The sequence below is a fragment of the Kushneria konosiri genome, assembly GCF_002155145.1.
GTDB lineage: Bacteria > Pseudomonadota > Gammaproteobacteria > Pseudomonadales > Halomonadaceae > Kushneria > Kushneria konosiri.
The window spans coordinates 1,210,022-2,128,901 of the sequence record NZ_CP021323.1; the positions used below are offsets into that span (position 1 = coordinate 1,210,022).

Consider the following 918,880-nt stretch of genomic DNA (forward strand, 5'->3'; position numbering starts at 1 on the left):
ATGCTAGGGCGTCTGTCAGCTTCTGACAGACGCCTTTTTTGTGTCCGCTCATCGCCTCCACCGATCTTTTTTGCTCTTTCTGCCCTGTGGACAAAACAGGACGTCTCTTGTGTCCTTCTGCTCCACAGCCCGCCACACGTGTACCTTTCATCACTTTTCCCGATAACATCGTCATTCTTGATGAGTATGGGGAGAAGCCTCATTGAGCCCGGTTAACGGACAGGGGATAAATCGAGCTGTGGGTAACCCGGACACTTATGCACACCCCGTACAGTACCTGCCCCAGGGAACCACGCAGCTTGCTTGGGTTTCCAGTCACACCCCAGCCCTCTGTTTTTAAAGTCTAAAAGATGCTTTTCCACAGAAATCCGCTTCCCCAGTAGTCACAACCACAACAGAACTTCTTATTTAAAAAACTATTTTATTTATTAATGACTTTCTCCTTTTGAAAAATCCCTGTGTGGAAAACCCTGACGCTTACTCACAGCCACGTTATAATGCGCGCCATCCAATACGGCTTATCCCCAATGCCCCGAACGGGCATGTGGGTATCGACACGCGCTGATCAGTCGGGTGTCACGTTCATCTTCAACCCCTCGAGGTTTTTCACGTGGATTATCCGGACCGCTTTGACGTTATTGTCATCGGTGGTGGTCATGCGGGTACCGAAGCCGCACTGGCCGCCGCTCGCATGGGCTGTCAGACACTGCTGCTCAGTCACAACATCGAAACGCTGGGACAGATGTCCTGTAATCCGGCCATCGGTGGCATCGGCAAGAGCCACCTGGTCAAGGAAATCGATGCGCTTGGTGGTGCCATGGCGCTCGCCGCCGATCAGGGCGGCATTCAGTTTCGAACGCTCAACTCCCGCAAGGGACCGGCTGTTCGAGCCACTCGCGTTCAGGCTGATCGCGTGCGCTACAAGGCGGCCATTCGCCATATCCTCGAAAACCAGCCCAACCTGTCGATCTTTGCTCAGGCCGCCGACGATCTGATCGTTGAAGGTGACACCGTGCGCGGTGTGCTGACCCAGGGCGGTATCCGTTTCATGGCCGAGACCGTGGTGCTGTGTACCGGGACCTTTCTGGGGGGCGTCATCCATATCGGCATGGAACATCACAGTGGCGGGCGATCCGGCGATCCGGCCTCCAATGCGCTGGCGGCACGTCTTCGCGAGCAGCCCCTGCGGGTGGCACGGCTAAAGACCGGCACGCCACCGCGACTCGATGCCAGAACGGTCGATTTTTCGAAGCTGGCCGAGCAGCCCGGTGATACGCCGCGTCCGGTAATGTCCTACATGGGGCGGCGTGATATGCACCCCGATCAGGTGAGCTGTTTCATCGCGCATACCAATGAGCGCACTCACGACATCATTCGGGCCAATCTGGACCGCTCGCCGATGTATTCCGGCGTCATCGAAAGTACCGGGCCGCGCTACTGCCCCTCCATCGAGGACAAGATTCATCGCTTTGCCGACAAGCAGAGCCATCAGGTCTTTATCGAACCGGAAGGACTCGAGACTCACGAGCTCTATCCCAACGGCATTTCGACGTCGCTGCCCTTCGATGTGCAGCTTGACGTCGTACGCTCGATCGAGGGGCTGGAACGCACCCACATCATCCGACCGGGCTACGCCATCGAATACGACTTCTTCGATCCGCGGGATCTGAAGCACTCACTGGAAACGAAGGTGATTCATAACCTGTGGTTTGCCGGTCAGATCAACGGTACTACCGGCTATGAGGAAGCGGCCGCTCAGGGACTGCTGGCAGGACTCAACGCCGCCCGCCGCGTCAAGGGACAGGAAGCCTGGTGGCCGCGTCGTGATGAGGCCTACATCGGTGTGATGGTGGATGACCTGATTCGCATGGGCACTCAGGAGCCCTACCGGATGTTCACTTCACGGGCGGAATATCGTCTGCTGCTGCGCGAGGACAACGCCGATCTGCGCCTGACCGAAACAGGACGTCAGCTGGGGCTGGTGGATGATGCACGATTCGAGTCCTTTGAGCGCAAGCGCACGGCCATCGAGGCCGAGCGCGAACGTCTTGACCGCATCTGGATCCAGCCTGGCAGCGACGCTGCCAAAGGGCTTGTCGACCGGGTAGGTAGCCTGTCGCGTGAGCATCGTCTGAGCAATCTGCTGCGTCGGCCCGAGCTGACCTATGACGATATCGCACCGCTGGCCGAAGGCGCACCGGAAGATCCGCTGGTACGCGAGCAGGTCCAGATTCAGGCCAAGTATCAGGGCTACATCGATCGCCAGAGCGAGGAGATCGACAAGCTCAAGCGCCATGAGGCCACTCGCCTGCCCGAGTCGATCGAATATGACCACATCGACGGGCTTTCCAGCGAGATTCGTCAGAAGCTTAACGCTGCTCGACCCGAGACGCTGGCCGAGGCCGGTCGGATTCCAGGCGTGACGCCGGCGGCGATCTCGATGCTTCTGATTCACCTTAAAAAGCGCGACAACGCGCACAAGGCTCGGGTCGGTACGTCATGAGGGGGGGGGGCGAACGTCGTCTCGATGACGGCATGACCGCTCTGGAACTGAGCGTTTCAGGCGACATTCGCGACCGTCTGCTGGCGTTTGTCGAGCTGTTGCACAAGTGGAATCGGGCCTATAACCTCACCGCCGTGCGCGATATCGAAACGATGGTGACGCGCCATCTACTCGACAGCCTGGCCATCCTGCCCTGGATTGAAGGCCCGAACCTGCTGGATGTCGGCAGCGGCGCGGGTCTGCCGGGCATGGTGGTTGCCATCGTGCGCCCCGACATTGCCCTGACCTCGATTGACAGCAATGGCAAGAAGATTCGTTTTCAACGCCAGGCCGCCTTCGAACTCGGGCTTGATAACGTCACCCCCGTGCATGACCGGGTCGAGGCGCTGAAAGGCGTCACGTTCGATCAGATCACCAGCCGGGCCTTTGCAGCACCGGCGGACTTTATCCACCTGACCCGCACGTTGCTGGCCGATGGTGGCCATTGGCTTGCCATGACGGGGAGAGTCGATGATCTGGCACTGCCCGACGACATTCGGCTGGTGAACACCTGGGCCCTGCACATTCCCGGCGAACAGGGCCAGCGTCATCTGTTGAAAATGGACATCGCCTGACAAGGCCGAGCGATCAATACACAAGGAATTCTCTCTTGACCCGGATCATTGCGCTGACCAACCAGAAAGGCGGCGTCGGCAAGACCACCACCGCCGTCAACCTGGCCGCCGCGCTGGCATCGCTGAAAAAACGGGTGCTGCTGGTGGATATGGATCCGCAGGGCCACGCTACCATGGGCAGCGGTATCGACAAGCATGCGCTGGCCAACGGCGGCTTGCTGGATGTCCTGCTCGGGGAGCTGTCGGCAGCCGATGCGCTGGTGGATTGCCCCAATGCCGGATATCAGTTGCTGCCTGCCAACGGCGATCTCACCGCCGCCGAGGTGGACCTGCTTGAGCGCGAGGGCCGCGAGCGCTGTCTGGACCGCGCCATCGAAACGGTCTCCGACCGCTTCGACGTGGTCATGATCGACTGTCCGCCATCGCTTAACATGCTGACGGTCAATGCCCTGACCGCAGCACACGGGGTCCTCATTCCGCTGCAATGCGAGTTCTATGCCCTTGAGGGGCTGTCGGCGCTTTTGGATACCGTTGAGCAGATTCGCGACAGCGTCAATCCGGCGCTGGCGCTCGACGGCATCGTCAGAACCATGTTTGATAACCGCAACAGTCTAACCCGGGATGTCAGCAAGCAGCTGTCGGACTATTTCGGTGACGATCTGCTCAGAACGGCCATTCCCCGCAACATTCGTCTGGCCGAGGCCCCGAGTCACGGGCTGCCGGTCAATCGCTATGCGCGCATGTCACGAGGGGCCCACGCCTATCGGGTACTGGCCAAGGAACTGATCCGCAAGTTGTCGCTTTAATCCGGTCCGGACACACCAACGATCGATTTGATCCCCGAGCGCCGATGCAAATGACACTGGCGCGGGGTGTTACTTCTGCATGGCCTGAACGAGGAACTGTTCATGACGCGTAAACGCGCACTCGGAAGAGGACTGGACGCATTGATTGGCGCCGGCGCCCGGCAGCGTTCACAGACCCAGGACCCCAGCGGTGGGTCTGCCGAGGCGGCAGTGACCGCATCTCCCCTGATCGACAGTCGCGAACGTCTGGAGCGTCTGCCGCTGGCGGAGCTGACACGCGGGCGCTATCAGCCGCGCCGCGAGATGCAGCCGGAGCGGCTTGAAGAGCTGGCGGCCTCGATCAGAACCCGCGGCGTCATGCAGCCCATCGTGGTGCGCCCCCTGCCCGAAGGCAGCGAGGCCCGTTACGAGATCATTGCCGGTGAGCGGCGCTGGCGGGCCGCGCAGCTGGCCGAGCTGGACGTGATTCCGGCCGTCGTGCGCGAACTCGACGATGAAACGGCGCTGGCGCTGGCGCTGATCGAGAACATCCAGCGCGAAGACCTTAATCCCATCGAGGAAACCATCGCGCTCAAGCGCCTGATGGACGAATTCTCCCTGACCCAGCAGCAAACGGCCGATGCCGTTGGTCGCTCCAGGGGACAGATTGCCAACATGCTCAGACTGCTGGCGCTGGAAGAGGACGTACAGACGCTGCTTGAGCGCGGCGATCTGGATGTTGGTCACGCGCGCGCCCTGCTGGGACTCAAGGGCAACAAGCAGCGCCAGGCCGCACGTGACGTCGTCGAGCGCGGTCTGACCGTGCGCCAGACCGAGGCGCTGGTCAAAAAACTTGCCCAGACAACGTCGGACAGCAAAAAGAAGGCGGAAAAACCTTCAGGGGATGTGGGCAGTCTGGAAAATCAGCTGGCCGAACTGCTTGGGGCACGTGTACAGATCAGTCATGGCAAGACCGGAAAGGGAAGCCTGACGATTCGTTACACGAGCCTTGATGAGCTGGATGGTATTCTCTCGCACATTCGCTGAGATCATGGCGCTTAAACACGGCTTAACTTCGCATTGTAAACTGCGACGCTTTGACACAGGATCGTGCCGGTTTTGGTGCAGATAAGCTTAAAGACTGCGATTTTCGATGCCGGTGACATTGAAGCAGGCGGGGGGGTTCCCTATAATCCGCCTGCCTGACGCCATGAGTCGAATATTTCGGGAATGCATAAAACCAATGCAACAAGGCAAGCCCGCGACTCCGGCAGCGTCAAGGCGCCCGAGAATTTACAGATTGCTGATGGTTCAGCTGTGCGTCACTGTAGTGACTGCTGCACTGCTGGCAATTGAAGCGAATAATAACCTCGCGCTGTCGGCCCTCAAGGGTGGTATTGCGGGACTGGTGCCCAACGTATATTTTGCCTGGCGTGCGTTTTTATACCGTGGGGCCCGTTTTCAACGTCAGATGGTTCGCAGTTTCTATCGAGCTCAGGTAGGCAAGCATTTTCTGGCGATCCTGTTGTTCGCAGGCATTTTTGTCATATCGCCACCGCAGTCTCCGGAGTGGTTTTTCATGACATTTGCGCTGGTCCAGTGTGTGTACTGGCTGACGCCCTGGCTGCTCGGCAGACCCGGTTCCCATTAAAATCGATTCAAGGCAACGCTATGGCAGGCAACGCACCGACCTCAACCGAGTATATTACTCACCACCTGCAGAATCTGACCTTCGGCCTCCATCCCGATCACGGTTGGGCCATCGCCCATAATGCCGAGGAAGCTAGGGCCATGGGGTTCTGGGCCATCAATCTGGATACCATGGGTTGGTCGATTGCGACCGGTCTGCTGTTTCTCTGGCTATTCCGCTTTCTCGCCCGTACGGTCACCAGTGGTGTCCCCACCGGACTGCAGAATGCACTCGAGATGGTTTTCGAGTTTGCCAACGGCATCATCCGCACCAGTTTCAGCGGCCACAGCAAGATGGTCGGCCCGATGGCACTGACGCTGTTTTGCTGGATCTTTTTCATGAACAGCCTCAAATGGCTGCCCATCGATCTGGTTCCGCAGATCGCGCACAAGCTGGGCATCGAGTACATGCGCATCGTACCGACCAGTGATCCCAACGCCACGCTGGGCATGGGCTTTGCCATCTTCCTGCTGATCATCTATTACAGCATTCGCAACAAGGGGTTCAGTGGTTTTGCGAAGGAGCTTTCCTTCCGTCCCTTCAATCACTGGGCGCTGATTCCCTTCAATCTGATACTTGAACTGGTCGTACTGATCGTCAAGCCCATCAGCCTTGGGCTGCGTCTCTTCGGCAACATGTTTGCCGGTGAGGTCATCTTCATCATGATTTCCCTTCTGCCCTTCTGGGCCATGTGGGTACTTGATGTCCCGTGGGCGATCTTTCACATTCTGGTCATCACGCTGCAGGCCTTCATCTTTGCCGTGCTGAGTGTGGTGTATCTGAGCGCCTGCTTTGAAGAGCACTGAATCCAATAACAATATTCGCCTCAAAACCCTTTTACCCCTTGTCTGAAAAAACCTGAAACAGGAGCCATTCCATGGAACTCGTCTACATTGCTGCCGCCATCATGATCAGCGGTGCCGCCCTCGCTACCGGTATCGGCTTTGGTCTGCTCGGTGGCAAGCTGCTCGATTCTACCGCGCGTCAGCCGGAACTGGGCGACCAGCTGCAGACCAAAACCTTCATCATGGCCGGTCTGCTTGATGCCGTTCCCATGATCGGTGTGGGTATCGCGATGTACCTGATCTTCGTTGTTGCCGGTTAAGTAAACGCTGTACGCCGGGCCCCTTGTGCTCGGTGTCGCCGTTTCCGGCCACCACGAACCCGCAGGAGGTAGATCCGCGTGAATATCAATATGACGCTTATCGGACAGATGATCGCCTTTGCGATCTTCGTCTGGTTCTGCATGAAATATGTGTGGCCTCCGATCACGCAGGCACTCACCGAGCGTCAGCAGCGCATCCAGGAAGGTCTTGAAGAGGCTGACCGGGCCCGCGCCGAGCTGCACAAGGCCAACGAACAGGCCGAGGAAACGCTGCGTGAAAGCCGTGAGGAAGCCGCGCGCATTCTCGACAAGACACGTGTCCGTGCCAATCAGATGATCGAGGAAGCACGTAACGATGCCCGCGCTGAAGGCGAACGCATGATTGCCAATGCCCGCAGCGAGATTGACAGTGAGATTCAGCAGGCCAAGAGCGAACTGCGTGCTCAGGTAGCAGCACTGGCGATTCAGGGCGCCGAACGCATTCTCGAGTCTTCCATCGACGAAAAGAAACATCGTGAGATGGTTGATCGACTCGCTGAAGAGCTCTGAGGAAACGCCACATGTCAGACCACATCACGCAGGCACGTCCCTATGCAAGGGCCGCTTTTGAGCTGGCCAGAGAAGACAAGGCGCTGGACGCCTGGTCAGCGATGCTGGCCGAGGCGGCGCGTCTGACCGGTGACGAGCGTATCGAACGACTGCTCGTGGATCCGCAGCGTACACCGAGTGACAAGGGGCAGGTTTTCGTCGAGCTGCTTGATGAACTGCTCCCTGATCGTGGCGCCAATTTCCTGATGGTGCTGGCACGACAGCAGCGTTTGCCTGCTCTGGCATCGCTGAGTGATCTGTTCGAGGCTGAGCGCGCCGAGTTTGAAAGGCGTGTCAGTGTCGAGATCACTTCAGCCTTCGAGCTGGACGAGGCACAAAAAGACAAGCTCGCACAGGCGCTCAAGCGGCGTCTGAATCGCGAAATCACGATCACTACTTCTGTGGACAGGACGCTGCTGGGCGGCGTTGTCATTCGTGCCGGCGATACCGTTATTGATGGATCGGCGCGTGGGCGACTGGCACGGCTTTCCAGCATCCTGAACCACTGAAGTCGAGGGACATGGCATGCAGCAACTGAATCCTTCCGAAATCAGCGACATCATCAAGGGCCGGATCGAGAATCTCGACCTTGATGCACAGGCGCGCAATGAAGGCACCATCGTCGGCGTTGCTGACGGTATCGTGCGCATCCACGGACTGGCCGATGCCATGTTCGGTGAGATGATCGAATTCCCCGAAGGCATCTTCGGCATGGTACTCAACCTCGAGCGTGACAGCGTCGGCGTTGTGGTACTGGGCGACTATCAAAAGCTTCAGGAAGGCATGACCGGCAAATGCACCGGCCGCATCCTGGAAGTACCGGTCGGTCGTGAGCTGATCGGTCGCGTCGTCGATGCACTCGGTAACGCCATCGATGGCAAGGGTGATATCAACACCACCGAAACCGATGCCGTTGAAAAGGTGGCCCCGGGCGTTATTTCCCGTCAGGGCGTTGACCAGCCGGTACAGACCGGTCTGAAGTCGATCGATGCCATGGTGCCGATCGGTCGCGGCCAGCGTGAGCTGATCATCGGTGACCGTCAGATTGGTAAATCCGCCATTGCCATCGATGCGATCATCAACCAGAAAGGCAAGGGCATCACCTGCGTTTACGTGGCCGTCGGTCAGAAGCAGTCGACCATTGCCAACGTGGTGAGAAAGCTTGAAGAGCATGGTGCGATGGAGCACACCATCATCGTGGCCGCCGGCGCTGCCGACCCCGCTGCCATGCAGTTTCTGGCGCCCTACTCCGGCTGCACCATGGGTGAATATTTCCGCGATCGCGGTGAAGACGCCCTGATCGTGTATGACGATCTGTCCAAGCAGGCCGTCGCCTACCGCCAGATTTCCCTGCTGCTGCGCCGTCCGCCGGGCCGTGAAGCCTACCCGGGTGACGTGTTCTATCTCCACTCTCGTCTGCTTGAACGCGCCTCGCGCGTTAACGCCGAGTACGTGGAAAAGATCACCAACGGTGAAGTCACCGGCAAGACCGGCTCGTTGACGGCCCTGCCTATCATCGAGACCCAGGGCGGCGACGTTTCGGCCTTCGTTCCGACCAACGTCATCTCCATCACCGATGGTCAGATCTTTCTGGAAACCGGCCTTTTCAACTCGGGCGTTCGTCCGGCGATCAACGCAGGCCTGTCGGTCTCGCGTGTCGGTGGTGCGGCCCAGACCAAGATCATCAAGAAGCTGGGCGGCGGTGTACGTCTGGCGCTGGCACAGTATCGTGAGCTGGCGGCCTTCTCGCAGTTTGCCTCCGATCTGGATGAAGCCACGCGCAAGCAGCTTGAGCATGGTCAGCGCGTGACCGAGCTCATGAAGCAAAAGCAGTATTCGCCGATGTCGATCGCCGACATGGCCGTCTCGCTTTACGCTGCCAACGAGGGATATCTCTCCGACGTACCGGTCGACAAGGTGCTGAATTTCGAACGTGATCTGCTCGATTACATGCGCGCCGAGAAGGGCGAGCTGATGGAGAAGATCAACAGCACCGGCGGCTATGACAACGATATTCAGCAGGGGCTGAAAAGCGGCGTTGAATCGTTCAAGTCAACGCAGAGCTATTGATGAACCGGACCCTTCGGGGTCCGGGCGCCCTGCGCTGATTGTTTAGGAGAATATCGCTATGGCAGCCGGAAAAGAGATCAAGTCCCAGATCGGGAGCATCAAGAATACCCAGAAGATCACCAGCGCCATGGAGATGGTGGCAGCATCCAAGATGCGCCGCGCTCAGGAGCGCATGGCGGCCAGTCAACCCTATGCCAGCCAGATCCGTCGGGTAGTCAGCCATATCAGTCAGGCCAATCCGGAATATCGCCACGACTATCAGATCGAGCGTGAGGTCAAGCGTATCGGCTACATCGTGGTGACGTCGGATCGCGGACTGTGTGGTGGCCTGAACAGCAATCTGTTCAGGCGTGTACTGCAGGACGTGCGGCAATGGCGTGACAAGGGTGTCAGCGTGGCCTTTTGCGCACTGGGGACCAAGGGCAGTGTCTTCTTTCGCAAATATGGTGGCGATCTGCTGGCAGCGACTCGTAACCTGGGGGATGCCCCCGAGGCAAATGAGCTGATCGGCAGCATCAATGTCATGCTGGAAGCCTTCGATAATGGCGAGATCGATCGACTGGATCTGGTGTACAACGAATTCGTCAACACCATGAGTCAGAAGCCGACCGTGCGTCAGCTGCTGCCGCTGCCCGAAGAGATAGAGCAGGAATCTGTCTCGTCGAAGGAAGAAGCGGCCACCTCGAAAGGCAGCTGGGGCTATACATACGAGCCGGACGCTCAAAGCCTGCTCGACAGGCTGCTGGTGCGCTATGTCGAGTCGCAGGTCTACCAGGCCGTGGTGGAAAACATTGCCAGCGAGCAGGCCGCTCGCATGATCGCGATGAAAAACGCCACTGATAATGCCGGTAACATCATTGATGACCTGCAGCTTCAGTACAACAAGGCGCGTCAGGCAGCCATCACCCAGGAAATTTCCGAGATTGTGGGTGGTGCCGCTGCGGTCTAGGTCGGCCCGTCGGACAGTTATTTACAGGTTCAAGAGGAATCAGGATGAGCGGACGTATCGTACAAATCATCGGTGCGGTGATTGACGTCGAGTTTGACCGCAGCGAGGTCCCCCACGTTTATGACGCCATGAACGTGGAAGAAACCGGCACCGTACTCGAAGTTCAGCAGCAGCTGGGTGATGGCATCGTACGTGCCATCGCCATGGGCTCCACTGAAGGTCTCAAGCGCGGCATGGCCGTTGCTGGTACCGGCGCACCCATTTCGGTCCCGGTGGGTGAAAAGACCTTGGGCCGTATCATGAACGTGCTGGGCGAGCCGATCGACGAGGCCGGCGAGATTGGTGAAGACAAGCGCAGCCCGATCCATCGCGCCGCGCCCAGCTTTGCCGATCAGTCAGCTTCCAGCGAACTGCTGGAAACCGGCATCAAGGTCATCGATCTGATCTGCCCGTTTGCCAAGGGCGGCAAGGTTGGTCTGTTCGGCGGTGCCGGTGTCGGCAAGACCGTCAACATGATGGAGCTGATCCGTAACATCGCGACCGAGCACTCCGGTTACTCGGTATTCACCGGTGTTGGCGAGCGTACTCGTGAAGGTAACGACTTCTACTATGAAATGAAGGAGTCCAACGTTCTCGACAAGGTATCGCTGGTCTATGGTCAGATGAACGAGCCGCCGGGTAACCGTCTGCGCGTGGCCCTGACCGGCCTGACGATTGCCGAGCAGTTCCGTGATGAAGGTCGCGACGTTCTGCTGTTTGTCGACAACATCTACCGCTATACGCTGGCAGGGACCGAAGTATCGGCACTGCTGGGTCGTATGCCGTCTGCCGTGGGCTACCAGCCGACGCTGGCCGAAGAGATGGGCATGCTGCAGGAGCGCATCACCTCGACCAAGACCGGCTCGATCACGTCCGTTCAGGCCGTCTACGTTCCCGCGGATGACCTGACCGACCCGTCTCCGGCCACGACCTTCGCACACCTGGATGCCACGGTGGTACTGGCGCGTTCGATTGCAGAGCTTGGTATCTACCCGGCCATCGATCCGCTGGACTCCACGTCGCGTCAGCTTGATCCGCTGGTCGTGGGTGACGAGCACTACAGCGTGGCGCGCGGTGTTCAGAACGTGCTGCAGCGTTACAAGGAACTCAAGGACATCATTGCCATTCTGGGCATGGATGAGCTTTCCGATGAAGACAAGCGAACCGTGGCACGAGCGCGCAAGATCCAGCGCTTTCTGTCACAGCCTTTCTTCGTGGCGGAAATCTTCACCGGCGCACCCGGCAAGTACGTGTCGCTCAAGGAAACCATCCGCGCCTTCCAGGGCATCCTCAACGGTGACTACGACCATATGCCTGAACAGGCGTTTTACATGGTCGGTACGATCGACGAAGCGATCGAGAAAGCCGAAAGCATGTAAGGAGGGGCGCTCATGGCGACCATGCAATGCAGTATCGTCAGCGCGGAGCGCAATATCTTCGCCGGCGAAGTAGAACGCGTTGTAGCGATCAGCGTGCTTGGCGAGATGGGGATTCTGCGCGGGCATGAGCCAACGCTGACGGCCCTGAAGCCCGGGCCGGTCCGGATTGTCCACGAAGGGGGAGAAGAAGAGGTCTTCTACGTCTCCAGTGGTTTTCTGGAAGTACAGCCGAACATGGTCATCGTGCTGGCCGACAGTGCCGACCGTGCTCGTGATCTGGACGCTGCCGAAGCCGAAAAGGCGCGCGACGAGGCCCGTCGTGCCCTGCAGGGAAAAACAGGCGAGATGGATTACCATCAGGCGCTGGCCGAGATCGAAGCGGCAACTGCTCGGCTGCGAACCCTGTCGCAGCTGCGCAACCGTCGCGGACAATAGGAGTCCTGAGCAGAATTGTCGCATCATGGTCACAAGCCATGGATGCGTTTTGCTGGCGGCCTTCGGGCCGCCTTTTTTGTAACTGCCATGCGCATCTCAACCAATCCGATTAATTCATGCCCTGATACACTGTCAGTCACAGGAATGATCAGGCATGACAGAGCATGTCATCTGTTGGGTGCATGATCGATGATCGTTTTTCATTCAGCGCGGGGGAGAGTCTTCTTTCATGTCCATTGATGTCGTGATTCTGGCTGCCGGCCAGGGCAGTCGCATGCGTTCGCAAAAGCCCAAGGTATTGCACGAACTGGCCGGCAAACCCATGGTGCGTCATGTCATCGAGTCAGCCATGAAGGCTTTCTCGTCACCTCGACTTCATGTCGTGGTCGGACACGGCGCTGACCAGGTGCAGGCAGCCCTGTCCGATCTGCCCATCAACTTTGCCCATCAGCATGAGCAGCGCGGTACCGGTCATGCCGTATCACAGACCCTTGAGGCGCTGGGTAATGGTCCGGTGGTGGTGCTTTACGGTGATGTGCCGATGATCCAGGCGCCAACCCTGAGTGCTCTGGTGGAGCGGGTGGATGAGCAGCACATGGCGTTGCTGACGGTCACCATGGCCAACCCGCATGGTTACGGGCGCATCGTGCGCAATGATCAGGGGCAGGCCGTGGCCATCGTCGAGCAGAAGGATGCCACTTCTGAACAGCTCAAAATCGATGAATGCAACACCGGTATTCTGGCTGCTACCGGCGATCAGCTGCGTCGCTGGCTGCCGGCATTGTCCAGCGACAATGCCCAGGGCGAGTACTACCTGACCGACATCATTGCCATGGCAGCAAGTGAAGGGATTGAAGTGGCCACGGCCGAGCCGGCGCTGGTCAGTGAAGTCCAGGGGGTCAACGACCGGGTCCAGCTCTCGGCACTGGAGCGTATTCATCAGTCTCATGAGGCAGAGCGGCTCATGCGTGAGGGCGCAAGCCTGGCCGATCCGAAGCGGCTGGATGTGCGCGGTGAGCTGAGCGTGGGTCAGGACGTCTTCATCGATGTCGGCTGTATTTTCGAGGGACGTGTGCATCTGGGCAATGGTGTTCATGTGGGTCCCTACAGCATCATCCGTGATGCCAGCATCGGCGATGCCACCCGCATCGAAGCGCACAGCATGGTCGAGGGCAGTGAAACGGCCGGTGATAACGCCATTGGTCCCTTCGCGCGTCTGCGTCCGGGCACGCGGCTTGAGAAGAAGGCGCGCATTGGCAACTTCGTAGAGACCAAAAAGGCACACGTGGGTGAAGGCAGCAAGATCAACCATCTGAGCTACATCGGTGACGCAACGCTGGGCGAGGGCGTCAACATTGGCGCCGGCACCATCACCTGCAATTATGATGGGGTCAACAAGCACCGTACCGAGGTGGGTCATAACGTTTTCATCGGCTCCAACTCGGCGCTGGTGGCACCGGTCACGATTGGTGATGGCGCAACGGTTGCCGCCGGCTCCACCGTGACCGACACGGTCGAGGATCAGGCGCTGGCCATCGCGCGTGCACGTCAGATCAACAAGCAGGGCTGGATACCGCCGCATCGCAAGTAATCCGCAGAGGCCTGAAGCTTCTATCGGGCGCCGCACATCCGTGCGGCGCCTTTTTTGATGCCGGGGTGTGCCCGTGTGGGCGTCTTCGACTTTAGGCGTATATTTTTTGTGCCAAAAGCGCCGTCAGGGCTTGACGTCATCACGGCGGTGAGTTTTCATCCGAAACACAAAATCTTTCGGTTCGAAAGATAACCTTTTCAACTGTTCGGATAGCCGCCCCTCTCATGAGTCGACGCCAGACCCCGCAGCGCCGGGAGGCCATTCTTGATCTGCTGGCAGCACGCGGCGAGGTCGCCGTCGAGACGCTGGCCCAGCATTTCGACACCTCGAGTGTGACCATTCGCAAGGATCTGGCCATGCTGGAAAACGCCGGTCATCTGATCCGGCGCCACGGCGGTGCCACGCTCGTACCGCGCGAAGGAGATCAGGGACGTCATCGCATCTCGCCCGTCAAGCAGGCACTGGCGCAGGCGGCCAGCGAACGCATTGCCGATCATGCTCGGCTGATCATCGATAGCGGCAGTACCACCAGCGCGCTGATTCCGACGCTGGCACACCGTACCGGGATGGTCGTCATGACCAACTCACTGGGCGTGGCCGGGGCGCTGCAGGCGCTGGACAATCCCCCTGCCCTGTTGATGACCGGCGGGACCTGGGACCCGCACTCGGCTTCCTTTCAGGGCCGGGTGGCCGAGACCGTGCTGCGTGCCTATGACTTCGACCAGCTCTTTATCGGCGCCGACGGCATTGATCTGGCACGCGGGACCACTACCTTCAACGAATTGACGGGGCTTTCACAGGTCATGGCCGAGGTGGCGCGCGAGGTCGTGGTGATGGCGGAATCCGACAAGGTCGGCCGACGCATCCCCAATCTCGAGCTTGGCTGGGCGCAGATTGATGTATTGATTACCGATGACGGTCTGGCAGAGACCAGCCGTCAAAGAATCCGTGACCAGGGTGTCGTGCTGGTCTGTGTCAGCACGCAGACGCCTTGACATCCCCATGCGCCGGGTAGTGTTCGGCACTCAGGGGAATATCGCAATTTTTGGCATTTCAGGAGAGACAAACCATGTGTGGCATTGTAGGCGCGGTCGCTGACCGTCAGGTACAAAATATCCTGCTTGAGGGTCTCAAGCGTCTTGAGTATCGCGGCTATGACAGCGCCGGCATGGCTGTTCTGTCAGCCGATGCGCGGCTGTCGCGTCAGCGCGCGGTCGGCAAGGTGGCAGCGCTTGAAGAAAAGCTGCTGGCCTCCGGTCTGCGTGGTCATGTCGGCATCGCTCACACCCGCTGGGCCACGCACGGTCGTCCGAGCGAAAACAATGCCCACCCGCATCAGTCCGGCGACAGCCTGGCGGTGGTCCATAACGGCATCATCGAAAATTACGAACTGCTCAAGGCCGAGCTCGAGGGCCAGGGCTACGTCTTTCTCTCCGAGACCGATACCGAAGTGATCGCGCATCTGATGTCGCGTGAAGTCTCGCGTCATGACGATCTGCTGTCCGCCTTCCAGCACGTGGTCGAAATGCTTGACGGCGCCTATGCGCTGGCCGTGACGCACGCCGACTATCCTGACCAGATCGTGGGCGCGCGCAAGGGCAGCCCGCTGGTCGTGGGTGTGGGCATCGACGAGGCCTTCCTGGCGTCCGACCCGCTGGCACTGTTGCAGGTGACCGATCGCTTTATCTATCTGCAGGAGGGCGATGTGGCGCGCCTGACGATTGGCGGCGGCATCGAAATCTTCAACGCCGGCCAGAGCGTCGAGCGACCCAGCTCGGTCTTCGAGCACGGTGACGGTGCCATCTCGCGCGGTGAATATCGCCACTTCATGCTCAAGGAAATCCACGAGCAGTCCCAGGTCATCGCCAATACCCTGGAAGGTCGTCTGGGCGATCGTCACGTGTTCACCCGCATTCTGGGTGCTGAAGCCAACGACCTGCTCGACCGGGTCAAAAACATTCAGATCATTGCCTGTGGTACCAGCTATCATGCCGGCATGGTAGCGCGTTACTGGCTGGAAAAGCTGGCGGGCGTGCCCACGCAGGTTGAAGTGGCCTCCGAGTATCGCTACCGCGAAGTGGTGGTGCCCGACGGTACGCTGTTTGTCACGCTGTCCCAGTCGGGCGAGACGGCCGATACGCTGGCGGCGCTGCGTCATGCCTCGCAAAAGGGCGGCTATCTGGCCAGCCTTGCCATCTGCAACGTACCGGGCAGCTCGCTGGTCCGCGAATCCGACCTGACGCTGATGACTCAGGCCGGCCCCGAGATCGGTGTGGCCTCCACCAAGGCCTTTACCACCCAGCTGGTGGCCCTGCTGCTGCTCACCCTGGCCCTGCGCCATGTTCGTCAGGGCGATGATGACGTGCAGGCCCGTCTGGTCAATGCGCTACGTGAACTGCCGCGTCTGATCACGCGCGGCCTGGCGCTCGACAGCGCCATCGAGACGATGTCAGCGGCCTTTGCCGAAAAGCATCATGCGCTGTTTCTGGGTCGTGGCACCATGTTCCCGATCGCGCTGGAAGGGGCGCTCAAGCTCAAGGAAATTTCCTATATCCACGCCGAGGCCTATCCGGCCGGCGAGCTCAAGCACGGCCCGCTGGCACTGGTCGACAGCGACATGCCGGTCATCGCGGTGGCGCCCAACGACGAACTGCTGGAGAAGCTCAAGTCCAACCTGCAGGAAGTCCGCGCCCGTGGGGGTGAACTGTTCGTCTTTGCCGATGAGCACGTGGCAATCAATGAAAGCGAAGGCGTTCATGTGCTGCGCATGCCGGCGGTCGATGACGTGATTGCCCCGATTCTTTATACCCTGCCGCTGCAGCTGCTCTCCTATCACGTGGCCGTGCTCAAGGGCACCGACGTGGATCAGCCACGTAATCTGGCCAAGAGTGTCACCGTCGAATAAGACGCACTCATCAGGATCAGCGCCGACATTGACGAGCGTCAATGTCGGCGTTTTTGAGGCATTTCGCTTGATGGTGCGCCAGGTGCACAGCCCCATTGTTCTGTAATTCTGTTATAATCCTTAATTCAGACTTGCCATCCACGTCTGATCAATCAAAGCCGATAACAGAAATAAGGAAACACCGTTTCATAGCGGCCCCTGTTTCCTGTACCCACCTTTCCTCAGGGAAGAGAGACTACTCATGTCGTCATCGTCATCTTCAAGGGCGGGCGTCATGGTGATGCTTGCCGCCTCACTGGCGGGGCTTGCCGTGGCGTTTTATGCCTATATCACACCGCTGACCGGTGTCACCGGCACGCTGGGCGCAATGGCCGTCATCGTTACCTGCCTCGTACTGGCCGGGCTGTCGTTGGTCCTGCCTGCCATGCACGGCAAGGTTGGCCGCATTGTGCTGCGCCTGATCATTCTTGCCGTCATTGTCGGCACCGCCTTTGCCGCTTCATTGCTTCATCTCTGGTGGCTTGTCGCAGCCATGGCGATCGCCCTTGTGGGATTGATGATTGCCATGATTCGTTCGGCACCCGCCGCGCAACCCACCCGTTCATGAGGAGTCAGGGAATGGACAGCCATAGAACCATTGCAGGATGCGCGGGCATTGCGGGTCTGTTTGCCGGTGTGCTGATGTCCGCACCGCTGATGGCCGCGCCGCAGGATATGTCCGGGCAGCAGAATGCTTCCGAACAGCAGGATACCGCCGGGCAGCCGACCACGTCGAAAAGCGATCAGAGCAGCTCGCATGCCAACGTGCCACTGGTGCCGGATTCACCGACCTGGAACAGCTTTCACGGTCAGCTCAACGCCCAGAAATACAGTCCGCTGGATCAGATCAACGTCGATAACGTTGGTCAGCTCGAGAAGGTCTGGGAAGTCCATACCGGTGACGTTTCCGACGGCTCCGGCGATATTCCGGGGACCGTCTGGTCGGCCACACCCGTCTTTGCCAACGACACACTCTACATCGGCACGCCCTTCTATCGCCTGATTGCCTATGATCCCGGCACCGGCGAGGAAAAGTGGAGTTTCGACACCGGTGCGCCCAAAAAGGCGCTGACACAGCCGGTGCTCAAGAATCGTGGCGTGGCCTACTGGGAAGCCGACAATCCGGTCGAAGGCGAGTCGTGCCAGAAGATCGTCTACATGGGCACGGTTGATGCCAAACTTTACGCGCTCGATGCTGACACCGGAGAGCGCTGTGCCGACTTCGCCGATAACGGCATGCTCGACGTCAATCGATGGAACGATACCAACGATCTTTGGCCGCTGTCGCTGCTGCAGCCGCCGACGGTGGTTGGCGACCATCTGATCGTGGGCTGGGCCGGCAAGGACTGGGCGACCGAAACCGCGCCACCCGGCACCGTCTTCTCGATCAATGCCCGTACCGGCGAGAAGGAATGGACCTTCGACGTGCTCTCTGAAGAGATGCGTCAGAAGAGCGGCACGGCCAACGTCTGGACCCAGATGTCGGCCGATGAGCAAAACGGCCTGGTGTATCTGCCCGTGTCCTCACCCTCGCCCAACTACTGGGGAGGCAATCGTACGGAAGACGTGCCCCTGGCCACCTCGACCACGGCGCTGGATATCGACACCGGTGAAGTGGTCTGGTCGCGTCAGTGGGTCCACCACGACATCTGGGACTATGACATCAACTCTGCCCCGACGCTGATGGACATTACCGTCGACGGCAAGGAGATCCCGGCGCTGGTTCAGGCAACCAAGCAGGGCTTTCTGTTTGTGGTCAATCGTCTGACCGGTGAAGATGTCTGGCCGATCGAGGAGCGTCCGGTGCCCCAGGGCGACGGCAGCGTCGAAGGCGAAGTCTACTCACCGACCCAGCCCTTCCCGACCAAACCGGCGCCGCTGCTGGATCAGTCCAAAAAGCCCGAAATCTGGGGGCTGGCGGATGCGGTCGGCTTTGGCCAGTGTTCGCGTTTGTGGGACAAGCTGACCTATGAAGGCATGTACACGCCGCCCACGACCCGTGGTGAAGGGGCGCTGGCCTATCCCGACAGTGCCGGTGGGGTCCAGTGGGGTGGTGTGGCGTTTGATCCCGTCAGTCAGACGGCCATCGTCAACACTTCGCATATCGTTCAGACCATCAAGCTCTATGATCGTGAGGCCTATAAAAAGGCCGATAGCGGTTCCGGCAATGAGAGCGGGTTTTCACCGCAGGAAGGCGCGCCCTATGGCATGCGTCTGAGCGTGGCGCGCAACTGGCTGGGGATGCCCTGCTGGGAGCCGCCTTTCGGTGAAATCGTGGCGATCGACATGCACACTGGTGACGTCAAATGGCGCAAGCCGGTCGGCGCCTCGCAGCAGTTCGGCTTCTTTATGCCGGAACGCTGGGGTTCGCCCACCATCGGTGGCCCGGCCGTCACGGCAGGCGGTGTGGTCTTCATCGGGGCCTCGATGGATGCCAAGGCCCGTGCCTATTCGCTTGAAACCGGTGAAGAGCTCTGGGAAGACCAGACCGAGGCTCCGGTGGTCGCCAATCCGGCCGTGTATGAATACAAGGGTCGTCAGTACGTCGCCTTTGTGGCCGGCGGCAACACCATCCTCAAGGATCAGGTGGGTGATCAGATTGCGGTTTACGCGCTGCCGGAAGACAAGCAGTAAGTCCTGATGCCAGACCGTTGATGACGGGGCGTCCCTTTTGGGGGCGCCCCGTTTTTTATGCCTGAAGGGGGGATCCCGTGACCCCGGGAAAACGGATGTCCGCGTGACGGACATCGATTCGATCCATGTCAAAAGAAATGGCAAACGCCGGCACTTGTGCCGGCATTTTTCAATGCGTCGTCTTTTTGATCAATCAGTCGGTTTTCATGCGCTCGATCAGCGCACCGCACTGGCTTTTTTCACCGGCGCTTGGTGAGATCAGCGCCCCCAGGGCGGCCACTGGTGCTGCCAGCGTGCCGAGCGCTACGGCGGCAGCACCACGGGCAATCAGGGGGGCGGCTTCAACGCCTGGCGATGGGTTCTTGAAGGTGCCACTGACATAAAGCGGCGTGCGAAGCGTGAAGATGCGAAAGCCCTTGCTCTCCGGTTTGATGGTCAGATCCATCTTTTCGTTCGCCAGATTGACCGCGCCTTCCACATTGATGATGGCGTTATCGGTGTCGATGGTGAACACGCGCGGGCGAACCATACCGTCGTTGAACTGGAGATCCGCGGCGGCGCAGTGAATGGCGACCTCCTCGTCGCCGAACAGCTCACCGACCAGATAATTACCCACGTTGAGCCCGGCCAGCTCCATCAGATTGCGGCTGATGCGTCCCTGTTCGATCAGAAGCTGAAGCTCGCCGTTGCTCGATCCAAGGAGGGCGGCCACCGAATGGCCATGTCCCGTCAGGGTGGCATCGCCGTTGATCTCGCCCAGCCCCTGGGTCAGATCACTGTCGTTGGGTAGAATCTCGCTCAGATGAAGGCCGCGGGCATGCATGTCAATGCGCGCGCGCAGGGGAGATGCCTGACCACTCAGGCGCAGCGTGGTATTGAGATGGCCACCGGCGACGCCAAAGCTCAGCGGGTCCAGCAGAATCTCGCCGTTGTCCAGCACCAGATGAGTGGACAGATCGCTCAGAGGCAGCGATTCACCGTGGACAATGCTCTGCGCTTGAAAGCGCACGTCAGCGTCCATGGTACCCCAGCGGTCGGTATTGAACTTCGATACCGGTAGCACCCTGTCTGCGGGCTGGTCGGGGTTGACCGAGTTGCCGGTGTCCTTGTTGTCGGCACCTACCAGTGGGGCAAGGTCGGCAAAGCGAAGCTGTTTCGATACCAGCTCACCGGTCAGCTTCGGCCGTGGAGCCCCATTGACGTAGCGCAGGCTGCCGTGGATATCGCTGTCACCGATCGTGCCGTCAAAGTTCCGGTATTCATAGGTGCCGCCCTCGGGATGATTCAGATCGGCCGTCAAATGGCCTTTGGTGGCATAGGGCGGCGTCTGGGGCAGCACGACACCGGTCAGGGCGTAAAGATCGCCCAGGTTGTTACCGGCGATGCCGACCTGAAGGTCAAGACCGGCAGGTTTCATCGGATCATTGAGCGTGCCGATCACCTCCAGACGGGATTTACCCGAGGCTAAATGTACTTCCAGCGGAAAGCGCCCGCCTTCACGCAGTGCCGTGGGGCCGCCCAGCCGACCCTTGCCGCTCAGCGCACTGCCGCGATAGCTACCCTTGAGCTGCCAGGCAAAGCGGAAGTCGCGTTCGGCCGTTGTCGCACTGTTTTCTGATATGGCGCCGCTGTCGGATGGCTTTTGATCGCTGTTGTCTGTTTTCTGGTCACTGCCGACCACCTCTTCCCAGCGCACCGGCGCACCCAGTGTTTCAATGGTGGCAGTGGCATCCACGTCCAGCACCTGATCAGCAAGGGCAACCTGTATCCGGTCGACATCGATCTGATCGATGGCAAACTGCCAGTTGCTGCCGTCACTCTGATCGCTTCCCTCCTGGTTATTGTCGGAAGTTTTGGTGAGCTGCCAGTTGTTGTGGGTCTCGTCGGTTCGGCGCAGGGTAGCGCTGGCATCGCGCACCACCAGGTCGTGCAGCGAGATACGCTTTTGCAGCAGGGGCAGTGGGCGCAGACTCACCGCCACATGGCCAATGTGGGCCGTACGGGCTTCATCGGTGCCGGCTTCTACACCGCGCGCATGGTTCAGTTCCTCTGGATCGCCCAGCACGATATCGTTGGCACTGATGCGCGGTGAGAGATGCCAGCTGTCCCACTGCCAGGCAAGCCCCAGATCGCCCTGAATGGCAAAGGGGCGTCCCAGCGCCTCGGAGACGCGGTCATTGATGGTGGGCCTGAGCCAGTTCCAGCTCATCAGGGTCATGACAAGGGCGAGCAGTATCAGCAGGGCCACAAGGCCCCCGAGCATCCGACTGATGATACGCATGGCACGCGACATGAGCGGTCTACCTCAACGGGATGTTATCTTTTAAAGCATAGACAGCCCGCGTCATCGTGGGTATTCCATGCGTTGATCGAGTGCTTTTCATGACCCATATCATTTCCATTCAGAGTCATGTGGCCTATGGCTACGTGGGCAATCGTGCCGCCGTTCTCCCGCTGCAGCGTCTGGGCTGTGAAGTGACCGCCATTAATACGGTGCAGTTTTCCAACCACACCGGCTACGGCGCCTTTACCGGTGAGGTCTTTACGCCGTCGCATCTGAAGGACGTGCTCGATGGCGTCGAGGCGCTGACCGGGCTCAAGGATGTCCAGGCGGTGCTGTCGGGCTACATGGGCGATCAGGGGATTGGCCGGGCGGTGCTGGAAAGTGTCAGCCGTGTGCGCGCGGCCAATCCGGGCGCGGTGTATTGCTGTGATCCGGTGATGGGGGACGTCGGCCGGGGTTTCTTCGTGCGTGAGGATATCCCGGCCTGGATGCGCGACTGCGCTGTCCCGGCAGCCGATATCGTCACCCCCAATCAGTTTGAACTGGCCTTTCTGGCTGATCACGCGATCCAGTCGCTGGACGATGTGCTGACGGCGGCAGCGCGTCTGCGTGAAAAGGGGCCGAGCGTAGTGCTGGTCACCTCGCTGGACATCGATGACAGTCGTTCAGAGACCATCGAAATGCTGGTAGACACCGAAGCCGGCAGCTGGCGGATCGCCACGCCCCGCTTTGACTTTCCGGTCGCCCCCAACGGCGCCGGCGATTTTACTGCCGCCGTGTTTCTGGCCTGCTGCCTGCGCGATAAGGACGGGATTACCAATGAGGGGCCGGCGCGCGCGCTGGAGCGCACGGCGGAGGCGGTGCATGCGCTCTTTACCCATACCTGGCAGGCCGGTACCCGGGAGCTTGCCATGATTCAGGCCCAGAATGAGATCGTGTCGCCCCGCCAGCGTTTTGATGCCGAACGGGTGCGCTGACGATGTCGGGCAGACTGCATCTGGGTCTTGCCATGTGGGCCAACGCCGATTGGCGCGGCACGCTCTATGGACGCTACGCCGAGCCGAGCGACTCGCTGCCGGACTATGCCAGCGTCTTTTCCTGCGTCGAGGGCAATACCACCTTCTATAGCGGGGCGCCGCGGGAGGATGTGGTGGCGACCTGGGCGCGCCAGGCGCCGGAGCACTTTCGATTCTGCTTCAAGCTGCCCTCAAGACTCACCCATGACAAGCGGCTGGTGGGCATCGAGGCCGAGCTGGATCATTTTCTCGAGCGGCTGGCGCCGCTGCATGATCGACTGGGACCAACCATGATTCAGCTGCCGCGGGATTTCGGCAGTGACGAGCTGCCCATGCTTGAAGCCGTCCTGAAACGCTGGCCGACGACGCTGCCGTGTGCCGTGGAAGTGCGCCACAGTGAATTTTTCCACAAGGGAACAGCCGAACAGTCGCTCAACCGGCTGTTGATAACTCACCATGCCGATCGGGTCATGCTGGATGCCCGCGCGCTCTTTGCTACTCCGGCGGGTGACGATATCCGGCTGCAGCAGGCGCAGCGTGAAAAACCGCGTCGACCGCTGCATGTGCTGAGCACGGCGATGCAGCCGGTGGTGCGCTTTATCGGCCACTTCGATGACGCCATCAATCACGCACGCTTTACGCCCTGGGTCGAACAGCTGGCCCTGTGGATGGAACAGGGGAAAAGTCCTGTACTCTTTGTGCATACCCCGGACAATCAGGCAGCCCCCCTGCTGGCGCGCGCCTTTCATGCCCGTCTGGCCGAGCGTATTGTCCTGCCGGGGCTTTCAGAGTTTGCCGGCGAGCGCCAGGCCTCGCTCTTTTAATGTTACAGGGCGTGATGTTGGTTCCGTCGCCTGTACAATGGGCGCCAACGATCGCTTCAGATGGGCCTGGTTGGACAGCAACCTCGATAAAACATCAACAATGAAGCACGGGCGTCGGTGATACGCGGTTTGTATTGTCAAACCGAGCGAATCTGCCGACTTACAGGGATACACAGGGTAACCTCATGACCAACAAGCCCCATTCTCATGCGCAGTGGTCCTCGCGCATCGCTTTTTTGCTCGCCGCGGTCGGCTCTTCCGTCGGGCTGGGCAACATCTGGAAATTCCCCTACATGACCGGGGAGAGCGGCGGCGGTGCCTTCGTTCTCGTCTATCTGGTCTGCATTTTGCTGATCGGCCTGCCCATCTTGATGAGTGAATGGCTGCTGGGTCGGCTGGGTCAGAAAAACCCCATTTCGACCATGAACCGCATCGCCGGGCGCCTCAAGCGCTCGAAGGCCTGGGTGCTGATCGGCGTGGGCGGCATTCTGGCGGCCTGGCTGATCCTGTCGTTTTACAGCGTCATCGGCGGCTGGGCACTGGCCTATATCCGCTACAGCGCTACCGCGACCTTTACCAGTCTTGATGGCGACAGCGTCGGCGCGCTGTTTTCCAATCTGCTGGGCAGCCCGGGGCTGCTGCTGCTCTGGCACAGCCTGTTCATGGTGTTGACCATTGCCATCGTGGCTGGCGGCGTCGCCGGCGGACTTGAGCGGGCCGCCAAGATTCTCATGCCGGCGCTGGCTGTACTGCTGCTGGTCATGGTGGGCTATGCCGCGACCACGGGCAGCTTTGAAGCCGGGCTGGATTATCTGTTTAACCCCGATTTTTCAAGGCTCGATAGTGATGTAATTCTGGCCGCCATGGGACACGCCTTTTTCACCCTGAGCCTGGGCATGGGCATCATGATGGCCTACGGCTCCTATCTCAGCGATGACGTCAATATCGGCCGCACGGCGCTGACGGTGGTCGTTCTTGACACCATCATTGCGCTGGCCGCCGGCATGGCCATCTTCCCGATCGTTTTCGCCAATGGCCTTGATCCGGCTGCCGGCCCCGGGCTGATCTTCCAGACCCTGCCGCTGGCCTTTGGCAGCATGTCCGGCGGTGTCATTTTCGGGACGCTGTTTTTCGTGCTGCTGGTCTTTGCCGCCTGGACCTCGGCGATCTCGCTGCTGGAGCCGATCGTGGAATGGCTCGAGGAGAAAACACCCCTGAGTCGTCTGCAGTCGGCGCTGGTGGCCGGGGCCGCGACCTGGCTTCTGGGCATCGCCACGGTGCTGTCGTTCAACGACTGGTCGGCCTTGACGTTCTTTGGCATGACGGTGTTCGATCTGCTCGACTATGTGACCAGCAAGATCATGCTGCCGCTGACCGGTCTGGCTACCATCGTGTTCGTGGGCTGGTTCATGGGACGCGATGAAGTGCGCGCCCAGCTCAACATGAGCGGTATGGCCTTTGCCTGGTGGCGCTTCTCGGCGCGCTTTATCGCCCCGATCGGGGTGGCCATTGTGTTCGTTTATAACCTGATCCATTAACGCAGGATCCGGACACTCGGCGGGCGCCTCTGGCGCCCGCTTTTTTATGCCTGAAAAAAGGCAGTAGAGAAGTATGGTGCCCTCGATTGACCACAGCGTTATCCACTGTCAACAAAAATTGTGGATAACTCTGTGGGAAAGGTGCACAACTCCTGTTCAAGCGAATGAATGCGTGCCAAAAATGGCGCTATTCGTCGCGTTTGAGCAGAAAGTGCTCTGTCAGAATGGACCGGTCAATATCGGCAGCCGTGACGCTGGCTGAAGGCAATCCATCGGTCGCCGTCGTCACACGCTGCACGCACATGGATGTTTTTTCATGACCAGCAGTCAATCCGGCAGCACTGACCGTTCCTCCCAGCCGCCCTCCGGCCGCACGGCCGGCGTTCCCGGCAATCCCTCGACGGTGATCGGCATCGTGGTCAGCATGCTGCTGCTCATTGTTGTGGTGCTGTTTACCGCCCAGTCGCCCCTGAGCTTTTTCAATCTGGCCGGTCTTTTGATCGTGCTGACCGGGACGCTGGCCGCCACCATGATCAGCTATCCGATGCGCGAGATCCGCCGCGTGGTCGCGCTGGTGAGCAGCATCTTTCGCCGTGAACCCGATTTTATTCGCGAGGATATTGATGAGCTGGTGGCGCTGGCCCGGGAGTGGATGCATGGCGATGCCCGTGCGGTCGAGCGGGCGCTTGAAAATACCCGCAACCCGTTTCTGCGTACCGGCATCAGCCTAGTCATCGATAACGTGCGTGAAGAGGAAATCCTCGATCTTCTGCGCTGGCGCATCACGCGTTTGCGCGCCAGAGAGCTGGCCGAGGCGCAGATCTTTCGCACCATGGCCACCTACGCGCCGGCCTTTGGCATGCTGGGTACCCTGGTCGGTCTGATCAACATGCTGGAGGTGATTCAAAACGGCGACCTGGCCGTGATCGGCCCGCGCATGGGCGTGGCGCTGCTGTCGACCTTCTATGGCATTTTGCTGGCCAATCTGCTGTTCAAGCCGATTGCGGTCAAGCTGGAGCGTCGTACCGAGGATCGCCTCATTGCGATGAACATGGTGCTGGAAGGTGTTTCGATGATTTCGCGTCGCCGCCTGCCCTCCTTTATCGAGGCCACGCTCAACTCCTTTATCAGCGAGGCTCATGACGAGCTGGGCGAGCGCCCCCTGTCACGTGAATCGGAAGACAGTGGAGGCCGCACACCGTGATGGATCACCGTTCGTCGAGCGCCTCCGGTCAGGCCCGTAAGGCCGCCCGCGAGCTGGTCCTGACGGCCGATAGAGGCGATGAAAATGATGGCTGGATGCTCAGCTATCTGGATCTTCTGACCCTGCTGCTGGTGCTGTTCGTACTGCTTCTGGCCATGCGTGGCGTGATACCAGAGAAGGATCCAACGATCACACCCTCGCCGACGGCGGCTTCCGGAACTGCCGTGGTCATGGTGTCGCCGCTGACGCTTGCAGCGATACCGCGACGGTCACCAGTGCAGACCGTGCCGGTCAACGCCACCGGCGTGTTGCCCTGGCTTGCGGCCTCCCCTGCAGCGCCCACGCCCTGGCAGATGCTGCCGGCAGCGACCCCGGTAGAGAAGACGCTCCTGCCCCGGCGACCGGCACGCGTGGACGTACAGGCCGCCCTGGCGGTCATGATCCCGTTGATGGATCGGATCGCGCCGACGGATGAGGCGCCGGCGTCTTCGAGCGAGGTCATGGCCATGGATCATCGGCTGACCGGCATCGAGGGGGTTCAGGTCACCCGCGAACGCGAGCGCACCATTTTGCGCATTGAGGACCGGCTGCTCTTTCCCAGTGCCGATGTCGATATCAGCGGCCAGGGCAGCGTACTGCTGGATCGTCTCCTGCCGGCACTCAGGGATTTCAACGGTGAAATTTCGGTGGAAGGTCACACGGACAGTCGGACCATCTCGACGGACCGATTCCCGTCAAACTGGGAGCTCTCCGCAGGCCGCGCCACGGCCGTGCTGCGCTATCTGAGCCGCAATGGCATCAAGGCTTCGCAGCTGCGGGCGATCGGCTATGGACCAACACGGCCGCTGGCCGCTAACAATACCGAGACCGGGCGGGCCCAGAACCGTCGTGTCGAGCTGGTATTGAGCCCGGCTGCGACGCGTTCGACTACTCCATAGGTGCTTTCCTGGAGCTTGCCACCGTGGCCGGCATTGCCGGCCACGGCCGCTTCAGGCCCTGGCGCGGCGGTGTCGGCTAGCCGAAGTGGTGCAGTCGTTCATCATCCTCGCTGAGTTGAGAGGCCAGCTTTCGCGACTCGAAGTGATCCTCGATACCGCGACGCGCCTTCAGGGCCCGCTCGGCGGCGCGCTGGCGACGTTTCTCGCTTTCCTTCGCATCGATATGCAGAGCGATATCGAGAATTTCGTTGCGAACGGCATTGAGTCTTGATTGATCAGCAGTCTGTTTTTGCATGAACGATGCACCCTTCGACATTGAAATGGACCCGGGACATGACACTGTGTCGACGTGGCCATTAACGTGATAGTCAGCGTCGATCAGTGCTCGCACTCAGCGTATGATAGTGCTGTTGACAATTTTATGACGTAACGCAACAAAGGGCGTGCGTCAACCAGCACAGAGGATGCACCTTGAGTGTCACGCTTTTTGATGACCTTCGCGCCCGGCTGCCGGCCTTTCGCCGCTCCGAACAGAAAGTGGCCCGTTTTGTACTGCGCAATGCCGATGAAGTCATTCATCTGCCGCTGGCCGCGCTGGCCGGCCGGGTAGGTGTCAGCGAGCCGACGGTCATCCGATTCTGCCGCGCCATTGACTGCACGGGCTATCAGGACTTCAAGCTCAAGCTGGCGCAGACACTGGCGACCGGCGAGCAGTTCTCGGAATTTTCGATGAACGAAACCGACAGCGTCGCCGAGTTCTCTCGCGGCATCTTTGACTCCACCGTGGGGACGCTTCTGGGCGTACGTGATCGGATCGACGCCACCAGCATGACCCGCGCGATCAATGCGTTGTCGGATGCCAGCCGCGTCGAATTCTATGGCTATGGGGCCTCCGGGGCGGTGGCCATCGATGCACAGCACAAGTTCTTTCGTCTGCGCATCTCGACGGCGGCCTACTCCGATCCGCACATGCAGCACATGTCGGCCGTCACCCTTGGTGAGCATGATGTGGTGGTCGCAATCTCCCAGACCGGGCGCTCCAGCTCGCTGCTTTCAAGCGTCGATATTGCCCTGTCTCATGGCGCCACGGTGATCGGGCTTTGTCCGGCGGACTCACCGCTGGCCGAAAAGTGTACGCTCGGGCTTTACATCGATGTGTTCGAGGACAGCGAAGTCTATCGACCCATGAGCTCGCGCATTGCGCATCTGGTGGTGATCGATATTCTCGCCGTGGGCGTGGCCAAGACACGTGGCCCGCAGCTGGCCGAGCACCTGGTGGCGGTCAAGCGCAGTCTGGATCCGTTGCGTACGGCCCGGCCCGACCCCTTTGATCGTGCCCGCCAGGAAAGCGCCCGCCATCGCGGAAAATCCGACGATCAATAGACCTTGCGCAAGGCAGGAAGAGGGACCGGCTGCGCCGGATATGCTAGGGTAGAGACTCCTTTTTGCTCTCTTCTCTCAGGCCCTTTCCGGCCGATTTCCAGGGTATCTGATTTCATGGACGCCTCTGCGCTACTCGATTCGCTCAATTCCGATCAGCGCGACGCGGTCGGCGCCCCCCAGGGCAACATGCTGGTGCTGGCCGGCGCCGGCTCCGGCAAGACCCGGGTACTGGTGCACCGCATTGCCTGGCTGATGGAGGTCGATGGCCTGTCGCCCTGGTCGATTCTGGCCGTGACCTTTACCAACAAGGCCGCCCGCGAGATGCGCTCGCGGCTGGAGACGCTCTTGAAGGTCTCGCCGCGCGGCATGTGGGTCGGCACCTTTCACTCGATTGCCCATCGACTCTTGCGTACCCACTGGCAGGACGCCGGGCTGCCCGAGCATTTTCAGATCATCGACACCGATGACCAGCTGCGGCTGGTCAAGCGGCTGCTGCGCGATCACAACATCGACGACGAGCGCTATCCGCCCAAACAGGTGCAGTACTTCATCGGTGGCTGCAAGGAAGAGGGCCTGCGCCCGGGTGATATGGATGCCCATGGCGACGCCTACATGCAGCAGATGATCGACCTCTATGAGCTCTATCATCTCGCCTGTGAACGCGGCGGACTGGTCGATTTTGGTGAACTGCTGCTGCGCTCGCTGGAGCTTTTGCGCGACAACGCACGCCTTTTGCAGCACTACCGCGAGCGCTTCCAGCATCTATTGGTTGATGAGTTTCAGGACACCAACACGCTGCAGTACGCCTGGCTGAAGCTTTTGGCCGGTGATCGCGCCTGTCTAACGGCGGTCGGCGACGATGACCAGTCGATCTATGGCTGGCGCGGTGCCAAGGTCGAGAATCTGGCGCGCTTTCGCGATGAATTTCACGATACCCGGCTGGTGCGTCTTGAGCGCAACTATCGCTCGACCAGCGCCATCCTGGAGGCGGCCAACGCGCTGATTCGCAACAATGCCGGGCGCATGGGCAAGGAACTCTGGACCGATGTCGCCGAGGGCGAGCGTATCTCCCTGTATGGCGGCTTCAACGATCTGGATGAGGCGCGCTTCATTGTCGATACCATCATCGCTCAGGTGCGCGAAAAGGATCGCGCCCGTCGTGATATCGCCATCTTGTATCGCTCCAACGCCCAGTCGCGGGTGCTGGAGGAGGCGCTGATTCGCCAGGGAGTGCCCTATCGCATCTATGGCGGACAACGCTTTTACGAGCGTCTCGAGATCAAGAACGCGCTGGCCTATCTGCGGCTGCTGGTGTCACGCGATGACGACGCCTCGCTTGAGCGGGTCATCAACGTGCCGGCGCGTGGTATCGGCACCCGCAGCGTCGAGCTGCTGCGCGCCTATGCCCGTGACGAGGGCGTGTCGCTGTGGCAGGCGCTCAACGATGCGCCGTCGAAGGGACTCCTGAAAGGCCGTGCCGCCTCGAGCGTGACCACCTTCAGCAACCTGATCGATCAGCTCGACAACGACACCGCAGGGCTGGCGCTGCATGAAATGATCGATCACGTGATCGGTCAGACCGGACTGATCGAGCACCACCGCGCCGAAAAGGGGGAAAAGGGTCAGGCGCGGGTCGAAAACCTTGAAGAACTGGTCAGCGCGGCGAAGGCCTATACCCAGGGCAATCCCTTTGACCCGATGAGCGATCGGGAAGGTGACACCCTCGGCACCTTCCTGGCAGAAGCCGCGCTCAACTCCGGCGAGCACGAGGCCGATGAGTTCGAGGATGCCGTGCAGATGATGACCCTGCACTCGGCCAAGGGGCTCGAGTTTCCGGTGGTGTTCGTCGCCGGCATGGAAGAGGGTCTCTTCCCGCACAAGATGTCGCTGGAAGAGCCCGGCCGTCTCGAGGAAGAGCGCAGACTCTGCTACGTCGGGGTCACTCGCGCGATGGAAAAGCTCTATCTGACCCACGCCGAATCGCGGCGCCTGCACGGCAAGGAGACCTTCCAGCGTCCCTCGCGCTTTCTGCGTGAGCTGCCGGAAAACCTGGTTGAGGAGGTTCGTCTGCGTGGACAGATCTCGCGCCCGGTCACCTCGAAGGCCTCCAGCGTACGCCAGGAGCAGGTCGACGGCGGTGAGGAGCTGCCGAGTCTTTCACTGGGGCAGCGGGTCAGCCATCCGGTCTTCGGAGAAGGCGTGGTGATCAATGCCGAAGGTCAGGGCCAGCGCGCGCGGGTTCAGGTCAGCTTCGAGGAAGACGGTGACAAATGGCTGGTGCTGGGCTTTGCCAAACTGGTGCCGCTGGGCTGAAGTATCCAATACATCAGGCAGGTCGGTCTGTCATTAAATTGTCATGACTCTGCGCGATGCTTGCGACAACATGGCACTGCCAGGCAGTGCCCCTGATCCGTGAACGGAGTCAACATGGACATTACCAACGACCCTCACAGCCAGCATATTTCGCGTCAGTTCAACCAGGAGCTGGAGTCACTGAAGACCCAGCTGCTGGCGATGGGGGGGCTGGTAGAGCGCCAGATCAATGAGGTCATCACAGCGCTTCTGGAAGGCGATTTCGAGGCGGCCGAGCGGGTCCGTGACAATGATCGCGAGGTCAACAACTTCCAGCTTGATATCGATGACGAGTGTGCGCATATCCTGGCCCGCCGTCAGCCCACGGCCTCCGATCTGCGGCTGGTGCTGGCCGTGACGCGTGCGACCTCCGATCTGGAGCGCATGGGGGATGAAGCCAACAAGATCGCCCGTCACGCCCTGAGTCTGATCGAGGAAGGACTGACCAGCCGCGGCTTTACCGAAATTCGCCACATCAGTACCCGCGTGCGCGACATGGTGCGCCACGCTCTGACCGCCTTTGCCCGCATGGACGTGCCCATGGCCCGTGAAGTGCTGGGTGAGGACGAGATCGTCGATCAGGACTATCAGACGGCCATGCGCTCGCTGGTCACCTTCATGATGGAAGACCCGCGCTCGATCAGCTCGGTGCTCAACGTCATGTGGATTCTGCGCTCGCTGGAGCGTATCGGCGATCATGCCGACAACCTGGCCGAATCGGTGGTCTATCTGGTCGAGGGCGATGACATTCGCCATTCGAGCAGCGCTCAGCCACTGTCTGACAGGGCTTCCGGCGCCTGAACGCCCTCCCCTTTTGTATTAACCACCGGCCCTCTCTGCGAGGGCCGGTGGGTATGATAATCTGCCTGCCCAACCCCTTGATCGGATAATCCTTCAATGGTGTATGCCGTCTCCGCGCTGGGGCGCGGGCTTTCCATGGTGCTCTCGCCCGGGCTTCGACGCTATGTCGTGATCCCGCTGCTGGCCAATCTGGCCATTTACGCGCTGATGTTCACGCTGGTCATCCAGCGCTTCTCCGGCTGGGTCAACTACTGGATGGCCAGTGTGCCGGGCTGGCTCGAGTGGCTGGAATGGTTGATCTGGCCGCTGGTGGTGCTGTGTTTGATCATCGTGCTGGCCTTTACCTTTACGGTCGTGGCCAATCTCATCGCCTCGCCCTTTTACGGATTTCTGGCCGAAAACGTAGAACGGCGTCTGTCCGGTCAGCAGGAAAGCATTGATGATCGCTCGCTCTGGCGTCAGGGCATCGACAGTCTCAAGCGCGAGCTTCAAAAGCTGGCCTGGATGGCGCCCCGTGTCCTGCTGCTGTTACTGATCGGATTCGTGCCCGTGCTGCATCTGGCCGCGCCGCTGTGCTGGGCGCTGTTTTCCATCTGGAGCATGTCGATTCAGTATCTGGACTATCCGATGGACAACAACGGCGTAAGCTTTCCGGACATGAAAAAGCGTCTGAGCGCGCGCTGGTGGCCGACGCTGACCTTTGGGGGCGTGATCTCGGCCCTGATCTGGATTCCCATCGTCAATCTACTGGTCATGCCGGCGGCCGTGGCGGCCGGCGTCATGATGTGGCGCCGCCACTACATGGCCCTGCCGCGTCCGCAGTAGCCGTGCCGCCAATCATGAGGCACACGGAAGTCACTCTGCCAGGATGTGCGCGGTTGCCGTAACATGATGTGACAATCTGTCCGGTGCAAGGGTTCGCACCGGTGTCGCGACTCGTATGGTAGGGCGCATCCCTTTCCGGTTCACCGTTTTTGCGGAATACAACATGTCAAAACCCCTGCTTGTGGGGCTGGCGCTGGCCGTAGTGCTGGCCGGCTGTGCCAGCGCGCCGACATCGGCCCCAACGCCTGTGGTCGATACCGACGCCATTGATCGCATCTTCAGCAATGTGCCGGTCATTGACGATACAACCCCACCCCGGCGCTACAGTCCGGCGCAGGGGGCGACGCTCGAGCGTCGCAGCGGTTATCGGGTTGATCGTTCGGTATCGTCACGCGGGCAGAATCAGCGCATTCGCTTTCTGGTACTCCACTACACCGGCGGCGATGACAAGGCCGCCTTCCGGGCGTTGACCGGAGGCAACGTCAGTGCCCATTACCTGGTCACGGCCACTCCGGGGGAGTATCAGAATCAGCCAGTGGTCATGCAGCTGGTCGATGAGAGTAAAAGAGCCTGGCATGCCGGTGTCAGCAGCTGGGCGGATCGCGTCAATCTCAACGACACCTCGATCGGCATCGAGATCGTCAATCGCGGCCATTACACCTCGCCTGACGGCATGGTCTGGGATCCCTACAGTCGGGCCCAGATCGAGCTGGTGACTGCCCTGGCCCGGGATATCGTTGATCGCTACCACATCGCGCCGGAAAACGTGCTGGGCCACAGCGACATCGCGCCCGGCCGCAAGGTTGATCCGGGCCCGTTCTTTCCCTGGCAGCGCCTTCACGAGGCCGGGGTCGGTGCCTGGCCCGAACGTCACGTCGTGACCCGCTATCAGCGTGAGCTGAGCGCCTCACCACTGTCCATGGCGCAGCTGCAGCGGGCGCTGGGGCTCTGGGGTTATCCGGTAAGTGTGACCGGCACCTTTGATGAGCCGACCCGCAAGGCGCTGGGCGCCTTTCAGATGCATTTCCGACCGGCCGACACCCACGGCAATGTGGATGTGGAGAGCCAGGCCATCTTGCTGGCGCTGCTGGAGCGCTATCACGGTCTGGCCGACGTCCGCGCCGTGCGTCAGTAGACGGCTGGCAGGCCGCGGTGAGTCATGAGACAGCGCCCGGACATCAGTTGGGCGCCTTCTCCATGCGGGTGGCGGGGAAAATGCAGCGAAAGCAGGCGCCTTCGCCGGGCTGGCTTTTGATATCGAGCCGGGCATCGTGGCGCAGCAGGACGTGCTTGACGATGGCCAGTCCCAGACCGGTGCCGCCGCTGGCCACCGAGCGACTCTTGTCGACCCGGTAGAACCGCTCGGTCAGCCGCGGGAGATGCTCGGGGGAGATGCCTTCACCGTTATCGATCACCTCGACGGCGGCGCCATCCTTGCCCCACCGGCGATAGACGATGGTGATGTGACAGCCAGGTGAGGTGTAGCGCACTGCGTTGTAGATCAGGTTGGACAGGGCGCTTCGCAGCTCTTCGATATCCCCGAACAGCCGCCGGGTCTCCTCGAGCCGACAGGTGATCTCATGGCTGCCGGCGGAGAGCTCCTGTCCGTCCTCGGCGATCTGTTCGCACAGCGCTGCCATGTCGATGGAGCGCTCATTATGATGGCGTTCGCTGGTCTCGAGCCGTGACAGGGTCAGAAGATCCTCGACCAGATGCTGCATGCGCACGGTCTGCTCCTGCATACGGCTCAGGCCGCGCTTGAACGAGCCGGGCAGCGCCTCATGGTTGTCCTGCCAGGTTTCAACGTAGCCGGTCAGCACCGTCAAAGGCGTGCGCAGCTCATGGGAGACGTTGGCCACGAAGTCGCGTCGAGTCTGCTCCAGACGCTGCAGGCGCGTCACATCGCGAATGATCAACAGACGTTCGTCGTCGCCAAAGCGGGTGATCTGACACGCCAGCGTGCGTGCCTCGTTGGTGGGAGCATTGATCGTGATCGGCTCGCTGTAATCCATCCGACGGAAATAGCGAATGAAGTCGGGATCACGCAGATAGTTGGTCAGGTGATGGCCGCGGTCCTGACGGTTGTCCAGCCCGATAAGCCGCTCGGCGGCACTGTTCCACCAGTCCAGACAGCCGCGTGAGTCGAGCATCACGACCCCTTCGCTCATCGACTCGGCGGACTCCTGAACACGCTTCAATACCGAGCGCAGGCGGTTTTGAAGCTGCTGCTGGCCCTTCTGGTAGCGGTAGAGCCGGTCGAACAGATCGCCCCACACCCCTTCGCCATCGGGCGGGCGTTGATCTACCGGGGCTTCCAGCCAGCGGTAGAGTCGCCTCAGGTGTCTGAGGGTAAAGGCGAGATGGATGCCCAGCCCCAGGGCCAGACCCCAGCCCGGATAGCCCAGCAACATGCCCAGAATGGTAAAGCATGCGGACAGATAGGCCAGACGCCAGAGTTCGTTGAGCCAGTAATGCATGGCCGGCTACCGTGACGAAAAGCGATAGCCGGTACCGCGTACGGTCTGCACCAGATGCTGATGGGCATCACCCAGCACCTTGCGCAGCCGTCGAATGTGTACATCCACCGTGCGCTCCTCGACATAGACATTGCCACCCCAGACCTGATCAAGCAGTTGGGTGCGGGTGTAGGCGCGCTCCTGATGGGTCATGAAAAACTGCAGCAGGCGATACTCGGTCGGGCCGATCTCGAGCGCCCGACCATCGACACTGACGCGATGGCTGACGGGGTCAAGCATCAGCCCGCCTACCTCAACGGTCTCCTCGATACCGGCCGGTGTCGTGCGCCGCAGCACGGCCTTGAGACGGGCGATCAGCTCACGGGGAGAAAAGGGCTTGGTGATGTAGTCATCGGCACCGCTTTCCAGCCCCTGAACCTTGTTGTCTTCCTCACTGCGGGCCGTCAACAGCACGATCGGGATGTCGCGGGTCGTGGGTTCGCGCTTGAGACGGCGGGCAAGATCAATGCCGCTGACGCCCGGCAGCATCCAGTCCAGTAAGATCAGATCGGGACGCTCGTCGACCACCAGTTCATGGGCGCTCCTGGCATCCTCGGCCTCGAGAATGCGAAAGTCCGCCATCTCGAGCGCCATGGCAATCATTTCACGAATCGGCGCTTCGTCGTCGACGATTAAAACGGTTCTGGACATGAGTGGCTTCCCCTGCCGGATAGCGATGGCGACTGACGAGATGACCTATGCGGTGGCGCGCAGGTCATGGGCGTCGTCATGTGATCGTCATTCAAACGTCTTCATATGACAACTTTATGACACTGCGACCGGGGATGACGCCATCGCTTCCTGAGGATTAAGCCTGCCAGGTCGCCAGCGCAATGCCGGCAAAAAGCAGAATGCCTACCCAGTGGTTGTTCAAAAAGGCCTGAAAGCAGCCCTCACGGGTGCGCGTTCGACAAAGCCGCTGCTGATGCACGAACACAACGGCGATGGCGATAAGCGATGCCCAGTAGAAGCCATCAAGCTCGGCCATGCGACCTACAACCGCCAGCAGCATCAGCATCAGCACCTGAAGTGCGCCCTGGATGACCAGATCCATCCGGCCGAATAGCACAGCGGTCGACTTGATGCCGATTTTCAGATCATCGTCGCGATCGACCATGGCATACCAGGTGTCATACACCAGCGTCCAGACAATATTGGCAAAAAAGAGCCACCAGGCCACCGCCGGCACATGGCCCTGCTCGGCGCCGAAGGCCATGGGAATGCTCCAGCCGAACGCCGCCCCCAGTACCACCTGCGGCAGATGGGTATAGCGCTTCATGAACGGGTAGCTGGCGGCCAGTGCTGCAGCGCCGAATGACAGCATGATGGTGTAGGCGTTGGTGAAACACACCAGCACAAAGGCGATGGCCAGCAGCACGCCAAACAGCGTCAGCGCCTCGCGCTCGCTGATGCGCCCGGTCGCCAGCGGTCGATCATGGGTACGCTTGACGTGGGCATCGAAGTGGCGGTCGGCGTAGTCATTGATCACGCACCCCGCTGCGCGCATGACATAGACCCCCAGAATGAAAATGATCAGATTATGCCGGGTGGGCAGGCCATCGCCGGCCAGCCACAGAGCCGCCAGCGTTGGCCACATCAAAAGCCAGGTGCCGATGGGCCGGTCAAGCCGGGTCAGACGCATGAAGTCAGGGAGACGAGCGAGGGGCGACGGCATCGTCGGGGCTCCAGTCAGGGTAAAACGAGGATGTCAGCGTAAAAACATGAGTCTACCCGAAATGACCCGGTGTCGAGTCATTCATGCGTCATGGGCGCTGGCACCGGGTGAAGCGCTCATGCACAAAATACTCCTGCACCAGCAGCGGCGGGCGATCAGGCCCCAGGGTGAACAGTGAGCGCCGTCCCCACGCAACCGGCAGATCCAGAAATCCCGGGGCATCCCGGGTCATTTCGATGGCCGAGCGCCGTACCATGGACTTTTTGGGTGCCCGTGCGGCTCTGGCAAAGAGCTGATGGCCAAGCGCCCGGGTGCCCAGGCGGGCCATCCAGGGCGGGCAGCCCCTGAGCGCCATGACCGACCGCGCCGCCACCAGCACCTCGCCCCCGGCTTCCAGAGTAACCTCCCGCCGCCAGACCCGCTGGCCGGTAGTCAGACCCAGCGCGGAAAGTTCGTCATGACGTCCGCGTCCGGGACCCTGAGCGTACAGTCGAACCGTAATGGGCGCATCGACCAGACGTGCCAATCGGGCCGTGAGCGAGTCCCGTGACCTCATCAGGCCTGCGAGCGGGTTTTCAAGGTGTACACCGGACAGGGCAATCGGTTGCCAGCGGGTCAGCGACGTAAAAGGCCTGGAAGATTCGGGCATGAAGGCAACATCCGAAAAGAGGGTCATCGGGTATCTTTTTGTACCCGTGAGGTAAAAATATCATCCATTAGGCCGGATATACGCGACAAAGTGCCATTTTGTGCAGTTTTGGCTGGCGTGAAGCAGGGCGGCGTTGCTAGTCTAGGCTCGTCGAACAGTGTTCGCCCTGCAAGGCCGGCTTCATGGCGCTGGTGCAGGGCAGTGAGCGACCCTTCGCGCACCCCCTTGCAGTGTGCGAATTCGATATAACAATGGGCGGCACCAAAAATCGCCATGTTATTGCCCAACCAGGAGGCGTTATGCGCAAACCAGAACTCGCCGCGGCCATTGCCGAGCAGGCGGATCTTTCAAAGGACAAGGCAGGTCAGGTACTCAACGTCGTACTCGACGAGATTACCCGCAGTGTTGCCAGGGGCGAAGATGTCACCCTGATCGGGTTTGGTACCTTCACCGTGCGCGAGCGCGCCGCACGTACCGGCAAGAACCCGCAGACCGGCAAGGAAATCCAGATTCCTGCCAGCAAGAACGTTGCGTTCAAGGCCGGCAAGGGTCTCAAGGACGCCGTTTCCAAGTAATTCCTGTCACGGGATTACGGCGTTGATATCACCGGCTGCCCCAGGGCAGCCGGTGTTGTTTTATCAGGCCGTCGCCAGGCGTGCCTGTCGAACCCCACGCGCGAGGTCACGCACCAGGGCGTGCACGTCCCGGGTGCCGGCCTCGACGCTGTCGGCATGTTCGATGCAGCTGATCAGCGCAGACCCGACCACCACGGCATCGGCGAAACGACCGATGCTGGCCGCCTGCTCGGCGCTGCGGATGCCAAAGCCCACGGCAATCGGCAGATCGGTATGGGCGCGAATGCGGGTGATCGAGCGCTCGACGCTTTCCGGCGTGGGCGCGGCAGCCCCGGTGACACCGGCTACCGAGACGTAATAGATAAAGCCCGAGGTGTTTTCCAGCACCCGCGGCAGGCGCTTGTCATCGGTTGTGGGCGTGGCCAGACGAATGAAATCAATGCCGGCACGCGTGGCCGGCAGACACAGTTCGCTGTCATGTTCCGGCGGCAGGTCGACCACAATCAGTCCATCCACGCCGGCCTCGGACGCATCCTTCAGAAACTGTTCAACGCCATAGCGATAGATGGGGTTGTAGTAACCCATCAAGACGATCGGCGTTTCCTGATTGTCACGGCGGAACTCGCGCACCATCTCGAGCGTTTTGTGCTGGGTGTGCTGACCCTTCAACGCGCGCAGGGCGGCCTTCTGGATTGATGGACCATCGGCCATCGGGTCGGTGAACGGCATGCCCAGCTCGATGATGTCGGCGCCGGCCTCCGGCAGGCCCTTGAGCGTGTCGAGCGAGGCCTGATAGTTCGGATCGCCGGCCATGGTAAAGGTGACCAGCGCCGCACGATCTTCAGCCTTGAGCGCCTCGAGGCGGCGAGTAATACGTGTGGCCATTATTCGGTCTCCCCGGTCTTTTTCGCCACGTCATGCGGCGGCTGCATGTCATCGATTCGGCCGGGCTCGGCGGCCTCTACCGTGGTGTTCGGCAACTTTTCGGTATCGCCGTGCTGCTCGAGCCAGTTGGCAACGCTGGCCATGTCCTTGTCACCGCGCCCGCTCATGTTGAGCACGATCAGGTGATCCTCGGGCAGGTCCGGGGCGATCTTTCTGAGATGCGCCAGCGAATGCGCCGATTCCAGCGCCGGAATGATGCCTTCGAGTTCACAGCAGAGCTTGAAGGCCTCGATCGCCTCGTGATCGGTGATCGAGACGTACTCGACCCGCTTCTGGGTATGCAGCCAGGCGTGCTCGGGGCCGATGCCCGGATAGTCCAGACCTGCCGAGACCGAGTGGGCGTCGGTGATCTGGCCATCCCTGCTTTGCAGCAGGAAGGTGCGATTGCCGTGCAGCACACCCGGCTCGCCACCGTTGAGGCTTGCCGCATGTTCACCGGTTTCGATGCCGTGCCCGGCCGCTTCCACGCCAATCATGTGGACGCTTTCATCATCAAGCATGGGATGGAAAAGGCCCATGGCATTGGAACCACCGCCGATGCAGGCCATCAGCGTGTCCGGCAGGCGCCCTTCCTTCTCGAGAATCTGCGCACGGGTTTCCCGCCCGATGACGGACTGGAAATCACGCACCATGGCCGGATAGGGGTGCGGGCCTGCGACCGTGCCGATCAGGTAGAAGGTGGAATCCACGTTGGTGACCCAGTCGCGCAGCGCTTCGTTCATGGCGTCCTTGAGCGTACCGGTGCCGGATTCGACCGGGATGACCTCGGCGCCCAGAAGCTTCATGCGAAAGACGTTGGGCTGCTGGCGCTCGATGTCGGTGGCGCCCATGTAGATCACACACTCCATGCCAAAGCGTGCCGCCACGGTGGCGGTGGCCACGCCGTGCATGCCGGCACCGGTTTCGGCGATGATGCGCTTTTTGCCCATCTTGCGGGCCAGCAGGATCTGGCCGATGCAGTTGTTGATCTTGTGCGCGCCGGTGTGGTTCAGATCCTCGCGCTTGAAATAGATCTTCGCCCCGCCCAGATGCTCGGTCAGGCGCTCGGCGTAGTACAGCGGTGTGGCGCGACCGATATAGTCGCGCTGATAGCCCTCGAGCTCGCGGCGGAAGGCCTCATCGGTACGTGACCATTCCCAGGCTTCCTCGAGTTCAAGAATCAGTGGCATCAGGGTTTCGGCCACGAAACGGCCGCCGAAATCGCCGTAGAAGCCGTTGATGTCGGGCCCTTTCGAGAAGCGGGTGTTTGATGCAGTAGCAGATGACATGGTGATCTCCCTGTCCGTCATGATGATGGGTCATGAAAGACGCGCTCATGAAACGGGTATCGATGGCATTATCGATGATGCCCCTATCGTGACAGTTCCGGGCGCGGTATAACATCGATAAATTTGCCACAATGGTTGAGAAAAACTCACATCACCATGTCGGATTCACTGCCTCCCCTTAACGCTCTGAAAGCCTTTGAAGCCGCTGCACGCCTGGGCAGTGTTACGGCGGCGGCGCAGGAACTGAGCGTCACACACGGCGCGGTCAGCCGTCAGATTCGTGCGCTGGAAGCACATCTGAATACGGCCCTTTTCGAGCGTGCCGGTCGCGGTCTGGTGTTGACCCGCCATGGCCGCCAGCTGCAGTCCGGGGTCAGCGAGGCCTTCACCGGGCTGCGAGCGAGCTGTCGGGCCCTGAGCCGTGACATCGAGGATGCCCCCTTCACGCTGGCCTGTCCGGGCAGCCTTTTGGCGCGCTGGCTGATCCCGCGCCTGGACCGGCTCCATCGGGAGCTGCCGGCGCTGAGACTCAACGTACTGGCCAGCGAGGGCGACCCTGATCCACGCCGCAGTGACATCAGCGCGGCGCTGGCCTTTATCGCCCCGCCCTGGCCGTCCGACATGCAGGTCATCGAGATCACCGCCGAAACGATCGGTGTTGTCGCCGCACCCGACATTGCCGCACGGCTGACCGGGCGACCGTTCGAGGCGCTGTTCGAGGAGACGATGCTGGAGACCACCTCACGTCTTCAGGCCTGGCCGCAGTGGGCGAGAGCCTGCGGGCTTGATGAGCAGGCGCTGGCAGCGGCCCGCGAGAGCAGCCAGCGCTTTGAGCACCTCTACTATCTGCTGGAAGCGGCGCTGGTGGGTCTGGGCGTAGCGATTGCGCCGCGACTGGTCATCGAGGGCGATCTGCAAAGCGGTCGGCTGGTGGCCCCCTGGGGATTTGTCGATACTGATGCCAGGCTCTGCCTATTGCTGGCACGTGGCACGCCGCGCCAGGGTGGCGATCAGTTGGCAACATGGCTGCGTGATGAGCTGACAACACCGGCCTGAGCCTCCGGCGTTATTGAGCAATAATGTTCAAGCCTGCCAATGGCAAGTCCCTTTAAGCTTCAAAACTGATGCTTTGGAACCGACGTTCCGGGAGAGCCACCATGAGTCGCGCGTTCAGGTTTCAGTTTTCCAGCAGTCGGCATGTGCCGACGCTCAAGGTGCTCAGCGCCTCGATCAGTGACTTTCGCTACGACCGGCATGCCCACACCGAATATGCCTTTGGCGTGACGCTGGCCGGCCGGCAGGATTTTTTCAGTGCTGGTGCCTATCATCGCAACCCACCGGGCAGCGTGATCTTTTTCAACCCCGAACAGCCCCACGATGGCGAGTCCGGCGGCGACCACCGCCTGGATTACGTCATGACCTATGTTTCCCCCGATACGCTGGCGCCGCTGTTTGCCGCGGCCGCCGGCGACGAACAGGCCGGCAGGCTTTCAAGCCCGCAAACGCTGATCACGGACCCGGTGCTGCGTGATGCCATCCTGGCGCTGACGCGTCTGGTGCGGGGCGACATCGGCAGCCGGATCGACCAGGAGCATCTACTCGGCCAAATCGCCACCCGGATGACGCAGCGCGCCGGACGCTATCAGAGCGTCTCGGCGGCCACCACCCGCCCCGATCGGCTATTGATGCGCGCCTGTGACTATATCCGTGCCCATCTCGATCAGGAGCTCTCGCTTGAGCGTATCAGTGACGCCGCGAACCTCTCCCGCTATCACTTTCTGCGTCTTTTCCGGGCCCAGTTTGGCATGACACCACATCAGTATGTGATCAGCTGTCGCATCGATGCCGCGCGCACTGCGCTGGAGTCGGGCGTCACGCCCGGCGAGGTGGCCCTGCGCTACGGCTTTGCCGATCACAGCCACTTCAACCGTCGCTTCAAGCGCATCCACGGCGTGACGCCCTTTCAATACCAGCAAAGCCTTGCCCACTGATCCGGAATTTTCTCTCATGCTTGCGATCATCGTTTATGCCCTGGGCATCATGTATTCACCCGGGCCCGTGAACCTGCTCGGCCTCAACATGGGCCTGCATGGTCAGGCCCGACGCGCCACCGGCTATTACCTGGGCGTGGGACTGGCCATGCTGCTGCTGTTTTTGCTGTTCGGCCTCGCCGGCGCGGCCTGGATCGAACCCGGTGTGCTGGCCCTTTTTGGGGCGCTGGGCTGCGGCTATATCCTTTATCTTGCCGTTAAAATTGCGCACTCCAGCATCGACCCCAACGCACTTGGCGGTGCACCGCGCACAATGACCTTTCGCGACGGGCTGCTCATGCAGCTGGGCAATCCCAAGGGCGTGGTGGCCACGCTGCCGATCGCGACCCTGCAGTTTCCGGCCGCCGGCATTCACGGTGTGGGACTGGTGGTCTGGTCGTTTGGGCTTGCTGCACTGGCCGTGGGGGCCCCGAGCAGCTATGCCCTGCTCGGCGCGGTTCTTGGTCGGCGGCTGGAGAATGCCCGGGTACTCAAGGGCATCAATCTGGTCATGGCGGCGCTGCTGGTCGGGGTGGCACTTTCCATGGGCTGGGAGCATGTCTGGAGGCCGTTGGCATCAGCGCTTGAGCAGGCGTGAGTTGATCTCCACGGGGTAAACTTATCCCTGCTTACCCTGAAACCGCTCCAGTGCACGGCGGTAGGCACCGCTTCGCACCGCCTTGCTGATCATTGGCATTGCGCTTTTGATGCCGGTACGCACGGCATGACGCTCGATGCGTGACAGCCTTAGATCCAGCATGTCATTGGCCCAGTCGGGCAATAGATCAATTCCCGCCCGCATGAACAGCGCCCCGGCCGGACGCAAAACAAGATTGCGCGGCGGCGCCGCCAGAAGTACTTGAACCACCTCGCGGGTGCGCGCGTCGCAGACCAGCTCACCGCGCTTGCGTTCGAGATAGGCCGCCACTGCTACGCGACTGTCCGGCACGTGGCGCGCGCCGAGTGCCTCGGCAATACAGGCGGTCTCGAAGAAATAGCGGTCCTGGTCGGCATGACTCAGGTGCGGGTTGCGATAACGCAAATGCCCGGCCATGAAGCGACTCATCTCCGCGACGTGCACCCAGACCAGCAGATCGGGATCATCGGCGGCGTAGGGGCGGCCGTCGGCGGCGTGGCCCTTCACGTATCCATGAACATGCCGCACACGCGCAATCGCGGTCTCGGCCTGTTCGAACGTGCCAAAGCTGGTGGTGGCAATAAAGTCGCTGGTACGCCTGAGTCGCCCGATCATGTCCTCGCGAAAGCGCGAATGATCCCAGATGCCCGCCAGCGCCAGCGGATGCAGCATCTGCAGCAAAAGCGCGCTGATGCCGCCACACATCATCGGCGTGAAGTCACCGTGCAGGTTTCTGACCAGACCATCACGGGGAAAGGGGCCGGGATTTTGATCGGTGCGCGTCTGTCCCAGACGCTCGATCATGGCATCACGCAGGAAGGTCGTGGTCATGGGCGCAGGGCTCGCATACCGGGCGTTGAAGGGAGCATCGGGGTTGCCCCGATGCTCTTTTAGTGTAGGACAGTTGATTGCGATCAAAAGACGCCGGCAGTGTCTCTACACCTGACCATACTGGCCGGCGGCCTCGCCGAGCCAGCGGCGAATCAGCGGCTCGATCGACTCGGGGGCCTGATCGAGCATGGCGCGGGTCAGCTGGCGCACCGGGTCGAGCAGGTCACGGTCCCGGGTGAGATCGGCAATCTTCATGCCGACCAGCCCGGTCTGACGGGTGCCGAGCACCTCGCCGGGGCCGCGCAGTTCCAGATCGCGCTCGGCAATGCGAAAGCCGTCATTGGATTCACGCAGCACGGCCAGCCGTTCGCGGGAGGTGTCCGACAGCGGCGGGTGATAAAGCAGCACACAGAAGCTTTCAACCTTGCCGCGCCCGACCCGGCCCCGAAGCTGGTGCAGCTGGGCAAGCCCGAGACGCTCGGGATTTTCGATGATCATCAGGCTGGCATTGGGGACATCTACGCCGACCTCGATGACCGTGGTGGCGACCAGCAGGTCCAGCTCGCCGTCGCGAAAGGCATTCATTACCTCGGCTTTCTCGGCGGCTTTCATGCGACCGTGCACCAGCCCGACCTGAAATTCCGGCAGCGCCTCGGTCAGGGTGTCGCGGGTGACCTCGGCGGCCTGACAGGTCAGGGCTTCTGACTCCTCGATCAGCGTACAGACCCAGTAGGCCTGGCGACCTTCGAGACAGGCATTGCGAATGCGCTCGGTTACCTCGCCGCGGCGCTCATCGGACACCGCCACGGTCCTGACCGGCGTGCGACCGGGGGGCAGCTCGTCGATCACCGAGACATCCAGATCGGCGTAGGCACTCATGGCCAGCGTTCGAGGGATGGGCGTGGCGGTCATGATCAGCTGATGCGGAGTAATACCGTTCACTTCCCCCTTCTGGCGCAGGGCGAGGCGCTGATGCACACCGAAGCGATGCTGCTCATCGATGACGGCCAGACCCAGCCGGTGAAAGTGAACGTCTTCCTGAAAAAGTGCATGGGTACCGGCCACCACCTGCGCGCGCCCTTCGCTGATCAGCGCCTTGGCGTCCAGCCGGGCACGGCCCTTGAGTTTGCCGGAGAGCCAGGCCACCTCGATGCCCAGCGGCTCGAACCAGCGCTTGAGGCTTTTGTAATGCTGCTCGGCCAGCAGTTCGGTCGGCGCCATGAGTGCGGCCTGGTGGCCGCCGCTGACGGCCTGGAGCATGGCCATGGCGGCCACCACCGTCTTGCCGGAGCCAACGTCGCCCTGCACCAGCCGTAGCATGGGGGTGGTCTGGCTGATATCGGCGCTGATCTCGCTCAGGACCCGGCGCTGGGCGCCGGTCAGCGAAAACGGCAACTGTGTCAGAAATCGGGTCGCCAGTCCGCTGCTGGCGGGCAGTGCAGGTGCGGCGTCATCCTGAATGCGCAGGCGAATGCGATACAGGCTCAGCTGATGCGCCAGCAGCTCCTCCAGCGCCAGTCGCCGCTGGGTAGGGTGTTGACCTTCTGCCAGCTGCTCCAGTGGCGCATCCGGCGGCGGAAAATGCAGATAATCCAGCGATTCACGTAACGCAGGCAGACGAAAGCGCGTCCGAATGGCCTCGGGAATCAGCTCCTCGAGCGTCAGGCTACCCTGATCAAGATGCTCAAAGGCCTGACGAATCAGGGCGCGCAGGCGCGGCTGGGCGAGGCCTTCCGTGGTCGGATAGATCGGCGTGAGGGTCTCTTCAACCTCCTCCCCGGTCTCATCCTTCAAAAGCCGGTATTCGGGATGATACATCTCAAGGCCGGTACTGCCCGAGCGCGCCTCGCCAAACAGGCGAATTCTGGCGCCGCGGGCAAACTGACCGACCTGGGCCTTGGAGAAATGAAAAAAGCGCAGCGACAGGATGCCGGAACCGTCGCGCAGGCGAACCAGCAGACTGCGCTTGCGGCCCTGAATCACATCGCTGGCGGTCACCTCGCCTTCCACCACGGCCTCGCTGCCAGCCTTGAGAGCTGCAATCGGGGTGACCCGGGTGCGGTCCTGATAGCGCAGCGGCAGATGAAAGAGCAGGTCCTCGGCCACCTGAAGATTGAGCCGCTCGAGGCGCTCGCGCATGGCCGGCCCCACGCCCTTGAGCGTGTTGAGATCCGTCGCGCCGCTGGCCGGGGCGTGCGATGGTGCGGCACTCATTCCGGATGTATGGCCCTGTGGCAGGCCTTGATCGCACGCGTGATGGCATCGATCGCCTTGGGACGTGGGAAGCTGGCACGCCAGGCCAATGCCACGGTCCGATACGGTGCCGGGTCCTTGAAGGGACGCGTTTCCAGCAGACCACTGGCATAATGCACGCTGCCGGTGGCGGATTGAGGCACCACGGTGATGCCAAGCCCGGAGGCCACCATATGACGAATGGTTTCCAGCGACCCGCCCTCGGCAATCAGGGTATTGCCGGGCTGGTGCACGTGATCCTTGATGGTCGGGCACGCTTCCAGCACCTGATCGCGAAAGCAGTGGCCCTCGCCCAGCATCAGCATTTTCTCGTCGTACAGGACGTCCCGGTCGATCTCCTTGCGGGAGAGCCAGGCGTGACCGGCCGGCAGCAGCACCTCAAAGGGCTCGTCATAGAGCGATTTGGTCAGCACGTCGGGCTCGGCAAAGGGCAGCGCCACGATGATCACGTCCAGCTCTCCGGAGCGCAGCTTGCGCCGCAGTTCGCCGGTCAGATTCTCTTCGATGTAAAGCGGCATCTGCGGCGCTTCCTCGGAGAGTGTGGGGATCAGATGCGGAAAGAGATAGGGCCCGATGGTATGGATGGCGCCGACCCGCAGCGGGCTTGAAAGCTGGTCCTTGCCTTCGTTGGCCAGCTCCTTGATGGCGCTGGCCTGCTCGAGCACGCGACTGGCCTGCTCGACGATTTTTTCGCCCAATGGGGTGACCTGGACGGTGGACTTGCTGCGTTCAAACAGCGCCACACCCAGTTCTTCCTCCAGTTTCTTGACCGCCACCGACAGGGTCGGCTGTGAGACGAAGCAACGCTCGGCGGCGCGTCCGAAATGACGCTCCTGGGCCAAGGTTACGATGTAACGAAGTTCTGTTAGAGTCATGTAGCAGACCGAGCCAGCACGTGGAACAGGAAGTTGTCGCATGAAGCGACCGTTCAACTCAGGGCCTTATAGTCAAACCTTATCGGCCCTATCAAGCAAGGAGCTTAGCGGGTGAATAAAACAATTCTCATCCTTGGATGCGGTGATGTGGGTACCGCACTGGGAGAGCGCAAGCTCGCGCAGGGATACAGCGTGGTTGGCGTACGTCGTCATGCGGCAGGTCTCCAGTCCTATGGCATTGACCCATTGTCGATGGATATCAACGATGAATCCGCGCTTGAGGCGCTGCCTGATGCCGACATTGTAGTCTATGCGCTCAGCGCTGACCGCTTTGAAGAGAGTGCCTATCAGGCCGCCTACGTTGATGGCCTGAATCGGACGTTGAACCATTATGAAGGGCGCGAGCACGCACCGCAGCATGTGTTTTTCGTCTCCTCCACCTCGGTGTATGGCCAGCAGGATGGCGAGACGGTCGATGAAGACAGCGAACTCGACCCCAAAAGCTTCTCCGGACGCCTTCTGATCGAGGCCGAGCAGCGTCTGGCCTCAAGCCCGCTGCCGGGTACGGCCGTACGCTTTTCGGGCATCTATGGGCCCGGTCGCGAGCGGCTGATCGGTCAGGTACAGGAAGGACGTATCGCCCCCAAGAGCCCGCCGATGTACTCCAACCGCATTCATCGCGATGACTGCGCCGGCGTGCTGGACTTTCTGATCGAGCGCGCCGTTAACGGTGAACCGCTCGAATCGGTCTACCTGGGCAGCGACACCGAGTCCACGCCCTTACATGACGTGATGATGTGGCTGGCGGGGCGTCTTAACGTCGAGCCCAGCAGCACCATTCAGTCACCGCTGCGCCGGCGCGCCAGCAAGCGCTGTGACAGTCGGCGTCTGGTCGAGGCGGGCTACAAGTTCAAGTATCCGACCTTCCGTGAAGGCTATGCTCAGGTGCTGAAGGCGGCCGGCATCAAGGTCAGCGAGCAGGCCTGACGCCTTTGGTGACGTACGTGTTTGACCGGCGGATCATGTAAAAGGGGGCGATGGCATCAGCCATCGCCCCCTTTCACGAGCGCCCTGAACGGTTCGCTCGGTGCGTTGATGGACGTCAGTCGCCCAGCACCATGACCCCTTCGGCCTCAAACTGGCTGCCCTTGGGCAGTTCCTTGACGCCCACGGCGGCGCGGGCCGGATAGGGCGGCTGGAAATACTGCTCCATGACGCCATTGACCAGCGCAAAGTGCGACAGGTCGGTCAGATAGAGATTGAGTTTGACGACGTCGGCCAGCGTTCCGGCCGCTTCTTCACATACGGCCTTCATGTTCCTGAACACCTGATGCGCCTGCTGTTCGATGTCGTCGCTGACAATCTCCATGCTGACCGGGTCGAGCGGAATCTGGCCGGACAGATAAACGGTATTGCCCGCCTTGATGGCCTGTGAATAAGGGCCGATGGCTTTTGGCGCCTGGTCGGTATGGATGGCGGCACGATTGCTCATGAACACTCCCTGCGTTGTTGTGACAGCTCTTTTGAAAAACGATGATGCGTAAAATCGTCAGCTGCCGGTACGCGAGACACGACCTACATAGGCCAGATTGCGAATGCGTTTGATGATTCGCGCCAGATGTACGCGGTTACGCACGGCCAGCGTCAGGTTGACGATCGACAGACGCTCATCACGCTCTTCGATATTGATGCGTTCGATATTGGCTTCGGCGTCGTTGATCAGGCTGGCAAGCTCTGCCACCAGGCCGCGGCGCGTTTCAATCTCAAGGCGCAGGCCCACCGGGAAGTCGTCCTCTACGGTGTCGGACCACTGCAGCGGGAAACACTTCTCCGGGTCTTCGTGACAGTCTTCCAGATTTCCGCATTCGCTGCGGTGTACCACAATGCCTCGTCCGGCACTGAGATTGCCCACGATGGTATCGCCCGGCAGCGGATAGCAGCAGCGGGCAAAGCTGATCACCATGTTGCGGGCGCCGCTGATGGCCATGGCGCCCTGATCATCACTGTGGGCCTGAATTTCCTGCGGCTCGCTGTCGGCCAGACGCCGCGCCACACTCCAGGCCACACGACTGCCCAGCCCGATCTCCTCGAGCAGATCATCGAGCGAATTCAGCGTCAATGCCTTGAGCAGTGCATCGATGTGAGTCTGTGACAGCGTTTCAAGCGTCAGATCAAACGAGGTGAGTGCCTGATTGAGCAGGCGTCGGCCCAGGGCCACCGAGTCATTGCGCTGCTGATGCTTGAGGGCGTGGCGCACCGCCGAACGGGCCTTGGCCGTGATCGTGAACGACAGCCACGCCAGGTTGGGCTGAGCGCCCGGCGCGGTAATGATCTCGACGGTCTGACCGCTTTCAAGCCTTGAGGAGAGCGGCGCCAGATGCCGGTCGATGCGACAGGCGATGCAGCTGTTGCCGATGTCGGTATGCACGGCGTAGGCAAAATCGATCGCGGTGGCCCCGCGCGGCAGCTCCATGATGTCGCCCTTGGGGGTGAACACGTAGGCATCGTCGGGGAACAGGTCATTCTTGACGTGTTCGATGAACTCCAGCGAGTTACCGGCGTGACGCTGCATTTCCAGCAGGCCGCGCACCCATTCGCGGGCGCGGGCGTGACTGCCCATGGCAATCGGTCGGTCGGTCTGGCCGGCCTTGTAGAGCCAGTGGGCGGCAATGCCGTTGTTGGCCATCGCCTCCATCTCGCGGGTGCGAATCTGCACCTCGATGGGAATGCCGTTGGGGCCAAAGAGCGTGGTGTGCAGGCTCTGATAGCCGTTGGCCTTGGGGATGGCGATATAGTCCTTGAAGCGCCCCGGCACCGGCTTGTAGAGATTGTGCACCGCGCCCAGGATGCGATAGCAGGTATCGACCCGGTCGGTGACGATGCGAAAGCCGAACACGTCCATCAGCTCGTTGAAGGGCTTTCGCTGATCGCGCATCTTGCGATAGATCGACAGCAGATGCTTCTGGCGGCCCATCACCGTGCCGGGCAGGTCGTCGCCATCCAGTGTGCTCTGCAGGGTGCTCTGAACGTGGCGAACCATCGAGCGGCGGTTGCCGCGCGCCTTGACCACCGCGCGCTGAATGCGCTCGGCGCGCATCGGGTGAATCGCCTGAAAGGAGAGATCCTCCAGCTCCACCCGAATGGTATTGATGCCCAGGCGTCCGGCAATGCGCGAATAGATTTCAAGCGTTTCGCGGGCGATGCGGCGCTTCTTGTCCGGGCGCAGGGCGCCCAGCGTGCGCATGTTGTGCAGCCGATCGGCCAGCTTGACGATGATGACGCGGATATCGCGCGACATCGCCAGTACCATCTTCTGGAAGTTTTCCGCCTGGGCGACGGCCTTGTCCTCGAAGGTGATCTGGGTCAGCTTCGACACCCCGTCGACCAGCTCGGCCACTTCCTCGCCGAACTGGCGCGACAGCGCCTCCTTGGTAATCCCGGTATCCTCGATCACGTCATGGAGCATCGCCGCCATCAGGCTTTGATAGTCCATGTGCATGTTGGCCAGGATATTGGCCACGGCCAGCGGGTGGGTGACATAGGGTTCGCCGGAGCGGCGATGCTGGCCGTCGTGGGCCTGTTCGGCGTAGTAGAAGGCGCGTCTGACCTGCGCGATCTCATCGACGGTCAGATAGCCGTCAAGGCGGTCGGAGAGATCATCGATCGTGAACATGGCAGATCAGCGTATGGGCAATGGGCTTATTCGCTCTCGGGCTCGTAGCGCGGACGCTGGGGCACCATGGCTTCCAGCGGCTCGTTGAGTACCGTACGGTCGACCTTTTGCGCGGCGATTTCGCGCAGGGCCATGACGGTGGCCTTGTCATTTTCCCAGGGGAGTTCGGCATTGCGCGAGCCGCGAGCCAGCTGACGGGCGCGGTGCGTTGCGACCATGACCAGCTGAAAGCGGTTATCCATGTATTGGAGACAATCTTCAACCGTTACTCGTGCCATGATGCTGGCTCCTGAATGCGTGTGATCTGAATGAAGGCGCCCGGCGTGTCATCTGCCCGGCGTAAATCGTGTTCGGAAGGGGGAACCGAGTCTACCGGAGCCCTTCCACTTCTGACAAGAGCTCGCCGATCAGGCTCTGGTTTGCGGCCTGTACCCGAGCCATTCGAAGACGTTCGGCACTGATCAGTCCTCTGAGTTCGTTCACGGCGGTGGCGAAATCATCATTGATGATCAGATAGTCATACTCATCAAAATGCGACATCTCGCTGACGGCGTCACGCATGCGGCGATCGATGGTGGCCGCATCATCCTGCCCGCGGTTGGACAGCCGCTCGCGCAGCGCCTCGCGCGAGGGTGGCAGAATGAAGATCGAGACCGCCTGCGGCATCTGGGCGCGTACCTGACGTGCGCCCTGCCAGTCGATTTCGAGAATCACGTCCTCACCAAGGGTCAGGCGTTTTTCCACTTCAAGGCGCGAGGTGCCGTAGTGGCGATCAAAGACCCAGGCATGTTCAAAGAATTCATTGCGCTGGATCATCGCCTCGAAGGTGGGCTCGTCCACGAAGTGATAGTTGATGCCATCGGTTTCGCCGGCGCGCCTCTGGCGGGTCGTGTGGGAGACCGAGACACCCAGCTGGCTGGTCGCGGCGATGAGCTCGCGCACCAGACTGGTCTTGCCGGCGCCCGAGGGGGCAGAAACGATGTAGAGCGTGCCCTGAGACATGAAAACGGTCCGAATGAATGGCTGCAAGGCGCACCATTATGGCACAGCCCTGCAGATTTCGGTGAGGGGTTTGCTCAGGCGGCGATGGCCAGCTCATCGTGCAGCGGCACGTCGGCAAGCTGTGACATCGATTGGCGATAGGCTTCAACGTTTTCAGGGTACTTTACCCCTTCGACCAGCGAGAGCTGACGCAGCACCGGGAAGAGTTCGATGTCATCCAGCGACAGCACGCCGTTGACCGCCTCCGGCGACTGAATCAAAGCGTCCAGCTCGTTGAGCCAGCGCTGGGTGTCCACCAGAAGTTCGGGCGTCTGATCCAGCAGTGTTTCGAAATCGTCAAACATGGCTTGCTTGTCGTGTGTGAAATGCTCGGCGGCCTCGGGCGTTGCAAATTCTCCCAGTGGCGCTCTGGGCACACGGGGAATGAAAAGTTTTGCTACGGTCTCGGAGGCGGCACTGATCCAGCGAGTGATCTCTGGATTGCGCGGGCCGTCCATCACCTTCACGCCTTCGTCTTCGCTATCAATGCACTTCACGATCGCCATGCTCTCGGCCAGGGTATAGCCATCCTCGAACTCGAGAATCGGCACCTTCTTCTCACCGACCAGACGCACAGGGGTCTCGGCGTCGTCGTTGAGCAGCGTCTGCAGCCTGACCGGGACATCGCGCAGGCCGAAAATCATGCGGGCCTTCACGCAAAACGGGCAGTGATCGTAGATATAAAGGTCCATCTTCGTCCTCTCCAACGTTCCCTGTTGTTTACCCAGTCTGGGTGAGGAATAAGTCTTGCGCCAATAAAGTATTAATTCTTTGGGCGGTCGAGCTGCGGGTAGCAACGGAAAAGCCCCTGCTCGGAAAACGGCAGGCGTCGCTCGGAGGCAAGGTACTCGCTGATCAGGGGCAGCTCCAGCACGTGATCGTGCAGGGCGATGACCTTCGGGATATCGGTTTCCAGTGCGGCCATGGCGTTGGGAAAGGCGTAACGCAGGCCCTGCACCATGTGAAAGAGCGACAGATCCACGTAGGAAAGGCGCTTGCCGACCAGATACACCGGGCTGTCGGGGTTTTTATCGATGATGCGCTCGAAGTAGTGAAAAAACTTCGGCAAACGGTTGGCGATAAAGTTGTCCGCCCGGCGGATGGCCTCTGCCTCCTGATCCTCGAAGTAAAGCTCCGGTCCCATGGGGTGGTGGACATCGTGCGCCTCGGCGACAAAATCGGTGATGGTCAGCTGCAGGCTATGGGCCCAGAACTGATAGACCTTGTCATCGCTGACCAGCTTGAGACGCGGGCCCAGGTATAAAAGGATATTGGCGACGTGGGAGATCACCTCCTTGCCGGCCTTTAAAAAGGGCGGGGCCAGCGGGGGGTAGTCGGTCATGCTGCCATCCAGCCATGCCGTGACGGCCTCGACCCCGTAACCGGGTTCGGTGCTGTTGCCCACATCGATATAGTCGGCCCCACCGGCTTCCAGTGCCAGACGAATGAATTCGCCCCGACCGGGGATGTCCGGCCAGTAATAGAGCTCGTAACGCATGCTGTTCTCTCCGTACCGACGTGGTGGTTCGTCTTATATTGGCAGTTGAAGGTGACCGGAATGAAGACCTCTTTGTCCCCGGGCTGCAAACGGCATAGTGGCGGCCCGAGGCTTTTCTGATTCGGATCAGACCGTCTGCCAGCGCGGCGGGGCGTTCTGGGACAGGGCGTCCACGATGACGCTCAGTGCCTGCGCCAGAGCGCCACGGTCCGGCGCGGCACTCAGACAGATCCGAATGGCCTGCGGTGCAGCAGTGCTGCCGACACAAAAGGCCTCTGCCGGTGCGACCCGGACGCCTTCCTTCTCCAGCGTCTCGACCAGCCGGGCGGCGCGATGTTCACCGGGCAGGACCAGCCAGGCATAGAAACCACCGCGGCGCATGGTGATATCAAAATCGCCCAATGCCTCACGCACCATGGCCTGGCGTGCCTCAAGCTCCTCGAACTGCCACGACAGCAGCCGGTCGGCATCATTGCTGGTCAGCCAGCGCCCGGCAATCTCGGCCATCAGCACCGGTGGTGCCCAGCACTGATTGCGCAGGCTGATGCGCAGTGGCTCCAGCACGCCCTTCGGTGCGCGCATGATGCCTGAGCGCAGGCCGCCACCCAGAATCTTGGCCACTGAAAACAAAAGGATCGTGCGCTCCGGGGCCAGCTGATACAGCGGCGTGCCGCGCGCATCATTGGGCAGATGCATCACGCCATCCTCGATCAGCCAGAAATCACGCTCGCGGGCCAGTGCCACCAGCGCCTCGCGACGCTTTTCAGACAGCTGCACCGTGGTGGGGTTGTGATGCTCGGGCATGAGATAGAGCGCTCTGAAAGGCGTACGCTCACGGCGCGCGGCCAGTGCGGCCACATCGATGCCCTCGTCATCGAAGGGGATGGCCACCATCTTCAGCGACTGCTGACGCGCAGCGCTGATCACCCCTGGATAACTCAGCGCCTCGGCCGCCAGACGGTCATTGGGAGAGAGCAGCGCCGACAGCGCCAGCGCGATGCCGTTCATGCCGCCCTGGGTGATCAGCAGTTCTTCCGGGTCAACTGCCAGGCCCTGATGGCCCAGCCAGTCGGCGTAGCGCTGGCGATGGGTCGCCATGGTGTCATCCAGCGGGTAATGGATGGCCTGCTCGAGTGCGGCGGGATCTGTACTGATCTCGCTCATGAGGCGTCCCAGCGTGGCCTGACGCTCGGGGTGGGGCGGTGGCAGCGACATGCCCAGATCCACCAGCCCGTCGTGTGAGGTGCCCATCACATCGGCAAAGGCCGACCCCGGCTCCTGGCGGTGGACATAGGTACCGCTGCCCACCTGGGCGCTGACCCGCCCGCTCTGCTCTACCAGCGCATAGGCACGGGTCACGGTACCCACCGTGACCCCGAGCGCATCGGCCAGCCGGCGCTGGGGCGGCAGCTTGTCGCCGGGGGCGAGCTCGCCATTGTCGATCGCACGCTCGATGGCCTGTGCCAGAGCGCGATAGCGCGGGCCGTTCTCTGAAAGCTCGGGTATCCATATTGTCATGGTGACAATAAATCCATTGACGGTGACATTGGAAAACGTATGCTCAAATTGTCACCCATAAGCGGGTAACACTTCCATAATTGTATTCATACAATGACAGCGAGGCCGTCATGATGTCCATCAGCTGGTGGGTCTCCGTGACCCTGTTTGCCATCACCATGACCGGTACGCCCGGCCCCAACAACGTCATGCTGACGGCCTCCGGCGCCATGTACGGCTTTCGCCGCACCCTGCCTCATATTGTCGGCATTCTGCTCGGCGGCCTGACGCTGTTCACGCTGATCGCACTGGGGCTGGGCACGCTGTTTCAGCGTTATCCGATCATCCAGCAGGGGCTGCAGATCGTGGGCGCGATCTATCTGCTCTATCTGGCCTGGCGTATCGCCTCGGCGCCGCCGCCGCAGTTTGATGTTACAAGTGATGCCCGCCCCCTGACACTGTGGCAGGCGGCCACGTTCCAGTTCGTCAATCCCAAGGTCTGGGTGATGGGGCTGACGCTGATGGCCAGCTTTCTGCCCGCCGAGGGCCCGGTCTGGCTCAACGCCTTTGGACTTGCCCTGTTCATGGAAGCCGTCGCCCTGCCCTGCATTTCGCTGTGGGCGGGCTTCGGGATGGTCATTGCGCGTTTTCTGACCACCCCGCGGGCGTGGCGCCTCTTTAACGTCACCATGGGGCTGATGACTGCCGCCTGCGTGATGTTCATTGTAAAGTAGGGCTCATCTTCAACCATCAGCAGGGGCAGTAGCGGCATGAGTGACAGGCCCGGAAACACCGGTGTGAGCGTACGTGAGGTGATGGATCAGGATCTTGCGGCCATCCATGCCATTTACAGCCACCACGTCCGCCACGGGCTGGGCTCCTTCGAGGAAGTACCTCCCACGCTTGAAGAGATGACAAGACGCTGCGCAGGCACGCGCGAGGCAGGTCTGCCGTATCTGGTCGCCGTGATTGATGAGACCGTGGTGGGTTACGCCTACGCCGGCTTTTTCCATCCGCGCAGCGCCTACCGCTTCTGTCTGGAGGACTCGGTATATGTGAGCCACGATGCCCACGGCCGCGGTGTGGGCAGTGCGTTGCTCTCGGAACTGCTCGCCCGCTGTGAACAGGGGCCGTGGCGACAGATGATCGCCTTGGTCGGTGACAGCGATAATGCCGGCTCGATCGCGCTTCACAAGCGCTTTGGCTTTACCCATCAGGGCGTCATCAAGGCCTGCGGCTTCAAGTTCGGCCGCTGGGTCGATGCGGTCATCATGCAGCGCGCGCTCAACGAAGGCGACACAACGCTGCCGGAATAGGGAAAGGATAAGCGCAGGGTTTACCCTGCGCTTTTTTGTGACCCCGGGCGTACGGCCTCTTCCTGCGTCTCTTCCAGCCGGTCGGTGCGCCGCAGCACCGGGAAGGCCCACATCCAGAGGCCAACAATGGCCAGCGTGCCCATCGAGCCGATCACGGCCGCGGGCACCGTGCCGAACCAGGACGCGGTCACGCCGGACTCGAACTCTCCGAGTTCGTTGGAAGCGCCAATAAAGAGCATGTTGACGGCATTGACCCGACCACGCATCTCATCCGGCGTGGCCAGCTGCAAAAGCGTCAGGCGCACATAAACACTGATCATGTCGGCCGCCCCGGCCACCAGCAGAGCGCCGAAAGAGAGCCAGAACCAGTGTGAAAGCGCAAACACCAGATTGGCGAGACCAAAGACGGCCACCGCAGCAAACATCACCAGGCCGGCATGTCGCTTGATGGCCCGCACCCCCAGATAAAGGCCCATCAAAAAGGCCCCCACTGCTACCGCACTTCTAAGCGCCCCCAGGCCTTCGGGGCCGACATGCAGGATCTCGTGGGCATAGACCGGCAACAGCGCCACGATACCGCCGAACAGTACGGCAAACAGATCCAGTGAAATCACGCCCAGAATCACCGGTCGGCTTCGAATGTAGTCAATGCCGGCGGTAAAGCGCTGCCAGGCGGTATCGTCGGTGGCCTGGCGCTCGAAGGCATAAAGTACCGGCACGCCGGCCAGGGTGAGCTGGGCCAGTACGAAACATGAAAGCACCACGCTATAGGTCAGGGTGGGACCCAGGGCATACAGGAGACCGCCCAGCATGGGGCCTGCAATCACGCCGATCTTCATGATCGAGGAGTTGAGCGCGATTGCCTTGCCCAGCTGTTCACGGGGCACGATCTGCGGCAGAAGGCTTTGAAGCGTGGGGCCGGTAAAGGCGCGTGCCGCGCCAAAAAGCATCAGCACGGCGTAAAAGGGCGTGGCACTGCCAGGAGATTTTAGAGACAGCGCAATCAACAGCGCGCTGCAAAGCCCCTGCACTGCCCAACTCAGCTGCAGGATGCGCTTGCGATCAAAACGGTCGACCACGTCCCCTGCCGGCAACAGCAGCACCACCATGGGCAGAAACTGCGCCAGCCCCACATAGCCCAGCGTCAGCGGATCACGCGTGATGTCATAGACCTGCCAGGCCACCACGATGGCCTGAATCTGCATGGCAAACACGGCCCCCAGGCGGGCCACAAGAAAGGGAATGAAACCGGGCTGGCGGTAAACGGGCGTATCGAAAGCGGCGGGCATGGCGTCCTGCAATGGCATCAATGAGCGGGATGGCCTTAAAGCATACCTCGTGCACTCGCAAAATGCCGATGCCGCCCACCGGCTGATGCCTGCCCTCACCCGCGCAGTGCAGGTGCTGGTAGTCGAAATCAAACGGCTCTTGGTAGTCATCGATTTCCGGCAGATCCGGGTTGGCAAAGAGCCTGGCCAGCACGCGAAAACGCCTGCCGATACGGGGCTCGATCGCGACATCCTGATGGCGCAGCCAGCCGCCCTTCCACTTGTTCTGGTTCTCCCACTTTTTTGGGTACCCGATGGTGGGCCTGGTCTCGACGCTATTGAACCAGGCGTACTCCATGCCCTCACGACTGGTCCAGACGTTCTTGCAGGTCATGGAACAGGTATGACACCCAATACATTGATCGAGGTTGAGCATAACGCCCACTGGTGAGCGAATGCTCATCATCACGGCCTCCACGACGATCGCGTATGGACTGCCCGCCACCGGCAGGATGCGCAGTTATGGGGCCAAGCGTGCGCGTGGCGGGGAGTGTTGATTTTGATGCAGGTCAAGGTGGGTGGGAGCGAGGAAGGAGGCTACCTCTTTGGGGGTAGCGACTATCTATTGAATAAAAATATTATAATTCAATAGTTTGCGATGTAATGTAGTATCTAGGGCGTAATTGTTTTGAACAGTAGGTTCTTTAGATATAGCAAATACGCAGATATATAAAAGACTGTTTTTAATCTTAGGAGTACCTAAAGGAATTAAATTTTTGCATCCATTTGCCGATCTATATTAATCTGAATTAATATAATAGCCATTAATGTTTGAGGTCGGTGGCATGAAAATAGAAATAGATGATCTTTGCGTAAGCAAAAACGCACAGTTTTATAAACTGAAAAAAACTCTGAGTGTAAAAGCGTTAAAAACTTTGTTTAAAGAAGTATCCCAAAATCGTTCTGGGAGCTATCTGTGTAATAAAGTTCGGTCAAATTATACATCTAATAATGATGTAGCCGTTAAGTATTCACTTCTTTCTTACAAAACAGTAGCAGAACCATCATTCCTTAAGGGTACACAGATTAAAGAGTATAAAGTTGCTTATTTGTTGTTAGTGGAACTAGATGATGCTGTAGCCGTAATAAAAAAACACGTAGAACCCTTTGCAAACTTTTTTGATGATTTTTTAGAAGAGTTTGACTACGATAATTTTTGTCATTTTTATGGCGACAAGAGTCCTGAGTATGAAAAAATCGCCATGAAAAACATGAGTATTTCTAATGCGGTTATTAGATCGCGATCTTTAGAAGCAAAAAATTTGGACGGGATCATGTCATCAAATTCTTCTAGTAGATCTGTACCTACCAGCTTCAGGATGAAGATTGCCCAAGATGTATATACGCTGACTCCAAATACATCTAGAGTTAGCCATCGGGATAAAAAAGCTGGCTTCGATGAATTAGTTGATTGGCTGTCTTTGACCAAGGAAGAAATAAAAATTGTTAATGGTAAGAGTGAGTTTTTAAATAATTTTGCAGTCCCTGTTTGTTTAGAAGATATACTAAAGATTCCTCATTCGATCACTGCTATTTTTTTAGATTTGGGAGAGGTCGAAAGAAAGATAGAATGCGGAGAAGCAAAATTAAAAAAACAAAACGGTGATTACCTGAATCAAAGTGAAGTCTATAGATTTTTTGATATTTTGAAATCCCCACTAAGAATTAATAGTGAATCAATTTTTGTGAAAGGGAAAAAAGTAAAAGGAAAAATCCAGTGTTCAAAAAGTTCGATTGCTATTAAAAATACGATTTTGAACGATTTGGTGATAGAGGAGGATGGGGTATTTGAATATAAGCTGTCTAAATTAGTTAATGAGGAAAAGCCATTTTCTGCTGTTTTTGATAGTCCAAATTACTCATATTATTCTCGCTCTTGCTTTGAAGATAAATCTCTTCTTAATAACATTGACTCTATGCTTACTATTTTTGATGACACCTTTGATTTTTCCAAAGTTAGAAGTGAGAAAGAAAAGAAACATGAAGCTTCGCTCGCAAGATTCCCAGAAAAATCGCTTTTTAGAGCGATCGAGGATGAATATTGTGCTGAGTCTAATGTCGTTTTCTGCGATGACATGAATGATGAATGGGCTGATCATATATCTTTTAATATCAATAGATCAGTACCAGAAGTTTCCTTTGTGCATTCGAAATTTGTTGTTAAAGACACCTATGGTGCTAGCGCTTTCCATGAAGTTGTTGCCCAAGCATTAAAAAACATTGGACGCACTCAGTCAGATAAAAAATCTTTTAAAGAAAAATACGATAAGAAGTGGTCCAAAATGTATGAGTCTACTCAGATACCTAGGACTATAGGAGCAAACAACTGGAAAGATATTGAAGATGTGATAGATGTTGTGCAAAAAAATCCAAATTCTATAAAAAAGGTGGTTTTAGCGACGCCATTTTTAAGCAAGTCAAAATTGAGTGATGAAATCGACCAGTTAAATACAGGGGGAAGATGTAAGCCACATTATGTTCAGTTGATATGGCTGATAAATACTTTTATAAGTTCCTGTAAGGAATATGGCGCTCAAGCTTATATTCTTTGTAAAAAGTAGTTATTCCTAATAAAATGGCGCCTAGCGTTTTTTTAACGCCCTTTCATGGTTTTCTATTGAAAGTACTACTTGCCAAAAAGCAGCAAGTAAAGCTTGAACCTCTTCACTCAACCCACGTCAGTTCCAGGACATGCCAAATCCGCTCGCCGTCCCACTCGTAGCCAAGATGCCTTCCCTGCCGGGTCGCGCTCATGACCGGCGGGCGCAGTACCGCCGCATATTCGCCCTCTGGGTCTCTCACGCTGGGGTAGACGATGCCATCGGCCCATTCTTTCTAGAGGCTCAAGCCAAAGATCTGCCCTGCTTACCAGTTTTCGGGGTCGACAGGGGCATGGCTTCCAAGTTATCGCGCAGCTCAAAAAGCTCGTTATGAAACCCGGATAGGTAGACGCGCTGTTGAAGTAAAATCGGCAGACATTACCCAATCCCGCCTCCGGCAACCTTTCTCCTACCCATTATTACGCTGTAGATACACCCGCGTCTTGCAACGGTCATCCAGCGCGCTCAATGTCCATCTGGCAGGTCCTTCTCTCCTGATCAGTTGAGGATTCGTGCCATGCCCTTGCCCAACCGTTCGTTTCTCACCGTTTCTCCACGCGACGCCTTTGATATCGATACCGCCCGCCTTGCCGACTTCAGTGCCGAGAATTTCGAGCTGGTCGCTCACCGCGGTGCCAGCGGCTATCGCCCCGAACACACGCTTGAGGCGTATCAACTGGCGATCGAACAGGGGGCCGATACCATCGAGCCTGACCTGGTGCCCACCCGGGATGGCGTGCTGGTGGCGCGCCACGAGGGTGCATCCGGCAAGCGCGACGATGATGGCGAACATACAAAAACCGGCTTTCATAAGGCGCGCTCTTTTTCTCGTTAAAATCCGACTTCCAGCCCGGCATAGAAGGTCCGCCCCGGAGCGGGCTCGAAGTAGCGGTTGTTATTGGCATTGATGCGGGTGTTGGCAAAATGCTCGCGGTCGAACAGATTGCGAATACCGGCGTAGACATTGAGGCGGGTATCCCCGCCAAGCCGCCAGCCCTCGCCTGCGCGCAGGTTGATCAGCCAGTAGCTGTCGACGTCCACGTCGTTGGCATTGTCGGCCACCATGTCGCCGATGTACTGGGTCTCGAGCGTGGCAAAGCGCTCATCCTGTCCTTCCCAGGTCAGCCAGTTGACCCAGGTCTGCTCCGGCAGGCCGGGAATGCGGTTGCCATCAAACCGCTCGCCGTTGGCCTCAAAGTCGTCAAAGCGGTAGTGGGCCAGCGTCAGCGCGCTGTCCAGCCGCCAGGTCTCATCGAGCTGCCAGCCCAGTGCGACTTCCAGCCCGTCACGCTCGGTGTTGCCGGCGTTTTGATAGAAGGTGCGGCCGTCCTCGCCTTCGAGACTGTAGGGCACCAGCTCGTCGCGCACGCGCACCGAAAACAGTGCCACGTCGTAGTTCAGGCCGTTGTTGAAATGACCGCGCAGACCGAGCTCGCGGTTCCACGCCTTTTGCGGTTCGACGCTCGAATTGAAGCCGCCGCCCCCGGTGGGGTTGGCAAACTCCGAGAAGGTCGGTGTCTCGAACGAGGTACCGGTCGTCACATAGGCCTGATGGTCGGGCAGATAGCGATAGCTCAGGCCTGCCGAGCCGCTCCACTCGTTGAACTCCCGGTCGCCGCTGTCATCGCCGTTGCTGGTGAAATCGTCATCGACCTTGAGCCGAACGCGGTCATGGCGCGCCCCCAGTGAGGCGGTCCACTGATCGGTGAGGTCGAGATCACCCTGCCAGAAGATGCCGGTCGAGGTGGCGGTCTGGGTCTCGTCGGCGGCGGTGTCGGTGACGTCGCCGCTGAAGGCGACATTGCGCCGCCAGCGATCATCGCGCTGGTGGGCGGCATCAATGCCGGCCACGTAGCGCAGCGGCATGTCGCCAAGACTTAGCGTCTGATGATACTCGACGCTGCCGCCGAAGACGTCGCGGTCATAGCCCAGCAGGCTATCGCCCGGATAGGGCAGCTGCTGCTCGAAATTGCGCCAGGTGTAGAAGCCCTTCACGTAGAGCTCGCCGGGGCCGGCGGAAAGGTCCTCGTACTGAAGCCCCACCACCTGCTGGTCAACGCTCTGGCCGGTGTCATATTCACGGGTAAAGCGCCCGGCCTGATGGCGGTTCTCGGAGACCTGCTCGCGGGTCAGCCCGCCCGGGTCTTCCGAGCGCGGATTATCCAGCAGATTGACGATGGCGGTGAGCGCACGGTCGTCGTCCAGCTCGCGGCGCAGTTTGGCGTTGAGCAGGTATTTTTCCACCGAGCTGTGGTCACGATAGCCGTTCTGATTTAGCGCCGAGAGGCTGACGTGATGCGACCAGTCGCCGTTGGCACTGCCGGTCTGCAGGGAGGCCTTTTTGTAGTCGTCGCTGCCGCCTTCCACACGCAGGCGGGTACCCGGGTCGTCACGGCCGTTGGCGGTAGTCACCGAGATCACCCCGCCGGCGGCGTTGCCGTAGAGCACCGAGGAGGGCCCGCGGATCACCTCGATGCTTTCGGCGCTGTCGAGATCGATCGCATCGATCTGGGCCTGGCCGTCCGGCAGCGTATAGGGAATGCCATCCATCAAAATGGTGATGCCGCGCACGCCGAAGGGCGCGCGGGCGCCGAAGCCGCGAATGGCAATGCGCTGGCCCTGGGCGAAGTTGTCCCGGTTCTGGATAAACACCCCCGGCACCTGCCCGAGCGATTCATCCAGCCGCACCCGCTGCTGGCCGCGCTGGATGCTTTCGCGCTCGACAGTCGAGACAGCCGCCGGGGTATTGTAGAGCTCGCGGGCCAGCCGCGGGGCGCTGATCACCATGGTCTCGATGGCGTCATCGCCCGTGATCTCTTCACCGTGGGCGGTCCCCGCCGTCATGGCGCCCGCCAGCGCCAGCAGCAGCGTTCTGCGTGATGTCATGTTGTTCCCTTGAAAGCGATGAAGGTGTTGTTGTCGTTGTGTTGTCTGTTGGATACCGAGTCTAGCATCCGGCGAGGTCGTTGCCGGGGGCTTTCATCCTGTCATGAGGGGACGAGTTCAATAGGAGCGATCTTTCGAGAGCCGTTTCAGAAAGGCCTGTGACATGACGTTCTGTCACACCCGACAGGATGGGCAACCCCTTCAATAAACTTGAGAAAAGCCCGATACAGTTTCTTTATTGTTATGATATAACTTCACACGTTAATCCTCAGTGAGACGGTCAGGGCGCTACCCATGGCGACGAATACGGTGCTAAAGGTCGATAAGCTGTGCCTGCATGTGGAGGGCCAGCCGGTCGTGAAGGATCTTTGCTTTCATGTGGCCGCCGGAGAGCGGGTCTGCCTGCTGGGGCCATCAGGCTCCGGCAAGTCGCTGACGGCAGGGGCCATTCTGGGCCTGTCGCCGCAGTCGGTACAGATCGATGGCAGCGTCTGCATCAATGGGGTGGAGGTGGCCGACATTCGGGCCACACGGCGCTCGGCGCAGTCACGTTCGGGGATGGTCTTTCAGGACACGCACTCGGCGCTCAATCCACTGGTCAGCGTCGGGGCGCAGCTGCGTGAGCCGTTCATGCGCTTTCATGGGCTTTCCCGCAACGCTGCCATGGAGGCGGCGGTGGCCATGCTCGCCGCCATGAACATTGAGCGACCCCATGAGATATTGCAGCGCTCGCCGGCCGAGCTCTCCGGTGGACAGCGCCAGCGTATCTGCATGGCGCTGGCACTGGCCTGCAAACCGGCGCTGATCGTGGCCGATGAGCCCACCACGGCGCTGGATGTGCTCACCCAGCAAGAAGTGTTGAAGCTTCTGCGCGAATGCACCGGCACTGCGGATACCCCGGCGCTGTTGTTCATTTCCCACGACATCGGCGCCGCCTGCCGACTGTGTGAGCGCGCGGTCATTATCGATGAGGGCCGGCTGGTCGAGAGCAACACACTGACCCACATCATCGCCAGCCCCCAGCACCGCTTTACCCGTCAGCTGGTGCATGCGCTGCGGGAAAGTGCTCCCGGCATGCCTCCTTATGCGCCCGGTTTCGATGCACGCGAGGGGCTTTTGTGCACGGCGTAGCGTCCAGCGATGCCCCATCGCCACTGCTGTGCGCCAAAGGGCTTTATAAACATCTTTATCAGCCGAGCCTGGCGTTCTGGCGCGTTCGAAAGCCACGCACGATCCTGCGCGATATCAGTCTTTCGATTCACCCCGGCGAGCGTATTGGTCTTGCCGGCGTATCCGGTGCGGGCAAAACGACGCTTTTGAACCTGCTGCTGGCGCTCAAGGGCGCCGATGCCGGCACCATCACCTGTCAGGGTCGAGCGGTGCGCCCTGCCTCCGTGCGCGCGCTGCGCTGGTATCGCCGGCAGGTGCAGTACATTCCCCAGGCCCCGGCCTCTTCTCTGGACCCGCGCATGAGCGTGCGCGACCTGATCCGTGAGCCGCTGGTCCGCCTGAACGTTGAAGGCCACCACGACCAGCGCATCGATGAGGCGCTGGACCGGGTGGGGCTGGATCAGACGTTGCTGCACGCCCGCCCCGGGGCGCTCTCCGGCGGGCAGGCACAGCGCGTGGCCATTGCCCGCGCCGTGGCCCTGCGCCCGCGGCTGCTGCTCGCCGATGAGCCGCTCAGCGGGCTGGACCTTCCGGTGCGCGCTCGGGTCATGCAGCTTTTCGATGACATGAGCCGGCTCGATGGCACCGCCCTTTTAATCATCTCGCATGATCTCTCGGTCATGCCGCGGCTGTGTGAGCGCACGCTCATCCTGCATGACGGCGCCATCATCGAGGATCGGCCGACCCAGGCCCTGTTCGAGACGCCCTGTCATGACCATACCCGGGCGCTGGTGCGCGCCGCACGGCTGGATCACGCCCTGATCACGCCAGTGTCCACCCCTTCCCTTCACCCTGTTTCTTGAGACCTGATTAGCCAGGAGATTTGCCTTGATCCTTCGTCGCGCGGTTTATCTGTCCCTTGGGGCCCTGTCGCTGGCCCTGCTCACCGGTTGTCAAAAGGAGGACGCCACCGAGGAAGCCAGCGGTGCAAGGGCGGCGGATGATCGCGTGCGGGTGGCGATGCTGCAGCCGCCGCGCTCCGGCTTGAATCCGCTGACCGATGACGCCTTCAAACTGTCGCGCTGGCGTACCGCCGAAACCCTGATTCGTCTCAATGATGACGGCGATCCGCAACCGTTTCTGGCCACCGAGTGGGAACAGCTTGACGAGCGCAGCTGGCGTTTCGAAATTCGCGATAACGTCACCTTCCACGACGGCACACCCCTGACCGCCTCGCAGGTGGTGCGCGCGCTGACGGCCGCCACCAGGGCGGTGCCGCGTCCGCGCATTCTCGATGGCGTCAACATGACCATCGAGGCCGACGGTGACAACGCCGTGCGGGTCACGACCGAAACGCCTGATCCGCTGGTGCCCAATCGGCTCTCCAGTCCGCAGCTGGCGATCATGGCGGCGAAGGCCTACGGCGAGGACGGCCGGGTCAATCCGATCGAGGCCGGCACCGGGCCGTTCGTGTTGAAGGAGATCAACGGCACCCAGAGCGCGACGCTTGATCGCTATGACGACTACTGGGGCGAGCGCGCAGCACTGGCCGGCATTGATGCCGACTACGTGCCCGATGGCACGGCGCGTGCTGCGGCACTGCGTACCGGGACCGCCGATGTGGTCGAGGCCGTACCGGTCTCCCAGGTGGCGCTGATCGATCCGGAGCGGGTGCATGAGGTGCCGATGCCGCGTACCAATACGCTCTATCTCAATACCGAACACGGCGTATTCAGCGATCCGGCCATGCGCGCCGCCGCCCGTGAGGCGCTCGATCGGGCCGCCCTCGTCAGAACGGTCTATGAAGGCCGTGCCGATGAGGCGAAGGGGCTGCTGGGGCCGGCACTGGCCTGGGCCGATGGGCTGCGCTCATCGATCGAAGGGCGCAGTGAGGCCGCTGCCCCCAACGGTGCTCGCATCACGCTTGGGACCTTCACCGACCGGGCCGAGCTGCCGGAAGTGGCGGTGCTGCTGGAGCAGCAGCTTGAGGCCGCCGGCTTTGATGTCCAGCAGGAGGTGCGCCAGTACGCTCATATCGAGTCCGACATGCTCGCCGGTCAGTTCGATGCCTTTATCCTGTCGCGGGCGACCATGCTCGACTCCGGTGATCCGGTCGCCTACATGTACAGCGACTTTGCCTGCGAGGGCTCCTTCAATATCGCTCAGCTCTGCGACCCGAAGGTTGATGCGGCGATTTCTCGCGCCGGTGACCTGCCCACCGGCCCCGAGCGTCGTCAGGCCATCATCGATGCCGAGGCTGCGATTCTGAGTACCGATGCCGCCGTGCCGATGCTGCATGAGCGGGTCATTCAGGGCGAATCGCTTCGTGTTCAGGACGCCGTGCGTGATCCGCGCGAACGTGAGCTGATCACCGAGCACACGCGCCTTGATGGCGCCTCTCGTTAAGGTTTCGAGCATGAGCACTTCCAGCGTCGGCGTGACGCCCTCCTTCGCCCTGATGCCCATGCTGCGCGCGCTGGTGCCCACCCTTTCAAGGCTGATAACGCTGGCCGGGGTGGTCGTGCTGGTGGGGCTTCTGCCCTGGCTTTCCGGGCGTGATCCGGCGCTGAGCATCCTGCGCGCCCGCGCCGGGGATCAAAATCCAACGCCCGAGGCGCTGGACTCGATTCGTGCCCAGCTCGGGCTCGATATGGGCCCGTGGGAGAAACTCGGCCACTGGCTATCCAATCTTTTACACGGCGATGCCGGCGTGTCATGGATTTCGGGCGGGCCGGTACTGCCGGGTATGCTCGAGGCCACCGGGGTCTCGCTGACGTTGATGCTGGCCGCTCTGCTGGTGGCACTGGTGACCACCGCGGCGCTGTGCGTGACGGCCGTGCGTCGTGGTCTGAGCGGCGAGCCTGCGCCCACGTCCGGTGCGCTGGGAGCAACCCTCACGGCGCTGCCGGAATTCCTGCTCGCCGCGATCCTGCTGGTGATCTTCGCGGCCGGACTCAACTGGCTGCCGCCCTACGGCTGGGGCGAGATACGCCATCTGGTGCTGCCGGCACTGGCGCTCGGTCTGCCGGCCGGCGGGCTTCTGGGGCGGTTGTTCAGCGACGGGCTGACCGCCGGTTTTTCCGAGCGCTGGGTGGCGACCTGGCACGTGGCGGGCTTTGGCCGGCGGCGCATCGCACTCGCGGTACTCAAGCGCATCCTGCCCAGCCTGCTGCCGCAGGTGGGGCTGGTGATCGTCGGGCTGACCGGCGGGGCGATTGCCGTCGAGCAGGTGTTCTCGATTCCGGGGCTCGGGCGGGCGACGCTGGGGGCGGCCTCGGCGCAGGATCTGCCGGCGCTTCAGACCGGTATCCTGCTATTGCTGATCATGGCCGTAGTGCTGGGCGGGGCAGCCGAGCTTGGACGAACGCTGCTGCTGGGACGTACCCTGCGTGCCGGGGCCGTGCCGGTCTCGCGTCATGAGTCTTGTCGCGGGCGCTGGCCGTGGCTGGTGCCCTCGGTGGTGGTCCTGTTGCTGGTGCTTGTTATCGCTGCCGGCATCACGCGCGACCCGCTGGCGTCCCAGTATCTGCGCCTGCAGACGCCGAGCCTTGACCTGCCGCTGGGGGCCGATGGCACCGGGCGCGACATTCTCGCCCGCGTCAGCCATGGGGCGCTGTCCACCATGGGTATGGCGCTGCTGGTGGTGTCGATCACTTTCGTGCTGGGTGTGGTGATCGGTCTGATGCCGCGGCTGGCGGCCGGGCCGATCGAGGTCACCAACGCTACCCCGCCGGTCATTGCCGGACTGGTGGTGGCGGGGCTCATGGGGCCAAGCGCCAGTGGCGCCATCATTGCGGTCACGCTGGTGAGCTGGGCACCGCTGGCAGCCCACACGGCGGCGCTGGTGACCGAGGTGCAGGGTCAGGCGCATGTGCGCATTACCCCGATGCTGGGGGTGGGGCGAGTGCGCCTTTTGAGCCGCTATCTTCTGCCTGCAGTGATCGGCCCGGTCTTTCGTCACGCCATGCTGCGCCTGCCCGGTATCGCGCTGGCGCTTGCCGCGCTGGGCTTTCTGGGGCTCGGGCCGCGGCCGCCTGCGCCCGAGTGGGGGCTGCTGCTGGCTGAGGGCATTCCCTATCTGGAACGCGCCCCCTGGGCGGTGCTGGTGCCTTCGCTGGCGCTGGTGTTGATGTCGGTGCTGGCTGTGTCGCTGTCGAGTCTCTGGCGGCGTTAATAAATTTTTTCATTTTACAGACAGGGTGCCGATTAACGATTGCCGACTGTATTAACTACAGTTGCGCCGCTACATTTTTTGTCAATTAAATATTCTTCCAATGCTGATGCGAAATATCGAGGTAAAGGGCCGTTTACCGGAATGGCCAAAATGGCTTCAAGTAAAAATTTATGATTACCCAGTTTATAAATACCTTCTTTCCTGTAAGGAATTAGATGGTTCCATATACGGTAACCAATATTTTGGCTAGAAGCCTTGCCTATATAAATTCCTGGTTGGCCTGGAGGTTCCGGGCTTCTACCACACAATACATATACTCCTGGAGAGTCCTTGCTGGGCCAATGCTGATCGGCCCATTTGCAATTCCATATGATCGAGAAGTTGGCCGGGTTTTCGATATCTATCGGGCTTAATTCAAAGGGTTCCTTTAGATGCTGGTTAAAGTTGGCAAGGTGCAGGTTAATTTCTTTAATTATATTTTCGTAGCGATTTTTAATCTCGTCATTCATGGCTTTTCTGCAAAGTACCTGGGTGCTGGATGTAAACTTTTTTAGTTTGATTTTCTTTAAAGAAACGTTTGATAATCTGGCGAGTTATGTTGTTTTACCATGATAATAAAACTGTCCGTACTCGCAATTCGTTCAGAAGATATTATATAAATTTTAACGCTATGGAATTCCAGGGCAGTGGTCCGGGCGGCCCGGGGTGGGAAAATGAGTGCGGGACTGGTCAGCTTTATCCTGTCCGGCTAGTCTGACGGGCCCTACCCTGTGACTGGAGCGCTATTCATGCTGAAACCGTTACTGCGCGGCTGCCTGCTGGCGCTGCCGCTGTTCTCCTCCCTGGCGCTGGCCGATGCCGAGCATCCGCACGTCGAAATCCGCACCAGCCAGGGCAATATCGAGCTGGAGCTCGATGCCACGGCAGCACCCAACACGGTGGAGAACTTCCTGCGCTACGCCAATGAGGACTTCTATCAGGGCACCGTGTTTCACCGCGTCATTGATGGCTTCATGATTCAGGGCGGTGGCATGACCGCCGACATGGCGTCCAAAGAGACCCATGATCCCATCGCGCTGGAAGAAAGCGGGCTCAAGAACACCCGCGGCACCATTGCCATGGCGCGCACCAGCCAGCCGGATTCGGCCACCAGCCAGTTCTTCATCAACCTGGTTGACAATCAGGCGCTCGATTACCGCAATCTCTATGAACCCGGCTACACCGTGTTTGGTCATGTGGTGTCGGGCATGGATGTGGTCGATGCCATTGCCGGGGCACCGACCGGCCGTCGCGGGCCCTACGCCGATGTGCCCAGCAACCCGATCACCATTTTGTCGGTCGAACGACTGGATTGATGCACCCCTGACATGACGGCCCGGAATGCCTGCCCAGGGCTTCCGGGCCGTTTTTTGTGGCTCATCACAAGGGCGTGTACGCGGTGTGTCTCGAAGCTGCGATGATGGTCACTCGAATCATCACGAGGGCGGTACATGAGACTTCAGGGACAGCGGGCCGTGGTGACCGGGGCTGCCAGCGGCATCGGGCTTGCCACGGTCGAGCGTTTTCTCATTGAAGGGGCAAGCGTGGCACTGCTGGATCAGGACGCGCCTGCCCTGATCCGAGAGGGCACCCGGCTGGGGCGGACGTATCCCGGCAGGGTTCATGTCGAGACGGTGGACGTGGCCGATCATGATGCCGTCAGAGGCGTCATGGCCTCTTCGCTCGACGCTCTGGGCGGGATCGATATCCTGGTCAACGCCGCCGGCGTCAACGTTTTCGCCGACCCGCTGGCGGTGGATGCCGAGCTCTGGCAGCGCTGTCTTTCGATCAATCTGGAAGGCGCCTGGCACTGCATTCAGGCGCTGTTGCCGTCGATGCTTTCGCAGTCGCGCGGCCATGTGGTCAACATCGCCTCGGTCCATGGGCATCGGATCATTCCCGGGGCCTTTCCCTATCCGGTGGCCAAGCACGGCCTGATCGGGCTGACCCGTTCGCTGGGCATTGAATACGCGGCCCGGGGCATTCGGGTCAATTCGATTTCGCCTGGGCTGATTGCAACGCCCTCCGCGCAGGCCTGGCTTGACGGATTGAGCGAGGCAGAGCGGTTGCAACAGATCGAGCTTTTGCCCTGCAAGCGCTTTGGCGACGCCAAAGAGGTGGCCGCCACGGCGCTGTTTCTGGCCGGTGACGAGGCGCGTTTTATCAATGCCACCGACATTCTCATCGACGGCGGGCGCAGCCAGGTCTATCACCTCTAAATCTCACCCCGCCGTCGATCGGTCTTCCCTTTGGGCCGTCAGTGCAGCTGACCGGAGGGGCCGAAATACTCGAAATGACGATATGGCGTGTCGATGCCCAGTGCCGCCAGAGCGCTGTCCACATCACGCATGAAACCGGTCGGGCCGGTAAAATAGCAGCTCGGTGTCACGTCGCGCGGCATATAGTCGGCCAGCAGGGCGCGGTTAATGATGCCGCGATGGCGCCGTTCATCGGTCGTTGTCGGATCGCTGTAGACGTAGCGGTAGATGAGCTGGCTACCGTACTGCTCGGCCATCGCCTTGAGAGACTCATGAAAGGCATGCACCCGGGCGTTGCGCGTGCCATGCAGATAGATGACCTGACGCCCGGCATCGAGTGCCTGGGCCATCAGCGAGAGCATCGGGGTCTGACCGACACCGGCGCTGATCAGCATGACCGGTGCTTCGCGATCATCGAGCACCATGTCACCCACCGGCGCCAGCAGGCGGACATGATCGCCGACCTTCATATGATCATGCAGGTGGCGGCTCGCGCGGCCCTGGCCTTCACGCTTGACCGAAATTCGGTAGACATCGTCGCCCGGCCGCGAGGTCAGGCTGTACTGGCGCAGGGCCTGTTCGCCGTCGATGTCGAGTGCCACGCCCAGATACTGCCCCGGCTGGAAGGTGCGCACCGGGTGCTCATCCAGCGGCTTGAAGTAAAACGACACAATCTCCTCGCTTTCCGCCACGCGATCGGCGAGATAGAAGTCCCGCTCGCCGCGCCAGCCACCCGGCGCCTCTTCAAGCACACGGTAGGTGGCCTCCTCGGCGTCGATCAGCCGCTCGGCGAATTCCCAGTAGAGCCCGCTCCAGGCGTCAAGGATCTCGGCGGTGACGGCATCGCCCAGCACCTTGCCGATCGCTGCCATCAGGCATTCGGCGACAATGGTGTATTGATCGGGCTGCAGATTGATCGCCACATGCTTGTTGACGATCGGGCGCATGAGTCGCTCCAGCGCTTCCGGGTCGTTGCGGTTGAGTGCGTAGGCGACCACCGAGCGGGCCAGCGCGCGGGGCTGCTCGCCGGTCTGCTGATGACGCATGTTGAACATCGAGCGCACGTGCGGGTAGCGCTCGAACATCAGCGGATAAAAGGTGCTGGCGATGGTTTCGGCGTTTTCGGCCACGACCGGGGCCGTGGCGTTGATGAGATCAAGCTGCTTCTGGTTAAGCATGGCGTGCTCCTGGCGAAGGGTTGACCCTTCTGACAGCGCAAGCGCCGTGCCAAGGGAGACCGAATGCGACCGGTTGCCACACGCTACCGGCCTTAAAGCCCGTGTCAGGCGGCTTTCTTCCAGGTGAGGCAGCAATGCCCGGTGGCATCATGCGTCGCGTCATGGTCATAATGACGATGATGCATGGTGTCAAAATGACCATACGACAGGCCGGAGTGTCGATATGACCATCTTTTCAAGAGCGCTGCGGGATCTGCTGGCCGCCCTGAGTGACGGCAAGGGTTTTGATGCGCTGCATCCGCAGTGGTCGCGGCTGCTGGCGGCGCTGGTCGGCCACTATCCGGCCGATGCCAGCACGCTGATGGTCAGCGTCGAAGGCGGGCTTCAGCCGGTGGCGGTGCTGGGTATGGGCCACGAAGTCTGTGGTCGGCGCTTTCAGCTCAATGCTCACCCAAGGCTGGCCGCTATTGCTGCCCATCCAGGCGTCTGTCGTTTCCCGTGTGATTGTACTCTGCCGGACCCCTTCGATGGCCTGCTTGATGCCGACCTGACCCATGTTCATGACTGCATGGGCGTGGCGCTGCGCGACGGTGACCGGCTGCTGGGCATGCTGACGCTGGATGCCCTGATCCCTCAGCAGATGCTCGGCATCGATGACGAGGAGTTGATGGCCGCCGCCGAGCTTTTGGCCACCTGTCTGCGTCTGACCGGCCAGCTCGAGGACACCCGCTCCAGGCTCAACCAGGTGCTGTCATCAGATCAGAGTGCGTCACTGCACACCCCTGGCTGGCGCAGCCCGGCCATGACCCGGCTTCATGAAAGCATGGCACTGGTGGCTCCCACCGATCTGAGCGTACTGCTGCACGGCGAAACCGGCGTGGGCAAGGAGCATCTGACTCGCCACCTGCATGAGCGTTCACGCCGTGCCAGCGGCCCACTGGTTCGGGTCAACTGCGCCACGCTGCCCGAATCACTGATTGAAAGCGCGCTGTTTGGCCATCGACGCGGCGCCTTCTCGGGCGCCAATCGTGACCATCGCGGCCACTTTGCCATGGCCGATGGTGGCACCCTGATGCTCGATGAAATCGGTGAACTGCCGCTGTCACAGCAGCCGCGATTGCTGCGCGTGCTGCAGGAGGGCGAGATTCAGCCGCTGGGCAGCGATCAGCCAATAAAGGTGGATGTGCGACTGGTGGCCGTCACCAACCGTGATCTGGCCGAGGAAGTTGCCGCAGGGCGCTTTCGTGAGGATCTTTATCACCGATTGAGCGTCTTTCCGCTGCGCATTCCGTCGCTGCGTGAACGTCGCGAAGACATCCTGCTGCTGGCCGGGCATTTTCTGGAGGACAATCGGGTGCGTCTCGGGCTTGCCAATCTGCGGCTGGACATCGGCGCCGAGCAGGCACTGCTGGCCTGGCACTGGCCCGGCAACGTGCGCGAGCTTGAACACACCCTGAGCCGAGCGGCCCTGCGTGCCATGGGCGAGGCACGTTCGGAATCGCGCCGGTCGGCCGTGGTCTGCATCGGCGTCAGACATCTGGACCTGCCCCTCGAGGCGGCGACAGGAAGCGCCAGGCCGCTGGTCGCCAGTTTATCCACATCCTCACACTTTCAACCGGCTGTGGATAACGCGCTCTCCCTGCGAGAAGCCACTGATACCTTCCAACGCCATCACATCGAACAGGTACTGATGGCACACGATTACAACTGGGCTGCCAGCGCCCGGGCGCTCGATCTGGACAGCGCCAACCTGCACCGGCTTGGCCGGCGACTGGGGCTTAAATAGGTCGTCGCCGGCGCCCGGAAAGAATCATGTTTCACGTGAAACATGGCCGCCTCTGGTTCCGATCGACGGGTTCATTGATGGAATCGGGCTGCCTGAAGGAAGGTCTCCGTCGCCGGTGTTGTTTTACGTGTGGCCAGCATCAGCGCAAAGGTACTCTCCAGACCCTGAATCGGAAAGTAGCGGATACGATCGCTTCTGAAACCCTGCATGCTCTCGGGCACAATGGAGACGCCCGCTCCCGCTGCGACCAGTGACAGCACGGCATGCATGCCATGGGCCTCCTGAACCACTGTCGGCACGAATCCGGCATGGGCACACAGCCGAAAGACCTGTAGATGAAAGCCGCGTCCTTCCAGCATCGGCCAGAGAATGAAGGGCTCGTCGGCCAGCACCTCAAGGGTCGGTTCGGTCCCCATGACCAGCGGATGATGAACCGGTAGCGCCATGCAAAGGCGGTCCTGATCAAAGTCGGCAAGTTCAAGGTCGCTGGCATCGGCCAGAGGCGGAATGAGGATGCCTATATCCAGCCTGTCTTCCCGAAGGGCTGCCAGTTGAGCGGTCGTAGTGGCTTCACGAAGCTCCAGTCGAATGTCTGGGAAGCCCCTGCGAAAGTTGCTCAGAATCTCCGGCAGCCGACCGTAAAGCGCACTGCCAACGTAGCCCAGCCTTACTGTACCGGTGCGCCCGTCAGCGATGTCACGGGTGACGGAAACGGCGTGCGTCGCCTGCTCAAGCTTGCGTTTGGCTTCTTCCAGAAAGACCTGCCCGGCGGTCGTCAGGCCCAGCACTCGCTGGCCGCGTTCGATCAGAACCACACCGAGCGTTTCTTCAAGTCTTCGAATGGCATGCGTCAGCGGCGGCTGTGACATGTTCAGGCGTTGCGCCGCACGATGGAAATGACGCTCCTCGGCCACGGCAATGTATTGCTCCAGCGCACGAAGGTTGAGACGAATGGGGCTATTGGTCACTGATCGCTCCCTGACTTAAACCGATGTCCGGCCATTTGATATCGCTTCTGTATCAAAACGCCACTCCAACAGTATTGGAGCTATCGAAATGCGCGCCCTATTGTCGTCTCATCTTGCATCTGAAAGGAGGCAGTGAGGATGACATTCGAGAGGCAGGTCATACTGTTGACCGGTGCTGGCCGAGGGCTGGGACTGGCTTATGCACGCTATCTGGCCGCTCTGGGGGCCACAATTGTCCTGCAGGATACGGGGGCTGACCGCTATGGTTTCGGAGAGGATGACGCCGTAGCGGAGATGGCCGCAGAGCGACTCCGTTTCATGGGCGGTCGGGTACATGCCATGGGCGGCTCACTGGACTCGCGCAAGCAGTGTCATCGTCTGGTTGAAACGGTGCTTGAAAGGCACGGACGGCTGGATGGCCTGATTCACAATGCCGGCTGGGTCGCGCATCAGGAAGTTGAAGAGATCGATGAGGTTGCCTTTGACAGCATGATGACCATCGCAGCCAGGGCTCCGCTATGGCTGGCCCAGGCCGCCTGGCCGGCCATGAAAGCGGCTGGTGGTGGTCGAATCGTCGTGACGACGTCCTGTCGTGCAATCTATCCGCAGTATGTTCAAAAGGGACTGGCGTCCTATGCCGCCGCCAAGATGGCGGCACTGGGCATCGTGAACGTACTCGCCCGGGAAGGTGCTTCCCATAAGATTGTGGTCAATGCGCTGTCGCCGGTAGCCAAAACCCGCATGTGGGGCGTGGACGGTGAGCCCGAAGAGCTGCGGCCGGATGAGGTGGCGCCCGGAGCGGCCTTTCTGGTGTCCGAGGCCTGTGTCGATGGTGGCTGGGTGCTGCGAGCGGCGAATGGGCAGTTTCATGCCACTCGGGCCACAGAAGCCGAGGGCGTGGATTATCCGCAGGATCTGCAGGGCGTTTGCGCCACTTCGGCAGCCGAGATCGCTGCCCGCTGGTCGCGGATTGCCCTGCCTGCCGTGGAGCCCCGCAGTCGCTGAACACAACAACGCCCGCCTGTGTGGCAGGCGGGCGCTGTTGATCAGGCCTTTTCCATTGCAGCCGTTTAGACCTCGACGTTGAGTGTCACGTCGATATTGCCGCGCGTGGCATTGGAATAGGGGCAGACCACGTGGGCCTTTTCGACCAGTTCATTGGCCCGGGCCTGATCCATCTCGGGGAGGCGAATGTTCAGGGCCACTTCGATGCCAAAGCCGGTTTCGATCGCCCCGATCCCGACTTCGGCACCCACCCAGGCACTGGCCGGCAACTTGACCTTTTCCTGAGCGGCGACGTGCTTGAGCGCGCCCATGAAACAGGCCGAATAGCCGGCGGCAAAAAGCTGTTCCGGATTGGTGCCGTCGCCGCCGTTACCGCCAAGCTCCTTTGGGGTGCTCAAAAGGACATCGAGTTTCTCGTCAGAGGAGACGGCGCGGCCTTCACGGCCACCAGTGGCCTGAGCGCTGGCGCGGTAGAGTACCTTTTCAATCGACATGGTCCTGTTTCCTGTGTCTGGCGCGCGCGATCCAATCGCGCGCTATTTAAATAAACAAAAAATGATCAAATGCTGTCCAGCTGCTTTTTCAAGGCGTTGAGCTGATCGCGCAGCGCCTTCATTTCTTCACTCGAGCATCCCGAGGCGCGTTCGACTTCTGCCGGCAGTGGGCGCGCCCTTTCACGCAGTGCGCTGCCCCTGTCGGTCAACGACACCTCGACCTGGCGTTCGTCTTCGCGACTGCGCTGACGTCTGACCAGGTCGGCGCCTTCCAGTCGCTTGAGCAATGGGGTCAGCGTGGCGGAGTCCAGTGCCAGCCGCTCGCCGATACCTGACACGGTCAGATGGTCTTCCTGCCACAGTACCTGCATGACCAGATACTGGGGATAGGTCAGATCCAGCTGCTTGAGCAGACGTCGATAGAGCTTGCTCATGGACAGCTGAGTGGCATAGAGCGCAAAACACAGCTGTGACTCCAGTGCCAGCATGTCGTTGTCCTGCCCGGTAGTGTCGTTGTTATCGGTCATGTACGTAACTTATATAGTGCGCTATTGAATGGCCAGCGATTTAAATCTATCAGTGTCATAGTGCCAGCCGCGAGTACCGTGATGATTCGAAGAGAGCATCGTCCAAGAAACCATCGTGAGGGTCGGCGGCTCTCATCAACAATAACCCGGATCATGTATCAGAAGCCGGCGCATCACCGAAGGGTGCGCGCCGGGTTGAAAGCAGGAGGTCAGTCGATCAGGAAATCGAACTTGTCGCGCAGGGCTTCCCAGCTGTCCTTTGAGTTGGCCGCCATCATGCGACCCTGATGGATCGTCGGGTTATAGGGTGTGCCGTCAAGCAGCGCGGCATAACCGCCGGCTTCCTGAACGATCATGACACCGGCAGCATGATCCCAGGGCATCAGCTTGGCGGTCAGCATGAAGTCGACAAAGCCAAACGCCATGGTGCGATATTCGTGACAGGCACAGCCAAAGGACATCATGCGGTCAAAGTCGGGGAAAAGCCCGGCCAGATCGTACTGGGTCTCCTTCGGGAAGCGGCGAATGGAGGTGGAGCCGACCATGCTGGAGAGCCTTGTGGTGTTGGACATCTGCAGGCGCCGCTCGGTGCCGTCCGGGCGGCCATACCAGGCGCCCTCCCCCTTGCGGGCCATGACCCAGTCATCGACCAGCGGGTCATACAGCAGACCAAACACGGTCTCGCCGTGGCTGACCACGGCCACCATGACGCCGAACTGATTGAGATTGCGCGCGAAATTCCAGGTGCCATCGATCGGGTCGATGATGACGGCCATCTCGGCGTCGCGAATGGTGTCCAGAAGCGTCTTGTCTTCGGCCACGGCCTCCTCACCCACGATGGTGGCTTTTGGAAAGGCGCGGGCCACGCCCTGGGTAATCACCTTCTCGGCGCCCTTGTCGGCAATGGTGACCAGGTCATCCGGGCCGCTCTTGGTGTCGATGCTGTCGGGATCGAGCCTGCGAAAACGCGGCAGAATCTCGGTTTTGGCCGCGTGGCGAACAATGTCGATAATCGTTTTGGTGGCAGCCTGATCCAGGGTCATGACGGGGCTCCTTGGCAAGGGATAACAATCGGGCGGCTTTGCCGCGGCAGACGAGAGGCGCTGCCGCGGCGCCGGCTGGCTATAGCATGGCGGTCATCGCAGGTGATCACCAGCACCATTGGCGTGCAGGGATGATTACCGGCCCCGCGACACTGTGCCGCCCGTCACAAAACGAGGAAAGATTGCCACGCTACCGTTTCGATGATTAATATATTGGTATATCTCTATATTTATGAGCAGGCAACATGAAGACATCAGCACAGGCCCTGGCAGCACCACTGTTTGAACCGCTTTCACTCGGCCCGGTCACGATCCCCAACCGTATCGTCATGGCCCCCATGACGCGCAACCAGTCACCGGGCGGGGTGCCGGGCGATGACGTGGCCGCCTATTACAAAAGCCGCGCCGAAGGCGGTGTGGGGCTGATCATCACGGAAGGCACCTACATCGATCACCCCGGTGCCAACGGCTACCCTGCCGTGCCGGCCTTCTACGGCGAGGCGGCACTGGCCGGCTGGAAGAAGGTGGTCGACGGCGTCCATGCCGCGGGTGGCAGGATCGTTCCGCAGCTGTGGCATGTCGGTCGCGAACGTCGCCCCGGTGTCGAGCCGGACATGAGCGTGCCGGGATTCGGGCCGATGTCGATCGTCGAGGACGGTGTCGAGGTCGTAAAGGCGATGACCGAGCAGGACATCCAGGACGTGGCAGCCTCCTTTGCCCGCGCCGCGCGCGAGGCGAAAGCGATCGGGTTTGACGGCATCGAGCTGCACGGCGCGCACGGCTATCTGATCGATCAGTTCCTGTGGGCGCAGAGCAATCAGCGCCGCGATGAATACGGCGGCAGCGTGGAAAATCGGCTGCGCTTTCCGCGTTTGATCGTGCGTGCGGTGCGTGAGGCGGTCGGTCCGGACTTCCCGATCATCTTCCGCTTTTCACAGTGGAAGCTCTCCGACTACGAAGCGCGCATTGCCGAGACGCCCGAGGCGCTGGGCGAGCTGCTTAATCCGCTGGCCGCCGATGGCGTGGACATCTTCCACGCCAGCACACGCCGTGTGTGGGAGCCGGCCTTTGAGGGCAGCAGCAAGACGCTGGCCACCTGGGCGCGTGAACTGACCGGCTGTCCGGTGATTGCCGTGGGTAGCGTGGGGCTCGACAAGACCTTTCGCACCGGGCATTTCACCCGCACCGAAGATCCGACCTCCAAAAGCCGGGTCAACGTCGAGGAGCTGGCCATGTGGCGCGCCCGCGGTGATTTCGACATGATCGCCATCGGTCGCGCCCTGCTCTCCGACCCGCAATGGGCCCGCAAGGTACGTGACGGCCGACTCGATGAGCTGAGTGACTTCGATACCCGCGCGCTGGATGAGCTGGTGCGCTGATGCGCCCTTGCCGGGCTGTCTCGGCAGCCCGGCCGTGAGGGCGTATAATGCTCCGGCCTCCAACGCCTGGCCATGATCATGGATATCAATACGATTTTAAGCGCACTGGCCAACCCGGTGCGTCTGGACATTGTGTGCTGGCTCAAGGAGCCGGAGCGCCACTTCCCGCCTCAAAAGGAGATTGCCCCGCCCGGGGGCATCTGCGTCAGCCACATTCGCGAAAAGACCGGCCTTTCCCAGCCGACCATCTCGCTGTACCTGTCGACGCTCTCCCGCGCGGGGCTTGTCTCGTCACAGCGGGTGGGCCAGTGGACCTATTACCGTTACGAACATGTGGTCGCCGAGGCCTTTCTCGACGCGCTCGGTGAGCGGCTTTTGAATCGCTGACCGGTGCTAAAGCCCCTGATCGAGGCGCGGGACTCACGATGGCGAGTCTTGTCGCCGGGCTTTCAGTCGCCCGGTCATTCTGAAGCCGTCTCGCATATTGCGGCCCATAAGCACCAGATTGACCGCACCCGCCATCAATTCGAGCACCTGCACGCCATAAAATGCGGTATCGAACTCCCCTGCTTTTACCTTTGAGGCGAGAAACAGCGCGCATGGGATCAGGACCAGCACTCCATTGGCGGCGATAACAGGCATTCGTTTCAGCTTGGCCGCGACCAGCCCCACCCTGCGCCCCCTTGCCAGAGAAAAGCCCGTGCCGCCCGTGGCCGCAAGCGCGGGGAGCAGCAGCACAAAGCCCCACGGGATGGCCGACTTCACGGCAATGACGGTCTCCTTCGAACCGACCAGTTCGCTGAGCGCCGTCGAAAACCAGAACGTGGCGATCGTCAAAAGTGCGATCGTACCTGCCATGGGATGAATCAGCTTTTTCATGGGCATGCGCCCCCTGGTTGCGATATGGTTACTAAAAACCATATTTGACATCATGATGTCAATATAAATACAGGGTGTCATATGACAGATTCGATGGAACCGTCGAAAGCCGAAACGTTGACCGATTTGATCCTCACCATGTTTCGGACCAACAACACGACGCTCGCATGGGGGGATCGCATCGTGTCGCCACTCGGGCTCACCAGCGCGCGCTGGCAGATTCTGGGTGCCATCGTTCAGGCCGAGCGGCCTCAGCCGGTCGCATGGCTGGCGCGTGATCTGGGCGCGAACCGCCAGAATGTGCAGCGCATCGTCAACGATCTGCACAAGGATGGATTGGTGTCGTTCGAGCCGAACCCGCATCACAGACGGGCACAGCTTGTGGTCCTGACGTCCAGGGGGCAGCAGACCTATGGTGCCGCGATCAGCCTTTATAATCCGCTTGTAGAGGCATTGGCGGAGGAGCTGCCTCCTGAGGATGTCCAGGCCGCACAGCGTGTTTTGTCGGCACTACGCGCACGGCTTGAAACCTCCTCTGGTGAATAGCGCCATTCGATAGGCCGCAGCGGGGTTGAGGCGACGCGATACTGTCAGCCATGACGGTGCCCTGGCTGCTTTGAAGCATGACGAGAACCTGCCGGCGGCGATGACAGCCCGGGCGTTGCGATGCACGACCGGGTCTCAAATGGCGGCCATGGCATTGCGCCGTCCTCTGACGGGGCGACAGGCGCCCAGATAGCGCAGGCTGACGTAACCCACGATGACGGTCGCCACCCCGAGTTCCAGCGTCGCCAGCCCGCGCACAAGCTCGATCTCGTGAACGCTGAACCCGTGCCCGGTCATCCAGTCGGCGGTTTTGGTCATGGCCGTGGCGCCGATGACCATGGGGAAGGTAAAGGCGGCGTAGCCCGGGCTATAGGGAAGGCGCAGCAGTTTGATGAAGGCCAGATAGATGACCAGCGTCATCAACACCGCAATGCCTGCCAGCAGTGCGACAATCAGCGGTGAGGGAGCGGCTGACACGGTGAGATAGCCGGCCAGCGACAGGCTGGCGGGGGCGGCCATGATGGCGATGGTCGGTTTGGCCGGATCGGGGATCTCCTCGATAAACAGCAGTCGGTACATCATGACCGGCAGCAGCACGGCATACAGCAGCATGCCCGAATAGAGCAGCCCCATGGCCAGCGGCTGAAGTTCGGCAATGTCCGGGAAGGCCACGTCGGCCACGATGATACCGACCGGTGGCACAAACCATGCCGGCACCATGTGATGCAGTTCAAAGGCGCGCAGGCGATGTGTGATAAAGGCCACAAGAAAGATCAGGTGCAGCATCACCGCCATCAGCCAGAGCGTCGCCCCCGCCGCCGGCAGCAGCCACGTGCCCACGCTTTTCGAGATCACCATCAGTGCCATGGCAAAGGTGGGCACGACACTGCCCACCACCGGGTGGGCCAGATCCGCCCACAGCGACTGCGGATAAACCATGAATCGACCCGCGAGTGCCAGCAGCAGCGCGGCGGCGATGACGGCGCCCGTCAGCTGTGCCCAGCCGCCCAGCGGGGCGAAGCTCTCCCAGCTCCAGCCCAGGCTGGCAATACCCAGCGCCAGACCGGCAAGGGGCGTCGGAATGGCCTGCAAATCTCGAACGGATAACGACATGACAAGGCTCCTCAACAGCAGTGAGGGCATTTTATGCCGGTCGAAACTATCGTTATATTTTAACTTTTATCACCTATCGTTGAGTAAAATTTAACAACCAGAGGAGCCTTCATGGCCGTCACACTGCGACAACTGCAGGTGTTTATCGCTGTGGTGCGGGAGCGAACGTTGACGGCGGCGGCAGCATCGCTTCATCTGACCAAGCCGGCGGTCAGCGTGGCACTCTCGGAGCTGGAGAAACAGTGTGGAAAGACCCTGTTTGACCGTCATCGCAACCGCCTTCATCTCAACGATCAGGGGCGTCGACTGCTGCCGCTGGCGGACGAGCTCCTGATGCGAAGCGACGCCATCGATCGGCTGTTTGAAGACGATGTTCCCGGCGGGCAGCTGCGCGTCGGTGCCAGCTACACGATCGGCCATCAGCTTCTGCCGGCGCTGCTGCAGGCGTTTCGCACCGACACCGGCCACCGGGATCAGCGCGTCACGATCGCCAACAGTACGGCCATCTGTCAGGCACTGGAAGCCTTCGAGCTGGATGTCGGCATGATCGAGGGGCGCATCGTTGATGATCGTTTCGATGTTCTGCCGTGGTGTCACGACCACATGCGGGTGGTGGCCGCCCCCGGACATCCGCTGGCCCGGCGTCAGAGGGTCGAGCTTGCCGAACTGGCCGATCACGACTGGCTGCTGCGTGAGCCGGGGTCCGGCACGCGCGAGCAGTTCATGCGCTTTATCGCCCCCGGGTTGCCTCAGTGGCGCCTGGGCATGGAGATCAACTCCGCCGAGGCGATCATCAATGCCGCCGCGGTCGGACTGGGGCTGACCTGCGTCTCGGCGCTGGAAGTGCAGCACGCCCTGAGCGATGGTCGGCTGGTCGAGATTCCGGTCAATCTCGAGATGACCCGCGAGTTCAGTCTGGTGTTGCACCGCGACAAATATCGCAGCCCGCTGATCGAGTGCTTTGTCGCGTTCTGTCTGGCGCATCCGCATGAGGCGCCATTCTGACCAACCAGGTCCGGCCTTCGCACTACAGATGAGCCGAAGCCTGCCGTCAATACATTAGATGTAACGTATAAGGCGAGCAGGGATGGCATTGATGACGCCGCTGGGGCGGCTGGACACGCTGGATATTGATTGCCCGAACACGCAGATGACGCTGCTGTCGATGGACAAGCACCGACTGCTGGAAGGGCTGGTGGTGGAGGCCCTCATCGAGGGCATCCTTTCGCGACTCGAGGCTCACGGAGCGGTCATTTTGCCGCTTTCGCTGGTGCGCGCCGGTCGGCGCGGCAGACAGACCGCCTGGTGGCTCTGGGCGCATCGCCCGATGGATGATACCGATGCGCTGTTCGATGCCCTGTCGGTTCGTCATCCGCGCGCCGTGGTGCGCTGCCACTATGATCGTGGCCGTCGGGATTTCCTGATCGAGCGCTACCCGGGGCATGACGGCTCTCCATTACAGGCGTTTCTGATGCGGCTATGTCAGAAAGGCTCGCTCGACTTTCGCCATCCCGACCCGGACGTGTGCGAAGCCCTTCGCACCACCCGCGCCTTCTGGCGCATGACCGAGTGCCGGGTCGGCATCGACATGTTTCATGACATCGTGCTTCACCGGCTCTACAAGAACTGTGTGCTGGCGCCCTTTTTTGACTGGCTGTGGGACATCGACACGATCCTGCAACTGCCCAACGGGCAGCAGATACAGCTCGAGATCAAGCACAAGTACCCGTATCAGGGCCGGGGCGGGCTGTGCTTTGGCATCAACAAGGGGCAGGTGATGACCATGCAGGCCCTGGCCGAGAGCGACATCGATACCTTCCATGTCATTCTGGTCAAGCCCTGGTGGGACAGGGCGACGGGGCCGGGCTATCTCACCCAGGACCACGCCCATCAGGATCAGGTACTGGTGATCGGTCACTATCTGGATCTGGACGCACTCAAGGCCCTGAGTCGGGCCGTGGATGGGGAAAGCGGTATCACCGAGTCCCTCTACGGTCGAAGGGCCCAGGCGCACAAGGGCATTGCCGCGGCGCAGTTCGTTTTGATCGGCACGCTGGCTGACTCGGCTGAAACCCTGGCCCGCAACCTGTTGGCCGGCGCTCTGCGACAACCCCTGCCGCGCCTTACCGATGAATGCCTGAGAAAACACCGCCGAGGCCCTGGAGGCTAGCCATCGCTTCCCCCTACAATGGCCTGCCGCCCTGCCTGATCAGACTGACCCGCGAGCGCCCATGACCCTGTCTTCATCAGAACCGTATTCACCGGACCTGCTGCCCCCGGAGCTCGAGACCGAACGTGCCCCCGTGGGGGCCTGCCCTTATGACGTGCTGGATGATGCGGCGCTGCTGGCTCGGGTACTGGAAATCTTTGATCGTGGCGCGGTGGCCGAAAAGCTCTCCGAGGTGAGCGCTCACTGGTCGCGCGAGGCGCTGGTGCGGCATCTCAAGGCGCTCGAGCCATCCCCTCTCAGTGACGCCGAGCGTCGGGTGCTGATCACCCTGCTGCCCGCACCGCCGTCGCATCAGCATCAGGCGGATTTCACCTTTATCGATCTGTTTGCCGGCATTGGCGGCATTCGTCAGGGTTTTGAGGCCGTGGGCGGTGAGTGTGTGTTCACTTCCGAATGGAACAAATACGCCGTGCGCACCTACAAGGCGAACCACTACTGCGACCCGCAGACCCACCGCTTCAACGAAGACATCCGCGATGTGACCCTCTCCGCGCGCGACGACGTCGATGAAGAGACCGCCTACGCCCACATCCGTAAGCAGATTCCCGAACACGACGTGCTGCTGGCAGGTTTTCCGTGCCAGCCCTTCTCGCTGGCCGGGGTTTCCAAGAAAAACGCTCTGGGGCGCAAGCACGGCTTCGAGTGCGACGCCCAGGGCACGCTCTTTTTTGACGTCGCGCGCATCATCGCCGCCCGCCGCCCGCCCGCGTTCGTGCTGGAAAACGTCAAGAATCTCAAAAGCCACGACCAGGGCAAGACCTTTCGCATCATCTGCGAAGCGCTCGATGAGCTGGGCTATGACGTCGCCGACGCAGACGCCCCGAAGGGCCGCGACCCCAAGGTGATCGACGCCCGCCACTTCGTGCCCCAGCACCGCGAGCGCATCGTGCTGGTCGGCTTTCGCCGTGACCTCAACGTGCATGAGGGCTTCACCCTGCGCGATATAGACGCGCACTTCCCCGCCCAAAAGCCCACCTTCGGTGAGCTGCTGGATAGCGAGGTCGATGCGAAGTACGTGCTCACACCCAAGCTCTGGAACTACCTCTACCAGTACGCCCGCAAGCACAAGGAAAAAGGCAACGGCTTCGGCTTTGGCCTGACCCGGGCCGAGGACACCGCCCGCACGCTCTCGGCGCGCTATCACAAGGACGGCTCGGAGATTCTCGTCGATCGCGGCTTTAATGACGCGCTGGCCTTTGACGCCCCGGAGAACCTGACCAATCGCCCCCGTCGCCTCACGCCGCATGAGTGCGCGCGCCTGATGGGCTTTGATGCCCCGGGTGAGCGGCGCTTCGTGATACCGGTGTCGGACACCCAGGCCTATCGCCAGTTCGGCAACTCGGTGGTGGTACCGGTGTTTAAGGCCGTCGCGGAGATGATGAAGCCGAGGGTGATGAAGGCGAAGGGGAAAAGCGTCACCCGTTGATGTCAGAAAAAAGGTTTTAGAGGCACAAAAGGCATATAAAAAGGCGAACCGAAGTCTTCGGTTCGCCTTTGGTATTGCCTTGAAAGACGCTTTATCTCTTTGGTTGCTTGCTCTGGCCTCACTTACTCCGGCAGCGCATAGGTCAGCACGTAATCCCCCGACGGCGTTTCCATGAAGTGGTGGCCGGTGGCGACGATCATCAGGTACTCGCGCCCGTTGGCTTCATACACCAGCGGATTGGCCTGACCGCCGGCCGGTAGTGGCGCGCTCCACAGCGTTTCACCGCTTTCGATGTCGATGGCCCGAATCAGGTCGTCGGTGGCGGCGGCAATGAAGATCAAACCGCCTGCGGTGACGGCCGAGCCGCCATTGTTGGGCGTGCCGATGTTGATTGGCAGGCCTGAGCGAATGCCCCAGGGGCCGTTGGCACGGGCGGTGCCCAGCGGGCGGTTCCACAGCGTGTTGCCGGAGGCGACATCAACGGCGCGAATATGGCCGTAGGGCGGCTCCTTGCAGAGCAGGCCGGTGTAGGGCACGCGCCAGCCGGCGTTGACGTTGACGGCATAGGGCGTGTTGGCCTGCGGATCTCCTGCCCCTTCGGCGCCGCCGTCGTCACTGGCCATCTCTTCGCGCGGTTTCCAGCCGTACTCGTTGGCCTTCTCGCGCGGCACGAGAATGTTGTGGTTGGGCATGTCGTTGTAGTTGGCAATCAGCACACCGCGTTCCGGGTCGATCGCGATGCTGCCCCAGTCCGAACCGCCGTTGTAGCCGGTGTACTCGACCCAGTGCTGATCGGCGGTCGGCGGCGTGTACATGCCTTCATAGCTGGCGTTCTGGAACTGGATGCGACAGAACATCTGATCAAAGGGTGACATGCCCCACATGTCGCGCTCGGTCAGCTCGGGCTGCTCGAGGGTGTGGTAGAGCGACCAGGGCTGGGTTTTCGAGCGCTGCTCGGGTTCCACCCCACCCTGCGGGACCGGGCGCTCCTCGGCGCCGCCGCCGAGCAGTTCGCCGCTGCGACGATCAAAGACATAGATGCCGCCCTGCTTGGTTGGCATGACCACTGCCGGCACGCGGCCGTTATCGGTGGGAAAGTCGATCAGCGTCGGCTGGGAGCCGGGGTCGTAGTCCCAGACGTCCTTGTGTGCGGTCTGAAACTTCCATTTGGGCAGCCCGGTGGTGACATCCAGCGCCACCAGCGAGCTGGCCCATTCGTTTTCGGCCGGCGTGCGCGAGCTGCTCCAATAGTCCGCGGCGGAGTTGGCCATCGGCAGATAGACCAGCCCCAGATTGTTGTCGCCCACGGCGGTGGTCCACATGTTGGGCGAGCCGCGCACGTAGGTCTCGTCACCGCTGAGCGGCTCGCTGCGGTCCGGCCGGCCGGCATCCCAGGCCCATTCGAGTTCGCCGGTCACGGCGTTATAGCCCTTGATCACGCCGGAGGGCGGATAGCGACGCTGACCGTCGAGCACCTGATGGCCGGTGACCAGCACGTTATCGACAATCACCGGGGCCGAGTTGATCGAGACATAGCCCGGCGGCGTCTCGCCCATGTTCTGCTTGATATCGACCTGGCCGTTATCGCCAAAGTCGGTACAGGGCTTGCCGGTCTCGGCATCCACGGCAATGATGCGACCATCCAGCGTGCCCGAGAAAATGCGCGTCCGGCACTGCTGTGCGCTGTCACTTGACGAGGCGGCCACGACGCTTTCGGCACCGTCATCAGAGGGTGCGGCGCTGTCATCGCTCAGTGTCGTCGTGCGGTTTGTGTCTGTGCTGTCATCCTGTGTCGGGGCGTTTTCCGGCACCTGATAGTACGTGACCCCGCGACAGGCCGCGGTATAGGGGATGGCGTCTTCCGAGACCTGCGGATCATGGCGCCAGCGCTCCTCGCCGGTTGCGGCGTCCAGCGAAATCAGGATGTTGCGCGAGGTGCACAGGTAAACGCTGTTGCCGACCTTCAGCGGTGTGGTCTCGGCGCCCCAGCGATGGTCGAGCAGGTCTCCGGTGCGATAGGTCCAGGCCTTTTCCAGCTTGCCCACGTTATCGGGGGTGATCTGATTGAGCGCGGTGTAACGGGTGGCGGCGTTGTCGCCGCCGTAGGCCGCCCAGTCGCCGCGTGCGGGCTGATCGGCTGGCTGAGCGCTGCCGGTATTCGTGGCAAGCGACGCCGATTGCGGCCCGGGCACCTCATTGGGGTGCGAGACATTGTGCGGCAAAAAGGCCAGCGCTCCGGCACCGGCCAGCACCAGCGTCAGCCCGCCTGCGGAAAACAGGGAGGTGCGCCGGGACGGGCCATCCACGGTGCGCCAGGCCACCAGCGCCACCAGAATGGCAAGGATCAGTACCACATCCATGCGCGGAATCCAGCGCCAGTAATCAAGCCCCGACTCCCAGGCCGCCCACAGCAGTGAGCCGATAAAGACCAGAGCGTAGAGCACAACGCCGGTACGGTGTCGTCTGATCAAAAGCCCGCCGGCGAGCAGCATGCCGATGCCGGCCAGCAGGTAATACCAGGAGCCGCCAACGATCGCCAGCCAGGCGCCGCCGACGATCAGTGCCAGTCCGACCAGCGCCACCAGTGCGCCGACCCCCATGAGCGCGAGGTTCCATCGCCGCGCCTTGCCTGATGATGTGCCCATGTCGCTCTCCCTTGCCCTGGTGGCCGCTTCAATGCGTGTGGTGTGATTGTCCTTCTGCCATGACAGCCTGCGCGCCTCGCTAATAAAAATAAATTGGATAAAAGGTGTGGGGCGGGCAGGAAAGCACGACTCAGCCTTGAAACAGCGCTCCCATCAGGCCGATGCTCGAGACCAGCGCATGCAGCAGCATCGGCAGCAAAAGCCCTCGGGTGCGCCAGCGGTAGTAGCCCAGCACCAGCCCCCAGCCCAGCAGCGCTGCAAAGGTCAGCAGGTGGTGATACTGGAACATGTGCAGCCCGGCAAAACACAGTGCGCTGAACAGGATCAAAAGTGTGGCGCGCCAGCCCTTCGGCTGGTCATCGATTCTTGCGATCAGAAAGTGTCGAAAGGCCAGCTCCTCGATGACCGGTGCCCAGATCAGTACACAAAGCGCCATGACCAGACTCTGCAGCAGGCTCTTGCCGTCATACAGGGCGCTCATGAACGCCTCGGGCGCCATGTCCAGCCAGAGACTGATTGCAGCCGCCAGCCCCTGAATCAGCAGTATCAGGCCGACGCCCCGGGCAACGTCCCCCGGGGTGAAGCGTCCGATGAGGGTGGGTATCGGGGAACACCAGCGCCGCCACACCCAGAAGCCTGCCAGCATCAGCGCCAGTGATGGTGCCAGAAGCACCGCAAAGCCATAGCTGCGCATCAGCGCTGCAAACGAGGCGTCTCTCAGGACATGCTGCAGTACCCACACGCTCAGAAACTGGCTGCCCAGATAGACGGCAAACATCAAGAGACCGAATAGAACCTGAAACAGCGGGCGTTGATACACAGGGCGGGTGATGGTCATGACTCTGGCTCCGGCGATGGAAGGGATTCAAAAAAGCGGTCAGGGAATATTCAGCCATGTCTGACAATCTCATGCATTGAGACACCCGACCTGTCACCCTTTGAGGATCAGGCGTTCACCTGCCCGCTGGCGTTCTCGACGGCCGCGGCGTTCGAGGCGGCGTTTCAAGCGCCGCCGACAAAGTCATGTGTTGATAGCGAGTCACTCAAGCATGCAACAGCAAAAGAATCGAGCAGAGACCGTCAAGGCGGTGTCCATTGCGGCGGGCGGTGCCCTGTGTACCGCCATCGCCTTCGGGCCGGCCCGAATGGGGTATGGGCTGTTTCTGCCCCAGTTTCGTGATGTGTTCTCGTTGAGCACGGCTCATGCCGGCCTGATCGCCAGCAGTGCCTTCGTGGCCTTTTTACTGGCGCTGCTGGTGTCTGCGTATCTGGTCATGCGTTATGGCGGGCGTGTGCCGGTGGTGGCCGGTCTGCTGGCCGCCACGGTCGGTCTGGCAATGGTGGCCGGTACGCAAGGTACGCTGATCTTTGCCATCGGTATCATCCTTTCGGCCACCAGCGCCGGTCTGTGCTGGTCCCCCTTCAACGACGCCGTGGGGCGCGCCATCATCAGTGAGTGGCATGGTCGCGTGCTGTCCGTGGTCAGTACGGGCACGACCTTTGGCATGGCCGGGGCGGGGGTCATGGCACTGGCCGTCGCTCTGCTGGGCTGGGACTGGCGCACCATCTGGTTCGGGTTTGCCGGGCTGGCCCTTGTGTGTGCGCTGTATCATCTGGTGGTGCTGCGTCAGCTGCCGGAAACAACGGCGTCGTCATTTGATCGAAAAAAATTCAGGCGACTGATGCACAGGGGCATCCGACCCATTTACTGGATCGCCGTGTCGTTTGGTATCACCAATGGCATCTATCTGTCGTTTGCCGTCAATCAAATCGACGCCATGGGTGGGCTTGCAGGTCTGCAGATCGATGGCGCAGGCGCAGTACTGTTCATGGCCTTCGGAGCTGGCGGGGTAGCCGGTTTATGGACGGCAGATGTTGAGCGGCGTATCGGCCTGCGTCGTCTGGTGCAGGGCATCTTTGTGTGTTCTGCAGCCTCCCTGTTGTTGATCGGTCTCGGGGCAGACATCTGGGCCGGCGTGGTGGTCTCGGCCGCCCTTCAGGGTCTTTGCCTTATGAGCCTGAGCGCGCTCTTTTCATTTATCAGTCAGCGGCTTTATCCCGACATCTCGAGCGTCAGCTTTACCGCGGTGCTGTGCGTCTATGCCCTGGGCAATGTCGCAGGCCCTGCCCTGGCGGGTTATCTGGCCGGTCTTTCCAGTCTGATGATGGTGTTTACAGCAACCGCGGCGCTATCGCTGATGACCGGTCTGCTGTTCCGGGCCAGGTACACCTGAACGATAGCGCCTTGTGATGCCTGTTGGGATCAGCCGTTGACGTCCACCACCAGCCGGCCACGTATGTTGCCTGCCAGAAGCTGCTCGGAGGCGTCCAGCGTGTCGCCCAGGCGGATGTCCCGCGAAATCTCGCCGAGCAGGACGGGATCGATGTCTTCGGCCAGTCGCGCCCAGGCGTGCTGGCGTTCCTCGGCGGGGCGCGTCACGCTGTTGATGCCGAGCAGGCTGATGCCGCGCAGAATGAAGGGGGCCACGGTCGCCGGAAACTCCATGCCCTGGGCCAGGCCGCAGGCGGCGACCAGACCATCGGGGCGGGTCATGGCGCAGGCGTTGGCCAGGGTATGGCTGCCCACCGAGTCGATGGCAGCTGCCCATCTGGCTCTGGCAAGCGGTTTCCCCGGCTGTGAGAGCTCACTGCGATCAAGGATGTCGGCCGCGCCCAGCCGCTCGAGAAAGGCCGACTCCCGAGGGCGGCCGGTCGAGGCGATCACCCGGTAGCCGCGTGCCGCCAGCAGGGCAATGGCGTAGCTGCCGACGCCCCCGTTGCCGCCGGTCACCAGAACCTCACCACGATCCGGTGTCAGGCCGTGACGCTCCAGCGCCAGCACGCTCAGCATGGCGGTATAGCCGGCAGTGCCGATGGCCATCGCCTGGTGGCTGTTCAGCGAGAGCGGTAGCCGGGTAAGCCAGTCGCCGTTGACGCGCGCGTACTGCGCAAGGCCGCCCCAGTGCTCCTCGCCGATGCCCCAGCCGTTGAGCAGCACGTGATCGCCCGCTGTCCATTCGGGATGCTCGCTGTGCTCGACGACACCGGCAAGATCGATGCCCGGCACCATGGGGAAGCGGCGCACAACCGCGCCCTTGCCGGTGATCGCCAGCGCGTCCTTGTAATTGAGCGTGCTCCATTCGACGCGAACCAGGACGTTGCCCGGCGGGAGCGATGCCGTCTCCAGCTGTGTGACGATCGCGCGACCTTGCTGGTCGGTCTGCTCCACTAAAATGGCGTTGAACATGTGAGCCTCCCTGAAGGATGGACGGTAAGTCGAAGCGGGCATTGCGCGCTTGTCGGATCGAGATCAGCGTGGCAATCGTGCGAAGAATTCCTGACGAAAAAGCACCAGAGGCGCCGGTCCGCGGACCAGCCGTGCACGCTGTACGGCCCCCTCCCAGCCGATCCAGAAAAAGGCGGCCAGTGCGTCACAGTCGGCGTCATCGGCCAGTTCGCCCTGCGTTTGAGCCAGTCGCAGGCAGTTGGCAACCCGGCGTTGCCAGTCCTGCAGGATGGCTTCCAGCCGCTGGTCAAAGCCTTCGGGGAGAAGCGTGACTTCCTGCCCCAGATTGCCCACCAGACAGCCTCTGCGGTAGTCGTGACGTGCCATGCCTTCCTGAGCGTTTTGCGTGAAATGTCGAAGCCTCTCCAGCGGCGATAGACCGGCATCGAGCAGGCAGCGGTCGAGCCTGCAGGCAAAATAGTCGGCATAGCAGGCCAGCACGGCGTGCCCGAAGGCCTCCTTGCTGTCGAAGTAGTGATAAAACGAGCCCTTGGGCACGCCGACCCGTTTCAACACGCCGTCAATGCCGGTCGAGACGAACCCCTGCTCGGTGAGCACTTCAACGCCACAGTGAATCAGGGCCTCCCGGGTGTCGGGATGATGGCGGGGCACTTTGGGTGGGCGGCCGCGGCGCTTGCCCGAAGGTGTGGGTGTCTGCATGGAATTAATTTAGACCGACCGTCTCCAATCATCAACACCTCATGGTCACGGCACCCATCGATCCTGGCTGAAATCACGCTAGACTGAAGACGCCTCTTTGACTGGAGCCGCCATGAAGACCTTTGCCCTCTCCCCGGGAGATCAGGACCGTGCCCGGCCCGATGTTGCCGGCTTTTTCGATCCGCGCACCTTCAGCATTCAGTACGTGGTATCAGACCCCGCCACACGCCGCTGCGTGATCATTGATCCGGTGCTTGATTTTGATGAGAAGGCCGGGGCGACCGCCACACTGCAGGCCGATGCGCTGCTTGAATATATCGAGCGGGAAAGGCTCGAGGTCGACTGGATTCTGGACACGCATCCGCATGCCGATCATTTCTCCGCGGCGCGCTATCTGCATGAAAAAACCGGCGCGCCGACTGCCATTGGCCGGCCGGTGACGCAGGTTCAGGCGCTGTGGAAGGAGATCTACCACTGGCCGGAACTAAAGGATGACGGCAGCCAGTGGGATCGTCTGTTCGACGACGGGGAGACGTTCAGGGTGGGCAGGCTCGAAGCCCGCGTGATGCACTCGCCAGGGCATACGCTGGCCTCGATCACCTATGTGATCGGTGATGCCGCCTTCGTCCACGACACGCTCTTTCAGCCGGACTTCGGCACCGCCAGGGCCGACTTTCCCGGCGGCAGTGCCCATCAGTTGTGGCACTCGATTCAGGCCATTCTGGCCCTGCCGGAGGACACGCGGCTCTTCACCGGCCATGACTACATGCCGGACGATCGCGAACCGCAGTGGGAAAGCACGGTGCGCGAGCAGCGCGACACCAACAAGCATCGATTGACCGAGAGCAGCGAAGCCGAATTCGTCGCGCTGCGCCAGAAGCGTGACCGCGAACTGCCGATGCCAAAGCTGATCCTGCACGCGCTGCAGGTCAACATTCTTGGCGGGCGCCTGCCGGAACCCGAAAGCAACGGCCGGCGCTATCTGAAGATACCGCTGGATGCCCTTGATGGAGCCGCGTGGGCGTAGCCGGTCCTACTCGATATTCTGAATCTTAATGTTGATTTGATTTAAAAATCTTTTATTATCAATGGCTTGATGTATTTTTAGAATGGCTTTTATTTTTTACTACCCAAATTGCTACCCATTCGGTAATGAGCTGAGATAGCTAATGTATCTTTTCCTGCCCATCAGTATCTGTGAACTGTAGCCTTTAACAAAGTGTATAGGCAGCCTTTGATTGATACGGGCAAAGTTGCATAACAGCACGGCAAAGCTGACCAGAAAATAAAATGCTGCGCTTGATGCGCATGCCCAGCTAGGCATTGATGATCAGTGTAACCATGGTAAGCGTGCCGCCATATTGACCTGTCTGATTCAGGACCGAGCCGATACCGGAAGGCATAACGTAAAGCGTACCCCCGAATGTTCATTGCTGACCGTCGCCAGACCGCCATGAAGTTGAGCGATGGAGCGTACGATCGCCAGTCCCAGTCCGCCGGAATCGCCGGGCGTATGGCGCGACGCATCCACACGGTAGAAACGCTCGAATAGCAGCGACAGATGCGCCTCGGGAATCGGCTCTCCCTGATTGAGGACACTGATATGGTGCAGGTGATCAATCTGCTGCTGATCAATGACGATGGGCGTTTGCGTCTGACCGTAACGCAGAGCATTGGCGATCAGGTTGGCCAGCGCACGTCGTAGCAGATCCGGGTCGGCATCAAGACGGCCATGAGTTCGATTGATCAGTGTCATACCCCGCTCTTCGGCCATGCCTTCGAAATACTCGCAGAGCTGATCGACCATGTCGTGAAGCTCGATCGGCTGTCGATCGAGGCTTGCATCGGGCTGCTCGTTACGCGCCAGAAAGAGCATGCTGTCGATCATGCGCGCGAGTCTTTCAAACTCCTCCTGATTAGAAATCAGTATCTCTTTGTATTCATCGCCGGTCCGGTCATGACGCAGCCTCTGCTGTGTCTGTCCCATCAAATTGGTCAAGGGCGTTCGCATCTCATGGGCGAGATCTTCGGAAAAGCGTGAAAGCTGCAGAAAACCGGCTTCAAGGCGAGTCAGCATACCGTTCAGGGCAAGGCTCAAGTCACGCAGCTCGCTGACTTCCGAGTGCTCGGGCAAACGATAATAGAGATGCTGCGTATCGATAGTGGCTGCTCGAGCCGTTAACCGCCTGACCGGAGCCAGTCCGCGTCTTGTGACGATCCAGCCGAGCAAAAAGGCCGCCAGAGAACCACCCGCCAGCGAAAGCCAGAGCTTGCTGCGATAACTCGCCAGCATGCGGTTACGCTCGGTCAGACGCTTGCCGGCAATCAGCGTGACCTGTTGGCCATCAAGACGGGCATCAATCCAGGCAAGTCTTGCCGGTGCGCCATTCAAAACGGTACGCAGCTGCACCTCATCACTGCCTTTCAGTTCAGGCACCGGCTGATGCATGGGATTGACTTCTATGATAGGACGGTCGTCATCCGTCAGCACCCAGAGCACGCTTTCGCGATTATCAAGCATGTTGGCATACAGTCGAGGGCGGTGACGCAGTGCCTCGACGCTGGCGCTATTGTCCAGCAGCACGATCATGCGCTCCAGGCGGCCCCGCAGCATCTGATCGTCACGCCAGGTAATTTCGCTATACAGGGAATGATAAAGATAAAGACCGATGGTGCTCAGTAGCAGCCCAACGACTAATGCAAATAAAAATGCCAGTCGGAGCGTCAATGAGCCCGTGATTCGACTCATGGTACAAGTCCCAGCATGTAACCCATGCCACGCACCGTATGAATCAGGCGATGAGACCAGGGATCGTCCACCTTGGCACGCAGCCGGCGAATGGCCACATCGACCACATTGGTGTCGCTTTCAAAGTTCATGTTCCAGATCTGTGACGCGATAAAGGTGCGTGAAAGCACCTCATTTTCGCGGCTGATCAACAGATGCAGCAGCGCGAATTCCTTGTTGGTGAGATGAATACGCTGACCTTGGCGCATCGCTCGGTGCTGAACGAGATCCAGGGACAGATCGCCAACGCTGAACAGCTGCGTCTCACGCGGCGGGCCGCGTCGCAACAGGGTTCGAACCCGAGCCAGAAGCTCCACGTAGGAAAAGGGTTTTACCAGGTAGTCATCAGCGCCGAGCTCGAGCCCCTTAACGCGATATTCCACAGCGTCACGAGCGGTCAGAAAAAGCACCGGTGTCTGCCAGCGGCTGCGGATGAACTGAAGCAGCTGCCATCCGTTCATGTCGGGCAGCATGACGTCAAGAATGATCAGATCGAAATGTTCATCGCTGATTCGCTGCTGCCCTGCAAGCCCGTCATGCGCGACATCCACGCTGTAACCGGACTCGCTCAGGCCCTTGTGTAAATAATCGGCGGTCTTGACTTCATCTTCCACGACTAGAATACGCACCGTCTTCCCCTGTGGTTATCGCGATTCATCTTCAGTGTTTTTCCTGATGGACACCATTACAAATCTGTAATCCTGCTGTAATGGTAATGGCCGCTCGCGTGGACGATATTGCTCGTGTCAACGACAACAACGCTGCAGGAGAATAGAGAATTGATTCACAAGACTCGATGGTCACTGCTGCTGGGTGCACTTTGTACAAGTGCGGCGCTGGCACAGTCGCCCGACGTAAAAATACATTCTGATGTATCTCTGGCGCTGGCCAATCAGGTTCTGGACGCCACACTTCAAGCCTGTCATGCCGATCAGCATACGGCGGTGGCCGCCGTGGTAGATCGCGGCGGTAATCTTGTGGCCCTGCAGCGCGATGACAATATCGGTCCGCATAATACGCAGGCCGCCCAGCGCAAGGCCTTTACCGCGTTGTCCACGAAGACACCGACACGCCAGCTGGCAGAGTCGGCACGCAACAATCCCGAGTCGCAGAATTTGGCCACCGTCAGCGACCTGCTGCTGTTGGGGGAGGCGTTCCTCTCAGGAGCAATGGTGAAGTCATCGGTGCCGTAGGCGTTGCCGGGGCCGGGGGTTCAGCGACCGACGAGGGCTGTGCCCTCAAGGGTATCCACAAGGTATTACCGCAGGATCAATAACAGGAGAACGACATGAAGACACTGACGACTTTAAGCGTTGCCGTGCTGTTAAGCGGTGCCTCGACGCTGGCCATGGCGGCCACCAACCCGATCAGCGTGCACGTGCTCAATACTCAGACGGGCAAGCCCTCTTCGGGTGTCGAGGTCAAGCTGGAACATCAGACTGACAATGGCTGGGAAACCGTCGCCACCGATACCACCAGTGAAGACGGACGCATTTCGGCACTGTTCCCCGAGGGCGAAACTCTTGAGTCAGGCGTGTATCGGGCGGTTTTTGGAACCGGCGACTGGTACAAAAAGCAGGATATCTCCACATTCTTTCCTGAAATTACTGTCCCGTTTCAGGTCGATAATGTCGATCAGCACTATCACATTCCGCTGCTGTTGAGCCCGTACGCTTACTCGACCTATCGTGGCAGCTGATACCCTGCTATCAATTGTTTCGACGGCAAGAACAGACCCTGGCAGCCAGAACGCTGCCAGGGTCTGTTCCTGTCAATGAGATATCAATAACAATTCAAAGCTGATAGCTGATAGCTGATAGCTGATAGCTGATGGGGCGTTGAGTGCTCGGGCATGGCCATGGCCTGTGGTTACCAGCAGTATACCATCAATCCTCGTGCGCACTTTTTCTGGAGAAATCATGACACTGTACGGCGTCCCATTATCCCCCTTTGTCCGCAAGGTGTTGCTGGTAGCCCACGAACTCGATATCACCCTCGATACGATCGAGGTGCCGCCCCATAGTGATGATCCGGATTTTCGCCGCATTAGTGTCACAGGGCGCATCCCGGCCTTTAGTGACGGATCGATCGAACTCGTAGACTCCTCGGGCATTAGCCGCTATCTGATCATGCAGGCCGATAGTGATCTCATGGGTGGGCAGGATCCTCGGCGTCAGGCTCAAATTGTTGGCTGGGAACGTTTTGCCGATGACGATCTGGCCCCGGCGCTGACTGATGTGTTCATCGAGCGCGTGGTCAAGCCCGTGCGTCTCGGTCAACCGACGGACGAGTCGGTCGTTGAGGTGGCACTTCAACGCAAACTTCCCCCGGTCTGGGGTCGTCTCGAGCGTCTGCTGACAGTGGGCGGCGCATGGTTAGTGGACGGCGAATTCAGCTATGCCGATCTCGTGCTGGGGACGCATCTGGCCAGTGCCGAGCTTGCCCGGGCGCTGCCCAACGAATCCGATTATCCGAGCATTGTGTCTTGGCATCGTCGAATTCAGTCGCGAGCGGCCTACAGCTCGATGATGGAAAGCGTATAGCGCTGTGTTTATATGGAATGGAAAATCAAGTCGGATTGACCTGGATCTTCTGATGGTTAAACAAGCGTTGATGGTATGACCATGGTAGTGCCAAACATTCCAGACCACGACAACGAGCGGCACGCTTCGCAAGCATGACGGGTAGAACCGGCCATCAGAAGTCATTACAGGTCTGACGGTGTCCGTGCTATTCAATATCTTTCAATGCATCTTCTGATCTGTTCCTGTTGTGGCGCTCATCTTCCAAAGGTGACGTAAACCAGCGAGGCCAGAAGCTTTGATGTCGGGAATCGGCATCTACGCATGGGATCAATCGGTCGGTAAGTACGTGTGTCTGTCCCGTGCTTCTGGCTGTTCTGTACTTGACGCTGTGTATGTATTCACGATCGTTGAACTCACAACGGTTGAGCCGGGTGCCGCCGCAGGGGCCGTTCGCAAGTCCCTTGGGGCAGGTTTCCGGGCAAATATACAGGGTCTCTTCAAGACGGCAGGTGCCGCAGGTATCACATCCCACTACCGGTCTTTTCAGGCCGCGTTCCAATTGATGAAGCCAGCGCTTGCCATACGATGTGTGCCACAGGCGACGCTTGAGTATCCAGCCAAATCCCCGACTCACGGGGTTGTTACGACTAAAAAGCAGGGAATGGAGAGCCGACAGCAAGTAATAGTGCCGCTGTTCCTTTTGAGTTGCGCGGACCTTTGATTGGCCCAGGTGCCAATCGGCATGTTGCGGGTGCAAGGTCACGATCGGCAGGCCGTTCATCTGCCAACTGGCCTCCCATGCGGCGGCCCATTGATCCAGCGTCTGTATCTCTGTTCGTTGAGCAGCAATGACCTGTTCCAGGGCGTGCAGCTTTGCCACGGTATGGACGCCCGACAGATGAATGACGGCATATCCCATCAGACGCAGACCAACGATCTGCAATCCAAGGCGAACAATGCTGCGCTCCCGAGCATATGTACGGGAGATGGCTTCTTCTGCGGCCAGCAGGTCGCGCATTGAAGGCGAAATAGTCACGCCGGGAACCTGCGCCAAAAAAGCGGCGTTTTTATGCGTTAGTGCCATGACGCATGCCAGCAGCGGAACCGGCGTCGCTTGCTGCTGCATCCACCGGTAGGCCTCCAAATGCTTTTGTACGTCAAAACCCAGTTGCAGGGTAAGAAAGTCTGCCCCGGCCGCGAGCTTCTTCTCGGCCTTGAAGTATTGCGCGCCGCCTTCCTCTTCGTGGTACTTGAACGGGTTAAGAGCAGCGCCAAGCCGTTAGGTCGGCCTGGCCTGACGGACGATCTGCAGGGCAGCTACCGATTCCAGATAGCGGACGGTGTTCTGGCCGGGCTTGTGACCGGGAACGCGATCGCTACTGAGAATCAGCAGCTGGTCCAGACCCATGGCGTCCATTCTTTCCAGCTGCGCCAGCAGATGATGACGTTCCCGGTCCTTGCCGGAAAAGTGAAGCAGCGTCGGGAAGGGACGCCTCAGTTGTGAGAATGCCGTTATCGGTGAGAGATCGGCATTGCTGCCGACCCGATCGGCCACTGCTGCCATCATTGGCCAATCGCATAGCCTGGAGCACTGCATGAGCTGCTCGAAGGCGATAAAGCCTTCGCCGGAACATTTCGGGACAAACTCAACCACGCAGACAAAATGTTGTTCCTGCAGTGCTTTTCTCAACATGCTCATTACTCTTCAGAGCCGGGCCGGGTCACATTACCGGGACCTGGTCAGTGATGACCGAATGCCATAAGGTCCAGTGCCAGTACGATCCTGGTTCAGGACTGGCTCGGAGCAGGCACTGAGACATTCGATCATGAGAGAAACTTGTGTTCATCATGCAAAAAATCAGTTTGTCTCATGATGCTGTGAGATCGACAATCCTTTCATCAAATCGCTGAGCGTATGGGCATTCCTGCATTGGCCTAGCAGACAGCGACGCACCTGCGACAAGCCAGAAAAGAAAAGTGGAATACTTTGAAAAAGCGAAAAATTTTGGATTGATATCCCGGGAATCAGGATGGCAGGTCGCGATGAATGAAAAGTTTGCGTTCAATATTAAAAGCATTGGTTTCGATGAGCATTATCGACCCTCGGACAGTACGCGCACTACCACCAACTTTGCCAACCTGGCCAGAGGAGAGAAGCGACAAGAAAACCTGCGCAATACCCTGAAGATGATTAACAATCGCTTCAATGCATTGGCACATTGGGACAATTCTGAAGGCGATCGCTACACCGTTGAGCTTGATATCATTTCCGTTGAAATGGCGGTGTGTTCTGCATGCGCCAGTGATGCTCTGCCTTTGATCGAGATATTGAAGACCAGCATTGTTGATGGAAAATTCAATAAGCGTATGGAAGGTATTGCGGGTAACAATTTCTCTTCTTATGTGCGGGATTACGACTTCAGCATTCGTTTGCTGGAACACAACAAGGATCGACCGACGTTTAGCGTTCCAGACAATTTTGGAGCGTTGCACGGCAAGCTGTTCGAGTGTTTTGTGAACTCCAGTGCTTATCAAGAGCGCTTTAATAAACCGCCCGTGATATGCATCAGTGTCTCAGGCAGCAAAACCTATCATCGCACAGAGAATTACCATCCCGTGCTGGGGGTTGAATACCGGCAGGATGAGAGTTCCCTGACCGATGAGTATTTTAAAAAGATGGGGTTGAAGGTTCGCTATTTCATGCCAAAAGGCAGCGTCGCACCTCTGGCGTTTTATTTTTTTGGCGACCTGCTCAATGATTACACCAACCTTGAACTTATCGGCACCATCAGCACGATGGATACCTTTCAAAAGATCTATCGCCCTGAAATTTATAATGCCAACTCTGCGGCAGAAAAATCCTACCAGCCAAGCCTGGCGCATCAGGATTATTCACTGACGCGAATTGTTTATGATCGAGAAGAACGCAGCCGATTGGGTATTGAGCAGGGAAGGTTTGTTGAAGAGCACTTTATCAAACCCTATCAGGCACTTCTTGAGCAGTGGTTCGCCACCGACGCTCGTTGATCAATCCGACAACAAGGTTATCCATCATGAAAAGGTTGTTACCCACATCAACGGCTGGCAGCTTGCCCAAACCTTCCTGGCTTGCTCAGCCGGAAACGCTCTGGTCGCCGTGGAAACTGCAGGGGCAGGAATTGATTGATGGCAAGCAGGATGCGCTACGTTTGTCACTGCATGAACAGCAACGTGCCGGTATCGATATTGTCAGTGATGGTGAGCAATCACGTCAGCACTTTGTCACGACATTTATCGAGCATCTCGACGGCGTCGATTTCGAAAAGCGTGAGACGGTCAGGATTCGTGACCGCTATGAAGCAAGCGTGCCCATGGTCGTTGGCGCTGTAGCGCGTCAAAAGTCCGTGTTTGTTGATGATGCCAGGTTTTTGCGGCAACAAACGGAAAAGCCCATCAAGTGGGCCTTGCCAGGACCCATGACCATGATCGATACGCTTTATGACAACCATTATAAAAGCCGTGAAAAGCTGGCCTGGGAGTTTGCTGCGATTCTCAATCAGGAGGCTCGAGAGCTGGAGGCTGCCGGCGTCGATATTATCCAGTTCGATGAGCCCGCATTTAATGTTTTTTTTGATGAAGTGAACGATTGGGGGATTGCCACTCTGGAAAGGGCAATCGAAGGACTCAAGTGCGAGACCGCCGTACATATTTGTTATGGGTATGGCATCAAGGCCAATACGGACTGGAAAAAGACGCTGGGCTCCGAGTGGCGTCAATATGAGGAGATTTTCCCCAGGCTGCAAAAGTCCGGCATCGATCTTGTTTCGCTGGAATGTCATAACTCTCATGTCCCGATGGATCTCATTGAGCTCATTCGAGGTAAAAAGGTGATGGTGGGTGCGATCGATGTGGCAACCCATACTGTCGAGACACCGGAAGACGTTGCCAACACCCTGCGAAAGGCACTGCAGTTTGTGGATGCTGACAAGCTTTATCCCTGCACCAATTGCGGCATGACGCCCTTGTCGCGTGATGTGGCAAGAGGAAAGCTGAGTGCCTTGAGTGCCGGCGCAGAAATTGTTCGAAGAGAGCTCTCTATTTGATGTTGAGTCATGAAGGCAAAATGGGCATGAATGATTGAAAGTGAGCGATCGCCCATGACGCAAAAAACGGTTGTCGTGGGCGAATTACGGCGGCCAATGATAGAAAATTGAACAAGCGATTCAATACTTGTTTATTCATTAGAGAATTGGTCATGGATATCCTCTGGATACCAACGAAATCAGATTGGCTCAAAAGCATTCCACTTAACTTAATTGAGCGCATGATAGGAAACCTGCCAGCTCAGAGCCCAACGGCATAACCCCGAAGCGTCCGGAAAAATGGGTCAGTATTGTCTGTATTCAAAAGGCCGACCAGTGTGTCGACTCTTTTGTGACTCATACATCAACGTTTGCACTCAATTAGTCTTTCACTGGCACGCCATTGGATAAATGATTGAGTATAAACGCTTCCATGGCTTCTGCAGCCGGTGACATGGTGCGATTGGCCGGCTTTAGCAATCCAATCACACGTTCCACGACAGGATAATGCAGCGGGATGAAGCGCAGGGCCGAGTGACTTTCCGAAAAGGCCAGTTGAGGCAGAGTGGTAATACCGATGCCGGACTCCAGCATCGCAGTTAGTGAAATCATGTTGGGAATGAAATAGCTGCTGTCCTTCAACAAAGAAGCCGCCTCGGTATCCTTCAAAAGTAGCGATGTGCCATTGCGTATCAGCGTCTGCCCCTTCAGTTCATGCCAATGTAGATCATCACGGGCGGCCAGCGCATGATCGTGCCGACAGACCACCCCCACCCGATCCCGAATCAACGGTTCAAAGACAAGGCGCTCATCGTGCTGCCAGAGACTGGTCAGCGCTAGATCAGCACCTCCTGTCAGGACCATTTCACGCACAAAATCAGCGTTACCATCGTAGAGGCTGACCCCCAGCCCCGGCCACGCAGTAGTGAAACCGGCCAGGATATTGGGCATCAGTCGGCTGGCTACCGAAGGCACGGTGGCAATTTCTACCTGCCCGGCTTGGCGGCTGACCTGCATGGCCAGATCCTGGCTCAGCCGGTCGTGCTGCACCAGCAGTTCTCGAAAGCGTGGCAAACAGTAGTGCCCAAAGGACGTTAGCGTCGCATGACTGTTTTTTTCAAAAAGTGCCTGCCCCAAGCGGTGCTCCAGATCGCGTATCGCCATTGATAGTGCCGGCTGGGTTCGATGGAGTTGACGAGCCGCCGCATGAAAACCGCCGGTTTCAATGATCGCGAGCACATAACGAATTTGTTGAATTTTTAACTCGGCGCTCATAAACGTGTTCTCTGCTTTGAATGGTAAATAATATTTATAAAATAATTTTTATTATTGATTATGCTTATAAAAAGAATCCCCATCACACTGTTGGCCAAGCCAATAGGGAGATTCGCAATGACCAAGCTACGTGAACTTTACATCAATGGTGATTGGGTTGAAGGAGGTCAATCTGTCACCAATGTCAATCCTTCCGATACCGCCGATGTCATTGGCGAATATGCTCAGGCCAGCGTCGATCAGGTCCATCAGGCCATCAAGGCTGCTCACAACGGTCTGGCCGAGTGGCGTCAGAGCGGGCTGGAAGAGCGCTATCGTATTTTGATGGCGATCGGCGACGAGTTGATCGCGCGTAAGGATGAACTGGGTCGGCTGTTGTCTCGAGAAGAGGGAAAGCCTCTCGCGGAAGGTGCTGGTGAGATCTATCGCTCCGGTCAGTTCTTTCATTACTACGCCGCTGAGGTGTTGCGTCAGATCGATGAGCGAGTGGACTCTACTCGACCCGGTATCGAGGTAGAAACCTATCGCGAGCCTGTCGGCGTGGTAGGCGTAATCAGCCCCTGGAATTTCCCGATGGCCACTGCGGTTTGGAAGATTGCACCGGCGCTGGCGTTCGGTAACGCGGTCATCTTCAAGCCGGCCAACCTGGTACCGGCCAGCGCCTGGGCACTGACCGAGATCATCAGTCGTCAGCCGCTGCCGGCGGGTACCTTCAACCTGATCATGGGTTCGGGTAGCAGCATCGGCGATGCACTGATCTCAAGCGAGCAGATCAACGCCGTAAGCTTCACCGGTTCTCTGGAGGTAGGCCGTCGGGTAGCCGCGGCCACAGCAGGCAATCTGGTCAAGTGCCAGCTCGAGATGGGTTCCAAAAATGCACTCATCGTGGCTGATGATGCCGATCTGGATCTGGCTGTTGAAGCCGCCTTTGCCGGCGCCTACTCAGGCACCGGTCAGAAGTGTACAGCTTCCTCACGACTGATCGTGACGGATGCCGTGCATGACGCCTTCGTGGACAAACTGCTGAAAAGGCTTGCGTCCGCTGTCGTAGGCGGCGCGCTCGACGAAGGTGTTCAGATTGGGCCGGTGGTGGATCAGCGCCAGCTCGAATCCAATCTTGAATGGATCGAGCGCGGAAAACAGGAGGGTGCGCGTCTGATCTTTGGCGGCAAGCGTATTCAGGACAGGTCCGAAGGCTATTTTATGTCGCCGGCGCTGTTTGTCGACACTCGCAACGACATGTCGATCAATCGGGAAGAGATGTTCGGACCGATCGCCTGCGTTATTCGAGTGCGCGATTACGAAGAAGCCATTACCACGCTCAACGACACTCACTTTGGGCTGACGGCCGGCATCATTACCAATTCCTTGAAGATTGCCAGCGACTTCAAAAAACGGGCCGAGACCGGTTGTGTGATGGTCAACCTGGCTACCGCCGGCACCGATTATCATGTGCCCTTCGGCGGCCGCAAGCATTCAAGCTTTGGCCCGCGAGAACAAGGCCGCTATGCGCGCGAATTCTACACCGTTGTCAAAACCTGCTATGTCAAGCCCTGAGGTGCAACATGACCGATAACATGCTGATCATCGACGGGCTTCAGTACTCGAACTGGTCGCGTCAAATTTTCGAGCAGATGCATGAAGGTGGTGTCAGTGCGGTTCACGCCACACTGGCTTATCACGAAACTACTCGCGACACGTTGACTCGATTTGGCGAATGGAATCGCCGATTTGAGGATAACGCCGATCTGATTACGCCGGTGAAAGCACCGGCAGACATTCTCAGAGCAAAACAGGAAGGCAGAATTGGCATTCTGCTGGGTGCCCAGAACTGTTCACCCATCGAGGATGATATCGATATGGTGGCAGTGATGCGTGATCTGGGCCTGATGATCATGCAGCTCACCTACAACAATCAGAGCCTTTTGGCCTGCGGCTGCTATGAAAGCGAAGACAGTGGCATCACACGCTTTGGTCGTCAGGTGATCCAGGAAATGAATCGCGTCGGTATGGTCATCGACATGTCGCACAGTGCCGAGCGCTCGACGCTGGAGGCCATCGAGATTTCACAGCGACCGGTGATCATTTCACATGCTAACCCGGCAAGCTTTTATTCAGCCAAACGCAACAAGTCCGATCGAGTGCTCAAGGCGATCGCCGAGTGCGATGGACTGCTGGGCTTTTCGACCTATCCCTTTCATCTCAACCATGGTTCGGACTGCACGCTGGATGAGTACTGCGACATGATTGCACGGACCGCCGATCTGATGGGCATTGAGCATATTGGTATCGGTACCGATCTTTGTCAGGAGCAGCCGGTTTCAGTACTGGAGTGGATGCGCAACGGGCGCTGGTCGAAGGCCATGGATTACGGAGAAGGCAATCAGAACAACGCGGGATGGCCAGCGCCCCTAACGTGGCTGCGCGACAACCGTGACTTCCCCAATCTGATCCAGGGGCTGCGTCAGCGCGGCTTCGATGATGAATCGGTGACACGTATCATGGGCCGCAACTGGCTCGGGCTGCTTGAGCGTGCGGCAACGCCGAGCGCATAAGGCAGCTTGACCAGACCGTATACTCGATTGATTACTCTGGAGAAGCAGTCCCATGTCCAACAACAATGAAATTAATAGCCGAAAGAATGCCGGAGGCCTTTACCGATTGGGTGACCCGGTAGTGCTGGGACTGACGGTTGGTTTTATCGTCGTATTTGTGGCCCTGTCGCTTGTCGATCTTGATGGCATGTCTGACGCGATTGCGGCCGGGTTTGGCTGGACCGCGCGCACCCTGGGCGCCTTTTTTCAGCTGCTGCTGCTGCTGACATTTTTTGTCAGCATCGGTGTCGCTGTGGCGCCGGCCGGGCGTGCGCGTATCGGCAATCGCCGCACGCCGGAAATGAGTACCTTCAAATGGCTTTCCATCATCATGTGTACGCTATTGGCCGGCGGTGGCGTGTTCTTCGCTGCAGGAGAGCCAGTGCATCATTATCTCATGACGCCGCCCAATTTTTCTGCCACGCCGAACGGCAGTGCTGCGGCCATTCCCGAGGCACTGGCACAGTCCTTTATGCACTGGGGCTTTCTGGCCTGGACCATACTGGGGGCGCTGACGTCGCTGGTGCTGGCGCACGCCCACTACGTCAAGGGCCTACCGCTGCAGCCCCGAACGCTACTTTATCCGGTCCTTGGTGAGATCGTAATGAAGCGCTGGCTGGGCGGAGTGATCGACTCGCTGTGCGTCATTGCGGTAGTTGCCGGTACAGTTGGGCCGATTGGATTTTTGGCCACTCAGGTCAGCTTTGGGCTGCATGAGCTAATCGGTGTCTCGCCGGGGTTTAGTACCCAGTTAATCATTCTGATCGCGCTGGGCGCCATTTATGTCACTTCCGCAATGACCGGCATTGATCGGGGCATTCAGTGGCTCAGTAGTTTCAATGTCTTTCTGGCACTGACGGTCGCAGGTGTCATTTTCATTTTTGGACCAACACTTTTTTTGACCAATAGCTGGTTTCAGAGCTTCGGACAGTATCTAAGTTCGTTTTTTGAAATGGCGACCGTGACGACGATAACCGCGCCTGAGTCGTGGTTGAAGTGGTGGACGGTCTTCTTCTTTGCCTGGTTCATCGGCTATGGACCATTGATGGCCATTTTCGTGGCCCGTATCTCCAACGGTCGCACCATTCGTCAGACCATTCTGAGTATTGCGGTCATGGCGCCGATAGCCACTACGATCTGGTTCACGCTACTGGGTGGCTCAGGCATTTTCTATCAAATGCATGGCGTCATTGATCTGACCGAGGCGCTGAAGAACTTTCAGTTCGACGTGGCCACCCTGTCAATTGCCCGTGCGCTGCCCGGCGGTGACCTGATGGCGCTGGCGGTACTGTTGCTGACGACCATCTTCGTGGCGACTACAGGCGATTCGATGAGCTACGCCATCGCCGTGGTCAGTACTGGCCATGACGATCCACATGCGCTGGTGCGAGCCTTCTGGGGCATCGCCATGGCGGTGATGGCAGGCATTCTTCTCTATATGGGCAGCGGACAGATCGCAGTGCTGCAGCAGTTCATTGTGCTTACCGCCATCCCTATTTCACTGGTGCTTTTGCCATCGCTCTGGACAGGGCCTCAGGCGGCCTGTGCCATGGCGCGCGAGCAAGGCATCATTCCATCGCTATCGGAGGCCGAGCATGATTGAGTCTGCATCCATTCCCGTTGAACGGCTCTCGCTCAGACCGGCTTGTGAGGTCATGGAACTGGAGCGTTTAGGTAGTCTGCACGCTGGCCGGCTCAGCTTCGTACGCTCCCTGATGCGTCAGATGGCACAGCAGCGATGGAAGATCAGTTGTCAGCGCTTCGAGCTGGATGATGAGGGTCACGGTACGGTCATCTATCGGCTACAGACGCCATACGGGCGCTATCATGGACTGATCTTCTCGCGTGCCATTGCGGATGAGGCGCGCTCTGATCGCGTTATCGCCGAAGCCTGGGATGTTACCTTCGGCGTCATCGAGGGTGACGTTGACGAGTTATTGCTCGACCAGATGGCGGCCAATGTGCCACTGCAGGAAGCGGGAAGACAAAATCCTCGGCTGCTGGTGTTATCGCGTGCCAATAAAAGCATGCGAAACTTTAAAAGCTTCGTAGAGGCGCTGGCCTCGGGCAAGCAACCGCGCCCGGAATGGCTCACAAAAGTGGGCTATCTCTATCGCACTACGGCGGTCTACGGCAATGGCAAGTTCGGCATTGCCGACTATGAGCTACTTCAGAGTAATCCAGACTTTCGTCGCCCATTCTCGGCACAGATGTTCGCCGTCTATCTACTGCGCCACTTCTCCGTTGAACAACTGGAACATCTGGCGCGCGTGCGCGCACCGCAAACGGCGGTAACGCTGACGCCAGAGCTGCGTCGTTATATTGGTATTGGCAACTCTACCGGCCTTGGCATGGCGCCGTTTCTGATCAATCACCCGCAACTGATTCAGCAGTGGGTAAGCTGTCGCGAGCGTGCTCTGGCGATGGTGTTGGCTCAGAACCCGACAGAAGCATTACGCCATCGTCTAATCAGTCTCTGTCGACGCGCCATGACCCATCTCGCTCAAACGCTGGCTGACGATGTTGAACAGATGCAGCGTAATGGTGAAATTGTGGCCGCACTTCCGGCGGTCATTAATTGGCTGGAGGAAGTGCCGCTGGAAAGCGATCTGTGGCAACAGCTGGTGAACTGGAGCAAGCGCACTCTATCGCTTGAAGCTCAGGAGCTGATCGTGACGGTGCTGATTGAGCTGTATCCAGAGTTGATCGATCCGCTTGAGGATGCCATGGGCACCCATGAGGCGCTGGAGCTTACGCCGGACATGCCGCTGTTGCAGCTAAGGCAGCTCATTGAGACCCACTACGACTGGGCGCTCGATCAGGACTACGACGCACCCGAGGCGTGCTATTGGTTCTGGTATCGCTCGGTAGAAAAGGAAGAGCCTCGGCTCGGCATTCGCTATCACGAGCCGGGAGCTGATCGAGAGTTACCGCTGGCCATTGCACCGCATGTTCAAAAGGTGCATCAGGCAGTGTGTGACTATCTGGATACTACGCCGCGGGCGCTGGTGATCAATTTTCTGATTGCTTATCCGCGCTACAAGGCGATGGTACGCCGTATTCAAAGTCTCAGTGAGACAACCTATGGCGAGATTCGCGCCAACCTTTGGCATCGCGACATGAAACCAATGCATCTGCTGCGTACCAAGCTGTCGTTCTTCGGCGCCAGTCGCTTCGATCCCCGCTCTGATCGCTGGGTGCGTGTCACGCTGTTTCAGGGCGCGCCACTGGCAGCCGAGCTCAACGCCGAGCCCGACGATCTGGCGGCGTTTGATGACTGGAGTTTTCCGCTTGAGCCAGTGCTCGAGCAGCCACCGGACGGGAGTGAACCGTGAAAGTCTCCTACAACGAACTGCAGGGGCATTGTCGCAAGGCCTTTATCGGCATGGGCTTTGAAGAGGGTGATGCCGCTGATGCCGCTGACATGATTGCATGGATGCAGTGCTATGAACTCAAGGGGCTCGATGCATTAAAGCGAGGGTTGGATTTTCTGCTGACAGAGGATCCGGAGCAGTCCCCGAGCATCCTGTATGAAGATGCCGATCTCGCCGTGCTCGACGGGCACGCCCAGAGCGTTCTGCGAAGCTCCAGTCTGGCGCTGGAGCTGGGTTTTGCCAAGGCGCGTGCGCGGGGCCTGTCGGTCATCAAGATCCGCCACTGCCATAATCGCCAGCTTATCATGGGCTATCTGGCACGGCTGGCAACGCGCGGCATGAACATCACTGCTTTCTGGCGTAATGCGCATGAACCTTTATTGGAGCAGGTTGTAGGTTTTCGTGCCAACAGTGCCATTCCTGAAATTCGCGCCTACGCCGTCAAGGATGTGCCCGAGGAGAATGAACCCAACGATGGGGTAACTCTGGTCATGGCCAACCACGTGGACCTGCTGCCGTCGCTGAACTCTGATTATGATGTCGAGCTGATTGCACGCCACGACGAGTCCGAACTGCTTGCATGCCGACGCCGCGTGCTGCTCGATGGTATCGAGGTCGACGAAGCGCTGTGGTCGCGGCTCAAGCATCTGGCTGATCGTCTGCTGGTTGAGACCAGCGATACTTCCAGAAGCAGTGCCGGTGCCAACACCAGCGACAACGATTGAATCCAGCGTAACAAGGAAAAACCTCATGATCGAAAGTGTTAAAACCGAACTGTTTGCCGCCCGCGCCCCGCTGGAGTGGGCGGTGATTGGTAACGGCATCCTTTTCACGACTCAGATACCCATCGACCGGGACGGCAATGTTGTTGAAGGAGGTATCGAGGCGCAAGCTCGGCAGACGCTGGAAAATCTAAAACATACTTTATCCTGTGCCGACGAAGCAGCAGAGTTGACGCAGGTATTGATCTACGTGACTGATCGAGATCATTTGGCAACCGTCAATCGTGTCTATGCCGATTACGTTGACCCTCCCTATCCGAATCGGGCAGCAATGATTGTTTGTGGTTTTGCTCGCCCCGAGATGCTCATTGAAATCATCGCTTACGCTGCTACCACTTCAAAAAATACTAAAAAGTGAAAATACAAGCGCTGTCAGAAAAGCAGCTGACCGTACGACTTTATCGAATAACTTATAGCACCAGCCAAATGCGAGGGTATTTGACTCGTTTGGACAGGTGATAAAAAACAGATTTTTTCGGGAATACAGGCAGTAAATACTTCAGGCCATTGCCGCTGGAAAAAGGAGTACACTGCCTCTTCTGGCAGAGTATGGCTTTTCACGAAAGCCAGCTCGAAACACAGCGATGCTGATATTTTCTGTTCTGTTTGGAGATAACCCCGTGGCGCGCCCTCCCATTATCATTAACCGACTGGATGCTGAGCGCTTGCAGCGCCTGATCGACGATGCCGATAAACAGGATATACCTGTTGCCGAGGCGCTGGAGATAGAGCTTGAGCGCTGTGAGCAGGTCGAGCCTGAAAATGTTCCGGATGACGTTGTCAGCATGAACAGTAGTGTCATGTTTACCGACATAAATCGTGATAAGCAGATGACGCGCACCCTGGTTTATCCTCATGCGCTTTCAAGTAATGAAAATGGGTTATCCGTCATGGCGCCCATCGGGGCGGCACTGCTGGGGTTGAAGGTAGGGAGTACCATCGACTGGACTCTCCCTAATGGAGAACAGGTTTGTTTGCGCGTCGATGCCCTGCTTTTTCAGCCTGAAGCTGCCGGGCAATATCATCGATAATGATTGATATCCGGTGGCAAACAGCCATTTCTATGGTCCGAACTACTGAAAGCAGGCGTGAGCGAGGAGCGCCGCAAAACCGCAGCGGTTGAGGTCGGCTGAAAAATTCAGCCATGGCGTGCCCTGTATTTGACCCTGTGTCATTGCCTGGACGTGCTTCCCAGCGCCCGGGCTGCTCGTCAAGCGGCATGCAAACCATTGCTTTCACGCTGAATATCCATATAGGCACGGAGATAGCGCAGGCTGACATAGCCCACGATGATGGTGGCCACCACGATTTCCAGTATGGCCAGACCATGGATGATGGCGATGTCATGGGTGCTGAATCCGTGCCGTGTCATCCAATCGGCGGTTTTTGCCATGGCAGTGGCGCCAATGACCATGGGAAAGGTGAAAGCGGCGTAGCCTGGGCTATAGGGAAGGCGCAGTAACTTGATGAAAGCCAGATAGATGACCAGTGTCATCAGGACTGCAATGCCGCCCAATAGGGCGATCAATAAGCGTGAAGGATCTGACGTCACAGTGAGATAACCTGCAAGCGACAGGCTGGCAGGGGCCGCCATGATGGCGATGGTCGGTTTGGCTGGATCGGGAATTTCACTGGCAAAAACCAGCCGATAAATCATCACCGGCAGTAAAACCGCATACAGCATCATACCCAGATACAGCAGCCCCACTGCCAGGGGCTGTAATGCCGAAACGCCGGGAAACGCCACATCGGCCACGATAATGCCGACCGGCGGCACGAACCAGGCAGGCACCATATGGTGCAGTTCAAACGCCTTGATGCGATGCACAATGAAGGCCACAAGAAAGCCAAGGTGAAGCGCTACGGCCATCAGCCAGAGCATGACGCCAGCGGCTGGCATTAACCATTCGCCCACGCTTTTCGATATCACCATCAGTGCCATGGCAAAGGTGGGCACAACACTGCCGACGACAGGGTGTGCCAGATCCGCCAGCAGCGATTTTGGGCTGAATAAAAACCGGCTACCAAGAATCAGAAGCAAAAAAGCCGCAATGATGGCACCGGTCAGCTGGGCCAATCCTCCAAGAAGCGCAAAGCTTTCCCAGCTCCAGCCAAGGCTTGCGATCCCCAGTGCCAGACCGGCCATGGGCGTCGGGGCATTCTTCAATTGTTGAGACAGGGCAGGCATGGAGACTCTCCTCAAAAACAATGAAGACAATTTATGCCAAAAAACGCTATCGTTATATTTTAACTTTTATCATCCAGTGTTTATTAAAATTTAACATTCTTGAGGGTGATCATGGCCGTGACCCTGCGCCAGCTACAGGTTTTTACCACCGTGGCCCGTGAGCGAACCCTGACAGCCGCTGCAGCATCCCTTTTTCTGACCAAACCGGCCGTCAGCGTGGCGCTTTCGGAGCTGGAAAAGCAGTGCGATCGGACATTGTTCGATCGTCATCGCAATCGTCTTTATCTCAACGATCAAGGGCGTCGTCTGTTGCCCATGGCCGACGAGCTACTGGCTCGCAGCGATGCGATCGATCAGCTTTTTGATAATGAAGCTCTGGGTGGGCAGCTGCATGTCGGCGCCAGCTACACGATCGGCCATCAGCTGCTACCGGCACTATTAAGCGATTTTCGTATCGACACTGGACATCGCGATCAGCGTGTGAACATTGCCAACAGCGCTGCTATCTGTCGCGCATTGGAATTGTTCGAGCTGGATATCGGCCTGATCGAGGGGCGTGTCGTCGATGAGTGCTTTGACGTGGTGCCGTGGTGTCAGGATCACATGCTGATTGTGTGCTCTCCTGAGCATCCGTTGGCTCGTCGGGACAATATCGAAATTACCGATCTGGTCGGCTACGACTGGCTGTTGCGCGAGCCTGGGTCAGGAACACGCGAGCAGTTCATGCGCTTTATTGCCCCCAGACTGCCGCAGTGGCAGCTGGGTATGGAGATCAACTCGGCGGAGGCCATCATTAATGCTGCGGCGGTAGGTCTGGGCCTCACCTGCGTGTCGACACTTGAAGCTCGTCATGCGCTGTATGACGGCAGGCTGATCAGGGTGGCACTGGACTTGGACATGACGCGCGAGTTCAGTCTGGTGCTGCATCGCGACAAGTACCGCAGCCCGTTGATCAAACGGTTTACTGAATTTTGCTTGGCGCGCAGTGACACAATGACGTTATAGGATGTCAAAGTGGGCAATGGATATTGATGATCAAGTCCTTACTGAGGAAGCCACTTGAAGAGAGCCCATGTTGCCTTCCTTTGTTGGACTTAACGCATTGGGTTATAGGAACACAACGCAGTGGTTCAGGCGGCGTTACGCCGATGGGCTGCCTACGTCCATACCTCCCCATTCTCAAGCAAGCAAAGGAGCAGGCGCATTAGAATTTGATCGAAAGTACCGTCGTCACACCACTGTTCAAGCACTGGTAAACGGTCTTTCATGACTTGTAGCGCCCCGTAGATTGCGCTATCTCGCTCCTCAACACAGCATCCAGAAAATGAGATTAAGCATTTGTCAATTATCTCTACGCTGGCGGACCATGGTTTGCCAGCGTAGAGGTGATCTAATCAATATTTTTATGCTATTTATGAACTGTCATGAAGTTAAATATTTATCGTCAATTCAGTGCCGCGACAAGAATCGTTATTAGTGTACTCTTGCCCAAATGAAATATTTGAGGCTGGTAAGTTAGATAGATTATTTGGGCCGCGATGCTTTTTCTTATAAGCTCATTTAAAATACAAATTTCAGTGATGACAAACTTTGCAGCATAATAATATTACAAATTCTAAGGGCGTTTTAATGGCTATTATACAGGCTGTTTTTCAGTCATCTCAAGGAAATAGTAACTTGCAAGAGTTAAGAAAAGATGCAGAAGCATCTTTTCATGTTCTGGAGGTCTACGAATTTTCTTTTCTGGGATTGAGCGTGATTGGTTTAAAGTTTGAAATGAATGAGCTGTCTATAGATTATTTTATAAAAGAGCTGTCAATGCTCAAGGAAAAATATTGCGTTTTTCAGTTGTCTTTAAATAGAGTTTTCAATGAGAAGCATGAGCCTCGAGTCGAGTGTTAATTTCATAAAAAGCAACCAAAAGGTGTGCTATTTACTGACATTGTTATGAGCAATATTTGGAGAGCTCTATCGGTAAGTCATCTACTCTTAAGCTTCGCAAACCTGCTCTCAGATAATCCAGTGTAAGTTTGCCTGCAGATGTGAGCTCTGATTCTCTATAATAAAAACCAACTCCTACCTTATCCATATTTGGAAGGTCTTCTGATAAAAAGGTATTGCTTGTGAGTTGCCTAGGAATAACAGACCGGGCCATTGCAGTTATACCCAGTCCTTTTTCAACTGCTGAAACTATGCCCAGCAGGCTAGGACTGGTGTAAACGATTCGAAAAGGGATATTAGCATCAGTCAGTGCTTTTTCAGTGATTTTTCGATATAAACATCCGTTAGGATAGGTTACCAGCGGCAGTTCTTTTCCTTGTAATGATAAATTTTGCGTATATCCCCACTTTAGCTCTTCGATTAAATAGTTTTCAGGCAAAAAATCTGAAAACTCTTCTAGGGGCTGCATTGCCAAGCAAATATCAAATTGATGCTTTTGGAACTTTTGATATATGTTTTTGCTTATATCACAGTCAACTTCGATTAGAATATTAGGATATCTATTTGTAAGCCCTTTGATTATTTCAGGTAAAAAAGCAAGCTCATAATCGTTGGGAATCCCTAGTTTAATTTTTCCGTAGACATTATCGCTATGAAATTTTTCGACTAATGAGTCATTCAGTTGAAGAATCTGGGTTGCAAGTTTGTATAGCTCCTCGCCATCCGCTGTTAGCTCTAGATGAGAACCTCTTACAAAAATCTGCGTATTAAGCAGTATTTCAAGTTTTTTAATTTGTAAACTAATGGCCGGTTGAGATCGTCCTAATGCGTCCCCCGCCGATGTAAAACCGTTTAGATCCTTGATCGTTGTAAAAGTGCGAAGCAAGTCTGTGGGTATGTTTTTCATCGAACAGCCCTGACATGTCGGATATTTAATTCATTACTGTAACTTACCGATAAGGCACGCCGATACTAACAATTTGTCGAGGATGAAAAAGTTTTTCTTGGCACAGTGTTTTTCGAGTGCGCCGCTCAACTGTGACGGATTGACAGTTTTTGCAGATTGGATTTTCGACCAATGAGTAGCTTGCCACCAATTTAGGCGTATAACTAATTGATATAGCTCGTTATTTTTTCGACAAATGCCTGCATTTGTATTGCTGACTGTTCTTGTTGGCGGGGTCGTGAAATCTTTCTGCTGTGGGCAGGTTCTTGAGTTAGTGAACTTGTCGAGAAAGAGAGCGACAGGCTAACAATTTTTGGAGAGCGTGTTATGTCATTGGAACTGTCATCCCTGATTGAAATACCTAATGGTAATAAAGTTCAGCCTACTTTTTCCGACTCTGAAATGAAAAATAGGTTAAAAGCTCTTAGAGATTACATGGCATCTAACTCGATTGATGCAGCCGTTTTCACCTCTTATCACAATATCAATTATTTTAGCGATTTTGTTTATTGCCGCTTTGGTCGTGACTATGGCTTGGTCGTGACCCAGGATAATTTCACTACGATCACCGCTAACATCGACGGTGGCCAGCCCTATCGTCGCAACCGACTGGGCGACAATATTGTTTATACTGACTGGCAGAAGGACAATTTTTTCAAGGCTGTCAGGAATCTTTGCGAAGGCAAAAAGCGAATCGGGGTCGAGTACGACCACCTGACGCTTATAAATCAGGAAAAGCTAAAGGATTCTTTAGATAACGTCGAGTTTACTGACATCGGCGTGCCTACCATGAAAATGCGGATGATCAAGTCAGACGAAGAGATTGATCTGATTCGCAATGGCGCGCGCGTGGCTGACGTAGGCGGAGAAGCCGTGCGCGACGCCATCAAGGCAGGCGTACCCGAATATGAAGTGTCGTTGGCTGGTCAACGTGCCATGGTGCGTGAAATCGCCAGGCTCTATCCACACGGCGAGCTAATGGATACTTGGGTGTGGTTCCAGTCCGGTATTAATACCGACGGTGCCCACAATCCAGTGACCAGCCGCAAGGTGCAGCCTGGCGATATTCTAAGTCTGAACACCTTTCCCATGATTGCCGGCTACTACACGGCGCTTGAGCGTACGATGTTCTGCGAGCACGCCTCGGATGAGCATCTTCGCCTGTGGAAGATCAACTGCGAGGTGCATGAGCGCGGTCAGGAGCTTATCAAGCCCGGCGTGCGCTGCTGCGATATCGCTCATGAGCTCAACGAGATTTTCGCTAAACATGACCTGCTGAAGTATCGCACCTTCGGTTATGGCCATTCCTTTGGCACGTTGAGCCACTACTATGGTCGTGAGGCCGGACTAGAGCTCCGCGAAGATGTCGAAACAGTGCTGGAGCCCAACATGGTGGTATCCATGGAGCCGATGATCATGATTCCAGAAGGTCAGCCGGGAGCTGGTGGTTATCGTGAGCACGACATTCTGGTGCTTAATGAAAACGGGGCCGATAACATCACCGGCTTCCCTTATGGACCTGAGCATAACATTATCAAGTAAGTCCGAGGAGAGATAACACAAGGGGAGCTCGGCTCCCCTTTTTGCCCCTCTATCAGCGACAGAAGCAACGAGTTTTTATGATATTGCACTCTTAGCTTCTTGAAAAATGAAGTATCGATTGATTGTTTTTTTGGGATAACAAGTCAGCTGGACTGGGGGTAAATAGTCGATTATCTGCAATGCATGACAGAATAGCCGCAGCGTTATTGCGATCCATGCGGACATCACGGTGGAGAGAAAGCAATGTCTAATAACAAGATAAATAAGCCAAAGCCAAAGAATACGAGTACTTCAGAGTTTATTGAGGTTCCTCGAGTTATCGGACAGGATCTGCCGCCCATAGGGCGTTTAATCATACAGTTTGTACCGCCACTGGCCATTCTCACACTGATCGTACTAGTCATTGCTAATCCCGAGAGCGTAGCTTCGGTGATTTCCGAGATGCGTACCTTTGTCACCGGTCAATTTACATGGATGTTTATTCTGTACTCGCTGTTTGCGGTAGGAGTATGTGTCTGGCTTGTCTTCAGCAAGGTTGGCAGGCGAGTGCGCTTGGGTGGCCCTGACGCAAAACCGGAGCATAGCAACTTTGCATGGTACTCGATGTTGTTTGCCTGCGGACAGGGCATCGGGTTGATCTTCTGGTCGGTCGCCGAGCCGATCATGCTGCGAGACGACAGTCCGGTAGTAAATACCGCCGGCGGGAGCATCTCCGACGGTGGCATTGTCTGGGCTTATTTCCACTGGGGATTCACAGCTTGGGCCATGTATTGCGTAGTAGCCGTATGCCTGGCCTATTCTCACCACAACCTAGGCAAAACACTGACGTTTCGTGAAGCCACGGTCGATATTCTGCCTCAATGGATGCAGGGGGGAGCCGGTGTCGTTGTTGAGCTGCTGGCCATCATGGCTACGATTCTGGGCCTTTCCACCTCGTTCGGCTTTGCGGCTATGCAATTCAGCTCCGGTCTCACGTCTTTCACCGGTCTGCCATCCACGCCGCTGACCTGGCTAATCGTTATCGTCGGACTGGGCAGTATTACGGCGGTCTCAGCGTTTTTCGGCATTAGCAAGGGCATGAGAATTATCAGCGAGATCAATACGATTCTCAGCGTCGTGCTGGTGGTAGCCGTTTTTATCTTCGGGCCTACGCTGTTTCTAATTTCCAACGTCACTCAGACCTTCGGAACCTTCTTTACGAACTTCGTGGGCATGAGTTTCTGGACGGAGGCCTCCAGCACGACCCAGCCGCTAGCCTCTTGGCAGGATAGCTGGAACGGCTGGTGGACAGTGTTCATCTGGTGCTGGGTAATCGCTTTTTCACCTTTCGTGGCTGGCTTCATTGCACGTATCTCGCGCGGTCGAACTATCCGTGAGTTTGTGATCGGCGTGACCGTGATTCCTTCCCTGATAGTGATGATATGGATCGGTATTCTCGGCTCGACAGCTATTCTGTATGACGATCAGTCAGCGCGGAGTATTTCGGCGGCCGTCAGTGACAACGTGGCTAGCGGACTATTCGTGATGCTGGAGTCGATACCATTTATCGGCACGCTACTGCTGATTGTGGCGACAGTACTGGTGGCCACCTACTACGTTACCTCGCTGGATGCGGGCACCTATGCACTGGCGGATTTTGTCTCTGCGCCGAAACGAGCCGGTGCGATGTTTCGGGTCGTTCTGGTAGCCAGTATTGCCGCAGTAGCCACGGTATTGCTGACCGTTGGGGGGACCGCCGTCGTTGATACGGTACAGACTGGTACGATTATCGGCGCCTTCCCTTTCTCCATTGTCATTATGCTCATGATTGCCAACATGATTCGACGCCTCGTGAAGCGGGATCGATCAATCCGACAACTGGAGAAGATCATCAACGATCCTGATCCCAACGTGGTGATGAGCTTGGATGGCAACGATAGTTGCAAACAAAGTCCGAATCCTCGCCGCCGAATGGGCTGACGTTGCGATGAGCGCTGTGCTGGAGGCAGGGCCCTGCACTGCTGCTTCAGTATTGTTGATGCGTCGAGCCATATTTGCAGCATCTGTGCCTGACAGTGACATGCTACCGGCTTTCGTCTGGTGATTCGAGATCGGAAGTCGGTCCACGATGCCAGGTGCGCGGTCAAGAAAAAATAAAGGATAACGTTATGAAAAACGTCAGGATCGAAAACATGGACTGGGTCTCTTATCGGGAGGCTACGCAGAACGGGGGCTGTAAAATAGTACTGCCAATCGGAGCTATCGAGCAGCACGGCCCCCATATGTCGCTCAACCCGGATGTGCTTATTCCCGATCATATTGCTGAACAGGTCGCACATCAGTGTGATCACATGCTAGTGGCACCTTCCATCAGCTATGGCTATAAGTCACAGGTTAAATCGGGGGCGGGCAATTTCTTCCCCGGCACGACCTGCGTTTCAGGAGATGCGCTTGAGCATTATGTCTACGATGTGCTGATAGCCTATGTGGAACACGGCAACCGTGAATTCATCCTGATCAACGGCCATTTCGAAAATTCGATGTTTCTGTGCGAGGCGGCCGACAAGCTGGTTAAACAGTGCAGGTTGCGCAATATCGAGGTCAGGGTCTATCTGCTCTCCTACTGGGATTTTATCAGCGAGGCGACCATTACAAAGGTGTTTCCCGAGGGCTTTACCGGTTGGGCCGTCGAACACGGCGGCGTACTGGAAACGTCGATCATGCTGAACATTTATCCCCAGCTGGTCGACATGTCAAAGGCGGTACACATCGAGCCGGCACAGTTCCCGCCTTACGATGTATTCCCTTCCGACGCTTCGTGGGTACCGCAGTCCGGTACGCTGTCCTCGCCAGTGCCGGCTACCTCAGAAAAGGGCAGCCTCATTTTGAAGGAGTGTATTGCCGGAATTATCGAGCATCTGGGCTAAGCACATGGGCGCTCAGCGTCAGTGACAAAGGGTTTTAGCCAATATTTATGAGCCGGGTATGCTGCAATTTACCATGCGCCTATCTCTTTGCATGGTGCAGCTTTAAATAGATACGACCGAGCAGTGGCAGAAGAGTAGGCGCTCTGGCACTGCTTTGCATGTTGGTCGATACGGTTGAATACACCATTATCTTGATATTGGAAGCCGCTTCTACTGCTATCAGCAATCTCAACGCTGATGCCGATGATCTTATAGTTTTGATTTGAAGCTTACTCGAGTCTTTCGAAAAGATAAACGTAGTTGCTCTTATCCTGATGTAGGTGTTGCTGGTTGCCGCAGTCAACTGGGGCAGGGTATAGAGATTACATGTATACCTCTCAAAAAAAGAAAAATAGTAAAGATTTATTAATAAGACAGCTTGATCTTTCATGATCCATTTGCGCTTTCAATGTTCATAACGAGATTATTTTCGATTTTGAATAAAGAAATTATTGTCTGCTAGAAGCGCCAATACCGAAGAGTTGGTTCGAATTATCGATATTCTATACTCCACGTGCGCATTACTGATGGAAGGATTTGTTTTATAAATTGGTCCTCTTTGTCTTCACAAAATATTGTCTGAATCAGGTGCCAAGAAGCCCCAGTAGTATTCGATCCAATAACAAGGAGATGTTTCATGAATTCTTGGGTACTGACTACTTTTCTGATTCTGATGCTCTATATGCTGACTCACTCAGGCGCTACTTATTTGCGTCGTGAAATAAAACATAAAAAAAAGCACTCAGAGGGCTAAGCCATTATGGACGCTTATAAGCTGTTTAACTGGGGACTATTGATTCTGACCTTTGGTTTTCTAATCTATTTAGGCTATCTGTCGTCAAAAATGATGGCAAAAAGTGAAGGAGGGTTTCTGGTCGCCGGACGCTCGCTGGGGGCTTTCGTGGGCGCCGGTACCATTGTGGCCACGGGGTTCAGCGGCTGGGGCTTCATGGGCTCACCAGGTGTCGTGTACCAATTCGGTGCGGTCGAGGTGCTGGGGAACTTCTTCTTTGCACCAGCGATGATGATTGCAGTGCTCTACTTTGCACGTTTTCTTCAGTCTCGAGCGGCTGACATGGGCAGCAATACGATTCCAGAATACATTGCCCAGATACACGGCGGCGGCGGCATGGGCCGGCTGGTGCAGGGTGTGGCGGCGCTGCTGACCATTGTGCTGCTGCTAGTCTTTCTGGTCAGTCAGATCAAGGCCGTTGGACTGCTTGGAGCCAGCTGGCTGGGCATCGATCTTGGTCCGAGCGCGCTGCTGATGGTCGGAGTCATCATCATCTATACCATGCTCGGCGGGCTGGCAGCCGTAGCCTGGACCGATACGGTTATGGTCTGCGGTATGGCGCTAGCGGCGGTCATCATTCTTATCCAGATGCTGACCAGCGTCGATCTCGGTGAGTGGGAGAGTTCGCTCAATGCCATCGATCCCGAGCTGCTCAATCCAACGCAGGGGGCGCCCTACGGCGATTCACCGTGGTCAGCGTTTCTTGTTCTGCCCTATGCGTTTTTGTTCGCGGCAGTACTTCCTTATATGGCAATACGCTTCATGGCCATGCGTCCCGATGTCAAGCTGCACAAGGTGGGCGTTTACGTGGCCATTCTGGGGGCGCTGCTGAGCCTGATTCCCATTGTCGGTCTTTATGTGCGTATGCAGATGCCCGATCTGGCTGATCCCGACAACGCTATGCCGGTCTATCTCGAGCACTACATGCATCCGGCACTGCAGGGCATCATCACGCTGTTCATCATCTTTGCGATGAAATCCACTGCCAATTCGCTGCTGCATACCGTGGCCTCGGCGACCTCGCATGATCTACGCATGGCACTTTCCAGTGAGGCGCGCGTCGATTCAAAAGGCGCCTTGTTCATCAATCGTACCGCCGTGGTGGTGCTGGGTGTGATAGCACTGTTGATCATGCTTTATGCACCGCCTTTCATGCTGTCCTGGCTAGGCATTCTTGGCTCGGGTACGCTGCTGGCCAGCATGATCGGACCGGTCTTCATTTCCACTTTCTGGCAGGGCTCGGCCTGGGGAGCGCTGATCGCGATGTTGATCGGCTTTGTCGTCAGCGGATATATGATGCTGTTTGCCAACGTAGGCTGGCTGATGGGGCCGTTGACCGGTTGTCTCGTCTCGTCGATCTGCTATGTCAGCGTCTCTTTGATGACGCCGCGCCGAACTTGGCAGAAAACTTCGACTTGCTTAACTGAATGACAAAAGGAGAGCAATGGTGCCTTTGGTTGGAGGACTGATCGGACTTTTCATCTGCCTAGGGGCCGGCGATGGTCTGGTGGCACTTACTGGGCTGCCGGTGCCCGGCTCCGTGCTGGGCATGCTATTGCTGCTGATATTTCTAATGATCAAAGGCGAGGTGCCAAGCGGACTTCGGCAGGTCAGTGAAGGCCTTTTGAAGTATCTGAGTCTGCTGTATGTGCCGGCCGGCGTCGGGATGATGATGTACTTCAATCTGATCAGGGCTGATTTCTGGCCGTTGATGGCGGCCTCGCTGATCTCGACCGTGGTCATGCTGGTGGTGTCGGCTGGAGTGATGAGCCGGCTCGACACCCACTCTGAGCACGATCACTCCTGATGCATGGGCTCGATCTGAACGATACATGGCGCAGTTTCACGCCGCTGCCCTCGCTTCTGGCCACGCTGGTGATCTTTCAGTTTTCCGTCTGGCTCAATCGTCGTCTGGGCGGTACGCCCCTACTGCATCCGGTTATCTCGAGCATCGTGCTGATGATCGTGCTGCTGCGGTTTTTTCATATCGAATATTCGGTGTACTTCGAAGGCGCGCGCTTTATCAATTTTCTGCTGGGGCCGGCCATCGTGGCATTGGCGGTGCCGCTGCATGATCATCTCGGGCATGTCAGAAGGCTGCTCTGGCCGATTGCGGTGACCAGTGTGATCAGCATTGTGGTATCGGCGGCTACCGTGCTGCTGGTCGGCATGGCTATGGGTGCTCGCCGCGATAGTCTGCTCAGTCTGGCGCCGAAGTCGGTAACCTCGCCGATTGCCATGGGCATTGCTGACGCGCTGGGCGGTATCCCAGCGCTAGCCGCGGGACTGGTCTTTATCAGCGGAGCACTGGGCTGCCTGGTCGGCCCTTGGATTCTGAAATTCTTGAGAATCAAGGATCATCGCATTCAAGGATTTGCCATGGGGCTGGCAGTACAGGGTTTTGGCACTGCTCAGTGCTTTTCGACGCTGGGGCCGGTGGCTGGCGCCTTTGCGGGTCTTGGCATGGGGCTGGGAGGGCTGCTTTCCACCTTCATCATTCCCATAATGACCTCCTTGCTCGGTGTCTGAATTTCGCTGATTCAGACAGCGATCCGCCAGTACGATCGAGCTGCGATGCGACGTTCCGCGCTTTCTCTTTTATTCGTTTCTGCGGAGTCCGATCTTGAGCTTTTTAACCGGATCACAACACTGCCTGTCCATTGGTTTTGTACTACTCCCGCGATTCACGCTACTGCCCTTTGCGGCCTTTGTGGACTGTCTGCGTTTGGCGGGGGATGAAGGCGACATGAGCCGACAGTTGCGTTGCCGCTGGACGTTCATGACCAGCGAGGGTCATGACGCCCAGTCGAGCTGTGGCGCTGGCATTACGCCTTGCAGTGCCTACCGCGACCCATCGGAGTTCGACTATTTGGTCGTCATCGCCGGCGTACTTGACAATCAGGAAATGGTCGACAAGCGTACTCTGGCTTATCTCAAGTGGGCCGAGCAAAGCAAGGTACCGTTGATAGGTCTTTGCACCGGTGTATTTGCTCTGCTCCAGACCGGTTTGATGCATCACCGTCGCTGTTGTGTCAGCTGGTACCACCATGATGATCTGGTACGACGTTTTCCTCATGCCGTTCCCGTCTCGGATCAGCTCTATATTGATGACGGCGATCGCCTGACTTGCGCCGGAGGTATTGCCTCTGCTGATCTGGCAGCCTATCTGGTCGAGCGTCATCTCGGTCGGATATGGGCTAGAAAAAGTCTTTACATCATGCTCATCAATGAGGCGCGACGGGGCAATACGCCTCAGCCGCATCCGATGGTTTGGGAAAAGGTCGACAATCGCATCGTGCGGCGTGCGATCTCCATTCTTGAACAGCACCTTGGTGAGTTGATATCTATCGATGAGTTGGCTGAGCGTACGGGCTGTTCACGCAGAGCGCTTGAGCGTAATTTTCGTGAGTCGCTGAGCGTGAGTCCGCAGAAGTTTTCACGTGATCTACGTCTACGTTATGGGCTCTGGCTGCTCAAATTTACCGCTAGAAGCATCACTGAGGTCGGCGAGCACTGTGGCTTTGCTGATACAGCTCATTTTTCTCGACATTTCAAAAAAGCTTTTGGTCATAGCCCGTCAGATATTCGCAAGAATGACGTGATACTTGAAGAAGAGCTGATAGATCCTTTTTTCCTGCATATCGGTAAATCCAGCCGTTAGAAATGCGTTCATTTGTGTTTTAAATGCCTTGGAAACATCTATAAAACAGATGTTTAGTCTTTTATTAGTGCTGGGCAAATATTTTGTCGCATTTATTCAATTTCTTTCCAGAACAAAGGCGTAACAATGGATGCCACAAGCACCCTCCCATAAACGCAGCATCCATTTTTACAACTGTTGATCATAAGCATGAGAAGTTATTCATTGAGATAGCTGCTGGCTAATCGATCAACAAGGAGCCAATAATGAGTATGGATTATCTGAACCGCTTTGATCCCCAGATTGCGTCTGCAGTGGCCGAAGAGATGGAGCGACAGGAAGCGCATATCGAACTGATCGCTTCCGAAAACTACACCAGCCGCTACGTCATGCAGGCGCAGGGAACCCAGCTCACCAACAAGTACGCCGAAGGCTATCCGGGCCGGCGCTACTACGGTGGCTGCGAGTTCGTCGACAAGGTCGAGGCCATGGCGATCCAGCGCGCCTGTGAGCTGTTCGGCTGCCACTATGCCAACGTTCAGCCGCACTCCGGCGCCCAGGCCAACGCGGCCGTGTTCATGGCGCTGGTCAAGCCCGGCGATACCATTCTGGGCATGAGCCTGGCCCACGGCGGCCACCTGACCCACGGTGCCGCCCCGAACTTCTCCGGCAAGTACTACAACGCCGTGCAGTATGGTCTGAACCCCGAGACCGGCCAGATCGATTACGACGACGTGGCCGCTCTGGCGCGTGAGCATCAGCCGAAGATGATCATCGCCGGCTTTTCCGCCTATTCACGCGTGATCGACTGGCAGCGCTTTCGCGAGATCGCCGATGAGGTCGGTGCCTGGCTGATGGTCGATATGGCCCACATCGCCGGTCTGGTCGCCGCGGGGCTCTATCCGAGTCCGCTGCCCCATGCCCATGTCGTGACCACGACCACCCACAAGACCCTGCGCGGCCCGCGTGGCGGCCTGATCCTGTCCGCCGACGCGGATGAGACGCTGTACAAGAAGCTCAACGGCGCGGTGTTCCCGGGGCAGCAGGGCGGCCCGCTCATGCACGTGATCGCCGCCAAGGCCGTGGCCTTCAAGGAAGCCATGACGTCGGAGTTTGCCGACTACCAGCGTCAGGTGATTGCCAATGCGCGTGCCATGGCCGGTGTCTTCATCAGCCGCGGCTTTGACGTGGTCTCCGGCGGCACCGATGACCATCTGTTTCTGGTGTCGCTGATCAAGCAGGGCGTGACCGGCAAGGATGCCGATGCCGCGCTCGAGCGTGCCTGCATCACCGTCAACAAGAATGCCGTCCCCAACGATCCGCAAAGCCCGTTTGTGACCTCGGGGCTGCGTATTGGCACGCCGGCCGTGACCACACGCGGATTCATGGAAGAGGACTGCCGCGAGCTGGCGTCCTGGATCTGCGACATTCTGGATGTGCTCGCAGAGCAGAAAAATACCGAAGCGGTCGAGACCGAGGTACGTGGCAAAGTGGAATCACTGTGTGCACGTCATCCGGTCTATGGCCAGAGCAACGACCGGGCGAATCAGCGACTCGAGAGTGAAGCCTCCGTAGTCTGAACACGGCCGACAGCAGGCTCCATCGGGGCCGACAAGGAGAAAGCTCATGCAACGTTATTCCGGCTTCGGTCTGGTTAAACACGCGTTCGGTCATCACGAAAACTGGGAGCGTCAGTGGCGCAACCCGGAACCCAAGAAGCGCTACGACGTCATCATCGTGGGTGGCGGCGGCCACGGGCTGGCCACGGCCTATTATCTGGCCAGGGAATTCGGCGTCAGAAACGTCGCCGTGATTGAAAAGGGCTGGCTGGGCGGTGGCAACACGGCGCGTAACACCACCATCGTGCGGTCAAACTATCTGTGGGACGAAGCGGGGCGGCTGTACAACCACTCGCTGGATCTGTGGAAGGGGCTGTCACAGGATCTCAACTACAACGTCATGTTCTCCCAGCGCGGCGTGCTCAACCTGGGCCACACCCTGCAGGACATGCGTGACATTCAGCGCCGCGTCAATGCCAACCGCCTCAACGGTATCGACAGTGAAGTGGTCACGCCGCAGCAGATCAAGGAGATCGAGCCCGAGCTCGACATCTCCAATCGGGCACGCTATCCGATCATGGGCGCTTCCTGGCAGAAAAGTGCCGGCGTGGCGCGTCACGATGCGGTCGCCTGGGGCTTTGCCCGCGGCGCCGACTCGCATGGCGTGGATCTGTTGCAGAACACCGAAGTGACCGGCTTCAAGATTCGTGATGGCAAGGTGCTGGGGGTCCACACCAACCGTGGCGACATCGAAGCCCATACGGTCGGCTGTGTGGCGGCCGGCAACTCGGGTGTGTTGGCGAAGATGGCCGGCATCAAGCTGCCGCTGGAGTCGCATCCGCTGCAGGCACTGGTCTCCGAGCCGCTCAAGCCGATTCTCAACACGGTCACCATGTCCAACCACGTTCACGGCTACGTGAGCCAGTCCGACAAGGGCGATCTGGTCATCGGTGCCGGCATCGACGGCTATCTCGGTTACGGTCAGCGCGGCAGCTACCCCACCATCGAGCACACCCTGCAGGCGATCGTCGAGATGTTCCCGATGTTCTCGCGGGTGCGCATGAACCGTCAGTGGGGCGGCATCGTGGATACCTGCCCGGATGCCTGTCCGATTCTGTCCAAGACGAAGGTCAAGGGACTGTATTTCAACTGCGGCTGGGGCACCGGCGGCTTCAAGGCCACCCCCGGTTCGGGACACGTGTTTGCGGCCAGTCTGGCGAAAGGCGAAATGCACCCGATCGCTGCGCCCTTTTCCATCGACCGTTTCCATACCGGTGCATTGATCGATGAACACGGCGCTGCCGGCGTGGCGCACTGAGGAGAGCCCGACATGTTTTATATCTTTTGCCCCTACTGCAAGGAGCACCGCGAGGAAGAGGAGTTTCATCCCCGCGGTCAGGCCCACCTCTTGCGCCCGGAAGATCCGGAAAATACCAGCGATGAAGAGTGGGGCGACTACCTGTTTTTCCGCGATAACCCGCGCGGCATTCACCACGAAATGTGGGTGCACTCGGTGGGCTGTCGCAAGTTTTTCAATATCACCCGTAACACGGTGACCTACGAGATCCTCGAGACCTATCCGATGGGCGAGCAGCCGACCATTACGGCGGATAGCCCCGAGATTCGTCACGAGCAGGGGGCTCAGGTGGCCGATGGCGGCTGGCAGACCGTCGGTGCCCGGCCCGAGAACAAGGCGCTCAACGAGGAGACCTCGTCATGACCCAGAGCAATCGACTTTCGGCAGGCGGGCGTATCGATCGCTCGCACGGTCTCGAGTTCACCTTCAATGGTCAGCGCTATCAGGGCTATGCCGGGGATACCCTGGCTTCTGCCCTGCTGGCCAACGGCGTGGATATCGTCAATCGCAGCTTCAAGTATTCCCGTGCCCGCGGCATCGTGGCTGCTGGCGCCGAAGAACCCAATGCCCTGGTGCAGCTGGGTGCGCGCAAGGATACCCAGGTGCCCAATGTGCGCGCCACGCAGCAGGCGCTCTATGACGGTCTGGTCGCGCGCAGCACCAACGGCTGGCCCAATGTCCAGCGTGACGTGATGAGCTGGGTCGGCAAGCTGGGCGGCAACTTCATGCCGCCGGGCTTCTACTACAAGACCTTCATGTCACCGGCCTCGATGTGGATGACCTACGAGAAGTACATCCGCATGGGGGCCGGTCTGGGCCGTGCCCCGACCGAATCCGATCCGGACATCTACGACCACATGCATCATCACTGTGATGTGCTGGTCATCGGCGCCGGCCCTGCCGGTCTGGCCGCCGCGCTGAGCGCCGCACGCGGCGGTGCCCGTGTCATGCTGTGCGATGAGCAGGAAGAGATGGGCGGCTCGTTGCTGGACAGCCGCGACACGCTGAATGGCGTCTCTCCCGTCTCCTGGATCGAGCAGACACTCAGTGAGCTCGCGTCCATGGAGACCGTCACGCTGCTGCCGCGCACGACCGCCAACGGTTATCACGATCACAACTTCGTCACGCTGCACGAGCGTCGTACCGAACATCTGGCCGACACTGCTGCTGATGCCGGCTTTCCGGGGCAGTCGCGTGCCCGTCTGCACCGCGTGCGTGCCACGCGGGTGGTGCTGGCCAGCGGCACTCATGAGCGCCCGGTGGTCTATGCCAACAACGACCTGCCCGGCAACATGGTCGCCGGCGCCGTGTCGACCTACATCCGTCGCTACGGCGTCATCCCCGGCAACAGCCTGGTACTCACCACCAGCAACGATCACGCCTATCGTGCGGCACTGGACTGGCAGGAAGCGGGTCGCAAGGTCGTGGCCATCGTGGATGCACGTTCCAATCCCGACGGTGATCTGGTGCGCCAGGCCCGTGACAGCGGCATTCGCGTCATCACCGGCAGCGCCGTGATCGAGGCGAAGGGCACCCAGCGCGTCAGCGGTGCTCGTGTTTCGGCCGTCGATTTGAACCACTTCGTGATCACCGGACGTATCGAGGAGCTTGAGTGCGACACCATCGCAAGCTCCGGCGGCTACAGCCCGGTAGTACATCTGGCCTCGCACACCGGCACGCGTCCGCAGTGGGATGACACGCTGCTGGGCTTTGTGCCCGGCGAGGTCAAGGGGCTGATTTCGGCCGGTGGTGTCGCCGGTCATTATGCGCTGAGCGAAACGCTGGCAGACGGCGTCCGTGCCGGCCGCCAGGCCGCCATCGACAGCGGCTTTGACGACGCCGAAGAGCTCAAGCTGCCGGAAGCCAGGGCGCGCCGCGAAGCACCGGCCTGTGCGCTCTATCAGGTACCGCACGAGAAGAAGGGCGCCCGCGCACCCAAGCAGTTCGTGGACATGCAAAACGATGTCACGGCGTCAGCCATCGAACTGGCCACGCGTGAAGGCTTTGAGTCCATCGAGCACGTCAAGCGCTACACCGCGCTGGGCTTTGGTACCGATCAGGGTAAGCTGGGCAACATCAACGGCATGGCCATTGCCGCGCGCTGCCTGGGCCGCTCGATTCCTGAAGTCGGCACCACGGTCTTTCGTCCCAACTACACGCCGATCACCTTCGGGGCGATCGTGGGACGCCATTGCGGCGAGCTTTTCGACCCCAAACGCTACACCGCACTGCATCAGTGGCATGTCGAGCATGGCGCCGAGTTCGAGGACGTCGGCCTGTGGAAGCGCCCCTGGTATTTCCCGCGCAATGCCAACGGCAAGAAGGAGAGCATGCACGAGGCCGTGGCCCGTGAATGTCTCGCCGTTCGTCAGGGTGTGGGTATCCTGGATGCCTCGACGCTGGGCAAGATCGACATTCAGGGTCCGGATGCCCGTGAATTCCTGGGGCGCGTCTACACCAACAAGTGGGCCAAACTGGCGCCGGGCCGCGTTCGTTACGGCCTGATGTGCAAGGACGACGGCATGCTGATGGACGACGGTACCACCAGCTGCCTGGGCGATAACCACTTCCTGATGACTACCACTACCGGTGGGGCCGCGGGCGTACTGGAGTGGCTGGAGCTGTGGCACCAGACCGAATGGCCGGAGCTGCAGGTCTACTTCAACTCGGTCACCGACCACTGGGCCACCATGACCGTGACCGGGCCGGACGCGCGCAAGCTGATGTCGGAAGTCACCGACATTGACCTTGACCGCGAAAAGTTCAAGTTCATGGACTGGAAGGAAGGCAACGTGGCCGGTGTCCCGGCACGCGTGTTCCGTATCTCGTTCACCGGGGAGCTGGCCTATGAGATCAACGTCCAGGCCAACTATGCCATGCAGGTCTGGAAGACCCTGTTCGAGCACGGCGAGAAGTACAACCTGACGCCCTACGGTACGGAAACGATGCACGTCCTGCGCGCCGAGAAGGGCCTGATCATCGTGGGTCAGGACACTGACGGCTCGGTGACTCCGGAAGATCTGGGCATGCAGTGGGCGATCGGTTACGACAAGCCGTTCCACTGGATCGGCAAGCGTGCCCTGAGCCGTCCGGATACCATGCGAGGTGACCGCAAGCAGCTGGTCGGCCTCAAGCCGAAGGACCCGAGCGTCGTGCTGGAAGAGGGCGCCCAGATCGTGCTCGATCCCAACGAGTCGATCCCCATGACCATGATGGGACACGTCACCTCGAGCTATTACAGCCCGTCGCTTGAAGGCAGCTTTGCGCTGGCCGTGCTGAAAAACGGGCGCGAGCGCATGGGAGAAACGGTCTATCTGCCCATGTCCGACGGCAAGGTGCACGAGGCTGAAGTCGTCAGCACCGTCTTTATCGACCCCAAGGGAGAGCGCCAGAATGTCTGACGTCAAGGAATTCGAGACCCGTCCGGCCGACGATTCGAAGGCGGAGTCACCGCTGGCCTGGTCGCTGCACGAGCAGAAGTCGCTGCCGCACGCCTCCAATCCGGGCGTGATCCTCAGCGAAAAGCCCTTCATGGGGCAGCTGATCCTGCGCGGCGGTGCCATCGTCATGGACGAGGCGGTGCGCGAGGTGATGAACATGGCTCTGCCGGCGCGGCCGCTGGCGCTGGTCACCGATGACAGCGGCGAGCGCTCGATCCAGTGGCTGTCGCCTGATGAGTGGCTGGTGATCGTGCCCGGCGGTGAAGAGTTCGAGCTGGAGCAGAAGCTGCGCCAGTCGCTGGGCCAGGCCCACTTCAGCATCGTCAACGTCAGCGGCGGTCAGACCGTCCTGTCACTGAAGGGGAAAAACTCGCGTGATGTATTGATGAAATCCATTTCCTACGACGTGCACTCAGAGGCGTTCCCGGTCGGCAAGGGGGTTTCCACGGTCTTTGCCAAGGCAACGGTCATCCTGCGCCGGCCCGAAGAGGATGGCTGGGAGCTGGTGATTCGCCGAAGCTTTGCCGACTACTGCTATCGCTGGCTGCTGGACGCTTCAAGAGAGTACGGCGTCAGCGTCACACGCTAGGCTCTGCTCAAGGGCCGGGGGCAGACGCTCCCGGCCCTTTTTTCATCTTTTCTGTCGCCCCCGGGCTCTATTGAAAACGACAAGAGAAATGCCATGACCCGAACCGTCGATACCTGGATTCTTGCGGCACAGTGTCCCAGCCTGCTGGGCACCGTCGATGTCGTCACGCGCTTTCTCAGGGAGCAGCGCTGCTACATCACCGAACTCAGTTCCTTTGACGATCGCTTGAACGAAGGGTTTTTCATTCGGGCCGAGTTTCGCCCGCTGGAGGACGGCTTCAGCAGCGAGACCTTCGAGAAGGACTTTGGCGAGCGCGCGCGGGAATTCGACATGTCGTTTGAACTGACACCGCCGAACAAGCGCACAAGGGTCGTGATCATGGTCTCAAAGGCCGACCATTGCCTGAACGATCTGCTGTATCGCTACCGCACCCATCAGCTGCCGATGGAGATCTGTGCCGTCGTCTCCAACCATCCCGACCTGGAGCCGCTGGCCCAGTGGCACGGCCTGCCCTGGTATCATCTGCCGGTCACCCCGGAGACCCGCGAACAGCAGGAGCAGCAGATTCTCGACATCATCGAGCGCACCGATGCCGAACTTGTAATACTGGCGCGCTACATGCAGGTGCTGTCGGCGCACATGTGTGATGTGCTGGCCGGACGCGCGATCAATATTCACCATTCCCTGCTGCCCGGTTTCAAGGGTGCCAGACCCTACCATCAGGCCTACGAGAAGGGCGTCAAACTGGTGGGTGCCACGGCGCACTACATCAACAACGACCTTGATGAAGGCCCCATCATCGCCCAGGGGGTCGAGACGGTGGATCACGCCCACTATCCCGAGGATCTGGTGGCAAAGGGGCGCGACATCGAGTGTCTGACGCTGGCCCGGGCGATCGGTTATCACCTCGAGCGCCGCGTGTTTCTCTATTCAGGCCGCACGGTCGTGCTTGATCGCTAGGTGCTTGATCTTGGGAAGTAATGGTTCGGATCATGATAGAACTTGTCCGAGTCATTCTGCCATCTTTCCAGAATAAATCCGATGGGCATTTTGCCTTTCAGAGAGCGTAGCGACCTGGCAATATTATAGGCTCACAGATAATCCCTCAGATGCGCAACAAGCTCTTCCGGCGTGGCTAATGAAAACTGCGGGTCGTGGCATTTTTGAGGGTCTGGTTCATCCGTTCGACCTGACCATTGGTCTAGGGGTGGAAGAGGCGGGTCAGGCGATGCTCGGTACCATGCTTACGGCAGATCACATCGAATCGATGGGGTTTATAAGCCTCGGTGCCGCGGCTTTTGGCGAACTGCACGCCATTGTCGGTCAACACCGTATGCACCCGGTAAGGCAGTTGTTGCACGACATCTTCAAGAAAGGCGGCGGCCTGATCGCGATTGGCCTTCCGATAAAGCCGGGCATGGAAAAATTTCGGGGTACGATCAACGCCCACGAATAGGTATGCCCAGCCTTAGCCGGGGCGAACGTCACAGACATCGAGATGCAGACAGCTGATCGGATATTGTCTGAATGCCTACCCCTTAGCCGATGACGAAGTTTTCCACGGCAGCTGGCTGATGCCGTGCCGCTGATAAAGGCGGTGCAGGCTGGAGAGGACCAGGTGTGGGATAAAGCGCTGCAGCGTGAACAGGCAGTCATCCAGTGGTAAGATGAGTGGTTCGCAGAAAGGTGACGGCAGCGGCTTCCTTTATTGGTGTCAGGGACGATGAGCGCGAAGCCTTTGACCCCATCCTGTCGTCCTCGATCGACGCCCGCTGGCGCCACTTGCGCACGGTTTTTGGGTTGAGGTTGTAGCGCCAACTCAACTCCGCGACCGAAGCTGTCGATCGCTGTATCTCTGCTCTGATAGCGTGAGTGGTCGTGGCGCGTTGGTGAAGTATCTGAGCCATGGATCCTCATCTGACAGTGGCTTGTAGAATAGCCCCTTACACTCTGGTACCAAACAACTAGGTTCTGTCTAAAAAGTCGGCTCTCATGCAGCGCTCGATCCAAGCCAGTGTCACCATGGCTCTGAAGCTGCTGGTTAGCTTGTAATAACGGATATTCAATCGGCGCTTCTCCTTGAGCCAGCCGAACAGCCGCTCTACCACATTACGCTGACTGTATCTGGATCGGTTGAACTGATGCGCAAAGCCCGGTCATGAACGGCGACACATACGGTGTCGAGGAATGACTGGAGGCATGCCATGACGCATGCAGTAGCGCCTCAGGTCACTGCTATCGTATTTCTTGTCCGCCACAATTTAGCGGTCACGCTTTCGAGGCAGGCCATCTCTACAAGGGCGCTCCATGGCCTATAGTGGAGAAACGATAACCTTAATCATTTGCCAGCACAGTCGGAAAGCTCGCAATGGCCTGCCATAGCGGTCTCGTATTCAATAAACAGGGAAGTATAACAATCATACCTTTTAGGCAGAGCCTAAGTTTATAAACGCAAATCCGTTTTATTCCTTATCATAATCTTTTGCAATAATGATCATATACCGATGTTGATTTAAGTATGTTCTCCGAGAAGGGCAGTAGTAGTGTTGATGGCTATATAAAGGAAGTGAGTTAAGGAAATATGCTTCTCCATTTTTAACATTAGGAGATTGATGACCTAATAACGTTTCGCTGAATCGGTAACGGTTTCCATTCTGCACCAAGTGACCCATCCTAGTAAGAAGAGCCATGGCTGCGTCGCGATTAGCATTATTGCGTAATGGGTTGGGGCCATGTTGCTTAATAAAAGCATAAGCGCGCTGCACTTTTTGCATGGCTAAGGTTAAAGATGGCAAGTTTTCAAGATATTGCTGTGATGAGTAATTTTGAATTTATACCAGCAGTTCCCGAAGGTTTTGGATACTTCGATTTTATTGCTGGCGCCAATGGCCTTGGTCCTTTGAGAAAGGCAAATCAAGAAGTGCGAGATTTTTTTGATAATTGGGTTGCTAATTCTTGGGTGAAAAGAAATTTACTGGGTTGGCTCGAAAATGCGTGGTCTGAAACGTATCTAAGAAATTTAACGCTTAAGTGACTTAATGAGAAAGATGAAGAGCAATGTCATTGGGCTTGGGGATATTTGGGTAAAAAAGGTTATCCCTGTGGCTTTTTTAAGCCAAATAATAGTCGTGACCTGTGCTTTTTTTCGCAGGCGATAATAGATGGATTTCCCTCGTGGGATGGAGCCCTGCTTTTCTCGACAAAATTCAAAAAAGCTTGGGATCAGCAGATTTACAGAAGGAAACAGGAAGGACGGTCTTCACTGAACACTTATATAAGTCATGAGGCGAAAGCAATGCTCGATTCTATTTCAGAGCAAAGGGGAGAGAGGATAAGCGTTGTTATCGAAAGCATGATAACAAAAACCTATCGGAGTCAAATTTCTGATATCTGACAAGCGAGTGATCGTTTACTTTATTTGTTATCAAAGTAGATTTTTTAAAAAGATGTATTTACTTTATTTTAGAGAGACTAAGTCAGACACTTTTTGATGAGCGATCTTTCGCTCCTGAAAATAATCGTATCGGTCATAGATGCCTTCAACGCCCTTGATCTTGTGGTTCAGGCAGCGCTCTGCCACATGTGCCGGGGTGCCTGTGGCAGCCAGCAGGCTTCGGCAGGTACGACGTAGATCATGCACGGTGAAAGGTTCCAGATCGCCCATTCGATTGTCTGGCTGTTGCTTCTTGCCGGGCTCGCTGCCAAACAGCTTGGCGATAGCACGATTCAGCGTGTCCTTGCCCATATGAGGAGATCTGTTACCCCGTCGGCTGGGGAATACAAACTCCGAGCCGCAGGCCCGTATCCTGAGCTCCTCCAGCCAATCGATGGCCTGAGGGGGAAGCGGGATCCTGATGCCGATGCCGGACTTGCTGCGCTCCCCAGGCAGTGTCCATTGGCTGTTGGCCAGATCGAATTCTTTCCATCGTGCTTCGGTCAGCTCGGTCTTTCTTGTTCCCAGTACCACCAAGAGCGCGCAGGCGAGATAATTCTCTCTACTAAAGCTTGCGTTGTTTTCTCGAAACACGGTGAAAGCCGTGTTGATCTCGTCCAGGGTCAGGGCTCGGCTACGGCTTTTTTCCACACCGCCGGCGTCATTAACGTTGAAGGCTGTTGCCGGGTTATAGGTGATAAGCCCCAGCTTGATGGCATGGTTAAACAACTGCTTCAGATACATCAATGTATCATTGGCGATCGTTGGTCGGCCGCTGTGCGCCACTTTCCTGACGATCCCTCTTACTTCCATGGGCGTCACGGTATCCAGCTCTCGTTTGCCCAAGCTGGGGGCCACTTCCTTGTGATAAATACGGTATGGGATTCTGGGATGCTTGAGACGCTTCTCGAGATCCGGATACCAGTCTGCAAACAGGTCGTCGACGGTTCTTATCGACACCTGCTGTTCCTGCTTGCGTGCCTCAATGGGGTCAATGCCATCCTGAACCAGCTTCTGATGGTCCTGAGCTCTGACTCGGGCTTCTGCAAGAGAGAGATGAGCATGTTTGCCCAGCGTCATCTCCCGGCGTTTACCCGATAGCGTGTACCTCAACATCCAGTATGGAGTGCCCTTTTGCGGCACCATGAGGTACAGGCCATCACCGTCGCTGTAACGCCCGGCTTCTCCTCCCTTGATAAGGGCCTGCACCTTTCTGGCATTGAGGCTTCCCATGGCTCTTTTCTCTTCTGAGTGAAAACGGATGGAGAACGGTTTCTCCGGATACTCCGAACAATCCAGCCCTGCCACAACAGAGCGTCTGCCTATGCCTGCTCCACTCGAGGAGTGGGCAGCTAACTCACTGTGAACGTTACAGAATCGGCAGGCGGTGGGGAGTACTTTCGATGATAAACGGCAAAAAGTGGGGAGGCAACGAGTTTACTCCCCACTTTACTACCCAAAAGGATGTGGATTTTGACAGATTTTGATGGACGTCAGTGGACCGTATTTCGATAAAAATTCTTTAAAAACAATGGATATATGTATTGATGTAGCTTTTTATAGACTTTACTCGATATTTTGAATCTGCTCGCGCATCTGCTCGATCAGTACCTTCAGCTCCACCGCGCAGCGAGTGGTATCGGTCACTGCGGCCTTGGACGAGAGCGTGTTGGCTTCGCGGTTGAGTTCCTGCATCAGAAAGTCGAGCCGGCGGCCGACAGGGCCTTTTTGCGTGAGCTGGCGCTCGACTTCATCCACGTGAGTTTCCAGCCGGTCGAGTTCCTCGGCGACATCGGCCTTTTGCGCCATCAATGCCATCTCCGCTTCCAGACGGGCCGGGTCGAGTTCGGCCTTCACGGTCTCCAGGCGCTCCAGAATCTGGCGGCGCTGACGTTCCAGCACGGCCGGCAGGTGCGCCCGGACCTCTTCCACCTGAGCACGAATGCCGGTGAGGCGTTCGCGGATCAGCGCACAGAGCTGTTCGCCTTCGCGCTCACGACCGGCGTTCAGGTCATCAAGTGCCTGCGACATCAGCTTGAGCGCGGCAGCGCGCACGGCGTCCATGTCGATCTCGCCGCCACGTGAGACACCGGGATGATCGAGCAGCTCCAGCAGCGTTGGCATCGAGGCTTCCGGGGCATGACGGCGCAGGCGCGTCAGGGTGTCCATCAGCACTTCGAGATGCTCGACGTTGATATCGAGCCCGGCGCTGGCGCTCTGGGCGCGCTCAAAGCGCAGCGAGCACTCGATCTTGCCGCGCGAAAGCGCGCTGCGCAGGCTGTCACGAAAGGGCGCTTCAAGATCGCGCAGGGCGTCTGGCAGGCGAAAGTGGAGGTCGAGATAGCGCTGGTTGACCGAGCGAAGTTCGAGCGCAAGGCTGCCCCAGTCGGCATCCAGCGTCTGGCGGGTGAAGGCGGTCATGCTGCGTGCCATGGGTGATCCTTGCGTAAGAGGTGAAAGCGATCAGTCTAAACGATTCGTTCATTGCGCAGGCAGGCGTGTAAGATGCCCGGCCCGCCTTTTGGTTTGTGTCTTCATTTTTACCAGTAGAGAGAGTGTCATGCGACCCAGTGGACGTGCCCCCGAGGCAACCCGTGAAATTACCCTGACCCGCGGCTACACGAAGCACGCCGAAGGCTCGGTGCTGGTCGCCTTTGGCGATACGCAGGTGCTGTGCACGGCCAGTGTGGAAGCCGGTGTGCCGCGCTGGCTGCGCGGCAAGGGTCAGGGCTGGATTACCGCCGAGTACGGCATGCTGCCGCGTGCGACCCATACCCGCAGCGGCCGGGAAGCGGCCCGCGGCAAGCAGGGCGGGCGCACGGTCGAGATTCAGCGTCTGATCGGGCGCAGCCTGCGCGCGGCGGTGGATCTGAAAAAGCTCGGCGAGTTCACCATCACCATCGACTGCGATGTCCTGCAGGCCGATGGCGGCACGCGCACGGCGGCGATTACCGGCGGCTGCGTGGCGCTGGTCGATGCAATCCAGTCGCTGCAGCGCAGCAAGCAGATCAAGACGGATCCGCTCAAGCAGCTGGTCAGCGCGGTCTCGGTCGGCATCTACAAGGGCCAGGCGGTGACCGATCTGGACTACGCCGAGGACTCGCGCGCCGAAACCGACATGAACGTGGTCATGACCGCTGATGGTGGCATCATCGAGGTGCAGGGCACGGCCGAGAAGCAGTCGTTCTCGCGCGCCGAGCTCAATGCCATGATGGACATGGCCGAAGCCGGCTGCGAGCAGCTCTTTGCCCATCAGCGCGAAGCGCTGGGCATGGTCAGCTAAACACCCGGGCATGGTCTGACAGCACAGGCGTCTGACGACACGGCCCCGGCAGCCAGAAGCTGCCGGGGCCGTTGCGCGAAGGGACCGAAACAGGCGCAGTCGATGACGGCCGGAGCGTCATCGACTGCGGGGATCAGAGTTCCAGATCGTACTCGATGATCAGCGGCGCGAACTCGCTGAAATCGGCGTCTCGATCGATCCAGGCGCTCTTGACGGTGCGGGCAATGTCGGGACCTGTGATCTGATAGTCGGTGCGCCAGCCATCCTGACGCTTGCGCGGTACTTCGCTGTCGTGTTTCTGCCACCAGGTGTGATGGCCGGCGTTGCGCTCGACTTCACGGAAGGTGTCGACGAAGTCCATCGGCCCGAAGACCTGGTCCATGAAGGCGCGCTCTTCGGGGCGAAACCCGGGCGTGCTCTGATGTTCGGACCAGTGATCGAGATCGACGGTCTTGTGGGCGATGTACCAGCTGCCGGCGATGATGTACTGACGACGCTTGCGGCGCAGCTTGCTGAGATAGTCGCTGTACTGCGCGATGAAGCGCTGCTTGGCGTGCGGGTCTTCCGGCATCAGAAAGGACGCGACGCTGAAGCGCTCGTAGTCGGCCTGCAGAAAGCGCCCTTCGTTGTCGCACTGCTCAAAGCCCAGACCATACATGATCGCCTTGGGAATCTTGCGGCAATAGATACCCACGCCTGCAAAGTCGTCCTGCTCGGCATCCAGAAAATAGCCTTCATAGCCTTCCGGATAGAGGATCGAGTCGTCCAGCTCGAAGCTTTTGGTTTTCAGGTTCTGCACGCAGACGATGTCGGCGTCCTGCGCCTTCAGCCAGTCGAGAAAGCCCCGTTCGACGGCCCTGCGCATGCCATTGACGTTGATACTGGCGATTTTCATACATGGTCCCTTGTTTTTCGCGCGTGTATGATACCCGAGCCTGACAGGTTTGGGTAAAGAGCCGGGACAAGAAATAAGGGTACGACATGTTTGACGAGCAGCGAGAATTCATCGAATTCGCCATTGCCGAGCAGGCGCTCCGCTTTGGCGAGTTCACTCTCAAGTCGGGGCGCGTCAGTCCCTATTTCTTCAATGCCGGTCATTTTCAAAGTGGTGCGGCACTGGCCATGCTGGGGCGCTGCTATGCCGGTGCCATCCAGCGTGCCGGCGTGGAATTCGATGTCCTGTTCGGCCCTGCCTACAAGGGCATCCCGCTGGCCTCGAGTACCGCCATTGCCATGGCGACTCATCATGACCGTAATCTGCCCTGGTCGTTCAATCGAAAGGAAGCCAAGGACCACGGTGAAGGCGGCTCGATTGTCGGTGCACCGCTGTCCGGCCGCGTGCTGATCATTGATGATGTCATTACCGCCGGTACGGCCATCGGGGAGTCCATGGCCCTGATCGAGGCGGCCGGTGCCACCGCCGCCGGCGTGGTGGTGGCGCTGGATCGACAGGAGCGCGGGCAGGGTGACATCAGCGCCATCGAGGATGTTCGCAGGCGCTACAATATTCCGGTCATCCCGATCGTGACGCTGGCGGGCATTCTCGAATATCTCGAGACCCACGGCGATGCCGCGCTTGCCCCTCATGCCCGGGCCATTGAAGATTATCGCGCGCGCTACGGCGTTTAGGCCAACGGCGTCAAACCCTGGTAAGGTAGCCTTGATACAAAGGAGGCCATCATGACGGCTCGTTCACTCATGATGGCACAATGCAGCGGTACACACCGGTCTGTATGACCGCAGGCGAACGGATTCCTCTCTGACAGCCCGCGTCCCGTTCAAGGGGACGGCAAGCCAAGGACTTCAAAATGAAAAAGATCATCATCCCGGTACTGGGCGCAGGCCTTGCCCTTTCAAGTCTTAATGCTTCGGCTCTGAGCGTCTCTGCCAGTGGTGGCGAGGATGCCCATAGCGTTCAGGTCAATCAGGGGCTGCTGCCGGGCTTTAGTGCCGGACTGGGTTATTTCAGCACCAACGATAGCGGCAACAATACCAAGGCCTACTCCGGCCAGCTGATGTTCTCGCCCTATCTGCCGGGTGTCGATGTGTCCGTCGGCGGGCGCTATCAGTATCTGGACTCCGACTATGGTGATGGGGGCGGCCTGGGACTGGGCGGCTCGGCCTATGTCGACACCCCGATTCCGCGCGTCAGCGTGGGCGGCTACGGCTTCTACACGCCGGAAGGTCTGACCCATGGCGATGTCAACGAAAGCTACGAATACGGCGCCCGCGCCCGTGCCACGCTGATTGCCAACACCTACGGCTATGTGGGCTATCGCTATTATCATACCGATTTCGACAACCATGACGGCAAGACGCTGTTCAGCGGTCCGGAACTGGGCGTTTCCGTCGGTTTCTAGATCGGCAGACGTCTGACGCGAGCGGGCCCGGCCTTCGTGCCGGGCCCGCTGTCGTTGGTATCCGCGATATCAATCTTCGAAATAGAGACGCCCTGCCCATGCTGGATATCGCCCTGTTCGAGCCGGAAATCGCGCCCAATACCGGCAACATCATCAGACTCTGCGCCAATACCGGCTTTCGCCTGCACCTGATCGAGCCGCTCGGTTTTGAACTCGATGACAAGCGCCTGCGTCGGGCCGGGCTCGATTATCACGAGTGGGCCCGTGTTCAGGTGCACGCCTCGCTTGAGGCCTTCATGACGGCAGTCGAACCCCAGCGGCTGCTGGCCATTACCACACGGGGGCGCACCCGCCACGATCACGTCGCCTATCAAACCGGCGATGCGCTGCTGTTTGGCCCGGAAAGCCGAGGTCTGCCGCAGGCGCTGATTGACAGCCTGCCCGAGGATCAGCGCCTGCGCATTCCCATGCGTGCTGATAGTCGCAGCCTTAATCTCTCCAACGCCTGCGCGGTGCTGGTCTATGAAGCCTGGCGACAGCTGGATTTCGATGGGGCGTTGTCATCCGGGCCCTCGAGCGATTTCGTCATGAACACGCTGTAGGGGGCTTCCCGGTAGTCACCAAACGGTGGGCAGGTCTCAAAGCCGAAGCGGGCATAGAGGCTGCGTGCTGGAGCGAAGACTGCTGGCGTGCCGGTCTCAAGGCTCAGCCGCTTGAAGCCACGGGCTCGCGCTTCTCGAATGATGTGATCGAGCAGCTTGGCGGCCACGCCGCGGCGCAGGTGCGTATCGGCGGTGCGCATCGATTTGATCTCGCCGTGGGTCTCGTTAAGTGCCTTGAGCGCGCCGCAGCCGGCAATCGTGTTGTCCTCCCACACGCTCCAGAACATCATGCCGGGGGCGCGCAGCGCGTCGATGTCCAGCGCATGACAGCTCTCTGCCGGAGAGTGTCCGGCAAGGTCTGTCACATGGGCGCGAATCAGCGCGATGGTGGTCTCGCTGCTCAAATCGTCCTGAATGATCCTCATCCCTGTCGCCTCTTGTTGTTGTCTGATGTCTTGCTGTCCGGTGTCATGGCCCTGAGGTTGAATCATACAGGGGGTTTGCGCGTCATTATGGCGTTGGCCTGGCGCGGACCTTAAAGGTTGCCAGGGGCCAGTCGCCCCTCCAGCCAGGCAAACAGGCGCTCATAGCTGGCCTTCTCGGCGGCGCTCAAAAACCCCTGCTCGGTGATCAGCTGATCGCTTTGCGCTTCGATGGCATCAAGCTGGGTGTTGAGTGCCCGGGCATCGTTCTGGCTAAGCTGATCGCCGTCCAGTGCGCTTTCGATGCGATAGCGAAACGTCTTGACCAGATCATTGATGCGCTCGCGGTCGCTCTGATTTATCCGGTAATGGTCGTTGTCCAGATGGACTTCAAGGCCCGAGCCGCGCACCAGCTGGATCAGGGCGGCCTCCGGCGTGAAGCGTCCGGCCAGGGCCCGGGCCTGATGCTCTTCGGCGAGGGCGTCATCTACCTCGACCGGGCAGCCGCTGGTGTGGGCAAACTGCTGCAGGGCCTGATCCAGACGCTGTGCGGGATAGTCATACCGCATGGCCTGAATCTGGCAGGCGGCACTGGCCGGCATGGCCACCCCCAGGGCGATGCCGCCCAGCAGCACCCCTGCGCCAGCATGAAAAAGACGTTGTCCGAGACGTTGTGCAACTCTCTGATAACGCATGAATTCCCCTCCTGAGCCGTGGCGGCGAGCCGGTTCGCGCCCTGTCATTACAGCACAGGTGAGGGCTCAGGATGTATCATGACGTGCTTGCGTCGTCTGCCTTCCATCAGGTTGTTTCCATGTCCGATATTCGCCAACGCATCAGCGGCCTCAATCCGCGTCAGCGGGAAGCCGTGAAATACATCGATGGCCCCTGCCTGGTGCTCGCCGGTGCCGGCTCCGGCAAGACCAGCGTGATCACCACCAAGATCGCCTATCTGGTCCATGAGTGCGGCATGAGCGCCCGGCGCATTGCTGCGGTCACCTTTACCAACAAGGCGGCCCGCGAGATGAAGGAGCGCGTTCAGGCGCTGCTGCCAGGGCGCAGCGGCCACGGCCTGACCGTGTCGACCTTCCACACCCTGGGATTGACCATCATCCGCTCGGAGCTGAAAACGCTGGGCCTGCGCCCGGGCTTTTCGCTGTTTGACCCGGAAGATGCGAAAGCGCTGCTGCGCGATCTGATGCAAAAGGACGCCCAGATCGATGCCGACCAGATCAACCAGGTGCAGAGCCGAATCTCGAACTGGAAAAACGACCTGATCCTGCCGGGGCATGCGCTCTCACATGCCGAGACCGAGGACGATGCCTACTGCGCACGCATCTACGAACACTACGTGCGCCACCTGAAAGCCTATAACGCGGTCGATTTTGATGACCTGATCATGCTGCCGGCGACGATGTTCGAGCGTCACCCGGAGGTGCTGCAGCGCTGGCGCAACCGCATTCACTACATGCTGGTGGATGAGTATCAGGACACCAACTCGAGCCAGTATCAGCTGGTGCGCATGCTGATGGCCGAGCGCCAGACCTTTACCGTGGTGGGCGATGACGACCAGTCGATCTACGCCTGGCGCGGCGCGCGCCCGGAGAACCTGGTGCAGCTCGGAGAGGATTTTCCCTCGCTCAACGTCATCAAGCTGGAGCAGAACTACCGCTCGACCTCGATTATCCTCAAGGCCGCCAACACCCTGATTGCCAATAACCCCCACGTCTATGAAAAGACGCTGTGGTCGGACAAGGGGCGCGGCGAACCGATTCGGGTAATCGTCAATCGCAACGAGGAGGCCGAGACCGAGCGGGTCGCCACCGAGATTCTCACCCGGCGTATCAAGGAGAGCGCCCAGTGGCGCGATTTTGCCGTGCTCTATCGCGGCAACTTTCAGGCAAGACTTCTGGAGCTGAAGCTTCAGCACCACCAGATTCCCTACAAGCTCTCCGGCGGCACCTCCTTTTTCTCGCGCAATGAGATCAAGGACGCCATGGCCTATCTGCGCCTTCTGATCAACCCGGCCGATGACAACGCCTTTTTGCGTATCGTCAACGTGCCGCGCCGCGAGATCGGCCCCAACACGCTCGAAAAACTGGCCAACTATGCCCAGGAGCGCAAGGTGAGCCTCTTTGCCGCCTGCAGCGAAATGGGGCTTGCACACGTGCTCTCCGAGCGCGCCGTGGATCGGCTGGGGCGCTTCAATCACTTTCTGGAAGGCATCCGCAAGCGCATGGATCAGGGCGACGCGATCGCCGCGATCCGGGCGATGTTTGCCGAGATGGATTACGAGGCCTGGCTTTATCAGAACGCCAGCGCGCCGATTATCGCCGAAAAGCGCATGGGCAACGTCTATATCCTGATCGATCAGCTCGAGAAGTCGATGCATCGTGACGCAGATGAGGGCGATGACGCCGCCGAGGAGACCGACGACGTTGAAGCGGCCATCTCGCGGCTGGTGCTGCGCGATATTCTCGACCAGCAGGCCCAGGAGGATGACACCGACAAGGTGCAGCTTCTGACTTTGCATGCCTCCAAGGGGCTCGAGTTTCCGCACGTCTACGTGATGGGCATGGAAGAGGAACTACTGCCGCACCGCAACTCGATCGAGATGGACACCATCGAGGAAGAGCGTCGACTGGCCTATGTGGGCATTACCCGCGCCCGTCAGACGCTGACGCTGTCGCTGGCCCAGCAGCGCAAGCAGTTCGGCGAGATGATGAACTGTGCCCCGAGCCGTTTTCTTGAGGAGCTGCCGCCGGAAGATCTGGAGTGGTACGGTCGCGCCGACAAGGAAGACCCGGAGAAAAAGCGCGAGCGCGGCCAGAGCGCGATCGCCGGGCTGCGCTCGCTTTTGGGCTAGTCTTCCGAGTCGGGCGCGTCGGTCAGGGCCTTTAGATCCCGGTAAAGCGCCGCCGGGATCGATACGCCTGACGCCAGACTGCGTTCGCGCGCCTCGAAACGCCGCTGTGACGGCAGCCGCGCCCCCTGCCCCAGAATCTGCTCGAACAGCCGTTCGGCGTGTAAAAGCCCCGCCTCACATTGATCGCCCAGAAACACCTTCGGTGACAGCGCGATCACCAGCTCGCCGTGACAGGGCCGACCGGTGCCTTCCTCGTTGGCCGCGTGGGTTTCATGGCTCAGGGCATCGTTGATCAAGGGCCCCGCCAGCAGTTCGATCATGGTAGACAGCGCCGAGCCCTTGTGACCGCCAAAGGGCAGCATGGCGCCCTCAAGTGCGGCGGCCGGATCGGTGGTCGGCTGGCCCTGAGCATCCAGAGCCCAGTCGTCGGGAATCGACTGACCTGCGCGGCGGTGTAGTTCGATCTCACCGCGGGCCACCACGCTGGTGGCAAAGTCAAAGGTGTAGGGCGTCCCGCCCGGACGTGGCCAGGAAAACGCAAACGGATTGGTGCCCAGCAGGGCCCGCACGCCGCCACCCGGGGCCACAAAGGCCTGGGTCGGGTTCATCGCAAGCCCGGCCAGTCCTCTTTCTGAAAGCGCCTCCACCTCGGACCACAGCGCCGAGAAATGAAAGCAGCGATTGATCATCAGCACCGCGATGCCATTGCGCTCGGCCTTCTCCTGAAGCGGCGCCAGGCCCTGCTCGAAGGCCAGCAGCGAGCTACCATGGTGGGCATCGACCTTCACGATACCGGGCGCATGATCGATCACTTCCGGTTGTGCCTGCGAGTCGAGCCCGCCCATTCCGGCCGCCTCCACAATGCCCAACAGGCGATACAACCCGTGGGAGTGACACTCATCGCGCTGGGCGGCGACCACGCTGCGGGTAATCGCCTTGACATGTCCATGGCCGAACCCTGCGTGGTGAAGAATGCGCCGGCTCAGCGCCTGCGCCTGATCAAGCGACAGCGTGATGTCGTGTTCCATGAAAGGCTCCGGGTCAATGCAGAACAAGCGGTCCGGCAGGTGCTTTTGAACCGCCAGTGGCCTGCCAGCATAACCGTCTCGTTCAGCGGTGCCTGCTGGACAAAAGTGCCACGACGGTTACCGGTGTAGAGGCCAAAAAGTAACCATTGTCGTCAGTCATCATGGTGGAATGTGGCCACGCTGATGAACTATCTCTTCTTTTTCGCCAGTTGTAGTGCGTGCCGGTGCGAATCGGATAGGTCTGCTTCGGCCAGAATTCAAGAAAGGCGCGGGTAATGAAGCGGGTCAGGGGCGCGAGCGTCCGGGCCGCCTGCTGCATCGTTTCACAAGGAGAGGACTCAAGCTCGGCGGCGAGTTTCAAAAGCCATGCCCAGCCGTAGGGGCGCTCGAAGCCGCCACGACCGGGAGCCTGAAAATAGGCCAGCTCTCCTGCCACCTTCTCGGCGGTGATGTTGCGTTGCAGCAGTGCAGTGATACGCGCTGTGACCTCGCTGGTGGGATAAAGGCGTGACACGCGCACCAGCAGCCAGTAGCTGTGCACGCAGGAGTGCCAGTCCAGGCTGCCGTAGAAGATCGGATGCAGGGTCGATGGGGCCGCAATATCCTGCGCGCCGCGCATCAGATGAGTCACCAGATTGGGGTATTCACGCTCGACATGGCCCAGTGCCATATTGGCCAGGCCTTCCAGCGTGGCCCGATCGGGAGGGTAGGAGGTCAGGGCAGGCATTGAAATGAACCGATATCACGGGCAGAAGCGCACGACCCCCATGCTGGGCGCGGAGCACTTGGCTGCGGTGGATGACCGGGACCCGAAAGGGCCCCGGGCCGTGATCAGGTTAAATCAAAATCCCTGGAGCGTTCACGCCAGCGAGCGGCTTCATCGCGCAGGGCATTGGCCATGATGGCGATGTCGTTGGGGCCGGCCACGAAACGATAGCCGGCCTCTGACAGCGTCTCGACGCCGCGGGTGGGGGCCGTAATGGTGCCCATCCAGCAGCCGCTGGCCGTGATGCGCGCTTCCATGTCCTGAATGGTCTGGCGCACGTCAACATCCTCAAGCTGCTCCAGCCGTCCCATGGAGCCTGCCAGGTCATTGGGGCCGATAAACAGCATATCGATGCCCTCGACGGCGGCGATGGCCTCGATCTCGTCACGGGCATCGACGTGTTCGATCTGAACGATCAGCAGCAGGTTGTCATTGGCGATGCGGGCATAGTCGCTGACCGCTCCGAAGCGCGAGGCCCGAACGATAGGGGCGGCATAGCCGCGATTGCCCTGCGGGGGATACCGGCAGGCATCCACGATGGCGCGGGCTTGGGCAGCAGAGTTGACCATGGGCACCATGATCGAGCGCACGCCCATGTCCAGTATCTTCTTCAGATAGGCCGGGTCGTCGGCAGGAATGCGCAGCACCACATCCCCGCCGGCGGCCTCGACCGCACGCAGCAGGTGCGCGGTGTGTTCAAGGCTGGAAATGCCGTGTTCGTTGTCGACCAGAATGGTTTTCCAGCCGGCATGGACGGCCAGCTCGGCAATTTCGGGGCTGGCGCTTTCAAGCCACAGGGCGCTGACGGTACGGCCCTGCTCCAGGGCCTGACGGGTTGGGTTCAAGGCAGTCATCGGGGCTCTCGCTTGGGTGCATTGAGGGAGAGGGCACGCTGGCGCTTGTAGCCCTCGTAAAGTGCTCGGCAGAGCAGAAACGTCCAGACCAGCAGGGTGAGCGCGCCCAGCGCGGCGGCCCACGGGCGCTCGAAAAAGGCGAGCAGGCTGCCCTGTGACTTGATCATCGAGGTCATGAAGTTCTCTTCGACAATACCGCCCAGCACGATGCCAAGAATGGCCGGTGCCAGCGGAAATCCGCTCGCTTCCATGGCATAGCCCAGAATGCCCAGTGCCAGCACGATCCAGACCGCGACGACCGAATTGGTAATGGCGTAGGCCCCGACCAGCGAAAACAGCAGCACGATCGGCATCAGGACGCGGCGAGGAATGCGCACGATCCTGCTCGACAGCGCGATCACCGCGATGCCGACCGGAATCATCAGCACATTGGCCATGGCAAAGGCGCCGTAGAGGGTATGCACGATCTCGGGGTTATCGGTAAAGATGCGCGGGCCCGGCGACATGCCGTTGAGCAGCAGGATGCCGATGGCAATGGCAGTCACGCTGTCGCCTGGAATGCCAAACACCAGGGCCGGTGTCCAGGCGCCCCCGATCGCGGCGTTATTGGCCGAGCCGCCATCAACGATCCCCTCAATGTGGCCCTTGCCATAGCGTTCGGGATGGCGCGAAAAACGCTTTGAAACGGCATAGCAGATCCAAGCCGCGATATCGGCACCGGCGCCCGGCAGTGCTCCGATCAGGGTGCCGGCAATGCTTGAGCGCGCCACGTTGCGCCGATAGCGCGACAGGGTGGTCATGGCCTGACGGCAGGCCTGTGGCAGGGTCTCGCGGATCTCGATGGGCGGCGGCTGATGCTTGCCGGTACTGGCAGCGCGCATGATTTCGCTGAGGGCAAAAAGGCCGATGATGGCGGGGATGAAGCTCACGCCATCAAAGAGTTCATACCAGCCGAAAGTAAAGCGTGGATGGCCCACGGCCACATCAATGCCGATGCAGGCGATGAACAGACCGATAAACAGGCTGGCAAAGCTCTTGATGACCGAGGCGTTGCTGGTCATGACGGCGCAGCTCAGGCCCAGTGTTGCCAGCCAGAACACCTCATAACTTGAAAATCCGATGGCCACCCGGGCCAGCTGCGGGGCGATCAGGGCCAGCAGCACGACGCCCACGATCCCGCCGATGGAGGCGGCCAGCAGTGAGACCAGCAGGGTCGAGCGGGATTTGCCGGCGCTCGACAGCTGGAAGGCATCCTCGACGTAGGCCGCCGAGGCCGGTGTCCCCGGGATACGCAGCAGTGCGCCGGGAATATCGCCGGCAAAGATGGCCGTGGTGGTGGTGGCCACGATGGCGCTGATGGCCACCAGGGGGTCCATGAAGTAGGTAAAGGGCACCAGCAGCGCCACGGCCATGGTGGCGGTCAGCCCCGGCATAGCCCCGATCAGGGTGCCATACAGTGTGCACAGCGCCAGCACGGTCAGCGACTGGGGCGAGAAAAGACGAAGCAGCGTGTCGATATCCATGAGGGATCACCAGGCCAGTGGGGTCATGACGCCCCAGGGCAGCGGGACATGCATCACCGAATAAAACAGCAGATGCACCCCGAACGTCAGCGGCACGGACAGGCACAGCGCCCGCAGCAGGTTCAGGCCAAAGAGCCGGGCCGTGGCCGTGATGGCAAGTATCGATGTGACATGAAAGCCCAGCGGCTCCAGCGCCAGCCCGAATCCGGCCACGATCAGCACCAGCGCCGCCAGTCGGGCGCCGGCCCGGCGACGGTCCATCGATGGCCTGTGATCGGCCTCGGCCCGGTCGGACGCGCCGGCTGCCATGGTGCGCCCTTGAACCACCAGTGCCGAGACCAGCAGCAGGGCACCACAGACCATGAGCCCGACAGCGGCAATCGAGGGAAAAAGCCCGGGACCATAGACAAGACCCGCCATGCTCGGAAAGGTCGAGGCGCGCCAGAAGATCAGCGCCCCGAACAGCGTCAGCAAAAGGCCGGACCATAGGTCAGTGCGTGCCATCTCTCTCTCCTTGCCTGCCGCGCTCAGTCATCCCTGTCTTCCTGCCTATCGGGCCAGACCGATGGCATTGATGACCTCACCCAGCTGCTGATCGGTCTCACTGAACAGCTCGGCGGTCTGCTCGGGACCCTCAAACACCACCTCACTGCCGCGGCTGGCCTTGAACTGGGCCCACTCATCGCTCTGGGTGATCTTCTCGATGGCGTTGGCGTAGGCGCAGGTCATCTCCTCGGGCAGTTTGCCGGGGCCGCTGATGGTCATGAAGGCACTCTGCGTCCAGCCGCTGTCGAGCAGGTCTGCGGTCAGCGGCACGTCGGGCAGGTTCGAGTTGGGGGTGTCACTCATATAAGCCAGCGCCTTCAACTCACCCTGTTCGACCAGGTGTTGTGCTTCCGACAGCGACGGAGTGGCGACATTGACGCCGCCGGCCATCAGCTCCTGCAGCGCCGGCGCCGCCCCCTGGCTTGGGACCCAGCGAATGGCGTCGGGCGGCAGGCCCTCGGCCTGAAGCATGCCGGCCAGCGCCAGATGCCAGATACCGCCCTGAGCGGTGCCGGACGCGGTCAGCTCGCCGGGGTGTTCTTTTGCCTCTTTCAGCAGTGCCTCCAGCGAGTCCCACCGGGCGTCTGCCTTCACCACGACGCTGGCGGGGTTTTGATCCACCAGCGCGATCGGCGTGGCGTCCTGCCAGGTCAGGGGCGTCAGTCCCAGGTGGTGCATGGTGGCAAGCTCAATGGTGGCCGCACCGATGGTGTAACCATCCGGCCGCGCCCGGGCCAGCGCCGTATGGCCGACCACCCCATTACCGCCGGTGCGGTTGACCACGTTGAAGGGCACGCCCATTTCCTGCTCCAGCAGGCTGGCCAGCCGGCGGGCATTGGCATCGGTGCCGCCGCCGGTGCCCCAGGGCACGATGACCGTCACGGCGCGATCGGGGGTCCAGTCGCAGGCAGTGTCTTCGGCCTGTGCCACGCTGGCCGTCACCAGCGCCCCCAGGGTGGCGGCAGTCATCAGAACGGTTCTGGAGAGTACGTGAGCCATGGTGATGCTCCTGTGGTTGAACAGGAAGAAAAAGGCGGCCAATCAAGCCGTCGTGTCGAAATCTGATAGGATTAAACGCAATTCAATCGATTGAACCAATGCGACCATGGTCTTTCATGACAAGGTCGAAGAGGCAGGCAAACTGCGACGTACCGGGGCGGGTCGGACAGGTGTCCTTCGCTTGCCCATGAACCTTTCGATGGTCAAAGGAGACCGGGCATGACACGACGCCCTACCCTCAAACACATTGCCGAGCGCGTTGGGGTCACGGTCTCGACGGTGTCTCTGGCGCTGCGTGATGACGAGCGCATCTCGACGGCAATGCGCCAGCGCGTTCGAGCGGCGGCAGCGGAAGTGGGCTACATCTACAACCGCCATGCGGCAGGACTGCGCCGCGGCGACAGCGGCACGGTGGCGCTGTGTCTCAACGATCTGGGCAATCCGTTTTTCACCGAGTTCATCGCCGCCATGGAGCAGCGTTTTCGCGCCGAGGAACGCATGATGCTGTTTTGCCATGCGCAGGAGTCGCTGAGCGTTCAGGCCGATTTCATGCGTCGCATGGCCGAGCATGGGGCCTCGGGATTGATTCTGATTCCTGCGGCCGGCACGACCCAGGAAGACCTCCACGGCGCAGAGGCCGCGCATCTGCGTCATCTGCCGCTGGTGCTGCTGTCGCGGGATGTGCCGGGTGCCGAAGTGGATCGGGTGATCAATGATGATGCCCGCGGCATGGCGCTGGTGATCGAGCATCTGCGTGCACTGGGGCATCAGCGCATTGGCTGGCTGGGCGGCGGCAGCAGCACCTCAACGGCGCAGGCGCGGGAACGGGCCTTCAGGGCTGCGCTTGGGCAGGCCGGTCATCCGCCGGATGAGGCGCACATGCACCACGGCCCCACGACTCTGGCCTTTGGTCATCAGGGGTTTGAGACGCTCATGGCGCAGCCCAACCCCCCGACCGCGGTGGTCTGCTTTTCGGATGTCATCGCCTTCGGCGCGCTGTCCGCCTGTCATGGGCTGGGGCTGCGTCCGGGCGTGGATGTCTCCATTACCGGCTTTGATGACATGAGCGCCGCGGCCTATACCACACCGCCCCTGACCAGCGTTCGGGTCAGGACTGATCTCATGGGCGCGCGCGCCAGCGAGCTGCTGCTTGGCCGCATTCGTGGGGAAAAGGGTGCACCGCGAAGGGAGATGATGGCGCCCGAGCTGTCGATTCGCGAGACCACCGGGCCTGTGCGAAAGAAAGCTCGGGCGTCAGATCAGGCTTAAACGCCCAGCAGGGTCAGCGCGGCAAAAAAGCCGGCCATCAGCAGCGCCACGGCGATGGCGACCGGGTTACGCACGCGCTCGAACAGATAGTGAAACAGAATCGAGACCGGCAGCGACACGAGAAACCAGCCGATGTAGTTGCTCAGGGGCACAATGGTTTCACCCCAGGTCCACATCTCGTGACGAATGGCCACCGGCTCGATCAGGATATCGAGTGCGACCATCAGGGCCGCCCCGACCCCGCCTTTCAGCGGGCGCGAGAGCCCGGGCAGCACGCGCTGGACCACCACGTTGAGACAGTACAGCAGCAGTGCCCAGTTCACCCCGATGATCAGCGGCGTATGCCAGAGCGTCGGCCCCAGCACATGGCCATAGGTGTAGTCGCCGAACAGCAGCCCGGTGGAGGTGCCGATCGCCTCGGCCACAAACCCCACCACGTAGCACAGCCCCACGTAGCCCCAGAGCGGTTTGCGCGGCCCCGGGTGAAAGGCCATGGCCAGCCCCAGCGAGGCCAGCAGTGTCAGCGGGGTCAGGCGAATGAAGTGATCATGCACCGGCAGCGCGATGCCGATGACGCCTGCCAGATAGATCAGGGTCAGCAGGACGATTACCGGGGTCGGTCGCAGGCGGCGTCCGAGAGTGGAAGCAGACGGGGTCATCAGGCAGTGTCCTTCGGGTCAGGGGCGCGCCGTGACAGGGGCGCTTGCCGGGCCATGACCTCGGTCATGATTTTGGCCGACAGCAGGCACAGCGGCAGGCCGCCGCCGGGATGCACGCTGCCGCCGCAGAAATAGAGCCCGTCGACATGGCGGCTGTCGTTCGGGTGGCGCATGAACGCCGCCATGCGATCGTTGGAGCTGGTGCCATAGAGCGCGCCCAGGTGTGACAGGGTGCGCGCCTCGATCGTGGTCGGGTCGAACACGCACTCCTCGACGATCGCCTTTCGCAGCGGACGGTCAAGCATCCGCTCGAGTTTCCGGATCACCCGCTCGCGGATGCGCTCGATCAGCGTCGGCCAGTCCTGCTCCGGCGTGGCAAACGGCGCGTTGATCATCACGAACCAGTTCTCGCCGCCTGCCGGGGCGGCGCATTTGTCGTAGCGTGAGGAGATGCTGACATAGACGGTCGGATCATCACAGAGCGTGCCGGCCTCCAGCGCCTTGAACTCTTCCGGGTAATCCTCGCTGAAAAAGATGTTATGCACATCCAGTTCCGGAAAAGAGTCATCCACACCCCAGTAAAAGATCAGCGCCGAGGTGGATTTCTCCCGCGCCAGCACCCGTTTGGGCGCCGGAGCCCCGGGCAGCAGCCGCTGATGGGTAAAAAACACATCCATGTTGCTGACCACGCGATCAAACATCACGGTTTGATCATCCGCCAGGCGCAGGCCCACCGCACGCGGCCGGCGGCCTTCCTTGCGAGTGAGGATCTCGGCCACCGGCGCTTTGAAGTGAAAGATCACGCCCAGCCGCTCGGCCAGACCATGAAGCGCGCGCGCGATCGCCGGCATGCCGCCTTCGGGCACGAAGGCACCCGCCTCGGTACCATGTTCGAAATGGGCGATCATCGAGAGCAGTCCCGGGGCGCGATACGGGTTGGAGCCGTTATAGGTCGCAAAGCGGTCAAAGAGCTGCACCAGATGGGGCTCTTTCAGATCACGCTCGTGCACCTCGTGCAGGGTGCGGGTGAGATCGAGCCGGTGTAGACGGGTCAGGGCATGGCCGACTTCCGGGGTAAGCCAGGTTTTCGGAGTGTGCAGTGACTTTTCCAGAAAGGTCCGCCCGGTCAGGTCGTACTTCTCCCGACCGTGGGAAAGCGTTGCGAGCACGCGCTGCGCCGGCACGCCCAGCACCCGTTCGACTTCCTCGGCAAATGCCTGCGGGTCGGCGTGGGCATCGAGTCGGGTGCCGTCTTCCCAGGCATAGCGGCACACGGTCTCCAGCCGCCGATAGCGAAAGTGCTCCGAGGGCACCTCACCGGCCAGTTCGAACAGCTCGTCGATATAGTGGGGCATGGTCAAAAGCGAGGGGCCGATGCCGAAGCGATACTCCCCCAGCACCAGTTCGCCGAGCTTGCCACCGGCCGTGTCACCGGCCTCGAACACCTCGACATGGGCGCCTTCAAGGCGTAGACGGATGGCGGCGGCCAGCCCCGCAATGCCGGCGCCGATAATGCCGATCCGCAAGGGCGATACTTGCGCTGACACCGGCTCAGGCATCCAGCCAGCGCACGGCGACCAGCCCACGCTGGCGCAGCAGTGCGTCATCGACCTGATCGAGCGCATCCAGCCAGGCCATGGCAAAACTGCCTGGCCCCTGGGCGTGCTGCTCGGCAAGCTCGGCGGCCACGGCCACGTGAACATGCGCGGCCACCGCGGCGCACAGCGGGTCACGCACCACGGTGCAGTAGGCCGCCACGATCGCGCCCAGCGCGCAGCCGGTGCCGGAAACGCGTGGTTGCCATTCGCTGCCACCGCCGACTTCGACCACCGCCTGGCCATTGCGATGGCGGTTGAGCAGTGGGCCGATCAGAACATCCACCGGCCCCGAGGCCGAGACCGTGCAGGCCTGGCCCATCAGCTCGCGCGCGGCGTTGATGGCGCTTTGCGGACTCATGGCGCTGTCCACGCCGCGGCCGGCGCCATCGTGGCCGGCCAGCCCCATGATTTCCGAGGCGTTGCCGCGCACCACCGTGGGCCGGTGTTCCAGAAGCTCGAGCGCCAGACCGTGGCGCCACTTCATGCTGCCCGCGCCAATGGGGTCGAGCACCCAGGGGGTTCCCGCCTGATGCGCGCCGCTGGCGGCCTTGTGCATTGCCTTGACCTGATCACCCTGCGGCGTGCCCAGATTGATCAGCACCGCATCGGCCTGAGCGGCAAAGCGCCCGGCCTCTTCAGGATTATCAACCATCGCCGGCGTGGCGCCCGCGGCCAGCAGCGCATTGGCGACCAGATTGACCGTCACATTGTTGGTCAGGCACTGCACCAGCGGTTTTTGCGCCTTCAGCGACTGGTGCGCCTGAACGACCATCTCGATGGTGGGCTCGCCGCCCGGTTGCTCGCTCATGCCCATCGTGGATTCCCCTGATAATCAGAAAAAAGGTGTCTGACGCCTCAGGATAGACGTTACCCATCTTCAAGCGGAGCGGCCAGAGGAAAGACCACTGCCTTTAAGCCCTCCTTCAAGCATCGCCGTTCCGGCGCTGGCCTGAGGAATAAAGCGTGGCCGAGGGCGGCCGGTGCGAGAGTGGACAGCCGCAGGCGCGGGCGTTAGGATAGCGCGCTGTCTTCCCCGCGAAGGCACCTGCGCGCTTGTAGCTCAGCTGGATAGAGTACCGCCCTCCGAAGGCGGGGGTCTTGGGTTCGAATCCCAACAAGCGCGCCACTTCCTCTCCCTGCAAGACCTTTCCCGTTTTGATGCCGCTACTGAGTCCGCTCAGGAGTTTTGTGCGTCTGTGGCTTGAGGCTCATCCTGCGCTGCCTTGCGGCCAGATCAGTATCTCCATTCCTGAATAGGGATTTTGTTTGCAGGCATTCAGTCTGCTGTTCAGATCACCCACATGAACTTCGAGCTTATGACCCTCCGGGTCGAGAAAGTAGAACGAATCTCCCTCGCTCTGGTTTTGCCGCCACTCTTCAACGCCGTGAGCTCTAAGATGCTCGGTGATGGCTGTAAAACCTTCTTTCGTGGCGGTAAAGGCATAATGCGTATATTCGGGGTGCGGTGTGCTGGTTCGGTGCTCATCCAGAGTGAGGCAAAGCCATAAATCAGCAAGTGAGAGATAAGCCCCTGTGTCCCAGCGAGCATTCAATGTCAGCCCCAGTATGTTCTGATAAAACTGGATGCTTCTCTCCAGTCCGGTAACAGAAAGCGTTAAATGATTCAGGCCTATCAACATATTCAGCTCCTGACGATAGTGGCTTTTCCGGCTCGGTCGCTGGTTTGAAACACATCAGAGTAATGCACGATGGCGTCAAGGAAGAGATGCCACAAGTGCCAGAACCGGCTAGCCCGGGTTACCCGGTCACCGCTCAATGTAGCTGGATTGCCCACCTCCTGAAGCACCTGACAGCCAGCCCCACTCAAACGTCAGCGTGGTACGTCCCGCTGGATCAACATCCACCTCACCTTGAGACCAGCCCGCAAGCATTTCATCCTCTGTCGTCAGGCAGTGATACAGCAGCTTGATTGTATTCTGCCCCGTAACGCGACCGACAAGATGACCCGTGTGAATCTGGCCGCCTTGATACGTTCCCGTAATGCTGTCTCCCGCCATCTGATAATGAAACACGGTATCTGCATCAGAACGACCGTGAGCGTTTTCAGAAGCTATAAAGCATCGATCATTTAAACGCTCGCTGATCCATGAAGAAGTGCCTTCCAAAAGTGTTTTACTCCAGGCTGTTCGAAACGTACTGGCTACAGGTCAATCTGGCTAAGACCGGGACGGATGATTCTACTGGCGATGCATTAAAGGCTGGATGGTATAAAAAATGGTATAGCGATGAGGGTGCTTTTTTGCCGGGGCGCGCACCAGTGCATATCGGATATGACATGAAGCATGGCGTTAAAGCGGATGGGATTTGATGGTTGGCATGTGTCTCATGGCACACGCCATACCATTGCGACAGCGCTCAAGGAGATGGGCTACCCGGGAGAATGGATCGAGATGCAACTCTCGCACAAGCTGCCGTGCATTCAGGGCGTCTATACCCATGCCGAGCATATGGCGCCGGAGCAAAGGCCGGCCACGATGCAGGCATGGGCAGATTCTTTATTCTTAAATCAAGTCACATAAACGCCAAATTTTTTCTCGCCAATTATTTTGTTTTTTTCTTCTTTGTCCCATACAGATACAATCATGTAATGTAATCCAACATAGCTGGTATGCTCCCAATGACTGCAAAAATAGGTTCCATCATTTCTTATTTTTGCATCTTCAAAAACTTCATGGTTTCCAAAGTTATCAGGGTCATCTAAAGCAGCATCCTCGCCGTGATTTTCTACTCTAAATTTGACACGGTAGGGCCCCGACATAGCAGGCAATCTAAAGGTTGCTTTAAATTCGGCTCCTAATCTGCTCAATCCATTAGGGTCTTTTTTGAATGCCCTCGCACAAGAATAAAAATGTTGAGCTTCAACTGCTGTATTCTCTTTCTTGGGAGTAGCTTGAATTTTTAAATTACCTTCCTCTTCTGAAGGGCTGGGAAGTAGCTCATAGTATTTGTCAGAATTTAGGACGAATTTCTTATAGTTCATCTTGCTGTCGTCTGGACGTTTGTAATTTGGAGTCACATATTTGTCAGGAATTTTGTCTGAGCCTTCAGTTTTTATATATATAAGGTCGTCGTGTAAATCTAAATGCTCTTTAAAGCTTTGGCCAATCATAATTTTATTTTTTGGTGCCGAGTGCTGTAGTTTTGCAGCTATATCAACATAATAAGAAGTTGCGGTTATTTCCGAGACGTTTCTATAGCCGTACATCCCCCACAAAACCTGTTCACTGGGGCCGTAGTCCATTCCAACTCTTATACCAACATCCTCATTAACGCCCTTTCTTTGGAGTTCAGGGATTACCAGTTCTTCCACAAATTTTATTAAGTATGTGCCGCAATTTAATGAGTTTATACAAGAGTCGGCAATTTCAGTGTTTTCGTTTCTGAAAAAAGCTAATACGGCATCACCCATTATTCTATGTACATGCCCGCCGAAAGCTTGTATAGTTTCTATTGCACATCGTATGATGTTGTTTTTTATGTTGAAAACGATGTCCGGCGGATAAGTTATACCCAGTTTAGTAGAGCCCGCTACATCCATGAACAGGCTAACAACATATCCATATTCGTGAGATCTCGATTCAGCGAGATGATCAAAGTCGGGATGGCCGCCAATCTCAAGATCTTCACGCGCTCCATGATTAAATATTCTTCTTATTTCTTCGTTAATACGATATTGCCTGTCGGGCAACGAGGCTCCAATACTTTCATCCATGGTAACGGATTTTAAGCCTCTACTTTTCTCTAGGCTATTGCTTTCAAAATCGAACTGGCCGTATATTTTTTCAAGATTTGCCACGTTTTTTCCTTAGAAGTAATTTGCAGAAATAATGAAGATCAACGTTATAAGAACGCTGGCAAACGTCCATGAGCCAGCCATGTTGAGAAGCCTGAATTTATTTGATGCAACCGTGGCTACATCGTGCACTTGACTAATCAAGTCTTCTTCTAAACTTTCTTCATTTAGTTCTTGATATTTTTCCTTGAAAAGCTCAAGAGACATTTTTGATACGGAACCAAAGAAAATAAGCGAGCATTGGTTTTCGGTGCTTTTTTTCTTGGCCTCGTTGCCGCTTAGGCCCAAGTTGGGCCATATAGTTTTAATTACATACCAGTAACTGATAGTTAAGCTAAGTGATAATATCGATACGATGAAATCGAGAAAACAGGACTTTGCTGTCAAGAAATCCCCTGAAATATATTTTATTATGATTCCTGCGAACAGAGCGGCGTTTAAGGTGGCAAGCAAAGCAGATTTAAAGTTAGTGCCATTTATATAGCCATCATATCTCTTCAATGTTTCCCAAAGAGTTTCTATATTTAGCTCTTTACCATCTTTCATTATTTTGCTCCTGTGTTTTGAGCTGCAATAAGCCCAATTTTTTGGCTTCTGGCTATCTTAAACTTTCGAGGTATAAAAGCTAAATTACTCTTGAAAGTCGTTATTTATAAAATATATCTAATCAAGGTATGTTTGTATTATAGCCGTTGTAAACCCTCGCTTTACAACGCCAGCCGCACGAAGTCCCCACCATCCCTTAGCAAGCTGATCCTGTCCCCGGCGGCACCTACGCCGCCTGAACCAACCACGACAGGAAACGCCCATGACGGCATCAACATCATCCACCACCAGCGCCTGCCGGCACGTCGAGCGCATCCAGTTGGGCAACCGCCTGCTGCGTCGCCGTGAGGTGGAACTCAAGACCGGCAATAGCCGTTCATCGATCTACAAGGACGTCGGTGACGTTACGTTCCCGGTGTCCGTGCCGATTGGCGATAGCAGAGTTGCCTGGCTGGAAGAAGAAATTGACGGCTGGATCGGCGCGCAGAGCATCGACTTTACCGGCAAAGCGCTAGCTTTTGATTTTTCATCATGAGTCGTTAATATAGCTTTTCACTTCTACTTCATGGGTATTCGTCCAATGCGTCATTGATACCGCCGTCGTCCTGACGGCCAGTCTCCGCCCACCCCATTCGCTGGGGGAGTCTCTGGTATCAATGGAGTTGTCCATGACGAATCCCTGTCTGACGCTGGAAGGCGTCTCTTGTCTTCTGCCGGATGGCAGACCCCTCTTTTGCGACCTCAATGAACACTTTGATGCCCGACCTACGGGTCTGGTGGGCCGTAACGGCATCGGCAAGACCGTGCTGGCGCGCATTCTGGCCGGCGATGTCGCACCGTCGAGCGGCACCTGCCTGCGTTCGGGCCTCGTGTATTACCTGGCCCAGCAGGTGTCCGTGCCTGTTGATGCCACGGTGGCGGATCTGGCGGGTGTGGGGGCAGCGTTGCATGCCCTTGAGCGTATCGAGGCCGGCAGTACGGCAGTCAGCGACTTTGATGCCGTGGGGGAGCGCTGGGATATCCGCCAGCAATTGCAGCAGGCGCTGGAGCGTGATGGCCTGAATGAGCTGGAGGCGGCCACGCCCGCGAGTCATCTCAGCGGGGGTGAAGCCATGCGCGTGGCGTTGATCGGCGCAGGGCTTGCCCACGCTGATTTCCTGATTTTGGACGAGCCCACCAACCACCTTGATCAGCCAAGTCGACAGGCCCTGATCGAGAGGCTGCAGCAGTGGTCCGGCGGGCTGATCGTGGTCAGCCATGATCGACAGCTTCTGGAGCGCATGGAGGCCATCGTGGCGCTGACGTCACAGGGCCTGCGTCGTTACGGCGGTAACTACAGCTTTTATGTTCAGAGTCGGGCACAGGAACGTGACGCGGCGCACCAGCAGCTTGAACAGCGCCGGCTGGAACGCAAGCGCGAGGAACGCGCTCTGCAGCAGCAGCGTGAGCGTCAGGAACGGCGTCAGAGGCGGGGCAATCGGGAAGGCAAAAGTGCCAATCAGGCAAAGGTGTTGCTGGATCGCCAGAAAGCGCGCAGCGAAGGTTCGACCGGCCGATTACGTCAGCAGCACAGGGAGGCCCTCGAGCAGCTGGCCCAGCGTGAGCGGGAAGCGGCGCAGAGGGTGGAAACGCAGACGGCCATCCATCTGCACGCTCTGCCGGTCAGTCAGGTACGACACCGGGCGGTGGCCGTGCTGGATCAGCTTGTGCTTCCTTTTGTGTCCGGGGCGGCCCGTTACATGACGCTGTCGATCAACGGCCGTCAGCGCATCGGTGTGACCGGGCCCAACGGCTGCGGCAAATCTACGCTGCTCAGGGTGCTGGCAGGTTTTCTCCAGCCCGTGAGCGGTCATTGTGAGGTTACAACGGCCTGCGCATGGCTGGATCAGCGCCTGAGCAGCCTTGCCCCGGAGCGTTCGGTGCTGGCGCATATGCAGGCGGTCAGCAGCATGGCAGAAGGCGACATCCGCATGCGATTGGCGCAGCTTGGTCTTGAGGCGTCAAAAATGGCGCTGCCCAGCGGTCTGCTCAGTGGAGGCGAGCGGGTGAAGGCTGCGCTGGCCTGCGTGCTCTATGGCGATCCGCCGCCGCAGCTTCTATTGCTGGATGAGCCCGGCAATCATCTGGATATAGAATCGCTGGAGGCGCTGGAAGTCATGCTGCGCCACTATCAGGGCGCACTGATGGTGGTCTCTCATGATGAGGCCTTCCTTGCCAGACTCGAACTGACGCATCGTTTGAGGGCAACCGAACAGGGCTGGCAATGGAGGCCCTGGTGAAGGGCGAATCGTCAGCGCCTTCTATCTCACATGACACGGGAACTCGCATGGACATCGAACGACTCGGCAACGGGCTGGCGTTTTTAAAGGAAGCCGAGCGGCTCAAGAGCGTGCTGCGCACGGCGTACACCACCACCGGACGACAGGAGGACACGGCGTCGCATACGTGGCGGCTATGTCTGATGGCGATGACGTTCGAGCGCGAGTTGGCGCCCTTGGACATGACGCGCGTGTTGAAGCTCTGCGTGTTGCATGATCTGGGTGAGGCGATTCATGGGGACCAGCCGGCGGTTGCCCAGAATGGCGACAAGAACGCGCAGGAGCGTACGGATCTGCTGACCGTCATGGCGCCGCTGGATGAGGCGTTAAGGCTGGAATTTCTCTCCCTGTGGGAGGACTACGAGCAGGGCATCACGCGAGAGGCGCGACTGGTGAAGGGGCTCGACAAGCTCGAGACCATTTTGCAGCACAGCCAGGGCGATAACCCGCCCGACTTCGATTACGCGTTCAATCTGACCTACGGGCTCGAGCAGACCGATGCCGAGCCGGTGCTGACCATGCTGCGCACGCTTGTTGATGGCGAAACCCAGCGGCGGATCGATGGTGGCCAGTAGTGGCTTTCCAGCTTTTCAGCACTGCCTGAGCTTCAGATGACAAAACCCCGACAGCGTTGGCTGATCGGGGTTTTGCGTATGCCGCCGGCGCTGCACGTCTGGCTCAGGCCGGGCTGGCTGGCTTCACCGTGCTCTTGTCCTCGTAGTCAAAGTCGTCATCGAGGTTGTGCTCGGGGTCGTTGAGCTCGCCACGCATGAAGGCCAGCAGGCGCTCGTCGGCTTCGCTGTCCTCGGCGGTGGCGTCAAAGCGGTGGCGAATGACGATGCGCGCACGCTGGTGGTTGAAGAGCCCGCCAATCATGAAAAAGGCACTGCCTACCAGAAAGAGCGAGGCCAGCAGGTTATGCAGCTGGTCGTGGTCGGCGACGCTGTCAAACCCCCAGAGATAGGGAATGGAGGCGACCACGAACAGTACCGAGCCCACCACGAAGGTGACGGCGGTCAGGTTCATCAGCTGCAGGGTGAGCAGCGCCGAGGCGCGTATCACCATCATGACGTTGAGGCAGGCGCCGATCAAAAACAGCACCGAGCCGATGATGAACATCCACGCGCCGATCTCGATCCAGTGCCACCAGGAGAGGAAGAACAGGCTGCCCACGGCATACAGCACGGTGCCGATGATATAGACCGCCAGCGAGATGAGTTCCAGAAGCTGCGAGGGTGAGACCTTTTTGCTGTCGTTCCAGAAGCGGCGCACTTCAATGACGTCATGGGCCTGAACGATCAGATAGACCAGCGAGCCGACGAAAAACAGCCAGGCGCCGATATCACGATAGTGTTCAAGGCGCGGGTAGAACATCACGCTGCCGACGATGAACATCACACCGCCCAGCTCGTAGAGCACCGCGTTGATGCCTTCCCAGCGGTAATCCTTTTCGAGGTTGCTCTTGCCCCGGCCCGGCCGGGCAGAGCGGGGACGGTCGGTAAACAGATGCGGCATGACAATGGTCCTGCAGGGAAAAGGAAAAGTGTGGGTCGTCGATGCCGGATTGTATAGCGCGCCGGACGAGGGCGGTCATGGATTCATGGTGAGCCCACCCCGCCCGGCGGAGGCCGGCGCGATCAGCGTTTCTTGCCGGGCCGGCTGCCCTGAGGGCGTGAGGCGGGCTTGCCACTGGCCGGTTTGCCCTTGCCTGCGGGCTTGCCGGGGGCACCGGGTCGGCTGCCCGGTTTCCCCTGGGTCGCGGGTCGGCCGCCGCTGGTGGCCTTTTTACCCGTCCCGGTGCCGGGCTTGCAGGAGGTGGCCTGTGTCTTGCCGGCGGGGGCAGGCTTGCCCTTGCCCTTTGAGTACATTTTATCCAGCGCCGGCTTGCCGATGCCCAGCGGATCGGCCTTTGGCTTGTCTTTCGGGGTGGCCTGGGCCTTTTTGCTGCGGGAGGGCGCCTTTGGTTTGGCAGGCGCTGATTCGTTGCTGGAGCCTTCCGTCATCTCAAGGATCTTGTCGATTTCCCTGGTGGTCAGGTCGCGCCAGTCACCCATGGCGAGCCCCTTGAGCGAGACGTTCATGATCCGGGTGCGAATCAGCTGGGTGACTTCAAAGCCAAAGACCTCGCACATGCGGCGAATCTGGCGGTTGAGCCCCTGGACCAGCGTGATGTTGAACACGAACGTTGAGACCTTCTCGACCTGACACCGGCGGGTGACCTGGCCCAGAATCGGCACGCCGCGCTGCATGCCTTCAATGAAGTCGTCGGTGATCGGCTTGTCGACCGTCACCTGGTATTCCTTTTCATGCTGGTTGTCGGCCCGCAGGATGCGGTTGACCAGATCGCCGTTGTTGGTCAGAAAGATCAGCCCCTGGGAGTCCTTGTCCAGCCGCCCGATCGGGAAGATGCGCGCGCCGTGCTTGACGAATTCGACGATATTGTCCTTTTCGCTCGACTCGGTGGTGCTGACGATCCCCACCGGCTTGTTGAGCGCGATCAGAATCAGGTCCTCTTCTTCCTGAGGCTCTATCTCCTGACCGTTGACCGTGACACGATCACCGGCGACCACCTGATCCCCCGTGCCGGCGCGTCGGCCATTGATCCAGACCTTGCCCTGTTCAACAAAGCGGTCCGCTTCGCGCCGCGAGCACAGGCCGCTTTCGCTGATGTATTTGTTGATTCGGGTCGATGTTCGTAATGGCATGGCGTTTCACAGGGTCGGGAGTGATTAAATAAATGGGCGTGCAAAGAGGGCGACCGGCAGGATCAGCCCTGTGCCGGGCGAAAATGGCGACCATGACACGGTATATCGCATGAATTTGTCGTACGACGATGAAACACACCTCAACAAGGATAAGTCATCTACCAATGAATACGTCATGGATGCGTGAGAAGCTCCAGCAGTTTCGTGACAGCATCGCCTATCTGACCAGCATCATCATCACGATTTATGTCGTGCTGGGCATTGCGGCGGTATCACTTGAGGTGAACAGCCTGCCGGATTTTCTGAGTTTTATTAAGTTTGATCAGCCCGGCACGTCACGCTCGCTTCTAACCACGCTGATGGCGGGCATGATCTCGCTTTTAGTGTTCAGTTTTTCCACGGTCATGTCCGTGCTGACCCAGGCCGGCAGCAACTTCTCCAACAAGCTGGTGTTCGCCATCATGACCGAGAAGCGTCACCAGCAGGTGCTGGGACACTATCTGGGTACCATCCTGTATCTTTTGATTCTGCTTCTGGTGCCGGCCATCGGCAATACGCCGGATATCTGGCGTTCACTGGCGGTCTATCTGGGCGCCGGCATGGTGATCAACAGCCTGGCCATGTTCGTTTTTTTCATTCATGGCGCCTCCCAGTCCGTGCAGATTAATGCAATTACCCAGGGACTGCTTGTCTCTACCCAGCAGTCGCTGGACAAGCTGAGAAAGCGTCAGCAAAGCGATGCGTACACGTATCGCGTCGCGCAGCCCATCGATCCCGATACCGGTCATGTCATCTATTCCCGTGACAGTGGGTATGTGCAGGGGGCCAATTTCGATGCCCTGGCCGAGCTGGCGCGTCGCCACAACATCGCCATCCACCTTGAATTCAGCTTCGGCGATTTTTTGGTCAAGCGCCTTCCCATCATGACAGTCGAGTCAGAGACGCCGCCCGGCGATGAGCTGGTTGACCGAATTCTTGCCTGTCTTGACTATGTCGAGGGTGAATCTACTGAAGATCACTACGTCAACGGGCTGACCCAGCTGATGGAGGTGGCCATCAAGGGGTTGTCCCCCGGCATCAACGACCCGGGAACGGCACGGCTCTGCATTCATCAGGTGACCGAACTGCTGTCACAGCGACTGGCCCTGACCCCCTGCAACATGCGGGTGGATGAGCAGGGGCACTGCCTGTTGTCCTGGCATGAAGAGGGGTTTGAAAGTCTGATGTTCAGGGTGTTCAACCCCATCTTGCACTACGGCGAAAAGGATCTGAGCATCTGCCTGTCGCTACTGAAGGCCTTCAAGGCGCTGTCCAATTTCGCAACGGCGGAGGACAACCGGATCATTCAGGCCCATACCGATCGCATCATCGCGCTCATGGCAGATCACTTTACCGCGCCGCTGGAAGTTGCCTTTATCGAGGATCGCCTTACCCGGGGCCTGCACCGTCTGCACATCAATCCGCATCTGCCTGCAGGGTCGTCATCAGATTGAGCACGTAAGCGCAGGCTGTCCCGATGCCGGCTCAGGCCGGTGCCTCAGAAGGGGCAAGGTGTTTCTCCATCAGAATACAGGGGCGCTCGGGGTACTCGACCAGCCCTGTCTTCTGCCAGCCGTGGCGCTCATAAAGCGCCTGCTGGTTGGCGGTGATCAGATAAAGCCGCGTTTCGCCCCGCTCGCGGGCGGCCTGCTCGACCGTTTCGATCAAACGCCCGGCAAGCCCCTGGCCACGATAGTCAGGATGCACGAATACGGCGGCCAGCCACGGGCGCAGGTCCGGACGTTTTGAACAGTCGTTGTCGGCAAGGCTTGCCATGCCCACCGGGTAGTCACCGTGACGCGCCACCCAGGTCAGCGGCAGGCCGCTGCCGTGGGCGGCGCTGGCAAACAGCAGGCGGGCCTCCTCGAGTGTGCGCGAGGAATGCACGCCCCACTGGCCATAGCCCCAGGCGCTACAGGCATCGGCAAACTCGGGCTGCTCGTGCAGGGGAATAATTTCGATGGACATGGTGGCCTGTCGGTCAGTATCAGGGACTGTTGATATAAACCGTTTCAGAGTGATGTGTACAGTGCCGCCTTTCGCTGATCGGGACCCGCGTCTCGCTCCATGACCTTTTAATCACCTTGTAGTATCAAGGCCTTGCTTTTAATTCTCTGAAGCTATCGTCAAGAAAGCCATGGGCGCGTCGATATAGCCTGCAATTCTGTTTTGCATGAGGACGTGCCCATGTTGACCCGCTTGAAAATCGGCCCGCGGCTGGCCATGGCGTTTGGTGTCTTGACACTGCTTTTGATTGCCAGCGCTGTCGTCGGGCTGCTGGGGCTGGACAGCATGAAAACGACCGCTGACCGAGCCATTCATACGGATGCCATGCTGGCGCAGAACGCGCTTGAGGTACAGCGTCTGGCACTGCAGGAACGGCGCTTTGAAAAGGACAGCTTCATCAATATCGCCTCACCCGACAAGGTCGCTTCCTACTACGACAAGTGGGAGGGCGCCCGGGCGGCCCTGCAACAGACGCTGACGCAGGGGCAGCAGCTTGCGCCGAGCGATGAGCTGCGTCAGCTCTACGCTCAGGCAGGCCCGGCGCTTGAGGCCTACGCCTCGGGGTTTCAGGCCATTCATCAACGTATTCTTGAGGGGGAGCTGACCGAGCCGGCACAGGCCAATGCGGCCTTCGGAAAATACAAGGAGCAGGTTTACGCACTGGAATCGCTGGCCGATCAGATCAATACGATCGCTGCCGAACGCCTGGGAGGCGCTGAAGAGACGATTTCAGTAGCTCATGGCCGCACCATGACCAGCCTGTTGATCTTTGCCGGTATCGCGCTGCTGGCCGCCATCGCGCTGGCCGTGGTGATTACCCGCAGCATCACCCGCCCGTTGAACCGGGCGCTGCAGGTGGCCGAGCAGGTCGCTCAGGGCGATCTGACTCAGGAGATCACCGTTACCGGTCGAGATGAAACGGCGCAGCTTCTGGCCGCGATGAAGGCCATGAACGCATCGCTTCTGGCACTTGTGACGTCCATTCGCGAAACCTGTCAAAGCGTTCACGCCGGCGCCACCGAGCTGTCACATGCCAGTCACGATCTGGCAGCGCGTACCGAGCAGCAGGCCGCCTCGCTTGAAGAAACGGCGGCCAGCATGGAGGAGATTTCCTCGACGGTAAGGCACAACACCGAGGCCACCCAGCAGGTCAATACGTTGACCATCGAGGCCACCGGCAACGTGCGCAGCAGCAGTCATGACGTGGAACAGAGCCTGTCCCTGATGAGAGAAATGGCCACACAGTCGCTGCGCGTCAACGAGATTCTGACCACCATCGACGCGATCTCCTTTCAGACCAATATCCTCGCACTCAATGCTTCGGTCGAAGCGGCACGTGCAGGTGAGCAAGGACGAGGGTTTGCGGTTGTGGCCTCAGAGGTCAGAACGCTGGCCAATCGCAGTGCGACCTCGGCGGGCGAGATTCGTCAGCTGCTTGAGGAAATGAATCAGCGGATTACCTCCGGTGTCACCCAGGCAGAGCGCAGCGGTGGCAGTATCGAGCAGACCAGAGGCGCCATCGAACAGCTGGCCACGCTGATCAATGATATTGCGACAGCCTCTCGTGAGCAGGACGGCGGCGTGGATCAGGTCAACTCCGCCATCGCCCAGATGGATCTGGTCACCCAGCAAAACGCGGCCATGGTGGAGCAGTCCACGGCGGCGGCCAGCATGCTGGCAGAGCACGCCGGCCATCTGCAGGAGCTGGTGGCGACCTTCCGGGTTCGTGACACGGCCAATGCCTAAGCGCCGTCAGGCACCTTTCAGGCATACAAAAACAACAAGGCCCGCTTTCGCGGGCCTTATTGTTCAGAGCCTTGCGGCCTGAAGGAAGATTAACCCGAAGGTTAGTCTGCCTGGACGTTAGCAGCCTGAAGGCCTTTCTTGCCCTGAGTCACTTCGAAGGAGACCTGCTGGCCTTCCTGCAGTGACTTGAAACCTTCAGCCTTGATTTCGGAGAAGTGAACGAACAGATCGTCGCCGCCGTCGGACGGAGAGATGAAGCCGAAGCCTTTAGCGTCGTTGAACCACTTGACTGTGCCAGTTGACATATCGAATTTCCTTGCGCGTGACGCGCTATAAAAAGTGACCGGGTGTTGCCCCAGATAAAGCAGGTAAAACAAGGGGGATAAAACCAGGCTACCGAAGGACTTCGAGTGCTACTGACAATATGCGACTTGCTCACCAACCGAAGGCATCGTGTCATGCCTTTGGGGGCAGGGTCAATGAAATGTCCGTAAATCGCCCGGCCACTGACGATGAACGGACACAATGATCGATTCGGAACATTTTACCGCGCTCGCTGCTTTGCCCTGCAGCGTGCCTTGATAAGGTTTCAAGTGCGGTTTTCGGCCGTGTTGCCCCGTGACATCCTGTCGGGAGAGGGCACTATTCAATGAATGACCCGGCTCAGGGCCTGATCCGGCCGCCCGGGCTGGCGCCTGAAGACCATGAAGGGTCAGGAATCACCAGAAAAGGACGCACCGTGATGAAGATTGCCATTCCTGCCGAGATCAAGAACCACGAATACCGCGTCTCCATGACGCCGGCCGGGGTTCGCGAGCTGACCGACCAGGGCCATGAGGTGTGGGTGGAACAAAACGCCGGGGCCGGTACAGGCTACCAGGATGATGAGTACGAGCAGGCCGGCGCGCGGATCGAATCGGATGTCGAGGCGCTGTGGGCGGCCGCCGAGCTGATCATCAAGGTCAAGGAACCGCAGCCGGTGGAGGTCAAGCGTCTTCGTGCAGATCAGACGCTGTTCACCTATCTGCATCTGGCCGCCGATGAAACGCTGACCCGAGGGTTGATGGACAGCGGCGCGACCTGCATCGCCTATGAGACCGTGACCGATGCGCAGGGTGGCCTGCCATTGCTGGCCCCCATGAGCAGTGTGGCCGGGCGCATGGCTGTACAGGCCGGCGCACACGGGCTTGAAAAGGCGCAGGGCGGGTCCGGTATCCTGCTGCCGGGCGTGCCCGGCGTGGCGCCTGCCAGGGTGACCGTCATCGGCGGTGGTGTGGTCGGCGAAAATGCGGCTCGAATGGCGCTGGGACTGGGCGCCGACGTGACCGTGCTGGATCGCTCACTGCCCAGACTGGAGACCCTCGATCATCGTTATCAGGGGCGTCTGCGCACGGTCTACTCCACCCGCGATGCCCTGGAAGCCGCTGCCCGTTCGTCAGACCTGATCATCGGCGCGGTACTGATCCCCGGTGCCAGCGCGCCCAAACTGATCACCCGGGAGATGCTTGCGATGATGACACCGGGCAGCGTGCTGGTGGATGTCGCCATCGATCAGGGCGGGTGTTTCGAAACCAGTCATCCCACCACGCATGACGAGCCGAGCTATATCGTCGATGGCATCGTCCACTACTGTGTGGCCAACATGCCCGGCGCCGTGGCGCGTACCTCCACCCAAGCGCTGAGCAATGCCACGCTGCCGTGGATTCTCCGACTGGCTCGCCTGGGATGGCAACAGGCGCTCAGGGAAGATGTTCATTTCCGCCAGGGCCTGAATCTGACCGGTGGCCGGCTGGTGTATCCCGCTGTTGCCGAGGCGTTCGGTCTACCCTGCGCCAGCGTCGAGGAGGTGCTGACCGACTGAGGGCCTGCCCCTGCGGCGACGCGACACGTCGGGCAGAAGCGCCGGCCCGGTTATCCGGCCGGCATGTCATGACATGGCAGACGGATGCGGACGACGGTGCCGCCATCCTCACCCGCGTCAAGATCGATGGTGCCCTGATGGGCCTCCACAATGGCATGAGCGATGGTCAGCCCAAGGCCGCTGCCGCTATCGGAGCCCTGAATGCCCTGATGGAAGGGGTCGAAGACACGCTCGCGCTCCTCGGCAGGGATGCCGCTGCCCTGATCGCTTAGCGTGATCAGGGCCTGACGGTCGCCCCGCTCAAGCGTGATCACGACGCTTGCGTCCCGGGGGGAGGCGCGCAGGGCATTGTCGACCAGATTGGTCAGCATGGCATTGAGCAGCGCCGGGTCGCCTTCAAGGCTCAGGGGCGCTGATGGAAGGCGGGCTTCAAGATGAACACCGGCCTCCGTGGCGGCCTGCTCATGCTGTTCGACCACCTCGTGGATCAGGGCCCCCGGGTCGATGGTTTGCGTTTCGATACCGCCGCCGGAACGGTCCAGCCGTGCCAGCAGCAGCATGCGCCGGATCAGCTGGGTCATGTGTTTGATGCTTTCCCGCATGCGCTCCAGCGCGCGCGTGCGCCGGGGTTCATCATGTGCAAGCTGCGCCAGTCTGAGCTGGGCCAGACATCCGGCCAGCGGCGTGCGCAGCTCATGGGCGGCACTGGCCGTAAAGGCGCGCTGACGCGCGTAGGTATCGCGTATTCGGGTCAGCAGATCATTTAGCGTGTGAACCAGGGGCTGAAGCTCGCGGGGCACGTCGCGCTCAACGGGCGCCAGCGGTTTCGGGTCCTCGGGATCGACACGGCGAAGGCGTCCGGTCAGCCGGCGCAGGGGCGCCAGACCCTGCCAGACGGACAGCAGGGCCGCCAGTGCCAGCCCGGGCAGCAACCACAGCAGCGGCGAGCCAAAATCCTTTCTCAGCGACCGGGAGGTCGCCTCCTGAGTGCGCTGCGCGAAGGCGACCCGAAGCATCAGATTGCCCTGTGCATGAAGGCTGGTATAAAGACGCCAGGTCTCGCCGTTGATGTCACGGCTTTCAAAGCCGGTGGTGTTGGTCACGGGCGTATCGGGAAAGTTGTCGGAGCGCGCGATCAACTGTCGGGAGCGGTCGAGCAGCTCGAAGGCGGGCGTGAAAAGGCGCACACGATCTTCTTCACTGCCCGAAGGGCCGCTTGCAGGCAGGGTTGCTGATAGAGGCGCTGTCGCGTCGTCAGGATTCTGGGCATGATGCAGTTCAATGATCAGCATGGCGGCGCTGCGCAGCCGATCATCAATATCCCGGCGGGCACTTCGTTCCGCCTGACCGTAATGGTTGGCCCACAGCACCATCCAGAGCGCGCCGAGCAGAATCAGAAGCCACAGCAGCAGGCGCTGATGAAGCCCCGGCGAGAAGTTCTTTCGTGTGAACACGGATGCCCCCTTTCTCACGCCTGCAGGCGATAACCCATGCCGCGAACCGTTTTGATGCGTTCGGCCCCCAGCTTGCTGCGCAGCTTGTGGATCAGTACCTGCAGGCTGTTGCTTTCCGGACCGCCTTCCCAGCCATAAAGGCGTGTCTCCAGCTGTTCGCCGGTCAGTGAGCGTCCCGGACGCTCCATCAGGGCTTCAAGCACCATGAACTCGTAGGCCGACAGGGTCAGTTCACGATCGCCCAGCCATGCCATGCGATCGCCGCGATCCAGACAGATGTCACCACAGCGCAGCCGATTGTCGGGATGTCCGTTGGCCCGACGTTGCAGAACCCGCAGGCGCGCCTCCAGCACCTCGGTCTCCACAGGCTTGACCACATGGTCATCGGCGCCCAGATCAAGCGCACGAATGCACTCGGCATTGCCTTCGCGCGCGGTCAGAATCAGCACGGGCACATGGTGGCCGCTGCGCCGCCAGTGCATCAGCACATCGAGTCCCGAACAGCCGGGCAGGGTCAGATCCAGAATCACGGCATCAAAGTCATCGGCCTCCAGCGCGTGCAGGGCCTGCTCGCCATGGGTCAGCCAGTCCACGGTGTACCCGGACAGCCTGAGCCCTTCGCACAGCCCCTCCCCCAGAATCCTGTCGTCTTCCACGATCAAAAGGCGCACCGGTATCTCCTGTCAGCAATATGATCTGCTGCCATGAAGATAGCCTGCCGGCGAGGCCATGACCTGGTGGTGCCACGCCCTTTTTGTCACTAAGGCCGGGTTAATGCCATGTGCTCAGGGTGGTGCATACCGGAACTGCCGGACGGCTTGAGGCAGACCGGTCGATAGCGATTCATGTGAAAAGGAGAGCACGACATGCGCAAGGAAATTGTACTGGGTATCGCTCTGGCATTGAGCTCCACGGCTGTCTTTGCCGCCACCCCGTCCTTCAGCACGCTCGACAGTGATGGCAATAACAGCATCAGCAAGGATGAGTTCTATGGTTCGGTCAGCAACTGGGGCACCTACTCTGACTGGGACACCAACGACGACGGGCTGGTCGACGACAACGAGTTCAACACGCTGACCAGTGACTGGGGCGTTGACTGGGACTATGACACCTGGGATGCCAGCGGCGATGGCTATCTCGACTCGGGCGAGTTCTATGACGGTATCTACACCACCTATGACGCCAACGATGATGGTTACTGGGACACGTCTGACTGGGACGACGCCGGTGAGGCCGGTCTCTGGGATGTCTGATCGTTGATCGATCAAACGCCTGGCCCTGTGTACGGGGTCAAGCGTTGTCTCCCATGCTGATGGGCCAGCCGGCCCCGATCAGCGATCTGACCGGATTGAAAAAGGAGAGCACGACATGCGCAAGCACATTGTACTGGGGATTGCCCTCGCTCTGAGTTCGACCGCCGCGTTGGCTGCCAGCCCGACCTTCAACACGCTGGACAGCGACGGCAATGGGGATATCAGCAAGGATGAGTTCTATGGCTCGGTCAGCGACTGGGGCACCTATTCCGACTGGGACACCACTGGCGACGGCCTGATCGACGCCGATGAATTCGGGGTGCTGACCTCCAGCTGGGACGTCGACTGGGATTATGATCCCTGGGATGCCGATGGCGATGGCTATCTCGATTCCGGCGAATTCTACGACGGTATCTACACCACCTATGACCTGAATGAAGACGGTCATTGGCAAAACGGTGAGTGGGATGATGCCGGCGAAGCCGGTCTCTGGGACATTTAAGTCCCGGTCTGTGACCCTGACGCGTGCTCGTCGGGCTGCAGATGATGCCCCGGGCCGGGATCTCCCGGCCCCTCCCGATGATGATTGACCGTCCGGTCATCCTTCGAGGCTATCGATGTCGATGGCGTTCATCACAAGGGTCGACGCCGTCTCAGGGCAGGCGCACCACAAAGTGCTCGCGGTCGCGGCGTACCTTTTCCCGCTCGGCGCCCGGATCACGTTCGGTATCGCGATAGCCCAGCGCTACCATGACCACGCTCTTGAGCCCCTTTTCTCCAAGGCCGAGTGCCTCATCAAGCTTTTCCGGATAAAAGCCCTCCATCGGTGAGGCATCCACTCGTTCAAGCGCCGCGGCGCTCAAAATCATTCCAAGCCCGATATAGGCCTGACGCGCTGCCCATTCCAGGCAGGCCTCATGACTGCCCTTTTGATCCATCACGCCCTTGACCATGTCGCGAAAGCCGTCGAGTTCACGTTCATCCTGACCACGGGTGCGGGCCATGTGAGCGATATGCTCATCGACCTGGGTCTTGAAGTCGCGATCATGCACGGCAAGGATCAGTAGATCGGAGCCCTCGATCACCTGCGGCTGAGGAGCGGCCTTCTCATGCAGGCGCGCACGCAGTTCATGACTTCTGACATGCACCAGCGACCAGGGGTGCAGGCCAAAGGAGGAGGGCGCCAGCCGGGCAGCATCCATGATCCGCTCAAGCGTGTCCTCGGGCACCTGATCGCCGTTCAGTCGCTTGGCAGCGTAGCGCCAGTGAAGGGCATCGTTTAGTGACATGTCGGGTCTCCCAGCAATGATCAAACCGGCCCGAATCGAGTGCCATGAATAACAGCGGGACTGTCACAAAAACGCCCCGCCGGCACGCTGTGCCAACGGGGCCTTCGACACAAGGGGCGCGATCTAGTGTAGCTGGCCGAACCTTTCGATACGATCACGCAGCGCCTGCTCGGGGCCGATCAGCTCGACAAGCTCCGCCTCGGTGAGTTCGATGTCGCGATGGCGGTTGACGATGCTTGAATAGTCCTCGCCATCGGCCAGCGCCTGTTCCACCAGCAGCGACAGTTCCTTGCGATCATTGATGGCCGCCGGATCAAAACTCTGGCGATTGCGCTCTTGCTGGACACGCTGCTCGCGGCGGCAGCGCATCAGCAGATTATCGGTAATGAAGGGGGCACTCATGGGCTCTATCCTTTGGCAGACGTACCGATGCCATGCTGTGTTGAAGATCAGGCCTTGTCCATGCGGCCTTGGACGTATCTCCAAAGGTCTCAGGAGCGGCTCATCGTTATGGGAATGTCCCTGGCGGTCAAAAGCGCTCCGGGCGAATCGAGTGGCGCGACATGACGGCAGCGGTCAGGTTGATCGGCTGCGCGCCGAACAACGCCGGGTGCGAAAGGGCAGGGGCGTGATCATGAGATGGCCTCAAGGTGGCGCTCGGCGTCGACGTGATACTCATCGGTTTTGATGCGTGCCTGATCAAAGCTGCAGAGCAGACGCTCCTTGCCCTTGCCGATGTTCTTGCGTCGCACCTGCAGGGGGCCAACGGCTTCGGGCGTTTCCAGGTGCGTGCCACCGCAGGGAATGTAGATATCGCCGTACTGCCAGAAACGCGCGTCGTAATGCTCGCTTAGATGATCCGTGATGATCGGCAGATTGTCCGCCATCAAACGGTTGGCCTCGCTTTGAATGGCGTTGACGTCGTCGGGCTGGAAGGGCGTCTCGATGAGAAAATCAAAGCGGGCGGCCTCTTCCTTGATATGACAGCCGATGGTCAGGCGCTTGAGGTCGGGCTGATGCGAAAGCGCTGCGGCATAGAGAAAATGGCTGGCCGTATGGGAAAGCGTCAGCCGCGCACGCCGCTCGACATCGATGGTGATGCTGACCGGCATGTCGACTTCCAGCGCGCCAAGGCGGTCGATGTCATCGGGATGGACCAGGTGCAGGATAATCCCGCCGGATTTGACGCCGGTAAACCCTTCAATGCTCAGCGGCGTGCCGTAAAGCCTTTTGGTCCAGATAAAGCGAAAGGTGCCCACCGGCGTTTCGATGGTGCCGATATCGCCCTCCTGACCGCCGCCTTCGGGAAAGGCCACGGTACGGTCGAGTTCGATGGCCTCGGCATGCAGCCTCGCAATGCGCGCCTCGGCTCGGTACAGATACTGATCAAGGTAATAAAGCTTGTCGGTGGTACGCATCTGACTTTTCTTCCTGTCGATAAACGCCTGATAAAGGGCCATGAACAAGGCCGACGGTCGAATCGTTATCCCTGATGCTCACACGTTTTGAAGACCACCGAGCAAACAGTCGATGAGATTTTCAGCACACTGTTAGGTTGTTTTAACAAACAGTGATAAATTGATGAAAAGCCGGTAAAAGACATCGTTTTGCTGCCATCTGTCGACGTTTTGCAGGCTCGGCGTGGCAGTAGCAGGACGAGCAGGAAAGGCTTGAAAGGAGATGGCAGGAAAGGGTGAGCGGAAACAAAACAGGGTGAATCAGGGCGGCCACATGAACAGCACCGCGTTTTATCAGCAGATGCGCGAACGGCTGCTGGCGGGCGAGTGGGCCGCCGGGCAGCGTCTTCCTTCCATCCGTCATCAAGGTGCCGACAGCGGCGCCAGCCATCACGCCATTGTCAGCGCCTATGATCGCCTGGTCGCTGAAGGACTGATCGAGGCGCAGCAGGGGCGCGGCTATTTCGTAACGTCTTCTATGGACACTGGACGCAGCGCCGGACATCGGGCCGACACGCTGGCTGATCTGGCCGCTCGGGAGATGTCTGACCCGGTCTTGCCCATGCAGCCCTCGGACCCACTGTTTGCCCTGCTGCAAAGCGGCCCCGAATCCATCAAGCTCAGCGGCGGCTGGTTGCCCACCGAGTGGCGCAACACCGAGCTGCTGGCCCGCGCGATTCGCCGCACGGCGCGTCTGGAGCAGCGGGCGCTGGTCGAATATGGCGACATTCAGGGCTACCGACCGCTGCGTCAGCAACTGGCTCGCCACCTGCAGAGCAAGACCCGCGTCAGTGTGCCGCCGACCCGGATCATCACCACGCTGGGCGCCACGCAGGCGCTGGATCTGGTCATTCGATTGTTGATTCGCCCCGGCGACGTGGTGCTGGTTGATGAGCCCGGCAACGGCAATCTCAATAAACTGATTGCGCTCGGCGGCGGAGAGGTCATCGGCGTGCCGCGCACCGCGACCGGGCCGGATACGGCCTTTATCACCGAACTCCTGAGCCGCCGCCGGGTGCGGGCGCTGGTCTGCAACAGCACCTTTCACAATCCGACCGGCGGGAGCCTTTCAGCGCGCAACGCCTTTGATATTCTGCGTCTGGCGATCGCCCATGACTTCTTGATCATCGAGGACGATGTCTACGGCGACTTTTCCAGCGGCCATCACCAGAGCTTTGCCGACCTCGACGATCTCGATCACGTCATCTACATCGGCAGCTTTTCGAAATCGCTCTCCTCGTCGCTGCGTATCGGCTATATCGCCTGCTGCGCGGAAATGATCGAACCGCTGTTGCAGTTAAAACTGCTGACATCGGTCTCGGTGCCGGGCTTTTGTGAGCGCTTCGTCAATACGATCCTCTCCGATGGCTCGTATCTGCGCCACATGCGCAAGGTGCAGCGTGATCTCATGGTGCAGCAGGCGTTAACGCAGCGGCTTCTGCGGGCCTGCGGCTGGACATTTGATATCGCACCGGAAGGCGGCATGTTTCTCTGGGCCCGCCACCCGGGCATCGATGACATGGACGCCTTCATTCGTCGGCTGGCCGGTCATGATGTGCTGCTGCTGCCGGGCTCGGTGTTCACCGTGGGCAACCGCCGTGAAGACGCGCTGCGCATCAACGTGGCGCACTTTACTCCCGAGATGGCCCCACTGTTTGAGCCGGGGGCGCCTGGCTGAGCCCACCGTCACTCGACTGGCGGCTCGCCAATCTCCTCCAGCAGCGCCTCCCGAAAGGCTAAAAGCCGTGCATGGCGCTGCGCCGCCAGCTGCCGGCCGGTGGCGGTCTGAAAGCCCTCCGAGAGCGTCAAAAGCTTGGTTTCAAAATGATCCAGCGTGAAACGTTGATCATCCAATGCCCGAGCATGGGCCTGTGGGTCGGTGACGTCATATAGCGCGCTGCCCATTGTCCCTGCGGTATAAAAACAGCGTGCCACGCCCAGCGCCCCCAGTGCATCAAGTCGGTCGGCGTCCTGTAGCACCCGGGCTTCCAGCGTTTGCGGTGTGATATTGGCAGAAAAGCTGTGTGACTCGATGGCATGCGCCACGGCGTCGATGTGTGAGGCTGCCCACCCCAGCGTGTCGAGAATATTGCGGGCCTGTTCGGCGGCCAGCCATGAGGCGCGGTCGCGGCGCGGGTCGTTTTTGGCCACGTGGACGCCATCGTGCAACAGCGTAGCGGCAAGCAGCAGCTCGCGGTCGCCGCCTTCCTCGGCGGCAATGCGTTGCACGTTGCGCCACACGCGTACCAGATGCGCGAGATCATGGGCGCCATCGCCGTCATCAGGCAGATGGGCCAGCAGCGCATCGGCCAGAGGTTGATACGGGGAAAAGGGCGTTGTCATGGCAGCAGGGTGAGGTACGCCAGGGCACCGGTCAACGACGCCCTGACAGCCTGGCAGGCTACATCAGGCGAGTGCCCAGCGGCACGTCCTGATCCGGCACGCATAGCGCCACCGCACCGTCCTCATTATGAAAGCCGGTGACCAGACACTCCGACATGATCGGTCCGATCTGCTTGGGCGGGAAGTTGGTCACTGCCACCACCAGCCGCCCTACGAGGGTATCGGGCTCATACAGCTCGGTGATCTGCGCACTGGACTTGCGCACGCCAATCTCGGGGCCGAAATCCACCTGCAGTACATAGGCCGGCCGCCTCGCCTTCTCGAATACCTCGGCATGCGTGATGCGCCCGATGCGCAGTTCCACTTTTGAAAACTCTTCCCAGCTCAGTGTCGACACCGATGGCTCCTTTTATCCGTTAATTAAACACATGCTAATGGCAAAGATGCTGGTTTAATACAGTGGAATCAGCCGGCCGCCGCTGGTGCAGTCACTTCCCTGGCGCCCAGCGCCTGGATCGCCTCCTTGCCGCGTACGGTCAGGTCGCTGATGAAATGCCCCTGGTCGCGCATTTCAAACGGATAGGCGCGCAGCTCGATGTGCGTGCCGACCTCGGCCTGTTCGACAAAGACGATAATCGGTTTTTCATAGCACAGCCACGCGCTGGTCAGGGCGACATCGCGCAGGGCCGCACGCATGCGCTGAGCGTCGAAGGGCGGCGCGATATAGAAGTCGGCCACACACATCAGCGTGCGCTCACCGTCATTGGAATTGGCAATGTTGTTGTCCCAGAGCTTCAGATTCGGCACCGTGATGGTGTCATCGTGCAGGGTGCGAAGCGTGATGGCGCGCATGCCGACCGAGCGGACTTCACCGTAGTCGCTGCCGATCTTGACCCAGTCTCCAGCCCGCCAGGGCGTTTCAAACTGGGCGACGATTCCGGCGATCAGGCTGCTGATGTAGTCCTTGAAGGCAAAACCGACGGCTACACCAACCGCGCCGGCAATCACCAGAAAATTCTCCATGGTGACCTTGATCACCATCGGTACGATCCAGATCACGGCCAGTGCGGTGGCGGCCAGTCGGAAGATCGGTACCGCGCCCAGAAGCCATAGCCGCATCCGATTGGGGCCGCGCTCGGCGACCCAGGGCAGGGCGCGCTTGACCAGTGCGATGGCAAGCCAGGTGCCCAGAACGATCAGGGCAATGGTGAGAAAGTTGATATCGCCAATGTCGCGAATCATCTGGGAGGCTTCTGGAGAGGACGATGCCTGCTGTGACATGAAAGCTCCTTGGAAGGTGGGGTGGCGGCCGGATCAGTAGCTGTCGAGCGGAAAGCCCGCCGTGGCGAGCCCATCGCGAATGGCCGGGTAGGCGCTTGCCCGGCAGTAGTAGCGCCCGTCCCGCTCACCGATGAAGCCGGCACGATGTAGCGCGTGATGCATGCCCTGAAAGCCGGGGTCGGGCAGCACGCTCTCAAGCTCTCGGGCGCTGAGGCTGCCGTGAATCAAAAGCGCCTGCAGAATCAGCAGGGCCTGGGTGCCGTCGCTGCCGGGCAGTGAAAATTCTTCGAGCGCGACGACCCAGAGCGTTTGCTGATCGTCTTCGCTCAAGTCGTTGTCGGCGTCATCGTTGGCCTTTTTGAGGCTGCGCTGCCAGAGATGCCAGGCCACCCAGGCAATCCCGCGGCTGCGAGCGGCCAGGGTTTCGAAATACTTTTCACGCGGCCGGCCCTTGCGGTTGAGAGCAAAGACGTTTTTGCCATTGCGGCTCAGACGAAAACGAATGCCTTCATCGGCCTGCTGTCTGGCGATGTCGGCCAGCCAGCGGCGCAGCCGCGGCTCATCAAAGGGCTCGAAGGTCAGCGGCTCGGGCAGAATCAGATGGGCATCAACGGCCTTGCATAAAAACGCCCAGGCCCAGCTGTTGCAGCCGATCACGCAGTGGCGCTTGAGCCCGGCCAGTGTGGTCAATAGCGTGCGGACCATCCCCAGTCCGCAGCGATGACGCAAAAACCAGGCTTCCAGTTGTGGAATGACCAAAACGCCATCGCCGGAGAGATCCAGCGTCTGTTCGGGCGTGTCGATCAGCAGGTCATCGCGGGTCGGCGGGGTCAGTACCTCATGATGATGACGCTGCGCCCAGCGCGACAGCAGATCGTGCTCATCGCATGGCGGCAGCACCAGAGGTCTGATCCACTGCTTCGGGGTCGGGTTGGTGGCCCACGAGGCCAGCGTTTCATCAAGCTCGGCCAGTAGCGGTTCACAAAATGCCGGCGTTGCCATGTCGCTGAACAGCTCAACGCTGTCATTGAGGCGGTCTTCGGCAATAAAGGGTCGCTGGTTGCTGCCCGTGAACAGCGTGCGCAGCCGCAACGCAGCCATCTTGAGCGCGGCACGCTCGGGCCAGGCCGGGACATCAACGTCCTCCAGTGGCACCAGCGGATGGGTCTCGGGTGGGGGGGTGGTACTGATCATGACGACAAGGGCGCTCCTGCAGCCGGGGTAATCACGGCCGATACCGTAACGTTACGTTACTTTATAGCGCAGGATACGCGTTCAGGCGATGCTACAGCAGCGCCTGAAGGGGCATTGGAGTGTAGAGATGCTCGTATAAAATGGCGCCGCCCAGCACCATGAGCAGCACGCCGCCAACGATTTCGGCGCGCTGGCCGATCACGCTGCCCAGCACGCGACCCAGCATCATGCCCGTGGTCACCATGACCATGGTGGTCACACCGATCGCCAGTGCCGCCAGGGCAATATTGACATCGACAAAGGCCAGACTGATGCCGATCACCATCGCATCGATACTGGTGGCCAGCGCGGTCAGCATCAGCATGCCCAGCGGCTGACGTGTCGAGGTCTCCGGGGCCTCACTGTCCTGGGTCAGGCCGTCGTAGACCATGCGCGCACCAAGCCCCAGCAGCAGGATGAAGGCGATCCAGTGGTCCCACCGGGAGATCATCTGGGCGGCAGCCAGCCCCAGCGCCCAGCCAATGACCGGGGTAATGCCCTCGATGGTGCCAAACAGCAGGCCGGTACGCAGAGCCTCCTGAAACTTCGGGCGAGTGCTGCCGGCCCCCTTGCCGAGTGCGGCGGCAAAAGCGTCGGTGGACATGGCAAGGGCAAGAAAGGCAAGGGCAGCTGGGCGCATGAAATACCGGGGCGGTCGCAACCGCGTGTTGTCAGGAAGTGATCCGACCGGGACGAGCCGGTCTCAGCGAGCCGCGATGGTGCCCGGGTTTTTCAAAAAGTTCAATAAAAACAGTTATGTATAAACCATGGGTGCACTTGTTGCCCGAAGGGGAATTCATTAACCTCGTTTACACATCAATGCACGCCGTCCACAACTTCGCCGTCACGCAGTGCTGAAAGCGGGTACCATGGCGCCCTCACGGCCTGTCTGTTCGGGCCACGCTCTTCTCTCAACGACAGGATAATACTCATGTCTGCTATGCCCGGCTGTCCCGCCTGCGAGGCCGATTACACCTACGAGGACGGTGCCATGTTCGTCTGCCCCATGTGCGGTCACGAATGGGCGCAGGCCGGTGAGACGTCTTCCGTCGAGGAGGGCAGCAGCGTTCGCGATGCCAATGGCAATACGCTGGTCGATGGGGATACGGTCACGGTCATCAAGGACCTCAAGGTCAAGGGCTCCTCATTGGTGGTCAAGGTCGGCACACGGGTCAAAAATATTCGTCTGGTCGACGGCGATCATGACATCGACTGCAAGATTGATGGCATCGGCGCGATGAAACTCAAGTCCGAGTTTGTCAAAAAGGCCTGACGCCGGTCTTTCCAGCCTTGCAGGACATGCGAAAGGGTCGCCCGACGGGCGACCCTTTTGCGTGCGTCAGGGGGTGCTGCAAGCGTTGTTCATGTCATGGGCATGGCGGCCGGACATGACGGTGTTTCACGTGAAACATCACGAGCATGGATATTCGATGCAATGGGTGACGCCGCGCCCATGGGCCGTATAATGCCGCCTTCTTATGCCTTTTATTTATTGAAAGGCGTTTTTTTATGGCAACCGGCAGCAGAAGAGCGTCATGAGCAGATCGTCATCCGATGGCCCGGACATTCCGGAGCCCCGCGGCACGTCCCGCGATTTCAAGCGCAGCATGCAGTCGCGCCACCTGGTGATGCTGTCACTGGGCGGTGTGATCGGGACCGGGCTTTTTCTGAGCTCGGGCTATACCGTCAATCAGGCCGGCCCCATGGGGGCAATTCTTGCCTACCTGATCGGTGGCGTGGTGGTCTATCTGGTGATGATGTGTCTGGGCGAGCTGTCCGTGCACATGCCGGAAACCGGTGCCTTCAGCGCGCACGCCACCCGCTATATTGGCCCCGGTACCGGTTATACGGTGGCCTGGCTCTACTGGCTGACCTGGACGGTCGCGCTGGGTTCGGAGTTCACGGCCTCGGGCCTTTTGATGGCGAAATGGTTTCCCGACGTGCCGATCTGGATCTGGAGTGCGATCTTTGCGCTGATTGTTTTCCTGACCAACGCCTTTACGCCGAAGATCTTTGCCGAGACCGAGTTCTGGCTGTCGCTGATCAAGGTCGCTACCGTGGTGATCTTCATTATCGTCGGCGGCGCGGCGATTTTCGGTCTCGCCGGGCCGGAAGGGCAGCCGGCACCGATGTTTCACAACCTCACCCGCGAAGGCTTCTTTCCGACCGGCGTCATGCCGATTCTGGTCACCATGCTGGCGGTCAGCTTTGCCTTCTCCGGTACCGAGCTGATCGGCATTGCCGCCGGTGAAACCGAGGACCCGGAAAAGAACGTGCCGCGCGCCATTCGCGCCACCCTCTGGCGGCTGGTGGTCTTTTTTGTCGGCACCATCGTGGTGATTGCCGCGATGCTGCCGCGTGAGCAGGCAGGTCTGGTCGAAAGCCCGTTCGTCACGGTCTTTGCCATGACCGGCATCCCTCATGCCGGCGACATCATGAACTTCGTGATCATCACGGCGCTATTGTCAGCGGCCAACTCGGGGCTGTATGCGGCCTCGCGCATGCTGTGGTCGCTGGGCGAGCAGCGCACCCTGCCCTCGATGTTTGCCCGTGTCACCCGCGGCGGCATCCCGCTCAATGCGCTGCTGTTCAGCATGCTGGGCGGGCTTCTGGCCCTGCTCTCCAGTGTCTTTGCGGCCGATACGCTCTATCTGGTGCTGGTGTCGATTTCCGGCTTTGCGGTGGTGGCCGTCTGGATGAGCATTGCCGTCAGCCAGCTTTGCTTTCGCCGCCAGTTCGTGCGCGGCGGTGGCGACCCGGCCACGCTGGGTTATCGCGCGCCCTTTTATCCCTGGGTGCCGCTGGGCGCCTTTATCGCCTGTCTGCTCTGTTTTGTCGGGATCGCCTTTGATCCCACCCAGCGCATCGCACTCTACTGCGGCATTCCCTTCATTGCGGTGTGCTATCTGGCCTTTTATCTCACTGACCCGCGCCGCAAGGACGGGACCGATTCCTCTGCCGTGACGGAGACCTCATGACCACCACGACCGATCCCATCGCCCGGGCCCTGCTCGATCACCCGCTGCTGATCGTTGACGGGGCGCTGGCCACTGAACTTGAAGCGCGCGGCTGTGACCTTAACGACAGCCTCTGGTCGGCACGCGTGCTGGCAGAAACCCCCGACCTGATCCGCCAGGTGCATCTTGATTACTTCCGCGCCGGTGCCGATATCGCCATCACGTCAAGCTATCAGGCCACCATTGAGGGTTATATGGCTCGCGGCATGAGCGAGGCCGAGGCGCTTGAGCTGATCACGCGTTCGGTCAGCCTGGCGGCCGAGGCACGTGATGATTTCTGGAATGAGGGCGGTCACGAAGGGCGGCCAAGGCCGCTGGTGGCGGCCTCGGTCGGCCCCTATGGGGCGTACCTGGCCGACGGCTCGGAGTACCGTGGCCACTATGATATCGATGAGGCCGGGCTGGTGGCCTTTCATCGTGCCCGCCTGGCCGCCCTGGCGGCGGCTGGTGCTGACGTACTGGCCTGTGAAACCCTGCCCTCGCTCGTCGAAGCGAAAGCCCTGGTCACGGTGCTGCGGGAATTTCCCGACATGAGCGCCTGGATCACCTTTACCGCCCGTGACGGCGAGCACATCAGTGAAGGCACGCCGATCGCCGAATGTGCCCGCTGGCTCAATGACCAGCCGCAGGTGGCCGCGCTGGGCGTCAACTGCACCGCACTCGAACACATCCCGTCGCTGCTTGAGCAGATGTCGGCCGTGACCGACAAGCCGCTGATCGTTTATCCCAACTCGGGCGAAACCTATGACGCGACCAGCAAGACCTGGCAGGGCGGCTGTGATGTCGCCCACGGCGCCGGTTTTGGTGAGCAGGCTGCGCAGTGGTACGCGCGCGGCGCACGTCTGATCGGCGGCTGCTGTCGCACCACGCCCGAGGATATTCGGTCAATTGCGGCCTTTCGTGCCGGACTTTGATTTTTCGAGCCCGTGAGTGATGATAATGCCCGCCCTTCGGCGGGCATTTTTTCGTCCTGCCATTTGCCGCTCTGACCGCAGGACAGCGATAAAGGGGCTACGCTTTCGGGCAGGCCTACCGAATTCAAGTTTGATCAGGAGTCATGGTGATGACGTCATATCGCGTGCTGGCACTCTTGCCGCTGGCAGCCCTTTTGAGTGCCTGTGGTGATCATCAGGAAGCCAGCGAAGGTAACTTCCGTTCGGCACTGCAGGACGATATCGGCAACATGGGGCCGGCGGTCTGTCTGGAGGCGCCCGCACCGCGGTTGCCGTTTGTGGTCGACAAGCGCGCTGTCAGCGAACATCCGGAGCTTGCTGACCGCGTCAAGCGCGCCGATGCGCTCGCGAAAGCCGGGCTGCTCGAGCGTGAAGCCATGAGCGATGGACGCCAGCGCTACAAGCTCACCGATGAAGGCCGTAAGCTCTATGCCCGCGAGCAGGGGCTCGAGCAGGGCGGCTTCTGCTTTGGCAAGGTGCGCGTCGAAGGCATCGACAGCTTCACGCCGGCCCAGGCCATCGACGGCGGCTACACCGTCTCCCACGTTCGCTACAGCTACCGGATCGATGACCTGCCCGACTGGGCCGAGGATGACAGCCTGCAAAAGGCCTACAAGGGCGGTCTGGAAGGTCTTGAAGACACCCATCACAAGCGCGCCATGATGGTCCTGACCAACAAGGGATGGCAGACCGAGCGTCGCTTTGCCGAATAATTGCGTCACGAGCCATCAAAAAAAGGCGACCCCGGAGGTCGCCTTTTTAATGACAGAACATGAGTGGACTAGTCGATGACCGAGCCGGACTGCGGTACCAGAACATCACTTGTGATGTCACTGATGGTGCTGGCCCCCGTCAGCGTCATGGCCACACGCATCTCCTTTTCGATCAGTTCCAGCAGGTTCACCACGCCGGCCCGGCCGTGGGTGGCCAGCGCATGGATAAAGGCGCGGCCCAGCAGCACCGTATCTGCGCCCAGCGCAATCATGCGGACCACATCAAGACCATTGCGAATCCCCGAGTCGGCAAGGATCTTGAGCTCTCCCTTGACCGCACTGGCGATCTCCGGCAACGCACGAGCGCTTGAAAGCACGCCGTCAAGCTGTCGCCCGCCGTGGTTGGAGACGACAATGCCATCGGCGCCAAAGCGCACGGCATCCCGGGCATCTTCCGGATCGAGAATGCCCTTGATGATCATGGGGCCTTGCCAGAAATCGCGAATCCACTCCAGATCCTGCCAGGAAATGGAGGGATCGAAGTTTTTGGCCAGCCAGCCAATATAATCTTCAAGCCCCGTCGGATGGCCACGGTAGGCAGAAATGTTGCCCAGATCGTGAGGACGGCCGTGCAGGCCGACATCCCAGGCCCAGAGCGGATGGGTCAACGCTTGCCACATGCGGCGAAGGGCGGCGTGTTTGCCGCTCATGCCGGAATGCGCGTCACGATAGCGGGCCCCGGGCGTTGGCATGTCCACGGTAAAGACCAGCGTGCGAACGCCTGACGCCCAGGCGCGCTCGAGGGCATTTTTCATGAACCCCCGGTCCTTGAGTACATAGAGCTGAAACCACATGGGGCGGGACAGCTCGGCGGCGACTTCCTCGATCGAGCACACCGAGACGGTCGACAGGGTGAAGGGAATGCCCTTTTCTGCTGCGGCCGTGGCGGCCTGTACCTCGCCACGACGGGCATACATGCCACACAGGCCGACAGGGGCGAGTGCCACCGGCATGGCCAGACGCTCACCAAACAGCTCGGTTTCAAGGCTCAGGCTGGACATGTTTCTCAATACGCGCTGACGTAGAGCGACACTGCCAAGATCGTCCACGTTACGTCGCATGGTGTACTCGGCGTAGGCACCTCCGTCGAGATAGTGAAACAGAAAGGGTGGCAGCCGGCGTCGTGCTGCCGCGCGATAGTCTGTTGAAGCTGAGATGATCATGTTGGACCCCGAAAAAAGGAAGCGATGTGTCAGGTCTTCATGCAGCGGCCGATTAGCTGCCCATGAGTGGGTCCTTGATCCCCAGCGCATAGCAGGCCACCAGACCGATGATGCCGGTAAAAATCACGTAGTAGAGGGTGGGCCAGATCGTCTTGCGAAGCGTGATGCCTTCACGACCGATCAATCCGACCGTGGCCGAGGCCGCCACGATGTTGTGAATCGCGATCATGTTGCCCGCCGCAGCGCCCACGGCCTGAATGGAGACGATAAACGCGCCTGAAATACCCAGGGTTTCGGCGACACCGAACTGGAACTGGCTGAACATCATGTTGCTGACGGTATTGGAGCCGGCCAGAAAGGCACCCATGGCCCCGATGGTGGGAGCCAGCAATGGATAGATGCTGCCGACGCTATCGGCCATGTAGCGCGCCATTGCAATCGGCATGCTGGGAAGGTCGGCGGCATTGATGCCCGAGTTGATCAGAATACGAACCATGGGCACGGTAAACAGCAGCACAAAGCCGGCCTTGAGCAGCACCTGACCCGACTCGCTGATCGCCGCGCCGAGCGCGCGCAGACGCATGCGATGAAGCACCACGGTCAGAAGTGCCACGAACACCAGGATGCCACCGGGCAGAAACAGCGGCTCGACGCTGGCACTGATGCCCTCCTCGTTCAGGATATTGCTCATGCCAAAACTCAGCGACTTCAGCGCCGTGGTCACCTCGGGGAAGACGCGGCTGATGACCAGCAAGGCGCCGACCAATACATAGGGCAGCCAGGCCAGCCACTGGCTCATGGGGCGGGCGGTGAGATCATCGATCTTGACCTGTAGCGTACCGATCCACTCGGTTGGCCAATCCCTGCGATCGGCAAAGTCCCAGGTGGTTCTGGGCGTCAGAAAGCGCAGTCGGGCGGCGGTCACGACGATGACCAGGCCCACCAGACCGCCCAGCAGGGAGGGGAATTCCGGCCCGAGGAAAATACCGGTCACAAGGTAGGGGATGGTCAGCGCAAGCCCTGCAAACAGCGCAAAGGGCAGAATCTCGAAACCGGCCTTCCAGCTTTTCTTTTCGCCGAAAAAGCGCGTCAGCATCAATACCATGATCAGCGGCATGACGGTGCCGACAATGGCGTGGGTGATCGCGGTACCGTTGGTGATCTGCTGTAAAAAGAGCTCCCAGCTTGAGCCGCGCGCGATGAGTTGATCGGTCAGGGTCACGCTGTCCAGCCCGGTCGTAACGCCAATGACAATGGGGGTGCCCACGGCGCCAAAGGAGACCGGGGTGCTCTGTACCAGCATGCCCATCAGCACGGCCGCCATGGCAGGAAAGCCCATGGCGACCAGCAGCGGTGCGGCAATGGCGGCCGTGGTCCCAAAGCCGGAGGCGCCTTCGATGAAGCTGCCAAACAGCCAGGCAATGATGATGGCCTGTACGCGACGATCTGGGCTGATGGTGGTAAAGCCGGCATGAATCGCCCTGATCGCGCCCGAGTGCTGCAGCGTGTTAAGCAGCAGGATGGCGCCGAAAATGATCCAGAGCACGCCAATGGTGATGATCAGCCCCTGCAGCGTGGACGCGAGCACGCGCTCGAAGCTCATGCTCCAGCCAGACAGGGCAATCAGCACGCTGAGCAGATAGACCACCGGCATGGCGCGGCTGGCGGGCCAGCGCAGGCCGATCAGCAGTATGCCGGCAACGATAATGGGCGCAATGGCGAGCAGGGCAAGCAGACCGGGTGTCATGTTCATCCCTCCATGTGGTCAAGAGCAGGATGGGGCAGAAATATCACGGCAGGCTGGCGAGTCATGAGCATTGCTCCATTTCTTGTTGGGCTTGTCAGATAATTGGTATTACCAATTTAACCTGTGCTAATGCGCAGGCAGTGGAGAGTAAGGGGCTTTCAATTAGAGGGTCAATGAAACCCGGTTGCTACTTTGGTTCATGATGCTTGTCGTTTCATTGTGAAATAGTGCTTAATATAAAATTGGTAAGACCAATTGGAGAAAGGGTATGGAAGTCGGTCAGGTTCGCCATCGCAGGCTGGCGGATGGCATTGTCGAGCAGCTACAGTCGATGATTCTCGAGGGCACCCTCAAGCCGGGCGAACGATTGCCGGCAGAACGGGCGCTGGCCGAACAGTTCGGCGTTTCCAGGCCCTCATTGCGTGAGGCCATTCAGCGCCTGACGGCCAACGGGCTGCTCAGCAGCCGACAGGGTGGTGGCACTTACGTGACGCCTTCGCTGGGGGCAACCTTTAGTGACCCGTTGCTGCTGTTACTGGAAAATAGCCCCGACGCCCAGCGGGATCTCCTTGAGTTCCGGCATACGCTGGAAGGGGCCTGTGCGTTTTATGCCGCACAGCGCGCCACGGAACCGGATCGTGAGCGACTGCAGGCCGCCTTTGATCGGCTACAGCACTGCTATCAGAACGTGGGGCCGACCACGCAGGCTGAAGAGGGGGCAGCGGATGCGGGGTTTCATCTGGCGATTGCCGAGGCCAGCCATAACGGCGTGCTGTTGCATACGATTCGTGGGCTTTTTGATCTGCTCAAGCGTAACGTGGTGACCAATATCGGCGGGATGTATGCCCAGCGTGTCGAAACCCGCGAGATTCTCTCGAGCCAGCATCTTGAGCTGTTTGAGGCGGTCATGAGTCGACAGCCCGAGGCGGCACGCGAGGTCGCTCAGCGTCATATCCACTACGTGCAAGAGGTATTGGCAGAAGTTCATGCCGAGGCACAGCGCATGGCCCGCGCCCGTCGCCGAAGTTGACTCGGCGCCAGTTCCGTTTCTGACATGCCGCCCTGCGCTACATCATTAAAAAGGCGACCCCGGAGGTCGCCTTTTTTGATGCCACAGGAGCCTGACGGCTCAGGGCTTGAGCCGAGTCGGCATCAGCCGTGCCAGCCGCTGGCCTGGGCGACAATCAAAAGCACAATCGCAACCAGTACCCAGAGACCGAACAGCGGCAGGAAAAAGCGCACCCATTTTTGCCAGGGCACGCCCGCCAGCGCGAGCGTGGCCATGAAGTAGCCCGAGGTGGGATAGAGAATATTGCCGATGCCATCGCCGAGCTGATAGGCCAGCACGGCGGTCTGACGGGTCACACCCACCACATCGGCCAGCGGTGCCATGATCGGCATGGTCACCAGCGCCTGGCCGCTGCCCGAGGGCACCACGAAGTTGAAGCCGAGCTGGGCCAGATACATGCCCAGTGCCGACAGTGCCGTGGGCAGTCCGCCAACCAGATGCCCCAGCCCATGGACCATGGTGTCGAGTACCTGGCCATCTTCGAGTACCACGGCGACGGCGCGGGCGATGCCGGCAATCATGGCGCCCATCAGCACGTCCCGAAAGCCCTCGTTGAAGCCCTCGCAGATCTCGTCGATCTTCAGCCCGGCGACCAGACCGGCGGCAACGCCCATGACAATAAAGAGCCCGGCCATTTCCGACATGAACCAGCCGCGTCCGAGCACGCCGTATACCAGCACGCCGAACAGGGCGAGCGTGACCACAATGCAGAGCTTTTGACGCCCGGTAGCGGGGGCCGTGACCTCGTTGAGGGCGTGCTGGTAGCGCGCGCGTTTTTGCTGCTCATCGGCTTCGTCGTGGACCAGGCTGGCCTCGGGGTTGTCCCGCACCCCCCGGGCGTAGCGAATCACCCAGAAGATGGCCACGGCCAGCATGGCCACCAGCGCGATCAGGCGCAGACCAAACCCCGAGTAGAGCGGCAGGCTTGAAAGCTGCTGGGCCAGGCCGGTGTTGATCGGGTTGATCACGCCGGCAGCAAAGCCTGCCGTGGTGGCGCAAAGGGCAATGGCGGCGGCGGTGATGGAGTCAAAGCGCAGGGCGATCAGAAGCGGTAGAATCACCGGCACATAGACCAGCGACAGCTCCTGGGTACCGATGATGGTGGCCAGTACGCCAAACAGCACCATCAAAACCGGAATCACCCACAGGCTGCGACCGGCGAAATGACGGGTCAGGTGATCGACCCCCAGTTCGATGATGCCGGTGCGGCGCAGCACCGCAAACATGCCGCCGATCAAGAGCGTGAAAAACACCACTTCACCGGCACCAAGCAGCCCGCGTGGAATGGCCAGCAGCAGTTCGGTCGGTCCGGCAGGGCTGGGCGTGACCCAGTGAAAGGATGCGGCATCAATGGTGGTGCGGCCGTTGGGGCCGGGCACGGTATTGTAGGCGCCGGCCGGAATCAGCCAGGTGGCCAGGCCCGCCAGCAGAATAAAGATGAAAAGAATGGCGTAAATATGCGGAATCTGAAACGAACGTTTCTTTGGTGGGCGCGCCGATGGGTTCCGGGAAAGATCCTGTGACATGGTCATGACTCGTTGTTCTTGGTTGGGTGTCAGGGCGCCCCGAAGGGGACGCCCGCCCCCTGATAGTTTCACAACTTGTCATCCGACGAAAGTCGGCATCGGACGATGGACGATGATCCCGGCTATATCAGGAAATTAAGGCCGATCACCAGCAGCAGCGCGGCAAAGAGGCGCTTCAGGAGTGTGGGGGATAGCCGATGGGCCAACCGCACGCCGATCCGTGCTGACACCATGCTGGTCAGGGCAATGCCCACCATGCCCGGTAGATAGACATAGCCGATGCTCCAGGCGGGCAGATCATCATGGCCGTGACCAAACCACATGAAGGACAGCGCGCCGGCAACGGCGATCGGTAGACCGCAGGCCGCCGAGGTGCCGACCGCCTGCTGGGCCGGCAGGTTGCGCCACAAAAGAAACGGCACCGTCAGTGAGCCGCCACCAATGCCAAAGATGGCCGAGGCCCAGCCGATGATCGTGCCGCCACCAATCAGCCAGGGTTTGCCCGGCGGTCGATAGTCGGTGCCGCCGCCCTTGGGACGCAGGTTGAAGGCAATCTGGATCGCCATGGCGATGGCAAACACGCCGATCACCGTCTGCAGGTCATTGCCCGGAATCCAGGAGGCGGTCAGCGCGCCCAGCGCACAGCCGACCACGATCCCGATGCTCATCCAGCCCACCAGCGGCCAGCGCGTGGCGCCCATACGGTGATGACCATGAATCGAGTTGAGCGAGGTGAAGACGATGGTGGCCAGTGAGGTTCCCACGGCCAGATGGGTCATGACCGCGGGATCAACGCCCTGCAGGGTAAAGCTGTAGATCAGCACCGGCACGATGATCAGGCCGCCGCCTACGCCAAAAAGCCCCGCCAGAATGCCGGCCACGACGCCGAGTGCGAGATAAAGAAGAAAGATCATGCGAAGTCCACTGTCATCAGAAGAAGGGCGCCGGCGTGAGACCGGTCAGGCATACCGACAAGCATAGTGTCTCAGGTCGCGGCACTGTAGGGATCGTTGCCTGCCGCGACGACATGTTCGGGCTCGGGATCAGGCAACGACATTGGCGCGATGACGCCGGCACGTCCACAGTAAGGGTTAATCCACGTTTATTTTTTCCATTCGTGCGCCTGACGGATGGCCCCTGCACGGCCGCAGGTCTGCGCGGGTCATGCAGGGCATGTGGCGTTTCATATCAAGGAAGTGTTGATCCATGACCAAAAGACAGGTTGCCAATCCTGCTCGAGAAGCGGGATTTGCGCCACTGGGGGACTACGCCGCCATCGGCGAGGGGCGCTCGGTGGCATTGATTGCGCTGGATGGTGCCATCGACTGGTGGTGCGCGCCGAGCATGGATTCCCCGCCGCTGTTTGATCGTCTGCTCGAACCCGAACTGGGGGGATACTTTTCGCTCACCCCGCGCGGGGATTATCGCGTCGAGCGCCACTATCGCCACAACAGCAATGTGCTGGAGACGACCTTCATCACCCGGGATGGACAGGCACGGGTGACCGAGTCGATCAACAGCAATACCGCCGGGCGTCTGCCCTGGTGCGAGCTGGCCCGTCGTGTGGAGGGGCTTGAGGGCGAGGTCACGTTTGATATCTGCTTTCATGCCGGCACTCATACCGAAACGGTCAGCCCGTGGCTGCAGGAGACGACCATCGGTCGGGTGTACAACATTGGCCATTTGATGGCGATGCTGCGCTGCTCGGACGATGTCGAGATTGATGAATGCTGTGACCGGTATGCTCGCGCCACCCTTGTGAGCCGTGAAGGTCAGCGCTCGCTGGTGGCCCTGCTGGCCACCTCAGGACAGCCGCTGGCGGTGCCGTCCATCGAGAGTATCGATGAGCGGATTGATGTCAGCGACTTTGCCTGGCGTGACTGGATCGACAAGCTGAGCTTTCATGGCGACTACCCCGAATGGGTCCATCGCTCGGCGCTGGCGCTCAAGTTTTTGCTCTATTCGCCCAGCGGGGCGATTGCGGCGGCGGCGACCACCTCCCTGCCCGAGCGGCTGGGGGGCGACAAGAATTATGACTATCGCTACGCCTGGGTGCGCGATGCCTGCCTGGTGATCAAGGCGTTCGTGCATGCCGGCGCGATCGAGGAGTCCCAGGCCGCCTTTTCCTGGCTGACCCGAACCATCCGCCAACATGGCCCCGACATGCGCGTGTGCTACACGCTCACGGGGGAGCTGATTCCGGCCGAGAGCTATCCGGCGCTGACCGGCTACAAGGGGTCAAAACCGGTGCGGGTCGGCAACAATGCCCGCGATCAGATTCAGCTGGGCATGTATGGCGACCTGCTGACCACGGCGACGCTGTTCATCGATGCCGGCCACATCATCGACCTTGATACCGCCCGGTTGCTGGGGGATCTGGCCAATCAGTGCGCCGATCGCTGGCGCGTGCGGGATGCCGGCATCTGGGAGCTGCCCGGTGACTATCAGCACTACACGCACTCCAAGATGAGCTGCTGGCTGGCGCTGACACATGCCGTACAGCTGGCGGAGCAGGGCCATATCGAACCGACCTGGAAAAAGCGCTGGGAGCGGGAAAGACAGCGCATTGCCGAATGGGTGGAGACGCACTGCTGGTCCGAGGCACGTGGGGCCTACGTCCTCCATGAGGGTGTAGAGGGGCTGGACGCCGCCCTGTGTCTGACCCATCGCTTTGGTGCCGAGGTCAATCGAGCGCGAATGCTCTCGACCTATCGCGCCATTCGACAGGAGCTGGGACGTGGCGCGCTGATCTATCGCTACTCCGGCGTTCACGAAGAAGAGGGCGCCTTTGTCGCCTGCTCCTTCTGGATGGTCGAGGCGCTGGCGGCACTGGGCGAGCAGGAAGAGGCTCGTGCACTGATGGATGAGGCGCTTGAGGCCACCAATGGCAATCTGGGGCTTCTGACCGAAATGGTCGATCCCTCGACCGGCGAGCATCTGGGCAACGTGCCCCAGGGCCTCAGTCATCTGGCCCAGATCTGTGCCGCCAATGCCCTGTCAGGCCGTGTGATCGATAATGCGCCCTCAACAACATGATTCGAGGTAATGTTGGTCGTGACCAAACCATGATGTGATGGCGTTTCATGCCATGCGATGACGGATTCAGGGAGGGCAAGGCATGCTCGAAAAGGGCTTTTTATGTGCGACCTGTGGTGTGCAGTATGACGCCCTGGAACATCCCCCAAGGCGATGTCCGATCTGTGAGGACGAGCGTCAGTATGTGCCGGCGGGTGGGCAGCGCTGGGTGACGCCCGAGACGCTTCTGGCGCAGCATGCCAATACGTTCGAGCAGCTCGCGCCCGGGCTCTTGAGCCTTCGCAGCACCCCGAAGTTCGGCATTGGTCAGCGGGCGCTTTTATTGCAGACACCTCATGGCAATGTGCTGTGGGACTGTCTCAGCCTGCTGGATGACGCCACGGCTCAGTTGATTCAGGGGCTTGGAGGGCTGGCGGCCATCGCGATTTCCCATCCGCACTACTACAGCACCATGGCCCGCTGGGCCGAGGTATTTGACTGCCCGCTGTATCTGCATGGTGATGACCGTGAATGGGTCATGCGGCCTTCCGATCGGCTGTCGTTCTGGTCCGGTGACCGGCTCGACGTGCTGCCGGGGGTGCATGTTTACCGCCTGGGGGGGCATTTTCCGGGCGCCAGCGTGCTGCACTACCCGGCGCAGCAACTGCTGCTGGGCGGTGACACGCTGCTGGTGACACCGGATGGGAAAGCCTCGTTCATGTGGTCCTATCCCAACAACATCCCGCTGCCGGCAGCCACCGTCAAGGCGATGGGCGAGACGCTGGCCACGCTCGAGTTTGACGCGCTTTTCTGTGCCTTCCAGGGCAGCGAGATTCGCAGCAACGCCGGGCAGGTGGTGCAGTCTTCGGTCAAGCGCTACTGCCTGGCGCTCGAGCAGATTCCCGGGTAGCCACAGGCCCTGCAGACGGCCGCACTCCGCCATTCAACGAATGGCGGAGCGCTTTTTTTACCCTGAACGTGATTATTTCTGCGGTTGCACGCGAATCAGTGCGCCATCGCGTTTATCGGTCAGCACCCACAGGGCGCCATCCGGGCCCTGATCGACATCGCGCACCCGCCCGAGCCCTTCCAGATAGCGGGCCTCGCCGGTCACGCGGTTGTCGTCCAGCGTGAGCCGAACAATCCCGCCGGGCTTGAGCGAGGCGATCACCAGACTGTTTTGCCAGCCGTCAAACTGATCGCCGGTATAAAAGGTCATGTCGCCCGGGGCAATGACCGGGTCCCAGTAATAGATCGGCTGTTCCATGCCCGCCTTTTGGGTGATGCCTTCCCCGATGGCCGCACCGGAATAGTCTTCCCCGTAGGTGATTACCGGCCAGCCGTAGTTGAGGCCGGGCTCGGGGCGGTTAAGCTCGTCGCCGCCTTTCGGCCCGTGTTCGATGGTCCAGAGCGTGCCGGTCTCCGGATGTCGGGCCGCGCCCTGAATATTGCGATGCCCCAGTGACCAGATCTCGCCCTGCGCTCCATCGCGACCCACAAAGGGGTTGTCATCGGGTATCGAGCCATCGGCGTTGACCCTGACCACCTTGCCGATCGTGTTATCCAGCGTCTGGGCCCGCTGGCGCGGCTCGACCAGTGAGCGCTCGCCGAGCGTGATCCAGAGCGTGCCATCGGTATCCCAGACAAGCCTTGAGCCAAAGTGTTTGGTGGAGTCCCAGGCCGGCTGCTGCTGGAAAACGGTCTCCACGTCGGTCAGGCGTGTGCTGTCCTCGGAAAGCCTGCCGCGCGCCACGGCGGTGGCATTGTCGCCGTTGCCGCGAGGCTCTGCGTAACTGAGATAGACAAGGCGGCTGTCGGCAAAGTCCGGCGCCAGACTGACATCGAGCAGGCCGCCCTGGCCTCTTGCATCCACCTCAGGCAGGCCCTCGATCGGTGCCGATACCTCGCCGTCCGGCGTGATACGTCGTAGCCGACCCGGGCGCTCGGTCACCAGCAGATCGCCGCCGGGCAGAAAGGCGAGTCCCCAGGGGAGTTCAAGCCCGTCGGCCACGGTGGTTGTCTCGAGCCTGGTCGTGTCTTCGATCTGCGGGGCGCGGGTCTGCTGCTCGAAGGCCGGTGTCTGTGAGGGGGCGTTGGGTGGGCCGGTGGGGACCGGTTCGGCCACGACCGGCGAGGCGAGCATCAGGGCAGCAGCAGAGGACAGAAACGACGCGACACGCATGGGCACTCTCCCAAAGGGCTGATATCGATATTGTTGGGTCGATTTCAGCCTCGCATGCTCGTCGTATGGATGCCCGGCGCCTTCAGTTCCGGCTCAAGCCGAAGGGCCGGACATCGCACCGGCAGGGCTACAGCAGGCCGTCGGCAATCGCTCGCGCCATGGTCGGTGCCAGCGGCAGACGGGGCAACAGCGTGGCCTGGTAGGCATGGTAGAGATCCGACTTGCCGGACCAGACAGTGCTCGAGGGATGATTGTTGCGATCCACTTCCTGATGCCAGCTGCCCTGCTCGCGATCAATCATGAAACGATCGATATAGTCCCAGAAGCAGCGATACCAGCGCTCGTAGCCGACGTCTCCGGTGCGCTTGAGCAGCATGGCCGCGGTGGCGGCTGCCTCGGCCACGACCCAATGCATGCGCTCGTGGACCACCGGCTGGTTATCCCAGTCGTGGGTGTAGACCAGCCCCGGTGCGCCATCGACATGCCAGGCAAGCGCGGTGGCGCTTTGAAACAGGCCGCGGGCGTCTTCGATCAGCCAGCCCGGTGTGGTCTCGCCGTGGCGCAAAAGGCTGCCCTCAAGGTGCAGCAAAAGCCGTGCCCATTCAAAGGCGTGCCCGGGTGTGGCACCGTAAGGGCGAAACGGGTCGCCGGGCTTGTCCTGGTTGTAGTCGCGCCACTCCTGCCAGTGGCTGTCGAAATGCTCGATCACGCGATAGTCGTTGGGCCGGGCATGGGCGTGAATGATCTTCTCGACAATCGACAGGGCGCGCTGGCGCCACTTGCCCTCGTCGAGCACGTCGGCGAGCTGCAAAAAGGCTTCGGTGGCGTGCATGTTGCTGTTGCCGCCGCGGTAGGCTTCATCCTCGGACCAGTCACGTGAGAACCCTTCACGCAGCCGGCCCTCGCCTTCATCCCAGAAGCGCGTCTCAAGCACTTCGAGGATGTCATCCAGCAGCGGGCCGGCGTCTTCGTGTCCGGACTGCCAGGCGCTGGCTGCGGCCAGCGCCACAAAGGCGTGGATATAGGCCTGCTTGGTCTGCGTCTCGCCGTCACGCGGGCGCTCGCCATACCAGCCGCCATGCTCGTGATCGTGCAGGTCACCGCGCAGGGCAGCCACGCCGTGGGCCACCAGTGGCGCGGCACCGGGCTCGCCGCGCATGGCTGCCAGCGCGAAGCAGTGCGTCATGCGGGCGGTGATCATGGTGTCGGGGTGGGCATCGTCCGGCAGGCGACCGCGCTCGTCCAGTGCCGCAAAACCGCACTCTGGGTGGCGCGAGGCGCGATAGAAGGCCAGAAGGCGCTGACCTTCCATCTCAAGCCAGTGATGGTGCGCCGAGCGCTCGAGCCAGCTGTCACGAGACGATAAGGGGTTCGGTGTCATGCCGGGCATATGAGTCAGGGCCTCCTTCGCCCAGGGGAGTGAGATATCCGTCATCATTGATGATGGCAGAGCACGTCAATGTTCATGCCGCCCTGGCCGACCCGCGTGAACCGGTGAACATCTCCCGGTCTGCCGGCCAGGCGCCAGGCCTCAGCCGTTGACCACAACGCCACCGTTGGGGTGCAGCGTCTGACCGCTCATGAAGGCCGCGTCCAGCGACGCCAGAAAAACATAGCACGGTCCCAGCTCCCATGGCTGCGCGGCACGTCCCATTGGCGTCTCGGCGCCAAAGTCTTCGAGCATTTCCGGGTCGTGGGCACCCAGCGTCGCTGGCTGCAGCGGCGTCCAGACCGGCCCTGGAGCCACCGCATTGACCCGGATGCCGCGTCCCACCACCTGATTGGAGAGCGAGCGGGTAAAGCTGATGATCGCGCCCTTGGTGGCACTATAGTCCACCAGAAAGTCGGGGCCGATATAGGCATTCACTGAGGCGGTATTGATAATCGCATCGTCTTCGCCCAGATACGGCAATGCGGCTTTGGTCAGGTAGAACATGCCGTGCATGTTGGTCGCGAAGGTCTGCTCCCACTGCTTGTCGCTCAGCTCGGTCAGATCGGTGCTGACCTGCTGAGTTCCGGCGTTGTTGACCAGAATGTTGAGCCCTCCGAAATGGTCGATCACCTTTTGCACTGATGCTCGACAAAAGGCGGCATTGCGGATATCGCCCGCGATCAGTAGGCAGCGCTGACCTTCGGCTTCCACCAGGCGCTGCGTTTCCAGGGCATCGTCCTCTTCACTGAGGTACATCACTGCGACGTCGGCGCCTTCACGCGCGAAATGGATCGCCGTCGAGCGGCCAATGCCACTGTCGGCGCCGGTAATCAGAGCGATTTTGCCCTCAAGCTTTGCACTGCCGCGATACCCCGGGCGGATGAATTCTGCAGGCGGCTGCATCAGACCTTCCTTGCCGGGCAGTTCCTGCTGCTGAGCATGGATCTCGGTTTTACTGACCATGGGGACATTCCTTGCGTGCGGGTTGGATAAAAAAGCGTAGAGCCGGGGCTTCAACGGTGTTCACGACACAATGATTCAGGCCTGTTTGCCGATCGGAATCAGATGGGTGTCGTGTTCAAGAGAGGTCTTCCCACCAGGGAAGACCTGCCTGCAGATCTGCAGGGCCGAAATGACAGGCATGCCATCCGGTCGATCGGGCCTGCGTTCGATGGTGCCAGGCCATCGGCCCGTTGATCCTGTCGGTCAAACGGGCCGAAGGCGCATCACGGCTGGCGGCTGACGCGCTCGGGCAGTGCCCAGGCGATGGTGTAGTCGCCATATTGCGTGCCCATGGGCTGATGGCCGCCAGCGGTCACCACCACGTACTCGCGACCGTCCTTCCCTCGATAGACGCTGGGTGTGGACTGGGCCCCGGCCGGAAGCTCGACCGACCAGAGCTCTTCGCCACTTTGCTGATCGAAGGCGCGCAGCACCTGATCGGCCGTCCCGGTAATGAAGACCACCCCGCCCTTCGTGTTGACGCCGCTGCCCAGCGAGAAGATACCGGTTGGCAGGGGCAGGTCATGCTTGAAGCCGAAGGGGGCCGTCTTGCGAGTATCGCCCAACGGGACGGTCCATTCGATCCGGTGTTTGGCCAGATTGACGCGTGACAGCGTCGCCCAGGGCGGTGCGTTGCAGGGCGCCTTGATCGGGCTCAGGAAGGGATGAAGATCAATGGCGTAGGGCAGCCCGTATTGAGGCTTGAGCGATCCTTCCCCCTGAAACAGCGGTGGCGTGCCCTTGCCATCCCACGCCTTGCCAAGGCGCTTGTCGGCGTCAGCGCGGGGGATCAGCGTCCCGACAAAAGGCAGATAGTTGGAGACCAGACTCATGTGGCCATCCGGTGTGAGCGCCGCGCCATACCAGTCGGTAACCCCGTCAAAGGTGGGGTACATCAGTGAGCCCTGCTCGGTCGGGGGCGTGGCATCGCCGCCATAATAGAGCTCGTTGAACCGAATGCGGCACCACATCTGATCAAAGGGCGTTGCCCCCCACATGTCGGTTTCCTTCAGCTTCGGCGGCGTGGTGGCAGGCATGCTGGTCGCGTAGGGCTGGGTCGGCGACTGCCAGTCCTTGAGGGAGCTGCTTTCAGGGCCGGTATCGACCGGCTTTTCCTCAACAGTGATCAGCGGCTCGCCGGTTTGACGGTCAAGCACAAAGAGCTGACCGCGCTTGTTGGTCATCACCAGCGCCGGTCGTGTGCCGGTCTCGCCACCGGCATTTTTGTCGGGCCACTCGATCAGTGAGGGTGCGATCGGCAGATCGTAGTCCCACACATCGGTATGGGCCTGCTGGAAATGCCAGTGCTCGTGCCCATCACCGATGTCCAGGGCGACCACGGCGCCGGAATACTTCTCATCAAACGGACGGCGGTTCTTACCCCAGTAGTCGGGCGTGGCATTGCCGGTAGGGGCATAAACGATGCCCAGCTTCGGATCCCCGGTCATGATCCCCCAGCTGTTGGGGGTATGAGAGGTAAAGAACTCACCCTCGGCCAGCGGGGCGGTCGGGTTATCGCGACCCAGGTCCCAGTGCCAGCGTTCCTAGCCGGTCACGGCGTCCCAGCCGCGAATAACGCCGGAGGCTTCGCCCACGAACCAGTTGTCCAGCACGTTGCCGCCGGTGACCACAACGCCATCCATTACCAGCGGGGGCGAGGTCTGTACCAGCCCGCCCGGCGGCACAATGCCCATGTTCTGGCGCAGATCGATGAAGCCGTCATCGCCGAAGTCTTCGCAGCGCTGACCGGTTCTGGCGTCTACAGCCGTGATGAAGGGGCCCATGGTGGGGGCAATGATGCGGGTCCGGCAGGCCTGGCTGCCGTCGGGAGCGCGATAGTCCTCGGGCGCTTCAAAATAGGACACGCCGCGGCAGTTGACGAAGTTGTTGTACTTCGCACCCACGTCACCGGGTTTGGTGACCCACTTTTCCTCGCCGCTGTCGGCATCCAGCGCCACGATCCAGGCATTGGGCGTACAGGTATAAACGGTGTCATCGATCTTGAGCGGTGTGGACTCGGCGGCAAAATGAGGCGCGCCGCTGCTGGCATACTTCAGATCACCACTTTGATAACGCCAGGCTTCCTTGAGCTGGCCGACATTGTCCGGGGTGATCTGATCCAGCGGTGAATAGCGGCTACCCCCCAGCGTACGACCATAATGTCGCCAGTCACCGGGTGCGACGCCCTCGGCGCCGGGCAGGGCGAAATCGGCGTTTTCAAAGGTGGGTTCATCGCCTGTCTGGCCCTGTGCATCGATGCCATGGGCCGTGACCGGCATGCTACCGCCAACGGTCGGGATGGTCAGCACCACGCCAACGCCGATGATCACCAGGACGAGACTGGCGATGCCCGGAACAAGGGCAAGCAGGGTGCTGATTCGATCACGCCCCAGCCGCCGCCACACCCAGGGCAGCATGACAGGGACTGCGATCAGTATGGCCATGTCCAGCCGCGGGATCAGGGTAAATACCGTATAGATGTTCTAGGCCACTTCGGTTGCCGCCCAGATCAGCGTGGCAGCGAAAATGGCGGCCAGAAGCCATAGACCCGACCGGCGACCGGTCATGACCAAAAGGCCGGCCGGTAAATAGGCAAGACCTGCCAGCAGATAAAACCAGCTGCCCCCCACAGCGGCCAGCCAGCCGCCCTGCAGTGCCAGCAGTAAACCAATCAGCGTGATCAGTCCACCGACCACCATTGATGGCCATTTCCCGTTGCTCTTTCCCGCCATGCTCCCCTCCCTGAAGCCTGTTGTTACTATTGGATGCCAAAGCCAACTTAAAATTGACTGAACGAAACTATGGTCGCTGAGTCAGATTTTTCCAGTCGGATAGCGTCACCGCGAAAATGTTGATCGCATTTCAGCGATCAAGCAGATATCGCTCATAAAGAGGGGGTTGCGTATGTTGTGATCCATGCAGCGGGCGTATCATGGCAACGGATTTACTCTCAACCCAACGGGCAGCGTCGACACCATGTCTCCTGAACTCTTCTGGGCCTTTCTGGCCGCCTCGATACTGATCAGCATCACGCCCGGGGCGGGCGCCATCAACACCATGTCCAACGGCATGCGCTATGGGCTCAGGCGAACCCTGCCGGCGATTCTGGGGCTGCAGGTGGGGCTGGGTATCCAGATTCTGGTCGTGGGGGCCGGGCTGGGGGCGCTGCTGGCCTCCTCGGAGCTGGCCTTCATGCTGATCAAGTGGGTCGGGGTGGCGTATCTGATCTATCTGGGCATCAGCAAATGGCGGGAGAAGGCGATCGATATCGAAGCCTCATCCAGCGACGCCCCGCGCGAGGCAGCCCTCACGCGCTTCTGGAAGAGCGTGCTGGTCAATGTCACCAATCCCAAGGCCACGATCTTCATGATCGCGCTGCTGCCCCAGTTTCTGGATCCGGCGCTGTCGCGCGTCACGCAGTTTACCGTCATGGGGGTGACCATGATCGGCATCGATATCCTGGTGATGTGCGGCTTTGCCGGTCTGGCTACCCTGGTGGCCCGCTGGCTGCGCTCACCGCGCCAGCAGCGGCTGCTCAATCGCCTGTTTGGCGGACTTTTCGTATTCGTGGCCGGGCTTTTGGCGACCTGGCGGGCCTGACTCATGACTCCGCCATGAATCAAAACGCCCTGCCGGATGGCAGGGCGTTTTATGTTTTATTTAGACAGCCGGTTGAAGCATGTGGGTGCGATACGCTATGCGTCGCAGCGTATGAGGCATGGTAAACAGCGCCCTCCCACGTATATCGACCAGTATCCGATATAGCATCAGGCAGGCGGCGGCCACCAGCATTGTGGCCAAGATCGGTTCTAGCACCATGAGCGGTGTATTGATGATAGGTGGCATGAATGGTGCGGCGGCCTTGATCAGAATCTGATGCATGACATAGATCGGCAGCGTCTGCTGACCGACAGAACAGAGCCATTGAAGCCTGAAGTAATTACATGTCAGGGCAAATAGATCGATCACTGTCGATACCATGACAAGTGCCAGCAGCATTTGAACGCCTGGCGCATAAAGCAGATCAAAATGGCTTGCAGCGCCGAGGCCTGCCATGGAGATGGAGGCAGTAAGTACAAATCGCTTAACGGAAAATGTCATGTAATGCGTATTAATAAACTCTCGAGCATGCACGCCAATAACAAAAAACAGAAAGTAGGCCATCAGACTTTGCAGTCCCCACTGATCTGTCGGAACAATAAAGGGCATGGCAATATTGGAAGCTACACCAGCCACAATACCCAGTACTGGTGAGCGTAGCGCCTTGACCAGTACAAAATAGATCACCAGTGCATATAGATACCAGAGAGACGTATCTGCCGTCAGCAGCTGATAAACACGTGTCATCAACGTCGCATTGGCTTCAGCAGTGCTGTCATACCAGGGGTTTGCAGGAAGTAGCTGATCGACTACCAGCCAGTAAAGACTGGCCCACAGAACATATACCCACAAAAGCGATGCGATCTTTTTGGTTCTGATTCGTGCCCAGCTGCGTTTATTGATGCTGGTAGCTGCCAGATAACCTGAAATCAGGAAAAAAAGAGGCATGCGCAGCGGCTTGAGCGCCGAGATAACAACATTCCACATAAGGGCAATGGTGTGCCCCTCATACATGCCCTGATAAACAAACTGGTTGAAGTGATACAGCACTACCGCAAGGATACAGGCTCCCTTGGCAGCATCTATCCAGTTGATGCGCAAATTCGAGGATGTCATGAACGCCTCATGCTGCAGCTTTTTTTAAACTGCCATGGCTGTTTTAAAGAGGCGATTCTACCATGTCATTTTATATTTTTTTGTTTTTTATCGTTTTATTTTTTATTCGTGAAATTAAATAAACTAATAAAATTTCTAGGATAAAAGTTCAATTATTAAATTTTAATAGTGAGCGCGTGACCAGTTTTTTAATGACTCCCGATTTGTAATGTTTAATACCATGGAAAGTTACTTTAAAAAATGAAAGGTGATTTTTCAAAGCCATTAATACTACTGGCTGCGTTTATCAGGCCAGGGCATGTCGGCGGCCACGCGCTGAGTGTGCGTGATGACAGGAGGCTTTAGAGGCTGCATCAGCTGGCCCCACCATCGATCATGCTCGGGCGTTTTGAAGTTCTTGAGCCCACCGGTGGGCGTGAAGGTGATTTCCCCGAAATAAATGCGCCCACCGGTGAGGTATAGATCCACCCGGGCAAAGTCGAACCCCTCGGACAGCTTCGTGGCCACCTCGATGGCCTCATTGAGCTGCCCCGGTTTCGGGATTCGCCGCCCGGTGGTAAACCTGTCCTTGACCACCTCGACCAGATTCCAGTCCACGTCGTAGTAATCGACGGCAAAATCGGTAAACCGATCCTGTACCACCTCGATGTAGATGTCGGGCGTAGACCGATCCGGTCGCCTGAAACAGTAAAACTTGAAGTCCATGGGAGGACGTCCCAGGTCATCAAGCAACAGCTTCTCGAACAGCAGCCGGGGGGGAATCTCACGATAGTGGGACTCGCGGCTGGCGGCTTAGTAGTCGGCGTCGAGCCAGCGCCTGCCGATATTGTCCAGCAGCTTGAACGGATACTGTTGCTTGTCCTCCACCAGTAGATTGAAGCCGGAGCCGTGGTTGCCCTTCATGACGAAGCGTTGGGGCAACTGTGCATACATCTCCGGCGTCAGCCGCCGGGTGTGGCCGTAACACTCAATCAGATAGTGCTGACCGACAGTGGCGGCCACATAGTCACGAACGGCGTATTTATCGCTTAGCAGGGTATAGATCGGTTCAGGGTCGAAGCGCCGGCAGCAGATCTTTTCATTGAAGGTTTGCGGATGGCTCAGATTCGGAAATCTGCCGAATTCGCGCCGATAGACGAATGACACATACAGTCTGTCATCAAGACGGGAGGTCAGCGTTCTACGGGCCTTGCGTACCAGCGTTCTGGAAAACTCTCCCAGTGTCGATCGCCCTGAAGGGGGCGATGATGTGTCCCTCATGCCACATGATCTCCTGATGTCAGGAGGAGAGATGGCTCATCCTCGTGGTTATTGTTGGCGTCGTGAAGTGGCCTTTCACGACATCCGTTACTGTGAGGGAAAAACCATTTTTTCAGCTTAACAAGACTTGTCTTATGTAACGCCTGCACGCTCTGATGGGGGCTTGAATCGAAAGGCGAAAAAGATGCCCGACGGGTCACGCCGGGCAGCAACAGGACAATGGGATCATCCGTCGGCAGGCAGGCGTCAGGATCGTGCTGGTTCCTCGATGCCGGCATGAGCGGCCTTTCTTTTTCGACGCCATCGGCCCAGCAGCGGCGCACACAGGGTCAGAATCGTCAGGGCAAAAAACGCCAGTGCAATGGGACGGGTAAACATCAAAAGCCAGTTGCCGTCATACATGGCCACGCTCTGATCCAGACGCTGCTCCACCATGGCTCCCAGCACCAGACCAATGGCCAGCGAGACCACCGAGAAGCCGTAGCGCTGCATCAAAAAGCCGATCAGGCCGAAGGCCAGGGTGATATAGATATCAAACACCGACTGTCGAATGGCATAGGCGCCGAGTACCGAGAACATGAACACCAGCGGCCAGAGAATCGGTACCGGCATCTGCGTAATGCGAGCATAGATTCTGGCACCGCCGAGCCCGACGCCGATAAACAAAAGATTGCCCAGCAGCAGCGCGGCAAACAGTGCACTCAGGAGATTGGTCTGTTCGGTAAAAAGCGTTGGCCCCGGCTGGACCCCCTGGGCCAGAAGCCCTGCCAGAATGATGGCAGCCGTGGGGCTACCGGGAATGCCGAGTGCCAGGGTCGGTACCAGAGAGCCGCCGACCGCCGAGTTGTTGGCCGCCTCGGACGCCGCGACCCCTTCGATGGCCCCGTGGCCGAACTCTTCTTTGTTTTTGGAGGTGCGCCGCGCCTCGTTGTAGCTGATCATCGAGGCAATGGTGGCCCCTTCAGCCGGCAGCACGCCGATGAAGGTACCAATGCCGGTCGAGCGCAAAACGGTATTTCTGATGCGTCGGATATCGGCCCAGGAGGGCAGGCGGGTAGCACTCATGCCGATCACGTCGCGCTTGAGTCCCAGCTCGGTGGACTGACGCAGAAATTCCGCAATGCCGAACAGACCGATCATCACCGGCACGAAGCCAATGCCGTCGTAGAGCGCGTCGCTGTCAAACGTGTAGCGCTCGATGCCGGTGGCCAGATGCACCCCAACGGTGGCGATCAGTACGCCCATCGCGCCGGCGATCAGGTTTTTGGCCGCTGAGCCACCCCCGATGGTGGCCAGCATCGACAGGCCAAAGATGGTCAGGGCGAAATACTCCGGCGGGCCGAATTCATAGGCGATCCCTGCCAGCAGGGGAGCGGCAAAAAGTAAAAAGAGCACGCTGACCACGCCGCCAAAGCTTGAGGAGAGCGTGGCGATGCCGATCGCCCGACCCGCCTCGCCCCTGCGGGCCAGCGGATAGCCATCCAGGCAGGTGGTGGCCGAAGCCGAGGTGCCGGGAGTGTTGATCAAGATGGCCGTGATGCAGCCGGCAAAGGTCGATGAGCCATAGATGGTGGCCAGTACCACCACAGCCGAGATGGGGTCCATGGTCAGGGTAAAGGGCAGCACCAGCGCAGCACCGGTCGTGCCGCTGAGCCCCGGCAGTACACCGATCACGGTGCCCACCAGGGTGGTGACCACGATCAGGAGCAGCAGGTCAGGGTCGGCCAGGGCGCCGAAACCGGAAAGAATCAGATCCATGGCTCAGCTCCATTGATAGTAAAGGTTCATGAGCGGACTGCGCGGAAAGCGAACCTCGAACACCATGTCAAACAGCACGATCGCCGCCAGCGGCGCCAGTGCCATCATGATCAGTACCGGTACTCGACGTTCCCCCCACATCAGCGACGCACCCAGGGTCACCACGACCAGTGCGATCAGAAACAGATTGAGCACCAGCAGGGCCGCAAACAGGGCCATCAGCATGACGGTGAGGTAGTAGATACGGGGCAGTGGTGTCTGCGGCGATGGCGGGCTGCGCAGATCCTGCAAAAAGGCGATCCCGGCAAGTACCACGATCAGCCCGGCGACCAGCTGCGGGAAGGTGGCCGGCTGCATGCCGCGTGCCAGAATGGCCGGCACTTCATCAAAGCTGAAGGCACGTACCACGGCCATCAGGGCCACCAGCGCCACGATGCCCAGCGGCACGGCCGCGCGTAGGGTAAAGGTGCTTCGCATGAAGACCTCGACAAAAATGGGGTATCAGTGATGGGCAGGAGCCTTCATGGCTCCTGCCGGCCTGTCCTCCAGCGCCTGTTTCAGGGTTTGATATAGCCCAGCTCGATCAGGGCCTCATGCATCCGGGCCACCGAACTGTTCATCTGCTCCCCCCAGGCGTCGGCGCCGGCCACTGAGGTGTCCGGATCAAGCCCCATGGTGTTGGTCAGGAACTTGCCGAATTCCTCGCCCTGCATCCCTTTCAGCAGTGTCTGTCGCAGTGTTTCGACCACGTCGTCGGGGGTACCCTCGCGCACTGCGAAACCGCGTACGGTCGAGTAGTCGGCATCGATGCCCAGCTGCTCGGTGGTGGCCACGTCCGGCGCCTCGGCCAGCGGCTCATCGGACATGACCACCATTGGACAGATGGTGCCGGCCGCGATCTGTGAGGAGGCTTCGCCGTAGTTCATGACGGCCACATCGATGTTGCCGCCGACCAGATTGGTCTGCAGCTCGCCGCCGCCCTTGAAGGAGACGATATTGGGCTGGGCGATACCGGCAGCCTTGCCGAACATGAAGGCCGAAACGTCGTCGATGTTGGCCACATGCGTCACCCCGTAACGCAGCGCCTTGTCCTTCTGGGCGTCGATGAAGCTCTGGGCATTCTCATAGGCACCGCAGCTGGTCATCAGCACCTGAGGGTCGTTGGTGGCGCGCGCAATCGGAATCAATCCGGTGGCTTCGGTCTCGCCGTTCTTGGCCTGGCGTACGGCGTGGCCGGTGGTCCAGGTGAGCACTGTATAGCCATCTGCCGGGCGCTGTTCGAGATAGCGCAGCGAGGCGTCGCCGGCGCCGCCGGGCTTGTTGACGATGACCATGTCGGTATCGATCAGTGGCTCGACCGCGCGCATCATGGCCCGTGCTGTCAGGTCGGTGCCGCCGCCGGCACCGGAGTGAGTGACCACTTCAATGGTATCGCTGGGGAAGTCGGCCGCCTGGGCGGTACCAAACATTCCAAGGGCAACAAGGCCGGCAGTAAACGCAGAAGTTTTCATGATTGCCTCCGGTGGCAGGTATCGAACGGAGCAGGCATCGGCGCTCAGGCCGCGGCTCGCTCTCGGGCGGCCACGCTCATGCGCGCGGCAAGCAACAGGGCCTGACGTGATGCGCCGATATCGGCGATACCGCGTCCGGCAATGTCATAGGCGGTGCCGTGAGCCGGCGTGCAGACCGGGAACGGGAAGCCGCCCAGCATGGTCACGCCGCTGTCAAAGCCCATCAGTTTCATCGCGATCTGACCCTGGTCGTGGTACATGGTCAGCACCGCGTGGTAGCCCTCGCGCGGTGCGCGCAAAAAGACCGTATCGGCGGGAAAGGGGCCGACGGCCTGGATGCCTCGCTCGGCGGCCTGCTCGACGGCGGGTGCGATGATCTCTTCCTCCTCGCTGCCGAAGTTGCCGCCGTCACCGGCGTGTGGGTTAAGCCCCGCCACCGCGATGCGCGGTGATTCGATGCCGGACTGGCGCAGGCACTGATCGGTCAGGGCCAGCTCCTCGAGGATGGCGGCCGGGTTCAGTGACTCGGCCACCTTCGCCAGCGGGATATGCGAGGTGACCCGGGCATTCCAGATGTTGTCCAGAATGTTGAACTCCCGCGCCTTTCCCTTGAAGCCGATGGCGCGGGCCACAAAGCTGATCTCGTCATCGTAGCCGGGGTTGGCGTAGCGCATTGCCTGCTTGTTGAAGGGCGTAAAGCACACGGCCTCGACGCGCCCCTCGTGGGCCAGCTGCAGCGCCTCGTTGAAGTTGCGCGAGCAGAACTCGCCACCGGCCAGCACCGGTTTGCCCTGCTCGATCTCCTGCGGGTCGAGGTGACCCAGATCGATGAAGGCGACGCCCTCGCAGGTATCGCCGTCGAGTGCTTCAAGGGTGGTGGCGGTCAGCTCGGGGGTCAGGCCGGCGGTGCGGGCCCCCTGATCGAAGACCCGGCGATCGCCGATGATGACGAGTCTGACGGCGGCGTTAACCTGCGGGTCGCTGGCCAGACGCGCGGTCAGTTCCGGGCTGATGCCGGCGGGGTCGCCCATCGCCAGCGCAATCAGGGGGCGCTCATGGGAGGCAGTGACTGTCATGAAAAACCTCACTGTTGATTGAAAGGAGGGCTTGCTTGAAGATAAGCCTGCGCCCAAATGAATAATGTATACATTATACGTTGGTCGCTTTGTGGTGGTTTTGGCCCTGGCCATAAGCCCTGGATCGTTTTATACCCCGCCTTGAAGGGGGCTTCGCTTCCCAGGGCAACACGGATGCGTCTGGCCGTCATGGTCTGCCAGACTACAGGAAGGACGTCCGGGCCATATTGTCGGTCCCGGCCAATGAGGATACGAGATGACGACGCCACAGGGTTCGCGTGACACCGCCGGTGCCATTTCCCGGCATTCGTTGCACGATGCGATCACCAACCGCCTGCGCGACATGATCATCGAAGGTGAGCTTGCGCAGGGCGAAAGAATTTATGAAGGTCCGCTGTGCGAGACGCTGGGCGTGTCGCGCACGCCTCTGCGAGAAGCGCTGCGCTTTCTGGCCAGTGAAGGGCTGGTCGAGCTGGTGCCGCAGCGGGGCGCACGGGTACGTCAGTTTTCAGCGCGCGATATTGAAGACATGCTGATTCTGATTCGCTCGCTGGAAGAGCTGGCGGCCAGGCTTGCCTGCGAGCGAGCCACTGATGACGAGGTGGCCGGGGTGCGTCGATTGCACGATCAGATGATTGCCTTCTATCAGGCGGGCAATCGACTCGACTATTACAAGACCAATCAGCAGATTCACACGGCTATCGTTGCGCTTTCCCACAACGAGCCGCTGATGCAGGTGCATGCCTCCCTGCAGTCAAAGCTCAAGCGCATTCGCTTTATCGGCCACTCGGGCCCCGACAAGTGGGCCGCAGCGGTGGATGAGCATGAGCACATCATGACCGCGCTCGAGCAGCGCAACACCGAGGCTCTGGTGGCGGCGCTGGGTGAGCATCTGGGGTACGCCTGGCAACGGGTCAGGCACATGGTCTGACTTACACCGATGCGCTTTCAGACCGGCGGGGGAGATAGTGCACGTGCAGGCAGCCGTGATGCGGTGAGCGCTCGATCACGGTTTCCACGCCGTAGACGTCAAGAATACGCTCTGAAGTGAGGACTGACTCCGGCGTACCGGCCGATACCACGCGGCCTTCCTTCAGCAGCACCAGATGGTCACAGAACATGGCGGCGAGGTTGAGATCATGCAGCGCCATCACGCAGGTGGTGGGCAGGCGCTGGACCAGTGCGAGAATGTCCAGCTGATGCTGGATATCCAAGTGGTTGGTGGGCTCGTCCAGTAACAGCTCGCGCGGGCGCTGCGCCAGGGCGCGGGCGATATGGATGCGCTGTCGCTCGCCCCCCGAGAGCGTATGCCAGCTCTGATGACGCCTTGTGGTCATGCCCACCTGGGTGAGTGCCTGCTCCACGGCAGTGCTGTCCTCTTCGCGCCAGCCGCTGAGCATTGAACGCCAGGGCGTGCGTCCGAGTCGAACCACGTCCAGTACGGTGACATCGGCATCGGTGGTGGCATTTTGTTCGACCAGCGCCAGCCGTCTGGCCACGTCCCGCCGGCTCAGATGCTCGATCGGCGCGTCATCGAAGGTGATGACACCTTCGGTGGCACGTCGAAGGCCGCAAAGAAGACGCAGCAGGGAGGACTTGCCGGAGCCGTTGGGGCCGAGCAGGCCCACGGTGTCCCCCGGCGTGATTGAAAGGCTCACGTCATCGACGATCAAACGGCCGGCCGTGGACCAGCTCACCCCATTGGCCTTTATCGACATCTCATGGCTCTCCGGGCAGGTGGGTGGTATCGGGTAAGCAAGTCATCACTTCGCTCACAGCGGCGGTCTGGCGCGATAAAGGATCATGGCAAAGACCGGGGCGCCGACCAGGGCGGTGACCACCCCAATCGGCAGACTCTGATGGGGCAGGATCACCCGAGACACGATGTCGGCCAGCACCATGAAGATCGCCCCGATCAAAAGTGACGCCGGCAGCAGACGCACGTGGGCCGTGCCAACGATAAAGCGGGCCGCGTGGGGAATCACCAGACCGACAAAGCCGATGGCGCCCACCATGCTGACCATGGTGGCGGTCATCAGTGCCGTCACGGCAAACAGGATCAGCCGCACGGCGCCGATCGGAATGCCCAGGGTAGCGGCGGCGTCCTGACCAAAGGTAAAGGCGTCCAGCGCCCGTGCAAACAGCAGACAGATCACAAAGCCCGGCAGCACCACCGCCAGTGCCAGAGTGACCTCCGGCCAGCGCACGCCTCCCAGATTGCCCAGCAGCCAGAACATGATACCGCGGACCTGCTCGGCGCTCGCCGAGGTGCTGATGACCCAGGCCGTGAGCGCATTGAACAGCTGTGACCCGGCAACGCCGGCCAGAATAATGCGATTGGGACTTGTGGAGGCGCCGCGGGAGAGTGCCAGCACGACCGCAAAGGCGCCCAGTGCGCCCAGAAAGGCGCCCAGTGACAGCCCCACTGCGCCGCCGCCTGCGCCAAGCACCATGATGGCCACTGCGCCGGTCGAGGCGCCGGCCGAGATACCCAGCACATAGGGCTCGGCCAGCGGATTGCGCAGCAGCGCCTGCAGGATCGCACCACACAGTGCCAGCCCTGCGCCGCAGCAGGCCGCTACCAGCGCCCGACTCAGGCGGTACTCGCGAATGATGCTTTCATGGATACGGTCCAGTGGGTACTCACTCACCCCCAGCGCGTTACTCAGCGCCCTGAAAGTGGTGGCCAGCGGAATGTGGATCTCACCGATCGAGATCGCCAGTGCCATGGACAGCGTCAGTATCCCCAGCCCCATCACGATCAATCCAAGATGCAGACCCTGCCGGTGTCGGGTGCGGGCGGGCAGCAGGCTCATGGCGCCTCTTCTGGCGCAGATGCCCCGGTCAGCCCCAGCGTGCCAAGCCCCTCGGCCACAACCTCAAGCCCCGTCACGGTGCGCAGGGATGGGTTCATGGCCTGAGCGTCCAGCACGATAAAGCGGCGATGCCTGACGGCACTCATTTCGCGGGTGACCGGGTCGTTTTCGAGAAACGCGATCTTTTGAGCAATGTCATCGGCCGGAAAATTGCGCCGCGCCATCTCGCCCAGCACGATCACATCCGGGTCAAGCGCGGCGATGCGCTCCCAGCTTACCGCCGGCCACTCGTCACGGCTGTCGACGATATTGTGTGCCCCCAGTGTCTTCATGATATAGCCCGGCGCGCCCAGCGTTCCCGCCACCCAGGCGTCGCCCTTGAGTTCGGCGCTGGAAAACCACCACACCATGGAAAGATCCCGGGGTATGCCGGCGGCTTCAGACACGGCGTGTGCCTCTCTCTTGCGCAGCGTCTCGGTCAATGCACGGCCCCGCTCGGGGACGTCGAAAATATCGGCAAGCTCGTTTATTTCGCGATACACCAGAGCCATGTCAAACGCCTGCTTGCGGGCACCATCGGCGTTGCTGTTGCCGCCGTAGACCCGTCCGACGCAGTCGGTGGGGGAGAGATAGGTCGGCACGCCGAGCGAGGCGAATTGCTCGCGGCTGGCAATGCGTCCCTGGGGGCCGACATCGATTTCAAACTGCGCCGCGACCAGGTCGGGCTTCTGGCCCAGCACGCTTTCGAACCCGGGGATCGTGCTGGAAAGCCGCGGGACGCGCTCGTTGGCCGCTTTCAGCGACTCGGGCACGTCACTGATCCAGACGGCACTGGCGGCCATGTGATCGGCAAGCCCCAGCGAGAGCAGGGTCTCGGTGGTGTTCTGGCCGATGCTGACCGCTCGCTGTGGTGGGGCATCGATGGTGACCGGCGTGCCACAGTTGTCCAGCGTGATCGGGTAGTGTGTCCGGGTATCGGCCGCATGTGCCTGAAAAAGGGGCGTCATGGCCAGCAGAGCAAAAAGCGCAGGGCGCAGCAGGGCAGAAGGCATCAAGGGGTCCGGTCAGCAGGCAGTGGATCAAGCCGTGAACATACCCGACGAACCTCATCGACAAAAGCGAGCAGGATTCAGCCGGGCATGCAGTGTCATTCATGACGCGGGATCAGGCGCTGGCGCGCTCCTGACGCAGCGAGAGCATCAGCATCCACAGACATACCGCCGAGCAGGCCGCCATCGCCAGCACCACTGCCGTGACCGAAGCCGGCAGGCGCGAGGAGAGCGCACTGACCACGCCGGCTATCCCGAATTGAGAAGCCCCCAGCAGGGCCGCCGCGGTGCCGCTGTTGACGCCGAAGTATTCGATGAACGAGGCCTGAATGTTGGGGGCAATCGCGCCGACCATGCCGATACTCACCATCATGGCCGGCAGGAACAGATAAAGCCCGACATCGAACAGGCTCGACAGCAGCAGCACGACAATCGCGGTGGCCTGAAGACAGGTGGCGACGCGCAGGATACGCCTTGAGCCCAGACGCTCCAGCAGCGAGCGATTGGTCAGATTCGCCAGCAGCATGACAATCACGTTGGCCCCGAACAGCAGCCCGAAAGTGTGTTCATTGGCGCCAAAGTGGGTCTGATAGACAAAGGAGGCGTGGGTCACAAAGATCATCAGCACCGAAAATGACGCGGCCTGCCAGAACAGAAACGGCAGTGCCTGACGAGTGGCCAGCACCTGGGCGTAGCGCCTGACGATATTGACCTTCGGTCCCGGCGTCCCCTTTGGTGCCTTGCCGGCCTCCTTGAAGGCCACCATTTTCAACAGCGGAATGACCAACAGGGCGTAAAGCGCCAGAAACAGGAAGATGAATGACCAGCCCCCGAGCGCCAGCAGGGCCCCGCCCACGGTCGGTGCGATGCCCGGTGCGACCACCATGATCAGGCCGATCAGACTGAAAAGCCGCGCCGCCTCGACGCCTTGCACGCGGTCGCGCACCAGCGCCGGTACCGAAACCAGCGTCCAGCCGGCACCAAAGGCCTGCAGGGCGCGAAAGGCCAGCACGCTTTCAAGCTGTTCACTCTGCCAGATCAGAAGGCTGGCCACGCTATAGAGGATCAGCCCTGAAAACATGATCTTCTGGCGGCCGAGCTGATCGGACAGCGGCCCGCCTACGAGCTGGCCGATCGACATGGTGAAGATGTAAATCGACACGCTCAGGGAAACATCGCTGATGGACACGGCCAGCGACTCGGCCATGGCAGGAAAGGCGGGCAGATACGCATCAAGCGAGAAGGGGCCGATGGCGGCCGTCATCGCCAGCACGACAGCCAGCGAAAGATGAGAGGGGAGTCTGGAGGCCATGAAGCGTTGTCGCCTGGGTAATCGGTTGGGAAAGAACCCCGCCATTATGGCGAAGTGAGAATCACTATCAACCGTGCACCGGCCATAACGGCCGGTGCACGATGACAGTGCGGGGCGTTGGGCAGGGTCAGTCGGTCAGCGTGCTGCAGGCCTGGGCGATGCGCTCACATGCCTCGCCGAGGCGCTCGGTGGCGGCGGCAAAGGAAATGCGAAACCAGGGCGCCATGCCAAAGGCCGTGCCCGGCACCACGGCCACATGCGCCGTGTCGAGCAGAAAGCGGGCGACATCGACATCGCGCTCAAGCCTCTCGCCTGCCGGCGTTTTCCGATGGATCAGCCCCTGACAGCTGACAAACAGGTAGAACGCGCCTTCAGGCGCGCGACACGATAGCCCATCGATGCCATTGAGGGCCGTCATGCACAGGTCGCGACGCTGGCGAAAGATCTCGAGATGCTCCTCCAGAAAATCGCGGGGTCCGTTGAGCGCTTCTACCGCGGCGGCCTGGGAGATGGCGCTGGGATTGGTGGTCATCTGTCCCTGCAGCTTCGCCATGGCACGAATCAGATCCTTCGGGCCGCCGCCGAAGCCGATGCGCCAGCCGGTCATGGCATAGCCCTTGGAGACGCCGTTGACGGTCAGGGTGCGCTCAAAAAGCTCGGGCACCACTGCGGCAAGCGTGGTGAAGGCCCAGCCGTCGTAGGCCAGGTATTCATAGATGTCATCGCTGATCACGAACACCTGAGGATGACGCTTCAGAACGTCGCCCAGGGCGATGAGCTCCTCGCGATGATAGCCGGCGCCGGTCGGGTTGGCGGGCGAGTTGAGCATCAGGCACTTCGTTTTTGGGGTGATGGCGGCCTCGAGCTGCTCGGCGGTGAGCCTGAATCCCTGCGACACGTCACACTCGACGCAGACCGGCGTGCCACCGGCAAGGCGTACCATATCCGGATAGGAGACCCAGTAGGGGGCGGGGATGATCACTTCGTCTTCCGGGTCGATCAGGGCGAACAGGGCGTTGAAGATGACCTGCTTGCCGCCGGTGCCGACCGAGATCTGATCGGTTGAGTAGTGCAGACCGTTGTCGCGCTCGAACTTGGCCACGATCGCCTGCTTGAGCTCCAGGGTGCCATCGACATCGGTATAGCGGGTCTGGCCTTCATCGATGGCGCGCTTGCCGGCATGGGCGATGTGGGCCGGTGTATCAAAATCGGGCTCGCCCTGGGACAGCGAGATGATATCGAGCCCTTCCCGGCGCATCTCGGCGGCGCGGCGCGAGATTTCGACGGTGGCCGAGGGGGTTATCGTATCCATACGGCGGGCAAGCGTGGTCATGGTCAATCTTCCGGTCAGCAGGGGAGAGCCCTTCAGAGTAACGACTTTGACCATCAGCGGCCACGCGCACGCCGCGGGATGGTATCAGATCGGCGAAGGCTGGCGAATCAACTGGCGCAGCAGACGCATCATGGCGGCCACCCCCGGGGGCAGCTGCTGTCGGCGCAGGCTGACCAGCCCATAGGGCTGCACGCTCAGACGCGTGGACGACGAGATGATGCGAAAGCGCTGCGGGTCGCATAGAAGCTCTGCCACGCCCCGGGTGGCCACTGTCAGAAACGAGGAGGCATTGACCAGGGCCAGCGAGGTGGTCAGATCCGAGGTGTCGACGATCCAGTGGGGTGGCTCGAGCCCGCGATGACGCAGCAGGTCATCCACGCGCTGGCGCATCAGGGTGCCGGGCGGCTGTAGTGCCCAGGGATAGTCGACCATGGCCGACAGCGCCGGTACCGGCTGCTCGGCCAGCGGGTGGGATCGGCTGCAGATGAAACAGATCTCTTCCTCGCCGATCTCCTCGAACACGAAGTGCTCGCCGGAAAAGCCGGCCGGAATGCGAGAGATCACAAAATTGTAATGACCATCCATCAAACCCGAGATCAACGCGCGACTGACATCGACATTGACATTGATGCGAAGGTTGGGCCGTTCGCTGTGCATCTGCTCGATGGCGCGGGTCAGGAGCGCCACGGCCGGCTCCATGACCGTGCCAACCCGGACCAGCCCGGCATGGCCGGCATGGATGGCGTTGAACTCCTCACCGGCGCGTTCGAGCTCGTCGATGATGGTTCGGGCACGACGAATCATCAGCTCGCCGTAGAGGTTGGGGGTGAGCCCGCGGCCGTGACGTTCGAACAGCGTCGTGCCCAGTCGCTCCTCCAGCTCGATCAGAAGCCTCGAGGCCGCCGGCTGGCTGATACCCAGCATTTCGGCGCTGCGATGCAGGTTGCCCTGCTCGCCAAGGGCCACAAACAGCTGCAGATGACGCAACTTTAGTCGTGACCTGAAAAACCAGTCTTCCGGTAGCGTCCCCATGAGGCGTGGCTCGTTATCGAATTGATATCAAAATGGTCATCAATATACGGCATGACCGGCATTGGTCGGGTATTGCCAGAGCAAGATATCGTCTGCGGTATTGGACTTACAGTGATGTAAGGCATTTTGCGACCAATGGCGTATCAAGGCGCTTGAGCGTCATGGCCTGATCCGGAGCCGGTTATGCCCAGTGCCACCGAAGCCGCGTTATCCACACCCCTTCTGCTCATGATCTCGGCAGTGGCCATCGCCATCTTGCTGCTGCTGATCATTCGCGTTCGTCTACACCCCTTCTTTGCGCTGGTGATTGTCAGCATCGGCACGGCGCTGGCCACCGGTATCGGTGTCAGCGATCTGATCTCGACGTTGACCGGCGGCTTTGGCAAGACGCTGGGCAACGTGGCCCTGCTGATCGGCTTTGGCGCCGTGCTCGGGCGAATCGTGGCCGTCTCCGGTGGCGCGCGGGTGCTGTCTGACACCCTGATCCGCCTCTGCGGGCGCGAGCGGGCACCACTGGGGCTTTCGATCGCGGCACTGCTGTTCTGCTTCCCGATCTTTCTTGATGCCGCCTATGTGGTGATGCTGCCGATCATCTTTGCCGTCGCTCGTGAGCTCAAGGGCTCGCTTCTGCTCTACGGTCTGCCGGTGGCCGGCTCTGCGCTGGTCATGCACGCCCTGATGCCGCCGCATCCGGGGCCGGTGGCCGCAGCGGTCTTTCTGCATGCCGACATTGGTCTGGTGCTGTTCGTCGGCCTGCTGGTCGGGCTGCCCACCTGGTATGTCATGGGGTATCGGGTCGCCCTGTGGCTGTCCAATCGAACGCCGTTTCAGTCAGTGCCCGACGTCATGGGCGGTGAGGAAGACGACGGGGCGCCACCGCCCGCCTTTGGCACCGTGCTGCTGGTGCTGCTGCTGCCGCTGGTCCTGATCTTCATGAACACCGGCATCTCGACGCTGATCTCGGCCGGCACCCTGCCAGAGGGCAATGCGCTGCTGGATATCTTCATCGTTATTGGCGAAACCCCGATTGCACTGCTGATCAGTACCTGTGTGGCGATGTGGCTTTTGATCTTTCGTCGCGGGCTCACGTCACCGATGGAGGCCATCAACGACATCATCGAGCGGGCGCTGGCCCCGGTGTGCACCATCATTCTGATCACCGGCGCCGGGGGCATGTTTGGTGGGGTGCTGACGGCCAGCGGGATCGGTAATGCGCTCGCCGGCAGTCTGGATGCGATCGGCATGCCGCTGATTCTGGCCGGTTATCTCATTGCCTCGGTCATTCGCATCGCTCAGGGCTCGGCTACCGTTGCGGGCACCACCGCTGCCGGGATCATGGCGCCTGCCGTACTGGCACAGCCGGAGCTGGCCGGGATGCCGGCGGCCTGTATCACCACGGCGATCGTGGCCGGTGCCATCGGCTACTCCCACGTCAACGACTCGGGGTTCTGGCTGGTCGGGCGCTTTTTGCAGGTCGAGACCCGCACCATGCTGCGGACCTGGACGGTGATGTCGACCGGAATTTCTCTGATGGCCTTTGCGCTGGTCTGGGTCCTGTTCGCCCTGATCACCTAGGACGTCATGTTTTATCCACGGGCCCGCGCCGGAAAGACCGCCGGGTCCTGAAGCAAGCCCTTACAAGCCTCTTGAAAGGAGATTTTCATGCCTTATACCGCTGACAACTGGCCGATCACGGCCGCCCTTTTGCAGTTCTCCGGCGTGGATGCCCAGGGGCGCGCCGTCAATGATGCCGATGCCTCACACTGGCGCAGCGTCTTTGATGAGGTGCGCGAGGCAGGCTTTGCCAACGCCGATCTCTTTGACGGCTGGGTCAAGCCCGGTGATCTGTCGACCCAGCGTCTGGAAGAGCTTTTGCGTACGGCCAATGAGGCCAGCATCGGTCTGCCCTCGATCTCGGCCATTCGCCGCAGCGTCATCGACGCCGAGCATGGCGAGGACAATCTGGCCTACAGCCACCGCACGCTGGAAGCGGCCGCGGCGCTGGGCTGTCGAGTGGTCTCCTTCGGGCTGCACCAGGCGTTGACGCCCGAACAGCAAAAACAGCTGTGGTTCTGGACCGTGGAAGGGCACAAGGACCCGATGGCCAATCGCGAGACCTGGAATCTGGCCGTCAAGCGTCTGCAGGAACTGGGCCGACATGCCGATGAGCTGGGGCTTCTCATGTCACTCGAGATGTATGAGGACACCTATCTTGGCACGGCCGATTCTGCCGTGGCGCTGGTCAAGGACATCGGGCTGGACAACGTCGGCATCAATCCGGATGTGGGTAACCTGATTCGTCTGCACCGCCCGATCGAGCCCTGGCTCGAGGTCATGGAAAAGACGATGCCCTACGCCAACTACTGGCATGTGAAGAACTATATCCGTGACGAGGACGTGGCACGCGACTACTACGTGGCCATGCCGGCGCCACTGGAGTCGGGACTGATCAGCTATCGCAAGGCGTTTGAAATCGCACTCGCCAACGGCTTCCAGGGCATCATCTGCACCGAGCATTACGGCGGTGACGGTCTGAGCGTGTCCAGCACCAACCAGCGCTATCTGCGCGAGAAGATTCTGCCGCGTACGTCGGACTATACCCTTGGCACAAGCCGGGTTCGCCAGGGCTGAGGCCCATGACCGCGATATGACGACACCATGTCTATAGGGAGTAAGGATTCATGACACGCAGGATTGCCATTGTCGGCTCGGGCTACATGGGCGGCGGTATCGCTCAGGTCATGGCGCTGGCCGGTGCCGAGGTTCTGATCAGCGATGTCTCGCTCGAGGTGACCCAGGCCAACCGCGAGCGTCTGATCGAGGAGACCCGCAAATTCGTTGCCGACGGCCTGTTTCCGAGTGACGCCGTCGAGCGCATCGAACGTCAGGTGAAGGTCGCCGAGTCGATCGAGGAGGCGGTGCGTGATGCCGACTTCATCGAAGAGGCGGTGCCCGAGAAGATCGATATCAAGCACGATATCTTCAAGCGCGTCAGCGCGGCGGCGCGTCCGGATGCGATCATCGCCACCAATACTTCGACCATCTCGATTGCCAAACTGTCTGAAGCGGTTACCCACCCGGAGCGTTTTCTGGGCGTGCACTTCTCCAATCCGTCACCGTTCGTGCCGGGTGTGGAGATCATCCCGCACGAGGGGACTGCGCCGGAGGTCGTCGAGCGCGCCTGTGAAATCGTTCACGAGACCGGCAAGGAGACCGCGACCGTCAAGGACGTGACCGGCTTTGTGCTCAACCGCCTGCAGTATGCCCTGTTTCACGAGGCGACCCAGCTACTGGAAGAAGGCGTCGCGTCACCCGAGGACATCGATACGCTGGTACGCACCACGTTCGGCTTCCGGCTGCCGTTTTTCGGACCGTTCGCGATTGCCGACATGGCAGGTCTGGACGTCTATAACTTCTGCTATCAGTCGCTGCAGACCGACTTCCCCGAGCGCTTTGCCACCCCCGAGGTGCTGAGTTCGCTGATCGAGCAGGGCAAGCTGGGCACCAAGAGTGGTGGCGGTTTCACCGACGTGCCGGCCGAGCGCATTCCGGATCTGATCGCCTGGCGTAACCGCGCCTACGTGAAGCTCTCGGAGCTGATGAAGGAGCTTGGGCCGCCGCCGATGAAGTGATCCGGCTGACGATCCTTGCCAAAAAAGCCCGCTCGATATTTCGAGCGGGCTTTTTTATGGGCACTCTGTCATGTCAGGGAAGACGACGGGTCATTGTCTTTACTGCAGGCGGGATGTTTCACGTGAAACATCCCGTCAGGCATGGTGAGCTGGCCTAGCCCAGCGCCTGATTGATCAGGCCAAATCGGGTCAGCGGACCGTCATTGATCTCCGGGCCGCGACGCATGCGCTCGACCCGATTGACGCAGGCAAGCCCGGCCTCCAGCAGAATACGGTCGTCTTCCGGTGCCACCAGATCCAGCCGTACGAAACGACCGTGGGCGCGGGACAGCAAAAAGGCCATCAGGGCCCGCGCCCGCTCGGGGGTCTGCGCCATGACGGGGCCGATGTGGTCGCCACGACCATAGAGCCGTCGCAGCGCCACACCGACCAGATGGCCGTCTTCTTCGATGACCACGCCATCGTCTGCCTGACGCACGGTCTCTACATGGACGGGGTTGAGCGGTGCCATGGCCGTAATCAGCTCACGGTCGCTGTCTCGCAGCGCGCGCATTCCCGGTATGGCGGGTACGTTTACGGTCGCCGTGACATGGCCCTGGTACTGATGGATCGTGCTGCAGGGTCTGAAACCGAGCTTGATATAAAGCGGGGCGCCGGCTTCGGTCGCGACCAGTTGAAGGGTACGCTCACCTACCAGTCCCATCAGGCGCGTCATCATCTCCCGTCCCAGACCGCGGCCCTGCCAGTCATCATCAATGATCACAAGGCCAAGCGTTGCCATATGGCCCTGATTGAAGCAGAACCCGGTACCGACCAGCCGGCCCTCGGCATTTTCGACTGCCACGCCCTCGCCGATCGCCAGCGACGTGGCCCAGTCCTCATGGCGATGCGGCCAGCCAAGACGCGAAGAGAGGGCCCGGGCGGCATCGATATCCCTTTCCTGAAAGGCGCGCCAGTTGAACACTTCCTGAGGGGGATCTACCGGCCGGGTCGTTGATGATTGAGACATGACAGCCTGCTCCTTGTGAACTTGTCTGCACGGGACGCTTACTGTCGCATGCGTTCCCCACGGGTGCCACGCTCAGGCAGCGGCAGGCAGGCAATTCGGCAGATATGGCCGAATCGACGGGATTTTGGCGCAGCAACTGCGCCAGGCGTGACCACACTCGGCACCCCGTGCCGGAGGATTGGCCGTAGCATGAAGGGAGACTCACCCCATGTTTCGAAAAAGACCCTTCATCACTCGAGAGAGCCCGCCATGCCAGGTTTTGACCCTGCCCGAATCACGATTCCCTGCGCTCATTTTCTGCACGGCCGTCAGGTACGCGGTGGTGCGGGGCTGGCGGTCACACGCCCGGCCGATGGGCAGGTCTATGCCGAGCTGCCCGTGGCCGACGACGCCTGTGTCGATGAGGCCGTGGCCAGTGCCCGGCAGGCGTTTTTTCATGCTGACTGGGCGCGCCGTGCCCCGCGCGAGCGTGCGCGACTCATGCGTCGCTGGGCGGATCTGACCGAGGCCGATATCGACTACCTGGCTGCGCTCGAGGCGCTGGGCTCGACCCGGCCGATCGATCAGGCGCGTGCCTGGGATGTGCCCTATACCGCCGAAGGTATCCGGTTTTTTGCCGAATTTGCCGACAAGCATGGCGGCGAGGTGGCCGCCACCGCCCACAATCGCCTGGGCATGCAGATCGCCGAGCCGCTGGGCGTGGTCGGGGCCATCGCGCCCTGGAACTTTCCACTCAGCATGACCTGCTGGAAGGTGGCGCCGGCACTGGCGGCCGGCAATACCGTGGTACTCAAGCCTTCCGAAATGACGCCCTTCACGGCAGTACGCCTGGCCGAACTGGCCATTGAGGCCGGCATTCCACCGGGCGTGTTCAACGTCATTCAGGGCGACGGTGCCACCACCGGTGACGCGCTGTGCCGCCATCCTGATGTGGCCAAAATCACCTTTACCGGCTCCACCGTGACCGGACGCCATATCATGGGGGCCTGCGCCGAGACCGGCCCAAAGCCGGTCACGCTGGAGCTGGGTGGCAAGAGTCCACAGGTGGTATTTGGCGACATTCCCGACATCGAGCGCACTGCGGCAACGCTGGCCGGCGCGATCACCGGTAATGCCGGTCAGGTCTGCGTGGCAGGCTCGCGTCTTTTGATCGAACGCTCGCTGCTCGAGCCCATGATTAAGCGGTTGAACGCCCATTTCGAGATGCTCGAGCCGGGGCTGACCTGGGCCAGCGGCAGCCGCTTTTCACCGATCATCTCCGAGACCCAGGCCAACCGTATCGAGTCGGTTGTGGCCCGTGCCCTTGAGGCCGGTGCCGAGCTGATCGAAGGCGGGTCGCGCTTTGAAACGAGCCTGGGGGGCTGCTTTTATCGCCCCACGATTCTCCGGGTCGACAACAGTGACAATCCGGCGGTGAAAGAAGAGATCTTCGGCCCGGTGCTGAGCGTGCAGGCCTTTGATGACGAGGAGGAAGCGCTGGCGCTGGCCGAGCACGAGGTCTATGGACTGGCCGCCGGGGTACACACGGCCGATATCGGCCGGGCACTGCGCGCGGTACGCCGGCTCAGTGCCGGCACCGTATGGGTCAACCGCTATGGGCGCAGCAATGACTATATCCTGCCGACCGGCGGCTACAAGCGCTCCGGCATCGGTCGCGACCTGGGCCGGGCGGCGTTTGAAGCCAATCTGCATCACAAGAGCGTACTGATCGATCTCGATACCTGAGTGCAGACAGAAGCATCCTGCCCTGCAGTAAACGAAGGCTTCGATTGTATGATGACCAACAACAAGAGAAGAGGTTTTCGAACATGTTTGTGAATGTAGATCCTGTCCACGATAGCGCCGAATTTCCCGAGCAGGTTGATGTGGTCGTGATCGGTGGCGGCATCCTGGGCACCTGTGCCGCCCTTGAGCTGGCCGGTCGCGGCGTGTCGATGGCGCTGCTGGAAAAGGGACTGATCGGCTGTGAGCAGTCCAGTCGCAACTGGGGCTGGGTGCGCCAGCAAAACCGTGACCTTTATGAGCTGCCGCTGGCCATGCACAGCCTGAGTCGCTGGGACGCCCTGTCCGGCGAGGTCGGTAGTGACGTGGGCTTTCGTCGCAGCGGGATTGTTTATACCACCGACAGTCAGGCGAGCCTGGACAAGTGGGAAGCCTGGGGGCAAAAGGCCCGCGAGCTGGGCTTTACCTGCCACATGATGACGGCCAGTGAAGCCCATGAGCGTGCCCCGGGGACTACCTCGCGCTGGCTGGGCGGGGTCTGGTCACCCACCGATGGCCGCGCCGAACCTGCCATGGCCTGTCCGGCGATCGCCCGGGGCGCGCAGGCCAAAGGGGCTTATGTACATCAGAACTGCGCCGTTCGCGGTCTGGACCTGTCCGGCGGTCGCGTGAGCGGCGTATGGACCGAGCGAGGGCTGATGCGCACCTCGAGCGTCATCTGCGCCGGTGGTGCCTGGAGCTCGCGCTTTTGCCGACGTCATGGGGTCGAGCTGCCCTCGGCCAACATCATGGGCACCACCATTCAGACCACGCCAGCGCCCGAGGTCACGCCGGGCTGTCTGACCACGCCCAGGATCGCCCTGCGGCGACGGCTGGATGGCAGTTATACGCTGGCCATGCCGGGGCTGGGCCGGCTGGAGGTCAGCCCACAGAGCATGCGGTATGCCATCAAGTTCTACGGCGCCTATCGCAGCAAGCTGGCCAAGAAGCTGCAGATTCGCATCGGTCGCTCCTTCTTTCGCGGGCCGGAAGCTGCCGGACGCTGGGAGTTCGATCAGGTCTCGCCGTTTGAAGAGCAGCGCATTCTTGATCCCATGCCGGACATGGCGCTGGCGCGGGCGACGCTTGCCGGGCTGCATGCCGAATATCCGTCTCTCAAGGGCGTGCATCTGGCCAGGGCCTGGGCCGGCATGATCGATACCACGCCGGATCTGGTGCCGGTCATCTCGCCGGTTGATGCGATTCCCGGCTTTACGGTGGCAGCCGGCTGCAGCGGTCATGGTTTTGGCATCGGGCCGGCAGCCGGTCAGCTGGCCGCAGATCTGGCGACCAGCGTAACGCCTCGGGTCAACTCGGCGCCCTATCATCTTGATCGTTTTGCCCGGGGAAGCCGCATTCGTCAGCCCGAGATGATGTAGCCGTCTGCCGCAGGCTGTGCTGTGCACGCCCTGAAAAAGGGCGTTTTGTACCGGCAGGGCGCAGACTTTCAGCGTCCTGCAATGGCCGGAGAGTGCTTCAATCAGGCATGGCCCCCACGGGGTGCCAACGTCCACAACAATCTTCGCCGTCAACGGCACGACAACACAGGACGACATACCATGAGCGATATCGTGCGCCCGAAGTACATCACCTTTGACTGCTACGGCACGCTGACCAACTTTCAGATGGGCTCCATGACCCGGGAGATCTTTGCCGATCGTATTCCGGCCGCCGACCGCATGGACGGCTTCGTCAGATCCTTTGGGGCCTATCGTTTTGATGAAGTGCTTGGCCCCTGGAAGCCCTATTCGGAGGTGTTGTGCGCGGCGCTTGAGCGTACCTGCAAGCGCTGGGGTGTGGAATATCGTGATAATGAAGGCATGCGCTATTACGAGGCGGTGCCCACCTGGGGGCCGCATCCGGACGTGATCGAGGGACTTTCGAAGATCGCCGACAGGATTCCGCTGGTGATCTATTCCAACGCGGACAACCGTCAGATCATGGACAACGTCAAAAAGCTTGAAGTGCCGTTTCACGAGGTCTTCACGGCGGACACCTTCAAGGTTTACAAGCCGCGTCTGGAAGCCTTTGAAGCGATGATCGATACCCTGGGCTGTCGTCCGGACGAGCTGTTGCACGTCTCTTCGAGCTTTCGCTACGACCTGATGTCGGCGCACTTCATGGGCATCAACAACAAGGCCTTTGTGTCGCGCAATCATGAAGGTTTCTGCCAGGGCTATGGCGCGACCGAGATTGCCGATATCCGCGGCCTCCCGGCGCTGGTCGGTCTCTGAGTTGTTCCTGCGGCCTCTTTCGGGAGAACGTTCATGAAGTTCGAGTCCTATTGGCTGGATACGGCACCGCCCTTTACCGGGGCGATGTCGGAGCCCCCCGAAGGCCACTACGACGTGGCCGTGATCGATGGCGTCCGGTGGCTCTGCTGGAGGCCGGGCCGTTTTGCGTTGGTTTCGCCGCAACTAGGGCCATGGGCCACGGCATGGATGAAATAAATATTAAATACAGGGCTTGCCGGTCCTGAGGGGACTATCCTGCAAGGGTGTCATGTGACAAATGGATGACGGCCATGCATGGCCTGTCTCGATGGAAAACAGCGCAGCGCCTGTCGGTGCGGCCCTGTTGCAGAGCGTCACAACAGTGCGCTTGATAAAAGGAATTAGACCATGACAGAGACCACGGCTGGACCGGTGCGCGAGTTCATCGACCGCGTTTCATGGGGGAGCGTCATTGCAGGTGTCGTGACGGTCCTCGCCATCTCCTCCTTGCTATCGCTGCTGGGAACAGCGATCGGCGCCAGTGTGATTGACCCGATGTCGAATAACCCCTTTGACGGTCTCGGGACGGCCTTTGGCATCTCCTCTGCCGTCTTTCTGGTGATCAGCTTTGCCGCCGGTGGCTTTGTCGCAGGTCGACTGGCCAACGTTCGTGGCTTCATCCATGGATTTTTAAGCTGGGCCACGGCCACCCTGATCTCGATGGTGCTGATCGGGTTTGCCGCCGGCAATATCGTCTCCGGCGGTGCCAGTGCCGTGAGCTCGATTGTTTCGGGGGCTGGGCAGGTGACCGGCAGCGTGGCGAAGGGGCTTGGCAGTGCCACGTCTTCTCTGGGCGAGCAGCTCAGCGAGAACTTTGATTTTGATCCCGGTAGCGATTCGCTGCTGGAAGATCAGAACCTTCAGCGTCAGGTCAGTCAGGTACTGCGCGATACGGATACTCGCTCACTGCAGCCCGAGTATCTGAGCAATCAGGCGCAGGCGGTGGGCGATGATATCCAGACCGCGGTCCGGCATCTGGCCAGTAATCCTTCCAACTATGAAGCCATTCTCAACGAGCTGGTCGACAAGGTGCAGGGTCGCCTTGAAAACATTCAACAGGATGTCGATCGCGACGCGCTGGTCAACGCACTGGCCGGCAACACTGACCTGAGTCAATCCGACGCCGAGCAGTTTGTTGATGATGCCATGGCCCGGCTCGATGAAGGTGTGGCCCGGATGAAACAGCAGGTCGACCGTCTGGACACCTACATCAAACAGGCGCAACAGGAGCTGGCCGAGGCCGAGAAATCGCTGCGTGAAGGGGCTGAACAGGCCGCCGAGAGTCTGCGCAACTCTGCCATGATGGCCTTCATTGCCATGGTCATCGCTGCCCTGATCAGCGGCCTTGCCGGGCTTTTAGGTGGCAGGATGCAGACCCGTCGCCGCTAAGCGCGGGACACGCCATCCAGACTGTCCATCGGAACTGTCCATTGGCACCCGTCCTCGGGACTGACCCTCAGGACGCTTGAGGTTGATTGCCCCGCAACGCCCGGACATGTGCCGGGCGTTGTCGCGTCAGGTCATGCCGCCCGGTGTCTTTTGGCTCAGTAACCGCGCTGACGGTCAACCCGGCCGGCCATTGCCTCGCCACGCTGATGGCGGCGCAGGTTCTCAAGCAGCACCGGAAAGGCGGTGTCGGGCTGGGTCATGGCGCCAACGTGTGGCGTCATGAGAATGCGCTCATCCGCCCAGAAGAGATGGTCCGGGGCGGGCGGCTCCTCGCGCAGCACATCCAGCACTGCGCCGGAAAGCCGGCCTTTATCCAGCGCCTTCGTCAGATCGGCTTCGATCAGATGCTCACCGCGCCCCATGTTGATCAGCGCCGCGCCCGGGGGCAAACGATCAAACAGCGTCTCGTTGAGCACGCCACGAGTGGCGGTGGTCAGGGGCAGCACGCAGATCAGGATATCGCAGGCACCGAGAAAGGCATCCAGCTGCGCCTCTCCGGCATGGGTGGTGACGCCTTCCACCTCGCGCGGCGTGCGCGACCAGCCGCTGACCTGAAAGCCATATCCCTTGAGGTGACGGGCAATGGCGCCGCCGAGCTGACCCAGCCCCAGCAGGCCGACGCGTCGCTCGCCGGCCGGCAGGATCATGTGGGCCTGCCAGTCACGCCTGCGCTGCTGGCGTACGTAATCACTCATGTGACGGTGCAGCCAGAGCGTGGCGAAGGTGGCGTATTCGATCATGCCCTGTTCAATGGACGGGTCGAGCATGCGCACCACCGGCAGTGTATCGGGCAGCGCCTCGGCATCGAACTGATCGATGCCGGCGGAGGTGGCAAAAAGCACCTCAAGGTTGGGCAGCAGGGTCTCGATGGCCTCCGGGGGCTGCCAGGCCAGCAGATAGCGAATATCGCCCGGGTCGCCGATATCGGGCCACTGACGAAACTCGATGTCCGGGGCATGCTCGGCAAACAGCGCCTGCCAGCGCCGGCCACGCGTCGGGTCGGATTTATACAGCAGTGCCATGTCAGGGTGCCTCGCGCTCGTCATCAATAAGTCTCTATCGTGCCCTTGATCGTGACGCATGGGGTAGCGTTATGACGTCCGACGCCACGCGGTTGCCCTGAATTTTGAAGCCTTGCAGGCAGATCCTGCCGTCACACCACATGTGTAGTGAATCATGCTGTTGTGACCCTGGTATTCAGCGCGATCCACGGCCGTGCATCGAAATATGCACGTCACCTGACGGGGCGGGCATCGTAGGCTGGAAACAGCATGGAGGCCCGGCCATGACGGGCCCGGGACCGAACAGGGCAAAGAGGAGCATCAAGGAATGCAGCTGACGGATTACTCGAGGCTTTGCATTGCCGCACACGGGGTATTGATGGATCGTGACAGCACGATTCTCGAAGGGCTTTCCCCGCTTTTAAGACAGATGCGCGACCCGCCGCCGCCCGATCGCGTGCTGGCGGACTACTTTCAGGCCCTGCACGCGTTGACCGATGCCGACATGAATACGGTCTCGGCCCACTGTGTGGTCTACTGCGCGCTGGCCGGCGAATGGGGGTTTGAAAGTGACTGGCAGGCCGGTATTGCCTTCGCCGGTACGGTGAATGCCGGAACGCTTTATGAAGATGCGCCGGGAGCGATCCATTATCTGCGCAAGTTCTACCGTCTCAGTGTCGTGAGCTCGCTTGATGAGCAGGAGTTTGTGGCACTGGACAGGCGGATCGGACTGGCCACCCATGAGCGTCTGGCGACCGGCAGTTTCGTGGCCGCCCGGGCAGCCCTCCATGAGATCGTGAAGGATCCCGAGGTGCTTCTGGTCAGCGCAGGGCCTGCGCCGGCGTCATGCGGTGCGAATTATTGTCACATTACGCGCTCGCGGCCGGGCGTGGTGGCGTCTGACGTGCAGGCGACATGGCAGTTCACCTCGCTGAGCGACTTCATCGGTGCCCACCAGCTTGCCCTGCGGCGTGAAATCCTTTAGACAGGTGAGGCGACACCCGCACACTCTGGCAGCAGCAGGCGGGCCCGAAGACACAAAAAAGGGCGCTTCATGGTGGGCTCCGTTCGACTCGATCGCATCGATATCAATATTCTGGTTCAGCTTCAAAACGATGGTCGCATGACCAACGTGCATCTGGCCGATGCCGTCGGCCTTTCTCCCAGTCCCTGCCTGCAGCGGGTCAAGCGACTGGAGGCTGCCGGCTACATTACCTCGTTTCAGGCGCGCCTTGATCTGTCCAGAATGCTGGAAAGCGTGACCGTATTTACCGAAGTGACCCTGTGCGACCACCGCCGGGAGGATTTCCTGCGCTTTGAGCAAAGCATTCGCGAGATCGATGAGCTGATGGAGTGCCATTTGATCAGCGGCGGCTATGACTATCTGCTGCGCTTCATTGCCCGCAGCATCGCCCACTATCAAAGCGTGATGGAGACTCTGATCGAGCGCGAGATCGGCATCGAAAAGTACTTCAGCTACATCGTGATCAAATCGCCCATCGTCAAGGAACAGCTGCCGCTGCGTGCGCTGCTCTCCGGGGCGCCGGAGCGTCTTTGAGCGCGGCATGGATGTTAAAAGAAACCCGGTGCCAGGCACCGGGTTTTTTTATGGATGTCTTGTGGATGGTGATACCTTCAGCGCCTGTCCGGGGCCGACGGGTCAGCGCGGCGGTTGGGATCGTCGTGAGACGTGTCATCGATATTGGTGGTTTTATCGATGACCTCTTCATCGCGAACCGAGTGGTGGTCGCTCAGCGGGCGAGGTTCATCGGCAAGCGAATCTTCACCCGGGAGATCATCCCGGGTCGAAGAGCCGACCCTGTGACGGCGCACGCGTGACGATGTGCTGCGCTCGTCGTCACGACGGCCGGGCACAAGCTCATCTCCGGACAGTGGCATCGGCGTCTCGCGGTCAACGGTTACGGCCGGGTCGGCGTGCGTGCTCCCCTGATCCAGCGACCCACCCGTGGCCACCTTCGGCGCCGTACCGGGCCCCATGCTGCTCGCCAGCCCCTCACCTTCGCGGTCCTCGACGCTTCTTTCATCGATGTCGATGGGGTCGTGTCGCTCCAGAATCTCCGCGATGCGATCGAGATCGGCCGTCAGTGCCCGCACGGCGATGACAGTGGCACCGCGTTCCACGCTGCGATCATAGGCGCTGGTGTCCTCGCTATGGTCATGCCGGCCGAAGATACGTTGCCAGAAACTCGGCTTTTCCTTCTCTTCATGCTCATCATCCGCCGCGCTGCCGTGCTCCGCCTGGGCGTGACGATTGATGGACTCTTCGGAAATGCCGGCATCACGCAGATCCTGCATGGCGGCATCAGCGCCGGCTTTGGTGTCATATACGGCAACAACGAGCTGTTCTTCCATGACCTTGTACTCCTGTGGCGTACCCGGGACGGCCCATGGACGGTGTCATTGACTCGGTGACCTCGACGTTGTGACGTCGTCTCACCGCAGGGCATCGAGCATCAGGCCGGAACACTCTTCAATCTGGCAGGTTGGTGGCGGTTCGCGAACGCTTTATTGTTATTTTTGGTAGTAACAGGATGCATCGCGGCATTTGCGGTCATTTTACGACCCTTTGGCGTCGTTTTTGGTTCTCTCGCGGTTCTGGAAGGCCATAAAAAGGAGCGCCGTAGCGCTCCCTGATTCAGTCGCCAGGCATCAATCCCGTCACTTCGGCGCGATCTCGGCGATGACGTGACCGGCCTCAAGCGTGTCGCCCGCCTCGGCCCGAAGCGTGATCGTGCCACCCAGCTCGGCGGTGATCTGCGTTTCCATCTTCATCGCCTCCATGATGGCGATCACATCGCCTTCACCGACCCGGGCGCCATCCTCGACCTGCCAGGCCAGCAGTGTGCCGCTGATCGGTGCCGTGACGCTGCCTTCGCGCTCGGAAGGGGCGGACTCGGGAGTGGCGGCCGAGGTACCGGGCGCGAGATGGGACAGCAGCGACACGGGCAGGCCGATACGATGGCGCTTGCCATCGATGTCGATCATGGCATGCAGCATGCCGGGCTCGGGGGCGGGTGTTTGACGGGGTGCCCACTCGAGGTTGTTCTGAAAGTCAGTCTCGATCCAGCGCGTATGCACGTTGAAGGTGTCGGTACCGGTGAAGTCCGGGTGTGCCATGACCGCGCGATGGAAGGGCAATACCGAGGCCACGCCCTCGATCTCGAAGTGCTCAAGCGCCCGTCGCGCCCGGGCGATGGCCTGTTCGCGAGTGGCACCGGTCACGATCAGCTTGGCCATCAGGGAATCGAAATGCCCGGAGACGCGTCCGCCGCTCATCACCCCGGTATCCAGCCGTACGCCGGCGCCGGTAGGGGCCGTGAAGACATCGACGGTACCGGGCGTGGGCAGAAACCCCTTGGCGGCGTCCTCGGCATTGATGCGAAATTCGAAGCTGTGGCCACGCGGCGCCGGTGTCTCGGTAAAGGAGAGCGGGTGGCCTTCGGCAATCCGCAGCTGCTCGATGACCAGATCCACGCCGGCGGTTTCCTCGGTGACGGGATGTTCGACCTGAAGGCGCGTGTTGACCTCAAGAAACGACAGGGTGCCGTCACTGCCCAGCAGAAATTCCACCGTACCGGCACTGACATAGCCGGCGCTGGCGCAGATGTCGTGGGCGGCCTGGTGAATCTGTTGGCGCTGAGCCTCATCGAGATACGGGGCCGGTGCCTCCTCGACCAGCTTCTGATTGCGCCGCTGCAGCGAGCAGTCCCGGGTGCCGACCACCACCACGTTGCCGTGCCGGTCGCCGATGATCTGCGCCTCGATGTGGCGCGGGCGGTCCAGATACTGTTCGACAAAGCACTCGCCGCGGCCGAAGGCGGCCTCGGCTTCGCGCACTGCCGAGTGATAGCACTCGGTGACCTCTTCCATGCGCCAGGCAACCTTGAGGCCGCGTCCACCGCCGCCAAAGGCGGCCTTGATGGCGATCGGCAGGCCGACCTCGTCGGCAAAGGCCACGACCTCCTCGGCGCTTTCCACCGGATCTTCAGTACCGCGGGCCAGCGGCGCACCGGCCTTGAGTGCCAGCCGTCGCGCCTGAACCTTGTCGCCCAGCACGTCGATGGTCTCCGGGTTCGGGCCAATCCAGATCAGGTCGGCCTCCTGCACGGCGCGGGCGAAGTCGGCCCGCTCGGAGAGAAAGCCGTAGCCCGGATGAACGGCATCGGCGCCGGCGCGCCGGGCCACCTCCAGCAGCTTGTCGATGGACAGATAGCTGTCCGTGGCGCGTTCACCATCCAGACCGTAAGCCTCATCGGCGAGCTGAACGTGCAGGGCGTCCAGATCACCTTCGGCGTAGACGGCCACGGAGGCCACATTGTAGTCGCGGCAGGCGTTGATGATGCGCACGGCGATCTCGCCACGATTGGCAATCAGAACCTTTTTCAGCGGGCGCAGAGCGTTGGGAGTATTCATGTCGTGACCTCATGCGGTGCGTTGCCACCGACCAGCGGCGCAAAACGACTTATCGGGTGAAAACGAACGGTGGCGCCGGACGGAATCTGTCCGGCAAGATCCAGATGGTGATCGGCCACGCAGGCGATCACCGGGTAGCCACCGGTCAATGGATGGTCGGCCAGAAACAGCACCGGCTGACCACTGGCCGGCACCTGCAGCGCGCCAGTGACGGTGCCTTCGCTGGGCAGCTCTCCGCTGCGCTGACGCGTCAGTGAGTGCTCACCTTCAAGACGAATGCCGACCCGATCGGAGCGCGGGGTGGCCTGCCACGCCTGCTCACATAAAAGCGCCAGCGCCTGATCGGTAAACCAGTCGCTGCGCGGGCCCATGACGATATCGAGCGTGACGCTCTCGCCCACGCGTGGCAGAGGCCAGGCGGGTGTTTCATCCAGCGAGAGCGTCGTGACTTCAAGATCGGCCGAAGAGAGGATGTCGCCGGGCTGTAATGGCGCCGGCCCAAGCTTTGCCAGGGTGTCGGTCGCCGTACTGTCCAGTACCGGAGCCACATCAAATCCGCCACGCATCGCCAGGTAGCTGCGCACGCCGGCCGTGGCTGGCCCCAGGTTCAGGGTGTCGCCTTCGGCCAGCTCGATGGGCTGCCAGAGTGCGGCGTCATGGCGGGTGCCCTCGGCAGTGGTGACGGTGACCGTGGTCTCTGCACCGGTGACGGCAACAATGGTGGGCCGATGACAGCGCAGCGACAGTCCGCCGTGGGCGGTTTCAATCACCGTGGCCCCTGCGGGATTGCCAACGGCCCGATTGGCACTGCGCAGGGCGTGCTTGTCGAGCGCGCCGGCACTGGATACGCCCTGAGAGGTCTGACCTTCACGGCCGAGATCCTGAAAAAGGCTCTGAAGTCCGGGTTTGAGAACTTCAAGCCAGGGGGGGGCGTGGTCTCGGCGTCGCCCTTGATGTCGGCAGGCACGCTGGCGCTGACCCGCTCGGGCGCATCAGCGGTGGCATTAAAGCGCACCCGCATGCCGGGCTGAAGCAGTGCTGCCGGCTCGCGATGGAGGTCCCACATCTCAAGCGGCGTGGTGCCGATCAACTGCCAGCCACCGGGGCTGTCGGTGGGATAGATGCCGCTGAAGGTGCCGGCCAGCGCCACGGAACCGGCCGGAATACGGGTGCGCGGCGTGTCGCGCCTTGGCACGTCAAAGCCCGCGCCGCCGGCCAGATAGGCAAAGCCCGGAGCAAAGCCGCAGAAGGCGACCTGATAGTCATGCGCGCCGTGGCGGCGAATCACCTCGTCGGTGCTCAGCGACAAGAGACGTGCCACCTCATCAAGGTCCTCGCCGTTGTAGCACACGGGAATCTCGATCAGTTCGCCGTTTTGATGACTGCCGCCGCTGATGGGGCGAGCCCTCAGTTCCCGGCTGAGCGCCTCGACACTGATGCGTCCCGGTATAAAGGTCACCAGCAGGGTGCGCGCTGCCGGAATCATGGTCGTGACACCGCGGATCGGCTCGCGCTGGAGCTGGTCATAAAGTCCCAGCGTCTGCGACAGATCCTCCAGCTCGACCAGTACCGTGCTGAGGTTGACGGGGAAAATGTTCAAAAAGCCTCCTCAAGACGTGTCGCCGGTTAGTCCGGGTCAGACGTGGTAGCGGCTGTCCGGCACGTCGGTGATGAACATGTGCCCCGGGGCATGGGTCAGTGCAAAGGGCACACCGGAGGCCATGACCGCCGCCTGCGGAGTTACGCCACAGGCCCAGAACACTGGAATCTCGCCGGGCTCGATGCGCACGGGATCACCGAAATCGGGCCGGTCGAGGTCCTCGATGCCCAGCGCCTTCGGATCACCCACGTGAATCGGCGCGCCGTGGACGCCGGGATAGCGCGCGGTAATGGTGCTTGCCCGGGCGATATGGGCTGCCGGCAGCGGGCGCATCGAGACCACCACTTCTCCCTGCAGCCGCCCTGCCGGACGACAGGGCAGGGTCGTTCGATACATCGGCACGTTGGTGTTGTCGGTGATGTGGCGCACCTCGATGCCGGCCTCAAGCAGGGCGTTTTCAAAGGTGAAACTGCAGCCGATCAGAAAGGTGACCAGATCCGGATGTTCCTTCCAGCAGGCACTGGCCTCATGGAGGTCTTCGGCGAGCACGCCGTCGCGCCAGAGCCGGTAGCGCGGCAGGTCAGTGCGCAGGTCTGCCCCTTCGGCAAGCCCGCTATGCCAGTCGCCGGGCTCGGTAACCTCCAGCACCGGACAGGCCTGCGGGTTGCGCTGGGCATAGAGCAGAAAGTCCCACGCCCAGTCACGCGGCAGGGCGATCAGGTTGGCCTGGGTCATGCCCGGGGCAAGACCGGCCGTGGGGCGGCACTCGCCGGCGCGAAAGCGTTCGCGCGCCTGGCGAGCGTCGGCCAGTGACGGATGGATGTTTATGCTCATGGGCGGGCTCCGGCAAAGGCCTTCAGCTCGACGCCGCTGTCGGTCAGGCGACGGCGTACCGCTTCGGCCAGCGCCACCGCACCGGGGCTATCGCCGTGCACGCAGATGGAGTCGGCGGCAAGCACCAGGTCCTTGCCGTCGATGGTCTCGATCACCCCCTCGCGCACCAGCCTGAGCATGCGTTCGGCGACCTGATCGCCGTCATGGAGCACTGCTCCTGCCTCGCGCCGCGAGACCAGGCTGCCATCACTCTGGTAGGCGCGATCGGCGAAGGCTTCAGCCGCAACGTTCAGTCCCGCCTCACGGGCCCAGTCAAGCAGTGGAGCGCCGGCCAGTGCGACCAGCACCAGCTGATCATCGATGGCCTTGATGGCCTCGATCACGGCACGCGCCTGACGTTCGTCCCGAGCGATGGTGTTATAGAGCGCGCCGTGTGGCTTGACGTAGCGCACCTCGGTGCCGGCTGCATGGGCCAGCCCCTTGAGTGCGCCAATCTGATAGATCACGTCGGCGCGCAGTTCATCGCTGGCAATGTCCATGTTGCGGCGGCCAAACCCCACCAGATCCGGATAGCTGACGTGAGCGCCGACGCTGACGCCGTGTTTGGCAGCCGAGGTGAGCGTACGCAGGATGCCGCTCGGGTCGCCGGCATGAAAGCCGCAGGCGACGTTGGCGCTGGTGACGAGGCCGAGCATGGTGGCGTCATCGCCCATGTGCCACTGGCCGAAGCTTTCACCCAGATCGCTGTTTAAATCGATAAAGGACATGGAAGGCTCCTGTTCAAGCAGACGGTGTCAAAAAGGCAAAGATCGGACCGATGGCGTTAAAGCCCATGTACCAGGTCAGCGCGCACACCACGGCGCCTGCGACCAGCAGCCAGCGCGGATAACGATGACCGTGCATCAGATCGGCCCTTTGCCAGGCCACATAGATGAACAGCGTCAGTCCCACCGGCAAAATCAGCCCGTTGAAACCGCCCACGAAGACCAGAAGCGCGGCGGGTGGGGTGCCGATCGACACAAAGGCGATCAGCGAAATGGCGATAAAGACCAGCGTGGCGCGGTTGCGCACCCCCTCGCTGATGCCGGGTCGAAAGGCACTCAGAAAGCTCATGGAGGTGTAGGCCGCGCCGATGATGCTGGTAATGCCGGCCGCCCACAGGATCAGGCCGAAGGCGCGCAGACCCATTTCGCCTGCGGCGGCCTGGAAGGCCTGGGCGGCCGGGTTGGCGCTCTGGCTGGAGACGTCGATGACCACACCGCTGGCGACCACGCCGAGAATGGCCAGAAACAGGATATAGCGCATGACGCCGGTCACCAGAATGCCGCGCAGGGCCGCTTTCGAGACGGTATCGACGTTGTCGACGCCGCCCAGACCACGGTCCAGCAGACGGTGAGCGCCGGCATAGGTGATATAGCCGCCCACGGTGCCGCCCACGATGGTGGTGATGGTGGCAAAGTTGATCGTGTCGGGCATCACGGTCTGGCGCAGTGCCTCGCCTACCGGCGGGTTGGAGGCGATGGCAACGAAGATGGTCATCGCCATCATCACAACCCCCAGCACGATGATGATGCGGTCGATGGCAATGCCTGCGCGTTTTGAGGAGAAGATGCCGGCGGCAATCACGGCGCTGATCAGCCCGCCCCAGGTGGTGTCCAGCCCCATCAGGGCATTGAGCCCCAGACCGGCGCCGGCGATGTTGCCGACATTGAAGGTCAGCCCGCCGACAATGATCAAAATCGCCAGTAGATAACCGCTACCGGGGAGGGCGGCGTTGGCCACTTCAGGCGCACGCATGCCAGTGACGGTGACCACGCGCCAGATATTGAGCTGTACCACCAGGTCGATGAGGATCGAGGCCAGAATGCCGAAGGCAAAGGCAGCGCCCATCGTGGCGGTAAAGGTGGCCGTCTGGGTAATGAAACCGGGGCCGATGGCCGAGGTGGCCATCAAAAAGACGGCGCCGATCAGTGAGGCGCGTCGGGATCGAGCGAAGCCGACGTCAGGGATAGCTGCCATTTCCAGAACTCCGAGTGGGAAGGGGACAGGCTTTGCCAGCAATTGGCGTGCCACAATGGACTGAACGACCGGATTTTGTAGGTGTTGTCCGTGCCGATTGTTCAACAATAAACCCGTCGATAGTTGCTGGGTATTCGACTTGTGTTTCATTGAAGGGCGCTCCACCGGCCCCCGGCGCCCTTTTGGTGCACGGCGTGCGCTTGTCGACAGGCCCCTTTATCGGGAACACTGGGCGCATTGAGCCAACGTCATGACCGGAATTGCGTTTAATGAAAAAGCAGGGCCTGGAAGCCAGGAATCCATCGCTGGGAGAGACCGTGACGGCGGATATTCGTCGCCTGCTGGTCGAAGGGGCCTTCGCCCCCGGACAGAGACTTTCGGAGGTCGCGCTGTGCGAGCGACTGGGGGTATCGCGCAATACGCTCCGGGAGGCCTTTCGCACGCTCGCCCATGAAGGACTGGTCATCCATCAGCCCCATCGCGGCGTATTCGTGACCCGTCCCGATGCGGCCTCCATCGTCGAGATCTATCGTCTGCGGCGCTTTATCGAGTGCCGCGCGCTGAGCGAGGCCTGGCCCAGCCATCCGGCAGTCAAGGACATGCGCGCGGCCGTGGAGGCGGGGCAAGCGCACGGCGAACGCAGCGACTGGCTGGCGGTGGGCACGGCCAACATGGCCTTTCACGGCGCGATTGTGGCGCTGGCCGATAGCGCCCGGCTCAATGGCTTTTTTCGCCAGGTGCTGGCCGAGCTGCGTCTTGCCTTCGGGCTGATGGCCGACAAGGAGTGGCTGCACGGCCCCTATGTCGAGATGAATCAGCAGGTGCTGGAGACCTTTGAAGGCGGCGATACCCGCGCGGCCGTGGCCCTGCTGGAGCAGTATCTGGCCCAGTCCGAGCGCATTGTGCTGGCGGCCTGGGAGCGTCAGGCTGCCTCATCAGGATAGGGATTTTCCGAGCGGCATGGGACAAGGGCCCCGCCATCGCTGGCGGGGCCCTTTTTCATGAGGCGAGGTGTGCCTCATTGAGCGTATCGATCGCCTCAGGCACTGGCGTGCTCTGTCGCTTCGACGTGAGAGGCCTGATTCGAGCGGTCGGTCAGCGCTCGCTGGCCTGACTGAATGGGAATCTGACGGGCGCGCTGCTGTTCGGGGACCACGCGCAGCAGATCCACGATCAAAAGACCGTTTTCGAGTCGGGCGCCCTGGACTTCGATGTTCTCATCCAGCCGGAAGGAGAGCCGGAACGCGCGTCTGGAAATGCCGCGATGCAGATAGGTGACCGATGCTTCATCGCCGTTGCTGTTCGCGTGGCCGCCGGTAATGGTCAGCACGCGATTTTCGACGTTGATGTCGAGCTCTTTCTCGGCAAATCCGGCCGTGGCCACCGCGATGCGGTAATCGTTGTCGCCGTGCTTTTCGACGTTGTAGGGCGGGTAGCTGGGCGCGTCGTTATGAATGGCCTGTTCAAACAGGTCGTTCAAGCGATCAAAGCCGATGCTGCGACGAAAAAGGGGTGAAAGGGTCATGGCGTTCATAAAACCTCCTGATGGACAGCAAAGTTCGTCACTACCGTGAACAAGGACTCGCAGGCCCGCTCTGGCGGCATCTGCAAGGTGCGAGGACAGCTCCGATCGAGCCTGTCTGCGCGACATTATGTTAAATAGTGGCGCCTGACGGCGTTTCAAGTTCTGTTCTGAAAAAATATTCTCAAGCCCCGCTCCTGCGCCACTGTCAGGCAGGATAGGGTCGGTTTTCAGGGTTTCAATGGGTCATGCGAAAAAATTTGTCATCGGGGCAGGGCGCTCGGCACAGGTTTTTGAGGGCGGTCACCCTGGTCTCTGATCAAGGCTTCCCTTTTGTCGCCCAGCGTCGATAATCACGTCATCACGCCCACCGGAAACCACGACATGAACCAGCCCCACGTCCACGGCCCGAACTGCCGCCACGATCACGATCATCATGACCATGTTCATGGACCCAACTGCAACCACGGTGTGCAAAAGCCCGCACGCAACGCCCTGAAGGATGTTGGGCGTAACGACCCCTGCCCCTGTGGCAGCGGGAAGAAGTTCAAGAAATGCCACGGCGGCTAGGCCCTGCCAGTCATGTCATGACCACACCGGCGCCTTCAGGCGCCGGTGTCCTTTGAGACAGACGTGGAACAACGAAGATATCTTCGCCTGCATGCGGGCAAGCAAGGCTGAATGTTTCACGTGAAACACACCGGTGACCACGATCACTTTCCTGCATCGATGCTTAAGCGTTCATGTGTTGCCGGGCGTCGAGCATGAACGGCACAGGCCGATTCGACACAAGAGCGCACCATGACGACTCCAATAATGTGAAGGAGTGTGCCCGGTGCATGTAACGAGACTGTATTCCGGTGACGACGGCGAGTCCCACTTTGAGGATCTGGAGATCGAGGTGGGCGGGGATGCCGACATTGGCAGACTGTCGAGCCCCATTGCGGCCACCGGTCTCATTTTCAGGGAGACCGCGCCCGACTATGACTACGACTGGCACAACGCACCGCAGCGACAGTACATCCTGATGCTCGATGGCAGCGTGGACATCACCGTGGGCAGCGGCGAAACAAGGCGTTTGAGCACCGGTGATATCCTGCTGTGCGAGGACACCACCGGGCGTGGTCACATCAGCCGCGCGGTCGATGGCCAGCCGCGCCGCTCGGTGTTTGTCACTCTGGAGTGACCCGATGGCAACGCGGCTGGTGATGTGGCGTTACAGTGCCAGCACCAGCTGCGTTACGGCATGAATGGCCAGCCCGATCAGCCCACCGACCAGGGTGCCATTGATGCGGATGAACTGCAGATCGTTGCCGACATTTTTCTCGATCTGGTCGACGATCTCGTCGCTGTCGAGGCTGTCCAGATAACGCTGGATGTAGGCATCGATGCGCGGCCCGTTGCGCTCCACCAGTGCCGGTAAAAGCGTCACGGCCTGTTCGTTGAGCCACTCGCGCGCCGGAGCATCATGCTCGAGCGTTCGCGCGTAGTATTCAATGAAGTGCTCAAGCCAGGCGCGTGACTGCGAGTCCTGCGCGTTCAGATCCCGGGCCAGCCAGTCCATCAGTTCCTCCCAGACGCCGGCCACGTAGTGGCTCAGACGATCGTTATCGAGGATGTCATCGCGCAGCCGGTCCAGCCGTCGGGCGAAGGCCGGGTCGTGGCGCAGCCGCTCGATGAAGTCGGCAAACTGGCGATCCAGGTGATGGCGCAGTGGATGATCGGGGTCGTCACTGACCTCGCTGATCAGACGGGCGCTCTGCTCGACGATGCGCTCGTTGATCAGCCAGCCGGCCAGCCGGTGCATGCTGACTTCGCGCCCCATCACGCGCGGATTGAACAGCTTGAAGACGGTATCGGTAATGAAGTGCTTGACCCGCTCCTGATTGTCCTCCACCTCAAGCCAGCGCGAGAGTCTGGCCAGTGAATCATCCAGCAGCGCCTGATGGCGCCCTTCGGCGGCCAGCACACTCAGGGCGCTGCCCATCAGTCGGGACGTGTTGATGCGTCCCAGATAGTGGCGCAGGGTGCGGGTGAGAAACTCGCGTGCCGCACTCTGGCGCACCGCCGATAGTGAGGTGCTCATGGCCTGGGTCAGGCGCTCGGCCACCATGGTGCGCCGCTCGGGACGAGACAGCCAGCTCACCAGTGCCCCCGCCACATCAAAGCGGCGAACGCTTTCTCGCACGTAGGCTTCGGACAGAAAGTTTTCCCGAATGAATCCCGAAAGGCTCTTGCCCAGTCGCGCTCGATTGCGCGGAATGATCGCCGTATGCGGAATCTTCAGCCCCAGCGGATGGCGAAACAGCGCCGTGACCGCAAACCAGTCGGCGATCCCGCCGATCATCGCCGCCTCGGCAAAGGCCGAGACATATTCCAGTGCCGGGAAGCGGCCCTGGTACCAGGTGCTGACGGCATATAACACCAGCGCTCCCAGCAGGCAGAGCGTGGCAATGCGACGTCGATTGTGATGTGGCAGGGTCAAGCCGGTGCTCCCGTGTAAAAGGATAAGGGATGAAAGGGCCTGCCGAGAGCTTAGCTCAGCGCGGCCGCCCTGTACGTTGACTACCCATTGGTCCAGGGCGGTTGTCCCGCCTGTTCGTGCCGGTCACACTTCCCGGGAACCTGATGCAGCGCCCGCCATTGTGGATGACATGATCCGGCCGGGCAGCTGGCAGATACTCCATGTCGGGGGACAGGATACCTTCTGCCCCCCTGCGTTTTCAGACGACGATAGAAGAGACGGCATGACCGATATACCGGATAACCGCACAACGACCTCGCCCGGGGACGTGACGGGGCTTGAGTTTCGTCTTGGCGCGCTGGGCGCTGCCATCCCGCTGATGTTTTTTGTCGGCTGGGCCATCATTACCAGCGTGCTGGGACTCTCTTCCGAGATCGGCCTGGTCATGGGGTGTCTGTTCGGCCTGACCCTGGGACTTTTGTTCTGCAAAAGCCGCTGGGACGCCTATGCCCAGGGCCTTTTCAGCGGCATGGCCCAGCCGATCGGCGTGATCGCCGTGGTGGCCTGGTTTTATGCCGGCATGCTGGCGCAGGTGTTGCAGACCGGTGGGCTGGTAGAAGGGCTGGTCTGGCTGGGCGGCGTCTCGGGGGCCACCGGTGGCGCCTTCGTGGGGCTGACCTTTGTACTGGCAGCGGTCTTTTCAACGGCGGTCGGCACCGGCTACGGCACCACGGTGGCGTTTTCTACCCTGATGTACCCGGCCGGCGTGGCGCTGGGCTGTGATCCGGTGGTGCTGTTCGGCGCCATCCTGGCCGGTGCGATCTTCGGCGATAACCTGGCACCGGTGTCAGACACCACCATTGTCTCGGCCACCACTCAGGAGGCGGACGTGCCGGGTGTGGTGAAAAGCCGCTTCAAGTATTCGATCATGGCGGCGGTGCCGTCGCTGGTGCTGTTCGTGCTGCTGGGCAATGCCAACGGCAGTCTCGAGGGCAATCGTGACGCGCTGGACGCCATGATGGCCCAGACCGATCCGACCGGCCTTTTGATGCTCATTCCCTTTGCGCTGGTATTGTTGCTGGCCCTGCGCGGCCATCATTTGATCACATCCCTTACCTGGGGGATTGTCTCGGCATCTCTCATGATCGTGGTGGCAGGGCTGGCTGATCCGGGCGAGATCATGGCCTTTGATCCGGACAGCGATACCATCGTGACCGGTGCACTGGTGGATGGGGTCAGCGGCTACGTCAACATGGCGATTCTGATTCTATTGATTGTGGCCACGGCGCATCTGCTCAGGCTTGGCGGCACCATGAACGCTGTCACGAAAGGCCTGATGCGATGGATCGGAGACTCCGTGCGTCGGGCAGAGCTTGCCATCTGGGGCATTGTGGCGCTGTTGAACTCGGCCATTACCATCAATACCGCGGCCGAGATTGCGGCGGCACCGTTCGTGCGCGAGCTGGGGATGAAATACCGCATTCACCGCTATCGCCGTGCCAACATGCTTGATGCCGTGACCTCGGCGCTGGGCTATATCTTCCCCTGGGGGGCGCCGGTGCTGCTCGGCTGGGCAACCATCACCTCGATGCAGGGCCAGTACGACTGGCTGCCGATTGTTGCCCCCACCGAAGTCTTTCCGTTCGTGTTCCACGGCTGGTTTCTGCTTCTGATCATGCTGTTTGCCGCCGCCACCGGCTGGGGGCTGCATTTCGAGGAAGATGAAGAGACCGGTGAGACGGCCACGGCGCGGTGATTCTCCGCGTTATCCTGCGATAACGCTGGCAATCGGGACGCAAATCCCCTATGTTGGCGCTCCTCTTCGCACGGGCAGGCCATTGGCCTGCCTCCGTCATTTGAAATTCCCCCTGCGCTGTCACGGCGCTGTCGCTCTCGCGAAGAAGACGCCAGCATCCGATAGCGCCATGAGACAACCTGTCGATGTCATTTTCCCAACTTGGGCTGTCGCCCGAGCTTTTGCGTGCTCTTGAAGATGCTGGCTACCAGACACCTTCCCCCATTCAGTCGAAAGCCATTCCGGCCTGCCTTGAAGGTCGCGATGTGCTGGCGGCGGCCCAGACCGGTACCGGCAAGACCGCAGGTTTCACCCTGCCGATTCTGGAGCGACTGTCGCGCAAGCCTCAGGGACACAAGCGTCCGGTACGCGCCCTGATCCTGACCCCGACCCGCGAACTTGCCGCCCAGATCGGCGAGTCGGTCGAAAAATACGGCGTTCACCTCAAACCGCGTCTGAAAAGCGATGTGGTCTACGGGGGCGTCAAGGTCAATCCGCAGATCGCGCGCCTGCGCGATGGCGTGGATGTGCTGGTGGCCTGCCCGGGCCGTCTGCTGGATCTGGTCAACCAAAAGGCCGTACGGCTGGATCAGGTCGAAACCCTGGTGCTGGATGAAGCCGACCGCATGCTGGACATGGGCTTTATCCACGACATCAAAAAGATCCTGCGGCTGGTACCGAAGCAGCGTCAGAACCTGCTGTTTTCCGCGACCTTCTCCAAGGAGATCCGAGAGCTCGCCGGAACGCTTTTGAACAACCCGGTCAGCATCGACGTGGCGCCGCGTAACACCGCCGCCGAAAGCGTCGACCAGTCGATCTACATGGTCGAAAAGCCCCAGCGCATGGCGCTTTTGACCCATCTGATCACACACCATCAGTGGTCGCAGGCGCTGGTCTTTACGGCGACCAAGCACATGGCCAACCGGGTCACCCAGCATCTGCAGAAGGCTGGCATCACGGCGGCGGCCATTCACGGCAACAAGAGCCAGAATGCTCGTACCGCAGCACTGTCCGGCTTCAAGAGCGGGGAAGTGCAGGTGATGGTGGCCACCGATGTGGCGGCCCGCGGCATCGATATCTCCGAACTGCCCAATGTGGTCAACTTCGAACTGCCCAAGACACCGGCCGACTATGTCCACCGTATCGGTCGTACCGGCCGTGCCGGTGCCAGTGGTCAGGCCGTGTCGCTGGTCATGCCCGATGAGCGTGGCCAGCTCAAGCAGATCGAAAAACTGATCGGACGTGCCATTCCGGTCGCCAGCGCTGAAGGCTTCGACTTCAGCCGCGCGGTGCCGGAAACCCCGGATGAGCGCGAGCAGCGCCCGGGTGGCGGTCAGCGTCGTCAGGGCAGCGGGCGCAATAATAATGGCGGCGGTGCGCGCAGCGGTGCCGGTCGTAGTGGCTCAGGCAATCGCTCACGCAGCGGAGGCGGCGGTAATGGCGGCGGCAACGATGAGCAGGCCCGTCCGGCGCGTCGCCGTCGTCGTAGCAGCCCTCGCGCGGCGGACAACAGCGGTAACCGCTGATCCCGCGTTTTCCTGCATTGTGATCATGACCGTCTGCTCAGGCAGGCGGTTTTTTTATGTCTGCCGGGCGGTGGACGCCTGCAAGGGGCAGTGGCATTGTCGCTGACCTTCATTGAACAATTGATAAAAGAGGCGTGTGATCATGCGTGCAGACAGTCGTTCGGGAGTGCTGACCCAGGAGCAGCAGGCGCGACGGGCGGCGCTGGGCAGCTTTGTCGGGGCAGTGGTCGACTGGTATGACTTCCTGCTCTACGGCATCGTGGCGGCGCTGGTCTTCAACGGCCAGTTTTTCCCCAATGTCAGTCCGGCGGCCGGCACCCTGGCGGCACTGGCGACCTTTGGCGTGGGGTTTCTGTTTCGTCCGCTCGGCGGCGTCGTGTTTGGCCATTTTGGAGATCGACTGGGGCGCAAGCGCATGCTGGTGCTGACGGTCATGCTGATGGGCATTTCCACCTCGCTGATCGGGCTTTTGCCCACCTATGCCAGCATTGGCGTCTGGGCGCCGATCCTGCTGGTGGTGCTGCGCGCCCTGCAGGGGTTTGCCGTGGGCGGGGAATGGGGCGGCGCGGCGCTGATGGCGGTCGAGAGTGCCCCGGGCCATCGGCGGGCGTTTTACAGCAGCGGTGTACAGGTGGGCTACGGAGTGGGCCTGATTCTGGCGACCGGCAGCGTGTCGCTATTAAGCCACTTTCTTGATGATGTGGCCTTCCAGAGCTGGGGCTGGCGACTACCGTTTGTCTTCTCTATCGTGCTGGTGGGCATTGCCTTCTGGGTGCGCGCGGGGCTTGATGAGTCGCCCGAGTTCAGGGAAGTGGTCGAAGATGAGGCGCAAAAGCCGGCCCGGCCGCCGGTACTCGAGGCGCTGAGCCGCCATCCAGGGGCATTTTTACAGATCATCACGCTGCGACTGGCCGAGCTTTTCACGATGTATATCGTGACCACCTTTGCGCTGAGTTATTCCACCAGTCAGCTGGGACTCTCGCGTGAGCTCTTTCTCAATATCGGCCTGCTGGTCGGTGCCATCAGCTGTGTGACCATTCCGCTGTTTGCCCTGCTGGCTGACCGCTTCGGTCGCCGGCGTGTCTACATGGTGGGGGCGCTTATTGGCGTGGTGTGCGCCTTTCCCTTTTTCATGGCGCTGGAGGCGCGCTCAGTCGTCTGGATCGTTGTCTTTGCCGTCATGCTGGCCAACATGGCACACGACATGGTGGTGAGCGTGCAGCAGCCGATGTTTGCCGAGCTGTTCGGGACGGCCTATCGCTATAGCGGAGCCGGCGTGGGCTATCAGGTGGCAAGCGTCGTCGGTGGCGGATTTACACCGTTCATTGCAGCAGCGCTGGTGGATATGGCAGGCGGCAGCTGGCTGCCGGTGGCGATTTATCTGGCCGTGGGCTGCGCCCTGTCGGCACTGGGGGTCATGAGTATTCACCGACACCGTGCTGGCTGACCGCAGAGCCGACATGACATCTTCGGATTGTCATGTCGGCCGTGGACGGGCGACAGGGGGGCGCAGGGCGACTACTCTTCAGACATTGGCCATTTTTCGGCCCCTGTTTCGCCATTTTCGGGAATCGATGTCTTTTATCGGATCAAGCTCCATGCCACGTCGCTCAATCGCTACCCTGCTCAAGGGACTCAAGAAACTGCTTCATGTGGCGGCGCGTCCGGCCAAATCCGAGCGGGTACATGGCGGGCGGTTGATTCATACCTACCGGGGGTATGGAACACACCGCGAGGTGTTCATGATGGGGCGGGTGTTTCGCCAGCCCGGCTTCAACCTGAATCTGCCCGAGGGCTCATGGCGCCGGGATCTGGCCGATATCGTGCGCCGTACTATCCGATGGGGCATCAAGCATATCGATGTCCAGATTCAGCTGGGAGGAGAGACGGTCACGGTCACGACCGACCGGGATGGCTACTTCAACGCCCATATCAGGCTTGAGACGCCGCTGCCGGGAGATCGAATCTGGCACGAGGCACACCTGCGCATTCTATCGCCCAGCAAGGATCAAAAGAGTACCTGTGCCAACGACGGGGCCGGAGGCGATGCAGTTGCCGACATCTATATTCCACCCCCCGATATCGATTTTGCCGTTATCAGCGATATTGACGATACGGTCATGTATACCGGTGTGGCCAACAAGCTGAAGATGATGTATCACCTCTTTATCGCGCGTGCCGAGCAGCGTACGGCCTTTCCCGGGGTGGCGGCGCTGTATCGGGGGTTTCACGTCGGCGATGGTGATCAGCACTGCCAGCGTCCGCTGCTTTATGTCTCACGGGCGCCCTGGAGCATCTATGAGATGCTGGAGGCCTTTTTCCGGCTCAATCACATTCCGGTCGGGCCGATCCTGTTTCTGCGCGAGTGGGGGCTGACCCTTCAGCATCCGCTGCCGCGCAAGGCAGAAGATCACAAGCGCGAACTGATCGAAACCATGCTCGAGCTTTACGACCCGCTGCCCTTTGTATTGATTGGCGACAGCGGCCAGCATGACCCCGAAGTCTATGCCGATATCGTGCGGGATCATCCCGGGCGCATTCGCACGGTCTACATCCGTGATGTCAGCAACGATCCCGGCCGGGAGCAGGCCATCGCAGCACTGTCTGCCCAGATCGACAAAGAGCAGAACAGCCAGTGCGCGCTGGTGCTGGCCTCGGACAGCCTGACCATGGCCGAACACGCTCATCAGCATGGCTATATTTCCAGCGATGCCCTCGAGCGGGTGCGTGAAGCCCAGTAGTCCGGGTCAACGCTCGGCGGCACGTGAGAGCCGCACGCAGAGGTTGTTGGCCGGCATCTCGATGATTTCGGCAAGCGTAAGCCCTGCCTCACGGGCGGCCGGGATCACCTCAAGCTCGAGATCCCGTACGCCCCAGCGGCTGTCACGTGCCTTCAGGCTCTGATTGAAGGCCACATTGCTGTCGGACTGATGCCTTCCATTGTGACTGAAGGGCCCATAAAGCAGCAGCCATCCGTTCTCATCCAGATGTTGGGCAGCGCCTGCAAAAAGATCCAGCGTGGCCTGCCAGGGGGCGATATGGATCATGTTGAAACACAGCATGACATCGATTCGATCGCTTAGCGGCCAGGGCGTTTGACCGACCTCCAGCGCCAGCGGCGGGCGCAATCGAGCATCAGGTCTCTCCTTTTGCAGCACGTCTCGCCAGGCCTTGATCGAGGCCAGTGCAGCGGGGTGGGCATCGCTGGGAATAAACTCGTTGTCCGGCATCTCCCGGGCAAAGTGCATGAGGTGCTCGCCGCTGCCGCTGGCAATTTCCAGAACGCGTGCGCCCTTTTCAAGACGTGAGCGCAGTACCTCCAGCAGCGGCGTTTTATTGCGCTGCGCTGCCGGGCTGTACTGTCGCGGGTCATCTGGTGCGCTGCTTGAATCGTCCATGGTGGTCATATCCTGATCCTTTGGTTGTGGCACACGAGAGAAGGTCAACCAAGGTGAATTTGAACTAATGGGCATTGCCCTGTCACGCTGGTTTTCTGCTATGTTAGAACGCTTTTTTGAATGGACTCAGTGAGGCGAAGCATCATGACAGTCAATATCCCTGCTACCGAAGAAGAGCTTCTTGCCATGCCGGCTGAGGACTATATGAACGATGCGCAGCTGGAATATTTTCGCCAGCTGCTGCTCAAGGAGCGCAAGGAAGTCGAAACGACTCTAGAAGAAATGCGCGGCAGCATCGGTATGGCCGAGAGCAGCGGCGATGACAGCGACCGCGCGGCCAGTGAAGAGGAACTGCGTTATACCCTGCGCCAGGCCGATCGTGAAACCCGTCTGTGGCGCAAGATCAACGCAACGCTTGATCGCATCGATGAGGGAGATTACGGCTTCTGCGAGGAAACCGGTGAGCCTATCGGACTCAAGCGGCTGCTGCTGCGCCCGACCGCGACGCTGTCCATCGAGGCCAAGCAGCGTCAGGAGCAACAGGAAAACCATTACGCCCGCCGGCGCTAAGCAGTGACAATCCTGTTGGGTGTGCATGTCGGTTGTGTCTAAAAATCGCCCCATCCCGGGGCGATTTTTTTATGTCTTCTTGGTCCTTGTCCGGCACTGGTTTTCCCCCGGGATCAGACCAAATCATGGCAAACATCGAACCATGGTTTTCGAAAGCACCAAAAAAGCTAACAATAATTAGCTCCCGGTCTGTTAGGTAAAAAGTACGCGTCATATCATCCAATCTGCACATATACATTTCTAATGTAAGCGTTATCATTCTGTAAAAGAACAATGAACAGGCATCCAAACAGGGCCTTCAGACAGTCTCTCGCCCGGATTTTTAACGTGGATTGATCTGGAGAAATCCTGGCTGGTGACGATATGCACTGAGGAATGGTTGCTTCTCAAGCGTTTAATGCCGCCGCTCGGCAGGCATGATGGCCGTCTCATATCAGACCACCGCTGATGAGATACGCCGACTCATGCTGCCCAGGGTAGCTGGAAGTGGCTTTTTTTCTGGCAGGGGCAGGGAGCCTGAGTGATGCCGAAAGGCATGGTAATACTTGCATCGATAGTCACGTTGCTGCTCTGGTGCGGCCCGGTAGTCCACGCCCAGGAATCCCTGGTGCTGATTGCCAATCCGTCAACGTCCCCGGGTAACATGACCCGGGAGACCGTGCGTGCCATTTTTGCCATGCGCCAGCGCACCTTGCCCTCGGGCGAGGCTGCGCATGTCTTTGTGCTGCCGGATAAGCACCCTTTGCATGTGCGCTTTACCAAGGAAATGCTTGGCGTGTACCCCCATCAATTGCGTCTTTCCTGGGATCGGCTGGTGTTTTCCGGCACGGGACAGGCGCCCAATGAAGTTGGTTCGGTCGAAGAAATGAGACAACGCGTGGCCAGTACGCCAGGTGGGCTGGGCTATCTGAATAAAGGAGCCGTGGATGATAGCGTCAGCGTTTTCTCGGTGGAGTAATCACCAGGCTTGCCACTGGTGGTATGGCGCATCGCTGGCCACGGGCATTCTGGCCATCGGCACCTCATCGGTGCATGCCGATGTGCTTGATACCGTACAGGCGCATGGTTTCATGAGTCAGGCGCTGATTGTGAGTCGGCATAATGACTTCTTTGGTCCCAGCAGCCATGGAGGCGGCAGCCTTCAGTACACGGAAATCGGCGCCAATATGTCCATGCGGCCGACCAATAACCTGTTGATCTCTGCACAGGTTCTGAGTCGCCGGGCCGGTGATGACAATGAAAATTACGAGCCTCGCCTGGATTATGGTCTGCTGGATTATCAATTGATGGCCAATAATCATCGCTCGGCCGGTTTGCAGGTGGGTCGAATAAAACATCCTTATGGTCTGTATAACCAGACTCGAGATATTGCATTTACACGCCCCGGGATATTGCTGCCACAGTCCATCTATTTTGATAGAACCCGATCCTTCGGGCTGTCATCAGATGGCGTGTTGTTTTACGAAGAAGAAAGGCTTTCCAACGGCATACTTTATTTTTACGTAGGCGGTGGTTTGCCCAATTTTGGCTCTGATGCCGAAAACGCGCTGTCCTTTCCCGGCGACGATTCCCCATCGATGAATGGCAGCTACTCAACATTGGGGCAGATTCGCTATGAGCATGCGGGCGGGAAGGTGGTATTGGCGCTAAGCGCCGCTGATGTCAATGCAAACTTCGACACCCAGGACGAATCAGTTGGTGATGGTAGGTTCAGGTTCCAGCCGATCGCTCTGTCGGCTCAATACAATAGTGCTGACTGGAGTCTAACGACAGAATATGCGCTGAGAAGAAGAAAAATTAGTGGGCTTAATGTCTCTGAATTGAACCGGGATGTGGTCGGGGAAAGCTGGTATTTACAATATGATCGACGGCTTTTCGAAAACTGGCGCTGGTTGATACGTTATGATGTCATGGCCAACGACTGGCATGATCGTAGTGGAAAGCAATACGAAAATGATAATCGTGGTCCTGCTTATTCACGGTTTGCCAGAGACCTGACGCTGGGGCTGAAATGGCAGCCAAAATCGAATCTCCTTTTATCCACCGAATACCATTATGTTGATGGAGCTGGATGGATTCCACCTTCGGACAACAGAACAAATGATCTTGAAAGATATTGGGACATGATGATGTTTCAGGCCTCTTTTTTATTCTAGCTGCTGAGATATTAGAAAGAGGCTGAGTGCCGCAGATGAAACAGAAGTTTTTCAGCCTTAAATGGCGTGCCATATTCCTGACCAGCCTTGTTTTGCTGGGGCTGGCGTCCGTCTTCACTGTTGTCAGTCATATCAATATGACGCGTCAGTTTCAGGTGATGCAAAATAATAATTACGAGCGACAGATTAAGGAGATTGAAGTATCGATCAAACGCGACAGCAATGATTTGCGACAGCTCGCCAGTATCGTAGCTGCCTCGGAAAGCCTCGGCACTTCTCTTGTTAATCAAAATGTCGCTGCAGGAAAAGAAGTTATTGAATCCCAATGGCCTACTTTACAATTGGGGAGTGGTCTTGAAGAGGTTACGGTATTTAATTCTGATGGCAGCCTTTTTTTGCATATGGGTCAGCCACAGGCTGGCATGAATGATAATATTATTGCTCAATGGGTAAAAAAGGTTGGCGATAATGATATCCCTGAAAACAAGGTGTTTTGTCGCCGTGACTGTAGACAGTATGCGATCGTCCCCATTCTTTTAAACGGCGATAGTGTAGGAAGTGTTCTGGTGGCCAGGCCGCTTGCTGATATTGCGCTTTATGCACTGCAAAATGCGGGCGGCAATATTGCCTTACTATTAAAAAATCATAAAAAAGGAAGAGAAAACGATCACTACCTGGACGGTTGGTCAATGTCTATTACGGCAGTAACCAATGAGCAATCGACCCTGTCTCTTTTAAAAACGGCGGTAGAAAAATTCTCTTTCAAGGAACTGTTGGGAAACCCCAGAATCGTCAAGCATCAGAATCGGTCCTACGAACTGTTGGCCATGCCGATTAAAGCAGAAGAAGAAAGCCGTAATGGTTATTTTATTTTGACATCGGACGTCAGCGATCAAATTCGCACCATTAATCGTACGACTACATATACGCTGCTGATTGCTCTGGGCGGATGGCTAAGCGCTGAACTATTGCTTTTTGGCATCATGTGGCGCCCCATGGCACGCCTCAGACGCTTGACCTATCTTCTTCCGGCATTGGCACAAGGTGGTTTTGACAGGATTCGCCAGCAGGCAAAAGTGAGAAGCGGGCCATGGCATGATGAGATTGATGTACTGGGGCAAACAGCGCAGACACTTGCCAACCAGCTGGAAGTGCTTGAAAAGGAGGTCGACTTCAAGGGTACACAGCTCAATGAAAGGCTTCTGGAGCTCTCTCACGAAAGAGACTTTATTGCAGGCCTTCTAAATACGGCACATGTGCTTATCTTTACCCAGGATGTTGATGGCCGTATTACATTGGTCAATCAATATGCCCTTGAGTTACTGGGTATGGAAAAGAATCAGCTTATTGGCAAACAGTTCAAGAACATCTTTCATGTTAATTCCCGGACATTGAATCACTCCATGAATCAGCATGAAAGTGTCGTTAAAGGAGAGAATAAGGAAGAAAAAATTATTACCTGGGTGCATACCACCATGGGAGATGATGATAAAAAAGCTCAGCGAATTTCCGTGGGTCTGGATATCTCGGCTCGTAAAAAGGCTGAGCAAAAGCTTGAATGGCTGGCTCACCGTGATCCCTTGACTTCCCTCTACAATCGGCGTTTTTTTCAGCAATCCCTTGAGGCTGCCATTGCGCGTGGTACCCATGGCGCGGTGCTTTATCTGGATCTGGATCAGTTCAAGATGGTTAACGAGCTTGGGGGGCATCATGCAGGAGATCAGCTTTTACGCCTGGTTGCAGATGCGTTGAGCAACGAGTTGGAGGGCGAATATATCGTAGCCCGTCAGGGGGAGATGAGTTTTCCATTCTTCTAGAAGCTGCTGATGCTCAGGAGGCTCTGGAGACCGCAGAAAAGGTTCATGGAAGGCTTGAAAGCATTCTGTTCTCCGAAAATGGCCGACACCATCGAGCGATGGCCAGTATTGGCATCGCTTTGTATCCAGAGCACGGAGACAACGAAACGGAATTGATGGCCAGTGCCGATCTTGCCATGTACAAGGCAAAAGAGAAGAGCACTCGGAAATGGCATTTACTTTCTTCCGTTCACGAGTCGCGTGAGCAACTGCAGGAGCGAGCATATTGGGTTGAACTTATTCGTTCTTCACTGGCCGGTGGTCGGTTTACGCTGATGCTTCAGCCCATCGTTTTTCTTGAAGATCTCAGCATCAAACATTACGAAGTTCTTCTGAGGATGCACGATGAAAATGGCAGGCTACATATGCCTGGCTCTTTTATACCGGTAGCGGAGCGGTTTGGCTTGATCGTTGAGATAGACCGCTGGGTCGTCAGAGAAGCCATTTCCCTGTTAAGTAAGTTCAGGAATGATCGGACAAGCCTTGCCATTAATCTATCTGGGCAATCTCTTCACGATGACACGATAAAACACTTTATCGAGCACGAGCTTGATAATAGAAAGGTGTCTCCCTCCCGCATTATTGTTGAAATCACGGAGACGGCGGCTGTTGCTGATCTGGCAACAGCAAGAAATGTTTTACAGGAGATCAGTGATCTGGGGTGCCGGATAGCACTGGATGATTTTGGAGTGGGTTTCAGCAGTTTTCATTATCTCGATCAATTGCCTTCCGATTATATAAAAATAGATGGTTCATTTATTCAGCATATGATGAGCAACGATAAGGACCGTCTGATTGTCAAGTCCATCGCTGATATTGCAAAGGGCTTCGGGAAGGAGGTTATAGCAGAGTTTGTTGATCAGGAGGCAATGATTGAAATACTCAAGTCATACGATATTGCCTACGCGCAGGGGTACCATATGGGTCGTCCGGCAGAAGCTGCCTCATTCAACATCTAGGAACAGGGGTGGCCGAAAGTGGAGTTTGTCAGTGCTTTTTTTGAAAGATTTGATGTCAGGCTGGCCTCATCGGAGGCCGATAAACATGAGATTTACAGGTTAAGACACGAGGTCTTTCTTCAGGAGCTGGGGTATGAGCTATCGGGCGTTCCGGAGAATGGAGAGGAGCGCGACGATTACGATAGTAACGCCATTTATATTGTGGTTATTGGTCGCTTCACTCAACAGATCGTAGGCTCAGCGAGAATTGTTGTTCCTCAAACGCATGTGGCCGGCAGACTTTCATATCTTCCGGTTGAAAACTATTGTGGCAAAACCCTTTTCTCCAGCACTGTTCAACTTGAAAGTATTCCTCGTGACGAGCTGTGTGAAATTTCCCGTATTGTCGTGGCTCGCCATTACAGAAAGCGAAAGGATCTCGAAGGGAACGATCTAAAAACCGCAGGACTGGATGCCGTCAATCGACTTATCAGTATCGCCCTGTTTGTTTCTTCTGCCGCATTATTGGAAACACTGGGGCGGCCGCATGTGATGGGCTTCATAGAGAAGAAATTTGCCAGACTGCTGCGCGGCACGGGTATGAAAATAGAAAGAATCAGCCCTTTCCACGATATATGCGGTTTACGAGCTGCCTACTATGGCAATACACGCGATTCGCTGCGTCATGTTTCTCCGCTTTTCTCTCACATGTACACCCTGGTCAAGGAGCGCCTTGACAAGTCCGACGCTTCAAGCGCTCTTGCCAACCACGGGTCTGATTAGACAGGGCTATCGAAGATAGCCCTGTCTGGAAATCTATTTCTCCAAAAAAAGATCCTTGTACCGGTGCGGCTGCGAGCGCAGATACTGATTCGGCGCGCTCACCTGCGCGCCCAATGCGGCGGCGGCATGCCACGGCCAGCGCGGGTTATACAGCATGGTCCGGGCCAGCGCGACGGCGTCGGCGTCTCCCGTGGCCACAATGGCTTCTGCCTGTTCCGGCTCCGTGATCAGTCCTACCGCAATGGTCGGCATGTCGACGACCTCGCCAATGGCACGTGCCAGAGGCACCTGATAATTCGGTCCTACCGGAATCTGCTGGGCCGAGGTCAGCCCACCACTTGAAACATGAATAAAGCTGCAGCCACGGGCATCGAGCTCGCGGGCCAGCGTCCGGCTCTCCTCGACACTCCAGCCGCCCTTTGCCCAGTCCGTGGCCGAAATACGAATGCCTACCGGCCGCTCCTGCGGGAAAGCGTCACGTACCGCATCGAAGACTTCAAGCGTCAGACGCATACGGTTTTCCAGACTGCCGCCGTACTCGTCATTGCGCTGATTGGACAGCGGCGACAGGAACTGGTGCAGCAGATAGCCGTGAGCGGCGTGAATCTCGACCGCCTCGATGCCCAGACGCGCCGAGCGCTCGGCAGCCCGCTTGAACTGCGCACGAATATCATTGATCTCCTCGACGGACAGCGCGTGCGGGGGATTCTCCCCATCACCGTAGGCGATGCCTGAAGGAGCAACGGTCTGCCAGCCGCGCGCTGCGTCAGGGGCAATCTGTGCACCTCCTTCCCAGGGCACATGGGTAGAGGCCTTGCGTCCGGCATGACCGAGCTGAATCCCCAGCGGCATGTCTGAATGCGCACGGACGGCTTCCAGCGTTCTCTTCAGGGCCTGTTCGTTATCATCGTTCCAGAGCCCGAGGTCATCAGGGCTGATGCGGCCTTCCGGTGACACGGCCGTGGCTTCCAGAATCAGCAGGCCGGCGCCGGACAGCGCCAGATGCCCCAGATGGATGGTATGCCAGTCGGTTGCATTACCCTCATGGGCCGAGTACTGACACATGGGGGCAATCAGGATGCGGTTGGACAGTTCAAGCTGGCTCAGCTTGAGCGGCTCGAAAAGACGAGGGGAGGGCATAAGGATTCTCCTTTGATGACGGGTCCAGCTGAGGAGCGAAAGTCTGACATGAATCGATTTTGTTAGCACGCTATCAAAATCGATGAAGCACATCGAAAATTTTTTGCATCTGTCAGGAACTCTTTGCGGCAGGGTGACTCAAAGTCAGTGTTCCCTTGAATGATCCCTTGCAAGAAATATTCTTGTCGCCTGCCACCCCCTGGCAGGCTTTTTTTTGTCTGCTGTACGGGGCTGTGCCCGTGCCGACACCAAACATCTACAATCAAGGCATGCGCGTCACCGGAGCTTCACCCATGATCACGTCCTCGCTGCTGTCAGATATCTCCTCGATAGCGCATGGCTTCGGCCACCGACAGATGCTGATGCCCGGATCTCTTGCCGGATTCGAGGCGGCGCGCCCGCAAAAGCAGCAGGTACACGGTACGCGTATCGTAACGGTCGAGCGGCCGGGGCAGGCCTGCGGGGAGGCCGATGGATTTCTGACCGACCGGCCGGGCATTCCCGTGTCAGTCGTCACGGCAGACTGCCTGCCGATCCTGTTGGCGCATCGCAGCGGCGGCTATATAGGCGCCCTGCATGCCGGCTGGCGCGGCCTGCTCGACGGTATTATCGAGCTGATGCTTGAGCGCATCACGGCGCAGCGCTGGGGCAATCTGTCGGAGTGGCGGGCGGTGGTCGGGCCGGCAGCCGGTGCCCGGGCCTACGAGGTCAGCGAGGCACTGGTCACTCGATTCAGGGCGTCCCTGTCGATACCCGATGAGGTCATGGCGCCCTTGCCGCGCCATCTGGCGCTGGGTGCCATCGCCTGTCACAAGCTGGAGGATGCAGGGGTGGGGGAGATCGAGCATCTCGACCAGTGCACGATCACCACGCTGACGGATGGCAGTATCGGAGCGCTGAATGGCCCTGACCCGAACGCCTATCGGTTTCAGAGTCATCGGCGTCACACGCTGACCCATCCTGATCCTGACGAGCGCCCGAAACTGCCCAATCAGCATTCGGGGCTGGTGATCCTGCCCTGACATTCTGCTTCTGACCCTGATGTTTCACGTGAAACATCGTGTGTCGGTTAGAACGATGGCCGGCTAGAACGACGAGCCCGGTGTGGTCAAAAAGGTACGCTCCTCTGACGTGCTGTCGCGGCCCAGTGCGTCGTTTCGATGGGGATAGCGACCAAAGCGCTCGAGAATGGCCCGATGGCGATGTTCCACGTCGAGATGGCGCTCGAGACCGGGCTGAGCGAAAAGCCTGATGGCCTCCTGATGAATGATCAGGGATTCACTGTGCATCCAGGGCATATAGAGAAAGGGGCGCTGCGTCAGCGAGAGCCTGTGATCACAGCCCAAGCGAACGGCCTCCTGAGCCAGCACCAGTGCCTGCGCATCATGGGAGAAGGCACGTGGATCACCGCGATAGACGTTGCGGGAAAACTGATCGATCACGATGACCTCGGCCAGCCGGCCGCGGTCACTGTCGCGCCAGTGGCAAAGCTCACCCCGGCGTGCCGCGTCCAAAAGCGCCCCAAAGCGTGTGGCGATGGTCTCATCAAGGGCGTCATCGCGGCGAAACCACTGCCCGGGCGTCAGGGTGTCGAACCAGAATGAGAGGACCTCCTCGTGATCATGGCTGTGCGTCATGATCCTCGCTTCCTCTGGCGTTGTTCAGCGGCTGCCCCGTGGCCAGCGACATCATGAAGCGCTTGACCGGCGCCATCCGATCGGCGCCCTTCAGGCCACGCTCTGCCAGCGTGCGAAGCGGTGCGAAGGGCAGGGTGAACAGGTGATGAAGCTGCTCGACGCCGGTCAGCATGGCGGCGTTGCGCGGCCACTGTCGGCGCTGGTAGCGGCTCAGCGCCTGGGCAGTACCCGGGTCGCTTTCCTGCTCGAGCGCCTCGGTCAGTGACAGCACATCGGCCAGCCCCAGGTTGATGCCCTGACCTGCCATGGGATGGATGACGTGGGCGGCGTCGCCGACCAGCGCGACGCGTTTGCCGGTATAGCGCTGGGCATGCAGCCGTCGGATCGGAAAGCGCCCGCGCTCGAGGATGGCCTCAATTCCGCCAAGGCGCGCCGGGAAGGCTTCAAGGATGGCTGAGCGCAGGGTGTCATCGTCCATGCTCATGCGCTTTTGAATCTGTCCCGGACGGTCGTACCAGACCAGAGAAGCCTGTCGATCATGCAGCGGCAGCAGTGCGACCGGTCCGCTGGGGGTAAAGATCTGCCAGGTGGTGTGGCCGGGCAATTCGGCCAGGCGTACGTTGATGAGCATCGCTTCCTGGGCGTAATCACGCTGCTGGCTGCTGATGCCGGCCAGGTGGCGCACATGGGAGCGTGCGCCGTCAGCCCCGATGATCAGGCGGGCATTCAGCGCTCGACCATCATCGAGCAGGCCATCGACACGGTCATCATGACGCTGAAGCGATGACAGGCGTGACTCGCTGATCAGGGTGACCTGCGCCATCGACATCAACGTCTGCCAGAGCGCTGCGCGCAGACGATCGTTTTCGACAAAGACCCCGAAGCGGGTCAGGTTGATGTCTTTCGCACTGAAGCTCAGCGCGTTTGGCGTCTCGCGGCTGCCGGCTTCAAGCCGATCGAAGTCAGTCAGAAAGTGTGCCGGCAAATGCGCCATGACACCGGCTTCTTCCAGCAGGCGCAGTGCAGCGCTGTTGAGTGAGGTGGTACGAAGCTGCAGCGTCTCGTCAGGCATTTCGGGAGCGCGGTCGCTGTCGAGCACCGTGATGGTAAAGGCCGTGCGGTGCGCCAGTCGGGCGGCCATGGCCAGTCCCGCGATGCCGCCGCCGACAACGACGATGTCGGATGTGATCGTGCTGGTCTCTGTCATGGTTGCGCCACCCGTATGAACAATGCCGTGTGTAAGGGAGACTTCAGTATAAACGACGCCTGCCACGCTCGCGTGAACGGTGTGCGACGTCGCCGCCGCCGCCGTCTACCGATGCGGTGGGATCATGGTCGGGTCATCGGAAAGCAGCCGGTTGGCAAAATCGAGCAGCGAATCGGCGATCACCACCTCGTCGGGGCGGTCGAGCTGATCAAGATCGCCGCGGGTGATCTCTCCCTTGCCGGTCAGGACCAGCGCCGTCCGGCATCCGGCGGTCTGGCCGGCCTGTAGATCGCGCAGACTGTCGCCCACCATCCATGCCTGATCGAGGCCCTCAAGCTGACACAGGTCCCGAATCTGATACAAAAGTCCCGGTTTGGGCTTTCGGGTATCGCTCTCATCGTCCGGCCCGTGGGGGGAGTAGACGACATGAGCAATTCTGCCGCCGGCCGCCTCGACTTCCCTGTGCATCCTGTCGTGCATGGCCTCAAGGGTTGCCTCGTCAAAGTAGCCGCGGGCAATACCGGACTGATTGGTGGCTACGGCCAGCGTCCAGCCGGCCTGATACAGACGGGCGATGGCTTCCAGTGCCTGGGGGAAGGCCAGCCACTGCTCGGGACTCCTGATGAATTCGATGGAATCCTCGTTAATCACGCCATCCCGGTCGAGGATAATCAGTCCTGCACTCATGTCGGCCTTCCCTGCAATGGTCCCCGAAAACGGGTTTTGAAGTGAAATGATGCCAGAGGCCCGAGTCCGTGTTCACAGTCGGTTTCTGGACGCCCTGCCATGACTACATTACATTGAATCAAATTATTTTTTCGGAGTTCACCATGAAAAAGCCCGTATCGATGCTTGGCGCAGCGCTCATTACGGCCGGCCTGCTGGCCGCCCCGATGGCAATGGCCGGCAGCCAGGGCGCTCAGCAGGGGCAGGCACCAGCGCAGATGCAGCAACCTCAGCCTGTAGAACCGGGCACCCTGTCAAAGCAGTATCAGGATGATGAGCTTCGCTCGTTTCTGGACGTCAATCGCGACATGATTCCGGTCATCAAGAAACTGTCGAGCCAGAACGTGTCGGATCAGGAGCAGGCCCGGTCGATGATGCAGGAGTTCCAGAGCAAGACGGAAGACTCCCTCAAGCAGCATGACCTGTCCGTTCAGCAGTATCAAAAAATCGGTACCGACGCCTCGCGTGACAAGGCACTGGAAAAGCGCCTGATCAATATGGACCCCGAACTCTACAAGCAGCTTCAGGCCATGCAGTCACAGGCGCGTCAGCAACCGGCCCAGTAAGGTTGCTCGCCGGGTTAGCCCGGCTGCTGAAAAGTTAAAAGCCGGCTCGCCATTTGGCGAGCCGGCTTTTTTGATCCCTGCAGGACGATGAGTGCGATCACGCTGGCAGATGGGCTTCACAGCGATGGCCGCGCCACCAGAGCGCAAGTCCCACAAGGCTTGTAATGACGCCGAAAGCCGTTACGCCGGTCCAGCCGGCATGACCGTAAAGCCATGCCGAGGCCAGCGAACCGGTGGCCCCGCCCAGGAAATAGCTCACCATATAAGCGGCGTTGAGACGGTTGCGAGCGTCAGGATCGATGCGATAGACCATGTTGAGGTTGGTGATATGCACCAGCTGCACGGCGATGTCGAGCACCAGTACGCCGATCACGATCGCCACCAGCGACCGCTCGGCCCAGAACAGCGGCAGCCAGCCCAGTAGCAATAACACGAGTCCTGATGTGGTGGTCAGCCGTGCCCGACCGCGATCGACCTGACGCCCGGCCCAGGGGGCCACCAGTGCGCCGGCCGCGCCCAGAAGCCCCAGAAGGCCGATGGTGGCATCACTGAACTGCCAGGGCGGGTTGGATAACAAAAAGGCGACCGGCGTCCAGAAAGCGGCAAAAAGGGCAAAGGTCAGCGCGCCCAGTGCAGCACGAAGACGCAGCGCCGGATGGGTCGCCAGAAGTCGGCCGACCGAGCGAATCAGTGCCGCGTAACCCAGTCCGGCATGCGTACTGAGCCGGGGCAGGGCGCGCCAGAGCAGCAGGGTAGTGATCAGCATCAGGACGGCGGCCACCAGGTAGACCAGCCGCCAGTTGCCCAGCGTCGAGAGTGCGCCGGCAAAGGTGCGTGCCAGCAGGATGCCGATCAAAAGCCCGCTCATGACGGTGCCTACGGCGCGGCCGCGCTGCTCCGGGGCGGCAAGCGTGGCGGCAAAGGGCACCAGCACCTGGGCGACCACTGAAAAGACGCCGGTCATGGCGGTGCCCAGCAGCAGCACGGCGAGATTGGTAGACAGTGCGCTGATCACGAGTCCGACAGTGGCCAGCAGCATCATGATCACGACCAGTCGACGCCGCTCGATCATGTCGCCCAGTGGCACCAGCAGCAACAGGCCGGCGGCGTAGCCCAGCTGTGCGGTGGTCACGATGATGCCGGCGCCCGAATAGTTCAGCTCAAGCTGATCGGCAATGGTGTGCAGCAGCGGCTGGGCATAGTAGTTGCTGGCCACCGAGATGCCGGTAGCCATGGCCATTAACAGCAGCAGCGGAGTCGGCAGGGCCGTCGATGTCATATCCCGGGATGTCACGGCAGGCGTCTCTCTGAATCAGGGCTGAACAGGAGAGGCGCAGTGTGATCGCGTTTGAAGCCGGGTGCAAAGAAAGATGCCCGTCATCGACGGCGTGAGGGCTTATCGAGCGCGCACGGACGCCGGCAGCGGGTAGCGCCGGTTGGCGCGTCCGGCCTTCACGACCTGACCCGGTACGTCATGGCCGACCCGTTCGGGCAGGGTCTGTGACACCGCCAGCAGGGCGTCGAGATCCACCCCGGTATCAACCCCCATCTCCTCGAACATGTGGACCAGATCCTCGGTACAGACATTGCCGCTGGCGCCTGGCGCAAAGGGGCAGCCGCCCAGCCCGCCCAGTGCGGCATCAAAGCGCGTCACGCCGGCCTGCCAGGCTGAGAGCGCGTTGGCCAGCCCCATGCCGCGGGTATTGTGCACATGCAGGGTCACTGCCAGCTCGGGCCAGCGCTCCAGCACTTCCTCACACAGTGTGCGTACCTGACGCGGATTGGCCATGCCGGTGGTATCACACAGCGAGACGCCACGAATGCCCAGCGAGGTGAGCCGTTCCACAATCTCGATGATCCGGGAGGCGGGCACCTCACCGTCAAACGGGCAGCCAAAGGCCGTCGAGATCGAGGCGTTGATGAAGACGTCCCGGCCGCGTGCCTGCTCGATCATGGCGGGAAAGCGATCAAGCGACTGCCAGGGCGTCATGCGCAGATTGGCAAGGCCATGGCCGTCGCTTGCCGACATCACCAGATTGAGCTCATCGGCATTCGCGGCCAGCGCCCGCTCGACGCCCCGTTCGTTGGGCACCAGCGCGACATAGTCCACGTCCGGGTGACGGGTGATGCCGGCCATCACTTCCCCGGCATCGGCCAGATTGGGAATCGCCCTTGGCGAGGTAAACGAGGTGGCCTCGATCTTCGCCACACCGGTTTGAGAGAGCGCATCAATCAGAGCGATCTTGTCAGCGGTGGGTACGAAGCGTTCTTCGATCTGAAGGCCGTCGCGCGGGGCGACTTCCTGGATGATGACGCGCGGGTTCATGTCATTCTCCCTTGTCCGTGCACTTTGATGCCGACGCTTCGGTATCCGGTTCTGGGGTGTCATACAAAACGCCACGTTCAAACAGTGCCTGCTGGGTGGCGGCATCAATGCCCAGCTCGTCGAGCACGTCACGGGTATGCTGGCCCAGCCGCGGGCCGCCGCCCTCGATGCGCCCCGGTGTGCGACTCAGCCGTGGCATCACGCCGGGTACCTTCAACTTGCGCCCCTCGGCGGTGATGATGGTCTGGATCATGTCGCGGGCCTGATAGTGCGGATCGTTGACAATATCGCGCGCGGTATAGGGAAAGCCCACCGGCACGCCGACGGTCTCCAGCACGCTTAGAACATGGTCGCGCTCATGGCGTGATGTCCACTCGGCGATCGCACTATCGATCCGCTCGGCCTGACGCGAGCGGCCGTCGTTGTGGGCCAGCGCCGGGTCTTCGGCCAGATCCGGTCGCTCGATTGCCTGCATCAGACGTTGATAGATGCTGTCGCCGTTGCCGGCAATCAGCACATGCTCATCGTTGAGACACGGGTAAGAGTTCGATGGCGTAATGCCGGGCAAGGCGCTGCCGCTGGGCTCGCGAATGACCCCTGCGCCGTCGTATTCGGGAATCAGGCTCTCCATCATGGCAAACACCGACTCATAGAGCGCCACATCGATGTATTGCCCCTTGCCGCTTTTATGGCGCTCCTGCAGCGCCAGCAGGGCGCCGATGACGCCATAGAGTGCCGACAGCGAATCCCCGAGGCTCACGCCCACGCGCACCGAGCGCTCGCCGGGATGGCCGGAGAGATAACGCAGCCCACCCATGGCCTCGCCAATCACGCCGAAGCCGGGACGATCGCGATAGGGGCCGGTCTGGCCGTAGCCGGAGATGCGCACCATGATCAGCCCCGGATTGGCTGCGCTCAGGGTCTCCCAGCCCAGCCCCCATTTCTCGAGTGTGCCGGGGCGAAAGTTTTCCACCACGATGTCGGCTTCACGCGCCAGCTGACGCACGATCTCCTGACCTTCCTCACTGCGCAGGTCCAGCGACAACGAGCGCTTGTTGCGGGTCTGGACATGCCACCAAAGCGACGTGCCTTCCTCGACAATGCGCCAGCGGCGCAGCGGGTCGCCGGTACCGGGAGGCTCGATCTTGATCACATCGGCGCCGAATTCGCCCAGCAGCTTGGTGGCAAAGGGGCCGGCGATCAGCTGGCCCATCTCCAGAACCTTCAGACCGGCGAGTGCCTCGGGAGCATCAATGCCGGCAGTGGTGTCGGACGCGGTCATGGCGCACTCCTGACAAGGGATAAGGGCCTTGAGCATCGCCGAGGGGCAAGCATGGACGCAATTGAGGTTTGACCAAGGCAGCGTTCGCAGACGACGAAGACGGTGGCAGACTGAGGCACTGTCTGATGGGAGCCATCATGAAACGTCCTGACTTTGTCACCCTTCGTCTGTTTGTGGCGATTGCCGATGAGCGCAGCCTGACCCGGGCGGCCGAACGCGAGCATCTGGCGCTGGCGGCGGTGAGCAAGCGCATCAGCGATCTGGAAGACCAGACCGGTATTTCGCTGCTCTATCGCCGCCCACGAGGCATCGAGCTGACGCCGGCAGGCCATGCCTTTTTACATCACGCCCGGCTGATTATGACCGGACTTTCGCGGCTGGATGCCGACATGAGCGAATATCGCGTGGGCATCAAGGGGCATGTTCGCCTGCATGCCAATACCTCCTCGGTCATTGAATTCCTGCCGGATGACCTGGGCGATTTCATGAACCGCTTTCCACAGATCCGCATCGACATGAAGGAGCGCCTGAGTCACGAGATCGTGGCCGCCGTGCGTGATGGGCTGGCCGATATTGGTCTTTACGCCGGGCATGTGTCGGCCGAGGGGCTCGAGGCCCGCCTGTGGCGGCGCGACCGACTGGTGCTGGTGGTGCCGCAGGCACACCCGCTGGCTGAAACACCCTCGGTGGCGCTTGAGCAGGCGCTGGACAACGACTTCATCGGGCTTGAGCAGGATGCCTCGCTGCAGGCGCTGCTGCAGGATGGCGCGCGCCGCTTTGACCGCCCGCTGCGCATGCGCATTCAGGTACGCAGCTTTGAGGGCATCTGTCGCATGATCGATCGGGGCATGGGGATTGGGGTATTGCCCCTGCGGGCGGTCAATGCCGAACGCCATGGTCTTCGGCTGGCCACGATCCCGCTGACGGATGGCTGGGCGCTGCGTGAGCTGCACCTGGTGGTGCGCGATCAGGAGGCGCTTGCGGTTCCCGCCCGACAGCTGATGGATCACCTGCTGCGCTGCGGCGAGCGCGATCCCGGCGATTCACCGCCCGCTCTCTCCTGACGAGCTGCGACCAACGTCCTGGCGCTTCGCCGATGGCGAAGTCGTGCTTGTTCAATCATCAATATCCATCGACCGTGAGGGCTCTATAGAGTCTTCCATGACCCCTTGTCCGCCGCGCACGCGGCGGCCGATCAACCGGGAGAGCATCTCATGAAACCCAGAATGTCCGAACCCGTGCGCAAACGGCGCGTCTGGATAGGCTTTATTGTCCTGTTTGTTCTCATCAACCCCTGGTACTTCGCCAGTGATGCCGGCTCGACAAGGCTCATGGGCATCCCGCTGTGGGCGCTGATGATTCTTGGTGCGTCACTGGCACTGTCGATCTTCATTACCTGGACGATCAATACCCAGTGGCGTACCGACAGCGATGAACGCTATGGCGGCAATGACCACAGCGACGGCATTCGCCGTGACGAGGAGGTATAACCATGGAAGTCGAACTGGCGTTCAGTGGCTGGTCGGGCATTTTCGTGCTGGTGATGTATGGCGTGTTGATGCTGGGGGTAGGGGTCTTTGCCTTCCTGCGCAATCGCGGCATGCGCGAAAGCCTGGATGAGTACTACTTGGGCGGGCGAGGCCTTGGGGTCATGGTGCTCTTTTTCACCTTCTTTGCGACCCAGTACAGCGGTAACACCGTCATTGGCTATCCGCCGACGGCCTATCGCATGGGCTATCAGTACCTGGTGTCGGTACCGTTTTTCATCATGATCATCATGGTGTATCTCTTCTTTGCTCCGCGTCTGTACGCCCTGGGCCGGCGGTTTTCGCTGCTGACACCGGTGGACTGGATCGAGCTGCGCTTTCGCTCCAAAAAGGTGTCGGTTCTGGCCGCCATCCTGATGCTTTATGGTCTGGCCAACTATCTGCTCGAGCAGTTCGTGGCGATCGGGCAGGGGGTGTCGGGGCTGACCGGCGGCACCATTCCCTATCAGGTGGGCGTGATCTTTTTCATCGTCATCATGGTGGCCTACAGCTGGCTGGGGGGCATGCGTTCGGTCGCCTATACCGACACCATCCAGGGGCTGGCACTGCTGTTCGGGGTATTCACGCTTTTGATTGGTTCGCTTTATTACTTCGGTGGCCTGCCGTCTGCTGCAGAGTACATGCAGGCCAATTCACCCGAAAAACTCAATCCGCCTGACGGTGCCGGTCTGATGCGCTGGTTCAGTCTGCTGGTGCTGGTCGGGATCGGGGCGGCGATCTATCCGCATGCGGTGCAGCGCATCTTCTCGGCGAAAAGCGAGGCCACACTCAAGCGCTCGTTCATTCGCATGGCTTATATGCCGTTTCTGACCGCCGGTGTGGTGTTCATGGTCGGCATCATCGGTATCGCGGCCTTCCCGGGGCTTTCCACCGCCGATTCCGAGCAGCTGGTCGGCATGATGGCCAACGCGCTCGCCAATCAGAACGCCTTTTTCTACTGGGCGATGGTGCTGCTGTTCGGGGGTGTGATTGCCGCGATTGTCTCGACTGCCGACTCGGTACTGCTGACGTTCTCCTCGATCATCTCCAACGATCTTTATGGTCGCTATATCAAGCCCGATGCCAGCGAGTATCAGAAGGTGCTGGCCGGCAAGCTGGTCGGACTGGTGGCCGTGGTCATCCTGATCGTGATCGCCTGGTATCCACCGGCCACGCTCTATCAGATCTTCGTGCTCAAGTTTGAAGTGCTGATCCAGGTCGCCCCGGCGCTGATTCTGGGACTGTACTGGACGCGCCTGAACGCCCGCGCGGTCTTTATCGGCATGCTGGCCGGTGCGGTCATGGCCGGGGTGTTTACCTTCCTGGGCTATCGGCCGCTGGGTATCTACAGCGGGCTGTGGGGGCTTTTGCTCAATACCGCGATCTGTGTGGTGGGCACGCTGATGGCAGGCACCGATGCTGCCAGCCGCGAACATGCACGCAAGGTGATCGGTTTCGAGTATTGAGCCTGATCTAGGTCATCCGTGAGGGCATATGCCCCGGCAACGGAATGAGGAGAACAGAACAATGACACGCACACTGAGTCGCAAGCTGATCGATGATCATCTGGTCTCGGGCCACCCACAGCCGGGCGAGGAGATCGCCCTGCGCATCGATCAGGCGCTGTTGCAGGATGTTCTGGGCAGTCTGGTCATGCTGGAGCTGGAAGCGATGGGCGTCGAGCGGGTCGTGACCTCGCCCAGCGTGCAGTACGTTGATCACGCCCTGGTGCAGGCCGATGGCATCAATGCCGAGGCGCATCTGTTTCTGGAGCGCGCCTGTCAGCGTCTGGGGGTGATCTACAGCGGCCCGGGCAATGGCATCAGCCACCCGGTTCATATGGAGTACTTCGGTAGGCCCGGCGAGACGCTGGCCGGCTGTGACAGCCACACCACGGCCGCCGGCGCGCTGGGAATGCTGGCGATCGGTGCCGGCGGCATCGAGATTGCCCAGGCCATGGCAGGAGAGCCGCTCTACATCACCATGCCAGAAGTAATGGGCGTTTATCTGGAGGGCACGCTGCCCGACTGGGTCAGTGCTCGTGACGTGGTGCTGGAACTGCTGCGTCGTCATGGGGTGGCCGGGGCCAAGAACTGCATTCTCGAGTATTACGGTCCGGGTCTGGCCGGTCTGTCGGCGATGGACCGCCACGTCATGGCCAACATGGGCACCGAGATGGGCGCCACCACCAGTGTCTTCCCCAGTGACGAGGCGGTGCTTGCCTTTTTAAAGGCGCGCGGTCGCGAGGCGGATTTTCGGGCGCTGGCCGCCGACGAGGGGTGTCAGTACGACCGTCATGAGCATATTGACCTGTCACGTCTTGAGCCGCTGATCGCTCGCCCCTCGAGCCCGGATAACGTGGTGCCGGTTAGCGAAGCGGCCGGCGAGCCGCTCTATCAGGCCTATATCGGCTCCTCGGGTTGCCCCGGCTATCGCGACTTTGCCATCACCGCCGACATCGTGCGTGGTCAGATGGTGGCGCCGGGCGTATCGCTGGACATCAACCCGTCGAGTCGTCAGGTGCTGGCGACCCTGACGCGTGAAGGATATCTGGGCGATCTGATTCAGGCCGGCGCGCGCCTTCATCAGGCCGGTTGTAACGGCTGCATCGGCATGGGCCAGGCCCCGGCTGCCGGGCGCAACAGCCTGCGCACCGTGCCGCGCAACTTTCCCGGGCGCTCCGGCACGCGGGAAGACAGCGTCTTTTTATGCAGCGCTGAAACGGCGGCGGCCTCGGCGCTGGCGGGCGTGATTACCGATCCGCGCACGCTGGGGCGTCCGGCACCTCGCATAAACGAGCCTGATGAGATGGTGGTCGACCCGCGCATGTTCGTGACTCCGCCCGAGACCAGCGCAACGCGCCCCGCCATGCTGGCCACCACCCACACGCCGGCCCTGCCGGAGCTGGCGCCGCTGTCAGCACGCATCGAGGCGCCGGTGCTTTTAAGAGTCGGTGACAATATCTCCACCGATGACATCATGCCCGCCGGTAATCGGGTGCTGCCGTTGTGGAGTGACGTGCCGGCCTCGGCCGCCTTCACCTTTGAGGCGGTGGACCGCGGCTATGCCGAGCGTGCCGGCGCCAGCTCCTCAGGGCATGTCATCGTGGCCGGTCATAATTACGGGCAGGGCTCGAGCCGTGAAAACGCCGCGCTGGTGCCGCGCTATCTCGGTCTTGAGGTGGTGATCGCCAAAAGCTTTGCGCGGATTCACTGGCAGAATCTGGTGGGCTTTGGCGTGCTGCCGCTCACATTAAGCGATGACGCTGATCATCAGCGTCTGATGGACAGCGACCGTGTGATCATCGAATCCCCCGGCGAACAGATCGAGCAGGGTGCCACCGTTGAGGCGTCCTTGAGTGATGGCACGACCGTGACGCTTGAGCATCAGCTGAGTGCGCGTCAGCGCGACATCTTGAAGGCGGGTGGGGTCATCAACCATCTCAGGAGGAAGCGAGAAGAACCCCAGGGCTGACCCACCGGTCAGGAGAGAGAAAAAAAGCGGGTGTTTCACATGAAACACCCGCTTTTTTGAGGCCCGACTCAGGTCAGGATTTTCTCAAGCACTGCAAAGCGCAGGTCATCGCGCTTTGGTGTGCCAAAGCGTTCATCGCCGTAGGGAAAGGGCAGATACTCGCCGGTGCGATGGTAGCCGCGACGTTCATACCAGGCGATCAGCTCCAGCCGGACATCGATGACGGTCATGCGCAGCCGCTCAAGACCCAGCTCCTCGCGGGTCGTCCGTTCCGCCTCGGCCAGCACGGCCTGACCGATGCCGTGACCCTGCAGCCAGGGGCGCACGGCAAACATGCCGAAATAGCCGGCCTCCCCATCACGGGCCACGTGGGCGCAGGCCACCAGTTCGTGAGTGCTGTCGCCCGGGCGCTCGGCAATGATGATATGGCTGTCAGGACGCTCGATGTCGGCACGCAGCACCTCGGGGGCGATGCGCTCGCCCTCGAGCAGGTCGGCTTCCGTGGTCCAGCCGCTACGACTGGACTCGCCCCGATAGGCCGAGGTCACAAGGCTCGTCAGCGCTGCCACATCGCGTGCAGTGGCTCGGCGAAAACGGATCGTGCTGCTCATGACTGACCCAGCAGCGCGATATCGGCGACTTCGAGGAAGAGCCCCTGCAGACCGGCCAGCAGCGCCAGACGATTGCGCCTGAGCGCTTCGTCATCGCTCATCACCATGACCTGATCAAAGAACGCATCGACCGGCGCCTTGAGTTCGGCCAGCGCGTCCAGCGCACTGGCATAGTCGCGTTGGGCGATCAGCGGCGCGGTCTCGTCACGTTTTCTGGAGACGGCTTCAAACAGCGCCTGCTCGGCGGGTTCCGCCAGATGGGCAGCCTCAACCTCGGCAGGAACGTCCCCCGACTGTTTGGCCAGAATATTGGCCACGCGCTTGTTGGCCGCGGCCAGCGCCTGGGCTTCCTCGCGATGAGTAAAGGCATGGACGGCGCGCAGGCGTCGCTCGAAATCAAACGGACGCGTGACGGGGCGGGCACGCACGGCCAGATAGGTCTCGGCGCTCATGCCGGCTTCCAGTGCCCAGGCACGGAAGCGGTCCAGCATGTAGTCCTGCACTTCATCGACCAGTGCCGTGACGTCGGTCACGCTTTCGTGCTGGCCGGCAGCGACGGTCAGAAGCTCGCGTAGATCGAGATCCAGCTCGGCCTTGACCATGATGCTGATCACACCGATGGCGGCGCGACGCAGGGCAAAGGGGTCCCGCGTGCCGGTGGGGCGCTGGCCGATGGCAAAGATGCCGGTCAGGGTATCGAGACGATCGGCGATGGCCAGGGCCTGACCGGTCGGTCCGGAGGGGACTTCGTCGCCGGCAAAGCGGGGCAGATACTGCTGATAGACGGCGCTGGCGACGGCTTCGTCTTCACCATCAAAGCGCGCGTAGTAGGCGCCCATGATGCCCTGCAGTTCCGGGAACTCGAGCACCATTTCAGTGACCAGATCGCACTTGGCAAGCGTTGCCGCTCGGCCGGCCTGGTCACTGTTGCCGCCCAGCCTTTCGGCGATGGTGCGTGACAGAACCTCGATCCGGGCACTCTTGTCGGCCAGCGTCCCCAGCTTTTGCTGGAAAACCACGCTTTTAAGCTGTTCGATGCGAGCCGAGAGCGGCCGTTTGCGATCGGTTTCAAAGAAAAACGCTGCATCGGCCAGGCGCGGACGGATGACGCGCTCGTTGCCCTCGATGACCTGACGCGGATCGCGGCTTTCAATGTTGCTGACAGTGATGAACGCCGGAATCAGGTTGTCCTGCTCATCCAGCAGGTGGAAGTACTTCTGGTTGGCCTTCATCGATGAGATCAGGCATTCGGCCGGCACCTCCAGAAAGCGCTCGTCAAAGCGCCCGGTCAGCGCCACCGGCCATTCAACCAGACCCGTGACCTCATCCAGCAGGGTGTCTTCGATGACCGCTTTGGCACCGAGTGCGCGGGCCTGCTCGCGAACCTGCTCGACGATCAGGCTGCGCCGCCTGACCATATCGACGATCACGTAACCCGGGTTTTCGAGTCTTTCGACATACTCATCGGCATGAGCCAGCTCGATGGGCTGGTTGTAATGATAGCGGTGGCCGCGGGTGGTCCGCCCGGACTCAAGCCCCAGCAGTTCACACGGGACGACCTCTTCACCGTAGAGCATCACCAGCCAGTGCACCGGACGCGAGAATTCCACTCGCGAGGCGCCCCAGCGCATGCGCTTGGGCACCGGCAGAGCGTCGACGGCGCGGCGCACGATGTCAGGCAGAAGCGCCGTGGTGGCTTCCCCCGGCTGAGTATAGCGATGGCCCAGGCGCTCGCCCTTGTCGGTTTCAAGGCGCGAGAGCTCGCTCACATCCAGACCCAGCGAGCCGGCAAAGCCCTGGGCGGCCTTCGTCGGGTGGCCTTCCTTGTCAAAGGCGGCTGCCACGGCCGGGCCAAGACGCTCGATCTGTTGATCGGGCTGGTATTCGGCCAGACGGGTGATGCTCACGGCCAGACGACGTGGCGTGGCCAGCGGCAGGACTTCGCCGTACCCAACGCCGGCATCCTGCAGGCCGTTTTTGACGCCCAGGGCCAGCGCGTCGACCAGCTCGGCCAGCGCGCCGGGGGGCAGCTCTTCACAGCCCAGTTCGATCAGAAGCGTGCGGGTGGAGGCCACGTCGTTGTTGGAGGCCATCGTATTGTCAAAAGCCATCAGATCGCTTCCTTCTGACCGAGGATTTCAGCACGCACTTCAGGCGAGGCCAGCGGGAAACCGGCCGCCTCGCGAGAGGCGTAATAGGCGTGGGCCACGTCACGGGCCAGCGTGCGCACGCGCAGGATATAGCGCTGACGCTCGGTCACCGAAATGGCGTGACGGGCATCGAGCAGGTTGAAGGTATGCGAGGCCTTGAGCGTTTTTTCATACGCCGGCAGCGGGAGGTTGGCCTCCAGCAGTGCCCTGCAGTCACGCTCGAAATGATCGAAATCGGCAAACAGCGTCGGCACATCGGCGTGTTCGAAGTTGTAGGTCGACTGCTCGCGCTCGTTTTGCAGGTAGACGTCACCGTAGGTCACGACCGACCCATCCGGGGCGCGGGTCCAGACCAGGTCATAGACGCTGTCGACATCCTGCAGGTACATGGCAATGCGCTCGAGCCCGTAGGTCAGCTCGCCCATGACCGGATAGCACTCGATGCCACCGGCCTGCTGGAAATAGGTGAACTGGGTCACTTCCATGCCGTTGAGCCAGATTTCCCAGCCCAGCCCCCAGGCGCCCAGCGTGGGCGATTCCCAATTGTCCTCGACAAAGCGGATGTCGTGGACGAGCGGGTCGAGCCCGAGATGGGCCAGCGAGCCCAGGTAGAGCGCCTGAAAGTTTTCCGGCGACGGCTTCATCACGACCTGGAACTGGTAGTAATGCTGCAGACGGTTGGGGTTTTCCCCGTAGCGACCATCGGTCGGACGGCGCGATGGCTGCACATAGGCGGAGTTCCAGGACTCCGGGCCGATGGCGCGCAGGAAGGTAGCCGGGTGAAAGGTACCCGCGCCGACCTCCATATCCAGCGGCTGCATGATGACGCAACCCTGCTGCGCCCAGTACTGTTGCAGGGCCAGAATCAGGCCCTGAAAGGTTTTTACGTCTGGCTTTGACGCATTCGTGGATGAAACCGTCATCGGGGAACCACCGTTGGCCCATGAATTCAATAGCCCACAAGTATACAATCAGCGCCATGCGGGTTATAGGGCTGTGTCGACTCGACAACGCCCGTGCCATGGCAGACAGGCCGGAAATGGCGTCCGCGGGACGCTACGCTTGTCACGAACCGACAGGCGCCTTCGGCGGCGCTGCCTTTCAAGTTCAAAGCAGGAGTACGTCTCATGATCGTCGTTACCGGCGGTGCCGGCTTCATTGGCGCCAATCTGGTCAAGGCACTCAATGCGCGCGGCCGCGAGGATATTGTTGTCGTTGACGACATGACCGAGGGCACGAAGTTTCGCAATCTGGCCGACTGTCAGATTCAGGACTACCTCGACAAGGATGACTTTCTCGAGCGGGTCCGACGTGATACCCGACTGCCGCGGATCGAGGCCATCTTCCACGAAGGCGCCTGCTCGGCGACCACCGAGTGGAACGGCAAGTACATGCTGGAGAACAACTTCGAATACTCGAAGGTACTGCTCGAGTACTGCCAGACGCACCAGATTCCCTTTCTCTACGCCTCGTCCGCGGCGACCTATGGTGGCAGCGAGGTCTTTATCGAGGCGCGCGAGCACGAGAAGCCGCTCAACGTCTACGGCTACTCCAAACTGCTCTTCGATCAGTACGTGCGTGCGCGATGGGATCAGCTGACCACCCAGGTGGTAGGCTTTCGCTACTTCAACGTCTATGGGCCGCGCGAGCAGCACAAGGACTCGATGGCCAGCGTGGCCTTTCATCACTACACCCAGGTGATGAACGGTGAAAACCCGAAGCTCTTCGGCGCTTATGATGGCTATGACGCCGGCATGCAGAGCCGTGACTTCATCCATGTCGATGACGTGGTGGATGTGAATCTGTGGTTTCTCGATCACCCCGACCGCTCCGGCATCTTCAACCTGGGCACCGGGCGCGCCGAGCCCTTCAAGACCATTGCCGAAACGGTGATTGAAATGACCGGGCGCGGCGAGATCGAGTTCATCGATTTCCCCGAGCACCTCAAGGGGCGCTATCAGAGCTACACCTGCGCCGATATCTCGCGTCTGCGCGAGGCGGGCTACGACCGGGAATTCCGCGGTCTGGCCCAGGGCGTCAGGGACTACATGCACGCACTCGGTGTGACGGGGAACCGCGATTCGTGAGTGATTTGTCACAACGCAGTATTCGTGGTGAGCGCATTCTGGTCGTCGGCCCCTCGTGGGTCGGCGACATGGTCATGGCCCAGAGCCTTTTCATCACATTGAAAACACACGACCCTGACTGCGTGATCGATGTCATGGGGCCGAAGTGGTCGGCGCCGATGCTTGAGCGCATGCCGCAGGTCCGTCATGCCATCGTGCTGGAAACCGGTCACGGTGAAACCGGATTGCGGACACGCTGGCGGCTGGGACGCTTGCTGAAGGGGGAGTACGACCGGGCGATTGTGCTGCCGCGCTCGCTCAAATCGGCGCTGGTGCCGTTTTTTGCCGGCATCCCTCGTCGGGTCGGCTTTACCGGCGAGCAGCGCTATGTGGTACTGACCGAGCGGCGGCGGCTCGACAAGGCGGTGCTGGATCAGACGGTCAAGCGCTTCGTATCGCTGGGACTGCCCCTCGAAGGCACCTCCGATGCGATCCCCGAGCCGCATCTGCAGGTAGATATCGAGCGACAGCAGGCGCTGCGGGAATCCCGGGGCCTGCATCAGCCGCTGATCGCAATGATGCCCGGTGCCGAATACGGCCCGGCCAAGCAGTGGCCGCTGGCCTATTTTCGCCAGGTGGCCGAGGCGATGACGGCCAGGGGATATCAGGTCATTGTGCTGGGGGGGCCGAAGGACCGGGACGCCGGCGATACGATCAGTCAGGGACTCGAAGGGGTGGTCAATCTATGCGGCCAGACCACGCTGACAGACGCCGTGGATCTGCTGGGCGCCTGTGAGCAGGCCGTGAGCAATGATTCGGGCCTGATGCATGTGGCCGCCGCCGTGGGTACGCATGTGCAGGCGATCTATGGCTCCTCCACGCCCAACTACACCCCGCCGCTGACTCAGGCTCGGGACATTCACTGGCTCAACCTCTCCTGCTCGCCGTGTTTTGAGCGCACCTGTCCGCTGGGTCATACGCGCTGTCTCAATGATCTGGCGCCGTCGCAGGTGATCGAGACCCTGACCATCGAGTGACCGGGCAAGCGTCAGCGGGTGACCGCCAGCAGTCGGGCGCCCAGCGCGATGAATACCGTACCCATGAGACGATCCAGCCACTGCGCCAGCCGCTCGCGCCGGCGCAGCCATCCGGTCAGACGTGCAGCACCCAGTACGACCCCAAGCTCGATGGGAATGGCCACGGCAATGGTCAGCATGCCCAGCAGCAACAGCTGGGCCGGCACCGGGCCGGCCTCCGGGCGCACGAACTGGGGCAGAAAGGCCATGAAGAAAAGCGCTGTCTTGGGGTTTAACAGATCCACCAGCACGCCCTGACGAAAGGCGCGCCACGGCCCGGTTGGACGCGCGACGGTTTCGGGCGGGCGAAACTGCTCGCCGGCGTGGCGCAGCGCCTGGATGCCGAGATAAAAGAGATAAAGCGCGCCCACCACCTTGACCGCGGTAAACGCCGTGGCCGAGGCCATGACGATGGCCGACAGCCCCAGCGCTGCGGCCAGCACGTGCCCCATGGCGCCGCACCACAGGCCTGCGCCGGCCGCCAGACCTTCCCGCCGGCCGCCGCTGGCGCTTTTGGCCATCAGATAGAGCATGTCCGGGCCCGGGGTCAGATTGATCATCAGTGCCGCACTCAGAAAGAGTCCCCAGTAGGTGAGGTCCATCGCCGCTTCCTCGATATTGTCCGGGTCCGGTTGAGCCGTCAGTCGTGCCGGTCGCTGTCCAGTGCCTGATCACGGGCGTGGCGCTCGAGTGCCAGCTCGATCAGGCGCGTGACCAGTGCCGGGTAGGCCATGCCGCTGGCCTGCCAGAGCTTGGGATACATGCTGATGCGGGTGAAGCCGGGCAGCGTGTTGACCTCGTTGATGATCACGCGGTTGTCCGGCGTTAAAAACACATCCACGCGGGCCAGACCCTGACAGTCCAGCGTTTCGAACGCCTTGAGCGCAATGCGGCGAATCTCCTCGCTGGCGGCGGTATTGATGTCGGCCGGGACGGCCACGGCTGCCCCGGACTCGCTGATGTATTTGGTGTCGTAGGAATAGAAACCGTCATCGCTGAGCACGACTTCACCGCAGACGCTGGCCTCGGGCGCTTCGTTGCCAAGAATGGCGCATTCGATCTCGCGCCCCTTGATGGCGGATTCCACCAGTACCTTGTGATCAAAGGAGAAGGCCAGCGCCAGCGCCCTTTCAAGCTCGGGCTGGCTGGTCACGCGGCTGACCCCCACCGAGGAGCCCTGGTTGGCCGGCTTGACGAACAGCGGCGTGCCCAGCTGATCCTTCAGGGCGTCAAAATCGGTCTCGGCCGCGCGGCGCCGGGTCAGGGTGACAAAGGGTGCCACGGCAAGGCCTGCATCGCGCAGCAGCCGCTTGGTCACGTCCTTGTCCATGCTCACTGCCGAGCCCAGCACGCCGCTGCCGACAAAGGGCAGGTTGGCCATGCGCAAAAGGCCCTGCAGCGAGCCGTCCTCACCGAGCGTGCCGTGCACGATGGGAAAGATGACATCAAGCTGCTCCAGCGCCTGCTGGCGGTCGGGCTCGATCAACTGATCGCGTTCGCGCCCGGGCATGACGGCCAGATCGCGCTGCGAGTGATGCAGCGCGATACGGGAAGGGTCATCGGCATTGTCCAGATAGCGCTCGGCATCGTTGACGTGCCACTGCCCCTTTTTGTCGATGCCGATCAGCGTGACGTCAAAGCGCTCGCGATCAAGGGCATCGACGATATTGCGGGCAGACTGCAGCGAGACCTCATGCTCGGCCGATTTGCCGCCAAAGATGACCCCAACCCTGATTTTTTTCATGACCTCTCCAGATAAGCATGCGTCTTCACTGCGCGCATGATGCCACGTTCAGGTACCGGTGTGCGCGTGTCGGCTCAGGTGTCGTTCGTGCCGAGCAGTCGCGCATAAAGCGCGCGATACTGGCTGGCCATGGCCTCGGGGGTAAAGGCTTCCAGACGCTGACAGGCGCCGCGGGTCAGGCGCGCACCGCGGGCGGGATCGTCCTTCATCGCCAGCACCGCATCATGCAGCGCACTGGCATCGTTGGGTGGAATCAATACGCCGCTTTCATTGTCGATGACGATATCGGGAATGCCATCGACATCGCTTGCGATGATCGGCACCTCGGCGTCCATGACGTCCAGAAGCGTCGAGCCCAGCCCTTCATTGCGCGACGGAAAGACAAACAGATCCATCGCGGCCAGATAATCGCCCACATTGGACTGAAAGCCTTCCCAGATGACGTTGTCGAGGCCTTCGCTTTCGCGTTTGAAGCGCTCTTCGTCCTCCCCGCTGCCCAGCAGCAGAAACACAATGTCGGGATGCGTGTCGGCCAGTCGACGAGCGGTCTCGATGATCAGGCTCTGTCCCTTGTGACGATCCACCAGCGCGCCCGCATGGCCGACGACATAACGGCCTTCAAAGCGGTTTTTCAGCGTCTCGACCACGGTCGCGTTGCGGGTGAAATGCGACAGGGCACTGGGAATACGCGTGACCGGGCACCAGCGTCGCGCCTCGAGATGGGCCTCGATCGGTGAGGAGATGGCGACGGCTGTCGCCGCGCCTTTATAGGTCCGGCGGTTGAACCACTTGTCCTTGATGGGCTGCGGAACGCGCCGGGTCAGCACATAGGGCGTGCGGCGCAGCTTCGAATGCCACCATGCCCAGTGCACCGCGCGGGCTTCATGGGCATGGACCAGATCCCCGTCGGGCACGTGCTTGTGGCCGACCCACATCTGATCGGCGGCCACCATGCCCAGACCCTTGACGCCGGACAGCGCCTGACGCAGCGGTGAATCCTGACGGCACACCAGCGTCTGGGAAATGTCATGGGCGGCCAGCTGCTCGATCAGAAGCTGGGTCTGGCGTTCGCCGCCGCGAAAATTGCGCGCCAGATTGACGTGACAGATATGCAAGGAATCACTCACCTTTAAAGGAATCGATGCGCCAAGCGTGGCGCATGAAGGGGCAGCAGGGCCAGTGATGATGCAAAAGAGAAGCTCGGGGCCGTCATGGCGGCTGCCGCCAAAGGCCTTACCAGACCCGGTTGAAGTCCTCTCGCTCGCGTACCTGGGGGTCGCGCTGAAACTCCAGGAGCTTGGCGTATTTCAGGTAGGCGTTGACACCGGCCGACAGCGAAACCGACAGGCCGTCAAGCCCCGCCAGGCAGCCACGCTGAAACAGATATTTGCGCACGAAAGCGTTGGCACCGTGGATAAACGGTGAGCAAGCGTTCACTTTCTTGCCCTTGAGATACATGATCTTGGCCGCGCGGGTGGAGAAGCGACCGCCGGCCTTGGTGAAGAGCTCGGCAAGGTTGGTAAAGGAGTAGTGCTCGAGATCGGCGTCCAGCTCACATGGGGAGGTGGCCTGCACGCTTGCGTGCTGGCGTGAGTCGGAAAAGGCCGTGCGATCGCGGTCGAACAGCCTCAAACAGTAATCGGGATACCAGCCACAGCGCTTTACCCAGCGTGAGCCGATGAAGTTACGCCGACGCAGGGCGAAGGCGTCATGCGTCGTGGTGGCAAGCTGAAGCGCCTGCAGGGCGGTCACGGCCTGATCGGTCAGACGCTCATCGGCGTCCAGCGACAGCACCCAGCGATGGGTCGCAGCCTTTGGCCCCACGTTCTTCTGCGGACCATCTCCCAGGTAGGGTTGCTCGATCACCCGGGCGCCCGTGGCCCGGGCAAGCGCGCAGGTCTCATCCACCGAACCCGAATCCACCACGATCAGCTCATCGCATACGCGCGCGAGCGAGGCGAGGCACGCCTCGATGTTCGCCGCTTCGTTGAGCGTGATCACAACGCCGGTGATCGGCGTACGTGTGGTGGAGGTGTTCATTGAGTTTCCTCGACATCATCGGGGATGGCCGTGGTATCGCGCTCGGTCGGGTCAGCACTGTCATCGATGGCCGGCCCACTGTTCTGATCACGCTGTGTCGCGGCTTCGCGCGCCTCGGGGACCGGCGTGGCCGGTTCGCCCATCAGTGCCTGGCGGTCGCTGTCCTGAGCGTGGAGTGCGGCCGTCTGATCGGTGTCCGAGGCAATATCGATGCCCACACTTGCCATCAAAAGCACCGGCATCAACAGCACCAGACTCCAGACCGGGAACGTAATGCGCCGGGCACGGGCCATGATGCGCCAGGAGAGCCACAGTTCGACCAGCGCGATCAACACCATGACGCCGCCAGTGATGGCCCACTGCAGCGTGGAAAGCTCTGGTTTTTGCTCACCCGACAGGTCTATCAGATGGCTACCGGCCGCCGTGAACAGCTGCGTATCGACCCACAGCGCGCCCAGCCCCAGAGTGCCCAGTACGGCGCATGGCCAGATCAGCATGCGCCGTTTCAAGAACAGCGACAGCAGTGCCGGCAGCAGCCACAGCGCAATGGCCAGCGTGCCAAAGCCGCCCAGCCAGGCGCAGACCAGCCACACGATCCCCAGACCTTCCTGGGGCATCTGGACCATCGGCAGATAGCGCAGCGACAGCAGCCAGGCAAATATCAGGTTGAACAGGGCAAAAAAGGCCGTGGCGCGGAGTCGAAACCGCAGGGAATCTTCACTTGAACGAGGCATGGTCTAACTCGATTGGTATCCGTGGTTGATGGGGGCCATGAGTGCTTTGGCCTGTCCGGGAGCAAACTTTTCCAGAGAACGCTCAAGACGTGCAAGATTGCCGGCCTGCCAGCGACCGGGGTCGCGCAGCCGACAGCGATCCAGATCGATCAGCCAGGGCATATCCCGGTCATCGATGAGAATATTGCGGGCGTTGAGATCGACATGGTCAAGCCCTTCGTTGTGAAAACGACGGATCATGCGTCCACATTCGGTCAAAAGCGCTTTCTGTTGGGTGGCGGCGTCCGGTGCTTGTATCAGCGAGGCCAGCGGCCGCGCGCCATCGATACACCGGGTGATGAGCGCGGCCTGATAGACCAGACCGACGCGCCAGGCGCAGGCGCCAATCGGCCGGGGCACCGGCAGTCCGCGCTCAAAAAGGGTGGCCAGCAGACGGCATTCCTGAAAGGCGCGGTTGCGCTCAGGGCCTGTCCAGACATAATGCTCGGCGCTGATACGTGCCACCAGACCGCCGCGGCGGTAGTGACGCAGCACCCATGCCTGATCACCGGCACGCACGAACAGGCTTTCTCCGCGTCCGGGGGCCTGACCGGTGACGGCCCCGCGCGAACGCCACCAGCTACCGGTGAAGTGTTCGGGCGCCAGCGCCGACTGGCCGGTTTGTGGGGCCGTTTGGGCATCATATAGAATGTGCGCATTCGCTTTTCGGGAAGTCATCATCCGCATGAAGCATCCTTTGCCCGCGCAACCCGCGCATATCTGTGTATTGCGGTTATCCGCACTTGGCGATGTCTGCAATCTTGTACCGACCGTTCGGGCGTTGCAGCGCCAGTGGCCCACTGCCCGAATCACCTGGATCATCGGTCGGGCGGAGCACAGTTTACTGGCCGGCCTCCCCGGGGTCGAGTTCGTGGTGTATGACAAGTCCACCGGGCTTGCCGGCATGCGCAGAATCTGGCGCGAGCTGCGTGATACGCCCTTTGATGTGCTGCTGCACATGCAGCAGTCCATACGCGCCAGCGTTCTTTCGCTGGGGCTCAAGGCGCGTGTGCGTCTGGGCTATGACCGCGCCCGTGCCAAGGACTGGCAGACCTGGTTTACCAACCGCCAGCTCACGCCTCATTCGAAGGCGCACGTGCTTGAATCGTTCATGGACTTCGCCCGCGAAATGGGTGTTGAGGATGACCGGCTCGAGTGGAGTATCCCGCTGCCGGACGCCGCTCGAGAGGAGGCCCGACAGATTCTGGCAGGGCGACCGGCACTGGTGATCAGCCCGTGTGCCAGCCCTCGGCTTCGCAACTTTCGCAACTGGTCGGCGGAAGGTTATGCCGCCGTGATCGAACACGCCTGGCACCGGCACGGCCTGACCACCTTTCTGACCGGTGGCACCAGCACCCAGGAGCTCGAAATGTGCGAGCGCATTGCCGCCGGCGTCAGCGAGGCCTCTCCGGTCAATCTGCTTGGGCGAACCTCGCTCAAGGGGCTTCTGGCGCTGATCGATGAGGCACGCATGGTGATTGCGCCCGACTCCGGGCCGGTGCACATGGCCAATGCCATGAACACCCCGGTGCTGGGGCTTTTTGCCACCACCAATCCCGAGCGCGCCGCCCCCTGGTGCTGGCGCGAACACGTCGTCAACCGCTATCCCGATGCCGTGGCCACCCATCTGCACAAGTCGCCGGACGAGATCGTCTGGGGCACCCGCGTACGCCATGAGGATGCGATGTCACTGATTACCTTTGAGGATGTCATCAACCGGCTCGACGAGCTGCTGGCATTGACCGCTGATCACGACAAGGCCTTCGGGAGCGTGCGCCATGATGTTTGATCCCGCAAGGCTCGCCGATGCCCGCGTCACCGTGGTGGGTGATGTCATGCTCGACCGCTACTGGCACGGCCCCACTTCACGCATCTCGCCCGAGGCGCCGGTACCGGTAGTACGCGTCGATGACAGCGAGGACCGCCCGGGCGGGGCGGCCAACGTGGCCCTCAACATCGCCGCGCTGAACGCGCAGGTGACACTTTCCGGACTGATCGGGCGTGACGACAACGCCGCCATTCTGGATGACCTGCTGGCCCGGGCCGGGATCGACACCCGATTTCAGCGCAGCGCCGAGATCCCCACCATCACCAAGCTGCGCGTCATGAGTCGCAACCAGCAGCTGATCCGGCTGGATTTCGAGTCCTCGCTGGAGGCCGTCGATACCGATGCCATGATGGATCAGGTCAGCGAGGCGCTGGCAGAGACCGACCTGATGATTTTGTCCGATTACGGCAAGGGGACGCTGGCGCAGGTTCAGAGGCTGATCGAGGCCGGCAGACAGGCCGGCAAACGGGTGTTGATCGACCCCAAGGGCAGCGATTTTCATCGCTATCGCGGGGCGAGCATCATTACCCCCAACCTGAGCGAGTTTGAAACCGTGGTCGGGCGCTGCCACAGCGAGGAGGAGTTGACCTCGCGCGGGGAAGCGCTGCGTGCCGAGCTTGAGCTTGAAGCCCTTCTGATTACCCGCAGTGAGCGCGGCATGACGCTGATTCGCGAGGGCCATCCGCCACTGCATCTGCCAACCCGGGCCCGCGAAGTCTTTGATGTGACCGGTGCCGGTGACACGGTGATCGGCGCGCTGGGCCTGGCGCTGGCGGCCGGACAGAGTCTGCCGGATGCCATGGCACTGGCCAATCTGGCCGCCGGGCTGGTGGTCGCCAAGCCCGGGACGGCGACGGTGTCAGTCGATGAAATCGAAGCGGCCCTGAGTGCCGATCACGGCGTGGCCGCGGGCCACGGGGTGATCGATGGCGAGACACTGGCCACCGCCGTACGCGCCGCCCAGGCCAGCGGTGAACGTATCGTCATGACCAACGGCTGCTTTGATCTGCTGCACGCCGGTCACGTCAGCTATCTCGAGCAGGCACGCGCCCAGGGCGACCGGCTGATCGTGGCGGTCAATGATGATGCCTCGGTCACGCGCCTCAAGGGCGAGGGTCGTCCGATTACGCCGCTTGCGCATCGCATGGCGGTGCTGGCCGGTCTGCGGGCGGTGGACTGGGTGGTGGCCTTTGGCGAGGACACGCCGGCCGAGCTGATCGGCAGCGTGCTGCCGGACGTGCTGGTCAAGGGGGGCGATTACCGGATCGAGGAAATTGCCGGCGGAGAGGCCGTGATGGCCAACGGTGGTGAGGTGCGGGTGCTGGGCTTTGAGGAAGGACTGTCCACCACCGGCACCATCAGCGCGATCGTTTCGCGCAGCGCACGCCGCGGTGAACAGGAGTAGATCCCTCGTGGGAAGACGTCTCTATTCGGCCCTGTTGTATGCGCTGTCACCGCTGATCTGGCGCCGTCTGCGCCGTGAGTATCTGGAGGATCATCCGCGCGGGGAGCGGCTGGGGCGTATTCCGTCCTATCAGGAAGAACGCGTGTTGTGGGTGCACGCCGCCTCCGTGGGCGAGGTGATCACCGCCCGGCCGCTGATTCGCTCCCTGATCGATGACTACCCCGAGCATCGGGTGGTCGTGACCACCATGACGGCCACCGGCGCCCGTCAGGTGCAGACACTGTTTGGCGATCTGGTGACGCATCATTTCGTGGCGCTGGATTTCCCCGGTGCCACCCGGCGCTTCATACAGCGACTGGCCCCTGAAATCGCCATCATCGTTGAAACCGAGATCTGGCCCAATCTGATCTACGCCTGCGCGATGGCCGGAGTGCCGGTCACCATCGTCAACGCCCGCATTACCGAGCGCGGCTTTGCCCGCTATCAGCGCTTCTCGAAACTGATGGGCGAGGCGATTCGCCGGCTGGCCTGGGTGGGCGCCAAGTCTGCCGAGGACGCCAAGCGCTTTCGTGCCCTCGGGGTCTCGGCCCGCCGGCTCAATGTAACCGGCGCGCTCAAGTATGATCTGCACGTCGATGAGCAGGTGTTCGACCACGCCGATGCGCTGCGCGGCCGGATCGGTGAACGCCCGGTCTGGGTGGCGGGATCGACCCATGAGGGCGAAGAAGAGCAGATTCTGGCCGCGCACGAGCGTCTTCTGGCCCGCTTTCCCGAGGCACTCTTGATTCTGGTGCCGCGCCATCCGCAGCGCTTTGACGAGGTGGCCGAGCTGTGCCTCGATCGCGGCCTGTCGGTGGCCCGTCGCAGTAACGAGGAAGATATCGAGCGTGACACCCAGGTCTATCTGGGCGACACCATGGGCGAGCTGATGACGTTTTATGCAACCGGCGATATCGCCTTTGTCGGGGGGTCCCTGGTGGATATCGGTGGGCATAATCTGCTGGAGCCAGCCGCACTGGGATTGCCGATCGTCAGCGGGCCATCACTGTCGAGTCTGGGGGAGGTGGCCGACACGCTGGAGGAGGCGCATGCCCGGATAGAAGTCGAAAGTGCCGGCATGCTGGGTGAGATGCTGGTGTCACTGATGCTCGATGAGGTGCGTCGAGATACGCTGGGCCGCAACGCGCTGGCGGTGGTGGAGGCCAACCGCGGCGCACTGGGACACACTCGGGACTATCTGGGACGTCTGATTCGCGCTCGCGAGCTGCACGAGCCCTGGCCGCTGGCAGATGATCGGCCGCCGGAAGGCGGGCGCTAGTGGCGTGAGGCCTGGCGCCAGCCATGCTGCCAGGCATGGTGATTGAGATATTCGGCCAGCCGCGCGCGGGTGTCGCTCATTGGGCGGCCCGGGGCAATAATGGTGGTGGTGGTTCGACACATCAGCGTGTATTGGTGACGTTCAACGTTGAACCAGACACTCAGCAGGGGTCTGACGATCTCGCATCTGGCAAGCTCAAAATGCAGGGAATGATCGGCCCCTCGGACCTGCACACCTTCAATACCCAGCGCATCACGAGATTCCAGCAGTGCCCTGCGCAGTTGATGCAGGGAGGACGGCGCGCACGAGCGGGCGGAAAGGTCACTGCTCTGTCGCATGCGAAACCCTCTTTCTTGTCATTGAATGTTCGAGATTTAATGTCCGGTGGCCCCGGAAGATCGTTGTGTCGTGACATGTTTCTGTCGTGACCGACCAACGTAGCGGCCCACCAAACCCCTGATGGATGCAGCGTAGCTGTGACGCACAGATAATAGTGATAAACGCAGGTAATATTCTGCAGCTAAAGTGTGATTGAATGTTTCAGTAAGGCAGTTCGCCGTGAGTATTTGGTAACTCACGGCGGGGGAGGGAGCAAACAGGGATCTAGCGCCCGGGACTCATGCGTTGAACGCCCTCGGCGGTGCCCAGCAGCAGCAGATCGGCGCCACGATGGGCAAACAATCCATTGGTCACGACGCCGGCGATCTGATTGATGCGCGTTTCCAGATCCCGGGCGTTATCGATGAGCTGATCATAAAGATCGATGATCTGATTTCCATTATCGGTGACCACGCCCTGTCGGTAAACGGGGCTGAATCCGAGTTTGACCATCTCGCGCGCCACATACGAGCGCGCCATGGGGATGACCTCGATGGGCAGCGGAAATCCACCCAGTTGATGCACCAGCTTGGAGCCGTCGGCAATACAGATGAACTCTTTTGCACAGGCGGCCACGATCTTTTCACGGGTCAGCGCCGCGCCCCCGCCCTTGATCATGGCAAAATCATGATCGATTTCGTCGGCACCATCGACATAGACGCTCAGCGTGCCGGCCTGGTTGAGATCGAATACTTCGATGCCGGCAGCCCTGAGCCGGCGCTCGGTCTCGGTGGAGCTTGCCACGGCACCGGCAAAGTCGTCGCGTAGCGGTGCCAGTGCCTCGATGAAAAGGTTGACGGTCGAGCCCGAGCCAACCCCCAGCACGGTATCACGACGCAGTTTCGAACGGATTTCCTGCACTGCTGCCTGCGCCACCGCCCGCTTGAGCTCTGACTGGTCCTGGGATGTCATGGTGTCTCCGAATCTGATGATGTTCTACAGCGGCCCATCAGGCGTATCATGGCGATTACCGTGGACACTGTCGATGGTTGCATGTGCTGTACCCGCCTCGGGCCTTTTGTTTCACGTGAAACATCACACGCGCGTGTCATGTCATCCGGTGCCCCGCAGCGCCGCCCTCAAGTCATTGCCCAGGATATGAGAATGCTGGAAGCCTACGCCAAGAGAATCCTTCAGGCCCGCGTCTACGAAGCAGCGGTTGAAACGCCCCTTTCCGACATGCCGCAGATGTCCAGACGCCTTGATAACCATGTGCTTCTCAAGCGCGAGGATCTGCAGCCGGTTTACTCCTTCAAGATTCGCGGCGCCTACAACTGCATGGCGCAGCTCAACGAAGAGCAGCGCGCGAAGGGTGTAATTACTGCCTCGGCAGGCAACCACGCTCAGGGCGTGTCGATGGCGGCCAAACGCATGGGCATTCATGCCACGATCGTGATGCCGCGCATTACCCCCGAAATCAAGGTCTCGGCCGCGCGGGCACGGGGCGCGAAAGTCGTGCTCAAGGGAGACTCCTTCAATGATGCCCTGACGCATGCCCAGATGCTGATGAACGAGCATGGCTACACCTGGATTCCGCCCTTTGATCATCCGGACGTGATCGCCGGTCAGGGGACAGTGGCGATGGAAATTCTGCGCCAGCATCAGGGTCCGATTGATGCGGTGTTTGCCCCGGTGGGCGGCGGTGGTCTGCTGGCGGGTATGGCCGCCTATATCAAGTATCTGCGTCCGGACATTCGGGTCATCGGCGTCGAGCCCGAGGATGCCGCCTGTCTCAAGGCCGCGCTGGAAGCCGGAGAGCGCGTCACGCTGGATCAGGTCGGCCTTTTTGCCGAAGGCGTGGCCGTGTCCCAGATCGGCGAGGCGCCGTTTGAAATCCTGCGTCATCACGTTGATGAGGTGATCACCGTCAACACCGATGAGATGTGTGCCGCGGTCAAGGATATCTTCGAGGACACCCGCGCCGTCTCTGAAACCTCAGGGGCCCTGTCGCTGGCCGGTCTCAAGAAATATGCCCAGCGCGAAGGCGTTCGGGACAAGACGCTGATCGCCATCAATTCAGGCGCCAATCTCAACTTTGACCGGCTGCAGCACATTGCCGAGCGCACCGAGCTTGGCGAGCAGCGCGAAGCGATCCTGGCCGTCACCATTCCCGAGCGTCCCGGCAGCTTCAAGGCATTTTGCAAGGCGCTGGGCCGTCGTATGGTCACCGAATTCAACTATCGCTACGCCGATGCCCGTCAGGCGCATATCTTTGTCGGCGTGCAGGTACAGCCCGGCGGAAAGGATCGGCTTGACGTGGTCAGCAAGCTCGAGGCGGCGGGCTATAGCGTTGAGGATCTTACCGATAACGAGCTGGCCAAGCTGCACATTCGCCATCTTGGCGGAGGACGTCCGCAGGAGCCGTTCAGCGAGCGTCTGTACCGTTTCGAGTTTCCGGAGCGTCCCGGCGCGCTGATGAACTTCCTGAATCATCTGCCCGGTGGCTGGAACATCTCACTGTTTCATTATCGCAACCACGGCGCCGCCTACGGTCGGGTCCTGATCGGCATGCAGGTGCCTGAAGCCGACTGTGCCACGCTCGAGCAGCGTCTTGATGAGATCGGCTATCGCTACTGGCATGAAACCGATAATCCGGCCTATCGACTCTTTGTCTCCTGAAGCGCGAGGCGGATCCCTGGCACTGCGGCAATGCAACGATATGTAATGTTGGCATCTGCGATATTGTGCTGATTCGGCGGTGCCACTATGATGGCGCCGCTGCGGCCCGCCCGGGCCGTTCCCTATTGCGTTCTTCTGTTGTGACGGAGCAGTAATGAGACGTAAACCCGATCTGGTCTTTACCCTGGTACTCATTCTTGGTCTGGGCGTTGTCGCCACGGGCTATGCCCAGACTGTCATGGGGTATTAGACGTGTCTTGATGGAACAGGGGATCGTTTCGAGGCGGGAAGGTTCAAGCAGGGCTGCTCGGCAACAGAACAGTTAAAAACGCATCCCTATGGATGCGTTTTTTTATGTCGCGACAAAAGCGTCCTTGCGCGACATCAGGATGTAGCAGGGTGCGGCCTGAGTACCTGTCGGTCGCTGACGATCATGTCAAGATTCACATCCCAGGGCTGGTGTGGCAGCTGCTCAACCTGCTGGCAGTTGTGCGCCACGCCGATCAGGGTCGGCCGCGGGCCGCAGGTTTTTGATGCAAAGGCGAGAGTGCGGTCGTAAAAGCCACCGCCCATGCCAAGACGATGCCCCTGTGCATCGAAGCCCACCAGTGGCATCAGCACCACATCCATGGCCCAGGGCGGAAGACGGCGAATGCGATGGCCACTCTGGCGCAGGTCGGGCTCGGTGATCCTGAAGCGATTGAGCACCATGCGGGTATCCGGACGCCAGTGCACGAACCACAGGCGATTTTCCACCAGCGGACGCAATACCGGTAGGTAGACCCGGGTGCCGCGCTGATGCAGCCAGTCTATCAGCGGGGTCGGATCGATCTCGCCCCTTTCAGGAAGATACAGCGCCACATGGCGTGCATATCGCAACGACGATAGCTGCATCAATTGATGGACCAGTGCCATTGACGCCAGACGCTGGGCTCGAGCATCGAGCGTGCGTCGACGACGGCGCAGTTCGCGGCGCAGTGCCGGTCGATCATCGGAAGCCGTCAGGGGCGCCATGTCGGTATCTACATGACGGGATAACAAGGGGGAGAAAAAACGTCGCCGAGGGCGAGGTGTACGCAGTGACAAGGCGCGAGGTCTGCGAGCGCGCGGTTGATCCGCGGGAAGTGCGCAGCGCACTGACATGAGAGTTCTCCAGAATGCCGCTGTTGTTCTGGCCCTGAACCTACTGGTTCAAGGTGGGTGACCGCAAGTGGGCCATCAGGCTTTCCGTCGCGCGGACATGCACACAGGCTCACTTATAGTGGCCCCCTGGGTACTGCGCATAGGCTCGAGGGACTATAACAACTGGCAAACATCCCAGAGAACGAGGTCAATTCTAACAGATATTCCCGGGGGCTGCGCTACCCTGTTGCCCGGCTGATATCAGGAGGTGCGGTTGCGCTCCAGTGCCTTTTGCAAACGCTCATCAAGCCCGGCAAGTCTATCCTCGAGCTCCTGACGACGTCGGGTTTCAGCACGCAGCTCATGGGTAATGTTCAGCCCCGCCATCATGGCGACCTTGTCGATGCTGATGGTGCGACCGCGGGTCTGAATGCCGGCCATGGCCTGGTCGAAATAGCGCGCTGCATCATGCAGCGCCTGCTCTTCACCGGGGGCACAGCTGACAACAAAATTCTGACCCATCAGGGTGATTTCGGCGGTCTGACGAGGACCTTGCGGCATGACATCACTTCCGATATGGGCCAAGCTCTGGCCGTTACGCTAAGATGGTGGGCAGCCACTGATGGCCTGCAGATGAGGGTTCAACTCAGCTCCATGCCATGTTGCTGCGCTTGCAGCACCACTATAGAGAGACGACCGGGGGCGGTCAACGCGCGGCCCCCGGGCGATAGTTCATGATTCCCGCTACGGGAACGACCAGTAAAGGGATGCAGTATGCCGTCCGGTGATAACGCCCTCGACTTCGCCACCATCAGCGATATTTTTCTAGCCCATGGCAGCCTGCAGTCGCCGGCCTTTTTTGATGGCTATCTGTGCGCGCGTCTGGCGCTTGAAGACATCAGCGCCGAGGACTGGCTGAACCTGATCTGCGCGGCACTGGGTGTGGAAGAGCCCGCCACCCGTGAAGACGGTGAAAAACTGCTGGCCTGGCGAGCGATTGCCAAAGAGCGTCTGGATGCCGAAGAAATGAGCTTCGAGCCGCTGCTGCCTGATGAGCTGTTCTCACTGTCCGAGCGCGCGCAGTCACTCGCCCTTTGGTGTCAGGGTTTTCACGAGGTGGCCGGTGAAGCCGATGCCGAGCAGCGCAAGACATGGTCAACGCCGCTTCAGGAAGGCGTGGCCGATATCGAGCAACTCTCTCGTATCGATGATGACATCGAGGACAACAGTGAAAACGAAAACGACCTGTTTGCGCTGACCGAGCACGCCCGCATGACGGCGCTGATGCTCTATGTCGAGCAGCACCCGGGCAAGCCTGACGTCGAAAAGCCGGCGCAGTCGTTTGAAGAGGGCTTGAAGGAAGAAGGTCTGAGTGGTGACGGCGAAACGCGTCACTGAGCAATGAGGCGGGTCTGACCACAGAGCGTCAGCGACAGACAGGCGCCGGATGAAGACGCCGTGAGAACACCGGTCACGGGAGAGAGCATCAAGTGACACAGGCAGAGCAGGGCACACCAGCCCCCATCACGACCGAGACGTATCGACAGCGCCGCGAGCGGCTGATATCGGAAGTGGCATCAGACAGTGCCATTCTCGTTCCGGCGGCCAGGCTTTCGGTGCGCAATCAGGACAGCGAGTATCCGTTTCGACAGGACAGCGACTTTCACTATCTCTGTGGCTTTCCCGAGCCGGAGGCGTGGCTGATCCTGCTGCCCGGTCGGGATGCAGGAGAGAGTGTCCTGTTCTGTCTGCCACGTGACCCGGCCGCCGAGGCCTGGACGGGCAAACGGGTCGGGCCACGCCGGGCCGTCACTCGCTACGGTGTGGATGAGGCCTGGCCGCTGGAAGCGCTCGATGAACAGCTGATGGATCTTCTGGAAGGCCGGCGTACCCTGTATCTGTCGCTTGATAATGATCGGGCGCTGGCGCTGGCCGGACAGATGCGTGACGGTCTCAAGGCCCGCGAACGGCGCGGCCCGCCGGCGCCCTCGGGCTATGCCGATATCGACGTGATTCTCCATGAGCAGCGTCTGATCAAATCCGACGAGGAACTGGCGTTGATGCGTCAGGCCGGTGAGATTACCGCCCGGGCACACGTCAAGGCCATGCAGGCCGTCAGGCCCGGCATGTTTGAATATCAGCTCCAGGCCACACTGGAATACGCCTTCGTCATGGCCGGCGCCCGCGCGCCGGCGTATGCCACCATCGTGGGCAGCGGTGCCAATGGCTGTATTCTGCACTACACCGAAAACGATGCCGCGATGGCCTCGGGTGATCTGGTACTGGTGGATGCCGGCGCCGAGTACGCGCTCTATGCCGGTGACATCACTCGTACCTTCCCGGTCAGTGGCCGCTTTAGCGAGCCGCAGCGCCAGCTCTACGAGATCGTGCTCGGCGCCCAGCAGCGTGCCCTTCGTGCCGTGCGCCCCGGTGCCACGATCAAGGGCATTCATGAGGGCGTCGTGCGCGATCTGAGCGCCGGTCTGGTGGCGCTGGGGCTGGTAGAAGGCCCGGTCGAGACCGTGGTCGAGCAGGGCCACTACAAGCGCTTTTATCTGCACGGCACCTCGCACTGGCTGGGCCTGGATGTGCATGACGTCGGCGCCTATCAGGTCTCGGGCGAGTCACGCGTGCTCTCGCCCGGCATGGTACTGACCGTCGAGCCCGGGCTCTATATTCCCGATGATCTGGATATTGCCGAACAGTGGCGTGGCATCGGCATTCGTATTGAAGACAATGTGGCGGTCACGGCGCAGGGCTGCGAGGTGCTGACCGAGGGTGTGCCCAAACGGGTTCGGGACATCGAGGCGTTGATGGCACAAGGACAGACATGAGCGAAACTCCGGTAGACATTGCCATTATCGGCGGCGGGCTGGTGGGTGCCAGCCTGGCCGTGGCGCTGGCGCCCCTGATCGAGCGTGACGGTCTTCGCGTGGCCGTGATCGAGGCCAGCGAGCTGAGTGCCAATGGTGCCCAGCCCAGCTTTGATGAACGCTCCAGCGCCATTGCCTACGGCTCCAGAGCCCACTTCGAGACCATGGGGATCTGGTCCCGACTGGCCACCCGTGCCGCGCCCATTCATGACATCGAAGTCAGCCAGCGCGGTGCGATGGGGCGCACCCATCTGTCGTGTCGGGAGGTGGGAACGCCGTCGCTGGGCTATGTGCTGCCCAATGCCTTTCTGGGGCAGGTCCTTCACGAGCGCCTGTCCCACATGTCGATCGACTGGCACTGCCCGGCCCGGGTAGAGGCCATTGCCCCGGCGGTGGACGGTCATCGTTTGATCCTGAACAACGGTCGTGTCCTGCACGCCGGGCTGACCGTGCTGGCCGATGGTGGGCGCTCCGGGCTCAAGGCATCGCTGGGGATCGGTACCGATCGACACGACTATGAGCAGCACGCCCTGATCGCCAATATCGAAACCGCCAGGGAGCACCACGGCTGGGCCCTTGAGCGCTTTACCGAGGAAGGGGCCATGGCACTGCTGCCGCTCAGGGAGCGTCGCATGGCCCTGATCTGGACCCGGCCACCGGACATCATCGAGACCACGCTGGCCATGAGCGATCACGATTTTCTCGAGGCGCTTCAGTCGCGTCTGGGAACGCGTCTGGGTCGTTTTCAGCGTGTGGGCACCCGCCATGTTTATCCCCTGTCGATGTCGCGCGCTCGCGAGCAGAGTCGCCCGCATCTGGCCGTGCTGGGCAACGCGGCGCATGCCATTCATCCGGTGGCCGGTCAGGGGTTCAATCTGGCGCTTCGTGGCGTCATGGATCTGAGTGCGGCCATCGAGGCGGCGCTTGAAGCCGGGCGAACACCGGGTGAGGCGATGACCATGGCGGACTTCGAGCAGCGTCGTCAGAGCGACCGGGATCTGATCATGCAGGCCAGCGACACGCTGGTGCGCCTCTTCGAGCTGGAACTGCCGGGGATCAGCAGGGCGCGCGGCGCGGCGCTGGGACTTTTCAATCTTGCCACGCCACTCAAGCGTGCCTTGATCCGCCGTGCCATGGGTATGGCACGACATTAGAACGGGCCTGCAGCCTCAATGCCTGCCCAAGGGAGAACTTCATGACGCTCGACACCGCACCGTTTGACATGGCCATCGTCGGCGCCGGGCTGGTGGGGGCCACGCTGGCGCTGGCGCTGGGACAAAAGGGCCATCGGGTCGCGCTGCTGGACGGTGGCGATCTTCAGACCACATGGCAGGCCGATACCATTGATGCTCGCGTCAGCGCCATTACACCCGCCTCGCAGCAGTTACTGACCACTCTGGGGGTCTGGCCGGGTATCGCCCAAAGACGCCTTTCGCCCTATGACCGGATGGCCGTCTGGGACGGGGAAGGCACCGGTCATATCGACTTTAGTGCCCTGGAGGTCGGCCGTGAGGTGCTTGGCCATATCATCGAAAATGGTGTGGTCCGCGATGCCCTGATGGACGCGCTTGTCGAGTGTGACAGGGTCACCCTCATACCGCGGGCTCGGGTCACCTGCCTTTCCGAGGCCAGACATGGCACGCGCCATCTCACGCTGGAGGATGGCCGTACCGTTGAGACCTCTCTGGTGGTCGGCGCGGATGGGGCCGGCTCTCAAATTCGGGCGCTGTCAGGGCTCGGTCACCGCGAATATGCCACCGGTCAGCGGGCCGTGGTCGCAACGGTATGGCACGAGCATGATCACGATGCCACGGCGCGACAGCGGTTCATGAGTACCGGACCGCTGGCCTTTTTGCCCCTGAGCATCGATGGCCATCAGAAGGCGTCGTCGATTGTCTGGTCGGCAGATGCCGAATTTGCCGATGAGCTGATGGCCATGACGGATGAGGCCTTCATGCGCGCGCTTGAGCTTGATTTTGAACACCGTCTGGGCCGTGTCGAGCGGGTTAGCCGGCGCCACGACTTCCCGCTGATTCAGCGCCACGCCAGACGCTATGTCGATGACAGCGTGGCGCTGGTGGGCGATGCCGCCCACAATATTCATCCGCTGGCCGGTCAGGGGGTCAACCTGGGGCTGATGGATGTGGCAGTGCTGGCCGAGGAGCTTGATCGTGCCAGACATCGCGGTGCGCCGGTGGGTGACCAGCGTATCCTGTCGCGCTATGCACGTCGTCGTCGTGGTGACAATACGGTCATGCTGATGGCCATGGATGCCTTTCGAATCGGCTTTGGCGTCGGCTGGCCGCTGGTGCGTGTGCTGCGCAATCAGGGGCTGACCGCCACCGGGCGATGGCCCTGGGCACGCCGGCTTCTGATCGTGCAGGCGATGGGCCAGCGCAGCGACCTGCCACGGAGCATGCAATCACCGACATTCTGACGCCAGCCTCAGGGTGTTTCACGTGAAACAGGGTTTCAGGATATAAAAAAGGCCCGCCGTTCAGGCAGGCCTTTTGTTGATCCTGCAGCGATTGCTTACATGCCGGACATGGTGTTGTCGGGATTATCATTGTTGCTGCTTGAGATACCGCCGCCGGGAGAGTCTACCGTCGAGCCGGCATTGCCGGTACCCGTCGGTGTTTCGGCGGCGCCTGGCAGGGCACCGGACTGTTGTGAGCCGGACTGTGACATGCCCTGCTGCTGGTTTTCCGGAGCGCCGCCGGAGGAAGAACAACCCGCTGCCAGCAGAACGGCCGCGGCCAGTGCGCCCATCGTCAATCCTTTCTTCATGTAATGTCTCTCCTTATCAAGGCGGATGGCGTTATCCATTTGCCCTATCAGCGTAGACGCTTTTTACGGGGTCGTGGTCTCCGGGGCGTCATCGGATGGCGTAGTGTCGTTTTTCGAGGCATCGTTGCTGTGGTCAGCGGGGGTATCGCTCACGGTTTGATCATCGGGCGAGGCCGAGTCATTGTGGCGGCGCATGCCGGGCTGCTGAAACACATTGATGCCGCGCAGCAGGTTGAGTGCCTCACCCAACTGATAGTCATCGGCGGCGACCGGAGAGTCGGGCAGGGCCGTCTTGTCTTCCTCGCGCTCGCCGCGGGCATTTTGCAGATGGCCGCGCAGGTTGGCCTCGCGAATTTCAAACCCGCTCTTTTCAAGCTCCAGCCGGCCGCGCTGTACCGTCACATCCGGCTCGATGCCCTCGGCCTGAATCGATCGCCCGCCCGGGGTGTAGTAAAGCGCCGTGGTCAGCTTGATGCCGGTATTGTCATCCAGCGGCATGACCGACTGTACCGAGCCCTTGCCGAAGCTTTCGGTACCCAGTACCACGGCGCGGTGATGATCCTGCAGCGCACCGGCAACGATCTCGGCGGCCGAGGCACTGCCGCCGTTGATCAACACGACCATGGGCGTGTCGGGCAGGGCGGTTTCGGCATTGGCCTTGAACTGCATGTCGGAATCCTCGAGACGCCCCTTGGTGTAGACCACCAGGCCGTTGTCGAGGAACAGGTCGGCCACATCGACCGCGCCGTCCAGCAGCCCACCGGGGTTGTTGCGCAGATCCAGCACCACACCGGAAAGCCCCTTGTCGCCCGCCTGCTTTTTCAGCGAGGCGATCGCGTCACTGGCCTCCCGGGCCGTGTTTTCCTGAAACTGGCTGATGCGCAGATAGCCGTAGCCGGGGGAAAGCATGCGCGAACTGACGCTGGCAGACTGGATGTTGGCGCGCTCCAGACTGACCTCGATTGGGGCATCGGCGCCTTCACGCAGCAGCGTCAGGTCGATCCTGCTGCCGGGGTCGCCACGCATCAGGTCAACGGCTTCTTCCAGCGACATGCCATCCGTGCTCTTGCCGTCGATTTCGATGATCAGATCGCGCGGCTGGAGACCGGCCTTCGATGCCGGCGTATTGTCGATCGGCGAGATCACCATCAGCTGATTGTCTTCCTGACCCACCTCGATGCCGATACCGCCAAACTCGCCCTCGGTCATTTCGTGCAGTGTGCGAAAGGCGTCCTCATCGAGATAGTTCGAGTGTGGATCGAGGCCTTCCAGCATGCCGCGCATGGCGTTGCGCAGCAGCGTTTTGTCATCGACATCGTCCACATAGGCCTGCTTGATGCGCTCGAACACCTGTGCCAGCGCCTGAATATCTTCCAGTGGCAGACTGCTCTGGTCGCGCTCGCCGTCATTGGCGGAGTCAAGATGAGGATCAAGGCGGTTATCGGTGCTGGCGGGCACGAGAGGCGCATTGTCCGGCGTGCTGTCTGCCGGGGCGGTGTCGGTGGCCGGTTCGGCAGCGGTGGCCGGCAGCGTCAGCAAAAGGCTTGAGGACAGGACAAGCGATAAGGCGACATGGCGCATCAACATGCAGACTCCTTTAGCGGGTGGGCCGGACGCCTGCGCGCCCGATACCTTCAACGGGTGATGCGTTCGCCGTGCTAGCGCGAGGCCAGCCAGCTTTGCGGATTGATGGTCTTGCCACCACGACGTACCTCGAAATAAAGCGCCGGACGCGACAGACCGCCGGTATTGCCGACATAGCCAAGCGTGGCACCGCGTTCGACCCGATCACCAGCGGACACGGCAAGGCGCTGCTGATGAGCATACAACGACAGTATGCCACCATGATCGATGATCACCAGATAGCCAAAGCCTCTCATCCAGTCGGCAAAGACGATCTGTCCTTTTGCGGCGGCATAAATCGGGGTGCCGGCGGGTGCGCTGATCAATACGCCATTCTTGTTCAGGCCGTCGCCACTGCCATAGCTTGAGATCACCGAGCCATTGACCGGCCACCTGGAACTGCGCGCGCCCCGGTCGGCCTGATGGGTGACGCCTGCGGGTGGTTCGGCGCGTCGCTCGGCCGCCGGATCCACGCTTCGTGTGGGGACACTGCGGGCATTTTTCGAGCTGGCATTCATCTCGTCACTGCTCAGGCCGTCATCGTCTGACGAGGATGCCCGTGATGGTGATTGAGACTGTGCCTGCTGTCTGGCCTCACGAGCCCTGCGTTCGCGCTCGGCCCGCTCGCGTGCCTCGCGCTGTTCTCGAGCGCGAGCCAGCTGTTGTTCGATCCGGCTGACCATTCTTTCGGCCTCGGCGCGGTCCGACTCAAGCCCCTGAAGGCTGCTCTGTCCGCTCTTGTAGCGGGCGTCCAGCCCTGCCAGCGCCTTTTCACGCTCCTTGCGCTGCTCATCAAGGGTCTGCTGGCGGCTTTTGAGCTCATCCTGCAGCTGATCCAGCGTCTGCTGCTGCTCAAGGGTCTGAGCGCGGTTGTCCTGAAGCTCCTGATTGAGCGAGGCCAGCCGCGAAAGTCGTTCGGCGCGGGCTTCATTGAGCCGGTTGAGATAGTGCTGAAAGCGATCGATTTCACCGGGGTCCTGATTGTCGAGCAGCAGTTTCAGGCGCGGCTGATCGCCCAGCCTGTACAGGGCCCTGACCTGCTCGGCCAGCGCCTTTTGTTGGGCATCACGCTGCTCGGTCAGACTTTTCTGGCGCTGATCGAGCGTGGCCAGCGCCTCGGTGGTCTGGCTTCGAGCCTTTTGAAGGGTTTCCAGCCGGCGATGGGTTTCTGCCAGCGCCTTTTCGGCCTGTTCGAGCTCCTTTTGCGCGTCACCGCGCTGGGCATCGGTCTTTTCCAGCTGACGCTGGGTCTGTTCGATGTTCTGGCGAATGCTGTCAAGCTCGGCCTTTGAGGCATCCAGGCTGGCGGCGCCGGCCGGCGCCGCCAGGCCCAGGGTCAGGGCCAGCAGCCAAAACCGGCCCGCAGGCCGGTGTAGTGTGAAAGACACCAAAGGACTCCGATCAGCTGTTTTCGATCAGCACGCGACCGGTCATCTCTTCCGGCTGAGTCTGGCCCATCATGGCCAGAAGCGTCGGCGCGATGTCACAAAGGCGTCCGCCCTCGGCAAGGGTGGCCTTGCGCTGACTGACATAGACCAGCGGCACCTGGAAGGTGGTATGCGCAGTCTGGGGATTGCCGGTATCGGGGTCGACCATCTGCTCGGCGTTGCCGTGGTCGGCGGTGACCAGACACTCGCCACCGGCGCGCTCGATCGCCTCGATCACGCGACCCAGACATTCGTCCACCGCCTCGATGGCCTTTGTGGCGGCGGCCAGATCACCGCTGTGGCCGACCATGTCGCCGTTGGCATAGTTGCACACCACCAGATCAAAACGGCCGGAATCGATGGCCTCGACCAGTTTGTCGGTCACTTCATGGGCACTCATTTCCGGCTTTTCATCGTAGGTTTTCACATCGCGCGGCGAGTCCACCAGGATGCGCTCTTCACCTTCGTACTCCTCCTCGCGACCGCCGGAGAAGAAAAACGTCACGTGGGCGTATTTCTCGGTTTCGGCGATACGCAGCTGGGTCAGCCCCTTTGAAGAGACGTATTCGCCCAGCGTATTGGGCAGGTCATTGGGCGGAAAGGCCACCGGTACGCCCAGATCATCGGAATACTGGGTCATGGCGACGAAATGCATTTTGGGCGTGCGATCGCGCTCGAAGCCATCAAAACTCTGGTCGACCAGGGCGTGGGCGATTTCGCGAGCCCGGTCGGCACGGAAGTTGGCAAACAGCACCGCATCGCCATCCTCGATGGTGACCCGATCGTCGTCGCCGTCGCGCAGGCTGGTGGCGGTGACGAATTCGTCGGTTTCATCGCGGTCGTAGGCGGCGTTGAGCGCCTGTTCGATGTCGCTTTCAACGTGCTCGGCTTCACCGTTGACCATCAGCTGCCAGGCGGCCTGAACACGATCCCAGCGGTTGTCACGGTCCATGGCATAGAAGCGGCCAATCATTGAGGCAACGCGGCCAACACCCAGCTTGCGCAGCAGGGCATCGGCGCGCAGCAGGCTGTCCATTGCGCTCTTGGGGGCAGTGTCACGGCCGTCGAGGAAGGCATGGATGTAGACCTTTTTCGCCCCGCGTGCCTGAGCCAGTTCTGCCAGCGCCAGCACATGATCCTCATGGCTGTGGACGCCGCCCGGTGAGAGCAGTCCCAGCACGTGGACGGCGCGGTCATCGTTGACGGCGGCATCAATGGCCTCGGTCAGGGCCTGGTTCTCGCCCAGTTCGTTGTCGCGAATGGCCTTGGAGATGCGGGTCAGGCTCTGATAGACGACGCGCCCGGCGCCCAGGTTCATGTGACCGACCTCGGAGTTGCCCATCTGACCTTCGGGCAGACCAACGTTTTCACCGTCGGTGTTGATCAGGGTATGGGCGTAATCCGACTGCAGCCGATCCATGACGGGGGTGTTGGCTTCGGCCACGGCGTTGTTGGCCGATTCCGGGTTGTGGCCATAGCCATCAAGAATTAACAGGGCGACGGGACGCGGTTGCGATGTAGACATGATTTCGCCTCGAAAACACGGACATGTAAGCCCCGATACCGGGTTGCATTGCCTGCGCATTCACACGCAGCAGGCGCGCTATCAGGGCGTCGAAATGGTAATCATCATACCCCAGCCGAGGCATGCCAGCATTGATCATCGGGGACGGACGACGGCCGGGTGCTTGTGTATACTGGGCGCGCGCCGGATTCCAGCTGCCGGGCGGCTTCCCCGAACTCGCAGGGTAGACCAGGCATGACCGCGCGCCGAGCCATTTTAAACAACCAGGGTCAAGATATTTCCATGATCGATCAGCTGCTGGAGTTTGCCCAGAACCACCCCTTGCTGGTAGGTGCCTTCGTTGTGGTCCTGCTGGCCTGGCTGGCCTTTGAATCCCGACGCAGTGCGACGGGCGGTGTCAGCAGCGGTGAGGCGACCAATCTGATCAACCGCGAAGATGCGATGGTGCTTGATATCCGCGAGATCAAGGAGTTCAAGGCCGGGCACATCGCCGGTGCGATCAATGTGCCCGCCGACAAGCTCGACAACAACATGCAGCGCCTTGAAAAGCACAAGGACAAGCCGATCATCGTGGTGGACAAGATGGGCCAGCACGGCGGCGGTGTGGTCACGAAGCTGCAAAAGGCCGGCTACAGCGGCGCCCGTCGACTCAAGGGCGGCCATTCACAGTGGGTGGCCGACGGCCTGCCTGTTGTGACACGCTGATGTCATCTCTTCAAGCAATAGTCCTTTCTGGCTTCAAGCAATAGTTATTACTTACTCACAGACCGGGAAACAAGCATGTCAGACAACAACGCCACCAGTGAGCAGGCCAATATCCAGTTCGCGCTGCAGCGCATCTACGTCAAGGACATCTCCTTTGAGGCGCCCAACTCGCCGGAGATTTTCCAGCAGCAGTTCAAGCCGCGGGTCAAGCTTGATGTCGATAACGGCCACAAGCAGATCAGTGAAGGGCTCTATGAAGTCAGCGTGCGAGTGACGGCTCACGTCTACAACGGTGACGAAGAGTCCACGGCGTTTCTGGCCGAAGTTCATCAGGCGGGCCTTTTTGCCATCTCCGGACTCAGCGATGCCCAGCTCGATCACACCCTGGGTGCCTTCTGCCCCAACGTGCTGTTTCCCTATGCACGTGAATGCATCGACAACCTGGTCGGCCGCGGTACCTTCCCGGCGCTGATGCTCTCCCCGGTCAACTTCGACGCCATCTATGCCCAGAAACAGCAGGGCACACCGCAGGCCGACGCCTGATGCCTTACGGTCGCGGATAACCCATGCGCATCTACGTTCCCCAGACGCTCAAGCCTGGCGCTACCCTCAGGCTGCCCGATACCGCCGCCCATCACGTGGCGCGCGTCATGCGCCGCCGTGAAGGTGACCCGCTGGCCCTTTTTGACGGCAAGGGCAATGAAGTAAGCGCTCACATTGCTGCCATTTCCAAGCGTGGTGATGTACAGGTCACCGTTGGGGAGCCCCAGCCGGCGCTGGCCGAATCGGGGCTGGCTGTGCATCTGGGGCTTGCCGTCGGCAAGGGTGATCGCATGGATTTCGCCATCCAGAAGGCGGTCGAGCTGGGGGTGGCTGCGGTCACGCCGCTCTATACTCATCATGGCGATGTCCGGCTCAAGAGCGAGCGGGCGCAGAAAAAGCGGGATCACTGGCAGGCCGTGGCGGTCAATGCCTGCGAGCAGTGTCGGCGAGCCACCGTGCCGGTGATCTACCCGCCCGTTGCGCTTGATGAATGGCTGAGCGCGCGTGATGAAACACTGAAGCTGGTGCTGCACCCCTATGATGCCGGGCCACTTTCGCAGACTGATTCGCCGGCCAGCGCCGCACTGCTGGTCGGTCCCGAGGGCGGGCTCAGCGACGATGAAGTCGCTCGGGCCCATGCCCACGGTTTCCACTCCTGGATGCTCGGCCCGCGGATCCTTCGCATGGAGACGGCGCCGATTGTGGCACTGTCGCTTTTGCAGGCGCGCTACGGGGATCTTTGATCCCCGTGGTTGTCCTGATGACGCGCCATCCCCCACGTCTTCTCTGATCGAACTATGCTTGTGGCCTCGACGGTGCCCGCTGTGAGGGTATTAATGCCATGACGGCATTGGACTTTCGTCTTAATTTCGTCTGAACTTCAGGCACCTCATTTCTTGTTGCTGTGCGCCGGTCATGACAAGTGATACGGCGTTCAGTCGTTGCCATCACAGGGAGACGTGATCGTGGCCGACTATAGTGTTGCCGACATGCTGGTAAGGACGCTGGCCCAGGCCGGCGTGGAAAACATCTGGGGGTTGCCGGGCGATTCGCTCAACGGCCTGACCGAGAGTCTGCGAAAGCAGGACGCCATTACCTGGCGCGGTGTGCGCCACGAAGAAGTGGCCGCGCTGGCGGCCAGCGGTGAGGCCGAGGCACGTGACGGTCTGACCGTCTGTGCCGGCTCCTGTGGTCCGGGCAATACCCATCTGATCAATGGACTTTTCGAGGCAAAGCGTGCACACACACCGATGCTTGCCATTGCCGCCCAGATTCCCTCCAGTGAGGTGGGCCTGGGGTATTTCCAGGAAACCCACCCGGAGCAGTTGTTCAAGGAGTGCAGCGACTACTGCGAGCTGATCTCCAACCCGTCCCAGGCACAGCGTGTGATCGAGACCGCCATGCGCACCGCCATTCTCGAAAAGAGCGTGGCGGTGATCGTGATCTCCGGCGATGTGGCGCTCTCACCGGCCGTCGAGCAAAAGATGCAGTGGAGCACGCCAGTGGCGCCCGTCACGGTGCCGCCCGAGCCCGAGCTTGAAGAGCTGGCCGCACTGCTTAACGACAGTCACAAGGTGGCCATGCTGTGCGGAGCGGGCTGTGCCGGTGCCCACGATGAGGTCATGGCGCTGGCCGAGCGCCTCAAGGCGCCCATCGTACATGCGCTGCGCGGCAAGTCATGGCTTGAATATGACAACCCTTATGATGTGGGCATGACGGGTCTGATCGGCTTCAGCTCGGGCTATCACGCGCTCAAGGAGTGCGATTTTCTGATCATGCTGGGCACCAGCTTTCCCTATAGGGACTTCTTCCCCGAGCACGGTCGTATCGTGCAGATTGATGTGCGTCCCGGCCATCTGGGTCGACGCAGTACACTGCTCAAGGGGCTGGTGGGCGATGTGAAGGCCAGTCTCGAGGCACTGTTGCCGCGGCTTGAAGAGAAAACCGATCGCGCCTTTCTGGACAAGGCCCAGAAGCATTATCAAAAGGCCCGCGAGGATCTCGATGAGCTGGCCGGACCGGCCGCCGAAGGCGACCCCCTGCATCCTCAGTATCTGACCGCTCGCGTCAGTGCGCTGGCCGATGACGATGCCTGGTTTACGGCCGATGTGGGCACGCCGACCGTCTGGGCAGCGCGCTATCTGAAAATGAATGGCAGGCGCCGTCTGACCGGCTCGTTCATGCACGGCTCCATGGCTACCGCCATGCCTCAGGCGATGGGCGCGCAGGTCGCCATGCCCGGACGACAGGTCATCTCGCTCTCGGGCGATGGCGGCATCAACATGCTGATGGGCGATCTGATGACGCTGGCCGAGGAGAAGCTGCCGGTCAAGGTGATCGTCTATAACAATACGACGCTCGGATTTGTAGCGATGGAGATGAAGGCGGCAGGTTACGTGGATGAAGTCACCAACCTGCCCGGTACCGACTACGCCCGTCTGGCCGAGGCGCTGGGCATCAAGGGGCTGACGGTATCCAGTTCCGAGCAGCTCGATGGCGTTCTTGAGGAAGCCTTTGCTCATGACGGCCCGGTCATTGTCGATGTGAAGGTGGCCAGGCAGGAGCTGTCCATGCCGCCGACCATCGAGGCCGCCCAGGCCAAGGGCTTTAGCCTCTATATGCTGCGTGCGGTCATGAGCGGGCGCGGGGATGAGGTGATGGACCTGGCCAATACCAACTGGCTCAGCCGGCTTGGCCGCAAGAAGAAGTAGGTATGCATTGAAAGTGAGTGCTTGCTCACCTTTTTATGCGTGACAAAAAAGCCCCGGCATTGCCGGGGCTTTTTGCGTGATCGCCTTCGAATGATCAGCCTTTCTTGTCGATCAGTTCCTGACGCGCCTGGCGGGCCTGCTCTTCCTCATACGTCGGGAAGTCGATATAGCCCCGGGCATCGCCGCCATAGAAGGTGGACGGGTCAAAGTCGGTCAGCGGCCAGCCATTTTTCATCCGCTCGACCAGATCCGGGTTTGACGTGTACGGGCGGCCAAAGACCGGCAGGTCGATGGTGCCGTCATTGACGAGCTTTTCGGCCTCGTTCTGGTCGAGATTGCCGGCCAGCATCAGATTGCCGTCATAAACCTCACGGAAACGCTTGAGATAGTCGCGCGGCATCGGCGCCATGCCCTGACCGCCCTGGTCGTGCAGATGCACATAGGAAAGCCCGCGCTTGTTGAATTCGCGCGCCAGGTGCAGATAGGTCTCGCCGTTGTCGTCGTACTCCGGCATATCAAAAAGCGTACCAAACGGTGACAGACGCACGCCGACGCGATGCGCGCCGATCAGGGCGCTGACCTCATCGACCACCTCGATCAGCAGACGGCAGCGATTTTCACGCGAGCCGCCGTATTCATCATCGCGGTCGTTGACGCCGGGATTGAGAAACTGCTCGAAGAGATAGCCGTTGGCGCCGTGGATCTCCACCCCGTCGAAGCCGGCCTCGCGAGCGTTGACGGCGGCCTGGGCGAAATCGCGCACGAGGTCACGCACCTCGCGGGTTTCAAGCCGGCGTGGTGTGCTGGCCTTGAGCATGTCGGGCGTCCCCTGCTCGTTGTAGCCAAACGCCATGCCGCCGGGCTGATCGCTCGGGCCGACCGGTGATGCACCGGCGATCTGCACGGTCGTGTGCGAGACGCGTCCGACATGCCAGATCTGGGCGAAGAAGACCCCGCCGCGTTCATGTACGGCGCGAGTGGCCTTTTTCCAGCCCTCGATCTGGTCCGGCCCGTAAATGCCCGGGTTGTACAGATAGCCCGTGCCCTGACGCGACACCGGGGTGCCCTCTGAGATGATCAGACCGGCACTGGCGCGCTGGCGGTAGTAGAGCGCGCCCATTTCGCTGGGGATATCGCCCACGGCGCGTGAGCGGGTCATGGGCGCCATGACGATGCGATTATCAAGCGTAATACCGGCGAGATCGAAACGTTCAAACAGTGATGACATGATCATCCTCATTGTAAAGCGTCTGAACAAAAGGTGTTCAGCGATGATGTGTTGCCCGAAAGTCTAGTCGATCAGATGCGCGCTCCTGATAGTTTTCAGACATGTCTGCGATTGGAAAGAACAACATCCTCAGGGGGGACATGGCGGGTTCGATCATGGTCGAAGGATGAGGCTTGCGTCATACTGGCGGCATCAACGGCTGCCACAACGCCACGCTGCGACCACCTCAAGGGGCCGTGTTCTGGAGTTTTAAATGAGTGAACGTGCATTGAATATTGCGGTCGTCATGGACCCCATCGCCAGTATTGCCTGGAAAAAGGACACGACGCTGGCGATGCTATGGGCCGCCAAACGGCGTGGCCACAGGCTTTTTTACCTCGAGCCGGGAGATCTCTATCTCAAGGACGGGCGTGCCATGGGACGCCTGCGCGCGCTTGAGGTATTCGAAAACGACCCCGAGCATTATTACGCGCTTGGAGATGTCGAGGCCGGGCCGCTGGCACAGATGGATGTGATTCTGATGCGTCAGGACCCGCCGGTGGATGTCAATTTCACCAACGCCGTGCACCTGCTGGGTTTTGCCGAGCGCGAGGGCGTGCTGGTGGTCAACCCGACCCAGGCGCTTTTGACCTGCAACGAAAAGCTTTATGCCCAGCAGTTTCCCCAGTGTCTGGTGCCCAGCGTCGTCTCCTGCAACGACCGCGTGCTGCGCGAGTTTCACGCCGAGCAGGGCGACACCATCTTCAAGCCGCTGGACGGCATGGGCGGCACCGGCATCTTTCACATCGCCCCGGACGGGCGCAACATCGGCGCGGTGATCGAGCAGCTGACCCAGCGCGGCACCGAGCAGATCATGGCGCAGCGCTATATTCCCGAGATCAAGCAGGGCGATACCCGCATTCTCCTGATTGACGGCGAGCCGGTGCCCTATGGTCTCGCCCGCATCCCTTCGGCCGGTGAAGTGCGTGGCAATCTGGCCGCTGGCGGCCGCGGAGAAGCCCGCGAACTGACGGATCGTGACTACTGGCTGGTTGATCAGGTCAAGGACTCCATCAAGTCGCTGGGGCTGATCTTTGTAGGGCTCGATGTGATCGGGGATTACATCACCGAGATCAACGTCACCAGCCCCACCTGCGTACGTGAAATCGATGCCCAGAAGGGCACCGACATTGCCGGCATGCTGATGGATGCCATCGAGCGACGCTTCACCGCCTGAGGTGTTGACGCCACGCCGGGCGGCCAGTGTTACCATGCACGCATTCCCCGCCAACGGCGGATGAGCGTCGGCCATGGCCGTGCTCTCATGACCCATCGATCCACGCCCCTGCCGGCCGGCAGGGGCGCGCGCTTTTATCCGGGAGGCCCATGCAAGGCTTACGCGATCACTTTCTCATGGCGATGCCCCATCTCGAAGACGAAAACTTTGCGGGCTCGCTGACCTATATCTGCGATCACGACGACAACGGCACCCTGGGGCTCAAGCTCAATCAGCCCATGGAGCTCACGCTTGAGGCGCTGTTCGAGCAGCTTGAAATCGATGCCAGCGAGTGTCTGTCGCTGGATACGCCGGTGCTCGACGGCGGCCCGGTACATCGCGAGCGCGGCTTTATCCTGCACTCCGGCAGCCCCGAGCACTGGGATTCCAGCATTCGTACCGGTGAGAACCGGGCGCTGACCACGTCGATGGACATCCTGCATGCCATCGCCGCCGGTCGCGGTCCAGAGCAGTTTCTGGTCTGTCTGGGCTGCGTGGGCTGGGAGCCCGAGCAGCTGGCTCAGGAGATCAAGGACAATACCTGGCTGACCGTGGAGGCCAGCGATGAGGTGCTCTTTCGCACGCCTGCGCCGGCGCGTCTGGAGACCGCAGCAGGGCATCTGGGCGTGAATCTGAGCCTGCTCTCGCGAGAGGCCGGTCATGGCTGAGGGCGTCGGTCAGCGGCTGGTGCTGGCCTTTGATTTCGGCGTGCGCCGCATTGGCGTGGCGGTCGGCAATGAGCTGCTGGGCAGTGCCACGGCGCTTGATCCGTTGATGGCGCGTGACGGCATTCCCGACTGGCACGTGATCGCGCGCCTGATCGAGGAGTGGCAGCCCGACCTGTTCGTAGTCGGATTGCCGCTCAACATGGATGACACCGAATCCGAGATGAGCCTGCGTGCACGCAAGTTTGGCAATCGACTGCATGGCCGCTTTGGCAAGCCGCTGGAAATGTTCGACGAGCGCGGCACCACCCGCGCGGCCAAGGCCATCGCCCGCGACGAGGGCCATCGGGGCAACTATCGCGATCATGGCGTCGACGGCATCGCCGCCGAGCTGATCCTGACCGGCTGGTTCGAGCAGCAGGCCCACGGGGCGCGGCTCAACATCCCCACGCCCCGCTGACCCGCCTCCCGAGCCTGCCTTGTAAGTGATGACTTACTTCAGCGTCGTGAAGTCGGCATCATCGACCCCGATCCGATGCGGCGGTTGCCAGCCGACATCGCGAAGGTCGCGATCAAAGGTGTCCGCCACTCCCATGAGCGTGGCAAAGATGGCCATGCGCACCGGAATGCCGTTATCGGTCTGGCGAAAGATCGCCAGTCGAGGGTCGTCGTTGAGATCCACATTCAGGTCGTTGGCGCCGGGCCGGCTGTCTCGCGGCAGCGGGTGCATGGCAATGGTGTGCGTGCTGCAGCGCTGATCCAGAAAAGCACGATCCACGCTGAAATCGCTCGACAGGCTAAAACCCTCCACCATCTCCTGGGTAAAGCGCTCCTTCTGGATGCGCGTGGCATAGACGACGTCCACATCGCTGTAGTCGGCCTGCAGCGTATCGCGCTGGTTGACCCGGTGACCGGCGTTTTCGGCTCGATCGATCAGCTCCGAAGGCATTTCGAGCCCCGGCGGCGACACCAGCGTGATCTGCATCGGCGGATAGAGCGACAAGAGCTTCAACAGCGAGTGGACGGTGCGGCCGTATTTCAAATCGCCGGTCAGCAGCAGATGTGCGCCGGGCAACGCCTTGCCAAGCCGCTCGAACTCCTTGTTGATGGTGTAGAGATCAAGCAAGGCCTGGCTTGGGTGTTCACCCGGGCCGTCACCGCCGTTGATGACCGGCACGTGAGTCGCCGCGGCAAACTCGGCCACCGAGCCCAGGTCGGGATGGCGCATGACAATGGCATCGACATAGCCGCTGATGACGCGGCTGGTGTCATACAGCGATTCCCCCTTGGCCATCGAGGAGAAGGTAAACCCGGTGGTGTCACAGACACTGCCGCCCAGCCGGCTGAAGGCCGAGTGAAAGCTCATGCGCGTGCGGGTACTGGCCTCGAAAAAGAGATTGCCCAGCACGGCACCTTCCAGCACCCGGGTGATCTTCTGACGCTGGGCAATGGGCTCCATGCGCCGCGCCACGTCAAAGAGATGATCGACGTAGTCGCGGGACAAACTATCAACGGACAACAGATGGGCACTCATGGCACTCGCCTCTGGCTGGGAGGGACAAAGCCACACAGCAGGCACTGTGGGGCGCAAACGCGCGCTAGTGTAGCGCGACAGGCCCTTGCCCTTCACCGGGGATCAGGCGTGCGACAGACGCTTTTTCAAACAGCCTCTCTCTTTTGGCATGACAGGATGGGCGAGCGTTGAACGGCGCGCTACACTGCGCCCGCTTTTTTCCATCTGGGCGAGAGCCCCGCGTCAGGACGGCAATTACCCATGCAGGCACTGCTGGAATCCATTCTCGATGACGTAAGACCCCTGCTCGGCCAGGGGCACGTGGCCAGCTACATTCCGGCGCTGGCGGATGTTGATCCCCATCAACTCGGCATCGCCATGCTCGGCACCGATGGTGCGCTTTATCAGGCCGGGGATGCCGATACCCCCTTCTCGATTCAGAGCATTTCCAAGGTGTTCAGCCTGGTGCAGGCCATTTCACATGGCGGCGAGAGTCTCTGGGAGCGGCTGGGGCATGAACCCTCGGGTCAGGCCTTCAACTCGCTGGTGCAGCTCGAGTTCGAAAAGGGGCGCCCACGCAATCCCTTTATCAATGCCGGTGCGCTGGTGATCGCCGATATCAACCAGTCGCGCTACGCAGCCCCAATACTGTCCATGCGCGATCTGGTGCGCCGGATGACCAACAACGTTCATATCATTTCCGATCGGGTGGTGGCCGAATCCGAATACCAGCATCGGGCGCGCAATGCGGCCATGGCCTATCTGATGCAGTCCTTTGGTAACTTTCACAATGATGTGGAAGCGGTGCTCAAGAGCTACTTCCATCACTGTGCGCTCACGGCCAGCTGCGTGGATCTGGTACGCGGCTTTTCCTTTCTGGCCAACGGTGGGCGCTGCCTGCACAGTGACGAGCACATCCTGACGCCGCGCCAGACCCAGCAGGTCAACGCCATCATGGCCACCAGCGGGCTCTATGACGAGGCGGGCAACTTTGCCTATCGTGTGGGGCTACCGGGTAAAAGCGGCGTCGGCGGTGGCATCGTCGCGGTGGTGCCGGGGCGCTACAGCATCTGCGTGTGGTCACCGGCGCTCAATGCCAGCGGCAATTCGCTGGTGGGCATGGCCGTACTGGAAAAACTCAGCGAGCAGATCGGCTGGTCGGTGTTTTCCCCGCTTTCCTATTGAAGTTGCTGGCGTTTTCAACGGCGCCGGTACCACGATTCAGACCCTTCTTGAACGCATTGCAGGGCGCTCTACGCTTGGAGAGACGCGCCCTGCATCGTGTGCGCCGTGGATATTAACCCATGTTTCAAAAGGAGTTTGAACAGTGGCCAATTCAACCAATGCACCCCAGTCACAGCCCGGCGATGAACATCGCATGCGGGAGCAGCCGGAATATATTCGAGAGAGCTATCAGGGCACCGATAAGCTCAAGGGCCGGGTCGCGCTGATCACCGGCGGCGACAGCGGTATCGGCCGGGCAGTGGCCGTACATTATGCTCGCGAGGGTGCCGATGTCGCCTTCAGCTACCTTGAAGAGGATGACGATGCCGAGGATACCCGCACGCTGGTGGAAGCCGAAGGTCAGCGCTGTCTGGTCATGAAAGGTGATGTTGGAGACCCCGCCTTTTGCCGTGAGATGGTCGACAAAACCGTCAGCGAGCTGGGCGGGCTCAACATTCTGGTCAACAACGCTGCCGAGCAGCACGACTGGGACGACATTACGAAAATCCCCGATGAGCAACTCGAGCGCACCTTCCGTACCAATATCTTCAGTCACTTCTACACGGTGAAGCAGGCACTGGCCCACATGTCAGCGGGCGACAGCATCATCGAAAGCTCCTCGGTCAACGCCTTCAAGGGCAACAACACCCTGATCGACTACACCGCGACCAAGGGGGCCATTCAGGGCTTCATGCGCTCGATGGCCATGTCGCTGGTCGAGCGAGGCATTCGGGTCAATGCGGTCGCTCCCGGGCCGGTCTGGACACCGCTGATTCCTTCCACCATGGAGGATGAAAAGGTTGAAGGCTTCGGCGAGCAGGTGCCGATGAACCGTGCCGGTCAGCCCAGCGAGATGGCACCGGCCTATGTGTATCTGGCAAGCGAGGAGTCGTCCTACATGAATGGCCAGACCATTCACCTCAATGGCGGCGTTATCCTTAATACATAACATTACGATATAAATTACGTATAAAAACCCAAAGCCTGCGCCACCTCCCGTGGCGTGGGCTTTTTTCATGCGATACACATGACCTCTTACATTGATTCATGACAATATTTTCTGGTTAACCCGCATGAGATTATCGACAGGATTCAGCCTTGCCATCTCAAGGATTTTTTAACTGGATTGGCGATGATGCCTTCTCCTTGTTGCTTTTTACATTGAGCGTTAAAAACGTGGGGCGTAGTGAGCTTCATGCAAGGAAGTCTCGTTGATGCCATTTTTATCGAGCTTTTGATGGAAGGTTTTGTGCGTTTTTTGAGCAGGTTATATTTCGCTCAGTTATGGTTTTATCAAAAGGCCATTATTGTTACGTAATAAAATTTTATGATAGATGATTCAGCAGGCAGCCCTGAGGCTGCCCGCCTACAGTGCCTTGCGTCTCAAAACGCCGAGCTCGGCAGGCTTTGAAAAGCCGAGTTAGAGGCCAAACAGCCTGCGGGTATTGTCTCGGATGGTGTCGGCAATCTCTTCGGGGGACTCCTTGCGAATCTCGCACAGGCTCTGCCAGATATGGTTGATCCGCTCGGGGCGATTGGGTTCGCCCTGAAACCCCTGTACGGGCATATCCGGCGAGTCGGTTTCCAGCAGCAATGACGACAGCGGCAGGCGCGACAGGGTGCGACGGGTCTTTGAAGCACGCTCGTAGGTCATGGTCCCGCCCACGCCAATGAAGTATCCCGCCTTGATGAAGGCCTGTGCCTGCTGCTCGCTGCCGGCAAAACCGTGCACCACGCCGGTTCTGGGCAGATCAAGGCGCCGGAGATGCATGGCAAGCTTGTCGTGCGTGCGGCGCGAATGCAGGATCACCGGCAGGTCATGGCGGCGGGCGAGGCGCAGCTGGGCCTCCAGCAGAGCCTCCTGTCGATCAAATTCAGGGTTATCAATAAAGAGATCCAGACCGATTTCGCCGATGGCCACCAGCTTGTCGGGACGTTTTTCAAGCCAGGCCTCCAGCTGCTCGAGATGCTCGTCTTCGAACTCATGAATGGCCATGGGATGCACGCCAAGGGCGGCATATACCGGCGCATGATGCTCGGCCAGCGCCATCACGCCTGCAAAGCGCTCTGCCGTAACCCCAACAGCGATAATTTTCTCCACACCGGCCGCTTCCGCCTGCTTCAGGCTTTGCACCTCATTGCCGCAAAAGGGCGGAAAATCAAGGTGGCAGTGGGTATCCACGAACCCTGGGGTCATGTCATCGCTCCAGTCGTCGGTTCATTCGTGCCTGGCGTTGATTCCAGGACCCTGTCATGGCGCAGTGTAGCGCCCTGTCGCGCAGGACGAATTGCAGGGCAGTGGATGACGACTACGCTTTAGCCATTCGTCGTAATACGCGCATCGCAGGACGCGGATGGCCGTATTCGTCCATGGACGCGTGGCCGCGGCCATTCAATGACAGGGAGCGTGACCGTCATGGCAGAACAGATTCCCCCGCAGAAGCAGGACCGTCAGCCCGGTGTGGAAGGCGAAATGACCCCACCGGCCGAGTTCATGCATCCCGACTATCGCGGCAGCGCCAAAATGCAGGATCTGGTCGCTATTGTCACCGGAGGCGACAGCGGCATCGGCCGCGCCGCTGCCGTGCATTTCGCCCGCGAAGGCGCCGATGTCGCCATCATGTATCTCGATGAGCACGAGGATGCCGAGGCCACGAAGCAGATGATCGAGGCTGAAGGCCGCCGGGCGCTTCTGATCGCGGGTGACGTGGCCGATGCCGACTTCTGCCGCCAATCGGTTCAGAAGGTCGTCGACACCTTTGGCAAGCTGGATGTGCTGGTTAACAACGCCGCCCAGCAGGTGCTGCATCACCGCCCGGAGGAGACTTCGGATGAAGAGTGGCGCCGCACCTTTGACGTCAACATCCACGGCTATTTCTATATGGCCAAGGCCGCCCTCCCGCACCTGCGTGAAACGAAGGGGGCCATCATCAATACCACTTCCGTGAATGCCTTTGCCGGCCACGCCAACCTGCTGGCCTACACCACCACCAAGGGCGCCAATGCAGGCTTTACGCGCGCACTTTCGAAAATGTGTGTCGAGGATGGTATTCGCGTCAATCAGGTCGCGCCCGGCCCGATCTGGACGCCACTGATTCCTTCCACCATGGGGGCGTTCGACGAGAGTATTGTCGAGGACTTCGGCAGCCAGTCGCCGATGGGGCGCGCCGGTCAGCCCTCGGAGCTGGGGCCGGCCTACGTCTATCTGGCCTGCCGCGACAGCAGCTACGTGACCGGCCAGACCATCCACGTCAACGGCGGCATGATCGTCAACGGCTGAGCCAGGACAGGAAAGGAAGGCGTTATCCCGGCCCGCCCGGGGCAACCTTCAATGTAAAAAGGCAGGCATGAGGCCTGCCACGGTGTCGCCAGGGGCGACGCCGATCGAAAAAGGAGATTTCAGACATGGCAGATCAGTTTCCGGCACAGTCTCAGGATCGTCAGCCCGGCCTTGAGCATGAGATGACCCCGGCACCCGAGATCATTCGCGACGACTACCGCGGCAGCGGCAAGCTCGAGGGTAAAAAGGCAGTGATCACCGGGGGCGACAGCGGTATTGGCCGCAGCGCTGCGGTGCATTTTGCGCGTGAAGGGGCCGATGTGGCCGTCATGTATCTGGATGAGCATGACGATGCCGAAGAGACAAAACGCCTGATTGAAGCCGAAGGGCGCCAGGCGCTGTTGATCAGCGGCGACGTGCGCGACAGCCGCTTTTGTCAGCAGGCCGTCGATCAGGTGCTGGACGCCTTTGGCGAGATCAATATTCTGGTCAATAACGCTGCTCGCCAGGTGGTACGTCAGGACATTACCGACGTGCCCGATGAGGAGTGGCGCGACATCTTCGACGTCAACATTCACGGTTATTTCTACATGACCAAGGCCGTGCGCCCACATCTCAAGGCCGGCGACAGCATCATCAATACGACCTCGATCAACCCCTTCGTGGGCAACGCCATGCTGATGGCCTACACCTCGACCAAGGGCGCGATCACGGGCTTTACCCGCTCGCTGTCGGAATCGCTGGTCAAGGAGGGTATTCGGGTCAACGAGGTGGCGCCGGGACCGATCTGGACGCCGATCCAGCCGGCCACCATGGGAGATTTCGATCCGGGGCTCATGACCACGCTGGGGGAGAAGATGCCGATGGGGCGTGCCGGTCAGCCCAGCGAGCTGGGGCCTGCCTACGTCTTTCTGGCCTCGAAGGACGCCTCCTATATCAGCGGCCACTCGCTGCACATTAACGGTGGTGCCATCATCAACTAGGCGCTGTCACTCGGGTGCTGTGTTGAAGACGTTAAAAACCGCCTCCGGCTCGGCCGGAGGCGGTTTTTTGTACTGTCCGACATCAGGGGGCGCTGCCGGGCGCCGGTTCGTTGGCCGCCACGCGCTGTTCCTGCGGCCGAGAAGGCGGCGTCGGATCAGAGGCCAGCGGTTTCATTGCGACCGCGCCGGCCGGCAGCGTCACCTGCTGCGTTTCATCTATATCGGTGGCCGAATCGGCCAGCGACACCTGGTAGTCGCCGCCATCCAGATGCCACTGACGCTGAGCGCTGTCATAGCGGGCAAACTGGCGTGGGTCGATCTCGATGCTCACCGCTTTCGACTCGTTGGGGGCCAGCTCAAGACTCTGCCAGCCGCCCAGCCGCGCCGGTGAGCCATCGGGGGCGCGAACGTACAACTGCGGTGTGGCACGGCCCGTTCGATCCCCGGTATTGGTAACCGTAAAGTGTGCGGTCACTTGCTGTCCCTTTCGATCGAGTGTCAGCCCGTGACGCTTGAAGGTGGTGTAGGAAAGCCCATGGCCGAAGGGGTACAGCGGCGTTTTGCCCTCGCGTTCGAACCAGCGATAGCCCACATCGGCGCCTTCACGGTTGTAGTCGACATCGAAAAAGGCGCTGTTGCCGATGCTCAGTCCGGGTACCTGAGGACGCGGCAGCTGATCGTCATCCTGCGGGAACGTGACCGGTAGCCGGCCCGAAGGGTTTTTCTGGCCGAACAGGACACTGGCGATCGCCTCGCCGCCGCGCTGGCCCGGATACCAGGCTTCCATGATGGCAGCGACATCGTTGCGCCAGGGCATGGCCACCGGGCCGCCGGTTTCGAGTACCACCACGGTGCGCGGGTTGGCCTTTGCCACCGCCTCGATCAGCGCGTTCTGCTGACCCTCCAACGCCAGGCTCTGCATGTCCATGGTCTCCGAGGTCCACTGCTGGGCAAAGACCACGGCCACATCGCTGTCGCGTGCCTGGCGCACTGCCTCGTCAATGTCATCGCCAGAACTGAAGGTAACTCTTGAGTCGGGCGCGTGCAGCCCGATCGCCCCCAGTGGGGAGGATTTCGGGTACAGACGCTGGGTGTTGACGCCCTTTGGCGGGTTGAGATTCGGCAGGGCATCGCCGTCCATCGGCACGACAGCGGCCGAGCCGCCGCCGGCGATCACGGCGCGGTCGGCATGCGCGCCGGTCACGCTGATGCGCTTGTCGCGCGCGCCGTCCAGCGGCAGTACGTTGCGTTCGTTTTTCAGAAGCACCATGGCATTTTCGGCAATGTGCTGAGCCACGTCGGCGTTGGCTTTTTCGTCGATCGGCTCACGCGCAGGCGGGTGATCGACAATGCCGGCGGCAAAGTAGCTGCGCAGAATGCGATAGGCCATATCGTCGATGCGCTCGTGAGAAACCTCGCCACGCTCGACGGCCTTTTCCAGCGGCGCGCCAAAATAGACCACACCGTCAAAGTCCTCGGCGGCAGATTGCTGGTCCAGACCCGCATTGGCAGACGGGGCGCTGGAGTAGACCGCGCCCCAGTCGGACATCACAAAGCCCGGATAGCCCCATTCACCCTTGAGCACCTGGTTGAGCAGGTAGCCGTTCTGGCAGGCGTAGTCGCCGTTGACCCGGTTATAGGCACACATGGCGGCGCCTGGGTGGCTGTGTTCCAGCGCATAGCGAAACGACAGCAGGTCGGATTCCTGCAGGGCCTGATCGCTGATGTCGGCACTGAGCTTGTGGCGCCCGGTCTCCTGAGCGTTCATCGCAAAGTGCTTGATGGTCGACATCACGTGCTGGCTTTCGATGCCGTTGATCTTGGCCGCCGTCGTTAGCCCCGACAGCAGCGGGTCTTCGCCGGGCATCTCATAGTTGCGACCGGCGCGCGGGTCCCGTACCAGCCCGGCGGTGCCGCCCAGCAGCACGTTGAAACCGTAGTGGCGCGTCTCGCGCGCGATCATTTCGCCGCCCTGGCGGGAGAGCTCGGGTTGCCAGGTGGCCGCCGCGGCCAGCACCGACGGCAGCGCCGTGGCCTGCCGGTCCGGATCGATCCAGCCTGGGTTGGTCACGCCCAGGTCGGCATCGGTCTGCTGCTGGGCCGGAATGCCCAGCCGGCTGATGCCGGGCACAAACCCGGCCGAGCCAATGGCGCCGCGCACACGCTGTGATGCATCCATGGGTGCGGCAAAATCGCCTGCCAGCAGCTGCATCCTTTCGGTGGTGGTCATTTCGGCCAGCACGGCACGGGCGCGCTCATCGGCACTACGGGACTGATCCATCCAAGGGGCCTGGGCCAGACGCTCGTTCAGATTTTGTTCGGCCTGCGCCAGCCGACCGGGGCGCTGGTCAGGCACCGGGGGCATCTGCGTGGCCAGCACCTGAGCGCTGAACATCGCAGACAGCGTGATCACGGGCAAAAGAAAGCGTTGGCGCATGCGTAAGGCGTCTCCGAAAACAGAATGCCGGCCCGGGTCGCGGCGATCACCGGGCAATAAACGGTCAACAAGCGGACTACCTTAGTCGTATTCAGAGGGCTGTACTGTGTCAAAACGTCAGCATTTGCCAGCAATCATGAGCGACTGTGAGGCGGCGTCAGTGCACGCAACCGGGCCACTGTGCAAGAGAACAGCGGCCCGGCATTCAGGCGGAGGGCAAACCCTGAAAGGGCTCGGGTATCGAAGGCGTTCGAAGGTTAGAAAAATGTCGGCTCAACGGCGGTCACCGTGAGATCGTCATCCACCCACAGTCCCTGACGCCATTTATCAAAGGTCAGACACGGGTGCGAGGCGCCAAAGGCAATGATGTCTTCAATGTGAATGTCGGCGTCTTCAGGTACACGCAGAAAGGTGTGCTGATCCATGATGTGCACCACCTGCCAGTCGGTCACCTCGCGCACATATGCCCCATTCCGATACAGGCGCAGCGCCATGGGCAGGTCCGGGTCGCAGGAAATGTCCCGCTTGCCCATGGCCATGATCGCAAGCCCGGGCTCGGGCAGGGATTGCACCTGGGCGAAGACTTCGAGTGCCGGCTCGAGCGCGCCTTCAAGCTCCGGGCGGCGCTCGCTGACCGCTTCCATCGCCTCACGATAAAGACGATGGTCGTGGGCCACATAGCAGCCCGGCCGCAGTACCGGGGTGTAGTGCTTGCGCAGTTCGGCCTGGTCAAAGGCCTCGGCGATCAGGTCGAACCATTTTGATCCCGACGCCGTGACGATAGGCGCCGAGACGGCCAGCACGCCGCTGTCATGAAGATGTCTGACGGTATCCACCAGCCTCGCGCCGTAGGCCCGCACGTCCTCCAGCGCACTGTCACCGCCGATCATGCCCTCATAGCCCTCGATGCCGGCCAGGCTGAGTGCCGGTGCCTGCCGAATGGCTTCCACCAGTGCGCTTAGCTCCTCGCTATCACGCACGCCGCAGCGCCCGCCGGCCACGCCCAGCTCGATCAGCACCTGTAGTCTTTGGCCGCGGGCGGCGAAAAAGTCGTTGAGCGCGCGGACGTTATCGGCGTGATCCACCGTGCAATAAAAATCCAGACCCTCCTCGATCATCTGCGCGATCAGCACCATGTTGGCCTGCCCGACCAGCTGATTGGCCATGAGCAGACGTTTGACCCCGTGAGCAAAGGCCGCCGCGCACTGGGTCGCGGTGGCGAGTGTGATGCCCCAGGCGCCGGCCTCGATCTGACGCAAAAAGAGTGCCGGCATCATGGTGGTCTTGCCATGCGGGGCCAGGTGCGCGTGGTGGTGATCGGCGAAACGCTGCATCCAGGCGATGTTGTGCTCGATCACCCTCTGATGCAGCACCATCGCCGGCAGGCTTGCGCCTTCAAGCAGGGTGTTGCCCAGCACAGGGCTGCCCTTCTGGACGGCGGCTGACAGAGAGGGTGTCTTCATGATGCGACGCTCCTGATGGAATGTTGGTGTTGTTGTCATCGGGCGCCACAGGGCGCCGTTGAGTTCGTAAAGCGTTAGTGTCCGTCAAGGGTGCGGGCGGCGGTTTTCAGCGCCGTCAGCAGTTCGTTGCGACGTGCCTCACTGGCATCACGGCCAATGGTGAAACACAGCGTGGCATGGGCATGGCCGCCCTGATCGAGTACCGGCACCGCCAGGCAGCAGGCAAAGCTGTCGGCAAGTCCCTCGGTGATGGCGTAACCCTGCTCGCGGGCCCGCTCGATTTCGGTGAAGAAGTCTTCACGAACAATCTCGCGACCGTCCGGCAGGATGAAGTCCTCCGGCGGGATGAAGTCGTTGATCGCCTCAGGGGGCATCTCGCCCAGCAGGACTCGTCCCGAGGCCGTCCAGGGGATCGGAATACGCACGCCCGTATCGGCACTGATGCGAAAGGGGCGGGTGCCATTGTCATCCAGCACCACGGTGTACTTGTTGCCCTCCAGCATGCAGAACTGGCTGGTCTCGTTGAACTCGGCCGCCAGCTGGCGCAGCACGCCACGCGCGCGGCTGATCAGGTCGTTGTGGCGGGCGTAGTCCAGCCCGAACAGGTGCATGGCGCGACCAAAGAAGATGCGCCCGTCGCGGTCCACCTCCAGCCAGCCGGCCTCACTCAGGATGCTGACCAGTTCATAGACGCTTGAGCGTGGCGCACCGGTGGCCTCGACCAGCTCTCTTGGGGTCATGGGCGCCTTGTGACGATGCAGCTGGGTACACAGGTCGATCACGCGATCGACGCCCCGGGCGCGTTTGGCGGGCGGGGCCGCAGGGGCATTTGAAGTAGTAAAAGACTCCGACATGACTGCTCGCTTCTTGTCCAACGATGATCCACCCATCGTGCACCGGTTGGTGTCATTTGACGACTTGCATTCGATCGCGATATGGGAGCAGGATAAGGCTGTCCGGAAAAACAGACAAGTGTCCGGTATATCGGACATGGTCGATAACAGCAATGATCGCTCGGAGCCTTTCATGTCCTCATCCCGCCATTTTGATGTTCTGATTCGCGGCGCGCAGGTGCTTGACGGCACTGGCGCGCCGGCTCGTCGCGTCGATGTTGCCATCAGCGGTGAGCGTATTGCGGCGCTGGGCGATCTCAATGACGCCCGCGCCGATGCGGTGATCGAGGCGCACGGCCGCTATCTCGCGCCCGGCTTTATCGACGTACACACCCATGACGATACCAACGTCATCCGCACGCCCGAGATGCTGCCGAAGCTCACCCAGGGCGTGACCACCGTGGTGGTCGGTAACTGCGGCATCAGCGCTTCGCCGGTGCGCCTTCGCGGCAGCGACGTGCCCGATCCCATGAACCTGCTGGGCCGGCGCGAGGACTTTGTCTACTCAAGCTTTGCCGACTACGCCGAGGCAGTCGATGCGGCCGGGCCTGCCGTCAATGTGGCCGCGCTGGTCGGGCACACGGCGCTGCGGGCCAATCTGATGGACGACTTTGATCGCCCGGCGACAAGTGACGAGATCGAATTGATGCGCCTTGAGCTCGAGAAAGCGTTGAACGACGGCGCCATCGGCATGAGTTCGGGGCTGGCGTACAAGAACGCACGACATGCCCCGCTTGAGGAGATGCACGCGCTGGTGGATGAGGTGGGCCGCCATGGTGCGCTCTACACCACCCACCTGCGTGACGAGTTTGAAGGTTTGCCCGAGGCGATGGAGGAGGCGTTCGAGACCGCGCGTCACGGCGGCGCCGAGCTTGTGATTTCGCATCTCAAGTGCGCCGGTGTCGGGAACTGGGGCAACGCGCCGCTGGCACTTGAACGCCTTGAACACGCGGCTGGCGAACAGACCTGCCACTGCGACTGCTACCCCTATACCGCGGGTTCCTCGACGCTGGACCTGGGCCAGGTGACCGACGAGATCGATATCTTTATTACATGGTCGGAGCCGCATCCGGACATGGCGCGTCAAACGCTTGATGAGATCGCCCGGCACTGGGGCGTATCACTCATGGACGCTGCCAAACGATTGCAGCCGGCTGGCGCGGTCTATCACAACATGTCGGAAGAAGACATGAGACAGGTTCTGGCCCATCCGCTGGCCATGGTCGGCTCCGATGGCCTGCCCAACGATCCGCATCCCCATCCGCGCCTTTGGGGCACCTTCCCGCGAGTGATCGCTCACTACTGCCGCGACGAGCAGCTTTTCGAGCTGCCGGAGGCCGTTCGCAAGATGACCGGGCTTTCGGCGCGCAATTTTGGACTGACCGACCGCGGCGAAATTCGTGAGGGCGCGTTTGCCGATCTGACGCTTTTTGATCTGACAGTGCTTGAAGATGTGGCCACCTTCAGTGAGCCCATTGCCGCGGCCCGTGGCATTGAACTGGTGATGGTCAATGGGCGCATTGCCTATCAGGACGGCGTGCTCACAGCACGTACCGGCCGATTGCTGCGACGTGGTGCGTCCACGGTTTCCCGTTAACCGATCCACGACGACATTTTGTGACATCAATTTTTTACCCCTTTTCTTATCAACAGGAGCAATACATGAGCATCAAGCGCTATGGCACTGGCAGCGGTATCGGCACTGGCGGGCAGAAGCTGCCGTTTGCAAAGGCGACCGAGGCGGATGGCTGGCTGTTTGTCTCGGGGCAGACCCCGATGACCGATGGCGAGGTGGTTGAAGGCGGCATCATCGAGCAGTCAAGGCTCGCGTTCGAGAACTGCCTGACGATCATGAAGGACGCCGGTTATGGCGTGGAGGATGTGGTGCATGTCACGGCCGTGCTGACCGATGCACGCTATTTCAGCTCGTTCAACAAGGTCTTTGCCGAGATTTTTGGCGACCATCCGCCGGCGCGCATCTGCAGCGTTCAGGACCTGGTAGTGGATTGCAAGGTCGAGGTGGACATGAAGTGCTTCAGGGCTGATCGCAGGGGATAGGCCTGCTACCGGATTGGTGAGCCTTCACCAATCCGATACCTCCTGTCATCAGACCATCATGGCATCAGACGACCTGCCCAATAATCACAAGAGGTCCTTCCATGCATACCACCTTCTTTCTGATCGGATTTTTCGCCTTTTTGCTGGCCATGATCGTGTTCGGCAGCGTGATGTCGCGCCGCCATCGCGGTGATGGCGACAGCTTTCTGCTGGGCGGGCGCGGTGTGCCCGTCTTTCTGACCATCGGCACAACCGTGGCCACCATGGTGGGGACGGGCTCGAGCATGGGCGCAGTCGGCTTTGGCTATAACAATGGCTGGGGCGGGGCGCTGTATGGGATCGGTGGGGCAATCGGCATTCTGTTGCTGGCCTGGTGGTTCGCGCCCATGCGCCGGCTTCGTTTCATGACCATGAGTGAAGAGCTTTCATACTACGTGGGCGGCAGCCGCCTGGTGCGCAATGTGGTGGCGGTGCTGATCTATGTGGCCAGCATCGGCTGGCTGGGGGCGCATATCCTGGGCGGCGGCATGTATCTCTCCTGGATTGCCGGCATTGATCTGGGGCTGGCCAAGGTGATTGTGGCCATCGGTTTCGGGCTTTATTGCGTGATCGGTGGCTACATGGCGGTAGTCTGGACCGATACCGTGCAGGCCGTGCTGCTCTTTCTGGGGTTTATCGCCATGGCGGTGTTTGCGCTGGTCGATATCGGTGGGTTCTCGCATCTGGGAGACAACATGAGCCCGGGAGCGGCCGAGAGCTGGTTTGGCGTGGCGCAGCTGGGGCTGGTGCCGGCACTGTCGCTGGCGGTCGTGGTCGGTGTAGGCGTGCTGGCCACACCGTCCTATCGTCAGCGTATCTATTCGGCGCAGTCGGTGAGCAGCGTACGCTACTCCTTTCTTTTCACCGGCGTGCTCTATCTGGCCTTTTCCATTATTCCGGCGATTGTCGGCATGGCGGCCCATACGCTGGCCCCGGATCTGGAGAACAGCAACTACGCCTTTCCGTATCTGGCCACTCAGGTGTTGCCAATGGGACTGGGCATGCTGGTGCTGATCGCGGGGCTTTCAGCCACGATGTCAAGCGCCAGCTCCGATGCGCTGGCGGGGGTGGCCATCATGATGCGTGACCTGTGGGTCATGGTGACCGGGCATGTGCCTGCCCCGGAAAAGGTGGTGCTGTTTTCACGTTTCGCACTGATCGTGACCATTGGTCTGGCGCTGGCCTTTGCGCTGATGACCGATAACGTCATCACCTACATCACCACCATGATTGCCACTGTCATGTCGGGGCTTTTTGTCTGCGGGATGCTGGGACGATTCTGGGATCGTTACAACTGGCAGGGTGCCATCGCCACATTGGTTGCGGCCTCCATCACCTCACTGATCGTTTCTTCCAGCGCCGCCATGAAAGCCTTCTGGGGCAATCCCAGTATTCCGGCCGTGGTGGTGGCAGTGCTGGTGGGTGTCACGGTGACGCTCATGACGCCGCGTTCAAGGGTGACGCGTCAACAGGCGCTGGCCTTGCTCGATGAAGAGCGCGCCCGCATGGAAATGCCGACTGCCAGACCCTGAGAAGGATGGCTCATGAAAAAGGGCGCCCCGATGGTTGGGGCGCCCCTTTATCTGATGTCCGGTCTGGGCAAGTCTGTCTAAAACATCACGCGAAGCAGGCCGCCGACCAGTTCGCGCAGCTCGTCTGCGAGTGTGGCGATACCGTAGCAACCGAGAAATGCCAGCGGATAGAACCATTGCGGCCTTGTCTGGCTGAAGCCAGCCATATAGCCGCCAATGCGCTGAAACGGCGGCAGCAGGGCAATCTGTACGGTCAGAATGGCCAGTGCACCACCACCGATGATGTCGGTGATGAAGTGGAAGCCGAGATAGATACGGGTAAAGCAGAGCAGGGCGGCAAAGGCGAACGCGGCCAGCCCCAGGCGACGATGCAGACGCCAGATCACCCAGGCAAGACCAATATAGACGGCGCCATGATCGCTGGGAAACGAGCTGAAGTCATGCAGGGTCTGGGCATCGATGCCGGTCGGCGGCGTCATGTTCAACACCTGGTCCTGCAGCGGCCGTGGGTGCTCCGGCGTCAGTTTTTGCATGATGCGACTGACGGCAGCCGATCCAAACGCTGCGATACTGCAGGTCAGCAGTTCCACACGGCGGTTCACCAGTGAAGGGGTAAACCAGACTGCCCAGAAGCCTGCAACCAGCATGACGCCGGAGATCAGATGCAGCTCGGAAAGGGCATGCATGACATAGTCGAAGGTTTCACTCTTCTGGGCCATCTGATTGATCGTCAGCATCAGCTGGTATTCCAGGTCCAGTGGCGTGACGAATGTAATTAGGGTGGTCGAAATGACCAGAAAAAGTGCAGCCAGTGCGATCAGACTTTCCCGGACGAGCCCGGAATCATTGACACTGTCGATGTGTCGAGAAGAGAGTGAGGTCATGAGCGTTCACGATAAGGTCACTTTAATGTGACGCCAGTATGAAAGGTTCATGACATTACGATTGTGTCATTGTGTGCATGAGCAGGTGGTCTTTGTAAAAAAGATGCGACCTGTGACTAAAGCGTGACAGGCCGCCAGGCAGGTTTACTCGATGTTTCAGTGATGATGGCCATTCAGATAGGCGTGAATGGCGGCAATGTCCTGTTCTCCAAGGCCGGCATCCACCGCATCACGCCAGATCTCGCTGATGCGAACCAGTCCCGGCAGATCGGTATCACCAGCGGCCTCGAGCGCCAGACGGGCATCCTTGAGGCCCCATTCCAGCGCCATCTGGGCGCTGTACTCTTCATTGCCGATCTTGTCGAGCTTGGCCTTCACATAGGGTGCAGCCAGCGGGCCACCGTCGAGCACTGACCAGAGCTCATCAGTCGAGAACCCGAGCGTGCGGGCCAGACGGGCGCTTTCAGCAATGCCCTGCATCATGTGGATCAGCCAGGCGTTGACGATCAGCTTCATGCGCGAGCCACGCCCGGCCTCTCCCAGCCAGACCACCCGCTTTGAGATGGCGTTGAAGACCGTATCAATCCCATCGGCCGCCTGTTGATCGCCGCTGGCCAGCACCGAGATGGTGGCCTGCTCGGCCGGTGCCTTGGTGCCGGAAACCGGCGCATCGATGAAGATCACATCCGGACGTGCCGTCTCGATCTCGCGAATCAGCGTTTCGGTCTGTTCAACGCCAATGGTGCCCATCTGGATCACCACGCCCTTGTCGGGCACATGTTCCAGCGCGCCGCCGTTACCAAGCAGGACGTCACGAGTCGTCTCGAAGTCGGGCAGCATGGTGATGACAAATTGTGCACCGCTGACGGCATCACTGGCGCTGTCAGCGTTGAAGGCGCCCTGTTCGGCCAGGTCGTCTCCACGTGAATGGGTACGATTCCAGACCCGTACTGCAAAATCGTTTTTCAAAAGGTTGGCGGCAAAGGCGTGCCCCATGGCGCCCAGGCCAAGGACAGCCACCGTGCTGTGATATGACATGCATGACGCTCCATCAGTTGCGTTAAAGGATCATTCCAGCGTAGTCCCGGTCAGCCGGAACGTGAACGTTAAATGCCTTGATACGCCCGTAAGGGCAGGAAAGACTGGCAGGGTGAGAGGTCTGTCTGGAGGAGCGATTCAATGGAACAGCGAACGCCCTGTCTTCAGGACGCCCGCTGATGGCCCGGGGAAAGTACGTCAGGCCAGTGCTGCAAAGACAAAAAACAGCACCAGTACGATGCCTGCCACGATCACGATCAAAAGCCGCGGGTCCTTCATGGCATCATCCTCTTTGGGCGGTCGGCCGTGGATTACTCACTGTCGGCCTGAGAGTAGAGCACTCGCGTACGCAGGGTATGGTTGACCTCGCGCAGGGCGTTGAGCGCCTGTTCACCATAGGCCTTGTCGACATCGATGACCACGTAACCGACCTCTTCATTGGTCTGCAGAAACTGGGCGGAGATGTTGATGCCTTCATCGCCCAGCACGTGGTTGATCTCGGAGAGTACACCCGGCACGTTGGCGTGAATGTGCAGAAGGCGATGCTTGTCCGGATGCGAGGGCAGGGCGACTTCGGGGAAGTTGACCGAGGTGATGGTGGTGCCGTTGTCGGAAAACGTGATCAGCTTTTCGGAGACTTCAACGCCGATGTTTTCCTGCGCCTCGACCGTGGAGCCGCCAATGTGTGGCGTTAAAATCACGTTATTGAATTTGCGCAGCGGCGAGACGAACTCTTCGTCATTGCCCTTGGGCTCGACCGGGAAGACGTCAACGGCGGCGCCCAGCAGCTTGCCGGATTCAAGCACCTCGGCCAGTGCTTCAATGTCCACGACCTTGCCGCGCGAGGCGTTGATCAGATAGCTGCCCTGCTTCATCAGCGCCAGCTCGTCACGTCCGATCATCCAGGTGGTGGCCGGCGTTTCGGGCACGTGCAGGGTAACGATGTCGGCGCGCGCCATCAGTTCCTGCAGGCTGCCGACCTGGCGAGCATTGCCCATGCCAAGCTTTGTGATGGTGTCGTAATAGATGACGTTGAGGCCGACCGACTCGGCCAGTACCGACAGCTGGGCACCGATGCTGCCGTAACCGACGATACCCAGCGTCTTGCCACGGGCCTCGAACGAATGGCTGGCCGATTTCAGCCAGCCACCCTCATGGGCCCGGGCGTTTTTCTCGGGGATGCCGCGCAGCATCATGATGGTCTCGGCCAGTACCAGTTCAGCGACCGAACGGGTATTGGAGTAGGGCGCATTGAATACCGGGATACCGAGCTTGAGCGCGGCCGGCAGATCAACCTGGTTGGTGCCGATGCAGAAACAGCCAATGGCCACCAGGCGCTCGGCGGCATTCAACACACGTTCGTTCAATTGCGTACGCGAGCGAATACCGATGAAATGGGCATCCCGGATCCTTTCGATCAGATCCTCTTCGCTCAACGACGTCGTCAGTCGCTCGATGTTGCTGTAACCGGCATTTTGAAAGTTGTCCACGGCGGACTGGTGGACGCCCTCGAGCAGCAGAACCTTGATCTTGCTCTTGTCCAGAGACGTTTTAGCCATGTGTGCATCAACCCTTTAATCGGCTGGCCTGAGGGAAAGTAACAATAGCGATAGCGGGCATGACCCGATGTCGGCCGAAAGTCATCGGGCATCGATAAGGCAGCGGGAGAGGCTGCCCGAATGGCCCGACTCGGCGGGGGAGTATCCTATCATGACGCCGGTCAGGGTGCATGGCCCTGCCTCGCGCGGCACCGTGAAAGCTCTGCGTGCGCGTTATGAATCCGGTGCATGAACCTGTTGGTCACCCGCCTTGAGGCCAGCGTCCTGATGCGAGGGGCAGGCGGCGTCAAAAGCGTAACGGATGTGTATACTTGCAGGTGGTCGGCGCCTGGTCGTGACCGACATCTTGATCTCAAGCCATGTTCCGGCGTTCACAGGATAATGCATGACACAACGGCCCGAGTCCGCTCATTTAAACGATCAGGCGGCGGCGTCATCGACGTCCGCGATACAGACCCCGTCCGACTTCGCCGGCACCCTGGCCGCGCTTGAACAGCTGGTCAGGCGCCTTGAGTCCGGGGAGTCGGGGCTTGAAGCGTCGCTTGAGGACTTCGAGCGAGGCATCGCGCTGGTGCGAGATGCCCGCGCTCGACTCGAACAGGCCGAGCTGCGGGTGCAACAGCTGCTGGTGCAGGAGGATGGCGCTCTGGTGTCACCGCCGAATGAACAATCGCAGGACAATGACGCATGATGGGTGAGACATGACGGTGGAGACGGCGAGAGTGGATGTCGGCGTGCTGATGGCAACATGGCGCGACAGGATCGAAACGCAGCTGAGTACGGTGCTGGAAAGTGCCGCGCCGGCTCGGGCCTCCCGGCTTGAAGAGGCCATGCGCTATAGCGTGCTGGGTGGTGGCAAGCGGTTGCGGGCCATTCTGGTCTATGCCGCCGGTCAGGCGCTGGCAGCAGATGACGCGGCGCTTGAGGCGCCGGCCGTGGCCATTGAGCTGATCCATGCCTACTCGCTTGTTCACGATGATCTGCCCTGTATGGATGACGATGATCTGCGCCGCGGACGTCCGACCTGCCATCGTGCCTTCGATGAGGCCACGGCGCTGCTCGCGGGAGACGCCCTGCAGACGCTGGCCTTCGAGGTGCTGGCGGGAACAGGGCAGCCTCGCGCGGCCGAGATGGTCGCAACGCTTGCCCGTTGTGCCGGACGCGCCGGCATGGCCGGTGGTCAGGCGCTGGATCTGGACGCCGTGGGTCGTCAGCTCGATGTTGACGCACTGATGGCAATCCATCATCACAAGACCGGCGCCCTGATCGAGGCCGCGTTGTCGATGGGGGCGCTGGCTGCCCCGAGCGTGCAGCCGGTGCATCTTGAAGCTCTTGGCGAGTATGCCCGCGCCATCGGTCTGGCCTTTCAGATTCAGGATGACATTCTGGATGTGACCGGATCGACCGAGGTGCTGGGGAAGACCCAGGGGGCTGATGCGCTGCGTGACAAGCCGACCTATCCGGCACTGCTGGGCCTTGAAGAGGCCCGTCTCCGGGCCCGTGACCTGCTGGATCAGGCGCTGGCCGCACTGGCACCGCTGGGCGAGCGCGGCGACACACTCGCAGCACTTGCCCGCTACATGATCGAGCGGGATCACTGAGACGACCCCGGCGTGATGCCGGACAAGATACCCTTTGATGTCCCGGGGCATTACAGGACCAGGGACAGGATCCTGACAGGCCATTGAGGCGCTATGAAGCTGTTTGACGATATCCCCACCAAAAGACCGGCCACGCCGCTGCTCGATCGTATCGAGGCGCCATCCGACCTGCGCAGTCTCGATGAGCAGCAACTGCTGCGTCTGGCCGACGAGCTCAGGGCCTATCTGCTCTACAGCGTCGGCTGTACAGGGGGGCACTTTGGCGCCGGTCTTGGCGTCATCGAGCTGACCATTGCGCTGCACCAACAGTACAACACACCTCATGATCGGCTGGTCTGGGACGTGGGGCATCAGACCTATCCCCACAAGATTCTCACCGGCCGGCGCGAGGCGATGGGTTCCATGCGCCGCTACCAGGGGCTGGCGGCCTTCCCGCGCCGCGAGGAGTCACCCTATGACACCTTCGGCGTTGGCCACTCCAGCACCTCCATATCGGCGGCACTGGGCATGGCACTGGCAGCCCGTACCCGCGGCGACAATCGTCGTGTGTGTGCCGTGATCGGTGATGGTGCCCTGACCGCCGGCATGGCATTCGAGGCGCTGGCGCATGCCGGCCATGTCGATGCCAACATGCTGGTGGTGCTCAATGACAATGAGATGTCAATCTCGGAAAATGTCGGCGGCATGGCCACCTACCTGGCGCGCATCCTCAATAGCGGCCCCTATGTGGCCGCGCGCGAGGGCGGCAAGCGGGTGCTCTCACACCTGCCCGGCGCCCTCGATATCGCCCGGCGTACCGAAGAGCACGTCAAGGGCATGCTGACGCCTGCCACGCTCTTTGAAGAGATGGGCTTCAACTATGTCGGCCCCATCGACGGCCATGACCTGCCGCTTCTGATTCGCACCCTGCGCGATCTTAAAAACCGCAAGGGTCCGCAGTTTCTGCATATCGTCACCCGCAAGGGCAAGGGCTTCGAGCCGGCCGAAGGCGACCCGATCGGTTATCACGCCATCACCAAGCTCGAAAAGGAGAAGGTCGAGGCCCCCCCGGTACCTGCGCCGAAGAAGTTCAAGTTCTGCAACGTTTTCGGCCAGTGGCTGTGTGATAGCGCAAGCCTCGATCCGCGCCTGGTGGGCATTACGCCGGCCATGCGCGAAGGCTCCGACATGATTCGTTTTTCAAGGGAGTACCCGGATCGCTACTACGACGTGGCGATCGCCGAGCAGCATGCAGTGACGCTTGCCGCCGGTATGGCCTGTGAGGACGTCAAGCCGGTGGTAGCGATCTACTCCACCTTCCTGCAGCGTGGCTATGATCAGCTGATCCACGACGTCGCCGTGCAGGGGCTGGATGTCACCTTTGCCATCGACCGGGCCGGTCTGGTCGGCGAGGACGGCGCGACCCATCACGGCACGATGGACCTTTCCTATCTGCGCTGTGTGCCGGGCATGGTGATCATGGCGCCCAGTGATGAGCGAGAGTGCTATCGCATGCTGACCACGGCCTATCAGTACGAAGGCCCCGCGGCGGTACGTTATCCGCGCGGTACCGGGCCGGGCACCGCCTTTGAGCCGGGGCTGGAGCCGCTTGAGATCGGCCGGGCCGATCTGCGCCGTGAAGGCCAAAAGGGCGATCAGGGCGTAGCGCTGCTGGTTTTCGGCAGTCTGCTGACCCAGGCACTCGAGGTCGCCGAGCGTCTTGATGCCACGGTGTATGACATGCGCTTTGTGAAGCCGATGGACAGCGAAGCCGTGCTTGCCGCGGCCGATGCGCATGGTCTGATCGTGACGATCGAGGAGAACGTCATTGCCGGCGGAGCGGGCAGCGGTGTTGGCGAGTTGCTGGCCGCCTCGGATGTCCGCACGTCGCTTCTGCACCTTGGTATTCCCGATCATTTCATCGAGCACGGTACACCGGGTGAGCTGCTGGCCGAATGCGGGCTGGATGCCGAGGGTATTGAAGCCTCTATTCGCCGCCGCCTGGGTCGCTGACTCTCTCAAACCAACGGACATAGAATCGACACATGCTGATTGTCATCTTTATTGCCGCCATGATCGGCTACGCCATCGGCCGACTGCCCGGGCTTCTGATCGGAGGCATTCTGGGCTACGCGCTGGTGCGCTGGCTGCGCGTCAAGCTGATCGGGAAGCTGGCCGAGCGCCAGACCCGCTTTCTTTCGGCCACCTTCTCGGTCATGGGCGCCATGAGCCGGGCCGATGGCGAGGTGTCCGAGCATGAGCGCCGCAGTGCCGAGGCGGTATTTGACCGGCTTAACCTCAATGGTGCCCAGCGTGACAAGGCGCGCGCCGATTTTGAGCGTGGTCAGCAAACAGGCTTTGATCTTGAGGCCGAGCTTGCCGGACTGCGCCAGATTGTGGGTGCGCAGCGCGGGTTGTTGCAGGTCTTTTTCCAGGTGCAGCTCGTGGCCATGGCCGCCGATGGCCGGGTCGAGCAGTCCGAGCGCGACATGCTGATGCGTGTGGCGCGGGGCCTTGGCTGTTCACAAGAGGAGATGGCACGTCTCGAGGCGATGCTCAACGCAGCGACCAGCGGTGGTGGGACTCAGGAGAGCGCCCAGCCGCTGGAAGAAGCCTACCGGGTGCTCGGCGTGTCGTCGGAAGCCACGGATGCCGAGGTCAAGCGGGCCTATCGCAAGCTCATGAGCCAGAATCACCCTGACAAGCTGGCCGGCAAGGGGATGCCTGACAGCATGCGGCGCATGGCGGAGCAACGCACCAGCGAAATCAGCAACGCCTATGAGCGCATCCAGCAGGCCCGCGGATAGCCATTATCCGGGGCCGTGCTGGAGGGGCACTTACTCGGTGCTTTCGCGATGGCGAATCTCGTGAAAGCGCTGCTCCATCTCGCGGCGCAGCTCGCGGCGTCTGAGCCCTGATTCAAAACGCTGACGCTCGACGTCGGTGGCGGGTTCGAGCTGGGGCACCTCGACCGACTTGCCGTCATCACCGACCGCCACCATGGTGAAGTAGCAGCTGTTGGTATGGCGGACCACGCCGGCGCGAATGTCCTCGGCAATCACCTTGATGCCGATCTCCATTGACGAGCGGCCGGTGTAGTTGACCGAGCCCAGAAAGGTCACCAGCTCGCCGACATGGATGGGCTGGCGAAACATGACCTGATCCACCGACAGCGTCACCACGTAGTGACCGGCCCAGCGGCTGGCACAGGCGTAGGCCACTTCATCAAGATATTTCAGCAGCGTGCCGCCGTGAACCTTGCCGGAAAAATTGGCCATGTTCGGCGTCATCAGGACGGTCATGGTGATCTGGTGGCGTGGTGTGTCCATTCTCTCTCTCTTTTACGTTTTATTATGGTCAGGCGCTCGACCTCGAGCATACCTCATCCCTTCCCGTTCGAGGGCGCTATCGCATGGCAAGCCGGTTTGCGATGAGCAAATGTGACATCGCCGCGATCGAAATGGATCGCGGCGATGTCATTTATCGGGGGAGATCATAAAAGCAGCTGTGGCAGGGCCTGAGCGTTCTTTTGAAAGGCATGCTCTGACACTGAACGTTGGACGCCCCGGGCTTAGCCGCGCTCGCGGTCGACATTGCGAGCGAGTTCGAACTCTTCAAGGGCCATCATGTGGCCGAGCTTGCCGGCCTTGGTCGACAGATACTGCTCGTTGTGGGCATTGAGGCCGGTGGTCAGCGGTACGCGCTCACTGATTTCGATGCCGGCGTTTTGCAGGGCGATAACCTTGCGCGGATTGTTGGTCATCAGCCGCAGCCGGTTAATGCCGAGCTTTTCCAGCATCGGAATGCAGATGTCGTAGCGCCGCATGTCGGCCTCAAAGCCCAGCGCCTCGTTGGCCTCGACCGTGTCGGCGCCGCCATCCTGAAGGTGATAGGCCCGGATCTTGTTCATGAGGCCAATGCCACGACCTTCCTGACGTAGATACAGCAGGGCACCGCGGCCTTCTTCGGCAATACGCTTGAGCGCAACCTGAAGCTGATAGCCGCAGTCGCAGCGCATTGAAAAGAGGGCGTCACCGGTCAGGCATTCGGAATGCACGCGAGCCAGCACGGGCTCGCCATCGGCCACATCGCCCAGCGTGAGGACAACATGATCCTTGCCGGTTTCGTCATCTTCAAAACCATGCATGGTAAACGTGGCCCATGGCATGGGGAGACGCGAACTGGCGATAAATCTGATCGTCACGGTAACCTCAATATTGTTGGCAAGCCGTCATGTTGACTGTAGAGGCTATCCTGGCAGCGCAGGTTGCATTTATCTACACGTGCCACGATGGTGCCCGGTGATGTCGGGGGGGGGCAAAGGACAGACCCTACATATTGCACCATGATGGGCTCTCCTGCAGCAGGACTGTCTGAGCTACAATGAAGCAACATTTTTTTGTCGGATGATCTTGTCTGCATGACTCTTGAAAATGATCGCTTTTTGCGCGCTCTGGCGCGGCAGGACGTTGACCGTACACCGGTCTGGATGATGCGCCAGGCAGGCCGTTACCTTCCCGAATATCTCAGGGTTCGAAAGCAGGCCGGCAGCTTCATGGACCTGTGCCGCAACCGCGACATGGCCTGTGAAGTGACCCTGCAGCCGCTGGAGCGCTTTGATCTGGATGCGGCCATCCTGTTTTCCGACATCCTCACCATTCCCGATGCCATGGATCTGGGGCTTTACTTTGTGCAGGGCGAAGGGCCGATGTTCAAGCGTCCGGTCCGGGACGCTGCGGCAATCAATGCTCTGAAGGTGCCCGATGCCGATCGCGATCTCGATTACGTCATGAACGCGGTCTCGACGATCCGGCGCGAGCTCAACGGCCGTGTGCCGCTGATCGGCTTTTCGGGCAGCCCCTGGACGCTGGCGACCTATATGGTGGAAGGCGGTCCCAGCAAGGACTTTAGACACGTCAAGGGTCTGCTCTACGGCGACCCGGCCGCGCTGCACCAGCTGCTCGATACTCTGGCCACGGCCGTGACCGACTATCTCAACGCCCAGATTCGTGCCGGTGCCCAGGCGGTGCAGATCTTTGATACCTGGGGTGGGGCGCTATCGACGCCGGCCTACAAGACCTTCTCGCTGGCCTATATGGAAAAGATTGTGCGCGGTCTGATCCGTGAGCATGACGGGCGTCGAGTACCGGTGATCGTCTTTACCAAAAACGGCGGCCAGTGGCTTGAGAGCATCGCCGACATCGGTGCCGACGGCGTCGGACTGGACTGGACCACCGAAATGGGCGATGCCCGCGCCCGCGTGGGAGACAAGGTGGCGCTGCAGGGCAACCTTGATCCGTCGGCGCTGTTCGGCTCGCCGAAGGTCATTCGCGACGAGGTCGCGCGCATCCTGGAAAGCTATGGGCCGGGCAACGGTCACGTATTCAATCTGGGCCACGGCATTTCCCAGTTTACCCCGATCGAGAACGTGCAGGCCTTCATCGAGGCGTTACATGAACTCAGCCCCCAGTACCACCGCGGATAGTTCCATAAAGGACAGTCCCCTCGCTGACAGGGGTGATACGTCTCCAGCGGACCCGGACTGGCCGGGTCAGCTGGTGGTCTTTGACGGCGACTGTCCACTGTGTCGCCGTGCGGTCCATTTTATTCTCGCGCATGAGGCGCGACCGATTACCGGGCTGGTGACCCTGCAATCTGCGCTGGGACATCAACTGGGCGCGCATTTTGATCAGGATGCCGATGATCTGGACAGCATGTGGCTCATCCGGGACGGTATCCTTTATCGCGACAGCGACGGGCTCTGGCGAACGGCGCAAGCCTTGACGCCGCCCTGGTCGGCGGCGGCCGGTCTGCGTTTCGTGCCAACGCCAGTGCGTGACGGCGTCTATCAGCTGGTGGGACGTTATCGCAAGCGGCTGGCCAGCGACCCTGGCATGGGCGGGTACGTTCAGTCGCGGCTTTTGAAGACTCTGACGGAGGCGCAGTGCGCTCGTCTTTCCCTGCCCATGACGCTGGCCGATGTCTGATATTTCTGCTCGGCACCATTGTGGTGCGCTGTTGTGGGCATCCGCACCGGATGATGGCGTTACGTGCTTCTGCTTGATCGAAGTGTCGGCAACAGGCTGACCGAAATCTCCTCACTTTTCCTTGAAAAACAGTGCTTCGGCGCTGTTTTTTTACATTCTGGAACACTCCTTGCAACACCATCATGGACGTCACTGGCAGGTGCCATGACGTCGCATCATTCAACAACCCGGAGTGTTGCAATGGACATGACAATAACAAAACCGTGGGCATGGGCATCAACCGCAGGGCTTTTGGCGATCGCTACGCTGGCGCCATCGACCTCCCATGGTGCCACGCTGGATGATGTGAAAAGTCGTGGCCAGCTGCGCTGCGGCGTCAGTGACGGGCTGGCAGGTTTTTCCTCGCCCAACGCTCAGGGGCAGTGGCAGGGTATCGATGTCGATGTCTGTCGCGCCGTGGCCACGGCGGTACTGGGAGACCCCGGCAAGGTCACCTTTGCCCCGCTGACCGCCAAGGAGCGTTTTACCGCCCTGCAGTCCGGTGAGGTCGATCTGCTCTCGCGCAACACCACCTGGACGGCCTCGCGCGATAACTCGATGGGACTGACCTTTGCCGGCGTCACCTTCTATGACGGTCAGGGCATGATGGTGAACAAGGATCTTGGCATCTCGAGTGCCAAGGAACTGGATGGTGCCTCGGTCTGTGTTTCTGCCGGTACCACCACGGAACTCAATCTGGCCGATTACTTCCGCGCCAACGACATGACCTATAACGCGGTCAGCTTCGATGAAGCCGATCAGACCGCCGCCGGCTTCGACAGCGGACGCTGTGACGTGCTGACGTCTGATTCTTCCCAGCTGGCGGCGCTGAGGTTGCAGCTGTCCGACCCGACAAGCGCCGTGATCCTGCCTGAGCGGATCTCCAAGGAACCGCTGGGTCCGGTGGTGCGCCAGGGGGACGAGCAGTGGATGAAGGTGGTGCGCTGGACGCTCTACGCCATGCTCAATGCCGAGGAGTCCGGTATTACCAGTGCCAACGTTGATCAGATGCGCGATACGCCCAAATCTCCCGACGATGCCCGTCTGCTGGGCAAGGATGGTAACTTCGGCGAGCAGATGGGGCTGTCCAACGACTGGGCCTACAACATCATCAAGCAGGTCGGCAATTACGGTGAAATCTTTGAGCGCAACGTCGGCAAGGGCTCGCCTCTTGAGCTTGATCGCGGCGAAAACGCGCTGTGGACCGAGGGGGGCTTCAATACGGCATGCCGGTGCGGTAGGGCGAACGCCACGCGCAAAGGCGCGTTGTCCTTGACGCAGGGCCGGCCTTTGAGGCCGGCCATCACGGCTTTGGAGACTACTGCTCATGTTGCGTCCCTCCACATCCATTCCACGTCGCAGTCGCGGACCGCTGTGGCGTGACCCGGCGGTACGTGCCCTGTTTTTTCAGGGACTGCTGCTGGCGACCGTGCTGGGCATCATCGCCTTTCTGGTGCACAACGCCATGGCGAACCTGGATGCCCGAGGCATTCGCACCGGTTTCGGGTTTCTCGACCATCGGGCCGGATTTTCGATTTCCCAGACCCTGATCGACTATTCCAGCAACGTCAGCACCTATGGGCGTACCTTCCTGGTGGGGCTTGCCAATACGCTGCTGGTCTCGGCGCTGGGGATTGTCGCCGCCACGATCATCGGTTTTCTGGTCGGGCTGGCGCGATTGTCGCCCAATTGGCTGCTGGCCCGGCTGGCCGGGGCCTATGTCGAGATCTTTCGCAATATTCCGCTGCTGTTGCAGATTCTGTTCTGGTATTTCGCCGTATTGCGCGCGCTGCCTTCACCGCGCCAGAGCATTACGGTGTTTGACAGTTTCTTTCTCAATGTCCGCGGCCTTGTCATGCCCGCGCCCGAGACACAGCCCGGTTTTGCGGCCACACCGATTGCGCTGGGGGTGGCAATCCTTGCGGTCATCGCACTGGTGATTCTGGCCCGGCGGCGGCAGGCGGCGACAGGGGCGCAGTGGCCGGTACTGCCCCTGAGCCTAGCGCTTCTGATCGCCCTGCCACTCGCGGTGTTCTGGGCGACCGGGTCGCCACTGTCCTGGTCAGTGCCGGAGCTTTCCGGTTTCAACTTCCGGGGTGGCATGCAGGTGCTGCCGGAGCTGGTCGCCCTTTGGGTCGCGCTATCGATCTACACCGCGGCCTTTATTGCCGAGATCGTGCGCTCGGGGATTCAGTCCGTGCCGCGTGGCCAGACCGAGGCGGCGCGTTCGCTGTCACTGCCGGGCGGTCTGACCCTTCGTCGCATCGTCATTCCCCAGGCCATGCGGGTGATGGTGCCGCAGGTCACCAGTCAGTATCTCAACCTGATCAAGAATTCATCACTGGCCACGGCCATCGGTTATCCCGATCTGGTCGCAGTCTTTGCCGGCACCACGCTCAACCAGACCGGTCAGGCGATTGAGGTCATGACCATGACGATGCTGGTCTATCTGAGCATTTCGCTGGTCGTGTCGGCGCTGATGAATCTCTATAACGCGCGCATGTCGCTCAAGGAGCGTTGAGATGGCCATGTCTTCTGACAGTGAAGAGAAACTTGTCGCCTCGCGCCCACCGCCCACACCACAGGGCGGGCCCGTGTACTGGCTGCGTACGCGGCTTTTCTCGGGACCGATCAACACCGTGGTGTCGATCGTGACGCTTTTGCTGATCGTGCGCCTGGTCTGGCCGGTCATTGACTGGGCGCTGATCGAGGCCGACTGGGTGGGCAGTTCGCGCGCCGATTGCACCGGTGACGGGGCCTGCTGGGTGTTCATTTCCACGCGCTGGAGCCAGATTATCTATGGCTTTTATCCGGTGGCCGAGCGCTGGCGGGTGGATATCGTGCTGGGGCTTTTCTTTGCCCTGATCGCCTGGCTGGTCATCCCGCGTCTGCCGGGCAAAAGGGTGGCGGCACTGATGGCGCTGGTCGGCCTGCCGATCATTGCCTGGATACTGCTGCTGGGCGGCGTGTTCGGGTTGGCTCATGTGCCAACGCGGGCCTGGGGCGGGCTGATGCTGACCCTGACCATTGCCGCGGTCGGCATCGTGGGCTCGCTGCCGCTGGGGGTCGTGCTGGCGCTGGGACGGCGCTCGAAAATGCCGCTGGTTCGGGCCATCTGCGTCGTCTTCATCGAGTTCTGGCGTGGGGTGCCATTGATTACGGTGCTGTTCATGTCCTCGGTCATGCTGCCGCTGTTCGTACCGGCCGAGGTGGAGTTCGACAAGCTACTGCGAGCGCTGATCGGCATCATGCTGTTCTGGAGTGCCTATATGGCAGAGGTGGTGCGCAGCGGACTGCAGGCCATCGACAAGGGACAGGGGGAGGCCGGTGCCGCTCTGGGGCTGGGCTACTGGCTGCGCATGCGGCTGATCATTCTGCCCCAGGCGTTAAAGCTGGTCATTCCCGGCATCGTCAATACCTTCATTGCGTTGTTCAAGGACACCTCACTGGTGCTGATCATCGGGCTTTTCGACGTGTTGTCGATCATTCAGGCCGGGCTGACCGATAGCGACTGGCTGGGCTTTGCCATCGAGGGCTACGTCTTCGCAGCGCTGGTGTTCTGGGTCTTCTGCTTTGGCATGTCGCGTTATAGCCAGATCATCGAGCGCCGTCTCGACAAGGGCTATCAGCGTTAACAGCAATCACCATCATCACGGCACGGGCGTGTCGTGGTTCAGGAGTGTCTGTCATGAACGATATCCGGCAAGGGGCTGCCACCGCAGGTGAGACGGCCCCCATGGTGGAGATCTCGCGGCTGAACAAGTGGTATGGGGACTTTCACGTCCTGCGCGATATCGATCTGAGCGTGGCCCGCGGCGAGCGCATCGTCATCTGCGGGCCGTCGGGGTCGGGCAAGTCGACCCTGATTCGCTGCATCAACCATCTGGAGGCGCATCAGCAGGGAGAGATCGTGGTCAATGGCATTGCCATGACCAACGATGTCAAGCGCATCGAGCAGATCCGCCGCAACGTCGGCATGGTCTTTCAGCACTTCAACCTCTTTCCGCATCTGAGCGTGCTGGAAAACTGCTGTCTTTCGCCGATCTGGGTGCAGAAAAAGCCCCGACGCGAGGCCGAAAAAAGTGCGATGGAATATCTGGAGCGGGTGCGGATTGCCAATCAGGCCCACAAGTATCCGGGCCAGCTCTCCGGCGGTCAGCAACAGCGTGTGGCGATTGCGCGGGCGCTGTGCATGCATCCGGAGGTGATGCTCTTTGACGAGCCGACCTCGGCACTCGACCCCGAGATGATCAAGGAGGTGCTTGACGTCATGATCGAGCTGGCCAATGAGGGCATGACCATGCTTTGTGTCACGCATGAGATGGGCTTTGCCAAAACCGTGGCGGATCGAGTGATCTTCATGGATGAAGGGCAGATCATCGAAGCCGCTCCGCCCGAGACCTTTTTTAACGCCCCCCGCTCGGCGCGTACCCGCGAGTTTCTCGGTCAGATACTGGGGCACTGAGGGGCGTCAGGCAATGGACGCCGTTGCCTTCTCCGCCGGCCGGGGCCTCCCCGGCCGGTTTTTTAAATGCCTCATTCATGATCCTTCGCTGTGCTCAAGCTCTGATCCCCTGGCGTCGTTAATTGATCCTCTTGATGTCTGACGCAATGAAGGGATTTTCCATGCGGCGCTCCATTGGTACTCGTATTCAGTTGATCTGTATGGCTCTTGTGGCCATGGCGCTGGTCGTGACCGGCATCACGATCTATACCGCCAGTCGTGAAGCACAGCTTCAAACGGCCCAGCAAAGTGCCTCGGCACTGGGCAAAAGCGGGGCAGATACCATTGCTCAGTGGTTTGATGGCCGACGCCGTATCGTGGAGTCCGTGGCCCATCATCTTGAAGAGGGTGATGTCATGGCGGGGCTTCGCAAGGCCAATGAGGCGGGGGATCTGTCGGTCACCTATGTGGCCTGGCAGGACGGGCGCGCCCTGTTTTCCAATGACTGGACACCGCCGGCAGATTTTGTCGCGACCCAGCGCCCCTGGTACCAGCAGGCCGCTGCCGCGGGTAACACCATTGTGACCGAGCCCTATCAGGACGCCATGACGGGCGGACTGGCGCTGGCCTTCGCCACCCCGGTCGTGGTGAACGGACAGACCATGGCCGTCGTGGCCGCCGATGCGGTCATGGATCAGGTCAGCGCACAGACGCTGAATATTCGCCCCACGCCTTCAAGCCGGGTATTCATCACCGATGGCAGTGGTCGCATCATTGTGCACGCCGATGCCGAGCGTATTCTCAAGCCCGCCACCGATCTGTCACCAGCGCTGAGCGCCACGGCGCTGGCCGACATGGCGCGACGCGATGCCCTGACCGACGTCAGCCTCAACGATCATGACTATCTGATCTCGGCCACACCCATCCCGGGCGTTGACTGGCAGCTCAACATTGCGCTGGATCGCAATGAGGCGCTGGCAGGCCTGGCCTCGATTCGCAATACCACGCTGGTGGCGCTGCTGATCAGCACGCTGGTGGCAGCACTGGTGCTTTGGCTGGCGCTCAAGCCCGTACTGGCGCGCCTGCAACGGGCCCGTGAGGCGATGGAAAACGTTGCCTGCGGTGAGGGCGACCTGACCCGGCGTCTGCCGGTTGAAGGGCGTGATGAAATTTCCGCCATTGCGACTGCCTTCAACGCCTTTGCCGATCGCATGAATGACACGCTGATCGAGATTCGGGATGCCTCGAGTCAGGTTGAGAACGCGGCCGGTGAAATTTCCTCCGGCGGGCACGACCTTTCCCGCCGCACCGAGACCACGGCGGCCAGTCTGGAACAGTCTGCCGCGGCGATGGAGGAGCTGACCAGCACCGTGGAACACTCGGCCACCTCGACGAAGGAGGCCAACGGTCTGGCCCATGAAGCGGCCGGCATGGCGCGCGGCGGCGGCGAGCAGATGCAGAACGTGGTGGCGACCATGGCGCGCATCCGTGAAACGTCGGGCAGGATTGAATCAATCGTCGATGTCATCGACGGCATCGCCTTTCAGACCAATCTGCTGGCACTCAACGCCTCGGTCGAGGCAGCCCGGGCCGGCGAACAGGGTCGCGGCTTCGCCGTGGTGGCACAGGAAGTGCGTAATCTTGCCAACCGCAGCGCTCAGGCGGCGACCGACATCAAGGCGCTGATCACCACCTCCAGCCGTGAAACCTCCAGCGGGGCGGAGCTGGTGGATGCAGCCAGTCAGGCGATGGGTGACATCGTCGAGCGGGTCGGGCGGGTCAGCACGGTGATTGATGAGCTCAGTCGCGCCACCAGCGAGCAGTCCACCGGCATCGGTCAGGTCAATCAGGCGATTACCCAGCTCGATGACATGACCCAGCAAAACGCCGCGCTGGTGGAGCAATCGGCCGCCGCTGCCGAGTCGCTCAGTCAGCAGGCCCGGCGCCTGGCGACCACGGTGGGGGCGTTCCGGCTGCGCGAGCACGGCATTTCCTGATCCGGTGTCATTACCTGCCCTGAGCCCTCGTCACCATCATACTGTGGCGGGGGCTTTTTATACTCACGGTCCGGGTTTCGCTATCGATGCGATAGCGGCAGCTATTGATGTTGATGGCGGACATCAAGTCGAGTACCACGGGTGCCGTTATGGAGGACAGATGTTTTGACCCTATTCATGACAAGAGAGCCTTTCGTGCCGACTTCCATTCGTACCCGCATTCTGGTGTTTTGCCTGGCGATCGTGTTGCTTGCCCTGACACTGACCGGTATTGCGACCTACTACGTCACCAGCCAGTACAATACGCAATCCATTACCCACTCTCAGGCCGCGGTCGCGGAAGGCTACGCCACCGCCATCAGCGACTGGAGCCACGCCAAAAGAGATGTGGTGGAAGCCGCCGGACGTCAGGCGCTGACCGAGGATGCGCTCTCGCGCTTTATTCTGGCGGCGGATGCCGGTGACATGATCACGGTTTATGCCGGCTTCAATAATGATCGCTATATCACCAGCGATGTGGACTGGGAAATTCCGCCGACTTACAGGCCGACCCAGCGCCCCTGGTATCAGCAAGCCGTGGCGGCCGGGCACGCCATCGCCACGCTGCCCTACATGGACGCCTCTTCCGGCAAGCTGGTGGTCTCCTTTGCCTCGCCCATCGTGCGTGACGGCCAGACAGTGGGTGTGGTCAGCTCGGATGTGGCCATGGATACCGTCATCGATACCGTCAACTCCGTCGATCCCACGCCGAGCAGTTACGCTTTCATGGTCAATACCGACGGCGCCATCATTGCGCATGCCGATAAGTCATTGATTCTGAAACCGGCCACCGAGCTGGATGCCGGCCTGACGCCCCAGACCCTGACGCAGATGGCCGGCTCGGAACTGCTGCGCGACATGACCCTGCGTGGACAGCAAGTGCTGCTGTCGGCGGTGCCGATCGAGGGCACCAGCTGGACGCTGGTCATGGCGCTGGACCGTGACGAGGCCATGGCCGGCATGATGAGCCTGGTCAGGACCACGGTGATTGCCCTGATCGTGGTAGGCATTCTGGCCGCGCTTTTGATCTGGGCACTGCTGACGCCGATTTTCCGCCGCATGCATGAAGTACGCGATGCGATGCAGGAGGTCAGTGAGGGTGAGGGTGACCTGACCCAGCGCCTGCCGCTGTCGAGTCGTAATGACGAGGTCAACCAGATCGCTCGTTCATTTAATCGCTTCGTGGCGCGGATCGATCACGTCATGAGCGACGTGCGCGACAGCAGCGAGAACGTGCGTCTGGCCTCTTCGGAAATCTCGACCGGCAGCATGGACCTGTCGCGGCGTACCGAGACCACGGCGGCCAGCCTTGAGCAGTCAGCCGCCGCCATGGAACAGCTGACCAGTACGGTGGCCAATTCCGCGGAGTCCTCGCGTCACGCCGCCCAGCTCACCGCGCAGGCCACGCAGGCCGCCGAGGAAGGCGGGCAGGTCATGACCGAGGTGGTTGGCACCATGCAGGACATCGGCACCTCGTCGAGCGAGATGGCCAATATCATCCAGGTGATCGATTCGATTGCCTTTCAGACCAACCTGCTGGCACTCAACGCTTCGGTCGAAGCGGCGCGTGCCGGTGAGCAGGGCAGAGGCTTTGCCGTTGTGGCCGCCGAAGTGCGCACGCTGGCCAACCGCAGCACCCAGGCGGCCCGCGATATCAAGCAGCTGATCGATGATTCGGTCACCAAAACCACCAATGGTCAGGCGCTGGTGCAACGCGCCGGCGAGCGAATGGCCGATATCGTTAGTCAGATCAAGCGGGTCAACGGCCTGATCAGTGAAGTCACCACCGCGGCCAATGAACAAAATACCGGCATCTCTCAGGTCAATCAGGCGGTCACCCAGCTGGATCAGATGACTCAGGAGAACGCGGCGCTGGTGGAAGAGTCCGCGGCCGCGTCCGACTCGCTTTCTCAGGAGGCGCAGCGCCTGACGCAGATTATCGGAGTGTTTCGACTCAGCGAGCGCGCCCACGCCTGATGCTTTTTACAACGGCCCTGCGGGGCCGTTTTTTTTGGCTCTGGAAAAGCGAGAACCTCAAGTCTGCTTCCCGCGGCGTCGTTAACGTCTTCTCACGCGTCGCGATATCGACGCACCCCCTTTATCTGCTCGGCTGAGGTCATGTGACGCCTGCAGATTGGTCATTACGGTGATGCATGATGATGCAGTTCAGATCCATTCGTAATTTTGTCACCGTCACGGCAGGCGCCTGCCTGCTGGCGGTGGTGGTCGTGCTTGTGCTGTATTCGCTGATTGCCATGAGCCGTGCCCAGCAGCAGACGGCCAGTCGTACCGAGGAGCAGCTGGCCCAGTCCGTTGAATCGCGTCTCAAGGCATTGGGACGGGCGCAGGCCGGTGACATCAGTGCCCGTCTTGAGGGGGCCCTGCAGATTGCCGAGGAACTGGCGCAGACCAATGCCATGATGGCCCGGGGCAGTGATGGCTCGGACGGACTCTCGATCGATCGTCGCGACATGTCCCGTATCTTGCGCCAGCGTGTGGTCGATAACCCCGAGCTGCTTGATGCCTTCATTGGCTGGGAGCCCAACGCCTTCGATAATGACGCCGACTACCAGGGGCAGGCCGCGCTGGGATACGGCGAGGATGGACGCTTCATGCCCTGGTGGTATCGCACCGCCGATGGCAGCGTTGACGTGCTGGGGCTGGGAGACACCATGGAAAGCACAAGGGCTCAGGCCAATGGTATCCGCGAGGGTGAATATTATCTGTGTCCGCGCGAGACCGGGCGTGCCTGCGTGATTGACCCGGCGGCCTATGATTACAACGGCAACACCATTCTGGTCACCTCGTTCAATGCGCCCATCATGGTCGGTGGCACCTTCCGCGGCAGTGCCGGGGTGGACCTGTCGCTGGCTTTCATTCAGGGCATGCTCGTCGACGCCAATCAGAGCCTCTACGACGGTGCTGGCAGCATCGCCCTGGTCTCGACCAATGGCACCATCGTGGGCTATTCGGGGGACGCGAACAGCCCCGGTAATCCGGCCGGTCAGTTTTTTGATGCCGAAACGGCCAGGCAACTGGCCGATGGCGGTGATCGTTCGGTCATGACCACTGCCGGTGATGATCTGAGCGTGCAGCTGCCGGTCAATATTGGTGACAGCGCGCGCTGGCAATTGTTGCTGCGCGTGCCGAAAAGTGCGGTCTATGCCGAATTCAACGCCCTGCAGGCAGAGCTTGCCGACCAGCAGCGTCAGGCGCTGATGACCATGGCGCTGGTCGGGTTGCTGGTCAGTACGCTGGGGCTTGCTGCGCTCTGGATGGTCGGTCGTCGTATCGCCCGCCCGCTGAAAACTCTGGCCGAGCGCATGCGCCAGATTGCCAACGGTGATGGGGATCTCACCCAGCGTCTGCCGGTGATGGGCCGTGATGAACCGGCACAGCTGGCCGAGGCCTTCAATCAGTTTGTGGATCGAATGGAAACGGTGCTGATCGACATTCGTGACTCAAGTCATTCGGTACAGCTGGCTGCTGCCGAGATCTCCTCGGGCAGCCACGACCTTTCCCGGCGCACCGAAAATACGGCGGCCAACCTGGAGGAGTCCGCTGCGGCGATGGAAGAGCTGACCAGCACCGTGGAACACTCGGCCACCTCGACGAAGGAGGCCAACGGTCTGGCCCATGAAGCGGCCGGCATGGCGCGCGGCGGCGGCGAGCAGATGCAGGACGTGGTGGCCACCATGGCGCGCATCCGTGAAACGTCGGGCAGGATTGAATCAATCGTGGATGTCATCGACGGCATCGCCTTTCAGACCAATCTGCTGGCACTCAACGCCTCGGTCGAGGCGGCCCGGGCCGGCGAACAGGGTCGCGGCTTCGCCGTGGTGGCACAGGAAGTGCGTAATCTTGCCAATCGCAGCGCTCAGGCGGCGACCGACATCAAGGCGCTGATTACCACGTCCAGCCGCGAAACCTCCGGCGGTACGGAGCTGGTGGATGCGGCCAGCCGGGCGATGGGCGACATCGTCGAGCGGGTCGGGCGGGTCAGCACGGTGATTGATGAGTTGAGTCGTGCCACCAGCGAGCAGTCCACCGGCATCGGCCAGGTCAACCAGGCGATCACCCAGCTTGATGACATGACCCAGCAAAACGCCGCGCTGGTCGAGCAGTCGGCGGCGGCGGCCGAGTCGCTCAGTCAGCAGGCGCATCGTCTGGCCACCACGGTGGGGGCCTTCAAGCTGCGCGATCACGCCATGTCCTGATCAAGAAACATCCCTTCCAGGGCCCCCGCACGCGCAGGCGTTCGGGGGCTTTTCGTTTCCCGTTACACGACTTAAGTCCTATCCCACCCTGACCGTTTTTGATCAAGATCAAATTGTTCAAGCCGTTATAACTCTTGCAGGCACGACCGGTGGAATCCTTCCAGCACCTGGCGAGCCGGTACCTTCGGATATCGTTATCAGCTTTTGGAAGCCATGGTGACCCATCATGATGCAGTTCAGGTCCATTCGTAACTTTGTCACCGTCACGGCAGGCGCCTGTCTGCTGGCGGTCGTGGTCGTACTGGTGCTGTATTCGCTGGTGACCATGACCCGAACCCAGCAGCAAGCGGCCGGTCGTACCGAGGCGCAGCTCAGCGAGTCCATTCAGGCGCGTCTGCAGGCACTGGGCGAGGCCCAGGCCAGCGATATCAGCGCCCGCCTTGGCAATGCGCTGCAAACCGCCACCGAGCTTGCCAACACCAACGCCATGATGGCGCGTGCCAATACGGGTGAGGTGCTGCTGCCGATCGACCGTCAGGTGATGTCCAACATCGTGCGCCAGCGTGTCATCGATAATCCCGATTTGCTCGACGCCTTCATCGGCTGGGAGCCCAATGCCTTTGATAATGACGCCGACTATCAGGGCCAGACCGCGCTGGGCTATGGCGAGGATGGCCGTTTCATGCCCTGGTGGTATCGCACCGAGAGCGGCAGCATCGAGGTGCTGGGGCTGGGCAAGGGCATGGAAAGCACCAAGGTGATGGACAGCGGCATTCGCGAAGGCGAGTACTATCTGTGCACCCGCGAGACCGGTCGTGACTGTGTTACCGACCCGCACCCCTATGACTACAACGGCAAGACCATTCTGGTGACCTCGTTCAACGTGCCGATCATGGTCAACGGTACCTTCCGTGGCAGCGCCGGTGTGGACCTGTCTCTGGATTTCATTCAGGGCGTTTTGAATGAGGCCAACAAGGGGCTTTATCAGGGCGTGGGCAGCGTTGCCCTGGTCTCCGACGCCGGCACCATCGTGGGTTACACGGGAGATGCTGCAAGCCCCGGCAAGACGGCCGACCGCTTCTTTGATGCGCAAACGGCCCAGCAGCTGGCCAATGGCGGTGAGCGCTCGATCATGACCACCACCGGCGATGAGCTGAGCCTGCAACTGCCGGTGAATATTGGTGACGCCACGCGCTGGCAGCTGATGCTGCGGGTGCCCAAGAGCGCGGTCTATGCCGACTTTAACGCCCTGCAGGCAGAGCTGGCCGACCAGCAGCGCAGCGCGCTGGTCACCATGGCGCTGGTCGGGCTTCTGGTCAGTGCACTGGGTCTTGCGGCCATCTGGATGGTAGGTCGTCGTATCGCCCGTCCGCTGAAGACCATGGCCGAGCGTATGCGCCAGATTGCCAACGGTGACGGGGACCTCACCCAGCGCCTGCCGGTAATGGGGCGTGACGAACCGGCACAGCTGGCCGAAGCCTTCAATCAGTTTGTCGATCGCATGGAAACGGTGCTGATCGATATTCGTGACGCGAGTCACTCGGTTCAGCTGGCGGCGGCCGAAATTTCTGCCGGCGGTCATGATCTGTCCCGACGCACCGAGACCACTGCGGCCAATCTGGAGCAGTCCGCCGCGGCCATGGAGGAGCTGACCAGCACCGTGGAGCATTCGGCTTCTTCTACCAGGGAAGCCAACGGTCTGGCCCATGAAGCGGCGACCATGGCCCGGGGTGGTGGTGAGCAGATGCACGACGTGGTCGCGACCATGGCCCGCATCCGCGAAACCTCCGGCAAGATCGAATCGATCGTGGATGTCATCGACGGCATCGCTTTCCAGACCAATCTGCTGGCGCTGAATGCCTCGGTCGAGGCGGCACGGGCCGGCGAACAGGGCCGCGGTTTCGCCGTGGTAGCACAGGAGGTCAGGAACCTGGCCAACCGCAGCGCCCAGGCGGCGACCGACATCAAGACGCTGATCACCACCTCAAGTCGTGAAACCACCAGCGGTGCAGAGCTTGTCAGTACGACCAGTCATGCCATGGGCGAGATCGTCGAGCGGGTCGGAAGGGTCAGCACGGTAATCGATGAACTCAGTCGTGCCACCAACGAGCAGTCCACCGGTATCGGTCAGGTCAACCAGGCGATCACCCAGCTTGATGACATGACCCAGCAAAATGCCGCGCTGGTCGAGCAGTCGGCGGCCGCCGCCGAGTCGCTGAGTCAGCAGGCGCACCGTCTGGCCACCACGGTCGGGGCGTTCCGTCTGAGTCACTAGCACCCTGCATGAGGGCATCAGGGCCACACCTCGGTGTGGCCCTTTTTGTCTGGAGGCGATCCAGCCTTGATCAAGGCGCTTGTGTGCCGTGACGCCTGCGGGCGCAATGTCTAGAATAGGCCCACTTACCCACTGCAAATGCGACCCATTGTCAGGGAGTTCTCCAACGTGTCCAGCAAGTTTGCTACCACCGAAGTCCTGAGCGTTCATCACTGGAACGATTCGCTGTTCAGCTTTCGCACCACCCGCGAGGACAGCCTGCGCTTTAAAAACGGCCAGTTCGTGATGATCGGGCTCGAGGTCGACGGCAAGCCGCTGACGCGTGCCTACTCGATCGCCAGCCCCAACTGGGAAGAGCATCTGGAATTTTTCTCGATCAAGGTGCAGGACGGCCCGCTGACCTCAAGACTTCAGCACCTCAAGGTCGGTGACTCCCTGCTGGTCAGCCGCAAGCCGACCGGGACGCTGGTACTGGATGACCTCAAGGAAGGACGCCATCTCTACATGCTCTCTACCGGCACGGGTCTGGCGCCGTTTTTGAGCCTGATTCAGGACCCGGAAGTCTACGAGCGCTTTGACAAGGTGATTCTGATCCACGGTGTGCGCACCGTCAGCGAGCTGGCCTATCAGGAGTTCATTACCCGCGACCTGCCCGATCATGAGTTTCTGGGCGAGGACGTCAGCGAGAAATTGATCTACTACCCGACCGTGACGCGCGAGGAGTTCCATACCATGGGACGCCTGACCGATCATATCCGCTCCGGCAAGCTGGCCGCCGATATCGGTCTGCCGCAGATGGACCCCGAGCACGACCGCGCCATGATCTGTGGTAGTCCGGCGATGCTCGAGGAGAGCAGTCAGGTGCTCAATGAGCTGGGCTTTACCATCTCGCCGCGCATGGGCGAGCCTGGCGACTACGTCATCGAGCGCGCCTTTGTCGAAAAATGACGTCTGTCGAAAGATAACGTCTTCCGAGAAGTCACATCTGTCGTGATATCCGGGCCGGCCTGTGTCAGCGCCGGTCCATGATCCTGAAAGCGTCGGCCTGGTCCGGCGCTTTTTTTATGGCCTGACAATGAGACGGGCGATGCTTCAATGGCATTCGAAAAAATCGAATCAAGGGCGGCAATGATTGCGCTTCACCTTCAATTAAATGGACGTGTAGAGTGGCGCCATTCCATCGTCGTGTATCACTTTCAAGGATAAAGACATGTCGAAAGCACTGATTCTCAAGTCCAGCATTCTTGGTGAATATTCCCAGTCCAGCCAGCTGGCGGATTATCTGGGCGATCGTTTTGAAAGCCGTCATGGCGCCGGCAGCATTACCGTTCGCGACCTGGCCGCCACGCCGGTCGAGGTACTCGACGCCGAGCTGATGGCCGCGCTGCGCGGCAGTATTGCCGAGCCGACCCAGTCCCAGCAGGACGCGCTGGCACTGTCCGATACGCTGGTCGAGGAGCTCAAGAGCCACGACACCATCGTCGTGACGGCCCCGATGTATAACTTCAACATCCCGACCCAGCTCAAGACATGGTGTGATTTCGTGGCGCGTGCCGGGGTGACCTTTCGCTACACCGAGCAGGGCCCCGAAGGCTTTATCACCGGCAAGCGCGTGATCGTTTTGACCACCCGTGGCGGGCTGCATCGCGACACCGATCATGATCTGGTCACGCCCTATCTGCGAACCTTTCTGGGCTTTCTGGGCATGACCGACATCGAGTTCATCTATGCCGAAGGTCTGGGAATGGGTGAAGACGCGGTCAGCGCCGCGCAGTCGTCTGCTCGTGCTGATATCGACGCGCTGTCACTGTAAGCAGGGCGGTCGCTTCAAACGCTGCCACGCTCATGAAAAAACCCGCCGATTGGCGGGTTTTTTCATGTCTGTCTTCCTGGAGAGATCAGACCGCATCCTGACCGGTTTCGCCGGTACGGATACGGATGACCTGCTCAAGCGGGGCCACGAAGATCTTGCCGTCACCGATCTTGCCGGTGTTGGCCACCGAGGTGATGGCTTCGATGATCTGATCGACCATGGCATCGTCCACGGCGACCTCGATCTTGACCTTGGGCAGGAAATCGACCACGTACTCGGCACCGCGATAGAGCTCGGTATGGCCTTTCTGACGACCGAAGCCCTTGACCTCTGTCACGGTAATCCCCTGAACGCCAACCTCGGAGAGCGACTCGCGTACGTCATCGAGCTTGAAGGGTTTGATGATGGCAGATACCAGTTTCATCTTTCGTGTCCTCACCTGATCGTCTTTGAATTGGGCGGAGCCGGCGCCCCTGTCGCTCAAGCATACAGTGCCGGTTGCCGGTTTGAAAAAGCATGATTACACCCGGCGCCGAATCCTTCTGCCATGTGACCATGGTGGCGACGGCTTTCGCATGCCAGGGCATGGCCCGGGTGCCCATGTCGGGCGCCCGGGCCCTGTGCCTTGAAAAGCGGCTTAGCGCTTGCCACCGGTGAATTCAGGATAGGCTTCCAGTCCACATTCAGCGACATCCACGCCTTCATACTCTTCTTCTGCGCTGACACGTACTCCCATGACGGCCTTGATGGCCAGCCAGACGACAAGACTTGCCACAAAGGTCCAGATGAAGATGGTCGCCATGCCCAGAAGCTGAGCGCCGAAACCAGCCTCGCTGTCCGTCAGCGGCACGGCCAGCAGCCCCCAGATACCCACGACACCATGCACCGAAATGGCACCGACCGGATCATCAATGCGCAGCTTGTCCAGTGCCACGATGGCAAACACGACCAGCAGACCGCCCACGGCACCGATCAGGGTAGCGGCCAGAATGCCTGGCGCAGACGGCCCGGCGGTGATCGCCACAAGCCCTGCCAGCGCACCGTTGAGGCCCATGGTGAGATCGGCCTTGCGGAACCAGATACAGGCCAGAATCAGGGCAGCAATCACGCCACCGCTGGCGGCGGCATTGGTGTTGGCAAAGACCTGAGCCACGGCGTTGGCACTGCTGATATCGGAAAGCTTGAGTTCCGAGCCGCCGTTAAAGCCCAGCCAGCCCAGCCACAGAATAAAGGTGCCCAGCGTTGCCAGCGGCATGTTGGCACCCGGAATGGCGTTGATGGCACCGTTCTTGCCGTATTTGCCATGACGCGGACCAAGGACCAGTACACCGGCCAGGGCTGCGGCTGCACCGCACAGGTGCACGATGCCGGAACCGGCGTAATCGCTGAAGCCGGCCTCGCTCAAAAAGCCGCCGCCCCAGGACCAGTAGGCCTGAACCGGATAGATCAGACCGGTCATGAAGACCGAAAAGAGCAAAAAGGACCAGAGCTTCATGCGCTCAGCGACAGCGCCTGAGACGATCGACATGGCCGTGGCCACAAAGACGACCTGGAAGAAGAAATCCGAGCGGGCGGCATAGTAGGTGTCACCGCCGCTTGTGAGCACATCATCCGCACTGTGTTCGGCGCCAATCAGAAAGCCGAAGTCGGGCAGGAAACTGCTGCCATCACCCAGGTAGACAATGTGATAGCCGACCAGCATGTACATGGTGCAGGCAATGGCAAACAGCGCCATGTTCTTGGTCAGGATCTCGGTGGTGTTCTTGGCCCGCACAAGACCGGCTTCCAGCATCGAGAAGCCGGCAGCCATCCATAGCACCAGCGCACCACAGATCAGAAAGTAAAAGGTATCAAGTGCGTACTGCACTTCTACAAGTTCGTTCATGTGATTATATCCTTGCAGCCGGAGTCTGGACGGCGTCAATGCCACGTTCGCCGGTACGAAGTCAGATGACATCAGGCGAGGTCACGAAGGATCCGGTGGCGTGCGATCATTCGGCGTCATGCAGGCGTTGCGAGAGGGGGCGGGATATTCATCCCTGTCTCGATTGCCTGCTCGGGCTGACCAGCGCCTGGGCATTACATGGCAGGCAATGTGCCACCGTAAGGTGAGTGCTTTAAAAACATGAAGTTACTTAAGGGTTGTGGCTTTGGTAATTTCATGTAAGCACCACAATTGCGCATGAAGAGTGTTTGTGTGCACTAAAATGGCATGGTTGGCGCCGGCGGGTGCTCGCTTTTGGTGCGCTGCGGTTTTTAGGCGTTCCGGCGTCATGTTGCGTATCCTGTAGACAGGTACTGTCGTCATGCATCCCCGGGTGCGAGGCAGGCGACCCTCTCTTTCAGGGAACGCAGACAATCAGAGGAAGGGCAGACATGGCAAAGCACGATATTTTTGGACGACTGGCGCAACAGGTCGGTGAGCGTCTGCAGGACGTCTCCCGCGGACCCGAAGAAATTCAGCGCACGGTGCAAAGCGCCATGCGCAGCGCCTTTGACCGCATGGAGCTGGTCTCGCGCGAGGACTTCGATGTCATGATGGAAGTGCTTCAGCGCACCCGTTCACGTGTGGAAGCGCTCGAAAAGCAGGTAACCCGTCTGGAGGCTGCCCTCGACGAGCGTGATGGCAAGCCCGGCGCGGCCACACCGTCGGAAATGAGTGCTGCCGCAGCACCCGGTGGTGCCAGTACGACCGCCGAGGCCGAGCGCCTGGCCGGTGAACATGATGCACCCGCAGCGTCAGTTGGCAGCGACGCGTCGCAGGACAGTGCCTCGACAGCCGCTGGCAAGGCGAGCTCTGGCGCTGCAGCCTCCAAATCTGCCGGCAAGACCACCCGTGGCAGTGGCAAGCGCGCCTCGGGCTCTGACGATCAAAGCGGACAGGGTACCGCCGACTGAAGAGGTTCGGTCAGGCCCGTCCTTTCAGCACCGCCCACCGGGCGGTGCTGTTGTTTTGGCTGGCGCTGAAAGCCGATCCGATCGGTTGCAGAGCCAGCAGGGCTCGACGTTTTGCCTGCAAATGAAGTAAAACCCTCCCCTTGCGATACACCTTAAGGTCCGTCAAAGCTTGTCGGGCATTGTCATGGTGCGTGCCAGCGGTTGCGATGGTTGCCCCAGAGGCGCCGGGTCAGCAGGGCGCGTACGCATCAGGAGTGGTTTAAATGTCTCATGCTCACGGGCAGGCGCTGCCCGAAATGACCCTGCGCGGCATCGTGCTGGGGGCTCTGATTACGGTGGTCTTTACCGCCTCCAATGTTTATCTCGGCCTCAAGGTGGGGCTGACCTTCGCTTCCTCGATTCCGGCGGCGGTGATCTCCATGGCGGTACTGCGCTACTGCCGCAATGCCAATATCCTCGAAAACAATATGGTGCAGACCCAGGCCTCGGCGGCCGGAACGCTCTCGGCAATCATCTTTGTGCTGCCCGGGCTTTTGATGATCGGCTTCTGGGCCGGCTTTCCGTTCTGGCAGGCCTTTTCGATCTGCGCCATCGGCGGCATCCTGGGCGTGCTGTATACCATTCCGCTGCGGCGGGTCATGGTGGTGCAGAGTTCACTGCCCTATCCGGAGGGGGTCGCTGCTGCCGAGATTCTCAAGGTCGGTGAGCGCCCCGCTCAGGACGATGGCGGCAAACGCCAGGGCACCGGTGCCGGTGATATTGTTCTGGGCGGTGTGGCGGCAGCGGTCTTTACGCTGCTGGCCAGCGGCTTTCGGGTGCTCGCCGATGGTATCAGCCTGTGGTTCAGCGCCGGTCGCGCCGCCTTCCAGCTCTCTACCGGCTTTTCGCTGGCGCTGGTAGGCGCGGGCTATCTGGTCGGCATTGTGGGTGGCATGGCGCTGCTGACCGGCCTTTTGATCGCCTGGGGCGTGGCGGTGCCCTGGCTGACGCTGACGCACGCCCAGGCACCGGGACAGTCGCTGAGCGAGCTGGGCATGGCGCTGTGGTCCAGCGATGTGCGCTTCATGGGCGCGGGGACGATCGCGATTGCCGCCCTCTGGACGCTGGGCACGCTGTCGAAGGCACTGTTTGAGGGTCTGAAACACGCGCTGGCCGCCTCTGCCCGACCGGACAGGAGCACCATCGAGCGCACCGACCGTGATCTGCCGGGCGTGTGGATACTGGGGCTCGCCGGCGTGCTTTTGATCGCGCTGGTGGCGGTCTTTGCGGTGTTCCTTCAGGACAACGCGCCGGGGCTGTCATCGCTGGCCTTCTGGTCACTGGTGATCGGCTGCGTGCTCTTTGCGTTTGTCTTCGGGTTTCTGATCGCCGCGGCCTGTGGCTACATGGCGGGGCTGGTCGGCTCTTCCAGCAGCCCGATCTCCGGCATCGGTATCATCGCGGTGATTCTGGTCTCGCTGCTGATTCTGGCGCTGTCCGGGGTGAGCACCGACATTGCCGGGGCCGCTGGCGGACAGCTGGCAGTCGGGCTGGCGCTTTTTACCACGTCGGTGATTCTGGCCATCGCCGCGATCTCCAATGACAATCTGCAGGATCTGAAAACCGGCTATCTGGTCGGGGCCACGCCCTGGCGCCAGCAGCTGGTACTGATCATTGGCTGTGTGGTCGGTGCGCTGATCATCCCGCCGGTGCTGACGCTTTTATACAACGCCTATGGCTTTACCGGTGCGTTGCCGCGTGAGGGCATGGACCCCGCCCAGGCGCTGGCCGCACCGCAGGCGACACTGATGTCGCAGATCGCCAGTGGTATCTTCAATCATGATCTCAACACCCATATGCTGCTGATCGGCGTGGCGCTGGGCGCGGTGCTGATAGGTGTGGATGAGCTGCTGCGTCGTCGAGGCGGTACGGCCCGGCTGCCGGTGCTGGCGGTGGGGCTTGGCATCTATCTGCCGCCGAGTGTGAACATGCCGCTGGTGATCGGGGCACTGCTCTCCTGGTTCGTCGCCCGTCGCCTGGCGCGCAGGGAGGCGGCCACACGCGAGCACGCGCAGCAGCGTGGCGTGTTGCTGGCCTCGGGGTTGATCGTGGGGGAAAGCCTGATGGGCGTACTGATGGCTGGCGTGATCGGCTTTACCGGCAGTGAGGCGCCGCTGGCGCTGGTCGGCAGTGATTTTGCCGACACCGCTCAATGGCTGGGCCTTATCGTCTTTGCCGCGGCCTGTATGGCCTTCTATCAACGCATTACCGCGACGCGCGCGTAACGGCGGTGCCCTGAATGATCGCGCCCCACCTGCAGGTGGGGCGCGATCATTTCAGAGAGGCGTTTCAGTAGCCGGGTTGATACGGCGGCCTGGCCCAGCCTGATCGACTCAGGACAGTGGCATGAGACTTCTGGATCATGGGGTATTCGTTCGTCCGCTATCCTTTGCAGACCGTGTTCGCTCCCATTTATTCCATCAAAAGAGTCATGCGCCATGTTTCATCTGGTGGCTGCCCTGCCCTGGGCCGTTGTTGCACTTCGTTATTTATTGCCGCTGACGGCGCCACTCTGGATCAAGCTGGTCCTGGCGCTGGTGCTTCTGGTGGTGGCCGAGCAGCATCTGATCAGCCGCTGGGTCACCGGATCGATCTTCTCGCCGGAAATCCCGCGTCCCCTGTCGATGGTGATGAATGCACTCTTTGGGGCGCTGATCCTGCTGGCGGTCTTTCAGCTGCTGATGGATCTGGTCATGATCATCACCATGCTGTTCAAGCAGCAGCGCATGGCCGCACCACCCATGGCGCGCTATCTGATCGGTATGGCTGCACTGGGACTGGGCATCTGGGGCATGCAGCAGGCCGTGCGTGTGCCGCCGGTCAAGGACATCGAGGTCACCCTTCCGGGGCTTGCGCCGGCGTTTGAGGGCTATCAGATCGTGCAGCTCACCGATCTTCATATCAGCGGGCTCTTTCCAGAGGCCTGGACGCGAGCGGTGGTTGAGCGCACCAATGCGCTGAATGCTGATGCCATCCTGATCACGGGGGATCTGATGGATGGCACGCTGGACAACCGCCGTGACGATGTCGCCCCGCTGGCCGGGCTTCGTGCGTCTGATGGTGTGTTCGTGATCCCCGGCAACCACGAATACTATTTCGGCTATGAGGCCTGGATGCAGCACTACGTGTCGCTGGGCATGCAGCGTCTGTCCAATTCGCATGCGCTCATTGAGCGCGACGGGGCGAAGCTGGCCATTGCCGGTGTCACCGACCCGGCCGGGAACAGTCGCGGATTGCCGGGGCCGGATGTGGCGGCTGCCGTTGCAGGCGTAGGCGATGATGTGCCGATCATTTTGCTCGATCACCAGCCCAAAAATGCCCGGGCAGCGGCACGGGAAGGTGTGGCCCTGCAGCTTTCCGGCCACACCCATGGCGGCATGATGGTGGGAATGGATCGAATCGTGGCGCGCGCCAACAACGGCTTTGTGTCGGGGCGCTACGACGTGGACGGCATGACGCTGTATGTCAGCAATGGTACGGCGCTGTGGATGGGCTTTGCCCTGCGCCTGGGCAAGCCTTCGGAACTGACCCGCATCACGCTGAAGAGGGGCTGATCGGTCTCCGTCACGGCGTGGCACTGCTGTGTTGGCGTCGTTGGCGCCTTTGGCGGTGCTCCGAAGGCTGGTCATGAGCACGTATCGGTTTCACAATGATATTCTGATGTAGTGCCGACACCCGCATGACAGGCACGCCTGCCTCGTTACCTGATGTTGCCACCGCTGTTTGAGGCGTCGATCGTCGACCGAAGGCATGCGGATGCCGACCTGCCGGAAAGCCCCTGATGATTCAGGCCCGCGAGATCGCCCTGGGCGGTCTCGATGCGGCGACGTTGCGGAGACTTCAATGACGACCTGGTGCCAGACGCTCGAACGACAGCCCGTCGATACGGCCGAGCGTGAACGATTCATTACCCGGCTGGAGACAATAGTTGGGCGGGACTTCGTACTCAGCGATGAGGTCAGCACCCGGCGCTATCGCACCGGCTTTCGCTTCGGGACCGGTCGTGCGCTGGCGGTGGTGAGGCCGGGCACGCTGGTTGAGCAGTGGCAGGTGTTGAAGGCCTGTATGGAAAGTGATCGCATCGTGATCACCCAGGCAGCCAACACCGGATTGACCGGGGGCTCCACGCCGGACGGCGACGATTACGACCGCGAGATCGTGATTGTCAGTACGCTGCGCATGAACATCATCCAGCCCATCGATGAGGGCCGTCAGGTGATCTGTCTACCCGGCGCGACGCTGGATCAGCTCGAAAAGACGCTGGCGCCCATGGGGCGCGAGCCGCACTCGGTGATCGGCTCCTCGTGCATCGGCGCCTCTGTGTTTGGCGGTGTGTGCAACAACTCCGGCGGCTCGCTGATCAAGCGTGGCCCTGCCTACACCGAAATGGCGCTCTATGCGCGCATGAATGAGGCCGGTGAGCTGGAGCTGGTCAACCATCTGGGCGTGCGCCTCGGAGATGATCCCGAGACCCTTCTTGAGCGGCTGCAGCGCGGCGACTACCAGGACACCGATATCGATAAAAGCGACGCGGCCGCCTCCGACCCGGACTACCACCGCCACGTACGCGATATCGATGCCGATACGCCGGCGCGCTTCAACGCCGACCCGCGCCGGCTGCATGAAGCCGCAGGCTCCGCAGGGCGACTGATGGTATTCGCCCTGCGCCTGGACACCTTCGAGCAGGAGAAAAACCCTAAGGTCTTTTATATCGGTACCAATGATCCTTCGGAGCTGACCGACCTGCGCCGGCAGATATTGTCTGATTTCGAGACGCTGCCGATCGCCGGTGAGTACATGCATCGCGACGCCTATGACATTGCCAAACACTATGGCAAGGACACCTTTCTCACCATTCAGACGCTGGGCACTCACCGGCTACCGGCGCTGTGGGATCGCAAGAATCGCATCGATGATGTCTGCAATCGGCTGCGCTTTCTGCCGGATTACGTGACCGATCGTGTATTGCAAAGGCTCGGCCGGCTGTTCCCGGATCATCTGCCCGGGCGCATGAACGACTATCGCGACCGCTTTGAGCACCATCTGCTGCTCAAGGTGGGCGAGGAGAACATCGCGCGTACGCGGGCACTGCTCGATCAGCATTTCGCCACGCGCGAAGGGGAGTATTTCGAATGCAGTGCAGAAGAAGGCAAAAAGGCCTTCCTGCACCGCTTTGCTGCCGCCGGCGCCGCCGGGCGCTATCGCATCATCCACAGCGATGAGGTCGAGGATATCGTGGCGCTCGATGTGGCGCTAAAGCGTAACGAGCGCGACTGGCTCGAAGTTCTGCCCGATGACGTGGACGCGCCGATGATCCACAAGCTCTACTACGGCCACTTCTTCTGTCACGTCATGCATCAGGACTACATCGTCAGAAAGGGCACCGACTGTCTGGCGCTCGAACATCGCATGTGGGAACTGCTGGATGCGCGCGGCGCCGAATACCCGGCCGAACACAATGTCGGGCATCTCTATCACGCCAAACCGGCCCTGCGCGCGTTCTATCAGCAGCTTGATCCGTGCAACTGCTTTAATCCCGGTATCGGTCAGACCAGCAAGCAGCGTCACTGGGGCGAGCGTGAGACGACAGAGACGGTTTCCCCGTCCTGAAAAGTGTTCCAGTTAAAGTCACGGCAGGGCCTGGCCGATTGTAAAGGGATGTCTAATGCACGCCGCAGGAGGCGGCGTGCTGATCCTTCTGTCCGGAGCCCTGCATGCTTGCGATTATCCCCACCCGTGCCAGCGTCGGGCTGGCGGCCCCCGAAGTCGTCGTTGAAGTGCATCTTTCCAACGGGCTGCCGGGATTGGCCATCGTGGGGTTGCCCGAGGCGGCAGTGAAGGAGAGCCGCGAGCGGGTACGCAGCGCGCTGATCAACGCAGGCTTCGAGTTTCCCGCCAAACGCATCACTCTCAACCTGGCGCCGGCTGACCTGCCCAAGGAAGGCGGGCGGTTTGATCTGCCGATTGCACTCGGCATTCTGGTGGCCTCGGGGCAGATTCCGCAGGAGGCCGTTGGCAGGCTGGAGTGCGTAGGTGAATTGGCGCTTGATGGTCAGCTGCGTGCCGTGACCGGCGTCCTGCCGGCGGCGCTGGCGGTGGCGGAGGCCGGGCGCCAGCTGCTGTTGCCCACCGCCAACGCTGATGAAGCCGCACTGGCCGGCGATCTGGACGTGCTGCCGGTCTCCAGTCTGCTGGAGGTGGTGGCCCATCTCACCGGCGAGCGTCGTATCGCCCCGCATCAGCTGACCGAGCCCCCGATGGCGACGCTTGCGGCGGCGGATCTGTGTGACGTGCGCGGTCAGCATCAGGCGCGCCGCGCGCTGGAGGTCGCCGCGGCCGGTGGCCATAACCTGCTTTTCGCAGGCCCGCCTGGCACCGGCAAGACCATGCTGGCGAGCCGTCTGGCGGGCATTCTGCCGCCGCTGACCGAGAGTGAATCTCTGGAAGTCGCGGCGATTCGCTCGGTCTGCGGGCTCGATATTCTCGAGCGCTGGGGCCAGCGCCCGTTTCGCGCCCCGCATCATGGTGCCAGTCCCGCCGCGCTGGTGGGTGGCGGCTCAAGGCCCCGGCCGGGGGAGATCTCGCTGGCCCACCAGGGCGTGCTCTTTCTGGATGAACTGCCGGAGTTTGATCGCAAGGTGCTGGAGGCCATGCGTGAGCCGCTGGAATCCGGAAAAGTCCACATCGCTCGCGCCAGCCACCAGCGCGAATACCCGGCCCGCTTTCAACTGGTGGCGGCGATGAACCCGTGCCCCTGCGGGCATTTGGGCGACCCGCGTCAGCAATGCAGCTGTACCCCCAATCAGATTCAGCGCTATCAGGCACGTCTTTCGGGTCCGCTGCTCGATCGTATCGATCTACAGATCGAAGTCCCCGCACTGCCCGCGGAACAGCTGACGGCCAAAACGCAGGGCGAGAACTCCGAGACCGTGCGTGCGCGCGTCATGGCCGCGCGAAGGATTCAGTACGCTCGCGGCGGGCTCAACGCACATCTTTCCACCAGCGAGCTGGAAGCCGCCTGTGCGCTGGGCGATGACGAACGTGCGTGGCTCTCCGGCGTGCTGGCCCGGCTCAATCTCTCGGCGCGGGCGTATCACCGCGTGCTCAAGGTCGCGCGGACGATTGCAGATTTAAATGGTGAGGAAAAGGTTGATAAGGGCGCCCTGATGGAGGCGATCGGTTATCGCCAGCTGGATCGGATGATGGGGCGGGGGAATATATAAAGTTGACGGTCAGGGGGGATTCATGAACCGTTTTGATGCCATGAACATCAAACCGGAAGGGCAATAAAAAGCCCGGCACGAGGGAGCGTAACCGGGCGAAAGGGTGGAAGAGGTCAGTTCACAAATAAACAACGCTGACAGAAAGTCTTCCGGCGAGCTGTTACCTTCACTATCGGCAGTAAGTCCTGACCGCTTTAGGCTTTTCCATCAAGGATTTGCGTTATCCGAAACGCTCACCGATACCGCCTTTCAGGCGCGCCCTGATCAGGCATTGATGGCGCGTTCCATGCGTGCAAAAACGGGGGCGCACTGGCCGTGCCAGTAGCTGTCGAAATCAAAGCGACCCTGCTCGCTTTTGTACCAGCGGTAGGCATCGTTTTTCAGGTTCTCGGCCTGGCGGCTTTTCATGTTGGCGCCTCGCTGCTTGAACGCCGATTGCAGGATGTCGAATGCCTGTGGCTCAAACCCTCTTTCTGCGCCGGTCACCGCGCAGGTGTAGATGGCGACGGCCTGGCTGCCGGGGGTGTTGAATTCGTCGCTGATGTAGCCCTGCGCCATCACATTCATTGATGTCGTCAACAGCAGAGCGCTGGCCCATAGGGTTTTCATGGTCAATGTCATAATGTCGGCCCGCGGGTAAAAGCGTGATGATTTCAAGGCCGGTGGTATTGGCCTGTTTACCATTATCGGCTCTTTTTACACATAACTTTACATTTATGTGAGAGGCTGATCGAGGGATTCAGCGAAACATCAGGCCTTGGTCGGGTCCGTTTCAGGGCATTCGTGAGGGGCCGGGCCGTCCATCAAAAAAACCGCCTCACGTTTGCTGTGAGGCGGTGTCGTTGATGATGATTGCGTCGGGTTAGACGGGTTCCGGCGTTTTTGTCGTCTCGCCAAGCGTGATGCCTGGCAGGGGACCGGTCATCGTCTCCTGTGGTTGATAGTGAATCACCGAGCGGATGGCCTCACCGCGATGGAGCAGGTCAAAGGCCGTGTTGAGCTGATCGTGTCTCATGTTGTGGGTAATGTAGGGATCGACATCGAAGCGGCCGGAGAGCCATTCATCGACCATGCCCGGCAGCTCCGAGCGACCGAGCACCCCGCCAAAGGCTGATCCTCGCCAGACGCGTCCGGTCACCAGCTGGAAGGGCCGCGTCGAGATTTCCTCGCCCGCGCCGGCCACCCCAATGATGATGCTCTCGCCCCAGCCCTTGTGGCAGCACTCGAGTGCGGCGCGCATGAGCGTGACGTTGCCCACGCATTCAAACGAGAACTCGACGCCGCCGTTGGTCATGTCGATGATCACCTCATGCAGCGGCTCGGGGTGATCGTTCGGGTTGAGGCATTCGGTGGCTCCCAGCGACTCGGCCAGCGCAAACTTGGCCGGGTTGACGTCGATGCCGATGATGCGCCCGGCGTCCTGCAGCTTCGCGCCCTGAATGACTGCCATGCCGACGGCGCCAAGGCCGAAGACGGCCACCGTATCGCCGGGGCGGACCTTCGCGGTATTGCGCACCGCACCAATGCCGGTAGGCACCGCACAGCCCATTACGCAGGCCTTGGCCAGTGGCGCTTCCGGGTTGATTTTCGCCACCGCAATCTCCGGCAGTACGGTGTACTCGCTGAAGGTGCTGGTGCCCATGTAGTGACGAATGGTCTTGCCCTTGTAGGAGAAACGACTGGTGCCATCCGGCATCAGGCCCTGCCCCTGGGTCTTGCGAATCGTCTGGCACAGATTGGTTCTGCCCGACTGGATGTAGGGGCAGTTGGGGTCTTCCGGGGTATAGAGCGGAATGATGTGATCGCCCGGTTTGACAGAGGTCACACCGCGGCCCACTTCTTCGACGATCCCGACACCCTCGTGACCGAGCACGCAGGGGAAAAGCCCTTCGGGGTCGCGACCGGACAGGGTAAACATATCGGTATGGCACAGGCTGGTGGTGACGATGCGAACCAGCACCTCGCCCGCTTTGGGACCTTCCAGATCGATCTCCTCGATCTCCAGCGGACGATTGGGTTCCCAGGCAATGGCGGCACGCGTTTTCATGGAACCTCCAGTAACGGATGGCAGGATATTGAGGGCTTTTCCCGCAATGGGATGACGACACGACCATGGATCAGTCGATAAATAAAACGTTATAACATAACAATTACGCGAGCAATCCGTTTTTTTGATGTCGGGTGACAAGGCCATGATGCGGCCAGGGTTTACGCCCAATGGCGAGTCGCACCTTGATCAAGCTGCGCTAATATGAAGCCCGGCGCGATCGGCCGATATAAAAGCCACAGGGATGGGGAATCATCATGCAGGGACGGATATCAGGAAGGTCGACAGGCCGACTTATGGCGGGGTTGGTGCTGGCGTGGGCGCTGGCCGGCTGTGCCGGAGCTGGCGGTGTGGGTGGTGAGCCAAAGACCGCCGCACAGTCACCAGATCGGGCCTGGGGGCCGGTGATGGTCGCCATCGCCAAGGCCGATCTGTACGACGATGAAAAGACGGTGGTGGATCTGATCCCTCGTCGTGCCCCGGGCCTGATCGTTGAGGATTATCAAAAGCGCACTGCTGGAGGAGCACTCTCCCGAGCCGAACTGAACGCCTTTGTGCAGGATAATTTCGACGAGCCGCCCGAAAACGAGGCGCGCCTGTCAGAAAGTGCCGATACGCCGATTGATGAACACATCAAGAATCTCTGGCCCTATCTGACTCGCGACCCGGCCGCGACCGATGAAGGCCAGTGGAGCAGCCTGGTGGTACTGCCGCATCGCTACGTGGTGCCGGGCGGACGCTTCAACGAGATGTTCTACTGGGATAGTTTTTTCACCATGCTGGGACTGGCCCACAGCGACCGGTATGACCTGGTGCGTGACATGGTGGATAACTTCGCCTGGCTGATCGATCAGTACGGCTTTATTCCCAACGGCACCCGTACCTATTTCCTGACGCGCAGCCAGCCGCCGTTTTTCGCCTCGATGGTCGGGCTTCTGGCCGAGCATGACGGTGATGACGTCTATCAACGCTATCTGCCCGAGCTCGAGAAGGAATATGAGTACTGGATGCGCGGCGCCGAGACGCTGGCGCCGGGACAGGCCAGCGAGCACGTGGTAAGGCTGGCAGACGGTACGCTGCTCAACCGCTATCACGGCAGTGAAAATACGCCGCGTCCGGAGTCGTATGCCGGTGAAATTGCGCTGGCGAACAAGGCCTCGAACCGCCCGGCCGCGGAAGTCTATGGCGCCCTGCGCGCCGCGGCCGAAAGCGGCTGGGACTTCAGTTCGCGCTGGATGGCGGACGGCAGTCAGCAGACCACCATCGCCACGCGCGACATCCTGCCGGTGGATCTCAACGCACTGCTGTTTCATCTGGAGAAAACCCTCGCTCACGCCTGGCAGCTCGAGGGTGATCACGCCCGCGCCGATCAGTTTGAACAGCGTGCCGAAACGCGTCGCGAGGCGATCAACCGAATCTTCTGGGACGCTGATCGCGGCCTGTATACCGATTATGACTGGCGTGAACATCGCCTGAGCGAGGTGGTTTCCGCGGCCATGGTGTATCCGCTTGCCTTCGGTGTGGCCGATCAGGGCCGCGCCGATGCTGTTGCCGCGGCCGTCGAGCGGGAGCTCTTGAGGCCCGGTGGCATGGTCACCACCAATCGTCATACCGGCGAGCAGTGGGATGCACCCAACGGCTGGGCACCGCTGCAGTGGCTGGCGGTGGAAGGGCTTGCCCGCTACGGCCAGACACGGCTGGCCGCGACCATCGCAGGGCGCTGGATCGATACCAATCAGCGCGTCTTTGATCAGACCGGCAAGCTGGTGGAAAAGTACAACGTTGAAAACCCCGGCGTCGGCGGGGGCGGCGAGTATGAGGTGGTCGACGGCTTTGGCTGGACCAACGGGGTGTTGCTGGATCTGATGGCGCGTTACCCGCAGGCCACCCGGACACCCTGAGACGTCACCGGATTATCCACACCCTCTTGCGAACCGGCGCCTGTGGACAGGCAGGCGTCGATTCGCCACAGCATCGCCGCGCCGGGTACGCTATCCTGAGCGGTCCGTTGACAGGACGCGGAGGCGTTTCGATGCAGCTGATTCATCTTCAGGGGGCGCAGATCCGGCCGTGGCTCGACGCACTGGCAGCGCTGCGCATCCAAGTCTTTCGTGAGTTTCCCTATCTCTATGATGGTTCGCTCGACTATGAGCGCGACTATCTTGAAGTGTATGCCCAAAGCGATGACAGCCTTTGTGTTCTGGTACTCGAGGGGGATCGAGCCGTGGGCATGAGTACGGCGTTGCCGCTAAAGGATGAGGATGACGCGTTCGTGCGACCCTTCATCGAGCAGGGCTTTGATGTCGACAGCGTCTGCTATTTTGGCGAGTCGATTCTTCTGCCCGAGTATCGCGGTCAGGGCCTGGGCGTGCGCTTTTTCGAGGCGCGCGAGGCGCATGCTCGAACGCTTGCCGGCGTGAGTTACACCGCCTTTTGTGCGGTAGAGCGTCCTTTGGATCATCCGCTGCGTCCGAGCGGTTATCAGGGACTGGATCGCTTCTGGCAGCACCGCGGCTATACACTCCGTCCTGAAATTTTCGCCCGCTATGAGTGGCAGGACATCGACGCCGAGGCGCCGGATCACAAGACGCTGCGTTTCTGGCTCAAGACACTCGACTGACACGACGCGCAACGCTTTCAAGCGTTGACGCCGGACTTTCTTTTTATTCAAGGAGTGCCCATGCATCTGGCTTTGTGTCAGTACGCCATCGAGCTGTTTGAACATCCGCACGACTATCAGGCACATCTGGAGTCGTTGATCGAACAGGCCGCGGTTCGAGGCGCCGAACTGCTGGTCATGCCCGAGTATTCAAGCCTGGTCATGACCGGACAGATGCCACCCGAGATCCGCGGCGACCTGCACGCGTCCATTGCGGCCCTGCAGCCCATGCTGCCGGCCTGGCTTGAGCAGTGTGAAGCGCTGGCGAGGCGTTTTGGCATCCATCTGGTGCCGGGCAGTGCGCCGGTGCTGGATGATGATGGCATCTATCGCAATCGCGCCTGGATGTTTGGTCCCAGCGGGCTGATCGGCACTCAGGACAAGCTGATCATGACGCGCTTTGAGCGTGAGCACTGGGGCATCGAGGGCGGTAGTGGCCTGCAGGTATTTGATACCGCGCTGGGCCGGCTGGGCATTTTGATCTGCTACGACAACGAGTTCCCCATGGCGGCGCGACTGCTGGCCGAGCAGGGGGTGGATCTGATCGTCTCACCCAGCTGTACCGATACCGAATCCGGCTATTACCGGGTGCGTACCGGTGCACGGGCAAGAGCGCTGGAAAATCAGATCGCTGTTGCCGTGTCGCCCACGGTGGGCGAGGCGGCCTGGTCTCAGGCACTGGATTACAACTATGGACGTGCCGGGCTTTATGTACCGGCGGATATCGGTATGCCGGCCAGCGGTGTGGTCGCACAAAGCGAGCACATCACCATTGATCGCAGCTCGTGGCTGCATGTGGAGCTTGAACTCTCTGCCATCGCCGCACTGCGAGAGGAAGGTCAGGTGCTGCTGCGTCGCGACTGGCCGGAGCAGTTTGATGCCTCACGGATGCACATCATTGAAGAGGGAAGCAGCAAATAATGCTGAAAGGCTCATCCGAGCAATACTGAAGGGCTGTTTCTGGCACCCGGGCGCGACACCCACTAGCCTTTAAAGCTTTGACGTTATCGTCATGGGCCCCGGGAGCTGCGCGTGTTTGCCTTTCTTGAATCACTGTCGTTGATGTCTGCGCTGGGCATTTTTGCGCTTTGTGCGCTGGTGATCGGCACGGTCGGCACCTGGTTGACCGGCATTGTCGACAGGCTGGCCGATCGAACCGGGCTGGGGGAGGCGATCGCCGGCTCGGTCATGCTGGGCGCAGCCACGTCGCTGTCCGGCATCATGGTGTCGGTCGCTGCCGCCGCGCGCGGCCAGCCGGAGCTTGCGATGAGCAATGCGCTGGGCGGCATCGCGGTGCAGACGGCCTTTCTGGCGCTGGCCGACATCACCTATCGCCGTGCCAACCTTGAGCATGCCGCCCCCTCGATCGGCAACCTGATGCAGTCGACACTGCTGATCTGTCTGCTGGCGCTGCTGCTGATCGGTGCATGGACCCCGCCTTTCACCATCCTTGGCATTCATCCGGTGACCGTACTGATGTTTGCCGGCTACGGCTATGGGCTTTTGAAGGTGCGTGATGCCCAGAATGATCCCATGTGGCAACCCAAACGAACGCGGGAAACCTTCGAGGATACGCCCGAGGAGAGCCGGGACAAGCGCAGCCTGATGATGCTGTGGGGGCAGTTTCTGGGACTGGCTGTGCTTCTGGGGCTCACCGGTCTGGTGCTGGAGCGAGTGGCGTCTGTCATCGCACAGGAGTCCGGGCTGTCGGCCACCGCGGTCGGGGCGCTGTTGACGGCAGTTGCCACCTCCCTGCCGGAGCTTGTGACCTCGATTGCGGCGGTACGTCGTGGCGCCCTGACGCTGGCGGTGGGCGGTATTATCGGTGGCAACGCCTTTGATACGCTGTTTGCTGCGGCATCGGATGTGGCGTATCGCGATGGGTCGATCTATCACGTCATGTCCGATCAGGTAATGCTGTGGATCGCCATTACCATCTTGATGACCGGCGTGCTGCTGATGGGCCTGATTCGTCGCGAACGCCAGAACTGGGGCGGCATCGGCTTTGAAAGTGTGGCAGTGCTGGCCCTTTACGGTCTTGGCGCATTGCTGACGTTATTGAGGTAATCCCGGGCAGTCACGTCCTGTCGGTCAATGGAAAAGAGGAGCGAGCATGACGGCAACATCGTCGAACAGCGATACTTTTACGACACTGGCAGAGTGCGATGCGAAGACGTTGCGCGCGCTCTATGAATCGGGGCGGGCCTCGCCGGTTGAGGCGACCCGGGCCGCGCTCGAGCGGATCGAGCGCTTCAATGGTGAGGTGAACGCGTTCTGTCATGTCGCCCATGAGGGAGCGCTTTCGGCCGCACGCGACAGTGAAGCACGCTGGCAGCGCGGAGAGCCGCTGGGCCCACTGGATGGCATCCCCGCCTCGATGAAGGACCTTTCCGAAGTGGCCGGCATGCCGGTGCGTGATGGCTCGCTGACCACCAATGAAGGTATCTGTGATCACGACGGCCCTCCGGCTCAGTTTCTGCGCCAGGCCGGCGCGATCCTGCTGGGCAAGACCACTACGCCCGAGTTTGGCTGGAAGGCCACGACCGACAGCCGGGTCACCGGCATCACCCGCAACCCCTGGAATACCGATCTGACCCCAGGTGGCTCCTCCGGCGGCGCGGCGGTGGCTGCGGCGCTCAACATGGGTGTGCTGCATCAGGGCGGTGACAGCGGCGGCTCGATTCGCATTCCGGCAGCCTTTACCGGCGTGTTCGGCTTCAAATCGACGTTTGGATGGGTGCCGCAGTGGCCGCCGAGCACCATGGCGTCGCTGTCACATATCGGCCCGATCACTCGCACCGTGGATGATGCCATCGCGATGCTCAACGTGATCGGACGCTATCACGGTCATGACTACTTCTCGGTGCCGGGCCAGCCCGGGGACTGGGGGGAGCAGTGCGACGAGGCGGGGCGGCTGGACGGCCTGAAGATCGCCTTTTGCCCGGCGCTCGGAACGGCGGCCCGTGATGATGAGATTTCCCACTGTGTAGGACACGCGGCCCATCGACTGGAAACACTCGGCGCACAGGTCGATCGCATTGAACCGGAAGTAGAGAGTTCGCTGGAGACCTATCGGATTCTCTGGGCCACGGCATCGGCTACCCAGGTCGCCGACATGACGCCACACCAAAAGGAACTGCTTGATCCCGGGCTTTTGGAAATCGCCGAATGGGGACGCGCCTTTTCGGCCGTGGACCTGCTGCGCGCTCAGACCACTCGGACCCGGCTCAACCGCCACATGGATCACTTTCTGGACAGCTATGATCTGATTCTGACGCCCAGCGTGCCGATCGCGGCCTTCGAGGTCGGCCACAACGTGCCGCCGGGCAGCGGCATGCGCGACTGGATGGAATGGACGCCGTTCTCCTATCCCTTCAACCTGACCCAGCAGCCTGCAGCGTCCGTCCCCTGCGGCTTTACGGCAGCCGGTTTGCCGATCGGCCTTCAGATGGTGGGTGCCCGTTTTGATGATGCCCGGGTGCTGCGGGCCTGCCGAACGTACATGAACGCCTTTCCACCCCGCTTTCCCGAGCGTCTCAATGAGAGCCGGGCGTAAGGGGATTCATATTACTGAAGTGGCGCGTCATCCACTCGGTCGGCGCTGTTTTCCATGTGAAAGGCGATGCGGGTGATGGCGTTGTAAAGACAGCCGTGATTATTCCAGACGACGCTTTCCGGCTGCTCATTGCCCTGATCGTCTCGTGCTCGCACCTGCAGCACGTGTCGACCGGCATCGAGCCGGCAGGTCAGTGACCAACAGACCCAGGCACCGGCGATGTTGGGCGTGTGCAGGGTGGCGCTCTGCCAGGTGCCATCATCCAGACAGCATTCGACCTCGATAACCTGCCCCTCGCCCGACAGTGCTCGCCCGCGCAGGATCGTGTCGCCGGCAAAAAGCCGGGCGCCATCTTCAAGATCGACCAGGCTCATGACCGGCATGGTCGTAATGGGGACGCCGTCAGCTTCTCCCACGGCCGGATAGTCGGGCCCGGCCAGAGTGTAATCCTGCGTGTTCCAGTACGTATTCAGTGCCTGTCTCGAGACTTCAAGGCGTCCCAGCCATTTGACGCTGGCCGCGCCCAGCCAGCCGGAGACCACCAGTCGCGCCGGGAAGCCGTGATCGATCGGCAGGGGCTCGCCGTTCATGGCAAGTGCAATGATGGTGTCATCGGCGAGCGCCTTGTCGATCGGCAGCGGGCGGGCGAAGCGCCCGCTGTCCAGGCCTTCAGGTAAGACGTGAAAGGCGCCTTCTTCGACACCTGCCAGCGCCAGCACATCGCTCAGGCGCACGCCGCTCCATTCCGCCACGCCCACCGCGCCTGGTCCCCACTGGGCGCCTTCAGCGGGGGAGCCAAAATCACGCGCAAAAAAGGCGCGCGCATTGCCGGCGCATTCGATGGCGCGGATAACGCTGACGCGCGGTAGTTGCTCAAGGTCTTTCAGGCTCAGAGAGTGTTCGCGTGTGAGAGCGTCTCCAGTCAACCTCAGATGCCAGTCGGTGGCCTTGAGTTCGGGGATATCGAAATGGCTGCGCACGAAGAACTGACGGTTGGGTGTGAGATAGCCCGGCAGCCGGGATAGACGGGTTTCGGCGTTGGTAGCGCCTCCCTCGTCGGGATATCGGAAGTGCTCGGCAGGCAGGGGTTTAAAAATGCCGGGATGATGGCTCATGCAAAACGCTCCAGAGATCGTGAAGGACGACTCTCTAGAGCGTAGCGGTTTTTAACGACAGGTCCTGCCTGCGTACGCTATCAGTAGGAAGCAGACAGAATACCGTCAGGTTCCTGTTCGGAGCTGGGCAGTTGTGACCAGTCGATGGGCGGCATATCGGCATTTTTGTAGGTGCGTCGCGCTCGGGCCTCAAGTCCCTTGCGCTCCACGCTTCCGTCTGAGGCCATGACCAGGCGCCGCCGTGAGATCGTTTTACTCATTCGATAGCGCAAGGAAATGGCCAGTAGCGTCTTCACCTCTTCGTCCAGCTGGTCGGCACCGGTGATGCGTGACTGCATGCTATACGCCAGTGCCAGCAGGCGGGAAAAGTCCTTCGGATGTCGTCCTTCAAGCTCACGCAACAGCTTGCCAACGTGAAGTGCCGTTGCCAGTTGCGGTTGAGCAACATCGATCGCCATTTTGTCGCAATCGATGACATGCAGCCCTGGTGTGACATCATTCTCATCGATCATGATATTGCCGCCGTGTAGATCCATGTGTAACAAGCGGGCATCGTGCAGGGCTGTCAGAACCTTTTCGATATGTGGTAGCAGGCGTCGACGATGTTCGGGCGTAGCAGTCTGCCATAGGGTTTTTAGTCCGACGCTGTCCTCAAGCCAGGGCTGGATCAAGAGCTGCTGAAGCGGCAAACCATGCTGCTGGTATTCACCAAGACAGTATACTGGCAGGCCGTGTCTGGTTTTTTCATTTAAAAACAGGGTGTTATTGACCTCCGCGCTGCCGTGGTCGAAGCCTAGCAGTGCATTTTGATGACCGGTCAACGCGCCGATTCGCTTTCTCAGAGTCAGTAGTGGAATCCGTTTGGCAAAAAAGTCACCGGTCGAATCATGAAGACGATAGATACTGCGGCCCTTGAAGGTACGCAGTGTATGAATTCCCTGATTTTTTTGAGCATCCTTCAGGAAGGCGTCCATACGACATGCTGCCGACAAGGCGCGTTCTTCGTCGGCGACCCACCACTGCCAGTTCGAGCCGGGGAAGCGAACGGGTCCGTGAAAATGACGCTGCAGAACGTTGGGACGACCAAAACGGCGCCCGCGAGCAGGGGTGTTCATGAAGAGTACCGATATGGCGTCCTGAAAAGGGGGCCATGACGTTATATGAGGATTGGTTTCTACGTTCAGAGTAAAAACACTGTTCGCTTATGTCCAGTCCTCTTTAATATAATTTTAATAATTTGCTGATAGGGGGCGTGGCGCCGATCTGGTGGCTATTGTCACGTTGATATCAGAGCTTGCCGTGAGCCGTTGTTTTCCTGCCTGGGGGCGCAGGAAATGACAGGTATGCAAAAGCATCAGCGCTCCAGAGCGTTTTGTAGCGCAGACAGGCGTTCTGGCTTCAGTGCATCCTCGACGGCTGAAATGCGCAGAATGTCGGCCAGTGCCGGATGGGGTGGGCGATGGATAATCACGCCATCGGCCAGAAGGGCCCGCTGAGCGGCCTCGGCAGCGTCGACGCTCGGCATGCGGATGGCCACGAAGTTGGTGGCCGAGGGCAGAACGTCCGCTCCCCATGCCTGTAACTGCGTTGCCAGTTGCTCACGCCTTTTGATCACGGCCTGAACGTGGTGTTTCACCTCATCGATATGGGACAGCACCACAGCCGCAGCGGCTTGGGCGACCGAGGAAACGGCATAGTGAATGCGTACCTTTGACATCACCTCGAGAAGCGCCGGGGGCGCGATGGCATAACCGATGCGAAGCCCGGCAAGGCCGTGCGCCTTGGAGAAGGTGCGAAGGCGCACGACGCCGTCGATGGGGGCACTGTCACCGTGATCCGGGCGAAACTCGTGATAGGCCTCATCCAGCAGGAGATGACACGTCGGCGGCAGGTTGTCGATGAGATAGGCGATATCGGCACGGTCCAGGCAGTGACCGCTGGGATTGTCCGGGTCGGCCAGATAGACCAGTCTTGCGTGATGCAACCAGGCGGCCTGCACCAGCGCATCGACATCGGGAGCCAGCCGGCCCGGTGACTGTCGATAGGCGACTTCGACCAGGCGGCAGCCGTGGCCTTCGGCAAAATAGCGAAAGGTAGGATAGGTGCCGGCACTGGTGACCACGGTCGTACCGATATCGCACAGGGCGCGTAGCGTCAGGGCGATCAGGCTGTCGGCACCGGCATCCACCAGCAGGGCATCATGAGAGGTGCCCTGCTGCTCGGCCAGCTGCTGTCGCAATTCGAATGCCTGGGCATCACCATAGGCGCGGGCCAGCTGTGCCACCGGAATGCCCAGTACCTCGCTCAGCGCCTGGTGTGGCATGTCCAGGCCTTCATTGGAGCCCAGCTGAAAGGGCAGCGAGTGACCCAGACGCCGCTCCAGAGCCTGGCGTCCCGGGAAGGGGTTGTGTGGCCCTTCACGATCAAGATGAGATGCACGCACGAAAACACTCCACGTCAATGGTGATCGGTTGCCGGGCCATCAGGGGGCCGGGGTCGCTGCGGCCTGTGACAGCGGCAGACCCAGCGAATCAAGGGCGCCGTCAATCTCCTTTTGCCACCAGATATCGTTACTGTTACCGCGCCTGAGCGTCAACGTCAGCCTGTAGGGATAGAGCTTGCGATCCGACAGGACGATGGCGCCCAGCGGTGACTGAAGGTCTGAAGAGAGACGCCACTGATTATCGGGTGTCTCCGGCTGTGCCGAGGCCTGCGCCACGGACAGCACCTGTGGCCCGTCTCGGGCGCTGAGCAGTCGGCGGATCAGGGCGTCATCGAAGCGGGCATCGGCACAAGCACCGAAGTCGGCATCGGCTTCGACGGGGGTGACGAGAATCACACGATGGCTGGTGCTGTCCGGCCAGGGGGGCGCCTTGAGAACATCAACCGCCGCTGTCTGTCCCAGATTTTCCAGCGGTGTGCGGTGGCGTGAGAGATCGTTGTCCATCCCGGCGCAGCCCGTCATTAAAAGGGCCAGCAGCACCATGAATGTCCATCGACTCATGAGGGCGCCTCGGGCATGTCGGCAGTGGAGGTGCATGAGCCTTCGGTCTGTGTGATCAGAAAATGATGCAGATCCCTGAAAAGGGTTCGGCGGATGTCCGGCGATTCGTTGACCAGATGGTGCCGGGCCTCCTGATGATAGACGATTCGAGCAGCAGGCAGCAGCCGACGCAGCACCTCGAGATTCCATCGCCAGTCCACGGTGGCGTCCTGCCGGCCCTGCAGGATCAGTACCGGCAGATGACAGGGCGGCAATCTTCGAACATGGCTCATCCAGTCGCGCATGGCGCCGACCCAGACCAGCGGCAGGGTGTTGGTCTGCAGCGGATCCTTTTGATGCAAAAACGCCGTGAAGGCGAGGTTGGTGGTATTGGGTCGATAGTGGCGCGGAATGCTGCGAATAAAGGGCGTGGCCAGGCGATGCATCAGACGCGAGCGCTGCCACTTGCAGGGCCGCACCAGTGGCGCCAGCAATACCAGCGCCTGCCAGGGATGATGGTCCGCGCGCTCCAGTGCATCGGTGGTCAAAATGGCGGCGCCAGTGCTCTGGCCGATCCCGATCAGTGGCGTGTGGACAAGGCCCTTGTCACCCAGCTGGGCGAGCAGGGCCCGCAGGCACCGGGTGTAGGTGGCAAAGTCATCGATGGCGGCACGCTCACCGCTGGATAGGCCATGCCCCGGCAGATCCCAGAGCACGACGCGAAATCCGCCATCCAGCAGCAGGCGCAATAGATGGCCATAAAGGCCCAGATGATCGAAATAACCGTGTACGACCACGACCGTGCCACGAAGCGCACTGCGCGGAGTCCACACCTGGGTCCAGAGGCGAAACTCGCCGACCTGCAAAAAGCCCGACTCGATATCACCGACCTGCGCGATCAGCGCGTCCAGCTCGTAATGACGAAAATACTGCGCCATCACCCCGGTGGGCGGCAGGGGCAGGGGGGCCAGCGGGCCGGCCTCCAGCAGATCGGAAAAATCGGGTAGGGACATTGTCATGAATGCTCATGCTCACGCCACGTCGGTCACGCAGCCTTAAGTGATTATGACGGCTCAGGCCTTCGGCGCAAGGCAGTCACGGCCAGCATGACCCAGCCGGCCATCATCGCAAGCCCCCCAAGTGGAGTGATGGGCCCCAGCAGGGCCGGGCCACCCAGCGCCAGCAGGTAGAGTGAACCGCTAAAGAGCACCACTCCGATCCCCCAAAGGCCCAGTACAAGACGCTGGCCGACAAGAGCGACAACCTCGCGCCAGATCAGAATCATCATGAAGGCCAGTGTATGCCAGGCCTGATAGCGCACACCGGTGTGCCATGCGTTGAGCGCGCGGGCGTCCAGTTGGTCGGCCAGGCCGTGGGCGCCCCAGGCACCAAGAATCACCACCCCAAGTCCGGACAGGGCGGCTACAAGCCACAAAGGGCGCGAGGGCATGGGCAATATACTCCTATCGGATTGAGCATTTATGCGTGAATCCGTGTATGGTCGCACGCACGCGCCCGAGCCACCAGGTGCCGTGGGCGGGCCGGTGGCCTTTACCAACAATACACCACAAGCGTAATGCCTTCGTGACAGCAGGGCATGGCGGGGGATAACCCATGGAATTTATCAGTACCATTGAAAACGGCATTCTTGCCATTACCGACCCCATCAGCAGCTTTATCTGGACCTATGTTCTGGTCTATCTGCTGTTGGGTGCCGGCGTGGCCTTTACGCTGCTGACGAAGTTCATGCAGTTTCGTCTGATGGGGCACATGGCGCGTGTGACCTTTGGTGGTCGCGGCTCGGGTGACGGCATCAGTGCCTTTCAGGCCTTTGCAACCTCGCTGGCCTCAAGGGTAGGGACCGGTAACCTCGCCGGTGTTGCCATCGCCCTCTGGGTGGGCGGCCCGGGCGCCATCTTCTGGATGTGGATGACGGCTCTGGTCGGTCTGGCCACGGCCTTTATCGAGTCCACGCTGGCTCAGGTCTACAAGGTCAGGCATGAAGACGGTGTCTTTCGTGGCGGGCCGGCCTATTACATGGAGCGCGGCCTGGGGCAGCGCTGGATGGGCTGTCTGTTTGCGGTCTTTTTGATCATTGCCTTTGGTCTGGCCTTCAACGGTGCCCAGTCCAACACCATCGCCCGTGCGATCGATAGTGCCTTTGCCGTACCGACCTGGATTACCGGGATCGTACTGGTAGCCGTGACGGCGCTGATCATTTATGGCGGTATCAGGTCGGTGGCTCGCACCGCTGAAAAGATTGTACCGGTCATGGCCGTGGCCTATCTGCTGGTCGCGCTCTACATCCTGATCGTCAACATCGGGGAAGTGCCGGCAATGCTGGCGCTGATCGTCAAGAGTGCCTTTGGTTTCGGGCCGGCCGTCGGTGGTGCTGCAGGTTATGCCATCAAGACCGCCATGGAAAATGGCATCAAGCGCGGGCTTTTCTCCAACGAGGCCGGCATGGGCTCGGCGCCCAACGCTGCCGCCACGGCAACGGTCAAGCATCCGGCCGCTCAGGGGCTGGTTCAGTCCTTTGGCGTGGTTTGCGATACCCTGATCATCTGCACCTGTACGGCCGTTGTGATTCTGCTTTCCGGGGTCTATGACACCCTGCTTGCCAGCTCGCCGGGCGTCGATATCCAGGGCATTCAGCTCACTCAGGACGCCATGTACGACCATCTGGGCACTTTCGGTACCTGGTTCATTGCGCTGGCCATTTTGCTGTTCGCCTTCACCTCGATCATCGGCAACTACGCCTATGGCGAGATCAACATGGGATATCTGTTCGGTCGTCGCAGCAAGGGGGCCATTCAGGTCCTGCGTCTGGCCGTGCTGGCCATGGTCATGCTGGGTGCCGTTGCCGAGCTTGATTTCGTCTGGGCCTTTGCCGATTTTGCGATGGGCCTGATGGCGACCACCAACCTGATCGCCATTTTGCTGCTGGCCCCTGTGGCCCTGCGGGTGTTGAAAGACTATGAGCGCCAGCGTCGTGACGGTGTGCGAGAGCCGGTCTTTGATCCGTCCGTGCTCAAAAAACCCGAGCAGCTCGCAAGCGGTGTATGGACGTCTTCCGGCGAGGCCGGAACGCGGTAGGAGCCCTTTGGATTCCAGCGTTATAATGCACATCCCGAGAACAGCGCAGGATGTGACATGCAGCTATACATCAACGGAGAAACGCGTCGGGTCGATCAGGTCAGCAGTGTGGCTGACCTGATCGCCACGCTTTCGCTGACCGGTCGGCGTATCGCCGTGGAGGTCAACGAATCCATTGTGCCGCGCACCCGCCATGCGACGACGACGCTCAATGAGGGCGATCGCGTCGAGATTGTTCATGCCATTGGCGGTGGCTGATATCCCGGCAGCCAATGGCGATCGCATCAGAACCCGCCAGACGGGTCCGAGGAGAACATCATGAGCATTGATTCCCGGTGGGATACCCCCCTGTACATTGCCGGGCGAACCTTTACCTCGCGCTTGCTGGTCGGTACCGGCAAATATCGCGATCTTGCAGAAACGGGCGAGGCCGTCGAGGCCAGCGGGGCCGAGATCGTGACGGTCGCCGTGCGCCGTTCCAACATCGGGCAGAATCCGGATGAGCCCAATCTGCTCGATGTCATCTCTCCCGAGCGCTATACCATCCTGCCCAATACGGCCGGCTGCTATAACGCACGTGACGCCATACGTACCTGCCAGCTCGCCCGTGAATTGCTTGACGGTCACAATCTCGTCAAGCTGGAAGTGCTGGGCAACGATCACACGCTTTATCCGAACGTGATCGAGACGCTGAGCGCGGCGCGCACCCTGGTCGAGGACGGCTTTGATGTCATGGTGTATACCAGTGACGATCCGATCGTGGCCGCCGAGCTTGAATCGATCGGCTGCTGCGCGGTGATGCCGCTCGGGTCATTGATCGGCTCCGGTCATGGCCTGCTCAATCCGCACGCCCTGTCATTGATCATCGATAACGCCCGCGTCCCGGTGCTGGTCGATGCCGGTATCGGTACACCTTCGGATGCGGCCATGGCGATGGAGCTTGGCTGTGACGGGGTACTGGTCAACTCGGCCATCGCCCACGCCCGTCAACCGATCTTGATGGCCAGCGCCATGAAAAAGGCCGTTGAAGCCGGGCGCGAAGCCCGACTGGCCGAACGCATGGGAAGAAAGACCTATGCCGCCAGCCCCTCATCGCCCACGGAAGGCCTGATCACCGGCTGATACCGGGCCATGATTCGTTCCACTGTTTTTGACGATATTTTTGATGACAGAAGATACCGCGCCGGGCGCTGAACCCGGTGAAGACACGCCGCATCGCGGCATCAAGAGTTATGTGGTCCGCAGTGGTCGCATGACCCTGGCCCAGCGGCGCGGTCTGGAAGAGGTCTTTCCGCGCCTGGGGCTGACACTGGCTCAGGGTCGGCTGGATCTGGAAGCCCTGTTTGGTCGTCGGGCACCCTGTGTGGTCGAGATCGGCTTTGGCATGGGGGGCTCGTTGCTTGAGCAGGCCATGGCCAACCCGGAGACTGACTTTATCGGCATCGAGGTGCATCCGCCAGGCGTGGGCAAGCTGCTTGATGATGTCGACAAGGCGGGTCTGACCAATGTTCGCGTCTATCGTGAGGATGCGCTCAAGGTGCTTGATGACTGCCTGCCGGCCGAATCGGTGAATACGCTGCAGCTTTTCTTCCCCGACCCCTGGCCTAAAAAGCGTCATCACAAGCGCCGGATCGTGCAGCCGGCCTTTATCGAGCGTGTGCGTCGCGTACTCGAGCCGAAGGGGCGCTTTCACATGGCCACTGACTGGCAGCCCTACGCCGAATACATGGTCGAGACCATGAATGAGGCGCCCGGGTTCGTAACGCTGGCACGCGACGGCGATTATGTTCCGCGTCCGGACTTTCGCCCGCTGACCAAGTTTGAAACCCGTGGCGAGCGCCTGGGTCATGGCGTCTGGGATCTGATCTATCAGCGTGCCGACCGAGTCGATTGACGCCACACAAGGCCAGAGGCACCGATTGACCGATATAAAAAAGCCGCCCCGGTGGGGCGGCTTAAAGGACCGTGACTAGCTTGATGAGGAGATGAACCACTCGATACCCTGACATATCGGGTTGTTCATATGGTGACTGGCGATCACCACATCTCAAAGATAACCATTCTCATTTGGCTGGTCAAGCCAAATGAGAATATTTTTTAAATGAAGATCTGCTGTTATTTTCAGTCGGCTTCATGTCTGCTTGATACATCCTCCACCACCGACACTCCATGCCCATGCCGATCCCTCATTCATCGTCACAGCACGCCTCGCTTCGCTGGCTCAATACGCTGGTGGTGGTCACGCTGATTACGGTGACTGTTGCCATTGCCTATCTGGGCTATTACTACGTTGGGGCCGGCAATCGGTCGCAGGTGACCTGGTTTGCTCCTGAACTCGGTTGTCGACCGCTGGAGGAGCGCTGCTTTACCGCACTGGGTCGCTTTGGTGAGATGCAAACCCAGTGGCACTATCAAACGGGGCAGTTGAGTGTGGAGATGCGGCTCAGCGGTCTGGCGGCGGAGCAGGTGAGCATGCAGATTGAAGAAACCGGCAGCCGCTGGCGTCAGGCAGCCATGAAGCTTGAAGCCGTCTCGCCCGGTCGCTACCAGGGCACGTTTGAGATGCCTTTATGCCAGAGCGACACCCATCTGGCGCGAGGGAGTCTTGTGGTCACCACTGCCCGCGGACTGCTGGGCAGCTGGTACGATCTGTCGTTGCCGTGTCGGTGATGCACAATGTCATGGCATCTAAAACATGAATTTTCCTATTAATTATCCACACTGCGTTGGGAATTTTTGCTTGACAGAAAGCAAAGCATATCGAAGTGGAAAATTTCCCCTGGTTGCGTCATATGTTTTTAAATCGTCTTTTTAAACAAGACGTTATGTTCTTTGCGATATTTTTCTTTGCAGAAAGTGCCATGAGCGCCATGGTGACATGCGACATTTATGCACAGGCGCTGAAGCGCCCGCCAAACACTACCTCACAGCCTTATCCACAAGGTGTGCCGGCGGTTTTTATTCACACCGTCTGACACGCTTTGATCCCGAAAAAAACACCGGATCGCAGGACCCGGTGGTTGAGAACGTCTGACGTGCTGTTGGCCTAGTTGGCCTGCTGAGCGTCGGCTTTATCTTCCTGACTGGCGCTGTTATCGGCACCGGTGTCTTCGCTGTCGGCGCTGGTGGCATCATCACCCATGCCCAGCAGTTCTACCGTGAAGATCAGGGTCTGGTTCGGTTCGATCGGGCCGGTGCCGGCTTCGCCATAGGCCAGATCGGAAGGCACGTAGATTTCCCACTTGTCGCCCGGGTGCATCATCTTCAGTGCTTCCTGCCAGCCGGGAATGACCTGGTTGACCTGGAAGGTTACCGGCTCGCCACGCTCATAGGAGCTGTCAAAGACGTTGCCATCGATGGTGCGGCCTTCATAGTTGACGCGAACCTGGTCTTCGTCGCCGGGCTGGGCGGCGCTGTCGTCACCCTTTTCCATGACGCGATACTGCAGGCCGGAGTCGGTGGTCTGGACCCCATCCTTGCTGGCGTTCTCTTCCAGGAATTTTTTACCGGCCTGGGCGTTCTGCTCGGCTTCCTGCTGCATCTGCTGTTGCTGTTCGGCCACCATCTTCTGCTGATACTGCTGCAGGGCATCACCGATCTGCTGATCGCTCAGGCGGATATCGTTGCCGCCGTAGACGTCCTTGATGCCATTGGTGAAGTTATCAACATCCAGATCCTTCATGTCTTCATGAAGGTTGCGGGCCAGGGTCACACCCACGGCATAGGCCAGACGCGCCTCGTCGGACTTGAAATCATCCTTTTGCTGGCTGCTGTCATCGCTGCCGTTTTGCTGGGCCTGCTCCTGCGTGGCCTGAGCGTCAGCGTTTTTATCCTTGCCGTCGTCAGCATCGGAACAGCCTGTCAGTACGATCAGCGTGCTCAGAGTGACCGCGCTCAACAGTTTATTCATGAAATCTCCTTGTACACATGGTCATCAAGGGATGTTGGACAACACCCGATAAAAAAAATCACGCCAATTCCTGAAAGAATGTCGGCTGTCTTTTGACAGACTATCAGCACGATGGGGGCGCCATATTCTCACTTTCAAGGCGCAGTTGGGAAATCAGCGTCTGGTGGCGGGTATCGAGCTCACCGATCAGGTGCCTTGAAAGCGTTTCAAAGGCCTTATCCGGCAGGCATGGCGTCGAAGCCGAAAGCGCCAGCGCTTCGAGCCGGTTGAGTGTCTCGCGCTCGCTCTGAAGTTCGGCCTTTTTGATGTGGGTGCGCATCTGTTCGAGTTCGGGGCGGTCTGCAGCCTGTGCCTTGAGGTCGCGTCTTAGCTGGCGCAGTGGCTGTGTATAGTGCTGCTGCCACTGACGTACCGGCGCAAGTCTTGAGGCAAGGTCTGTCTTCGGCGCCCGGTCGTGTGACAAAAGCCATAGCCCCCAGAGCAGCTCGCAGACGTCAAGGCCTGCTTCATCCTGCAGGATGAGCAGGGCCTCGCTCACGCCGGGACGTGCATAAAGCGTCAGTGCCCAGGGCCAAAGCGGGGAAGGATTTCGGTTAGAATGGAGATCCATTGACTTGTTCATTCGACCACTTATCGGCAACCGGCCGGACAGGATACTGCATGATCGCATTTCGCCAGCTCGAGCTCCAACGGGGCGGAGTACCGCTGATCGAGTCCGCAGACTTCATGCTCTCGATGGGCCATCACGCCGGCATTGTGGGTGCCAACGGCACCGGGAAGTCGAGCCTTTTCCAGCTGATTCTGGGCCAGCTTGCGCCCGAGCGGGGCGAGGTGGCGCTCAACGGCGGAGTGCGTATTGCCCACATGAGTCAGGAAATCGTGACGCTGTCGCGCAGTCTGACCGACTTCGTGCTTGATGGCGATCACGCCCTGCGTGACACGCAGGCCGCACTGGAGGCGGCCCGCGAGGCCGGCGAGCACCACCGCGAGGCCGAACTGCACGGTGCGATCGAGTCGCTTGATGGCTACACAGCAAAGGCCAGAGCCGAGCAGCTGCTGGTCGGTCTCGGCTTTGCACAGCGCGATCTTGAGCGTCCGCTGTCGGATTTCTCGGGCGGCTGGCGCATGCGCGCCAATCTGGCCCAGACGCTGTTCAAGCCCTCTGACCTGATGCTGCTCGATGAGCCGACCAACCACCTGGATCTCGATGCGCTTTTGTGGCTCGAGCAGTGGCTGGTGCGCTATCCCGGCACGCTGCTGTTGATTTCGCACGATCGCGACTTTCTCGATGCGGTGTGCGATCACATCGTGCACTTTGACCAGCGCCACGTGCAGCTCTATCGCGGCAACTTCACGACCTTTGAGCGTACCCGCGCCGAGCGATTGGCTCAGCGTGAGGCCGAGCGCGAGAAGCAGCAGGCCCGCCGCGCCGAGATCGAGGATTTCGTGCGCCGCTTTCGTGCCAAGGCGACCAAGGCCAAGCAGGCCCAGAGCCGGCTCAAGATGCTCGAGCGCATGGAGGATATCGCGCCCTTGCGCGCCGAATCGCCGTTTCGTTTTCGTCTGCCCTGTTCCGACAAGGTTTCCCACCCACTTTTGTCGATTGATCATGCCGCCATCGGCTATGGCGAGGCGCCGATCGTGGATAACGTGCGCCTGTCGCTGGCACCGGGTAGCCGAATCGGTCTTCTGGGGCCCAATGGCGCGGGCAAGTCAACGCTGATCAAGGCACTGACCGGGGAGCTGGCACTGATCAGGGGTGAGCGCACCGAGGGTGAGCACCTCGCGGTCGGCTATTTCGCCCAGCACCAGCTTGACGCGCTGGATCTGAACGCCAGCGCCTTCACGCACGTTCAACGGCTGTCACCGCAGGCCTCCGAGCAGGTCATTCGTGATTTTCTGGGCGGCTTCGGTTTTCGCGGTGATGACGCCTTCGAAGTCATCACGCGCTTCTCGGGCGGGGAAAAGGCCCGTCTGGCGCTGGCACTGATTGCCTGGCAAAAGCCCAACCTGTTGCTGCTCGATGAGCCGACCAACCACCTGGATCTGGACATGCGCGATGCACTGACGGAGGCGCTGGCCGCCTTTGATGGTGCGGTGCTGATCGTGTCGCACGATCGCCACCTGCTGCGCGCCAGTGTCGATGAGTTCTGGTGCGTGGCCGACGGTCGGGTCGCCGCCTTTGACGGCACCCTGGAAGATTATCGACTGTGGCTGAAAAACCGGCTGGTCGAGACCGCCCGGACGCCTTCAGAAGAGGCTCGTGAGGGGGGAGCACCGAAGGAGGATCGAAAGGCCACGCGCCGTGCGGCAGCCGAGCTTCGTGAGCAGTTAAAGCCTCTGAAGAAAAAGCGCGACGCTGCGGAAAAATCGATGGAGAAGGCTCAGAAGGCGCTTGAAGAAATCGAGACGCAGCTTTCAGATCCTGAGATCTACGAGGCCGATCAGAAGGCGAAGCTCACCGAGCTTTTGCGCGAACAGGGTGAATGGAAGGCCCGTCTTGAAAGCGATGAGCAGGCCTGGATGGAGGCCGAAGAGGCGCTCGAGGAGATGCAGGTGCAGCTTGCGGCCTCCTGAGACCATCATTGGCAGCGGCGGTCACCGTTCTACACTGGATAGGGTGTTTATCGTTATCGGCTGACCTCAGGGAGGAGAAATGCCCTACGAACATCGTGATGACATTCCGGACAGTGCGCGCAAGGTACTGCCGCCACATGCCCGTACCATCTACAAGGAAGCCTTCAACAGCGCCTGGGATGAATATGCCAGCCCGTCTGATCGACGTGGTGATTCATCCCGCGAGGAAACGGCCCACGCCGTGGCCTGGAAGGCGGTCGAGTCGAAATACAAAAAGGGCGATGACGGCAAGTGGCATCCCAGGCATTGAGCCCGGGCGTTATGAAAGATGACGCTCTGTCGGTTCCAGAAAAGGGCCGCCACACTATGTGGCGGCCCTTCTCGTATTCGGTGACCGGGGGGAGCGCCTACTCGGCGTAGATCATCTTTCGCGTCATGCCGCCATCGACGGGGAAGTGCTGGCCGGTAATGAATCCGGCTTCCGGGCCTGCCAGAAAGGCGACCAGCGCGGCGATATCATCAGGATGCCCCACGCGGCCGACCGGGTGCTGCTGGCGGTCGGTGTCGCTATGAACTGGAGTCTCGCGATTGGCCGCCTTCTGGTGCTCGCCGGTTTCAATCCAGCCGGGACAGATGGCATTGACGCGAATGTCCGGGCCCAGGCTTGTCGCCATGGCGTGGGTCAGGGCCAGAAGTCCGCCCTTGCTGGCCGCATAGCCTTCGCTTTCGGGCTCGGACTGCAGAGCCCGGGTCGAGGCCATGTGAATGATCGAGCCTTTCGCCCGGCGCAGCAGCGGGATGGCCGCGCGGGAGCAGAGAAAGGCGCCGGTAAGATGATTGTCCAGCCAGTGATGCCAGCGCTCGAGCGACAGTGACTCCAGTGGGCCGCAGTACGGATCGGCCGGGCCACCGTTGTTGACCAGCAGATCCAGCCGGCCCTGCCATTGCGTGAGGCGCTCGAAGGCCTCATTGACCGCGGTTTCATCGCTGACGCTGGCGGTGATGGCCAGCAGCCTCTCAACGTCGTGGCGCGTGCGCATCTCCTCGATGGCCTCGTCATCAATGTCGAGGATCATGACACGCCAGTCGCGGGCAATGAGATAGTCGGTAATGCCGCGTCCGATACCCTGCGCCCCGCCGGTAATCAGCGCCACGCGCGTATCACAAGAAGAGGATGTACTCATGGAGCTTGCCTGTCCGGTATAAAGGGATGATCAGCTTTCCGGCGTTCAGCTTTCCAGCATGAACGTGACGGGGCCGTCATTGATCAGCGAAACCTGCATGTCAGCGCCAAAGCGTCCGGTCTCGACGATGTCATGAGCCTTTTGCGCGCATTCGATGAGATGATTGAACAGTCGCTCGCCGTCTTCCGGGGTGGCGCCCTGGGAAAAGCCCGGCCGCAGCCCCTTGCGCGTGTCGGCCACCAGAGTGAACTGCGACACCAGCAACAACCCGCCCCGGGTGGTAGAGAGCCCCAGATTCATGCGGCCCTGCTCATCGCTGAAAACGCGGTAGTTGAGCATTTTCTGCAAAAGCTTTTCGGCTCGCTCGGGCGTGTCGTCGCGCTCGACGCCAATCAGGGCCAGAAGTCCCTGATCGATATGACCAATGCGCTCGCCATCGACATGAACGCTTGCCTGACTGACCCGCTGAATCAGAGCCCGCATGTTGTCTCCATTGTCCGTGTCATCCTTACGGGTCGCTTTTGACCCTGATCTACCAGGTGCGACAGAGCATCAGATCGCCACGGGTTTCAGTCAGCAGTCGCTCCAGCAGACTGTCGGTAGAGCGCCCGATGCCGACGCGGATGTGACTGCCCAGTGCCAATAGATCGGGCGGCTGCTGGCGCAGGCGATCCAGCAGCACCTGGGAGGGATCGCCCTGCTGCAGTACCAGTTCCAGATCGGGTTTGGCATGCAGGTCAGCCATCAGGCGTTCGGTTTCAAGCTCGAGCTGCTGGCGCAGACGCTGACGCTCAAGGTCACGCCAGTGCTGATAGTTGGTGCCCTCACAGAGCTCCATGGCCACCGGCATGTCCCAGGCATGCAAAAGCGTCAGACGTACGTTGGGAAAGCGCATCAGCACTTCCTTGAGGGTGTGGCGAGAGGCCAGCGAAAAGTCCACCGGCACCAGAATGTCCTGCCAGTCCGGCTCGCCATCGTGCGGAATGCTGACCACCGGGCAGGGCGCCCTTCGCATGACGCGCGACAGGGTGGTGCCGCCGATCAGATCCGGTTGTCCCTGTTTGCGGTGAGTGCCCATGACAATCATCGAGGCGCTGCGCTCATAGGCTTCGCGGATGATCTCGGCGTAGGGCACACCGCTGACGATATGGATCTCGGTGGATGCCGGGCGTTTGAGTTCGTGGTGCTCACACAGCCTGTTGAGCGTGCGATCAATCTCTTCTTCGATGGCATGCACCAGCGCCGGAAGTGTGTGCTCGGGCAGATAGGGATCCACAACATGCAGGATGTCCAGGCGCGACTGGCTGCGCTGTGACAGATGCAGCGCTCTTACAAGGGCTGCCTCACATTCATGAGAGAGATCAGTGGCCAGTAGCAGCGTCGTATTCATGGCTGAATCCTTGCCCGTTGATGAGAGGGCGCTTGCAGATGTCGGTGATGGCAGAGGCACCGCTGAAATGATAGTGGTTGCCTGCCACTACAGCTACCACCATGCGTGAAAGTGATGAACCGGCCCCTGACCCTTGCCGACCTCCAGCTGCTCCGCGGCGGCCAGCGCCCGGGTCATGTAGGTCTTGGCCTCCCTGATCGCCTCGATCGGGGTATCGTGTCGAGGCAGCAGGGCGGCGATGGCCGAGGCCAGTGTGCATCCAGAGCCGTGAAGTGAGCGTGTCCTGATGCGCGGCGCTTCAAGCCAGCAAGTGTCCTTTGGTGTCAGCACCAGGTCATTGCTGACCTCGCCGGCCAGATAGCCCCCCTTGAGTACCACGATGTCGCAGCCCAGTGCCCCCAGGCCTGGCAGCATCGCTTCCATGCCTTCATGGTTCTCCGGAATGTCGGTCTCCAGCAGTACGGCCGCTTCCGGCAGGTTGGGCGTGATGACATCGGCCACCGGAATCAGGATATCGCGCACGGCGTGGAATCCGTCGCGGTCTACCAGCATGTCGCCACTTTTGGCGACCATGACCGGGTCCAGCACGACATGGGCCGGCCGGTAGCGCTCGATGAACTCCCGGATCAGGCGGGCCGTGTCGAGATCACTGACCATGCCGATCTTGACGCAGTCGATGGTGATATCGTCGAACACGGCGTCCAGCTGGGCACGGATCATGGCCTGCGGCAGCGGCATGACCTCACGAACGCCGCAGGTGTTCTGGGCCAGCACGGTCGTCAGCACGCTGGTGGTATAGGCCCCCAGAGCGCTGGCGGCCTTGAGATCGGCGGACTGACCGGCGCCCCCGCTGGGATCGGTACCGGCAATGGAGAGAAAACGGATCGGGCGCATGAAATCTCCGAAGGTGGCCAGCGACACAGGGGCGACATGAGACGTTGTGATGTCTGCCGCGCCGCAGGATATAAGACTAAAGTCTAGTATGGTAGGGCGATATTTTGATTGGATACACGAAGGCTACAGGGGGAACATTCCAAAATCGACATCAAAAAAGCCGATGACGGCATTGGAAAAATTTCGCATCGACTTCTAATGTAACGGTGTTGATCTCGAGGCTGACCTGACCTTCCGCAGTCGAGAATTTCCTGTCATTCGGGCGATATGCCCCGGGTGGTTGAATAACGAAAGCGCCAGTCGATGCAATGTCGCTGGGGCAGACCAAGATGAGTAAGCGTCCATGGATCTGGCAACGCAACTGGCTCAAAACTGGTCAGTCGGTGTTTTCATCGTCGCCGTACTGGCCCTGTGTACCTTTATGGTGACAGCTTCCGCCCTGCTTGGCGGACGGGCCTGGGGGCATCGAAAGGAAACGCCCTATGAGTCCGGTATTGTGCCGACCGGCAGTGCTCACCAGCGTTTCTCGGTCAAGTTCTACATGGTGGCCATGCTCTTCGTCATCTTTGATGTAGAAGCACTCTACCTCTTTGGCTGGGCCATCTCCGTACGTGAGACCGGCTGGACCGGGCTGATAGGCGCCAGCGTCTTTATCTTTATCCTGCTGGCCGGTCTGATCTATGACAGCCGCGTTGGTGCTCTGGACTGGGTGCCCAAACGTCGCGCGCAGCCGGATCGGGTTCACCAGCCTGCCCAGCGTGATCATACCGAACACTGAAATCTTTCCGGGTGACGAGCCCTCAGAGATTCCAGCACCGATCAATGACGTTTTCCGGGAGGACTCTGGATGTCCTATAAGCTTACGCGCATCGATCCTGATGCTCCCCAGAGCAGCCAGTATCCGGTCGGGGAGCGGCGTATTGTCGATGACCCCATGGACGATCAGGTGCATCGCAATGTTTTCATGGGCAAGCTCGAAAACATCATGCACAACGTTGTCAATTGGGGGCGCAAGAACTCCTTGTGGCCCTACAACTTCGGGCTCTCCTGCTGCTATGTGGAAATGACCACGGCCTTCACCGCGCCACATGACATCGCCCGCTTTGGCTCCGAGGTGCTGCGTGCCTCGCCCCGCCAGGCAGACGTCATGGTCATTTCGGGCACCTGCTTTATCAAGATGGCGCCCATTATCCAGGAACTTTACGACCAGATGCTGGAGCCCAAATGGGTCATTTCGATGGGCTCGTGTGCCAACTCCGGTGGCATGTATGACATCTATTCGGTCGTGCAGGGCGTCGACAAGTTTCTTCCCATCGACGTTTATATACCGGGATGTCCGCCACGACCTGAAGCCTTCCTTCAGGGCCTGCAACTGCTGCAGGATTCCATCCAGCAGGAGCGTCGCCCGCTGACATGGGTGGTGGGTGACCAGGGGGTCTACAAGGCCGAGATGCCCTCCCAGCGGGAAAAACGGCGCGACGAACGCATTGCGGTTACCGAGCTGCGTTCACCCGATGAAGTGTAACGACCGGCACAGGGATGGCCCAAGGGCGAGCGTGTTCGGTTCACTGGCGATGGAAAACAACGGATGACGACCGAGATTTCACAGGCAGACGCTACAACCTTCGCCATTGTCGATGAGCTGAAGGCCCGCTTTGGCGAGGCGAATCTGGTGGTACAGCCCACGCTGACCGGCATGCCGGTGGTCTGGGTGGCGCGTGAGCAAATGATCGAGGTCATGCGCTTTTTGCAGCAGGTTCCAAAGCCCTTTGTCATGCTCTACGACCTGCATGGGGTCGACGAGCGTCTGCGCATGCACCGACGCGGCCTGCCGCCGGCAGACTTCACCGTTTTCTATCAGCTGATGTCGCTTGAGCGTAACTCCGAGCTGATGATCAAGGTGGCGCTGCATGAAGATGACCTGCGTGTCCCGACGCTCTGTAACGTCTATCTCAATGCCAACTGGTACGAGCGTGAAGTCTTTGACATGTTCGGCATCGAATTCTCGGGCCATCCGCACCTGAGCCGCATGCTGATGCCGCCAACCTGGAATGGGCATCCGCTGCGCAAGGACTATCCTGCGCGGGCAACCGAATTTGATCCCTATACGCTGACGATGGAAGGTCAGGACCGCGAGCAGGAAGCGCTGCGCTTCAATCCCGAAGCCTGGGGCATGAAACGTCACAGCGGTGATACCGATTACATGTTCCTGAACCTGGGGCCCAACCACCCCTCGGTACACGGCGTGTTTCGTATCGCGCTGCAGCTTGACGGTGAAGAAGTGGTCGACTGCGTGCCGGATATCGGCTATCACCACCGCGGCGCTGAAAAGATGGCCGAGCGGCAGTCGTGGCACAGCTATATTCCCTACACCGACCGGATCGATTACACCGGCGGGGTCATGAACAACCTGCCCTACATTCTGGCCGTCGAAAAGCTGGCCGGCATTACCGTCACGCAGCGTGCTGAAACCATCCGCGTGATGATGGCCGAGATGTTTCGCATCAATTCTCACCTGCTGTTTCTCGGTACCTTTCTGCAGGATCTGGGCGCCATGTCGCCGGTCTTTTTCACCTTCAGCGACCGTCAGCGCGCCTATCATGTGATCGAGGCGATCACCGGCTTTCGCATGCACCCGGCATGGTTTCGCATTGGCGGCGTCGCGCATGATCTGCCGCGCGGCTGGGAGAAACTGGTTCGCGACTTTCTGGACTGGATGCCGCCGCGGCTGGACGAGTACGAGCGCGCGATGATGGACAACTCGATTGTGCGTGAGCGTACGGTCAACATTGCCACGCATACCACCGCCGAAGCACTGACCTGGGGCGTGACCGGCCCCAACCTGCGTGCGACCGGCCTGAAATACGACCTGAGAAAGGCCAAGCCCTATTCGGGCTACGAGCGCTTTGATTTTGATATTCCGGTGGGCACCAACGGCGATGTCTTTGATCGCGGCATGATGCGCATCGAGGAGATGCGTCAGAGCCTTCGCATCATCGAGCAGTGTCTGAAAAACATGCCCGAAGGGGACTACAAGGCCGACCATCCGCTGACCACGCCGCCGCCGCGCGACAAGATGCTTCAGCACATCGAGACCCTGATCACGCACTTTTTGCAGGTCTCGTGGGGGCCGGTGCTCAAGGCCAACGAGTCGTTTCAGATGATCGAGGCGACCAAGGGGCTCAATAGTTACTACCTGACCAGCGATGGCAACACCATGAGCTATCGCACCCGAATTCGCACGCCCAGCTTTGCCCACCTTCAGCACATTCCTGCCGTCATCAATGGCGGGTTCGTGCCGGATCTGATCGCGCACCTGGGCAGCATCGACTTTGTAATGGCCGACGTGGATCGATAACCATGACCATGGATACTCCCGCAACCGGCAATACCCGCGCCAGCAAGGCCAGTCAGGGCAACCTGATTGTCAGTGCCGGGCGCGTTGATGATTTCGAGCTCACCGATGAAGAGCGCCATGAGATCGAGCACGAGATGGGACACTACGAAAACCCGCGTGCGGCTTCGATCGGAGCGCTCAAGATTGTGCAGAAGCGTCGCGGCTGGGTCTCGGACGGTGCCATTATCGCCATCAGCGATGTGCTGGGCATCCCCTCCAGCGATGTCGAAGGTGTGGCCACCTTTTACAGCCTGATCTTTCGTCAGCCGGTCGGACGTCATGTCATCCTGGTCTGTGACAGCAGTTCGTGCTTTCTGACCGGTCACGATGAGCTGCGTGATGCCCTTTCAAACGAGCTGGGCATCGGGCTGGGTCAGACCACCGGAGACGACCGCTTCACGATGCTGCCGGTGTGCTGTCTGGGCGCCTGCGATCGCGGTCCGGCGCTGATGATCAATGAGGACCTTCATGGCCCGGTAGAGCCCGGAGACGTGTCGGCACTGCTGGAGCGCTACTCATGACCAGTCATCTCTTTTCTACCAGCACCAATGGCGAAACCCATCCACTGACCTATCGTCTGCGCGAGGATCGTGGCTATGTGGATCTGGCCGAGTTTCAACAAAAGGACGGTTATGAGGCCCTGCGCATCACGCTTCGGGATCTCTCGCCGCATGATCTAATAGACAACATGAAGACCGCCAACCTGCGCGGTCGTGGCGGCGGCGGTTTCTCCGCCGGCGTCAAATGGAGCCTGACCGCACGCGGTGAGGGCCATCCTCGCGGCTACATCGTCTGCAACGCCGACGAAATGGAGCCGGGCACCTTCAAGGACCGCATGCTGATGGAGGAGATTCCCCATCTGCTGATTGAGGGCATGATCCTTGCCGGCTATGCCAACAACGCGCGCATGGGTTACATCTTTCTGCGTGGTGAATACGTACTGGCCGCCGAGCGGATCGAGCGGGCGCTTGTTGAGGCCCGCGAGGCCGGTATTCTGGGGCCGAAGGTGTGCGACAGCGACTTTGACTTCGACATCTTTTTGCACACCGGCGCCGGACGCTACATCTGCGGCGAAGAGACCGCCCTGATCAATTCGCTGGAAGGCCGCCGCGCCAACCCGCGCTCCAAACCGCCCTTTCCGGGGCAGAGCGGTGCCTGGGGCAAGCCCACCGTGGTCAATAATGTCGAGACGCTGTGCAACGTGCCGGCCATCGCCCTGCACGGCGGCGAATGGTACCAGGCGCTGTCCGGCGGTCGCAGCGACGATGGTGGCACCAAGATCTTTGGCGTGTCCGGTCGCGTGAAGCGTCCCGGACTGGTCGAATTGCCGATGGGCGTGACCGGCGCCGAGTTGCTGGAGATGGCCGGCGGCATGCGTGATGGGCTCGAGCTCAAGACCTGGCTGCCCGGGGGCGGCAGTACCGGCTTTCTGCTGCCGGAGCATCTCGAGCTTCCGCTGGAATTTGACGCCATCGGCAAGGCCGGCAGCCGTCTGGGCACCGGGCTGATGACCGTGGTAGCCCACAATCAAAGTGTGGTGTCACTGACCCGCAACCTCGAAGAGTTTTTCGCCCGTGAATCCTGTGGCTGGTGCACGCCGTGTCGCGACGGTCTGCCCTGGAGCGTAAAGCTTCTGCGTGCCATCGAGCGCGGTGAGGGCGAAGAGGGCGACATCGACATGCTGGTCTCGCTGGCCCATGACATTGGCCCCGGCAAGACGTTTTGTGCCCACGCACCGGGTGCGGCGATGCCACTGGAAACCGCCATTGAGCATTTCAGACACGAGTTCGAAGCCGGCATTCGCCATCAAAGACGCGAAGCACACGCCGAGCCGATCCCGGTGGGATCGGTATAGCGGTCGGATGTGGCATACGAGTGAGACAACGATCAAGGTGCCCGGTGATCGCCGGGCCGTGACAGGCAAAGGGCAGGGTTCATGGCAACCATTCATGTAGACGGAAAGGACTACGAGGTCGACGGCAGTGACAATCTGCTGCACGCCTGCCTGTCGCTGGGCCTCGATATTCCCTATTTCTGCTGGCACCCGGCGCTGGGCAGCGTGGGTGCCTGCCGCCAGTGTGCGGTCAAGCAGTACAAGGATGCCGACGACGAGCGGGGCATGCTGGTCATGTCCTGCATGGCTCCGATCAAGGATGATTCCTACATCTCGATCGATGACGAAGAGGCAAAGGCCTTTCGCGCCAGCGTCGTCGAGTGGCTGATGACCAACCATCCGCATGACTGTCCGGTCTGTGAAGAGGGCGGCCACTGCCATCTGCAGGACATGACGGTCATGACCGGTCATGATCGTCGTCGCTATCGTTTCAAAAAGCGCACCCACAAAAATCAGTATCTTGGCCCCTTCATCGGCCATGAGATGAACCGCTGCATTACCTGCTACCGCTGCGTACGCTTTTACAAGGACTACGCCGGTGGCGAGGATCTTGGCGCCTTCGGGGCTCACGAAAACATCTACTTCGGTCGTACGGTCGACGGCACGCTGGAAAACGAGTTTTCCGGCAACCTGACCGAGGTCTGCCCGACCGGTGTCTTCACCGATCGCACCCACTCCGAGCACTACACACGCAAGTGGGACATGCAGTTTGCCCCCAGCATCTGTCACCAGTGCTCCAGCGGCTGCAACACCAGCCCGGGCGAGCGCTACGGCGAGGTGCGTCGGATCGAGAACCGCTATAACGGCGACGTGAACCACTACTTCCTGTGTGACCGTGGCCGCTTTGGCTACGGCTACGTCAACAGCACCGATCGTCCGCAACAGCCGAGTCTGCGCGTCGATGACCGGGAGCCGGAGCTTTTGACCGTCGACAGCGCGCTGGATCGCACGGCCGAGCGGCTGAAGGGCAGCCGGCGTGTGATCGGTATCGGTTCGCCGCGTGCCAGCCTTGAAAGCAATCATCTGCTTCGCGAAATGGTCGGCGCTGAGAACTTCTCGACCGGCATCGCAGATCGTGAACTCGAGTGTCTTGAGCTGATCCAGACGCTTCAGCGTGAGGGGCAGTGGCACATCCCGTCGATGCGCGAGATCGAGGATCACGACGCCGTCATCGTACTCGGCGAGGACCTGATCCAGAGCGCGGCGCGCGTGGCACTGGCGGTGCGCCAGGCGGCCAATGCCCGTGGCGAGGATATGGCCGAGGCCAACGACATTCCGGCGTGGAACGCCAACGCGGTCAATACCCTGCGCCAGGGCCGTACCCGACCGGTCTTTATTGCCTCTCTGACCGAGACGCGGCTCGATGACATTGCTCGTGACACCTGGCACGGCGCGCCGGAAGAGATTGCCCGGCTGGGGCATGCGCTGGCTCATGCCCTCGAGGCATCATCGCCGGCGGTCGAAGGCCTGGATGACACGACGCTGGCCCTGATCGATACCATGACCGAGGCGCTCAAGGGGGCCGAACGGCCGCTCATTATCTCGGGCACCAGTCTGCAAAGTACCGCCGTGCTGCAGGCGGCAGCAAATCTGGCAAAAGCGCTGAACACGGCAGGCAAGACGCCGTCGGTGTCGTTGGTCAGCGGTGAGGCCAACAGCACCGGTCTAACCATGCTGGGCGGTCATTCACTGGAGTGGGCGCTGGACGCCATGCAGGACGGGGAAGCCCGTGCAGACGCCGCCGTCATTCTGGAAAACGATCTCTATCAGCGACTGGCCAGCAGCACGGTCGATCAGGCGCTGAGCGCGCTGGACACACTGGTGGTGCTGGATCATCAGCGCACACCCACGCTGGAACGTGCCCATATGGCCCTGCCGGCGGCGACCTTCGCAGAAGGCGACGGCACGCTGGTGAGTCATGAAGGCCGTGCCCAGCGCTTTTTCCAGGTCTATGACCCGAGCTATTACCGCCCCAATGACCTCACCCACGAAAGCTGGCGATGGCTGCATGCGCTGCATACCACCATGGAAGGGCGCGGCGTCGACTGGACCCAGATTGATGAGGTCACAGCAGACTGTACACGGGTGCATCCGGAGCTTGCCGGTATTCGTGATGCTGCGCCCAGCGCGTCGTTTCGTATTCGCGGCCAGAAGCTGGCACGCTCGCCGCATCGCTCCAGCGGACGCACGGCCATGCGCGCCAACCTAAGCGTGCATGAGCCCCGTGCGCCGCAGGATGCTGACTCTGCCTTTGCCTTTTCGATGGAAGGCTACAGCGGTTACAGCGAACCCCGCTCTCAAGTCGCCTTTGCCTGGGCGCCAGGCTGGAATTCGCCGCAGGCCTGGAACAAGTTCCAGGACGAGGTGGGGGGGCACCTGAGCGCCGGTGATCCGGGCGTTCGACTCTTCGATCAACAGCGCAGCGAGCGACAGAATCGTGACTGGTTCACCGCGATTCCCGAGGCCTTCGAGCCGCGTGATGACGACTGGTACGTCGTCAGCCTGCCGCAGCTTTTTGGCGGCGAGGAGATGTCGGCACGTGCCGAGCCGATCCAGGAGCGCATGAGCGAAACCTTCGTGGTACTGGCACAGGAGGATGCTGACCATCTGGGCGTCACACCAGGTGAGACGATCTACCTGCAGACCTCCGGTCATCAGCTGCATCTGCCGGTACGCATCAGCCGCGAAATGCGATCCGGCCTGATCGGTCTGCCGCAGCTGCCCGGTATTCCCCGAGGACTGGCCGGTGAGTATGCCACCGTTACCGTGGAGGTCAGCGCATGAGCTGGATGAGTACCGATGTGCTGCTTGCCATCGCGGTGGGCGTACTGAAATCGATCGTGATCCTGCTGGCGGCCGTCTTGTCCGGCGCCTTCCTGACCGTGGTCGAGCGCCGGCTGCTGGGGCTCTGGCAGGACCGCTATGGCCCCAACCGGGTAGGCGTTTTTGGCTCGGGGCAACTGATTGCGGACATGATCAAGATCTTTTTCAAGGAAGACTGGATCCCGCCCTTTGCCGATCGAAAGCTTTTCGTGCTGGCGCCGGCGATCGCCTTTGCCTCGCTGCTGCTGTCGTTTCTGATCATTCCCATCACCCCGACCTGGGGGGTGGCGGATCTCAATATCGGCATCCTGTTCTTTTTCGCCATGGCCGGGATCAACGTCTATGCCGTGCTCTTTGGCGGCTACGCCAGTGCCAACAAGTACGCCCTGATCGGCGCCATGCGCGCCTCGGCCCAGACGCTTTCCTATGAGGTATTCATGGGGCTGTCGCTGATGGGGATTGTGGTCATGACGGGGTCGTTCAACATGCGCGACATCGTCAACGGTCAGGAAGGGCTCTGGTATATCGTGCCGCAGTTTTTCGGCTTTTTGACCTTCCTGATCGCAGGCGTTGCAGTGACACACCGTGCACCGTTTGACCAGCCCGAGGCCGAGCAGGAAATTGCCGACGGCTATCATGTCGAGTATTCAAGCATGAAGTTCGGCATGTTCTTTATCGGCGAATATGTGGGCATCGTGCTGGTGTCGGCACTTCTGACCACCCTGTTCATGGGGGGCTGGCATGGCCCGTTGTTGCCGCCGATCGTCTGGTTTCTGCTCAAGACGGCCTTTTTCGTCATGCTCTTCATTCTGGCGCGTGCGGCACTGCCTCGCCCCCGCTATGACCGGGTAATGCAGTTCGGATGGAAATTCTGTCTGCCACTGACGCTTATCAATCTTCTGGTGACCGGGGCAGTCGTCCTTGTGACGGCCTGACCCAGTCGCTGAACAACGAACGAGGCAGAACACATGCTGCATTCGATCATCAAGGTAGTGACCGGTACCGGAACGCAGCTGCGCACCGGCTGGATGGTGTTCAAGCATGCCTTCCACAAGCGTGAGACGCTGAACTATCCGGAAGAACAGCCGTATCTGCCGCCGCGCTATCGCGGGCGTATCGTGCTCACACGCGATCCGGATGGTGAAGAGCGCTGCGTGGCGTGCAATCTGTGCGCCGTGGCCTGTCCGGTCGGCTGTATATCGCTGCAAAAGGGTGAGAAGGAGGACGGGCGCTGGTACCCGGAATTCTTTCGCATCAATTTCTCTCGCTGCATCTTCTGTGGCCTGTGCGAAGAAGCCTGTCCTACCTCGGCCATCCAGCTGACGCCTGATTTCGAGCTGGGGGAGTACAACCGTCAGGAGCTGGTCTTTGAAAAGCGCGATCTGCTGATCTCGGGCCCGGGCAAGGATCATAACTATAATTTTTATCGTGTCGCAGGTCTGTCGGTGGCCGGCAAGCCAAAGGGCGCGGCGCAAAACGAGGCCGAGCCGGTCGACGTCAAAACGCTTCTGCCCTAGGGCGCAGGCAGCATCGGGGAGTTTGCCGTGGAAATTGCTTTTTATCTGGCCGCACTGGTCGCCATCGTTGCCACCTTTCGCGTCATTACGCATACCAATGCCGTGCATGCGCTGTTGTATCTGATCATTTCGCTGATGGCAGTGGCGGTGGTGTTTTACAGCCTCGGGGCCCCCTTTGCCGCAGCGCTTGAGGTGATCGTCTATGCCGGCGCTATCATGGTGCTGTTTGTCTTTGTGGTCATGATGCTCAACCTGGGCAGTCAGACCGCCGATCAGGAGCGCCGCTGGCTGGCGCCACGCATCTGGATTGGCCCGTCGATCATGGCAGCGACACTTCTGGTGATTCTGGTGTTTTCTTTCTGGCACGGCGGTGGCATCGGCACGATCTCCGGGGAAGAGCTAAGCGCCAAGGAGGTCGGGACACAGATGTTTGGTCCCTATCTGCTGGCCGTGGAACTGGCAGCGATGCTGTTGCTGGCCGCGCTGATTGCAGCCTCCCATATCGGACGAAACGATGAGCCTCGGCTTGAACGCGACATGAACGAAGCCGAACAGCGTATACCGGCGGGCAACGATGAAGGGGGGCAGGCATGAACGGCATTCCACTGGAACATGGCATGGCACTGGCCGCCATCCTCTTTCTGATGGGGCTTACCGGCCTTCTGGTCCGGCGCAATCTGCTGTTTATCCTGATGAGCCTCGAGATCATGATGAATTCGGCAGGTCTTGCCTTTGTCGTGGCCGGCATGCACTGGGGTCAGCCCGACGGGCAGGTCATGTTCATCGCCATCATTACGCTGGCAGCGGCCGAGGCCAGTATCGGACTGGGCTTTCTGATCCAGCTGCAGCGCCGGTTCAAAACGCTTGATATTGACGCAGCCAGCGAGATGAAAGGATGAATATACTTTTCCTGACACCCTTGTTCCCGCTGCTGGGCGCGCTTGTCCTGGCATTCAATCCGCGGCTGCCGAACCGCTTGGTCGGCCTTGTGGGGGTAGGCTCGATCGGGCTGTCGGCACTGGTCATGGTCTGGCTCAACGTGGCCTTTTACAGTGGCGATGGTCATGGTGTGACCCAGACGCTCTGGCAGTGGGTCGCGGTGGAAGACTTCCGGATGGCCTTTTCGCTGTACCTGGATGGTCTGTCGCTGACCATGATCAGCGTCATCACCGGCGTTGGCTTTCTGATTCACCTGTTCGCGTCCTGGTATATGCGTGAGGATCTTGAAGGCGGCCCGGGCTTTGCGCGCTTTTTTGCCTACATGAACCTGTTCGTGTTCAGCATGCTGCTGCTGGTGCTGGGCGATAATCTCTTTCTGCTCTATCTGGGCTGGGAAGGTGTGGGGCTGTGCAGCTATCTGCTGATCGGCTACTACTACCAGAGCGAATACAACGCCTGGTGCGCCTTCAAGGCCTTCATCGTGACCCGCATCGGGGACGTGTTTCTGGCCATCGGCATGTTTTTGCTGTTTGCCCAGTTCGGCACGCTCAACATTCAGGAGCTTCTGCGCCTGGCGCCCGAGGCCTGGGGTCGAGGGGACCCGATGGCGGAGCTGGCTGCCCTGATGCTGCTGGGCGGCGCGGTCGGCAAGTCGGCGCAGCTGCCGCTGCAAACCTGGCTTGCCGATGCGATGGCCGGTCCCACACCGGTGTCGGCGCTGATTCACGCCGCGACCATGGTGACCGCCGGGGTCTACCTGATTGCACGGACGCACGTCATCTTCGAGCTGGCCCCCATGACGCTCGAGCTGGTCGGCCTGATCGGTATGGTGACGCTGCTGGTGGCCGGGTTTGCGGCACTGGCACAGACCGATATCAAGCGCGTACTGGCCTATTCCACCATGAGTCAGATCGGTTACATGTTTCTGGCGCTGGGTGTTCAGGCCTGGGATGTAGCGATCTTTCACCTGATGATTCACGCCTTTTTCAAGGCACTGCTCTTCCTCACTTCGGGGTCGGTCATCATTGCCTGCCACCACGAGCAGAACATCTTCAAGATGGGTGGTCTGCGCAGGACGCTCAAACTGCCCTATGCCTGCTTTCTGGTGGGTGGCGCAGCGCTTTCGGCACTGCCGCTGATCTCGGCAGGGTTCTACTCCAAGGACGAGATCCTGTGGCTCGCCTTTGATCACGGCCATACCTGGCTTTGGCTCGGGGCGCTGGTCGGCGCTTTCCTGACCTCGGTTTATACCTTCCGCATGATCTTTATCGTGTTCCACGGTCGTGAGCAGATTCATCCGCACGCCGGTCGCGGGCTGGCACACCACGTGCCGCTGATCGTGCTGGCGGTGCTGTCTACCTTTATCGGGGCAATGATTCATCCGCCGCTTGAAAACGTGCTGCCGGCAGGCCCGGAGGGACTCTATGGCCATAACGTGAAACTAATGCTCGAAGTGCTGGCTGCGATCGTGGCGATCGTGGGCGTGGGTATCGCAGCAGGACTGTTCCTTGGTCGTCGCAGGTTGGTGAGTTCGTTGACAAAAACGGACGAAGGCCATCGGCTATGGCGCTTTTTCAACAGTGCCTTCGCCTTTGACTGGCTCTACGACAAGATCGCAGTCAAGCCGTTTCTGTTCATTGCACGGCTGCATCGGCGTGACTGGGTCAACAGCCTGATGAACCTCTGGCCGGGGTTGGCCATGATGTTCAACGGACTTTTGTCCGACACCCAGAGTGGACGGCTGCGCTGGTACGCCGCCGTCATGACCGCTGGCGCGATCGCCGTACTGTTGCTTCTGCTGCTGCTATGAAGGGAGGTGACATGATCAAGCCGTTTCAATGCAGGGCAGCTGACCTGACGCGACAGGTGACAGCTCACCGGGCTGCCCGACTGCCTGTGCCCACAATAACGATCAAGGATGCGATCACGCCATGATGTTGCCCTGGCTATTACTCATACCCTTTATCGGGGGGCTGCTGTGCTGGCAGTTCGAGCTGATCAGACCCAACACGGCCATGCCGCGCTGGATCGCACTGTTTTCCATGATAGCGCTTCTGGTCATGGCGCTGATCATGTGGGTGAGCGGGGATTACAGCCTGTCTCAGGTGGTGGGCAATACGCCTGACTGGCATAGCGAGTTCCGGCTGCCCTGGATTGATGCCTTCGGTATCACCTTCCATCTGGCCATCGATGGCCTGTCGCTGATCATGATCACGCTGACCGGGATTCTCGGAACTCTGGCGGTGGTCTGTTCGTGGAAGGAAATCGATCGACGGGTCGGCTTTTTCCATCTCAATCTGATGTGGGTCATTGGCGGCGTCGTTGGGGTATTTCTGGCCATCGATCTGTTTTTGTTCTTCTTTTTCTGGGAAATGATGCTGGTGCCGATGTACTTCCTGATTGCCCTGTGGGGGCATGAGTCGGAGGGCAAGTCACCGGTGTCGGCGGCCATCAAGTTCTTTATCTATACCCAGGCCTCGGGTCTTTTGATGCTGGTCTCCATTCTGGGGCTGGTGTTCATGCACTATACCCAGACCGGCGTATTCTCGTTTGATTACGGTATTCTGCGTGAGACACCGATTACCGGCATCATGTCCTGGGTGTTGATGCTCGGGTTTTTCATCGCCTTTGCGGTCAAGCTGCCGGTGGTGCCGCTGCACGGCTGGCTGCCTGATGCGCATGCTCAGGCACCAACGGCGGGCAGTGTGGATCTGGCCGGTATTCTGCTCAAGACGGCCGCCTACGGTCTGCTACGTTTTGCGCTGCCGCTGTTTCCGGAAACCTCTCAGGCCTTTGCCCCCATAGCCATGGGGCTGGGACTGGTGGGCATCTTCTATGGTGGCGTGCTGGCATTTTCCCAGACCGACATCAAGCGATTGATTGCCTGTTCCAGTATTTCCCATATGGGCTTTGTTCTGATCGGTATCTACTCCGGCACGCTGCTGGCGCTGCAGGGGGTTATCCTGCAGATGGTGGCGCATGCCTTCTCGGCGGCGGGGCTTTTCATGATCAGCGGCCAGCTCTACGAGCGTCTGCACACCCGTGACATGCGCCAGATGGGTGGCCTTTTTGGTCGTCTGGGGGCGCTGCCAGGGTTTGCACTGGCTTTTGTGATGGCCTCTCTCGGCATGCCGGGCACCGGCAACTTTATCGGCGAGTTTCTGATCCTGTTCGGTGCCTTTGATGTGGTGCCCTGGGTGGTGGTGATCGCCAGTGCAGGGCTTGTGCTGTCGGCCATCTACTCGTTGATCCTGATGCATCGGGTCTACTGGGGGCCGCCGAAGGCCGACACCACCATCGCCCGTCTGGATGGCCGCGAGTACGCCATGCTTCTGGGCACGCTGGTGCTGACCATCGCGCTGGGACTCTATCCCCAGGTAGTGCTCGATATTTCGCAGGGCGCGATGCATGAAGTGCGTCACTGGTTTGCTGTTTCACCTTCGTTTGCGGGCTGAGCCGACATGAATCTGACCCTGTCACATCTGATCGCCCTGTTACCGCTTCTGATCGTCTGCGCCACGGTCATCGTGGTGATGCTGGGCATTGCCTGGCGTCGCCATCACGTGGCCACGGCCACCATGACCACCATCGGACTCAATGCGGCGCTGTTTTCGCTGCTGGCGGTACTGACGGTCACGCCGATTCGCGTATCACCGCTGCTTTTGATCGATAACTATGCCGTGCTCTACATGGCGTTGATCCTGATTGCAGGCCTGGCTTCCACGACGCTGGCGCACGCCTATCTGGAGGGTTTTGACGATCAGAAGGAAGAGTTCTACATGCTGCTGGGCTGCTCGGTGCTGGGCGGCCTGACCATGGTGGCCAGCGACCATCTGCTGTCGCTGTTTTTCGGTCTCGAGCTTTTGAGCGTGCCGCTCTACGGCATGGCGGCCTATGCCTTTCGTACCCGGCTGTCACTGGAGTCCGGCATCAAGTATATGGTGCTGTCTGCAGCGGCCTCGGCCTTTCTGCTCTTTGGCATGGCACTTTTGTATGCCGAATCCGGTTCGCTGGCCTTCGCCGATCTGGGCGCGCGTCTGACGGAAGGCGGCGGACACGCCAGCTGGCTTTTGATGGGTATCGGCATGATGGTGATTGCGATGGCCTTCAAGCTGTCGCTGGTACCGTTTCATCTCTGGACGGCCGATGTCTACGAAGGCGCCCCGGCGCCGGTGACGGCCTTTCTGGCCACGGTCAGCAAGATTGCCGTCTTTGCACTTTTGATGCGTCTTTTCATGAGCGCGCCGGTCACCGATATGGCCAGCCTGCATACGACCGTCGCGTTTATCGCGTTCCTGTCGATGCTGGTGGGCAATCTGATGGCGCTGCGTCAGGACAACATCAAGCGCCTGATGGGGTATTCCTCCATCGGCCACCTGGGCTATCTGTTGACCGTAGTGGTCGCCAGTGATGATATGGCACTTCTGACCACCGGCATCTACCTGATCACCTATGTGGCGACGACGCTGGCGACCTTCGGAGTGATCGCACTGGTGTCGAGCCCCTGGCAGGGCAGCGATGTTTCCTCGCTGAAGTTCTATCGTGGCCTGTTCTGGCGACGTCCCTATCTGGCGGCCGTCATGACGGTGATGATGCTCTCGCTGGCAGGTATTCCGATGACGGCGGGCTTCATCGGCAAGTTCTATGTGCTGGCGACCGGTGTTGAAGCTCAGCTCTGGTGGCTGGTGGCCGGTGTAATCATCGGCAGTGCCATCAGTCTCTACTATTATCTGCGCGTCATGGTCATGCTCTATCTTCATCCTACTGAAGAAGAAGAGTACGACGCTTCCAGTGACTGGGGGCAGCGTGCCGGCGGGATCATGGTCATCCTGCTGGCGCTGGCCGTGCTGATACTGGGGGTCTATCCCCAGCCGATGATCATGCTGGTCAGCGGTGCCACACTGGGCTGAGGCTCAGTGCCTTGAGATAGATTTCTGGTGGCATGCAAAAGCGCCCCGCTCGAAAGAGCGGGGCGCCTTGTTTTGTTCGCAAGAGGCAGCAACGATCGTCGCTGTCAGCGCATGCTCTGTGGCGTCGTGCCGCCAAGCCCTGCAATTGAAATGCTACGCGCGCACGGCAGCGGCAGGGTAACGTCCACGGCCAGCGGCAGGTGATCAGAGAAAAGCGGTGGCAGGGCGCGTAGATGACTCATCTTCAGTGACGGCGATACAGCGATATGGTCCAGCGCGCGCGTGGGCTGCCAGGCCGGATGGCTGGGAACGCCGTGCCCCTGTTCCAGTGAGAGCGCTCTGGAAAAGCGCGGATGGGCTTTGAGCTTGTCGTGGGTGCAGTTCAGATCGCCCATGATGATGACGTTTTTGAGCGGGGCGATCAGCTCGCTGATGTAGTCGAGCTGCAGATGCTGGGTGCGAGTGCCCAGTGCCAGATGCAGCACGAAAAGGTGCAGTGCCTCCGGACCTTCCCCGAACCGGATGTGCATGGCGCCGCGCCCTTTGGGGCCGGGCAGGCGATGATTATCGGTGTGACTGATCGCCAGACGGCTAAGGAGACCGTTGCTGTGCTTGGCGAATCGACCGAAATCGCGGTTGATCTGCTGCGAGGCGTAGGGAAAGCCGGCCTGTGCAGCCAGATACTCGACGTGATTGATATTGCTTGAACGGAAGCTGCCACCATCCACTTCCTGGAGTCCGACAAGATCGAACTCGCGGAAGGTGTCACACATGATGTCAAGACGAGTCGATCGCCCACGATGCGGCAGGAAATGCTGCCAGCTACGAGTCACGTAGTGATGATAGGCGTGCGTGTGAATGCCAACCTGCATGTTGAAGGTGAGCAGCCTGAGAGATGTGATGCGTTCGCTTTGATGATCGTCCTGCATTCAATATCCCGTTTGGCAAGGCAGGAAGGCCCGATACGGGGCGTATCGGGCCACCAGCACCATGCATCAATTATGAATCAATTGGTGCCCTGTGCCTCTTTTTCCTGACGGGTCTTCTCGATCAGGGCTTCGGCGATTTTTGGCATATTGTCCAGACCGTTGGCCGAGCGCGGTGTAATGACATACTGACCGTTGACGACCAGCGCCGGTACACCCATCAGCTTGTAGGCCTTCATGCGGGCATTGGCCTGATTGAGCTGGCTTTTGACCCCAAAGGAGTTGAGGGCCTTGAGCGCGGCGTCCTTGCTGACACCATAGTTTGTGAAGAACTCGGCGATCTCGTCGTCATCGGTCATGCGGTGCCCATCCTTCTGGATGGCGTCAAAGAAGTCACGATGAAACTGCGTGTTGAAGATGCCCAGTTCCTGTGCGGCATAGTAGGCCGTGGCATGACGCAGCCAGACCTTGCCCATGGTCGCCGGCAGTCGCTCGAAGGCCACATCATCGGGCAGGGTATCGACCCAGGCTTCCAGCGGCTCTTCCAGTGCGTAGCAGTGCGGGCAGCCATACCAGAACACTTCGGTGACGCCGATCTTGCCGTCCGGTACCTCGCTTGAGACCGGCTTGTCGAGAACTTCGTAATCCTGTCCGGCGACGGGTTCGGCCGCCATGGCCATGCCTGACATACCACAAACGGCGACGGCGGCCATCAGCCAGCGGGCGCCTGGAAAATGCTTTGGCTTCACAATGTTACTCCCTGAACAGCAAATGATTTCAATATTGCCTGAGCGCTGTTGTTATCAGCATGTTATGCATCGTTACTTTGAACGCCCGGCGCCCGAAGGGTTCCCTGCCATCCTGACAGACACGAACACGACTGACGAGCGAGGCGTTAACCCGGGGTGTTACACTCGCTTCATTATCTCATCCCTGCTCATTGTCCTATCGTTGGAAATATCCCATGTCGGATGTCATGTCTCATCATTTTCCGTCGGCCACGTTTTTGACCAGTGCCCCTAAACTGGCTGACTGTCCGGCAGATACCGGGCTGGAAGTCGCCTTTGCCGGGCGCTCCAATGCCGGCAAGTCCAGTGCCATCAATACACTGACCCGGCAAAAGGCGCTGGCGCGCACGTCGAGAACGCCCGGACGCACTCAGCTGATCAATTTTTTCACCGTAGGCGATCCCATGTATCGGCTGGTAGACCTGCCTGGTTATGGCTTTGCCAAGGTGCCGGAGGCTGTGCGCCGTGAATGGCAAAAGCATCTGGCGCAGTATCTTCGCGAGCGTCGCTCCCTGCAGGGGACGGTGCTGGTCATGGATGTCCGACATCCGCTGACCGAGTTCGACCAGATGATGATGGGCTGGGCGGATGAAAATGACATGCCCCTGCATATTCTTCTGACCAAGGCCGACAAGCTCAAGCGCGGGGCGGCCATGGGCGTGCTGTCGAAGGTGCGTCATCAGCTCAAGGAGTGGGAGGATCTGATCAGCGTGCAGCTGTTTTCCTCACATGATCGTCAGGGTGTGGAGGCGCTCAATGAACGTCTTTGTCAGTGGCTCACACCCGGTCATGCGCCGGCACCGGAAGATCGGCCCTGATTCGAGCAGTCTGATGGCTTGGTGCCCGCAGCGGATCAGCTCCTGTCGATGTGATGGACTAGAAACTGTAGATCTGGCGACCGTTGGGGTAGCGCATGCTCATTGAGGGGGCTGGCGTTTCCGGCCCAAACAGCGAACCGCTGGGCGGCATGTCCTGTTGCTCTGCCTGGTCCAGATCGAACAGCATTGGCCGAGACTGGCCCTGGTGGCCATCGAACTGCAACAGGGCCGTCTCCTGTCTCTGCTGGCCAGGATAGTGCAGGGTCGATCTTGAGGTCAGGCTCGTGTCACTCGACAGGGTCGCCTCGTTGTTCGACATGGGCAGGACCATGACCAGAGCCACAGCACAAAGCACCAGCGTAATGCTGAGTATATCGAGAGGACGCATGATCCGAAGAGCCTATCAGGGTCGGTGAAAAAGGATGAACACCCGCGTCAGGCAGTCATTATTGTCATTTGAGGCATATCTTGATGCCTCATGAACCATTGTAAAAAGCGCGCTTATTATTTCATGCCCTAATAATAGGCGAGTGTTTTAAAAGGTAACTGAATTTTTCAGTCATCCTGTGGTCATCCATGACCTGTGCCGGTCACTCCAGTCCGGCCAGCATTGCCTCCAGCTCGCGAATGTGGCTCAGACGATGAATCCCGCCTGGCGCGTGCTCCGGCAGTCCCTTGTTTTTGGCATCGATCCAGGCCACATGCATGCCAAGGCGCTGAGCCGGCAGGGCATCTTCGGCCCAGGAATCGCCCACATGGACGGCCTCGCGCGGGGACTGCGCGCCAAGGCGTGCCATGGCCGACAAAAAGCAGCGCGCATCGGGCTTGGGCGCCAGCGCTTCACCGGCCTTGATGATTACATCGAAGTGCTCGGCAATGATCAGGCGTTCCAGATCCACGTTGCCGTTGGTGATCGCGCCCAGTCGAATGCCGCGCGCGCGCAGCCTTTCCAGCATCTCTGGCACCTCTTCGAAGATGGCGACATCGTGGCGCAGTGTCAGCATGTGCTCAATGGTGTCATTGGCCCAGCGCTGTGCCTCGCTCTCGGCCAGACCAAACTCGAGCAGCATGCCGGTCAGTGCCTTGCGGCGCAGCCAGGTAAAGTCGCCCCGATACAGCGGGTGCTGCTCTGCCAGTGCCATACGTCGGCGCTGATACTCCTCCAGCGGGAAGTGCTCGGCATGGCCGATCTGCGCATCGAGCCATTGATAGTGGCCGGGCTCGGTCGCGGCCATCACCGGGCCGTTGTCCCAGAAGGTGTCGTCCAGATCGAAAGTGATGGCCTTGATCATTGGGTCTCGTCCTGATGGTCTGAAGTCCTGAAGGGGGAGGCTTCGTGGGAAAAAGGGTGCTGGTCGGCACCGGTTTTTCGATGTGCCCGCGGATGGGCGCGGTCAAACGTATCGGCCAGATGCTGCCAGTCCAGTCGAGTGTAGACCTGGGTGGTGGAGAGGTGAGCATGCCCCAGCAACTCCTGCACGGCGCGCAGATCCTGGCTGGATTCCAGCAGATGGCTGGCAAAGCTGTGACGCAGACGGTGCGGGTGCAGATGTTCGGGCAGACCGCGCTCGCGCCCAAGACGGGCCATGCGAAGCTGAATGGCGCGATGGCCCAGACGCTGACCGCGGGCGCCAACAAACAGAGCCGGCTCGTGCGGGCCTGCCAGCATGCCTCGTATCTTGAGCCACTCGGCCAGTGCCGATGCGGCTCGACGCCCGATCGGCACCTGACGCGGCTTGTCGCCCTTGCCGAGAACCCGAGCGCGCTGGGTGTCGATATCTGCCAGATCCATGCCGGCAAGCTCTGCCAGTCGCAGACCGCTGGAGTAGCAAAGCTCCAGCATGGCCTGGTCGCGCAGTGCCAACGGCGAGCCGTCATGCGGTGTATCCAGAAATTGACCCAGCACATCGACATCGACCGGGCGTGGTAGATGTCGCGGCATTTTGGGCGTGTCCAGCAACCGGGCCGGATTGTGGCTCATCAGGCCCTGTTCGATCAGCAGATCACAGAAGCGCCGAATGGCGGCCTGTCGCCGTGCCAGACTGCGGGCAGCCAGCCCCCGGGTGCGTTCACGTCCCAGAAAGCGACGCAGGTGATGAATATCGAGAACGTCCCACGAGGAAATGTCCTCACGCGCCATGAACGCTGTCAGCGCCGCCAGGTCACGACGATAGGCATCGACCGTGGCCGGACTATGCCGATAACGCAGGTGCTCGATAAACATGTCGACCAGCGGCTCCAGCGCACTCATGACGAATAACGCAACAGCAGGCGTGAGGCGACCTCGCCCAGCCAGGTCATGTTGTCGGGTGCCATGACCCACGGCAGGCCCGTCCGGTCAGGGTGGGCCAGAACCAGATAGCCGTGACGCTCGCCGAGTGCCAGCCGGACCACGGTACAGCGACCCTCGCTCAGGAGAGTGCCGGGCAGCAGGCGCTCGGCCATTGTGCGATCCAGTGTCAGTACCTCGCAGGCGCTATCCAGAGTGGATGCCAGCCACTGGTCGGTCTCGACGTCGAGTGCGTAGGTGGGCGGCTGCGGCCATTCACCGTTTGAGAGCTGTCGCCATAGCGCCAGATGCGCTACGCCAAAACGCTCGCCAAGCTCGGCGGTCAGGGTCTGTGCCAGTGCATCACTACTTTCGGCCTGCAAAAGCGACAGGGTCAGCGCGCGCATGGCGCCGGCCTGCTGATCATGGTGTCGCGCCGCGTTCAACAGCGCCTGATATTGTCCCTCGGCCTGCTCGGTGCGGGCGCGCAGGGTCGCAATCAGCCGTTCGACCAGCGATACGGCGCCGCCGGTCTGGGGATGGGCGATCTGCATCGAGGCCAGCAGTGCCTCGCGTCCCTCGAAAAAGTCGGGGTGGCGTGAAAGCCAGTCGCTGACCTGATCGGCGTCAAGCCTTTCGGAACACGGTTGATCAGGGGCAGTGCTGTCATCGGTCATATCATCTCCCGAAAGGGCTGGGCTATATCACGATACGGCCGTCAAAGACGCGTTCGGCCGGACCGGTCATGATGACCGACTGTCCTGGACCGGCCCATTCAATACTCAGGGTGCCACCGGGCAGGGTGACATCGACGTGCTGATCCAGCAGACCGCGTCGGATACCGCTGACCACGGCGGCGCAGGCGCCGGTACCGCAGGCCAGGGTCTCACCCACGCCGCGCTCGAACACGCGCAGCCGCACGCTCTGGCGCGACACGACCTCCATGAAGCCCACATTGACGCGTCTGGGAAAGCGCGGATGCGCCTCGATCCGCGGCCCAAGGGTGGACACGGGCGCCTGGTCGACATTGTCGACGTCAATGACGGCGTGAGGGTTGCCCATCGACAGGGCGTCCATGGTGACCGCCTCGCCATCGACGTCCAGCGTATAGGCATGGCGTTCGTCGTCGGCCGTCAGCGGAATATCGCCCGGTGCGAAGCGGGGTGCCCCCATGTCGACGCGCACCCGGCCATCCTCGGCGACCTTTAACACCAGATTGCCGCCGGCCGTCTGGACGGCGATCTCGCGCCGGGCCGTGAGCCTTTGATCCAGCACGAAACGGGCAAAGCAGCGTGCACCGTTGCCGCAGTTTTCCACTTCACTGCCGTCGGCATTGAAGATGCGATAGCGAAAGTCCATGTCCGGACGCGACGGTGGCTCGACCAGCAAAAGCTGGTCGAAGCCGATGCCAAAGCGACGGTCGGCCAGTGCCCGAATGCGTTCGCTGTCGAGCCGCGCGCGCTGGGTGACCAGATCGACCACCATGAAGTCATTGCCCAGCCCGTGCATCTTGGTGAAGTGCAGCATCATGAAGCGTGGCTTCCCTGCGGCGCGATGGCCGCCTCCGGCAGCAGTGCTTCGCCGGCCCAGAGCGCGGCCAGCGGTTCGCGCTCGCGTACCAGATGCATCTGATCACCCACCACCATGACCTCCGGCGGACGTGATCGAGTGTTGTAGTTCGATGCCATCACAAAGCCATAGGCGCCGGCGGAGTGCACGGCCAGCAGGTCGCCCTGGGCAACGGCCAGTTCGCGGTCCTTGCCCAGATAGTCGCCGGACTCGCACACCGGCCCGACGATGTCCCAGTGCTTCGTCTCGTGCGTCTGGCGCTGATCCACCCGGGTAATGTTCTGCCAGGCCTGATAGAGCGTCGGCCGGATCAGGTCATTCATGGCGGCATCGACGATGGCAAAGTTTTTCGCCTCGCCGGGTTTGAGATACTCGATCCGGGTGAGCAAAACGCCGGCATTGGCGGCAATCGAACGGCCGGGCTCGAAGATGAGCTCGACGTCGCGGTCCCCGATGCGCTGACGCAGGGCAGCGATATAGTCCGCCACCGGCGGTGGTGTCTCACCGGCGTAATCCACGCCCAGACCGCCGCCCAGATCCAGATGCTCGATGTGAATGCCCTGATCGCCGAGTCGGTCATAAAGCGCCAGCAAACGGTCCAGCGCGTCCAGAAAGGGCGAGAGCTCGGTGAGCTGCGAGCCGATATGACAGTCGATGCCGACCGGATTGACGTGGCTGAGCTCGGCGGCGCGCTGGTAGACGCGCTCGGCATCGGCAATGGCGATGCCGAACTTGTTGTCCTTGAGCCCTGTGGAAATATAGGGATGCGTGCGCGCGTCGACGTCCGGATTGACCCGAATGGAAATCGCGGCCACCTGATCGCGGCGGCCGGCCACCTCATTGAGGCACTCAAGCTCGGCTTCGGATTCCACGTTGAAGCACTTGATGCCTGCTTCCAGCGCCCGGACCATTTCATCCTCGCGCTTTCCGACGCCTGAAAAGACCACCCGGCCCGGATCGCCCCCGGCGGCCAGTACGCGCTCGAGCTCACCGCGTGAGACGATGTCAAAGCCTGCGCCCAGACGGGCCAGCAGATTGAGAATGGCCAGATTCGAGTTGGTCTTGAGGGCGTAGCAGATCAGATGCCGAGTGCCCTCGAGCGGCCGGGCGTAATCCAGAAAGTGCTGGCGAAAGGCCGCGGCTGAATAGACATAGCAGGGCGTGCCGAAGCGTTCGGCCACGCTTGCAAGCGGCAGCTGCTCAACATGCAGCTGCTCATCGTGCCAGACAAAATGCGTGCTCATGTGCCCCCCTGACCGGCAGCGGCCGGTGCCGCCGGCGCTACGGTAGTGGCCGCACCGCCGACCTTGCCCGCCGTGGTGGTCTCGGGGCTGCTGTCGCCATCGGGCACGCTGACTGCGCTCTGGCGCTCGGTGTCATCGCCCTGCTGTGCATTATCCTGCTTTGCGCTGTCCGCCTGGACGTCGCCTGATTGATGGTCGCCCTGCGGGTCGTAGCGGTCGCGGGCCTGCTGGTTGTCAGGCATATAAAGCGGACCGGTCTGGCCGCAGCCGGCCAGCACCAGAGCAGTCATCATGGCCAGTATCAGGCGGTTCATTGGGCACCATCCTTCTGATCAAGGGCGTGGGCCGGAAGTCTTGTCAGCGCGTCGCGGGCGCGTTGGGCCGCGGCGCGCACCTGGTCGGGAGCCGTGCCGCCGATGTGGTTGCGTGCGGCCACCGAGCCTTCCAGCGTCAGGTAGTCAAAGATGTCATCGCTGATATGGCTGGAGAAGCGCTTGAGCTCTTCAAGCGTCATCTCGGAGAGATCACGTCCCTCTTCGATACCGAAGGCGACCGCCTTGCCGACGATCTCGTGGGCATCGCGAAAGGCCACGCCCTGACGAACGAGGTAGTCGGCAAGGTCTGTTGCGGTGGCAAAGCCACGTTTGGCGGCGGCATACATGTTGTCGCTTTTGGCCCGCACTGCCGGGATCATGTCGCCAAAGGCGCGCAGGGAGCCGAGCACGGTGTCGAGGGTATCAAACAGCGGCTCCTTGTCTTCCTGATTGTCCTTGTTGTAGGCCAGCGGCTGGGATTTCATCAGCGTCAGAAGGCTCATCATGTGGCCATAGACGCGCCCGGTCTTGCCGCGTACCAGCTCGGGCACATCAGGATTTTTCTTCTGCGGCATGATCGAGGAGCCGGTGCAAAAACGATCGGGCAGGTCGATGAAGTCAAACTGGGCGCTGGTCCACAGCACCAGTTCTTCGCTCATGCGAGACAGGTGCATCATCAGCACGCTGGCAAACGCCGTGAATTCGATGGCGAAATCGCGGTCGCTGACCGCATCCAGCGAATTTTCGGCCGGGCGCTCAAAGCCCAGCAGTTCGGCGGTGACGTGACGGTCGATCGGGTAGGTCGTGCCGGCCAGCGCTGCCGCACCCAGCGGCATGATGTTGACCCGCTTGCGCGCGTCGAGCAGGCGCTCCTGATCGCGGGCAATCATCTCCTGCCAGGCCAGCAGATGGTGGCCAAAGGTGACGGGCTGGGCGCTCTGCAGATGGGTAAAGCCCGGCATGATGGTGTCGGCCTCACGCTCTGCAAGCTCGATCAGGCCCTGGCGCAGACGCGAGAGCTCACCGGCGACGGCGTCGATGCCATCACGCAGGTACAAACGGATGTCGGTGGCGATCTGATCGTTGCGCGAGCGCCCGGTGTGCAGCTTCTTGCCGACAATGCCGATGCGGTCGGTCAGACGCGCTTCAATGTTCATGTGGATGTCTTCAAGCGCCACGGACCACTCGATCTCACCGCGCTCGATCTCGGCCTCGATCTGTGTGAGTCCGTCCACGATGGCGTCACGCTCGTCATCGGTCAGAACGCCCACACGTGCCAGCATGGTGGCATGAGCAATCGAGCCGCGAATGTCGTGATGATAAAGGCGCTGGTCGAAGCCGATGGAGGCGGTAAAGGCCGCCACGAAGGCGTCGGTGGGCTCGCTGAAGCGACCGCCCCAGGATTGATTGGTGGTTTGCGTCATCTGCTGGCGATCCTGCATCGAAAGGGTCGGGACCGGGAGGCCGGCACACTGCCGCCTCCATGGGCGCGTCAGTGTAACAAGAAGTCGATGGCCTGTCGGCACGCGACACACCCCTGTGATGCCTGCAATGACTGTTTTTTGCCAGGCGTCACTGCTTTATCATGCCCTTCTCGTTTTGACCGCTATCAGGAGCGCTCGTGTCCGACAGAGCCACGATCAGAATTGCCACCCGCAAGAGTCAGCTCGCCCTGTGGCAGGCGGAACACGTCAAGTCTCGTCTCGAGGCCCTGCATCCCGGGCTTGAGGTCGAACTTGTAGGCATGTCCACCCGCGGGGATCGCATTCTGGATACGCCGCTGGCCAAGATTGGCGGCAAGGGCCTGTTCGTCAAGGAGCTCGAGGAGGCGATGCTGGCAGGCCTTGCCGATATCGCCGTGCACTCCATGAAGGATGTCCCGATGAGTTTCCCCGAAGGGCTCGGGTTGCATGCCATTCTGGATCGCGGTGCGCCCACCGACGCCTTTGTCTCCAACGACTATCCGAATTTTGATGCGCTGCCGCAGGGCGCGCGCATCGGCACCTCGAGTCTTCGTCGCGCCCTGCAGATCCGTGCCGCCCGGCCCGATCTGGAAGTGCTCAGCCTGCGCGGCAATGTCCAGACCCGGCTTGGCAAGCTCGACGGCGGCGAGTTTGACGCGATCGTGCTGGCTACCTCCGGGCTTGAGCGGCTCAATCTGGACATGCGCATTGCCGAACGGCTGGCCCCGGAGGTCATGCTGCCGGCCTGTGGTCAGGGCGCGCTTGGCATCGAATGTCGCAGCGATGATGAGACCCTGAGAGCGCTGATCGCGCCGTTGATTGATCCCTCCTCCAGCCTTCGGGTGCGAGCCGAAAGGGCCATGAACACGCGCCTTGAAGGGGGCTGTCAGGTACCCATTGGCGGTTATGCGGTGCTGGAAGACAACGATCAGACGCTGTGGCTGCGAGCGCTGGTCGGCGCACCCGATGGCTCACAGGTCATCCATGCCGAAGCGCGCGGGCCGGCCGACGACCCGGAAACCCTGGGCATTCAGGTGGCTGAAGAGCTGCTCACCCGTGGTGCCGGCGCCATTCTTGATGCCGTCTACGCCGACGAACGGCCGCCGCGCTGAGGAGTCAGCATGTCCCTTTCGTGTTCGACCCGGCATGATGTTGCCCTGATTGCCCGCCCCGGTGCCCGCGCGCAGGCGCTGGAGCAGGCGCTCGAAGCGATCGGGCTGGCGCCCCTTTCTCTGGACATCATGACTTTGGTCGCACGCGAACCGGACCCACAGGCGCGCACGCTCCTGTATGATCTGGACAACTTCCGTCATGTCATCTGCACCAGTCCGTTTGCCGCGACCTGTCTGATCGAGGCCATCGAGGCACGCTGGCCACAGCTGCCCACCGGTATCGATTTTCATGCCACCGGCGTGAGCACCGCAGAGGTGTTGAAGGTCGGACTGGGCGTTGAGGTCAGCGCCCCGGCACCGGGCACGGGCAGTGCCAGTGAAGCACTGCTTGAGCTGCCGGGGCTTCAGACTGTCGCCGGGGAGCGGGTCGCGCTGGTCTCGGGCGAGGGCGGACGCGAGCTGATTGAGCAGACGCTTTTTGAGCGTGGCGCCGAGGTATCACGGCTGTCACTCTATGAACGACGGCTACAGCCACCCGGCGAAGACATGCGTGACCGGCTGGCGCGAGGCGAGTTTGCGGTACTGATCGTGACCAGCCAGGAGCAGCTCGAGTACCTTGAACGATGGTGTACCCCGGTGACCCGGAAGCGACCGCTGGTCGTTTCCAGCCAGCGATTGGCTACAATGGCAGACAGGGATCACTTCGAATGTGTTTTCATTGCCGGCGATGCCACGCCGCAGACATTGGCAGAGACCTCGGCCATGGCCTGGCAGCAGGCGCTAGGCATACCCGATTAAAAAAAGGGCAGCGATAAATGAGCAAGCAGGAAAACGATAACGACGATCGCAGCAATGCATCTTCCGGCAGTGCGTCTACTGGTGATGCATCGATTCATGGCGCCGCGACAGGCACCGGGACCGGTGGGGCGGCGGAAAATGCCGCAGTGACCGGTGAAAATGCGCGTACCGGCAGCATGACCGGGCCGGGCTCGGCCCAGTCCGGTGTCAGCAGCAGCGGTCGGCCGTTCGAACCCGGTGATATGCGTCCCGAGCATCGCCCGCGCCAGAAGGGGGGTCGTCGTTCTATATTGCTGCCCGTTTTACTTGTTCTGCTGTTGCTGGCTTTGGCAGCCCTCGGCTTTGGCGCCTGGTTGTTCGAGCAGCAGCGCAACGCGATGGATCAGTTGCGTCAGGATGTCAATCAGGTCCAGCAGAGCAGCAGTCAGTCTTCCCGCGAGGTTTCAAGCGCGCTTGAGTCGCGTGACCAGCGCCTTGGCCAGCTTCAGTCAAAGCTGCAGGAAAACGATCAGGCGCTGTCGCGCGTGATGGAAGAGCTGACGCGCAGTCAGCAGACTGACGAGCGCCAGTGGCAAAACGCCGAGATCGAATACCTGCTGCGCATGGCCAACCAGCGTCTGCAGCTCGAGCGGGATATCAGCGGTGCCCAGTCGCTGCTTGAAACCGCTGATCAGCGCCTGCAGCAGATCGACAACCCGGCCCAGCTGCCGGTACGCCGTGCGATTGCCTCTGAACTCTCCGAGCTGAAAAGCCTGCCCGAGGTGGATCGCAACGGCCTGTTTTTGACGCTCTCGGCAATGGCCGATCGCGTTGATGAGCTGCCGCTGTCCCAGGAAAGTGAAGCGCTGGCTGCGCAGAAGGATGACGGCTCGCTCTTTACCGGTGGCTGGCGCGAACAGCTCTCGCGCATGGGCACTCAGCTCAAGGATCTGGTCACGGTGCGCCGTCACGACGAGCCGCTGGAGGCACTGATTACGCCTGCACAGGAAGGCTATCTGCGTCAGAACGTGCGTTTGCTGCTGGAACAGGCCCAGCTGGGTGTCATGCGCAGCAATCAGGCGATCTATCAGGACAGCCTTGAGCGCGCCGGCACGCTGATCACGACCTATTTCCGCACCGACGACAGCAATGTTCAGCGTCTGCGCGAGCAGATCCAGTCGCTGTCACAGCGCAATATCAGCCCTGAGCTGCCTGACATCAGTGGCTCAATCAATGCACTGGAGCGTTTGCAGCAAGCCCGTCAGAGCGGCCAATCGGGTCAGTCCAGCCAGAATGGCCAGTCCAGCCAGAGCGGCCAGAATAATCAGGGCAGCCAGAGCGGCCAGGGGGCGTCTTCATGAGAAAGCTGATCCTGTTCATTGTCGTCGGGCTGGCGGCCGGGGCGCTGATCGGCCAGCTGATGATGTCCACGCCGGGCTACATCCTGATTCGGGTCGGCGACATCTCGCTGCAGACCTCCTTCTGGTTTGGCCTGCTGCTGCTGTTTGCACTCTTTCTGGTGGTGCATTTCGTTTTGCGTCTGCTCTGGCGTCTGCGTCGTCCGGTCAGCCGCATGAAGCTCTGGAATGCGCGTACCCGTAACCGTCAGGCCATGCACCGTACCGTCAAGGGACTGGTGGCACTGGCCGAAGGGCGCTGGAAGCGTGCCGAGCAGTCACTGACCCGCTCGGCCGAGGACTCCTCCACGCCGCTGGTCAACTATCTCTCCGCGGCGCTGGCGGCCCACTATCAGGGGCGTCACGAACAGGCCGACGAGCTTTTGAAAAAGGCCCATCACAGCACCGAGGGTGCTGACAGTGCCGTGGGTCTGGTGCAGGCGCAGCTGATGCTGGATCGTCAGCAGTCCGAGCAGGCGCTCGCTACCCTGACCCGGCTGCAGACCCAGATGCCCGAGCATCCGCAGGTGCTCAAGCTGCTCAAGCAGGCTTACCTCAATGTCGAAGACTGGGAAGGTCTGCGCCAGCTGCTGCCGAAACTCGAACGCCATGACCTGATCAGCGAGGAAGAGCGCAAAACGCTCGAAAGACGCACCTATCTGGCACTTCTGACCCAGGCCGATCAGAAACAGGATGTCGATCAGGCGCGTGCGCTATGGGCCGGTATGCCGGAATCCCTGCGCGGCGATGTGGACCTGGTGCTGTTGCAGGCGGCCGTGCTGGAGCGCGGCAATGACGCCGCCGAAGCCGAAAGCATGATTCGCCAGTCACTGCGCAATCGCTGGGACAGCCGGCTGGTCGCGCATTACGGGCTGTTGTCGGTTGATCCGAGCCGTCAGCTGGTGACCGCTGAAAAATGGCTGCAGGAGCGTCCCAACGATCCGGAGCTTCTGATGACGCTCGGCCGGCTCTCGCTGCGCAATGCCTACTGGGGCAAGGCACAGGAGTATTTCGAGGCCAGTCATCGTCAGCGCCCGAGCGGCGTGGCCTGTGCCGAGCTGGCAAGGCTTTATGCCAGCCTTGGCCAGCACAGCAAGAGTCAGCACTACTATCGCAAGAGCGTGGAGCTGCTGGACCGCTCGCTGCCGGCATTGCCACAGCCCAGCGAACACACCAGCTAGTGTCGAAGCTTGAATGACAGAGCGCCTGCGGGCGCTCTTTTTCATGGAACGGTCACCATTTTCGAGTTCACGCCTGTAGTCCGTGAGCGGCCACAGCGCGTATCAACGTCTCGGGCGTCATGTTTTGGAGAGTCATGCTCATGCAGTCAACCGGCATCATGAATCCCCCAGGTCCTTCGTGGCGCGCCAGGCTGGCGCGCTCAGGGCGTTGTCTTGCAGGTCGTTGTGTCGCAGGGCTTTGGCTGGCTGCGGCGAGCATAACCGGCGTTCAGGCCCAGGATCAGTCGGACGATGTGCTGCGCACCACGCTCGATAACGGCCTCGAAGTCGTGATCGTTCACAGCGATCTCGCGCCGGTAGTGACCACTCAGGTCAACTATCACGTCGGCGCCAGCGAAGCCTCCAGCGATTTCCCCGGCACCGCGCACGCCGTTGAACACATGATGTTCCGGGGTGGGCCGGGGCTTTCAAAGGATCAGCTCTCGGTCATTTCAGCCAACATGGGCGGCAACATGAACGCCTTTACCGAGAATGATCGTACCCAGTATCACTTCACCGTCCCGGCCGAGGATCTGGACGTGGCCCTGCACATCGAGGCCTCGCGCATGAAGGCCATCGACATGAGTGAGGCCGACTGGGCCCAGGAGCGCGGCGCCATCGAACAGGAGGTGTCGGGCAATCTTTCCAATCCGGCCTTTCGCTTTTATACCCAGCTGGTCGAGGAGCTTTATCGCGGCACGCCCTACGCCTGGACGCCGCTGGGGACACGCGACTCCTTTGATAATACTACCGCCGCGCGTTTGAAGGCCTTCCACGACCAGTGGTATGTGCCCAACAACGCCACACTGGTGATTGCCGGCGATGTGGACCCGCAGCAGGCGCTTGCCCGCGTGAAGACCCTGTTCGGCGACATCCCCGAAAAGACGCTGCCCGGCCGCCCCGATTTTGATTTCGAACCGGTCAGGGCGCGTACCATCGAACTGCCTACCAATAGCCCCTACGGCTCGATCTACATGGGCTGGCGCACGCCCGGTCTGCAGGACGACGATTTCGCGACCACCCAGGTACTGCTGGACGTGCTGGGCTCCGAGCGTGGCGAGCTCGCCGCCATGGGGTATGACGGCACGGCACTGGCCGGCGGCATGGGCGGACAGCTGCAGCCTCATGCGGGACTGGCCATGGCGGTGGGCGTCTTCCCTCAGGGCGCCGATCCGGCACCGGTCAGGGCCCGCATGCGCCATATCATCGCTGACGTGGTCAAAAACGGCGTGGACCCATCGCTGGTCGCGGCGGCGAAGCGTCGGATCATTGCGGAAGTGGATGCCTCGCGCGAGTCGGTGTCGGGACTGGCCAGCGCCTGGTCCGATGCGCTGATCAAGCGCGGGCTCGATTCTCCTCAACAAATGAAGGCGCAGTATGAGGCGGTCACCGTAGAGGACGTTAACGCGCTGGCCCAAAGGCTTTTGAAACCCGAGCACGCCATTACCGCCGTGCTGACACCGGAAACCTCCGGTGAGCCCACCAGCAGCGAGGGTTACGGCAAGCCGGAGGATCTGACCACCACGCCCAGCGGCCCGGTGACGCTGCCCTCCTGGGCGGCGCACGCCTTTGATAACCTCGATATTCCGGTCTCGACGCTCGATCCGAAGGACTACCGGCTGGACAACGGCCTGCGCCTGATCGTGCAGCCTGAAACGGCCAGCGATCGCGTGATGGTCAGCGGGGCCATCCAGACCAACGCAGACCTTCAGACCCCGCCGGGCAAGGAGGGCGTTGCCGATATCCTGGAAGGCCTGTACGGCTACGGCAGCCAGTCACTGGATCGTCGGGCGCTGCGCGCGGCAGTGGATGCGCTGGGCGCCGAGGAAAGTGCCGGTACCCGCTTCGGGCTGGTCGTGCCGAAGGCGCATTTCGATGAAGGGCTGGCGCTGCTGGCCGATCATCAGCTTAATCCAGTCTTTTCGAAAGACGCCTTTGACACCCTCAAGCAGCAGAGTGCCCAGGCGCTGCCCGGTCGTCTGAAAAGTCCGGGATTCCAGAATGCTCAGGCCATGCTGGCGGCGCTGCTACCAAAGGACGACCCCATGCAGCGCCACGCGACGCCCGAGTCGATCAAGGGCATTACGCTTGATGACGTGAAGCAGTATTTCGCGCGCATCTCGCGTCCCGACATGACCACCATGGTGGTGGTCGGTGACGTCGACCCCGACAAGGTGCGTGATCAGGTGGCGCGCTATTTCGGCGACTGGCAGGCGCAGGGCCCGAAACCGGAGGTGGATTATCCGGCCGTGCCACTCAACGCCGCCGGCGCCTATCACACGCCTGACAGCGCGGCGAGCCAGTCACAGGTGTCCATGTCGCAGATGATGGATATCGATCGCGACAGTGAAGATCGCTTTGCGCTGTTTCTGGGCAATCAGGTGCTCAGCGGTGATTTTGCCTCGCGGCTGCATCAGGCGCTGCGCGAACAGCGCGGGCTGGTTTACGGGGTGAGCTCGAATCTGAGTCTCGAGGCCCATCGCGGTCGCTTCAATGTCAGCTTCGGCAGTGACCCCGACAATGTGCAAAAGGCCCGCGAGCTGGTCATTCGCAATCTCGAGCGGATGCAGGATGAGCCGGTCAGCGACAGCGATCTGCACCGGGCCAAGAGCATTCTGTTGCGGGCGATGCCCATGCAGTCGGCAAGCTACGGTGCCATCAGCGGCTCGCTTTTGAATCTGGCACTTGCCGACAAGCCGCTGGATGCCACCACGAAGGCCGCACAGAAGTTTGTGAAACTTACACCCGATGAGGTGCAAAAGGCCTTCAGGGCGTATATTCGTCCGGACGGATTTGTCACTGGCGTTCGGGGGCCTGATACGCCCTGATCTGCCGCGCGGTTCGAATTCAGCCAGGGTACAAGGAGCCAGGATGAAGCTCTTGCTGGTAGAAGATGATGCTCTCCTGTCGGAGAGCCTCGCCGAATGTCTGGAAGAGGCCGGTTACAGCACGGACACTGCGGCCACTGTCCAGACAGCGCGGGCGCTGGTGAATACGGAGCCCTATTCACTGGCGATACTGGACCTCGGGCTGCCGGATGGATCGGGACTCGAGCTTTTGAGACAGTGGCGGTCGCAGCGCTGGTCAGTCCCGATATTGATTCTGACCGCCCGCGACGGCTGGACCGACAAGGTGGAAGGGTTGCGTGCCGGTGCCGATGATTACCTGACCAAGCCTTTTCATGAGGAGGAGCTGCTGGCACGCCTGCAGGCGCTGCTGCGTCGTCGTTCCGGCACACTCGCCAGTGTTCTGGAAGTCAACGATATCCTTCTGGACGAGGACCGCCAGCAGTGCCGCCTGGGGCAGGGCGAATGGCAGACGCTGACATCGACCGAATTTCGCCTGCTTCGCTATCTCATGCATTATCCGGATCGCGTCCACTCCAAGCATCATCTGCTGGATCAGCTCTATGCCCTTGAGCAGGATGCCGCCGCCCCGAACCTGATCGAGGTCTACATTGCACGACTTCGGCACCGATTGGGGCGAGAGCGCATCGTGACCCGGCGGGGTGAGGGGTACATGCTTGTTTCTACCTGACCGACGAAGTCTACGCCTGCGGTTGCTGGGCACGCTGACAATCATGGCCATGACGGTCGTGATCGTTACCTGGTGGCTGCATGGGATGCTGCTGGATCGTCTCGCCCGTGAATTTCTGGCAGATCGACTCCAGCAGGAGGCGCTGTACAGTGTGCAGCACCTGCAGTCCAGCCACGGTCCCGAGTCACCGGACCCCCGGGTAATGACCGGCAGTGTTGATATCTTTCATCACTTCTACCTGCTGGACGTCAATGGACAGCTCAAGAGCTCTCATCCTGACCGCCTGCCGGCGCTGACTCCGCTGCTCAAGGGGCCTCTGGAGAAGGCCGAAGAAAGGCAGTGGCGTGACCATCGTCTTTTGATCTGGCGGACTCGATTCATGCTCGAGGGCCAGCCTGCGACCCTGGTCATCGGAGAGGACTTTGCCAGTATCGAACGTGGGCTTGCGCGGCTGCACAAGTGGATTGCAGTCATCTCGGCGGCCATTCTGGCAGGGCTTTTGCTGCTGAACCTGGTGGCCGTCAACCGGGCGCTGCTCCCCTTTTCAAGGCTTGCCCGTCAGCTGGTAGAGCTGCAACAGGGGAAAAGGTCACGCCTTGAGATTGAAACCGTGTCCGAACTGGATGCTCCGATCGAGCAGCTCAATACCTTCCTGGATGATCAGGAGCGCCGCCAGCAGCGCTCGCGGGAGTCGCTTGCCAATCTCTCGCACGCCATCAGGGCGCCACTGACGGCCGTCATCCAATCGCTGCGCTCGCGCCGCGAGCTGGACGCCGAGCGGCGAACGCGCCTTCTGGAGCGCCTCCACGACATCGATGAGAAACTGGGCGCCGAGCTGCGGCGTTCCCGTATTGCCGGCCCAGGTGCCGGTCAGCAGTCCATGAGCATGGCGGACGTCAATTCATTGCTGGACATGTTCACCTCACTCTATCCCGACGTCATGTTTGCGCTTGATACCCGCGCCGAGACCACTGCGACACGATGGCCGATGGAACGTCAGGACGGCATGGAAATGCTGGGTATCGTGCTGGACAACGCCGGGAAATGGGCTCGCCAGCGCGTCGAGCTGACGCTGTGTGATCAGCCACCGGGTCTTGGAATTGAAGACGATGGTCCGGGCGTGCCCGATGAGCTGCTAAATCAGCTGGGCCAGCGCGGCTGGCGGCTGGATGAGCAGCGTCACGGCCATGGTTTGGGATTGTCCATCCTTGCCCAGCTGATGGAACGCTATGAGGGACAGGTGCGTTACACGCGAGCGTCACTGGGCGGGCTGCGCGTCGACATCGAGTTCCCGCGGGTCTGACGGGGCACCAGTCAAAAAATGTCGTTTACGATACCGACCGTGATGTTTTTCAGGTTCTTCTCAGAAAGCAGGCGCAGGATGCAGGAATATTCTCCTGCGGAGTCTGCTCATGAAAGCCCTGCTGATGGCCGGCCTTCTCATCATCACCTCTCCGGTACTGGCCGATACCGGACACGATCACGCCTCTTCTTCCTCTGCTGCGAGTGAGGCGCCCGCCGTGGCGCGCACCATCGATATCAAGGCAGGCAGCATGTGGTTCGATCCCGACCAGTTGCAGGTGGCGCCGGGTACCACCGTGCGTTTTCGGATCGAAAACGTGGCCATGATTCCTCATGAATTCTCGATTGGCAGCGCCAGCATGCAGCAACATCATCGCGAAATGATGCAGCAGCATGGAGGGCATCATGGTGAGGGCCATCACGGTGACGGCCACGACAACATGATGTCGTCATCCGTCACCATCGAGCCCGGTGCCACGCAAACCCTGATATGGACGGCGCCGACTCATGGGGATCGCATCGAATATGCCTGTTTCATTCCCGGCCATTACGAAGCCGGCATGAAAGGGACGGTCATGTTGACCGCCTCTCCCTAGGGCACGCCTGCTTCAATCACTTTTCTGGAACTGTCTCCCATGACGCGACACTTGATGGATAACGACCGCCGCCGCCTGCTTCTGGCGCTGGCCGGAACCGGGGCGCTGGCCGGTGTGAGCGCGCTGCTGCCGGGCTACGCCCGCGGAGCGCCGCTGACCCCGCGGGCGGGTAATGCGGCACAGGTGAATGGCGGTGTGCCGGGACCTGTCCTGCTGGATTTCGACGTGCGTCGCGAACGAGTCGCCATCGCTGGCGGCCATGGCAGCGGTATTACCATCAATCGTTCGATTCCGGCCCCGCTGGTCGAGTTGTGGGAAGGGCAGCAGGCCCATCTGCGTATTCACAATCATCTTGATGAAGACACCTCGATCCACTGGCATGGCCTGCTGTTGCCCTTCCAGATGGATGGTGTGCCCGGGGTTTCCTTTCCCGGCATCGCTGCAGGCGAGACCTTCGAGGTGCGCTTTCCCGTTCGCCAGAGTGGTACCTACTGGTATCACAGCCACTCCGGCATGCAGGAGCAGAAAGGGCTGACCGGTCCGCTGGTGGTCCACCCTGCGTCACCGCATCGTGTCACGGCGGATCGGGAATTCGTGATCATGCTCAATGACTGGACCTTCGACGACCCGCACAGAATCATGGCCCGGCTGAAAAGCTCGGGGGAGTACTACAACTTCAACCAGCGCACGGTGGGGGATTTCTTCGACGCGGTGGAGAAGGAGGGATGGGCGGCTACCGTCAGAGATCGTCTGGCCTGGAACAACATGCGCATGAGCCCTCGCGATATCGCCGACGTCACGGGCGCCACCTACAGCTATCTCATGAACGGGCTTCATCCTGCCGTGGGCTGGGAGGGCGTGTTCCGTCCCGGCGAGCGTATCCGGCTGCGGGTGATCAACGCCTCGGCGATGACCTATTTCAATTTTCGCATTCCGGGGCTGGCCATGACAGTGGTCGGCGCCGATGGCGAGCAGGTCGAACCGGTCGACACCGATGAGTTCCAGATCGGTGTGGCAGAAACCTATGATGTCATCGTCGAGCCACAGGCGGATCGGGCGTATACGCTGGTGGCGGAGTCGATGGATCGAAGCGGGCATGCACTGGGCACGCTGACGCCCCGCCCCGGTATGCGCGCGGCGGTGCCAGACCTTCGAAAGCCGCCCCAGCGGACCATGATGGACATGGGCATGGACCACGGTGGCATGGCCGGCATGAATCACGGCGCCTCGGCCTCAAAGGGCATGGATCATGGCGGCATGGCCGGCATGAATCACGGCGCCTCGGCCTCGAAGGGGATGGATCACGGCGGCATGGCCGGCATGAATCACGGCGCCTCAACCTCGAAGGGGATGGATCACAGCGGCATGGCCGGCATGCACCACGGCGCCTCAACCTCGAAGGGGATGGATCACAGCGGCATGGCCGGCATGTCTGGCATGAACCACGGCGCCTCGGCCTCAAAGGGGATGGATCACAGCGGTATGGCCGGCATGTCTGGCATGAACCACGGCGCCTCGGCCTCGAAGGGTATGGACCACGGTGGCATGGCCGGCATGAACCACGGCGCCTCGGCCTCGAAGGGCATGGACCACGGCGGCATGGCCGGCATGAACCACGGCGCGATGGAAGCAGGCGGTGGCATGGGCCCGGTCGTGGGTCAACATGGCCCTGGCGATCATGGCCCGGGCAACATCAACGTGGCTGAGACGCTGCGCTATCGACTGGGCGAGCCGGGGACAGGACTCGAAGACGTCGGTCATCGAGTCCTCACCTACAGCCAGTTGCGTAACATCAGGCCCATGCGCGATCAGCGTCCGCCGTCACGCACCATCGAGCTGCATCTGACCGGCAACATGGAGCGCTACATGTGGTCGTTCGACGGCGTGAAGTATTCCGAGTCCGAACCCATCGATATCGTGCTGGGAGACCGGATCCGACTGGTGTTGATCAATGACACCATGATGGAGCATCCCATTCACCTGCACGGCATGTTCATGGAGCTGGAGAACGGTCAGGGAGATCGGCTCCCCTTCAAGCATACCCTGAGCGTCCTGCCGGCATCGCGTGCCTCGCTGCTGTTGACGGCAGACGAGCCGGGACGCTGGGCCTTCCACTGTCATCTGCTGTATCACATGGACGCCGGCATGTTCCGGGTCGTACGCGTCGCACCGGCGGAGGTCCTGTCCAATGTCTGATTCAAGGGTTTTCCAGTGGGGTCTCCTGACGCTGGCGCTTGCGCTGCCGTCGCTTGCAACGGCCGATCAGCATGGTCGTGCCAGTGTGGACAGCGTGATCCCCGAAGGGCCGCTCAGTGCGCATAGCGGCTCACCGGCCGACTGGCCCGAACCTCTTTATGACGATGCGATCTTCAGTCAGGTGATGGTCGACCGGCTTGAATATCGCGACAGTGCCGGCGCGCCCAACGCCTGGCTGTGGGATGCCCAGGGCTGGATTGGTAACGATACGCATCGCTTCTGGTGGAAAAGCGAAGGGGAAGGGCCGATCAATGGTGGCAGCCCGGAGAGCAGCAACCTGGAGCTGCTTTATAGCCGCATCATCTCGCCCTTCTGGAACCTGCAGGCGGGGGTACGTCAGGACTTCAATCCCGACCCGGATCGACGCTTTGCGGTGATTGGTCTGCAGGGGCTGGCCCCTCTGATGCTGGAGACCGATACGGCGCTCTACGTCAGTGATGACGGTGACGTCAGCATGGGTGCTGAATTCGAATACGAAATGCTCCTCACCCAGCGGTGGGTGTTGCAGCCGCGTATGGAGGTCTCGGCATCACTGCAGGATGTTCCGGAATACGGCCTTCGGCAGGGGCTTAACAGCAGTGAGGTTGGCCTGCGGTTGCGTTATGAATTGATGCGCGAGATCAGCCCTTATATCGGCGTAAGTCATGAACGTGACCACGATCACGACGAATCGACCACGGCGCTGGTGGTCGGGCTGCGCGCCTGGTACTGATCTTCAGGGCATGGGAGGCGAGCAATGCTTCATGTTCAATGGCGTGACACCCCAAAGCGTTATGGTCGTATCAGCCGCTGGCTGCACTGGGGCATCGGGGCGCTGCTGCTCTGGCAACTGGGTGGCATGACGGCAAAAGGGCTCTGGGGACATCCTCCCTGGGTTCAGACCTGGCTTTCCACCCATCGCTGGCTGGGCACACTGCTCATGGTGTTGATCGTTTTGCGAGCCCTCTGGGCACTGCTCAACCTGTCGAGGCGGCCGCCCCATCAACAGGGTCTGGCACGACTGGCCGGCGCCTCGCATCTGCTGCTTTATGTTCTGATGCTGGCCATACCGGCTCTGGGACTTTACATGACCTGGGCCAGTGGCCAGCCCTTCGCCCCGCTGGGGATGGCGCTGTTTGACGGCGGCCCGGCCCGGGTCGATGCCATGCTGCTGGCGCGTCAATGGCATACCTGGCTGGGCTGGTCGCTGTTGATAGTGATGGCCGGCCATGTCGGCATGGCGCTGATCTGGCATGGCGTGATCCAGCGAGATGGCACCCTTCGGCGCATGATCGGGCGTTCCAGCCAGCGCCAGTGACACCGGTCAACATTGACTATTCTTTGAAGGCTTCCGGGGTGGACGTTTTGCGCGCCGGCAGCTTCAAGCGATGACAGGACGTCACGGACAACAGGGAGATCTTCAATGAGCAATGCCGCCACTGACAGCAGGGATGGCCATCGTCAAAAGGCTGTCCTCTATCGTATGGTCATGACCGACCACCGTTGCCCCTTCGGGCTCAAGACGAAATCGCTGCTGGAACGCCAGGGATTTGATGTCGAGGACCACTGGCTCACCTCGCGCGAGGAGGTGGATCGCTTCAAGTCCGAGCATGATGTGGACACCACGCCGCAAACCTTCATCAAAAACGAGCGCATCGGGGGCTATAGCGAGGTGCGCGAATATTTTGGCAAGCGTGTCAAAAAGGAAGGGGAAACCACCTATCAGCCGGTGATCGCCATCTTTGCGGTCGCCTTCCTGATGGGGCTTTCGATCAGCTGGGCGGTCTACGACACCATTTTTACCCTTCGCGCGCTGGAGTGGTTCATTGCGGTGGCCATGACGCTATTGGGCGTACAGAAACTGCAGGATGTCGAAACCTTCTCGACCATGTTTCTCAACTACGACCTGCTCGCCCAGCGTGACGTGCGCTATGCCTATCTCTACCCCTTTGGTGAAACGCTGGCAGGGGTGTTGATGATCGCAGGTTCCCTGATCTGGATTGCCGCCCCGGTGGCGATCTTCATCGGCGCTGTAGGGGCCGTATCGGTCTTCAAGGCCGTGTATATCGACAAGCGTGAGCTCAAGTGTGCCTGTGTCGGCGGCGGCAGCAACGTGCCGCTGGGCTTTCTGTCGCTGACCGAGAATCTGATGATGCTGTTGATGGGCCTCTGGATGCCGATCCGCATGCTGGCAGGCTGATCTGTCAGACCTGGCAGCAGGCACCCTCGAGCCGGCCTTCATGTGCCGCTACTGTCCGCCACGATGGCTCTTGCGGCCAGAAAGAGCCGTGCGTGGCGCTCGGCCAGTGCGGCAAGGTTTCGGTCGTAGCCGCCACCGATCACCGCAGCGATCGGAATGTCACGACGACAACACTGCTCGAGCACAAACAGATCGCGACGGTAGAGTCCTTCAAGACTCAGCTCGAAATGCCCCAGGCGATCCCCGTCGTGCACGTCGGCGCCGGCGTCATAGAACACCAGCTCCGGGCGCAACTGCTCCAGAAGCGCCGCGACTTCCCTTTCCAGCACGTTCTGATAGGCCTCGTCATTGGTGCCGCGGGGCAGGGCGATGTCCAGATCGCTCGAGCGCTTGGTAAACGGAAAGTTCTGTGCCCCATGGATCGAAAAGGTGAATACCCTGGGGTCGCGACGGAAGGCATGGGCGGTACCATCGCCCTGATGCACGTCGCAGTCGATGATCAGAATCCTTCGAATCCCATACACCTCCATGGCCTCATGGGCGGCCACGGCCAGGTCATTGAGCAGGCAGTAGCCACTGGCCGCATCGGGATAGGCGTGATGCGTGCCACCGGCCGTATTGCAGGCCAGCCCCGTGTTCAGCGCGGCTTTTAGGGTCGAAAGCGTCCCACCCACCTCCAGCAGCGTGCGCTCGACCAGTGCCGGTGACCAGGGAAAGCCGCTGCGCTTGCGTGCTGCCGGGTCGCTGTCGCCCAGATAAAAGGTCTGCAGATACTCCGGCGTGTGGGCCCGCAGGAGCTGGGTGCTGGTGGCCGGGTTTGGCGTGATCCAGTCAATCAGCGGATCATCGTCAAATCCAAGCGTTGATAACTGCTCTCGCAGGGCGCGAAACTTGGCCATCGGGAAGGGGTGTCGTTCCGGCCAGTCAAACGTGTACCCCGGATGATGAATCAGCGGCAGGCGCATTCTAGCCTCGCGCCTCCAGAATCTGTTCGGCCCGGGCGCGTACCTGCGGATAGGGATAGCCCTCCAGTGCCCCGAACGCGTTCAGCCCTCGCACCTTGAGTGGCGTAAATACCGGCATGGCCAGCGCGCAGAGAAAATGCGCCAGCCGCTCCGGCGTGGGCAGACGTTGAAAGTGTGCCTGATGGCGTTCGATAAAGGGATCGGCCAGCTCATCGACATTGATGTCCTCAAGCCTTGTGGCCATCGGCGAGGCCGGCAGTCGGGCGACATGGCCGTCGCAGACCGAGCAGTGGCCACACCGCTCGGGGGCGCGTGGATCACCAAAGTGCAGCGCCAGACGCCGTGACAGGCAGGTGTCGGTCTCAAACAGGGAGAGCATGCTGGATAATCGCTCGATATCGGCCTGCTCCCGATGGAAAAACCCCTCATGCAGCTCGCGCGCCATGGCAGGTGGGTCGATGTCGGGCTGACAGACCTCAAGGACATCCGTCATGCGCTTGCCTTCCAGCACCACCCAGCCCTTGTCCTGAAAGTATTCAAGGGCCGTGATGACGCGGGTACGCGTGGCATCGATCCCGGCGGCCAGCCCCGCCTGATGGAGGCGTTCAAAATCCACCGTGCCCCAGGTGCGGGCAATGGGGATATTGTCGATGATCAGCTGCACAAAGTTCGCCCGCTCGCCTTCAAACCTGGCGGCCAGCGTCGCCGGGGCGATCTCGTAACGCAGGCGATATTCGGCCAGATAGGTAAAGCGCGGCGCGATCACACCCATCATTTCAAGGCGTACCAGCAGGGTCTTGAGCGGCAACGCCCGAATATTGCTGTCGCGCGAGAGCGTATTCATCACCACCGGCCACTGGCGCTCCGGCGTTTGTCCTGCGGCCTGAATCTCTTGCAGTACCCGCTGGATACCTTCGCGCTCCGGCGTGTCGCCGTGGGTGAAGTTTTCAAGCACGCCCAGTCCATCACGGCCGGCCAGCATCAAACAGGTCGAGGGCGCACCGTCACGGCCGGCACGGCCGATCTCCTGGCTGTAGTTCTCGATCGATTTGGGCAGATCAAAATGCACGACATTGCGAATGTTGCGCTTGTCGATACCCATCCCGAAGGCAATGGTGGCGACGATGACCGGCACCTCGCCACGCATGAACTGCTGCTGGATCTCATCGCGCACCTCGGAGGTCAGGCCGGCATGGTAGGCGCGTGCCTGAAGGCCGCGCGCCAGCAGCGCCCGTGCCACGGTCTCGGCACTCTGCTGCAGGGTGACATAGATGATGGTCGGGGCTTTTTGACCTGCCACCTGCTGCGGCGCCAGCCAGTGGATCAGCGCCTCGAGACGCTGCGGTTGTGCCACCGGTCGCACCTGAAGGTTCAGGTTGGGGCGATAAAAGCCGGTGGTGATGACATCGCCCTGATCAATGTCAAAGCTTCGCTGCATGTCCTCGATGACGCCTGGCGTGGCCGTGGCCGTCAGCAGCAGCACCTGAGAGATATTGAACTCGCGCTGGTATTCGGGCAGGCGTAGATAGTCCGGTCGAAAGTTGTGGCCCCATTCGGAGATGCAGTGGGCCTCGTCGATCACCATCAGGGAAATCGGGATCTGGTGGAGAAAGTGGCGAAAGCGTTCGTTGCGCAGCCGCTCGACCGACACCATCAAAATCTTCAACTCCCCCTGGCGGGCGCGCGTCATCACCTCGCGCACGGCGTCGCGGTCCATGGTCGAGTCGATGCTTGCGGCCGCAATGCCGCGGGATTTCAAAAAGGCGAGCTGGTCCTGCATCAGCGCCAGCAGCGGTGAGATGACCAGTGTCAGGTGCGGCAGGTGCAGTGCCGGCAGCTGATAGCACAGCGATTTGCCGGCGCCGGTCGCAAAGATGGCTGCCGTGGAGCGTCCGGCCAGCACCCGTTCGATGACCGGGCCCTGGCCTTCGCGAAAGTGCTCGAGGCCGAAAACCGTCTCGAGGGTGTGGCGCGCGGCGGCGGTCGCGTCAGTGGGCATGCGAAGGCTCCGGTCATCACTGAAAGAGGCGACAGCCTAACGCCCGGGCGGCGCGCTGTCAGGGGCTGCGTGATGATCCTCCATCGCCCAGGGGGCCTGATCATCATGGGCGGTGGTCTGTACCGGTCTGAGGGCCATACCCTCGCCGTCGTAACGGGCCGTGCGATAGCTCACACCGTGGCGGATGCGCGGTGGTTCGGGGCCCACATGCATGGCGGCCACCCGCTCGATGATGGCGCGGTCGGCCAGCGTCTGGCGGTCCTGCATGCGCAGGTGCTGCAGCCAGTTGGGGACCAGAAAGACCTCCTGCCAGAGGTCGCGCGCTTCGATATCGCGATACAGCGACCAGCGTTTGGCGCCGTTACGCAGCCTGAGCCGGCGCAGCGGACGTACCGCGCGGGCAAAGTCGCGAACCTGATCGGCCTCGATGCGATATTCGATGGTGACCATTACCGAGCCGCGGGCCGGGTCAAAGTCGAAATCCGGCGCCTCGATTCGGGCCTCCGGCGCGCCCATGAGGCTGTCGCTGTCCAGCGCCGGCAGGCGCGAGGGCCAGAACATCAGTGCCGAGACCATCAGCAGGGCCCCGGCCATCAACAGTGCCGTCTGCGTGCCCAGACTTTCGGCCATGTGGCCCCAGAGAAATGAGCCCATCGTCAATCCGGCGTAGAGCGCCGTTTGATAGAGTGCCAGCGCTCGGGCCTTGACCCAGTCCGGCACCAGCACCTGCACGGAGGAGTTGTAGGAGGCCACCGCCGCAATCCAGCAGCTGCCGCCAAGGATCAGGGCCGGAAATACCGTCCAGAGCGTACTGATGCCGCCCAGGACCAGCATCACGCCGCCCAGCGCCATGGCCGCCACGTTGATCAATCGGCTGCTGCCCAGGCGCCGTCGCGCCCGGTTGACCAGCATGCTGGCGGCAATCGCCCCGACGCCCAGCCCACCCAGCATGTAGCCATAGAGCGAGGCGCTGCCGCCGGGATGATCGTGGGCCAGCAGCGGCAGCAGGGCCCAGATGGCGCTGGCCGAGATGCCAAAGACGAATGAGCGCAGCATGATCAGACGCGTCACGCTGGAGTACTGGGTGAAGTGGATGGCGGCCTTGATGCCTTCCCACAGCCGCTCGGGCGGCAGATGCTTTTCGGGCACCGCGCGTCGCCAGCGCCACAGCGCCCAGATCAGGGTGCAAAAGCAGAAGACATTGAGCAGAAAGATCCACGCCGGCCCCAGCGCTGCCAGCAGCATGCCACCGATGGCCGGGCCGATGGCGCGGGCGGCGTTATAGTTGACGCTGTTGAGCAGGACAGCGCTGCTGACCAGATTGCGTGGTACCTGCTCATTGACGGCGGCCTGCCAGGCCGGTGTCGTGATGGCCCCGCCCACGGACACACACAAAATCGAGGCAATCAGAAGCGTCGGCGTGAGCAGGTCCATGAAGGCGATGACGGTGATAAAGACGCCGCCCAGCACCTCGATGAAAAGCCCGAACAGCATCACCCGGCGTCGGTCGTAGTTATCCGCGATCACGCCGGTCACGATCGACATCAGCACCAGCGGGGCGGCGGCGGCGACCTGAATCATGGCGACCATGACGGGACTTGCCTGGGCTGACGTGACTACCCAGGCGGCAGCCACCGACTGCGCCCACACGCCCAGATTGGCGAAAAGATTGGCGATCCAGATGATGCGAAAGGCAGGAATCGACAGCGGCGCCCAGGTGCTGACGTCTTCCGGGCGAGGCGGGATGGCGGTCTTCTCTAATGTCAGATCACTCTGGCGGGATACGGGTTGCAGCATGAGGCACTCTTTAGTCGGTCGCGTCCGATCGATTCGATGGCATCTGAAACCTGGCCGGGCAGAGCCCCATGTTACGCCGTTTCATGACGACCGACAGGGCAGGGCCTCGCTTTTTTCAGCCATTTGTCCTGCATCAAAACTGCTCGTGCGCCCCTTGCTAAAATCGTAGGCAATGGATCGTCAACAGCCGCCTTGTGCGCCGTCATCCCGCGGAGAGTGTCATGAAAGTCACCGTCTATAGCGCCCAGCCCTATGATGAACGCTTCTTTGAGGAGACCCGTCTTGAAGGGTTGGCCGATGTGCCCTTCGAGCTGATCTATCAGCGGGTGGCCCTGTCACGCCAGACCACGGCGCTGGCCGAGGGCAGTGACGCCGTGTGCGTGTTCGTCAATGACGTGCTGGACGAAAGTGTGCTCGAGGCGCTGGCTGACATGGGGGTGAAAGCCATCGTGTTGCGCTGTGCCGGGTTCAACAACGTCGATCTGGCCGCTGCCGAACGGCTGGGCTTTTTTGTCGCCCGGGTGCCGGCCTATTCGCCTGAAGCTGTCGCCGAGCATGCGCTGGCGCTCGCCCTGACCCTCAACCGCCATACCCATCGCGCCTTCAATCGGGTCCGCGAGGGCAACTTTGCCCTGGAGGGTCTGCTGGGCATGACGATGCAGGGCAAAACGGTCGGCATTATCGGCACAGGCCGTATCGGCCTTGCCACAGCGCGTATCTTTCGAGGGCTGGGCTGCCGGGTACTGGGCAGCGATCCCTTTCCCGCTCCGGCCTTCAAGGACATCGGCGAGATCGTGGCGCTCGAGACCCTGCTTTCGCAGGCCGATATCGTATCCCTGCACTGTCCGCTGCTTGAGGCCACCCACCATCTGATCGATGAGGCGTCACTTGAGCGCATGAAACCCGGCGCGATGCTGATCAATACCTCCCGCGGGGCGCTGATCGACACCCGCGCCGTGATCGAGGCACTCAAGTCGCGCCAGCTCGGCGCACTGGGCATTGATGTCTACGAGCAGGAGAGCGGGCTGTTCTTTCAGGACCACTCCTCCGAAATCATTGATGACGACATCTTCATGCGGCTGATGACCTTTCCCAATGTGCTGGTCACCGGCCACCAGGGATTTTTCACGGTCGAGGCCCTGCGCGAAATCGCTCAGGTAACCTTTCAGAACCTGCTTTGCCTGATGCGCGGCGAGCACTGTGACAATGCCCTGATTGCTCGAGAGGCGAGAGCCCTTTCATAAGGCGTGGTCTGGCAGCAGCGGTCGGGCAGACCTCCGCGTGCGGTCAATGCCCGTGACAGGCGCCTTTGGCGACCTCAAAGGAGAGCCGGATGTGCTCTTCAAGCAGTGTTCGTGCTGCAGAGACATCGCGTGCCATGGCCAGATCGACCAGCTGGGCGTGCTGCTCGTTGAGGGTCGCTCGAACCGTGTCGTTGGCGGGTGCCATGCGACGATAACGGTCGAACTGGTCATGCAGCTGTTCAATGAAGCGAAGCAGCCAGGGCGAGCCACAGGGTTCGAGAAGATGACGATGAAACTGCAGGTGCATCTGCTCCCAGTGCTCCAGCCGCTCCGGCGCGTCATCGGCCCGTTTGAGCCGATGAAAGGCCGCCAGCAGGCCGGCTTCCCATTCATCGCCGCCTGCCTGGAGTGCCTGAGTCAGTGCCTGACCCTCGAGCCGCTGCCGCAGGTCGGTGATGTCGTCGAGTTCACTGCGTCTGAGGGCCGGCACCCGAAAGCCGCGCTGATTTTCCTGCTCAAGAAGGCCATAGGCGGCCAGACGATTGAGCACTTCCCGCAGTGGACTCAACCCCACGCCGTAGTGCTGTTTCAGTGCCGTGATCGCAAGCTTTTGTCCCGCCGTAAAGCGGCCATCGATCAGGTCGCGCTTCAATACAGCGTACAGCTGACCTGCCGCCGTGCTCGCAGCAGAGGCTTCGGTGTTCATAAGAACGGATCCTTTAATGCAGGTGTACCAACGCACTATCACGCGATTCCCGGGTAACCCGCCAACATGGGGCTTGACCCGCAGGAGAATACGACGCCATAGTAAAAAATCGATTTTTCACACTATAAACGATTAGTGTGTCCTGTCGCAGGCTCTACGGTTTTCAGCGAATCCCATAACAATTCGACGCAGAACAATCAGAGAACGCCATGTCCCTTGCTTTCGATCACAACAATCCCTTTCCCTCTCGCCGCAGTGCCACCTACGCCCGTCACGGTATGGTCGCCGCCTCGCAGCCTCAGGCCAGTCAGGCCGGGCGCGATATTCTGGCTCAGGGCGGCAACGCCATTGATGCGGCCATCGCGACCGCTGCGGTGCTGACAGTGGTGGAACCCAGTGGCAACGGTATCGGGGGGGACGCCTTTGCGCTGGTCTGGCTGGCGCAGGGCGATGAGGGAAGAGGCAGGCTTCACGGGCTCAATGCCAGCGGACATGCACCGAAGCGGCTGACGCCCGAGGCCGTCAGGGCAGCAGGCCATGAGGAGATGCCCCTGCACGGCTGGACGCCGGTCACCGTGCCCGGACTTCCCGCCGCCTGGGCGGAACTCTCAAGGCAATATGGCCGGCTGGATTTTGCCGCGCTGCTGGCGCCGGCCATTCGCATTGCGCGAGAGGGCTTTCCCGTCTCGCCGGTCATCAGCCAGCTCTGGCAGCGCGCGGAGAAGACATTCCGCGCCAGGGCGGAAGACCCCGCCATTGCCCCCTGGCTTGACAACTTTGCGCCTGAAGGTCGTGCACCGCTGGCGGGCGAGATGTATCGCAACGAAGCGCTGGCGACAACGCTTGAGTCACTGGCCGAAAGTCACTGCGACAGCTTCTATCAAGGCGAGCTGGCGCAAAAAGTCGATGCCTTCTCAAGGCAAACGGGCGGCTATCTTCGGGCGGACGATCTTGCCGATTACCGGCCCGAGTGGGTTGAGCCGATCTCGGTCAACTACCGCGGCGTTGATGTCTGGGAAATCCCGCCCAACGGTCAGGGCATGGTGGCCCTGATGGCCCTGCAGATGATGGAAGGCTTTGACATCACGGTGCGTGATGACCCGCAGCTGCTGCATCGTCAGCTGGAGGCGATGAAGCTGGCCTATACCGATGGCCATTATCACATCACTCACGCCGAGCACATGCGCACCAGCGTTGCCTCGTTGTTGAGCGATGCCTACGCCGACACCCGTCGCCGCCTGATCGGTGAGCGCGCCATCGACCCCGAACCCGGCGAGCCTCAGGCCGGCGGCACCGTGTATCTGGCCACCGCTGACCGCGACGGCAATATGGTGTCCTATATCCAGAGCAACTATCACGGCTTCGGGTCGGGCGTGGTCGTGCCCGGTACCGGCATCTCACTGCAAAATCGCGGGCATGGCTTTAGCCTGAAAACTGACCACGTCAACGTGCTGGCGCCGGGCAAGCGTACCTTTCATACCATCATCCCGGGCTTTTTGACCCAGGGCGATACCGCTCTGGGGCCTTTTGGGGTCATGGGCGGGTTCATGCAGCCCCAGGGGCACATGCAGATTGTCATGAACCTGGTCGATTTCGGCCTCAACCCTCAGGCAGCGCTGGATGCACCGCGCTGGCAGTGGATGGGCGGACGCAGGATCGGCATCGAGCCCGGCTATCCGATGCATGTGATTCGAGAGATGGGGGAGCGCGGTCATCAAATGACGCTGGCGGTAGACAGCACGGCCTACGGTCGTGGCCAGATCATCCTTCGTGACCCGCGAAGCGGCGTCTACTGCGGCGGCACCGAGCCGCGTACCGATTCAAGCATTGCGGTGCTCTAAGCCATGTCTTCAACCCTGACCACACAGCGTCATCTGTTCACGGCGTTTTTGCGCATCGGCCTGCTCGGGTTTGGCGGTGGCCCGTCGATGATTCCGCTGGTGCATGCCGAGGCGGTCATGCGCCATCAGTGGATGAGTGATGACGAGTTCAGCGACGTGCTGGCGATCGGCAACACGCTGCCCGGCCCGATTGCCACCAAAATGGCCGGCACCATCGGCTATCGGGTTGGTGGCGTCATGGGGTGCATCAATGCCGTGGTTGCCGTCATCGTGCCCTGCATTGTGGCCATGATGGTGCTTCTGGGGCTTTTTACACGCTACCGCGACCAGCACTGGATTCAGGGCATGAGTGAAGGGGTGATCCCGGTCGTCATGGTGATGATGGGCCAGCTCACCTGGGACTTTTTCCAGAAATCTCGCAGCGTGCTCGGCTGGGTGGCAACCCTGGTGATGGGCGCGGTCGCGGGCGGTCTGATCTACGGGCTCGACATTCATCCGGGGCTGGTGATTGGCGCAGTTCTTGCGGCTGCCCTGTTGCGACCGGAAAAGAGACGCAAGCGCCGCGCGGAGGTCAGGTCATGATCTATCTGGATCTCTTTCTGGCGTTTTTCATTCCCAACATCATCGGCTATGGCGGCGGGCCGGCGATCATCCCTCTGATCGAAAACGAGGTCGTCGGACGCTACGGCTGGCTGACCTCGCAGCAGTTTGCAGAGGCGCTGGCCCTGGGTAACACCCTGCCCAGCCCCATCGCCACTAAGATGGCCGGCTATATCGGCCATGAAGTGGCGGGTGTGGGCGGGGCGCTGGTGGCCACACTTGCCACCGTTGCGCCCTCGCTGATTCTGATGCTGGTCGCGCTGGGCACGCTGTATCGCTATCGCGACTCGATCAAGGTCAAGTCGATGAGCCAGTGGGTCAGGCCGGTGATCATGGTGCTGATGGGCTATCTCACCTGGTCGTTTCTCGATGAAGGCGTCAGCAATGCGGGCTGGATGCACACCGCCATTGTTGGCGTGGTCGCCTGCGTCATGCTGGTGTGGCTCAGGCTTCATCCGGTCTGGGCGGTCGTCGCCGGGCTGGTGTACGGCGGTCTGCTGCTCGGCTGAGCAAGGGGGAAAGCACGTCGGGTGATGTCATCGCCCTGTTTCAAGCACGACAGAAAAAGCAACGATACACGGCCATAACCACAAAAAAGGCCAACACAAGCGCCATCAACACAATGTCAAACCAACAATATCAATAAGGACAAGCCATGTTTTATGACGTTTTACTCCATACCACTCGAAAGTCTCTGAGCCGTCTGTGTCTTTCCGGCGCAGCGGTGGCCTCGCTGACGGTGGGTGCTGCCACCTGTCTGGCAACGACGCAATCGGCCCAGGCCGACGACTATCCCGACCACGCCATTGAATTTATCGTGCCCTGGTCGCCAGGCGGCGGTAGCGATGCCCTGATGCGCATCATTTCCAACGACGCTCAGCAATATCTTGGGCAACCGATGCCGGTGATCAACATGCCCGGCGTCAGTGGGACCATTGGTCTCAAGGAGCTCGCGGGGAAAGCGCCCGATGGCTATACCCTGGGGCAGATTCATGAAGGTTTGATGGCTTCCAACGCCACCGGCCTGACGCCCCTGAACTGGGACGATTTCCAGCCGATTGCCTCGCTGGCCTCCTCACCGCAGTATCTTGTGGTCAACGCCGACAGTGAGTGGACCACCTTCGAGGAGTTCGCTGAATACGCCAGGGCCCACCCCGGCGAGATCCGGATGGGCGCCACGCTGGGCGGGATTCCCCACGTTCATTCCGCGATGATCGAGGATGCCATTGATGCCAAATTCCGCTATGTCGGCTTTGAAGGCACCGGCGCCCGTATCCGCTCTCTGGTCGGCGGCCATATCGATGCCTCGATCGGCGATATTTCATCAAGCCTTGAGTTCGTCAAAAACGGCGACCTGCGGTTTCTGGCCGTCGGCAGCAAAAAACGGCCCGAACAGACCCCGGAGGTGCCCACCTTCAAGGAGCTTGGCTACGACAATCTCGATTTGAGCATCAATCGTGGCATCGTGGCGCCGAAAGGCATCGACCCGGCCCGAGTCGAAACGCTGGCCAGCAGTTTTGAGAAGATGTCTGAGGACCCCGACTTCATCAAGCGGATCAACCGGGCGGGCGCCGAAGTCGAGTTCATGGGGCCGCAGGCCTACGCGGACTATCTGGCCGGGGTTGATGCGACGGTTAAGCGCCTTTCCAGCAGGCTGGCCCGATGAGTGCTGCCACCGACCAGGCCTCTCGCGCGACGCGAGAGGCCAACAGCGAGCGCGGCAAGGCCATCGCCAACATCCTGTTTAACGCCGGTCTTGCGGCACTGTTTGTCGGGCTTTTCATGGAGGCCGGCGATCTGCCGTCCTCCATGTGGGAGCCGCTGGGGGCAGGTTCGTTCCCCCGGCTGGTGCTGGGGGCGCTGGTGCTTTTCAACCTGGCGATCATGTGTCAGTCCATGATCGAGCTGCGACGTGCCGACCCGGCGTCGAGTGTGGGGGCCGGGCGCTGGTTCATCCAGCGACGGCTGGCCTTTGCCAGCCTGGCGGCCTTTTGTGGCTACGCGCTGCTGATGCCCTGGCTTGGCTTTGCTCTGGCGTCGCTGCTGTTTTTGTTCATCGTTCAGATCATTCTGGGGGCGCGAAGCGGCCGCCGGCTGCTGATGGCCTGCGCTGTCTCGGCGGTCTTCGGCCCGGGCCTGGACGCGCTCTTTGGCCAGGTTTTCATGATTTCGCTGCCCCAGGGCCGCTTGTGGTAACTCGACCCTATGTTTGAGGGTTGAGCTCCCGAGCCTCTATTCCTTCAGGATCAAAACCGCCCCGTAACAACAACGCCAAAGGGGCAAGAGAGTCTTCCATGCCGATGACCGATGCGCTGCTTGCCAGCGTGGAACAGCTGTTTTCGCTGGCGACGCTCGTCAGCATGATGATTGGCGTCATGGCCGGTGTGATCGCCGCCGCCATTCCGGGGTTCACGATTACCATGGCGATCGTTCTGGCACTCCCGGTCACGTTCACCATGTCACCGCTGCAGGGCGTTGCCACGATGCTTGCCGTCTATGTCGGTGGCGGGTCAGGTGGACTGATCAGTGCGGCACTGCTGGGCATTCCCGGCACGCCTTCGGCAGTGGCCACCACCTTTGATGCCTATCCCATGGCACGCAAGGGCGAACCGGGCCGTGCGCTGGCGCTGGGTATCTGGGCGTCCTTTTTTGGCGCACTGATCAGTGCCGTGGTGCTGATTATCGCCGCGCCACCGCTGGCCCTGATCGCCGTCAAGCTGGGCCCCTGGGAATATTTCTCGTTGATTCTGTTCGCGGTCACCGTGGTGGCCAGTCTGGTCGGCAAGTCGGTGCTCAAGGGATTGATGATGAGTCTTTTAGGGCTTTTCATTGCGACGGTAGGGCAGGACCCGATGATGGGCGTGCCTCGCTTCACTTTTGGCATCGATGTGCTGGCCGCCGGTATTCCGTTTCTGGTGATGCTGATCGGCATCTTTGCCGTCAGCCAGCTGGCCAGCGAAGTCGAAAACCCGACAGAGACGAAGCAGGGAAAGGCGCTGGTCGGAGGGAAAATGCATTTTCAGCCGTTTGGCGTCATGCGTGAGGTGTTAAGCCGACCCGGAAACCTGCTGCGCTCTTCCATGGTGGGGGTCGTCATCGGCGCTGTCCCCGGCGCGGGCGGCAGCATTGCCAACCTGATTGCCTATGATCAGGCCAAACGCGCTTCAAAAACGCCAGAGCAGTTCGGTACCGGCATTGCTGACGGGGTGGTCGCCTCCGAGTCGGGCAATTCCGCCACCGCCGGTGGCGGGCTGATACCGATGATCGCGCTGGGCATCCCGGGCAGTGCCGTCGATGCCGTACTGATGGCGGCATTGATGGTGCAGGGCGTCAGCGTGGGCCCCAGGCTGATCATGGACAATGCCGATCTGGTATACGGCATGTTTCTGGCGATGTTTCTGGCCGCCGGGATGGTGCTGGTGTTCTGTCTGGTCAGCATGCGCTGGTTCATACGGATCACTGAAATTCCCAAATCGGTGATCGTGCCAGTAGTGCTGGTTTGCTGTGCGATAGGCGCGCTGGCGCTCAATAACCGAATCACGGACCTCTATCTGCTGGTGGGCGTCGGGCTTGTGGGATATCTGCTGGCCAAGCTGGATTATCCACTGGCCCCGCTGGTCCTTGGGGTCATCCTCGGGCCCATTGCGGAAACCAACCTGCGCCGTGCCCTGATGGCAGATGAAAACTGGACGCTGTTTTTCACCCGGCCGATCTCGGCGATGCTGTTGCTGCTGGCCGTCCTGTCCGTCGCCCTGACGGTCAGGCGCCTTCTCAAACAGCGCCGTATCGCCAATTCCTGACGCAGACAGGCGGCCGAAGATATCCGGCCGCCTGTGATCCTCACGACTCGCGGCGCTGACGCCGAATCAGAAGCCCCATGGCCGTCAGCGCCAGCGCCGCCACAATCACCGAGAAGGCAATGCCGGCGGCCACCAGTCCGGTCAGGGCCGCCGTGACCCCCAACCCGACCACGGGCAGCGAGATTGCCACATAGATGACCACGAAGTAGGTCGAGGTGACCTCGCTTTTTTGATCCTTCGGGGAGGCGCCCACGACCTCACCCAGTCCTGCGCGCAGGGTAATCCCCTGACCGGCGCCTGAAACGGTCGCACCGGCGAGCATCAGCCATAGTGAGGCCAGTCCGATGGCGCTGCCCACCACCAGCACGCCGAGCGCCAGAATCAGACAGCCACTGATAAGCCGCAGACGCTCGGGAATAAAGCGCATGCAGGCCTGACCCAGTGCCGAGGCGATAAAAAGCGTAATGACCACCACGCCGATCATGGCCAGATTGTCGATCTCGAGAATCTTTTGCACGAAGGAGGGCGCCGCGGCGGTGAAAAGGCCCAGCACGGCCGTGCCGGCAAAGCCTGCGATGCCCGCCGGGATAAAGACTCCGCGCACCTCATCGGGCACGCCGAGGCGCTGGATGTGAAGCTTCACTCGGCTGGGGCGTTCGACCGTCTCCGGCGCCCACCAGACACCGATCATGGCCAGTATGCACAGCACGATATGCAGGGCGTAGGGCAGATGCAGCGGCCAGGCCACGTACTGTGCCAGCAGGCCCGCGACCAGCGGCCCCAGACCCAGTCCCATGACGTTGGTGGCCGTCGCGGTCAGTGTGGCCCCCTTTTGCCATTCCGGCGGGGCCTGCTCGATGACGGCAACCGTGGCAGTGCCGGTGAAAATACCGGCCGACAGACCCGACAGCAGTCGGCCGATCAGCAGCGGCACCAGCTCCGGACTCGAGAGAAACACCAGGTTGCTCATGATCGCCAGCACCAGTCCGGCCATCAGCAATCGTCGTCGTCCCAGCTGATCCGACCAGCTGCCAAAGCCGATCAGGGCGGCAATCACCCCCACGGCGTAGGCGGCAAAGATGACCGTGATGATGATCTGGGAATAGTCCATCCGCTGTTGATAGATCGGATAGAGCGGCGTGGGCAGCGTGGTGCCCAGCATGGCCATCAAAAAGGCAAAGGTGACCAGTAAAAAGGAAATGCGCCCTGGCGTGCGCGGTGTCGATGGGTCGGAACTGGACATGAAGAGACTCCCTGTTGTGCAGAAAGCCTGGTACAGAACGCCGCGCGGGTCGCATGAGGGCATCATAAAAAACGGCGCCCGAAGGCGCCGTTATCTCAGCAGTTGCCCTTTTTGGCCTGGCCGGGCGGACAGAAGTTGCCGTTGCCATGGCCGTGTTGACCGTCACCGATGATCACGGCAGGTTCCGGGTCGATACGAGCGGGCTGATAGCTGCAGGCCGCCAGAGTGACGGCCATCAGGGTGGCCATGCAGAGCGTGCGAAAAACAGGTGTCATGTCGAAGGTATCCTTTGAATGATGTGGACATGATATCGGCTCGCGCTCGTTTTAAAAGGATGATTAATCCACGGGTGACTGGCTATTTCCGGTGGTGAAGGCCGCTGCCGGACAAGCGGGTCGTCCCATGAGACTCACGGCGACCATGGCCAGCGTCGCCAGCGGCATCGCCACCAGAACGCTGTTCCAGCCCATGGGTTTGCCCAGCATGATTTCCCAGACCAGGGTGACCACACCGCCCGTGATCATGGCGACAAGTGCGCCTGCCGGAGTGGCGCGCGACCAGAGCAGGGCCGCCAGAAAGACCGGTGTGATGGCCGCGCCGTACATGCCGTAGGAGTACATCTGCATGGCCAGCACGCTGGGAAAGAAGGCCCCCAGCACCCAGGCCAGAACGCCCAGTCCGACCACCGTCAGCCGATTGGCCAGCAGGGCCCGATGGGGCGCGATACGGAGTTTGAAAAGCCCACCGAGAATATCCTGGGTAAGGCTTGCCGAGGCCGACAGCAGGTAGGAATTCCCGGTGGTCAGCAACAGTGCCACGATCGAGGCCAGCAGCAGTCCGCCGACGACGGTCGGCAGGCCCTGCTGGGCCAGCGTCATCATGGCCGTGGACGGTGTGATGTCGGGATAGAGCACGCGGGTGGCGCAGACCAGCAGGGTGATCAGCGAGGTACAGGCGATCGAGGCAATCACCAGTCCCATGGCCGCCTTGCGCGCCGTGGCCGGGTCACGGGCTGCGGCAAAGCGCTGGAACAGGTTCTGGTCGCCCAGAATCAGCAGGAAAAGGGGCAGGAAATAGCTCAATGCCTGCCAGGGAGACAGCCCGCCCAGCAGCGTCTGCTGCATCTGCGGCAGCGAGGTATAAAGCCTCTCGAGCCCGCCCAGCGGCATGAGCACCAGCGGCACGGCGAGCAGCATGCTGCCAAAAATGATGACCGCGCTCATGTAGTCGGTGTAGGCCACCGAGACCAGTCCCCCCATGGTGGCAAGGCCAATCATGATGGCGGCTGAAATCAGAACGCCCTGCCAGACCGGCAGGCCAAAGGCGAGATTGAGCGCCTGGCCGGCACCGGTGAACTGATACGACACGATCCCCACATAGGCGAGCAGGATGATCAGTGAGGCCAGCGTGCGCGCTGTTGGACCAAAGCGCGCCTCGATCAGGCCCGGAATGGTGGTGGCCTCGCTGCGACGCATTTTCGAGGCCAGCAGGAAGTAGACCACCAGCGCGGCAATTGGCGTGCCGGCGAAAAAGAAGATTGCCGCGCCCGGGCCATACTGAAAGACAAAGCTTGCTCCGCCCACGATCGAGCCGGAACCGACAAAGGTGGCCAGCAGCGTTGCCGTAAGCACCAGCGTCGAGAGTGAACGCCCGGCGACAATGAAGTCGCTGTCGTTGTGTACCTTGCGACGTGAAAAGTGAAGGCCGATGACCAGCATCAGCGCGATATATCCCATGACGAACAGTGCATGCATGGCCTGTTCTCCCTTTGTGGTTGTTATCGGGGATCTGATGGCAGGGCGCAGGAGCTCCCTGCCTGCCCGGTATTCACGGGCCGTGGCTCACTAGCGAAGTTGGTTCTTGACCATGCGCCCGCCCTGCATGATCACGCTCATATGGGCGCCCTGATGCGTCAAAAGGCTCATGTCCTCCAGCGGGTTGCCATCGACCACGATCAGATCGGCTCGGGCGCCTTCGGCCACACAGCCGATATCGCCCTCGCGTTGCAGCAGCCGTGCGGCGTCCAGCGTGGCGCTGCGGATGACCTCATGCGGTGCCAGCACGCGCGAGCGAATCACGAACTCCTCGGACTGATGGCGATGCATCTCGCCCAGAAGATCGCTGCCATAGGCCATGGTCAGCCCCGCCTCACGCATGATCTTCAGGCTTTCAAGACCGGCCAGACGCACATCATCAATCTTGGCCACCGAGTCGGGCTTGAGGCCGTACTGCGCGCCTTCCTGCTTGAGCATTTCGTAGGTCACCAGCGTCGGGCAGGCCATGGCGCCTTTCTCGGCCGCCAGACGGGCGGTTTCCGGCGTGATCAGATTGCAGTGCTCCAGTGAGCGAACGCCCGCCATGACGGCGCGGTGAATGGCCTGATCGGTATAAAGGTGGGCGCTCACGTAGGTCTGGGCGTTGGTGGCCTCTTCCACGATGGCTTCCAGTTCGCTGACCGAAAAGCTCAGAAAATCGATCGGGTCGCTCGGGGACGAAACGCCGCCGTTGGCCATCACCTTGATGAACTGGGCGCCGGCCTTGATCTCCTGGCGGGTCGCGCGACGAACGGCATCGCCTCCGTCACAGATCCTGCCCATCGAGCCCAGTCGGCGAGTCTGGTACTGATCGTCACGCTCGTCATAGAACCCCCGGTAATCGGTATGCCCACCGGTCTGGGAGAGTGCCTTGCCGCAGATGACCAGTTCGGGGCCTTCGAAATAACCCTCGGCCACCGCCTGCTGCAGGCCACGGTCAGCGCCGCCGACATCGCGTACGGTGGTAAAGCCGCGCATCAGCATGTCGCGCATGATGCGACTCGAGCGAGCCGTGACCAGCGAGTCCGGCAGCAGCGCATTGGCGCCAAGATCTGCCGTGGTGGCAATCACGTGAACATGGCAGTCGATCAGCCCGGGCATCAGGGTGCGTCCGCCCAGATCGAGCCGGGTGGCATCAGGAGCGTCGATCGCCTCCTCCGAGACCTGGGTGATGCGTCCATGCTCGATCAGGACGCTGATGTTGTCGCGCGCGGTGGGGGCGCTCCCATCGACCAGACGGGCGTTGTAAAGCAGAAGCGAAGGCGTGTCTGACATGGTGACTCTCTTGTGATTATTGAAGACAGCTCGTCTCGGGGGAAACCGGACACGCCTCGAGGCTAATCAGTGCCGTCCCTGCGTGAAAAGCGACAAAAACGCATGGGTTCATGCGCCAGGCGCATTGCAGGAGGCTCTCAGGGCAAGGTCGTTGTCCAGCCACTGCCGGAAAAGACGTGTCGCCCGGCTTTCATGCCGCTCCTGGGGGGTGAGCAGGTAATAGCCACCTCCATGGCTTGCCGAATGGGTAGTGGCCCGAACCAGCCTGCCCTGCGCGATCTGACTGTCGATGATGTGCTGCCAGCCAAGCACGATGCCCTGACCCAGCACGGCCATTTCGACCAGCGCCGGGTAATGGTTGAAGACGACAGTGCGGGCATTGGAGAGTTTGATTCCGTGATAGGCAAACCAGTCTGGCCAGGCAATCCAGAGGCTCTGGGCGTCTTCAAGCACCAGCAGGGTTTCCTGTGCGAGCAGGTCCGGTGTCAGTGGCTGATGGTCCAAAAGGCCGTGCCGCCGGCGGCTCTCGGCGAGGTAGTCCGGCGAGCAGACCGGGTAGACGTTTTCGGGCATCAAAAGCGTGGTTTCAAAGCCTTCAACCGCCCCGGTTTTCAGATAATAAAGACCGATATCGAACTCAAAGGAGGAAAGGCTCGAAATCACATCACGCACAATCAGTCGCGGCTTGATCTGTGGGTGAGCGCGGTGAAAGCGGCTCAGCGTGGGCACCATCCAGAACTGGGCCACGCCTGCCGTACAGGCCAGTGTCAGCTCGTTGTCAGCCGCGCCTTTCATGACCTCGGCCGTGGCATGGACACACTCTTCCAGCAACTCCCGAACATGGCGGGCATAGTTTTCACCGGCCCGTGTCAGCACCAGCTGACGCGGCTTTCGCACAAACAGTGACCGTCCCAGAAACTGCTCAAGGTGAACGATCTGGCGGCTCACGGCACTTTGTGAAAGATTCAGCTCGCTGGCGGCACGGGTGAAACTCATGTGTCGAACCGCTGCCTCGAAGGCCACCAGGGCATTCAGCGGCGGCAGGGGAAACATGCGCATGGGCGTAACTCCAGCCAGGATGAAGCGATGAGCGTACCTGATCCATGCCGGCTGCGTGAGACTGTGCCGGATGGTGCGAACCTGGACGCCATGTCCTTGTCCAAGGGCCCTGGGATGATCATTTTCGGACGCGTCGGTCTTCGGCGCGTCCCATGCAGGAGAACAGCGTTGAAAAAGACAATCGCGGTACTGGCAGGTGCAGGTCTGATCGGCATGTCGACGTCGGCGCTGGCGTTCAATCTGGGGGACGTCAATCGGGCCATGGAGGCCATGAACAGCCAGAATACGCAGGGTCAGCAGACCCAGCCTGCGTATCAGCAGGATTCACAGGGGCTTGCCTCCCAGGTCGGCAAGTATCTGAATTCTGACAATGCGCCGCGCCAGCAGCAGGCCGCCGCCGTGGGCACCACCGATGCCAATCTGGGCCAGGCCTCACAGCTTGTCGAACAGCTGACCGGTCAGCTGGGCGTAAGCAAGGCTCAGGCCATTGGCGGTTCAGCCGCGCTTCTGGCGGCGGCGAAAAGCCAGCTGGGCAATGATCAGTTCAACCAGCTCTCCAATCAGGCGCCCGGCGTGGATGGGCTTCTCTCCAGCGCTCAGGCACTGTCGGGCAGTCAGTCGATGCTGTCGAAGCTCTCCGGCATGGGCGGCAGCGGCAATAGCAGCAATACGTCGTCGCTGACCTCGAGTGCCTTCAGCATGCTGGGGATGGATGCCGGCATGATCAGTCAGTTTGCGCCGGTCATGCTGAATTATCTGGGGGGCCAGGGCGTCTCGAATAACCTGCTGAGCTCGCTGGGCAGCATCTGGGGCGCCGTCGGACGCTAGCATAGAGGCATCAGGAGGTCGGTATCGGCTTCCTGATTCTGGGATGTTCCTCTCATAGACGCCTCGAGATCTCCTCCCATAGCTGGCGATAGGCTACCGCCGCGGCCGTGCGTGGAGCGAACTGCACCAGCGGTGCCTGATGCACGCCCATCTGTTCGACCGCGCTGGCGTAGGGGATGTTGGCCGAAAGCCTCGCCGGCCACTGCTTGTGAAAGTCTGTCATGCTGTCCTGATGCAGCCTGCGACGTCGATCCACCAGTGTGAAGAAGGGCCACAGCGGTGTGTTGATGTGTCCTTCGTCCAGATACTGCTGAAGCTGGGTCAGGGTTCTCATCGACAGCGTTGTGGGCACGACCGGTACCAGCAGGGCATCAGCACTTGAGAAAATCTGCTCAGAAAGGGTCGTCAGCCCCGGCGGGCAGTCCAGAATGACCAGATCGTAGTCGTCACTGACCGGTTTGAGCATCCTGCGCAGACGACTCGCCTTGTGACCTTCGAGCAGCGTGTCCATCTCTCGCGATTCAAGACCTGCCGGCAGCAGATCAAGGTTGGCCATGTCGGTATCGCGAATGGTCTTCTCGAGCGTGGCCTTGCCCTTGACCAGCTTTTCGACACCGCCGCCGCGAATTTTGGGCTTGTTGCGCAGATAAAAGGTGGTGGCGGCCTGCGGGTCCAGATCCCAGATCAGCACCCGCTGTCCGGCAAGGCTTGCTTGTGTGGCCAGATTGATGGCGGATGCCGTCTTGCCCACCCCTCCCTTGATACTGTAAAGCGCCAGCATCTGCATATCAGTGTTCCTGTTGATGGAGCCCGGGTCAGACCCGAAGTCTGTGTCGGCGTGATGACGGTTTGATGACAGGGCCTGCGCCATGGCATCGATGGCAGGGAGACTGTGTCATGATGGGGCATCACGGTGACAGCTGTTCAGGCAATAAAGGCGGTGACATGGAAGGCGATGTGACAGAAGAGACGCTTCACTGGTCGTGGGGGGGCATGAGCATCGAGGTCGGCGTAACCCGCCGTGGCCAGGGCCCGGAAGTATTGATACTGCCGGCGCTGTCGAGCATCTCGACGCGCCATGAAATGGATGCCCTGCAGACGAGGCTGGCCGAGCGATTTACCACGGTCTCGGTGGACTGGCCGGGCTTTGGCGACCGCCCGCGTCCTTTCCTGGAGGCCACGCCGGCCATGCTGACGGCCTTTATCGACTACCTGCTCGATGAGGTCATCTTCCTGCCCGAGATGATCGTCGCCGCCGGGCACGGGGCCGGGATGGTCATTCGCCATCTGGAGCAACACCCCGACGCCGCCGACCGACTGGTGCTGATCGCGCCGACCTGGCGTGGGCCGCTGCCCACCATGGCCGGCGAGCACAAGCCCTGGTTTGGGCATCTACGCACCTGGTTTGATCGCCCGGTCATTGGTGCCGGTATCTACCGGCTCAACGTCAGCAACTGGTTTTTGCGTCGTATGGCCGGCGAGCACGTCTATGAGACGCCGAACTGGCTGTCCGGCGAGCGACTGGCGGCCAAGCGCCGCGTGGCCCGCACGCCCGGTGCGCGTCATGGCTCGATCCGGTTCGTGACCGGCGCCGTGGACCCTTTCAGCCGCCGCGAGGCCTGTGTGGCGGCGCTCAAGGGCGCCAGTGCGCGCACGCTCCTGATCACCAGCGAGAAAATGCCGCCGCGCTCACGGGCCGAAATGCGCGCCATGGGGGCACTGCCTCGGGTTGATACCGTATCGCTGTCGCACGGGCGCCTGTCAGTACACGAGGAGTTTCCCGATGAGGTGGCCAGGGCCATTCTGGCATGGCTGGATATCCCACCGCAGTATGATTGAGCCCTGTCGCCGACCGGGCCCCGGGGTTACTCGCCCGGCGTGGAGTGATGAGAAATCATGGTCAGTGCCGACTGTGCCGAGCCGTCCTTATCGAGTGAAACGGCCTGGCACCCGGTGTATTCTTGGCCGGCTGACACCTCAAAAGAAGAAGAGCTTTCAGCTCTGGGAACATGATTTCAGGGGGTAATATGCTTATTGGTGATGTTCGCCTCAAGCGCGTCTACCAGCACTCGACCCATCAGGATGGGGCGCGCTGGCTGGTGGATCAGGTATGGCCTCGTGGCAAGCGCGAAGAGGAGCTGTCGGTCGAGCGGTGGTATCGCGCCGTGGCACCGTCTCGTCGACTGCGCCATGCCTGGGAAAGCGGGCGAATCGATCGCGCGACCTTTGAGCGTCGCTATCGTCTGGAGCTCAATCCGGGCGATCTCGAGCCGCTTCTGGATCAGGCGCGTCAGCGTCGACTGACGCTGGTCAGTGCCGTCCGTGACCTGGAAGGCTCGCATCTGCCGATTCTTCGTGAGGTCATTCTTGAAGCGCTGCGCGGTGAGGCCGTGGAGAGCGAGCCCGAAGCAGTGGCCGAGGCGCATTGAGTCCGGCGCCACACGAACAGCAAAACTCCCCGACTTGATCGGGGTGTTTTTTATTGTCTGCAGGGCGGTGAGAAAGCCTGCCCATAAAATCAGGCGCGACGGCGCTCATTGCAGCAGGGCGCGATAATGCCGGCGTGCTTCTTGAGCGCTGCCATATCCAGAATCTCTACGTGACGCCCCTGAATAGTGAGCAGCTCCTGCTGCTGAAAACGCCCCAGCACGCGGCTGATGGTTTCGATCGCAAGTCCGAGATAGGTACCGATATCGCTGCGTGACATTGGCAGTCGAAAGCGCTCGGCGCTATGGCCGCAGCGATCAAAGCGGATCGAGAGGTTATGAAAGAAGCTTGCCAGACGCTCATCGGCACTCTTGCTGGATAACAGGCGCATCAGGCGGCGATCATCGACAATTTCGCGGCTCATGCAGCGATAGAGCTGATGGCGAAGCTCCGGCAGATGCTCCGAGAGACTTTCCAGCCGCTTGAAGGGAATCTCGCAGACCGTGGTGCGCTCAAGCGCCGTTAGAAAACCGGGATGCACGGCACTGTCGATGCTGTCCAGCCCGACCAGTTCGCCGGGCAGGTAGAAGCTGGTGATCTGCTCTTCGCCATCGGTGTCGATGATGGTCTGCTTGAGGCTGCCGCTGCGCACGGCGTAGACATTTTCAAAGGCCTCACCCTGCATGTATAGGGTCTCTCCACGCGTCAGCGGCGCGCGCCGTCGTACGATCGTGTCGAACTGCTCAACATCGTCAAGAGACAGGGAAAGCGGCAGGCACAGTGAGCTGAGCGAGCAGGTCTGGCAGCGTGTCTGGTGAAGATGAGAGGAGGTCATCGGCCTGGCATTTTCCTTTGCGTGTGAGTGGTGTGCCGGGCGCTTTCGTGACAGGTCGTGCCCGCGTTCTGGTCCTTTGAGAGGCATTTGCCCCGTCGAACATGCCCTGTCCTCTAGAGAAGCCGTGAGAACTGCTGACGATGTTCGGTCGAAAGGTGGGCATCGAAGGCCATGGCCAGCTGACGGATCAGCAATCGTCCCATTGGGGTCACCATAAGCAAGTGCTTATCATATTCGATGAGACCGTCTCGCCGAAAGGTGGCAAGTCTTTCAAATACATTAGCGAAATAGTATGACGCCCTGATGCCAAAGTCGGCTTCGATGGCGTCAAAATCGAGTTGCATGTCACACATCAAACGATGAATCACGTGCCGGCGCAGTCGGTCATCCTCACTCAGGCGTACCCCGCGGCAGGTGGCCAGCCGTGGGTGGTCGATGGCCGTCTGCCAGGTCTCCAGTCGCGCGGTGTTCTGGGCATAGACGTCATCGACCTGGCTGATGGCCGACACCCCCAGGCCTATCAGGTCGCACTGCGCGTGGGTGGTGTACCCCTGAAAGTTACGCCGTAAATGACCCTCGCGTTGCGCGACGGCCAGGCTGTCATCGGGTCTTGCGAAGTGATCCATGCCGATATGGATGTAGCCGGCCTGTGTCAGCTTCTCGATCGTCATGCACTGAATGGCCAGGCGAGTGTCGGCATCCGGCAGGTCTGCGCGGTTGATGCGCCGCTGTGGCAAAAACCGTTCGGGCAGGTGGGCATAGTTGAAAACGCAGAGCCGGGCCGGTGCCATGTCGATTACCTGATCCAGAGTCTCGGCAAAACCTGTCACGCTCTGATGCGGCAGGCCATAGATCAGATCCAGACTCAGCGAGCGAAATCCCAGCCGGTAGGCCTCATCGATCAGGTTTTCGCTCAGTTCGCGTGGCTGGATCCGGTTAATGGCCTTCTGTACGCGAAGGTCCAGATCCTGCACGCCCAGGCTCAGGCGATTGAAGCCCAGCGACTGCAGATGACGCAGCGTATAAACGTTGGCCTCGCGAGGATCGATTTCGATGGCGAAATCGCGGTCAGGATGGTCGGAAAGATTGAAGTGCGTGCCCAGCTGATCCATCAGCCGGCTCATCTGGTCCAGATCGAGAAAGGTCGGTGTGCCGCCGCCCCAGTGCAGCTGCTCGACCCGTCGCCCGCCGTCGAGATGGCGCCTCATCAGGGTCATCTCCCGGGTCAGGCGGTCCAGATAGGGCTCGGCCATGGCGGTCTGACGAGTGGCAATGCGGTTACAGCCACAGTAAAAGCAGATGCGTCGGCAAAAGGGAATATGGACGTACAGCGATAGGTCTCGCGCGGTGGCGTTGCTGCGCTCAAGGGCCTGCGTCAGCTGTGTCGGGCCGAAGTGATCGGTAAAGGCGGTGGCCGGCGGATAGGACGTATAGCGGGGGCCCTGGCCGTCATGGCGCTTGAGCAGCTCGATATCCGGCGAGAACTGCGCATCAGGGAGAGCGGGTCGGGGAGCAGATGACAACATGAAGGATGCTCGTGGCAGGCAGTGATCATGCCATGCTACGAGCATCAGGGGTGCGGGGTCTGACCTGGATCAAATCATGACGGCCGATGGGGCCGGGCATGATGAATCAACCGACGCGCGCGTCGTCATCCATGTGACGGGCCACACGTGACATGGTGCTGGTCAATTCGATGGCCAGGGTCAGATCCGCCAGTTCGCGCGGCGAGAAGGTAGTGATCGCCATCATGCGGGTGCTGGCATCGACCGGCCGAAAATGGGTAAAGGACTCACACCAGGCAAGCGCTGCACGTTCACGAGCGGTGAAGCGGTCGGAGTCGGCCCAGCGTGCCAGCTCACGCAGCTTGTCGGCATCAATGCCCAGTGCTTCGGCTTCGCTGACCCGCAGGTTTTCGCAGTTATCGCAGCCGCCATTGATCTGCGAGGTGCGAAGCTCTGCCAGACAGCGAATGGAAGGGTCGAGGCTGCAATGTCGTACCGCACGGGTAGTGTGGTAGATATCGGTGGCATCGATTCGCCGGGGTCGTTCACTGGTCATGAGTGTGCACCTCAAAATGGTATGAATCTGGTCCTATTTAACGCTTTCGACAAAATTTAATCCACAGCCGGTATTTACAAAGTTGAGCGCGGTTTAAATTTTTGCAGGGTTGGCAACCTGCCATAGTGCCGGTGTCCTTGCGCCGCCCGATGCCATATCGGGCGGCGCAGTGCTTCAGGAAGTGGCCTGAGCCGTACGCGATTCAGTGTGATTTGATCGGCGCCTGCGCTGAAAGTAGACAATCAACGCCAGTATTAAAAGGGCCGGAATCCACAGCCACTCCTTGGCAAAACGCTCGCGTGGCAGTTCGACGCTGACAATGGTCTGATCCATGTCCAGCCCCAGTTCGCTTGCCTGACTGCCCCAGCCGACCGTATCCACAAGTGTGGTCTCTCCGTCCTGACGCAAGGCCAGCCCCAGATTGTCCAGCCGTGCCTGGCCGCTGTCGCCTTCTACCACCGGCACCTCGATCACCAGCCGCATGGGGGCGCCGTAGTCATCAAGCCCTTCGACGGCGACCCGCATCGTCTGCCCTGCCTCCAGATCGCCGTATGCCTGAGCAAACTGTGCCGGCGGCATCTCCTTGAAGGGCGGCTCGATCATGTCCTGCCAGAAGCCGGGGCGGAACAGGGTGAAGGCCACCAGCAGCAGCAAGATGGTCTCGTGCCAGCGGTTGCGTACGACAAACCAGCCCTGGGTGGCGGCGGCAAAGACCAGCATGGCGACGGTGGCCACCACAAAGATCACGATGCCGTGCCAGAGATCGACGTTGATGAGCAAAAGGTCGGTGTTGAAGATGAACAGAAACGGCAGTGCCGCGGTGCGCAGGCTATACCAGAAGGCCTGAAAACCGGTGCGTATGGGGTCGGCCCCCGAGATGGCGGCCGCGGCAAAGGAGGCCAGCCCGACCGGCGGGGTGACATCGGCCATGATGCCGAAATAGAACACGAACAGGTGCACCGCAATCAGCGGCACGATCAGCCCCTGCTGCTGACCGAGCTGCACGATAACCGGGGCCAGCAGTGCCGACACCACGATGTAGTTGGCCGTGGTCGGCAGTCCCATGCCCAGAATCAGGCTCAGCACGGCCGTGAGCAGCAGCATCAAAAAGAGACTGCCCATCGAGAGATGCTCGACCAGATCGGCCAGCACCAGGCCCACGCCGGTCTGCGAGACCGCGCCGACGATGATGCCGGCGGTGGCGGTGGCAATGCCGATGCCGACCATGTTGCGCGCGCCATCGACCAGCCCGCTCCAGAGGTCAAAAACGCCTTCGCGCAGGTTCTCGCCCAGCGCCAGACGCCCGCGGAACAGGGCATCCAGCGGCCGCTGGGTCAGCATGATGACCATCATCAACACCGTTGCCCAGAAGGCGGAAAGTCCGGGAGAGAGCCGCTCGACCATCAGGCACCAGACCAGTACCACCACCGGCAGCAGGTAGTGAAGCCCCACCATGACCGTGGGCCGGGTCTGCGGCAGGGTCGTGATGCTGGCATCGGGAGAATCATGCTCAAGCTCCGGATAGCGGGCTCCCAGCTTCAAAAGCCCGACATAGATCACCATCAGCGCAATGGAGACGACCCAGGGTGTGGATTCACCCAGTACCGGCTTGAGCCAGCCCAGCCCGTAATAGACCGCGGCGCTGAGCGCCATCAGCCCGACCAGACCGGTGGCAAAGCCCAGCAGCTTGTAAAGCCAGGGTTTTGGCGGGTTGGCGCTCTCAAGCCCCTGCATGCCGGCCTTCATCGCCTCAAGGTGCACGATATAAAACAGGGCGATATAGGAGATCATGGCCGGCAGGAAGGCGTGCTTGATGACCTCGACATAAGGAATGCCGACGTATTCGACCATCAAAAAGGCCGCGGCCCCCATGACCGGCGGCATGATCTGACCGTTGACCGAGGAGGCCACCTCGACCGCGCCGGCCTTGGTAGAGGAAAAGCCCACCCGCTTCATCATCGGAATGGTAAAGGTGCCGGTGGTGACCGTATTGGCGATCGACGAGCCCGAAATCAGACCGGTCAGCCCGGAGGCCACCACGGCGGCCTTGGCCGGGCCGCCGCGATAGTGACCCAGCATCGAAAAGGCCACCTTGATGAAATAATTGCCGGCGCCGGCCTTGTCGAGCAGCGCGCCAAACAGCACGAACAGGAAAACGAAGCTGGTGGAGACGCCCAGAGCGATACCAAACACGCCCTGAGTCGTTAACCACTGATGATTGATCAGGGCCTCGAAGCTGACGCCACGGTGGGCCAGCATGCCCGGCATGTACGGGCCGGCCAGCGAATAACCCAGAAAGACCATCGCCACGATCATCAGCGGGGGCCCGAGTGCCCGGCGAGTGCCTTCCAGCAGCAGGATCAGCCCCATCACGCCCACGATGACATCCTGAGTGATCGGGTTGCCGGGGCGACCGGAGAGCTGGTCATAAAACAGATAGATATAGAGCGCGCAGAAGGCAGCAATCGCTGCCATGATCCAGTCCGTGACCGGTACGCGATCCTTTGGAGAGCGCTTGAGCGCCGGCCAGGAGAGAAAGGCCAGAAACAGCGCAAAGGCCAGGTGGATCGATCGTGCCTCGGTGGCACTAAAGACGCCGAACCCCAGCGCGTAGGGCAGCGGGGAGGTAATCCAGAGCTGAAACATTGACCAGGCGACGGCCACGATCAGCAACAGGCGTCCGGTGATGCCCTGTAACTTGCGTCCGCCGGTATCTGCCACGGCAGCCAGTTCCCTGGCATCCACTTTCGGGCGCTCGGTCGAAGAAGGGGTTGTGTTCATGTCCGCATCCTCTGGCGGCAGGACCTTTCCGGAGCAGGTGTCCGGATCGGAAAAGACAAAACGCCCCCGGCTGGAGGCGTTGCGTCGTCAAGGATGACCCGTGTCGACATGGGGGCGGCCCGGGTCAGTCAGGCTTACTCGCTGAGCCAGCCCTTTTCCTGATAGTAGCGCTTGGCCCCTTCATGCAGCGGCGCCGACAGGCCCTGATTGACCATGGTTTTCGGGTCAAGCGTGGCGAAGGCGGGATGGAGCTTCTTGAAACGATCAAAGTTGTCGAATACAGCGCTGACGGCTGCATAGACCAGATCCGGGTTGACCTTCTCGGCGCTGACGACCGTAGCACCCACACCAAAGGTCTTGATGTCGTCCGGGTTGCCCTTGTACATGCCACCGGGAATTTCATAGAAGCTGTAGTAGGGGTTTTCTTCCACCAGCTTCTGGATCACTTCACCGTCCAGCGGAATGATGCGGGCGTCGGTCGTGGTGGTGGCTTCCTGAATCGAGCCATTGGGGTGACCTGCCACAAACACCATCGCATCGATGTTGTTATCGGCCAGTGCGGAAGCCTGTTCGGCGCTGTCCAGCTCGGAGGCGAGTGCGAAGTCGCTGGTGGTCCAGCCCTTGGCGGCCATGACGACTTCCATGGTGGCGCGATTGCCGGAACCCGGGTTGCCGATGTTGACGCGCTTGCCCTTCAGATCGTCCAGCGTCTTGATGCCGGAATCGGCGCGTGCAACCAGTGTCAGCGGCTCGCCGTGCATGGCAAAGACGCTGCGCAGGTCTTCATGCGGCTTGCCTTCGAACTGACCTTCACCGTGATAGGCGTTGTACTGCACGTCGGACTGGGCCACACCCATGTCCAGATCGCCATTTTCAATACCGTTGACGTTGGCTACCGAGGCGCCGGTTGACGGTGCATTACAGCGGTAGCCGCTATCGCCCTGATTAACGAAGCGACAGATGGACTGGCCGACCACGTAGTAGACGCCGGTCTGGCCACCGGTGCCGATGGTCATGAATTTCTGTTCCCCGGCCTGAGCGCTGGTGGTGGACATGGCGAGTGCCCCCAGCGTCATGACGGTCGCTGATAGCATTGCAGTAAGCGTCTGGCGTTTGATCATGGAAAGGTTCCTTCTTGTGGCTTGTTATTCCTTGTGACCGGCACTGCCAGCCAGGTGGCAACAAGTTACTGCGGCATCGACAGGACTGCAAAACGACCATCTAACTAGCTTAAGTTTCGAAAAAGCTTATTGCGGGTCAGATGTGAGGCACTGGCCATGATCTGATCGTGAAAATCAATCTCTTCAGGGGGTCGCCTTGCAACCATGATTTCCTATAGCATCTATATGAAACGATCGTAACGAGGTTGCCTGCCATGTCGCTTGAGTCCTTCAATCCCCCGACACGCCTTTTGATGGGTCCCGGGCCGATCAACGCCGATCCGCGCGTGCTGCGTGCCATGTCTGCGCCGTTGATCGGCCAGTATGACCCGGCGATGACCGCCTGCATGAACGAGACCCAGGCGCTCTATCGTGATGTCTTTCGTACCCAAAATGAGGCCACCCTGCTGGTCGATGGCACCTCGCGCGCCGGTATCGAGGCCGTGCTGGTCTCGTTGATCGAGCCGGGAGACCGTGTACTGGTGCCGGTCTTTGGCCGTTTTGGTCATCTGCTGCGCGAGATTGCCGAGCGCGCCGGTGCCGAGGTGCACATCATCGAAGTCGAGTGGGGCGAGGTCTTCACCCCCGAGCAGGTCGAGGCCGCCATTCGTGACGTGCGACCGAAGGTGCTGGCCATGGTGCAGGGTGATACCTCCACCACCATGTGCCAGCCGCTGGAAGAGATCGGCAGTATCTGCCGCGCCCATGACGTGCTCTTTTATACCGACGCCACCGCCTCGCTTGCCGGCAACGTGCTGGAGACCGACGCCTGGCAGCTTGATGCGGTCACGGCCGGTCTGCAGAAGTGTCTGGCAGGCCCTTCCGGCAGTGCGCCGACCACGCTGTCGCCGCGGGCGGTCGAGTGTATCCGCGGGCGCGCTCACATCGAGGCCGGGCTGGTAGGGGATGGGCATGATGCCGGTCGCGGCGTGCGCATCCGCTCGAACTACTTCGATCTGTCGATGATTCTCGACTACTGGGGAGAATCGCGACTCAATCACCACACCGAAGCCACCAGCATGCTGTACGGCGCCCGTGAATGTGCCCGTTTACTGGTCAATGAGGGGATGGATCAGGCGATTGCCCGACATGCCCTGCATGGCAGTGCGATGACAGCGGGCCTGTCGGCGATGGGGCTTGAGCTCTTTGGCGATCAGCGTCACCGCATGAACAACGTGGTCGGCATCTACATTCCTGACGGCGTCGAGGGTGAAGTGCTGCGCCGCACCCTGCTGGAAGACTACGCCATCGAGATCGGTACCTCCTTTGGGCCGCTGCACGGGCGTATCTGGCGCATTGGTACCATGGGCTACAACGCTCGCCGTGATACCGTCATGACCACTCTGGCGGCACTCGAGGAGGTGCTGCGTCGAGCCGGCGTCAGCATCACGGCCGGCAGTGGCGCAGGTGCTGCGCGCGAATATTATCAACAAACCCCACAGCAGACGCCGGAGCGTGCTCATGTATAACGGTGACGCCATCGTTGCTGCCTGCGATCAGCTGGCGGCCATTTCCGCCGATGCCGGTCAGCTGACGCGCTGCTACCTGACGCCGGAACATGCCCGCGCCAACGCGCAACTGGCACAGTGGATGCAGGATGCCGGCATGCAGATCTGGCAGGACGCCGCCGGTAATCAGTGGGGGCGACTGGAAGGCAGTGACCCGTCACTGCCGGCGCTGGTGCTGGGCTCGCACAGTGACAGCGTCATCAACGCCGGGCGCTTTGACGGCCCGCTGGGCGTTCTGCTGGCGATTGGCGTGGTGGCACGCCTGAACGGCGCCGCTCAGCGCCCGGCCCGCTCGATCGAGGTCGTGGCCTTTGCCGATGAAGAGGGCACGCGCTTTGGCACTGCACTTCTGGGCAGTCGCGCCGTGGCCGGTACCTGGGACCCGGCCTGGTGGGACATCGTCGGGCGCGATGGCGTGACCCTGCGTCAGGCGTTTGTGGATTTCGGGCTTGACCCCGACCGCGTCCATGAGGCCGCCCGTGCTCCCGAACATATTGCCGGCTACCTGGAAGCGCACATCGAGCAGGGGCCGGTGCTGGAAGCCGAGCGGCGATCGCTGGGCGTTGTCACGGCGATCGCCGGTGCCCGCCGCTTTGTCATCACGATCGGTGGTGAGGCCGGCCATGCCGGGACCACGCCGCTGGCGCTGCGTCGCGACGCGCTGTCGGGGGCCGCCGAGGCGATCGTGGCCATTGAAACCCTGGCGCGTGCTGCCGGTATCGTGGCCACGGTCGGCTCGCTGGAAACCTTTCCCGGTGCAGTCAACGTGATTCCCGGCGAGGTGCGCATGACGCTCGACATCCGCGCCGAGCGTGATGAGGATCGTGACCGTACCCTCAATGGCATTCGCGAGACCTGTGATCGCATCGGTGAGACCCGTGGGCTTGCCTGGTACTGGCAGGAGACCCATACAGCGCCGGCGGTCGCCTGTGCACCGCGCCTGGTCGAGACGCTGACGCAGGCCATCGAGGCCGCCACTGGCCCCGACGCCGGGCCCGTCCTGAGACTGGCCAGCGGTGCCGGCCATGACGGCATGGCCATGGCCGCGATCTGTGAGATCGGCATGCTGTTCGTGCGGTGTGAGCGGGGGATCAGCCATCATCCGGACGAGTCGGTACAGGCCCGCGACGTGGATGACGCGCTCAATGCCATGAGTCGCGCTGTCTCGACGCTGGTGGACTGATATCGTCCGCGCATGATCCGGGCGGCGTACTGCCCGGGTCGTGACGCCGCATTATCTTTTCTGAAACACCCTGCATCTTCGGGAATACCATGGATCAGCATCTGGGGCAGCGGCTGCGGCAGCAGTTTGATCAGCTCACGCCCAATGAGCAGAAGGTGGCGGGGTTTATCCTCGATCACTTCGATGACATCGCCGTTTACAGTGGTGCCGAACTGGCAAGACTCTCGGGTGTTTCCAAGGCCACGGTCAGTCGGCTCTTTCGTCGCCTGGGCTTTGCCAGCTTCAGCGAGGTGCGACAGCACGTCCGCGAACTGCGCTATCACGGCGTACCGCTGGTCACCGACTCAAAAGCGCTGGGCAGTGGGCTTGAGCGCTTTCATCGGCACTTCGAACGTGAGCGCGACAATCTCCATCAGATGCTGGCCGCCATCGACGCCGACACCTTCGATGCCCTGATCGAGGCGCTGGACCGCGCCCCTGAGGTGCTCATCATTGGCTATCGCAACGGCTACCCGCCGGCTTTGCATCTGCGCCAGCAGCTGATGCAGGTAAGGCCCGGTGTCCGGCTGGCACCGCTGCCCGGTCAGTCGCTGGGTGAGGAGCTGACCGGCGTGTCGCAAGGAACACTGGTCATTGTCATGGGATTTCGCCGCCGGGCTCACGGGTTTTCGAAGCTCATCGAGCAGCTTGAAAAGGGCGGGCTTGAGACGCTGCTGATTGGCGACCCGACCCTGGCAGCGACCGGCACGTCACCGACCTGGCAGCTGGAATGCCCGCTGGACAGCGTCTCTGCCTTTGACAGCTACACCTCGGTCATGAGCCTGATCAACCTGCTGGCCAACGCGCTGCTGCACAAGCGGCTGGGCGAAGGGCGTGCCCGCATCGACGCGATCAGCGACGTTTACGCCGGGCTGGATGAACTGGCCTGACAGCCCGAAAGTCTTCATCACAAGGCGGCCTGCGGGCCGCCTTTTTTTGCGTCCAGCGAGGGCATGACGCGATCGACATGCACCGCAGGTGTGCATATGAGGCGCGAACCACGACCCTGGCGCTGCGGCGTTGAGCGGCCCGATCCGGCGGCCGGGCAGGGCGCTGAGCAGCGTGCCCCGGGCTGGCACGAAGGTTGCAATACCTCTCATGGAACCCCAATAGCGCCGGCCGGGCGAAGGAGTGCACATGAGTGATGTCATCGAGCGTGTGGATCGCAGTGTCTGGGTCAAGGGACGCCCCGAGCAAACTGCCATGGGCATGGAGGACGGTCCGTTGGCCGGCCAGCGTCTGGCCGTGAAGGATCTTTTTGATATCGAAGGTGAGATCACCGGGGCAGGCAATCCCGACTGGGCGGCCGCCCAGCGACCGGCGTCTCGTACGGCACCCGGCGTACAGGCACTGCTGGAGGCCGGGGCAGCCCTTGTCGGCAAGACCCAGACCGATGAGTTCGCCTACAGCCTCAACGGTGCCAATGTGCACTACGGGACACCGATCAATCCAGCCGCCCCCGACCGTCTGCCGGGGGGCTCAAGCTCCGGCTCGGCCATTGCCGTCGCTCGCGGTGAGGCCGAGATTGGCCTGGGGACCGACACCGGTGGCTCGATTCGTATTCCGGCCAGCTATAACGGACTCTGGGGGCTTCGCCCCTCCCATGGCGCCATCAGCTGTGAGGGGTTGCTCCCGCTGGCGCCCTGCTTCGATACGGTGGGCTGGCTGTGTCGAGACCACAGCACGCTTTCAGGTGTGGCCGATGTGCTTCTGCCCGAGGCTCGAACGGCCGCCCCTGGTGGGGTCATGACGCTGCTGGTGCCTGAAGCGCTGGCCAGCGAGGCAGGGCGCTTTCACAAGGCGCTGGGCGCCCGTCAGGATCTACTGGTTCAGGCGCTGTCGGATCAGTGGCTTACCCATCTGGGACGTACCTTCCGGGTGCTTCAGGGCCGCGATATCTGGCGGGCGCACGGCGAGTGGCTCACCCGGGAGCAGCCGCGCCTGGCGCCTGATATCGAGGCGCGCTTTCAATGGTGCGCAACGTTGACCGAGCGGGATGAGCAGGCGGCACTCAGGGCCCGTACCGAGATTATCGAGGCGCTTCGCACCTTCAGCGATGACGGTGCGCAGCTTCTGGCCCTGCCGACGGCACCGGGGGCCTCGCCGCTATTGAGTCTGACCGGCCGCCCGCTCGAGGCCTATCGGGAGCGACTGATGGGCATGACCGCGCTGGCCGGGCTGTGGGGGGCACCGCAGCTTTCCATGCCGCTTTTGAAGGATGAGCGGGAAGGCGGTGGCCGGGCGCCCTGGGGGCTGTCGCTGCTGGGCGCGCCCGGTCAGGATCGTCATCTGGTAACACGTGCCCGGACGTATCGTGCATAGGCATGATTTCGTCAGGCCGTTATGATGCCCTCCTGCCCGGGCGCCATAAAAATCCCGCCATGGGAACATGATGACCAGGAGCGCCCATGGCTGCCATTCTCGCGATTTTGCCCATCTTCACGCTCATCGTACTCGGCTATGTACTGGGCTGGCGGCAATGGCTGACGCCTGCCAGTGCCGGTGGTCTTTCCTGGGCCACCTTCAAGCTCTTTCTGCCCTGCCTACTGTTAACCGGCATCGCTCGCGCCCCGCTGGGAGATGCGCTTTCACCACTGTTGCTGCTGGTCTATTTCATTCCGGCGCTGCTGCTGTTTGCCGTGTTCAGCGTCGTGATGCACCGTCATACCGGGCAGACATCTGCCGTCGGACTGGCGGCGAGCTATTCCAACAATGTCCTGATCGGCATTCCGCTGATGACGGCGCTGTTTGGTCATGACGGTCTGGTCTATCTCTTTGCCCTGCTGGCCGTGCACAGTCTGATCCTCTTTTCGACCCAGTCACTGTATGCCGCGCTCGGCCAGGGCGCGGGACAACGGCTGGATGTTCTGAATCTTCTGAAAACGCTGGCCAATCCGATCGTGATAGGGCTGCTGCTGGGGCTGGTGATCAATCTGTCCGGTCTCGGCCTGCCGAAGCCGCTATGGCAGGTGCTGGACTGGCTGGCGCGGGCAGGCCTGCCGTGCGCACTGATCGTGGTCGGTGTAGGGCTGACCCGCTATCAGCTACGCACCTCGCCAACCATCTGGGCCATCTGCATCGGCAAGCTGGCGGTCTTTCCCGTGCTGGTCCTGACCCTGGGCAGTGTCATGCCGGGGCTATCACCGCTGGCCCTGCAGGTGCTGGTGCTGGCCGCCGCCGGGCCGATCGGCGTCAACGTGTTGGCCTTTGCCCGGCCCGGCGAGGAGCAGCATACCGTTGGCGCAAGCATCTTTCTCTCGACCCTTCTGGCCGCCGCGACACTACCGCTGTGGATGCTGCTGATGGGATAGCCCGCCGCGCAGGGCGACAGGCCAGAGAAGAGAGGCAGCAGGCCTCAGCGCCCGGTCGGGGCGTGATGCTCGTGCCAGTGGCGGGCAATATCCACGCGGCGGGTGACCCACACCCGGTCGTGGGCCTCGATGTGATCGAGAAAGCGCTGCAGTGCCCGGAAGCGGCCGGGCCGGCCAATCAGGCGGCAGTGCAGGCCGATCGAGAGCATCTTCGGCGCCTCGGCCCCCTCCTCATAGAGCACGTCAAAGGCGTCCTTCAGGTAATTGAAGAACGGATCGCCATAGTTGAACCCGCCCGGAGAGGCGAAGCGCATGTCGTTGGTGTCGAGCGTATAGGGCACCACCAGATGATCGCGCGTCTCACCTTCAGCGTTGTCGACCTTTGTCCAGAAGGGCAGGTCGTCGCCGTAGTAGTCGGAGTCGTAGAGAAAGTGCTCGTGCTCGCCCACCAGTGTGCGGGTATTGGGGCTGTCGCGACCGGTGTACCAGCCCAGCGGCAGCTCGCCGGTCAGTTCACGATGCAGCTCAAGCGCCTGCGCCATCATGGTGCGCTCGCGCTCAATGCTCATGTCCTGATAGTGAATCCAGCGCAGGGCGTGGCAGGCGATCTCGTGGCCGGCGTCCTGAAACGCGCTCACCACCTCCGGGTAGCGCGCCATGGCCATGCCCACGCCGAACACTGTCAGCGGCAGGTTGCGGCGTTCGAATTCACGAAGAATGCGCCAGACGCCGGCCCGCGAGCCGTATTCATAGAGTGATTCCAGACTCATGTGGCGGTCGGGATAGGGTGCGGCGCCAATAATGTCGGAGAGAAACGTCTCGCTGTGGGCGTCGCCGTGCAGCACGTTGTTCTCGCCGCCTTCCTCGTAGTTGAGCACGAACTGCACCGCGACCCGGGCGCCGCCCGGCCATTTCGGGTCCGGCGGGGTGGCGCCGTACCCGCGCAGATCACGGGGGTAATTCTCGAGGTGAAGATCGTGACTCATGAGTGGCTCCAGCTCAGGTGTTCGAAGGCGCCGCGAATGGGCTTGGCGATGGGGGCGGCGCGGTCGTTGTGCTTGGACACCGGGTAGCCGGTGGCGCTGACGGCTTCCAGCAGGGCAACGCCTGCGGTGACGCCATCGATGACCGGTACGCCGAGCGCCTCACCCAGGCGTTCGGCCAGCTCGCTCATGCCGGCGCAGCCGAGCAGGATGGCGTCGCTGTCATCGGCCTGGAGCGCGTCGCGGCAGGCGGCCAGAAGCGTTTCATGGACGCTGTCATCGTCGGACTCGAACGCCGCCACCGGCAGTTCGCAGGCGTGCAGGCCGGCGCACTGCTCGCGCTTGCCGTACTCGTGCAAGAGCCGCTCGGCGATCGGCAGGGTGCGCCCCAGCGTGGTCACCACCGAAAAGCGGCGCGCGACCATGGTGGCCATCTGCATGCCGGCCTCGGCCACACCCATCACGGGGACAGAGGCCACCTCACGGGCGGCCGCCAGGCCCGGATCGCCGAAGCAGGCGATCAGGTAGCCGTCTACGCGCGTATCGCCTTTCTCGGTCTCGATGATGCGCTCCAGAAGGCCCGGTACGGCGATGGCCTCATCGAAGTGGCCTTCAAGGCTGGCCGGCCCGTGACGCGAGGTCAGCATGAGGATCTCGCCGCGGGCAACGCGACGGGCGCTGGTGGCAATCCCTTCGCTCATGGCGGTGCTGGTGTTGGGATTGATGACACAGATGGTCGGGGTATGAGAGGTCATGACGCACTTTGCTCGCGGTGGTGGCCGAAAAGGTGTTCGAAATCGGGCAGTGCTTCGCCGCTGGCGGTGAAATCAAGGCTCGCCTCGATCCGTGTCAGATGATCGTTCATCCAGCGCTGTACCGGGGCCAGCTCACCGGCGCGGAGCAAATCGATCAGCTCGATGTGCTCGCAGGGGCAGCCGGCTCCGGCCCGCCCATAAACGGCGATGATCAGGGAGGTTCGCGAAATCAGCTGTGATAGCGCCTCGGACAGCGAAGGGCTGTCGGCCATGGCCATCAGGCGGCTGTGAAACTCGGCCGAGAGTCGAATGGCGTGCTCGCGCCTGGCACGGGTTTCGCGCTGATGAATGGCCTCGAGCGCCTTGAGATCTGCCGGGGTGAGGCGTGGAAGCACCTCGGCCAGCAGGGCATTTTCCAGAAGCCGTCGAGCCCGAAAGACATCGCGGGCTTCACTGGGCGTGGGGCTGGTGACCTGGGCGCCGCGGTTCGGGCGCAGCGTTACCAGTTGCTCGAGTGCCAGGCGTTGCAACACCCGGCGTATGGTGGTGCGGCTGACGCCAAAGGCATGAGAAAGCGCGTCCTCGGGCAACCGGGCACCGGGGGAGAGTCGATGCTCCACGATGGCCTCCCACAATGCCTGATAGATCGCCTCATCACTGCGAGCGCCTCGGTCACTGACCTGGCCGGCGAGCAAATGAAACTGACGAGTATCGTTCATGGGTCTCCTGTCATGCCTTACGATCGATTGCCTGCTTCGAAGATTGTATACAAGCATGATTCATGCCGCAGCGCTAAAAAGCCCTGAACCCGCTGACGCGCACCCCGATCTGCCTACGGTCATGAATCATCCATGTAGACGAAAAAGCGCTTTTTTGGTGCAAAAAGGCAGTTCCTGGCACTTCTTTGGTGCGCGACAGGGCCGCCATGGCAAAGGGTTTCGGTGTGGCAGGCCATGATTGAGCGAGGTCATCAGGGCGGGGGTTGTTAAAAACCGACGCCATGACAGTCTCCTGCGACGCGCAAAGAGGTTTTTAATGACTTTGCCGTCAATGTGGCACAAAGATTGTATACAGTCATTGTGACAAGCGATATCAGCCATCCGACTATCGCAGGGCTGCCGGCGGCAGCGAAACGATCCTTCATGGAGTCGCTCATGAATAACAACAGCACTCAGGGCCTTCAGCCTACGGCGCCCGACCCGCACCTTCATAATGAAGATCTGGCTCCGGCTCGACAGAACTGGAGCGCGTACAACATCTTTGCCTTCTGGATGGCCGATATTCACAGCGTCGGTGGTTATGTGCTGGCTGCCAGTCTGTTCGGTCTTGGTCTGATGGGCTGGCAGGTGCTGATTTCGTTGCTGGTCGGCATCCTTATCGTGCAGTGCTTTGCCAATGCCGTCGCGCGTCCCAGTCAGCGCACCGGCGTGCCGTTTCCGGTCATCTGCCGAATGGCCTTCGGTACGAAGGGCGCCAATGTGCCGGCGGTCATTCGCGGGCTGATCGCGGTGGTGTGGTACGGCATTCAGACCTGGCTTGCCTCCAACGCACTGCTTTTGGTGCTGCTGCGCTGGTTTCCGGGGCTCGAGTCCTGGGCTGGCACGAGCTTTCTGGGGCTGTCGGCACTCGGCTGGTTCTGTTTCGCACTGATGTGGGTGCTTCAGGCGCTGGTGTTCTGGCGTGGCATGGACACTATCCGCCGTTTCAACGACTGGGCCGGCCCGCTGGTCTATGCGGTCATGTTCGCGCTTGCCGGCTGGATCGTCTGGCGCGCCGGGCCCGGTAACATCAGCCTGTCGCTGTCGAGCGAGACACTGACCGGTGGCGAGGCACTGTGGCAGATGGTGGTCGCTGCCGTCCTGGTCGCCGGCTACTTTGCCGGCCCCACGCTCAACTTTGGTGACTTCTCGCGCTACTGCGCCACCGAGAAGGCCGTGCGTCGCGGTAACTTCTGGGGGCTGCCGGTCAACTTTCTGGTGTTTTCCATCATCACGGTGGTCGTGGTCTCCGGTACGCCACAGGTGTTCGGTGAAATGCTGACCGACCCGATTGAAACCGTGGCCCGCATCGACAGTGTCACCGCGGCCGTGCTGGGCGTGTTTGCCTTCGTGGCCGCCACCATCGGCATCAATATCGTGGCCAACTTCGTCGCGCCGGCGTTTGATTTCTCCCACGTCGCGCCCGAGAAAATCAGCTGGCGCATGGGCGGCATGATCGCCGCGGTCGGTTCGATCTTTCTCACCCCCTGGAATCTTTTCAACAACCCTGAATTGATCCACTACACGGTCGGTGTGCTGGCCGGTCTGATCGGTCCGCTCTACGGCATTATTCTGGTGGATTTCTATAAGGTGCGCCGTCAGAAGATCGATCTGGACGCGTTGTTTTCCTCCGCTGAAGGCAGCACCTACCACTATCAGCGCGGCGTGAATCCGGTGGCCCTGCGCTCGCTGATCATGGGGGGGCTGGTGAGCGTGCCGATCAGTCTGGCACCGCTGGGCGATATCAGCAGTTTTGCGGTGTTCTTCGGTGGCGGTGTGGCGGCACTGGCGCACGGCTGGCAGTCCGGCCTGTGGCGTCGTGGTGGTGCAGAAAAGCCCGTGACGTCACGCATCTGAGGTCAGTTTTCAGGCGATGTGGCCCGGATAGGGGGCATGCGTCCCTATCCGGGCCGAAACCGTTACGCGTTCATTCAGTGCTTTGACAGGTGCTCTGAATCAGCGCGCAGGGCGCCAGCCGTAAACGCGACCCGCGCCAGGGTCCCGCCACCGGCGGCTTCATGCAGCGAGATATCGGCGCTCATCGCGGTACAGATCTGGCGGGCAATGGCCAGACCCAGTCCGGTGCCGCTGATGGCGCGTCCGGCATCCTCTTCCTGAATACCTTCCCGCCGAACCCGGTAAAAGCGCTCGAAAACCCGTCCGCGCTCGTCGACGGGAATGCCGGGGCCATCGTCTTCGACCTCGATGATGGCATCACTGAGCACCCGCACGGTGATATGGCCGCCTGCGGGGGTGTAGGCCTGGGCATTGCCGATCAGAATGGCCAGCAGCTCGTTGACCAGGGCGCTATCGGCAGGCACCCAGACCGGATGTTCGGCTTCAAGCGCCATTGTCAGACCCCGCTGCCATGCCAGCGACACCATGCTCATGCAGAACTCTCGCGCCGTTTCCGAAAGATCCAGCCGGCCAAATTCCCGACGGCGGATATCATTTTCCACCCGTGCCAGTGACAGCAGACGATTGGCCAGCAGGGTCAGTGCCTCCAGATCCCGCTGGGCGCTTTCCAGCGTGTCACGCAGTGCCCTGGTGTCCTGCGCCTGCATGCCAAGCTCCAGGCGGGCTCGCAGGGCAAACAGGGGCGTGCGAAGCTCATGGGCAGCATCGGCCACGAAAGTGCGCTGGGCGCGCAGGGTGTCGTCCAGTCGGGCCGTCAGATGATTGATGGCGCCAATCAGCCCGCGGACCTCGCTTTGAACGTTTTCGGTCGGCAGCGGTTCAAGATTGTCCGGCGAGCGGCTGGCAACCATGTCGGTGATGCGTCTTAGCGGCCGCAGGGCGGCATCAATGGCCAGCATGAAGAGAATGAAGGCACCGGCAGCAAACAGGGTCAGGCGCAGCAGTGAATCGCTCAGCAGTTCGTGCATCAGCTGGAGATGAATGTCGCGGTGTTCGGCGACGCGTACCTCGACCATGTCGTGATAGCCGGGCTGGCTGACCGGTACCAGCAGCGAGACCACACGAACATCGCGCCCGCCATAGGTGGCGTCGTAAAAGCGTGCCAGAGAGGGGTAGCGCTGGGTCATGGTGCTTGAGGGCGGCGGGGCGGGCAGATCATCAAATCCGGCGATCGAGCCCTGCTGTGAGGCAATGATCTGATAAAAGGCGCTGCCGCCACTGTCGAGTGAAAAGGGGTCGAGTACGGCGCGCGATATCTTCGCCTGCAGTCGGCCATCCTGGTAGGTAAGAGACTCCCCCAGCACTCGGGCGGCAATCAGCAGGGGCCGATCATAGGCGCTGCGCGCCACCCGCCAGGCATCCAGCCAGGCCCCGGCCACCCCGATGCCGATCAACAGCAAGAGCGCGGCGCCAATGCGTCGGGTCAGGCGACCCCGCAGACTGCGGCGAGACAGGCTGGCTTTCATGTGGGCGGGTTCGTAGCGTCGGCCGGCTGGGCTTCCAGCTGATAGCCCAGGCCACGAAAGGTGACAATGCGCACGTCACTGCCTTCCAGCTTGCGCCGCAGGCGCGAGACATAGACTTCGATGGCATCGAAGGAGCCATCCTCTGCCATTGAAAATACCTGGGCGGCCAGATGCTCCTTGCTGACCGTGCGCCCGACGCGGGCCATCAGGGCTTCCAGCAGCGCCAGTTCCCTGGGCGGCAGCATCAGTGGTTGATCGAGCAGGGTGAAGCTGCGCGCGTCGAGATCGAAGGCCAGTGCGCCACAGCGATGGATCTGCTGGCCGTCATGGCGGGTACGGCGGATCAGGGCGTTGATGCGGGCCTGCAGCTCGGAAAGCGAGAAGGGTTTGATCAGATAGTCGTCCGCACCCAGATTGAGCCCCTTGACGCGGTCGTTGATGCTGCCACGAGCGGTCAGCAGCATGACCGGTAGTCGCGTATCACGCTTTCGAAGCCAGCTCAAAAGCGTAAAGCCGTCCATCTCCGGCAGGCCGATATCCAGAAGCAGCAGGGCGTAGCTTTCGGTTTCAAGGGCCGTGCGTGCCGAGGCGCCATCATGCATGACGTCGACTCGCCAGCCGGCGGACTCCAGCGAGCGCTGGATGCTCTCCGCCAGCGAGGGATGGTCTTCGACCAATAGCGTACGCATTGCCGCTCCCGTGAAAGGTTGTTGAAAGCCTGCCGCACTATCGTGCCAACAGGCGAAGCCCGGACAGATCCGATCCCGCATCAGCGCATGAAGATTGTCCACGAGGACAGTATGCATGGCCTTGGTCCGGTGACCAATGCAGGGACAGGCCGACATGGCATTCATCTTCAGGGTTTCGATCGCCGTATAACAAAAGCTCCGGGCAGTTCGCCGGGCAGACGTGAGGAACAGGCAACATGACAATGACACGACGCAGCTTTGGCAAGGGGCGCATGGCAGCACTGGCCCTGATCGGCGCCCTGGGTCTGGGTACCGGGTTTCAGGCACAGGCCTTTGACGGCCCCAAGCGGCCTGAATGTATCGCTCCGGCCGCCCCGGGCGGTGGCTTTGACCTGACCTGCAAGCTGGCTCAGACCGCACTGGTGGAGGAGGGCATTCTCTCCACACCCATGCGTGTGACCTACATGCCGGGCGGTGTTGGGGCGGTTGCCTACAACACGGTGGTCGCTCAGCGTCCCGATGATTCCGATGCGATTGTTGCCTGGTCCAGCGGTTCGCTTTTGAACCTGGCTCAGGGCAAGTTCGGTCGCTTTGATGAAAGCGCCGTGCGCTGGCTGGCCGGTGTAGGCACCAGCTATGGTGCGGTCGCGGTACGCGCCGACTCTCCCTACAAAAATCTTGATGATCTGGTTCAGGCGCTGCGCAAGGATCCCAGCAAGGTCGTGATCGGTGCCGGTGGTTCGGTCGGCGGTCAGGACTGGATGCAGACGGCACTGCTGGCGAAAGCCGCCGGTATCGATCCCAAGAAGATGCGCTACGTCGCGATGGAAGGGGGCGGTGAGCTGGCCACATCGCTGCTGGGCGGACACATTCAGGTCGCCAGTACCGATATCTCTGACTCCGTACCTCACGTACAAAGCGGTGACATGCGCATTCTGGCCGTGTTCTCCGAAGAGCGCCTGCCGGGTGATGTGACCGAAGACATCCCTACCGCGGTTGAGCAGGGCTATGACGTGCAGTGGCCGGTCATCCGTGGCTTCTACGTCGGGCCGAAGGTCAGTGATGAAGCCTACAACTGGTGGAAGGATGCCTTCGACAAGCTGCTGGCCTCCGAGGACTTCGCCGAGCTGCGTGAAAAGCGCGAACTGTATCCCTTCTCAATGACCGGTGATGAGCTTGATGCCTACGTGAAAAAGCGCGTAGGGGATTACCGTGAGCTGGCTGATCAGTTCGGTCTGGTCAAGTAAATCCGAAATCGGCGCAGGTGCCCTGTCAGGGTGCCTGCGCCGCTGGTCGTCTGTCCGGAGCCTGTCATGATTTATCAACGTCTTTTTTTGACGGCGCTGCTGATTGTCTATGCGGTGCTGGCCTATGCCGCAACCACCTATGAAGCTCCCTTTTCCTATGAGCCTGTAGGACCGCGCGCTTTCCCGCTGCTGCTACTGGCCCTGCTGGCGGTGAGTACGGTCTATCTGCTCATTCGCCCCGGTCAGATGGCTGAAGAGAACGCCGAAACACCTCTGACAGGACATGTGCTGGGACGTCTGGTGCTTTGTGTGCTGGCACTGTCGCTGTTTGCCTTCTTCTTTGAAAAGCTCGGCTTTGTGGTCGCGGCCTTTTTGTTCGCCATTGCCATGTGCCGACTCTATAACGGGCGCTGGGTGACCAGCGTGATTACCGGAGCCGTCATGTCAGTGGCCTTTTATGTGCTCTTTGACCGGCTACTGGACGTACCGCTACCGCTGGGCGTGCTATCAGGACTGGGAGTCTGAACCATGGAAACACTGGGATATCTGGGTCAGGGATTCGGCGTGGCGACAACGCCGCTGAATCTGTTGACGGCCCTGTGCGGCACGCTGATTGGTACCGTGGTCGGGCTTTTGCCCGGACTCGGGCCGATCAACGGTGTGGCGCTTCTGATTCCGATCGCCTTTGCGCTCGGCCTGCCGCCGGAAACATCCTTGATCCTGCTGGCAGCAGTGTATCTGGGCTGTGAGTATGGCGGACGTATTTCGTCGATTCTTTTGAACATCCCCGGCGAAGCCTCTGCCGTCATGACCGCCATGGACGGCCATCCGCTGGCCCGTCAGGGCAAGGGTGGCATTGCGCTGTCCATTTCGGCGGCCGGCTCCTTCATGGGTGGCCTGATTGCCACCATCGGCGTAACCATCTTCGCGCCACTGCTGGCGAAATGGGCGGTCGCATTCGGACCGGCCGAATATTTTGTCATGATGGTCTTTGCCATCACCTGTCTGGCCGGCATGGCCGGCAACAAGCCAATGAAAACGGCGGTCGCCTCACTGATCGGTCTGCTGCTGGCGTGTGTGGGCATTGACTCCAACAGCGGCGTTTATCGCTTTACCTTCGGCAGTCTGGGACTGGCGGATGGCATCCAGTTCGTGGTGCTGGTGCTGGGGCTTTTCAGTATCAGTGAGATTCTGGTACTGCTCGAGCGTACCTATTACGGCCAGAGCGCGCTCAAGACCAGCGGTCGCATGCTGTTTAATGTAAAAGAGGCCATGTTCGTTAAATGGACCGTGCTGCGCAGCGGCGTGGTGGGCTTTTTCATGGGGATTCTGCCGGGCGCCGGTGCCACCATGGCCAGTGCCGTGGCGTACATGAGTGAAAAGCGCATGGCATCGAAGGATAACCGCTTCGGTGATGGCGATCTGCGCGGTCTGGCCGCACCGGAAACCGCCAACAGTGCAGCCGCCTGTGGTTCCATGGTGCCGATGCTGACCCTGGGGGTTCCGGGTTCTGGTACTACTGCAGTCATGCTGGGGGCGCTGACGCTTTACAACATCACGCCTGGTCCGCTGCTGTTCCAGACCGACCCGCAGCTGGTCTGGGGTCTGATCGCGTCGCTGTTTATCGCCAACGTCATGCTGGTGGTGATGAATATCCCGCTGATTCGTGTGTTCACCAAGATTCTGGCCGTCCCTTACTGGGCGCTGGTGCCTGGTATCGCGATCGTTACGGCGATCGGGGTCTACGGCGTACACGCCACCACCTTTGACCTGTTTTTGATGATTGTGATCGGGGTAGTGGGCTATATCCTGCGCAAGTTCGACTTTCCGCTGTCAGCGGTGCTGCTGGGCTTTATCCTGGGCGGCATTATGGAGCAGAACCTGCGCCGCGCACTGTCGATCTCCAACGGTGATCTCTCGATTCTGTGGTCGAGCCCGATTACCTGGGGTGGCTGGGCACTGGTGGTGCTGATGATTGTGCTGCCGATGTATCGCGGCTGGCGCCAGCGTCAGGTCGCACGGCCGGCCAATCCGTAAGACAGTAACGTCACCTCCGTTCAAGGGCCCGCCAATGGCGGGCCTTTTTTATGCCGTAGAGAAGGGGATGGCCGGGTCGTGATGGGGTGTCGCCCACCTCGAGTCATCAGGTCATCATGGCGTCGCTGGCCTTGTGAAAGGACGCATGATCAAGAAAAGCATCTCATGACCGACATGACGCTCTGCTGAAGGGTGCCTGTGATCTCACCTCGTGAACTGGCGGGTGTCATGACCCAGGATCGCTGACCCACAACGCCTGGTGCTGTCGACAAATAGCGGTCACCCCCGGGGCCATGGAGTGGCCACTTCTGTCACATGACCATCAAGGGAACGGAGTGGCACCGGGGAGACGACAATGGCTGATTTGCTGGGGTAAGCAGGGTGTCGAGGGGAGCCTTCGGGTGATGCCCATATGCCTGCAAAGGAAAGGGCCCACCGAAGGTGGGCCCCTTGTCATGTCCTGCAGGTTTGCAGAGATGAAAGCTCAGCGTGCGCCGGAGCCGGTAAAGATGGTGCGAATGGTACGAATCACGACCAGCAGGTCCATCCAGAACGAGAAATTGCGGATGTAGTAAAAGTCATATTCGAGCTTGAGGCGCGAGCCCTCGACTTCCGAGGCATAACCCTGTTCGACCTGGGCCCATCCCGAAATGCCGGGCCTGACCACATGACGATAGCGAAAGAACGGAATGTCGCGCTCGTAGGCTTCGGTCAGGGAGGGTGTTTCCGGACGAGGGCCGATCAGGCTCATGTCTCCCTTGAGGACGTTGAACAGCTGCGGCAGCTCATCGATACGATACTTGCGAAGATATTTGCCGACCTTCGTGATGCGAGGATCATCGCCTTCCTGGGTAGGGCGAACGTCATCCGGATTCACATACATGCTGCGCATCTTGTAGACATCAAATTCCTCGCCCTGAAAGCCCGAGCGGCGCTGGCGAAACAGAACGGGGCCCGGGTCGTCGCGCTTGATCATGATCGCCGCTATACCCATAAGAGGCAGTGCAACCGGCATCAGCATCAATGCGGCAAAAATGTCAGCGACTCGCTTGAAAAGCTCATAGCTGGTTTTAGGCATCAGCGAGCTATAACGATTGGCATGAATCTGATCGAGCCCAATGCGTCCGAGCCGCGCCTCACTGAAGCGACGAGCATCATGCACCGGGATACGCTTGATGGTGCAGTCGGCCAGAAAACGCTGCCAGTCAGTACTCAGATCGCTGGATAGGTCCACAATGACGCCATCGACTCGAGTGTTTTCAAGATCTGGACTTTTCAACCATCGCTGGTCGATGTCTCGTCGATCAAACCATCGTGACACATTGCCCACCGGTACGATGGCCATCTTGCGTCGGCGATAGCGGTGGGCAAGACGATAGCCCGTGCAGCCAAATGCAAGAGCTGTCAGATAGGAAAACAAGAGTTGCCAGGGGGCGAAGGGAATCTCAAGACCGACAAGTAGTGCTGTTACCCCCAGGTAGACCACGGTTGCCGAAGGAATAACATAGGAAAACGCACTTGTGCCCGGATAGTGAGAGAGCTCTTTTACCGCTCGAAACGCGACCATATAGGCAGCCGCACTGGCGAGAAGCGTGATGTTGACTTCGTTCTCTTCCAGTTTCCAGGTTGACCAGCCCCATTGCCAGAGGGCAGGCAAACCTGCAACCAGTACAAGGCCGAGAAAATAGTGGGTATGAAAGCTCAATAGAATACGCTCATACCAACGGGAGTGCCGATGATTGTTGCGCAATGAACTCGTAGTCATTTGCATGGCGATATTCCTGGAAAATCCCTTTATATCAATAGTATAACGTTTTTGATGCATTCCGATGCAGGATAATCCGTGACAAAAATTCAGTCGTGGGTGCCGGCAGCAGTAATGCCTGACACGATCCTTTTATTTCAGTTTCTTGTCTATGCAACTCTGTGCATCAGAGGTAAATAATAGTAATCACCTGGTAAAAAGCGGGGCTTTTCAGGTGTGTAATTAAAAGATTGCGCGGATGGTATTATTTTTGGTTCAGCCCATCAATGAGGCGAGATTAATTATCCAGGGCTGGAAGGACTATGTTTTTCAGCGATTGATCTCCATTAAGGCCTATGGTCATGCAGTTTTTGATACCGGCTTTAGCCATCATCAACCCGGCGAGATTATATTCCAAGACATCAAGGATATCGTCCCATTGAGTAAAAATTAATTTTGCCCCAGACCATAAATCGGAGTTATTAAAAGAATATGTCGTCGCTTTAGAGAGCTATTTAAGTGCCAAGTATTTTTTGAAATTTTTTGTAATTAACATTGAGCTGTCTTTTAGTACCCTCCACTTGTTGCTAGCACGCTGCGGTTTGAATCGGCAGCCATTTGAGCACACGCTAAATCTGGCGATCCCAATAGCGCCATTGATGATCTCCCGGGCCGTCATGCCAGCTCAGCTCCAGCGCGGTTTCCCGTGCGGCCTCCTGAAAGCGCAGGTTGGCCGGGTAGAGCGCATCCTCTCGGCCACACCACTGAAACAGCGCCGGCTGACAGGGTTGGGGCGTGCGGTAGCGTTTCAACAGTGCAAAAAGATCGTCCTCGGTGCCCGAAGGTGACCGGTCAAAGATCAGCGGGTACTCCGGCGGCGGCGTGTCGCGCTCGCCTACTGCCACAATGTCCAGTGATCCTGACAGGCTGGCTGCCGCTGCAAAGCGTTCCGGGTCACGCAGTGCCCACTTGAACGCCCCGTACCCGCCCATGGAAAGCCCCGCCACGAATGTTTCCTCTCGTCGTGTCGAGATGGGAAACAGACGCTCGCTGATCACCGGCAGCTCCTCGCTTAAAAACCGGTACCAGTTCGGCCCATACGCCATATCGGTGTAATAGCTTCGTCCGACCTGCGGCATGATCACGGCAATGCCGTAATGTTCTGCATAGCGCTCGATGGCGCTAAAGCGCTGCCAGGCGCTATCATCGTCGGAAAGTCCATGCAGCAGATAGAGCACCGGCGACGGGTGACTTGCGTGTTCAGGCACGATGGCGTTGAGAGACAGCGTCACCTCAAGAATTCGCGAGGCGAAGCGGCAGGTCAGCTGTGCCATGATGGGCTCCGGCAGTCGTTTAAAAGGGGCGGGCAATGCCCTGTCAGAGGCACTGCCTTCTCATCAGCGTGCGATATTGGCCGGGGGCTGTCACGTCGGCTGCGCTCATTATCGGCACACCCTCATTTCAGCGAGACCACGAGCGACCATGGCCGCCAGCAGGAACGTCACCATTGCCGACATCGCCCGCCATGTCGGCATGACCAACATCACGGTTTCGCGCGCGCTCAACCGGCCCGAAATGGTAAGACAAGCCACGCGCGAACGGATCGAGCAGGCCGCCCTTGAACTCGGGTATGTGCCCAACGCCTTTGCCCGTGGCCTCAAGCGCAGCGACAGCCGCCTGATCGGTGTGGTGACGGCAAGCCTTGATAATCCCTTCTACGCCGAGATGATCAAGGCCATTTCGCGTCACGCCAAGCAGCATGATTACGCCATCATGCTCTTTGATACCGACGGCGATGCCCATCTCGAGTCGATGGCCATCGACACGCTCTTGAGCTATCAGGCGGCCGGCATCATTCTCTCCCCGGTCTCTGATGAACCCGACTACCGTCCCGACTATCTGCCACGGCTACGCGCCAGCGGTATTGCCGTGGTGCAGCTGGATCGCACCCTGCACGACAGCGGCTTCAGCGCGGTGGTGCTGGATAACCTCTGGGCCGGCGAGCGCGTGGCACGCTATCTGCTGACCCATGCCTTTGCATGTGATCGACGCACCGGCGACGACCGCCTGCTGGTGGTGGCCGGGCCTGAACATTCGCGTATCACGTGCGAGCGTCTTGAGGGGATTCGAGACGCGCTGGCCGGTCAGGCCGACGGGGTCGCCATTGATGTGCTGTGGGGTGACTACACTCTGGCGCCGGCCGCCGAGGCGGTGGGGGACTACCTGAAGTGTCATGGCGTGCCGCGCGCGATCTTCGGCCTCAACCAGCTCATTACCCTGGGGGCGCTCAAGGCGCTGCAGCAGGCCGGAATCGCTTGGGATCAGACTCGCGTCATCGGCATCGACCGGCTGCCCTATCTGGATATCTTCGACATCACCGTGCCGTGCGTGGTGCATGATGGCTACCACGCCGGTGCTCAGGCGCTCGAGCAGCTGCTGGCCCAGATGCGTGACCCCCAGGCCGCTTCTCGCACGCTCACCGTGCGAGGGGAGCTTTTGACGTAAGAGGTTGCCCGGAGAGAGTGCCCTGTACCGGCCGAGCGCTTGGCGCTTTTTTTCTTACCGGTCATCCGAGCCCTTGTCCTGACCATCCCTGGAGTCTTCGTTGTCATCGCGATCCCTAGCCCAGGCGTCGACGCATTTCTGACGCGTCTGCTGGCGATAGCCATAGGTCGCGCCGCGCACGGTGGCATCGCTTTCAAGCCCCGAGCCAAGTGCCCCGCCGATGGTCCCCATCGAGGCGGCAAGCCATGCCAGTGCCAGAAACTGTATCCAGCTGACGTCGTGCTGCAGGGACTGGCTCATGACTTCTGAAGGCACAAAGAGCCACGCGCTGGCAGAAAAGAGCACAAAAAGCGTGACGTAATAGAACAACACGCCAATGCCCAGTGTCACCACGGTGGTCAGGTTATAGAGCCCGGCATTGGGGAAGGCGTTTTTGTGCCGCCGGGGCTCCCAGAGGCCGTGATCCACGATGATCCAGCCCGTCATGGCCACCAGTGAGGCCAGCATCAACGCCACGAATCGCCATGGTTCATAGCTGTCGGCCAGCCGCCACATGGAAGTGAAGATCATGCTGTAGGCCCCGGTGGCAAAGGCCGCCGCGCCGATACGACGAAAGGCCGGGAAGATGGTCCAGGGGCGGTTGGCGCGCACCATGCCTCCCAGCAGCTTGATGTGGCCGGTGGTTCTGAGCTTTGAGATAAAACGAACATCAATGCGATGCTCATCATCAACGTTGAGTCGGGCGATGGGCGCAATCCACTCCGAGAGCCGCCTGCCCACCAGCTCCCGGGCGTTGCGGCGTCGGTGGGTGCTGTCACGGTGATGGCACTGCTGGGCGTTTTCGCGGCCTTCCTCGGAGCTGCCGAAGTGCAGCTCGCTGACCAGTTGCACCAGCGCTTCCTCGACCCGCCGGGTCATTGGTGACGCGCCCAGCGCCGGTTGTGAGAGCAGCGCCACCCCACGCGTCTGACTGGCCTCGGCCACCACCAGCTGCTTGCCTCGAAACAGCGGCAGATCGGTAATGCAGACCGCATAGCGCCAGTGGCAGGAAGCCTTCAACGACTCGGCCTGATCGAGAATATCCTCGCCCTTGTCGTCGGCGCCGACCAGCGGGTCCACTCGAACCTCAATGCGCCACTGCACCTCATTGGAAATCTGGTTTTCCAGCCGCTCGATCAGCGAGGCCTCGATCTTCTCGATGATCCGCTCGGGCAGTTCCGGCGCTGGTAAAAGGCCCAGCGTCCAGATCGGACGGCTGTCCCGGGCGTCGCTGGGGTCATGGGTGTGGCTGCGACGGCGCTCCTGATCGATGGGATCGTCCTTGCGATCCTGTTGATCGGTGTCGTGTTGCCTGGTGTTCATTGAAATGTACGGTTCCCTGTCAGGCATCATGATGTGCCCCTGAGCATAGCCTCTTGACCGATGTGGCGGGAAATCCATGCGGCGTATCGTCCATCCGCCCTGACCCCTGCCGGTGGCAGCGCTATACTCGGGTGATCAAAACCTCATCTCAAGGAGTGTCCATGTCGGCCCAGTTTCCACAGGCCCGTCTTCGCCGCCTGCGCTCGAGCAATGCCCTTCGCGATATCGTGCGGGAAACCTCGCTCAAGGCAGAGCACCTGGTCTACCCGATCTTTGTCGAGGAAGACACCGACGAGTACACCCCCATTGAAGGCATGCCGGGGCAGTCCCGGATTCCGGAAAGCAGACTGGGAGAGGAAGCCCGCCGCCTGAGCGCGCTGGGGCTGAGAAGCATCATGCCGTTCGGCATTTCCCATCACAAGGACGAGACCGGCAGCGACGCCCTTAAAGAGAACGGCATGGTGGCGCGCATGGTACGCATCATCAAGGAAGCCGCTCCGGAGCTGGTGGTCATCCCGGACATCTGCTTTTGCGAGTACACCAGCCACGGTCACTGCGGCATTTTGAAGGGCAACACCGTCGACAACGATCTGACCATCAAAAACCTGGGCATTCAGGCCGTGCAGGCCGCGAAGGCCGGCGCCGACATCATCGCGCCGTCGTCTGCGCAGGATGGCCAGGTCGCCGCGATTCGCGAAGCGCTGAACGAAGCGGGTTTTGAAGACATTCCCATCATGGCGTACTCCACCAAGCTCGCCTCCGCGCTGTACGGCCCTTTCCGCGAAGCCGCCGGCACCGAGCTGAAAGGCGATCGCAAGACCTACCAGATGGACCCGATGAACCGCCGCGAGGCGCTGCGCGAATCGCTGGCCGATGAAGCCGAAGGCGCGGATTTTTTGATGGTCAAACCGGCGCTGGCCTATCTCGACATCATGGCCGACATCCGCCGCAACAGCCTGCTGCCGCTGGTGGCGTATCAGGTTAGCGGCGAGTACGCGATGATCAAGTTCGCCGCCCAACAGGGCGTGATCGACGAATCCGCCGTGGTGCGCGAAACGCTCGGCTCCATGCGGCGTGCCGGCGCGGATCTGATCATGACCTACTTCGCCCCGCAGCTGCTGGAAGAGGGATTATAAGCGCCACTCGCTGAAAGAGTTTGAAATGACAACCGCGCTTCGGCGCGGTTTTTGGTGGCGTTTGTTTCTGATAGCGCCGAGCATTTCCAAGACACTGACGAAGAGATCCATCATGGAAAAAGTGAGAATTGACCTTGTATCCGATGTCGCCTGCCCGTGGTGCGCGATCGGCTATCGTCGTCTGGTGCAAGCACTGGAAACGCTTGAGGGCGAGATCGACGTTGAGCTCGTCTGGCAACCCTTTGAGCTCAACCGGGATATGCCGCCCGAGGGTGAGCCGATTCTGGAACACTTGTGCCGCAAGTACGGCAAGGATGCGGCCACCATGGAGCAGTCACAGAGTGAAATCATGGCGGTGGCTGAAGAACTTGGGTTGAATTTTCGTGGCGCCGTCGAACGTCGAGCGAACAATACGTTTGATGCCCATCGTGTGCTGGCGTGGGCCGCAACCCAGAATCGAGAGACACCCTTGCAGCTGGCACTGTTTGAGGCCTATTTCGGTGAGGCGAAAAACCCTTCAGACCCCGAAGTGCTACGCGAAAAGGCGATTGCGGTTGGACTTGACGGTGACACCGCTGAGGCCATCGCACGCTCTGATCAGTATGCGGACGAGGTTAGAGCGGCAGAACAGAAATTTATGGATGCAGGCGTGAGCGCCGTGCCGGGCTTCATCCTTGATGGCCGCTACCTGATTTCCGGCGCTCAGCCCGCCGAAGTGCTGGTCGATGCGCTTCGCCAGGTGGCGGAAGAAAACGCTAACCGCCAATGATCCAGAAGCACTGGCTCTGCGAGGCCTTGCGATAGACAACAGCGCCACCTGTTGGCTATCCCTTGACATCGAACCCAGGTTCGCCGCCCAACAGGGTGTGATCGACGAATCCGCGGTGGTGCGCGAAACGCTGGGTTCCATGCGTCGCGCCGGGGCGGATCTGATCATGACCTGCTTCGCCCCGCAGCTGCTGAAAGAGGGGTTGTCAGCACCACTCGCTGAAAGAGTTTGAAATAGGAACCGCGCCTCGGCGCGGTTTTTTATGGGCAGGGCGGCGGAAGTTTCCGGCTTTTTAGAAACTTAACACAGGGTGTCTTCCATATTTCGACAGCGCTGTCATGCATCACTACGCTCAGGATGTCATTGTTTGAAATACCCGAACATCAGGAATTTCGCACGTGGCGTCAATGTTTTACGACCAGGGGTCAAGGATGACGATCAAGACAGGACTAACGGCCATGGCCGCCGTGTTGAGCACTGCTGCTGCAGCACCGGCAATGGCGGATCAGACACAGCACGACATTCCCCCGCTCAGTGAGTGGTCCTACAATACCCTTTATGAGCAGGGTGGGCTGCATGCCGACAACCTTATGGGCGCCGAGGTCTTCAGCAAGGGGGGCGAAGAGGTCGGCAGTGTCGAGAATATCCTGATCAATGACCAGAATCAGATTCAGGCGATCATCGCTCAGGTCGGTGGGGTCTGGGATATCGGCGACACTCATATTCTGGTGCCGTGGTCGGAAACCACGCTGACAGAGGATGGCGTCAAGATCCCGGTGAACGAAGACAACGCCGATGAATATGGCCTGTTTTCCAAGGATTCGATCACCGCTGATGCGCTCAACAACACCCAGCAGGTGAGTGATAACGTCGAGGCAAAGGGCGGCGTCTGGAAGGCTTCTGATCTGCTTGATGACTATGTCAGCCTTGCCGATGGCACAGGTTACGGTTACCTGACCGACATCCTGTTTACGACCGATGGCAACATCCAGTCCATCATTGTAGATGCGTCAGAGAGCGATAACGTGACCGCCGGCACCTATGCCTACCCGTTCTACGGCTATGGTTATGGCTGGTCACCGGCTGATACGTCCTACGTGCTGAGCTATGACGTGAACGATCTCAAGAACATGACACCCTTTGATGATGATCAGTATGAGGATCAGCTCGACGACTGAGACACGACAGGTGCACAGGTAACGCCTGTAACGGCGCGAGTGAAACAGAAAACCCACCGTCACGGTGGGTTTTCTGCGTTGGAAGCATTGATATCGATTCCGCTGCCTCCCGAGACACTACGTCCTCAAATCCGGATAATAGCGGGCAATTCGCCTTGTGCGACACCCGTCACCAATCCGGTTCTGCCTCATGGAAATCAAGGTCAACTATCTCGACAACCTCCGTCAGGAGGCGAAGTTTGATGACTTTACCGTCATCACCGATCAGCCGATTCGCTACAAGGGCGATGGCTCCGCGCCCGGTCCGTTCGATTACTTTCTGGCTTCCACCGTGCTGTGCGCGGCCTATTTCGTGCGCGTGTACTGTAACGCCCGCGAGATTCCGACCGAGAACATCCGGCTCTCCCAGAACAACATCGTCGACCCGGACAACCGCTATAACCAGATTTTCCGCATTCAGGTCGAGCTGCCGGATGACATCTCCGAGAAGGACCGTACCGGTATCCTGCGCTCGATCGAGCGCTGCTCGGTCAAACGGGTGATCCAGAACAACCCCGAATTCCAGATCGAGGTGGTCGATAACATCGACGAGGATGCCCAGGCGCTGCTGATGGGCGGCGCGCTCGATAAGGACGGAGGCGAAGGGCAGGGCACCTGGATCGAGGGCAAGGATCTGCCGCTGGAGCAGACCATTGCCAACATGACCGGCATTCTCGAGCGTCTGGGCATGAAGATCGAGATCGCCTCGTGGCGCAACATCGTGCCCAACGTCTGGTCGCTGCACATCCGCGATGCGGCGTCCCCCATGTGCTTCACCAACGGCAAGGGGTCCACCAAGGAAGCCGCGCTATGCTCGGCGCTGGGCGAGTTCATCGAGCGCCTGTCGTGCAACTTCTTCTACAACGATCAGTTCTTCGGCCCCGAGATCGCCGGCAGCGATTTCGTGCACTATCCGAATGAGCGCTGGTTCCAGCCGGGCCCGGACGATGCCCTGCCGGAAGGGCTTTTGGACGATCACTGTCTCGAGATTTTTAACCCGGATGATGAACTGCGCGCCTCGCATCTGATCGACACCAATTCAGGGCGCGCGGATCGCGGCATCGTCGCGCTGCCGTTCACGCGTCACTCGGACGGCGAGACGGTCTGGTTCCCGTCGAATCTGATCGAGAACCTGTTTCTCAGCAACGGCATGAGCGCGGGCAATACGCTGGCGGAAGCCCAGGTGCAGTGTCTGTCGGAAATCTTCGAGCGGGCAGTGAAACGCCAGATCATCGAGCAGGAGATCGCGCTGCCGGACGTGCCGGAAGAGGTGATCGCGCGCTACCCCGGCATCAAGGCAGGTATCGACGCGCTCGAAGCCCAGGGCTTTCCGGTGCTGGTGAAGGATGCCTCATTAGGCGGTCGCTACCCGGTGGCCTGCGTGACGCTGATGAACCCGCGCACCGGCGGCGTGTTCGCCTCCTTCGGCGCGCATCCGAGCCTTCAGGTCGCGATCGAGCGCAGCCTGACCGAGCTTTTGCAGGGCCGCAGCTTCGAGGGCATGGACGATCTGCCCCAGCCGACTTTCAATTCGCAGGCGGTGGCGGAGCCGAACAACTTTGTCGAGCACTTCATCGACTCCTCCGGTGTGGTCTCCTGGCGCTTTTTCAGCGCCCGCGCGGACGTCGAGTTCTGCGACTGGGATTTCTCCGGCGCGACGAGCGAGGAGGCCGAGCAACTGTTCGCCATTCTGGCCGAAGATGGACACGAGGCGTATGTGACCCACCACGAGGATCTGGGCGCGCCGGTATGCCGCATTCTGGTGCCGGGCTACTCCGAGGTGTACCCGGTGGATGACCTAGTGTGGGACAACACCAACATGGCGCTCAACTACCGCGAGGACATCCTGAATCTGCACGCGCTGGAGGACGATCAGCTCGCCGGTCTTCTCGAGCGGCTGGAGGAGAGCGAACTCGACGAGCAGATGAAGATCGTCACGCTGATCGGTGTCGAGTTTGACGACAACACCGTCTGGTCGGAGCTGACGATTGCCGAGCTGAAGCTGCTGATCAGCCTCGCACTCGGCCAGTACGAGGACGCCCTCGATCGCACGCAGATGTTTTTGCAGTTCAACGACAACACCCGCGACCGCGGCCTGTTCTATCAGGCACTTACCGCGGTGCTCGAGATTGCGCTGGATGACGAACTCGAGTTCGAGGACTACTACAGGAACCTCTCGCGCATGTTCGGCGAGGAGAAGATTCTTGCCGCGGTGGGCTCGGTCAACGGTGACGTACGCTTTTACGGGCTCACCGAGACCAATATGACTCTCGAGGGCATTGATCGGCATCAGCGGCTGATTACCAGCTATCAGAAGCTGCACGCCTGGCGGGCGGCGAAGGCCAAAGGCTAGGTAATACGTTGTGCACAGCGCCCACTTTCGAGTGGGCGTTGTTGTGCTGGACAGTGTTTCGGGGCTGCTTGAGTCACTCGGTCCGAAGCGCTGCCGGTAACGACCATGCCGGGCCGGCCTCATCCCACGCCCGAGCTATCGCCAGCAGCGTCGCTTCGTGCCCCGAGCGGGCCAGAAGCTCCAGCCCGACGGGCAGACCCTGGCGGTCCAGTCCAATGGGCAGATTGATGGCGGGCATCCCGGTAACTGGCGCCAGCAGGGTGTTGATGCCGTCCTGGACGGCGCCGAGGGAAGCCGGCGGGTGCCGGGTTGTCGGATAGCACAGCACGTCCAGCTGCCGCTCGGTCATGACGGCTTCAATTCGCTCATGTAGCGCCCTCTGGCATGCAAGGGCCTGCCGATACTCCGGGCTGCCCATGCCAGCATGGTCGGCCCGGCTGCGCAGCACTGCCGCCATCTGTTCATGGTGCAGGTCTTTTTCGATGAGGGACTTGAGCGAGTCGACCGGGCTGGTCGGACGTGTCGCCAGATCGGCTGCCAGTGCGTCGGCAAATTCGTAGGCGATGACGTTGGCCTGGTCGACGGCGTCTCTCAGGTCTGGACAGTCAACAGATGCCTGCCGGGCGCCAAGGGCTTCCAGTCGTTCGACCGCCCGGTAGGCAATGGCTGAAAGGTCATGGGCGGTCTCGTTGCGATCGGCGAACCAGGCATCGAGTACGCCGATCGACACGTCGGCTCTGCCACGGGTGTCGGCGTAGGGTTTTTGTGATAACACCGCAAATGCGCGTTCCAGATCGCCGGCATAGCGAGTGATCGGTCCGGGCATGTCCTGCGTTGGCGAGAGCGGCAAAATGCCATCCAGAGGCAGCGCCCCCCGTGAGGCGCGTAATGCATAGAGGTTATTGAAGGCAGAGGGGATACGCACCGAGCCGGCCGTATCGCTGCCGATCGCCAATGGCACATAGCCTGCGGCCACCGCCACGGCCGCCCCGCTGCTGGACCCCCCGGGAGAGCGATTCAGCGCATGAGGGTTGCGGGCAAACCCGGTCAGCGACGACGCTCCGGTAATGCCGGCGGCCAGCTCATGCATGGCGGACTTGCCCACGATCACGGCGCCTGCCTGGCGCAGGCGGCGGGTCATTGTGGCGTCCCCGTCAGCGGTCAGGCCCACCAGGGCGCGAGCGCCTGCCGTGGTGGGCCAGCCCGCCACATCCATGTTGTCCTTGACGAGCACCGGGATGCCCTCCAAAAGCCCCGGAGGCTGGCCCGTGCGACGCCGCTCATCACTTGCCATTGCCGCGGCTCGCGCCTGCTCTGCAAATACATGGGCGAGCGCGCGCAGCCTCGGCCCCTGCCGGTCGAGTGCCTCGATACGCGCAAGGCTTGTCTCAACCAGATCAAGTGCCCGCCACTGCCCGGATTCCAGCCCGGAAAGCAGGGTCTCGATCGACGCCGTGGCAAACACCGTATGAATAGACATTGAAGCGCGTTCTCCTGTCATGCAAAACGCCAGTCGTAGCCAGCAGGGTGGGCGTTCGAGCGCGTGATGCGCCCGGCAGAGCTTTCGGCAAAGTGCGAGCTGCAGTACAGCGCATCATGTTGTACGCACCAGTCGAGCGCCCACTGCCTTGAGGCCACCGCGTAAGGTTTGTTCTCACAGAACGTGGAGTTCCAGTGGGGATAGCGGGTCTGAATGGGATGATGCATGACATCGCCGGCAAACAGGGCATATTCGCCCTGCGACTGCAGCACGATCGAGGCGTGGTCCGGGCTGTGCCCCGGTGAAGAGTGATAGATAAACAGCTCGTCGAGCGCCTCCCCCGCGGCCGGGTCGATGGTGTCGGCCAGACCGGCGTCCAGCAGGGGCTGAATGCTATCCTTTAAAATCGTGGCGTGCGCCGGATCGCGCTGCCAGCGATCGAGCTCGGCAGCTGAAAAGACATGGCGGGCGTTGGGGAACATCGGCCGCCAGTGGCCGTTGTCCTGATAGGTATTCCAGCCCACGTGGTCCGTATGCAGATGGGTCAGAAGCACCGTATCGACAGCGTGGCGGTCTACGCCGGCCTCGGTGAGTCTTTCGGCGTATGGCGTCTGCAGATTGTGAAATAGCGGGTGACCGCCTCGGTCCCGATGGTTGCCGGTAGCGGTATCGATGATGATCAGGCGCGTCGGGGTGCGCACGACCCAGCTATGGATGGAGATCGCGACCATGTCTGGTATGTCGGCGGCGTTCAGTTCACTGCGATGCTCCGGAAACAACTTCGCTGACGGAAATTCCGCCACCTGTTCGGTCACTCGGAAGATGTCGGCTTCACCCACCCGGTAATGGTCGGCTTCGGTGGCTTGATGAAGAGGTGAGGAGGGCATGTCATGACCTGCTGGCAAGTTCTGAAGGTGTACGCAAGGTGTCGTCATGGGGGCAGTATCCCGCTCGTATGGGCGGGCGACCAATGCTTTTACCTGCCTTGAACGATGCCTGAGGCGTATCGCTGAAGGTGCAGGGCGTGCCACTCCCTTTTCGAGACAGGCCCTTTTGATGGTCACGTCGTTGTTCGAGGCGCTTGAGCCGGAACATGAACGTTGGACGTTGGCACGACATATTCGACAGGGCTTTCACTCATGGAACTACGTCATCTGCGCTACTTCGTGGCCGCCGCCGAGCTTGGCAGCGTCCATGCCGCGGCAGAACAGCTTCACATCAGCCAGCCGTCGATATCGCGTCAGATTCATGACCTGGAAGAAGCGCTGGGCGCGACGCTTTTTTCGCGTTCCGCCAGAGGGCTCACCCTGACCCCGGTGGGGGAGATGTTTCTAGCGCGTGCGAAAAGGATTCTGGCAGATGTCGACGAAGCCAGAGTCCATGCCACTCGCATGGCGCAGGGCCTGAGCGGACGGCTGACGCTTGGGTTTATCGAAAACTCGACCTGGGGTGGCCTGCTGCCGCGGGTGCTCATGCAGTTCAAGCAGCATGCCCCGGAGGTTGATCTCGAACTGTTGCCGCTCAACTCCAGCGATCAACTCGCGCAGCTGGACGGTGGGCGTCTGGATGGTGGATTCGTCTATCCTTTCGGTGGTCTGGCCTCGCATCTGGAAATGCGGGCGCTGGAGACGCATGACGTGGTAGTGGCACTGCCCGGGGCGTGGCTATCGAACATGCCGCGGCCTCGTCGACTAACAGACATCGCGGATCGTGATTTCATTACCTTTCCGCGCCACATTTACCCCGCCTATTTCGATCATCTCCAGAGCGCCTGTCTGGCTCTGGGCGCACCACTTCGCAGCATCCAGACAGCAGAGAGCGAAACGGCGATTCTCTCGCTGGTGTCCTCGGGGATGGGGGCGGCCATCGTCAATTCGGCCAACCGGTATCGCCCGCCGGCGCTGGTAGAGCTGATCGAGCTGGACGATCTATCGATTCCCATGACACTGTCCTTTGTTCACGCATCCTCCAATCCAAACCCTGCGCTTCGATCATTTCTGGCGATTCTTGACGCCGAGCGTCTGGTCGCCCCGCCGCGCTTTTGAGGTGTCCGCCCGGAGACCGACCTGTCCTGCCTTTTCTTTCAACGCGTCATCAGGTCGATCGTCTGCCAACGGTGGGTGATCGACTCATTTTTCCAGGTTTCATCCGAGCGTCATGGATGGCCATTAGCCTGTTCTTCCCCGAGATCTACCGATCCATACGAGAGGAACCCATCATGGCACCGCCGAATGATTCACTGACCCGTCGCGATTTCCTGGCCACCAGTGTCCGAGTGGGCGCAGGCCTGGCCGGGATGACCCTGCTCGGCGCGCCGGCGATCGTGCTGGCCGAGGGACGGCGCCCGACGCTGCAGGGCGGCGTGATGAGCGGTGATGTCCTGGCCGACCGCGCCATGCTGTGGGGGCAGGCAAGCAAGCCATCGCGCATGCTGGTCGATATCGCCGACAATCCCGAGTTTCGCGGCGCCCGCCAGCTCGCGCCGGTCGATGTCCTGCCCGGCAGCGATCTGATCGGCAAGCTCGACGCCACCGGGCTTCGCGGCATGCAGGATGTTCATTATCGGGTACGTTTTGCCGCGCTGGGGGATGAGCGGGCGCTAAGCGAGCCGGTCGTCGGGCGTTTGCGCCTGCCGCCGAGCACGTCGCGTGACCTGCGCTTTGTGTGATCCGGTGATGTGGTGGGGCAGGGCTGGGGCATTGATGAATCGCGCGGTGGCATGCGGACCTGGGAGGCGATGCGACGGGTCCAGCCGGACTTTTTCATCCACTCCGGCGACAGCGTCTATGCCGACGGCCCGCTCGAATCAGAAATCGCGCTGCCCGATGGCGGCACTTGGCGCAATCTGGTGACGCCGGCCAAGCAGAAGGTGGCCGAGACGCTGGCGGAATACCGGGGCCAGCACGCCTACAACCATCTTGATGCCAACTTCCGCCGCTTCGCCGCCGAGGTGCCGATGCTGGCGCAGTAGGATGACCACGAAACGGTCAACAACTGGTATCCGCAGGAAATCCTTGATGATGAGCGCTACAGCGAGAAAAACGTCGCGCTGCTCTCGGCCCGCGCCCGCCAGGCCTTTATCGAGTACATGCCGATTCGCATGACCCCCGAGGCCCCGCAGCGCATTTACCGGCGTTTCTCCTACGGCCCGGGCATGGAGGCCTTCATGCTCGACATGCGAAGCTACCGCGGCCCCAATAGTCCCAATCTGCAAGCAAACGCATCAAGCGCGACGGCGTTTCTGGGCGAAAACCAGTTTCGCTGGCTGCGTCAGGCGCTCAATGACTCCACCGCCACCTGGAAGATTATCGCAGCCGACATGCCCATCGGCATGGTGGTGCCGGATGGTGATCACTTCGAGGCGATCGCCAACAATGATCCCGGTCAGCCGCTGGGTCGCGAGCTGGAGCTTGCCCGACTGCTGCAGGCGATTCGCGACGACGATATCCAGAACGTGGTGTGGTTCACCGCCGATGTGCACTACACCGCGGCCCACCACTACGCACCGGAGCGCGCCGCCTTCAAGCAGTTCAAGCCGTTCTGGGAGTTCGTCAGTGGCCCGCTTCACGCCGGCACCTTTGGCCCCAGCGAGATGGATGCCACCTTCGGCCCTGACGTCGTCTTCTTCAAGGCGCCGCCCGAAGGCCAGAAGAACCTGCCGCCCTCGGCGGGCTATCAGTTCTTCGGGCAGGCGGACCTTGACGGCGAAAGCGAGGCGCTGACGGTGACGCTCAAGGACAGCGACGGCGCCACCCTGCACACGCAGGTGCTGATGCCGGAGGGGCGAACCGCCTGAACCAGACCGTACGGCCGGGCCGGCGATCGACCTCGTCGCGCCCGGGGCTACAGCTCGAGGATGACTTCATCGCCTTCAAGGCGCACCGGCCAGACGGTCAGGCGCTGCTCGGGGTCTTCGAGACAGACCCCGTCGCGCAGCCGAAAGTGCTGCTTGTAGATCGGCGAGGCCACCACCCGCTCACCGCCCACATTGCCGACGATGCCGCGTCCGATCACATTGGCGCCGGAAAACGGATCGTGGTTATCCACCGCGTAGAGTGCCTCGGATCGATCCGGTACGTCGGCATCCCGGGGCTGACCGGGCAGATAGAACAGCGCGATCTGATGGCTGTCATGCCAGGCCACCACCCCGGAGTGGGCGACCAGATCCCGGCGGTGGCAGAGCGTAATGGTGGCGCGTTGTGCGGTGAGAGCGCTCATGAGGAGACCTCCATGGTCAGGGTTTCCAGCTCTTCAGGTCGAGCCGGGCGCGGTTGGTCGCGCTCGGAGACGGCGATGATGTCCGGGTCGCGGCGCTGATCGTTCACAAACGTTCTAAAGCGCTTGAGCTTGTCCGGGTCCTTGAGGGCATTGGCCCACTCGCATTCGTACTGATCGACCACGTGCTGCATCTGGTGCTCCAGCGCCTCGCAAAGGCCCAGGCTGTCATTGATGATGACGTCCTTCAGATAGTCGAGCCCGCCTTCGAGGCTTTCGCGCCACACCGAGGTGCGCTGCAGCCGGTCGGCGGTGCGGATGTAGAACATCAAAAAGCGGTCGATCAGTCCGAGCAGGGTGGCGTCGTCCAGATCGGTCGCGAACAGCTCGGCATGGCGCGGGCGCATGCCGCCGTTGCCGCAGACATAGAGGTTCCAGCCGTGCTCGGTGGCGATCACGCCGACATCCTTGCTCTGGGCCTCGGCGCATTCACGAGTGCAGCCGGACACCGCGAACTTGAGCTTGTGCGGCGAGCGCAGGCCCTTGTAGCGGTTCTCGATGGTGAGCGCCATGGCGACGCTATCCTGCACGCCGTAACGACACCAGGTGTTGCCGACGCAGGATTTCACCGTGCGGGTCGATTTGCCGTAGGCGTGGCCGGTCTCGAACCCGGCCTCGATCAGCTCGCGCCAGATCTCCGGCAGGTCCTGCAGCTCGGCGCCGAACAAATCGATGCGCTGGCCGCCGGTGATCTTGGTGTAGAGCGCATATTTCTTTGCCACCGCGCCGATGGCGATCAATTTGTCGGGGGTGATTTCGCCGCCCGGAATGCGCGGCACCACCGAATAGGTGCCGTTTTTCTGCATGTTAGCCATGAAGGTGTCGTTGGTGTCCTGCAGCGGCACCAGCGACGGGTCGGTGATCGGCGCGTTCCAGCAGGACGCCAGAATCGAGGCCACCGCCGGCTTGCAGATATCGCAGCCAAGCTCGCCCTTGCCGTGTCGTGAGTGAAGCGCCTCGAAGCTTTTGATGCCCTCGACCCGAATCAGGCCGTAGAGCTCCTGGCGGGTGTAAGCGAAGTGCTCGCACAGGCTTCTGTCGACCTCGATGCCGCGACTTTCCAGCTCATGTTCGAACACCTGCTTGAGAAGTGCCGTGCAGCCGCCGCAGCCGGTGCTGGCGCGGGTCTCGGCCTTGAGCGTTCCAAGGTCACCGCAGCCGGCCTCGACGGCCTGACACACCGCCCCCTTGGTGACGTTGTGACAGGAGCAGATCATCGCGGTCTCGGGCAGGGCGTCGGCGCCGAGCGTTGGCGCCCCCTCGCTGTGCGGCAGAATCAGGCTCGCCGGGTCCTCCGGCAGCGCGATGCCGTTTTGTACGTACTGTAGCAGGGTGTCGTAATAGCGGTTATCACCGACCAGCACCGCGCCGATCGCGGTCCTGCCGTCGGCGGAGACGACGAGCCGGCGATAACCGTGATTGGCCTCGTCGATGTAGCGATAGCTTACGGCGCCTTCGGTGGTGGCGTGGGCATCGCCGATCGAGCCGACATCGACCCCGAGCAGCTTGAGCTTGGTCGACATGTCGGCCCCGGTGAACGATGCGCCTTCAAGACCGGCCAGCGAACCAGCCACGGTGCGGGCCATGGTGTAGCCCGGGGCGACCAGTCCAAACAGGCGCCCGCTCCAGAGCGCGCACTCGCCGATGGCGTAGATCGATGGGTCGGAAGTGACGCAGGTGTCATCGATCACGATGCCGCCGCGCTCGCCAAGGGTCAGCCCGCTTTCGCGTGCCAGCCGATCCTGCGGGCGAATGCCGGCGGAGAACACGATCATATCGGCCTCGAGCGGCTCGTGATCCCTGAAATGCATGCAGTAGCGATGGTGCTCGCCGCGGGTGATCTCGGTGGTGGCGTGGTCGACGTGCACGTGCACCCCGAGCGCTTCAATCTGACGCTTGAGCGCCCGGCCGCCCTCGTCGTCGAGCTGCACCGGCATCAAGCGCGGCGCGAACTCGACCACATGCGCCTCGAGCCCGAGCGAGGTCAGCGCATTGGCCGCTTCCAGTCCCAGCAGCCCACCGCCGATCACCACACCGCGCCGCTGGTCGCGCTCGGCCACGCCGGCGGCGGCCTCACGGATGCGGTCAAGATCGTCCAGCGTGCGATAGACCAGCCCGGCGTGGCCGGTATCGTCATCCACGGTGGGAATCTGCGGCACGAACGGATAGGAGCCGGTGGCCAGCACCAGTCGGTCGTAGGCGTGATCGCCGCGTTCTGTGGTGACGGTTTGGGCGTGACGGTCGATCGACAATACGTGCTCACCCAGATGCAGCGCGATGCCGTGGCGGGCGCAGAAGTCGGCGTCGCCGAGCGACAGCGCCTCGGCGTCGCGGCCGCTGAAGTACTCCGAGAGGTGCACCCGGTCGTAGGCGCGGTGGCGCTCCTCGCCGAAGACCGTGATGGCAAGACGTTCGTGGACGCCGTGCTCGACCAGCTGTTCCAGAAAATGGTGACCGACCATGCCGTTGCCGATGACGATCAGGCGCGGCATTGACGAGGCATCGGCGTCATGGTGTGTCGGATGGATGTTGGGCGTGCTCATGCAACCTCCTCAAGGCGTTGAATGGCGTCATGGGCGCCGAAAATCAGCAGGGCGCGGGCCTTGCCCAGCGCGGTGTCGGTGGTGGCGAGGCGAAAGAGTTCCGGGCCGTCGCGGGTGTCGCCGTAAAGCACGGCGCCCTTGATGCGATCGTTGTCGATCAAAAGCCGGCGGTAATCGCCGTGTTCGGGGTCGGCATAGGTCAGCGTCTCCATGCCCTCGCTCGGCTCGACCGGGCCGAAGGCGTAGAGATCGATGCCGGCGACCTTGAGCCGGGTCGGGGAGGGGAGCGCCTGGTAGGGCGCGGGCGTCCGGTGGCACAGCACATCGACCAGCGTCTCGACCTGCTGCCAGATCGGCTCGACCAGCCCGATGGTGGCCCCATCTACCTCGGCGCATTCGCCGAGGGCAAAAATGGCCGGGTCCCGGGTGGCCAGGTGCTCATCGACGCAGATGCCGCGACCCACCTCGAGACCGGCGAGCCGGCCAAGTGTCGCGTTCGGCGTGATGCCGGCGGCCACCACCACGCAGTCAGCCGCGAGGGTGCGGCCATCACGCAGAGTCAGCGAGCGCACGTTGCCGTTTGAGTCGCCATCAAGCCGGGCAAGCTCGGCGCCGGTGTTGATCGTGATGCCGCGCCGGGTCAGGGTCTGCTCAAGCCAGCCGGCAGCCACGGCGTCGAGCTGGCGGTTCATCAATCGGTCGCTTCGCTGCAGCACGGTGACGTGCACGCCGAGCTTTCGAAGCCCTTCCGCGGCTTCAAGTCCCAGCAGGCCGCCACCGATCACGACCGCGTTGGATCCGGGGGCCTGCTGTCTCAGCCACTCACCGTCCTCCATCGTTCGAAACGCACCGACGTTGCCAAGCTGGATGCCCGCCACCTCGGGCAGCGTCGGCCGGGCGCCGGTGGCGATGACCAGCCGGTTGTAGTGCAGGCGCTCGCCGGACTCGAGCGTGAGGGTGTGGCTTGAACGGTCGATATTGATCACCCGTGCCCCCGGTCGGCATTCGACGCCCTCGGCGACCATGGCGGGCAGGGCGAGCTCATCGCGACCCAGCTCACCGGCCAGCCAGGGGGAGAGCAGAATGCGGTTATAGGCGTGTGAGGCTTCCTCGCCGAGTACCGTGATGCGGGCCGGGCGATCCTTTCGGGCCAGCAGCGTGGTGACCAGCCGATGGCCGGCCATGCCATTGCCGATGACGACGAGGTGCGTGTCGGTGTCGCGTGTCATGTCGATCTCCCGTGTCGATCTGCCGTCATAAAAAACGGCGGTCGGGCTCTGGTCCTGTCACCGCGCCGGTCGGGCCATAAAAAAAGCGCCTGATGCCGTGAAGCCAAAAAGCTTCAGGGCATCAGGCGCCGTTGCCTGACGTGAACGTGATGTCTGTGGCGTCGTCCACCCCGGCGCACGAAGCCTGGGGGTTAAGGGGCGATGCGTGCGGCCTTCGGTGGCCGCTTTTTACAACACAGCCAATGGCGTGCCACATGAAAAATTACGCTTTTGATTCAGTCGTCTGGGCGTTTTGTCGTGACGCTGTCAGGCCCCCGGGCGAAGGATCCTGCCCAAAGGCGGTGCGTTTTGCGTCAAACGTGCACCATGGCTGGACGTGTCGAGGGTAAGCGGGCTCTGGAATCTTTAGCGCTGCCATTCAGCCTTCTGTTATGAAAGGGAAAAACCGGCAGTGGCGTGGAAGGTGCAGATCATCATGACACCGCGGCCGTGGTCGCGATTCGAGCGGGGCAATGACGTCCCGAATCGGATCGACACGCTTTCCCGCCGCAAAGGTGCGCCGTTCAGGCGCCATCGAACGATTTGAAGACAGGCACAGGGGCCTGACCTCACGCTCGCGTGATGTCAGGCCCTTTTGCATTCAAGGAGGCCTCATGTCCGCGACCCAACCATCCGGAACCCGTTTATCCGTCATACCCTCATCCGTTACCCGCTCCGGCGTTTCTTCCGCCGATCACATGGGTGAGTTATCCGGTCAAACGGACAGGGGCGCGTGTCATGCTCAAACGACCTGCCCCTATTGCGGCGTCGGGTGCGGCGTGCGCGCCACCGTGAGCGGCGAGTCGATCAGCGCGGTTGAGGGGGACCCGGTGCACCCGGCCAATCAGGGTCGGCTGTGCGTCAAGGGCAGCGCCCTGCATGAGACGCTCGGCCATGCCGGGCGAGTGCTGGCGCCACGCGTCGATGGTCAAACGGTCGACTGGGACACGGCGCTCGATGTGCTTGCCCGTCGTCTTCACGCCACGCAGGCGGCCCACGGCCCTGGGTCGGTGGCAGCGTATCTCTCGGGCCAGCTTCTGACCGAGGACTATTACGTCGCCAACAAGCTCTTCAAGGGCTTTCTCGGCACGCCCCATGTGGATACCAACTCCCGGCTCTGCATGGCGTCAGCGGTGGCGGCCTACAAGCGGGCCTTCGGCGCCGACGCCGTACCCTGCTGCTATGAGGATCTGGAGCGCGCCGAGCTGGTGGTACTGGTGGGGTCCAATCTGGCCTGGAACCATCCGGTGCTCTATCAGCGCCTGAAAGCGGCGAAAACGCGCAACCCGCTGATGCGCGTGGTGGTGATCGACCCTCGCGTGACCGACAGTTGCGATATCGCCGATCTTTATCTGGGCATCGCGCCGGGCAGCGACGCGCGGCTGTTCAATGGGCTGCTGGCGTTCATGGCGCGCACGAACCGGCTGGATCGTCTCTATCTGGAGCGTCACGCCGAAGGGTTTGAGGAGACGCTGGCGGCGGTGCTCGAGGACGACACCACAATCGAGGCCATCGCGGCGGACTGCGATATTGATGCCGAGCGGCTCGAGACGTTTTATTACTGGTTTGCCACCCAGCTGCATGTGGTCACGCTCTATTCGCAGGGCATCAATCAATCGAGCAGCGGCACCGACAAGTGCCAGGCGATCATCAACTGTCATCTGGCCGGCGGCAAGCTCGGCCTGCCCGGCGCCGGGCCGTTTTCGATTACCGGCCAGCCCAACGCCATGGGCGGGCGCGAAGTCGGCGGGCTGGCCAATCAGCTGGCCGCTCACATGGATTACCACACCCCCGGGGCGATCGAGCGGGTGTCGACGTTCTGGGGCGCGCCGTCGCTGCCCACCGAGCCCGGCCACAAGGCCGTCGAGCTGTTCGAGGCCATCGAGCGCGGCGAGGTCCGGGCGGTGTGGATCATGGCGACCAACCCGGTGGTCAGCCTGCCGGATGCCGATCGCATCAAGCGCATTCTGGCCGACTGTCCGCTGGTCATCGTCTCCGAGTGCATGGAAAACGCCGAGCTGCTCGAGGTGGCCGACATCGTGCTGCCGGCGACGGGCTGGTCGGAAAAGGACGGCACCGTCACCAACTCGGAGCGGTGCATTTCGCGCCAGCGTGGCCTGCTCCCGCCCCCGGGCCAGGCGCGACACGACTGGCAGATCATGACCGATCTTGCCGGCCGGCTCGGCTTCGGGTCGGCCTTTTCCTACACCCACCCGGCCGAGATCTTTGATGAGCACGCCAGACTCTCGGGGCTTGATAACGATCCGGCGCGACCGGACTGGCGCGCCTTTGATATTTCCGGACTTTGCGGCCTCGACCGCGCGGCCTACGACGCGCTGGCCCCGATCCAGTGGCCAGTCAATGCCGATCACCCTCAAGGTGCCGCACGGCTGTTCGAGGATGGCCGCTTTCCGACCGCCTCCGGCCGTGCGCGGCTGCTGCCGGTTCGTCCGCGCCTGCCGGCTCAAACGCTGAGCGAGACCCATCCGCTGCGCCTCAACACCGGGCGCGTGCGCGATCAGTGGCACACCATGACCCGCACGGCCCGGGCGGCCCGTCTGATGAACCATCGTGACGAGCCCTTCATCGAACTGAACCCCTTTGACGCCGACGCGGCCGGCATCGAGGAAGGCCGACTGATCGAGCTTGCCGGTGAGGGCGGTCACTATCGCGGCCGGGCACGCATCAAGCGCGGCCAGCGCCGGGGCGAGGTCTTTGTGCCCATGCACTGGAACGGCGCGTTCAGCGGCCGCGCCAAGGCCAATGCGCTGATCACCCCGCTGGTCGATCCGATTTCCGGTCAGCCGGAGTCCAAGCATGGCGCCGTGGGCATTCAGCCGCTGGCGCACGGCTGGGAGGCCACGCTGCTGGTCGCCGGTGACCTGTCGGAGACGGTGACGCCGACCGAGGACTGCGCCTACTGGACGCGCATTCCGATGCGTCACGCCCTGCGTTGGCAGCTGGCCGGCACGCCTGACGCGGGTGAACGGGACTGGATGGACTGGATCGCGCGGGTGCTGCCAGGGCCGGTATCCCAGTGGAGTACGGATGAGGCCAGAGGGCGCTTGCGAGCAAGCGGGCTTGCCGGGAATCGGATAGCCTGGTGGCTGATGGTCGGCCCGCCGGCGGAACTACCATCACTGCACTGGCTGGATGCCTGCTTCGACCCCGCTGATGGCACACCGCTTGAGGCGACGACGCGCCGACGGCTGCTGGCAGGGGCCGCCAGCGGGGCCGCCGATGTGGGGCCCATTGTCTGCAGCTGTCACCAAGTGGGTCAGTACACAATTACCGCGGCGATCCGCCGGGGCCACCGAAGCGTCGAGGCGCTCGGTGCCGAGCTTGCCTGTGGCACTCAGTGCGGCTCCTGCCAACCCGAACTCAAGGCATTACTGGAAGAGGAATCCGTCCATGTCGAGCTGTAACCCCTCTCATCCCCTGCGCTTTGGCGCGTCCCGCTGGATGATGCGGCTCGGCCATGTCGCCACGCGAGCGCTGTCCACGGCGCGAGGCCGGCGGCGTGACAGCGATATACCCGAGCAGAAGGCCCCCATGGGGCAGGTGGCCCTGGTCGGCGCAGGCCCAGGTGCTGCGGATCTTCTGACGCTTCGTGCGCTGGATCGCCTTCAGGCGGCCGATGCCGTGGTTTATGACCGACTGGTCGGGCCGGAGATTCTGGCGCGGCTGCCGGCCGGGTGCGAACGCTACTACGTGGGCAAGGCCTGCGGTCAGCACAGTGTGTCTCAGGCCGAGATCGGCGCGCGGCTGGTGGCACTGGCGCGTGCGGGCAAGCGGGTCGTGCGGCTCAAGGGCGGTGACCCCGGCGTGTTCGCACGCATGGGCGAAGAGCTGGCCGCCCTTGCCGAGGCCGGCATCGACGCTGAAATTGTGCCCGGCATTACCGCAGCCTCCGGTGCTGCCGCCGCGCTCGGCCTGCCGCTGACCGATCGCGGCCACGCCCAGACGCTGCGATTCGTGACCGCTCATCAGGCGCGGGAGGACCGTCTGCCGGACTGGTCGGCGCTGGCGCGTCGCGATGAAACGCTGGTGTTCTACATGGGGCTCAATCGGGTGGCGACTATCTGTGAGGGGCTGACAGGCGCCGGTCTGCCGGCGGACTGGCCGGTAATGCTGATTGCACATGCCACGCTGCCGACACAGCAGACCCGCGTGGGAACGCTGGCCACCCTGCCTGCCCTGCTTGAGGCAGCGCCGATGCCGTCGCCCTGCCTGATCGTGGTGGGCAGTGTGGTCACGCTGTACCGTGAAGAGGCCAATGCCGATCGTCACGCGCTGGCCGGGGAAGCACCTCTCTCCTGACAGGGCCTGACGGACAGGGTCATCGATATGAAAAAACGCCGTCACATGAGTGACGGCGTTTTGTTTTTTTCTTTTGAGTCGAGTGAGTTATGGACGCCAGGCCAGTGCTGCGCGAGCACTGGCCTGATCGATCAGGAGGCCTGATGTGCGTCGCGTACCGACGCGCGGCCGGTGTCATCCTCGGCACCGGCGGCCTCGCGATAGGCGGCTTCCTCTTCGGCTTCTACCTCGGGGGTGAAGCGTACGGCCAGCGCGGCCAGCGAGATCACCACCACCGCCACGCCGAGATAGAATAGCCCTTCCTGATAGGTCAGCGCCTCGCTTCGAAACAGAAAGCCTGCGGCGACAGCGCCAGCGTTGCCCCCGGCCCCCACGATGCCGGCCACGGCGCCCAGCGCCTTTTTATTGATAAACGGCACCACGCCAAAGGTAGCGCCTTCGGCCATCTGCACGAACAGGCTGAACACCAGCATGATGCCGATGGCCAGTGCCAGCACCTCCATGTGCGCAAAGCCGATCAGGGCAATGCCTTCACACAGCATGGCCAGAAACAGCCAGCGGACCCGGCCCTTGAGCCCGCTCTTGCGGGCAAACAGATCCGAAAAGACCCCGCCCAGCGTTCGGGCGAACAGGTTCATCATCCCGAACAGCCCCGCAATCAGACCGGCGGTGGCCAGATTCAGCGAGAAGGTGTCAAAAAAGTAGATGGCGGCGATGTTGTTGATGGTCAGCTCGACCCCGAAGCAGGCGGCATAGACCAGAAACAGCGCCCAGACGCGGATGTCCTTTGCGGCGGCGGCAAAGCTCTGGAAAGCCCCATGTTCCCGAGTGGCTTCAGGCAGCTCGCCGCGGGCGCGCAGCTCATCAAAGTTGCCGTTCGGTGCGTCCTGCGTCAGCCGGTAATAGGCGATGCCGGTCAGAAACAGCACGATGCCCGGCACGACCATGGCCAGTCGCCAGCCCAGCGTTTCGCTGACCCCGAGCATCAAAACGCCCGAGAACACCAGCGGCATCAGAATCTGGGTGGTGCCGCCCCCCAGATTGCCCCAGCCGGCCGTGGTGGCGTTGGCGGTGCCGACCACGTTGGGCGCGAACATGATCGTGGAGTGGTACTGGGTAATCACAAACGATGCCCCGATGGCGCCGATGGCCAGTCGCGCCATCAAAAAGGTTTCAAAGCTGTCGGCCAGACCGATCAGCATGACCGGCAGTGAGCCCAGGCACAAAAGCCAGGTATAAGCCTTGCGTGGCCCGATGCGGTCACACAGCAGGCCGATGAGCAGCCGCACCACGATGGTGATGGCGACCGAGGCGATGATGGTGTTGCCGATCTGGGTCTTGGTCAGTCCCAGGTCATCACGGACCACGGCCATCAGCGGGGCGATACCGAACCAGCCGAAAAAGCACACGTGGAAGGCAAACCACGATAGATGGAAGGCGCGCATCTGTGGGGTCGAAAAGGTCAGTAACCGTATCCTGTTGGCTTTGTTACGGATGTCCATCACTCGTTCTCCGTGGTTGACGACACTCAAGGGACATGGCCTTACAAACGACAACGGCGCCCACCGACCTTCCCGTGTTGCAGGAAGGTGGGTGGACGCCGTTGTCCGATACACGCAGGCCCGAGGGCGCAACGTGTCATGTCTTGTCAGGGAAGGGGCAAGGGCCTGGTGGCATTGCCCGTTCGAACCGCCTTTGGCTCGGGGCATGTCACCTCAAGCAGATGTGAGGCCAGAATCAAAAGAATGCCGACATTTCAGGACACTACTACGAAGCAGAGCGTGATGGGCCCCTTGCAGGGCGGTGGGCAGGGGGGCGTCAGGGACCCTGGCGGTGCACCGGTGATGCGTGATGCACCGAAGCGGCGCCGACCTGGCATTAGGTGCAGTCGATCATCGCCCGGGCAATCGAGACCAGCGGCTGGCTCTGATCCATTGCGGCCTTGCGCATCAGGCGATAGGCGCTGTCTTCATCGATATGCTGCTGCGCCATGAGCAGGCCCTTGGCGCGCTCGATCAGCTTGCGCTCGCGCAGGGTTTTGCGGGTGTGAGCCAGTTCATCGCTTAACTGCTGAAGCCGGTGATTCTGGGTCTGGACCAGTTCCAGCAGGGAGCGGTCGAAGTATCGCACCGTGACCGGTGCGGCCGGGGCGTCGACCTCCGGGGTGGGCGACAGTGTGGTCGGCTCTGCCCGGGTCGTCACGTCATCAATACGATCACGACCGCTGGCCTGCTCAAGCGCCTGGCAACAGCTCTGGTGCAGCGCCTCGACGAGCTGATCCTCGATGGCCTTCATGGCATCGATGCGCTGGGTCGCCAGGGCGTACCACTGCTCACCGGGTGCCTCGAGATCGTCCGGCAGGACCGTCTCGGCAAGCGCCATGGCGCGGAGATGCCCCAGCGTGCTCAGCGTGGGGTGATCGGCGAGCGCGGCCCACCGGCGTCGGGCCGTCTCATCGGCGAACTCGGTAAACGTATCGAAGCAGTCCTGCTGGGCATCGATCAGCGATTGAAGGGTGTGGCGGTGGGCATCATCGAAACGCCCCAGGGTGAAGCCCAGTGCTCCACAGGCGCGCTCCTGTCCGGCCAGCTCCTTGCCCTGAATGAAATGAAAGAGGCTGACCAGCGCGCGGGTGATATCGGCATCGCTGGCGGTATCAGCCACCTCGAACACCACCGAAAGCAGCGTGCCGATGGCCCGGTTGTAGAGACGGGTCGCCTCATCGGCGCTCACCTGCTGGGCCGCCACCCGGGTGCGCAGCTCCGCGAGCGCATCCAGTGCCGTCACCGCCCCGGCCAGACGCCGGAGCAGGCGGGGAGAATAGGCGCGGGCCTCATGCGATGCCTCATCGCGAGCGCTCATCCAGTGGGTCAGTGCCGCGTGCAGCTGAGTATCGGCCTGACGACTGTGATCCGCGTGCGCCTGGTAGCGTTCGATAAAGCGTTGACCGCGCGAGCCCAGCACGATGCTTGCCGCCCCACGCTCGCGCTGCAGGGCATGCACCAGCTGGCTGAGCGGCCCTACCAGCGCACAGAGGGCAATCAGCTGATGAAGTCGGTCGATATCGGAGGCGTTGGCGGCCGCCAGCAGCCGCTCAAGGGTCGAGCTGGTCACGGTCATGTCCTCGGGCCTCGACCTGGATCAGGCCGAGACGGTCTTGTTGTTGGTGTTGTTCGAGTGTACCAGCACGACTCGCGTCGTCATCGGGGGGAGTAGTGCCGAAGGGGCACAGGCAACAAGTTTTATCAAAAACTGCCTGGATGGCCCGCTTATTGCTTGAGGTGCTGACAGTTCAATGACGGCTATCGAGGTTTCGAACATGCAAACTTCCGACTACCCCCTGCGCGAGGTACCTGTCAGCGCGCGTAAAGGGTTGTTGTCCACTTCGGTCGTATTACTGGGGTTTACCTTCTTCACTGCGACCATGTGGGCCGGTGGCTCGCTGGGTCAGGCTTTTCCTATCGGTCAGCTTTTATGGATCGTGCTGCTGGGCAACCTGCTGCTGGGCGCCTACGCTGCCGCTCTTGGCTATATTGCCTGCAAGAGCGGACTGAACGCGGTGCTCATGGGACGCTTCTGCTTCGGCGAAAAAGGCAGCAAGCTTTCGGATTTCATCCTCGGCTTCACCCAGATCGGCTGGTACGCCTGGGGCACCGCCACCATCGCCGTAGTGCTGGTACGCACCACAGGGATGCAGGAGTGGATGGAGATCCCTCTGATGGTGCTTTTTGGGTTTGGTTTTTGTATCACTGCGATGATCGGCTACCGCGGCATGGACTGGCTTTCGCGCTTCGCTGTGCCGGCGATGATGCTCTTCATCGTGCTGAGCCTGATCACGGGGCTGGTCGATGTCGGCGGTGCGACCGGTCTTGCTCGGCAGCTTCCCACCGAGAGCATGAGTGTGGCCGCGGCCATTACGTTAATCATTGGCACCTTTATCAGCGGTGGCACCCAGGCTACAAACTGGAGCCGCTTCGCCAGTAGCCCACGCATCGCGGTGATCGCGACACTGGCGGCCTTTTTGGTGGGCAACGGCCTGATGGTACTGACCGGCGCACTGGGGGCGATGATTTACCAGCAGGCAGACATCGTTGATGTGCTGATCGCCCAGGGCTTTGTCTCCATTGCGGTATTGATGCTCTTTCTCAACATCTGGACCACTCAGGACAACACCATCTACAACTTCGCAGTGGCCGGGTGCAACCTGCTCCGCACTGACCGGCGCCGCACGATCACCGTGATCGGCGCCGCCATCGGTACTGTGCTGGCGGTAGGCGGCATGTACAACTACCTGATTCCGTTTCTGGTGCTGCTCGGTACCTTCATTCCGCCGATGGGCGGGGTCATCATGGCGGATTTCTGGCTCAAGCATCAGGGCCGCTATCCTGCCCTGACGGAGGCCTCGCTTCCCGACTTCAACCGTCGTGGCCTTGGCGCCTATGCCATAGGCGCAGCGGCGGCCTATTTTTCTCCGCTTCTGCCGCCTCTGGTCGGCGTACTGGTCGCTGCCCTAAGCTACGCATTGCTTTTGAGCATTCGCCCCCGGGTGTCTGCCGATCATCCTTCCACTCCCGCCAAACCCTCTGCGAGCCACTGAATGCACATCATCAATGCCCGCTTACGTCATCGCTCCGAGCTTTTTGAGCTGAAAATCGAAAACGGCATCTTCGTCGGCATCGACGTCCAGCAGGGCCACATCGAGGCTACGGATGTACACATCGACGCCGGCGGAAAGCTCGCCTGTGCGCCTTTCATCGAACCTCATATCCATCTGGACGCCGCGCTGACCGCCGGCGAACCTGCCTGGAACGAGAGCGGCACGCTGTTCGAAGGCATTGAACGCTGGGGCGAACGCAAGCCGATGCTCTCCGAGGCGGACATTCGCACGCGTGTTTACAAGACACTTAACCTGTTGATCAATAACGGCGTGCAGTTTGTGCGTACCCATGCCGACACCAGCGACCCGAGCCTGGTCGGTCTCAAGACATTGTGCGCATTGCGCGACGAGCTCAAGGACAGGATCGACATTCAGGTGGTCGCCTTTCCCCAGGAGGGTCTGCTCTCTTATCCCGGCGGTGAAAAGCTGATGGAGGAGGCGCTGGAGATCGGCGCCGACGTGGTAGGTGGCATCCCCCATTTCGAATACACCCGAGAGCTTGGTGTGGCCTCGATGAAGCGGGTGATCGAGCTGGCCTTGAAATATGACCGTCTGGTCGATGTGCACTGTGATGAGATCGACGATCCCAATTCGCGTTTTCTCGAAGTATTGGCCTGTGAAGCGCTATTCAATGATATGGGCTCGCGCGTTACCGCCAGCCACACGGTGGCAATGCACTCCTATGACAACGCCTACTGCTCCAAACTCTTCCGACTACTCAAGAAATCAAACATCAACTTCATCTCATGCCCCACCGAGAGTATTCATCTGCAGGGGCGTTTTGATACCTATCCCAAGCGCCGTGGCGTGACCCGGGTCAAGGAGCTTAACGAGGCCGGCATTAACGTCTGCTTCGCTGAAGACTCCATTTTTGATCCCTGGTATTCGCTGGGCAACGGTCGGCTTCTGCGCACGCTCGATTTTGGCCTGCATATCTGCCAGATGATGGGCCACAAGGATTTCAGCCAGGCGCTTGATCTGGTAACCGATAACAGCGCCCGTACACTCAGCATTGAAGCGGGCTACGGCATCGAGGTCGGCAAGCCCGCAAGCTTCAACCTGCTCGAAGGCGAGGACGACTACAGCGTGCTGCGCAACCAGGGCGATGTGTTGCTCTCGGTACGCAAGGGCGAGGTGATCATGCAGCGTGAGCCGTCGAAGGTCGTCACACCGCCCTAGATTGGCTGAGTTCGCAAAAGCGCGTCAGGTACGATGAGAGCAATGGTCAGGTCATGTAGTCACTAACCAGTTCCAGGTAGTGATTCGAGCATTTTTCTGCCTGGGCTGACTGCATGCCGCCATTATGCGGATGGGGCGTTGTCAGTTGCTGAGACCTCATCAGGTCAATGCTGATACAACGCGAAGCTTTCTGTACCTGCACATCACTCCCTGATGGAATCCGGGGAAAGGCCCCACCCCTACCTCGCCGTATATCCCCCATCGATCGGCAGACACACGCCGCTGATCATGCCCGCGCCGTCGCTGAGCATAAAGAGGATCGGTTCGACCACATCGGCAAGCTCGGCAAAGCGGTGCAGCGGTATGGCCGCGAGCATCGGGTCGCGCTTTTCCGGTGCCGACCACACCTTCTGCGCCATGGGTGTGAGCGTGACGGTCGGGTTGACGCTGTTGACCCGAATCTCGTGCGCGCCCCATTCCAGACACAGTGAACGTGTGATGGCGTCCATCGCCGCCTTGGAGGCGCTGTAGGCGAGATGGTCATCCAGCCCCACAAGGGAGGCCTGACTCGAGACGTTGACGATGCTGCCGCCTTTACCGGCCTCGATCATGCCGCGGGCCACACAGCGCGCGGCGATGGCGGCGGCGCGGGCATTGGTGTGAAACACCTGATCGATCGCGTCTGCCGGCAGGGTCAGTGCGGGTTCCACATGGGTGATGCCGGCGCTGTTGACCAGCCCGTCAAACGGGCCGTGCTCGACAATGGCCTGTTCAAGCGCCTCGGTATCGGTCAGCTCCAGCGTACAGGTGATGCAGCCGGCAGCCTCGAGCGCCGCCAGCGCCTCGAGATTGCGGCCGAGTGCGACCACCTCGGCGTGCTGCTCGCGCAGGGCCAGCGCGACGGCCTGGCCAATGCCGCTGGTCGCACCGGTGACCAGATAGCGCCGGCCCTGAAGGCCGGCGTACTGGGTGATTGCTTGTGTGTGGCTCATCTCGTCCTCGCGTGCAGCGCTCAGGGCACCAGCAGTACCTTGATGGATTCAGCGGCGGTTGCCATGCGAAAGCCCTCTTCGAACTCGGCCAGCGGCAACTCGTGGGTGACGATGCCATCGGTGGTCACCAGCCCGCGCGCCATCAGGTCGATCGCGACCGGGAACGTGTGCGGGGAGAGGTGGGCGCCGCGCACATCGAGCTCCTTGCGATCGCCGATGATCGACCAGTCCACCGTGGTCTCCTTGCCGAACACGCTGAACTCCACAAAGCGCCCCAGCTTGCGGATGATCTCAAGGCCCTGGCGCACGCCGGTCGGTGAGCCGGTCGCCTCGATATAGACATCGCAGCCATAGCCGCCGGTCAACTCCTTCACGCGGGCGTTGACGTCATCGCGCGCGGGGTTGAGCACCACATCGGCGCCAAACCGTTTGGCCAGTTCCAGACGCTCGTCGATCATGTCGATGACGATCAGCTGCTTCGGCGTCTTGAGGTGCGCCACCTGCACCATGGCAAGGCCGATCGGCCCGGCACCGGCGACCACCACGGTGTCATCAAGCTGAATGTCGCCGCGGTTGACGGCGTGAATGCCGCAGGCCAGCGGTTCGATGAACGCGGACTGGGCCAGGCTCAGGCTCTCGGGAATGCGGTGCAGGCGCGCCTTCGCCGGGATGCGCATGTACTCGGCCATGCCGCCCTCGGCAACCTCGTGCTGAAAGCCCAGAATGTTGTGGACTTCACACATCCAGTAGTGGCCGCTGTCGCAGTAGCGGCACTTGCCGCACGGCACGATCTGCTCGGCGATTGCCTGATCGCCCACGCGCACGTCGAAGTGCTCTTCCGCGCCCGGGCCCATCTCGATGACTTCACCAAAGAACTCGTGACCGGCGACGACCGGGGCCTTCACCCAGGCGGGCTGGCCGTTGCCGCCCCAGAACATCTCGGCACCGCCGCGGCATTTCACGTCGCTGGCGCAGATGCCGCAGGCGCCGATTTTCAGAATCACTTCACCGGGTCCGGCGGTGGGGCGGGCCACCGATTCCAGTCGATAGTCGTTGGGGGCGTGGCAAACCACGGCCTGCATGGTGGCGGTTGCATCGGTCATGTTCGAACTCCTGTCGTGAAAGGGGTGAGGGTCAGGCGTTGCGGCCGCGCCCGATGTAAATGGCCAGCAGGATGATGCCGCCCTTGACCACATCCTGGAGGTAGGGCGATACGCCCATCAGGTTGAGGCCGTTGTTCAGGATCGCCAGCAGCATGGCGCCCACCAGCGTGCCGAGAATCGCCCCGCGACCACCGGCAATCGCCGCGCCACCCAGTACCACGGCGGCAATGGCATCGAGCTCAAAGCCGGTGCCGGCATTGGGCTGGCCGCTCATCAGGCGGGAAGTAATGACCAGGCCCGCGATCGCGGCGGTCAGGCCGCTGATGGTGTAGACCATCAGCTTGAAGCGCGGCACGCGAATGCCGGTCAGGCGGGTGGCTTCCTCGTTGCCGCCGATGGCGTAGACGTAGCGGCCAAAGGCGGTGTGGTGCAGCACCACATAAGCGACCAGGTAAACCAGCAGCATGATCACGATCGGGGCCTGAATGCCCAGCACCTCGCCGCGACCGAAGAAGGCAAAGCCGGCCGGCAGGCCCGAGATCGGGTAGCCGCCGGTGTAGATCAGCCCCAGCCCTCGGGCGATGCCCATGGTGGCGAGCGTTACGATGATCGGTGGCATGCGGGCAAAGGCCACACAGGCGCCGTTGAAGGCGCCAAACGCCATGCCCAGCAAGAGCCCGACGATGACCGCCACGGTGGGCGGCCAGCCTCCCGCCATCAGCCCCGCCATGATGGTGCCGGAGAGCGCCATCACCGGTCCGACCGAGAGATCAATCCCGCCGGTGAAGATCGCAAAGCTCATGCCCACGGCGATGATGCCGATGATCGCGCCCTGGCGGGCGACGTTGGAGAGGTTGTTGGGCAGCAGGAAGTTGTCATTGACCAGCGCCATGACAATGAACACGGCGATAAAGCCAAGCAGCGGAAAAAAGACCGGCGAATGCACCAGCCGGGACCAGCGCGAACGGCGCTGGCGTCGGGGCTTTGAATTCACATCAGACGTTGAGGCAGACGTATTCATGAGGCGTGCTCCATGGTGGCCGCCGCGTCATCGGTGGCACCCGTGGGGTGATCAAGGGAAATCTGGCGGGTGGCGTGGGTCATGATGGTGCTGGCCTTGATTTCGTCACCGGCAAGTGTGGCCACCACATGGCCGTGGTTGAACACCAGCACGCGGTCGCACAGGCCGGTGATTTCGGGCAGCTCCGAGGAGATCATGACAATCGAGATGCCCTGGGCGGTGAGCGTTTTCATCAGGGCGTAGATCTCGGATTTCGCGCCGACATCAATGCCGCGGGTCGGTTCGTCAAAGATCAGCACCCGGCAGCCGCGCTCCAGCCAGCGGGCGATGACCACCTTTTGCTGGTTGCCGCCGGAGAGCGTGCCGACCACGGTGTCGCTACCCGGCGCCTTGACCCGAACCCGGTCCATCAGCGTCTCGGTCGCTGCCTGCTCGCGGCGGCGGCTGATAAAGGGGGCAGGGGACTGAAAGCGCTCGAGATGGTTGATCGAGATGTTGTCGGCGCAGGTGAAGGGCAGAATCAGCCCCTGCTGCTTGCGGTTTTCCGGCAACAGTCCGATGCCGCGTCTGAGCGCATCGGCGGGGGATTTGAGTGTCACCGCTTCACCTTCCAGGCGCATATGGCGCTCGGCCACCGGGTGCGCACCGATCATGGCCAGTGCCATTTCGCTGCGCCCGGAGCCGACCAGCCCGGCAAACCCCAGAATCTCACCGCGGGCCAGCTGGATGTGGTCGGTATGCTTTCGGCCGGCCATGCGAATGCGGGCATCGAGCACGATGTCGTCGGCAGGTGGCGGTGTCTGGCGCTCGGGGAAGATGTTGTCGACCCGCCGGCCGACCATCTGCTCGACCAGCGCGCCGGCATCGGTGTCCGCCACGTTGAGCGTGGTGACGTACTCGCCATCGCGCAGCACGGTGACCCGGTCGCAGATCTCAAAGATCTCTTCCATGTGGTGAGAGATGAACACCATCGCCACGCCCTGGTCCCGCAGCTGGCGCATGATGGCAAAGAGCCGTTCGACCTCGGTGGGGGTGAGCGGGGCGGTGGGCTCATCGAGCACCAGCACGCGGGCATTGAGCGACAGCGCCTTGGCGATCTCGACGAACTGCTGATCGGCCACGCTGAGATGGTGCACGTGAATCAGCGGGTCGATATCGATGCCCAGCCGTTCAAACAGGGCGCAGGCCTTATCCACCATCTCGCCGTGGCGAATCAGCCCCAGCGCATTGCGCGGCTCGCGCCCGAGAAAGATGTTGTCCACCACGCTGAGCCCGGGGATCAGGCTGAACTCCTGAAAGACGATGCCGACACCGGCGGCGCAGGCGCGTCGATAGCTCGAGAAATGCTGGGCGTGGCCGTCGATCAGGATCTCGCCGCTGTCGGGCTGATGAATGCCGCAGAGAATTTTCATCAGTGTCGACTTGCCGGCGCCGTTTTCCCCCAGCAGGGCGTGAATCTCGCCGGCCTCGACACTGAGGCTGACGTCATGCAGCGCGCGCACGCCGGGGAAGCTCTTGCTCACGCCTTCCAGTGACAATAGCGCCATGAATACCTCCTGAGCGCGGCTCTGACGAGGCGCGCTCGGGTGATCGGTTTACCAGTGAACGTCTCTACCAGCGAACGCCCTTACCAGTGAAAGTCGCCGGCGTTGTCGGCGGTCACCAGGGTGACGTCGATCGGTATCTCTTTGGGAGAGTCTTCACCACGGTATTTCTTCACGGCCAGCTCGAGGGCCTGGGTGACCATGGTGGCCGGGTGCTGGGCGGCGATCGCGATCAGCGGCGAGTTGGGCTGTTGCATGGCCTTGACCGCTTCCGGGTTGCCGTCAACGCTGGCCAGTTTCACGTCATTGCCGGACGACTGGATGGCGACCAGCGCGCCGAGCGAACCCACGTCGTTGACGCTGAAGATGCCGGCCAGATCCGGATGGGCCTGCAGCATGTTTTCGGTCACGTTCATCGCGGTGGAGCGTTCCTGATGACCGTTTTGCTTGTCGACCACCTCGATGCCGTCAAACTCGCCAAGCGCCTTTTCGCAGCCTTCGACGCGCTGGAGAATCGGCACCACCGGGATACCGTCAAGAATGGCAACCTTGCCCTTGCCGTCGAGCTGCTCGCCCATGTAGTGGCAGGCCTTGTAGCCGGCATCGAAGTTCTTCGAACCGACGAAGCCATCGATCGGCCCTTCGGCCTGGGCATCAACGGCCACGACCGGCACGCCGGCGTCATGGGCCGAGAGCACGGCCGACTGGATGCCGACAGAATCGGTCGGGTTGAGCAGCAGGATATCGATACCGCGCTGGAGCATGTCCTCGACATCGTTGATCTGTTTGGAGATGTCGTGACGGGCATCGGTGAACACGAGACTGGCACCCATGTCGTTGGCCGCTTCCTGCAGCGCACGCTGCATGGTCACGAAATAGACGTTGTTGAGCTCCTGAAAGGACATGCCGATGACAAGTTCATCGTCGGGCTTGTCATGGGCCTTGTCAGCGGCACCGGCCAGCGGAATCGTTGAGGCGGCCAGCAGTGTCGTGACGAGAGTGGCGCCCAGAAGACCTTTGGCGCTTGGGATCGTGATAGGCATGATGGTTTCCCGGCTGATCATGAAGGCATGGCAGGTGCCATGAGCGGTCAACAACGTTGGCAGCGCTTCCTCATATCACCGATTCATCGGCCGGATGCGATAATGTTAACGTTGTCATTCGGCATTTAGCGGTGTTTTATACGCCCGAGCAATTCACCTTTGGGTGATTGAACCAAGGTCGACAGGCCGTGTGCGGTCACCCTGTGTCAGGGTAGCGCCACGCCATTATCAGGAGCCGTCATGAGCGCTTATTACCTGGGAATCGATGTGGGGTCGGCCAGCGTCAGGGCCGGCGTGTTCGATGCGCGCGGGCGCTGTGTGGCGCAGGCAGCGCGCGAGATCGCGCAGTACCGACCGCGCGCCGGTTTTGTCGAGCAGTCCAGCGACAACATCTGGTCGCAGTGCGTGGCGGCCGTGCGCGCGGCGGTGAGTGAGGCCGGTATCGATGGCGGTTCGGTGCGGGCAATCGGCTTTGATGCCACCTGTTCGCTGGTGGCGCTGAATGATCAGGGCACCCCAGTTTCGGTGTCACCGGACAACATTGATGACCACAACATCGTGATGTGGATGGATCATCGCGCCATTGAAGAAGCCGAAGAGATTGTCGCAACCCGGCATCCGGCGCTGGAATACATCGGCGGGCAGGTCAGTCCGGAGCTGGAACTGCCGAAGCTTTTATGGCTCAAGCGCCAGCGCCCTGATCAGTTTGAACGGGCAGCACTGTTTCTCGATCTGGCCGATTTCATGGTGGCACGCGCCATCGGCGATCTGGACGGGCGGCATGAGCCGGAGCGCAGCGTCTGCACACAGGTCTGCAAGTGGCTCTATCTCGCCCATGAAGGGCGCTGGCCGGAGGATCTGCTCGAACGACTGGGACTCGATGAATTGATGTCGCGCCCGGCGATGCAGGGCGAGATTCGCGCCCCCGGCTCCCGGGCCGGCACGCTTTCCCCTGAAGCTGCCGAGGCGATGGGGCTGTCTTCTGACACGGTCGTGGCCATCGGGCTGATCGACGCCCACGCTGGCGCCCTTGGCATGCTGGGGGACGACCCGGAGGGAAGCCTGGCCGTGATTGCCGGCACCTCGGCCTGTCATATCGCCTTCTCTCACGAGCCCTGCTTCGTGCCGGGTGTCTGGGGCCCTTACTGGGGCGCGGTGCTGCCGGATGGCTGGATCAACGAGGGCGGGCAGAGCGCGGTGGGGGCGCTGATCGATCACGTGATTGCCGACAGCGGCGCAAGGGATGCGCTGATGGCGGCGGCCGAGCGTGATGGAATCAGCCATTTCGAGTGGCTCAATCAGCGGCTGGAGACGCTGGAAGAGGAAAGCCGCGACGAGCTGACCCGGCATCTGCACCTGCTGGACCATCACCATGGCAATCGCTCGCCGCTGGCGGATGCCTCTCTCAAGGGGATGGTCAGCGGGCTGACGCTTGATCGTGACATCGATGGCTTGGCCGTGCGCTATCTGGCCACCCTGCAGGCGGTCAGCCTGGGCACGCGCCATATCGTCGAGACGCTCAACGCTCACGGGCATGACATCAAGCGGCTGCGCCTGTGCGGCGGGGCGCTCAAGAACGCGCGCTGGCTGAAGGAGTTGAGCGATGCCACCGGGCTTGTCATCGAGCTGCCCGAGGAACGCGAGACGGTGCTGTTGGGCAGTGCGATGCTGGCAGCCACCGCCTGTGGTGATCACCCGGGACTTCGTCAGGCGGCCGCGGCGATGAGCGCGACGGCGCAGACGATCACACCGGACGTGACCCGGCGCGGCTTTTTTGACGCCAAGTACCGGGTCTATCGCCAGATGCATCAGGACCAGCTGCGCTATCGTGAGCTCATGGAAACGCGCTGACTGGATGGCTGACAAGGGCAGCGGCGCGCCGTCAGGCGTCTGATGGCGCGTTGCCGGCGAGCACCTTGCGCAGAAAGCTGCGGGTGCGTTCATCACGCGGATGGGTGAAAAGCTCGGAAGGCGGCGCCTGCTCGACGATGCGCCCGCCGTCCATGAACACGACCTGATCGGCCACTTCGCGGGCAAACTGCATCTCATGGGTCACCACGATCATGGTCTGCTGCTCGGCGGCGAGCTGCTTCATCAGGGCCAGCACTTCCTCGACCCACTCCGGGTCCAGCGCCGAGGTCGGCTCGTCAAACAGGATGACCTCGGCCTTCGCCGCCATGGCGCGGCCGATGCCGATGCGCTGCTGCTGCCCGCCGGACAGTGCGGCAGGATAAGCATCCGCCTTGTCGGCAAGGCCGATGCGCTCGAGGATCTCGCGTGCGCGCGCGTGCGCCTCGGCCTTTGACAGTCCCTCGACCACGATCATGCGCTCGGCAATGTTCTCCAGCGCCGTCTTGTGGGCAAAGAGGGCATAGTTCTGGAACACAAAAGCCGTGCGCCGGCGCAGACCGAGAATGTCGTCGCTGGTGGCGCGGGCAGCGTCCACGCTCAGATCGCCGACCGTCAGCTGCCCGGCATCGGGGCGCTCTAGGAAGTTGACGCAGCGCAGCAGGGTCGACTTGCCGGTGCCGGACGGGCCGATCACCACGATGATTTCGCCGCGCTCAAGCGACAGGTCAATCCCATCGAGCACGGTATGTTCGCCAAAGCGTTTGGTGATGCCCTTGAGTGCAATCATCGCTGGTAGGCCCGGTTGAGACGTTTTTCCAGCCGCTTCTGACACCAGGAGAGCGCCTCGACAATGATCCAGTAGATCACCGCCACGACCAGAAAGGCTTCGAAGTAGAGAAAGCTGCTGGCGGCTTCCTTCTGGGTGGCGCCCATCAGTTCGGTGACCCCCAGCGTAAAGGCCAGCGACGTCGACTTGATCATGTCGATGAAGTAGTTCATCAGCGTGGGCGTGGCCACCCGCGTGGCCTGGGGCAGGATGATGCGGCGCATGGTCTGGAACTGGGTCATGCCGATCGACTGGGCGGCCTCGGTCTGGCTGCGATCAATGCCGGTGATGGCGGCACGGATCGATTCGGCCATGTAGGCCGAAAAGTGCAGCGTCAGGCCCATGATGGTCGCGGTTACGCCGTTGATCGAGACCAGAAAGGAGAGAAACTGCGGCAGCCCGTAATAAAACAAAAAGAGCTGTACCAAAAGCGGGGTGCCGCGAAAAAACGAAATGAACAGTTTTGCGGCCTGATTGAGACCTGGCAGGCGCGAAACGCGAATGACGGCGAGCAGGCAGGACAGTATCAGGGCACAGGCCATGCCCGCGGCGGCCATGCCCAGCGTTAGCGGGAGATAGCCCAGCAGGACGGGCACCAGCCCGACCATGTAATCAAGGTTGAGTGCTTGCATGGCGATGCGCTTTAAAACGAGCGTCCCGCGTTAAAAGCCTGCGAGACGCCTGAGGGTGAAAACAAAATGCCCCGGACATGCCGGGGCCATTGGGCAGAGCATAGCGCTGATCAGCTGTTGCTGCCGGTCTTTTCCGATCCTTCGGACTGCGGGGCTTCGGTGATGTCGCTGTCAAACCACTTCTCGGAAATGGCCTTGAGCTCGCCGTTCTCACGCAGGGTGTCGAGGGCCTTGTTCACGCGGTCGCGCTGGGCGCGGCCCTTTTCGTCGTCACGAAACGGCAGGGCGTTCTCGATTTTGGAAAAGGGCTGACCGGCCAGCTGCAGTGGCAGCGGCTTGTCCTTGATCACCTGGGCGGCGCTGGTGCGGTCCATCACGAAGGCGTCGGCACGGCCGAGCGCCACGTCCTGCTCGATGTTGGACTCATAGGTCTTGAGGTTGATCTCATCGGCGTAGGGCAACTCCTTGAGCAGGGTCTCGTAGTTCGAGCCCAGATTCATGATGACCGTCTTGCCCTTGAGATCTTCCACACCGTGGATGCTGTCGTTGCCCTTTTTGACCACGACCTGAGCACCGTCATAGACGTAGGGCTCGGAGAAGGCATACTTGGCCTGGCGCTCCGGTGTGATGGTGATCTGGTTGGCGATGGTATCGATGCGACCGGAATCCAGCATGCCGGCCAGACCCGAGAAGCTGGCGGTCACGAACTGGATGTCATCACCGGTCTGCTTGCCGATGGCGTTCATGACATCGACTTCAAAGCCCTGGAGTTTGTCATGATCGACAAACGTGAAGGGGTAGTAGCCACCGGACATGCCCACGCGCAGCGTCTCGGCCTGAGCCGCCGTGGCAGTACCCATGAACGTGGCCAGTCCCAGTGAGGTGATGGCCAGCGTGCGCGCCAGAGTCTTGAAAGCCGTCATGTCATGCTCCTTTAAACGGGGAGGCGCCTGCCGGCGCCGAATGCCGTTAGCGTACCTCAACCTTCCTTAAAGGAATAAGAAAAAGTTTTTATATGCGAAGAGGTTTTTAACTATAGCGCCATTGCGGCACAGGGCTGACGCGTATTCAGCGCTTGCCGAAATGTTGTCAAGGCGGCGTTGTGTTCGTGGGATGGTCCCGCTGGCGGGACGATGTTCCGGGATTGATCAAACGCAACAGGGAAGGCAGCGAGGCATCAGAAGGATGCCAGGCTTGGGTCTGACTCGTTATCAAGCTGATTGGCCAGCACCATCTCGATGAAATCGGCAATGATGTCCTGCACGCGGTCCTGGGTGAGATTGCCACACGAAATCCAGGACTCTCCCTGCTCCTCGTGGCGGTGGTGCTTCATGAAGCTGCGATCAATGCGCAGGCCGTCGTGATCGGGATCATGGCTGATACGCAGATGATTGAAGTTGGTAAAGCCCCGTTTCATGGTGACGTGCTGAACCGGCAGCAGATGAAACTCGACAGCCTCGATTTCGCGGGTGCTGGAGTCATTTTCGCAGTGCACATGAATTTCGCTGGCATAGTGATTGCTGCCGGCGATATCGCGCGCCCATTCCATGGCAGGAATCAGAATGCGCTGGGCAATCTCGTCAAAGTTTGCCGACTCTTCAGGTTCAGCATCATCGCCCTGTTCCTGGATGGAGTGAGGACGCAGTGAGGAGCCCCTGCTGCTGACCTGCTGCTCATAGTGTTTGAATACGCGGTTCAGGTCTTTCATATTCCTCTGCCTTCAGTGCGCCGCGTGAGCGGTTCGAATGTCGGGTCAAGAAGTGAGGGGGAGATGCCGGAGTTAAAACGGTTTCAAGACGTATGGAGCGGACGCTGGCCCTCCCTTTCACGGCTCGAGATGCCATGATGAATGGGAGATATCCGGGCATTGATATCACGCTTTAAGGCCAGAGGCTACCTTACAGTATCGCCGTCATTCCTTAACACAGGTTATCAATCTGTATCGGTTTCAAAAACCATAAAGCGTTGTGAACCAGAGACATGGCCAGTTCCGGAGGCTTTGGCCGCTCTGGGGATTTGATGGCATGAACAGAGACTATGAAACCGTTTTGTTTCAGCTATCGAAAAAGATGGGTCATCCCGAAGTGGGCATTCCCCTCAAAACGGTTGCTGCCTGTCAATCTGCCTGACGCTGCCAGTCGTACTCAAGCCAGTGCTTGAGTTGTTCATCAAAGGTGCCGCTTTCACTGAGCTGGCGCAGCCACTGATCAACAAAGAGCTTGAGGTCCATGTCCTTTGGCAAGAGGACTGCCTTTTCGGAGAAATTGAACGGCTGGTCGGGATGGATGGCACACAGCTCGGGATGAAGATTGGCCTGCAGGCGCGTCTCGATGGCATCAGTCATCATCAGATCCGCCTTGCCCTGCACAATCTGATCGAAAATGGTGACGTTGTCGTCGTAGTCGACAATCGTGGCCTCTTGCAGATGCGCACGGGCGAAGCGCTCGTTGGTACCGCCGGGATTGACGATGACGCGAACGCCGGGCTGGTCGATCTGTTCAAGCGTTTGATAGTTTGATTGATCATCACATCGAGCGATCGGGGTCTTGCCATCGCGCTGATAGGGCGTGGAAAACCAGGCGTTTTTCTGACGATCCAGATTGACCGAGATGCCACTCATGGCGATGTCGAAGCGGTGGTTCTGAAAGTCCTGCATCAGGGTGGGCCAGCTGGTGGGCACCAGCTCAAGCGTGACGCCAAGCGTCTGCGCCAGATTGGCCGCCATGTCCGGATCAAGGCCGATAAAGCGATCGTCATCGGTGCGATAGCTGAAGGGCTTGTAGTCGCCGGTAGTACCCACCTTCAGCGTGCCGCGCTCGATGATCTTGTCCAGCGCAGAGGGCTCGGGGCTATCGGCCGCCTCGGCGTGTGGGGCAAGGCAGACGCCCAGCATCAACGTCAGGGCCGCAATCCAGAGGGTGGCCGCCAGCAGAGCAGAAGAAAGACGACGCGCCGGCAGGGTGCGGGCATGTGCGCGCAGCAGTCGAACCATGAGATGTTCCATCGCAGAGTAAATCCGGTCAAAAACACCGGATGGGCATTGTGTTATCAGACATCAGAAAATGCGTCGACGCGGGAGGGTACGCTGATTGCGCGCCGTTGGCGACCCTGCCTGGGCCAATGTTGAATGTACCAGGGGAACAGGCTCGCCCGGCGATGACGCCGAGCGGCTCTGTGGGTTTTGGCTGAGGTATCGGTCACACTACCCGAAACTCGATCTCCTGCCCGCTTTGCGAGCACCCGCCGATCTGCACCCGAAACAGTCCTGGCTCCTGCATATGTTCGAGCTCGGCGTTTAAAAAGCCGCGCATATCAGGGGTAATCCGGAAGGTAACGCGTTCGCACGTCCCTGGTGCCAGTTCGAGACGCTGGAAACCTTTAAGTTCACGCAGCGGCCGCACGACGCTGGCATGTACGTCCTGCAGGTAGAGCTGCACCACCTCGATGCCGTCCCGCTCGCCGGTATTGGTGACGGCAAGGCTTACCTCGAGGGTGTCGTCGAGCCCGATCTCCGAGCACGTCGTCTCGAGCGCGCCATATTCGAACGTGGTATAGGAGAGCCCGAAGCCGAAGGGGTAGAGCGGGGCGTTGGGGATATCCAGATACTTGGAGGCGTATTTGGGATCGACTCCCTTTGGCCGGCCGGTGTTGAAGGCGTTGTAGTAGACCGGAATCTGGCCGACGCTTGCTGGAAAGCTCATCGGCAGCTTGCCCGAAGGATTCACGTCACCGAACAGCACGTCCGCCACGGCGTTGCCCGCTTCGGTACCCGGCCACCAGGCTTCCAGAATGGCTGGTGCGATCTCATCAAGCTCGGTCAGCGCCAGCGGTCGGCCGTTGAACAATACGGTGGCGATAGGCATGTCGCCGGCAGCTTCCAGTACCCGGCGGGCGAGTTCAAGCTGCGCCCCGGGCAGACCGATGTCGGCCCGGCTGGCGGCCTCATCGGCGTCCGCTTCGTCCTCACCGAGTGCCAGCACCACGGCGTCGGCCTGGCGCACCAGCTCCAGTGCCGCCTCGATGCCGGATGTATCGGTATCCCCGATCCGGTTGGAAGCGCCCTCGGCGTAGAGGATCACCGCGTCCTCGACGAGCCGGTTGGCCAGACCTTCGCTCAGGGTGACGGTGTCGTTGTGATCGCCGTTGCCGTGCCAAGAGCCGATCAGTCGCCGCGTATTACCCAGTGGGCCAATGAGGGCGATTTTTTTGTGCCGGTCATTCAGCGGCAGCACATTGCCCTCATTTTTCAGCAGCACCATCGATTCACGCGCCTGTTCGCGGGCGGCGCGGCGGTGGGCGTCACTCAGCAAACACTCGGCTTCGCGGTCATCATTGGCGTAGCGGTACGGGTCCTCAAACAGGCCAAGCGCGGCCTTGAGCCAGAGAATGCGCCGCACCGCTTCGTCGATGCGCGCTTCCTCGACCTGTCCGTTCTGGACCAGATCATTCAGCGTCTTGATGAAATAGCTGGACTGCATGTCCATGTCGACGCCGGCGTTGACCGCCTTGCGTGAGGCTTCTGAAGCATTGGCGGCGACGCCGTGCTGTTCCAGTTCCATGATGGCGGTGTAGTCGGTCACCACCATGCCTTCAAAGCGCCATTCGCGGCGCAAAATCTGATCAAGCAGCAGCGGGTGGCAGGTGGCCGGGAGGGCGTTAAGGGTGTTGAACGCCGTCATGACGCTGGCACAGCCTTCCTCGAGCGCGGCCAGAAAGGGCGGCAGGTAGATCGAGCGCAGCCGCCACTCGGACATGTCGACGGTGTTGTACTCTCGACCGGCCTCTACCGCGCCGTAGGCGGCGTAGTGCTTGACGCAGGCGGCAAGCGTGTCGATGGCGCCGGGGTCACGCCCCTGAATGCCGCGTACCTGGGCCCGCGCGATCAGCGACGTCAGGTAGGTGTCTTCGCCGGCGCCTTCCATGACCCGTCCCCAGCGCGGATCACGGGCGACGTCCACCATCGGCGCGAAGGTCCAGTGCACGCCCGAGGCGGCGCCTTCAATGGCCATGATGCGGGCGGCGCGTTCGATGCCCTCGAGATGCCAGCTGGCGGCCTGACCGAGCGGAATCGGGAAGATGGTGCGAAAGCCGTGGATGATGTCGTAACCAAACAGCAGCGGAATACCAAGCCGTGAGTGTTCCACCGCCTGCTTTTGCAGCTCGCGGGTGAAGTCGACCCCGAAGGCGTTGAACACCGAGCCGACCCGACCTTCCCGCACGTCCGCCTCGATCTCGGTATTGGCCGGCGCCCCTGTGGTATCGCGACTGCCGGCCACCTGATTCATCTGGCCGATCTTCTCTTCCAGTGTCATCTGGCACAGCAGCGCTTCAACCTGTTCCTTCAATGCGCTATCGCGCTTTTGATCTGCCCCGAAGGGCCGCCCCACCGCCTTGTCTGACCACGTTGCCGCCATTGCTGCCTCCCTCAGGCCAAGCGTTCGAAGTAGTGCACGTCAAAGAGTCCTTCATCGTCACACCAGTGCGCGCGCGTTTGAAAACCCGCGTGTCCGGCGAGTTTTTCAAAGCCCTCGCGGCTGTATTTCCAGGAGTTTTCGGTGTGAATGTGCTCCCCGGTTTCCAGCGAGATGATCTGGTCATCCAAACGGAAGGTCTGGTCGCGCTGGCAGACAAGGTGCATCTCGATGCGCGAGGCAGCCTCGTTGTAAAAGGCCAGATGCTCGAAATCCTCAGGCGAGACCTCGGCGCCCAGCTCATCACGCAGGCGGTGGATCAGGTTGAGATTGAACTCGCGCGTCACACCGGCGGCGTCGTTGTAGGCGGCTTCCAGACGATCGCGATCCTTGATGCGATCGACCCCGATCAAAAGCCCGCCGCCGGGGGGCAGCTGGTCATGAATCTGCTCCAGCAGCGTCATCGCCTCGCGCGGGGTGAAGTTGCCGATCGAGGAACCGGGGAAAAACACCACCGGCCGGGCATCGCCTTCCAGTGCCGGCAGGCTGAACGGCGCGGTGAAGTCGGCGCACAGGGCGTGCACCGAAAGCCAGGGGTAGTCATTGGCCAGACGGTGGGTGCTCTCCAGCAGAAAATCTCGTGAGATATCCACACCCATATAGTGACGTGGACGCAGGGCATCGAGCAGCAGTCGAATCTTGTGGGAGGCGCCGCTGCCCAGCTCGATCAGATCAATGTTCTGACCCACACACTCGGCGATGTCCGACACCGAACGCTCAAGAATCGTTTCCTCGGTGCGGGTGGGGTAGTACTCCGGCTGCTGACAGATCCGGTCGAACAGCTCGGAGCCGCGGTGATCATAAAAGTGCTTGGGCGAGATCCAGCGGGGCGAGTCGGTCAGCCCGAGGGTGATGGCCTCCAGCAGGCTCTGTTCCCCGTCAGCGTCTGTCATCTGATCGTGAAACCACACCCGGTGGCGATTGCTCGGCGAGGAAAACGCGGTGGAGAGTGCCTGTGACATGACAGCCGGTCCTTTTGTCAGGAAGTCCAGTGATCAGGGAGTTCAGGTCAAGCCGCGCCACACGGGCGCGGACGGTACAGGATCAAATATCGCGCGCCAGCCGAATGCCGGAGAAGGCCCAGCGCGCCTGGGGCGGGAAGAAATTGCGATAGCTTGCCCGGATATGATCGCCGGGCGTGGCACAACAGCCGCCGCGCAGCACCATCTGACCGGACATGAACTTGCCGTTGTATTCGCCAAGGCTGCCTTCCAGCGGCGTAAAGCCCGGGTAGGGCAGAAAGGCGCTGCCGGTCCACTCCCAGACATCGCCATAGAGCTGCTGTGGGCCCTGACGCCGTGCGCCGGCACTCGCCTGCGGTTGCAGCACCTCGTCTTCGACAAAGTGACCGTCCGTTGGCTGGTCTTCCGCGGCGGTTTCCCATTCGGCCTCGGTCGGCAGGCGGGCACCGGCCCAGCGCGCATAGGCATCGGCTTCATAGAAGCTGACATGACACACCGGCGCGTTCAGATCGACCGGCACCAGTCCCCCCAGACTCATGGTATGCCAGCGGCCGTCGACCCTTTGCCAGTACTCGGGGGCCTGCCAGCCGGTCTGGTGGATCAGGTGCCAGCCATCAGACAGCCAAAGCTCGGTGCGCGAGTAGCCACCGTCTTCGATGAACTTGATGAATTCGGCGTTGGTGACCGGGCGGTCGGCCAGCTCGAACTCGGCCACGTACTGGCGGTGGCGTGGCGTTTCGCTGTCAAACACGAAGCCCTGACCGTCATGATCAAAGGCGGACTCGGTGGGGTAGTCCGCCCCGATCTGACGCACCCCGGCGGCATAGCGGTGCCAGCGCGGTTCATTGTTTACAGGGTCATTGTCTACAGGAGCATTGTCGTCATGGGCGGTAGGCGCCTGCTCGGCATTGGCCAGAAGCGTCTGGCGGATGTCGTCGCGGTAGACCGGGTGCAGCGGGTTGCAGGAGAGAATGTGGCGGATATCCATCACCAGCAGCTCCTGATGCTGCTGTTCGTGGTGCAGACCGATCTCGAGACGATCGATGATCTCATCAAGATGCTCAGGCGGCGGCGCACTTAAAAGCCGTTCCATCTCCTGGTCGATGTGGGCGCGAAACTGGTAGACCTGCTTGACCGTGGGGCGCGAGATGGTGCCGCGCAGATGCCGTGGAAACGGCGTGCCGTGGGTTTCGTAGTAGGAATTGAACAGAAAGTCATACGCCGGATCAGGCGTTTGATAATCCTTTAAATAAGGCGTGAGGATGAAGGCTTCAAAAAACCAGCTGACGTGCGCCAGATGCCACTTTGGCGGGCTGACATCCGCCATGCTCTGGACCATATAGTCCTCGGTCTCGAGCGGGGCGCACAGGGTTTCGCTGGCGCTTCGCACACGCTGAAAGCGGCGCAGCCACTCGAGGGTATGGGCGGCGTCAGCGGTATTGATTGGTGCCCGGGTTGTCTGGGTCATGAGGGGTCCTTTGATGAAGTCGCATCAACGGGTGAACAGGGGGCGCCCTGCGACGCCATCGGCAGAGCGTATGTGTTTTCAGCGTAGCAATGCCTCGCCGGCGTGCCCTGCCGGATGTCCGGAAATTTGTCACGGTGGGTAAGGGGATGTGACGCCATTCCTGCATGATGAAGTGCTAGACTGCGGCGCTACTCATCCCTCCCGCCGGTTATCAGGTCCTCATGTCTGACATGCCACGTCCGTCTGCTTCCCTTTTATGGCTGCTGGCCTTTGCGTTTGCCGCCCTCAATCTGCGTGCGCCCATCGTGGTGATTGGCCCGGTGCTGGAGCCGATCATGGCGTCCCTGCACATTGGCGCCGGTGCGGCGAGTCTTTTGACTACCGGCATGATTCTCTGCTTCGGGCTGCTCTCGCCGCTGGCACCGACGCTTTCGGCCCGGCTGGGGCTGGATCGGGCCATTGCACTGGCGCTGGTGGCGGTGGCCGCCGGCAGCGCGCTGCGCGGCATCGAGGCCTTTCCGATCATGCTGCTCGGCACCCTGTTTGCAGGCCTTGGCATTGCCTTTGGCAACGTCTTCATGCCGAGTCTGGTCAAGCGTGATAGAGCCGACCGGCTGGGTCAGACCATGGGGCTTTATACGGTGGTGATGGGCATTGGCGCGACGCTGGCGGCAGGGACCGCGGTCCCCCTGTTGCAGGCCAGCGGTCACTGGTCGACGCCGGTGCGGCTATGGGCAGGACTGGCCCTGGTCGCCTCGATGGGTTGGCTTTGGCTGGCGTTTCGGCGCCCGGCGGCCGCTCAGGCGGGTGGTGCGGTGCGCATGACGGCGCTGTTCAAAAGTCCGGTGGCCTGGACGCTGACGATTTTCATGGGCATGCAGTCGCTCGGCTTTTATACCCTGCAGACCTGGATGCCCTCGGTGGCCATCAGCTCGGGCGTGTCCAGCACCATGGCCGGCAACATGGTGTCGCTGCTCAATCTGGTCAGCATTCCGGTCAGCTATGTGATCGCCCGGGTCGCGGCGAGGATGCATCGTCACAGCCTGCTGGTGCTGGGGATGTGCGCTCTGATTGCCATCGGCCTTGCGGGCCTTTTGCTGGCCCCGACAAGGCTGCCGGCGCTGTGGGCGATCCTGCTGGGGGCCGGGCAGGGCGGCAGTTTCAGCTTCGCGCTGACCATGATCGTGCTGAGAACGCGCGAATCGCAGCACGCCGCGATGCTTTCCGGCATGTCGCAGAGCGTGGGCTATCTGCTCGCCGCCAGCGGGCCGCTGTTGTTCGGGGCGCTCAAGGCCCTGACCGGCGGCTGGGCTGCCTCGATGGGGCTATTGATGGTGCTGCTGGGCGTTCAGGCCGTGGCCGGTTTTCTGATTGGCCGGCCACGGATGGTGACGCTGCGCCAGGGGGGCTAGCCTGCCTTTTGAGTGCTGCTCTCGGCACACTCATCGATGCTGTTAGCGATATGGGTAATGAGTGCGTCATAAAGCCCGGGACCGGGGGCCATGCCGGCGCCCAGCGGGTCCAGCACGATCGAGGTGTTGACGGGCATGTTGCCGAAAATGCTCTCGATCATGCGCGGGTTGAACTGCGGTTCGGAAAAGATGCACTGCACGTTCAGCGACGTTACCTTTTCCTGCAGTTCACGTATCCGCGCTGGCCCCGGGCTTGAGGCATCGCCGATCGAGATGGCACCGGCGGCGTGGACATCAAAGCGCTCCTCGAAATACTGATAGGCGTCGTGGAAGACAATAAAGCGCGTGTTGTGGTCATCGGCCAGGCGCTTTTCGGTGGTCGAGACCAGTTGATCAATGCGCTTTTGAGCGTTACGAGCGTTGTCATGATAGATGTCGGCGTGCTCGGGGTCAGTCCTGGCCAGCGTGTCTGCCATGACTTTCAACCAGACCCGTGCGTTGTCAGGGTCAAGCCAGGCATGCGGGTTCAGGCCAGTGTGACCATGGTCGTGGCCGCCGTCGTGGGCATGCTCGTGATCGTGGCCGCCGTCGTGGGCATGCTCATGATCGTGGCCGTCGTCATGTTCGTGCTCGTGTCCATGGCCGTGATCATGGTTGTGGGCCTCGAACGTGGCGCCTTCGCGGTAGTCGAGGCGGGTCGTACCGGGGGCATCGAGCAGCGCGACCGCATCGGCATCGTCGGATAGTGTTTTGATGGCATCGGCCAGCCACGGCGTCAGGGGTGGCCCGACCCAGAACACCACGTCGGCATTATCCAGCGTCGAGGCTTCCGATGGGCGCATCGAATAGCCGTGTGGAGAGGCACCGGGCGGCATCACCATCTCTGGAGTCCCCAGATCACCCATGACCTGGGCGGCCAGTGACTGGACGGGGGCGATATCCACCGCCACGCGAGGCACATCGGCCAGCGCCAGTGACGGGGTCAACATTAACGGCAGCAGCCAGCGGCAGGAGTATTTCATGACAGGTTCTCTAAACGGGAGTGAATCGGCATTTAATGTTATGTTATAACGTGTCACATTAATGGTCGGCGCACCCGCTGACAAGCCTTCCATCTACGACGCGCGCGATCCCCTTTACCGGCAGGAAAATGCATGTCCCTTTTGACGCTTGATGCCATCGGTGTGGTCAGAAACGGTAACGTCATTCTTGATGACGTCAGCCTTGAGCTCTCCAGAGGTGAAATCGTGACCATCGTCGGGCCCAACGGCTCGGGCAAATCCACCCTGCTGCGGTTGATCATTGGCGCGCTGGCGCCCTCCTGTGGCCGGCTTGTTCGAGACAATCATTTGAGCATCGGCTACGTGCCGCAGCGGCTTCAGATCGACCCGACCCTGCCCATGACGGTCGGCCGCTTCATGGCACTGCCGAATCGCCACCGTCAAAGCGATATCGAGGCGGCGCTGACCAGCGCCGACGCCAGTGATCTCATCAAACGACAGCTCTCGGCGCTGTCGGGCGGTCAGCTGCAGAAGGTGCTGCTGGCCCGGGCGCTGCTGGAGCGCCCGAGTCTGCTGGTGCTTGATGAGGCCAATCAGGGGCTGGATCACCGCGCCACGGCAGAGTTCTATCGACACATTGATCGGGTGCGCACCGAGCTGGGTTGCGCCGTGCTGATGGTCAGTCACGAGCTGCATGTCGTCATGAAGGCCTCGGACCGTGTGATCTGTCTCAACACCACCGTCTGCTGTCAGGGCCACCCCGAGCACGTGGCCGCCTCGCCCGAGTGGCAGTCGCTGTTTGGTATCGAGGCGCGCGATGCGGTGGCGTTTTACTGTCACCGCGAATCCGGTCATGCCGAGCCGGACCACAACGCGTCAGAGCAGGGCGTGCAGCGTCATGCCGAGCCGGAGCAGAACGCCCGGCAAACCCTGCGGGAAAAGAGGGCCTGTCGCCATGCTGGATGATTTCATGGTGCGCGCCGCGCTTGCCGGCACCGGCGTGGCGCTGGCCGCGGCGCCACTGGGTTGTTTTGTGGTGTGGCGGCGCATGGCCTATTTCGGTGATGCCACCGCCCATGCCGCGATGCTGGGCGTGGCGCTGTCACTGGTACTGTCGGTCTCGCTGTTGGCCAGCGTGCTGGTAGTGGCGCTGATCATGGCGCTTCTGGTGTCTCTGCTCAGTGACCGCGGCTACACCATGGATACGCTTTTGGGGGTGATGGCGCACGCCGCGCTGGCCTTCGGGCTGGTGGCGGTGTCGCTGGTGCAGGTGGCCCGGCTGGATCTGATGAGTTATCTGATCGGTGACATTCTCGCCGTTGGCCGCCGGGATCTGGTCCTGATCTGGGGCGGCGCGCTTCTGGTGGTGCTGATCATCGCCCTGCGCTGGTCGGGGCTTTTGATCTCGACGCTCAATCCGGATCTGGCCCGTGCCAGTGGCGTTGACCCGCGGCGCGAGCAGCTATTGCTGACCCTGTCGCTGGCCGTGGTCGTGGCAGTAGCGCTCAAGGTGGTTGGCGTGTTGTTGATTGCGGCATTTCTGATCATTCCGGCCGCTGCCGCGAGACCCTTCAGCCGAACGCCGGAAGGCATGGCGGTGCTGGCCGCCGCGGTGGCCATTATCTCCGCCAATGGTGGGCTGGCCATCGCCTGGCATTTCGATACGCCGGCCGGGCCGTCCATGGTCAGCCTGGCCGCCCTCTGTTTTGTGCTCATGACGCTGGCGGGGCTGATGCATCGCCGCCTCGGCGAGCGCCACATTCGAACCACCTGATCGGAGAAACCGTCATGTCACCGTCCAGCACCCTCGAAACGCCTGAGCCTGCCCTGCTGATGGCCCGCGAGCTTGCCACCATTTTTGACGCTGACCGGGAGATCGCCATTGCCGCCAGAACGCTGACGGCCGATCTGGCAGCAAGTGTTGATGCCCAGTGCCGGACCGCACGTGGCTGGAGCATTGCGCTTGAGGGTGCGCCGGAGGCCGCACTTGAGGCCGAGCTGCGCGAGCGGCTGCCTGTTCCCGAGCAGGCGCAGGCGCTTGTTGAGGATGTGATGGGACTTGCCCGGTTGATGGCGTCAATGCTGGAGGCCACCGAGCTGCGGTTACGCCTGCGGCTTTTGGAAGACACCATGTGCCCGCGTTTTCACTGCGATAACGTCGCCGTACGGCTGGTGACCAGCTGGCTGGGGCCGGGCAGTGAATGGTTGCCCGAGCACGCGCTGGATCGGCGCGGGCTGGGGGCGCCATCGTCGGACAAACCCGCGATCGTAGTGGATTCAACGGCCATCGAGCGTCTTGATACAGGGGATGTGGCGCTGATCAAGGGCAGCGCCTGGCACGGAGAGGGGCGTGGCGGGCTGGTGCATCGAAGTCCGGCGCTCGAGCCCGGCCAGCGCCGGCTGATGATGAGCATCGATCCGCTCTGATCAAGGGCGCGACCAAAGACCAGGCGCCAACGACGTCGGAATTGATCACGATCAAGTCGAGGCGGTTGGTGCTGCGTCATGCTGACGGTCTCCGATGGCGCCTCCCGGCGCTGTCGATGCCACCGGAGGATGTGCCATGTTCACTTCACTGCTGGTTCCCGTGGATGGTTCGGCTCATGCCCTCAAGGCGCTGAGCATCGCCGCACAGCTGGCGTCGCCCGAGGCCACCCTGCATCTGTTGTATGTGCGCGAGCTGCTGCCGCACCTGCACTACGGCAGTCTGCTCAGTCTTCAGGAGGCCATTGAGGCCTCGTCGCCGGAAACCGCCGAGAAGGACATTCAGGAGGTGCTCGAGCGGGCACAGACCCACCTTCGCGAACGCTTTGACGGACGCATCGAGACCCACGGTCGCCATGGCGACCCGGCGCGCATCATCGCGTATGAAGCCGAGAAACTGGGCGCGCAGGTCATCGTGATCGGTAGCCGCGGATTGAGCGACCTGAGCGGCATGATCATGGGCAGCGTCTCCCACAAGGTCAGCCATATCGCCACCTGCATGGTCATCAGCGTGCACGAGGACGAGCGCGAAGCCCTGCCGGAGGAGGTCGACGACAACCCTTATCAGGGGCTGTAGTCGACGACGATTGAACAGGGCGCAGACGAGGGGTCAGGCAGAAGGTACAAGACCCAGCTGTTCCAGACACGCCGACAGCGAGCGTTCGCTGCGGCGTTCATAAAGGGCAAATTCGTCTTCCACCGTCGCGCCGAGTGCGGTTTCAAAATCGGCTCGGCTGTCGGTGGCAGCGTATTGCTGCGCGCCGCCGTCGCCCAGATTGGAGCGAAAGATGCCCGCGGCGCTGACAGGCAGAAAATCCTCGTAGGTGATGGGCCTTGGCTGCATCACACCCTGTTCGATCAGCGCTTCAACCAGCGCGCCGCGCTCGCTCGGCAGGTTTTGTGCATCAACCCTGCTGGCGCCGTCACTCAGCTGATACTCAAACCAGGCCAGCCCTTCGCGGCGCAGCGTCGCTTCATCATCCGGAAAGTCACGGAAGGCCTCGCGCAGCGCCTTTTGCTGCGTTTCTCCTTCCAGCCCATGGGTCACCTCGCGGGACGCCGCCAGCAGCTCGTCATACAGCTTGCGCCCGCGTCGGGTCAGCGCCGCGCCGCGCTGCTCGATCTCGCCAAAGCGCGCCGTGTGGGTGCCGCTTTGCTCGCCGCGCTCGTCTCCGTTATCGGCAGGAAAGAGGATCGGTTCTTCCAGCGCCTTGAAGCTGGTCTGGCGCAGCAGAATCGGGCAGTCACGTCGCGGTGGGCCTTCGATGGTGGCCTTGGGCGCAATACCCCACTCGGGCATGGCCTGCTGGGTGGCATCGATGTCCAGCGTGCGCGGGGTGAGATGGTTGATGTGCGGGCCGTGAAAGCACACCACATCGGCGATCAGCCGGTGGGCCTGATGAAAGGCATGGTAGGTGTCGGCATCGACCGTGGCGTGGCTGTGCCAGCGAAAGGTCTCCAGCGCCTCGATCACGAAGGCGGTGGCGTCTTCATCGCTCAGCCCGCCTTCACTGTCGAATTTGTCCAGCAGGGTCATCAGTCGATCAGTGAAAATCCGGCGCTGCTTTAAAATGGCGGCCGCGCGCGCGCGCAGGTCTTCATCTTCGATCAGCTCCAGACGCAAAAGCGAGGTGAACACCCGAAACGGGTTGCGGGCCAGCGCCTCATCCTCCACCGGACGAAAGGCCGTGGCGTGTACCGGCATGCCGGCCGGGGCCAGGTCGTAATAGCCCACCGGCGACATGCCCATTACCGCGAACACGCGACGCATGGTGTAAAGCTCATCCGGCGTACCAAGACGAATCGCGCCGTGGCGCTCGATCTCGATACGCGCCATCTCGCTGCCGCCACGGTCGGTCAGGGCCGCTTTCCCGCGGGCGTCGTGATAAAGCGTCTGCGCGTTGATATCGGCGACCAGCTTCAAAAGCGTCCCGTACTGGGGCACCTCCGAGCGGTACATGTCGGACATGGCATGGGAAAAGCGGGTGCGAATATCATCACAACTGACGTGCCGGGCCATGAGGGTGCTCCGTGACGGAAATGAACGTGCCTCGATTTAACGCCCGTCGAGGGGCCTGGTTCAAGCGTCGTGAGGGCCGTAGGCACCGCTCAGGACAAAAGCGCCCGGACATGGGCGAGCAGCGTGCCGTGATAGAGCACGCTGGCGGCCACCGTCAGCCCCACCAGGGCAACGACCAGCGCCGTTATGCGTATCACCCAGGTCGAGGCCGGCGTCACCGGGGCGCCATGGGTCAGGGCACTGGTGGCCGCCGTGCGCAAACGCCACCCCGCCCAGGCGTACAGGGCGCCGGTAGCGATCAACAGGATTACTCCCGCCCAGGCAAGCCCCGGCTCGTGATGGACGATGCCGCCGCGCAGCAGCAGCGCCGAGAACAGCAGCGTCACAAAGGCCGTGCGCGACCAGGCAAGGCCGGTGCGCTCGGGCTGAAGGCCCGGGTCCCGGGTTGGCTCGCTCACGGCCTAGCCCCACACCAGCAACAGGCCCAGCACCACCGCCACGGCCGTGACAAACAGCGCCAGAAGCCATAACAGCCGCGTATAGGGCAGGGCGGCATCGCTTCGCATGGCGCGCTCGTTGCCGGCCCAGCGGCGGTAGGCCGCCAATGAGAGCAGCGCACCGCCGAGCGAGAGCATCACCGCCAGTGCCTCCCGCGCCCAGGGCGTGGCGATATCCGGCGCGAACTGATAGATCCCCACGGCGCCTGCCATGAACGCCAGCGCCGTGCGAATCCAGGCCAGGAAGGTGCGTTCATTGGCCAGCGAAAAGCGGTAGTCCGGGTGACGGCCCTGGCGTTGCCAGCGTGGCCGGAAGGCGCGTCGGCGACTATGGTCTGGAGGCGGTGTGGTCATGTTCGGTGTGTTCCGTTCATGGGACAGGTTCAATTGATGCTGATCATGGCGCCTGAAAACCGTGAGTGGGTACAGGCCTAAATGGTCGAGCTCGAGGACAAGCGCACCGCATCACGATGATTGATGGTAGCAGGAGACAGGCATGACCCTTCTGACAAGAAGCTGCGCCCTGGGCGCATTGGTGTTGCTGGGCGGCTATCTCTTTGGCGCCGTGCTGCAGGATAACTGGGCCTTCATGCACTGGCCGCTGCCGGTGCAACTGACCGTGGTCATATTCGCCCTCGCCGTCGTTGCGGTATGGCTTCTGGTGCATCTGTTCGTTCGCGATCAGGACTGAGACGAGTAACCCGCCATGATGATCACGGCACCGGCCAATGCCAGCCCGCCGCCCAGATAATCCGTCAGCTGTAGCGGCTGGCCATCCACCAGCCGCAGCCACGCCAGCGCCGTGATGAGATAGACACCGGCATAGGCGGCATAGATGCGCCCACTGGCGGCCGGGTGCAGGGTTAAAAGCCAGGCAAACAGCGCCAGTGACGCCGCCGCCGGCACCAGCCACCACGCGCTTTTGGCCAGCACCCACCAGCGATAGACCAGATAGCAGCCGACGATCTCGGCCAGCGCCGTGAGGACAAAGAGCAAAGTGGCGATCACAGGGGGCATGAGGCGCTCAAGCAGTGAAGGAATCGCTACTCTGCCACAGGGGCTGGGCAAGGCAAAAAGGGATGGCTAGAATGATTTCCGGGTTTGCCGGTATAGCTCAGTTGGCAGAGCAACGCATTCGTAATGCGTAGGTCGGTGGTTCGAGTCCACTTACCGGCACCCGTAGAATTTCAAAGGCCCGGCACATATGTGTCGGGCCTTTTCTCGTTTGGGCATAAATTATTGCAGTGGCTCGCGGACATGGCTGGCGTTCAGGAAAAATGTTTCACCATTCCTTGTCGTGGATAAGGGACTGGCACTATCTACAATCGAAACGGTGTGTCGCCCTAAAAATTATTCCAAGTAGTCTGTTGCTGTTTTGATTAACGCTTCCCGATGAGAAAAAATTTCAGTTAATGCTGTGATGTCGTGCTTTTGTTCCTTGCCTTCTATGAATAACCCAATACGCCAGATGCTTTTTGAATTGAAGTGCAAGCGGCAAACGGGCTTGCGATTGTTATTATCCAAAAGTATTGCGCAATAGGATTTTGCATCGCGCATATGTATACGGTTTGGGTCGACCACGCTTGCTAGGATGGCACGTACAATGTTGTATGCGTCGACCTCCTCTTGAGTGGTGATAATGTCACTGTCTTCTGCAGCAGGTAACTGTGTTGCCTCAGTATCGCCGCTTTCAATAACAACTCTTTCAGATTCTTCGCCGGATGTGTTCGCCAGTGCTGATTTAAGGCGTTGAGAGACTTGCTCTTTGATATGCTGCGCCATGGCTTCGCGAACAATCGGCGTAAAATCGTCAATTACTTGCTGAGTCATGCGTCCATCATAAAAGTTCTGTGCAAGAGACTTTATGAAGTCGCGCGAGGGATCTTTTACCAGTTCGGCAAAAGCAGTTTTGGCCAGGTTGGTATATTTTAATCGATTGGCAGTGCTTAGGATGGTGTCAACGTTGAAGACTGGTTTGGCAAATTTCTTCAACTCCTCGATGTCTCGCTCGTTGTAATCAATGAGCCTGAAAGTGAAGAATGGGCGTTTGTCGAGTCGATTGGCATCATCTAAATCAGAGTAGAACCGGTATTCGATTCCATTTGTTAGAATGGCGAATTTTGCCTCAGTGCAGTTAAAGTATCGATATAGTTGGCTGAATTGAGTGTTGGCAAGATCGGTTGTACGGGGCTTACACTCCACTAAGATTGATAGTTCCCCACCATTTTTAATGGCATAGTCCACCTTCTCGCCCTTTTTCAAGCCAACGTCAGCAGTGAACTCTGGCATCACTTCTGTCGGATCAAAAACGTCGTAACCCAGGGTTTGTATGAAGGGCATAACCATTGCATTTTTGGTTGCCTCTTCATTAACCACATGATCCATCTGCTCTTTGATGCGCCCAGCCAAAATGGCAATCTTTTGAGTTATATCCACTGGTGCCCCCGCCCATTCTTAGTTTCATTTTTTTACGTGCAACTATTCGATAGTAAACATGGGCGGAGTATCAGGTAAAGTTAATATGTGATGCGTTATCTAGAACTCGAAAAAAGATGATGTGATCGTTGTAAAGATTCTTGGGTAAGCAGTTTCACCTGAAAGGTCTGTATCCTGTCCGTGCACGGACAACAAGCTTTTTCGTGAACGTGACTTGATCGATAAAGTTGGGCCCGCATGTGCTTCCGCTTCAGCCTCGTGAGGAAAAATTTGCTGAACCAAAGAGGTTGTAATCCAGCCCTACGCTACCTCAACAACCGCACCATTAACTTCCGTACTCCTCGTATCTCCGCCCCTGCACGCCGCCGCCAGCTCCACCACCACACGTCTCTGATGCACCTTGAGGCTGGTTTCCCTGTCCCGGTAGTGTGCGTTGGCGAGCCAGTTGAAGCTGCCGACAATCGCATATCGTTTATCCACAACCAGACACTTTTCGTGCGTGGGACGCTGCACGATGGTCAGTTGGCCTTTTCGGCTGCGCTTCCCAATCTCCTTTAGACGTTCCAGCGCCCTGGTCGCCGTCTCGGAAAGCCGGTGCTGCCCGTCGCGGTCGCTCGCGCCGTAGGCAATGTGGACGTTCACGCCCCGGTCGAGGGCGCCTGCCAGCAGAGTACAGAATTGATCATTCACGACCCGATCGGATAGCCAGCCGGAGACGACCACCAGTTCCTTTTTGGCAGTTCTGAGGGCGTGGGTCAGCTCGTCGTGATGAGCGCGGTTGTGCACCAGAGCGTTTGGGGTGGCTTTCCTGCGGGTGCTGGCTGTCTGTTGGCCGGTGGTTTTGGGTGTGCTCTCAACCAGCTGCTTCTGCTTGATGAAACACCAGGTGCCGTACCAGCTTATCCAGGCCGTGAAGGTCTGGACGATGATATAGCCGGGCCCTTCGAGCGTTGCGAGCGACCACAATGTCCAGCCCAGCGCGGAAACCATTCCCAGGTTGCGATGAATTCGGGTCAGGCAGAGTACCGAGACAAAAACCACCAGCTGATAATGCAAAAACGTCATCGGATAATGCCTAGAAAAATCAGCATTTTATCGATCAATGATTATTTAGGCCATGCCTGATGGCAGGTGACCTCAGGTTGCTCCGGTTCTGCTTTTGATATGAGGGCTACACTCCTGTCATGAACCGACGCAGTGCGCGGCTTCACTGAGATCAGAAGGCTGCCGTGCTTCTCTTTTCCGGGCTGTGGCCGTATCCCTTCATCCTTGCCTTTAAAGACCGAGGAGTGCTTATGCGCGTGGCGTATCGAATGCCCATGCCCACCATGCTGCCCAGAGGCGAGCAGGACCTGGCGTATAACCTTGGGGCTGAGCGCTGGCAGCAGTTTTTTGCCCCGCATTCGCACCTCACCTTTCTGGCGGAGGTGGTTCAGGATGATGAGGCGATTGATCCCTGGCAGGAGGGCGACTGGCTGGTCGTCGACCACTCGCTGTCACTGCGCGACGGCGTGCTGGTGGTGGTCAATGTCGATGAGGCGTTTTATGTCTATCGCTATGCGCATCGCATCAACGTGCCGGTACTGGAAGGGCTGGACGGCCAGCTTTGGACGGGGGATCTGACCAACGTCGAGATGGTGGGTGTGGTGTCGCATCGGGTGCAGAAGATGTATTGAGGTGCGGGCGAGGGTCAAAACAAGAGGCCCGGCGCTCATGCGCCGGGCCTCTTCGATGGGGTGCTTTAGAAGGTTTCCCACTCTTCGGCGTCACTGTGGGCCTGAACGGCCGGTTTCCGTGTGGCCGGGGGGGCCGGTTTGCGCGTGGCCGCTGCGGGCGTTCTGACGGGCTCTGTCTTTCTGGCCGGTGTAGAAGCGGACGCTGTCGTCATGTTGGGTCTTTTCAGCGCCGGTGACGCCACGGGGCGAGGGCCGGTGGCGGTAACACGGAAATAGGCCACCTGTTCCTTGAGCGCCCGAGCGCTTTGCTCCATGGAGCGGCTGGCTGCGGCCGCTTCTTCGACCAGCGCCGCATTCTGCTGCGTGACGCTGTCCATCTGGGAGATGGCCTGGTTGATCTGTTCGATGCCGGACGTCTGTTCCTGACTTGCCGAGGCAATTTCGGTCACGATTTCGGCCATGCTGTTGATGCCGGTGACGATCTCCTGCAGCGTCCGTCCGGAGTGATTGACCAGTTCGGAGCCGTTATTGACCTTCTCGACGCTATCGTTGACCAGCGCCTTGATGTCTCGCGCGGCCTCGGCACTGCGGCTGGAAAGGGTGCGCACTTCGCTGGCCACCACGGCAAAGCCGCGGCCCTGCTCGCCTGCCCGGGCCGCTTCGACGGCGGCGTTCAGGGCCAGCAGGTTGGTCTGGAAGGCGATCGAGTCGATCAGCCCGACAATTTCGGCAATCTTCTGACTGGAGGCGCTGATTTCCGCCATGGCAAGGGTGGTTTTTTCCACCACCTGGCTGCCGTCATGCGCTTTCTGACGAACGTTTTGTGCCAGCTGGCTGGCCTGAGTGGCGTTATCGGCGTTCTGGCGTACCGTGGAGGTGATCTCCTCCATGGAGGCGGCGGTTTCTTCAAGGCTTGCCGCCTGCTCCTGTGTCCGACGGGAGAGATCATCATTGCCCGAGGCAATTTCACTGGAGGCGCTGCCGACGGCTTCAGCATTGTTTCTGACGTCGCTAACCACATGGGCCAGTTGTTTTTGCATGTCGTTCAGGTTGCCAAGCAGTCCGGCAAATTCATCCCGCCCCTTGATTTCGATGGTGTTGGCCAGATTGCCCTGGGCAATTTCACCGGAAATGTCTCTGGCCTGATTCAAAGGCCCAAGAATGCCGCGGGCAAACCGCCAGAACGCCAGCGTCGTCATTGCCAGTGCAAACAGGACGGCACCGGCAATGGCCGTCAGTAGAACGTTCATGTTTTTTTGACTGGCCAGGAACTTGGCCTGCACCTGCTGTTCATTGATGTCGCCGGCCTTGCCCAGATTTCCGGAGACGGCCAGATAGGGTTCGCGGAGCTGAAGATTACCCGTGGGCGGGGAAAAATCGCCACTTTTCATGCGCTCGACATTGGCGTCAAAGCGGCGCCAGTACTCTGCAAGGTCGGGGGCGATCAGGTCGGCGAGAGCCCTTTCTTCCGGCGAGGTCACATTGCGCGTCTTGTATTCCTGCCAGTTGCTGTCGGAGGCATTGCGATAGCGCGGATAGACCGACAGCAGATTTTGCAGCCCCTGAGCGGTGCCGTCATTGCGCGCCCTTAGAAGGTCTACCTGAGAGTCGGAAATCGCGGAATCCACTTGGTCGAGTATCCGCAGGGGCAGGACATCACGGTTGTAGGCTCGATCGAAATTGTCGGTAATGCTTTTCATGCCCCAGGCGCCTGCGGCGCCGATTAAAATCAAAAGCACAGCCATGGCAGCCGCAATGGCGACCAGCCTGTGTTTCACGCTTCGATTCAGAATCATGACGAGGATATCTCTGGAGAGGTGACGGGGTCGGGGTGTTTCTTCAGCGGTTATCGACCCGCAAAGGAGGGGCTGGAGCCGGTTCCAGAGAATATTTGACCTATAGGTTTCGTGGCCTTTCGCTATTGCTTCATATGTGGCTAATTTTTATATCCATTCAGGAAGGCAAGAAACATTGCCAGTCAGGGCAGGGGGCGTGTCGTCAGGCAGAGAACAGGGCGCAGGCGAAGGCGAGAAGCCATCAGGCCGACGGCATATGCCTTGGGCGGATTTTTCAGCCGCGATGACGAGCCGTTCAGGTCACGTTCGAGTCACAAGCATGCGTTTATGACGCCGAGCTTTTTATCAGGGTCGGTCGTCGTTTGAGTTCTTGCGCTTCTCGAAATACTTGTAGAGCCTCCACCAACCAATAGCGAACACAACCCCGACTATCAACGCTGCAATAATCATCATTTTTACCTATTAACAAACTTCTCTCTTAACATAGATTAATGGTGAGTGTTTGCAAACGCCATCATGGGTTGTCTGGTGAGCTGATGTCGGCTTCATTAGGGATTGAAAAACGCTGATGTCCGGGCAGGTAAGGACAAGAAGACCGCCCTGACTGGCGGTCTTCGGGGGGTGGTCAGTGCGCCAGCATTTCCTCAACGATCTGCTGATCGCTCAGGTTGGCAGGATAGTAGGTCGGCCAGTTGACCACGTTATTCAACAGTGCCTGGCGGTCATCGCCCATGTAGAGATGGTAGTGGTGGGCATCGGTGGGGGCGATGTCGTGATCGCTGAACTGGATGAAGTCCGGTGCCCGGTCGTCGCCTTCGGTCTTTTTGAAGATAAACCGGACGCCGCGGTTGCCCGCTTCGTAATTCAGAATTTCGTAGCCGTCATTGGCGTACTGACCGCTATAGGCGTCTCCGTTGGCGTGGAAGGTCACGTCCTGGCCATGAATGTCGATGCGCTCGACGTCAGTGCGGTAGCCCTCGCGGTAGTATTTTTTGTATTCCTCGGCACTCTTGTCGCCTTTTTTGGCCTTGTGGGCAAAGACCTCATCCAGCGTACCGTTCTGCAGCAGCGGATAGACCGAGCGCCAGTCACCTTCCCAGTCCGAGAGCTGGCGGGCCTTGACCTGGTCGTCATCGAAGTAACCCGAATGGATGTCCTTGTCATGTTGATGGCCTTGCTCATGATCGTGCCCATGGTCATGCCCGTGATCATGCGTGTCGGATGCGAACACCCCCTGAGTGCCGCCGGCGGCGAGCAGCCCGGCGGTTGTGAGAAAGGTGGCGGTATAACGGACGACTGCAGACGTCATGAGAGGCTCCCGATAATGATTAAAGGCTTTAATTGAACGTTATAACATAACACTTGAAAAGTGTTGACTACAAAAGTCTTGAGCCAGAAGGCCTGTGCGGTAGTCGTCCAGCAGGTCTCTGATATCTTTGTCCGAAATGGCGCATGGAAATGGCCCGCCATTCAAAGGTGAATGAGGACGTGTCATGGGGTTGGATCGGATCGGACGTCGCTCGGAATATCTTTTCATGGTGGCCGAGTGTGGCAGCGTGCGGGCGGCGGCCGAGCACATGGGCATCAATCCTTCAGTGGTCAGTCGTCAGCTTCGGGAGCTCGAACGCGATGTCGGCATGCCGATCATGGAGCGTAACGGTCGCTATCTGTCACTGACCGAGGCAGGGCGCACGGTGGTTGATAATCACATGACGCGTCGCCAGCTGGACAAGGAGCTTGAGCACTCTCTGGAGCGGTTGCGTCATCGCCGGGCCGGCAAGGTCGTCGTGGCCGTGGGTGAAGGCTTTGTGGAGAGTCTGGTCGATTCGGTACTGACCCGGGTTGCTGCTCAATACCCGGAGGTCTTCATCGAGCTGCTCAGCGGTATTTACTATCCGCGTGAGCCGCATGAAATGGTGTTGGCGGACGAGGTGGACATCGCCATCACCTACGGGCCTGAAACCGACCCGCGACTCGTGCGTCACACCTTCTCGCGCGGGCCGCTTTGTGCCCTGATGTCGCCACGACATCCGCTGGCTTCGCAGAGCTGCGTATCCCTTGAAGCGCTGTCGTCACAGAAGTTGATCTTCCTGCCGCCGGGGTCGGGTTCGCAGATGTTTGTGGAGAGCCTGTTTCGATCGGAACAGCGTATCGTGACGCCGGCCTATCGCTGCAATCTGCACTCTACGGCCAGACGCATGGCGATTGCCGGTATCGGTATCGCGTTCATGACGAAAATGGCCGCCGGACAGGATGTTGAAACCGGAAAACTGTGCGCCCTGCCGGTGGATCATCCTGCCGCTCAGGACACCTGTGGCAATCTGATCAGACGTGCCGGCCGCCGCCTGTCGCCGGCGGCCGACTATCTGTGGAAGCTGATGACCTCGATGCGCTGAAAGTGAGGGTCAGGACGACATCATGTAGATTCCGGGTCCGAAAGGCAGCCCCATCCACATCCAGAACATCAAAAACAGCGTCCAGATCAGCAGAAAGCCCATGGACAGCGGCAGCATGGTGGCCATCAGCGTGCCCAGCCCCAGATCCGGCTTGTAGCGCTGCATATAAACCAGCGCCACTGAAAAGTAGGGGCTCATGGGGGAGATGATGTTGGTGGAGGAATCGCCAATACGAAACATGGCCAGCACAAAGGCCGGATTGAAATCCAGCAGCATCAGCATGGGAACAAACACGGGCGCCATGAGGGCCCACTGCGCCGAGCCGCTGGTCATGAAGATATTGAGCGTGGTGGCCATCAGAATAAAGGCAATGACCAGAGGCACGCCGGTAAAGCCGGTCTGTTCCAGTACATTGGAGCCCTCGATGGCGATGAACTGACCCAGCTCGGACCATTTGAAGTAGGCGATGAACTGGGAAATGGCAAAAAACAGCACCAGCGTTGGCGCCAGATCCCGCGCCGATTCGGCCATGAATCCCGGGATATCACGGGCCTTTTTGATCGCGCCGGTACACAGCCCATAGGTCAGGCCGATGGCCACGAAGTAGCCAAACAGCAAGGGGACGAAAGACTCAAGGAAGGGAGAAGGGATCAGCCCGCCTTCGGCGTTGCGCAGCGGTGAGCCGGCCGGCAGTACGGAAAGCACGACCAGGCCGAAATAGATCAGCGTGATCAGGCCGACTCTTTTAAGCCCACGTTTCTCATCGTCACTGAGCGTCTTGAGCTGTACTTCGCTCATGCGCAGGGTTTCCAGCGGCTGGGTACGCCGCAGGCGCGGCTCCACCACGTAATCGATCAGCAGTGTGCCGATCAGGGCCAGCACAAACACCGAGCAGGCGACGAAGTAGTAGTTATCGATCGGTGAGATATAGGCATCACTGTCGATAATGCGCGCCGCATCGGTGGTAATGCCGGCAAACAGCGCATCGCCGGCGGTCACGAACAGGCTGGCATCGAACCCGGCGCCTGCCGCGGCATAGGCTGCAGCGGCCCCGGCCAGCGGGTGACGGCCCACTGCCTGATACACCATGGCGGCCAGCGGAATCAAAATGAGGTAGTTGGCATCGGAGGCGATGCTGCCACAGATACCGGCCATGAAAACGCAAAAGGTCAGGAGGGAGGGGGGCGCCTTGGCCACGCTGACCTGCATGAGGGTCGACATCAGTCCGACCTTGTCGGCAAGGCCAATACCGAACATGACGACCAGAATCAGCCCCAGCGGTGGAAAGCCGACAAAGTTGTCCACCATGCTGGTCAGCATGAACACGATACCGTCACCGGACAGCAGACTGCGCACCGCGACCTCGGCATCGCTTTCCGGATTGACCGCCGTCACTCCCAGCCCTGACAGCAATGCTGACAGGACAATGATCAGCCCGGACAGAATCACAAAGAGAATAAAGGGGTGGGGCAGTTTGTTGCCGACGCGCTCGACCGTATTGAGCATACCTTTCATGACGTGGATCCCTTTTGTTGTTCAGTTTGTCGTGAGGGAACAGGCGTTACTGGCTTGAGGGCAGGCCGAGAATCTCGTCAACAATGGCGACATGAACACCGGCCGCCACCTCAAGAATGTCGTCATTGAAGTCGTAACGATCATTGTGCAGATAGGCGCTCTCCGTACCGTTGCCGACAAAGAAAAAGCAGCCGGGAATGCGCTTTAAATAGAAGGCAAAGTCTTCCGCGCCCATGGTCGGCATCTCGTCGATGGCGCGAACGCGGGTGCCCAGGCCACGCTGGCTGGCGATCTCCACGACACGCTGGCTCCAGTGGGCATCGTTGACGAGCGGAGGAATCTGACGGATGGGCGTCAGCGTATATGTGGCGCCGGCCGCGCTGCAAAGGCCTTCAATCGTGGCCTGCATTTGCTGGATCAGCACCTGGCGTGAGGCGTCCCGGTCGCTGCGAATATTGAGGGTCAGCTGTGCCGAGGCAGGGATGACATTGGCCGCTTCGCCGGCATGAAAGGTGGAGACGGTAATGACGCCCGAATGCAGCGGCGATTTGTTGCGGGCCACAACGCCCTGAAGCTGTTGAATGATGCAGCCGCCCAGATAAATCGGGTCGACGGCCAGATGCGGCATGGCCGCGTGTCCTGAATGACCATGCAGGGTCAGCTCGAAGGTGTCGTTGCCGCCCATGGCCGGGCCGGATTTGACGAAGACTTCGCCGATTTCAAATCCCGGGCGATTGTGAAAGCCAAAAATATAATCGACTGCCGGGTTATCCAGTACGCCTTCCTGAATCATCCTGTCCGCGCCATTGCCGCCTTCTTCAGCGGGCTGAAAAATGAGCTTGACCGTGCCGCAGAGCTGATCGCGTCGCCGCATCAGGGCATCGGCTGCCAGCATCAGCGCGGCGGTATGGCCGTCATGACCACAGGCATGCATGACCCCCGGGATTTCTGATACGTGGTCGTGGCTGGAAACTTCCATGATGGGGAGCGCATCCATGTCGGCACGCAGTGCCACCACAGGCCCGGGCCGTCCAGTATCGAGCAGAGCGACTACACCCGTTCCTGCAACACCTGTAGTGACCTGATACCCCTTTTGTTTTAACAGCGTGGCAACACGCTCGGCGGTTCTGAACTCCTGGTAGCGCAGTTCGGGGTGACGGTGAAGATCATGGCGTAACTCGATGGCGGCCTTGATGTCGTCGCGTTCAAACATGAGTGCTTTCCTTGTTCTTGTGATGGGCTTTTCATCATGAGAAGAAGTCAGCGCTACAAAAAGATCATTTGATGTGAGTTTTGTTGCCTGTGGGTCAACAGTCGCCTGGAAAGCCGAATAATCAGTTTGATGAGCCACCTGTGTATTGCTCGTGACACCTTGTTCGGCCTTTCATCCGGTTATGAAAGTTCCCTTCTGGCAACGATGGCTGGCGGTTTTTTCAGGCCGTCAATTTGTCATGCCCCGTCCCTTCTCTGTAACTCCGTGTCGCGTCTGGTGTCCGTGCGTCATGGATGCCTCGCATTGCGACATCCACTGTTTTGAAAGCGACTTTTTCAACTATCGGAGGGCGATACGGTGTCTATAAAACCGTGTATACGTATCTATAAGCGACAAATTAAAAGGCGACTGTTGTAGCCGGGATGATGCAAGATAAGCGTCATGGCAACCGGGCTTTCGACAGGTCGAAAACGAGTCTGCCAAAACAATGACAAAAGCAGGATATAGTTGAGGAGGCATGACGACATGTTACCTGACCACAAGGCCGGCCCTGCCCCGGGTGCCAGCGGTATCACGACGCCGCAAACCATCGGTTTTCTACTGCTTGATAACTTTACGCTGATCTCACTGGCCTCGGTGATTGAGCCGCTGCGCATGGCCAATCAGCTGGCCGGGCGTGAGCTGTATCGCTGGTACACCCTGACCCACAACGGGGCACCGGTGCGCGCCAGCGATGGCCTGCAGGTAACGCCGGATGTCTCGATTACCGTGCCCCTGTCGCTGGACTGGGTGGTGGTCTGCGGTGGCGTGGCGCCACAGCACAGCGTCACACGTGAACACGCCCACTGGCTGCAGTCACAGTCACGTCAGCTGCGACGCATCGGTGCCATCTGTACGGGCAGCTGGGCGCTGGCCAAGGCGGGGCTGCTGGATCACTACGAGGCCAGCATCCACTGGGAGTGTCTGGCCTCGATGCAGGAAGCCTTCCCCAACGTCACGCTCACCACGCGGCTTTTCTCGATCGATCGGGACCGGTTTACGGCCTCCGGTGGCACGGCGCCGATGGACATGATGCTCAATCTGATCGCTCGCGACCACGGGCATGAGCTGTCGGCCGGTATCTCCGAGATGTTCATCTGCGAGCGGGTGCGTAACGAGCAGGATCATCAGCGCGTACCGCTCAAGCATGTGCTGGGCACCACGCAGCCAAAGCTGCTGGAAATCGTCGCGCTGATGGAGTCCAACCTCGAAGAGCCAATCGAGCTCGACACGCTGGCCCGCTACGTCAACGTTTCCAGGCGTCAACTGGAGCGACTGTTCCAGCGCTATCTGCACTGCTCGCCGTCACGCTATTACCTCAAACTGCGTCTGGTACGGGCGCGACAGCTGCTCAAGCAGACGTCGCTCTCCATCATCGAGGTGGCCTCGGTGTGTGGTTTCGTGTCGACACCACACTTCTCGAAATGCTATCGCGAATATTTTGGCGTGCCGCCCCGCGGTGAGCGCTCGGGCAGTAACGTCTGGTATGGCAGTAATACCAGCGCCGCCACGGCACTTCAGCAGGGCAGAATCGTGGCGGTCGAGCCGACCTCGAGTGAGCCCATGTCGAGCGCGATGATGTCGCTGGTTCATGCCCAGGGCGAACCCACGTTTGCCAGCGTGCCGCTCACGCGCTGATTGCCGAAAGCGACCCATTGTCAGTGGTCATCAGGGAGCTGTCCCCACCCGGGCAGCTCCTTTTTTGTGCCTCTTCGATCAGGGGCAGTGCACCGGCTCAGTGCAATGTCTTGATCCACTGACGTTTTGTGGCGAGATAAAAAGTCAGGGGCAGTCGCTCGGGTACTCTTTGGCAGGGGATGACGCTTTTGGAATTTTCCCCGTCGTTTCCAGGCGTCGGATGAAGCCGGGGCAGGGATATGCTCCATGCATTAGTCACCATCTGGAGCCTGACCATGACCCCTGCCGAACTGCATGACGACGCCATTGTGATCGATGGCCTGATCATCGCCAAATGGAACCGGGAACTGCTTGAAGACATGCGCCGCGGTGGTTTGACCGCCGCCAACTGCACCGTCTCGGTCTGGGAAGGGTTCAGGGCAACGGTCGATAACATCGTGGCTTCCAAGAAGCTGATGGACGAGTGCAGCGACCTGGTTCGCCCGGTACGTACGACGGCCGACATCACTCGTGCCAAGGAAGAAGGCAAGACCGGCATCATCTTTGGTTTCCAGAACGCGCATGCCTTTGAAGACCAGATCGGCTATGTCGAGGTCTTCAAGCAGCTGGGCGTGGGCATCGTACAGATGTGCTACAACACCCAGAACCTGGTCGGCACCGGCTGTTATGAGCGTGACGGCGGCCTGTCCGGTTTCGGACGCGAGATCGTGGCTGAAATGAACCGCGTGGGCATGCTGTGTGACCTGTCACACGTTGGCGCCACCACGTCGAAAGAAGTCATCCTCGAATCCAAAAAGCCGGTGTGCTACTCCCACTGCCTGCCTTCCGGGCTCAAGGAGCACCCGCGCAACAAGTCCGATGAAGAGCTCAAGTTCATCGCCGATCACGGCGGTTTTGTCGGCGTCACCATGTTCACGCCGTTTCTCAAAAACGGTGTCGATTCGACCATCGACGACTACTGCGAAGCGATCGAATACATCATGAATATCGTGGGTGAAGATGCCATCGGTATCGGCACCGATTTCACCCAGGGTCATGATCAGAACTTCTTTGAATGGCTGACCCACGACAAGGGCTATGCCCGTCGTCTGACCAATTTCGGCAAGATCATCAATCCCGAGGGCATTCGCACCGTCGGCGAATTCCCCAACCTGACAGAAGCGCTTCTAAAGCGCGGCCTGAGTGAAACTCAGGTCAGAAAGATCATGGGCGAGAACTGGGTCAGAACCCTGAAGGATGTTTGGGGCGAATAAGTCTCAAAAGGGCCGGGGCGGCTCCCTGATTCGCTGCCCTGCCTACCTTTCCTGCCCCCTTTCAGGGCCTATTCGGCTCTTGAACAACGACAAGTTTTAGGAAGACGACCGTGACGAAACAAGCCCCTGAACTCCCGATCGAAGTCGACAGCGAAACCGGTATCTGGACGACCGATGCACTGCCGATGCTGTATGTGCCGCGCCATTTCTTCATCAACAACCACATGGCCATTGAAGAGGCCCTGGGTGCCGAGAAATACGCGGAGATTCTCTATCACGCCGGCTACAAGAGCGCCTGGCACTGGTGCGAAAAGGAAGCCGAACTCCACGGTCTGGAAGGCGTCGATGTTTTCGAGCATTACATGAAGCGCCTGTCCCAGCGCGGCTGGGGGCTTTTCATCACGGAAGAGATCGATCTGGAAGCCGGTACGGCCCGCGTGCGTCTTGAGCACAGCGCTTTCGTTTATCAGATGGGCAAGGTGGATCGCAAGGTCGAATACATGTTCACCGGCTGGTTCGCCGGCGCCATGGACCAGATCCTGAGCGCCCGTGGCAGTGATATGCGTACCGTTGCCGTACAGACCCAGAGTGGCGCCCAGCAGGGCCACGATCACGGTCTGTTTGTTGTCACGCCTGCGTAACCGAGGATCTTTGAAATGGCATTCGAGGCACTTTTCAAGCCGATCCAGATCGGCAAGCACACCATCCGTAACCGCGTGGTCAGCACGGCGCATGCCGAGGTGTATGCCACCGACGGCGGCATGACCACCGACCGCTACGTCAAATACTACGAAGAGAAGGCCAAGGGCGGCTGCGGGCTTTGCATCTGCGGCGGCTCGTCGATTGTCTCCATCGACAGTCCGCAGGCCTGGTGGAGCTCGGTCAACCTGTCGACCGATCGCATCATTCCGCACTTCCAGAATCTGGCCGATGCCGTGCACAAGCATGGCGGCAAGATCATGATCCAGATCACTCACATGGGCCGTCGCTCGCGCTGGGACGGTTTCAACTGGTCGACGCTGGTCTCTCCGTCGGGCATCCGCGAGCCGGTTCACCGCTCGACCTGCAAGACGATCGAGGAAGAGGAAATCTGGCGTATCGTTGGTGACTTCGCTCAGGCAGCTCGCCGGGCGAAAGAGGGCGGCCTTGATGGCGTTGAGCTCTCTGCTGTCCACCAGCACCTGATCGACCAGTTCTGGAGCCCGCGCGTCAACAAGCGTACCGACCAGTGGGGCGGCACCTTTGAGAACCGCATGCGTTTTGGCATGGAAGTGCTCAAGGCCGTGCGCGCCGAGGTCGGCGACGACTTCGCGGTCGGCATGCGCATCACCGGTGACGAGTTCCATCCGGACGGTCTCGATCACGAAGAGATGAAGCGCATCGCGGCCTATTACGATGCCACCGGCAAGATCGACTACTTTGGTGTCGTGGGCTCGGGTTGTGATACTCACAACACTCTGGCCAACGTTATCCCCAACATGTCCTATCCGCCGGAGCCGTTTTTGCACCTGGCCTCGGGCATCAAGGAAGTGGTCAGCGTGCCGGTGATTCACGCCCAGAACATCAAGGACCCCAACCAGGCCCAGCGTATTCTGGAAGGCGGTTATGTCGACATGGTCGGCATGACGCGTGCTCACATTGCCGACCCGCACATCATTGCCAAGATCAAGAACAACCAGGTTGATCAGATCAAGCAGTGTGTTGGCGCCAACTACTGCATCGATCGCCAGTACCAGGGGCTCGACGTCCTGTGTATCCAGAACGCGGCCACGTCGCGTGAATACATGGGCCTGCCGCACATCATCGAGAAAACCGAAGGGCCAAAGCGCAAGGTCGTGGTCGTCGGTGGTGGCCCTGGCGGTATGGAAGCCGCTCGTGTCTGCGCCGAGCGCGGCCATGATGTGACCCTGTTTGAAGCAAAAGAGCAGATCGGAGGGCAGATCACCATTGCTTCAAAAGCGCCTCAGCGTGATCAGATCGCTGGTATTACCCGCTGGTATCAGCTCGAGCTGACGCGTCTGGGCGTCGATCAGCGACTGGGTACCAAGGCCGATGAAGCCACCATCAAGGATCTGCGTCCGGACGTGGTGATTCTGGCGACCGGCGGCCGACCGTTCCTGTCGCAGGTGCCGGAGTGGGGCTATGACGAGGACAGCGGCAAGAGCCTGGTCGTCAGCACCTGGGACATCCTTGATGGCAGCGTTGAGCCGGGCAAGAACGTCCTGATCTTTGACACCATCTGCGAGTTTTCAGGGGTCTCCGCCGCTGACTATCTGGCCGACAAGGGCTCGCGGGTCGAAATCGTCACCGACGACATCAAGCCCGGTGCTGCCGTGGGCGGTACGACCTTCCCGACGTACTACCGCAGCCTCTATGAGAAGGAGGTCATCATGACCTCGGATCTCGCGCTGCATAAGGTCTATCGCGAGGGTGACTCCCTGGTGGCGGTGCTCGAAAACGAATATACCGGTGCCATGGAAGAGCGTGTCGTCGATCAGGTCGTGGTCGAAAACGGGGTTCGTCCGGATGAGGCGCTGTATTACAGCCTCAAGGATCAGTCACGCAACAAGGGCCAGACCGATATCGAGGCGCTCTACGCCATCGAGCCGCAGCCCTGCCTGTCCGAGAGCGGTGACGGCTTTGCGCTGTTCCGTCTGGGTGACTGCACCGCGCCACGCAACACGCATGCCGCCATCTATGATGCGCTGCGGTTGTGCAAGGACTTCTGAAACAATAACGCTGTAAGCTGAACGTCATGGGCCCTCGGGCCCGTGACGTTTCGTCCTTACGGTGTCTCCGAGAGGAGAGACGCCATGCTCGATATCCTTTTGCCGATACTGCTGTTTTCTGCGTTGTTGCTGGCCGCCATCGGTGCGGTGCGTCGCGTGCGCCTGTGGCGCCAGGGGCGACCCTCTCCCGTGCCCATCATGCGCGGACTGATGCAGATGCCCAGACGCTATCTGGTGGATCTGCACCACATTGTTGATCGCGACAAGTACATCTCCAAAACCCACGTGGCCACCGCCGGCGGCTTTGTACTGGCCGCGCTGCTGGCCATCATTGTCCACGGCTTTGGACTTGATAGCGCCATTCTTGCTTGGGTACTGCTGGCCGCCACGATCAGCATGTTCGTGGGCAGCCTGTTTGTCGCCAAACGCCGCAATCCGCCGCCGCAGCGACTGTCAAAAGGGCCCTGGATGCGCCTGCCCAAGAGCCTGATGGCCTTTTCGGTCGGCATGTTCATGGTGACGCTGCCGACCGCCGGCATTCTGCCGGAAGACGCCGGTGGCTGGCTGATCGCGCTGGTACTGGCCGCGGTGGTCACCTGTGGGCTTGGCGAGATGTTCTTTGGCATGACCTGGGGGGGACCGATGAAGCACGCCTTCGCCGGTGCCCTGCATCTTGCCTTTCACCGTCGTCAGGAGCGTTTTTCCGATGGCACTGGTGGTGAGCATCGCTCGACCGGTCTGAAGGCGCTGAAGCTTGATGACGACACGAAAAAGCTCGGCGTTGAAAAGCCTGCCGACTTTACCTGGAACCAGCTGCTGGGCTTTGACGCCTGCGTGCAGTGCGGTCGCTGTGAAGCCATGTGCCCGGCGTTTGCTGCCGGTCAGCCGCTCAATCCGAAAAAGCTGATTCAGGACATGGTCATCGGCATGGCCGGCGGCACCGATGCGAACTATCACGGCTCGCCTTATCCGGGTAAGCCGATCGGTGAGCATGGTGGCAGCCCGAACGGGCCGATCGTGCCCCGCGAAGGGCGTGCGCTGGTAGATGCCGAGACGCTGTGGTCCTGCACCACCTGTCGTGCCTGTGTTGAAGAGTGTCCGATGATGATCGAACACGTCGATGCCATCGTCGACATGCGTCGTTTCCTGACGCTTGAGCATGGCAACACGCCCAACAAGGGTGCCGAGGTACTGGATAATCTGATCGCCACGGACAATCCCGGCGGTTTCGATCCTGACTCGCGTCTGCACTGGGCGGCGGATCTCAATCTGCCCCTGATGGCGGATAAAAAAGAGGCCGAGGTGCTGCTGTGGCTGGGTGACGGTGTCTTTGACATGCGTAACCAGCGCACGCTGCGCTCGCTGATCAAGGTGCTGCGTGCTGCCGATGTCGACTTTGCCGTGCTCGGCAACGAGGAGCGCGACAGTGGTGATGTGGCCCGTCGCCTGGGCGATGAAGCTACCTTCCAGGCTCTGGCGAAGCGCAACATCCGCACCATGAGCCAGTATCGCTTCTCGCGCATTGTCACCTGTGACCCGCACAGCTTCCACGTACTCAAGAACGAGTATGGTGAGCTGGGCACGGCTGACATGCCGGCCAATTACGAGGTCTATCACCACAGCACCTATATCAACGAGCTGGTCAAGGCCGAGCGACTCACCTTCAAGGCCTGGAAGGGCGGCAGCGTGACCTATCACGATCCGTGCTATCTCGGGCGCTATAACGGCGAGTACGAAGCCCCGCGCGATGTACTCAAGGCGCTGGGTATCGAGGTCAAGGAAATGGCGCGTTCCGGCTATCGTTCGCGCTGCTGCGGCGGTGGCGGCGGTGCGCCGATCACCGATATTCCCGGCAAGCAGCGTATTCCCGATATGCGAATGGGCGACGTGCGTGAAACCGGTGCTGACACGGTCGCAGTCGGTTGCCCGCAGTGTACGGCCATGCTGGAAGGCGTGGTGGAACCCCGCGCCGATATCAAGGACATTGCCGAGCTGGTGGCAGATGCACTCACCACCGATGCCGCTGCAGAAAAGAAGGCGTCAGGCAAGAGTGCCTCGCAGACCGAGCGTAATGTCGAGGAGGTAACGTCATGAGCGAGCTTGTTCGTCGCGACCCCCGCAAGGAGTGGATCGCCCGTAACCGTCTGCACCCTCAGCACCTGGAAGTGCTGGCCGAGATCGGCGGTGGCAGTGTGGCCAGTGAGTGGATGGGGCCTAACGGCCTGATGCGGCGTAATCCGCATGCCGTCGGCTTCATGGGCCCCAACGGCATTCGCCGGATCGACCGCAGCGGTGCCCAGCAGGCGTCGCAGGCTACCGGACGCAGCGCCGAGGCAAAAGACAGCCGTCGCAGTGTCACCATCGAGTCGCCGGCGTTCATGGTGGCCGTGGTGCCCGACATGGCCGGTGGCCGTCTCTCCGGTCACGACCGTGATCTGCTGGGGCTTGCCCGTCAGCTGGCCGATGCTGATCCGGACCATCCCGGCGCCGTGCTGGCCATCGTCTATGGCGAGCACAAGGAATCCACCTTCGATGAGGCCGGTATCGATCGTCTGCTCTGTCTGGAAGGCGAGCAGTTTGACGGCTATACGCCTGAAAACCGTATTGCGGCTTTGCAGGGCGTGGATCGGGAGCTTTCACCGCGCTACTGGCTGATGCCGGATTCCACCCAGGGCGGCGGCGAACTGGGCCGACGTCTGGGCGTGCGCCTGGGCGAGCGTGCCGCCACCCAGGTCTGGCAGGTCGAAGCCAACAGCGACAGCGCCACCGGCTGGCGCTGCATCACCCGGGGTGCTGCCGGCACGACCGACATCGTTCGCGATCTGCCGCGCGTCGTGATTGCGCTGGCCGAGTGCGCTGATCCGATCACCGAGACCCGGCACGCAGCCGAACCCATCGAGCTCTCCCAGCCGCTGCCCAATGTGCTCGGTCGCATCGAGGACATTGGCGAAGTTGCCGTCGATCCGGCCAGCGTGTCGCTGGCGGAAGCCGAGTTCATCCTCTCTGCCGGCAACGGCGTCAAGGACTGGGATAACTATCATCACGCCGCCGAAGTGCTGGGGGCAACCAAGGGCGCCTCACGCGTGGCGGTCGACGATGGCCATATGCCGCGTGACCGTCAGGTCGGCGCCACCGGCACCTGGGTGTCGGCGAAGGTCTATGTGGCTGTGGGCATCTCGGGTGCCATTCAGCACCTGCAGGGCATTCAGACCTGCGAAAAGGTCGTGGCCATCAACCTTGATGAAGGCTGCGACATGGTCAAGCGTGCCGATCTGGCCGTGATTGGCGATGCCAACGCTATCCTTGCGGCGCTGGTTGAGCGCGTAGAGCAGTACCGCGCCGAGCAGGAGGAGAATCGCGATGCCGCTTAACGCCGAATCCTCAAGTGCTTCCGGACTCGATGTGGCCGTACTGGTCTCGATCGGGCGTCACCCGCTGACCGCGCGTACGCGTCGCGCCGACCAGGATGCCCGCGCCGTGGAAATGGCGCTGAGCCTCAAGGGCGCTTCGGTCAGTCTGATGCACGCCGGCCAGCATGACAGCAGCAATGAAGAGGCCATTCGTGGCTATCTCGGCATGGGGATTGAAGAGATCCGCCTGCTCGAGCAGATGCCTCAGGCCGATGTGGTGCCCGTGCTGACCGATGCCCTGCGCGCCAGTACGCCGCAGCTGGTGCTGACCGGTACGCGCGCCGAGACCGGGGAAGGCTCAGGCATTTTGCCCTATCTGCTCGCTGAAGCGCTGGGGTGGCCGGTCATTAACGGTCTGGCTGCCGTTGAAAAGGTCGAGAAGGGCGTGGCCACGGTGCTTCAGGCCCTGCCGCGTGGCAAGCGCCGCCGTCTGCGCGTGCGCCTGCCGGCGATCGCCACGGTGGATACCAGCGCCCCGGCGGCCCGTCAGAGTGCCTTTGGTCCGGCTCGCCGCGGCGAGCTCGAGGTCCAGTCGCAGGCCAGCGAAGCGGATGAGTCGCTGGCGCAGTGGCAGATTCAGCCGGCCCGCAAGCGTCCCAAGCGCCTCAAGGTTATCAAATCCTCTTCGGCTCGCGACCGCTTCAAGGCGGCGGCGGCCAAGGCCGACGGCGGTGGTGGACAGACCCTCACCGATGTCACGCCGGAGCAGGGCGCCGAAGCCATCTTTAAACTGCTCAGGGAAGAGGGTGTGCTGCGCTGATAACCTGCCGCGCGCCGCCATTGGTGACGCGCTAAAGGGATCACGAGCATCGGTTAAAAAAAGGGATTAAAACGCATTGTGCCCTGCCTTATGGCGGGGCGTTTTCGTTTATGGACCGCGCCGACAAGAGGATGGACCGCCAGAAGAGAAGAGAAGGGCTCAGTGGACCCGGCTGGAACAAAATGGGTCAAACGGGATGGTCTGGACAGGGCGGCTACACGGCAGGGCTGCTCGACGGATGCCGCCGAAGACACCATGGCACGTGATGGCGCCCACCACGGAAACCGGCCCCGAAGGGCCGGTCGGAAGTGCGTTGATAGCGCAGGGATCAGGAGCGGGCAGGTTGCATGTCCGTTGCGCGCTGACCGCGCTTTCGTACTACCCAGTAGCCCACGCTGCCTGCGGCCAGCAGCATCGCGCCGCAACCGGCTGCCAGCATATAGCCTCCTGTGACGGCCTGAGCAGATATGCCAAACGGGTCGGCCAGTGACTCAAGCGTCGTGGCGTACTGAACCCACAAAAAGACGCCGATGCCAATGCCGGCCAGCATGGTGCAGGCCGCAATCACACGGGTGCCGGAAATCCATGTGGCGCTGACCTCGCGGTCATACTCATGCAGAAAGTCACGATACGCCTGCTGAATGTCGGTGACCCGGGTCAGTCTGGAGGCCACGATGATCGCCACCAGTGCGGCCAGTGTGCTGAGCACGACCGGGTGAAGATAGACGGGCAGCGAGATCCACTGCGCCTGATCCATCAGCGACAGGGCGATATTACCGACAAAACCAACCGTCAGACCCCAGCCGGCTCCGGCGGCGGTAATACGACGGCTCCAGACGCTCATCAACGCCACCGGCCCCCAGGAAGACGCAAAGAGGGTAGCGGCAAACCAGACCACGGCCATGACCGCCGGCGACTGAAAGAGTGCAATGATCAGCGAGACCAGTCCGGCGCCCAGAATCGACAGGCGACTGGCACGCATGGCGGCCTTTTCGCTGCGGTTGGGCGGCAGGATGTCGTTGGAAAGACTAAAGCCGATGATCGATAAAAACGTCGAACACGAGGACAGCCCCGCGGCAAAGACACCGGTGAGAATGACCACGCCCAGCCAGGTCGGCAGGATATTGAGTGAGGCCCAGATCATGGCACGCTCGCCATCAAGGCTGCTGTCATAGAGGTTAATGGCCGCGCCGGTCATCATCATCAAGGCATAGAAAACGGCCAGGGCTACTGCCGTCAGCATGGCCGAGCGCATCACGACGTGCTCGTTGCGGGCCATGAGATAGCGACTCGACTGCCAGGGACTGGCGGCCAGCACCGCCGCCCAGACCAGTCCCAGAGTAATGCCCCAGGTCAGGGCTTCGCCCGGCGTCGAGAAGGTGGCGTCCGGTCCTTCCAGTACCCCATGCCACAGGGCGATGTCGGGCTTGTCGGTCTGGCTTAAAAGTCCTTCGATCACGCCATGCCAGCCGCCCAGATCCTGCAGGATATATATCGAACCGCCAAGCGCTGCCAGCGAAAAGATCACGAACATGATGGTATCGGTCACCATGACGCCGGGAGAGCCGGAGTAGAGAATAAAGCCGATATAGGTCAGCCATACCAGCACCAGCCCGGTCCAGTACGGCATGCCGGTCAGCTCCGAGAACATGATGCCGGCGCCCTGCATGACCCCTACCAGATACGCTCCGAGCCCAACCACGGTCGTCAGTCCGGCAATCATCTGCACGCGCCTTGAATCGAAGCGCTTGCCGAAGAACTCCGGCACTGTTCTGGCCTCGCTGCGCCGCAGATACCGGCCAAAGGCCAGCGCACCCAGCAGACACCCTGACGTACTGATGGCGGCGAAAATCAGCATCACAAAGGGATAGCCGTCGTAGGCAAAGCCGGTTTCGCCAAGAAAGGCACTGGTGCTCAGATAGCTGGCCACCAGCGTGCCCAGAATGAAAAAGGTCGGGGCATTGCGCCCGGCCACCAGGTAGTCATCGAGATGTTTGACGCGTCGCCCGGCCAGATGGCCGATCAAAAAGTAGCCGACGAGGCTGCACAGAATGGCGATGGTATAAACCATGAAAGGGCTCCAGCTTTATGAGTCTTTTATTGCTTGTATTGAAAAGCATGTCGCGAGCGACCCGAAGGCTCATGCGCGCCAGCGTCACGAGACATGGCATTTGCGACATGAAGCCTCAAAAAACAGGGCCGCCCCGAAGGGCGGCCCTGTTCTGCGTCGAGTATATCCGGTTTATCGAATTAAAGCGGCTGAGCAGCGCCGGTCGGTGACCCTGGCCCATACAGCTCTCGATGCAGGCCCATATAGAGGCTGCAACACATCAACAGCAGCACCACGGTAAACGGCAGTCCGGTAGCGACGGCACCGGCCTGAAGAGCGCTCATGGCCGTTGTGCCGCCACCGTAGAGCAGCACGCCGGCAATCGAGCCCTGCATGGTGGCCCAGAACACACGCTGGCCGCGGGGCGTATCGGTCTTGCCGCCGGCCGTAATGTTATCAATGACCAGCGAGCCCGAATCCGATGAGGTGATGAAAAACACCAGCACCAGAACAATGGCCAGAAACGAGGTCACACCGGACAGGGGAAGCTGCTCGAGCATGTGGAACATGGCAAGCGATACGTCATCGATACCGTTGGCCAGTTTGCCGATGTTGTTGGTGACCTGATAAAGCGCCAGTCCACCAAAGGTACTCATCCAGACCAGCGTGACCACGGTCGGGATCAGCAGTACGGCAATCAGGAATTCACGGACGGTGCGGCCTTTTGAAACGCGCGCGATAAACATGCCGACAAACGGGGACCAAGAGATCCACCATGCCCAGTAAAAGATGGTCCAGCCATGATACCAGGTGCCGTCATCGCGACCGATCCAGTTCGACAGCGGCAGGATATGGGTCGCGTAATCGACCGCCGTTTTGCCGATGCCGGCCAGTACGGTCAGGGTGGGTGCCACGGCAAGAACAAAGAGCAGTAGCAGGGCAGCAATGATCATATTGATGTTGGAGAAAAGCTTCACGCCGCCATCAATGCCACGCCATACCGAAATCAGGGTCAGCACGCTGACCACGATGATAATGGCCAGTTGTGTGCCCAGTGTGTTGGGGACATTGAAGAGATAGGCAAGCCCGCCGGCGGCCTGGGAGGCACCAAAGCCCAGCGAGGTGGCCAGACCAAAGACCGTGGCCAGAACGGCCAGAATGTCGATGATATGACCGGCCCAGCCACGGGTATGCTTGCCGAGAATAGGATAAAAGGCGGAGCGAAGCGTTAGCGGTAATCCGCGGTTGTAGGCAAAAAAGGCCAGTGACAATCCCACCACGGCGTAGATGGCCCAGGGGTGCAGACCCCAGTGGAACATGGTGGCACCCATGGCCGCACTGGCGCCTTCAGCCGTGCGAGCTGGTGCGTTGAGAGGCGTGCCGTACCAGTCCGTGTAGTAGGCCACGGGTTCGGCCACGCTCCAGAACATGAGACCGATCCCCATGCCGGCAGCAAAGAGCATGGCAAACCAGGACATGCGAGAATATTCGGGTCTGGCATTCTTGCCCCCCAGTCGAATGCGACCGACCGGCAGTACGATCAATGCCAGACAAAAGATCACGAAAACGTTGCCTGAAATCATGAAAAGCCAGTCGAAATGTTCAATCGACCAGCTCTTGGCCAGACCCAGCTGGGCGTTGGCCATGTCGGGATAGATCAGGGCATAGATAAGAAAGGCGAGAATGGCGGCGGCAGAAAGCGGAAAAACGGGATGGTGGAAATCCATGCCCATCATCTGCTTGTTGTCCTGGCCCGACGTCAGTAATGAATTACGATCATCCATACGCGGTCCTCTTTGTTCTTATGCAAAAGGTTATTGTGCAACCAGCCCCCTTTTTGGCTGTTACGCATTCTTTGTCTCCCCTCGAAAAGGCATTTATTTAAAAGCGACGCCAACGTATCCATTGCCGCTCGCATGAGCGCGCCATTCGTCTATTGCCTTTAATATCGATGCGTAGCGATTGATCAAAGGGCAACAACAAGAGGGCGTGAAGATGATGATTGTCGATCTGATTGATGGCGATGATTTTCGTATGCGGCTGGTGGCACTTGGCGTCCATATTCCCGAAGGTGCAGGGCCGGATACCTGTGCCCGCATGGCGCTGTGCAAGCATCGAGGAGAGGGTGTCGATGGCTTGAAGGAGCTGGTGGATGAACTGGTCAGCCGCTCGGATATCCTGCTCCCGTCGGTGCGACAGGCCATCGATCACTATCTGCTGCCGGCACTGAATGAGTCGAAGTAAGGTTTGAAACAACATAAAAAAGGGACTGGCACACGAGTCGTGGCCAGTCCCTTTAATGTTTTACCGCTCTTTCAAATGCTCCTGGGAGCAAGCGGTCTGATCGATCAACGTTTTACCGCTCTTTCAAATGCCCCTGGGAGCAAGCGGTCTGATCGATCAACCCTTGGCCAGGTGCAGTGCCGGAGCGTCGTATCCCAGATGGGTCAGCATGCGCTCGCCGTACCAGTTGACGAAGTCGATGACGCCGAACTCGTAGGTTTCGGAGTACGGGCCGGGCTGATACGCCTTCGAGTTGATACCGCGCTGGTTCTCTTCAGCCAGCTGACGATCCTGATCGTTGGTGGCATCCCAGACGTGGCGCAGGCGCTCGACGTCATAATCCTCGCCTTCAACCGCGTCCTTGTGGACCAGCCACTTGGTGGTGACCATGGTCTGCTGCGGACCGAGCGGCAGGACACGGAAGACCACGGCGTGATCACCCATGAAGTGGTTCCATGAGTTGGGCAGGTGCAGGATACGCAGCGAGCCCATATCGGGGCTGGTCAGACGGCCCATGAGCTTTTTGCAGCCCGGCTTGCCGTCCATGGTCATGGAGACCACGTTATCCAGCAGCGGGGTGCGGGTCAGACGGTTGCGCTTGCCGAAACGCTTGAGCTGCCAGGGCACCTGCTCGTTGTTCCAGTCAGCCTGCTTGCGAGTGACCAGATCCTTGTACTTGTCGGTGGCACGGGGGTCTTCCGTGTCATCGAATTCGATCAGTGAGTTGAGCAGCTCCGGGTGTGCGCCGTTGCAGTGATAGCACTCACGGTTGTTTTCGATGACCAGCTTCCAGTTGGCCTGTTCAACGATGGTGGTCTGCGTGGCCACCTTGACGTTGTCCATGTTGTACGGCTCGAGGTAGTGCTCGAGGGTGACCAGGAAGTCATCGATGACGGGCGGCTCTTCGCTCAGGTTGATGAAGATAAAGCCACCGGCAGTGCGCACATTGACCGGTTTGAGACCGAACTGATTGAGGTCGAAATCGACGCCCATGTCGCTGCCGGCAAACAGCAGGCGGCCATCAAGTTCGTAGGTCCACTGATGGTAGGGACAGACCAGTTTGGCAACCTTGCCCTTTTCCTTGGTGCACAGTCTCGAACCACGGTGACGGCAGACGTTGTGGAAGGCATGGACCACACCCTCGGCACCCCGGACGATGACGACCGGGTTGTTGCCGATCTCCAGCGTCATGAAGTTACCCTTGGCAGGGATCTCGCAGGTCATGCCGGCGAAGAGCCATTCCTTTTCGAATACCTCCTGCATGTCGAGCGCGAAAAAACGCGCGTCGTTATAAAACGGCTGGGGCAGGGAGTAGGTGGGGTTTCGGTTCTGAAGCAGGTCGGCCGCGGCCTGGCGGGCCTGGTTCAGAGGGTCATCCGGGCCATATGAAGCTGTCATGTCCATACCAAATATCCTTTTCATTGCCGCTGTTTGAGAGAAAGCGACAATACGGTTGAGCGGATGTTATTTGTTGTGTGAGACCTGGTATTCACGCATGTAAAACTGATCCATCTTGATTGATGGCGATTGTGGTATAAGGCCATGGATTTCGGTTGTCTACCCGCGACATGAAAGAGTGTCACGACGACCTTACAGGTCCGGGAAAGACCGAAAATGGGGGTGAAAGGTATGTGCGTGTCGCTGACAGACAAGCCTGGTGCGAGAGGCGTCACCAGAATGCCAGACTGAAAGGGTGTCGGACCGTGTCGTCAACACGGATCGGCGAGCGAATAGCTGCGGCACTGCCAGGCAGAGAATATCATGACAATGAACTACTTCAATCCGGTTACAACTCAGACCTGGACCAACGGCCGCCATGAGGTTCGCTGCGTCAAGATCATCCAGGAAACCTGGGATGTACGCACCTTCTGCTTCATGGCGGAACAGCCCGTACTGTTCTTCTTCAAGCCTGGTCAGTTCGTGACGCTTGAACTGGAGATCGAAGGCGAGCAGATCATGCGCTCCTATACGATCTCCAGCTCGCCCTCCATTCCCTACAGCTTCTCGATTACCGTCAAGCGTGTGCCGGGCGGCAAGGTCTCCAACTGGCTGCACGAAAACATGGAGGTCAACGACAAGATTGCCGTCCACGGTCCGGTCGGTAACTTCAACTCGATCGACTTCCCTGCCGACAAGGTGCTCTTTCTCTCCGGCGGTGTCGGCATCACGCCTTTGATGTCGATGACGCGCTGGTTTTTCGATACCAATGCCAGCGTTGATGTCGAATTCATTCACAGCGCCCGTGCCCCGCGCGATGTGATCTATCACCGTGAACTCGTGCACATGTTCTCGCGCATTCCCGAGTTCAAGCTGCACATCGTCTGTGAAAAGAAAGAGGATATCGGCGAGGCGTGGGCCGGCTATCGGGGCTTTTTGACCCAGCCCATGCTCGAGCTCATGGCGCCCGACTTTCTTGAGCGTGAAATATTTTGCTGCGGCCCCGTGCCCTACATGAATGCGATCAAGAACATCCTGCGTGCCAACAACTACGACATGGATCACTACCATGAAGAGCTGTTTGGTGCGACGCCGGCTGACGTGAAGGAAGAGGCGCTCGAGATGGCCGAGATGGCCGAGGAAGCTGCCGAAAACGTCGACGAGGCGGATCTGGTCACCGTCGAGTTTGCAACCTCCGGCAAGAGCGTCCAGGTTCAGCTGGGCGAGACGGTCCACAGTGCGGCGGCCCAGCTGGGTCTGCATATCCCCAAGGCCTGCGGTATGGGCATCTGCGGCACCTGTCGGGTCGAGCTCAAGTCAGGCGAAGTCGATATGGATCACAACGGCGGGATCACCGACGAGGACGTCGAAGAGGGTTATATTCTGTCGTGCTGCAGTCGCGTCAAGGGTGACCTGGTGGTGGACTTCTGATATCGAACCCTTCACGGGCGGCAATGTCTGGCCGCCCGTGTCGTTCGAGGCGACCCTGAAGCGGCGTTCGATGTATCGAGCGCCGTTTTTTTGATCGCGCGATCAGGGGCTGTCATTCATGCCGTCATCACGAAAGCATCCTGATCAAGGGGGCAGCCATCAAAAAACGCTCATGACCAATGGTCATGAGCGTTTTGGGTCATGCCTCTACCAGCGCATGGGACAGCTTGTGATCAGGCAGCGCCCAGCATGCCGTGCGGGTCGAGCACAAACTTGCTGGCCACGCCTGCGTCAAACTCCTCATAACCCTTCGGTGCATCTTCCAGCGTGATGATCTGTGCGTTGACGATCTCGGCAATGTTGAGACGTCCGTGCAGGATGGCCTGCATCAGCTGACGGTTGTACTGAACCACCGGCGTCTGGCCGGTATGGAAGGAGTGACCCTTCGCCCAGCCCAGACCAAAGCGCAGGCTCAGGCTGCCGGTCTGTGCGGCCTTCTCGGTCGCGCCCGGATCCTCGGTCACGTACAGGCCCGGAATGCCGATGGAGCCGCCTTCACGAGTAACTTCCATCATCTGGTTGAGCACGACAGCGGGCTGTTCCTTGCCGCCATGACCGACGGCTTCAAAACCGACGGCGTCGATGGCGCTGTCAACGCTCGGCTCGCCCACGACGGCGGCGATCATCTCGCCAAGACGATCATGCTTGTTCAGATCGATCGGCTCAAAGCCCATCTTTCGAGCATGCTCAAGACGCTTGTGATTGAAGTCACCGATCATGACCACGGCAGCACCCAGCAGGCGTGCGGACGCTGCGGCGGCCAGGCCGACCGGGCCGGCGCCGGCAACATAAACGGTAGAGCCTGCGCCCACGCCTGCTTTCAGCGCGCCGTGGAAACCGGTCGGTAGAATATCGCTGAGCATGGTCAGGTCGCGAATCTGGTTCAGTGCCTGATCGCGGTCCGGGAACTTAAGCAGGTTGAAATCAGCGTAGGGCACCATGACGTAGCGCGCCTGACCACCGACCCAGCCACCCATGTCGACATAGCCATAGGCGCCGCCGGCACGGTCATCATTGACGTGCAGACACAGGCCGGTGTGGCCTTCCTTGCAGGTCCGGCAGCGGCCGCAGGCCACGTTGAAGGGAACGGAAACGATATCGCCGATGTTGAGAAATTCGACGTCACTGCCCTTCTCGATAACCTCACCGGTGATCTCGTGACCCAGTACCATGCCGGTAGGGGCAGTGGTACGACCGCGTACCATGTGCTGGTCGGAACCACAGATGTTGGTGGAAACCACCTTCAGGATGACTCCGTGGTCGATGGGCTTGCCGTTGGGCGTTTCCATTTTCGGGTAGGCAATGTCCTGTACTTCAACCTTGCCCGGACCCATGTAAACCACGCCGCGATTGTCTGACATGCTAAATCTCCTGGTGCCATCACTTGCGTTTAAAGAAACCAGGCCAGTAGGGCGAATTGTGCACCTTGATGGTGCAAAAACGGCCAGAACGCATGCCTGGAAGTCTAGAGTGGAACAGGGACAAAAGGGAGAGTTATCCGTACGCGACGTTTGAGGATGGCTGGGCGACGTCGTTATCCCATGGTCTTATGCCTGTCGCACAGTGACAGCCATGTCGCAAATACACCAGGCAGTGACGTCGGCAAGCATTTCAGGGCAGGGGAGCAGCGATACCATCGCATCAGGATAGCGTGCGACATACCCCCCTGGCACTGCATTCGACTCATTCCCGGATAACAAACGACTTGATGATAAGGAGGCGTGATGCTTCATCATGGTTTCTCCCCCAGCGCAGAGCTGTCTGATTACGACACGGGCCTGGCCGAGGCGATCGCTGAAGAAACACAGCGACAGGAAGCGCATATCGAACTGATCGCTTCCGAAAACTATACCAGCCGCTACGTCATGCAGGCGCAGGGCTCGCAGCTGACCAACAAGTATGCCGAGGGTTATCCGGCGCGTCGTTACTACGGCGGCTGTGAATTTGTCGACAAGGTCGAGACCCTGGCCATCGAGCGTGCCTGTGAGCTGTTCGGCTGCCATTATGCCAACGTCCAGCCGCATTCCGGTGCTCAGGCCAATGCCGCCGTCTTCATGGCGCTGGTCAAGCCGGGCGATACCATCCTGGGCATGAGCCTGGCACACGGTGGCCACCTGACACACGGTGCTGCGCCGAACTTCTCCGGCAAATATTACAACGCCGTACAGTATGGCCTGAATCCTGAAACCGGCCAGATTGATTACGACGAAGTGGCCTCGCTCGCTCGTGAACACCAGCCCAAAATGATCATTGCCGGCTTTTCAGCCTATTCGCGCGTGATCGACTGGCAGCGTTTCCGCGAAATCGCCGATGAGGTTGGTGCCTATCTGATGGTCGATATGGCGCACATCGCCGGTCTGGTCGCCGCCGGTCTCTATCCGAGCCCGCTGCCCCACGCCCACGTGGTGACGACAACGACCCACAAGACCCTGCGTGGCCCACGCGGTGGCCTGATCCTGTCAGCCGACGCTGATGAGACGCTTTATAAAAAGCTCAACGGCGCGGTGTTCCCGGGTCAGCAGGGCGGCCCGCTCATGCACGTGATCGCCGCCAAGGCCGTGGCCTTCAAGGAAGCCATGACGTCGGAGTTTGCCGACTACCAGCGTCAGGTGATTGCCAATGCGCGTGCCATGGCCGGTGTCTTCATCAGCCGCGGCTTTGACGTGGTCTCCGGCGGCACCGATGACCATCTGTTTCTGGTGTCGCTGATCAAGCAGGGCGTGACCGGCAAGGATGCCGATGCCGCGCTCGAGCGTGCCTGCATCACCGTCAACAAGAATGCCGTCCCCAACGATCCGCAAAGCCCGTTTGTGACCTCGGGGCTGCGTATTGGCACGCCGGCCGTGACCACACGCGGATTCATGGAAGAGGACTGCCGCGAGCTGGCGTCCTGGATCTGCGACATTCTGGATGTGCTCGCAGAGCAGAAAAATACCGAAGCGGTCGAGACCGAGGTACGTGGCAAAGTGGAATCACTGTGTGCACGTCATCCGGTCTATGGCCAGAGCAACGACCGGGCGAATCAGCGACTCGAGAGTGAAGCCTCCGTAGTCTGAACACGGCCGACAGCAGGCTCCATCGGGGCCGACAAGGAGAAAGCTCATGCAACGTTATTCCGGCTTCGGTCTGGTTAAACACGCGTTCGGTCATCACGAAAACTGGGAGCGTCAGTGGCGCAACCCGGAACCCAAGAAGCGCTACGACGTCATTATCGTCGGTGGCGGCGGCCACGGGCTGGCCACGGCCTATTATCTGGCCAGGGAATTCGGCGTCAGAAACGTCGCCGTGATTGAAAAGGGCTGGCTGGGCGGTGGCAACACGGCGCGTAACACCACCATCGTGCGGTCAAACTATCTGTGGGACGAAGCGGGGCGGCTGTACAACCACTCGCTGGATCTGTGGAAGGGGCTGTCACAGGATCTCAACTACAACGTCATGTTCTCCCAGCGCGGCGTGCTCAACCTGGGCCACACCCTGCAGGACATGCGTGACATTCAGCGCCGCGTCAATGCCAACCGCCTCAACGGTATCGACAGTGAAGTGGTCACGCCGCAGCAGATCAAGGAGATCGAGCCCGAGCTCGACATCTCCAATCGGGCACGCTATCCGATCATGGGCGCTTCCTGGCAGAAAAGTGCCGGCGTGGCGCGTCACGATGCGGTCGCCTGGGGCTTTGCCCGCGGCGCCGACTCGCATGGCGTGGATCTGTTGCAGAACACCGAAGTGACCGGCTTCAAGATTCGTGATGGCAAGGTGCTGGGGGTCCACACCAACCGTGGCGACATCGAAGCCCATACGGTCGGCTGTGTGGCGGCCGGCAACTCGGGTGTGTTGGCGAAGATGGCCGGCATCAAGCTGCCGCTGGAGTCGCATCCGCTGCAGGCACTGGTCTCCGAGCCGCTCAAGCCGATTCTCAACACGGTCACCATGTCCAACCACGTTCACGGCTACGTGAGCCAGTCCGACAAGGGCGATCTGGTCATCGGTGCCGGCATCGACGGCTATCTCGGTTACGGTCAGCGCGGCAGCTACCCCACCATCGAGCACACCCTGCAGGCGATCGTCGAGATGTTCCCGATGTTCTCGCGGGTGCGCATGAACCGTCAGTGGGGCGGCATCGTGGATACCTGCCCGGATGCCTGTCCGATTCTGTCCAAGACGAAGGTCAAGGGACTGTATTTCAACTGCGGCTGGGGCACCGGCGGCTTCAAGGCCACCCCCGGTTCGGGACACGTGTTTGCGGCCAGTCTGGCGAAAGGCGAAATGCACCCGATCGCTGCGCCCTTTTCCATCGACCGTTTCCATACCGGTGCATTGATCGATGAACACGGCGCTGCCGGCGTGGCGCACTGAGGAGAGCCCGACATGTTTTATATCTTTTGCCCCTACTGCAAGGAGCACCGCGAGGAAGAGGAGTTTCATCCCCGCGGTCAGGCCCACCTCTTGCGCCCGGAAGATCCGGAAAATACCAGCGATGAAGAGTGGGGCGACTACCTGTTTTTCCGCGATAACCCGCGCGGCATTCACCACGAAATGTGGGTGCACTCGGTGGGCTGTCGCAAGTTTTTCAATATCACCCGTAACACGGTGACCTACGAGATCCTCGAGACCTATCCGATGGGCGAGCAGCCGACCATTACGGCGGATAGCCCCGAGATTCGTCACGAGCAGGGGGCTCAGGTGGCCGATGGCGGCTGGCAGACCGTCGGTGCCCGGCCCGAGAACAAGGCGCTCAACGAGGAGACCTCGTCATGACCCAGAGCAATCGACTTTCGGCAGGCGGGCGTATCGATCGCTCGCACGGTCTCGAGTTCACCTTCAATGGTCAGCGCTATCAGGGCTATGCCGGGGATACCCTGGCTTCTGCCCTGCTGGCCAACGGCGTGGATATCGTCAATCGCAGCTTCAAGTATTCCCGTGCCCGCGGCATCGTGGCTGCTGGCGCCGAAGAACCCAATGCCCTGGTGCAGCTGGGTGCGCGCAAGGATACCCAGGTGCCCAATGTGCGCGCCACGCAGCAGGCGCTCTATGACGGTCTGGTCGCGCGCAGCACCAACGGCTGGCCCAATGTCCAGCGTGACGTGATGAGCTGGGTCGGCAAGCTGGGCGGCAACTTCATGCCGCCGGGCTTCTACTACAAGACCTTCATGTCACCGGCCTCGATGTGGATGACCTACGAGAAGTACATCCGCATGGGGGCCGGTCTGGGCCGTGCCCCGACCGAATCCGATCCGGACATCTACGACCACATGCATCATCACTGTGATGTGCTGGTCATCGGCGCCGGCCCTGCCGGTCTGGCCGCCGCGCTGAGCGCCGCACGCGGCGGTGCCCGTGTCATGCTGTGCGATGAGCAGGAAGAGATGGGCGGCTCGTTGCTGGACAGCCGCGACACGCTGAATGGCGTCTCTCCCGTCTCCTGGATCGAGCAGACACTCAGTGAGCTCGCGTCCATGGAGACCGTCACGCTGCTGCCGCGCACGACCGCCAACGGTTATCACGATCACAACTTCGTCACGCTGCACGAGCGTCGTACCGAACATCTGGCCGACACTGCTGCTGATGCCGGCTTTCCGGGGCAGTCGCGTGCCCGTCTGCACCGCGTGCGTGCCACGCGGGTGGTGCTGGCCAGCGGCACTCATGAGCGCCCGGTGGTCTATGCCAACAACGACCTGCCCGGCAACATGGTCGCCGGCGCCGTGTCGACCTACATCCGTCGCTACGGCGTCATCCCCGGCAACAGCCTGGTACTCACCACCAGCAACGATCACGCCTATCGTGCGGCACTGGACTGGCAGGAAGCGGGTCGCAAGGTCGTGGCCATCGTGGATGCACGTTCCAATCCCGACGGTGATCTGGTGCGCCAGGCCCGTGACAGCGGCATTCGCGTCATCACCGGCAGCGCCGTGATCGAGGCGAAGGGCACCCAGCGCGTCAGCGGTGCTCGTGTTTCGGCCGTCGATTTGAACCACTTCGTGATCACCGGACGTATCGAGGAGCTTGAGTGCGACACCATCGCAAGCTCCGGCGGCTACAGCCCGGTAGTACATCTGGCCTCGCACACCGGCACGCGTCCGCAGTGGGATGACACGCTGCTGGGCTTTGTGCCCGGCGAGGTCAAGGGGCTGATTTCGGCCGGTGGTGTCGCCGGTCATTATGCGCTGAGCGAAACGCTGGCAGACGGCGTCCGTGCCGGCCGCCAGGCCGCCATCGACAGCGGCTTTGACGACGCCGAAGAGCTCAAGCTGCCGGAAGCCAGGGCGCGCCGCGAAGCACCGGCCTGTGCGCTCTATCAGGTACCGCACGAGAAGAAGGGCGCCCGCGCACCCAAGCAGTTCGTGGACATGCAAAACGATGTCACGGCGTCAGCCATCGAACTGGCCACGCGTGAAGGCTTTGAGTCCATCGAGCACGTCAAGCGCTACACCGCGCTGGGCTTTGGTACCGATCAGGGTAAGCTGGGCAACATCAACGGCATGGCCATTGCCGCGCGCTGCCTGGGCCGCTCGATTCCTGAAGTCGGCACCACGGTCTTTCGTCCCAACTACACGCCGATCACCTTCGGGGCGATCGTGGGACGCCATTGCGGCGAGCTTTTCGACCCCAAACGCTACACCGCACTGCATCAGTGGCATGTCGAGCATGGCGCCGAGTTCGAGGACGTCGGCCTGTGGAAGCGCCCCTGGTATTTCCCGCGCAATGCCAACGGCAAGAAGGAGAGCATGCACGAGGCCGTGGCCCGTGAATGTCTCGCCGTTCGTCAGGGTGTGGGTATCCTGGATGCCTCGACGCTGGGCAAGATCGACATTCAGGGTCCGGATGCCCGTGAATTCCTGGGGCGCGTCTACACCAACAAGTGGGCCAAACTGGCGCCGGGCCGCGTTCGTTACGGCCTGATGTGCAAGGACGACGGCATGCTGATGGACGACGGTACCACCAGCTGCCTGGGCGATAACCACTTCCTGATGACTACCACTACCGGTGGGGCCGCGGGCGTACTGGAGTGGCTGGAGCTGTGGCACCAGACCGAATGGCCGGAGCTGCAGGTCTACTTCAACTCGGTCACCGACCACTGGGCCACCATGACCGTGACCGGGCCGGACGCGCGCAAGCTGATGTCGGAAGTCACCGACATTGACCTTGACCGCGAAAAGTTCAAGTTCATGGACTGGAAGGAAGGCAACGTGGCCGGTGTCCCGGCACGCGTGTTCCGTATCTCGTTCACCGGGGAGCTGGCCTATGAGATCAACGTCCAGGCCAACTATGCCATGCAGGTCTGGAAGACCCTGTTCGAGCACGGCGAGAAGTACAACCTGACGCCCTACGGTACGGAAACGATGCACGTCCTGCGCGCCGAGAAGGGCCTGATCATCGTGGGTCAGGACACTGACGGCTCGGTGACTCCGGAAGATCTGGGCATGCAGTGGGCGATCGGTTACGACAAGCCGTTCCACTGGATCGGCAAGCGTGCCCTGAGCCGTCCGGATACCATGCGAGGTGACCGCAAGCAGCTGGTCGGCCTCAAGCCGAAGGACCCGAGCGTCGTGCTGGAAGAGGGCGCCCAGATCGTGCTCGATCCCAACGAGTCGATCCCCATGACCATGATGGGACACGTCACCTCGAGCTATTACAGCCCGTCGCTTGAAGGCAGCTTTGCGCTGGCCGTGCTGAAAAACGGGCGCGAGCGCATGGGAGAAACGGTCTATCTGCCCATGTCCGACGGCAAGGTGCACGAGGCTGAAGTCGTCAGCACCGTCTTTATCGACCCCAAGGGAGAGCGCCAGAATGTCTGACGTCAAGGAATTCGAGACCCGTCCGGCCGACGATTCGAAGGCGGAGTCACCGCTGGCCTGGTCGCTGCACGAGCAGAAGTCGCTGCCGCACGCCTCCAATCCGGGCGTGATCCTCAGCGAAAAGCCCTTCATGGGGCAGCTGATCCTGCGCGGCGGTGCCATCGTCATGGACGAGGCGGTGCGCGAGGTGATGAACATGGCTCTGCCGGCGCGGCCGCTGGCGCTGGTCACCGATGACAGCGGCGAGCGCTCGATCCAGTGGCTGTCGCCTGATGAGTGGCTGGTGATCGTGCCCGGCGGTGAAGAGTTCGAGCTGGAGCAGAAGCTGCGCCAGTCGCTGGGCCAGGCCCACTTCAGCATCGTCAACGTCAGCGGCGGTCAGACCGTCCTGTCACTGAAGGGGAAAAACTCGCGTGATGTATTGATGAAATCCATTTCCTACGACGTGCACTCAGAGGCGTTCCCGGTCGGCAAGGGGGTTTCCACGGTCTTTGCCAAGGCAACGGTCATCCTGCGCCGGCCCGAAGAGGATGGCTGGGAGCTGGTGATTCGCCGAAGCTTTGCCGACTACTGCTATCGCTGGCTGCTGGACGCTTCAAGAGAGTACGGCGTCAGCGTCACACGCTAGGCTCTGCTCAAGGGCCGGGGGCAGACGCTCCCGGCCCTTTTTTCATCTTTTCTGTCGCCCCCGGGCTCTATTGAAAACGACAAGAGAAATGCCATGACCCGAACCGTCGATACCTGGATTCTTGCGGCACAGTGTCCCAGCCTGCTGGGCACCGTCGATGTCGTCACGCGCTTTCTCAGGGAGCAGCGCTGCTACATCACCGAACTCAGTTCCTTTGACGATCGCTTGAACGAAGGGTTTTTCATTCGGGCCGAGTTTCGCCCGCTGGAGGACGGCTTCAGCAGCGAGACCTTCGAGAAGGACTTTGGCGAGCGCGCGCGGGAATTCGACATGTCGTTTGAACTGACACCGCCGAACAAGCGCACAAGGGTCGTGATCATGGTCTCAAAGGCCGACCATTGCCTGAACGATCTGCTGTATCGCTACCGCACCCATCAGCTGCCGATGGAGATCTGTGCCGTCGTCTCCAACCATCCCGACCTGGAGCCGCTGGCCCAGTGGCACGGCCTGCCCTGGTATCATCTGCCGGTCACCCCGGAGACCCGCGAACAGCAGGAGCAGCAGATTCTCGACATCATCGAGCGCACCGATGCCGAACTTGTAATACTGGCGCGCTACATGCAGGTGCTGTCGGCGCACATGTGTGATGTGCTGGCCGGACGCGCGATCAATATTCACCATTCCCTGCTGCCCGGTTTCAAGGGTGCCAGACCCTACCATCAGGCCTACGAGAAGGGCGTCAAACTGGTGGGTGCCACGGCGCACTACATCAACAACGACCTTGATGAAGGCCCCATCATCGCCCAGGGGGTCGAGACGGTGGATCACGCCCACTATCCCGAGGATCTGGTGGCAAAGGGGCGTGATATCGAGTGCCTGACGCTGTCACGCGCGATCGGCTATCACCTCGAGCGCCGCGTGTTTCTTTATTCAGGCCGCACGGTCGTGCTCGGCCACTGATGCTTCTGCGGCCTTGGCTCAGGGCCGCTTTTTAACAGGTCTTTGAGGCTTTCTTCCGGGATTTTCCGGGCGCAGGCCTCGCTCAGGTCACGTTCCCTTTGAGCCTTCTCTTGCCGGTTCCAAAGCGCCAACCGCGCAATTTTGCCCGCTTTTCTTCCCATGCCTTCCAACCGATTTTGTGCATGATTCAATGCCAGGAGGGCGAGCGCGATAAGGGCACTCAGCATTTGTCTGCCGCCGCCGTTAACTTCTGAATAGCATTCCGGAAATATTTTCGTTGAAGGCGACGTTATGACCAACCGTCTTCTTCAGCGACTGATCCTTTTTGCAGCAGGGCTGATATGCAGATCAATAAAAAGGCCTCCTCTCCTTATGCCAGTCGCTGGGCAATCCTCAGTCTGATCGCTGGCGTGATCCTCAGCGTGGCGGCCAGCCTCGCCACGGCCAACTTCAACCATCAGCGTGCCGAGCAGGCAGCCATCGCGGCGGCAGAAAAAACCGCGGATGCCGTGCTCAACCGTCTGAAGCTTTACGAATACGGGTTGCAAAGCGTTCGTGGCGCGATTCAGAGCATGGGAGAAGGAAGCATCAGCCGTGAGCGCTTTAATCGTTACAGCCGCACCCGTAACGTCGACAGGGAGTTTCCGGGGGCACGTGGTTTCGGCTTTATTCGACGCGTCGCGCGTCAGGATGTGGACACCTTTCTCGCCCGGGCAAAGGCCGATGGGTGGCCCGATTTCACGATCCGCGAGCTCGCCCCGCATGATTCAGAGCACTACATCATTGAGTACATCAGCGAGGTTGAGCGCAACCGACAGGCTGTTGGTCTTGATATCGCGTCTGAAGCCAATCGCAGGCAGGCGGCCCTATCTGCCATGCGAAGCGGAGAGGTACGGCTAAGCGGGCCCATTACACTCGTGCAGGCGACGGGGCTGCCCCAGCAGTCCTTCCTGATCCTCATGCCAATCTATCGGGGTGGGATTACGCCCGAGACGGTCGCAGAGCGCGAAGCTCAGGCGTTTGGCTGGAGCTACGCCCCGCTGATTACCGATGAAGTGCTTGGTAGCCTGAGTACACGTGAAAGGGCCATCAGTCTAGCGCTGAGTGATATCACCGATCCCACTAATCGCGTCGAGTTTTATCACTCAGTCGACGGCACGTCGCAGGAAGTCGTGTTCTCACACACGACGCAGCGCGATGTCTTTGGCCGCCACTGGCAGCTGCGGTTCGATGTCCACCCCTTGTTTGTTGACCGGTTGCACCAGCTCTCGCCCTGGCTGGTACTGAGCGTCGGGCTGATGCTGACGGGACTGTTGGCAGGCCTGATTGGCGTGCTGAACCTTAGTCGGGCACGACAGATGCAGGTCATCTCCGAGCAGGAGAAACTGGGCACTATTGTTGAGAGTTCGATCGACGGCATCATCGGCAAGGACCTCTCGGGCACGATCACCAGCTGGAACAAGGGGGCTGAGGTTCTGTTTGGCTTCAGTGCCGAAGAGGCCATCGGGCGACGCCTCGTTGACCTTTTGATCCCTGAGGACCAGCGTGACGAGGAGACGGCGATACTGGCCTCTATCTGTGAGGGTAAACCTGTTTCCGGATTAAGCACTCTGCGCCAGCATAAGAACCGGCAGCTGATTCCCGTATCAATTACGGCGTCACCGATTCGCAACTCCAACGGCAAGGTTGTAGGTGTTTCGACAACGGTGAGGGATATTTCTCGACAGGTTGAGGCAGAAAGGCAGATTCGCGAGCTCAACAGCAATCTGGAAGCTCAGGTCGCGGACCGTACCGCCAGGCTTCAGGGGCTCAACCTGCTGTTGAGCAATGTTCTGCATTCGGCTTCCGAGGTGGCCATCATCGCCACGGATCGCGATGGCATCATTCGCATTTTCAATACCGGCGCCGAGCGAATGCTGGGATACAGCGCGCAGGAGCTGATCGATCGAGGCAATCTGATCGACTTTCATCTGAGCGAAGAGGTGGCGGTTCACGCGCGTGAATTGACCGCCGAGTTTGGCCAGGACATGGAGGACCTGCAAGTCCTGGTGCACAAGGCCGATCTCAACGTTGCGGAAACCAGAGAGTGGACCTATGTCCGCAAGGATGGCTCGAAGCTGCCGGTGTCTCTGGTCATCACCGCCATGCGAGATGAGCAGGGGATATGTACCGGCTATCTGGCGATCGCCATGGACCTGACATCGCGCAAGGCCTCCGAGGTTGCCCTTGTTCTGGCCCGGGACCAGCTGTTGATGGCGGCCGAAGTGGCCGAGCTCGGGATCTGGTCATGGACGCCCACCGATAACGCTCTGAACTGGAATGGCCACATGTTCGATATCTATGGCCTGCCTGTTGATCTGCGCGAATCCGGAGTGAACTATGAGCACTGGCGCTCTCGGGTGCATCCGGCCGATATCGAGATGGTTGAAAGCATGTTGAATCGAACTCTCACGCAAGGGAGTAGATTTGACCCGGTATTCCGCATCGTGCGGCCTGATGGGCGCGAGTGTTTCGTGCAGGCTGGCGCTCAGGTGGAGCGCGATGCCATGGGTGACATACTCAGGGTTACCGGCATCAACCGCGATATCACCGCGCAGCGTGAGCTGGAATCACGCCTGCTGTATGCCAAGGAGCAGGCGGACGCCTCGAGCGCGGCCAAGTCCTATTTTCTGGCCAACATGAGCCATGAAATCCGCACGCCGATGAACGCCGTGCTGGGCATGCTGCGTCTGGTACAGAACACGGCGTTGAACACTCGGCAGCTCGATTACATCAGCAAGGCAGAGATCGCGGCAAAATCGCTGCTGGGGTTGCTCAACGATATTCTCGACTATTCCAAGATCGAAGCCGGCAAGTTACTGCTGGATGAGCATGCCTTTGAGCTGGAACCGTTGATGCGTGACCTGGCGGTGGTGCTGTCAGGCAATCAGGGAGACAAGGCGGTTGAAGTCCTGTTTGATCTGGACCCGCAACTGCCCACGGCATTGATTGGCGATAGCCAGCGCCTGCAGCAGGTGCTGATCAACCTGGCCGGCAACGCGCTCAAGTTCACCCATGTGGGCCAGGTGATCGTCCGTGTTCAGGAACTGCAGCGCCGAGACGAGACGCTTCGCCTCCGTATTGAAGTAACCGATACCGGGATCGGCATCAGCCCCGATCAACTGACACGTATTTTCGATGGTTTCACTCAGGCAGAGGCTTCCACTACCCGGCGCTTTGGTGGCACGGGATTGGGACTGGTGATTTCCAAACGACTGATCAACCTGATGGGCAGCGAATTGCAGGTCAGCAGCGAGCCTGGGGTAGGGAGTCGATTCTGGTTTGACCTTGATCTGGAGGTGTCCGAGGTCATGTCGCTACGTGCGTCATGCCCGGGCACTGATCGCCCGATGCGTATTCTGGTCGCAGACGATAACGAGGTCGCCGGTTTGATTCAGGTGCGTATGGCACAGGCGCTGGGATGGGAGACCGATCTGGTGCATAACGGCCTGCAGGCAGTGGCGCAGGCGCAGCTGATGCAGCATGCGGGCAAGGGCTACGATGTCATTTTGATGGACTGGAAAATGCCGGCCATGGATGGCTTGAGTGCCGCCAGTCTGATTCATCAGCAGAGCCTGGAGCAGCCGGCGCCCAAAATCATCATGGTGACAGCTTATGGGCGTGAGGTACTCAATGATGCCCAGCAGGAAGGGAAGGCGCCTTTTGCAGGTTTTCTCAGCAAGCCCATCACCCCCCTGCAGCTGGCAGATACCATTCACGGGTTATTGAACGAAAAAGGGGTCACTGAACCCTCCATCGCCAGTCGACGTGCAGCGCAGCCTCAGCGTCTGGCCGGTCTGCGTTTGCTGGTGGTGGAGGACAATATGCTCAACCGTCAGGTGGCCTTTGAGCTGTTACAGGGGGAGGGGGCTCTGGTCACGCTTGCCGAGGGCGGAATTGATGGTGTCCGGCAGGTGACCAATAGCGCGCAGCCGTTTGATGCGGTGCTGATGGATATTCAGATGCCCGATATTGATGGCCTGGAAGCCACCCGTCGGATCCGCCAGGATGCCGTCAGAGGGGCAGTTAAAATCATCGCCATGACAGCCAATGCGTCAGGCTCGGATGAAAGGGCCTGTCTGGAGGCGGGAATGGATGACCACCTAGGCAAGCCCATCGATCTGGAAAGGATGGTGGCTACCCTGTTGCGTCACACCGGCCGAGCCTGCGCTGAACCCGTCGTGCAGCAGCCACAGGCCGAGCCGCAGGATTCGATATTGGAGCCCATCGACGCGATCGATCGACGTTTCGGCGGTAACCGTGAGTTGATTCGCAGCGTGTTGAGCAGCTTTACTCGGGACCAGGAGAAGCAGCTCGTGCTCCTGCGGGATCACGTGGCGCAATGTGATACCACCGGCGCCGCCTTTGTGCTGCATGCCATCAAGGGCAGCAGTGCCAATATGGGCGCGCGGTCGCTCTCGCAAATGGCCGGCGCGCTCGAGAAGCGTATGCGCCATGATGATGACGCCAGCGTGAAAGCGCTATTGGCCGATACGTCATGGGTTGAAGAACTGTCCGGCCTGTTGCGCACCAGTGTCGAAAGATTGAACGCCGCTTTTGACGTGCCTTCCGATCCTCTTTCACACGATAACTCTGAGGTGCTGTCCAGGGCGCAGTGGTGTGAGGCGATGCAGAGGATTCTGGGGCTGCTGAAAGACGGTAATATGCAGGCCATCGAGCAAGGCGAAGCGTTGCAGAAGATGACGCCGCCAGAGCTGAGGGCGGGGTTCGAGGAATTTGTCGATCTGGTCAGATCGCTGGATTTTGCCGCTTCCATACCGGTCGGCCAGAAGTTGCTGGATGTGGCCTGAGGAATGACGAATGCCCCATTGGATGAAAGGCCCACAGGAAAAACCAAAACTGCTGCTGGTCGATGACCAGCGCATCAATATTCTGACCCTGCATGAACTGTTTCGGGAAGAGTGCGACATTTTCATGGCCATGTCCGGCGAGCAGGCTCTGGAAGCCTGTCAGAAGGTTTTGCCTGATTTGATCCTGCTCGATGTGCACATGGAGGGGATGGATGGTCACGAGGTGTGTCGTCGGCTCAAGAAGGACCCTAAAACCCGTGATATCCCCATCATTTTCGTGACGGCCCAGGGCGCCGAAGAAGATGAGGTGCTCGGTCTGGAACTCGGTGCAGTGGACTTCATCGCCAAGCCGATCAATCCGGTCATTGTCAAAGCTCGGGTCAATACCCATCTGACGCTCAAGTATCAGAGCGACATGCTGCGCTCAATTGCTCTGCTTGATGGTCTTACAGGCGTTGCCAACCGGCGCAGGTTCGATGAGGAGCTGGCGCGTATCTGGCGGCAGAGTCTGCGCGAGAAGACCGAACTCTCGGCGTTCATGATCGATATCGACTATTTCAAGCGCTACAACGACCATTACGGCCATATGCGGGGCGATACGTGCCTGCGATCTGTCGCCGGTGCGCTGGAAGCCGCGGTCAACCGTCCCTATGATTTGCTGGCGCGCTATGGCGGCGAGGAATTCGTCTGCCTGTTACCCAATACCCACTTGAGGGGCGCAGTGGTGGTGGCCGAACGGATGCAGGCCTGTGTCCAGGCCCTCCAGCTGGAACATTCGGCCTCCGAGATCGGGCAGCGGGTGACCGTGTCGATAGGGGTCTCGACGATGATAGCCAACGCGATCGACGGTCCGCAGGTATTGCTTGAAGCAGCCGACCGGCAGCTTTATCAGGCCAAACAGGCCGGGCGCGCCTGTATTCGGTCCGGCAGTTAGTGCCTCCTGCGTTGTGATCCTTTCCAGAACCTGGCGCAGGTCGTGTCGCCAGTCATCATCTCCTGAGCCGTTTCATGTCAGTCTGGCCACGGGCAGCTCCCCCCAGCGCGTGGTCCATCGATTCGAGCGATAGTCACAGCGCAGCTGCCAGTCGGCGTCACTGCGCTGCATGCCGACCGTGACCGTGTTGCGTCCAAACCGCGTATTGAGCTGATCCAGCGTGGCCATCAGGTGGTCGCTGCGCTGTCGCTCATCATCTGACTGCGGGGTCTGGAAGACATCGAGCTGCTGGCCGTCCACATCCTGCAGATCCATGAGCTGAACACCACACTTTTGATAAAGAATGCGGCGGGGTTTCCAGAGCCGTGCCAGCGCCCTTTGGGCCGTGGCCACGATCTCGAAGGTGTTGTCGGTCGGGCGCGGCAAGGGCAACACGACCCGGTTACGATCCTGCGCCAGATGAGACATGTGTGGATTGGTGCGCAGCATGACCATCACGGCGCCTGCAAGGCTTCGCTGTGCCCTCAGTCGCTGCGCACTGCTTGAGGCGTGCGCCCGCACGGCCTCTTCGATGTCATAACGATTGGAGGTCACCCTGCCGAACGAGCGGCTGGTCATGATCATCTTTCGACTGTCAGACGCCTCGTTCATGTCGATGCAGCTCACGCCGCGCAGTTCGCGAACGGTGCGTTCGAGCACCACCGAAAACTGCTGTCGAATCCAGGTCGGGTGGGCCTGCGCCAGCGCCAGCGCTGTGTCTATTCCGATGGAATGCAGCCGCGCCGCTACGCGCCCACCGACGCCCCAGATATCGCCCACCGGTGTGCGTGCCAGCAGTGCCTGCGTATCCGGGCTGTCGATACCGCCCAGCATGAACACGCCGCCGGTTGCCGGGTGACGCTTGGCATGGCGGTTGGCCAGCTTGGCCAGCGTGCGGGTCGGGGCGATGCCAACTGACACCGGCAATCCGGTCCATTGATACACCGTCTGGCGCAGGCCATGGCAGTGCGCAACAAGCGTTGAGACCTCAAGGCCTTCAAATCCCAGCCAGCTTTCATCGATATAAAGGAAAGAAGACTAACTATGGACATGGCTCTACGCCAAGTCACACCGCTATTCAAAACAGCATCAGGCTGTCCATGGAAAGAAGCCGTTTTCATGCGACATAGCCTGGTTATGTCCATGGTATATCGATTAATTTAATTGTACTCACTGACCGTTTATATTTGCTTTGTCCACAAATTGCGCTCTGCCTCACTCCTGTCGACACCAGAAAGGCGATGGCCAGAGAAAATGACCAAGATCAGCCTCGAACCTTTCGCAATAGACGACGATTTGGAAACGGCAGTGGCCTACTGGGTCTACATTGATATACAGACTAGGTCGACTCGCGGAGTGTTCATTATTGGCGTGCATGTTTTAGATCAAACGTTCTATCTCATGGAGTTCCAATGCCGATTTGAGCACTGGTTGCGCCAGGTACTCTCTAGCGTGCGGCACGTTCAAGGGGGCGTCCAAAAGTTGGTGGGACGCTGCCTAGGCGGCGCTGATACTTTCAAGCACCCTAAATCCAAAAATGAACAGATATCCTGCGAAACCTCTGTACTGAATGTTTTTCGCAAGCTCGGTATTGCGCGCAGTGACTGGTGTAGGTGCTATATGCTTTTCTGACGATAAGCCAATGCTGCCAGCCTTCAGTGACGGACGAGGATCTTCGCTGCGATGGGCGAGGTGATCATCTGAATTACAGCAAAAAAGGCAGCTGGGATCGCGATTTCAGATGGTAAGCCAGAAGCAGCTACAAATGCTGCGGCAATGCTGAATTCCTTTTTGCTGACAGTGAAAAGATAAGTAATTATCTCTTTGCGATCGGAGGTAAGTAACCTTGAGGCCATGCCTACCAGGTACCCAATCAAATTAAGGCACAGCGCCACGCCCGCAATCACAAATGCATACCAGCCATAACCAATGATCGTGGTGGCATTCGGTCCTACCATGGCGAGCAGGATCAGCAGATACAGAATCGACCCTATACCTGCATACGCTGAATCATGCCATGCAAAAAAAGTCGTAAACCTTGTTCGCAAGCTCACACCGATAATGGTTGGGACAAGCACGATCAGCGTTAATTCGAGAATAATTGAGCCAAGCGGAACGTCTAGCTGGATACCGGTGAGCCATAAAAACAAGAACGGAACAATAAACGGACATAACGCGGTGTTAACCGCATTGAAAACAGCGGCAAGTGCCACATTGCCTCTCGCCATCAGTACCAGAAGAGGAGATGACACATCCGTAGGCAGAGTGCCGAGCAAGGTTTGGCCAGCAGCCAGCGAGCCGCTTCCAAAAAATAGACGGCCAGTCAGCCACCCGGCAATCGACATCGGCCCATAGACTAGTCCCAGGGCCAACAACTGGCGCGATGGCTTACGGAACACGATGCGAACTGCATGTGCGTCGAACGTGAGGCTGATGATCAACATCAGTAACGCCAGCAATGGCCCAATCGCGGACTCAAGCATTATTCCGGTGGCTGGAAAGAATAAGCCTACCCCCGCGACAGCCATCACAAACCAGACAAGGTGTGCCTCGACAAAATAAATGAATCTGCTCATGGTGGCTTTGACGTTACCGGTTGAAGTGAATGGTGCTCCCAAAACAAGGTCACTTTCTGCACCGCAAGCCCAAGGCGCTGCATAGCCGTCGCTTAACCAGGCTCTAGCAGAAGCCTCAATGATTACTATCTGCCCAGCATGCCATGACTCGTTTGGGAGCTGGGGCCGCTCCTCCTGATCAAGCAGTTCAAATAGACAATGCTCAAGGGTTGAAGCTTTAGTTGCTAGAGGTTTTATAGTAACAAGAACGGATAATTCGAGAGAGGGTAATAGATGGGACATCATCATGATCATCCCCACATTGATCCTGCTTCTGGCGACCGGCGCGTTAGCATCTCCATTTGGGCCAATGGACTCTTAACCATCGCTCAAATCGTCGGTGGTATTATGGCTGGAAGCCTATCGCTGATCGCTGATGCGTTACATAACTTTTCTGACATGGCAGCGTTGGTCATTGCCTTTGCCGCTCGTAAAATCGCCAGACGGCCTGCCGATGCGCACATGACCTTTGGCTATGGCCGCATCGAGATAGTGGCAGCACTTATCAACTACACCACTCTGATTATTGTTGGCGCCTACTTGATTTACGAAGGCGCTATGCGGATGATCAATCCCCCTGAGATAGAAGGTTGGACGATCGTTATTATTGGTGGCATCGCGCTTGTCATCGACGCCCTCACTGCGGTGCTTACTTGGTCAATGCAAAAAGAGAGTGTCAATATCCGTGCCCTTTTTCTGCATAACTTATCGGATGCGTTTGCCTCCATTGCCGTGATTATCGGTGGATCACTTATTTTACTGTACGACATGCGCTGGGTAGACCCCGCGATTACGATAGGGATTGCGCTATATATCCTTTACCTTGCTTTCTCTGAAATTGGTGGCCCTATCCGTACGCTAATGCTGGGGTCTCCCCCGGACATTGACGGTCAGTCAGTCATTGAGACCGTAAAAGATGTCGAGGGTGTCCAGAATATTCACCATGTGCATCTATGGCAGATGCAGGAAAACACGGCAGCCCTTGACTGCCACGTGGTCCTGACAGAAATAGGCTGGCATCAGATTGAATCAGTCAAGGCAGAGATCAAGGAACAGCTAAAAATGCGCTTCAATATTGCTCATTCCAGTCTGGAGTTTGAGCATAGTGACCACGCTCATCAAAATGCCAGCTTATATGGACATGAGTGACAGACAGAGGCTTGTTCTCCAGATCATATTTTTAGAGATTGGCTTCATCCCATAGCGATTGGCCTATTTTTCAACTCGGATTTTCCAACCATGGCTGAAAAAAGCTCGCCAAAATCGATAGGCCTCACAAGGCGATTTTGATGAATCCGCTATCCTCGATATTGCTTACCAGGGGGGGTTGATCGAATGGCCGCCGAAAAACAACTGACTTCTGCTAAGGTGCAAACAGTGATCGACCAAAACATGACGGATGTCAGTACCAATCAGATTCGCCAAACACCAACCTTTTTCATCAATAGCGAACCTTTAGATCCCTTTGGTATGCAAGAGCTCATTGATACCGTCGAGAGTAAAGTAGAAAAGATCTCTACGAAAAAGGATAGCCAGTGATACAGCGCTGGTGGTTAATAGGTTTGGTGGGCTTATACCCCGTGCTAGCCGAAGCCAATTGGCAAACGCATCTTTCGTTGCCGCCGGCTGAATCAGTATCCCTCGGGTTACCGGCGGCTGGCGAGCAAGAAGGCACCACGATGCAGGCTGGCGTTGACACCCTGATCATTGGGCGCGATGTCGTCATTGAGACTACCCTTTATGAAGCCTTTTCAGCAGAAGAAGTTCCCACGCGTTTCGCCACCAAACTGGAAACATTGCTAAGCGAATTTATGGAGGCTCCGGTGGAGTTTTCCGCCAGTGAGCGTATCCAGTTAGTGTGGGAGGAAGATCGACGCCAGGATGGCACTCGCATTGGGCCACCGCGCCTCAATTATGTGGCTCTGCCTGATCAGGCAGAGCCTGTAGAGATCATATGGCCGGTCGCCAGAAAGGGAGGCGTAGCATTCTTTCAGGATGACATCCTGCTAGACACATTGCGATTACCGGTTCCTGGTGCCCGCTTAACGTCTCGCTTCGGGAATCGGCGACATCCTGTGTATGGAGGGGTTCGTCCTCATAATGGAATTGACCTGGCTGCGCCGGCTGGAACACCGGTCATCGCCACCGCACCCGGGCGCGTATCCTTCCTGGGTCGCCAGGGAGGGTATGGGCAGGTGATAGAGGTGGAGCACGACACGGGGGCGATCAGTCGCTATACACACCTTAGCCGATTTTCCCCACAGCTAGTGGTTGGGGATTTAGTCAACGCGGGGGAGTCGCTAGGAAAGGTAGGTTCATCTGGGCTCACCACGGGCCCCAACCTGCATTACGAAGTGAGGGTCAATAACCAGCCTTTTGACCCTCTTGATCAAGGCCAACGCATCATGCTGGGTGAACAGCCGACTCAAAAGGAGTATGAGGCTTCACTTTATGAGGCAAGAGTTCGCCTGGAACAGGCTATAGGTACTGCATCCATTTATGACTTGATCTCGCTCAACCAGCAATAACCACCCGTGTTCAACGGCTTTGCATGAAGTGTGGATAATGTGAAGATATGGTTTTGTCTTTATCGAGCCTGAGCTTTTTGATCAGCTATCCATCATTGTACAGGTAACATTTATGGAGGATGTTTCTCCCGTTACCATGGGTGTATTGGCAAGCCTTGCGGCGGGCCTGATGACGGCCATTGGTGCGTTTCCTGTCTTGTTCACCAAAACACCCAATCGCGGTGTCCAGGATTTAGCGCTGGGGTTCGCCGCTGGTGTCATGCTGGCGGCCTCTTTCTTTTCGTTGATCATACCTTCCCTGGAAGCCTCGGAGCTGCGCTATGGAGGTAGCGTTGTACCTGCGGCAATTGCCTGCGCTGCCATCTTGCTGGGAATGGGAACGGTAGCACTACTGAACGAGTTTTTGCCTCATGAGCACTTCGATCAGGGTCGAGAAGGGCCGGAGGCTGCCTCACTACGCCGTATATGGTTGTTTATTATTGCGATTACGATACACAACCTGCCAGAAGGACTCGCCGTTGGCGTGGCTTTTGGCGCAGGAGGTAGCGAAGGAGGCATGCCACTTGCGATTGGCATTGGACTTCAGAATGCACCGGAGGGGCTGGCCGTAGCAGTATCGCTGCTAGGCGTGGGCTATTCACGTTGGCGGGCATGGACGATTGCAGCCCTTACGGGGCTTGTTGAGCCATTGGGTGGCTTGTTGGGCACTGGCGTCGTCAGCATGTCACAAACGTTACTGCCCTGGGGATTGGCCTTTGCTGCCGGAGCGATGCTGTACGTGATCAGTCACGAGATTATTCCCGAAACTCATCGGAGCGGGCACCAAAAAAAGGCCACGCTGGGCCTTTCCATCGGATTGGTGCTCATGCTGTTTTTGGATGTCTCGCTGGTCTGACGCGTTGGAAGAGGAAAATAGCGTGGGCTCTAACCCAGGTCTTGAGCCCCTCCATGTGAGTTTTCAGTGATACAGAGCTGATGATCACTGATGACTTCAATGATTCGGCAGCTTTCCACTTTGCCTCCGGCACAATGCGTGACCATGCGTTGCAGCTCCTCACGCAGTGCAGACAGTCGTTGAAGACGAGACTCTACTTTTTTCAAATGATGTGTGGCAATGGCATCGACTTCCTGGCAAGACATGTCAGGCTGATCTGACATTGCCAAAAGCTCTCGCACTGAGGCCACCGAAAAGCCAAAGTCTCGGGCATGGCGGATGAAACTCAAACGCCGAACTGTGTCATCTCCATAACGGCGCTGCCCTCCGTCGGTTCGTGACGCATCGCGCAACAGCCCGATACGCTCGTAGTAGCGAACCGTTTCAGGTTTGCAATCGGCCCGCCTTGCCAACTCACCAATGCTGATACTTTGCCCCCTCATCGACATGGTAAAACTCCTTCCGAAGAGCTTGAAGCTGTAGTTGCTACAAGGTTTACACTTCGAAACCATAGTTCATATGGGAGGGGCGATTCCATGAAAACATCAACGCAGACAGCAGAGCCTACCGTCTTGACGCTGCGTGTCGAAGGCATGGACTGCGGCGGTTGTGAGCGCAAGGTAGTGTCTGCGCTGGAACGACTGGACGGCATTGAGGAGGTGACGGCAAGCTCTGTCACGGGGTCGGTGAAGATTCACCACCACGATCACAGGCCCCCCTCGCAAAAAACCATTGAAGGCACTCTGAACGAGCTAGGCTACCAAGTGGTCTCCGATGATGACCACAAACAGGCGTCCAGCTCTTCAATTCCCTGGTGGCAAACCGCCAAAGGGCGCCTGGTCATTATCACAGGAAATCTGCTGGTAGTGGCCTTCGTGCTTGGTTTGGCATGGCCTTCGTTGGGTAATATCCCTTTCATTCTGGCCACGCTGGTCGGCTTGATGCCCATCGCGAAGAGTGCCTGGGGCGCACTCAAGATGCGCAACCCTTTTACCATCGAGATGCTGATGTGCATTGCGGCGCTTGGCGCATTGGCCATCAATGCCGCTGCTGAAGCAGCAATGGTCGTGTTCTTGTTCGCCGTGGGAGAGCTGCTCGAAGGAGTAGCCGCTTCACGGGCGCGACGCAGTATCTCAGCCTTGGCAAACTTGACGCCGTCAACCGCAAGACTGATGGACAATGGCGATCTGCGTGACGTCTCGGCAGAATCGCTTGAACCCGGTCAGCGCGTGCTGGTGCGTCCCGGGGATCGCGTCCCCTGTGATGGACGTATCTTGGTGGGGACGTCAGACCTGGACGAATCGCCGGTAAACGGTGAGTCCATACCCCGTTCGCGCGCACCAGGTGATGACATTTTTGCTGGCACAGTGAACCTTGATGCCGCCCTGGAGGTGGAGGTAACACGAGGCGCAGATGACAACACCATTGCGCGTGTCATCCGTCTGGTTGAGGAAGCGCAGGCTGCCAAGGCGCCCATAGCCCGCTTCATAGATCGTTTTGCTTATTACTATATGCCCGCCGTCGTCTTGCTCGCGCTACTGATGGCGATAGTGCCACCGCTGGTATCGACCATGGCATGGTCGGAGTCGATTTACCGGGCGTTAGCATTGCTGTTGATCGCATGCCCCTGCGCACTGGTGATTTCAACCCCTGCCGCCATTGCCGCAGGGCTCTCGGCGGGCGCTCGGCGCGGCCTGCTGATCAAAGGCGGTGTCGTTCTTGAACAGTTAGGCAAGCTTCGCCTGGTAGCGCTAGACAAGACGGGCACTCTCACTGCGGGTACCCCAAAAGTCACGGATGTTGAGTCCTGGGCTATCGAGGAAGGCGATAAAAACGTATTACGGCTTGCCGCCGCGATAGAGCGAGATTCCAGTCATCCTATCGCTACGGCGATCGTCGATCATGCCCATCAGTCGGGCCTGACCCTCCCCCTGGCCACCGGCAGCCGCGCTCTGGCGGGACGCGGCGTTTCAGGCCGGGTGGAGGATCGCGAGCTAAGCTTGGTAACGCCTCGTCACCTTCATGGGCAAGTCATGCTTGATGAAAGTATCAGTGCGCGGATTGTCGAGTTGGAAGAAGCCGGCAAGAGCCTTGCTATCCTCGTCGAAGGCGAACGTCTACTGGGCTTGATCGCTGTTCGCGATGAACCACGCGAAGATGCCCTTGAGGGCCTGGCGGCGCTATCGCGGTTGGGTGTGCAAGCCGTGATGCTCAGCGGTGATAACACACGGACCGTCGCTGCCACTGGAGACCGCCTGGGCATTGAAGCGCATGGCGAACTGATGCCTGAAGACAAGGCAGAGTATATTCGTGACTGGCAAGCGACGGGCCGTGGCCCCGTCGGTAAAGTAGGCGATGGCATCAACGATGCCCCGGCCCTCGCGGCAGCCGATGTCGGTATCGCCATGGGCGGCGGCACGGATGTGGCGCTGGAAACGGCAGATGCGGCCTTGCTAAAGAATCGCGTTACCGGCATCGCCGAGCTGATAGACCTCTCTCGAACCACGCTGCGCAACGTCAAAACCAACGTCGTTCTCGCCCTTGGCCTAAAAGCCATTTTTCTAGTCACCACGGCTCTGGGTATTACCGGCATGTGGATTGCGGTGATGGCCGATACCGGTGCAACCGTCCTGGTTACGCTGAATGCCATGCGACTGCTAGGTTACCGATTTTCGCCCGATAACTCGTTGACAGGCCTGTCTCAAGGGAAAACAACGTCATGAAAGCAGCGCAAAACGACGGCCCTTCACATCGTTGGCCATGATTCACCCTCGCTGGCTTGATTGGTAGTGCAGCCATGCAAACCCCTACCACAGTCGAAAGCCTGTACGTACAGCCTGATGCTCGGCCGCGCGCTTGGTAATACCGTTAATCATTTGGCGCGAGGGCGCGTCGTCGACTATCGGGACGTTTACCGGGCGAATGGCATTGGCCCGCCTTTAACATGGCCGATATAGCGTTATTGACAAGTGTATTGATGTACGCAATGACGTTATGGCGTGAGCGTCCTGCTTTTAAGCTCTTTGAGTAACAGTATGGACTCGGTCAAGCAAGAGAAGAGAGATTCATTTTTTACTGGGCGACTCTCACCAATAGTCGATTGCCTTGTAGCGCTAGCCGCCGGGGTGTTGACCACCTTGAGTGCTGCCCCTTTCTTCCTGTGGTGGCTTGGCCCAGTGGCCGTGGCACTGGTCTATTGGAAGATACAGACACTAACGCCCGCGATGGCCACCCTGCGCGGGTGGTGCTATGGAGTAGGCCTGTTCGGCTCCGGCACGTCATGGGTCTTCGTTGCTATTCACGATTTCAGTGGCACGGGGGCCCTTGGAGCGATACTCCTTACCTCTCTTTTTGTCAGCGCCCTGGCGCTCTTTTTTGCAATCCCCTTTGGGCTCTATCGACGCATAACGGGGCCACGGTTAGCCTTTCTCAGCTTTGCCGGTGTCTGGGTGATTAGCGAATGGCTACGCACCTGGTTGTTTACCGGCTTTCCCTGGTTATTGCTGGGCACCTCTCAGATAGATTCTCCACTAGCCCCCTGGGCGCCCGTTGGGGGTGTGTACTTGCTGTCACTCTTTACTGCGCTGACAGGCACGTTAGGGGTAGAGATGCTACGCCGCCGCTGGGGTTGCCTTGTCCCGATTGCCGTGCTGTGGCTCGTTCCTTTCCTGTTGCCTACCCAATGGACAACCCCGGCTGGCGACCCCGTACGTGTGACGTTGTTGCAAGGGAATCTTGACCAGCGCATCAAATGGAGTGCCAAAGGCCAGCGTGAGGCGATCAATATCTACACAAAGATGACGCAGGAGCAATCAGGGCAGACTGATCTCATCGTTTGGCCTGAGGCAGCACTTCCCATGTTTGAGCAGGAAGCGCAAAGAATACTCGAGCAAGTATCGTCTGATCTCGGGCCGGGTACCCCGTTACTTACCGGTATCTTGCAGCGCGACAATGAAGGGCGCTCCTACAACAGCGTTATCGGTCTAAATAACGTACAAGGCCAATACCAAAAAGCCCACCTGGTACCGTTTGGCGAGTACCTGCCGCTAGAAAGCCTCCTCGCCGACACCCTCGCTTTTTTTGACCTGCCAGCACCAGGCATGGCCCCAGGATCAGACAAACAGGCACCGTTACACGTAGCCGGGACAATCATTGGCAATGCCATCTGCTATGAGATCATTTTTGCCGATCATGTAGCCCGGCAGGCACGTAATGCAGAACTGCTATTGACGGTTTCCAACGATACGTGGTTCGGGCGTTCCATTGGCCCACTCCAACATCTTCAAATGGCGCGTCTACGCGCCTTGGAAAATGGCCGTCACCTGATTCGTGCCACCAGTAATGGCGTAACGGCCATGATCGACTCCCAGGGCCATGTCACTGCCCGCGCCCCACAGTTTGAACAGACCAGTTTAACTGGCGAGGTAACCCCTATGCAGGGCCTGACCCCGTTCACTCGCACCGGTAGCTGGCCCGCCTGGATACTCGCTGCCCTGCTGATGCTGCCTGGATTATTACCACTGAACCTGTTCAAGCAGAAGAGGCACACTGAGCGCCCACAGCATTAAAGCATCACTTCCATAATGCCATGGGTTGGCCGCACCCGGGATTTACTCTGAATAATGCGCTCCGGCCCAGACAGCATGGACAACCGTCTATCAGCGCTTTCCACAGTGGCGTGATGACGGCATCTTCGATCGGATTCTGGCACGCCTACACCTTCGTCTTTGTGAAGACGGCATCATGGATATCGACACCTGAATGATGAATTCAACATCCATCAGAGCGGCTCGATCAGCCAGCGGTGCCGGTAAAAAAGGCATCGGTATAACCACCGGATCATACCCTCGGCCGTAGCCGTGGCGGTCTGGGCACGAAGATACATCTTCTGTGTGACAGCCGCGGCTTTCCTCTTGTCTTCTCCCTTTCCACAGGCCAGTGCGCCGATTCGATACACCTGACCGAACTGCTGTAGAAGGTTCGATTACCGGGGCATTCGGGTCGACCTCGCAAATGCGGCCGTTACATCGTGGCGGACAAGGGCTACAACAGCGATGTGCTGCGACGCTACTGTACACGTTACGACATGCGTCCGATCTCATCCCGCGATGCCGCATGCATCGACGCCCGCGGTCGGGTCTGCCGCATAAGTTCGACCGGCCAAAATACCGTCAGCGCAACGTGGTGGAACGCCTGTTTGGCTGGCTGAAGGAAAACGTCGGTTGAATACCCGTTACGACAAACCGGCCAGCAGCCTCAGGGCCATGGTGTCGCTGGACTGCCGAGCGATGCATGAGAGCCGACTTTTCAGACAGAACCTGATCACTGTGCTTCCATTGGACGGATCTATCACCGTTTCCGACATGTTGGTTTTGGTTCGATTGATGCTGGCTGGAACCGGCATGAAGCGGCGATTCTTTGGCTGCCATGCCTCTTTCATCGAAGGATCGGTGTGGAGAGTAGTTAATGCCAATGCGACTGGATGGCCTGACGAGCGCAATGGCACATAAAACTATCCCGTAAAGAGCTTTCCGAACGCTCTAAAGTGCGACTTCTTCTGAAATACTACCGAGTGTCAGATTCAAAGTTTTTTGCGTCCTCGTGGATCGATAGGTAAGACATTTGATGTAGGTAGTTGCCGTTCTAGCTCATCAATGCGGTCATACAGCTCAAGCATGTTGGCATCGGCCTCACTTAACAGGCTTGCAAGGTGATCTCGTTGCCGTGTAATTTCCTCGATCCGCTCCCGAAAGCCACGATTTTTCTTGCGAGTCAATAAACTGACCTGACGCGCAGATTTTGGGTATTCCTCAGCATGCACTTCAATGTACTTTTGGATTTCATCAACCAAGAGAGGAAATCGCGTTTTTTTCAAGGCAGAGGGGTCACTGCCGGCCTCTTTGGCAACGTTGTTCTGACTTAAAGGAGTACCCTTTGGCAGTCGTTCGGACTTGTTGTTTTTTAGGCGCTCGAACGCCGCGCGATACTGCTCTTCGGCGCTCGTACGCTTGGTTGAACCAGTAGAGTTACATTTGCTGGATGGCATGGCGATAGTTCTCCACACTACGTTTCTGGGCTTCGAGTGAAGCTCTCAGAGGACTTTCTGCTTCGGCAGTAGCCAGGCGCTCGTCCAGAATTGCCTCCAACGCTTCAACTTCATTGAGTTGCGCGGGGTCATACAGCACGTCCGCACATGGCTTGGGCTGCTCAAGAGAATCGCCTCCACCGCAATGTGCGATATTGTCGATACCGCCATAGGGACAAGGGGCTCTACTGGTGCAAATGCCAAGCAATACAGAACGATAAGATGCTATACCTTTCTTGGCCAGATTGATCACTTTCCTGGCATCAGTAGCTGAGATTAGCCGCACGATCTCGGATTTCCGCTTCTCACCGTGCGGGCTGACAAAACGGTCACTCGCAAGCTGTTGCAGTTGTCGTCCCAAAACTTCGTACATGGTACGGACATAAAGCGTATGGGCTTTCTCGTCCAGCCGCACTCGTGAGTGGTTCTGACCATAATAGAGGCTCATCGCTCTGGTGACATGCTTGAGCTGAAACTGCAGGGAGGCGTCGCTGACCAGTCCCGAGGCCTGCATATTAACTGCCCCGGTTCGCCTCAGCTGGTGCCAGGCCAACGGCCATATTTTGCCAACTGCGAACTCATCAGATAACGTTGGTGTAACCATACGTGCCAACTCAAAATCTTTCTGGGTAATACGCATCTGCTCAGGGTCGAATAGCTGAAGTGCTCTTGCCAAGTATGGAATCCCGGGACGAAGAGAGTGATTGGCTTTACTCCCTCTTTTGCTCCACGGTTCAGTTGCATAGCCAATTAGATAGCGCGATTCTGAGGCTGTAGCTTTTGTTTCTGGGTGTGCGTTGGGCTCAGACAAAGCACTTTCTGTACGGAGGTTAGCGACAACCTGCATGGCTTTAACCGCTACCCTGGCTGAGGGAGAGGTTACCCAAAGGGCTTGGGAGTCAGACATGGTTTTAGTCGTGCAGCCTTGCAAGATATAAATATCACCAAAGGACGGATCCTTCTCTATTTGCAGGCAATTCGTTCGGAGGTTCCAGGCCTCTTCGACTCGCATAAGACTGAAGTTCAACAAATAGCCCAGTCCGGCTCTGCTTACGAGATTTAAGTAGCTGGTCAGTGTCTGGACACGGATCTCTCTGTCGCTCCGGCCTGTCCAGCGTTCCAGAAGGTCCGCGATACCAAACCGGCGGGCCGTATCGATGAATTGACCGTAATACTGACGTCCAGTCTGTTGGCCGTTAGCTTCGTCAGTTGGCCACCTAAGCGGATAAAACGACTTGGGCTTTTTTTGCCCTTGAGGGGTTATGAAGTTGGACCTATAGGCGTTCACACAGAAGCGGAAGCACTCCTCTACAGACTCTTGATGAGCCAGAAAGTCGTCCAGGCATGCGCGTAAGCGTGTAACTTGGTAATGCCAGATGCGAGGTGGGATATACGGGGTCTGGTTAACCTGATGTTCAGGTAAGGATGCTGCAAGGCGCGCCAGTCCTGCGCGATCAAGGACAGTGAACCCTATAGTATTGCGGCGTTCATAAAGTTCACTTAATAGTGCTAAAAATTCGCCTGATCGGGATATTTGAAGCACTTTTGATAGTTGATCTGAAACTCGAGGAAACTGACTTAGCTCAGACGCTAGAATGCCTTCTTGAGTACATAGAACAAACAGCTTACGCATCTGATCGAAACGGGTTTTCAGACCTCGGACACCGCGTGCTCCATTCGGGCCATACAACCACCAACCGATAATGGTTCGCAGCAAATCTGCATTCGCAGGACTAATCACGGCTGCATATTTTTTTATCGGGCCGTCACCGAAGTTGAGGATAATCGCTTTTCCTGCCCACGGATCAAGCCGCCAAATAGGATCACCCCAACGACTCACTATGTGACCAGCTGCATCAATGATGACCGGCCAATCTCGTTGCGGTGGCCAACACGGTGGACGATAGTTGGGCGCGTCAGGAACTGCCAGAGGCGAGTCAATGGAAAGGCCAAATTGCGAAAGAGGATTTTGCATTATATTGATTGTTGTCGTAGTTCTGCCAATCGAATGAACCCTGCCCAGACCGGATGATAATCACCCTCTGTGATACGGGCACTCATCTCTTCCACCCAAAGCTTTCGTATATTGTTACTTTCTTCAAAAAAACGCAGTTTGGCCGTCAGACGCTTGATCGTAAGCAAGGCTGGATGTTCTGTCGCCACCTGACTTCCTGCACTAGGCGGGTGGTAGCATGCCAGCTCGAGTGATTTAAGGTGACGCAGGCTGCCGAGAGACCAGACATGATCTTCACTTTCGATATCCCGATGTTGCACACAAAACAGACAGCCAGCTGCATTTATGCAATCAGGACGCGGTGCATTCCGCGGAGTTTCACTTAGCAGTTCAGGTTTGGCCGATATACATTGACCTGGGGCGGGAGAAGAAAGGGATGGGTCGGTTTTTTGATGGAAGCGTGTAATCTCCGCCATGGCGGTCTGTGGATGCGGGTCGGAATATACCCTTATTAGCGTTTCAACCGTGTGTTGAGCCATCTCTGCAACCTGTTCCGGATTCTGAGACTCACGAAGCAACCAGTTGATACGCGTTCCGCGCATTTTTCTTGGCCTTACAAGTTGTATGCCGATTTTGCTGCAAACATTCATAAGACTCGTGAATTGAGGCGGCTCTACTGTGATTCGTCCTCCAATGCGCACAAGTGGAAATAGCAAATCATCTGGCTCGGTGGAAAACCATTCAGAGCGCCACACGAGATAATTTTCGAACCAGTTTCGGTAATTGGCATAAATTTCGAACAGTACTTCACCGTCGCGGCGCTTTTTAAAGGTGCGTACCTGATAGCCGTCTAGGTGACTGGCGTAATGGAAATGCTCGACTCGCATGGTATGGGCTTGCTGCAGGTTCATGCCGGTCTGAGCAATGAATATCAGCAGCTCGCTTTCAATGCGTAAATTGACAAGAGGATAACGAGTTCGCAGGGTTCGATCTTCCTGCCAGGCAGCACGAGCTGCCGCTGACGCTTCTATCTGCGCCCGGGATTGGGGTCTGGTACGTCGAGCCGCTGCTTTCTCCGGTTGCGGCAGTCCTGACCATTGTTCCAAGACTTGTCCGGTGCGTAACGGGATACAAACCGGCAGCGCTCCCTTTATTGTTTCTGACGTCAATGCGTTGCATATATCAGCTAGTAAATGTCCGAACTCGAAGGTGCTTTGCAGATTCTGTTTATCTGCTCTAGCAGTATGCACCTTGCCTTTGCTGCGTGGCTTGCGAATACGAGTGCTTTTGCTCAAGCTCGCCTGGCGGTCCAGCGCACGGTCAAGCATTGTCGCGGTGAGCCTGGTAAGGTCATATAGGGTGCCTTCACTAAAGCTGCGCTCGACTCGATAACGGTGTAGTAAGTGATCAGTCCAACGAATGAAGGTATCGGACACCGTTTCGAGATCAAGTTTTTCTCCTGTCGCATCGCTCCAGGCAAAGAAGCGTCGCAACGCAGCAATTTTATTTTGCGCCGAGTAGCGGCTTCCGCCACCAGCAAGGTCGGCAGCCATGTGTTCGTGTAGCCGCATTACCAACTCGATGCGCTCTGGTAATAGTTGACCGAGCTCGCCCTGATCGATCTGACTGTCAACTTTCTTCGTTTTTGCAGCAGCACCGCCTCTGTATAGCAGCGGTCGGAGATCCCATGGTCTCTCATGAATCCCGTACTCAAGTATCGTAAATGTAAGATCAACGGTGCAGCTACTCATGATGCGGTACCCCGGAGCCGATGCCACTGAATGCCGCCATAAAGCTATTTGAGAGCGCTTGCTTGACTGGCAATGCCTGTAAAAATCGAATGTATTTAAAAGTAGTCGCTTCCGAACTGGGACTATGAAGTAGTGCGTCTCTGACCATCGAAATTACGATAGCGACATCGGTACAACTGGAAAGGCCCAGACGTGCCAATTCGGTACCGAAGGTGCAACGTGACTGGTGGAAACGAAATTTACGAAGCGCTTGTAAACCTGCTTTTGATCCTCGCTCCCGAAACGCTGACATCTCAACATTTACTGCAGATGACTGATCGGTGCTACGTCTGCCGTAAGCATTGCCAAATCGAGTCAGGAACAGCAGATCACGCTGTTCGGGTGATGCTTTCGCCTCTCTTCTTAGCCGCCGCAATCCATTGCCATATTCAAGCAACTGATCAAGCAACGCTTCGGGAATCCAGATTTGGCCAGTCACACCAAACTTGGTGTGCACCGATGGAGAGGCGCCTGGACCTATCGCAAGGCGCAGTAGCCCTTCAGCGGAAGGGTCTGGGATAGCGTGCTTAAGGGTTTGGATCTTGAGATCACAGATACTCCCAAGCCGCATTCCAGTGAAAAAACCGAGTGCCAGCATGAGATAAAGCTCAGGCGTAGCATGCAGTGCAGCAAAATTCATGATCGCGTCGCGATCAGCCTCTGAAACTGGAAGTAATCCATCCTCAAGTGTCTGCCCAAACCGTTTACGATTCGGGATGCCAAGATCGGTCGTGATTCCACTTATTGTTCTTTCGAACCCGATCTGATCGAAGTATTTAACCAGGTAGGGCTTATCCCGCCATAAGGTAAGGGAAGGAGATAGAAGCTCCTTGTGTTTCACCCATCGATAGAACATGACGCAATTGCGCATGTACTCGGACGCTGTTGATGGACTGATCTGGCCCGCATCGCGCGTCCTTATCAACGCTCCCCGATACAACACCAAGCATCGATCAGCTTTGCGAACAGGAAACTCAAACCAATGTAGATGATGAGATTCCAAGAACTTGGCGTAATTGAGCAGGCCATTCATGTTGCTGACAACAGTCTTTAGAGAAGCATTGCCAGTTGTTGCTCGTTCTACTGCCCACAGGTTTGCTTCCCTCCAGGGCATGCAGTCTGCCCAGAAAAGCTGAGGCAAGCCTTCAATAGATGGTTGACTGTTACTGGGCGAGTAAGTGGTAGATTTATCGCCGCATACAACGTGGTGGGGTACGAAGTGAATGCGTTCTAACGTCGCCATTCATTGCTCCGAGTTAGCTTGGCCATGTCCATGGCACTAACTTCATGGTTTGGGTGTCACTACTATATAACTTACTCTTATCGATGGAGTAGGGCTCTACAAATGGTGCAAGGGTGCGCAGTGTGGCCAGCACGCGCGCGCTCATGTCGCCATAGAGTTCGTAGTTGCTGGAGCACAGCACCAGCCCGTGGCGTGCGGTTTCCGGCGGGATATGGTGCAGCGGCATGCCCATGGGGATGCCCAATGCAATGGCCTCGCTTGAGCGGGCGATCACACAGCCGTCATTGTTGGAGAGCACAACCACGGGCAGGCCATGCAGACGCGGTCGAAACACACGTTCACAGCTGGCATAGAAGTTGTTGCAGTCCACCAGTGCGATGGGCGCCTTCATCGCCGCACCGCACGCACGATGTGGGTCACCACGCCCCAGATCTGGCATTCAGCACTTCGTACCAGAATAGGCGCATGACGCGGATTGGCCGAGTGCAGGGCCGGCGTGCAGCCCCGGCAGCGCAGCTCCTTGACCAGCAGTTCGCCATCCACCACGGCAATGACGACATCGCCATGGCGGGCCTCGATGGCCCGATCCACCAGCAGCTTGTCACCGCCATGAATGCCTGACCCGTCAGGGCACTGCATTGAATCCCCTTCGGCGGTAAACATGTAGGTGGAGGTCGGGCGCGGGATCAGCTGTTCGTTAAGGTCGATGCGCCCGCCGTCATAATCCTGCGCCGGGGAGGGAAAGCCCGAAATGCCAGCCCGGACATGATAGAGGGCACAAGGGATGCTGCGTGGTGGCGGATCGATGGTCATCGCCTGTGGTGAAGTGACATGAAGCATGTCGGCGGCCTGCGATAATGAAGATGATATATGTATATATATACAGCATTCATGGCGCAGGCTGCCATGCTGTTCCCGCAGGATTACGACCAAACGATGAGTCGATTCATGCCAGAAGGGGAGGCGTCAACGCGGGAAACATCAGGCTCATCAAGGCCTGTTGCGGCACCATGATGCGAAGGAGCAGGGGTTACCTGTCAGGGACATCTTCCAGTTCGCGGCGCCAGCGCTGCAGGATGCGCCGGTGGCGGCGGGTCTTGAACTGTTCGGTACGGGCATCATCCGGGATCAGCAGCATGCGGCCATCATCGGCGCTCTGGATGTGGAACGTTCGGCGAGCACCAATCTGATGTTTTTCTGCGCCAAAAATGGCAATGAGACTGATCTCGATGGAGACCAGCGCGTCATCACCGGCAATATCATTGTGCTCGTCAAACTCGATGCCCCGGGCAAAACCGGCCTGTCGAATCATGTTGCCAAAGGTGCCGGCCTCCATGTAATCGCCCGACACCATGGGCCCCTGGCGGGTAAATTCGTGGAGGTTGATGTCCCGGCCTTCGTCCTCCCGGTCTATGTTGACCGGTCGGCCCGAGTCATCCACCACGTCGGTCACGTTGCAGAGCCACTGCGTTCTGGAGGTGGTGATGCGGGCCATGACAAGGTCAATGAAGACACTTTGCCTGCTCATGTTGCTGAACAGGCAGACCGAGTTGATGTCGCGCCCCTTGCCTCGATTGATGATGATCTGCGGACGCCGCTGCATACGAAAATTGTGCAGCAGAAGCTGGAGATAGATGGCCCAGATGATCAACATGCCTACGCTTGTGATGCCGCTGAACGTGTCGGCATTTTCGGTAATCCATTGCCACAGGCTGCTCAGCGAAGACAACATTCAAAAAATCCGGGTGGTCGATACAGGTATCTGTTGGGGGCCGATCAGGAGGCCAGTTTCAGGCTGGCCGGGGCCTTGCCGCTGATGTGAAGATAATGGTTATCAAAATCGGCAAACTCGGTCAGCCGAGGCCAGTCGAGAATGGTCAGGGTCTTGCGATACAGCGAGACCAGCTCCTGATGTCTTAAAAGCTGCAGGGAGCGGTTGAGATGCACGGGCGACAGCCCCAGGGCTTCGCCCAGAGCGACCTGGGTCAGCGGAAAATACATGCTGTTGGCATTCGTCTTTTCAATGATCGCGTAGCGGGTGAAAAGCTCACAAAGCAGATGGGCCAGACGCATGGCGGCCGGACGGCGCGTCACGTTTAAAAGCCACTCCCCCATCATGGACCTGTCGACGGCCGAGGCCAGAGCAAGGCCGTGGGCAAGGCCCGATTCCGGTGTCAAACGAGAGAGAAATTTCTGCCGGTCCAAAAGCGTTACGCGAACCTCCGACAGGGCTCTGACGTTGTAGTCCAGACGGCATTGAACGGAGGAGATATCCTCGCACTGATCGCCGGGCAGAATAAGCGAGATGATTTGATCGGCACCTTCATGGGCGCTTTTGAAACGACAGGCCCAGCCGTCTGTAATGAGGGTGATCCTGTTTGGCCTTTCACCGGCACTTGCCAGTCGCTGGCCTCTGGAAAAGCGCTGCCTGCTGTCGACACACTCCTGAATGGCCGACGTCTCTTCCTGAGTCAGGCAAGAGTAGAAATTCATTTTATTAATGAATGAATACATGTGCCTTCTGCCCCCGATTACCTTCACGGTTTGATCGTTTGTCATCATGGAAAAAGAACAGCATCTGTTCTAAAGGTACCGGCATTTCGACTGGCTTTTCGCTCTCTGAAAGGTGTAGGAAAAAATGAAAATCAGCCGCGCCAGATATCATGTCTCCCTGCTGGGACACCCTTTTTTAAAGAATCATGAATCCCGAAAAGAACCCTTCTATCTCTCTGGTGTTCATCCAGTAGGGAACGGGTTTACGGCCATGCTCAATATACTCCTCAAACCCCCTGCCTTATAAATAACGCATGTTATTGTCATTTCTGGATTTGAGGTTTTGAGACGTTTTTTTGTAATGAATCAGGTGGTTTGGGTGATGTTATGTGCAGGCTGGCGAGTAAGAACGTTGAGATACCTTGAAGGTAAAGCCGCATTGGAAAAATACGCTGATATTTTTTGGGAAGGGAGTGGTTTTTCTCAAAATTAAAAATTGATCGAGATTATTGATCCAGTATCTTTTTAAAATATTGGAGGCTTATTTTGTTCTCTTATTTAAGGCAAATGAACCGCTTTTAAAGTGAGTATTAAGTCGATGTGAAGTCAGTGGTCATTAAACCTGTTTTCCTGAAAAGGATAGGTTGACGAGAACAAGCGTTTTTTTGCCGCTTGATAAAGGAAGGGTATTCGTCTGCAACGCTTTTTAAAGCGCCATTGTTTTGAAGGGCGTCGGTCGCTCATGTTTTTGAAGGGGCATGACACGCCTTCGAATGGAGACCTGTCATGCGGTGAAAAGTATCAGGCTCTGATTGAGTCAGCAGTCTACGCGCGTTGACGCTTCCAGGCTCTGGCGCCCAGCACCGCCAGCGTCACCGCCGTCAGTGGCAGGGCATACAGCAATACGGCGTCTCCCAGCAGGGTGGCGCTGTCCTGCTGGGTGGAATACAGCACCAGATAGGCGGTATAGGCGACGTAGTAGGCGAAAAACAGCGCGCCTTCCCAGCGATCGATTCGATAGCCGGTAAAGAAAATCGGCAGACAGGCGATCGAGACGGCCACCATGACCGGGAAATCAAACACCAGCGCGTTGGTCGAGACGGCAATGGGCAGGGGCGACACCAGTGAGGCCAGTCCCAGTACGCAAAGCAGGTTAAAAAGCCCGCTACCGATCACGTTGCCCACGGCGATATCGCGCTCGCCACGCGCCGCCGCCATGATGGAGGTGGCCAGCTCCGGCAGGGAGGTGCCGATGGCCACCACGGTAAGCCCGATGACCAGATCGGAAAGCCCCAGCGCGCGGGCAAGCGTGGTGGCGCCTTCGACCAGAAAGTGTGAACCGCCGACCAGAAGCGCCAGCCCCGCCAGTACCATCACCAGATTGAGTACCCAGGAGCTGCCACCTGCCGGCGGTGTCTCGTTCGCGTGGGCATCATCGCCCCGGCGTTCACTGTTTTCTCGCTGTTCACGCCGACTGCTTTTCACCATGAAGACCGTGTAGGCGATGATGCCCGCAAACAGGATGGCGCCATCAAGGCGGCCGAGCGTGCCGTTGGCCGCCAGGGCCCAGACCAGCAGCCCGGCCACGATCAGCAGCGGAACATCCAGACGAATCAGCTGACGAGACACGATCAACGGTGCCACCATGGCCGTCAGCCCCAGAATCAGCAGGACGTTGGCAATGTTGCTGCCGACCACATTGCCGATCGCCAGATCTCCCTGGCCGCTGAGCGCCGACTGGACGCTGACCGCGGTTTCAGGCGCGCTGGTGCCAAAGGCCACCACGGTCAGACCGATCACCAGGGGGGAGATACCAAAAAGGGCGGCAAGCTTCGATGCGCCCCGCACCAGAATTTCGGCGCCCCCCACCAGCAGGATCAGGCCTGCGATCAGATATACGAAGGTCATCAATGTCATCACTGAGCATCTCTTTTATCTATGGCGTCAGAAAGTGTTCGATCACTGCCTTTGATGATCAAAAGCGTAGTCATCGCCCAAAGGGATTGCCTTGATGATGAGCTGAAGTTCGGTCGGTGGGCGCAGTCATGAAGGCCCTCGGCAATCGGTCGTGTGGTGACCGCCCTACAGACTTTCGATATTGATGTCCTGACGCCACTGATCAAGCGCTCGGCGCTGGCGTCTGGAGTAGAGCTGATGGGTTTGGTGGCTTTCCGGCACGACCAGCATTGGGCCATTGTCATTTTGAACCAGCTGGAATCGACGCCGGGCGCCGATCGGGCGTTTTTCCGTGGCCTGAATGACGATCAGATTAATGTCGATGGCCTTGATCACTTCATCGCTGCCCTTGACGGTGTAGTCGTGATCGAGCGTCAGGCCATGCTGTCTGGCCGTGTAGGCAATGATGCGATCAAAGCTGCTTGCCTTCATGTACTGCATCGAATTCAGTGGGCCCATGCGAGTGACCAGCTCGCCTTCCTCTTCACCACCGCCCTTGTCGGTGTCGCCTTTCTCGGTCGTGTCTTCATCGGAGGATGACGGCTGCTGGCGAGTATCTTCATCCGTCAGTTCGGTGATGTCACAGGTGAGCGTCTGTCGATCGGTTTCCAGCCGGGCAAGGATGGATTCCACGAAAACGACGCCATGACCCATGTTGCTGACCAGACAGGGGCCTTCGACCCGGCGGGCCTTGCCATGCTTGATCAGTAGGGCAGGACGGCGCAAGGCACGGGCGTCGCTGACGGCGACCTGCATGGCAATGCCCCAGATCAGCACGTGGCCGATACTGGCCAAACCGCCGACCACGATGGCGTTATCGGTAATCCAGCCCCACAAGGGGGATAGCTGGCTGAGCATGCTGCCCTCTCCTGCAAGACGTGGAAGATGTATGGAGCGTCATGGTAGCAGAGCCTGTCAGTGAGCCCTTCATGGATCGCGCACCTCTTTTGACGCCTTGAGGACATGGTGATTGCCGTGTCGGCAGCACCGCAATCATCCAAAGCGCTTTGATAGTAAAAAATCATTAAGTGAATCTCGATGGACTATTCAGGCTTGGCTAGGTTTACCGGTGGCTTCAGCTCTGGTTCAGTTTAAGGCCGATAGAGGTCGCGACTGCACCAGCGCGGTGCAGGCTTGCATCAGAAATTTACATTTGATGCAGGATTTAACCTCGACTAACTTTTAATTGTCTTCAGCCTGGTTTCAGTTAGACGGTCCGTCAGCGCCATGGCGTTTCCACAGGACAGCTTTCGACACCAATGATGACACCTCTAATCAAAGCAATGGAGTGCTTGACATGTCATCTGGCGTACAACTTTCCTTCACGATCGGTTGGATCGCAATGCTGCTGGGGGCGTGCTGTTCTGGCTGATCAGCCGCCGTCTGCCTCAGGTCGAAAAACGTCATGGTGTGGCCGCCATGACCATCGTTTTTGTGGCCTTTGCCAACTACTTCGCCATGGCGCTGGGTCAGGGCGACATCTTCTTTAACGGCCGTACGGTCTATTTTGCTCGCTATACGGACTGGGTCATCACGACGCCCATCCTGCTGGCAAGCCTTGCCATGTTTGCCGGTAACACGCTGAGCCGCATCGCGACGCTGCTGGCGGCACTGATCGCGGCTGACGTCTACATGATCGTGACCGGTCTGGTGGGCAATCTCTCCTCTGCCCCCTACAACTACTACTGGTGGATCATCAGCATGGTGGCCTTTCTGGTGGTGCTGGGGCTTATCTGGGGGCCGCTGCGTCAACGCGCCAGTGAAGACGGACAGATGGCACCCTTCTCGAAGCTGGCCAGTATGCTGACCGCGCTGTGGGTGTGCTATCCCATCGTCTGGCTGGTAGGCAGCTCCGGAGCCGAGTTGATCTCCGTGACCGTTGAGAGCTGGCTCTATCTGGTGCTGGACGTGACGGCCAAGGTCGGCTTCGGGTTCGTGGCGCTCAGCGCTGCCCGGCAGGGACAGTCACGAGCACACTGATGTCAGGACCGGGCCGCTGTCATGCGGCCCGGTCGGCATATTGACGGCACCTCCCAAAGGCACAGGGTCATGACATCGATCAACGCGCTACGCAAGGGCACCGGGACCATTCGGGGTCGACTGCTCTGGCTGATGGCCGGTGCCATCGTGCTGGCCCTGCTGTCACGGCAGGGAGAGTCGGCCGGCGTGATGTCGCTTTCGGTATTAACGGTGGGGGTGGCGCTTCTGGGATTGCCTCATGGCGCCTTCGACCACCTGACCGGTGCGCGACTGATTCGTCATTATCGACCTGATACGCAACATCCCAGGGCCTGTCTGGGGCTTTTCATGACGGGCTATCTGCTACTGTCACTCATGCTGCTTGAGTGCTGGTATCACTGGTCATCATTGGCCCTGACCCTGTTTTTATTGCTTTCGGCGGCCCATTTCGGCACCGACTGGCGTGGCGGACAGCGTCTGATCCATCGGCTGTGCTGGGGCGTGCTGGTGATCGGATTGCCGTTTGTCTGGCGTCCCGATGAGGTCACCGATATTGTTCGGACACTGGCGGTCCCTGATCCCTCTCCCTTTATAGAAGCTGCCCGCCCGATGGTGGCGCTGGCACTGAGCATCGTGCTGGTCGGCGCTCGTCGTGAGGGCGCCATGTTTTTACTGGCAATCGGTCTTTTGCTGCTGGGCGCGATCACGCTCAACCCCTTGATCTATTTCGTCTGCTACTTCTGCTGTTTTCACAGCCCGCTGCATCTCGGGGCCATTCGTCATGAGCATGGTCTGAGCGGACGCCGCCAGATGCTTGCAGTCGCTGCGCCTGTAGTGCTGATGACCTGGTTTGGCGCGGGCGTCGGCTATTTCTGGATGAGTCATGCTCACGTCAGTGGGGCATTGATCAAGACGATCTTTATCGGTCTTGCCTGCCTGACCGTGCCGCATATGCTGGTGGAGTGGCTGGGCGAGCGTATTGCTCACGCACCCGTAAAGGCCGCCCGCGGCTGATACGGTCTTTCCTTCGCCTGTCGTGATAGACGCAGGGCATCTGGCCGATACACCACGATTGGTCATATCCCTGTAAACTACGTCGCCACGCTATCAATGGTTTCAGGTGGTTATCGACGTGGATGTTGTCTCTTCCCGACTGCGCGCGACTCTGGCACTGGCACTTTGCCAGCTGCCGCTCGTCTGGCTGATCGCGCTGCGCTATCTCCCTTTCATGGACATGCCCCACGATGGCTGGGGCATTCTCTATCTGGTGCTGACCTGGGTCGGTCACCTTGGCTTTCTGGTGCTGCTGGGCTGGGTGATTTTGCTGTTGCCGGCGCTGGTGCTGCCGTCGCGATATCTCTGGCCGCTGGCGGCACTGCTGGCCACGCTGGGCATCAGCGCGCTGCTGGTGGATACGGTGGTGTATGCCCAGTACCGCTTCCATGTGAATTACTTCATGGTGTCGCTGTTTTTAAACGATAAAAACGGCGAAATCTTCAGCTTTTCTTCCGAGACATGGCTCGTGGTGGGCGGGGTCGCTGTGGCGCTGCTGGTAGCACAGGGTTGGCTGGCGCGAAGGTTGATCATGGCGAATCGGATGCGCCGCCTGCCGGTGGGAAAGCTGTCGGGGGTTGTGCTGCTGTCGCTGGTGGCCAGTCATCTTTTACATATCGTGGCGGATGCCCGCTACATGCGCACCGTCACTCAGCAGACCAGTATTTATCCGCTGCTCTTTCCGGCCACGGCCAAGGATTTCATGGCCGATCATGGCTGGCTGGACCCGCGAGCGGCCCGCAGTGAGCGAGCCGATGTCGGTGCCCGCGAGGCTGATGAACTCGAATGGCCGAGCCATCCACTGCAGTGCAGTCCACAGGCTTCTCCCAACATCATGCTGGTCATGATCGATTCCTGGCGCAGTGATGAATATGACGCCCGCACCACGCCCAATATTCACTCGGCGCTTGAAGAGGGCGGCCGCCGCTATACCCATCATTACAGTGGGGGCAATAGTACGCGTACCGGGGTCATGAGCCTCTTTTATGGTCTGACCGGCAACTACAATGCCTACATCAACAGTACCCAGACGCCGCCGCTGCTGGTGACCGAAATGCAGCGTCAGGGGTATGCGCTGGGTATTTTTGCGGCAGCAAGTCTGGACAGCGTGGGCTTTGATCGCACCGTGTTTTCATCGGTGTCGCCGCTGCGCATGGGCACACCCGGCGACACCCCGCACGAGCGTGATGAGCGCATGACCGATGACTGGCTTGCATGGATCGATCAGCACGAGCGCACCGAAGGAGACAGGCCCTGGTTTGGCATGCTGTTTTACGATGCGCCCCACGGTTACAGCGTCCCTGAAAATGCCGAGCTGCCCTTTCAGCCTTCGGCCCGGGGGATGAACTATCTCGAACTGGGGCCGGAAACCGACCCCGTTCCGCTGTTCAATCTGCACCGCAATGCGGTGCACTACGATGATCAGCTGATCAAGCGGGTGATCGATGATCTGAAGGCGCGGGGGGAGTGGGACAATACCCTGCTGATCGTGACTGCCGACCATGGTCAGTCCTTCAATGACTTTCACAAAAACTACTGGGGACACAACAGCCACTTTGCAGCGCCCCAGACCCATGTGCCGATGATTCTGCATGGTCCGGGTGTGTCTCCCGGCGTGGAGGAGGGCATGACCAGCCATCTCGACGTGGCGCCCATGCTGATGCGCCATGCGCTGGGCTGCACCAACCCCTTGTCGGATTATGCTCAGGGCGGCGATCTGCTCGATGAACGGCTCGACCATCCCTGGGTGGTGGCCAGCAGCTATCTGGATTACGGGATTATCGAGCCTGATCGGATCACCGTGGTGAATGGTACCGGGCAGTGGAAGATTCTTGATCGTGAGCTGACGCCGCTGGATAACGCCGACTTCTCACCGGCGGTGTTCAAGGCTCTGCAGCAGTTTCACCAGTTCTACGAGCAATAGACCGGCCGGCACCCTCGTCAACAGGGCGCCTCGAGCCCGGAACGCTGACCCGCGCCGAGGCGTCTTCATCGACGGATGCAGGAAGAACGGGTGCCTACTGCTCTTCAACCCGGTCATCGCGCTCGCCCGACCGTGCCGGCGCCACGTTGCGGGCGGTGCCCGAGGGGAAGTGATGTGAGCCGTAGCGAATCACCAGAATTGACAGGGCCAGCAGCAGAATTGAGCCTGCGATATAGATGATACCCATGTCCGGGCGATGATGGTGCTGAATGTCGCCGATCATCATGCGCGTCAGCGCGGTGATGGCCACATAGATCAGAAAGCGCACCGGCATGTGGTTGGTCTTGAAGTAGATGCCGACCATCGCGCCCAGTTCCAGATAGATAAACAGCAGCAGTACATCGTCGATGCCGGCCTGGCCTTCGGTAATCATGTCGAGAAAGGCGCCCAGGGCCGCCCAGGCGATCACGCCGCCAATGGCAAAAAGCGCCATGAAATGGAAAGTGCTCACCAGCAGGTTACCCAGGCGGTCGGCCTGATGTGGAAGTCGCGTGGCCAGGGGCTCTTTTGTCTTTGTTGGCATGATCATGTCCTGGAATACGGCGTGGAAAACGGGGGGCGTACCGAGGCCATGACGACGGGAAGGAACAGCGTCTGGCCGCGGTGCTGCGCTCAATAGTGCACGAATGTGCCATCCTGACACCATCGCAATGATTGTCATCATGTTCTGACAGACGCCACAGACAATGGAGAAGGTTCATGACGCAGGATCGGGCAACTCACGATCATCACGGCCACGGCCACGGCCACGGCCACGGCCACGGCCACGGCCATCACCATCACGATACGGATAATGAACGGCGCCTGCTCTGGGCGATGGTGCTGACCGGCGGTTTCATGGCGGCTGAAGTGGCTGGCGGCCTTTTGACCGGATCGCTGGCGCTGCTGGCCGATGCCGGCCATATGCTGACCGACAGCGCCTCGCTGGCGCTGGCCTGGGTCGCTGCCCGACTGACGCATCGTCCGGCCAACGCCCGCAAGACCTATGGCTATCATCGTGTGCAGGTGCTGGCCGCCTTCGTCAACGGTCTGGCGCTGATTTTGATCGTGGCCTGGATTTTATTTGAGGCCGTGCACCGGCTGTGGGCGCCGACCGAGGTCGCCAGTACCGGTATGCTGGCCGTGGCCGTTCTCGGGCTTGTGGTCAATATCGGCGTGTTCTGGCTGCTCCATAGCGGTGATCGAGGCAATATCAATATTCGTGGTGCGCTGCTGCATGTGCTGGGCGATCTGCTGGGGTCGGTGGCGGCCATCATCGCGGCGGTGATCATCATGGTGACCGGCTGGATGCCGATCGATCCGCTGCTCTCGCTGCTGGCGGCGGCGCTGATTGCCCGCAGTGCCTGGAAAATTACCACCCAGTCGGCGCACATCCTGCTCGAGGGGGCGCCGTCTCATATCGATAATGAGCAGCTAAGCCGTGATATCCCCGAGGCACTGCCCGATATCGACAGCGTCCATCACGTGCATATCTGGTCGCTGACCCCGGAGCGGATAATGGTCACGCTGCATGCCGTGATCCTTGATGAAGCAGATCAGGATCACGCCATCCTGGCCATCAGGTCCTATCTCAAGGAGCGCTTTGACGCCGATCACATCACGGTTCAGATCGAGCGGCAGTCGCGCTGCCTCGAGGAGGCAGGCCTCGATCACGAGGCTGGTCACGCCCATCCTGCGTGATCAGCATCACTGAATCAGCCGTGTGCCGCTCGTTGGATAACTCAGGTGATGGATGCCGCGCGGCAACTGCTTTTGAATGCGCATCACCCTTCACGTTTCAGGCAGCTTGTGAAGGTGACAAGGACAGTGCGGCGGCCTGAAGCCGCCTTTTGAATATCAATATGAAAGGAACGAGATAACGTGTCTGATAATGCCCAGAGCGCAAAATGGGACAGGATCGCCGGGCAGCTCAAGGAAAAATGGGGCGTGGTAGCCAACGATCTGTCCGCCTATGAAAAGGGCGAAGTGCAGCGTATCGCCGGCCTGCTCAAGGAGCAAAAGGGGCTTGGCGATGAGGAGTCCGAGCGAGAAGCCGAGCAGATCATGCGCAACTCCTGAACGGCCTTTTGTGAGGGTCACACTGCACGACGTCATTGAAAGAGCCCGGCGATTGCCGGGCTTGTTGCGTTAATGATCGTCAAAGGGTCAGATGGCAGCATGGCCCGAAAGGGCAGCACAGGGAGCGACGCCATGAGTGATATCAATACCGTAAGCCCATCGAAAGCACTGCGGCCGGCGCCCGTGGCCCTGACATGGGGTGTGCTGGTCGTGGCGTGGGGTGCCTTTTTGCTGCCACAGGCCGGCACCGGTCTTTTGGTCGGCTGGCCGCTCAACCTGGTGGCCTTCTGTCTGGCCATCGTGATCATGGTGCGTGGCCGCACGGTGGCCGGCATTCTGGCCATGGCGGCCTCTTTGGTGGTGTCACCGCTGATCTATCTATTTGGGCTGTTAGTGCTGCTGCTGGCCACGTCCTTCAGCGATGTCGACATCGACATTCAGGAGTCCGGTCCGGTGTATGAACATCATGCGCCTGCGCCGGTCGAGACGCCTTCGCTGCAGATGACCGCGCGCTCACTCGGGCAGCGCGAGATATAAAAGGGGCGCCATCACTGGGGCGCCCCTTTCACGTGTCGTTCTTTCGGCTGCCGATAAGTCATGACCTCGCATCGACAGTAGAAAGGTTTCATCGCTCATCGGCGGGATAGTCGGTATTGACGCTGGTTTCCCGCCACTGCTCGATTTCCTCAAGCGTCTGACGCAGATGTGCGCTGACCTGATCCACGCCCCAGGCGCCGAGCACCAGGTGATGCGGCGGCTGGTCGTGCTCGAAAATATCGATCATGGCCTGGGCGGCGCGTACCGGGTCGCCGGGCTGATTGCCGCTACCCTCGGAGGTGCCTGACATGCGCGCGCCCACCGTCTCGCGGTAATCGTCGAGGTTGGTCGTGGTCTGCTGCAGTGAACGACCGGCCCAATCGGTGCGAAAGGGGCCGGGAGCGACACTGGTCACCTTCAGACCCAACGGTTCTACCTCGGCGGCCAGCGCGGTCGAAAAGCCTTCGACGGCGTGCTTGGTGGCAGCGTAATAGCCCGAGCCCGGAAAGCCGATGAAACCGGCCACGGAGCTGATGTTGATGATGTGCCCCTGTCTGCGGGCGCGCATGCCGGGCAGCACCAGGCGGGTCATTTCGAACAGCCCGAACACGTTGGCGTCAAACTGTGCACGTACCTGCTCATCATCGGCCTCTTCAATCGAGGACTGATAGCCGTACCCCGCATTGTTGACCAGCACATCGATATGCCCGAAGTGCTGCTCGGCGCTTTTGACGACATCACGCAGCTGCTCGCTTTTGGTGACGTCCAGCCCCAGCGCCAGCACGCGATCCTCGACCCCTTCAGTCAAATCCGTCACACGTGCCCGGTCGCGTGCCGTCACTACCGCCTTCCACCCGCGCTCGATGACCAGTTGGGCCAGTTCGCGACCAAACCCGGTTGAACAGCCTGTAATCAGCCAGACAGGGTCCTTGCCTGTACTCATGTGGTTCTCCCTTTTACCTGGAAAATGACCTGCCGGTCGGGCAGGCGCTGGCCCATCCCGTTGCGGTCACTATAGGTCAGCCGTGTGGCGGGACTTATTGAATAAAATAATGCGGGGCATAGCGCCATGGTCGTTGCGCTGGCAGCGGCTCGTGAGCAGTGGTCCTTTTGCGACAGGTTTGGAAGGCATCCTGAGATGCGTAAGTATTAGTTAGTAAGTTTTTATTCTCGGGGCTACAAAACTAATACAAAAGCATTAACCTTATTAAACTGCAATGCGTTAGAAAGACGGTCACTCAATGACATCAGGAGCGGCCGCCCTTCATGCCCAGTGCATCCTTCATGAATCTGGACGCGCAGTATCGCCGTATCGAACCCCGGCTCAGAGCCGAGCTGGAAGAGGTGATGCTGTCTACCACCTTTATTGGAGGGCCGAAGGTGGACGCGCTCGAGCAGCAGCTGGCGGCCCGCGCAGGCGCAGCACAGTGCGTGAGCTGTGCCAGCGGCAGTGATGCGCTGGTACTGGCCCTGCGGGTGCTCAATATTGGTGCCGGTGACTGCGTGCTGTGTCCGGCCTACACCTTTGCCGCGACGGTCGAGTCCATCATTCGAGTCGGAGCGCAGCCGGTACTGATCGATATTGATCCTGACACGTTCAATATCGACCCGCAGGCGCTTGAGGACTGGCTGGATTGCCATGTTTCCTCCCCGGGGAAGGGGGGTGTCAAAGCCATTATTGCCGTGGATCTGTTCGGTCGACCGGCGGACTACGCTGCACTGGCTCGCCTTGCCAGGCGCTTTGAACTTGCGCTGGTGGCCGATGCCGCCCAGAGTTTTGGCGGCCATCATCACGGTCGTCCGGTCGGTTCGCTGGCCGACATCACGATCACCTCCTTTTATCCCTCCAAGCCGCTGGGCTGCTACGGCGATGGTGGTGCGCTGTTCGTCGATGACCCCTCCCTGGCCGAGCGGCTTCGCTCCCTGCGCAATCATGGGATCAGCCCTGACCGCACCCGTCATGAAGAAATCGGCATGTGCTCACGTCTGGATGCCCTGCAGGCCGGCGTACTGCTGGCCCGGCTGACCATCTTCGATGACGAGCTGGCGCAGCGTGAACGTATTGCCAATGCCTATCGGGAAGGGCTTGGAAGGCTGCTGGTCACGCCCGAGCTGCCCGCCAGCTGTCGCTCGGCCTGGGCCCAGTACACGGTACGCCTGCCGGACAGGTCCGGAGAGGACAACGCAGCGCTTGAGAGGCGTCGGGATGCCCTGGTGGCGACGCTTGGAGAGCAGGGAATTCCGGTACGCTGCTACTACTCACCGGCGCTGCACCGCCATGTGGCCTATCAGTCAATAACGCATGATGGGCTGGTTCAAACCGACCGGGTTGCCGCGGCCGCCTTCAGCCTGCCGATGCATCCCTACCTTGAACCGCATCATGTCGAGCAGGTCTGTCAGGCCGTGACAAGCGTCTGTCATGCAGACTGATCCCAAAGAGGTGCTTCGTGTGGCCGTGGCCGGCGCCGGGCGTATGGGGGCCCGGCATGTGCGTGCCTTCAATGCGCTGGCCGGGGTAGAGGTCAGTGTGATTCATGACCCTCGTCCGGCCGAGGCGTGTGATCTGTCAGAGGCCATGCAGCGCCGCTGCACCCAAAGCTATTCGACCTTTCTTGAACGAGCCCGTGAGGCCGACATGGCCGTGATCGCCAGTCCCACGGCGACACACTTTGGTATTGCGCGGGATCTCATTGGCCGTGGATTGTCGTGTCTGGTGGAAAAGCCCATGACCTTGCGCCCCGCCGAGTGCCTGTGGCTGGAGCGACTGGCGCGGGCACGGGGAACCGGGCTTTTCTGCGCCCATATCGAACGGTTCAATCCGGCGCTGCAGGCCACGGCGGAGCTTTTGCGTGCCCATCCCTGGGAGGCGGTCAACATCACCCGATACAATCCCGGCAGCGCGCGGCTCTCCAATGAGTCCCTTGTGACGGATCTGATGATTCATGATCTGGATATCGTGCAGCACGTCATGGGTCTGAGCTTTGATGCCCTGCTGGATGTCAAAAGCGATGCCGACTGTCAGGACCGCCTGACAGACGCACGCGCCGATCATGTGACCGTACGCCTGCAAGGGGATGCCGGCTATCCGGTCACCCTGAGTGCCGGGCGACTGCCGCAGCGCGGTCGTCGTCTCATCCATGCCCGCAGTACGCAGGGGAGCCTGCAGGTGGATCTGCTCAATAGTGAGCATCACGCCTGTTTCATGACCCCGGAGCACGCACCGGTACCGGTGGTTGACCCGCCGGAAGATGCCCTGACCCGCCAGGCCAGAGCGATGGTCGACAGCGTCATGGACGGGCAGCCCCATGGACTGGCCAATGCCGAGGAGTCCTGGCAGACCCTGACGCTTTGTCAGTTGATCGAACAGCGACTTCAGCTTGCCGCATGCAGGCCGCCCTCAACGATATCGGACGCGTAGCCGTAGGTGAAGGGATAAGCTAAAGTCCTTCATGTATGCCGCCGGGCGGCCAATCAAACAGGAAGATAATGTCATGAAACGCATGATGCTTTTGATGGTAGTGATGCTGTTGTCTGCCGCAGTGCTGGGCGGATGTAACACCATGCATGGCGCCGGCGAGGACATCTCCGAAGGCGGTCAGGCCATCCAGAACGCCGCTGATTAGGACGCCGGCCTTCAACGCATCAAACCCACCGCCGAGAGGCGGTGGGTTTGATGTTGATGGGATCGGTGCGCTACATGGCGTGCTTGATGCCCTTGTTGACCAGCAGCCAGTTGGCCGGATAGGAGGTCAGGAAACCGACCAGCATGGCAATCTGCATCATGAACCAGAATTCAGGCGTGGTCGCATCCATCTCACCGCCCAGAAACAGCGGTGTGGCAATCAGCATCCAGAGGTACATGCCGATCTGAAAGGCGATCAGGGACAGCGTGTCAGCCTTGATGGCATTTGTCAGGGCAGTGCGTGGTGAGTCCTCGCCCATTTCACGGATAGGCAGGTACTGAAACAGGATGCCAAAGGCATAGGCGGCGATAAAGGCGAGCAGGAAATGCCCCGCCATGTGTGAACCGAAAAGGGTAAAGCCAAGCGCCGTGGCCAGCGGGGCCGCGACGATATCTCCCAGCGTGCAGCCGCCGCCGCAGTGGGTGGCAGAGACAAACACGCCCTGCCATTTGGGCTTGTCACCGTGATGGTGATGGCCGCCCTGGTGTTCGTGGTCACCATGCTGATGTTGCTTGTTGTGGTGTGCAGGGGCCGCCCGGCCCATTTTCTGATAGACCCACCAGCCCAGTACCGGCATGTAGAGCCCCGTGATCGGCCAGGTCACATTCATGATGGCCATATGCTGAGGGCGCCTGCGCACATCCATGGCAATCAGGGCGCAGGTGGCCATCCCCAGCAGCAAAAAGATCCAGGACCAGAAGGTCAGCATGACACGCTCCCTGTTGTCTTCAGTTTGGTTTTATCTGATGACTCCAAGGTTTAGTGCAGGCGCGGCGATCCAACAAGGCTGGGGTCAGGCCATGGTATCGATCGATCTCGAAGGCTGTCTGGTCCGTTTGGCCGGTGCGGCGTCAGGCTCTCTCCGGGTGTCGACTCGCCAGCTCGACCCCCTGCCTCAGTGCTTCGATCAGACTGCGCTCGTCAGCAATGCCCTTGCCCGCAATGTCGAAGGCGGTGCCGTGGTCCACCGAAGTGCGCACCACCGGTAGCCCGACGGTGACGTTGACGCCGGCCTCCAGACCCATCACCTTCACCGGCCCGTGGCCCTGGTCGTGGTACATGGCGACGACACAGTCGAAATCGCCTCGTCCGGCGCGGAAAAACAGGGTATCCGCCGGCAGTGGCCCTTCCACGTCCCAGCCCCGGGCGCGCAGCGCCTCGATGGCCGGCACGATCTTCTCTTCCTCTTCGCCATAGCCGAACAGGCCGTTTTCACCCGCGTGGGGATTGATGCCGCATACGGCGATGCGCGGATGGTGGTTGCCCGCCCGGGCAAGCGTTTCGTGGGCACGCTCGATGGTGCGTGTCACGAGCCCCGGATTGATGCGTGCGATCGCATCGATGATGCCCATGTGAGTAGTGACGTGAATGACCTTCATCTTCGGAGTCACCAGCATCATCGAGACTTCTTCGGTACCGGTCAGGTGTGCCAGAAGCTCCGTGTGTCCCGGAAAGATGTGGCCGCCGGCGTGCAGTGCGGCCTTGTTCAGAGGGGCCGTGCAGATGGCGTCGAGTTCCCCTGCCTCGATCAGTTCCACGGTCCTGGCGATATAGCGGTAGGCGGCGTCGCCGGCCACTCTCGAGACCTGGCCCCAGGGCAGGTCCTCGGGGATCAGCCCCAGGTCGATGCACTCGATGGCATCGCGCTCGAAACGCGCTTCGGCGGGCGTTTCGACGACATGTAGCGTCAGGCTTGAACCGACCACCTCCATTGCCTTGCGCAGGCGCCCCGCATCGCCGATGACCAGGGGGCGGCAGATCTCGTGGACATCATCATGGGCCAGGGCTCTGACGATGATTTCGGGCCCGACGCCGGCGGCATCGCCCATGGTGATACCAATAACGGGACGATTGCTCATGAGCATTCCTTTTGAATAAGAGTCAGTGATGACGGGTCTGGCCCTGCCAGACGCGCTGAAAGGCGTGATCGTCGCCGAACCCACCGGCCTTGGTGATGACCTCAAGAGGGCCGGCGGTGGTGATTGCGAGCAGCCTTGCCATGCCCGTGTCCGGGGCATCGACCAGCGTCAATCTCGTGATATTGGCGCCCATCAGAATCGCCCGTGCCGTGGCCCCGCCGGTGGCAATCAGCCGTTCGACACGCTCCAGACGTGGCGACAGCAGACGGGCCAGCGCCAGACTGAGCGCTGGACCTTCGGCGGCACAGCGATCCTTGTTCTGGCGAAGACGCACCATGACATCGCAGTGCTGGGCGAGCGCAGCATCCAGACGCGCCTCAAGGGCCGAAACGACGTCTATCGCAGCATCCTGGCGCAGATCGCTCGCGTCGATATCGATAAGCGTCAGCGCGTCAACGCTCTCCAGAAGCTGCTCGGCCTGGCGGTGGGAGACGCCGCTCATGCTGCCAATCACGATCAGGGTCTGCGGATGGCCGGGCGGCATGGGCTCTACGCTGTGGCTGCCGGATAGCCCAAGGGCTCCAGGAAGATGCTCTCCGAGACCTGCCGAACCGACCCAGAAAACGCCGTCGAGCCGCGCACTCAGCGTCGCCAGACGTGCCAGGTCGGCATCGCTTTCGACGTCGCACACCAGTGCCTGGACGCCACGTGCCTGGTGAGCCTCCAGTACGGCCAGCACGTGATCGTCCTTTTGGCCGAGGCCTTCGAGATCGAGGGTGGCGGTCTCAAGCGCGGCCGCCGTCAGCATCTCAACCAGGTCTGCCCGGCCCTGAAGGCCTTCGTTGGTCCAGACTTCTGTTTCCTCGACGGGGACACCGTTCAGGTACTGGCGGCCGCCGCGTGTGGTGCGTCCGGTCGCCGGATAGGCCGGAGCAACGATGGCCATGCCAACGCTTGAAAGACTCGCAATTTCGGCAGCCACGTTGCCGCGCAGGGTCGAATCGATCTTTTTGAACAGAAAGCGAAAGTGGCCCTGCCAGGTGGTCAGCGCCAGACGGTGGCGTTGTGTCGCCTCGGCAGCGCTCACCTCGCGTGAGTCCAGATCAATGGCCACAACGTCGGCACGCTCGATGTGTTCTGCGCCCAGTACCACAGCGGTGGCAAGCCCTGCACGGGTCGCGCCCACCGCTGAATCGGCAGTGCCGGTCAGGTCATCGGCCATGATCAATAGCCGGGTATGGCCGCGGGGTTTTTGTCCGTCACTGCCGTCATGCCTCTTTGCACAAGCAGGCATGGCGGGCGTGATGCCGGGACCTTCAGAAGCACTCATGCCGGCTCCAGAAAATGGAAATAAAGATATTTTGATCTTTTCGGTCATTAAAATGATTGAATCAATCATAATTGGCAAGTTATACCATCACCAGGGGATTCAGAAAATCCTTCCTTGCGACAAAAAGCGCGCCGGGTATTGAGGACAGTGCCGCGGATGGATCTGCTCTGCAGGGGCAGAGTACTTGCTCCGGAGCGAAGCATCGCCGTCCCGGGGAGAAGACCTGCAGAGCAGGCCATGTTCGTGGTCGATGGGAGGCGTTATTTCTTGTTGAATGGGTCTTTGCGAGAAGTGATCAGCGGTGCGGAGCACCCCCGATCATCCTTTAGGGAACTGGCGCGGCGGTCTTGCGCTGCGCTCGCAGGGTGTCCACCGTATAGAGGGCAAGCCCTGCCCAGATGCAGCCAAAGGTGATCAGGTTGGCCTGATGGAAGGGCTCATTGAACAGGAAGACACCGGTGAGCAGGTGCAGGGTCGGGGTCAGATATTGAATCAGGCCCAGCGTGCCCAGCCTGAGTCGTCGGGCGCCCATGGTAAAGAGCACCAGCGGCAGCACGGTCACCAGCCCGCAGCCGATCAGCAGGGCATCGGTGAAGAGGCTGCCCTGTAAAAAGACCGCCTGCTGTTGAGCGTACAGCACGCCAAGCCAGAGCAGGGCAAACGGCAGCAGCAGCATGGTCTCGACATAGAGTCCTGTGATGCTGTCCACCCCGATGCGCTTTCGAATCGCGCCGTAGCAGCCAAAGCTGCCAGCCAGAATCAGTGAGACCCAGGGCACGCGTCCGAACCCCACCACCATGATCAGAACGCCTGCTGACGCCAGTAAAATGGCGGCCACCTGCAGCGGGCGCAGTCGCTCGCGAAAAAAGACCAGACCGAGCAGAACATTGAGCAGCGGATTGATGTAATAGCCCAGGCTTGCCTGCAGCACATGGTGGCTTGAGACCGCCCAGATGAACATGCCCCAGTTAATGCTGATCAAAAGCGCCGAAGCCATCAGCGCCAGCAGCAGTGTGCGCTGGCGCAGCACGGCCATGACCCTTTCATGGCGACGGGAGATCAGAACAAACAGCGTCAGTAAAAGTGCCGCCCATACCATGCGATGGGTCAGAATCTCCCAGGGGGAAACGTTCGGGCCGATCAGGTGAAAATAGAGCGGCAGCACGCCCCACATCGAAAAACAGCCCAGAGCGGCCAGAAGCCCCACGCTCTGTTCCCGCTTGTCCGTCATGGCGCCCTTTCTCCCGGTAAATCCCGCATCATACGCGCTATATCATGCAGCGACGATGGAAAGGACATTGACTTGTTGTCCATGTGTCCATAGTTTTGGACATATGGACAATACCACTGCCATTACCATCTTTGCAGCGCTGGCCCAGAGTACTCGCCTGGACGCCTTTCGGCTGCTGGTCCGTCACGAGCCTGACGGGCTGGCGGCCGGGGAATTGGCCCGCCGTCTTGATGTGCCGCACAACACCCTGTCGGCCCATTTGAATGTACTGTCGCGTGCAGGCCTTGTGATCTCGCAGCGCCAGAGCCGTTCGATCATCTACCGCGCCAGCCTCGAGCAGATGCAGGCCACGCTGGCTTTTCTGGCGCGTGACTGCTGCGCCGGGCGCCCTGATCTCTGCACACCCCTGCTTGAAGCCCTTCAACCTGCCTGTCGTTTTGATGAAGAGGACACGCCATGACGCCCGTGATCTATCACAACCCCAATTGCGGCACCTCGCGCAATGTGCTGGCCATGCTGCGCCAGTCCGGGGAAATGCCGGACGTGATCGAATATTTAAAGACCCCGCCCACGCGTGAGCGCCTGGTCGAACTGCTGGCGGCGATGAACATCACGCCGCGCGAGTTGCTGCGTCAAAAGGAGCCGGTCTGTGCCGAGCTGGGGCTTGGTGACTCGACAGTGAGTGACGAGCAGCTGATCGATGCCATGATGGCGCATCCGATTCTGATCAATCGCCCGATCGTGGTCACCGATCGAGGCGCACGCTTGTGCCGACCCTCCGAGCAGGTGCTGGCGCTGCTGGAGCGACCCTTGACCGAATTTACAAAGGAAGATGGCGAAGTCGTGCGCTTTGAGAGACTGGGACATGAATGACACGCTGCCTCATATCGATACCGATCAGCTTCAGGCCATTGATGTCGACGCGCTGATTCATCCGGATGATCCGCGCCATGCGCCGCGGATTCTGGTGCTGTATGGCTCGCTGCGTGAGCGTTCCTATTCGCGGCTGGTCGCCGAAGAAGCGGGCCGGCTGCTGCGCTGGTTTGGCTGTGAGGTCAAAACCTTCAACCCCTCAGGACTGCCGCTGCCCGATGATGCCGAGGCCGATCACCCGAAGGTGGCCGAGCTGCGGGAGCTGGCGCAGTGGTCGGAGGGTATGGTGTGGGTCAGTCCCGAGCGTCATGGGGCGATGACCGGCATCATGAAAACCCAGATCGACTGGATTCCGCTGTCGCTGGGCGGCGTGCGCCCGACCCAGGGCAAGACGCTGGCGGTGATGGAGGTTTCCGGCGGCAGTCAAAGCTTCAATGCGGTCAATCAGATGCGGCTGCTGGGTCGCTGGATGCGCATGCTGACCATCCCCAATCAGTCCTCGGTGCCAAAGGCCTTCAACGAATTTGATGGCGACGGGCGCATGCAGCCCTCGCCGCTGTATAACCGCATTGTCGATGTCTGCGAGGAGCTGGTGAAATTTACCTGGCTCACACGCGGTCGCGCCGGGTATCTCGTGGATCGCTACTCCGAGCGGGTGGAAAGCGCCGAAGAGGTCTCTGCCCGCGTCAATCAGCGCACCCACTAGCAGGCGGAGACCGACATGCTGGCACTGAGTATTTTCGTGATCACGCTGGTACTGGTGATCTGGCAGCCTCGCGGGCTGGGCATCGGCTGGAGCGCGATGGGCGGCGCACTGGTGGCGCTGGTCACCGGAGTGGTGGGGTGGGACGATGTCGCCACCGTCTGGGACATTGTCTGGGATGCCACCTTTACCTTTGTGGCGCTGATCATCATCTCGCTGATTCTTGATGAAGCAGGCTTTTTCAGCTGGGCGGCGCTGCATATTGCCCGCTGGGGCAATGGGCGTGGGCCCCTGCTATTTGTCTTGATCGTGATGCTCGGTGCCGTGATTGCGGCGCTTTTTGCCAACGATGGTGCGGCGCTTTTGCTTACCCCCATCGTGCTGGCGATTCTGGTACGCCTTGATTTCAGCGCCCGGGCGGCGCTGGCCTTTATCATCGCCACCGGCTTTGTGGCCGATACCACCAGTCTGCCGCTGGTGATTTCAAACCTGGTCAATATCGTGACCGCCAACTACTTCGAGATCGGGTTTGGTGAGTACGCGCTGGTGATGGTGCCGGTCAATCTGGTGTCGCTGGGGGCCACGCTTGCCGTGCTATGGCTTTATTGTCGCCGCGAGATCCCGCGCCACTATGATCAGGGCCGGCTGGAAGCACCGGCCAGTGCCATTATCGATGTCCGGGTCTTCCGTGCGGCCTTTCCATTACTCGCCGTGCTATTGATCGCCCTGTTCGTGACGGCGCACTGGGCAGTGCCCTTTACCTTCATCATGGGCGCGGCGGCGCTGGTACTGATGGCGATTGCCGGGCGCTGGGGAAGACGGGAAAAGCCGGTCATTGAGCTGTCCCGGGTGCTCAGACACGCCCCCTGGCAGATCGTGCTGTTCTCGCTGGGGATGTATCTGGTGGTTTACGGACTCGGCCAGGCCGGACTGACCGAGGACGCCGCAAACATGCTGACCCAACTGGCCGGGCAGGGCACCTTTGTGGCGACAGTGGGCACCGGCGTGGGGCTTGCGGTGCTGGCCTCGATCGTCAATAACCTGCCCTCCACCCTGATCGGTGCACTGGCGATCGATCAGGCCCAGGTGCCCGAACTCACTCGACAGCTCATGGCCTATGCCAGCGTCATCGGCAATGATCTGGGGCCGAAGTTCACCCCGATCGGCAGTCTGGCCACGCTTTTATGGCTGCATGTGCTTGCCGGCAAGGGGCACCGCATCGGCTGGGGGCAATACATGAAGGTAGGCCTTGTGATCACGCCGCCGGTGCTATTGGCCACGCTGGTCGCGCTGGCGCTCTGGGGGCCTCTGGCCATCCGACTCGGTGGCTAGCCGGGCGTTCGATCACGTCTGTAGGACTCGAAAGGTCGACTCAAGGAAATATATCGGTCGATTCTCAAGAAGTGAACGGTGTATGCCGATGCTGCCTTTAACGATGGTGCGGGCCGTCATTTGGCGCATGCCCGTTTTCACTGCCAGAGGCAGGAGTCCTTCATGTTTCGACGTACCGCTTCTTCCCGACAGGCGCCGCTGGTGGATGCCATCCACCGTTCCATGGCCGTAATCGAGTTTGATGCGCAGGGCACGATCCTGAGCGCCAATCCGGCCTTTTATGAGGCCACCGGCTATAGTGCCGAGTCTCTCGTGGGGCGTCACCACAGCGTGCTATGCCCACGCGAGCTGGTCGAAAGCGACGAATATGCTCGGCTCTGGTCCCGGCTGAATGAAGGCGAATTCATCAGCGGCCGCTGCAAGCGGGTGCGACAGGATGGTCACTCCCTCTGGCTGGAAGCGACCTATAACCCCATCCGTGACCGGCGCGGTGAGGTGGTACGTGTCATCAAGCTTGCCACCGATATTACCTCGCAGATCATCGAGGAGCAGGAGATGGGGAGCCGGCTCCGGGCCATCGATCGTTCGATGGCGGTCATCGAATTTACGCCGGATGGGCACATTCTCACCGCCAATCAGAACTTTCTGGACACGGTCGGGTATCGGCTCGAGGAGATCGAAGGCAGGCATCACCGCATCTTTTGCGGGAAAGCCCTGGCGGCAAGCCCCGAGTACCGCGACTTCTGGGCACGGCTCAATGCAGGCCAGTTCATGTCCGGCCAGTTCAAGCGCTTTGATAAAAACGGGCGGCATCTATGGCTGGAGGCCACCTATAATCCGGTCTTTGACGAGGAGGGCCGGCTCTACAAGATCATCAAGTTTGCCAGCAATATCACCGAGCGCGTTGATCGCGAATACGAAAGCCTGCGTCTGGCGTATCGTATTTCAGCCGATACCGAAAGTACCGCCGGCGACGGCAGTCGCATCATCGATGAGACCGTGTGCGAGATTCGAAGCATTGCCGAGCGAGTGGCAGCGACCTCCCGACTGCTGGACGATCTGACCGCTCAGGCTGCCGGTATTACCGCCATCGTTGAAACCATTGAGTCCATCGCCTCCCAGACCAACCTGCTCTCCCTGAACGCAGCCATCGAAGCCGCTCGCGCCGGTGAACACGGCCGGGGTTTTTCGGTAGTTGCTCATGAGGTGCGTCAGCTTGCCCGTCGCACGGCCGAAGCCACCGGTGATATCGCCGGCACGATCGAGCGGCTTCAAACGCTCTCCGGTAGTGCCAATACCAGCATGCACGCCTGTCAAAAAATCGTTGAGAAGGGTGTGGTCATGGCCGGTAATGCCGGCGAGGCGATCGTGCGCATCAGCGATTGCACCAATGACATGGTCAATGCCGTGCGCAACATGGCTTCCACCGTGGATCTGAATCAGGACGATCCCGCTTCGGGATCAATGCCGTCTTCTCCGGCCGCCACGCCGGCAAGAGCGGTCTGATGGCATCCCGATCATAACGTTATCAGCAATGCTGATTTAGCCTTGAAAGACCAAAGGGTTATATTGGCCTTCTTTTTGATAGCGTTATGACATGAGGTCGCCGTGAATTTCCAGCAACTGCGTATCGTGCGGGAGGTCGTGCGCCGTCAGTTCAACCTGACCGACGCTTCCAACGCGCTGTTTACGTCCCAGTCCGGCGCCAGCAAGCACATCCGTGATCTGGAAGACGAGTTGGGCGTGGTGCTGTTTGAGCGCCGCGGCAAGCGTATGTTGGGACTGACGCCGGCAGGCACCACGCTTTTCGAAACCGTCGAACGCATTTTGCTTGAAAGCGAGAATTTAAAGCGTCTGGCCCAGCAGTGGGTGCATGAGGACCAGGGGCGCCTGCGCATTGCCACCACTCATACCCAGGCCCGCTATGTGCTGCCGCGCATTATTGCGCACTTTCGCCGCGATTTTCCGCGGGTCCATCTGGAACTTCAGCAATGCGGTCCGGCCGAAATCGTCTCGCTGCTGCGCGCCGGCAGGGTCGATATCGGCATGGCGACCGAGGCACTGGGCGAGGCGTCCCAGGAGCTTGTGACCTTCCCCTTTCATCAATGGCAGCACGCCGTCGTGGTGCCCGAGGATCACCCGCTGTGTGACGTTGAGCCCCTGACCCTGGAGGCCATCGCCCGCTATCCGATTGTTACCTACCACGAAGGGTTTACCGGCCGCTCGCGCATCGACCAGGCCTTTGCCGCGGCCTGTGTGACGCCTGATGTGGTGATGTCGGCACTCGATGCCGATGTGATCAAGACCTATGTCGAGCTGAATCTGGGCGTTGGCATCATCGCCTCGGTCGCGTTTGATTCGATGCGTGATGCAGGACTTGCGATGCTTGAGCCTGATGATCTTTTTCCGCGCAACACGACCCTGATTGCGCTGCGCCGCGGACATCTGCTGCGCAACTTCGCCTATCGGTTTCTGGAGTGCTGCTCGCCCGAGCTGAATAGCAAGGCCGTGCAGCGGGCGCTGACGCTTCCCTGAAACGCCCCTTCAAGCATCATCACGACGTCGAATGGCATGAAAGCCATCTTTCGATTCGTCGTCGTTTTGGGATCGAGCATACAAAGAAGGGTGCAGGATCGGACGTCGGGTTTATATCTTAAAAAGTGATAAAAAATTCGTTTATATATATTTTTAAGTCATTAAGGGGCCGGATACGCTTGAGCCAACACTTTTCTCAGGCGTTATGAAGGGAGCCCGACATGCACCATTTATTCTCCGTCCCACGTCGTCGCGAGCTGACGCTTGCGGTGGCATCACTGCTGCTGTCCGGGTCGATGGCCGCTCATGCCGAGAGCGTTCGACTGCTCAACGTCTCCTATGACCCGACCCGCGAGCTTTACAGTGATTACAACCAGGTCTTCAGCCAGTGGTATGAAAAACAGACCGGAGACCAGGTCAGCGTTCAGCAAAGCCACGGTGGCTCCGGCGGTCAGGCGCGTTCGGTGATCGAGGGCAATCCGGCCGATGTCGTGACTCTGGCGCTGGCGGCCGACATCGATGCCGTTGCTGAAAAGGGTGGACTTTTGCCGACGGACTGGCAAAAGGCGTTTCCTGATGACAGCACGCCCTATACTTCCGCCATCGTCTTTCTGGTGCGCAAGGGCAATCCGAAGGATATTCATGACTGGGAGGATCTGACGCGCGATGGGGTCGAGGTCATCTCGCCCAATCCGAAAACTTCCGGTGGGGCGCGATGGAACTATCTGGCCGCCTGGACGTGGGCCCTCAAGCGTGAACTGGGCGATCTGGACCGGCTGCACGATCCGGCCGCCAGGGAGGAGGTGGCCAGAGCGCAGCAGGCCGCAGAGCAGTATGTCAAAACGCTCTATCAGCATGTGCCGGTGCTTGATACTGGCGCGCGTGGCGCGACCAACACCTTTGTTCAGCGCGGGCTTGGGGATGTGCTGCTGGCCTGGGAGAACGAGGCCCTGCTGGCCGTCAACGAACTCGGCAAGGATGACTATGAAATCGTGACGCCGTCGGTCAGCATTCTGGCCCAGCCCCCGGTGGCAGTGGTGGATGACAACGTAAAGAAAAAGGGGCCGGCCGCCGAGAAGGCCGCGCACGCCTATCTGGAGCACCTCTACTCACCGCAGGGTCAGCAGCTGGTGGCAAGTCATTATTATCGACCGATCAACGATGAGGGGGTGGACCCGACACTGCTCGAGCAGTTTCCGAAAATGGACCTTTACACCACCAACGATGTCTTTGCTGGCTGGGGTGAGGCGCAGCGGACGCATTTTGCCAACGGCGGCGTTTTTGATCGCATCACGGTGCCGGGCGCCTGAGCCTTTTCAAAAGCGGGCGTGATGACATCATAAAGCCGGGCACCGGGCCCGGTTTTATGTGTGATATCTTTCTTTTTCGATGCCTGCGGGCTCAGCCAGCATGGCCGGAGACCGTCAACGCCTTGCCTTCCTGCTCGGGAGATCGCCGTGCCCAGTGTCGATATCAAACTCGATCTCAGCGCCGAGCAGTGCCGCGCTCATTACGCCGGAGCAGTCGACAGCATTCGTACCCGAACGCTGGATGGGCGCAGCGTCATGCTGCCCTCAAGGGTGCTCCATCACATCATCAAAAGTGACGGCGTTCATGGCATCTATCGCGTCACCTTTGATGAAGAGGGACGATTTATCTCGATCCGGGCGCTGTGATGCGGCCGTTACATCTTCTGTTCGGGGTGCACATCGCCCGGGGCAGGATTGTCGGTCGCCGAGCGGTTGAGCCGGTCACAGCGGCGTCTGGCTTCTTCTTCGGTGTTATAAACACCTTCCTGCTCAAGAGAGTCTTCATCAAAAACGATGAATACGGGCGAGCGTCCTGTTGTGACGGTGGCGCCCTTCGAGGCTGGCTTGTAGGCATGGGTCATGTCGGTGCCCTCCATGGGGGAACCCTTTCACTCTACTCGCATGCAGTCCACGATATCGGTACGCAATGGTCCTGGTCTGTGGCGTCGGCAAGTAGACAAGCACGGCCCTGGGCCGTTGGAATGGTCGTTTGCCTTTCAGGACGGACTCTTCGCCCGATGACGTGCGACCAGCGCATTCCACGTCGTAAACACGGCGCCAAGGGCCAGCATGGCGGCGATGGCCAGCAGGGCCTGAGTGCCCAGATGGGTGTTGAGGGGAATGGCCAGGGCAGCACCGGCGACCAGGGCGCACCAGCGTAACAACCCATCCAGTCCGGCCTTGAAATCGCCCTGGGCGAAGGCCCGTCCGGTTCTGACCATCATGCCGGTAAGAAAGGTGACGCCTGATTCATTGCCGCTGACCTGGTTGAGCACGCCCATGGAGGAGGCAATAAAGAGGACGGTGGTAAAGGGGTATTCTTCGCCGTGGGCAAAGGGCACAGCGACACTCATGGACAGGGCGGCCAGTACCAGGATGAGCGTGGGTCTCCAGCGCCCGACCCGCATCCCGATCCACGCACCCAGTGTGGTAGCGCCAAAAAAGGCCGCAATGATGGCGGCCAGCGGGGCAATGCCGGCCCAGTCTCCCTCGCCGATATGACGACCGATATGAGAGCTGTTGCCGGTCATGTATACCGCCAGCAGGTCACGACTGTGCAGATAAATGAGCGCGTCGGTGGCTCCTGCGACCATGAACAGCAGTGCAAAGGCCGGGAAGGGGATCTTTCTATCCAGCATGGGCGTCCCTGAAGATGATTCTGTTGATCGTGAGTGTAGTGCGTTCGTGTGGTGGCATGCCGTCATCGATTCGACCCTTATTGCGAATCGGCCTGATCGACGCGTCCGTTCAAAATGGCGATGATAAGCCTTCACTCATGAGCACGGAGTCCATGACATGGCAGGGCAGCAACACCATTATCGGGTCAGGGTGCAGTGGCAGGGCGGGCGCGAGACCGGTACGACCGGCTATCACGATTACGGGCGAGAGCATCAGTTGAGCGCGCCCGGCAAGGCGCCCATCGAGGGCTCCGCTGATCCGGCCTTTCTGGGCAATGCTGATCGCTGGAACCCGGAGGAGCTGCTGGTCGGTGCGCTATCGGCCTGTCACAAGCTATGGTATTTACACCTGTGCGCCGAAGCCGGCGTGGTCGTGCTGGCCTATGAGGATCACGCCGAAGGCGAGATGGATGCTGTTCAAGGGCGCTTCACCCGGGCCACCCTGCGCCCGCACATTGTCCTGGATGCGAACAGCAGCGAGGCCCGCGCGCTCAAACTGCACGAGACGGCTCACGAGAAATGCTTCATCGCCCGCTCGGTCAACTTCAGCGTTGAATGCCAGCCGGTATTTTCCAGACAGGACAGCTGTCATGGCTGAACAGATCATCTGGTATCTTGAAATGCGTGATCCGAAGGCTCATCACGCCCGGGCGATACCCGAAACGCTCGGCGTGGTCGAGTGTGAGATCCCCCAGTTTGAACTGAACCGCTTTCTCTATCGGCTGGTCGGTACGCAGTGGCAGTGGAGCGAAATGCTCGAGGGCGATCAGAACGAGTGGCGTGCGATGGTAGAAAGCGACGCCCATCGCACCTTCGTGGCCTATTATCGCGGCGCCGTGGCCGGCTACTACGAGCTGTATCGCCCTGATGGCGTCAATGTCGAGATTCTCTATTTCGGACTGGTGGAGACGTTTATCGGTATGGGGTTCGGCGCGGGTCTTTTGAGTCATGCCATCGATCAGGCCTGGCGCTGGCGGGGTACCGATCGAGTGTGGCTGCATACCTGTTCGCTGGATCATCCGGCGGCGCTGGAGAACTATCAAAAGCGCGGTTTTGAGATCTATCACGAAGAGGTCGCGCCCTGCTGAGCGTTTTTGGGGGCGCCGGGCCTTCAGCGCTGATGTTTGAACATGACCGGTGGCGACGCATGCATGGCTCGGGGCGACGGTCTCGAGCGTTCGATGGCGTCCTTCCCCCTATACGGTTTCAGGGCGGTTATCATGAGGCGTGATCAATGCGGTGAACGACTGCCGCATTCTGCCTTTTTATGACCTTTTCGGGGTGAATGTTAATGTTAATGCCGTCTGCCGTTCAACGCCTGCTGCCGGTGGCCCTGCTGCTGGTCGCCATGAGCTCGATTCAGAGCGGCGCCTCCATTGCCCAGCAGCTTTTTCCCCTGGTGGGCGCCTCGGGTGCCACCTCCATTCGCCTGTTTCTGGCGGCCATCGTGATGCTGGTGCTCTTTCGGCCCTGGCGTCAGCCGGTGACACCCCGCGCATGGAAGGCGATTGCCGTTTACGGTGTGGCGATGGGGATGATGAATTTCCTACTTTATCAGGCGCTGGTGACCGTTCCGCTGGGCATTGCGGTGGCGCTTGAATTTACCGGGCCGTTGGCAGTCGCCGTGTTTACCTCGCGCCGGCCGCGTGATCTGGCCTGGGTGGCGCTGGCTGTGGTGGGGCTTGCCATTCTGTTGTGGCCTGACAAGAACCTTGAGCACGGGATTGATCTTCGCGGCGCGTTGTGTGCGCTGGGCGCTGGCGTGTGCTGGGCGCTCTATATTCTGTTCGGGCGTCGTGCCGGCAGCGGTAATGGCACCCAGAGTGCGGCGCTGGGCATCACCATTGCGGCGATCGCCATTGTACCGATCGGAGTGATGGAGGCGGGCACGGCGCTTCTTTCTCCGGTGGTGCTGTCCGTAGGGCTTGTCGTGGGATTACTCTCCACGGCATTGCCCTATACCCTTGAAATGTTCTCGCTGTCGCGTATGCCGACCCACATGTTCGGTACGCTGATGAGTCTGGAGCCGGCCCTTGGCGCGCTGTCGGGGCTGGTGTTTCTCGGTCAGCAGCTCTCGGTGCTGCAATGGCTGGCGATCGGCACCATCATCGCGGCCTCGATGGGCACCACGCTTACCTCACGTTCGGCCGAGCCCGCTCCGGGCGGATGATCTTCGACCTTTGACATGCCCTCCTGGCCGGCATGACGGGCTCTGGCGCTGACGGTTTATTCAGTGCTTATAACAATAAAAAACTAATGTAATAATGTTGGCCTGACAAAGGCTGGGGCGTGATCAGGTAAACGCGCCCGACGCATACCCCCGTGCACGAAACAGCGCCAGGAGCGACCATGACAGGCCAGACCCCGAACACCCTGGAACAGCATCACGATGTGGTCGTGATCGGTGCCGGCGCTGCCGGCATCGCGATTGCCCAGGGGCTTCGCCGTCGCGATCCGCGCCTTGATATTGCGCTCATTGACCCGGCCGGCGAACACTACTATCAGCCGGGCTGGACGCTGGTGGGCGGTGGCGTGCTCGATGTCGAGCGAACAAGTCGGTCGATGACAGACGTTCTGCCGGAGGGGGTCGCACATTATCCCTGCGCGGCCACCGGCATTGATCCGGAACGGCGTATCGTTTGTCTGAAGGATGCCAGCACGCTTGGCTATCGCGCCCTGGTCGTCGTACCGGGGCTCGAACTTCACTGGGACGCCATCGACGGGCTGGCGGGGGCGCTTGGCGAGTATGGGGTCACGTCCAATTACCGCTTCGATCTGTCGCCCTACACCTGGTCGCTGGTACAGGGGCTGCGGCAGGGGCGAGCGCTGTTTACCCAGCCTGCCATGCCCATCAAATGTGCCGGTGCCCCACAAAAGGCGATGTATCTGGCCTGCGATCACTGGCGTCGTCGTGGGGTGCTGGCAGGTATCAATGTGTCCTTTCACAATGCTGGTGGCGCGCTGTTTGGCGTACCGGCCTATATTCCGGCTCTAATGGAACAGGTCGAGCGCTATGGCATCGGCCTTGAATTTCATCAGCAGCTGATGGCTGTGGATGGGCCCAATCGGCAGGCACACTTTCTGATTCACGATGCTGACGGGGGGCAACGTGAACATGTCGAGTCCTTTGACATGCTTCATGTCGTGCCCCCGCAGCGCGCCCCGGCGCTGATTCGTGACAGCCTGCTTGCCAACGATGCCGGCTGGCTTGATCTCCACCCCAATACGCTACAGCACCTGCGCTATCCTGCCGTGTTTGGTGCCGGTGACGTTAGCGCGACCCCCAATGCCAAGACGGCGGCGGCCGTACGGGTGCAGGCCCCGATCGTGGCCGACAATGTCGTGGCCTATCTGCAGGGCGAGTCCCTGTCGGCGCGTTATCAGGGCTATGGCGCCTGTCCGCTGACGGTCTCGCGTGGTCGGGTAGTGCTGGCTGAATTCGGTTATGGCGGTGAACTCATGCCGACCCTGCCGGAATGGCTCAACGACGGTCAACGCGCCACGGCACTGGCCTGGCAGCTCAAGGCACATCTCATGCCGACCATCTACTGGCAGATGATGCTGAAAGGGCGGGAATGGATGGTGCCGTGACACGCGCCAACCCCTTTTAATCAAGGTCGTCCACGCCCATATGCTCTAAGCTTGTCATGACCATTTCAATGAGGAAGTGCCGTGGCTGCCAGCCTGTTGACCCTGCTTGATGATATTGCTGCCCTGATGGATGACGTGTCTGTCATGACCAAGGTGGCGGCCAAGAAAACGACGGGCGTGCTGGGGGATGATCTGGCGCTGAATGCTCAGCAGGTCACCGGCGTCCGTGCTGATCGGGAGCTTCCGATTGTCTGGGCGGTCTGCAAGGGATCGCTGCTCAACAAGCTGATGCTGGTGCCGGCCGCACTGGTGATCAGCGCCTTTGCGCCCTGGCTGGTGACGCCGCTGCTCATGCTGGGCGGCGCCTATCTGAGCTATGAAGGCGTCGAAAAGCTCGCGCACGCCTGGCATCGATACCGCCACCCCGGTGCCAGAAAAAAGGAGGCTGCACCAACCGAACGCTCCGCCGAAGAGCAGGCCGCGTTCGAGAAGCAGCGGATCAAGGGGGCTGTGCGCACCGATTTCATCCTGTCGGCAGAGATCATTGCCATTACCCTGGGCACGGTCGCCGAGGCGGCCTTCATGCAGCAGGTCATGGTGCTGTCGATCATTGCCGTGGCCATGACCCTGGGGGTTTACGGGCTGGTAGCCGCCATCGTCAAGCTGGACGATCTCGGGCTTTATCTGAGTCGTCGTAGCGCTGCCATGGCCCGCAAGGCAGGGCGTGGCATTCTCTGGGCGGCGCCCTGGCTGATGAAGTTTTTATCCATCGCCGGCACGGCGGCGATGTTCATGGTGGGCGGCGGTATTCTGACGCATGGTATCCCGGTGCTGCATCATGCCGTCCAGGCCCTGACCCTGGCCGAGGGGGATATTCCCGGTGTAGGCGTCATTTTGCAGCCGATCACTCCGACGCTGATCAACATGGTGGTAGGGCTGGTGCTTGGCGGGATGATTCTGGGGGCGGTCACGCTGGTCAAGAAAATGCGCGGCGCCCACTGATACGGCCCCATCTGAAACGATATCGTCTTCCTTAAAATGCGCATCAATGCCCCGGGGCCTGCGACATGCGGGGCTTCGGCCAGACAGGAGAGCGTCCATGACCATGCCCGACAGCGTGATACCGGAGCGCAGTGAGCTTGATGACAGTCAGGGGCCGACAGTGGTGGAGTTTGGTACGCCCTGGTGTGGCTACTGCAAGGCAGCTCAGCCGCTGATCGATGAGGTGATCGGCCAGGCTTCCGGGGTATGGCATGTCCGCGTCGAAGACGGCAAGGGCAAGCGACTGGGACGAAGTTATCAGGTCAGGCTCTGGCCGACACTGATCTTTTTGAAGGACGGGCAGGAGCAGGCACGCTGTGTGCGGCCCGAGTCACGCCAGGCGCTGGAAACAGCGCTTGAACGTATCCTGCACAACGACTCGTAGCGACCAGGGTGGACAGTGGTGTGTGTGGAGATGACCCGACAGTGTCATCACTGACAGCCATGACGTCCTGGCATGGTACTCATCCCTGAGCTCTGTCGGGTCGGCGCGGTCTGTTTCCCTGCCGCACCCTGTCTCCCTGTGGCGGACACCTCTGATCACCCGGGCAGGCGCCGAACATGAGGAATATGAATCCCTTCATCGGTCAGGTCCTTCTGTCCGGGTACCTTCCTGGTACCACCTCAAGCCATTAAAAATATATCGCGTTCCTCACCTTCCTAAATAGATGCAGATGTACGGATGCTCTCGATGCATTTGCAGGGCTGCTGAGATCTTTGATGCCGGAGCTCATGACCCCTTTTTCACTTTTGGGGCGTCGTCGAGTCCCTGCTGGCGCGCGATGATAATGGCTTCGCTGCGACTGTGAACGTTCAGCTTGCGATAGAGCGAGGCAATGTAGTTGCGCACCGTGCTGTGGGCCAGTGACAGTTCGGTCGCGATGCGTTTGTCGGAGCGCCCCTGACACAGCAGCACCAGCACATCGCGCTCGCGCTGGCTGAGGCTGGTGGCCGGTGCTGCGACCGGCTCGGGTCGATGGGTATGTCGCACGCTGGCCAGCTTGTCGACCAGGGTGCGCGTAAACCATGAGGCGTCCTGCATGACCGTATCGATGGCGGCAAAAAGTTCGGCCTCACTGCGTTTGCGCTCGGTGATATCGATCAGCGTCAACAGCACCCGATCCTGCTCGTCAATGCTCACCATGGTGGCCGAAATCAGCCAGGTCAGACACTCTCCGCCTGGCAGGATAACGTTGCTTTCAAGGCCGCTGATGGTGTCACCGGACGCCAGGGCCGAGAGAATGCGTCGGCGAACGGCCGCCGGTAACGGCGCATACTGCGTCAGAGCTTCGGTGGCCGTGACTCGGGTGTCATGTCCCAATGCATTTTTGAAGGCATCATTGACCTCAAGCAGCGACAGGGTGTGATGATCGGCCAGTGCTGTCGGCACCGGTGACAGATGAAACAGCGTCGAAAACTGGGCTTCGCTGCGCCGCAGTGCGTTTTGTGCGCGTCGGATCGGTTCGAGGTCGGTAAACGTCAGCAGCATGCAGGCCTCGTGATTGACATCGATGGGCTGGCCGGCAACCACCACGCACCGGCTTTCCCCCATCGTTTCGCTGTGCAGCACGGCTTCCATCGGCGTAATTGTCAGACCTTCCGCGAGTCGATGAAGCGCCTGCTCCCGCTGATCGGCGCCGGCAAAGACGTCGAGCTCCTGAAGGGTATATCCCAGCACATCCTGCTTGTTCAATCCGGTCAGGTCCAGAAAGCCCTGATTGGCGCGAATGAAGCGCTGATCATTAAGGCGACAGATCAGGGCCGGTGCCGGATTGATATTGAATGACTTTTCAAAGCGCTCCTCGGCGCTGGCAAGCTCCGTGATGTCCTCGACAATCAGGGCGGCCACATGCGTGGTCGAATCAATGCTCAGGATTCGGCCGCGGGAGCGATGCATTCGCAGCTGGTCGGTCTGACCGGGCAGCATGATCTCGAAGACGACATTGTCGAAGGGCATGCCCGCCAGCAGCTGGACGGCAGGCAGAATCGGATAGTCTTCTGGCGTCTTCAAACGCACCTGAAAGCGCTGGCGGTACTCATCGATGCTGGCCCCCAGATCATCGACCCGCTCGACGTCATGCATGGCCAGCGCCGCCCGATTGGCCCAGCGCAGCGCGCCGTCGTGATCAAGCAGCATGACGCCCTCTTTCATCTCCTCGATCAGCCGGGACAGCGGCGAGGCGAAAAGGTCATCCAGGCAGGGGAGATCGGTAATGGCAATCTGATCGGACACGGCGACTCCCGGAGAATGAAAACCTTGATGATGCAACGGTGCCGCGCTGGTGAACAGCACGCGATTCGTCGCAAGGACCGCTATGCTTGAAACGACTGCCCGGCCGGGCGGGTGCATTATCTTTGGGAGCAGCATGAACATGACAGAACAGGTCGATGGCCTCTGGCAGCAGCGGCTGAGCGATTTTCGCGACGCCGTTGCCTGTGAGCCGATGCCGGGCTGTGGCGCCACGGCCGTGGTCAGTGCCGATCTGGGCCTGGCGCTGGTACTCAAGGGGTTACACCTGAGTCAGCAGCATCATGCCAGTGGCGCGCGTCAGGCGCTGATCGATGAAGGCGCATCGCTTAAAAACCGCCTGAGCCCACTGGCGGAAGAGGATGTAGCAGCGTTTGAGGCGTTCATGGCCGCGGTGGGCCGTGACGAGAGCGACGACGGGCGCCAGGACGCCATTCACGAGGCGGCCGAGAGCGCAGTCGAGGTGCCACTGAGAACCGCGCAGCTGTGTGATGCGGCACTGGCGCTGGCCCATCAGGCCGGTGATCACATCGAGGCGCAGTTTGTCAGCGACGCCGTGGCCGGCGCCCGGTTGGTTCACGCCGCGCTGCACGGCGTGCTGCTCAACGTGAGTGCCAATGCCGGGCAGCTTGGCAACGACGCCGCGCGCGACCGGGCCCTGCACGCCCGTGACGGCTTGGCCCATCGCGCCGATGCGCTGCTTTCAACCATCACGGGGGCGGCGTCGGACTGAGCCTGTTCAGCCGGAGTCCGGTCAGCCCATGGCCCAGGCGCGTCGGCGGCGCTGGGCCAGTGCCACCGCACCATCGATCAGCACCAGCACGATCAGACTGACGCCCAGCACCGGCAGGGCCAGTCCCAGCAGGACGGCGGTGATGACGACGGCCAGCGCCGCCGGTCGAGGCGCCCGGAGCAGGGCCTGTATCAGCGTCACGGGGGTCAGGGCGGCGCTGGCCCGAGTCGGGCGGCGTCGCCACCACATGGCATAGCCCAGCACCAGCATCACGACCAGCGCGCTGGCAAAGACCACCAGCACCAGCTGGTTGATCCATCCGAACAGCACGCCCATGTGCAGGTCTACTCCCCATCGGGTCAGTTTGGCGGCCAGCGGGAAGGTCTCGAAGCGGGTGCGATCGATCACGGTCAGGGTTGTCGGGTCGATGGCGGCTTCATCCACCTCGGTGGGCCACTCACGACCAATCTCGCGTACCTTCCATGCGTTGCCCGGCCCGGCCGCAGGGATGATTTCAATCCTGTCGGCCTTGAGTCCTTCGTTCCGCGCAGCGGATAACACACGATCATAGAGCTGCGGGTCGAAGGCGTGATCCATCATGGCCATGTCGTGGCTCGAATGAGCAGCATGTTCGGCGTGCGGGCCCTGCTCGGCGGGCGTGACGCCATCCAGGCTTGTCGAGACCGTGGGCGTCTGCCAGCCGTACATGTGACGCAGTTCGCCGATGTTGCCCCCGGCGTATTTGGACCAGGTCAGTCCCGTGGCAGAGAAAAATACGAAGCCGATCAGCGCCCACGGCCCCAGACGGGTATGCCAGCGGCTGGCACGCTGGCCGGCCCCTGCCTGACTGCTGCGCGAGACGCTGCGTCGGCGCTTGAACCAGAGGGCCAGCCCACCGAGTGCCACGATCCAGAGCCAGGAGGCCGCCAGTTCACTGTAAACACGCCCGGGCTCACCCAGCAGCAGGCTGCGGTGGAACTTGTCTATGACGATCCGAAAGGCCGAGATGCCACTGGTGCCATAAACCGGCAGGGCGCCGCGCACCTCATTGGTGACCGGGTCGACAAAGATCGCCAGATGTTCCCACTGACCCACGCTCGGGTCCGAGAACATGACCCGGGTGGTTTCACCCGGTGCGGGCGCGGGGCGTACCGCCATGGGGGCCTCGTCGCGGCCCAGGGCCTGCCGGGCAGCGCGAATCTGGTCGGCCAGCGGCAGCGGAGTGCCACTGTCGTTGTCGGTATAAAACTGCTCGTGATAAAGCCAGTGTTCGACCTGTGGGGTCAGGGCATAGAGGATGCCGCTGAGGGCGGCGATCAGCAGAAATGGCCCGACCAGCAGGCCGATATAAAAATGCAGTCGAGCGATGAAGGCCCAGCCCCATGGCTTTTGGCCGGGGGACGCTGAGGGGGTCTGGTCTGTCATGAAATCACCTGTCATGACCATGGGTCTGATCCCATGGCGTGTTTCTGATCGGTTCCTGCAGGACAAGAGACCGATACGTCGAGAACGTGATTTGGAAACGGATCAGACAGGCAGGGGTGGGGCGCGCGACTGCGCGTTGGGAAACCAGGGGGGCGGGCATGACCCTGCAGACGAGCCATTACCGGAGCATCATGTGGCCCGGCACGGCCGGGCGGCAGCATCAGGGCTGGCTCAAGGATCAGCGGTGTATGGGCCAGCAGTGAGCAGTAGCCACACTGGGCAAGATCTACATGGCCGGCGGGATGGGTTTGTTGATGACGCCCTGCACTGGTCTTGAACGTGTCATGAGCATCCTGCAGGTCCATGACGTGTTCGGCGTGCACCGCGGACGCTGGATCATGCCAGCGGGAAGAGACATTGCCGGACTCGCGCTCATGGGCCAGCACCAGTGTCTGTGACAGCACCGGGGCCAGAAAAATGACCAGCATGGCGGCCAGGGCCAGCCAGGCCGGGAATGAACAGCGCAGACGAGTCATGAGCGGGCGGAAGCAGCGTCCGGGAATGGGCGTGTCAGAAACTGTAACCTTACCGTAAACCCGGTCTCCGGGACATCCCGTCGATCCGTCTTCCGCCTGGATGACACTGAAGCATGGTCAGTGCAGGGCGCGTCGGAAAGCCGGGTCGCCAACGCTGTCCCCGATCACAGGAGCGGGGCAGGCGGTCTAATCGGACAGGGTGTTGGCGTTGACCGTCATCGGCAGGCTGCCTGTCGCTGCTTCGTCGTCATTGACGGCCTTCAGGGGCACGGGGACATGCAGTGCCACAGCGTCCGGCTGGGCATCGAAGGGGTCATTGGCCGCACCAACGATCAGGCGTCGACGCTCGAAGGCCAGATCGCTTCGCCGGCCCAGATAGGTGTCGCAGTCCCGGCAATGCACGGGATCCTCGACCGGGCGCATGTTCCCGGATCGAATCATGATGCGTCGGCTGCCACAGTGAAAACAGCGGACATTGAGCTCTGTGGGCCTCATGAAATACCTCTGTAATTTGTTTATCCATGTTATGTGATAACGCTCATATGCCCTAGCATGAAATTGCCTTTTCATACTTCAAGCTCAGGCCAATGGACCGCCCATTTCGTGCCTTTAATGCTCCAGGCGTTGACGGTTTTGATTCTCTGGCGCGTTATCTCCCATGAGATGCCCATCGGGTGCGGGCACGCCCGCGCGGATCATGTCGGAGAAGCCTGAATCAGCATGCCCCCCCTTATCGGCCGCCTGTGCTCGAGAGTTGATGTGTCCACGCGACTTTAGTTCGACAAGGGAGCGGGAGGTGTCCAGTGCCTCAAGGTCATACAGGTAGCCGGGCAGATAGCCCGATAGCAGCAGTCGGTAATCAACGGGAAGACCCGGGATGATGCGTTTGACCATGTCAAAGACCAGCGTGGTGCAGTTGCTGGTCAGGGTGTGATAGAAGGCCGGCGTATCGCGCAGCTCCCGGGCCTTACCGAGGTAGGCCAGAAACAGTGCCCGCGCAGCGTCATCGGGCAGGGCCACTCGATAGAGATACACGTCTTCATCGCGCACGTTGGAGCGGGTCCGCACGATATCGTGTTCGTCGGCGGCGATCAGCGCCATTTCAAACTGTTTGAAAAAGCCGCCGATGGCGGAGAAGGACTCACCGCGCTGGCGGCGAATCTCGACGGAAAAGACCAGCTGTTGTCCGTCTCGAAAGCCGAAGCTGACCAGCGTATGGGCGATGGCCGGCCCCATCCAGTAGGAGACGATCAGATCCGTTGAGACCAGTTCGGAAAGACGATAGGTACGACGCTCCCAGTGCTCGGTATAGCGATCCGGCGTCTGCCAGTCGAAATTGCGCACGTTGTCGATCGTGACCTGATCCCCGTCAATAACGGCATGCGGCAGGCGTGAGACGTCCGGTGCCCAGTCACGATCGCCCCGGGGTGTAATGCCTTGCCACCAGATCAGCAGGGCCGCCAGCGCCAGCAGCCATGTCACCATGATGATTCGGTGTCCCGCGATGGGCACATGCAGGGCCGCCAGCACAGCGCTCAGCCCGAGAATTCCCCAGCCCACCACAACCGCCACGAGCACGGCATCAGACCCCGGCAGCTGGTACCAGAGAGCCAGCCCGCCCCACAGGCTTGCCAGTACCATCAAGAGTGCAATGAGTGCGCGTCCTGTCCAGCGCAGCACAGGGCGCCACCAGCGCGTCGGGGTAGAGGCCATGGCAGGGCTCCAGTCAGCAGCAGGGATGAAATTTTTGAAATGGGCATGATGTCTAATCCGCTGTCATGCGCCAGGCTTGTGGAGAATAACGCATTGCCCGAATCAGAGCCTGCCAGGAGAGCGCCATGGCCGTACAGTCCCCCGTTGCCCCGGATATCCGCCGCACCATGATCGCCGCCATTTTGCTGGGCATCGGCTTTATGGCGGCGATCGACGAAATCATCTTTCACCAGCTGCTCGCCTGGCACCATTTCGTCGACACCGGCTCCTCGGCCCTGGCGCTGGCCTCCGATGGCATCCTGCACACCATGGAGCTGGTGTTTCTGGTGGTGGGTGCCTTTCTGATGATCGAGCTGCACGGACGTCGCGCCCAGGCCCCCGGCTACCGTGGCCCGGGCTTTCTGCTCGGTATGGGGGGCTTTCAGACCTTTGACGGGATCGTTGATCACAAGATTCTCGGACTTCACCAGGTGCGTTACGTCGAGCATGTCTGGCTCTATGACATTGCCTGGATCGGTGCCGGGCTGATCATGCTGGCCATCGGCTGGAAGCTTTTGCAGCGTGCCCGACAGGGGCGGGCGATGAGCCAGAACTGATGGGGTAAACCTCGCCGTGACCGATCATGCCGCTTCGCATGCCACCATGACCATGGGGATAACCTCCATGGTCGCACTGCTTTTGATCGCGCTGTTGTGGCTGGCCTACCTGGCCGGCGCGTGGCGCACGCAACGGCAAAAACCATGGTCCCGGGGGCGAACGCTTTTGTTCACCCTGGGGTGTATGACGCTTGCCGTGGCGTTTATGCCCTCGCTTATGCACGCTGCGCATCAGGACGTACGATGGCACATGGTGCAGCATCTGTTGCTGGGCATGTTTGCGCCGCTCGGGCTGGTGTTTGCCGCGCCCATGACACTGCTGTTGCGCAATCTGCCTGCCGAGGGCGCCCGCCGGCTGGTGCGCTTTCTCGGTACCCGGCCGGTGCGAGTGCTGACGCACCCCGTTACGGCAGCCCTGTTCGATATTGGCGGCATGTATCTGCTTTATATGACGCCGCTGTATGCGCACAGTCTGGTTACGCCCTGGCTTTCGATCTTCCTGCATCTGCATTTCGTGGTCTCGGGCACCCTGTTTACCTGGGCGATTGCAGGGCCCGACCCGGCGCCACATCGGCCGTCCTGGCGTACACGGATGGGGGTTCTGCTGGTGGCCATGGCCGCACACGCAACGCTTGGCAAGCTTCTGTATGCGTTCAACTTTCCCCGCGGTACGGGTGCGGACCCCGAAGAGCTCCATCAGGCGGCGATGTGGATGTACTACTGGGGAGATCTGGCCGAAGCCACGCTGGTGGTGGCCCTGATGCTCGCCTGGCTGCGCCGTCGCAGGCGTCTTTCGGATTTCAATGAGGCGTCGCCGGACCTGCGTCCGATCCGGGAATGCCTTGCTGGCCCTATCCCGGCAGTGGGGTCTGGCCATCGGTCGAAGTAGATGAAGGATGGGCCAGCGACTGCAGCAGCGCGCCCAGTCCGTTCGGGGCACGGGCCTGATGTCTGGCACTGGTCATGACACGCAGATTGGGTGCCCAGGTAACGTTGCCATGTGCGGCCAGGTGACGTTCGATCAGATCGACATCCTCATGGCAGCGTAGCGGTCGAAAGCCACCCAGTCGCCTGTAGACGGCCATGCTGATCCCCATATTGGCCCCATGGATGTGTTGTCGCTCAACGTTCTGGCGCTGATGGGCCAGATAGCGCGCGCGTATATCCGGTGACAGCGCCTGCCATTGAACCAGATAAACCCCACCGCAAACGACCTCGGTACCCAGGCCGTACAGGTCAGTCAGCCAGCTGTTGCTCACATGGGTGTCGGCATCGGTAAAGGCCAGCCAGTCGATCCCGTCCGGTAACGCCTGAACGCCGGCATGGCGAGCCACGCCCACGTTGGCGGCGGCGATGTTGACTATGGTGATGTCATGCGACTCGGCGATTTCTGCCACTACCGTGGCCGAACGGTCCTGACAGCTGTCCAGCACTACCACAAGCGTCACGTCATGCCCGAGTGCTCGTGCATGATCGGCGGCCAGAAGCAGCGAGGCAAGACACGTGCCCAGATGCTGTTCTTCATCGTGAGCAGGGACCACGACCCCGATATGGGCCAGCGCGTTACAAAGCGTCGTCATGGAAGCCCTCTTGACGTGAGGCCACCGGAGAGGGCGTGCGCTGCCAGAGATCGATCAGGGTGTCGCTGTCCTCGTAATGGCCGTGCCGTGTGACATTCAGATGATCTGCCAGCGTGCGATGAACGCTTTCGGCATTCAGATCGCTGCCATCGATGGGATGGCGCCAGTGACAGGCCAGCAGCTCACCGTCCTCGCTCAGAGCGGTCTCAATGCGCCTGCACAGCGTGTCGAGTGCTTCCCGGCTCAGGTAGTAGCCTATCTCGCTGATTATGATCAGATCAAAACGGCCTTCCGGCCACTGTTCGGGAATGGCGCCGCAGTCGATGTTCACGTGGGGCTGATCCTTGAGGGCCTCGCGGGCACGGCGCACGGCGCTCTGGCTGATATCCTGGATGTCGAGCGCATCGCAGCGCGCGGCCAGCGCGGTGCTGAGCACGCCGATGGAGCAGCCGGGTTCGAACGCGCGGCGATAGCGCTGGCGGGTCAGCATTGCCAGCGTCAGATCGCGCTTGCGCCGTTCGTACCAGCGCGAGTGGTAGTGCCAGGGATCATCATGCGTGGCGTGCAGCTGTTCAAAGGCCTGAGCGTCCAGACGAGTCATGGATGGGCTCTCCCGGCGGACGCTGATGGCGCGTCGATAAAAAATACTTCATGGGGGCGTGTCAGCCGGGCCAGCACGTGATCGGACAGAATCGGTGCCTGTCCGGTGGCCGGATCGATGCTCAACTGGCTCTGGTGGGCCTGAATGGCGGCCCGTTTGTCGGCCAGCATGTCATCGTCAAGCCGCAGGCGCCGGGCACGATGCCAGGGCACGCGGGTATCTCCCGGCTCGGCCCAGTGCCAGGTCCAGATCGGCACTTCGATCAGCCGCGCACCCGTGAGCTCACAGGCACGCATGCAGGCACGCCCGGTGGCTTCATGATCCGGGTGGCCGTCACCGCGCCAGGTAGTCAGCACCACGTGCGCGGGGGTGAGATAGCCCAGCAGATGATCGCACAGCGTGGATTCATGCTCGGCCACGCGCGTATCCGGCAGTGTCAGTCTTGTCATCGTGGTCTGCTGCTGACAGCCCAGACGCGACAGCGCCTCGAGGCTTTCCAGCGGGCGCTGACGGGCCAGATGCTCGGGCGTGAAATGGGCAGAGCCTGCATGACTTGCCGTGCCATCCGTTACGGCAACGATTTGCAGGGCATGCCCGGCGTCGGCGAGCTGAAGCATCAGTCCGGCAAAGCCCAGGGTTTCATCATCGGGGTGGGGGGCCACGATCACGGCGTGCTGATGCGGGGCGACCAGTGCCTCAAGGGAGGTCAGGGGCATCGCCTCCAGCCTGCCCCGGGCCTGCCAGTCGGCCTCTGGCGTGCCTTCGCCCTCGATTCGACGATCATCAGTGCTCATAACGACCACCCATGAACGTCATCGGCGCAGAGCCTGCCCAGCGCGCTCAGGTCGCGCTCGGCGTGGCTCTGACGCAGGTAGACGGGCAGGTCGGCCATCATGCGGGCAAACCGGCGGTCGCGGCAGAAGGGGCCGGCGCCCAGTGCGCGGCCGCAGTGGGTCACAATCTGCTCGACGCTGTGCTCGATGACGGCGCGGGTGCGCAGGGTCAGCGCCTGGCAGCCCTCATTGGGCGCTGTATCGATACGCCCGGCAGTCTCGCGCAGCGCGGCCAGACCGGCCTGCAGGGCAGCATCGACGTGGCCAAGATGCGCCATCATGAGCGGATCGCCCTGGCGGCTCGAGGCACTGGCCTTGAGCGTTTGGGCCAGCGCGTGCGCGCCGCCCAGCCAGCAGGCGGCGATGCCGGCGCCGCCCTGCCAGAAGCCGGGGCGGTCCAGATAGGCGTCGAGCGGACCGATCAGCGTGGCCCGGGCGTTGTCGAAATCGACCTCGACGCTGGCGCTGGCCTGCATGCCCACGGCCTGCCAGCCCCGCTCGGTGACGGTGACGCCGGGCTGATCCAGCATCACGGCGGCAAGACGCTGCTGGTCCGCCTGCCAGACGGTCATCAGCGCATGACTGACGATCGGGGCGCCCGAGCACCAGGCCTTGGTGCCGTCAAGCGTGATCTGTGCCGGGTCGTGGCCACTGACCTGCTCCCTGACCTTCACCCTGGCCTGCGGCGGCTCGGCAGCCCACATGGCCCAGCGGGCATCATCAGGGGCGTCAGGCATGACACCCAGTTCGGCCATGATGGCCAGCGCGTCCGTGTGGCCCTCATATAGCTTGATCAGGGCCAGATCATGACCTGCCACCTGATACAGGGCGCGCCAGCGCGCGAGCGTCTCGCTTGATCCGGGCCGGGGCAGCGGTCCCAGCGCAATCAGCTGATCCAGCCGTGCGGCCAGCTCGGTGATGTCCTCGGCGGGCATGTCGTGACATGCCAGAACATTATTTAAACGCTGAAAGAAGGTGGCCTCCATGCAAACTCCTCGTTCGGCCTGTCGTGGGCGATCCTTGCCGGTAAAGGAGACGGACCAGAGCTTGAGAGTAGTTGCGAAGCCTTCGGGCAATATTGCTCGGGGTTAAGCTTTTGCAGTCGGATACAAAAAGGACCGCCCGAAGGCAGTCCTGCATCCATGCTGGCAACGTTTTAGTTGCCCTGATCAGGTCGGCTGGCCTCATCAAGGATCTTCAGCGCGTCATCATCAAGTTTGAGCTGCGTGGCCTGCACGAGCTGGTCGAACTGACGTTGCGAGGTGGCACTGGCAATCGGCGCCGTGACCGCAGGCTGGGCGATCAGCCAGGCCAGTGACACCGCAGCCGGTGTGGCCTCAAGGCGTTCGGCCACCTGATCGAGGGCATTCAGCACGCGCATGCCACGCTTGTTGAAATACTGCTCGACGAACTGTTCACGGGCCTTGCCCTTGGCGTCTTCGCGCGAGCGATACTTGCCGGTGAGAAAACCGCTGGCCAGCGAGAAGTACGGCGTCACACCCAGATCATGTTGCTGGCAGACACCGGCCAGGTCGTTTTCAAACTCGTGGCGATCATAAAGGTTGTAGAACGGCTGCAATGCCTCATAGCGCGGCAGGCCGTTGTCGCCGGCGATACGCATGGCTTCCTCAAGGCGCTCGCCCGAGTAGTTCGAGGCCGCAACGTAGCGCACCTTGCCCTGTTCGATCAGGCGCTGATAAGCCTCCAGCGTTTCTTCAAGCGGCGTGTCAGGATCATCCCGATGCGAGAAATAGAGATCCAGATGATCGGTCTGCAGCCGTTTGAGGGAATCCTCGACCGCCTGCATGATCCAGTCGCGTGAGAGCCCCTTGCCGCCGGGCATTTCCATGCCGACCTTGCTGGCAAGCGTTATCCGGTCGCGATTGCCGCGGGCCCTGAAGTAACGGCCCAGCACGGATTCGGATTCACCGCCCTGATGACCCTCGGCCCAGCGCGAATAGACATCGGCGGTGTCGATCATGTTGAAGCCGGCATCCAGCCAGGCATCCAGCATCTCGAAGGACTGCTGCTCATCGAGCGTCCAGCCAAAGACGTTACCGCCAAAGATGATCGGGGCCGTTTTGAGCTCGCTGCGGCCCAGCTGACGCATGTCCATGATCACTCCCTGTTCGATGGATATGTCATCAAGCGTAGTCGGTGTGGGCGGTCTCTACAGCGCCTTGCAGCCTGCCTCGTATCACATGTCGAGCCGGATGGAGGGATTGGGTTTCGAGATCAGCGCGAGGCGAGCTGGCGTACGGTGTCGCCGGTCAGAAGACGTCTTGCGCCCAGATAGTGGCGCTGCCAGTAGTCGCCGGAAAGCGAGCTGATGCGGATGTTCTCGCCGGTGCGCGGCGCCTGAACGAACTGGCCATCGCCCAGATAGACACCTACGTGGTCGGCGGCGCTGGCCGCCTTGATGCGGAAAAAGACCAGATCGCCGCGCTTGAGTGAATCGATGGCCACCGGAGTGGATTTTGACCAGTGATACATGCCGTTGGCGGTGCGCGGCATCTCCGAGGAGAGCAGGTCACGAAAGGCATAATAGATCAGGCCGCTGCAGTCAAAGCCCGCCTGAGGCGTGGTGCCCCCCCAGAGATAGGGTCGGCCGATCTGATCCATGACGGTATCCATGGCACGCGCCATGGCGATCTCGCCGGGTCGATCGATCTCCTCGTTGAAGGCATATTTCTTGTAATTGAAGTTATCCACACCCGCTGCAATCGCTCGGGTCGAGCTGGCGGGGGCAATCGAGCGCCCCTGTGCGGCCGCCTTTTTGAGCTGTGTTTCGGAAAGGCCCAACTGTCGGGCGCGTGCCTGTTCGCGCTTGCGTTTGGCGCGCAGTTCGCTGGCCGTGCCGTGCTCCGGCTGGATCAACTGACGGGCGTGCGCCTGCGTCGCTGTCAGAGGCAGGGCGGTCACCAGCAGCGCCGCGATCAAAAGACCGGTGGATAACTGGTTCAGGGCATAACGAAACGCAGTATGCGAGGGCATGGGCGTGCTCATGAAATCGGTGTCGTGTCGGGGGATCGACCACGTTGGCGCCAGTGGCACATGGTCATGGATCACGGCAGATGCATTGATAACATTGAGCGGGACCCGAAAACATGATCGATGCGCGCATTGTACAAAGTGATGCCTTACCTCGCGATCAAGGTAACCTGGGTTATGGAAGGCGAAGGGTTCCCATGTTCACGTAGTGCCCTCCCGGACATTCGGCCAGGTGGCCGGAGCGTTATTCGGGGGCCCTGAAAGGGTCAGGCGATGGTCATGATCTGTTGACGTCCCGGGACCAGAAGCATGTATCGACAGGCGCGGATGGCGCCGGATACCCAGAGCGCCCCATGAGGGGGTGACGTCAGGCAGGACGCCGTCGTCTTTTTGTTGACCAAGGAGGACACATGTCAGCTGTACACGCACAGCGTCACAATACGTTGATGGAAGATCCGTACCCTACGCGCCTGGCGACAGCGCCGGAGCGGTCCTGGCTGCCGCGTCAGGAAAAGATCCTGCGCGGGCCGCAGGAGGGGCCGCTGAGCCGCGAGCAGCGTGAGGAGTTTCGCCGCAAGGGGTTTGTCTTTATCCCGAATTTTCTCGATGGCGCCGAGCTTGAAGACTATCAGCGCGAGCTTGAAGCCCTGCTCCAGCGTGATGACTACCGCGATCAGGACTTCACCATCACCGAGCCGAGCAGCAATGACATCCGCTCTATCTTTGCCATGCATTTTCTCTCGGAGAAATTCGGGCAGCTGGCGCAGTCGCCGAAGCTGGTCAAAAGCGTCGAGCAGTTGATCGGTGAGGATGTCTACGTGATGCAGGGTCGCATTAACTACAAGCCCGGCTTTGAAGGCAAGGGCTTTGACTGGCACTCCGATTTCGAGACCTGGCACGCCGAGGACGGCATGCCGCGCATGAATGCCGTCAGTGCCTCGATCGTGCTCACCGACAACCATGAGTTCAACGGCCCCTTGATGCTGATTCCGGGCTCGCATGAGAAGTTCGTGCCCTGCATTGGCGAGACGCCGGAAGACAACTACAAGAGCTCGCTGAAAAAGCAGGAGGCGGGCGTGCCGGGCCGTGAGGCACTGGCTGAACTGGTGGCCGAACATGGCATCGAGGCGCCCAAGGGGCGTGCCGGCGGGCTGCTGCTGTTTGACTGCAATACGCTGCACGGCTCCAATGCCAACATGTCACCGGATGCGCGCAGCAACATCTTTTTCGTGTTCAACCAGCGCGATAACGCCCTTGATACACCGTTTGCGGCCAGCAGGCAGCGCCCTGACTTTCTGGCCCATACACCGGACGGTCGCTGGCGCGATCTTGCTCTGTAGACCTGTCCGGTTCAGACATGGTTCGTGATTTGCCTTTCGACATGCAAGGGCGAACATGATCTGCAGGCGGCAGGGCGTTGATCGCGCCCTGCCGCTTTTTTATGGCGGCAGGCTTGTGATGGTCGTGATAAGACGTACATTGAATCAATAAAAACGCATGGATCTTCAAGAGGAACAGGCCATGGCCTTTCAGCCCGTCTTCACTGATAGACGCACGTTCGACGCGCCTCTGGGCAAGATTGTCTGTGTGGGACGCAACTACGCCGCCCACGCCAGAGAGCTCAACAATGATGTCCCCACCGCACCGCTTTTGTTTATCAAACCGGCCACCAGCGCCACGTCCATGCGCGAGCGCATCCGGGTGCCGCGCCATCTGGGGGAAGTCCATTTTGAAACCGAGGTGGCCCTGCTGGTCAGTCAGCGCCTGTGCCGGGCACGACCGGAGAAGGTGCTGGAGGCCATTGCAGGTGTTGGGCTGGCGCTGGATCTGACCCTGCGCGATGTCCAGTCACGACTCAAGGACAAGGGGCACCCCTGGGAGCGGGCCAAGGGATTTGATGGCGCCTGTCCGCTCAGTGACTTCGTGCCCTTTGACCCCGAACACATGGATCTTGATGATCTGCGTTTCAGCCTGACCATCGATGGCGAGCGCCGACAGACGGGCCACACTGCGCTGATGCTGTTCAAGGCGGCCGAGCTTCTGGCAGACATGTCGCATTCGTTTACGCTCGAGCCCGGGGATGTAATCCTGACCGGCACGCCCGAAGGGGTCGGTGCGCTGCCGGAAGGGGCGCGCCTGGCGCTCACCCTGGACGGCTATCTCGACATCGCTGCTCGCAGCTGATTTCACGCTGAACCGTGCTGGGCGTATACTCGATATCCTGTGCCGGGCCTGACACCCGGTCGCGCTATCCGCGCAGTGAGTGTCGCCCGCTCCCGAGGATCCGGGAACGGTGGGGCGGCACTTTTCTGTCGATGTCCGCGCTGCCCTGAAGCGGGCGTTCCTGCCGTCTCGGGCAGGCACCATCGACAGCGCTTTCGTTGGTCCCGGGCATTGTGCCCCTGCGGGATGTCCGGGACCTGTTCGTATTCATTACCATCAAAAGTGATCAGATCATGAGCCAGGAAGACCGGCCGGATAGCCCCTCTACCGCACCGCTTGCCAATGACCGCAGCCATACCCGCCGCCACTCCTCTCCGGTGGTCGATGGCCCCGGCAAGGCGGCCAGCCGCGCCATGCTGCGCGCCGTGGGGTTCAGTGATGAGGATTTCACCAAGCCGCAGGTCGGGATCGCTTCGACCTGGAGTCGTGTCACTCCGTGCAACAGCCACATCAACGTGCTGGCCGACGCCGCCAGTGATGGCGCTGACGAGGCCGGCGGCAAGGGCGTGGTGTTCAACACCATCACCATCAGTGACGGCATCGCCAACGGCACCGAGGGCATGAAGTACTCGATGATCTCGCGTGAGGTCATTGCCGACTCCATCGAGACCGTCGCCGGCTGCGAGGGCTTTGACGGCGTGGTCGCCATCGGCGGCTGTGACAAGAACATGCCCGGCTGCATGATGGGACTGGCGCGTCTCGACCGCCCCGGCATCTTCGTTTACGGCGGTACCATCCTGCCGGGTGAAGGCCACACCGACATCGTTTCGGTCTTTGAGGCGATGGGCGCCCACTCCCAGGGCAACATGGATCTCATTGACGTCAAGCGCATCGAGGAGACCGCGATTCCCGGACCGGGCTCGTGCGGCGGCATGTACACCGCCAACACCATGGCCTCTGCCATCGAGGCACTGGGCATGAGTCTGCCCAACTCCTCGGCGCAGAACGCCGTGTCCCAGACCAAGCAGGACGACAGCCGCGCCGCGGGCGCTGCCGTGCTCAAGCTGCTCGAACTCGACATCAAGCCGTCTGACATCATGACCCGCAAGGCGTTTGAAAACGCCATTACCTTGGTCATCAGCCTGGGCGGTTCCACCAATGCGGTGCTGCACCTGATCGCGATTGCCAACACCATTGGCGTTGAACTGACCCTCGATGATTTCACCGAGATCGGCAAGCGCGTACCGGTGGTGGCGGATCTGCGCCCCAGCGGTCACTACATGATGAGCGAGCTGGTCGCCATCGGCGGTATTCAGCCGCTGATGAAGATCCTGCTCGATGCCGGACTGCTGCACGGCGACTGCCTGACCGTCACCGGTCAGACGCTGGCTGAAAACCTGGCAGACGTTGCGCCCTATCCGGAAGGTCAGGAAATCATCAAGCCGCTGGACAACCCCATCAAGGCCTCCAGTCACCTGCGCATTCTCTACGGCAATCTGGCGCCGGAGGGGTCGGTGGCCAAGATCACCGGCAAGGAAGGCACCCGCTTTACCGGCAAGGCGCGCGTGTTCAACTCCGAAGAGGAAGCTCAGGCGCGCATCAACGACCTGACCGTGGTCGCCGGTGACGTGCTGGTGATTCGCTACGAAGGTCCGCGTGGCGGTCCGGGCATGCGCGAGATGCTCACGCCGACCTCGGCCATCATGGGACGTGGTCTGGGGGACAAGGTCGCCCTGATTACCGATGGTCGCTTCTCCGGCGGCAGTCACGGTTTCGTGGTCGGCCACATCACGCCTGAAGCCTTCAACGGCGGGCCGATTGCGCTGGTAGAAGACGGCGATCAGATCACCATCGATGCCGAAAATGACGTCATGACCCTGCACATCGATGAGGCCGAAATGCAGCGCCGCCGTGACGCCTGGCAGCGTCCGAAACCGCGCTATACCCGCGGCGCGATGGCCAAGTACGCGCGCATGGTCAGCTCGGCATCGCTGGGTGCCATTACCGACTTGCCGGATGACACCGATGCGCTGTGATCTGACCTGATCCTTGCGCTGGTTTTGTCAAAAAACGCCCCGGCCATGGCCGGGGCGTTTTTTATGCGGCCTTGCAGGACTTATCCGGCCAGCGGCTGTGTCTTCTCGGCAAGCCAGAGGCGAGTGTCTTCATCCAGCAGGGGGGCCAGGCGCTCAAATACCGTACGGTGATAGTCATCCAGCCAGGTGATTTCATCCTCATGCAGCAGTGAAGACTCGATCAGGCGGGTATCGATGGGGCACAGGGTGAGCGTTTCAAACTCGAGAAAGGCCTCGGCATCGGCGTCGATGTTGTCGGTGACCCGGCGATTGGCGACCAGATTCTCGATGCGAATGCCCCATCGATTCGGGCGGTAAAGCCCCGGCTCGATCGAGGTGATCATGCCTTCCCGCATGGCGGTCTGCGGTGTGGGCTGCGCCCCGCGGGAGATCACCTGCGGGCCTTCATGGACGTTGAGAAAATAGCCCACCCCGTGGCCGGTGCCGTGGCCGTAATCAAGGCCCACCTCCCAGAGCGGTGCGCGGGCGATGGCGTCCAGCCGCGGGGCTTCGATGCCTTCCGGAAAACGGGTACGCGACAGCGCCATCATGCCCTTGAGCACGCGGGTGTAATCGGCCTTCTGGGCAGCGTCGGGTTCGCCGATTGGAATGACCCGGGTAATGTCGGTGGTGCCATCGAGATACTGAGCCCCGGAGTCGATCAGAAGCAGCCCCTGCCCCTCGATGCTGGCATGCGCTGTTTCGGTGGCGCGGTAGTGCGGCAGGGCGCCATTGGCATTAAAGCCGGCAATGGTGGGGAAACTGCGCGAGATAAAGTGCTTCTCCCGCGTGCGCTCGGCCGTCAGGCGGGCATCGATGGTGATTTCCGAGATGACCTCGCCACTGGCCAGCGCCTCGTCAAGCCAGCAGAGAAACCGGCACAGGGCGGCACCATCGCGAGCCATGGCTGCATGGACGTGATCGATCTCCGAGGCACTTTTGCAGGCCTTGGCAAGCGTTGTCGGCTGAAAGGATTCCACCAGTGTGACGTGCGCCGGCAGGGCCTGAATCAGCCCGAGCGTGACCCGGGCCGGGTCGATCAGAAGCCGCGTGGCTTCAGGCAGACGGGCCAGATGATCCCGGATATCGGCATAGTCATGCAGCACAACGCCATCGTCGGCCAGTGCCTCGTAAAGCGTGTCCGACACCTTGTCCCGATCAATAAAGAGCCGGGTATGGTGGGCATCCACCAGGGCGTGGGACAGAAAGACCGGGTTGTAGTCCACGTCGCTGCCGCGCAGGTTGAACAGCCAGGCAATGTCATCCAGCGTCGAGATCAGATGCGTATCGGCATTGGCCTCGTTCATGGCCTGATAAAGCCGGGTCAGCCGCTCGGCGCGGGACTGTCCGGCATGGGTCGCCTCATGTGCCGTGATCGGCAGCGACGGCAGAGCCGGCCGGTCGGTCCAGATATCCTCGAGCAGGTCGCGGGTGCTTTTGATTGTTACACGCTCACCCAGGCGTGTCTTGAAGGCGCGGTGGGCTGCCAGCGGCAGTACGGCGCCATCAAGGCCCAGCGTCAGCGGCCCGGAGCGGTTGACGTCGAGCCACTCGATCGGCGCCAGAATCTGTTGCCCCTGGGCCACCTTCATCATCTCGATACCGCTGCCGGCGAGCTCCTTGTCGGCCTGTACCCAGTAGCGACTGTCGACCCAGAGTCCGGCAAAGTTATGGGTGACCAGCAGTGTGCCCACCGAGCCGGTAAAGCCGGTCAGCCATTCGCGCCCCTGCCAGTGTCCGGGTAAATATTCCGACAGATGCGGGTCGGAGGAGGGCACCAGCCAGGCATCGATGCCGGAGGCTGTCATGGTCTGGCGCAGGGCGTCGATGCGCTGTGAAGGGGTATCGACTGGAGCGGTCATGGCAATGTCTCCGAAGGGCCTGATGCAGCGGTGCGGCCATGGGCCAGCAGCTGGCGGATGGGTCTGATCAATATCATGAGTATGACGGCTTCGCAGCAATTTCGGGTAAGTTGCGACAAGAGTTTCTACACTCAACAGGAAGCCAAACGTCAGGGATGAATCATGAAAGTAGCCAAGGGTATATGGTGCGCCGGTGCGATGGCACTTGCGATGACGGGTGTCAGCCAGATGGCACAGGCCGAAGTTGAAGAGTCTGCCGACGTGCCCCAGGCCGAGCGCGAGCTGGTCATGCAGTGCCATGATGCTGCACTGGCCAGCAAGGATGGTGATGACTTTGAAAGCACGAAGCTGCTGATGGAGCAGCAAAATGCGGGTGACTATGAGCAGGGTGAAGAACTGCTTTTGCACATCAATCTTCTGGGACACGGCACGACCATCTATAACATCAGCTGCAACGTGGACGAACAGGGCAACGTGACCTACAAGGAGTATCAGAAAGCAGGCACGCCGGCCGGTTCCACACGCTGAGCCATTTAATGCTTGAGCCATTCAACGCTTGAGTCCGTCATGTAAAAGGCCCCCGTTGGGGCCTTTTTGCTGTCAGAAGCGCATATTCAGGAGGAGAGCATGACGCTGCCATTGTGCGAGCGCGCCGTCTTTACCATCGATACCCCTGTCGGTGTCATCAGCGATACACACGGCCTGCTGCGCGATGAGGCTCTGGAGACGCTCAAGGGCTGCGCGCTGATTCTGCATCTGGGCGATGTCGGTCATCCGGAGATTCTCCAGCAACTGGCCGAACAGGCACCGCTGATTGCCATACGAGGCAATGTAGATCGGGAGGCATGGTGCGAGGCACTGCCGATGCGGCGCGATATCGTGGTCAATGGCTGGCGGCTGCATCTGGTGCATGACATCGCTGATGTCGATACCGACACGGGCTGGGATGCGGTACTGCATGGCCATTCCCACAAGCCGCGGCAGCAGTGGGTCGATGACGGGACAGGCGTTCGACGGCTTTATTTCAATCCCGGCAGCGCCGGCAAGCGGCGGTTCAGGTTGCCCATCACGGCCGGTCGATTGTGGGTTGGCAAGGACAGGCTGTGCAGTGGCGTCATGCATCTTCTAAGGGAGTGATACCCGTAAAGGATTGATGCCCGGCGATGGCCGGGCATCAGAGCAGGAATTGTCTTACATGGGCGGTACGGTGCCATCAAGCCCTACAATCACGACCTTTGCCGGTACGGGGGAGGCGGACAGGTCACCGGCGACAAAGACGGCTTCTCCCTTCTTGATGTCATCCATGGTGGCCTTCTGAACGGCCACGACCGGTACATCTCGCGGCACCATGATCTGCTTTTTGCCGTCGCCATAATCGACGGTCAGCGTCATCATGCCCTTGTCACCGCTATCGGACTGGTTGACGGTACCGTTGGTCATGGTGGAGCCGCCACCAGTGCCGCCCATCTTGCCGCTGTCGGCCTGGCTGACGGTGCCGTTGGTCATGGTCGAGCCGCCACCGGCCCCACCCATCTTGCCGCTGTCGGTCTGGCTGACGGTGCCATTGGTCATGGTCGAGCCACCACCGGAGCCACCCATCTTGCCACCTGATGAACCGCTCTGGTCATGGCCGCGCGGGGTATCCCATGGGTAGTCACCCTCACCGGTGCCTTTCATGGATTCCGGAAAGACCACTACCTCCAGCGCCTTTGAGGGCTGGCCGTCGGCCCCGGGCGCGTTGGCGGTGCCGATAAAGGTACCTTCCTGAATGGCATCAAGGCTTGAAGGCGTTACGCCAGCCAGACGGGTGTCATCGCTGATGCTGACGTCATGGGTCTTGCCATCGCTGGTCGATTCGACGCTGAAACCGTGATCGCTGACGGCGGTAATGGTGCCACGCAGATGTTTGGGTATGTCGCTCTGACCATCAGCGGCCATGGCGGCGCCGGCAGAAAGGGCGCAGACCAGCGAAACGGCCGAGGCAAGCAGGGTCGGGCGAGCCATGTTACGTAGGATCATCAAGCATCTCCTGAATCGGATAAAAATCGGTCGCAGTGGCGAGGTACCATTGTTCCCGGCTGGTGTTCAGTTCAGCCTGGCCACTGTTTTTGTCAAACAGTGACGGGTCATACACGACCAAAGCCGTAGGCTAGATGCCGGCATACCAGGTATAGCCGCGATCTTCCCAGTAGCCCCCCTTGCCGCCCTGGATGTCATCGAAATGCTCGACCAGAGTGATGCCCTTGAGATACTTGGCCATCTTGTAGCCGAGCTGTCGCTCCACGCGCAGACGCAGGGGGGCGCCGTTGCCGACCGGAAGCGGTTCCCCGTTGAGGGAGTGGGCCAACAGGGTCTGTGGGTGAAAGGCCTCGACCATATCAATGCTTTCATAATAATCGTGTGCGCCATCGAGCTGGTCCATGCAGTGAAACACCACGTAGCGGGCCGAGCGGTGCACGCCGGCCTGCTCCAGAATGTCGCCCAGCACCGGCCCGGTCCACTGTCCGATGGCGCTCCAGCCCTCCACGCAATCGTGGCGGGTAATCTGGGTGCGCGAGGGCAGGGCTCTAAGCGTGTCCAGCGAGAGCTCCAGCGGCGTTTGTACCAGACCGCCGACCGTAAGCCGCCAGTCCGCGAAGTTGTTGGTCGCCAGCTGTCGGTACAGTGCCGTTTGCGGATCCACTGTCCCGTTGGGTCGAAAGACCGGTGAGATCATCGAGGCCGGATACTCAACGGCCAGCGACTCTCGTCCGGCCAGCAGACGCTGTGCCCTGAGGTTGAGGGTCTCGGCGCTGCCCAGCAGTCGCACTACGGACTCGTTTTCCGACAGCCGGTCGCAGCCGGTAAGCCCCAGAGCTGCGGCACCCAGCAGCGTACGCTGCAGCAGGGCTCGACGGGTCAGGGAAGTACCTGTGGGCGGTCGACGGCTCATGAGGATGACTCCTGATCGGAAGACGAAGGGCTTCGTGGGACACGCCCGGTAATCATGCCGCGCAGCTGACGCAGCGGATTCGATAGCAGCACCATGACCACATGGACCACGGCGAAGAGCACCAGCGAGAAGGCCGTGATGAAATGAATCGAGCGGGCGCTCTGACGGCCACCGAACAGGTCCAGAAGCCAGGGAGCGGCGGCATTGATGGTGGGGGACATGCAAAGACCCGTCACGATCATCAGAGGCAGTGCCAAAAAGACCACGCTCAGATAGCTCAGTTTCTGCAGGCTGTTGTATTTGCCTGAGTGAGCGTTAAAACGCAGCTTCACATGCTCGAGGATATCTCGCCCGAGCCCACGCCAGTCGCGGGTGCCGAGCCAGAAATTGCGACGAAAATGACCGCTGAACAGCGCGTAAAGGGCAAAAAGCGCACCGCTGATGGCAAAAAGCCAGGCAAAGAAAAAATGCCATATCCGGCCCATGCTCAAGAACTGATAGCTGGGCAGTGTCGCCCAGGCAGGAAAGCCGCGCACGCTCTCGTCTGAATAGCCCAGAAATCCGGTCGTCGTGAATTGCCAGGGGCCAAGCGCTGTAATGCCGTGGACGCTGCCATCGGCGCCACGCATGGCGTACATCTCAAGCCAGGGCGCATCAAAGTTGGACGCACTGCCCCAGTACAGCGCGGGGTGGGCATTAAAGATCTGAAAGCCGCTTAACAGTAAAACGATCAGACACCACAGGTTGATCCAGTGCCATGCGCGCACCGGCAGGCGATGACGCAGACGGCGTGTACCATTTTGATCCGATGCATGTTGGGACATGTTGATGTCCTGCAGAAACAGGGAGGAGGCTGAAGTATGGGTCGAGACCGGCATTGTTCGCCAGTCAACCGAGTTGCAGCATCACCGGCCAGGCCGCGAGCACTGTACTGGCACTGGCCATCTGCACTGGCAGCCGGCGGCGTGGAGAGCAGGTCATGAAGGAGGCGTACACGGGGCGTGACGCTCGCCGAAGCGAGCGTCGTCAGGAGGTTACTGGCCAGGGCCGCCGGCGCGCCAGGCCACGGAAGAAATGAAGGAAGACGAACCGCTGATCAGGGCTTCGGTAACGCCGCACTCGGTGCACCACGTCTGACTCTTTGACTGGCCCAGTCGGGCACTGGTCGTGCGAATGGACTGGCTGTCATTGTCGATATAGATACACTCCAGCGGCGTATCCCGTGGCGGTGCCTGCTCGGAAGTCAGGGTGTAGCCGCCTTCGCGCACAATATTGCGATAGTTGCTGACAATACCTTCCATGGTGCTACTCCTTGAAACGTGTTTCGGGTTTTGCAGACCATGTCGCCTTCATTGGCAACACTGGTTATCTCTCATCCAAGCACTCATTGCACGCCCGCGCCATAACATGAGTTGCTATCGATGCAATGCGTCATTAGTCAAATCTCTTTACCAATTTCATCGCACCATAAGTCACCGATCTTTCAGGCCGGTGGCGCTGGAAGGGGCAGATGGCTACAAGGGGCGTGCATTCAACGCATCATAAGCTATATTTTTATCCAGTATTCAAAAGGCGTTCACGGAGAGAACCACATGACGAACCGCACGGAAGACCCCAGCCATAACGAACAGGCCAGCAATCTTGAAAAGGACCCCAATGACTGGGCCACCGGCGATGAAAGCATGACCGGTGCCCAGGCCTCCTATCTGCGCACACTGTGCGAGGAAGCCGGTGTCGAGTTTGATGACTCACTCAACAAGGCCGATGCCTCGAAAATGATTGACGACCTGCAGCACAAGACCGGACGCGGTGAGGATCACTGAGCCGGTTGTCGAGCGAATGGCATTGAGGAACAAAAGCGCTCAAGGGCGCTTTTTCCATGTCTGGCCTGGCGTGATGGCCGGCTCGTGCCAAAGTCGTAGTGCTGGCGTATGATCTATAAAGGGTCGGGCCAGAACCCGGCTGATCCATCCTTCCAGAATGCCTGAACCCCGAGTCTGCCGTGTCTCTACTTGCCCGTCTCAATATTGACAGGTTCCTTCTATACCTTGTCTGCACCGTGGTGCTGGCTTCGCTGCTGCCGATATCGGGGCGCTATGCCGAGTGGTTTTCCATCGCCACCACCATTGCCATTGGCATGCTGTTTTTCCTCCATGGTGCGCGGCTGTCGCCCAGAACCGTTGTGAAGGGCATGGCCCACTGGCGTCTGCATCTGGTGATCTTTCTGACCACCTTTGCGCTCTTTCCGATACTCGGACTGATCATCGGGCTGCTGCCCCCGACACTGCTGTCCCCGGCGCTGTATACCGGCATCCTGTTTTTGTGTGTGCTGCCCTCGACCGTGCAGTCCTCGATCGCCTTTACCTCGATCGGCGGCGGCAACGTGGCGGCCGCGATCTGTTCCGCCACAGCGTCCAACATTCTGGGCATGTTCATTACCCCGATCCTTCTCGGGCTGGTGTTGAGCGTCAATGCCGATGGCGGCGCCGGGCCATCGCTGGGGCCATCGGTAATATTCTCATGCAGCTGCTGGCCCCGTTTTTACTGGGCCAGCTCCTGCAACCCTGGATCGGGAAGTGGATTCGCGAGCACAAGGCGCCACTGGCCATCGTGGATCGCGGCTCGATTCTGATGGTGGTTTATCTGGCCTTCAGCGAAGCGATCGTGGGCGGCCTTTGGCAACAGGTCGATGGGGTCAGTATCGCGACCATGATCGTGGTGGACGGCGTGCTGCTGGCGGTGGTGCTTATGGTGACCCGTACCGTCAGCCGGTTGATGGGCTTTTCACGTGAAGATGAGGTCGCCATCGTCTTTTGTGGTTCCAAAAAGACGCTGGCTTCGGGCGTGCCCATGGCCAACGTGCTCTTCCCCGCCGCACAGGTCGGCAGTGCGCTGCTACCCTTGATGCTGTTCCACCAGATTCAGCTGTTTGTGTGTGCCATGCTGGCGCGGCGCTATGCGACGCGTCGGGCGGCGGCGACCGCCGAGACTCGAACCGCGTCGTCGAGCGCTTGAGCCGTGGCGTTTGAGACCGTTTCATTGACCCTCGATTCAGGAGAAAGCACGTGAATAAAACCGTTTTCATTACCGGTGCCACCTCAGGGTTTGGCCGCGCCGCGGCCCGCCGCTTTGCCGAGGCCGGCTGGTCGCTGGTGCTGACCGGGCGTCGTCGCGAACGTCTGGAAGAGCTGGAGCAGGAGCTCTCCGGCAAGGTGGCCGTTCATGTCGTCGAGCTGGACGTGCGCGATGAGGCGGCGGTGAAAAGGGCCGTCGATGAGCTGCCGCAGGACTTTGCTTCTGTGCATGTGCTGCTTAATAACGCCGGTCTCGCACTGGCCCCGGAGCCCGCTCAGGACGCGGCACTGGAAGACTGGCATACCATGATCGATACCAACGTGAAGGGGCTGGTGAACGTCACTCACGCGCTGCTGCCGACCCTGATCAAGCTCGGTGCCGGTACCAGCATCGTCAATATCGGCTCCACCGCCGGCAAGTGGCCCTACAAGGGCAGTCACGTCTATGGCGCCACCAAGGCCTTTGTCGAGCAGTTCAGCTACAACCTGCGCTGTGACCTTCATGGCACCGGCGTGCGTGTGACCGATATCGCCCCCGGCATGGCCGAAACCGAATTCACGCTGGTGCGTACCAAGGGCGATCAGGCGGCCTCCGACCAGCTCTATGGCAACACCACGCCGATGTCAGCCGAAGACATCGCCGAGCAGATGTTTTATGTCGCCACACTTCCGGCGCATCTCAATATCAACTTTCTTGAAATCCAGCCGGTGCGTCAGGTCTGGGCCGGTATGGCGGTTGATCGCGACGAGTAATCGCGTCTGTGTGAGCAATGAACAACGCCGACCCATGGGTCGGCGTTGTCATGATCAGGCGGGTCTTGATGTGCCCTGAAAGGGTCAGGCGCGTCCGGTACCAGCCTCGTATTGATCGTCAATGATCTGTCCATCGGAGAGCGTAGGCAGCTCGGCTTCACTGGCAGGCTGATCATCCTCGCTCATGCGCGTGACGCGAAAGCCGACCAGGGCATAGAGCACGGCAATCCCCAAATTGATCAGATTGAAAAAGGCGAAGGGCGCATAGCTCAGCGTGGCCACCCCCAGCGTTGCCGCCATGTAGGCGCCGCAGCTGTTCCACGGGATCAGCGGTGAGGTGATTGTGCCGGAGTCCTCCAGCGCCCGCGACAGATTGACCGGCTTGAGCCGGCGACGCTGAAACTCGGCCTTGTAGATACGCCCGGGCAGCACCACGGAAAGATACTGATCGCCGGTCACGATGTTGGTGGCAAGCCCTGTGGCCAGCGTCGAGATGATCAGGGACGAGGTGCTGCGCGCCACGCGCAGAAGACCGCTGACTGCGCGCTCCAAAAGCCCCAGACGTTCAATGACGCCGCCAAAGGTCATGGCCGACAGGATCAGCCAGACCGTGGTCAGCATGCTGTCCATGCCACCGTTGGTGAGTAGCGCATCGATTGCCTCGTTGCCCGTATGGGCGCTGTAGCCGTCGTAGAGCGCAATCCAGCTGCCCTTCAAAAGGGCCATGGCATTTGCCAGCGAAGGCGTGTCGGCCAGCCCGATCACGGCGTCGCGCTGAAAGATCAGGGCAAACAGTACCCCCAGCATGGCGCCGATAAAGATGGTCGGAAACGCCGGCATCTGTTTCCAGGCCATGACCAAAAGCGCCAGCAGCGGCAGAAGTAGCCAGGCGCTGATGGTGAAGTGGTCGCTCAGGGTCTGCTGAATATCGGTGATGCGTTCGGGCGTGGCCACCTGGTCGGGGCCGCCCAGCCCCAGCATCAAAAAGGCGATCAGCGCCAGAATGAGACTCGGCGTGGTGGTCCAGAGCATATGGCGGATATGGGCGAACAGCTCGGCCTCGGCCGAAGCGGGGGCCAGATTGGTAGTGTCGGACAGCGGCGACATCTTGTCGCCGAAATAGCCACCGGAAATGATGGCGCCAGCCGTGATCGCGCTCGACAGTCCCAGCCCGTTGGCGATGCCGATCAGGCCAATGCCGATGGTGCCGGCCACCGTCCAGGAGCTGCCGACCGACACCGAGACCAGCGCGCACAGCAGACAGGCCGTGGCGTAGAAGTAGTGAGGGGAGAGGATCTCGAGTCCGTAATAGATCATCGTCGGCACCACGCCCCCCATCGTCCAGGTGCCGATCATGGCGCCGACTGACAGCAAAATCAGGATCGCCCCGAGCGAGAGATGAATGCCGCGGTTGATGCCCTCTTCTATGGCCTGCCACTGATGGCCGTTTTTCAGACCCACGATAGCGGCCAGCATGGCCCCCAGAATCAGTGCGATCTGGGTCGGACCGCTGGAGGAGTCCGCGCCAAACAGCGTCACGCTCAGTGCCAGCATGACAATGACGGCCACAATGGGGAAAAGTGCATCCAGCATGCCGGGGGCACGTGGCGAGGAAGTATCGGCCTCGTGACGGGAAAGGAAAGCCATGGTGTCTCTCGTTGCTGCAACCGGAAAGAACAGCACCCCATCGATGGCTCGACGGGGTGCTGTTGTCGTAATGGGCGCGGATTATTCCAGAATCGCGATCGTTTGTCCGCGATCACGCCCCATCGGTTGGCAGCACTGCCCCGACTCTCGGTTGGGGCAGCGTTACGCTAGTCCACCATCGGCAGCAGTGCCGTGAGGCTTTCACGGGCATCGCCGTAGAACATGCGGCTGTTGTCCTTGTAAAACAGCGGATTTTCGATGCCGGAGTAGCCGGTACCCTGACCGCGCTTGGAAATGAACACCTGCTTGGCTTCCCAGACCTTGAGTACCGGCATGCCGGCAATCGGGCTGTTGGGATCTTCCTGAGCGGCCGGATTGACGATGTCGTTGGAGCCGATGACGATGACCACGTCGGTCGAGGCGAAATCATCGTTGATCTCATCCATCTCCAGCACGATGTCGTAGGGCACTTTCGCCTCCGCCAGCAGCACGTTCATGTGCCCCGGCAGCCGCCCGGCAACCGGGTGGATGGCAAAGCGCACTTCCTTGCCTGCCGCGCGCAGCTTGCGCACCAGATCGCTGACGGCAGTCTGAGCCTGGGCCACCGCCATGCCATAACCCGGCACGATGATGACGCTGTCGGCATCGTTGAGCGCACTGGCCACGCCGCTGGCATCGATCGCCACCTGCTCGCCCTCGATCTCCGCGGCCGGACCCTGGCTGCCACCAAAACCGCCCAGAATCACGTTGACGAAGTTACGGTTCATCGCCTTGCACATGATGTAGGAGAGAATGGCACCCGAGGAGCCTACCAGCGCGCCGGTCACGATCAGAAGGTCGTTGGAGAGCGTAAAGCCGATGGCTGCCGCGGCCCAGCCCGAGTAGCTGTTGAGCATCGACACCACCACCGGCATGTCGGCGCCGCCGATGCCCATGATCAGGTGGTAGCCGATGAAAAACGCCAGGGCGGCCAGCAGCAGCAGCGTCCAGAAGCCCGCGCCGTTGAGGTAAAAAATGGCCAGCAGCAGCGAGAGCACGGCCGCAGCGGCATTGAGAAGGTGCCCGCCGGGCAATTGACGCGGTTTGCCGTCGACCTTGCCGGCCAGTTTCCCAAAGGCCACCACCGAGCCGGTGAAGGTCACCGCGCCGATGAAGATGCCCAGCACCACTTCGACCTGCAAAAACATCAGCTCATCCGGCGCCTTGTGCGCCAGAAGCGCTGCAAAGGCCGAGAAATCCTGCATGACGCCATCTGCTGCGCGGGCGGCCAGCACCCGGCGACGCTCCAGGTCGGCGCTCCAGGCCACGAACACGGCGGCCAGACCGACAAAACTGTGCAGTGCCGCCACCAGCTGTGGCATCTCGGTCATCTCGACCCGGCGTGCCAGTCGAGTACCAATGATGGCACCGATGATGATCATCGGAATCATCAGCCAATAGCCGCCGATCCCCGGGCCGAAGGCGGTGAAAAACACGGCCACGGCCATGCCGATGATGCCGTACCAGACGGCGCGCTTGGCCTTCTCCTGATTGCTCAGGCCACCCAGCGACAGAATAAACAGAACACTTGCCGCGATCGCCGCGGCAGATACGAACCCTTGACTCAACATAGCGTTTCTCGGCCGCTCAGGATTTTTGGAACATGGCGAGCATTCGGCGTGTCACCAGAAAGCCCCCCACGATATTGATGGTCGCAATCAGCACTGAAATCGCCGCCAGAATGCTGACGATCACGCTGCCCGAGCCAATCTGCAGCACCGCCCCCAGAACGATGATGCCCGAGATGGCATTGGTGACCGCCATCAGCGGCGTATGCAGCGAGTGACTGACCTTCCAGATCACCTGAAAGCCGATAAAGCAGGCCAGAACAAAGACAATGAAGTGCTGCATGAACGACGCAGGCGCGACTTCACCGAGCAATAGCATCAGCGCACCGCCGACGGCCAGCATGCCGACCTGACGTTTGGTCTGGGACTTGAACGTGGCGTGCTCGGCAGCCCTTTTCTCCTCGGCCGTAGGCTCCTTTTCCTTCGGCTTGGGCCTGGCGGCACCGATGGCCTTTGTCTTGGGCGGCGGCGGCGGGAACGTGATCTCGCCCTGATGAGTGACCGTGGCGCCGCGGATGACGTCGTCTTCCATGTTGTGCTGGAGGACACCGTCCTTGTCAGGCGTCAGGTCGGTCAGCATGTGGCGGATATTGGTGGCATACAAAAGCGACGACTGGGTCGCCATGCGCGAGGGATAGTCGGTGTAGCCGACCACCACAACACCATTGTCCGAGACCACGCGCTCATCGGCACGGGTCAGGTCGCAGTTGCCGCCTTTTTCGGCAGCAAGGTCGATGACCACCGAGCCGGGCTTCATGGCTGCGACCATGTCCTCAAGCCACAGCTTGGGCGCCGGACGGCCGGGAATCAGCGCGGTGGTGATGACGATATCGACGTCCGCGGCCTGTTCGCGGAAGCACTCAAGCTGCTTTTCGCGAAACTCCGGGCTTGAGGGCGAGGCATAGCCACCACTTTCCGAGCCGTCCTGGGCGTTATCGAAATCAAGGAACAAAAACTCGGCGCCCATCGATTCGATCTGCTCGGAGACTTCCGGGCGTACGTCAAAGGCGCGCACGACGGCGCCGAGGCTTGTGGCGGTGCCGATGGCGGCAAGGCCGGCCACGCCTGCGCCAATGACCAGTACCTTCGCCGGGGGCACCTTGCCTGCGGCGGTGACCTGACCGGTAAAGAAGCGCCCGAAGTTATTGCCGGCCTCAATCACCGCGCGGTAGCCCGCGATGTTGGCCATGGAGGAGAGCGCGTCCATTTTCTGTGCCCGCGAAATGCGCGGCACCATGTCCATGGCGATGACGCTTGCGCCCTTGTCACGGCACTTCTCAAGCATGGCCTCGTTCTGGGCGGGCCAGAAAAACGAGATCAAGGTCTGCCCCTTGTGCAGGCGCTCGGCTTCCTCATCATTGGGCTCGCGCACCTTGATGATGACTTCTGCGTCATCAAACAGGACCTGAGCACTGTCGACCACCGTGACGCCTGCATCGCGATAGGCCTGGTCGTCAAAGCCGGCGGCAACGCCTGCGCCGGTTTCGATCAAACACGTATGACCCAGCTTCTGAATCTGTGTCGCGCTCTCCGGCGTCAGCGCGACACGCGCTTCCCCCCGAGCACTCTCCCTTGGTGCGCCTATCTTCACTCTTGTTCCCCTTTGGTGTGAAAAGCGGGCCATTTGCCTCGATCATCGGCTCTTTTGTCAGGCATGGGCCTTTGGACATGATCTGCCATGGCCGTTGCCCCCTTGCTCAAACGGACTAGGCTCGCACGGCATCTGGCAAAAAGCCGTTCGACCTTTGATTAATAGACCAAGGGGGAGTCGTGGATCGAACGGTGAGTGTCGTTCTGCCCGAATAAATCGAGCAGGAGATAACGGACGAAGTCGCAAAGCGCGAATCTCCAGCGGCCGCGCAGGCAGGGAAAGCGCGTTGGTCGGCGGGAAAGGGAGTGGCTGTTACGCCAGAAGAGACACACATGAAGGGATATCGTCCCGTCCGGGCCATAGGGCCGGACGGGAGAAGAAATGGCTGGTGCGGCATCAAACCGCACGTGATGATACAAGGCCCGCGATTCCTGGAACGCCACTATTCCAGGTAGGTGTACCCTTCGAGTCCGGCTTCAAGCTCTTCGAGAAACATCTCGCGTTCCTGACCGGAGACATCGCTGCGCAGGAGCTGGCGCTGGAAGCGGCCCTTGAGACGGTCCGGATCAAAGTTCACGTAGCGCAGCACGTTGGCCACACTGTCGCCGACGATCGGCGTGCCCAGCTGCCATTGCCCCCGGTCATCAAGGCTGACATCGATGGAGTCTGTATCGCCGAACAGATTGTGCAGATCGCCCAGAATTTCCTGATAGGCGCCCACCAGAAACAGCCCCAGCAGGCGCTCATCGCCCGCTTTCCATTCCGGCAGCGGCAGCGTGCTCTCCACGCCCTGACCATCGACATAGCGCTCGATACGGCCATCACTGTCGCAGGTGATGTCCTGAATCACGCCGCGCCGTGTTGACGGCTGGTCAAGATTGGACAGCGGCAGCACCGGGAAGATCTGATCGATCCCCCAGACGTCCGGCAGGGACTGGAACAGCGAGAAGTTGACGAACAGCTTGTCCGCGAGCTTTTCATCCAGCTCATCGAGAATTTCGCGGTGGGCACGGTTGCGTCGATCGAGCTTGGCACGCAGGCGCTTGCAGGCGGCCGTGTAGAGGGCTTCGCCCTCGGCGCGCACGCCCAGCGTGGCGCTGCCGAGCACGAAGCGGTCCTGAATGTCGATCATGGCCTGATAGAGGTCGTGATAGTACTCGACCAGCAGGCGTGGTTCGGCAGGCTCGGCCAGCCAGTCATAGGTCTGCCACAGCACATCGAGGTGCGTATCGCCCTCATGCTGACCGCGCTCGGGAACGGCCACTTCATGGCGCTCCTCGTCGATCACGTTGGTGATCAGCACTGCATGATGGGCGGTCAGCGCCCGGCCGGATTCCGAAATGATGTCCGGGTGCGGAATGTCCATGCTCTGGCACAGCTGAGAAAAGGCACCGACCACGTTGTTGGCATACTCGGCCATCGAATAGTTGGTCGAGCAGTAGCTGCGTGAGCGGGTGCCTTCATAGTCCACGCCCAGACCGCCGCCGACGTCGACCACGGCGACCGGTGCGCCGACATCGCGCAGGCTCTTGTAGAACTGGGTGCACTCGCGCAGACCACGCTGAATGTCACGAATATTGGCGATCTGGGAGCCCAGATGGAAATGCACCAGCTGCAGCGCCTCGAGGCGATCATGGCTGCGCAGATGGTCCACGACATGCTGGATCTGGCGTGCCGTCAGACCAAACTTGGACTTGTCGCCGCCGGTGCTTTCCCAGTTGCCCTTGCCTACGGAGGAAAGCCGCGCGCGCACGCCGATGCGGGGCATGACGCCCAGGTTATCGGCTTCTTCAAGAATCAGTTCGAGCTCGGCCTGTTTTTCGACCACCAGAAAGACCCGGTGACCCAGCTTTTCGCCCATCAGTGCCAGTCGGACGTATTCGCGGTCCTTGTAGCCGTTACAGACGATGGTCGAGGTGGTTTCCGATGAGAGTGCCAGCACGGCCAGAAGCTCCGGCTTGCTGCCGGCTTCAAGCCCGACACGACCACGCCCGCGTTCCGGGGTGGCCAGAAGCTCCTCAACGACACGTCGCTGCTGATTGACCTTGATGGGGTAGACGGCCGTATAGCGGCCCTGGTACTCCAGCTCGTCAATGGCGCGATCAAAGGCCTGACACAGCTGCTCGACACGGTCGTGCAGGATGTCGGTAAAACGTACCAGCATCGGCAGACGCAATCCGGCGTCCTGCAGTTTCCCGACCAGCCCCTTCAGCGGCAGAGCCGGTCCGTTCTGGCCGTCGGCGTCGCCAAACGGGCGCACCACGGCCAGCCCCTGTTCGTTGACATCAAAATAGCCGCTGCCCCACTGATCGATGTTGTAGGTGCGGCGGGCCTCCGACTGGGCGTGGGCCTGGTCAGTTACGGATGAATCATTGGACATGGGCGGGCTCCGGTCAGAATTGGCCGCAAACGACATTGTGAAGGTAAGGTAGCGACATAAGGAAAAGGCAGCAAATGGCTGTCCCCGGATCATTTTAGCGCTTTTGCGCCATGGGGGGCAGTCAGGTCCGAAAGGGCGCTCAGGCGGTTTTCGTCATGGGGACGACCTGACGGACAGGCAGCCATTGCTGATGATCCAGACACCACTGCGCCAGATGCTGCACCCCGGTGGCCAGCGGCATGGTGGGTCGATAGTCGATGACGGCTTCCAGTTTCGACGTGTCTGCCCAGGTGCGCGTGACATCGCCCTCCTGCATGGGTAGCCACTCGCGCGGCGCCTGCTGCCCCAGCGCCTCTTCAAGCCAGGTGATAAAGTCCATCAGGGCCGTGGGCTCGCCCCGCCCGATATTGAAGACCTGATGACGACCGGTTTCGCCGCTTTCGCCATGAACATTGATCAGGCGTACCACGGACTCGATGATGTCACCGACCCAGGTGAAATCCCGCGCCATCTGACCATGATTGAAGATCTGAAGCGGCTGGTGGTTCATGATGCTGCCGGCAAACAGCATGGGGGCCATGTCCGGTCGGCCCCAGGGGCCATACACCGTGAAAAAGCGCAGGCCGGTCAGGGACATGCCATAGAGGCTGGCATAGCTGTCGGCCATGAGCTCGTTGGCTCGCTTGGTGGCAGCATACAGGGAAACGGGATGGTCGACCGGGTCCCTTTCGTTGAAGACCTCACGGCTTGAGTGTCCGTACACCGAGCTTGAAGAGGCGTAGTAGAGATGTTGAATGCCATGCTGCCGGCAGGCTTCGAGCACATTGAGAAAACCGGTCAGGTTGCTCTGCCCATACACATGCGGATGGGTGACGCTGTAGCGCACGCCGGCCTGGGCGGCCAGATGAACGACATGCGTGAACCCTTCGCGCCTGAAAAGGGCATCTACCGCGTCACGGTCACTGACGTCCAGCAACCGGCAATCCCTGATGTCCAGCGCTTCAAGACGCGCGCGCTTGTAGTCCACGCTGTAATAGTCCGAAAAATTATCGACACCGACCGTCGTTACGCCGTCTTCCGTGAGTCGCTTTGTCAGCCATGCACCAATGAAGCCGGCGGCACCTGTTACCAATACTTTTCTGTTCATAAGGGCTCCGGGCAGAGATAGAAGGGCGTTGCGATCTGCATTGCCGATACCGGTATGACCATCAGCGTGCGGGAACGCCATGGAAAGCGGTGTGCCAGCGCCGGCACATGAAGCGAGGGCAGTTGCCGACTGTCGCCAATGACCCAGCCATCAGAATGGTTTTGTCGCCAGTGACACAAATCAGGCAGATCCGAGTCAATGATCTGCAACGGGGTGGTCAGGCGGCCGGCAAACTGGAAGCTGGCCTGATAGTTGTTGCCATACCAGACCACCGGATAACCCTGGCTCTCCAGACGGGACAAGAGCGCTCCAGGGCGCTGGGTATCCATACTTGGCCACAGGGGGGACATCATGACCGTAAGCATCAACGTCAGGCTTGCCGTGCCAATCATGGCCAGTAACGTTGCAGCCGCTCGTGTCTGGAGGCGTACCACGGCGGCGGCAGCCGCGAGTACCCATAAAAGCCAGACACCATGGAGGGAAAACATCCCGGCCAGCTGGTCGCTGCCGACCATTTTCACAACCAGAGCGAGGGCGCCGGTGGCGAACAGGGCGATCGCCGGCACTCTCAGGGTGTGACGCCGTTCGGGAGCAGGGCGTATCAGCGCCTCGGCAATGAGCAGGGCAAGCGGAGGCAGGATGGGCATCAGGTAGTGCACCTGTTTGCCACTGACCAGGGAAAACAGGACCAGTGGCGCCAGTGCCCAGCACCAGAGCAATCGGCGTGCCCTGCGCGGCGCGGCATAGGAATCCCAGCGCCAGAGTTGCAGTGCCGGCAGCCACAGTGACCAGGGCAGTAACAACACCGGCAGCATGGGGAGATACCACCAGAAGGGGCGGGCGTGATCGGCCACCTGCTCCAGTCGGTCGACGCTCTGGTGCCACAGGAGATTACTGGCATAGGCATCGCCGCCGACCCGGGCCGAACTCAGGGCCCAGCCAAGCAGTATCAAAAGGGCCGCGCCAGTGGCCAGCCAGAACATGAGCGGGCGGCGTTCACCTTTCGGCCGTTCGCTCCAAAGCGGCAGGGTCACAGGAATCGGCAGCCAGCTCAGCAGCACCGCCGGTCCCTTGGCGAGCAGCGCCAGTCCCAGCCACAGGGTGACACTAGGGGCTCGCCTTCGCAGGGCAGCCTGGCCGGTCAGGGCGGCCACGGCGCCCAGCAGGCAGGTGGTCAGAAGCACATCGAACATCAATGTGGCGCTATAGAGCCACCACATCAGCATCGACATCAATACCAGCAGAGCCATTCGCGCTGTTCGAGCGTCATAGCCGAGGTTCAATGCGATACGTCGCAGTTGAAAAAGCCCCAGCAGCGATGCCAGCGGCATGATCAGGCGTGGCCACCAGTCGTTGACGCCAAACATGCCCCAGCCCAGATTGATCAGCCAGAACAGCAGCGGTGGCTTGTCGGCATAGGGCGTGCCGTTCATGTGCGCGACCCACCACTGATTGCCTTGCCACATCTCCCAGGCCACCGAGATATAGCGCGTCTCATCGATCGGCATGATCGGGCGCAGCTGAAAACTCACTACGCCGGCCAGCCAGATCAGCAAAAGCGCCCCCCACTGCAGGCCCGGGCGATCAATCAGCCGCTCAGAATGCCGGTCCGATCCGTTCATGGCATCGAGTCGGCGCCGGAAGACGCACTGTCATGATGCCAGGTGGTCGGGGCCTGATAGAGTGGCGCTGCATGCTCATCACCCGCGCACTGTGCCACGCTGTCGGCGCGCAGAAGCTGCCAATCCGCGTCGCCGCGCTCCTTCACAGGTGTCAGGGTGCTGCGATCAACGCAGGCCTTGTCCTTGAGCTCATTGTTTTGCACCAGTGCCCAGCGCGTCTCGGGCGCTTCTTCAAGCCATGCGGTCATGCGTACAAACTGATCATCCGCCGGCGTGCCATCGCCGAACTGCACGATGGGCTGCTGCGCCTGCAAAACGTTTTCTTCATCAAAATCGATCAGTGCCAGGGGCTGGTGGTGGGTGGTCATGGCGACCTCCGCCATCAGTGCACTGCGCGAGCGATGATCATCCATGACCTCATAGCCCCAGCTGGCCCAGAGTATCCAGAACATCGCAAGCCACAGTCCAAGCGCTGCCAGACCACGCCGTGGCGGAAGCCGCCAGGCGATCAGGGCGGTCAGCGCCCCGATGCTCAGCCACCATCCCCAGGGATTGATGATGAAGTCATCGCCAAGGGTCTTGCTGTCGAGCAGGCCGACAGCCAGGAGCAGGCCGACAACACCGATGACGCCCCCCAGAGCCACCGCCAGTCCCCAGGCGAGCCGATTGAGTCCGGGGCGTCGGATCAGGCCCGGTAGCGCCGGCGCCAGCGCCAGCACGAACATCGACATGCCCGGCGTCATGTAGACGCCACGCTTGCCGGGACTCATGGAGAAAAACAGCACCATCAGGATGACCCAGGACAGCGGCAGCCAGAGGCGGATATCGCCGCGTCGCAAACGGCGCCACCAGTGAGGCGCAACCCAGGGCAGGGCCAGCACGCCGGGCAGCCAGGCCCAGGGCAACACTTCAAGCACGTAGTAATAAAAGGGCTTCAGGTGGTGCCAGGCGTCGGCGTAGCGCTCGCCGGTCTGACGAAAGAGAATATTGTCGCGATAGGCCGCCAGCGCCGGGTCACCGCTGAAACTGGTGTAGAGCACCATGGGGATGACCCAGCAGGCAATGGCGGCCAGCACAAGCCCCAGACCGATCAGCAGCTGGCGCAGGGTCAGCGGCACAATGCGGTGGACACTGTTGGAGTATCGGCGCTGATACCAGAACAGTCCGAACCAGACCGGCAACAGCAGCAGCGGCAAAAAGCCGACGCCCTTGGTAATCACGCCCAGTCCCATGGAGACGCAGCCTGCATACCACCAGCCCGGTGCCGGGCCGAGCAGGGCATGACGCAGCGCCCCGTAAAGCCCCAGCGTGATGAATCCCGTGACCAGCATGTCGATCTGAGCCGTGCGCGCCTGCAGGGTGAACTGCGCGGTCAGCAACAGCGTCAGGCCGGCCAGCCACGCGATGCGGGGGCCATAAAGACGGCGGGTCAGGTCAGTGGTCAGGCCGAGGGTCGTCAGCGCGCCCAGCAGGGACGGCAGCATGAAGGCCACCTTGACGCTGCCGGTGACCAGAATGCCCAGCGCGATCAGCCACATGAAGATCGGTGGCTTGTCCGGATAAAGCTCGCCGGCCCGATGGGGAATCAACCACTGATGGGTCGTGATCATCTCCTGGGCGATCAGGGCAAAGCGCGGCTCATCGGCCGGCCATGGCCAGCGCCAGCCAATCCCGAGGCCCAGAAAGACCAGCGCGATGACCAGCAGTGACAGTACCGGTGCATTGATCAGCCCTCGCTGCAGCCCCCGGGCAACGCGTGTCTTCGTCATGCCTTTTCCACCCCTTGATCCGTGGTGTCAGCAGGCACTGCCTGTCGAGCCTGGCGCTTTTCCTTCTGGATCAGCATCAGGTTGCGTACATAGATGAAAAGGCCGGAGCCCTGACCGATGATAAAGACCGGGTCACGTCGATAGATGGCGTACATCAGCAGGATCAGGCCGCCCCCGATGCTGAGATACCAGAAAAGATGCGGCACGATACTGCGCCTAGCGCGTTCACTGGCCAGCCATTGCACGATAAAGCGCGCCGAGAACAGGGCCTGACCGAGCAGGCCGATCGTGATCCAGAGGGCTGCACTATCCATGGGCTTCAGGGCTCCTGACGAGAGTGGAGATCCTTGTCGACGTCTATCCCGGCATGCAGATCAAGAGGCGCCGGCAATCTGGAGCGATGCGCCAGCCACATGACCCCGCCAAGGTCCAGCAGCCCGGCCATCAGTCGATCCAGGGTGCCGTAGTTGGAGCTTCCGGCCTGGCGGGCACGGTGATTGACCGGCCAGGAAAGGGTCGTGCCGCCCTGGGCGCGTATCAGCGCCGGCAAAAAGCGGTGCATGTGGTTGAAGTAGGGCAGCCGCAGAAAGGCCTCGCGCTCAAAGATCTTGATGCCACAGCCGGTATCAGGGGTGTCATCCTTCAAAAGACGCGAGCGCACGGCATTGGCGATACGCGAGGAGAGGCGCTTGATTTCGCTGTCGTTGCGCTTGTGGCGATAGCCGGCCAGCAGCGTGATGTCTCTTTTTTGAACGCGCTCGAACATGGCAGGCAGGTCGGCCGGATCATTCTGGCCATCCCCGTCCAGTGTGGCCAGCCATGTCCCGCGGGCCTGCCATGCGGCCTGCCAGATGGAGGTGCTTTGTCCGGCGCTGTACTGATGGTGATAGACCCGAAGACGCTCGTCACGGGCGGCATACGCTGTCAGGACCTGCAGACTGTTATCGCTTGAGCCGTCGTTGACCACAAGCATTTCGAATTTGATGCCGGCGCCGTCAAGCGCTGTGCATACCTCATCAAGCAAGTGGGGCAGGTTGTCGGCTTCGTTGCGTGCCGGAATCAGGACAGACAGGGGGAGATCAGTCATAGGAAGGCTGGGCCAGTCGCGGTCATGTAAAGTCAAGAAATTATACGGCAGTGGTTTTCAAGTTAAATTAAGCAATTATTAGTCTTGCCGTCATGATGAAAAGTTCAGTCATGAAGGCACAGAGCGCCGTATGAGGCCGTTGAGGCAGGGTTGGGGAGAGTAACAGAGAAAAATGAGCCCTTTAGTGCAACGAGCAAAAAGTATTAGGGCTCATCAGAGACGGGGCAGGAACGTGTTACAGGCGCCGCCGACATCTGACCGGGGCGCCATGGGGATCAGGGCAGGGGCGCTGGGGGATGATCGATGCGTGCCTTCAGGATCTGGCGATACTGGGCGGGGTCCTTGGGCGTAAGCGCGTGCGCCGGTGGGTCGACATAGACTACCAGAAGCCGCGACAGCCAATAGCGCAGTGCCGTCAGCTCCAGCATCGTGGGCCAGACCCGGCGCTCCTCGTCGGTGAAGGCACGTTCATGGGCATAGGCATTGATGATGGCCTCATAGCGCTCGGGGATAAGCGCGCCGTCATCGTCGCTGCACCAGTCGTTGATGACAATGGCCAGATCAAACAGCAGATCCCCGGTGCAGCCGTTATAAAAGTCGATCACCCCGGAGAGCCGGTCACCCTCGTAGAGGGTGTTGTCACGAAAAAGGTCGCCATGGAGCGCCCCCTGGGGCAGCACCACCTGTCTCAGACGACTGTCCAGTGTATCGATGCGATCACGAATCAGGGTCTGGTCGTCCGGGCCCAGATAGCTCATGACCCTTGAATGTACGGCATGTACCCAGCGAAGGTCGCGTGGATTGGGTCGGCTGCCCTGAAACCCCTGCGAGATGCGATGCATCTGACCCAGTACCCGGCCGATGGCGGCACACTGGACAACCCCGGGCTGCTCGGGATGGCGTCCGGCAAGGCGTGGAAACAAGAGGGCGGGACGGTCGGCCAGACGCTGAAGCGCCACACCGGTACGGTCAAACAGCGGTCCCGGTACTGGCAGCTGATGTTGATCAAGCCAGGCCAGCAGGTCGACAAAAAAGGGCAGCTCCTCCTGTTCGCCCTGCTCGAACAGGGTCAGCACCAGTACTTCCCGGTCGGTGGTGACAAAAAAGGTGCTGTTTTCCGTACCGCCGGCCACACCCTCGACGGCCAGCAGATTGCCGACATCGTAGCGTTCTAGAAAATGTGCGACCTGCTCATCGCTTAAGGGGGTAAAAACCGCCATGTTGCTCCTGGCGCACTGCGGAGGCGCTCATCGTGCTGGGTAACCAATACCGCGACCAGTGCCGGTCGACGGCCGTGACGTGTTCGGGCGCGGCATGCCGGAACGCACCGCACCCCGGCGTGGCCTGACATCGCGCCGCGCGGAGTCTATCACCGAAAGGGCATATTCTGCCCACCGTATGTCCCATGGCAGTACTGACGCTCTCGGTGCCAATACCATTGAAAGCTATTGCGACTGTTTTTGAGTCCAGGATGGTGGCCTGATCTCGGTATCCGCGGGCTGACGGCGAAAATTGCCGTCGCCATCGGCGTCTACAAGCACCGTGCGCTGATCGCCTTCAATGATTTCGATGGCGTAGAGCCTTCCCTCGAGGCGGTATTCATGCACGAGGCGATCACCTTGCTGCTGGGTGGTGACCTGACCCTGGGAGGCGGCCAGTGCCACAGGGCTGAGGGTAGCCAGCGCCAGCAGTGCTGACGCTGCCAGGACAGGCAGAATCCGTCCAATGGTCATGATGAGCTCCGAAGGCTGCGTCCTGAATGTTGCGTAGTGTAAAGCGCCTGTCGATAAATAGCAGCCGCCGTGATGGCTCGGGTGGACGGGTGCTTTCGCCACTGACGCCAGCGCCAGGCTTGCGTATCATGGCACCATATTCGAGTCGTTAGCTGGAGCTTCCATGGCCGCTGCCCCGATCGTCCTTGTGGACGGTTCTGCCTACCTGTACCGCGCCTTTCATGCCCTGCCGCCCCTGTCGACCTCGACCGGTGAGCCGACCGGCGCCGTTCGTGGCGTCGTCTCCATGCTCAAGAGCCTGATCCGTCAGTATCCCGAAAGCCCCATGGCGGTGGTGTTTGATGCCAAGGGCAAGACCTTTCGCGATGAGCTCTATGAGCAGTACAAGGCCCATCGTCCGCCCATGCCCGATGAGCTGCGTGCTCAGGTCGGGCCGCTGCACGAGTGTGTTCGGGCGCTCGGCCTGCCGCTTCTATGCATCGAGGGCGTCGAGGCCGATGACGTGATCGGCACGCTGGCGCGCATGGCCACCGAAGCCGGGCGCGATGCGATTATCTCGACCGGCGACAAGGACATGGCGCAGCTGGTCAACGAGCACATCACCATGGTCAATACCATGAAAAACGAGACGCTCGATGTGGCCGGCGTCGAAGAGAAGTTCGGCATTCCGCCGCATCTGATCATCGACTATCTGGCCCTGATGGGGGATAGCGTCGATAACATTCCGGGGGTTCCGGGCGTGGGCCAGAAGACGGCGCTGGCGCTTTTGACCGGCATGGATGGGGGGCTCGAGACCATCTATGGCGATCTCGACCGGATCAGGACGCTCTCCTTTCGCGGCGCCAAAACGATGGCCAAAAAGCTTGAGGAGCATCGCGAGCAGGCGTTTCTTTCCTATCAACTGGCCACCATTCGCACCGATTGCGAACTGCCGGTCGGTCTCGACGGTCTCGACATTGCCCATCCCGACCGCGAAGCGCTGCTGGCGCTCTATCAGCGCCTTGAATTCAAGGGCTGGCTCAACGAGCTGCTGGAGGGTGGCAGTACCGGCGAGGCTTCCCCGGATGTGCCAGCCGGCGAAGGGGATCTCGACGATGGTAACGGCAGCGATGAAACGTCAGCCATGGCGAGCGAGCCGCGTGACTATCGTGCGGTATTCGAGCAGGAAGACTTTGATTGCTGGATCGAGCGTTTGAAGCAGAGCCCCACCTTCTGTTTTGACCTGGAAACCACCAGCCTTAACTACATGGAGGCCGAGATCGTCGGCATCGGCCTTGGCATTACGCCGGGCGAGGCGGTCTATGTGCCGGTGGCGCACGACTATCTCGACGCGCCGGATCAGCTTGATCGCGGCGCCGTGCTGGCCGCGCTCAAGCCGCTGCTGGAAAACCCGGCGATCGCCAAGATCGGCCAGAACCTCAAATACGATATCGAGGTGCTGGCGCGCTATGACATCGGCGTGGAAGGCGCGCTGATCGATACCATGCTCGAGTCCTACGTGCTCAACTCGACCGCCACGCGCCATGACATGGATTCGCTGGCGCAGGCCTATCTGGGCCATCGCACCATCTCGTTCGAAGAGATTGCCGGCAAGGGCGTCAAGCAGCTGACCTTCAATCAGGTCGCGCTCGAACAGGCGGTGGAATATGCCTGCGAAGACATCGACGTCACCCTGCGCCTGCATGCTCATCTGCGCCCGCGCCTTGAGCAGGAGGGAAGGCTTGCCGAGGTCATCGACACGCTCGAGCTGCCGCTGATTTCAGTGCTCACGCGCATGGAGCGCACCGGTGTGGCGGTAGACACTGCGAAGCTCGGCGAGCAGAGCCGGTCGCTGGGCGAGCGCATCACCGAACTTGAGCGCGACGCCTTTGAGCTGGCCGGGCGTGAGTTCAACCTGGGCTCACCCAAGCAGCTCGGCGAGATCCTGTTCGAGGAGCAGAAGATCCCGGTGATCAAGAAAACGCCCAAGGGCGCACCGTCGACCGCAGAGGCCGTGCTTGAGGAGCTGGCGCTGGACTATCCGCTGCCGAAAGTCATCATGGAGCATCGCGGGTTGTCCAAGCTCAAGTCGACCTACACCGATAAGCTGCCGCAGCTGATCAACGCCACTACCGGGCGCATTCATACCAGCTATCACCAGGCGGTGACCGCGACCGGACGACTCTCGTCCAGCGATCCCAACCTGCAAAACATTCCGATCCGAAGTGATATCGGTCGGCGCATTCGCACCGCCTTTATCGCCACGCCCGGCTATCAGCTGGTGGCGGCGGATTACTCGCAGATTGAGCTGCGCATCATGGCACACCTCTCGGGCGACGAGAGCCTGCTCACGGCCTTCGCCGAGGATCGTGATATTCATACCGCGACCGCCGCCGAAGTCTTTGGCACCTCGCTTGAGAAGGTCACCAGCGATCAACGCCGCAGTGCCAAGGCGATCAACTTCGGGTTGATCTACGGCATGAGCGCCTGGGGGCTGGCGCGCCAGCTGCGGGTCGAGCAGCGTGATGCCAAAACATGGATCGAGCGCTACTTCGACCGCTATCCGGGTGTGGCACGCTATATGGAGCGCATTCGCGCCGAGGCGGCAGAAAACGGTTTTGTGGAAACCGTCTTTGGTCGGCGTCTCTATGTGCCCGAGATCAACTCGCGCAATCATGCCCGTCGACAGGGGGCCGAGCGTACCGCCATCAATGCGCCGATGCAGGGTACCGCCGCGGATATCATCAAACGCGCCATGATTGACGTGGATGCCTGGCTTCGTGAAGGCGAGTTCGACGCCAAAATGGTCATGCAGGTGCATGACGAATTGATCTTCGAGGTGCGTCGCGAACAGGTCGAGGCGTTCAAGGCCGAGGTCGTTAGCCGTATGCAGGGCGCAGGTCAGCTCGATGTGGCGCTGATTGTCGAGGCCGGCCACGGCGATAACTGGGAAGAGGCGCACTAGGGTTCAAGGCTGGGTGCCCTTCATGGAAAAGCCGGCCCTGGGGCCGGCTTTTTTGTCGAAAACGCAGAGGCTTACATGGCCCAGGACGTGTGTCCCGGCAGGGCATGAGCGGCGGTCGCGTCACTGTCAGAAGAAGAGGCGCCCTCGGTGCTCTGAAAGCCTGCCATCAACTGTTCGAGCGACCGGGCCTGTTCTTCCAGTGCCGAGGCCGCACTGGCAACTTCTTCGACCAGGGCTGCGTTTTGCTGGGTCACCCCATCCATGTCGGCCACGGCATGGTTGACATCATTGATGCCGGCCGCCTGCTCTCGGGAGGCCAGCGCGATTTCGTTGACCAGCCCGGTGACGCGTTCCACGGCCGCCACCACATCCTTCATGACATCGCCCGCTTCATGGGCATGGCGGGTTCCTTCATCAATGCGCGTCATGGAGGTCTTGATCAGCACGCCGATCTCGCTGGCGGCGGTGGCGCTTCGGGAGGCAAGATTGCGTACTTCGCCGGCCACCACTGCAAAGCCGCGTCCCTGCTCACCGGCACGGGCGGCTTCGACGGCAGCGTTCAGCGCCAGCAGATTGGTCTGAAAGGCGATGCCATCGATCATGCTGACGATATCGGCCATTTTCCGCGACCCTTCGCTGATCTCCTCCATTGACGTGATGACACGGGTCACGCGGGTGCTACCCTGTTCGGCCACGCTTGAAGCCTCACCGGCCAGTCGGCTGGCTTCGCCGGCGCTGTCGGCGTTATGGCCGACCGTAGAAGAGAGTTCTTCCATGGCCGAGGCGGTCTCCTCAAGGGCTGCCGCCTGTGATTCGGTGCGCCGCGACAGATCCATATTGCCTACCGAAATTTCACGGGAGCGGCTGCCAATGGTCTCGGAGACCATGCTGACGTCGTCGAAAAGCTGGTTGAGCCTGGCCGCGTAGCGGTTGACGGCGCCTCGCAGGGCACCGATTTCGTCGGGGCGGGTGATGCTGAGCGCATCGCGCTGCGCGCCGCCTTCTCCCATCCGTTCGATCTGTCGGGTGGTTTCACTGATCTGGGCCAGCAACATGCGACTGCCCAGCCAGGCCAGGCCCAGCAGCAGTGCGACAACCGGCAGGATAAAGAGCAGCAGGTCCCGAATCAGGGAGCTGGCCAGATGCGTGACGGTCCGCATGGGCGTCACAAGCCCGATGGTCCAGCCGGTACCCGCCATGGTGAACTGCTTGACCATGGCCTGATCCTGCAGGGTCGGGTCTTCAAGACGTACCTCGCCGTCCTTTTGAACGGCCGTGGTCAGCGGGGCAAGCCAGGGCAGACGTGATGCCAGCTGTGACAGGCTCTGCATGCCGTTCCTGAAATCGGTGCCCGGGAAGTACATGACGTTGCCTTCCTTGTCCAGCACATAGGCATAGCCACCGGTGGCGTTGCCATGCGTCGTCATGAAGTCGGCAAGGCCTGCAAGGCTGACATCGGTGGTCGCCACGCCCGCAAATTGGCCATTTCGCTGATAGGGGATGCTGCAGGTCACCATCGGGGCCTGAGTCACCGGGTCAAGATAGGCCGCTGACCAGACGCACTGGCCGCCCGGGGCACCCACGGCGGCGCGATACCAGGGTTCGCTCTGGTAGGGGCTGCTGTCAGGCGCGTTATACTCCTCGGTATAGGCCAGCGCGCCATTCTGACCGCGGCCCCAGAAAAAGCTTCGTTTCTCGACGCCGGGGGTAAAGGCGCCCGGCTCCGGCCACAGTCCGCCACCGGCGATGGCGCGATTGCCATTGGCATCAATGATGTCCGGCAGGGTGGTGACATAGAGCGCGGGATCGGTTGGCATGGTCGCGGCCATGCTGGCGACGCTGGCCGTCAGGCTTTCAATGCGTCCCATCTGCGCCTGCAGACCATTAACCATGGACTGTCCGCTCTGACTGACCAGTGTGTTACTCGCCTCGATCAGGCGGGGTTTTCCTCTGAGCGTCATGACGCCGTAGATGGAAAGGCCGATCAGTGTCGTGAGCAGTATCCCGCCCAGGGTAATCTTTCCTGCAATGGTGCGCGGCAGCAGTGGCATTTTTTGTGCTCCCCGTTATTTGCCCAACTGCTGTTATCGGCACGTCTGGACGTACCATTGAGGGACACTCTTCACATTCATCGGTATCACAGGGGCTGACACATGAATCGTTTCCATGCCGCGCTTTCCGTAACGGGGCTGGTGCTGGCGACCGGCCTGGCCGGCTGTGCCACACAAGAATCACAGACTTCCCAACAGGATGAGGCGCTGGCGCAGGCAACGCTGAGCTTTGACGGTTATCGCGTCAGCGGTAGCGGCGGCTGCAACCGGATCTTTGGTCCGGCACAGGTCGAGAATGGCCGGCTGATCGTCGGCCATCTGGCCTCGACCCGTATGGCCTGTCCGGATGGAGCGGCGGGGGATCAGGCGCTGATCGATTTTCTGGAAAGCGAGCCGCGTCTGATTCAGGGCGATAATGACGAATGGCGTCTTGAGGGAGCGTCCCTGCAAATGCCGATCGAGCGTGTGCTCATGCAGTAGGGCGCCGCCCGGGGCGGCTAGCCCATCGGTGCCTCACTGTCGTTGGGATCGACTTCGAGCATGTGGGTCAGATCGAGCTGAATGTAGGTTTCATCGAACTGGGCTTCACGATAAAGACGTTCATAGTCGAGGATTTCCAGCGTGCGGCGCTGCTTTTTTACCATGCCCTCCCGGGTCAGTTCGCCGAGCATGCGGCTGACGTGCACGCTGGTCAGCCCCAGAAGGCTTGCCATCAGCTTCTGGTTCATCGGAAATTCAAAGCGAAGGCCCATCTCGGGGTGCGTATGCTTCAGGCGCAGGTACATTTCGATGATGAAATGGGCAATCTTCATGCGAGCGCTGCAGTGCATGAGGTTGGTCACACGTTCGGTCATCAGCGCCTGATCCCGCGAGGCGGTCGCAAAAAAGGCGGCCGACAGCGCGCGTGATTGCTGGCAGGCTTCCAGAATGTAGCGATAGGGGAAGGCGCAGACGGTGCCGTCGGTCATCATGCGCACGTCGGTCAGGTGACGACCGAAGGTAAAGTCGCGCAGGCCGATGATGTCGCCAGGCGTGAAAATTTCGACCACCTTCATTTCACCCATCAGGGAGATCTTGTAGGCGTAGGCCCAGCCCTCCTGCAGCGTGTAGAGCGTCTGCGTCGGCTCGCGGAAATGCCACAGGCTCTCGTGGCGCCTGACCGCTCGGGCATCCTTTTCAAAATGCGCCAGTAGTGCCTTTTCGTGCTCGCTGAGTGAAATCAGATTGCTGAAGTTTTCAACGATACAGCCATGACTCATCGTCATCTCCTGCTGTGTCGGTCGCTGGTGCCAGTAGCGCTCTGGTCAAGGCCCACTCATCAAACCGGAAGATTCCGGCGATTGTCATGAGACTCTGTCACCATTAGCGTGTATTTATTAGCTTTTTTCATGGTGAAGCGCACAATGAGCATGGCTCATGTGGCCTTTGTTCACCACCTCTGACAAGGTAATGACGACGAAATGATCATTCGTGCGTAGTCTGTGCGCACACGCGCAGGGACAATCGCTGCGCGCTCTGCCAGACTGGCCTGTCACCGCGTTGGCGTGGCACATTCTTCAAGCGACAGCATGCTGTCCATCCCGTACGGGACATCAGGGCGTGTTGCCGGACCGCAGCGTCGGCAACACGTCGTAGTTCAATGACTGCTGGAGTAGTGAAAGGCAATGACCAGACAACAGATTGGTGTCATGGGAATGGCAGTAATGGGGCGCAATCTGGCGCTGAATATCGAAAGCCGTGGCTATACGGTGTCGATCTATAACCGTTCCTCTGAGAAAACCGACGAAGTACTGGCTGAAAACCCCGATAGCAAGCTGGTCCCGTTCTATGAGATCGAGACGTTTGTGGCCTCTCTTGAAAAGCCGCGTCGTATTCTGTTGATGGTGGCCGCCGGTGAAGCGACCGACAAGACCATCGAGTCCCTGAAGCCGTATCTCGACAAGGGCGATATCCTGATCGATGGGGGCAACACCTACTATCCGGATACCATTCGCCGTAACCGCGAGCTTTCCGAGGCGGGCCTGAACTTTATCGGCACCGGCGTTTCCGGTGGTGAGGAGGGTGCCCTCAAGGGACCATCGATCATGCCCAGCGGTCAGCGTGAAGCCTATGACATGGTGGCGCCGATCCTTGAAAAGATCGCCGCGCGCGCCGAAGACGGCGAGCCGTGCGTCAACTATGTGGGTCCCGATGGCGCCGGTCACTACGTCAAGATGGTGCACAACGGCATTGAATACGGTGACATGCAGCTCATCAGCGAAGCCTACGCCATCCTCAAGGAAGGTCTGGCACTGTCCAACGACGAGCTGGCCGATGTCTTCACCGAATGGAACGAAGGCGAGCTCGACAGCTACCTGATCGACATCACCGCGCGCATCTTCAGAAAGCGTGATGAAAACGGCGAATACGTGGTCGACACGATTCTCGACTCCGCCGGCCAGAAGGGCACCGGCAAGTGGACCAGCAAGAGCGCGCTGGATCTGGGCGTTCCGCTGCCGCTGATCACCGAGTCCGTCTTTGCCCGTTTTATCTCTTCTCTCAAGGAAGAGCGCGTGGCGGCCTCGAAAGTGCTCAAGGGTCCGGCCGAAAAGCCCTTTGAAGGCGATCGCGCCGAGTTTATCGAGAAAGTGCGTCAGGCGCTTTATTTCAGCAAGATTGCCTCCTACGCCCAGGGCTTTGCCCAGATGCGTTCGGCCAGCGATCACTACGACTGGAATCTCGACTACGGTCAGGTGGCCAAGCTCTTCCGCGCCGGCTGCATTATCCGTGCCCGGTTTTTGCAGAAGATTACCGATGCCTACCAGGAAACGCCTGATCTGTCGAACCTGCTGATGGCGCCGTATTTCTCCGACATTGCTGATCGTTACCAGCAGTCGCTGCGTGACGTGATCAGCCATGCGGTGCAAAACGGCATTCCGGTCCCGACCTTCTCGTCTGCCGTGGCCTACTACGACAGCTACCGCGCCGAGAAGCTGCCGGCCAACCTGGTACAGGCCCAGCGTGACTTCTTCGGTGCCCACACCTACAAGCGCCTTGATCGCGACGGTGTCTTCCATACCGAATGGCTCGAAAAGTAAGCACCACTGCTTTTTGATGCACCAAAACCCCGCGCCTGTCGCGGGGTTTTTTTATTCTGACAGCAACGAGTCGGTCCGGCCGTGGCTCACCAGCGCCTCGAGCAGCGCAAGGCCGCCGCCGGGCAGGGCGGTGGCATCCCGCACTACTACGCTGCGCTCGCGTACCGCCCAGGGCGCGTCGATATGAATCATGGCCAGCGTCATGAGCAGGCAGTGGCGCCGTGCCGCACTCTCCGGAATGATGCCGATCCCGACGCCGGCGGCCACCAGCCGGCAGATCGCCTCGAAACTCGAGACCTGAACGCGCAGTTTCAATGTCGCGCCGATGTCCTGAAACCGGTGCGTGAGAAACTGCATCAGACTGCTGCTGTCATGCAGGCCCACATGGTAGTGATCGACCATGTCGCCGAGTGTAATGCCTTCGCATTCGGCCAGCGCATGATCGGGCGGAGTAATCAGCACCAGCCGGTCGGTGCTGAAGTGATAACGCTCAAGCGTGCCTGCCGCCACGGGCCCTGCCACGATGCCCATGTCGGCACTGCCTCGGGCCACGCCCCGTACGATGTCATGATTGAGCCGCTCGCGAAGATCGATGGTCAGGCGCGGTCGTTTGGCCAGAAAAGTGCTCAGTACGGCCGGCATCAGCTCGGTGACGGCGGTGGTGTTGGCCAGAATGCGCAGATGGCCTTCCGGTGACTGTGTCTCCGACATGTCTTCGATGAGGTCATCCATCTGGTGCAGGACGCGCCGGGCATGAATAAGCAGGCGCTGACCGGCAAGGGTCATCTCCATGCCGCGGGAGCTTCGATAAAAAAGCTGCTGGCCCAGTCGAGCCTCGAGTTGCTGAATGCGAGCGCTGGCGGCAGCCGTCGAGATATGGGCGCGACGAGCGCCCCGGGTAAGGCTGGGGGCTTCGGCAATATGGACAAAAAGGCGCAGATCGATCAGATCGGGAGACATGAGCATTTACTCTGGAAAGTCGAGCGTTAGGCCGAGCCTAACGCGGGGTCATGAAAAGACCAATTCTGGCATGTCCTGAAACCGGGCATTCTGGAGGCAAACGCATGACGTAAAAGGCCTGTTATGACGACTCATGTCCCTCCAACAGCGCAATCTGCCATCGGTGCCCGTCCGCTGGACGGCGTGCGGGTGATCAGCCTGGAACATGCCATCGCGGCGCCCTTTTGCTCGCGTCAGCTGGCAGATCTGGGCGCGGAAGTGATCAAGATCGAACGCCCCGGCACAGGAGATTTCGCCCGACATTACGACAGTCGCACCCGCGGGCTGGCTTCTCACTTTGTCTGGACCAACCGTGGCAAGCAGAGCCTGACGCTGGACGTCAAAACGCGTGAGGGCCACGAGGTGTTGCTGGCGCTTCTGGAGGATGCTGATGTGCTGATTCAGAACCTGAGTCCCGGCGCCAGTGCACGACTCGGGCTCTCCTTTGAGGCCCTTCACGAGCGGTTTCCTCGCCTGATCGTCTGCGATATTTCGGGCTACGGCAATGATGGCCCCTACGCCAGCAAGAAGGCCTATGACCTGCTGATTCAGAGCGAATCGGGCCTGGTGTCGCAGACCGGCACGCCTGACATCCCGGTCAAGGCCGGGGTTTCGATCTCCGATATCGCGGCCGGCATGTATGCCTACAGCAACATCCTCGCTGCACTTCTGGCGCGTGCGCGCAGCGGCGAGGGTCGCCATATCGATGTCTCGATGCTGGAGGCGACCGTCGAGTGGATGGGTTATCCACTTTATTACGCCTTCGAGGGAGCCGAGCCGCCGCCGCGTGCCGGGGCATCACATTCGACCATCTATCCTTACGGCCCTTTTCCGGCAGGCGACGGTCAATCGGTGATGCTGGGGCTTCAGAACGAACGCGAATGGGTGCTGTTCTGTGAGCAGGTGCTCAGGCGTCCGGCCCTGATTGACGATCCACGCTTTGCTACCAATGCCGATCGCAGCGAGGCGCGCCGGGCGCTGGATGGCGTCATCGATGAGGTCTTCTCGACCCTGACCGCCGATGACATCGTGGCGCGGCTGGGTCAGGCCGGCATCGCCAATGCTCACGTCAACGATATGGCCGGGGTGTGGGCGCATCCACAGCTGGCGGCCCGTGACCGCTGGCGTGAGGTTTCTTCGCCCGCGGGGCCACTGCCGGCGCTACTGCCGCCGGGGCAGGGGCGTGACTTCAATACGGTCATGGGCGCCATTCCGGCGCTGGGTGAACATACCCGGGAGATTCTGGTCTCACTGGGTCATGACGACATAACCATCGCCGCTTGGCGGGAGAGAGGAGTGGTGTAAATGACAGTATCCAACGAGGCGGCGAGTCTCATGCGCCAGGCACGTTCAGCGCTTTTTGTCCCGGCGACCCGACCTGATCGCATCAAAAAGGCGCTCGCCAGTGAGGCGGATCTGGTCATCATCGACCTCGAGGATGCCGTCGCACTGGAGGACAAGTCATCGGCGCGCGAGATGCTGGAGCAGTTTTTGGAGGAGGCGCCGCAGGTGTCGCTGTACGTGCGTATCAATGCCCCTGGTAGCGAACACTTTGATGCCGATCTGGATCTTTGTGCCCGCCTGTCAGGCGTCTCGATGATCATGGTGCCCAAGGCGGAATCGGCCATGGCGCTTCAGCAGGCCGCCGCGCTTGGTCGCCCCCTGTGGCCGCTGATTGAAAGTGCGGCCGGTCTTGACTGGATCGACGAGCTGGCGGCTGTGGAGGGTGTGGAGCGGCTGAGTTTCGGCGCGCTGGATCTGGCGCTGGATCTTGGACTTGAAAGCGAGACGCCAGGCGCCGAGGCGATCCTGGATCAGGCGCGCTATCAGCTGGTGCTGCATTCGCGGCTCGCCGGGCTGGCGCCGCCGATGGCGGGTGTCTCGCCCGTGCTTGACGATGACGAGGTGCTCCATGGTATGGCGCTGCGGGCCCGTCAGATGGGCTTTGGCGGCATGCTCTGCATTCATCCGCGCCAGCTTGACCCGGTGCATCGCGTCTTTACCCCCGATGCCGAGCAGCTTGCGTGGGCGCAGAAAATTGTCACGGCGGCCCGAACGCAGGGCGGTGCCTTTCGAGTCGATGGGCAAATGGTGGACGCCCCGGTGATCGAACGGGCCCGACGGCTGCTGGCGCGCGTCGACCCGTCATCGACGGGCACCGTGGCCTGAGGGCTGACGGGGTGACCATTTCCGTACGGCCCTCTCGGTCCGGCGCTTGCCTTCAGACCGGGTCTGGAGGTCCTTTCCCGTTTTTCATTGCCAGGCCCATGGCGGCCAGCAGGGTGATAATCGTTGCCAGTACCAGCGCCCATGTCGGGTCACGATCGGCCCTGAGCAGGTAGCCCGACCACGTGCCCGCCAGCATGAAAAGCGAGGCCAGTGAAAAGGCGATACCGACCATGTCGGGATATCGCCTGCCGGCAAAGCGTTTCTGACGGGCGCAGAGGTTGGCCACATTGCAGTAGGAAGCTGACAGATAAAGACCGAAATTCAGGGCCATATAGAGGGCAAGCACCGACATCGACAGGTCGTTGCCATACACCAGCACCATGGCCAGCGTGATCAGCTCGTCAAGCGCTACGATGAACATGGCCAGCGTCACATGCAGGCGATAGTGTCCCAGGTGTTTCAGGGCATGAAACAAAAGCGGCCCGACCATCGAACCCAGTCCCCCGAAAATGCCCGCAACGGCCACGATCTCTCCCTTGTTATCGGCTCCGGCGGCCAGCCACAGCGGCATGTAATAGAGAAACAGTCCCATGGACAGATAGACCAGCGGTGTGGTCATGGGTGAGCTGGCTGAAAGGCACAATATATGGCCACGAAAATAGCGCAGGCCTTCCATCAGGTTGAGTCGTGGCGTGTCGCTGTCCTCGAGCGTCTGTTGGTTCTGATCGGCAGCAAAAAGAGTGTCGCGCTTCATTGCTGCCCAGCGAAAGACAAACGAGGCCAGCGTCATCATCAGATTGATGGCGAGCACGAGGTTGATGGAGTAATCGATCAGCCAGCTCCCCAGCGGTCGGCCGATCACCAGCGTGGCAAGGGTCAGAAAGCTCAGGGAAAAGGCGTTGAAACGGACGGCAGTTCTTTCCGATCTCAGCGCTATGGCGCCGGCATAGGTGCCGTTGGCGATATTGGTGATGACCGGAATCACGGACGTCAGGATGACGTAGGTGATCAGCACGATCGGCGTTGACAGTGAGCCCACATGGAGTAGCCACAGTGCTCCAAGGGTGATGACCATGTCGTAGACTTCGCAGATCAACAGCACCCGGTAGGGCGAGTAGTGCCCGAGCAGTCTTGCCATGACATAGGCACAGGCACTGATGACTCTGGAAAAGGTGGTGTAAAGCGCAATCCAGGCCGGGGAGAGCATGCCTGCCGCGACCAGCGTCGGGACGGCACCCTCGATCACGGAGGAGCCGGCATAGGAAAACATCAACCCCACAAGCATCAGCACATGGGGTTGTCGTAAAAGGGCCACTAGCGACATGCACGACCCTGATAGCAAGGTTGGCCCCTCAAACGGGAGGATATCTTCAGAGGGGGCAGCATCCTCTGGGGACGTGCCCCGGTCGACACTACTGTTGACCGGCCCGGCAACAGGCATGAGGTGTTATGGATGCGCCTTCCCCTCACACCAGTAGCCCATGGCGGACACCTGCCGTTTGGGGACCGCCAGCTCATTGATCAGGTAGCGACGAATGTTGAGACAGACCCTGGATTCGGACGCAATCCAGGCGTAAAAGCTGTCGCTGGATTCGGGGACGGAAGCCTCCCAGAGGATCTCTTCATCGATATCGATGGCCGGCTCGGCACCGTCGACAGACGCCGCTGACGTGGATGGCTGCTTCAGCGGCAGGGTACGCACGGCACGGGAAAGTCTCTCGCCGTGACAGCACCGGGTCTCCTCACGCGGCAGCCAGTGGGCGTCAATCCACTGTGGGATACAGCGACAGTCCGCTTTCAAGGGGACCTCGAGCAGGGCCTGCACTCTGGGTTTGGGCGCATCGGCAAAGCGCTTGTCAAGTTCCTCGATGATCCCCATGACAGCAGGCAGGGCGGTTTCATCCGCGACCAGCAGAAGATGCTCGATATTGGCGGGTGGGCGCCACTCGCAGCCGATCGCCTTGCCGGTGTAGTGGCTGCACGGGGCATTGATCGAGAGGGCATCCCCCGGGCGGGCTCTGCTTGCCCAGCGTGAGGCAGGGCCGGTATCGCCGTGCAGCACAAACTCGATATCCAGCTCCTTTTTTTGCGGCCGGACCGCGCGAATCGTATAGGTTCGCATGGGCGGGCGCTGCTCGGCCGCCATGTTTTTATAGGCACTGTACCAGTCTTCCCCGTCGGCAAATTTTGCCGCCATGCCGACGCTGCCCTGATTTTCGGGAGGGAAAAAGAGCTTCACTCTCTGATCCGGTGCAAACGTCGTGGCGATATCCAGATCATTGGCCGTGAAGGTGAAGTTCACCATGGACGGCGAGAGCTGCTCTCGTCGCTTGAGCGTCATGTCAAAAAGCCGATAGGCCGTCGTTGCTGGCATGTTGGTAACACCTGAGTGTAGGAGGCGCGTCGCCTTAAAAAGAATAATAATATTTCTCATTTGGAATCAAGGCGTCGGCCATGAAATGTGATGTTGTCCTGATTGTGATCCCGCCATGGCTCAAATCATGTGACCTGCCGACGAGGGGCATCCGGCAATCCTTGTGAGGGGCGGGATGGCTCATTGGGTAGATTCATCGTCTCCAGTTCGGCCTGGCAGGTTGTCACGGCCCGAGCGATATAGCGCCCGGCCATGCGCTCGGAAACGCCCAGCCGCTCGCCGATCTCACGCTGGGTCAGCCCCTCCATTCGGTGCCAGATCAGGGCCTGACGCAGGTGGTCGGGCAGTGTCGATAGCGCCTCACCCAGACGATGGACGCACTGCTGCTGTTCACACAGTCTTGCCTCGGGGCAGGCCCGCGGGCACACCAGCACTGGTGTCAGCGTATCGATGGCAATCAGGTGATTGGCCTGACGGCGATGGTGGTCGGTCAGCAGATTGCGCGCGATGCGAAACAGATAGGCCCGCGGGTTGTCGAGCGCAGGGATGTCATCGGACCGGATCAATCGCAGATAGACCTCGTGACACAGATCCGCCGCCTGCTCGTGGCAGGGGAGCTGGCGCTTGAGAAAGCGCATCAGCTGCTGATGATGTTCACGGTAGAGCGAATCGATGGTCGCTGCGTGCATCGTGTAACCCCACTGGCAATATCATGAATGCCGGATAACCACGGGCAGTGGTTATCCGGTACGGGCCGTGGCCAGAGCTGGCAGGCAGCCGGCGTTTCAGGGCTCGCCTGTTATCCCTGCCATGTCTGTCACCTCTGAAGTGCTCGTCAAGCCCTCGGGAGGCGTCTGGACCTGCGGACGATACCTGGCGATCGGGTTGACCAGCTCGCCGGCGAACTGCAGATTTTTGGCCGGGTCGGCAAGGTCGATCATCTGGCGGTTGTTGCGCAGTTGCAGCCGGTTGAGACATGAGAGCGTGAAGGTCGGTGCGAACAGGTCAAAGCGTGCGAACCTTTCTGCAAGTTCCGGATGGCGGCGCTGGTAGTCGACCACGCAGGTCCCGACCCGAGCCCAGAACGTCTGAGCCTCCAGGGTGTCGGTTTCGACCAGAATCTGCGCCAGAAAGCGGAAGAAGCAGTCGAACAGGTCATTGAAGATCGACAGGATTCTCAGGTGCTCCGGGACTTCAACGGCAATGCGTCGAGCCGTTTCGGGCAGTGCCTGGCCGTTGTCGAAAATGGCGGTTTCCTCGCCGATGTCCTTGAGAATTGCCCCCACCGGCACGTGATCTTCAAGTTTCAGGATCAGGTTCTCGCCATGGGGCATGAAGACCATGTCGTAGGCGTAGAAACAGTGCAGCAGCGGCGTCATATAGGCGGCGAGGTAGCGATCGATCCACGTCGCCGCGTCGAGTCCGGAGGCCTTGATCAGCGCCGGCAGCAGCGGGCGGTCTTCGGCGTCGCGATGCAGCAGCGCCGCCATGGTCATCAGCCCTTGACGGTCGGAAACCTGCTCACAGGGACTTTCGCGCCACAGACAGGCGAGCATCTTCTGATAGGGACTGTGCTTGTCACAGGCGGCCTCGAAACCGGCGTGGTGATAGCCAAGCGTTGCCACCTCACGCAGCACGCCAAAGCCCAGGGCCTTGAGTTCAGGGTCGTCGTTGACCACCTCTTGGACCCAGCTGTTGATGGCCGGCGTGCCATGCATGTAGTGAGGCGAGAGCCCGCGCATGAAGCCCATGTTGATAATCGACAGCGCGAACTTGACGTAGCGGCGCTGTGGACGGGAAGCGTTGAACCAGGTCCGGATCGACTGCTGCGGCTGATAATCGTCGTCGCCCTCGCCCAGCAGTACGATGCGCTGTTCGGCGACCTCGCCGGCAAAGGTGATGGCGAGCTTGTGCCGCCACTGCCATGGATGCACCGGCATAAAGTAGTAGTCGGCGGGATCAAGCGTCAGGCCTTCCAGCCGGGCGGTGAAGCGCTGGTAGGTACGCTCGTCGAGCTCGTCGCGCAACAGGGTATCGATATCCAGCCCGTCGATGGCGCTGTAGTCGGTGCATGCCCGGGCCACTGCCAGCCACAGCGGGCGCACCCGTGCGCCGGCTTCCGGGGCGTAGCGGTGATAGTCCTCGGCGTCGAAGCCGATACGGCCGCTGTTGGCAATGAAGCACGGATGGCCCTCGCTCATGGCCGCCTCCAGCGTCTGAAAATCGGCCAGCGCCAGCGTTTCGGCATCAGGCAGGCCGCGCCCCAGCTTGTAAGCCATGCCGGCAAGCGTACTGGCGATCTCTTCCAGGTAGGTCGGCAGGTTGTCGGGATCGATCCCGAGACGCTGGCGAAACTCGAGCAGAAAGGCTTCGACCGACAGCGGTCGCGGCTCGTCGCCTGCCTCCTGCGCCGTTGGCTCAAGCGAACGCTTCTCCAGCGAGTGTTTGTCGATCCACCACTGGTCAAGCTCGAGCCGACGGGCCCGGAAGCGATACTGCATCGATGCTGCCTCAAGACGATACTCTCCCCACCCTGAGGCGTCCGGCACGACTGTCTGCTCCGGAATCAGCAGGCGCTCGTGGGCAAGCTCGGCAATCGCTTTGGTCAGCAGATCGCGATTGGCGCGTGCCCATCGCCGTGGTTCGAGATGGGCGCTGGTCTGGTCGCCCCTGATGGGCTGATGGGCGTCGGCGGTTTCGGCGCTTGATCGCGTACAAAACGCCAGGTGGGCGGTCTTCTTGCCGAGGCGGATTTCGCGGTCATAGACAAAGCCGGCGCGGCGGTTGAGCGAATGAATCGCGTCGTTGTTGACGTCGGGTTCGACCACGATGCGCTGCGTGGACGACTCCCTGAACAAAAACGCCACGATGGTATTAATCACCGCCTGACTGAAGCCGTGAATCGGCGCCGTCGCCGGCGGTCCTACCAGAAAGTGCATGCCGCGATCGCCCGGCGCTACCTCGTACTGCGTTCCGACCGGGTCATGGCGCGGGTCGTAGCACTCGACCAAAAACGCGGGGCCGCCATCGTGGAGCCCCAGATACGCCCGGGCCGTCGTGCCCTTTTGCATGTGGCGATAAAAGGCGTCGACCTGCTTTCGGCTGTCGCCGATCATGCCCCAGAAGCGGGCGAAGGGGTGACTCACCCAGTCGTAAACCGTATCGAGATCGTGTTCCGGATCAAGCGGGCGCAGCGACAGCGTGCCGATGCCGGGCCAGTCGCGGTAAAAGCGCTCATCAGGGGTATCAGGATCGGTGCCGGCCTGCCCGGCATGAAACGGTGTCGTGGAAAGCGGGTTCATCGAAGGCTTCCTGTTTTTTCAACGTCATGTTCTGGAATACGCGTCCTCGGAGGTCGCGTCGGTGCATGTCGCGAGACGGGTGAATTCAGGCATCGGTGGGGCGTCGCGCCTCGCAGGTACGCTCGGGCGAGAAGACGCTGTTGTCCGGCGCACCGAAGCTCTGGAACGTGACGCTGCGTTCGACCGGATAGACCTCACGGCCGGTCAGTTCGCGGATGATGCAGGCATTGCGATAGCACGCCATGCCCAGATCCGGCGCGACCAGCCCATGCGTATGCAGCTCGGCGTTTTGAACGAAAAGGTCGTCATGAGCGTTGATGCTGTAGTAGCGCCCGACCACGTAGCGACCGGCGTCGTCGCGGCGGATGCGGTGCTCGATCGGGGCCAGAAAGTCCGATGCGCGGGGCATGTAGCCGGTGGCCAGGATCAACCCCTCGGTGCGGTGGTTAAAGCGCCGGGCCTGCTCGGTATGGCCAAACGTCAGCTCGAAGCTCTGGTTCGCGGTGTTGTAATGGCACTGCTCGAGCGCGGCGCAGGTCAGCAGGTTCGTGTCCACCGGGCCGTTGAGGCTCAGGGTGTAGAGCCGGTCGTAGATGGCGTTGATCAGCTCGAGGTTGATGCCCTTGTAGAGTCCCTTCTGCTCGCGCATCAGACGGTCGCGGGTCGAGCGGGGCAGGGCGTGGAAATAGTCGATGTAGTCCGGCGAGGTCATCTCGAGCGTGAGCTTGCCGTACTCGAGCGGGAAAAAGCGTGGCGAGCGCGTCACCCAGTTGAGGGTATAGCCGTGCTTATCGAGGCCTTCGAGCAGGTCGAGATAGATCTCTGCCGCGCTCTGGCCGCTGCCCACCAGGGTGATGGAAGGCTTCGCCTGCAGCGCCGCCTTTTGCTCGAGATACGCCGATGAATGCACCAGATGGTCACGCACCTCGCGGCAGCAGGTCGGAATCATCGGTTCGGTGCCGGTGCCGAGCACCAGCCGTCGGGCCCGGTGAATACGCAGCTCACCGCTCAGGGTGTCGCGGCTGTGTACCTGATAACAGCCGGCCGTCTCGTCGTAATCGACACGTGTCACATCGCGATTGAATCGCAGCGTCCTGAGCTGGGTGGTGACCCACTGGCAGTACTGGTTGTACTCGTTGCGCAGCAAAAAAAACTGTTCGCGGATATAGAAGTTATAGAGCCGGCCCTGGGATTTCAGATAGTTGAGAAAGCTGAAGCGGCTGGTGGGATCGGCCAGCGTCACCAGGTCGGCCAGAAACGGCGTCTGCAGCGTGGCCTCTTCCAGCAGCAGCCCGGGATGCCAGTTGAAGCTCGGGCGGCGCTCGAGAAACAGTCCGTCGAGATCGTCAATGGGGTCGGTCAGACAGGCCAGGCCAAGATTGAATGGCCCCAGCCCGATGGCGATGAAATCGTGAATGCGACGGTGCATGAAACTCTCCTCGTTGGCCGGATCAGCGTGCAATGGACGGGGCATGGCGTGTCCCGGTGTGGTTATCGCTGGCAGGCGTGGTGGTCTCTTTGGAGCCGTTGTCGGCATCCATCGTGGTGGTAAACGCCTCGCCGTGGATCGCAATCCGTGTGATCAGTCGGTTCATGTCCTCAAGGCGCGTCTGCGGGTTGAGCAGGGTGAACTTGAGATAGAAGCGTCCGTTGACGCGGGTCCCGGCAACGACGCCTTCGCCGCGCCGGGAGAGGGTGTGGCGAATGTGATGGTTGATGGTTTCGATGGTGGTCTCATCGCTGATGCCGGCAGGGCAGTAGCGAAAGATCAGGGTGCTCAGCGCCGGCGTGGTCAGCACGTCGATATCGTCGCGCTCGCGCTCGCGCATCAGGCGGCAGGTCTGGCGGGTCAACGCGATCACGTCATCGAGATAGCCGCCGAGTGCGTCCGCCCCCAGGGTGCGCAGGGTCAGCCATAGCTTGAGAGCATCGAAGCGCCGGGTGGTCTGCAGGCTCTTGTTGACCAGATCCGGAGTGCCGGCGTCGGCCTGGTCGTGCGGATTGAGGTAATCGGCATGATAGGTGACGTGGCCGAGCTGGTGTCGGTCGCGCACCAGGCAGGCACTGCAGCTGACCGGCTGAAAGAAGGTCTTGTGATAGTCGATACTGACCGAGTCGGCCTGCTCGATACCGGCCAGCCAGTGGCGATAGCGTCGCGACAGCAGCAGCCCTCCGCCGTAGGCGGCATCCACGTGCAGCCATATCCCGCGAGACTGGCACAGCTCGGCGATACCAGGGAGCGGGTCGATACTGCCGAAATCGGTGGTGCCTGCGGTGGCGACCACGGCGAAGGGCAGTAACCCATCGTTGTGGCAGTCATCGAGACGCGCGCGCAGCGCAGCGACATCCATGCGATTGTCATCGTCGCACGGCACTGGGATCACGGCGTTATGGCCCAGTCCGAGCAGGGCGGCGGCTTTCTGTACGCTGAAGTGGCTCACCGCTGAGGCGAGGATGCGCAGCCGGTGATGATCGGCGGGCAGTCCGTGGTGGCGGTTGCCGCCATGGCCGGACAACCGTTCACAGGCGGCATCTCGTGCCATTAAAAGCGCCATCAGGTTGGACTGGGTCCCGCCGCTGGTGAAGACGCCATCGGCTGCCTCGCCAAGGCCGATGCGTGCGGTGACCCAGTCAATCAGCTTTTGCTCGATCAGTGTGGCACCGGCGCTCTGGTCCCAGGTCTCCACCGCGGTATTGAGTGGCGTGGCGATCGCTTCGGCGAGAATCGAGGGCAGAGTGATCGGGCAGTTGAGGTGGGCGACGTAGCCCGGGTCGTGAAAGTGGACGGCGTGATCAAGATAAAGCCGCTGGATCTCTTCGAGACCCGCGTCGACATCTGCCAGCGGCCGGTCGAGATCGATGGCGTCGAACTCGGGTTGCAGTTCGCCGGGCTCAACCCCGCTGCAAGGCCTCTGGTGACGAATCAGCGAGCGCTGCACCAGTGATACGCAGCGCTGCATGCCCAGGCGATAGGGCTCAAGGGAGTGATTGCCGAACAGCGTCAGCAGGTGCTCCGGCCTTGGCTCGTGACGGCGCAGGGGTATGGCGGTGGCGAACTCCGTGTCGTAGCGCAAGACATCTTCCTCCTGAACGTGGATTGACGGCGTTGTTCCGTCATTGCAGCGGCCTCACCAGTTCTTCTTTAATGAGAATGAAAATCATTATTTAGTGGTGTGGGTCAGAAGACGCATCGACTCGAATTTTCTGAATCAAATTAACAATTTGTTTCAAAAACATGGCTGTGGAGTTACGACAGGCTCAGGAAAAGCACCATCAGGCGGCCGAGCGGAAAGATGAAGATTGCCATCATATGCTAATGAGAATTATTATCTTTTGGGAAAATTGAATAATGATTTAAATCCGGTCGTCGTGAAGGCGGCGCATTCCTTTCGAGACAGGGGAGTCGTTTTTCCAATGTTGTCAGGCAAGTCCTTCAAGGGACCCATGAAAGGTCTTTCCCGTGTGCCACTGCTTGCGGGCGTCGTACTGAGTGGATGGGCGGGCGATGCGCCGAGCCAATCGGCGCAGGCCGGCGAGCAGGCCACGGACACAATGGTGATCACCGGTCAGAATCTATCGGATGTCGATGGTCCGACGCAGGGGTATACCGCGCAGGCCAGCGAGGCTGGCACCAAGACGGCCACACCATTGGCGGAGACCGCACGCACGATCAACGTGGTCACGCGCCAGCAGCTGGATGATCAGGGCGTTGACAACATCAACGATGCCCTGCTCTATACGCCGGGCGCCTTTACGGGGCTGGCGGGGGCATCCAAACGCTCGGATGTGGTCTCGTTGCGCGGCTTTCATGGTGGCGACGTGGACAACACCTTCCTTGATGGTCTGCGACTGCAGTCGGACCCCGGCGCCTACTCGGCGATGCAGATCGATCCGTTCTTTCTGGAGCGCATCGATGTGGTCAAGGGGCCGGCCTCTGCGCTGTATGGCCGGACCATGCCGGGTGGCATGGTGTCGATGACCACAAAAAAACCACAGCAGAAGCAGCAGGGGATGTTTCGCCTTTATGGCGGCAGCTTTGACAGCTACGGGGCCGGCATCGATGTCACCGGCCCTCTGAACGATCCGGACCTGGGCGCCTATCGCGTCACGGCGCTGGGCAGCAGTTCCGACACCCAGTTCGATGTCGCTGGACGCGAGCGCTATGCGGTCATGCCGCAGCTGACGCTCTACCCGGACGAAGACACCGACCTCACCCTGCAGGCCTATCTTCAGCATGACCCGGCCGGAGACTATCATGGCGCGGTGCCCTATGACCTGAGCGTGAGCGGCGCTCGCTTTGGCCGAACGGTTGATCCTTCCTGGTCGGACGCCGATCCGGCCAATGACGTTTTCAGGCGCAACCAGCGCATCTTCTCCTATCAGCTGCAGCACCGCTTCAACGATCAGCTGACATTCAACTCGCGCGCTCGCTACACCAACATGGATGTGGAGGTAGGCCAGGTTTATCAGACCGGGTTCACCGGCAACGGTGCGGAGCTTTCACGTTACTACTCCGGCTCTGATGAGGACCTCAAGGCCTTCTCGTCCGACAACAACCTGCAGTACGAACTCATGACGGGCGAGGTGAAGCACACCCTGCTGGCAGGCTTTGACTTTCAGCGGCGTAAAAATGACGTGAGGTTCAGCAGTGCCGGTGCCAGAGCGCTTGATCCCTTCAATCCGGATTATTCCGGCAGTGCGCTGATTGATGCGCCGAGCAGAAGCAGCGATGACACCCGCAGAGTGCAGCAGGGCGGCCTCTATCTGAAGGATCAGATGCGCTGGAATCAATGGCACCTGACGCTTGGCGGGCGTCAGGATTTTCTGGATCGCGAGTATCACTCTCACCTCAGTGGTGCCACCGACAGCCGCAGCGACGAGGCGTTTTCGGGCAGTGCGTCCCTGCTGTATCGCTTCGATTCAGGCATCGCACCCTATTATTCCTACAGCGAAGGGTTCAATCCCAGTCCTGATGCCTCGGTGGATGGGATCGTACCGGAGCCGGTAAAGAGTCATCAGCATGAAATCGGCGTCAAGTATCAGCCGCCCGGCACAGAGGATCTCTATCAGCTCGCCTTCTATGACCTGACGCAGAAAAACGTTCAGCAGCGCACCAGCGTTAGCCCGGTAAGCTATATCAGTGCCGGCGACATTCGCTCGCGCGGGGTGGAACTGTCCGCCAACGCGGCGCTCACCGATCGGCTCCACGCCATCGCCGGCTACAGTTACAACGATATCGAGTATCGCGATAGCGTCAGTCAGGACGGCGTCAACATTGAATCCGGCAATACGCCGGTGCTGTCTCCCGAGCAGACCGCATCGCTATGGATGCAGTACGACTTTCCGCGGGGTATTCGCGGCGGTATTGGCGGTCGCTACGTCAAGGGCAGCTACGCCAATGCCGAGAATACGCGCAAAACCGATGACTACATGCTGGCCGATGCCTTTGTCAGCGTGGATCTGGGTGAGTTCTCCAATGAGCTGGACGGCGCCACGCTCAAGCTCAACGCGACCAATTTGTTTGACAAAAAGCATGTGACGGGCTGTTTCAGCGAAGACTATTGCTATTTCGGCGATGAACGACAGGTGACCGCGACGCTGGACTACCGCTTCTAGGACCTGCGTCTTCTGCGCGTCAGGAGCAGGGCGTCAACCGGTTGCATGACAATGAAGTCCGCGCCGCATCGGCGCGGTTTTACTGCGTTTTTATCCACTTTTGGATTGACGCTGGTGTGATCAGTGCGCAGGCCAGTGGCGCTTGGCGTGCGTGGAAATGCCATACTGGGGCTTCATGTTATCCACACCCGGTAGGCCTTCGATGACCCGATTACTCGTGCTGGTACTGACGGCTGCGCTGGCCGCCGGGGCACTGTCTGCTGCCGCCACAGCCACTCCGTTTGAATCCCGTTTCCTGCGCGCCTCGGCCTTTGATGCGCTGCCGGAGACGGTCGTGCGCACGCTCGATCATGAGTCAGAGGCGCTCAATACGCTGTTTCTGGCCTGGTCTGACGATCAGGCACTGGTGTTCAACGGCACGCTGGCGCTGATCCGTCACAGCGATACTGCCCGTCGGGTCCTCACGGAATATGGCTTTGACCCCGGCTTTCAACAGGTGCTATCGCGTTTCGGGCCCGACGCTGTCCTGCCGGTGGGCTGGTTTCACGATAACGACATGCCGAGCCTGGCCGCGCGCCACTGGGCGACACAGCGCTATCGCGAGGCCCGTGGTGCCATTACCGGCTGGTGGAACGATAAAGGCAGTGACACCGCCGCCTCGGATACCGATGAGCAGCGCGGCCTGACGCCGCACCAGCGTGGTCTCTACGCCGTCGCCTTTTTGCAGCAGGAGGGCTACGGCTTTCTCGACCAGTTCGTGGTGGATGAGCATGACGCCGTGCACTGGTTGCAGGGTGAGCGGCTGGTGGCGGGCGTGAGCGATTTTCTTACCGGCGGGCTGCGCGATCTGGAGCGCACCGTACAGGGGCCGGCCGCCGTCGGGCCTGCCGATATTGCCTGGGCCGGGGTCGATGTCGTCATGATGGCGGGGGCCATCAAATGGCTGAGGGCCGGTCGGGCCATGCGTATCGGCGCACTGGAAAGCCGCACGGCGGCAGGAGCCAGCGGCGAGCTGCGCACCGGTCGGGCGCTGGTGCCGGCCGGGCTTCGCTTTACCCGTCTGTCACGGCCGGCAAAACTGGCCGCCGTAGGTGCCACGGCCTGGGTGGTCGTGCGCCATCCCGACCTGATCAACGGGCTCGGAGTCAGTCTGGCACAGTGGCTGGGCTGGCCGGCCAGGCTCGGCCAGTTTGTGCTCTGGTTCATGATAATACTGCCGTTTTTGTGGCTTGGACGGCAGCTCTGGCGCTGGTTGATTCGACCCCTTTTGTGGATTTTGCTCACCGTGAGGCAAGGGTCCAGGCGGTTATATACCAAGGTCTAATACTTTTTTCTCCACCAACGGCCGTATATGCACTCGTGCCGACGCCCTAACGTCCCGTGTCGGCGTTCCAATGGCTCGTTGTGGAGAATGCCCATGTTTCCTGTCTCTCTAGTTCGTGCGCTGGGTCTGGCTGGCGCAACCTGCATGCTGACCCTTGGCAGCCATGCCATGGCGGCCGATGATCCCATCGTGATCAAGTTCTCCCATGTGGTGGCCGACAGCACCCCCAAGGGGCAGGGCGCGCTGATGTTCCAGAAGCTGGTCAAGGAACGCCTGGGCGACAAGGTCAAGGTCGAGGTTTACCCCAACTCATCGCTTTATGGTGATGGCAAGGAGATGGAAGCCCTGCTGCTGGGTGATGTGCAGATGCTGGCACCTTCGCTTGCCAAGTTCGACAAGTACAACGAATCACTGCAGATCTTTGATTTGCCGTTCCTGTTTGACAACCTGGCGGCCGTCGACCGCTTCCAGGCCAGCGAGGATGGCAAGAAGCTGCTGTCTTCGATGGAAGACAAGGGCATCATCGGGCTGGGCTACTGGCATAACGGCATGAAGCAGCTTTCGGCCAACAAGGCGCTGCATGAGCCGAAGGACGCGCGCGGGCTCAAGTTCCGCGTGCAGGCCTCCAACGTGCTGGAAGAGCAGTTCAAGGAGTTGCGTGCGGTGCCGCGCAAGATGAGCTTTGCCGAGGTCTATCAGGGGCTTCAGACCGGTGTGGTCAACGGCGCCGAAAACCCCTGGTCCAACATCTACAGCCAGAAGTTCTACGAGGTGCAGGACTACATCACCGAGTCCAACCACGGCGTACTGGACTACATGCTGATCACCAACGCCAAGTTCTGGAACGGCCTGCCGGATGACGTGCGCACCGAGCTGACCGACATTCTCGACGAGGTCACCACCGAGGTGAATGACCAGGCGCGGGCCATCAACGACCGCGATCGTCAGGCGATCATCGATGCCGGCACCAGCGAAATCATCGAACTGACCCCCGAGCAGCGTGAAGACTGGCGTGAGGCGCTGCGTCCGGTCTGGAAGAAGTTTGAAGGCCAGATTGGTGCCGACTTGATCAAGTCCGCTGAAAACGCCAACAGTGCGAGCTGAGACGGCGACGCCACGGGAGTCATGGCAATGAAGACATTGCTCAATCTCTGGAACCATCTTGAAGAGGGCCTGGTGGCCCTCTTTTTGACGGCCATGACGCTGATCACGTTTGTCTACGTGATGTTCAATAACCTCTACGTGGTGTTCTACGCCGGTGCCGACGCCTTCCCGGCGCTGGAAGGGCCCATGTTTGCCATCGGCGATGTGCTGCTCGATACCGCGCAGAACATGACCTGGAGTTCGGCGCTGACGCGGGTGTTTTTTGGCTGGCTGATCTTTCTGGGGATCTCCTATGGCATTCGCACCGGCGCCCACATCGGCGTGGATCTACTGGTAAGAACCTTCAGTGCTCCGATCAGACGGGTCTGCTCCATACTCGTGCTGCTGATTGTGCTGGGCTACGCGGTACTGATGATGATCTCGAGCTATGACTGGGTGAAAGCGCTGTATGACGCAAGACTCGGTGCCGAGGATCTCGATGAGTTTCATATCATGCAGTGGCATATCACGATGATCGTGCCGCTTGGCTTTGCGCTGGTGATCGCCCGTCTGGTGGAGGCCTTCGTGCTAACGCTCAAGGGGCAGCAACATGGTCTGCAGATGGCGGATGAAGCCGCCGATGCACTCAAGCTGGCGACCGATGTCCACCCGGACATCTCGAAGGAATCACGGTCATGACCATCGCCTTTTTGTTTGTCGCCCTGTTTGTACTGCTGTTTTTAAGCGTGCCGATTGCAATCTCGCTGGGGCTTTCAGGTGCACTGACGATTCTGCTGTTCAGTCAGGACTCGATTCGTTCACTGGCCATCAAGCTCTTTGAAACCTCCGAGCACTATACGCTGCTGGCCATTCCGTTTTTCCTGCTTTCCGGGGCCTTCATGACCAGCGGTGGCGTGGCGCGTCGATTGATCGACTTTGCCAACGCCTGCGTGGGGCATTTTCGCGGCGGTCTGCCGATCGCCTCGGTCATGGCCTGCGTGCTCTTTGCGGCCCTGTCCGGCTCCTCGCCGGCCACCGTTGCGGCCGTTGGCTCGGTGGTCATTGCCGGCATGGTGCGCTCGGGCTATACGCAGTCGTTTGCCACCGGCATTGTCTGTAACGCCGGGACGCTGGGCATTCTGATCCCGCCCTCGATCGTGATGGTGGTCTACGGTGCGGCGACCGAAACCTCGGTGGGCAAGCTCTTCATGGCCGGTGTGGTACCGGGACTGTCGCTGGGCCTTCTGCTGATGGTGACGATCTATATCATCGCACGCATCAAGAACATGCCGGCCCTGCCGCGCGTCCCCCTGAAGGAAACCCTGCGGCTGGCGCGCAAGTCCTTCTGGGGACTGATGCTGATCGTGATCATTCTGGGGGGCATCTATACCGGCATGTTTACGCCCACCGAAGCGGCCGCCGTCGCGGCGGTATATGCGGCCTTCGTGGCGCTGGTGGTCTATCGCGACATCAGCTGGCGCGAGTGCCCGAAGGTGATTCTGGAGGCGGCAAAACTGAGCATTGTGCTGATGTTCATCATCGCCAATGCCATGCTCTTTGCCCATGTGCTGACCACCGAGCAGATCCCCCAGGTGATCACCCAGTGGGTGGTGGATCAGCAGTTCTCACCGATTACCTTCCTGCTGGTGGTCAACATCATCCTGCTGGTGGCGGGCAGCTTCATGGAGCCTTCGGCGATCATCCTGATTCTGGCACCGATCCTGTTCCCGATTGCCATGCAGCTGGGCATCGACCCGGTCCATCTGGGCATCATCATGGTGGTCAACATGGAGATCGGCATGCTCACGCCGCCCACCGGACTCAACCTGTTCGTGGCCTCGGCCGTCACCGGCCAGCCGCTGACGGCGGTCATCCGCGCCTCCAGCCCGTGGCTTCTGCTGCTGATCAGTTTCCTTTTGCTGATCACCTACGTGCCCTTTATCTCGCTGGGGCTGCCCAATCTGCTCGGCATGTAACGGCCCGCCGCGTTCTGCCTCGATTGACCTGCTGCCCCCTGACGACTCGTCGCAGGGGGCAGACAGGCGTATGATGCGCCGGTCACCGAGAGACTCACTTCGACCGGGTAGCGCCCTTGTCACCGGCGCTGCATGAGAATCGAAAGGAACAAGGAAAACCGTGTCATGACCGTGATTCGCCAGAATGACCTGATCGACAGCGTGACCAATGCGCTGCAGTACATCTCCTACTACCATCCGAAAGACTTCATCGATGCCATGCATCAGGCGTATCAGCGCGAGGAAAACCCCGCGGCGCGTGATGCCATTGCCCAGATCCTGATCAATTCGCGCATGTGCGCCACCGGCCATCGTCCCATCTGTCAGGACACCGGCATCGTGACCGTGTTCATCAACGTGGGCATGAACGTGCAGTGGGACGCCGACATGAGCTTGGATGACATGATCAACGAAGGTGTGCGTCGGGCCTACAACCATCCGGACAACATCCTGCGCGCCTCGATTCTCGAGGACCCGGACGGTGCACGTCGCAATACGAAGGACAATACCCCCGCCATCATCCACCACCGGCTGGTGCCGGGCGATCAGGTCGAGATTCATGTGGCGGCCAAGGGCGGCGGCAGTGAGGCGAAATCGAAGTTCGCGATGCTCAATCCTTCTGACAGCGTGGTGGACTGGGTGCTCGAGCAGGTGCCGAAAATGGGTGCCGGCTGGTGCCCGCCGGGCATGCTGGGCATCGGCATCGGCGGTACCGCCGAACAGGCGATGAAGATGGCCAAGGAGTCGCTGCTGGATCCGATCGATATTCAGGATCTTCAGGCGCGCGGCGCCTCGAGCCGGTCTGAGGAGCTGCGGCTGGAACTGTTCGAAAAGGTCAATCGCCTGGGCATCGGTGCCCAGGGGCTGGGCGGGCTGACCACGGTGCTCGACATCAAGGTCAGGGACTGTCCGACGCATGCGGCCAACAAGCCGGTGGCGATCATTCCCAACTGTGCCGCCACCCGCCACGTGCATTTCCATCTCGATGGCAGTGGACCGGCGAGTCTGCCGGTGCCGGAAATTGACGACTGGCCGGAAATTGCCTGGGAAGCCGGCGAGGGCGTCAAGCGCGTCAATCTGGACGGCATTACCCCGGAAGAAGTGGCCACCTGGTCGCCGGGCGACACGCTGCTGCTCTCCGGCAAGCTGTTGACCGGGCGTGATGCTGCGCACAAGCGCATGGTCGACATGATCTCGAAGGGCGAGCCGCTGCCGGTCGACCTCAAGGGCCGCTTCATCTACTACGTGGGTCCGGTGGACCCGATGGAAGGCGAGGTCGTGGGTCCGGCCGGGCCGACCACCGCCACGCGCATGGACAAGTTCACCCGCACCATTCTCGAAGAGACCGGTCTTCTGGGCATGGTGGGTAAATCCGAGCGCGGCCCGAGCGCCATCGAGGCGATTCGCGATAACGGGGCGGCCTATCTGATGGCCGTGGGTGGGGCCGCCTATCTGGTCGCGCAGGCGATCAAGGGCTCGAAGGTGCTGGCCTTTGAAGATCTTGGCATGGAGGCGATCTACGAGTTTGACGTCAAGGACATGCCGGTGACCGTCGCCGTGGATACCCGGGGTGACAGCGTTCACACGCTGGGCCCGGTCAAGTGGCAGGAGATCATCGCGCGTCGTTGAGTCGTATCTGCGTGAGCATCATGTAGCGCCGCCCCGGTCCGGGGCGGCGCTGTCGTTTCAGGGCTCCTGTGACCTCGTTGGCTGGTCAAACGGACTTAACGCGCTCGGGGGACGGTGGTCTAATAAGCCCTCTTCATCCTTTATTCCTATCGTTCAAGCGAGGCAGTCATGGCCGGTCATCACGGCAATAATCAGGAGCCCGGTGCAGCACTGGGATTCATGGGGCGACTAAGTGGCGCCATGGTCGCACCGGTCGCGGTCTATATGCTGCTTTGGCAGGTCGGCCTGCGGCTGGTTCACGAGTTTGCCGGCACTGCACAACAGGGGGTAAGGATCAGCATTTTGTCCGTGGCCATCCCGGCGCTGGGCGTGCTGGCGTCGGTGGCCATTGCCGGTCGTCGCTCCGGCGCGCTGGTGGGCGGTGGGGTCATGATGCTGTTCTTTTTATACCTCTATATCTCTTCGGCGGCGACGCTCGAATGGGGGCCACCGCTTCTGACCCTATTGGGGGTAGGCATTGCCGCGGCGCTGGCCCGTTGGTGCCCCACGATGGGCGAGGAACTCTTTGATACCTTCAAGCGCTGAATGGGTTCAGTCTGTGCTGCATCGATATTCACCCTGAGTCTATAGACTTAAGTCTGATTCCGGGGGTGATGCCCTCCTGTAAGATGCCTCGGGTCATAACGTTCGTTATTGGCAGGGGTTCGTTCAAGGGGATACAAGATGGATGGTTGGACACAGACAATGACGGCCGGCCCCCTGCTGGGGATTGCCGCGGCGGCCGTTGCGGCACTGCTGGTACTGGTGATTCGATTCAAGCTGCATGCCTTTCTGGCACTGATTCTGGTGAGTCTGATCACGGCCTTTGCCACCGGTATTCCGGTCGATCAGATTGTGCCGACACTGGTCAACAACTTCGGCAAGACCCTGGGCGCAGTGGCCCTGCTGGTAGGCCTTGGCGCCATGCTGGGACGGCTGGTTGAAAACTCCGGCGGTGCCCGGGTACTGGCCGATCGCATGATCGAGCTGTTCGGTGAAAAGCGGGCGCCGCTGGCACTGGGTGTGGCCTCTCTTTTGATGGGCTTCCCGATCTTTTTTGATGCCGGTCTGATCGTGATGCTGCCGATCGTTTTCGCCGTCGCGCGTCGTCTCGGCGGGCCGATTCTCCTGTACGCCATTCCCACCGCCGCGGCCTTTTCCGTCATGCACGTGTTTGTGCCGCCGCATCCGGGGCCTGTCACCGCGTCGGAACTTTACGGGGCCAACCTGGGGCTTTTGATGCTGTCCGGTCTCGTGATCGTTCTGCCCATGTGGTATCTCTCCGGCTATCTGTGGGGCAAGTTCTGCGCCAGACACTACAGCTTTCAGCTGGCCGAGAGCTTTTTTGGCGGTGCCGATGATGACGAGATCAAGAATCCGCCTTCGGTCGGTACGGTCATCAGCATGCTGCTGCTGCCGCTGGTCCTGATCTTCATGAACACCGGTCTGGATTTTCTGCGCGCCGCCGGCGTCGTCGATGCCGATCAGACCTGGTTTCAGGTGCTCTCAACGCTGGGCAGCACGCCCATTGCGCTGCTGATCTCGGTACTGGTGGCCGCCCTCGTACTGGGCAAACGCCGGGGTGAAAACGGCAGTGCGATCGAAAAGATTCTGGAAAGCTCGCTGGGCCCGATCTGCTCGGTGGTATTGATTACCGGTGCCGGCGGCATGTTCGGCGGGGTGCTGCGGGCCTCGGGTATCGGGGATGCGCTGGCGGACTCGCTGGGCAATCTGGGCCTGCCGGTGATTGTAGCGGCCTACGTGGTGGCCGTGGTCATGCGTCTGGCCCAGGGTTCGGCGACCGTGGCGCTGGTGACGGCGGCCGGTCTGATGGCGCCGGCTCTGGCGGCAGGCGATTACAGCACCATGCAGGTTATCGCGGTAACGCTGGCCACGGCGGCGGGCTCGGTCTTTGCCGGCCACGTCAACGATTCCGGCTTCTGGCTGGTTGGACGTCTGCTGGGCATGGATGTGCGCAACACGCTCAAGACATGGACCGTTCAGCAGACCATTGAGTCACTGGTCGGCTTCGTTCTGGCCTACATCATGTTCATTATTTTCTAGAGGACGCTTTCATGGCGGTTAACCCGTTTGACATCAAGGGAAAGCTGGCACTGATTACCGGCTCCTCACGTGGCCTGGGCTTTGCCCTGGCTCAGGGGCTTGCCGAGCAGGGGGCCCGCGTCATCATTCACGGACGCAATGAAGAGACGGTCCAGCAGGCGGTGCAGGCCATTGTGGAGGCTACCGGTGCCGAAGCGTTCGGGGTGACCTTTGATGTCACCCGCAGCGACGAGGTCAAAACGGCGCTGACCGATCTGATCGAGACCCATGGGGTGCCGGAGATCCTGGTCAACAACGCAGGCCTCCAGCGCCGGGCGCCGTTTACCGAGTTTGACCCGGCCGACTGGGACGCGGTCATTGCCACCAACCTCTCCAGCGCGTTCTACGTGTCCAGCGCGCTGGGACGTCACATGGCCGAGCGCGGTCATGGCAAGATCGTCAACATCGGCTCGGTGCAGTCGTTGCTGGCGCGCCAGACGATCGTGCCCTATTCGGCCTCCAAGGGGGGCGTGGCGATGCTGACCAAGGGCATGGCGGCGGATCTGGCGCGCTTTAATATCCAGGTGAACTGCATCTCACCGGGGTATTTCAAGACCGACATGAATACGGCGCTGTGGCAGGACGAGGCGTTCAATAGCTGGGTCGAGAATCGCACACCGGCGCAGCGCTGGGGCAATGTCCAGGAGCTGGTCGGTACGCTGCTTTATTTCTGCTCGGATGCCTCGAGCTTTGTCTCGGGTCAGAACATCTTCGTGGATGGCGGCATGACCTCGGTGGTCTGAGTTGCCAGCAGGGGCCTTCGGGCCCCTGCATTGTTTGTGTCATCCAATTTTTTGCCTGTAACGGAGCATGACGATGAAAGCACTGGTCATTCATGGCAAGCAGGATCTGCGCGAGCAGGAGTGGGCCACCCCCGAGCCGCAGGACGGTCAGGTGCGTGTGCGTATTGCCTGGGGCGGTATCTGTGGCTCCGATCTTCATTACTATCACGAAGGGGCCAATGGCGCCTTTGTGGTGCGCGAACCCCTGATTCCGGGCCATGAGCTCTCGGGCACCGTTGATCTCGATCCTTCCGGCGAGCTGGCGCCGGGTACGCCGGTGACCTTCCACCCGGCGACCTTCGGTGAGTGCCAGCCGGGGCTCGAGGAGCTGCCACACCTGTGGCCGAAGGGCGCCTATCTGGGTTCGGCCTCGACCACGCCTCACACTCAGGGGGGCATGAGCGAATACCTGGTGGTCACACGCGGCATGATTCGCGTACTGCCCGAAGGGCTCTCGCTCAAGCGCGCTGCGCTGACAGAGCCATTGGCCGTGGCCCTGCATGGCATCAACGTGGCCGGCGGTGTCGAAGGCAAGCGGGTACTGGTGTGCGGCTCCGGCCCGATCGGGCTTCTGACCGCTGCCGCCGCACTGGCGAAGGGCGCGCGTGAAGTCACCGCCACGGACGTTTTTGAAGGGCCGCTTGAGCGTGCCCGCGGGCTTGGTGTCCATCACACCATTCGCATCGGTGAGCAGACACCGGATGCCGAAGCCTATGATGTGGCGCTGGAGTGCTCCGGTGTGCCGGCCTCGATTGATACCGCCATTCGCGCCGTGCGCCGGGCCGGTATCATCGCCCAGATCGGCATGATGGGCGCCGGCCCCCAGCCGCTGGAGCTGGCCATGCTGATCTCGAAGGAGATTCAACTGCGTGGCTGCTTCCGGTTCAATCAGGAAGTCGACGAGGCCATCGAGCTGCTCGCGCGTGATGACCGCTTTGACCAGGTCATCACCCACGAAGTGCCGGCCGATCGAGCCGTGGACGCCTTTGCCACCGCAAAGGATGCCCAGGTGTCCGGCAAGGTGCTGGTCAGCCTCTGGCCTCAGCAGCAAGGCACTTAAAAGACAGGCGTCGCACAGGAGAACGAGATGCATATTGTCATTACCGACTGTGACCACGACAGTGTCGCGATCGAACGCGACGCCGTTGAGGCCGCCGGTGGCCGTCTAACGCTGTGTCAGGACATCACGCCCGAGGGCATTATCGACAATGCTCGTGATGCCCAGGGGCTGATCGTGCAGTACGGCCGTATCACCGATGAGGTGCTCTCGGCGCTGCCCGAATTGCGCGTGGTGTCGCGCTATGGGGTCGGGGTGGATACCGTCGACGTTGAGGCGGCCACCCGTCACGGGGTGGCGGTGTGCAATGTGCCGGACTACGGCACCGAGGCCGTCTCGGATCATGCGATCACGCTCGCACTTGCCGTACTGCGCGACGTCACCGGACTGGATCGACGCCTTCGTGAAGGTCAGCCATCACTGGGACCGGCGCAGCCGATCTTTCAGCTGCGCGGGCGTCGCTTCGGTGTGGTGGGCGCCGGCGCCATTGGTATGGCGACGGCGCACAAGGCGGCAGGACTGGGTTTTGAGGTCATGCTCAGTGATCCGCGACTGACGCCGGGGGAAACCACGCCCGAAGGCTTCACGGTAGTGTCCTTCGAGGATCTGCTGGCCTTGTCACAGGTGGTGTCACTGCACCTGCCGCTGATCGAGCAGACCCATCACTTGATTGATGCGGCGGCGCTGGGTGCCATGCGCGAGGATGCCATCCTGATCAATACCGCCCGCGGCGGTGTGGTAGACACCGAGGCGCTGGTCGAGGCGCTCTCGCAGGGGCGTCTGATGGGGGCAGGCCTTGACGTGCTGGAGGAAGAACCGCTGGCCGTGGATCATCCGCTGACCCGCCTCGAGCGTGTGATTCTCACCCCGCACGCCGGGTTTTATACCGAGGAGTCCTACGCCGAGCTCAAGGCGCGTACGGTGCAAAACGCCGTGGACGTTATTGCCGGCAGGCGTCCGCGCAACATTCTCAATCCGGAAGTGCTGCACGGATAAGGTCTCATCACAAGCATCAGTAAAATTGCGGAGAAATGCCCGGCGCTTCTCCGCTTTTTTATATCCCTTCCCATCGTATACCTCGCACCAATGACATCGATAGCTTGCGTGACCCTCAATCCTTGCCATGCTGTTAGCCGGCTAATTCAAATGACGGCGGATAAGCCGGTCGTCATGTCGACGAGGAGGGCATGTCATGGACTACCGCAATCTGGGCCGCACCGGGCTCAAGGTATCACCGCTATGTCTGGGCACCATGACCTATGGCACGCCACAGTGGCGCGACTGGGTACTGGATGACCAGCAAAGCCGACCGTTCATTCAGCAGGCGCTCGATGCCGGTATCAACTTTTTCGATACCGCTGATATGTACTCCGACGGTGCCTCCGAAGAGGTCGTGGGGCGAGCGCTCAGGGATTTTGCCCGCCGTGAGGAAGTGGTACTGGCCACCAAGGTCTATAACCCGACCGGCAACAAAACGCCCAACGAGCAGGGGCTGTCACGCAAGCATATTCATCATGCCATTGATGCCTCACTTACCCGGCTGGGGATGGATTACGTCGATCTCTATCAGACCCATCGCTGGGACTACGACACGCCCATCGAGGAGACCATGGAAGCGCTGCACGAGGTCGTCAAGGCCGGCAAGGCGCGCTACATCGGTGCCTCAAGCATGCACGCCTAGCAGTTCGCGAAAGCACAGCACATCGCCGAGAAAAACGGCTGGACGTCATTTTCTACCATGCAGCCGATGGTCAATCTCATCTATCGCGAGGAAGAACGCGAGATGATTCCTCAGTGCCTCGATCAGGGCGTAGGGGTCATCCCCTGGAGTCCGCTGGCGCGTGGTATCCTGGCTGGCAGCAAGCCGGTGGGCGGTCAGGGTCAGACCACGCGTGCCAGAAGCGATGAGCAGATGCGGGCATGGAATCTGGGACTTGAGCGGGATACGCCGGTCATCGAGGCATTACACGATGTGGCCGAGGCGCGAGGGGCATCCCCGGCGCAGGTCGCGCTGGCCTGGCTGTTGCAAAAGCCCGGTATTACGGCGCCAATCGTGGGCGCCAGCAAGTCCCATCACATGGATCAGGCCCTCGGGGCGCTCGAGATCACGTTAAGCGAGGCCGAGGTCGAACAGCTCGAGTCCCCCTACGTGCCTCACGAGGTGGTCGGCTTCGTATAAATCACACTACTTCGATGACATCGTGTTGACACAAAAGCCCCGGCGCCTGCCGGGGCTTTTGTGTGTGTCATCTGACAGGTTACCTGAAGGTGACAGGCGGGCGTGCGGATAAAAAAACGACGCCTGCAGGCGTCGTTTTTTACCGATTCACATCAGCGGGGCAACTACCGGGGAGTGTTGCCCGGCACATGATCCGTTGAAGTGCTGCCAAAGCGCGGCTCGCGATCACTGCTGTCTGAAGACGACGGGCCGTGATTGCTCGACGACGGGCTGCTCGATGACGATGCGTGACGATCACTTGAGGACTGCTGATCAGTGCTGCCTGAATCGTTGCTATCGGAAGTGCGCTTGTCTGCTTCTTCCTGCGCCTTTTCACTGGCGCGTTCCATTTGCTCGGAGCCCATCTCGCTGGCGCGATCGACCAGCTGATCGCGGGTATCGCCCATGGCTCGTCGTTCGGCACGCGAGGCAGGGAGAAGCGAGCCCAGCAACGCACCGGCGGCCAGACCCAGAGCGCCGGCGGCGACCGGGTTATCATGCGCCATGTCGCTCAGCCATGAGCCGGTGTCACGCGCCCTGGAGGAGGCACTGTGAAGGCGATCGCTCGAGCCCTGCTTCATGCGATGCATTCGGTCACCGGCACCGCTTTTCATGTTGCGCGCCCGATCACCGGCCCCATGCAGGGCATCACTGGCGCGCTGGCCCACCCCGCCACTGCTGCTTTGGGAGGCGCTTTCGCGACGGTACTGATCAACGGACTCGCCTTCGCTGTAAAGCGGCTCATCAAAAAGCGGTTCGTCGTAGAGCTCATCATATTCGTGCGTCTGCGGGGTGGTTTCAGCCGCTGCGTGACGCGCCTGTTTCTGACGCTTGTCGTTAAAATGGTTCGGCACACTGCCACGGCCTGAACCTGAATTGCTGGAGTAGATCAGCCAGCTGATGCCGACGCCGATCAGCGCGGCCGGCATCGGGTTATCCCGTACCGAACGTCCCAGGTTGGAGAAATAATCCCGGGCGGAATCACTTTTCACGTATTCCATGGCGCTGTGCATCATGCTGTCGGAAGAAAAACGCTCCTGGAAATCGCTGAGCGTGTCATCCAGATGAGAGCGGGTCCTGTTGATATCGGCCTCGATCTCTTCGGGGCTGCGAGTATCCTGCTGATCCTGATTCTGGTCCTGATCGCTCATTGCTTGTTCTCCTCATCCTTGTGGCGGCCGGCATGTTCCTTGAGCATGGACTGATCCTGCTGCAGGTTGTCCATGGTGCGATCCGGCGTCATGGCCTGTGTGCTCAGCGTATCTCTGGCCTTTTTCATCATGCTCATGCCGATCAGGGCGACAATCCCCCCACGATCAGGGCCGACAGCCACGGGGCCAGCACATGACTGAGACCCAGTACGGCAGCGGCCAGCAATACCAGAAGGCCCGCATTGAGTACGGCACCTGCGACCACCATGGAGGCAATTGCAGCACCGGCCCGCTTGATGTTCTGCTGCATCTCGGCCTTGCCGAGTGCAATCTCCTGTCTTACTAGGGTAGTCACGTCATTGAGCAGCGAAGAGAGCATGCCTACCATGCCGCGCGATTCACCGCTGTCTTCCTCGCTGTGTCGGCGCTCTTCGATGCTGGGGTCTTTATGACCAGAAGGTTGTGTCATGATCGAACTCTCCCTGTTGATCCGAACAATACAAGATGGTGTGCCTGTCGGGTGGCCCGACCAGGGACGTGATCAGCGATTGGAGCTTTTCAGAAAACGCGACAGCAAAAAGCCGCCTGCGACCATGCCACCGATAAACAGCGCCGGTTCACGGCGAGAGAAATCCTGCGCCTGTTTCAACAGTGATTCGCTGTTTTCGTCGCGTAGACGGTCGGCAAGCGTGTCGGTTCGATCGGCCAGCCGATAGGTATAGTCCGCCAGCGAGACCTGATCCTGATCCTTGAACTGCATGGCCATGCTGCGTACGGCTTCAGAGAAGTTCGAGATATAGTCGGCAACAAAACCCTTCTGGGCATCAGCACGCCTCAGGGCTTCCTCACGGGCCCGATCGGCGGTTTCCCTTGCCTTCTGCTGCGCCTGCTCCCTGTTTTGCCGAGCCTGGTCGCTGCCCTGCGATCCACCAGTGCCATTGTTGCTCTGCTGGCGGTTATCGCCATGCATGAAACGGTCATCCGTGTCGCTCATGATGTGCACCTTAAAACCAGTAAATTTAATCTGAATCAAGAATGTCGAGAGACTCGAATTTTCTCTTCAACGCCTGCCTTGAAACAGTAGATTGCAGCAGCACATCGTCAAGGTGACTGATACCAATGACACTATTATCCGCCCGGAAATGCGGTTATTAATGGTTAAATCATGCTTCATGTTAAGAAACATGTGGCGCGGTGGTCGCAGGCAACAAAGGCCGTTATGACGGGGCGATGGCGAAAAAAAAGGGTAGGGGACCGAATATAAAAGGCTGTGTTTTTATTTCGAATAAAGAAAATGAAGGACCTTTTATTTTTCAGTAACTGCTCGTCAGATGTCAGGAGCCCTTTGCCAGATCACAATGCTACCGAGCAGCGTACTGACCACCTTGTCACTATCATGCGCCAGTTCAAAAAGGGTCTGTCTGACCAGCCAGTCCGTCACTACACCCTTGATGCAGGAGAGCAGCATCGAGGCCGCGATTTCGGGAGAAAGACCGTTACGGAGCGTGATTTCACCGCAGTCGATGCCACGACAAAGTGTCTGACGGATCATGTCACGACATTCGTGCATGTGGAGGTCGAGCTGATCATTGACCCAGGCGAATTCCCCAATGAACTCATTGCGTGATGAGGTCAGCAGCAAAATGCGTTGCAGTCGATGATCCCTGGACAGGGATTCAAGATCCTGTATCAACGTCATGCGAAGAATGGATACCGGTGCATGAGCACGCTGTTCGCACTGCGCCAGGTGGGCGGCAAGGCGTTCGGTCATCTGGCGCTTGCGCTCCAGAAGGGCCGCCAGAATACCGGTCTTGCCCTCCGGAAAATGCCAGTTCAATGCGCCCCGGGTCACACCGGCGCGCGTGGCAATATCATTGTGTGTGGTGCGGTTGAGCCCCTTTTCAATGAAAAGATGCTCTGCGGCATTCATCAGTGACTGCCGGGTCAGTTCCGCTTCTTCCTTGGTCTTTCGCATGGACGTCGTCTCGACGTTAACCTGTCATGGATAAGCATGCTGCGCGGACAGGGCTTTCACGCAGGCGGATGCACGATAATGCATACATGCGCGATTGTATATTTGCGTCCTGCCATCAGGAATAGATCATTGGTCGTTTTCATGACTTTCAGCGTTTTAGCACGATGACCGACATGTGCATCGCATCAGGCTTTGTGTATTAGCGAGTTGATGGCCCGGAATTCGTTACCTACCTTATAAACTGCTGGCTGAACGTAGACTGAACCCATAAGGCCCATGACCACGTATCGTGGCGCCCCTCAAGCATGACCAACACTAAAACGGTTCCACGCATGAACCGCATTCGAGACCTGCAAGCGTGATCCAGCACCTGTCCTGTCGGGTGCCTGAAGTGATCACGACAACGTAGTGACCGTACAAGACGACTGATGAGGATCTGACTCATGGCACCTGTTAACCGTCCTTCCACGGGCGTGGGATTTTGTTCTCCCAGCGCTCAGGCAGACATTGCCGAACGCCCCAGCGCCGCTTCCGGCAAAACCTCCGAGACTCGCCACATCACCCTGACCGTCAACGGACAGCAGCATGGGCTCAAGGTAACGCCCAATGCCGTACTGCTGGATGTGCTGCGTGAACAGCTCGGACTTTTCGGCACCAAAAAGGGCTGTGACCACGGCCAGTGCGGTGCCTGCACCATTCATGTCAATGGCCGCAGCGTCAACAGCTGCCTGATGCTGGCCTGCCTGCAGGAAGGTGCCGAGATCGTCACCATCGAAGGGCTGGCCGAAAGCGCAGGCTTTGAGCAGGGCCATCATCCGGTACAGGAAGCCTTTCTTGCCCACGATGCCTATCAATGCGGCTACTGCACGGCGGGTCAGATGATGACCGCCTCGGCAGTGATCAGCGATGAGAGCATCGACGGCGATGAAACTTCGCTGCGCGAGGCCATGAGCGGCAACATCTGCCGCTGCGGGGCCTACAAGAACATTCTTGATGCGGTCCAGAGTGCCCGCGGCAAGATGCGGGGAGGGCAATAACATGCGCGCGTTTGAACTTGAAAGTGTCGAGGCCGTCGATCAGGCCGTCAGTCATCGCCGTGTCCACGATGGCGACGCCTTTATTGCCGGTGGTACCACGCTGCTGGATCTGGTCAAGCTGGATGTCATGCAGCCCGAGAAGGTGGTCGACGTTTCCCGCCTGCCGCTCAAGCAGATCGAGGTGCAAGGCGACGGACGTCTCAAGGTGGGTACGCTGGTCTCCAATACTGACCTTGCCAAGCACGAGATCGTGATGCGCGACTACCCGGTGATCAGCGAGGCGCTGCTTTCCGGCGCCTCGACCGGGCTTCGCAACATGGCCTCCACCGGTGGCAACGTCATGCAGCGCACCCGTTGCCCCTATTTCCGTGACCCGGACATGCCGTGCAACAAGCGCGAGCCGGGCACGGGCTGTTCGGCCATCGACGGCATCAACCGCAATCACGCCGTGCTGGGCACCAGCGAGCAGTGCATCGCCACGCACCCCTCCGACATGTGTGTCGGCATGGTGGCCGCTGGTGCCACGCTGCTGCTTGAAGGCCCCGACGGTCAGCGTGAAGTGGCCTTTGAAGACTATCACCTGCTGCCGGGCGATACCCCCGAGCGTGAGCATGACCTGAAGCCTGGCGAGTTGATCACCCACGTGCTTCTCGATGCACCCCGCGGCGGCGGTCAGCACTACCTCAAGCTGCGTGATCGCGCCTCATACGAGTTCGCGCTCGCCTCCTGTGCCGCCATCGTCAACCTGGACGGCGACAGCATCAGCGAGGTGCGTCTGGCACTGGGCGGTGTGGCGACCAAACCCTGGCGCGCGACTGCCGCCGAAGAGGCCCTTAAAGGGCAGCCGGCCACACAGGAAAGCTTTGAACGTGCGGCCGAGGCCGCCTTCAAGGATGCCGTGGCCTACAGCCACAACGGCTTCAAGATCACGCTGGGCAAGCAGGCCATCGTGCGTGCGCTCAGAGACGCTACCGCTGCCGCCCGCGGCTGATCACGGAGAGATCACATGACCACCGAAACACAAAAGCCGCAGCGCGTTGACGGCACGTTGACCAGCATCGGTCAGAAAAAGCCGCGCATTGATGGCACGCTCAAGCTGACCGGCGGTGCCGACTATGCCGCCGACCGCAATCTGCCCAACCAGACCTGGGGCTATCCGGTCTCCAGCACCATCGCCAAGGGGCGACTGGTCGCGCTGGAGCTGGATGAGGCGCTGGCAATGCCAGGCGTGCTGGATATTTTCCACCACGACAACTTCGATAAGCTCAGCCGCTCACCCAACGATTTCGCCGCGGCCAACAAGGTCGGTGAGTCGCGTCTGCCGTTTGAAGACAACGAGATCTACTATCACGGCCAGTACATTGCGCTGGTCGTGGCCGACACCTTTGAGCATGCCCGCGCGGCGGCCAGAAAGGTCAGGGCGCAGTACGAGAAAAGCGATGATCAGCTCACTGACATCCTCGCTCTCGACAGCGGTCAGGGTGATCTGCCGGGCGAGGACGTCCCGGGAGACGCCAGCAGCCGCGGGGATGCCGACTCGGCGTTTGAATCAGCCAGTATTCAACTCGATCAGCGTTACTCGATCGCCCACGAAAACCACAGCGTCATGGAAATGCACGCCTCGGTGGCGCAGTGGGAAAACGACATGCTGACCGTGTACGAATCCTCCCAGGGCGTGGTCTTTCAGCGCAATGCGCTGGCAAAGATCTTCGGCATCCCGCAGGAGAAGGTCACGGTCATCTCGCACTTTATCGGCTCGGGCTTTGGCAGCAAGCTCTTCATGTGGCCACACGCCGTCATGACGTCCGTGGCTGCCCGTCGCCTGGGTCGTCCGGTCAAGACGGTCGTGCCGCGCGAGCTTGAATATCTCAACACCGGCTATCGCCCGACCTCGCTGCAGCGTGTTCGTCTGGGCGCCGATGACAGCGGCAAGCTGCTGTCCATCCATCACGACGGCTGCAACGAGACGTCGCCGGCCGGTCTGCACGATGACACCGTCAGCGGTGCCACCCCCAGCATGTATGCCTGCGACAACGTGGCCGTGACCAATCGGCTGGTAACGGTCAACAAGGGCACGCCGACCTCCATGCGGGCCCCGGGTGAGGCTTCCGGTGCCTTCGCACTGGAAACGGCGCTGGATGAGCTGGCGGTCAAACTTGATATGGACCCGCTGGCACTGCGCCATAAAAACTTCGCTGACCGCGACCCCGCGGCCGACCTGCCCTGGTCGAGCAACCATCTCAAGGAGTGCTGGGACAACGCGGCCCAGCGCTTTGGCTGGAACAAGCGCAACCCGACGCCCGGGGCGATGAAGGACGGTGACGAAATCATCGGCTACGGCATGGCGACCCAGAGCTGGGAAGCGATGCGTCTGCACTGCAGCGCACGCTTTGGCTTTCGCGATGACGGCACACTGCTGGTCGCCTGCGGCACGCAGGATATCGGTACCGGCACCTATACGATCGTGGCGCAGACTGCCAGTGAAATGACCGGCGTGCCCATCGAGATGATCGATGTGCGCCTCGGGGATTCCTCGCTGCCGTCGGGCCCGCTTTCCGGGGGCTCGTTTGCCACGGCGACCGTGCTGCCGGCAGTCTCCGCGGCCATGAAGGAAGCACTTGCCGAGCTCAAAACGCTGGCCACGGCTGAAGGCGGCGTGTTTGAAAACGTCGATCAGGACAGTATCACCCTCCGTGACGGCCGGCTGGTCAGCGGTGACAACAGCATCGAGATTGCCGAGCTGCTGCGCCAGAACCGGATCGGATTGGTCGATGGCGAGGCGAGCACGAAGCCCGGCGACGAGCAGGATCAGTACAGCTTCCGCTCCTTTGGCGCCGTGTTCGTGGAGGTGCGTTGGGATCCGGGCATTTCGCGCCTGCGCGTGGCGCGCGTCTGTTCGACCATCGATATCGGCCGCGCCATCAACCCGCTCACGGCAACCAATCAGGTCGAAGGCAGCATCGTGATGGGCATGGGCATGGGGATGTTCGAGCAGATCGAATACGACGCTCATGGCTATCCCTACAACAACAGTCTGGCGGACTACGTCGTGCCGGTAAATGCCGACATGCCGCAGATTGAAGTGGAGCTGCTCGACTATCCCGACTACCTGCGCAACGAGTTTGGTGCGCGCGGCGTGGGCGAGGTCGGCCTGACCGGCGTGGCGGCCGCCATTTCCAACGCGGTCTACAACGCCACCGGCAAGCGCATTCGCGATATGCCGATCTCGATCGAGAAACTGCTGGCCTCCTGAGTCCTACGCGGTAACTCGTGACCAACGGGCCGGCTCCTGCAGAGGAGCCGGCCCTTTTATCAAATGCCATCTTCCCGGGATGAGTCGGCCTGAACAGGGTCTGAAAGCCCCTCGCCTGTCGCTGGCAATCTTGCTGCTGCCGGTCCAGGCTTGAATCGTTCGCCAGCAAACGAGTTGCCCGGCCACCACTGATGTTCCACACCATTTCAGAGCGCCCGAAGGCGCCATTACTGGCAGCCGACACTGCCAGAGCTCATATCGACCGTGACGAGACAGGGTGCGATACAACACCAATGCCCTGATGCAATGAGGAGTGACACATGAGTGATCACCACAAGGATGATGGATCAAGGGTCGAGACCTTCGATGCCCGGTCGCCTTCCAGGCGACGTTTTCTCAAAACCATGGGGGCGTCGAGCCTTGCCGCGGCGACGGCGCCGGCCTGGGCACAGATTGCCCAGGCCGGCCAGCAGTCCGAGCCTGTCAGGCCGCAGACCGATGGCGCACCCGGTGAGGGCGAGCAGCAGATTCAGCTGGTCGTCAATGGCGTGGAACATACCCTGAACGTCACCCCCAACGCCGTGCTGCTTGATGTACTGCGTGATCGCCTGATGCTGACCGGCACCAAGAAGGGCTGTGATCAGGGCCAGTGCGGCGCCTGTACGCTGCTGGTCAACGATACGGCGATCAATTCCTGCCTGTCACTGGCCGTGTCCCACGATGGCGACGAGATCACCACCATTGAAGGGCTCTCGAAAGGCGATGAGCTGCATCCGGTGCAGGCCGCCTTCTGGGAACACGATGCCTACCAGTGTGGCTACTGCACATCGGGTCAGATCATGAGTGCGGTCGCGATTCTCAAGGATGACAACATCGGGCGCGATGATGCCTCGGTCCGAGAAGCGATGAGCGGCAATATCTGCCGCTGCGGTGCCTACAAGAACATTCTGGCCGCCGTGCAGGATGCCCGTGGCAAGATGGAAGGAGCGAGCTGATGCGTTCATTTGACTATGCACGTGCCGACAGCACCGGTCAGGCTGTGTCCACACACGGCGCGAATGAGCAGGCCGCCTACCTGGCCGGTGGTACCACGCTGCTGGATCTGGTCAAGATCGACATCATGCGGCCGGATCAGGTGGTCGATATCAACCGGCTTGATCTCAATGAGATTGAAACGCTGGGTGACGGCCGCACCCGCATCGGCGCGCTGGTGACCAACACGGCACTGGCACGTCATGACCGGATCAGGAGTGATTACGCCGTGCTCAGCGAAGCGCTCTTGTCAGGCGCCACCACGCAACTGCGCAACAAGGCCACCACCGCCGGCAACGTCATGCAGCGTGTGCGCTGTCCGTACTTCCGGGATGGTGTCTCGAGCTGCAACAAGCGCGAGCCGGGCTCGGGCTGTGCCGCCATCGAAGGTCACAATCGCAGCGTGCACGCCGTACTCGGCACCAGCGAGCAATGCATTGCTACCCACCCGTCTGACATGTGCGTGGCCATGGCCGCCATCGGCGCGACGGTCACGGTCGAAGGCCCGGACGGCCAGCGCGATATCGGCTTTCTCGACTTTCACCTGCTGCCGGGTGATACCCCCGAGCGCGAGCACGCCCTCAAGCCGGGCGAGCTGATCACCCACGTGACGCTGGACGCGCCGCTTGAAAACAGCCGCTCGGGCTATCTCAAGCTGCGCGACCGCGCCTCCTATCAGTTTGCACTGGCCTCGAGTGCCGTGATCGTCACGCTGGAGGGCGACACCATCACGAACGCTCGCGTGGCGCTGGGCGGGGTGGGGACCAAACCCTGGCGGGCCCTTGAGGCCGAGAAGGCGCTCAAGGGCCAGAAGATCGGTGAGGCGAGCTTTACGCATGCCGCCGGGATCGCGTTCAAGGGCGCCACACCCTACGCCCACAACGCCTTCAAGATTCCGCTGGGTCAGCAGGCCATCGTGCGCAATCTCACCACCCTGACGGCGCAGGAAGACAGGAGAACGTCATGAGTGACAGCATCATGGACGCCGGTGTCATTGGCTCAGGTCCCAGGCGCATCGACGGGCAGCGCAAGGTCACGGGCGCAGCGCCCTACGCCGCCGACCATCATCCCGACAACATGGCTTACGGCTACGGCGTCTTCAGTACCATCGCCAGTGGCACCATCACCGGGCTCGACCTGGACGCGGCGCGCCAGTCCCCCGGGGTGATCGATATCTTTTATCACGATCACTTCCCGGAGCTTCACCGCTCGCCGGCCTCCTTTGCTCAGGGCAACAAGGTTGAGGAAACCCGGCTGCCGTTCGAGGACAATCACGTCTACTACGAAGGCCAGTTCGTGGCACTGGTGGTCGCGGACACGTTCGAAAATGCCCGCGCCGCCGCACGCAAGGTGGGCGTGAGCTACAAAAGCTCCGAAGCGATTGCCAATCTGGATCAGGGCGTGAAGGCCCACGGCACAACCTCCGGTAGCGGCAATCATGAGCGTGGCGACGCCGCGGCGCATTTTGACGGTGCTGCCCACAGCATCGATGTGACCTACACCACGCCGGTCGAGACCCACAATCCGATGGAAATGCATGCCTCTGTGGCAAGCTGGGACAATGATCGCCTGACCATTTTTGAATCCTCCCAGGGGGTGGTGGTACAGCGCAACGCGCTTGCCAAAATCTTTGGCCTTCCACCGTCGCATGTTCGGGTTGAATCACCGTTTATCGGTTCAGGCTTTGGCTCAAAGCTCTGGATGTGGCCGCATGCGGTGGCCGCGTCCGCGGCTGCCCGCGAGATCGGCCGCCCGGTACAGCTGGTGGTGCCGCGCCAGCAGATGTTCACGACCACCGGTCATCGCCCCGAGACACGTCAGCGTCTGAGGCTTGCCACCGACAACAACGGTCGGCTGGTGTCGCTGCGTCACGAGTCGATCAACACGACCTCGTTTACCGACCAGTACGTTGAAACCTGTGGCAGCGTGACCAAAAGCCTCTATTCGTGCCCCAATCTGCTGGTCAGTCATGAGACCACGCAGGTCAATCGCGGCACGCCCACCTCGATGCGCGCACCGGGGGCGGCGCCGGGACTTTTTGCGCTGGAGTCGGCCATTGATGAGATGGCACATGAGATCGGCGTCGATCCGCTCGAATTTCGCATGAACAACTATGCCGACCGCGACGAGAGTCTGGATCTCGATTTCTCCAGCAACCACATCCGCGAGGCCACCGAAAGGGCCGCCGAGAAGTTCGGCTGGCATGACCGCAACCCGGAAGTCGGGTCCATGCGCGAAGGCCATGAAATCATCGGCTATGGCATGGCGGCCTGTAACTGGGAGGCGCTCAAGCGCGAATGCGAGGCGCGGGTGTCGCTGCGCGCCGATGGCACGGCGTATGTCACCTGTGCCACTCAGGATATCGGCACCGGCACCTACACCATCATTGCCCAGACCGTGAGCGAGCTGACCGGGCTGCCGCTTGAGAAGGTCACCGTGCGACTGGGGGATACCAGCTATCCTGCCGGCCCGGTTTCGGGGGCTCCTGGGCCACGGCCACCACGCTGCCGGCCATCGCCGCGGCGACGCGTGAAGCCATCCAGGAACTCAAGGGCTACGCCACCAGTGACAAGGGCGACTTCTCTGGTGTCGATGGTGACAGCCTCACGTTTGAAAACGGCCAGCTCACCCATGATGGGCAGCGCGTGGATTACGTTGACGTACTCAAGGGCCAGCGGCTTGCCAGCGCTGATGGGCATGCACACACCAAGGGCGCTGACGACAAATACTCCTATCGCTCCTTCGGGGCGCATTTTGTCGAAGTGCGCTGGGACCCGGGCATTTCGAATCTGCGTATTGCGCGCGTGGTCAGCGCCATCGATGTCGGGCGCGTGATCAACTCGATGACGGCCCGCAATCAGGTCGAAGGGGCGATCGTGATGGGACTGGGCATGGCCCATTTCGAGGCCACCGAGTATGACGCGCGCAATGGTCGGCCGGTGAACAACAACTATGCCGAGTACGTGGTGCCGGTGCATGCCGATCAGCCGCCGGAGGTCGATGTGATTCTGCTCGACTATCCTGATCTTGAATTCAACGAATTTGGCGCCCGCGGCATCGGTGAGATCGGCATCACCGGCATGGCGGCGGCAGTGGCCAACGCCGTCCATCACGCCACCGGCAAGCGCATCCGCGATCTGCCGATCTTCAAGGAGAAGCTGATGGAAAACGTGCCTGACGTGCGCTCTGCCTGAGCCATTTCGCGTTGTCTTCATGTCTGCCGGTGCCCGCGGGTGCCGGCATTTTATTATCCGAAGCGGCCCCGTGAGGTCGGCACGATCACTGTTACCCAGGAGAGCACGACATGCCGTTGAATCATCTACGCCATCACGAGCGCTTTGACTATCGCCCGATCACCGATCGCGACGATTTTCGCTGGCCCGGTGATACCCGTCTGGCGGTCTACGTTGGCATCAACCTGGAGCATTTTGCCTTTGGCGAGGGCCGCGGTCCCGGCATTGCACCGCCGGCGCCGGAAGGCGAGCCGGATGTGCTCAACTACGCCTGGCGGGAATACGGCAACCGTGTGGGTGCCTGGCGCTTTCTCGAGATGCTGGAAGCGCTGTCACTGCCGGCCGGCGTGATCGCCAACACCTCGATTCTCGATCACTGCCCCGAACTGCTGGAGGCCTTCATGGCCCGCGGCGATGAGTTGATCGGCCACGGCCACACCAATGCCGAGCGTCAGGGGCTGATGTCGCCGAGTGAGGAGACCGCGCTGATCAAGCGCTGTCGCGAACGCATGGCGAATCACTTCGGCACCGCCCCTGAAGGCTGGCTGTCGCCGTGGATTTCGGAAAGCGATCGTACGCCGGACCTTCTTCAGGAAGCCGGGTTTTCCTATACGCTCAACTGGTCGCATGATGACCGCCCTACAGCCATGCGCACGCGTCATGGGCAGCTTCTGTCGATTCCCTATCCTCAGGAGCTTAACGACATCCCGACCATTTCGACCCATCGCGTCAGCATGAACGAGTTTGCCACCATGATGCGCGATCAGTTTTTCGAGCTGCTGGAGCAGTCCCGCCATCAGCCGCTGGTCATGGGAATCGCCCTGCATCCCTGGCTGACCGGTCAGCCCTTCCGGCTGCGTCTGCTGCGCAAGGTACTTGCCGATCTGGCCGAACATCGCGAAGCCGAAGGGGTGTGGTGGACCACGCCGGGCGCCATTGCCCGCCACGTGACCAGGCCCTCGATTACCTGAGCGCTCAGCCCCAGGCCGGGAAGGGGTCGCTGAGCCCGGCCGTCGCCTCAGGAATGGGCACCTCCCGGGGCAGATCGATCAGGCAGCTCTCCAGCGCCGAGCGGATGGCATGCTCATCCATGTGCTGGCCGATAAAGACCAGTTCGGTACGGCGATCCCCATACTGCGTGTCCCAGTAGCGATCCATGACCTCTCGCCAGTGTGGGTCGTCCGGCCAGCGCGACTGCGGTATGCCGGCCCACCAGAACCCGTAGCGCTCGGTACGAATGAAGGCGCCGGCCTGACTCATGACGCCTACATGGTCGGGGCGGGTGGCCAGCCAGAACAGCCCCTTGGCACGTACCACGCCGGTCCAGAGCGGATGATTCTTGATAAAGTCATTGAGCCGCTGCGGGTGGAAGGGACGTCGGGCCCGGAACACGAAGCTCTTGATGCCGTACTCCTCGGTCTCCGGCACGTGGGTATCGAATCCATTGAGCTCACGAAACCAGAGCGGGTGCTGGCGTGAGCGCTCGGGGTCGTAGAGTCCGGTATCGAGCAGCTGATCGATCGCCACGTCGGCGTAGTCGGTCTCGACGACATCGGCCCCGCCGTTGAGGCTTTTGATGATCTCGCGCACTGAAACCTGTGCCGTCGGAGAAGCATCGCTGATCTTGTTGAGAATGATACGATCGGCGAATTCGATCTGATCGACCATCAGGTCCACCAGCGTGCGGGCATCCGCATCGCCGTTGACCTCACCTCGCTCCTGCAGGAATTCTGTCGAGGCGTAGTCCTTGAGCAGGCTGGCGGCATCCACGACCGTAATCATGGCATCGATGCGGGCGATATCGGCCAGTGAAAACCCCGCCTCGTCGCGAAAGTCGAACGTGGCCGCCACCGGCATGGGCTCCGAAATGCCGGTGGATTCGATCACCAGCGCGTCAAAGCGGCGTTCCCCTGCCAGGCGACTGACCTCCTCGATCAAATCACCGCGCAGCGTGCAGCAAATGCAGCCGTTGGACATCTCCACCATGGTCTCTTCCGTGCGCGAGAGGCTGTTGTCTCCACCTCGCACCAGCTCGGCATCGATATTGACCTCTGACATGTCATTGACGATGACAGCGACTTTTCGATTGTCCCGATTGGCCAGAAGTCGGTTGAGCAGGGTGGTCTTGCCGGCCCCCAGAAACCCCGAAAGAATCGTGACCGGAAGCCGGTCGTCTGAAGCTTTTGTGGTCATGTTGGTGTCTCGCAATGATATATCGTAACGTTTAAGGTGGCATCGCCGTCCAGGTCGACGCGCCCCGTGAGGTGAGCGCGTCGTCAGGGCAGATCAGCTATTCAGAAAGTCACCCAGCGTCATTTCAAGCGTCTCTCTTGGAATGTCGCGGGTAATGAAGACCAGCCGAGAGAAGCGCTCACCGCCCGGCCAGGCCTCGAGTTCGACCGGAGGGTGGAAGAGATGCTGTACGCCATGGATGACCAGTGGCCTGTCGCGCCCCTCGATATCGAGCATGCCCTTGATACGCAGCATGTCGTGGCCCATGAGGCTGGTGACCAGTGACAGCCAGGCCTCAAGACGTGCGGCCTTGATCGGGTGTTCGAACACGAAGCAGTGTGCCCGGATATGGTCGTCGTGGCGGTTGAGGTCGGGTGACGGCGCCGTCGGCATCTGGCCTGCGCGCACCTCGGCCTTGCCGACGCTTGCAAACAGGGCATTGGGGGAGAGTGTCGGGGCATGAGGAGCCGCGCGCTGCGAAGCCGCCTCGCCCAGCCAGCGCTGAATGTCGTCGTTTCGGGCCTCCATGTCTTCCGGCCCCAGGCCGAGCAGCGCGTCGGCTTCGATGTGACCATGATCCAGCAGCTGCAGGGGCGCGCTCGGGTTGATCGCGCTCAGCCGCTGTCGCAGGGCGTCGAGCTGATCTTTTGAAGCTACATCCTGTTTGGTGATCAGCAGCAAATCCGCCATGGCGGCCTGACGCAGAGCCTCTTCGTGACGATCCAGGGTTGTGCTGCCATTGGCGGCATCCACGACCGTCACGATGCCGTCCAGGGCGTAGTGGCGTGCCACCCGCGTCTCGCTCATCAGGGTATGTACGATGGGCGCCGGGTCAGCCAGTCCCGTGGTCTCGATGATCAGGCGATCAAACTGACGCTTTCCTTCGCGGGCAAAGCGCCACACCGCATTTGTGAGGGTTTGCGCCAGGTCGGTGCGAATCGAGCAGCAGATACAGCCGTTGCTGAGCTCGATCTGCTCACCATCGGTACTGGCGGAAAAGAGCTCGTGATCCAGTCCGATCTCGCCAAACTCGTTGATGATGACCAGCGCCCGCGACATGCTCGGCTGCTGTACCAGCTGATTGAGCAGGGTCGTCTTGCCGCTGCCCAGAAACCCTGTCAGAAGGGTGACCGGGATGCGTTTTGCGGGCGGTGAAGAGGTATCGAAATAGGACATGTCATGGCCTGAAGAAAAGCGGCGGTGTTGTGTGCCAATAATGTTACTTTATAACAAAATGGTCAACCGCTTGCGTCTTTCAGGTGCTGACCGAGGCGCCTGGTCTGCGTGAGGCCGGAATGGGAAAGACGATGTCATAGAGCCAGTTGAAGACAAAGGCATAGATCACATAGAAGAGCGCCAGCGAAGTGACCAGCGGTGCGGTCTCAGCAAGTGTCTGGCTCAGATAGAGCGCGATCAGCGGCAACAGCACGCAGATCAGACCCAGTTCGAAACAGATGGCATGAAAAACCCGCATGATGACGGTCTTCTGCACGTGGCCCCGCAGTCGCAGCAGGGCATGATCCACCCCCAGGTTGTAGAGATAGTTCCAGAGCGTGGCGACCACGGCGCTGATCACGCCGACCAGGCCCATGTGGGTCGTGTCCAGCGAAAAGAGCAGATGGCCCAGCGGAATGACGATCAACAGGCCGATGATTTCAAACATCACCGTATGGCGAATACGGTCAAGGGTGGTGCGCATGGTGAGAGCTTCCGGTCAGTGTTGCCACGCACTATCATTCATGAAAGTGCCAAACCCAAGTTGGAATCCATCTGTTTAATAGATGGCTTCTGAATCAATGACGTCATGATGGAGCCCTTGATGACGCCGACGCTTGAACAGCTCAATGCACTGGTGGCCACTGCCGATACCGGTTCGTTCTCGGCCGCGGCCCGGCGGCTGGGCAAGGCGCAGTCGCTGGTCAGCACCCATGTGGCCAATCTGGAGCTGGATCTGGGGCTGAGCCTGTTTGATCGCAGCGCCCGGCTGCCGGTGTTGACGGCAAATGGGGCGCGCATGGTGGAGGAGGCCAGAGGTGTGCTGGCCCGGCGCGAGCGTTTTCTGGGCGTGGCGCGCCAGCTCGAAGCCCATATTGAGCCGCGTCTGAGTCTGGCGATCGATGAGTTCTATCCCGAGCATCTGATCGGCGCACTGATGCAGGATTTTGCCCATCAGTTCCCGGGCGTGGAGCTCGAGATGCATTTTCCATTGCTGGAGGATGTCGGGCGCATGCTGGAATCCGGCCAGGCCGATCTGGGCGTCATCTGCCGCCCGCAGCCCCTGTTCCCGGCGCTCGAGACGCGTCCGCTGGGGCGGGTGCCCCTGAGACTGGTCTGTGGACAGAGCCACCCGCTGTCCGATGAGGCCAGCGTGACGCTGGAGGCGCTGAGGCAGCATCGCCAGCTGATTGTCGCGACCCGGGGTCAGCCCGGCTCAAGACGAGCCGAGCGTGTAGGGGCCGATGTCTGGTGGGTCGAAAGTCATTTCGTGATGCTGGAACTGGTCAAGCACGGCGTTGGCTGGACGCTGATGTCCGATCATGTGATCGCAGCGTCACCGGCGCGCCCGTCACTGGTCACGCTCGCAGCGCCGGCGCTCGAGCGCTGGGTGGCGCTGGAGCTGGGCTGGCATGCCGGACGCGGGCTGGGCGTTGCCGGCTGCTGGCTGCGCGATCGCTTTCTCGCTCAGCCCCTGACGCCGCCGGTACCGCTCGAGCGCGGCCTGGTACCCTAAAAGGGCGTCAGGCCGAAACTTTCAGGACGCACGAGCGCTTCAAGCGTCCCGAGCTGGGGGAAATCGACCCGGCTCAGAATGTCGTTCAGGTTCTGTTCTCCCCGTCCAAGGTGGCGTACCACGCGAACACGCTGAGGCTGTCCGCTGTCATCGAGCTCCATCACCCACGCCAGATAGCCGTTGGAAAACTTCACCAGACTGCCGATGGGATAGAAGCCGTGGCGCTGAACGTAGCGCGTGACCCAGTGTTTATCGAAGCACTCCGGTTTCTGATAGAGGTAGCGATAGGCTTCAACGGCCGTTTTGCCCGGACGATCGCCACGGGTACGTGTCATCGCATCCACGGTGTCGATCACGGCAGCCATGCGGGCGATCGGAGAAAGGGACGCTGCCCCGAGTCCCCGGGGTAGCCACTGCCATCCATGCGCTCGTTGATGCATTCAATCACCTCGTGACGCATGAACGGTGTCAGCCAGGCCGCGCCTTCCAGCGGTTTCAACAGCTCGGCGACATGGCTGCGAAGATGCTGGCGCTGACGGGCATCAAGCTGGCCGTCGATGGAGGGAAGATGATCGTTGATCAGCATCATCTTGCCCATATCGTGTAACAGGGCCGCAACCACGGCCTCGCGTGCCCGGTGGGCATGCTCGGGTTCGCTCAGCACCAGATCTCCCAGCCGTACACTCACATTGAGCGAGTGCTGTATCCATGCCGGTTCATCATTGAGGCAGTGCAGGGCGTAGAAAAGATGCTGGCGGTTGACCTCCAGCAGACGCAGCAGTATATCGGCCGCTTTAAGCACACACTTTGCGGGCAGTGGACGATGGTTCTGCAGGGCCAGTAAAAAGATATGCAGCTGCCGGGCCACTTCGAGCAGGGCATTCACCAGCGGCGAGCACTCGGTATGCCTGCGAGCGCGCCCCGTACGCTTGTAGCCGGGCTCGCTGGAGGAGTAAAGCGGCGACGGAAAGCTCATCCGACCGCCTTCACCATTACGGTAAGCCACCTCCCGCTCGGTTTCGTTGGCCAGGTAGGTCAGGCGCTGTACATCAGCGCGATTGGTATTGATAAAGCTCACGCCGATGGCGGCAAAGCGTGACCGTCCTGCCGGATTGACGTGGAGAATGTGCGCCATCGTGGTGAAGTTCTCGGCATTGGGAAAAGCGATCGCCAGTTGCGCGATGAACTCATTCACTCTCAGTGGGGCACTGTCCCCCAGCGCCACCTCAAGCAGTGCGCCACCAATGGAAAGATTGTTCAGCCGCCCGGTGATGGGGGCTGCGTTTTCATACAGGCTGATGCTGACGGGCACCTGCATGCCATCCAGCAGCGTGATGCGCCGGCTGTTGCGCTTGGAGGTGGTATGCATCGTCTCGGGCAGAGAACAGGTGATTTTGAGCACATCCTTCTGGCGCAGCACCTCAAGCGCAATCAGCTGCTCAAAGCGCAGCGCTTCAGTATCCTCTTCTGCCAGCAGGGTCAGCGACTGATTCACAAGCCCCGCAGCATCAAGGCTCTGGGCATCCAGCAGGGAAAGCGAGAGCGTGCGGGCCTTGTCATCAACGCGACGCAGCGTGACCGGATAGGCGGTTGAAGTGTCGCCTGAACGAATCGACAGCGCATGCGTGTGATAGCTCAGAGCCTCGATAACCTCTGCAATATGCTTGGTATCGCGGATTTCGATCTGTGGCAGATCTTCTGCCTCGATGGTTTCCATTAATGACGCCTGCTCAAGAGTTTTGGGCACGCGACGACGTGTCACGGTTCTGGCCATGCTATCGGCAAGGGATGAATTAAATTGAGGGGTTACAGAAGGAACGGTTGATGTTCGGGCGTGTATGGAACCCGCTGTCAGCGAACGTTTTCCTAACGAAAATCATGCTGGTGAGCGCCCTGAGGCATGCGTTCGGAGGGCAACATAGACAAGGCCAAATAGCGCCTTAGGGAGAAATCATCATCGCGTGCGTGCATTGCCTCGTAATTAATATATGTTTGTATTTTGACGTTGATGCCAGGTTGTATGCGACAACAGTGCTAACGCCCTGATTCATCGGACGTGCGGTCAGACGCCGTTGACATCGACAAGAGGCAGCGGAAGTCGAATCAATAAGGAAAGGACGTACAGCATGAGCGAAGAGATAAAGATTACTGGCAAGTGCCCGTTCGCAGGCGATTCAGTGGGCGGTGCTGCCGGTTCAGCGCCCACCACCGACCACTGGTGGCCCAACCGCCTCAAGGTAGAACTGCTGCATCAGGACCCGCGCGAAGCCAATCCGCAGGATGAGGATTTCAACTACGCAGAAGCCTTCAGCCAGCTGGACCTGGCCGAAGTCAAAAAGGACATCAAGGCGCTTTTGACCTCATCACAGGACTGGTGGCCCTCGGACTACGGCAACTACGGCCCGCAGATGATCCGCATGGCGTGGCACTCCGCCGGTACCTATCGTATCGCCGATGGTCGCGGTGGCGCGGGTGAAGCCATGCAGCGCTTTGCGCCCATCAACAGCTGGTGGGACAACGGTAACGTCGACAAGTCCCGGCGTCTTTTGTGGCCGATCAAGCAGAAATACGGCGCCGCGCTTTCCTGGGCGGATCTGATCGTGCTCACCGGCAACTGCTCGCTGGAGATCATGGGCTTTCCGACTTTCGGCTTTGCCGGCGGTCGTATCGATGCATGGGAGCCGGATAACCTGACCTACTGGGGCCCTGAATCCTGGTATGGCAAGAAGATCGAGGATGCGCCGCGTGGCCCGTTCGAAGGCCATCCGGATCAGATGGTCAACCGTGACCTGCGCTGGACCGGTGAAGCCGGCGACGAGAACTACGATCTCGAAGCGCCGCTGGCCGCCTCCAATTCCAACCTGATCTACGTCGATCCGGAAGGCTCCGCCAAAAAGGGCATACCGGAAGACTCCGCAGCCGATATTCGCATCACTTTCGGCCGCATGGCGATGAACGATGAAGAGACCGTGGCGCTGATCGCCGGCGGTCACGCCTTCGGTAAATCCCACGGCATGACCCCGCCGGACCAGATCGGCTTCGCGCCTGAAGGCGCACCGATGGAAGCCCAGGGGCTTGGCTGGCATAACCCGCGTGGCAAGGGTAATGCCGAAGACACCATGACCAACGGCATCGAAGGCTCCTGGACGCAGAACCCGATCCAGTGGGACAACAGCTATCTCGAGAACCTGTTCAACTTCGAATGGGAGCAGACGCGCAGCCCTGCAGGCGCCCTGCAGTGGACGCCGGTCGACAAGAACGCACCGCGTACGCCTGACGCGCACCTTGAAGGCGTCGATCATCCGCTGATGATGATGACTTCCGACATCGCCCTGAAGGTCGATCCGTCCTATCGCAAGATCTGCGAGAAGTTTCTCGAGGACTTTGACTACTTCACCGACGCCTTCTCGCGCGCCTGGTACAAGCTGACTCACCGTGACATGGGACCGAAGGCGCGTTATCTCGGCCCGGAAGTCCCGCAGGAAGATCTGATCTGGCAGGACCCGATTCCCGCCGTCGACTTTGAACTCGTCGATGCCGGTGACATTGCCGATCTCAAGCGTCGCATTCTCGACAGCGACGTCAGTGTCTCCCAGCTGGCCGCCGTGGCGTGGGGCTCTGCCTCCACCTTCCGTACTTCCGACAAGCGCGGTGGTGCCGACGGTGCCCGCATTCGTCTGGCCCCCATGAAGGACTGGCCGGTCAATAACCCGGATGACCTTTCGAAGGTGCTCAACGTACTGGAAGGCATCAAGCGTGACTTCGATGGTGCCCAGAGTGGCAACAAGAAGGTCTCGCTGGCGGATCTGATTGTGCTGGGCGGCTGTGCGGCAGTTGAAAAGGCAGCCAGCGATGCCGGTGTTTCCGTTGAAGTGCCCTTTACGCCGGGCCGCAATGACGCCACCGCCGAACAGACCGACGTACAGACCTTCCGCTGGCTCGAACCGGTCTCCGACGGTTTCCGCAATTTCCATCGCGATGACATCAAGTACAACGTCTCGCCGGAAGAGATCTTCATGGATCGTGCGGCCCTGCTGGGTCTGTCAGCGCCTGAATGGACCGCTCTGGTGGGTGGCCTGCGTGTGCTCGACGTCAATGCGAAGGGCGCCTATCAACAGCACGGTGTCTTCACGGATCGTCCGGGTGTGTTGACCAATGACTTCTTCCTCAATCTGACCTCACCTGATTTCGAGTGGAAAAAGGTGGATTCCGAAGGGCTGGAGTTTACGCTCAACGATCGCAGGTCAGGCGAGACGAAGTTCAAGGCGACCCGTTGCGACCTGATCTTCGGCGCCAACTCTCAGCTGCGTCAGCTTGCCGAGTTCTACGCCCAGAAGGGTGGTCACGAGAAGCTCGTGCGTGACTTCGCGGCGGCCTGGAACAAGGTCATGATGCACGACCGCTTCGACGTCTAAGCCCGCCTTTCAGGCGAGACGATGTCAAATGATACCCGGCGCCCATGGCGCCGGGTTTTTTTATGCGGCCTATGCGGCAGCCAAGGCAAAAAGCCTTTTGAAACCCTTTAAGGGTAATTTCTGAGCTGCCTGGGCGGCAGCCAACGGACATCGGTCGATGATGTCTGGGGCGTTGGTTTTCTGAGCTGCCTGTGCGGCAGCCAACTGATCGCTGCTTGTTACCAATCAAGCCGATGTTTTCTGAGCTGCCTGTGCGGCAGCCAACGCGTACTCGTTCTCGAGCGTGGACACGTACCATTTCTGAGCTGCCTGTGCGGCAGCCAACAACCGCCCCATGGGGTACGCCCTGTCACGGCATTTCTGAGCTGCCTGTGCGGCAGCCAACAAGCCGTGAGCCTTTCGCGAAGACGTGGAGCGTTTCTGAGCTGCCTGGGCGGCAGCCAACTACATCAAAGTCGACGCCGGCGACGGTCTCCCTTTCTGAGCTGCCTGGGCGGCAGCCAACACGGCCCACAGGTGCGCCTCAGCGATCGAGTCTTTCTGAGCTGCCTGGGCGGCAGCCAACCGTAATCGTTGACGACACACTGAACATGGGTGTTTCTGAGCTGCCTGGGCGGCAGCCAACAGCTGGCGCAACACACCTAGCAAACCTGTGCCTTTCTGAGCTGCCTGGGCGGCAGCCAACTTGAGGGCGCGAAAGCAGGCCGAGCATCCGCATTTCTGAGCTGCCTGGGCGGCAGCCAACAACTGCCAGTGCTTTCCCAGCATTACCAGCCATTTCTGAGCTGCCTGGGCGGCAGCCAACGATGAGGCGACCAGCTACGCGGTGGACGATGATTTCTGAGCTGCCTGGGCGGCAGCCAACGTGTCACCTTCTGCAGTTGTCCAGCCGTTGATTTTCTGAGCTGCCTGGGCGGCAGCCAACCACAGAACAGCTCCCATGCCTCGACGTGCTCCTTTCTGAGCTGCCTGGGCGGCAGCCAACGCGCCTTTTATCTTGCCCGAAAGAAAGTCCCATTTCTGAGCTGCCTGGGCGGCAGCCAACGCGCCCACCCTCCCAAATGTTGATCGAGCGCATTTCTGAGCTGCCTGGGCGGCAGCCAACGCAGGGTTGCCGCCACTTCCCAGAACGGCTTGTTTCTGAGCTGCCTGGGCGGCAGCCAACCTCAAGCTGCACCTGGAGGCCGAGGCCCGTGCTTTCTGAGCTGCCTGGGCGGCAGCCAACTTGTACTGCTGGGACTCAGATTGATAGCGTTCTTTCTGAGCTGCCTGGGCGGCAGCCAACACTGTTGTGTTGCAAAGCCGCCGCCCGTCATGTTTCTGAGCTGCCTGGGCGGCAGCCAACGGCTCGGGCGCGCTCGAGCGGCTGGTCAAGCTTTTCTGAGCTGCCTGGGCGGCAGCCAACCCGCCCGTCATGGGCGACGCCTCCTCTGACATTTTCTGAGCTGCCTGGGCGGCAGCCAACATGGAGCCATTGACCGGGATCGACATTGTAATTTTCTGAGCTGCCTGGGCGGCAGCCAACCTCAGCTGTGCGGTTATCTGGCGGGTGGTGTTTTTCTGAGCTGCCTGGGCGGCAGCCAACTAGATAAAAATATATTTAATGCCCGGTTTTTAAAGAGCTTTCGAGCCAATTACCCTATCGAACCCTTTTTCAAAGCCTTTCTATAAGTCATTGATTTTGCGAGCGTCGAAAAACGCTCGCAAAAAAGGGTCAAAACCAGGGGATCGTGGCTTCGTGGCTCAGGCCGTAGTGGTTAAAGCGACCATTGGCGGGCTGTGATTGCGGCTTGCCGTGCTCGATAAAGAGGCAAAAGCGCTGCCGGGTCGAGCGACTGGCCAGTTCAACGAAGGGAAGCGAGATCTGCTTGCCCGCCACTCCGGCGTAGATCTCTCGAGCCTGTGCTTCGGATACGTCGTGACGCTTGGCATAGCGTCGGACCCGACTGGGGCTGCCGGTATTGAACTGCCGTCGCTGTACGACGCAATGATGCACTCCGGCCGGAACAGGCGCGATCTCACTGCACGCCACAAGCTCACGAAGCCCTTTCAGCCATGGTTGCGCCAACAGCGTCTCAAGACGCTTTTTTTCGCCATGAAGTCGGAGTCGGTCGCCTGGGGTGCGCGCTCGTACGCCGGTTTTGTGGTCAGGAAAACTGACGCCGATGTCATTGGCGTCAAGGTCCTGAAGCGTCCGATGCAGCTTGCCGTACAGCGCCCCCATCAGCATGGGAGGGGGGAAGTCCGGGTCCGGCCTCAGCCGAATGTCCACATAATGGTCCATGGTTTACCCCGCATCGCCGAAGACGCCGCCGCGGATCAGGGTCGCCATCACGAAGTGCTGGTTTTCGACCGACGGTGTTTGATCTTTTAACAACCAGTTGTCCAGCAGATTGTAGAAGTCGACCTTCTGCTTCGGCTGACGGTAGGCCGCACCCTGCGTCGTGACCGAACCGTAGGGCTCCACGGCGATAGGGCCCAGGTCGGCGCCGTCTTCAGGGGCCGGATACCAGGTATCGATGGTACGCAGGGCATTGCCGAGCTTTTGCGAGTGGATGGCGGCGTTTTTGTCGTCGCCAATGCTGTAGAGTGTTTTGCTCTTGTCACCGCGCGCGCGATCCAGAATCAGCTCCTGGGACGGAAAGACTTCCTGACCGGTCCCCACGCGCGCGAACGCCACCACGTCGAGCAGCAGATACTGCTCGCCAGCGAGCGCGGCGGCGATGCTCTCGCCCAGCTGGCGGGTATCTTCGGTGCCGGCGAAATCACGCATCGAGTGCTCGAGCGCGTCAAAGGTCCACGTCTTTTCCGCCTGACCGCCTTTCATCTGACGGACCGTGACCGCCACCTGCTCGGCGCCCATGCGGTTGCGCCAGAGAAAGCGACCGTTGGCAAGGTTGCAGGCATAGCGGTGCGCCAGCTCATGAAAACCGTGTTCGCTGACGTAGCCGCTCACGGTTTGTTTGAGCTTGTGCTGATACTCGGCATTGTTGCAGGCGGAGGGTTTGCCGGCACCGGCCAGCACGCGCAGGGTGAAACGCACCGCAAGCGTATCGGCGTTGTGGGGCAGGGCGGCGACATCAACAGTTTGAAGATTGGGGTTTTCAATGGCGGCGTCGAGTTTGGCCGGATCCTGATCCTTTGCCTTCAGTCGGTTGGAAATGGTGCCACGCACCGATTTCTCGCGAACCGGAATGCCGGGCCATGTCATGTATTGCTCGCGTGCGTCCCATGAGCCTGCGCTGAACAGCGCATCGGAAGGGTCGAGCTTGCGCTCGAATGCGAGGACGGAGGCAGTCTTGAGAGCGTCACTTTTAGCCATGGTGTTCTCCTTGATGATCAGTCGTTGTCAGCGTGGGTAAGGACATAGTCGTTGGTCAGGCGATAGACGCCGCGTTCAAGATCGTTGTTGACGAACCACAGCAGTGCATCGGCCGAACGCAGGCGGTGCGGGCTGACCCACTCGCCGATTGAATAGAGGCTTTCGACGAACTGAAACGGCACGCTCGGATCGCGGGCATTGGCAACGTCGCCGGGATCAAACAGTTCGGAAATGGCGCCGTAGCCGACCGGAATCGGCACCAGCCAGCCGGGGTAGGGGCGGCGAATCCCCCACGTCGCCACGTCCTTGTCCTGACCATTTGAATCCTGCTGTGTCTCGATCCGGCACTCATGATTTAAACGGCAGAGGTCGAGCCAGGCATCGAGCGCGGTGGCACTGTCGTTCGTGGCCTTTAGCGTTTCGGTGTGCTCGGTCAGATAGTCATCGCGCAGCACCAGTGCAAATCCGGGCAGCAGCCGACGTTTGAGCCGGCGCCATTGCCTGGCGCGCTTTTCCTCGTCGGCATCGAAAGTGATCAGTTCGGGACGCTGACGTGTCGAATCGCTCAGGGGTGGCATCACGCTGCCGCCGGCAATGCGCATACCCTGCACCTGTTCGAATAATCGCCTGGCGATATCCAGGCGGCGCTCAATGCTGGCGAGGTCATCGCCATCGGACTCGACGCCGATCAGTAGCGAGACCTCCAGGTGCGCACGCCCCTCTTCGACGATGGCCGCCGTGTTGCCAGACTTGTCCACCGGGTTGCGCGTGAGGTGGAATGCCCTGGTGAAACCGCCCTCTATCACCTGCGGTTCGATGTGATGACACACCACACCGATACCTTCGAAGAGAAGCTTGATATCTTCGGGCAGGTGGCGCTCCAGTGCATGAATCGCGCCCATGAACGCGCTCATGGCGGGAAAACCCCATGTCATGGCGCTCGAGATGGCATTAGCGTTTTGAATGCGCAGGCGCGGCAGGATGAGAAGATGCTGGATAGGCTCGGTCACGCTGCGTCTCCTTCGGCTTCGTCGTCATCACGCAGAACGTCCTGCAGGTCGTCGAGCTGGCGGCGGAAGCTTTTCAGCACGCCATCGAACCGGTTTTTCCAGTGTTCGTGCTCAACGTCGCCAAGGTTAAGAGAGCTTTTGCGGTTCAGCGCGCGATTGAGCCACACGGCGGCTCGTTGACGGATGTCCTCGTGCCATTCGGTCTTTCGGCGAGCCTCGGCAAACTCAACATCCTGCTCGGCGCGTCCGGGGTCGAGCCAGTACTGCTCTTCCGGTGCGAGCTGACAGCGTTCGTCGGTTGTCCATCCGGCCTGAATCGAATGAATGTCGAAAGTGAACAGCATCAACTCGTCGACCAGCATGGCGGTCAGGTCGTCGCGCAGATCGCGTGTATGCATGTTCGCCGCGGGGTCGGATTCGAGAAAGCGCTTGAGGTCATCGAGCGTGCGTCGGACGTTCTGACGCCGGCCAAACGTTTGAAACGCATCGCGCATGGGGGGGTAAACATCGCGTGATTGCCAGTGGGGCGGTAGTGAGGCGAGCAGGTAGTTCTGGCCGCCGCGCTCGCTATTGAGCTGGGAGATATTCTGCGGCTTGGTGCCGCCGAATTTCTGCACGGCCAGATTGAGATAGTCGGCGTAACCGCCTTCAAACACTGCATTGTCTCGCCGCGCTTTACGACCGGCTTTGGCACGTTCGCCGAAGCGCGCCTCGCTCAGCTGTGCGTAGAAGGGATGCGCCAGGGCCGTGGCATAGAGCGGCGACAGCAGGCGATAGTTTGCATCCTCGCAGGGATCATCACCGACCAGCCAGTACAGCTGTTTGCCGCGCGCGTGAGAGCTCGGTGTACCCTTGGGTTCGACGATATCTGCGAAGGCCTGCACCCAGGACTGTGCCTCGTCGCAGTCGTCACTGAGCGCTTCTATCAGGGCTTTATCGCCTTCCAGCGCCCGCTCCAGCAGGGAGCGTCCTTCCCACTGAAGCTTCAGGAACTTGTAGACGTCCAGGGCGGCTGCATTGCCGACCACATCGCCATCAAAATTGACAGGTAGGCAGTGGCTGCCGACCAGCGCGCTGCGCTCGAGCTGGCCGGGCTCTACGTAGAGATTGGTGCCTTTGGCGTCCGGGTGAATCGCCTTGAGTGAATGGGTGACCACCTGAAGCTGACTGACGCGTCGTGCGGCGTCGGCCAGCCAGGCCTGCGGCTCGAACTGCTGCTGCAATTTGAGATAAGCGGGATCATCCGGGGCAAGCTTTTCCGTTTTGGTCTGAAAACGGTCTCGGATAAAGCCATGAAGCAACGCTTTTAGTGATGGCGGTGGGCTATCGACTGGTTCTGACATGCTTCCCCCATTGATAGAGTTGATGGTCATTTCCTCCTCACAAATCCCAGCGCGGGATGAAAGTGCCATCCCTGCGGGGCGCGATCGGGTTTTAAACGAATGCGGCCAAAGCGCTCCGCGCAACGCGTCAGCGTCATGTCCATGGCATCGGCTTGTTCGGTCAGCGCAGCAATGTAGTCGTGCTCGTTCCAGGGTGTGATGCGAGGATTCATCAGTCCCTCGTCTGACAGACGATCCAGCTCGGACTCAGTCGGTATCAGCCTTTCCTCTTTGCCATCCTGCTCTATACGTCGAAATCCATAATTCTCTTCGCTCTCATCCGGATACAGCACGAATTCGGCATCCGGTTCGTTATCCTCGCGAAAGGGTTGTTGCTGGATTGGCACGGCGCTCAACGACATCGCTGACGGCCGATAAAATAGATAAGCGCCCAGATGGATCGGTTTCCTGCGACGGGAGCGTCGCTGTTCGTATGCGGATAGGTCTGCAACGCCTTCGACCATCAGCGCCCTGAGTCGCGCGTGCTCCAGATCGACCAGCCTGGTCGCGGGTTCAGGCGGCTCGGCCGCCAGCAGTCGAGGTCGGGAGTCGATGACGTCAATCTCTTCATCGCGCAGTAGCGCGGTGAGCCGGTGCTTGCTCAGCGGCCATACCTGTTCTGTCTCAAAGCCGGGGCGGCAGAAGGCCGGGCGCTTGCGCGAAAGATGACGCACGTTGGCATCGAGCAGCGCAATATTGGAGGCAGTGACAGGCTCATGGCGGTGACGACGTACACGTCCGGCAAGCTGAATAATCGAGCGCATGGACGATGGCTCAACCACAGCCCAATCGTAGTCATGATCCCGCCCTACCTCGGTTACCGGTGAGCCGAGCACGATAAACAGGTGGTCCCTGGGCTTGCCATTTAACCGCTGGCGAATATCCGGCAGCTCGAATACGGCCTCGGGCACGCGTCGATCGAGTGCCTGATCCAGCCGATACTCCAGGCGCGAGCGCAGCAACAGCGGAAACTGAGAGTGGTAGACGCAGAGATGAATCTGCGTGCCCTTGGGAATCTCGGCGCGGTAGAGGGCCTGTGCCACCGCCACCAGCGGCTCGATGTTGGCCATGCGTATCAGGCCGAAACTGACGCGCTTGCCGCTGTTCGGGTCGATGCTGTGGTGGTGCCGGTGAAGCGTCATGGCCTCTTCAAGGACCGTACCGGCCACGGCATCATGCACGTCATCAGGATGGGGCGAGGCGGCGGAGATCGGGACGATATAACCCCGTCGGCGTGGCGTCAGTGCGGCAAGTTTCGAGGCGCGCTGACGAGCAAATGTCTCATGCGCAGCGTCAAATGCCTCGCCCCTGGCGCAGTGTTGATGCGTGCAGCCGTGCTCGTCGAACCAAGCACACACTGGATTAACCGGAGCGCCGGGCATGCCACGGTGGCGCTGATATTCGGCGCGGCCTTCCCGATAGGCATCGAATAAACCACGCACCAATGCCGGCGGCAGGGTGGCGGAAGAGAGCAGCACGCGCGAGCCCAGCAGGCCGGTCCAGTAGACCAGCCTTGTCAGCGCAGGCAGATCATCAATATCGAAGTCATCCGGCTCATCCAGTACCAGATCGCCACTCATTAAACGCAGCATGGGAGCGATTTGGTGGCCGCCTCGGAGGCTTTCCGTCGCGGGCATCAGATGATCGATGGTGCACACCAGCACAGGCGCCTGAATCAATGCCTGTGCCTGTGGATCTGCCACGATCCTGCCCAGCACGCGGTGCGCCTCAGGGTCGCCTTCAAACACCACGTGACTCTCATCATCGAGCAGCTCGGCGCGGGACTCCGAGCCGCCGGATCTCTGCTGATGTTCAAACAGCGCGCGGCTGGCGCTACCGCCCACCCGAATGGCCAGTTCGTCACCATTCAGCCCGAGCCGTTCGCGATAGGCCTGCCCGGTCTGCAGGGTCAGGGTGCGCAGGCCGAGTGCAATCGAGAAGCGCGCGCCGGTCTCCGGATCCGCCAGCGCGTAGAGAATACGGCCGTTGGCGATGGTCTTGCCGCAGCCGGTCGAGGCCATGTTGATGCCAAAAAAGCCATGCTCATGGGCCTTGTTGCGTAGCCCTGCCGCCAGGTCGTACGCCTTGTCCTGCCAGCGAAAACGCGCGTCGCGGCTGCGGGCCCTGAATCCTTTATGACGGGCGATGCGTGGCAGCGCCGAGGTCATGTCCGGCAGGTGATGGATGATCTCACCGGTCGCCCGCACCACGCCCAGAAGATGCTCGATCAACGGCTGGCACAGATGACGTTTGCCATTAATGAACGTGGTGTTGGCGTACAGTGGGCCGGTCCACTGACCGTCCAGACGCCCTTTGTCGGTCAGACTGGAGTAATGGTGGTCTGCCAGCATCAGCGCCAGCCGTGCCAAGTGCATCACCCAGGGCGATTCGAGCGGCGGTGTTTCCCAGCGGCATTCGCTTAGTTGACGTGCCAACCGGGCGGCGCGTCCCCGCCAGGCGTCTTCTGTTACCGGCAGTCCGTGTGAGAACTGCCACCACGGGGTGAGGGTCTCGGTATCCGTCCTTTCGACACGCTCATTCCATGCAGCAGTAATGGCCTGCGGTAGTGTCGGTAGGCTGCCAGCATTGAGAGTAGCCCGGGCACCGACCCATTTCTGCGAACCGTCATCGTTTGTGGCGGGCAGCGCCGGCAGTCGATGGTGACTGATGATCAGCCAGCCGATAGCGGCAGCGAGTGGCGGCAGATACTGAAATGGCGCGTCGCACTCCTTGAAGGCCTCCAGCCCATCGCGCTTGAGGCGTGCCAGCCAACAGGCATCATCCTCAAGGGTTGGGGTTTGCAGCCGTGTGAGCCAGGCAGCATCGTCATCCTCACCCACGAACGCCTCAAGCAATCTGAGCGATACCCACTCATGCCGGTAGCGGTTGCGTCCCTCCAGCGTGCCGACAAGACGTTGCTGGAACGCATCCGTTGCCTTGCCCAGATCGTGAAAGAGCGCCGCCATCGAGGCGAGCAGATGCATTAGCCGCAGTGAGTGCCAGTCGTTTTCGTCCTCCGTGCGTAAAATGTTACGCCGCGTGGTATTGGTCGGCGTGGCGCCCCGGGCGTTGAATTGTGAGGTGTCGCCGACAATCCAGAGAAGCTCGCTATGATCATGGCCACGAATCCAGTGACAGGCGACGGCAGTGTTCTTGCGCGCTTTCTGGCGCAGCAGTTTTCGCAGTGTGTCGAGTCCGGCTCTCGTAATCGCGGTCTGCCAGGTACGTTCACCGCGGCGCTCGGCGAACTGATCCAGAATGCGCCGGGTCTCCCTGAGCGCATTCTTGTGACATTGCGAGACAATCAGGACATTCATTGCACCGCCTCGTGGCCGAGCCGCTCGGCGACCTCCTTGAGCGTATCGATCATGGTGTCGAGGGCCTCGACCTGTGTGAGTCGCTCAATGCACGCCTGGCGAAACTCCTGCTCTTCGTCACCCCGGCTGGCGGAAATGAACGCCTGCGGCAGAATGACGGCGTCCTTGATCAGATCAGCGACATCAAATACCAGCCCGCCGCGGCGGGTCTTGCCGTGCAGCACCGCAAGACCATGAGGAAGCCCCAGCACCCAGGTCGCGGTCGCTCCCAGGCCATAGGCCAGATAGTTTCCGTGGTCGAGAAAACGGTTGGCGGGGTCAGCGCCGTTGCCGCGTTTGGCGCGAGTGAAGTCACCGTAATCGGTCGCAAGACTTGCCAGTCGGAACAGCTGTTTGGTTAACCGTGCCTCTTCGGTCAGCAGGGCAGTCGTATCCGGCGCCTGAGCGATGGCCGCGCGGCTGCGCTCAAGCAGTGCCTTGAGCTCTGGCATGGAAGGCGTAAAGTCGGTGGCACGCTGGAAACGAGCATCGCCCCATAGCTGTTCGACTCGCTTCAATCGTTGAATCTGAAAGGCGCGAGCAGCCTCCAGTCTGAGCGCATCAACAAACCAGAAGCGCACCCAGTGCTGCAGATATTCGGTAGGGCGGTATTCACTCTGCGGATTGAACCAGGCGACCTCGACATCGATTTCGTTGGCCGAGAACAGTGGCGTGCCGCCACCGCCGCAAAACCCGACCAATACACCGGCCTTTGAAAGTTCCCGCATGGCGGCCTGTGTAATCGAGGTGCCGGTGCCCAGCAGTATCGAGGTGGTGTTGGCAATCGGGATGTTCCAGTACTTCGAGCGCTTGCCTTCGTCCGTCACGTATTCGACCCGCCCGCCGTTGACCAGCACCCGGCAGTGCTGCAGGTAGTACAGGTTGGCGCGTTTGGAGTGCAGAATCGTTTTTAAATCACTGGCGGCAAGATCATCCATGAGGCACTCATGTTTCGGTGGTTCAGGACGTTATCGTCCAAAGCAGGCTTTATGTTAGTGATATATGAAAATACGTACAGGCGAAAGCAGAGCAGGAATGTTGTCGACCAAATGATTACAATGATGGCATTGATGGCAAAAGGAGAGAGCACATGGCCAACATTACCATTCGCAATCTGGATGAGGGTCTGAAGGGCCGTCTTCGCATGGCGGCAGCGCAGCACGGGCATTCCATGGAAGAAGAAGTTCGCGTCATTCTTCGTCAGGCACTGACACCTGCTGAACAGACAAAAGGGCTGGGAAGCCGAATAAAACGGCGCTTCGCGGAAGACGGGGTGGAGCTTGATCTGGCACCGCGCACGGACGCGCCTCGCTCGGCAATGCTTGAAGAATGATTGTTCTTGATACCAATGTGCTTTCCGAACTGATGCGGCCGACACCCAATGACAACGTGGTGCGATGGCTCGATGGCCAGACCAGCGAGCAGGTGTTTGTGACCGCCATCACCGTGGCTGAAATTCTGCATAGTATTGCTCGTCTGCCGGCGGGCGCGCGGCGCCAGAGACTGGGTAACATCGCTGCGGCCATGTTCGAGGAGGATCTGGCCGGCAGGATACTGTCCTTTGATGCAGATTCAGCGGTGGTGTATAGCCAGTGTGTCGCCACGCGTGAAAACAGTGGACGACCGATCAGCATGGCCGATGCGCAGATTGCCGCCATCTGTCTACAGCATCAGGCTGCACTGGCCACACGTAATCTAAAGGACTTTGAAGGATTGTCGATGACACTGCATGATCCATGGCAGGTGCATCAAACGGGATGACCCTTTTTTTATCGACGGTTATCGCTCCTTAACAATCAAGGCGTTATACAGCAGGCTGAAAAAAGGGTTTTTGAAGGTTGGCACCAGTGAACCCTGTAAGGCAGGGCTTTCCGGTGAAACCGTCTCTAGTTCTGCCGCCCAGGCAGCTCAGAAATTGCGGTCGAGCGGTTCGCCGCGCACGCCCTCGTTCTGCCGCCTAGGCAGCTCAGAAAACGTCCGACCGTCCAGCTATCGCCCCCGCTGGGTTCGCTGCCGCCCAGGCAGCTCAGAAAATCATCGACCGGCAAGCCTGGGGGGAAGAAAAGTTCGCTGCCGCCCAGGCAGCTCAGAAACACATCAGCAAGTGCCAGTGCGGTGTGCCGTCGTTCGCTGCCGCCCAGGCCGCTTGGAAAGAAAATAAAAGAGCCGCCCGGATGGGCGGCTCGAAAGGATGCATACGGCATCGACAATGCAGCTCAGGCCCCGATCTCAGGCCGTCTCATTTCGGGGCTCTCCTTCCAGGCGCTGTCTGGCCCTCGGGGAGCGACAGGCCGCGGCAGTAAAGAGCACGTCGGTCGAGGAGTTGAGGGCGGTTTCGGTGGAGTCCTGCAGCACGCTGATGACGAAGCCGACGGCGACAATCTGCATCGCGACGTCGGCGGAAATGCCGAACAGGCTCGCCGCCATCGGAATCAGCAGCAGCGAGCCGCCGGCCACGCCGGAGACGCCGCAGGCGGCGAGTGCCGAGACCACGCACAGCAGAAACGCCGTCAGGAAATCGACACCCAGCCCCAGCGTGTTGGTGGCGGCCAGCGTCATCACGGTAATCGTGATCGCCGCCCCGGACATGTTGATCGTCGCCCCCAGCGGGATCGACACCGAGTAGGTGTCCCGGTGCAGCTCGAGGCGTTCGCACAGCGCCATGTTGACCGGGATGTTGGCAGCACTGCTGCGGGTGAAAAAGGCAGTGATGGCGCTGCCTCGCAGGCAGGCAAAGACCAGCGGATAAGGATTCTGGCGCGTGTGGGCGAACACGATGAGCGGGTTGGTCACCAGCGCCACGAACGCCATGCAGCCCAGCAGGACGGCCAGCAGATGAGCGTAGTTGGCCAGTTCGCCAAGGCCCGTATCGGCGAGCGTGTTGGCCACCAGCCCGAAGATGCCCAGCGGGGCGAAGCGGATGATAAAACGCACCAGCCCCGAGACTGCGTCAGACAGATCACCCAGCGCGTTGCGGGTGGTGTCGCTTGCCTGGCGCAGCAGCAGTCCCAGACCCACTGCCCAGGCGAGAATGCCGATGAAGTTGGCCTCTACCAGTGCGTTGATCGGGTTGTCGACGGCGCTCAGGGCCAGATTGCGCAATACCTCGATGATATCGGAAGGCGGTGCGCCGTCGGCGGGCGGGGCATCGATCGCCAGCGTCGTTGGAAAGGCGAAGCTTGCAACGACCGCGACCAGCGCGGCGACCAGGGTGCCGACCAGATAGAGGCCGAGGACGCCATGAACCTGTGTCGGCCGGCCGCGCTGATGCGCAGCGATAGCCGCCATTACCAGTACGAAGACCAGAATCGGCGCGATCGCCTTCAGGGCGTTGATGAAAAGATCACCAAGTATGGCAACGGACTTCGCGATGTCGGGCGCCCAGAGTGCCAGCAGCGTGCCGGCGACGATACCTATCAGGATCTGCGGAATCAGCCCCAGGCGGGGCAGTGATGCTCGAGAGGAGCGATGATCGGAACTGGCGGACATGGAGCACTCTTGTAGGCCGGGATGTGTAAGGCGCAGGCACGACGCGGCCGCCAGGGAAATCTCGATGGGCGTCCGCGAAACGGCGCATTCTAGCACCGCCATGCCGGCTGTACGCCATTGCCTGTGTCATACCCTCAGAGAGTGTGCCCAGCAGGGGCCTGGTTTGATCAGAAGATCGGCATGGTTTGGTGGAGAGAGAGAAGGTATGCGCACCGTTTGGTGGCCAGGCAGGCCGTTACTTCGTCGACCAGGTACGCCCGCCCGGTGGGTTGGCATTGCCGTCTTCACAGGTCATGCCAGAGCTTGAGTAGCTGCGCGAGCCGTCACGATGGCGGCAGACATTGGCCTCACCCTTGCGAACATCATCGTAGCCGTTGAGGCGGTAGCTGTCGGGGACATAGTTGCTGCGCCAGTGTTCAAGCTGCTCGGGCGGCAGGATGACGCCGACGTCCACGTCGCGGACGGGGTCGAACTGCTGAGGGTTGCGAATGCCAAAGGGCGGAAAGCGCGGTGGCGGACGGTGGTAGTTCAGGTCCGGGCTGCGGTGTTCCAGAATGACGGATTCACTGGCCGTGGCCACGCAGGAAAGGGCAGGGAGCATCGTCATCGCGACAAGCGCGGCCAGAAAACAGCCCGATATCGTGGGCCTGAATATGGTGCGTTGCATGGCGTCTCTCCCGGTGCCTGACCCGCAGGGAAGCGGGCCTGAATGGCTTTATCGGCGCGGCAGGCGCCTTCTGAAGCCCTTGAGGAGTATAGCGCGTCCTATCCTTGCCGCCGCCGCATCAGTCGAAGGAGAAAGGGCAGCGCCATGACTACCGCCACGCCCAGAATGATCACTTCCAGATGATTGCGCAGCAGCGGCACGTTGCCCAGAAAGTAGCCCAGCGTGACCAGAGTGCCGGTCCAGAGCAGCGCGCCCAGCACGCTGAAGCCGGTGAAAACGACCCAGGGCATGTGGCCGATGCCGGCGACGAACGGGGCGAAGGTGCGCACCAGCGGTACAAAGCGTGCCAGCATGACCATCTTGCCGCCGTGATGGGCGTAGAAGGCCTCGGTTCGCGTCAGGTGCTCCCGGCGCAGCCAGCGCGAATGCTCGTTGAAAAGCCGTGTGCCGTAGAGTCGCCCGATCCAGTAATTAAGGTTGTCTCCCACAATCGCTGCGGTGGCAATGACGGTGCCGGTCGCCCACAGGTTCAGGTGACCGCTGCCGGCCAGGGCACCGGTGATGAACAAAAGGGAATCACCGGGCAGAAAGGGCATGATGATCAGGCCGGTCTCACAGAAGATGACGGCAAACACCAGCGCGTAAATCCACATGCCATGATGCGTGACCAGGCTCAAAAGGTGTTGATCCAGATGCAGAAAAAAATCGAGCAAGGCCGCTGCCTCTGACAATGGTTGGCGGCCAATACTGCGCCTGCGTTGTGGAAAAAGGCAATGATCGCCTGTGGCGTGTGTCCAGGTCACACTGGAGCGCCTTGAGGCGCGCCGCGTTGCGATACTTTTGAGATTTTGCCCATGAGGTTGTCTTGTTCGACGACGATATAAATGCCCTTTGCCATTGGCACCAGATCCTGAATTCCCGCCGCCACCGCGGGTTTTTATGGCTGTCCGGCCCCGCCGGGGAGGTGCGTGCGCGCACCCAGACCCTGATCGAGCGTCTGGCGCTGACTGACGTTGTATGGGCCAGCGCCGCATCGCCTGATGCCTTCAGGACTTCGGTCGAGCCGCTGGCGATGAAAAAGGCCCGCACCCGGCTGGGCACCGAGCAGGGCGCCGTCGTGTTTGATGCCTTCAACGGTCTCGACCCGGATGCCTTCGGCGCACTGGCCGGCACCGTACGCGCCGGCGGGCTGCTGATCCTGCTCACACCCGACGACTGGGGAACGTCGCCGGATGCCGACTACGCCCGTCTGGCCGATTATCCATTTGAGTGGTCATCGCTTGACTCGCGCTATCTGGCCCGGCTGGTGCGCCTTTTGAGGGCAGACGATCAGGTGGCGTATCTGGCCGAGGGGCAGCCGCTTGTCGTGCCGCAGAATGAAGAAAAAACGGCGGTCGTACCCGTACCGGTCGAGGACGCCGACTGTTTGAGTCCAGATCAGGCCCGGGCGGTGGCGGCCATTACGAAACTGCGTCGGCGACGCCCGCTGGTGCTCACGGCCGATCGCGGTCGCGGCAAGAGTGCCGCGCTGGGCATTGGTGCGGCGCGGCGTCTCATGCAGGGCGATCCCCGGATTCTGATCACCGCGCCCCGGTTTTCAAGCGTCGCCCCGGTGTTTGAGCGTCTCGCCGCGCAGCTGCCGGAGGGCGTTTTACAGGATCAGCGTTTTGTCTGGCAGGGCCGCGAGGTCTGTTTTGTCGCCCCTGACCGGCTGCAGGCGAGCCTTGATGAGCGGGGCGGCGATGGCAGCGTACTGCTGGTCGATGAGGCCGCAGCGCTTCCGGCAGCGGCGCTGCATGACGCCCTTCGTGCGTTCCCGCGCGTGGTCTTTGCCACCACCGTGCACGGCTACGAGGGCAGCGGCCGTGGGTTTGCGCTGCGCTTTCGTGATCGACTGGATCGGCTCACGCCGCAGTGGAAGGCAATGACGCTCGAGACGCCGATTCGCTGGGCGGATAATGACCCTCTGGAGCGCAGCGTTACCCGACTTCTGGCGCTGGCCGCCGATCCACCCCCTGATGACGACACCGCCGCAGAGCTTTATCACCATCGACTTGACCGCGACGCGCTCTCACGTGATGAAACGCGCCTTGAAGCGCTGTTTGCGCTGCTGGTGCAGGCGCATTACCGCACCTCGCCAACGGATCTTCGCACCCTGCTCGATGGCCCCGGTATTGGCATCGAAACGCTGGAGAGCGCCTCCGTCGCGGGGGAGGGCCAGCTACTGGCGGTGGCGGTTACCGTTGATGAAGGGGGCTTTGACGAAAGGCTTGCCGAGCAGATTGCCCGCGGCGAGCGGCGCCCGAGGGGTCATCTGATGGCGCAGTCGCTGGCGCTGCATGCCGGGGTGGTGGACGTTGCAACACACCGGCTGCGTCGCATCATGCGCCTGGCGGTGCTGCCCACGCGCCAGCGCCAGGGGCTGGGGCAGACGCTGGTCGAGAAGGTATGTGACGGCGCGCGCGGTGATGACATGGCACTTCTCGGTGCCAGTCTGGGCGCCGAGCCCGGGCTCATGGCCTTCTGGCAGCGCTGCGGCCTTGTGAGCGTGCGGCTGGGGCTGCATCCGGAAACCTCGACCGGTGAGCACCCGGTCATGATGATCCGGCCCTTGAACAGGCAGGGCGATACGCTCAAGCACCTTTTGGGCGACGCCCAGCGCGAGCAGTTGCCACAGCTGCTGGCCTTTGAACTTTCTGACCTGTCGCCTGAGGTGGTGGCGCAAACGCTTTCGGATCAGGCGGTCATGGCATCGGTTCCCTCCCTTAAAGCTCGCATGCAGCTGGAGCGGCTGGCGCTCGGGCAGGCGCCGCTGGTACCGAGTCGTCAGGCGCTGGCCTGGCAGGTGCATCAACGGTTGCGGGCATGTGCCGGGGAGACGATTCCTGCCGAGCTGAGCACGCTATGCGGGCTGGTATGGCAGGGACGCTCGCTGGCCTGGCTGGCCCGGCGCGAGGGACTGACCGGCAGTGCACAGGCAATGTGCTGGGTGCGCCAACAGGTGCGTCTGTTGCTGGAGGTCGAGGCGTCTCATGAGCACGCCGATGCGGCAAGGGGTGAGGGGGGAGGCTGAAGGAAAAGGTCGAATGGCGTATTCTTGGGAGCAATCATCAAGTCATATCGCACAGGGAGAATTTGCGTGAACGAACATCTGGAGACACTGGCCCCCATCCCGCTTTGGCGCCACTTTCGTACCTTCTGTGAAGTGCCACGCCCGTCCGGCAAGGAGGAGGCGCTGGCCCAGCGACTGGTGGCCTGGGCGACCGAGAAGGGGTTCGAGCACGAGCGCGATGATGCCGGCAATCTCCTGATTCGCAAGGCCGCCACTCCCGGCCACGAAGATCGTCCCGGCGTGGTACTGCAGGGGCATCTGGACATGGTCTCTCAGGCCGCCCCCGGCGTGACCCACGACTTTGATCGCGATTCGATCGACACTGAAATCCGTGACGGCTGGCTCTACGCCCGCGGTACGACGCTGGGCGCGGACAATGGCGTAGGCGCCTGTGCGGCGCTTGCCATCCTCGAAGAGGAGGGGCTCACCCATGGGCCGCTTGAAGCGTTGATGACGGTCGAGGAGGAAGCTTCGCTGGTCGGTGCCATCAACCTGAAGCCGGGCTGGCTCAAGGGCCAATACCTGCTGAATCTGGACTCCGAAGACGAGGGGCAGGTCTACATCGGCTGCGCCGGCGGTGCCTCGGTGCGCACGAAGGCCACCCTGGTGAGGGCGCCTTTTGATGGGCCCATGGAAACGCTAATCATCAGTGTGCATGGTCTCAAGGGCGGTCACTCGGGGCTCGATATTCATCTGGGGCTGGGTAACGCCAATCGGCTGCTGTCCCGCCTGCTGCATCGACTCTGCGACCACGGTCTGCGGCTGGTCGATTACGAGGGCGGCACCATGGGCAACGCCATTACCCGTGAAGCGAAAGCCACGGTGGCACTGCCGAAGCAGCATCATGAGACGGTGATGGCACAGATCGAGCACTATCAGGAGATCTATCGCCAGGAACTGGCAGGGCTCGATGATGGCGTGACCATCAGCGTATCGTCTGCACAGGCCGAGCGGGCACTGTCGAGTGAAGACACCTACCGCCTGATGGGGCTGATGCATGGCCTGCCCTACGGCGTGGCAGGCATGAGTCGTTCGGCCTCGGGCGTGGTCGAGACGTCCAACAACCAGGGCATCGTGAGCCTGAAGGACGGCACCTTCTCGATTCAGCTGATGGTGCGTTCGCTGCGCGACTCGACCCGTGACGAGCTGGTGGCGCGCATTGCCACCCTGATGCGTCTGACCGGCTTCGAGCCTGCCATCAACGAAGGCTATCCGGGCTGGACGCCCGAGCCGGAATCCGAACTGCTCGCGCGCTTTGAGCGGGTCCACGAGCGCGTCACCGGAGAGGCGCCCGAGGTACGGGTCATTCATGCCGGGCTCGAGTGCGGGCTGATCGGTTCGAAAAACCCGGGCATGCAGATGATCTCGTTCGGGCCCACCATCCGCGGTGCCCACACCCCGGATGAGCGTGTGGAGCTCAGCGCGGTGGAAAATTTCTATGGTGTGCTCAAGGCCATGGTCGAGGACCTGGCACAGCGCTGAAGACAGGTCACCGCGTCGTCAGGGGAGGGCTTTCGAGCCCTCCCTTCTGGTATCTGGCGCTGGTCGCCCTGGCACGATAGCCTTGCAGAATATCGCTGATATAGCGTCCGGCCGACCGTCATGACGGCTGTAGAATCATCCGTACACAATCAAAAAGAGCGTTTCATGCAGACCCCGGTTCTTTCCCGTCGCCGTCTGGCGGCGCTCGCGGCGCTGGGTGCCGCCGTGATGGTGACCGCCACGCCGGCGGGTGCCGATGAGTCTCCCACGTATCGTACCGCCGAAGTCATGGCCGAACTTCGCGATCAGCCCCCGAAACTTCGCATGTTCCTGCAGCGCATGCCCAAGGGCGGTGACATTCACCATCATCTGTGGGGCACCCCCTGGCCGGAAACCCTGCTAAAAGAGGCCGGTCGTGCCGGCATGTGCGTGCGCGCCGACGGGTCGGCGATTGCGCCAGCGCCCTGCGAAGGCGATGCGCTGGTCGAAGCAGAGGGGCTGGCGCAGCGTGACAGCGTCCTGTACGCGGATCTGCTCAATGCCCTGTCGATGCGCAATACACCCAGCGGCCCTGGTACGCCACCGGTCGAGGGCCATGACCAGTTCTTTGCGACCTTCGATCGTTTTGCGCCGGTCGCTGCTGCCTCGTCCGGCGCGCTGCTGAGTGCCTCGAAGCAGCTGGCAGCGGGTGATCATCTGAGCTATCTCGAAACCATTTCCAACCCGGGCGCCGTGCATGGCTTCGGCGCCATGGCGCAGTCCCGCGGGCTCGATGCCGATGATCTGGACGCCGCCTGGCAGGCGCTGTCGCCGAAGCTCGAGGCGTCGCTGGCAGACGCCCGCCGTGAAACCGATGAGATGTTTGCCACTGCCGACAAACGGCTGGGCTGTGACGGCAATAATGCCGCGCCTGGTTGTGACGTGACGGTGCGTCTGCAGGGCTTTGCCGTGCGTACCCAGCCGCCGATGGCAGTCTTTGGCGAGCTGATGATGGCCTTTGCGCTTGCCGATGCCGATCCGCGCTATGTGGGCGTCAATATCGTTGCACCGGAAGACAATCCGGTGGCGCTTGAAGACTATGATCGTCACATGAAGATGCTGGCCTTCCTCTCGAAACACTATCCCGATGTGCCGCTGGCGTTGCACGCCGGGGAGCTGACGCTCGGGCTGGTACCGCCGTTTGCGCTGCGGGATCACATTCAAAAGGCGGTCGATATGGCCGGTGCCCAACGCATCGGCCATGGCGTGGACATCGCTCATGAGCAGAATGCGCCAGAGCTTTTGCAGGCCATGGCGGACAACAACGTGGCGGTGGAAATCAACCTGACCAGCAACGATGTGATCCTCGGCGTTCGCGGTGATGAGCATCCGCTCAATCTCTATCGCGATGCGGGGGTGCCGCTGGTGCTGGCCACCGACGATCAGGGCGTCTCCCGCATTGACCTGACCCACGAGTACGAGCGTGCCGTCACGGAGCAGGGCCTTGACTACCCGGCGCTCAAGCAGATGGCGCGTAACAGCCTCGAGTACAGCTTTTTGCAGGGCGAGAGTCTGTGGTCGCCCGGTGCGGCGGGCAAGGCGCGCGTCGCGGCCTGCCAGGGTGCATCGCTCGACGTCGCCCCGAAAGGAGAGTGCGCCGATCTGCTGGAACACAGCGATCGTGCCCGGCTGCAGTGGCAGCTCGAGCAGGATCTGATGCGCTTTGAGGCGCAGATTGCGCAGTGGCCGAAGTGGCTGGGCGGTGACAGGCCCTGAACATCAGATGCAGGCGCCGTCGGTACTACGCCGCTGTACACGTGGTCATCGGGCGGCGCAGGACGCTGATCAGCACGCTCAGTGACAGCGCCATCACGAAGGCACCGTAAACATATACCGTGGCCTCCAGCCCAAGGCGCTGGGTGGCCACGCCCGCCGCCAGTGCCGGCAGACTGGCGGAGAGATAGCTCACCACATAAAACACCGCCATTAATGATGAGCGCTCGCCGGCCGGCGCCAGCGGCATGACGGCGCGCAGCGCGCCCATGAATCCCGAACCGAATCCAAGACCTGCCACGCTGTAGCCGATGATTAAAAGCGCCAGGCTGTGTAGATGGACGCTGATCAGTACCAGCACCAGCCCGGCAGGCAACAGGGTGCTCGAGAGCAGCAGGATGGTGCGGATCGTGAAGCGTCGAAAGCGCCACACGCTGATGCCGCCCATGACTGACAGAATACAGGCCGGCAGTCCGCCCATCAGGGCGCTGTGAAATCCGGCGACCTGCTCGGCCAGGGCCGGCCCCAGTGACAGGCTGAAACCGCCCAGTGCCCAGGCGGCCACGTTGGCCGGCATGGTGCGCACAAACGTGGGCAGCACCACGGCCGGTACCCGGGCGCGGGGTGTCATCGAGGCCAGCGCGCCGGGGCGGCGTGTCACGCTCTCGCTCATGCGGCCAAGCCCCAGCACCTGCCAGGCGAATATCACGAGCATCACGACATACACCAGCCGCATCGGCCAGGGAGCGCCGGCGACCAGCACACTGGCGCCCAGCGCGCCCAGTCCCATGCCGATCATGGGGGCGACGCTGGCCATCACCGGGCCGCGCTGATGATCACTGTCCATTAGGGCAGCGCTCAACGCGCTGGTCACCACCCCGGTGGCCATGCCCTGCAGGATGCGAGCGGCGAACAGCCAGCCGAGATCGGAGGCCATCAAAAAGCAGCCCATCGAGGCCAGTTCGATCACAAGACCCGCGGCAATGACCGGGCGGCGACCGAGATAATCCGACAGCGCCCCGGTAAATAAAAGCGTCAGCAGCAGCGCAAACAGATAGCTGGCAAACACCAGCGTCAGCATGGAGGTGGAGAAGTCCCAGCTGGACTGATAGAGCTGATACAGCGGCGTAGGCACACCGGAGGCGGCCAGAAAGGCCATCAGCACCAGGGTGTAAAACACCAGTTCCCGCGGACGTGACATCGCCGGGGCAGTGGAAGAGGGCATGAGGCACACCTTAAAGCAAAGGTTTTGCGTTAGAATGCGCGCAGTGTAGGTGATTCGCCTGCTAAAGCAAATATTTTGCGTTAAGAGGCCTCATGAGCCATAAACCGCTTCCTCGCCCCGGCGGACGCAGTGCCCGGGTGCAGCAGGCTGTCCACGCCGCCGTCAGCGCCCTGGATGACGGCGAGGGACGCACGCAGCTGACTATCCCGATGATCGCCGAGCACGCCGGGGTCACCCCGTCGACCATCTATCGACGCTGGGGCTCGCTGCGTGAACTGCTGGCCGACGTGGCGGCCGAGCGGCTGCGGCCGGAAGCGCCGTTAAGCGATACCGGCTCGCTCGAGGAAGATCTGATGGTCTGGGCCGGTGAGTTCATGGAGGAGATGACTTCAAGGCCCGGCCAGCAGGCGCTGGCCGATGCACTCGGCAGTGCCAGCCACGACCCTCGGACGCGCTGTTACGACTGGCAGTGCGAGCAGATCGCGCTGATGCTGTCGCGCGCGCGCGATCGCGGTGAGTCATCGCTGCCATCGGTCGATACGCTGATCGATGTCATCATGGCACCCCTGCTCTATCGGGTCAGTCATGCCCCCGAGAGCCTGAGCGAGACGCGATTGCGCCACTGGGTGCGACGGGCCCTCGGCAGCGCCTGCGAAAACTTTAGGGCGAATACCGAATAAGGCATGAATTCGGGCCCATTCCTCCTGATTGCCCCCGGCGTGCTCGTGGCACCCTTGGCGGCATGACATGAAGGCCGCCGTTTAAGGATGACACCCGGCGGCCGGCACCATCGCCGCCGATCAGGAGAGCCAGGGCATGGGGGTACACCGTTTTATCGGCACCAGCGCGCGTGACGCCATGCGTCAGGTGCGCGAGTCACTGGGTGACGAGGCGCTGATTCTTTCCAACCGTCAGGTTGAGGGCGGCGTCGAGATCGTCGCGATGCTCGATGCCGACCAGGAAAGCCTGACCGGTCAGCCGGCCGAACCCGCGCCGCCCGAGCCTGTTGCCCCGACGCCTGACCCGATGCCTGCTTCGTCCTCGGCGGCGGTGACTGCCCCACAGGAAACGCAGGCCTTCAGCGCCCGGCTGATGGATGAGTTCGCCGCCATGCGCGATCTGCTCGACGCTCGCCTGAGCACGCCCACTGCGCCCGAGGAGAAGGCCACACCGGCCACGCGTCTGCGCCAGCGCATGATCGGCGTGGGCTTTAGTCAGACGCTGGTGCGCGAGCTGATCGCGCTGCTGCCGGCGGAATTTGCCGATACCGCCGATGAGGACATTGATGAGGCGCTCAACGGCTGGATCAGTCGGCAGCTGGCGGCGCGACTTGAAACTCTGGAGACCGACAGTGACCTGCTTGCCGAAGGCGGCGTGATGGCGCTGATCGGGCCGACCGGCGTGGGCAAGACCACCACCACCGCCAAGCTTGCCTCACGCTACGTGATGGCGCATGGCAACCGCGACGCGGCACTGATCACCACTGACAGCTATCGTATCGGCGCCCAGGAGCAGCTGCGCATCTATGCACGCCTTCTGGGGGTGGAGGTGCATGCGCTGGAAGGCGACGGTGATCTGGGCGCGCTGCTGGCGCGTCTCATGACGCCGCGCCGGGCGCTGTTGCAGATGCAGCGGGCCACGCCCAAGCGCACCATCCTGATCGACACCCTCGGCATGAGTCAGCGCGACCCGCGCCTTGCCACTGAAGTGGCGCGCCTTGGCGAGGCAGGCGTGCCCATTGCGACCCTGCTGGTGCTGGACGCCGCCAGCCACGGCGACACGCTCGAGCAGGTGGTCGCGGCCTATCAGCAGGCCGCCGACCGGGCCGGCACACCGATTCGTGGCTGCATCATTACCAAACTCGATGAGTCTGCCCGTCCGGCCACCGTACTGGATATTCTGGCCCGCCATCGGCTGCAGGTGCTGTTTGTGGCCAACGGGCAGCGTGTGCCGGAAGACCTGGCCGCGGTGGATGTCGCCGCGCTGGTTCATGAGGCGCTCTCGGTCGACAGCGCCTCGCCGTTTGGCTACGACGCGGCAACTCTTGCCGAGATGGCCGGGCAGACGCGCCAGTCAAAGGCCCATGCCCTGTCCCGAGATGTGGTCAGCCACGGGCGCGCCCTGCATGCAATGTTTGATACCCTGGCCCGCCGGGCGCCCGGCACGCCGCTGCTGGAGCAGCTCTGGGCCCATGGGTTGAGCAATGCCCCCGGGGAAAGTTTTGCGGCCCACATGGCGGCGCGCTCCCCGTTGACGGTCGCCCCCAACGAGGAGCACGCCCTGTGGTGGTCAAAGGAGAAGGGCTCACGTCAACAGGACTGGAGCATGCCGCTGGTGTCGCTGGATGACCACGGGCTGCCGTTGCCCCAGACCTGGTTGCGACATCGACTGCCGACCTCGGAAGCCGAGCGCATGCGCTGGGCGCGCGAGACCCATCAGAGCGCGTGGCATCTGATGGCCGCGCTACCGCAGATTGATGAAATGCACCGTCTGGCGGCCGACCGGCAGCTGTGGATGTCGGCCGCCACGGCGTCGCGCCGGGTGCGCTATCAGGGAGAGCGTCAGCGGCTGGCCGATCTGGCCGGGCTTGCTGCCGAGATCAATCAGCGTCAGTGTCGCTGGCGCGCCCGTCCGGTCAACATGGTGCTCTCCTGTCTGCCGGCGCTGTATGAAACGCGCGGTAGTGGGGACCCTGTCGAGGTACTGGTGTGGTTTGCAAGGCTTCACGATGTGGATGACAACCGCGTGCTGGCGCAGCGCTACTGGCTCTCCAATGCCGTCACCGGGCGCGATGTGGCCTCCAGGCTGGCTCGTGCCGTGGCGCTGGAAGGGCTTGAGGGATTGACCCGCCAGGCCATGCGCCGACTGGAAGAGAGTGGCGTGGCGCGAAGCGATCGCGAAACCCGGCTGCAGCTGGCGTCGGGCCTGGCGGCACTGGCCACGCGGCTGGAGCTTTGCAGCGAGGACTGGGCCATGGACGTGCGGGCGCAGCTGTTCAATCTCTCCGGCGGCACCCGCCGCCGTACCGGCACGGTACTGCTGGAGGCATTGATGCAGGCTTTCACGGCCCGCGATGCGCTGATGGATGCCCGCGAGGCGCGCTCGTGAGGTTGGATCATTGGGAGCGCGCCTGATGTCGGGGGATCAGGCCAGCGGTCTGCGTCAGTGGTCGCAGACGCACACCGCAAGAGAGGATGCCCGAACGGTGCCGGCCAGACTGGTCATCATGACCTGGCAGGGGAGAGGCACGGGCCCTGACAGGCTGGCCTCCCGGTTAAGCCTGCCAGAAGGTGTGTCACACTGGCAGCCACACGAGCTGGTGCTGTCTGCGCCCCTGCCGGAAGCCGTGCCGGATTCCCCCTGGTGGGTGCTTGATCTGAGACAGCTCGAGGCCCGCAGTGCCCCGGGGCTTGCCGAGGCACTGCGCGCGTTATACCACACCGGCATGCCGCGAACCGTGCTGTTGAACGCGCCTGATGCGACATGGGCGTCGGGGCTGATCAGTGCCGCCCGTGCCCATCTGGGCGTGTCACTGATGCAGGAGGTACAGGCCTGGCATCAGGCCGTCACGGCATCACTGACGTGGGGTTAAGGTAGACGTCAGCTCATTGTTAATGAAATACTTCGCACCCTTACGATATTTCCCTTGCGCCTGTCGCCGTCCGCCTGTGGGCTTTCATGCCCGCCAGGCGGCGGCATGCGTCGTTCACGATACTGATCATTGTCGATGAGAATTGCCTCGAGTATTACCGGTGACCACTGGGTGCTGGCGCTGCGCACCGTGCTGGCGGTCTGGCTGGCGCTCTATGTCGCGCTGCGTCTGGACCTGGCGCAACCGGCCTGGGCGATTCTGGCCGTCATGATCGTGACCCTGCAGCCGGTCATGTTCACCGGCGGTACACCGCCGCTGGGCATTATCATCCATCGCTGCATCGGTCGGTTGATCGGTACCTTTCTGGGCGCGCTGATGGGGCTGGTGCTGATCGCGCTTTTTGCCCAGCAACCGATGCTCTATCTGCTGGCCGCCGGGGCCTGGCTGGCCTTTTGTACCTTCTGCGTGATGCTGTTAAACGATGAGCCGGCCAGCTACATCATGATGCTCAGCGGCTATACCGCAACGCTGGTCTCGCTGACGGCCATCGGCACCGGGGTGGACAACATCTTTGATCTGGCGCTGGCGCGGACCACCGAGACGGCGCTGGGCATCGGGGCCGGCTTTTTGATGCACGTGCTCATTGCGCCGCGCTTTGGCAGTCGTGCGTTGCCGGGTACGCTTGCGGCCCTGATCAGTGGCGCGGCCGATGAAGCACGCGTGGCGATCACTCAAGCACGCCCAAAAGCGGTGCTTAATGAACGCCTGCGCCACCTGATGGGCAAGCATCAGCAGTTCGAGGCCCAGCACGCTCTGGCACGCTTCGAGTTTCGCCGCTTTCGCCGGCTCCTGCCGGCACTGGACCGCTTTGCCGGGGACAGTCTGGCGCTGATGACCGGACTTCGTGAGCTCGAAGAGGCCATCGACCGGCTATCGCACTGCGAGGGCTGTGATGACCTCATGATGGCCCTGCGCACGCCGACGTTGCCCTTTCTGGCGGCGCTGGATCAGGACGACGATCAGCTCCCCGAACTGCCGAAGCTTCCGGATGTCGCAACGCTGGTCTCGCCGGAAGACTCCGTGACGCTGGTGCGGGCCACGCTGGTGCGCGAGCGCCTGGGCGAGGTCATGCAGCTTTTGCATCACGGCCGGGCGCTGAGTCTTGCCATGCGCCATCATCGCCATGCCGGGCTGATCAGGCTGACCGGGCGCCGCCCGCGCCGGACACATCACCCCGAATATGGCGTGGCGCGCTACAACGCCTTTCGCGTGTTTATCGCCTTTGAGCTTCTGGGGCTTTTCTGGATTCACAGCGGCTGGACCTCCGGCTATCTCTCCATGATGCTGCTGGGGGTGTTTATCGTGCTGTTTGCCAAGGCACCCAACCCGGCGGCGGTAGTGAGACAGTTTCTGACCGGCACGATCTGGGCGGTGATCATTGGCTGTCTGTTTTCCTATGTCGTCTTTCCTTCCATTACCGGATTTCCGCTTCTGGCGCTGAGCATCGCGGTGCCGGTGGTGATCGGTACCCTGATGACGCCGCACATGCGCTACGCCGCCGTCGGGCTTGCCGGCGCGGTCACGCTGATGACGCTTTTGAACCTGCACCGCACGTACGTCTTCCATCCGACCCAGTTCATCAACGGGGGACTGGCCTCGATTCTGGGCACCATCGTGACCATGGTGACCTATTCGCTCTTTCGTCAGCGCGCGCCTGCCGAGCGGCTTGAAACCCTGGTGGCGGCCTACTGGCGCGGTCTTGAGCGGGTGACGCGGGCCCGGCGGCTGCCGTCGCGGGCCTGGCTTGAAAGCCGGCTGTATGACCGGCTGAGCCGCCTGCTGGCGCTGGGCAGCGGTGAGCAGATGCTGCGCGAGGCGGTGGATCTGCATGCCCTGGCCATGTGCCTGTGGCGGCTGAGGCGTCTGGCACGCGCAAGCGGGCCGCAGCAGCGCGAGATCGAACGCTGGGTTGCAGGGCTTGGTCGACAGCTGCTTCTGGCCGGGCGCGACGAGCAGGCCTGGCGCCGCCTGGCCGCCGACAGCGAGGCGCAGGCGACGGCCCTTTATGATTTAAAACCGTTGCCCACGGCGTTGATCGGAGAGTTCGAGATGCTCTCGCATCTGCTGCGGGATCTGCCGGGTGCTGCGGCCCAGGCCCGCGAGGCCCTGTCGCAGGGCGAGGATGAACAAGGAGCCATGGATGCTCGATGAGTGGTCGTTTCTGGGGTTTCTGACGCCGCCCCTGTTTTTGCCGGTGTTTCTGGCCCTGCTGCTGTTCTGGGGCGTGCGCCGCGTGATGTCATATTTCGCGCTATATCGATTTTTCTGGCAGCCGGTGCTGGCGGATATCGCCATTTTTACGCTGCTGTTGTGGGCGGTGCTGATGCTCAGCGGTGCACTGCCGGCCGGAGGAAGAACATGACGGACAAGGAGTCGGGTATGAACGGCGTGTCTGCGCTGGCCGGGCGCTTTTTGCGTGTGGTGCTGACGCTTTTGCTGGTGGGGGCTGCGCTGCTGGCGGCCTGGTGGATCTGGCATCACTACATGCATGATCCCTGGACACGCGATGGGCGCATTCGCGCCGATATCGTTCAGGTCGGCGTGGATGTCTCGGGGCTGGTCGATACCCTTGAGGTTCATGACAACGATCTGGTTGAGAAGGGCGATGTGCTCTTTACCATCGACCAGGCACGCTATCAGCTGGCCCTTGATCAGGCCCAGGCCAATCTGGCCCAGCTCAGGGAGCAACGCGACGAAGCGAAGGCCACCAGCAACCGGCGCGACCGGCTGAACAACTACGTTTCCCAGGAAGCGCGTGACAACGCCCGCTTCGAGTATCGCTCGGCTCAGGCCGGCGTCCAGAACGCCGAAGTAGCGGTGCGCGCGGCAAGGCTTGATCTGGAGCGCTCGAAGGTACGCGCCCCGGTGGACGGTTATGTCACCAATCAGCAGCTGCGTCCGGGGCAGTACGTCAGTTCCGGCACCCAGGCCATGACGCTGGTCGATCAGCACAGCTTCTATGCGCTGGGCTATTTCGAGGAGACCAAGCTGGGGGCCATTCATCCGGGGGACCCGGCGCGCGTGCGCCTGCTGGGACGCGACCGCGACCTGCACGGCCACGTGGACTCGATTGCGCGCGGCATCGTTGATAACAGTCTGACCGGGCAGTCCGGCGGGCTGGCGGCAGTGAATCCTTCCTTTGACTGGGTGCGTTTGTCTCAGCGAATTCCGGTACGCATCCGCCTTGATGATATATCTGACGATCTGGTGCTCTCCGCTGGTCAGACGGCGACCATCTACGTTGACGCCCCCGGTCACGAGCCGAATGAGCATGGCTGGGGTGCGGCACTGCGTCGCCAGCTTGAATCCCTGTTCGACATCTAGCAGCCGCCGGAGGGGCTAGCGGCTGTAGGGGGTTGCCGGGGCCGGGCCGCGTGGGTCCGCGTAGAGATCCGCGCCGCGGTCGGGCTGACTGAAGGCGGGTGGGCGCGCCTGGCCGGGCAGTGGATAGCCGTGAGGCGGCAGCGGGTAGCCGGCCGAGGGCGGCCGATAACCACTTGGTGGGCGATAACCGCTCGGTGGGCGATAGCCGGGGTGCTGCCAGCGATCGGGCCCGTAGTAGCCGTTGCCGTGCGGGGCAGTGCCGTAGATGGTGTCGCGCTGTTCTCGCTCGAACTGGCGGCGCTGGGCGTCATACAGACGTTCGTAGTGACGCCTGAGCTGCTCGTCGGGATCGATGCGCTGAGGACGATGCCAGCCAAATCCCGGTCGGCCGTCATAGCCCCATTGACCGTCATACACCGGAGGGTTGCCAAATCCCGGACGGTCGTAAAACCCGGGCCGACCGTCAAACCCGGGGCGGTCATCGAATCCGGGTCGGTCATCGAATCCGGGTCGGTCATCGAATCCGGGTCGGTCATCGAATCCGGGGCGACCGTCGAAGCCCGGCCGACCGGCATGGTGCCAGTCGCGCTCGCCAAAGGCGTCGTTCTGGCGAAACTGCGACCGGTGTTGTGAAAACCAGGATGGGTTCTGCGAAAAGTGCGATCGGTCCTGAGAAAAGTGCGAACGTATCGGTGCCTGATCATCGGCCGCAGCCGTATTGCTGATCATCAGTGCCACCAGCCCTGCCAGTAACGGTCTCATGACGGTCCCTCCCGGGAGTCGTTCAGCGCAGTCCCCATTCTAGCCTGGCGAGTGCTGGTACGCGCCATGCCGGGGTTACCCTTTGGCCTTGTCCTGGCGTGCCGCCCTTTTTTCGAGCTGGCGTCGCAGCTGCGGCGTGACAATGCGAAGCCGCCAGGGCGCGTCACGGTGTTCAGGCTGGGCATAGTCGATACCGATGCGCGGACTGCGGATAATGTCGTCCTCATTCACGGGCGTGCCCGGCTCGATCCAGAGGCCTTCGCCGCGGCACACATCAATCCGGTTAAAGGCCGTCTTGGTAATGCCCATGGCCCGGGTCAGCTTGCCGGGGCCGTTGAGCATCTCGCGACCGCGCTTGCCGTTGCGCCGGGCGATCATGGTCTCTTCGCCCTGAACCGGCTCGATGGCGCGGATCAGTACGGCGCAGGGATCATCCTCGACCTCGGTGACCAGGTTGAGCATGTCGTAGATGCCGTAAATGATGTAGACGTAGGCATAACCCGGCGGGCCGAACATGACCTCGGTGCGCTGAGTGCGCCCGTGCGAAGAGTGACAGGCGGTGTCCTGAAGGCCGAGATAGGCCTCGGTTTCGGTGATTCGGCCGATCAGGCGCTCCCGGCCATCGTCAACGATGAGATGACATCCCAGCAGATGGCGGGCCACCTCCAGGGTCGGTTGCCGGTAAAAGCTTCTGGGCAGCGGGGCGGGCCTGGGGATTTCCTGCATTGAACCTCCTTGTCGAGACACCTGACCCGCAGAGACGTTGTCTGTCCGGGCGGCGGATGCGATAGCATGGCCCTCCATCATGGATGAGCACGGCGCGTTTCGCTGTCTCATGAGGTCCGAATTTTCCTTTATGGCGTGGTTGAACGCTCATGTTGCCTGAACCGAATGACTTCAATGAACGGCGCCTGCCCGGTTGGCAGGGCGCGCGGGGTGCCTGCCCGTCACTGAGTGCGCCCATGGAAACCGGAGACGGCTGGCTGGCGCGCCTGCCACCGCTGGTGGCGCCACTCGAAGGCGAGGAGGTCATTACGCTGTGCGAGGCGGCAGAGCGCTTCGGTAATGGCCTGATCGAGGTCACTCGTCGCGGCAATCTCCAGTTGCGCGGGCTGGCCGCTGGCGCGCACCGGGAACTGGCAGACTATCTGACCCGGCGTCTGTCGCGTCACTGGCTGGAAAGCGCAGGGCCTGCGGTATCGATCGACCCGTTGATGGACAGTGACGAGGCCATTGATGCCTCTGCAGGACTGCTGGCGCGCCGCCTGCGCGATCAGATTCTGACCGGGGCGCCGGCGACGCTTGCGCCCAAGTGTGCCGTGGTGATTGATGCCGGCGGCTGGGCGGGGCTTGCCGGGCTTTCCGGTGATGTCCACATACGTCTGGACGGCGCCCGCGGTGGCTGGGTGGGTCTGGCCGGCGATCACGGCAGTGCTACCTGGCTGGGCTGGATGGTGGCGTCAAAGCTTGCCAGCGCCGTGCTGGGGCTTCTCGGTGAAATCGATATGCTCGGGCCGCGCGCGCGCGCCCATCACCTGCTGACCGATGTTTCGATCTATGCGCTCTGCGACCTGCTGGGCTGTCGTCCCGGGGCCCCGCCGCCGCGTAGCGGCCTCTATCAGGGGCCGGATGCGGGTGCCCGGCGCCAGCGCGACGTGCTGGATGTGGTCTGGCCGTTTGGTCAGGTACCGGCGCTGTCACTGCTGCGTTTCACGCGCGAGGCGCAGCGACTCGGTGCGCTGAGCTTTGCCGCCGCACCCGGTCGGCACTGGCGAATCCTGTGTCGGGAGCATGCCGATATCGACGGGATTATCCGGGCGGCGCGCGAGGCCGGACTAATCGTGGCCGATGACGATGCCCGCCTGGCCATCGTGGCCTGTACCGGGGCGCCGGGCTGTGCCAGTGCCTTCATGAGCACGCATGACACGGCAGGGACGTTGAGCACGTGCTGGTCGACGCTTTTTGACGCCTCGGTCAGGCTGCATCTGTCCGGCTGCGCCAAGGGCTGTGCCAGCCTGGACCCGGTCACGTTCACGCTGGTCGGCACGGCCCGCGGCATCGGCCTGGTCTTTCAGGGCAACCCTCGCGGTGTGCCTCGCCTGATCGCCGAGAATACTGCCTCGCTTGAGGCGGCGTTCGAACATCTGGCGCAGACACTTGCCGAAGAAGGTCATGCGTTGCCGCTGGATTCAAAAAGCCTGGCCTGCGTCGGTGAGGAGCGCATCGTGGCCCTGCTGCGCGCCGGCAGCGCGCATGATACCGATGCGTAAGGGCGGACGCTGAGGCAGCGCCGGTGTAGAATGGCGCGCCTGACCGCCCCGACACCCATCCTTGAGACGAGGGAACCAATGACCGATCGCCATGGCACTCATGACGCACCTGCCAAACGTTCCCTGTATGAATACGAACATGACGGGCAGGCCATCTATCGTCAATCGTTTGCCATCATCCGTTCGGAAGCGGATCTGACCCGCTTTTCACCGCTGGAAGCCGAAGTGGCCGTGCGCATGATTCATGCCTGCGGCGTGGTGGCCCTGACCGAGCAGATTGTTTTTGGCGGTGGCGATATCACCCGCGCGCGCGAGGCCATTTTTCAGGGCGCCCCGATTTTATGCGACGCCGGCATGGTCGAGCGTGGCGTGACGAGAGCCCGTCTGCCGGCGAACAATGACGTGGTCTGTACCCTGCATGATGCGCGCACGCCGGCGCTTGCCTCTCGCATCGGCAATACCCGCACGGCCGCGGCGATCGAACTCTGGGGCGAGCAGCTTGACGGTGGTGTGGTGGTCATTGGTAATGCGCCGACGGCACTCTTTCATCTGCTGGATCTGCTCGATCAGGGTGCACCGCGGCCGGCGGCCATTATCGGCGTGCCGGTGGGTTTTGTCGGTGCTGTGGAATCCAAGCAGGCCCTGATCGATGCCGGGCTCGACATTCCCTTTATCACGGTGCGCGGACGCATGGGCGGCAGTGCCATTGCGTCTGCCACCATCAATGCGCTCGCAAGCGACCGACTGTGATGCGATCAACTTCCGAATTTTTGGCATCTTCCGGCGGTCAGCCGCCTGCTTCCGGGCGTCTTTACGGTGTTGGCACCGGCCCCGGCGATCCGGAGCTTTTGACTCTCAAGGCCGCGCGGGTACTGGCCGAGGCCGATGTGGTCGCCTGGTTTGCCAAGGCCGGCAATCAAAGCAATGCTCGCCGCGTGATCAGTGAACATTTGCGCCCCGGTCAGCCGGAGCTGGCGCTGTATTATCCGGTGACCACCGAGCTGCATCGCCACTCCAGTGGCTATCGCCAGGCCATTGCCGAATTTTACGAGCAAAGCGCCGAGCGACTGGCACTTGAGCTGTCCGCCGGGCGCAGTGTCGCCGTGCTTTCGGAAGGCGACCCGCTCTTTTTCGGCTCCTGGATGCATCTGCATGTGCGCCTGCGCGAGCGTTTCGAGGTCGAAGTCATCCCCGGAGTGACCGGCATGGCCGGGGGCTGGTCGAGCGCCGGCGTACCGATCTGTCAGGGTGATGACGTGCTCACCATCCTGCCGGGGACGCTTGACGAGGCAGCGCTGGTGGATCGCCTGTCGCGCAGCGAGGCGGCCGTGATCATGAAGGTCGGTCGCAATCTGCCCCATATTCGCGCGGCGCTGAGCCGGGCGGGCCTTCTGGAGCGGGCGCTGTACGTCGAGCGCGCCACCATGCAAGGGGAGCAGATCATGCGACTCATTGAACGTGATGATCGCCCGGCACCGTATTTCTCGATCGTGCTGGTCCCTGGCTGGGCGGCCTGCACGCATCCGGTCGCGCTTGATACCCTGGCGGCACGCTCATGAGCGGTCGTTTGATCGTGATCGGACTGGGACCGGGTGAGGCCGACTACATGACGGCGCAGGCGGTTGAGGCGCTGGCCCGCGCCGACTGGTTTTACGGCTATGGCCCCTATGTAGACCGTGTGGTTGCCCTCGATGATCCGCGCCGGGTGGTGTCGGACAACCGCGAGGAGGGCGCGCGTGCCCGTGAGGCGCTGGGCCTGGCGGCCGGCGGCGAATGCGTGGCAATGCTCTCCGGCGGCGATCCGGGGGTGTTTGCCATGGCCGCGGCCGTCTGTGAGCAGATCGAGCGAGGTCCCGATGCGTGGCGCGCGCTGCCCCTTGAAATCGTGCCCGGCGTGAGTGCCATGCTGGCCGCGGCGGCGGCCTGTGGTGCGCCGCTGGGACATGACTTTGCAGCCATTTCGCTGTCCGACAATTTAAAGCCCTGGGCGCTGATTGAGCGACGGCTCAAGGCGTGTGCCGGCGCTGGTCTGGTCATGGCGCTGTATAACCCGATCTCGAAGGCCCGTCCCTGGCAGCTGGGGGTCGCGCTTGAGCGTCTGCGTGAGGTACTTGCCCCGCAGACGCTGGTGATTTTCGCTCGCGCCGCCGGGCGTGCGGATGAACGGATCACGACCACGACCCTCGGTCAGGCTCGTGCCGAGCAGGCCGACATGGCAACGCTTGTGATCATCGGCAGTGAAGAGACTCGCGAGGTCACAAGACCGGGGCAGGCGTCGCTGGTCTATACCCCACGCTTTGCACCCGGCTGGGACCCCGAGCCCGATGGTTCAGCACACTGAGAGCCAGTCGAGCAGCCGCGTCATGCCGGTTTCATCAACGCCTTCGACGGTTGGCGTGTCGGGCATGGCGGGCCTTCGCATCATGATGACGTCAACACCCTGTTCGCGTGCGGCCACCAGCTTGGGCCGGGTGGCCTCGCCACCACTGTGCTTGGTCACCAGCGTGTCGATGGCGTAGTCGCGCAGCACTTGCCGCTCCTGTTCCAGCGTAAAGGGACCGCGTGCCATCAGGTTATCCACATGGGGTAGGGCCAGCGGCGGGTCGATAGGATCGATGCTGCGAATCACATAATGATGCATCGGCGCGGCTTCAAAATGGGCGGCCTGCTGCCGTCCGAAGGTGAGCAGCACCCGTCGGGGTATCTCGCCCAACAGACTGACGGCCTGCTCGGGAGTGTCGCATTCAAGCCAGCGGTCGTCTGCCTGTGGCTGCCAGCCGGGGCGGGTGATCCGCACAATGGGCAAACCGAGGTGCCGCGCCGCTTTGTGGGCATGGTGTGCCATCTGGGCAGCAAAGGGATGAGTGGCCACAATGATGGCATCAATGTGCTGTGTCTTCAGCCAGTGCACAAGCCCCGTGACACCCCCAAAGCCGCCGCTGCGGGTGGTCACGCCATTGTCGATGGGCGTACGGGTACGCCCTGCCAGCGACAGAGTGACCGATATCGAGGGTATGCCAGCCAGTCGCGCGGCAATTCGACGGGCTTCCAGCGTACCGCCCAGCAGCAGGACACGTTTATGATGACAAAAGGGTGATGTAGACATGGCCGGTCTGTGCCGTAATTGATCTGGTGGTAATGGAAACGCACAAGGCGCTGGTCACTGTATACCCGATGGGGTGATGGGTGGCGTAATAAAACAGGAGAGTGATGCATGAGCCTCAATGATGCCCCTTTTGATGCGTCGGTCGCAGGCGATGGCAATGACCGTGATGCGTGGCTTTCCATCGTCGGTATCCAGGAGTCCGGGCCCGAGGAGCTGTGTGAAAAGGCACGCGAGGCGATCAGCCAGGCCTCGGTGGTCTTTGGTGGTACCCGACATCTGGCACTGACCGGCACGCTGATTCGTGGCACGCCCATTGCCTGGCCCTCCCCGCTGAGCGAGGGCATCGAGCAGCTGCTGGCGCTGCGCGGCCAGCGGGTGTGCGTACTGGCTTCGGGCGACCCCTTTCATTACGGCATCGGCTCGACCCTGTCGGAATACATTCCGGCTGCCGAGATGGAGGTGTTTCCGGCGCCGTCGGCCTTTTCACTGGCCTGTGCACGCCTTGGCTGGCCGCTGCAGAAAAGCCGACTGCTGTCGCTTCATGGGCGCGCCATGAGCCGCCTCAACGGTCATTTGCATCAGGGGGTGCGCGTTGTAGCGCTCACCAGCGATGGGGCCGCACCGGCCTTGATGGCCAGCATGCTTACCGAGCGCAATATGGGCGAGAGTCGCATGACCGTGCTCGAGGCACTGGGTGGGCCGCGTGAAAACATTCAAAGCTTTACTGCCCAGGCGCTGGCACGTGAAGCGCGCACCTTTGATGCCCTTAATGTCGTGGCCCTCGAGATCGTCCAGCAGGGCGAGGGCACGGTGGCCGGACTGGCACCGGGACGCAGCGACGTACTCTTTGAACACGACGGCCAGATCACCCGCCGGGATATCCGGGCCATGACGCTTGGGCGGCTGTCACCGCGCCCGGGTGAACGGCTGTGGGACATCGGCGCCGGTGCCGGCTCCATTGCCATCGAGTGGCTGTTGCTGGATGACTCGCTTGAGGCCGTGGCCATCGAGCGTGACGAGCAGCGCTGTCAGCGCATTCGTCTCAATGCTGAAACGCTGGGCGCGCCGCGGCTGGATATTGTTCAGGGCGAGGCTCCCGATGCGCTCGACGGCCTGGACACGCCACAGGCCATCTTCGTCGGTGGCGGCGTGAGCAACATGGCACTGATGGCGCGCTGCTTTGACGCGCTGGCCCCCGGCGGACGACTGGTTGCCAATGCGGTGACGCTTGAAAGCGAACTGGCCCTTGGCGAGTGCCACCGGCTGCTGGGCGGTGAGCTGCTGCGTCTGAGCCTTGAGCAGACCGCACCGCTGGGCAGCATGATCGGCTGGACGCCGGCGCGTACCATCACCCAGTGGGTCTGGAGCAAACCGATGGACTTTCAGGGGATATCATGACGGTTCATTTCATCGGCGCCGGCCCCGGGGCGGCCGATCTGATCACCGTACGCGGCCAGCGCCTGCTGGCGCAGTGCCCGGTATGTCTTTATGCCGGCTCCACGGTCGCGACCGAGCTGCTGGAGCACTGTCCACCAGGCGTGCGGCTGGTCAACACGGCACCACTGGATCTCGAGGCGATCGAGGCCGAATACGTGCGCGCGCATCAAAATGGTGAGGCGGTAGCGCGACTGCATTCGGGCGATCTCTCCGTCTACAGCGCGCTGGCCGAACAGCTTCGTCGACTGAAGCATCACGGCATCGAGTACACCCTGACGCCAGGGGTTCCAGCCTTTTCCGCCGCTGCTGCCCTGATCGAGCGTGAGCTGACAGTGCCGGAGGTGGCCCAGAGCGTGGTGCTGACAAGGCTTTCCGGGCGAGCCTCGAAAATGCCCGAGCGCGAGCAGCTGGAAACCTTTGCCGAGAGCGGGGCGACGCTGGCGATTCATCTGGCGATTCATCGCCTGGACGAGATCGTCACGCGGTTGACGCCCTTTTATGGGGCAGACTGTCCGGTGGCGGTAGTCTACCGGGCCAGCTGGCCGGAAGAGCGTCTGGTTCAGGGCATGTTGAGCGATATTGTCGAGCGTCTGGCGGCGGATCCGATCGAGCGCAGTGCGCTGATTCTGGTGGGGCCTGCGCTGGCCGACCGCGATTTTCGCGACAGTGCGCTCTATGAGAGCGGCTACTGTCGGCGGTTTCGTCACGGTTTTGAGGATTCGATCATGTCAGAGAGGGAAAAGGTGAGGCATGCAAAATGACCTGCCCGGTCGGGGCGCCGATGACGAGGCGTCCCTGGCCTTCAGGGAGCACCGGCTGTCATGGGTGGCCTATGGTGCCGCCCTTTTCAAGGGCGTTGTGGCGATCGCCATCAGCGTTGCGCTGATGCTCTCGCCGCGCTGGATCATGATGACGCCCATCACGGCGCAGATTCTGTTTTATGCCGGCATGGCCTTTGTGGTCTGTGCGCTGGGCATGCTGGTTTATCGGCTCTGCTACCTTCGCCGCGTGCGTCTGTATACCGATCAGGACGGCGTGTGGTGCTACCGCGGTATTCTGCCCTGGCGACGTGGCATCGTCGGGACCAACTGGCGCGATGTACGTCAGGCCAGCTATGGCACCGGCTTTGTGCGCTGGGCCACGAAGGCCTATCCGATCCAAGTGGACAATCGCTTTACCGATACCGACCCCATCACACTTTCCCACGTGCATCGGGGCCATGAGTTTGTCGGTCACGTGAATGCCTGGCGCAATCGAATGCTGCGCCAGGACGGTGAGACGCTGCGCTAGCGTCAGCTCTCGATGGGCGGTTGATGCTCTTTGACGACCTTTCGATCACGGATGCAGTCCTCTTCGTGAGAGTCCTCGCGCCAGGGTTCCTGAATGCCGGTAGTGACCCACTGCGCCACGCTGGGGTGGGACAGCAGTCGATCCACGTAGGCCATGGCCTGCTCACCGAGGTCAAGCTGATAGTTTCTGACCCGTACCGCCACCGGGGCAAAAAAGGCATCAACCGCCGTAAAGCGATCGCCGGCAAGCCAGGGACCGCCAAAGCGATCAAGCCCGGCACGCCACAGAGCGTCAAGGCGCTCAAGATCCCGCGCCAGTGCCTCGCTCGGTGCGGTCAGGGCAATCACCAGTCGACAGTTCATCGAGCACTTATCGCGCAGGGCCGCAAAACCTGAATGCATCTCGGCGGCGGCGCAGCGCGCAAAGGCGCGCGCCACTGGCTCATGGGGCCACACCTGTGGGTGCGCCTCGGCCAGATATTCGCAGATGGCCAGTGAATCCCATACCGTCAGTGATCCGTCAACCAGACACGGCACCTTGCCACTCGGCGAGAAGGTGTCAAACGAGGGCTGACGTATCCCGTATTCAAAGGGCGTCAGCACCTCCTCGAAGTCGATGCCAAGCGCATGCATCAATACCCACGGCCGCATCGACCATGACGAATAGTTCTTGTTGGCAATGTGAAGACGGTATCGCATGACATCCCTTCCTGGCGGGTGATCAGATCATCCCCAGCATACCCAGAAATACCCGCAGCGCCAGCAGGCAGACGATCAGCATGACCCCGCCATAGACCAGGTTTTGTCTGAACGTATTGGCGAGCGCGCCCAAAAGCGTTCGCTGATTGCACAACACCCAGATCGAGCCGACGATCGCTGGCAGCAGCAGACCGTTGATCATTTGTGCCGTCAGAATCAGTTCGATGGGCGTGCTGCCAAACAGTGCCACGATAACCACCGGTGCCAGCGCAGCCAGCAGCATGACCCCCCGATTACGCGAACTGCGCGCACGCTCGTGTCGCCCGGTCGCCTCACCCAGCAGCGGCGGCTGTACGGCGATATTGAAAAGCCCCGAAGAGAAGCCGGCGGCCCATAATCCCAGCGAGAACAGCACGCCGGCATATTGCCCCAGCACCGGGGTGAGCTGACCGGCCATGTCAGCCGCCCCGGAGACGCTGGTACCCAGCGGGTGAAGGGCGGCTGCCGAGCACAGGAAGATGGCGACCATCACCACGCCGGTAATGATCACATTGGTCGTATGGTCAAAGCGTGACAGTGCCAGACGCTTGTCCAGCGGCGTAGTGGTATCGCCTGAATACTTGCGCTTGATGAAAGCCGACAGTCCCAGCACGGTGTTGGGCGGCAGGGTGGTGGCGATCAGGGCGAGAATCAGCCAGTAGTTGCCTTCAGGGATCTGAAACGAGAAGCCGGTGGCGGCCACTTCACCGGGATTCGGGCCGGCCAGCGCCAGGGTCAGGACAAACGATAGAACGATCAGAGCGACAATGGCCCGATTGATGTTTTCCAGCAGGCGATAGATGCCGACCCAGCACATCAACAGCGCAGCGATGGCCAGAATGCCCACCCAGGCAAGAATGGGGATCGAGGGTAAAAGATAGTTGAGTGCCAGCGCCGCCCCGGTGAAGTTGCCGGCCTGAAAGGCCACGGCGCCCAAAAGGAGTGCAATGTAGAGCGTAATGGCCCACTTTCGGCCCATGCGCTGGCGAATGCCTTCCATGGCCGTCATTCCGGTGGCCAGAGTAAAGCGAATCACCGGACGTTGAAAGCAAAAGGCCACCACCGAGGCGCCCAGCACGGCCCAGAGCAGGACGAAGCCATATTCGGCACCGGCGACCGATAGCGTGGTGATCGAGCCGGGGCCGAGAATGCAGGCTGCGACCATGGCGCCGGGGCCCAGCGCTTTCAGCCGTTCAACGATCCCTGGTGATACGCGCTCCTGGTAAAGCGCGCTGTCGTGAGTGGACACGGTTTTCATGGCAGGCCTCCTGGCAGATGGGCATGATGCTTTCCCATGCAATTGCCATGCCTGATGCGAGAGGTGATGTCATGTGGAGTTGCATCAAGGCGTCAGGCCTGAACTGCCAGCGGCCTCGAAAGAGAAGATGGGTCGTGGCAACAGACCCGATTGCGGCCTTCACGCTTGGCTTTATAAAGCGCCTCATCGGCATTTTGAAGCACCGAGTCGAAATCGCAGGTATTGGCGGGAGTGACGGCCACGCCGAGGCTGATGGTGATGTTCAGTGCTTTTGGTTCGAGCGCAAAGGGCGTGCCTTCTACCCGCGCCCGCAGACGCTCGGCAAGAAGGGCGGCTTTTTCAACAGGCGTGTCGGGCAGCAGAATCAGAAACTCTTCGCCGCCCCACCGGACGGCCATGTCCTGACAACGAGTGATGGCGATCAGATGCTGTGAGAACTGCCTGAGTACGGCATCGCCGGCATCATGTCCCAGCCGGTCATTGATCGCCTTGAAATGATCAAGATCGATGATGATCATGCTCAGGACCTGACCGGGACGATAAAGTGCTTTCTGTCTTTTCAATGCGCTTTGCAAGCCACGGCGGTTGGACAGCCCCGTCAGTTGATCGGTCTCCGACAGATGCTTGAGCGTCATGCCGGAGCGTTCGCTGGTCATGGCAATAAAGCCCGAGTGAATCAGGATGCAGAGAATTTGATCCGCCAGAATGGCCGCCTGTCCGCTGACCATCATCTCCATGGTCATCACACCAGTCACCAGCATGGCCAGCGGAATAAACAGGGCCAGAAAATAGATAAAAAAGGCCATTGCCACCACATACTGCGACAGTATCCGCCTGCGGGGTGGTCTGAGGATTTCAACCATGGCCAGCACGGCCATGATGGCCGTGACCAGAAAGGTCGTGGACATGTGAAGGATCTGCGAGGTCTCCAGCCACAGCAATAGCAGGTGCAACATCCCCGGCGTCAGGGTAATCACCATCAAGGTCGGTAGATGGACGCTGCGATGATAGAAACGTCTCAGCCCGCTCCAGGCCAGACCCAGGCTCAGGGAGAAAAGCGTGGTGGCGATCAATGAGAGAGGAAAAGGGGCGACCGGATAGCTCGGGCTTTGTGACATGCAAAAACACCCTGCCGCTGATGCCATCAGAGAGGTGAGCCAGTGCCGCAGGCAGCGCTCTTCGGGCTGGCAGATCACTGTGGTCAAAAAGACCACCATAAAGGTGCAGCGACTGGTGCCACCAATCAGGTAAAGGATCTCGGGGTGGATGAACATGATGTGGCGTGACCTCACGCAGGTTCCGGGCCTTTAAAAACGAGCTAGAATCGATATCCCAGTCCAAGTCCCGTGAGAAGCGTGTCCATGTCAACCTCGGCGCTGAATCCTTCGCCTTCAAAGTGATAGGTCGGCACGCTGATATACACCATGGCAGCACTGGCGAACCAGCGGCCGCTCAGGTGGTAGTCAAGCCCGGCACCCAGCATCACACTGTTGAGGGATTCGACGTCAAAATCGGGAATATTGTCGGCTGGATTCACCCGAAGCGTATGAGAGCGTGCCACGCCAGCCCCCAGGTAGGGGTTCAGGGCGGCTCCCGGTCGAAAATGATATTGCGCCATCAGCGCCAGTGTGGCGGTTTTAACGGTGCCGATATCGAAATCACCAAACGCTGAATCGGTCAGCCGGTAAGCGGTGGAGGAAATCCCGCCTGCCACCTGAAGGGCCCAGTGATCGGTCAGAAAATAGCTGATATCCAGCGTGGGCACGGTCTCATCCAGCGTCTCGACGTTTCCGCCAATGACAGGGATGTTTGATTGCATGCCGACCGGTGCAAGGCGCGCCGCGCCTGCCCTGACAAGCCAGTCACCCTGCATGAGCCCGGAAGGACTATTGGCGGCCATCGCGAATGGCCCGCACAGCGCCATGGCAAGCGTCGCCCCTGCAACCTGAGATAACCCTCTGGGATATGACAGCATGATGCGCCGGTGACTCCGCTTTTGTAACATTGTGTTATGTTGATAGCGGCATGACGGCTTCTAAACTTTAGTATCCACAACGTCGGTAGCCGGACAGGTATTGATCCGGCTGAACAAAAAAGCCCTGCTCAGGGCAGGGCGAAGGAGAGAGACGGTAGAAAAAGGAAGTTAGTGGGCGACGCTTCCGGAGGCGCCGATGCCGGTCTGGGAGCGGACGAACTGGGCATCGAACAGGGCCCGTTCACGCTCGGCAGAGGCGGAGTTGTCCGTCACCGAGAACAGCCAGATGCCGATGAAGGCCACCGCCATTGAGAACAGCGCCGGATAGTCGTACGGATAGACCGGCGTTTCATGGCCCAGCACCTGTACCCAGATGGTCGGACCAAGAATCATCAGCACGATGGCGGTGATCAGCCCCAGCCCACCGCCGATAACGGCGCCGCGGGTGGTCAGCCGACGCCAGTACATGGAAAGCAGCAGTACCGGGAAGTTGCAGCTCGCCGCGATCGAGAAGGCAAGACCCACCATGAAGGCCACATTCTGGGTCTCAAAGGCGATACCCAGCACGATGGCGACCACCCCCAGTACCAGTACGGAAATCTTGGAAATGCGCACTTCTCTTTTCTCGTCGGCGTTGTCCTTTTTGATCACGCCGGCGTAAAGGTCATGCGAAATGGCCGAGGCCCCCGCCAGCGCCAGGCCCGCGACCACGGCAAGGATGGTGGCAAAGGCCACCGCCGAGATGAAGCCCAGGAAAATGCTGCCGCCCACGGCATTGGCCAGATGCACCGCCACCATGTTGGTCCCGCCGATGATCGCCCCCGTGCTGTCCTTGAAGGCCGGGTTGGTGCTCACCAGAATGATGGCGCCAAAGCCGATGATGAAGGTGAGAATGTAGAAGTAACCGATGAAACCGGTCGCCACGAACACGCTTTTGCGCGCCTCCTTGGCGTTGCCGACGGTGAAAAAGCGCATCAGGATGTGTGGCAGGCCGGCAGTACCAAACATCAGCGCCAGTCCCAGCGAAATGGCGGATATCGGGTCCTTGACCAGCCCGCCCGGGCTCATGATCGAGGCGCCGTTGGCATGTACGGCCACCGCTTCATTGAAAAGCCCCTCCAGACTGAAATCCACATGCATCAGTACCATCAGTGCCATGAAGCTGGCCCCGAACAACAGGATGGCGGCCTTGATCATCTGTACCCAGGTGGTGGCCAGCATGCCGCCAAAGAGCACGTAACAGACCATCAGTGCGCCGACCACGACCACGGCGATGTGATAATTGAGGCCGAACAGAAGCTGAATCAGCTTGCCGGCGCCGACCATCTGGGCGATCAGGTAAAGCGCCACCACCGCCAGTGAGCCGAAGGCGGACAGCGTTCTGACCGGTCGCTTGCTCAGACGAAACGAGGCGACGTCGGCAAAGGTATAACGCCCCAGGTTACGCAGACGCTCGGCGATCAGAAACATGATCATCGGCCAGCCGACCAGAAAGCCCATCGAATAGATCAGGCCGTCATAGCCTGACGTGAAGACCAGCGCCGAGATCCCCAGAAACGAGGCCGCCGACATGAAATCGCCGGAAATTGCCAGCCCGTTCTGAAAGCCGGTGATGTTGCCGCCGGCGGCGTAGTAGTCCGAGGCCGACTGGCTCTTTTTCGAGGCCCACCAGGTGATGTAGAGCGTGATGCCGACAAAGATCAGAAACATGATGATGGCCGGCACATTGAGGGCCTGCCTTGTCACGGGGCCGGTCAGGGCATCGGCCATGGCCGTGGCACTGGTGAGCAGGCTGCCTGCGGCGACCAGTGTCAGCTTGAATACTGCGGTCATCATTGGCTGATCTCCTCAAGCACCCGGGCATTGAGGCGATCGAATTCACCGTTGGCGCGACGCACATAGAGTCCGGTCAGGACGATGGCCACAAGAATCAGCCCCAGACCGATGAGGATGCCCCAGGTGGTGGTCATGCCCTGGGCCAGCGGAGTACCCAGCACGCCGGGTGCGAAGGCAATGAGCAGGATGAAGGCCATGTAGAGGCTCAGCATGATGACGGAAAGCGTCATGGCAAAGCGGGAGCGTTTTTGCACCAGCTCCTGGAAGCTGGCATTGCGCTGAATGTCGCGCCACTGGGTATCGTTGTGCGTTGGTCCGCTCATGGCTCATCCTTGTTGTCCCGGTGTATGACCGTTTTTATGTGCAGGGCCACTAATACTTGCGCGGAAACGGGACAAAAGAGCAGAGCACTTTAGTCGCGATTCGACCAAAGAGACGTTCAGGGGCAAAAGCACTGCCGACCATAAAGGCAGTCAACACGCTTCATGAGCAGAATCATCAAAGACGATGTATCGTCATGGCGATACACGCAGGGCAAGCCAGGGAGCAGCAAGCGGATGGATATCGAACAGCTGGAAATTCGCCAGCACATGGCGCAGTTCGCGCCCTTTGAATATCTCGGCGATGAATGGCTGGATCAGGTGGCCACCCAGGTCGAGATCAGCTATTTCCAGGCCGGGACCGACATTCTGGCGCTGGATCAGGAAATCAACGAGCTCTGCTACGTGCGCAGCGGCGCCGTTGAAGTATCAAAGCGCAGCGGCCAGCTGTTCGACCGCCTGGTGGAAGGCGATATCTTTGGCTACTCGGACATCATGCGCAATCGTCGTGTGCGGTTCCCGGTACGCGCCATCGAAGACACGCTGATCTATTTCGTCCCGGCCGAGCTTTTTGAATCGCTGCGGGCGGACAACGACGATTTTGCCGACTTTGTCGAAACCGGCGGCGACCGTCTCAAGGCCACGGTCGACCAGCAGCGCAATGATAATCAGATGAGCAGCACGCGAGTGCGTCGTCTGATCCGTCGCAAGCCAACCATGGTGGATATTCATACGCCGATCGTTGAGGTGGCGCGTCGCATGCGCGAAGACAATGTCACCTGTGTATTGATCCTCAGTGAAGAGCAGGAGGGGATCAACGGTCCGCGTCACTTCACGACCCAGGAAGGGCAGGTGCGTCGTCTGGCCGGTCTTCTGACCGACCGCGACTGCTGTGTGCGGGCTCTGGCGGAAGATCTCAGCGGCGAGACGCCGGTGGGCGAGATCATGTCGACCAGTCTGTTGACCGCGCCATCGGATGCGTCGATCTATGAGGCGATGATGACGATGCTCAATCACAACGTTCAGCATCTGCCCATTCTCTATCGGCGGCGTCCGATCGGGGTGCTGCAGCTCAGCGACGTCATGCGCTATGAGACCCGCAGCAGCCTTTATCTGGTCAGTTCGATCTTCAATCAGGCAGGGCTTGCCGGGCTGGTGCGCTTGAGCGGCGATGTGCCGCTGGCCTTCGCGCGCCTGGTGGATGAAGGGGCCGATGCCCAGATGATCGGTCGCACCATGGCAACGATCTGTCGAAGCTTTATTCGCAAGCTGCTGGAGCTGGGTGAAGCCGAGCTGGGGCCGCCGCCGATTCCCTATTGCTTCATGGTGCTGGGGTCATGTGCGCGTGACGAGCAGACGGTCTTTGCCGATCAGGATCATGGCATGATCCTGGACAACAGCTTCATCCCCGAGCAGCACGATGAATATTTCCAGTCACTGGCCCGTTTTGTCAGCGACGGGCTGGCGGCGTGCAGCTATCCGCTGTGCAAGGGCGATATCATGGCCACCAACCAGCGCTGGCGACAGCCGCTGTCGGTCTGGCAGAACTATTTCCGCGACTGGATCGAGAACCCCGACCCCGAAGCGCTGCTGCACAGCTCGATCTTTTTTGATCTGGGCTTTGTCCATGGCGAACTCGACATGCTGGAAGACCTTCAGGCACTGATCGCCAGGATGGCGCCCCAGCACCCGTTATTTCTGGCGGCCATGGCGCGTAATGCGCTCAACCGTACGCCGCCGCTGGGTCTTTTTCGCACCTTTATTCTGGAAAAGGATGGTCAGCACAACGATGCCATCGATCTCAAGCGCCGGGGGACGGCGCCACTGGTGGATCTGGTGCGCGTTCATGCCCTGGCCTGCGGGTCCAGCTCACATAACACCATCGACCGGCTCAAGGACATTGCCGAGACGCGCCTGCTGCCCGAAGGGGTCAACGATCGGCTGCGCTACGCTTTCGAGTTCATCTCGATGGTGCGTATCCGTCACCAGGCCCTGGCCATCGAGAGTAACGAGTCGCCGGACAATCGCTTGAGGCCCAGTAACGTCGAAAGCCACGAGCGTCATAACCTCAAGGATGCCTTTGAAGTTCTCAGTCATGCTCAGAAATTCCTGAAGTTCCGCTATCCGGTGCCCTCGGGTGCCAGTCGAGGAAGGAGCCGCTGATGCGTGACTGGCCACAGCGATTGCAAAAGCACTATCGACGCTGGCAATGGCACCGGCGCGGAAAACTGGTTTCCGAGTGGCCGGCCTATCTGGCAGACCGGGAAAACACCACCCGTGATGATCGGCTGGCCTGTTATTTCGGGGCGGGCACACTGGATCCCCAGACGCCCATCAGTGAGGTGCCGCTGGTGGCGCTGGATATCGAGACCACCGGCCTTGACCCTGCCCGCGACAGTATTGTCAGCATTGGCGTGCAGCCGTTTACGCTGAACCGCATCCCGGTGGCCAAAAGCCATTACTGGGTGGTCTCACCACGTCGAGCGCTCAGCAGTCGTTCCGTGATCTATCATCGACTGACCCACAGTGACCTGGTTGATGCACCCCGTTTTGACCAGATCATCGGGGAGGTGCTCGAGCAGCTGGCCGGTCGCCTGGTCGTGGTGCATTACACCCGCATCGAGCGCGAGTTTCTGAATGCGGCCGCCCGCCACTACCTCAAGGAGTCACTGCTGTTTCCGCTGATCGATACCATGGCCATTGAAGCCTGGCAGCACCGTCGTCTGACCTGGTTTCAGCGCCTGATTGGCCGACGTCCGGTGTCACTGCGGCTGCATCCCAGTCGCGAGCGCTATAATCTGCCGCCTTATCAGGCCCACCATGCGCTGATCGATGCGCTGGCCACGGCCGAACTTTTACAGGCACAGATCGCTCGGCATTACGCGCCGGATACCCCGGTCGGAGTGCTCTGGGAGTAGTGTTTTTCCTGCATGAAAAAGGCGGACCGCAGGCCGCCTTTTTTGATGCACACCATGTGTGCTGACGTGACGAATCACCCTAGTAGCGAGGCTCCGAGCGCAGCCCCTGGATGATGGCGTAACACGCGGCCAGCAGAACAATGGTGAAGGGCAGGCCGGTAGTGATAACGGCTGCCTGCAGTGCGGTGAGACCGCCACCCAGTAGCAGGGCAATGGCAATGGCGCCTTCGATCAGTGCCCAGAACACGCGCTGCGGCTTGGGTGCATCGACCTTGCCGCCGGCAGTGATGGAGTCAATGACCAGCGAACCGGAGTCCGAAGAGGTAATGAAGAACACCATGACCAGAATAATGCCGACAAAGGAGGTGATCTCCGTCAGCGGCAGCTGCCCCAGCATGACAAACAGCTGAAGTTCCAGCGCCGCATCCTTGACGCCTTCAAAACCGCTGGTCAGCTGTGAAATGGCAGTGTCACCGAAGGCCGTCATCCAGATCACGGACACGACGGTCGGGACCAGCAGCACGGCGATCAGGAATTCACGCACGGTACGACCACGGCTGACGCGTGCGATGAACATGCCGACAAACGGAGACCAGGAGATCCACCAGGCCCAGTAGAAGGCCGTCCAGCCATGAACGAAGTTGGTGTCTTCACGTCCGAAGGGCATTGAAAGCGCCGGCAGATTCTTGAGATACGAGCCCATGTTCTCAATGAATCCGGTGGCGATCAGCATGGTCGGGCCGACAAAAATCACGAACAGCAGCAGCAGGAAGGCGAGTGCCATATTGATCTGTGACAGGCGCTGTACCCCCTTGTCCACGCCCAGCATGACCGACAACAGCGCGACCAGCGTGATGCCGATGATCAAAAGGACCATGGTCACATTGGTGTTGGGGATATCAAACAGATAATTCAGACCGGCAGAAGCCTGAGAAGCCCCAAGACCCAGTGAGGTTGCGAGGCCAAACAGCGTCGCAAACACGGCCAGGATATCGATGATATGGCCCGGCCAGCCCCAGATACGCTCACCCAGAATCGGGTAGAAGATCGAGCGCATGGTCAGCGGCAGACCCTTGTTGAAGGAAAAGAGCGCCAGCGACAGCGCCACGATGGCGTAGATGCCCCAAGGGTGCAGGCCCCAGTGGAAAATGGTGGCAGCCATGGCCATGGATTGCGCCTGGGCTGAGTCGCCCTGTGCGCCACCCAGCGGTGCCCAGGAGTCGCCGGTGATGGCCGTACCGTAATGGGTAATCGGTTCCGATACTCCATAGAACATCAGCCCGATGCCCATGCCGGCGGCGAAGAGCATGGCGAACCAGCCTGCGTAGCTGAAGTCCGGTTTGGCATGCATGCCGCCGATGCGCACCCGGCTCAGTGGCGTGAAGATCAGTACCACCGCGAGGATGACAAATATGTTGGCCGCCAGCAGAAACAGCCAGCTCAGGTTGTCGGTCAGAAAGCTTTTGGCGCCGTTGAAGACGGGTCCCATCTGTTCCGGCAATGCAAGCGTGATGATCACGAACAGCAGGATCACCAGAGAAGAGACGGTGAAGACCTTGCCGTGGAGATCTACGCTGAAACCGAACTTGTTCGTCTGAATATTGTCCTGACCAATGACATAGTCGGTATCGATCAGGTTGGCCTTGCCAGTCGGGGCGGGTATGCCCTCACTGGCCTGATCCTTCTCGTTATCATTGTTTCCGGATGTTTGACTCAAGGCATTTCTCCATTGCAGTCGTAAGAAAGCGGTCTGGGCCGGCGACATGACCCAGTGTAGTTAAAATAGTGAGGCGAATTGATGGTTTGGTCACTTGATTGCGACAGAGTGTAAGTGAATTACGCTGTATGGCAATCCTTCATGTGCGATCTGCTCGTTCGGCGTTGCCAATTTAGCGTTATGGAAAAGCGTTAATAGTGTACGTTTTATTTTATGACGTGGTCGGCTCAGTCGGTGTGGCCGTTTGTTGGCACCGTCCATAGGCATCGATAAAACATGCAAAAAAAGGAGCTGCCTATGGGCAGCTCCTTTTTTAATGTCACTATTTCAAAATGATATCAATTTTGATTGCGCGGTTCTGACATCAACCCCTTGATAATCCCGAAGCTGCCGATCAAAAGGACGACGGCAAACGGTAGGCCTGTAGAGATGACCATGGCTTGAAGCGCGCCCAGGCCACCGCCCAGCAGCAGCGCAATGGCGATCACACCGCTGATCAGTGCCCAGAAGACGCGTTGCGGTGTCGGGGCATCGATCTTGCCGCCGGCTGTAATGGCATCAATGACCAGTGAACCGGAGTCCGAAGAGGTGATGAAAAATACCATCACCAGTATGATGCCGATCAGCGAGGTGATCGTGGACAGCGGCAGATGCGAAAGCATCATGAACAGCTTGAGCTCAAGCGCAGCGTTAGCGACATCGTCCATACCGCTTTCGACCTGGCCGATGGCGGTACCGCCGAAGACGGTCATCCACAGCACACAGACCAGCGTTGGCACCACCAAAACGGCTATCAGGAACTCGCGTACTGTACGGCCACGGCTCACACGGGCGATGAACATGCCGACAAATGGCGACCAGCTGATCCACCATGCCCAGTAAAATGCGGTCCATCCCTGGCTGTATTCCATATCGTCACGGCTAAAGGGCATGGATAGTGCCGGCAGGTGAGTGGCATAGGAGAGCAGGTTGGTGAAAAAGTCGCTGACCAGCTCCGTTGTGGGGCCGACGAAGAAGACAAACAGCAGCAGCAAAAACGCCAGTCCCATGTTGAGCTCGGAGAGGCGTTTTACACCACTGTTCACTCCTGCCACTACCGAGCAAAGCGCAATCAGCGTGATGGCCGTAATCAGCAGCACGCGCGTTACGTTGGTATCGGGCACATCAAACAGGTAGTGCAGACCCGCAGTGGCCTGTTCGGCGCCATAGCCCAGTGAGGTGGCCAGACCAAATAGAGTTGAGAATACGGCCAGAATATCGACAATATGGCCGGGCCATCCCCATACCCGTTCACCCAGAATCGGGTAGAAGATTGAACGGATGGTGAGCGGCAATCCCTTGTTATAGGAAAAAAGCGCCAGCGCCAGGGCTACGATCGCATAGATGGCCCAAGGGTGAAGACCCCAGTGCAAGATAGTGGCGGCCATGCCCAGCTCTCTGGCAGCAGCTGCATCGCCAGCAGCGGCCCCAAGGGGCGCCCAGTCGGTACGCATGCCGTTTTCTACGGTGATGCCTGCCATGGCAGTATCGTAATGCGATATGGGCTCGGAAACCCCGTAAAACATCAGTCCGATGCCCATGCCGGCGGCAAACAGCATGGCAAACCAGCCGATATAGGAGTGATCCGGTTTGGCCTCGGCACCCCCCAGGCGCACCTTGCCCAGTGGCGTAAAAATCAGTCCGACTGCCAGCAATACAAAAATGTTGGCGGCCGACAGAAAAAACCACGACAGATTGTTCGTCAGCCATTCGCGCATGCCGTTGAAAAGGGGAGATACCTCTTCCTGCAGAGCCAGCGTCAGGACCACAAACAGTAAAATCAACAGTGCCGAGATACCGAAGACCTTACCGTGCAGGTCCACGCTGAAGAACATTTTGCCCTGAAAATTATCCTGACCGATAACATAGTCGGTATCGATCATGTCGGACTTTCCCGACGGAGATGGGATACCCTCCCGAGGCGAGGAATTATCATTATCCGGTAATTGCTGAACCAAAAAATTTCTCCATTTTGTATAAATTTAATTTATGGATCGGGCTTTTTTAAGTCGAATTTTTATAGTTCATAATGTCGCTAATGTGAATTCCTGCTTTAAAACCGCAGAAAACATCATGTCCAGTAATCGCAGAAAACTATAGACAGAAAAAGTGAGGCAGGTCGCTGCCCAAAAAACATAAGGCGCTCTTTTGAAGCATTGCCTTTATCGATACCAGCGCGCCTTATGTCGCCAGAGTCGAGAAAACAACAAGTGTAACCGGTTTTCCTCAACAATTTCGGATATGGCCATGTTTATTGGAAATGTTTCAACAGTCCTGCAATGAGCTGTGTCCGACACATTGCCCCTGGCGGTCAAACACCATGACATCAAGCTCTATACCGCTGTGTTGAATAACCTGTGCCGCGCAGTTCAGGGCGCTTTCTGCCAGCCTGTCGCCCAGCGCGATGCCGGCATCACTTGCCAGTTCAAACGCCTCCAGCCCCGAATTGGCACCCGCAATACGTTCAAACAGATCATTATCGCCGCCGGTCTCGCGCGTCAGACGCGCCAGCCGTTCAAGGTCGATGACGCCGCGCTTTGAGTGCACATCCAGCATCCCCTGGCCGAGCTTGGCCATCTTGGCGATACCGCCGGCAATGGTGACTCTGGGGACCGGATGCTTGCGCAGATACTTGAGCATGCCGCCGACAAAGTCGCCCATTTCGATCAGTGCACTTTCTTCCAGGCCGTAATGGGCCTGCACGGCGGTTTCCGAGGTCGAGCCGGTGGAGCCGGCAATGTGGGGCAGGCCGCGAGCACGAGCGACGTCGATGCCGCGGTGGATGGAGTGAATCCAGGCCGAGCAGGAAAATGGAATCACGATACCGGTCGTGCCCAGTATCGAGAGGCCGCCGACGATGCCCAGTCGTCCATTGAGGGTATCCAGTGCGATGCGCTCACCATCATCGATGGCGATGGTCACTTCCAGATCCACCTGGTGGTGGCCGGGCGCCTCGTGGGCAACCGCTTCAAGCGCCTGACGAATCATGCGGCGTGGGACCGGGTTGATTGCGGGCTCTCCGGGCGGGATCGGCAGCCCTGGTCGGGTCACGGTGCCCACGCCGGGACCGGCCTTGAACACCAGGCCCGAGCCGGCCTTGAGTGGTCGAACCGTTGCACGCACCAGCACTCCGTGCGTGGCGTCCGGGTCATCGCCGGCGTCCTTGATGATGCCTGCCATGGCCCAGCCATCGCCGTGCTCGTGAACGGCCAGCGCAAAGGAGGGCGTCTGTCCCCTCGGAAGGGTAATGGCCACCGGGTCGGGGAATTCGCCGCACAGCAGTGCGGCATAGGCCGCACGCGCCGCGGCGGTCGCGCAGCATCCGGTGGTCCAGCCACGTTTAAGAGGAGCGCGTTCCTGGGTCATGGCGCATCGGCATTGGATGAGACGACCGCAATTCTAGCATGCGCGCCTGAAAGACCCCATCGACGCATTACAGCGCTCTGCACGGTCGCACCCGCCTGCTGACATGATCCGGGTCGGCAGGCGGGCACGGTCAGACCGTTTACTTGCGCGGCGTTTGCGCCTCGCCCACCTTGATCGGGATGCGGTAGAGGCTGGTGGTCGCAGTCACGAAGAGGTAGTGCTGCCCGTCGTGTTCGGCAAAGGCCAGATTGGCGGTGCGCTCGGGCAGATCAACGCGGCCCAGACGCTTGCCTTCAGGATTGAAGACCTGCAGCCCGCTGTCGCTGCTGGTCCAGACGTTGCCCTGCTCATCGACCTTGAGGCCGTCCGGTACACCCGGTGAGATCTCGGCGAACACACGTTCATTGGACAGCGTGCCGTCATCGCTCACATCGTAGGCCACGATATGATGGTTGAGACTGTCGTCCTCCCGGTCGTGGCCCTGCTCGGAGTCGGCGATATAAAGGGTGGTTTCACCCGGTGCAAAGGCCAGACCGTTGGGGGTCTTGACCTCAGGCGTGGACAGCCGGGTCAGTTCACTGCTTTTCGGATCAAAGCGATAAACGTACTCGCCACCGGTCATGGGTGTGCCCCCGTAGCCCTCCTCGGGCTGGTCGATACCGAAGGTGGGGTCGGTGAACCAGATGCGCCCGCGGGCATCGACCACCAGGTCGTTGGGGCTGTTGAGTTTTTGCTCACCGTCAAGATCGACCAGCACTTCCCATCGACCGTCCTCGTTTTGTCGTTCCACGGCGCGCTTGCCGTGGGAGGCGGCCAGTATTCGGCCTTCATGATCCAGCGTATGGCCGTTGTGAAACTGTGCCGGTCGCAGCCATTCACGGACCTCTTCTCCCTCGCGCCAGATCATCACGCGGTTGTTCTTGATATCACTCCAGATCACGCTGCCGTCGGGTAGTGCCAGGGGGCCTTCACTCCATATGCCGCCATCGTAGAGTCGTTCGATATCGGCATTTTGATCCACCAGGTCGGTAAAGCCGGGCGTTTCCGCAACGACCTCGGCGGAATCACCTGTGGAGGCCAGCGCACTGCCGGTGCCCATGCCGGCCATCAAAAGACCGGTGCACAATGAGCGCGAAACATGTTGAAGCCAGCGGGACATGAGCGGTGTTCCTTGTGCCTGAAATGATGGACATAGCCTGACGTTTAAAACAGCTTTCGCCAATATGACCATTTGCGATTGACATGTGCCGGCGGGGATTGCTCGAGCGGAATTTGCAGGATAGGCTGAGCCCGATTCTATTGTTGAGTCAGATCCTCAGGGCGGGGTGAAAGTCCCCACCGGCGGTGATGTCAAAACCGGATGCTGATATCCGGCAGCGAACAAGCCCGCGAGCGCATACGCGCAGGAATCGGTGAGATCCCGATGCCGACGGTGATAGTCCGGATGGGAGAGGATCGACGTCATTGCCCCTTGATCGGGCGAGGCGTCGCTGTACGTGTCGTACAAGAACTCCTGTCTTGCCCTGTTCCTTGTCCCTCGCCAATGAAAGGCGATCCTGGAGCAGCCTTTATGTCCCGCAATATTGAAAATGATGGTTCCCTTTCTGAAGCCGCACGCTCGCGTGTCCAGCAGGCACTCGATAGTCTGGCCCGTGGTCATGGCGTGGTGGTCACCGATGATCCCGATCGGGAAAACGAAGGCGACCTGATCTTTGCCGCCACCACACTGGAAGATCATCAGATGGCCCAGATGATCCGTTTTGGCAGTGGCATCGTCTGTCTGTGTCTCACCGGTGATCATGCCGACCGGCTGGAATTGCCGCCGATGGTGGTCAACAATGAAAGCCCCTATTCGACCGGTTTTACCGTCACCATCGAGGCCCGAGAGGGTGTGACCACCGGCGTCAGCGCCTACGACCGTACCGTTACCGTTCGGGCAGCGGTAGCGGATAACGCTCGGGCCGATGATCTCGTTCGCCCGGGGCATATTTTTCCGCTGCGTGCCCGTGACGGTGGTGTGCTGACGCGCCGTGGCCATACCGAAGCCACGATCGATCTGGTGCGTCTGTCCGGTCATGGCGCCTCAGGTGTGCTCTGCGAGCTGATGAACGATGACGGCACCATGATGCGTGGCGAGGCGCTGGAAGCCTTCGCGCGCGAGCGGGACTATCCGATGGTCTCGATCGCCGAGCTGGTGACCTGGCGCGAGCAGCATGATCCGGTTCAAGCCTATGATGTGGCCGCGTTTGCCTCGATGTAGGCCTCTCGCCAAACATGCCTTGCGATAGCCTTCGCCTCTGACCGACAGCACGCCGGACGTGCTGTCGGTTGTCTGCAGGGGACCCGTTCAATGAAGACGCTCGACTCGTCTGCCTTTTTCATGCGCCAGGCGCTGGCCGCATCACGTCTGGCGCTGCCGCACTGCCTGCCCAATCCACCCGTGGGATGTGTGCTGGTGAGTCGCGGCACCATCGTGGCCCGGGGCCATACCCAGCCGCCGGGTCATTGTCATGCCGAAGCGCATGCCCTGTCGCAGCTTGCAACGGCCAGCGATCTCGAGGCCTTTGTGACGCTGGAGCCGTGTTCCTTTCACGGGCGCACGCCCTCCTGCGCGCAGGCGCTGATTGACTTCGGCATTCGGCGTGTCAATGTCGCCATGATTGATCCGCACCCGCTCAACCAGGGGCGCGGCATCGAGATGATGCGTCGTGCAGGCATCGAGGTACGGATCGGTATCGAACAGGCGCTGGTGGCTCGCTTTATCAGTCCCCATCTGGATATCGATCCGCGCTACCAATCGTTGAAATGCTGCCAGGAGTTCTCATGACATCCGTACTGCTTCATCATTTCGATCCCTCACCGTTTTCCGAGAAAGTACGCCTGCTGCTGGGGCATTGCGATCTGGCGTGGGGCTCGGTGCGTATCCCCCGCATGATGCCCAAGCCGCATTTCACGGCGCTGACCGGCGGCTACCGCAAGACGCCGGCGCTGCAGATGGGTCGCGATATCTACTGCGACACCGCACTGATCGTGCGTGTCATCGAGCGGCTGTCAGGGAAGTCCACGCTGGTACCGCCGGGTCAGGCGGCCAGTGTCAGGGCGCTGGAGGAAATGGGAGATCGTCTCTTTCTGGCGGCCATTCCGATTCTCTTTCGTCCCGAAGGGCGGGCGGTGCTGGTAGATCAGCTCGGCGAGGAGGGACTGGCGCGTTTCCAGGCCGATCGCGCCGAGCTCTTCAGCGGCGGCAATGTCTCAAGGCCCGATGATCAGTTCTCGCGCGCCGTCTGGACATCGACGCTTGAAATGCTTGATGCCCAGCTGGCCCGTCAGCCGTTCGTGCTGGGTGAGCATCCGACGCTGGCTGACTTCTCGCTCTATCATCCAATCTGGTATGTGAGAAATAACCCCGGCGTGCGTGGCATCACGCAGGACTATCCCCATCTGATGGCCTGGTTTGAGCGCCTTGGCGCCATCGGCCACGGCAGGCGTCACGACGCAAGCGAGGCTCAGGCGCACGAGATTGCTGCCGCCTGCGATCACTGGCAGCCGCTGGCAGACGAGTTTGATGACAGCCTCAACATGGCCCCGGGCGATGAAGTGACCGTTGGTGCCGTGGATTACGGCGTTGACCGCGTTCATGGCCGGCTGGTGCATATCAGTCGAGAGGCGCTCACGCTCGAGCGTGAGGCCACGTTCGAGGGTCGCGTCTTGGGGCCTGTACGCCTCCATTTTCCACGTGATGGCTTTACCCTGAGCCCGGCATCGTCTTTTTGATTCAAGGAGTGCTTCATGACCGATACGACCTATCAGCAGCTTGAGGGCCGTTTCACTCGGCTGCACCGCTACGCGCATCTGGGCGCGATGGCCGGCTGGGATCAACTGACCATGATGCCCACCGGGGGCAATGAGGCCCGCGCCGAAGCGATGGCGGAGCTGAGCGTGTTGATGCATGAAACGCTGACTGCGCCGGAGACCCGTCGGCTGCTTGCAGCCGTCGAGCCCTCATCGCTGAATGAGGCGCAGCAGGCCAATCTGCGTGAAATCCGGCGTGAAGTGGACGACGCCACCATCATGCCGCCATCACTGGTTGAGGCGCAGTCGCTGGCCGGGGCCCGCTGTGAAAAGGTCTGGCGAACCTGTCGACCCAACAATGACTGGGAAGGTTTTTTGCCCACGTTTCGGGAGGTGGTACGCCTTTCTCGCGAGGAGGCACGTATCCGCGCCGAAGCGGCAGGCTGCAGTCGCTACGAGGCGCTGCTGCAGAAATTCGAGCCGGGTCTGACGCTTGAGGCACTGGATAACATTTTCAACGATCTGCGCCAGTGGTTGCCGGGGTTGCTGAGTGAGGCCGTCGAGCGTCAACGCGGGCAGGATCCCGTTCTTCCTCGGGGGCCCTTTGGAGAGGCTGATCAGCGCCGTTTGGGCGAGCGTGTCATGCGCTGGCTGGGGTTTGATTTCGAGCATGGTCGACTGGATGTCAGTCTGCATCCCTTCTGTGGCGGCGTGCCGGATGATGTTCGCCTGACCACCCGCTATCGCAGCGATGAATGCCTGACAGCGCTGATGGGCATCATTCACGAGACCGGACATGCCCGCTATGAGCAGAACCTTCCCGAGGCATGGCGTCGTCAGCCGGCCGGCCGTGCCCGCTCGATGGCGGTACATGAATCCCAGAGTCTCAGCTTCGAGATGCAGCTTGGGCGCAGCGCGGCGTTTGTTCGACAGCTCAGGCCGTGGCTGATCGAGGCGCTGGGTGATCAGCCGGCGTTTGACGCAGACAATCTGGTTCGCCTGTCACAGCAGGTCAGGCCCGGCCTGATCCGGGTGGATGCCGACGAGGTCAGCTACCCGGCGCACATTCTGCTGCGCTATGACATCGAGCGCGCCCTGATCGAGGGCGAGATCGAAGTCGAGGACATTCCGGCACGCTGGGATGAGGCCATGCAGCACCTGCTGGGGCTGGATACCCGTGGCAACTACCGCGATGGCTGTCTGCAGGATATTCACTGGACCGACGGCTCGTTTGGCTATTTCCCCACCTATAGCCTCGGCGCCATGCTGGCTGCTCAGCTGATGGCGGCAGCGCGCCGCGCCGAACCGCAGCTCGATGCACGCATCGCCGAGGGTGACCCGAGTCTGCTGCTTGAATGGCTCAGGACCCATATCTGGCAGCAGGGCAGTCTGCTCGAAACGCCTGAGCTGATTACGCGCGCGACCGGGGAGGCGCTCAATCCCGAGTACTACCGTCGTCATCTGCGCGCGCGCTACCTGGAGGGCTGATACAGGCGTGTCATCGCGGTATCCATGCGCCACATGATGTGTCGGATTGAAGCCTCGTTGCTACCAGGTGTTACAACAAGACAGCGATAAAGAGGGGCCGGCGGTGTGACATTCGTACGGCAGGGCACCACACTTGGGCGTTCAAAACTTCTGAATGTCGAGAGTGCTGGCGATGGGTGTACAGGTACTGTTCCACGGCTGTCTCGATGACTTTCTGCCACCTGACGGACGAGGGCAGCCGGCCACGCAACGCACCTCAAGGCGCACATCGCTCAAGGATCTGGTGGAGTCGTTCGGCGTGCCGCATACCGAAGTCGCCGCGCTGACCCTCAATGATGCCCCGGCCGCGTTCGAGACGCTGATCGAGCCGCTGGAAAGTGATCATTATCTGATCAGGGCCTGGCCGGCCGGTTTGTCTGGCGGATTGCCGGGTGGACATGCCCTGCAGCCGCCGCGTCCGCGTCCGGCCCGGTTTGTGCTCGATGTTCATCTGGGCCGATTGGCGCGCTATCTGCGGCTACTGGGATTTGATGTGTGCTGGCGCAACGATTTCGAGGATGAGGAGATTGCCGATACGTCGTCGGCACAACGGCGCATTCTGCTCACCCGCGATAGGCGCCTGTTGTATCGCCGCCAGATCGTGCATGGCTATTTCGTGCGCGCCACCGATCCGTCACAACAAATCGAAGAGATCTGCCAGCGTTTTGAGCTGCATGACGAGATTGATGCCTTCAAGCGCTGCGCGCGCTGTAACGGTCTTTTGATGAAGGTAGACAAGGCCTCGGTGGCTCATCGGCTAAAAGCGCGCACGCTCGATTATTATGACGATTTCTACCGATGCAACAAATGCCGCCATGTCTATTGGCAGGGCAGCCATTTTGCACGCATGTCTGACTGGGTCGAGGCCCTCAAACAGACTGCCATCGAAGGTTAGGCATTGGCTGGCCGCGCCATGAAAAGACGTTCCGTACCCTCTTTTTAACCACGGTATAATTGTATTACCCTAGTGTTCTTAAGGCCTGCTTCAACGAAGGAATCCTCATGAGCGCAAGACCCGACCAGCCGGCGTCGCTGCTGGGTACCGATATCGTGCCAGGCAGCATCAGTGTTCCACGAGGTGGCAGTGCCTTTCGACGTTTTCTGGCCTTTCTGGGGCCGGGCGCCATGGTCTCGGTGGGCTATATCGATCCGGGCAACTGGGCGACCTCGCTGGAGGGGGGCTCACGCTTTGGCTATACGCTTTTGTGCGTCATCCTGCTGTCCAACCTGATGGCGGTACTCTTGCAATCACTGTGCGCACGTCTTGGGATCGCCAGTGGGCGCGATCTGGCGCAGTGCTGTCGCGAGCATTATTCAAAACCGGTCAGCGTCGCGCTCTGGGCACTGTGTGAACTGGCCATCATCGCCACGGATCTGGCCGAGGTCATCGGTACCGCCGTGGCACTCAAGCTTCTCTTCGGGATTCCGCTGGCCTGGGGCGCGGCAATCACCATCGTGGATACGGTGGTGCTCCTGATGCTGATGCGACGCGGTTTCCGCTGGCTTGAAGCCTTCGTGATGTCGCTGATGGCGATGATCTTCGGCTGCTTTGTGATCGAACTTGCGCTGGCACAGCCCTCGCTTGCCGGCATTGCCGATGGTTTTCTGAGTCCTGACCCTGCGATCGTGACCAACCCTCAGATGCTCTACATTGCCATTGGCATCATCGGGGCCACCGTCATGCCGCATAACCTGTATCTGCATTCGGCGCTGGTCAAGACCCGGGATTTCGAACAACACGAGCACGGCAAGCGTGAAGCGCTGCGCTTTGCCACGCTCGACAGCACGATTTCCCTGTCGCTGGCGCTGTTCGTCAACGCCGGCATCCTGATTCTGGCCGCTGCGGTCTTTCACAGTGCCGGTAAAACGGTGGTCGAGATCGAGGAAGCCTACGGGCTCTTGAGCCCTTTGCTGGGCGCAGGGATTGCCGCCACGCTGTTTGGGGTGGCACTGCTGGCTTCGGGGCTCAATTCAACCGTGACGGCCACGCTTGCCGGCCAGATCGTGATGGAAGGGTTTTTGCACTTTCGCATGAAACCCTGGTTGCGACGTTTGATTACCCGAGGGCTGGCGATTCTGCCGGTGCTGTATGTGACCCAGGTCTATGGTGACCAGGGCGTGGGGCGGCTGCTGGTGTTGAGTCAGGTCGTGCTGTCGCTACAGCTGCCGTTTGCCATCATTCCGCTGATTCGCTTTGTCTCACGGCGTGACTGGATGGGCGCGCTGGCAATTGGCTGGAAGATCAAAACGCTCACCTGGGCCATCGCGAGTCTGATTCTGGTGCTTAATGTTCGGCTGATCATGGAAGTCTTTCAGGGGCTTTAGCGCCCTGAAAGACCTGAAACAGGATACAAGCGAGGATTCAGGCGCCAGAGATCAGGCATCCACATTGCGAAAACGAGCGTTGACCAGGCAGTAACTGCCGTAGGCCATCAGCCCCATGGCGACCAGTCCGAGCAGCCAGGGGCCGAAGGGCTGTTCGGCCACGGCCGCCAGAGCGCCCCCCAGCCCGCGCGCATCGGAGGGGTCGGTATTGATGGCGGCAAGGCATAGAAAAAGCGCCACGATCATGAACACGACACCGCGTGCGATCAGCCCGACCCGCGACACGTTGGCCGCAATCAGGCGCTGCATTCGGGTCATCTCGTTGAGATGCCAGTTCTTTTCATAGCTGTGTTGCCAGCCTCGCCAGATCTGGCGAAGCCCGACGCCAAGAAAGCCGAGTCCGATCAGAAAGATCGCCACAATACCGCCGGGATGAGACATGATCTCGCGGGTATGGCTTGCGGTCGAACCTGAACTGCCGCCGCTGTCGAGCAGCAGTTCAACACAATTGATGGCGATGCCGGCATAGATCAATCCGCTCAACGCATAGCCCAGTCGGGTCAGAATGCCCTTCCAGCCACGGCCCTTTTGTTCGGCGTCAAAAATGGCCTGCACCAGGCGCCAGGCGGTATAACCAAACAGCCCGATCGCCAGCAGGGTGATGAGCACGCTTCCAAAGGGCTGGGTGGCCAGTTTGTTGATGGCGGCCGAGGAGCCTCCATTACTCCCCCCCATCCCCAGTACCGCCATCATGGAGAGCCAGCCGATGGTGATATAGATCATGCCCTTGGCCGTGTAGCCACATCGGGCTGCAATGGTCACAAGACGCTGGGTATTGCCTCTGGGATGGTCCAAGCCAACTCCGAATTATCAATGATGGGCGTTTCAAGGGCTTCAAGTCTGGGAAACAACGCCCGCTTTTACCAGCGCTATCGCTCGGCACAGCACTTCTTGTATTTCCTGCCGCTGCCACATGGACAGGGGTCATTACGACCGGCACGAGCCATGGCGGGTGGGTCAATGACGCCATCGACATAGCGCCAGAGCCCGGCACTGCGACGAAACCGAGAGCGCTCGTGCAGTACCTGTTCCTGGCCGTCTTCGAAATACCATGCCTTGAATTCCACCATGCCCTGGGCACCGTGCGTACTTGTCTGCACGATCTCCAGACGCTGCCAGTCGACGGTACGCACATTGAGCATGGCAGCGTCCTGTGGCGGTCGTCCCGGGGCATTCTCCGCCCAGGTTTTAAACAGATAATCTCCTAGCCCGCCGAGGGCGAAAGCGCTGTAACGAGAGCGCATGAGGGCTTCGGGGGTGGCCGCGATTTCCTGTTCTCGGTGAAGTGGGCCGCAGCAGTGGTCATAGTCATGCCCGCTGCAGCAGGGACAAATGAAATCAGGGGTCATGGTTCAAGCCTTGGGTAGTGCGCTGATCGATGCCGTGGCAACAGTGGGGGTACCAACGACCGTCGTGCAGATCAAAAAAAGACCGGCCGACAGTGTAGAGACTGTCGGCCGGATGTCGAGCGGCGGGTCAATCGAAGGATCAGGCCTGCCAGCGAGCGCTCAGCCAGTTCAGGGCGCGGGCGGTGGTGGCGCGAACGCCACGCTCAAGAGCACTTTCATCCAGACGCGAGGTCGTGATGATGCTCTTGTCCTTGAGCGTGTCGCGGTCGGTCAGCTCAGGCGCCGACTTTTTCTGATGCTGCTCGTCGGACAGAACCTTTTCCTGAGCCTGGTTGATTGGCTCACCCGAGTACAGGACCCACTGATTGCTCTCTCTGACGGCGTAGGAGCGAATTTCACGCGGGGCGGTCACGGTCATGTCGGGCAGCTGGTCTGCGGTATCGCCCTTGAGCAGGCTGGCAAACCAGGCAAGACGCGAGGTCTCAACGGCCGGCTGCCAGGGCGCATTTTCCTGCGGGCTGTGCTGGGGCGCGAGCTGCCAGCTGTCGGCACCCATCTGCTGCCACAGATCAAGACGCGGCGACTGCTGTGCCAGCGTCGGCGTTTCGAATTGCTCAAGGCGAGAGGCCTGAACGGCTTCCTGCGGGGCCAGTGCCATGGTGGTGGCACCGCGCGGTGCCGGCCGGCTCTGGGCAACCTGTACCGGTGCGCTTTGCGCAGGGGCCTGCTGAACGGCAGCCGGTGCCGTTCTGGCGACGACATTGCCGGTATGGATCTCGTCGTTCAACGCCACGGGCTCCCGCTCGGAAGCGGTATTGATCGGCTCGGCGGCAGGGGCCTGAGCGATGGTGCGTGTCGGTGCAGGCGCGACGGTGTCGCCGGTACGAATTTCGTTGCTCACCCCAATGGGGGCCTGCTCGGGCGCGGTACGAATCGGCTCGACGGCAGGGGCCTGAGCGATGGTGCGTGCCGATGCAGGCGCGACGGTATCCCCGGTGAGAATCTCGTTGCTCACACCGATGGGGGCTCGCTCGGGGGCGGTATGGATCGGCTCAACGGCCGGGGCCTGAGCGACAGTGCGTGCCGGCGCAGGAGCGACGGTATCCCCGGTGCGAATCTCGTTGCTGACCCCAATGGGGGCTCGCTCGGGCGCGGTGCGGATCGGCTCGGCGGCAGGCGCCTGGGCGACCGCATGTGTCGGAGCGGGGGCAATGGCGCGTGCTCTGGCATGAGTGACCGGTGCGCCGGCATCGACCTGGCTGTAGAACTCAAGCGAGGGGCGAGGTTCAACAGGTCTGGAGGCGACAGTGCGCGCTTTGGGCTGCTCGGGGGCGGCAGTCGCCGGCTTGACCGAGGGCTCGGAGGCGCGGGCGGCAGCGACTTCAGGCTTTTGCACACTGGCCGGCTGGCGGACAGCCTGTTCACGGGTTTCACGCTCGATGGCGCGATCCATGGCCAGAGCGCTTTCAGTGGCGCTGGCATCTGCACTGCGGCTGGCCGGGTTCGGGCCAAAGCTGGCATGCGTCAGTTGCGGGTCGGAATTGGTATGGACGACCACGGCGTGAACGTTATCGCGCAGCAGCCACATGTCGCCGGTCTTGTCGAGCTTGGGTCCTCGCTTGAGGAATTCGGCAAGCACCTGCTCGCGACGGTCGTCTCCGGGCTGACAGGCCATTCTGGTCGAGGCGATGTCGCCAACTTCCAGTCTGGTATCGTCCGGCTGAGCCGTGGCGCTTAGATGGTTGCAGCCGACCCAGGCATCAAGACGGTTGCCGGTCAGATTGACCTTGGCACCGCTGATGTTGGTCAGCGCCGTGGCGTAATAGCCTGAAGATGAAGACCCGGAACTGGCGCATCCTGCCATCAGGGTGGCCAGTGCCAGCGTGGTGAGCGTTGGCCTGAATGCGTGTCGCATTGAAACTCCTGTTGCGTTGATCATGCTACCTGTCCCGGGTAGGCGTTCGGTTTGATGAAAATATCGGCACATAAGGGTTATAAGGCGCAAGCATACCCTGGTGTGAGTGCAAAGATGTGATCGAAGTGATGATTGTTACATGCTGTGGCATCACACTGTTATCCTTTGCCTCTTTTTCGGGTTGACATGGCCCGCACCCGGGGGTGTCACATCAGGACGGGATATGACAGATCGTAATATCGGCCGGGACGGCAAAACATTGCGTCAAAGGCTTATCTTGCCCCGCACTCGTCGCGCGCGTGGGCTGCTGTTGGCATTTTTACTGCTGCTGGCCGCCGGATGCTGGCCGGTGATCATGCTGTTCAATCGGCCGGTGGTGGTGGCCGGTCTGCCGCTGATGGCGCTCTGGAGCTATGTCATTGTGTTTGCAAGCGTCGCGCTCATGGCGCTGGGCAATCGACTGCTGACGCGCGAGACGACGCAGGACGAGCATTATCCGTCATCAGAGGAGTCGCGCAAACCATGATGGACATGACCCCGCTGTGGCTGACGCTTTTATATATAGCACTGGCCCTGTGGATTGGCATCCGGGCACGCCGTGGTCATGCCATGACGGCTCTTGAACAATGGGGTGTGGCCGGGCGCAGCATGAACGCCATGATGCTCTATCTGTTGATCGGGGCCGGCAGCGTCAGCGCCTACACCTTCATGGGCGCGCCAGGATGGGCGTTCTCGCGAGGTGTGGCGGTCTTTTATGTCGTGATCTATCTCTCCTATCTGGCGGTGGTCGCCTGGTATTTTGGCCCCAGAGTGTGGACGCTGGGTGCGCGCTTTGGCCATGTTACCCAGGCCAGCGCCATTCGGGACCGGTTTGAAAGCATGGCGCTGGGCGCACTGGCCTCACTGGTCATGGCGATCGGCACGCTGGCCTATGCGGTGCTTCAGACCATGGGTGCCGCCTACATCCTGAGCGTCATGAGTGGCGGCATGATCCCGATATGGGCCGGGGTGCTCATGGTACTCGGCGTCATGGGGAGCTATCTCTATATCAGCGGCCAGCGCGCCATCGGCATGACCAATGCCTTTCAGGGCGGGCTCATGCTGTTCGTGGCCTGGCTGGTGGGGCTGTGGGCCGTGCATGACTTCACCGGTGGCTGGACAGGTGCACCCCTTTTCGAGCGCCTGGCCGCCGAGCGGCCCGAGTTCATGACCCTGCCGGGGGCCAGTGGCAACATGAGTTTTGCCTTCTGGACAACGTCGATCATCGTGTCGATGCTCTCCTTTCTGCCGCCGGTCTGGACACAGTGGATGAGCGCACGTTCGCGCGAGACCATTCGTCGCTCGGCGACCTGGCTGCCCACCTACTATGTGGTCATTCTGCCCATGGTGGTGGTGGGCTTTATTGGCATTTTTACGCTGCCGGAGCTGTCGCGTGCCGATACCGTGGCGCTCGAGATGGCGATGCAGACCATGCCGGCCTGGGTGGCCGGGCTTCTGGGCGCGGGCACGCTGGCGGCGGCGATGTCGTCGTGTGAGCCCTTTGTTCATTCGGTGGCGCTGTCGATCACCCGTGATGTCATTCAACCGGCACTGCGACTCGAGGATGCCTTCACCGCGCGTCTGGCGCGCTGGATGCTTTTGCCGGTCCTGGCGCTGGTGGCGGTGCTTGCGATCAGCGAGCCCGGCAACCTGGTGATGATCCTGCTGGTGGGGCTCGGATTTGCCGCTCAGGTGCTGCCGGCGTTCATCGGCATGTTCTTCTGGTTCGGTGCGACCCGCAGTGGTGTCATGGCAGGCCTTCTGGCCGGGTTTGCAGTGACGTTTGCCCTGACGGTGATCTGGCCCAACCCGCTGGGTGTACATGCCGGTTTCTGGGGGCTTTTGCTTAACCTGCCGCTATTTGTCGCGGTCTCACGGCGTACTCGCTTGGCTTCTGAAGAGACGCTGCAACGGTTTTATGAGGTGGCACGACAACCCTGATGACAAGCAATCAATGCCGACTGACATGGCGCTGGTGGTGTCTGCTGTTATGGCTGCCGATACTGTCTGGCTGTTCGGGCGTGGAGGTCATCAACGCCCTGACGCCGGCAGGGCAGACGCAAACGCTGGATTCGATTGCCTACGGTGAGCTGCCGCGCCAGCAGCTGGACATCTACCGTCCGCAGGATGCCGATGGCCATGCCCCGGTAGTGGTGTTTTTCTACGGTGGCACCTGGCGGGAAGGGGATCGAAAGGATTACCGCTTTGTGGGTCGGGCACTGGCGTCACGCGGTATCGTGACCGTTGTGGCCGATTACCGGCTCTACCCCGAGGTGCGCTATCCGGCCTTTGTCGAGGACAGCGCGCAGGCGCTGGCCTGGAGCCATCGCCACATTGCTCGCTACGGGGGAGACCCTGAAAGGCTCTTTGTCATGGGCCACAGTGCAGGGGCCTATAACGCTGCCATGGTCGCACTGGACCCGCGCTGGCTGGCGGCGCAGTCGCTGTCACCCGACATTTTGTCCGGCTGGATCGGACTGGCCGGGCCCTATGACTTCCTGCCGATCACCAATGAAGATGCCCGTCCGGTCTTCGATTGGCCACATACTTCCAGTGACACCCAGCCCATCAACCACGTGAGTGATCAGTCACCGCCAGCGCTTTTGATGGCCTCGCACCGCGATACCACGGTCAATCCGATTCGCAATACGGCCGGCATGGCCCGCGCTCTGCGCGCCCATGGGGTCGCGGTGACCGAAGATTATCTTGATCGAACCAGTCATGTGACGCTGATCGCCTCGCTGGCCTGGCCCCTGCGCTGGCTGGGGCCGACCCTTGAGGATATCGACACGTTCGTGCACGACACCCCGGCTCGCCATGACGCCGGGGCGGATAACCCTCAATGATGGGCATGGCCGGTATCGCCGGTCAGCGCCGTTTCGGCCAGATCCACTTCCCGCACCAGTTTTCGCAGCACGTCATCGTTGATGTGATGCTTGCCGCGCAGGCGATAATATTCGCGCCGCTCGGCGCGCAGCGCCTCGACGCGGGTTTCCCGCTCCAGCGAACGAATGGCCTCCAGTCTGGGCGTGGAGACGGTGGTGTCGCCCAGCTCAAGGCGCTGTCGATACCAGGTCATCAGCTGTGAGCTGATGTCATTGAAGGCGATGATGAACTCTTCACTGTGATGTTCCCGGGTGAAGGTTTCCGCCCGCTGATGGTGAAAGTCCTCGATGCGCCGGATGGCGGCTTCGGCCGCGGCAATCCGGGCGCGACGCTCCTCTTCAAACTCATGGGTGTCACGGGGCAGGTCGAGATTTTTCAACACCAGCGGCAGGCCGATACTGCCGGTGATCAGGGTAAACATGATCACGCCGGTGGCCAGAAAGATCAGCAACTCGCGTGCCGGAAAGGGCGTGCCGTCATTCATCAACTGCGGCAGCGACAGCGCCGCGGCCAGCGTGATGGTGCCGCGAATGCCGGCCAGCGTCGCGGCCAGCATGACCCGCATCGAAAGAGCCGCGCGGCGCTCCTTTGAAAAGCGGCGCTGAAGCCAGGTGGCGCTCAGAATCCAGACAAACCGCGACAGCAGCAGCGCAATTGAAATGACGGCCACATAGCCCAGAAGGCGCAGAAACTCGTAATCGCCCACGTCATGCAGTGAATGATCCAGCGCCCCGCCGACGATATCCGGCAGCTGAAAGCCCAGCAGCAGAAAGACCAGCGCGTTGAGCGTGAACTCCAGCATCTCCCAGACGCTTTTGGTCTGCATGCGCATGTTGACCTGGCTTTCGCGTTTCAGGTCCGTGCGGTTGATGACCATGCCGGCGGCGACCGCGGCCAGAATGCCGGACATGCCGAAGTGCTCGGCCAGCAGGTAGGCGGCAAACGGCAACAGCAGCAGCAGAAGCAGAATCTGAATGGTCGAGCCTTCGCCCAGATGGCGCTCGATCAGGCGTGTCCGGATGACGTTGAAGACCAGCGCCACCGCTGCACCTACCGCCAGTCCGCCAACGGAAATGATGAAAAAGCCAAGCGTGGCATCGGCCACTGAAAAGGTGCCGGTCAGGGCGGCGGCGACGGCAAACTTGAAGGCCACCAGCCCCGAGGCATCGTTCATCAGCGACTCGCCTTCAAGGATTCTCATCAATCGTGGCGGCACCGGTAGACGCCCGGAAATGGCCGACACTGCCACGGCATCGGTCGGAGAAAGAATGGCGGCCAGGGCAAAGCAGACCGGCAGGGCCAGCGCCGGGAACAGCCAGTGAATGAAGGCGCCCACGCCCAGCACGGTAAAGAGCACCAGCCCCAGCGCCAGCGCCAGGATCGGCCCGCGCAGCACCATGAACTCGCGCTGGGGAAAGCGTCTGGCATCGGCAAACAGCAGCGGGGCAATAAATACCAGCAAAAAGAGCTCGGGTTCGAGCTCCACGTTCAGACCGATGCCCGGCAGGGCCAGTAAAACACCAAAGGCGATCTGCACCAGAGGTGTCGGCAGTGCGGGCAGAAAACGGGCCGCAACACCGGTCGCAGAAGCGATCAGCAGCAGTATCAGTACGAGAAAGACGGCATCCATGGGATCAGATTATCTGTGGCCTGAAGGGCATAAGTGATGAGGCAGGGCAGCATAGCGCATTTCCCGCTTCAACAAGGAGGGCCATCGCTTGCGTCCCGGGCGGTCAAAAAAAGGGAGTTCAAAGCTGTGATACAGTGGGTTTTCCTTCGGCAGATCGGTGTCAAAACCTGTTACTCGATTTGACAAGGAGATACCGCTGTCCTGTTCTGAAATCGGATAAACAACTACTAAAGGTATCCGTATGCAGATTCGTAATGTCGTGACCGGAGTGTTTGCTCTCTCGATGATGGGTGCAGCAACGTCTGCGCTCGCCGATACCTGGCGCTTTGGCCTTGAGGAGACCGAAGGGAGTGTTCAGTACGCTTATGCAGAGGCTTTCAAGGACCTGATCGAAGAAAAAAGTGACGGTGACATTACCGTTCAGATCCTTCCCTATGGGGTCTGGGGGTCCAACTATTCGGCGCTGTATGACGCACTGCAAAGTGGTGCCATCCCCCTCTCCTTCGGTTCAGGCTTCCTGGGCGGTACGGTGCCGGAAAGTCAGCTGATGAGCCTTAACTACGTCATGCCCAATGACCAGCTGGAAACCGCCGAGATCCTCAACTCTGATGCCTTCATGCAAAGCGAGGCGTGGCAGCAATCGTTTCGCAGTCGCGGGCTGGTGCCGCTGGCCGCCGTGCCTGAAGGCTTTCAGGTATGGACTGCCAACAAGGAAATTCGCACGCCCGAAGACATGAAGGGGCTGCAGATTCGCGTCATGGACAACAGCCTTTTGCGCGCCACCTATCAGGCCTATGGCGCCTCGCCCATCACCATTGCCTACGGCGAGCTTTACAGCGCCCTGCAGCAGGGCCAGGCCGAAGGCAACATTCAGCCCGTCTTTGCCCATGAAAACATGGGTTTTTATGAGGTGCAGGACTACATGATCTTCGCCGAACAGGCGCAGTTCATTGGCAATCTGATCGCCAATCAGGACTGGTACGAAGCCCTGCCTGACGATCAGCAGGAAATGCTGCAGTCCACGCTGGATGAAATGGTCCAGAAGGGGAACGATATCCAGACGCAGTTCAACGCCGAGCGTCTTGAGACCATCAAGGACAACAGCGACATCAAGATCATTCACCTTGATGAAAAGGAGCGCAGTCGCTTTCGTGAACTGGCTCGCCCGGTTCGTCAGGTCTATGTCGACATGGTCGGTGAACGTGGCAAGCAGGCCCTGGATATCCTGCTCAAGCAGGTCGAGGAGAGCAAGTCCGGCTCCAGTGACAGTGACGACGGTCAGGCCTCCTGATTCACCTGACCCTTTAATGGCATGAAAAAACGCCCGCAGGCACTGCCTGCGGGCGTTTTTTATGCCGTATCCCCGGCTCAGTCACCACCCAGCGAGGGCAACAGCAGAGAAATCTGCGGAAACACGATCAGAATCAGCGTGGCCAGCAACAAAATGAGGATAAAGGGTGGCGTGCCTCGAATGACCTCCAGATAGGGGCGGCGAAAGACGGCGATGGCCGTAAAGATATCGCAGCCAAAGGGAGGCGTTGCCGAGCCGATGGCTGCCTGTAGCGTCACGATGACCCCGACGTGTACCGGGTCCAGCCCGGTCGACTGCACCAGCGGCTTGAAGATGGGCACCAGGATCAGGATCACCACGATGGGGTCGACAAACATGCAGCCAATGAAGAAGGCCACGGCAATCAGCAGCAGCGCCAGAAACTGACTGTCGCCGATGCTGTCGATGATCGGCCCCAGAATCTGTTCGGGAATGCCTGCCGTGGCGAGCGCCTGGGAAAAGGCTGCGCCGATCGCTACCAGAATAAAGACCACGGCGGTAATCATGCCGGTCGAGAGCGCCAGGCTGCCAAGGTCGCGAATGCTGACCTGTCGATAGATCACCACTTCCAGCAGCAGGGCATAGGCCACCGCCACGGCCGAGGCCTCAACGGCACTGAAAAACCCTCCATAGATACCGCCGACCACCAGGATCGGAAAGCCCATTGGCAGGATAACGCGACGCAGGGCGCGTCCGCGCTCTCGCCATGAAGCCTTCGGGTCGGGCTCAATGCCCTTTACACGGGAGTCGATCCAGCAGTAGATCGAAAACATCACCATGATCAAAAGCCCGGGCAGAATACCGGCCAGAAAGAGATCGCCGATCGAGGTCTGCATCGCCACGCCGTAGATGATGAAACCGATACTGGGCGGAATCAGCAGAGCCACATCACTGGCATTGATGATCAGGGCCAGCGTAAAGGCGTCGGAATATCCCTTCTTGAGCAGGCGAGGGCGCATGGGCCCGCCCATGGCCACGACGGTGGCCTGAGTGGAGCCCGAGACGGCACCAAAAAGAGCACAGGAGGCTGCGGTGGTAATGGGAAGACCGCCTCGCAGATGACGGGTAAAGGCATCCACCACATCCAGCAGGCGATTGGCGGTATGGCCCTTGGTCAGGATATCGGCCGCAAAGATGAACATGGGCACGGCGGCCAGTACCCAGCTGCCGACGCCGTTGATCATCCAGCTGACCGCCTGATCCGGACCAAAAAAAGTCATTCCGGTAAACATCATGTAAAGCGTGCCGGCTGCCAGAGGCACCATCATGGGAAACCCCAGAAACAGCAGCACGAGCATGAGCACACCAAGCCCTGTCAGCATGATCCTTTCCCTCGCATTCTTGTCATTGGATGGTTGTTGCAAGTGCCATACGGATGGTGATCAATCGCGGGTCGTGTCGGCTTCCTCGTTTTCGCTATCGGGCAGTGGCGCGTCGTCGTAATCCTCCCTTTCCGTCAGCGAGCGCCAGATGCCGGGTGTGGTCAGGTTGCGAATGAGGGTCAGAACATACTGGATACCGGCCAGTGCAAAGCCGATGGGCAGGGCGAGATAAACGATCCACAGCGGCATCTGCAGTGAGGCACTGGTACGGCCGCGGTCATGAATGGTGATGACATATTCGATGGACTTGTAGCTGAAGTAGAACATCAAAAGCGCTGTCCCCAGACAGATCAGCACCAGAAGGGCCTTGCGGCGCTGGCCACTGAGCTGTTCATAAAACGCTGACATGCTGATGTGCCGGGCGTGACGGGCGGCATAGCCCACCCCCACAAAGGTGATGATCACGATCAGCATCTCGGTCATTTCATAAGTACCCGTGATGCCCTGACCCAGAACAATGTTGCCCACGACATGGGCGCTCATCAAAAGCGCCATGACGAGAATGCTGCCGGCAACGATGGTTTTCTCGATCAGGCCCAGTCCGCGATCCAGCATCAGCAGGGCGCGCAGCAGTGCACTCGAGGGTTGATCATCACTTTTTAAGGAAGAGGTCTGGCTCATGAGTCTTTATCCTTGTTGTGAAGAGCACACCTCAGACAATACAGCCTTGCCTCTTTATAACAAGTGGCGGGGCGATCGCCAGCATCGTCCTAGCGCGTACCGGGCGCCAGCGCCATCTCGACCAGATCCAGTTCGCGCACCAGCCGTCGCAGGGTGTGGTCATCGATCTGATGCGTTGAGCGCAGCCGATAGTACTCGCGTCGTTCTGCACGGATGGCCGCCAGGCGCATCTCGCGGGAAAAGCGCTGGTCATGTTCGTGACGCTCGGAGCTTGAGCGCTTGTCGTTGATGGTCATCAGGTTACGGTAGTAGCCGATCATGCGAGCGCTGGTCTCGGCCAGCACCGAGCGTTCAAGCTCCGTGTCATGGCGCTTTTGGGCGTCGCTGTACCAGCCCTCGATCGCCTCGATGGCGGCAAGGGAGGCGGCATGGCGTGCCGAGCGGGCCTCTTCATCGCGCCAGCTGTCGTCTGGCTTGTCCATGCGGCGCAACAGCAGGGGCAGGACGATGCTGCCCAGCAGCAGGGTAAATAAAATGACCCCGGTGGCCAGAAAGATGACCAGCTCGCGTCCCGGGAAGGCCTCGCCATCAGGCAGCGTCAGCGGCAGTGACAGCGCGGCGGCCAGCGTAATGGTGCCGCGAATGCCGGCGACCGTCCCGATGGCCATGATGCGGCTGGACAGGGGCACATGTGCCGTGCGGCGCCGCCGCGACGAGAGTCTGGAGAGATAGACGGCGCCCATGATCCAGACAAGACGCAGCGCCATCAGGGCCAGCGAGATGGCCACCACATAAAATGCAAGTTCCGGCAGGTTAAAGCTGCGGGTGTTGTTGAGCGATACCTCGATGGCCCCGCCAATGATGTCCGGCAGCTGCAGACCCAGCAGCAAGAAGACCATCGCGTTGAGCAAAAAGGTCAGAATCTCCCAGAAGTGGTTCATCTGCATGCGGGTACGGGTCTGGGCGTAGCGCTTGAGCTCGGTGCGGTTAATGGTAATGCCGGCCGAGACGGCAGCCATGATGCCCGAGCCATCCAGATGTTCGGCGATCAGGTAGGCCGCAAAGGGGATCGTCAGCATGACCAGCAGGATTTCGGTCGAGGATTCGGTGCCACGTCGGTCGATCAGCTTGCGGCGAATGGTCGAGAACAAAAAGGCCAGTGCAATCCCGACCGAAATGCCGATAAAGGTGATCAGGGCAAACTGCAGGCTCACCTGACCGAAAGAGAAGGCGCCGGTCATGGCTGCGGCCACGGCAAACTTGAGCGATACCAGGGCGGAGGCATCGTTCATCAGTGATTCGCCCTCAAGGATATGCATCAGGCGGGGCGGAATGCCCAGCCGGCCGGAAATGGCAGAGACCGCCACGGCATCGGTAGGGGAGAGTATGGCGGCCAGGGCAAAGCACACGGCCAGCGGCAGGTTGGGCAGCAGCCAGTGAATCAAAAAGCCGGCGCACACCACGGTAAATAGAACAAGGCCCACCGCCAGGGCAATGATTGGATGGCGCAGCGAGGTCAGCTCCCGCTGGGGGAACTGCCAGGCATCGGCAAACAGCAGCGGCGGCACAAACAGCAGCATGAAGGTCTCGGGCTCGAGACTGATATCCAGCGGTGTTTCCAGCCAGGCCAGCAGGGCGCCGATCGCAATCTGCAGGATGGGCAGGGGAATGCGCGGCACAAAGCGCGCCATGATACCGCTGCCGGCGGCCACCAGAATCAGGGCCAGTGCCAGTAAAACAATATGCATCAATGACTTCCTGTCACGTTATTCCTGTTTTTTGATGGGTGCCGGAGGAAATGGTTGCATCCACTTTTGACATGACGCGCCATCAGTCAGTTTGAATCTGTCGTCTCTCGTCATTGAGCCCATGAAGGCGCGCACAAAAAACCGGCATCTCAAAGGAGATGCCGGCAGGACTGACCCTTCGTGCACAGGGCACGCCAAAGGGCGGTATCAGGCGTGCTGGTTGCGGTGACGCCCTTCCTTGATCTCTTCAATCAACTTGTTGTTGAAGGCGTTGAGATCCTTTGGCGTGCGGCTGGTGACCAGCGCGCTGTCGCAGACTACTTCGCTGTCTTCCCACTGGGCGCCGGCGTTTTTCAGATCCTGCGCGATGGTGGGGACGGACGTCATGCGTCGGCCATCGACCACTTCGGCGTTGATCAGGATCCATGGGGCATGGCAGATCGCGCCGACCGGCTTGCCGGCCTTGAAGAAGTCGCGCACAAAATTCAGCGCCTTTTCCTCGGTGCGCAGGGTATCCGGATTGAAGTGACCGCCCGGCAGCATCAGCGCGTCATAATCATCGGCGCTGACTTCTTCGAGAACCTTGTCGACCGGATACTCATCGCCCCAGTCGGTCTCTGCCCACGCCTTGATGCCATGTTTTTTCAGCGACACCACGTGCACTTCGATGCTTTGCGCTTCCAGCGCCTTTTTCGGCGAGGCAAGCTCGGACTCTTCAAAACCGTCGGTGGCCAGAATGGCGACCTTGGTGCCTTTCAATTCGCTCATGTCAGAACACTCCTTATTCTTGACAGTGAAGGGTAGAGATCGGGCTCGTCTTACGCGTGCTGATGGCGATGACGGCCTTCATGAATTTCTTCGATCAGTTTGCTGCAAAAGGCATCCAGATCCTTCGGCAGACGGCTGGTAACAAAGGCGCTGTCGCAGACGACTTCGCTGTCTTCCCACTTCGCACCGGCGTTTTCCAGATCCTTGCGCAGGGCGGGGACCGAAGTCATGCGACGGCCCTCGACCACGCCTGCGTTGATCAGCGTCCAGGCGGCGTGGCAGATGGCACCGACCGGTTTGCCTTCCTGAAAAAAGCCGCGGGCGAAGGTCAGCGCCTTCTCATTGGTGCGCAGATTATCCGGGTTGAGCACGCCACCCGGCAGTACCAGCGCGTGGTAATCGTGTGAGCTGACCTCATCAAGGCTCTTGTCGACGGGGTAGTCCTCACCCCACTGGGTCTCGGCCCAGGCGCGAATCGTGCCGCGTTCGGGCGATACAATATGTACCTCGATGCCTTCGGCGGCCAGCGTGGCCTGTGGTACGGCAAGCTCCGACTCTTCAAAACCGTCGGTGGCCATAATCGCGACGCGAACGCCCATTAGATCCTGACTCATGTTTCTCCCCCAATCCTTTGGTGGTTTCAATATGTGCCTTCAAACGACCTGTGGCCGATAAAAAGGCATTTCAAGGGTAGTGCACTGCCGTGTCGTGGCGAGGGTCAATTCTGTGTCATGGATCAAGTCCTGAGCACTTTGTTGACGGATCGCCGGTGCCTTGCGGTTCACCGGTGACCTGACAGCGGTCCCGAGGCAATGTGGCCTTACGCCTCGTTTTTCGTCGGCGGCGCCATGCTTTCCAGCAACACCTTCATGTCGCCTTACGCTTCGTTCCTCGTCGGCGGCGCCATCCTCTCCAGCAACATCTTCATGTAGCCTTACGCCTCGTTCCTCGTCGGCGGCGCCATGAACTCCGGCCCGACCGGGTCGGTGATGCATTCCGAGAGGATGGCGTCGATGTCACGCATGGCCTTGTCATCGAGTGACCAGCCCATGACCTCGTTGGCCGGGTCGAGCTGATCCGGACGACGGGCGCCCCACAGCGCGACCGAAACACCGGGCTGATCAAGCAGCCAGCGCAGGGCCAGGTGCAGCACGCGCTTGTTGTAGTGCTCCTGGGCGTAGGCATCGAGCTTTTCAACGGCGCTGATGTACTGTTCAAAGCGCGGCGACTGGAATTTCGGGTCACTTTTGCGCAGATCATCACCATTAAAGGTGGTGTCGCGGTTTATCTTGCCGGAGAGCAGGCCGCGGCACAGGGCGCCATAGGTCAGGGTGCCCACACCGTCTTCGCGGATCGCCGGCAGGATGTCGTGCTCGATGTCGCGCTCGAACAGGTTATAGGGCGGCTGCATGGTGGAGAGCGGGCAGATCTGCTGGAAAGCGCGCATCTGCTCGACCGAGAAGTTGGAAACCCCTACGGCCCGAATCTTGCCGCTGTCCTTCAGTTCACGCAGTACCGTGGCGGCTTCCTCGATTTCAACGGTCGGGTCCGGCCAGTGCAGCTGGTACAGATCGATATAGTCGGTCTGCAGCCGCTTCAGACTGTCATTGATCTCCTGCTCGATGCGCCCACGGCTGGCATCACGATAGGGGCCGTCATCGTTCCAGTTCAGGCCACACTTGGTCGCCAGCACCGCCTTGTCACGGATGCCGCCTTCCTTGAGCGCCTTGCCGACCAGTCGCTCGGATTCGCCAAAGCCATAGACTGCGGCAGTGTCGATGCAGGTAATGCCGCGCTCGATGGCGCTCTGCACGGTCGCAATGGACTGCTTTTCGTCGGTGCCACCCCATTTCCAGCCACCAATGGCCCAGGTGCCGAGCGCAATGCGTGACGGTGTGAGATCACTGTTGGGGAGTTGAATCGTTTCCATCGAAAGACTACCTCCTTGAGACGCTGATTTTTGAAGCAGGGCCCGCTCATGATTAGGCCGCTATGAAAATCGTCACTCAAGCGTAGACGCCGGCAGGGCATCGTGCATGCAGCACCTGCTAATCAAGTCCCGGCCTTACGGATGCACCGCTTTCGGGGCTCGGTTAAGCTGGCGCCTTACAGATCGTGTCCTGTCCCGCTGGAACCCCGTCTGTCATGAAAATTGAGCTGCCATGAATAGTGACCTGCCATGAATAGTGCTGTGCTGATCTCTTTTGCGGTAATGGCGCTGGCCGTTGCTGTAGCCCTTGCCCTGTGGTGGCGCAGTCAGCACCAGCGCGCGCTGGTGGAAACGCTTGAGGAGGACAATGAGCGTCTGCGCGAGCAGGTCGGGGAGACCGAGCGCATGCTGGCCGAGCGCGAGGCCCTGCTCGAGCGTGAGCAGACCCATACCCAGGAGCTGCGAACGCAGCTGTCACAGCGTGAGCATCGGCTGGCAGAGGTCAATGAGGCGCTATCGGATTACCGTGAGCGCACCACACGACTGGAAGTGGAAAAGCAGCGGGATACGGCCCATTTCGAGGAGCGCCTGAATCTTCTGGGCAGCGCGCGTCAGGAGCTGACCCATGAGTTCGAACGGCTGGCCGGGCGCATCTTTGATGAGCGCCAGCAGCAGTTCTCCCACCAGTCAAAAGAGAGCGTCAGCGCCTTGATGGCGCCGGTGCGCGAACAGATCGAACAGTTTCGGGCTCGTCTTGAAACCCTGCATGGCGAGCAGCAGCAGGGCCGCACCCAGCTCACCACCCAGCTGGAGTATCTGGCCGGGCTCAATCGTCAGATGAGCGAGGATGCCAGCAATCTGACCCGGGCCCTCAAGGGGGACAGCAAGTCGCAGGGCAACTGGGGCGAGCTGATTCTGGAGCGGGTGCTGGAGCGCTCGGGGCTGAGACAGGGCATCGAGTACGAGCGCGAAGTCGTGCTGACCCATGACCAGGGCCGGTCACGTCCGGATGCCGTCATCTATCTGCCCGAGTCGCGTCATTTGATCATCGACGCCAAGGTATCGCTCACCGCCTGGAGCGAAGTGGTGGCGGCAGAAAGCGCCGTGGCCCGCGAGCAGGCCATGCGCCGGCATTTGCGTTCGGTGCGCAGCCACATCGAGACGCTGTCCGACAAGGGCTATGCGCGCCTGCCGGGGCTCAATGCCCCGGACATGGTGTTTTTGTTCATGCCCATCGAGCCAGCCTTTGCCGCGGTGTTCGAGCATGATGATCGACTCTTTCATGAAGCCTTTGATCGCCATGTCGTACTGGTCACGCCCTCGACGCTACTGGCCAGCCTGCGCACGGTGGCGGGTCTCTGGCGGCTGGAGCGCCAGAACGATAACGCGCGCGATATTGTTGCTCGCGCCGAAAAGCTGCTGGAAAAGTGCCAGGGTTTTGTGACCAGCATGGAGGAGGTCGGCACGCACCTTGAACGCGCCACCGGCAGCCATCGTCAGGCGATGAATCGACTGCGAGATGGCCAGGGCAGCCTCATTGCTCAGGCCGGACGGCTCAACGCGCTGGGCGTTCGCAATCGTAAACCCTGGCCGGAGAGCGTCAGCGAGAGTGCCCGAAGCGGACGTGAGGCGCAGGAGGCTTTGCACAACGAACGCTCGTCCCCGTTTGCCGAGTCGCGCGACGCCTCCGGAACGCTGAGCTTTGATGAGGACTGAGGCGCCATGGCGGGCGAGGCGTTTTAGCGTCCGTTCCGGCTCGGGTAGCCAAACAGCCGCATGATCGAGGCGCTGCGCGCGCTTAAAAGCTCGGGCGTGCGCTTGAGCGCCTCTTCCAGCGCCATCGGGCCATCCGCCAGTGCAAAGGCAGCCGTTACGCCTTCTTCGAGCGCCTGCTCCCAACCGCTGTCGAGTTTTCCGGCCAGCACCACGCAGGGCACCCCCTGACGGCGGGCCGCGCGGGAAACGCCGATGGGCGTCTTGCCGGACAGGCTCTGGCCATCCAGCCGGCCCTCGCCGGTGATGACCAGATCGGTGTGCTCCAGCGTCTTTTCAAAGCCGACCTGTTCCATCACAAGCTCGATGCCCGGGCGCAGCGTGGCGTTCAAAAAGGCCAGCGCGGCAAAGCCCATCCCACCGGCCGCACCCGCTCCGGCGCTGTCGCGATGATCCTGGCCGGTCGCATCCAGCGTGATGTCGGCAAGCCTTGCCAGGGCTTGATCCAGCTGATCGACCTGCTCTTTTGTGGCGCCCTTCTGCGGCCCGAAAATGGCACTGGCGCCCTGATCGCCGCATAACGGGTTGTTCACATCCACGGCAGCCTCGACCGTGAGCTGCGCCAGACGCGGGTCGATCCCGGAAAGGTCGATGCGGGAAAGCCCGGCCAGAGCGGCGCCGCCTGGCTCAAGAGGTTGATCATTGTCATTCAGAAAGCGCACGCCCAGCGCACTCATCATGCCGGCGCCGCCGTCGTTGGTGGCGCTGCCGCCGAGTGTCAGGATCAGGTGCTCGGCGCCGGCCTCGAGTGCAGCATGAATCAGCTCGCCCACGCCTCTGGTGGTGGTATGCAGGGCATCGCGCTCCTCCGGCTGCAGGTGCTGCAGACCGCTGGCCTCCGCCAGTTCGACGATGGCGGTGCGGCGGCTGGCGATCCAGCCCCACTGTGCCATGCGAGGACGGTTTAAAGCGTCATGAACTTCCAGACTGCGTGCCTCGGCTCCGCTGGCCGTCAGCAGGGCTTCCAGCGTCCCTTCGCCGCCATCACCCAGCGGGCAGAGCGTCCAGTCGGCATCGGGCGCGGCCTGGCGGATTCCTTCAGCGATGGCGTTGGCAGCGTCGGTGGCGCCCAGGGCATCCTTGAAGCTGTCGGGGGCAATCAGAATGTGCATGCAGGCGCTCCGTTCGAAACAGTGAGCCATGAGCATACCCGGCACGTCGGATACCGGCCACCAGCGCCTTTTGCTCTTGTATTAAAAGGCCCACCGAGGCGGGCCTGATCAAAAGAGAAGGGGAGCGATCATCTGCCGTGAAGCGCAATGGCGTCGTCACCGGCTTTCAGGGTTGGAAGAGCCGGGCAGGGCGAGCCCGAGCCGGCCTCCCGTCAGTGCCTTTTTTTCGGATACGTTGACCCTGCTGCCCCCTGAACGTCGATATTGCGGGCGTTTCGTATTCGCTCTACTGTTTTAGCAAGGGTAGGGACCGTGTGCCTTCCCGTGGGAGCACCTTCGGGTGTCAGGGGTATTTCACCGGGGACGCACGCCATGTCCATTCAGTCGTTCATGACCCTGTCATTGCTGAGCCTTGTGCTGACAGGCTGTAGTTCCCTGTCCTCGAGCCGGCCGCTGGATGTTCAGGAGCAGTTCCTGCCGGCGTCGTGCTACGCCACCTACGGTGGGACGCGTCTGACACAGATTCGTGCCATTGCCGCCGCGCTTGAAGCTCAGGGCTATGAGGTGCGAACCAGCGATGTCGAGCTGGGGCTGGTCAGTGCCGAGCGCATCACGCGTCAGCCGGGGCTGGGCGCGACTCGCCAGTGGCGGGGCAGCAGTATGGGATGGTTTGGCGGCCACCGTAGAGGAGGCATGCTGGGTGTCGGGTTCGCAGACCCCTTCAATGTCTTTCGCTCGGACCCCTATAGCGTTGAGCGCGTCTCGGTCAGTGCCGACGGACAGCGCTACTTGGCAGTGCGCAGTGTGACGGTCGTATCACCGGACGGTTTCGTTATCGATGCTCGTTCGGCCTCCCACAACCCTTCTGTCAGCAGACGCATGCGGCGATCGATCAGGCGCTGGCGCACTCGGGAGAAGGCTCATGACCCCAGGATATGAACGCGGCGTGCGACGCATCAGGCAGGCGCTGATCATGCTGGTACTGATGGCGGGCATGACTGCCTGTGCCACGACTTCCTCGCTGCCGCCGCCCGAGCGCCTCCAGCATTTCAATGCCTCGCCTGACCAGGTCATGCAGGCCACCATGGCGACCCTGGCCGAGCGAGGCTTTGTCATCGTTTACGGCGATCACGCGCTTGGTGAGCTTCGCGCCCGCTACGCTTCCCGCCCCGAGTGGCGCGTTGAGGCGCACGTGGCAGGCGATGCGAGCGGAAGTGAGCTTCAGCTCAAGGGCTGGCAGGGCAATGCAGCGCTGGGCGTGGGCGATTTTGACCGGCTCACCACTGACATTGCCGAGCGTCTTGGCGAAGGGCCGCTGTCAGCACCGGCCTCCGTGACGCCCTGAGTCAGACACTTTTGAACTCGTCAGCAAAACGCTTCAGCAGCGCCAGGCGTGTCTGCCGGGTGTCTTCTGTCAGCGGCTGTGCCTGACCTGCGCCCCAGACCGGGCCGGGCCAGGCATCATCTCCCTGTGCGCGCGCGATCACATGTACATGCAGCTGGGGCACCATGTTGCCCAGCGCGCCGATGTTGATCTTGTCGGCGCCGGTATGGCGCATCATGAACTCCCCCAGCTGATCGACTTCCTGCCAGAGCCGTGCACGCTCCTGTCGTGGCAGTTCAAAGCTTTCACGAATGCCGTCCCGCTGTGGTATCAGCAACGCCCAGACAAAGCGGGCGTCGTTCATCAAACGCAGCTCGCAAAGTTCAAGCGAGGCCACAAACAGCGTGTCTGCGGCCAGTCTTTCATGTAGCGCAAAGGCCATGCTGTCGCTCCATGGTCAATAAAAGGTTAGATGGATCAGGGCATTGGAGGCGATCGCTGGTGAAAATGCAAACTGGCGAAAAAGATGCCAGGCTCGTGTCATGGGCGCGCAACGATCAGGTCCACCCGTCTGGACAGGGGCACCCATATCACCCGATCAACAAGGAGTTGTGACATGAAAAAATGGATGAGCATGATGCTGATTGCCCTCTTTTCCGCCGCGGCGCTGTCGGCCTGCAATACGGTCGGTGGTGCAGGTCAGGACATTGAAGAAGGTGGTGAGTCCATTCAGGACGCTGCCAACTAAGTGTGCTTTCCCGGGCAGGGGCGCAACGCCACCTGCCCGTACCCTTCAATACTGCCTTTCTGTCTCCTCCGCTTCGTGTTTTCTGCCCTGACGGTTTCCCTGCCCGTCCAGTGCCCTCTGTCACCTGTTGCCTTTGTCTGATCATCGCCCCCTGACAGCGATGATTTGACCCGGCTCAAATGATATAAATATACGCTTGATAATCCTTATCATTAAACTTAATGTGGCGTCGCTCGGTTTGACGCCTTCATACGCCTGAGCGCGGGATTTTGCGCCGATCAACAATGCGGCAGTGATCTATAACAGTCAGGGGAACAGTCATGAATCAAACGGGGAAGTTCTGTCCCGGTGCAGGAGAAGTACGCTATCTGACCTCGCTTCTGGCCGGTGCCGTCCTGTTGCCGGTCGCCGGCGGCGTATGGGCAGCCGAGCAGCAGGGGGATGGCGCTGCGACGACCACGACGGTCACCACGACCACTGCCACGGCTTCCGGAGGCGACGGCTCACGTCTTGATACGATCACCGTGGAAGGCAACCGGCTCTATGACATGCTGCCCTCCGAGCAGACCGGCGGCTATGGCGTGGATGCCGCGACCGTGGGCACCAAGACACCGGCGGCCCTGCGTGACATTCCCCAGTCGATCAGCGTGGTGACCCGCGAGGCGATCGAGGATCAGAACTTCGACACGCTCGATGAGCTCGCCAAACGCACCCCCGGCGTGCGCGTGCTCTCCAATGATGACGGTCGCTCCTCGATCTACTCGCGCGGCTATGAATACGACGAATACAACATCGATGGCCTGCCGGCCCCCATGGCCAGCATCAATGGCACCGTGCCCAATCTCTCGGCGTTTGATCGCGTGGAGATCATGCGTGGGCCATCCGGCCTGTTTAACAGCACTAGTGAAATGGGCGGTATCGTCAATCTGGTCCGCAAGCGCCCGACCGATGAGTTTCAGGGCCATGTGACCGGCCGCTATGGCAGCTGGGACCAGAATTACGTCGAGACAGACCTGTCCGGCCCGATCAATGCCGATGGCAGCGTGCGGGGTCGGCTGGTGATCGACAACAGCGACACCAACGGTTTTGTTGATCGCAACGACAATACCCATCAGACGTTTTACGGTGCCTTGGATGTTGATCTGGATGAGGCCACCACCCTGTCACTGGCCTACCTGCGTCAGCACAAGGACATTACCGTCAACAATGGCCTTCCGACGGGTGCTGACGGAAACCTGCTGGATATCAAACGTTCTACCTTCGCTGGCGCGGATTGGAACCGCTTTGAAATGCAAAGCAATGACTACATTGCCGAGCTGACCCACCAGTTCGATAACGGTGGCTATGGCCGATTTGGCGCGCGGTATTCCGACCGGCAGGCCAACTACAACTATATATTTGGCGGCACCGGGGTCGATGCCAACGGCGGTTTTGACGCTCGAGGCACGGGTGGGGATATCGACCAGCAGTCTCTCTCCATGGATGCCAGCTATAGCCAGCCTTTCGATGCCCTGGGCAATGTCAGTGAGTTTGTGGTCGGTACGGATTACAAGCGCTACGAAACCGACACGGTTCGAAGTGCCGTATCTGCAAAAGGCCGTAACGGTGTCTATTTCAATGACGGTCTCGGGGATGGGCCAACGTCGTTTGATGGCATCAGAAACATTACCGAGATCGATTTTCTTGACCCCGACCGACGTGGTGCCCGAATTTCCGATCAGCTTGAAACGCTTGAAGAATATGGCCTCTATTCCAAGCTGACCTTCCGCCCGATTCAGGATCTGGCCCTGATCGGGGGCGCTCGGCTGAGTTCCTATCAGGCGCGTGTCACCACTCATGGCAACAATGATGTGGTCAGCAGTCGTAGTGATGATGGCAAGGTCACGCCCTACGGCGGTCTGGTATACGACCTTGATCGCCATCATTCGCTGTATGCCAGCTACTCAGAGGTGTTCAAGCCGCAGACGCAAACGGATGCCAATAACGATCTGCTCAAGGCGCGTGAGGGCACCCAGTATGAAGTCGGCATCAAGGGCAGCTACTTCAATGGCGATCTGAATGCGCGCATGAGTGCCTTCCGTCTCTATGATGAAAACTATGCGGCCAGTGTGACCGGACAAAACTACAGTGCCGATACCGGCAAGCGGCGTATCCAGGGGGCAGAACTCGAGCTGACCGGCAGCATTACCGATCAGTGGGACGTGATTGCCGGTTACACCTATCTCGATACCGAGGTAAAGGATGGCGATGAAGAGGCGACCTTCCTGCTGATGCCGCACAACATGGTCAATCTGTGGACCCAGTACGGCTTTGAAGGCGGGGCACTGGACGGTTTCCGTATCGGTGGCGGCGTGACGGCGATGGATGGTTTCCATTCCAGCCAAGGGGTCGAGGCCCCGGGCTATGCGGTCGTCGATGCCATGGTCGGCTACGACTTCACGCCGAACCTGTCGGGTCAGCTCAATTTCAACAACATTCTCGACAAGAAATACTACGAGCGTGTAGGCAGTACCGGCACTTTCAATATGTACGGTGCGCCTTCCAATGTCGTGGCCTCACTGCGCTACGATTTCTGATCGATGCCGCGCCGGCCCTGTCGGCGCGGCTTCCACGAGAGACAAGGCATCAAAAACCCGGCACATGGCCGGGTTTTTTTGATGCCTGAGTAGTGGCGCTGGCGGATCAGCGAATGCCGAGCGTGGCGCCACCGTCGATGCGCATGTCGTGCATGGTGATATGGCGGGCACGATCACTGAGCAGAAAACGAATCGCCTCGCTGACATCGCCAGGTTCGGCAATACGCTTTAATGGAATGCCCAGTTTCCAGCCTTCCAGCGAGCCGCGAATCACATTGTCGCGACCGCTGTCGTCAAGCCACATGCCGCGCTGCATGTCGGTATCGGTGGAGCCCGGGGAGACGAGGTTGCATCGTACATTGTGCTCAGCCATTTCCAGCCCCAGACAGCGCACCAGCTGATGGGTGGCCGCCTTGGAAGCGCAGTAGGCGCCCATGGCCTGACGCGGCGTGTCGGCGGCGTTGGAGCCCACCACCACGATGGCCCCCTGCTGACGCTCGGCCATTCGCCGGGCCACGGCGCGGGTCACGTTGAACACGCCGGTGGTATTAACGTTGAGCGCATGCAGCCACTGGGCATCGGTCAACTCCGTGATGCGGCCCATCTGCAACACGCCGGCAACATGGGCCAGACGCGTGATGGGCGCCCGGGCTTCGATCTCGGCAATGGTGGCGTCTACCGCACCTGAGTCGCTGACATCCACAATGTGGGCGCTGACCCGCTCGGCGCCGAATTCACGTTCCAGCTGCGCTGACGTCTCTTTCAGGGTGTCTGCAAGATGGTCCAGCAGGGCAACGCTTGCGCCTTCGCGAAGAAGGTCACGGGCGAGCGTCGCACCGATCCCGCGGGCGGCACCGGTGATGACGATATGATCGCTTTGGAATTCACCGCTCATTTGAGTTCATCCATGATGCGATGGCGCTCCTGATGGTAGCGCTCCTCGTTCCAGCAGTGGCGCCAGTAGGGCACCGCGTAGAGCTGACGTTTGGTCAGACCGCGAATGCCCATCAGATGCTCGCGCAGGGAGAGTACGGCCGAATTCTCGCCGCCGACCCAGGCCGAGACGCTGCCGGACTCGGGAAAGTCCATGGCACGCACCGCATCGATCTGCAGGGTCGACAGACACGACGGAATGTCACCGCGATAGAGCCAGTGCACCTTTACACCTGAAGGATGGCGCAACGTCTGGCACTCGGAGGGGCTCTCCACTTCAATCAACACCACGCCGCGGGCGTCCTCGCTCATGGCCTCGAGCAGCGCGCTGATGGCGGGCAGGGCGGTCATGTCACCTGCGATCAGCGACCAGTCGGCCGGTGGCAGCAGTGGGTCGGGGCCGCCCGGTCCGCTGATGCCGATCAGGTCGCCCGGACCTGCGGCCAGCGCCCAGCGCGAGGCCGGGCCTTCATCGCCGTGCGCGACGAAATCCACACTCAGTTCGCGCCGCTCGACATCGAAATGACGCACGCTGTAAGTGCGAGTGATCGGTTTTTCCTCAAGCGCCGGCCAGACCACGCCGGCCTCGGTCAGCTGCGGCAGCACCGGTGCACTTTGATGCTCAAGGGGCAGAAAGACCTTGATATGACCGCCACCGCGATGCGTGGGAAAACCTTCCAGCGCTTCACCGCCGAGCACGATACGAATCATGTGCTCGGTGATGATTTCACGGCGCACCACTTCCAGCAGCATCGGCGGGCGCTTTTTGCCCTTTGGCGCCGCTTGCGCGGTGGCCTGAGGCGGGATCGTTTCAGTAGCGCTCATGCACTCACTCCCTGACGATTGAGCAGCGCGACCCAGTCGGTAATGGTCGGCGCTTCGACCAGATCCATGAAGCTGACATCAAAGCCTTCCCGGCGCAGTTCCTCGACAAACGTCATCATGCGCATCGAGTCGAGCCCGTAGAAGAGCAGACTGTCATCGGCAGGAATCTCCTCGACGCTGACACCGGCAAGGGTGGCGACCCGTTCGGTCAGTGCCGCCTGTGTCATGGTGCCGACCTGCTGGATGCCCTGCGCCGATTCGAGCGCTTCAAGGGCGCGGGCGCTGGTGGTAACCACACCGCAGCGGCCGGCGACGTACTCAAGTGCCATGTCGTGACGTTCGCGGGAAAAATCCGCCACGCCGTCGGTGAGCATGAAACACTGCACATCCTGCATGAAGCCTTCCAGCGCCGTGGCCATGCAACCAATGTGGGCATAGACCCCGCCGATGATCAGCTGATCGCGGCCCCAGTCACGCATGCGCTCGCGCAGGTCGCTGCGCTGAAAGGCGCTGTAGCGCCACTTGGTCAGCACCACGTCACTGTCCTGCGGGGCCAGCTCGTCCACCACCGGATACTGCTCGGGGTGTGCCGGCAGTCCTGGCCCCCAGAAATCGTTGAGCAGGGCGCGATCATCATCGGGCTGATCGGTGGGCTGGGCGGTATAGACCACCGGCACGCCCGCGGCGCGCGCGGCCTTGATCAGCGCGGCCAGATGACGGATCACCTCGGGGACAGGCGCCGCCGTCACGTCATACTTGGCCAGAAAGTAGCGCTGCATGTCGTGAATCAAAAGCACCGCGCGTGATGGCTCGACCTGCCAGTGGACCCGATTGTCGGGCAGCTCGCTGGTGGTGGGCAGTGAATAGCTCGCGATGGCGGGAATGGCCATGTTACCTCTCCTGTAATCTTTCAGCGCCGCGACGTATGGTCACTTGCTCTCGGGCGCGTCACCGGTAAACCATTGCGCCTTGAGCGTCTGGCGCAGCGCCTTTTTACTGATCTTGCCTACTCCGGTCTGGGGGAAGGCCTCAAGAAACTCAAAGCGTTCGGGCACCTTGTAATGGGCAAGGCCACGGTCACGCAGAAATCGTGCCAGCACCATCGGCTTTGGCGTCTCGCCGCGGGGTACGACAAAGGCACAGACGCGTTCGCCCAGATAGGGGTCCGGCATGGCCACCACGGCCACGTCATGGACGCTGTCATGGGCCAGTAGCTGGTTTTCGACTTCCTCGGCGGCGACCTTCTCGCCGCCGCGGTTGATCTGATCCTTGTCACGTCCTTCGACAATCAAATAGCCATCAGGTGTCCTCTGGACGCGATCGCCGGTGCGATAAAAGCCCTCTTTGGTGAAGGCGCGCTGGTTGTGCGCGTCTTCAGGCTCATCGCCTTCGGCCGGCGCCACAAAATAGCCCGGAATGGTATAGGGCCCGCGCGTGATCAGATGGCCCACGCCGCCCGGCGGAATCGGCTGATCGTCGTCATCGACCACCAGTACCTCATCAAGGGCCGACATCGGCTGACCCTGAGTGGTGTTGATCAGCTCGATCGGATCATCAAGGCCGGTGTAGTTGACCAGCCCTTCTGCCATGCCAAAGACCTGCTGCAGTCGACAGCCCAGCGTTGGTGCCACCCGGCGCGCCGCCTCGCTGACCAGCTTTGCCCCGCCGACCTGCAGAATGTCCAGACTCGACAGGTCTGCCTGAGCATGGGGGGCGCTATCCAGCCACAGCATGGCCAGCGGCGGCACCAGCGAGGTCATGGTGACCCACTCGCGCTCGATCAGGGCAAAGCACTCATCCGGACTGGGACGCGGGGCGATGACCAGACGTCCGCCGCCGAGCAGTACGCCGAGAAAGCCCGGCGAACTCATGGGGAAATTGTGCGCGATCGGCAGTGCGACCAGATAGACCGTGTCACTCGTGACGGCGCAGGCGCGATTGCTCTCGCGCAGGCTGTAGTGATAGTCGTCATGGCGGCGAGGAATCAGTTTGGGGACGCCGGTGGTGCCGCCGGAGAGCTGGAAAAAGGCCAGGTCATGGGCGCTCGGAACATCCGCGACCGGCTCGCCCTCGTGGTCCAGCAGGCGGTCAAACGCGGTAAATTCCTCGGCTTCGCCGCAGACAATGATCTGTTCGAGCGTGGGGACGGTCTCGCGCACCTCGCGGGCCATGGTGCGATAGTCAAAACCGCCGTCGCGGTCACAGATCAAAAGCGCTCTTGCCGTGGCGGCGCGACAGAAGTGCTCGATTTCAAAGCGGCGATGCGCCGGCAGGGCAAAGACCGGCAGCGCGCCCAGTCGGAACAGCGCGAAGCAGGCCACCACGAATTCGTGACGGTTGGGCAACTGAATGACGACCCGGTCGCCGCGCTCAATGCCTGCCCGGCGCAGGCCGCGGGCAAAGGCATCGACACGCCGGTCGAGTTCGGCATAGCTCAGGCGCAGATCGCCTTCGACCAGCGCCTCGCGTGGGCCGTGCTCAGCGGCCAGACGGCGCAGCATGGCGCCGAAGGTTTCATCGATCCAGCAGCCCTGCTCGCGATACAGGCGCTGGCGTTCAAGCGGATAGTCCGGGCAGCGCGCGATGATGTCGTCAAGCGAGGCGCGTCGGGACGGCGCCGATGTGGAAGTCGTGGTCATGATCAGGCAGTCGTGTTCGGTTTGTCGTCTTCGTAATCAAGGCCCATGGCATCGAGCATGGTTCGCATCTTGGCTGCCGTCTCTTCCAGTTCGCCTTGCGGGCTGGAGCCTGGCACCACGCCGGCGCCGGCAAACACTCGCACGTGATCGGGGGCCAGCTCGGCGCAGCGTATGGTAATGGCCCACTCGCCGTCGCCCGTGGCGTCACACCAGCCCACCAGACCCGTGAAATAGCCGCGTTCGAAACCTTCCAGCGCCTCGATGGCCTGATGGGCGTCCTGCCAGGGTGCGCCGCAGACGGCAGGGGTGGGGTGCAGCGCTGCGGCAACAGCCAGCGACGTCATGCCGGGGTCGGCCAGCTCGCCTTCAAGCGTGGTGGAAAGATGCCACATGCGGTCGGTGGCGATCACTTCCGGCCCCTCCGGAACCTCCAGCGTATGGCACAGGGGGCGCAGGGCGGCCACGATGGCTTCTACCACCAGGGCGTGCTCGCGCAGGTCCTTGTCGGAGACGCGCAGCCCATCGGCGCGGCGCTGGTCTTCCTGCGGGTCACGATGACGCGGGATAGAGCCTGCCAGCGGATTGGCGATCACGCGATGGCCTTCTCGGCGAATCAAAAGCTCGGGGCTGGCGCCGACCAGACTTTCGGCTTTACCGGTGGGCAGGGCAAAGTTGTAGCCCTGCGGATTGATGCTCACCAGCCGCTTCAAAAGGGCCTGGGCATCGATCGGCGCACCGGTCTGCACGCGCAGTGAGCGGGCCAGCACCACCTTGTTGAGCGCCGTGGTATCAAACAGGGTCAGCGCACTCTCCACGGCGTGACAGTAATGCCCGGGTGCCGGCTCGGGGGTGATGCCGAAGGCAGAGGTTTCCAGTGGTGCGCTGACCAGGGGAACGCCGGACGTGTCGGGCGCCGCGCGCAGCAGTGCTTCAGGCACGAAAAGGCGGGCACTGTCAGCGTGATCAAACGGGATCAGTCCCATGATGACCGGGTCGGGATGGCCCTGACGCCGGGCGGTATCAAACAGGGCGCGAGCGGCGTCATCCAGTGTTTGAGGACGGGCATCGGCGGTCTGGCACTCGTGGGCTGCGCCACGCCCGAGCAGGGTAATGGCCGGCGAGGAGAAAAAGGCGTCACCCGGCCTGAGCCCTTCAAGCAGTCCCCAGGGGGCCTGAGAGAGAGATAACCGGGAGGGAAGTGGCTGATTCACGTTGACTCCTGACAAGTCGCGTTGTCAGTGGACGGACACCGGAAGGTTTGAATCGGTGCGATAACTGGGAAGCACCATAGCTCAAATGAGAAGCATTATCAAAATCATTTGTGTTGGCAAATGAGGCGCTTCATTGGGCTCAAAGGCCCGGCGCAGGCTTTTACGGGATCGACTATGCTTGCTTCCACGCCCGAAGATGCCCGGTCAATATGACCCTGACAGGAGTGCTCGATGCAGGACTTTTCTCGCCGCCCAACGTCCCCCGCCAGCCTCGAGTGGGCCGATCGGCTGGCGGCGACCAGTTTTTTCAACGCGTTGCTGCGCGAAACCTCGCACTGGTGGCTGGAGGACAACGGCAGTGACGAAACGGCCGTGATTCCCCTGACGGCTTCGCGCGATATCAGCCTGCGCCTTCACCTCAAGCATCGAAGCCTCTCGGGACGCTGTCGCATCGAACTGCCGGTGATCAGGGCCCGGGAAGATGAGCGTCAGGCCATCTCCCTTGAACAGGCCGTCGAAGCGCTGCTTGAAAGCCCCTGGCTGTGTGAGCATCCGCTGGTCGGCCGGCTTGATGAGGCGCGTCGTGACACCTTTTTCAAAAGTGTCATGGGCAGTCGGGATACCATCGCGGCAGCGCTTGCCGGGCGCGATGATCTCGAGCACCTCGGTCATGGGCCGCTCGGGTTTCTCGAGGCCGAGCAGGGGCTTTTGGTCGGTCATGATTTCCACCCGGCCCCCAAGTCGCAGGCGCCCTTTAATGCCGAGCAGGCGCGGGATCATACCCCGGAGCATCGGGCCTCCTTCGCCCTTGTCTGGTGGGGCGTCTCGCCGGCACGTGCCGCAGGCGACAGCAGCCGTGAGACTGCAGCGGCGGCCATGATGCACGACCTTTTGCCCGAAGCGCTGGCCGAGCGTCTGCCGGTGGGCTTCAGCGCCCTGCCGATGCATCCCTGGCAGTCACGCTTTCTTCAAGGGCGCGACGATGTCGCGGCCATGATCAACGCCGGCGAGCTGATCGTACTGGGCGATGAGGGGGGGCAGCACGTGCGCCGCTGGTATCCAACCTCATCGCATCGCTCGCTTTACTGCCCGCAGGCAGAATGGATGGTCAAGGGGTCGCTGTCGGCGAAGTTGACCAACTCCCTGCGGGTGCTGCACAGCGATGAGGTCATGCGCGGGCTGCGACTGGATCGCTGGTGGCCCGACGTTCGTCCTGACATTAGCGAGTACTTTCATCTGATGCAGGAGCCGGCCTGGCTCGGCTTTAAAAATGACGACGGCGAGATCGACGAGGCGAGCCTGGCGCTGTTGCGTGAAAACCGTATCCCGTCGCCTGAGGCCACCAGCAATGTGCTGGCCACGCTGACCCAGCCGCTGGGTGAGCCCGGGCAGACGCTGCTGGCCAATGGCGTTCGACGGCTGGCGGCACGGGAGAGCCTCAGCGAGCGTGACGCCGCGCTTGAGTGGTTTGATGCCTTCTGCCGGCGGGTATTGTCACCCCTCATCCGTCTGGTGGTCGAAGAGGGCATTGTGCTGCTGGCCCATCAGCAAAACATCGTGGTGCGCCTTGAGGACGAGCGACCGGTGGGGGTGGACTATCGCGACTGCCAGGGCAGCGGCGTGACGGATCACTTCCTGGCGCGTCATCCTGGTGAGCACGTCAGTCAGGACCATCGCATCACGTCGGACATGCTCAAGCGCTATTTTCCCTATTATGTCATCGTCAACTCGACGCTTGCGGTCACGGCGGCCCTGGCCGAGGCAGATCTGATCGAGGAGGGAGTGCTGGTGTCGCATCTGCGTGATCACCTCACAGCGCTGCGCGAGCGTGCCGGCAGCGGAGATACCACACTGCTTGATCATCTGCTGGACTCGGACACGCTGGAGGTCAAAAGCAACTTCTTCTGCTATCTGTCCGGCATCAACGAATCCACGCTGGATGACCCGGCCAGAATCTATCTGGACATGCCCAATCCCTTGTCGATCCCGTCTGCTGACGACTGAGGCCGGCACGTCCTGACCCATGACCCTGATACCGCGAGAAATCACCATGTCCAGCCATGACGACCTGTCTGCCAGTGAAAGGCTTGCGCCCTCGCAGACACTGACGCTTCTGGAAGCCATCGATCACCACTTCGCGACCCATCCGGCGTGTCGTCTGCTGATCCTTGATGACGCCTGGCGCGCTGATCCTCACTGGTACCCGCTGTGCCAGGCGCTGGGCGCGCCAAGGGTGCTGCGCGAGAGTTTCTATCAGCGCCCGTGGCACTGGCTTAAATCCGACTACGCCGCCCAGCCCTTCGAGATTGAACTGGGTCGACCCTGGCGCCCGGTCAAGCCCCGGGGCGTGGTCTATGAGCGCTTTGATCCGAGGCTCAGGCAGCGTCTGACCCTGCGTCTCTGTGACGCCGAGCGCGATCTTGATCGTCTGCATCAGTGGATGCACTGCGAGCGGGTCGCGCGCTTCTGGCAGCAGAATAAACCGCGTGAGGCGTTTGCCGAGTGGCTGGATCACCGACTGGCCGAGCCGCACCGGCTGTCGCTGATCGGTGAGCTGGACGGCGCGGCATTTGGTTATTTCGAACTCTACTGGGCACCTGAAGACGTGCTGGGCGAGTACTACGACTGGCAGGCCTTTGACCGCGGCCTGCACGTACTGGTAGGTGAGGAAAGCTGCCGCGGTGCGCAGTTCGTGGATGCCTGGCTGACCGGACTTCAGCACTACGCCTATCTGAGCGAGCCGCGCACCGATCGTATCGTGCTGGAGCCGGATGCCGGCAACGAACGCATCTTTCGCCATCTCGAGCGTCTGGGGCTTTTCAGCCTGCGCGAGTTCGATCTGCCTGACAAGCGCGCCATGCTGGTCATGGGGACCCGCCATCACTTCTTTGGACAGGTGATGTGATGTCAGCCGAATCCGGTTCATCGATTCTGCCGTTGATGCTGGCCACCATCGATGCCGAGGAAGCCATCCGACGGCACTGGTCGCATGCCAATCGTGCGCTGATCAGCAAGATGATCAGCGAGCTGGCCTACGAGCAGGTGCTGCTGCCCGATCGCGGGCCGGACGGCTGGTGGCTGGATATCGAGGCGGTCGACTCGGAGGATCGCAGCACGTCGGCCGAAAGTCGGGCCTGTGGGCGCTGGCACTTTCAGGCGCAGACCAACCTGTGGGGGCAGCTTTTGATCGAGGTCGAGAGCCTGTGCAGCCCGAGCGGGGTGGGTGAGATGCCGGAGGCCGCCGAATTTCTGCTGGCTCTGGCCCCCGGCATGGGCATGAGTGATGCTCAGCTGGCCGAGCATCTGGAGGACCTTTACAACACCCTGCGCGGTGACTGCTATCTGATCGAGGTGCATCAGCGTTTGAATGCTGACGAGGCGATCAGACTTGCCGAGCCACAGCGCCAGGCCGTGCTGGATGGGCATCCCAAGTTCTTGTTCAACAAGGGGCGGCGCGGCTGGGGCGTGCAGTCCCTTGAGCGTTACGCGCCGGAATACGCCCATCCCTTTCAGGTCGAGTGGCTGATGGTGCGTCGCGCGCGCCTCAAAAGCAGTCGAATGGCCATCGATGAGGCCGTGCTGCTGGACAGCGTGCTTGATGATGAACAGCGTCGCCTGCTGCTGGCGGCGCGCGATGGCAAGTGTGCGGTGCTGGGCGAGAAGGCCGAGGCGTTTGCCCTGATGCCGGTGCATCCCTGGCAGTGGGCCCGCATGCTCTCCATGCTGCATGTTGGCGACATCGGGCGCGGCGACATGGTCTGGCTGGGCGCCTTTGGTGATCGTTTCGTGGCCCAGCAGTCGCTGCGCACGCTGACCAACGCCAGCCGCCCGGGGCAGTATGATCTGAAGCTGCCGATTACCATCATGAACACCTCGAGCTATCGAGGTATTCCGGGCCAGTACATGCTGGCAGGGCCTGCGGCCTCACAGTGGCTTCAGGCACGTGCCCGTGATGACGAGGAGCTGCGTCGTGCCGGGCTCGAGATCCTGGCCGAGCCGGCATCTGCCGTGGTCGAGCACGACCAGTATGGCCGGCTTGATGAAGCACCGTATCGCTTTCGCGAACTTTGCGGCGTGATCTGGCGCGAAGGGCTGGCACCGCGAATCAACGAGGGTGAGCAGGCGCTTTTGATGTCGGAGTTGATGCAGTGCGACGCCCATGGTCGCGCCTGGCTTGCCGCCTATATCGAGGCCTCCGGAATCGATCCCGAGCAGTGGCTCTGGCGCATGTTCGAGGCAACCCTGATCCCGATGTATCATCTGATCTGCCGATTCGGGATCATCATCATTGCCCATGGGCAGAATCTGACCCTGATCCTGCGTGACGGCGTGCCGCACCGACTGGCGCTCAAGGATTTTCAGGGCGATCTGCGCCTGGTTGATGAGGACTTTCCCGAGGCGCAGGATCTGCCGCAGGAGCTTGTGGACGTGACCGTGCGTCTCCCGCCGGAAAAGCTGATTCATGACCTTCAGACCGGCCACTTCGTGACGCTTTTGCGTTTCGTGGCGCCTTTGGCCGTGCAGGTCGGCGTCAGCGAGACCCGGTTTTACCGGATTTGTGCGAAAGTGCTTGAGGCGTATATGGCACGCAACGAGGCGCTTGAGGAGCGCTTTGGCATGTTCAGTCTCTTCAAGCCACGTATCCTGCGTCTGGGGCTTAACCGCTCGAAGTTTTTACATGCCAATGACCGTTCGGCGGCGCGCATGCTGCCGGACATGGATCATTTGATCGATAATCCGCTTTATCACTGCCTGAGTGATGATGACCCGCTGCGTCGCCACGGCGAAGCAGCGCTGTCACGTCAGGGCGCGTAGCTATCCGAGATACTGTTCACCATGGCTGATACCCCCGAGCTTCTGGATCTGGCCGGCATCGGTGCCGGTCCTTTCAACCTGAGCATTGCCGCGCTGGCCGATGATCTGCCAGGGCTTTCAACGCGGTTTTTTGATCGGCAAAAGCGCTATGTCTGGCACGAAGGCATGATGCTGCCGGACACTCATCTGCAGACCGGCTTTCTCAAGGATCTGGTCACGGCGATCAATCCGACCAGTCGCTGGTCGTTTCTCAACTACCTGGTTGAGCATCGCCGCTTTTATCGCTTTCTGAATGCCGAGCTCTCCACGGTTTCTCGAGCCGAGTTCTCCGACTACCTGCGCTGGGCGGCCGAAGGTCTTGATAACGTCTGGCTGGATCACAGCGTGCGTGAAGTCGATCATGACGGGGAGCATTTTCAGCTTCGAACCGATACCCGTACCTTTCGGGCGCGGCATCTGTGTCTGGGCAGCGGCAAAACGCCCTGGCTGCCGGCGTTTGCGCGCGAGCATCAGAGTGAGCGCTGCCTGCACGCCGAATCGATTGCCTGGCATGCGCGCGATTTCACCAATCAGCGCGTGGTGATTGTCGGCGGTGGTCAGAGCGGGGCAGATATTTTCATCAACGCCCTGCGGGGGCACTGGGGGCCGCCGAAGTCACTGCACTGGCTCTCGCGGCGGCGCAATTTCCAGCCGCTTGATGAGACCGCCTTCACCAACGAATACTTCACGCCCGGCTATACCTCACAGTTCGCAAGGCTTGAGGATGACGTTCGCCGACGTGAGGTCAACGCCCAGAAATACGCCAGCGACGGGATTACCCCGGCGGCCCTGGCCGAGATCTATCAGACGCTCTATCACCGTTTTGATGTGATGAACGAGCCACGCTGGGCACATCTGCTGCCTCATCGTGAAGCGGTCGACATGACGCGCGTCGGCAATGGCTTTATGCTTGACGCTCGACACGGCATGACCGGCGTGCTGGAGCGATTTGATGCCGACGTGGTCATTTTTGCCACCGGCTTCGAGTCCAGCCTGCCCGAGTGCATGACCCCGCTTATGGACCGCATTCAGCGAAACGCCTACGACGAGCCGAGCATGGGAGATCATTTCATGCTCGACTGGCAGGGCAGCGGTGACAGTCGACTCTATGCGGTCAACGCCGGGCGGACCCGCTACGGGATCGCCGAGCCGCAGCTCTCGCTGATGGCCTGGCGCTCGGCGGTGATTCTCAATCACCTGAGCGGTGAGGCACATTTTGACCTGGAAGACGATCCCGGCCCGGTGGCATGGTCGCCAATGGGGCGCGAATCATCATAACGGCAAGGTGTTGTTCAGGTGGCCAGGGCACACTGTGTGCCTGCTCGCTCGTGAACGGCGCACATCAGGGCCGGGTCGCGCGGCGATGAACCAATTCATCGGCGCCGATGTCACAGGCAGGACATGACGGTCAGACAGACCGTGTCGGACCCCGCACCATCGACCAGACAGGACATGAGGACAATGAACAATCAAGCGTTGCGCAAGCGAGCGATCGTGATGTGGGCAGTGGTGTCACTGCCCATCCTGTGGCTTTTTGCCGTGATTACCAGTCCGGCCTTCGGTATTTTCCAGATTGTAAGCTTTGCGCTGCTGCTGGTATCCGCCGCGGCTACCTTCCACGTGCTGACCGACATTCTCTGGCGTCGCGGCGTGGGTTATAGCCAGAACGGGTTCTGGCAGAGCCTGGATAAATCCCTGCGTCGTGCAGTGGGTGGCTACGTCTTCTGTGCAGCGGCGGCAGCGCTGTATGCCATCTTCCAGAACCCCTTCATGGCAGCCGTTGCCTTTTTGCTGGCCATCTTTGGTGTCTGGTGGATTCTGAGCGGGCTGTTACAGGTCATGGAGCAGATGTACGAAGAGGAGCTTCGTTCACGCCGTGAAGCCGGCATCGCTCGTCGCGAGAATGCCGAGGACGCTTCCCGGCAGGACAACGCTCAGGCCTGAGCCGGCTGATCGTCCGCTCGGGTGGTTTTCAGCCGCGGGCAGTTGCCGCAAAGTCCGAGCGCGTCATCGAGATAGCGCAGACAGCATACGCGACGACAGCGCCATGGTTCGGTGGCGCCGTCGTCGTCAGCCACGTCGATATAGTCCACGGGTCGATAGAAGGGGTTGCGCTGTCGATCCGGTAGCTGGCGCAGTGCCATCATGGCTCGCGCGCCGTTGATTTCAAAGGGACTCGCCAGCCCCTGGCGGTCCAGCTCGTTAACGGCGAATTCAAAATAGACCGCCGCATTGCTCCAGAGGACCCGGGGCGAAAAATGTACCCGGCGCGCCAGTGTGTCGATCAACGGTGTGAGATGGCGAGCAATCAGCGGACAAAATCGTGCGCAGCCGTTATCCAGACTGATGGTCCCTTCATGGGGCAGCACGAACCGTTCAGGCGTGCCGTCCTCTGCCAGGATCACCCCCATCTCATCAAGATTTGTCGGTAGATGAACGTCCCGGCAGAGCTCGATGACCGTCACGGGGATGATCAATTGGCTCAGATAGTGCTTTGACCACTGCGTGGCGAGTGCCCGACGCTCGCTCGGGCCGTGATGTTCACTGAAGCGTTTCAGAACCCCCTCCAGCACGTTCCCTTCCAGCAGCCGGCGCAGCGGCATGACCGTGTCCATGCCCTCACGCCGTCGCGTCAGGACGGGGGCGAAGCGGGCCAGTCGTTCATTGAACAGTGCATCATGCATGACAAGCTCTCTCCGGGATGCCGGCATCTTCCGTGGGCGGCATTCAGCTGTGAATGAGAATGATTCTAGCAACGAACCCGGCGCCCTGCAGTTGTCAGGGCGAGCAGGTTGCTGGACCATGTCGATATCCCCATACAAGGAGTCGCTGCATGCAGTCCACCGGAAAGTATCGCGCCGTTTTGTTCGACTTTGACGGCACGCTGGCCGATTCCGAAAGTGCCCATCATCGGGTATGGAACGAGATACTCGGCGAGATGGGTAGCCACATCGACGACGAGGAGTACAAGCGCGAAAGCTCGGGGGTGCCGGTCACTCAGGAGGTCGAGCGTCTGATTCGAACCCGCGGGCTTGCCATCTCGCCCCAGGCGCTGGTGGCACGCAAGGTCGAGCGCACCGTGGCCAGCTTCACCCGGGACCCGATTGCGCTGATGGATCACGCGCTCGAGATGCTTGAGTGGTGTCGTGACAGTGGCCTGCCCATGGCACTGATCACCGGCAGTGGACGTGAAGAGATCGCCCCGACCCTTGAGCACTACGATCTGGCGCGCTTTTTTGATCACATCGTGACCCGTAACGACGTCACGCATTCCAAGCCGCACCCCGAGTGCTATCTCAAGGGGCTGTCCCTTTGTGGTCTCGAGGCGGCTCAGGCCGTGGCCATCGAGGACACCTGCCACGGCGTCAATGCAGCTCAGGCTGCCGGCATCGACGTGATCGCCATTCCCAATGCCTATTCGCGCGGTCAGGACGTCAGCCGGGCCACGGTCGAGCTGGCAGGTCTTGCTCAGGCGCGTGACTGGGTCGATGCGCGGCGCGTGAAGCGTCAGCCCTGAGATGGATCATCGACAGCTCGGCTTTCTGGTCGCACTGGCCCGTGAGCGCCATTTCGGGCGTGCGGCCACCGCCTGCAACGTCACTCAGCCCACGCTCTCGGCCCGGCTCAAACAACTGGAAGAGGAGCTCGGATGTGCCCTGATCATTCGCGGTCACCGCTTCGAGGGTCTGACACCGGAAGGCGAGCATGTGCTCAGCCACGCTCGACGTATCCTCGCCTCGCTTGATGAACTCAATGCCGAACTTGATCCCTCAAGCCCGCCCAGCGGTCTGCTGCGACTCGGGCTGATTCCTTCGGCGCTGGATGCCGTCGGCAGCTGGATCGTGCCGCTGCGAGCGCGTTATCCGGCTCTGACGCTGCGACTGATGGAGCGCGCGACACTGCCGTTGATGCAGTCGCTGATGGAAGGCGACATTGACGTGGCGGTAGGGTATCTCGATGTCCCTGCCGCCGAACCCTTCGTGGCGCGTCGCCTTCATACCGAGCGCTATGCCCTGCTGGCGCGCGAGGACTGTTTTACCCTGCCGGAGCGTCCCGTCTGGGCCGATATCGGCAAGTTCCCGCTGTGTCTTCTGACGCCGGACATGCAGCATCGTCATCGCATCGATCTTCACGCCCGGCGAGAGGGCATAACGCTTTCTCCCGTGCTTGAGGCCGAGTCCATGGCCGTGCTGGAGCGGCTGGTAGGGCAGGGGGCCGGCGTCGGGGTGGTCGAGCAGCACGGGCCCGACGTTCGGCGTCACTCCGGCCTGGTGCATCGCCTGCTGCCGGCGACCGGTGAGGACCCGCCGGTCGGGCTGTTGTGGCGTGCCGGCGCGCCGCCGTCGCGACGCCTGCAGGCGCTGCTGGAGTGGCTGCGTCAGTCCGGCGAGACGTCCCCATGATGGACGCCGGGCCCTGTGCCTGGGTGGCGTTGAAAACGCCATGGCGTTCATGCCATCGATCATGTTCGAGGAATCAATAGAGGCGCTCGATCAATTCATGTCGTTGCTCCATTGGAGTGGCATGCGAGCGCGGCGTTATACTTTCTGTCAATCGTCATCGGGGCCTTCAGGTGTCGATGCCCCGCCCGGGGCCGCCGTATCCAGGCAACGCCCGCCCGTCAGAGGAGCCGTACTGCCATGTCGCTTTCTGATTACGAAGACGCCACTCAAGCGCCCAGCGATCAGCTTAAGGGCCCTTCCGAACTGCCGGTGACCCTGTCATTCAACGAGACTGCCTACGCCTCCGTGCTGGCCACGCCCGAGGCGCTGGAACTCTGGGCGGTGGGATTTGCCTTCAGTGAAGGCATGATCACGCGGGCCTCGCAGGTCGGGGAGATCACCATTGATCGACTGCGACACGGGGTGCGTGTACGCATGAGCGTGCCGGCGCATATCGAGCGGCTGGCGGGCGAGCGTCGGCGTGTTACCTCGGCGTCTTCGAGCTGTGGGCGCTGCGGCAGTGCCGAAGAGGCGCAGATGCTGGAAGGGCTGCAGCGGCTGCCCGCCAGTCCGCCGCCACCGCCGGCACAGCTTGAAAGGGCACTTGCGCAGCTTTCCGATGATGGCCAGCCGGGGCTTCACATGGCGCTTGGCTTTGACGCCGAAGGCCAGTGGCTGGGCAGCGGTGTTGATATCGGTCGTCACAATGCACTGGACAAGTTGATCGGCGCGTCGCTGATCGAGAGCCGGCCGGTTGCCATGGTATTGCTGTCGAGTCGCTGCAGTCTCGAACTGGTGCAAAAGGCGGTGCGTGCCGGCATCCCGACGCTGGCCACGCTGTCCCATCCCTCGCCGCTGGCCGTTGATATCGCCCGCCTGTGTGCGCTGAATCTGATCTGCTGTCACCGGGGCCGCCGCCTGACCCTGCTCAGCAGCGGCTGATCCACAGCGTCAGCCCGCCCAGCCCCAGCCCCTCTGACCGTTCGCTTTCAGTGAGCCGTTTGTTCTTATCGTCTGCCATAAAGAGTTCTTCGTGATCCACTCCAGGGAACGCATTTTCGAATACACCCATCCGGCCGCTGGCTGGGGGGCGCTGATCTCCGTCGGTCGCCACCTTCGTCATAGTCGTGCACCGCTGTCCAACGTCCGCGCGCTTTTGAAGCTCAACCAGCCCGATGGTTTTGACTGTCCGGGCTGTGCGTGGGGCGACCCCGAGCACGCCTCGTCGTTCGAGTTCTGTGAAAACGGCGTCAAGGCCGTGACCTGGGAGACCACCGCCAAACGGGTCACGCCACGTTTTTTCAAGCGCTGGTCGGTGTCCGAGATGAAGACGTGGGACGACTACCGGCTGGAGGATCAGGGGCGGCTGACTTCGCCGATGCGCTACAACCCGGAGACCGATCACTATGAGACGATCCGCTGGGAAGACGCCTTTCAGCTGGTGGCCGATCGGCTGAAGGCGCTGGACCATCCCGATCAGGCGCTTTTCTACACCTCGGGCAAGGCGTGCAATGAGTCGGCCTGGATCTTTCAGCTGCTGGCACGCCTTTACGGCACCAACAACCTGCCGGACTGCTCCAACATGTGCCACGAGGCCAGCGGTACGGGGCTTGTCGAAGGCCTTGGCAGCGGCAAGGGCAGCGTGTTGCTGGAAGACTTCGAGAAGGCCGAGGCGATCTTTACCTTTGGCCAGAACCCGGGCACCAATCATCCGCGCATGCTGGGCACTCTGCGAGAGGCGGCCGATCACGGCTGTCAGATCGTGGCCTTCAATACCTTAAAGGAGCGTGGGCTGGAGCGTTTTGCCGACCCACAGCGCAAGCTGGAAATGGCCACCGGCGGCAGCGGGCGCATCAGCTCGCTCTATCTCTGCCCGGCGCTGGGCGGTGATATGGCCGCCATTCGCGGCATGGCCCGGATCGTGTTTGAGCGCGATGACCGTGATGGCGACGTGATCGACCATGATTTCATCCAGCAGCACACTGATGGTTTCGAGGCCTGGCGCGCCGTGGTCGAGGCCACGCCCTGGACGGCGATCGAGGCTCAGTCGGGGCTGTCGCGCGATGAGATCACTCAGGCCGCCGAGGTCTACATTCAATCGAATGCCACCATCTGTGCCTGGGCAATGGGCATTACCCAGCACGAGCATTCGGTCGCCACGGTACGCGAGATCGTCAATTTCCTGCTGCTCAGGGGCAATATTGGCAAGCCCGGTGCCGGCACCTGCCCGGTACGTGGGCACTCCAACGTCCAGGGCGATCGCACCATGGGCATCTATGAAAAGCCCGATGCGGCATTTCTGGATGCGCTGGAGGGTTTCTATGGCGTCCCGATGCCGCGCAAACACGGCCACGATACGGTCTCGGCCATTCGCGCCATGCGTGACGGGCAGTGTCGGGTATTTGTCGGGCTGGGCGGCAACTTTGCCCGCGCCACCTCCGATTCTCATGTCTGCGAGGCGGCACTTGAGCGCTGCGATCTGACGGTTCACATGAGCACCAAGCTCAACCGCAGCCATCTGGTCACCGGACGTGACGCCCTGATTTTGCCGGTCATTGGTCGCGTCGAGGTAGATCGCCGCGCCGATGGCAAGCCACAGCTGATTACCGTGGAAGATTCGATGAGCATGGTTCACGGCTCGGCCGGGATTCACAAGCCGGCATCCAAGGCGCTGCGCTCCGAGATCGCCATCCTCACCGGCATCGCGCAGAGACTGCTGGGCAATGATGTGGTGGACTGGGCCGCGCTTGCCGGCGACTACGATCGCATCCGCGACCATGTCGCCGCGGTTCTGCCGGGCTTTAAAGACTTTAACGCCCGGGTGCGTCAGGAGCGCGGCTTCTGGTTGGGCAATCCCGGCGCGCGGCGTGAATTCCCCACCGACACGGGCCTTGCCAGGTTCTCCAGTGAGCCGCTCCCCGAGGCGGTGCTGCATCAGAAACTGGCCCGGCGCGAAGGCTGGCTGACGCTTCAGACCCTGCGCAGTCACGATCAGTACAACACCACGATCTATGGCTACAACGACCGCTATCGCGGGGTGGAGGGGGCGCGTCGGGTGATCTTCATGAGCCCGTCTGACATGGCCCGCCTGGGCGTGGCCGGAAACGACTGGGTCAACCTGATCGGTGAGTCCGAGGATGGCATCGAGCGTCGGGCCGATGGCTTTCGGGTAGTGGAATACGACACGCCCAATGGCTGTGCGGCGGCCTATTATCCTGAAACCAATCCGCTGATTCCGCTGGATAGCGTCGGCATCAAGAGCAATACGCCCAACTCCAAGTCGGTGGCCATCCGGCTTGAAAAAAGCCGGCGTCTGGCCTGATGGAGATCGAGTCGCTTACGCATGGCCAGCTGGCGCACCTGGAACGTCTGATGCAGCGTCACCCACAGCTCGAGGGTCTTGAGGCGCTGCTGCTGGTCTCTCTGGAAGACGATGCACAGGCCGGGCGGAAAGGGCTGGACAGCGGCCGACTGTCCCGCCGGTTTGACGTGGCGCATGCACTGGTACGGCGCAGCGCCGCCTCGCTGGAGGCGCGCGGGCTGATCGAGATCACCGAGCGCCGCGGTGCCGGGCCCGGCGTGTGGCTGGCGCTTGTCGACAAGCGCGCGGTGGCCGGTGTCTGAGTCTTTGCCGATGTGCGCAGCCTCGGACATGAACGGGACTGCCTTGCCTTCCTGACTTGATTCTGTCGGCAACGACGGGGCACGATGCGAGCTTCCTGAACAAGACGTGTTCGCACGTGGGGAGCACATGATGTCTCGGCTCTGGTTCAGCCGGCGTCTCTGTTGGCGTCTGGCCTCCGGCATGCTGATGGGGGTGATTCTGGCGTCACCGGCCGGCGCCGGTGAGCGTGGCGTTGCCTCGCCATCAAACGATCAGTCTCTGCATCTTGAACGCAGGACCCTGCCCGAGCTGCGCGACATGCTCGATCGCGGCAGGGTGACCTCCGAGCAGTTGACCCGCTTTTATCTGGCCCGTATTGGTGCGCTGGATGATAGGGGACCCACCATCAATGCCATGCTGGATCTGGCGCCGGGGGCGATCGCCCGTGCCCGTGAGCTGGACCGCCATCGCGATGAAGGGGGGCATGGCCCGCTTTACGGCATCCCCTTCGTGGTCAAGGACAATATCGATGTGAAGGGGCTGCCCACTTCGGGTGGTTCCATGGTGCTTGCGCACGCCTACCCGAAAGACAGTGCTCATGTGGTCCAGCGCCTGGAGAAGGCCGGGGCCATCCTGCTGGGCAAGACCAACATGACCGAATTTGCTGCCAGCTATGGCGAGCCGGGTTATAGCTCCAGGGGCGGCATTACCCGCAATCCGTGGCGGCTGGATCGCAGTGTGCTGGGCTCCAGCAGCGGTTCGGCCGCCGCCGTGGCGGCAGGCTTTGCCCCCTTTGCCATCGGTACCGATACGGAGGGCTCCGTGCGTGGCCCGGCGCATGCGGCAGGGCTTGTGGCCATGCGGCCGACGCTGGGTCGAGTCAGCCGTGACGGCATCATCCCGCTGGCGATGTCCTTTGATACGCCGGCACCCATGACGCGCACGGTACAGGGCAATGCCTGGGTGCTCTCCGCGATGGCCGGTCATGACAAGACCGACGATGCCACCTGGTTCAATGACGACGCCCCACTGAAGGGACTTGATCCTCTCACCGTACCCGATACGCCCACACCGCTTGAAGGGCTGCGCGTGGGCGTCATTGAGCACCGTGAAGCGGGCAATGCCGAGATCGAGGCGCATTTCGCTCGAGCGCTCAAGCGCCTTGAAACACTGGGCGCCACGCCGGTGCAGGTCATGCTTGAAAAACACTATCTGGATCTCTGGCCCACGGCGGTGGGGCCGGTTCATCAGGCAGAGTTTCAGCCTCAGCTGGAGCGCTATCTACGTCAGTTCGATAAGGGGCAGCCTCGCACGCTCAAGGAGATCATGGAGGGATGTGAGACGCTCAACCAGCATGCCAAGGGTCATCCACCGGTGACGCCCGGGCGGATTCGCGGCATGCAGACGCGTCTGGATCAACGTCTTGAGGGCTCGCCGGAGTATCTGGATGTGGTGTCGCGTCGCCTGCCCGAGCTTCGCGAGCATCTGGCGCAGTTCATGGCGAACAACCATCTGGACGCCCTGGTCTTTCCCACCGAAGCCTGTCCGGCCCCGCCGCTGGCCGACGGTAAACACCCGGACTACGAATGCAGGGCCAGAGCGCCGTTTGCACTGGGCTATATCGCCTCTGCCACCGGCTTTCCGGAATTGACCGTGCCGATGGGCATGACCCGCGCCGGTGTGCCCGTTGGTCTCTCCCTGCTGGGCAGCGAGCGTCAGGAAGCCGGGCTCTATCGGATGGGCCTGGCGTTCATGCGCGATGTTGCCGATGATAAAACGCTTTCACTGCCTGCCATGGCCCCGCTGACGGGGCCGAAACAGGCCCATGAACCCTCTGATCGGAGATCATCATGAAACATGCCCTGCTTGCCGCACTGGTCACCACCACACTTCTGGGGCTTAACGGCTGCGCCTGGTTTGGCGGGGGCAGTGACGCGACGGCTCCGAAGGATCAGGCCGGTGCGGACGCGGCTGCGCAGTCCTCCGATGACGCTCAAAAGGTCTGTGGCGCTGACCGTTTGAAGGACCTTACCGGTGTGACGCTTGATCAGGGCGTTCGCCAGCAGATCGTTGATCAGAGTCAGGCTCAGCAGTTTCGGGTGCTGGCACCGGAGACCATCAAGACGATGGATTACCGCGAAGACCGCCTGAACATCAACGTCAATCAGCAGGGCGTGATCCAGTCCTTTGACTGCGGTTAAGTCTCCAGCATGGCCGTTAGACGGTGGCGGGCGATATGGCCGATCTGCATCAGGCTCTCGGTGATCTCGGTATCGCTGTCCCGCGGCAGGCGCTTTTCGATCATGGCAAGAATCGTCTCGGGCGTCAGTCCGGCCACGGCGATGACAAACGGAAAGCCATGACGCCGCCGATAGGCCTCGTTGAGCGCCCGCAGCCGTTCAAGCCGCTCCTGATCCTCTGCCAGTCCGGCACCGCGCTGTTCGGCCTGTGATGCCGGCGTCAGGCGGGCAAGCTGGCGATCGCCCAGTTCGGGGTGGGCGCAGATCAGATCAAGCTGTGCCCTGGCGTCTGCTCGATGGACATGAGCCTGAGCGGTGTCGATCAGGGCATCAGGGCTGGCAAAGGGGCGCTGTGCGGCGATGTCCCGGACAATCCAGGGCGAGTGTTCGTAAAGTCCTTCCAGTTGCGAGACGAACTGCGCCTCGGGCATGTGATTCAGGGTTTCCAGCGTGACGGACATATTGGGCTTTCCTTTGACGGTGAATCCTGGCAGGCTCGGGAATATCGACAGCTGTGTTCTCTCCACGACCCGGTAATGACAATGACAACCCTGAGCACCCATGTTCTCGATCAGCACGGCGGTCTGCCGGCGGCTGGCCTTCACGTTGATCTCTTTGCCCACGGCGCCACCACGGCGTGCGCCCATGGCGTCACCAATCAGGATGGTCGCCTCGATGCCCCGCTGCTCGAAAACGGTGAGGGCGGGCACTACACCCTGCATTTCCACGTGCGAGACTACTTCCTGGCCCGCGGGGTGGATTCGCCGTTTCTGGACCGGGTGCCGGTCAGCGTGACGCTGGCCAATGGACAGCGCTACCACGTGCCGCTGTTGATTACTCCCTGGGGCTACAACGTCTACCGCGGCAGCTAGCGCGCCCGCTCAACCTTACCCGGTTTCGCGGGTGTCGACAGCCGCCTCAAGACAGGTCAGTGCTTCCCGCGGCAGCCCCCTCAAAATGGGGGGCGTCGGCGGCTGGTTCAGCGCAAGCAGCTCGGCGGCAATGGCGATGGCAATGGCCTGCGGGCGCTTGTCACCGCCGCTGTTGCCCAGCGGGCAGCGCAGGGTTTCTATCTCGGGTTCGGCAATCCCCTTGTTGCGCAGGCGACGGGCAAAGCGCGCCCGCTTGCTTTCGGAGCCGATCAGCCCCAGCGACGCCTGGTCGCGTCGCGCCATGATCGTGACCAGCAGCACTTCATCAAGGGCGTGATCATGGGTCATGACCAGACAGTGGCTATCGGGTGTCAGGCGGGCCATCTGCTCATCGAGGCTCAGCCCGAAATGACAGTGCGTGGTGGGGGCGGGCGCCGTGACCTCAAGCAGCGACGGTGAACGTGTGTCAAACCAGTCAACGCGCCAGCCCAGACCTGCCATCAGCGGTTCCAGTGCCTGCGCCACATGGCCTGCGCCAAAGAGCGCAATCTGCATGCGGGGTCGTGGGTAGAGCGTGATCAGTACCTCGACATGACCTCCGCAGCACTGCCCCGAGCGGGCCCCGAGTGAAAAACTTTCCAGCCGACAGCCCGAGTCCCCTCGGGCGAGCGCCTGTTGCGTCAGTTCGATGATTTCCTGCTCGAAATGGCCTCCCCCCAGGGTGTCAAAGCTCTGCGTTTCGGTAATCACCATCTGGCTGCCGGGTTCACGGGGTGTTGAACCGGCGCTGGTGACGATCTGGGCACAGGCATGGGCAATACCGCGGCGCTGACAGTCGGCCAGCGCCTCGTACCAGTGCTTTGGCCCGGGTTGCGGCTCACTTGGCTGACAGGACATGCGCCGTCTCCTCCTGAGGTCGAGGGGCATTGTGAAGGCGCGCCTTGCGTACTGCCTCACAGGCCATCAGCACCCGTTCCGGTGTGGCCGGCGTGTCCAGTCGTGGGCTTGAGCGGTCATCGGCAAGGCTTGCGACGGCATCGCGCAGTGCCGACCATACCGAGATGGCCAGCATCAGCGGGGGTTCCCCAACGGCCTTGGAGCGATAGATCGTGGCCTGCGAATTGGGATGGCCTTCCAGCAGGGCGACCCGAAAGTCGCGCGGGGCATCACCACAGGCCGGAATCTTGTAGGTGGCAGGTCCCGTGGTCAGCAGATGCCCCTGATCGTCCCACTTGAGTTCTTCGGTGGTGAGCCAGCCCATGCCCTGAATGAAGCCGCCCTCGATCTGGCCGCGATCGATGGCCGGATTGAGCGACTCCCCCACGTCATGAAGGATATCGACCCGAGCCACGCGATATTCGCCGGTAAGGGTGTCCACGTGGACCTCGCTGACCGCCGCGCCCCAGGCATAGTAATAAAAGGGCCGGCCGCGGCCGGTTTGGCGGTCGTAGTGAATCTCCGGGGTGGCGTAGAACCCGATCGCCGAGAGCGGGACGCGAGCCAGATAAGCCTGCTGGATCAGCTCGGACCATTCGATGCGCGCCTCACCCGCTGTCAGCCCGTCCTCTTCAAGGGTCAACCGTTCGCGGGGCAGCGTCTGCCACTGTGCGGCGAAATCCATAAGACGTTCGCGCAGGGTAATGGCGGCATTGCGAGCCGCCATGGCGTTGAGATCAGCGCCCGAGGAGGCCGCCGTAGGGGAAGTGTTGGGTACCTTGTCGGTGCGTGTCGCACTGATGCGCACTCGGTGATAGGCGATGCCCAGTTCCCGGGCCACGACCTGACAGACCTTGGTGTGTAGTCCCTGGCCCATCTCGGTGCCGCCATGATTGACCAACACGCTGCCGTCGGTATAGATCATCAGCAGCGCGCCGGCCTGGTTGAGGTGTCTGGCGGTAAAGGAGATGCCAAACTTGACCGGTGTCAGGGCCAGCCCCTTGCGGATGACGGGGCTTTTTGCATTGAAGGCGGTGATCTCGCGTCGCCGCGCGCGGTAGTCGCTGGAGGCTTCGAGCGTTTCGATCAACTCGCCAATCAGTGGCTGGTCGATCTGCTGGCCGTAGTGGGTCTCGCAGCGCTCGGCGTCATAGAGGTTGCGCTTTCGCACGTCCAGCGGATCAAGCCCCAGGGTTCGGGCGATATCATCCATGGCGCCTTCGATCGGCATCATGCCCTGGGGGCCGCCGAAGCCGCGAAAGGCGGTATTGGACGCGGTATGGGTCATGGCCCGATGGCCGGTGACGCGGGCATGGCCCAGATAATAGGCGTTGTCGGCATGAAACATGGCGCGATCCACCACCCCCTCGGAAAGGTCCGGCGAATGGCCGCAGTTGCCAATCAGGGTGATGTCGGCCCCCATCAGGCGGCCGCTGTCGTCAAAGCCCACCCGGTAGCGGTTGTGAAACGGGTGGCGCTTGCCGGTGGCCTGCATGTCATCGGCGCGAGGCAGGCGAAAGCGAATGGCACAGCCGTTGCGATGGGCCGCCAGCGCTGCCATCGCGCCCAGGGCGGCGGCCTGGCTCTCCTTGCCGCCAAATCCACCGCCCATGCGACGAACCTCGGCGACAATGCCGTGAAGCGGGATGCCGAGCACTTCGGCGACCAGCTTCTGGACTTCGCTGGGGTGCTGGCTGGAGGTCAGCACTCGCAGGCCGTCGTCATCAAGTCTCTCGGCCTGGGCGATCTGGCCTTCAAGATAAAAATGTTCCTGACCGCCGATGCACTGTTCACCTTCGAGCACATGGGGCGCCGCCTGCAGCGCTTGGTCCACATGGCCGCTGGTCTGGGTGTCCTCGCTCATGGCCGCCCCGCGATCGAGTGCCGGCGCCGGCAGCGGGCGCTCGTGCATATGCTGGGGCAGTACGGTCAGACCGGCCTCGATCGAGGCGACCGGGTCCAGCGCCGGTGTTTGCAGCTCGTAGTCGATACGGGCATGGGTCACGGCGCAGCGCGCGTTAAAGAGTGTGTCGGCCACGACGGCAAAGACCATCTGACCGGCGTAGCGCACCTCGTCTTCGGCCAGCAAAGGGTCGCCCGGATAGACCGCGCCGACCTCGTTATGGCCCGGAATATCAGCGGCGGTGATGACATCGATCACCCCGGGCTGGCACCGGACCTCGCTCAGGTCCATGTGCAGGATCCGGGCACTGGCATGCGGTGAAAGCCCTACCGCCAGATGGCGCATGCCCGCCGGACCCGGCAGGTCGTCAATATAGGCGGCCCGGCCGGTGACATGGCCGATGGCACTATCGTGTCCCGGCACCTTCCCACTGGCCGGCACCGTAGATGAGCTGCCGTGCTGAATCAGCTTGCGCATGGTCAGATCTCCTCCAGCGTCATGGGGATGGCATCGTGTCGAGATGTGAGCCGATGCCGAGCGCGGGCCAGCAGGCCGGCCACCGCTGCGAGTCGATAGTCGCGACTGGCGCGGACATCGTCGATTGGTGAGAAATCCTCGGCCAGTGCCCTGCAGGCATTGTCCAGGGTTTCATCATTCAGGACCTGTCCTTCAAGCGCTGCCTCGACATGGCGCGCCCGCTTTGGGGTGGCTGCCATGCCTCCACACGCCACCCTGACATCATTGAGCTGCCCCTCTTCGCCCATCGAAATCCGCAGGGCCAGCATCACGGCAGAGATGTCATCATCCCGGCGCTTGCTGATCTTCCAGGCCAGTAGCTGCTCGCGGTCCTGCAGGCGTGGCAGGTAGACGGCATCGAGATACTCTCCCTCGTTCAGCGCGGTAGACCGATAGCCGGTAAAGAAGTCATCGATGGGCAGCTCGCGCATGCCTTGAGCGCCGTCAAGACGCAGTCGGGCACCAAGTGCCATCAGAATCGGTGGGGTGTCGCCGATGGGCGAGGCGTTGGCAATATTGCCGGCCAGAGTGGCGCGATGACGAATCTGCAGCGAGCCAAGCCGCTCAAGCAGGGCATGAAAGGCCGGGTAATGATCGGCCAGCAGCGGTGCCAATCGGTGATAGGTGACGCCGGCGCCAATCCACCAGCCGTCGGCCTGCTCATCAATATGAGCCAGTTCGGCAACGCCTGATAGATCAATCAGCTCCGGCAGCGGCTTGAGCGCCAGGGTGTGTTCGAGCATCAGATCGGTACCCCCGGCAATCAGGCGGGCCCGGGGGTGCTGCGTCAATATCTCGATCAGCGCGTGTCGACTTTCGGGATGATGGAAACCGTTGGTGATCGCACCGGACGCGGGCGGCAGATCGTCCGGTTCATCCATGGTAGGGCGGGGCAGGGTGTGCATGGCACGAGCTGCATCCCGGATGGCTCGATAACCGGTGCAGCGACAAAGATTGCCACCAAGTGCGGCATCAATGGTGTCATCGTCCGGCGGGCCATTCATGCCCAGGCGGCGACGTTCATTGTCCAGGCAAAACAGCGACATGACGATGCCGGATGTGCAAAAGCCACACTGGCTGCCGTGGTGCTCGATCATGGCCTGCTGTACCGGATGAAGACTTTCCTTGCGGGCCAGCCCTTCCACCGTCAGGACATGGCATCCGTGCAGCTGATGGGCGGGCAGGATACAGGCGTTGGCACTGTGATAGTGCAGCTCGCCCCGGTCGTTTCGAGTGCCTATCGCAATGGTACAGGCGCCACAGTCGCCGGAAGCGCAGCCTTCCTTGGTGCCGCAGGCACCGAGATGACCGCGCAGCAGCGACAGCGCCGTTGTGGCCGCCGGCAGATCGTTCAGACAGTGACGCTGTCCGTTGAGGGTCAGGCTAAGCATTGTAGGGGCCTCCATGGTATCCGCTGATCGTTACCATGCAATTTCCTGACCAACTGTTCAGGAAAACATCGCGTTTGTCGATTCGACCCTTGGCGAGACGTGAGGCACTATCGCGTTAATGCCGCCAGGCGACAGGATTTTCGAGAGACGTCAAAGGGACGATGATGGCCAGTAAACGCCAGACAGGCAGTGCTTCAAACGTTTCCGGAACAGGGGCCGTCCGGGCCCGTAATCAGGCGCGCATTCTGGATGCGGCCGAAGCGGTTTTTGCAGTCCATGGCTATCGCGGTGGCAGTCTGAGCGCCATCGCACAAACAGCCGGTCTGGCCCGTGCCAACCTGTTGTATTACTTCAAGAGCAAGCGTGGGCTTTACGTGGCGCTGCTGGAGCGCACCATGGCGCGATGGAACGACCTGCTCGAGGAGATTGACGTCAATGATGAGCCCGCACAGGTGCTGAGTGCCTTCATACGGGCCAAGCTGGCGCTGGTGCGACAGTATCCTCAGGCCTCGCGCCTGTTTGCCGGTGAGGTGCTGCAGGGCGCGCCGATGCTGCAGGATTATCTGCGCGGTCCGCTGCGGTCATGGATCGATGCGCGTGCGGCCGTTCTTTCAGGCTGGATCGAGCGCGGGCAGATTGATGCTCGCGTTGATCCGCATGCGCTGATCTTTTTGATCTGGTCGACCACCCAGCACTACGCCGACTATGAGGCGCAGGTACTGGCCCTGACCGGTCGCGAGGCCCTGACGGATGATGACGAGCGACGCATCGGTGACTTCCTCTGCCACATGGTGCTTGCCGGCTGCGGCCTGACCGGCCGGCAAGCGCCTGACAGCGACGCCTGAGTCAGGTCAGCGGGCCGCCTTCGATGGTTTTTTGCATGCCTGCCATGATGTGGCGTCCATCCTCGCGGGTCAGCTCCTGGTACCACTGATCGGTGACGGCGGGGTCATGGCCGTGCGTCATGTCGGCCCGCTTGCGCGCGCGCAGGATGATATCGCCGACGCGATCCACGCGCGCACGGTCATAGGCTTCAAGGGCCCTGTGAAGACTGCTGTGTTCGCTCAGGGCCTGCGCCAATACCCAGGCATCTTCCATGGCCTGACAGCCGCCCTGACCCAGATCCGGCGCCATGGCGTGGGCGGCGTCGCCCAGCAGGGCAACCCGGTCGCTCACCAGAGAGTCGAGCGGGTCGATATCGTGAATCGGTATCCGTGCCATCAGGGCCGGGTCGAATCGCTCGATCAGGCGCGTCACTTCCGGTGCCCAGCCGGAGAAATGGCGCCGCAGTTCGGCCTTGTAATCCCCATCGGCATCCAGAGCATCAAGAGGCAGCGGCACGTCAAAAAAGCAGTAAAACTCGGGCTGGTGATCGTCGTTGCCGCCGCTGCCCATCGGCATCAGCGAGACGCGCTGATGATGGCCGATGTACTGATCCCAGTGATCCAGAAGCGCGAGGTCGGTCTGCGCCGGGACACGAACGTTCCAGTTCACGTAGCCGCAGTAGCGTCGCTGGATGGTTTTGCCCGCTACGCGATTGCGAAGCTTCGAATGAGTGCCATCGGCGACGATCAGCAGGTCGGCGCGGCGCGTTTGAGCGTTGTCGAAATGCACCGTCACGCCCTGTGCGTCGGTCTGAAAATCGAGACAGTGCTCGCCGAGATGGACGTGCTCATGCCCTACGGCTGCCAGCAGCAGGCGCTGAAGTTCACTGCGGGCAATCGGACAGGCCGGCTGGCCAACGGCGTCATAGAGCGGGGTCAGGCTGAATCCGGTCAGCAGTGCGCCATCATGACTGAAATAGCGCATCGCCTGCATGTTGCCGCTGGCCTGCTCGATGCTGGGCCCAAGGCCCAGCTGATGGAGGATTCTGGCACCGTTGGACCAGATCGACAGGGCCGCGCCGGCCGGACGCAGTTCCCGCACCCGGTCATGCACGCTGACACGGTGGCCCTGTTGCTGCAGGGCGAGCGCTGCGGTCAGACCGCCCATGCCGGCCCCGATAATGACGATGTTCATGGCATTACCCGCTGTTATTGTTGGAAGGTCATCGGGGCAACCTGCTCCCGTGACTTTTTAGACTAACGTGGGTCGAGCGCTTTGGAAACGATCCTGGCAGGCCGCACGACAGGCGGGCCATTGGCATCAAAAAATGCATGATTCTGGTGCATGTATGCCCCCTGTTGGCGCATCAACGGGATATGCAAGGCGTGCTGTCATGAGGACGGTATTGGCAGCCGGCCCTGTGGATTGACCAATTGGTCAGCTTTTGGGACGTTTGGCCGAACTCTTGCATGGGGTCTGGCTCATTGCCTTCAGGAGTGCTCCGGCCATGCCTCGATCCACAATGCAGACGTCCTCATCGGAGGAGCTGATCCACGCCCTCGAAGACCGGCCCGCGCCGGGGCCGGCACTTTTGGCCGCCGTTCAGCACGTACTGGCCTGTTTTATTGCCATTGTGACCCCGACGCTGGTCATTGCCGGGATTCTTGGACTTGATCGGCAGCTGCCCTATCTGCTCAGCATGGGGCTGATGGTCTCGGGGGTGGGCACGTTCCTGCAGGCTCGACGACCGTGGGGAATCGGAGCCGGCATGATCTGTCTACAGGGCACGAGCTTTTCCTTTCTGGGCGCAATCACGGCGGCAGGGCTATTGGTGAAGTCGCGTGGTGGCAGCCCGGATGACATGCTCGCCATGATCTTTGGTCTGTGCTTTTTCGGCGCGTTCGTAGAGATCGTGCTAAGCCGGTTTCTTCATCAGTTGCGTCGAATCTTTACGCCACTGGTGACCGGTGTCGTGATTACCATCATCGGCATGAGCCTGATTCCGGTCGGGATGACGAGCCTTGGCGGGGGTGAGGGCGCCGACAATTTCGGCGACCCGGGCTATCTGGGGGTGGGTGCGTTGACCCTTTTGATCATCGTGATTCTGGGGCAGGCGCGCAATCCCTGGTTGAGGCTTTCAGCCATCGCCATCGCGCTGATCATCGGCACGGCCGTGGCCTGGCTGACCGGTCTGACCCGCTTTACGACACTTGAAGCGCAGCCCCTGATCAGTCTGCCCATTCCGTTTCGTTACGGCTTCGATTTTGAGTGGTCGGTGTTTTTGCCGATTGCCATGATCTATCTGATCACCGCAATCGAGTCGGTAGGGGATCTGACGGCGAACTGTCTGATCTCGCGCCAGCCCATTGAAGGACCGCGCTATATTGAGCGCATCAGTGGCGGTGTGCTGGGCGATGGCGTCAATTCGATGCTGGCGGCAGTATTCAATACCTTTCCCAACACGACCTTTTCCCAGAACAATGGCGTGATCCAGCTCAGCGGCGTGGCCAGTCGTCATGTGGGGCAGTATGTGGGGGCGATTCTGGTGGTTCTGGGACTTTTTCCCGTACTGGGCGCGGTGCTGTCGCAGATTCCCCCACCGGTGCTGGGGGGCGCCTTGCTGGTCATGTTCGGCAGTGTGGCGGCTGCCGGCATCCGCATTCTGGCACGGGTAACGCTGGATCGACGCAGTCTGACCATCATGGCGGTGTCCTTCGGCGTAGGACTGGGCGTGGCAAGCCAGCCGGCAATATTCGAGCAGCTTCCGGCAATGGTGAAGGTGCTGTTGAGCTCATCAATCAGTGCCGGTGGGTTGGTCGCCATGGTTTTGAATCTGCTGCTGCCGGATCACACCGTTCGTGAGCAGGCCGCTTCAAAGGCAGAAGCAGGGCGCTCGACGACCTGAAGCCGCCGGCGATCGATTCCGTCGGCAGGGAACGCATCCAGTTGCGGCAGATCCGGTGGCGAGTGGTCTTGCAGGGGGGATACGCGCTTTCGGAAGCGACTGCGTTATTGCTCCCGATTGGCGCGCGCTAGAGCCTGCTGATAGGCGCTGGCCACCTGCTCGGGCGATAGCCCCAGTGATGCCAGACCGGGCCAGTCAATTCTGTCCCAATAAGCCTTTTGATAATCGGTGGCCGTCTGCAGAATCAGTCCCAGTGCGCCGGCGCGGTGCATCAGGGCGGCTTCGATATCCGGGTGGACAGGAATCTGCGCCAGAATCTCTTCCATCGGCTGATCCATGAAGCTGTCCAGACAGGAGAAAAGACCGACGGTAAAGCCCATCTCGCTGGCCTGGCCGGGCAGATGCTGCGTCAGCTGATGACAGAAATGACCCAGCATCATGGCCAGATTCTGCAGGGCATGGGGTTTGTCTTCAAAGCGCGACAGCACCAGAAGGCTTGCCAGACTTCGAATGCGTGAAAGCCCCAGTGCCATGACCGCCCCATGAAGCGAGGTCACCGGTCGACTTTGCTGGGCAAAGGCAGAGTTGGCCATGCGCAGCAGGCGAACACTGAGAAACGGGTCGCGCTGAACGGTTTCAGCCATATTGCGCATTGATATGTCGGGTGCGTTGAGCTCGGCCAGCAGTTTCAGGGTATTGAGTCGATTGATCGGCATGACCCGACCACGGACGGGTTCAGGGCGCGCCAGAAAATATCCCTGAAACAGATGGCATCCGGCCTCCATGGCAATGCGATAGTCTTCCTGTGTTTCGATCTTTTCGGCCAGCAGTCGAAGTCCTGGATAGCGAGCCTTCAGGGCCATGATGGTGCTGACGAGGGTGTCGCTGGTATAGGCGGGGTAGTCGAGCTTGACGATATCCACGAACGGCAGGAGAGGGTGGCTGGCATCGCTGAGAGCGTAGTCATCAAGCGCCATGACATGACCTTCCTCACGCAGTCGTGTCAGCGCGTCGATGACATCGGTCGTGTCGGTCACATCCTCGAGAATCTCGATGACCAGAACCCGCGAATCAAAGGGGATGTCCTGAATCAGACTGTCGGATGTGAAGTTCACATAAGCGGGCTGCTGGTTGCACACTTCATTGATGTCGGCCGCCGTAAAGGCATTGATCAACACCTGACTGGTGGCACGATTGCCATCAAAGTCGGCTGCGACGATGGGGCCGCCGCCGTAGGGACGAAACAGCAGTTCGTAACCGGCCAGGTTTAGCTGACGATCATAGATGGGCTGGCGGGCGAACAAAATACCGCTGGTGTCGTTTGAAGTGTCGCTCATGGTGTCTTGGGTATCGTTGAAATGACGCCTGCGCCGTAACCATGAAGAACGGTAATGTCGACGACATCCATTAGCGTTCTCCCATGGGTTTTCATGGTTATCGTCAGGCGTTGCTACGGCTTGAGGGTCCGGCCGTCGAAATCTTCAACAAGGCGTTGAAATATCACACGCCATGACACTATCCATCAGGTGATGGAGGCTGCTGGCACCGTATCGTCGGGAATGTCCTGCATCGATACAAACCCGGGGATTTCCTCGATACGTCCACACCAGTTCACGACATGCGGCCAGTCCAGCAGCAAAAGGCCGGCCTGATCGGCGATATGGGTATGGGCAAACAGGGCAATGTCGGCCAGCGTCAGCGTCTCTCCGGCCAGAAAGGGCTGGGTGCTCAGCGTTTGTTCCATGATGTCCAGTGCCTGACGAGCACTTTCCTGACGTGCTACCAACTCTTCAAGACGCTCGCTCGGGTCGCCCTGATACCAGTGAATCAGGCGGGCCACGGAGAGCGAGGGCTCATGACGGTGCTGTTCGAAAAACATCCACTGCAGCATGCGGGCCCGGTCGAAATCATCCTCGGGGACCAGTGCACTGTTGTGTCCCAGGTAATACAGGATGGCGTTGGATTCCACCAGCGTGCGACCGTCATGGCGCTCCAGCATCGGGATGCGGCGCGCCGGATTGCGAACGGCAAAGTCGTCGCTACGGGTCTCGCCGGTGAGAAAATCGACGTTGAACCAGCGGTGGCCGATCTCCAGCAGTGCCAGCGTCAGTCGAACCTTGTAGCAGTTGCCTGAACGGTAGTCGCCGTAGACGGTGATCATGGGCTCGTCTCCGTGATCCTTGGGTACATGAAAGGTTTCAGACATTGTGGCACAAGCGTTCGGCACCATCCTTAAGCCTTTGATCATGTCACGACACAGGGCCCTGCCATCGTCATGGCAGGGCCCTGGAAGGAGCGTATCAGTGCGGTCGTGATCAGGCGGTGGCGAGCATGCCGGTCTGCTTTTGTACCTGCTCGGTATCCATCAGATGAATGGTAACCGGCACCGACTTGGCCGCAATGGTGTGACTGCGTTCATCGCGATTGGCGATCGGAATCAGGCCGTTGGTTTCCGGGTAGTAGGCCGCCGCGCAGCCTTCGGGCACGTCGTAGGGCATGACACGAAAGCCGGAGGCGTGGCGCTCGATGCCATCTTCCGCCACGGCGCGAAACTCGATCAGGTTGCCTTCTTCAAGACCAAGCCGTTCGATGTCGGCCGGATTCATCATCACCACCATGCGCGTGCCATAGACATCGCGATAGCGGTCATCAAGCGAGTACACCGTGGTGTTGAACTGATCGTGCCCGCGGGTGGTGATCAACTGGAAATGATCGGCCTCGGGCCCGGTCATGCCGGTATCCAGGGTGTCTCCCGGGAACAGGAAGTTGGCACGGCCGGTATCGGTCTCCCACACACGCTCACGGGCGGCGTTGTAGAGATGAAAGCCGCCGGGCTCGCCCACGCGTGCGTTGTAGTCCTTGAACATATCCGGGAAGACCGCCTCAATGCGATCGCGGATGCGGGCATAATCTTCGCTGAGCCATTCCCAGTCGACCTTGTGGTGCGGCGGCAGCGTCGCGCGCGCGATGCCGGCAATGATGGCAATCTCGGATTTGAGATGAGGCGATGCCGGCTCGATCTGGCCGGTCGAGCCATTGACGTTGCTCATGCCATCTTCAAGCGTCACGGTCTGCAGGACGCCGGCCTGAATATCCTTCTCGGTGCGCGCCAGACACGGCAGGATGAAGGCCTTTTTGCCGTGAATCAGATGGCTGCGGTTGAGCTTGGTCGAGATCTGCACGGTCATCTTCAACGTGTTGAGCGTTTTCTCGGCCACGCGCTCGATGTCAGGAATGGCCCGGAAGAAGTTGCCGCCCAGTCCGATGAAGGCGTCTACCCCCCCGGCCAGAATCGACTCACAGCACTGGGCGACATCATCGCCATGCTTGCGTGGGGATTGAATCTCGAACACCTTGTCGAGCTGGCTCAAAAACGCTTCGCCGGGCTTTTGATAGATACCCATGGTGCGATCGCCCTGCACATTGGAATGTCCGCGAACCGGGCAGGCCCCTGTACCGCGACGACCGATGTTACCGCGCAGCAGCAGCAGGTTGACGATCTGCTGCACCCCATCGCCGCCATGGGTCTGCTGGGTGATGCCCATGCCCCAGCAGCAGATGACGCGCTCGGAGGTCATGTAGACCTCGGCGGCCTGCTCGATCGCCTCGCGCCTGAGCCCCGAATGGCGCTCGATGCGGTCCCAATCCAGTGCACGGCAATGCTCGGCAAAGGCTTCCAGACCGTGAGTGTGAGCTTCGATGAACTCATGATCGAGCACGCGTTTTTCGCCGTTGGCCTGCGCTCGGTCGTCGGCTTCGATCAGGACCTTGCACATGCCCTGAATGGCGGCGATATCACCGCCGATGCGCACCTGATGATACTGCGAACTGATGGTCGTGCCGGAAGGGCTCAGCATGTCCTTTGGGCTCTGCGGGTCGGCAAAGCGTACCAGTGCCTTTTCACGCAGCGGGTTGAAGGTCACGACAGAACCGCCACGACCAACCAGCTCATGCAGGTTGCCCATCATGCGCGGGCTGTTGGTGCCGGTGTTCTGGCCAAAGATAAACACGGCGTCGGCGTGATCAAAGTCATCCAGCGTGGTGGTTGCCTTGCCTACACCAAGACTCTCGGGCAGCGAGACCGTGGTGGTCTCGTGACACATGTTGGAGCAGTCAGGGAAGTTGTTGATGCCATACATTCGGCCGAACAGCTGAAACATGAAGGCCGACTCGTTGGGGGCATGGCCCGAGGTATAGAGCTGGACACGCCAGCGGTCCTCGTAGCTTTTAAGCTCTTCGCCGATCTCGCGGAAGGCGTCTTCCCAGCTGAGCGCCTCATACTTGTCCGTGCCGGCGTTGTAGCGCATGGGATGGGTCAGACGTCCCTCGCTTTCCAGCTCATGATCGCTCCATTTCGAGAGCTCGGTCACGGTGTGGCGTTCAAAAAATTCCGGACGTGCGCGTTTGCGAGTGGTCTCCCAGGCCACGGCCTTGGCACCGTTTTCACAGAACTCGGCCATCGCCGGCTTGACCGGGTCCGGCCAGGCGCAGCTGGGGCACTTGAAGCCGGTATGCTTGTTCATCGACAGCATCAGGCGGTTGCCCATAAAGGGAACCTGCTGGCGAAACATGTGCTCCTGAACGGCTTTGAGGGCCAGCCAGCCGCCACCGGGGGAGGTGCCGTCGTCCTGGGTGCCATAAACCTGGGCGTTGCTTTCGTGCGCGGTATGCTTTTTCACCATGATGGCCTCCGTGCCAATACGGTTGAAAGATGACAGACGGCACTGACGGCCCCTGAAACCCGGAAGAACAGAGCGCAAGGAAATGTTGACTGGCAAGGGGCGTGTTGGATGGCGTCAGCACCAAGTGTTCGTTGCCAACTATAGCCTGGTACATGAACTTAATCGGTGCTGAATAGAAATTGAAGACGACAGCGATTGTCTCAGTGCATTGGACCGCCGGCAGGAAAGGGCGGGCGGGCCAGCCAGATCAGGCCGATGGCCACGACAAAGATGATGGCAAACAGCCAGATGACGTCATTGAAGGCCATGGTCGCCGCCTGGGCATTGACGACCTCGTTGATCATGGCATAAGCGCGCTGATCCTGTAGCCCCAGCGTGCCCAGTTGATCCAGATAGTGCTCGGTGGCGGGACTGCCGGGCACCACCGATTCTGTCAGGCGCGCATGGTGATAGATGCTGCGATGATCATAGAGGGTGACCGACACCGCCGTGGAGATACTGGTGGCCAGCGTTCTGCAGAAGTTGGAAAGCCCGGACGCATCCGCGATCTGATCATCCCTGAGTCCGGCAAAGATGATCTGGTTGATGGGCACGAAAAAGAACGCCACGCCTGCGCCCATCATGAAGCGGGGCATGGCCAGCTCTTCATAGGCAATCTGGTCGTTGAAGCCTGCCGCCCAGAACGAGCAGAAGGCGAAGATGGCAAAGCCGAAGGTGACCAGAAAACGCAGGTCAAAATGGCTCTGAAAGCGTCCGACCAGCGGTGAGGCAAACAGTGCCAGAATACCGATGGGCGCGACGGCGAGTCCCGCCCAGGTCGCGTTGTAGCCCATTACCTGCTGCACCCAGTTGGGGGTAATCACCGTATTGCCGAAAAAGGCAAACATGCCCAGTGACAGACACAGCGTGCCGATGGCGAAATTGCGCTGACCGAACAGGCGCAGATTGACCACCGGACGGCGATGCATCAGTACCCAGGCTACCAGAAAGGTGATGCCGACCAGCGCCACGATGCCCAGCGTCAGGATCATGGGGGAGGCAAACCAGTCATGATCGTTGCCGTTATCGAGCATGAACTGCAGCGCGCCCACACCGACGATCAACAGTCCCAGTCCGATGACATCCACCGGCACGCGCGTGGTTTTCGATTCGCGTCCGCGCAGCAGCCAAAGACTCAGTACCAGCGACAGGATGCCGACCGGGATATTGATGTAGAAAATCCACGGCCACGAGTAGTTATCGGTCAGCCAGCCACCCAGAATCGGGCCGCAGATGGGGGCCACCACCACCGTCATGGCCCAGAGCCCGATGGCCATGCTGCGCTTCTCGGCCGGATAGTTCTTCAACAGCAGCGTCTGGGTCAGCGGCACCAGCGGGCCGGATACCGCGCCCTGCAAGAGGCGAAAGACCACCAGCATGATCATGCTGTTGGCAAAACCACATAGGGCCGAGAACAGCACGAACAGTGAAATGGAGGTGCAAAACAGTCGCACTTCGCCAAAGCGGCGTGCCAGCCAGCCGGTCAGGGGCTGGGCGATGGCACTGGAAAGGGCATAGGCACTGATCGCCCAGGTGCCTTCACTGGTACTGACCCCCATATCGCCGGCAATGGTATGCACCGACACGTTGACGATGGAGATGTCGAGCACCTCCATGAAGGTGGCAAGCCCCATCGCCAGGGTCAGCAGGACCAGCTTGATACCGCGCAGGGGCGCGATGGCCTCCTGTTCGCCGGAGACGACAGTCGCCTCGCTCATGGGGCAGCGCCGTCGTCGGCATCCTTGAGCAGGTTGCCGGCGTTGTCGCGGATGATAGACATGGCAGCGTCATCGGCCTGACGTTGTCGCGCATCAAATACCGTGGTGTGGCGGGAGACTCGGACTTCGGGAGCCTCTTTCAGACGAGGGCCGTCGGCGTCACTGTCCAGTTCGATCCGCGTATAGGTGGAGAGCCCCACTCGCAGCGGGTGAGTGTCAAGCGTGTCCCCCTCAAGGGCAATACGTACCGGCACACGCTGGACCACCTTGATCCAGTTGCCGGTGGCGTTCTGGGCCGGCAGCAGGGAAAACGCTGATCCGGTACCGGCGGACAGTCCGGCTACGTGGCCGTGATAGACCACATCATCACCGTAGAAATCGGTGGTCACGGTCGCGGCTTGCCCGATGCGTACTCGTCCCAGCTGCGTTTCCTTGAAGTTGGCTTCTACCCACAGGTCCTGAAGGGGGACAACCGTCAAAAGGGGCTGGCCGGCCTGCACGCTCTGACCCAGCTGTACCTGTCGGCTGGCAACACGACCGGCGACCGGTGCGATCACCTGTGTTCTCTGCTGGGCAATCCAGGCGTTGCGATAGGCGGCGCGCGCCTGCATGACGCCGGGGTCGTGCCAGAGATCGGTGCCATCAATCAGGGCATGGGCCGCGCGTGCCTGTGCCTGTGCCTGCTCGAGCTGTGCCCGGGCGGCGTCATACTGGCGCCGGGCGCTGTCCACTTCCTCTTTTGAGGCGGCGCGCTGGGCCAGCAGTGGCTTGCGGCGCTGATACTCGTCGCGGGCGCGTTCAAATTGTGCCCGAGCGGTCACCACGGCGGCATCAAACTGCACGGCCTGCGCCAGCTGTTGACGATACTGGCGCACGGCCTGCGCCAGCTGCGCGGCGGCCTGGTCCAGGGCGTTACGGGTATCACTGTCATCCAGGGTGACCAGTACCTGGCCACGCTCGACCGGCTCGGTATCCTCGACGTTGATGGCCGTCACCGTGGCGTTGATTTGCGAGGAGATGCTGACCTGATCGCCCTGGACATAGGCATCATCGGTAATGACCCGGGTGCTGAGTACCAGGGTCTCCAGCAGATACCAGCCGATGCCGGCCAGGATGAACACCAGTGCGATGACCAGCAGGATGATGTTGCGCTTTTTACGTGAGACCGGCGCCTTGTCGTGACCATCGGACTGATGTAAGGCGTCCTGATCGGTGGCGGCGTCGTTGTTATGGCTCATCAGTGACAGTGTCCGTGGTCAGATAGCGCGTATCGCGTTCGGGAACGCGTCCATGGTAGCCCCCGCCCAGGGCATGAATCAGCTGTATTCGGGTGTCCAGCAGTTCGCCGTCCAGTGCCAGGCGATTCATCCGTTCGCGGATCAACCCCTGCTGCGCCTCGATCAGCGCGCGTGGGTCCTCGACACCGCGGGCGTCGCGCTCCCGAGCCAGTTCAAGTCGATGCTGATAGCTCTTGAGTGCCTGTGACTGCGCCTCGAGCTGATTCTCAAGGCGTGTCATCGCCACGCTCTGGCGGGCCACGTCCTGGGCGGCATCCACGACACGCTGGTTGTAGTCGGCAATGGCGCTTTCCAGCTGGGCGCGGCTGGCGTTATAGCGGGCATCAAGCCTGCCGCCTTCAAAGATGGGCAGCGTGACGGCCGGGCCGAATGAGGCCAGCGATACATCCTCGTTGCGCCCGGTGCCCAACGGGTGAAGGCGTAAAAATCCGGCCAGTGCCGACAGGCTGACGTTGGGGTAGTAATCGGCGCGCGCCTGATCGATGCCGCGCATGCGGGCCTCGACCTGCCAGCGACTGGCCATGATGTCCGGCCGCCGGGCAATCAGTTCCAGCCCGGCTTCATCTGGCAGCGTTGTGTCCAGCGGTGGCAGCGGTTTCGGTGTCAGGTCATCAAGCTGATCCAGGGACACGCCCATCAGGGCGGCCAGCTGTACCAGGTCCTGATGGGCTGCCCCGTCGATCCGAGCGCGCTGCTGTTCAAGGTTGGCGACCTGCTCACGGCCCTGATCCAGTCGTGCGGGATTTTCAATGTCTCGATCGACGCGCAGGGTGGTAATGCGCACGCTCTCGCGAGCGGCGTCCAGAAGCATGTCCAGCTGCGACAGCTGGGCCTGTCGCAGCTGCCAGTCCATGTAGGCGCGGGTAATGCCGGCCTGCAGAGCGTTGGCGGCGGCCGCCTGTTCCAGCCGCGCAGCGTGACGCTGATCAAGCGCGGCCTCGATGGCGGCCCGTTTCTTGCCCCACCAGTCAAGGCCCCAGTCAAATGACAGGGTGGCCAGACCCACATTGCTGCGCTGGCTGTTGCCGGTACTGCCGGCGCCAAAGCCCGGTAGCCCGAGGGCCGGATATTCAAGATCGGTATGGCTGTAACTCTGATTGGCCCGGGCGCTGCCTTCGAGCTGTGCGCGGGTATCGGCCTGACGGCCCTTCAGCTGACGTGAGGCGATCTCGAAGCGTGCGCGCGCGCTGTCCAGTGACGGCGCGCTGGCCATGGCGCGCTCGATCAGCGCATTGAGCTGTGGGTCGTTGAAACCCTGCCACCACCTGGCATCCGGCCAGCGTCCGGGGATGTCCTGATCGTGAGTCAGCCCGGCCAGCGGGGCATGCTCGCGAAGGGCCAGTTCGACCGGCTTCATGGTCGGCGCCCCACAGGCGCTCAGCAGCACACACATCACCATGGGGGCGAAAAAACGCGCGAAGGTACGGTGCGAAAGGACCGCAGGAAACTGGGGCATCATGCTCTCAATAGATGGCAGGCAGGCGCCATGGTAATACACATATACCTTATATGGGGAAAGGCCAGCTTTTTCAGCACCAGACAAGCCGGCTGAACTAATGTAGGCCTGTCCGTCGCGCGTGTCGCGCGGCCCGGTATTCAAGGAGCCTTTTGTGCCTTCCATCGCCTGGCGAGATACTCGTGAATATTATGGGCGTATCAGCCGTCTTTTTCACTGGCTGATGGCGGCGCTTTTGCTATGGCAATTTGCCGGCATGATCGCAGCCGGCCTGGTCGGTCGCGCGCCCTGGGTCTCCTTTATGGTGGGAACGCACAAAAGTATCGGGTTTATGCTGATGCTTCTTGTGGTGCTGCGCTCAACATGGGGACTTTATAATCTTTCCAATCGCCCGCCGCATGACCGGGGGGCAGAAATGCTGGTCGCCTTTGGCCAGCTTCTTTTGTATCTGCTGATGATTCTGGTCCCGCTGCTGGGACTGACCATGAACTGGGCGTCCGGCAAGCCACTGCTGGTATTTGGCGCGCAGCTCATGAGCGGCGGGCGCGAAATGGAGGGGCTGGCCGGGCTGACCGCACAGTGGCATGTCTGGATGGCCTGGACGCTGGGCATACTGATCGGCGGTCACGTGCTGCTGGCCGTGGTATGGCATGGTCTTGTTCGGCGTGATGGCACCCTGAAAAGGATGGCCTCTCACCCCGATCGTTGATGGTCTTCCAGCGATGGCGTCGGATACGACAATGGCGCACCCCGATGTGTTCAGCCGCGATGTGGCGCCAGACCGGCGTCACATCGCGGCCGTTGTCGGCACTAGTGATAGCGCTCCTTCCACCGCTGCACCTTCACTTCACTCTTGAGGACATCCAGCACCTCGACCAGCACCTGTTCGAGCGCCTGATAGTCGCTGGCGCTGACGGGGACACTGCGATCAATGGTTCGATTGGCCAGCTCTTCGATCAGTGACCGGAAATCCGGGGAACGAATGCCGATCACGGCTTCGCGAATTAGTCGGCTGGCCACATCCGCCATCGCTTCATCCATGGCCTCCACCATCTGGGCGCCCAACGGTAAACGCTGCAGGCTGCGAACGGTCGGGTTTTCCGTAATGGCACGATGGACCAGGCCACTGACCCAGTCATTGATGTCCTCGCGGTGCTCGGCATAGCTTTCGCCCAGTATGCGCTGAATGCGGTGGGCCACATCATCGACAAGCTGCTGCTTGCGGGGCAGCAGAACCTCATCGGTTACGCGGCGTGAAATGTTGCCCTTGGAGAGAAAACCTTCCTGCACGTCAGTCAGCATTCTGACAATGACGCGGTCGGAGACCTCCTCGAGCACAATCTCGTAATACTTGTAGAAGAAACGGTAGATGCCCCAGGTGCGAATATCGATCAGACGCGTGCGCTGCAACCGAACCAGAAGCCCGATGACACGCAGGACACGCAGCAGACGCAGCCCGCCGACCGGAATGCAGCCAAGTACGTCGTACCAGTGAACGAACGGGTAGAAAAACCAGCGATGGTAACGCCTGTCCCAGATGGCAAACGCCCAGCCCATCAGTACGTCGAACACGAAGACCGCCACGAACCAGAGGTCGATGGTTTCAAAATTGGCATGCAGCCAGCCACCCCATTGCTCAAGCGTCGGCGAAATGGCCGAAAGCAGGTCACGAAAGGGGCCTGTCAGATACAGCGTGTCGAAAAGAATCAGCAGGAGACTGGTCGATACCAGTACCATGATGACCAGATCCCAGACGAGATAAAACCGCTCCAGCCAGAGCGGAATATCCCTTTTGGGCTCGTGCTTGTCCTCCTCGGGATCATCGCTGCGCGGCTGATCGGCCCAGCTGTTGGCCGGTGGATAACGATCGCGCGGGGTGTGATTGTCCGAGGGGGAATCCTCTTGATGCATGTGTGCCTCCTTGCGTGAGAGGCTATCTCAGAGGCTTGAACGCCTCGCGTCAAGTCGCGGGCACTCAAGCCTCCGGCAGCATCCGGGGTTCAGGGTTCATGAAAGGTTATGGAGAGCGCGGCAGGTCACGCTTGTGCGCCGTACGCTCGAAGGTGCTGATAATGTGCTGCGCTGCTTCCTGATCGATCTCCTTGCCTTCCAGGAAGTCATCGATCTGATCATAGCTGACGCCCAGCGCATCTTCATCGGTACGACCCGGCGAGAGGGATTCAAGATCAGCGGTCGGCACCTTGTTGACCAGCGACTCGGGGCCATCCAGCACGCTGAGCATGGCACGTACCCGGCGCTTGTTGAGGCCAAACAGTGGAGTGATATCGCAGGCGCCATCACCATGCTTGGTGAAAAAGCCCATCACTGCCTCGGCGCCATGATCGGTGCCCACGACCAGACCGCCATGACGGCCGGCCACGGCATACTGCGCAATCATGCGCGCACGCGCCTTGATATTGCCATGAATGAAATCGCGCTGGTGCTCGCTTTCAAATTCAAGGCCGCTCTTTTCGAGGCTTTCAAGCATGGCATCCGCCGAGGGCTTGATGTTCACATCCAGCTGCCTGTCTGCCCGGATGTAGTTGATGGCGGCCTGGGCATCGTCTTCATCATGCTGCTCGCCGTAGGGCAAGCGCATGGCATGGAACGTCGCGCTGCCCCCCTGTTCGCGAATTCGCTCGACGGCAAGCTGACACAGACGGCCCGTTGTAGTGGAGTCCACACCGCCGCTGATGCCCAGTACCAGCGCTTTGGCGCCGGTCTCTTTCAGATAGGCCGTCAGGAAGTCGATGCGTCGCTCCACTTCCTGTCGAGCGTCAAAGCGCTGTTCGATATCGAGCGCGTCAATAATCTGCTGCTGGGTGGTCATGAGCGATCATCATCCTGCGTTCAGTGAATGTAGTAACTACCGACAGCGTAGCCGGAAATCAGCGCTGATAACATTTCGTCAGGCGTCGGCAGCGTCGTATCAGGTCTTTCCATGATAATGGCTGATGCATGAAAGCGCATGGCTTGCTGATGCACCATCAAGGCCCGCCTTTCGTGATCGGCAGGTGTCATGTGTGCGCAAGGTATCAGCCCTGACTCTCGGGTGATGAGGGGAGAGACAGCACATGAACATTGTGCTGGTAAAAGGACGCCAGCATCTGCTCATTACTGGCATCGGTGATCAGTGTCCAGCCGGCGGGTAGTGGCGTCCAGTGCTGCTGGCTGGTGCGACCCAGCTTGGTGTGGTCGGCGATGACATAGCACCGGGCACTGCGCTGGATCATCAGCTCCTTGAGCCAGGCCTGTTCGGGGCTTGCCTCGCAGAGGCCCAGATCGGCGGTGACGCCATCGGCGCTCATGAAGACACGATCGACCGATAGCCGTGTCAGCATGGCCTGCGCGGCAGGGCCCATGGTGGTCATGCTGGAGGGGCGCAGCTCGCCCCCCAGTATGGTCACTCGTCCCTCGGGAAGGTGCTCAAGTGCTGATAGCGCCGCCAGATTGTTGGTGATGACATGCAGGCCGCGTCGCTGGTGCAGTACGGCGGCCAGGGCTGCGGTAGTGGTACCGCCATCCAGCAGCAGGGTGTCGTTATCGTTGATCTGCTCAAGCGCCAGCGCGGCAAGGTGTGCCTTGATGTCTTCATGACAGGACTGACGCTGGGCCAGCGTCAGCTCCGGTTCGCGCAGGCCGACATGGGCAGCACCCCCGTAGGTACGCACGATCAGCCCCTGCTCGGCCAGTGCCCCCAGATCTCGCCTGACCGTCGCTTCCGACACGCCAAAGTGAGCGCACAAGGTATCTACATCGGTCAGGCCGGAGAGTACGGCATCCAGCATGGCCTGGCGGCGTCGGGCGACTTTCATTTCTACCTCTTGTGGTGAGCGTGGGGATGATGATCCCTGGAGAAAAAGGGAGGCACGCCGACAGTATCGCATGTTGTCGGCGTTCAGGCCGCTCGGAGAAAGCTCAGAGGAGCCCCGTGCGGAATGTGACCTCTACAGGTTCAGCCGAGCTGAGGCAGGGCGGTCTGGACATGCTCCAGCACCTGGCTCAGTGATAGATCATGAGTCATCGCCAGGCGTCGAATGTCTTCGTATTCCGGCGTTCTCCTCAGCACGTGATCGTCCAGTCGGCCAACCTTGACCCGAATGTCGCCCAGTGGCGTCGTTAACGTCTCGATATGGCGTTCGAGAATCCGTCGATGGCAGATGTGACGCCGAACGCCAAAGGTGGGCGTATGGATCAGCATCAGTCTCTCCAGACGATCAGCCTCCTGCATTCGGGCCAGTACGGTCACCAGGACCCCGGGCCTTGATTTCTTCATGGTGATCGGCGTGTGAAAGACATCCAGCGCACCGGCCTCCATTAGCAGGGTCAGTGCATGGCCCAGCTGCTCTCCGGTGGCGTCATCCAGCTGGCATGATAAAACCGTGATCTGCTCTCGGGTGTCGTCCGGGTGCTCATCCTGATCTGAAGGTGTGCGGGTGTCAGGATCAAACATGACAGCCCGCAGCACGTTGGGATGGCGTGGATTACGATTGCCGGCGCCATAGCCGATGCGGGTCGGCGTCTGTGCCGGCAGGGTGCCAAAGCGAGACACCAGTACGCCGAGAAAGGCGGCACCCGTGGGGGTGGTCAGCTCGCCCGGCGCGTAAAAGTCGGACAGCGGTACGCCCTTCAAAAGCTCGAGCGTGGCCGGGGCCGGAATCGGAAAGCGCCCGTGCGCCATGGACACCACACCATGGCCAACCGGTACTGGGCAGGCCGTGATGTGATCCACGCCCAGGTTTTCCAGCGCCAGACAGACCCCGATGATGTCGATGATCGAGTCCATCGCGCCGACTTCATGCAGGTGGACCTCTTCGGGCGCAATGCCATGAATGCTGCCCTCTGCGTTGGCAATGGCGGTAAACAGCGCCGTGGCACGTGAGAGCACCCGCTCGGGCAGGGTGGCATGCGCCAGCATCTCCAGAATCTCGCCGGCCGGACGATGCGGATGGTGGTGTGCATCACCATGCTGATGGTCGTGGTCGTGGTCGTGGTCGTGGTCGTGGTCGTGGTCGTGGTCGTGGTCGTGGTCGTGGTCGTGGTCGTGGTCGTGGTCGTGGTCGTGGGTGTGGTGGTCGTGGCCACCATGACCATGGTGATGCCCGTGATGATGAGAGTGAGACGTCTGCTCGTCCAACTGTATCGAGAGCAGTCGCGCACTGATGCCGCAACGATCCACGCGTTCGCTGGAAAGCCTGAACGAATCAATGGGAAGCTGGCGCAGGCTCTGTTCGATCCAGGCCTGATCGGCACCCAGATCGATCAGGGCGGCCAGCAGCATGTCGCCGGCAATGCCGAAGGTGCAGTCGATATGCAGCGTGGTCATGATCCTGATGATTCCCGTGATGAGGCAAACTGAAGTGGCGTGTCGTGCACACCCCGTGCCGCCAGACGCAGAATGCCGGCCGCCTGCCAGGCGGCGCCAAAGCCGTTGTCGATATTGACCACGCTCATGCCGGTAGCGCACGCCGACAGCATGCCCAGCAGTGCCGTCACACCCTGAAGACTGGCGCCATAGCCCACCGAGGTCGGTACCGCGATGACGGGGCTGTTGACCAGCCCGGTCACGACGCTGGGCAGCGCGCCTTCCATGCCGGCCACGACAATCAGGACATCGGCGCGGGTCAGTGCCTCGCGGTGTGCAAGAAGTCGATCGATACCGGCCACGCCCACATCGTTGAGCCGCGGGGCATGGACGCCCAGCCACTCAAGCGTCTGCGCGGCTTCTTCCGCAACCGGCAGGTCTGAAGTGCCCGCGCAGATGACCGCGGCACTGCCGGGGAGCTGTTGTGGCGCCTGCCCCCACCAGAGCAGTCGACTGATGGGGTCGTAATGGCCTTCGGGGTGGTCCCGCAGCACTGTCTCGGCCTGCGTTTCATCCACACGAGTGACCAGTGCGCGCCGATGACGTGCCAGCAGTCGAGAAACAATGGCGCTGATCTGCTCGGCACGCTTGCCTTCACCAAAGACTACTTCCGGGACGCCGTTGCGGGCTTCGCGATCATGATCGACACGGGCAAACCCCAGATCGGAAATGGGCTCGGGAGAGCGTTCAGACATTGGGTATTTCCTTGTCGTTGCGCAATAGCCGGTTCATGCTGCCGCTGCGATAGCCTGCCAGATCAAGCGTTACCCAGGCATAGCCCAGCCCGGTCAGCGTCTCGACCAGCCAGTCATGGTGTTCGAGCAGACGCGGCATCTCTTCAGGCGTGACTTCAATGCGTGCCAGCTCGCCGTGATGGCGCACCCGTAGCTGCGTCACCCCCAGTCGGCGTATGCGGCGCTCGGCCTCGGCAATGCGCTCGAGCTTTTCAAGCGTAATGCGCTCGCCATAGGCCACGCGCGAGGAAAGACAGGCCAGCGACGGTTTGTTCCAGTTGGGCAGCCCCATCGCCTGGGAGAGTTCACGAATCTCGGCCTTGTAGAGGCCGGCTTCATGCAGAGGGCCGCGCACGCCGTACTCACGGGCTGCCACGGTGCCCGGGCGGTGCTCACCATCATCGTCGGCAATCAGGCCGAACACGATATTGTGAAAGCCTGCCTCGACCATGATGGGCGCCAGATGAGTAAACAGTCCCGTCTTGCAGTAGTAGCAGCGCTGGGCATCGTTATCGGCATAGCCGGGGATGGCAATCTCGGAGGTTTCGATGACCCGGTGCGGTGCTTCCAGCCGTTCGGCCAGTGAGCGGGCAGCATCGAGTTCCTCGAAAGGATAGGATTCGGAATCGGCCGTGACCGCCAGTACCCGGTCCTTGCCCAGGGTGTCCAGTGCCACGGCCAGTAGAAAGGTGCTGTCCACACCGCCCGAGAAGGCGACGACCACGTCACCCATCTTTCTCAGTATGTCGCGCAGTGCTTCCAGCTTTTGATCCAGAGCCTGTCCGTGACTGACGTGATGTTCGAGCTCCGGGCCTGCCAGGGCGGTATCGGGTCCCTGGCGTGTAATCAGCGAATCGCTCATGTCACTCTCCTGACGTCCATTCAGGCATTGTCTTCATCCACATAGGGTACCGTCAGAGGGCCCAGCGGCATGACGGCCACGCGCATGTGATCGCCATAACGTTCTTTCAGAGCCGTGAGGGTGCCTTCAATATCATGGACCGGCGTCATCATGGCCAGGCGCGTCTGGTCATCGTTGAGGGTTGAGTAGAGCATGACATCTGCCCAGCACTGGATGACGGCCTGCTTTTGTACCTGCCACTGATCAAGCATGCTGAATTCGGGGTTTTCGATCATCTCCAGAAGCGCTTGAGGCGAGTCGGCCATGCCGAGTATCTCGGCAAAGCGACCGTGATCGGGCAGGCCATCCGAACATTCGGCCGCCATGAGAATGGTGCCCCCTTCCCGAACGATCTTGTGCGCTGCGCTCATTCCCTTGACGGCCTGATACAGGTTTTGATCCAGCGGATAGCCGGAATTACCCGTAATGACAACATCAAAGCGCTCATCGCAACGCACCATGGCGTGCTTGAGCTCATGTTCGCAGCCCAGGCGGTGCGCCTTTGTCATGTCGCCGGCAAAGACTTTCGTGATGGCCTTGTCGCGGTTGAGCGTGACGTTGAGCATGAAATGTGGCGGACACAGCGCATTGATTTCGCGCGTCATGGCCTGCAGCGGGTTGTCTTCCATATTGCCCCAGGTCGAGCGAGGGTCACCGATCATGCGGGCATTGTGAAAGGTCAGGATGGTCTCAAGGCCTGCGATACCGGGCATGATGCCCTTGGGGCCGCCCGAGAAGCCGGCAAAGAAGTGCGGCTCGATAAAACCGGTAACGATACGAAAATCGGCCTCGACATAGCGCTTGTTGAGCCATGACGGACAGCCGAAGCTGTTGTCGCCCACATTGACCAGCTCATCGTAGCGGTCACAGTGATTGTTGATGATCTCGATGTGATCCACCACCCAGTCACCCAGCATGGTGCGCAGTTCTGCCTCGGTCTGATCGCGATGGGTGCCGGTGCCGTTGATGATGACAAACTGCTCGTGAGGGACGTGCTCTAACGCCTCGATCAGAAGCGGCACCAGAATGTGATTGGGCGTGGGGCGGGTAATGTCGCTGATGACGATCGCCACTCGATCCGTGGCGTTCACCATTTGCGACAGGGGCGGCGTCTCGATGGGCGCAGCAAGGGCGTCGCGAACGGCCTGTTGCGGTGACTCAAGGGCCGGTTGCTCCGGCGGTGTCACGATAAAGGCATCGTCAGGCACGTCGAGTGTCAGCTCGCCCCGGCCGTACAGTAGTGAGGTTTTCATGGGCGCTCCCGGCAGAGTGCCGGCACACAGGGTGCCGGCACGGGTGGTCACGGATGTGATGAGGGTAATCAGACTAGCTTACGCGCCCGGGCTGGAAGAGGCATCTGCCTGTCTGGCAGCCCGTGCCGGTTCGTCCTCCAGTGTGCCATCAATGCCATGACGGCGCTGCCATCGGTCAATGATGATGACCGCGGCAGGCCCAAGAATGGCCGTGGTCAGAGTGGCAATCGAGATCTGTGAGGTGGCAATGTTGACCAGGTCCTGATAGCTCTGAGCCTCGGCCGCACTCATCATCCCGGAGCTCGCGGCCACGGCAGCGGCGGCGGCAATCGCTGCCGGCGTACCCGCTGCATTGCCGGCCGTGGTGGCCTCGGAGACCGGGGCAATGACGCTGCGCTCACGAAACACCTTGAAGATCAGAATGCCGGCAGCGCCGGTGAGTACCGTGGTCATCACGCCCAGCAAGAGCCCCGCACCCACAACCTGCGGGTTGAAGAACACGGCCAGGTTCATGTTGGCACCAAGCGCGAAGGCAAAAAAGGGCACCGGCAGGATTTCGCCAGGTTTGAGAAAGGTGCGGATGTCTTCATCCAGGTTGCCCAGCAGCATGCCCAGCGCAATCGGCAGCAGTACGGCAATAAAGGCAATCATGGGGAACTGCGACCCCAGCAGTCCCAGTGACATGAGCGTGAAAAAGGGGCCATCGTTGAGCGAAAGGATCGCCACGGCGCCGGTATCGGAGCGATTGCCGTACTGGCTGGTCAGTGCCGCATACATGCCGCCGTTACCATTGGTCATGGCCGCGATGATGGCCACCGTTGAAAGCCCCAGAAGGCCGTTGATGGGGTCAAACAAAAAGCCCAGAGCCAGCCCGACAGCCAGGCCGGTCAGGTACTTGGCACTGACCAGCAGTACACCCTTCTTGAGTGCTTTTCCGCCGACGCGCAGGTTCATCTGACTTCCCGAGCAAAACAGAAACAGTGCAATCAGGACCAGAGCGCCGTCCTTGAAAAGTTCCTGGGAGAAGCCGCCGATACGTAAAAATTCGTAGTTTCCACTGTCGGTCTGGCCGGCCCCCAACCATTGCAGAACCGCGGTGATCCAGGGCAGATGCAGTTGATCGATGGTATTCAGCGTCGCGCCAAGAATCAGCGGCACGACCATAAGGCCCCCTGGAACCTTCTGCACCGTGGCAAGTAAACGCATAAGCCTGTGTCTCCCGCTGACCGTAATCGACACCTGCAGAATGCAGATGAGATGATTGGAACGAGAGAAAAAATGATCGAATCGATCACGATGAGCAATGCGACCAACGTGGCATGTCCTGTCGATATGCCTCGCTTTTGTCGATGGGCCGGTGATTCAAGAGACAGTTATCAGTGCGCCTCTACGACCAAAGAGAGAGGGGCGTATTCCGGCTCGACAGGAGTGTTCGGGCAAATCAGGTGGATATCAGGGCATCATCAAACTGGTGTACGCGGCCGCGTCCGGCATGCTTGGCGCTATACAGTGCACGGTCTGCCAGTTCGATCAGGGCGTTCATGTCATGGCCCTGGCGGGGGGCCTCGACCAGTCCGGCTGAAAACGTAAGATGACTGATTCGATCATCTCCGGCCTGCATGGACCATTGACCAAACTGCTCGAGCACCTCACTGAGCCGTATCATGGCAATGGCGGCAGAGGCGCCCGGCAGGACCACAATGAACTCTTCGCCACCATAGCGACAGGCGATGTCCGTGGCACGTAGCCGCTGGGTCAGAATGTCGCCGAGTGCGACGAGGACCTGGTCGCCGGCATCGTGACCCCAGGTGTCGTTGAGTCGCTTGAAGTGATCCAGATCCAGCAGTGCCAGCGAGACCGGCGACGCCGCGCTGGCGCCTGCAAGCAGGTCGGGGAGTGTCTCGTTGAGATAGCGTCGGTTATAAAGTCCGGTCAAGGCATCCCGGTAGGCGTGATTGGTCAGCTGAGTGCGCAGACGCAGATTGATCAACATCAGTGTCAGAATTCGGGCCGTTTCATCGGTCATGCGTTCAAGACGATGACGGTCTTCGTCGTCCAGTGGCTCCGCTTGCAGGGTCATGCGCCCCAGTGCGCCAGTGGTGGTCGTCAGGCGCTGGCGGTATTCAAATGCAGGGTGTCTGGCCAGAGTGCCTCCCCAGGTAATGCAGTGCGCCTGACCCAGCTCCTCGATGCGCAGGGCCAGTTCGCCACGAGTGTCAGGAAAGCATTGGGGTAGATGTTCCTCCAGCAGCGGGATGACGCCGACAATGTCATTGAGCTCAAACAGTCGTGTGCTCAGCTCATTGAGATGCTGTCGATGCAGGCCGTCACGAGAGAGGCGCTGATTCAGCAGCACCAGACCCTGTTCAGCCTCCTTGCGCGCCGTGATGTCATGCACCATTTCATAAATCAGCGTCCTTCCGCCGATGACAATAGAGGCCACAAACACTTCCACATCGCGGATGGTGCCATCGGCCAGACGGTGACGGGTCTCGAAATGCCCTTCCCGTTTCAGCAGTGTCAGTCGGGCGCGCTCCTGACGGGTTTCATGAGGCGTCAGTGAAATGTCAGCCATGGTCATCGTCTTGAGCGTATCCAGCGAATGGCCGTAATAGTCGCTGGCCGCCGCATTGGCATCTGTTACGGCACCACTGACCGGGTCAATGAGCAGTTTGATGGCATTGCCGCTTTCAAAGGTACTGCGATAAAGCCCGGCGTTTTCAATCAACAGTTCGGTCGCCTGTCTACGGGCGCTGATGTCCTCGATCAACAGAAGGTACATGTCTTCTTCAGGCAGCGATGAGATGACCCATTCGGTCCACAGTGACTGTTCGGTTCGATCATGGCCACAAAGGCTCATGCGCAGCTCGTGTTGCCAGATCGATTCGCGACTTGCCGTATCACCTTGTTGCTGCCATTCCTGCCAGTATTGCAGAGCTTCCGAGCACTCCTCGGCGTTGACCCACTCCCAGATATTGTCCTGACCGATGACAATCTCATGTGGTTTTAGAAGCTGTTCCAGCATGGAGTTGTGCTGGTGTATGACGCCCTGTCGGTCGAGCACCAGCATGCTGAGCGGGGTGGTATCAAACAGGGTCTGCAAGCGCTGACGGGTTTCTGCCAGGCGCTGTTCCTGTTCGCGACGTGCCTGAATATCGATGGTGATGCCTGTCACCCGAGTGGGGCGTTGTGCCTCGTCAAAGGCCATGATCTGGCCGTTGGCCAGTACCCAGCGCCATTGCTGGCGGGCATCAAGCAGACGATATTCACAGCGCCAGTGCTCGCTGTGGCCCGTGACGTGCTCATTAAAGCTTGCCAGTACCCGTTCCCGATCATCGGGGTGAAACATGCGCTCATGCCAGATTTCGGCAGCGCGAGGCATGGTGCCGTTGCGATACCCCAGCATCTGATGAAACTGGGGCGAAGCAAAGACTTCATTGGTCTCTAGGTTCATGTCCCATACGCCGGTGCCGGAACCGGTCAGTGCAAGATTCCAGCGCTGCTCCTGATCTGCCAGCCGGGAGCGGGCATCGTTCAGGGCCTGCCATGGATAGCGCAGGTGGCTCAAAAAGAGCGCCCGAAAGATGAGGATGTAGGAAATGGCCTTGTAGACATGTCCGAGAATGTTGAACTCGTCATTGGCGGAGCCATAGAGCGTAAAGCAGATTTCGGCCAGCGCCGTCACCCAGGCCGCCAGGGTGAGCATCTCCCTGTCACGTCGCTGACGCAGGCGGGCAGAGCGCAGCAAAATGATGCCGGCCAGCACGGCCAGCACGGCCAGCCCCCATTCGAGCATGATCTTGAGCAGCGTCAATCCCTGATTTGGGATGTAGAGGGCAGGCAGCTGCCGTGAAAAGCCAAGGACAGCGATCACCACCAGGGTACCTGCGGCAAGAAACAGCATCATTGTCAGGCGAGGGAATCGGGCTGCCTTGTCCGAAAAATGGGAAAGCGACAGCAGCAGCAGCGCGCTGATCGCGCACAGCCGAGCGAAAAGCCAGAAGTAGATGGCCTTGTCGAGCGTATTGGTCGAGAAGAATTCCGCCATTCCCGGCATGGAGAGCAGATGCAGGGTGTCCATGACGGCCGACAGCGCCAGCAGGCTACCCACGCAAAGATACTGATAGGACAGGGTTCGGTAACTGTTGAAAATGGCCAGCGCAGAAAGAACCGCCACGACCACACAGGTCAGCTCTACAAGAGAGTGAAAGCTCAGGTAGCTGTGCATCAGGCCGAAGCTCTGCTGACCGGGCATCAGCCTCATGATGATCATGAGCATCAGCAGCAGTGCAAAAAGGCCGCCCATCGGGCCGGTCAGAAGGTGTTTGAGAGCTGTCTTGAGCGTTGCCATTCCGTTTTCCGGCGTTAAGAGGCGCAGGTCTGCATATTAAGGCAATGGGTACAGGACGTTAACGTTGGAAAATCGCGCTTTCCTGGGGGTTATTCATGGCAACGGAGAGCATTTCCCCGATCCGCCCATCGGCCCCGACGTCTTGAAAGATAGATCATGCCCAATCCCAGCGAGCGCACCAGTGTGAAGATCGTAAAGGCCAGCCAGAGCCCGTGATTGCCCAGTGGCTGCGTCAGCCACCATACCGGCAGATAGGTCAGTAGTGCCGCAATGATCGTGTCGCGCATGGCGCGCGTATCCGTCGTGCCGATAAAGACCCCGTCCAGCAGATAGCTCCAGACGGCAATCAGCGGCATGATGACCAGCCACGGCAAATAGGTTCCCGCCAGCTGTCGAATGGCCTCGATATCGGTCAGGCGGGCAATCAGCCAGGGGCCGATCATTGCAAAGACCAGCGCGGCCAGTGCTGCTGTCACGATCGAAAATACCGCGCAGGCGCGTACCGAGCGGCCGAATTCGTCCCAGTCGGAGCGCCCGGCCGCCTTGCCGGTCAGGGCCTCGGCGGCGTTGGCAAAACCATCCAGACCGTAGGAGATCATCATGACCAGCTGCATCAGGATGGCGTTGGCGGCCAGCGTTTGATCTCCCATCCGGGCGCCCTGGGAGGTGAAAAAGGCCATGGCAAAAAGCAGGCACAAGGTGCGAATAAAAAGGTGACGATTGACGCGAAAAAGCTCGCCATAGGCGGCCAGACGCTTGAGTGGTGTGGGATCGAACCGTCCGCCCAGCGTTTTCAGTGCGCGGCATACCATCCATAGCCCGAAGGCCAGGGCCGTGTAGTCGCCAATCAGCGAGGCCGTGGCCACGCCCTTGACGTTCATGTCGAGCCCGACCACCAGTACGATATCCAGCACGATGTTGACGCCATTGGTGATCAGCATCAAAAGCAGGGTCACTCGAGCATTCTGGCGCCCCAGAAACCAGCCGATGATGGCGTAGTTCATCAGTACGGCCGGGGCAGAAAAAATACGCACGTGAGCGTAATCGGCGGCCAGCTGCGCGGTGACGTCACTGTCGGGCTGCAACAGCCAGAGGCCCAGGTTGACCAGCGGTGTCGATAGCGCGATCAATCCCAGACCAATGACCACGGCAATCAAAAGGGACTGGCCGAGCAGATTGCGAACGGCTTGATCCTCGCCGCGTCCGACGGCCTGGGAGGTCAGGCCGGTAGTCCCCATGCGCAGAAAGCCAAACCCCCAGAACAGGAAACTGAACAGTGTACTGCCAAGGGTCACGGCCGCCAGGTAGCGCGCATGCGGCAGGTGTCCGATCACGGCGGTATCGACCAGTCCCAGCAGCGGTACGCTGGCATTGGAGATGATGATGGGCCATGAAAGACGCCAGACATCATGCAGGCGCCGTGAAAAATCGGAAGAGGGTAAAAGCGACATGGGGGTACCGACTGTTTTGGGCTCGTGGAGCTTGCCATACGTTGCAGGCGACGTCAGTCGACCAGCTATTTCGGGTGGTGGCACATGCCCGGCTTCTGATGTTCTCGCTCAGCAAAAGGGGGTGGCCTGTGGGCCACCCCCTTTTGAATCACATGCTGGGTCGCAGAACTCAGCTTTCGACCGCGGTAATACGCTCGTATTTTTCCATCAGCTGCTCGCGCGATTCCTCGCGCTCGGGATCAAGCGGGATGCAGTCGACCGGACAGACCTGCTGACATTGCGGTTCATCAAAGTGGCCGACGCATTCGGTACAAAGCCCCGGGTCGATCACATAGATCTCCTCGCCCGGTGAGATGGCGTTATTGGGACATTCCGGCTCGCAAACGTCGCAGTTGATGCACTCATCGGTGATCATCAGGGACATGGTAACCTCCTGGTTCGCGCGCGCCGCCCTGGACGCTGCGCGGCTGTCATCCGCCGGCCCCTGGGCCGTTTGCCGGTTCAGGCGCCCTGAAAATGTTCTTCCAGCGCCTGGGCGATGCGGGGATGCACCATCGATGAAACGTCACCGCCAAGGCGGGCGATTTCACGCACGATGGTGGATGAAATATAGGAATTCTCGACTTCAGGCGTCAAAAAAAGACTTTCAACATGGGGGGCCAGTGCCCGGTTCATGTTGGCCAGCTGCAGCTCGTACTCGAAATCCGACACGGCTCTCAGTCCGCGCAGAATAATGCGTGCGCCAACCCGATCCACCAGTTGGGTCAAAAGACAGCTGAATCCGACGACTTCGACATTGCCAAGATGGCCCAGAATTTCCCGGGCAAGCTGCACCCGCTCATCGAGCGACAGGGTCGGCTGCTTGCGCGGGCTTTGCGCCACGGCGACGATGACCCGATCAAACATCGATGCCGCGCGCTCGATCAGGTCGGTATGACCATTGGTGATCGGATCAAAGGTTCCAGGATACACCACAATGTTCATGTACGGACTCCATTCATCTCCGAACTGCCGGCAGGGTCATGTCGTTGATACGCCGGGTGCTATCAGGTCGGGGCCGCGAGATTACTGTAAAGCATCATGGTCGACAACCATGCCGGTCGAACCGGCACGGGGGCGGTTCAGTTCGTTAATCGAGCGTGCCGAACGGGTTGTCGACTTCAAGCGACACCGGCTTGTGATAGCCTGGAATAAGGATCTCCCGGGCGCCGACCTCGAGTTCGGGGCCTTCAAGCACGCCTTCACCAAAGCGATAGGTGGGCGAGAACTCGCCCTTTTGCGACTGTGCCTCGAAATGCGCCTGACGCGCCTGTACCTGTTCACGGCGACGGCGCCACTGGGTCATGGCGGCCTCACCGTGGCGCTGCGTCAATAGCCTTTCGGTGACTTCCGGCGACAGCAGGGGCGCAGTGGCATTATTGCCACCAAAACCCTTGGCGTTGATGAAGCTGACGTCAGCGCGAAACTCGCGGTGCTCGCGGAAAAGATCCAGACGTTCGCCATGGACATCATCGGCCACGGCATCGAGGGTAAAGATACCCGGCAGCAGGCCGGTTTTGAAACTGCCCAGAGCGCTTGTAAGCTGATCGCCGGCCGCGCTGCCCTGGGAATGCCCCAGATAGGCCTTGATGGCGGTGACCGGCCAGTGCTCGATGTTGTTGGCGCGTGCGACGCTGTCGAGCACGTGGGATTCGGTAGTCCGATTCTTGGGCGTGCTGGTGCCATGAGAGTGGATGTAGCTGCGCTCGCGTACGGCCTTTTCACCCAGAATATCTCGAGCCAGCGCCACACTCTTGCCCAGTGTAATGTAGTTGCCGATGCCCGGTGCCGAGATGGAGCGCTTGTAGCCGTCGGCGTTGATAAAGACTTCCGGCACGGCGCCGAGAATGTCGGCCCCCAGTTCCAGCGCCAGGCTGTCATCCATGAGCATGACAAACTGGGCCGACTCGGCAATGGTAAAGCCACAGTTGCGTGCAAAGGGCCGGCAGACGCGCTGATAATCCTCGTCGGTCAGAAGCTCCAGTGCATCGAGTGCCTTGACGCTGGCGTCGTCGGCCAGCGCGCTCATCACACGAAAGCCTTCAATGATTTCCGGTGTGATCGGCGCATCTGCCGTGCCGACCATGACCAGTCGACGCCTGCCCATGCGAATGTCGTCCACACCCAGGCGCAGGTTATACAAAAAGGTCGCACAGGCCCCCTGCATGGCGCCCGTGGCGCCAACGCTGCCCAGAACATAGGCATTGAGGAAGTCGGCCGGCATCTGGCCGTAGCCCAGCGGCATCTGTTTGGACGTCGCGCGCTGGCCGGTGACAAAGCTGTTGATCAAACCGCCCCAGCCCTGGGCATCCAGCTGTCCGATCGAATTGCCGGCGTAGACGGCGATCTGATCGGGGTCGAGCTGCTGACTCAGGCTATCCCATTCGAAACCGCTCTGGCCCAGACAGTCGGAGGCTGCAAAGATGGTCATCGACAGGGCGCGCGGGTGGTGCACGCTGCGATAGAAGCTGGCCGGGTCAAATCCGGTTGGCAGCTGACCGGCACTCTTGACCAGTGCCTCGCGACGTTCGGGCAGCAGCACCTCAAACTCGCCGGCCGGGACGGTGACGCTGACATGGCGTTCATCGATCGTCTCGATCTGCCAGTGTGCCGGCGGATTTTCAGGCAGCTGCCGGCGGCTGAGACTGACCGTCAAGGGCGCATCGAGGGTCATGCTGGCCTGACGGTTGGCTGGAATACCGGCGTCGCCAAAGCGTTCATCCTCGAGACGACGAATCAGGGTATGACGGCGCACATGCTGCTCATGGCGTTTGGCCAGCTCTGCATCATCAAGGGGGGTACCGTGATCATCCGGTCCGTTTGACGGGTGTTGTCCCATCAGCCGAGCGAGTCCCGAGAGGGTATACTGCCGGGCCTTTTCGGGCAGCGCATCGATCACGGTCCGATTAAAGGACTGATGACCGGACGTTCTGCCAGCGGGATTAATACCGCCCATGCCGACGATCACCGGTAACTGTGACAAGCCGAAACCCTCGTGTTGATGCCTATAAGGAAGCGATAAAGCCATGGCGACCGCGTCGCTGAAAGGATGGCGTCATATCACCACCACTTGCCGTGGTGAGTCCGCCAAAACAGGGCAGTCATGATAGCATCGCCCCGGGCAGGACGTCATGTCGGCCGGTCAACGAGTTGTCATGTCGGGGTGGCAGGGTAGTGAGCGTGCTGTCCAGAGCATGCGGACCGCCCGGCAGTGTCGATTCGCTCGATCAGGGGTTGGCGCCGCAGAGCGTCAATGAAGCTTCCTCCATATTGTTAAAAGTGCCATGTTCGCCAACTCCACGCCGGTATATTCCCCCCAGGAAGGGCTGCATCCCGACCTTGCCCATCATGTTCAGCGCGCCCTTGATAATGAGTGGCGCCGCCCGGTGGCCGAGCACACCCAAAACGCCTTTGAGGAGGCGAAGCGCTTTTATCAGGCTCACGGTGGCCCACTGATTCTGGATGCGGGCTGTGGGACAGGACGCTCGACCCGACATCTGGCGGGCGAGTATCCTCACGCCTGTGTGCTGGGCATCGATCGCAGTGCCGATCGCCTGTCGCGGGATTACACCCGGGAGCTGGGAGATTTTCCCGACAATGCTCTGCTGGTGCGCGCCGATCTGGTTGATTTCTGGCGACTGGCGCATCTGGCCGGCTGGCGGCCGGAGCGTCACTGCATTTTCTATCCCAACCCATACCCCAAGGCGTCTCAGCTCAAGCGGCGCTGGCATGCTCATCCGGTATTTCCGGTGGTGCTGGCGCTTGGCGGGAGGCTTGAGCTACGCAGCAACTGGCAGATCTATGTCGAGGAGTTTGCCTGCGCTGTTGAGCAGATCACGGGGCAGGCGCCAAAGATCGATACGCTATCGCTGACACCGGACAGCGAGTTCATCAGCGCTTTCGAGCAAAAGTATTTTGAAAGTCGGCATACCCTCTGGCGATTGCAGTATTCGCCAGGCGTTTCGATGTGAAACCCTGCCTCCGTCGCCATCCAATATATAAAGGAACATGCCGTGTCCTTGCAGCTCTATCTGTATCTGATTTTGGCCATTTTCGCCGAAGTCATCGCCACCAATGCGCTCAAGGCCTCCAACACCTTCACGCGCTGGGGGCCGAGTCTGATCACGGTGGTGGGTTACGGACTGGCATTTTATCTGCTGTCCGTGGTGCTCAAGAGTATGCCGGTAGGCGTGGCCTATGCCATCTGGGCAGGGCTTGGCATGGTATTGACCCTGCTGGTAGCCATGATCGTGTTTGGCGAGCGACCTGACCTGCCGGCGATGCTGGGTATCGCGCTGATTGTCTCCGGTGTGGTCGTGCTGCAGTGCTTTTCAAAAATGAACGCGCACTAGCGCGCCTGAAAAACCGCGGATATTGGTGGCGCACATTGCCACGGTACAGGCATGCCCATTACTCTGAGGCTTAAACAAGATGCTTCTGGAACAGGGAATTTTTCATGCCTGCAAGGTTTACTGTCGTAGGTGCCTGTCGTCCGACTGGCTTACGTCTTTTGTCCTGCCTGCTGTTTACTTCCACGATGCTGATGATCGCCCCGGCTCTGACCATGCAGGCCCATGCCGAGGGTTTTCCCGCCACACAGGCGCTGGCGGAGAAAGGCTTTGTGGTCGGCGCCCAGGCGCGCCTGCTGGACAGCGGTGAGTCGCTGGGCAGCATCGCCCCCGATCAGCAGATGACGCCGGCCTCTGTCTCCAAGCTTTACACTGCGGCAGCGGCCCTCGCGCAGTGGGGGCCCCAAAAGCGCTTCACGACCGAACTTCGCAGCAGTGGTGCCATCGTGGATGGTGTCCTCAAGGGAGATCTGATCCTGGACGGTGGTGGTGATCCGGGCATGACCAGCGAGGATTACTGGCTGCTGATCCAGGGACTGGCACAGCGCGGTATTCGTCGTGTCGATGGTCGGGTACTGGCCAGCCAGTGGCGCTTTGGGCCGGTGACCTGTGTCACCACGGATCGATGTGATGCCCGTACACGTACCCGGCATGCCTTTGATGCTCAGCTCACTTCCACTGCAGTGGACTTTGCCACCTGGTGCATGCGGGTCATGCCGGGCGAGGCCGAAGGCGTGCCGGCGCGCGTGACCAGCTGTGCCGGCGCCACACCACTGACGCGTGTGGACAACCGCGTCACTACGGTGTCACAGGGCAGTACCGGCATCAGTGCCGAGCGTACGACAAGCGGTGGCGAAGACACGCTGGTGATCTCTGGGCAGATTCGCATGGACAGTGATCCCGCCAGCGTTTATCGCTCCAGTGCCGATCCGGTCGAGCAGACGCTGGTCACGGTGCAATCCATCATGCAGGACGCCGGTATTGCCGTGACCGGTGGCTTCTCGGCCACGTCCAGTCGGCCCGGCAGCGAGTCGCGCGTGCTCTCTGCCGTGGAGGGCAAGCCGCTGCAGGAACAACTGCTGCGCATGCTCAACTATTCCAACAATTTCATGGCCGATACGCTGGCGCTCGATCTGGTGAACGGCACGCCCAGCATGCAAAGTGCCGGGGCAGCGCTGGACGCCTTTGCTCGAGACATCCCCGGACACGGTCCGATCAATCTGCGCTCCGGCAGTGGGCTGACGCCTGAGAGCCATACCAGTGCGCGCGGCGTCACGGCATTGCTGGATCACATGTATCACCAGCCGGCGCTTTTTCCGGTATTCGTGGCGGGGATGCAGACGCCCGTTAACGGCCCCATGAATTTCACTCGTCGCGGCAGTGAACGTTTTCAGCAAAACGTCATGATCAAGACCGGTACCCTTAATGAGCCGGTGCCAGTGCGTGCCGTAGCCGGGTATTTTCGCACGCTGTCGGGACGGTGGGGGGCCTTCACTGTCATGGTCAACGGTCGGGCGCCCACCCCCTATATCAACTGGACGACCACTCTGGAAGCCGTGGCCAGTGATATTGATACCATGATCGCCAGTCATTGAATCCTGATTCGGTCGGGCCGTCTGCCGGCCGAATCAGAACGGATGAAAGGGCCGCGTGAAGGGGGAGTGCCCATCTTTTGCCGGCATGACAGCACTGGCCGTGGCCCCCTGGCCCACTGCTTTGGTAGGATGCCTTCTTCCCCTTAAAGATGGCAGGTAGCCTGCGATACCTGTGATCCATGGACAGGAACCCATTGCATGAAGCCCGCGCATACCGGTATCAAGCGGCTATTTCATTCCACTCGCTATTCCTGGAAAGGGCTTACGGCGGCCTGGCACAATGAGGCCGCCTTTCGTCAGGAGCTGATGTTGAGCATCCTGCTGCTGCCGGCCACTTTCTGGCTGGGGAACTCGCTGATCGAATGGCTCCTGCTGATCGGTAGTGCCGTTCTGGTCATGGCCGTGGAGCTTCTCAATTCTGCGGTGGAAACCGTGGTGGATCGCATCGGCGTTGAACACCATGAGCTTTCCGGGCGTGCCAAGGATCTTGGATCAGCGGCCGTCTTCCTTTGTGTCCTATTCGCCTTTCTGGTCTGGGGCAGTCTGCTGATCATGCGTCTGGCCTGAAGTTTTATCCTGCATCCGTTTCTTTAACGGCCCAAAGCGAATCGCTTCGGGCCGTTTTTTTCAGGTCTGAAACCGGCCAGAACTCAAGGGGTATGCGCTCAGGTCATGCCCTCATGCCCATTTATCGATTGCAAGGCCGGCCTCAAAGGCTTTGGATGAAGAGGGTATTCCGGTGTGGCATGGGCACCATATCGCTAGGGCGATGGTGCGGCAATATCCCCGGAATACCCGAGTCATGCAGGACAAATAACGATAAACGAAGGGTGAAATCGCAATGACGCACTCCATTCGACCATGGGTCTTCTGGCCCGTGTTTCTGGTGCTGCTGGGCGCCGTCATCACAAGCTTTATCAATATGGATGGCTTCGTCAGCATTGCCAGCTCGCTCAACAGCTTTGTGCTTGTGCATTTTTCATGGCTGTTCAGTCTGGGCAGTCTCTATCTACTGGTGCTGGGCGCCATCATCTATGTGTCCCCGCTGGGGCGTATTCGCATTGGCGGAGAGAATGCCACGCCGCTGCTTTCCAGACTGCGCTGGTTTTCCATCACGCTTTGTACCACCCTGGCCGTCGGTATCCTTTTCTGGACCACCTCGGAGCCGCTGTATCACTTTCATGGTCCCGCTCCCGGCCTCGGTATCGAGCCTGCCTCTCCCGACGCTGCTCGCTTTGCCATCTCCAGCATGTTCCTTCACTGGACCTTTACCCCCTACGCCATTTACGCCGTGCCCGCGCTGGTCTTTGCGCTGGTGTTTTACAACCGGCGTCAGCGTTTTTCGATTGCCAGCTTTTTCGAGCCCCTTTTTGGCCGCAGGCGCGTGCGCCGTGTGGGTGGGCTGATTGATGCGGTCGCACTTTATGCACTGGTCGCCGGCATGGCGTCATCACTGGGCACGGGAACGCTGACCATTACCGGTGGCCTTAACGGCTATGTCGGTGGAGAGACCAGCCCCTGGAAGCTGGGCATCGTCACGGCATTGATTGTGACTACCTTCGTGATCTCGGCCGCCACCGGATTACAGCGTGGTATTGCCAGACTCTCATCACTGAATGCCATTTTGATGCTGGTGGTAGGCATTTTCGTCCTTGTCTGTGGCCCCACGCTTTACATGCTGGGACTCGGTGTGGAGTCGATCGGTACCTATCTGGACAATTTTTTCTCGAAAAGCCTTTATACCGGTACAGCGGCCAACGACACCTGGGCGCAGTCCTGGAGTATCTTCTACTGGGCGGTCTGGTTTGCCTGGGCGCCGGTCACCTCCCTGTTTCTGGGGCGCATCTCGCGCGGCTACACGGTGCGAGAGTTTCTCAATATCAATCTGATCTTTCCGGCCCTGTGCTCGATGATCTGGATCATTATCTTCTCGACCAGTGCCCTGCATCTGGACATGGCGGAAAACTCAAGGCTCTACGCTCTTCTTAATGACTCGGGGATCGAGCAGGTGCTCTACAGCTTCTTTGGTGAGCTGCAGCTGTCGAGCATCACCGTGCCGCTTTTGCTTTTCATTGCCTTCATCTCTTATGTGACCGCTGCCGATTCCAATACGGATGCCATTGGCAATCTATGTACCCGGGGATTGACCGCTGATTCTGACATGGGCAGCTCCCTGCCCATGAAGGTGGTCTGGGGCATGATCATCGGTACCGTGTCCTGGGTGATGACCAGTTTCGTTGGTATCGATGGCATCAAAATGCTCTCCAATCTCGGCGGCCTGCCGGCCATGTTGATGATCCTGCTCGCCAGCGTCTCGATCTGGCGATGGATCGGTGATCCGTCACGCCTCAATGAGCCGCCCCTGTTTGAACGCGTCGTTCATCAGGTTTCGGAAAGTCTCGCCACCGACAGTGCCGCGACCGGCGCCTCATCGACAGACCAGCGACCCTCCACGACCTAACGGGCAGTGAAATAATGCAGATCAGAGAGAGCTTCCCCCATCGCGTGCGCGAGATTGAAAACGCCTGGATCACGCTTGCCGACGGCACGCGTCTGGCCGCACGCATCTGGCTGCCGGAAGAGGCCGAGCAGCATCCGGTACCGGCGATCCTTGAATATCTGCCGTATCGAAAGCGCGATGGAACCGCGGTGCGCGATGAGCTGACGCACCCGTATCTTGCCGGGCATGGCTATGCCTGCGTGCGGGTCGACATGCGCGGCAACGGGGAATCCGACGGGCTGATGCACGATGAATATGCCCCACAGGAGCAGGCTGATGGCCTTGAGGTGATCGACTGGATCGCCGCGCAGCCCTGGTGCAATGGCAGCCTCGGCATGATGGGAATCTCATGGGGGGGCTTTAACAGCCTGCAGCTGGCCGCGCTGCGCCCCGAGCCGCTCAAGGCGATCATCACGCTGTGTTCCACGGATGATCGTTACGCCGATGATATCCACTACAAGGGCGGCAACATGCTGCTGGAAAATCTTGGCTGGGCGGCCACCATGCTGAGCTTTTCCGCCGCGGTGCCGGACCCGCTGCTGGTCGGCGAGCGCTGGCGCGAGATGTGGCTCAACCGGCTTGAGAACATGCCCCTGCTGGCGGAAACCTGGCTTGCCCATCAGCATCGCGATGAGTACTGGCGTCACGGCTCGGTGTGCGAAAGCTACGGTGATATCAAGGCCGCCGTCTATGCCATCAGCGGCTGGGGGGATGCCTACATGAATTCGATCCCGCGCATGATGGAACACCTCCAGTGCCCCAAAAAGGCCCTGGTGGGCCCCTGGATTCACAAGTATCCGCACTTTGCGATTCCTGACCCGGCGATCGGCTTTCTACAGGAAGCCCTTCGCTGGTGGGATTACTGGCTCAAGGACATTGACACCGGCATCATGAATGAACCCGAGTGCACCTTCTATCTGCAGGATGGTCTGAAGCCGGCACCGAAATATGACAAACGTCCGGGACAGTGGGTGCGCACCCACGGTTGGCCTGCCCCCGCGTCCGAGATCGAGACGACCACGCTGGTGCTGAGCGATCACGGTTTGACAGCAGACGGGGCGCTGAGTGAGCCTTGCCGGATAACGTCACCGCTGACGACCGGGTCGCTGCAGGGGGAGTATATCGGGCTCTGGTACGGTGCTGACTTCCCGCCGGATCAGCGCCGCGACGACGGCCTGGCGCTGACCTTTGATTCCACGCCCTGGCCGGAAGGCATCGATCTTTTGGGGCAGCCCGCCGTCGAGCTTGAACTGGCCAGCGACACCGACTGTGGCCAGCTCAACGTGCGTCTTTGCGATGTCTCGCCCGAAGGGGAGAGTGCGCTGGTGACCTATGGCACGCTCAATCTCAATCTGCGTAATGATCCAGGCGTCATCGATCCTCTGACCCCGGGCAGGCCCCTGAGGGTGCGCCTTGCCATGGATCTGATTGGTTATCGGCTCCCGCCGGGACATCGTTTGCGTGTGGCGCTCTCGAGTGCCAGCTTCCCGCTGGTATGGTCACCGAAGAAACGATCGGATCTGACCGTGCTGGCCGGCAGGCCGACACTTTCGCTGCCACTCTGCAGGACCGGGTACATCGATATGCCCTTTGAGCCGCCGGAGGCAGCCACGCCCTGCCGGCTCGAGACCCTGCGCGCCGGGGCGCCCAAACGCACCATCAGCGAGGATGTCGGCAGCGGCGAGGTGAGCGTGATCGTTGAAGACGACATGGGCGACGTGCGCTTTCTCGATCATGGGCTGCGCGTCGATCAGCGCGCCCGTGAGGTGTATACCAGCCATCCCGAGGATGCCACGAAAACCCGGGCCGAGATTCACTGGACCTACAAGGCCGGTCGCGAAAAAGGAGATGGCGCGTTTTCGGTCAGGGTGGACAGCCACTATGAGCTTCGCTGTGACGAAGAGAATTTCTATCTGAGTGCGTCACAAAAAGCTCATGAGGGCGATCGGGTGGTCAGCGATAAACGCTGGGAGCGATGTCTGCCGCGTACGGCGATCTGAGTCGGCCCTCAGCCTGATCCGGCCGGCATGCTATGCTGGCCCTTTCCGCTGTCACGAGCGCTTTTCATGTCTTCTCGCCATGCGTTGCCGCCCCTGAACTGCCTGCGTGCCTTTGAGGCGGCGGCCCGCCTTGCCAGCATTACCCGGGCAAGCCATGAGCTTGCCCTGACCCAGAGCGCGGTCAGCCGCCAGATTCAGCGACTGGAGAGCGACCTGGGCCAGCCTCTTTTTGAGCGCCAGCTGACCGGGCTCGCCCTGACTGACGCCGGTGAGCGTTATTATCACGTGGTCCAGCGCGTGCTTAGAGAGCTGGGCGAGGCCAGCGCCGAGATTCGCCGCCGCCCGGCTGAACAGAGCCTGACCATTGCCTCATCGCCCACCATTGCTTCCTTCTGGCTGTCACGTCAGCTGAGCGGCTTTCAGGCGCGCTATCCGGAGATCAGCATTCGCATGCTGATCATCGAAGACCCCAACCGGCTGGAACCCGGCGAGTGTGATCTGGGTGTCTATTATCATCTGCAGGGAGAAGTGGACCCTGTCGGCATGACTGCAGAGACGATCTTTGATCATGAAGAAGTCGCCGTGCTGTGTTCACCCACCTATCTGACTCGTGAAGGCCGACCGAAAGACGTCATCGACCTGCTTGAACATCATGCTCTGATGGTGGTCGAGGATCACTATCATGACTGGCTGACCTGGCAGTGCTGGTGCGAAACGCTGGGGGCGGTATGGCATACGCCGATGCGCACGCTGTCGGCCAACAGTTATCAGCTTTTAATGAATGCCACGCTTGCCGGTCAGGGGGTTACGCTGGGCTGGACGCGTCTGCTGGCACACGAGCTTGAGCAGGGGCTTCTGGTCGAGGCGCTCGATATCCGCATCGAAAGCCGTGGACGGTTATCACTGCTGACGCCGGGACAACATCCGGGCTCATACGCTGCCAGAGCATTCAGACAGTGGCTGATGTCAGAAGGTACTGATGCTGGTGGCCTCTCTCTTACCTGACAGCGCAGCGCTCGATATGGCCCCCGATTGCGAAACGTGCGGCCCGCTGGAAGACGCTTTTTGTCAACCGTGACTGTCTATTCCCTATTCCTGCTGGCGGGAGGTACTGGCCTGCGGATCGATCAGCGATGCCAGTGCCGGCATGACCTGCAACTCAATGGCCGGCTCGATCATGTCTTCAGGGGGGCGGGTGATCAGCGGCGCCCATGCCGGGCGCCAGTCGGTATCGCGCTGCAGCCGGGCCTTCCCAAGGCGCGCCACATAAACTTCCAGCATATCAAGCTGGCCGTTGTCGTCAGGCGCGGCAAACCGACCCAGCCATGCGCGCTCTGTCACCGGCTGATCTTCGGCCAGCAGTGCGGCCTGAAGGGCTGTTGCGGCCTGCATCAGCGTGTCATCGTCAGCGTCCATGGCCACGCTGGTCGTGGGTAGACGATAGTGTGCCCGGGGTGGCTGATGGATCAGCAGAACCTCGTCACGATCGCTGAGCAGGGCGAGCGCCACAAGGCGCTCGGGGGCACGTCTGGTGGTCCTGGGTGCGTCAGCGTCTGTCATGTCAGTCAAACCTCTGGCGCAGCGCCGGTAGCACTTCATCACTGAGCAGGGGCGCCAGCGTCAGTGACTCGTCATCGAGGGCCATCCAGCGTATCTCCTCGATTTCACCATGGGCCTGTGGGGTGCCTTCCATGTCCTCGATGATGAAGACATCTGCATCGATATGGGTATCGGGCTCGTTGGCCGCCCGAGTGCGAAAGCGCCCCAGCATGGCCAGTTCGTCTTCTCCGATCGAGGTGCCAAGTTCCTCCTGGCATTCGCGAGCGAGGGTCACCAGAGGCGTCTCGCCATGCTCCGGCTTGCCGCCGGGCAGCATGAAGTGCGAGGTATCGCGCTTTCGGACAACCAGTAACCGTTGGTCCTGGTCGAGCAGACAGCCGGCAACAATGTGAATGATGGGCATTGAAGGAGGCTCCGAATGGGGTAGGTGTGAATCAAGACAGTGCCATCATCGGGCAGTCAGGACACTAGTGTGGACAAGGTGACGGTTCGCGGGCAAAGCGGGCGATAAAGCGTGCCATGGATGGCCCGATAAGCACCACGGTGAACAGGCGCAGGGCCTGCAGGGCCGCGACAATGGCCACATCGGCGTGGGTGTCGAGTGCGATAATGGTCATCGAGTCCAGCCCGCCAGGGCTTGTGGCCAGATACAGCGTCAGAAAGTCGCTGTGCATCATGGGTACCAGCATCAGCGCAGAAAGCGCGCAGAAGCCGATCAGCATGAGGGAGGCCAGCAGCATCCACTTGAAGGCATGCATGACGCTGCGTACGGTCTGGCGATCAAAGCGTAGCCCCACATAGATGCCAATGCAGGCGTAGGCGGCTTCCAGAAGCGGTAGCGGCAGTTGAATATCGATGAGGCCGGAAACCTGCACGACGGTGCCCAAAAGCATCGGGCCCAGCAGGGCGCCGGCCGGCAGCAGCCGGTCACAGATGCTGATGCCCAGCGCGATCAGCGCAAGCGAGACCCCCAGCGACAGCAGTCCGTGAACGTTCCATTCCATGCCGTGAGAAGTGGTATGGTCGCTCTCCGAGACGCCCAGGAAATGGCTAACCAGCGCGCCGGCCATGATCACGCAGATGACGCGTACATACTGCATGGTGGCCACAATCCGCGGATCGGCGTTGGCCTGCTCCGACATGGCGACCATCGCGGCGGCAGCGCCAGGTGTGGTGCCCCAGGCCGCCGTCGTGCCGGGCAGCCCGCCGTAGCGCACCAGCAGGATGCCGACCACGGTGCTCAGCACCAGCGTCACCACGGTGGCCAGCATCATGGCCGGCCAGCTCTCGGCGATGGTGGAAAGCACGGTCAGCGTCATGGCCTGAGCGATCAGAAGCCCGATAACGCCCTGGCCCGACTTGAACAGGATCCGCGGCAGCTTCAATCCACCAATCATGACGCCAAACACCACGGAAACCGCCATCGGACCAATCAGGGCCCCGGCCGGCATCTGCAGCCACTGAAGCAGAAAGCTTGCCAGCGCACAGGCGCCCAACAGCAGAATCCATCGGAAAAGGGGCGAGGTGGGCAGGCGATCGGCAAGCAAGTTGGTCAGACTCCGGCAGCATGCGGGTTGAAAGGCATGATCATATGATATCAGGCCACGCTGTTGCTGCCGCGCGGCCGATAAAGGGCAACGGCATTGTCATGCAGCGCCAGCATGGCGTGGGCATCGCCCAGGGTGTTGTGTAAAAGCTCGATATCCCCCTCCCGGAAGGGGCGCGGCGCGCGTGTTCCCGGCAGATCGGTGCCAAAGAGAAGGGCGTGCGGGTTGATGTCGGCAATGGCGGCAAGCGTTGCCGGTACATCCAGTGACACACGTCCAAAACCACTGGCCTTGACGCGTGCACCGGCCTCGACCAGTGCCAGAAGCGTCGGCAGACCCGCCTGAGAAAGCCCCAGATGGTCAATCACAATGGCCGGAAGCGTGCGCAATAGTGTCAGGTGCGGGGCGAGGTCGCCGGCATCGGCATAAATCTCGCAGTGCCAGCCGACCACATCAAAAACACGCTGGGCCTGGCGGGCCATGGCTTCGATATCGGTGGCCATACCCCGTTTGAGATTGAATCGAATGGCTCGAACACCGGCCTCGTCAAGTTCGAGCAGGCGTGCATCGCTGATGTCGTCGGGCAGTTGTGTCACCCCCACAAAATCGCCGCCCAGCGCTTCAAGGGCCGCCAGCAGGTAGTCCTGGTCCGTGCCCTGAAAGGAGCCCGAAACGATGGCACCGCCCCGGATGTCCAGCCCACGGGTGAGCTTTTGATAGTCCTCGACGGTGAAGGGAGAGGGGCGAAATCCCTGGTTGTCGATCAGGGGGAAGCGGGGATCGATGATATGTAGATGTGCATCGAAGCAGCCGTGTGGTTCACGATGATCGTGTCGGTAGTGTCCGGTAAAGGGAATAACCTCAGCCATGGCAGCTCCTTGAGCATCCAGCGATCATGAGATAGTACATTTTATACCTTTGGTGGGTATAACAAGCATGCGGGGTGATGGCTCTGACTGCAATCTTCGTTATGCTGGCAGGTAACGGATCAAAGAGAGGCCCTTCCATGTCCCTGCAAGCTGCCCTGACAGGCCTTCCTGAAGCCCTGCAGTCTCAGGCACGTCGTACCCTTGAGACATTTGATGAGGCCCTGCTGGCCCGTCTGGGCGAGGAGCGCCTGCGCGAACTGGTCACCACCATTACGGCCAGTGATTTTGTGGCCCGGGCCCTCTCCAATGATGGTGTCATGCTTGATCGCCTGCTGGCGCATGAGGAGCTTGTCGCGGCGCCGAGTCGGGAAACCCTGGACAGCTGGCTCGACAGGGCGCTTGAGGGAGCCGACACCGAGGCGGATCTTCAGCGCGTGCTGCGACGGTTTCGGCGCGAGCGCATGGTGGCGATTATCTGGCGCGACCGTAACGACTACGCCGATGCCTGGGCAATCGCGGCGGCTGTCTCGCGGCTTGCCGAGGTCTGCATGGAGGCGGCGCTTCGCTGGCATGAAAAGGCGCTGGCCACGCGCTATGGCAAGCCCTCACCGGACAGCGATGGCCGACCCCAGCGCATGGTAATACTGGGCATGGGCAAGCTCGGGGCCGGCGAGCTCAATCTCTCTTCCGATATTGATCTAATCTTTGCCTATCCCGAAAAGGGACAGACGCAGGGCGGTGAGCGTGCGCTGGAGCATCAGGAGTATTTCACCCGCCTGGGGCAGAAGGTCATTGCCTCACTGGATGCCGTCACGGCGGATGGTTTTGTCTTTCGCGTCGACATGCGTCTTCGTCCTCTTGGGGATGGCGGGCCCTTGACTGGCAGCTTTGCAAGCCTTCTGTCCTACTACCAGAGCCAGGGGCGCGAATGGGAGCGCTATGCCATGCTCAAGGCGCGTCCGGTAGCGGGCGACCTTGAGGCCGGCCAGCGTCTGTTGAGTGAGCTGCGGCCCTTTGTCTATCGCAAGTACATTGATTTTGGAGCGATCGAATCGCTGCGGGAAATGAAGGCGTTGATCAATCGCGAGGTTCGGCGTCGCGGTCGCGAGGATGACATCAAGCTGGGCGCCGGCGGTATTCGTGAGGTGGAATTTGTCGTTCAGGCCTTTCAGCTGATTCGCGGTGGGCGCGTGACCGAGCTGCAGACGCCGTCGCTCAAACGGGCGCTGGCCGAGCTTGAGCGTCTTGAAATCATGTCGCGTCACGATGTGCGTGCCCTGCAGTCTGACTATGTCTTTCTGCGCGATCTCGAACATGCCCTGCAGGGGCTGGAGGATCGTCAGACCCAGTCCCTGCCCGAGGACGAGCTTCCACGCGCCCGCATCGCCTTTGCCATGGGCCATGAGCACTGGGATGGACTGATAGCCGATCTCGGAGAGGTACGCCGCCGGGTGCGTGAGCGCTTTGACGAAGTCGTGGCCCCGCCTGAAGAGGAGGATCACGAGCTGATCGAGGCCGGTGCGCTCGAAGAGTGGCGGGCGCTCTGGCAGGAGGCCTTTGACGATGAGGCGGCGATCGCGTTGTTGTCCGAGTCCGGCTTTCGCGACCCGCCCCGGGCACGCGAGCGCCTGCTCAAGCTGCGTCACGGGCGTGCCGTGACCGGTATGCAACGCATCGGCTTTGAGCGTCTCGAGGCGCTGATGCCGGTACTTTTATCCAATGTCGCGACCACCGAGACACCGGATATTACGCTTGAGCGGGTGCTGGCGCTGGTGGAGGCGGTGCTGCGCCGCACGGCTTACCTGTCCCTGCTCAAGGAAAACCCCGATGCGCTGACGCAGTTTGTGCGTCTTTGCAGTGCCAGTGCCTGGATCAGCGAACAGCTGGCGCGCTATCCGGTACTGCTTGATGAGCTGCTTGATCCGCGCAATCTCTATACCCCGCCCGAGCGGGGCGAGCTGGAAGATGAGTTGCGACAGACCCTGTCACGGTTGCCACCCAATGATGAAGAGAGCCAGCTCGAAGCGTTACGACTGTTTCGCCATGCTCGTGTGCTCAATGTGGCGGCCGCCGATGTGGCCGGTGCGCGCCCGCTGATGGTGGTCAGCGATCATCTGACCATGATCGCCGAAGTGGTACTGGAAGCCGTGGTAAAACTGGCCTGGCAAGGGCTGACGTCACGTCACGGCTATCCTCGTCGACGCGATGGCAGTTACGCCGGCGCCGAGGATATCGATTTTCTGGTCGTGGGTTATGGCAAGCTCGGCGGGATCGAGATGGGCTACGGCTCCGATCTGGATCTGGTCTTTTTGCACGATGCCGACCCGCGAGGCAGTACCAATGGCGCGCGCAGCCTCGACAACCCGGTCTTCTATGCCCGCATGGGTCAGCGTATCATTCACATGCTGACCACCACGACGCCTGCCGGCGTGCTCTATGAGGTGGATATGCGTCTGCGGCCGTCGGGCAATTCAGGGCTTCTGGTGTCATCGCTGGAGGCCTTTGCCGATTATCAGCACCGCGAGGCCTGGGTGTGGGAGCATCAGGCACTGGTACGTGCCCGCGCCGTGGCCGGTAGTCCGGCGCTTGCGCGACGTTTTGAAGACATTCGTCGTGAGACGCTCTCAAGGGTGCCGGACGTGGCGACGCTCAAGCGCGAAGTGGTCGCCATGCGAGAGAAGATGCGCCAGCACCTGGGCAGCAGTCAGCAGTCACGAACCGCTGGCTGGTTTCATCTCAAGCAGGACCCGGGTGGCATGGTCGACATCGAATTCATGAACCAGTTTGCCGTGCTGGCCATGGGGCACAGGGAAAAGGCCCTGCTGACCTATACCGACAACATGCGGATTCTGGAGACGCTGGAGTCTTCCGGACATCTGCCGTTTGAAGGTGCCGAACAGCTGCGCAAGGCCTGGCTTGCCTATCGGGATGCCAGCCACCGAGGAGCATTGACGCGTGCCGGATCACTGGTGCCGGAGGCCGGGTTCGCTGAGCACCGCCAGGCCGTGCAGGCCCTCTGGCATCGCTATCTCGAGGCCGAGGAGACAACTTCCGATGGTGTCGAGGGAGCCAGCGACTGACCACAGGCCGCCCTGATGGGCGGCCCGGTGCGATGGCCTGATCCCGGGTTAGTGGTTCTGGTCGGTGCGCGGATTGCGCCCGATGGGATGGGCTTCTCCGCGTGCCCTTGCCAGTTCGATCTGGCGCTGACGCTCACGGGCACCTGCGCGCGTCTTTTCGGGCAGATTATCCCAGCAGTGCGGGCAGCTGATGCCCGGTTCATAGTACTCGGACTGCTGGTCTCGGGCCGAGATGGGTCGCCGGCAGGCGTGGCACTGATCGAAATCCCCCTCGCTCAGGTCGTGGCGCACGGTGACCCGGTTGTCGAACACGAAGCAGTCGCCGCGCCAGCGCGAATCTTGCTTGGGCACCGTTTCCAGATATTTCAGGATGCCTCCCTTGAGGTGATATACCTCTTCAAACCCCTGCTCCAGCATGTAGCTGGAAGCCTTTTCGCAGCGAATGCCGCCGGTACAGAACATGGCGACCTTCTTGTGTCTGGCCGGGTCGTAATGAGCCTTCACATACTCGGGGAACTCGCGAAATGAGCGGGTCTTCGGGTCTACTGCGCCTTCAAAGGTGCCGATCTCGACTTCGTAGTCATTGCGCGTGTCGATCAGCAGCACTTCCGGGTCGCTGATCAGTTCGTTCCACTGCTCGGGTTCGACATAGGTTCCGACCCGGCGATTGGGATCGACGCCGTCCACGCCCAGCGTCACGATCTCGCGCTTCAATTTGACCTTGGTGCGGTAAAACGGCTGCTCCTGCGCTCGGGATTCCTTGTGCTCGAGATCCGCCAGTCGCGGATCGTTTTTCAGCCAGCCCAGCAGGGCATCGATGCTGTCCCGCGTGCCGGAGACAGTGCCATTGATACCTTCCTCGGCCAGCAATAATGTGCCCTTGACGTCATTGGTGCGCATGGCCTCGAGCAGCGGTTCACGAAGGGCCTCATAATCGGGCAGGGAGACAAACTTGTAGAGGGCGGCCACCACAATGGGGCCCTCATCGGGTAGATCAGGGGGTGTCATGCAGTTCTCCAGGCAGTCGCCCTCGCAAGGGGCGGACCAGGGGGATGTCATGCGCCCGAACGGGCGACGGCGCGCATTTTACGCCTGTCCTTTTCCGGTTGCACCCCCGGCCACCACCATGTCCGAGATCATCACCGCCCGGGCAGACCCCTTTCCTGACGCGCAGCGCCCTGGCGGCACTGATATGATCGGGGCAGCGGGTCGCGGCAAATGACCTGATAATAAATAATGTCACCCATGCGCGCTGATGGCGCAGGATAACGCACAGTGGAAGGGATCATGTCACGAACAGTCTACGTCAACGGTCGGTACGTACCCGAAAGTGAAGCCAGCGTTTCAGTCTTTGATCGCGGCTTTCTGTTTGCCGACGGTATCTATGAGGTCACAGCCGTGCTCAAGGGCCGGCTGGTGGATTTCGAAGGGCATGCCGCGCGTCTGCATCGCTCGCTCAATGAGCTGAACATGCATCTCTCACTCAACGATAATGCCCTGCGCGATATCCATCGTCAGCTCATTGATAAAAATGCCCTTCAGGAAGGACTGGTGTACCTGCAGGTGACCCGTGGTGCGGCCGACCGTGACTTTGCCTACCCCGAGGCGCAGACGCCGGCTACGGTTGTGGCGTTTACCCAGCAAAAGGCCATCATCGACAGCCCGCTGGCCGAGCGAGGGCTCAAGGTGATCTCCTTGCCCGACATGCGGTGGGGACGTCGCGATATCAAGACCGTTCAGTTGCTGTACCCGTCCATGGCCAAGATGGAGGCCAAAAAGCGCGGCGCCGATGATGCCTGGCTGGTGGAGTCGGGGCTGGTCACGGAAGGCTCTTCCAGCAATGCCTGGATCGTTGATCATGACAACACGCTGATCACTCGCGAGCTGTCGCGTTCACTGTTGCATGGCATCACCCGCCGTACCGTCATGCAGCTTGCCAAAGCGCACGACATGAAGGTCGAGGAGCGCGGGTTTACCATCAAGGAGGCACAAAATGCCCGGGAGGCTTTCATGACCTCGGCCACATCGCTGGTGTATCCGGTGGTGTCCATTGATCAGCGTCCTGTTGGAGAAGGGCAGCCGGGAGAGATCACCAGAGCCCTGCGTCGTCTTTATATCGAAGCAAGCCTTGAGGCGATGGATGCCGGACAGGCCTGAATCATGGATTAAGCTTCTTCCTTCGTGATCAAGTCGAGGCGCCTTTCGGTCGATAAAAGTGCCACAGTAGCCTGGCTTTATAGAAGAGTGTGCCAGGGACTGGCACTGCAGGGCGCTGTTCTAAAGGAGAGGCGCTAATGGCGAAAGACGATGAAGGTTGGGTAGAGGAGAAGGAGAAGAAGCGACTGGCGGCATTGAATGTGCTTGGAATGTTGTATACCCCGCGCGAAGAGCGCTTTGATGCCATTACACGCCTTATAGCGAGCCACTTTGATGTGCCGATCGCGATGATCTCGCTGGTCGGCGACAGACAGGTCTGGCTCAAGTCGGAAGTCGGTCTGACAGGGATTGAAGAGGTGCCTCGTGAGATCTCCTTTTGCGATCAGGCGATCAGGGAGCCGCAAATTCTGGTGGTTGAAGATGCCACGCTGGATGAGCGTTTCAAGGACAGCCCGCTCGTGACCGGAGAGGCCGGCCTGCGGTTTTATGCGGGCGCGGTGATTCATGCATCGCAGCGAGAGCCGATGGGCGCTGTTTGTATTATCGATCGCAAGCCGCGCCAGATGAGCTATCGGGACAGGCGACAGCTGATCGATTTTGCAGCTTATGCCAGGCGTGAAATGTCCAGGGCCGATGCCGAGATGCAGGACATCCCTTCAGTACAGACATCAAGGGAATAATAAAAGGAAGGGAGGCTCCGGCCAGGGCCGGAGCTTCAAACAAGATCAGAGTGTGGGCGACCAGACGTGAGGCAAAAAGCGATAGCCCTGCGTGTCTTCCACGATATGGCCAATGCCGGGGAAATCCAGATGGTGACCGGCGATCATGATCTTCTCCCGGACCACACGCGCAAGAATGTCCTTTCGTGTGGCCATGGCCTGTTGGCCATCCACGTCAAAAAGCACACCGGCACCGGGCTCTGGCAGCTGAATCTGTGGCAGATGCACGATATCCCCCCACAACAGCAGTCGCTCACTGCCGGATTCAATCAGGTAGCCACTGTGTCCCGGTGTATGCCCGGGCAGCGCGACGCGGGTCACACCCTCCATGACCTGATCACCATCGAGGCGCTCGATACGGTCGCGATTGATCTCGAGCACACGATGCGCCACGTCGAATTGCTGGGCGAACATGTCCGAAGCATCATCGGGCGCTGGCTGCTGCCAGAAGTCCAGTTCCTCCCCCGGCACCAGAATGCGGGCATTGGCAAACGCCGGCTGATCGCTGGCGGTGATCAGACCACCAATATGGTCCGGGTGCAGGTGTGTGATCAGGATGACATCGATGGCATCAGGCAGGATGCCGATATCGCTCAGGCCCTGTGACAGGCGAGCCCCTTCGCCACTGGCCAGCGCGCCATAACCGGTATCCACCAGCACGCGCTGATCGCCAATGTGCAGCAGATAGGCATTGAGCGTGATGCGAGGCGGGTTGGGTCGCAGACTCTGGGCCTGAAGCGCTTCGGCGCGCGAGGCATCAACGTGCTGGATCAGCTCCAGTGATCCCTGCATATAGGCATCCATCAGGGTAGTGACGACGATCTCGCCGACGCGTAGATGATGAACATTGGCAGGCTGCTGATCGGGAAACAGGCTATCGCTCACGGGGCCTCCGGTCTTGAATGTCGATGGGGGCAGCATAGCGTTTTGCAGCAGGATCGCCAGCCGGATGACGTATAAGCCCGATTCGATCAGGGGGAAGGGCGGACATAAAAAAAGCGCCTGTCGATGAAGACAGGCGCTTTGGAAACTGGTCGGAATAGCAGGATTCGAACCTACGACCTCTGCCTCCCGAAGGCAGCGCTCTACCAAGCTGAGCTATATTCCGAAGGTCATGAGCTCGTCATGACGGTGCGCATTATACTGCGCATTTCACGTAATGCAAGCCTTGCGTCAGGAGTGGCGATCCACGGCCTGGCGCACCAGCAGTTCCAGACTTTCGCGATAGGGTGACGGTGGCAGCGTTGCGAGCTGCTCGAGCGCGCGATCCACCATCTCGTGAGCACGCGCTCGTGTGTATTCCAGCGCACCGGTATCACGCACAATGGCCAGCACTTCGTCCAGATAGGACAGTCCGCCTTCGCTGATGGCACGACGAACCACGTTGGCCTGTGCCGGGCTGCCCACGGCCATGGCACGAATCAGGGGCAGTGTCGGCTTGCCCTCGGCCAGGTCATCACCCACGTTCTTGCCCATTTCGCTGGCATCGCCCTGATAGTCCAGCAGATCGTCGATGAGCTGAAATGCCAGTCCCAGATAGCGACCATAGAGCTTGAGGGCCTCGATCTGCGCTTCGCTGCCGCCAGCGACCAGAGCGCCGGTATGGGAGGCCGCCTCGAACAGCATCGCTGTCTTGCCCTGAATGGTATCAAAGTAGGCAGATTCATCGATGTCGGCGTTGCCGATATTGGTCAGCTGCAGGACTTCGCCTTCCGCGATGATGGAGGTCGCGTTGGAAAGTACCGCCATGATGGGCATGGAGCCCACCTCGACCATCATTTCAAACGAGCGTGAATAGAGAAAATCACCCACCAGCACCGACGGGGCATTGCCCCAGGTGTCGTTGGCCGTAGCGCGGCCGCGACGCATATGGGACTCATCCACGACATCGTCGTGCAGGAGTGTCGAGGTGTGCATGAACTCGATCAGGGCGGCCAGCGTAATGTGCTGTTGACCTTCATATCCCAGTGCTCTGGCCGATAGAAGGGCCAGCAATGGGCGAACGCGCTTGCCACCGCTTTCGATGATGTAGTTGCCGATCGTTTCGATCAGGGGGACATGGGAGGCAAGCTGCGCGCGAATGGTGCGGTCAACAGCTGCAAAGTCTTCCATGACGGGTTCATGGGTCCTGGAAACGCTGGGTGAAACGACTTGGCTGTTCACAGTGAACCTCGGGCTTCTATTCCCTGCAGGCATTGGCCCGGGCCGGCAGGACAACAGGGGGCTTGGGTTTGCCGGGCAGTCTTCTCGAAGGCCCTTTGGGCGTCGAAGCGACATGGATGCCCGGTATGCTAGGTAACCCCTTCATGGGCGTCAAGATGCATCGTGGCGGGCCTTGAGTTGCCTCGCGCGGGCGGTTATAATTCGCGCCCTTAACTCATCGTGCTCCCTGTAAGATGGCTCGTAATCCTCGTTTTACGCAGATTCGGGTCCACTTGCCACAGGTCGATGAAGCAGCCAACCGGATGAGTCAATTGGAGAATTCCATGTACGCAGTAATCAAGAGCGGCGGCAAGCAGTATCGCGTTCAGGAAGGCCAGCGCATCAAGCTGGAAAAGCTGGATGCGGCCACTGGTGACAGCATCGATTTCGATCAGGTGCTGATGGTCGGCGGTGACGACGTCAAGATCGGTGCACCGCTGGTGTCGGGCGCTGTTGTCAAGGCAGAGGTCGTCTCTCACGGCCGCGGCGAGAAGGTTCATATCCTCAAGTTCCGTCGCCGCAAGCACAGCATGAAGCGTCAGGGCCACCGTCAGTGGTACACTGAAGTCAAAATCACCGGGATTACTGCGTAAGCGTTTTTCCGCATTTTCAGGAGGTCATACTCATGGCTCACAAGAAGGCCGCAGGTAGTACTCGTAACGGTCGCGATTCCGAGTCCAAACGTCTCGGCGTCAAGCTCTTCGGTGGTCAGGAAGCCTCTGCCGGCAGCATCATCGTTCGCCAGCGTGGCACTCGTTTCCACGCCGGTGAAGGCGTCGGCGTCGGTCGTGACTTCACTCTGTTCGCGCTTCGCGACGGTCAGGTGAAGTTCGAGACCAAGGGTCCGAAAAAGCGCAAGCACGTCAGCATCGTCTCCGCCTGAGACCGCTGACTGCTCAAAAGCCCCGCTCAGGCGGGGCTTTTTTTTATCATGTGGGTTCGTCGGCATGACAGACCCATGGGCGCTCGTATCCCGCCAGGCGTAATATGAACGCCATGAGATGGATCGATACGAAGTCCTTTGTTTTTTGATCATCGTTTTAGTAGACAGGGCGACGAGTCGCCGGGAGTAATGGCATGCAGTTCGTCGATGAAGCCTCGATCACGGTGGAAGCCGGTAACGGTGGCAGTGGCTGCGTAAGTTTTCGCCGCGAGAAATTCGTGCCGCGTGGCGGGCCGGATGGCGGTGATGGCGGTCACGGCGGCAGTGTCATTCTGGTCGGTGACGAGTCGCTCAATACGCTGATTGATTTCAAGTTTCAGCGCTTTCACAAGGCGCCCAACGGCCAGCCCGGTCGCGGCAGTCAGATGAATGGCCGCAAGGGTGAGGATCTGATCGTGCAGGTACCGGTGGGCACGACCGTGATCGACGTCGAGACCCTTGAAGTCATCGGGGACATCACGGCCGTGGGTCAGGAGCTCAAGGTGGCACAGGGCGGTCGCCGCGGACTGGGCAATGTGCATTTCAAGTCCTCGACCAATCGGACGCCACGTCAGAGTGTGCCGTCAGGGGACGGCGAGCGTCGCGAACTGCGTCTTGAGCTCAAGCTGATGGCCGATGTTGGTCTGCTGGGCATGCCCAATGCCGGCAAGTCGACGCTGATTCGCTCCGTCTCGGCGGCGCGCCCCAAGGTGGCGGATTACCCTTTCACTACGCTGGTGCCCAATCTGGGCGTGGTCAAGCTGGGGATGCATGAGCACTTCGTCATGGCCGATGTGCCCGGGCTGATCGAGGGTGCCGCCGATGGGGCCGGGCTCGGACTTCGCTTTCTCAAGCATCTGACCCGTACGCGCCTTCTGCTGCATGTCATTGATGTGGCACCCTTTGATGAAAGTGATCCGGTCGAGTCGGCCGAAAAGATCATTCACGAGCTTGAGCAGTACTCTCCGACGCTGGCTGAAAGCCCGCGCTGGCTGGTGCTCAACAAGTGCGATCTGGTCGATGATGATACGCGTGAAACGATGCTTGAGCGCATCGTCGAGCGACTGAGCTGGGAAGGGCCGATCTTTCGCATCTCTGCGATTGCCGGGCAGGGGACCGATGAGCTGGTTCGGGCCGTACATCGCTGGCTGGTTGAGCAGCGCCGCCTCGAACAGGAAGACGAGGATTTTGCCGCCCGCACACGTGCCGTACGCGAACGCATGGAAGCCGAGGCCGTTGCCCGCACCGAGGCGCGCATGGCGTTCATGGCCGGGCGCAAGCGCCGCGATGAAGATAATAGTGACGATGACGACTTTGACGACGATGATTTCGATGTCGAAGTGGAATATCAGCCCTGATTCCTGCCGGGCGTGATACCGGATCTGGAGAGCGATGATGGAGCAGGCAGTAGCGGGCAGTCGCAGTCACACAACCCGACTGCGGCGCGTGGTGGTCAAGATTGGCAGTGCGCTGCTGACCAACGATGGGCGCGGGCTCGATGAGGCGGCCATCGGTGGTTGGGTGGATCAGCTTGCCGAGCTGCACAGGCGTGGCGTTGAAGTGGTGCTGGTCTCCTCCGGTGCCGTGGCGGAAGGCATGGTCAGATTGGGGTGGCAGGTGCGCCCGAGTGCGCTACATGATCTTCAGGCTGCTGCCGCCGTGGGGCAGACCGGGCTGGTGCGCAGCTATGAGGATAACTTTGCCCGGTTCGACATTCGCACCGCGCAGATTCTGCTGACCCATGATGACCTTTCCAATCGCAAGCGCTATCTCAATGCGCGTTCGGCGCTGCGCACCCTGATCGGTCTGGGTGTGGTGCCTATCGTCAACGAAAACGATACGGTCGTCACCGATGAGATCCGCTTTGGCGACAATGACACCCTGGGTGCGCTGGTGGTCAATCTGCTGGAAGCCGATGCGTTGATCATTCTGACCGATCAGGAAGGCCTTTATAACGCCGATCCACGCAAGGACGCCGATGCCCAGCTGATCAGCGAAGGCAAGGCCGACGATCCGCGTTGGGTGGCCGTGGCCGGTGACGGCGGCAAGCTGGGGCGAGGGGGCATGGCGACCAAGATTCGTGCCGCCCGTCTGGCGGCGCGCTCCGGCGCCCTTACCCTGATTGCCAGCGGGCGCCAGCCAAAGGTGCTGTCTCGCCTGCTGGAGGGCGAAGAGGTCGGTACGCTGTTGATGCCGGAGCATGCGCCAATGACGGCGCGAAAGCGCTGGCTGGCCGGCCAGCTTCAGGTGCGCGGCACGCTGACGCTGGATCGGGGCGCCGTGGCGCGCGTTCGCCAGCGCGGCTCGAGTCTGTTGCCGGTGGGCGTGACGGCGGTGGAGGGTAATTTTCGCCGTGGCGACATGGTGCTGTGCGTCGATGGTGACGGTGAGCCGATCGCCAAGGGGCTGGCCAATTACGATGCTCAGGACACCAGCAGAATACTGGGGGTGCCGACCCATGACATCGTGGCGCATCTGGGCTATATCGAGGCGCCCGAACTGATTCATCGTGACAACATGGTGATTCTCCACGACCCCTGATCAGGGGCTGGTATTGCGGTAAGGGCACTGCTAGAATGCCGCCTCTCTTGTGAAGGTGCCCGCCCAAGAGGCGCTTTTATCAAAATTTATCAACGTCAACACTCCAGGGAGTAGACGATGGCCAATACCCGTCAGGCTCGCAAGCGCGCCGTCCAGTCCGAGCGCCGCCGCCAGAAAAATGCCAGCCAGCGTTCCATGGTGCGCACGCACATCAAGCGTGTTCTCAAGGCAATCAACACCGGCGACCACAGTGCTGCCATGGCCGAGTTCCGCGTGGCTCAGCGCGTCATCGACCGTATTGCTGACAAGCATGCCTACGACAAGAACCGTGCCGCTCGTACCAAGAGCCGTCTGAACGCGCGTATCAAGGCACTGGCTGCCTGATAACAGGGAAACGCCCTGTTGTAGACAGCAGTACCTGCAAAAAACCGGCTTCGGCCGGTTTTTTGCGTATTTGGGCAACGCTGCGATGAATGACAGCGATCATCATGTGGCCCTTTCCAGGTGGGGAGAACATATTTCGTGAGTGCTGAAGTGAGCGGCGCAAAGGGCGCCGGACTGCTGCGTTCGGGCATGGTGGTGGGCGTCATGACCATGCTGTCACGGGTGCTGGGATTGGCGCGCGATGTGGTGGTAGCGACGCTTTTTGGCGCCGGCAGCGGTGCCGATGCCTTTTTCATTGCGTTCAGGATTCCCAACTTTCTGCGCCGTCTGTTTGCAGAAGGGGCTTTTAACCAGGCCTTCGTACCAGTGCTGTCGGAATATGCCTCCCAGCGTGAGCGCAAGGAAGTACGCGAACTGCTGGATGCCACCGCTGGAACGCTGGCAGTGATCCTGCTGGGCATTACGGTGCTGGCCGTACTCTGCTCGCCCTGGCTGGTCTGGGTTTTCGCACCCGGGTTCCATGATGATGGTCATGGCAAACTGGCGCTGACCGCAGAGATGCTGCGCCTGACCTTTCCCTATCTGCTGCTGATCTCGCTGACGGCCTTCTCGGGTAGCGTGCTCAACAGCTACGGTCGCTTTGCCGTGCCGGCCTTTACGCCGGTGCTTTTGAATCTGTCGATGATCGGGGCGGCGCTGTGGCTGGCGCCGCTGCTGGATGTCCCAGTCATGGCACTGGCCTGGGGGGTATTGATTGCAGGTATCGCCCAGCTGCTTTTTCAGATCCCGTTTTTGATGCGGCTGGGGCTTTTGCCGCGATTGAAGCCCAACTTTCGCCATACCGGCGTGCGCCGCATCCTGCGTCTGATGGGACCGGCCATGTTTGGTGTGTCGGTCTCCCAGATCAACCTGCTGCTGGATACCGTGCTGGCGTCGGTATTGGTAGGCGGCAGTGTCTCCTGGCTTTACTACTCTGATCGCCTGGTCGAACTGCCGCTGGGTGTCTTTGGTATCGCCATCGGTACCGTGATTCTGCCCGCCCTGTCGCGGCGGCATGCCAGCGATGACCCGACGCATTTTGCCCGCATGATCGACTGGGGCATTCGTGCCGTGCTGCTGATCGGGCTCCCGGCAGCGCTGGCGCTGATCGTGCTGGCCGAGCCGCTGCTGATCACGCTATTTCACTATGGCGCAATGACTGATCACGATATCGTGATGTCCTCGCGCAGTCTGCGGGCCTACGCGCTGGGGCTTGTCGCCTTCATGCTGATCAAGGTGCTGGCGCCCGGCTATTACGCGCGTCAGGATACCAAAACGCCGGTCAAGATCGGCATCATTGCGATGATTGCCAACATGGCCTTCAACCTGATCCTGATGTGGCCACTGGCGCATGCGGGACTGGCGTTGGCCACGGCATTGTCGGCCTGGCTCAACGCCATGCTGCTGGGGCGTGGCCTCCTGCGGCGCGATGTGCTGCATTTTCAGCCCGGCTGGGGACGCTTTGCGCTGCAGCTTCTGGTCGGCTGTGCACTGCTGGCCGGTGGGCTCTGGTGGTTTACACCCGATTGGCAACAGTGGCTGTCATGGGGCATCGAGCAGCGTCTTGCGGTATTGATGGGGCTGATTTTCGCGGCCATGGCGGTTTACTTTGCCTGGCTTGGAATTGCCGGTGTGCGCCTTCGTCATTTCAAACTGCGTGGCTGATGCCTGTGCGTTTGGCGCGGACAGCGCTATAATCGAAGGTTTATCACGGCGGGCAGCAGTGGGCATGGAACTGATCAGAGGGTTACATAATCTACGCCCCCGGCACCGGGGCAGTGTTGTCACCATCGGCAATTTCGATGGGGTCCATCTTGGTCATCGGGCCATTCTGGATCAGTTGAAGACACATGCCCGGGCGCATGATCTGCCGGCCGTGGTCGTGGTGTTCGAGCCACAGCCGCGGGAGTATTTCTCCGGTGATCAGGCGCCGCCTAGACTCACCCGGCTGAGCGACAAGGTTCGCCTGCTGGGTCAGCATGGCGCTGATCGGGTGCTGTGCCTGCCCTTTAATCGTCGGCTGCGCGAACTGTCCGCGCGTGAGTTTGTCGACCGCGTCCTGATTCAGGGGCTGGGCATTCGCCATCTGGTGGTGGGGGACGATTTTCGCTTTGGCTGCGACCGTGCCGGTGACTTTGATCTGCTCAGGACACTTGGCAAGCAGGCCGGCTTTTCGGTCGAACACACGCGCACCTTTCAGATCGGCGGTGAGCGAGTATCCAGTACACGCGTGCGGACCCTACTGGCGTCGGGCAACTTCGAACAGGCCGAGCAGCTTCTGGGGCGCCCCTTTAGCCTAGAAGGCCGTGTGGTGAAGGATCGTCAGCTTGGGCGTACCATTGGTGTTCCTACGGCCAACCTGCCCATGCTGCCGGGGCCGCTGGTATTACGCGGCGTCATGGCTGCAGTGACCCGGCTTGAAGATGGTCGTGAGGTGCCAGGTGTGCTCAACATCGGCTGGCGACCCACGGTCGGAACGCATCGGCCGGTTCTTGAAGTGCACCTTTTTGATTTTGATGAACCCCTGTATGGACAGCGTTTGATCGTCATGCCGTGCGCGAGACTGCGTGGGGAAGAGACCTTCGCGTCCATCGATGAACTCAAGCTCCGTATTCATCTCGATATTGATCAGGCGCGCGACTATTTCAAGCAACACGCTTTCCGGCAGCACGCTTCTGACGTTTCGGGCGCTACGCTCGACGCAGAAGGGGTGGATGCATCATTGCCTTCCTGTCGCTACCCCATGGCCTCGGCGCCACTGGCGGCGGAACGCAGCAAACATGAACAGTGACGGCTGACCATCAGGTTATGAGCGACTACAAGCATACGTTGAATCTGCCCCATACCGATTTTCCCATGCGCGGCATGCTGCCCAAACAGGAGCCGGGTCGGGTTTCGCAGTGGCAGGATATGAATCTCTACCAGCGCCTGCGTGAGGCACGCGCCGGTGCCCCCCTGTTCGTGCTGCATGATGGCCCTCCCTATGCCAACGGCAGCATCCATATCGGTCACGCGCTCAACAAGATTCTCAAGGACATCATCGTCAAGTCGAAGAACCTGGCAGGCTTTGATGCCCCTTACGTGCCGGGCTGGGACTGTCATGGCCTGCCGATCGAGCACAAGGTCGAAACGACCCATGGCAAGCATCTGGAGCCTGAAAAGGCGCGTGCGCTGTGTCGCGAATATGCGAGCGCCCAGATTGAAACCCAGCTGACCGATTTCGTTCGACTGGGCGTGATCGGCGACTGGGCACATCCCTATCGCACCATGGATTACGTCAACGAGGCCGGCGAGATTCGCGCGCTGGCCGACATGGTCAGGGCGGGGTTTGTCTTCAAGGGACTCAAGCCGGTCAACTGGTGTTTTGACTGTGGTTCGGCGCTGGCCGAAGCCGAGGTGGAATATCAGGACAAGCAGTCCGACGCCATCGATGTGGCCTTCCCGTTGGAGGATGCTGACAAACTGGCGCAAGCCTTCGGGCTGGAGACGCTGCCAAAGCCTGCCGCAGCGGTGATCTGGACCACCACGCCTTGGACCATTCCCGCCAACCAGGCCCTCAACGTGCACCCGGATTTCACCTATGCGCTGGTCGATACCGGTGAACGTCTGCTGCTTCTGGCCGAAGAGCTGGTCGAGAGCTCTCTGGAGCGTTTTGGGCTGAGCGGTGAGGTGATTGCCACGACCACGGGCAGCGCGCTGGATCTGATCAACTTTCGTCACCCCTTTTATGACCGCCTGTCGCCGGTTTATCTGGCCGACTATGTCGAAAGTGAGGTGGGCAGCACCGGTATCGTGCATTCGGCACCGTCCTACGGGGTAGACGACTTCAATACCTGCCGCGCCCACGGCATGAGCTTTGACGAGATGCTCAACCCGGTGCAGGGCAACGGGGTTTACGTCGATGACCTGCCGTACTTCGGCGGCCAGATGATCTGGAAGGCCAACCCCAGCATCATCGAAAAGCTTGAAGAAGTGGGCGCGCTGATGGCGCATAAGCCCATCACCCACAGCTATATGCACTGCTGGCGCCACAAGTCCCCCGTGATCTATCGCGCCACCGCGCAGTGGTTCGTGGGGATGGATATCGCGGGGCAGGATGGCAAAACGCTTCGTGAGCGGGCCTTGGAAGGTATCGAGGCCACCCGGTTTACGCCGGGCTGGGGCAAGGCGCGTCTGCACAGCATGATCGCCAATCGCCCCGACTGGTGCATCTCGCGTCAGCGGAACTGGGGCGTGCCGATTCCGTTTTTCCTGCATAAGCAGACCGGAGAGCTGCATCCTCGTACCGTTGAACTCATGGAAGACGTGGCCCTGCGGGTCGAGAAAGAAGGCATCGATGCCTGGTTCCGACTTGATGCCAGCGAACTGCTGGGCTCTGAGGCCAGTGATTATGACAAGGTGATGGATACGCTGGACGTCTGGTTTGACTCCGGCACCACCCATCGCCACGTGCTGCGCGGCTCACATCCTCAGGGCCATGATAACGGCCCGCTGGCCGATCTCTATCTGGAAGGGTCGGATCAGCACCGCGGCTGGTTCCACTCCTCGCTTCTGACCGGTGCCGCCATCGACGGCCATGCGCCGTATCGTCAGCTTCTGACCCATGGTTTCACGGTAGACGCGCAGGGGCGCAAGCAGTCGAAGTCGCTGGGTAACGTGGTCGCGCCGCAGGCGGTCATGGACAAGCTGGGTGCCGATATTCTGCGCCTGTGGGTCGCCTCGACCGACTATTCAGGCGAGATGGCGGTGTCTGACGAGATCCTCAAGCGTACCGCCGACGTCTACCGTCGCATCCGCAATACCTCTCGCTTTCTGCTGAGCAATCTCAATGGCTTTGATCCGGCGCGCGACATGGTGGCGTTTGACGACATGATCGCGCTGGACCGCTGGGTCATCGATCGCGCTGCGCTGCTTCAGACACGTATTGAAAAGGCGTTCGATGAGTATCGCTTCCGCGATGTCTATCAGCAGGTGCACGACTTCTGCGCCCGCGATCTGGGCGGTTTCTATCTCGACATCATCAAGGATCGTCAGTACACCACCCAGCCCGATTCACTGGCGCGTCGCAGCTGTCAGAGTGCGCTGTATCACGTGATCGAGGCGCTGTCGCGCTGGATTGCGCCGATTCTCTCCTTCACGGCCGAGGAGATCTTTGAGCATATTCCGGGTGAGCACGGCGACAGCGTACTGCTGGAGACTTATTACGAAGGTTTGGTCACGCTGCCGGAAGACGCCGCCATGGGACGTGCCTTTTGGGATCGTGTCATTGAAGTCAAGCAGGCAGTCAACAAGCAGCTCGAGGATGCCCGTAACGAGGGCATCATCAAGGGCGCGCTGGACAGTGAAGTCACCCTGTATGTGGATGATGAGCTCCATGCGTTGCTGTCGCGCTTCGAAGATGAGTTGCGCTTTGTGCTGATCACCTCCGAGGCGACACTCGCGCCGCTGAGTGAGGGCAGCGATGCTCGAACGACCGAGCTTGACGGTCTGAAGGTGGCCATCCGCCTGAGCGAGTTCGACAAGGACGAGCGCAGCTGGGAGCGTCGCGCCGACGTAGGCACTCATCCGGAACATCCGACGCTGTCGGCCCGCTCGATTGCCAACCTGCCGGGCGGCCCCGGTGAGGTGCGTCATCATGCCTAAGGGGCAATACGCACATGCGCGCTATACGCTGCGCTGGTGGTGGCTGTCGCTGGCCGTCATCGTGCTGGATCTGGGCGCCAAGGCGTGGGCAAGCATGTCGCTTGCCTACGGCCGACCGGTTGAAGTGCTGCCCTTTTTCAATCTGACGCTTTTGCACAATACCGGGGCTGCCTTCAGCTTTCTGTCCGAGCATGCGGGCTGGCAGCGCTGGCTGTTTGCCCTGATCGCTATCGGTGCCGTCATTGCGCTGAGCATCTGGCTGGCTCGTCTCGAGCGCCATGACCGGCTCAATCAGGTGTCGATTTCGCTGATCATCGGCGGGGCCATCGGCAATCTGTTTGATCGGCTGGTGCACGGCTACGTGATAGATTTTCTATCCTTTCACTGGCAGGGCTGGTACTACCCGGCCTTCAATCTGGCCGATACGGCCATCACGCTGGGGGCGGTGGGCATTATCATCGCCTCTTTCAAGCGTGAGAAAAGCGACACTTCATCATCGGAGCGTCATCATGAAGGATAACTCTGTCGGCCATGGCGGCAGCGATACAGCGCTGGTGGCCGATGACAACATGACAATCGCCATCCATTTTACCCTGCGTCTGGAAGATGGCACCGAAGTGGACACTACCCGTGGCAAACGCCAGGCTGAATTTGTCTTCGGTGACGGCAATCTGCCGCCGGGGTTTGAAAAGCCGATTCGGGGCATGCGGGTGGGGGAAACCCGCATGGTCGACGTGGCGCCGGAACATGCCTTCGGCCCCTGGAATCCCCAGAATGTGCAGATGCTCAAACGCACCGATTTCGAAGATCAATCGTCACTGGAGGAGGGCGTGGTCATGTCCTTTGCCGACCCCACCGGTGGGGGGGAGTTGCCCGGGGTCATCAAGTCGGTGGATGAGCGCCAGGTCGAAGTGGATTTCAACCATCCGCTGGCCGGACGCACCCTGAGCTTTGAGGTCGAAGTGCTCGACATCAGACCCGCCAGAACTCATTGACCTCACTTCATGACGGGGTCGACCGATCCCGTCGCCGTTCGCCCATCAGGGGCCTGATGTGCGACACTGACACCATTATTCAATAGCGAGGTGGCCCATGCAGATCAGGCTGGCCAATCCACGTGGTTTTTGTGCAGGCGTCGATCGCGCCATCGATATCGTCAACCGGGCGCTGGATGTGTTTGGCGCGCCGATCTATGTTCGTCACGAAGTGGTTCACAACCGCTACGTGGTAGATACCCTGCGCGAGCGCGGCGCCATTTTCGTCGAGGAGCTCGACGACATCCCCGATGACAACATCGTCATTTTCTCGGCCCATGGCGTTTCGCGCGCCGTACAGCAGGAAGCCGAGCGCCGTGGTCTGCGCATCTTTGATGCCACCTGCCCGCTGGTGACCAAGGTCCATATGGAAGTGTTGCGCTACGCCAGACGTGGGCGTGAATGCATCCTGATCGGCCATGCCGGGCATCCGGAGGTCGAAGGTACCATGGGTCGTTATGACGAAAGCCATGGCGGCGCCATCTATCTGGTCGAAGACGAAGCCGATGCCCGGGCGCTGAAGGTCAATGACCCCGAAAACCTGTCCTTTGTGACCCAGACCACGCTGTCGATGGATGATACCTCGAAGGTCATCGACGCCTTGCGCGAGACCTTTCCGGCCATTCAGGGGCCGCGCAAGGACGATATCTGCTACGCCACGCAAAATCGTCAGGATGCCGTGCGCGAGCTGGCAGAACAGTGTGACGTACTGCTGGTGGTCGGTAGTGCCAACAGTTCCAACTCCAATCGTCTCGCCGAGCTGGCCGAGCGTATGGGGACACCGGCATGGCTGATCGACAATGCCGAGGCCATGCAGGGCGAATGGTTTGAAAACTGTCAGATCGTCGGTGTAACGGCGGGTGCCAGTGCCCCCGAAGTGCTGGTCAGAGGGGTGATCGATCGTCTCAAGGCGCTGGGCGGTCAGGAGCCCGAAGAGCTTGCCGGACGCGAAGAAACCATTACCTTCTCCATGCCGAAGGAGCTGCGCGAGAAAGTCATCGCGAGCGTTTAACGGTCAACAAGCTTCGGGAGGCCCGGTATGGGAGATGTGCTGATCTGGGTGATGCTGTTTCTGCTGGCGTTTGCCGGCATGGAGTTCGTGGCCTGGTTTACGCATCGCTATATCATGCACGGCTTTTTGTGGTGCTGGCATCGCTCGCATCACAATGAGCGTCATGGGCTTTTCGAGCTCAATGATCTGTTTGCGGTCATTTTTGCATTGCCTTCGGTGGTACTGATTTATAACGGGCTCAATGGTCATGCCTTCCAGCTGGCCCTGGGTCTGGGTATTGCGGCCTATGGACTGGTCTATTTCATGTTTCATGACGGGCTGGTGCATCGGCGCTTTCCGGTGCCGTTCAATCGCCAGCAGCGCTTCTGGAAAAGGCGCATTCAGGCTCATCGCATGCATCATGCGGTAGAAACAAGAGAAGGCGCTGTTTCCTTTGGGTTTCTGGTCGTCCGTCCCATCAATCGTTTGAAGCGTGAACTGGCCGAACGTCGCCGGTTCTGACGGTCCTGCCTTTCTGCCCTGATCCCGGGGTAGTCGATATCCCTGTCTCAAGTTGTGACACGATCATGCCGATAGCAGCGCTGTTAAGCGCCCGGATTCGACATGATGTTTCATACGTGTATCCCCGCACAGCGGGGCTTTTCCCTGCTTGAAGTACTGGTGGCCATGGTGGTGCTCAGTCTTGGCGCCATGGGGGTCATGAGCCTGGTACTGCATGCCCAGCAGGCCAATGAGCAAGCCTTGCAGCGTGGCCGCGCCACGCTGCTGGTTAACGACATGCTGGAGCGGCTGCGTGCCAATGCTACCCGCGAGGCAATGACCGTTTATAACGTCGGGGAGCACGCGAATGCTCCCATCGGTGCTCAGCAGCAGCAGGGCAGCAGCGATTGCCGGCAGACGAGCTGCGACAGTCAGGCTCTGGCGCGTTTTGATCTGGCTGACTGGGAGCAGCAGATCATGCAGGCACAGGGCCAGAGCTATCGCCTTGATGGCCTGCCACAGGCACATGCCTGTATTACGGTCACACCTCAGACGCAGCGCTTTGATGTCACCATTACCCTTGTCTGGCTGGGTGTTGGCCGGGGAGGCGTTGCCGACACCACCGTCTGCGGCAGCAGTGACATTACCAGTGCGCGTCAGGGCGTAACCGCCAGCAGCCGCTATCACCCGGTTCGTGGCTGATGGCCCTTTCACCTTCCTCAGCGCACGCTCAGCAGGGAGTGACCCTGCTGGAGATGATGATTGCCATGGCGATCGGGCTGGTGGTGCTGTCAGCCGTGATTGTGCTTTATACGCAGACGGCGCGAAGCTTTCATCAGCAGCACGCCATGGCGGACCTTCAGGTCAGGGGGCGCATGGCCACGCAGCTATTGGGCGAGGAGCTGCGGCGTACCGGATTCTGGGGTGAGGTCATGTCGCCGGCGCGCAGCGGTGAATGCAGCGACATGCTCGAGGCCGTCAAGATTGAATGTGCCCTGCCTGTCTGGGGAGGTACCGTGGCACAGGCCAAGGTGCTTGGTCTTGTGCCCCAAAGCGCCGCAACCATTGATCATGGCGCTGCAAACCCTTCGGCGGTGGTGGCCGTGCGTTACGCCGATCATGGTAACGGGACCTGCCTGACACTGGATGCCTCGCGACAGCTCACCCTCGCTCAGCCCTGTCAGGGTAACTGGCACTATCGCACCGGTATCTATCATTTGCGCATGGTTGACGACGCGTACAGCGGAGAAAAGGTTCCGGCGCTTTACGTCACTCAAATCGAGAAGCCCAATTCCGACGAAAGACCCGTCAGTAGCGAAATCGTGCGCCATGTCGAAGCCTTTGAGGTGGAGTGGGGGCGTGACGACACCGGCGACGGCAGCGCCAATCAGTTTTATGGCAGTGGGGCGGTCGCCCAGTGGACGGCGGTTGACTGGGATAGCGTGGTTGCGGCGCGAATCTATATGGTGATGCGCAGCGAGAAAATGGCGCAGCCGGTGCCGGCGCGCGAGTTTCTTGTCGCCGGGCATGCGCTTACCTTTGGCCCTGATCATTATCAACGACGCTTGTTCGTGACCACGGCAACCCTGCGCAATGGCCGGCTTCGAGGGGCTTATGGTTTCTGATCACCGCCAGAAAGGCTTTACGCTGGTCATCGGGTTGATGTTGCTGGCCGCCATGACGCTGCTGGCCGTATCGCTGGTCCAGCGAGGACTACTGGATACTCGCCTGGCCCATTATGCCGAGACCGGCGTACAGGACTTTCAGCAGCAGGATGGCCAGATCGAGACACAGCTGGCGCAGCTCGACACGCTCATGCCTGTCTATCTGACTCGTCAATGCAGCAAGGAGGTGGTGCCGCCCGAGGCTGGAGCACAGCTGAGCGTGCAGCGACTGTGTCTTGAAAATGAGCAGGTGGGGCTTTCCAGTGCCGTGCGTGAACAGCTTGAGCGGCGCTATGCCACAAGCCTTGCCAACACGGAGAGTCAGGCGCTACAGCGTTATCGCTATTTTAACCTGCGCATCGTGCCCGAGAATTTTCAGTCTTCACGGGATCAGTCGCGAGGCGTCTATCAGGGTGTTGTGACGCTGAGTACGGGAGGTGCGCCGTAATGAGTATTGGCTCATTTAAGTGCCAGGTGCATTGGTGGGTATTGATGGCGCTGGTGACATGCCTTGCGGTGTCATGCGTCGCTCGTGCCGACGATGTGGACATCTATCTGCCGGCTTATCAGGCCAGTGGCGGTGGCGGGCAGCCGCAGGTCATGCTGATCATCGATACTTCGGCCAGCATGCAGACAGCGGTTGGCAGCAGTACTAAGTCTCGCCTGCAGGTGACAAAGGAGATTATCTCGGGGCTGGTCAGCAAGCATCCCGGGATCAATTTTTCCCTGAGCGTTTTCAATGATAACGGTGCCTATTGTAACGACAGTACCTGCAATATTATTCAGGAGCGCTATCACGGCGGACGTATTGTCCGGTCCTTCACCAGAGAGGCCCGGCAAAGCGGTAGTGAACGACTGACCCTTCTCGATACCATCAGCGCCCTGCAGGCCAATACCTCTACCCCGCTGTGCGAAACCATGGCTGAAGTATACCGTTATATTATTGGGCAGGATGTTGTTTACGGCAAGGACAGTGGTGGCGTCTCGCCCATGCGCGACAGCAGTGCCGAAGATGGAAACGGTTATTACCACCGTCCGTTAAGGGCTTGTGAAAACGTTTATGTCATCTATATGACGGATGGCGTACCGCAGTGGGACACCAATGCCAATGCCGGTATACGCCAACTGACCGGCCAGACATGTAATCTTTATAATGCCGTCGATCCAGTGGACTCCACAAAAGAGTCGCGACAGGAAAACTGCCTGCCTCAGCTGACACGTTTCATGGCCGAGAGGGATCTGGCCAGCAATCTATCCGGTCCCCAGCACGCCTATACCTTTACCATCGGCTTTACTACGCGACAGCAGCTTCTTCAGGATGCTGCTCGGCCACCGCCGGGTATTTCGCAGGGTTACTATGAGGCCAGCGACCGCGACGGGCTCGATCTGGCCTTCAGCCGGATTCTGGGCAGCATTATTGAAAACGAAACCCAGACGCAGCGTTTCAGTACAGTGGCCAATATCGAGGGCACGGAAAACCTGGGCCTGGTTTATGCGCCCGGTTTTCTGCCGCGCGGTTATGTGCCCTGGACCGGCAACCTGAAAAAATTTGCGGTGGAGGCGAGCCAGTCCGTCAATCCGGTCCAGCGCGATCTCTGGAGCCGAGGTGTTTCGGAGATTGCTGCCCCCGGTGCGGTCGAGCAGGGGGGCGCCGGAGCGCGACTGCGAGAGCAGGTGCTTCTGGGCAGAAACCTTTATACCGATCTGGGCAAGAGTGCTTCATTTGGTTTGCTCGCCCGACCCGGTGTCGATCAGACGCTGGATGGCGATGGTATCGATGCGAAAGCCCTGGGCGTTCTGAATCAGGCGGGCTATACCCCCAGACAGTTGGCGGATTGGGTCTACGGACGAGATGTGACCGGGGAAAGCGAGACCGATATCAGGCCCTGGGTCATGGGGGATATCGTGCATTCGCAGCCGCTGGCGATCAATTATGGCTGCGCCGATGGGCGCTCGAGCTGTTCGGTGAGTGATCAGCGCGTTCGCATTTTTGTGGGGACCAATGAGGGCGTACTTCACGCCATAGACGATGTTGATGGCTCCGAGCGCTGGGCCTTCTGGCCGCGCGAGACGGCAGCCATTGCCGTTTATCGCATGCTCAATACCCGTCCGGAGTATCCGTGGCCTGATGGTGCGGGCGGTCAGCAGTATCTGTCCCAGTCGACGCACTACGGCATTGATGGCTCTCCAGGGGCCTGGCTTGTCTACGACAGGAGGTCGGACGCCGACGGTCAGCTTCACGTAAAACTGGAAAAGGCGGTGCTGGCGTTTGGATTCGGACGAGGTGGTCGTGGCTATTACGGCCTGAACGTGATCGAGCCGGATGCACCGAAAATGGCCTGGCGCACCGGTGCGGCGGACTGGGGACAAAGCTGGTCCACACCGGTGGTGGCCACTCTGGCGGACGGACGCGCTGTCTTTCTGGTCGGCATGGGGTATGACATCACGGCCGGCACTCAGGCCGACCGTGGACCTGCCCGGTTTGGCGCAGGCATGGCAGTGATCGATGCCCAGAGTGGGGTAATCGTGGCCTCGCTCAAGGGGCCGAAAGACAGTGTACCGGCGACCATGACTCCCGTGGATCGAGACTTTGATGGGGCAGTGGATGGCGCCTTTTTTGGCGATATGGGGGGCAATGTCTGGTTTGCCGATCTGCAATTGGGTAATGATGGCCTGGGTCGGAACAGAACGACCTCGGACTGGCAGCTTTATCAGGTGGCCTCACTGGGACGTCATGATCAGGCGGGCATCGATCGCGCCTTTTTTAATCGAGCCAATCTGGTACGCACCTATCTGGATCAAAAGCCCGTGGATCTTTTGATGCTGGGTAGCGGTAACCGTGCCAACCCATTGGAAGCCGATAGCCAGGATGCGTTTTATATTCTCGACGTCAGCCGCTGGCTTGATGGTTCCCTAAAGGACCCTGTACCCGGCATACTCAACAATAATGCTCTAATTGAAGTGTTGTCACAGGACTCAACCTACACACTACGTGCCCCAGTGGATCAAAAAGGGTTTCTGGACGTGAATGCCTTTCACGGCTGGCGGTTGATGCTGCCAGCCGGAGCAAAGGTGCTATCGGATGCCTCCACGATCGCCGGCAAGACGCTGTTTACGACCTACCAGCCTGAAGTGCCTGCCAACATGTGCATGGCCGCTCGTGGCGCTTCAACACTGTATGGTTTTTCCCTGCCGGTCTGGCATGACGATGGACATCAACACGAGCAGCGCGAGGCCACGGTTCGAAGTGCCAAAATGGGGAACTATCTTCAGGAGACCCCTGACCTTTTGATAGAGGGTCTACGCACCCGGGTGCTGGACAGTGGTCGGGCTCAACTGGTGGCAGAAGTGTTGAGTGATGGAGACGTGCCCAATACCGAAGAAGATAACGGCTGTGGCCAGTATGATGCCGAAGACGAGACTTTCAGAGAATGTCTGGTCGCGGCCCCGTTATGGTGGTACCAGCAGTAAGCGCACGGCACGTCGTATATATGACAGGGCCATGCCAGGCAATAACACAATAATGGGCTCAAAAGGCCGGGTGCAGGGAACCAATGCTGGAAATCTACGAGCAGATTTTTGCAAACAGCGATCACCGGCGTCTCGCTCGCTGGCTGCGGCTGCGGCTGCGGCTGCGGCTGCGGCTGCGGCTGGGACTGTTCATGCTGGCCTATTTTCTGCTGGCAGTAGGGGCCATGAGGCTCTCCATTGTCGAGGCGGATATGGTGGCGCCATGGCTGGCCGGGCCCATGGCCATCGGTGCTCTTGTCCGTCTGCATCCGCGGGACTGGGGTGTGCCCATGGTGGGGATCGCGTTGGCCGACCTGATGGCCCAATATCTGTGCCATCCACCTCATGATGTTCTTCGGTATACCTTCGTCAATGCCATCGAAATCCTGGTCGGTGTTTTCTGGCTGCGCTGGCAGTTCAAGGGCGTGCTGATCACAAGCACGATCTCTGCATTTCTGAGTATCCTGCTGATTGGCACCTTTTTGATTCCGCTGATCAGCTCCTTGATGCTGGCATCGACAGGTGTCCGTGATGGTTCGGGTTTTTTCCGGATATGGTGGATCCACTATCTCTCGGGCTTTCTGGGCATGCTTGTCATGTTGCCGGTAGCCCTCAAAAGTTCCATCGATCGCTGGCGTGCGCTGCTTTCGTCAAACATCCTGAACGGTTTTAACGCTGTGCTGCTGCTGACCGTTGCAGTGAATGCGGGCATCGTGTGTTTTTTCCCTGATGAAGTGACCTGGAGCATCGCAATGCTGCTGCTCGGGGCGCTTTTGTTCGATTTTTTTCGAAGCACCCTGCTCAATGCCGTGAGCGTCAGTTCACTGGCGATACTGGTTCATTTCTGTCAGCAGGACGGCACCGCTCATATCGATATGTTTCACTACGTCACCATTGTATTGACGGTGTTGCCAGCGCTTTTGCTGGCCATGGCGTTACATGATTTCCGTCGTGAGCAATCTCGGTTACAGCAAAGCGAGCAGCGCTGGAAGTCGGCTCTGGAGGGAAGCGGCCAGGGGGTCTGGGAGATCGATCTCGTGCACGGTCAGATCAGTGCTTCCCTGGAGGCGCATCGTTTGATCGGGGAGGAGATGGGTACTTCCTGCTCGATGGTGCTGTGGCGTGAGAAAACCCATCCTGACGATGTGGCACGCGTCGAGCAGGCGTTTGACGCTCATATTGCCGGGAAAACGCCACTGTATGTTGCAGAGTATCGCGTGCGTCAGAGAGATGGCAGCTATCGCTGGTATCAGTCCCGCGGCAAGGTCATGCAGTTTGATGAGCTGAACCGTCCGCTGCAGATGGTCGGCACGCTGATCGATATCCATGCGGCTCGCCAGGTGGAACTGGAGCGCGAGCAACTCGCTCGTGATCTGCAGGAGGAAAAGGAGCGTTTGCAGGTGACGCTCCATTCAATCGGGGATGGGGTCATTGCCACTGACATGGCCGGCAAGGTCGTGTTCATGAACCCTGTCGCCGAAGAGATTACCGGCCTAAACTTCTCGCAGGCCAGGCAGTGTCCACTCCAGGAAGTATTTCATCTGCACGGGCCGGACATGGCGCCGCAGACGCTTGAGCTGGTCAATACCTGTCTGTTACGCAATGAAGTCTGCATGAGCGGAGACGATGCGGTATTGATTAACAAGGGGCAGGTACCGCGTGAAATTAATGCGACCGTTGCGCCGGTGCGGGCCGCGGGTGGTGCGCCCATGGGGGTCATCGTGGTCTTCCAGGATCTGTCACGCGCACGGGAGCTTCAGCGGCGCCTGAACTTTACCGACAGTCATGACGCCTTGACGGGGCTTTATAATCGTCGACGTTTTGAACAGGCGGTAGATGAGGTCATCGATCAAAAGGGCGTTGAACCCGCCATTCTGGCGATACTGAACCTTGATCATTTCCGCGTCATCAACGACTCGGCGGGCCATCTGGCAGGAGATGCACTGCTGATCGAGATTGCCCGTCTGATCGAGCAGTATCTCGGTGATCGGGATGTGTTGGCTCGATTGGGCGGAGACGAGTTCGCCCTGTTGCTTCATGGGCGCGATATCGAAGCGTCGGCGGCATGGGTGGAAACCGTGATCGAGGCCATCAGCGCCCTGCGGTTTTCCTGGGAGGGTCGTGTGCATGAAGTGAGTGTCAGCGCCGGACTGATACCGGTAGACCATCAGGCCGAAAGCTTTGGCACCCTGCTCAGTCGCGTCAATGTGGCCTGCTATACGTCACGTCAGTATGGGCGAAATCGGGCGACTATCTACCATCCCGGGCAGGAAGATATTGAGCAGTACCATCGTGATATCTTCATGGCGGCAGGACTGCGCGAGGCCATCGAAAATGATCGTTTCGTACTGTTTTGTCAGAGGATCGCCCCCCTGCAGGGGGAGGGCAATGATTATCTGGAAATCCTGGTCAGGATGCTGGGACGGGAAGGCGAGATAGTGGCGCCAGGCGCCTTTATTCCGGTAGCTGAACGCTATGGCATCATGGCAGGTGTGGATCGCTGGGTGATCGAGCGTGTGCTTGTCCATGATGGTGAGCGTATGGAACAGGTCCTCGATGGCCGCTCGCTGAGCATCAATCTATCCGCCAATTCGCTCAACGATGCCACCTTTCTGCCCTGGTTACAGGAAATTCTGTCGGTGTCTCCTCTGCCACCTCAGGCACTGATCTTCGAGATTACGGAAACGGCACTCATGAACCACCTCACTCTGGCCGTCGAAGTGATTGCCGAGCTGCGAAGTGCGGGGTGTCGTATTGCGCTGGATGATTTCGGAAGCGGCCTGAGCTCTTTTGGCTACCTGCGCAACTTCGTTGTCGATATCATCAAGATTGACGGCGGTTTTATACGTCACGTGAGTGACAACGCAGTGGATCAGGTGATTGTGGATGCCATCAATCAGATCGCTCAGCGTCTTGGTGCGTTGACCGTGGCCGAATTTATCGAGGATAGCGCCAGCGTGGAAAGGCTTGTCAAGATGGGCGTGAATTATGGTCAGGGGTATTATCTGCATCGCCCGATGCCGCTTGAGAAGCTTTGGCTTGAATAAACGCCCGCTCTTCAAGTGGTCTGGCAGTCACTCTTGTCGATGTCCTGAAAGCGCAGACGCCCCAGCCGATTGATGATCAGCTTTCGTCCTTGTTGCTTGTGGCAAAGATAAAAGGTGCCGTTGAGAATACTGCTCGAAAGTCTGGGGTGAAAAACGAGTGTTTCCGACAAGCCCTTCCAGCGCAGGGTAACGTGCTCATCTCCTTTGATGCGATAACGCACATGCCCCCTGTCATCCAGCACCAGCAGATACTTCCATTGGCCATCACAGTTATCTCCGTCACGGCTGCCACACAATGTCCACGGGCGGTCGTGATTCAGACTGGCCATTCGAGCCTGTTGAATCAGTCCCTGTACATCTCGCATCTGAGTGTCCAGCAGATGGTTGGCATGCCACTGTTGCATGGAAGGGATGAACCAACCGATCATCAGTGCCAGAAGGGCCATGGCCACCACGGCATCGATCAGGGTAATCCCCTGCTGAGCTCGCACAACGTTCCCCTTTGCCCTTTACTGGTTTGATTTAACGGCGGAATGCTCGATTTATTAAGTTGTTCTAATTTTTGGTGTGCAGGAGCGTTGAGACATGACACATAAAGGACTGAGGGGCGTGTGAACGCAAGCGATGTGATCGTGGTAGGCGGCGGCATCAATGGCATGATGAGCGTCTTCAAACTGATACAGCAGGGCTTTCGGGTCACGCTTGTGGAGCGGGGCCAATGTGCACAGGAAGCCTCCTGGGCCGGCGGCGGTATTTTGATACCGCTCTATCCATGGCGTTATCGCGACCCCATCGCTCGTCTGGATGCTCTGGCAGCGCCTCAGTGGCTGACGCTTGCCAATCTGCTGGCAGAGACGACCGGTATCGATCCGCAATATACCGCTCACGGCATCATGCATGTGAGAGTCGAGGATGCCGACAGGGCGCGGGACTGGTCTGCACGCCATGATGACATGCTGGTGTCCCTTGCTTCTTCAAGGGCATTTGAACAGCTGGGGCCGTGGGTGACGCCCTCTCTGGAGCCTGCTTTCTGGTTGCCCGAGCGTGGCAGTATTCGAACGCCGCGACTGGGACAGGCGCTGCGACAGTGGCTGCTGGACCATCCGCGCGTCACGTTGATCGAGCACTTTGAGGTCACCTCACTGCTAACGGTGAACGGGCGGGTCGAGGGTGTGACGGGGCCTCGGGGCCGGCATTTGGCACCGCATGTGGTCATGGCCGGCGGCCCCTGGACAAGGCAGTTGCTGGAACGTCATGTGTTGTTGGCCATTACGCCCGTTCGGGGGCAGATGCTGCTCTTTAGAGCCGAGAAGGCGTTGCTTCCATCGGTGATGTTGATGAATGGCTTTTATCTGATTCCCCGACGCGATCATCATATTCTGGCCGGCAGCACCTTTGAGGACGCCGGTTTTGATCGGACCACCACCCGAGAGGGCTACGCGCGGATTCACGCCATGGCATGTGAGATGCTGCCAGCGCTTGAAAAGGTCGAGGTTACCCACCACTGGGCGGGGCTGCGCCCCGGCTCACCAGACAGCATTCCTTTTGTCGGCGCGGTGCAGGAGGTTGAGGGGCTTTATATCAACGCCGGCCACGGCGGCAACGGTGTGGTGCTGTCTCCTGCCACGGCGGATCTTCTATGTGCTCATGTTTCAGGCACGCCATTTCCGGTAGACCCGACGCCCTACATCGTGCCTTGCTCAGGGTGAGCGTCGACGTGGCTTTGGCCCGTTACTGATAAAACGAGCCTGATGCTCCTGGCAGCAGAACCAGTGTCTTTCGCTTGGCAGATGACGCGATAGTTCATTGACGTGAGAGTCTTCCAGCGCGTCATGGCGCGACACATGCACATGGCAATAGGCGCAGCGGACCATGGCCTCTCCCGAGGATGGCGTCGGCGGTTGTGGTTGACGCTGACGCTTCAAGCGTCGATAGAACAGCCATCCCAGCCAGAGCAGGGCGGCGACAATAATCAGTCGGGCCATGTGAAGGATTCTGACTCCTGAAATGATGACGGACAGGCCATGGCGCTGCTGCAATTCGGAGAGTATCCCGAAAAGGCAGAATGGTCATTGCCATGATCGTTATAAGGGCGTTGCCCGGATGCCTTGTGTCAAAGCGTATCATGACGATGCCTGCGCTGCGTCAGGCTGAATTGAAAACGCCCCGCCTTTCGGCAGGGCGTTCGGAGTCACCGAGATCCTGGTTCACTCATCCATGGTCTTCAAGACTCAGCGAGCCACCGAGATAGCGTGGGTTGAAGGTCTCACCATTGAGACGAGCATTGTCCGGATCATTGTGGATCAGTTCGGCCAGTGCCTGGCGAGCTTCCTTCTTCATGTCCAGACCCATGTAGCCTTCTACCATGACCGCCAGCGCATCACGTGTTGCTGGCGTCTGTGGGTAGTGCTCAAGCACCCAGCGCCCGCGATTGACAGCCGCCAGATAGGCCTGCTTGCGAAGATAGAAATCGCCGATCTGAAGCTCATGACGCGCCAGCACGTTGCGCAAAAAGATGATGCGCTGACGGGAATCGGGCGCATAGGTACTGTCAGGGAAGCGCCTGACCACCTCGCCGAAATCGACGTAGGCATCACGAGTGGCGCCTAGGTCGCGCTTGGAAATGTCGATCAGATCCAGGCTTTCCAGGCTGAACCTGCCGGATTCCCAGGCGGCCATACCTCGCATGTAATAGGCGTAATCGACCTGCGGGTGGTCAGGATGAAGCCGGATAAAACGGCTGGCTGCGGCCCGCGAGGCTTCCCAGTTGCCAACCTGATAATAGCCGTAGATCAGCTCGAGCTGAGCCTGCTGGGCGTATTCTCCGAACGGATAGCGATTATCCAGCGTTTCAAGCTGCGTGACGGCAGCGGAGTAGCGGCCATTGTCGAGCGAGCGCTGAATGTTTTGATAGAGCTGCTGCTCGGTAAGCTCTTTATCCTGCTCCTGGCTCTGGCTGCTGGCGCAACCGGCCAGCATGACGGCAGCCAGCGCAAGGGCGCTCAGGGAAATGGCGCGCATTGTCGTCCTCGTCTCAAACAAACCGTGGCGGCATGATAGAATCCGCCCAACAGCTACTGAATGAAGTGTGTGGGGGCCTACTATACGGACCGTCAGTGCATTACGCGAATGACGCGCTGCCTGTTCCCGGTACCAATGACCCCGCACTATAAAGCATTGTAAAGCCGTGGCGAAATGCTCGGCCCATGCTCCTGCAGAGAATTGCATGTCACAGACCATCGAACAAACACGCATTGTCCCCGACGCCATGACCGGTCTACGACTGGACCAGGTGGCCGCAGAACTCTTTGATGAGTTTTCCCGCGAGCGCCTCAAGGGCTGGATCAAGGAGGGCGCCCTGACCGTGGATGGCCAGCGCCTGCGCCCTCGAGCCCCGGTCATGTCAGGCGCCGTACTGGCGCTCAATGCCGTGCTGGAAGAAAACCGGGTCTGGGAAGCCGAGGCGATCGCGCTGGACATCGTGCACGAAGACGATGACGTGCTGGTGATCAACAAGCCGGTAGGGCTGGTCGTCCACCCGGCCGCGGGTAATCAGAGCGGTACGCTGCTCAATGCGCTGCTGCATCATGCGCCGGCGCTTGCGACCCTGCCACGTGCCGGCATTGTTCATCGTCTGGACAAGGACACCAGCGGGTTGATGGTGGTAGCCAAAACGCTGGCGGCGCAGACCTCACTGGTCGAGCAGCTACAGGCTCGTCGGGTCAAGCGTGAATATGACGCCATCGTTACCGGCGCCATGATTGCCGGCGGCAAGGTCGATGCGCCCATCGGACGCCATCCGGTAGATCGCAAGCGTCAGGCGGTGGTGGCCAACGGTGGCAAGCCGGCGGTAACGCACTACCGAGTGGTCGAGCGCTTTCGGGGGCATACTCATGTTCGCTGCCGACTGGAAACCGGCCGTACGCACCAGATCCGCGTGCACATGGCGCATCAGCGCTTTCCTCTGGTAGGTGACCCGGTCTATGGCGGGCGCCTCAAGCTGCCTGCCGGTGCCGGTGAAGCCCTCAAGGAAGTGCTGCGTCATTTCTCGCGTCAGGCCCTGCATGCGCGCCGCCTGGCCTTCATGCATCCCACCCATCATGAACTTGTCGAGTTTGGTGTAGAGCTGCCCGATGACATGTTCATGCTGCTTGATATTCTGCGCGAGGATCAGACAGAGGCATGAATCAGGACAGCCGTGATCAGCAGCCCACACTCATTGTCCCGGACTGGATCGCACCGGGATCGGTTGGTGCCTTTGTCACCACCCGCGAAACAGGGCCCAGTCAGGGCGTCTATGCTTCCTTCAATGCGGCTTCCCATGTAGGAGATGACCCTGAAACGGTGGCCTGGTTACGTCAGCTGCTGGGGGCAAGAATCGGTGATCACCGGCCGCTGTTATGGCTGGATCAGGTCCATGGCGCGCGCGTGCAGCAGTCCTTTCAAACGCCGCCGCCGCAGGCTGATGCGTCCATCGCGTTCGATCAGCGTTATGCCTGCGTGATCCAGACGGCCGACTGTCTGCCGGTCCTGTTCTGTGACAAGCGCGGCACCCGGGTCGCGGCTGCACATGCCGGCTGGCGGGGGTTGGCCGGTGGTGTGCTGGAAGCCACCGTGGCTGCTCTGGGTTGCCCATCTGATGAGGTCATGGCCTGGTTTGGGCCTGCGATCTCCAACATGCAGTATGAAGTCGGGCATGAGGTACACGATGCTTTCGTGAATGTACACCCAGAAGCCGCCAGTGCCTTTGAGGCGAGCCCTTACCGGCTGGGGCATTTCATGTGCGACCTTTACCGGCTGGCACGCCTGCGTCTTGAGGCGCTGGGCATCACCGACATCAGTGGTGGTCATTTCTGTACGGCCTCCGATCCCCGCTTTTATTCCCACCGCCGTGATAACGGCCTGACCGGGCGGATGAGCAGTGTGATCTGGCTTCGTTAGGGCGCGGCAGGCGCTCTAATCAGAAGTGTTGAATTTAACATAATATTTTTACCGCTCCTGCTTGAAACGCTTTCCGGCGCCCCCATCTTTGTTGGCAATATACTGATACACGCGCTTTGAGATGCCGGTGCTGCGATGATGCAGCCCTGACCGGCCAGAGCGCCGGATGAGAGGACACGGGATGCGAATCGACAAGCTCACCAGTAAATTGCAGGCCGCTCTGGCCGATGCCCAGTCTCTGGCAGCAGGGCGCGGTCACAATCAACTACAGCCGGGGCATGTGCTGCTTGCATTGCTGGACAGCCGGGATTCCGGCTTCAAGGGACTGATTCAAAAGGCCGGTGGCGACCCGGGCCGCGTGCGCGACGCGCTGACCAGGGTGGTGGACGATCTGCCTACCGTCAGTCAGTTCGATGGCAATGTCACCATGGGCCAGGAGCTGGGCCAGCTGTTTAATCTGGCCGACCGCGAAGCACAAAAACGCGGTGATCAGTTCATTGCTACCGAGCTGGTGCTGCTGGCGGCGCTACAGACAAAGTCGGCCATCAGTCGCGCATTAAGCGGGGCAGGGCTCTCCGAGCAGGGCGTGCGTCGTGCCATTGATGCCTTGCGTGGTGGCGACAGCGTCAACGATGCCGAGGCCGAAGAAAAACGCGAAGCGCTCGACAAGTACACCACGGATCTGACCGAGCGCGCCGCCAGCGGCAAGCTGGACCCGGTGATCGGACGTGACGATGAAATTCGCCGCACCATTCAGGTGCTGCAGCGTCGGACCAAGAACAATCCGGTACTGATCGGTGAGCCCGGCGTCGGCAAGACGGCCATCGTTGAGGGGCTGGCCCAGCGCATCGTTAACGGCGAAGTGCCGGAAAGTCTCAAGGACAAGCGGGTGTTGTCACTGGACCTTGGCGCGCTGCTGGCCGGCGCCAAGTATCGCGGTGACTTTGAGGAGCGCCTCAAGGCCGTGCTCAATGAGCTGGCGAAGGAGGAGGGACGGGTTATCCTCTTCATTGATGAACTCCATACCATGGTGGGCGCAGGCAAGACCGAGGGCTCGATGGATGCGGGCAACATGTTGAAGCCTGCGCTGGCCCGCGGTGAGCTGCACTGTGTGGGCGCTACCACGCTGGATGAATACCGTCAGGACATTGAAAAGGACGCCGCGCTTGAGCGCCGTTTCCAGAAGGTGCTGGTCGATGAGCCTTCCGAGGAAGACACCATCGCCATTCTGCGTGGGCTCAAGGAGCGTTATGAGGTCCATCACGGGGTAGATATTACCGACCCGGCCATCATCGCCGCCGCACGTCTGTCGACGCGCTATATTACCGATCGCCAGCTGCCGGACAAGGCCATCGATCTGATCGATGAAGCGGCTTCTCGCATTCGCATGGAGATGGATTCCAAGCCCGAAGAGATGGATCGTCTCGAGCGCCGCCTGATTCAGCTCAAGATCGAGCGTGAAGCCCTCAAAAAGGAGACGGATGAGGCCACTCGTAAACGCCTCGAGCTTCTGGAAGGCCAGATTGAGACCATGTCGCGAGAATACGCTGATCTTGAAGAGGTCTGGAAGTCCGAAAAGGCCAGCCTTCAGGGGGCAGCGCAGTACAAGGCTGAGCTTGAGCAGGCGCGTACCGATCTGGAGGCTGCGCGTCGCCAGGGGGATCTGGGGCGCATGTCGGAAATCCAGTACGGCCTGATTCCGGATCTGGAACGCAGGATCAGCGAGGCCGGTGAGGCGGAAAGCACGCCCTTGAAGCTGCTTCGCTCAATCGTGACCGAGGAGGAAATCGCCGAGGTCGTCTCGCGCTGGACCGGCATTCCGGTATCCAAAATGCTTGAAGGCGAGCGCGACAAGCTCCTGCGCATGGAAGAAGCACTGCATGAGCGGGTCATCGGCCAGGATGAGGCGGTCACCGCCGTATCCAACGCCGTGCGTCGCTCTCGCGCCGGGATCAGTGATCCCAACCGGCCCAACGGCTCCTTCCTGTTTCTGGGGCCAACCGGGGTGGGCAAGACCGAGCTGTGCAAGTCGCTGGCAGGATTTTTGTTCGATACCGAAGAGGCGATGGTGCGCATCGATATGTCGGAGTTCATGGAGAAGCACTCCGTGGCTCGTCTGATCGGTGCCCCTCCAGGCTATGTCGGCTATGAACAGGGCGGCTATCTGACCGAGGCCGTGCGGCGCAAGCCCTATTCGGTGCTGCTGCTTGATGAGGTGGAAAAGGCCCATCCGGATGTCTTCAACATCCTGCTGCAGGTGCTCGAGGACGGCCGCCTGACCGATGGGCAGGGGAGGACGGTGGATTTTCGCAACACCGTGATCGTCATGACCTCGAATCTGGGCTCCAGCATTATTCAAAATTATGCCAGCGAGCAGGATGATGCCGGCTATGAGCGCATGCGTGCTGCGGTCATGGATGAAGTGTCTTCGCACTTCCGCCCCGAGCTGATCAACCGCATCGATGAGGTGGTCGTGTTCCACGCGCTGGGTCAGACGCAGATCAAGGCGATTGCCAACATCCAGCTGGATCAGCTGCGTCGTCGGCTGGCGGATCGCGATGTCTCGCTCGCCATCAGCGAGGCGGCCATGGAGCAGTTGGCCGAGGCAGGTTTCGATCCGGTCTATGGGGCGCGTCCGCTGCGTCGCGCCATTCAGAACCGGATCGAAAACCCGCTGGCTCAGGCATTGCTGTCCGGACGCTATGCTCCGGGTGATACCGTCCATGTGGAGGCCCGTGACGGCGAGCTGACCCTCGAGCAGGATGAAGCGGTATAAGAAGCGCTATCGGCGTTAAACGATAAAAGGGCGGCTACTTTGGTAGCCGCCCTTTTCATGTGCTGACACCCTGTATCAACCGGATGTCAGGGTGCGGTATTGCTCAGCGTGGCGTCCGGATAAATCGACAGCAGCGCGCGCAATACACCATTGGTCCATCCAAAACCATCCTGAGACGGATACTCGCCGCCATCCGGCGCGCCATCCAGGTCCATGACGTTGTACTTCTCCAGCAGCTTGTGATCCTTTTGGAAGCGGTAGAAGTTGTTGTGCATCCAGCGCTTTGCAATCGTGTCGGCCAATTGGTCATGACCATAGCGTTTGAGCCCCTTGATGGCCATCCACTGAAGCGGTGCCCAGCCATTGGGAGCGTCCCACTGCTGCACGGTATCGATGGTCGATGTCATCAGGCCGCCTGGCTGAAGCAGCTGATGTTCCAGCGTATTGGCGACGTGGCCGGCCTGCTCTTCGGTCGCCACACCAAAATAAAGGGTGAATACAATCGAGGCATTGACGCTGGTCGTCAGTTCGTTGCTATGCCACAGGTAGTCGCCGAAACGCTTTTCTTCCTGCGACCAGAACAGCCGGTGCAGGGCATCCAGCCTTGAATTGGCAGCACTCTGGAACAGGTCGGCGCGCTGATAATGGCCAAGCCTGCGATGGGTTGACGCCAGAACGGATTCCATGTGGTAGAGCAGGCAGTTGAGATCCAGTGGGAGGATGTCCACGGTGCGAATGGTGCTCAGATCATGCGGGTCGCTCAGCCAGCGCGAGCTGAAGTCCCAGCCGCTTTCGGCCCCGGCACGAAGATTGCGCCACACCTCGATGTGATCCCGATTTGAGAGAGTCGCCGTCTCCAGATCCTCTCGAAAGGACTCCTCACGAGGCGTATTCAGATCGTCCCAGTAACGATTGAGCAGCGTGCCTTCGGCGAGCTTGACGCAGCGCCGATAGGCTTCGCCATGGTGAAGCGCCTCGACACCATCCATCCAGTAGGTATATTCCCGCTCCATCTGTGGCAGATAGTGCTCATAGGTTTTTTCGCCATCATGCTGGGCGAGCTGGCCGACCATGCCGCAAAAAAACGGCGGCTGAGAGCGTGATAGATAATAGGTGCGGTTCCCGTTGGGAACGTGACCATAGGCGTTGATCAAAAAGGCGGCGTTATTGACCATGTCACGAACCAGATCGATGCGACCGCTTTCACGCAGGCCCAGCATGGTGAAATAGCTGTCCCAGTAATAGATTTCGTTGAAACGACCACCAGGCACCACATAGGCATGGGGCAGGGGCAGGCGGGACGAGCTGGGGTTGTAGCGTGGGCGCGGCTGACGCGTCAGCACATTCCAGAGGGCATCGATATGGTCACGTATGGTGTTCTGTCGTTGCGGGGGCTCAACGTTGGCCTGAGTTTCGATGCGCTCAAAGCGTGCTTCCACGAATTCACGCAGGGCCTTGTTGCTGATACAGGGGGCGTCACCACAGTCCGAATGATGTTCGCAGAGGTGAGCATAATCGGCCATGATCTCGTCGGCCGGTTTGGTCGGGATCATATCCACAAAGGTTTTGCTGTCATCGAACAGACCGCGACTCTGGACATCGTGAAACAGCCTGCCCCAGAGATGCTCCGGCAATGGCGGAAGCTCGGCAACTTCGGGCGTATCCGGCATCGAAGGTGTCAATGCGGCAGCGGTCATGGTCATGGCAAATTCCTGAAACAATAAATGGCGTTTCTGCCCGATCGTTACTGGCAGGTGATAAGTGACGCTGTCCTGACAGCTTCGGGACGCTTCTGGTACATAAAGCTTCCCTTTATGTTGACCGGTGTTAACGCAGGATAGTTCATCCGATGTCTTTACCCCTGACACACATCATAACGGCAGACACTAATCAAAACTGTTGTGCTTCCATGCACTGATATCGTGCAATATGTCACCTCTATTCGAGGTCTGAGCGCTATAAATGCGCATCCATCAGTTGACAGCGGGACATCACTGATAGAGTCTTGAAGGTTCCTGATTGCAGGCATGAATTCCTTGGGTAACCCCCGAGGTCATGAAGGACAGTCGCGAGGCGACTGCCTGCCTGCCCAAGGACCTGAACAGGCGGGCCAACCCCCTGCCTGATCAACGCCCCTATATGTCGACCCGACATGAGATTGAGCAGGTCCTCGCTGCAGCCGATCATCAGAATGCAGCATCAGGTGTCGCAGGCCCCGGGCCGCGGCAGGCGGCACAGCCGTCCTCGAACTCCGATGCGTATGGCATCGTGAACGCACTCGAGACCTTATAGGGGAACTCAAACGTGGAATTGCTTTCCGGAGCCGATATGATCGCCCGCTTCCTCAAGGATGAGGGCGTTGAATATATCTACGGCTACCCCGGCGGTGCAGCGCTTCATATCTATGATGCGCTCTTTCGCCAGGATGATGTCAAACATATTCTTGTTCGCCATGAACAGGCGGCAACCCATATGGCCGATGGCTATGCCCGTGCTTCCGGTAAACCCGGCGTGGTGCTGGTCACCTCGGGTCCCGGAGCGACCAATGCGGTCACGGGGATTGCGACGGCCTACATGGATTCCATTCCGATGGTCGTGCTGTGCGGCCAGGTCGCCAGTCACCTGATCGGCGAGGATGCCTTTCAGGAAACCGACATTGTCGGCGTGACCCGGCCGATCGTGAAGCACAGCTTTTCGATTCGTCATCCATCCGATATCCCCACCGTGCTCAAGAAGGCTTTCTATATTGCCTCTTCCGGCCGTCCCGGTCCGGTGGTGATCGATATTCCCAAGGACATGACCGCCCCGACCGAGCGCTACGAGTACGTCTATCCGCGCAAGGTAAAGCTGCGTTCATACAATCCTGTTTCACGCGGGCATACCGGTCAGATTCGCAAGGCTGTCGAACTGATGATGAGCGCCCGACGTCCCGTGATCTTTGCCGGTGGCGGGGTGATTACCGGTCGTGCCTCCGAGGCACTGACGGCGCTGGCGCATCGGCTCAACATTCCCGTCATTACTTCCCTGATGGGGCTGGGTGCCTTCCCGCAAAACGATCCGCAGTCGCTGGGCTGGCCCGGCATGCATGGCTCCTATGAATCCAACATGGCCATGCACAATAGCGACCTGGTGCTGGGTGTCGGGGTGAGATTCGATGACCGCGTGACCAATAACGTCACACGGTTCTGTCCGGACGCTCGCATCATTCACATTGATGTTGATCCCAGCTCCATTTCAAAGACCGTACATGCCGATGTGCCCATCGTCGGGGCCGCCGATCACGTACTCAATGAAATGCTCAACCAGATCGGCCAGCGCACGGAAGCACAGGAGTCGCTGGATGACTGGTGGGAGAGGATCAATGACTGGCGTGACGAGCGTCGAGGCAAGCTCTATGAGCCGGCCGCTGCCGGTGAGCCGCTCAAGCCCCAGCAGGTCGTCGAAGCGGTACATCGCGCCACGCACGGCGATGCCTACGTCGTGACCGATGTTGGTCAGCATCAGATGTTTGCTGCTCAGTACTACAAGTTCAATCAGCCCAATCGCTGGATCTCGTCCAGTGGACTGGGCACGATGGGCTTTGGTCTGCCGGCCGCCATGGGCATCAAGCTCAACTATCCCGATGAGCATGTCGTCCTGTTTACGGGGGAGGGCAGCTTCCAGATGATGATGCAGGAGCTGTCGACCTGTAAGCAGTTCGGTATCCCGGTCAAGATCGTCAACCTCAACAATGCCTCGCTGGGGATGGTACGCCAGTGGCAGGATCTGAACTACAAGTCCCGCCACGCGCATTCCTACATGGAGTCGCTGCCTGACTTTGAAAAGCTGATCGAAGCCTATGGCTTCAAGGCCATTACGGTAAGAACGGCCGATGAGCTTGAACCGGCGCTTGAAGAAGCATTTCGTTCGAAGGAGGAGCTGGTGTTTCTCGATATCCATGTCGACCCGCGCGAGCACGTCTATCCGATGCAGGTTCCGCAGGGGGCCATGTGTGACATGCTGCTGTCGAAGACGGAGCGAACCTGATGCGTCATATCATATCGATGCTGCTTGAAAATGAGCCGGGCGCCCTGTCACGCGTGATCGGACTATTTTCCCAGCGTAACTTTAATATCGAAACGCTCAATGTGGCCCCCACCGATGACCCGACCCTGTCGCGTCTGACCGTGACCACCAACGGTGATGAGCGCATCATCGAGCAGATTACCAAGCACCTCAATCGACTGATTGATGTGGTCAAGCTGGTGGATCTGACCGAAGGCGCGCATATCGAACGCGAGCTGATGCTGGTCAAGGTCAAGGCGCAGGGGAGTGCCCGTGATGAGGTCAAGCGCACGGCAGACATCTTCCGGGCGCAGATCGTGGATGTGACGCCAAGCGTCTATACCGTGCAGATTACCGGCGACGCCAACAAGATGGATGCCTTCTTGCAGGCAGTCACGCCCCTGGGGGTGCTGGAAGTGGCTCGTACCGGCGTGTCCGGGATTGCACGTGGTGACAAGGTGCTGAGCATCTGACACCGAAGTTTGTTTGCACAACGTTTAGATTAACCGATAGCGTTTATGTCAACCGATGGCGCTGCCGTCCATTAAAAGGTGAAGGTAATGCAGGTTTATTACGACAAGGATTGCGATCTCTCTCTCATCCAGGGCAAGAAGGTCACCATCCTGGGCTACGGCTCGCAGGGTCATGCTCACGCCAACAACCTCAAGGAATCCGGCGTCGATGTCACCGTTGCGCTGCGTAAGGGTTCCGGTTCCTGGCAGAAGGCAGAAGGGTCGGGTCTGAAAGTCGCTGAAGTGGCTGACGCGGTTTCCGGTGCTGATATCGTCATGTTCCTGGCGCCCGATGAGCACCAGAAGCAGATCTACTATCGTGACGTCGAGCCCAACCTGAAAGAAGGCGCTGCGCTGGCCTTTGCACATGGCTTCAACGTGCATTATCAGCAGATCGAGCCGCGTGAGGATCTGGACGTCATCATGATCGCGCCCAAGGCGCCCGGTCATACCGTACGTCAGACCTACACTCAGGGTGGCGGCGTGCCGAGTCTGATCGCGGTCTATCAGGACAAGTCCGGCAAGGCGCGTGAACTGGCCCTGTCCTACGCCAGTGCCAACGGCGGTGGTCGTGCCGGCATCATTCATACGACCTTCCAGGAAGAGACCGAAACCGATCTGTTCGGTGAACAGGCCGTACTGTGTGGTGGTGCCACAGCGCTGGTTCAGGCGGGCTTTGAAACCCTCGTGGAAGCTGGTTACGCGCCTGAAATGGCCTACTTCGAGTGTCTCCACGAGCTCAAGCTGATCGTTGATCTGATGTATGAAGGCGGTATGGCCGACATGCGCTACTCGATCTCCAACACGGCCGAGTATGGTGACTACGTCACCGGTCCGAAGATCGTGACCGAAGACACCAAAAACGCCATGCGTCAGGTGCTCAAGGACATCCAGGAAGGGACCTTTGCCAAGGACTTCATTCTGGATCACCAGTCCGGTTTTCCGACGCTCAAGGCCAAGCGCCGTCGTGGGGCCGAGCACCAGATCGAGGAGGTCGGCACCAAACTGCGTGGCATGATGCCCTGGATTGCGGCCAACAAGATGGTCGACAAGTCAAAGAACTGATTTGAACGATCCTCAAGAGACTTGAAGCCTCAAGATAACGGATGCGATGACTCGCATCCGTTTTTTTATATCTGCCATGGATGAAGCCTGCCATCCTCGGCAAGCGGTCATCAGGGTGTTTGAAAAAGCTGACCCTGAGCCGTGTTTCGGCCAGCTGGCACAACCAGTACGCGATCGCCGAGCTCAATGATGCCGCCCTGCACGATACGTGCGGTCATTCCGCCATGGCCGCGCAAGGCATTGTAGCCACCCGGGCCCAGCGTCCTTTCCATGAGACTGCAGGGCGCGCAGGGGCCGGTGATCTCGAGGATGACGTCATTACCGACGGCCAGTTGCTGTCCTCGGCAGGCCAGAAGATTGAGTCCCGATACCATAAGATTGCGTCGTAGCAGGGCAGGGGAAAGCGTCGACTTGTTGCAAAAGGCGGCGACAACGGGCAAGTGCTCGGCCTGAAAGAGGGTGACTTCGCGCTTGCCGCCTCGGGCGCTGTAATGATCTCCCTCAATGCCTTTACCCTCGGTCAGGCGCAGCGATGTTGCGACTTCGACCACACCGTGACGTTCAGGGCGACGGCTTAACCAGTCCAGACGGCCGGCGCAAGGAAGCTGCATCATGAGGTTTCTTAAACTCTCCATGGACTCTCCGTGTTAACACCCAGTCATCTTCTATGCTTTGATGGTCGTATCTTTTCAAAGGACATTATTGTCATGACGCAAACGCCTCCGCCGAACAATCGACCGCCCCGCGATCCCTTTTCAGAGTTCAAGGACGATACGGAAGTGGTTGAAGATATCGTGCAAAACGGTGAGCGCATCCGCCGGCGCGGTATTTATTTATTGCCCAACCTGTTTACCACGGCGGCGCTGTTTTCAGGCTTCTTCTCCGTTGTCGCAGCACTCAATGGCAATTTTGGCTCTGCTGCCATCGCCATCTTTGTCTCCATGGTGCTCGATGGCTTTGATGGCCGTGTAGCCCGCATGACCAATACCCAAAGCGCTTTCGGTGAGGAGTATGACAGCCTCGCGGACATGCTTTCCTTCGGGGTCGCCCCTGCCATCGTGGCTTTCGCATGGATACTTCAGGATATCGGCAACCTTGGCTGGATAGCGGCCTTTGTTTATGTGGCCGGCGCAGCGCTGCGTCTGGCGCGCTTTAATGTCCAGATCGGCAGCACCGACAAGAAATGGTTCATCGGACTGCCCAGCCCGTCGGCCGCTGCGGTTGTGGCAGGCTTTGTCTGGACCTTCCACAGCTTCGAGGCCACCGCCTTTGGCTTCAAGGTGCTCATGGCCATCATTGTGGCGGCCGTCGGTATCCTGATGGTCAGCAACATCCGCTATTACAGCTTCAAGGAAGTGGATTTCAAAAGTCCTGTACCCTTTGTGTTCCTGCTGGCCATCGTACTGGCCTTTGTTCTGATCTCGCTGGAACCCGCCATCATGCTGCTGCTGTTGTTTGGCAGCTATGCGGCATCCGGCCCGATCCTTGCCTTCATGCGTCGTACCGGCCATGCCAAACCCATTACCAGCGGCATCGCCAATACCGAAGAAGAGATGGAAACAGCCAATGCCGAAACTCCTGAAACATCAGCGCAGGCTGATGAGGCAGAGGTGGCAGGCTCCTCAGAAACATCAAAAAATGGTGATGAAAGAAAATAGCCTTTTTTTAAAAGAAGGGGTTGCACGAACCGGGGGTGATCTATAAAGTACGCATCCGCTGCCACGGAGCACACGGCGACGAGGCAGCGGGGAAGTTAAGCAGGTGATTGTTTTGACTGGGGTTTTAGTCGCTCAATCAGGATTTCAAATCCAGCCGCTGACTTCCGGATCGAAAAAAAGAGGTTGACTTTTCGATCAAGGGCTGTAAAATGCCCACTCTCTCGAAGCAGCCGCCAACGGCGACTGAGACAGCATCTTCGAGACGCTCTTTAACAAGTCGATCAGGCAATTTGTGTGGGCGTCTGGCTCGTGTGACACCAGTCACATAGATAATCGAGCAGACGAACACTCGTCAAGAGTACCAGTTTGAACTCGAGCCCGGATTGATTCGCCTTTCGAGACTGCCTTGGCAGTGTCGAATAAAGAATCTCAAAGCTTCAAAATAAACTGAAGAGTTTGATCATGGCTCAGATTGAACGCTGGCGGCAGGCCTAACACATGCAAGTCGAGCGGCAGCGGGTCCTTCGGGATGCCGGCGAGCGGCGGACGGGTGAGTAATGCATGGGAATCTGCCCGGTAGTGGGGGATAACTCGGGGAAACCCGAGCTAATACCGCATACGTCCTACGGGAGAAAGCAGGGGATCTTCGGACCTTGCGCTATCGGATGAGCCCATGTCGGATTAGCTTGTTGGTGAGGTAACGGCTCACCAAGGCAACGATCCGTAGCTGGTCTGAGAGGATGATCAGCCACACCGGGACTGAGACACGGCCCGGACTCCTACGGGAGGCAGCAGTGGGGAATATTGGACAATGGGGGAAACCCTGATCCAGCCATGCCGCGTGTGTGAAGAAGGCCCTAGGGTTGTAAAGCACTTTCAGTGGGGAAGAAGGCATGACGATTAATACCCGTCATGAAGGACATCACCCACAGAAGAAGCACCGGCTAACTCCGTGCCAGCAGCCGCGGTAATACGGAGGGTGCAAGCGTTAATCGGAATTACTGGGCGTAAAGGGCGCGTAGGCGGCTTGCCAAGCCGGATGTGAAAGCCCCGGGCTCAACCCGGGAACGGCATTCGGAACTGGCAGGCTAGAGTGCAGGAGAGGAAGGTGGAATTCCCGGTGTAGCGGTGAAATGCGTAGAGATCGGGAGGAATACCAGTGGCGAAGGCGGCCTTCTGGACTGACACTGACGCTGAGGCGCGAAAGCGTGGGTAGCAAACAGGATTAGATACCCTGGTAGTCCACGCCGTAAACGATGTCGACCAGCCGTTGGACCCCTTGAGGGTTTGGTGGCGCAGTTAACGCAATAAGTCGACCGCCTGGGGAGTACGGCCGCAAGGCTAAAACTCAAATGAATTGACGGGGGCCCGCACAAGCGGTGGAGCATGTGGTTTAATTCGATGCAACGCGAAGAACCTTACCTGCTCTTGACATCCTGCGAATCTCCCAGAGATGGGAGAGTGCCTTCGGGAACGCAGAGACAGGTGCTGCATGGCTGTCGTCAGCTCGTGTTGTGAAATGTTGGGTTAAGTCCCGTAACGAGCGCAACCCCTATCCCTTTTTGCCAGCGGTCCGGCCGGGAACTTCAGGGAGACTGCCGGTGACAAACCGGAGGAAGGTGGGGACGACGTCAAGTCATCATGGCCCTTACGAGCAGGGCTACACACGTGCTACAATGGCCGGTACAAAGGGTTGCGAAGCGGCGACGTGAAGCCAATCCCATAAAGCCGGCCTCAGTCCGGATCGGAGTCTGCAACTCGACTCCGTGAAGTCGGAATCGCTAGTAATCGTGGATCAGAATGCCACGGTGAATACGTTCCCGGGCCTTGTACACACCGCCCGTCACACCATGGGAGTGGACTGCACCAGAAGTGGTTAGCTTAACCTTCGGGAGAGCGATCACCACGGTGTGGTTCATGACTGGGGTGAAGTCGTAACAAGGTAGCCGTAGGGGAACCTGCGGCTGGATCACCTCCTTAAACGACAAGTGTTCACGCGAACCAGCGCGTCCACACAAATTGCCTGATCGGATAGAGCGAAGATGCCTGGGTCTGTAGCTCAGTTGGTTAGAGCGCACCCCTGATAAGGGTGAGGTCGGCAGTTCGAGTCTGCCCAGACCCACCAACCTGTCGGGGCCTTAGCTCAGCTGGGAGAGCGCCTGCCTTGCACGCAGGAGGTCAGCGGTTCGATCCCGCTAGGCTCCACCATACAGCCCGGTGTCGGTATCTCGCTTTTACTGATGAAACCACAGTCAAAAGTCATGATGATGACACTCATCGACATGATTTCTGACTGTCTTTTTGACAGTACGCTCTTTAACAATGTGGATCATGCTGACCTGTCGGTCGGTGAACACCTCTCGCCTACGAGAGTGTCGTGACCCGGCCGGCAGAAAACGTATAAATTTACCGTGGTACGTCATGTCGTACGTCACCCGGTAAATGTCGTGTGATTGTGAGACCGGACCCCTTGGGGTTATATGGTCAAGCGATTAAGCGCACACGGTGGATGCCTAGGCAGTCAGAGGCGATGAAGGACGTGACAGCCTGCGATAAGCGTCGGTGAGGTGGCAAATGACCTGCGACCCGGCGATTTCCGAATGGGGAAACCCACTCATCACAAGATGAGTATTCATGAGCCAATACATAACTCATGAAGGCGAACCGGGAGAACTGAAACATCTAAGTACCCCGAGGAAAAGACATCAATTGAGATTCCCCCAGTAGCGGCGAGCGAACGGGGAGCAGCCCTTAAGCAGTGCAACCGATAGGCGAACAGTCTGGGAAGTCTGACCATAGCAGGTGATAGTCCTGTAGCCGAAATCCGAGCATTGTGAAATCGAGTAGGTCGGGGCACGTGAAACCCTGACTGAACATGGGGGGACCATCCTCCAAGGCTAAATACTCCTGACTGACCGATAGTGAACCAGTACCGTGAGGGAAAGGCGAAAAGAACCCCGGCGAGGGGAGTGAAATAGATCCTGAAACCGTGTGCGTACAAGCAGTGGGAGCAGACTTGTTCTGTGACTGCGTACCTTTTGTATAATGGGTCAGCGACTTATTCTCAGTAGCGAGCTTAACCGAATAGGGGAGGCGCAGGGAAACCGAGTCTTAAATGGGCGACTTAGTTGCTGGGAATAGACCCGAAACCGGGCGATCTATCCATGGCCAGGATGAAGGTCAGGTAACACTGACTGGAGGTCCGAACTCAAGTATGTTGAAAAATGCTGAGATGAGCTGTGGATCGGAGTGAAAGGCTAATCAAGCTCGGAGATAGCTGGTTCTCCTCGAAAGCTATTTAGGTAGCGCCTCACGTATTACCACCGGGGGTAGAGCACTGTTTCGGCTAGGGGGCCATCCCGGCTTACCAACCCGAGGCAAACTCCGAATACCGGTGAGTACAGCGTGGGAGACACACAGCGGGTGCTAACGTCCGTTGTGAAAAGGGAAACAACCCAGACCGCCAGCCAAGGTCCCAAAATCCCGGTTAAGTGGGAAACGATGTGGGAAGGCACAGACAGCCAGGAGGTTGGCTTAGAAGCAGCCATCCTTTAAAGAAAGCGTAATAGCTCACTGGTCGAGTCGGCCTGCGCGGAAGATGTAACGGGGCTCAAACCGGGTACCGAAGCTGCGGGTGCATCCTATGGATGCGCGGTAGAGGAGCGTTGTGTAAGCCTGCGAAGGTGTATCGTGAGGTATGCTGGAGGTATCACAAGTGCGAATGCTGACATGAGTAACGACAAGGGCGGTGAAAACCCGCCCCGCCGGAAGACCAAGGGTTCCTGTTCGACGTCAATCGGAGCAGGGTGAGTCGGCCCCTAAGGCGAGGCTGAAAAGCGTAGTCGATGGGAAACGGGTCAATATTCCCGTACCGGATGTTATTGCGATGGGGGGACGAAGAAGGCTAGGTGAGCCAGGCGTTGGTTGTCCTGGTGAAAGCATGTAGGCCTGGGGATCAGGCAAATCCGGTCCTCTACAAGCCGAGATGCGAGACGAACAGACTACGGTCTGGAAGTCACTGATGCCACGCTTCCGGGAAAAGCCTCTAAGCTTCAGATAACATGCGACCGTACCCCAAACCGACACAGGTGGTCAGGTAGAGAATACCAAGGCGTATGAGAGAACTCGGGTGAAGGAACTAGGCAAAATGGCACCGTAACTTCGGGAGAAGGTGCGCCGGCCAGGGTGATGGGACTTGCTCCCCTAGCCCTGACCGGCCGAAGAGACCAGGTGGCTGCAACTGTTTATTAAAAACACAGCACTCTGCCAACGCGTAAGCGGACGTATAGGGTGTGACGCCTGCCCGGTGCCGGAAGGTTAATTGATGGTGTTAGCCGCAAGGCGAAGCTCTTGATCGAAGCCCCGGTAAACGGCGGCCGTAACTATAACGGTCCTAAGGTAGCGAAATTCCTTGTCGGGTAAGTTCCGACCTGCACGAATGGCGTAATGATGGCCACGCTGTCTCCACCCGAGACTCAGTGAAATTGAAATCGCTGTGAAGATGCAGTGTACCCGCGGCTAGACGGAAAGACCCCGTGAACCTTTACTATAGCTTCACACTGGACGCTGATGTTACTTGTGTAGGATAGCTGGGAGGCTTTGAAACCCCGACGCCAGTCGGGGTGGAGCCAACCTTGAAATACCAGCCTGGTATCATCGGCGTTCTAACTCCGCACCGTGATCCGGTGTGAGGACAGTGTGTGGTGGGTAGTTTGACTGGGGCGGTCTCCTCCCAAAGAGTAACGGAGGAGCACTAAGGTACCCTCAGCACGGTTGGAAATCGTGCAATGAGTGCAAGAGCATAAGGGTGCTTGACTGCGAGACGGACATGTCGAGCAGGTGCGAAAGCAGGTTCTAGTGATCCGGTGGTTCTGTATGGAAGGGCCATCGCTCAACGGATAAAAGGTACTCCGGGGATAACAGGCTGATACCGCCCAAGAGTTCATATCGACGGCGGTGTTTGGCACCTCGATGTCGGCTCATCACATCCTGGGGCTGAAGTCGGTCCCAAGGGTATGGCTGTTCGCCATTTAAAGTGGTACGCGAGCTGGGTTTAGAACGTCGTGAGACAGTTCGGTCCCTATCTGCCGTGGGCGTCGGAAGTTTGAGAAGTGCTGCTCCTAGTACGAGAGGACCGGAGTGGACGCACCGCTGGTGTACCGGTTGTCATGCCAATGGCACCGCCGGGTAGCTATGTGCGGACGGGATAACCGCTGAAGGCATCTAAGCGGGAAGCCCCCTTCAAGATGAAACTTCCCTGGAGCCTCGAGCTCCCTGAAGGGCCCTCGAAGACGACGAGGTCGATAGGCGCGGTGTGTAAGTGCAGTAATGCATTGAGCTGACGCGTACTAATTGCCCGTGAGGCTTGACCATATAACACCCAAGTGGTTCGCATCACACGATGTTGGATACGATAGCGTATCGATCAGCATGATCCCGATTTTGACCCGCTGCCGAAAGGCAGCCGGTCTGCAGAATTGTCTGACGACCATAGCGTGCCGGTCCCACCCGATCCCTTTCCGAACTCGGTAGTGAAACGGCTCCGCGCCGATGGTAGTGTGGGGTCTCCCCATGTGAGAGTAGGTCATCGTCAGACACCCCTTCCGAACCCCGGTCCAATGGACCGGGGTTCTTTTATGTGCGCTCGAAAAAACGGCCGGGCCCGACCCCGCCCCGTCACTGACGTGACCGGGCAGGGCGCGGGCTCAGTCGGCGCTGTCCTGTACGGCGAGGGCATCGAACAGGTCTTTGTTCATTGTCGTTGTTCTATCTCTGATGTCAGATGCCTATCACCAAACGCATTGTTTATATGGAAAAATCAGTCTTTTTCCATGCAAAGAGACTTGGTATTAATCCGTTTTTTGCACCACAATGATCAGGCAAGTGCCCGAGGGCCGGGTACATCGTTGATGCAATAAAGACAGTAGGCAAGGGAGAGCTGATGATGAAGAAGACACTGGGCGTTTTGCTGGCTGCAATGCTGGTATTTGCTGTGGCCGGTTGTGACAATGATGACGGCCCCGCCGAAGAAACCGGCGCCAAGATTGATAACGCCGCTGACAATGCTGGTGATGCTGCCAGCGACGCTGCTGATTCCATGGGTGATGCTACCAGCGATGCAGCTGACTCTGTTGGTGATGCTGCCAGTGATGCTGCTGACTCCACGGGTCAGGCCATGGAAGATGCCGGTGACTCCATCAGCGACAGCGCTGAAGAGCACAGCAACTGATCTACCTTTCGTAGCGTAGAGAAGAAAAAAGCCTCCAGACCATGGACCATGGTCTGGAGGCTTTTTGCCATGGGGCAACGCCTGTATCCTGCCCCCGATTAATCCATTACTGGGCGCTGGCTGCACCCACAGCGGCACCCGCAGCACCGCCAATCAGGGCGCCGGTACCTGCACTGCCACCCGTGACCGCGCCTGCTGCTGCGCCTGTCAAACCGCCAATACCTGCCCCTTGTGCTGCGCTACGCCCCGTTGGGCTACTGCAGGCAGTCAGAAGGGTGAGTGCTCCTACAACGCTCATTACCAGAATGCTCTTATGCATGTATGTCTCCTTGCAGGCCTTGTATAAAAGAGAGTCGAATCTCACCACTATCGGCCCACGCCCTGAGTTCTTTATACGCCTGAAAATATATGCCCGAAAACCCTGAATATAAAAAGCCCTGCACTGGGCAGGGCTTTATAAATCAGGACTTTTGTTGGGATCAGCCTGGTCCCCGCTGGCTGGCAGGGACCATATAATGCTGCCTTAGTCCCAGGTCAGCGCGCCGCCGGTCTGATATTCGGTGACTCGCGTCTCAAAGAAGTTCTTTTCCTTGGGCAGGTCAATCAGTTCCGACATCCAGGGGAACGGATTTTCCACGTCATCAAAGAGCAGACCCAGACCGATCTGTTCACTGCGGCGATTGGCGATGAACTGCATGTACTGTTCGGTAAGCTCTGCATTCAGCCCGAGGATGCCGCGTGGCATGGTTTCACGACCGTAGGCCGCTTCAAGCTGGTAGGCTTCCATCAGCATGCCGCGTACTTCCTGCTGGAAGGCGTCATCCCACAGGTGCGGGTTTTCGATCTTGATCTGGTTGATGCAGTCGATGCCGAAGTTCAGGTGAATCGACTCATCGCGCAGGATGTACTGATACTGCTCGGCGATGCCCACCATCTTGTTGCGACGCCCCAATGCCAGGATCTGAGCAAAGCCGGTGTAAAACCACATGCCTTCAAACACGACATAGAAGGCTACCAGTGCGCGCAAAAATGCCTGATCACGTTCAACGGTACCGGTGGTGAAGCTCGGATCTTCCAGCGCCTGTGTGTACTTGAGCGCCCAGGCATCCTTGTCGGTAATCGAGGGGATTTCCCGATACATGTTGAAGAGCTCACCCTCATCCAGACCCAGTGATGTGCAGATATACTGGAAGGTATGTGTGTGAATGGCTTCTTCAAAGGCCTGACGAAGCAGGTACTGACGGCATTCCGGATTGGTAATGTTGCGATAGACGGCCAGTACGATGTTATTGGCCACCAGTGATTCGGCGGTCGCAAAAAAGCCAAGGTTGCGCTTGAGCATCAGCACTTCGTCTTCGGTCAGCCCCTGTGGGCTGTTCACCGGGGCACGCCATGTGGCGATATCGCCCTGCATGGAAACTTCAGTCGGCATCCAGTGATTATTGCAACCGGAGAGATACTTTTCCCAGGCCCAGCTGTACTTCAGCGGCAGCAGCTGATTGACGTCGCTTTGTGCATTGATCATGGCCTTCTGGCTGGCATCGATACGCTGAGCGCCTACCTGAATTTCGCCCAGACCGCTGTTATCGACCTGATCATTGTCATCGGTGAATAGCGTTGTCTCTTGCATCGTTTTCTCCCTTGCCATCGCCTGACCGTATCAACGGTGAGGGTGGTCCTGAATTCGGTAGACGATGACCCGAACGGGTCATCGTCGTATTGATCAAATTACTGGCAGGCTTCGCAGTCCGGATCATCAAGTGAGCAGGCCAGCGGCGGTGCCGAGCCCAGGGGCTGCTGGGGAGCCTGCGAGGCTTCCGATGAGGGCGAGGATGCCGGCTGAGGTGTCGGTGCGTTGGGCTTGACGCCGGTCAGCTTGCCGTCTGTTCCCTTGAGCGTTGATTTCTCAAGTCGGGTCGAAGCCTGTGCACGGAGGTAGTAGGTCGTCTTCAGACCCAACTGCCACGCCATTCGATAGGTGGTATCCAGCTTGCGACCCGAAACCCCGCTGATGTAGAGATTCAGGGACTGGGCCTGATCAATCCACTTCTGACGACGCGAGGCAGCCTCGACAATCCAGCGTGCTTCGATCTCGAAAGCCGTGGCGTAGCGCTGCTTGAGATCGTCCGGAATACGGTCGATCGGCTGAAGCGAGCCATCGTAGTACTTGAGGTCATTGATCATGACTTCATCCCACAGGCCGCGCTCCTTGAGCGCATGAACCATGTGCGAGTTGACGACGGTGAACTCGCCCGACAGGTTCGATTTCACATACAGGTTCTGATAGGTCGGCTCGATCGACTGCGTCACACCACAGATATTGGAAATGGTGGCCGTGGGTGCGATGGCCATGACGTTGGAATTACGCATGCCCTGACGACGGACCTTGTCGCGGATGCGATCCCAGTCCTGCGTGGTGGACGTATCCATCTGCACATACTGTTCGCCACGCTCGCGCTGGAGGTCAAGAATCGAGTCGATGGGCAGCACGCCCTGACTCCAGAGCGAACCTTCATAGGATTCATAATGGCCGCGCTCGGCTGCCAGGTCGCTGGACGCTTCAATGGCGTGATAGCTGATCAGCTCCATGGAGTGATCGGCAAAGGTCACGGCATCATCGGAAGCGTAGGCGATCCCTTGCTTGTAGAGCGCGTCCTGAAAGCCCATCAGACCCAGACCAACCGGACGGTGACGGAAGTTGGAGCGCCTGGCCTGCGGCACGGCGTAGTAGTTGATGTCGATAACGTTATCGAGCATGCGAACGGCCGTCTTGACCGAGCGCTTGAGCTTTTCGCTGTCCAGCTGACCATCGACCACGTGGGCGGCCAGGTTGATCGATCCCAGGTTGCACACTGCAATTTCGTCGACGCTGGTATTGAGCGTGATCTCGGTGCACAGGTTGGACGAGTGCACGACGCCGGCATGACGCTGCGGGCTGCGCAGGTTGCACGGATCCTTGAACGTGATCCAGGGATGGCCTGTTTCAAACAGCATCGACAGCATCTTGCGCCACAGATCCTTGGCCTGAACGCGCTTGAACAGCGTGATCTCGCCGGTCTGCGTCATGGCTTCGTACTCTTCATAACGCTTTTCAAACGCCGCGCCATAAAGATCATGCAGGTCAGGGCAGGTGGCCGGTGAAAACAGCGTCCATTCCTTTTCTTCGCTGACGCGCTTCATGAACAGGTCCGGCACCCAGTTGGCCGTATTCATGTCGTGCGTACGGCGACGATCATCGCCGGTGTTCTTGCGAAGCTCGAGGAATTCCTCGACGTCCATATGCCAGGTTTCCAGGTACGAGCAGACTGCGCCCTTGCGCTTGCCGCCCTGGTTGACCGCTACGGCCGTGTCGTTGACAACCTTGAGAAAGGGCACAACACCCTGAGACTTGCCGTTGGTGCCCTTGATATAGGAGCCCAGAGCACGCACCGGTGTCCAGTCGTTGCCAAGGCCGCCGGCCCACTTGGAGAGCATGGCGTTATCACGGATGGCACCGTAGATGCCTTCAAGGTTGTCCGGAACGGTAGTCAGGTAGCATGAGGACAGCTGGCTGCGCACGGTACCGGCGTTGAACAGCGTAGGCGTCGAGGTCATGTAATCGAAACTCGACAGCAGCTCATAAAACTCGATGGCGCGCGCTTCGCGATCCTGCTCGTTCAGAGAGAGGCCCATGGCGACACGCATGAACATGACCTGCGGCAGTTCGTAACGAACGCCATCGCGGTGCAGGAAGTAGCGGTCGTAAAGCGTCTGCAGGCCCAGATAGGTGAACTGATTGTCACGCTCATGGCTCAGGGCATCACCGAGACGCTCAAGGTCGAATTCGGCCAGTACCGGATCAAGCTGCTCGAATTCGATGCCGCGCTTGATATAGTTTTTGAAAGCCGGCTTGTAGAGCGTGGCCATGTCACCAAAGGTGGCTTCCTGGGCAACTTCCAGGAAGGAGAGCGCCTCACGACGCAGATTGTCCTGCAAAAGACGCGCGGTCACGAAGGTATAGTTGGGCTCCTTCTCGACCAGCATGCGCGCGGTCATCATCAGTGCCGTGGCGACGCCATCGGGAGTCACGCCGTCGTAGAGGTTGCGCAGTGATTCATCGACGATGCGACGCACTTCCACGTTATCCAGATCTGCGCAGGCTTCGGTGACCAGCGTTTCAATACGGGCCAGATCCAGCGGGCGGCGGCTGCCGTCAGGCTGTGTGACATTGATGGTGGGGTGGGGCTTTTCGATGCCCTGATGCTGAGCGGCGCGAGCGCGGGCATGCTCTTCGCGATACAGCACGTAGGCACGTGCCACCTTGTGCTCGCCCGAGCGCATCAATGCCAGCTCGACCTGATCCTGAATATCCTCGATATGCAGGGTGCCACCTTCGGGCATACGACGTGCAAACGTCTCCATGATGGACTGCGTCAGCTGCTCCACCAGCTCGCGAATACGCGAAGAGCCGGCGGCGTTGTCGCCTTCCACGGCCAGAAAGGCCTTGCTCATGGCCACGGAGATCTTGCTCGCATCAAAGGTGGCGGTATCACCGGTACGCTTGATGACGCGCAGTTGCTGATCGGACTTGCGCGTATGAGCATCATCAAAGGTTGATGAGGTATCACGCTCTGTATGCGAGGTTTCCATAACGTTACCTTCCTGCCGTAAGGTCAAAACCATGCCGTGCCTGTCATTTGCGCAATGAAAAACAGACAGCAACAGGGTCAAAAAATTGGATTGAAGGGTATTGACACCGGGTAAGTGTTTTTGCTTCTAAACACTACATGGTGTGTCTTCTCAAAAAGTAGGCACAATATAGTGTGTCTGGAAGAACGTCTCAACACGAAAAGGTGGGGTATTCTGTGGACAAGTTGTGCTTATTTTTCTGAAAGCCCTGTAATGACTGGAGTATTTGCAGTTACATGAAAAAATCTGCGAGCCATGTGGTGTTTTGTCGCGAATATTTCAGCTGGTTCAGTGACACGCTGGCAGGCGGCATACCGATCGAAATTCATGCCGATCAGAGCCTGCTGATGAGAATCGTGTGCAAATAGGTGGCTTCTGTATGGGCAGTTTCGTGTAACAGTGGCACAATGTTGCCAAATTTGAACGACCGTTGGGTTTAAAGGTCACATGTATTTATCGCTGTCTGCCTGTCGTATGCCCGGGCGCTGCCCGGGCAACATGCCGGTGACGGCACGGAAGCTTCTTTATCAATGATCGGACGGACGAGCCTTGGATAACATTACAACCGCCAACGAACACATTCTTATCATCGAAGATGATGAACGACTGGCCGCGTTGACGCGTGAGTATCTTGAAGGCAACGGTTTCAGGGTCAGCGTTGAGCACGACGGGACCAATGGTGTCGAGCGTATTCTTTCCCTGCGACCGGACCTGGTCATTCTTGACCTGATGCTGCCTGGTGAAGATGGTCTGTCCATCTGCCGCCGCGTACGTCACCAGTACCCCGGCCCCATTTTGATGCTGACGGCACGTACCGATGACATGGATCAGGTGCTGGGTCTTGAAATGGGGGCCGATGATTACGTGCCCAAGCCGGTACCGCCGCGTGTTCTGTTGGCGCGCATGCGCGCCCTGCTGCGTCGTGCCGACGGATCGGAAACGCCTGAGCACGAGGAAACCCGCCTCGAGTTTCGCGATCTGGTGGTGGACTCGTCTACCAGAGAAGCCTGGCTCAACGGTGAGCGCATCGACTTGACCAGCGCGGAGTTTGATCTCTTGTGGCTTCTGGCTTCCCATGCCGGACGGGTACTGACGCGCGAAGAGATCTTCTCGGCGCTGCGGGGCATTCGTTATGATGGACAGGATCGTTCGATAGACGTTCGTGTCTCTCGCATCCGGCCCAAGATCGGTGATGACCCGCATCAGCCGCAGCGTATCAAGACAGTGCGCAGCAAGGGATATCTGTTCGTTCGAGAGATCTAAGCCGGCAACGACCTGATCTCGTTTCGTAAAGGGCGGCTTCGTCTACTGTAAAGAACCATGTGCAAAGGATAGACGATGCCGTCAAAATTCCCCTCTCTGGTCTCATGGCACTCCCGCGCTGGCAGCGTGGATGGTGTAGCGCCGCCGCCTCACAGGCCGCTGTCCGCCCACGGTGGTTTTCGCAGACTTTATCTGACCCTGTTTTTCTCGCTCATGGCCATTTTCTGGGTGGGCGTGGTCGCCTCATGGCTGATTGACGACTGGCGAGAGGATCACTATCGCCAGCGTCTCGCCAGCGGGCCGATGGCACTGCTCACCTCATTGGTGGCCAGTCAGCCTGAAAGCTCTCGCGATGCATGGTTGAGTGCCTACGAGGATGAGCTGGGCATTCGTCTGGCGCTGTCGGATTCCGAAACGCTGATGCTTGGCTTCATGGACCGTCGACGTCTGGCGCAGGGAGAGGTACTGGCCCGCCAGGCACAGGGGGAAATTGGCTGGCAGCTCTATCAGCGTCTGCCCGGTGAAAACGATGCCATTCTTGTTGCGCATTTTACCGGTCTTTCCGAACAGCAGCCCCTGCAGCTCGTCTCCCTGTTGCGACAGTGGCTGGAGCTGTCTCCTGACGATGAGCGCGAGGCCCGTTTTCAGGAGCTGCGAAGCCGTATCTCCCTGCCGATGGGCATGGGCAGCGGTACGCCTCCAGGGCTGTCCAATAGTCAGCTGGAGCAGCTCAATGCCGGACATGTCGTGATCAACGTCGTGGCCGAGCGCTCAAGCCTTGGTTTCTATGCCCAGTTCTCGGGCGGTCGATGGATCATGGTCGGGCCGCTGTCACCCTTTGAATCCCTGCCCATTCTGACCATTGCCACGGTCATGGCGCTAATGCTGACCCTGCTGGGAACCGCCATCTACCTCATCATGCGCAGCGTGGAGAAGCGCCTGACGCGGCTTGAGCAGACCACGGCAAGCTTTACGGCAGGGGACTACAACGCGCGTGTGACCATTCAGGAAGGGGAGTATCTGACCCAGCTGGGATTGGCCTTTAATACCATGGCCGATCAGGTTCAGGCAGTTCTCTCATCGCAGCAGGACCTGATGCGCGCCGTCTCGCACGAGTTTCGAACGCCGGTGGCCCGCGTGCGATTTGCGCTGCAGATGGTTGATGACATGAGCGAGTCACCGGGTATTCGTCGTCTGCTCAAGGGTGTGGATGACGATATCGAGTCCATTGACCGGCTGATCGATGAAATCCTGACCTATGCGCGTCTGGATAGCGCAACCGACGGATTATTACCGCTGGAACCGGTCAGTCTTGAAGTGCGCGATATCGCCGACCGTGTCGTCGAGACGCTGACGCCGCTGCATCCGCAACTGACGTTTGAAGTCACCGGCGGCCAGGATCTCAACGTGCATGCCGATGCGCGCTACCTGCAGCGAGCGCTGCAGAATCTGGTCTCCAATGCCTGCACTCACGCCAGCAGCCGCGTTCACGTACGTCTGTTGGGCGATGAGCGCATGGTGTATCTCAGCGTCGAGGACGATGGCGCGGGTGTACCACTGGAAGAACGCGAGCGTATTTTCAAACCCTTCGCCCGCATTGATGACAGTCGTACCCGCCATCAGCCGGGCATCGGTGGCTATGGCCTGGGGTTGGCGATCGTGGCCCGTATCGTACATTGGCATCATGGTCGTATTACGGTCGACACCGCCCCCGAGCTGGGAGGCGCGCAGTTTATCCTCTCCCTGCCGCGTCATTACGAAGCGGCGGAAGACTACGCCTGAGCCTCTCTCAGTTGGCCGGTCTTATGCCGTTGAGCACGGAAAAGGAAGTTTCGCGCGCCGTGCGCAGAAAATCACTCATCCACACCTGGTTCATCTGGTCGAGCCGAACGGCGGCATAAAGCGTGCCCCACACTCCCTCACGGCCCAGTGAACAGGCCTTCACGTAATCCTTTTCCAGATACTCGGTCAATGCCCAGTTTGGCAGGGCGCAGACGCCTCGCTCACTCGCAACCAGCTGCATCATCATCATGGTCAGCTCGGCCGTTCGGGTCTCGCGGGGATGAATGCCGGCCGGCTCAAGAAAACGTGTGAAAACATCCAGTTTGGAATGCTCCACCGGATAGGTGATCAGGGTCTGATCAATCAGGTCCTCCGGCGCGATATAGCGCCTGTCGGCCAGGGGATGCTGTCTGGCCACGGCCAGCAGGCTTTCATAGCGAAAGAGCGGTTCATAGTGAATACGCGGCAGCGATTGAGGGTCGGCCGTAATGACCAGGTCGAGCTGCTCGCGTGCCAGTGCCGGTAGCGGGTCAAAATGCTGGCCGGCCGGGATATCCACTTCGACCTCGGGCCAGTGATTGCGAAAGTGGTCGATGGTTGGCATGAGCCACTGAAAGCAACTGTGACATTCAATCGCCATATGCAGACGGCCCTGTTCCCCGCCGGCCATGCGCGCGATATCACGCTCGGCATTACGAATCTGGGGCAGAACCTGTTCCGCCAGCCCCAGCAGTCTCTGGCCGGCACGCGTGAACTGTACCGGGCGCGTCTTGCGCAGAAAAAGCGGGCAATCCAGTCGCTCTTCCAGATCCTTGAGCTGATGAGACAAGGCCGACTGGGTCAGATGCACGCGCTCGGCGGCCTCGACCAGTGACCCGGTATCGCGCAGTGCCAGCAGGGTACGCAGGTGCCGGAACTCGATCATTAACGCTTCTCTCTCATGGCTGGTCTGAAAAATGAGTCATTAGTAGTTGCCTGGCGATGGGCCATATTATGCCTTCGAGCGGCACTCGGCATCCGGCAGCAGCAGGTCACGATCACCAAAATCCGAAGGACAAAGGGCATCCGGGTGCGTAATACGTTTCAACAGCGCTGATAGCAGGCCTGTATCGGGGCGTGGCATATCGACCGATCGCGAGGTGACAGGCTGCCAGCTGCCGTTGTCGTCGCGTTCAGCAATATCAAAGGCAAAGGAGTAGGTGCCGGGTTGACCCATGCGCAGGTCGGTTACGATCAGAGTGCCATCGCGCTCCTCGCTGCGCCAGTAGGGGGCGGCAAACCAGCCCAGGCGTTGACCGGCCCAGCTATCGGTCAGAAAATCGCGGGCGGCCATCGGTCGGCGAAAACTGTCGAAGGTCAGGGTGTGAGGGGCGTCAAACAGGCTGACCAGTGCTTCGAGCTGGCGGTCATCATCGATCACCGTGACGCGCCAGACCAGCGTGTTAAACGGAGTAGGCTGGACCATGACCGGACGGTCAGCCAGCCCGCGCTGGATCAGTGCCGGTGATACCTGGGCCAGCACCATGGATTTGGCTGCGATGGAAAAGCCCAGATAGGCGGTGGACATGGCCAGACCGATGACAACGGCGCGTCCATGTATGCCCCGGATCAGCGCCACGATGATGGCCAGCAATATGGGAAGCGTATAGAGCGGATCGATGATGAAAATCGTTTTCCACGCCACGGGCGGTGAGGCGATGGGCCAGAGCAGCTGGGTACCGTAGGTGGTAAAGGCGTCCAGAAGGGGATGGGTCACCAGGCACAGCCACCAGAACCAGAGCCACTGTCGAGCAGGAATCTGTTTGGCCGCCGGCAGGCGCGTACAGACCAGCGTCAATACACCGGCCAGCAGTGACAGGATAAATATCGAATGCGTGACGCTGCGATGATAGGTGTAGTCGGCCACGGCGCTGCCGTGGTCGATAAAGCTGTCCAGATCCGGCAGGGTGGCGGCCACGGCGCCGAGCAGAATCGACTTGCGGCCCAGTCGACGCCCCAGAATGGCGCCACCCAGTGCGCCGCCGAGGCAGGCCTGTGTCAGGGAATCCATCGCTTTTGTGTCACTCCTTTGATTGATGGACGTCACATCAGGCCATGGCAGGCTATGCTTGTCCTGCCAGAGCCGGTTTCAATACGGCGGGAAGCCGGCCGTGTGATCAAAGAGTAACAAGGAGTGGTGAACATGTCCCTGAACCAGCGTCAACACGATGCCTTTAGAGCGCTGGCGGCCGACACCGATGGCATCGATGTTGACGTCTATCAGCGCTTTGACCGTGACCCGCTCGACCCCATTATCGGACTGGGGCAGCGCAATCTACGCATCGGATTTTTTGGTCGGGACCCTGGGCGCGACGAAGTGCGTTACGGTGAGCCCTTTATTGGGGCGGGTGGTCAACTGGTCAGAAAGGCACTTTATGAGCACCTGTACGGCGAGCAGATGCCTGATTTCGATGCCTCACGCGCCGTGGGAGAGCATTTTTTCTGGATCAACACGGTGCCCTACAAGCCGATAGGCAACAAGGCCTGGTCGATGAAGGTCAAGCGTCACTTTCATGATTTGATGAACGAGCTTTTGATCTCGCACTGGGAAGGGCGCTCGCTGATCACGCTGGGGCGCGAGGCCTTTTTGTGGTTTGGGATTAACCAGCCCAAAACAGAGCGTGACCGCCTTGAAGCGTTCTGGAAACGTGACGATCGATTTGAGAGCAGTATCGAGGTGACACTTAAAGGTCCACAGGGAGAGGCGCGGCCGTTTACACTCTATCCACTGCCTCATCCGTCGCCGCTGAATCAGACCTGGTATGCCCGTTTTCCGGGGCTTCTGGCACAGCGCCTGAACCAGCTGGAGGTCAGAACCGACAATCTGACGCTTTGATGGTGAGGTGGCTAGTCAGGTCGAATGGCCATGCGGCCGCTGCCGCAAAACATCACTGCCAGTGCCGCGCCCAGCATCAGTATTTCGGTTTCGATGCGCCAGCCACCGGTGTCGCTCAATGCCCAGACAGCGCCAAGGCGCATCAGAACAATGGCAAAGAGCATGTTGATGGCCGCCAGGGCTCCCCCGATTCGACAGCGCCAGCCGGCAAGGATCATCAGTGGCGCCACCAGCTCGCCGACGAATACGCCGAAAGCCAGCGGTGCAGGCAGGCTCCAGCTCTGGAGATGATCGCCGATGCGATCCACCACGCCGGGCGCGCCGATCTTGGCAATGCCGTGCAGCAACAGTGTCACGCCCAGCACCATGCGAAGGATCAGTTTGCCCAGATGTTCATTGTTGAAAAATGACATGATCTATCCTGTGTACCGGTGCTGACTTGAAAAACGATCTGCCTGCCGGCATTACAGTGCCATCGTTTCAGGATATTCACCAGATTGCATACGTTGGCCGAACGTGGCAGCCAATGTGTCATGTGCGTTCAAAAGCACGCGCCACAAGACCCCGAGGAGAACATCGTGCAATACCTACACACTATGGTACGTATCACGGATATTGATCAGTCCCTGCATTTTTACTGCGATCTGCTGGGCATGAAGGAAGTGCGCCGCAAGGAGAGCGAGAAGGGACGTTTTACCCTGATTTTCCTGGCCGCCAATGATGATGAGGCCTCTTCCAGCGAGCAGCAGGCGCCGGAGCTTGAGCTGACATGGAACTGGGACCCGGAAGAGCTGACCACGGGCGCGCGCAATTTCGGCCATCTGGCCTATCGCGTTGATGACATCTACGCCACCTGTCAGCACCTGATGGACAATGGCGTCACGATCAATCGCCCGCCGCGCGACGGCCACATGGCCTTCGTCAAATCGCCCGACGGCATCTCCATCGAGCTGCTGCAAAAGGGTGACGCGAAGCCCTCTCAGGAACCTTGGGCTTCAATGGAAAATACCGGTAGCTGGTAAATTCCCGTCGTCATGACGCAACAGGGGCCCCTTTTGGGGCCCCTGTTGCGTCAGGCCGATATATCAGGTTTATCCCTTTGCGTAGCAGGTTCCCGGCAGATGAAGATGCCTGGCCAGGTGCTCTATGCCCTTCACGCAGCGCGGGGCAATCGGCGTACACAGTATCCAGGGCAGCGCTATCAGCGCGATGGACAGCGAGCCCATGTAAACATCCTGAAGCCAGTGCGCGCCCACCATGACGCGCGGTGCACTGAGCACGGCCACCATGATGGCACTCAAAATGGCCGGGCGGCGATCGCCAAAGCGCAGAATGAACCCCGTAAAGACCATCAGCATCAGACCATGGTCACCGGGAAAGCTGTTTTTGGCCGCATCCTTGGTATCAAACGACACCAGATCGCTCAGGAGATGGGCATGCTCAAAGCTCAGCGTCGGGCTTGGATGGCCGTAGGGTAGCCTGTTGGTGGCCACCGCCAGAAGCCCAGCGGTGATCAACATGGTCAGGCCAACTCCAAGCCAGCGCCAGAGGCGCCCCGGACGGACATCAAGCGAGATCGCCCAGACAAAAATGCCCAGCAGCATGACCAGTGAGGCGGCATCAAAGTAGCGGGTATTCACCGCGCCCAGAACATTGACCCATATAGGATGCTCACTGGTAATGAACTGGTTGAAAAACCAGAACACATGGTCATCCAGCAGTGACCAGACCGACAGCCATAGCCAGCTGGCAAACAGGACAAGTCCTGCCAGATTGCAGTAGATGATTCGTGCTGGATTCATGACCCCCCCCTCCTGAGGCAGACCAAAACCCCGGCTCAATCGCAGTGAGCCTTCCGATGGCGACGGCTCGCACAAACGGCAAGCCTGTTTGAAAGACGAACCAGACCGTGAACGGCGCTTGACACCAGTGGCGTACACAGCACCCAGGGCAGTGCAATCAAGGCGATCGACAGGGCCCCCACGGAAACATCACTGACCCAGTGCGCGCCCACCATGATGCGCGGGGCGCAGACGAGCATGACCAGCGCGGTGGCGGCCCAGGCCACCAGACGGTCGGCAAAGCGCCACATGAAGGCGGCAAAGATCATGGCCATGAGCCCGTGGTCACTGGGAAAGCTGCTCGACGCGGCATCCTTGGCCGGTAGACGGGTCAGCTCCGAGAGCCGATTAACGTGATCGAGCATTGCGGTCGGACTGGCATGCCTGTAGGTCATGACGTGATGCACGAGGGTCTGAAGGACCAGAGCGGTGACCGTCATGACAAGACCAATGGCCCCCCACTTGAGCCAGCTGCCCTGCGGGTCACGCTTCATGGCGAGATAGAGCATGACCACCAGCAGTACGAACATTGCCTTGTCGAAGGCGCGCGTATTGAGCGCGGCGAGAATGGTGGTCCAGTTCGGGTAATCCGTCGTGATGAACTGATTGAAAAACCAGAAGATGGCATCGTCCACGGAAGACCAGACCAGAAACCGGGGTAACCACCAGGTGGTGACCAGGGCCACGCCCAGCAGGTTATAAAGAAGGATTCGACGAAAATTCATGGTAGACACGGCGCAGTTATAAAACGGTGTTCATTGTAATTTAATGTTCTGTTAATAAAAAGTGGCAAGCAGCAATGGACGTGCGGGAAGGCAGCCATTGCGATAGCCACAGGGCCTGTAGAAACAAAAACAGCAGGCCCGGGGGCCTGCTGCAGGGAAGTGTCACGGCGGGTGCGTGACGATGAGGGGATAAAAAACTATAGGGTTTCGATGGTCCGACGCTGCGCCAGTAATGTCTCTCGATTGGCGCGGGCCTCCTCGAGCTTGGCGCGCTCCTTGTCGACCACGGCCGCCGGGGCCTTGCTCATGAAGCTTTCGTTGCCGAGCTTTTTCTCGACGCCATCCATCAGCTTCTGTTGTTTTTCGATGTCGCGATCGATTCGCGCCAGTTCGGCATCGCGGTCGATATGGCCGGCCATCGGCACATGCACTTCCATGGTGCCGACACGCTGAACGCTGGAAGCCGGCACATCCTTTGGAGTAACGAAGCGCATGCTTTCCAGGCGCGCCAGCCTGGCCAGGAACAGGGCGTTGTCTTCAAGGCGCTGGCGGTCGGCATCTTCACCGTAGGTCAGCAGCACTTCCAGCGGCTTGCCCGGGGCGATATTGAGTTCGGCGCGGATGTTACGAATGGCGATGATGACCGCCTTGACCCACTCGATATCGGCAATGGCGCCCTCATCGATACGGCTTGCATCCGCCTGCGGCCAGGGCTGAACCATGAGGGAGCTGCCCTGCTGCTCGATGTCCACACCGGCCAGCAGCGATAC

The 918,880-nt window shown here is 60.5% G+C and carries 805 protein-coding genes, 5 tRNA genes, 3 rRNA genes, 1 other RNA gene, 12 pseudogenes, 1 CRISPR repeat array and 1 riboswitch (1 of these 828 only partly in view); of the genes and pseudogenes, 443 read left to right on the plus strand and 383 right to left on the minus strand.

The features are described from left to right. Positions 1–610 precede the first annotated feature (610 nt). From mnmG to B9G99_RS05740, 18 genes are all read left to right on the plus strand, one after another. A complete protein-coding gene (gene mnmG / locus B9G99_RS05655; RefSeq protein ID WP_086621126.1) occupies positions 611–2,503 on the plus strand; it encodes a tRNA uridine-5-carboxymethylaminomethyl(34) synthesis enzyme MnmG in 1,893 nt (630 codons plus the stop codon). Then, entirely contained in the window at positions 2,500–3,117 is a 618-nt protein-coding gene (gene rsmG, locus B9G99_RS05660) for a 16S rRNA (guanine(527)-N(7))-methyltransferase RsmG (RefSeq protein WP_086621127.1), read from the plus strand. Before mnmG ends, rsmG begins: the two co-directional genes overlap by 4 nt. 35 nt (positions 3,118–3,152) lie before the next feature. Next, complete coding sequence (locus B9G99_RS05665; protein ID WP_086621128.1) at positions 3,153–3,923, plus strand: ParA family protein; 771 nt, start codon at positions 3,153–3,155, stop codon at positions 3,921–3,923. 102 nt (positions 3,924–4,025) lie between these two features. After that, positions 4,026–4,949: a ParB/RepB/Spo0J family partition protein gene (locus B9G99_RS05670; RefSeq protein ID WP_086623310.1), complete on the plus strand. Its 924-nt coding sequence runs from the start codon at positions 4,026–4,028 to the stop codon at positions 4,947–4,949. 196 nt (positions 4,950–5,145) lie between these two features. Further along, the gene (locus B9G99_RS05675) at positions 5,146–5,553 is read left to right on the plus strand and encodes an ATP synthase subunit I (protein ID WP_158521449.1); all 408 of its coding nucleotides are present in this window, start codon (positions 5,146–5,148) and stop codon (positions 5,551–5,553) included. A gap of 20 nt (positions 5,554–5,573) precedes the next feature. Continuing rightward, positions 5,574–6,398 (plus strand): F0F1 ATP synthase subunit A, encoded by an 825-nt coding sequence (gene atpB / locus B9G99_RS05680; RefSeq protein ID WP_086621130.1) that lies wholly within the window; start codon positions 5,574–5,576, stop codon positions 6,396–6,398. A 71-nt stretch (positions 6,399–6,469) separates the two neighbouring features. Next, positions 6,470–6,697 carry a F0F1 ATP synthase subunit C gene (gene atpE, locus B9G99_RS05685; RefSeq protein ID WP_086621131.1) on the plus strand — a complete coding sequence of 76 codons (228 nt, stop codon included), beginning with the start codon at positions 6,470–6,472 and terminating at the stop codon, positions 6,695–6,697. A gap of 78 nt (positions 6,698–6,775) precedes the next feature. Beyond that, on the plus strand, positions 6,776–7,246 hold the full coding sequence (locus tag B9G99_RS05690; RefSeq protein ID WP_086621132.1) for a F0F1 ATP synthase subunit B: 471 nt from the start codon (positions 6,776–6,778) through the stop codon (positions 7,244–7,246). Between the two features lie 11 nt (positions 7,247–7,257). Further along, positions 7,258–7,794, plus strand: a complete 537-nt coding sequence (locus B9G99_RS05695; RefSeq protein WP_086621133.1) for a F0F1 ATP synthase subunit delta — start codon at positions 7,258–7,260, stop codon at positions 7,792–7,794. A 16-nt stretch (positions 7,795–7,810) separates the two neighbouring features. Continuing rightward, positions 7,811–9,355 (plus strand): F0F1 ATP synthase subunit alpha, encoded by a 1,545-nt coding sequence (gene atpA, locus B9G99_RS05700; protein ID WP_086621134.1) that lies wholly within the window; start codon positions 7,811–7,813, stop codon positions 9,353–9,355. 58 nt (positions 9,356–9,413) lie between these two features. Beyond that, on the plus strand, positions 9,414–10,304 hold the full coding sequence (gene atpG / locus B9G99_RS05705) for a F0F1 ATP synthase subunit gamma (RefSeq protein WP_086621135.1): 891 nt from the start codon (positions 9,414–9,416) through the stop codon (positions 10,302–10,304). A gap of 44 nt (positions 10,305–10,348) precedes the next feature. Beyond that, complete coding sequence (gene atpD / locus B9G99_RS05710; RefSeq protein ID WP_086621136.1) at positions 10,349–11,722, plus strand: F0F1 ATP synthase subunit beta; 1,374 nt, start codon at positions 10,349–10,351, stop codon at positions 11,720–11,722. A 12-nt stretch (positions 11,723–11,734) separates the two neighbouring features. After that, positions 11,735–12,157, plus strand: a complete 423-nt coding sequence (locus tag B9G99_RS05715) for a F0F1 ATP synthase subunit epsilon (RefSeq protein ID WP_086621137.1) — start codon at positions 11,735–11,737, stop codon at positions 12,155–12,157. 229 nt (positions 12,158–12,386) lie between these two features. Next, complete coding sequence (gene glmU, locus B9G99_RS05720; protein WP_086621138.1) at positions 12,387–13,748, plus strand: bifunctional UDP-N-acetylglucosamine diphosphorylase/glucosamine-1-phosphate N-acetyltransferase GlmU; 1,362 nt, start codon at positions 12,387–12,389, stop codon at positions 13,746–13,748. Between the two features lie 224 nt (positions 13,749–13,972). Continuing rightward, positions 13,973–14,743 (plus strand): DeoR family transcriptional regulator, encoded by a 771-nt coding sequence (locus B9G99_RS05725; RefSeq protein WP_086621139.1) that lies wholly within the window; start codon positions 13,973–13,975, stop codon positions 14,741–14,743. A gap of 74 nt (positions 14,744–14,817) precedes the next feature. Continuing rightward, positions 14,818–16,653, plus strand: a complete 1,836-nt coding sequence (glmS, locus tag B9G99_RS05730) for a glutamine--fructose-6-phosphate transaminase (isomerizing) (protein ID WP_086621140.1) — start codon at positions 14,818–14,820, stop codon at positions 16,651–16,653. Between the two features lie 241 nt (positions 16,654–16,894). Then, positions 16,895–17,260, plus strand: coding sequence for a hypothetical protein (locus B9G99_RS05735; protein ID WP_086621141.1), 366 nt, complete (start codon positions 16,895–16,897; stop codon positions 17,258–17,260). A gap of 11 nt (positions 17,261–17,271) precedes the next feature. Further along, positions 17,272–19,326: a pyrroloquinoline quinone-dependent dehydrogenase gene (locus B9G99_RS05740; protein ID WP_227875951.1), complete on the plus strand. Its 2,055-nt coding sequence runs from the start codon at positions 17,272–17,274 to the stop codon at positions 19,324–19,326. Positions 19,327–19,519: 193 nt separating this feature from the next. Here the strand turns inward: B9G99_RS05740 and B9G99_RS05745 are convergent, their stop codons facing one another. After that, positions 19,520–21,619: an AsmA family protein gene (locus B9G99_RS05745; protein WP_086621142.1), complete on the minus strand. Its 2,100-nt coding sequence runs from the start codon at positions 21,617–21,619 to the stop codon at positions 19,520–19,522. 89 nt (positions 21,620–21,708) lie between these two features. Between B9G99_RS05745 and pdxY the strand changes: the two genes are divergently transcribed. The 5 genes from pdxY to B9G99_RS05770 all read left to right on the plus strand — a co-directional run bounded on the left by pdxY (position 21,709) and on the right by B9G99_RS05770 (position 27,130). Continuing rightward, positions 21,709–22,587 carry a pyridoxal kinase PdxY gene (pdxY, locus tag B9G99_RS05750; protein ID WP_086623312.1) on the plus strand — a complete coding sequence of 293 codons (879 nt, stop codon included), beginning with the start codon at positions 21,709–21,711 and terminating at the stop codon, positions 22,585–22,587. A gap of 2 nt (positions 22,588–22,589) precedes the next feature. After that, positions 22,590–23,450, plus strand: a complete 861-nt coding sequence (locus B9G99_RS05755; RefSeq protein WP_086621143.1) for a DUF72 domain-containing protein — start codon at positions 22,590–22,592, stop codon at positions 23,448–23,450. A gap of 185 nt (positions 23,451–23,635) precedes the next feature. Beyond that, entirely contained in the window at positions 23,636–24,988 is a 1,353-nt protein-coding gene (locus B9G99_RS05760) for a sodium-dependent transporter (RefSeq protein WP_086621144.1), read from the plus strand. 424 nt (positions 24,989–25,412) lie between these two features. Then, positions 25,413–26,192: a motility protein A gene (locus tag B9G99_RS05765; protein ID WP_227875998.1), complete on the plus strand. Its 780-nt coding sequence runs from the start codon at positions 25,413–25,415 to the stop codon at positions 26,190–26,192. Then, positions 26,192–27,130, plus strand: coding sequence for an OmpA/MotB family protein (locus B9G99_RS05770; protein ID WP_086621146.1), 939 nt, complete (start codon positions 26,192–26,194; stop codon positions 27,128–27,130). The genes B9G99_RS05765 and B9G99_RS05770 overlap by 1 nt, the downstream gene beginning before the upstream one ends. Positions 27,131–27,206: 76 nt before the next feature. Here B9G99_RS05770 and B9G99_RS05775 read toward each other — a convergent pair whose 3' ends face one another. Then, positions 27,207–27,425: a PA3496 family putative envelope integrity protein gene (locus B9G99_RS05775; protein ID WP_086621147.1), complete on the minus strand. Its 219-nt coding sequence runs from the start codon at positions 27,423–27,425 to the stop codon at positions 27,207–27,209. A gap of 176 nt (positions 27,426–27,601) precedes the next feature. On the opposite strand from B9G99_RS05775, the gene B9G99_RS05780 reads away from it, so the two are divergent. The 5 genes from B9G99_RS05780 (at position 27,602) to B9G99_RS05800 (ending at position 33,626) form a co-directional block, all read left to right on the plus strand. Beyond that, positions 27,602–28,513, plus strand: coding sequence for an SIS domain-containing protein (locus B9G99_RS05780; RefSeq protein WP_086621148.1), 912 nt, complete (start codon positions 27,602–27,604; stop codon positions 28,511–28,513). Between the two features lie 114 nt (positions 28,514–28,627). Next, positions 28,628–30,826 (plus strand): DNA helicase II, encoded by a 2,199-nt coding sequence (gene uvrD / locus B9G99_RS05785; protein ID WP_086621149.1) that lies wholly within the window; start codon positions 28,628–28,630, stop codon positions 30,824–30,826. 114 nt (positions 30,827–30,940) lie between these two features. Continuing rightward, complete coding sequence (phoU, locus tag B9G99_RS05790; RefSeq protein WP_086621150.1) at positions 30,941–31,666, plus strand: phosphate signaling complex protein PhoU; 726 nt, start codon at positions 30,941–30,943, stop codon at positions 31,664–31,666. Between the two features lie 96 nt (positions 31,667–31,762). Further along, the gene (gene cysZ / locus B9G99_RS05795; RefSeq protein WP_086621151.1) at positions 31,763–32,491 is read left to right on the plus strand and encodes a sulfate transporter CysZ; all 729 of its coding nucleotides are present in this window, start codon (positions 31,763–31,765) and stop codon (positions 32,489–32,491) included. Positions 32,492–32,654: 163 nt separating this feature from the next. Further along, positions 32,655–33,626 (plus strand): N-acetylmuramoyl-L-alanine amidase, encoded by a 972-nt coding sequence (locus B9G99_RS05800; RefSeq protein ID WP_086623313.1) that lies wholly within the window; start codon positions 32,655–32,657, stop codon positions 33,624–33,626. Positions 33,627–33,669: 43 nt separating this feature from the next. Here B9G99_RS05800 and phoR read toward each other — a convergent pair whose 3' ends face one another. From phoR to B9G99_RS05820, 4 genes are all read right to left on the minus strand, one after another. After that, positions 33,670–34,968, minus strand: coding sequence for a phosphate regulon sensor histidine kinase PhoR (gene phoR / locus B9G99_RS05805; RefSeq protein ID WP_086621152.1), 1,299 nt, complete (start codon positions 34,966–34,968; stop codon positions 33,670–33,672). 6 nt (positions 34,969–34,974) lie between these two features. Next, positions 34,975–35,658 carry a phosphate regulon transcriptional regulator PhoB gene (gene phoB, locus B9G99_RS05810; RefSeq protein WP_086621153.1) on the minus strand — a complete coding sequence of 228 codons (684 nt, stop codon included), beginning with the start codon at positions 35,656–35,658 and terminating at the stop codon, positions 34,975–34,977. Between the two features lie 157 nt (positions 35,659–35,815). Beyond that, positions 35,816–36,682 carry a 4-hydroxybenzoate octaprenyltransferase gene (ubiA, locus tag B9G99_RS05815; RefSeq protein WP_086621154.1) on the minus strand — a complete coding sequence of 289 codons (867 nt, stop codon included), beginning with the start codon at positions 36,680–36,682 and terminating at the stop codon, positions 35,816–35,818. 88 nt (positions 36,683–36,770) lie between these two features. Further along, positions 36,771–37,358, minus strand: coding sequence for a chorismate--pyruvate lyase family protein (locus tag B9G99_RS05820; protein ID WP_086621155.1), 588 nt, complete (start codon positions 37,356–37,358; stop codon positions 36,771–36,773). A gap of 224 nt (positions 37,359–37,582) precedes the next feature. Here B9G99_RS05820 and B9G99_RS05825 point away from each other — a divergent pair, with 224 nt between their 5' ends. Next, positions 37,583–37,906, plus strand: a complete 324-nt coding sequence (locus B9G99_RS05825) for an HU family DNA-binding protein (protein WP_158521534.1) — start codon at positions 37,583–37,585, stop codon at positions 37,904–37,906. Between the two features lie 63 nt (positions 37,907–37,969). Here B9G99_RS05825 and trpA read toward each other — a convergent pair whose 3' ends face one another. Both trpA and trpB read right to left on the minus strand, forming a co-directional pair. Beyond that, positions 37,970–38,791, minus strand: coding sequence for a tryptophan synthase subunit alpha (gene trpA / locus B9G99_RS05830; protein WP_174678757.1), 822 nt, complete (start codon positions 38,789–38,791; stop codon positions 37,970–37,972). Beyond that, positions 38,791–40,119 (minus strand): tryptophan synthase subunit beta, encoded by a 1,329-nt coding sequence (trpB, locus tag B9G99_RS05835; protein WP_086621158.1) that lies wholly within the window; start codon positions 40,117–40,119, stop codon positions 38,791–38,793. Before trpB ends, trpA begins: the two co-directional genes overlap by 1 nt. A gap of 156 nt (positions 40,120–40,275) precedes the next feature. Between trpB and B9G99_RS05840 the strand changes: the two genes are divergently transcribed. The 3 genes from B9G99_RS05840 (at position 40,276) to B9G99_RS05850 (ending at position 42,747) form a co-directional block, all read left to right on the plus strand. Beyond that, positions 40,276–41,175: a LysR family transcriptional regulator gene (locus B9G99_RS05840; protein WP_086621159.1), complete on the plus strand. Its 900-nt coding sequence runs from the start codon at positions 40,276–40,278 to the stop codon at positions 41,173–41,175. A gap of 101 nt (positions 41,176–41,276) precedes the next feature. Next, the gene (locus B9G99_RS05845) at positions 41,277–42,110 is read left to right on the plus strand and encodes an AraC family transcriptional regulator (RefSeq protein ID WP_086621160.1); all 834 of its coding nucleotides are present in this window, start codon (positions 41,277–41,279) and stop codon (positions 42,108–42,110) included. Positions 42,111–42,126: 16 nt separating this feature from the next. After that, complete coding sequence (locus B9G99_RS05850) at positions 42,127–42,747, plus strand: LysE family translocator (protein WP_086621161.1); 621 nt, start codon at positions 42,127–42,129, stop codon at positions 42,745–42,747. A gap of 21 nt (positions 42,748–42,768) precedes the next feature. On the opposite strand, the gene B9G99_RS05855 is transcribed toward B9G99_RS05850, so the two are convergent. From B9G99_RS05855 to B9G99_RS05865, 3 genes are all read right to left on the minus strand, one after another. After that, complete coding sequence (locus B9G99_RS05855) at positions 42,769–43,617, minus strand: oxygenase MpaB family protein (protein WP_086621163.1); 849 nt, start codon at positions 43,615–43,617, stop codon at positions 42,769–42,771. Between the two features lie 105 nt (positions 43,618–43,722). Further along, the gene (gene recG, locus B9G99_RS05860) at positions 43,723–45,831 is read right to left on the minus strand and encodes an ATP-dependent DNA helicase RecG (RefSeq protein WP_086621165.1); all 2,109 of its coding nucleotides are present in this window, start codon (positions 45,829–45,831) and stop codon (positions 43,723–43,725) included. Then, entirely contained in the window at positions 45,828–46,745 is a 918-nt protein-coding gene (locus B9G99_RS05865) for a hydrogen peroxide-inducible genes activator (RefSeq protein ID WP_086621166.1), read from the minus strand. The genes recG and B9G99_RS05865 overlap by 4 nt, the downstream gene beginning before the upstream one ends. Before the next feature lie 111 nt (positions 46,746–46,856). On the opposite strand from B9G99_RS05865, the gene B9G99_RS05870 reads away from it, so the two are divergent. Continuing rightward, complete coding sequence (locus B9G99_RS05870) at positions 46,857–47,732, plus strand: SDR family oxidoreductase (RefSeq protein WP_086621168.1); 876 nt, start codon at positions 46,857–46,859, stop codon at positions 47,730–47,732. 115 nt (positions 47,733–47,847) lie between these two features. Here B9G99_RS05870 and B9G99_RS05875 read toward each other — a convergent pair whose 3' ends face one another. The 7 genes from B9G99_RS05875 to B9G99_RS05905 form a co-directional block, all read right to left on the minus strand. Then, complete coding sequence (locus B9G99_RS05875) at positions 47,848–48,237, minus strand: RidA family protein (protein WP_086621169.1); 390 nt, start codon at positions 48,235–48,237, stop codon at positions 47,848–47,850. 57 nt (positions 48,238–48,294) lie between these two features. Then, on the minus strand, positions 48,295–50,418 hold the full coding sequence (locus tag B9G99_RS05880; RefSeq protein ID WP_086621172.1) for a RelA/SpoT family protein: 2,124 nt from the start codon (positions 50,416–50,418) through the stop codon (positions 48,295–48,297). Between the two features lie 26 nt (positions 50,419–50,444). Beyond that, positions 50,445–50,696 (minus strand): DNA-directed RNA polymerase subunit omega, encoded by a 252-nt coding sequence (gene rpoZ, locus B9G99_RS05885; protein WP_086621173.1) that lies wholly within the window; start codon positions 50,694–50,696, stop codon positions 50,445–50,447. Between the two features lie 91 nt (positions 50,697–50,787). Next, positions 50,788–51,420, minus strand: a complete 633-nt coding sequence (gmk, locus tag B9G99_RS05890; protein WP_086623314.1) for a guanylate kinase — start codon at positions 51,418–51,420, stop codon at positions 50,788–50,790. Positions 51,421–51,494: 74 nt separating this feature from the next. After that, positions 51,495–52,151, minus strand: a complete 657-nt coding sequence (gene grxB / locus B9G99_RS05895; RefSeq protein ID WP_086621175.1) for a glutaredoxin 2 — start codon at positions 52,149–52,151, stop codon at positions 51,495–51,497. Positions 52,152–52,222: 71 nt separating this feature from the next. Beyond that, a complete protein-coding gene (locus B9G99_RS05900; RefSeq protein WP_086621176.1) occupies positions 52,223–52,957 on the minus strand; it encodes a glutathione S-transferase in 735 nt (244 codons plus the stop codon). Between the two features lie 126 nt (positions 52,958–53,083). Then, entirely contained in the window at positions 53,084–54,475 is a 1,392-nt protein-coding gene (locus B9G99_RS05905; RefSeq protein WP_086621178.1) for an aminotransferase-like domain-containing protein, read from the minus strand. Positions 54,476–54,588: 113 nt separating this feature from the next. Between B9G99_RS05905 and B9G99_RS05910 the strand changes: the two genes are divergently transcribed. Beyond that, a complete protein-coding gene (locus B9G99_RS05910) occupies positions 54,589–55,188 on the plus strand; it encodes a LysE family translocator (protein WP_418268965.1) in 600 nt (199 codons plus the stop codon). A gap of 36 nt (positions 55,189–55,224) precedes the next feature. Beyond that, on the plus strand, positions 55,225–55,770 hold the full coding sequence (locus tag B9G99_RS05915; protein WP_086621182.1) for a GNAT family N-acetyltransferase: 546 nt from the start codon (positions 55,225–55,227) through the stop codon (positions 55,768–55,770). Positions 55,771–55,790: 20 nt separating this feature from the next. Here B9G99_RS05915 and B9G99_RS05920 read toward each other — a convergent pair whose 3' ends face one another. Together B9G99_RS05920 and narH are read right to left on the minus strand one after the other, a co-directional pair. Then, positions 55,791–57,059, minus strand: a complete 1,269-nt coding sequence (locus B9G99_RS05920) for an MFS transporter (protein WP_174678758.1) — start codon at positions 57,057–57,059, stop codon at positions 55,791–55,793. A 76-nt stretch (positions 57,060–57,135) separates the two neighbouring features. After that, a pseudogene (gene narH / locus B9G99_RS05925) lies at positions 57,136–57,501 on the minus strand (nitrate reductase subunit beta); the annotation flags it as partial. 382 nt (positions 57,502–57,883) lie between these two features. On the opposite strand from narH, the gene B9G99_RS05930 reads away from it, so the two are divergent. After that, positions 57,884–59,659, plus strand: coding sequence for a hypothetical protein (locus B9G99_RS05930; RefSeq protein WP_227875952.1), 1,776 nt, complete (start codon positions 57,884–57,886; stop codon positions 59,657–59,659). A gap of 556 nt (positions 59,660–60,215) precedes the next feature. Continuing rightward, positions 60,216–60,533, plus strand: coding sequence for a glycerophosphodiester phosphodiesterase family protein (locus B9G99_RS05935; RefSeq protein WP_227875953.1), 318 nt, complete (start codon positions 60,216–60,218; stop codon positions 60,531–60,533). Here B9G99_RS05935 and B9G99_RS05940 read toward each other — a convergent pair. Then, complete coding sequence (locus B9G99_RS05940; RefSeq protein ID WP_086621186.1) at positions 60,530–62,584, minus strand: TonB-dependent receptor family protein; 2,055 nt, start codon at positions 62,582–62,584, stop codon at positions 60,530–60,532. The two genes, B9G99_RS05935 and B9G99_RS05940, sit on opposite strands and share 4 nt — an antisense overlap. A gap of 294 nt (positions 62,585–62,878) precedes the next feature. Between B9G99_RS05940 and B9G99_RS05945 the strand changes: the two genes are divergently transcribed. The 4 genes from B9G99_RS05945 to B9G99_RS05960 are packed head-to-tail and all read left to right on the plus strand — an operon-like array spanning position 62,879 to position 67,868. After that, the gene (locus tag B9G99_RS05945) at positions 62,879–63,715 is read left to right on the plus strand and encodes an ATP-binding cassette domain-containing protein (RefSeq protein WP_086621188.1); all 837 of its coding nucleotides are present in this window, start codon (positions 62,879–62,881) and stop codon (positions 63,713–63,715) included. Next, positions 63,703–64,557 (plus strand): ABC transporter ATP-binding protein, encoded by an 855-nt coding sequence (locus B9G99_RS05950; protein ID WP_227875954.1) that lies wholly within the window; start codon positions 63,703–63,705, stop codon positions 64,555–64,557. Before B9G99_RS05945 ends, B9G99_RS05950 begins: the two co-directional genes overlap by 13 nt. A 25-nt stretch (positions 64,558–64,582) precedes the next feature. Then, positions 64,583–66,100 carry an ABC transporter substrate-binding protein gene (locus B9G99_RS05955; RefSeq protein WP_227875955.1) on the plus strand — a complete coding sequence of 506 codons (1,518 nt, stop codon included), beginning with the start codon at positions 64,583–64,585 and terminating at the stop codon, positions 66,098–66,100. A gap of 10 nt (positions 66,101–66,110) precedes the next feature. Beyond that, complete coding sequence (locus B9G99_RS05960) at positions 66,111–67,868, plus strand: ABC transporter permease subunit (protein WP_227875956.1); 1,758 nt, start codon at positions 66,111–66,113, stop codon at positions 67,866–67,868. Positions 67,869–67,900: 32 nt separating this feature from the next. On the opposite strand, the gene B9G99_RS16720 is transcribed toward B9G99_RS05960, so the two are convergent. Continuing rightward, positions 67,901–68,377: a hypothetical protein gene (locus tag B9G99_RS16720; protein WP_148663915.1), complete on the minus strand. Its 477-nt coding sequence runs from the start codon at positions 68,375–68,377 to the stop codon at positions 67,901–67,903. Positions 68,378–68,656: 279 nt separating this feature from the next. Between B9G99_RS16720 and B9G99_RS05965 the strand changes: the two genes are divergently transcribed. Further along, the gene (locus B9G99_RS05965; protein ID WP_086621190.1) at positions 68,657–69,223 is read left to right on the plus strand and encodes a peptidylprolyl isomerase; all 567 of its coding nucleotides are present in this window, start codon (positions 68,657–68,659) and stop codon (positions 69,221–69,223) included. A 135-nt stretch (positions 69,224–69,358) separates the two neighbouring features. After that, positions 69,359–70,126 (plus strand): SDR family oxidoreductase, encoded by a 768-nt coding sequence (locus B9G99_RS05970; RefSeq protein WP_086621192.1) that lies wholly within the window; start codon positions 69,359–69,361, stop codon positions 70,124–70,126. A 38-nt stretch (positions 70,127–70,164) separates the two neighbouring features. Here the strand turns inward: B9G99_RS05970 and hmpA are convergent, their stop codons facing one another. Next, entirely contained in the window at positions 70,165–71,343 is a 1,179-nt protein-coding gene (gene hmpA / locus B9G99_RS05975) for an NO-inducible flavohemoprotein (protein ID WP_086621194.1), read from the minus strand. Positions 71,344–71,566: 223 nt separating this feature from the next. Here hmpA and norR point away from each other — a divergent pair, with 223 nt between their 5' ends. Further along, positions 71,567–73,129 (plus strand): nitric oxide reductase transcriptional regulator NorR, encoded by a 1,563-nt coding sequence (gene norR, locus B9G99_RS05980; RefSeq protein ID WP_086621196.1) that lies wholly within the window; start codon positions 71,567–71,569, stop codon positions 73,127–73,129. Between the two features lie 71 nt (positions 73,130–73,200). Here the strand turns inward: norR and B9G99_RS05985 are convergent, their stop codons facing one another. Continuing rightward, positions 73,201–74,097 carry a LysR family transcriptional regulator gene (locus B9G99_RS05985; protein WP_227875957.1) on the minus strand — a complete coding sequence of 299 codons (897 nt, stop codon included), beginning with the start codon at positions 74,095–74,097 and terminating at the stop codon, positions 73,201–73,203. A 138-nt stretch (positions 74,098–74,235) separates the two neighbouring features. Between B9G99_RS05985 and B9G99_RS05990 the strand changes: the two genes are divergently transcribed. Beyond that, positions 74,236–75,102, plus strand: a complete 867-nt coding sequence (locus B9G99_RS05990; protein WP_086621198.1) for an SDR family NAD(P)-dependent oxidoreductase — start codon at positions 74,236–74,238, stop codon at positions 75,100–75,102. A 65-nt stretch (positions 75,103–75,167) separates the two neighbouring features. Here the strand turns inward: B9G99_RS05990 and B9G99_RS05995 are convergent, their stop codons facing one another. The 3 genes from B9G99_RS05995 to B9G99_RS06005 all read right to left on the minus strand — a co-directional run bounded on the left by B9G99_RS05995 (position 75,168) and on the right by B9G99_RS06005 (position 77,166). Beyond that, positions 75,168–75,596 carry an organic hydroperoxide resistance protein gene (locus tag B9G99_RS05995; RefSeq protein WP_086621200.1) on the minus strand — a complete coding sequence of 143 codons (429 nt, stop codon included), beginning with the start codon at positions 75,594–75,596 and terminating at the stop codon, positions 75,168–75,170. A 65-nt stretch (positions 75,597–75,661) separates the two neighbouring features. Beyond that, entirely contained in the window at positions 75,662–76,123 is a 462-nt protein-coding gene (locus B9G99_RS06000) for a MarR family winged helix-turn-helix transcriptional regulator (RefSeq protein WP_086621202.1), read from the minus strand. Positions 76,124–76,332: 209 nt separating this feature from the next. Beyond that, a complete protein-coding gene (locus B9G99_RS06005; protein WP_086621204.1) occupies positions 76,333–77,166 on the minus strand; it encodes an inositol monophosphatase family protein in 834 nt (277 codons plus the stop codon). A 245-nt stretch (positions 77,167–77,411) separates the two neighbouring features. Between B9G99_RS06005 and B9G99_RS06010 the strand changes: the two genes are divergently transcribed. Then, positions 77,412–78,545 carry an NADH:flavin oxidoreductase gene (locus B9G99_RS06010; protein WP_086621206.1) on the plus strand — a complete coding sequence of 378 codons (1,134 nt, stop codon included), beginning with the start codon at positions 77,412–77,414 and terminating at the stop codon, positions 78,543–78,545. A gap of 78 nt (positions 78,546–78,623) precedes the next feature. After that, a complete protein-coding gene (locus B9G99_RS06015; RefSeq protein ID WP_227875958.1) occupies positions 78,624–78,932 on the plus strand; it encodes an ArsR/SmtB family transcription factor in 309 nt (102 codons plus the stop codon). Between the two features lie 33 nt (positions 78,933–78,965). Here B9G99_RS06015 and B9G99_RS06020 read toward each other — a convergent pair whose 3' ends face one another. Further along, the gene (locus tag B9G99_RS06020) at positions 78,966–79,424 is read right to left on the minus strand and encodes a hypothetical protein (RefSeq protein WP_086623320.1); all 459 of its coding nucleotides are present in this window, start codon (positions 79,422–79,424) and stop codon (positions 78,966–78,968) included. Positions 79,425–79,505: 81 nt separating this feature from the next. On the opposite strand from B9G99_RS06020, the gene B9G99_RS06025 reads away from it, so the two are divergent. Continuing rightward, positions 79,506–79,970, plus strand: coding sequence for a MarR family winged helix-turn-helix transcriptional regulator (locus tag B9G99_RS06025; RefSeq protein WP_086621210.1), 465 nt, complete (start codon positions 79,506–79,508; stop codon positions 79,968–79,970). 135 nt (positions 79,971–80,105) lie between these two features. Here the strand turns inward: B9G99_RS06025 and B9G99_RS06030 are convergent, their stop codons facing one another. Beyond that, positions 80,106–81,083, minus strand: coding sequence for a TDT family transporter (locus B9G99_RS06030; protein WP_227875959.1), 978 nt, complete (start codon positions 81,081–81,083; stop codon positions 80,106–80,108). A 111-nt stretch (positions 81,084–81,194) separates the two neighbouring features. Here B9G99_RS06030 and B9G99_RS06035 point away from each other — a divergent pair, with 111 nt between their 5' ends. The 3 genes from B9G99_RS06035 (at position 81,195) to dcm (ending at position 84,739) form a co-directional block, all read left to right on the plus strand. After that, complete coding sequence (locus B9G99_RS06035; protein ID WP_086621213.1) at positions 81,195–82,088, plus strand: LysR family transcriptional regulator; 894 nt, start codon at positions 81,195–81,197, stop codon at positions 82,086–82,088. A gap of 82 nt (positions 82,089–82,170) precedes the next feature. After that, positions 82,171–83,253, plus strand: coding sequence for a hypothetical protein (locus B9G99_RS06040; protein ID WP_086621215.1), 1,083 nt, complete (start codon positions 82,171–82,173; stop codon positions 83,251–83,253). Positions 83,254–83,314: 61 nt separating this feature from the next. Then, on the plus strand, positions 83,315–84,739 hold the full coding sequence (gene dcm / locus B9G99_RS06045; RefSeq protein WP_086621217.1) for a DNA (cytosine-5-)-methyltransferase: 1,425 nt from the start codon (positions 83,315–83,317) through the stop codon (positions 84,737–84,739). A gap of 122 nt (positions 84,740–84,861) precedes the next feature. On the opposite strand, the gene B9G99_RS06050 is transcribed toward dcm, so the two are convergent. Beyond that, entirely contained in the window at positions 84,862–87,384 is a 2,523-nt protein-coding gene (locus B9G99_RS06050) for a membrane-bound PQQ-dependent dehydrogenase, glucose/quinate/shikimate family (protein ID WP_086621219.1), read from the minus strand. 130 nt (positions 87,385–87,514) lie between these two features. Continuing rightward, positions 87,515–88,222, minus strand: coding sequence for a CPBP family intramembrane glutamic endopeptidase (locus tag B9G99_RS06055; RefSeq protein WP_086621220.1), 708 nt, complete (start codon positions 88,220–88,222; stop codon positions 87,515–87,517). A gap of 211 nt (positions 88,223–88,433) precedes the next feature. On the opposite strand from B9G99_RS06055, the gene B9G99_RS06060 reads away from it, so the two are divergent. Beyond that, positions 88,434–89,618: an MFS transporter gene (locus tag B9G99_RS06060; protein WP_086621222.1), complete on the plus strand. Its 1,185-nt coding sequence runs from the start codon at positions 88,434–88,436 to the stop codon at positions 89,616–89,618. A 29-nt stretch (positions 89,619–89,647) separates the two neighbouring features. On the opposite strand, the gene acuI is transcribed toward B9G99_RS06060, so the two are convergent. Continuing rightward, positions 89,648–90,631, minus strand: a complete 984-nt coding sequence (gene acuI / locus B9G99_RS06065) for an acrylyl-CoA reductase (NADPH) (protein WP_086621224.1) — start codon at positions 90,629–90,631, stop codon at positions 89,648–89,650. Between the two features lie 63 nt (positions 90,632–90,694). Continuing rightward, a complete protein-coding gene (gene acuR, locus B9G99_RS06070) occupies positions 90,695–91,330 on the minus strand; it encodes an acrylate utilization transcriptional regulator AcuR (RefSeq protein ID WP_086621226.1) in 636 nt (211 codons plus the stop codon). Positions 91,331–91,442: 112 nt separating this feature from the next. Here acuR and B9G99_RS06075 point away from each other — a divergent pair, with 112 nt between their 5' ends. Next, complete coding sequence (locus B9G99_RS06075) at positions 91,443–92,357, plus strand: MBL fold metallo-hydrolase (protein ID WP_086621228.1); 915 nt, start codon at positions 91,443–91,445, stop codon at positions 92,355–92,357. A gap of 348 nt (positions 92,358–92,705) precedes the next feature. Here the strand turns inward: B9G99_RS06075 and B9G99_RS06080 are convergent, their stop codons facing one another. Both B9G99_RS06080 and B9G99_RS06085 read right to left on the minus strand, forming a co-directional pair. Beyond that, the gene (locus B9G99_RS06080) at positions 92,706–94,079 is read right to left on the minus strand and encodes a heavy metal sensor histidine kinase (RefSeq protein WP_086621231.1); all 1,374 of its coding nucleotides are present in this window, start codon (positions 94,077–94,079) and stop codon (positions 92,706–92,708) included. After that, a complete protein-coding gene (locus B9G99_RS06085; RefSeq protein ID WP_086621233.1) occupies positions 94,076–94,747 on the minus strand; it encodes a heavy metal response regulator transcription factor in 672 nt (223 codons plus the stop codon). The genes B9G99_RS06080 and B9G99_RS06085 overlap by 4 nt, the downstream gene beginning before the upstream one ends. Before the next feature lie 114 nt (positions 94,748–94,861). Here B9G99_RS06085 and B9G99_RS06090 point away from each other — a divergent pair. From B9G99_RS06090 to B9G99_RS06100, 3 genes and pseudogenes are all read left to right on the plus strand, one after another. After that, a pseudogene (locus B9G99_RS06090) lies at positions 94,862–95,394 on the plus strand (GlcG/HbpS family heme-binding protein). A 12-nt stretch (positions 95,395–95,406) separates the two neighbouring features. Beyond that, positions 95,407–95,817, plus strand: coding sequence for a hydroxyisourate hydrolase (uraH, locus tag B9G99_RS06095; RefSeq protein WP_086621235.1), 411 nt, complete (start codon positions 95,407–95,409; stop codon positions 95,815–95,817). Positions 95,818–96,037: 220 nt separating this feature from the next. Further along, positions 96,038–96,661 carry a glutathione S-transferase family protein gene (locus tag B9G99_RS06100; protein ID WP_086621237.1) on the plus strand — a complete coding sequence of 208 codons (624 nt, stop codon included), beginning with the start codon at positions 96,038–96,040 and terminating at the stop codon, positions 96,659–96,661. A gap of 187 nt (positions 96,662–96,848) precedes the next feature. On the opposite strand, the gene B9G99_RS17170 is transcribed toward B9G99_RS06100, so the two are convergent. Together B9G99_RS17170 and B9G99_RS16970 are read right to left on the minus strand one after the other, a co-directional pair. Next, positions 96,849–97,727: a methylenetetrahydrofolate reductase C-terminal domain-containing protein gene (locus B9G99_RS17170; RefSeq protein WP_211329617.1), complete on the minus strand. Its 879-nt coding sequence runs from the start codon at positions 97,725–97,727 to the stop codon at positions 96,849–96,851. A gap of 195 nt (positions 97,728–97,922) precedes the next feature. After that, a complete protein-coding gene (locus B9G99_RS16970) occupies positions 97,923–98,336 on the minus strand; it encodes a methylenetetrahydrofolate reductase (RefSeq protein ID WP_211329616.1) in 414 nt (137 codons plus the stop codon). Between the two features lie 350 nt (positions 98,337–98,686). Between B9G99_RS16970 and B9G99_RS06110 the strand changes: the two genes are divergently transcribed. Further along, positions 98,687–99,670: a DUF1852 domain-containing protein gene (locus B9G99_RS06110; RefSeq protein ID WP_086621239.1), complete on the plus strand. Its 984-nt coding sequence runs from the start codon at positions 98,687–98,689 to the stop codon at positions 99,668–99,670. Between the two features lie 26 nt (positions 99,671–99,696). Beyond that, the gene (locus tag B9G99_RS06115) at positions 99,697–100,725 is read left to right on the plus strand and encodes a methionine synthase (protein WP_086621241.1); all 1,029 of its coding nucleotides are present in this window, start codon (positions 99,697–99,699) and stop codon (positions 100,723–100,725) included. Between the two features lie 360 nt (positions 100,726–101,085). Here B9G99_RS06115 and B9G99_RS06120 read toward each other — a convergent pair whose 3' ends face one another. Further along, on the minus strand, positions 101,086–101,979 hold the full coding sequence (locus B9G99_RS06120; RefSeq protein WP_086621242.1) for a LysR family transcriptional regulator: 894 nt from the start codon (positions 101,977–101,979) through the stop codon (positions 101,086–101,088). A gap of 117 nt (positions 101,980–102,096) precedes the next feature. Here B9G99_RS06120 and B9G99_RS06125 point away from each other — a divergent pair, with 117 nt between their 5' ends. The 7 genes from B9G99_RS06125 to rnk all read left to right on the plus strand — a co-directional run bounded on the left by B9G99_RS06125 (position 102,097) and on the right by rnk (position 109,760). Continuing rightward, positions 102,097–103,536: an aldehyde dehydrogenase family protein gene (locus tag B9G99_RS06125; protein WP_086621243.1), complete on the plus strand. Its 1,440-nt coding sequence runs from the start codon at positions 102,097–102,099 to the stop codon at positions 103,534–103,536. 8 nt (positions 103,537–103,544) lie between these two features. Next, entirely contained in the window at positions 103,545–104,534 is a 990-nt protein-coding gene (locus B9G99_RS06130; protein ID WP_174678719.1) for a membrane dipeptidase, read from the plus strand. Positions 104,535–104,586: 52 nt separating this feature from the next. Beyond that, complete coding sequence (locus B9G99_RS06135; RefSeq protein WP_086621245.1) at positions 104,587–106,176, plus strand: BCCT family transporter; 1,590 nt, start codon at positions 104,587–104,589, stop codon at positions 106,174–106,176. After that, positions 106,169–107,908, plus strand: coding sequence for a hypothetical protein (locus tag B9G99_RS06140; protein ID WP_086621246.1), 1,740 nt, complete (start codon positions 106,169–106,171; stop codon positions 107,906–107,908). Before B9G99_RS06135 ends, B9G99_RS06140 begins: the two co-directional genes overlap by 8 nt. Continuing rightward, positions 107,905–108,672, plus strand: coding sequence for a DUF3726 domain-containing protein (locus tag B9G99_RS06145; RefSeq protein ID WP_086621247.1), 768 nt, complete (start codon positions 107,905–107,907; stop codon positions 108,670–108,672). The genes B9G99_RS06140 and B9G99_RS06145 overlap by 4 nt, the downstream gene beginning before the upstream one ends. Positions 108,673–108,697: 25 nt before the next feature. Further along, positions 108,698–109,087 carry a RidA family protein gene (locus tag B9G99_RS06150; RefSeq protein WP_086621249.1) on the plus strand — a complete coding sequence of 130 codons (390 nt, stop codon included), beginning with the start codon at positions 108,698–108,700 and terminating at the stop codon, positions 109,085–109,087. A 226-nt stretch (positions 109,088–109,313) separates the two neighbouring features. Then, a complete protein-coding gene (rnk, locus tag B9G99_RS06155) occupies positions 109,314–109,760 on the plus strand; it encodes a nucleoside diphosphate kinase regulator (protein WP_086621250.1) in 447 nt (148 codons plus the stop codon). A gap of 179 nt (positions 109,761–109,939) precedes the next feature. Here rnk and B9G99_RS06160 read toward each other — a convergent pair whose 3' ends face one another. Continuing rightward, positions 109,940–110,917 carry a TDT family transporter gene (locus B9G99_RS06160; protein WP_086621252.1) on the minus strand — a complete coding sequence of 326 codons (978 nt, stop codon included), beginning with the start codon at positions 110,915–110,917 and terminating at the stop codon, positions 109,940–109,942. A gap of 111 nt (positions 110,918–111,028) precedes the next feature. On the opposite strand from B9G99_RS06160, the gene B9G99_RS06165 reads away from it, so the two are divergent. Then, positions 111,029–111,922 carry a LysR family transcriptional regulator gene (locus B9G99_RS06165; protein WP_086621253.1) on the plus strand — a complete coding sequence of 298 codons (894 nt, stop codon included), beginning with the start codon at positions 111,029–111,031 and terminating at the stop codon, positions 111,920–111,922. Positions 111,923–112,862: 940 nt separating this feature from the next. Here the strand turns inward: B9G99_RS06165 and B9G99_RS06175 are convergent. Continuing rightward, positions 112,863–113,765, minus strand: a complete 903-nt coding sequence (locus tag B9G99_RS06175) for a LysR family transcriptional regulator (protein ID WP_086621257.1) — start codon at positions 113,763–113,765, stop codon at positions 112,863–112,865. 366 nt (positions 113,766–114,131) lie between these two features. Between B9G99_RS06175 and B9G99_RS06180 the strand changes: the two genes are divergently transcribed. From B9G99_RS06180 to purU (B9G99_RS06240), 13 genes are all read left to right on the plus strand, one after another. Continuing rightward, the gene (locus tag B9G99_RS06180; RefSeq protein ID WP_227875960.1) at positions 114,132–115,346 is read left to right on the plus strand and encodes a M24 family metallopeptidase; all 1,215 of its coding nucleotides are present in this window, start codon (positions 114,132–114,134) and stop codon (positions 115,344–115,346) included. Between the two features lie 243 nt (positions 115,347–115,589). Continuing rightward, complete coding sequence (locus B9G99_RS06185) at positions 115,590–117,305, plus strand: BCCT family transporter (RefSeq protein ID WP_086621258.1); 1,716 nt, start codon at positions 115,590–115,592, stop codon at positions 117,303–117,305. Between the two features lie 212 nt (positions 117,306–117,517). Next, positions 117,518–118,252, plus strand: a complete 735-nt coding sequence (locus tag B9G99_RS06190; protein ID WP_086623323.1) for a creatininase — start codon at positions 117,518–117,520, stop codon at positions 118,250–118,252. Between the two features lie 799 nt (positions 118,253–119,051). Continuing rightward, the gene (locus B9G99_RS06195; RefSeq protein ID WP_086621260.1) at positions 119,052–120,515 is read left to right on the plus strand and encodes a sodium:solute symporter family protein; all 1,464 of its coding nucleotides are present in this window, start codon (positions 119,052–119,054) and stop codon (positions 120,513–120,515) included. Positions 120,516–120,528: 13 nt separating this feature from the next. Then, entirely contained in the window at positions 120,529–120,891 is a 363-nt protein-coding gene (locus B9G99_RS06200) for a CidA/LrgA family protein (protein ID WP_086621262.1), read from the plus strand. Next, on the plus strand, positions 120,891–121,613 hold the full coding sequence (locus B9G99_RS06205) for an LrgB family protein (RefSeq protein ID WP_086621264.1): 723 nt from the start codon (positions 120,891–120,893) through the stop codon (positions 121,611–121,613). The genes B9G99_RS06200 and B9G99_RS06205 overlap by 1 nt, the downstream gene beginning before the upstream one ends. A 250-nt stretch (positions 121,614–121,863) precedes the next feature. Next, positions 121,864–122,745 carry a GlxA family transcriptional regulator gene (locus B9G99_RS06210; RefSeq protein WP_227875961.1) on the plus strand — a complete coding sequence of 294 codons (882 nt, stop codon included), beginning with the start codon at positions 121,864–121,866 and terminating at the stop codon, positions 122,743–122,745. A 245-nt stretch (positions 122,746–122,990) separates the two neighbouring features. Next, complete coding sequence (gene glyA, locus B9G99_RS06215; protein WP_086621267.1) at positions 122,991–124,304, plus strand: serine hydroxymethyltransferase; 1,314 nt, start codon at positions 122,991–122,993, stop codon at positions 124,302–124,304. Positions 124,305–124,350: 46 nt separating this feature from the next. After that, positions 124,351–125,601, plus strand: a complete 1,251-nt coding sequence (locus tag B9G99_RS06220; RefSeq protein WP_086621269.1) for a sarcosine oxidase subunit beta family protein — start codon at positions 124,351–124,353, stop codon at positions 125,599–125,601. 12 nt (positions 125,602–125,613) lie between these two features. Then, positions 125,614–126,003 carry a sarcosine oxidase subunit delta gene (locus tag B9G99_RS06225; RefSeq protein WP_086621270.1) on the plus strand — a complete coding sequence of 130 codons (390 nt, stop codon included), beginning with the start codon at positions 125,614–125,616 and terminating at the stop codon, positions 126,001–126,003. Then, positions 126,000–129,041, plus strand: coding sequence for a sarcosine oxidase subunit alpha family protein (locus B9G99_RS06230; RefSeq protein WP_086621271.1), 3,042 nt, complete (start codon positions 126,000–126,002; stop codon positions 129,039–129,041). Before B9G99_RS06225 ends, B9G99_RS06230 begins: the two co-directional genes overlap by 4 nt. Beyond that, positions 129,034–129,669 carry a sarcosine oxidase subunit gamma gene (locus tag B9G99_RS06235; protein ID WP_086621272.1) on the plus strand — a complete coding sequence of 212 codons (636 nt, stop codon included), beginning with the start codon at positions 129,034–129,036 and terminating at the stop codon, positions 129,667–129,669. The genes B9G99_RS06230 and B9G99_RS06235 overlap by 8 nt, the downstream gene beginning before the upstream one ends. A gap of 93 nt (positions 129,670–129,762) precedes the next feature. Further along, positions 129,763–130,629, plus strand: a complete 867-nt coding sequence (gene purU, locus B9G99_RS06240) for a formyltetrahydrofolate deformylase (RefSeq protein ID WP_086621273.1) — start codon at positions 129,763–129,765, stop codon at positions 130,627–130,629. On the opposite strand, the pseudogene B9G99_RS06245 reads toward purU (B9G99_RS06240), so the two are convergent. Continuing rightward, positions 130,626–131,576 (minus strand): annotated as a pseudogene (locus B9G99_RS06245) (DDE-type integrase/transposase/recombinase). The gene purU (B9G99_RS06240) and the pseudogene B9G99_RS06245 sit on opposite strands and share 4 nt — an antisense overlap. A 57-nt stretch (positions 131,577–131,633) precedes the next feature. Beyond that, positions 131,634–131,789: pseudogene (locus B9G99_RS17290) on the minus strand (transposase); the annotation flags it as partial. 668 nt (positions 131,790–132,457) lie between these two features. On the opposite strand from B9G99_RS17290, the gene B9G99_RS16725 reads away from it, so the two are divergent. Then, the gene (locus B9G99_RS16725; RefSeq protein WP_148663917.1) at positions 132,458–132,703 is read left to right on the plus strand and encodes a hypothetical protein; all 246 of its coding nucleotides are present in this window, start codon (positions 132,458–132,460) and stop codon (positions 132,701–132,703) included. A gap of 423 nt (positions 132,704–133,126) precedes the next feature. Here the strand turns inward: B9G99_RS16725 and B9G99_RS06255 are convergent, their stop codons facing one another. Both B9G99_RS06255 and B9G99_RS06260 read right to left on the minus strand, forming a co-directional pair. Continuing rightward, positions 133,127–134,335: a tyrosine-type recombinase/integrase gene (locus tag B9G99_RS06255; RefSeq protein ID WP_086621275.1), complete on the minus strand. Its 1,209-nt coding sequence runs from the start codon at positions 134,333–134,335 to the stop codon at positions 133,127–133,129. A 333-nt stretch (positions 134,336–134,668) separates the two neighbouring features. Next, positions 134,669–135,535, minus strand: coding sequence for a YicC/YloC family endoribonuclease (locus B9G99_RS06260; RefSeq protein ID WP_086621276.1), 867 nt, complete (start codon positions 135,533–135,535; stop codon positions 134,669–134,671). Positions 135,536–135,662: 127 nt separating this feature from the next. Here B9G99_RS06260 and rph point away from each other — a divergent pair, with 127 nt between their 5' ends. Further along, entirely contained in the window at positions 135,663–136,385 is a 723-nt protein-coding gene (rph, locus tag B9G99_RS06265; protein ID WP_086621277.1) for a ribonuclease PH, read from the plus strand. A gap of 133 nt (positions 136,386–136,518) precedes the next feature. Here rph and B9G99_RS06270 read toward each other — a convergent pair whose 3' ends face one another. After that, a complete protein-coding gene (locus tag B9G99_RS06270; RefSeq protein ID WP_086621278.1) occupies positions 136,519–137,280 on the minus strand; it encodes an exodeoxyribonuclease III in 762 nt (253 codons plus the stop codon). A gap of 86 nt (positions 137,281–137,366) precedes the next feature. On the opposite strand from B9G99_RS06270, the gene pyrE reads away from it, so the two are divergent. From pyrE to trmL, 3 genes are all read left to right on the plus strand, one after another. Further along, on the plus strand, positions 137,367–138,014 hold the full coding sequence (gene pyrE, locus B9G99_RS06275; protein WP_086621279.1) for an orotate phosphoribosyltransferase: 648 nt from the start codon (positions 137,367–137,369) through the stop codon (positions 138,012–138,014). 179 nt (positions 138,015–138,193) lie between these two features. After that, positions 138,194–138,745: a YfaZ family outer membrane protein gene (locus B9G99_RS06280; RefSeq protein ID WP_086621280.1), complete on the plus strand. Its 552-nt coding sequence runs from the start codon at positions 138,194–138,196 to the stop codon at positions 138,743–138,745. Between the two features lie 98 nt (positions 138,746–138,843). Further along, positions 138,844–139,347: a tRNA (uridine(34)/cytosine(34)/5-carboxymethylaminomethyluridine(34)-2'-O)-methyltransferase TrmL gene (trmL, locus tag B9G99_RS06285; RefSeq protein WP_086621281.1), complete on the plus strand. Its 504-nt coding sequence runs from the start codon at positions 138,844–138,846 to the stop codon at positions 139,345–139,347. Here the strand turns inward: trmL and B9G99_RS06290 are convergent. Both B9G99_RS06290 and B9G99_RS06295 read right to left on the minus strand, forming a co-directional pair. Beyond that, positions 139,266–139,772: a GNAT family N-acetyltransferase gene (locus tag B9G99_RS06290; protein ID WP_086621282.1), complete on the minus strand. Its 507-nt coding sequence runs from the start codon at positions 139,770–139,772 to the stop codon at positions 139,266–139,268. The two genes, trmL and B9G99_RS06290, sit on opposite strands and share 82 nt — an antisense overlap. Before the next feature lie 110 nt (positions 139,773–139,882). Further along, positions 139,883–140,464, minus strand: coding sequence for an STN domain-containing protein (locus B9G99_RS06295; protein WP_086621283.1), 582 nt, complete (start codon positions 140,462–140,464; stop codon positions 139,883–139,885). A gap of 119 nt (positions 140,465–140,583) precedes the next feature. Between B9G99_RS06295 and rep the strand changes: the two genes are divergently transcribed. After that, positions 140,584–142,635 carry a DNA helicase Rep gene (rep, locus tag B9G99_RS06300; RefSeq protein WP_086623325.1) on the plus strand — a complete coding sequence of 684 codons (2,052 nt, stop codon included), beginning with the start codon at positions 140,584–140,586 and terminating at the stop codon, positions 142,633–142,635. Here the strand turns inward: rep and B9G99_RS06305 are convergent. The 6 genes from B9G99_RS06305 to B9G99_RS06330 all read right to left on the minus strand — a co-directional run bounded on the left by B9G99_RS06305 (position 142,632) and on the right by B9G99_RS06330 (position 148,351). Continuing rightward, a complete protein-coding gene (locus B9G99_RS06305; RefSeq protein WP_086621284.1) occupies positions 142,632–143,663 on the minus strand; it encodes an Ldh family oxidoreductase in 1,032 nt (343 codons plus the stop codon). The genes rep and B9G99_RS06305 overlap by 4 nt on opposite strands. A gap of 82 nt (positions 143,664–143,745) precedes the next feature. Continuing rightward, positions 143,746–144,390 (minus strand): DUF2891 family protein, encoded by a 645-nt coding sequence (locus B9G99_RS06310; RefSeq protein WP_086621285.1) that lies wholly within the window; start codon positions 144,388–144,390, stop codon positions 143,746–143,748. Between the two features lie 104 nt (positions 144,391–144,494). Further along, the gene (locus B9G99_RS06315; protein WP_086621287.1) at positions 144,495–145,283 is read right to left on the minus strand and encodes an HpcH/HpaI aldolase family protein; all 789 of its coding nucleotides are present in this window, start codon (positions 145,281–145,283) and stop codon (positions 144,495–144,497) included. Next, on the minus strand, positions 145,280–146,806 hold the full coding sequence (locus tag B9G99_RS06320; RefSeq protein WP_086621288.1) for a tripartite tricarboxylate transporter permease: 1,527 nt from the start codon (positions 146,804–146,806) through the stop codon (positions 145,280–145,282). Before B9G99_RS06320 ends, B9G99_RS06315 begins: the two co-directional genes overlap by 4 nt. A gap of 6 nt (positions 146,807–146,812) precedes the next feature. After that, on the minus strand, positions 146,813–147,310 hold the full coding sequence (locus B9G99_RS06325; protein WP_086621290.1) for a tripartite tricarboxylate transporter TctB family protein: 498 nt from the start codon (positions 147,308–147,310) through the stop codon (positions 146,813–146,815). 45 nt (positions 147,311–147,355) lie between these two features. Beyond that, the gene (locus B9G99_RS06330; protein ID WP_086621291.1) at positions 147,356–148,351 is read right to left on the minus strand and encodes a tripartite tricarboxylate transporter substrate binding protein; all 996 of its coding nucleotides are present in this window, start codon (positions 148,349–148,351) and stop codon (positions 147,356–147,358) included. A 219-nt stretch (positions 148,352–148,570) separates the two neighbouring features. Between B9G99_RS06330 and B9G99_RS06335 the strand changes: the two genes are divergently transcribed. Next, positions 148,571–149,620 (plus strand): LacI family DNA-binding transcriptional regulator, encoded by a 1,050-nt coding sequence (locus B9G99_RS06335; protein WP_086621293.1) that lies wholly within the window; start codon positions 148,571–148,573, stop codon positions 149,618–149,620. On the opposite strand, the gene B9G99_RS06340 is transcribed toward B9G99_RS06335, so the two are convergent. Genes B9G99_RS06340 through thiM form a run of 3 tightly spaced genes read right to left on the minus strand, consistent with a single transcriptional unit; the run spans position 149,617 to position 152,685 of the window. Then, a complete protein-coding gene (locus B9G99_RS06340; RefSeq protein ID WP_086621294.1) occupies positions 149,617–150,279 on the minus strand; it encodes a carotenoid biosynthesis protein in 663 nt (220 codons plus the stop codon). The two genes, B9G99_RS06335 and B9G99_RS06340, sit on opposite strands and share 4 nt — an antisense overlap. Continuing rightward, positions 150,279–151,826, minus strand: a complete 1,548-nt coding sequence (gene crtD / locus B9G99_RS06345) for a 1-hydroxycarotenoid 3,4-desaturase CrtD (protein WP_227875962.1) — start codon at positions 151,824–151,826, stop codon at positions 150,279–150,281. Before crtD ends, B9G99_RS06340 begins: the two co-directional genes overlap by 1 nt. A gap of 4 nt (positions 151,827–151,830) precedes the next feature. Beyond that, entirely contained in the window at positions 151,831–152,685 is an 855-nt protein-coding gene (gene thiM / locus B9G99_RS06350) for a hydroxyethylthiazole kinase (protein WP_174678759.1), read from the minus strand. Positions 152,686–152,926: 241 nt separating this feature from the next. Between thiM and B9G99_RS06355 the strand changes: the two genes are divergently transcribed. Then, positions 152,927–153,003, plus strand: a tRNA-Arg gene (locus tag B9G99_RS06355). Positions 153,004–153,085: 82 nt separating this feature from the next. Here the strand turns inward: B9G99_RS06355 and fos are convergent. From fos to B9G99_RS06385, 4 genes are all read right to left on the minus strand, one after another. Continuing rightward, positions 153,086–153,517: a fosfomycin resistance glutathione transferase gene (gene fos, locus B9G99_RS06360; RefSeq protein ID WP_086621296.1), complete on the minus strand. Its 432-nt coding sequence runs from the start codon at positions 153,515–153,517 to the stop codon at positions 153,086–153,088. Positions 153,518–153,643: 126 nt separating this feature from the next. After that, entirely contained in the window at positions 153,644–154,003 is a 360-nt protein-coding gene (locus tag B9G99_RS06365; RefSeq protein ID WP_086621298.1) for an avidin-fold protein, read from the minus strand. 401 nt (positions 154,004–154,404) lie between these two features. Further along, on the minus strand, positions 154,405–155,694 hold the full coding sequence (locus B9G99_RS06380) for an adenylate/guanylate cyclase domain-containing protein (RefSeq protein WP_227875963.1): 1,290 nt from the start codon (positions 155,692–155,694) through the stop codon (positions 154,405–154,407). A 9-nt stretch (positions 155,695–155,703) separates the two neighbouring features. Then, complete coding sequence (locus B9G99_RS06385; RefSeq protein ID WP_086621304.1) at positions 155,704–156,237, minus strand: Pycsar system effector family protein; 534 nt, start codon at positions 156,235–156,237, stop codon at positions 155,704–155,706. Between the two features lie 262 nt (positions 156,238–156,499). On the opposite strand from B9G99_RS06385, the gene B9G99_RS06390 reads away from it, so the two are divergent. The 3 genes from B9G99_RS06390 (at position 156,500) to B9G99_RS06400 (ending at position 159,130) form a co-directional block, all read left to right on the plus strand. Further along, the gene (locus B9G99_RS06390) at positions 156,500–156,772 is read left to right on the plus strand and encodes an AlpA family phage regulatory protein (RefSeq protein WP_086621306.1); all 273 of its coding nucleotides are present in this window, start codon (positions 156,500–156,502) and stop codon (positions 156,770–156,772) included. A 133-nt stretch (positions 156,773–156,905) separates the two neighbouring features. Beyond that, entirely contained in the window at positions 156,906–158,516 is a 1,611-nt protein-coding gene (locus B9G99_RS06395; protein WP_086621307.1) for an ABC-F family ATP-binding cassette domain-containing protein, read from the plus strand. Between the two features lie 47 nt (positions 158,517–158,563). After that, complete coding sequence (locus B9G99_RS06400; protein WP_086621308.1) at positions 158,564–159,130, plus strand: HD domain-containing protein; 567 nt, start codon at positions 158,564–158,566, stop codon at positions 159,128–159,130. Positions 159,131–159,233: 103 nt separating this feature from the next. On the opposite strand, the gene B9G99_RS06405 is transcribed toward B9G99_RS06400, so the two are convergent. Together B9G99_RS06405 and rluF are read right to left on the minus strand one after the other, a co-directional pair. Further along, positions 159,234–160,070, minus strand: a complete 837-nt coding sequence (locus B9G99_RS06405) for a YrhK family protein (RefSeq protein WP_086621309.1) — start codon at positions 160,068–160,070, stop codon at positions 159,234–159,236. Positions 160,071–160,192: 122 nt separating this feature from the next. Continuing rightward, entirely contained in the window at positions 160,193–161,260 is a 1,068-nt protein-coding gene (rluF, locus tag B9G99_RS06410) for a 23S rRNA pseudouridine(2604) synthase RluF (RefSeq protein ID WP_086621310.1), read from the minus strand. Positions 161,261–161,424: 164 nt separating this feature from the next. Here rluF and B9G99_RS06415 point away from each other — a divergent pair, with 164 nt between their 5' ends. Continuing rightward, the gene (locus B9G99_RS06415) at positions 161,425–162,753 is read left to right on the plus strand and encodes a DUF2254 domain-containing protein (protein ID WP_158521450.1); all 1,329 of its coding nucleotides are present in this window, start codon (positions 161,425–161,427) and stop codon (positions 162,751–162,753) included. Positions 162,754–162,784: 31 nt separating this feature from the next. Here B9G99_RS06415 and B9G99_RS06420 read toward each other — a convergent pair whose 3' ends face one another. After that, the gene (locus B9G99_RS06420; protein WP_086621312.1) at positions 162,785–163,267 is read right to left on the minus strand and encodes a GNAT family N-acetyltransferase; all 483 of its coding nucleotides are present in this window, start codon (positions 163,265–163,267) and stop codon (positions 162,785–162,787) included. A gap of 219 nt (positions 163,268–163,486) precedes the next feature. On the opposite strand from B9G99_RS06420, the gene B9G99_RS06425 reads away from it, so the two are divergent. Beyond that, on the plus strand, positions 163,487–165,052 hold the full coding sequence (locus B9G99_RS06425; RefSeq protein WP_086621313.1) for a methyl-accepting chemotaxis protein: 1,566 nt from the start codon (positions 163,487–163,489) through the stop codon (positions 165,050–165,052). A 101-nt stretch (positions 165,053–165,153) separates the two neighbouring features. On the opposite strand, the gene B9G99_RS06430 is transcribed toward B9G99_RS06425, so the two are convergent. Further along, on the minus strand, positions 165,154–165,357 hold the full coding sequence (locus tag B9G99_RS06430) for a cold-shock protein (RefSeq protein WP_086621314.1): 204 nt from the start codon (positions 165,355–165,357) through the stop codon (positions 165,154–165,156). A gap of 437 nt (positions 165,358–165,794) precedes the next feature. On the opposite strand from B9G99_RS06430, the gene ald reads away from it, so the two are divergent. Further along, positions 165,795–166,913 carry an alanine dehydrogenase gene (ald, locus tag B9G99_RS06435; RefSeq protein ID WP_086623329.1) on the plus strand — a complete coding sequence of 373 codons (1,119 nt, stop codon included), beginning with the start codon at positions 165,795–165,797 and terminating at the stop codon, positions 166,911–166,913. A gap of 50 nt (positions 166,914–166,963) precedes the next feature. On the opposite strand, the gene B9G99_RS06440 is transcribed toward ald, so the two are convergent. Beyond that, on the minus strand, positions 166,964–168,367 hold the full coding sequence (locus B9G99_RS06440; protein WP_086621315.1) for a sensor histidine kinase: 1,404 nt from the start codon (positions 168,365–168,367) through the stop codon (positions 166,964–166,966). 14 nt (positions 168,368–168,381) lie between these two features. Beyond that, positions 168,382–169,038, minus strand: a complete 657-nt coding sequence (locus B9G99_RS06445) for a response regulator (protein WP_086621316.1) — start codon at positions 169,036–169,038, stop codon at positions 168,382–168,384. 195 nt (positions 169,039–169,233) lie between these two features. Here B9G99_RS06445 and B9G99_RS06450 point away from each other — a divergent pair, with 195 nt between their 5' ends. Then, entirely contained in the window at positions 169,234–169,620 is a 387-nt protein-coding gene (locus tag B9G99_RS06450; protein WP_086621317.1) for an EF-hand domain-containing protein, read from the plus strand. A 115-nt stretch (positions 169,621–169,735) separates the two neighbouring features. Further along, positions 169,736–170,122: an EF-hand domain-containing protein gene (locus B9G99_RS06455; protein ID WP_086621318.1), complete on the plus strand. Its 387-nt coding sequence runs from the start codon at positions 169,736–169,738 to the stop codon at positions 170,120–170,122. A 151-nt stretch (positions 170,123–170,273) separates the two neighbouring features. On the opposite strand, the gene B9G99_RS06460 is transcribed toward B9G99_RS06455, so the two are convergent. From B9G99_RS06460 to B9G99_RS06470, 3 genes are all read right to left on the minus strand, one after another. After that, positions 170,274–170,909 carry a nitroreductase family protein gene (locus B9G99_RS06460; RefSeq protein ID WP_086621319.1) on the minus strand — a complete coding sequence of 212 codons (636 nt, stop codon included), beginning with the start codon at positions 170,907–170,909 and terminating at the stop codon, positions 170,274–170,276. 123 nt (positions 170,910–171,032) lie between these two features. Next, the gene (locus B9G99_RS06465; protein ID WP_086621320.1) at positions 171,033–171,311 is read right to left on the minus strand and encodes a hypothetical protein; all 279 of its coding nucleotides are present in this window, start codon (positions 171,309–171,311) and stop codon (positions 171,033–171,035) included. Positions 171,312–171,541: 230 nt separating this feature from the next. After that, the gene (locus tag B9G99_RS06470) at positions 171,542–172,327 is read right to left on the minus strand and encodes an alanyl-tRNA editing protein (protein WP_086623330.1); all 786 of its coding nucleotides are present in this window, start codon (positions 172,325–172,327) and stop codon (positions 171,542–171,544) included. A gap of 313 nt (positions 172,328–172,640) precedes the next feature. Here B9G99_RS06470 and B9G99_RS06475 point away from each other — a divergent pair, with 313 nt between their 5' ends. Next, positions 172,641–174,044 (plus strand): aminotransferase-like domain-containing protein, encoded by a 1,404-nt coding sequence (locus tag B9G99_RS06475; RefSeq protein ID WP_086623331.1) that lies wholly within the window; start codon positions 172,641–172,643, stop codon positions 174,042–174,044. A gap of 8 nt (positions 174,045–174,052) precedes the next feature. Here B9G99_RS06475 and B9G99_RS06480 read toward each other — a convergent pair whose 3' ends face one another. The 5 genes from B9G99_RS06480 to B9G99_RS06500 all read right to left on the minus strand — a co-directional run bounded on the left by B9G99_RS06480 (position 174,053) and on the right by B9G99_RS06500 (position 177,863). After that, positions 174,053–174,709 carry an HD domain-containing protein gene (locus tag B9G99_RS06480; RefSeq protein WP_086621321.1) on the minus strand — a complete coding sequence of 219 codons (657 nt, stop codon included), beginning with the start codon at positions 174,707–174,709 and terminating at the stop codon, positions 174,053–174,055. Between the two features lie 58 nt (positions 174,710–174,767). After that, positions 174,768–175,106: a tRNA-binding protein gene (locus B9G99_RS06485; RefSeq protein WP_086621322.1), complete on the minus strand. Its 339-nt coding sequence runs from the start codon at positions 175,104–175,106 to the stop codon at positions 174,768–174,770. Between the two features lie 68 nt (positions 175,107–175,174). Beyond that, positions 175,175–175,990, minus strand: coding sequence for a mechanosensitive ion channel family protein (locus B9G99_RS06490; protein WP_086621323.1), 816 nt, complete (start codon positions 175,988–175,990; stop codon positions 175,175–175,177). A 33-nt stretch (positions 175,991–176,023) separates the two neighbouring features. Further along, on the minus strand, positions 176,024–177,184 hold the full coding sequence (locus B9G99_RS06495) for a hypothetical protein (RefSeq protein WP_086621324.1): 1,161 nt from the start codon (positions 177,182–177,184) through the stop codon (positions 176,024–176,026). A gap of 91 nt (positions 177,185–177,275) precedes the next feature. Beyond that, positions 177,276–177,863 (minus strand): manganese efflux pump MntP, encoded by a 588-nt coding sequence (locus B9G99_RS06500; protein ID WP_086621325.1) that lies wholly within the window; start codon positions 177,861–177,863, stop codon positions 177,276–177,278. Positions 177,864–178,154: 291 nt separating this feature from the next. Here B9G99_RS06500 and B9G99_RS06505 point away from each other — a divergent pair, with 291 nt between their 5' ends. The 4 genes from B9G99_RS06505 (at position 178,155) to B9G99_RS06520 (ending at position 181,906) form a co-directional block, all read left to right on the plus strand. Beyond that, positions 178,155–178,496, plus strand: coding sequence for a zinc ribbon domain-containing protein YjdM (locus B9G99_RS06505; RefSeq protein WP_086621326.1), 342 nt, complete (start codon positions 178,155–178,157; stop codon positions 178,494–178,496). Between the two features lie 262 nt (positions 178,497–178,758). Continuing rightward, on the plus strand, positions 178,759–180,201 hold the full coding sequence (locus B9G99_RS06510; protein ID WP_227875964.1) for an amino acid permease: 1,443 nt from the start codon (positions 178,759–178,761) through the stop codon (positions 180,199–180,201). After that, positions 180,198–181,154: a homocysteine S-methyltransferase gene (gene mmuM, locus B9G99_RS06515; RefSeq protein WP_086621327.1), complete on the plus strand. Its 957-nt coding sequence runs from the start codon at positions 180,198–180,200 to the stop codon at positions 181,152–181,154. The genes B9G99_RS06510 and mmuM overlap by 4 nt, the downstream gene beginning before the upstream one ends. 149 nt (positions 181,155–181,303) lie before the next feature. Beyond that, positions 181,304–181,906, plus strand: a complete 603-nt coding sequence (locus B9G99_RS06520; RefSeq protein WP_086621328.1) for a helix-turn-helix domain-containing protein — start codon at positions 181,304–181,306, stop codon at positions 181,904–181,906. A 68-nt stretch (positions 181,907–181,974) separates the two neighbouring features. Here B9G99_RS06520 and lldD read toward each other — a convergent pair whose 3' ends face one another. Both lldD and B9G99_RS06530 read right to left on the minus strand, forming a co-directional pair. Beyond that, positions 181,975–183,129, minus strand: a complete 1,155-nt coding sequence (gene lldD / locus B9G99_RS06525; protein ID WP_086621329.1) for an FMN-dependent L-lactate dehydrogenase LldD — start codon at positions 183,127–183,129, stop codon at positions 181,975–181,977. A gap of 52 nt (positions 183,130–183,181) precedes the next feature. Continuing rightward, entirely contained in the window at positions 183,182–184,876 is a 1,695-nt protein-coding gene (locus B9G99_RS06530) for an L-lactate permease (RefSeq protein ID WP_086621330.1), read from the minus strand. A 268-nt stretch (positions 184,877–185,144) separates the two neighbouring features. On the opposite strand from B9G99_RS06530, the gene B9G99_RS06535 reads away from it, so the two are divergent. Continuing rightward, positions 185,145–185,906, plus strand: a complete 762-nt coding sequence (locus B9G99_RS06535; protein ID WP_086621331.1) for a GntR family transcriptional regulator — start codon at positions 185,145–185,147, stop codon at positions 185,904–185,906. Between the two features lie 122 nt (positions 185,907–186,028). Here B9G99_RS06535 and B9G99_RS06540 read toward each other — a convergent pair whose 3' ends face one another. Both B9G99_RS06540 and B9G99_RS06545 read right to left on the minus strand, forming a co-directional pair. Further along, positions 186,029–187,471: a YfcC family protein gene (locus B9G99_RS06540; protein ID WP_086623333.1), complete on the minus strand. Its 1,443-nt coding sequence runs from the start codon at positions 187,469–187,471 to the stop codon at positions 186,029–186,031. Positions 187,472–187,593: 122 nt separating this feature from the next. Beyond that, complete coding sequence (locus tag B9G99_RS06545) at positions 187,594–188,385, minus strand: sulfite exporter TauE/SafE family protein (protein WP_086621332.1); 792 nt, start codon at positions 188,383–188,385, stop codon at positions 187,594–187,596. A 292-nt stretch (positions 188,386–188,677) separates the two neighbouring features. Here B9G99_RS06545 and B9G99_RS06550 point away from each other — a divergent pair, with 292 nt between their 5' ends. Continuing rightward, on the plus strand, positions 188,678–190,507 hold the full coding sequence (locus B9G99_RS06550; RefSeq protein WP_086621333.1) for a glycoside hydrolase family 15 protein: 1,830 nt from the start codon (positions 188,678–188,680) through the stop codon (positions 190,505–190,507). An 82-nt stretch (positions 190,508–190,589) separates the two neighbouring features. Continuing rightward, positions 190,590–191,396, plus strand: a complete 807-nt coding sequence (locus tag B9G99_RS06555) for an MBL fold metallo-hydrolase (RefSeq protein WP_086621334.1) — start codon at positions 190,590–190,592, stop codon at positions 191,394–191,396. Between the two features lie 72 nt (positions 191,397–191,468). On the opposite strand, the gene B9G99_RS06560 is transcribed toward B9G99_RS06555, so the two are convergent. The 5 genes and pseudogenes from B9G99_RS06560 to B9G99_RS06585 form a co-directional block, all read right to left on the minus strand. Then, positions 191,469–192,668: a PQQ-dependent sugar dehydrogenase gene (locus tag B9G99_RS06560; RefSeq protein ID WP_086621335.1), complete on the minus strand. Its 1,200-nt coding sequence runs from the start codon at positions 192,666–192,668 to the stop codon at positions 191,469–191,471. Between the two features lie 127 nt (positions 192,669–192,795). Beyond that, a complete protein-coding gene (locus B9G99_RS06565) occupies positions 192,796–194,049 on the minus strand; it encodes a D-mannose isomerase (RefSeq protein WP_086623334.1) in 1,254 nt (417 codons plus the stop codon). Positions 194,050–194,199: 150 nt separating this feature from the next. Further along, positions 194,200–195,063 (minus strand): SDR family oxidoreductase, encoded by an 864-nt coding sequence (locus B9G99_RS06570; protein WP_086621336.1) that lies wholly within the window; start codon positions 195,061–195,063, stop codon positions 194,200–194,202. A gap of 263 nt (positions 195,064–195,326) precedes the next feature. After that, positions 195,327–197,546, minus strand: a pseudogene (locus B9G99_RS17335) (outer membrane protein assembly factor BamB family protein). A 39-nt stretch (positions 197,547–197,585) separates the two neighbouring features. Further along, positions 197,586–197,834: a hypothetical protein gene (locus tag B9G99_RS06585; protein WP_148663918.1), complete on the minus strand. Its 249-nt coding sequence runs from the start codon at positions 197,832–197,834 to the stop codon at positions 197,586–197,588. Positions 197,835–198,078: 244 nt separating this feature from the next. Between B9G99_RS06585 and rhtB the strand changes: the two genes are divergently transcribed. After that, a complete protein-coding gene (gene rhtB, locus B9G99_RS06590; protein WP_086623335.1) occupies positions 198,079–198,702 on the plus strand; it encodes a homoserine/homoserine lactone efflux protein in 624 nt (207 codons plus the stop codon). Between the two features lie 60 nt (positions 198,703–198,762). On the opposite strand, the gene B9G99_RS06595 is transcribed toward rhtB, so the two are convergent. From B9G99_RS06595 to B9G99_RS06625, 7 genes and pseudogenes are all read right to left on the minus strand, one after another. Next, complete coding sequence (locus B9G99_RS06595) at positions 198,763–199,803, minus strand: acyltransferase family protein (RefSeq protein WP_158521451.1); 1,041 nt, start codon at positions 199,801–199,803, stop codon at positions 198,763–198,765. Positions 199,804–200,088: 285 nt separating this feature from the next. Continuing rightward, positions 200,089–200,592 (minus strand): annotated as a pseudogene (locus tag B9G99_RS17295) (ATP-grasp fold amidoligase family protein); the annotation flags it as partial. A gap of 18 nt (positions 200,593–200,610) precedes the next feature. Beyond that, positions 200,611–201,078: an ATP-grasp domain-containing protein gene (locus B9G99_RS17300; RefSeq protein ID WP_086621342.1), complete on the minus strand. Its 468-nt coding sequence runs from the start codon at positions 201,076–201,078 to the stop codon at positions 200,611–200,613. Positions 201,079–201,324: 246 nt separating this feature from the next. Further along, a complete protein-coding gene (locus B9G99_RS06610) occupies positions 201,325–202,836 on the minus strand; it encodes a tripartite tricarboxylate transporter permease (protein ID WP_086621343.1) in 1,512 nt (503 codons plus the stop codon). Positions 202,837–202,839: 3 nt separating this feature from the next. Next, positions 202,840–203,313: a tripartite tricarboxylate transporter TctB family protein gene (locus B9G99_RS06615; RefSeq protein WP_086621344.1), complete on the minus strand. Its 474-nt coding sequence runs from the start codon at positions 203,311–203,313 to the stop codon at positions 202,840–202,842. Positions 203,314–203,393: 80 nt separating this feature from the next. Beyond that, complete coding sequence (locus B9G99_RS06620; protein ID WP_086621345.1) at positions 203,394–204,347, minus strand: Bug family tripartite tricarboxylate transporter substrate binding protein; 954 nt, start codon at positions 204,345–204,347, stop codon at positions 203,394–203,396. A 44-nt stretch (positions 204,348–204,391) separates the two neighbouring features. Next, entirely contained in the window at positions 204,392–205,423 is a 1,032-nt protein-coding gene (locus B9G99_RS06625; RefSeq protein ID WP_086621346.1) for a 4-hydroxythreonine-4-phosphate dehydrogenase PdxA, read from the minus strand. A 256-nt stretch (positions 205,424–205,679) separates the two neighbouring features. Between B9G99_RS06625 and B9G99_RS06630 the strand changes: the two genes are divergently transcribed. Further along, positions 205,680–206,354 (plus strand): GntR family transcriptional regulator, encoded by a 675-nt coding sequence (locus B9G99_RS06630; protein ID WP_086621347.1) that lies wholly within the window; start codon positions 205,680–205,682, stop codon positions 206,352–206,354. Between the two features lies 1 nt (position 206,355). Here the strand turns inward: B9G99_RS06630 and B9G99_RS06635 are convergent, their stop codons facing one another. From B9G99_RS06635 to B9G99_RS06660, 6 genes are all read right to left on the minus strand, one after another. Further along, positions 206,356–207,141, minus strand: coding sequence for an ABC transporter ATP-binding protein (locus tag B9G99_RS06635; protein WP_086621348.1), 786 nt, complete (start codon positions 207,139–207,141; stop codon positions 206,356–206,358). A gap of 54 nt (positions 207,142–207,195) precedes the next feature. Then, complete coding sequence (locus B9G99_RS06640; RefSeq protein ID WP_086621349.1) at positions 207,196–208,239, minus strand: FecCD family ABC transporter permease; 1,044 nt, start codon at positions 208,237–208,239, stop codon at positions 207,196–207,198. Then, positions 208,236–209,291, minus strand: coding sequence for an ABC transporter substrate-binding protein (locus tag B9G99_RS06645; RefSeq protein ID WP_086621350.1), 1,056 nt, complete (start codon positions 209,289–209,291; stop codon positions 208,236–208,238). Before B9G99_RS06645 ends, B9G99_RS06640 begins: the two co-directional genes overlap by 4 nt. A gap of 112 nt (positions 209,292–209,403) precedes the next feature. Beyond that, on the minus strand, positions 209,404–210,600 hold the full coding sequence (locus B9G99_RS06650; RefSeq protein WP_086621351.1) for a multidrug effflux MFS transporter: 1,197 nt from the start codon (positions 210,598–210,600) through the stop codon (positions 209,404–209,406). A 127-nt stretch (positions 210,601–210,727) separates the two neighbouring features. Next, positions 210,728–211,933 (minus strand): pyridoxal phosphate-dependent aminotransferase, encoded by a 1,206-nt coding sequence (locus B9G99_RS06655; protein ID WP_086621352.1) that lies wholly within the window; start codon positions 211,931–211,933, stop codon positions 210,728–210,730. A gap of 84 nt (positions 211,934–212,017) precedes the next feature. Next, positions 212,018–212,965: a LysR substrate-binding domain-containing protein gene (locus B9G99_RS06660; RefSeq protein ID WP_086621353.1), complete on the minus strand. Its 948-nt coding sequence runs from the start codon at positions 212,963–212,965 to the stop codon at positions 212,018–212,020. Between the two features lie 183 nt (positions 212,966–213,148). On the opposite strand from B9G99_RS06660, the gene B9G99_RS06665 reads away from it, so the two are divergent. The 3 genes from B9G99_RS06665 to B9G99_RS06675 all read left to right on the plus strand — a co-directional run bounded on the left by B9G99_RS06665 (position 213,149) and on the right by B9G99_RS06675 (position 216,597). Next, positions 213,149–214,540, plus strand: a complete 1,392-nt coding sequence (locus B9G99_RS06665) for a GntP family permease (protein ID WP_086621354.1) — start codon at positions 213,149–213,151, stop codon at positions 214,538–214,540. A gap of 87 nt (positions 214,541–214,627) precedes the next feature. Next, complete coding sequence (locus tag B9G99_RS06670; RefSeq protein ID WP_086621355.1) at positions 214,628–215,596, plus strand: sugar phosphate isomerase/epimerase family protein; 969 nt, start codon at positions 214,628–214,630, stop codon at positions 215,594–215,596. Between the two features lie 50 nt (positions 215,597–215,646). Further along, positions 215,647–216,597 (plus strand): 3-hydroxyacyl-CoA dehydrogenase family protein, encoded by a 951-nt coding sequence (locus B9G99_RS06675; protein WP_086621356.1) that lies wholly within the window; start codon positions 215,647–215,649, stop codon positions 216,595–216,597. 154 nt (positions 216,598–216,751) lie between these two features. Here B9G99_RS06675 and B9G99_RS06680 read toward each other — a convergent pair whose 3' ends face one another. Further along, positions 216,752–217,606, minus strand: a complete 855-nt coding sequence (locus B9G99_RS06680) for a GNAT family N-acetyltransferase (RefSeq protein WP_086621357.1) — start codon at positions 217,604–217,606, stop codon at positions 216,752–216,754. Positions 217,607–217,855: 249 nt separating this feature from the next. On the opposite strand from B9G99_RS06680, the gene B9G99_RS06685 reads away from it, so the two are divergent. The 5 genes from B9G99_RS06685 to B9G99_RS06705 all read left to right on the plus strand — a co-directional run bounded on the left by B9G99_RS06685 (position 217,856) and on the right by B9G99_RS06705 (position 223,029). After that, the gene (locus B9G99_RS06685; RefSeq protein ID WP_086621358.1) at positions 217,856–219,331 is read left to right on the plus strand and encodes an aldehyde dehydrogenase family protein; all 1,476 of its coding nucleotides are present in this window, start codon (positions 217,856–217,858) and stop codon (positions 219,329–219,331) included. An 83-nt stretch (positions 219,332–219,414) separates the two neighbouring features. Beyond that, entirely contained in the window at positions 219,415–220,746 is a 1,332-nt protein-coding gene (locus tag B9G99_RS06690; RefSeq protein WP_086621359.1) for an NAD(P)/FAD-dependent oxidoreductase, read from the plus strand. A gap of 180 nt (positions 220,747–220,926) precedes the next feature. After that, positions 220,927–221,601, plus strand: coding sequence for a haloacid dehalogenase type II (locus B9G99_RS06695; RefSeq protein ID WP_086621360.1), 675 nt, complete (start codon positions 220,927–220,929; stop codon positions 221,599–221,601). A gap of 33 nt (positions 221,602–221,634) precedes the next feature. Next, positions 221,635–221,817: a hypothetical protein gene (locus B9G99_RS06700; protein ID WP_086621361.1), complete on the plus strand. Its 183-nt coding sequence runs from the start codon at positions 221,635–221,637 to the stop codon at positions 221,815–221,817. A gap of 171 nt (positions 221,818–221,988) precedes the next feature. Next, positions 221,989–223,029 carry a hypothetical protein gene (locus B9G99_RS06705; RefSeq protein WP_086621362.1) on the plus strand — a complete coding sequence of 347 codons (1,041 nt, stop codon included), beginning with the start codon at positions 221,989–221,991 and terminating at the stop codon, positions 223,027–223,029. Positions 223,030–223,184: 155 nt separating this feature from the next. Here B9G99_RS06705 and B9G99_RS06710 read toward each other — a convergent pair whose 3' ends face one another. Then, on the minus strand, positions 223,185–224,111 hold the full coding sequence (locus B9G99_RS06710) for a 2-hydroxyacid dehydrogenase (RefSeq protein ID WP_086621363.1): 927 nt from the start codon (positions 224,109–224,111) through the stop codon (positions 223,185–223,187). A 307-nt stretch (positions 224,112–224,418) separates the two neighbouring features. On the opposite strand from B9G99_RS06710, the gene B9G99_RS06715 reads away from it, so the two are divergent. Next, positions 224,419–225,075 (plus strand): hypothetical protein, encoded by a 657-nt coding sequence (locus B9G99_RS06715; RefSeq protein ID WP_086621364.1) that lies wholly within the window; start codon positions 224,419–224,421, stop codon positions 225,073–225,075. A 69-nt stretch (positions 225,076–225,144) separates the two neighbouring features. Then, positions 225,145–225,648, plus strand: a complete 504-nt coding sequence (locus B9G99_RS06720) for an Lrp/AsnC family transcriptional regulator (RefSeq protein WP_086621365.1) — start codon at positions 225,145–225,147, stop codon at positions 225,646–225,648. A 77-nt stretch (positions 225,649–225,725) separates the two neighbouring features. On the opposite strand, the gene B9G99_RS06725 is transcribed toward B9G99_RS06720, so the two are convergent. The 7 genes and pseudogenes from B9G99_RS06725 to B9G99_RS06750 all read right to left on the minus strand — a co-directional run bounded on the left by B9G99_RS06725 (position 225,726) and on the right by B9G99_RS06750 (position 232,977). Beyond that, the gene (locus B9G99_RS06725) at positions 225,726–226,463 is read right to left on the minus strand and encodes a hypothetical protein (protein ID WP_086621366.1); all 738 of its coding nucleotides are present in this window, start codon (positions 226,461–226,463) and stop codon (positions 225,726–225,728) included. A 306-nt stretch (positions 226,464–226,769) separates the two neighbouring features. Further along, positions 226,770–228,524 (minus strand): acetyl/propionyl/methylcrotonyl-CoA carboxylase subunit alpha, encoded by a 1,755-nt coding sequence (locus tag B9G99_RS06730; protein ID WP_227875965.1) that lies wholly within the window; start codon positions 228,522–228,524, stop codon positions 226,770–226,772. After that, positions 228,521–229,384, minus strand: a pseudogene (locus B9G99_RS16975) (5-oxoprolinase subunit C family protein); the annotation flags it as partial. The gene B9G99_RS06730 and the pseudogene B9G99_RS16975, both read right to left, overlap by 4 nt. Continuing rightward, the gene (locus B9G99_RS16980; RefSeq protein ID WP_227875966.1) at positions 229,291–230,124 is read right to left on the minus strand and encodes a 5-oxoprolinase subunit B family protein; all 834 of its coding nucleotides are present in this window, start codon (positions 230,122–230,124) and stop codon (positions 229,291–229,293) included. The gene B9G99_RS16980 and the pseudogene B9G99_RS16975, both read right to left, overlap by 94 nt. A gap of 36 nt (positions 230,125–230,160) precedes the next feature. Beyond that, positions 230,161–230,958, minus strand: a complete 798-nt coding sequence (locus tag B9G99_RS06740) for a putative hydro-lyase (protein ID WP_086621367.1) — start codon at positions 230,956–230,958, stop codon at positions 230,161–230,163. Continuing rightward, complete coding sequence (locus B9G99_RS06745; protein WP_086621368.1) at positions 230,955–231,725, minus strand: LamB/YcsF family protein; 771 nt, start codon at positions 231,723–231,725, stop codon at positions 230,955–230,957. The genes B9G99_RS06740 and B9G99_RS06745 overlap by 4 nt, the downstream gene beginning before the upstream one ends. 13 nt (positions 231,726–231,738) lie before the next feature. Further along, the gene (locus B9G99_RS06750; protein WP_086621369.1) at positions 231,739–232,977 is read right to left on the minus strand and encodes an NRAMP family divalent metal transporter; all 1,239 of its coding nucleotides are present in this window, start codon (positions 232,975–232,977) and stop codon (positions 231,739–231,741) included. 269 nt (positions 232,978–233,246) lie between these two features. Here B9G99_RS06750 and B9G99_RS06755 point away from each other — a divergent pair, with 269 nt between their 5' ends. Further along, positions 233,247–233,921: a GntR family transcriptional regulator gene (locus B9G99_RS06755; protein WP_086621370.1), complete on the plus strand. Its 675-nt coding sequence runs from the start codon at positions 233,247–233,249 to the stop codon at positions 233,919–233,921. 95 nt (positions 233,922–234,016) lie between these two features. Here B9G99_RS06755 and B9G99_RS06760 read toward each other — a convergent pair whose 3' ends face one another. Continuing rightward, positions 234,017–234,502, minus strand: coding sequence for an Hsp20 family protein (locus B9G99_RS06760; protein ID WP_418268958.1), 486 nt, complete (start codon positions 234,500–234,502; stop codon positions 234,017–234,019). 381 nt (positions 234,503–234,883) lie between these two features. Here B9G99_RS06760 and B9G99_RS17210 point away from each other — a divergent pair, with 381 nt between their 5' ends. Together B9G99_RS17210 and B9G99_RS06770 are read left to right on the plus strand one after the other, a co-directional pair. Further along, the gene (locus B9G99_RS17210; protein WP_086623337.1) at positions 234,884–235,069 is read left to right on the plus strand and encodes an SEC-C metal-binding domain-containing protein; all 186 of its coding nucleotides are present in this window, start codon (positions 234,884–234,886) and stop codon (positions 235,067–235,069) included. 265 nt (positions 235,070–235,334) lie between these two features. Beyond that, a complete protein-coding gene (locus tag B9G99_RS06770) occupies positions 235,335–235,685 on the plus strand; it encodes a cupin domain-containing protein (protein WP_086621372.1) in 351 nt (116 codons plus the stop codon). 30 nt (positions 235,686–235,715) lie between these two features. Here the strand turns inward: B9G99_RS06770 and B9G99_RS06775 are convergent, their stop codons facing one another. Beyond that, positions 235,716–236,984, minus strand: coding sequence for a DUF445 domain-containing protein (locus tag B9G99_RS06775; protein ID WP_086621373.1), 1,269 nt, complete (start codon positions 236,982–236,984; stop codon positions 235,716–235,718). Between the two features lie 262 nt (positions 236,985–237,246). Here B9G99_RS06775 and B9G99_RS06780 point away from each other — a divergent pair, with 262 nt between their 5' ends. From B9G99_RS06780 to B9G99_RS06795, 4 genes are all read left to right on the plus strand, one after another. Next, positions 237,247–238,719: a Na+/H+ antiporter NhaC family protein gene (locus tag B9G99_RS06780; protein WP_086621374.1), complete on the plus strand. Its 1,473-nt coding sequence runs from the start codon at positions 237,247–237,249 to the stop codon at positions 238,717–238,719. Positions 238,720–238,904: 185 nt separating this feature from the next. Next, positions 238,905–240,284, plus strand: coding sequence for a DEAD/DEAH box helicase (locus tag B9G99_RS06785; RefSeq protein WP_086621375.1), 1,380 nt, complete (start codon positions 238,905–238,907; stop codon positions 240,282–240,284). Positions 240,285–240,426: 142 nt separating this feature from the next. Then, on the plus strand, positions 240,427–241,731 hold the full coding sequence (gene shiA / locus B9G99_RS06790; RefSeq protein WP_086621376.1) for a shikimate transporter: 1,305 nt from the start codon (positions 240,427–240,429) through the stop codon (positions 241,729–241,731). A gap of 151 nt (positions 241,732–241,882) precedes the next feature. Then, entirely contained in the window at positions 241,883–243,025 is a 1,143-nt protein-coding gene (locus tag B9G99_RS06795) for an App1 family protein (protein WP_086623338.1), read from the plus strand. Between the two features lie 6 nt (positions 243,026–243,031). On the opposite strand, the gene B9G99_RS06800 is transcribed toward B9G99_RS06795, so the two are convergent. Beyond that, a complete protein-coding gene (locus B9G99_RS06800) occupies positions 243,032–243,682 on the minus strand; it encodes a DUF938 domain-containing protein (protein WP_086623339.1) in 651 nt (216 codons plus the stop codon). A 144-nt stretch (positions 243,683–243,826) separates the two neighbouring features. Here B9G99_RS06800 and dksA point away from each other — a divergent pair, with 144 nt between their 5' ends. From dksA to B9G99_RS06830, 6 genes and pseudogenes are all read left to right on the plus strand, one after another. Beyond that, positions 243,827–244,252: an RNA polymerase-binding protein DksA gene (dksA, locus tag B9G99_RS06805; protein WP_086621377.1), complete on the plus strand. Its 426-nt coding sequence runs from the start codon at positions 243,827–243,829 to the stop codon at positions 244,250–244,252. A 535-nt stretch (positions 244,253–244,787) separates the two neighbouring features. Beyond that, on the plus strand, positions 244,788–245,210 hold the full coding sequence (locus B9G99_RS06810) for a hypothetical protein (protein ID WP_227875967.1): 423 nt from the start codon (positions 244,788–244,790) through the stop codon (positions 245,208–245,210). Continuing rightward, positions 245,179–246,408, plus strand: coding sequence for a hypothetical protein (locus B9G99_RS06815; RefSeq protein WP_227875968.1), 1,230 nt, complete (start codon positions 245,179–245,181; stop codon positions 246,406–246,408). Before B9G99_RS06810 ends, B9G99_RS06815 begins: the two co-directional genes overlap by 32 nt. 158 nt (positions 246,409–246,566) lie before the next feature. Beyond that, a pseudogene (locus B9G99_RS06820) lies at positions 246,567–248,371 on the plus strand (diguanylate cyclase domain-containing protein); the annotation flags it as partial. Positions 248,372–248,380: 9 nt separating this feature from the next. Then, on the plus strand, positions 248,381–249,223 hold the full coding sequence (locus tag B9G99_RS06825) for an EAL domain-containing protein (RefSeq protein WP_236946599.1): 843 nt from the start codon (positions 248,381–248,383) through the stop codon (positions 249,221–249,223). Positions 249,224–249,241: 18 nt separating this feature from the next. Continuing rightward, positions 249,242–249,985 carry an acyl-homoserine-lactone synthase gene (locus B9G99_RS06830; protein WP_086621380.1) on the plus strand — a complete coding sequence of 248 codons (744 nt, stop codon included), beginning with the start codon at positions 249,242–249,244 and terminating at the stop codon, positions 249,983–249,985. Between the two features lie 33 nt (positions 249,986–250,018). Here the strand turns inward: B9G99_RS06830 and B9G99_RS06835 are convergent, their stop codons facing one another. Then, positions 250,019–251,125, minus strand: coding sequence for an NADH:flavin oxidoreductase/NADH oxidase (locus B9G99_RS06835; RefSeq protein WP_086621381.1), 1,107 nt, complete (start codon positions 251,123–251,125; stop codon positions 250,019–250,021). A gap of 293 nt (positions 251,126–251,418) precedes the next feature. On the opposite strand from B9G99_RS06835, the gene B9G99_RS06840 reads away from it, so the two are divergent. After that, positions 251,419–252,147 carry a purine nucleoside phosphorylase YfiH/LACC1 family protein gene (locus B9G99_RS06840; RefSeq protein WP_158521452.1) on the plus strand — a complete coding sequence of 243 codons (729 nt, stop codon included), beginning with the start codon at positions 251,419–251,421 and terminating at the stop codon, positions 252,145–252,147. Between the two features lie 63 nt (positions 252,148–252,210). Here the strand turns inward: B9G99_RS06840 and B9G99_RS06845 are convergent, their stop codons facing one another. The 3 genes from B9G99_RS06845 to gmhB all read right to left on the minus strand — a co-directional run bounded on the left by B9G99_RS06845 (position 252,211) and on the right by gmhB (position 254,656). After that, positions 252,211–252,762, minus strand: coding sequence for a DUF924 family protein (locus B9G99_RS06845; RefSeq protein ID WP_086621383.1), 552 nt, complete (start codon positions 252,760–252,762; stop codon positions 252,211–252,213). Continuing rightward, entirely contained in the window at positions 252,746–253,969 is a 1,224-nt protein-coding gene (locus tag B9G99_RS06850) for an FAD-dependent monooxygenase (protein WP_086621384.1), read from the minus strand. The genes B9G99_RS06845 and B9G99_RS06850 overlap by 17 nt, the downstream gene beginning before the upstream one ends. A gap of 105 nt (positions 253,970–254,074) precedes the next feature. Further along, a complete protein-coding gene (gmhB, locus tag B9G99_RS06855; protein WP_086621385.1) occupies positions 254,075–254,656 on the minus strand; it encodes a D-glycero-beta-D-manno-heptose 1,7-bisphosphate 7-phosphatase in 582 nt (193 codons plus the stop codon). 143 nt (positions 254,657–254,799) lie between these two features. Between gmhB and B9G99_RS06860 the strand changes: the two genes are divergently transcribed. Then, the gene (locus B9G99_RS06860; RefSeq protein ID WP_148663920.1) at positions 254,800–255,261 is read left to right on the plus strand and encodes a DUF4168 domain-containing protein; all 462 of its coding nucleotides are present in this window, start codon (positions 254,800–254,802) and stop codon (positions 255,259–255,261) included. Between the two features lie 97 nt (positions 255,262–255,358). On the opposite strand, the gene B9G99_RS06865 is transcribed toward B9G99_RS06860, so the two are convergent. From B9G99_RS06865 to B9G99_RS06875, 3 genes are all read right to left on the minus strand, one after another. Beyond that, positions 255,359–256,540, minus strand: coding sequence for an MFS transporter (locus B9G99_RS06865; RefSeq protein ID WP_086621387.1), 1,182 nt, complete (start codon positions 256,538–256,540; stop codon positions 255,359–255,361). 117 nt (positions 256,541–256,657) lie between these two features. Beyond that, the gene (locus B9G99_RS06870; protein ID WP_086621388.1) at positions 256,658–257,587 is read right to left on the minus strand and encodes a hydroxymethylglutaryl-CoA lyase; all 930 of its coding nucleotides are present in this window, start codon (positions 257,585–257,587) and stop codon (positions 256,658–256,660) included. A 1-nt stretch (position 257,588) separates the two neighbouring features. After that, complete coding sequence (locus B9G99_RS06875; protein ID WP_174678760.1) at positions 257,589–258,869, minus strand: CaiB/BaiF CoA transferase family protein; 1,281 nt, start codon at positions 258,867–258,869, stop codon at positions 257,589–257,591. Positions 258,870–259,006: 137 nt separating this feature from the next. Between B9G99_RS06875 and B9G99_RS06880 the strand changes: the two genes are divergently transcribed. The 4 genes from B9G99_RS06880 (at position 259,007) to B9G99_RS06895 (ending at position 263,869) form a co-directional block, all read left to right on the plus strand. Beyond that, positions 259,007–259,933, plus strand: coding sequence for a LysR family transcriptional regulator (locus tag B9G99_RS06880; RefSeq protein ID WP_086623343.1), 927 nt, complete (start codon positions 259,007–259,009; stop codon positions 259,931–259,933). Positions 259,934–260,083: 150 nt separating this feature from the next. Beyond that, positions 260,084–260,359, plus strand: a complete 276-nt coding sequence (locus B9G99_RS06885) for a hypothetical protein (RefSeq protein WP_227875969.1) — start codon at positions 260,084–260,086, stop codon at positions 260,357–260,359. 2 nt (positions 260,360–260,361) lie between these two features. Further along, positions 260,362–261,861, plus strand: coding sequence for a sodium:solute symporter family protein (locus tag B9G99_RS06890; protein WP_086621390.1), 1,500 nt, complete (start codon positions 260,362–260,364; stop codon positions 261,859–261,861). A gap of 61 nt (positions 261,862–261,922) precedes the next feature. Beyond that, positions 261,923–263,869 (plus strand): aconitate hydratase, encoded by a 1,947-nt coding sequence (locus tag B9G99_RS06895; protein WP_086621391.1) that lies wholly within the window; start codon positions 261,923–261,925, stop codon positions 263,867–263,869. 68 nt (positions 263,870–263,937) lie between these two features. On the opposite strand, the gene B9G99_RS06900 is transcribed toward B9G99_RS06895, so the two are convergent. Genes B9G99_RS06900 through glyQ form a run of 3 tightly spaced genes read right to left on the minus strand, consistent with a single transcriptional unit; the run spans position 263,938 to position 267,553 of the window. After that, entirely contained in the window at positions 263,938–264,480 is a 543-nt protein-coding gene (locus B9G99_RS06900) for a GNAT family N-acetyltransferase (RefSeq protein ID WP_086621392.1), read from the minus strand. Further along, positions 264,477–266,591: a glycine--tRNA ligase subunit beta gene (gene glyS / locus B9G99_RS06905; RefSeq protein WP_227875970.1), complete on the minus strand. Its 2,115-nt coding sequence runs from the start codon at positions 266,589–266,591 to the stop codon at positions 264,477–264,479. Before glyS ends, B9G99_RS06900 begins: the two co-directional genes overlap by 4 nt. Continuing rightward, positions 266,591–267,553 (minus strand): glycine--tRNA ligase subunit alpha, encoded by a 963-nt coding sequence (gene glyQ, locus B9G99_RS06910; protein ID WP_086621393.1) that lies wholly within the window; start codon positions 267,551–267,553, stop codon positions 266,591–266,593. The genes glyS and glyQ overlap by 1 nt, the downstream gene beginning before the upstream one ends. A 204-nt stretch (positions 267,554–267,757) precedes the next feature. Between glyQ and rfaD the strand changes: the two genes are divergently transcribed. Together rfaD and waaF are read left to right on the plus strand one after the other, a co-directional pair. Next, on the plus strand, positions 267,758–268,717 hold the full coding sequence (rfaD, locus tag B9G99_RS06915) for an ADP-glyceromanno-heptose 6-epimerase (protein ID WP_086621394.1): 960 nt from the start codon (positions 267,758–267,760) through the stop codon (positions 268,715–268,717). Positions 268,718–268,722: 5 nt separating this feature from the next. Then, the gene (gene waaF, locus B9G99_RS06920) at positions 268,723–269,733 is read left to right on the plus strand and encodes a lipopolysaccharide heptosyltransferase II (protein ID WP_086621395.1); all 1,011 of its coding nucleotides are present in this window, start codon (positions 268,723–268,725) and stop codon (positions 269,731–269,733) included. Positions 269,734–269,744: 11 nt separating this feature from the next. Here waaF and B9G99_RS06925 read toward each other — a convergent pair whose 3' ends face one another. From B9G99_RS06925 to B9G99_RS06950, 6 genes are all read right to left on the minus strand, one after another. Continuing rightward, the gene (locus B9G99_RS06925; protein ID WP_086621396.1) at positions 269,745–270,374 is read right to left on the minus strand and encodes a LysE family translocator; all 630 of its coding nucleotides are present in this window, start codon (positions 270,372–270,374) and stop codon (positions 269,745–269,747) included. Positions 270,375–270,412: 38 nt separating this feature from the next. Continuing rightward, positions 270,413–271,516, minus strand: coding sequence for a D-alanine--D-alanine ligase (ddlA, locus tag B9G99_RS06930; protein ID WP_086621397.1), 1,104 nt, complete (start codon positions 271,514–271,516; stop codon positions 270,413–270,415). Between the two features lie 74 nt (positions 271,517–271,590). Continuing rightward, the gene (locus B9G99_RS06935; RefSeq protein WP_227875971.1) at positions 271,591–272,643 is read right to left on the minus strand and encodes a glycosyltransferase family 4 protein; all 1,053 of its coding nucleotides are present in this window, start codon (positions 272,641–272,643) and stop codon (positions 271,591–271,593) included. A 106-nt stretch (positions 272,644–272,749) separates the two neighbouring features. Further along, positions 272,750–273,556, minus strand: coding sequence for a glycosyltransferase family 2 protein (locus B9G99_RS06940; RefSeq protein ID WP_086621399.1), 807 nt, complete (start codon positions 273,554–273,556; stop codon positions 272,750–272,752). Then, entirely contained in the window at positions 273,553–274,290 is a 738-nt protein-coding gene (locus B9G99_RS06945; RefSeq protein ID WP_086621400.1) for a DUF3413 domain-containing protein, read from the minus strand. The genes B9G99_RS06940 and B9G99_RS06945 overlap by 4 nt, the downstream gene beginning before the upstream one ends. A 3-nt stretch (positions 274,291–274,293) precedes the next feature. Continuing rightward, positions 274,294–275,010 (minus strand): 3-deoxy-D-manno-octulosonic acid kinase, encoded by a 717-nt coding sequence (locus tag B9G99_RS06950; protein WP_335617632.1) that lies wholly within the window; start codon positions 275,008–275,010, stop codon positions 274,294–274,296. A gap of 4 nt (positions 275,011–275,014) precedes the next feature. Between B9G99_RS06950 and B9G99_RS06955 the strand changes: the two genes are divergently transcribed. The 3 genes from B9G99_RS06955 to waaA are packed head-to-tail and all read left to right on the plus strand — an operon-like array spanning position 275,015 to position 278,880. Further along, on the plus strand, positions 275,015–276,118 hold the full coding sequence (locus B9G99_RS06955) for a glycosyltransferase family 9 protein (RefSeq protein WP_086621402.1): 1,104 nt from the start codon (positions 275,015–275,017) through the stop codon (positions 276,116–276,118). Next, positions 276,108–277,562 carry a bifunctional D-glycero-beta-D-manno-heptose-7-phosphate kinase/D-glycero-beta-D-manno-heptose 1-phosphate adenylyltransferase HldE gene (hldE, locus tag B9G99_RS06960; RefSeq protein ID WP_418268959.1) on the plus strand — a complete coding sequence of 485 codons (1,455 nt, stop codon included), beginning with the start codon at positions 276,108–276,110 and terminating at the stop codon, positions 277,560–277,562. Before B9G99_RS06955 ends, hldE begins: the two co-directional genes overlap by 11 nt. Positions 277,563–277,569: 7 nt before the next feature. After that, positions 277,570–278,880, plus strand: a complete 1,311-nt coding sequence (gene waaA / locus B9G99_RS06965) for a lipid IV(A) 3-deoxy-D-manno-octulosonic acid transferase (protein ID WP_086621403.1) — start codon at positions 277,570–277,572, stop codon at positions 278,878–278,880. Here waaA and B9G99_RS06970 read toward each other — a convergent pair. After that, a complete protein-coding gene (locus B9G99_RS06970; protein ID WP_086621404.1) occupies positions 278,877–279,218 on the minus strand; it encodes a hypothetical protein in 342 nt (113 codons plus the stop codon). The two genes, waaA and B9G99_RS06970, sit on opposite strands and share 4 nt — an antisense overlap. 265 nt (positions 279,219–279,483) lie before the next feature. Continuing rightward, positions 279,484–280,170: a ribose-5-phosphate isomerase RpiA gene (gene rpiA, locus B9G99_RS06975; RefSeq protein WP_086621405.1), complete on the minus strand. Its 687-nt coding sequence runs from the start codon at positions 280,168–280,170 to the stop codon at positions 279,484–279,486. Positions 280,171–280,308: 138 nt separating this feature from the next. Here rpiA and ilvA point away from each other — a divergent pair, with 138 nt between their 5' ends. After that, positions 280,309–281,877 carry a threonine ammonia-lyase, biosynthetic gene (gene ilvA, locus B9G99_RS06980; RefSeq protein WP_086623346.1) on the plus strand — a complete coding sequence of 523 codons (1,569 nt, stop codon included), beginning with the start codon at positions 280,309–280,311 and terminating at the stop codon, positions 281,875–281,877. 384 nt (positions 281,878–282,261) lie between these two features. Here ilvA and B9G99_RS06985 read toward each other — a convergent pair whose 3' ends face one another. The 3 genes from B9G99_RS06985 to B9G99_RS06995 form a co-directional block, all read right to left on the minus strand. Beyond that, on the minus strand, positions 282,262–282,891 hold the full coding sequence (locus tag B9G99_RS06985; RefSeq protein ID WP_086621406.1) for a 5-formyltetrahydrofolate cyclo-ligase: 630 nt from the start codon (positions 282,889–282,891) through the stop codon (positions 282,262–282,264). Between the two features lie 131 nt (positions 282,892–283,022). After that, positions 283,023–283,204: non-coding RNA, 6S RNA (ssrS, locus tag B9G99_RS06990), on the minus strand. Between the two features lie 56 nt (positions 283,205–283,260). Next, positions 283,261–283,560, minus strand: coding sequence for a cell division protein ZapA (locus tag B9G99_RS06995; protein ID WP_086621407.1), 300 nt, complete (start codon positions 283,558–283,560; stop codon positions 283,261–283,263). 213 nt (positions 283,561–283,773) lie between these two features. On the opposite strand from B9G99_RS06995, the gene B9G99_RS07000 reads away from it, so the two are divergent. The 4 genes from B9G99_RS07000 (at position 283,774) to B9G99_RS07015 (ending at position 288,309) form a co-directional block, all read left to right on the plus strand. Continuing rightward, on the plus strand, positions 283,774–284,397 hold the full coding sequence (locus tag B9G99_RS07000) for a UPF0149 family protein (RefSeq protein ID WP_086621408.1): 624 nt from the start codon (positions 283,774–283,776) through the stop codon (positions 284,395–284,397). A gap of 92 nt (positions 284,398–284,489) precedes the next feature. Then, positions 284,490–285,833: a Xaa-Pro aminopeptidase gene (gene pepP / locus B9G99_RS07005; protein WP_086621409.1), complete on the plus strand. Its 1,344-nt coding sequence runs from the start codon at positions 284,490–284,492 to the stop codon at positions 285,831–285,833. Next, positions 285,830–287,026, plus strand: a complete 1,197-nt coding sequence (ubiH, locus tag B9G99_RS07010) for a 2-octaprenyl-6-methoxyphenyl hydroxylase (RefSeq protein WP_086621410.1) — start codon at positions 285,830–285,832, stop codon at positions 287,024–287,026. Before pepP ends, ubiH begins: the two co-directional genes overlap by 4 nt. Positions 287,027–287,067: 41 nt before the next feature. Next, positions 287,068–288,309 (plus strand): UbiH/UbiF/VisC/COQ6 family ubiquinone biosynthesis hydroxylase, encoded by a 1,242-nt coding sequence (locus B9G99_RS07015; RefSeq protein ID WP_086621411.1) that lies wholly within the window; start codon positions 287,068–287,070, stop codon positions 288,307–288,309. 95 nt (positions 288,310–288,404) lie between these two features. Here B9G99_RS07015 and B9G99_RS07020 read toward each other — a convergent pair whose 3' ends face one another. The 4 genes from B9G99_RS07020 to gpmI all read right to left on the minus strand — a co-directional run bounded on the left by B9G99_RS07020 (position 288,405) and on the right by gpmI (position 293,234). Beyond that, the gene (locus B9G99_RS07020) at positions 288,405–288,659 is read right to left on the minus strand and encodes a hypothetical protein (protein WP_148663921.1); all 255 of its coding nucleotides are present in this window, start codon (positions 288,657–288,659) and stop codon (positions 288,405–288,407) included. A gap of 63 nt (positions 288,660–288,722) precedes the next feature. Further along, complete coding sequence (locus tag B9G99_RS07025; protein ID WP_174678761.1) at positions 288,723–290,246, minus strand: S41 family peptidase; 1,524 nt, start codon at positions 290,244–290,246, stop codon at positions 288,723–288,725. Between the two features lie 71 nt (positions 290,247–290,317). Beyond that, positions 290,318–291,670: a murein hydrolase activator EnvC family protein gene (locus tag B9G99_RS07030; protein WP_148663922.1), complete on the minus strand. Its 1,353-nt coding sequence runs from the start codon at positions 291,668–291,670 to the stop codon at positions 290,318–290,320. 13 nt (positions 291,671–291,683) lie between these two features. Continuing rightward, positions 291,684–293,234, minus strand: a complete 1,551-nt coding sequence (gene gpmI / locus B9G99_RS07035; RefSeq protein WP_086621414.1) for a 2,3-bisphosphoglycerate-independent phosphoglycerate mutase — start codon at positions 293,232–293,234, stop codon at positions 291,684–291,686. Between the two features lie 282 nt (positions 293,235–293,516). Here gpmI and B9G99_RS07040 point away from each other — a divergent pair, with 282 nt between their 5' ends. The 4 genes from B9G99_RS07040 (at position 293,517) to poxB (ending at position 297,193) form a co-directional block, all read left to right on the plus strand. After that, positions 293,517–293,939: a rhodanese-like domain-containing protein gene (locus tag B9G99_RS07040; protein WP_086623348.1), complete on the plus strand. Its 423-nt coding sequence runs from the start codon at positions 293,517–293,519 to the stop codon at positions 293,937–293,939. Between the two features lie 75 nt (positions 293,940–294,014). After that, positions 294,015–294,482 carry a protein-export chaperone SecB gene (gene secB / locus B9G99_RS07045; RefSeq protein ID WP_086621415.1) on the plus strand — a complete coding sequence of 156 codons (468 nt, stop codon included), beginning with the start codon at positions 294,015–294,017 and terminating at the stop codon, positions 294,480–294,482. Positions 294,483–294,505: 23 nt separating this feature from the next. Then, positions 294,506–295,225, plus strand: a complete 720-nt coding sequence (locus tag B9G99_RS07050; protein ID WP_086621416.1) for a 16S rRNA (uracil(1498)-N(3))-methyltransferase — start codon at positions 294,506–294,508, stop codon at positions 295,223–295,225. 222 nt (positions 295,226–295,447) lie between these two features. Next, a complete protein-coding gene (gene poxB / locus B9G99_RS07055; RefSeq protein WP_086623349.1) occupies positions 295,448–297,193 on the plus strand; it encodes a ubiquinone-dependent pyruvate dehydrogenase in 1,746 nt (581 codons plus the stop codon). A gap of 94 nt (positions 297,194–297,287) precedes the next feature. On the opposite strand, the gene B9G99_RS07060 is transcribed toward poxB, so the two are convergent. After that, entirely contained in the window at positions 297,288–298,421 is a 1,134-nt protein-coding gene (locus B9G99_RS07060) for an alkene reductase (RefSeq protein WP_086623350.1), read from the minus strand. A 253-nt stretch (positions 298,422–298,674) separates the two neighbouring features. Here B9G99_RS07060 and gshB point away from each other — a divergent pair, with 253 nt between their 5' ends. The 3 genes from gshB (at position 298,675) to ruvX (ending at position 300,801) form a co-directional block, all read left to right on the plus strand. Then, on the plus strand, positions 298,675–299,637 hold the full coding sequence (gshB, locus tag B9G99_RS07065) for a glutathione synthase (RefSeq protein ID WP_086621417.1): 963 nt from the start codon (positions 298,675–298,677) through the stop codon (positions 299,635–299,637). A 149-nt stretch (positions 299,638–299,786) separates the two neighbouring features. Beyond that, positions 299,787–300,344 carry a YqgE/AlgH family protein gene (locus B9G99_RS07070; protein WP_086621418.1) on the plus strand — a complete coding sequence of 186 codons (558 nt, stop codon included), beginning with the start codon at positions 299,787–299,789 and terminating at the stop codon, positions 300,342–300,344. Then, positions 300,337–300,801, plus strand: coding sequence for a Holliday junction resolvase RuvX (gene ruvX / locus B9G99_RS07075; RefSeq protein WP_086621419.1), 465 nt, complete (start codon positions 300,337–300,339; stop codon positions 300,799–300,801). The genes B9G99_RS07070 and ruvX overlap by 8 nt, the downstream gene beginning before the upstream one ends. 33 nt (positions 300,802–300,834) lie before the next feature. Here the strand turns inward: ruvX and pyrB are convergent, their stop codons facing one another. Then, the gene (gene pyrB / locus B9G99_RS07080; RefSeq protein WP_086621420.1) at positions 300,835–301,875 is read right to left on the minus strand and encodes an aspartate carbamoyltransferase; all 1,041 of its coding nucleotides are present in this window, start codon (positions 301,873–301,875) and stop codon (positions 300,835–300,837) included. A 240-nt stretch (positions 301,876–302,115) separates the two neighbouring features. Between pyrB and glsB the strand changes: the two genes are divergently transcribed. Further along, complete coding sequence (gene glsB / locus B9G99_RS07085) at positions 302,116–303,039, plus strand: glutaminase B (RefSeq protein ID WP_086621421.1); 924 nt, start codon at positions 302,116–302,118, stop codon at positions 303,037–303,039. A 142-nt stretch (positions 303,040–303,181) separates the two neighbouring features. Beyond that, complete coding sequence (locus B9G99_RS07090; protein WP_227875972.1) at positions 303,182–304,027, plus strand: SDR family oxidoreductase; 846 nt, start codon at positions 303,182–303,184, stop codon at positions 304,025–304,027. Between the two features lie 471 nt (positions 304,028–304,498). Here B9G99_RS07090 and B9G99_RS07095 read toward each other — a convergent pair whose 3' ends face one another. After that, entirely contained in the window at positions 304,499–305,275 is a 777-nt protein-coding gene (locus B9G99_RS07095) for a TatD family hydrolase (protein WP_086621422.1), read from the minus strand. A 219-nt stretch (positions 305,276–305,494) separates the two neighbouring features. Between B9G99_RS07095 and B9G99_RS07100 the strand changes: the two genes are divergently transcribed. Further along, complete coding sequence (locus B9G99_RS07100; protein WP_086623352.1) at positions 305,495–306,358, plus strand: SDR family oxidoreductase; 864 nt, start codon at positions 305,495–305,497, stop codon at positions 306,356–306,358. A gap of 125 nt (positions 306,359–306,483) precedes the next feature. Then, entirely contained in the window at positions 306,484–307,341 is an 858-nt protein-coding gene (locus B9G99_RS07105; RefSeq protein WP_086621423.1) for an SDR family oxidoreductase, read from the plus strand. An 82-nt stretch (positions 307,342–307,423) separates the two neighbouring features. Here B9G99_RS07105 and B9G99_RS07110 read toward each other — a convergent pair whose 3' ends face one another. From B9G99_RS07110 to B9G99_RS07120, 3 genes are all read right to left on the minus strand, one after another. Further along, complete coding sequence (locus tag B9G99_RS07110; protein ID WP_086621424.1) at positions 307,424–309,778, minus strand: beta-glucosidase family protein; 2,355 nt, start codon at positions 309,776–309,778, stop codon at positions 307,424–307,426. 257 nt (positions 309,779–310,035) lie between these two features. After that, entirely contained in the window at positions 310,036–311,241 is a 1,206-nt protein-coding gene (locus B9G99_RS07115; RefSeq protein WP_086621425.1) for an amino acid deaminase, read from the minus strand. Positions 311,242–311,315: 74 nt separating this feature from the next. Continuing rightward, positions 311,316–312,095: an IclR family transcriptional regulator gene (locus B9G99_RS07120; RefSeq protein ID WP_086621426.1), complete on the minus strand. Its 780-nt coding sequence runs from the start codon at positions 312,093–312,095 to the stop codon at positions 311,316–311,318. Between the two features lie 172 nt (positions 312,096–312,267). On the opposite strand from B9G99_RS07120, the gene B9G99_RS07125 reads away from it, so the two are divergent. The 3 genes from B9G99_RS07125 to B9G99_RS07135 all read left to right on the plus strand — a co-directional run bounded on the left by B9G99_RS07125 (position 312,268) and on the right by B9G99_RS07135 (position 315,763). Then, the gene (locus B9G99_RS07125; protein ID WP_086623353.1) at positions 312,268–313,731 is read left to right on the plus strand and encodes an N-acyl-D-amino-acid deacylase family protein; all 1,464 of its coding nucleotides are present in this window, start codon (positions 312,268–312,270) and stop codon (positions 313,729–313,731) included. A 65-nt stretch (positions 313,732–313,796) separates the two neighbouring features. Further along, positions 313,797–314,192, plus strand: a complete 396-nt coding sequence (locus B9G99_RS07130) for a RidA family protein (RefSeq protein ID WP_086621427.1) — start codon at positions 313,797–313,799, stop codon at positions 314,190–314,192. 101 nt (positions 314,193–314,293) lie between these two features. Next, positions 314,294–315,763, plus strand: coding sequence for a sodium:solute symporter family protein (locus B9G99_RS07135; protein WP_086621428.1), 1,470 nt, complete (start codon positions 314,294–314,296; stop codon positions 315,761–315,763). Between the two features lie 77 nt (positions 315,764–315,840). Here B9G99_RS07135 and B9G99_RS07140 read toward each other — a convergent pair whose 3' ends face one another. The 3 genes from B9G99_RS07140 to serA all read right to left on the minus strand — a co-directional run bounded on the left by B9G99_RS07140 (position 315,841) and on the right by serA (position 319,244). Beyond that, positions 315,841–316,647 (minus strand): phosphatase PAP2 family protein, encoded by an 807-nt coding sequence (locus B9G99_RS07140; protein ID WP_086621429.1) that lies wholly within the window; start codon positions 316,645–316,647, stop codon positions 315,841–315,843. Positions 316,648–316,803: 156 nt separating this feature from the next. Next, positions 316,804–317,685 carry an NAD(P)-dependent oxidoreductase gene (locus B9G99_RS07145; RefSeq protein ID WP_086621430.1) on the minus strand — a complete coding sequence of 294 codons (882 nt, stop codon included), beginning with the start codon at positions 317,683–317,685 and terminating at the stop codon, positions 316,804–316,806. A gap of 311 nt (positions 317,686–317,996) precedes the next feature. Beyond that, on the minus strand, positions 317,997–319,244 hold the full coding sequence (serA, locus tag B9G99_RS07150) for a phosphoglycerate dehydrogenase (protein WP_086621431.1): 1,248 nt from the start codon (positions 319,242–319,244) through the stop codon (positions 317,997–317,999). 385 nt (positions 319,245–319,629) lie between these two features. Between serA and xseB the strand changes: the two genes are divergently transcribed. From xseB to djlA, 4 genes are all read left to right on the plus strand, one after another. After that, the gene (xseB, locus tag B9G99_RS07155; RefSeq protein ID WP_086621432.1) at positions 319,630–319,935 is read left to right on the plus strand and encodes an exodeoxyribonuclease VII small subunit; all 306 of its coding nucleotides are present in this window, start codon (positions 319,630–319,632) and stop codon (positions 319,933–319,935) included. 10 nt (positions 319,936–319,945) lie between these two features. Beyond that, on the plus strand, positions 319,946–320,845 hold the full coding sequence (gene ispA, locus B9G99_RS07160) for a (2E,6E)-farnesyl diphosphate synthase (protein WP_227875973.1): 900 nt from the start codon (positions 319,946–319,948) through the stop codon (positions 320,843–320,845). Between the two features lie 93 nt (positions 320,846–320,938). Next, positions 320,939–322,837: a 1-deoxy-D-xylulose-5-phosphate synthase gene (gene dxs / locus B9G99_RS07165; RefSeq protein WP_086621433.1), complete on the plus strand. Its 1,899-nt coding sequence runs from the start codon at positions 320,939–320,941 to the stop codon at positions 322,835–322,837. A gap of 32 nt (positions 322,838–322,869) precedes the next feature. Next, entirely contained in the window at positions 322,870–323,631 is a 762-nt protein-coding gene (gene djlA, locus B9G99_RS07170) for a co-chaperone DjlA (RefSeq protein ID WP_086621434.1), read from the plus strand. A 30-nt stretch (positions 323,632–323,661) separates the two neighbouring features. Here the strand turns inward: djlA and B9G99_RS07175 are convergent, their stop codons facing one another. Together B9G99_RS07175 and ribA are read right to left on the minus strand one after the other, a co-directional pair. After that, on the minus strand, positions 323,662–324,153 hold the full coding sequence (locus B9G99_RS07175) for an acyl-CoA thioesterase (RefSeq protein WP_086621435.1): 492 nt from the start codon (positions 324,151–324,153) through the stop codon (positions 323,662–323,664). 242 nt (positions 324,154–324,395) lie between these two features. After that, the gene (gene ribA, locus B9G99_RS07180) at positions 324,396–325,028 is read right to left on the minus strand and encodes a GTP cyclohydrolase II (protein ID WP_086621436.1); all 633 of its coding nucleotides are present in this window, start codon (positions 325,026–325,028) and stop codon (positions 324,396–324,398) included. A gap of 216 nt (positions 325,029–325,244) precedes the next feature. On the opposite strand from ribA, the gene hemE reads away from it, so the two are divergent. From hemE to B9G99_RS07240, 12 genes are all read left to right on the plus strand, one after another. Then, a complete protein-coding gene (gene hemE / locus B9G99_RS07185) occupies positions 325,245–326,309 on the plus strand; it encodes a uroporphyrinogen decarboxylase (protein ID WP_086623355.1) in 1,065 nt (354 codons plus the stop codon). Next, positions 326,278–326,811 (plus strand): thiol-disulfide oxidoreductase DCC family protein, encoded by a 534-nt coding sequence (locus B9G99_RS07190; RefSeq protein WP_086621437.1) that lies wholly within the window; start codon positions 326,278–326,280, stop codon positions 326,809–326,811. The genes hemE and B9G99_RS07190 overlap by 32 nt, the downstream gene beginning before the upstream one ends. Positions 326,812–327,057: 246 nt before the next feature. Beyond that, the gene (locus B9G99_RS07195; RefSeq protein ID WP_086623356.1) at positions 327,058–328,233 is read left to right on the plus strand and encodes an amino acid ABC transporter substrate-binding protein; all 1,176 of its coding nucleotides are present in this window, start codon (positions 327,058–327,060) and stop codon (positions 328,231–328,233) included. Further along, the gene (locus tag B9G99_RS07200) at positions 328,178–329,371 is read left to right on the plus strand and encodes an amino acid ABC transporter permease (protein ID WP_086621438.1); all 1,194 of its coding nucleotides are present in this window, start codon (positions 328,178–328,180) and stop codon (positions 329,369–329,371) included. Before B9G99_RS07195 ends, B9G99_RS07200 begins: the two co-directional genes overlap by 56 nt. Before the next feature lie 7 nt (positions 329,372–329,378). Next, a complete protein-coding gene (locus B9G99_RS07205; RefSeq protein ID WP_086623357.1) occupies positions 329,379–330,485 on the plus strand; it encodes an amino acid ABC transporter permease in 1,107 nt (368 codons plus the stop codon). Between the two features lie 101 nt (positions 330,486–330,586). Continuing rightward, positions 330,587–331,315: an amino acid ABC transporter ATP-binding protein gene (locus tag B9G99_RS07210; RefSeq protein ID WP_086623358.1), complete on the plus strand. Its 729-nt coding sequence runs from the start codon at positions 330,587–330,589 to the stop codon at positions 331,313–331,315. Between the two features lie 161 nt (positions 331,316–331,476). Further along, positions 331,477–333,291 (plus strand): methyl-accepting chemotaxis protein, encoded by a 1,815-nt coding sequence (locus B9G99_RS07215; RefSeq protein WP_158521453.1) that lies wholly within the window; start codon positions 331,477–331,479, stop codon positions 333,289–333,291. A gap of 195 nt (positions 333,292–333,486) precedes the next feature. Continuing rightward, entirely contained in the window at positions 333,487–335,307 is a 1,821-nt protein-coding gene (locus B9G99_RS07220; protein ID WP_086621440.1) for a methyl-accepting chemotaxis protein, read from the plus strand. A 176-nt stretch (positions 335,308–335,483) separates the two neighbouring features. Beyond that, positions 335,484–337,547, plus strand: coding sequence for a methyl-accepting chemotaxis protein (locus tag B9G99_RS07225; RefSeq protein WP_335617633.1), 2,064 nt, complete (start codon positions 335,484–335,486; stop codon positions 337,545–337,547). 226 nt (positions 337,548–337,773) lie between these two features. Then, positions 337,774–339,822 (plus strand): methyl-accepting chemotaxis protein, encoded by a 2,049-nt coding sequence (locus B9G99_RS07230; RefSeq protein ID WP_227875974.1) that lies wholly within the window; start codon positions 337,774–337,776, stop codon positions 339,820–339,822. Between the two features lie 138 nt (positions 339,823–339,960). Then, positions 339,961–340,770, plus strand: coding sequence for a ferredoxin--NADP reductase (locus tag B9G99_RS07235; protein WP_086621442.1), 810 nt, complete (start codon positions 339,961–339,963; stop codon positions 340,768–340,770). A gap of 262 nt (positions 340,771–341,032) precedes the next feature. Beyond that, positions 341,033–341,635 (plus strand): FMN-dependent NADH-azoreductase, encoded by a 603-nt coding sequence (locus B9G99_RS07240; RefSeq protein WP_086621443.1) that lies wholly within the window; start codon positions 341,033–341,035, stop codon positions 341,633–341,635. An 85-nt stretch (positions 341,636–341,720) separates the two neighbouring features. Here B9G99_RS07240 and glnK read toward each other — a convergent pair whose 3' ends face one another. Together glnK and B9G99_RS07250 are read right to left on the minus strand one after the other, a co-directional pair. Further along, entirely contained in the window at positions 341,721–342,059 is a 339-nt protein-coding gene (gene glnK, locus B9G99_RS07245; RefSeq protein ID WP_086621444.1) for a P-II family nitrogen regulator, read from the minus strand. A 213-nt stretch (positions 342,060–342,272) separates the two neighbouring features. After that, on the minus strand, positions 342,273–343,520 hold the full coding sequence (locus B9G99_RS07250; protein WP_086621445.1) for an ammonium transporter: 1,248 nt from the start codon (positions 343,518–343,520) through the stop codon (positions 342,273–342,275). Between the two features lie 491 nt (positions 343,521–344,011). On the opposite strand from B9G99_RS07250, the gene B9G99_RS17260 reads away from it, so the two are divergent. From B9G99_RS17260 to B9G99_RS07275, 5 genes are all read left to right on the plus strand, one after another. Next, positions 344,012–344,533, plus strand: coding sequence for an accessory factor UbiK family protein (locus B9G99_RS17260; protein ID WP_086621446.1), 522 nt, complete (start codon positions 344,012–344,014; stop codon positions 344,531–344,533). Between the two features lie 263 nt (positions 344,534–344,796). Continuing rightward, the gene (locus B9G99_RS07260; RefSeq protein ID WP_086621447.1) at positions 344,797–346,797 is read left to right on the plus strand and encodes an OPT family oligopeptide transporter; all 2,001 of its coding nucleotides are present in this window, start codon (positions 344,797–344,799) and stop codon (positions 346,795–346,797) included. 213 nt (positions 346,798–347,010) lie between these two features. Next, complete coding sequence (locus B9G99_RS07265) at positions 347,011–348,126, plus strand: metallophosphoesterase (RefSeq protein ID WP_086621448.1); 1,116 nt, start codon at positions 347,011–347,013, stop codon at positions 348,124–348,126. Positions 348,127–348,415: 289 nt separating this feature from the next. After that, positions 348,416–350,182, plus strand: a complete 1,767-nt coding sequence (gene dld / locus B9G99_RS07270) for a D-lactate dehydrogenase (RefSeq protein ID WP_086621449.1) — start codon at positions 348,416–348,418, stop codon at positions 350,180–350,182. A gap of 104 nt (positions 350,183–350,286) precedes the next feature. Further along, positions 350,287–351,795: a YifB family Mg chelatase-like AAA ATPase gene (locus tag B9G99_RS07275; RefSeq protein WP_086621450.1), complete on the plus strand. Its 1,509-nt coding sequence runs from the start codon at positions 350,287–350,289 to the stop codon at positions 351,793–351,795. Positions 351,796–352,059: 264 nt separating this feature from the next. On the opposite strand, the gene B9G99_RS07280 is transcribed toward B9G99_RS07275, so the two are convergent. Next, a complete protein-coding gene (locus B9G99_RS07280) occupies positions 352,060–352,404 on the minus strand; it encodes a hypothetical protein (protein WP_148663924.1) in 345 nt (114 codons plus the stop codon). 253 nt (positions 352,405–352,657) lie between these two features. After that, positions 352,658–353,842: an S-(hydroxymethyl)glutathione dehydrogenase/class III alcohol dehydrogenase gene (locus B9G99_RS07285; protein WP_086621452.1), complete on the minus strand. Its 1,185-nt coding sequence runs from the start codon at positions 353,840–353,842 to the stop codon at positions 352,658–352,660. Between the two features lie 296 nt (positions 353,843–354,138). On the opposite strand from B9G99_RS07285, the gene treA reads away from it, so the two are divergent. The 5 genes from treA to B9G99_RS07310 all read left to right on the plus strand — a co-directional run bounded on the left by treA (position 354,139) and on the right by B9G99_RS07310 (position 360,057). Continuing rightward, complete coding sequence (treA, locus tag B9G99_RS07290; protein ID WP_158521454.1) at positions 354,139–355,743, plus strand: alpha,alpha-trehalase TreA; 1,605 nt, start codon at positions 354,139–354,141, stop codon at positions 355,741–355,743. A gap of 131 nt (positions 355,744–355,874) precedes the next feature. Continuing rightward, a complete protein-coding gene (locus B9G99_RS07295) occupies positions 355,875–356,462 on the plus strand; it encodes a GNAT family N-acetyltransferase (protein WP_086621454.1) in 588 nt (195 codons plus the stop codon). Between the two features lie 60 nt (positions 356,463–356,522). Continuing rightward, complete coding sequence (locus tag B9G99_RS07300) at positions 356,523–357,422, plus strand: carbon-nitrogen hydrolase family protein (protein WP_086621455.1); 900 nt, start codon at positions 356,523–356,525, stop codon at positions 357,420–357,422. A gap of 111 nt (positions 357,423–357,533) precedes the next feature. Beyond that, positions 357,534–358,568 (plus strand): sodium:calcium antiporter, encoded by a 1,035-nt coding sequence (locus B9G99_RS07305; protein ID WP_086621456.1) that lies wholly within the window; start codon positions 357,534–357,536, stop codon positions 358,566–358,568. Positions 358,569–358,614: 46 nt separating this feature from the next. After that, complete coding sequence (locus B9G99_RS07310; protein WP_086621457.1) at positions 358,615–360,057, plus strand: amidase; 1,443 nt, start codon at positions 358,615–358,617, stop codon at positions 360,055–360,057. 11 nt (positions 360,058–360,068) lie between these two features. Here B9G99_RS07310 and B9G99_RS07315 read toward each other — a convergent pair whose 3' ends face one another. The 6 genes from B9G99_RS07315 to B9G99_RS07340 all read right to left on the minus strand — a co-directional run bounded on the left by B9G99_RS07315 (position 360,069) and on the right by B9G99_RS07340 (position 365,605). After that, positions 360,069–361,172, minus strand: coding sequence for a sulfite oxidase (locus B9G99_RS07315; protein WP_086621458.1), 1,104 nt, complete (start codon positions 361,170–361,172; stop codon positions 360,069–360,071). Positions 361,173–361,252: 80 nt separating this feature from the next. Then, positions 361,253–362,287 (minus strand): protein kinase family protein, encoded by a 1,035-nt coding sequence (locus tag B9G99_RS07320; RefSeq protein ID WP_086621459.1) that lies wholly within the window; start codon positions 362,285–362,287, stop codon positions 361,253–361,255. A gap of 239 nt (positions 362,288–362,526) precedes the next feature. After that, positions 362,527–363,615 (minus strand): aminotransferase class I/II-fold pyridoxal phosphate-dependent enzyme, encoded by a 1,089-nt coding sequence (locus B9G99_RS07325; RefSeq protein WP_086621460.1) that lies wholly within the window; start codon positions 363,613–363,615, stop codon positions 362,527–362,529. Positions 363,616–363,654: 39 nt separating this feature from the next. Continuing rightward, positions 363,655–364,176 (minus strand): hypothetical protein, encoded by a 522-nt coding sequence (locus B9G99_RS07330; RefSeq protein ID WP_148663925.1) that lies wholly within the window; start codon positions 364,174–364,176, stop codon positions 363,655–363,657. Then, positions 364,173–365,174, minus strand: coding sequence for an alpha/beta hydrolase (locus tag B9G99_RS07335; protein ID WP_086621462.1), 1,002 nt, complete (start codon positions 365,172–365,174; stop codon positions 364,173–364,175). Before B9G99_RS07335 ends, B9G99_RS07330 begins: the two co-directional genes overlap by 4 nt. Before the next feature lie 44 nt (positions 365,175–365,218). Then, positions 365,219–365,605 (minus strand): DUF423 domain-containing protein, encoded by a 387-nt coding sequence (locus B9G99_RS07340; protein ID WP_086621463.1) that lies wholly within the window; start codon positions 365,603–365,605, stop codon positions 365,219–365,221. 164 nt (positions 365,606–365,769) lie between these two features. On the opposite strand from B9G99_RS07340, the gene B9G99_RS07345 reads away from it, so the two are divergent. The 6 genes from B9G99_RS07345 (at position 365,770) to B9G99_RS16730 (ending at position 370,226) form a co-directional block, all read left to right on the plus strand. After that, positions 365,770–367,251, plus strand: a complete 1,482-nt coding sequence (locus B9G99_RS07345) for an alanine/glycine:cation symporter family protein (RefSeq protein WP_086621464.1) — start codon at positions 365,770–365,772, stop codon at positions 367,249–367,251. 57 nt (positions 367,252–367,308) lie between these two features. Further along, on the plus strand, positions 367,309–367,509 hold the full coding sequence (gene thiS / locus B9G99_RS07350) for a sulfur carrier protein ThiS (RefSeq protein WP_086621465.1): 201 nt from the start codon (positions 367,309–367,311) through the stop codon (positions 367,507–367,509). Positions 367,510–367,569: 60 nt separating this feature from the next. After that, positions 367,570–368,373, plus strand: a complete 804-nt coding sequence (locus B9G99_RS07355) for a thiazole synthase (RefSeq protein ID WP_086621466.1) — start codon at positions 367,570–367,572, stop codon at positions 368,371–368,373. Positions 368,374–368,416: 43 nt separating this feature from the next. Beyond that, the gene (trmB, locus tag B9G99_RS07360; RefSeq protein WP_086621467.1) at positions 368,417–369,145 is read left to right on the plus strand and encodes a tRNA (guanosine(46)-N7)-methyltransferase TrmB; all 729 of its coding nucleotides are present in this window, start codon (positions 368,417–368,419) and stop codon (positions 369,143–369,145) included. A gap of 275 nt (positions 369,146–369,420) precedes the next feature. Next, on the plus strand, positions 369,421–369,921 hold the full coding sequence (locus B9G99_RS07365; protein WP_086621468.1) for a hypothetical protein: 501 nt from the start codon (positions 369,421–369,423) through the stop codon (positions 369,919–369,921). A 95-nt stretch (positions 369,922–370,016) separates the two neighbouring features. Continuing rightward, the gene (locus B9G99_RS16730) at positions 370,017–370,226 is read left to right on the plus strand and encodes a hypothetical protein (RefSeq protein WP_148663926.1); all 210 of its coding nucleotides are present in this window, start codon (positions 370,017–370,019) and stop codon (positions 370,224–370,226) included. Between the two features lie 71 nt (positions 370,227–370,297). On the opposite strand, the gene B9G99_RS07370 is transcribed toward B9G99_RS16730, so the two are convergent. Next, the gene (locus B9G99_RS07370) at positions 370,298–371,161 is read right to left on the minus strand and encodes an FKBP-type peptidyl-prolyl cis-trans isomerase (protein ID WP_086621469.1); all 864 of its coding nucleotides are present in this window, start codon (positions 371,159–371,161) and stop codon (positions 370,298–370,300) included. A 103-nt stretch (positions 371,162–371,264) separates the two neighbouring features. After that, the gene (locus B9G99_RS07375; RefSeq protein WP_158521455.1) at positions 371,265–371,771 is read right to left on the minus strand and encodes a TIGR02444 family protein; all 507 of its coding nucleotides are present in this window, start codon (positions 371,769–371,771) and stop codon (positions 371,265–371,267) included. Positions 371,772–371,821: 50 nt separating this feature from the next. On the opposite strand from B9G99_RS07375, the gene B9G99_RS07380 reads away from it, so the two are divergent. Both B9G99_RS07380 and B9G99_RS07385 read left to right on the plus strand, forming a co-directional pair. Further along, complete coding sequence (locus B9G99_RS07380) at positions 371,822–373,738, plus strand: ABC-F family ATP-binding cassette domain-containing protein (protein ID WP_086623360.1); 1,917 nt, start codon at positions 371,822–371,824, stop codon at positions 373,736–373,738. Between the two features lie 79 nt (positions 373,739–373,817). Then, the gene (locus B9G99_RS07385) at positions 373,818–374,048 is read left to right on the plus strand and encodes a ChaB family protein (RefSeq protein ID WP_086621471.1); all 231 of its coding nucleotides are present in this window, start codon (positions 373,818–373,820) and stop codon (positions 374,046–374,048) included. A gap of 97 nt (positions 374,049–374,145) precedes the next feature. Here B9G99_RS07385 and B9G99_RS07390 read toward each other — a convergent pair whose 3' ends face one another. The 4 genes from B9G99_RS07390 to thiD all read right to left on the minus strand — a co-directional run bounded on the left by B9G99_RS07390 (position 374,146) and on the right by thiD (position 377,206). After that, complete coding sequence (locus tag B9G99_RS07390; protein WP_086621472.1) at positions 374,146–374,922, minus strand: SDR family oxidoreductase; 777 nt, start codon at positions 374,920–374,922, stop codon at positions 374,146–374,148. A 45-nt stretch (positions 374,923–374,967) separates the two neighbouring features. Then, positions 374,968–375,405 carry a D-aminoacyl-tRNA deacylase gene (gene dtd, locus B9G99_RS07395; RefSeq protein WP_086621473.1) on the minus strand — a complete coding sequence of 146 codons (438 nt, stop codon included), beginning with the start codon at positions 375,403–375,405 and terminating at the stop codon, positions 374,968–374,970. Between the two features lie 49 nt (positions 375,406–375,454). Next, complete coding sequence (locus B9G99_RS07400; protein ID WP_086621474.1) at positions 375,455–376,312, minus strand: universal stress protein; 858 nt, start codon at positions 376,310–376,312, stop codon at positions 375,455–375,457. A gap of 93 nt (positions 376,313–376,405) precedes the next feature. Continuing rightward, positions 376,406–377,206, minus strand: coding sequence for a bifunctional hydroxymethylpyrimidine kinase/phosphomethylpyrimidine kinase (gene thiD / locus B9G99_RS07405; RefSeq protein ID WP_086623361.1), 801 nt, complete (start codon positions 377,204–377,206; stop codon positions 376,406–376,408). Positions 377,207–377,549: 343 nt separating this feature from the next. Here thiD and B9G99_RS07410 point away from each other — a divergent pair, with 343 nt between their 5' ends. The 13 genes from B9G99_RS07410 (at position 377,550) to nuoN (ending at position 392,686) form a co-directional block, all read left to right on the plus strand. Further along, complete coding sequence (locus B9G99_RS07410) at positions 377,550–377,984, plus strand: NADH-quinone oxidoreductase subunit A (protein ID WP_086621475.1); 435 nt, start codon at positions 377,550–377,552, stop codon at positions 377,982–377,984. Between the two features lie 69 nt (positions 377,985–378,053). Next, positions 378,054–378,731: a NuoB/complex I 20 kDa subunit family protein gene (locus B9G99_RS07415; protein ID WP_086621476.1), complete on the plus strand. Its 678-nt coding sequence runs from the start codon at positions 378,054–378,056 to the stop codon at positions 378,729–378,731. A gap of 63 nt (positions 378,732–378,794) precedes the next feature. Further along, positions 378,795–380,564, plus strand: coding sequence for an NADH-quinone oxidoreductase subunit C/D (nuoC, locus tag B9G99_RS07420; protein ID WP_086621477.1), 1,770 nt, complete (start codon positions 378,795–378,797; stop codon positions 380,562–380,564). A 2-nt stretch (positions 380,565–380,566) separates the two neighbouring features. After that, a complete protein-coding gene (gene nuoE, locus B9G99_RS07425; protein ID WP_086621478.1) occupies positions 380,567–381,124 on the plus strand; it encodes an NADH-quinone oxidoreductase subunit NuoE in 558 nt (185 codons plus the stop codon). After that, a complete protein-coding gene (gene nuoF, locus B9G99_RS07430) occupies positions 381,121–382,458 on the plus strand; it encodes an NADH-quinone oxidoreductase subunit NuoF (protein WP_086621479.1) in 1,338 nt (445 codons plus the stop codon). The genes nuoE and nuoF overlap by 4 nt, the downstream gene beginning before the upstream one ends. 81 nt (positions 382,459–382,539) lie before the next feature. Continuing rightward, entirely contained in the window at positions 382,540–385,281 is a 2,742-nt protein-coding gene (gene nuoG, locus B9G99_RS07435) for an NADH-quinone oxidoreductase subunit NuoG (protein ID WP_086621480.1), read from the plus strand. Continuing rightward, positions 385,278–386,255 carry an NADH-quinone oxidoreductase subunit NuoH gene (gene nuoH / locus B9G99_RS07440; RefSeq protein ID WP_086621481.1) on the plus strand — a complete coding sequence of 326 codons (978 nt, stop codon included), beginning with the start codon at positions 385,278–385,280 and terminating at the stop codon, positions 386,253–386,255. Before nuoG ends, nuoH begins: the two co-directional genes overlap by 4 nt. A 33-nt stretch (positions 386,256–386,288) precedes the next feature. Further along, a complete protein-coding gene (nuoI, locus tag B9G99_RS07445; RefSeq protein WP_086621482.1) occupies positions 386,289–386,837 on the plus strand; it encodes an NADH-quinone oxidoreductase subunit NuoI in 549 nt (182 codons plus the stop codon). Positions 386,838–386,864: 27 nt separating this feature from the next. Beyond that, positions 386,865–387,431, plus strand: a complete 567-nt coding sequence (gene nuoJ / locus B9G99_RS07450) for an NADH-quinone oxidoreductase subunit J (protein ID WP_086621483.1) — start codon at positions 386,865–386,867, stop codon at positions 387,429–387,431. Next, positions 387,428–387,736: an NADH-quinone oxidoreductase subunit NuoK gene (gene nuoK, locus B9G99_RS07455; protein WP_086621484.1), complete on the plus strand. Its 309-nt coding sequence runs from the start codon at positions 387,428–387,430 to the stop codon at positions 387,734–387,736. Before nuoJ ends, nuoK begins: the two co-directional genes overlap by 4 nt. After that, positions 387,733–389,586: an NADH-quinone oxidoreductase subunit L gene (gene nuoL / locus B9G99_RS07460; protein ID WP_086621485.1), complete on the plus strand. Its 1,854-nt coding sequence runs from the start codon at positions 387,733–387,735 to the stop codon at positions 389,584–389,586. The genes nuoK and nuoL overlap by 4 nt, the downstream gene beginning before the upstream one ends. 121 nt (positions 389,587–389,707) lie before the next feature. Further along, positions 389,708–391,231, plus strand: coding sequence for an NADH-quinone oxidoreductase subunit M (gene nuoM / locus B9G99_RS07465; RefSeq protein ID WP_086621486.1), 1,524 nt, complete (start codon positions 389,708–389,710; stop codon positions 391,229–391,231). 6 nt (positions 391,232–391,237) lie between these two features. Next, positions 391,238–392,686, plus strand: a complete 1,449-nt coding sequence (gene nuoN, locus B9G99_RS07470; protein ID WP_086621487.1) for an NADH-quinone oxidoreductase subunit NuoN — start codon at positions 391,238–391,240, stop codon at positions 392,684–392,686. Between the two features lie 104 nt (positions 392,687–392,790). On the opposite strand, the gene B9G99_RS07475 is transcribed toward nuoN, so the two are convergent. Both B9G99_RS07475 and B9G99_RS07480 read right to left on the minus strand, forming a co-directional pair. Next, complete coding sequence (locus tag B9G99_RS07475; RefSeq protein WP_086621488.1) at positions 392,791–393,615, minus strand: endonuclease/exonuclease/phosphatase family protein; 825 nt, start codon at positions 393,613–393,615, stop codon at positions 392,791–392,793. Positions 393,616–393,692: 77 nt separating this feature from the next. Continuing rightward, positions 393,693–394,325: a thiol:disulfide interchange protein DsbA/DsbL gene (locus B9G99_RS07480; RefSeq protein WP_086623362.1), complete on the minus strand. Its 633-nt coding sequence runs from the start codon at positions 394,323–394,325 to the stop codon at positions 393,693–393,695. Positions 394,326–394,576: 251 nt separating this feature from the next. Between B9G99_RS07480 and yihA the strand changes: the two genes are divergently transcribed. Continuing rightward, positions 394,577–395,218, plus strand: coding sequence for a ribosome biogenesis GTP-binding protein YihA/YsxC (gene yihA / locus B9G99_RS07485; protein ID WP_227875975.1), 642 nt, complete (start codon positions 394,577–394,579; stop codon positions 395,216–395,218). Positions 395,219–395,276: 58 nt separating this feature from the next. Here the strand turns inward: yihA and B9G99_RS07490 are convergent, their stop codons facing one another. The 8 genes from B9G99_RS07490 to argH all read right to left on the minus strand — a co-directional run bounded on the left by B9G99_RS07490 (position 395,277) and on the right by argH (position 402,038). Then, positions 395,277–395,606, minus strand: coding sequence for a hypothetical protein (locus B9G99_RS07490; RefSeq protein ID WP_086621489.1), 330 nt, complete (start codon positions 395,604–395,606; stop codon positions 395,277–395,279). Between the two features lie 202 nt (positions 395,607–395,808). Continuing rightward, positions 395,809–396,510 (minus strand): HAD family hydrolase, encoded by a 702-nt coding sequence (locus B9G99_RS07495; RefSeq protein WP_086621490.1) that lies wholly within the window; start codon positions 396,508–396,510, stop codon positions 395,809–395,811. Continuing rightward, positions 396,507–397,469, minus strand: coding sequence for a tyrosine recombinase XerC (locus B9G99_RS07500; RefSeq protein ID WP_086621491.1), 963 nt, complete (start codon positions 397,467–397,469; stop codon positions 396,507–396,509). The genes B9G99_RS07495 and B9G99_RS07500 overlap by 4 nt, the downstream gene beginning before the upstream one ends. Next, on the minus strand, positions 397,466–398,164 hold the full coding sequence (locus B9G99_RS07505) for a DUF484 family protein (protein ID WP_086621492.1): 699 nt from the start codon (positions 398,162–398,164) through the stop codon (positions 397,466–397,468). The genes B9G99_RS07500 and B9G99_RS07505 overlap by 4 nt, the downstream gene beginning before the upstream one ends. A gap of 22 nt (positions 398,165–398,186) precedes the next feature. Beyond that, the gene (dapF, locus tag B9G99_RS07510; protein WP_086621493.1) at positions 398,187–399,017 is read right to left on the minus strand and encodes a diaminopimelate epimerase; all 831 of its coding nucleotides are present in this window, start codon (positions 399,015–399,017) and stop codon (positions 398,187–398,189) included. Beyond that, a complete protein-coding gene (gene lysA, locus B9G99_RS07515; protein ID WP_086621494.1) occupies positions 399,014–400,300 on the minus strand; it encodes a diaminopimelate decarboxylase in 1,287 nt (428 codons plus the stop codon). Before lysA ends, dapF begins: the two co-directional genes overlap by 4 nt. After that, positions 400,297–400,614, minus strand: coding sequence for an LPS translocon maturation chaperone LptM (lptM, locus tag B9G99_RS17305; RefSeq protein ID WP_086621495.1), 318 nt, complete (start codon positions 400,612–400,614; stop codon positions 400,297–400,299). The genes lysA and lptM overlap by 4 nt, the downstream gene beginning before the upstream one ends. After that, positions 400,611–402,038: an argininosuccinate lyase gene (gene argH, locus B9G99_RS07525; RefSeq protein ID WP_086621496.1), complete on the minus strand. Its 1,428-nt coding sequence runs from the start codon at positions 402,036–402,038 to the stop codon at positions 400,611–400,613. The genes lptM and argH overlap by 4 nt, the downstream gene beginning before the upstream one ends. Before the next feature lie 197 nt (positions 402,039–402,235). Here argH and hemC point away from each other — a divergent pair, with 197 nt between their 5' ends. The 12 genes from hemC (at position 402,236) to B9G99_RS07585 (ending at position 416,453) form a co-directional block, all read left to right on the plus strand. Beyond that, positions 402,236–403,189: a hydroxymethylbilane synthase gene (hemC, locus tag B9G99_RS07530; protein ID WP_086621497.1), complete on the plus strand. Its 954-nt coding sequence runs from the start codon at positions 402,236–402,238 to the stop codon at positions 403,187–403,189. Between the two features lie 9 nt (positions 403,190–403,198). Continuing rightward, positions 403,199–403,987, plus strand: a complete 789-nt coding sequence (locus B9G99_RS07535) for a uroporphyrinogen-III synthase (RefSeq protein WP_086621498.1) — start codon at positions 403,199–403,201, stop codon at positions 403,985–403,987. A gap of 17 nt (positions 403,988–404,004) precedes the next feature. After that, positions 404,005–405,327: a uroporphyrinogen-III C-methyltransferase gene (locus B9G99_RS07540; protein ID WP_086621499.1), complete on the plus strand. Its 1,323-nt coding sequence runs from the start codon at positions 404,005–404,007 to the stop codon at positions 405,325–405,327. Further along, entirely contained in the window at positions 405,324–406,544 is a 1,221-nt protein-coding gene (locus tag B9G99_RS07545) for a heme biosynthesis protein HemY (RefSeq protein ID WP_086621500.1), read from the plus strand. The genes B9G99_RS07540 and B9G99_RS07545 overlap by 4 nt, the downstream gene beginning before the upstream one ends. 134 nt (positions 406,545–406,678) lie before the next feature. Then, positions 406,679–409,411 carry a M16 family metallopeptidase gene (locus B9G99_RS07550; protein ID WP_227875976.1) on the plus strand — a complete coding sequence of 911 codons (2,733 nt, stop codon included), beginning with the start codon at positions 406,679–406,681 and terminating at the stop codon, positions 409,409–409,411. Between the two features lie 43 nt (positions 409,412–409,454). After that, positions 409,455–410,120, plus strand: coding sequence for a response regulator (locus B9G99_RS07555; RefSeq protein ID WP_086621501.1), 666 nt, complete (start codon positions 409,455–409,457; stop codon positions 410,118–410,120). Next, the gene (locus B9G99_RS07560; RefSeq protein WP_227875977.1) at positions 410,107–411,423 is read left to right on the plus strand and encodes a sensor histidine kinase; all 1,317 of its coding nucleotides are present in this window, start codon (positions 410,107–410,109) and stop codon (positions 411,421–411,423) included. The genes B9G99_RS07555 and B9G99_RS07560 overlap by 14 nt, the downstream gene beginning before the upstream one ends. Before the next feature lie 109 nt (positions 411,424–411,532). Further along, positions 411,533–412,018 carry a cupredoxin domain-containing protein gene (locus B9G99_RS07565; protein ID WP_086621502.1) on the plus strand — a complete coding sequence of 162 codons (486 nt, stop codon included), beginning with the start codon at positions 411,533–411,535 and terminating at the stop codon, positions 412,016–412,018. A gap of 39 nt (positions 412,019–412,057) precedes the next feature. Continuing rightward, on the plus strand, positions 412,058–414,214 hold the full coding sequence (locus B9G99_RS07570; protein WP_086621503.1) for a copper resistance system multicopper oxidase: 2,157 nt from the start codon (positions 412,058–412,060) through the stop codon (positions 414,212–414,214). Continuing rightward, entirely contained in the window at positions 414,207–414,986 is a 780-nt protein-coding gene (locus B9G99_RS07575) for a copper resistance protein B (RefSeq protein ID WP_086621504.1), read from the plus strand. Before B9G99_RS07570 ends, B9G99_RS07575 begins: the two co-directional genes overlap by 8 nt. 24 nt (positions 414,987–415,010) lie before the next feature. Then, positions 415,011–415,571 carry a cytochrome b gene (locus tag B9G99_RS07580; RefSeq protein WP_086621505.1) on the plus strand — a complete coding sequence of 187 codons (561 nt, stop codon included), beginning with the start codon at positions 415,011–415,013 and terminating at the stop codon, positions 415,569–415,571. 105 nt (positions 415,572–415,676) lie between these two features. Continuing rightward, positions 415,677–416,453, plus strand: coding sequence for a glutaredoxin family protein (locus B9G99_RS07585; RefSeq protein WP_165814139.1), 777 nt, complete (start codon positions 415,677–415,679; stop codon positions 416,451–416,453). A 38-nt stretch (positions 416,454–416,491) separates the two neighbouring features. Here B9G99_RS07585 and B9G99_RS07590 read toward each other — a convergent pair whose 3' ends face one another. Genes B9G99_RS07590 through B9G99_RS07600 form a run of 3 tightly spaced genes read right to left on the minus strand, consistent with a single transcriptional unit; the run spans position 416,492 to position 421,214 of the window. Continuing rightward, the gene (locus B9G99_RS07590) at positions 416,492–417,418 is read right to left on the minus strand and encodes a histone deacetylase family protein (protein ID WP_086621506.1); all 927 of its coding nucleotides are present in this window, start codon (positions 417,416–417,418) and stop codon (positions 416,492–416,494) included. A 1-nt stretch (position 417,419) separates the two neighbouring features. Next, positions 417,420–419,417, minus strand: coding sequence for a RecQ family ATP-dependent DNA helicase (locus tag B9G99_RS07595; RefSeq protein ID WP_086621507.1), 1,998 nt, complete (start codon positions 419,415–419,417; stop codon positions 417,420–417,422). Between the two features lie 36 nt (positions 419,418–419,453). After that, complete coding sequence (locus tag B9G99_RS07600) at positions 419,454–421,214, minus strand: MFS transporter (protein WP_086621508.1); 1,761 nt, start codon at positions 421,212–421,214, stop codon at positions 419,454–419,456. A 221-nt stretch (positions 421,215–421,435) separates the two neighbouring features. On the opposite strand from B9G99_RS07600, the gene B9G99_RS07605 reads away from it, so the two are divergent. Then, positions 421,436–422,458: a 2-hydroxyacid dehydrogenase gene (locus tag B9G99_RS07605; RefSeq protein ID WP_086621509.1), complete on the plus strand. Its 1,023-nt coding sequence runs from the start codon at positions 421,436–421,438 to the stop codon at positions 422,456–422,458. Between the two features lie 43 nt (positions 422,459–422,501). Here the strand turns inward: B9G99_RS07605 and B9G99_RS07610 are convergent, their stop codons facing one another. Further along, a complete protein-coding gene (locus B9G99_RS07610; protein ID WP_086621510.1) occupies positions 422,502–423,164 on the minus strand; it encodes a GntR family transcriptional regulator in 663 nt (220 codons plus the stop codon). A gap of 209 nt (positions 423,165–423,373) precedes the next feature. Here B9G99_RS07610 and B9G99_RS07615 point away from each other — a divergent pair, with 209 nt between their 5' ends. The 6 genes from B9G99_RS07615 (at position 423,374) to B9G99_RS07640 (ending at position 429,405) form a co-directional block, all read left to right on the plus strand. After that, the gene (locus B9G99_RS07615; RefSeq protein WP_086621511.1) at positions 423,374–425,005 is read left to right on the plus strand and encodes a gamma-glutamyltransferase family protein; all 1,632 of its coding nucleotides are present in this window, start codon (positions 423,374–423,376) and stop codon (positions 425,003–425,005) included. A gap of 3 nt (positions 425,006–425,008) precedes the next feature. Beyond that, positions 425,009–425,587: a chromate transporter gene (locus B9G99_RS07620; protein ID WP_086621512.1), complete on the plus strand. Its 579-nt coding sequence runs from the start codon at positions 425,009–425,011 to the stop codon at positions 425,585–425,587. Further along, positions 425,584–426,114, plus strand: a complete 531-nt coding sequence (locus B9G99_RS07625; protein ID WP_086621513.1) for a chromate transporter — start codon at positions 425,584–425,586, stop codon at positions 426,112–426,114. Before B9G99_RS07620 ends, B9G99_RS07625 begins: the two co-directional genes overlap by 4 nt. A gap of 146 nt (positions 426,115–426,260) precedes the next feature. Next, complete coding sequence (locus B9G99_RS07630; RefSeq protein WP_086621514.1) at positions 426,261–427,271, plus strand: Bug family tripartite tricarboxylate transporter substrate binding protein; 1,011 nt, start codon at positions 426,261–426,263, stop codon at positions 427,269–427,271. Continuing rightward, positions 427,268–427,801 (plus strand): tripartite tricarboxylate transporter TctB family protein, encoded by a 534-nt coding sequence (locus tag B9G99_RS07635; protein WP_086621515.1) that lies wholly within the window; start codon positions 427,268–427,270, stop codon positions 427,799–427,801. Before B9G99_RS07630 ends, B9G99_RS07635 begins: the two co-directional genes overlap by 4 nt. Before the next feature lie 98 nt (positions 427,802–427,899). Further along, positions 427,900–429,405 (plus strand): tripartite tricarboxylate transporter permease, encoded by a 1,506-nt coding sequence (locus B9G99_RS07640; RefSeq protein WP_227875978.1) that lies wholly within the window; start codon positions 427,900–427,902, stop codon positions 429,403–429,405. A gap of 40 nt (positions 429,406–429,445) precedes the next feature. Here the strand turns inward: B9G99_RS07640 and B9G99_RS07645 are convergent, their stop codons facing one another. The 5 genes from B9G99_RS07645 to B9G99_RS07665 all read right to left on the minus strand — a co-directional run bounded on the left by B9G99_RS07645 (position 429,446) and on the right by B9G99_RS07665 (position 434,796). Then, the gene (locus tag B9G99_RS07645; RefSeq protein ID WP_086621516.1) at positions 429,446–430,648 is read right to left on the minus strand and encodes an MFS transporter; all 1,203 of its coding nucleotides are present in this window, start codon (positions 430,646–430,648) and stop codon (positions 429,446–429,448) included. Between the two features lie 95 nt (positions 430,649–430,743). Next, the gene (locus tag B9G99_RS07650) at positions 430,744–430,923 is read right to left on the minus strand and encodes a YajG family lipoprotein (protein WP_086621517.1); all 180 of its coding nucleotides are present in this window, start codon (positions 430,921–430,923) and stop codon (positions 430,744–430,746) included. A 63-nt stretch (positions 430,924–430,986) separates the two neighbouring features. Next, positions 430,987–432,402, minus strand: coding sequence for a sodium:solute symporter family protein (locus B9G99_RS07655; protein WP_086621518.1), 1,416 nt, complete (start codon positions 432,400–432,402; stop codon positions 430,987–430,989). Between the two features lie 90 nt (positions 432,403–432,492). After that, positions 432,493–433,737 carry a metal-dependent hydrolase family protein gene (locus B9G99_RS07660; RefSeq protein ID WP_086621519.1) on the minus strand — a complete coding sequence of 415 codons (1,245 nt, stop codon included), beginning with the start codon at positions 433,735–433,737 and terminating at the stop codon, positions 432,493–432,495. A gap of 108 nt (positions 433,738–433,845) precedes the next feature. Then, entirely contained in the window at positions 433,846–434,796 is a 951-nt protein-coding gene (locus B9G99_RS07665; protein ID WP_086621520.1) for a LysR substrate-binding domain-containing protein, read from the minus strand. Between the two features lie 168 nt (positions 434,797–434,964). On the opposite strand from B9G99_RS07665, the gene B9G99_RS07670 reads away from it, so the two are divergent. Then, entirely contained in the window at positions 434,965–435,624 is a 660-nt protein-coding gene (locus B9G99_RS07670; RefSeq protein WP_158521456.1) for a DUF2780 domain-containing protein, read from the plus strand. A gap of 52 nt (positions 435,625–435,676) precedes the next feature. Here B9G99_RS07670 and B9G99_RS07675 read toward each other — a convergent pair whose 3' ends face one another. Continuing rightward, positions 435,677–436,411, minus strand: coding sequence for a ParA family protein (locus B9G99_RS07675; protein ID WP_086621522.1), 735 nt, complete (start codon positions 436,409–436,411; stop codon positions 435,677–435,679). Between the two features lie 110 nt (positions 436,412–436,521). Between B9G99_RS07675 and B9G99_RS07680 the strand changes: the two genes are divergently transcribed. Further along, positions 436,522–437,463: an alpha/beta fold hydrolase gene (locus B9G99_RS07680; protein WP_158521457.1), complete on the plus strand. Its 942-nt coding sequence runs from the start codon at positions 436,522–436,524 to the stop codon at positions 437,461–437,463. Between the two features lie 188 nt (positions 437,464–437,651). Continuing rightward, positions 437,652–438,053 carry a DUF488 domain-containing protein gene (locus tag B9G99_RS07685; RefSeq protein WP_227875979.1) on the plus strand — a complete coding sequence of 134 codons (402 nt, stop codon included), beginning with the start codon at positions 437,652–437,654 and terminating at the stop codon, positions 438,051–438,053. A gap of 89 nt (positions 438,054–438,142) precedes the next feature. Here B9G99_RS07685 and fnr read toward each other — a convergent pair whose 3' ends face one another. From fnr to B9G99_RS07710, 5 genes are all read right to left on the minus strand, one after another. Then, complete coding sequence (fnr, locus tag B9G99_RS07690) at positions 438,143–438,886, minus strand: fumarate/nitrate reduction transcriptional regulator Fnr (protein ID WP_086621525.1); 744 nt, start codon at positions 438,884–438,886, stop codon at positions 438,143–438,145. Between the two features lie 113 nt (positions 438,887–438,999). Beyond that, positions 439,000–440,412: an oxygen-independent coproporphyrinogen III oxidase gene (gene hemN, locus B9G99_RS07695; RefSeq protein ID WP_086621526.1), complete on the minus strand. Its 1,413-nt coding sequence runs from the start codon at positions 440,410–440,412 to the stop codon at positions 439,000–439,002. 106 nt (positions 440,413–440,518) lie between these two features. Further along, a complete protein-coding gene (locus B9G99_RS07700) occupies positions 440,519–440,947 on the minus strand; it encodes a carboxymuconolactone decarboxylase family protein (RefSeq protein ID WP_086621527.1) in 429 nt (142 codons plus the stop codon). A gap of 174 nt (positions 440,948–441,121) precedes the next feature. Then, the gene (locus B9G99_RS07705) at positions 441,122–443,728 is read right to left on the minus strand and encodes a TRAP transporter permease (RefSeq protein WP_086621528.1); all 2,607 of its coding nucleotides are present in this window, start codon (positions 443,726–443,728) and stop codon (positions 441,122–441,124) included. A gap of 134 nt (positions 443,729–443,862) precedes the next feature. After that, the gene (locus B9G99_RS07710; RefSeq protein WP_174678762.1) at positions 443,863–444,849 is read right to left on the minus strand and encodes a TAXI family TRAP transporter solute-binding subunit; all 987 of its coding nucleotides are present in this window, start codon (positions 444,847–444,849) and stop codon (positions 443,863–443,865) included. Positions 444,850–445,103: 254 nt separating this feature from the next. Here B9G99_RS07710 and B9G99_RS07715 point away from each other — a divergent pair, with 254 nt between their 5' ends. The 5 genes from B9G99_RS07715 to B9G99_RS07735 all read left to right on the plus strand — a co-directional run bounded on the left by B9G99_RS07715 (position 445,104) and on the right by B9G99_RS07735 (position 450,929). Further along, positions 445,104–446,357, plus strand: coding sequence for a pyridoxal-phosphate-dependent aminotransferase family protein (locus tag B9G99_RS07715; protein ID WP_086621529.1), 1,254 nt, complete (start codon positions 445,104–445,106; stop codon positions 446,355–446,357). Then, the gene (locus tag B9G99_RS07720; protein WP_086621530.1) at positions 446,350–447,579 is read left to right on the plus strand and encodes an allantoate amidohydrolase; all 1,230 of its coding nucleotides are present in this window, start codon (positions 446,350–446,352) and stop codon (positions 447,577–447,579) included. Before B9G99_RS07715 ends, B9G99_RS07720 begins: the two co-directional genes overlap by 8 nt. Before the next feature lie 89 nt (positions 447,580–447,668). Beyond that, positions 447,669–448,508, plus strand: a complete 840-nt coding sequence (locus B9G99_RS07725; protein WP_086621531.1) for a MurR/RpiR family transcriptional regulator — start codon at positions 447,669–447,671, stop codon at positions 448,506–448,508. 247 nt (positions 448,509–448,755) lie between these two features. Next, a complete protein-coding gene (locus B9G99_RS07730; RefSeq protein WP_086621532.1) occupies positions 448,756–449,940 on the plus strand; it encodes an amidase in 1,185 nt (394 codons plus the stop codon). Positions 449,941–450,026: 86 nt separating this feature from the next. Next, positions 450,027–450,929, plus strand: a complete 903-nt coding sequence (locus B9G99_RS07735) for an AEC family transporter (RefSeq protein ID WP_086621533.1) — start codon at positions 450,027–450,029, stop codon at positions 450,927–450,929. A 44-nt stretch (positions 450,930–450,973) separates the two neighbouring features. On the opposite strand, the gene puuE is transcribed toward B9G99_RS07735, so the two are convergent. The 3 genes from puuE to B9G99_RS07750 are packed head-to-tail and all read right to left on the minus strand — an operon-like array spanning position 450,974 to position 453,386. Next, positions 450,974–451,915, minus strand: coding sequence for an allantoinase PuuE (puuE, locus tag B9G99_RS07740; protein ID WP_086621534.1), 942 nt, complete (start codon positions 451,913–451,915; stop codon positions 450,974–450,976). Beyond that, on the minus strand, positions 451,912–452,667 hold the full coding sequence (locus B9G99_RS07745) for an aspartate/glutamate racemase family protein (RefSeq protein ID WP_086621535.1): 756 nt from the start codon (positions 452,665–452,667) through the stop codon (positions 451,912–451,914). Before B9G99_RS07745 ends, puuE begins: the two co-directional genes overlap by 4 nt. Continuing rightward, complete coding sequence (locus B9G99_RS07750; protein ID WP_086621536.1) at positions 452,664–453,386, minus strand: GntR family transcriptional regulator; 723 nt, start codon at positions 453,384–453,386, stop codon at positions 452,664–452,666. The genes B9G99_RS07745 and B9G99_RS07750 overlap by 4 nt, the downstream gene beginning before the upstream one ends. Before the next feature lie 435 nt (positions 453,387–453,821). On the opposite strand from B9G99_RS07750, the gene B9G99_RS07760 reads away from it, so the two are divergent. Next, on the plus strand, positions 453,822–455,282 hold the full coding sequence (locus tag B9G99_RS07760) for an NCS1 family nucleobase:cation symporter-1 (RefSeq protein ID WP_086621538.1): 1,461 nt from the start codon (positions 453,822–453,824) through the stop codon (positions 455,280–455,282). Between the two features lie 74 nt (positions 455,283–455,356). Here B9G99_RS07760 and B9G99_RS07765 read toward each other — a convergent pair whose 3' ends face one another. Both B9G99_RS07765 and B9G99_RS07770 read right to left on the minus strand, forming a co-directional pair. Next, complete coding sequence (locus B9G99_RS07765) at positions 455,357–456,808, minus strand: sensor histidine kinase (RefSeq protein WP_086621539.1); 1,452 nt, start codon at positions 456,806–456,808, stop codon at positions 455,357–455,359. Next, on the minus strand, positions 456,805–457,497 hold the full coding sequence (locus tag B9G99_RS07770; protein WP_086621540.1) for a response regulator: 693 nt from the start codon (positions 457,495–457,497) through the stop codon (positions 456,805–456,807). The genes B9G99_RS07765 and B9G99_RS07770 overlap by 4 nt, the downstream gene beginning before the upstream one ends. A 236-nt stretch (positions 457,498–457,733) precedes the next feature. Between B9G99_RS07770 and B9G99_RS07775 the strand changes: the two genes are divergently transcribed. The 3 genes from B9G99_RS07775 to B9G99_RS07785 all read left to right on the plus strand — a co-directional run bounded on the left by B9G99_RS07775 (position 457,734) and on the right by B9G99_RS07785 (position 460,781). After that, entirely contained in the window at positions 457,734–458,744 is a 1,011-nt protein-coding gene (locus B9G99_RS07775; RefSeq protein WP_227875980.1) for a Bug family tripartite tricarboxylate transporter substrate binding protein, read from the plus strand. Positions 458,745–458,810: 66 nt separating this feature from the next. Beyond that, complete coding sequence (locus B9G99_RS07780; protein ID WP_086621541.1) at positions 458,811–459,269, plus strand: tripartite tricarboxylate transporter TctB family protein; 459 nt, start codon at positions 458,811–458,813, stop codon at positions 459,267–459,269. A gap of 3 nt (positions 459,270–459,272) precedes the next feature. Next, positions 459,273–460,781 carry a tripartite tricarboxylate transporter permease gene (locus B9G99_RS07785; RefSeq protein ID WP_086621542.1) on the plus strand — a complete coding sequence of 503 codons (1,509 nt, stop codon included), beginning with the start codon at positions 459,273–459,275 and terminating at the stop codon, positions 460,779–460,781. Between the two features lie 484 nt (positions 460,782–461,265). Here the strand turns inward: B9G99_RS07785 and B9G99_RS07790 are convergent, their stop codons facing one another. Both B9G99_RS07790 and B9G99_RS07800 read right to left on the minus strand, forming a co-directional pair. Then, positions 461,266–462,552: an exopolysaccharide biosynthesis polyprenyl glycosylphosphotransferase gene (locus tag B9G99_RS07790; RefSeq protein WP_158521458.1), complete on the minus strand. Its 1,287-nt coding sequence runs from the start codon at positions 462,550–462,552 to the stop codon at positions 461,266–461,268. Positions 462,553–463,154: 602 nt separating this feature from the next. Beyond that, complete coding sequence (locus B9G99_RS07800) at positions 463,155–463,859, minus strand: alpha/beta hydrolase (RefSeq protein WP_086621545.1); 705 nt, start codon at positions 463,857–463,859, stop codon at positions 463,155–463,157. A 148-nt stretch (positions 463,860–464,007) separates the two neighbouring features. Here B9G99_RS07800 and B9G99_RS07805 point away from each other — a divergent pair, with 148 nt between their 5' ends. Beyond that, positions 464,008–465,030 carry a LacI family DNA-binding transcriptional regulator gene (locus B9G99_RS07805; RefSeq protein ID WP_086621546.1) on the plus strand — a complete coding sequence of 341 codons (1,023 nt, stop codon included), beginning with the start codon at positions 464,008–464,010 and terminating at the stop codon, positions 465,028–465,030. A 54-nt stretch (positions 465,031–465,084) separates the two neighbouring features. Here the strand turns inward: B9G99_RS07805 and B9G99_RS07810 are convergent, their stop codons facing one another. After that, a complete protein-coding gene (locus B9G99_RS07810; RefSeq protein ID WP_086621547.1) occupies positions 465,085–466,392 on the minus strand; it encodes a hypothetical protein in 1,308 nt (435 codons plus the stop codon). Positions 466,393–466,553: 161 nt separating this feature from the next. Here B9G99_RS07810 and hemB point away from each other — a divergent pair, with 161 nt between their 5' ends. The 5 genes from hemB (at position 466,554) to B9G99_RS07835 (ending at position 471,867) form a co-directional block, all read left to right on the plus strand. After that, positions 466,554–467,528 carry a porphobilinogen synthase gene (gene hemB / locus B9G99_RS07815; RefSeq protein WP_086621548.1) on the plus strand — a complete coding sequence of 325 codons (975 nt, stop codon included), beginning with the start codon at positions 466,554–466,556 and terminating at the stop codon, positions 467,526–467,528. A gap of 112 nt (positions 467,529–467,640) precedes the next feature. Then, the gene (locus tag B9G99_RS07820; RefSeq protein ID WP_086623370.1) at positions 467,641–468,297 is read left to right on the plus strand and encodes a DsbA family oxidoreductase; all 657 of its coding nucleotides are present in this window, start codon (positions 467,641–467,643) and stop codon (positions 468,295–468,297) included. After that, entirely contained in the window at positions 468,254–468,529 is a 276-nt protein-coding gene (locus B9G99_RS17000) for a hypothetical protein (RefSeq protein WP_086621549.1), read from the plus strand. The genes B9G99_RS07820 and B9G99_RS17000 overlap by 44 nt, the downstream gene beginning before the upstream one ends. Before the next feature lie 199 nt (positions 468,530–468,728). Next, positions 468,729–469,475: a PRC-barrel domain-containing protein gene (locus B9G99_RS07830; RefSeq protein WP_158521459.1), complete on the plus strand. Its 747-nt coding sequence runs from the start codon at positions 468,729–468,731 to the stop codon at positions 469,473–469,475. Positions 469,476–469,665: 190 nt separating this feature from the next. Continuing rightward, positions 469,666–471,867, plus strand: a complete 2,202-nt coding sequence (locus tag B9G99_RS07835) for an OsmC domain/YcaO domain-containing protein (RefSeq protein ID WP_086621551.1) — start codon at positions 469,666–469,668, stop codon at positions 471,865–471,867. A gap of 73 nt (positions 471,868–471,940) precedes the next feature. Here the strand turns inward: B9G99_RS07835 and B9G99_RS07840 are convergent, their stop codons facing one another. Beyond that, positions 471,941–473,347: an amidase gene (locus B9G99_RS07840; protein WP_158521460.1), complete on the minus strand. Its 1,407-nt coding sequence runs from the start codon at positions 473,345–473,347 to the stop codon at positions 471,941–471,943. A gap of 17 nt (positions 473,348–473,364) precedes the next feature. After that, positions 473,365–474,234 carry an MBL fold metallo-hydrolase gene (locus B9G99_RS07845; RefSeq protein ID WP_086621553.1) on the minus strand — a complete coding sequence of 290 codons (870 nt, stop codon included), beginning with the start codon at positions 474,232–474,234 and terminating at the stop codon, positions 473,365–473,367. A gap of 252 nt (positions 474,235–474,486) precedes the next feature. Between B9G99_RS07845 and B9G99_RS07850 the strand changes: the two genes are divergently transcribed. The 3 genes and pseudogenes from B9G99_RS07850 to B9G99_RS07855 all read left to right on the plus strand — a co-directional run bounded on the left by B9G99_RS07850 (position 474,487) and on the right by B9G99_RS07855 (position 477,143). Further along, complete coding sequence (locus B9G99_RS07850; RefSeq protein ID WP_086621554.1) at positions 474,487–475,392, plus strand: LysR family transcriptional regulator; 906 nt, start codon at positions 474,487–474,489, stop codon at positions 475,390–475,392. Between the two features lie 173 nt (positions 475,393–475,565). Continuing rightward, a complete protein-coding gene (locus B9G99_RS17005) occupies positions 475,566–476,015 on the plus strand; it encodes a PhoD-like phosphatase N-terminal domain-containing protein (RefSeq protein WP_227875981.1) in 450 nt (149 codons plus the stop codon). Positions 476,016–476,027: 12 nt separating this feature from the next. After that, a pseudogene (locus B9G99_RS07855) lies at positions 476,028–477,143 on the plus strand (alkaline phosphatase D family protein). Between the two features lie 47 nt (positions 477,144–477,190). On the opposite strand, the gene nirD reads toward B9G99_RS07855, so the two are convergent. The 3 genes from nirD to B9G99_RS07870 are packed head-to-tail and all read right to left on the minus strand — an operon-like array spanning position 477,191 to position 481,394. Further along, complete coding sequence (gene nirD / locus B9G99_RS07860) at positions 477,191–477,565, minus strand: nitrite reductase small subunit NirD (RefSeq protein ID WP_086621555.1); 375 nt, start codon at positions 477,563–477,565, stop codon at positions 477,191–477,193. Then, entirely contained in the window at positions 477,562–480,165 is a 2,604-nt protein-coding gene (gene nirB / locus B9G99_RS07865) for a nitrite reductase large subunit NirB (protein ID WP_269466786.1), read from the minus strand. The genes nirD and nirB overlap by 4 nt, the downstream gene beginning before the upstream one ends. Further along, positions 480,162–481,394 carry an NAD(P)/FAD-dependent oxidoreductase gene (locus B9G99_RS07870; protein ID WP_086621556.1) on the minus strand — a complete coding sequence of 411 codons (1,233 nt, stop codon included), beginning with the start codon at positions 481,392–481,394 and terminating at the stop codon, positions 480,162–480,164. Before B9G99_RS07870 ends, nirB begins: the two co-directional genes overlap by 4 nt. A gap of 737 nt (positions 481,395–482,131) precedes the next feature. Between B9G99_RS07870 and B9G99_RS07880 the strand changes: the two genes are divergently transcribed. Then, positions 482,132–484,858: a nitrate reductase gene (locus tag B9G99_RS07880; protein ID WP_086621558.1), complete on the plus strand. Its 2,727-nt coding sequence runs from the start codon at positions 482,132–482,134 to the stop codon at positions 484,856–484,858. Further along, positions 484,845–485,753: a uroporphyrinogen-III C-methyltransferase gene (gene cobA, locus B9G99_RS07885; protein ID WP_418268960.1), complete on the plus strand. Its 909-nt coding sequence runs from the start codon at positions 484,845–484,847 to the stop codon at positions 485,751–485,753. Before B9G99_RS07880 ends, cobA begins: the two co-directional genes overlap by 14 nt. A 131-nt stretch (positions 485,754–485,884) precedes the next feature. Here the strand turns inward: cobA and B9G99_RS07890 are convergent, their stop codons facing one another. Both B9G99_RS07890 and B9G99_RS07895 read right to left on the minus strand, forming a co-directional pair. After that, a complete protein-coding gene (locus B9G99_RS07890; protein ID WP_086621559.1) occupies positions 485,885–487,255 on the minus strand; it encodes an MFS transporter in 1,371 nt (456 codons plus the stop codon). Between the two features lie 376 nt (positions 487,256–487,631). Beyond that, complete coding sequence (locus tag B9G99_RS07895; RefSeq protein ID WP_158521461.1) at positions 487,632–488,867, minus strand: nitrate regulatory protein; 1,236 nt, start codon at positions 488,865–488,867, stop codon at positions 487,632–487,634. Positions 488,868–489,072: 205 nt separating this feature from the next. On the opposite strand from B9G99_RS07895, the gene codB reads away from it, so the two are divergent. Beyond that, a complete protein-coding gene (gene codB / locus B9G99_RS07900) occupies positions 489,073–490,350 on the plus strand; it encodes a cytosine permease (protein WP_086623373.1) in 1,278 nt (425 codons plus the stop codon). Continuing rightward, on the plus strand, positions 490,351–491,589 hold the full coding sequence (gene codA / locus B9G99_RS07905; RefSeq protein ID WP_086621561.1) for a cytosine deaminase: 1,239 nt from the start codon (positions 490,351–490,353) through the stop codon (positions 491,587–491,589). It begins immediately after the preceding gene. Positions 491,590–491,828: 239 nt separating this feature from the next. Here codA and B9G99_RS07910 read toward each other — a convergent pair whose 3' ends face one another. The 5 genes from B9G99_RS07910 to B9G99_RS07930 form a co-directional block, all read right to left on the minus strand. Continuing rightward, positions 491,829–492,581, minus strand: a complete 753-nt coding sequence (locus B9G99_RS07910; RefSeq protein WP_086621562.1) for an SDR family oxidoreductase — start codon at positions 492,579–492,581, stop codon at positions 491,829–491,831. A gap of 20 nt (positions 492,582–492,601) precedes the next feature. Next, positions 492,602–493,684 carry a zinc-binding dehydrogenase gene (locus B9G99_RS07915; protein WP_086621563.1) on the minus strand — a complete coding sequence of 361 codons (1,083 nt, stop codon included), beginning with the start codon at positions 493,682–493,684 and terminating at the stop codon, positions 492,602–492,604. Between the two features lie 31 nt (positions 493,685–493,715). Next, entirely contained in the window at positions 493,716–494,705 is a 990-nt protein-coding gene (locus tag B9G99_RS07920; protein WP_086621564.1) for an ABC transporter permease, read from the minus strand. Then, the gene (locus tag B9G99_RS07925) at positions 494,702–496,252 is read right to left on the minus strand and encodes a sugar ABC transporter ATP-binding protein (RefSeq protein ID WP_086621565.1); all 1,551 of its coding nucleotides are present in this window, start codon (positions 496,250–496,252) and stop codon (positions 494,702–494,704) included. Before B9G99_RS07925 ends, B9G99_RS07920 begins: the two co-directional genes overlap by 4 nt. 80 nt (positions 496,253–496,332) lie before the next feature. Further along, on the minus strand, positions 496,333–497,292 hold the full coding sequence (locus B9G99_RS07930; RefSeq protein WP_086623374.1) for an ABC transporter substrate-binding protein: 960 nt from the start codon (positions 497,290–497,292) through the stop codon (positions 496,333–496,335). Positions 497,293–497,532: 240 nt separating this feature from the next. On the opposite strand from B9G99_RS07930, the gene B9G99_RS07935 reads away from it, so the two are divergent. After that, positions 497,533–499,143 (plus strand): FGGY-family carbohydrate kinase, encoded by a 1,611-nt coding sequence (locus B9G99_RS07935; RefSeq protein WP_086621566.1) that lies wholly within the window; start codon positions 497,533–497,535, stop codon positions 499,141–499,143. Positions 499,144–499,174: 31 nt separating this feature from the next. On the opposite strand, the gene B9G99_RS07940 is transcribed toward B9G99_RS07935, so the two are convergent. The 8 genes from B9G99_RS07940 to egtB form a co-directional block, all read right to left on the minus strand. Next, the gene (locus tag B9G99_RS07940) at positions 499,175–499,930 is read right to left on the minus strand and encodes an amino acid ABC transporter ATP-binding protein (protein ID WP_086621567.1); all 756 of its coding nucleotides are present in this window, start codon (positions 499,928–499,930) and stop codon (positions 499,175–499,177) included. Continuing rightward, positions 499,927–500,601, minus strand: a complete 675-nt coding sequence (locus B9G99_RS07945) for an amino acid ABC transporter permease (protein ID WP_086621568.1) — start codon at positions 500,599–500,601, stop codon at positions 499,927–499,929. Before B9G99_RS07945 ends, B9G99_RS07940 begins: the two co-directional genes overlap by 4 nt. A gap of 110 nt (positions 500,602–500,711) precedes the next feature. Next, positions 500,712–501,524: an amino acid ABC transporter substrate-binding protein gene (locus B9G99_RS07950; protein WP_086621569.1), complete on the minus strand. Its 813-nt coding sequence runs from the start codon at positions 501,522–501,524 to the stop codon at positions 500,712–500,714. 254 nt (positions 501,525–501,778) lie between these two features. Further along, positions 501,779–502,309 carry a hypothetical protein gene (locus B9G99_RS07955; RefSeq protein WP_086621570.1) on the minus strand — a complete coding sequence of 177 codons (531 nt, stop codon included), beginning with the start codon at positions 502,307–502,309 and terminating at the stop codon, positions 501,779–501,781. A gap of 408 nt (positions 502,310–502,717) precedes the next feature. Beyond that, positions 502,718–503,593, minus strand: a complete 876-nt coding sequence (locus B9G99_RS07960; protein ID WP_086623375.1) for a transporter substrate-binding domain-containing protein — start codon at positions 503,591–503,593, stop codon at positions 502,718–502,720. Positions 503,594–503,798: 205 nt separating this feature from the next. Next, positions 503,799–506,015: a glycoside hydrolase family 3 N-terminal domain-containing protein gene (locus B9G99_RS07965; RefSeq protein WP_227875982.1), complete on the minus strand. Its 2,217-nt coding sequence runs from the start codon at positions 506,013–506,015 to the stop codon at positions 503,799–503,801. 11 nt (positions 506,016–506,026) lie between these two features. Then, entirely contained in the window at positions 506,027–507,034 is a 1,008-nt protein-coding gene (egtD, locus tag B9G99_RS07970; RefSeq protein ID WP_227875983.1) for an L-histidine N(alpha)-methyltransferase, read from the minus strand. Between the two features lie 82 nt (positions 507,035–507,116). Beyond that, positions 507,117–508,502: an ergothioneine biosynthesis protein EgtB gene (egtB, locus tag B9G99_RS07975; protein WP_086621571.1), complete on the minus strand. Its 1,386-nt coding sequence runs from the start codon at positions 508,500–508,502 to the stop codon at positions 507,117–507,119. Positions 508,503–508,732: 230 nt separating this feature from the next. Here egtB and B9G99_RS07980 point away from each other — a divergent pair, with 230 nt between their 5' ends. Beyond that, positions 508,733–509,914 (plus strand): CynX/NimT family MFS transporter, encoded by a 1,182-nt coding sequence (locus B9G99_RS07980; protein WP_227875984.1) that lies wholly within the window; start codon positions 508,733–508,735, stop codon positions 509,912–509,914. Here B9G99_RS07980 and B9G99_RS07985 read toward each other — a convergent pair. Next, positions 509,911–510,936 (minus strand): zinc ABC transporter substrate-binding protein, encoded by a 1,026-nt coding sequence (locus tag B9G99_RS07985; protein WP_086621573.1) that lies wholly within the window; start codon positions 510,934–510,936, stop codon positions 509,911–509,913. The genes B9G99_RS07980 and B9G99_RS07985 overlap by 4 nt on opposite strands. 132 nt (positions 510,937–511,068) lie before the next feature. On the opposite strand from B9G99_RS07985, the gene B9G99_RS07990 reads away from it, so the two are divergent. The 4 genes from B9G99_RS07990 (at position 511,069) to B9G99_RS08005 (ending at position 513,976) form a co-directional block, all read left to right on the plus strand. Next, a complete protein-coding gene (locus B9G99_RS07990; RefSeq protein ID WP_086621574.1) occupies positions 511,069–511,881 on the plus strand; it encodes an ATP-binding cassette domain-containing protein in 813 nt (270 codons plus the stop codon). After that, a complete protein-coding gene (locus B9G99_RS07995; protein ID WP_086621575.1) occupies positions 511,871–512,689 on the plus strand; it encodes a metal ABC transporter permease in 819 nt (272 codons plus the stop codon). Before B9G99_RS07990 ends, B9G99_RS07995 begins: the two co-directional genes overlap by 11 nt. Before the next feature lie 14 nt (positions 512,690–512,703). Next, positions 512,704–513,342: a DUF1826 domain-containing protein gene (locus B9G99_RS08000; RefSeq protein WP_086621576.1), complete on the plus strand. Its 639-nt coding sequence runs from the start codon at positions 512,704–512,706 to the stop codon at positions 513,340–513,342. A gap of 136 nt (positions 513,343–513,478) precedes the next feature. After that, entirely contained in the window at positions 513,479–513,976 is a 498-nt protein-coding gene (locus tag B9G99_RS08005) for a universal stress protein (RefSeq protein ID WP_086621577.1), read from the plus strand. A 33-nt stretch (positions 513,977–514,009) separates the two neighbouring features. Here B9G99_RS08005 and hglS read toward each other — a convergent pair whose 3' ends face one another. The 3 genes from hglS to B9G99_RS08020 all read right to left on the minus strand — a co-directional run bounded on the left by hglS (position 514,010) and on the right by B9G99_RS08020 (position 516,270). After that, positions 514,010–515,419, minus strand: coding sequence for a 2-oxoadipate dioxygenase/decarboxylase HglS (hglS, locus tag B9G99_RS08010; protein WP_086621578.1), 1,410 nt, complete (start codon positions 515,417–515,419; stop codon positions 514,010–514,012). 89 nt (positions 515,420–515,508) lie between these two features. Then, complete coding sequence (locus B9G99_RS08015; protein WP_086621579.1) at positions 515,509–515,877, minus strand: DUF202 domain-containing protein; 369 nt, start codon at positions 515,875–515,877, stop codon at positions 515,509–515,511. A 3-nt stretch (positions 515,878–515,880) separates the two neighbouring features. After that, on the minus strand, positions 515,881–516,270 hold the full coding sequence (locus tag B9G99_RS08020) for a YidH family protein (RefSeq protein ID WP_086621580.1): 390 nt from the start codon (positions 516,268–516,270) through the stop codon (positions 515,881–515,883). Between the two features lie 142 nt (positions 516,271–516,412). Here B9G99_RS08020 and B9G99_RS08025 point away from each other — a divergent pair, with 142 nt between their 5' ends. Further along, positions 516,413–516,607 carry a hypothetical protein gene (locus B9G99_RS08025; RefSeq protein WP_086621581.1) on the plus strand — a complete coding sequence of 65 codons (195 nt, stop codon included), beginning with the start codon at positions 516,413–516,415 and terminating at the stop codon, positions 516,605–516,607. Here B9G99_RS08025 and B9G99_RS08030 read toward each other — a convergent pair. After that, on the minus strand, positions 516,598–516,933 hold the full coding sequence (locus B9G99_RS08030) for a YnfA family protein (RefSeq protein ID WP_086621582.1): 336 nt from the start codon (positions 516,931–516,933) through the stop codon (positions 516,598–516,600). The two genes, B9G99_RS08025 and B9G99_RS08030, sit on opposite strands and share 10 nt — an antisense overlap. Positions 516,934–517,019: 86 nt before the next feature. Between B9G99_RS08030 and B9G99_RS08035 the strand changes: the two genes are divergently transcribed. Next, positions 517,020–517,092, plus strand: a tRNA-Thr gene (locus B9G99_RS08035). A 174-nt stretch (positions 517,093–517,266) separates the two neighbouring features. On the opposite strand, the gene B9G99_RS08040 is transcribed toward B9G99_RS08035, so the two are convergent. Then, entirely contained in the window at positions 517,267–518,352 is a 1,086-nt protein-coding gene (locus tag B9G99_RS08040) for a type I restriction endonuclease (protein WP_086621583.1), read from the minus strand. A 300-nt stretch (positions 518,353–518,652) separates the two neighbouring features. After that, entirely contained in the window at positions 518,653–519,417 is a 765-nt protein-coding gene (locus B9G99_RS08045) for a phospholipase D-like domain-containing protein (protein ID WP_086621584.1), read from the minus strand. Between the two features lie 230 nt (positions 519,418–519,647). Between B9G99_RS08045 and B9G99_RS08050 the strand changes: the two genes are divergently transcribed. Further along, positions 519,648–520,028, plus strand: coding sequence for a S24 family peptidase (locus B9G99_RS08050; RefSeq protein WP_086621585.1), 381 nt, complete (start codon positions 519,648–519,650; stop codon positions 520,026–520,028). Positions 520,029–520,093: 65 nt separating this feature from the next. Here B9G99_RS08050 and B9G99_RS08055 read toward each other — a convergent pair whose 3' ends face one another. Beyond that, the gene (locus B9G99_RS08055) at positions 520,094–521,824 is read right to left on the minus strand and encodes a methyl-accepting chemotaxis protein (protein WP_086621586.1); all 1,731 of its coding nucleotides are present in this window, start codon (positions 521,822–521,824) and stop codon (positions 520,094–520,096) included. Between the two features lie 625 nt (positions 521,825–522,449). After that, a complete protein-coding gene (locus B9G99_RS08060) occupies positions 522,450–523,133 on the minus strand; it encodes a metal-binding protein ZinT (protein ID WP_086621587.1) in 684 nt (227 codons plus the stop codon). A gap of 184 nt (positions 523,134–523,317) precedes the next feature. Here B9G99_RS08060 and B9G99_RS08065 point away from each other — a divergent pair, with 184 nt between their 5' ends. Next, positions 523,318–524,220, plus strand: a complete 903-nt coding sequence (locus B9G99_RS08065) for a LysR family transcriptional regulator (protein WP_227875985.1) — start codon at positions 523,318–523,320, stop codon at positions 524,218–524,220. Positions 524,221–524,229: 9 nt separating this feature from the next. On the opposite strand, the gene B9G99_RS08070 is transcribed toward B9G99_RS08065, so the two are convergent. Then, on the minus strand, positions 524,230–525,735 hold the full coding sequence (locus B9G99_RS08070; protein WP_086621588.1) for an AbgT family transporter: 1,506 nt from the start codon (positions 525,733–525,735) through the stop codon (positions 524,230–524,232). A 46-nt stretch (positions 525,736–525,781) separates the two neighbouring features. After that, positions 525,782–526,948 carry a M20 metallopeptidase family protein gene (locus tag B9G99_RS08075; protein WP_086621589.1) on the minus strand — a complete coding sequence of 389 codons (1,167 nt, stop codon included), beginning with the start codon at positions 526,946–526,948 and terminating at the stop codon, positions 525,782–525,784. A 525-nt stretch (positions 526,949–527,473) separates the two neighbouring features. Between B9G99_RS08075 and gbdR the strand changes: the two genes are divergently transcribed. The 7 genes from gbdR to etfB all read left to right on the plus strand — a co-directional run bounded on the left by gbdR (position 527,474) and on the right by etfB (position 536,777). Next, positions 527,474–528,625, plus strand: coding sequence for a choline metabolism transcriptional regulator GbdR (gene gbdR / locus B9G99_RS08080; RefSeq protein ID WP_086621590.1), 1,152 nt, complete (start codon positions 527,474–527,476; stop codon positions 528,623–528,625). A 275-nt stretch (positions 528,626–528,900) separates the two neighbouring features. After that, positions 528,901–529,878 carry a dipeptidase gene (locus B9G99_RS08085; RefSeq protein WP_086621591.1) on the plus strand — a complete coding sequence of 326 codons (978 nt, stop codon included), beginning with the start codon at positions 528,901–528,903 and terminating at the stop codon, positions 529,876–529,878. A 110-nt stretch (positions 529,879–529,988) separates the two neighbouring features. Continuing rightward, positions 529,989–530,519, plus strand: coding sequence for a 4-vinyl reductase (locus tag B9G99_RS08090; protein ID WP_086621592.1), 531 nt, complete (start codon positions 529,989–529,991; stop codon positions 530,517–530,519). Positions 530,520–530,534: 15 nt separating this feature from the next. Further along, a complete protein-coding gene (gene dgcA / locus B9G99_RS08095; protein WP_086621593.1) occupies positions 530,535–532,607 on the plus strand; it encodes a dimethylglycine demethylation protein DgcA in 2,073 nt (690 codons plus the stop codon). An 84-nt stretch (positions 532,608–532,691) separates the two neighbouring features. Continuing rightward, positions 532,692–534,701 (plus strand): (Fe-S)-binding protein, encoded by a 2,010-nt coding sequence (locus tag B9G99_RS08100; protein WP_086621594.1) that lies wholly within the window; start codon positions 532,692–532,694, stop codon positions 534,699–534,701. Further along, positions 534,698–535,978, plus strand: coding sequence for an electron transfer flavoprotein subunit alpha (gene etfA, locus B9G99_RS08105; RefSeq protein WP_086621595.1), 1,281 nt, complete (start codon positions 534,698–534,700; stop codon positions 535,976–535,978). Before B9G99_RS08100 ends, etfA begins: the two co-directional genes overlap by 4 nt. Next, positions 535,968–536,777 carry an electron transfer flavoprotein subunit beta gene (gene etfB, locus B9G99_RS08110; protein WP_086621596.1) on the plus strand — a complete coding sequence of 270 codons (810 nt, stop codon included), beginning with the start codon at positions 535,968–535,970 and terminating at the stop codon, positions 536,775–536,777. Before etfA ends, etfB begins: the two co-directional genes overlap by 11 nt. Positions 536,778–537,105: 328 nt before the next feature. Here the strand turns inward: etfB and B9G99_RS08115 are convergent, their stop codons facing one another. Both B9G99_RS08115 and B9G99_RS08120 read right to left on the minus strand, forming a co-directional pair. Then, on the minus strand, positions 537,106–538,848 hold the full coding sequence (locus tag B9G99_RS08115; RefSeq protein ID WP_086621597.1) for a sodium:solute symporter family protein: 1,743 nt from the start codon (positions 538,846–538,848) through the stop codon (positions 537,106–537,108). A gap of 179 nt (positions 538,849–539,027) precedes the next feature. After that, positions 539,028–540,611: a BCCT family transporter gene (locus B9G99_RS08120; protein WP_086621598.1), complete on the minus strand. Its 1,584-nt coding sequence runs from the start codon at positions 540,609–540,611 to the stop codon at positions 539,028–539,030. A gap of 211 nt (positions 540,612–540,822) precedes the next feature. Between B9G99_RS08120 and B9G99_RS08125 the strand changes: the two genes are divergently transcribed. Then, complete coding sequence (locus tag B9G99_RS08125; RefSeq protein WP_086621599.1) at positions 540,823–541,071, plus strand: hypothetical protein; 249 nt, start codon at positions 540,823–540,825, stop codon at positions 541,069–541,071. Between the two features lie 156 nt (positions 541,072–541,227). On the opposite strand, the gene B9G99_RS08130 is transcribed toward B9G99_RS08125, so the two are convergent. Next, on the minus strand, positions 541,228–542,514 hold the full coding sequence (locus tag B9G99_RS08130) for an aromatic ring-hydroxylating oxygenase subunit alpha (RefSeq protein WP_086621600.1): 1,287 nt from the start codon (positions 542,512–542,514) through the stop codon (positions 541,228–541,230). Positions 542,515–542,871: 357 nt separating this feature from the next. Between B9G99_RS08130 and B9G99_RS08135 the strand changes: the two genes are divergently transcribed. Continuing rightward, a complete protein-coding gene (locus B9G99_RS08135) occupies positions 542,872–543,978 on the plus strand; it encodes an FAD-binding oxidoreductase (protein ID WP_086621601.1) in 1,107 nt (368 codons plus the stop codon). A 233-nt stretch (positions 543,979–544,211) separates the two neighbouring features. Here B9G99_RS08135 and fdhA read toward each other — a convergent pair whose 3' ends face one another. After that, complete coding sequence (gene fdhA / locus B9G99_RS08140) at positions 544,212–545,399, minus strand: formaldehyde dehydrogenase, glutathione-independent (protein WP_086621602.1); 1,188 nt, start codon at positions 545,397–545,399, stop codon at positions 544,212–544,214. A gap of 363 nt (positions 545,400–545,762) precedes the next feature. Here fdhA and glyA (B9G99_RS08145) point away from each other — a divergent pair, with 363 nt between their 5' ends. The 8 genes from glyA (B9G99_RS08145) (at position 545,763) to B9G99_RS08185 (ending at position 559,203) form a co-directional block, all read left to right on the plus strand. Continuing rightward, on the plus strand, positions 545,763–547,094 hold the full coding sequence (glyA, locus tag B9G99_RS08145) for a serine hydroxymethyltransferase (RefSeq protein WP_086621603.1): 1,332 nt from the start codon (positions 545,763–545,765) through the stop codon (positions 547,092–547,094). Between the two features lie 46 nt (positions 547,095–547,140). Beyond that, complete coding sequence (locus B9G99_RS08150; protein WP_086621269.1) at positions 547,141–548,391, plus strand: sarcosine oxidase subunit beta family protein; 1,251 nt, start codon at positions 547,141–547,143, stop codon at positions 548,389–548,391. Positions 548,392–548,403: 12 nt separating this feature from the next. Then, positions 548,404–548,793, plus strand: a complete 390-nt coding sequence (locus B9G99_RS08155) for a sarcosine oxidase subunit delta (RefSeq protein WP_086621270.1) — start codon at positions 548,404–548,406, stop codon at positions 548,791–548,793. Continuing rightward, entirely contained in the window at positions 548,790–551,831 is a 3,042-nt protein-coding gene (locus tag B9G99_RS08160; RefSeq protein ID WP_086621271.1) for a sarcosine oxidase subunit alpha family protein, read from the plus strand. The genes B9G99_RS08155 and B9G99_RS08160 overlap by 4 nt, the downstream gene beginning before the upstream one ends. After that, entirely contained in the window at positions 551,824–552,459 is a 636-nt protein-coding gene (locus B9G99_RS08165; protein ID WP_086621272.1) for a sarcosine oxidase subunit gamma, read from the plus strand. The genes B9G99_RS08160 and B9G99_RS08165 overlap by 8 nt, the downstream gene beginning before the upstream one ends. A gap of 93 nt (positions 552,460–552,552) precedes the next feature. Continuing rightward, positions 552,553–553,419 carry a formyltetrahydrofolate deformylase gene (gene purU, locus B9G99_RS08170; RefSeq protein ID WP_086621604.1) on the plus strand — a complete coding sequence of 289 codons (867 nt, stop codon included), beginning with the start codon at positions 552,553–552,555 and terminating at the stop codon, positions 553,417–553,419. Positions 553,420–553,760: 341 nt separating this feature from the next. Continuing rightward, on the plus strand, positions 553,761–558,269 hold the full coding sequence (locus B9G99_RS08180; protein ID WP_086621606.1) for a PAS domain-containing hybrid sensor histidine kinase/response regulator: 4,509 nt from the start codon (positions 553,761–553,763) through the stop codon (positions 558,267–558,269). A 10-nt stretch (positions 558,270–558,279) separates the two neighbouring features. Next, positions 558,280–559,203: a diguanylate cyclase domain-containing protein gene (locus B9G99_RS08185; protein ID WP_086621607.1), complete on the plus strand. Its 924-nt coding sequence runs from the start codon at positions 558,280–558,282 to the stop codon at positions 559,201–559,203. A gap of 72 nt (positions 559,204–559,275) precedes the next feature. Here B9G99_RS08185 and B9G99_RS08190 read toward each other — a convergent pair whose 3' ends face one another. After that, positions 559,276–560,265, minus strand: coding sequence for a DinB/UmuC family translesion DNA polymerase (locus B9G99_RS08190; RefSeq protein WP_227876003.1), 990 nt, complete (start codon positions 560,263–560,265; stop codon positions 559,276–559,278). A 632-nt stretch (positions 560,266–560,897) separates the two neighbouring features. Then, a complete protein-coding gene (locus tag B9G99_RS08200) occupies positions 560,898–562,112 on the minus strand; it encodes a bile acid:sodium symporter family protein (protein ID WP_227875986.1) in 1,215 nt (404 codons plus the stop codon). Here B9G99_RS08200 and B9G99_RS08205 point away from each other — a divergent pair. From B9G99_RS08205 to B9G99_RS08220, 4 genes are all read left to right on the plus strand, one after another. Beyond that, positions 562,092–563,006 carry a cation diffusion facilitator family transporter gene (locus B9G99_RS08205; RefSeq protein WP_086621610.1) on the plus strand — a complete coding sequence of 305 codons (915 nt, stop codon included), beginning with the start codon at positions 562,092–562,094 and terminating at the stop codon, positions 563,004–563,006. The genes B9G99_RS08200 and B9G99_RS08205 overlap by 21 nt on opposite strands. Before the next feature lie 186 nt (positions 563,007–563,192). Continuing rightward, positions 563,193–563,396, plus strand: coding sequence for a DsbA family protein (locus B9G99_RS08210; RefSeq protein ID WP_086621611.1), 204 nt, complete (start codon positions 563,193–563,195; stop codon positions 563,394–563,396). Between the two features lie 41 nt (positions 563,397–563,437). Further along, the gene (locus B9G99_RS08215; RefSeq protein ID WP_147376579.1) at positions 563,438–564,385 is read left to right on the plus strand and encodes a M23 family metallopeptidase; all 948 of its coding nucleotides are present in this window, start codon (positions 563,438–563,440) and stop codon (positions 564,383–564,385) included. Between the two features lie 112 nt (positions 564,386–564,497). After that, positions 564,498–565,280 carry a ZIP family metal transporter gene (locus B9G99_RS08220; protein ID WP_086621613.1) on the plus strand — a complete coding sequence of 261 codons (783 nt, stop codon included), beginning with the start codon at positions 564,498–564,500 and terminating at the stop codon, positions 565,278–565,280. Between the two features lie 29 nt (positions 565,281–565,309). Here the strand turns inward: B9G99_RS08220 and B9G99_RS08225 are convergent, their stop codons facing one another. After that, positions 565,310–565,768, minus strand: coding sequence for a MerR family transcriptional regulator (locus B9G99_RS08225; protein WP_086621614.1), 459 nt, complete (start codon positions 565,766–565,768; stop codon positions 565,310–565,312). 87 nt (positions 565,769–565,855) lie between these two features. On the opposite strand from B9G99_RS08225, the gene B9G99_RS08230 reads away from it, so the two are divergent. The 3 genes and pseudogenes from B9G99_RS08230 to B9G99_RS17010 all read left to right on the plus strand — a co-directional run. Beyond that, entirely contained in the window at positions 565,856–568,042 is a 2,187-nt protein-coding gene (locus tag B9G99_RS08230; protein ID WP_086621615.1) for a heavy metal translocating P-type ATPase, read from the plus strand. 312 nt (positions 568,043–568,354) lie between these two features. Further along, a complete protein-coding gene (lnt, locus tag B9G99_RS08240; protein WP_086621616.1) occupies positions 568,355–569,887 on the plus strand; it encodes an apolipoprotein N-acyltransferase in 1,533 nt (510 codons plus the stop codon). A gap of 76 nt (positions 569,888–569,963) precedes the next feature. After that, positions 569,964–570,641, plus strand: a pseudogene (locus B9G99_RS17010) (IS5 family transposase); the annotation flags it as partial. A 259-nt stretch (positions 570,642–570,900) separates the two neighbouring features. Here the strand turns inward: B9G99_RS17010 and B9G99_RS08250 are convergent. The 10 genes from B9G99_RS08250 to B9G99_RS08295 form a co-directional block, all read right to left on the minus strand. Continuing rightward, a complete protein-coding gene (locus B9G99_RS08250) occupies positions 570,901–571,365 on the minus strand; it encodes a hypothetical protein (protein ID WP_086621618.1) in 465 nt (154 codons plus the stop codon). Then, positions 571,346–573,379: a hypothetical protein gene (locus B9G99_RS17015; RefSeq protein WP_211329640.1), complete on the minus strand. Its 2,034-nt coding sequence runs from the start codon at positions 573,377–573,379 to the stop codon at positions 571,346–571,348. The genes B9G99_RS08250 and B9G99_RS17015 overlap by 20 nt, the downstream gene beginning before the upstream one ends. Continuing rightward, positions 573,379–575,109, minus strand: coding sequence for an integrase (locus B9G99_RS08260; protein ID WP_086621619.1), 1,731 nt, complete (start codon positions 575,107–575,109; stop codon positions 573,379–573,381). The genes B9G99_RS17015 and B9G99_RS08260 overlap by 1 nt, the downstream gene beginning before the upstream one ends. Continuing rightward, complete coding sequence (locus B9G99_RS08265; RefSeq protein ID WP_086621620.1) at positions 575,102–576,391, minus strand: site-specific integrase; 1,290 nt, start codon at positions 576,389–576,391, stop codon at positions 575,102–575,104. The genes B9G99_RS08260 and B9G99_RS08265 overlap by 8 nt, the downstream gene beginning before the upstream one ends. A gap of 13 nt (positions 576,392–576,404) precedes the next feature. Then, positions 576,405–576,782, minus strand: a complete 378-nt coding sequence (locus tag B9G99_RS08270) for a Y-family DNA polymerase (RefSeq protein ID WP_086621621.1) — start codon at positions 576,780–576,782, stop codon at positions 576,405–576,407. Further along, positions 576,779–577,231, minus strand: a complete 453-nt coding sequence (locus tag B9G99_RS08275) for a LexA family protein (RefSeq protein WP_086621622.1) — start codon at positions 577,229–577,231, stop codon at positions 576,779–576,781. The genes B9G99_RS08270 and B9G99_RS08275 overlap by 4 nt, the downstream gene beginning before the upstream one ends. Positions 577,232–577,421: 190 nt before the next feature. Further along, positions 577,422–578,123, minus strand: a complete 702-nt coding sequence (locus B9G99_RS08280) for a hypothetical protein (protein WP_086621623.1) — start codon at positions 578,121–578,123, stop codon at positions 577,422–577,424. A gap of 44 nt (positions 578,124–578,167) precedes the next feature. Beyond that, positions 578,168–578,905, minus strand: a complete 738-nt coding sequence (locus B9G99_RS08285; RefSeq protein ID WP_158521462.1) for a Crp/Fnr family transcriptional regulator — start codon at positions 578,903–578,905, stop codon at positions 578,168–578,170. Positions 578,906–579,709: 804 nt separating this feature from the next. After that, on the minus strand, positions 579,710–580,792 hold the full coding sequence (locus B9G99_RS08290) for a calcium/sodium antiporter (RefSeq protein ID WP_236946594.1): 1,083 nt from the start codon (positions 580,790–580,792) through the stop codon (positions 579,710–579,712). A 174-nt stretch (positions 580,793–580,966) separates the two neighbouring features. Continuing rightward, positions 580,967–581,698, minus strand: coding sequence for a hypothetical protein (locus B9G99_RS08295; RefSeq protein ID WP_086621626.1), 732 nt, complete (start codon positions 581,696–581,698; stop codon positions 580,967–580,969). A gap of 474 nt (positions 581,699–582,172) precedes the next feature. Between B9G99_RS08295 and B9G99_RS08300 the strand changes: the two genes are divergently transcribed. The 3 genes from B9G99_RS08300 (at position 582,173) to B9G99_RS08310 (ending at position 585,776) form a co-directional block, all read left to right on the plus strand. Next, entirely contained in the window at positions 582,173–582,820 is a 648-nt protein-coding gene (locus B9G99_RS08300) for a bacteriorhodopsin (RefSeq protein WP_158521463.1), read from the plus strand. 69 nt (positions 582,821–582,889) lie between these two features. Then, complete coding sequence (locus tag B9G99_RS08305) at positions 582,890–583,813, plus strand: Brp/Blh family beta-carotene 15,15'-dioxygenase (protein WP_158521464.1); 924 nt, start codon at positions 582,890–582,892, stop codon at positions 583,811–583,813. A 118-nt stretch (positions 583,814–583,931) separates the two neighbouring features. Continuing rightward, the gene (locus B9G99_RS08310; RefSeq protein ID WP_227875753.1) at positions 583,932–585,776 is read left to right on the plus strand and encodes a DUF3413 domain-containing protein; all 1,845 of its coding nucleotides are present in this window, start codon (positions 583,932–583,934) and stop codon (positions 585,774–585,776) included. Between the two features lie 94 nt (positions 585,777–585,870). Here the strand turns inward: B9G99_RS08310 and B9G99_RS08315 are convergent, their stop codons facing one another. Further along, a complete protein-coding gene (locus B9G99_RS08315) occupies positions 585,871–586,359 on the minus strand; it encodes a phosphate-starvation-inducible protein PsiE (RefSeq protein ID WP_086623381.1) in 489 nt (162 codons plus the stop codon). Between the two features lie 176 nt (positions 586,360–586,535). On the opposite strand from B9G99_RS08315, the gene B9G99_RS08320 reads away from it, so the two are divergent. From B9G99_RS08320 to B9G99_RS08330, 3 genes are all read left to right on the plus strand, one after another. Next, positions 586,536–587,516, plus strand: coding sequence for a cation diffusion facilitator family transporter (locus tag B9G99_RS08320; protein WP_086621629.1), 981 nt, complete (start codon positions 586,536–586,538; stop codon positions 587,514–587,516). Positions 587,517–587,696: 180 nt separating this feature from the next. Then, positions 587,697–587,894 carry a CsbD family protein gene (locus tag B9G99_RS08325; RefSeq protein WP_086621630.1) on the plus strand — a complete coding sequence of 66 codons (198 nt, stop codon included), beginning with the start codon at positions 587,697–587,699 and terminating at the stop codon, positions 587,892–587,894. 132 nt (positions 587,895–588,026) lie between these two features. Beyond that, positions 588,027–588,431 carry a hypothetical protein gene (locus tag B9G99_RS08330; protein ID WP_148663929.1) on the plus strand — a complete coding sequence of 135 codons (405 nt, stop codon included), beginning with the start codon at positions 588,027–588,029 and terminating at the stop codon, positions 588,429–588,431. An 88-nt stretch (positions 588,432–588,519) separates the two neighbouring features. Here the strand turns inward: B9G99_RS08330 and B9G99_RS08335 are convergent, their stop codons facing one another. After that, entirely contained in the window at positions 588,520–589,374 is an 855-nt protein-coding gene (locus B9G99_RS08335; protein ID WP_086621632.1) for an oxidoreductase, read from the minus strand. A 323-nt stretch (positions 589,375–589,697) separates the two neighbouring features. Here B9G99_RS08335 and B9G99_RS08340 point away from each other — a divergent pair, with 323 nt between their 5' ends. The 3 genes from B9G99_RS08340 to B9G99_RS08350 all read left to right on the plus strand — a co-directional run bounded on the left by B9G99_RS08340 (position 589,698) and on the right by B9G99_RS08350 (position 592,054). Further along, entirely contained in the window at positions 589,698–590,861 is a 1,164-nt protein-coding gene (locus B9G99_RS08340; protein WP_086621633.1) for a DegT/DnrJ/EryC1/StrS family aminotransferase, read from the plus strand. Continuing rightward, complete coding sequence (locus B9G99_RS08345; RefSeq protein ID WP_086621634.1) at positions 590,851–591,849, plus strand: Gfo/Idh/MocA family protein; 999 nt, start codon at positions 590,851–590,853, stop codon at positions 591,847–591,849. Before B9G99_RS08340 ends, B9G99_RS08345 begins: the two co-directional genes overlap by 11 nt. A 94-nt stretch (positions 591,850–591,943) precedes the next feature. Next, complete coding sequence (locus B9G99_RS08350; protein ID WP_418268967.1) at positions 591,944–592,054, plus strand: entericidin A/B family lipoprotein; 111 nt, start codon at positions 591,944–591,946, stop codon at positions 592,052–592,054. A 70-nt stretch (positions 592,055–592,124) separates the two neighbouring features. Here B9G99_RS08350 and B9G99_RS08355 read toward each other — a convergent pair whose 3' ends face one another. From B9G99_RS08355 to rarD, 4 genes are all read right to left on the minus strand, one after another. Then, positions 592,125–592,823, minus strand: coding sequence for a DUF4396 domain-containing protein (locus B9G99_RS08355; RefSeq protein ID WP_086621636.1), 699 nt, complete (start codon positions 592,821–592,823; stop codon positions 592,125–592,127). A 142-nt stretch (positions 592,824–592,965) separates the two neighbouring features. Next, entirely contained in the window at positions 592,966–593,973 is a 1,008-nt protein-coding gene (gene pdxA / locus B9G99_RS08360; protein WP_086621637.1) for a 4-hydroxythreonine-4-phosphate dehydrogenase PdxA, read from the minus strand. A 22-nt stretch (positions 593,974–593,995) separates the two neighbouring features. After that, entirely contained in the window at positions 593,996–595,303 is a 1,308-nt protein-coding gene (locus B9G99_RS08365; protein WP_158521465.1) for a four-carbon acid sugar kinase family protein, read from the minus strand. Between the two features lie 325 nt (positions 595,304–595,628). Next, positions 595,629–596,534 (minus strand): EamA family transporter RarD, encoded by a 906-nt coding sequence (gene rarD / locus B9G99_RS08370; RefSeq protein WP_086621639.1) that lies wholly within the window; start codon positions 596,532–596,534, stop codon positions 595,629–595,631. Positions 596,535–596,637: 103 nt separating this feature from the next. Here rarD and B9G99_RS08375 point away from each other — a divergent pair, with 103 nt between their 5' ends. The 8 genes from B9G99_RS08375 to B9G99_RS08410 all read left to right on the plus strand — a co-directional run bounded on the left by B9G99_RS08375 (position 596,638) and on the right by B9G99_RS08410 (position 603,653). Beyond that, positions 596,638–596,994: an ArsR/SmtB family transcription factor gene (locus B9G99_RS08375; RefSeq protein ID WP_086621640.1), complete on the plus strand. Its 357-nt coding sequence runs from the start codon at positions 596,638–596,640 to the stop codon at positions 596,992–596,994. Then, entirely contained in the window at positions 596,991–597,407 is a 417-nt protein-coding gene (gene arsC / locus B9G99_RS08380; RefSeq protein WP_086621641.1) for an arsenate reductase (glutaredoxin), read from the plus strand. The genes B9G99_RS08375 and arsC overlap by 4 nt, the downstream gene beginning before the upstream one ends. Beyond that, positions 597,400–598,113, plus strand: a complete 714-nt coding sequence (arsH, locus tag B9G99_RS08385; protein ID WP_086621642.1) for an arsenical resistance protein ArsH — start codon at positions 597,400–597,402, stop codon at positions 598,111–598,113. Before arsC ends, arsH begins: the two co-directional genes overlap by 8 nt. 15 nt (positions 598,114–598,128) lie before the next feature. Next, entirely contained in the window at positions 598,129–599,442 is a 1,314-nt protein-coding gene (locus B9G99_RS08390) for an arsenic transporter (RefSeq protein WP_086621643.1), read from the plus strand. Between the two features lie 162 nt (positions 599,443–599,604). Continuing rightward, positions 599,605–600,948: a methyl-accepting chemotaxis protein gene (locus B9G99_RS08395; protein WP_086623382.1), complete on the plus strand. Its 1,344-nt coding sequence runs from the start codon at positions 599,605–599,607 to the stop codon at positions 600,946–600,948. A gap of 102 nt (positions 600,949–601,050) precedes the next feature. Then, positions 601,051–601,977 (plus strand): CysB family HTH-type transcriptional regulator, encoded by a 927-nt coding sequence (locus B9G99_RS08400; RefSeq protein ID WP_086621644.1) that lies wholly within the window; start codon positions 601,051–601,053, stop codon positions 601,975–601,977. A gap of 221 nt (positions 601,978–602,198) precedes the next feature. Further along, the gene (locus tag B9G99_RS08405; protein WP_086621645.1) at positions 602,199–603,287 is read left to right on the plus strand and encodes a sulfate ABC transporter substrate-binding protein; all 1,089 of its coding nucleotides are present in this window, start codon (positions 602,199–602,201) and stop codon (positions 603,285–603,287) included. Between the two features lie 147 nt (positions 603,288–603,434). After that, on the plus strand, positions 603,435–603,653 hold the full coding sequence (locus B9G99_RS08410; protein WP_086621646.1) for a DUF2835 family protein: 219 nt from the start codon (positions 603,435–603,437) through the stop codon (positions 603,651–603,653). 8 nt (positions 603,654–603,661) lie between these two features. Here B9G99_RS08410 and B9G99_RS08415 read toward each other — a convergent pair whose 3' ends face one another. Both B9G99_RS08415 and B9G99_RS08420 read right to left on the minus strand, forming a co-directional pair. Further along, positions 603,662–603,868 carry a hypothetical protein gene (locus B9G99_RS08415; RefSeq protein WP_148663930.1) on the minus strand — a complete coding sequence of 69 codons (207 nt, stop codon included), beginning with the start codon at positions 603,866–603,868 and terminating at the stop codon, positions 603,662–603,664. A gap of 135 nt (positions 603,869–604,003) precedes the next feature. Then, complete coding sequence (locus tag B9G99_RS08420) at positions 604,004–604,645, minus strand: DUF1275 family protein (RefSeq protein WP_158521466.1); 642 nt, start codon at positions 604,643–604,645, stop codon at positions 604,004–604,006. Between the two features lie 157 nt (positions 604,646–604,802). On the opposite strand from B9G99_RS08420, the gene B9G99_RS08425 reads away from it, so the two are divergent. From B9G99_RS08425 to B9G99_RS08450, 6 genes are all read left to right on the plus strand, one after another. After that, positions 604,803–605,282, plus strand: coding sequence for an OsmC family protein (locus B9G99_RS08425; protein WP_086621649.1), 480 nt, complete (start codon positions 604,803–604,805; stop codon positions 605,280–605,282). Next, positions 605,275–605,772 carry a GNAT family N-acetyltransferase gene (locus B9G99_RS08430; protein WP_086621650.1) on the plus strand — a complete coding sequence of 166 codons (498 nt, stop codon included), beginning with the start codon at positions 605,275–605,277 and terminating at the stop codon, positions 605,770–605,772. Before B9G99_RS08425 ends, B9G99_RS08430 begins: the two co-directional genes overlap by 8 nt. A 203-nt stretch (positions 605,773–605,975) precedes the next feature. Further along, positions 605,976–606,854: an EamA family transporter gene (locus tag B9G99_RS08435; protein WP_086621651.1), complete on the plus strand. Its 879-nt coding sequence runs from the start codon at positions 605,976–605,978 to the stop codon at positions 606,852–606,854. A gap of 179 nt (positions 606,855–607,033) precedes the next feature. Further along, entirely contained in the window at positions 607,034–608,275 is a 1,242-nt protein-coding gene (locus B9G99_RS08440) for an NAD(P)/FAD-dependent oxidoreductase (protein ID WP_086621652.1), read from the plus strand. Between the two features lie 81 nt (positions 608,276–608,356). Then, complete coding sequence (locus B9G99_RS08445) at positions 608,357–609,277, plus strand: DUF808 domain-containing protein (RefSeq protein ID WP_086621653.1); 921 nt, start codon at positions 608,357–608,359, stop codon at positions 609,275–609,277. Between the two features lie 97 nt (positions 609,278–609,374). Continuing rightward, on the plus strand, positions 609,375–609,701 hold the full coding sequence (locus B9G99_RS08450) for a thioredoxin family protein (RefSeq protein ID WP_086621654.1): 327 nt from the start codon (positions 609,375–609,377) through the stop codon (positions 609,699–609,701). Positions 609,702–610,046: 345 nt separating this feature from the next. Here B9G99_RS08450 and B9G99_RS08455 read toward each other — a convergent pair whose 3' ends face one another. Beyond that, complete coding sequence (locus B9G99_RS08455) at positions 610,047–611,549, minus strand: helix-turn-helix transcriptional regulator (RefSeq protein WP_158521467.1); 1,503 nt, start codon at positions 611,547–611,549, stop codon at positions 610,047–610,049. A 133-nt stretch (positions 611,550–611,682) separates the two neighbouring features. Between B9G99_RS08455 and B9G99_RS08460 the strand changes: the two genes are divergently transcribed. After that, positions 611,683–612,297: a cyclodeaminase/cyclohydrolase family protein gene (locus B9G99_RS08460; RefSeq protein WP_227875754.1), complete on the plus strand. Its 615-nt coding sequence runs from the start codon at positions 611,683–611,685 to the stop codon at positions 612,295–612,297. 21 nt (positions 612,298–612,318) lie between these two features. Here the strand turns inward: B9G99_RS08460 and B9G99_RS08465 are convergent, their stop codons facing one another. From B9G99_RS08465 to B9G99_RS08480, 4 genes are all read right to left on the minus strand, one after another. Then, positions 612,319–613,722, minus strand: a complete 1,404-nt coding sequence (locus B9G99_RS08465; RefSeq protein ID WP_086623383.1) for a PepSY-associated TM helix domain-containing protein — start codon at positions 613,720–613,722, stop codon at positions 612,319–612,321. A gap of 11 nt (positions 613,723–613,733) precedes the next feature. After that, positions 613,734–614,258: a DUF2946 domain-containing protein gene (locus tag B9G99_RS08470; protein ID WP_086621657.1), complete on the minus strand. Its 525-nt coding sequence runs from the start codon at positions 614,256–614,258 to the stop codon at positions 613,734–613,736. 186 nt (positions 614,259–614,444) lie between these two features. Further along, positions 614,445–614,753, minus strand: coding sequence for a hypothetical protein (locus B9G99_RS08475; protein WP_148663931.1), 309 nt, complete (start codon positions 614,751–614,753; stop codon positions 614,445–614,447). A gap of 114 nt (positions 614,754–614,867) precedes the next feature. Beyond that, entirely contained in the window at positions 614,868–615,971 is a 1,104-nt protein-coding gene (locus tag B9G99_RS08480) for an Lnb N-terminal periplasmic domain-containing protein (RefSeq protein ID WP_086621659.1), read from the minus strand. A 125-nt stretch (positions 615,972–616,096) separates the two neighbouring features. Between B9G99_RS08480 and B9G99_RS08485 the strand changes: the two genes are divergently transcribed. Further along, positions 616,097–616,567: a DUF2243 domain-containing protein gene (locus tag B9G99_RS08485; protein ID WP_086621660.1), complete on the plus strand. Its 471-nt coding sequence runs from the start codon at positions 616,097–616,099 to the stop codon at positions 616,565–616,567. Between the two features lie 16 nt (positions 616,568–616,583). Next, the gene (locus tag B9G99_RS08490) at positions 616,584–617,456 is read left to right on the plus strand and encodes a cytochrome c oxidase assembly protein (RefSeq protein ID WP_227875755.1); all 873 of its coding nucleotides are present in this window, start codon (positions 616,584–616,586) and stop codon (positions 617,454–617,456) included. Here the strand turns inward: B9G99_RS08490 and B9G99_RS08495 are convergent. From B9G99_RS08495 to B9G99_RS08520, 6 genes are all read right to left on the minus strand, one after another. Beyond that, on the minus strand, positions 617,419–618,147 hold the full coding sequence (locus tag B9G99_RS08495; protein WP_086621661.1) for a glycosyltransferase family 2 protein: 729 nt from the start codon (positions 618,145–618,147) through the stop codon (positions 617,419–617,421). The genes B9G99_RS08490 and B9G99_RS08495 overlap by 38 nt on opposite strands. Beyond that, positions 618,131–618,748, minus strand: a complete 618-nt coding sequence (locus B9G99_RS08500; RefSeq protein WP_086621662.1) for a class I SAM-dependent methyltransferase — start codon at positions 618,746–618,748, stop codon at positions 618,131–618,133. Before B9G99_RS08500 ends, B9G99_RS08495 begins: the two co-directional genes overlap by 17 nt. Continuing rightward, complete coding sequence (locus B9G99_RS08505) at positions 618,745–619,542, minus strand: PIG-L deacetylase family protein (RefSeq protein WP_086621663.1); 798 nt, start codon at positions 619,540–619,542, stop codon at positions 618,745–618,747. The genes B9G99_RS08500 and B9G99_RS08505 overlap by 4 nt, the downstream gene beginning before the upstream one ends. Continuing rightward, positions 619,539–620,567 (minus strand): acyl-CoA/acyl-ACP dehydrogenase, encoded by a 1,029-nt coding sequence (locus B9G99_RS08510; RefSeq protein ID WP_086621664.1) that lies wholly within the window; start codon positions 620,565–620,567, stop codon positions 619,539–619,541. The genes B9G99_RS08505 and B9G99_RS08510 overlap by 4 nt, the downstream gene beginning before the upstream one ends. A 170-nt stretch (positions 620,568–620,737) precedes the next feature. Beyond that, positions 620,738–621,697 carry an aldo/keto reductase gene (locus B9G99_RS08515; RefSeq protein ID WP_086621665.1) on the minus strand — a complete coding sequence of 320 codons (960 nt, stop codon included), beginning with the start codon at positions 621,695–621,697 and terminating at the stop codon, positions 620,738–620,740. 119 nt (positions 621,698–621,816) lie between these two features. Then, complete coding sequence (locus B9G99_RS08520; protein ID WP_227875756.1) at positions 621,817–622,575, minus strand: C40 family peptidase; 759 nt, start codon at positions 622,573–622,575, stop codon at positions 621,817–621,819. A gap of 407 nt (positions 622,576–622,982) precedes the next feature. Between B9G99_RS08520 and B9G99_RS08525 the strand changes: the two genes are divergently transcribed. The 3 genes from B9G99_RS08525 to ilvD all read left to right on the plus strand — a co-directional run bounded on the left by B9G99_RS08525 (position 622,983) and on the right by ilvD (position 626,771). Continuing rightward, positions 622,983–623,912: a phytanoyl-CoA dioxygenase family protein gene (locus B9G99_RS08525; RefSeq protein ID WP_086621667.1), complete on the plus strand. Its 930-nt coding sequence runs from the start codon at positions 622,983–622,985 to the stop codon at positions 623,910–623,912. A 181-nt stretch (positions 623,913–624,093) separates the two neighbouring features. Further along, positions 624,094–624,756 (plus strand): fumarylacetoacetate hydrolase family protein, encoded by a 663-nt coding sequence (locus B9G99_RS08530; RefSeq protein ID WP_086623385.1) that lies wholly within the window; start codon positions 624,094–624,096, stop codon positions 624,754–624,756. 272 nt (positions 624,757–625,028) lie between these two features. Then, positions 625,029–626,771 (plus strand): dihydroxy-acid dehydratase, encoded by a 1,743-nt coding sequence (gene ilvD, locus B9G99_RS08535; protein WP_086623386.1) that lies wholly within the window; start codon positions 625,029–625,031, stop codon positions 626,769–626,771. Positions 626,772–626,851: 80 nt separating this feature from the next. Here ilvD and B9G99_RS08540 read toward each other — a convergent pair whose 3' ends face one another. Beyond that, entirely contained in the window at positions 626,852–628,672 is a 1,821-nt protein-coding gene (locus B9G99_RS08540; protein WP_086621668.1) for an aminopeptidase P family protein, read from the minus strand. A 162-nt stretch (positions 628,673–628,834) separates the two neighbouring features. Here B9G99_RS08540 and B9G99_RS08545 point away from each other — a divergent pair, with 162 nt between their 5' ends. Next, positions 628,835–629,200: a hypothetical protein gene (locus B9G99_RS08545; RefSeq protein WP_148663932.1), complete on the plus strand. Its 366-nt coding sequence runs from the start codon at positions 628,835–628,837 to the stop codon at positions 629,198–629,200. A gap of 99 nt (positions 629,201–629,299) precedes the next feature. After that, a complete protein-coding gene (locus B9G99_RS08550; RefSeq protein WP_086621670.1) occupies positions 629,300–629,809 on the plus strand; it encodes a metallophosphoesterase family protein in 510 nt (169 codons plus the stop codon). A 54-nt stretch (positions 629,810–629,863) separates the two neighbouring features. Here B9G99_RS08550 and B9G99_RS08555 read toward each other — a convergent pair whose 3' ends face one another. From B9G99_RS08555 to B9G99_RS08570, 4 genes are all read right to left on the minus strand, one after another. Next, positions 629,864–630,691, minus strand: coding sequence for a metal ABC transporter permease (locus tag B9G99_RS08555; RefSeq protein ID WP_148663933.1), 828 nt, complete (start codon positions 630,689–630,691; stop codon positions 629,864–629,866). A 130-nt stretch (positions 630,692–630,821) separates the two neighbouring features. Next, positions 630,822–631,604, minus strand: coding sequence for a molybdopterin-binding protein (locus tag B9G99_RS08560; RefSeq protein ID WP_086621672.1), 783 nt, complete (start codon positions 631,602–631,604; stop codon positions 630,822–630,824). Continuing rightward, the gene (locus tag B9G99_RS08565; protein WP_086623387.1) at positions 631,601–632,428 is read right to left on the minus strand and encodes a cytochrome b/b6 domain-containing protein; all 828 of its coding nucleotides are present in this window, start codon (positions 632,426–632,428) and stop codon (positions 631,601–631,603) included. Before B9G99_RS08565 ends, B9G99_RS08560 begins: the two co-directional genes overlap by 4 nt. Positions 632,429–632,638: 210 nt before the next feature. Beyond that, complete coding sequence (locus tag B9G99_RS08570) at positions 632,639–632,905, minus strand: hypothetical protein (RefSeq protein WP_086621673.1); 267 nt, start codon at positions 632,903–632,905, stop codon at positions 632,639–632,641. 291 nt (positions 632,906–633,196) lie between these two features. Between B9G99_RS08570 and B9G99_RS08575 the strand changes: the two genes are divergently transcribed. The 4 genes from B9G99_RS08575 (at position 633,197) to B9G99_RS08585 (ending at position 635,431) form a co-directional block, all read left to right on the plus strand. Beyond that, a complete protein-coding gene (locus B9G99_RS08575) occupies positions 633,197–633,427 on the plus strand; it encodes a DUF3072 domain-containing protein (RefSeq protein ID WP_086621674.1) in 231 nt (76 codons plus the stop codon). A 179-nt stretch (positions 633,428–633,606) separates the two neighbouring features. Beyond that, complete coding sequence (locus tag B9G99_RS17125; protein ID WP_250644826.1) at positions 633,607–634,236, plus strand: bile acid:sodium symporter; 630 nt, start codon at positions 633,607–633,609, stop codon at positions 634,234–634,236. After that, a complete protein-coding gene (locus B9G99_RS17130) occupies positions 634,125–634,619 on the plus strand; it encodes a bile acid:sodium symporter (protein ID WP_250644827.1) in 495 nt (164 codons plus the stop codon). Before B9G99_RS17125 ends, B9G99_RS17130 begins: the two co-directional genes overlap by 112 nt. Positions 634,620–634,669: 50 nt before the next feature. Continuing rightward, positions 634,670–635,431, plus strand: coding sequence for an SDR family NAD(P)-dependent oxidoreductase (locus tag B9G99_RS08585; protein WP_086621675.1), 762 nt, complete (start codon positions 634,670–634,672; stop codon positions 635,429–635,431). A gap of 84 nt (positions 635,432–635,515) precedes the next feature. Here B9G99_RS08585 and nhaC read toward each other — a convergent pair whose 3' ends face one another. From nhaC to B9G99_RS08640, 11 genes are all read right to left on the minus strand, one after another. Continuing rightward, positions 635,516–637,078 carry a Na+/H+ antiporter NhaC gene (gene nhaC, locus B9G99_RS08590; protein WP_086621676.1) on the minus strand — a complete coding sequence of 521 codons (1,563 nt, stop codon included), beginning with the start codon at positions 637,076–637,078 and terminating at the stop codon, positions 635,516–635,518. A 167-nt stretch (positions 637,079–637,245) separates the two neighbouring features. After that, positions 637,246–638,688, minus strand: coding sequence for an NAD(P)(+) transhydrogenase (Re/Si-specific) subunit beta (locus tag B9G99_RS08595; RefSeq protein WP_086621677.1), 1,443 nt, complete (start codon positions 638,686–638,688; stop codon positions 637,246–637,248). 16 nt (positions 638,689–638,704) lie between these two features. Further along, entirely contained in the window at positions 638,705–640,276 is a 1,572-nt protein-coding gene (locus B9G99_RS08600) for a Re/Si-specific NAD(P)(+) transhydrogenase subunit alpha (protein WP_086621678.1), read from the minus strand. A gap of 442 nt (positions 640,277–640,718) precedes the next feature. Continuing rightward, the gene (gene speA, locus B9G99_RS08605; protein WP_086621679.1) at positions 640,719–642,656 is read right to left on the minus strand and encodes a biosynthetic arginine decarboxylase; all 1,938 of its coding nucleotides are present in this window, start codon (positions 642,654–642,656) and stop codon (positions 640,719–640,721) included. A 139-nt stretch (positions 642,657–642,795) separates the two neighbouring features. Continuing rightward, positions 642,796–643,803, minus strand: coding sequence for an NAD-dependent epimerase/dehydratase family protein (locus B9G99_RS08610; protein ID WP_086621680.1), 1,008 nt, complete (start codon positions 643,801–643,803; stop codon positions 642,796–642,798). Next, entirely contained in the window at positions 643,800–645,425 is a 1,626-nt protein-coding gene (locus tag B9G99_RS08615) for an ArnT family glycosyltransferase (protein ID WP_086621681.1), read from the minus strand. The genes B9G99_RS08610 and B9G99_RS08615 overlap by 4 nt, the downstream gene beginning before the upstream one ends. Continuing rightward, positions 645,422–647,194, minus strand: coding sequence for an ArnT family glycosyltransferase (locus B9G99_RS08620; protein ID WP_086621682.1), 1,773 nt, complete (start codon positions 647,192–647,194; stop codon positions 645,422–645,424). The genes B9G99_RS08615 and B9G99_RS08620 overlap by 4 nt, the downstream gene beginning before the upstream one ends. Further along, the gene (locus tag B9G99_RS08625) at positions 647,191–647,508 is read right to left on the minus strand and encodes a lipid-A-disaccharide synthase N-terminal domain-containing protein (RefSeq protein WP_086621683.1); all 318 of its coding nucleotides are present in this window, start codon (positions 647,506–647,508) and stop codon (positions 647,191–647,193) included. Before B9G99_RS08625 ends, B9G99_RS08620 begins: the two co-directional genes overlap by 4 nt. A 5-nt stretch (positions 647,509–647,513) precedes the next feature. After that, positions 647,514–648,281: a glycosyltransferase family 2 protein gene (locus B9G99_RS08630; protein ID WP_086621684.1), complete on the minus strand. Its 768-nt coding sequence runs from the start codon at positions 648,279–648,281 to the stop codon at positions 647,514–647,516. 275 nt (positions 648,282–648,556) lie between these two features. Further along, positions 648,557–649,501, minus strand: a complete 945-nt coding sequence (locus tag B9G99_RS08635; protein ID WP_086621685.1) for a homoserine kinase — start codon at positions 649,499–649,501, stop codon at positions 648,557–648,559. A 225-nt stretch (positions 649,502–649,726) separates the two neighbouring features. Then, positions 649,727–650,014 (minus strand): DUF2782 domain-containing protein, encoded by a 288-nt coding sequence (locus B9G99_RS08640; RefSeq protein ID WP_086621686.1) that lies wholly within the window; start codon positions 650,012–650,014, stop codon positions 649,727–649,729. Between the two features lie 163 nt (positions 650,015–650,177). Between B9G99_RS08640 and polA the strand changes: the two genes are divergently transcribed. After that, entirely contained in the window at positions 650,178–652,958 is a 2,781-nt protein-coding gene (gene polA, locus B9G99_RS08645; RefSeq protein ID WP_086621687.1) for a DNA polymerase I, read from the plus strand. Between the two features lie 71 nt (positions 652,959–653,029). Here the strand turns inward: polA and B9G99_RS17215 are convergent, their stop codons facing one another. Continuing rightward, on the minus strand, positions 653,030–655,009 hold the full coding sequence (locus B9G99_RS17215; protein ID WP_086621688.1) for a methyl-accepting chemotaxis protein: 1,980 nt from the start codon (positions 655,007–655,009) through the stop codon (positions 653,030–653,032). A 102-nt stretch (positions 655,010–655,111) separates the two neighbouring features. Between B9G99_RS17215 and B9G99_RS08655 the strand changes: the two genes are divergently transcribed. Then, the gene (locus B9G99_RS08655; RefSeq protein WP_086621689.1) at positions 655,112–655,489 is read left to right on the plus strand and encodes an META domain-containing protein; all 378 of its coding nucleotides are present in this window, start codon (positions 655,112–655,114) and stop codon (positions 655,487–655,489) included. A 17-nt stretch (positions 655,490–655,506) separates the two neighbouring features. Here the strand turns inward: B9G99_RS08655 and B9G99_RS08660 are convergent, their stop codons facing one another. Further along, on the minus strand, positions 655,507–656,268 hold the full coding sequence (locus tag B9G99_RS08660; RefSeq protein WP_158521468.1) for a Crp/Fnr family transcriptional regulator: 762 nt from the start codon (positions 656,266–656,268) through the stop codon (positions 655,507–655,509). 405 nt (positions 656,269–656,673) lie between these two features. Here B9G99_RS08660 and gndA point away from each other — a divergent pair, with 405 nt between their 5' ends. Beyond that, positions 656,674–658,086, plus strand: coding sequence for an NADP-dependent phosphogluconate dehydrogenase (gndA, locus tag B9G99_RS08665; protein WP_086621691.1), 1,413 nt, complete (start codon positions 656,674–656,676; stop codon positions 658,084–658,086). 51 nt (positions 658,087–658,137) lie between these two features. On the opposite strand, the gene B9G99_RS08670 is transcribed toward gndA, so the two are convergent. Next, on the minus strand, positions 658,138–659,046 hold the full coding sequence (locus tag B9G99_RS08670) for a LysR family transcriptional regulator (protein ID WP_086621692.1): 909 nt from the start codon (positions 659,044–659,046) through the stop codon (positions 658,138–658,140). 123 nt (positions 659,047–659,169) lie between these two features. Between B9G99_RS08670 and B9G99_RS08675 the strand changes: the two genes are divergently transcribed. Continuing rightward, positions 659,170–660,390 carry a CaiB/BaiF CoA transferase family protein gene (locus B9G99_RS08675; RefSeq protein ID WP_086621693.1) on the plus strand — a complete coding sequence of 407 codons (1,221 nt, stop codon included), beginning with the start codon at positions 659,170–659,172 and terminating at the stop codon, positions 660,388–660,390. Further along, on the plus strand, positions 660,391–661,254 hold the full coding sequence (locus B9G99_RS08680; RefSeq protein ID WP_227875757.1) for an HpcH/HpaI aldolase/citrate lyase family protein: 864 nt from the start codon (positions 660,391–660,393) through the stop codon (positions 661,252–661,254). Between the two features lie 52 nt (positions 661,255–661,306). Here the strand turns inward: B9G99_RS08680 and B9G99_RS08685 are convergent, their stop codons facing one another. From B9G99_RS08685 to B9G99_RS08710, 6 genes are all read right to left on the minus strand, one after another. Beyond that, positions 661,307–662,578, minus strand: a complete 1,272-nt coding sequence (locus B9G99_RS08685; protein ID WP_086621694.1) for an MFS transporter — start codon at positions 662,576–662,578, stop codon at positions 661,307–661,309. Positions 662,579–662,701: 123 nt separating this feature from the next. Beyond that, on the minus strand, positions 662,702–663,628 hold the full coding sequence (locus B9G99_RS08690; RefSeq protein ID WP_086621695.1) for a siderophore-interacting protein: 927 nt from the start codon (positions 663,626–663,628) through the stop codon (positions 662,702–662,704). A 125-nt stretch (positions 663,629–663,753) separates the two neighbouring features. Further along, positions 663,754–664,317: an RNA polymerase sigma factor gene (locus B9G99_RS08695; protein WP_086621696.1), complete on the minus strand. Its 564-nt coding sequence runs from the start codon at positions 664,315–664,317 to the stop codon at positions 663,754–663,756. 96 nt (positions 664,318–664,413) lie between these two features. After that, a complete protein-coding gene (locus B9G99_RS08700; RefSeq protein ID WP_086621697.1) occupies positions 664,414–666,930 on the minus strand; it encodes a GNAT family N-acetyltransferase in 2,517 nt (838 codons plus the stop codon). 85 nt (positions 666,931–667,015) lie between these two features. Further along, a complete protein-coding gene (locus B9G99_RS08705) occupies positions 667,016–668,404 on the minus strand; it encodes a lysine N(6)-hydroxylase/L-ornithine N(5)-oxygenase family protein (protein WP_335617602.1) in 1,389 nt (462 codons plus the stop codon). Next, positions 668,382–670,004, minus strand: a complete 1,623-nt coding sequence (locus B9G99_RS08710; protein ID WP_227875758.1) for a pyridoxal phosphate-dependent decarboxylase family protein — start codon at positions 670,002–670,004, stop codon at positions 668,382–668,384. The genes B9G99_RS08705 and B9G99_RS08710 overlap by 23 nt, the downstream gene beginning before the upstream one ends. A 370-nt stretch (positions 670,005–670,374) precedes the next feature. On the opposite strand from B9G99_RS08710, the gene B9G99_RS08715 reads away from it, so the two are divergent. The 12 genes and pseudogenes from B9G99_RS08715 (at position 670,375) to B9G99_RS08770 (ending at position 684,757) form a co-directional block, all read left to right on the plus strand. Then, positions 670,375–672,546, plus strand: coding sequence for a TonB-dependent siderophore receptor (locus B9G99_RS08715; RefSeq protein WP_158521469.1), 2,172 nt, complete (start codon positions 670,375–670,377; stop codon positions 672,544–672,546). A gap of 202 nt (positions 672,547–672,748) precedes the next feature. Beyond that, positions 672,749–673,870, plus strand: a complete 1,122-nt coding sequence (locus tag B9G99_RS08720) for a hypothetical protein (protein ID WP_148663934.1) — start codon at positions 672,749–672,751, stop codon at positions 673,868–673,870. Between the two features lie 144 nt (positions 673,871–674,014). Continuing rightward, positions 674,015–674,974 (plus strand): TRAP transporter substrate-binding protein, encoded by a 960-nt coding sequence (locus tag B9G99_RS08725; protein WP_227876006.1) that lies wholly within the window; start codon positions 674,015–674,017, stop codon positions 674,972–674,974. A gap of 27 nt (positions 674,975–675,001) precedes the next feature. Next, positions 675,002–675,652: a TRAP transporter small permease gene (locus tag B9G99_RS08730; RefSeq protein WP_086621702.1), complete on the plus strand. Its 651-nt coding sequence runs from the start codon at positions 675,002–675,004 to the stop codon at positions 675,650–675,652. Beyond that, positions 675,649–676,929 carry a TRAP transporter large permease gene (locus B9G99_RS08735; RefSeq protein WP_086621703.1) on the plus strand — a complete coding sequence of 427 codons (1,281 nt, stop codon included), beginning with the start codon at positions 675,649–675,651 and terminating at the stop codon, positions 676,927–676,929. The genes B9G99_RS08730 and B9G99_RS08735 overlap by 4 nt, the downstream gene beginning before the upstream one ends. 165 nt (positions 676,930–677,094) lie before the next feature. Next, a complete protein-coding gene (locus B9G99_RS08740; RefSeq protein ID WP_086621704.1) occupies positions 677,095–678,597 on the plus strand; it encodes a fumarate hydratase in 1,503 nt (500 codons plus the stop codon). Positions 678,598–678,765: 168 nt separating this feature from the next. Next, positions 678,766–679,182: a hypothetical protein gene (locus B9G99_RS08745; RefSeq protein ID WP_086621705.1), complete on the plus strand. Its 417-nt coding sequence runs from the start codon at positions 678,766–678,768 to the stop codon at positions 679,180–679,182. Between the two features lie 159 nt (positions 679,183–679,341). After that, positions 679,342–680,700, plus strand: a complete 1,359-nt coding sequence (locus B9G99_RS08750) for a GntP family permease (protein ID WP_227875759.1) — start codon at positions 679,342–679,344, stop codon at positions 680,698–680,700. Positions 680,701–680,711: 11 nt separating this feature from the next. Next, positions 680,712–681,482, plus strand: a complete 771-nt coding sequence (locus B9G99_RS08755; RefSeq protein ID WP_086621707.1) for a glucose 1-dehydrogenase — start codon at positions 680,712–680,714, stop codon at positions 681,480–681,482. Positions 681,483–681,555: 73 nt separating this feature from the next. Beyond that, entirely contained in the window at positions 681,556–682,581 is a 1,026-nt protein-coding gene (locus B9G99_RS08760) for an L-idonate 5-dehydrogenase (RefSeq protein WP_086621708.1), read from the plus strand. A gap of 27 nt (positions 682,582–682,608) precedes the next feature. Further along, on the plus strand, positions 682,609–683,574 hold the full coding sequence (locus B9G99_RS08765; protein ID WP_086621709.1) for a C-terminal binding protein: 966 nt from the start codon (positions 682,609–682,611) through the stop codon (positions 683,572–683,574). A gap of 196 nt (positions 683,575–683,770) precedes the next feature. Continuing rightward, a pseudogene (locus B9G99_RS08770) lies at positions 683,771–684,757 on the plus strand (aldo/keto reductase). A gap of 164 nt (positions 684,758–684,921) precedes the next feature. Here B9G99_RS08770 and B9G99_RS08775 read toward each other — a convergent pair. The 5 genes from B9G99_RS08775 to B9G99_RS08790 all read right to left on the minus strand — a co-directional run bounded on the left by B9G99_RS08775 (position 684,922) and on the right by B9G99_RS08790 (position 687,922). Further along, complete coding sequence (locus B9G99_RS08775; protein WP_086621710.1) at positions 684,922–685,947, minus strand: DUF3618 domain-containing protein; 1,026 nt, start codon at positions 685,945–685,947, stop codon at positions 684,922–684,924. Next, positions 685,944–686,129, minus strand: coding sequence for a phage holin family protein (locus tag B9G99_RS16735; protein ID WP_148663935.1), 186 nt, complete (start codon positions 686,127–686,129; stop codon positions 685,944–685,946). Before B9G99_RS16735 ends, B9G99_RS08775 begins: the two co-directional genes overlap by 4 nt. Further along, on the minus strand, positions 686,090–686,416 hold the full coding sequence (locus tag B9G99_RS08780) for a phage holin family protein (RefSeq protein ID WP_086621711.1): 327 nt from the start codon (positions 686,414–686,416) through the stop codon (positions 686,090–686,092). Before B9G99_RS08780 ends, B9G99_RS16735 begins: the two co-directional genes overlap by 40 nt. 72 nt (positions 686,417–686,488) lie before the next feature. Then, positions 686,489–686,941 (minus strand): hypothetical protein, encoded by a 453-nt coding sequence (locus B9G99_RS08785; RefSeq protein WP_086621712.1) that lies wholly within the window; start codon positions 686,939–686,941, stop codon positions 686,489–686,491. A 333-nt stretch (positions 686,942–687,274) separates the two neighbouring features. Further along, positions 687,275–687,922 (minus strand): TetR family transcriptional regulator, encoded by a 648-nt coding sequence (locus tag B9G99_RS08790; protein ID WP_086621713.1) that lies wholly within the window; start codon positions 687,920–687,922, stop codon positions 687,275–687,277. A gap of 443 nt (positions 687,923–688,365) precedes the next feature. Between B9G99_RS08790 and B9G99_RS08795 the strand changes: the two genes are divergently transcribed. The 8 genes and pseudogenes from B9G99_RS08795 to B9G99_RS08825 all read left to right on the plus strand — a co-directional run bounded on the left by B9G99_RS08795 (position 688,366) and on the right by B9G99_RS08825 (position 697,448). After that, positions 688,366–688,959: a (2Fe-2S)-binding protein gene (locus B9G99_RS08795; RefSeq protein ID WP_086621714.1), complete on the plus strand. Its 594-nt coding sequence runs from the start codon at positions 688,366–688,368 to the stop codon at positions 688,957–688,959. A gap of 1 nt (position 688,960) precedes the next feature. Beyond that, positions 688,961–689,950, plus strand: a complete 990-nt coding sequence (locus B9G99_RS08800) for an FAD binding domain-containing protein (protein ID WP_086621715.1) — start codon at positions 688,961–688,963, stop codon at positions 689,948–689,950. A gap of 15 nt (positions 689,951–689,965) precedes the next feature. Then, positions 689,966–692,212, plus strand: a complete 2,247-nt coding sequence (locus tag B9G99_RS08805) for a xanthine dehydrogenase family protein molybdopterin-binding subunit (protein WP_086621716.1) — start codon at positions 689,966–689,968, stop codon at positions 692,210–692,212. Positions 692,213–692,532: 320 nt separating this feature from the next. After that, positions 692,533–693,207, plus strand: a complete 675-nt coding sequence (locus tag B9G99_RS08810) for a (2Fe-2S)-binding protein (protein WP_086621717.1) — start codon at positions 692,533–692,535, stop codon at positions 693,205–693,207. Further along, complete coding sequence (locus B9G99_RS08815; RefSeq protein ID WP_086621718.1) at positions 693,207–694,211, plus strand: FAD binding domain-containing protein; 1,005 nt, start codon at positions 693,207–693,209, stop codon at positions 694,209–694,211. Before B9G99_RS08810 ends, B9G99_RS08815 begins: the two co-directional genes overlap by 1 nt. A 110-nt stretch (positions 694,212–694,321) precedes the next feature. Then, positions 694,322–695,644, plus strand: a pseudogene (locus B9G99_RS17135) (xanthine dehydrogenase family protein molybdopterin-binding subunit); the annotation flags it as partial. A gap of 137 nt (positions 695,645–695,781) precedes the next feature. Next, positions 695,782–696,438 carry a molybdopterin cofactor-binding domain-containing protein gene (locus B9G99_RS17140; RefSeq protein ID WP_250644828.1) on the plus strand — a complete coding sequence of 219 codons (657 nt, stop codon included), beginning with the start codon at positions 695,782–695,784 and terminating at the stop codon, positions 696,436–696,438. A 110-nt stretch (positions 696,439–696,548) separates the two neighbouring features. Then, positions 696,549–697,448, plus strand: coding sequence for a polysaccharide deacetylase family protein (locus B9G99_RS08825; protein ID WP_086621720.1), 900 nt, complete (start codon positions 696,549–696,551; stop codon positions 697,446–697,448). 4 nt (positions 697,449–697,452) lie between these two features. Here the strand turns inward: B9G99_RS08825 and B9G99_RS08830 are convergent, their stop codons facing one another. The 3 genes from B9G99_RS08830 to B9G99_RS08840 all read right to left on the minus strand — a co-directional run bounded on the left by B9G99_RS08830 (position 697,453) and on the right by B9G99_RS08840 (position 700,408). After that, the gene (locus B9G99_RS08830; RefSeq protein ID WP_086621721.1) at positions 697,453–698,670 is read right to left on the minus strand and encodes a GTP-binding protein; all 1,218 of its coding nucleotides are present in this window, start codon (positions 698,668–698,670) and stop codon (positions 697,453–697,455) included. A 93-nt stretch (positions 698,671–698,763) separates the two neighbouring features. Next, entirely contained in the window at positions 698,764–699,885 is a 1,122-nt protein-coding gene (locus B9G99_RS08835; RefSeq protein WP_086621723.1) for a CobW family GTP-binding protein, read from the minus strand. A 79-nt stretch (positions 699,886–699,964) separates the two neighbouring features. Next, positions 699,965–700,408 (minus strand): PACE efflux transporter, encoded by a 444-nt coding sequence (locus B9G99_RS08840; RefSeq protein ID WP_086621724.1) that lies wholly within the window; start codon positions 700,406–700,408, stop codon positions 699,965–699,967. A 120-nt stretch (positions 700,409–700,528) separates the two neighbouring features. On the opposite strand from B9G99_RS08840, the gene B9G99_RS08845 reads away from it, so the two are divergent. Then, the gene (locus B9G99_RS08845; RefSeq protein WP_086623390.1) at positions 700,529–701,440 is read left to right on the plus strand and encodes a LysR family transcriptional regulator; all 912 of its coding nucleotides are present in this window, start codon (positions 700,529–700,531) and stop codon (positions 701,438–701,440) included. On the opposite strand, the gene B9G99_RS08850 is transcribed toward B9G99_RS08845, so the two are convergent. Both B9G99_RS08850 and B9G99_RS08855 read right to left on the minus strand, forming a co-directional pair. Beyond that, positions 701,437–701,805, minus strand: a complete 369-nt coding sequence (locus B9G99_RS08850; protein ID WP_086621726.1) for a hypothetical protein — start codon at positions 701,803–701,805, stop codon at positions 701,437–701,439. The two genes, B9G99_RS08845 and B9G99_RS08850, sit on opposite strands and share 4 nt — an antisense overlap. Next, positions 701,793–703,202 carry a PilZ domain-containing protein gene (locus tag B9G99_RS08855; RefSeq protein WP_158521471.1) on the minus strand — a complete coding sequence of 470 codons (1,410 nt, stop codon included), beginning with the start codon at positions 703,200–703,202 and terminating at the stop codon, positions 701,793–701,795. The genes B9G99_RS08850 and B9G99_RS08855 overlap by 13 nt, the downstream gene beginning before the upstream one ends. Positions 703,203–703,566: 364 nt before the next feature. Here B9G99_RS08855 and katG point away from each other — a divergent pair, with 364 nt between their 5' ends. Beyond that, complete coding sequence (katG, locus tag B9G99_RS08860; RefSeq protein WP_086621730.1) at positions 703,567–705,855, plus strand: catalase/peroxidase HPI; 2,289 nt, start codon at positions 703,567–703,569, stop codon at positions 705,853–705,855. Between the two features lie 117 nt (positions 705,856–705,972). Further along, positions 705,973–707,440: a CRISPR direct-repeat array (repeat unit 28 nt; unit sequence TTTCTGAGCTGCCTGGGCGGCAGCCAAC). 129 nt (positions 707,441–707,569) lie between these two features. Here the strand turns inward: katG and cas6f are convergent. Genes cas6f through cas1f form a run of 6 tightly spaced genes read right to left on the minus strand, consistent with a single transcriptional unit; the run spans position 707,570 to position 715,863 of the window. Then, the gene (gene cas6f / locus B9G99_RS08865) at positions 707,570–708,139 is read right to left on the minus strand and encodes a type I-F CRISPR-associated endoribonuclease Cas6/Csy4 (RefSeq protein WP_086621732.1); all 570 of its coding nucleotides are present in this window, start codon (positions 708,137–708,139) and stop codon (positions 707,570–707,572) included. A 3-nt stretch (positions 708,140–708,142) separates the two neighbouring features. Further along, positions 708,143–709,177: a type I-F CRISPR-associated protein Csy3 gene (csy3, locus tag B9G99_RS08870; protein ID WP_086621734.1), complete on the minus strand. Its 1,035-nt coding sequence runs from the start codon at positions 709,175–709,177 to the stop codon at positions 708,143–708,145. Between the two features lie 17 nt (positions 709,178–709,194). Next, positions 709,195–710,187, minus strand: a complete 993-nt coding sequence (csy2, locus tag B9G99_RS08875; protein WP_086621736.1) for a type I-F CRISPR-associated protein Csy2 — start codon at positions 710,185–710,187, stop codon at positions 709,195–709,197. Further along, positions 710,184–711,530 carry a type I-F CRISPR-associated protein Csy1 gene (csy1, locus tag B9G99_RS08880; protein WP_086623391.1) on the minus strand — a complete coding sequence of 449 codons (1,347 nt, stop codon included), beginning with the start codon at positions 711,528–711,530 and terminating at the stop codon, positions 710,184–710,186. The genes csy2 and csy1 overlap by 4 nt, the downstream gene beginning before the upstream one ends. Positions 711,531–711,556: 26 nt before the next feature. Next, positions 711,557–714,886: a type I-F CRISPR-associated helicase Cas3f gene (gene cas3f, locus B9G99_RS08885; RefSeq protein ID WP_086621738.1), complete on the minus strand. Its 3,330-nt coding sequence runs from the start codon at positions 714,884–714,886 to the stop codon at positions 711,557–711,559. After that, entirely contained in the window at positions 714,883–715,863 is a 981-nt protein-coding gene (gene cas1f / locus B9G99_RS08890) for a type I-F CRISPR-associated endonuclease Cas1f (protein WP_086621739.1), read from the minus strand. Before cas1f ends, cas3f begins: the two co-directional genes overlap by 4 nt. Before the next feature lie 152 nt (positions 715,864–716,015). Between cas1f and B9G99_RS08895 the strand changes: the two genes are divergently transcribed. Further along, positions 716,016–716,258 (plus strand): FitA-like ribbon-helix-helix domain-containing protein, encoded by a 243-nt coding sequence (locus B9G99_RS08895; protein ID WP_086621741.1) that lies wholly within the window; start codon positions 716,016–716,018, stop codon positions 716,256–716,258. After that, positions 716,255–716,686 carry a type II toxin-antitoxin system VapC family toxin gene (locus tag B9G99_RS08900; protein ID WP_086621742.1) on the plus strand — a complete coding sequence of 144 codons (432 nt, stop codon included), beginning with the start codon at positions 716,255–716,257 and terminating at the stop codon, positions 716,684–716,686. The genes B9G99_RS08895 and B9G99_RS08900 overlap by 4 nt, the downstream gene beginning before the upstream one ends. Before the next feature lie 468 nt (positions 716,687–717,154). Here the strand turns inward: B9G99_RS08900 and sstT are convergent, their stop codons facing one another. The 3 genes from sstT to B9G99_RS08920 form a co-directional block, all read right to left on the minus strand. Next, positions 717,155–718,414 (minus strand): serine/threonine transporter SstT, encoded by a 1,260-nt coding sequence (gene sstT / locus B9G99_RS08910; RefSeq protein ID WP_086621746.1) that lies wholly within the window; start codon positions 718,412–718,414, stop codon positions 717,155–717,157. A 235-nt stretch (positions 718,415–718,649) separates the two neighbouring features. Next, complete coding sequence (locus B9G99_RS08915; RefSeq protein WP_086621748.1) at positions 718,650–719,081, minus strand: hypothetical protein; 432 nt, start codon at positions 719,079–719,081, stop codon at positions 718,650–718,652. A gap of 98 nt (positions 719,082–719,179) precedes the next feature. Continuing rightward, positions 719,180–719,794 (minus strand): VTT domain-containing protein, encoded by a 615-nt coding sequence (locus B9G99_RS08920; protein WP_227875760.1) that lies wholly within the window; start codon positions 719,792–719,794, stop codon positions 719,180–719,182. A 152-nt stretch (positions 719,795–719,946) separates the two neighbouring features. Between B9G99_RS08920 and B9G99_RS08925 the strand changes: the two genes are divergently transcribed. The 3 genes from B9G99_RS08925 to B9G99_RS08935 all read left to right on the plus strand — a co-directional run bounded on the left by B9G99_RS08925 (position 719,947) and on the right by B9G99_RS08935 (position 725,430). Further along, positions 719,947–722,154, plus strand: a complete 2,208-nt coding sequence (locus B9G99_RS08925) for a tRNA(Met) cytidine acetyltransferase TmcA (RefSeq protein WP_086621750.1) — start codon at positions 719,947–719,949, stop codon at positions 722,152–722,154. A gap of 66 nt (positions 722,155–722,220) precedes the next feature. Next, positions 722,221–723,675, plus strand: a complete 1,455-nt coding sequence (locus B9G99_RS08930) for an aminoacyl-histidine dipeptidase (protein ID WP_086621751.1) — start codon at positions 722,221–722,223, stop codon at positions 723,673–723,675. Positions 723,676–723,840: 165 nt separating this feature from the next. After that, positions 723,841–725,430 (plus strand): adenosine deaminase family protein, encoded by a 1,590-nt coding sequence (locus B9G99_RS08935; protein WP_086621753.1) that lies wholly within the window; start codon positions 723,841–723,843, stop codon positions 725,428–725,430. A 25-nt stretch (positions 725,431–725,455) separates the two neighbouring features. Here B9G99_RS08935 and B9G99_RS08940 read toward each other — a convergent pair whose 3' ends face one another. After that, on the minus strand, positions 725,456–726,652 hold the full coding sequence (locus B9G99_RS08940) for an MFS transporter (protein ID WP_086621754.1): 1,197 nt from the start codon (positions 726,650–726,652) through the stop codon (positions 725,456–725,458). A 92-nt stretch (positions 726,653–726,744) separates the two neighbouring features. On the opposite strand from B9G99_RS08940, the gene B9G99_RS08945 reads away from it, so the two are divergent. From B9G99_RS08945 to B9G99_RS08970, 6 genes are all read left to right on the plus strand, one after another. Next, positions 726,745–727,332 (plus strand): TetR/AcrR family transcriptional regulator, encoded by a 588-nt coding sequence (locus B9G99_RS08945; protein WP_086621756.1) that lies wholly within the window; start codon positions 726,745–726,747, stop codon positions 727,330–727,332. 136 nt (positions 727,333–727,468) lie between these two features. After that, on the plus strand, positions 727,469–729,760 hold the full coding sequence (flhF, locus tag B9G99_RS08950; RefSeq protein WP_086621757.1) for a flagellar biosynthesis protein FlhF: 2,292 nt from the start codon (positions 727,469–727,471) through the stop codon (positions 729,758–729,760). Positions 729,761–729,785: 25 nt separating this feature from the next. Continuing rightward, positions 729,786–730,244, plus strand: coding sequence for a hypothetical protein (locus B9G99_RS08955; RefSeq protein ID WP_086621759.1), 459 nt, complete (start codon positions 729,786–729,788; stop codon positions 730,242–730,244). 135 nt (positions 730,245–730,379) lie between these two features. Next, positions 730,380–732,455 (plus strand): FUSC family protein, encoded by a 2,076-nt coding sequence (locus B9G99_RS08960; RefSeq protein ID WP_086621760.1) that lies wholly within the window; start codon positions 730,380–730,382, stop codon positions 732,453–732,455. Beyond that, entirely contained in the window at positions 732,445–732,666 is a 222-nt protein-coding gene (locus tag B9G99_RS08965) for a DUF1656 domain-containing protein (RefSeq protein WP_157663191.1), read from the plus strand. The genes B9G99_RS08960 and B9G99_RS08965 overlap by 11 nt, the downstream gene beginning before the upstream one ends. A gap of 17 nt (positions 732,667–732,683) precedes the next feature. Then, the gene (locus tag B9G99_RS08970) at positions 732,684–733,628 is read left to right on the plus strand and encodes an efflux RND transporter periplasmic adaptor subunit (RefSeq protein WP_086621763.1); all 945 of its coding nucleotides are present in this window, start codon (positions 732,684–732,686) and stop codon (positions 733,626–733,628) included. Between the two features lie 15 nt (positions 733,629–733,643). Here the strand turns inward: B9G99_RS08970 and B9G99_RS17115 are convergent, their stop codons facing one another. Together B9G99_RS17115 and B9G99_RS08980 are read right to left on the minus strand one after the other, a co-directional pair. Next, positions 733,644–734,390 (minus strand): chromosomal replication initiator protein DnaA, encoded by a 747-nt coding sequence (locus B9G99_RS17115; protein ID WP_086621765.1) that lies wholly within the window; start codon positions 734,388–734,390, stop codon positions 733,644–733,646. Between the two features lie 75 nt (positions 734,391–734,465). Then, positions 734,466–735,116 carry a DNA-3-methyladenine glycosylase gene (locus tag B9G99_RS08980; protein ID WP_086621766.1) on the minus strand — a complete coding sequence of 217 codons (651 nt, stop codon included), beginning with the start codon at positions 735,114–735,116 and terminating at the stop codon, positions 734,466–734,468. Between the two features lie 149 nt (positions 735,117–735,265). On the opposite strand from B9G99_RS08980, the gene B9G99_RS08985 reads away from it, so the two are divergent. From B9G99_RS08985 to cobJ, 4 genes are all read left to right on the plus strand, one after another. Further along, entirely contained in the window at positions 735,266–736,660 is a 1,395-nt protein-coding gene (locus B9G99_RS08985) for a hypothetical protein (protein WP_086621768.1), read from the plus strand. Between the two features lie 78 nt (positions 736,661–736,738). Next, positions 736,739–737,410 carry a precorrin-8X methylmutase gene (locus B9G99_RS08990; RefSeq protein WP_086621769.1) on the plus strand — a complete coding sequence of 224 codons (672 nt, stop codon included), beginning with the start codon at positions 736,739–736,741 and terminating at the stop codon, positions 737,408–737,410. After that, positions 737,410–738,219: a precorrin-2 C(20)-methyltransferase gene (locus B9G99_RS08995; protein ID WP_086621771.1), complete on the plus strand. Its 810-nt coding sequence runs from the start codon at positions 737,410–737,412 to the stop codon at positions 738,217–738,219. Before B9G99_RS08990 ends, B9G99_RS08995 begins: the two co-directional genes overlap by 1 nt. Beyond that, entirely contained in the window at positions 738,216–739,001 is a 786-nt protein-coding gene (gene cobJ, locus B9G99_RS09000) for a precorrin-3B C(17)-methyltransferase (RefSeq protein WP_086621773.1), read from the plus strand. The genes B9G99_RS08995 and cobJ overlap by 4 nt, the downstream gene beginning before the upstream one ends. On the opposite strand, the gene B9G99_RS09005 is transcribed toward cobJ, so the two are convergent. Next, the gene (locus B9G99_RS09005; protein ID WP_086621774.1) at positions 738,990–739,766 is read right to left on the minus strand and encodes a cobalt-precorrin-6A reductase; all 777 of its coding nucleotides are present in this window, start codon (positions 739,764–739,766) and stop codon (positions 738,990–738,992) included. The two genes, cobJ and B9G99_RS09005, sit on opposite strands and share 12 nt — an antisense overlap. A gap of 108 nt (positions 739,767–739,874) precedes the next feature. On the opposite strand from B9G99_RS09005, the gene cbiE reads away from it, so the two are divergent. Genes cbiE through B9G99_RS09020 form a run of 3 tightly spaced genes read left to right on the plus strand, consistent with a single transcriptional unit; the run spans position 739,875 to position 742,493 of the window. Further along, a complete protein-coding gene (gene cbiE / locus B9G99_RS09010) occupies positions 739,875–741,164 on the plus strand; it encodes a precorrin-6y C5,15-methyltransferase (decarboxylating) subunit CbiE (RefSeq protein WP_086621776.1) in 1,290 nt (429 codons plus the stop codon). Beyond that, entirely contained in the window at positions 741,161–741,964 is an 804-nt protein-coding gene (gene cobM / locus B9G99_RS09015; RefSeq protein WP_086621777.1) for a precorrin-4 C(11)-methyltransferase, read from the plus strand. Before cbiE ends, cobM begins: the two co-directional genes overlap by 4 nt. Next, entirely contained in the window at positions 741,954–742,493 is a 540-nt protein-coding gene (locus tag B9G99_RS09020; RefSeq protein ID WP_086621779.1) for a hypothetical protein, read from the plus strand. Before cobM ends, B9G99_RS09020 begins: the two co-directional genes overlap by 11 nt. Before the next feature lie 2 nt (positions 742,494–742,495). On the opposite strand, the gene B9G99_RS09025 is transcribed toward B9G99_RS09020, so the two are convergent. The 6 genes from B9G99_RS09025 to B9G99_RS09050 form a co-directional block, all read right to left on the minus strand. Next, positions 742,496–743,191, minus strand: a complete 696-nt coding sequence (locus tag B9G99_RS09025) for a glutathione S-transferase family protein (RefSeq protein ID WP_086621782.1) — start codon at positions 743,189–743,191, stop codon at positions 742,496–742,498. A gap of 22 nt (positions 743,192–743,213) precedes the next feature. Then, positions 743,214–744,488, minus strand: coding sequence for an Nramp family divalent metal transporter (locus B9G99_RS09030; protein ID WP_086621784.1), 1,275 nt, complete (start codon positions 744,486–744,488; stop codon positions 743,214–743,216). Between the two features lie 92 nt (positions 744,489–744,580). Further along, positions 744,581–745,780: a GGDEF domain-containing protein gene (locus tag B9G99_RS09035; protein WP_148663939.1), complete on the minus strand. Its 1,200-nt coding sequence runs from the start codon at positions 745,778–745,780 to the stop codon at positions 744,581–744,583. 26 nt (positions 745,781–745,806) lie between these two features. Beyond that, positions 745,807–746,463: an OmpW/AlkL family protein gene (locus B9G99_RS09040; RefSeq protein ID WP_158521473.1), complete on the minus strand. Its 657-nt coding sequence runs from the start codon at positions 746,461–746,463 to the stop codon at positions 745,807–745,809. 168 nt (positions 746,464–746,631) lie between these two features. Then, complete coding sequence (locus B9G99_RS09045) at positions 746,632–748,299, minus strand: cation acetate symporter (RefSeq protein ID WP_086621789.1); 1,668 nt, start codon at positions 748,297–748,299, stop codon at positions 746,632–746,634. Then, positions 748,296–748,622: a DUF485 domain-containing protein gene (locus tag B9G99_RS09050; protein ID WP_086621790.1), complete on the minus strand. Its 327-nt coding sequence runs from the start codon at positions 748,620–748,622 to the stop codon at positions 748,296–748,298. Before B9G99_RS09050 ends, B9G99_RS09045 begins: the two co-directional genes overlap by 4 nt. Before the next feature lie 234 nt (positions 748,623–748,856). On the opposite strand from B9G99_RS09050, the gene B9G99_RS09055 reads away from it, so the two are divergent. Both B9G99_RS09055 and B9G99_RS09060 read left to right on the plus strand, forming a co-directional pair. Next, the gene (locus B9G99_RS09055) at positions 748,857–750,782 is read left to right on the plus strand and encodes a putative nucleotidyltransferase substrate binding domain-containing protein (protein ID WP_086621792.1); all 1,926 of its coding nucleotides are present in this window, start codon (positions 748,857–748,859) and stop codon (positions 750,780–750,782) included. Beyond that, positions 750,782–751,537 carry a 3'-5' exonuclease gene (locus B9G99_RS09060; protein WP_086621793.1) on the plus strand — a complete coding sequence of 252 codons (756 nt, stop codon included), beginning with the start codon at positions 750,782–750,784 and terminating at the stop codon, positions 751,535–751,537. The genes B9G99_RS09055 and B9G99_RS09060 overlap by 1 nt, the downstream gene beginning before the upstream one ends. A 79-nt stretch (positions 751,538–751,616) precedes the next feature. Here the strand turns inward: B9G99_RS09060 and B9G99_RS09065 are convergent, their stop codons facing one another. The 4 genes from B9G99_RS09065 to B9G99_RS09080 form a co-directional block, all read right to left on the minus strand. Then, positions 751,617–753,254: a BCCT family transporter gene (locus B9G99_RS09065; RefSeq protein WP_227875761.1), complete on the minus strand. Its 1,638-nt coding sequence runs from the start codon at positions 753,252–753,254 to the stop codon at positions 751,617–751,619. A gap of 338 nt (positions 753,255–753,592) precedes the next feature. Then, complete coding sequence (locus B9G99_RS09070) at positions 753,593–755,176, minus strand: BCCT family transporter (protein ID WP_086621796.1); 1,584 nt, start codon at positions 755,174–755,176, stop codon at positions 753,593–753,595. 382 nt (positions 755,177–755,558) lie between these two features. Continuing rightward, the gene (locus B9G99_RS09075) at positions 755,559–756,659 is read right to left on the minus strand and encodes a cobalt-precorrin-5B (C(1))-methyltransferase (RefSeq protein WP_086621798.1); all 1,101 of its coding nucleotides are present in this window, start codon (positions 756,657–756,659) and stop codon (positions 755,559–755,561) included. Between the two features lie 139 nt (positions 756,660–756,798). Continuing rightward, positions 756,799–757,818 (minus strand): SMP-30/gluconolactonase/LRE family protein, encoded by a 1,020-nt coding sequence (locus B9G99_RS09080; protein WP_086621799.1) that lies wholly within the window; start codon positions 757,816–757,818, stop codon positions 756,799–756,801. A gap of 148 nt (positions 757,819–757,966) precedes the next feature. Then, positions 757,967–758,119: riboswitch (FMN riboswitch) on the plus strand. A 110-nt stretch (positions 758,120–758,229) separates the two neighbouring features. Between B9G99_RS09080 and ribB the strand changes: the two genes are divergently transcribed. From ribB to B9G99_RS09110, 6 genes are all read left to right on the plus strand, one after another. Beyond that, the gene (gene ribB, locus B9G99_RS09085; RefSeq protein ID WP_086621801.1) at positions 758,230–758,919 is read left to right on the plus strand and encodes a 3,4-dihydroxy-2-butanone-4-phosphate synthase; all 690 of its coding nucleotides are present in this window, start codon (positions 758,230–758,232) and stop codon (positions 758,917–758,919) included. Between the two features lie 90 nt (positions 758,920–759,009). Beyond that, positions 759,010–759,486 (plus strand): bifunctional diaminohydroxyphosphoribosylaminopyrimidine deaminase/5-amino-6-(5-phosphoribosylamino)uracil reductase RibD, encoded by a 477-nt coding sequence (locus B9G99_RS09090; protein WP_086621802.1) that lies wholly within the window; start codon positions 759,010–759,012, stop codon positions 759,484–759,486. Continuing rightward, positions 759,483–760,433, plus strand: coding sequence for a glutathione S-transferase family protein (locus B9G99_RS09095; protein ID WP_086621804.1), 951 nt, complete (start codon positions 759,483–759,485; stop codon positions 760,431–760,433). Before B9G99_RS09090 ends, B9G99_RS09095 begins: the two co-directional genes overlap by 4 nt. Before the next feature lie 15 nt (positions 760,434–760,448). Continuing rightward, positions 760,449–761,939: a carboxypeptidase M32 gene (locus B9G99_RS09100; protein WP_086621806.1), complete on the plus strand. Its 1,491-nt coding sequence runs from the start codon at positions 760,449–760,451 to the stop codon at positions 761,937–761,939. A gap of 172 nt (positions 761,940–762,111) precedes the next feature. Then, a complete protein-coding gene (locus tag B9G99_RS09105; RefSeq protein ID WP_158521474.1) occupies positions 762,112–762,873 on the plus strand; it encodes a Mut7-C RNAse domain-containing protein in 762 nt (253 codons plus the stop codon). 107 nt (positions 762,874–762,980) lie between these two features. Continuing rightward, positions 762,981–764,303 (plus strand): Nramp family divalent metal transporter, encoded by a 1,323-nt coding sequence (locus B9G99_RS09110; RefSeq protein ID WP_086621809.1) that lies wholly within the window; start codon positions 762,981–762,983, stop codon positions 764,301–764,303. 51 nt (positions 764,304–764,354) lie between these two features. Here the strand turns inward: B9G99_RS09110 and B9G99_RS09115 are convergent, their stop codons facing one another. The 3 genes from B9G99_RS09115 to B9G99_RS09125 all read right to left on the minus strand — a co-directional run bounded on the left by B9G99_RS09115 (position 764,355) and on the right by B9G99_RS09125 (position 767,627). Further along, positions 764,355–765,158 carry a DUF1206 domain-containing protein gene (locus tag B9G99_RS09115; RefSeq protein ID WP_227875762.1) on the minus strand — a complete coding sequence of 268 codons (804 nt, stop codon included), beginning with the start codon at positions 765,156–765,158 and terminating at the stop codon, positions 764,355–764,357. A 74-nt stretch (positions 765,159–765,232) separates the two neighbouring features. Continuing rightward, on the minus strand, positions 765,233–765,712 hold the full coding sequence (locus B9G99_RS09120; protein WP_086621810.1) for a YchJ family protein: 480 nt from the start codon (positions 765,710–765,712) through the stop codon (positions 765,233–765,235). Between the two features lie 139 nt (positions 765,713–765,851). Next, positions 765,852–767,627, minus strand: a complete 1,776-nt coding sequence (locus tag B9G99_RS09125) for an META domain-containing protein (protein ID WP_158521475.1) — start codon at positions 767,625–767,627, stop codon at positions 765,852–765,854. A 223-nt stretch (positions 767,628–767,850) separates the two neighbouring features. Here B9G99_RS09125 and B9G99_RS09130 point away from each other — a divergent pair, with 223 nt between their 5' ends. From B9G99_RS09130 to B9G99_RS09140, 3 genes are read left to right on the plus strand one after another with little or no spacing between them, the layout of a single operon-like run. Then, positions 767,851–768,153: a hypothetical protein gene (locus B9G99_RS09130; protein WP_227875763.1), complete on the plus strand. Its 303-nt coding sequence runs from the start codon at positions 767,851–767,853 to the stop codon at positions 768,151–768,153. After that, positions 768,150–769,607, plus strand: coding sequence for a sodium:solute symporter family protein (locus B9G99_RS09135; protein WP_086621814.1), 1,458 nt, complete (start codon positions 768,150–768,152; stop codon positions 769,605–769,607). Before B9G99_RS09130 ends, B9G99_RS09135 begins: the two co-directional genes overlap by 4 nt. Beyond that, complete coding sequence (locus B9G99_RS09140; protein WP_086621815.1) at positions 769,607–770,512, plus strand: alpha/beta hydrolase; 906 nt, start codon at positions 769,607–769,609, stop codon at positions 770,510–770,512. The genes B9G99_RS09135 and B9G99_RS09140 overlap by 1 nt, the downstream gene beginning before the upstream one ends. Here B9G99_RS09140 and B9G99_RS09145 read toward each other — a convergent pair. Further along, on the minus strand, positions 770,506–772,182 hold the full coding sequence (locus tag B9G99_RS09145; RefSeq protein ID WP_086621817.1) for a Na+/H+ antiporter: 1,677 nt from the start codon (positions 772,180–772,182) through the stop codon (positions 770,506–770,508). The genes B9G99_RS09140 and B9G99_RS09145 overlap by 7 nt on opposite strands. Positions 772,183–772,423: 241 nt before the next feature. Between B9G99_RS09145 and dctP the strand changes: the two genes are divergently transcribed. Further along, positions 772,424–773,473, plus strand: a complete 1,050-nt coding sequence (gene dctP, locus B9G99_RS09150) for a TRAP transporter substrate-binding protein DctP (protein WP_086621819.1) — start codon at positions 772,424–772,426, stop codon at positions 773,471–773,473. Between the two features lie 77 nt (positions 773,474–773,550). On the opposite strand, the gene B9G99_RS09155 is transcribed toward dctP, so the two are convergent. The 6 genes from B9G99_RS09155 to B9G99_RS09180 all read right to left on the minus strand — a co-directional run bounded on the left by B9G99_RS09155 (position 773,551) and on the right by B9G99_RS09180 (position 779,961). After that, on the minus strand, positions 773,551–774,834 hold the full coding sequence (locus tag B9G99_RS09155; protein WP_086621821.1) for a TRAP transporter large permease: 1,284 nt from the start codon (positions 774,832–774,834) through the stop codon (positions 773,551–773,553). Between the two features lie 60 nt (positions 774,835–774,894). Then, complete coding sequence (locus B9G99_RS09160; protein ID WP_086621823.1) at positions 774,895–775,515, minus strand: TRAP transporter small permease; 621 nt, start codon at positions 775,513–775,515, stop codon at positions 774,895–774,897. 89 nt (positions 775,516–775,604) lie between these two features. Beyond that, positions 775,605–777,263, minus strand: a complete 1,659-nt coding sequence (locus tag B9G99_RS09165) for a Na+/H+ antiporter (RefSeq protein WP_086621825.1) — start codon at positions 777,261–777,263, stop codon at positions 775,605–775,607. 207 nt (positions 777,264–777,470) lie between these two features. After that, complete coding sequence (locus tag B9G99_RS09170) at positions 777,471–778,031, minus strand: type 1 glutamine amidotransferase domain-containing protein (RefSeq protein WP_086621827.1); 561 nt, start codon at positions 778,029–778,031, stop codon at positions 777,471–777,473. A gap of 50 nt (positions 778,032–778,081) precedes the next feature. Next, the gene (locus B9G99_RS09175; protein WP_086621829.1) at positions 778,082–778,645 is read right to left on the minus strand and encodes a type 1 glutamine amidotransferase domain-containing protein; all 564 of its coding nucleotides are present in this window, start codon (positions 778,643–778,645) and stop codon (positions 778,082–778,084) included. Between the two features lie 320 nt (positions 778,646–778,965). Beyond that, on the minus strand, positions 778,966–779,961 hold the full coding sequence (locus B9G99_RS09180; RefSeq protein WP_086621830.1) for an aldo/keto reductase: 996 nt from the start codon (positions 779,959–779,961) through the stop codon (positions 778,966–778,968). A 249-nt stretch (positions 779,962–780,210) separates the two neighbouring features. Between B9G99_RS09180 and B9G99_RS09185 the strand changes: the two genes are divergently transcribed. Continuing rightward, positions 780,211–781,677: a DNA recombination protein RmuC gene (locus tag B9G99_RS09185; protein ID WP_086621832.1), complete on the plus strand. Its 1,467-nt coding sequence runs from the start codon at positions 780,211–780,213 to the stop codon at positions 781,675–781,677. Between the two features lie 23 nt (positions 781,678–781,700). Here the strand turns inward: B9G99_RS09185 and B9G99_RS09190 are convergent, their stop codons facing one another. After that, positions 781,701–782,846 carry a glycerate kinase gene (locus tag B9G99_RS09190; RefSeq protein WP_086621834.1) on the minus strand — a complete coding sequence of 382 codons (1,146 nt, stop codon included), beginning with the start codon at positions 782,844–782,846 and terminating at the stop codon, positions 781,701–781,703. A gap of 372 nt (positions 782,847–783,218) precedes the next feature. Between B9G99_RS09190 and B9G99_RS09195 the strand changes: the two genes are divergently transcribed. Next, positions 783,219–783,785 (plus strand): hypothetical protein, encoded by a 567-nt coding sequence (locus B9G99_RS09195; RefSeq protein ID WP_086621836.1) that lies wholly within the window; start codon positions 783,219–783,221, stop codon positions 783,783–783,785. Next, positions 783,769–784,191, plus strand: a complete 423-nt coding sequence (locus B9G99_RS09200) for a hypothetical protein (protein WP_086621838.1) — start codon at positions 783,769–783,771, stop codon at positions 784,189–784,191. Before B9G99_RS09195 ends, B9G99_RS09200 begins: the two co-directional genes overlap by 17 nt. Before the next feature lies 1 nt (position 784,192). On the opposite strand, the gene B9G99_RS09205 is transcribed toward B9G99_RS09200, so the two are convergent. Further along, positions 784,193–784,612 (minus strand): HIT domain-containing protein, encoded by a 420-nt coding sequence (locus B9G99_RS09205; protein WP_086621839.1) that lies wholly within the window; start codon positions 784,610–784,612, stop codon positions 784,193–784,195. Positions 784,613–784,786: 174 nt separating this feature from the next. Here B9G99_RS09205 and B9G99_RS09210 point away from each other — a divergent pair, with 174 nt between their 5' ends. Both B9G99_RS09210 and B9G99_RS09215 read left to right on the plus strand, forming a co-directional pair. Next, positions 784,787–784,918 (plus strand): entericidin A/B family lipoprotein, encoded by a 132-nt coding sequence (locus B9G99_RS09210; protein ID WP_086621841.1) that lies wholly within the window; start codon positions 784,787–784,789, stop codon positions 784,916–784,918. A gap of 320 nt (positions 784,919–785,238) precedes the next feature. Beyond that, positions 785,239–787,494 (plus strand): TonB-dependent siderophore receptor, encoded by a 2,256-nt coding sequence (locus tag B9G99_RS09215; protein ID WP_086621842.1) that lies wholly within the window; start codon positions 785,239–785,241, stop codon positions 787,492–787,494. 106 nt (positions 787,495–787,600) lie between these two features. Here B9G99_RS09215 and B9G99_RS09220 read toward each other — a convergent pair whose 3' ends face one another. The 5 genes from B9G99_RS09220 to B9G99_RS09240 are packed head-to-tail and all read right to left on the minus strand — an operon-like array spanning position 787,601 to position 793,102. Further along, the gene (locus tag B9G99_RS09220) at positions 787,601–788,389 is read right to left on the minus strand and encodes a 2,3-dihydro-2,3-dihydroxybenzoate dehydrogenase (protein ID WP_086621844.1); all 789 of its coding nucleotides are present in this window, start codon (positions 788,387–788,389) and stop codon (positions 787,601–787,603) included. Continuing rightward, positions 788,386–789,252, minus strand: a complete 867-nt coding sequence (locus B9G99_RS09225) for a siderophore-interacting protein (protein WP_086621846.1) — start codon at positions 789,250–789,252, stop codon at positions 788,386–788,388. Before B9G99_RS09225 ends, B9G99_RS09220 begins: the two co-directional genes overlap by 4 nt. Beyond that, a complete protein-coding gene (locus tag B9G99_RS09230; RefSeq protein WP_086621848.1) occupies positions 789,249–790,142 on the minus strand; it encodes an isochorismatase in 894 nt (297 codons plus the stop codon). Before B9G99_RS09230 ends, B9G99_RS09225 begins: the two co-directional genes overlap by 4 nt. Positions 790,143–790,181: 39 nt before the next feature. After that, entirely contained in the window at positions 790,182–791,891 is a 1,710-nt protein-coding gene (locus B9G99_RS09235) for a (2,3-dihydroxybenzoyl)adenylate synthase (protein ID WP_086621849.1), read from the minus strand. A 2-nt stretch (positions 791,892–791,893) separates the two neighbouring features. Then, complete coding sequence (locus B9G99_RS09240) at positions 791,894–793,102, minus strand: isochorismate synthase (RefSeq protein ID WP_227875764.1); 1,209 nt, start codon at positions 793,100–793,102, stop codon at positions 791,894–791,896. A gap of 231 nt (positions 793,103–793,333) precedes the next feature. Between B9G99_RS09240 and B9G99_RS09245 the strand changes: the two genes are divergently transcribed. The 5 genes from B9G99_RS09245 to B9G99_RS09265 all read left to right on the plus strand — a co-directional run bounded on the left by B9G99_RS09245 (position 793,334) and on the right by B9G99_RS09265 (position 799,900). Continuing rightward, positions 793,334–795,106 (plus strand): IucA/IucC family protein, encoded by a 1,773-nt coding sequence (locus B9G99_RS09245; RefSeq protein ID WP_086621851.1) that lies wholly within the window; start codon positions 793,334–793,336, stop codon positions 795,104–795,106. 46 nt (positions 795,107–795,152) lie between these two features. Further along, positions 795,153–796,007 carry a GNAT family N-acetyltransferase gene (locus tag B9G99_RS09250; protein WP_158521476.1) on the plus strand — a complete coding sequence of 285 codons (855 nt, stop codon included), beginning with the start codon at positions 795,153–795,155 and terminating at the stop codon, positions 796,005–796,007. Next, positions 796,007–797,917, plus strand: coding sequence for an IucA/IucC family protein (locus B9G99_RS09255; protein WP_227875765.1), 1,911 nt, complete (start codon positions 796,007–796,009; stop codon positions 797,915–797,917). The genes B9G99_RS09250 and B9G99_RS09255 overlap by 1 nt, the downstream gene beginning before the upstream one ends. A 21-nt stretch (positions 797,918–797,938) precedes the next feature. After that, positions 797,939–799,234, plus strand: coding sequence for a lysine N(6)-hydroxylase/L-ornithine N(5)-oxygenase family protein (locus tag B9G99_RS09260; protein WP_086621854.1), 1,296 nt, complete (start codon positions 797,939–797,941; stop codon positions 799,232–799,234). Between the two features lie 183 nt (positions 799,235–799,417). Beyond that, complete coding sequence (locus tag B9G99_RS09265; RefSeq protein ID WP_086621855.1) at positions 799,418–799,900, plus strand: hypothetical protein; 483 nt, start codon at positions 799,418–799,420, stop codon at positions 799,898–799,900. Here B9G99_RS09265 and fhuF read toward each other — a convergent pair. Then, on the minus strand, positions 799,891–800,640 hold the full coding sequence (gene fhuF / locus B9G99_RS09270; protein ID WP_158521477.1) for a siderophore-iron reductase FhuF: 750 nt from the start codon (positions 800,638–800,640) through the stop codon (positions 799,891–799,893). The genes B9G99_RS09265 and fhuF overlap by 10 nt on opposite strands. A gap of 149 nt (positions 800,641–800,789) precedes the next feature. Between fhuF and B9G99_RS09275 the strand changes: the two genes are divergently transcribed. The 7 genes from B9G99_RS09275 to B9G99_RS09305 all read left to right on the plus strand — a co-directional run bounded on the left by B9G99_RS09275 (position 800,790) and on the right by B9G99_RS09305 (position 808,203). Beyond that, a complete protein-coding gene (locus tag B9G99_RS09275; RefSeq protein WP_158521478.1) occupies positions 800,790–801,473 on the plus strand; it encodes an HAD family hydrolase in 684 nt (227 codons plus the stop codon). Between the two features lies 1 nt (position 801,474). Next, the gene (locus B9G99_RS09280) at positions 801,475–802,359 is read left to right on the plus strand and encodes a LysR family transcriptional regulator (RefSeq protein ID WP_086621860.1); all 885 of its coding nucleotides are present in this window, start codon (positions 801,475–801,477) and stop codon (positions 802,357–802,359) included. A 237-nt stretch (positions 802,360–802,596) separates the two neighbouring features. Next, positions 802,597–803,340, plus strand: a complete 744-nt coding sequence (locus B9G99_RS09285; RefSeq protein ID WP_086621862.1) for a formate dehydrogenase accessory sulfurtransferase FdhD — start codon at positions 802,597–802,599, stop codon at positions 803,338–803,340. Between the two features lie 91 nt (positions 803,341–803,431). Then, complete coding sequence (locus B9G99_RS09290; protein ID WP_227875766.1) at positions 803,432–805,720, plus strand: FdhF/YdeP family oxidoreductase; 2,289 nt, start codon at positions 803,432–803,434, stop codon at positions 805,718–805,720. Then, the gene (locus tag B9G99_RS09295) at positions 805,720–806,022 is read left to right on the plus strand and encodes a hypothetical protein (protein ID WP_086621863.1); all 303 of its coding nucleotides are present in this window, start codon (positions 805,720–805,722) and stop codon (positions 806,020–806,022) included. Before B9G99_RS09290 ends, B9G99_RS09295 begins: the two co-directional genes overlap by 1 nt. 127 nt (positions 806,023–806,149) lie before the next feature. Then, the gene (locus tag B9G99_RS09300; RefSeq protein WP_086621865.1) at positions 806,150–807,856 is read left to right on the plus strand and encodes an amidase; all 1,707 of its coding nucleotides are present in this window, start codon (positions 806,150–806,152) and stop codon (positions 807,854–807,856) included. Further along, on the plus strand, positions 807,853–808,203 hold the full coding sequence (locus B9G99_RS09305; protein WP_086621867.1) for an I78 family peptidase inhibitor: 351 nt from the start codon (positions 807,853–807,855) through the stop codon (positions 808,201–808,203). Before B9G99_RS09300 ends, B9G99_RS09305 begins: the two co-directional genes overlap by 4 nt. Here B9G99_RS09305 and uraD read toward each other — a convergent pair. Next, positions 808,200–808,703, minus strand: a complete 504-nt coding sequence (uraD, locus tag B9G99_RS09310; protein WP_086621868.1) for a 2-oxo-4-hydroxy-4-carboxy-5-ureidoimidazoline decarboxylase — start codon at positions 808,701–808,703, stop codon at positions 808,200–808,202. The two genes, B9G99_RS09305 and uraD, sit on opposite strands and share 4 nt — an antisense overlap. Before the next feature lie 75 nt (positions 808,704–808,778). Here uraD and uraH (B9G99_RS09315) point away from each other — a divergent pair, with 75 nt between their 5' ends. Further along, the gene (gene uraH / locus B9G99_RS09315; RefSeq protein WP_227875767.1) at positions 808,779–809,114 is read left to right on the plus strand and encodes a hydroxyisourate hydrolase; all 336 of its coding nucleotides are present in this window, start codon (positions 808,779–808,781) and stop codon (positions 809,112–809,114) included. Between the two features lie 15 nt (positions 809,115–809,129). Here uraH (B9G99_RS09315) and xdhC read toward each other — a convergent pair whose 3' ends face one another. Genes xdhC through xdhA form a run of 3 tightly spaced genes read right to left on the minus strand, consistent with a single transcriptional unit; the run spans position 809,130 to position 813,860 of the window. Then, on the minus strand, positions 809,130–810,011 hold the full coding sequence (xdhC, locus tag B9G99_RS09320) for a xanthine dehydrogenase accessory protein XdhC (RefSeq protein WP_158521479.1): 882 nt from the start codon (positions 810,009–810,011) through the stop codon (positions 809,130–809,132). After that, the gene (gene xdhB, locus B9G99_RS09325; RefSeq protein ID WP_086621873.1) at positions 809,992–812,430 is read right to left on the minus strand and encodes a xanthine dehydrogenase molybdopterin binding subunit; all 2,439 of its coding nucleotides are present in this window, start codon (positions 812,428–812,430) and stop codon (positions 809,992–809,994) included. The genes xdhC and xdhB overlap by 20 nt, the downstream gene beginning before the upstream one ends. A gap of 2 nt (positions 812,431–812,432) precedes the next feature. Then, complete coding sequence (gene xdhA / locus B9G99_RS09330; protein WP_086621875.1) at positions 812,433–813,860, minus strand: xanthine dehydrogenase small subunit; 1,428 nt, start codon at positions 813,858–813,860, stop codon at positions 812,433–812,435. A 164-nt stretch (positions 813,861–814,024) separates the two neighbouring features. Between xdhA and B9G99_RS09335 the strand changes: the two genes are divergently transcribed. Next, positions 814,025–814,705, plus strand: a complete 681-nt coding sequence (locus B9G99_RS09335; protein WP_086623398.1) for a TetR/AcrR family transcriptional regulator — start codon at positions 814,025–814,027, stop codon at positions 814,703–814,705. Position 814,706: 1 nt separating this feature from the next. Here the strand turns inward: B9G99_RS09335 and hpxO are convergent, their stop codons facing one another. Next, positions 814,707–815,879 carry an FAD-dependent urate hydroxylase HpxO gene (gene hpxO, locus B9G99_RS09340; protein ID WP_086621877.1) on the minus strand — a complete coding sequence of 391 codons (1,173 nt, stop codon included), beginning with the start codon at positions 815,877–815,879 and terminating at the stop codon, positions 814,707–814,709. Positions 815,880–816,192: 313 nt separating this feature from the next. Between hpxO and B9G99_RS09345 the strand changes: the two genes are divergently transcribed. Beyond that, positions 816,193–817,590, plus strand: a complete 1,398-nt coding sequence (locus tag B9G99_RS09345) for a uracil-xanthine permease family protein (RefSeq protein ID WP_227875768.1) — start codon at positions 816,193–816,195, stop codon at positions 817,588–817,590. A gap of 104 nt (positions 817,591–817,694) precedes the next feature. Here the strand turns inward: B9G99_RS09345 and B9G99_RS09350 are convergent, their stop codons facing one another. From B9G99_RS09350 to B9G99_RS09375, 6 genes are all read right to left on the minus strand, one after another. After that, positions 817,695–818,927: an EAL and HDOD domain-containing protein gene (locus B9G99_RS09350; protein ID WP_086621880.1), complete on the minus strand. Its 1,233-nt coding sequence runs from the start codon at positions 818,925–818,927 to the stop codon at positions 817,695–817,697. A 185-nt stretch (positions 818,928–819,112) separates the two neighbouring features. After that, complete coding sequence (locus tag B9G99_RS09355) at positions 819,113–819,751, minus strand: glutathione S-transferase family protein (RefSeq protein ID WP_086623399.1); 639 nt, start codon at positions 819,749–819,751, stop codon at positions 819,113–819,115. Between the two features lie 154 nt (positions 819,752–819,905). Continuing rightward, positions 819,906–822,272, minus strand: a complete 2,367-nt coding sequence (locus tag B9G99_RS09360; protein ID WP_086621882.1) for an FdhF/YdeP family oxidoreductase — start codon at positions 822,270–822,272, stop codon at positions 819,906–819,908. A 200-nt stretch (positions 822,273–822,472) separates the two neighbouring features. Further along, positions 822,473–824,029 carry a DHA2 family efflux MFS transporter permease subunit gene (locus B9G99_RS09365; RefSeq protein WP_086621884.1) on the minus strand — a complete coding sequence of 519 codons (1,557 nt, stop codon included), beginning with the start codon at positions 824,027–824,029 and terminating at the stop codon, positions 822,473–822,475. Continuing rightward, positions 824,026–825,267, minus strand: coding sequence for an HlyD/EmrA/EmrK family protein (locus B9G99_RS09370; protein WP_086621886.1), 1,242 nt, complete (start codon positions 825,265–825,267; stop codon positions 824,026–824,028). Before B9G99_RS09370 ends, B9G99_RS09365 begins: the two co-directional genes overlap by 4 nt. Continuing rightward, complete coding sequence (locus tag B9G99_RS09375) at positions 825,257–826,783, minus strand: efflux transporter outer membrane subunit (RefSeq protein WP_158521480.1); 1,527 nt, start codon at positions 826,781–826,783, stop codon at positions 825,257–825,259. The genes B9G99_RS09370 and B9G99_RS09375 overlap by 11 nt, the downstream gene beginning before the upstream one ends. A 154-nt stretch (positions 826,784–826,937) precedes the next feature. Between B9G99_RS09375 and B9G99_RS09380 the strand changes: the two genes are divergently transcribed. Then, positions 826,938–827,492 (plus strand): cytochrome b, encoded by a 555-nt coding sequence (locus B9G99_RS09380; RefSeq protein WP_086621890.1) that lies wholly within the window; start codon positions 826,938–826,940, stop codon positions 827,490–827,492. 101 nt (positions 827,493–827,593) lie between these two features. On the opposite strand, the gene B9G99_RS09385 is transcribed toward B9G99_RS09380, so the two are convergent. The 14 genes from B9G99_RS09385 to B9G99_RS09445 all read right to left on the minus strand — a co-directional run bounded on the left by B9G99_RS09385 (position 827,594) and on the right by B9G99_RS09445 (position 843,833). Further along, complete coding sequence (locus tag B9G99_RS09385; protein WP_227875769.1) at positions 827,594–828,694, minus strand: ion transporter; 1,101 nt, start codon at positions 828,692–828,694, stop codon at positions 827,594–827,596. 106 nt (positions 828,695–828,800) lie between these two features. Beyond that, positions 828,801–829,613: an ammonia-dependent NAD(+) synthetase gene (gene nadE / locus B9G99_RS09390; protein ID WP_086621892.1), complete on the minus strand. Its 813-nt coding sequence runs from the start codon at positions 829,611–829,613 to the stop codon at positions 828,801–828,803. A gap of 20 nt (positions 829,614–829,633) precedes the next feature. Then, positions 829,634–829,804: a hypothetical protein gene (locus B9G99_RS16830; RefSeq protein WP_158521481.1), complete on the minus strand. Its 171-nt coding sequence runs from the start codon at positions 829,802–829,804 to the stop codon at positions 829,634–829,636. Between the two features lie 14 nt (positions 829,805–829,818). Next, positions 829,819–830,598, minus strand: a complete 780-nt coding sequence (locus B9G99_RS09395; RefSeq protein ID WP_086621894.1) for a DeoR/GlpR family DNA-binding transcription regulator — start codon at positions 830,596–830,598, stop codon at positions 829,819–829,821. Between the two features lie 140 nt (positions 830,599–830,738). Next, positions 830,739–832,109 carry a nickel pincer cofactor biosynthesis protein LarC gene (larC, locus tag B9G99_RS09400; protein WP_086621896.1) on the minus strand — a complete coding sequence of 457 codons (1,371 nt, stop codon included), beginning with the start codon at positions 832,107–832,109 and terminating at the stop codon, positions 830,739–830,741. Continuing rightward, complete coding sequence (larB, locus tag B9G99_RS09405) at positions 832,106–832,843, minus strand: nickel pincer cofactor biosynthesis protein LarB (RefSeq protein ID WP_086621898.1); 738 nt, start codon at positions 832,841–832,843, stop codon at positions 832,106–832,108. Before larB ends, larC begins: the two co-directional genes overlap by 4 nt. Beyond that, positions 832,836–833,744, minus strand: a complete 909-nt coding sequence (gene larE / locus B9G99_RS09410) for an ATP-dependent sacrificial sulfur transferase LarE (RefSeq protein ID WP_086621899.1) — start codon at positions 833,742–833,744, stop codon at positions 832,836–832,838. The genes larB and larE overlap by 8 nt, the downstream gene beginning before the upstream one ends. Before the next feature lie 20 nt (positions 833,745–833,764). Further along, positions 833,765–835,036, minus strand: coding sequence for a nickel-dependent lactate racemase (gene larA, locus B9G99_RS09415; protein ID WP_086621901.1), 1,272 nt, complete (start codon positions 835,034–835,036; stop codon positions 833,765–833,767). Between the two features lie 78 nt (positions 835,037–835,114). Beyond that, a complete protein-coding gene (locus B9G99_RS09420; RefSeq protein ID WP_086621903.1) occupies positions 835,115–836,242 on the minus strand; it encodes a 2-keto-3-deoxygluconate permease in 1,128 nt (375 codons plus the stop codon). 235 nt (positions 836,243–836,477) lie between these two features. Continuing rightward, positions 836,478–839,387: an MASE3 domain-containing protein gene (locus tag B9G99_RS09425; RefSeq protein WP_086621905.1), complete on the minus strand. Its 2,910-nt coding sequence runs from the start codon at positions 839,385–839,387 to the stop codon at positions 836,478–836,480. Positions 839,388–839,476: 89 nt separating this feature from the next. Next, positions 839,477–840,838, minus strand: a complete 1,362-nt coding sequence (locus tag B9G99_RS09430; protein WP_086621907.1) for an MATE family efflux transporter — start codon at positions 840,836–840,838, stop codon at positions 839,477–839,479. Between the two features lie 169 nt (positions 840,839–841,007). Continuing rightward, on the minus strand, positions 841,008–841,262 hold the full coding sequence (locus B9G99_RS09435) for a YfhL family 4Fe-4S dicluster ferredoxin (RefSeq protein ID WP_086621909.1): 255 nt from the start codon (positions 841,260–841,262) through the stop codon (positions 841,008–841,010). Between the two features lie 77 nt (positions 841,263–841,339). Further along, entirely contained in the window at positions 841,340–841,822 is a 483-nt protein-coding gene (gene coaD, locus B9G99_RS09440) for a pantetheine-phosphate adenylyltransferase (protein ID WP_086621911.1), read from the minus strand. A gap of 145 nt (positions 841,823–841,967) precedes the next feature. Further along, entirely contained in the window at positions 841,968–843,833 is a 1,866-nt protein-coding gene (locus B9G99_RS09445; protein WP_086623401.1) for a beta-ketoacyl synthase, read from the minus strand. Positions 843,834–844,161: 328 nt separating this feature from the next. Between B9G99_RS09445 and trmB (B9G99_RS09450) the strand changes: the two genes are divergently transcribed. The 7 genes from trmB (B9G99_RS09450) to B9G99_RS09480 all read left to right on the plus strand — a co-directional run bounded on the left by trmB (B9G99_RS09450) (position 844,162) and on the right by B9G99_RS09480 (position 852,326). After that, on the plus strand, positions 844,162–844,848 hold the full coding sequence (trmB, locus tag B9G99_RS09450; protein WP_086621913.1) for a tRNA (guanine(46)-N(7))-methyltransferase TrmB: 687 nt from the start codon (positions 844,162–844,164) through the stop codon (positions 844,846–844,848). Positions 844,849–844,896: 48 nt separating this feature from the next. Next, a complete protein-coding gene (locus B9G99_RS09455; protein WP_086623402.1) occupies positions 844,897–845,229 on the plus strand; it encodes a DMT family transporter in 333 nt (110 codons plus the stop codon). A 191-nt stretch (positions 845,230–845,420) separates the two neighbouring features. Then, positions 845,421–846,821 (plus strand): D-alanyl-D-alanine carboxypeptidase/D-alanyl-D-alanine endopeptidase, encoded by a 1,401-nt coding sequence (gene dacB, locus B9G99_RS09460; protein WP_227875770.1) that lies wholly within the window; start codon positions 845,421–845,423, stop codon positions 846,819–846,821. A 198-nt stretch (positions 846,822–847,019) separates the two neighbouring features. After that, complete coding sequence (locus B9G99_RS09465) at positions 847,020–847,388, plus strand: diacylglycerol kinase (protein ID WP_086621916.1); 369 nt, start codon at positions 847,020–847,022, stop codon at positions 847,386–847,388. Positions 847,389–847,662: 274 nt separating this feature from the next. Further along, positions 847,663–849,282 (plus strand): BCCT family transporter, encoded by a 1,620-nt coding sequence (locus B9G99_RS09470; protein WP_086621918.1) that lies wholly within the window; start codon positions 847,663–847,665, stop codon positions 849,280–849,282. A gap of 14 nt (positions 849,283–849,296) precedes the next feature. After that, positions 849,297–851,321, plus strand: a complete 2,025-nt coding sequence (locus tag B9G99_RS09475; protein ID WP_086621920.1) for a CocE/NonD family hydrolase — start codon at positions 849,297–849,299, stop codon at positions 851,319–851,321. Positions 851,322–851,387: 66 nt separating this feature from the next. Continuing rightward, a complete protein-coding gene (locus B9G99_RS09480; protein ID WP_086623404.1) occupies positions 851,388–852,326 on the plus strand; it encodes a LysR substrate-binding domain-containing protein in 939 nt (312 codons plus the stop codon). 84 nt (positions 852,327–852,410) lie between these two features. Here the strand turns inward: B9G99_RS09480 and B9G99_RS09485 are convergent, their stop codons facing one another. From B9G99_RS09485 to B9G99_RS09500, 4 genes are all read right to left on the minus strand, one after another. Continuing rightward, on the minus strand, positions 852,411–852,881 hold the full coding sequence (locus B9G99_RS09485) for a hypothetical protein (protein WP_086621922.1): 471 nt from the start codon (positions 852,879–852,881) through the stop codon (positions 852,411–852,413). A 1-nt stretch (position 852,882) separates the two neighbouring features. Next, positions 852,883–853,284, minus strand: a complete 402-nt coding sequence (locus tag B9G99_RS09490; protein WP_086621924.1) for an NUDIX hydrolase — start codon at positions 853,282–853,284, stop codon at positions 852,883–852,885. 64 nt (positions 853,285–853,348) lie between these two features. Beyond that, the gene (locus B9G99_RS09495) at positions 853,349–854,428 is read right to left on the minus strand and encodes an AbrB family transcriptional regulator (protein WP_227875771.1); all 1,080 of its coding nucleotides are present in this window, start codon (positions 854,426–854,428) and stop codon (positions 853,349–853,351) included. Positions 854,429–854,478: 50 nt separating this feature from the next. After that, positions 854,479–855,297, minus strand: coding sequence for an amidohydrolase family protein (locus B9G99_RS09500; protein ID WP_086621929.1), 819 nt, complete (start codon positions 855,295–855,297; stop codon positions 854,479–854,481). A gap of 137 nt (positions 855,298–855,434) precedes the next feature. Here B9G99_RS09500 and glnE point away from each other — a divergent pair, with 137 nt between their 5' ends. Then, positions 855,435–858,377 (plus strand): bifunctional [glutamate--ammonia ligase]-adenylyl-L-tyrosine phosphorylase/[glutamate--ammonia-ligase] adenylyltransferase, encoded by a 2,943-nt coding sequence (glnE, locus tag B9G99_RS09505; protein WP_086621930.1) that lies wholly within the window; start codon positions 855,435–855,437, stop codon positions 858,375–858,377. A gap of 48 nt (positions 858,378–858,425) precedes the next feature. Here glnE and trhO read toward each other — a convergent pair whose 3' ends face one another. Then, complete coding sequence (gene trhO, locus B9G99_RS09510; RefSeq protein WP_086621932.1) at positions 858,426–859,385, minus strand: oxygen-dependent tRNA uridine(34) hydroxylase TrhO; 960 nt, start codon at positions 859,383–859,385, stop codon at positions 858,426–858,428. Between the two features lie 279 nt (positions 859,386–859,664). Here trhO and B9G99_RS09520 point away from each other — a divergent pair, with 279 nt between their 5' ends. Next, entirely contained in the window at positions 859,665–860,534 is an 870-nt protein-coding gene (locus B9G99_RS09520) for a D-amino-acid transaminase (RefSeq protein ID WP_086623405.1), read from the plus strand. Positions 860,535–860,671: 137 nt separating this feature from the next. Continuing rightward, a complete protein-coding gene (locus B9G99_RS09525; RefSeq protein ID WP_086621936.1) occupies positions 860,672–861,214 on the plus strand; it encodes a GAF domain-containing protein in 543 nt (180 codons plus the stop codon). Between the two features lie 45 nt (positions 861,215–861,259). On the opposite strand, the gene B9G99_RS09530 is transcribed toward B9G99_RS09525, so the two are convergent. From B9G99_RS09530 to ispB, 3 genes are all read right to left on the minus strand, one after another. Continuing rightward, positions 861,260–862,138 carry an MBL fold metallo-hydrolase gene (locus B9G99_RS09530; RefSeq protein WP_158521482.1) on the minus strand — a complete coding sequence of 293 codons (879 nt, stop codon included), beginning with the start codon at positions 862,136–862,138 and terminating at the stop codon, positions 861,260–861,262. Positions 862,139–862,284: 146 nt separating this feature from the next. Beyond that, positions 862,285–862,361, minus strand: a tRNA-Pro gene (locus tag B9G99_RS09535). Between the two features lie 65 nt (positions 862,362–862,426). Then, positions 862,427–863,365, minus strand: coding sequence for an octaprenyl diphosphate synthase (ispB, locus tag B9G99_RS09540; protein ID WP_227875772.1), 939 nt, complete (start codon positions 863,363–863,365; stop codon positions 862,427–862,429). Between the two features lie 374 nt (positions 863,366–863,739). On the opposite strand from ispB, the gene rplU reads away from it, so the two are divergent. The 17 genes from rplU (at position 863,740) to B9G99_RS09625 (ending at position 883,731) form a co-directional block, all read left to right on the plus strand. Continuing rightward, the gene (rplU, locus tag B9G99_RS09545) at positions 863,740–864,048 is read left to right on the plus strand and encodes a 50S ribosomal protein L21 (RefSeq protein WP_086621941.1); all 309 of its coding nucleotides are present in this window, start codon (positions 863,740–863,742) and stop codon (positions 864,046–864,048) included. A gap of 32 nt (positions 864,049–864,080) precedes the next feature. After that, the gene (gene rpmA / locus B9G99_RS09550) at positions 864,081–864,338 is read left to right on the plus strand and encodes a 50S ribosomal protein L27 (RefSeq protein WP_086621944.1); all 258 of its coding nucleotides are present in this window, start codon (positions 864,081–864,083) and stop codon (positions 864,336–864,338) included. A 194-nt stretch (positions 864,339–864,532) separates the two neighbouring features. After that, a complete protein-coding gene (gene cgtA / locus B9G99_RS09555) occupies positions 864,533–865,735 on the plus strand; it encodes an Obg family GTPase CgtA (protein ID WP_086621946.1) in 1,203 nt (400 codons plus the stop codon). A 37-nt stretch (positions 865,736–865,772) separates the two neighbouring features. After that, complete coding sequence (gene proB, locus B9G99_RS09560; protein ID WP_174678780.1) at positions 865,773–866,918, plus strand: glutamate 5-kinase; 1,146 nt, start codon at positions 865,773–865,775, stop codon at positions 866,916–866,918. A 117-nt stretch (positions 866,919–867,035) separates the two neighbouring features. Further along, positions 867,036–867,302 (plus strand): 30S ribosomal protein S20, encoded by a 267-nt coding sequence (gene rpsT, locus B9G99_RS09565; protein ID WP_086621949.1) that lies wholly within the window; start codon positions 867,036–867,038, stop codon positions 867,300–867,302. Positions 867,303–867,491: 189 nt separating this feature from the next. Next, positions 867,492–869,006 (plus strand): murein biosynthesis integral membrane protein MurJ, encoded by a 1,515-nt coding sequence (murJ, locus tag B9G99_RS09570; RefSeq protein ID WP_086623406.1) that lies wholly within the window; start codon positions 867,492–867,494, stop codon positions 869,004–869,006. Between the two features lie 64 nt (positions 869,007–869,070). Continuing rightward, on the plus strand, positions 869,071–870,132 hold the full coding sequence (gene ribF / locus B9G99_RS09575) for a bifunctional riboflavin kinase/FAD synthetase (protein WP_086621951.1): 1,062 nt from the start codon (positions 869,071–869,073) through the stop codon (positions 870,130–870,132). A gap of 17 nt (positions 870,133–870,149) precedes the next feature. Beyond that, complete coding sequence (gene ileS / locus B9G99_RS09580; protein ID WP_086621952.1) at positions 870,150–872,984, plus strand: isoleucine--tRNA ligase; 2,835 nt, start codon at positions 870,150–870,152, stop codon at positions 872,982–872,984. Next, on the plus strand, positions 872,977–873,504 hold the full coding sequence (lspA, locus tag B9G99_RS09585) for a signal peptidase II (RefSeq protein WP_086621954.1): 528 nt from the start codon (positions 872,977–872,979) through the stop codon (positions 873,502–873,504). The genes ileS and lspA overlap by 8 nt, the downstream gene beginning before the upstream one ends. Beyond that, positions 873,494–873,979: an FKBP-type peptidyl-prolyl cis-trans isomerase gene (gene fkpB, locus B9G99_RS09590; protein WP_086621956.1), complete on the plus strand. Its 486-nt coding sequence runs from the start codon at positions 873,494–873,496 to the stop codon at positions 873,977–873,979. The genes lspA and fkpB overlap by 11 nt, the downstream gene beginning before the upstream one ends. 97 nt (positions 873,980–874,076) lie before the next feature. After that, a complete protein-coding gene (gene ispH, locus B9G99_RS09595; protein WP_086621959.1) occupies positions 874,077–875,030 on the plus strand; it encodes a 4-hydroxy-3-methylbut-2-enyl diphosphate reductase in 954 nt (317 codons plus the stop codon). 27 nt (positions 875,031–875,057) lie between these two features. Continuing rightward, entirely contained in the window at positions 875,058–875,531 is a 474-nt protein-coding gene (locus B9G99_RS09600; RefSeq protein WP_086621961.1) for a sterol desaturase family protein, read from the plus strand. A gap of 102 nt (positions 875,532–875,633) precedes the next feature. Then, entirely contained in the window at positions 875,634–876,212 is a 579-nt protein-coding gene (gene pilV, locus B9G99_RS09605; RefSeq protein ID WP_086621963.1) for a type IV pilus modification protein PilV, read from the plus strand. Continuing rightward, positions 876,212–877,135, plus strand: a complete 924-nt coding sequence (locus tag B9G99_RS09610) for a PilW family protein (RefSeq protein WP_086623407.1) — start codon at positions 876,212–876,214, stop codon at positions 877,133–877,135. Before pilV ends, B9G99_RS09610 begins: the two co-directional genes overlap by 1 nt. Beyond that, positions 877,125–877,622: a PilX N-terminal domain-containing pilus assembly protein gene (locus B9G99_RS09615; RefSeq protein WP_148663940.1), complete on the plus strand. Its 498-nt coding sequence runs from the start codon at positions 877,125–877,127 to the stop codon at positions 877,620–877,622. The genes B9G99_RS09610 and B9G99_RS09615 overlap by 11 nt, the downstream gene beginning before the upstream one ends. Then, the gene (locus tag B9G99_RS09620) at positions 877,622–880,645 is read left to right on the plus strand and encodes a PilC/PilY family type IV pilus protein (RefSeq protein ID WP_086621967.1); all 3,024 of its coding nucleotides are present in this window, start codon (positions 877,622–877,624) and stop codon (positions 880,643–880,645) included. Before B9G99_RS09615 ends, B9G99_RS09620 begins: the two co-directional genes overlap by 1 nt. A gap of 83 nt (positions 880,646–880,728) precedes the next feature. Next, positions 880,729–883,731: an EAL domain-containing protein gene (locus B9G99_RS09625; protein ID WP_086621968.1), complete on the plus strand. Its 3,003-nt coding sequence runs from the start codon at positions 880,729–880,731 to the stop codon at positions 883,729–883,731. Between the two features lie 11 nt (positions 883,732–883,742). Here B9G99_RS09625 and B9G99_RS09630 read toward each other — a convergent pair whose 3' ends face one another. Further along, complete coding sequence (locus B9G99_RS09630; protein WP_086621970.1) at positions 883,743–884,222, minus strand: GspH/FimT family pseudopilin; 480 nt, start codon at positions 884,220–884,222, stop codon at positions 883,743–883,745. Positions 884,223–884,342: 120 nt separating this feature from the next. On the opposite strand from B9G99_RS09630, the gene thiO reads away from it, so the two are divergent. Beyond that, a complete protein-coding gene (thiO, locus tag B9G99_RS09635; RefSeq protein WP_086621973.1) occupies positions 884,343–885,440 on the plus strand; it encodes a glycine oxidase ThiO in 1,098 nt (365 codons plus the stop codon). Here the strand turns inward: thiO and B9G99_RS09640 are convergent. Beyond that, positions 885,432–885,716, minus strand: coding sequence for a PP0621 family protein (locus tag B9G99_RS09640; protein ID WP_086621975.1), 285 nt, complete (start codon positions 885,714–885,716; stop codon positions 885,432–885,434). The genes thiO and B9G99_RS09640 overlap by 9 nt on opposite strands. A 226-nt stretch (positions 885,717–885,942) precedes the next feature. Continuing rightward, complete coding sequence (locus B9G99_RS09645) at positions 885,943–886,752, minus strand: outer membrane protein assembly factor BamD (RefSeq protein ID WP_086621977.1); 810 nt, start codon at positions 886,750–886,752, stop codon at positions 885,943–885,945. Between the two features lie 205 nt (positions 886,753–886,957). Here B9G99_RS09645 and rluD point away from each other — a divergent pair, with 205 nt between their 5' ends. The 3 genes from rluD (at position 886,958) to clpB (ending at position 891,448) form a co-directional block, all read left to right on the plus strand. Next, on the plus strand, positions 886,958–887,917 hold the full coding sequence (rluD, locus tag B9G99_RS09650; RefSeq protein WP_086621979.1) for a 23S rRNA pseudouridine(1911/1915/1917) synthase RluD: 960 nt from the start codon (positions 886,958–886,960) through the stop codon (positions 887,915–887,917). After that, positions 887,914–888,672 (plus strand): peptidoglycan editing factor PgeF, encoded by a 759-nt coding sequence (gene pgeF, locus B9G99_RS09655; protein ID WP_086621980.1) that lies wholly within the window; start codon positions 887,914–887,916, stop codon positions 888,670–888,672. The genes rluD and pgeF overlap by 4 nt, the downstream gene beginning before the upstream one ends. A 181-nt stretch (positions 888,673–888,853) precedes the next feature. After that, complete coding sequence (gene clpB, locus B9G99_RS09660) at positions 888,854–891,448, plus strand: ATP-dependent chaperone ClpB (RefSeq protein WP_086621982.1); 2,595 nt, start codon at positions 888,854–888,856, stop codon at positions 891,446–891,448. Between the two features lie 86 nt (positions 891,449–891,534). Here clpB and treF read toward each other — a convergent pair whose 3' ends face one another. Beyond that, positions 891,535–893,151 carry an alpha,alpha-trehalase TreF gene (gene treF, locus B9G99_RS09665; RefSeq protein ID WP_227875773.1) on the minus strand — a complete coding sequence of 539 codons (1,617 nt, stop codon included), beginning with the start codon at positions 893,149–893,151 and terminating at the stop codon, positions 891,535–891,537. A 601-nt stretch (positions 893,152–893,752) separates the two neighbouring features. On the opposite strand from treF, the gene B9G99_RS09675 reads away from it, so the two are divergent. From B9G99_RS09675 to ilvC, 3 genes are all read left to right on the plus strand, one after another. Further along, positions 893,753–895,474 carry an acetolactate synthase 3 large subunit gene (locus B9G99_RS09675; RefSeq protein ID WP_086621985.1) on the plus strand — a complete coding sequence of 574 codons (1,722 nt, stop codon included), beginning with the start codon at positions 893,753–893,755 and terminating at the stop codon, positions 895,472–895,474. Next, on the plus strand, positions 895,474–895,965 hold the full coding sequence (gene ilvN, locus B9G99_RS09680; protein ID WP_086621987.1) for an acetolactate synthase small subunit: 492 nt from the start codon (positions 895,474–895,476) through the stop codon (positions 895,963–895,965). Before B9G99_RS09675 ends, ilvN begins: the two co-directional genes overlap by 1 nt. 87 nt (positions 895,966–896,052) lie before the next feature. Next, the gene (gene ilvC / locus B9G99_RS09685) at positions 896,053–897,069 is read left to right on the plus strand and encodes a ketol-acid reductoisomerase (protein WP_086621989.1); all 1,017 of its coding nucleotides are present in this window, start codon (positions 896,053–896,055) and stop codon (positions 897,067–897,069) included. A 110-nt stretch (positions 897,070–897,179) separates the two neighbouring features. Here the strand turns inward: ilvC and B9G99_RS09690 are convergent, their stop codons facing one another. After that, positions 897,180–897,704 (minus strand): MOSC domain-containing protein, encoded by a 525-nt coding sequence (locus B9G99_RS09690; RefSeq protein ID WP_086621991.1) that lies wholly within the window; start codon positions 897,702–897,704, stop codon positions 897,180–897,182. 72 nt (positions 897,705–897,776) lie between these two features. Between B9G99_RS09690 and pssA the strand changes: the two genes are divergently transcribed. The 7 genes from pssA (at position 897,777) to B9G99_RS09725 (ending at position 904,956) form a co-directional block, all read left to right on the plus strand. Beyond that, positions 897,777–898,727 carry a CDP-diacylglycerol--serine O-phosphatidyltransferase gene (gene pssA, locus B9G99_RS09695; RefSeq protein WP_086621992.1) on the plus strand — a complete coding sequence of 317 codons (951 nt, stop codon included), beginning with the start codon at positions 897,777–897,779 and terminating at the stop codon, positions 898,725–898,727. Positions 898,728–899,171: 444 nt separating this feature from the next. Continuing rightward, a 16S ribosomal RNA gene (locus tag B9G99_RS09700) occupies positions 899,172–900,707 on the plus strand. Positions 900,708–900,775: 68 nt separating this feature from the next. After that, positions 900,776–900,852, plus strand: a tRNA-Ile gene (locus B9G99_RS09705). A gap of 7 nt (positions 900,853–900,859) precedes the next feature. Further along, positions 900,860–900,935: transfer RNA gene (locus B9G99_RS09710), tRNA-Ala, on the plus strand. A gap of 274 nt (positions 900,936–901,209) precedes the next feature. Beyond that, positions 901,210–904,100: ribosomal RNA gene (locus tag B9G99_RS09715) — 23S ribosomal RNA — on the plus strand. A 107-nt stretch (positions 904,101–904,207) separates the two neighbouring features. Continuing rightward, a 5S ribosomal RNA gene (gene rrf, locus B9G99_RS09720) occupies positions 904,208–904,323 on the plus strand. Together the 16S, 23S and 5S rRNA genes with 2 tRNA genes alongside form the textbook arrangement of a ribosomal RNA operon. A 345-nt stretch (positions 904,324–904,668) precedes the next feature. Next, entirely contained in the window at positions 904,669–904,956 is a 288-nt protein-coding gene (locus B9G99_RS09725; RefSeq protein WP_174678763.1) for a hypothetical protein, read from the plus strand. Between the two features lie 106 nt (positions 904,957–905,062). Here the strand turns inward: B9G99_RS09725 and B9G99_RS09730 are convergent, their stop codons facing one another. The 3 genes from B9G99_RS09730 to B9G99_RS09740 all read right to left on the minus strand — a co-directional run bounded on the left by B9G99_RS09730 (position 905,063) and on the right by B9G99_RS09740 (position 909,585). Continuing rightward, complete coding sequence (locus tag B9G99_RS09730; protein WP_086621994.1) at positions 905,063–905,275, minus strand: YMGG-like glycine zipper-containing protein; 213 nt, start codon at positions 905,273–905,275, stop codon at positions 905,063–905,065. A gap of 204 nt (positions 905,276–905,479) precedes the next feature. Then, the gene (locus tag B9G99_RS09735; protein WP_086621996.1) at positions 905,480–906,586 is read right to left on the minus strand and encodes a ribonucleotide-diphosphate reductase subunit beta; all 1,107 of its coding nucleotides are present in this window, start codon (positions 906,584–906,586) and stop codon (positions 905,480–905,482) included. A 98-nt stretch (positions 906,587–906,684) separates the two neighbouring features. Next, complete coding sequence (locus B9G99_RS09740; protein ID WP_086621998.1) at positions 906,685–909,585, minus strand: ribonucleoside-diphosphate reductase subunit alpha; 2,901 nt, start codon at positions 909,583–909,585, stop codon at positions 906,685–906,687. A 275-nt stretch (positions 909,586–909,860) separates the two neighbouring features. Between B9G99_RS09740 and B9G99_RS17180 the strand changes: the two genes are divergently transcribed. The 3 genes from B9G99_RS17180 to B9G99_RS09750 all read left to right on the plus strand — a co-directional run bounded on the left by B9G99_RS17180 (position 909,861) and on the right by B9G99_RS09750 (position 912,669). Beyond that, positions 909,861–909,992 (plus strand): hypothetical protein, encoded by a 132-nt coding sequence (locus tag B9G99_RS17180; RefSeq protein ID WP_257789344.1) that lies wholly within the window; start codon positions 909,861–909,863, stop codon positions 909,990–909,992. 181 nt (positions 909,993–910,173) lie between these two features. Next, positions 910,174–910,887, plus strand: coding sequence for a winged helix-turn-helix domain-containing protein (locus B9G99_RS09745; protein ID WP_086621999.1), 714 nt, complete (start codon positions 910,174–910,176; stop codon positions 910,885–910,887). Between the two features lie 75 nt (positions 910,888–910,962). Then, positions 910,963–912,669: an ATP-binding protein gene (locus B9G99_RS09750; protein ID WP_086622001.1), complete on the plus strand. Its 1,707-nt coding sequence runs from the start codon at positions 910,963–910,965 to the stop codon at positions 912,667–912,669. A gap of 7 nt (positions 912,670–912,676) precedes the next feature. Here B9G99_RS09750 and B9G99_RS09755 read toward each other — a convergent pair whose 3' ends face one another. Both B9G99_RS09755 and B9G99_RS09760 read right to left on the minus strand, forming a co-directional pair. Continuing rightward, complete coding sequence (locus B9G99_RS09755) at positions 912,677–913,594, minus strand: LysR family transcriptional regulator (protein ID WP_086622003.1); 918 nt, start codon at positions 913,592–913,594, stop codon at positions 912,677–912,679. Positions 913,595–913,660: 66 nt separating this feature from the next. Beyond that, positions 913,661–914,719 (minus strand): metal-dependent hydrolase, encoded by a 1,059-nt coding sequence (locus B9G99_RS09760; protein WP_086622005.1) that lies wholly within the window; start codon positions 914,717–914,719, stop codon positions 913,661–913,663. Between the two features lie 132 nt (positions 914,720–914,851). On the opposite strand from B9G99_RS09760, the gene B9G99_RS09765 reads away from it, so the two are divergent. Then, entirely contained in the window at positions 914,852–915,544 is a 693-nt protein-coding gene (locus B9G99_RS09765; RefSeq protein ID WP_086622007.1) for a uracil-DNA glycosylase family protein, read from the plus strand. Between the two features lie 11 nt (positions 915,545–915,555). On the opposite strand, the gene B9G99_RS09770 is transcribed toward B9G99_RS09765, so the two are convergent. Next, positions 915,556–915,957 (minus strand): DoxX family protein, encoded by a 402-nt coding sequence (locus tag B9G99_RS09770; RefSeq protein ID WP_086622009.1) that lies wholly within the window; start codon positions 915,955–915,957, stop codon positions 915,556–915,558. A gap of 165 nt (positions 915,958–916,122) precedes the next feature. On the opposite strand from B9G99_RS09770, the gene gloA reads away from it, so the two are divergent. Continuing rightward, a complete protein-coding gene (gene gloA, locus B9G99_RS09775; RefSeq protein ID WP_086622011.1) occupies positions 916,123–916,566 on the plus strand; it encodes a lactoylglutathione lyase in 444 nt (147 codons plus the stop codon). Between the two features lie 69 nt (positions 916,567–916,635). Here the strand turns inward: gloA and B9G99_RS09780 are convergent, their stop codons facing one another. The 3 genes from B9G99_RS09780 to B9G99_RS09790 form a co-directional block, all read right to left on the minus strand. Further along, on the minus strand, positions 916,636–917,346 hold the full coding sequence (locus B9G99_RS09780) for a phosphatase PAP2 family protein (RefSeq protein ID WP_086622013.1): 711 nt from the start codon (positions 917,344–917,346) through the stop codon (positions 916,636–916,638). 35 nt (positions 917,347–917,381) lie between these two features. Continuing rightward, positions 917,382–918,110, minus strand: coding sequence for a phosphatase PAP2 family protein (locus tag B9G99_RS09785; RefSeq protein ID WP_086622015.1), 729 nt, complete (start codon positions 918,108–918,110; stop codon positions 917,382–917,384). Positions 918,111–918,307: 197 nt separating this feature from the next. After that, a protein-coding gene (locus tag B9G99_RS09790; protein ID WP_086622016.1) for a valine--tRNA ligase crosses the window boundary here: on the minus strand, positions 918,308–918,880 show its 3' end. The gene runs 2,271 nt beyond the window's last position; only the last 573 of its 2,844 coding nucleotides appear in the window; its start codon lies beyond the right edge, outside the window — the gene reads right to left on this strand; its stop codon occupies positions 918,308–918,310.

What these genes read in the sequence shown, in the direction of transcription:
- rsmG (WP_086621127.1), top strand. Translation starts at nt 2,500, where the DNA reads ATGAGGGGGGGGGGCGAACGTCGTCTCGATGACGGCATGACCGCTCTG.
- B9G99_RS05670 (WP_086623310.1), top strand. Translation starts at nt 4,026, where the DNA reads ATGACGCGTAAACGCGCACTCGGAAGAGGACTGGACGCATTGATTGGC.
- B9G99_RS05675 (WP_158521449.1), top strand. Translation starts at nt 5,146, where the DNA reads ATGCAACAAGGCAAGCCCGCGACTCCGGCAGCGTCAAGGCGCCCGAGA.
- atpB (WP_086621130.1), top strand. Translation starts at nt 5,574, where the DNA reads ATGGCAGGCAACGCACCGACCTCAACCGAGTATATTACTCACCACCTG.
- atpE (WP_086621131.1), top strand. Translation starts at nt 6,470, where the DNA reads ATGGAACTCGTCTACATTGCTGCCGCCATCATGATCAGCGGTGCCGCC.
- B9G99_RS05695 (WP_086621133.1), top strand. Translation starts at nt 7,258, where the DNA reads ATGTCAGACCACATCACGCAGGCACGTCCCTATGCAAGGGCCGCTTTT.
- atpA (WP_086621134.1), top strand. Translation starts at nt 7,811, where the DNA reads ATGCAGCAACTGAATCCTTCCGAAATCAGCGACATCATCAAGGGCCGG.
- atpG (WP_086621135.1), top strand. Translation starts at nt 9,414, where the DNA reads ATGGCAGCCGGAAAAGAGATCAAGTCCCAGATCGGGAGCATCAAGAAT.
- atpD (WP_086621136.1), top strand. Translation starts at nt 10,349, where the DNA reads ATGAGCGGACGTATCGTACAAATCATCGGTGCGGTGATTGACGTCGAG.
- B9G99_RS05715 (WP_086621137.1), top strand. Translation starts at nt 11,735, where the DNA reads ATGGCGACCATGCAATGCAGTATCGTCAGCGCGGAGCGCAATATCTTC.
- glmU (WP_086621138.1), top strand. Translation starts at nt 12,387, where the DNA reads ATGTCCATTGATGTCGTGATTCTGGCTGCCGGCCAGGGCAGTCGCATG.
- B9G99_RS05725 (WP_086621139.1), top strand. Translation starts at nt 13,973, where the DNA reads ATGAGTCGACGCCAGACCCCGCAGCGCCGGGAGGCCATTCTTGATCTG.
- glmS (WP_086621140.1), top strand. Translation starts at nt 14,818, where the DNA reads ATGTGTGGCATTGTAGGCGCGGTCGCTGACCGTCAGGTACAAAATATC.
- B9G99_RS05735 (WP_086621141.1), top strand. Translation starts at nt 16,895, where the DNA reads ATGTCGTCATCGTCATCTTCAAGGGCGGGCGTCATGGTGATGCTTGCC.
- B9G99_RS05740 (WP_227875951.1), top strand. Translation starts at nt 17,272, where the DNA reads ATGGACAGCCATAGAACCATTGCAGGATGCGCGGGCATTGCGGGTCTG.
- B9G99_RS05745 (WP_086621142.1), bottom strand. Translation starts at nt 21,619, where the DNA reads ATGTCGCGTGCCATGCGTATCATCAGTCGGATGCTCGGGGGCCTTGTG.
- pdxY (WP_086623312.1), top strand. Translation starts at nt 21,709, where the DNA reads ATGACCCATATCATTTCCATTCAGAGTCATGTGGCCTATGGCTACGTG.
- B9G99_RS05755 (WP_086621143.1), top strand. Translation starts at nt 22,590, where the DNA reads ATGTCGGGCAGACTGCATCTGGGTCTTGCCATGTGGGCCAACGCCGAT.
- B9G99_RS05760 (WP_086621144.1), top strand. Translation starts at nt 23,636, where the DNA reads ATGACCAACAAGCCCCATTCTCATGCGCAGTGGTCCTCGCGCATCGCT.
- B9G99_RS05765 (WP_227875998.1), top strand. Translation starts at nt 25,413, where the DNA reads ATGCTGCTGCTCATTGTTGTGGTGCTGTTTACCGCCCAGTCGCCCCTG.
- B9G99_RS05770 (WP_086621146.1), top strand. Translation starts at nt 26,192, where the DNA reads ATGGATCACCGTTCGTCGAGCGCCTCCGGTCAGGCCCGTAAGGCCGCC.
- B9G99_RS05775 (WP_086621147.1), bottom strand. Translation starts at nt 27,425, where the DNA reads ATGCAAAAACAGACTGCTGATCAATCAAGACTCAATGCCGTTCGCAAC.
- uvrD (WP_086621149.1), top strand. Translation starts at nt 28,628, where the DNA reads ATGGACGCCTCTGCGCTACTCGATTCGCTCAATTCCGATCAGCGCGAC.
- phoU (WP_086621150.1), top strand. Translation starts at nt 30,941, where the DNA reads ATGGACATTACCAACGACCCTCACAGCCAGCATATTTCGCGTCAGTTC.
- cysZ (WP_086621151.1), top strand. Translation starts at nt 31,763, where the DNA reads ATGGTGTATGCCGTCTCCGCGCTGGGGCGCGGGCTTTCCATGGTGCTC.
- B9G99_RS05800 (WP_086623313.1), top strand. Translation starts at nt 32,655, where the DNA reads ATGTCAAAACCCCTGCTTGTGGGGCTGGCGCTGGCCGTAGTGCTGGCC.
- phoR (WP_086621152.1), bottom strand. Translation starts at nt 34,968, where the DNA reads ATGCATTACTGGCTCAACGAACTCTGGCGTCTGGCCTATCTGTCCGCA.
- phoB (WP_086621153.1), bottom strand. Translation starts at nt 35,658, where the DNA reads ATGTCCAGAACCGTTTTAATCGTCGACGACGAAGCGCCGATTCGTGAA.
- ubiA (WP_086621154.1), bottom strand. Translation starts at nt 36,682, where the DNA reads ATGCCGTCGCCCCTCGCTCGTCTCCCTGACTTCATGCGTCTGACCCGG.
- B9G99_RS05820 (WP_086621155.1), bottom strand. Translation starts at nt 37,358, where the DNA reads ATGACCCTCTTTTCGGATGTTGCCTTCATGCCCGAATCTTCCAGGCCT.
- B9G99_RS05825 (WP_158521534.1), top strand. Translation starts at nt 37,583, where the DNA reads ATGGGCGGCACCAAAAATCGCCATGTTATTGCCCAACCAGGAGGCGTT.
- trpA (WP_174678757.1), bottom strand. Translation starts at nt 38,791, where the DNA reads ATGGCCACACGTATTACTCGCCGCCTCGAGGCGCTCAAGGCTGAAGAT.
- trpB (WP_086621158.1), bottom strand. Translation starts at nt 40,119, where the DNA reads ATGTCATCTGCTACTGCATCAAACACCCGCTTCTCGAAAGGGCCCGAC.
- B9G99_RS05840 (WP_086621159.1), top strand. Translation starts at nt 40,276, where the DNA reads ATGTCGGATTCACTGCCTCCCCTTAACGCTCTGAAAGCCTTTGAAGCC.
- B9G99_RS05845 (WP_086621160.1), top strand. Translation starts at nt 41,277, where the DNA reads ATGAGTCGCGCGTTCAGGTTTCAGTTTTCCAGCAGTCGGCATGTGCCG.
- B9G99_RS05850 (WP_086621161.1), top strand. Translation starts at nt 42,127, where the DNA reads ATGCTTGCGATCATCGTTTATGCCCTGGGCATCATGTATTCACCCGGG.
- B9G99_RS05855 (WP_086621163.1), bottom strand. Translation starts at nt 43,617, where the DNA reads ATGACCACGACCTTCCTGCGTGATGCCATGATCGAGCGTCTGGGACAG.
- recG (WP_086621165.1), bottom strand. Translation starts at nt 45,831, where the DNA reads ATGAGTGCCGCACCATCGCACGCCCCGGCCAGCGGCGCGACGGATCTC.
- B9G99_RS05865 (WP_086621166.1), bottom strand. Translation starts at nt 46,745, where the DNA reads ATGACTCTAACAGAACTTCGTTACATCGTAACCTTGGCCCAGGAGCGT.
- B9G99_RS05875 (WP_086621169.1), bottom strand. Translation starts at nt 48,237, where the DNA reads ATGAGCAATCGTGCCGCCATCCATACCGACCAGGCGCCAAAAGCCATC.
- B9G99_RS05880 (WP_086621172.1), bottom strand. Translation starts at nt 50,418, where the DNA reads ATGTTCACGATCGATGATCTCTCCGACCGCCTTGACGGCTATCTGACC.
- rpoZ (WP_086621173.1), bottom strand. Translation starts at nt 50,696, where the DNA reads ATGGCACGAGTAACGGTTGAAGATTGTCTCCAATACATGGATAACCGC.
- gmk (WP_086623314.1), bottom strand. Translation starts at nt 51,420, where the DNA reads ATGTCTCAGGGCACGCTCTACATCGTTTCTGCCCCCTCGGGCGCCGGC.
- grxB (WP_086621175.1), bottom strand. Translation starts at nt 52,151, where the DNA reads ATGGACCTTTATATCTACGATCACTGCCCGTTTTGCGTGAAGGCCCGC.
- B9G99_RS05900 (WP_086621176.1), bottom strand. Translation starts at nt 52,957, where the DNA reads ATGCGTTACGAGCTCTATTACTGGCCGGACATCCCCGGTCGGGGCGAA.
- B9G99_RS05905 (WP_086621178.1), bottom strand. Translation starts at nt 54,475, where the DNA reads ATGACAATATGGATACCCGAGCTTTCAGAGAACGGCCCGCGCTATCGC.
- B9G99_RS05910 (WP_418268965.1), top strand. Translation starts at nt 54,589, where the DNA reads ATGTCCATCAGCTGGTGGGTCTCCGTGACCCTGTTTGCCATCACCATG.
- B9G99_RS05915 (WP_086621182.1), top strand. Translation starts at nt 55,225, where the DNA reads ATGAGTGACAGGCCCGGAAACACCGGTGTGAGCGTACGTGAGGTGATG.
- B9G99_RS05920 (WP_174678758.1), bottom strand. Translation starts at nt 57,059, where the DNA reads ATGCCCGCCGCTTTCGATACGCCCGTTTACCGCCAGCCCGGTTTCATT.
- B9G99_RS05930 (WP_227875952.1), top strand. Translation starts at nt 57,884, where the DNA reads ATGAAAATAGAAATAGATGATCTTTGCGTAAGCAAAAACGCACAGTTT.
- B9G99_RS05935 (WP_227875953.1), top strand. Translation starts at nt 60,216, where the DNA reads ATGCCCTTGCCCAACCGTTCGTTTCTCACCGTTTCTCCACGCGACGCC.
- B9G99_RS05940 (WP_086621186.1), bottom strand. Translation starts at nt 62,584, where the DNA reads ATGACATCACGCAGAACGCTGCTGCTGGCGCTGGCGGGCGCCATGACG.
- B9G99_RS05945 (WP_086621188.1), top strand. Translation starts at nt 62,879, where the DNA reads ATGGCGACGAATACGGTGCTAAAGGTCGATAAGCTGTGCCTGCATGTG.
- B9G99_RS05960 (WP_227875956.1), top strand. Translation starts at nt 66,111, where the DNA reads ATGAGCACTTCCAGCGTCGGCGTGACGCCCTCCTTCGCCCTGATGCCC.
- B9G99_RS16720 (WP_148663915.1), bottom strand. Translation starts at nt 68,377, where the DNA reads ATGAATGACGAGATTAAAAATCGCTACGAAAATATAATTAAAGAAATT.
- B9G99_RS05965 (WP_086621190.1), top strand. Translation starts at nt 68,657, where the DNA reads ATGCTGAAACCGTTACTGCGCGGCTGCCTGCTGGCGCTGCCGCTGTTC.
- B9G99_RS05970 (WP_086621192.1), top strand. Translation starts at nt 69,359, where the DNA reads ATGAGACTTCAGGGACAGCGGGCCGTGGTGACCGGGGCTGCCAGCGGC.
- hmpA (WP_086621194.1), bottom strand. Translation starts at nt 71,343, where the DNA reads ATGCTTAACCAGAAGCAGCTTGATCTCATCAACGCCACGGCCCCGGTC.
- norR (WP_086621196.1), top strand. Translation starts at nt 71,567, where the DNA reads ATGACCATCTTTTCAAGAGCGCTGCGGGATCTGCTGGCCGCCCTGAGT.
- B9G99_RS05990 (WP_086621198.1), top strand. Translation starts at nt 74,236, where the DNA reads ATGACATTCGAGAGGCAGGTCATACTGTTGACCGGTGCTGGCCGAGGG.
- B9G99_RS05995 (WP_086621200.1), bottom strand. Translation starts at nt 75,596, where the DNA reads ATGTCGATTGAAAAGGTACTCTACCGCGCCAGCGCTCAGGCCACTGGT.
- B9G99_RS06000 (WP_086621202.1), bottom strand. Translation starts at nt 76,123, where the DNA reads ATGACCGATAACAACGACACTACCGGGCAGGACAACGACATGCTGGCA.
- B9G99_RS06005 (WP_086621204.1), bottom strand. Translation starts at nt 77,166, where the DNA reads ATGACCCTGGATCAGGCTGCCACCAAAACGATTATCGACATTGTTCGC.
- B9G99_RS06010 (WP_086621206.1), top strand. Translation starts at nt 77,412, where the DNA reads ATGAAGACATCAGCACAGGCCCTGGCAGCACCACTGTTTGAACCGCTT.
- B9G99_RS06015 (WP_227875958.1), top strand. Translation starts at nt 78,624, where the DNA reads ATGGATATCAATACGATTTTAAGCGCACTGGCCAACCCGGTGCGTCTG.
- B9G99_RS06020 (WP_086623320.1), bottom strand. Translation starts at nt 79,424, where the DNA reads ATGAAAAAGCTGATTCATCCCATGGCAGGTACGATCGCACTTTTGACG.
- B9G99_RS06025 (WP_086621210.1), top strand. Translation starts at nt 79,506, where the DNA reads ATGACAGATTCGATGGAACCGTCGAAAGCCGAAACGTTGACCGATTTG.
- B9G99_RS06030 (WP_227875959.1), bottom strand. Translation starts at nt 81,083, where the DNA reads ATGTCGTTATCCGTTCGAGATTTGCAGGCCATTCCGACGCCCCTTGCC.
- B9G99_RS06035 (WP_086621213.1), top strand. Translation starts at nt 81,195, where the DNA reads ATGGCCGTCACACTGCGACAACTGCAGGTGTTTATCGCTGTGGTGCGG.
- B9G99_RS06040 (WP_086621215.1), top strand. Translation starts at nt 82,171, where the DNA reads ATGGCATTGATGACGCCGCTGGGGCGGCTGGACACGCTGGATATTGAT.
- dcm (WP_086621217.1), top strand. Translation starts at nt 83,315, where the DNA reads ATGACCCTGTCTTCATCAGAACCGTATTCACCGGACCTGCTGCCCCCG.
- B9G99_RS06050 (WP_086621219.1), bottom strand. Translation starts at nt 87,384, where the DNA reads ATGGGCACATCATCAGGCAAGGCGCGGCGATGGAACCTCGCGCTCATG.
- B9G99_RS06055 (WP_086621220.1), bottom strand. Translation starts at nt 88,222, where the DNA reads ATGACCATCACCCGCCCTGTGTATCAACGCCCGCTGTTTCAGGTTCTA.
- B9G99_RS06060 (WP_086621222.1), top strand. Translation starts at nt 88,434, where the DNA reads ATGCAACAGCAAAAGAATCGAGCAGAGACCGTCAAGGCGGTGTCCATT.
- acuI (WP_086621224.1), bottom strand. Translation starts at nt 90,631, where the DNA reads ATGTTCAACGCCATTTTAGTGGAGCAGACCGACCAGCAAGGTCGCGCG.
- acuR (WP_086621226.1), bottom strand. Translation starts at nt 91,330, where the DNA reads ATGCAGACACCCACACCTTCGGGCAAGCGCCGCGGCCGCCCACCCAAA.
- B9G99_RS06075 (WP_086621228.1), top strand. Translation starts at nt 91,443, where the DNA reads ATGAAGACCTTTGCCCTCTCCCCGGGAGATCAGGACCGTGCCCGGCCC.
- B9G99_RS06080 (WP_086621231.1), bottom strand. Translation starts at nt 94,079, where the DNA reads ATGAGTCGAATCACGGGCTCATTGACGCTCCGACTGGCATTTTTATTT.
- uraH (WP_086621235.1), top strand. Translation starts at nt 95,407, where the DNA reads ATGAAGACACTGACGACTTTAAGCGTTGCCGTGCTGTTAAGCGGTGCC.
- B9G99_RS06100 (WP_086621237.1), top strand. Translation starts at nt 96,038, where the DNA reads ATGACACTGTACGGCGTCCCATTATCCCCCTTTGTCCGCAAGGTGTTG.
- B9G99_RS17170 (WP_211329617.1), bottom strand. Translation starts at nt 97,727, where the DNA reads ATGGCACTAACGCATAAAAACGCCGCTTTTTTGGCGCAGGTTCCCGGC.
- B9G99_RS16970 (WP_211329616.1), bottom strand. Translation starts at nt 98,336, where the DNA reads ATGTTGAGAAAAGCACTGCAGGAACAACATTTTGTCTGCGTGGTTGAG.
- B9G99_RS06110 (WP_086621239.1), top strand. Translation starts at nt 98,687, where the DNA reads ATGAATGAAAAGTTTGCGTTCAATATTAAAAGCATTGGTTTCGATGAG.
- B9G99_RS06115 (WP_086621241.1), top strand. Translation starts at nt 99,697, where the DNA reads ATGAAAAGGTTGTTACCCACATCAACGGCTGGCAGCTTGCCCAAACCT.
- B9G99_RS06120 (WP_086621242.1), bottom strand. Translation starts at nt 101,979, where the DNA reads ATGAGCGCCGAGTTAAAAATTCAACAAATTCGTTATGTGCTCGCGATC.
- B9G99_RS06125 (WP_086621243.1), top strand. Translation starts at nt 102,097, where the DNA reads ATGACCAAGCTACGTGAACTTTACATCAATGGTGATTGGGTTGAAGGA.
- B9G99_RS06130 (WP_174678719.1), top strand. Translation starts at nt 103,545, where the DNA reads ATGACCGATAACATGCTGATCATCGACGGGCTTCAGTACTCGAACTGG.
- B9G99_RS06135 (WP_086621245.1), top strand. Translation starts at nt 104,587, where the DNA reads ATGTCCAACAACAATGAAATTAATAGCCGAAAGAATGCCGGAGGCCTT.
- B9G99_RS06140 (WP_086621246.1), top strand. Translation starts at nt 106,169, where the DNA reads ATGATTGAGTCTGCATCCATTCCCGTTGAACGGCTCTCGCTCAGACCG.
- B9G99_RS06150 (WP_086621249.1), top strand. Translation starts at nt 108,698, where the DNA reads ATGATCGAAAGTGTTAAAACCGAACTGTTTGCCGCCCGCGCCCCGCTG.
- rnk (WP_086621250.1), top strand. Translation starts at nt 109,314, where the DNA reads ATGCTGATATTTTCTGTTCTGTTTGGAGATAACCCCGTGGCGCGCCCT.
- B9G99_RS06160 (WP_086621252.1), bottom strand. Translation starts at nt 110,917, where the DNA reads ATGCCTGCCCTGTCTCAACAATTGAAGAATGCCCCGACGCCCATGGCC.
- B9G99_RS06165 (WP_086621253.1), top strand. Translation starts at nt 111,029, where the DNA reads ATGGCCGTGACCCTGCGCCAGCTACAGGTTTTTACCACCGTGGCCCGT.
- B9G99_RS06175 (WP_086621257.1), bottom strand. Translation starts at nt 113,765, where the DNA reads ATGAAAAACATACCCACAGACTTGCTTCGCACTTTTACAACGATCAAG.
- B9G99_RS06180 (WP_227875960.1), top strand. Translation starts at nt 114,132, where the DNA reads ATGTCATTGGAACTGTCATCCCTGATTGAAATACCTAATGGTAATAAA.
- B9G99_RS06185 (WP_086621258.1), top strand. Translation starts at nt 115,590, where the DNA reads ATGTCTAATAACAAGATAAATAAGCCAAAGCCAAAGAATACGAGTACT.
- B9G99_RS06190 (WP_086623323.1), top strand. Translation starts at nt 117,518, where the DNA reads ATGGACTGGGTCTCTTATCGGGAGGCTACGCAGAACGGGGGCTGTAAA.
- B9G99_RS06195 (WP_086621260.1), top strand. Translation starts at nt 119,052, where the DNA reads ATGGACGCTTATAAGCTGTTTAACTGGGGACTATTGATTCTGACCTTT.
- B9G99_RS06200 (WP_086621262.1), top strand. Translation starts at nt 120,529, where the DNA reads ATGGTGCCTTTGGTTGGAGGACTGATCGGACTTTTCATCTGCCTAGGG.
- B9G99_RS06205 (WP_086621264.1), top strand. Translation starts at nt 120,891, where the DNA reads ATGCATGGGCTCGATCTGAACGATACATGGCGCAGTTTCACGCCGCTG.
- B9G99_RS06210 (WP_227875961.1), top strand. Translation starts at nt 121,864, where the DNA reads ATGACCAGCGAGGGTCATGACGCCCAGTCGAGCTGTGGCGCTGGCATT.
- glyA (WP_086621267.1), top strand. Translation starts at nt 122,991, where the DNA reads ATGAGTATGGATTATCTGAACCGCTTTGATCCCCAGATTGCGTCTGCA.
- B9G99_RS06220 (WP_086621269.1), top strand. Translation starts at nt 124,351, where the DNA reads ATGCAACGTTATTCCGGCTTCGGTCTGGTTAAACACGCGTTCGGTCAT.
- B9G99_RS06225 (WP_086621270.1), top strand. Translation starts at nt 125,614, where the DNA reads ATGTTTTATATCTTTTGCCCCTACTGCAAGGAGCACCGCGAGGAAGAG.
- B9G99_RS06230 (WP_086621271.1), top strand. Translation starts at nt 126,000, where the DNA reads ATGACCCAGAGCAATCGACTTTCGGCAGGCGGGCGTATCGATCGCTCG.
- B9G99_RS06235 (WP_086621272.1), top strand. Translation starts at nt 129,034, where the DNA reads ATGTCTGACGTCAAGGAATTCGAGACCCGTCCGGCCGACGATTCGAAG.
- purU (WP_086621273.1), top strand. Translation starts at nt 129,763, where the DNA reads ATGACCCGAACCGTCGATACCTGGATTCTTGCGGCACAGTGTCCCAGC.
- B9G99_RS16725 (WP_148663917.1), top strand. Translation starts at nt 132,458, where the DNA reads ATGGCAAGTTTTCAAGATATTGCTGTGATGAGTAATTTTGAATTTATA.
- B9G99_RS06255 (WP_086621275.1), bottom strand. Translation starts at nt 134,335, where the DNA reads ATGGGAAGCCTCAATGCCAGAAAGGTGCAGGCCCTTATCAAGGGAGGA.
- B9G99_RS06260 (WP_086621276.1), bottom strand. Translation starts at nt 135,535, where the DNA reads ATGGCACGCAGCATGACCGCCTTCACCCGCCAGACGCTGGATGCCGAC.
- rph (WP_086621277.1), top strand. Translation starts at nt 135,663, where the DNA reads ATGCGACCCAGTGGACGTGCCCCCGAGGCAACCCGTGAAATTACCCTG.
- B9G99_RS06270 (WP_086621278.1), bottom strand. Translation starts at nt 137,280, where the DNA reads ATGAAAATCGCCAGTATCAACGTCAATGGCATGCGCAGGGCCGTCGAA.
- pyrE (WP_086621279.1), top strand. Translation starts at nt 137,367, where the DNA reads ATGTTTGACGAGCAGCGAGAATTCATCGAATTCGCCATTGCCGAGCAG.
- B9G99_RS06280 (WP_086621280.1), top strand. Translation starts at nt 138,194, where the DNA reads ATGAAAAAGATCATCATCCCGGTACTGGGCGCAGGCCTTGCCCTTTCA.
- trmL (WP_086621281.1), top strand. Translation starts at nt 138,844, where the DNA reads ATGCTGGATATCGCCCTGTTCGAGCCGGAAATCGCGCCCAATACCGGC.
- B9G99_RS06290 (WP_086621282.1), bottom strand. Translation starts at nt 139,772, where the DNA reads ATGAGGATCATTCAGGACGATTTGAGCAGCGAGACCACCATCGCGCTG.
- B9G99_RS06295 (WP_086621283.1), bottom strand. Translation starts at nt 140,464, where the DNA reads ATGCGTTATCAGAGAGTTGCACAACGTCTCGGACAACGTCTTTTTCAT.
- rep (WP_086623325.1), top strand. Translation starts at nt 140,584, where the DNA reads ATGTCCGATATTCGCCAACGCATCAGCGGCCTCAATCCGCGTCAGCGG.
- B9G99_RS06305 (WP_086621284.1), bottom strand. Translation starts at nt 143,663, where the DNA reads ATGGAACACGACATCACGCTGTCGCTTGATCAGGCGCAGGCGCTGAGC.
- B9G99_RS06310 (WP_086621285.1), bottom strand. Translation starts at nt 144,390, where the DNA reads ATGCCTGCCCTGACCTCCTACCCTCCCGATCGGGCCACGCTGGAAGGC.
- B9G99_RS06315 (WP_086621287.1), bottom strand. Translation starts at nt 145,283, where the DNA reads ATGACTGCCTTGAACCCAACCCGTCAGGCCCTGGAGCAGGGCCGTACC.
- B9G99_RS06320 (WP_086621288.1), bottom strand. Translation starts at nt 146,806, where the DNA reads ATGGATATCGACACGCTGCTTCGTCTTTTCTCGCCCCAGTCGCTGACC.
- B9G99_RS06325 (WP_086621290.1), bottom strand. Translation starts at nt 147,310, where the DNA reads ATGGCACGCACTGACCTATGGTCCGGCCTTTTGCTGACGCTGTTCGGG.
- B9G99_RS06330 (WP_086621291.1), bottom strand. Translation starts at nt 148,351, where the DNA reads ATGGCTCACGTACTCTCCAGAACCGTTCTGATGACTGCCGCCACCCTG.
- B9G99_RS06335 (WP_086621293.1), top strand. Translation starts at nt 148,571, where the DNA reads ATGACACGACGCCCTACCCTCAAACACATTGCCGAGCGCGTTGGGGTC.
- B9G99_RS06340 (WP_086621294.1), bottom strand. Translation starts at nt 150,279, where the DNA reads ATGACCCCGTCTGCTTCCACTCTCGGACGCCGCCTGCGACCGACCCCG.
- thiM (WP_174678759.1), bottom strand. Translation starts at nt 152,685, where the DNA reads ATGAGCGAGCAACCGGGCGGCGAGCCCACCATCGAGATGGTCGTTCAG.
- fos (WP_086621296.1), bottom strand. Translation starts at nt 153,517, where the DNA reads ATGTTGATAGGCCTGAATCATTTAACGCTTTCTGTTACCGGACTGGAG.
- B9G99_RS06385 (WP_086621304.1), bottom strand. Translation starts at nt 156,237, where the DNA reads ATGAAAGATGGTAAAGAGCTAAATATAGAAACTCTTTGGGAAACATTG.
- B9G99_RS06390 (WP_086621306.1), top strand. Translation starts at nt 156,500, where the DNA reads ATGACGGCATCAACATCATCCACCACCAGCGCCTGCCGGCACGTCGAG.
- B9G99_RS06395 (WP_086621307.1), top strand. Translation starts at nt 156,906, where the DNA reads ATGACGAATCCCTGTCTGACGCTGGAAGGCGTCTCTTGTCTTCTGCCG.
- B9G99_RS06400 (WP_086621308.1), top strand. Translation starts at nt 158,564, where the DNA reads ATGGACATCGAACGACTCGGCAACGGGCTGGCGTTTTTAAAGGAAGCC.
- B9G99_RS06405 (WP_086621309.1), bottom strand. Translation starts at nt 160,070, where the DNA reads ATGCCGCATCTGTTTACCGACCGTCCCCGCTCTGCCCGGCCGGGCCGG.
- rluF (WP_086621310.1), bottom strand. Translation starts at nt 161,260, where the DNA reads ATGCCATTACGAACATCGACCCGAATCAACAAATACATCAGCGAAAGC.
- B9G99_RS06415 (WP_158521450.1), top strand. Translation starts at nt 161,425, where the DNA reads ATGAATACGTCATGGATGCGTGAGAAGCTCCAGCAGTTTCGTGACAGC.
- B9G99_RS06420 (WP_086621312.1), bottom strand. Translation starts at nt 163,267, where the DNA reads ATGTCCATCGAAATTATTCCCCTGCACGAGCAGCCCGAGTTTGCCGAT.
- B9G99_RS06425 (WP_086621313.1), top strand. Translation starts at nt 163,487, where the DNA reads ATGTTGACCCGCTTGAAAATCGGCCCGCGGCTGGCCATGGCGTTTGGT.
- B9G99_RS06430 (WP_086621314.1), bottom strand. Translation starts at nt 165,357, where the DNA reads ATGTCAACTGGCACAGTCAAGTGGTTCAACGACGCTAAAGGCTTCGGC.
- ald (WP_086623329.1), top strand. Translation starts at nt 165,795, where the DNA reads ATGAAGATTGCCATTCCTGCCGAGATCAAGAACCACGAATACCGCGTC.
- B9G99_RS06450 (WP_086621317.1), top strand. Translation starts at nt 169,234, where the DNA reads ATGCGCAAGGAAATTGTACTGGGTATCGCTCTGGCATTGAGCTCCACG.
- B9G99_RS06455 (WP_086621318.1), top strand. Translation starts at nt 169,736, where the DNA reads ATGCGCAAGCACATTGTACTGGGGATTGCCCTCGCTCTGAGTTCGACC.
- B9G99_RS06460 (WP_086621319.1), bottom strand. Translation starts at nt 170,909, where the DNA reads ATGTCACTAAACGATGCCCTTCACTGGCGCTACGCTGCCAAGCGACTG.
- B9G99_RS06465 (WP_086621320.1), bottom strand. Translation starts at nt 171,311, where the DNA reads ATGAGTGCCCCCTTCATTACCGATAATCTGCTGATGCGCTGCCGCCGC.
- B9G99_RS06470 (WP_086623330.1), bottom strand. Translation starts at nt 172,327, where the DNA reads ATGCGTACCACCGACAAGCTTTATTACCTTGATCAGTATCTGTACCGA.
- B9G99_RS06475 (WP_086623331.1), top strand. Translation starts at nt 172,641, where the DNA reads ATGAACAGCACCGCGTTTTATCAGCAGATGCGCGAACGGCTGCTGGCG.
- B9G99_RS06480 (WP_086621321.1), bottom strand. Translation starts at nt 174,709, where the DNA reads ATGACAACGCCCTTTTCCCCGTATCAACCTCTGGCCGATGCGCTGCTG.
- B9G99_RS06490 (WP_086621323.1), bottom strand. Translation starts at nt 175,990, where the DNA reads ATGTCACAGCAGGCATCGTCCTCTCCAGAAGCCTCCCAGATGATTCGC.
- B9G99_RS06495 (WP_086621324.1), bottom strand. Translation starts at nt 177,184, where the DNA reads ATGATCAGTACCACCCCCCCACCCGAGACCCATCCGCTGGTGCCACTG.
- B9G99_RS06500 (WP_086621325.1), bottom strand. Translation starts at nt 177,863, where the DNA reads ATGCGCCCAGCTGCCCTTGCCTTTCTTGCCCTTGCCATGTCCACCGAC.
- B9G99_RS06505 (WP_086621326.1), top strand. Translation starts at nt 178,155, where the DNA reads ATGTCTGCTATGCCCGGCTGTCCCGCCTGCGAGGCCGATTACACCTAC.
- B9G99_RS06510 (WP_227875964.1), top strand. Translation starts at nt 178,759, where the DNA reads ATGAGCAGATCGTCATCCGATGGCCCGGACATTCCGGAGCCCCGCGGC.
- mmuM (WP_086621327.1), top strand. Translation starts at nt 180,198, where the DNA reads ATGACCACCACGACCGATCCCATCGCCCGGGCCCTGCTCGATCACCCG.
- B9G99_RS06520 (WP_086621328.1), top strand. Translation starts at nt 181,304, where the DNA reads ATGACGTCATATCGCGTGCTGGCACTCTTGCCGCTGGCAGCCCTTTTG.
- lldD (WP_086621329.1), bottom strand. Translation starts at nt 183,129, where the DNA reads ATGATCATCTCAGCTTCAACAGACTATCGCGCGGCAGCACGACGCCGG.
- B9G99_RS06530 (WP_086621330.1), bottom strand. Translation starts at nt 184,876, where the DNA reads ATGACACCCGGTCTGCTTGCCCTGCTCGCCATTGCGCCCATTATCGTT.
- B9G99_RS06535 (WP_086621331.1), top strand. Translation starts at nt 185,145, where the DNA reads ATGGAAGTCGGTCAGGTTCGCCATCGCAGGCTGGCGGATGGCATTGTC.
- B9G99_RS06540 (WP_086623333.1), bottom strand. Translation starts at nt 187,471, where the DNA reads ATGTCACAGGATCTTTCCCGGAACCCATCGGCGCGCCCACCAAAGAAA.
- B9G99_RS06545 (WP_086621332.1), bottom strand. Translation starts at nt 188,385, where the DNA reads ATGATCTTTCTTCTTTATCTCGCACTCGGCGTCGTGGCCGGCATTCTG.
- B9G99_RS06550 (WP_086621333.1), top strand. Translation starts at nt 188,678, where the DNA reads ATGACCAAAAGACAGGTTGCCAATCCTGCTCGAGAAGCGGGATTTGCG.
- B9G99_RS06555 (WP_086621334.1), top strand. Translation starts at nt 190,590, where the DNA reads ATGCTCGAAAAGGGCTTTTTATGTGCGACCTGTGGTGTGCAGTATGAC.
- B9G99_RS06560 (WP_086621335.1), bottom strand. Translation starts at nt 192,668, where the DNA reads ATGCGTGTCGCGTCGTTTCTGTCCTCTGCTGCTGCCCTGATGCTCGCC.
- B9G99_RS06565 (WP_086623334.1), bottom strand. Translation starts at nt 194,049, where the DNA reads ATGACACCGAACCCCTTATCGTCTCGTGACAGCTGGCTCGAGCGCTCG.
- B9G99_RS06570 (WP_086621336.1), bottom strand. Translation starts at nt 195,063, where the DNA reads ATGGTCAGTAAAACCGAGATCCATGCTCAGCAGCAGGAACTGCCCGGC.
- B9G99_RS06585 (WP_148663918.1), bottom strand. Translation starts at nt 197,834, where the DNA reads ATGGCGGGAAAGAGCAACGGGAAATGGCCATCAATGGTGGTCGGTGGA.
- rhtB (WP_086623335.1), top strand. Translation starts at nt 198,079, where the DNA reads ATGTCTCCTGAACTCTTCTGGGCCTTTCTGGCCGCCTCGATACTGATC.
- B9G99_RS17300 (WP_086621342.1), bottom strand. Translation starts at nt 201,078, where the DNA reads ATGAGGGACACATCATCGCCCCCTTCAGGGCGATCGACACTGGGAGAG.
- B9G99_RS06610 (WP_086621343.1), bottom strand. Translation starts at nt 202,836, where the DNA reads ATGGATCTGATTCTTTCCGGTTTCGGCGCCCTGGCCGACCCTGACCTG.
- B9G99_RS06615 (WP_086621344.1), bottom strand. Translation starts at nt 203,313, where the DNA reads ATGCGAAGCACCTTTACCCTACGCGCGGCCGTGCCGCTGGGCATCGTG.
- B9G99_RS06620 (WP_086621345.1), bottom strand. Translation starts at nt 204,347, where the DNA reads ATGAAAACTTCTGCGTTTACTGCCGGCCTTGTTGCCCTTGGAATGTTT.
- B9G99_RS06625 (WP_086621346.1), bottom strand. Translation starts at nt 205,423, where the DNA reads ATGACAGTCACTGCCTCCCATGAGCGCCCCCTGATTGCGCTGGCGATG.
- B9G99_RS06630 (WP_086621347.1), top strand. Translation starts at nt 205,680, where the DNA reads ATGACGACGCCACAGGGTTCGCGTGACACCGCCGGTGCCATTTCCCGG.
- B9G99_RS06635 (WP_086621348.1), bottom strand. Translation starts at nt 207,141, where the DNA reads ATGTCGATAAAGGCCAATGGGGTGAGCTGGTCCACGGCCGGCCGTTTG.
- B9G99_RS06640 (WP_086621349.1), bottom strand. Translation starts at nt 208,239, where the DNA reads ATGAGCCTGCTGCCCGCCCGCACCCGACACCGGCAGGGTCTGCATCTT.
- B9G99_RS06645 (WP_086621350.1), bottom strand. Translation starts at nt 209,291, where the DNA reads ATGCCTTCTGCCCTGCTGCGCCCTGCGCTTTTTGCTCTGCTGGCCATG.
- B9G99_RS06650 (WP_086621351.1), bottom strand. Translation starts at nt 210,600, where the DNA reads ATGGCCTCCAGACTCCCCTCTCATCTTTCGCTGGCTGTCGTGCTGGCG.
- B9G99_RS06655 (WP_086621352.1), bottom strand. Translation starts at nt 211,933, where the DNA reads ATGACCACGCTTGCCCGCCGTATGGATACGATAACCCCCTCGGCCACC.
- B9G99_RS06660 (WP_086621353.1), bottom strand. Translation starts at nt 212,965, where the DNA reads ATGGGGACGCTACCGGAAGACTGGTTTTTCAGGTCACGACTAAAGTTG.
- B9G99_RS06665 (WP_086621354.1), top strand. Translation starts at nt 213,149, where the DNA reads ATGCCCAGTGCCACCGAAGCCGCGTTATCCACACCCCTTCTGCTCATG.
- B9G99_RS06670 (WP_086621355.1), top strand. Translation starts at nt 214,628, where the DNA reads ATGCCTTATACCGCTGACAACTGGCCGATCACGGCCGCCCTTTTGCAG.
- B9G99_RS06675 (WP_086621356.1), top strand. Translation starts at nt 215,647, where the DNA reads ATGACACGCAGGATTGCCATTGTCGGCTCGGGCTACATGGGCGGCGGT.
- B9G99_RS06680 (WP_086621357.1), bottom strand. Translation starts at nt 217,606, where the DNA reads ATGTCTCAATCATCAACGACCCGGCCGGTAGATCCCCCTCAGGAAGTG.
- B9G99_RS06685 (WP_086621358.1), top strand. Translation starts at nt 217,856, where the DNA reads ATGCCAGGTTTTGACCCTGCCCGAATCACGATTCCCTGCGCTCATTTT.
- B9G99_RS06690 (WP_086621359.1), top strand. Translation starts at nt 219,415, where the DNA reads ATGTTTGTGAATGTAGATCCTGTCCACGATAGCGCCGAATTTCCCGAG.
- B9G99_RS06695 (WP_086621360.1), top strand. Translation starts at nt 220,927, where the DNA reads ATGAGCGATATCGTGCGCCCGAAGTACATCACCTTTGACTGCTACGGC.
- B9G99_RS06700 (WP_086621361.1), top strand. Translation starts at nt 221,635, where the DNA reads ATGAAGTTCGAGTCCTATTGGCTGGATACGGCACCGCCCTTTACCGGG.
- B9G99_RS06705 (WP_086621362.1), top strand. Translation starts at nt 221,989, where the DNA reads ATGACAGAGACCACGGCTGGACCGGTGCGCGAGTTCATCGACCGCGTT.
- B9G99_RS06710 (WP_086621363.1), bottom strand. Translation starts at nt 224,111, where the DNA reads ATGGCACTGCTGTATAAATCCGACCCGACGCGTGGCCGGCGCTGGCAG.
- B9G99_RS06715 (WP_086621364.1), top strand. Translation starts at nt 224,419, where the DNA reads ATGCAGCTGACGGATTACTCGAGGCTTTGCATTGCCGCACACGGGGTA.
- B9G99_RS06720 (WP_086621365.1), top strand. Translation starts at nt 225,145, where the DNA reads ATGGTGGGCTCCGTTCGACTCGATCGCATCGATATCAATATTCTGGTT.
- B9G99_RS06725 (WP_086621366.1), bottom strand. Translation starts at nt 226,463, where the DNA reads ATGGAAGAACAGCTCGTTGTTGCCGTATATGACACCAAAGCCGGCGCT.
- B9G99_RS06730 (WP_227875965.1), bottom strand. Translation starts at nt 228,524, where the DNA reads ATGAATACTCCCAACGCTCTGCGCCCGCTGAAAAAGGTTCTGATTGCC.
- B9G99_RS06740 (WP_086621367.1), bottom strand. Translation starts at nt 230,958, where the DNA reads ATGAGCATAAACATCCATCCGTCACTGGCCGACGCTCGCCAGGCGCGC.
- B9G99_RS06745 (WP_086621368.1), bottom strand. Translation starts at nt 231,725, where the DNA reads ATGTCCTTTATCGATTTAAACAGCGATCTGGGTGAAAGCTTCGGCCAG.
- B9G99_RS06750 (WP_086621369.1), bottom strand. Translation starts at nt 232,977, where the DNA reads ATGGCAGCTATCCCTGACGTCGGCTTCGCTCGATCCCGACGCGCCTCA.
- B9G99_RS06755 (WP_086621370.1), top strand. Translation starts at nt 233,247, where the DNA reads ATGAAAAAGCAGGGCCTGGAAGCCAGGAATCCATCGCTGGGAGAGACC.
- B9G99_RS06760 (WP_418268958.1), bottom strand. Translation starts at nt 234,502, where the DNA reads ATGACCCTTTCACCCCTTTTTCGTCGCAGCATCGGCTTTGATCGCTTG.
- B9G99_RS17210 (WP_086623337.1), top strand. Translation starts at nt 234,884, where the DNA reads ATGAACCAGCCCCACGTCCACGGCCCGAACTGCCGCCACGATCACGAT.
- B9G99_RS06780 (WP_086621374.1), top strand. Translation starts at nt 237,247, where the DNA reads ATGACCGATATACCGGATAACCGCACAACGACCTCGCCCGGGGACGTG.
- B9G99_RS06785 (WP_086621375.1), top strand. Translation starts at nt 238,905, where the DNA reads ATGTCATTTTCCCAACTTGGGCTGTCGCCCGAGCTTTTGCGTGCTCTT.
- shiA (WP_086621376.1), top strand. Translation starts at nt 240,427, where the DNA reads ATGCGTGCAGACAGTCGTTCGGGAGTGCTGACCCAGGAGCAGCAGGCG.
- B9G99_RS06795 (WP_086623338.1), top strand. Translation starts at nt 241,883, where the DNA reads ATGCCACGTCGCTCAATCGCTACCCTGCTCAAGGGACTCAAGAAACTG.
- B9G99_RS06800 (WP_086623339.1), bottom strand. Translation starts at nt 243,682, where the DNA reads ATGGACGATTCAAGCAGCGCACCAGATGACCCGCGACAGTACAGCCCG.
- dksA (WP_086621377.1), top strand. Translation starts at nt 243,827, where the DNA reads ATGACAGTCAATATCCCTGCTACCGAAGAAGAGCTTCTTGCCATGCCG.
- B9G99_RS06810 (WP_227875967.1), top strand. Translation starts at nt 244,788, where the DNA reads ATGGTAATACTTGCATCGATAGTCACGTTGCTGCTCTGGTGCGGCCCG.
- B9G99_RS06815 (WP_227875968.1), top strand. Translation starts at nt 245,179, where the DNA reads ATGATAGCGTCAGCGTTTTCTCGGTGGAGTAATCACCAGGCTTGCCAC.
- B9G99_RS06825 (WP_236946599.1), top strand. Translation starts at nt 248,381, where the DNA reads ATGGCCAGTGCCGATCTTGCCATGTACAAGGCAAAAGAGAAGAGCACT.
- B9G99_RS06835 (WP_086621381.1), bottom strand. Translation starts at nt 251,125, where the DNA reads ATGCCCTCCCCTCGTCTTTTCGAGCCGCTCAAGCTGAGCCAGCTTGAA.
- B9G99_RS06840 (WP_158521452.1), top strand. Translation starts at nt 251,419, where the DNA reads ATGATCACGTCCTCGCTGCTGTCAGATATCTCCTCGATAGCGCATGGC.
- B9G99_RS06845 (WP_086621383.1), bottom strand. Translation starts at nt 252,762, where the DNA reads ATGACGCACAGCCATGATCACGAGGAGGTCCTCTCATTCTGGTTCGAC.
- B9G99_RS06850 (WP_086621384.1), bottom strand. Translation starts at nt 253,969, where the DNA reads ATGACAGAGACCAGCACGATCACATCCGACATCGTCGTTGTCGGCGGC.
- gmhB (WP_086621385.1), bottom strand. Translation starts at nt 254,656, where the DNA reads ATGAGTGCAGGACTGATTATCCTCGACCGGGATGGCGTGATTAACGAG.
- B9G99_RS06860 (WP_148663920.1), top strand. Translation starts at nt 254,800, where the DNA reads ATGAAAAAGCCCGTATCGATGCTTGGCGCAGCGCTCATTACGGCCGGC.
- B9G99_RS06865 (WP_086621387.1), bottom strand. Translation starts at nt 256,540, where the DNA reads ATGACATCGACGGCCCTGCCGACTCCGCTGCTGCTGTTAATGGCCATG.
- B9G99_RS06870 (WP_086621388.1), bottom strand. Translation starts at nt 257,587, where the DNA reads ATGAACCCGCGCGTCATCATCCAGGAAGTCGCCCCGCGCGACGGCCTT.
- B9G99_RS06875 (WP_174678760.1), bottom strand. Translation starts at nt 258,869, where the DNA reads ATGACCGCGTCCGACACCACTGCCGGCATTGATGCTCCCGAGGCACTC.
- B9G99_RS06880 (WP_086623343.1), top strand. Translation starts at nt 259,007, where the DNA reads ATGAAACGTCCTGACTTTGTCACCCTTCGTCTGTTTGTGGCGATTGCC.
- B9G99_RS06885 (WP_227875969.1), top strand. Translation starts at nt 260,084, where the DNA reads ATGAAACCCAGAATGTCCGAACCCGTGCGCAAACGGCGCGTCTGGATA.
- B9G99_RS06890 (WP_086621390.1), top strand. Translation starts at nt 260,362, where the DNA reads ATGGAAGTCGAACTGGCGTTCAGTGGCTGGTCGGGCATTTTCGTGCTG.
- B9G99_RS06895 (WP_086621391.1), top strand. Translation starts at nt 261,923, where the DNA reads ATGACACGCACACTGAGTCGCAAGCTGATCGATGATCATCTGGTCTCG.
- B9G99_RS06900 (WP_086621392.1), bottom strand. Translation starts at nt 264,480, where the DNA reads ATGAGCAGCACGATCCGTTTTCGCCGAGCCACTGCACGCGATGTGGCA.
- glyS (WP_227875970.1), bottom strand. Translation starts at nt 266,591, where the DNA reads ATGGCTTTTGACAATACGATGGCCTCCAACAACGACGTGGCCTCCACC.
- glyQ (WP_086621393.1), bottom strand. Translation starts at nt 267,553, where the DNA reads ATGACGGTTTCATCCACGAATGCGTCAAAGCCAGACGTAAAAACCTTT.
- rfaD (WP_086621394.1), top strand. Translation starts at nt 267,758, where the DNA reads ATGATCGTCGTTACCGGCGGTGCCGGCTTCATTGGCGCCAATCTGGTC.
- B9G99_RS06925 (WP_086621396.1), bottom strand. Translation starts at nt 270,374, where the DNA reads ATGGACCTCACCTACTGGGGACTCTTTCTGAGTGCGGCACTGATGATC.
- ddlA (WP_086621397.1), bottom strand. Translation starts at nt 271,516, where the DNA reads ATGAAAAAAATCAGGGTTGGGGTCATCTTTGGCGGCAAATCGGCCGAG.
- B9G99_RS06940 (WP_086621399.1), bottom strand. Translation starts at nt 273,556, where the DNA reads ATGAACACCTCCACCACACGTACGCCGATCACCGGCGTTGTGATCACG.
- B9G99_RS06945 (WP_086621400.1), bottom strand. Translation starts at nt 274,290, where the DNA reads ATGCCTCGTTCAAGTGAAGATTCCCTGCGGTTTCGACTCCGCGCCACG.
- B9G99_RS06950 (WP_335617632.1), bottom strand. Translation starts at nt 275,010, where the DNA reads ATGATGACTTCCCGAAAAGCGAATGCGCACATTCTATATGATGCCCAA.
- B9G99_RS06955 (WP_086621402.1), top strand. Translation starts at nt 275,015, where the DNA reads ATGAAGCATCCTTTGCCCGCGCAACCCGCGCATATCTGTGTATTGCGG.
- hldE (WP_418268959.1), top strand. Translation starts at nt 276,108, where the DNA reads ATGATGTTTGATCCCGCAAGGCTCGCCGATGCCCGCGTCACCGTGGTG.
- B9G99_RS06970 (WP_086621404.1), bottom strand. Translation starts at nt 279,218, where the DNA reads ATGCGACAGAGCAGTGACCTTTCCGCCCGCTCGTGCGCGCCGTCCTCC.
- rpiA (WP_086621405.1), bottom strand. Translation starts at nt 280,170, where the DNA reads ATGACATCCCAGGACCAGTCAGAGCTCAAGCGGGCGGTGGCGCAGGCA.
- ilvA (WP_086623346.1), top strand. Translation starts at nt 280,309, where the DNA reads ATGTCATCCGGTGCCCCGCAGCGCCGCCCTCAAGTCATTGCCCAGGAT.
- B9G99_RS06985 (WP_086621406.1), bottom strand. Translation starts at nt 282,891, where the DNA reads ATGGCGCCCCTGACGGCTTCCGATGATCGACCGGCACTGCGCCGCGAA.
- B9G99_RS06995 (WP_086621407.1), bottom strand. Translation starts at nt 283,560, where the DNA reads ATGCCGCAAGGTCCTCGTCAGACCGCCGAAATCACCCTGATGGGTCAG.
- B9G99_RS07000 (WP_086621408.1), top strand. Translation starts at nt 283,774, where the DNA reads ATGCCGTCCGGTGATAACGCCCTCGACTTCGCCACCATCAGCGATATT.
- ubiH (WP_086621410.1), top strand. Translation starts at nt 285,830, where the DNA reads ATGAGCGAAACTCCGGTAGACATTGCCATTATCGGCGGCGGGCTGGTG.
- B9G99_RS07015 (WP_086621411.1), top strand. Translation starts at nt 287,068, where the DNA reads ATGACGCTCGACACCGCACCGTTTGACATGGCCATCGTCGGCGCCGGG.
- B9G99_RS07020 (WP_148663921.1), bottom strand. Translation starts at nt 288,659, where the DNA reads ATGAAGAAAGGATTGACGATGGGCGCACTGGCCGCGGCCGTTCTGCTG.
- B9G99_RS07025 (WP_174678761.1), bottom strand. Translation starts at nt 290,246, where the DNA reads ATGTTGATGCGCCATGTCGCCTTATCGCTTGTCCTGTCCTCAAGCCTT.
- gpmI (WP_086621414.1), bottom strand. Translation starts at nt 293,234, where the DNA reads ATGTCTACATCGCAACCGCGTCCCGTCGCCCTGTTAATTCTTGATGGC.
- B9G99_RS07040 (WP_086623348.1), top strand. Translation starts at nt 293,517, where the DNA reads ATGATCGATCAGCTGCTGGAGTTTGCCCAGAACCACCCCTTGCTGGTA.
- secB (WP_086621415.1), top strand. Translation starts at nt 294,015, where the DNA reads ATGTCAGACAACAACGCCACCAGTGAGCAGGCCAATATCCAGTTCGCG.
- B9G99_RS07050 (WP_086621416.1), top strand. Translation starts at nt 294,506, where the DNA reads ATGCGCATCTACGTTCCCCAGACGCTCAAGCCTGGCGCTACCCTCAGG.
- B9G99_RS07060 (WP_086623350.1), bottom strand. Translation starts at nt 298,421, where the DNA reads ATGTCATCACTGTTTGAACGTTTCGATCTCGCCGGTATTACGCTTGAT.
- gshB (WP_086621417.1), top strand. Translation starts at nt 298,675, where the DNA reads ATGAGTGAACGTGCATTGAATATTGCGGTCGTCATGGACCCCATCGCC.
- B9G99_RS07070 (WP_086621418.1), top strand. Translation starts at nt 299,787, where the DNA reads ATGCAAGGCTTACGCGATCACTTTCTCATGGCGATGCCCCATCTCGAA.
- ruvX (WP_086621419.1), top strand. Translation starts at nt 300,337, where the DNA reads ATGGCTGAGGGCGTCGGTCAGCGGCTGGTGCTGGCCTTTGATTTCGGC.
- pyrB (WP_086621420.1), bottom strand. Translation starts at nt 301,875, where the DNA reads ATGAGTGCCCATCTGTTGTCCGTTGATAGTTTGTCCCGCGACTACGTC.
- glsB (WP_086621421.1), top strand. Translation starts at nt 302,116, where the DNA reads ATGCAGGCACTGCTGGAATCCATTCTCGATGACGTAAGACCCCTGCTC.
- B9G99_RS07095 (WP_086621422.1), bottom strand. Translation starts at nt 305,275, where the DNA reads ATGACCCCAGGGTTCGTGGATACCCACTGCCACCTTGATTTTCCGCCC.
- B9G99_RS07100 (WP_086623352.1), top strand. Translation starts at nt 305,495, where the DNA reads ATGGCAGAACAGATTCCCCCGCAGAAGCAGGACCGTCAGCCCGGTGTG.
- B9G99_RS07105 (WP_086621423.1), top strand. Translation starts at nt 306,484, where the DNA reads ATGGCAGATCAGTTTCCGGCACAGTCTCAGGATCGTCAGCCCGGCCTT.
- B9G99_RS07110 (WP_086621424.1), bottom strand. Translation starts at nt 309,778, where the DNA reads ATGCGCCAACGCTTTCTTTTGCCCGTGATCACGCTGTCTGCGATGTTC.
- B9G99_RS07115 (WP_086621425.1), bottom strand. Translation starts at nt 311,241, where the DNA reads ATGAAGACACCCTCTCTGTCAGCCGCCGTCCAGAAGGGCAGCCCTGTG.
- B9G99_RS07120 (WP_086621426.1), bottom strand. Translation starts at nt 312,095, where the DNA reads ATGTCGGAGTCTTTTACTACTTCAAATGCCCCTGCGGCCCCGCCCGCC.
- B9G99_RS07125 (WP_086623353.1), top strand. Translation starts at nt 312,268, where the DNA reads ATGTCCTCATCCCGCCATTTTGATGTTCTGATTCGCGGCGCGCAGGTG.
- B9G99_RS07130 (WP_086621427.1), top strand. Translation starts at nt 313,797, where the DNA reads ATGAGCATCAAGCGCTATGGCACTGGCAGCGGTATCGGCACTGGCGGG.
- B9G99_RS07135 (WP_086621428.1), top strand. Translation starts at nt 314,294, where the DNA reads ATGCATACCACCTTCTTTCTGATCGGATTTTTCGCCTTTTTGCTGGCC.
- B9G99_RS07140 (WP_086621429.1), bottom strand. Translation starts at nt 316,647, where the DNA reads ATGACCTCACTCTCTTCTCGACACATCGACAGTGTCAATGATTCCGGG.
- B9G99_RS07145 (WP_086621430.1), bottom strand. Translation starts at nt 317,685, where the DNA reads ATGTCATATCACAGCACGGTGGCTGTCCTTGGCCTGGGCGCCATGGGG.
- serA (WP_086621431.1), bottom strand. Translation starts at nt 319,244, where the DNA reads ATGGCTAAAACGTCTCTGGACAAGAGCAAGATCAAGGTTCTGCTGCTC.
- xseB (WP_086621432.1), top strand. Translation starts at nt 319,630, where the DNA reads ATGACACAACGGCCCGAGTCCGCTCATTTAAACGATCAGGCGGCGGCG.
- ispA (WP_227875973.1), top strand. Translation starts at nt 319,946, where the DNA reads ATGACGGTGGAGACGGCGAGAGTGGATGTCGGCGTGCTGATGGCAACA.
- dxs (WP_086621433.1), top strand. Translation starts at nt 320,939, where the DNA reads ATGAAGCTGTTTGACGATATCCCCACCAAAAGACCGGCCACGCCGCTG.
- djlA (WP_086621434.1), top strand. Translation starts at nt 322,870, where the DNA reads ATGCTGATTGTCATCTTTATTGCCGCCATGATCGGCTACGCCATCGGC.
- B9G99_RS07175 (WP_086621435.1), bottom strand. Translation starts at nt 324,153, where the DNA reads ATGGACACACCACGCCACCAGATCACCATGACCGTCCTGATGACGCCG.
- hemE (WP_086623355.1), top strand. Translation starts at nt 325,245, where the DNA reads ATGACTCTTGAAAATGATCGCTTTTTGCGCGCTCTGGCGCGGCAGGAC.
- B9G99_RS07190 (WP_086621437.1), top strand. Translation starts at nt 326,278, where the DNA reads ATGAACTCAGCCCCCAGTACCACCGCGGATAGTTCCATAAAGGACAGT.
- B9G99_RS07195 (WP_086623356.1), top strand. Translation starts at nt 327,058, where the DNA reads ATGACAATAACAAAACCGTGGGCATGGGCATCAACCGCAGGGCTTTTG.
- B9G99_RS07200 (WP_086621438.1), top strand. Translation starts at nt 328,178, where the DNA reads ATGTTGCGTCCCTCCACATCCATTCCACGTCGCAGTCGCGGACCGCTG.
- B9G99_RS07205 (WP_086623357.1), top strand. Translation starts at nt 329,379, where the DNA reads ATGTCTTCTGACAGTGAAGAGAAACTTGTCGCCTCGCGCCCACCGCCC.
- B9G99_RS07210 (WP_086623358.1), top strand. Translation starts at nt 330,587, where the DNA reads ATGGTGGAGATCTCGCGGCTGAACAAGTGGTATGGGGACTTTCACGTC.
- B9G99_RS07215 (WP_158521453.1), top strand. Translation starts at nt 331,477, where the DNA reads ATGCGGCGCTCCATTGGTACTCGTATTCAGTTGATCTGTATGGCTCTT.
- B9G99_RS07225 (WP_335617633.1), top strand. Translation starts at nt 335,484, where the DNA reads ATGATGATGCAGTTCAGATCCATTCGTAATTTTGTCACCGTCACGGCA.
- B9G99_RS07230 (WP_227875974.1), top strand. Translation starts at nt 337,774, where the DNA reads ATGATGCAGTTCAGGTCCATTCGTAACTTTGTCACCGTCACGGCAGGC.
- B9G99_RS07235 (WP_086621442.1), top strand. Translation starts at nt 339,961, where the DNA reads ATGCGACCCATTGTCAGGGAGTTCTCCAACGTGTCCAGCAAGTTTGCT.
- B9G99_RS07240 (WP_086621443.1), top strand. Translation starts at nt 341,033, where the DNA reads ATGTCGAAAGCACTGATTCTCAAGTCCAGCATTCTTGGTGAATATTCC.
- glnK (WP_086621444.1), bottom strand. Translation starts at nt 342,059, where the DNA reads ATGAAACTGGTATCTGCCATCATCAAACCCTTCAAGCTCGATGACGTA.
- B9G99_RS07250 (WP_086621445.1), bottom strand. Translation starts at nt 343,520, where the DNA reads ATGAACGAACTTGTAGAAGTGCAGTACGCACTTGATACCTTTTACTTT.
- B9G99_RS17260 (WP_086621446.1), top strand. Translation starts at nt 344,012, where the DNA reads ATGGCAAAGCACGATATTTTTGGACGACTGGCGCAACAGGTCGGTGAG.
- B9G99_RS07260 (WP_086621447.1), top strand. Translation starts at nt 344,797, where the DNA reads ATGTCTCATGCTCACGGGCAGGCGCTGCCCGAAATGACCCTGCGCGGC.
- B9G99_RS07265 (WP_086621448.1), top strand. Translation starts at nt 347,011, where the DNA reads ATGTTTCATCTGGTGGCTGCCCTGCCCTGGGCCGTTGTTGCACTTCGT.
- dld (WP_086621449.1), top strand. Translation starts at nt 348,416, where the DNA reads ATGACGACCTGGTGCCAGACGCTCGAACGACAGCCCGTCGATACGGCC.
- B9G99_RS07275 (WP_086621450.1), top strand. Translation starts at nt 350,287, where the DNA reads ATGCTTGCGATTATCCCCACCCGTGCCAGCGTCGGGCTGGCGGCCCCC.
- B9G99_RS07280 (WP_148663924.1), bottom strand. Translation starts at nt 352,404, where the DNA reads ATGAAAACCCTATGGGCCAGCGCTCTGCTGTTGACGACATCAATGAAT.
- B9G99_RS07285 (WP_086621452.1), bottom strand. Translation starts at nt 353,842, where the DNA reads ATGAAAACGCGTGCCGCCATTGCCTGGGAACCCAATCGTCCGCTGGAG.
- treA (WP_158521454.1), top strand. Translation starts at nt 354,139, where the DNA reads ATGGCGGGGTTGGTGCTGGCGTGGGCGCTGGCCGGCTGTGCCGGAGCT.
- B9G99_RS07295 (WP_086621454.1), top strand. Translation starts at nt 355,875, where the DNA reads ATGCAGCTGATTCATCTTCAGGGGGCGCAGATCCGGCCGTGGCTCGAC.
- B9G99_RS07300 (WP_086621455.1), top strand. Translation starts at nt 356,523, where the DNA reads ATGCATCTGGCTTTGTGTCAGTACGCCATCGAGCTGTTTGAACATCCG.
- B9G99_RS07310 (WP_086621457.1), top strand. Translation starts at nt 358,615, where the DNA reads ATGACGGCAACATCGTCGAACAGCGATACTTTTACGACACTGGCAGAG.
- B9G99_RS07315 (WP_086621458.1), bottom strand. Translation starts at nt 361,172, where the DNA reads ATGAGCCATCATCCCGGCATTTTTAAACCCCTGCCTGCCGAGCACTTC.
- B9G99_RS07320 (WP_086621459.1), bottom strand. Translation starts at nt 362,287, where the DNA reads ATGAACACCCCTGCTCGCGGGCGCCGTTTTGGTCGTCCCAACGTTCTG.
- B9G99_RS07330 (WP_148663925.1), bottom strand. Translation starts at nt 364,176, where the DNA reads ATGAGTCGATGGACATTCATGGTGCTGCTGGCCCTTTTAATGACGGGC.
- B9G99_RS07335 (WP_086621462.1), bottom strand. Translation starts at nt 365,174, where the DNA reads ATGACAATGTCCCTACCCGATTTTTCCGATCTGCTGGAGGCCGGCCCG.
- B9G99_RS07340 (WP_086621463.1), bottom strand. Translation starts at nt 365,605, where the DNA reads ATGCCCTCGCGCCCTTTGTGGCTTGTAGCCGCCCTGTCCGGACTTGGG.
- B9G99_RS07345 (WP_086621464.1), top strand. Translation starts at nt 365,770, where the DNA reads ATGGAATTTATCAGTACCATTGAAAACGGCATTCTTGCCATTACCGAC.
- thiS (WP_086621465.1), top strand. Translation starts at nt 367,309, where the DNA reads ATGCAGCTATACATCAACGGAGAAACGCGTCGGGTCGATCAGGTCAGC.
- B9G99_RS07355 (WP_086621466.1), top strand. Translation starts at nt 367,570, where the DNA reads ATGAGCATTGATTCCCGGTGGGATACCCCCCTGTACATTGCCGGGCGA.
- trmB (WP_086621467.1), top strand. Translation starts at nt 368,417, where the DNA reads ATGACAGAAGATACCGCGCCGGGCGCTGAACCCGGTGAAGACACGCCG.
- B9G99_RS07365 (WP_086621468.1), top strand. Translation starts at nt 369,421, where the DNA reads ATGCCCATGCCGATCCCTCATTCATCGTCACAGCACGCCTCGCTTCGC.
- B9G99_RS07370 (WP_086621469.1), bottom strand. Translation starts at nt 371,161, where the DNA reads ATGAATAAACTGTTGAGCGCGGTCACTCTGAGCACGCTGATCGTACTG.
- B9G99_RS07375 (WP_158521455.1), bottom strand. Translation starts at nt 371,771, where the DNA reads ATGGATCTCCATTCTAACCGAAATCCTTCCCCGCTTTGGCCCTGGGCA.
- B9G99_RS07380 (WP_086623360.1), top strand. Translation starts at nt 371,822, where the DNA reads ATGATCGCATTTCGCCAGCTCGAGCTCCAACGGGGCGGAGTACCGCTG.
- B9G99_RS07385 (WP_086621471.1), top strand. Translation starts at nt 373,818, where the DNA reads ATGCCCTACGAACATCGTGATGACATTCCGGACAGTGCGCGCAAGGTA.
- B9G99_RS07390 (WP_086621472.1), bottom strand. Translation starts at nt 374,922, where the DNA reads ATGAGTACATCCTCTTCTTGTGATACGCGCGTGGCGCTGATTACCGGC.
- dtd (WP_086621473.1), bottom strand. Translation starts at nt 375,405, where the DNA reads ATGCGGGCTCTGATTCAGCGGGTCAGTCAGGCAAGCGTTCATGTCGAT.
- B9G99_RS07400 (WP_086621474.1), bottom strand. Translation starts at nt 376,312, where the DNA reads ATGAATACGACGCTGCTACTGGCCACTGATCTCTCTCATGAATGTGAG.
- thiD (WP_086623361.1), bottom strand. Translation starts at nt 377,206, where the DNA reads ATGCGCCCGATCCGTTTTCTCTCCATTGCCGGTACCGATCCCAGCGGG.
- B9G99_RS07410 (WP_086621475.1), top strand. Translation starts at nt 377,550, where the DNA reads ATGGATCTGGCAACGCAACTGGCTCAAAACTGGTCAGTCGGTGTTTTC.
- B9G99_RS07415 (WP_086621476.1), top strand. Translation starts at nt 378,054, where the DNA reads ATGTCCTATAAGCTTACGCGCATCGATCCTGATGCTCCCCAGAGCAGC.
- nuoC (WP_086621477.1), top strand. Translation starts at nt 378,795, where the DNA reads ATGACGACCGAGATTTCACAGGCAGACGCTACAACCTTCGCCATTGTC.
- nuoE (WP_086621478.1), top strand. Translation starts at nt 380,567, where the DNA reads ATGACCATGGATACTCCCGCAACCGGCAATACCCGCGCCAGCAAGGCC.
- nuoF (WP_086621479.1), top strand. Translation starts at nt 381,121, where the DNA reads ATGACCAGTCATCTCTTTTCTACCAGCACCAATGGCGAAACCCATCCA.
- nuoG (WP_086621480.1), top strand. Translation starts at nt 382,540, where the DNA reads ATGGCAACCATTCATGTAGACGGAAAGGACTACGAGGTCGACGGCAGT.
- nuoH (WP_086621481.1), top strand. Translation starts at nt 385,278, where the DNA reads ATGAGCTGGATGAGTACCGATGTGCTGCTTGCCATCGCGGTGGGCGTA.
- nuoI (WP_086621482.1), top strand. Translation starts at nt 386,289, where the DNA reads ATGCTGCATTCGATCATCAAGGTAGTGACCGGTACCGGAACGCAGCTG.
- nuoK (WP_086621484.1), top strand. Translation starts at nt 387,428, where the DNA reads ATGAACGGCATTCCACTGGAACATGGCATGGCACTGGCCGCCATCCTC.
- nuoL (WP_086621485.1), top strand. Translation starts at nt 387,733, where the DNA reads ATGAATATACTTTTCCTGACACCCTTGTTCCCGCTGCTGGGCGCGCTT.
- nuoM (WP_086621486.1), top strand. Translation starts at nt 389,708, where the DNA reads ATGATGTTGCCCTGGCTATTACTCATACCCTTTATCGGGGGGCTGCTG.
- nuoN (WP_086621487.1), top strand. Translation starts at nt 391,238, where the DNA reads ATGAATCTGACCCTGTCACATCTGATCGCCCTGTTACCGCTTCTGATC.
- B9G99_RS07475 (WP_086621488.1), bottom strand. Translation starts at nt 393,615, where the DNA reads ATGCAGGACGATCATCAAAGCGAACGCATCACATCTCTCAGGCTGCTC.
- B9G99_RS07480 (WP_086623362.1), bottom strand. Translation starts at nt 394,325, where the DNA reads ATGGCCGCCGTCGCCGTTTGTGGTATGTCAGGCATGGCCATGGCGGCC.
- yihA (WP_227875975.1), top strand. Translation starts at nt 394,577, where the DNA reads ATGTCGGATGTCATGTCTCATCATTTTCCGTCGGCCACGTTTTTGACC.
- B9G99_RS07490 (WP_086621489.1), bottom strand. Translation starts at nt 395,606, where the DNA reads ATGCGTCCTCTCGATATACTCAGCATTACGCTGGTGCTTTGTGCTGTG.
- B9G99_RS07495 (WP_086621490.1), bottom strand. Translation starts at nt 396,510, where the DNA reads ATGATCAAGGCCATCACTTTCGATCTGGACGACACCTTCTGGGACAAC.
- B9G99_RS07500 (WP_086621491.1), bottom strand. Translation starts at nt 397,469, where the DNA reads ATGAGTGCGCTGGAGCCGCTGGTCGACATGTTTATCGAGCACCTGCGT.
- B9G99_RS07505 (WP_086621492.1), bottom strand. Translation starts at nt 398,164, where the DNA reads ATGACCGATGACAGCACTGCCCCTGATCAACCGTGTTCCGAAAGGCTT.
- dapF (WP_086621493.1), bottom strand. Translation starts at nt 399,017, where the DNA reads ATGATGCTGCACTTCACCAAGATGCACGGGCTGGGCAATGACTTCATG.
- lysA (WP_086621494.1), bottom strand. Translation starts at nt 400,300, where the DNA reads ATGAGCACGCATTTTGTCTGGCACGATGAGCAGCTGCATGTTGAGCAG.
- lptM (WP_086621495.1), bottom strand. Translation starts at nt 400,614, where the DNA reads ATGAACCGCCTGATACTGGCCATGATGACTGCTCTGGTGCTGGCCGGC.
- argH (WP_086621496.1), bottom strand. Translation starts at nt 402,038, where the DNA reads ATGACGCAAACCACCAATCAATCCTGGGGCGGTCGCTTCAGCGAGCCC.
- B9G99_RS07535 (WP_086621498.1), top strand. Translation starts at nt 403,199, where the DNA reads ATGTCCCTTTCGTGTTCGACCCGGCATGATGTTGCCCTGATTGCCCGC.
- B9G99_RS07540 (WP_086621499.1), top strand. Translation starts at nt 404,005, where the DNA reads ATGAGCAAGCAGGAAAACGATAACGACGATCGCAGCAATGCATCTTCC.
- B9G99_RS07545 (WP_086621500.1), top strand. Translation starts at nt 405,324, where the DNA reads ATGAGAAAGCTGATCCTGTTCATTGTCGTCGGGCTGGCGGCCGGGGCG.
- B9G99_RS07550 (WP_227875976.1), top strand. Translation starts at nt 406,679, where the DNA reads ATGCTCATGCAGTCAACCGGCATCATGAATCCCCCAGGTCCTTCGTGG.
- B9G99_RS07555 (WP_086621501.1), top strand. Translation starts at nt 409,455, where the DNA reads ATGAAGCTCTTGCTGGTAGAAGATGATGCTCTCCTGTCGGAGAGCCTC.
- B9G99_RS07565 (WP_086621502.1), top strand. Translation starts at nt 411,533, where the DNA reads ATGAAAGCCCTGCTGATGGCCGGCCTTCTCATCATCACCTCTCCGGTA.
- B9G99_RS07570 (WP_086621503.1), top strand. Translation starts at nt 412,058, where the DNA reads ATGACGCGACACTTGATGGATAACGACCGCCGCCGCCTGCTTCTGGCG.
- B9G99_RS07575 (WP_086621504.1), top strand. Translation starts at nt 414,207, where the DNA reads ATGTCTGATTCAAGGGTTTTCCAGTGGGGTCTCCTGACGCTGGCGCTT.
- B9G99_RS07580 (WP_086621505.1), top strand. Translation starts at nt 415,011, where the DNA reads ATGCTTCATGTTCAATGGCGTGACACCCCAAAGCGTTATGGTCGTATC.
- B9G99_RS07585 (WP_165814139.1), top strand. Translation starts at nt 415,677, where the DNA reads ATGAGCAATGCCGCCACTGACAGCAGGGATGGCCATCGTCAAAAGGCT.
- B9G99_RS07590 (WP_086621506.1), bottom strand. Translation starts at nt 417,418, where the DNA reads ATGCGCCTGCCGCTGATTCATCATCCGGGGTACACGTTTGACTGGCCG.
- B9G99_RS07595 (WP_086621507.1), bottom strand. Translation starts at nt 419,417, where the DNA reads ATGCCCACTGACGCGACCGCCGCCGCGCGCCACACCCTCGAGACGGTT.
- B9G99_RS07600 (WP_086621508.1), bottom strand. Translation starts at nt 421,214, where the DNA reads ATGCTGCAACCCGTATCCCGCCAGAGTGATCTGACATTAGAGAAGACC.
- B9G99_RS07605 (WP_086621509.1), top strand. Translation starts at nt 421,436, where the DNA reads ATGAAAGTCACCGTCTATAGCGCCCAGCCCTATGATGAACGCTTCTTT.
- B9G99_RS07610 (WP_086621510.1), bottom strand. Translation starts at nt 423,164, where the DNA reads ATGAACACCGAAGCCTCTGCTGCGAGCACGGCGGCAGGTCAGCTGTAC.
- B9G99_RS07615 (WP_086621511.1), top strand. Translation starts at nt 423,374, where the DNA reads ATGTCCCTTGCTTTCGATCACAACAATCCCTTTCCCTCTCGCCGCAGT.
- B9G99_RS07620 (WP_086621512.1), top strand. Translation starts at nt 425,009, where the DNA reads ATGTCTTCAACCCTGACCACACAGCGTCATCTGTTCACGGCGTTTTTG.
- B9G99_RS07625 (WP_086621513.1), top strand. Translation starts at nt 425,584, where the DNA reads ATGATCTATCTGGATCTCTTTCTGGCGTTTTTCATTCCCAACATCATC.
- B9G99_RS07630 (WP_086621514.1), top strand. Translation starts at nt 426,261, where the DNA reads ATGTTTTATGACGTTTTACTCCATACCACTCGAAAGTCTCTGAGCCGT.
- B9G99_RS07635 (WP_086621515.1), top strand. Translation starts at nt 427,268, where the DNA reads ATGAGTGCTGCCACCGACCAGGCCTCTCGCGCGACGCGAGAGGCCAAC.
- B9G99_RS07640 (WP_227875978.1), top strand. Translation starts at nt 427,900, where the DNA reads ATGCCGATGACCGATGCGCTGCTTGCCAGCGTGGAACAGCTGTTTTCG.
- B9G99_RS07645 (WP_086621516.1), bottom strand. Translation starts at nt 430,648, where the DNA reads ATGTCCAGTTCCGACCCATCGACACCGCGCACGCCAGGGCGCATTTCC.
- B9G99_RS07650 (WP_086621517.1), bottom strand. Translation starts at nt 430,923, where the DNA reads ATGACACCTGTTTTTCGCACGCTCTGCATGGCCACCCTGATGGCCGTC.
- B9G99_RS07655 (WP_086621518.1), bottom strand. Translation starts at nt 432,402, where the DNA reads ATGCATGCACTGTTCGTCATGGGATATATCGCGCTGATGCTGGTCATC.
- B9G99_RS07660 (WP_086621519.1), bottom strand. Translation starts at nt 433,737, where the DNA reads ATGTCAGACACGCCTTCGCTTCTGCTTTACAACGCCCGTCTGGTCGAT.
- B9G99_RS07665 (WP_086621520.1), bottom strand. Translation starts at nt 434,796, where the DNA reads ATGCGCATGTTTCCCCTGCCGCCGCTGAATGCCCTGGTGGCCTTCGAG.
- B9G99_RS07675 (WP_086621522.1), bottom strand. Translation starts at nt 436,411, where the DNA reads ATGCAGATGCTGGCGCTTTACAGTATCAAGGGAGGGGTGGGCAAGACG.
- B9G99_RS07680 (WP_158521457.1), top strand. Translation starts at nt 436,522, where the DNA reads ATGATGGGGCATCACGGTGACAGCTGTTCAGGCAATAAAGGCGGTGAC.
- B9G99_RS07685 (WP_227875979.1), top strand. Translation starts at nt 437,652, where the DNA reads ATGCTTATTGGTGATGTTCGCCTCAAGCGCGTCTACCAGCACTCGACC.
- fnr (WP_086621525.1), bottom strand. Translation starts at nt 438,886, where the DNA reads ATGACCTCCTCTCATCTTCACCAGACACGCTGCCAGACCTGCTCGCTC.
- hemN (WP_086621526.1), bottom strand. Translation starts at nt 440,412, where the DNA reads ATGTTGTCATCTGCTCCCCGACCCGCTCTCCCTGATGCGCAGTTCTCG.
- B9G99_RS07700 (WP_086621527.1), bottom strand. Translation starts at nt 440,947, where the DNA reads ATGACCAGTGAACGACCCCGGCGAATCGATGCCACCGATATCTACCAC.
- B9G99_RS07705 (WP_086621528.1), bottom strand. Translation starts at nt 443,728, where the DNA reads ATGAACACAACCCCTTCTTCGACCGAGCGCCCGAAAGTGGATGCCAGG.
- B9G99_RS07710 (WP_174678762.1), bottom strand. Translation starts at nt 444,849, where the DNA reads ATGATCAAACGCCAGACGCTTACTGCAATGCTATCAGCGACCGTCATG.
- B9G99_RS07715 (WP_086621529.1), top strand. Translation starts at nt 445,104, where the DNA reads ATGTCGCTTGAGTCCTTCAATCCCCCGACACGCCTTTTGATGGGTCCC.
- B9G99_RS07720 (WP_086621530.1), top strand. Translation starts at nt 446,350, where the DNA reads ATGTATAACGGTGACGCCATCGTTGCTGCCTGCGATCAGCTGGCGGCC.
- B9G99_RS07725 (WP_086621531.1), top strand. Translation starts at nt 447,669, where the DNA reads ATGGATCAGCATCTGGGGCAGCGGCTGCGGCAGCAGTTTGATCAGCTC.
- B9G99_RS07730 (WP_086621532.1), top strand. Translation starts at nt 448,756, where the DNA reads ATGAGTGATGTCATCGAGCGTGTGGATCGCAGTGTCTGGGTCAAGGGA.
- B9G99_RS07735 (WP_086621533.1), top strand. Translation starts at nt 450,027, where the DNA reads ATGGCTGCCATTCTCGCGATTTTGCCCATCTTCACGCTCATCGTACTC.
- puuE (WP_086621534.1), bottom strand. Translation starts at nt 451,915, where the DNA reads ATGAGTCACGATCTTCACCTCGAGAATTACCCCCGTGATCTGCGCGGG.
- B9G99_RS07745 (WP_086621535.1), bottom strand. Translation starts at nt 452,667, where the DNA reads ATGACCTCTCATACCCCGACCATCTGTGTCATCAATCCCAACACCAGC.
- B9G99_RS07750 (WP_086621536.1), bottom strand. Translation starts at nt 453,386, where the DNA reads ATGAACGATACTCGTCAGTTTCATTTGCTCGCCGGCCAGGTCAGTGAC.
- B9G99_RS07760 (WP_086621538.1), top strand. Translation starts at nt 453,822, where the DNA reads ATGAATAACAACAGCACTCAGGGCCTTCAGCCTACGGCGCCCGACCCG.
- B9G99_RS07765 (WP_086621539.1), bottom strand. Translation starts at nt 456,808, where the DNA reads ATGAAAGCCAGCCTGTCTCGCCGCAGTCTGCGGGGTCGCCTGACCCGA.
- B9G99_RS07770 (WP_086621540.1), bottom strand. Translation starts at nt 457,497, where the DNA reads ATGCGTACGCTATTGGTCGAAGACCATCCCTCGCTGGCGGAGAGCATC.
- B9G99_RS07775 (WP_227875980.1), top strand. Translation starts at nt 457,734, where the DNA reads ATGACAATGACACGACGCAGCTTTGGCAAGGGGCGCATGGCAGCACTG.
- B9G99_RS07780 (WP_086621541.1), top strand. Translation starts at nt 458,811, where the DNA reads ATGATTTATCAACGTCTTTTTTTGACGGCGCTGCTGATTGTCTATGCG.
- B9G99_RS07785 (WP_086621542.1), top strand. Translation starts at nt 459,273, where the DNA reads ATGGAAACACTGGGATATCTGGGTCAGGGATTCGGCGTGGCGACAACG.
- B9G99_RS07790 (WP_158521458.1), bottom strand. Translation starts at nt 462,552, where the DNA reads ATGCAAATGACTACGAGTTCATTGCGCAACAATCATCGGCACTCCCGT.
- B9G99_RS07800 (WP_086621545.1), bottom strand. Translation starts at nt 463,859, where the DNA reads ATGGCACAGCTGACCTGCCGCTTCGCCTCGCGAATTCTTGAGGTGACG.
- B9G99_RS07805 (WP_086621546.1), top strand. Translation starts at nt 464,008, where the DNA reads ATGGCCGCCAGCAGGAACGTCACCATTGCCGACATCGCCCGCCATGTC.
- B9G99_RS07810 (WP_086621547.1), bottom strand. Translation starts at nt 466,392, where the DNA reads ATGAACACCAGGCAACACGACACCGATCAACAGGATCGCAAGGACGAT.
- hemB (WP_086621548.1), top strand. Translation starts at nt 466,554, where the DNA reads ATGTCGGCCCAGTTTCCACAGGCCCGTCTTCGCCGCCTGCGCTCGAGC.
- B9G99_RS07820 (WP_086623370.1), top strand. Translation starts at nt 467,641, where the DNA reads ATGGAAAAAGTGAGAATTGACCTTGTATCCGATGTCGCCTGCCCGTGG.
- B9G99_RS17000 (WP_086621549.1), top strand. Translation starts at nt 468,254, where the DNA reads ATGCGCTTCGCCAGGTGGCGGAAGAAAACGCTAACCGCCAATGATCCA.
- B9G99_RS07830 (WP_158521459.1), top strand. Translation starts at nt 468,729, where the DNA reads ATGACGATCAAGACAGGACTAACGGCCATGGCCGCCGTGTTGAGCACT.
- B9G99_RS07835 (WP_086621551.1), top strand. Translation starts at nt 469,666, where the DNA reads ATGGAAATCAAGGTCAACTATCTCGACAACCTCCGTCAGGAGGCGAAG.
- B9G99_RS07840 (WP_158521460.1), bottom strand. Translation starts at nt 473,347, where the DNA reads ATGTCTATTCATACGGTGTTTGCCACGGCGTCGATCGAGACCCTGCTT.
- B9G99_RS07845 (WP_086621553.1), bottom strand. Translation starts at nt 474,234, where the DNA reads ATGCCCTCCTCACCTCTTCATCAAGCCACCGAAGCCGACCATTACCGG.
- B9G99_RS07850 (WP_086621554.1), top strand. Translation starts at nt 474,487, where the DNA reads ATGGAACTACGTCATCTGCGCTACTTCGTGGCCGCCGCCGAGCTTGGC.
- B9G99_RS17005 (WP_227875981.1), top strand. Translation starts at nt 475,566, where the DNA reads ATGGCACCGCCGAATGATTCACTGACCCGTCGCGATTTCCTGGCCACC.
- nirD (WP_086621555.1), bottom strand. Translation starts at nt 477,565, where the DNA reads ATGAGCGCTCTCACCGCACAACGCGCCACCATTACGCTCTGCCACCGC.
- nirB (WP_269466786.1), bottom strand. Translation starts at nt 480,165, where the DNA reads ATGAGCACGCCCAACATCCATCCGACACACCATGACGCCGATGCCTCG.
- B9G99_RS07870 (WP_086621556.1), bottom strand. Translation starts at nt 481,394, where the DNA reads ATGACACGCGACACCGACACGCACCTCGTCGTCATCGGCAATGGCATG.
- B9G99_RS07880 (WP_086621558.1), top strand. Translation starts at nt 482,132, where the DNA reads ATGGGTGAGTTATCCGGTCAAACGGACAGGGGCGCGTGTCATGCTCAA.
- cobA (WP_418268960.1), top strand. Translation starts at nt 484,845, where the DNA reads ATGTCGAGCTGTAACCCCTCTCATCCCCTGCGCTTTGGCGCGTCCCGC.
- B9G99_RS07890 (WP_086621559.1), bottom strand. Translation starts at nt 487,255, where the DNA reads ATGGACATCCGTAACAAAGCCAACAGGATACGGTTACTGACCTTTTCG.
- codB (WP_086623373.1), top strand. Translation starts at nt 489,073, where the DNA reads ATGCAAACTTCCGACTACCCCCTGCGCGAGGTACCTGTCAGCGCGCGT.
- codA (WP_086621561.1), top strand. Translation starts at nt 490,351, where the DNA reads ATGCACATCATCAATGCCCGCTTACGTCATCGCTCCGAGCTTTTTGAG.
- B9G99_RS07910 (WP_086621562.1), bottom strand. Translation starts at nt 492,581, where the DNA reads ATGAGCCACACACAAGCAATCACCCAGTACGCCGGCCTTCAGGGCCGG.
- B9G99_RS07915 (WP_086621563.1), bottom strand. Translation starts at nt 493,684, where the DNA reads ATGACCGATGCAACCGCCACCATGCAGGCCGTGGTTTGCCACGCCCCC.
- B9G99_RS07920 (WP_086621564.1), bottom strand. Translation starts at nt 494,705, where the DNA reads ATGAATACGTCTGCCTCAACGTCTGATGTGAATTCAAAGCCCCGACGC.
- B9G99_RS07925 (WP_086621565.1), bottom strand. Translation starts at nt 496,252, where the DNA reads ATGGCGCTATTGTCACTGGAAGGCGTGAGCAAGAGCTTCCCCGGCGTG.
- B9G99_RS07930 (WP_086623374.1), bottom strand. Translation starts at nt 497,292, where the DNA reads ATGCCTATCACGATCCCAAGCGCCAAAGGTCTTCTGGGCGCCACTCTC.
- B9G99_RS07935 (WP_086621566.1), top strand. Translation starts at nt 497,533, where the DNA reads ATGAGCGCTTATTACCTGGGAATCGATGTGGGGTCGGCCAGCGTCAGG.
- B9G99_RS07940 (WP_086621567.1), bottom strand. Translation starts at nt 499,930, where the DNA reads ATGATTGCACTCAAGGGCATCACCAAACGCTTTGGCGAACATACCGTG.
- B9G99_RS07945 (WP_086621568.1), bottom strand. Translation starts at nt 500,601, where the DNA reads ATGCAAGCACTCAACCTTGATTACATGGTCGGGCTGGTGCCCGTCCTG.
- B9G99_RS07950 (WP_086621569.1), bottom strand. Translation starts at nt 501,524, where the DNA reads ATGACGGCTTTCAAGACTCTGGCGCGCACGCTGGCCATCACCTCACTG.
- B9G99_RS07955 (WP_086621570.1), bottom strand. Translation starts at nt 502,309, where the DNA reads ATGAAAGACCTGAACCGCGTATTCAAACACTATGAGCAGCAGGTCAGC.
- B9G99_RS07960 (WP_086623375.1), bottom strand. Translation starts at nt 503,593, where the DNA reads ATGGTTCGACTGCTGCGCGCACATGCCCGCACCCTGCCGGCGCGTCGT.
- B9G99_RS07965 (WP_227875982.1), bottom strand. Translation starts at nt 506,015, where the DNA reads ATGGCGGCAACGTGGTCAGACAAGGCGGTGGGGCGGCCCTTCGGGGCA.
- egtD (WP_227875983.1), bottom strand. Translation starts at nt 507,034, where the DNA reads ATGTCACAGGCACTCTCCACCGCGTTTTCCTCGCCGAGCAATCGCCAC.
- egtB (WP_086621571.1), bottom strand. Translation starts at nt 508,502, where the DNA reads ATGACCCAGACAACCCGGGCACCAATCAATACCGCTGACGCCGCCCAT.
- B9G99_RS07980 (WP_227875984.1), top strand. Translation starts at nt 508,733, where the DNA reads ATGCCACGTCCGTCTGCTTCCCTTTTATGGCTGCTGGCCTTTGCGTTT.
- B9G99_RS07985 (WP_086621573.1), bottom strand. Translation starts at nt 510,936, where the DNA reads ATGAAATACTCCTGCCGCTGGCTGCTGCCGTTAATGTTGACCCCGTCA.
- B9G99_RS07990 (WP_086621574.1), top strand. Translation starts at nt 511,069, where the DNA reads ATGTCCCTTTTGACGCTTGATGCCATCGGTGTGGTCAGAAACGGTAAC.
- B9G99_RS07995 (WP_086621575.1), top strand. Translation starts at nt 511,871, where the DNA reads ATGCTGGATGATTTCATGGTGCGCGCCGCGCTTGCCGGCACCGGCGTG.
- B9G99_RS08000 (WP_086621576.1), top strand. Translation starts at nt 512,704, where the DNA reads ATGTCACCGTCCAGCACCCTCGAAACGCCTGAGCCTGCCCTGCTGATG.
- B9G99_RS08005 (WP_086621577.1), top strand. Translation starts at nt 513,479, where the DNA reads ATGTTCACTTCACTGCTGGTTCCCGTGGATGGTTCGGCTCATGCCCTC.
- hglS (WP_086621578.1), bottom strand. Translation starts at nt 515,419, where the DNA reads ATGGCCCGGCACGTCAGTTGTGATGATATTCGCACCCGCTTTTCCCAT.
- B9G99_RS08020 (WP_086621580.1), bottom strand. Translation starts at nt 516,270, where the DNA reads ATGACCACACCGCCTCCAGACCATAGTCGCCGACGCGCCTTCCGGCCA.
- B9G99_RS08025 (WP_086621581.1), top strand. Translation starts at nt 516,413, where the DNA reads ATGACCCTTCTGACAAGAAGCTGCGCCCTGGGCGCATTGGTGTTGCTG.
- B9G99_RS08030 (WP_086621582.1), bottom strand. Translation starts at nt 516,933, where the DNA reads ATGCCCCCTGTGATCGCCACTTTGCTCTTTGTCCTCACGGCGCTGGCC.
- B9G99_RS08045 (WP_086621584.1), bottom strand. Translation starts at nt 519,417, where the DNA reads ATGACGTTTTTGCATTATCAGCTGGTGGTTTTTGTCTCGGTACTCTGC.
- B9G99_RS08050 (WP_086621585.1), top strand. Translation starts at nt 519,648, where the DNA reads ATGCGCGTGGCGTATCGAATGCCCATGCCCACCATGCTGCCCAGAGGC.
- B9G99_RS08055 (WP_086621586.1), bottom strand. Translation starts at nt 521,824, where the DNA reads ATGATTCTGAATCGAAGCGTGAAACACAGGCTGGTCGCCATTGCGGCT.
- B9G99_RS08060 (WP_086621587.1), bottom strand. Translation starts at nt 523,133, where the DNA reads ATGACGTCTGCAGTCGTCCGTTATACCGCCACCTTTCTCACAACCGCC.
- B9G99_RS08065 (WP_227875985.1), top strand. Translation starts at nt 523,318, where the DNA reads ATGGGGTTGGATCGGATCGGACGTCGCTCGGAATATCTTTTCATGGTG.
- B9G99_RS08070 (WP_086621588.1), bottom strand. Translation starts at nt 525,735, where the DNA reads ATGAAAGGTATGCTCAATACGGTCGAGCGCGTCGGCAACAAACTGCCC.
- B9G99_RS08075 (WP_086621589.1), bottom strand. Translation starts at nt 526,948, where the DNA reads ATGTTTGAACGCGACGACATCAAGGCCGCCATCGAGTTACGCCATGAT.
- gbdR (WP_086621590.1), top strand. Translation starts at nt 527,474, where the DNA reads ATGTTACCTGACCACAAGGCCGGCCCTGCCCCGGGTGCCAGCGGTATC.
- B9G99_RS08085 (WP_086621591.1), top strand. Translation starts at nt 528,901, where the DNA reads ATGACCCCTGCCGAACTGCATGACGACGCCATTGTGATCGATGGCCTG.
- dgcA (WP_086621593.1), top strand. Translation starts at nt 530,535, where the DNA reads ATGGCATTCGAGGCACTTTTCAAGCCGATCCAGATCGGCAAGCACACC.
- B9G99_RS08100 (WP_086621594.1), top strand. Translation starts at nt 532,692, where the DNA reads ATGCTCGATATCCTTTTGCCGATACTGCTGTTTTCTGCGTTGTTGCTG.
- etfA (WP_086621595.1), top strand. Translation starts at nt 534,698, where the DNA reads ATGAGCGAGCTTGTTCGTCGCGACCCCCGCAAGGAGTGGATCGCCCGT.
- etfB (WP_086621596.1), top strand. Translation starts at nt 535,968, where the DNA reads ATGCCGCTTAACGCCGAATCCTCAAGTGCTTCCGGACTCGATGTGGCC.
- B9G99_RS08115 (WP_086621597.1), bottom strand. Translation starts at nt 538,848, where the DNA reads ATGGTTTATACCATCGCCATTCTGTGCAGCCTCGTCGGCTACTTTTTG.
- B9G99_RS08120 (WP_086621598.1), bottom strand. Translation starts at nt 540,611, where the DNA reads ATGGATGATCGTAATTCATTACTGACGTCGGGCCAGGACAACAAGCAG.
- B9G99_RS08125 (WP_086621599.1), top strand. Translation starts at nt 540,823, where the DNA reads ATGATGATTGTCGATCTGATTGATGGCGATGATTTTCGTATGCGGCTG.
- B9G99_RS08130 (WP_086621600.1), bottom strand. Translation starts at nt 542,514, where the DNA reads ATGGACATGACAGCTTCATATGGCCCGGATGACCCTCTGAACCAGGCC.
- B9G99_RS08135 (WP_086621601.1), top strand. Translation starts at nt 542,872, where the DNA reads ATGACAATGAACTACTTCAATCCGGTTACAACTCAGACCTGGACCAAC.
- fdhA (WP_086621602.1), bottom strand. Translation starts at nt 545,399, where the DNA reads ATGTCAGACAATCGCGGCGTGGTTTACATGGGTCCGGGCAAGGTTGAA.
- glyA (WP_086621603.1), top strand. Translation starts at nt 545,763, where the DNA reads ATGCTTCATCATGGTTTCTCCCCCAGCGCAGAGCTGTCTGATTACGAC.
- B9G99_RS08150 (WP_086621269.1), top strand. Translation starts at nt 547,141, where the DNA reads ATGCAACGTTATTCCGGCTTCGGTCTGGTTAAACACGCGTTCGGTCAT.
- B9G99_RS08155 (WP_086621270.1), top strand. Translation starts at nt 548,404, where the DNA reads ATGTTTTATATCTTTTGCCCCTACTGCAAGGAGCACCGCGAGGAAGAG.
- B9G99_RS08160 (WP_086621271.1), top strand. Translation starts at nt 548,790, where the DNA reads ATGACCCAGAGCAATCGACTTTCGGCAGGCGGGCGTATCGATCGCTCG.
- B9G99_RS08165 (WP_086621272.1), top strand. Translation starts at nt 551,824, where the DNA reads ATGTCTGACGTCAAGGAATTCGAGACCCGTCCGGCCGACGATTCGAAG.
- purU (WP_086621604.1), top strand. Translation starts at nt 552,553, where the DNA reads ATGACCCGAACCGTCGATACCTGGATTCTTGCGGCACAGTGTCCCAGC.
- B9G99_RS08180 (WP_086621606.1), top strand. Translation starts at nt 553,761, where the DNA reads ATGCAGATCAATAAAAAGGCCTCCTCTCCTTATGCCAGTCGCTGGGCA.
- B9G99_RS08185 (WP_086621607.1), top strand. Translation starts at nt 558,280, where the DNA reads ATGCCCCATTGGATGAAAGGCCCACAGGAAAAACCAAAACTGCTGCTG.
- B9G99_RS08205 (WP_086621610.1), top strand. Translation starts at nt 562,092, where the DNA reads ATGGGACATCATCATGATCATCCCCACATTGATCCTGCTTCTGGCGAC.
- B9G99_RS08200 (WP_227875986.1), bottom strand. Translation starts at nt 562,112, where the DNA reads ATGATCATGATGATGTCCCATCTATTACCCTCTCTCGAATTATCCGTT.
- B9G99_RS08210 (WP_086621611.1), top strand. Translation starts at nt 563,193, where the DNA reads ATGGCCGCCGAAAAACAACTGACTTCTGCTAAGGTGCAAACAGTGATC.
- B9G99_RS08220 (WP_086621613.1), top strand. Translation starts at nt 564,498, where the DNA reads ATGGAGGATGTTTCTCCCGTTACCATGGGTGTATTGGCAAGCCTTGCG.
- B9G99_RS08225 (WP_086621614.1), bottom strand. Translation starts at nt 565,768, where the DNA reads ATGTCGATGAGGGGGCAAAGTATCAGCATTGGTGAGTTGGCAAGGCGG.
- B9G99_RS08230 (WP_086621615.1), top strand. Translation starts at nt 565,856, where the DNA reads ATGAAAACATCAACGCAGACAGCAGAGCCTACCGTCTTGACGCTGCGT.
- lnt (WP_086621616.1), top strand. Translation starts at nt 568,355, where the DNA reads ATGGACTCGGTCAAGCAAGAGAAGAGAGATTCATTTTTTACTGGGCGA.
- B9G99_RS08250 (WP_086621618.1), bottom strand. Translation starts at nt 571,365, where the DNA reads ATGCCATCCAGCAAATGTAACTCTACTGGTTCAACCAAGCGTACGAGC.
- B9G99_RS17015 (WP_211329640.1), bottom strand. Translation starts at nt 573,379, where the DNA reads ATGCAAAATCCTCTTTCGCAATTTGGCCTTTCCATTGACTCGCCTCTG.
- B9G99_RS08260 (WP_086621619.1), bottom strand. Translation starts at nt 575,109, where the DNA reads ATGAGTAGCTGCACCGTTGATCTTACATTTACGATACTTGAGTACGGG.
- B9G99_RS08265 (WP_086621620.1), bottom strand. Translation starts at nt 576,391, where the DNA reads ATGGCGACGTTAGAACGCATTCACTTCGTACCCCACCACGTTGTATGC.
- B9G99_RS08270 (WP_086621621.1), bottom strand. Translation starts at nt 576,782, where the DNA reads ATGAAGGCGCCCATCGCACTGGTGGACTGCAACAACTTCTATGCCAGC.
- B9G99_RS08275 (WP_086621622.1), bottom strand. Translation starts at nt 577,231, where the DNA reads ATGCTTCATGTCACTTCACCACAGGCGATGACCATCGATCCGCCACCA.
- B9G99_RS08280 (WP_086621623.1), bottom strand. Translation starts at nt 578,123, where the DNA reads ATGTTGTCTTCGCTGAGCAGCCTGTGGCAATGGATTACCGAAAATGCC.
- B9G99_RS08285 (WP_158521462.1), bottom strand. Translation starts at nt 578,905, where the DNA reads ATGTATTCATTCATTAATAAAATGAATTTCTACTCTTGCCTGACTCAG.
- B9G99_RS08290 (WP_236946594.1), bottom strand. Translation starts at nt 580,792, where the DNA reads ATGACCTTCGTATATCTGATCGCAGGCCTGATCCTGCTGGTGGGGGGC.
- B9G99_RS08295 (WP_086621626.1), bottom strand. Translation starts at nt 581,698, where the DNA reads ATGCTCAGCCAGCTATCCCCCTTGTGGGGCTGGATTACCGATAACGCC.
- B9G99_RS08305 (WP_158521464.1), top strand. Translation starts at nt 582,890, where the DNA reads ATGACATCGATCAACGCGCTACGCAAGGGCACCGGGACCATTCGGGGT.
- B9G99_RS08315 (WP_086623381.1), bottom strand. Translation starts at nt 586,359, where the DNA reads ATGCCAACAAAGACAAAAGAGCCCCTGGCCACGCGACTTCCACATCAG.
- B9G99_RS08320 (WP_086621629.1), top strand. Translation starts at nt 586,536, where the DNA reads ATGACGCAGGATCGGGCAACTCACGATCATCACGGCCACGGCCACGGC.
- B9G99_RS08330 (WP_148663929.1), top strand. Translation starts at nt 588,027, where the DNA reads ATGAGTGATATCAATACCGTAAGCCCATCGAAAGCACTGCGGCCGGCG.
- B9G99_RS08335 (WP_086621632.1), bottom strand. Translation starts at nt 589,374, where the DNA reads ATGAGTACAGGCAAGGACCCTGTCTGGCTGATTACAGGCTGTTCAACC.
- B9G99_RS08340 (WP_086621633.1), top strand. Translation starts at nt 589,698, where the DNA reads ATGCCCAGTGCATCCTTCATGAATCTGGACGCGCAGTATCGCCGTATC.
- B9G99_RS08345 (WP_086621634.1), top strand. Translation starts at nt 590,851, where the DNA reads ATGCAGACTGATCCCAAAGAGGTGCTTCGTGTGGCCGTGGCCGGCGCC.
- B9G99_RS08350 (WP_418268967.1), top strand. Translation starts at nt 591,944, where the DNA reads ATGGTAGTGATGCTGTTGTCTGCCGCAGTGCTGGGCGGATGTAACACC.
- B9G99_RS08355 (WP_086621636.1), bottom strand. Translation starts at nt 592,823, where the DNA reads ATGCTGACCTTCTGGTCCTGGATCTTTTTGCTGCTGGGGATGGCCACC.
- pdxA (WP_086621637.1), bottom strand. Translation starts at nt 593,973, where the DNA reads ATGAGCAATCGTCCCGTTATTGGTATCACCATGGGCGATGCCGCCGGC.
- B9G99_RS08365 (WP_158521465.1), bottom strand. Translation starts at nt 595,303, where the DNA reads ATGAGTGCTTCTGAAGGTCCCGGCATCACGCCCGCCATGCCTGCTTGT.
- rarD (WP_086621639.1), bottom strand. Translation starts at nt 596,534, where the DNA reads ATGACGGACAAGCGGGAACAGAGCGTGGGGCTTCTGGCCGCTCTGGGC.
- B9G99_RS08375 (WP_086621640.1), top strand. Translation starts at nt 596,638, where the DNA reads ATGGACAATACCACTGCCATTACCATCTTTGCAGCGCTGGCCCAGAGT.
- arsC (WP_086621641.1), top strand. Translation starts at nt 596,991, where the DNA reads ATGACGCCCGTGATCTATCACAACCCCAATTGCGGCACCTCGCGCAAT.
- arsH (WP_086621642.1), top strand. Translation starts at nt 597,400, where the DNA reads ATGAATGACACGCTGCCTCATATCGATACCGATCAGCTTCAGGCCATT.
- B9G99_RS08390 (WP_086621643.1), top strand. Translation starts at nt 598,129, where the DNA reads ATGCTGGCACTGAGTATTTTCGTGATCACGCTGGTACTGGTGATCTGG.
- B9G99_RS08395 (WP_086623382.1), top strand. Translation starts at nt 599,605, where the DNA reads ATGTTTCGACGTACCGCTTCTTCCCGACAGGCGCCGCTGGTGGATGCC.
- B9G99_RS08405 (WP_086621645.1), top strand. Translation starts at nt 602,199, where the DNA reads ATGCACCATTTATTCTCCGTCCCACGTCGTCGCGAGCTGACGCTTGCG.
- B9G99_RS08415 (WP_148663930.1), bottom strand. Translation starts at nt 603,868, where the DNA reads ATGACCCATGCCTACAAGCCAGCCTCGAAGGGCGCCACCGTCACAACA.
- B9G99_RS08420 (WP_158521466.1), bottom strand. Translation starts at nt 604,645, where the DNA reads ATGCTGGATAGAAAGATCCCCTTCCCGGCCTTTGCACTGCTGTTCATG.
- B9G99_RS08425 (WP_086621649.1), top strand. Translation starts at nt 604,803, where the DNA reads ATGGCAGGGCAGCAACACCATTATCGGGTCAGGGTGCAGTGGCAGGGC.
- B9G99_RS08430 (WP_086621650.1), top strand. Translation starts at nt 605,275, where the DNA reads ATGGCTGAACAGATCATCTGGTATCTTGAAATGCGTGATCCGAAGGCT.
- B9G99_RS08435 (WP_086621651.1), top strand. Translation starts at nt 605,976, where the DNA reads ATGTTAATGCCGTCTGCCGTTCAACGCCTGCTGCCGGTGGCCCTGCTG.
- B9G99_RS08440 (WP_086621652.1), top strand. Translation starts at nt 607,034, where the DNA reads ATGACAGGCCAGACCCCGAACACCCTGGAACAGCATCACGATGTGGTC.
- B9G99_RS08450 (WP_086621654.1), top strand. Translation starts at nt 609,375, where the DNA reads ATGACCATGCCCGACAGCGTGATACCGGAGCGCAGTGAGCTTGATGAC.
- B9G99_RS08460 (WP_227875754.1), top strand. Translation starts at nt 611,683, where the DNA reads ATGAACATGACAGAACAGGTCGATGGCCTCTGGCAGCAGCGGCTGAGC.
- B9G99_RS08465 (WP_086623383.1), bottom strand. Translation starts at nt 613,722, where the DNA reads ATGACAGACCAGACCCCCTCAGCGTCCCCCGGCCAAAAGCCATGGGGC.
- B9G99_RS08470 (WP_086621657.1), bottom strand. Translation starts at nt 614,258, where the DNA reads ATGACTCGTCTGCGCTGTTCATTCCCGGCCTGGCTGGCCCTGGCCGCC.
- B9G99_RS08475 (WP_148663931.1), bottom strand. Translation starts at nt 614,753, where the DNA reads ATGAGGCCCACAGAGCTCAATGTCCGCTGTTTTCACTGTGGCAGCCGA.
- B9G99_RS08480 (WP_086621659.1), bottom strand. Translation starts at nt 615,971, where the DNA reads ATGGCCTCTACCCCGACGCGCTGGTGGCGCCCTGTGCTGCGCTGGACA.
- B9G99_RS08485 (WP_086621660.1), top strand. Translation starts at nt 616,097, where the DNA reads ATGGCCGTACAGTCCCCCGTTGCCCCGGATATCCGCCGCACCATGATC.
- B9G99_RS08495 (WP_086621661.1), bottom strand. Translation starts at nt 618,147, where the DNA reads ATGACGACGCTTTGTAACGCGCTGGCCCATATCGGGGTCGTGGTCCCT.
- B9G99_RS08500 (WP_086621662.1), bottom strand. Translation starts at nt 618,748, where the DNA reads ATGACTCGTCTGGACGCTCAGGCCTTTGAACAGCTGCACGCCACGCAT.
- B9G99_RS08505 (WP_086621663.1), bottom strand. Translation starts at nt 619,542, where the DNA reads ATGAGCACTGATGATCGTCGAATCGAGGGCGAAGGCACGCCAGAGGCC.
- B9G99_RS08510 (WP_086621664.1), bottom strand. Translation starts at nt 620,567, where the DNA reads ATGGAGGCCACCTTCTTTCAGCGTTTAAATAATGTTCTGGCATGTCAC.
- B9G99_RS08515 (WP_086621665.1), bottom strand. Translation starts at nt 621,697, where the DNA reads ATGGACATGCGTCAGCTGGGCCGCAGCGAGCTCAAAACGGCCCCGATC.
- B9G99_RS08520 (WP_227875756.1), bottom strand. Translation starts at nt 622,575, where the DNA reads ATGCCCTCGCATACTGCGTTTCGTTATGCCCTGAACCAGTTATCCACC.
- B9G99_RS08525 (WP_086621667.1), top strand. Translation starts at nt 622,983, where the DNA reads ATGTCAGCTGTACACGCACAGCGTCACAATACGTTGATGGAAGATCCG.
- B9G99_RS08530 (WP_086623385.1), top strand. Translation starts at nt 624,094, where the DNA reads ATGGCCTTTCAGCCCGTCTTCACTGATAGACGCACGTTCGACGCGCCT.
- ilvD (WP_086623386.1), top strand. Translation starts at nt 625,029, where the DNA reads ATGAGCCAGGAAGACCGGCCGGATAGCCCCTCTACCGCACCGCTTGCC.
- B9G99_RS08540 (WP_086621668.1), bottom strand. Translation starts at nt 628,672, where the DNA reads ATGACCGCTCCAGTCGATACCCCTTCACAGCGCATCGACGCCCTGCGC.
- B9G99_RS08545 (WP_148663932.1), top strand. Translation starts at nt 628,835, where the DNA reads ATGAAAGTAGCCAAGGGTATATGGTGCGCCGGTGCGATGGCACTTGCG.
- B9G99_RS08550 (WP_086621670.1), top strand. Translation starts at nt 629,300, where the DNA reads ATGACGCTGCCATTGTGCGAGCGCGCCGTCTTTACCATCGATACCCCT.
- B9G99_RS08555 (WP_148663933.1), bottom strand. Translation starts at nt 630,691, where the DNA reads ATGATCCTACGTAACATGGCTCGCCCGACCCTGCTTGCCTCGGCCGTT.
- B9G99_RS08560 (WP_086621672.1), bottom strand. Translation starts at nt 631,604, where the DNA reads ATGAGCCGTCGACCGCCCACAGGTACTTCCCTGACCCGTCGAGCCCTG.
- B9G99_RS08565 (WP_086623387.1), bottom strand. Translation starts at nt 632,428, where the DNA reads ATGTCCCAACATGCATCGGATCAAAATGGTACACGCCGTCTGCGTCAT.
- B9G99_RS08570 (WP_086621673.1), bottom strand. Translation starts at nt 632,905, where the DNA reads ATGGAAGGTATTGTCAGCAACTATCGCAATATTGTGCGCGAAGGCGGC.
- B9G99_RS08575 (WP_086621674.1), top strand. Translation starts at nt 633,197, where the DNA reads ATGACGAACCGCACGGAAGACCCCAGCCATAACGAACAGGCCAGCAAT.
- B9G99_RS17130 (WP_250644827.1), top strand. Translation starts at nt 634,125, where the DNA reads ATGCAGCTGCTGGCCCCGTTTTTACTGGGCCAGCTCCTGCAACCCTGG.
- nhaC (WP_086621676.1), bottom strand. Translation starts at nt 637,078, where the DNA reads ATGGCTTTCCTTTCCCGTCACGAGGCCGATACTTCCTCGCCACGTGCC.
- B9G99_RS08595 (WP_086621677.1), bottom strand. Translation starts at nt 638,688, where the DNA reads ATGTTGAGTCAAGGGTTCGTATCTGCCGCGGCGATCGCGGCAAGTGTT.
- speA (WP_086621679.1), bottom strand. Translation starts at nt 642,656, where the DNA reads ATGTCCAATGATTCATCCGTAACTGACCAGGCCCACGCCCAGTCGGAG.
- B9G99_RS08610 (WP_086621680.1), bottom strand. Translation starts at nt 643,803, where the DNA reads ATGAACAGAAAAGTATTGGTAACAGGTGCCGCCGGCTTCATTGGTGCA.
- B9G99_RS08615 (WP_086621681.1), bottom strand. Translation starts at nt 645,425, where the DNA reads ATGAACGGATCGGACCGGCATTCTGAGCGGCTGATTGATCGCCCGGGC.
- B9G99_RS08620 (WP_086621682.1), bottom strand. Translation starts at nt 647,194, where the DNA reads ATGACGAAGACACGCGTTGCCCGGGGGCTGCAGCGAGGGCTGATCAAT.
- B9G99_RS08625 (WP_086621683.1), bottom strand. Translation starts at nt 647,508, where the DNA reads ATGGATAGTGCAGCCCTCTGGATCACGATCGGCCTGCTCGGTCAGGCC.
- B9G99_RS08630 (WP_086621684.1), bottom strand. Translation starts at nt 648,281, where the DNA reads ATGACTGATCTCCCCCTGTCTGTCCTGATTCCGGCACGCAACGAAGCC.
- B9G99_RS08635 (WP_086621685.1), bottom strand. Translation starts at nt 649,501, where the DNA reads ATGGCGGTTTTTACCCCCTTAAGCGATGAGCAGGTCGCACATTTTCTA.
- B9G99_RS08640 (WP_086621686.1), bottom strand. Translation starts at nt 650,014, where the DNA reads ATGACCATTGGACGGATTCTGCCTGTCCTGGCAGCGTCAGCACTGCTG.
- polA (WP_086621687.1), top strand. Translation starts at nt 650,178, where the DNA reads ATGGCCGCTGCCCCGATCGTCCTTGTGGACGGTTCTGCCTACCTGTAC.
- B9G99_RS17215 (WP_086621688.1), bottom strand. Translation starts at nt 655,009, where the DNA reads ATGCCACTGCTGCCGCGCACCATTGCAGGAAAGATTACCCTGGGCGGG.
- B9G99_RS08655 (WP_086621689.1), top strand. Translation starts at nt 655,112, where the DNA reads ATGAATCGTTTCCATGCCGCGCTTTCCGTAACGGGGCTGGTGCTGGCG.
- B9G99_RS08660 (WP_158521468.1), bottom strand. Translation starts at nt 656,268, where the DNA reads ATGAGTCATGGCTGTATCGTTGAAAACTTCAGCAATCTGATTTCACTC.
- gndA (WP_086621691.1), top strand. Translation starts at nt 656,674, where the DNA reads ATGACCAGACAACAGATTGGTGTCATGGGAATGGCAGTAATGGGGCGC.
- B9G99_RS08670 (WP_086621692.1), bottom strand. Translation starts at nt 659,046, where the DNA reads ATGTCTCCCGATCTGATCGATCTGCGCCTTTTTGTCCATATTGCCGAA.
- B9G99_RS08675 (WP_086621693.1), top strand. Translation starts at nt 659,170, where the DNA reads ATGACGACTCATGTCCCTCCAACAGCGCAATCTGCCATCGGTGCCCGT.
- B9G99_RS08680 (WP_227875757.1), top strand. Translation starts at nt 660,391, where the DNA reads ATGACAGTATCCAACGAGGCGGCGAGTCTCATGCGCCAGGCACGTTCA.
- B9G99_RS08685 (WP_086621694.1), bottom strand. Translation starts at nt 662,578, where the DNA reads ATGTCGCTAGTGGCCCTTTTACGACAACCCCATGTGCTGATGCTTGTG.
- B9G99_RS08690 (WP_086621695.1), bottom strand. Translation starts at nt 663,628, where the DNA reads ATGCCAGCAACGACGGCCTATCGGCTTTTTGACATGACGCTCAAGCGA.
- B9G99_RS08695 (WP_086621696.1), bottom strand. Translation starts at nt 664,317, where the DNA reads ATGCACGCAGCGACCATCGATTCGCTCTACCGTGAACATCATCAGCAG.
- B9G99_RS08700 (WP_086621697.1), bottom strand. Translation starts at nt 666,930, where the DNA reads ATGAACCCGCTTTCCACGACACCGTTTCATGCCGGGCAGGCCGGCACC.
- B9G99_RS08705 (WP_335617602.1), bottom strand. Translation starts at nt 668,404, where the DNA reads ATGCCCCGTCCATTGCACGCTGATCCGGCCAACGAGGAGAGTTTCATG.
- B9G99_RS08715 (WP_158521469.1), top strand. Translation starts at nt 670,375, where the DNA reads ATGAAAGGTCTTTCCCGTGTGCCACTGCTTGCGGGCGTCGTACTGAGT.
- B9G99_RS08720 (WP_148663934.1), top strand. Translation starts at nt 672,749, where the DNA reads ATGACCCGATTACTCGTGCTGGTACTGACGGCTGCGCTGGCCGCCGGG.
- B9G99_RS08725 (WP_227876006.1), top strand. Translation starts at nt 674,015, where the DNA reads ATGCTGACCCTTGGCAGCCATGCCATGGCGGCCGATGATCCCATCGTG.
- B9G99_RS08730 (WP_086621702.1), top strand. Translation starts at nt 675,002, where the DNA reads ATGAAGACATTGCTCAATCTCTGGAACCATCTTGAAGAGGGCCTGGTG.
- B9G99_RS08735 (WP_086621703.1), top strand. Translation starts at nt 675,649, where the DNA reads ATGACCATCGCCTTTTTGTTTGTCGCCCTGTTTGTACTGCTGTTTTTA.
- B9G99_RS08740 (WP_086621704.1), top strand. Translation starts at nt 677,095, where the DNA reads ATGACCGTGATTCGCCAGAATGACCTGATCGACAGCGTGACCAATGCG.
- B9G99_RS08745 (WP_086621705.1), top strand. Translation starts at nt 678,766, where the DNA reads ATGGCCGGTCATCACGGCAATAATCAGGAGCCCGGTGCAGCACTGGGA.
- B9G99_RS08750 (WP_227875759.1), top strand. Translation starts at nt 679,342, where the DNA reads ATGACGGCCGGCCCCCTGCTGGGGATTGCCGCGGCGGCCGTTGCGGCA.
- B9G99_RS08755 (WP_086621707.1), top strand. Translation starts at nt 680,712, where the DNA reads ATGGCGGTTAACCCGTTTGACATCAAGGGAAAGCTGGCACTGATTACC.
- B9G99_RS08760 (WP_086621708.1), top strand. Translation starts at nt 681,556, where the DNA reads ATGAAAGCACTGGTCATTCATGGCAAGCAGGATCTGCGCGAGCAGGAG.
- B9G99_RS08765 (WP_086621709.1), top strand. Translation starts at nt 682,609, where the DNA reads ATGCATATTGTCATTACCGACTGTGACCACGACAGTGTCGCGATCGAA.
- B9G99_RS08775 (WP_086621710.1), bottom strand. Translation starts at nt 685,947, where the DNA reads ATGAGCGATCAGGACCAGAATCAGGATCAGCAGGATACTCGCAGCCCC.
- B9G99_RS08780 (WP_086621711.1), bottom strand. Translation starts at nt 686,416, where the DNA reads ATGACACAACCTTCTGGTCATAAAGACCCCAGCATCGAAGAGCGCCGA.
- B9G99_RS08785 (WP_086621712.1), bottom strand. Translation starts at nt 686,941, where the DNA reads ATGAGCGACACGGATGACCGTTTCATGCATGGCGATAACCGCCAGCAG.
- B9G99_RS08790 (WP_086621713.1), bottom strand. Translation starts at nt 687,922, where the DNA reads ATGCGAAAGACCAAGGAAGAAGCGGAACTGACCCGGCAGTCACTGATG.
- B9G99_RS08795 (WP_086621714.1), top strand. Translation starts at nt 688,366, where the DNA reads ATGGCACCTGTTAACCGTCCTTCCACGGGCGTGGGATTTTGTTCTCCC.
- B9G99_RS08800 (WP_086621715.1), top strand. Translation starts at nt 688,961, where the DNA reads ATGCGCGCGTTTGAACTTGAAAGTGTCGAGGCCGTCGATCAGGCCGTC.
- B9G99_RS08805 (WP_086621716.1), top strand. Translation starts at nt 689,966, where the DNA reads ATGACCACCGAAACACAAAAGCCGCAGCGCGTTGACGGCACGTTGACC.
- B9G99_RS08810 (WP_086621717.1), top strand. Translation starts at nt 692,533, where the DNA reads ATGAGTGATCACCACAAGGATGATGGATCAAGGGTCGAGACCTTCGAT.
- B9G99_RS08815 (WP_086621718.1), top strand. Translation starts at nt 693,207, where the DNA reads ATGCGTTCATTTGACTATGCACGTGCCGACAGCACCGGTCAGGCTGTG.
- B9G99_RS08825 (WP_086621720.1), top strand. Translation starts at nt 696,549, where the DNA reads ATGCCGTTGAATCATCTACGCCATCACGAGCGCTTTGACTATCGCCCG.
- B9G99_RS08830 (WP_086621721.1), bottom strand. Translation starts at nt 698,670, where the DNA reads ATGACCACAAAAGCTTCAGACGACCGGCTTCCGGTCACGATTCTTTCG.
- B9G99_RS08835 (WP_086621723.1), bottom strand. Translation starts at nt 699,885, where the DNA reads ATGTCCTATTTCGATACCTCTTCACCGCCCGCAAAACGCATCCCGGTC.
- B9G99_RS08840 (WP_086621724.1), bottom strand. Translation starts at nt 700,408, where the DNA reads ATGCGCACCACCCTTGACCGTATTCGCCATACGGTGATGTTTGAAATC.
- B9G99_RS08845 (WP_086623390.1), top strand. Translation starts at nt 700,529, where the DNA reads ATGACGCCGACGCTTGAACAGCTCAATGCACTGGTGGCCACTGCCGAT.
- B9G99_RS08850 (WP_086621726.1), bottom strand. Translation starts at nt 701,805, where the DNA reads ATGGCTGCCGTGATCGACACCGTGGATGCGATGACACGTACCCGTGGC.
- katG (WP_086621730.1), top strand. Translation starts at nt 703,567, where the DNA reads ATGAGCGAAGAGATAAAGATTACTGGCAAGTGCCCGTTCGCAGGCGAT.
- cas6f (WP_086621732.1), bottom strand. Translation starts at nt 708,139, where the DNA reads ATGGACCATTATGTGGACATTCGGCTGAGGCCGGACCCGGACTTCCCC.
- csy3 (WP_086621734.1), bottom strand. Translation starts at nt 709,177, where the DNA reads ATGGCTAAAAGTGACGCTCTCAAGACTGCCTCCGTCCTCGCATTCGAG.
- csy1 (WP_086623391.1), bottom strand. Translation starts at nt 711,530, where the DNA reads ATGTCAGAACCAGTCGATAGCCCACCGCCATCACTAAAAGCGTTGCTT.
- cas3f (WP_086621738.1), bottom strand. Translation starts at nt 714,886, where the DNA reads ATGAATGTCCTGATTGTCTCGCAATGTCACAAGAATGCGCTCAGGGAG.
- cas1f (WP_086621739.1), bottom strand. Translation starts at nt 715,863, where the DNA reads ATGGATGATCTTGCCGCCAGTGATTTAAAAACGATTCTGCACTCCAAA.
- B9G99_RS08895 (WP_086621741.1), top strand. Translation starts at nt 716,016, where the DNA reads ATGGCCAACATTACCATTCGCAATCTGGATGAGGGTCTGAAGGGCCGT.
- B9G99_RS08900 (WP_086621742.1), top strand. Translation starts at nt 716,255, where the DNA reads ATGATTGTTCTTGATACCAATGTGCTTTCCGAACTGATGCGGCCGACA.
- sstT (WP_086621746.1), bottom strand. Translation starts at nt 718,414, where the DNA reads ATGTCCGCCAGTTCCGATCATCGCTCCTCTCGAGCATCACTGCCCCGC.
- B9G99_RS08915 (WP_086621748.1), bottom strand. Translation starts at nt 719,081, where the DNA reads ATGCAACGCACCATATTCAGGCCCACGATATCGGGCTGTTTTCTGGCC.
- B9G99_RS08935 (WP_086621753.1), top strand. Translation starts at nt 723,841, where the DNA reads ATGCAGACCCCGGTTCTTTCCCGTCGCCGTCTGGCGGCGCTCGCGGCG.
- B9G99_RS08940 (WP_086621754.1), bottom strand. Translation starts at nt 726,652, where the DNA reads ATGCCCTCTTCCACTGCCCCGGCGATGTCACGTCCGCGGGAACTGGTG.
- B9G99_RS08945 (WP_086621756.1), top strand. Translation starts at nt 726,745, where the DNA reads ATGAGCCATAAACCGCTTCCTCGCCCCGGCGGACGCAGTGCCCGGGTG.
- flhF (WP_086621757.1), top strand. Translation starts at nt 727,469, where the DNA reads ATGGGGGTACACCGTTTTATCGGCACCAGCGCGCGTGACGCCATGCGT.
- B9G99_RS08955 (WP_086621759.1), top strand. Translation starts at nt 729,786, where the DNA reads ATGTCGGGGGATCAGGCCAGCGGTCTGCGTCAGTGGTCGCAGACGCAC.
- B9G99_RS08960 (WP_086621760.1), top strand. Translation starts at nt 730,380, where the DNA reads ATGAGAATTGCCTCGAGTATTACCGGTGACCACTGGGTGCTGGCGCTG.
- B9G99_RS08965 (WP_157663191.1), top strand. Translation starts at nt 732,445, where the DNA reads ATGCTCGATGAGTGGTCGTTTCTGGGGTTTCTGACGCCGCCCCTGTTT.
- B9G99_RS08970 (WP_086621763.1), top strand. Translation starts at nt 732,684, where the DNA reads ATGAACGGCGTGTCTGCGCTGGCCGGGCGCTTTTTGCGTGTGGTGCTG.
- B9G99_RS17115 (WP_086621765.1), bottom strand. Translation starts at nt 734,390, where the DNA reads ATGAGACCGTTACTGGCAGGGCTGGTGGCACTGATGATCAGCAATACG.
- B9G99_RS08980 (WP_086621766.1), bottom strand. Translation starts at nt 735,116, where the DNA reads ATGCAGGAAATCCCCAGGCCCGCCCCGCTGCCCAGAAGCTTTTACCGG.
- B9G99_RS08985 (WP_086621768.1), top strand. Translation starts at nt 735,266, where the DNA reads ATGTTGCCTGAACCGAATGACTTCAATGAACGGCGCCTGCCCGGTTGG.
- B9G99_RS08990 (WP_086621769.1), top strand. Translation starts at nt 736,739, where the DNA reads ATGACCGATCGCCATGGCACTCATGACGCACCTGCCAAACGTTCCCTG.
- B9G99_RS08995 (WP_086621771.1), top strand. Translation starts at nt 737,410, where the DNA reads ATGCGATCAACTTCCGAATTTTTGGCATCTTCCGGCGGTCAGCCGCCT.
- cobJ (WP_086621773.1), top strand. Translation starts at nt 738,216, where the DNA reads ATGAGCGGTCGTTTGATCGTGATCGGACTGGGACCGGGTGAGGCCGAC.
- B9G99_RS09005 (WP_086621774.1), bottom strand. Translation starts at nt 739,766, where the DNA reads ATGTCTACATCACCCTTTTGTCATCATAAACGTGTCCTGCTGCTGGGC.
- cbiE (WP_086621776.1), top strand. Translation starts at nt 739,875, where the DNA reads ATGAGCCTCAATGATGCCCCTTTTGATGCGTCGGTCGCAGGCGATGGC.
- cobM (WP_086621777.1), top strand. Translation starts at nt 741,161, where the DNA reads ATGACGGTTCATTTCATCGGCGCCGGCCCCGGGGCGGCCGATCTGATC.
- B9G99_RS09020 (WP_086621779.1), top strand. Translation starts at nt 741,954, where the DNA reads ATGCAAAATGACCTGCCCGGTCGGGGCGCCGATGACGAGGCGTCCCTG.
- B9G99_RS09025 (WP_086621782.1), bottom strand. Translation starts at nt 743,191, where the DNA reads ATGCGATACCGTCTTCACATTGCCAACAAGAACTATTCGTCATGGTCG.
- B9G99_RS09030 (WP_086621784.1), bottom strand. Translation starts at nt 744,488, where the DNA reads ATGAAAACCGTGTCCACTCACGACAGCGCGCTTTACCAGGAGCGCGTA.
- B9G99_RS09040 (WP_158521473.1), bottom strand. Translation starts at nt 746,463, where the DNA reads ATGCTGTCATATCCCAGAGGGTTATCTCAGGTTGCAGGGGCGACGCTT.
- B9G99_RS09045 (WP_086621789.1), bottom strand. Translation starts at nt 748,299, where the DNA reads ATGATGACCGCAGTATTCAAGCTGACACTGGTCGCCGCAGGCAGCCTG.
- B9G99_RS09050 (WP_086621790.1), bottom strand. Translation starts at nt 748,622, where the DNA reads ATGAGCGGACCAACGCACAACGATACCCAGTGGCGCGACATTCAGCGC.
- B9G99_RS09055 (WP_086621792.1), top strand. Translation starts at nt 748,857, where the DNA reads ATGGATATCGAACAGCTGGAAATTCGCCAGCACATGGCGCAGTTCGCG.
- B9G99_RS09060 (WP_086621793.1), top strand. Translation starts at nt 750,782, where the DNA reads ATGCGTGACTGGCCACAGCGATTGCAAAAGCACTATCGACGCTGGCAA.
- B9G99_RS09070 (WP_086621796.1), bottom strand. Translation starts at nt 755,176, where the DNA reads ATGATCGATACCGACTATGTTATCGGTCAGGATAATTTTCAGGGCAAA.
- B9G99_RS09075 (WP_086621798.1), bottom strand. Translation starts at nt 756,659, where the DNA reads ATGACCCAGGAACGCGCTCCTCTTAAACGTGGCTGGACCACCGGATGC.
- B9G99_RS09080 (WP_086621799.1), bottom strand. Translation starts at nt 757,818, where the DNA reads ATGTCCCGCTGGCTTCAACATGTTTCGCGCTCATTGTGCACCGGTCTT.
- ribB (WP_086621801.1), top strand. Translation starts at nt 758,230, where the DNA reads ATGTCCCGCAATATTGAAAATGATGGTTCCCTTTCTGAAGCCGCACGC.
- B9G99_RS09090 (WP_086621802.1), top strand. Translation starts at nt 759,010, where the DNA reads ATGAAGACGCTCGACTCGTCTGCCTTTTTCATGCGCCAGGCGCTGGCC.
- B9G99_RS09095 (WP_086621804.1), top strand. Translation starts at nt 759,483, where the DNA reads ATGACATCCGTACTGCTTCATCATTTCGATCCCTCACCGTTTTCCGAG.
- B9G99_RS09100 (WP_086621806.1), top strand. Translation starts at nt 760,449, where the DNA reads ATGACCGATACGACCTATCAGCAGCTTGAGGGCCGTTTCACTCGGCTG.
- B9G99_RS09105 (WP_158521474.1), top strand. Translation starts at nt 762,112, where the DNA reads ATGGGTGTACAGGTACTGTTCCACGGCTGTCTCGATGACTTTCTGCCA.
- B9G99_RS09110 (WP_086621809.1), top strand. Translation starts at nt 762,981, where the DNA reads ATGAGCGCAAGACCCGACCAGCCGGCGTCGCTGCTGGGTACCGATATC.
- B9G99_RS09120 (WP_086621810.1), bottom strand. Translation starts at nt 765,712, where the DNA reads ATGACCCCTGATTTCATTTGTCCCTGCTGCAGCGGGCATGACTATGAC.
- B9G99_RS09125 (WP_158521475.1), bottom strand. Translation starts at nt 767,627, where the DNA reads ATGCGACACGCATTCAGGCCAACGCTCACCACGCTGGCACTGGCCACC.
- B9G99_RS09130 (WP_227875763.1), top strand. Translation starts at nt 767,851, where the DNA reads ATGACAGATCGTAATATCGGCCGGGACGGCAAAACATTGCGTCAAAGG.
- B9G99_RS09135 (WP_086621814.1), top strand. Translation starts at nt 768,150, where the DNA reads ATGATGGACATGACCCCGCTGTGGCTGACGCTTTTATATATAGCACTG.
- B9G99_RS09140 (WP_086621815.1), top strand. Translation starts at nt 769,607, where the DNA reads ATGACAAGCAATCAATGCCGACTGACATGGCGCTGGTGGTGTCTGCTG.
- B9G99_RS09145 (WP_086621817.1), bottom strand. Translation starts at nt 772,182, where the DNA reads ATGGATGCCGTCTTTCTCGTACTGATACTGCTGCTGATCGCTTCTGCG.
- dctP (WP_086621819.1), top strand. Translation starts at nt 772,424, where the DNA reads ATGCAGATTCGTAATGTCGTGACCGGAGTGTTTGCTCTCTCGATGATG.
- B9G99_RS09155 (WP_086621821.1), bottom strand. Translation starts at nt 774,834, where the DNA reads ATGCTGACAGGGCTTGGTGTGCTCATGCTCGTGCTGCTGTTTCTGGGG.
- B9G99_RS09160 (WP_086621823.1), bottom strand. Translation starts at nt 775,515, where the DNA reads ATGAGCCAGACCTCTTCCTTAAAAAGTGATGATCAACCCTCGAGTGCA.
- B9G99_RS09165 (WP_086621825.1), bottom strand. Translation starts at nt 777,263, where the DNA reads ATGCATATTGTTTTACTGGCACTGGCCCTGATTCTGGTGGCCGCCGGC.
- B9G99_RS09170 (WP_086621827.1), bottom strand. Translation starts at nt 778,031, where the DNA reads ATGAGCGAATTGAAAGGCACCAAGGTCGCCATTCTGGCCACCGACGGT.
- B9G99_RS09175 (WP_086621829.1), bottom strand. Translation starts at nt 778,645, where the DNA reads ATGAGTCAGGATCTAATGGGCGTTCGCGTCGCGATTATGGCCACCGAC.
- B9G99_RS09180 (WP_086621830.1), bottom strand. Translation starts at nt 779,961, where the DNA reads ATGGAAACGATTCAACTCCCCAACAGTGATCTCACACCGTCACGCATT.
- B9G99_RS09185 (WP_086621832.1), top strand. Translation starts at nt 780,211, where the DNA reads ATGAATAGTGCTGTGCTGATCTCTTTTGCGGTAATGGCGCTGGCCGTT.
- B9G99_RS09190 (WP_086621834.1), bottom strand. Translation starts at nt 782,846, where the DNA reads ATGCACATTCTGATTGCCCCCGACAGCTTCAAGGATGCCCTGGGCGCC.
- B9G99_RS09195 (WP_086621836.1), top strand. Translation starts at nt 783,219, where the DNA reads ATGTCCATTCAGTCGTTCATGACCCTGTCATTGCTGAGCCTTGTGCTG.
- B9G99_RS09200 (WP_086621838.1), top strand. Translation starts at nt 783,769, where the DNA reads ATGACCCCAGGATATGAACGCGGCGTGCGACGCATCAGGCAGGCGCTG.
- B9G99_RS09205 (WP_086621839.1), bottom strand. Translation starts at nt 784,612, where the DNA reads ATGGCCTTTGCGCTACATGAAAGACTGGCCGCAGACACGCTGTTTGTG.
- B9G99_RS09210 (WP_086621841.1), top strand. Translation starts at nt 784,787, where the DNA reads ATGAAAAAATGGATGAGCATGATGCTGATTGCCCTCTTTTCCGCCGCG.
- B9G99_RS09215 (WP_086621842.1), top strand. Translation starts at nt 785,239, where the DNA reads ATGAATCAAACGGGGAAGTTCTGTCCCGGTGCAGGAGAAGTACGCTAT.
- B9G99_RS09220 (WP_086621844.1), bottom strand. Translation starts at nt 788,389, where the DNA reads ATGAGCGGTGAATTCCAAAGCGATCATATCGTCATCACCGGTGCCGCC.
- B9G99_RS09225 (WP_086621846.1), bottom strand. Translation starts at nt 789,252, where the DNA reads ATGAGCGCTACTGAAACGATCCCGCCTCAGGCCACCGCGCAAGCGGCG.
- B9G99_RS09230 (WP_086621848.1), bottom strand. Translation starts at nt 790,142, where the DNA reads ATGGCCATTCCCGCCATCGCGAGCTATTCACTGCCCACCACCAGCGAG.
- B9G99_RS09235 (WP_086621849.1), bottom strand. Translation starts at nt 791,891, where the DNA reads ATGACCACGACTTCCACATCGGCGCCGTCCCGACGCGCCTCGCTTGAC.
- B9G99_RS09245 (WP_086621851.1), top strand. Translation starts at nt 793,334, where the DNA reads ATGCAGGACTTTTCTCGCCGCCCAACGTCCCCCGCCAGCCTCGAGTGG.
- B9G99_RS09250 (WP_158521476.1), top strand. Translation starts at nt 795,153, where the DNA reads ATGTCCAGCCATGACGACCTGTCTGCCAGTGAAAGGCTTGCGCCCTCG.
- B9G99_RS09255 (WP_227875765.1), top strand. Translation starts at nt 796,007, where the DNA reads ATGTCAGCCGAATCCGGTTCATCGATTCTGCCGTTGATGCTGGCCACC.
- B9G99_RS09260 (WP_086621854.1), top strand. Translation starts at nt 797,939, where the DNA reads ATGGCTGATACCCCCGAGCTTCTGGATCTGGCCGGCATCGGTGCCGGT.
- B9G99_RS09265 (WP_086621855.1), top strand. Translation starts at nt 799,418, where the DNA reads ATGAACAATCAAGCGTTGCGCAAGCGAGCGATCGTGATGTGGGCAGTG.
- fhuF (WP_158521477.1), bottom strand. Translation starts at nt 800,640, where the DNA reads ATGCATGATGCACTGTTCAATGAACGACTGGCCCGCTTCGCCCCCGTC.
- B9G99_RS09275 (WP_158521478.1), top strand. Translation starts at nt 800,790, where the DNA reads ATGCAGTCCACCGGAAAGTATCGCGCCGTTTTGTTCGACTTTGACGGC.
- B9G99_RS09280 (WP_086621860.1), top strand. Translation starts at nt 801,475, where the DNA reads ATGGATCATCGACAGCTCGGCTTTCTGGTCGCACTGGCCCGTGAGCGC.
- B9G99_RS09285 (WP_086621862.1), top strand. Translation starts at nt 802,597, where the DNA reads ATGTCGCTTTCTGATTACGAAGACGCCACTCAAGCGCCCAGCGATCAG.
- B9G99_RS09295 (WP_086621863.1), top strand. Translation starts at nt 805,720, where the DNA reads ATGGAGATCGAGTCGCTTACGCATGGCCAGCTGGCGCACCTGGAACGT.
- B9G99_RS09300 (WP_086621865.1), top strand. Translation starts at nt 806,150, where the DNA reads ATGATGTCTCGGCTCTGGTTCAGCCGGCGTCTCTGTTGGCGTCTGGCC.
- B9G99_RS09305 (WP_086621867.1), top strand. Translation starts at nt 807,853, where the DNA reads ATGAAACATGCCCTGCTTGCCGCACTGGTCACCACCACACTTCTGGGG.
- uraD (WP_086621868.1), bottom strand. Translation starts at nt 808,703, where the DNA reads ATGTCCGTCACGCTGGAAACCCTGAATCACATGCCCGAGGCGCAGTTC.
- uraH (WP_227875767.1), top strand. Translation starts at nt 808,779, where the DNA reads ATGACAATGACAACCCTGAGCACCCATGTTCTCGATCAGCACGGCGGT.
- xdhC (WP_158521479.1), bottom strand. Translation starts at nt 810,011, where the DNA reads ATGTCCTGTCAGCCAAGTGAGCCGCAACCCGGGCCAAAGCACTGGTAC.
- xdhB (WP_086621873.1), bottom strand. Translation starts at nt 812,430, where the DNA reads ATGCGCAAGCTGATTCAGCACGGCAGCTCATCTACGGTGCCGGCCAGT.
- xdhA (WP_086621875.1), bottom strand. Translation starts at nt 813,860, where the DNA reads ATGCTTAGCCTGACCCTCAACGGACAGCGTCACTGTCTGAACGATCTG.
- B9G99_RS09335 (WP_086623398.1), top strand. Translation starts at nt 814,025, where the DNA reads ATGGCCAGTAAACGCCAGACAGGCAGTGCTTCAAACGTTTCCGGAACA.
- hpxO (WP_086621877.1), bottom strand. Translation starts at nt 815,879, where the DNA reads ATGAACATCGTCATTATCGGGGCCGGCATGGGCGGTCTGACCGCAGCG.
- B9G99_RS09345 (WP_227875768.1), top strand. Translation starts at nt 816,193, where the DNA reads ATGCCTCGATCCACAATGCAGACGTCCTCATCGGAGGAGCTGATCCAC.
- B9G99_RS09350 (WP_086621880.1), bottom strand. Translation starts at nt 818,927, where the DNA reads ATGAGCGACACTTCAAACGACACCAGCGGTATTTTGTTCGCCCGCCAG.
- B9G99_RS09355 (WP_086623399.1), bottom strand. Translation starts at nt 819,751, where the DNA reads ATGATCACCGTCTACGGCGACTACCGTTCAGGCAACTGCTACAAGGTT.
- B9G99_RS09360 (WP_086621882.1), bottom strand. Translation starts at nt 822,272, where the DNA reads ATGGTGAAAAAGCATACCGCGCACGAAAGCAACGCCCAGGTTTATGGC.
- B9G99_RS09365 (WP_086621884.1), bottom strand. Translation starts at nt 824,029, where the DNA reads ATGAGCGAGGCGACTGTCGTCTCCGGCGAACAGGAGGCCATCGCGCCC.
- B9G99_RS09370 (WP_086621886.1), bottom strand. Translation starts at nt 825,267, where the DNA reads ATGAGCCATAACAACGACGCCGCCACCGATCAGGACGCCTTACATCAG.
- B9G99_RS09375 (WP_158521480.1), bottom strand. Translation starts at nt 826,783, where the DNA reads ATGCCCCAGTTTCCTGCGGTCCTTTCGCACCGTACCTTCGCGCGTTTT.
- B9G99_RS09385 (WP_227875769.1), bottom strand. Translation starts at nt 828,694, where the DNA reads ATGCATCAAGAGGATTCCCCCTCGGACAATCACACCCCGCGCGATCGT.
- nadE (WP_086621892.1), bottom strand. Translation starts at nt 829,613, where the DNA reads ATGACCACCCAGCAGCAGATTATTGACGCGCTCGATATCGAACAGCGC.
- B9G99_RS16830 (WP_158521481.1), bottom strand. Translation starts at nt 829,804, where the DNA reads ATGACACCTGCCGATCACGAAAGGCGGGCCTTGATGGTGCATCAGCAA.
- B9G99_RS09395 (WP_086621894.1), bottom strand. Translation starts at nt 830,598, where the DNA reads ATGAAAGTCGCCCGACGCCGCCAGGCCATGCTGGATGCCGTACTCTCC.
- larC (WP_086621896.1), bottom strand. Translation starts at nt 832,109, where the DNA reads ATGACCACGCTGCATATCGACTGCACCTTCGGCATTGCCGGCGACATG.
- larB (WP_086621898.1), bottom strand. Translation starts at nt 832,843, where the DNA reads ATGTCTGAACGCTCTCCCGAGCCCATTTCCGATCTGGGGTTTGCCCGT.
- larE (WP_086621899.1), bottom strand. Translation starts at nt 833,744, where the DNA reads ATGAGCGATTCGCTGATTACACGCCAGGGACCCGATACCGCCCTGGCA.
- larA (WP_086621901.1), bottom strand. Translation starts at nt 835,036, where the DNA reads ATGAAAACCTCACTACTGTACGGCCGGGGCGAGCTGACACTCGACGTG.
- B9G99_RS09420 (WP_086621903.1), bottom strand. Translation starts at nt 836,242, where the DNA reads ATGCGTTTACTTGCCACGGTGCAGAAGGTTCCAGGGGGCCTTATGGTC.
- B9G99_RS09425 (WP_086621905.1), bottom strand. Translation starts at nt 839,387, where the DNA reads ATGGCAACGCTCAAGACAGCTCTCAAACACCTTCTGACCGGCCCGATG.
- B9G99_RS09430 (WP_086621907.1), bottom strand. Translation starts at nt 840,838, where the DNA reads ATGTCGCTTTTACCCTCTTCCGATTTTTCACGGCGCCTGCATGATGTC.
- B9G99_RS09435 (WP_086621909.1), bottom strand. Translation starts at nt 841,262, where the DNA reads ATGTCCCTGATGATCACCGATGAGTGCATCAACTGCGACGTTTGCGAG.
- coaD (WP_086621911.1), bottom strand. Translation starts at nt 841,822, where the DNA reads ATGAACATTGTGGTGTATCCTGGAACCTTTGATCCGATCACCAATGGT.
- B9G99_RS09445 (WP_086623401.1), bottom strand. Translation starts at nt 843,833, where the DNA reads ATGGGCGGTATTAATCCCGCTGGCAGAACGTCCGGTCATCAGTCCTTT.
- trmB (WP_086621913.1), top strand. Translation starts at nt 844,162, where the DNA reads ATGTTCGCCAACTCCACGCCGGTATATTCCCCCCAGGAAGGGCTGCAT.
- dacB (WP_227875770.1), top strand. Translation starts at nt 845,421, where the DNA reads ATGATCGCCCCGGCTCTGACCATGCAGGCCCATGCCGAGGGTTTTCCC.
- B9G99_RS09465 (WP_086621916.1), top strand. Translation starts at nt 847,020, where the DNA reads ATGAAGCCCGCGCATACCGGTATCAAGCGGCTATTTCATTCCACTCGC.
- B9G99_RS09470 (WP_086621918.1), top strand. Translation starts at nt 847,663, where the DNA reads ATGACGCACTCCATTCGACCATGGGTCTTCTGGCCCGTGTTTCTGGTG.
- B9G99_RS09475 (WP_086621920.1), top strand. Translation starts at nt 849,297, where the DNA reads ATGCAGATCAGAGAGAGCTTCCCCCATCGCGTGCGCGAGATTGAAAAC.
- B9G99_RS09480 (WP_086623404.1), top strand. Translation starts at nt 851,388, where the DNA reads ATGTCTTCTCGCCATGCGTTGCCGCCCCTGAACTGCCTGCGTGCCTTT.
- B9G99_RS09485 (WP_086621922.1), bottom strand. Translation starts at nt 852,881, where the DNA reads ATGACAGACGCTGACGCACCCAGGACCACCAGACGTGCCCCCGAGCGC.
- B9G99_RS09490 (WP_086621924.1), bottom strand. Translation starts at nt 853,284, where the DNA reads ATGCCCATCATTCACATTGTTGCCGGCTGTCTGCTCGACCAGGACCAA.
- B9G99_RS09500 (WP_086621929.1), bottom strand. Translation starts at nt 855,297, where the DNA reads ATGGCTGAGGTTATTCCCTTTACCGGACACTACCGACACGATCATCGT.
- glnE (WP_086621930.1), top strand. Translation starts at nt 855,435, where the DNA reads ATGTCCCTGCAAGCTGCCCTGACAGGCCTTCCTGAAGCCCTGCAGTCT.
- trhO (WP_086621932.1), bottom strand. Translation starts at nt 859,385, where the DNA reads ATGACACCCCCTGATCTACCCGATGAGGGCCCCATTGTGGTGGCCGCC.
- B9G99_RS09520 (WP_086623405.1), top strand. Translation starts at nt 859,665, where the DNA reads ATGTCACGAACAGTCTACGTCAACGGTCGGTACGTACCCGAAAGTGAA.
- B9G99_RS09525 (WP_086621936.1), top strand. Translation starts at nt 860,672, where the DNA reads ATGGCGAAAGACGATGAAGGTTGGGTAGAGGAGAAGGAGAAGAAGCGA.
- ispB (WP_227875772.1), bottom strand. Translation starts at nt 863,365, where the DNA reads ATGGAAGACTTTGCAGCTGTTGACCGCACCATTCGCGCGCAGCTTGCC.
- rplU (WP_086621941.1), top strand. Translation starts at nt 863,740, where the DNA reads ATGTACGCAGTAATCAAGAGCGGCGGCAAGCAGTATCGCGTTCAGGAA.
- rpmA (WP_086621944.1), top strand. Translation starts at nt 864,081, where the DNA reads ATGGCTCACAAGAAGGCCGCAGGTAGTACTCGTAACGGTCGCGATTCC.
- cgtA (WP_086621946.1), top strand. Translation starts at nt 864,533, where the DNA reads ATGCAGTTCGTCGATGAAGCCTCGATCACGGTGGAAGCCGGTAACGGT.
- proB (WP_174678780.1), top strand. Translation starts at nt 865,773, where the DNA reads ATGGAGCAGGCAGTAGCGGGCAGTCGCAGTCACACAACCCGACTGCGG.
- rpsT (WP_086621949.1), top strand. Translation starts at nt 867,036, where the DNA reads ATGGCCAATACCCGTCAGGCTCGCAAGCGCGCCGTCCAGTCCGAGCGC.
- murJ (WP_086623406.1), top strand. Translation starts at nt 867,492, where the DNA reads ATGGTGGTGGGCGTCATGACCATGCTGTCACGGGTGCTGGGATTGGCG.
- ribF (WP_086621951.1), top strand. Translation starts at nt 869,071, where the DNA reads ATGGAACTGATCAGAGGGTTACATAATCTACGCCCCCGGCACCGGGGC.
- ileS (WP_086621952.1), top strand. Translation starts at nt 870,150, where the DNA reads ATGAGCGACTACAAGCATACGTTGAATCTGCCCCATACCGATTTTCCC.
- lspA (WP_086621954.1), top strand. Translation starts at nt 872,977, where the DNA reads ATGCCTAAGGGGCAATACGCACATGCGCGCTATACGCTGCGCTGGTGG.
- fkpB (WP_086621956.1), top strand. Translation starts at nt 873,494, where the DNA reads ATGAAGGATAACTCTGTCGGCCATGGCGGCAGCGATACAGCGCTGGTG.
- ispH (WP_086621959.1), top strand. Translation starts at nt 874,077, where the DNA reads ATGCAGATCAGGCTGGCCAATCCACGTGGTTTTTGTGCAGGCGTCGAT.
- B9G99_RS09600 (WP_086621961.1), top strand. Translation starts at nt 875,058, where the DNA reads ATGGGAGATGTGCTGATCTGGGTGATGCTGTTTCTGCTGGCGTTTGCC.
- pilV (WP_086621963.1), top strand. Translation starts at nt 875,634, where the DNA reads ATGATGTTTCATACGTGTATCCCCGCACAGCGGGGCTTTTCCCTGCTT.
- B9G99_RS09610 (WP_086623407.1), top strand. Translation starts at nt 876,212, where the DNA reads ATGGCCCTTTCACCTTCCTCAGCGCACGCTCAGCAGGGAGTGACCCTG.
- B9G99_RS09615 (WP_148663940.1), top strand. Translation starts at nt 877,125, where the DNA reads ATGGTTTCTGATCACCGCCAGAAAGGCTTTACGCTGGTCATCGGGTTG.
- B9G99_RS09620 (WP_086621967.1), top strand. Translation starts at nt 877,622, where the DNA reads ATGAGTATTGGCTCATTTAAGTGCCAGGTGCATTGGTGGGTATTGATG.
- B9G99_RS09625 (WP_086621968.1), top strand. Translation starts at nt 880,729, where the DNA reads ATGCTGGAAATCTACGAGCAGATTTTTGCAAACAGCGATCACCGGCGT.
- B9G99_RS09640 (WP_086621975.1), bottom strand. Translation starts at nt 885,716, where the DNA reads ATGGCCCGACTGATTATTGTCGCCGCCCTGCTCTGGCTGGGATGGCTG.
- B9G99_RS09645 (WP_086621977.1), bottom strand. Translation starts at nt 886,752, where the DNA reads ATGCGCGCCATTTCCCTGAGCGCCCTTGCGCTGGCTGCCGTCATGCTG.
- rluD (WP_086621979.1), top strand. Translation starts at nt 886,958, where the DNA reads ATGTCACAGACCATCGAACAAACACGCATTGTCCCCGACGCCATGACC.
- pgeF (WP_086621980.1), top strand. Translation starts at nt 887,914, where the DNA reads ATGAATCAGGACAGCCGTGATCAGCAGCCCACACTCATTGTCCCGGAC.
- clpB (WP_086621982.1), top strand. Translation starts at nt 888,854, where the DNA reads ATGCGAATCGACAAGCTCACCAGTAAATTGCAGGCCGCTCTGGCCGAT.
- treF (WP_227875773.1), bottom strand. Translation starts at nt 893,151, where the DNA reads ATGACCATGACCGCTGCCGCATTGACACCTTCGATGCCGGATACGCCC.
- ilvN (WP_086621987.1), top strand. Translation starts at nt 895,474, where the DNA reads ATGCGTCATATCATATCGATGCTGCTTGAAAATGAGCCGGGCGCCCTG.
- ilvC (WP_086621989.1), top strand. Translation starts at nt 896,053, where the DNA reads ATGCAGGTTTATTACGACAAGGATTGCGATCTCTCTCTCATCCAGGGC.
- B9G99_RS09690 (WP_086621991.1), bottom strand. Translation starts at nt 897,704, where the DNA reads ATGGAGAGTTTAAGAAACCTCATGATGCAGCTTCCTTGCGCCGGCCGT.
- pssA (WP_086621992.1), top strand. Translation starts at nt 897,777, where the DNA reads ATGACGCAAACGCCTCCGCCGAACAATCGACCGCCCCGCGATCCCTTT.
- B9G99_RS09725 (WP_174678763.1), top strand. Translation starts at nt 904,669, where the DNA reads ATGATGAAGAAGACACTGGGCGTTTTGCTGGCTGCAATGCTGGTATTT.
- B9G99_RS09730 (WP_086621994.1), bottom strand. Translation starts at nt 905,275, where the DNA reads ATGCATAAGAGCATTCTGGTAATGAGCGTTGTAGGAGCACTCACCCTT.
- B9G99_RS09735 (WP_086621996.1), bottom strand. Translation starts at nt 906,586, where the DNA reads ATGCAAGAGACAACGCTATTCACCGATGACAATGATCAGGTCGATAAC.
- B9G99_RS09740 (WP_086621998.1), bottom strand. Translation starts at nt 909,585, where the DNA reads ATGGAAACCTCGCATACAGAGCGTGATACCTCATCAACCTTTGATGAT.
- B9G99_RS17180 (WP_257789344.1), top strand. Translation starts at nt 909,861, where the DNA reads ATGAAAAAATCTGCGAGCCATGTGGTGTTTTGTCGCGAATATTTCAGC.
- B9G99_RS09750 (WP_086622001.1), top strand. Translation starts at nt 910,963, where the DNA reads ATGCCGTCAAAATTCCCCTCTCTGGTCTCATGGCACTCCCGCGCTGGC.
- B9G99_RS09755 (WP_086622003.1), bottom strand. Translation starts at nt 913,594, where the DNA reads ATGATCGAGTTCCGGCACCTGCGTACCCTGCTGGCACTGCGCGATACC.
- B9G99_RS09760 (WP_086622005.1), bottom strand. Translation starts at nt 914,719, where the DNA reads ATGGATTCCCTGACACAGGCCTGCCTCGGCGGCGCACTGGGTGGCGCC.
- B9G99_RS09765 (WP_086622007.1), top strand. Translation starts at nt 914,852, where the DNA reads ATGTCCCTGAACCAGCGTCAACACGATGCCTTTAGAGCGCTGGCGGCC.
- B9G99_RS09770 (WP_086622009.1), bottom strand. Translation starts at nt 915,957, where the DNA reads ATGTCATTTTTCAACAATGAACATCTGGGCAAACTGATCCTTCGCATG.
- B9G99_RS09780 (WP_086622013.1), bottom strand. Translation starts at nt 917,346, where the DNA reads ATGAATCCAGCACGAATCATCTACTGCAATCTGGCAGGACTTGTCCTG.
- B9G99_RS09785 (WP_086622015.1), bottom strand. Translation starts at nt 918,110, where the DNA reads ATGAATTTTCGTCGAATCCTTCTTTATAACCTGCTGGGCGTGGCCCTG.